The sequence below is a fragment of the Nocardioides sp. F233 genome (assembly GCF_057813895.1).
In genome coordinates this window covers 1-904,445 of sequence record NZ_JBVASH010000002.1, presented here as the reverse complement: position 1 = coordinate 904,445, position 904,445 = coordinate 1, and the positions used below count along the sequence as shown (strand labels likewise).

The following is a 904,445-nucleotide window of genomic DNA, read 5'->3' as shown; positions in this document are numbered from 1 at the left end:
CGAAGGGAACGAGCTTGGTGACCTTGCCGGGGACGATCTGACCGATCTGGTGGGTCCGCGCGAAGTGCTGCCACGGGTCCTCCTGGGTCGCCTTCAGCGACAGGGAGACACGCTCGCGGTCCATGTCGACGTCGAGGACCTCGACGGTGACCTCGTCACCCACGGTGACGACCTCGGACGGGTGGTCGATGTGCTTCCAGGACAGCTCCGAGACGTGGACGAGACCGTCGACGCCGCCGAGGTCCACGAACGCACCGAAGTTGACGATCGAGGACACGACACCCTTGCGGATCTGGCCCTTCTGGAGCTGGGTGAGGAAGCCGTGGCGAACCTCGGACTGGGTCTGCTCGAGCCAGGCACGGCGCGACAGGACCACGTTGTTGCGGTTCTTGTCGAGCTCGATGATCTTGGCCTCGAGGGTCTGACCGACGTACGGCTGCAGGTCGCGGACCCGGCGCATCTCGACGAGCGAGGCGGGGAGGAAGCCGCGGAGGCCGATGTCGATGATGAGGCCGCCCTTGACGACCTCGATGACGGTGCCCTCGACGACGCCGTCGGCCTCCTTGATCTCCTCGATCGTGCCCCAGGCGCGCTCGTACTGGGCGCGCTTCTTGGACAGGATCAGGCGACCCTCCTTGTCCTCCTTCTGGAGAACGAGAGCCTCGACCTTGTCGCCCACCTGGACGACCTCGGACGGGTCGACGTCGTGCTTGATCGACAGCTCGCGCGAGGGGATGACGCCCTCGGTCTTGTAGCCGATGTCCAGCAGGACCTCGTCACGGTCCACCTTGACGATGGTGCCGTCGACGATGTCGCCGTCGTTGAAGTACTTGATGGTCGCGTCGATGGCGGCCAGGAAGTCCGCCTCCGAGCCGATGTCGTTGACCGCGACCTGGGGCGCGTTGTCGTCGTAGCTGCTCGAGAGCGGGGTCGAGAGGGTGCTCGTCATGTAGGTGGTCAGTCCTTGAAGTGGGCAGATGTAGTCGGGATGATGCGGCTGTGGACCGCCGCCCGGGCGGGCAGGCCAGAACACAGACGTTCCAGAGTACGCGCCGCCCGAGGCGGGAGTCCAACCGGCGGCGACTATCCTCGGCAGACGTGCAGGACGTCGAGGGCGCAGAAGGCGTCGAAGCATGGCCACATCCCCCCGTGACCGCTCACCGGCGGGCCGCCGACGAGCTGGAGTCGCAGCGTGCGAACGGTGCCGACTGGGACCGGTACGCCGACGAGTACCAGGCCACCCACGGCGGGTTCCTCGGTGACATCGGCTTCGTCTGGGGCCCGGAGGGACTGACCGAGGAGGCGGCCGGGATCCTCGGCGACGTGCGCGACCGCGACGTGCTCGAGGTCGGCTCCGGCGCCGGCCAGTGCTCGCGCTGGGTACGCAGCCAGGGCGGTCGGGCAACAGGGCTCGACCTCTCCCACCGGCAGCTGCAGCACTCGCGCCGCATCGACGAGGCGAGCGGGGTCGTCGTCCCCAGCGTGCTCGGCACCGCCACCGCGCTCCCGTTCGCCGACAGCAGCTTCGACGTGGTGTTCTCGTCGTTCGGGGCGCTGCAGTTCGTGGCCGACATCGACGTCGCGGTCGCCGAGACCGCGCGGGTGCTGCGCCCGGGCGGCCGGTTCGCGTTCTCGATCACCCACCCGACGCGGTGGATGTTCCCCGACGACCCCGGCGAGGAGGGGTTGATCGCATCCCAGTCGTACTGGGACCGCACGCCCTACGTCGAGATCGACGACGAGACCGGCCTGACGTCGTACGTCGAGCACCACCGCACGCTCGGTGACTGGGTCGCACTGCTGGCAGGTGCCGGTTTCCGGCTGACCACGCTGCTCGAGCCGGAGTGGCCCGAGGGTCACGAGCGGCTCTGGGGCGGGTGGTCCGGGACCCGCGGCCGGTTCACGCCCGGGACCGCGATCTTCGGCGCCGATCTCTAGGGTTGACCCGTGGACGCTGAGGAGATCGCCAAGTCGGCCGAGCTGGAGCACCGACACTGGTGGTACGCCGCCCGTCGGGCCCTCGTGCGCCGTACCGTCCGCGAGTGGCCGGTGGGCCGAGCCATCGACGTCGGCTGCGGCATGGGTGGCAACACCGCGGTGCTGCGCGAGCTCGGCTGGCAGGCGGTCGGCGTCGAGTACACCGACACCGGCTCCGACATCGCGGCAGCGCGCGGGATCCCCGTCCTGCAGGGCGATGGCCGGCACCTGCCGGTCGCCGATGCCTCGGTCGACCTGGTGATGTCGACCGACGCGTGGGAACACATCGACGACGACGTGGCCGTGGCGCGCGAGACCGCGCGGGTGCTGCGTCCCGGCGGCCGCGTGCTGGTGGCGGTGCCGGCCGGAATGGCGCTGTGGAGCGGGCACGACGTCGCGCTCGGCCACGTGCGCCGCTACGAGAAGCAGCAGCTCGCCGACCTCGTGACCGGCGCCGGGCTCGTCATCGACAACCTGTGGTCGTGGAACGTCCTGCTCCGACCGGTCGTCCGGGCCCGCCGCCGCAACAAGCACGCCGCCGAGAGCGAGATGGAGGAGGTGCACCCGGTGCTGAACGCCGGCCTGCGCGCCGCCCTCGCCGTCGAGCGTGGGCTGCCGGTCAAGCGCCTGCCGGGCGTCAGCCTGGTCGTCCTCGCCCACAAGCCGTGAGTGCCGACGACAGCGACTGGGTCGCCGATCCGCGGATCGGCTGGCGGATCCTGCTGACCGCGAGCCTGCCGGCACAGGTGCGGACCGCCGAGCTGGCCGGGCGGCTGGACGCACTGGTCCGCGCCGAGGGCTGGACCGCGCGCCCGCCGCTCACCGCACCGACCATCGCCCACCTGTACGACGCCCTGGTCGCCCCGGCGCCCGATCCGCTCCTGGTCGGCGTCCACGGCCGCGACGTCGTGGTGTCGGCCCACCACAGCGCGCTCGACGGCCTCGGCCTGCTGACCGTCCTCGACCGGCTCGGGCTCGGTCCGGCGACGTCGTCGGCCCGTGGCGTCGGCGACCGGACGACGACCGGCAGTCTCGTCGCGACGGTGGCGCGCCGCCTCGGCGAGGTGGCCTTCCGCCCGCCCGCCCAGGTGACTCCCCCGTCCGCACCGGTACCGGGCCCCGGCGACGTGCTGGTCACGGCCGAGCTGCCGGGCACGGTGGGCGCTGCCCCGCTGGTCCACGCTGCGGCCCGGGCCGTGGTGCGTCACCAGGCCGCCCGCGGCCGGCAGGCCCGTCACGTCGCGGTCGCCGTCGGGGCGGTCCGCGACCAGTCCGCAGGAGACGAGCTCGCGGACCACAGCGTGCTGCTGCGCCTGGGCGACGTCGAGCGGCTCGACCTCGCGGGCGTCGCCACGGCGCTGCGCACCGCCCCCGTCGTCACGCCGCCGACGCCGGCCCGCGAACAGCCGTGGTCGCGTCTCGCCGGCCGGGCTGCCATGGGCGGGCTGCGCCTTCTGGCCCCTCGGCTGGGCTCGACGCTGCTGGTGTCCCACCTGGGCGAGGTGGACGCCCCCCACGTCGAGCGCCTCGTCTTCCATCCGGTCACCGCCGGCGGGACGGGCATCTCGCTCGGCGCCGTCGGGCATCGCGGCCGCACGACGTTGACCCTGCGTGCCCGCGCCGCTCAGTGGAACGACAACGGCCTCGAGCAGCTGCTCGAGGCCGTCGTCTCCCTCCTGCGAGAGGAGTCCTGAGGGGCTCAGGCGTCGACGAGTGCCTTGTGGTCGTTGCCCGCCGCCCGCTGCTGACGGGCGCCCTTGCCGAGGAACACGCCGCCGGCGGCCAGGGCCGCGCCGAGCAGCAGGAGGAGGCCCGGGAAGACCAGCTTCATGCCGCCGAGCAGCCTGGAGTTGCCCTTGGCGTCGCTGACCAGGTCGTCGACCTGGGCCTTCGTGTACTGCACGGTGCCGGTGAACGCCGGGACGCTGGTGCCGTCGTAGCGCAGCTCCTGGACGCGGTCCTCGACCCGGTTGACCGGCGACCCGGTGGTCGGCTCGACCCAGAACGTCCGGGTCATCTGGTACCACATCTCGGCGTCGACGTTGCCCGTGGCGGTCGAGCCGAAGACCGACGCGGGGACGCTGCGGGTCTCGACCTTGGTCTCGGGGATGGTCTGCACGAACTTGTAGACCTTGAGACCGTCGATCTTCTCCTCGCCCTCGAACTTCGCGTCGACGGCCTTGCCCAGCGTGCCGTCCCAGACCGGGTAGTCCTTCTTCTCCGTGGCGAACGGGAACTTGTAGATCAGCCCCTTGCGGGTGACATCGACCCGCTCCACCTTGGTGAAGTCGTCGGCGCTGGCGACCTCCTCCCACGAGCCGCACTTCGCGCAGTCGACCGCCGCACCCGTCTTGCCGTCGAACGGCGCCCGCTCACGGGTCTGCTGGAAGTTCGTGCCATCGGCCCGCTTGACGGTCGTCGAGTTCACCCAGACCACCGTGTCGCCCGACGCCTTGACGCCGCTGTCGGCGATGGTGAAGGACGTGATGTCGAGGTCAGAGGTCTCCGGCGCGAGCACCTCGGGATCGGAGTTGAAGATCTCAGCCCCCTTGGCCTCGAGCTTGGTGGTCCCCTCGTAGTCGGGGGGCACGTTCGCGAGCACGGGGTAGGCGTAGAAGCGGACCAGAGCGGCCGCCACGATCAGGAAGACACCGAGTCCGACGGACACGGCGGCGAGCTTGCTGCGCATGGGCGAGCCTCTCAGACGGCCACGCGAGCGTCGCGTGGGTGGTGACGGTCGGGCAGCGCGGCCGCGTGCCCGAGGAGCTGGGTGGTCAGGTCGCGCGCCTGCAGGCGCATCTGCGACCAGTCGAACTTGTGGGCCCAGGCCAGGCACGCCTCGGCGCGCCGGACGCGGGTCCCCGGGTCGGCGGTGTCGACCAGGGCGGCGGTCAACGCCTCGGTGATCCGGGTGACGACGGTGGCGGGATCCTCGCTGTCGGGGACCAGCCAGCCGCTCTCCCCCGGCCGGATCGAGTCGCGCAGCCCGGGAACGTCCCGGGCCACGGTGGGGACGCCGTGGGCGGCCGCGTCGATGACGGCCTGGCCCCAGCCCTCGGCGTCGGAGGCGCACACGTGCACCGCCGCCCGAGCGAGGAGGGCGTCCTTGGCGGCGGCCGGCAGGAATCCGTGGAAGCTCACCTGTCCGGTCAGACCGAGCTCGGCAGCCCGGGCGACCAGCCGGTCGCGCTCCGGTCCGCGGCCGATGACGTCGACCCGGATCGTGCGACCGGCGAGCTCGGCCCGGTCCTGCGCCCGACGCACCGCGTCGAGCACGAGGTCGACCCGCTTGTGGGTGACCAACCGGCCGAGGACGACGACCCGGTCGGGATCCTTCGCGGTGGCGTCGACCAGGTCGGCGGCCGGCAGGTCCGCGCCGTTCTCCAGGATCCGGACGTCGCCGGTCCAGCCGAGCTGCTCGCGCATCTCGGCCACGGTCGACGCGGACACCGCGGCGGTGACCTGGTGCCGGTAGACGCGGCGCATCGCGACCCGCTCCATCCAGCGGCCGAAGGCCGCCACCGGAGCCGGGAAGTGCACCGCGAACTGAGCCTGGTGCACGTGGTGGACGATCAGCAGGGCCGGCGTGCCGCGACGCAGGACCAGCGGCGAGAAGGACGGCAGACCGCAGGCCGGGTCGATCACGGCGTCGATCCGGCGCCGGTGCCGCAGCAGCCAGGTCAGCGCGAACAGGTAGAAGGTGAGCGCCCCGCCGCCCCGTCGTACGTCGATCCCGTCGCGCACCTCGCGCGGCGCCTGACCCTCGTCGCGGGCAGTCACGAAGTGCACCCGCGCGCCGGCCTCGTGCAGCGCCCGGGCGAACTGCCAGGCGTAGATCTCCGCGCCGCCGGCCAGCGAGTGGTCGAGGTCGCGCCAGTTGACGACCACGACCCGCTTGCCGGCGAGCTCTGCACCGAACCCGGTCACGCCTGGCTCCCGGCGAGCACCACCGGAACGGCCGCCACCGGCTCGGGCCGGTCGAGGGCCCGGCAGCGCCAGGCGATCCGGGCCAGCTCGGCGAAGGACGCCGCCCCGTGCCGCGACGGCACGAAGGTGGACCCGGGCACGTCGGTCCAGGTCACCGGGATCTCCCGCACCTGGGCGCCGAGTCCGCGCAGGCGCACGAGCAGCTCGACGTCGAACGAGAACCCGGCCGTCTCCAGACGGCGGGCGGCCGAACGGGCCACGCTGCCGCGGAACACCTTGAACCCGCACTGGGTGTCGGCGATCCCCGGGACCAGCCGGCGGGCCAGACGGCGGTAGGCAGCCGCGCCGAGCGAGCGGGTGCGGCAGTGCCGCGCCTCGGTCTCGCTGCCGGCGACGGCCCGCGACCCGATGACGACGTCTGCACCGAGCAGCACCTCGCGCCAGGCCGCCTCGATCGCGTCGAGGCCGGTCGCGCCGTCGGCGTCCATGAAGCACACCAGGTCGGCGTCGGTGGCGAGCAGCCCCGCGCGGACCGCGGCGCCCTTGCCGCGGCGTGCGCACCGCACCACCCGGACGGGCAGCGCCGCGGAGTCGGCTTCACGCGCGACCTCCGCGGTGCGGTCGGTGCTCGCGTTGTCGACGACGAGCACCTCGACCCGGCCGAGCACCCCGCGGTGCGCCGTCACGTGACGACGCAGCTCCCGCAAGGTGCGCGGCAGCCGACGTTCCTCGTTGTACGCCGGAATGACGATCTGCAGCATCGGACCCTCCCAAGCCGTCTGCTCAGCCGTCCCCCTCCCGAGGGACGGTACGACGAACCGCTCCCCAGCGACCGAGGTCACCGGGGGTGCGGCGAGGGCGCCCTACTTGCTGGCGTAGCTGTAGAGCTTCTCGTTGCTGACGGGCTTGTGCTCACCCTGCGCGGCGTTGACGCCGGCGACGAGGACAGCGGTCGAGGCGAGTGCCCCGACGACAGTGGCGATGATCGTGTTCATGCGACGGTCCCCTCCCAAAGACCGGCACAGAGCATCACTCCCCATGACTCTCATGATTGTGATGCCCGTTACTCCCAGACCGGAGTATCCATGCGGCACCGGCCAAAAGCAAAAGAAACGCGCAAGAGTGGCCGATCGACACCAGAACGTGATGCAAACGGTCGTGTCCGGCCGCAACGTTCGCCACCGGTCCGTCAGCGGCGAGGTCGACGAGCAGCAGCCCGCCGGCGTCGTACGCGATCCGGCCCGCGGGGATGGCCGGGTCCCCCATGCCGCGTTCGACCAGGACCCAGCGCACTCCCTCGGCGCGCAGCGCGCCGGCCGGGTCGGGATCGGCGAGGGCGCGGGCGGTCGCGACGACCCGCGGGTCCTCGGCCGGCACCACCCGGTCCGACAGCACCACCCGGTCGTCGACCAGCACCGTGCCGGGCAGCAGCCGCGGTGCCGGGTCGAGCACGGCGCGCCGGTGGTTCCACGCGTAGCCGCGGTAGGAGCCCTCCCAGGGCAGCACGACGGTCGTGTCGTCGGGCCCGACCAGGTCGGCGACCGCGCTCCACGCCTGCGGGTACGACGAGCGCGGCAGCTCGCCGAGCGCGCCCCACGCCAGGCTCGGCAGGAGCAGCAGCGGCGCGACCACGAGCAGCGCCACTGCGCTCCACAGCGCGCCCACGCCGGGCCGGATCCGGGCGCGCAGCACGGTCACCGCATGGGCGGAGCCCACGGCGAGCACGAGGCCGAGCGGCGCCAGGAAGCGGTGGGAGTCGCGCAGCAGGGCCAGCCCGGGCACGTGGGCGGCGAGGTCCTCCAGCAGGTCGCTGCCGCCCGGGAGGGCCGGCAGGAGGGCGAGCACGACCGCCGCAGCACCGAGGATCGCCCAGCGCCGCCGGTCGGGCCCGCTGCGCACCAGCCCCACGCATGCCACCACCGTCAGCAGGCAGGAGAGCAGCACCAGCGCGGCGCTGGTCCGCTCCTCGGGCACGATCGAGGTCTTCCAGATGCCGCCGAGCGACAGCACGCTGGCCGCCGTACCGGCCGCGGACTCGGCCCGGGCCGCGAAGCCCTCGAAGACGCCGTGGGTCGAGACCCGCACGGTCGTGGCAGTGAGCGCCGGCACGGCCCAGGTGAGGTTCGCCCCCACGGCCAGCAGGCCGACCCACCACCAGGCACGACGGTCCCGGCCGAGCGCGAGCACGGCGAGGACGCCGACCGCCATCACCCCGCTCGACGGGTTGCAGACGGCGGACAGCACCAGGACGATCGCGGCCGGCCCCCAGTCCCGCGGGTCGGCCCGCAGCCGGAACGCGGCGCGCGCCACCCACGGCAGCAGCAGGTAGCCCAGCAGGATCGCCCACTGGCCGATCAGCAGCCGCTCGAGGACCCACGGGTTCCAGCAGAACAGCGTGATCGCGGCCGCGCGGGCGTACCACCGCTGGTCCCCGACTAGGCGCGCGATCCCCAGTCCACCCGCGACGAAGCCGCCGACGAGCAGCAGTCGCTGGACCACGCTGCCCGGGACGACGTGAGTGGCGAGCGAGACCAGCGCGTCCATCGGGACCGCTCGGGGCAGCGATCCGTCCAGGCCGAGCCACGCGCTCTTCCAGGGCTGGTGGGGCACGAAGACCATGTCGCCGACGAGCCAGTAGCCGCCGCCGACCAGCAGCGGACCGAGCACCAGCACGGTGATCGCGAGCGTCACCGCCTGGTCGGGTCCGGCCGCGCGTCGCAGGCTCACTGCTGCTCCGGCAGGCCGGCGCCGATGTCGGTGATGCAGACGGTCGACCGGCCGTCGCCGCGGAAGGTGAGCGCGTCGACCTCCCCCGTCAGGTCCGGCAGCACGAGCCACATCTGGTTCGGCCCGCGCGTGGCGAGGAAGTCGGCGCTCCAGTCACCCGTCGTCACGGTCAGGGTGGTCTCCTCGGCCGTGAAGTAGGAGACCCGGACGAGCAGCCTCCCGTCGACCGGCACGGCGAACGCGGCCCGGCGTGACGAGCGGTCGACCTCGTAGCCGCACTCCCCGTCCGGCCCGTCCTTCGCGCGCACGACGCCCGCGAACTCGACCGGCTGCAGGCTGCCGTCGGCGGCGACCATCCGCAGCCGCGCGGACGCTTCGTCGAAGCGCAGGTGCTCGGGCAGCGGCCCGAGGATCCGGGACAGCTGGGAGTCCGCGCCCACCAGCGGCAGCACGACGTCGGCCGGTGCCAGCCGGTCGAACAGGACGACCGTGGGGTCCGCGGCGAATTGCGAGCGCAAGGTCGTCACGAACGCCTTGTCGTCGGTGTTCTGGAAGTGCGGCACGAGCAGCGCGGTGCCCGCGACCGACGCGGCGCCGTACAGCAGGACCGTGGTGGCGACGACGATGCCGCGCACCCGCGCGGACGCCGTGTCGAGAATCCCCAACCAGGGCCGGGATCCGCGCAGGCACAGGGCGACGCAGAGCACGGCGGCGTGCACCGTGTCGGACGAGTAGCGGGGATCGAGGCCGATGACCGAGCCGAAGCCGGCACGTCCCGACAGCAGCAGGGCCAGGTCGGCGGCGACGTAGCCGAGCAGGAACGCCAGGCCCCAGCGGCGGGCCGGGCCGCCCCGCAGGAGCAGCAGCACCGCACCGGCGAGCGCGAGCACGAGCGAGACCACGACCACCCAGAGGGCCGGACGCACCGCGCCGCCGTCGAGCTCTCCGGTCCACGGACCGCCCAGCAGCCCCGGAACGACGTTGCGGCCCAGGAACGACCAGCTCACCTCGAGGCGCTGCTTCCAGGTGCTCTCGCCACCCTCGACGTCGGTCAGCATGCCGTGTGCCACGAGGAAGCCGCCGAGCAGCAGCACCTGCCCGGCCCACAGCCAGCGGAAGCGCTTGAGCGCCGCCCACAGCCGCCGCCAGCCGGCCGCCTCGTCGGCCAGGGCCACCGCGACGCCGCACAGCACCGGGGGGATGAGGACGGCGCGCTCGTGCCAGAGCAGGCCGAGAGCGGTGGTGAACAGGATCGCGAGCACGGCCCACGTCGGCCGGGCGTCACCCTGCCGCCAGCGCACCAGCAACCACACGGCCAGCAGCGAACACAGGACGTGGGGCCACAGACCCATCGCCGCGCTCCACCACAGCGTCGTGGCCAGGGTGAGCGGCGCCCAGGCGAAGACCGCGAGCAGCACCACCCGGCTCCAACGCTCCCCCAGGAGCCGCGTCAGCAGCAGCCACATCACGACGGTCGCCGCCGTCTGCAGCAGCAGAACGAAGGTCGCCACGCTCGCCCAGCTGTACGGCGCCCCGTGGGCCAGCAGCCAGTACGCGAGCTGCTGCAGCGGGTTGACGTGGCCCGCGGTGTCGCGGACCAGGAACTCCGCGGTCAGGTCGGAGGACGCCGCACGTCCGGACAGGTAGAAGTCGTCCTGGTTGAACCAGGACCCGGCCAGCAGCACCGCTCGGCTGATAACCATCGACAGCAGCACGGCGATCGCCGCCGCGCCCTGCCGTCCGCGCCACGCGCTCATGGGCTCACCTGCTCCCGAGCCGGGCGCCAGGGCCGCCCCAGGACCAGGCCGGCGACCAGACCGACCGCGAGGGCGGCGGCGACGTCGGCGGCGCTGGAGACGACCCGCGAGCCGCCGAGGGCGTCGAGCAGCCCGGAGGCCGACATCAGCACCAGCACGGCGGCGGCCGAGCGCGCGGGGTGGCGTGGCAGCAGCGCACCGGCGAGCAGCCCGACGGCCGCCAACGGGCCCAGCAGGACCACGGCCGCGACGACGCAGGTCGCCCACACGACCGGTCGCGAGAAGGCGCCCTCCGCGGGCCACGGACGCTGCCGGGGTCGCGGGCGGCGTCCGACGAGGAGGAGAACCAGGCAGAGAGCGCCGGCCAGGAGCACGCCGCCACTGACCGCGAGCCCGAGCGGCAGCACGACGCCGTACGTCTGCTCGGGCGCGTAGCGCAGCCGGAGCGTCGACTGGCCCCGCCCGGCCGGGAGCAGCCAGGCCTGCTGCCACCCGTCGACGCGGATCGGCTCGAGTCGCCGGCCGTCCAGCTCGGCGACCCAGCCGGGGTTGGCGTTCTCGGGGATCCAGAGGACGGCTTCGGGTCCGCTGTCGACCCGGACGGTGCGCCGGGCGCTGTCCCAGTGCTCGACGGTGACGTCGCGCTGGCGCGCCGTCACCCGCTCCTGTCCGACCGGGACGACCGCGACGTCGGCGAGCTCGAAGTCGGTGGTGGGTGACGCATGGAGCTCCTGCTGACCGGAGGAGAGCCGGAGCCCGGGCGGGTCGCAGCTCTCCAGTTCGAGAGGCGTGCCGTTGACCAGGTCGGCCATGGTCCCGGTGACCCGCGTCCGGACCTCACGGCCACCGATCTCGATGACCGGCCCGAACCCGCACAGCGCTCCGGTGGGCGCGTCCGCAACCAGCGGGCGGGTCACGTTGACGCCCGTGAGCTCGATCTCCGGCACGACGACGTGCCCGGCACCCGGCGCCTTCTCGAAGCGCACTTGCAGGCGGTTGGTGCGCAGCGGCTCGATCTCGACGTGGTCCGCACCGCCGAGCAGGACTCGCTCCGTGCGCCGCCCAGAGGTGATCACCGCGGCCACCGGGGCGTCAGCGACGCCATCCGATCGCACCTGGATCCCCGTGACCGTGCGCGTGCGGCGCCACTGGAAGGTGAGGGTCGGGTACGGGTCGGCGTCGTCGGAGACCCACGCGGTCGTCGGCTGGCCGTCGTAGGCGAATCGGCCGGCGACCTTGAGGTCGCCGCCGTAGGAAGAGGTCACCTCGACCGGGGGGCGACGCTCGACCTGGTCGAGCAGCCGCGCGGCCTCCGACGTGTTCCGCGCCACGACGTGGCCGGTGAGCCGGAACTGCCCGGAGGCCGACAGGGCGAACGACCGGTCGATCCCCCCAGCCTCCTCCGGCTGCCGGATCCGGGTGACGTCGCAGTCCGGCACGGTCAGCGTGATGAAGCACGCGCGCCGGCCCGGGACCGTGCTGAAGGCGAGGGCGTCGTCGGGACCGGCGGTGCCGGGAACCGCGAAGGTACGGCGCGGGTGCAGCCCGTCGACCGCCACCTCGCGCAGGCCCACCCGGGCCGAGCGCGCCGCGGACGCCGCCTCGATGACGCGGACCTCGACCCGGTCGACGCTGCTGCCGTCGAGATGGACTTGCACGGGCGCACCCGTCGCACCGACCCTCGCACGGACCACCTGTGCGCCCGCCACGACCTCGATCGTGCGGATCGGGACGACCTGGGCGTCGGCGGCGACGGGAGTGACGGTCACGGTGTGGACCGCGCGGGGGGCAGCGAGGTCCAGCCGGAGCCACTGCCGCTCCGGGTCGGTCGCCGACGAACTGATCCACTGCGTGTCCAGGTCGCCGTCGACGGCTGCGTAGGGACCGGACGCGGTGATGACCGGGCCGAAGTTGTCGGCATAGGCCTGGGCGGAGGATGCCTCGAGCCCACGCAGGCCCGCGTACCGGGCGACGACGGGCGTGCTGCCCGGGTCTCCTGGGAAGTCGTGGGCCGCACGCTCGACGCGCCACGGCTCGTCGGCGGTCATCAGTGCCGACAGACCTTCGTCGTTGTTGCCGAACGCGCGCTCGCGTCGCTGGTCGGTGTCCGTGACGACCTTCGCCGAGTGGTCCCAGCCGGGCTCCCCCTCGAGGACCGTCGGCTGATCGGCCCCGATGAGGCCGGTCTCCTGGGCGAGCAGGCTGCTCTCGGCCGCCCCGCGGACCGTCACGACGTCGTCGAGGGCGGTCGCTCGGACGAGCGGCAGTCGGCGTGGGACCCGGAACACCTCCACCTCGGGCTCGTCGCCGACCGTCGCGCCGAACGCCGCGACTCGCTGCAACCCGGCCTTCGCCAGCGCGACCGCGGCCCCACCGGGGTGGGGCGAGCGGGTCAGCTGGCGCACCAGGTCGCGTCGCAGGACGACGTGCCCGATCCCGGCGCGGGCCAGCTGGTCGACGAGGGCCGGCGTCACGCGACCGGTGGCGATCGCCTGGTCCAACGCCGACAGGTAGCGGATCGACTCCCCCGGCACGAGCGGGACCTGCGTGCGACTGACCATGTCGACGCCGCCGAGGATCGCCAACGGCTCGTCGAGCGTCCATCCCCATGCCTGCTGCGCAAAGCTCGAGCCCGGTACGACGAGAGTGCGGTCGGCCTCCCGCGGCCCCAGGTCCTGCTGCTCGGCCGCGAGGTAGTCCCGCGCCTGTTGCCAAGGGGTGGCGATCCCGGTCCATCCCGGGGTCCGGGTCCCGCTGCCGAGGAACGGCTGCCCGAGCACGGCGACCAGCAGCAGCGGCACCAGGACCAGTCCGCTCCTGGCGGGATCGAGCCGCGGCCGCAGCGCGACCAGGCGGTCGACGCCGACCGCCACAGCCGCACCGAAGCCCAGCGCGAGGGGCAGCCGCACCACCGGGTCGATCTTGTGGACGTTGCGGAAGATCTGCAGGGGGCCGTCGAGCAGCTCACGGAACCCGTCCGCGAGCGGAGTTCCGGCGACGCCGCCGTGGGCGACGGTCAGGCAGCCGAGGCCGAGTAGCGCGGCGAGCAGCAGCGGGCGCCGTACCGGACTGTCCATCAGTGCGAGCCCCGCCAGGCCGAGCGCTGCGCCGACCGCCGCGGCGACGACGAGGATCGGATCGGTCGCGAGGTCGAACGCCGCCGGCCACCAGGGACGGTCGCCGGACAGCAGGTAGCCCAACCACGAGGAGTCGCCGCGCGCAGCCTCCGACCAGCCGATCAGCGAGGTCGTGTCATTGGCGCTCTCGACGTACTCGAAGAACGGGGGTGCGTACCTCGCGAGCACCGCGAGCGGCAGCGCCCACCACAGGCAGGCAGCACCGACTGCTGCCGCCCAGCCACCGGCGAAGCGCCATGACGTGAGGCGGGTGCGGGCACCCCAGAGCACCAGGATCGCGGCGAGCGGCAGACAGGCTGCCGTCTCCACCGCGTTGACTCCTCCCATGCACACCACAGCGGCGCCGCTGAGCAGCGCCGCCGATCGTCCGGAGACCCTGCCCCGCAGGTGGAGGGCGACCGGGAGGACCAGCCATGGCATCACGGCCCCGGGCAACGACTCGGCCGTCTGGACGGTCACGGTGCCGAGCAGGCGCGGGGAGAGGGCGAAGAAGACGCCGGCCAGCAGCGCCGGCAGGTCCTCGAGGCCGACTGCGCGCGCGACCCGGCGCGCGCCCTCGCACGCCAGCACGAGGATGAGCGCGGACCACAGCCGCTGGCTCACCCAGTCGGGCATTCCGAGCAGGTCGGTGAGCCAGAACCAGGTGCCCTGCGGGAACAGGTAGCCGTAGGCCTGGTTCTGGAACTCCCCGAAGTTCGACTCCGGATGCCAGAGGCTGAACGCCCCCGAGAGGAAGCTCGCGGGTCGTTCGGCGAGCTCCGCGCGGGTGTCGTACGTGGTGGCGCCGGGCTGCTGGAGCAGCATGAGAACGGTGATGACGGCGTACAGCGCCACCGCGACTCCCGTGCCCCGCACGGCCGGCTGCGACGTCTCCCTCATCCCACCTCCTCCCGCAGGCTGCCCGGCGACACTGTAGGAGACGCGGCCCCGCCGATGCCGGGTCGGCTTAGGTTCGCGCCCCTCGTCCCCCTAATCTGCTCTGGTGACGACGACCTCCCGCCCGGCGGGCTCACGCATCTCCCGGCTCCTGCACAGCAGCGCCGGCATCGCCATCGCGATGGCCGTGATGAACGTCGGCACCTACGGCTTCCAGATCGCCTCGGCCCGCCTGCTCGGTCCGGGCCAGTACGGCGCCCTGGCCGGCGTGATGGCGCTGATGCTGGTGCTCTCCGTGCTCCAGCTCGGGCTGCAGGCCACGTCTGCTCGCCGGATCGCCGCCGACCCCGAGCACGTCGCTGCCGTGGAGGCCGCGGTGCTGCGCACCGGCTGGCGCACCGCGCTGGTTCTCGGCGCCGCCACGGTGCTGGCCGCTCCGCTCGTGACCAAGCTGCTGCGTCTCGACGGCCTGCTGCCCGCCGTCCTCCTCGGGCTCGCCATCGTGCCCGCCACGGTGATGGGCGCCCAGGCAGGCGTGCTGCAGGGCGAGCGCCGCTGGTTCCCGCTGAGCCTGGTGTATCTCTCCGTCGGCGTGCCCCGCGTGCTGCTCGGCATCGCCTTCCTCCTGGTCTGGCGCTCGGAGAGCAGCGCGATGCTGGCCATTCTGGTCTCGACCTGGGTGCCGGTGCTGGTGGGCGCGTGGGCCCTCGGTCGCCACCCTCGCCGCGAGACCAGCGTGACCGAGGCGGAGATCCGCCGCGACGTGCTGCGCGAGACCCTCGGCAGCTCCGTGGCGCTGCTGGCGTTCTTCGCGATGGCGAACCTCGACATCGTGGTCGCCCGCAGCGTCCTCGACGAGCACGACGCCGGCCTCTACGCCGGCGGCCTGATCGTGACCAAGGCCGTGCTCTTCCTGCCCCAGTTCGCGGTCGTCGTGCTGTTCCCGTCGATGTCGACCGGCGGCGAGAGCCGAGCCGCCGTCGTCAAGGGCCTGGCCTTCCTCGGCACGCTCGGCGTCCTCGGCGTCGCGGCGACGTACTTCCTCTCGGACCTCGCGCTCGTCTTCGTCGGCGGCGCGAGCTATGCCGGCGTGCAGGACCGGCTCTGGCTCTTCGCGACGCTGGGCGCGCTCCTCTCGCTGCTCCAGCTCCTCGTGTACGCCGGCCTGGCGACCCGGGGCGTCTGGACGAAGTACCTCGTCGGCGTCGGGGCGCTGGCGCTCGTCGGCCTCGGCGCGACGGCTTCCAGCGTGACCGACCTCGCCGTCAAGGTCGCGTCGGTCGACCTCGCCGTCCTGCTGGTCCTCGTCGCGCTGCAGGTCGTGCGGCACCGCCGCGACGACGAGGCGGCGACCGCCCCCTAGCCGCTCAGTGCGCGGCCTCGTGCCAGGACCGGCCGGTGCCGACGGACACGTCGAGCGGGACCGTGAGGTCAGCGGCGCCGGCCATCTGCGCGCGGACCAGGGTCTCGAGCGCGTCCTGCTCACCGTCGGCGACCTCGAACACGAGCTCGTCGTGGACCTGCAGCAGCATCCGTGAGGCCAGCCCGGCGTCCTTCAGGGCCGCGTCGGTGCGCAGCATGGCGACCTTGATCAGGTCGGCGGCCGAGCCCTGGATGGGGGCGTTGAGCGCCATCCGCTCGGCGGCCTCGCGGCGCATCCGGTTGTCGCTGGTGAGGTCGGGCAGGTAGCGGCGCCGGCCCATGATGGTCTCGGTGAAGCCGGTGCGGCGGGCCTCCTCGACGACGCCGGCGAGGTAGTCGCGGATGCCACCGAAGGTCTCGAAGTAGTCGTCCATCAACGCGCTGGCCTCGCGCGGCTCGATGCCGAGCTGCTGGGACAGGCCGAAGGCGGACAGGCCGTAGGCGAGGCCGTAGTTCATCGCCTTGATCTTGGCGCGCATCTCCGGGGTGACGGCGTCGGGCGCGACGTCGAAGACCCGCGACGCGGTCTCGGCGTGGAAGTCGCGGCCGGAGCGGAAGGCCTCGATGAGCAGCTCGTCCTCCGACAGGTGGGCCATGATCCGCATCTCGATCTGGCTGTAGTCGGCGGTCATCAGCGCCGCGTAGCCGCTGCCGACGACGAAGCTCTCGCGGATCCGACGGCCCTCCTCGGTGCGTACCGGGATGTTCTGCAGGTTGGGCTCGGTGCTGGAGAGCCGGCCGGTGGCGGCGATGGTCTGGTGGAAGGTGGTGTGGATCCGGCCGTCGGGCTGGACCGTCTTGAGCAGGCCCTCGATGGTCTGCCGCAGCCGGATCACCTCGCGATGACGCAGCAGGTGCAGCAGGAACGGGTGCTCGGTCTGGGTGAACAGCCACTGCAGCGCGTCGGCGTCGGTCGTGTAGCCGGTCTTGGTGCGCTTGGTCCTGGGCATGTTGAGCTCGTCGAAGAGCACGACCTGCAGCTGCTTGGGCGACCCGAGGTTGATCTCCTGGCCGATGACGTCGTAGGCCTTCTGCGCCTCGCTGCGGACCTCCTCGCCGAAGTGCGCCTCGAGGCCCTCGAGGTGGTCGACGTCGATGGCGATGCCGGTCTGCTCCATGGCGGCGAGGACGCCGACGAGCGGCATCTCTACGTCGGTGAGCAGCCCGCGGCCGCCGGCCTTCTCGACCTCGTCGGCGAGCTCGGCGGACAGGTCCAGCGCGGCCCGGGCCTGCACCATCGCGCTGCTCGCGACACCACCCTGGTCGGCGTCGCCGTCGTCGAAGAGCAGCTCACCCTGGTCGGGGTCCTGCGTCTGACCGAGCTCGCGGTGCAGGTAGCGCAGGGTCAGGTCGCCGAGGTCGTAGGAGCGCTGGTCCGGTGCGACGAGGTACGCCGCCAGCGCGGTGTCCTCCACGACGCCGGCCAGGGTCCAGCCCTGGGCCGCGAGCGCGTGCAGCGGGCCCTTGGCGTCGTGCAGCACCTTCGGGCGCGCCGGGTCGGCCAGCCAGGCGGCGAGGGCGGTGTCGTCGGCGAGGCTGATCGACGCCACGTCGACGTACGCCGCGCGTCCATCGGCCAGGGCGAGAGCGAGGCCGTCGACCCGGCCGGTGCCGCTCCCCCAGGCGCCGCGGACCGAGAGGCCGACGGTCGCGTCGCCGATCTCCGCCAGCCACGGGCCGACCTCGTCGGTGCCGAGGGTGGTGCCGTCGAGCGCGACGCCGGTCTCGACCTGGACGTCCTCGCCGGGAGCGACGACGTCGAGGATCCGGGTGCGCAGCTCGCCGCGGAACTCCAGCTCGTCGAGCAGCTCCAGCGCCGCCGCGCGGTCCCACTCCTTGAGCGCCAGGTCGTCGACGACGACGCCCAGGTCGAGGTCGCGGACAAGCGCGTTGAGGCGACGGTTGCGGATCACGTCGCCGAGGTGCTCGCGGAACGCCTCACCCTTCTTGCCGGTGATCTTGTCGGCCTGGGCGATGACGTTGTCGAGACCGTCGTAGGTGTTGATCCACTTCGCGGCGAAGCCCGCGCCGACGCCGGGGACGCCGGGCAGGTTGTCGGACTGCTCCCCCACGATCGCGGCCAGCTCGGGATAGCGGTGTGGCGGGACGCCGTACTTGTCCTCGACGAAGGCGGGCGTCATCCGGGACAGGTCGGAGACGCCGCGCATCGGGTAGAGCACGGTGGAGCGGTCGGTGACCAGCTGGATGGAGTCGCGGTCACCGGTGAGGATCAGCACCTCGAGGCCAGCCAGATGATCGGTCTCGTCGGCGAGCGCCTGGGTGACCAGGGTGGCGATGATGTCATCGGCCTCGTAGCCGGGCGCCTTGATGAACGGGATCGAGAAGGACGTCAGCATCCGCTCGATCAGCGGCAGCTGGCTGCTGAACTCGCCGGGAGTCTTGTTGCGCTTGGCCTTGTACTCGGAGTACTCCTCCGTGCGGAAGGTCTGCCGCGAGACGTCGAAGGCGACGGCGACGTGCGTCGGCTGCTCGTCGCGCAGCACGTTGACCAGCATCGACGTGAATCCGTAGACCGCGTTGGTGTTCTGGCCCGTCGCCGTCGAGAAGTTCTCGACGGGCAGGGCGAAGAAGGCGCGGTAGGCCAACGAGTGGCCGTCCAGGAGGAGGAGTCGCGGGCGAGTCGTCTCCGTCAGGTCGTGAGGCACCCGGCGACTCTACCGATGCCCTCCGACTATCGTTTCGGCCCATGACGACCATCGACGAGATCGCCGACCACATGCGCTCCCACATGGGCGCGCTCAACGAGCGGATGGGCATCGAGCTCGTCGAGGTCACCGCGGACCGCGTCGTCGCGACCATGCCCGTCGAGGGCAACACGCAGCCCTACGGCCTGCTCCACGGCGGTGCCTCGGTCGTGCTCGCCGAGACCCTCGGCTCCGTCGCCGCGGCGATCCACGCCGGCCCCGACCGGTTCGCCGTCGGCACCGACATCAACGCCACCCACCACCGCTCGGCGACTTCGGGCGTCGTCACGGGCGTCGCGACGCCGCTGCACCGCGGACGGACCATGGCCAGCTTCGAGATCGTCGTCAGCGACGACGCCGGCCGGCGCGTGTGCACGTCGCGGATCACCTGCGCGCTGCTCGAGCGCGACCCGGGCAAGAAGTAGCCCCTCAGGCCTGCTCCGGCTCCGGCAGCACGAGCCGCTCGGTGCGCGCCCGGCGCAGCGAGCGACGGGCCGCGAGCACCCGGCTGCGGCTGCCGTCGACGCCGGTCTGCTGGCGCTGCGGCGAGACCCGGCTGCGCAGCAGCGTGGTCGGCGCGATCCGGTACATCACGACCGGTGCCAGCCCCAGGCGCGCCATGAACCGGTTGGACTCGCGCGAGGAGTGCGGTACGGCGGTGACGACGTGCAGGATGCCGTTCTCCTCGGCGAACGAGGTGGCGGCTTCCATCAGGGCATGCCCGACGCCGTGCCGGCGACAGGCGTCGAAGACCCGCGGGTGGATCGACTGCACGCAGGGCTCGAGGTTGAGCGGCGACAGCGTGGTGATCCGCAGGTAGACCGCACCGGCCACCTGGCCGTCGTACTCGACGACGACGAGGCGCTGCTCGGGCGAGGCTGCGGCGGCCTTGACGACCAGCTCGACGTCAGAGAGCTGCTCGGACGGGTCGGCCCGGCGTACGGCGTCGCTCCAGAGCTCGGCCAGCACCGGCGCGTCCTCGCGCGTGGCGATGCGCGTCGTCAGCGAGTAGCGACTCATCCCGACCCTGCCCTCCATGACCCCCCGGCCGCAGACCGCTCGGTCCCGAACGGTCAGGCGGACACACTACGCCCACCGTCCGGCGCCCCGACAGGGGTACAGCCGACCCCAGTCATCCGATGTTCTCGTATCCGAGACAGGAATGGGCATTCCCCGCAGAAGCGGGCCTCCCGGAGCCTCGCGGCGCCCGGCTACCGGGGCCTAGAGTGCCGCTCATGCAGAAGTCGCGCATCACCGCCCTCACCATCACGGCCCTCGCCACCCTCGCGCTCACCGCGTGTGGCTCCGAGGACAGCGCCAAGTCCGCCACCGGCGCCGACCTCATCAAGAAGGACACCCTCACCGTCTGCTCGGACGTGCCCTACCCGCCGTTCGAGGACTTCGACAAGTCCAGCGACACGGGCTTCAAGGGCTTCGACGTCGACATCGTCACCGAGGTCGCCAAGCGCCTCGACCTCAAGCTCACCATCAAGGACTCGTCGTTCGACGCGCTCCAGAGCGGCCAGGCACTCAACGCGAAGCAGTGCGACCTCGTCGCCTCCGCGATGACGATCACCGACGACCGCAAGAAGAACCTCGACTTCGCCGACGGCTACTACGACTCCAAGCAGTCGCTGCTCGTCGCCGCCGACAGCAAGATCGCCTCGATCAACGACCTGAAGGGCGTCAAGGTGGGCGTCCAGCGCGGCACCACCGGCAAGACGTACGCCGAGGAGAACGCCAAGGGCGCCGAGATCTCCACCTTCCCCAGCGACGCCGAGATGTACCAGGCGATCAAGGCCGGCCAGGTGGACGCGCTGCTGCAGGACCTCCCGGTCAACCTCGACCACACCACCGACGGTCAGTTCAAGGTCGTCGAGACCTATGACACCGACGAGGAGTACGGCTTCGCCATCAAGAAGGGCAACAGCCAGCTGGTCAAGGACATCGACGGTGCCCTCGAGGAGATGCACTCCGACGGCACCTACGACACGATCTACAACAAGTACTTCGAGGTGAAGTGAAGCGCACCACGCGGCGCCGGCTCACGATCTGGGGGCTCAACCTCGGCGTGCTCGTGGTCGTGGTCGCGATCGCCGCGCTCGCCGACTGGAAGCAGATCCACCACAACTTCTGGAACTCGGGCGGCGTCGACGGCTGGTCCGCCGGCAACTGGGCCGACCTGGTCACCATCGGTGCGGTCAACACGGTCAAGTACACCGCGATCGCGTTCATCGGCGGCCTTGCCCTGGCTCTCGTCCTGTCCCTGATGCGGCTCTCGCCGGTCGCGACCCTGCGCTGGCTCGCGACGGTGTACGTCGAGTTCTTCCGGGGCCTGCCCGCGCTGATCGTGATCCTGTTCATGGCGTTCGGCCTGCCGATCGCCATCGGCTGGACGCCTCCGGGTGGACCAGCCGGGGCCGGTCTGATCGCGCTGATCATGGTCGCCGGCGCCTACATGTCGGAGACCCTGCGTGCAGGCATCCAGGCCGTGCCGAAGGGCCAGACCGAGGCGGCGCGCTCGCTCGGCATGAGCGGGACGGCCACCTTGTTCAAGGTGGTGCTCCCCCAGGCCTTCCGGGTCGTCATCCCGCCGCTGACCAACGAGTTCGTGCTGCTGATCAAGGACACGGCCCTGCTCTCGGTGGCCGGCGCCACCTTCGACAGCCGCGAGCTCACGAACGTCGCCAACGACTTCACGACCTCGGGCCCGTCGACCGGTACGTCGACCAGCCTGATCCAGGCGGCGCTGCTCTACCTCGTCATCACGATCCCGATCACCCAGCTCGTGGCCTGGCAGGAGCGCCGGCAGAGGAAGGCGACCCGATGAACTCCCCCAACCTCGCCAACGGCGAGCCGACGCCGGCGATCGCGGTCCGAGGCCTGCACAAGCACTACGGCAACCACGAGGTGCTCAAGGGCATCGACTTCTTCGTCGACTCCGGCCAGGTCGTCTGCGTGATCGGCCCCTCCGGGTCGGGCAAGTCGACACTGCTGCGCTGCGTCAACCGCCTCGAGGAGCCGTCGGCCGGCGAGATCCTGATCGAGGGCGTCGACATCTGCGACCCCGAGACGGACCTCGACGAGATGCGCTCGCGGATCGGCATGGTCTTCCAGCAGTTCAACCTGTTCCCGCACCTGTCGGTCCTCAAGAACCTCACCCTGGCCCAGCGCAACGTGCGTGGCCGGGGCAAGGACGAGGCGGTCCAGATCGCCCGGCAGAACCTCGAGAAGGTCGGCCTGTCGGAGAAGGAGTCGGCGTACCCGGCCCATCTCTCCGGCGGTCAGCAGCAGCGCGTCGCGATCGCCCGCGCGCTGTCGATGGAGCCCGACATGATGCTCTTCGACGAGCCCACCAGCGCCCTCGACCCGGAGCTGGTCGGCGACGTGCTCGGAGTCATGAAGGAGCTCGCCCAGGAGGGCATGACGATGATGGTCGTCACCCACGAGATGGGGTTCGCCCGCGAGGTCGGCGACAAGCTGGTCTTCATGGACGGCGGCGTCGTCGTCGAGGAAGGCCTGCCGGCCGACGTCCTGTCGAACCCGCAGCACGAGCGGACCCAGTCGTTCCTCTCGAAGGTCCTGTGACACCACAGGACTCCCAGCAGGCACGGTAGGGCAACACGAAGGCCCGGGCGGATGATCCGCCCGGGCCTCGTCGTACGTCGTGCAGGACGCGCTACACGTCACCACCGAGGTAGGCGGCCTTGACAGCCGGGTCGACGGCGAGCTCGGCACCCTTGCCGGACCGGACGATCTCGCCGGTCTCGAGGATGTGGGCGTCGTGCGAGCGCTTGAGCGCCTGGGCGGCGTTCTGCTCCACCAGCAGGACCGTGGTGCCCTGCTCGTTGATCTCCGTGATGATCGTGAAGATCTGCTGGATCAGCTTCGGCGCCAGGCCCATCGACGGCTCGTCGAGCAGCAGCAGCTTGGGTCGCGACATCAGCGCCCGCCCGATGGCCAGCATCTGCTGCTCACCGCCGGACATGCTGCCGGCCGCCTGCTTCTCGCGCTCCTTCAACCGCGGGAACAGCGTGAACACCCGGTCCAGGTCCTCCCGGTAGGCCGCGGTCTTGCGGTCCTTGCGCAGGTAGGCACCCATGTCGAGGTTCTCGCTCACGGTCATGCCGGGGAAGCAGCCGCGCCCCTCGGGCGACTGGCTGATCCCCAGCTTCACCCGCTCGTACGGCGCGAGCTGGGTGATGTCCTGGCCCTGGAACCGGATCGCACCACCACGCACCTTGCGTAGTCCCGAGACCGTCTTCAGCGTGGTCGTCTTGCCGGCACCGTTGGCACCGACCAGCGAGGTCACCGTGCCCTCGGGCACGGAGAAGCTCACGCCCCGGATGGCCTCGATGTGGCCGTAGTTGACCTGAAGGTCCTCGACCTCAAGAAGCATCTTCATCCACTCCCAGGTAGGCGGCGATGACCGCCGGGTTGTCGCGGATCTCGGCGGGTACGCCCTCCGCGATCTTGCGGCCGAACTCGAGGACGACGATCCGGTCGGTGACGCCCATGACCAGCCGCATGTCGTGCTCGATCAGCAACACGGTGTAGCCGGCGTCGCGCACCTTGCGGATCAGCTCCATGAGCCTGACCTTCTCGGCGGGGTTGAAGCCCGCCGCCGGCTCGTCGAGGCACAGCAGCTTCGGGCCGGTGCCCATCGCCCGTGCGATCTCGAGCCGGCGCTGGTCGCCGTAGGACAGGTTGGCGGCCAGCTCGTCGTGCCGGGCCGTGATGCCGACCAGGTGGAGGAGCTCCTTGGCGCGCTCCTGCGAGGCGGCCTCGGTACGGCGGTGCCGCGGGGTGCGCAGCAGCGCGTCCCAGAAGCCGACCTTGCTGTGGGCGTCGGTGCCGACCAGGACGTTCTCGAGCACCGTCATCGACTTGAACAGCCGGATGTTCTGGAACGTCCGGGCCAGGCCGAGCTTGGTGATCTTGTGCTTCTTCATCTTCGACAGCGAGGTGCCGTCGAAGCGTGCCTCGCCCGACGTCGGCCGGTAGACACCGGTCATGACGTTGAAGCACGTCGTCTTGCCGGCGCCGTTGGGCCCGATCAGGCCGAGGATCTCGCCCTCACGGATCTCGAAGCTGACATCGTCGAGAGCGGTGAGACCACCGAACCGCAGGGTCACGTGGTCGACCTCGAGCAGCGCCTTGCGCTCCCCCGACGCCGCCATCGTCTGCTCAGTCGTCTGCTCAGGCATTGGCGTCCTCCTCCAGCTCGCCCTCTTCGAGAGCCTCGATCTCCGCCTCGGCCGCCTTTGCCCGGCGGGTGCGGCCGGGCGGCAGCAGGCCCTCCGGTCGCCACACGGCGAGGGTCGTCAGCGCGAGGCCGAACAGGAAGTAGCGGTAGTCGTTGATCTCGCGGAAGCGCTCCGGCAGGTAGACCACCAGCGCACCGCCGAGGATCGCGCCCCACCGGTTGCCGGCTCCACCGATGACCACCGCGGCGACCAGCAGCATCGAGAACAGCAGCGGGAAGCTGTCCGGGCTGATGTAGCCGGCCTGGCTGCTGGCGAGGAAGGACCCCGACAGGCCGCCGATCGCGGCGCCAAGGGCGAAGGCCATCAGCTTGAACCGGAAGGTCGGCACGCCCATCAGCTCGGCGGCGTCCTCGTCCTCGCGGGTGGCCTCCCAGGCACGTCCGACCCGGCTGTTCTTGACCAGCCGGTCGCCGAACACGACGAGGATGAGCACGATGAGCAGCAGCCAGTAGTAGGGAATGGCGTCCTGCGAGCCGAAGATCAGGAAGGACGTCGGGTGGTCGTGGTCGAGGTGGGGAACCAGTCCGTCCCACTCGAGCCGTGGGATCTGGAACAGGCCACGCTCGCTCGGGTCGACGAACGGGCCCTCGGGGTTCGGGCCGATGTTCGGCGGGTGCGGGATGTCCTTGATGCCGGACGCGGCGCCGAGCCACTCGATGTTCTTGGCCGAGATCCGGATGATCTCACCGAAGCCGAGCGTCACGATGGCGAGGTAGTCGCCACGCACCCGCAGGGTCGGCGCGCCCAGGATCACGCCCGTCACCATTGTCACGGCGATGGCCACCGGCAGGACCAGGAAGAATGGCCAGGAGCCGTGGTAGACCGTCAGCACACCGGTGGTGTAGGCGCCGGTGGCGTAGAAGCCGACGTACCCGAGGTCGAGCAGGCCGGCGTACCCGATGACGATGTTGAGGCCCACCGAGACGAGGGCGAACGTCGCGACGCTGAACATCACGCCACCGAAGTCGGAGCCGGTCGTCGTGATGATCGGCGGCCGCAGCAGCGGCAGCGCGAAGAAGAAGATGGCGATCAGGGCCAGGATGACCAGCCGGAGGGGCTTGGGCAGGGCCGCGTACCTGTCGAGCACGCCGTCCCACGCCGAGCCGACCGCCTGCAGCGACTTGCTGATTGCAGTCATCACGCACGCGCCTTTCCGAGCGCCTCGCCCAGCAGGCCGGAGGGCCTGACGAGGAGGATCAGGACGAGGAGGATGAAGGCGAAGACGTCCTTCCACTCCGAACCGAAGATCGCCGCGCCGTAGCTCTCGGCGACGCCGAGGACCAGGCCACCGAGCAGGGCGCCCCGCAGGTTGCCGATGCCACCGAGGACGGCCGCGGTGAAGGCCTTGACGCCGAGGAGGAAGCCGGCGTTCTGGCGGGTCGAGCCGACCTTGAGCATGTACAGGGTCGCGGCCGCACCGGCCATCAGACCGCCGATCAGGAAGGTGCCCTGGATGACCCGGTTCGAGTTCACGCCCATCAGCGCCGCGGCCTCGGGGTCCTGGGCCACGGCCCGGATGCCGCGACCGAAACGGGTGCGGCGCACGAAGGTGTCGAGGGCGACCATCATCAGGACGGCGGCGACGATGATGACGATGTCGATGTCGGTCACCGTGTAGTTGCCGACGTCGAAGAGATCCTTCGGGTCGATGGTGACCGGGTTCGAGTACACGTCACGGGCCTTGCCGACGTAGTTGTCGAGGTTGTCGTCGAGGTGGACCCAGCCGGCGAACTTGTCACGCAGGCCCATCGCCTCGGCGAGGGCGAAGGACGCTCCGATCGCCGAGATGAGAGCGATCAGCTTCGGGGCGCCCTTGGTGATGAGCGGCCGGTAGGCGACCCGTTCGAGCAGGAGAGCCACTCCGGCCGACATGGCCATGGCGGCGACGAGTGCCACCGCCAGGAGGGGCAACGCCTTGCCCAGGCTCCAGGTCACCGAGTCGGTGCCGTGGAAGAACACGAAGACCCAGGCGACGGCGAAGGTGCCGTACATGAAGACCTCGGAGTGGGCGAAGTTGATGAGCTGCAGGACGCCGTAGACCATGGTGTAGCCGAGGGCGATCAGCGCATAGATCGCGCCGAACACCAGGCCACCAACGGTGAACGCCGCCAAGTTGTTGATGAGAACGTCGAAGTGCAAGGGGTCCCCCTGGTCGCCGGTCTTGACTCGACTGCGGCCGGGGGGCGGTGGCCCCCCGGCCGCAGCTCAGCGGATGACGCGTCCGGTCACCCGCCGACGATCACTTGATCGCCTCCGGGTTCTCGAGGTCGAGCTTGCCGCCCTTGACGAAGTACGCGTAGATCGTCGAGGAGGTGATGTCACCCTTGTCGTCGAACCCGATCGGGCCGCTGGCGCCCTCACCGTCGTACTTGCCGATGAAGTTGTTGATCTCCTCCGACGTGGACGCGCCGTCCTTGACCGCGGCGAGGAAGATGTTCGCCGCGTCGTAGGCCTGCGTGGAGTAGAGGCCCGCGTCGGCACCGACGACGGCCTTGTACTTGTCGTTGAAGTCCGCCGGAGCCGGAGCAGCCGGGGCGGAGAGGACAGCGCCCTCGGCCGCGTCGGCGCCCGCCGCCTTCACGAAGGCCGGGTCCTCCGAGCCGTCGCCCGACATGAAGGTGCCCTTGAAGCCACCCTGGCGCAGCTGCTTGACCAGCAGGCCGCCCTCGGCGTAGTAGCCGCCGTAGAAGACGGCGTCGGCGCCCGAGGCCTTGATCTGGGTGACGACCGCGGACATGTCGGTCTGGCCGACCGTGATCTGGTCCTCGCCGACCTTGGCGCTGCCGAGGCCCTCCTTGACGTAGCCCGCCAGGCCCTTGCTGTAGTCCTGGCCGTCGTCGACGACGAACACCTTGGTGGCGCCGGCGGTCTCGGTCAGGTACTTGGCGTCCGCCTTGCCCTGCGCCTCGTCGTTGCCGATGACGCGGTGCCAGGTGATCCACTTCTGCTGGGTGATGGTCACGTTGGTGGCCGACGCCGAGATCGACGGCAGGCCGGCCTCGTAGAAGGTCTTGCCGGTCGCGAGCGACTCACCGGAGAAGCCGGGGCCGACCAGACCGAAGATCGAGTCGTCGTTGATGATCTGGGTGGCGAGGCCCGGCGCGACCTTCGGGTCACCCTGGGAGTCGAACTCCTTGACGCCGATCTTGCAGTCGGCGTTGGCCTTGTTGTACTCGTCGAGCGCGAGCTTCACGCCGCCGAGCATGTTCTGCCCGAGAGCAGCCGCGTCGCCCGTGAGGGCGCCGAGGAACGCGATGTTCTTGCCGCAGAGGTCGCCGCCACCCTTGGCGCCCTTGTCGCCGGACTTGCTGTCATCGGACCCACAGGCCGTGACGGTCAGGCTGAGGGCCAGCACCGCAGCGCCGACACCGAATACCTTGTTTCGCCTCAAGAGACTTCTCCCGCTTCCTCGTCGGCCGGGGACGGCGCGGTGCCCACCCCGGAGTTGTCCTGCCGCGGGAACCTACACCGGTGCACGGGCCGGTGGAAGCAACTCGGTGGCCCAGGTCACAAATCATGACGAATCTGTTACCTGGAGGACCCGAACGTCGGACGATTTACGGGGCGGGCGTGCCCGGCACGCCGTGGGCGACCACGCCGTCGGCCACCTCGCGCATCGACATGCGCAGGTCCATGGCCGTCTTCTGGATCCACCGGAACGCCTCGGACTCCGAGAGCGAGAGCTGCTCCTGCAGGATGCCCTTGGCCCGGTCGACCGCCTTGCGCGTCTCGAGCCGCTCGGTGAGGTCGCTGACCTCGTTCTCGAGCTGGCGGATCTCCGCGAACCGGCTCACCGCCATCTCGATCGCCGGCACCAGGTCGGACTGCGAGAACGGCTTGACGAGGTACGACATCGCCCCCGCCTCCCGCGCCCGCTCCACCAGGTCGCGCTGCGAGAAGGCCGTCAGCATGACCACCGGCGCGATCCGCTGGCCCGCGATCGCCTCGGCCGCCGCGATCCCGTCGAGCACCGGCATCTTCACGTCGAGGATGACCAGGTCGGGCCGCAGCTCCTCGGCGAGCTCGATCGCCTTCTGGCCGTCGCCGGCCTGGCCCACGACGTCGTACCCCTCCTCGACCAGCATCTCGGCGAGGTCCATCCGGATCAGGGTCTCGTCCTCGGCGATGACCACGGTGCGGGGCTGCGGCTGCTCGTTCGGCGCGGTCTCGGTCACGGGGTCAGGCTATCGGGCCGGGCGGTGCGGGGCTGGAGGAGTGTCTCGGCTACGGTTTTGCGCGGCGCCCGCCCCGGTAGTCCAACGGCAGAGACAGTGGTCTCAAACACCATCCAGTGTGGGTTCGAATCCCACCCGGGGCACCACGCGGTCGTCGTACCGGACGATCCGGTCGTGATACCGCTGGATCCACGACCAATTCGTCCGGTGCGACGGGAGACCTCAGGGCCGTCGGTACGCCGGCGCCACCTCGTTGATCGCGTCACCCATCCGGTGCACGCGCAGCGCGTTGGTGGAGCCGGGGATGCCCGGGGGGCTGCCGGCGACGATCACGACGCGGTCGCCCTCCTTGACCCGGCCGATGCGGAGCAGCTCCTCGTCGACCTGGCGGACCATCTCGTCGGTGTGCTCGACGGTGGAGGTCTGGAAGGCCTCGACACCCCAGCTGACGGCGAGCTGGGAGCGGGAGCGGGCCTCGGGGGTGAAGGCGAGGACCGGGATCGAGCTGCGCAGGCGGGCCAGGCGGCGGGCCGAGTCGCCGGACTGGGTGAAGGCGACGACGTACTTGGCGCCGACCCGCTGGGCGACCTCCTCGGCGGCCTTGGCGATCACGCCGGAGGTGGTGTGGGGGTCCCACTCGATGCGGCCGAAGCGGCTGAAGCTCTCGTCGACGAGGGCGTGGTCCTCGGTGGCGGTGATGATCCGCGCCATCGTCTCGACCGTGTGGACGGGGTGCTCCCCCACGCTGGTCTCGCCGGAGAGCATGACCGCGTCCGCACCGTCGAGCACGGCGTTCGCGACGTCGCTCGCCTCCGCGCGGGTGGGCGCGGGGTTGGTGACCATCGACTCCAGCATCTGGGTGGCGACGATGACCGGCTTCGCGTTGCGGCGGGCGGCGACGATGATCTTCTTCTGCAGGAACGGCACCTCCTCCAGCGGGCACTCCACGCCGAGGTCGCCACGGGCGACCATGAAGGCGTCGAAGGCGTCGATGACCTCGTCGAGGTTCTCGATCGCCTGCGGCTTCTCGATCTTCGCGATGACGGGGACGACGACCCCCTCCTCGCGCATGATCACGCGCACGTCCTCCGCGTCGGCCGCGTTGCGCACGAAGCTGAGCGCGATGAAGTCGACGCCGAGACGCAGCGCGAAGCGCAGGTCCTCGGTGTCCTTGTCCGACAGCGCGGGCACCGACACCGCGACGCCGGGCAGGTTGATGCCCTTGTTGTTGCTGACCTTGCCGGCGACGAGGACCTCGGTGACCACGTCGGTCCCGTCGACGACCTCGACGACGCGGAGGCGGACCTTGCCGTCGTCGATGAGCAGCGGGTCGCCGGGGGCGACGTCGCCGGGGAGCCCCTTGTACGTCGTACCGCAGATCTCGGCGTTGCCCTCGACGTCGCGCGTGGTGATGGTCCAGCGCTGCCCGCGCTGGAGCTGGACCGGGCCGTCGGCGAAGCGCTCGAGGCGGATCTTCGGGCCCTGCAGGTCGGCGAGGATGCCGACGCCGTGACCGGAGGCGTCCGACGCCTCGCGCACGAGGCGGTAGGCCTCGGCGTGCTGCTCGTGGCTGCCGTGGCTCATGTTGAGGCGGGCGACGTCCATCCCGGCGTACACGAGCTCGCGGATCCTCCGCTCCGAGCTGGTGGCCGGACCCAGGGTGCACACGATCTTGGCTCTTCGCACGCGCCCAGCCTATCGGTCAGTTGGAACGTGAAAAACGCCGACCCGGCTCATCCCGAAGGTTTCGGGATGAGCCGGGTCGTTGTACGTCAGACGACCAGCGGACGCGCGGTCGGCGGGATCGGCGCGGGCAGCTGGGTGCTGCCGGTGAGGAAGGTGTCCACACCAGCCGCGGCCGCACGGCCCTCGGCGATCGCCCACACGATGAGCGACTGGCCACGACCCGCGTCACCGGCGACGAACACGCCGTCGACGTTGGTCGCGTAGCTGTTGTCGCGCTTGATGTTGCCGCGCTCGTCGAGCTCCAGACCGAGCTGCTCGACCAGGCCACCCTGCTCCGGGCCGACGAAGCCCATCGCGAAGAGGACCAGCTCGGCCGGGATCTCCCGCTCGGTGCCCTCGTGCTCGACCAGCTTGCCGCCCTCGAAGGAGACCTCGACCAGGCGCAGCGCCCGGACGTTGCCGTCCTCGTCGCCGAGGAACTCCTGGGTGGACACGGCGTACACGCGCTCGCCACCCTCCTCGTGCGCGGAGGAGACCCGGTAGGTCATCGGGTACGTCGGCCAGGGCTGCCCGTTCGGACGGTCCTCCGTCGGCTGGGGCATGATCTCGAGCTGGGTGATCGAGGCCGCACCCTGGCGGATCGAGGTGCCGAGGCAGTCGGCGCCCGTGTCACCGCCGCCGATGATGACGACGTGCTTGCCGTCGGCACGGATCTGGCCCTCGACCGTCTCCCCCAGCGCGACCCGGTTGGCCTGCGGGAGGAACTCCATCGCCTGGTGGATGCCCTTGAGCTCACGCCCCGGGACCGGCAGGTCGCGCGGGACGGTGGAGCCGACGGCCAGGACGACGGCGTCGAAGCGGTCCTTGAGCGCGTCACCGGTGAGCTTGCCGGTGCCGACCTCGACGCCGGAGCGGAAGACCGTGCCCTCGCGGCGCATCTGGTCGAGCCGGCGCTCGAGGTGCTTCTTCTCCATCTTGAACTCGGGGATGCCGTAGCGCAGCAGGCCACCGGGCTGGTCGGCCCGCTCGTACACGGCCACGGTGTGGCCGGCCCGGGTGAGCTGCTGGGCGACGGCGAGACCCGCGGGACCGGAGCCGATGACGGCGACGGTCTTGCCGGTCAGCCACTCGGGCGGCTGCGGCCGCACGAAGCCCGACTCGTAGGCCCGGTCGATGATCGAGACCTCGATGTTCTTGATCGTGACCGCCGGCTGGTTGATGCCGAGGACGCACGCCGTCTCGCAGGGAGCCGGGCAGAGGCGACCGGTGAACTCCGGGAAGTTGTTGGTCGCGTGCAGGCGCTCGATGGCACCGTCCCAGTCGTCGCGCCAGACCAGGTCGTTCCACTCCGGGATGATGTTGCCCAGCGGGCAGCCGGAGTGGCAGAACGGGATCCCGCAGTCCATGCAGCGGCTGGCCTGGACGTTGATGATCGGCAGCAGCGCGCGACCGACCCCGCCCGGGTAGACCTCGTCCCAGTCCTGGACCCGCTCCTCGACCGGACGACGTCCGGCCACCTCGCGGGTGTTCTTCAGGAAGCCCTTCGGGTCAGCCATGGAGCACCTCCATCACTCGTGCGGCGGCAGCGTCGGCGTCGAGACCCTCGGCCTCGGCGTCGGCCTGGACCGCCAGGACCTTCGCGTAGTCGCGCGGCATGACCTCGGTGAACCGCGGCAGTGCGGCCTCCCAGTCGGCAAGCAGCGCCTCGGCGACCGCGGAACCGGTCTCCTCGAAGTGCGCGCGGACGATCTGCTCGAGCTCCGCGGCGTAGGTCTCGGAGACGGGACGCAGGTCGACGAGCTCCGGGTTGACCCGCGCCTCGGCGAGGTCGAGGACCCACGCGATGCCGCCCGACATGCCGGCCGCGAAGTTGCGGCCGGTCTTGCCGAGGACGACCACGCGGCCGCCCGTCATGTACTCGCAGCCGTGGTCGCCCACGCCCTCGGTCACGATGGTCGCGCCCGAGTTGCGCACGCAGCACCGCTCGCCCACGCCACCGCGGATGAAGATCTCACCCGAGGTCGCGCCGTAGGCGATGGTGTTGCCGGCGATGACGTGCTCCTCGGCCCGGAACGTGGCGTTCCGGTCGGGACGGATCGCGATCCGACCACCCGAGAGGCCCTTGCCGACGTAGTCGTTGGCGTCGCCCTCCAACCGCAGCGTGATGCCGCGGGGCACGAACGCACCGAACGACTGACCGGCCGAGCCGACGAACGTCAGGTCGATCGTCCCGCCGGGCAGCCCCGCGCCGCCGTACTTCTTGGTGACCTCGTGGCCGAGGATCGTGCCGACGGTACGGTTGACGTTGCGGATCGTGAGCTGCGCCCGGACCGGCTCTCCGCTCTCGATCGCCGGCGCCGCGAGGGGCAGGATCTCGGTGACGTCGAGCGACTTCTCCAGGCCGTGCTCCTGACCGCCGGTGTTGCGGAGGTCCTGGTCGGGGAAGTGCGTCTCGGCGATCTCGACCTTGTGCAGGATCGGCGCGAGGTCGAGACCCTTCGCCTTCCAGTGCCGCTCGGCGTCGACGGTGTCGAGCACCTCGACCTGGCCGATGGCCTCCTCGATCGACCGGAAGCCCAGCTCCGCGAGCAGCTCGCGGACCTCCTCGGCGATGAACTCGAAGAAGTTGACGACGTACTCGGCCTTGCCGCTGAACCGCGAGCGCAGAGCCGGGTTCTGCGTCGCCACGCCCACCGGGCAGGTGTCGAGGTGGCAGACCCGCATCAGGATGCAGCCCGAGACCACCAGCGGGGCGGTCGCGAAGCCGAACTCCTCGGCACCGAGCAGCGCGGCGATGACCACGTCACGACCGGTCTTGAGCTGGCCGTCGGTCTGCACGACGATGCGGTCGCGCAGGCCGTTGAGCAGCAGGGTCTGCTGGGTCTCGGCGAGACCGAGCTCCCAGGGACCACCGGCGTGCTTGAGCGAGGTGAGCGGGGACGCACCCGTGCCGCCGTCGTGACCGGAGATCAGTACGACGTCCGCGTGCGCCTTCGAGACACCCGCCGCGACCGTGCCGACGCCGACCTCGGAGACCAGCTTCACGTGGACGCGGGCCGACGGGTTGGCGTTCTTGAGGTCGTGGATCAGCTGAGCCAGGTCCTCGATCGAGTAGATGTCGTGGTGCGGCGGCGGGCTGATCAGGCCGACGCCCGGCGTGGAGTGCCGGGTCTTGGCCACCCACGGGTAGACCTTGTTGCCGGGCAGCTGGCCGCCCTCACCGGGCTTCGCGCCCTGCGCCATCTTGATCTGGATGTCGTCGGCGTTGGTGAGGTACTCCGAGGTGACGCCGAAGCGTCCGGAGGCGACCTGCTTGATCGAGCTGCGGCGCTCCGGGTCGTGGAGCCGCTCGGAGTCCTCGCCGCCCTCGCCGGTGTTGGACTTGGCGCCCAGCCGGTTCATGGCGATGGCCAGCGTCTCGTGCGCCTCGCGCGAGATCGAGCCGTAGGACATGGCACCGGTCGAGAACCGCTTGACGATGTCGGCCACCGGCTCGACCTCGTCGATCGAGATCGGGGTGCGGCCGAATGCGCCGGCATCCTTGAACTTGAACAGCCCGCGCAGCGTCATCAGCTTCTCGGACTGGTCGTCGACGGCCTGCGTGTACTGCTTGAAGATGTCGTAGCGACCGGTCCGCGTGGAGTGCTGCAGGCGGAACACCGTCTCCGGGTTGAAGAGGTGCGGCTCGCCCTCGCGACGCCACTGGTACTCGCCACCGATCTCGAGCTCGCGGTGCGCGGGCGCGATGCCGGCCGGCGGGTACGCCTTGGCGTGCCGGGCGGCGACCTCCTGGGCCACGACGTCGAGCTCGACGCCGCCCAGCTTGGAGGTGGTGCCGGTGAAGTACTTGTCGACGACCGCCTGGGACAGGCCGATGCACTCGAAGATCTGCGCTCCGGTGTACGACGCCACGGTGCTGACGCCGATCTTCGACATCACCTTCACGACGCCCTTGCCGAGCGCCTTGACGAGGTTCTTGACCGCCTGCTCCGGCTCGGCCTTGACGTAGTAGCGCTCGCGGGCGAGGTCCTCGACGCTCTCCATGGCGAGGTACGGGTTGACCGCCGCCGCGCCGTAGCCGACGAGGAGCGCCACGTGGTGCACCTCGCGGACGTCGCCGGCCTCGACGAGGAGACCGACCTGGGTACGGGTCTTCTCCCGGACCAGGTGGTGGTGGACCGCACCGGTGAGCAGCAGCGACGGGATCGGCGCGAGGTCGGCCGTGGCGTGCCGGTCCGAGAGCACGATGATCCGCGCGCCGGACTCGATCGCGGCCGAGACCTCCTGACAGATCTCGTCGAGCCGGGCCGCCATCGCGGCGCCGCCGCCGTTGACGTCGTACAGACCACGGGCCACGTGGGTCTGGAACCCGGGGTGGTCGCCGTCGCGGTTGATGTGGCGGATCTTGACCAGGTCGTCGTTGGAGATGACCGGGAAGGGGACCACGATCTGCCGGCAGGACGCCGGGCCGGGCTCGAGCAGGTTGGCCTCGGGACCGATGGTGCCGTTGAGCGAGGTGACGAGCTCCTCGCGGATGGCGTCCAGCGGCGGGTTGGTGACCTGCGCGAACAGCTGGCTGAAGTAGTCGAACAGCAGCCGCGGCTTGTCGCTGAGCGCCGCGATGGGCGTGTCGGTGCCCATCGAGCCGAGCGCCTCACCCCCGGTGTTGGCCATCGGCGTGAGGATGACCCGCAGCTCCTCCTCGGTGTAGCCGAAGATCTGCTGGCGACGCGTGACCGAGGCGTGGGTGTGCACGATGTGCTCACGCTCGGGGATGTCGTCGAGGTGGATGATCCCGCCGTGCAGCCACTCGCCGTACGGGCGCTCCGAGGCGAGCTGGTCCTTGACCTCCTCGTCCTCGATGATCCGGTGCTCCTCGGTGTCGACGAGGAACATCCGGCCCGGCTGGAGACGGCCCTTGCGGACCACGGTGGCCGGGTCGAGGTCGAGCACGCCGACCTCGGAGGCGAGGACGACGAGGCCGTCGTCGGTGACCCAGAAGCGGGAGGGACGCAGGCCGTTGCGGTCCAGGACCGCACCGATCTGGGCGCCGTCGGTGAACACGACGCACGCCGGGCCGTCCCACGGCTCCATGGTGGCGGAGTGGAAGCGGTAGAAGTCGCGCCGCTTCTGCTCCATCTCGGTGTGGTTCTCCCACGCCTCCGGGATCATCATCAGCACTGCGTGCGGCAGGCTGCGACCACCCATGTGCAGGAGCTCGAGGACCTCGTCGAAGGAGGCCGAGTCCGACGCACCCGGGGTGCAGATCGGGAACAGCCGGTCCAGGTCGCCGGGGATGGCGTCGGAGGCCAGCAGCGCCTCACGGGCACGCATCCAGTTGCGGTTGCCCATCACGGTGTTGATCTCGCCGTTGTGGGCGATGAACCGGAACGGGTGCGACAGCGGCCAGCTCGGGAACGTGTTGGTCGAGAACCGCGAGTGCACGACACCGATGGCCGAGGCCATCCGCTCGTCGCGCAGGTCGGGGAAGAAGTTGTCGAGCTGGTCGGTCGTCAGCATGCCCTTGTAGGCGAGCGTGCGCGACGACAGCGACGGGAAGTAGACGTCGGTCTCGTGCTCGGCCCGCTTGCGCAGGCAGAACGCGAGGCGCTCGAGGTCCATGCCGTTCAGCGCGCCGCCGGGCGCCTGGACGAACAGCTGGGTGAACGTCGGCATGACGCTGACCGCCATGGTGCCGAGGATGTCCGGGTTGACCGGGACCTCGCGCCAGCCGAGGACGACCAGGCCCTCCTCGGCGGCGATCTCCTCGATCCGGGTCCGGGTCTTGGCGACCTGGCCGTCGTCACCGGGCAGGAAAGCCGTGCCCACGGCGTACGTGCCGGCGACCGGCAGCGTGATCCCTGCGTCTGCGGCGACCGCGCGCAGGAACGCGTCGGGCACCTGCAGCAGGATTCCGGCGCCGTCGCCGGAGTTGGCCTCGGCACCCGCGGCACCGCGGTGATCGAGGTTGCGCAGGGCCGTCAGGGCCTTCGTCACGATGTCGTGACTGGCCACACCGGTCAGCGTCGCAACGAAGGCGACACCACAGGCGTCGCGCTCGTGACGCGGGTCGTAGAGACCCTCGGGCGGCGGGAACGCGTGCGAATAGGGCACCAGGGTTCTCCCGTCGACTACGTCTGCGTCCGTCCGGTCGACCCCGCGGGCCGAAGGAGGGACTAACAGAAGGTGGGGCGCAAGGGACGGCACTGGCCCACGCGGCGGAGGCTTCAGGTTAGCAGCATGTCAACGCGCTGTGTCCCACCGTTTTCATCGCCGGACATCTCGGCGGCCCGTCAGCCGAATCGGCCGTTCACGTAGTCAGCCGTGCGCGGGTCCTGCGGGTTGTCGAAGATCACATCCGTCGGCCCCTGCTCCACGATCACCCCCGGCGTGCCGTGGGCGGCCAGGAAGAACGCACAGCGGTCGGAGACGCGTGCCGCCTGCTGCATGTTGTGGGTGACGATCACGATCGTCACCTGCGAGCCGATCTCGCGGATCGTCTCCTCCACGACCCGGGTGGAGGTCGGGTCGAGGGCCGAGCAGGGCTCGTCCATGAGCAGCACCCGGGGGCGTACGGCGAGCGAGCGCGCGATGCACAGCCGCTGCTGCTGGCCGCCGGACAGGGCGGAGCCGGGCTGCTTGAGCCGGTCCCGCACCTCGGCCCACAGGCCGGCCCGGGTCAGCGACTCCTCGACGAGGTCGTCCTTGTCGCCGCGGGCCACCTTGGCGCCGGTCAGGCTGAGCCCGGCGAGCACGTTGTCCCGGATCGACATCGCCGGGAACGGGTTCGGCTTCTGGAACACCATCCCGATCGCCTTGCGGGCGTCGGTCAGCCGGCGGTACGGGTCGTAGATGTCCTCGCCGTCGAGTCGCACCTCGCCCGCGAGCGAGGCGCTGGGTACCAGCTCGTGCATCCGGTTGAGGATCCGCAGGAAGGTGGACTTGCCGCATCCTGAGGGCCCGATCAGCGCCGTGACCTGCCCGGCGGGCATGTCGATGCTGACCCGGTCGAGCACCTTGCGCTGCCCGAACCAGGCCGAGACCCGGTCGGCGTCGAGCCGGCCGGGCTGCACGGGCCGCACGGGCAGGGCGGCGTCGTCGGTGACGGCCGGGATGGTCAGGGTGGTGGTGTCGGACACGGTCCGCTCCTTCTCCGGGTGGCCGGACCCGTCGGGGACGGGTCCGGCCACCCTGCTCGGTGGTTGCTACGAGACCTTGACCTTGACCGCAGCGCTGGTGCTCGGGCTCACGGTGGCGCTGCCGCCGTACGACGCGGTGAGCTTGTGCTTGCCGGCCTTGAGCTTCGGCAGCTTCACGCTGACCGTGCCGCCCGCCCCGAGCGCGACCTGCTTGAGCACCTTGCCCTTGTCGTAGATCGTCACGGTGCCCGTGGCGGCCGGGGACACCGTCACGGTGACCTTGACCTTCTTCGACCTCTTGGCGGTCTTCGGCGCGACGAGGGTCGTCGACGAGGCCGCCGGCGGGGCGGGCGCGGCCGCGGTGACCGTGACCGAGCGGGTCGTCGAGCTCGGCTGTGCCTGGGCGGTGCCGCCGTAGGCGATGGTCAGCGTGTGCGCCCCGGGCGCCAGCTGGGTGCCGCCGATCGGCAGGGTGACCGAGCCGACGGCACTGACCGTGCCGGTCGCGAGCGGCGTCGCGCCGTCGGTCACGGAGACCGTGCCACCGCTGCCGCCCGTGCCGGTGACCGAGACGGCGACCGAGAACGGCGTGCCCTGGGCCACCGTCGCCGGGACCGTCGCGGTGGTCTGCGTCGGCTCCGGATCCGTCTCGCCGAGCACGGGCGGCGTCGTGACCGACCAGGTGCTGCCGGTCACCTTCACGAAGGTGGAGGCGTACGCGTCGCCCACCCCCTTCGCCGACGACGACGTGCGCAGCCGGATCTCGTAGACACCGGCCAGGCCGTCCGCGCTCGAGGTGTTCTCGAACGCCGCGATGTAGTCGGCCAGGCTCTGGTCTCCCGCAGCGCTGCCCTTCTGGTACGCCGTGCCCGCCAGCGGGGCGGGCGCTCCGGCGGCGGGGTAGGCGGTCGTGGCGGAGAGCTGCTGTCCCGGCCAGGCGCCCTGGTTCGTGGTCGCCTGCGGCGTGTGCACGAACAGGGTCGCGAAGCCGTCGCCCGCGCGCAGCGGTGTGGCGCTCGACGCGTAGGCGACGAACGGGTCGGCCGTGACCGAGCCGGACGTGACCGGGTCACCGGCCGCATTGCGCAGGACGAGGTCGGCGACCCGCAGCGGGTCGGCGATGGCGACGTTGTCGCCGTCGTACCACGCAGCTTCGGGTGGGTCGTCGGCCCGGGCGGCTGTGATGCCGGTCGCGGCCGAGGCCACGAGGGCCGCGCCGAGCAGGCCCACCCACGCCTTTCTGGATCGGATGTTCATGGTGTCTCCTCGAAGTTCGTCGATGACCGCGCGCGGTCAGGAAGGGGTGGGCGCCACGGCCGCGGCGGCGCCGTCGCACGACGCGTGACCGCCGTCGACGAGCACCCAGCGCGAGCCGTCGATGCGCACGTCGGCGGTGTCGTAGCTCGCGAGGTCGGTGCCGACGCCGGGGGCACCCACCAGGAGGCGGAGCTGGACGTGACCGTCCCAGCCGGCCGGGAAGGCGGCCGTGAAGGACTCGAGCGTCGTGGACTCCCCCGTCACCCGGGCCGCCGGCCGACCGGGGTCGGCCAGGGTCGCCGCTGCCGTCAACGGCGTGCCGCTGAACTCCTCGGGCAGCACGCCCTCGCGCGGCTGGTAGGCGAACAGGGTGGCGACCGCGCCGGGCGCGTCGTACCCGTCCGGGCTGGTGGTCCCGAGGGCGAAGTCGGCGATCGGCTCGTCCACCTGTCCCCCGGTGACCACGTCACCGTCGGAGTCGCACAGCGTCAGCCGCCCGTGGGCGCCCGGGTCGTCGTACGGCGCCGCGGCGGCGCGCCCCGTCCACGGCCGCCACACCAGGGCGACGACCAGGACGGCGGCGAGCGCCGTCACGACGACCGCCGCCCGGGTGGGGAGTCGGTCCAGCACCGTCGTCATGTCAGCTCACTGGGTGCCGCGGGACGGGTCGTACGCCGGCTCGACGCCGGCCGCGCGCAGCAGCGCCTTGCCGGCCTCGGTGTTGACGAACGGCTCGGGGCCGCCGGGGTTGTAGAACAGCGCCTGCACCCAGTTGAGCGTGCTGCCGGGCTGCCAGGGCTCGTCACTCTGGTAGTCGGACTCGCGGAACACCGCGTTGTAGGCGAAGTCGGTGCCGAACGGCTGCGCGAGGCTCTTCACACCGGAGCTCTCCGGGTCGAGCAGCTTGATGCCGGCAGCGGTGAGCGCGGTGCGGTCCTGCGTGGAGGAGTAGGCGTTGATGCCGCCGTTCGGCGAGTCGGCGTAGTAGCCCTTCTCGAGCAGCCGGAAGCGACCACGCGGAAACGGGACGATCGCGTTCTTGCGCTCGGCGTCGGTCAGGCCGGTGATCACGGTCGGGTCGTTCTGCTGCACCACTCGCAGGCCGGCGGCGGGCGCGAAGTTCGAGCCCTTGAGCCGGGTGAGCTCCTTGGTGAAGACGCTCAGCATGCCGGCGGTCGAGGGCAGGTAGAGCGGGATGATGTCCTCGGTCGGGGCCGATCCGGCGTAGCCGGGGATGTCGCCCCACTTCTTGTAGGTGCCCTCGTAGATCTTGAGGACGTCGTCGCCGCTCAGCGTGGCAGGCGCGTTGGTGACGGTCGCCGTCGCGATCAGGTCGCGGTCGAGGGCGACCCGGACGGTCCGCAGGCGGGTGTGGATGTTGCTCTCGGCAGCCGTCTGCTGGTCGGTGGTCGGGTTGTTGGGACTACGGGCGACGTCGATCCACCCGGGTACGTCGCGGGTCAGGTTGTTGAGTCCGCCGTTCCCTCCGCTGGGCCGGGTGACGTTGTCGGCCCCGGCACGCAGCACGATCGTCGGGTTGGCCACCGTGGACGTGCCCGACACGTAGGCGCTGCGGCCGTTCGCGTCGCCCGACGAGTCGAAGTTGACGAACCGCCACTTGTTGCCGGCGGTGTTGTAGCCCGGGAGCTCGTGGTAGCCGTCCGCGAGGAAGTTGAACGCGTTCTGCTGGATGTCGGAGCCGACCGAGACGACGTCCTTGGGCTGCGGCCCGAGGTCGGCCTCGGCAGGTGCGAGCGCGAGGACGAGGGAGCCTGCGGTCGTCAGACCGATCAGGGCCGTCGCCGCTGCATGCCGTCTGGTGAACATGGATGGCCTTTCTGTAGTAACTAACTCGAGTTACCCGAGTACGAGAAAGGTAGAGGGCAGGTTGCCCGCGTGCACCGGGGTCCCGGTATCCGGACGACAGGTTCTGCCTGTCACGGCAGTCAGATCAGCCCCGGGGTCAGCCGGGTCGCGATCGACGACACGAGCCAGAGCGCGGCGACGACGACCGGCAGCCCGGCGATCCAGGCCGCGGTCGTCGACCAGCGGCGCCAGGCCCACAGCAGGCCGGCGAGAGCGGCTGCCAGGAGCTGGAGCGAGAGCGCGAGCAGGCCGAGCGTGCCGGCATCGAGTCGCCCGCTCATCCCGGTGGTCTCCGGATCGGCGGGGCCGACCGGACCGCCGGCGACAGCCGTGCCCGTCAGCAGGGCGTCGACGTACACGGTGTCGGACGGGCGCAGTGCTCCGAGACCGGTCCTGCCACCGGCGGTGACCAGGATCAGCCGCGACCCGTCGGCGGCCGGAGGCGCGGGCACCGGGTCTCCCTTGCGGCGGATCCGCTCGACGACGTACCGGAAGCTGCCCTGCGCGGTGGTCACACCGACGACCTCGCCGGGGCGCAGCGACCCGATCTGGGCGAAGGGCGCCCCGAACGAGACCGACCGTCCGCGCAGCACGCTGACGCCGGTCTGGCCGGGAAGGACGGTTCCCTGCTGGTGGCCGGGGCCGTCCTGCAGCTGCTCGTTGCGGGTGCCCTCCACCACGACGGCCGAGCGGAGGCCGAGCACGCCGATGTCCAGGAGGGCCACCGGGGCGCCGAGGGCGACGGGGGCGCCGGTCGGCGCGGTGCCCTCGGCCAGCTCGGTGCGCAGCTCGCCGTACAGCGCACGCTGGGCGTGGGCCTGCTCGAACCCGCTGAGCAGCGTGAAGTAGACGAGGAACCAGCCCGCGAGCAGCGCGAGGAGGAACAGACCGCCAGAGCCGGCACGCCGGCGGTCCGGGCCGGCGCTCCGGGGCGGTGGCGAGGCGTCGATCGCCTCGGTGCGCAGCAGGGTCCGCTCGCTCATCACGCCCCCTTGCGGAGGACCAGGCGGCGCGCGCCGCGCGCGAGCCCGCGGATCTCGGCCGACCACCGCACCACGACCCCGGCCAGCGCGGCCAGCAGCACCAGCAGCGGCAGCGTCAGCACGCCGTAGCTGCCGAACGGTGAGTACTCGCCCGCCGTCGGCACGACGGCGGCGTCCACCACCTCGGGCGCGGCTGCGGGGGCCGCGGCGCCGGGGCCGGCTGCCGGGGCGGCCGCCGGCGGTACGACGACCGCCGGTCCCGCCGCGACGGGTGCCTTCTTGCCCCCGGGCTTCTCCTCCGGCACCTTCTTCGGAGCCGCGCACGCGGTCTTCACCGTCGGCGCGGCCGCGTCCAGGGCAGGCAGCTGGCCCGACTGCGCGGCCACGACCGCGGCGACGTTGAGCGTGCGCGCCCGCAGGGCGCCCAGACCGTGGTCTGCGCTGAGCGGGAGATAGCCGTCCGGCAGCTGGCCGTTGGCCGACCCCCGCACCTGACCGTCGGTCATGGCGTAGCACAGCAGCTTCTGCAGCCGTCGCGCCGTGGTGGTGACCAGGCCGCTCGTGGGCACGTCGGCGTACACCGGCATCGCGCCGGGGTAGGCCGCCTTGCCGGTCGTCGCGAGGTCGTCGTAGGCCAGCTCCCAGTCGGCGGCGGTCTCGTCGGGTCGCAGCAGCGCAGCCGCTGCGTCCAGGCCGGCGTCGTCGGGGGCGACGAAGGTGTCGTCCGCCGTCTCGAGGTGGGCGGCTCGCAGGCTGTAGCGGTGCACCGCCGAGAGCGGCACGATCCCGAGCACGAACCGGTGCCCGACCTGCTGGCGGCCCTGCTGCTTGAGCGCGAGCTGGCTGAGGTCGCCGGCGTCGTCGGCGTTGCAACGGGTGCGGGCCCCGGAGACGGCGTACTGCAGGTTCTGCAGGATCGTGCCGACGTTGGCGACCGGGTTGGCCACCAGTGCGAGGTACGGCGCCGGGCTGCGGTTGTAGCAGATGTTGACCGGGCTGCTGGTGATCTTGTCGAGCGCGGCCTGGTCGTCGAGCGGCCAGTTGTCGAGCAGCGGCCAGGACTCCACCGGCAGCTCGATGCCGCGGTAGGCCGGGTTGACCTTCATGCCCCACGGGTCCGCATCGCCGTCGAGCCAGGCCCGGGCGTCGGGGTCGGCGTCGAGGTAGCTGGTCAGCGCCCACGTGAGGTCGGCGTCGGTGGCCAGGCTCTGCAAGGTCGCCTCCGCCTCGACCACCGAGGAGGACGGGAGTCCCGGGTTGAGCGCGGTGAACTCCGGATCGGCCAGGAGGTTGAGTGGGTTGCCCTTCAGACCGGCGTGGTCGTCCTTGATGACCGGGAGCGCCGAGTAGGACTGCGAGAGCAGCTTGGCGATCAGCCGGGCGTTGAGCCGGAGGTCGTCGTAGGGCTGTCCGTCGGCGCCGTCGACGGCGTAGCCGATCGCCCAGCCGGTCAGGGTGAGCGGGGCGCGCGCGACCGGTCGGGTGTACCCGCCCGAGCGGGGCGCCGTACCGAGCGCGGCGTCGATGTCCCCGCTGTCGAGCAGGTTCCGGGCCGCGCCGTCGGCGGCCTGGACGTGGTTGAAGGCGAAGAGCGCCTTGTCGGTGCAGAACCTGGGCTGCCACGACGCCGTCAGCTCGTTGAGCGCGACCGAGCCGAACAGCGCCTGTGGCTCCGCGCCGCCGACGACGTTGCAGACGTCGCCGGTGGTCGCGAAGTGGAGCGGCACGGTGATCCGGTTGCGCCAGTTCGACGCGGACCACCACATCGCCCCGGCGACCGCGGGGTTGGCGGCCTCGACGCCCAGCGACTGCCCGGCGTCGTACCGGTCCGGGGCGCGGCAGGCGGCGTCGGCGCTGGCGGCCTTGGTCTCGCTCAGTCGCCGTTCGGCGGGCAGCGCGGTGCCGAAGGCGTCGCAGCTGATGCCGACGACGGGGACCGCGACGAGGGCGCAGTCGACGGCGGCCGAGCAGCCCAGCGTGGCGTTCTCGTCCTTGGTCCACACCGCGAACTGGGCGCTGCCACGCCCGTCCTTCCCGGTGATCCCGTAGACGGTGTTGGTCGGCAGGCCCCCAGCGCCGCTCTCGTCGGACTCGGGGGCCGTGCTGATGCAGCCCAGTCCCGGGCTGGGCCCGCCGTAGTAGACCGTGCCGTCGGCTGCACGCAGCGGCAGCCAGCGCTCGGCAGGAGGCAACCGGCGGGGGCACGACGCCGGGCGGTCGGCCGGGGCGCCCACGATCGCGTCGCGGTCCTCGGCCGCGGCGTACCGGTCCGAGCGCCAGGGCGGTACGCCGTCGTCGGGGAAGTAGCGCTCTGCGGCCGTCTGGGTCCAGCAGGTCTCCGGCGTGAGCCGCTCCTGGCCCGCGGCGAGGTCGCCCGCGCGGTCGACGCCACGGCACTCCAGCAGCACGAACGGGTACTCCTGCAGGCGGCCCGACGCCGAGTTGGGGTCGCTCACCACGCCACCGGTCGGCTGGGCGCCCTCCCAGCTGACCCGGATCTCCTGGCGCCCACGCAGGTTCTCGGTCTCCGAGACGTGCAGGGTGACGTCGTGGCTGGCGACCTCCTCCTCGGTCCCGGCGGCGTCGACGAAGACGCGGGCAGCCGTCACGCTCGCGCTGGTCCCGGCCGCCTCGGCGGCCGGGATCCCCATGCCTCCCGGGAGGCTGACGGGTACGCCGATCACGGTCGAGGCGGCGACGAGGGTCGCGGCGAGCGCGACCCGGACCCGCGCGCTCACCGGCGTCCCCGTCCGACCAGCGCGCCGACCGCGCCCGGGATGACGAGCACCCCGAGGAACAGTCCGATCACCAGTGCGGTCAGCACGCGCGGCGGACCGGCGTGGGCGTCGGCCGCGAGCGTCACCGGAACGACGGCGCCCGCCTCTCCCCCGCCGGTCGCACCCGCTGCGGGCAGCCCGAGGTCGCCCTGGGCGCCCTCGACAGGTGCCGGCGCGACGTCGGCCGGCGTGCCGGCGTCGGTGGGCGCCGCGGCGCCCGGCGTCGCCGTACCGCCGCTCTTGTCACCCTTCTTGCCCTTGCCTCCGGGGTTCTCGTTGAACGATCCCTCGGTGCCCGTGCACGGGTCGTTGCCGACCTTGTCGCACTCCGGCGGGTTGGGGGCGATCTGGGCGAGGTGGTTCACGGCCGGCTGGTCCTTGATGAAGGTCGGGTTGTTGCAGGTGCTCACGTCGCGCTGGGTGAGGTCGACCGCAGGGTCGGCCGCCTTGAGCTTCCCGATCTGCTCGAAGCCGGCCTGGACCAGGTTGATCGGCAGCGGGGAGTAGCCGATCGGCCCGATCTCGGACTGGCCCTGGCAGATCGAGTGGTAGAGGAAGTCGGCGATCGTCTGGCGCTTCGCGGTCGTCATCCGGCTGTCGGTCGCCGAGGTCGGGATGATCGCGTAGACGTACGAGGACAGCGGGTAGGTCCGCTTGTCCGGGTTGACGTAGACCCCGTCGAGCTTCTGGGTGAGGTAGTCGATCGACGTCTTGTCGCCGTTGATCTGGGCCTGCGTGAGGGCGACGGCGACGTTGTACTGCGTCGGCAGCGTGAAGTAGCCCGCCTTGTTGAGCATCTTGGCGACCGGGAAGTTCGCCATGAGCGGGTAGGAGTACTCCTCCATCGCGATCGCGCCGTTGGCGTTGGCCGACTTCACGTAGTTCATCACGCCGTCCGAGCCCGCCTGCGCCTTCTGCGTGCCGTGCGCCTGCCCGCAGTTGAGCGGGAAGTAGTCGGTCGGCGCGGCCTTGCCGTTGCAGGCCTGCCAGATCGAGGGGTACTCCGCCGTGAGCCAGGTCGTGAACTGGTTGGTGACACCGGCCCCGTCGGCCCGCACCACCGGGATGATCGGGATCGACGGCAGCGCCTTGCCGTTGTTGTCCTTGGTGATCGCGGCGTCGTTCCAGTTGGTGATCTGGTTGGTGAAGATCTTCGCGATCGTCTCGCCGGACAGCCGGATGTTGCGGACCATCGTGCCGCCGACCTCGACGTGGTACGGGAACGACGTGCCGCCCGACACGATCGGCAGGTAGGCGTACTCGCGCCCCAGCGAGGTGTCCGGCTGGCCGGTCGTCGGGTCCTTGCCGCGGTACGGCGAGTCGGTCACGCCGAAGTCGGTGGACTTGTTGGCGTAGTCCTTGCGCCCCTGGGCGGCGCCGTTGGCCGTGTAGACCACCTTCATGCCCTGGTTGGCGACGTCGGCCACCCACTGGTTGACGGCGTTGGCCGCCCAGGACGATCCCGAGCCCTGGATCAGGGCGTGCGGGGCGACGGCCCCGGCCGCACCCGGGCCGGCGAGGATCCCCAGCAGCAGCGCGATCGTGACGGCGAGGAGCCGGACCGCACGGGTGGGAGCGAATCGGAGGTTCATCGGTTCTTCCTTCCCCTGGCCGCCAGCCGGGCGAGCAGGAACAGCGAGAGCACGACCGCGAGCAGGACCGTCGCGGCGGCGTACGCGCGCTGCTCCATCTGCGGGTTCCCGGTGCTCACGGCCGCGTACACGAACAGCGGCAGCGAGTTCATCGGGTTGTGGGTGGGATCGGCGTTGAGGAACGTCGAGGCTCCGGAGGTGAGCAGGAGCGGCGATGTCTCACCGACGGCCCGGGCCACGCCGAGGATGAGCGCGGTCGCGAGCCCGGGGCGCGCCGTCGGGAGCACGACCTTCCACACCGTCTGCCAGCGCCCCGCACCGAGGGCGTACGACGCCTCCCGCAGGCCGTTCGGCACCACCCGGAGCACGACCTCGCTGGCGCGCGCCATGATCGGCAGGGCCATCACGGCCAGCGCGAGGGCGGCGGCCAGGCCGCTGGTGGGCATGCCGAGCTTGACGATGCACACCGTGTAGACGAACAGGCCGGCGACGATCGAGGGCAGCGCGGTCATCGCCTCGACGACGGTGCGCACCAGCACCGCGCCCCGGCCGCCGACCTCGGAGACGTACACGGCGGTGGCCAGGCCGAGCGGCATGGCGATGACCACCGCGATGGCCACCTCGATGACGGTGCCGAGGATGGCGTGGCCGATGCCACCGAGCGTGAACGGGTCGTCGGCCCGCACGCCCGACATGTCGTCGAAGAGGAAGTTGAGGTGGGTCAGCGCCGGGAGGCCCTTGAGCACCGTCGTCACCACGGTGCTCAGGACCGCCAGGCCGACCAGGGTCGGTGCCGCGATCACCACCGCGCTCACCACCCGGTCGAGCACCACCTGGCGGGGCTGGGCCAGCCCGGTCAGCGCGGCGTAGAACGCCACGAAGACGCAGAACCACATCAGCACGAAGCCGACCGCACCGGAGAACGGCAGGACCTGGGTGTACAGCAGCCAGGTGGTCGCCGTACCGCCCGCCAGCGCCCCGAGCAGCGTCCACCGGTCCTCCGGGGTACGACGCCCGGCTCGGCGCGGCTCCTCCTCGATCCCGGCGCTCACAGCTCGGTCACCCCGCCGCCACGGGAGCGGGCGACGACGACCGCGGCCAGGCTGTTGACGGCCAGCGTCATCACGAACAGCACGAAGCCGGCGGTCAGCAGTGCCGACAGCTGCGCGGGCGAGGCCTCCTTGAAGCCGGATGCGATGAGCGCGGAGATCGTCGACGTCCCGGACTCGAGGACGTACGGCTTGATCTCGTAGGCCTGCGAGATCACCAGCACCACGGAGATCGTCTCGCCGAGCGCCCGCCCGAGAGCGAGCATGGTGCCGCCGATGATGCCGCCGCGACCGAAGGGCAGCACGACGGTGCGCACCATGGCCCACCGGGTGGCGCCGAGCGCGAGCGCGGCCTCCTTCTCCCCCACCGGCGCCTCGGCGAAGACCTCGCGCATCACGGAGGTCGCCATCGGGAAGATCATCATCGTGACGGCGAGGGCGGCGATGGCCGCGGAGCCGGCGTACGACGGGTAGCCCGGGGCCTGGTTCCAGATCGGGTAGTCGACGTCGGTGCGCACGTGGAAGAGCGGGAACCACCCGAAGTGCTTGCTGATCCAGTGGTTCACCTGGGCGGCGTGCGGTTGCACGACCAGCAGCACCCACAGGCCGAACACGATGCCCGGCACCGCCGCCATCAGGTCGACCAGGCGGACCAGGAGGGGCCGCAACCACTCGGGGGCCCAGTCGGTGATGAACAACGCGGTCAGCAGCGCCAGCGGGAACGCCAGCGCGAGCGCGATCAGCGCGACCTGGAGGGTGCCGACGACGACCGCGGCGATCCCGACGACGTCCTGGCTGGGCAGCCAGCGGTACTCGGTGAAGAAGGACAGCCCGTAGTGGTCGAGCGTCGGGATCGCCTGCAGGCCGAGGAAGACGCCGATGCCCGAGGTGATGACGAGGACCACGAAGGCCAGCGCCCGGACCGACTGCAGGAACACCCGATCCTGGAACGAGTGGCGCACCGGGAGCTCCCGGGGAGCATCCTCCGGCTCGTCCGGACCGAGGTCCGGTGGGGACGCCGAGGGCGTCGGGACGGCGACGTGCGACATGAGAGGGGCACCCCTACCCGGTCATGGCCCCCGAAATGGCCGATCCAGTAACTAAACTAAGTCTAGTGGATCGACTGTATTAAGTTGTCAGGTATGGATCAAATGGTGGACGAGTCCCCGTCGGCGGGCTCGTCGGCGGGCTCCTCGGCGGGCTCGTCCGCCTCGGCGGACGGCCCCCGTCCGTCGACGTACACCTGCTCCTCGCGGCCCGGTCGGTTCCTCGTCGCCCACACGAAGTAGGCGGCGGAGAGGACGAACAGCACGATCGAGGTCCACACGTTGAAGCGCAGGCCGAGGACGTTCTCGAGCTGGACGTTGTCGACGCGGAGGTACTCGATCCAGCCGCGGCCCAGCGTGTAGGCCATGACGTAGACCGCCATCACCCGGCCGTGGCCGAGGCGGTGGTGGCGCTCGAGCCACAGGATGATCGCGAAGGCGGCGAGGTTCCACAGGCACTCGTAGAGGTACGTCGGGTGGAAGACCGTGCCGTCGGCGTACGGGCCGCCCATCGCGGTCCCGCAGCTGATCCCGCTGGTCTGCACGCCGTCGACGAGGCACTGCCAGTGCTTCTGCTGGATCTCCAGGCCCCAGGGCAGGTCGGTGGGTCGGCCGTAGAGCTCCTGGTTGAACCAGTTGCCCCAGCGGCCGATCGCCTGGGCGACCAGGACCCCGGGTGCGAGCGCGTCGAGCAGCGGCAGCACCTTGATGCCGCGACGGCGGGCTCCGATCCAGGCGCCGAGCGCCCCGAGGGCGACGCCACCCCAGATGCCGAGCCCGCCCTCCCAGACGTAGAGGGCCTTGATCGGCTCACCGCCGGAGCCGAAGTACTTCTCCCAGTCGGTCGCGACGTGGTAGAGCCGGGCGCCGACGAGACCGAACGGGACCGCCCAGATGGCGACGTCCTGGACCTCGCCGAGCGTGCCGCCGCGGGCCTGCCAGCGCTTCTCGCCGATCCAGATCGCCACGACGATGCCGAGGATGATGCACAGGGCGTAGCCACGCAGCGGGAACGGTCCGATGTGCCACACACCCTGCGACGGGCTGGGAATCGTGGCTGCGATGAGGGCGGGAAGCACGGCGACTCCTGGTCGTGTCCGGGGCGTGTGTCAGTCGTCGGTCAGCAGCGCGTGGATGTCGGAGGCGAACTCCGCGCTGGAGGTCTCCTGGTTCCACAGCGCCACGGCCTGGTGGCGCGGGTCGATGGCGAGCGTGCTGGTCGTGTGGCCGCCGAGGTCGTAGCCGCCGGTGGGCAGCTTCTTGCCGTCGCTGACGTAGACGTGCAGCGCGTCACCCGCCTCGATCACCTGATCGATGCTCCCGGTGAGGCCGATGAAGCCCTTGTCGTAGCGGTCGAGGTAGGTCCGCAGCGTCTTCGCGTCGTCAACCGTGGGGTCGGTGGTCACGAAGACCACGTCGACCTTCTTCCGGTCAGCCGCGTCGAGCCGGTTCATCGCCGCGGCCAGGTTGTTCATGACCATCGGGCAGAAGTCCGGGCACTTGGTGTAGCCGAAGAAGACCAGGGTCAGGGGCTTCCTCGTGTCGGCCCCGAGGGAGTACGGCGCCCCGCTGGTGTCGGTGAGCTCGACGTCCGCGGCCTTGAACGGGTTCGTCAGCCGGGTGCCGGTGAACGTGTCGGGGTCGCTGCTGCAGGCCGACAGCGCCAGGCCGACCAGCACGACGAGGGCGGCGAGCCTACGCACGGACGCCTCCCGCGAGCTCCTCGGTGAGCGCGGCGAGGGCAGCCAGGCCCGCCGCGCGGTCGCCGCGGTGGTCGAGCAGGGTGCGGACGAACGCGGACCCGACGATCACCCCGTCGGCGTACGACGCCAGGTCGGCCGCCTGCGCGCCGGAGCTGACCCCGACGCCGACGCCGACCGGCAGGTCGGTGGTCGCCTTGGTCCGGGCGATGAGCGGGGCGACACCCGCGGCGGTCGCCTGCTTGGTGCCGGTGACGCCCATGATGCCGGTGGCGTAGACGAACCCGCGCGAGGCCGCCGTGGTGAGCGCGATCCGCTCGTCGGTGGACGACGGGGAGACGAGGAAGACCTTGTCGAGGTCGCGCGCGTCGGCCGCGGCGATCCACTCGGGCGCGTAGTCCGGCGTGAGGTCGGGCGTGATCAGGCCCGCTCCCCCGGCGTCGGCGAGGTCCTGCGCGAACCGCTCGACGCCGTACCGCTCCACCGGGTTCCAGTAGGTCATCACGAGCGTGGGCGTGCCGGTGGCGGCGACCGCCTCGACGACCCGCAGCACGTCCGTGGTGCGGATGCCGGCGTCGAGAGCCTGCTGGGCGGCGGCCTGGATGATCGGGCCGTCCATGACCGGGTCGCTGTAGGGCAGACCGATCTCGATGACGTCGCAGCCGGCCGCGACCATGGTCGTCAGCGCGGCGATGCTGCCCTCGACGTCGGGGAAGCCGGCCGGCAGGTAGCCGACCAGTGCCGCCCGGCCCTCGGCACGCGCCTTCTCGAACGCGGTGCTGGTGGTGCTCACTTGCTCTCCCCCGCCTCGCCCAGGTGGAACCAGTCCATGGCGGTGCCCATGTCCTTGTCGCCGCGACCGGACAGGTTGACCAGGATCGTCTGGCCCGGGCGCTCCTTGGCGATCCGCAGCGCGCCGGCGACGGCGTGCGCGGACTCGATCGCCGGGATGATCCCCTCGGTGCGGGCGAGCAGGGCCATCGCATCCATCGCCTCGGTGTCCGTGACGGGCAGGTACGTCGCCCGCCCGGCCGCCGAGAGCGCGGAGTGCTGCGGCCCGACGCCCGGGTAGTCGAGGCCGGCGGAGATCGAGTGCGACTCGATGGTCTGGCCGTCCTCGTCCTGCAGGACGAAGGTGCGCGCACCGTGGAGCACGCCGATCGATCCGGCGAAGATGGTCGCGGCGTGGCGGCCGGTCTCGACGCCGTCACCACCCGCCTCGAAGCCGTAGATCGCCACCTCGGGGTCGTCGACGAAGCCGGCGAACAGGCCGATCGCGTTGGACCCGCCACCCACGCAGGCGGCGATCGCGTCGGGCAGCGCGCCGTACTGGTCGAGGCACTGCTGGCGCGCCTCGTCGCCGATCCCCCGCACGAAGCTGAGCACCAGGCTCGGGAACGGGTGCGGCCCGGCGGCGGTGCCGAACAGGTACGCCGTGTCGTCGACGCTGGCGACCCAGTCGCGCAGCGCCTCGTTGATGGCGTCCTTGAGGGTCCGCGAGCCGCTCGTGACCGGGATCACCTCGGCGCCGAGCAGCTGCATCCGGGCCACGTTGAGGGCCTGCCGCTCGGTGTCGACCTCGCCCATGTAGACCGTGCAGTCGAGGCCGAGGTACGCCGCGGCGGTGGCCGACGCGACGCCGTGCTGGCCAGCGCCGGTCTCCGCGATCACGCGGGTCTTGCCCATCCGCTTGGTGAGCAGCGCCTGGCCGAGCACGTTGCGGATCTTGTGGGCGCCGGTGTGGTTGAGGTCCTCGCGCTTGAGCAGGAACCTGGTCCCCGTGCCGGCGACCCCCGGGCTTTCTGCGAGCCGGGTGGCGTCGTACAGCATGCTCGGGACGCCGGCGTAGTCGGTGAGCAGCCGCTCGAACTCACCGGTGAACGCGGGATCGGCCATCGCGTCGCGCCAGGCCACGTCGAGCTCGTCGAGCGCTGCCATCAGCGCCTCCGGCATGAAGCGGCCGCCGAACGCGCCCGTCCCCCCGAACCAGCCGAACGCGTCGGCATCGAACTTGCTCATCCACTGATTCCTGTCATTGCTGCGACTGCCTGGCGCGGTGCGCCGTCCTTCACGAGCGCCTCGCCGACGAGCACCACGCGGGCACCCTCGCCGACGAACCGCTCGACGTCCTGCGGACCGAAGATGCCGGACTCGGCGACCTTGACCCGGTCGTCCGGGATGAGGGGCGCGAGCCTGCCGAACACGTCGAGGTCGACCTCGAGCGTCTTGAGGTTGCGGGCGTTGACGCCGATCAGCTCGGCGCCGACCTCGACCGCGCGGGCGGTCTCCTCCTCGTCGTGGACCTCCATCAGCACCGTGAGGCCGAGCTCCCGGGCGAAGTCGTGGAGCCGGCGCAGCCGCTCGCCGGGCAGCGAGACCACCATCAGCAGCGCCAGGTCGGCGCCGGCCGCGCGGGCCTCGAGCAGCTGGTACTCGGTGACGATGAAGTCCTTGCGCAGCAGCGGGGTGTCGACCGTCGCGCGCACCGCCCGCAGGTCGGCGAGGCTGCCCCCGAACCGCCGCTGCTCGGTGAGCACGCTGATCGCGCCCGCACCGCCGGCGGCGTACTCGCTCGCGAGGGCCGCCGGGTCGGGGATGTCGGCGAGCGCGCCCTTGCTCGGGCTCTTGCGCTTCACCTCGGCGATCACGCTCGAGCCGGGGGCGCGGAAGTGGGGCATCGGGTCGCGCGGCGGGTCGACGTCGGCGAGCGCGGCCCGCAGGTCCGCCTCCGAGGTGACCGCCTGACGGGCGGCGAGGTCCTCGAGCACTCCGGCGACGATCCCGTCCAGCACCGTGGGCTGGGAGGCCTGGGGGGCCGACATCTGACGCCTCCGTGACGTTTCTGTGGTGGGCTCTGGTTCACGCTCTGGTTCAAACAGCGCGGCGTGGGAACGGTCCGACGGCACCGACACACCAACGCGTGGTGTCGAGTGTGGCACGCGGCCGTTAGGGTTCCACACACTGCCCGCAACTCGGTCGGGCCGCCCGACACCTTGCACACCTGAGAAGGGACCTCATCGTGAGCTACAACGAGCCGCCGAACTACGGCACCCCGCCCCCGCCGCCCCCGGGTGGCTACGGCATGCCCGGCCAGCCCGGCTACGGCGGTCAGCCCCAGCAGACCTCCGTGCTGGCCATCGTCTCCCTCGTCACCGGCATCCTCGGCGTGCTGTGCTGCGGCTCCCTGCTCTTCAGCATCGCCGCGCTGGTCACCGGCTTCCTCGGCAAGAAGGAGATCGACGAGGGCCGCAAGACCGGCAAGGGCATGGCCCTCGCCGGCCTGATCCTCGGCGCGATCGGCGTCGTCCTCAGCGTGGTGTGGATCATCCTCGTGAGCGCCGGCAACGTGGCCTTCACCGCCTACAGCGCCCTCGGACAGACAGCCGCTGACAGACACCCGGAGGCGCCGCCCGACGTCCGACGGGCGGCGCCTCCTACGTTTTCGGGATCAGGGCGCGAGCCAGGCTCCGGCGCCGGTGTTGCGCACCACGGCGAACACCAGCATGGCCGTCAACAGAAGGCCGGTCATCGCGAGCACACGTCGTTCGGGGACGGCCCAGGCCTGCCCGGTCCAGCGACCGTGCGTCCAGCGCGCGACGGCGTAGACGATGAACGGGATGACCAGCAGGAAGAGCAGGTTGCTCGAGGCGGCGGCTCCGAGCTGGAGGTTGGTGAGGTCGTTGACGGCGCGCAGGCCGCCACAGCCCGGGCAGTAGAAGCCCGCGGCTGCGAACGGGCAACCGCCCCAGCTGCCCTGGTCGTGCGGGTCGCGCAGGTGGAGCGCGAGGCTCGCCGCGGCGAGGCCGCCGACCAGCGCGGCCGGCGGCACCATCCGGCGCCACCGCGCCGGAGCGTCGGTGTGGGCCAGCTCAGCCGCGAGCGCCATGGCAGGGGCCTGGCTCAGTGACCGGCCTCGTGGAAGCCCATCTTGGCCATCACCAGGAAGACGACGCCACCGGCGATCACGACCGCGGTACCGACCCAGAACAGGGTCCAGTTCAGCGGGTGCAGGGACATGCCGATCGCGCCCACGACGAAGCCGACGAGCGCGACGAGGACGGCGGTCCAGGCCGCGGGGGTGTTGCCGTGGTTGTCGGCCATGAGAGGGAACTCCTCGCTCGTTCGGGTGGATCGGGTGTGATTCTAGGGGGTGAGGAGGTTCAGCCGTCGGTCGGGTCGTGGCCCTCGTCGAGGGACTTCCACAGGTCGAGGTTCGACTGGTCCGCCGGGTCCTCGGCCGCGGTCGCCGCGGCAGCCGATCCGGCGCCCGTGGGGGCGTCGTACCGACTGCCCATCTCGGGCCACGACGGCACCAGGCGTACGGCGGCTCCCGCCGCGACGAGGGCGACCAGGGCACAGCCGAGGGCGATCCAGAGCCAGCCGCTGCGCTCGACGTCGACGGCCGTGAGGTTGAGCCCGAGACGGGTGGCGAGATCGGCAGTGGCGTCGTCGTCCTGCACGAAGCCCCCGACCACGACCACGACGATGATGCCGGCGGCAGCGACGAGCGCGAGCAGGGCGGCGCCGCGGCGCACGATGCCGCGGGTCACCAGCAGCACACCCCAGGCGGCCAGCGCGACCAGCGCCAGGGCGCCGGCGAGCGGGAACTCCACCGAGCGCTCCTGCACGGTCGGCGCGATGCCGCCGGCAGCGGTCAGGGTCGCCTCGGGGATCGCGAGCATGGCCTTGTGGCCGGCGACCGCTGCGAAGCCGCTGCCGGCGAGGCCGAGCAGGACGACCGGGCCGAAGGTACGGCGGGCGCCGTCGTCCTCAGCCACGGAGCAGCCCGTCGTCGAAGCAGGTGCGCGCGCCGGTGTGGCAGGCGACACCGACCTGGTCGACCTTGACCAGCAGGGTGTCGCCGTCGCAGTCGAGCCGGACCTCCTTGACCAGCTGCGGGTTGCCGGAGGTCTCGCCCTTGACCCAGTACTCGCCCCGCGAGCGGCTCCAGTAGGTCGCCCGACCGGTGGTCAGCGTGCGGTGCAGCGCCTCGTCGTCCATCCACGCGAGCATCAGCACCTCGCCGGTGTCGTGCTGCTGCACCACCGCCGGCACCAGCCCGTCGGGGGTGCGCTTGAGGCGGTCGGCGATCTCGGTGGGGAGGGAAGTCACGTGCTCCATTATCCGTGCTGGGCCACCCACGACGCGTGCAGCCTCGCGTAGGGGGTGTCCGCCTGCTGCACGAGCTCGGCGTGCGGGCCGTGCTGGACGACCCTCCCCTTGTCGACGACCACGACGACATCGGCAGCCTCGGCGGTGGAGAGCCGGTGGGCGATGGTGACCGACGTACGGCCGCTCATCAGCCGCTCGAGGGCCCGGCCGATCCGGGTCTCCAGCTCGGGGTCGACGGCGCTGGTGGCCTCGTCGAGGACGAGCAGGTCGGGGTCGGCGAGCTGGGCACGGAGCAGCGCGACGAGCTGGCGCTCCCCCGCCGAGAGCGACTCGCCGCGCTGGCCGACCCGGGTGTCGACGCCGTCGGGCAGGCCCGCCAGCCAGTCGCCGAGGCCAATGGTGTCGGCGGCGGCCCGGATCTCGTCCTCGGTGGCGCCGAGCCGGCCGTAGCGGACGTTGGCCGCGAGGGTGTCGTCGAAGAGGAAGCCCTCCTGCGGAACGAGTACGACGCTGCGCCGCAGCGCGGTCTCAGCGACCTCGCGCAGGTCGATGCCGTCGAGCAGGACCCGGCCGCGGCTGGGGTCCATCAGCCGGGTGAGCAGCTTGGCGATGGTGGACTTGCCGGAGCCGGTCTCCCCCACGACTGCGACCCGCTGGCCTGCCGGGACCTCGAGCTCGATGTCGCTGAGCACCTCGACCCCGCCGGGATAGGCGAAGGAGACACCGTCGAACCGGACGTCGATCGCGCCCTTGGGCAGGCTCTGGCCGTCGGGGCCGGGATCGACCAGGTCGGCAGGGGTGTCCAGGATGCCGATGACGCGGCGCCAGCCGGCGATGGCGTTCTGGGCGTCGGTGAGGATCTGCGTGCCCATCTGGACCGGGCCGACGAAGAGCGTCACCAGGAACGCGAAGGCGAGCACCTCGCCGGCCGTGATCCCCTCGCCCCAGGCGAAGCCCTGGCCCAGCCAGATGCCGACGATGAGCACGCCGGCGTTGGCGACGCCGGCGGAGATGCCGCCCAGGCTGAAGGAGAACGCGGTGAAGCCCTGGGCGCGGGTGCTGGCCGCCTTGTGGGCGTCGATCGCGGTGTCGATCCGCTCCTGGGTGCGCGCCTCGATCGCGTACGACTTCACGACCGCCGCCCCGACCACGGGCTCCGAGACCGCGGAGAGCAGCACGCCGACCTGGCGTCGTACGGTGCCGTAGGCGGCGGCCAGCTTGCGCTGGAAGTAGCGCAGGCTCAGGAAGAGCGGGGCGAAGCAGACCCACACGACGACGGCGAGCTGCCAGCTGTAGAAGACCATCACCACGGTCGCGATCAGCATCTGCCCGACGCTGACCACGAAGATCAGGCCGCCGAACACCAGGAACTGGCTGACCTGGTCGACGTCGCTGGTCACCCGCGAGACGAGTGCACCGCGACGCTCGGTGTTCTGCGTGAGCAGGGGCAGGTCGTGGACGTGGCGGAACGCCTTGACCCGCAGCGTTGCCAGACCACGCTCGGCCGAGGAGAACAGCCGCGCCGTCATGGCGTACGACGCCCAGCTGGTCACCACGATCGCGGCGGTCGCGGCGAGTGCGAGCCAGGTGGTGAACGTCGGGTCCGGTCCGTCGGGTCCGCGCAGGCCCTTGTCGATGGTCTGCTGGACCGCGATCGGTACGACGACCTGGCCGACCGAGGCGAGCACGGCGAGGACCAGCGTCCAGCCGATCCCCTCGACCAGCTCGGGCGAGTGCCGGACGCCGCGGCGGATGGTCTCCCAGGCGCCGATGTCCTCGCCGGTCGCCAGGCGGGTGTGCTCGGGCGCGCGCAGGACGGTGCTCATGCGGTCGCCTCCTCGTGCTCGGTCTCGTAGGCGTTCACGAGACGGGCGTAGTCGGCGTTGCGGGCGACCAGGTCGGCGTGGGGGCCGCGGTCGGCGATCCGGCCGTCGACGAGGTAGAGCACCTCGTCGGCCAGGCCGATCGTCGCCTTGCGGTAGGCGACGACGACGAGGGTGGTGTCGGTCTCGCCGAGGCCGGCGAGGATCCGGGCCTCGACCTCGGGGTCGACCGCGGACGTGGCGTCGTCGAGGACGAGCAGCCGCGGTCGTCGTACGAGAGCACGGGCGAGGGAGAGCCGCTGTCGCTGGCCGCCCGACAACGACGTGCCCCGCTCCCCCAGCCGTGTGTCGAGGCCGTCCGGCAGTGCGGCGACGAAGCCGTCGGCCTGGGCGGTGCGCAGAGCGGCCCACACCTCCTCGTCGGGCACGTCGATGCCCAGCGTGACGTTGCCACGCACCGTGTCGTCGAACAGGAATGCGCTCTGCGGTACGACGGCCAGCACGTCCGCGAGTCCGCCCCGGCGCAGCTCGCGCAGGTCGGTCCCGTCGACCCGGATCGCACCGGCGTCGACGTCGACCAGCCGCGCCAGCAGCCCGGCGAGCGTGCTCTTGCCGGAGGCAGTGGCACCGACGAGCGCGACCGTGCGGCCGGGCTCGACGTCGAAGGTGACCTCGCGCAGCAGCGGCCGGTCGGCGGTGTAGCCGAAGGCCGCGCTGTCGACCTCGAGCCGTGCGCCGCCTTGGTCGGCCGGTGCCTCCCTGTCGCCGTACTCCATGGCGCCGGTGGCGGCGATGACCGCGGCGACCCGGCGGTACCCGACGACGCTGCGCGGGAAGTCGCCCAGCAGCCAGCCGATCGACCGGATCGGGAACGCGACGACGGTGAGCAGGTAGGCGATCGTGACGACGTCGCCGGGGACCGTCGACCCGGACACGACCCGGTGCACGCCCAGGACGAGCACGACGAGGACCGCGAGGCTCGGCAGGGCGGCGAGGGTGGGGTCGAAGGCGGCGCGGATCCGGCCGACCCGGATGTTGGCCTCGCGCAGCTCCTCGGCCTTGGCCCGGAACCGCTGGGTCTCCTCGGGCTCGCGGCCGAGCGTCTTGACGACGAGCGCGCCGTCGAAGGACTCGTGGGCGATCTCGGAGAGCTCGGCGCGCAGCTCCTGCGCGCGGGTGGCCCAGCCCTGGGCGAGGCGCTGGTAGACGACGTTGACGCCGATGACCAGCGGGAAGACGAGCAGGCCGACCGCGGCCAGGGCCAGGTCGGTGAGCAGCATCTGCACGACCGCGATCACCATCATCGCGACCGTGCCGACCGCCATCGGCAGCGGCGCGATCGGCCCCCAGGCGGCCTCGACGTCGGAGTTCGCGTTGGAGAGCAGCTCGCCGGTGGGGTGCTTCTGGTGCCACTCCATCGGCAGGCGCAGGTACTGGCGGGTGACGGCGCGGCGGCTGTGGGCCTGCATCCGGTACTGCATGACGCCGGCCCCGAGCCGGCGGGCCACGATGCCGACCGCGCGCAGGATCGCGACGCCGACGAACAGGCCCAGCACCGCCCAGAGCAGGCCGCCGCCGATCTCGCCGTCCTTGAACGCGGGCAGCACGACGTGGTCGGTCGACCAGCCCAGCACCCACGCGTCCGCGACGGTCAGCGCACCGAAGAGCAGGCTCCCGACCGTCGAGACCGCGAAGATCCAGGGCTCACGCTTGATGGCCACCCAGAGCACGCCGAACCCGGCGGACGTCGTACCGCTTCCTGTGCTCACTTCTGCCCGCAACCTCGCACCGCGCGAGCCTATTCCTCGCGCAGCAGGCCCGAGACGTCGAGGTCGGGGTCGACGAACGTGCGCACCAGCCACGCGACGGGCGTCTGACGTTCCGCCTCGGCGAGAGTCCGCGGGTCCGTCGTCGCCGGGAGGCGGGCGATCTCTGCCTGCCAGGCGGCCTCGGTCGCCGGGGTGGTCGGGAGCGCCGCCAGGTCGGTGGTCCAGCTCTCCGTGTGCCGCCTGTGTGCGTCGGCGCCCGCGGGATCGGGCTCGCGCCGTCGTACGCGATGGGTGCGGACGGCGACCCCGACGGTGAGGAGCGCGGCGAGCGCGGCGAGCGGCACCGCCCGCCGGAGCTGGTCGGGCGCGAGGCCCCGCGAGTCCCCGGCGCCGATGACCAGCCGGTAGCCGACGAGGAGCACGAGCAGGCCGGCCGTGGTCACCGTCAGCACCATGGCGGCGTACGACGTGTGGCCGCGCGGCACCGGGAGCAGCAGGACCAACCCGAGCAGGACCGCGGCGACCACGCCGCTGACCATCGCCAGCGCAGTCGCGTCGTCCGCGTTGATGTAGGTGCTCTTCCTGCCCGGCGGACCGAGCATCGCGGCCGCACTGAGGGCAGCGCAGAGGCCGAGCCCGAGCAGCACCCACCAGATCGCGGTCCCTGCACGCTGTGCCGGGGCCGCTCGCGGGTGCTTGCGCGCGTGCTGGACCGCCCGCCCCCGCACCGCCGGCAGCTCGCGCACGAGCCGCTGCCACGTCGTACGGTCGCGCCGGACCAGCCGGGCAGCGACGTGCGCGAGCGCGACGACGTCCCCCGGCGGGCCCTCGAGACGGTTCACGAGCGTCAGGGTACGGACGGACTCGCGCTCTCCAGGTGCGTAGGGCCGACTCCATGTGCTCAGGCAGGCCCCGCGCAGATGAGACACCCCTCAGATCGCACGAAGCCCGGTTCCGCCTGGGGACCGGACTGACCGGCGATCACCCGTCCGACGCTGGAGAACCGGCCTGCGGCGCACCCGGGTCCCCTCGACCACCAGCGCGGAGAACGAGCGCGTCGCGCAATCCCAGATCATGAGGGCACCGTCGAAGGCGTGATCGACGAGCAACGTTCCGACCAGGTACTCCATCCACGGCTCGAGTGCGTCGATGCGCACGTAGGCGTTGTCCCAGAGGTCGAGGCAGCACCCGTCCGGACAGCACACCCACGGACTGGGCCCCTCGGGGTGCCCGGGCGCCAGCTCGTCGACGAGCGTCGACGGCTTGTCGTCGAGCGATGCACGCAGGCTCGACGAGGCAATCGCCCGCAACCTGTCCATCTCGTCCGCTCTCAGCGGCGGGTCGATGCGAAGCGAACCACTGATGACGACACCGTCGTCCGGATGAAGCGGCGGATACATGGGGCCTCCCGAGAAGAGCGGTCGTTGACGACCACCACCCTGCAGACGCCGAGGGCGGCGCGCCAGCACGATCCCTCCGCCTGTGGATATCGTCGGGACGTGGATGCCGAAGCCCTGCTCGCGCACTGCCTCGCCAAGCCCGGCGCCTGGCCCGACAACCCCTGGGACCACGAGCTCCCCGTGATCAAGGTCGGCCCCGGCGAGCGCGGCAAGATCTTCGCCTTCCTCGGCCGCGACTCCGTCGGCGTCAAGGCCGGCGCCACCCGCGAGGTCGCCGACGAGTGGCTGCACCGCCACCCCGACGACGCCTCGGTCATGGCCTACATCGGCCGCTCCGGCTGGAACAACCTGTCGCTCACCGGCGCAATCCCCGACGACGAGCTGCTCGAGGCGGTCGATGCGTCGTACCTGATGATCGTGGCCAAGCTGCCGAAGGCGCTGCGGCCAGCGGGCTGGGAGGGCTGACCACCGCCCCGGGCGGGGCCTGTGGAGAGAGCCCGACGCCGTCGCCGGATCTCGACCATGCTCGGGCGGCATGGACACTCTCGGTACCCGTCTCGGGGTCCTGTGCCTCACCGTCGTCGTCCTGCTGGGCGGCTGCGCCGACCCGAGCGTCGACGAGGCCGACCTGCGCACGCCGCCCGCACGCGACACCCCGTCCGGCCAGCTCGGCGACCTGGCCGACCGCGGCGCCGACGGCGTCGCTGGCGGTTACTGAGCGGACGCGGCCGGACCGACCGGACTGACGATCCGCACACTCATGTGGAAGGTCGACATCGCGCCCTCGAGCACGACGAGGAACCCGTCGGGACCGTCGCGGTAGACCTGGCGGCTCTGCTCGAACGCCGGGTCGGGCGGGTTGAACTCGCGGCAGGCGCTCAGGGCTGCCTCGAGCGCGACGCCGCGCTCGACGTGCTCCGTCTTGCCGACCTGCACGACCGTGGGCGGCTTGAGGTCGCCGCGGTTGGAGTACTCGACCAGGACCCGCCACGGCCCGTGGCTGCCGGTCTCGGAGTCGGCAGGGCCCGCGGCGGCGCTCGGTTCGTAGGTGTCGTACGTCATGGCCGGACCCTCCCCCGTCACCGGACCGGCACACCTGCCGCCGACAGCGAGGACTTCACGTCCGAGATCCGCAGCGTGCCGAAGTGGAAGACGGTGGCGGCGAGCACGGCGTCCGCACCGGCCTCGACGGCGGGCGGGAAGTGCTCGACGGCACCCGCGCCGCCGGAGGCGATGACGGGGACCGAGACCTCGGCGCGGACCTTGCGGATCAGCTCGAGGTCGAAGCCGTCGGTGGTGCCGTCGGCGTCCATGGCGTTGAGCAGGATCTCGCCCGCACCGAGCTCGGCAGCGCGCACGGCCCACTCGATCGCGTCGATGCCGGCGGACTGACGGCCGCCGTGGGTGGTGACCTCGAAGCCGGAGTCCGTCGAGACGCCCGAGCCGGCGACCACGCGACGCGCGTCGACCGAGAGGACCAGCACCTGGTTGCCGAAGCGGTCGGCGATCTCGGCGATCAGCTCGGGCCGGCGGATGGCGGCGGTGTTGACGGCGATCTTGTCGGCGCCGGCACGCAGCAGCCGGTCGACGTCCTCGACCGACGAGACGCCGCCGCCGACGGTGAGCGGGATGAAGACCTGCTCCGCCGTGGCGGAGACGATGTCCATCGTGGTCGCGCGGCCCTCGTGGGACGCGGAGATGTCGAGGAAGGTGAGCTCGTCGGCGCCCTCGGCGTCGTACAGCCGGGCCAGCTCGACCGGGTCACCGGCGTCGCGCAGCTCCTGGAAGTTCACGCCCTTGACCACCCGACCGGCGTCGACGTCGAGGCACGGGATGACCCGGACCGCGAGGGTCATACGAGGCCGCCCCGGGTCAGCTTGAGCGCGTCCTCGAGGGTGAATTGCCCGGTGTAGAGGGCGGTTCCGGCGATCGCGCCCTCGACGCCGACGGGCACGAGCTTCATCAGCGCGCGGATGTCGTCGAGGGTCGTGACGCCGCCGGAGGCGACGACGGGGCGCGACGTGGCGGCGCAGACGTCCTCGAGCAGCTGGAGGTTCGGGCCCTGCAGCATGCCGTCCTTGTTGACGTCGGTGACGACGTAGCGTGCGCAACCCTCGGAGTCGAGGCGGGCGAGGGTCTCGTAGAGGTCGCCGCCCTCCTTGGTCCAGCCGCGGGCGGCCAGGGTGCGGCCGCGTACGTCGAGGCCCACGGCCACGCGGTCGCCGTACGTCGCGATGGCGCGGGCGCACCACTCGGGCTGCTCGAGCGCGGCGGTGCCGATGTTGACCCGACGGCAGCCGGTGGCCATGGCGGCCTCGAGCGACTCGTCGTCGCGGATGCCGCCGCTCATCTCGACCTGGATGTCGAGGCGGCCGACGATCTCGGCCTGCAGCTCGCGGTTGTTGCCGTGGCCGAAGGCCGCGTCGAGGTCGACGAGGTGAATCCACTCAGCACCGGCCTCCTGCCAGCGCAGCGCCGCCTCGATCGGGTCGCCGAAGCGCTTCTCGGAGCCGTCCACGCCCTGCACCAGCTGGACGGCCTGGCCGCCCTTGATGTCGACAGCGGGCAGCAGCTCGAGGTAGCCGGTCATGGCCGCGATCCTAGATGAGGCGGACCCGGGTCCTGCGCCGCGTCTCGCCGACACGGGAGACAGGGACTAGAACTTGTTCTCTTTTTGTGATGGGGTGTCGAAACGGCCGCCACTCGGGAGGGGTGGCGGCCGGCACAACAACACATTTCGGGAGGGAAAACCCACATGACCTTGCGTCATCGCTTCACCCTGCGCTCCGTCTCCGCCGGAGCCGTTCTCGGCCTCGCGGCCAGCACCGCCGTCGTCCTCGGTACGGCGGGCACCGCATCCGCGGCCACGATCAACTTCGACTGCACCGTGCCCGTGCTCGGCCAGAGCGTCTTCACCGTGGACGTCACCACCGACACGCCGGCCAGCGTCGCCGCCGGCACATCGGTGACGCCGACCATCACCTCGAAGATGAGCATCCCGGAGGCCCAGGCCAAGACGATGCGGGACTTCGGCGTCACGGCCATCTCGGGAACGGTCGAGGCGACGAACCTCGTCGACGGCACTGCGGTTCCGACGACCATCACGATCCCGAGCACCAACATCGGGAGCAGCGGCCCGGCGGTCGTCACCGGCACGGGCACCCTGCCGGCGATCTCGGCCGGCGCGGCCGGGACGACGCACCAGATCGCGGCCGGCAGCCAGAACGTCAGCATGAAGCTGATCGGAATGATGGGCGACCCCACCTTCGCCATCCCCTGCACCGTCGCCTCCGGGCAGAACAACACGATCAGCACCTTCACGGCCAGCGTGGCCTCCTCGACGGCGGTCAAGGCGAAGTACGCCAAGAAGTCGCGCAAGGTCACGGCCACCGCGACGGTGAGCGCCGCCGGGGTGACGCCGACCGGCACCGTCACCTTCACCCTCAAGAAGGGCGCCAAGCAGGTCAAGACCGTCACCGCGACGGTGGCTGGCGGCACGGCGAAGGCGATCTTCAAGAAGCTCAAGAAGAAGGGCACGTACACCGTGACCGCGTCGTACAGCGGCGCGGCAGCGGCGAAGGCCTCGTCCGGCACCACCACCGTCAAGGTCCGCTGACCTGCCCGAGTAAAGCGGAGTAGCGTCGTCGGCATGTCCGCCTGGCATCTCCAGGGACGGGTGCTTCCCGACGACGCCGACCGCGATGTCTACGTGGTCGACGGACGGATCTCGTTCACGCCCGTCGCCGGCGCGACCACCCTGGGGACCGGCCTGGTGCTGGTCCCCGGGCTGGCCGACGCACACGCCCACCTCTCGCTGGCGAGTCCGGCGGGCGACGACGCGCCGGCCCGCGAGCGCGTGCGGGCCAGCGCCCGGGCCCACCTTGACGCTGGCGTGCTCGCGGTCCGCGAGCCGGGCAGCCCCGACCGGGAGTCCCGCGGCCTCGGCCCGGACGAGGGTCTCCCCCGGGTCACCACGGCCGGGCGCTTCCTCGCACCGGCCGGGCGCTACTTCCCCGGACTGGCCCGCGAGGTGAACGACGGCGAGCTGGTCGAGGCAGCTCTCGAGGAGCTCGCCTGGAGCGGCGGCTGGGTCAAGCTGATCGGCGACTCCCCCCTTCCCGGGCCCGGGATGACCCGCACCTTCAGCGAGGCCGCGGTCGTCGCGGCGACCCGCGCGGTGCACGCGGCCGGCGGTCGGGTGGCGATGCACTGCGCCCTGCCGGACGTGATCCAGACCGCCATCGAGGCCCGGATCGACACCCTCGAGCACGCCACCTTCCTGCAGCCCGACCAGGTCCCCTCGCTGGCGGCGTACGGCGGCAGCTGGGTGCCGACGCTGAGCATCAACGAGGCGATCCGCGGGATGCTCCCGTCCACCATGGGCGAACTGATCGACCGGATGCCCCTGGCCCTCGCAGCGGCAGCCGAAGCCGGCGTACCCGTCCTCGCCGGGACCGATGCGGGCATGGGCCCGCACGGCCGGGTCCGTCACGAGATCGAGCTCCTCGCCCGGTACGGGCTCACGCCGGAGCAGGCGCTCGGCGCGGGTTCGTGGCGCACCCGCGAGCTGCTCGGGCTCCCCGGCATCGCCGACGGCGCGCCGGCCGACCTCGTCGGCTACGGCAACGATCCACGCGACGACCTCGCCGTGCTCGCCGCACCCGTGGTGAGCGTGCTCGACGGCCGGGTGATCAGCCCAGCGAGGTGACCCAGTTGCGCAGCAGCTGGGCGCCCGCGTCCCCCGACTTCTCCGGGTGGAACTGGGTCGCGCACAGCGGCCCGTTCTCGACCGCGGCGACGAAGCGGTCGCCGCCGTGTTCGGCCCAGGTCACCATCGGCTGGTGGCTGGCGGGCGTGCGGTCGTTGGTGACCAGCGTCCAGTCGCGCACGCCGTAGGAGTGCACGAAGTAGAAGCGCTCGTCCTCGATGCCGGCGAACAGCCGCGTCTGCTCGGGCACGGACACGGTGTTCCAGCCCATGTGCGGGACGATCGGCGCCTGCAACCGCTCGACGACACCGGGCCACTCGCCGCAGCCCTCGGTCTCGACGCCGTGCTCGATGCCCTTCTCGAACAGGATCTGCATGCCCACGCAGATACCGAGCACCGGCCGGCCGCCGGACAGCCGGCGGGCGATGATCCGCTCGCCGCGGATCGCCCGCAGCCCGCGCATGCACGCCTCGTACGCGCCGACGCCGGGCACCAGCAGGCCGTCGGCCTCCATCGCCGTGTCCAGGTCACCGGTGAGGGTGACCGATGCACCGGCCCGCTCGACCGCGCGTACGGCGGAGCGCAGGTTGCCGGAGCCGTAGTCGAGGACGACGACGGACGGAGCGCTCACAGAGCACCCTTCGTGGACGGGATGCCGGTCTCGCGCGGGTCGATCGCGACCGCGTCACGGAAGGCGCGGGCGAACGCCTTGAACTGCGTCTCCACGATGTGGTGCGGCTCGCGGCCCGCGAGCACCCGCACGTGCAGCGCGAAGTGGCCGTGGAAGGCGATCGACTCGAAGACGTGCTGGGTCAGCGAACCGAGGTAGGAGACCCCGGAGCCGCCGAGCTGGACGTATTGCTGGCCCTCCGGCTCGCCGGTGTGGACGCAGTAGGGACGCCCGGACACGTCGACGACCGCGTGCACGAGCGCCTCGTCGAGCGGCACGGTCGCGTCGCCGAAGCGGCGGATGCCGACCTTGTCGCCCAGCGCCTGGCGCAGCGCCTGGCCGAGGGTGATCGCGGTGTCCTCGACCGTGTGGTGGGCGTCGATGTGGACGTCACCGTCGGTCTGCACGGTCAGGTCGACCAGCGCGTGGCGCGCGAACGCGGTGAGCATGTGGTCGTAGAAGCCGACGCCCGTGGAGATGTCGTGCTTGCCGGTGCCGTCGAGGTTGACCTCGACGATGACCTTCGACTCGCTGGTCTGCCGCTCGATCCGTGCGGTCCTGGCAGTCATGCGCGCTCTCCATCTACGTCGGTCAGTGCAGCCCGGAAGGCTGCCATCTCTTCGGGGGTGCCGACCGAGACCCGCAGCCACCCGTCCGGCCCGGTCTCCCGGATCAGGACTCCCCGGTCGAGGAGACCCTGCCAGACAGCATGACGGTCGGCGAATCGCCCGAACAACACGAAATTGGCGTCCGAGTCGGCGACGTCGTACGCCTCGGCGCGCAACCAGTCGACCAGGGCGTCCCGCTCGCGGCGCAGGTCGTCGACCTTGCCGAGCAGCTCTGGCGCGTGACCGAGAGCGGCCAGCGCTACCGCCTGGGTGACGGCGGAGAGGTGGTACGGCAGCCGCACCACCCGGATCGCGTCGCAGATCTCCGGCGCCGCGGCGAGGTAGCCCAGTCGCAGCCCAGCACCCGCGAACGCCTTGCTCATCGTGCGGGTCACCACGAGGTTGCGGTACGCCGGCAGCAGCTCGAGCGCGCTCGGGACACCCTCGCGACGGAACTCGCCGTACGCCTCGTCGACGACGACGATCCCGTCATCGCCCGCAGCCTCGCAGAGCACCCCGACCGCCTCGGGCGGCAGCGCCGTGCCGGTCGGGTTGTTGGGGCTCGGCAGCAGGATCACGCTCGGCTGCTCGGTCTTGACCAGGTCGCGCGCAGCGTCGAGGTCGAGCGCGAAGTCCTCGGCACGGCGGCCGGCGACCCAGCGGGTGTTGGTGTCGCGGGCGTACTCCGGGTACATCGAGTACGTCGGCGCGAAGCTCACCGCCGTGCGTCCCGGCCCGCCGAAGGCCTGCAGCAGCTGCAGCATGACCTCGTTGGACCCGTTCGCCGCCCACACCTGCTCGGGCACGATGCCGGCCGGCGTGTCCTTGGAGAGGTACGCCGCGAGGGCGGTGCGCAGGTCGGTGAACTCACGGTCGGGGTACCGGTTGAGGGTCCGGGCCGCCGCGGCAGCCGCCGCCGCGATGTCGGCGACGCACGCCTCGGACGGGCCGTAGGGGTTCTCGTTGACGTTGAGCTGGACCGGTACGTCGAGCTGCGGGGCGCCGTACGGCTCGATCCCGCGCAGCTCCTCGCGCAGCGGCGGCCAGCTGCCGCCGGTCGATGCCGTCATCGCGTCGACCGGACCGTGATGGCGGCGCCGTGGCCCGGCAGGTCCTCGGCCTCGGCGAGGGTGACGACGTGTCCGGCGACCTCGGCGAGCGCGTCGGCGGAGTAGTCGATGACGTGCACCGACTTGGTGAACGCGCGGACCGAGAGTCCCGAGGAGTGGCAGGCGCAGCCGGCTGTCGGGAGCACGTGGTTGGACCCGGCGCAGTAGTCGCCGAGGCTGACCGGGGCGTGCGGTCCGACGAAGATCGCGCCTGCGTTGCGGACCCGGGCGGCCCAGGCGGCAGCGTCCTCGGTGTGGATCTCGAGGTGCTCGGCGGCGTAGGCGTTGACGACGTCGAGGCCCTGCTCGAGGTCGCGGACCAGCACGATGCCGGACTGCTTGCCCCCGAGCGAGGTCGTGATCCGCTCACTGTGCTTGGTGGCGGCGACCTGCTGGTCGAGCTCGGCCTCGACCTCGGCGGCGAGCCGCTCGGACGTGGTGACCAGGACGGAGGCGGCCAGCGGGTCGTGCTCGGCCTGGCTGATCAGGTCGGCGGCGACGTAGGCGGCGTTGCCGGTGTCGTCGGCGAGGATCGCGATCTCGGTGGGACCGGCCTCGGAGTCGATGCCGATCTGGCCCTTGAGGATGCGCTTGGCGGTGACCACCCAGATGTTGCCCGGACCGGTCACCAGGTCGACGCGACGGCACGGGCCGACGCCGTAGGCGAACATCGCGATCGCCTGGGCACCGCCGACGGCGTACACCTCGTCGACGCTCAGCAGCGCGCACGCGGCGAGGATCGTCGGGTGCACGGACCCACCGAACTCCTTCTGCGGCGGGCTCGCGAGCGCGATCGACTCGACACCCGCGGTCTGCGCGGGGACGACGTTCATCAGCACGGACGACACCAGCGGCGCGAGGCCACCGGGCACGTAGAGGCCGACCCGGCCGACCGGCACCTTCCGGTGGGTGACCCGGGCGCCGGGGCCGAGGTCGGTGACGGCGTCCTGCTCGAGCTCGTTGGCGCAGGTCGCGCGCAGCCGGCGGATCGACTCCTCGAGGCCGGCGCGGATGTCGGGGTCGAGGTTGTCGAGCGCGGCCTGCATCGCGGCCGGCGCGACCCGGATGTCGTCGACGCGCACACCGTCGAACTTCTCCCCGAACTCCACGATCGCGTCCAGCCCGCGGGTGCGGACCTCCTCGCAGATCGCATGCACCGCCGGCACCGCCGCCTCGATGTCGAAGTCGGCACGGGGCACTGCTGCGCGGTAGTCGGTCTGGGGACCAGACTCGCGCAGGTCGATGCGACGGATCAGGGACATGGCCCCGATTCTACGGTCGTCGCGCGTGTCGCCGCCGTGGTCCCCGCTACGTTGGACACGTGACCGACCAGCTCCCGATGTTCCCGCTGAACGCGGTGCTGTACCCGGGGGTCAGCGTGCCGCTGCACGTCTTCGAGGATCGCTACCGGGCCCTGGTGCACCACCTGCTGCGCGGCGAGGACCCGTCGCAGCGGCTGTTCGGGTCGGTCGCGATCCGCGAGGGCTACGAGGTCGGCGACCACGGCACCCAGTCGTTGTACCGGATCGGGGTGCGGCTCCAGCTCACCGAGGTCGAGGCCCGCGCCGACGGCAGCTTCGACGTCGTGGCGGTCGGCCGCGACCGGATCCAGCTGGACCGTCTGCTCACCACGGGCGACTACCCGGTCGGCGAGGTCACCCTGCTGCCGGGCCGGGCGACGGAGGTGCCCGAGGAGGTCGTGGAGCAGGCCCGGGCCACCTTCACGGCGTACCGGCACGTGCTCCGCTCGATCGCCGGCGACCCGCTGCAGGGCGAGCTGCCGAAGGACCCGACGTACCTGTCCTGGACGCTCGCGGCCTGCACGCCGCTGCCGATGGGCGAGCGCCAGCAGCTGCTCGAGGCCAACGACACGGCCGAGCGCCTGGTGCTGGTGACCGACCTGCTGCGCGCCGAGCTGCGCGCCATCAACGTGATCACCTCGCTGCCGGCGACCGAGGTCGCCCGCACCCGGTGGAGCCCCAATTGACCCCCGCGATCGGTGTGCTCAAGAAGGCCGGGGTCGCGTTCACGGTCCACGAGTACGACCACGACGCCCGTGCGGACTCGTTCGGCGGCGAGGCGGCCGAGGCGATGGGCGTCGCGCCCGACCGGGTTTTCAAGACCCTGTTCGCCGACGTCGACGGCGCCCTCGTCGTGGGTGTCGTGCCGGTCTCGGGTCAGCTCGACCTCAAGGCGCTGGCCCGCGCCGTCGACGGACGCAGGGCCGTGATGGCCGACCCGAAGGCTGCCGAGCGGGCGACCGGGTACGTCGTCGGCGGGATCTCCCCGCTCGGGCAGCGCAAGGCGCACCCGACCGTGGTCGACGACTCCGCCCTGACCCACGACACGGTGTTCGTGTCCGCGGGTCGGCGCGGGATGGAGATCGAGCTCAGCCCTGCGGAGCTGGCGCGGCTGACGGCTGCTCGGGTCGCGCCGATTCGCCGGTCGTCGTCGGGTTGAGCGACAGCATCAGCACCAGGTAGGCGAGCATCGCGCCCACGGGCCAGGCGAGGTACGGCGTCCAGCTCGAGACCGCAAGATGGCCCGGCAAGATGTCGCCGACCTTGTGGCCGGACAGCAGCGTGGCCGGGTCGGCCGGGCTGAACGACTCCCCCAGCAGGGTCATCACCAGCACGCCGAGCCCGGCGCCGACCAGGACCGCGATGATCCCCGCGACCGCTTGGTTGCGGGCGAGCCAGCCGCCGACCAGGCCGAGCAGCAGGGCGAGGCCGAAGGCGATCGCGACGTAGGTCGCCGTACCGCTGAAGTCGCGGGTGATGCCGGGGTCGAACGGGTCGGGGTACCAGGCCTTGCCGGCCACGGTGTCGTAGATCTTCCCCTTCGGGGCGGGGCCCCACCACGCCCACCACAGCCAGCCACCGGCGGCACCCAGCAGGGCGCCGAGCAGCGGCGGTACGACGAGGACGCCGGTCAGGTCACGTGCCCTCATCGGTCGAGGCACCCCGGCCCGAGGAGGTGCTTGAGATCGGCGAAGAGGGAGACCGAGGGAGTCACCCGGAGATTGTCCCCCAGGCGCATGAGCTTGGTGGAGTCACGGCTCAACAACTGGAGCCGCACCTCGGTCAGCCCCGCGTGGGAGGTCAGCACCTCGCGCAGCTGGGCGACCACCGGCCCGGTGCACCGGCTCGAGGGCAGGCTGATCACGACCGGCCCGTCACTGCTCCGCTCGAGGTCGGGGACGGTGACCTCCTGGCCGCGCAGCTGGGCGGGCTCGCGGTCGGTGTCGAGCTGGCCACGGACCCGGATGATCGCGTCCTCGGTGAGGTACGGCGCGGCGAGCCGGTAGCTGCTCGGGAACAGCAGCACGTCGATCGCACCCTCGAGGTCCTCCAACGTGACGGTGGCCCACGGGTCGCCGTTCTTGGTGATCTTGCGCTGGATCGAGGTGACCAGGCCGGCGACCTCGACCGTCGAGTTGTGGGCGCGGCTCTCGTCGGTGACCAGCTGGCCGATGGTGCAGTCGGTGCCGTTGGACAGCACGTGCTCGAGGCCGTGCAGCGGGTGGTCGGAGACGTAGAGGCCGAGCATCTCCCGCTCGTGGCCGAGCAGGGTCATCTTGTCCCACTCGTCGATGTCGGGGATCGCGACGCTCACGCCGAACCCGCCGTCGCTGCCGTCGTCGTCACCGAGGCCGGCGAAGAGCGAGTCCTGGCCGATCGCCTCGTTGCGCTTGATGTCGACGTACTGGTCGACCGCGGTCTCGTGGATGGCGACCAGGGCGCGACGCAGGTGCTTCATGTCGTCGAACGCGCCGGCCTTGATCAGCGAGTCGATGACCCGCTTGTTGCAGACGGTGGCGGGCACCTTGGACAGGAAGTCGTTGAAGTCGGCGAACCGGCCCTTCTCGACCCGGGCCTCGACGACGCCGTCGACCACGTTGGAGCCGACGTTGCGGATCGCGGTGAGACCGAAGCGGATGTCGCGCCCGACGGCGGTGAAGTCGTGGGCCGACTCGTTGACGTCGGGCGGGAGCACCTGGATCTTCATCCGACGGCACTCGTTGAGGTAGATCGCCATCTTGTCCTTGTCGTCCTTGACGGACGTGAGGAGCGCGGCCATGTACTCGGTCGGGTAGTTGGCCTTGAGGTAGGCGGTCCAGTAGGTGATGACGCCGTACGCCGCGGAGTGCGACTTGTTGAACGCGTAGTCAGCGAACGGGACCAGGATCTCCCAGAGCGTCTTGACCGCGTCCTTGGGATACCCGCGCTCGAGCATGCCGGCCTCGAAGCCCTCGAACTGGGCGTCGAGCTCGGCCTTCTTCTTCTTGCCCATGACCCGGCGCATGTTGTCGGCGGCGCCCAGGGAGTAGCCGGCCAGGACCTGGGCGATCGCCATCACCTGCTCCTGGTAGACGATCAGGCCGTAGGTCTCCCCCAGCACCGGCTCGAGCGCGTCGGCGAGGGCCGGGTGGATCGGCTCGATCGGCTGGCGCCCGTTCTTGCGGTGGGCGTACTTGTTGTGGGAGTCGGCACCCATCGGGCCCGGACGGTAGAGCGCACTGACCGCGGTGATGTCGGCGAACTTGTCGGGCAGCATCGAGCGCAGCAGCGCACGCATGCCACCGCCATCGAGCTGGAACACGCCCAGGGTGTCGCCCCGGCCCATCAGCTCGTAGGTGGCCCGGTTGTCGAACGGGAGCTCCTCGAGGACGACGACCTCGTCCTTGTTGGCCTTGATGTTGGTCAGCGCGTCCTCGAGGATGCGCAGGTTGGACAGGCCCAGGAAGTCCATCTTGACCAGGCCCAGCGACTCGCACATCGGGTAGTCGAACTGGGTGATCACCGCGCCGTCCTGCGGGCGGGCCATGATCGGCACGATGTCGAGCAGCGGCTCGCTCGACATGATGACGCCGGCCGCGTGCACGCCCCAGTTGCGGATCTGGCCCTCGAGGCCGAGCGCCGTCTGGTAGATCGTGCGGACGTCGCCGTCCTGCTCGTAGAGCGCGCGGAACTCGCCGCCGTCGTTGTAGCGCTTGTGCTCGGTGTTGAAGATGTCCTTGAGCGGAACGCCCTTGCCCATGACGTCGGGCGGCATCGCCTTGGTGATCTTGTCGCCGATCGCGAACCCGTGGTCGAGCACCCGGGCGGCGTCCTTGATGGCGGCCTTGGACTTGAGCCGGCCGAAGGTCGCGATCTGGCAGACCCGGTCGGCGCCGTACTTGTCGGAGACGTACTGGATGACCTCGCCGCGGCGGGCGTCGTCGAAGTCGATGTCGAAGTCGGGCATCGAGGGACGCTCGGGGTTGAGGAAGCGCTCGAAGTAGAGGCCGTGCTCCAGCGGGCACAGGTCGGTGATCCGCAGCGCGTACGCCGCGATCGAGCCGGCACCCGAACCACGACCCGGCCCGACCCGGATGCCGTTGTCCTTGGACCAGTTGATGAAGTCGGCGACCACGAGGAAGTAGCCGCAGTAGCCCTTCTGGGCGACGACGGCGAGCTCCATCTCGACGCGGTCCTTGACCTCCTGGGTCAGGCGGTCGCCCGGGTAGCGGGACTCGATGCCGCGCCAGACCTCCTTGCGGAACCAGGACTCCTCGGTCTCCCCCGCCGGGATGTCGGCCTTGGCCATGTAGCCGCCGGTGTTCTCGTTGAACTCCACCTCGCAGCGCTCGGCGATCGCGACCGTGTTGTTGCACGCCTCGGGCATGCCGAAGCGGTCGGCCCACAGCTCGCGCATCTCGGCCGCGGACTTGATGTAGTAGCCGCCGCCGTCGAACTTGAGCCGGTTGGTGTCGGAGAGCCGCTTGCCGGACGCGACGCAGATCAGGGCGTCGTGGGCGTCGGCGTCGTCGGGGTTGTTGTAGTGGGAGTCGTTGGTGGCGATGGGCGGGATGTTCATCTCGCGGCCCAGGCGCAGCAGGTCGTCGCGGACCCGCTTCTCGATGGAGATCCCGTGGTCCATCAGCTCCAGGAACACCGACTCCTTGCCGTAGATGTCCTGCAGCTCGGCCGCCTCGCGGACCGCCTCGTCCCACTGGCCCAGCCGCAGCCGGGTCTGGATCGCGCCGCTCGGGCAGCCGGTGGAGACGATGATCCCCTTGCTGTGCTCGGCGAGGATCTCCTTGTCCATCCGGGGCTTGAAGTAGTAGCCCTCGAGGCTGGACCGGGACGAGAGCCGGAACAGGTTGTGCATGCCCTCGGTGGACTCGGCCCACATCGTCATGTGGGTGTAGGCGCCGCCACCGGCGACGTCGTCGCCGCCCTCCTCGGCGGCGTCGCCCTTGCCCCAACGGACCCGGCGCCGCTCGCCCCGCTGGGTGCCGGGGGTGATGTAGGCCTCGATGCCGATGATGGGCTGGACGCCGTACTTCTTCGCCTTGGAGTAGAAGTCGTAGGCGCCGTGCAGGTTGCCGTGATCGGTCATCGCGATCGCAGGCATGCCGAGGTCGTTGACGCGGGTGAACAACCCGTCGAGCAGCGAGGCTCCGTCGAGCATGGAGTACTCGGTGTGGACGTGCAGGTGGACGAAGTCCCCGGCGTCAGCAGCCATCGGTGGTTCGGCTCTCCTCAAAGGTCAAGGGTGGTCGCTCGGGGAAGAGGACCAGCCTACGTGACAGTCCGGAGGACTCTAGGCCGACCCTCCGACAGTTTCGGCCGGCCACTCCATCCGCAGGTCCGGGGCCCGCTCCTCGTTCTCGGAGCCGTCGGTGTGCTCCCGCTCGACCAGGCCACGGGCGGCATAGAACGCCCGGGCGGGGGTGTTCTGCTCGAAGACCCACAGGCTGAACCCGTCGCCCAGGCGCGCCTTCACCAGGTCGAGCAGGGCACCGCCGACGCCCGTGCCCTGGTGGGCCGGGTCGACGTACAGGTCGTTGAGCCAGGTCCGGGTGAACCGGGCGTAGCCGACGACCCGGCCGGCCGCCTCGGCGACCCAGTTCTCGGCCGTCCCGAAGTTCGCGGCGAGGTAGGCCCGGACCTCCTCGGGGCCGTGGATCCCGGGCGGCATCGCGGCCACGGCGCGGGCCGCGACCTGCACCGCGGCGATCTGCGGTACGTCGTCCGGCACCGCCGGGCGGAGCAGGAGGCCCGGCGCCGACGGCTCAGTGGGCGTCACGGATGACCTCGAGCGCGTGCGCGAGGTCATCGGGGTACGTCGACTCGTACTCGACGTACGCGTTCGTCTCGGGGTGCTCGAAACCGAGCTTCACGGCGTGCAGCCACTGCCGCTCGATGCCGACGCGGCGGGCCAGCACCGGGTCGGCGCCGTAGGTGATGTCGCCGACGCAGGGGTGCTTGAGCGCGCTCATGTGCACCCGGATCTGGTGGGTGCGGCCGGTCTCGAGGTGGATCTCGAGGAGGCTGGCGAAGCGGTGCGCCTCGAGCGTCTCGTAGTGGGTGACGCTGTGCCGCCCGTCCTCCATCACCGCGAACTTGTAGTCGAACTTCGGGTGCCGCCCGATCGGCGCGTCGACGGTGCCCTCGAGCGGGTCCGGGTGGCCCTGGACCAGCGCGTGGTAGGTCTTGTCGACGGTACGGCGGCGGAAGGCGTTCTTGAGCACCGAGTAGGCGTGCTCGGACTTGGCGATCACCATCACGCCCGACGTACCGACGTCGAGGCGCTGGACGATGCCCTCGCGCTCCTTCGCGCCGGAGGTGGAGATCCGGAAGCCGGCGCCGGCGAGGTGCCCGACGACGGTCGGCCCGCGCCAGCCCGGGGACGGGTGCACGGCGACACCGACCGGCTTGTCGATCACGACGATGGCGTCGTCGTCGTGGATGATCTTGATCCCCTCGACCAGCTCCGGGACGACCTCGAGCAGGTCGACCTCGGCCGGGATCGAGACGTCGAGCACGGAGCCGCCGAGGACCCGCTCGCTCTTGCCGCTGACCGGCGCGCCGTCGAGGACGACCCGGTCCTGGGCGATCAGCTCGGCCGCGCGCGTGCGCGAGACGCCGAACAGCTGCGCCATCGCGACGTCGACGCGCTCGCCGTCGAGGCTGTCGGGCACCGGCAGGCTGCGGTGGTCGACTGTCGTCACGACTCCTCCTGGGTGTCGGGCGTGGGGGCCTTCTCGGCCTTGCTGCCGTCGAGGCTCACACCCCGCAGCACCTGGAGCAGGATCAGGCCGACACCCACGTTGATGCAGATGTCGGCCACGTTGAAGACCGGCCAGTTCGGCAGCATCAGGAAGTCCACGACGTGGCCCTTGAACGGGCCGGGCTCCCGGACGAGCCGGTCGACCAGGTTGCCGTCGATGCCGGCCAGCAGCAGCCCCAGGCCGACCGCCCAGACCTTGCTGACCGCCTTGCGACTGACCCACAGCACGACCAGGGTCGCGACGCAGGCCAGGCCGGTGATGGCGACCGTGAACCGGGTGCCGAGGCTGAACGCCGCGCCGGGGTTGTAGGTCAGGTGCAGCTGCAGCAGCTCGCCGACGACCTCACGGTCCGGCTCGCCGGCCAGGTGGCGCACCGCCAGGACCTTCGCGACCTGGTCGATCGCGACCATGACGACGGCGACCGCGAGGAAGAGCAGCCAGCTGCTCGGCTGGGCGAGCAGGCGCTCGCCGGTCCGGCCGGGTCCGTCGTCGCGGTGGTCTACCGGCGTTCCTCGCGCTGCTTGCATGTCAGGCACAGTGTGGCACGCGGGAAGGCCATCAGCCGCATCTTGCCGATGGGGTTGCCGCACGACTCGCACACGCCGTACGTGCCGTCGTCGATGCGGGCCAGGGCCCTGTCGATCTGGGCCACCTTCTCCCGCTCGTGGTTGAGCACCGTGAGCTCGTGGTCGCGCTCGAAGCTGGTCGCGCCGAGGTCGGCCTGGTCCTGGCCAGCACCGTCGCCGGAGTCGCGGAGCAGGCCGCTGAGGTCGGCCTCCTGCTCCTCGAGGATCGTGGCGCTCGCCTCGCGCTGCTCGTGGAGCTCGGCCAGCACCTCGGCCAGCTCCGCGGCCGACCAGGCCTCCTCGTGGTCGAGGACGACCAGGGACGCGGGGGTGGCCTTGCGGGCCGGAGCCTTCGTGGCCGGGGTGGCCTTCGCGGCCGGGGCCGCCTTCTTGGCGGGTACTGCCTTCTTCACCGGAGCTGCCTTCTTCGCGGGGGCCGGGGCCGCCTTCTTTGCCGGGGCGGCCTTCTTCGCGGGAGTCGTCTTCTTGGCGGGGGCCGGGGCTGCCTTCGTGGCCGCAGGCGCCTTCTTCGCGGGAGCGGGGGCTGCCTTCTTGGCCGGAGCCGCGGCCTTCTTCGCCGGAGGCGCGACCTTCTTGGCCGGAGCGGCCTTCTTGGCCGGAGCTGCCTTCTTGGCCGGAGCCGCAGCCTTCGTCGCGGGCGCCGCCTTCGTCGCGGGCGCGGCCTTCTTCACGGGCGCAGCCTTCTTCACGGGCGCAGCCTTCTTCGCCGGAGCGGGCTTCTTGGCGGCAGCCGCCTTCGAGGCCGGGGCTGTCTTCTTGGCGGCGCTCTTCTTCGCCGGGACTTCGGCGGTCGCCGTCGCCTTCCGTGGACGGATGATCTTCCGGGCGGCGGAAGCGGCCTGACCGGCCAACGACTTCTTCGTGCTGCGGGCCATTGAAGGACTCCTCGAAAGGCGGCGACCCACGCGCCAGCAAGCGGTGGGCGTGCTGCGGAGGGTAGCGGGTACGGCGAAGCGGTCCAAGGAGGCGCGCAGGGAGCGAGACCGGCCCGGAACGACGAACCGGCCGGCCCGCAGTGCGGGCCGACCGGTCCGGTCGAGCTGTCAGGAAGGTCGGAGCCGGTGGCTCAGGCCTCTTCCTCGCCGAGGATGGAGCGCAGCCGCTTGGGAGCGGGGGCCTCCTCGACCGGCGCCAGGGTGTCGCCCGGCGTCTGCAGCGACTCGAGCTGCTGGGTGAAGTAGCTCTTGAGGCGCGAGCGGTACTCACGCTCGAAGGAGCGCAGCGTCTCGACCTCGGCGGAGAGCTTGTCGCGCTCCTTCTCGAGGTCGCCGAAGAGCTGGGTACGACGCTCGGCGGTCTCGGCGTCGAGCATCTCGGCGCGGGTGCGGGCGTCGGACTCGAGGCGGTCGGCCTTGACCTTGGCCTCGGACGCGAGGCGGTCGGACTTGGTCCGGGCCTCGCCGACGATCTTGTCGGCCTCGTTCTTGGCGTCCTCGACGAGCTCGTCGGCGTTGCGCGTGGCGATCTCGAGCAGGCGCGCGGCGGCGTTGGACGCCTCCGGCACGGTCTCGACCCGGATCGTCTGGACGCCACCCGGGACGGGGGCGGGCGCGGCAACGGGGGCCGCGACGACGGGCTCGACCGGAGCAGGGGCAACGACGGGAGCGGGAGCCGGGGGCTCGGGCAGGATCTCGGGCACCGGCGCCAGCTGGGTCGGAGCGTCGAAGGACGCGGACGACGACCCGGCCTGCGCGGCCGCGAGCTTCGCGCGGAGGTCGTCGTTCTCCTGGGTCAGCCGAGCGAGCTCAGCCTCGACCTCGTCCAGGAACTGGTCGACCTCGCCCATGTCGTAGCCCTCGCGCAGCCGAACCGGCGTAAAGCGCTTGTTGCTCACGTCCTCTGGCGTCAGGGGCATGGACCTCACCAATCTTTAAGAAGAATCTCGACGGTATGTCTTCACGAACCATAGCGCCTGCGCGGGCGAAGGCGGCATCCGCGGCCCGCCACTGGCGTCACAGGAGTATCAGAGCAGATGACGGAGCAGATGTCAGAGCAGCAGCGTGGAACGGTTCACCGACAGCAGCACGTAGGCCAGGATCATGACCAGGATGAAGCTGATGTCGAGCGCGAAATTACCGATCCGGATCGGCTTGATCACGCGGCGCAGTCCGTTGATCGGCGGGTCGGTCACGCTGTAGGCCAGCTCCAGGAACACCAGGACCGGACCGCGGGGCTCCCAGGCCCGGGCGAACACCTGCACCCAGTCCGTGATGAAGCGCACCCACAGGAACGCGATGAAGGCGAACAGCACGCCCTCGATGATCCAGCCGACGATCGTCACACCCTCAACCTATCGCCCGCCCACCAGCGAAGCCCCCGCGCCCGTCCCCACCGCGGCCCGCCACCACCGCCGCTCGCGCCCGTCACCACCGCCGTCGGTCGTCGCGGGAAGGCCGTCCGACTGAGCGCAGGGAGCGACGTAGGAGCGACCGGAGCGAAGGAAGTGCGGTCTTTCCGCGAGCCGACCGTCTTGCCGCCGCGCCAACGCAACCACTTGACTGACTCGACCGCGTGGCCGGCTGCGTGGCGCGAGGTACGAGCGACACGCTCGGCCCAGACAGGCTAGCTCTGGTTGAAGAAGCCGTCGGCCGCGATCGCCTGCTTGTCCTCGGCGGCGACGGTCACGTTCGGCGGCGAGAGCAGGAACACCTTGTTGGTGACCCGCTCGATGCTGCCCCGGGTCGCGAAGATCAGGCCGGCGGCGAAGTCGACGAGACGCTTGGCGTCGGCGTCGTCCATCTCGGTGAGGTTCATGATCACCGGGATGCCCTCGCGGTACTCCTCGCCGATCGAGCGCGCCTCGTTGTAGGTGGTCGGGTGCAGGGTCGTGATCCGGGAGAGCTCCGCGACGACCGGCTGCGGCGCGACCGCGACGGGGCGGCGACGCTCCTCGAGGTCGGCGACGCTGCCCGAGGTGCTGCTCGTGACGTTGGACGGTACGGCGCGGACGGGGCGCTCCTGGCGGGTCTCACGACCGCGGGCCTTGTCCGTCACCTCGTCGCCATACTCGTCATAGCCGGCCTCGTCATAGCCGGTGTCCTCCAGCAGGCCGAGGTACTCACCGATCCTGCGCATCGCACCGCTCATGACTGTTGCCTCCGTGATCCGCGTCCCCGACCGGGAACGTCTGGTGGTGTTGTGGACATTACTGGACCGCAGGCCTCGTTCCGAGGACCGCGGAGCCAATGCGAACGTGTGTCGCACCGACGGTGACCGCCGCCTCCAGGTCGCCGCTCATCCCGGCCGACAGGAGCGTCGCGTCGGGGTGGCGGGACAGGAAGTCGGCGCGGATCCCGGCCAGCCGGGCGAAGGCCAGCGCGGGGTCGTCGTCGAGCGGCGCGACGGCCATCAGGCCGCGCAGCCGTAGCTCCGGGGTACGGGCGACCTCGTCGGCGAGCGCGGCGAGGGTCGCGGGGTCCGCACCGGCGCGGTGGTCGCGACCCGGCGGGTCGAGGCTGACCTGGAGCAGCACGTCGACGACGCGGCCCGCGTCGGCAGCGCCGCGCGCCAGCCGCGGAACCAACGCGGCCCGGTCGACCGACTCGACCACGTCGGCGTACCGCGCGACCGCGGCGGCCTTGTTGGACTGCAGGCCGCCGATGAAGTGCCAGCGCAGCCCGAGGTCGGCGCACTCGGCCGCCTTGGCCTCGGCCTCCTGGTGGCGGTTCTCCCCCACGTCGGTGACACCGAGGTCGGCGAGCAGCCGGACGTCGGAGGCAGGGAAGTACTTGGTGACCACGACCAGGGCGACCTCGTCCGCCGCGCGGCCCGCGTCGGTGGCGGCCCGTGCGATCCGGTCGTGGACGGCGGCCAGGTTGGTGCGGAGCTCGTCGACGCGCGTCATGACAGCCACACCAGTCCTGCGAAGCGGCCCGCCGCGTCGCCGTCACGCCGGTAGGAGTGGAACGTCGGGTCCTCGAGGGTGCAGCCCGGAACCACCGTCGCCGGTACGCCCGCGGCGGCGAGCTGGGCGCCGACACCGGCGCCGAGATCGAGCGCGGGCGTTCCCCATCTGGTCTCGGCGTACGTCGCCGGCGCCCGGGCAGCGACCTCGTCGCGCATCGTGGCAGGAACTTCGTAGCAGCGTCCGCAGATGTGGGGGCCGATCCAGGCCCGGACGTCGCGGGCGCCGAGCGCACGCATCCGCTCGACGGTGCGGGTGACGACGTCGAGCTCGACGCCGCGCCGACCGGCGTGCGCGACGCCGATGACGCCGGTCAGCGGGTCGCCGAGGACGACCGGGACGCAGTCGGCGACGCGGACCATCAGTCCGACGCCGCGGTGCGCGGTGACCTGGGCGTCGGCGGTCGGGACCGCGTCGGACGGGCCGTCGACCGTGACGACGGCGTCGCCGTGGACCTGGTGGAGACGGAACAACGGGACTCCGGCCTCCTCCCCCAGCGCGGCGAGGGCGGCCGCGAGGCCGTCGCTGTCGCGGACGTCCAGAGAGGCGTCGGTGAACGCCACTTCGACCCGGCCCCCGTCAACGGGGGTCGGGTCGAGGTGGACGGACTCACGGAAGGCGAACACGACTCACTTGAGGAAGTCGGGGACGTCGAGGTCGTCGCCGTCGTCGAACTGCATCGGCGCGGGCGTGGTGCGGGCACCCACCGGCTGCGGCTCGGCGGGCGTCGCGGGGGCGGCGGCCTCACGGGTCTGCGCAGGCTGGGCCTGCTGGGTCTGCTGGGTCTGGGCGGGCGCGGTGCGCGCGGGGGCCGGAGTCGCCGGCGCCTGCTGTGCCGGCCGGCGTACGACGGTCTCGTCGCGACGCTTGGGCAGGCCACCGTCGAAGCCGGCGGCGATGACGGTCACGCGGACCTCGTCGCCGAGGGCGTCGTCGATGATCGTGCCGAAGATGATGTTGGCGTCCTCGTGGACGGCGTCGGCCACCATCGCCGCGGCCTCGTTGATCTCGAAGATGCCCAGGTCCGAGCCACCGGCGATCGAGAGCAGGACGCCGTGGGCGCCGTCGATCGAGGCCTCGAGCAGCGGGCTGCTGATCGCCATCTCGGCGGCGGCGAGAGCGCGGTCCTCGCCACGGGCCGAGCCGATGCCCATGAGGGCGGAGCCGGCGTTGCTCATGACCGCCTTGACGTCGGCGAAGTCGACGTTGATCAGGCCGGGGGTCGTGATCAGGTCCGTGATGCCGGAGACACCCTGCAGCAGCACCTGGTCGGCCTGCTTGAACGCGTCGAGCATCGACACGTTGCGGTCCGAGATCTGCAGCAGCCGGTCGTTCGGGATGACGATGAGGGTGTCGACCTCCTCGCGGAGACGCTCGATGCCCTCGTCGGCGGACTTCTTGCGGCGGGCGCCCTCGAAGGTGAACGGACGGGTCACCACACCGATGGTCAGCGCGCCGAGCGAGCGAGCGATCCGGGCGACGACGGGAGCGCCACCGGTGCCGGTGCCACCACCCTCGCCCGCGGTCACGAAGACCATGTCGGCGCCCTTGAGCACCTCCTCGATCTCCTCCGCGTGGTCCTCGGCGGCCTTGCCGCCCACGTCGGGGTTCGCGCCCGCACCGAGACCGCGAGTGAGCTCGCGGCCGATGTCGAGCTTCACGTCGGCGTCGCTCATCAGCAGCGCCTGCGCGTCGGTGTTGATGGCGATGAACTCGACGCCCTTGAGGCCGACCTCGATCATCCGGTTGACGGCGTTGACGCCGCCTCCGCCGATCCCGACGACCTTGATGATGGCCAGGTAGTTCTGTGCAGCTGCCACTTGCGGCTCCACCTCTCCGGTGTTGCGATGCGTGTATGTGTCCGTTCACCGACGTCGGCGGCCGGACCGCTTCCCCGTGGCCAGCCGGCGTGTTGCCACAACCCTTACCCTCAGCCTGAGGGTTATAGTTATGTCAACCTCGTCGTGGTCACGACAGTAGGGACGGCGCAGGGCCCGATGGCGCAGACACGCCGACTCCCCCTGTCGGAATCACCGCTGAAGCGGTGAACCCGTCGCTTCTTGCCCGTTGCAACGGGCAAGAAGCGAGGGAATCGCCGCTGAGGAGGCGATTCCTGCAGCCGATTCAGCTGGTGGTCGGGGCCCCGGGGACCGAGACGTCGTACACCTGCGCCTTGCGGTTGAGCAGCGAGAGCAGCACGGCGGCCTTGTCCTCGGCCTGGTCCGCGCTCCCCCACCGCACCAGCCGCCCGTCGCGCAGGTGCAGGTCGATCTCGTCGACGCTGCGGACCTCGACGTAGTCGACGAGATCGGTGATCGCGGGGTCGAGGGCGACGACGACGGCCGCCCCCTCGGCGAGGGCGTCGCCGTCGGCACCGGGGCCGACCTTGACGCGGGGCAGGCCGTCGGGCGCCTTGGCGAGGTGGCCGAAGGCGACACCGGTGGCGTCGAGGTTGGTGAGCCGGTCGCCGCGGTCCAGGACGGCGACGGGGGTGCGCTCGACGATGTCGATGCGTACGTCGTGCGGCCAGGTGCGCGAGACGTCGACCGACTTGACGGTGGCCAGGGACTTCAGGCGCACCTCGATCGCGTGCAGGTCGACCGTCGCCAGCGGCCCGCCGAGTGGGACGGCGGCAGTGGCGAGCACCTGCTTCTCGGACAACTGGGCGTTGCCGACCACCTGGACGGAGTCGGCGCGCAGCCAGGAGGAGAAGTAGATCGCATAGACGCCGAAGACGATCGCGCCGACGAGCAGCACGGCGGCCAGGACGTAGCGCCAGGTGAGCCAGCGGCGGGCGCGCTGGCGCCGGGCGAAGGCGCGGCGCATCCGGTCCTGCGGGGTCGCCCCCTTGCCCCTACCCCTCGCCATCGCCCGCCTCCTCGAGCGCGGCGACGACCAGCGGCGCGAGGGTGGTCACGTCGCCGGCGCCGAGAGTGAGGACCAGGTCGCCGGGACGGGCGAGCCCCACGAGCGTGGGTACGACGGCCGCCCGGTCGGGCACGAACCGGACCCGGTCGGCGGCGAGCGGGACCGCGCCGGCCACCAGCGCACCGGTGACGTCGGGGTCGGGGTCCTCGCGGGCGACGTACACGTCCATCACGACGACCTCGTTGGCGGCGCCGAGCTCGCGGCCCATTTCCTCGCCGAAGATCCGGGTGCGGGAGACGAGGTGCGGCTGGAAGCACACGATCAGCCGGCCGTCGCCGACCAGCGAGCGCGCGGCCTCGAGGTCGCCGCGGATCTCGCTGGGGTGGTGGGCGTAGGAGTCGTAGACCTGCACTCCCCCGGCGGTGCCGACCGCCTCCATGCGGCGCTTGGCGCCCTGGTGCTTCGCGAGCCCGCGGATCAGTGCGCCGGGCTCGAGGCCGAGCTCGAGACCGACGGCGAGGGCGAGCAGGGCGTCCTGGGCGTAATGACGGCCGGGTACGGCGAGCTCGACGGTGCCGAGGTCCGCGCCGTCGCTGGTCACCCGGAACCGGGTGCGGCCACCCTCGATGACGAGGTCATGGCCGCGCAGCCGGGCGTCATCGGAGAAGCCGACGGTGCGGGTGGCGAGGTCGGCGCGGTCGGTGAGGGTGACGGAGGCGCGGGAGGCGAACTCGGCGAAGGCGGCCTCGTAGGCCTCCTCGGTGCCCCAGTGGTCGAGGTGGTCGGCGTCGACGTTGGTGATCACGCCGATCCGCGGGGTGTAGACGAGGAAGGCACCGTCGGACTCGTCGGCCTCGACGACGGCGATCTCGCCACTCCCGAACGCCGCATTGGTGCCGAGCGCCTCGACCTCGGCGCCGATCGCGAAGGTGAGGTCGACGCCGGCTTCGCGCAGGGCCGTCACCGTCATCGCGGTGGTGGTGGTCTTGCCGTGGGTGCCGGCGATCGCGACGACGTCCTTGCCGAGCAGCACGGACTGGAGACCGGCCGAGCGCGGCCACAGCCGCAGGCCGCGCTCGAGGGCGGCGACGATCTCGGGGTTGTCCTCGCGGGCGGCCGTGGTCGCGACGACGGTGTCGACACCGTCGAGGTGGGCCGCGTCGTGGCCGACGTGGACGGTGATGCCCTCGGCGCGCAGCGCCTGGACGACGGCCGAGTCGTTGGCGTCGCTGCCGCTGACGACCACGCCGGCCTGGTGCATCAGCCGGGCGATGCCGGACAGCCCCGCACCGCCGATGCCGACGAGGTGGACGTGACCCAGCTGGTCGGACGGCAGGATCTCGTCGGGGACCGGGATCTTCACCGGGCGGCTCCGGCCACGTCGGCGATGATCCGGGCCAGCCGGTCGTCCGCGTCGCGCGGCACCAGGTCGGAGGCCGCGGCGCCCATCCGGGCCAGGCGGTCGGCGTCGGTGGCCAACGCGGGCACCGTGTCGGCGACGTAGTCGGCGGTGAACGAGGCGTCGTCCACCAGCAGCGCTCCCCCGGCGTCGACCACGGGTCGCGCGTTGAGCGCCTGCTCGCCGTTGCCGATCGGCAACGGCACGAAGATCGCGGGTACGCCGGTCGCCGCGGCCTCGACGACGCTGGAGGCGCCGGAGCGGCAGACCATGAGGTCGGCGGCGGCGAGGGCGAGGTCCATCCGCTCGACGAACGGAAGCACGACGTACGGGACGCCGGTCGGGACCGGCTCGGTCCAGCTCGGGTCGCTCGCGCCGTTGGGGCCGATCACGTGGAGCACCTGGACGCCGGCCGAGCCGAGGGCGGCCGCGGCTCCGCTGACGGCCTGGTTGAGCCGACGCGCGCCCTGCGAGCCGCCGGTGACGACGAGGGTCGGCAGGTCGGGGTCGAGCCCGAAGAAGGCACGGGCCTCCGCGCGCAGGGCCGGCCGGTCGAGGGTGGAGATCATCCGGCGGATCGGCAGGCCGACGTACTCACCGCCCTTGAGCGGGGTGTCGGGGAAGCTGACCGCGACCCGGTCGGCGATCCGGGCGCCCACCTTGTTGGCGATGCCGGGCAGCGCGTTCTGCTCGTGGACGACGAGGGGCAGCTTGCGGCGGCGCGCGGCGACGTACGCCGGCATCGACACGTAGCCGCCGTAGCCGACGATCACGTCGGGGCGTACGTCGTCGACCACCTCGAGCGCAGCCTTGACCGCACGGCGCAGGCGCGACGGCACGAGGGCCAGGTCCTTGCCGGGCTTGCGCGGCAGCGGGACGGGTGGGACCAGGCGCAGCGGGTAGCCGGCCGCGGGCACCACCTTGTTCTCGAGGCCGCGCGGGGTGCCGAGGCAGGTGATCTCGGCGTCCGGGTCGAGTCGGCGCAGGGCGTCGGCGGTGGCGAGCAACGGAGAGGTGTGCCCCGCCGTACCCCCGCCGGCCAGAAGAATCCTCACGCGGCAGAACCTATCGCGCGCCCACTCAGGCGCTCAGACCGGCCGAACGGGCCCGGCGCCGCTGGGCGAGCGCCCGGGCGGCTGCGGGCTCGCGGCGCGCGAACCCGATCACCAGGCCGAGCGCGGCCAGCGTCGGGAGCAGGCTCGAGCCGCCGTACGAGACGAGGGGAAGCGGGATGCCGATGACCGGCAGCAGCGCCAGCACCATGCCGACGTTGATGATCATCTGGCACAGCAACCAGACCACGATGCCGAAGGTGCAGTAGCGCACGAACGGCTGCTTGGTCTCGCGCGCGACCCGGACGCCGGCGTAGGCCAGCACCAGGAAGAGCCCGATGACGAGCAGGGTGCCGACCAGGCCGAGCTCCTCGCCGAGGACGGCGAAGATGAAGTCCGTGTGGGCCTCCGGCAGCTGGCCCCACTTCTGCTGGCTGGCGCCGATGCCCTCGCCGAGGACGCCGCCGCTGGCCATGGCGTACAGGCCGTGGGCCGGTTGCCACCCGGTGCCGTGGTAGTCCTTGAACGGGTCGGCGAAGTTGGCGATGCGCGCCAGCCGGGTCGGTGAGGTCGCGGCCAGGCCGAGGGCGGCGACGGTCACGCCGGCGAAGACCATCCCGAACAGGCGGCCCGGGGCGCCGACCACCCAGAGCATCGCGACGAGCAGCGCGAAGAAGACCAGCGCCGTGCCGAGGTCCTTGCCGAGGACGACGAGCCCGGTCGCCAGCACCATGCCCGGCACCACCGGCACCAGCATCTGGTGCAGGTTGCCGAGCCGGCGCTCCTTGTTGGCGTAGATGTGGCTGGCCCAGATGATCAGCGAGAACTTCGCGATCTCCGAGGGCTGGATCTGGATCGGGCCGAGCACGAGCCAGTTCGTGTTGCCGTTGACCTCGCGGCCGGCGAAGCCGGTCAGGATCAGCAGCACCAGCGAGATCGAGAACGCCGGGTAGGCCAAGCCGCGGACCCACTTCACCGACACCCGCGAGGCGATGAACGCACACGGGACACCGATGAGCACCCACATCATCTGGCGGCGCACGATCGTGTACGAGTCGCCGGTCTCGCGGTAGGCGCGCACGCTCGACGCGCTCAGCACCATGATCAGGCCGATCACGAGCAGCAGCGCGGTGGCGCCGAGGAGCAGGTAGTACGTCGTCAGCGGTCGGTCGAGCGCGTCCTTGAGGGCGCTCAGCCAGCCCGGCCGGCGGGTCCGGGCACGCAGCAGTCCGAAGCGGATGCGCTCGGGCTGGGTCATGGGAGAGTGGGCGGTGGTGATGTCGCTTCCCCCTTGATCCTGCTGTGCTGCGGTCAGCCCCTGACGTGGTCCTGTACGGCCGCGGCGAAGGCGTCGCCCCGCGCGGCGTAGTCGGTGAACTGGTCCATCGAGGCACATCCCGGCGCCAGCAGCACGGTGTCGCCCGGCTGGGCGGCCTCGGCTGCAGCGGCGACGACGCGCCTCATCAGGTCGAGCTCTCCGAGGGCTCCAGTCTCAGGGGTGTCCACCTCGATCACCGGCACATCGGGTGCGTGTCGCGAAAGCGCCTCGGCGATCACCGGGCGGTCCCGGCCGATCAGCACGGCCGCGCGCAGCCGGCCGCCGACCGAGGTCACCAGGTCGTCGAAGGTCGCGCCCTTGGCCAGCCCGCCGGCGACCCACACGACCGGCTCGAAGGCGGCCAGCGAGGAGGCCGCGGCGTGCGGGTTGGTGGCCTTGGAGTCGTCGACCCAGGTGATGTCGTCGTGCTCGGCGACGACCGCGATCCGGTGGCCGTCGGGGCGGAAGGCCCGCAACCCGTCGCGGACGGCGGACTGGCTGATGCCGTGCGCCCGCGCGAGTGCCGCGGCGGCAAGGGCGTTGGCCACGAAGTGCGGGGCCGTCGAGGCGAGGTCGTCGAGCGTGCACAGCTCGGCGGCGCTGGTGGAGCGCTCCTCGATGAAGGCCCGGTCGACGAGGATGTCCTCGACCACGCCGAGCATCCCGACGGCCGGGGTGCCGAGGGTGAAGCCGATCGCGCGGGCGCCTTCCTGCACCTCTGCGTCCCTGACCAGCTCCTCGGTCCGCAGGTCCGACGCGTTGTAGACGCAGGCCCGCTGGACGTTGGTGTAGATCCGACCCTTGTCGCGGGCGTAGTCGTCCATCCCCGACGGTCCGGGGTACCAGTCGAGGTGGTCCTCGGCGAGGTTGAGCACGGCGGCGCTCTCGGCCGACATCGAGTCGGTGTAGTGCAGCTGGAGGCTGGACAGCTCGACCGCGATGACGTCGTACGGCTCCGGGTCCATGACCGCCTCGGTCAGCGGCAGCCCGACGTTGCCGGCCGCGACGCTGCGCAGGCCCGCGGCGCGCAGGATGCTGTCGAGCATCTGCACCGTCGTCGTCTTGCCGTTGGTGCCGGTGACGCACAGCCACGGGGCGGGGTGCTCGGGGTCGCGCAGCCGCCAGGCCAGCTCGACCTCGCCCCAGACCGGGATCCCGCGCTCCCGCGCGGCCACGATGATCGGCGCGTCGGGGCGGAAGCCCGGCGACACGACCAGGACATCGGCCTCCTCGGGCAGCGTCGCGGTCGCCCCCTCGTGGACCTCGATCCGGGCGCCGAGCACCTCGAGCAGCTCGGCGCGCTCGAGGACCTTCGGGTTCACGGACTCGGCGACGGCGTGCACGGTCGCACCGAGGTGGAGCAGGTTGTCGACGGCCGCGGCGCCGCTGGTGCCGAAGCCGGCGACGACGGCGCGCACGCCCTCCCAGGAGTCGGTGCGGCCGAGGGTGGAGACGTCAGGCATCAGAGACGGGAGACCCATTCGGCGTAGAAGATGCCGAGGCCGGTGGCGACGAAGAGACCGGTGATGATCCAGAACCGGATCACCACGGTCACCTGCTCCCAGCCGAGCATCTCGAAGTGGTGGTGGATGGGCGCCATCCGGAAGATCCGGCGGCCCTTGGTGAGCTTGAAGAAGCCGACCTGCATCATCACCGAGACCGTCTCCAGGACGAACAGGCCGCCGAGGATGACGAGGAGCAGCTCGGTACGGGTCAGGATCGCGAAGCCGGCGAGTGCGCTGCCGAGCGCCAGCGAGCCGGTGTCGCCCATGAAGATCTTGGCCGGCGAGGCGTTCCACCACAGGAAGCCGAAGCAGGCCCCGGTGATCGCCGCGGCGATGATCGCCAGGTCGAGCGGGTCACGGACGTTGTAGCAGGTGGCGCTCGGCTCCTCCTGGCAGAACTGGTTGCTCTGCCAGATGTTCACCAGGGTGTAGGCCCCGAAGACCATGACCGAGGCGCCGGCCGCGAGCCCGTCGAGGCCGTCGGTGAGGTTGACCGCGTTGCTGAAGCCGGCCACGAACAGCCAGATCAGCAGGATCGCCAGGATCATCGGCAGCACGAACCAGTCCAGCTCGCGCAGGAAGGAGACCTTCTCGCTGGCCGGGGTGCGGCCGTGCGAGTCCTCGAGCATCGGTGAGAGGGCGAGCCAGCCGAAGACCAGTGCGATCACGGTCTGGCCGGCCATCTTGGCCTTGCTGCGCAGGCCGAGGCTGCGCTGCTTGTAGATCTTGATGAAGTCGTCGAGGAAGCCGACGAGGCCCATCCCGACGAACAGGAACAGCAGCAGCAGCGCCGAGGCACTCGGCACGGTGAGCGTGATCAGCTTGGCCGCGAAGTAGCCGATGACCGCGGCCAGGATGATGACCACCCCGCCCATCGTCGGAGTGCCACGCTTCGTGTGGTGGCTGGTCGGACCGTCCTCGCGGATCTCCTGGCCGTAGCCCAGCTTGGTGAACGCATTGATCGCCACCCGGGTGCCGAGCAGCGAGATCAGCAGGGCGATGCCACCACCGAGCAGGATCGCTCTCACGCCGTCGTCTCCTCGGTGCCACTCATCAGGATCGCCTCTGCCACGACTTCCAAGGCGGCGCCGCGCGACGCCTTGACGAGGACGACGTCCTCCGCCCCGGCATTCTGCCGCACCCAGGCCGTTGCTTCCTCACGGCCGGCCGTGACGATCACCTCACCTGCTCCCGCCCGGGCGCCCTCGGCGATCCCGGAGGCGGCCTCGCCGACCACCACGACCACGTCGACACCGAGCCGGGCGGCGTCGGCACCGACCGCGCGGTGGCCCGCGTCGTGCTCGTCACCGAGCTCGCGCATCTCCCCCAGCACGGCGACGGTACGACGCCCGCGCGGCGCGCCGACGGCCACCAGCGCCTCGAGCGCGGCCCGCATCGAGTCGGGGTTGGCGTTGTAGGAGTCGTTGATCACGGTCAGCCCGTCGCCCCGGTGGTGGACCTCCATCCGCCAGCGCGACGCGGAGGTCGCCGCCCCCAGCGCCTGGGCGACCTCGGCCAGGCCGAAGCCGGCGGCCATCGCCATCGCGGCTGCGGCCGAGGCGTTCGCGACCTGGTGGAGACCGGTCTGGAGCAGCTGCACGGGCGCCGACGCGCCGTCGCGCTCGAGCACGAGGCCGGGCCGGCCGAGCTCGTCGAGGTGGACCTCGCGCCAGCGCAGGTCGCCGGACTCCCCGAAGGTGACGACCCGGGCGCGGGTGCGCGGCGCCATGGCGGCGACCAGCGGGTCGTCGCCGTTGAGGATCGCGGTGCCGTCGGCGGGGAGCGCCTCGACCAGCTCGCCCTTGGCGCGCGCGATCTGGTCGCGCCCGCCGAACTCACCGACGTGGGCGGTGCCGACGTTGAGCACGGCCGCGATCGACGGCGGCGCGATGTCGCACAGGTAGGAGAGGTGGCCGACGCCGCGCGCACCCATCTCGACGACGAGGTAGCGGGTGCCGGCGTCGGCGCGCAGCACGGTGAGGGGCACGCCGAGCTCGTTGTTGTTGTTGGCGGCGGTCGCGACGACCGCGGCCTCTCCGGCGAGGGTGCGGAGCACGGCGGCGAGGTAGTCCTTGGTACCGGTCTTGCCCTGGGAGCCGGTCATCGCCAGCACGGTGACGTCGAGCCGGTCGAGGACGTGGCGGGCCAGGCGGCCCAGCGCGGCCACCGGGTCGGCGACGACCACGGTCGGCGCGGTCGTCGGGCGGCTGCCGAGCACGGCGTGGGCGCCGTCGGCGTAGTCATGGCCGTCGACCCGCTCCCCCACGACCGCGACGAACAGGCCGTCGGCGAGCGGGGTGCGGCTGTCGACGTACGCCGGGGCGGAGACGGTGACGTCGGCGCCGTGCAGGGTGCCGCCGACGACCTCGGCGATCACCGAGAGCGGGAGCGGGATCACGCGTCACCCCACGCCGGCAGCTCCGCGAGCAGCTCCCGAACCACCTCGCGGTCGTCGAACGGGTGGACCACCCCGGCGACCTCCTGGCCGGCCTCGTGGCCCTTGCCGGCGACCAGGACGACATCGCCCGGGCCGGCACCGCGCAGGGCGGTGGCGATCGCCTCACGGCGATCACCGATCTCGAGGACCTCGGCGGTGCCCGTGCGGGCGCCGGCCATCACCTCGGCCCGGATCGCGGCCGGGTCCTCGGAGCGCGGGTTGTCGTCGGTCACGACGACCAGGTCGGCCAGCTCGGCGGCGATCGCGCCCATCACGGGGCGCTTGCCCCGATCGCGGTCACCCCCAGCGCCGATCACGACGACCAGCCTGCCACGGGTCACGGGCCGCAGGGTCCGCAGCACCGCGTCGACCGCGTCGGGCTTGTGGGCGTAGTCGACCACGACGGTCAGGTCGCGGCCGGTCTCGATCCGCTCGAGGCGACCGGGTACGCCGCCCGCACGACCGATCCCGTCGGCGACCTCCTGCGGGTCGAAGCCCGCCTCGGCCGCGGCGGCGATCGCGGCCAGCGCGTTGGCGACGTTGAACTCGCCCGCCAGCGGGACCGACCCGCTCACGGTGACGTCGCCGGGACCGTGGACGGTGAACGCCGAGCCGTCGGGGCGCTGGTCGACGTCGGAGACGGTCCAGTCGGCGTCGGTGCCGACGGCGTACGTGCGGACCGGGATCGGCGCCTGTGCCGCCAGCCGGCGGCCATGCTCGTCGTCGACGCAGACCAGGCCGAACCGCGCGTGCTCGGGCGTGAAGAGCCTCGCCTTGGCGGCGAAGTAGTCCTCGACGTCGGTGTGGAAGTCGAGGTGGTCGCGCCCCAGGTTGGTGAAGACGGCGACGTCGAAGACGACACCGTCGACGCGGCCCATCACCAGGGCGTGGCTGGAGACCTCCATCGCGCAGGCTGTCACGTCGAGCTCGCCCATCCGGGCGAAGAGGCCGTGCAGGTCGGGCGCCTCCGGCGTGGTCAACGCGGTCTTGACCTCCTCGCCGGCGATCCGGGTACCGACGGTGCCGATCACGGCACTGCGTACGCCGGCCCCGAGCAACCCGCCGTCGAGCAGCCGGGTCACCGTGGTCTTGCCCTGGGTGCCGGTGACGCCGATGGTGCGCAGCGCGGCGGCCGGGTCGCCGTAGACGAGGGCGGCGACCGCGCCCAGCACGCGGCGCGGGTCGTCGACGACGAGCGCCGGGAGCCCGGTCGCGGCCGCCAGGTCGGCCCCCTCGGCGTCGGTGAGCAGCGCGACCGCGCCGGCCGCTGCGGCCTGCTCGGCGAAGGTGGCGCCATGGGCACGCGAGCCCGGCACGGCGGCGTACAGGTCACCGGGCTGGACCCGGCGTGAGTCGAGGGTCATCCCCCGCAGCTCGACGTCGGGGTGGGTCGTGGCGAGTCCCAGCGCCCGGGCGACGGCGTCGAGGGACGTCAGCGGCGGGTGGGCGGGGCGGGTGGCGGAGGCGCTCACCACTCGACCGGTGTCTGGTTGGGCTTCGCGCCGGTGGGGGCGACGCCGTAGCGGCGCAGGGCGTGGCTCATCAGCTTGGCGAACGCCGGACCGCCGACGCTGCCACCGCCGCTGCCCTCACGCGGGTTGTGCACCACGACGTAGATGGTGAACCGCGGCGCGTCGGCGGGCGCGAAGCCGGCGAAGGAGACGGTGAGGCTGCCGTCGTAGCGACCGTCGACGACGCGCTGCGCGGTGCCGGTCTTGCCGGCCACCCGGTAGCCGGGCACCTGCGCGCCCGGCGCGACACCGATCGGCGACGGCTGCACCACCCGCTCCATCATCAGCATCGTCTCGTGGGCGGCGTCGGCGCTGATCACGCGCCGGCTGGTGGCGACGTCCGTGCCGACCTCGGTGCCGGCGTCGGTACGGGCCTCGCCCTTGACCAGGCTCGGGGCCACGCGTACGCCGCCGTTGGCGATGGTGTTGACCGCGGTGATCATCTGAACGGCGTTGACCGACAGCGACTGGCCGAACGCAATGCGGTCGCCGACCTGGGAGGTCCAGGCGGCGCCCTGCGGCAGGATGCCCCGGGTCTCGCCGTTGAGGCCGATGACGGTGCGCGAGCCGAGCCCGAACTGCGTGAGGTAGCCGCGCAGCTGGCCGGGCTTGAACTGGTCGGCGGCGAGCACGGTGCCGACGTTCGACGACTTGGCCAGGATGCCGGCCAGGGTGAGCTTGATGGTGCCGTGGTCCCAGTAGTCACCGATCGGGCGGTCCTGGCGGTGCAGCTGGCCGGGCACCTTGAAGCGCTGCTCCTTGAACGCCAGCCCTGCATCGACGAGGGAGCTGATGGTCAGCACCTTCTCGACCGACCCGGGCTCGTAGACATCGGTGAGCGCGGAGGACTTGTAGAGCTCCTTGGGATAGCTGGCCGGGTCGGAGGCGTCGTACGTCGGGTAGTCGGCCAGCGCCAGCAGCTCACCGGTCTTGGTGTCCTGGATGATCGCCATCCCGGACTCCCCACCCGACTTCTGCACGGTCTGCTGCAGCACCCGCTGCGTGTAGTACTGCAGGTCGCGGTCGATGGTGAGCGTGAGGTTCCGGCCGTCGACCGCCGGGGTCACGGTGTTGTCGCCGAGCGGGATCTGGTTGCCGGCACCGACCTCGTAGCGGGCCTCGCCGTCCTTGCCGGACAGGTAGGTGTTGAAGGAGTCCTCGAGCCCGGCGAGGCCGATGATCGCGGCGTCCTTGCCCTTCTTGCCGTTCTCGCCGAGGAAGCCGACGAGGTTTGCCGCCACCGTGTGGATCGGGTACACGCGCAGCGGGTCGCGCTCGGTCATCAGACCGGCGAAGGGACGGCCCTTGTCGTCCTTGAACTTCTCCTGGACATCGGCCACCACCTTCTCGGCCTTGCTCGCCGGAACTTGGCGGGCGATGTACTGGAACCGACTGTCCTCGACCCGCAGCTTGCGCAAGGTGTCGAAGTAGTCGACGCCGAGCCGGTCGGACAGGATCGTGGCCAGCTCGGGCGCGACCTTGGCGGTGACCTGGGGGTCGGCCACGACCATCCGCCCGTCCACCGTGTCGGCCAACGGCTGGCCGTTGCGGTCGAGGATCTCGCCACGGGTCGCCGGCAGCGCCACCACCCGCTGGCCCTCGGCGGCCGCCATCTTGGCGTAGGACCGCGGGTCCACGCCCTGCAGCTGCACGAGCCGCGCGGCGAACACCGAGAGCACCATCGCGATGAGCAGGAACCCGATCTGCATCCGGCGGTTCGGAGCGCCGCGCACGACCTCTCCGGCGCGGCGCCGCAGGCGGCTGGGGGTGGGTCGGCTCACGCGTTCCAACCTAGGCCGCAAGGGTCACTGAACCGTGGCGGGCACGCCGTCAGTGGTCGGCTTCACCTTGACCTTGACCGGCGGCGGGTCGAGGTCGGCCGGGCGCTTGGGTCCCGGCGGCTGCAGCGGAAGCCGGTCCGCACCCGTCGCCGGCTGCGGGTCGCCGCTGATCTTGTCGGAGCCGAGGTGGATGACGCCGGCGCCGGTGCTGGGCATCACCATGCCGAGCTTCTCGGCCGCGGCGGCGACGTGGGCCGGGTCGTTGAGCGCCTGGATGTCCATCTCGAGCGCCTCCTGCTGCGCCCCGAGGTCGGTGGCCTGGTTGCGCAGCGCGGTCTCCCGGAAGGAGGCCTGCTGCATGGAGGTGTTGAACATCAGCAGGCCGATGACACCGCCGAGCAGGATCACGCTGACGAAGGTCACGAACGGCACCCGCGGGGCGCGGGTGCGCCGCCGCGGGACGACGGTCAGGCGGGCGCGCTCCAGGGCGGCCTGCGCGACCCGGGGCGCGACGTACGGGAGCCGGTTGCGGAGCGGAGAGGTGGAGGACATGTCTATTCGGCTCCCTTGCCAGACGACGTGCTCGGACGGGTGTTCGCGCGGATGCGCTCGATGGCGCGGAGTCGGACGGAGGCGGCGCGAGGGTTCTCCTCGACCTCCTCCGGGGTGGCCTGCTCGGCTCCCCGGGTGACCAGCCGGTACGACGGCTCGGCGCCCTCGGGCACGAACGGCAGGTCGTCGGGGACGTCGAGCCGGGTCGCGGCGGTGAAGGTCCGCTTGACCAGCCGGTCCTCGAGCGAGTGGTAGGACTCGACGACCACACGGCCGCCGACACCGATCACGTCGACCGCGGCGGGCATCGCGCGCTGCAGCACCCGCAGCTCGTCGTTGACCTCCATCCGCAGCGCCTGGAAGGTGCGCTTCGCGGGGTGGCCACCGGTGCGCCGGGCGGGAGCCGGGATGACGTCGTACAGCAGCTCGACGAGGCGGGCCGAGCTGCTGAACGGCTCCACCTGGCGCTCGCGGACGACGGCGTCGGCGATCCGGCGCGCCATCTTCTCCTCGCCGTACTCCTTGAGGACTCGGGCCAGGTCGGCTGCGCTGTAGGTGTTGAGGACGTCGGCTGCGGTGGGGCCGGTGTCCCCCATCCGCATGTCGAGCGGCGCGTCGACGGCGTACGCGAAGCCGCGCTCCGGCAGGTCGAGCTGCATCGAGGAGACGCCGAGGTCGAAGAGCACGGCGGCCACCTCGGACAGGCCCTGGTCGGCGACGACGTCGGCGATCTCGTCGTAGACCGCCTGCACGCCGGTGAACCGGTCGCCGTACGGCGCCAACCGCTCGCGGCTCATCGCGAGCGCCTGCGGGTCGCGGTCGATGCCGATCACCCGGGCCTGCGGAAGCCGCTCGAGGACGGCCTCGCTGTGGCCGCCGAGGCCGAGGGTGCAGTCGACGAGCACCGCACCGTCGTGGTCGAGCGCGGGCGCGAGGAGGGCGACGACCCGGTCCAGCAGGACGGGGACGTGGCGGGGGCTGCTCATGTCAGCGCCCTGCGAGGTGGGTCAGCACGAGCAGGAGCGTGCAGCCGACCGAGAGCGACGCGGAGAAGGCCATCAGGGCGACGACGTCGCGTGCCTGCTCGCGGACGCGGCGCTCACCGGTGACCTCCGGTGGTTGCGTGCGAACGACGCTCATGGCTTCGACCCCTCGACCCTGGGAAATGACTCTGCGAACTGGTGCTGCGGTAAATGCGGCGGATCCGCAGAGCCAGGTCCCGGCCCGCTCCCACCCCGGTGTTCGGGGTGCCGTCTGGTGCCGGGGAAGGTGCCCCAGAAGGCGGGGTTCGGCAGGTCGCCTGTGGCCGGGGAAGGTGCTACAGGTGGCTGCCTGGGAAGCGGGAACGGGCTGAGACCTCGTCCTGCGGATCCGCTGTGGTGTTGTCAGTGCTGCTGGTGGTGCTGGTGCTGCGGACGGACTAGTCGTCGTCCTCGTCGAGGTCGGCGAACTCCTCCAGTGCCTCGAGCTGGAACTCGCGCCAGGCGGCGGGGTTCCAGATCTCCAGGCGGTCCCGGACTCCGATCACGACGACGTCGCGCTCGAGTCCGGCGTACTCACGCAGGTGTGCCGGGATGCCGATCCGGCCCTGCTTGTCGGGGGTGCTCTCGTCGCCGCCGGCGAAGAGGACCCGGGCGTAGCGCCGGGCGGCGCGGTTGGTCATCGGCCGGGCGGCTTGCCGCTCGGCCTCCTCGGCGAAGACATCGGTCGGCCAGACGACGAGGCACTTGTCCTGTCCCTGTGTGACCACGAGGCCCTCCGCCAGTCGATCCCTGAACTTCGCCGGGAGGAAGAGACGGCCCTTGTCGTCGAGCTTCGGGGTGTAGGTGCCCATGAAGAGCATCGGGCCACCCCCAGCCGTCCCACCGGACTCCGCCGTTCCTCCACTTTCCCCCACAGTACTCCACTTTCCCCCACCGTCAACCACCGACGCCCCACTTCGTGCGGCGTTTCGCACCACCGCGCCCGCCAAATGCGCAGGTCAGCGCGCTGGGAGCGCAGGTGGAGCGGAGTGGAGGAGAAGTGGAGCGCCGGTGGGGAGCCGCGCCCGGTTCCGGCGCAGGTGCGCGGAGTGCTGCCGCTCTTCCCACGGCGGCCGTAGGGTTGCTCCACCGCAGCGACGTGGCTGCTGAAGAGAGGGAGAACAGCCGTGGAGTCGCCGAGCACCGATGTCGACGCCGTTGCGCGCGTGGCCGGCAGGATCCAGGCCAACGTGGAGAAGGTGATCGAGGGCAAGGGCGAGGTCGTCTCCGCCGCGATCGTCGTCCTGCTGGCCGAGGGGCACCTGCTCCTCGAGGACGTCCCCGGCGTCGGCAAGACCATGCTGAGCAAGGCCCTGGCCCGCAGCATCGACTCCACCGTGCGCCGCGTGCAGTTCACGCCCGACCTGCTGCCGTCCGACATCACGGGCGTCTCGGTCTACAACCAGTCGACGCGGGAGTTCGAGTTCCGTCCCGGCGGCGTGTTCGCCAACATCGTCATCGGCGACGAGATCAACCGCGCGTCGCCCAAGACCCAGTCCGCGCTCCTGGAGTGCATGGCCGAGCGCCAGGTGACCGTCGACAACGTCACCTACCACCTCGAGTCGCCGTTCATGGTCATCGCGACCCAGAACCCGGTCGAGATGGAGGGCACCTATCCCCTGCCCGAGGCGCAGCGCGACCGCTTCCTGGCGCGGGTCTCCATCGGGTACCCGGTGCCCGCCGCCGAGATCGCGATGCTCGCCAACCACGGCGCGGTCAGCCCGCTCGACGACCTGGAGCCGGTGACCGACAGCGCCGAGATCCGCAAGATGTGCGCGATCGTCAGCCACGTGCACGTCTCCGACACGGTGCAGCGGTACGCCGTCGCGCTGACCGCCGCCACCCGGCACAGCCCGGAGCTGGTGCTCGGTGCCTCGCCGCGAGCCACGCTCCACCTGGTGCGCGCAGCCAAGGCCCGCGCCGCCCTCCACCGCCGCGACTACGTCCTGCCCGACGACCTGCTGGCCCTGGTCCAGCCGGTGCTCGCGCACCGGCTGCTGCCCAGCGCCGAGGCGGCGATCGGCGGTCGGAACGTGGCAGCGATCCTCGAGGGCATCGCGGCGCAGGTCCCGGTGCCCGAGCCGACCTCCTGACGAGACGCACGGTCAGCCCATGCGCCGGCACCTCTCCTCCCTGACCCTCCGCGGACGCGCCTTCGTCGCGGCGGGGGCAACCGCGGTCGTGTGCGCCATCGGGTTCGGCCAGCCCGCGCTGACCCGGGTCGGCGTGCTGGTGCTGTCGCTCCCCCTGCTCGCCGCCTTCGTCGTCAGCCGGCGCAAGCACGACCCGACGGTCGCCCGTACCGTGTGGCCGCGGCTGCTCCGCGCCGGCGAGACCGCGCGGATCGACCTCACCATCGCCAGCGACCGCAAGCGCTCCGACGGTGCGCTGCTGGTCGAGGACACCCTCCCCTACGCGCTCGGCGGCCGAGCGCGGTTCGTGCTGCAGGGTCTGGGCGGAGCCTGGGAGCGCACGGTGTCGTACCCGGTGCGCTCCGACATCCGGGGTCGGTACGTCGTCGGGCCGGTCGTCGCGCGCCTGGCCGACCCCTTCGGCCTGGTCGAGCGCCGTCGGCCGATCGGCGGGACCGCCCAGCTGACGGTGACCCCTCGTGTCGTACCGCTCCCCGCGATCCCGCTGACCGGCGGCTGGCAGGGCGCCGGCGAGCACCGCCCGCAGGCCTTCGCCTCCGGGTCGGCCGAGGACGTCAGCGTGCGCGAGTACCGCCGCGGCGACGACCTGCGCCGCGTGCACTGGCGCAGCTCGGCACGCATCGGCGAGCTGATGGTGCGCCGCGAGGAGCAGCCGTGGGAGGCGCACGCCACCGTCCTGCTCGACAACCGGCGCCTCGCCCACCGCGGCCAGGGCCCCGCGTCCAGCCTCGAGGCCGCCGTGATCGCGGCCGCGTCGGTCGCCGTGCACCTCGAGCAGCACGGGTACGCCGTCCAGCTCTGCACCGCCGACGGGATCGGTGGTGGGTCCACAGGCGCTCCCACGCTCGGCGCCGAGCGGGCCCTCGAGCACCTCGCCGTCCTCGAGATGGCCCACCGCTCGACGCTCGACGTGACCTGGTCAGGCGAGCAGGCCCGCGGCGGTGTCGTGGTCGCCGTGCTCGGCGGCTTCCTCCCCGAGGACAACGCGGCCCTGCGCCGGATCCGGCACGACGCCGGTGCCGCGCTCGCGCTCGTCCTCGACGTCGACCAGTGGTCCCCGAGCCGCGCTGGGCTCGGTGCGGCTGCCGCCGCACCCGTGACCTCGCTGGCCTGGCGCGCCACCGCGCTCGGCCCGCGTGACCACCTCGACGTGGCCTGGCGCGAGCTCGGCCGGGCCCACGTACGAGGAGGTGCCCGCTCATGACCAGCGCCGGCCCGACGATCACCAACCGACGCGGCCCGTTCGGCCCGGTGCTGCTGCTCGGCGTGGTCGCCGTGCTCACGACGTGGGCCGCCCTGACCGCGTGGCGCGGCTTCGTCGAGCTGCCCGGCAGCTACCTGCGCCCGCTCGCCGTCCTCGCCGCACTGCTCGCCCTGAGTGGCGCGACGCTGCGCTGGTCCGGCGCACCCCGCTGGGTGACCGCTGCCGTCCAGGTCCTGCTGGCCACCGTCTTCGTGTCCCACCAGATCACCGGGTCGCTGATCCCGGTCGGGGGCACTGCCGCCGAGATCTGGCGGTCGCTGGAGGCGTCGGTGCGCACGTCCCGTCAGTACGCCGCACCGATCGGCGACCGCGTCGCCCCGGTGTGGCCGCTGCTCGTCGTCGCCGGGGCCGCCGTCCTCGTCCTTGTCGAGACCCTCGCCTGCACCCTGCGCCGCGTCCCCGCCGCCGGGCTCGGGCTGCTCGCCGTCTATGCCCTGCCCAGCGGCGTGCTCGACGGCGGACCGGACGCCACCAGCTTCCTCGGTGCCGCCGCCGGCTTCCTGGTCCTGCTCCACCTCGAGTCGCGTGAGCACCTGCTGCGCTGGGGCCGCACCGTCGGGCCCCAGCAGGACTCGGTGTGGCGCGGCAACCCGCTGCGCGAGGCGATGCGGGCCGGCGCCGGGCGGATCGGGGTCACCGCGACCGCGCTCGCGCTCGTCGTACCGCTGTTGCTGCCGTCGGTCGGCGTCAACGTTCTCGACCTCGGCACCGGCAAGGGCAACGGGGACATCCGGATCCGCAAGCCGATCGCCGACATGCGCCGTGACCTGGAGCGCGGCGCGGACGTGCCCCTCGTCGAGGTGCGCACCGACGACCCCTCGCCGTCGTACCTGCGGATCTCGGTGCTCAACCGCTACACCGGCGACGAGTGGAGCAGTGGCGACCGCGACGTCGCGCGCGACGACCGCGCCAACGGGGTGGTGCCCCTGCCCGCCGGTCTGTCCGACGACGTACCGCGCACCACCTACGGCTACGACGTGTCGATCACCGACGACCTCGACTCGACCTGGCTGCCGACGCAGTACCCCGTCTCCGAGGTCGACGCCCCCGGCGACTGGCGCTTCGATCCCGCGACGCTGGACTTCCTCGCCGCCGACAACGACCTCGACACCCGCGACATCAGCTACACGATGAAGGCCGTCAGCCTCGACTTCGGCACCAACCGCGCCTTCTTCCGCGACGCCCGGACCGGCGACGTGTCCGAGGAGGTCCTCCACGTCCCCAGTACGCTGCCCCCGCTGGTGCGCAACCTCGCCCGCGACGTGACCTCCGGCGCCACCACCGACTACGAGCGCGCGCTGCTGCTCCAGCGCTGGTTCCGCCAGGACGGCGGGTTCACCTACGACCTGCAGAAGGCGCCGAAGGGCACCGGCAACCAGACCCTCGAAGGCTTCCTGGCCCGCAGCGGCCGGGTGGGCTACTGCGAGCAGTTCGCCTCGGCGATGGCCGTGATGGCGCGGGTGCTCGGCATCCCCGCCCGGGTGGCGGTCGGCTTCCTCCAGCCCGACCCGGCGGGTGACGACACCTGGGTCTACAGCAGCCACGACCTGCACGCCTGGCCCGAGCTCTACTTCGCGGGCTCCGGCTGGGTGCGCTTCGAGCCGACCCCGTCCGGCCGGGTCCAGCAGGTGCCCGCCTACACCCGGGTCCCCGTCGACGGCGGCAGCAACGACCCCCGGGGCGGCCCGAGCGCTGCGACCTCCGCCCCCTCCGGCGCCACCGGCACCGCCGCACCGAGCGCCGGCCCGAACCGCCGGCCCGAGATCGACCGCGACCCCGGCGCCGCCGGAGGCGGCAACCGCCGCAGCCTGCCCCTGCCGGTGCTGATCGGCAGCGCGGTCGTGCTCGTGCTGCTGCTCGCCGGCCTCGCCGCCATCGGTGGCCCGACCACCGCCCGGACCCGTGGGCGTCGTACCCGACTGGCGGGGACGCCCGACGACGTCTGGCAGGAGGTCCGCGCCACTGCACTCGACCTCGGCCTGCCCTGGCCCGCCGGCCGCTCCCCCCGCGAGGCCGGCGCCTTCCTGCTCGACCACCTCGCCACCCCCACCGACCACCCCGCCGAACGCCCGCGCACCGGCCCCGACGCCGCCCCCGAGGCCGCCGACGCCCTGGAGCGCCTGGTCCTCGCGGTCGAGCGCGCCCGGTACGCACGCCCCGGCGCGGTCGCCACGCTCGAGCGCACGCCGGTCGCCGAGGACGGTGCGCTGGTCGTGGCTGCACTGGAGGCCGGGGTCACGCCCCAGGCCCGGCGACGCGCGCGCTGGCTGCCGTTGTCGGTCTGGCGCCGCTGACCGGCGGCTCCACGCGAGCGTCCGGCCCGGCGCCGCAGGCGCCGGACGCCCACCGCCGGGCGGCGAAGTCGGGGTGCCGTCGGCGCTGGGACGACCTTCGCCTCGCGAACAAGAGGTGCGCCGACGGCGGGGCCCTCGCTCCGAGCCGCCCGGCGGTGGGCGGGAGGCGCCGGAGGCGCCGGGACGGACCCTGGACATGAAACAGCCCCCGGGTGAGCGGGGGCTGTGGATGAGGCGCCTGGACTGAGTCGGCTCAGAAACCGCCACGGTCGCGGCGGCGACGCCAGCGGGCCTGGAGGGTCTCCATGAAGCTGGAGGAGCGGCCGTGGCTGCGACCGTGACCACGGCCGTGGTGGCCGCGGCGGCCGCCGTCGACGACGCCGAAGCCGGACGGGTGGGCCGAGATGTTCGGAGCCGCTCCGCCGCGCTGGCCACGGATCGAGCCGAGCAGGATCGTGGCCGAGGCGAGCATGATCAGGAAGCCGGCGACGCCGACGGGCCAGTAGCCGCTGACGGCCCCGCCCATCATCACGGCGATGCCGCCGGCGAAGACCACGCCGGCGAGGATGGCGCGGCGGCGGGCTGCCTGGCGGAGGGTCGTGCCCCGGAGGGTGGACGCGAACTTCGGGTCCTCCTCGCTGAGGGCGCGCTCCATCTGCTCCAGCAGTCGCAACTCCTCTTCCGAGAGTGGCACCGAATCCTCCGACACGTGTGAGGCGGTTGCCCGCCCGATGACTCTTCCTCCAAGTGTAGGCAGGCATCTCCAGCGGTGGTAGGCCGTCCCCCGAAATTGTCCGCTCGGCGTCCGGGACGGTCACGACGGACCAGCCGGCTCACAGCAGGCTCGCCCGGCGTACGGCGGCGCTGCCGAACCGGTCGACGGCCCGGTCGACGGCGCGGTCGGCGTCGGGCCAGCCGGGGTCCCGCTCGCCGAGGGCCAGCTGGCGGCTGTCGACGGGGCGCAGGCGGCGCAGGCCCTCGACCCGGACGCCGACCAGGCGGACCGCCGGCGGGCGGGGGCCGCGGGCGTCGAGGAGGCCGTCGAGGAGGGGCACCGCGACGGCGTACACCTCCTGCGTGACGTCGGTCGGCTCGCGCAGGGTGCGGGAGCGCTGGACGGTGGTGAAGTCGGCGAAGCGGACGGTGACGGTGACGGTGCGGCCGGTGCGGCCGGCGCCGCGGACCCGGGCGGCGACCCGGGCGGTCAGCCGGAGCAGCTCGCGGTGCAGCTGTGCCCGATCGCGTACGTCGACGGCCAGCGTGTGCTGCGACCCCATGCTGCCCTCGGGCTCGCCCTCCCCGAACCCGAAGACACCGGCGCCACCCGGCACCAGCTCGGTGCGGTCGCTCCCCCACACCAGGGCGTGCAGGTGGCCGCCGAGGTGGTGGCCCAGCATCCGCCGCAGCAGGTCGACCTCGATCGCGGCGACGTCGCCGACCGTGACCAGACCGAGGCGGTGGAGTCGTTGGCGGGTCGCCTCTCCGACGCCGTAGAGCACGCCCACGTCGAGGGGGTGGACCTCAGCGACGAACCGGTCGGGCGGGATCACCCGGACGCCGTCGGGCTTGGCCTGTCGGCTGGCGAGCTTGGCGACCGAGATGGAGGCGGCGATGCCGACCGAGCAGGTGATGCCGTGCTCGGCGCGGATCCGCGAGCGCAGCCGCTCGGCGATCGCCTCCGGCGGCCCGAACAGCCGGACCGCGCCGCGCACGTCGAGGAACGCCTCGTCGAGCGAGGTGACCTCGACCAGCGGGGTGACGGTGCGGAAGGTCTCCATGATCGCCTTCGAGACCGGCGTCAGCAGGCCGAAGTCGGGCGGCATGGTGACGGCGTCGGGGCACAGCCGCGCGGCCTCGGTGCCGGACATCCCGGAACGGATGCCGTAGCGGCGGGCCGGGTAGTTGGCGGACAGCACGACCCCGCGGTGCCCGCCGCCCACGACCACGGGGACGTCGTGGAGCTCGGGGCGGTCGCGGATCATCACGGACGCGTAGAACGCATCCATGTCGACGTGCAGGATCGGGCAGGTGACGCTCACGGCCCGCTCCCGGGTCGTGAGGGTCGGGCGTCAGGAGGCGGAGTGCGCCAGGACGTGGAGCTGGGTGGCCAGCGGGAGGTACTCCGGGCGCTGGGCGACGGCGCGCTCGAGGTCGACGAGGGCCGCAGCGGCACCGGGCTCCTGGTCAATGAGGGCCGCGGGGACCAGGTCCGCGAAGACCCGGACGGCGTGGACCGAGACCGCGCCGAAGCCGTGGCCGGCGAGCAGGTCGCGGACCTCGTCGACGGTGAACCGGCGGCCGGTACGGGTGTCGACGGGCTGCTGGTCGTCGAGCAGGTCGCGGGCCTGCTGGAAGTGGCCGGCCATCGCCCGGGTGATGACGGCGGCGTGGCGCTGGCCGACGACGAGGCTGAGCAGGCCGCCCGGCCGGAGCACCTCGGCGATCCGCTCCAGCGCGAGGGACGGGTCGACGACCTCGAGCACGCCGTGGCACAGCACGACGTCGGCGCTGCCGGCGCCGACGACCTCGACGAGGTCGGCGACATCGCCCTGGAGGCCGGAGACCTCGAGGTCGACCTCGCGCGCCCGGCGGGCCAGCGCCGCCAGGGCGTCGGGGCTGGGGTCGACGACGCGGACCCGGTGGCCCGACTCGGCGAGCCGGACGGCGAAGCCGCCGGTGCCGCCACCGAGGTCCACCACGTCGCGGGGTCCACCCGCGAGCGCGGACTCGAGGGCGTCCCACACGACCGCGGTGCGGACCGATCCACGCTGCTCGCGAGAGGCCATGTGCCGAACACTAATGGTCACCTCCGGGACGCTCGGACAGGCGCTCCGTCAGCCGACGGCCAGGCCGGCGAGCTGCTCGCCGAGAGGGACGTGCGGCGTGAGGCCGAGCGCCTGCTCGACGAGGGCGAGGAAGCGGTCGGCGTCGCGGACCAGGTCGTCGGCCTCGCGCTCGGTGGCAGCCCGGGTCGAGCCCGCCTCGGCCGCCGCCCGCTTGGCCGCGCCGGCCGCGAAGAAGGAGGCCCACTCGGACAGCTCGGGTGCGACCTCGGCCAGCAGCACCCAGGCGTTGCGCTGGGCGCGTCGTCGGCCCGCCTCGGGGCGGGCCCGGGCAGCCAGCAGCGCGGCGGCCGCCCGCAGCGCGGAGACGTGGGCGCAGGCGTAGCGCGTGGCCACGTCGCGCGCCGCGACCGCCTCGCTCAGCGATTCTGCCGACCGGATCAGGTAGTTGTGGGTGGTCGCCGGCAGCGTGTGCGGGCTGACCGTGAGAGGGGCGAACTGCTGGGCCACGGCGTCTTCTCCTCCGGATCTGTTCGAACAGGTGTTCGAATGATCCGAAGGTACACCGGGGGTCCGACACAGCTCAAGAGGCGCGCACGTACTCCCGGCTCTGCGGGTGCCACAGGAAGACCAGGGTCACCGCGCTGATCACGGCGGCGGCGATGGCCATGCCGTCGACCATGGTCGGCGGGTCGGTGCGCACGGTCCCGACCGCGACCACGATCACGCCGGCGACGATCGCCGCCAGGGAGTGCCGCGCCCAGTTGTAGCCGACCCGGAACAGCGCGATCAGCGTCAGCGACAGGACGGCCGTGACGCCGTACAGGACGAGGATGACGGGGACGAACTCCACCGGCCGGACCGTGCTGTCCCCGACCTGCATCGGCGACCAGACGCTGCCGAGGTCCTCGCGCTGGGTGACGACGAGCACGCACACCAGCAGGCCGGCCGCGACCAGGGACCACAGCAGCCAGCACGCGATCACGACGGCGGGCGGCCGGGGCGTGACCTCGCCCGGCTGCGCGGCCTCCTGAGCGGCCTGCTGCTCGGCGTCGGTCTCGGGCATGGTTCCTCCAGTCCGTGGTGGGGTCGTGCTCGGTAGGGTCACCCCCATGTCGGCCGAGCATCCCTCGATCACCCGGTTCCGCGACGAGCACCAGCGCCGGGGCGGAACCGGCGAGATCGTCATTCTGCCCGACTCGGTCCACACGGCCGCACTGGCCGCCGAGGCACTGGGCTGCGAGGTGGGGGCGATCGCCAACAGCCTGCTCTTCGACGTCGACGGCACGCCGGTGCTCATCCTCACCTCCGGCGCGCACCGGGTCGACACCGAGCTGGTGCAGACCACGATCGGCGGCCCGGCGCTGCGCCGCGCCAAGCCGGAGTTCGTCCGCGAGCACACCGGCCAGGTGATCGGCGGGGTCTCCCCCATCGGCCACCCGGCGCCCGTGCGCACCTACCTCGACCCGTGGCTGCAGCGCCACGAGGTGGTCTGGGCGGCGGCCGGGCACCCGGCAGCGGTCTTCTCGACGACGTACGACGAGCTGCTCGCGCTCACCAGCGCCGAGCCCCTCGACGTCGCGAAGGACTGAACGCGTGCGCATCGTCGTCGTCGGCGGCGGTCTCGGCGGCATGGCCGCAGCCGCCCGCCTGGCCAAGCTGGGCCACGAGGTCGCACTGCTGGAGGCGTCCGGCAGGCTCGGCGGGGCGCTCGCGCCGGTCGAGCAGGACGGGTACCGGTGGGACGCGGGTCCCGCGAGCACGCTGCTGCCCGCCGCCCTGCGCGACCTGTTCCGCAAGTCCGGGCGCCCGCTGGAGAAGGAGCTCGAGTCCGACCTCGAGCCGCTGCCGATCCTGCGCGAGCACCGCTTCGCCGACCGCACCTCGGTGCTACTGCCCGGCGGCTCCCGGGCCGACCAGATCGCGGCCTTCGACGCGCTCGGTCCCGGGCTCGGCGAGAAGTGGGCCACCCACGTCGACGTCTACGGACCGGTGTGGGACGTGTTGCGCCGCCATTACGTCGAGGTCCCCTGGGACCCGCGCACCAAGGGCGCGGTTCCCAAGGAGCTGGACTCGATGTTCGACATCCGCGAGACGCTCCACAAGCGGCTGCGCCACGCGTTCCGCGACGAGCGGCTGGCGTTGGTCGCAGGGCACGCCGCGGTCGCCGAGGGGCACGACCTGCGCAACGTGCCGTCCTGGGTGGGCGTCACCGCCTACCTCGAGCAGTGCTTCGGCGGCTGGCAGGTGCCCGGCGGGATGGGGCGGATCGTCGAGCTGCTGACCGCGCGCCTGGAGACCCGGGGCGTGCTGGTGCGCACCGGGCTCGAGGTCGAGGACCTGGTCCTGCGCGAGGGCCGCGTGGTCGCCGTACGCACGGCGGAGGGTGAGGCGGACGCCGATGCCGTCGTGGTCGCCATCGACCCGCGCCGGCTGCCCGTGCTGGCGCCGCACGTCGAGCGCACCATGCCCGCGATCCCGCCGGTCGTGTCGCACGTCGGGCTGGCCGGCGACGTCCCCGACCTGCCACACGAGCTGGTCATCCACGAGGAACCCCTGCTGAGCGTGCGTCCGGGCGGCATCGCGCCCGACGGCGGCACCGCGTGGACGATCCACGGCCGCGGCAAGATCGCCGAGGACCTCCTCGACGCCCTCGCCCGGCACAAGCTCGACGTCCGCGAGAACGTCGTCACCCGGGTCGACCTGTCGCCGCGGGACCAGGTCGAGCAGTGGCGCGGCTCGCCGATGGGCGTGCTGTGGCAGGGCCGCGGCACCGTCCGGCAGCGGATCGGCCCGGGCACGCCCGTCCCCGGCGTGTACGCCGCCGGCGCCCACACCGCTCCGGGTGCGGGCGTGCCGTTCGTGACCCAGTCGGCCGCGCTGGTCGCGCAGCTGATCGGACCGGCCTGACCCGAGGGGCCGGGCCGGTCCGGCCGCGTCAGACCGTGATCTGCAGCGCCTCGAAGATCTCGAGCGTCGCCTTGGACCGGTTCAGCGTGTAGAAGTGCAGGCCGGGCGCACCGCCGGCGAGCAGCTCGTCGCACAGCTCCGCGGCGATCCGGATGCCCTCGGCGCGCACGGCGGCGGGGTCGCCGTCGTACGCGCTGATCCGCTCGACGATGTCGTCCGGGACACTGGTGCCGATCAGCTCGCCCTGGCGGCGGATCGCGGCCAGGTTCAGGATCGGCATGATGCCCGGCAGGATCGGGATGTCGACGCCGCGGGCACGGACCCGCTCGACCAGGTCGAAGTAGTCGGACGCCCGGAAGAACATCTGCGTGACCGCGAACTCGGCGCCGGCCTTCGCCTTGGCGACGAGCACGTCGGCGTCGGCGTCGAGCGACTCCGCCGAGGGGTGGCCCTCGGGGAAGGCGGCGATGCCGACCCGGAAGTCGCCGCGTGAACGGGCCAGCTCGACCAGCTCGACCGCGTAGTTGAGGCCGCCCTCGGTCGGGGTCCAGTCGGCGCGCGGGCCCTCCTGCGGGTCGCCGCGCAGCGCCATGACGTGGCTCACGCCCTCGGCGACGTAGGAGTCGAGGATTCCCTCGAGCTCGGCACGGGTGTGGCCGACGCAGGTCAGGTGGGCCAGCGGGACCATCGCGGTCTCGCGGGCGATCCGCCCGGTGATCGCGACCGTCTTGTCGCGGGTGCTGCCGCCTGCGCCGTACGTCACCGACACGAAGGTCGGGCGGTAGGGCTCGAGCGCCCGGATCGCGTCCCAGAGCTGCGCCTCACCTGCCTCGTCCTTGGGAGGGAAGAACTCGAAGGAGAACGAATGGCCGCCCTCACGGATGATCTCGCCGAGGGAGCGCCCAGCACCGGTGGTCATGAGCCGCAGTGTAGGTGTCCGGAGCGGGCCGGGGTCGGGCATCTCGCCAATCACCCGAGTCACTAGGCTCACATCCGTGACCAGCCAGGTGTGGGACCCGACCCCGTTCCGGACCGAGGTCCAGGCCACCCTGGACACCTTCCTCGCCGACCAGTCGGCCCGGCTCGCACCGCTCGGTGGGGATGCCGCGCGGTTGCTGTCCGAGGCACGGGTCACCGTGTCGGGGGGCAAGCGGTTCCGGGCCGCCTTCTGCCACTGGGGCTACGCCGCGCTCGCCGGCGCGCCGACCGGCGCCGACGCCGAGGCCGTACGACGCGCCGCCGCCGCCCTCGAGCTGCTGCACGCGAGCGCACTGGTCCACGACGACCTGATGGACGCCTCCGACACCCGCCGCGGCCGCTCCGCGACCCACCGCACCTTCGAGCGCGCCCACCGGGCCGACGGCTGGCGGGGCGACCCGGAGCAGTACGGCGCCGCCGCCGCGATCCTGCTCGGTGACCTGCTGCTGTCGTGGTCCGACGAGCTGCTGCGCCGCTGCGGCCTGGGCTGGGACCGGGTCGGCCCGGCCCTCGACGTGTTCGACCTGTGCCGCTCGGAGGTGATCGCCGGACAGTTCCTGGACGTCTCCGTGCAGGCCCGCGGCCGTGCCGATGTCGCCCAGGCGATGACGGTGCTGCGCTACAAGTCGGCGAAGTACTCCATCGAGCGCCCGATCCACGTCGGCGCCGCGCTCGCCGGAGCCGACACCGCGACCCTCGACCAGCTCAGCGCCTTCGGCCTGCCGCTCGGCGAGGCGTTCCAGCTGCGCGACGACCTGCTCGGTGTCTTCGGCGACCCGGCCACCACCGGCAAGCCCGCGGGCGACGACCTCGTCGAGGGCAAGCGGACCGTGCTGGTCGCGCTGGCACTCGACCACGCCTCCCCCGCCGACGCCGAGCGCCTCGACGCAGCGCTCGGCACTGCCCTGTCCGATGCCGAGATCGCCGATCTGCGCGCGATCATCGACGGCTGCGGCGCCCGCGCCGAGGTCGAGTCGATGATCGACGACCTCGCCCGCCAGGCCGTCGACGCCCTGCACCGCGGCCAGGCCGAGGCCGGCTGGGACGCGGAGGCGTGCCGAGTGCTCGAGCAGCTGGCCGCCGCGGCGACGCGCCGCGCGCACTGACGACGCACCGCTGACAGCGGGCCGTGAACCCGATCGACCGGTTCGGACAAGAACAGGGCATGGGCAACGACACGAACGCGACCGGCGACGACTGGACCGCCGAGGTACGACGCATCAGGCCGGAGCCGCCGGACCCCACGGTCGAGGTGACCGCGGCCGCCCGCCGCGACCTGGCCGCTGCCATCGCAGCCGAGCAGACCCGCCCGGCCCGCCTGGCTCGTCCAGCCCGTCGGACGGTCCGCCTCCTCGCAGCCGCCGCAGCGGTCGCGGTCGTGGCCGGCGGCGTCACGACGGCCGGCGTGCTCGTCGGCCGGGACGACCCCGGTACGACGTCCGCCACCGCGCTGATCCCGACCTCGGGCGACGGGCCGACGGCGCTGCGCGCGGCAGCCGTCGTCAGCCTGCGCTCCGACGTGCCCGCACCCGGCGGCCGGGTCCGGCACATCAGGTTCCAGAACTTCACCGACCCGGGCGCACCCGTCTACGACCAGTACATCCAGCCGGACGGGCGCGCGGAGGTCGGTCCCGTGGACGGACCGCTGACGGCGACCGAGGGCTTCGTGCCGACGGCGCGGGTCACCGCGCTGCCGACCGATCCCACGGCGCTGCGCGACGCCCTGCTCGCCCTGGGCGAGGAGCGTGGCCTGGGCCAGCCCGGTGACAGCGCCGAACGGGTCCTGTACCGGGTCGCCACCGACCTGCTGCCCGACCCCGCGCTCTCGTCGGCGACCCGCTCGTCGCTCTACCGCGTGCTGGCGGCCACCCGGACCGCCGACGTGGCCGCGCAAGTACTGCCGACGGCACGGGTGCTGGGGCGCGACGGCGTCGCGCTGCGGTTCACCTTCGCCGAAGGCGCCGTCGACACCTGGGTGCTCGACCGGCGTACCGGCGCGCTGCTGAGCACCGAGACCGTGCTGCCGGACGGCACCCGGCTCGGCGGCCAGCGCTACCTGGTCTCCGAGCTGACCGACCCCGCGACCCCGTCCGCACCCGCGTGAGCGCCGCCGAGACCCGACCTGCCCGGGTGCCCGCCCTGGACGGGCTGCGGGGCGTGGCCGTGCTCGCGGTCGTCGGCTACCACCTGTTCCCGGCGCGCCTGCCGGGCGGCTTCCTGGGCGTTGACATGTTCTTCGTCCTGTCCGGCTTCCTCATCACCGCGCACCTCGTGCGCGAGGCGGACACGCTGGGACGCCCTCGCTTCGCGCAGTTCTGGGTACGACGGGCGCGACGGATCCTGCCCGCGCTGCTGGCAGTGCTGCTGGCGGTGACCGCGACCGCCGGGGTGCTCGGCGGCGCGCTCGAGGTGCGGCTGAGGCAGCAGGTGCTGGCCGCGCTGACGTTCAGCAGCAACTGGTACCAGGCCGGTGCGCCGGCATCGTACGAGGACCGGTTCGAGGCGCCGGTGCTGCAGCACCTGTGGTCGCTGGCCGTCGAGGAGCAGTTCTACCTGGTGTGGCCGGTGCTGCTGTGGCTCGTCCTCGCCGTCACCCGGAGCGCCGGCACGGCCTGGCGGTTCCGGGCCGTCGCGGCACTCGCCGCGCTCAGCATCGCCGCGATGGCCGCCGGACACCTCTCCGGCACGTCCCTGAACCGGCTCTACTTCGGCACCGACACCCACGGCTTCGCGCTGCTGGTCGGTTCCGCCGCCGCCCTGTGGGCGGTCGAGGTGCGGCTGCGCACGGCGCTCGCGGCGGCGGCCGGCACCCTCGTCGCGATCGCGCTGCTGCCCTGGGACGCGCCCCTCACCTACCTCGGCGGTACGGCGGCGGTCGCGACCGCCACGGCGCTGGTCGTGCTCCACCTCACCGGCGACGCCCGGCGTCCCGACTGCGGCCGGTCGCCGGTCGCGATCGCCCTGTCCGCGCCGTCGTTGCGCTGGGCGGGCGAGCGCAGCTACGGGATCTACCTGTGGCACTGGCCCGTGATCGTGGTCCTGATGCAGGTGGCACCCGGCGTGCCGCTCGCCGTGGCCGCCGTACCGATCACCCTGGCGCTCGCGGCGCTGTCGTGGCGTCATCTGGAGCAGCCGGTGCAGCGGATCGGCTACCGGGCCTCGGCGGGGCAGGTCGTGGCGCTGGGGCGGCGCACCGGACTGGTCGGCGTCGCCGTCAGCACCGTCGTCGCCGCGCTGGTCTCGGCCACCGTCACCGCCGGGATCGGCAACTCCCGCGACCACAGCGCGCTCCAGGTGAGCCTCGACACCGGCCAGGCGGCGATCGAGGCGCACCGCAAGGCCGCGCCGCCTCCGCCGCCGGTGCCGGCCCCGGGCCCGGCGCCGTCGCCGTGGACCTCGCCCGCGCCGGGGGACGGCCGCGACCTGACCGTCATCGGCGACTCGGTCACCGTGGCCGCCGCGCCGGCGCTCTACGACCTGCTCCCCCAGGCCGACCTGCGCGCCCACGTCGGAATGCAGATGTGGAGCCTCGAGAAGCGGATCCGGGGCCTGCGCAGGGCCGGCGCGCTGCGGCCGGTCGTCGTCATCGCCCTGGGCACGAACGGCGACTTCGCCCCCCACCAGCTCACCGACGCCATCGGCGCCGCCGGGCCGGGACACCGGTTCGTCCTGGTCACGGCGAGCGGGCCCCGGTCGTGGATCGCGCCGGCGAACGCCAAGCTGCGCCGCTACGCCCGCAGCCACGCGAATGCCCGGATCGCGGACTGGGAGGCGCTGCGGGCCCGGGTCCCGGACTTCGCCGGCGACCACATCCACCCCGGGCCGCGCGGCGGGGCCGTCCTCGCCCGCCTGGTGTCCCGCACCGCCGCGTCCTTCTACGGCGAGACGGCCTCGTGACCGGCTCCGACGGCGACCTGATCGCCGCCTCCTGGCAGCGGCCCGAGGCCTTCGGCACCCTCTTCGAGCGCCACTTCACGGCTGTCCACCGCTACCTCGCCCGCCGAGCCGGCACCCAGGCCGCCGACGACCTCGCGTCCGAGGTCTTCACCACCGCGTTCCGGCGACGACGGACGTTCCGCGCCGAGCACGACTCGGCGCTGCCCTGGCTCTACGGCATCGCCGCCAACGTCCTGCGCAGCCACCTCCGGTCGGCGAGCCGGCAGGCCGCGGTGCCACCCGGCCCCGAGCCCGTCGAGCCACCGTTCGTCGACGCCGTCGAGGACGCCGTCGACGCGCACCGGCGGTTCGCGGTGCTGCGCGAGCACCTCGACGCACTGAGCGAGGACGATCGCGCGACGCTGCTGCTCCACGCCTGGGAGGACCTCCCCTACGAGCAGGTCGCCCAGGCTCTCGACATCCCCGTCGGGACGGTGCGCTCGCGCCTCAACCGGGTCCGTCGCAAGCTGCGCAGCGCGTCCACGGCGCCCTGAGCACTGCGCCCGCGGGCCTCAGGCCAACAGCGGTACGGCGTCCGTGGGACCCGCACCCCGCAACAGCACCTCGACCGCCGGACCTGCCTCGCCCCGATCGCCGAGGACCTCGACGACGAGCCCGAACCACCGCGGCTCGGCGCGCGCGAACCCGGACCAGGCGTCCCAGAGCAGCACGGTCGGGCCGGGCAGGTCGCGCAGGCAGTCGTTGAGGGCGTCCAGGTTGGCGCCGTAGTGGTCGGGGAACCCGAGCGCGCTGCCGATCGCTCGGAGCACGTCGGCGCGGGCGTCGAGGGCAACGCCGTCGACGTACCCGAAGCCCCAGCCGGCGTGCTCGGCCGCGTGCTGCACCGAGGCGACGTCGAGCGCCGACTCCCACCGGTGGACCCCGGACGTGTGGCGCCCGGCCAGGACGGCTGCGAGACCGCTCATCGGCGGATCCTCTCGAACGACTCGTAGTGGTCCGCGGTCCAGTACAGCTCTCCCCCGTCGCCGGCGATGATCCGTCGCGCGCCGCGGTGATCGAGTCCGGGGGTGTCGACGGTGTACTCCGCGTAGTAGCCGCGCGGCCGGTCCGGCAGCACGCCCTCGAAGTTGCCGAAGGTGGAGCCGTCCTTGCCGGGGTACGGGAACGGCCCGCCGGCGTCGATCAACTCGACCGTCTCGGCGGCCTCGCGCGGCAGGTCGGCCAGGTCGACATACGCGATGCCGTCCTCGTCGCGCGACGCCGACCGGGTCGGTGAGAAGGAGGCACGCGGCGAGGTCGAGGCATGTGGCGTCGAGGTGGCGCTCGGCGACGACGTGACGCTCGGGCTGTCACTGGCCCGCGACGGCTCGGGATCGTCGCCGCCGCGCGACTGCAGCCACCACACCCCGACCAGCAGGACGACGGTGATGGCCGTCGAGACGACCTGGGTCGTCCGGCGGCCCGTCCTCGGCATGCGCAGCCTCAGAACGCCAGCGCCTGGGCGCGGCGCTTGACCTCGGAGCCGCGGTTCTCGTGCAGCGCGTCGATCGGGCGGCCCGGGAGGTCCGCGTCGAGGAAGATCCAGGCGATGCACTCACGGTCGTCGAAGCCGTTGTCGTGGAGCACGGTGAGCAGGCCGGGCAGGCCCTTGACCGGCTCGCCGTCGACGATGAAGAGCGCCGGGACGCCCTGCCGCCGGCCCTCGCCGGGCTTCGCGGCGGCGAGCTGGTGGTCACGGACCATCGTGCGCACGCTGGCCGGCGTCACGCCCATCAGGGCAGCGGCCTGGTCCCAGTCCAGCCACTCCTCGACGAGGGCGGCAAGGTCGTGGTCGGCCAGTCGCGGTTCGCTCATGGGGCCATCTTCCCCCACCCGGGTGCGATTGCGCCCGTCGGCGTGGCTTCGGTCAGGCGTGGCCCCTCCCCGTACGATGGTCGTTCCGGTCACCTTCCCCGGCCGGTCCAGCAGAACATGCACAGGAGGGTCGCTGTGCACGAAGACCAGCGCGCTCGCGGCGGCCCCGCCGCGCGCCCCGGCGACCCCTCGAAGCGGGTGGAGGACCACCAGTTCGGCCGGCTCCTCGACGACCGGTACCGGATCGGCATCCGGATCGCCCGCGGCGGCATGGCCAGTGTCTACGAGGCCGTCGACACCCGCCTCGACCGCACCGTGGCCGTCAAGATCATGCACCCGGGCCTCGGGGACTCGACGACCCACGACGACGACTCGTTCGCGCGCCGCTTCGTCAGCGAGGCCAGGGCCGCCGCCCGGATCTCGCACCCGCACGTGGTGGCCGTCTTCGACCAGGGGCGCGACGAGAGCGACGGGACCGTCTACCTCGTCATGGAGTACGTCCCGGGCCACACGCTGCGCGACACCGTCACGAAGGACGCCCCGATGTCGCCCGAGCGGGCGCTGGCCCTGCTCGACCCGGTGCTGTCCGCACTCGGTGCCGCCCACCGCGCGGGCCTGATCCACCGCGACGTGAAGCCCGAGAACGTCCTGATCGCCGACGACGGGCGGGTCAAGGTCGCCGACTTCGGCCTGGCCAGGGCGGTCAGCGCCGACACCCAGCACACCGCGACCAACGGCGTGCTCATCGGCACCGTGTCCTACCTCGCCCCCGAGCTGGTCGTGGAGCAGCGGGCCGACGCACGCGCCGACGTGTACGCCGCGGGCGTGATCCTGTTCGAGCTGCTCACCGGCACCAAGCCCCACACCGGCGAGACCCCGATCGCGGTCGCCTACCGCCACGTCCACGAGGACGTCCCGGCGCCGTCGAGCGTCGTCCCGGGCATCCCCGACTACGTCGACGCCCTCACCGCGCGGGCCACCACCCGCGACCCCAGCCTGCGCCCGGCCGACGCGACGGTGCTGCTGCACCACGTGCGCCGCGTCGTGCAGGCGCTCCACGACGGCGTCCGCTCCGACCCCGAGCTGGTCGCCGACCTGCTGCCCGCGACCCGCGCCGCCGCGCCGGCGGAGGCCGCGGACGTCGACGGCGACACCACGCCCGAGCCGGTCGCCTCGCTGTGGGACGGCATGCCCGACCTGGTCTCGCCGGACGTCGCGCCGGACCACGAGCGCACCTCGGTCATCGTCGAGCGCCCGCAGCCGCCCGTCCCGGTCGCTCCCCTGCCGCCCCCGCCGGCTCCCCCGAAGCAGAGCCGGCCAGCGCGCGAGCGCAGGCCGGGCCGGGCCAAGGGCATCGCGGTCGCCCTGGTCCTCGTCGTCCTCGCGGCCGCGGTCGGCACCACGGCCTGGTGGGTCGGCTGGGGCCGCTACACGACCACCCCCGGCGTGATCGGGCTGGAGCAGGCCGCCGCGTCGGCGAAGCTCGACAAGGCCGGGCTGGGCGCCGAGGTCGAGGAGGTCTACTCCGAGAGCGTCGCCAAGGGCGTCGTCATCACGACCGAACCGCGCCCCGGGGCCAAGATCCTGCCCGACGGCGAGGTCACCCTGACCGTCTCCCTCGGCAAGGAGCGGTACGACGTCCCGGACCTCGCCGGCAAGACCGTCGACGAGGCGACCGCGGCCCTGCGCGAGGTCAAGTTCGTCGCCGGCCAGCCCGCCGAGGAGTGGTCGGAGACCGTCGAGGCCGGCCGGGTGATCCGGTCCACGCCGGCCTTCGGCACCCCCGAGGCACAGGGCCTGCCGGTGGGCACCTCGGTCACGCTCGTCGTCTCCAAGGGCCGCAAGCCGCTCAAGGTCCGCAGCTTCGTCGGCAAGGACGCCGACAAGGCGAAGCAGGTGCTGGGCAAGAAGGGCCTCGCCGTCGAGGTCGTCGAGGAGAAGTACAGCGACGACGTCGCCGAGGGCGACGTGATCAGCCAGACCCCCGAGTCCGGCACGCTCTACAAGGGCGACAAGGTCGAGCTGGTCGTCTCGAAGGGCCCCGAGCTGGTCGTGGTGCCGGCGGTGCGTCTCAAGTCGACCGACGACGCGATCGCCATGCTCGAGGACCTCGGCCTCGACGTCCGGGTCGAGCACGCCGACATCTACATCAACGGATCGGTCGCCTGGAGCACCGATCCGGGCGGCGGCGACAAGGTGCGCAAGGGCAGCACGGTCATCCTCTATGTCGTCTGACCGCTCCGCGGTCGCCGGCAGCACCTCCCGTCGTACCGCCCTCCTGGCGACGCTCGCCCTGCTCGCGATGACCGCGTGCTGGGGTTCGACGTTCTTCCTCATCAAGGACCTCCTCGAACGGGTGCCCACGGTCGACTTCCTGGCCGTGCGCTTCCTGCTCGCCGGCGGCGTGATGCTGCTGATCGCGCCGCGGGCGGTGGCACGGCTCGCGCCCGACGTACGCCGCCGGGCGCTGGTGCTCGGCGCGCTCTACGGCGTCGGCCAGATCCTGCAGACCGCGGGGCTCGCGCACACCCCTGCCAGCGTCTCGGGCTTCATCACCGGCCTGTACGTCGTCGCGACGCCGTTGTTCGCCGCCGTGGTCCTGAAGACCCGGATCACCCCGGCCACCTGGGGCGCGGTCGTGCTCGCCACGACCGGGCTCGGCGTGCTCACCCTCGACGGCTTCTCGATCGGGTACGGCGAGGCGATCACCCTCGTCGCCGCACTGCTGTACGCCGCGCACATCGTCGCCCTCGGTGCCTGGTCGCGCCCCGCCGACGCCCTCGGCATGTCGATCCTGCAGATCCTGGTCATCGCTGCGATCTGCCTGGTCGCCGCGCTGGTGTCGGGCGAGCCGGGCATCGTGTTGCCCGAACGGGGCGGCGACTGGCTGAACCTGGTCTACATGGCGCTGTTCGCCGGCGCCGCGGCCCTGCTCGCGCAGACCTGGGCGCAGGCACACCTGCCCGCGACCCGCAGCGCGATCATCATGAGCATGGAGCCGGTGTTCGCGGCGTTCTTCGCGGTGCTGCTCGGCGGCGAGTCGCTGACCGGGCGGATGCTCTGCGGCGGGCTGTTCGTCCTCGCCGCCATGCTCGTCGTCGAGCTGGTCCCGCGTCGCCACGTCGAGGGCGAGGTCACCCACCTGGTGGTGTGACGGGGTGGCCAGACCCGGCCGGCAGGCGCACCATGGGGTGGGGGGACCAACCCTTGGGAGATGAACATGGCCGGTCACATCATCCACGTGCACAGCACCATCCCCGCCCCGCCCGCGAAGGTGTGGGACGTCATCACCGATGTCGCCCACGCCCCCGACGTGCTGCGCAGCGTCAGCGAGAGCGAGGTGCTGACCGAGGGCGGGTACGACGTCGGCACCACCTGGCGCGAGCGACGGACCCTGTTCGGGCACCACGGACCCGAGCAGATCCACGTCGTCGAGTCCGAGCCCGAGCGTCGCACCGTCGTCGAGGCCGAGGTCGGCAACGACATCATCCGCACCGCCTACCGCCTCACGCCGTCCGGTCCGGAGGCGACCGGGACCCGGCTGGCGATGACCACGACGGTCGAGATGAGCCACCGATCCGTTCTCTCGCGGACGATGTGGGCGATGTTCGGGGGCTTCAGCTACGACCGCACCCGCAAGGTGCTCGAGCACGACCTGGAGGACATCGAGGCGGAGGCCTGCCGGCGCGCGATGGCGGGCTGAGTCACATCCAGTGACACCTCACCGTTCTGTCGGGGTACGGTGAGCCCCGCGATGACCACCCCGACGGACTGCACCAGCTGCGGGCACGAGCTCGGGGTCGGCCGGTTCTGCACGAACTGCGGACAGCCCGTTCCCGGCCGGCACCCGGAGGCGGCGCCCGCCACGAGCGCGCCCGTCGTACCCCCGCCGACCGGCCAGCTGCCGCCCGCGGCGCGCTACCCGCTGTACGCCGACGCCCCGACCTCACCGGCCGGTCCGCCCGGCCCGCCCCCGGCGGCACCGCCGGCGGCGATGACCCAGCTGGCGCCCCCGGTGCCGGCATTCGCACCGGCGCCGTCCGCCCCCGCGTCGCGCGAGCGGTCCGGGACGCCGTGGCTGCCCTGGCTGCTCGGGATCGTGGTCCTCGCGCTGGTCGCCGGCATCGGCGCCTTCCTGCTCGTCAGCTCAGGCGGTGACGACGGCGACGCCAGCGACGACTCGGCCCAGGGGCAGCGCACCGACGACGCCGGCCCGACCACCCCGTCGAGCCCCGACGGCTCCGACGAGCCCCTGCCCGACAGCAGCGGCACCGGCGCCCCGGTCGAGCCGCCCGCCGCCGCCGACCTGCGCGACCTGACCGCGACGGCGAAGGCCGAGGTCCCCGCCACGGCGCCCGCGTCCCGCGACCGGCAGAACCACCCGGTCACCTACGTCGCCCGCAACATGCTCGACGCCAGGCCGCGCACGGCGTGGCGGATGCCCGGCGACGGCACCGGCGCGACGCTCGTGTTCGACCTCGGCCAGGCCGTCGTGCTGACCGAGGTCGGCCTGCTCAACGGCTACGCCAAGGTCGACGGCGCCGACAACTGGTACCGCGGCAACCGGCGGATCCTCGCCGTGCAGTGGGAGTTCGACGACGGCACCCGGATCACCCAGGACCTCCGCGACCGGCAGAGCGTCCAGCTCCAGCCGGTCGGCCCGGTGGCGACCCGACGGGTCATGCTGCACCTGGTCGAGGTGAGCGCGCCCGGCAAGGGCCCGAACGGCCGGGACTTCACTGCGATCAGCGACGTGCGCTTCCGCGGCGCCAGCGGGTGAGCTCGCGAACCCGCGGATGAGCGCCGCGGGTTGAGGAGCGTCGGCTCGGACCGAGCCTGCGAGGCCCGAGCGACGCGTCTCGAAACTTGGCGCGCCTGCCGCAACCTCAGGCCAGGCCGGCGAGGACCTGCACGGCCTGCTCGGCGTCGGCGCGGCTGACGTCGAGGTGCGTGACCAGCCGGATGGTGCGGGCACCGACGGCGCCCACGAGCACGCCCGCCTCGCGGGCGCGAGCCACGTAGCCCGGGGCGTCGGCGACGTCGAAGGCCACGATGTTGGTGTCGACGCCGGCGGGGTCGACACCGACGGCCTCCGCGAGCAGCCTGGCGTGAGCGTGGTCGTCGGCGAGCCGCTCGACGTGGTGGTCGAGGGCGTGCAGGCCGCCGGCCGCGAGGATGCCGACCTGGCGCATGCCGGCGCCGAGCCGCTTGCGGCGTACCCGTGCCTGCGCCATCCGCTCGACGCTGCCGAGGAGCAGCGATCCGGCCGGTGCACCGAGGCCCTTGGACAGGCACACGGCCATCACGTCCGCCACGGCGCCGTACGACGCCAGCGGGACGCCGGTCGCGACGTGGGCGTTCCAGATGCGGGCGCCGTCGAGGTGGACCGCGACGCCGCGCTCGTCGGCGAAGGCGCGCAACGCCTGCAGGTCGTCGAGCGGGAGCACCGCGCCCCCGGCGAAGTTGTGGGTGTTCTCGACCGAGAGCGCGGCGGTCTGCACGAAGTACGGCCCCAGGTCAGGCGCGAACAGCTCCTCGAGCGCGGCCAGGTCGACCTGTCCGCGCGGGTGGGACCAGGTGCGCATGGTCAGCCCGCTGACCGCGCCGTGCGCACCGAGCTCGGCCCGCGCGATGTGGGCGCGGGCCTCGCAGAGCACCTCCTGGCCGGGCGCCACGACGGCCGCGACCGCGAGCACGTTGGCCAGCGACCCGGTCGGCGTGAACAGCGCAGCCTCGTGACCGAACAGCCCCGCCACCCGCTCCTCGAGCGCGCGGACGGTCGGGTCCTCGCCGTACACGTCGTCGCCGACCTCGGCCGCTGCCATGGCGGCACGCATCGCCTCCGTCGGGCGGGTGACGGTGTCGCTGCGGAGGTCGATCACGCGCGCAGCATGCTCGCGACCTGGAAGGCCAGCTCCAGCGACTGGACGCGGTTGAGACGCGGGTCGACGACCGACTCGTAGCGGTGCGCCAGGCCCTGCTCGTCGAGCTCCTCGCCGCCGCCGACGATCTCGGTGACGTCGTCGCCGGTGTTCTCGACGAGGATGCCGGCCGGGACCGTGCCGAGCGCGCGGTGCACGTCGAAGAAGCCCTGCACCTCGTCGAGGACGTCCTCGAAGCGGCGGGTCTTGTAGCCGTTGGAGGCCTCGAACGTGTTGCCGTGCATCGCGTCGCACACCCACGCGACGTCGACGCCCTCGGCGGTGACCTTCTCGACCAGCGGCGGCAGGCCGTCGCGGATCTTGCCCGCGCCGAAGCGGGTGATGAAGGTCAGCCGGCCGGGCTCGTTGGTCGGGTTCAGCCGGGCGGCCAGCGCCAGTGCGTCGTCGGCGGTCGCGCTCGGGCCGAGCTTGCAGCCGATCGGGTTGCTGATGTGGCTGAAGTACTCGACGTGCGCGCCGTCGAGCTGGCGGGTGCGCTCACCGATCCAGACCATGTGGCCCGAGACGTTGTAGGGCTTGTCGGTGCGCGAGTCGATGCGGGTCATGGCGTGCTCGTACTCCATGATCAGCGCCTCGTGGGAGGAGTAGAAGTCGACCCGGTGGAACTCCTCCGGGTCGGCGCCGATCGCCTTCATAAAGGTGAGCGCCCGGTCGATCTCGGCCGCCATCGCCTCGTAGTGCTGGCCCACCGGGCTGTTGCGGACGAACTCGGAGTTCCAGGTGTGCACCTGGCGCAGGTCGGCGTACCCACCGGTGGTGAACGCGCGCACGAGGTTCAGCGTGGACGCCGACGCGTGGTAGACGTCCAGCAGCCGCTGCGGGTCGGGGCGGCGCGACTCGGGGGTGAACTCGACGCCGTTGACCGCGTCTCCGCGGTACGCCGGCAGGGTGACGCCGTCGCGGGTCTCGGTGTCCGAGGAGCGGGGCTTGGCGTACTGGCCCGCGAGGCGGCCGACCTTCACGACCGGGACGGACGCGGCGTAGGTCAGCACGACCGCCATCTGCAGCAGCACCCGCAGCTTGTTGCGGGTGTTGTCGGCCGTCGCGTCGACGAAGGTCTCGGCGCAGTCACCGCCCTGGAGCAGGAAGGCCTCACCGCGGCTGGCGGCCGCGATCTTCGCCTTCAGCTCGTCGCACTCGCCCGCAAAGACCAGCGGGGGCAGCGTGCGCAGACGGGCGACGGCAGCGGCCACGGCCGCTGGGTCGTCGTACGACGGCTGCTGCTTCGCTCCGATGGCGTGCAACTGCTCGAGGGACGGAAGGCTGTTCACCGCCCAATCGTACCCAGTGGTCAATCGTCGGTCGGATCGATGTCCATGTGCTCGATGTCGACGAAGTGACCGCCCTCGGGCTTGTGGACGAGCCGGGTCAGCAGCCACAGCACCATGCCGAGCCCGAGCAGGCCGGCAGCGATCTTGTACTGGATCAGGTCGGCCTCGAGCCGGGCCCACGGACCGAGCAGGTAGGCGCACAGGATCGCGCCGAGGACCGGGACCACGGTGGGTGCCCTGAAGGCGTGCGGGCGGGACGGCTCGCGGCGCAGCACCAGGCAGGCGATGTTGACGACGGTGAAGACCGCGAGGAGCAGCAGGGCCGTCGTACCGGACAGCGAGGTGACGATGGTGCTCTCCGAGCCGAGGCGCACGTAGGTGATCAGGCCGAAGGCCAGCAGGGTGGTGAAGCCGATGGCGACGTACGGCGAGCGCCGGCCCGGCAGCACCTTGCCGAGCACCGGCGGCAGCACGTGCTGCTGGGCCATGCCGTAGACGAGCCGGCTGGCCATCAGCATGTTGATCAGCGCGGTGTTGGCGACCGCGAAGACCGTCATGAACGGGAAGAAGTCGTCGATCGGCAGGTCCGGGGCACCGATCTTGACGACGTCGATGAGGATGCCGGCCTCGGCGTTGGTCGGCGTACCGATCTTGTCGGCGGGGATCACCGCGACGACGGAGACGGCGACCAGCATGTAGATGATGACCGCGATGCCGAGGCCGGTGAGCATCATCCGCGGGAAGATCCGCTCGGGGTCCTTGGTCTCCTCGACCATGTTGACCGAGTCCTCGAAGCCGACCATCGAGAAGAACGCGATCGCCGTGGCGACCGTGACCGCCATGAACAGGCCCTTGTCGTCGGGGTTCTCGAAGACGGTGATCCGGTCGAGGTTCCCGTCGCCCTTGCCGATCACGTAGCAGCCGATGCCGATCACGATCGCCAGGGCGGTCATCTCGACGAGGGTGAGCACGACGTTGAACTTCACGCTCTCCCCCACGCCGCGCAGGTTGATCAGCGCCAGCACCAGCATGAACGCGAGCGCCACGGCCAGTACCAGGCCGTTGCCCGGCGCGTCGTTGCCGAGGCCGATCAGCAGGTTGGAGGCCAGCAGTCCCGAGGAGGTCGAGGCGCTCGTGATGCCGGAGCAGACGACGGTGAAGGCGACCAGGAAGGTGATGAAGTGCAGGCCGAAGGCCTTGTGGGCGTAGAGCGCCGCACCGGCCGCCTGCGGGTACTTCGTCACCAGCTCGAGGTAGGAGAAGGCCGTGAGCGTGGCGATCGCGAACGCCACGAGGAACGGCAGCCAGGCGATGCCACCGACCTGTCCGGCGAGCCGCCCGGTGACGGCATACACGCCGGCACCGAGGATGTCGCCGACGATGAACAGGAGCAGCAGGCCGGGTCCGAGGACCCGCTTCAGCTCCGGTTGTCCCTGCTGTCCCGGCGCCGCGGCGCCGGTGGTCTGCGTCGTCATGGGGTGTCATCCCTTCCCGAGATTGGAAGTACTCCGTGCCTCACCTTCGCGCAGGGGGCGGAGAAACGGAAGCACTTGCCGGTGCCGGCGGCATGTCGCGGGGCAGCGGCTTCATCACGGGATGTAGTCGAAGCCGCGGTTCTGCAGCGGAGTTCCCCACGGGACGTGACGCGTCGCCTACATCCCGTGGTGAATCGCCGACCCGAGCAAGATCAGCCGAAGAAGACCTGCGCCTCGGCGTACTCCGCCGGACTGACCAGCTTGAGCGCACCGGTGCCCTCGACGAGCGGCACGCGGACGATGGACGTGCCGCGCAGGGCGACCATGACGCCGTACTCACCGTCGGCGACCGCGTCGATCGCCTGCAGCCCGAAGCGGGTCGCCAGCCAGCGGTCGAAGGCGGACGGCGTGCCGCCGCGCTGGATGTGGCCGAGGACGACGGCGCGCGCCTCCTTGCCGGTCCGCTGCTCGATCTCCTGGGCCAGCCGGTCCCCGATGCCGCCGAGCCGGACGTGGCCGAAGGCGTCCTTCTCACCGCTGACCAGCGTCATCCCGGTGCCGTCGGCCGGCACGGCGCCCTCGGAGACGACGATGATCGGCGCGTACTCGCTGCGGAAGCGGGTCTCGACGTGCGCGCAGACGGCCTCGATGTCGAACGGCGCCTCGGGGATCAGGACCGCGCTCGCTCCCCCGGCGATGCCGGCGTGCAGCGCGATCCAGCCGGCGTGGCGGCCCATCACCTCGACGACGAGCACCCGGTGGTGCGACTCGGCGGTGGTGTGGAGCCGGTCGATCGCCTCGGTCGCGATGTTGACCGCGGTGTCGAAGCCGAAGGTGAAGTCGGTGCCGGACAGGTCGTTGTCGATCGTCTTGGGTACGCCGACCACCGCCACCCCGAGGTCGGCCAGCCGCGTGGCGACACCCAGCGTGTCCTCGCCGCCGATCGCGACCAGCGCGTCGACCCCGGCGGCCGCGAGGTTGTCCTTGATCCGCTGCACGCCGTCGTCGATGGCGAAGGGGTTGGTCCGCGACGAGCCGAGGATGGTGCCGCCTCGCGGCAGGATCCCGCGGCACTGCTCGATCCCGAGCGGCATCGTCACGCCCTCGAGCGGGCCGCGCCAGCCGTCGCGGAAGCCGACGAACTCGAAACCGTGGCCGTTCACCCCCTTGCGCACCACGGCCCGGATCACGGCGTTCAGGCCCGGGCAGTCACCGCCACCTGTCAGCACTCCGACGCGCATGCGTCCCAACGTACGTCCGGTCTCGACGAGGTATCCAGGGAAACGCCGATCAATCCCGCCTGCTACGCGTCGGCGCCCATTGATCAGCGGTTCCCTAGGCTCTGACCATGACCTTCTCGATCGTGGCCCGGTCCGCTGACGGCGAGACCTGGGGTGTCGCCGTCGCGTCCAAGTTCCTGGCGGTCGGCTCCGCCGTGCCCGCCGCCGTCGCTGGAGTCGGCGCGCTCGCGACCCAGGCCGACGCCAACGTCGCCTACAAGGGGCTCGCCCTGTCCCACCTCGACGAGGGCGCCACCGCGCCGGTCGCGCTGCAGCGGCTGCTCGAGGAGGACGAGGGCCGGGCGCACCGCCAGGTCGGCATCGTCGACATCGACGGCAACGCCGCCTCCCACACCGGCGTCGAGTGCATCCCGTGGGCAGGTGGCCGCACGGGTGACGGGTACGCCGTCCAGGGCAACTGCCTGGCCGGCGAGGAGGTCGTCGCCGGCATGGAGGAGGCCTGGCTGGCCAGCTCCCCCGACGCACCGCTGCAGGACCGGCTGATCGCGGCACTGGCTGCGGGTGACGCCGCCGGTGGCGACCGCCGGGGCCGCCAGTCCGCCGCGATCCTCGTGGTCCGTGACGGCGCCGGGTACGGCGGCCTCGACGACGTCGCCGTCGACCTCCGGGTCGACGACCACGCCGCCCCGATCGACGAGCTGGTCCGGCTGCTCGACCTGCACGACCTCTACCTGACCGCCTCGACGGAGGACGAGAAGGTCAGCGTCGACGCCGCGCTGCGCGACGAGCTCGAGGCCTTCGCCACCGCCGCCGGGCACCGCGACTTCCACACCTGGGTCGGCACCGAGAACTACGAGATGCGGGTCGCGCCCGACCTGGCCTGGATCGACCGCCGGGTGCTGGCGATCGTGCGGGACCTCAGCGACTCCTGACCCGCTCCAGGGCCTTCTCCGCCGCGTCCCGCTCGGCCGTGGCGGTGCGCAGGTCCGCGCCGGCGCCGTCACGGACCTCCTCCGCCTCGGCCAGCTCCTCCTCGAGCGCCTCGGCCTGCTCCTCGAGGTCGGCAAGGCGGCGGCGCAGCTCGTCGGTCTCGGCCTCCAGCTGCAGCGACCGGGCGGAGAGTCGGTCGACCTCGCCGGACGCGTCGTCGTGGGTGGCCCGCGCGGCGTCGTACTCCTCCTGGGCGGCGGCGAGGCGCTCCTCGGCTGCGGCTATCGCCTTGGCCGCCTTGTCCGGATCCGGTACGACGTGCAGCTCGGGCGGGCCCGGACGGGCGGCCTCGCGCGGGGTGGCGCTGAACCCCAGGGCCTCGGGCAGCGCGACGGCGCTCGCGAGGGCGTCGGCGTCCATCGGCTCGAGGCCGGTCGTGTGCAGCGCACTGACGAGCAGGCCGCTGCGGACCGCGCGACCGCACTCGGCGTCGACCATCGCGGCGGTGAGTGTGGCCTCGACCTGCTCGGCAACGGCCTCGGTGACCCGCAGGCCCTCGTCGGCCGCGATCCGGCGGGCCTGGGTGGTGACGGCAGCGGTGACCTGGCGGCGTTGCTTCGTCAGCGCCCGCAGCTCACCGGCCGACATCGCCGCCTGCGCCTCGCGCAGCGCGGCCCCGACGCTGAGCACCTGGTCGACCTGGGCCGCCTCGCGGCGTACCAGCAGGTCGACGACCCACGCGGCGGTGCTGGGCTTGCGCAGCGCCTTGACCTGTGCGGCGAGCGGCGTGCCCTTGAGCTCCTTGGCCCGGGCGTCGCGCGCCGGCGTGAACTCCCCGAGCGGCAGGGCGTAGAGCTCGTCGGCGATCTCCAGCAGGTCAGCCACGCTGGGAGTCTTCCAGAGTCATCGCAGGCCGGCGCCGATCATCGTGACAGTCAGGTCGACCAGGTCCGCGCGCTCCACGCCGTCCGGCCGGGCGAGAGCGATCCGCAGGCAGGTCGAGACCAGCACGCCCATCAGCATGAACACGACGGCCTCGAGCTGCTCGGGGGCGAGGTCGGGGCGGTGGCGTCGCGGGAGCAGCGAGGCGAGGCGGTGGAGGTCGGCCTCGATCTCGGGGAGCACGTTGGCGTTGCTGCCGGCGGGGATCTGGTTGACCATCGCGGTGATCACGCCGCGGTGCCGCTCGAAGCCGTCGACGAGGGTGACGACGACCATCCGCAGCGCGGCGTCGAGGTCGAGCTCGAGCGCGTCGACGACGCTGACCATGAGGTCGTCGCTGATCGCGTGCACCGCCTCCTCACGCAGCACGGCGAGCAGCTCGGTGCGGTCGCTGAAGTAGCGGTAGAAGGTCCCGCTGCTCACGTGCGCGTCGCGGATCACGGCCGACGTGGTCAGCCGGTCGAGGCCGTCGCGGTCGAGGATCCGCACCGCCGTGTCGAGCAGCAGCCGACGCGTCTGGACCGCGCGATCCTGTCGGGGCCGGGCCCGCTGTCGCTCCGCCACGACGTCACGCCTCGTCGTCGGCGTCGAGTCCCTGCTCGATGACGTACCGCGTCAGCTCGACCCGGTTGTGCATCTGCAGCTTGCGCAGCGTGTTCTGCACGTGGTTCTGCACGGTGCGGTGCGAGATGACCAGCCGCTCGGCGATGTCCTTGTAGGACACGCCCTTCGCGACCATCCGCAGGATCTCGGTCTCGCGGTCGGTGAGCCGCTCGCCCGGCGGCGTGGCCGGCTCGTTCATCCGCCGGAACTCGCCGAGCACGAGTGCCGCCAGTCCGGGCGTGAAGACCGTGTCGCCCTTCGCGACCCGGCGTACGGCGGTCAGCAGCTCCTCGCGCGAGGCGGACTTGAGCAGGTAGCCGGTCGCACCGGCCTTCACGGCCGCGAGCACGTCGTCCTGCTCGCCGGACGCGGACAGGATCAGCACCCGCGACGACGGATCGGACGCCAGCACCTGTGTGGTGACCTCGACCCCGCTGGGCCCGGGGATCTGCAGGTCGAGGACGACCACGCGCGGACGGGTCGCGTGGAACCGGGCGATCGCCTCGTCCCCTGTCGCCGCCACGGCGACCACGTCGAAACCGGCCGCCTGGAGGTCGCGCTCGACGGCGTCGCGCCACATCGGGTGGTCGTCGACGACCATCACCCGGATCGGGTCCGTCATGGGCAGGACCCTAGCCCGTGCTCAAGGGACGCGGAGGAAGCGGCCGCGTCGGTGGAGCAGCGGGTCGTCCTCGTCGCCGACCACGACCCGCTCGAGCACCGCGGTGACCTCGACCGACCAGCCGACCTCGCGCTCCCCCACCAACCGGACGCCGGCCCAGGTGGTCGCGGTCGCGAGCCGCGGTCCGTGGGTCTCGGCGACGAACGACGCCTGGCGGAACGGGCCGCCGGGGGCGGGCGCCGTACCGGCGAAGGCCTCGGCGAGCTGCCGGTCGGCCCACGTCAGCAGCTGCACCACGCACCGGCCTGACGTCCGCAGCGCGTCGAGCAGGTCGGAGTCGGGGTCGAGCAGCGCCAGCACCGACGGCTCGGGGCCGAGCGCGACCATCAGCGAGGTGACGGTCAGGCCGGCCTGGTCGTGCTCATCGCCTGCGGTCCACAGCGTCACGGCGCCGCCGACCCGGCCGCGGAACCGGCGTGCCGGATCGGGATCGGCGTCGGCGAAGGGGTGCGTGCTGTGGATGGTCACGATCGCTCCTGCCGACGGGGTACGACGAAGGTCCACTCGGTCCCGTAGGAGCCCGTGTCGAGCGTGGCGGTCCCGCCGAGGTCGCGGACCCGCCCGCGGATCGACTCGGCCACCCCGAGCCGGCCCTCCTGCTCAGCAGCGTCCAGCCGCCCGTCGGCGATGCCGGGGCCCTCGTCGCGCACGCTCACCTCGACCTGGTCGCCGAGGTCCTCGACGAGCACCCAGGCGCGGGCGTCCGGGCCCACGTGGCGCTCGACGTTGTCGAGGCAGGCGCGGACGACCGCGGCGAGCTCCGTGACGGTGTGCGCGGGCAGCTCGACGACACCGGCGGGCACGCCCACCTCGGTGCCGGGCCGGGCACCGAGCGCGCCCAGCGCCCGCGCCAGGTCGGCGTGGCCGGCGAGCGCCCGGGGCGCCGCCGTGAGCGCATCCTGCGAGCGGATCAGGGTGCGCAGCGCCTGCTCCTGGGCACCGGCCGCGCGCCCCAGCTCGCCGCCCTGGCGCTGGACGAGCGCCAGCACCTGCAGCACGCCGTCGTGCACGGCCCGCGCCAGCCGGGCCCGCTCCTGCGCCGCAGCGGCCTCCCGCTGGGCCAGGTCCCGCTCGGCCGCCATCGTCTTGAGGGACTCGCAGACGAAGCCCACCATCGAGCCGCCGAGCAGGATCAGGAAGACGTTGCCCCAGTCCTTCTGGGCGACGTGCGAGCGCGTGAGCAGGTCGACCGCACCGAGCAGCACGGCCGCGAGCGTGCCGCCCCGCCAGCCGTAGCGCACCGCCCACGCCAGCAGCGCGCCGACGATCCAGTAGCCGGGGATGGTGGCCTGGAACCACGGCCCCTTGACCACCGGCGTCGCGAGGAGCAGGGCGACAGCCAGCGCGAGGTCGACCAGCAGCACCGCCGGGACACGGCGCTCGGGGGCGGCGTACACCACGATCGCGGCCGCGGTCGCGACCACCATGCCCGCGACGCAGACCCAGCCGAGGACCGGGTGGTCGAAGTTGTTGCGGTAGGCGTTGAGGACGACGGCGTACCCGAGGACGACGACGCGCAGCACCGCCAGGGCCCGGAACATCCGGTCCTCGACGGCCAGGGCCGCCCGGGTGGTCACCGCTCCCGCAGTCACGGCAGCGTCAGGACGCCAGCTTCTTGGGCTCGGACTTCGACTCGGACTTCGACTCCGACTTCGCGCGCGAGGCGTACATGTCGACGTACTCCTGCTGGGAGAGCCGCATGATCTCGTACATGATCTCGTCGGTGATCGAGCGCAGGATGAAGCGGTCGTTCTCCATGCCGGCGTAGCGGGAGAAGTCGAGCGGCTTGCCGAAGCGCACGGTCGGGCGGGTGATCCGGCCGAACTTCTTGCCCGGGGGCGCCACCACGTCGGTGCCGACGACGGCGACCGGGATGACGGGTACGCCGGTCTCCAGGGTCAGCCGGGCGATGCCGGTCTTGCCGCGGTAGAGGCGGCCGTCGTGGGAGCGGGTGCCCTCGGGGTAGATGCCGAACAGCTCGCCCTCGGCCAGCACCCGCTTCGCGGAGACGAGGGCGCCGGAAGCGGCGTCACCGCTGGTGCGGTCGATCGGGATGTTGCCGGTGCCGCTGAAGAAGTTCTTCTGCAGCCAGCCCTTGATGCCGGGCGAGGTGAAGTACTCCGCCTTCGCGACGAAGCGCACCATCCGCGGGATCACCAGCGGCATGAACAGCCAGTCGGCGTAGGAGAGGTGGTTGCTGGCGAGGATCGCCGGCCCGGTGGGGGGGACGTTCTCGACGCCCTCGGCCCGGGGGCGGAAGACGACCTTCAGCAGCGGCCCGAGGGCGACGAACTTCAGGAACCAGTAGAACAACCGATCGGACCTTTCCCCAGGAGCCTGGCGCCCGCCCGAACGGACGCCACTGCCACGAAGCCTAGCGTTGGTGCGGCACAATCCCGTCATGCCTCCGAGCACCCCGGACCGTGAGACCGACCAGACCGCTGCGCTGACCATCGCGGCCCGCCCGGAGCTGACGGGCGGACGCCGGATCGGCGTGCTGCTCAGCCACGGCTTCACGGGCTCGCCGGCGTCGATGCGACCGTGGGGCGAGCACCTCGGCGCGCTCGGGTACGGCGTCGCCGTACCCCTGCTGCCGGGGCACGCCACCACCTGGCAGGACCTCAACACCCGCCGCTGGGCGGACTGGTACGCCGAGCTGACCCGCACCTTCGACGCGCTGCGCGCCGAGCACGACGCGGTCGTGATCGGCGGACTGTCGATGGGCGGCGCGCTCGTGCTGCGGCTGGCCGCGGACCGGCCCGACAAGGTCGCCGGTGTGATGGTGGTCAACCCCGCGGTCGCGACCAAGCGGCTCGACGTGAAGCTGCTGCCGGTGCTCAAGCACCTGGTGCCGTCGTTCCCGGCGATCGCCAACGACATCAAGAAGCCCGGTGTCGACGAGAACGGCTACGACCGCACCCCGCTGAAGGCGATCCACTCGCTGATCCGGGCCTGGCCGGCGCTGCGCGCCGACCTGCCGCGGATCACCGCTCCCCTGGTCTACTTCCGCTCCGCCGACGACCACGTCGTGGACGACGCCTCGGAGCCGATCGTGCTCGGCGGCATCTCGTCGACCGACGTCACCCGGGTGGCACTGCCGGAGAGCTTCCACGTGGCCACCCTCGACAACGACGCCCCGACGATCTTCGAGGAGTCGGCGGCGTTCGTCGCGCGGGTGACTGGGGCGTAGGCCCGAGGCGTAACCTGAGGGCGTGCAACGGGACGACCCGGACTACGACGCCGCTGCCTGGCAGGCGATCGTCGACAACTACGGCGAGCGTGTCGACCTCGAGACGCCCGGCCAGGCCGAGCACGACCCCGGCCCGGCGCCCGACGTCGAGGACGACGCCGACCGCTACGACAGCCGGTACGACGACGCCTACGACGAGATCGACCTCGTCGACGACGACCGCTTCGTGCCCGACCGGCCCCCGCCGGTGCCCATGCCGCCGCCGGACCGCCTGCTCGCCTGGCTGGGCGTGTTCTGCTCGCCGACGGTGCTGCTGGTCTTCCTGGTCTTCAGCATCGGCATGCCGTCCTGGCTCGGCTGGCTGCTGGTGGCCTGGTTCGTGGGCGGCTTCTGCTACCTGGTGATCAGGACGCCCGGCTCGCCGCGGGATCCCTGGGACGACGGGGCACGCGTCTGATCGCCTTCCACGCCGCCGCCAGGGCAGAGCCGCACAGCCCGACGAGCAGCAGGTTGCGCAGGGCCAGCACGCCCGCGACGGGCGCGCTCCAGCCGGAGTGACCGTCGATGACCGCCCGGTACGCGTGCGGGTAGAGGACATGGGAGAGCACGGCGGCGGCGAGCAGCACGGCCGTCCAGCGTCCCAGGTGGCGGCGATCGGCGCCGTCCAGCAGCGCGAGCCCGGCGCACGCGGCGGGGAGCAACCAGAGGAGGTACTGCGGGCTCAGGACCTTGCCGCTCACCACGAACGCCGAGAGCCCGCCCAGCGTCAGCCACACCGCGCCCGGCATGGCCGAGCGTGGGTCCGGCAGGCGGGTCCAGGCGAGCACCCACAGGACGACCAGCGCGACCACGAGGAGGCCGGTCGCGACCGTCGAGAGGCGGAGCAGGGCGTCGGTCCAGGGGCCCTCGATCTCCCAGGCGAGGGACGGAGCGAAGAAGATCCGGTCGTCACCGGGCGCGACCGCCCACCGAAGCATCGCCGGCGTCGCCGCGACGGACTCGATCTGGAGGCCGCGGTCGCCCTGGTAGCTCAGCGGGGACACGATCCGGTCCCAACCGCCGACCGCGATGCTCACCGCGACCAGCCCGATCCCGGCCACGGCACCCGACACCACGACCCGGAGCCGGCTCGCAGCCGGGGCCGCGAGACCGGGCAGCACCAACGCCGGGCTGTACTTCACGCCGGTCGCCAGCACCGCCAGCACCGCGGCCCGGCGCGGAGCGCCGACCAGCGCGATCAGAGCCAGCGCGACGAGCACACCGGGAACCAGGTCGAACCGGGCATAGCTGATGGCCCCCAGCGCCGGGGTGGCGACCAGCCAGACGACCGCGGGAACGCCGGTTCCCCCACGGCCGACGAGAGCCGACAGGAAGCCCGCGTCGAGGAGCAGCAGGAGCGCGAGGACGAGGACCTGGTAGGCATCGGTGGCCCCCACCAGGTACAGCAGCCCGTACGGCGCCGCGAGCAGCAGGAAGGCCGGCACCGGGTACTCCGCGAGGGTGCCGCCGACGCCCTCGGCACCGAGGTCGTCGAGACTCACCTTGTAGTAGTTGAGGTCGGAGATCGACCCCGACTCCGCCGTCAGCAACAACACCACGAGGGCCAGCCGGGTGAGCCCCCACCACGCCCAGAGCCGCACGGAGGTGGCGCTCACGGGCGGGCGTCCCGCGCGAGCAGGGCCGCGCCGATCGCGCCCGCCTCGGGCCCGAGCCGTGCCGCCACGAGCGGCGGTACGGCGCGGTAGGCGGTGCCCTGCAGCGAGCCGGCCAGGGCGGTGCGGGCCGGGTCGAGCAGGAGGTCCCCGACCGCGGACACTCCGCCGCCGACGACGACCAGCTCGGGGTCGAAGGCCGAGACCAGTCCTGCGGCTCCCACGCCCAGCCAGGTGCCGACCGACGCGAACGAGCTGAGCGCGACCCGGTCGCCCGCACGGGCCAGGGCGGTGACCTCCGGGCCGTCGAGGTGCCGGCCGAGCGCCACCCGGGTCACCCGCTCGAGGGCACGGCCGCTGCAGTACTGCTCCCAGCAACCACGCAGCCCGCACTCGCAGGCCAGTCCGTCGGGCACGACCTGCATGTGGCCGAACTCCCCCGCCAGGCCGTGCGCACCGCGCACCACCCGGCCGTCGAGGATGACCGCGCCGCCGATGCCGGTGCCGATGGTGATCAGCAGCGCCGAGCGGACGTCCCGCGCGGCGCCCGCGACCAGCTCGGCATGGGCCGCGCAGTTGGCGTCGTTGTCCAGCACGACGGGCAGGCCGGTCCGGTCGGTGAGGGCCCGACGCACGGGTGCGTCGCGCCACGGCAGGTGGGCGCCGAACAGGAAGCGCTCCCCCTCTGCGTCGACCAGACCAGCGGCCGACACACCGAGCCCGGCAGGCGACCGGTCGCCGTACACGTCACGGGCGGCGAGCGCGACCGCCTCCTCGACGGCGTCGGCTCCCGCGGACCGGCCGGGCATCGGCCGGGTGGCGGTGGCCTGGACCTCGCCGGCAGCGTCGATGCGGACGGCGAGCACCTTCGTGCCGCCGACGTCGACGCCGACCCAGCCTTCGGTCATGTCAGCCGCGGGCCAGGTCGGCCGCGCCGACCACGCCGGCACGGTTGCCCATCGCGGCCAGCCGGATCTCGGCCTCGGGCCGGAAGCCCCGGCCGGTGAGCTCGCGCTCGAAGGCGGTGCGGATCGGGTCGAGCAGCAGGTCGTGCGCCTCGCTGACGCCGCCGCCGATCACGACCACCCCCGGGTCGAGCACGGCGGCGAGGGACGCGATGCCCTGGCCGAGCGCGTCGCCGAGCACCGCGAGCCGGTCGACCGCGAACGCGTCGCCGTCCTGCGCGGCGGCCGTGATCAGCGGCCCGTCGATCGCCTCCACGTTCCCGCCGGCCCGCGCGAGCAGCCCGCCCGCCGCGGCCGGGTCGGCCAGCACGGCCTCGCGGGTGTCGCGCACGAGCGCGGAGCCGCTGCCGTACTGCTCCAGGCAGCCGTGGTTGCCGCAGCCGCACAGGCGGCCGTCGGGGACCAGCCGCAGGTGGCCGATCTCGCCGGCGACGCCGTGGGCTCCGCGCAGCAGCCGGCCGTCCGCGATCACGCCGCCGCCCACGCCGGTGCCGACGGTCACCATCAGCTGGTCGTCGTGGTCGCGCCCGGCGCCGTACCGGAACTCACCCCAGGCCGCGACGTTGCCGTCGTTCTCGACGACGACCGGCAGCCCGACCAGGCGGCTGAGGTCGGCCCCGAGCGGCTCGTTGCGCCACGCGATGTTGGGCGCGAAGAGCACCGTGGACCGGTCGGAGGCGATGTAGCCGGCGGCGCCGACGCCGACGGCGGTCACCGGGTGCTCGGCGACGAGCTTCGCCACCAGGCCGGCGACGGCGGCCTCGATGGCGGCCGGGTCGGTCGCGGGCGAGACCACGCGCGCCTCCGCGAGGACGGTGCCGTCCTCGTCGACGACGGCGCCGGCGATCTTGGTGCCGCCGATGTCGATGCCGCAGGTCAGGACACCGCTCATGGCGTCGGCTCCTCGGGGTCGTCGAGGTCGATCCGCTGCACCTCGGAGGTCCGGGTGCCGCTCTCCGGCGGCGTCTCCATCAGGCTCGCCGCGGCCTGCAGCAAGGAGGAGGCAGCCACCATCAGGTGCGCCTTGACCTCGGGTGAGGTCTGCCGAACGGCGTGGACCACCCGGCACACCGGGCAGTACTTGCACTCGACCGCGTCGGTCGCGATGTGCTCGCCGACCTCGTGGGCCATCGACGCGGCCTGACCGGCGAGGTTGCCGAGCCCGCCGGCGGCATCACCCGTGTGCTGCCTGGCCAGGTCGGCGAAGGCACCGAGGAGCTTCATCGCCTCCTCGCCGACGCTGCCGATGTCGTCGGGCTTCTTGTCCTGGGGCTGGTCGTCGGTCATCGGGCCTCCACCGGCTCGGGCTCGGTGAACCGCACGCGGAGCTCGCCCTCGACCACGCTCGCGCCGGCCACCCGCAGCCGCGCCAGGCCGGGCGGCAGCGTCAGCAGGCGGCGGTAGGAGCCGACGGTCATCACGAGCTCGTCCCCGTTGCGGGCCAGGTCGACCTCCGAGCGGGTCACGAAGGGCAGGGACAGGTGGGCGACGGCTCCCCCGTCGTCGTCGCGGGAGACCCGGAACGGTCCGTCCCCCGCGGGTACGGCGAGCGGGTCGGCGCCGTCGTAAAGGTCAGCAGCGAGGGCGCTGAGTGCCGGAACCCCCACCGGTTCGGCGGCCTGGTACTCCGATGTCCACACCGGCAGCCCGCTGAACGACTGGGCGACCTCGCGCAGCACCGCGGACTGGGCGGTGACCCAGCCCGCACGCCACGGGTCGTCGTCGCCGGCCGGGAAGACGCGGTTGGCGACGACGCCGTCGACGCGGTACCCGAACAGGCACAGGCTGGTGTAGGCGCGGCGGGCCTCGGCGAGCACGACCTGCTCGGGCGTGAGGACCAGCCGCACCGTCGACCCCGGACCGGACAGCAGGTCGTGCACGTCGTCGAGCTCGCCGTGCAAGCGGGTGATCGCGTCGAAGACGGCGTCACCGGGCATCGGTACGCCGGCCGCCCGGTTGAGCACGGGGCGCAGCGCCTTGACCAGCCGGCGCTGGATCGGCAGCAGTCGCTCGAGGTACCAGCCGAGCGCCTCCGGCAGGGCCAGCAGGCGCAGCGTCTCCGCCGTCGGCGCACAGTCGACGACGATCACGTCCCAGGCACCGGACCGGGCGTGCTGGCGCAGCTCGAGCAGCGCGAGGACCTCCTCGGCACCGGGGATGACCGTCATCTCCTCGGCCGCGACCGGGTCCATGCCCACGGCGTCGAGGACGGACAGCAGGTAGCGCTGGATGTCGGCCCAGGACTGCTCGAAGCGCAGCTGGGCGTCGACCTGCTGGAGGAAGAGGTGAGGGGCGACCTCGGTGGGCTCGGCCCCTGAGTTGGTCGAGCCTGTCGAGACCGCACCGTACGCGTCGGCCAGGGAGTGCGCGGCGTCGGTCGAGATCACCAGGGTGCGCAGGCCCTGCGCAGCCGCGAGGGCCGCCGTGCCGGCGGCCACGGTGGACTTGCCGACACCGCCCTTGCCGGTGAAGAGAACGATCCGCACGCTCGAAGTCCCTCCGGCTGCCGTCAGGCGCCGGACTCGACGCGCTTCTTCAGGCCCTTGAGCGCGGTGTCGATGAGGATCTTCTCGCCCTTGCGCTTGAGCATGCCGATCAGCGGGATGGAGACGTCGAGCGCGAGCCGGTAGGTCACCTCGGTCGAGCCGCCGGCCTCGCGCAGCACGTAGGCACCCTCGAGCGCCTTGAGCATCTTGCCCTCGACGAGGGTCCAGGTGACCTGGCGGTCGCCGTCCCACACGTAGGAGAGCGTGTACTCGTCCTTGATCGGCGAGACGTCCAGCGCGAAGAAGACCTCGCGGGCCCGACCGGCCTGGGCCGGGTCGGCGGCGTCGTACGACGAGCGCACGTCGGCCACGGTGACCCCCTTGGCCCACTGCGGGTAGGCGGCGAAGTCGGCGATGACGGCCATCACATCGGCGGCGGGGGCGTCGACGACGATCGACGAGGACGTCTGTTCGGCCATGGCCGGAAGGCTACCGGACCGGGAGATCCCGCCGACGGGTGCGGTCCACGCCACGCCCAACTCGGCGGTAACCTGCACGGGTGCGCGAGTACTCGACCCCGCAGACCATCGAGATCCCGACGACGGGCAACCTCACCGACGACGTGGTCCGCAACGCGGCCGAGGCGCCGCAGGCCGTCCAGTTCAGTCGGCCCAACGCCGACGGCGGCTGGGACGACGTGTCCTGCGCCACGTTCCTGGCCGAGGTGTCCGCCGTCGCGAAGGGCCTCGTGGCCGCGGGTGTGGGGGCCGGCGACCGGGTGGCGGTGATCTCGCGCACCCGCTACGAGTGGACCCTGCTCGACTACGCGATCTGGTTCGCCGGCGCCGCGACCGTGCCGATCTACGAATCCTCCTCGGAGGACCAGATCAACTGGATCCTCTCCGACTCCGCTGCCCGCGTCGTGGTCTGCGAGGACGCCGGACACCGTGGCCGGGTCGAGGCCACCCGCCACGCGCTGCCGGCCCTCGAGCACCTGTGGACCATCGACGACGGCGCGATCGCGACCCTCACCGAGCTGGGCGCGGGCGTCAGTGACGACGACCTCGAGGCCCGCCGGCAGGCGGCCGGCCCGGCCGACCTCGCGACGCTGATCTACACCTCGGGCACCACCGGCCGCCCCAAGGGCTGCATGCTCACCCACGACAATTTCCAGACCGAGCTGGGTGTCGCGGTCGCCGAGCTGGAGCGGCTGTTCGACGCAGAGGGCGCCTCGACGCTGCTGTTCCTGCCGCTGGCGCACGTGTTCGCGCGGATCATCCAGGTGGGCTGCATCAAGTCCCGCACCCGGCTCGGCCACAGCGCCGACATCAAGAACCTGCTGCCGCAGCTGGCGACCTTCCAGCCCACCTTCATCCTCGCGGTCCCCCGCGTCTTCGAGAAGGTCTTCAACACGGCGTCGCAGAAGGCGACCGCCGACGGCAAGGGCAAGATCTTCGACCGGGCGGCGGAGGCGGCGATCGCCTGGTCCCGGGCCCTCGAGGGCGGCCGCATCCCGGTCCGGGTGCGCGCACAGCACGCCCTGTTCTCCCGGCTGGTCTACGGCAAGCTCCGCGCGGCCCTCGGCGGCAGGTGCGAGTTCGCGGTCTCCGGCGGTGCGCCGCTGGGTGACCGGCTCGGTCACTTCTACCGCGGGATCGGGGTGACCGTGCTCGAGGGCTATGGCCTCACCGAGACCACCGCCGCGCTCACGGTGAACCTGCCGGACGCCCAGAAGGTCGGCACCGTGGGGCGCCCGATCCCGGGCACCGCCGTACGGATCGCCGACGACGGCGAGCTGCTGTTCCGCGGCGGCCAGGTCTTCACCGGCTATTGGAACAACCCCGACGCCACGGCCGAGGCGATCGACAGCGACGGCTGGTTCCACACCGGCGACGTCGGTGAGGTCGACGACGAGGGATTCGTGCGGATCACTGGGCGCAAGAAGGAGATCCTGGTGACCGCGGGCGGCAAGAACGTCGCCCCCGCCGTCCTCGAGGACCGGGTCCGCGCGTCCGCGCTCGTCAGCCAGTGCCTGGTGGTCGGTGACGGCCAGCCGTTCATCGCGGCGCTCGTCACGATCGACGAGGAGGCCTTCCCCGCCTGGGCCGAGCAGCACAGCAAGACCGGCAAAGTGGCCGACCTCGTCGACGACGAGGACCTGCGCGCCGAGGTCCAGGCCGCGGTCGACGAGGCCAACAAGGCGGTGTCCAAGGCCGAATCGATCAGGAAGTTCGCGATCCTGCCGGCGGACTGGACCGAGGAGGCCGGCCAGGTGACGCCGAGCCTCAAGCTCAAGCGGAACGTCGTCATGCGCGAGTGCCGCGACGAGATCGCCGCGCTGTACTCCTGAGGGACCGTCGCCCGTACCCCACGGGACCTCGTGGGACATAGTCCCAACGGACCATCCGGCCGCCGGCGATCGGGCATCATTCGGCCCCATTTGGCCTTTTCGCTCACACCATCGCTGTCGTCTTCGCTAGCCTCGCCGTGCGCTGCAGCCGGGGAGCAGTGACCATGCACATGGGGAGCGGGAGGGCTCTGAAGTGGACCGTCGCAGGTTGTTGCTCGTCGTTGCCGCGGTGATCGCCGCGCTCGGCGTCGGGCTCGTCTTCGTCTTCGCCCGCAGCGCCGAGTCGCGCGCCGCGGAGAAGTACCAGACGACGAAGATCGTCACCGTCGCCGCAGGCAAGACCGTGCTGCCCGGCGAGAGCATCAAGTCGGCTCTCGACACCGGCAAGCTCGCCGAGACCGCCGTACCGCAGGGCCAGGTGCTCGACAACGCACTGCGCCAGAGCGACCTCGGCGACCTCGACGGCAAGGTCGCCCTGACCACGCTGTACGCCGGCGAGCAGCTGCTGTCGACCAAGTTCGGTGGCGTCGGCGACCCGGTCGACGTGGCCTCGCTGCCGCTGCCCACGGGCATGATCGCGAAGCCGGAGTCCTTCGACCTGCCGGTGGGCTCCTTCATCGAGCCCGGCTCGCAGCTCGCGGTCTTCCTGACCGTCAACCCGAGCACGCCGACCTGCCTGCTCATCGACCGCGTCACCGTGATCTCGAAGGGCGCGCAGACCGAGACGGCCACCGACACCAGCGGCGACGGCGCCGCCGAGAAGGCCCCGGCCCTGCACCTCGCCGTGACCCAGGAGCAGTTCGAGTGGCTCCAGGACGGTCGCGAGCGCGGCGAGCTCTCCGTGGCCCTGCTCAACGCAGAGAGCGAGGTCCAGCTCGACAAGACCGGACCTTGCGCCACCATCCGCGACAGCGAGTGAGGACGACATGCCGGTTCTCGTCGAACAGGATCCGTCGCTCGTCGACAGCCTGGTGCGCGCCATGCCCACCGGTTCCCACGCGGTCGCCTCGACCGAGCGGGCCCTGGCCTGGCTCGACCAGCACACGGACGAGTACGTCGTGGCCCTCGGCCCGAGCGTCGACCTCGGCGCGGCTGTCGCCACGGCCGAGGAGCTGCGCATCAAGCGCCCCACCGTCAGCGTCGTGCTGGTCCGCGACCAGTTCGACACCGAGGTACTGACCAGGGCGATGCACGCCGGCATCCGCGACGTCGTCGTCGCGGGCGGCGACGAGAAGGCGCTGACCAGTGCCGTCGAGCGCGCGCACCAGCTCTACCAGGCACTGCGCGGACCGGGCGGCGCCCGGCAGCTCGGCCGGGTCGTCACCGTCTTCTCCCCCAAGGGCGGCGTCGGCAAGACGACCTCCTCGGTCAACCTGGCCCTCGCGCTGACCGACCGCGGTGCCCGGAAGGTCTGTCTGGTCGACCTCGACCTGGCCTTCGGCGACGTCGCGATCACCATGCAGCTCTTCCCGACCCACTCGATCGAGCAGGCCGTCGGCTCGGAGGACTCGGTCGACCTCGCCATGCTCGAAGGCCTGCTGACCCGCCACCAGGACTCGCTCACCGTCCTCGCGGCCCCGGCCCACCCCGACGTGCGCGAGCGGGTCACTCCCCTGCTGATCTCGCGGATCCTGCGGGCGCTGCGCGACGGATTCGACTACATCGTCGTCGACACTTCGCCCTCCTTCGACGACGCCACCCTGACCGCGCTGGACGAGACCGACGAGTGCGTGATCGTGGCGACGCTCGACGTACCGACCCTGAAGAACGTCAAGGTCGCCCTCGAGACCATGGACATGCTGAGCATCGCCCGCGGCCACCGGCACCTGCTGCTCAACCGGGCCGACGACGAGGTCGGCATCAGCGTCGAGAAGGTCGAGAGCATCCTCAACATGCCGGTCAGCGCGCAGGTCGCGACGGCCGTCGACATCGCCGCCGCCACGAACGCCGGCACACCGATCGTCTCGCACAAGCCGGGCCACCCGGCGAGCCTCGCCTACGCGCACCTCGCGGCCTCGGTCACCGGCGAGCCGGTCGCCGCACCGTCGTCGGCCGCAGCCGAGCAGCCCGAGCCGACCCGCTCGCGCGGGCTGTTCCGCCGCGGGAGGAGCTGATCATGTCCAGCCTCTCCGAGCGCCTCGCCGCCGCGCGCCGCGAGGCCTCCGCACAGGGCCGCCACGCCGCCACCCCGAGCGCCGACGCGGAGCTCCTCGCCGAGGTCGTGAGCGTCACCGAGCAGCCCGCACCGGCGCCGGTCGCGACCCACGCCGAGGTCGACGCCCCGGCCGCACACAAGACCCCCGGTCCGCTCTCGTCGCGCGCTGCCGCCGCGGCCACCGACGGCAAGCCGGGCCGCCGCATGGCGGGCACCGAGAACGACCGCCTCGAGGACCTCAAGTCCAGCGTCCACACCGAGCTGATCAAGCAGCTCGGCCCGCACCTGTACGACGCCGAGATGGACCAGGACGAGCTCGACCAGACGGTCCGCTCGGTCCTCTCCGACGTCCTCGGCGCCCAGGACCGGCCGCTCAGCGCGGCCGACCGGGTCCGGGTGACCCAGGAGATCACCGACGACATCCTCGGCTACGGCCCGATCGACCCCTACCTGCGCGACCCCGAGGTCTCCGAGGTCATGGTCAACGGCCACGACGACGTCTGGCTCGAGCGCGACGGCCGGCTGGTCAAGGCCGAGGCGCACTTCGCCGACGAGGCCCACCTGCGCCGCACGATCGACAAGATCGTGTCGCGGATCGGCCGCCGCGTCGACGAGTCCTCCCCCATGGTCGACGCCCGCCTGCCCGACGGCAGCCGCGTCAACGCCATCGTCCCGCCGCTGGCGATCGACGGCTCCGCGCTGACCATCCGGAAGTTCTCGACCGACCCGCTGACGGTGCAGGACCTGATCAATTTCGGGTCGCTGACGCCGCAGACGGCCGACTTCCTCGACTCGTGCGTGCGCGGCCGGCTGAACGTGATCGTCTCCGGCGGTACCGGTGCCGGCAAGACCACCACCCTCAACGTCCTGTCGTCGTTCATCCCGACCGACGAGCGGATCGTGACCATCGAGGACGCCGCCGAGCTGCAGCTCAAGCAGGACCACGTGGTCCGGCTCGAGTCGCGTCCGGCCAACATCGAGGGCAAGGGCGCGGTGACCATCCGCGACCTGGTCCGCAACAGCCTGCGCATGCGGCCCGACCGCATCGTCGTCGGCGAGGTCCGCGACGCCTCCGCGCTCGACATGCTGCAGGCCATGAACACCGGTCACGACGGCTCCATCTGCACCCTGCACTCCAACGGTCCGCGCGACACGCTCGCCCGCATGGAGACGATGGTGCTGATGGCCGGCATGGACCTGCCGATCCGCGCCATCCGCGAGCAGGTGGCCTCCGCGGTCGACCTGATCGTGCACCAGACCCGGTTCAAGGACGGCTCGCGCCGGATCACCCACATCACCGAGGTCGAGCGGATGGAGGGCGACATCATCACCCTCCAGGACATCTTCGTCTTCGACAACTCGGCCGGATTCGACGAGAACGGCCGGATCCTCGGACGGCTCCGCTCGACCGGCCTGCGGCCGAAGTTCGTGGAGAAGCTGGCCTACGCCAACGTCGCCGTCGATCCCACGATCTTCCGGACGGAACGCATCTGATGCGCGGGCACCAGATCGTCCGTCGGGGAGCGGCGCTGCTGGTCGCCCTCGTCGTCGCCCTGTTCGTCGTGCTGGCCGGCACGCCGGCCTACGCCGAGGACGGCGGCATCGCGCACGTCGAGTCCACCGGCGACGGCATCCGGATCCTGGTCGACGTGCCGTCCGGCAGCCAGGTCGACCTGTCCGGGGTGACCGCGACGCTGGACGGCAAGGCGCTGGACGCGACTGCGAGCCACACGACCTCCGGGTCAGCGGTCAAGCGCACCACGGTGCTGGCGATCGACACCAGCAACTCGATGCGCAAGCAGGGCCGCTTCGAGGCGGCGCAGAAGGCCGCGTCGACCTACCTCGACACCGTGCCCGACGACGTCGAGGTCGGCATCGTCACCTTCGACAGCACCGTCGACGTCGCCCTCGAGCCGACGACCGATCGCGCCGCCGCGCGGACCGTGATCGACGGGCTCTCGCTGCAGCGCAACACGCTGCTGTACGACGGCATCATCGCCGCCAGCGACCTCGCCAGCGACACCGGGCAGCGCTCGCTGCTGCTGCTGTCCGACGGCGCCGATGCCGGCAGCACCGCGTCGATCGAGGACGCCGTGGCCACGATCAAGGACGCCGGCACCCGGGTCAGCATCGTCGGTCTGGACCTCGCCGAGGACCAGCTCATCCCGCTGCGCACGATCGCGGAGGCCGGCAGCGGCGAGGTCATCACCTCCAGCGGAACCGCCCTCGCCGCGGCCTTCGCCGAGCAGGCCGAGGCACTGGCCGACCAGGTCCTCGTCACCGCTCCCCTCCCCGACGACTTCTCCGCCAAGGTCGCCACCGTCGAGGTGAGCCTGCCGACCAGCGACGGCGAGGCCGTCGTCGCCCGCAGCCTGGCCACCATCGAGGCCGCCAGCACCCCCGGCACCGCCGCACCGCTGCCCACCATCACCGACGAGGACAGCGGCTTGACCGCCCCCAGTTGGCTGTTGTGGGTCGGCGTGGGCGTCTTCGCCGTCGGCCTGCTGTCGGTGGCCGTGCTGCTGGTCCCCGCCAAGCCCGCGCCGATGAGCATCGCGGACCGCGTGACGGCGTACAGCACCCGGGTGACGGGTGTCGAGGAGCTGGCCAGGAAGTCCGGCTCCTCGAAGCCCCAGGCCGACCCCGTCCTCGACCAGGCCAAGGCTGCAGCGGCCGAGATCCTGCAGCGCAACAGCGCCCTCAACGACCGGATGACGCGCCGGCTCGCCGCCGCGGGCAGCGAGTTCAAGCCCTCGGAGTGGCTGCTGCTGCACATCGGCGCCGTGCTCGCCGGCGGTGTCGTCGGGCTGCTGCTCGGCCAGGGCAGCATCATCCTCGGACTGCTCTTCATGCTCGTCGGCTTCGTGCTGCCGCCGTTCTACCTGCGGTTCATGGCGGGTCGTCGCAAGCGTGCGTTCGACGCCGCGCTGCCCGAGGTCCTGCAGCTGCTGTCCGGCGCGCTGAGCGCCGGCCTGTCCCTGGCCCAGGCGGTCGACACCGTCGTCCGTGAGGGACCGGAGCCGATCGCCTCGGAGTTCAAGCGGGTCCTGGTCGAGGCCCGGATCGGTGTCTCGATCGAGGACGCCTTCGAGGGTGTGGCCCAGCGCTTCGAGAGCAAGGACTTCGGCTGGGCGGTCATGGCCATCCGGATCCAGCGCCAGGTCGGCGGCAACCTCGCCGAGCTGCTCATCACGGTCGCCTCGACCATGCGCGAGCGGCAGTACCTGCGCCGCCACGTGCGCGCCCTGTCGGCCGAGGGCCGGCTGTCGGCGATCATCCTGTGCGCGCTGCCGATCCTGTTCGCGCTCTTCCTGTTCCTCACCAACCGTGAGTTCCTGCACCCGCTGGTCGCCGACATCCGAGGCTGGACCCTGTCCGTGTTCGGGGTCGGTTGGATGGTCATCGGTGCCTTCTGGATGTCCCGGATGGTCAAGGTGGAGGCCTGATGCTGCTCCTGCTCGCTCTTCTGCTCTTCGCGGCGGCCATCGCCGCGGTCGGTGCGGCCGTCGCCAAGGAGCAGCCCACGGGCCTGGCCCGGGCGCTCGAGGCGCTCGAGCGCTCCGGTCACGCCGGCCACGAGCTGGTCCAGGAAGCCGACCGGCCCTTCGCCGACCGGATCCTGGCGCCCTTCCAGGCCCGCGCCCTGTCCCTCGGGCGGCGTCTGACCGGCGCGGACAAGGCCGACCGGATCCGGCGCCGCCTCGACTTCGCCGGCAACCCGCGCGGCTGGACCATCGACCGGGTTCTCTCGATGAAGGTCATCGCCGCAGTGGCCTTCCCGGTCCTGGTCGTCGCGTACGGCGCCCTGCTGGGCGGCTCGGTCGCCATCCTGCTCGTGATCGCGCTCGCCGCCGCCGCACTCGGTTTCGTCGCCCCCGACCTCTACCTGTACAACAAGGCCGCCCACCGCGCCGACCAGATCCGCCGCACCCTCGCCGACGCCGTCGACCTGCTGACCATCAGCGTGGAGGCCGGGCTCGGCTTCGACGCGGCCCTGCAGCAGGTGGCACGCAACACCACGGGCCCCGTGGCGGAGGAGTTCTCCCGCGTCCTGCGCGAGATGCAGCTCGGCATGAGCCGCTCCGACGCGCTGAAGGCGATGGGCACCCGCAGCAACGTCGAGGACCTCAACACCTTCGTCGGCTCGATGGTGCAGGCCGACGCCTTCGGCATCCCGATCGGTCAGGTGCTGAGAGTCCAGTCGAGCGAGATCCGCGTCAAGCGCCGGCAGTACGCCGAGGAGAAGGCCCAGCAGGTGCCGGTGAAGATCATGATCCCGCTGATCCTGTTCATCCTGCCCTGCCTGTTCATCGTGGTGATGGGGCCTGCGGTCCTCAACGCGATCGACGCGTTCGGCAGCAAGTGAACAGGCGGCTCCAGCACTAGGGTGGACACCATGCCGAGCAGCCAGACGTACGCGGTGGTGGGGGCTTCCCGCCTCTTCGCGTTGCTCGCCATCGGTGGGCCCATCGTCTGGTTGCACCAGGAGCAGGGCCTGCTCGCCCTCGCCGCCGTGAGCTGTGTGTGGGTCTACCAGGCGGTGACCGCCACGCGGCGCGATCTCGAGCTCTCGCTCAGCCCGATGACCGAGGCCGCTGCGATCGGCATCATCGGCGCCCTGGCGATGGAGGACGCTCCGGTCATCCTCGCGGCCCTCGTCGTCCCCCCGCTCTACGCGACGGCCGTCGCCGGGGTCCGCACCATGTTCCGGACCGTGCTCGTCGAGCTGATCGCCGTCGTGGCGCTCGGCCTGATGTGGTGGGAGACGATCAAGACCGATCAGGCGATCGCCATCTTCACCTGGGCGATGGCCGGCCTCGGACTCAGCCTGATCGCGGCCGTCACGTTCTCGTCCGACAGGATCGCGGACCCGCTCGCGCCGTACCGCGACGCGCAGGAGCACCTCAGGCAGCTGATCGACCTTGCCGGAAGTCTCAGCTCCGGGCTCGACGTCGGGGCGCTGGGCGGTGAGCTGCTCAGCCAGGTCGGCGACGACATCCCGAACCGGGCCCTGGTTCTCTACGTGCCACGCGGTGACGCCCTGGCTCCGGTGGCGTCGACGGTCGAGCTCGGGGCTGCGGACGCGGTCGCGACCGAGACCCTTGCCGGCGACGTCCGCCTGCAGGAAGCGGACTCCGCCAGGCCGATCGAGATCGGCGAGGGGTTCGCCTTCAGGGTCAGCGACCAGGCGATCGTCGCCGGGCTCAGGCCGGTCGGCGCCGACACGTCACGGGCCCTCTCGCTGAGCGCCGTGGCACGAGACCTCTCGGACACCGCTGTCAAGCTCGACGCCGCGTTGCTCTTCGCGCAGTTCCGCGACGCCGCCACCGCCGACGAGCGCAACCGGCTGGCCCGCGAGATGCACGACGGCGTCGCGCAGGACATCGCGTCCCTCGGCTACATCATCGACGCGCTCGCTGCCCGTCCGGCCGACGAGGCGCAGGCCAAGGCCCTCGGCATGCTGCGCGACCGCGTGTCGAAGGTCGTCGCCGAGGTACGGCAGTCGGTGATGAACCTGCGCACCAGCATCGGGGAGAACGAGAGCCTCGGTGCCGCGATCAGCAATGTCGCGCGCCATCTCTCGGAGTCGTCGGGCATCCCGATCCGGGTCCGGCTCGACGAGCAGCCGACCCGGCTGCGGCCCGAGGTCGAGGCCGAGCTGTTCCGGATCGCCCAGGAGTCGATCAACAACGCGGTCAAGCACGCCCGTGCGACGTCGATCGACGTCCGGTGCCAGGTCTACGCACCGGAGGCGATCATCACCGTCACCGACGACGGCGTCGGGCTGCAGGCGGCGCGCGCGGACTCACATGGCCTGAAGATCATGCGCGAACGTGCCAGACTGATCGGCGCGGAGCTCGTGGTCCGCGACAATGCCAGCAGGGGCCTCACCGTCTCGGTGGCCCTCAAGATCCCACGGAGCGCGATCGGCAGCGACGACTCCACGATCCTCACGGAGCAGCGATGAGCGACATCACGACCGTCCTCCTGATCGACGACCACGAGCTGATCCGCGACGGCCTCGGCGCCGTCATCGACCTCGAGCCCGACCTCAGCGTCGTGGCGACCGCGGGCTCGGTGATGGAGGGCATCCAGCGCGCCCGCGAGGTGCGCCCCGACGTCGTGATCACCGACCTGCAGATGCAGGACGGCACCGGCCTCGACGTGGTCCGCACGCTGCGCAAGGAGAACGACCAGGTCGGCCTGATCGTGCTCACCATGCACTCCGGCGACGAGCAGATCTTCGCCGCGATGCAGGCCGGCGCGTCCGGCTTCGTCGGCAAGGACGCCCCCTCCACCGAGGTGATCAAGGCCGCGCGCCACGCCGCCGTCTCCCCCAAGGCCTTCGTCTGTGCCGGTCTCGTGGGCGCGATGATGCGCCGCCAGTCGGCCGAGTCGACCGCGCTGACCGAGCGCGAGCACGACGTGCTGCTGCTGCTCGCCGAGGGCCTCAACGCGGCCGCGATCGGCGCCAAGCTCTACCTCTCGGAGTCGACGACGAAGTCCCACATCGCCCGCATCTACCAGAAGCTGGGCGCCGCCAACCGCGCCCAGGCACTGGTCACGGCGATGCGGATCGGTCTGCTCTCGACGGTGCAGCCGTCGGCGCGCTGAGCCCCTCTCCTGCACGTCGGGGAGCGCTAGTCCGAAGTGACTAGCAGCGAGGAGTCGAACTCCCGATCCGCCTCTGGTGCCGGTCCGGCAGAGTTCTGTCCATCGGGGAAGCACTCCCCGGGGACACGAAGAACCAGTGCACAGGGAGACCCCATGATCCAGTACCTGCAGATCCTCATCAACGGCCGTCTCGCGCGTGCCGAGGAGCGCGGCGCGACGGCCGTCGAGTACGGCCTGCTCGTCGCGCTCATCGCCGCCGTCATCATCGGCGCGGTCGTCATCCTGGGCGGCAAGCTCAAGGGTGCCTTCGGCGGCGTCAACGACAGCCTCACCGGCGCAGGCCACTGAGCCAGTTCCGGTCCATCGACCGCGTCACCGTCATGGTGCGCGGTCGATCTGGTTTCCCGGCACTGCTGACCCGAAGGGATGTCATGACCAAGCCGAGCGTTCCCGCCGAGCGAGGCGCAACCGCCGTCGAGTACGGCCTCCTGGTCGCGCTTCTCGCTGCGGTGATCGTCTTCGCGGTGGTGCTGGTCGGCGGCGGCGTCGGCCACCTCTTCGAGAACACCAACGCCAGCTTCGACACCGCGGTCAGTCCGTAGCCCGGGCCTCGAACTGGTTGGCCAGCCCGATCCGCTGCAGCACCGTCGGGTGGGAGCCGAACCACCACTGCGACCACGCCGGAGGTGTGGGGTCGGCGTGGGACCGCAGTGCCAGACGGCGCTGGAGGTCGACGAACGCCTGGGGGGCGTTGGTCACCTCGAGCGCCGTCTGGTCTGCACGGGTCTCGATGTCCCGGCTGATGCCGTTCTGGACCGGCGCCGCCAGGAAGGTCGCGATCGCGACCAGCGCCAGCACCCGCGGTACGACGGAGACCTCGTCCGTCCCGTCGTCCGCCCGCTCCCCCGTCCGTTCGCGGCGCGGGACGGCCAGCAGGAAGCCGAGCAGCCCCGCACCGAGGGCCGCGCCCGCTGCACCGAGCAACGTCCCGGTGAGGACGTCGTCGTACTTCGCGTGGGCGAGCTCGTGCGCGACGACCGAGAGCGTCTCGTCGGTGGGCGAGCCGGACACGAGGTTGTCGTAGAGCACCACCCGGCGGCTGTTGCCGAAGCCGGACACGTAGGCGTTCAGCGTGGTCGTGCGTCGCGACGCGTCGGCGACCAGCACGTCGTCGACGTGGACGCCCTCCGCGTCGGCGAGCGCCAGCACCTGGCTGCGCAGCTGGCCGTCGGGCAGCGACTCGAAGGAGTTGAAGACCGGCTCGACGACCAGCGGGTAGGCGAACGAGCCGAGCACGACGAGGACCGCCGCCGCCAGGCCGGCCACCGCCGGCCACAGCCGCGGCAGCCGCCGGATGCAGCCGACGAGTGCGGCCACGGCGATCGACGTGCTGACGACGGTGACGAGGTAGCCCTTGACCTGGTCGACGCCCCAGTCCGCCCAGGTGCCGGCGACCAGGCCCTCGTGGAGCCCGAGCCTGCGCAGCGCGACACCGAACGGCAGGGTGACCAGCTCACCGACCAGCGTCAGGCCCGCGACCACGACGACGACGCGGACCCACCACCAGCCGCGCAGCCGGGCCGCCCAGCGCCGGCCGACCGGGCCGAAGCCCAGCCAGGCCGCAACGGCCAGCGAGACGGCCAGCCGCGACCAGCTCCAGATCCGGCCCCACAGCGCGTAGTGCTCGCCGCGGTCGATCTGCGCCCGGGTGAACACCGACGAGGCCGTCACCGGATCCGGCAGTCCGCCGGGAACGGGGTGCCACGGCACGCGGCCGACGGCGACGAGGACGAAGGCGGCCGCACCGATCAGCACGGTGCCCAGCGCGACCCTGCGCACCGCCGATCGGTCCTGCTCCACGAGGATCAGCCTGCCACGCCGGGCAACGACCGGAGCCGGTCCTGCCATGCAGCGGTGAGGTCCGGCTCGGTCCAGGCCGCGTGCTCGCGCAGCGCGGCGGCGAGGTCACCGCCGTCGCGGACCTGCTCGTAGAGCTCGACCAGCGCCCGTTCGCCGGCGTGGTCGGCGAGGGTGACGCAGACCAGCCAGGCGGCCTCGTAGACGCCACCGAGGTGGCTGGCCGTCGGATCGAACTCGCTGTCCGGCGGCAGCGTCGTCGGTACGCCGTCCTTGCGCACCTCCGCCGCGATCTGTCCGGCGGTCTTCGTGAGCGGCAGGTCGACGTCGCGCAGCGCGACGTAGTCGGCGAAGCCCTCGACCAGCCACAGCGGTGCCTGACGAGCGCCGATCGCCTCGGTGAGCGCGTGCACGGCCTCGTGGGTCATCACGACCTGCGCCGCGACGGGGTCGAGGCCGTCGTACACGCTGCGGTTGAGGAACACGTGCACCGGGCTCCCCGGGGCCTGCGAGCCGTCCACGGGAGCGGTGACGGCGGCGATCGCGGAGTACTGCCCGGGCGCGGTGTCGAGGGTGGCCCGGAGCCCCTCGGGATCGGCCGGCACCTCGACCACGAGCCCACCCCGACCGGGTACGACGGCGCGCACCTGCGTCACGGCACGTCGCGCCGCCTCCAGGTAGGCCGGAGCCCGGCTCGGGTCGCCGGCCACCGCGACGAGCACGTCACCGGAGCGCTCGACGCTCAGCGGACCGGACAGCCACAGCGGCAGCCGCGCACCGGAGCCCCCGATCGCGGAGATCGAGGCGCCGTGGCCGGCGAAGGACACCGGGAGCTCGGTGCGCGCCGAGGCCGCGTCGTGCCCCTCGATCCGCCACGTGACGGCGACCTGGCCGTCCCAGGCGTCCGCGCCGCTGGTGCGGCCGGTCTCGGTGACGTAGCGCAGGGTCACGTCGGTGAGGCCGAGGGCACCGGCGTTGGCGACGACGGCGCTCAGCAGGTCGCGGCTGCGCCCATCGGCGCCGAGGTCGGCGGCGGCCGACGCGTCACCGTCGTGGATCGCGTCCTGCAGCGCAGCCAGCGTGTCGGCAGCTGCCGCGGGATCGGCGACGTCGCTGGTCCTCACCGGCGGCGGTGCGACGTACTCGTCCTTCGAGCACGCGCCGGCGCCGAGCGCGACGACCAGCAGCGCTGCAGCGAGCGGGCGGAGCCGGGGGCTCACCCAGGCCGGACCGCTCCGGCGTAGGGCATCTCGTCGAGGTCGGAGACCTTGACGCCGGCGCCCGGGTTGGCCGCGTGCACGATCAGGCCGTTGCCGAGGTAGATCGCGACGTGGCTGATCGGGCTGTAGTAGAAGACGAGGTCACCCGGCTGCAGGTCGCTCTTGGCGACGTGCGTGCCGCTGCTGTACTGGGCGCGCGAGGAGTGCGGCAGGCTCACGTTGGCCTGGGCGTAGGCCATCATCGTCAGGCCCGAGCAGTCGAAGGCGTTGGGACCGGCGGCACCCCAGACGTAGGCGTCGCCGACCTGGGCGAGCGCGTACTTGATCGCCGCGGCAGCACGGCCCGAGGCCGGGATCGTGGTCGGGTCGATCGGACGGCCGGCGTTGCGCGAGAGGAACTCCGCGCGCTGCTCGTCCTCGAGCTTCGAGAGCAGGCCCTTGGCCTCGGCGAGCTTGGCGTCGGCGGTCTTCTTCTCCTCCGCCAGCGTCGCCTTGAGCTCCTTGATGTCGGAGCGGCGCTTCTCGGTCTGGTCCTTGCGGATGTCGTAGGCCTCGAGCTCGTCGCCGTAGTCGGCGAGGAGCGAGTCCTGGATCCCCTCCACCGTCGACATGGTGGAGAGCTCGTCGAGGAAGCCCTGGGTGTCGGAGGACAGCAGCTCGCCGGTCGCACCGAGGTTGCCGGACTGGTACTGCTGGATGAGCGAGTCGCGTACGTCGGAGCGGACGCCGGCGAGGGCGTCGCCCTGGCGGGACTGGTCGGACTCGAGGGACGACAGGTCGCTGTCGAGCTCGGTGAGCTCGAGCTCGGCGTCGTTGTAGCGCTCGGCAGCCTGCTCGGACTCGTGGAAGAGCCGGTCGACCCGGGCCTTGACGGTCTCGATGTCGGGCTCGGCCTGCGCGGGGCTGCCGCTGATCGACAGCGTGATCGCTCCGGTGACGGCAAGTGCAGCGAGCGCAGCGGTGGTACGTGTCCGGCCGTTCAGCACGAGCTGGCGGTCCCCTCTGGTGTCGTACGCCTACCGGGTGAGCTGACGGATTCGGGCACGACTCGCCCTACCCGCACTCCTCGCGCCGGCGGTGGTCCGGTCGGACCCTCGCCCTCGCGCCTCGAGCGGGATTCACCCCAGAGTGGTTGGTTCCCCGGCTCCGGAACCCCGAGTGGATCCGGACTCAGCGCGGCGTCCGCGCGGGTCGGTCGACCCACTTCCTCGGACACCTGAAGGAGCAGCCTAGTCGCGGCTCCCGGCGGCACCAAACCGGTCCGGGGCGTGTTGGGGACGATTGCACGCAACAGCTGTCACGTGGGTCACACCAGCCCCTCCGGTCACGGCGGGGCCGGTCAGGCGGACTCGACCTGCGGACCGTCGACCGGCTGGACCAGCCGCAGCGGTGGCACCAGCCCTCCGTCGGCCAGTGCCTCGAGGGCAACCATCTCGTCGTCGCCGATCACCAGCTCGGGCGGTGGCCCGAGCAGCACCGTCACCACGCAGTCGTGGCAGGCCAGGCCTCGCACCACACAGGTGTCGCAGTCGATCCTCGTCATGCCTGCGAGGCTCGCAGGGCCCCCCGACACAACCCGGCTGCCGGTCGCGAGGAACGAGCGACCGGCGTGGGCCGGGTTGGGTCGAGCAAGCGACGCGGCCGAGGAACGAGGCCGCGGCAGCGCGTCGAGACCCAGCCGTCTTCGCGACACATGTCCCTGACCTCCCGGGTTGCGTCGGAGGTGGCGCCTACCGTCGCTCCCATGACCGCAGCACCTCTCACACCCCGGTGGGATGCGCAGCGCAGCTTCGACGAGCTCGGCCGCCCCCTCCACGACGTGACCTTCTGCGTCGTCGACCTCGAGACCACCGGCGGCTCGGTCGCCGACGGCGACAGGATCACCGAGATCGGCGCGGTCAAGGTCCGCGGCGGCGAGGTGCTGGGCGAGTTCCAGACCCTGGTCAACCCGCACACGTCGATCCCCGCGTTCATCGCCGTGCTCACCGGGATCACCAACGGCATGGTCGCCGACGCCCCGCCGATCGCCGCGGCCCTGCCGGCGTTCCTCGAGTTCGCCGCCGGGTCCGTGCTGGTCGCCCACAACGCCCGCTTCGACGTGGGCTTCCTGCGCCACTTCGCGCGCGAGCAGGACATCGCCTGGCCCGACTTCGAGGTGCTCGACACCGTCAAGCTGGCCCGCCACGTCGTGACCCGCGACGAGGCCCCCAACCACAAGCTGTCCTCACTGGCCCGGGTCTTCCGCGCCGGCACCACCCCCAACCACCGCGCGCTCGCCGACGCACGGGCCACCGTCGACGTGCTGCACGGGCTGATGGAACGCCTCGGCGGGCTCGGGGTACAGACGCTCGAGGAGCTGCAGGGCTACTCCAGCAAGGTCGCGAGCGTCGCGCGCCGCAAGCGCCACCTCGCCGAGCACCTCCCCCACGCTCCCGGCGTCTACCTGTTCCGCGACGACAGCGCGCGGGTCCTCTACATCGGCACGTCCCGCGACCTGCGCCGCCGGGTCCGCAGCTACTTCACCGCCTCGGAGAAGCGCACCCGGATCGGCGAGATGGTCCAGATCGCCTCCTCGGTCAGCGGGGTCGAGTGCGCGACGCCGCTGGAGGCCTCGGTCCGCGAGCTGCGCCTGATCGCCGAGCACAAGCCGCCCTACAACCGCCGCTCCCGCCACCCCGAGAAGGTCACCTGGCTCAAGCTGACCCGGGAGCCGTGGCCGCGGCTGTCCCTGGTCAAGCGCGTCCTCGACGACGAGGCCGACTACCTCGGACCGTTCTCCTCGCGTGCGGCCGCGGAGAGCTCGCTCGCCGCGCTGCACGAGGTGTTCCCGATCCGCCAGTGCAACGACCGCTTCGGCCGGCAACCGCAGCGCAGTGCCTGCGTGCTGGCCGAGATGGAGCGCTGCCTGGCCCCCTGCGACGGCAGCGTCGACCCCCAGACCTACGCGGCCGTCGTACGCCAGCTCAGGGACACCCTGCTCACCCGGCCCGACGACGTCGTCGACCTGGTCCACGCCCGGATGTCGGACCTGGCCGAGCAGGAACGCTTCGAGGAGGCGGCCCACCACCGCGACCGGCTCGCCGACTTCGTCCGCGCCGCGGCCCGCACCCAGCGACTGACCGCGCTGACCGGCTGCCCCGAGGTGGTCGCCGCCCGCCGCGAGGACGACGGCCGCTGGGCCGTCCACGTCGTGCGCCACGGCCGGCTCGCCGCGGCCGGCGTGATCCCGGCCGGCGCCGACGCGGTCGCGTACGTCGACGGCCTGCGCGCCTCGGCCGAGACCGTGCTGCCCACGATCGGCCCGACACCCGCCGCGACCGCCGAGGAGTCCGAGCGCATCCTGCGCTGGCTGGAGTCCCCCGGCGTCCGACTGGTCGAGGTGGTCGGCGAATGGGCCTGCCCGGTGCGGGGCGCGGGTCGCCACGCGACGACATTGCTCACCACTACTGTGGCCCCATGATCACCGCCATCGTCTTCGTCCAGGCCGAGACCGCCCGGATCCCGGAGGTCGCCGAGGCGATCGCGGCGCTCGAGGGCGTCAGCGAGGTCTACTCCGTCACCGGCCAGATCGACCTGATCGCGCTGGTCCGGGTCAGCTCCCACGACGACATCGCCGCGGTGGTCGCCGACCGGCTCAACAAGGTCGAGGGCGTCGTGGACACCGAGACCCACATCGCCTACCGCGCGTACTCCCGCCACGACCTCGAGGCGGCGTTCTCGCTCGGTCTCGACTGAGGATGGCCGACCGAGCACAGGGCGAGCCCCGGTTCCCCCTGCTCGCCCGGGTCTACCCGCCACTGGCGGCGCTGCTCCTGACCGTGCTGGTGACCGCGCTCGTACGGCGTCCGCTGCGGGCGTTCGACACCTACTTCCACCTCCGCTTCGGCGAGGAGTTCCGGCGCGACTGGTCGATCGCGCACCCCGGCCAGCTCAGCTCGGCCTCCACCAACGACTGGGTCCCGACCCAGTGGCTCCCCCAGGTCCTGCTCGCCCGCCTCGACGACTCCTCCGGCGCCACGGGACTGGTGCTGGCCTTCGCGGCCGTCGTCGTCGCCTTCGTCGCCGCGACCTACCTGTTGCTGCGTCGCCACGCCGGCCCGGGGGTCGCGATCACCCTCACCGTGGTCGTCGTCCTCGGGTGCCTGCCCAGCCTGTCCCTGCGCCCGCAGCTGCTCAGCTACCTCTTCCTGGTCGCGGTGCTGGCCGCCTGGGACCGGGCGCGCACGACAGGTCGCCCTCCGTGGGTGCTCATCCCCCTCGGCTGGCTGTGGGCGACGTGCCACGGGATGTGGCTCATCGGCGTGGCGACCTGTGGGCTGCTGGCAGTCCTGGTGATCCTCGAGCGGCGGCCGCGCCGGGTCCAGGCCCTCGCCCTGCTGGCCGTTCCGGCCGGCATGCTCCTCGCCGCGCTCGCGACCCCGGTCGGTCCCCGCCTGCTGACGTCCGTCCTGCTCGTCAACTCACGCGCCGACTACTTCGCGGAGTGGGCCGCCCCGGAGCTGATCACCGTCGCCGCCGCGCCCGTGACCGTCCTCGCCGCGGCCGCCGTGCTCCTGCTCGTACGGCGCGCCGATGTCCGTCCCTACGACGTCGGCCTGCTCGCGATGGGCGGGGCGTTCGCCCTCTACTCGGGCCGCACGCTGCCCCTCGCGCTGGTGACCCTGGCCACGGTCGTCGCACCCGAGCTGACCCGCCGGAGCACCCACCGCCCGGTCGCGCGGACCGAGCTGGTGGTCGCTCTCGGCCTGGCCGTCGTAGTCCTCGTCGTGGCGCCGAACCAGGGTCTCCTCGACGACTCGGCCGACCGGGTCCGGCCGTTCACCGCACGGCTCGACGAGCTGCCTGCGGGAACGAGAGTGCTGACCGACTGGCCCGTGGGCGGTGTACTGCTGCGGCTCGAGCCAGGGCTCGACGTACCCCTGCACGGCTACGGGGACGTCTACACCGACGCAGAGCTCGAGCGGTACACCGATCTCGACCACCTCGAGCCCGGATGGGACCGGACCCTGGCCGAGCTCGCTCCCGGGGCCGCGCTGCTGCCGAACGACGCCCCCCTCGCCTACGCGCTCGAGCGCGACGGCTGGACGGTCGAGCAGCGCACGAAGCAGCTGGTGCTGCTCACTCCCCCGTCGGACTGAGCGCGGGTCAGCGACCGGCTGCCGCGACCCAGCGGTCGAGGGTCGCACGCGCGGCGCCGGAGTCGATCGCCTCGCCGGCGCGGGCGATGCCGGCGGCCAGCGCCTCGTCGTACGGCGCCCCGGGGGCGTCGTAGACGGCCAGCGCAGCCCCCGCGTTGAGCAGCACGGCGTCACGCACCGGCCCGGCCTTCCCGTCGAGCAGGTCGAGCACGACGCCTGCGTTGTGCTGGGCGTCACCACCGCGCAGGTCCTCGGTGGTCGCAGGAGCGATGCCGAAGGCGGTCGGGTCCACGATGACCTCGGTGACCTCGCCGCCGTGGACCTGCCACAGCCGCGAGGTGGTCGTCGTGGTGAGCTCGTCGAGCCCGTCGTCGCCGCGGAACACCCACGCGTCGACGCCACGGCGCGCGAACACGCCGGCCATGACCGGGGCGAGCTTCGCGTCGGCGCACCCGATCGCCTGGGCGGCGGGCCGGGTCGGGTTGGCCAGCGGGCCGAGCGCGTTGAACGCCGTACCGATGCCGAGCTCCTTGCGCGGGACCGCGGCGTGCCGCATCGCCGGGTGGAAGGCGGCGGCGAAGCAGAAGGTGATCCCGGCCTCGTCGACGACCTCGGCGACCCGGGCGACCGGCAGGTCGAGACGGACGCCCAGTGCCTCGAGGACGTCGGCCGTGCCGGCCTGCGAGGAGGCCGAGCGGTTGCCGTGCTTGACCACGCGCGCGCCGGCGCCGGCGGCGACGATCGCGGACATGGTCGAGATGTTGACGGAGAAGGAGCGGTCACCACCGGTGCCGACCACGTCGAGCAGCCGTCCGGGGACGGAGATCGGGGTCATCACGGCGTACATCGCGTCGACGAGCCCGGTGAGCTCGTCGATCGACTCCCCCTTGGCCCTCAGGGCGACCATGAAGCCGGCGATCTGCGCGGGGGTCGCCTCGCCGGCGAGGATCTGCCCCATCGCCCACGCGGACTGGGCAGGCGTCAGGTCCTCCCCGGCGACGAGGGCGCCGAGGACGTCGGGCCAGGTCGCCACGTCAGGCGGGGACGCGGACGCGGAGCAGCGAGACCACGGCCTCCGCGAGCTGGATCGGGTCGAGCGGGTGCGGTACGGCGGCGTCGGCGCGCGACCAGGTCGCCAGCCAGGCGTCCTGCGGCCGACCGGTCAGCACCACGAGCGGGGGGCAGTCGAGGATCTCGTCCTTGAGCTGCTTGGCGATGCCCATCCCCCCGGCAGGAACCGCCTCGCCGTCGAGGATCGCGATGGCCAGGCCGCCGGCGTCCATGTTCTGGATGACCACTGGCTCGGTGGCGACCTCGACGTACTCCAGCTCCGGCAGGTCCGGGTGGGGACGGCGTCCCAGCGCCAGGATGACCTGCTCACGGGTGTGCACGTCGTCGCTGTAGACGAGCACCTTCAGGGTCTTGGGGGACGTCACCCGCGCGATGCTACTCGGACGGTGCCGGGTCCGCGGGGGTGACCTCGCTCGCGGCGCGTTGCTCCTGTCGCTCGAGGCGGTCGAGCCGGCGGTCCTCCCGTTCGGCCTCCTTCATCGACGAGCGCACCCACTGCGCGAAGAGCACGATGAAGAAGACCAGACCGACGAGGTCGCCGGCGCCCCAGAGGATGCCGCCGGCGAGCTTCTGGTCGTCGTACGGGTCCGGGAGCCAGGCACCGAGCGGGCCGTCGTGCAGCGACGGGTACCAGTCGCCGCCCAGCAGCGTCTTCTGGCCCATGATCGTGACGCCGAGGAACGCGTGGAACGGCAGCGTCATCACGGTCAGCAGCACGCGGAACGGGTGCGCGACGCGGCCGGGCAGCGGGTCGACCCCGACGATCGGCCAGAAGAAGAGCGCGCCCACGACCACCAGGTGGACGTGCATCATCTCGTGGACGTACGTCGAGCGCAGCGACGCGTCGTACCAACCGGAGAAGTAGAGCGCCCACGGCGAGATGACGTAGAGGCCGAAGGTCAGCGGCGGGAAGCCCAGCACCTTGGCCAGCCGGGAGTGCAGCAGCGTGAGCAGCCAGCCGCGCGGCCGGCGCGGCAGGGTGCGCAGGGCGAGGGTCACCGGCGCGCCGAGGGCGAGCGAGAGCGGCACGACCATCGACAGCACCATGTGCTGGACCATGTGCACGCTGACCAGGACCGTGTCGTACGCCGCCAGCCCCGACGAGGTGGCGAGGTAGAACGCCAGCATGCCGATGCCCCAGCCGATCGAGCGGCCGACCGGCCAGCTGTCGCCCCGGCGGCGCAGGGTGAGCACGCCCACGGCGTACAGGCCCGTGGCCCAGACGGTGATGATCAGGGGAACCGGCGCGATCCCCCACTGGGAGAGCAGCGCACCGGCGTCGAACGGCGGGAGGTTCTCGACTCCCGCACCACCCGCGGACACCACCAGTCCCACCCGTCACCCCTCCGCAGATCGATCCCGGTTTCGGGACCCGTTCGAGCGTAGGTCGTGGGTGGTGAACGCCCAGAACGGGGGGTCGGGATGCCGATGCGATCCGATACCGCCATAATGGCGCCCGTGGCGATCTCAGCTTCGGCAACTCTCCCGGCCTCGCGCCTGCACGGCCAGCACGACCGACCCAGCATGGTCGCGGTCGGCACGATCATCTGGCTGTCCAGCGAGCTCATGTTCTTCGCGGCGCTCTTCGCGTCGTACTTCACGATCCGCTCGGTCTCGCCCGAGATGTGGTCGGAGAACACGCAGCTGCTGAACGTGCCGTTCGCGTCGATCAACACCACGATCCTCGTGCTGTCGTCGTTCACCTGCCAGCTGGGTGTGTTCGCGGCCGAGCGCGGCCAGGTCTCGCGCGCCGGCTCGCTGCTCCAGGTCGGCAAGTGGGGCCTGCGCGAGTGGTTCATCCTGACCTACGTCATGGGTGCCATCTTCGTCGGCGGCCAGGCGCTCGAGTACGCCGAGCTGATCCACGAGGGCGTCACGATCCCCCACGACGCCTACGGCACGATGTTCTACCTGACCACCGGCTTCCACGGCATCCACGTGACCGGCGGTCTCATCGCCTTCCTCTTCGTCCTCGGCCGCACGTACGTCGCCAAGCGCTTCACCCACGAGCAGGCGGTCAGCGCGATCGTCGTCTCGTACTACTGGCACTTCGTCGACGTCGTGTGGATCGGCCTGTTCGCGACGATCTACCTGATCAAGTGACACGGGGCACCCCGATGACGAAGAGCTGTTGGATCCTCCGGACTGACAAGGACTGAATGTGCGCCTTCTGAACCGTTCCGCCGGTCGACTCTCGCGGCACCGCCGCGGTCCGATCGCCGGACTCCTGGTGCTGGTCTGCGGCCTCCTGCTGACCGGCGGCCTCTACGCAGCGCTCGCGCCGGCCCAGGCCGACACCAGCCAGGACGAGGCAGCACTGGTCAAGGAGGGGCGTGAGCTCTTCCTGGTCGGCTGCGCCTTCTGCCACGGCCAGAACGGCGAGGGCGTCCTCACCCAGGGCGGCTCGCAGTACGGCCCTGCCCTGACCGACGTCGGCGCCGCTGCCGTCGACTTCCAGGTCGGCACCGGCCGCATGCCGATGGCCCAGCCCGGCGTCCAGGCGCCGCGCAAGGAGGTCGTCTACACCAAGGAGGAGACCGCTGCCCTCGCGGCGTACGTCGCCTCGCTCGGCACCGGCCCGGCCGTCCCCGACAAGGAGCTCTACTCCACCGAGGGCATGAGCCAGAAGGAGGTCGAGGCGCTCGTCAGCCGCGGCGGCCAGATCTTCCTCGCCAACTGCACGGCGTGCCACAACTTCGAGGGCTCCGGCGGCGCCATGCCGCGCGGCGGCTTCGCGCCCAAGATCCGCGGCGTCGACTCCAAGCACATCTACGAGGCGATGCTGACCGGCCCCCAGTCGATGGACACCTTCTCCGACGGCAACATCCCGCCCGAGGACAAGAAGGCCGTCATCGCCTACCTCAACGAGCTGGACAAGGCCCCGAGCTACAGCGGCTTCACGCTGGGCGGCCTCGGTCCGGTGAGTGAGGGCATCATCGCCTGGCTTGTTGGCATCGGCGCCCTGGTCGGCTTCGCCGTCTGGATCGCGGCCCACACCACCCGCTCGAGCAAGAAGAAGGACGAGGCGGCAGCGTGACCGACGCACACGACACCCACTCCGACCCGAGCGGGGGCGAGCTCGCGATTCCGATCGCGGACCCGGGCCTGCCCGAGCACCAGTGGCGGCCGACGGACGTCGACCCCGCCAAGGAGAAGCGCGCCGAGCGCCAGGTGGCCACACTGTTCGGCCTCTCCGCGCTCGCGACGGTCGGCTTCCTGGTCTCGTACTTCACCCTCGACGTGGGTGACGACTGGACCCTGATCGGCAACAAGGGCGCCTCGACGATCGCCCTCGGCGTCTTCCTGGGCCTCGCGCTGCTGTTCATCGGCGTCGGCATCATCCACTGGGCCCGCAAGCTCATGGCCGACCACGAGATGGTCGAGATGCGCCACCCGGCGAAGTCGGCCGACGAGGACCGCGAGGTCGCCGTCCAGGCGCTCAACGACGGCATCGCGGAGTCGGGCATCGGCCGCCGGCCGCTGATCCGCAACTCCCTGCTCGGTGCGGTCGGCCTGCTGGGCCTCCCGGCCGTCGTGCTGCTGCGCGACCTGGGTCCGCTGCCGGGCGACAAGCTGTACCACACGATCTGGGGCAGCGGGACCAAGGACAAGCCGATGCGCATCGTGCGCGACGGCATCTGGACCCCGATCCTGGCCTCGGACCTGGAGATCGGCGACCTGGTCAACTGCCAGCCCGACGCCCTCCACAACCCGGAGCGCTACGACATGGACCCGACCGAGGTCGAGGGCGTGAACGCCCAGGTCATCAAGTCGAAGGCGTCGCTGGTCCTGCTGCGGATGAACCCGGGCGACATCAAGCCGGGCAAGGACGCCCAGGGCAAGAGCCGGGAGAACTGGACGGTCAACGGCATCGTTGCCTACTCCAAGATCTGCACCCACGTCGGCTGCCCGATCTCGCTGAACGAGCGGACGACCCACCACCTGCTGTGCCCCTGCCACCAGTCCACCTTCGACCTCGCCGACTCCGGCAAGGTGGTGTTCGGCCCCGCCGGCCGTCCGCTGCCGCAGCTGCCGATCGCCGTCGACGACGAGGGCTACCTGGTCGCGCAGAGGGACTTCGACGAGCCCGTCGGCCCGAGCTTCTGGGAGCGTGACTACTATGACCGTTGGTGACATGAGCAAGGTCGCCACGACCAACGGCACGACGCCCGCCACCACCAAGGGTGGCAAGGCCGCCGGTGCCATCGCCAACTGGGCCGACGAGCGCCTGGGCCTCGGCGGGGCGATGAAGAAGAACCTCCGCAAGGTCTTCCCGGACCACTGGTCGTTCATGCTGGGCGAGATCGCCCTGTGGAGCTTCGTCGTCCTGCTCCTGACCGGTGTCTTCCTGACGCTGTGGTTCGACCCGAGCATGACCGAGGTCCAGTACGACGGCGCCTACGACCCGCTGCGCGGTCAGCACGTGTCGTCGGCGTTCGCCTCGACGATGCACATCTCGTTCGACGTGCGCGGCGGCGTGCTCATGCGGCAGATGCACCACTGGGCCGCCATGATCTTCATCGCCTCGATGATGATCCACATGATGCGCGTCTACTTCACGGGCGCCTTCCGCAAGCCGCGCGAGCTCAACTGGGTCATCGGCTGCCTGCTGCTGCTGCTCGGCACGATCGAGGGCTTCACCGGCTACTCGCTGCCCGACGACCTGCTCTCCGGCACCGGCGTCCGCGCCGCGGACGGCTTCATGAAGGCCTCCCCCGTGGTCGGCTCCTACATGTCGTTCTTCCTGTTCGGCGGCGAGTTCCCGGGTGACTCGATCATCCCGCGCTTCTACGCCATGCACATCCTGCTCATCCCCGGCATCCTGCTGGCCCTGGTCGCGGCGCACATGCTGCTGCTCGTCTACCACAAGCACACGCAGTGGCCTGGTCCCGGCCGGACCGAGCAGAACGTCGTCGGCTACCCGATGCTCCCGGTCTACGCGGCCAAGGCGGGCGGCTTCTTCTTCATCGTGTTCGGCGTGATCACCCTGCTGGGTGGCCTGTTCTCGCTCAACCCGGTCTGGAAGTTCGGTCCCTACGACCCGTCCAAGGTGACCGCGGGCTCGCAGCCCGACTGGTACATGGGCTGGCCCGACGGCCTGCTGCGCATCATCCCGGCCTGGGAGACGCACATCTGGGGCATCACCCTGTCCTGGAACGTGATGCTCCCGATCCTCGTGATGCCGCCGCTGATGCTGATGATCCTGATGGCGCTGCCGTTCCTGGAGGCCTGGATCACCGGCGACAAGCGGGAGCACCACCTGCTCCAGCGTCCGCGCAACGCTCCGACCCGCACCGCGATCATGGTCGCGCTGATGACCTTCTACGGCCTGTCCTGGGCCGCGGGTGGCAACGACATCATCGCGATCAAGATGCACCTGAGCATCAACGAGATCACGTACTTCATGCGGGCCGCGGTGTTCCTCGGACCGGTCATCGCCTTCATCATCACGCGCCGCTGGTGCATCTCGCTCCAGCGTCACGACGAGGGCAAGCTGCTCCACGGCTACGAGACCGGTGTCCTGGTCCGCTCCCCCGAGGGCGCGTACGCCGAGAAGCACCTCCCGCTCCCCGTGGGCAAGGCCTACACGCTCACGGCCCGCGACGACGACCCGACGCCGGAGACGGTCGAGGAGATCGACGCCTCGGGCGCCACCGGTCGCAGCGCGCGCCTGCGCAAGCTGCGGGCCAAGCTGGCCACCGTGTTCTTCGCGGACAACGTCCAGAAGCCCACGGCCGAGGAGATCCACGAGGCCCAGCACCACGCGGAGCACGAGCTCCACGAGCTCGAGTCACAGATCGCCGCCGGCCCCAACCGGCACGGTCCCGCCGACCACTGAGCACGACGCCTCGAGGGTCGTAGTCCCAACGGACTACGACCCTCGAGTCATTTTCGGCGGATCGACCGATCCTGGTGAGCCCTCTCCCCCATTAGCGTGCTGCTGACAGCGTGGGGACGAGTCATGAGGAGGCCGGGCGATGGCGTTGCTCGCGACCTCGCCGGACGTGGGCCAGGACCCTGGTACCCGCCGGGTACGCGACTCCCTCTCCCGGCTCGTCGTCGTGGTCGCGGTCCTCGACGCCATGACCATCGTCGCGGCCGCCGCCGCGGCCATCGGCATCAAGTTCGGGTACGGCACCTGGCCGCCCGCACACATCGAGTGGTTCACGGGGATCCCGCTGATCGACTTCGGGTGGGTCGTCCCCGTGTGGTGGGGCGCACTCGCCCTCAGCGACGCGTACGAGCGTCGCGAGATCGCGCGCGGCAGCGACGAGTTCAAGAGCATCCTGCGGGCCTCGTTCGCGGCGGGCGGGATCGTCGCCATGCTCGCGTACCTCGTCAACTACGACATGTCCCGCCCCTACTTCGCGCTGACCTGGACCCTGGGCATCACCGGCCTCTTCCTCGAGCGGTACGCCGTGCGCCGGGTCGTCACCCGGCTGCGGGTGCGCCAGCAGCTGCAGCACCGCGTCGTCGTGGTCGGCGATGCCGTCGCGGTCCGTGAGCTCGACGCCGCGCTGGCGCGCGAGCCGGGACTCGGCTACGCCGTCGTCGGCGCCTGCGTCGCCGGCCCGCAGGAGCCGCTCCCCGTTCCCGTCCTCGGAGCGCCCGGCCGCGCCGTGCAGGCCTGCCTCGACCATGACGCCGACACCCTGCTGATCGCCAGTGGCTCCTTTGCGTCCTCGGTCGACCTGCGCCAGATCGGCTGGGAGCTCGAGGGGCGCGACATCGACCTGATCGTCGTCCCCAACCTGATCGACGTCGCGGGACCGCGCATCCATCTGCGACCGGTGGCTGGCCTCCCCTTCGTCCACGTCGAGCCGCCCCAGGTGGCCCGCGCCATGCGCTGGGGCAAGGCGGTCGTCGACCGCTTGGGAGCCCTGCTGCTCCTGGTGGCCCTCGCCCCGGTGTTCCTCGCCACGGCACTCGCCGTCCGCGCCGACGGCGGCCCCGTGTTCTACCGGCACCGGCGGGTCGGGCTCGACGGACGCGAGCTGTGGGTGTGGAAGTTCCGCAGCATGCGCCCCGGCGCCGACCAGGTGCAGGACGCGCTCATGGACGACCTCGGCGCGGACCCCCTGCTCTTCAAGCTGCGTGACGACCCGCGGGTGACACCCGTCGGGCGCCTCCTGCGCCGCTACTCGATCGACGAGCTGCCGCAGCTCCTCAACGTCCTGGCAGGACAGATGAGCCTGGTCGGCCCGCGCCCGCAGGTGGCCGCCGAGGTCGCGCAGTACAGCCACACCATGCATCGCCGACTCCGCGTCCGGCCCGGCATCACGGGCCTCTGGCAGGTCTCCGGCCGCTCGGACCTCACGCCGGACGAGGCCGCGCGCCTCGACCTGTACTACGTCGAGAACTGGTCCATGGCCGGTGACCTGATGATCCTCGCCCGCACCGTGCGGGCCGTCCTGCGCCACGACGGGGCATACTGAGCCCTCCGATGTCCGAGCGCGACTGGACCGTCATCACGGTCACCTTCAACTCTGCGGCCCAGCTCCGACAGTGCTGGTCGTCGTGGCCGGTCGGCGTCGCACGCTGGATCGTCGTCGACAACTGCTCGTCCGACGGATCAGCGGCCGTCGCCGGTGCTCTCGGGGCCGAGGTGATCTCCCTTCCGCACAATCTCGGGTTCGGAGCGGCCAACAACCGCGCTCTGCGGCAGGTGTCGTCGAAGTGGACGCTCTTCGCCAATCCCGACGTCGTGCTCGACCCGTCCACGCTCCCCCAGCTGGCGCGCACCGCCGATGCCAACGACAGCCTCGTCGCACCCCAGCTGCTGGACCCGGATGGCACGGCTCAGCCCAATGCCCGGGGCCTGCCGCACCTCGCCGACAAGTTCTCGAACCGGCTCCTGGGCAACACAGCGAAGCGCCTCGGCTACACCAACACCGAGCTGGACCGGCCGACCTGGGCTGCCTGGGCGATGGGAGCAGCCCTCGGAGGTGCAAGCGCCGCCTGGCAGGATCTGGGCGGCTGGGACGAGCGCTACTTCATCTACTACGAGGACCACGACATCGGACTGCGGTCGTGGCTCGGCGGGCACGGCGTGGTGATCGATCCCCGGGTTCGCTGGGAGCACCAGTGGCAGCGGGCGACCACGTTGCCGCGGCTGACACCCTGGAAGCACGAGCTCCGCTCGATGCGCACGTTCTACAGCACCTACCCCGATCTGCTCACCCGGAGCAGGAGCCGACGCTCGAGCCGGTGGTCGGAGCTGCGCGAGCGTGTCTGGCAGCCCGCGAGCGTCCCTGCGGAGACATGACATGCAGATCGTCAGCCTCGCGCCGTACGTTCCCCACGAAGGCGTGGACCACGCGGGCGGTGAGTACCTGCTGCGGTATCTCGAGGTGCTCCACGACCTCGGCCACGCCGTCACGCTCGTCGTCCCGAACGATCCCGACACCGTGCGGACGATCGGTCGCCACCCCGCCTGGCTGCGGGTGCTGCTCGGACCCCCGGACCGCGCGAGCCTCGTCGTGCGCGCGTGGCGGCTCGTGCGTCACGGCACCAGCAGACTCCCGCCCCGGGCCTGGGCCGACCGGATCGGCGAACCCGTGCGCTCGGCGCTGGGAGGTGCGGACGTGATCGACCTGCAGTGGATGGGCTCGATCCAGCACGCGCCCGTCGTCCGCCGCTGGAACGCGCGCGCGGCGCTGGTGGCGACGCCACACGACGTGTACTCCGAGAGCGTCGGAGGCGCCGCGAGCGGCGCCGCCTTGGCCACCCGTGTCGTCGCGCGACTCGCCCTGCCCGCCGTTCGTCGCGCTGAGCGACGTCAGCTCTCCGCCTGCGATCGGGTCTTCGTCTTCAAGCAGGCCGACATCGAGACCTTGGCGCGGCTCGGCGTCGCCTCCGACGTCCGCACCACGCCGCCGGTGGTGACCCTGCCCGCGGACAGGGTCGAGCCGGAGGACTCCCATCTGCTCGTCTTCACCGCCGCCTTCTGGCGTGACGAGAACGACGAGGCCGCACGTTGGTTCCTCACCTCCGTGTTCCCTCGCGTCCAGCACGACCACCCCACCGTTCGCGTCCGGTTCGCCGGAGCGCGACCCTCGGCATGGCTGCGCAGTCAGGCAAGTGAGGAGGTCGAGGTGACCGGCTACCTCCCCGACCTGCTCGACGCCTACCGGGGCGCCCAGGTCGCCATCGCGCCCCTGCTGCGCGGCGCCGGCCTGAAGTTCAAGGTTGTCCAGGCGATGGCACTCGGGTTCCCGGTCGTCGCCACCCCCGTGGGTGCCGAGGGCGTGAACGACCTCGTCGGCGCCCAGGTGCTCGAGCCGGCACCGGATGCCGAGGCGTTCGCGGAGGCCATCAGCCACGTCCTGCGCGACGGCGTCCGGGGGCGGGCCGAGGCCCGCCGCTACGCCACCCTCCTGGCCGATCGGCTCGACTTCCGACGCCAGATCTCCGAGCAGGCGGCCGGCTACACCGATCTGGTCGACCTCCCGTGACCGACAGGGTCGCGTCCCCGGCGTTGACCGAGGTGGGGTGCGTCGTCGTGCATCACCGTAGCCCTGACACGCTTCGGCGTACCGTTTCCTCGCTGCTGGACACAGGCTTGGCCCCGGACCGGATCGTGGTCGTCGACAACAGCGAGGCCCGCCCCCTGGTGAGGACCGAGCTCGGCGGGGTCCGGATCATCGAGACCCCCAACGACGGCTACGGATCCGCGGTCAACACCGGCGTGGCGTGGCTGGCTCGCGAGTGCCCGGGGCTGACGGCCGTGTTGGTGTCCACGCACGAGGTCGTCGTGGCCCCCGGCACCGTCGCAGAGCTGCTTGCGGGCCTCGACCTTCCCGACACTGCTGCGGTTGGGCCGGTGCTGTGGCAGGACCGGCCCACTGGTGCCGTGGTCTGGTCGGCGGGCGGCGTCCTGACGGGTCGCGGTCTGGTCGCCCGTCATCGCCACGTGCCCCAGGACGACTCCCGCTACGCGGAGGTCGACTGGCTGGACGGCGCCCTGGTCCTCTACCGACGCGAGCTCCTCGAGTCCTACGGCTTCGACACGACCTACTTCCTGTACCTGGAGGAGGTGGACCTCCATCTCCGCCTGCGACAGGCGGGGTGGCTGATCCGGGTGGCGCACCAGGCGCACGCCGTCCAGGCGACCGCGGGGATGCCGGCGTACTGGGCCATGCGCAACCGGGTCTACTTCGGGCGCAAGTTCTCGCTCGGCACTGCTGGATGGTTCGGGACCGCGCGGGTGCTGCTGCAGATCGTCCGGCGGGCGGTGCGCACACGCGACCCTTCGGCACTGGCCGGCGCCCACCGAGGATTGCTGAGCGGCGCGCGTCTCAGGGCGCCGGATCACGGAGCATGCGCCACCCCGCCGCGAGCTGGTAGCTGAAGACGAACGCCTCGGTGGCCGCAAGCCCGGCGGCGCCGCCGACGGCACCGTGAGCACCGGCCAGGAACAGGATCAACGGCACCCCGACCACGGCGCCGAGGACCGTGCTCCGCAGGACGACATCGACCCGCTGTGAGGTGACGAGGGTGTGCCGGCCCAGCGATGAGTTGAGCGAGAGGAAGAGCACGGCGATTCCGAAACACAGAGCGACGTCCTGGGACACGCGAAGCTCAGGCCCGAACAGGGCCGAGGTCAGTGGTGCTCCCAAGAGCGCGAAGCCTCCCAGGCCGAGGAGTCCGATGGCCCCATGGACGGCGAGAGCGGTGCGGAAGCGACGTGGGCGTCGGTCCGGCGCCGTCGCCACCCAGCCCTGCAGGGCCTGGCAGGCCCCCGAGACGACCAGGATCCCCCACTGGTACAGCTTCCAGCCGGACGCATAGCCGGCGAGGGCGACGACCGAGACCTGCAGCGAGACCAGTGCCACGTTGATCGTGGAGTAGGCGCCTCCGACCACTTCCGCCACCGTCGCCGGACCGCGGGACCGCCAGGTCACGCGAACGGTCGGGTCCGGCACGGCCGACCCGCGCAGCACGACGAGGAGGGCAAGGGCCGCACCGACCTGGGCTGTCGCTGTCAGGGCCGGGTAGACCAGCGGGCTGCCCCCGGCGGCGATGGCCGCCGCTGCTACCAGGTTGGCCGCGACGAGGGGAAGAGCCTCGAAGCACAGCACGTCCTTCGCGCCTCCGACGCCGACGAGGAACCAACGAGGGCTCAGGCCGGCGAGGCCGGCCGCCGCGCACACCGCGATGCCCAGGGCGCGAGCAGCGTCGCTGAGGAGCACCGAGGTGATCGCCATTGCGAGGGGTAGGGCGAACAGTGCGGTTCCCACGCGGAGACGGACACTCGCCTCGTAGAGAGAGCGTCGTGCCGCCGCGGATCCTCCAGCGACGGCGCTCGGCCCGGTCAGGGCCCAACCACCAGCAACGACGATGCTCGCCATGGCACCGATCGACTGGCCCACCGCGAGACCCGCCCAAGCGGTGCGGTCCAGCACCTGGGCGAGGGCCAGCAGCGCGACCAGTCCCGCGGTCGCCGGAAGCAGCGACACCGTCGTGACACTCGCGACCCGGCGGGTCGGCGAGGTCACGATGACGACCCGGCCGAACCGAAGCAGGACCGCACCTCGCTGGCGAACCTGGACCGCTCCTGCGCTACGTGCGACCGGAAGTCCGCCTGCCGCAGCGCGTGACCGTCGACGTCGGCGAGGACGTCCTCCAATGCTCGCACCGCGGAGGTCACGAGATCCGGAGCAGTGTCGATCCGGTGCTCCTCGGGAACCGGGAAGTCACGCGGGTTCGCCCCGGCGCCCCGAGCGACGACCAAGGTGACGGCACCGCGAAGAGCAGCCTCCCGCGGCATGCGGTCCTTGCCCGGCAGATGTCCCAGGTCCAGGTAGACGTCGCTGCGGTTGAGGGCGTCGACGACCTCGCCCGGGGACATTCCTTCGATCGGCAGCCACCGCACCGGCGTGGTCAACCGGTCGGCGACGCGAGCGACGATCTCGCCACCCTTTGCGGGGTTGAAGGCGACGACGGCCGGGTGTCCTCGACGCGCCACCGCTGGTGGCGCCGCGGTGGGGACGTAGTCGCTGAGCATGGACACCGCCACTCCGAGCTCGCGTGCCACGACGTCGTGCGCGTACACGGACTGCGCGAGATGGGTGGCCTCGGCGAGCCGCCGACGACGAGCCGGAGCGGCGAGGAGTCGACCCGTCTTGCGCGGGACGCCGCGAAGGATCGCGACGGCCGACCGTCGGGACACCTGCTCGTGAGCGCGGCGTCGAACGTCCATGAAGATCGGCGAGTTGTCGATGCTCAGCCACCAGCAGAACCAGGTCGCCTCGCCGGTGACCGAGCGTCGCGGGACCCACACCTCCGGCGTGACGACGGCGTCGCGCGACCCAGAGGCAGACGTGCCGCGCTCGGGGGCGTCATAGTGCTGGTACTCCGGGACGCGCGGCTTGCCCTGCGTGCCGGGCATCGGGACGAGGGCCGCGTCGTGCCCGAGGGCGCGCAGCGTGTCGACCAACTGGTGGAGGGCCTCAGGGCCACCCGTCCGCACCCCTCGGGGGTAGTAGACGGACACGCGCTCGAAGCCATCCACAGTCGGAGTCTAGCCACGGCACTGGCGTCCACCGGTGTATCTTCGCCGGGTGCCCGACGCCACCACGAACCGTCGCGAGCGGTGGGCGCTGGGGCTGCTCTGGGTGCTCCTGCTGGTGCTCTACGGCGGGACCGTCTCCCACGACTGGAAGACCCCGGACGTGGCGTCGGCCGAGATCGGTGCCTGGCGGATCGCATCCACAGGGGCACCGTGGGTCGACAGGCTCCACAGCGACACCTACGTCCTGAGCACGGACGCGACCGAGGCGGACAACGACGCTCGTGCCCGTCTGGTCCTGTTCTCGACCATCAACGAGCGGAACGGCCACGTGGCCATCGGGCGCTCGCCGGGCGTGATCGCGGTGGGCGTGCCGGCGTACTGGATCCAGGAACGGATGAGTCCGTCCACGGCCGCTGAAGTCGCGCCGGAGCCCGGCGGACTGACAGGCGCGTTCCTTGCCGCGAGCGCCGTGCTCCTCGTCCTGCTCGCTGTGCGCGGCCTGGTCTCGTTCAGGCTGGTCATCGGGGCGGGTCTGGCGCTCGGCCTCGCCACGCCGTACTGGTCCGTGCTCGCCGACGCCCTCTGGACCCACGGCGTCACGACGCTCGGGATCGCGGGCCTGGCCTGGGCCGTGCGGCACGAGCGCTGGTGGCTGGCCGGGGTCTTCGGCGGCGTCGGGGTGTGGGGTCGCCTGCACGTCGCGGTGATCGTCGCCGTCGTCGGCCTCGGCCTCGCGGTCTGGCGCCGCCGCCCGGGCATCGCGATCCGGATCTCCCTGACCAGTCTGCCCTTCCTCGCCGGCACGTTCGTGTGGGGCTACTGGATGTACGGGAGGTGGAGCCTGTTCGCAGCCAGCGGCGGGTACTCCCAGGCCACCGGCCTCACCGGCGTCCCTGACGAGAGCTCCACCGGCGCCGGCGTGATCACCAACCTGTTGGGGTACCTCGTCTCACCCGACGCAGGCCTGCTCATCTGGACACCGGTGCTCCTGGCCCTGGCGCCGGCCGTCGCTCGCGCGTGGTCCACGACCCCGGACTGGAGCCGGGTCCTCGCGTGCGGTGGGATCGCCTACCTGGTCGTACAGGCCTTCCTCAACATCTTCCCGGGCGGCACCGGCTTCTGGGGCAACCGGTTGGGACTGGAGACGTTGACCTGCCTGGTGCCGGTGGTGGTGTGTTCACTGGCTCAGGTGCGGTCGGGCGAACGAGTCGTGGCCATGGTCCTGCTGTCCTACCAGGCCGGCGTGATCCTGCTCGGCGCGGTCCTCGACCTCGCCCACCGGCACGGTCTCGCCTGGCGGGAGTACGAGCCCTACCTGGCCTTCCAGGACAACGCTGCCGCGACGTCCATCATGATCGGCCTGGGCATGGCTGTCACCGTCGTCGTGTGGCGAGTGATCAGCACCGACCGGGATCAGCTGAGGGCGGATCCAGCGACGTAGTCGTTCCAGGAGATGTTCCAGTCTCCCCAGCCGTTGCCGGGCTCCATCGGGCGGTCGGTGCCGACGTACTCGACGACGTCGCCGCGACGGGTCATGGAGTAGAGCCAGGCGGCGTTGTCGGTGCTCATGCCGGTGCAGCCGTGGGAGACGTTGGCGTGGCCCTGGGAGCCGACCGACCAGGGGGCGGCGTGGATGAACTCGCCGGAGCTGGTCAGGCGCATGGCCCACTTCACGTCGTCGATGTCGTAGGCCTCGGCGGAGCCGCGGGCGATGCCGACGGTCTCGGAGTTCATCCGCTTCTGGGCGTACTTCTCCATGATCACCTTGACGCCGGAGCGGGTGGTGAAGCCGGCCTTGCCGGTCGTGATCGGCAGCGTGCGGAGCAGTTTGCCGTTCTCGAGCACCTTCATCTGGTGGGTGCGCGCGTTGACCTTGTAGACGTGGGCGGCACCGATCTCGAAGTCGACCTTGCGGTCCTCCTGGCCGTAGATGCCGTCACCGGCGCTCACGCCGTTGACACCGACGTCGACGCTGACCTTGGTGCCGGCCTGCCAGTACGACTCGGGGCGCCAGTGCGCCTCCTTGCTGCTGACCCAGTACCAGGAGCCCGGCTGCGCGGGCGTGGAGGTGACGCTCATGTGCTTCTCGAAGCTCGCCCGGTCGGTGACCGGGAGGTCGAAGGTCACGATGACGGGCATGCCGACCCCGACGGTCTCGCCCTGCAGGGGCGCGATCGAGGCGTAGGTCTGCTGGTCGAGGCTCAGCGACTGGGTGGTGAAGGTCGAGATGCTCTGCACCTCCTTGCCCTCCCCGTTGCGGGCCACGGCGCGCACGCGGTAGCGGGTGGCGGGCTCGAGGCCGCTCGAGGCCACCCAACGGGTGCCGTCTCCGCGGAGCTCGCCCTCGACCGTGCCGGCCGTCGACTTGAGGACCACCGAGGTCAGCGTGCCCTTCTCGGCCCTGACCTTGACCACCTTGTCGACGGGTACGCCGGACGCGTCGTCCTTGACGTTGGTCGTCACGATCGCCTCGGAGGCGGCCGCGGCCGTGGTCTCGTCGCTGCCCGGGCCGTCTCCCCCGGGGACGAATCCCGAGCCGTCGCAGGCGGTCGCGACGAGCGCGACGGCGGCCAGCAGGGCGGCGGCGCGCAGGGCGCGCGAACGGGAGCGTGTCAGCGGGGAAGGCACGAAAAGAGGGTACCTGCCGGGACCGACGATTCCCGGCTGGAAAGCACGTCGGCGGTGTCACACCGTGAGGTGGGACACCGCCGACGAGAGGCTGAGCGGAGGCTCAGTGGGCGTAGACGCCCCGGTAGTACTCGAAGATCCAGCCGCTCAGCGCGACCGCGCCGATGACGATGCCGATGATGAACAGCCACCAGGCCAGGACGGCGATCGCGAAGACCATCACGCCGAGGCAGGCAGCGCACCACAGCGGCCACCAGGAGTACGGCGGGAAGAAGCCCAGCTCGCCCGCGCCGTCGGCGATCTCGCCGTCCTTGAGGTCCTCCGGACGGGCGTCCATCCGGTTGGCGTGGAACCCGAGGTACAGGGTGACCATGGCGCACAGCAGCGTGGTCATGACCAGCGCGGAGGTGCCGGTCCAGTCGGCGCCGTGGTCACTGCCGTCGGTGATGAACCAGTAGGCAGGGCTGACCAGGACCAGGAAGACCGTGGTCACGCCGAAGATCCATGCTTCGACCTTCATCAGGCGTCGACCTCCTTGGCACCGGCGCCCGCGGCGACCGGCTCGTCGTACATCTCGATGGCGGCGATCTCCGGGTGGTGGAGGTCGAACGCCGGCGACTCCGAGCGGATCCGCGGGATCGAGTGGAAGTTGTGGCGCGGCGGCGGGCACGTGGTGGCCCACTCCAGCGACCGGCCCCAGCCCCACGGGTCGTCGGTGTTGACGAGCGGACCCTTGCGCGAGACGTAGACGTTGTAGAAGAACGGCAGCATCGAGGAGGCGAGGATGAAGGCGCCGATCGTCGAGACCTGGTTCAGCGTCGTGAAGCCGTCACGCGGCAGGTAGTCCGCGTAGCGCCGCGACATGCCCTCGATGCCCAGCCAGTGCTGGACGAGGAAGGTCGTGTGGAAGCCGATGAACAGCAGCCAGAAGTGGATCTTGCCGAGGCGCTCGTCGAGCATCCGACCGGTGAGCTTGGGCCACCAGAAGTAGAAGCCGGCGAACATCGCGAACACGACCGTGCCGAACACCGTGTAGTGGAAGTGCGCCACCACGAAGTAGGAGTCGGAGACGTGGAAGTCGAGCGGCGGGCTGGCCAGGATGATGCCGGTCAGGCCACCGAAGAGGAAGGTCGTGAGGAAGCCGATCGACCAGAGCATGGGGGTGTCCATGCGCACTGATCCGCCCCACATCGTGCCGATCCAGTTGAAGAACTTCACGCCCGTCGGAACGGCGATCAGGAACGTCATGCCGGAGAAGAACGGCAGGTTGACGGCTCCGGTGACGAACATGTGGTGCGCCCACACGGCCACCGAGAGGATCGCGATGCCGAGCGTCGCGCCGACCAGGCCGATGTAGCCGAAGATCGGCTTGCGGCTGAAGACCGGGAGGATCTCGGAGATGATGCCGAAGAACGGCAGGGCGATGATGTAGACCTCGGGGTGCCCGAAGAACCAGAACAGGTGCTGCCACAGGATCGCTCCACCGTGCGAGGAGTCGAACACGTGCGCCCCGAGCTGTCGGTCGGCCTCGAGGGAGAGCAGCGCACCGGCCAGGATCGGGAACGCGACCAGCACCAGGATCGCCGTGATCAGCACGGTCCAGACGAAGATCGGCATCCGGAACATGGTCATGCCCGGCGCTCGCATGCAGATGATCGTGGTGATGAAGTTGACCGCACCGAGGATGGTGCCGAGACCGGCCATCCACAGGCCCATGATCCACAGGTCGCCACCGACGCCGGGGCTGTTGACCGAGTCGGACAGCGGTGTGTAGGCAAACCAGCCGAACGAGGCAGCACCCTGCGGGGTGAGGAAGCCGGCGCCGGCGATCAGGCCACCGAACAGGTACAGCCAGTAGCTGAACATGTTGAGGCGCGGGAACGCGACGTCAGGGGCACCGATCTGCAGCGGCATGATCGCGTTGCCGAAGCCGAAGAACAGCGGCGTGGCGAACAGCAGCAGCATGATCGTGCCGTGCATCGTGAAGAGCTGGTTGTAGAGCTCCTCGTTGACGATCTGGCTGCCCGGGTAGGCCAGCTCGGACCGAATGAGGAGCGCCATGATGCCGCCGGCCATGAACCAGGCCATGGCGGTGCCGAAGTACAGGTTGCCGATCAGCTTGTGATCGGTCGTGGTCATCGCGCGGACGAGCTGCTGGCCGAGCGGCTTGCGCTGGCTGAGGTCCGCGGAACGCGCGAGAGTGGTCACTCGTGCTCTCCCTCGTCGTTGATGGGCTGCTTGGCGTACTTGCCGCCTTCGACGGGCTCGTCAGAGACGTGCTCCGGGTCCTTGGCGAGCCCGGCCAGGTAGGCCTCGTAGTCAGCTTCGGAGACGACCTTCACGTTGAAGAGCATCCGCGAGTGGTAGACGCCGCAGAGCTCGTAGCACTTGCCGTCGTAGTCACCGATCTCGGTCGGCGTCACCTGGTAGGAGTTCTTGTTGCCGGGGACGACGTCCATGCGCATCGCGAAGGCCGGGATGCCGAAGTTGTGGATCACGTCGGGGCTGCGGAGCTGGAACTCGATGGTCTTGTCGACCGGGATCACGAGGTCCGGGATGTCCTCACCGGTGCCGGAGACGAAGACGTTCTTGCCCTCGTACGGCTGGTTGAACGTCCACTGCCACTTCTGGCCGACGACCGTGACGACGACGTCCGGGTTCGGGTCGTGCTCGAGCGCGATGTTCTGCACACGCACGGTCTGCGAGAAGAACGCGATGACCATGATGACCGGGAAGATCGTGTAGAAGATCTCGATCGGCAGGTTGTAGCGCGTCTGCACCGGAACCTCGTCGTCACTACGACGACGGAACCAGATCGGGACGCCGATGATGAGCGCCCACGTGATGACACCGGTCACCAGCGCGGCGATCCATGCGCCCTGCCACAGGTGCAGGATGTGCTCACCCTGCGTGGTCGTGATCTCCGGCATGCCGAACCGTTCCCACTGGGTATCGGTCGAGCAGCCGGACAGCGCGAGCGCGAGTACGACGAATCCGGCGAGCGGGGTCGCGCGACGGAAACGTCGCTGCGCGCCACGCGTGCGCTCGGGGTGCCACCAGCCCACGAACGAGCCTTCCTCTCGAGGGTCAGAACCACAGCGAACACTAGCGGAGAGCAACCCCGACCGGGTGGCGGGGTGGGTCTTCCGGGACGTGTGAGGCGGGGCACGAGCGCGGGACGAGCGTACGGACCCCGCTCAACTAGGGTCAGAGGCGTGAGCAGCACCTCCGAGGTCTACCTCGACTCGGCCTCGTCCTCCCCGCTCCACCCGGCGGCCCGGGACACCCTGCTGGCCGCCCTCGACCGGGGGTACGGCGATCCGCGACGCCTGCACGCCGCCGGGCGCGACGCGCGGCTGCTCCTCGACAACGCCCGGGCGGTCGTGGCCGAGTGCCTCGGCGCCCGGCCGGACGAGGTGGGCTTCACGGCCTCGGGCACGGACGCCGTGCACCGGGGGCTGCTGGGCCTGGCCGCGGCGACCGGGCGCGACGGCATCGTGCACGGCGCGGTCGAGCACTCCGCCGTGCTCCACGCAGCCGCCTGGCGTCCCTCGCCCGCCCACGCCAGCATCCCGGTCGACGCGCTCGGCCACGTCGACGTGGCCGCGATGGCCGAGGCGGCACGACGTCCCGGGGTCGGAGCAGTCGCGCTGCAGGCGGCCAACCAGGAGGTGGGGACGCTGCAGCCGGTCGACGAGCTCGACCTGCCGGCCGGCGTACCCCTGCTGGTGGACGCGGCCGCCGCCGTCGGGCACGTGTCGCTCCCCCGCCGCTGGGACGCGCTGACCGCGTCGGCGCACAAGTGGGGCGGTCCGGCGGGCGTCGGCGTGCTGGTGGTGCGCCGCGGCACGCGGTGGACCACTCCCTTCCCGGGCGACGACGGCCTCGACCAGCTGGGCGGGTTCCCGGACGTTCCGGCGGCGCTGGCCGCGGCGGCCGCACTGCAGGCGGTCCTGGCCGAGCGGGAGGAGGTCACGGCGCGCCAGCACGCGCTCGTCGACCGGATCCGGACGGTCGCGGCCGCACTGCCCGACACCGAGGTCGTGGGCGACCCGGTGGCCCGGCTCCCCCACCTGGTGACCTTCTCGTGCCTCTACGTCGGCGGCGACGAGATCGTCTCGGCTCTCGCGCGCCGGGGCTTCGGCGTCGCCAGCGGCTCGGCCTGCACGGCCTCGACCCTCGAGCCGAGCCACGTGCTGGCGGCGATGGGATCTCTCACGCACGGAAACGTGCGGGTCTCCCTGGGGCGCGACACCACTGCCGAGCAGGTCGAGGCGTTCTGCGCGGCTCTCGCGGACGAGGTCGGCCGGATCCGCGCGGAGGCCGGGCTGTGACCACCGAGATCGACTGCCGCGACCTGCCCTGCCCGCGCCCGATCATCGAGCTGGCGAAGGCGCTGCCCTCGGTGGAGGTCGGCGAGCTGCTCGCCGTGGTCGCCCGCGACCCGGCGGCGCGGCACGACGTGCCGGCCTGGTGCCGGATGCGCGGGCAGGAGTACGTCGGAGAGGAGCGCGCCGCGGACGGCGCGCCCCGCTACGTCGTACGACGACTCAGCTGAGTCAGCCGGGTCAGTTGACGCCGAGGTGCTTGGCGACCTCGTCGGCCGCCTCGGCGCCGTACGAGTCACGGATCCGGCCCACGAACTGCTCGTGGGTGAACTCGTACTCCTGGGTGCCGACCGTCTCGACGACGTAGGCGGCGAGCACGCAGCCGACCTGGGCGGCCCGCTCGAGGGAGGTGCCCCACGACAGGGCGGCGAGGAAGCCGCCACGGAAGGCGTCACCGACGCCGGTCGGCTCGAGGGCCGCGACGTCCTTGGCCGCCGGGACCTCGAAGGAGGTGCCGTCGCTCGAGGTGACCCGGACGCCGTCCTTGCCGAGCGTCGTGACCTGCAGGCCGACCTTGGCGAGGACCTCAGCGGCGCTCCAGCCGGTCTTCTTCTCGATGACGTGCGACTCGTACTCGTTGGAGAACAGGATCGCCGCGCCGTCGATGAGGTCGCGGATCAGGTCGCCCTCGGCGAACGCGAGCTGCTGGGAGCAGTCGGCGATGAACGCGTAGCCGCGCTGGCGGCACTCCTCGGTGTGCCGCTTCATGGCGTCGGGGTCATCGGCGCCGATCAGGACGTACGTCGGCGCGCCGACCCGCTCGACGATCGGGAGCAGCTCGATCTGGCTGGCCTCGCTCATCGCGCCCGGGTAGAAGGACGCGAACTGGGCCATGGTGGTGTCGGTGGTGCAGACGAAGCGGGCGGTGTGCTTGCTCTCGGAGATGTGCACGGAGTCGCAGTCGACGCCGTTGCGCTCGAGCCAGGAGCGGTAGTCGGCGAAGTCCTCACCGGCCGCGCCGACCAGCACCGGGCGCAGGCCCAGCTTGGCCAGGCCGAAGCACATGTTGGGGGCCACGCCGCCGCGGCGGATCTCGAGGTCGTTGACCAGGAAGGAGACCGACAGCTTGTCGAGCTGCTCGACGACCAGCGAGTCGGCGAACTTGCCGCCGAAGGTCATCAGGTGGTCGGTGGCGATCGAGCCGGCGATCAGGAGGGAGCCTGTGGGTGCAGTCACGATACGAAAGGTTAACCGAGCCGTAGCCGTGGCGACGGCGTTCCCTCTGGGTCTACCCGAAAGTAACGCGTAGCGTCGAGGACATGCCGCCGTACGAAGAGATCGCCAGCCCCGCCGAGCTCCACGCCGACTGCCAGGCCGTCAGCCGCCGCCTCCAGGACGCCGCCGTCAAGGCCACGCGCCCCGCCCCGAGCCTCCACTTCGACGAGCTCCCCCGCGAGGTCGCCAAGCGCGACATCCAGATCTCCGAGGCCGCCCAGCGCCTCGCCAACGCGCTGCACCTGCACCTGGACTGATCGCCGTGTCCCGCGTACGCCGCGGGAACGACGAAGGCCCCAGCCGATCGGCTGGGGCCTTCGTCGTTGCTGTCGCGTCCGACTCAGTTGAACGAGTCGCCGCAGGCGCAGGAACCCGTGGCGTTCGGGTTGTCGATCGTGAAGCCCTGCTTCTCGATGGTGTCGACGAAGTCGATGACCGCGCCGTTGAGGTAGGGCACGCTCATCCGGTCGACGACGACGGCCACGCCGTCGAAGTCGGTGACGATGTCGCCGTCGAGGGTGCGCTCGTCGAAGAAGAGCTGGTAGCGCAGGCCCGAGCAGCCACCGGGCTGCACCGAGATGCGCAGGGCGAGGTCGTCACGCCCCTCCTGCTCGAGCAGGCTCTTCACCTTCGTGGCCGCCACCGGGCTCAGGTTGATCTGGTCCTCACGGCGGTCGAGGTCCACCGGGGCCGCGACGGTCGTGGTCGCGCCGGGGGCCTCGTGGCTGTGGCCGCCTCCGCAGCAGCTGTCGCTCATGCTCACTCCAGGTCTGTTAAGTCTGTCTGGCCGAAGGGTGTTCGACTAGCCCAATGGTCGCACAGCCGCGGTTATTCCCCCCAACCCCGATCAGGGCCAGACGAGCACCGGCTTGACCACCGTCCCCGCCTTGGAGTCCGCCACGGCGTCGGCGATCTTCTCGAACGGGTACGTCGTGACCAGGTGGTCCACGTCGAACTTGCCCGCCTCGCGCAGCGCGATCAGCTCGGGGATGGTGACCAGCGGGTCCGCCTCCCCCTCGATCGACGAGCGCACGATCTTGCCGCTCGAGAGCAGGTCGATCGCGTCGATCGTGTACTCCGGGGCACCGAGGCCGAGCGCGACCAGCACGCCGCGGGTGCGCAGCGAGCGCTGTGCCTGCAGCACGACAGCCGGGATGGCCGTCGTGTCGATGGCGTACGTCGCCCCGCCGCCGGTCAGCTCGCGGACCCGGTCCTCGACAGGCGCCGCGCCCTCCTCGGTCGGGTCGAGCGCGATCGCGCCGTAGCCCTGAGCCACCTCGCGGCGTGCGGCGACCGGGTCGACGGCGACGACGGTCTCCACGCCGGTGCCCCGGGCGACGGCGATCGCGGCGAGGCCGACCGCGCCGGCGCCGTACACGACGATGCTGTCGCCGGGCGCCGGGTCGAGCACGTTGAGCACCGTGCCGGCGCCGGTCTGGAAACCGCAGGCGAAGGGCGCCAGCCGGGTCAGGTCGAGGGACTTGTCGACGACGACGCAGTTGTCGGCGTACGCAAGGGCGTGGCGGGCCAGGCTGGACTGGCCGAAGAAGTTGCCGAAGACCGTCTGGTCACCCCGCTTCATGGTCGTCGAGCCGTCGGCGCGCATGCCCATGTAGTTGAGCAGCAGGGACTGCTCGCAGTAGCCCACGTCGCCGGCCCGGCACGGCCCGCACTGCCGGCAGGAGCGGAAGCTGAGCACGACGTGATCGCCGACCTCGATGCCGGTGACGTCGGCGCCGACCTTCTCGACGACGCCGGTGCCCTCGTGACCGACGACGGTCGGCAGCATCTCCTGCGGCAGCATGGTCGGGACCGTCAGGTCGGTGTGGCACAGGCCGGTCGCGACGATGCGGACCAGGACCTCGTCGGCACGGGGCTCCTCGAGCTCGACCTCGGCGGCGACGAAGTCGCCCCCGGGCTCCTCGACGAGGTAAGCAGTCGTCTTCACGCGTCACGCTCCAGCCAGAAGTAGTAGAGGTCGTCGATGCCGAACGTCCCGGCGAGCTTGCCGTTCATGATGCCCATGACGGTGTCGGCGTCGACCTTCTTGAAATGGTCGAGGACGGGCATCTTGTCGTAGACCATCGTGGCCGTGACCTCGCCGCGGAAGCCGACCGGCCACAGCGACGCCTCCCCGCCACCACCGGCAGCGAGGTTGGAGTAGAGCTCCCCGTTCTCGTCGCGACAGACCAGCGGAACCGCCTCGAGCGGGCTGTCGAACCGCTTGCCGTGCCAGCGCACCTTCTCCAGCACGGCGCTGGCGACGTGGCCGGTGGCGAAGTCCCCGCCCCGCCAGGCGCCGAGCATCTCGTCGACCTCGACGGTCGCGAGGTCGGACCAGAGGGCGTCGAGATCGGCAGGGTCCGCGTGCTCGGCGGCCCGGAGGTCGTCGAAGCGGGTTCTGATGTCCGTCACCCGAGCAATCTAGAACACGTTTCAGTTTCGCGCGAGGGTTGGGCGGAGGTTCAGCTCGACCAGGTGCGCGCCACCCGGGCGGCGAGCTCGGTCAGCGCGCCCGAGGGGTCGGCGAAGGCCCGCTCCTCCCCCACGGCGTCGACCAGCGAGTACGCCGCGTCCATGCCGAGCGCCCGCATCTCGCGGGACCCGACGAGCACCTGGCCGGCCAGCGCCACGCACGGGCGCAGCGCGTCAGCGGCTATCGCGGCCACCCCGGCCGGGACCTTGCCGGCCCGGCTGCTGAAGTCGAAGGCACCCTCACCGGTGATGACCAGGTCGGCGTCGCGGGCCTGCCGGGCCAGGCCGACCGCCTCGGCGACCAGCTCGATCCCGGAGACCCGGGTGCCGCCCAGCAGCATCAGCGCGAAGCCGATCCCGCCGGCCGCGCCGGCACCGGGCTCGAGCGCGACCCGCCGGTCGGTCGCGGCTGCGAAGCTCTCCAGGAAGCCGTCGAGCAGCACCTGGGTCTCCTCGTCCAGGCCCTTCTGGGGGCCGAAGGTCTTGCTCGCCCCGAACAGCCCGGTGAGCGGGTTGTCGACGTCGGTCGCCGCGATGATCTCGACGCCGTCGACCAGGCCGCGCGGGATGCTCAGGTCGACCCGGCTCACGCCGTCGAGGAAGATCCCGCCCACGTCCAGCGCGACGTCGGCGTCCGCGCCGAGCGCGGCGAGCAGCCCGGCTCCCCCGTCGTTGGTCCCCGAGCCGCCCAGCCCGACCACCACCCGGCGGGCGCCGGCGTTGACCGCCTCGAGGAGCAGTCGGCCGACGCCGACCGTCGTACCGAACTCGCCGAGCCTGCCGCCGGTCAGGTGGACGCCGCACACCTGGGCGCTCTCGATGTAGACGGTGTCGCCGACCTCGAGGATCGTGGCCGGGACCTCGTGGCCCTGCGGCGCCTCACCCACGACGGCCAGCAGCTCGCCGCCGAGGGTCGCGTGGAGCACGTCGACGAAGCCGGGCCCGCCGTCCGACATGGGGGCGAGCACGATCTCGTCGTCGGGCGCGTGCCGGCGCCAGCCGGTCGCGATGGCCTCGGCGGCCTCGACCGCCGTCAGGGTGCCCGCGAACTTGTCGGGGGCGACCAGGATCCGCATGGCGCCATCATGGCGGATCCCGGCCACCCGCTCCGGCTAACCGAGCTGCGGGTCGCTGGTTCCGGGTCGTCCCGACTCGACGTGCCCGGCGAGGGTGCGCACGAAGGACGTGCCGGGGATGGTGACGGTGACGTCGTACCAGCCGCCGGAAGCGCGGGTGTCGACGTCGACCTTCCCACTACGCAGCGTCAGCGGGCCGGCGTACGCGTCGGTCACCTCGACGGCGGCGTCACCGTCGACCACGACGCGCACCTTGCCCGACCCGACCCCGCGGCCCTGGCTCAGCGGCGCGAGGTCGACCAGCACCCGCTCGCCGGCCGCGCTGCCGGCGTACCGGCGGAAGAAGCCGTTGGGGCCGTGGAGGTGGACGTCGTACTCGCCCTGCGCCGGGAGCTCGACGTCGAGCCGCTTGCCGGCCTCGACCGTGTAGCTGTGCGGGTCACCGGCCGGCGCGACCAGTCGGGCCTGGACGTGGGCACCCAGCGAGCCGTCGTTGACCAGCTGCAGCCGCAGTGGTGCGGAGCCCTTCTCGACCACGCCGAGGTCGTAGCCGATCGGGCGGGCCGGGCGGATGCCCGGCTCCTGCGCGGGCATGGCGCCGGCGGCGGGCGGCTTCGGGAAGTACGTCGGGTGTCGCAGCCGGTCCGTCGGCGCCATCGCGTCGGTCGCCGGCAGCGACGGCACGGCGGACTTCGCGGCCGAGAAGTCGAACGCCGAGGTCAGGTCGCCGGCGACCGCCCGGCGCCACGGGGTGATCTGCGGCTCGCGGACACCGAAGCGGGCCTCGAGGAAGCGCAGCACCGAGGTGTGGTCGAAGGTCTCCGAGCACACGTAGCCGCCGGTCGACCACGGCGAGACGACGAACATCGGGACCCGGGGCCCCATGCCGTAGGGGCCGGGCTTCGCCCGCGGGTCGCCGCCGGCGTAGAACTCGTGCTCGGTGGTGACCGTCGACGCTCCCGGGATCAGCGGGCTGTTCGGGACGGGCGGCACCAGGTGGTCGAAGAAGCCGTCGTTCTCGTCGTACGTGATGAACAGGGCGGTCTTCGCCCAGACCTCCGGGTTGGCGGTGAGGGCGTCGAGGACCTTGGAGATGTACCAGGCGCCGAAGTCGGTCGGCCAGTTCGAGTGCTCGGAGAACGCCTCGGGTGCCGAGACCCAGGAGACCTGCGGCAGCTTGTCGGCGAGGACGTCGGCCGCGAGCAGCTCGAAGTAGTCCTGGCCGTCGCGGTTGCGGGTGCCGACGCGGGCCTTCTCGTAGAGCGGGTCACCGGGCTTCGCGTTGCGGAAGGAGTTGAAGTAGAGCAGCGAGGTGTCGCCGTAGTTGCCGATGTAGGGGTCGGAGGTCCAGCCCCACGAGCCGGCGTCGTCGAGACCCGTGCCCTCGTCCTGGTAGACCCGCCACGAGACGCCCGCCTTCTCAAGGCGCTCGGGGTAGGTCGTCCAGTCGTAGCCGACCTCGTCGTTGTAGAGGACCGGTCCACCGCCCTTGCCGTCGTTGCCCGTCCAACCGGTCCACAGGTAGTAGCGGTTCGGGTCGGTGTTGCCGATGAACGAGCAGTAGTAGGCGTCGCAGACGGTGAACGCGTCGGCGAGGGCGTAGTGGAAGAGCGCGTCCTGGCGCTGGAGGTGGGCCATGGTGGCGTTGCCCTTGGCGGGCACCCACCTGTCGTGGTGGCCCTTGTTGATCGCCAGCTGGCCGTCCGGCCACGAGTGCGCGAGTCCCTGGAGGAAGGCGCCGCCGAGGTCCTCGGCGTCCGGGTGGAACGGCAGCAGCTCGCCGCCGCCGTTCGTCGGCTGGTGCCACACCGACTTGCCGGAGGGCAGCTGCACCGGGTGCGGGTCGCCGAAGCCACGGACGCCCCGGAGCGCGCCGAGGTAGTGGTCGAACGAGCGGTTCTCCTGCATCAGGATCACGACGTGCTCGATGTCGCGGATCGTGCCGGTACGACGGGCGGGCGCGACGGCGGCGGCCCGCTCGACGCTGCCGAGGAGGCCGGTGGTGAGGCCGGCGAGCGAGGTGGCTCCGGAGATCTGGAGGAACCGGCGACGGTCGAGCTCTGCCATGGGTGAACAACCTTTCCGAGCGGTCATCTTCTGGGGGCTCCTGCTGAGCCGCTCCACGCTGGCAGCGGCCGGGGAACCCTTGAGAAGGAGGAGGCGTCCGGCGGGTGAATGCATAGGGTCCTGATGTGCTGATCCGAGCGATGACCGACGCCGACGTACCCGTGGCCGAGGGGATCAGCGCCGACGCCTTCTTCGCCGTCGACGTCGCCCACCGGCTGCCGTCGGCCCCGGATCCCGAGCGCCGGTCGCCCGCGCAGCGCGCGGCGTGGGAGGCGCGCACCCGCGGCTTCCTCGCCACCGACCCGGACGGCTCGTGGGTCGCCGAGCAGGACGGCGAGGTCGTCGGGTTCGCCACCAGCTACCGCCGCGAGCAGGTCTGGTGCCTGGCGACGTTCGCGGTGCGACCGGGCCTGCAGGGCGCCGGGATCGGCGCGCAGGTGCTCGACGCCGCGGTGGCGTACGGCGCCGACGCGCCCCGCGGGATGCTCGCCGCGTCGGTCGACCCGCGGGCGCTGCGCCGCTACCACCTGGCCGGGTTCCGGCTGCACCCCCAGCTCGCCCTGAACGGCGCCGTCGACCGCTCCGCCCTGCCGGCGGTCAGCGGGGTGCGCGACGGCGGCCCCGACGACCTGGCCTGGATGGACGACCTCGACCGGCTGCGTCGCGGCGGCCCGCACGGACCGGACCACGAGCGGCTGCTGGCCGCCGGCCGGCTGGTCGTGACGACGGACCGCTCCGGCTACGCCTACACGAACGGCCGCGTGCTGGCCCTGCTAGCCGCGCGCGACGAGGAGGCCGCGCAGACCCTGCTGTGGGAGTGCCTCGCGAGCGCCGGCGAGCGCTACGAGCTGTCCCACGTGACGTCGGCGAACTACTGGGCGGTCGAGGTCGCGCTCGCCGCCCGGATGGACCTGGTCGCCCGGGGGTACCTCGGCCTGCGCGGGATGGACCCGCCGTCGCCGTACGTGCACCACGGGGCGCTGCTGTAGCGCTCCCGAGCCAAACTAGACTGCACGCATGACCACCGTTGACCTCCCGCTGCTGCCGCTGGGCCGTGGCACGGACGCGCTCTCCGAACGCGGCGTCGACTGCCCCGGCGACCTGCCGGCGCCTTCCGACCCGGACCTGGTGGCGCGTGCCCGCGCGGCCAAGGAGAAGCTCGGCGACCGGCTGTTCGTGCTGGGGCACCACTACCAGCGCGACGAGGTCATCCAGTTCGCCGACGTCACCGGCGACTCCTTCAAGCTGGCCCGCGACGCAGCGGCGCGCCCGGACGCCGAGTTCATCGTCTTCTGCGGCGTGCACTTCATGGCCGAGTCCGCCGACATCCTGACCGGCCCGGACCAGAAGGTGATCCTCCCCGACCTCGCCGCCGGCTGCTCGATGGCCGACATGGCGCGCCACGCGCAGGTGGAGCGCGCGTGGGAGGCCCTCGCGGCCGCGGGCGTCCAGGACGTCGTCGTGCCGGTTACCTACATGAACTCCAGCGCCGACATCAAGGCGTTCTGCGGGCGCAACGGCGGCGTCGTGTGCACCTCGTCGAACGCCGAGGTCGCCCTCGACTGGGCCTTCCAGCAGAAGGGCGAGGACACCAAGGTCCTCTTCCTCCCCGACCAGCACCTCGGCCGCAACACGGCCGTGCTCCAGCTCGGCTTCTCCCTCGACGAGTGCGTCGTGTGGAACCCGCTGCTCCCCAACGGCGGGCTGACCGCCGAGGAGCTCGCCGAGGCCCGGATGATCCTGTGGAAGGGCCACTGCTCGGTCCACGGCCGGTTCTCCGCCGACGTCATCGACGAGCTGCGCGCCAAGGTCGAGGACCTCAACGTCCTGGTCCACCCCGAGTGCCAGCACGAGGTCGTGCTCAAGGCCGACCTGGTCGGGTCCACCGAGTTCATCATCAAGACCATCGAGGCGGCGCCCGCCGGCTCGAGCTGGGCGATCGGCACCGAGCTCAACCTCGTGCAGCGCCTCGCCAACGCGCACCCGGACAAGAACATCATGTTCCTGGACCGCAACGTCTGCTACTGCGCGACGATGAACCGGATCGACCTGCCCCACTTCGTGTGGGCGCTGGAGAACCTCGTCGAGGGCGTCGTCGTCAACCAGATCGAGGTCGACCCCCAGACCGAGGCCGACGCGCTGACCGCTCTCCAGCGGATGCTGGACCTGCCCGGAAAGTCCCACCGTGACTGACGTCCTCCCCCCGTGCCCGCAGTGCTCGAGCGAGTACACCTACGAGATGGGCGACCTGCTCGTCTGCCCGGAGTGCGCCCACGAGTGGTCGCCCGCCGAGGCTGCGGCGGCCGCTGACGAGGCGGCGGCCGCGGGCGTCGTACGCGATGCGAACGGGAACCCCCTCGCCGACGGCGACGACGTGATCGTGGTCAAGGACCTCCCGGTCAAGGGCGCGCCCAAGCCGATCAAGTCCGGCACCAAGGTCCGCAACATCCGCCTCGTCGACGGCGTGGGCGACCACGACATCGACTGCAAGGTCGACGGCTTCGGTCCGATGCAGCTCAAGTCCAGCCTGGTCCGGAAGGCCTGATCGTGTTCAAGCGCACCAAGTCCCCCGCCGCCCCCGACGCGGCCTCGTCTGCCGCAGCCGACGGGAAGGTCGGCGGCAAGGGCCGACCCACGCCTACCCGCAAGGAGGCCGAGGCCGCGGCCAAGGCCCGCGCCAAGGCACCCACCGACCGCCGGGACTCCTCGCGACGCCAGCGCGAGTACCGCGCCGAGGAGAGCCGCAAGATCCGCCAAGGCATGAAGAGCGGCGACGAGCGCTACTTCCTACCCCGCGACAAGGGCCGGGTGCGTCGGTTCATCCGCGACTACGTCGACCGCCGCTTCTCCATCGTCGAGATGGTCATCCCGCTGATGATCATCGGCCTGATGCTCGGCTACACCGGCAGCTCCGCGCTCGTGCAGGCCTCCAGCATGGTCCTGCTCGCCACGGTGCTGTTCGTCGTGACCGACATGCTCATCCTCCGCTTCCGGCTGCGGCGCGAGCTGAAGACCCGTTTCCCCGACGAGCCGCTCAAGGGCACGACCTACTACGCACTGACCCGGTCGATGCAGATGAAGTTCATGCGCCTGCCGAAGGCCCGGATCAAGATCGGCCAGCCGCTGCCCGAGGACTACGACAAGTAGGTTCCGTCCGGGTTCCGGCCGAACCAAGCGTGCGCTAGGTTGCCGGCGTGAAGGTGATCGCTGCGCTGCGCGGCCCCGGTCCTGCCCTGCTCGAACCCGCGTTCCGCGCGGAGGTCGCCGCGACCGGCGCCACCCGGCTGCAGGTCAACGTCGACGACGACGCGGTCGCGCCGGCGATGAGGTTCGGCCCGGGTACGCCGATCACCGCCGTGGTCACGGTGTGGACGGAGCAGGACCCGGCCGCGCTGCTGGGCGTCGTACGCCGTCTCGACCCGGACGCGGACGCCTGGTCCGTCGACGAGCGCGAGCCGCTGGTCCCGCCCGCTGTTGCCGACGGCGAGCGGGCCGATGCGCTGGCGAACCTCGCGTTCCTGCGCCGGCCGTCGGCGATGCCGCACGCGGAGTGGCTCTCCGACTGGCTGGACCGGCACACCCAGGTGGCGATCGACACCCAGGGCACCTTCGGCTACGTCCAGAACCCTGTCGTCGAGCACCTCACCGACGGCGGCCGGGACGTCACCGGCATCGTCGAGGAGCTGTTCCCGATGGCGGCGATGGCCGACCACCACGCGTTCTACGGCAGCGGCGGCGACGAGGAGGAGTTCCAGCGCCGGTTCACGACGCTGATGGACAGCTGCGCCAGGTTCGGCGCGGCCGAGGGCCTCGACCTGGTGCCGACGAGCCGCTACCTGTTCTCGCTCTGACCGCGGCTCAACCGAGGATCTCCGAGCGCCGCGGCGAGCGGGTCAGCGACGGGTCGCTGGTGACGACGCCGTCGAGCGCCCGGTCGATCGCGGCGAGCGTGTCGGCGTCCAGCGTGATGCCGGCGGCCTTGACGTTCTCGGTGACCTGCTCGGGCCGGCTGGCGCCGATGATCGCCGCCGAGACGTTGTCGTTCTGGAGCACCCAGGCGACGGCGAGCTGGGCGAGCGAGAGCCCGGCCTCGTCGGCGATCGGCTGCAGCAGCTGGACCCGCTCGAGGACGTCGTCGCGCAGCCAGCGGCTGATGTCGTTGGCGCCGCCCTTCTCGTCGGTGGCGCGGGAGCCGGCCGGCGGCGGTTGGCCGGGGCGGTACTTGCCCGTCAGCACGCCCTGGGCGATCGGCGACCACACGATCTGGCCGATGCCGAGCTCCATGCAGGTCGGCACCACCTCGGCCTCGATGACCCGCCAGAGCATGGAGTACTGCGGCTGGTTGGAGACCAGCGGCACCCGGAGCTCGCGGGCCAGCTCGGCGGCCGCCCGGATCTCCTCGGCCCGCCACTCCGAGACGCCGATGTAGAGCGCCTTGCCCGACCGGACGACGTCCGCGAACGCCACCATGGTCTCCTCGAGCGGCGTCTCGTGGTCGAAGCGGTGCGCCTGGTACAGGTCGACGTAGTCGGTGCCGAGCCGGCGCAGCGACCCGTCGATCGACTCCAGGATGTGCTTGCGGGACAGCCCGTGGTCGTTGTGCTTGCCGGGCCCGGTCGGCCAGAAGACCTTGGTGAAGATCTCGAGGCCCTCGCGCCGCTCCCCCGCCAGCGCCCGGCCGAGCACGGTCTCGGCGGCGGTGTTGGCGTAGACGTCGGCGGTGTCGAAGGTGGTGATCCCCTCGTCGAGCGCGCGGCGCACGCAGTCCAGCGCGCCGTCCTCCTCGACCTGGGAGCCGTGGGTGATCCAGTTGCCGTAGGCGATGGCCGAGATGCGGAGGCCACTCGCCCCGAGGTTGCGAATCTCCATGCCCTCGACCCTAGTGGCCGGGGCCACACCCCTGCCCTGACAGGATGACCGCATGGTCGTTGCTGACGTCTCCGTACGGGTCGCCTGGCCGGCCGACGCCACCGGGATCGCGGAGGTCCAGCTCCGCGCCTGGCAGCAGCGGTACGACGGCAGCGCGGCCGTGGATGCCCCGACCCTCGCCGAGGCCTGGCGCCAGTCCCTCTCCCGCCCGCCGGAGGCCCGGCACCGTGCCCTCGTCGCCCTCGCCGGCGACCAGGTGGTCGGCTTCGCGCTGACCGGCCCCAACGCCGATCCCGACGCCGATCCGGCCGCCGACGGCGAGATGGCCGAGTTCACCGTCAGCCCGGACGCCACCCGCGCTGGGCACGGCTCCCGCCTGCTGCAGGCCTGCGCGGACACCCTCGGCGCCGACGGCTTCGGGCGTGCCGTGTGCTGGGTCGACGCGACCGACGACGTGCTGCGGGCCTTCCTGACCAGCGCCGGCTGGGATGCGGACGGCGCGAGCCGCGAGCTCGCCGACGAGTCCGGTACGACGGTCAAGCAGGTCCGGCTGCACACTGCCCTCGCATAGCCCGTGAGCGAGCCGACCCGGCGCAGCGTGGTCCGCGACAGCCTCGGCGTCGCGATCGCGACCGGCACCTACGGCCTGAGCTTCGGCGCGGTCGGTGTCGCGTCCGGCCTGAGCCTGGCCCAGACCTGCGTGCTGTCGCTGCTGATGTTCACCGGCGCCTCGCAGTTCGCGCTGGCCGGCGTGCTCGGCTCGGGAGGGACGCCGATCGCCGGTGCGCTCACGGCGATGCTGCTCGGCACCCGCAACGCCCTGTACGGCCTGCGTCTGGCCCCGCTCCTCGACTACCGCGGCTGGCGACGCGCGGCCGCCGCGCAGGTCCTGCTCGACGAGTCGACCGCGATGGCGGTGACCCGGCCGAACCGCGAGCTGGCGCGGACCGGCTTCCTGACGACCGGGCTGACCATCTTCGTGCTGTGGAACCTCACCACGCTCGTGGGTGCCCTCGCCGGCGAGCAGCTCGGCGACCCCCGCGACCTCGGGCTGGACGCGGCCGTCGGCGCCGCCTTCCTGGCCCTGCTGTGGCCCCGGCTCGCGACGCCGAGCCTGAAGGCGACCGCCGCGCTGGCCGCTCTCGTGGCGGCCGGCGCGGTGACGGTGGCGCCGGCCGGCGTACCCGTCCTCGTGGCGGCCGGTGTCGCCGTCCTGGTCGGAGCGCTGACCCGATGATGTGGTGGGCCGTGCTCGGCGCCGGTGTCGGCTGCTACCTGCTCAAGCTGGCCGGGCTCTCCGTGCCCGCTCGGGTCCTCGGCAACCCGCTGGTCGCCCGGATCGCCGACCTGATCCCGGTCGCGCTGCTCGCGGCCCTGGTGACCGTGCAGGTGCTGGCCGCGCCCGAGGGCCGCGCGCTCGTGCTCGACGCGCGGGTGCTGGCGCTGGGCGTCGCGGTGCTGCTGCTCCTCGCCCGCGCACCGTTCCTCGTCGTCGTGTTCGGCTCGGCCGCGGCAGCCGCCCTGCTCCGGCTGCTGTAGCGCACTCCAGCGCAGCGGCCATCGGCGGGAACGACGGTCGGGGAGGCGTAGGAAGCGACGAAGGAGCGACGCGCTCGCGCCGTTCAGTCAGCCGAGGTCGAGGAAGTGCTCGAGACCCACCGTCAGGCCGGGGAAGTCCCCGATCCGGCGGACGCCGGTCAGCACGCCGGGCGTGAACGAGACCCGGTCGAGGGAGTCGTGGCGGATGGTGAGGGTCTCCCCCAGCCCACCGAGGATGACCTCCTGGTGGGCGACCAGGCCGCGCACCCGGACGCTGTGGACGCGTACGCCGTCGACGTCGGCGCCCCGGGCGCCCTCGAGGCCGGTGCTGGTCGCGTCGGGGATCGGGGCACTGCCGGCCTCGCGGCGGGCGGCGGCGATCAGCTCAGCAGTGCGACCGGCGGTGCCGCTGGGGGCGTCGGCCTTGGTCGGGTGATGCAGCTCGACGACCTCGACGGACTCGAAGAAGGGCGCGGCGATGGCGGAGAACCGCATCATCAGGATCGCGCCGATGGAGAAGTTGGGCGCGATCAGGACGCCGGCGCCGGGACTGTCGGCGAGCCAGCCGCGCAGGGTGTCGAGGCGCGCGTCGTCGAAGCCCGTCGTACCGACGACGGCGTGGATGCCGTTCTCGATGCAGAAGCGCAGGTTGTCCATCACCACGTCGGGATGGGTGAAGTCGACGACGACCTGGGTGCCGCTGTCGACGAGCGAGGCGATCGGATCGCCCTGGTCGACACCGACGGTGAAGTCCAGGTCGTCGGCGGTCTCGACGGCCTTGACGACCTCGGCACCGACCTTGCCCCGGGCCCCGAGGACGCCCACCTGGAGGCGCTCGGCAGCACCCTGATCCGCGACACGTGTGCTCACGGCACCAAGGTAGTGCGTCACCCCGGCTCGCGTTCTGGCAGGCTGACCCCCATGGTGAACAAGATCCCGGCCCGGATCCGGTGGGCGGTGGACTTCATGGACGTCCAGCCCAACGACCACGTGCTGGAGATCGGCTGTGGAAATGGTGCGGCCGCCGACCTCATCTGCCGGCGCCTCGAGGGCAAGGGCAAGATGTTCGCGATCGACCGCTCCGAGGCCGGTGTGGACCGCACCAAGGCCCGCTGCGCCGAGCACATCGCCGCCGGCAGGCTCACCGTGCGCCAGATCGACCTGGCCACGCTCCGAGTGCCGGTCAAGCGGCTCACGAAGGTCTTCGCGTTCGACGTCAACCTGTTCTGGGTGCGCGACGCGAGCGAGGAGATCGCCCTCCTCCACGAGCGGCTGATGCCCGGCGGGTCGGTGAACCTCTTCTTCGACACCTCGCGTCCCGAGCAGGTGGCCGACATCCTCGCGAAGGCGTCCGAGCAGCTGCGTGACGGCGGCTTCCGGGTCTACATCGTGGACTCGAAGATGCCGCCCGTCATCGGGATCATCGGGCGTCGCTGACCTCTCGCGGGCCCTCCGCGATTCGACGCGGCGGGGTGGGCTCTTGTTAACGTGCAGGGGCAGCATGCCCGTCTCGGGGCTGGCCTGACTTCACATCTCGGTCCTCTCTCACCGCCTCGGCGCGCGTGCTCGTCCTGACCGGCGAGACCCTGGAGAGACGTGACCCGGAGCCCCAGCACGACCCCGACCAGCATCCTGACGACACCTGCCGCGGACGTCGTACCGCACCCGGCGCTGGACCAGGCCGTCGAGGTCGACGGTCCGGTACGCCGGGGCATCGACCCCCTCGTCTTCGGCGTCGCCGCCGTCGTGAGCATCGCCTTCGTCGTGTGGGGCCTGGTGAGCACCGACTCGCTCGGCACCGCCTCGGGCAAGGCGCTGGACTGGGTGATGACCAACACCGGCTGGCTGTTCGTGCTGACCTCCAGCGGCTTCGTCGTGTTCGTCGTGTGGCTGGCGATGAGCAGGTACGGCACCATCCCGCTCGGCCGCGACGACGAGGAGCCCGAGTTCCGCACGACCTCGTGGATCGCGATGATGTTCAGCGCCGGCATGGGCATCGGCCTGATGTTCTACGGCGTCAGCGAGCCGCTCTCCCACTTCGTGGACCCGCCGCCGGGCACCGGCGGTGACCCGGACGCCGCCGCGCAGACCGCGATGGCGACCACGATGTTCCACTGGACGCTCCACCCGTGGGCGATCTACGCCGTCGTCGGCCTCGCGATCGCGTACGGCGTCTACCGCAAGGGCCGCGTGCAGCTGATCTCCGCGGCCTTCGCGCCGCTCCTCGGTGAGCGAGCCTCGGGCGGCGCCGGCAAGGTGATCGACATGTTCGCGATCTTCGCGACCCTGTTCGGCTCGGCGACCTCGCTCGGCCTGGGCGCGCTGCAGATCAGCAGCGGCCTCGAGATCGTCGGTGACATCGGCCCGCTCGGGAACGGCGTCCTCGTCGGGATCATCTCCGTGCTGACCGTCGCCTTCGTGCTGTCAGCCGTCTCCGGCGTCGCCAAGGGCATCCAGTGGCTGTCCAACATCAACATGGTGCTCGCCGTCGTGCTGGCCCTGTTCCTGTTCGTGGTCGGGCCGACGGTCTTCATCCTCAACCTGGTGCCGACCTCGCTCGGCAGCTACGTGCAGGACCTGGCGATGATGGCTGCCCGCACCGGGGCGGAGGGACCGGACACCGAGGCCTGGCTGGGCAGCTGGACGGTCTTCTACTGGGCCTGGTGGCTGTCGTGGACGCCGTTCGTGGGCATGTTCATCGCCCGCATCTCGCGCGGTCGCACGATCCGCCAGTTCGTCACCGGCGTGCTGCTGGTCCCGAGCGTGGTCAGCGTGATCTGGTTCTGCATCCTGGGCGGCACCGCCATCGACCTGCAGCGCGACGGCACCGACATCGCGCACGCCGACGGTCTCGAGGCCCAGCTGTTCGGCACCCTCGACGCGCTCCCGCTCGCCACGGTCGCCAGCATCCTGGTGATGCTGCTGGTCGCGATCTTCTTCGTGTCCGGCGCCGACGCGGCCTCGATCGTGATGGGCAGCCTCTCCGAGCGCGGTACGACGGAGCCGCGCCGCAGCGTCGTCATCTTCTGGGGCGTCGCCACGGGAGCTGTCGCGGCGGTGATGCTGCTCGCGGGCGGCGAGGACGCGCTGACCGGCCTGCAGACCATCACCATCGTCGCAGCGCTGCCGTTCGTGGTGATCATGATCGGCCTCGCAGCGGCACTGGTGCGTGAGCTGCGTACCGACCCGATGGTCGTGCGCCGCAGGTACGGCGAGGAGGCGGTCGAGCAGGCCGTCATCGCCGGCGTCACCGAGCACGGCGACGACTTCGCGCTGTCCATCGAGGCAGTCGACCCCGAGCCCGAGCTCGGGGTCTGACGCGTCAGGCCGGTCCGACCAGCGCGAGCAGCTCGGGCCGGCCGAAGACCTCGGCGGCGACCTCGCGCACCTCGTCGAGCGTGACCGCCTCAATCCGGGCGATCACCTCGTCGATGCCGAGCACCTCACCGTTGACCAGCTCGTTCTTGCCCAGTCGCATCATCCGCGAGCCGGAGTCCTCGAGGCCGAGGATCATCCCGCCGACCAGCTGACCCTTGCCGCGGACCAGCTCGTCGTCGGTGATCCCCTCGTCCGCGATCAGCCGCAGCTGCTCGCGGACCACGGCCAGCACCTCGTCGGTGCGGTCGGGCAGGCAGCCGACGGCGACCCCGACGACGCCGGAGTCGGCGTAGTGGCTGGCGAAGGAGTAGACCGAGTAAGCCAGCCCGCGGACCTCGCGGACCTCCTGGAACAGCCGGCTGGACGTGCCGCCGCCGAGAGCGGTGTTGAGCACGCCGAGCGCGTAGCGGCGGTCGTCGTCGCGGGTCAGGCCCTCGCGACCGATGACCAGGTTGACCTGCTCGAACGGCCGGTCGACCCGCCCGTCGCCCGCGACGACCTTCGGGCGGCGCCGGGCCGACGTCGTACGCGGAGCCGTGTGAGCGGCCAGCTCGTCGAGCCAGCCGTGGCGGCCGAACGCCTTCTTGACCGTGCGTACGACGGCCGCGTGGTCGAGCGCGCCCGCGACCGAGATGACGGTGTTGGCCGGCGCGTAGTGGCGGCGGTAGAAGCGCTTGATCTGTGCCGGGGTCATCGCCTCGATCGATCCGGCGGTGCCGGCGATCGGGCGCCCCAGCGCCGACTCGGCGCCCCAGGCGAGCTCGGCGAGCAGGTTCTGGACGACGTCGTCGGGGTCGTCGTCGTGCATCGCGATCTCGTCGAGGATGACGTCGCGCTCGGCGTCCACGTCGTGGGTCGCGATGAGCGAACCGGTGATCATGTCGCCGAGCACGTCGACGGCCAGCGGCAGGTCGTCGGAGAGCACCCGCGCGTGGAAGCAGGTGTACTCCTTCGCGGTGAACGCGTTGAACTCACCGCCCACCGCGTCGAGCTCGATGGAGATCTCGAGCGCGGAGCGCTCCGTGGTGCCCTTGAACAGCAGGTGCTCGAGGAAGTGCGAGGCGCCGTGGGTCTTGGTGGTCTCGTCGCGCGAGCCGACGCCGACCCAGACGCCGACGGACGCGGAGCGCGCGCCGGCCATCTGCTCGGTGACGATCCGCAGCCCGGACGGCAGCTGCGTGCGTCGTACGAGCGAGGTCACCTGACCCGAGTGGTCGCGCACGGTCTCGAGGGTCCGGGTGGACGCCCCGGCACGGGAAACGGCCGACGGCCGGCCAGCGGAGCGCTGGCCGGCCGTCGTCGAGCTGGTGGTGCTCACGCCTCGTCGGACTCCTCAGCCGCGTCGGTCGCCTCGCCGGCGGCCTCCTCGACCACCGGGATGAGGGACAGCTTGCCGCGGTCGTCGATCTCGGCGATCTCGACCTGCAGCTTCTGGCCCACCGCGACGACGTCCTCGACGTTCTCGACACGCTTGCCACCGGCGATGGCGCGCAGCTTGCTGATGTGCAGCAGGCCGTCCTTGCCGGGCATGAGCGCGATGAACGCACCGAAGTTCGTCGTCTTGACGACGGTACCGAGGTACCGCTCGCCAACCTCGGGCATGGTCGGGTTCGCGATCGCGTTGATCGCGGCCCGGGCCGCCTCGGCCGCCTCGCCGTTGGTCGCACCGATGTAGACCGTGCCGTCGTCCTCGATCGAGATCGAGGCGCCGGTGTCGTCCTGCAGCTGGTTGATGACCTTGCCCTTGGGCCCGATGACCTCGCCGATCTTGTCCACGGGCACCTTGACGGTGATGATCCGCGGAGCGTGGATCGACATCTCCTCGGGAGCGTCGATCGCCTCGCCCATGACCTCGAGGATCGTCAGGCGGGCGTCGCGGGCCTGGGTCAGCGCCGCAGCGAGGACCTCGGCCGGGATGCCGTCGAGCTTGGTGTCGAGCTGGAGCGCGGTGACGAACTCCTTGGTGCCGGCGACCTTGAAGTCCATGTCACCGAACGCATCCTCGGCACCGAGGATGTCGGTCAGCGCGACGTACTCGGTCTTGCCGTCGATCTCGCCCGAGATGAGGCCCATGGCGATACCGGCGACCGGCGCCTTCAGCGGCACACCGGCCTGCAGCAGCGACAGGGTCGAGGCGCAGACCGAGCCCATCGAGGTGGAGCCGTTGGAGCCCATGGCCTCGGAGAGCTGGCGGATGGCGTACGGGAACTCCTCGCGGCTCGGGAGCACCGGCAGCAGCGCACGACGCGCGAGCGCACCGTGGCCGACCTCGCGACGCTTGGGCGAGCCGACGCGACCGGTCTCGCCGGTGGAGAACGGCGGGAAGATGTACTTGTGCATGTAGCGCCGGTGGGACTCCGGCGACAGCGTGTCGATCTGCTGCTCCATCTTGAGCATGTCGAGGGTGGTGACGCCCAGGATCTGGGTCTCGCCACGCTCGAACAGCGCGGAGCCGTGGACGCGCGGGATCACGTCGACCTCGGCGTGCAGCGGTCGGATGTCGGCCAGGCCGCGACCGTCGATGCGGACCTTGTCGCGCAGCACGCGCTCGCGCACGACCTGCTTGTTGAGCGAGCGGAAGGCCGCGCCGAGCTCCTTCTCGCGACCCTCGAACTGGCCGGCGAGCTTCTCGAGCAGACCAGCCTTGAGCTCGTCGGTGCGCGCCTCGCGCTCCTGCTTGTCACCGATGGTCATCGCGGCGACCAGGTCGTCCTTGGCGGCGGCCTCGACAGCGGCGTACACGTCGTCCTCGTAGTCGAGGAAGATCGGGAACTCCTGGACCGGCTTGGCGGCCACGTTGGCCAGCTCGACCTGGGCCTCGACCAGCTGCTTGATGAACGGCTTGGCGGCCTCGAGACCGCCGGCCACGACCTCCTCGGTCGGCGCCTGGGCGCCGCCGCGGACCAGCTCGATGGTCTCCTCGGTGGCCTCGGCCTCGACCATCATGATCGCGACGTCACCGGTGTCGGTGACCCGGCCGGCGACGACCATGTCGAACACGGCCTTCTCCAGCTGGCTGTGGGTCGGGAACGCGACCCACTGGCCCTCGATGAGGGCGACGCGGGTGGCACCGACCGGGCCGCTGAACGGCAGGCCGGAGAGCTGGGTCGACAGCGACGCGGCGTTGATCGCGAGCACGTCGTACGGCGTGTCGGGGTTGAGCGCCATGACGGTGATGACGACCTGGACCTCGTTGCGCAGACCCTTCTTGAAGGTCGGGCGCAGCGGGCGGTCGATGAGGCGGCAGGCCAGGATCGCGTCCTCGCCCGGGCGGCCCTCGGAACGGAAGAACGAGCCGGGGATGCGGCCCGCGGCGTACATCCGCTCCTCGACGTCGATGGTCAGCGGGAAGAAGTCGAAGTGGTCCTTCGGGTGCTTGCCGGCCGTGGTGGCCGACAGCAGCATGGTGTCGCCGTCGAGGAAGGCGCTCACCGAACCGGCGGCCTGGCGGGCGAGGACGCCCGTCTCGAACTTGATGGTGCGAGTGCCGAACTTGCCGTTGTCGAGAACGGTCTCGACCTCGGAGATGACGGGTTCAGTCAATGTTTTCTCTTGTTCGTGCGGTGCGGGACGCGCTGCCCCGCGGAAATGGACTTGAATGACGCTCGCCACTTTATCGACCGGCGGGCGAAAAGCAGAACGGGCGACCCGGTTCGGGTCACCCGTTCATGGACGCATCAGAGCGTTGCGATCAGCGGCGCAGGCCGAGGCGCTCGACAATGGTGCGGTAGCGCTCGATCTCGGTCTTCTTCAGGTAGTTGAGAAGACGGCGGCGCTGGCCGACGAGCAGGAGCAGGCCACGACGACTGTGGTGGTCGTGCTTGTGCTGCTTGAGGTGCTCGGTCAGGTGGCTGATGCGGTGCGAGAGCAGCGCGATCTGCACCTCGGGCGAACCGGTGTCACCCTCGGTCGTGGCGTACTCAGCGATGATCTTCTTCTTGGTCTCAGCGTCGGTACCGACTGCCATGTGAACTCCTTGTTCGCTCGTTGCGCGGCGCCCCAGCCTGAAATCCTGGAGCTCTCTTGGTCCGCGGCCGTTCTGACGGCAACTGCACAAGGCTAACAGCGGGGATCACGCCGAGCCGAATCGCTGTGCGACGATGCCGACGTGGAGACGCGGACCGGCGTGTGCAACCTGTGCGAGGCCACCTGTGGCCTGCTGCTGACCATCGAGGACGGCGCCGTGACGGGCGTCCGCGGCAACCCCGACGACCCCCTCTCGCGCGGCCACATCTGCCCCAAGGGCGTGGCGATCGGCGACGTGCACGCCGACCCGGACCGCCTGCGCCGTCCCGTACGACGCCTCGGGCGCGGCGACGACGCGCGCTGGGAGGAGATCGGCTGGGACGAGGCCCTCGACCTGGTTGCCGACGGCCTCGCGAGGGCCGTCAACGAGCACGGCGAGGACGCGCTCGCGATCTACCTCGGCAACCCGAACGTGCACAGCCTCGGCTCGATGACCCACGGCGTCGCGCTGGCGCAGTCGTTCCGCACGCGCAACAAGTTCAGCGCGACCTCGGTCGACCAGCTCCCCCACCAGGTCATCGGCTACCTCCTCTACGGCCACCAGCTGCTGCTGCCCGTGCCCGACATCGACCGCACGTCCTACTTCCTGGTGCTCGGCGCCAACCCGATGGCCTCCAACGGCTCCCTGATGACCGTCCCGGACTTCCCCGGACGCCTGCGCGAGCTCCGCGCCCGTGGCGGGCGGATGGTCGTGCTCGACCCGCGGCGCACCGAGACCGCGAAGGTCGCCGACGAGCACCACTTCGTCCGGCCCGGCACCGACGCCTGGGTGCTGCTGGCCCTGCTGCAGGTGCTGTTCACCGAGGGCCTGACCCGACCGCCGGCGTACGTCGACGGCCTGGCCGGCGTCGTGGACCTGGTCGCCGGCTTCACCCCCGAGCTCGCCGAGCAGGCGAGCGGGGTGCCGGCCGACGAGATCCGGCGGATCGCGCGGGACTTCGCGGCCGCGGACGGCGCAGCGGCGTACGGCCGAATCGGGGTGTCGACCCAGGAGTTCGGGACGGTCTGCCAGTGGGCGGTCCAGATGATCAACCTGGTCACCGGCAACCTGGACCGCGAGGGCGGGGCGCTGTTCACCAACCCGGCGATCGATGCGGTCGGGCGCGGGCTGATCGGGCGCGGCCACCACGACCGGTACCGCTCCCGGGTGCGGCAGGCGCCCGAGTTCGGTGGCGAGCTGCCGGTCGCGGTGCTCCGCGAGGAGATCGAGACGCCCGGAGAGGGCCAGGTCCGGGCGCTGCTGACCGTCGCCGGCAACCCGGTGCTCTCGACGCCGGACGGCGTCGCGCTGGACCGGGCGATCGCGGGCCTCGACTTCTACGCCGCGGTCGACATCTACCTCAACGAGACCACCCGGCACGCCGACGTCGTCCTGCCGCCGACGACGCTCCTCGAGCGCGACCACTACGACCTGGTCTTCCACCTGCTCGCGGTGCGCAACACGGCCCGGTTCACACCGGCGGTGTTCGCGAGGGGCCGCGACCAGCGCCACGACTGGGAGATCTTCCGCGACCTCCACCTGCGGGTGACCCGGCGCCGGCGCCGGAAGCCGCCGCTCAAGCGCCGGATCGTCGCCGAGGCGCGAATGCGGATGAGCCCGACCTTCCTGATCGGGATGCTGCTGCGCTCCGGCGGGTCGCAGACGACGCTGACCGAGCTGCGCAAGCACCCCGAGGGTGTCGACCTCGGACCGCTGCGCGCCGGGCAGCTGCCCGGACGCCTGCGGACGCGGAGCGGACGGATCGAGGCGCTGCCGGCGCTGGTCGCCGCGGACGTCGCCCGGTTGCAGGAGCACGCCCTGCCCACCGACGGCGAGCTGCTCCTCATCGGCCGCCGCCACCAGCGCGACTGCAACTCGTGGATGCACAACACCGACCGGCTCACTCGCGGCAAGGCCCGCCACCAGCTGCTCATGCACCCTGCCGACCTCGCCTCGCGGGGCCTGAGCGACGGCGCTGTCGTCACCGTGCGCTCGCGGGTCGGCGAGGTGAAGGTCGAGGTGGCCGCGACCGAGGACGTGATGCCGGGCGTCGTGTCGCTCCCCCACGGCTACGGGCACGGCCGCGCCGGTGCCCGGCTGGGCGTCGCGGCCGGCGTCGCCGGGGTGTCGATCAACGACCTCACCGATCCCGAGCGGCTCGACGTGTCGGGCAACGCGGCGCTGTCCGGCGTACCGGTCACCGTCTCGTAGTGGACCTCCTGGTTCCTGCTGGCCCGGGACTCCCGGCCGGGCTGGTCGTCCCCGACACCGAGCTGGTCGAGCGGTTCTCCCGCTCCCCCGGCCCCGGCGGGCAGTCGGTCAACACCACCGACAGCCGGGTCGAGCTGCTCTGGGACCCGGCCGCCTCGACCGTGCTGTCCGACGCGCAGCGCACCCGGCTGCTCGCCCGCACCGACGGACCGATCACCGTCGTCGCCCACGAGCACCGCTCCCAGCACCGCAACCGGGTGGCCGCCCGCGAGCGCCTCGCCGCGCGGGTGCGTGAGCTGCTCGCGCCACCCCCTCCGACCCGGCGGGCCACGAAGCCGACGCGTGGCTCGAAGGAGCGCCGGCTCGACGCGAAGCGCCGCCGCGGTGAGACCAAGCAGCTGCGCGGCCGGGTCCAGGACTAGGCAACCAGCACGGGGTGCCTCACGACGGCGTCGAAGAAGTACCCGTTCGGGTTGTACGCCGCCGCGTCGGGCTGGGTGCGCCCGTGCAGGTCGGTCGCCCGGGCGAGCAGCTCATGGCGTCCCGCCTCGGGTGCGTGCCAGCGGTGCGACCACCGGGTCCAACCGTGCCCCTCGGTCCGCGGGCCGGGCGCGGGACGCAACCGGGCGGCCGCCCACGTCGTACCGCCGTCGGTGCTGACCTCGACCCGCGCGATCGGCGCGGCACCCGACCACGACCGGCCGGTGAGCACCGCCGTGCGGCCGGCCGGGATGGTCGCGTCGCGCGGGAGCTCCCAGGCCGAGCGCACCGGGTTGGCGCCGAGCGGACCGCCGACGTTGTACCAGCGGGTGTTCCACGGCGAGGTCAGCTCCGCGGTCGACACCTCGAGCTCGCCCAGCCATTTGATGCTCGCGATGCCCACCCAACCGGGGAGCACCAGTCGCAGCGGGAAGCCGTGGTCGGGCAGCAGCGGCTCGCCGTTCGCGCCCCAGGCGAGCAGCGCGTCGTCGAGCGCCTTGGCGACCGGGAACGGGCGCCGCACGTGGCCGAGGTTCTCGCCCTTGTCGACGTACTCGTCGTCGAGGCCGACACCCTGCACCGACACCGCGTCGGACCGCAGGCCGGCCCAGCGCAGCACGTCGCGCAGCCGGACGCCCTGCCAGGTCACCGTGCCGACCGCGCCGAGCGTCCACGGCGTGCCGGCGGCCTTGGTGCCCTGCTGGGTGTCGAAGAAGCTGCGACCGTTGCCGGTGCACTCGTGCACCGAGGTGACCTCGACGGTCCGGAACCGGCGCTTCAGCTCGGCGAGGCCCAGCGTCACGCCGGCGGCGTCGGCGAGACCGTTGCCGTGCACCCGCAGCCGGTACGACGCCGGGTCGACCTGCGGTGTACGCGTGTGGTTGCGCACGAACAGCCGTGACTGCGGGGTGAGGTAGCGGTGCGGGTCGACCGACTCCCAGCGCGTCTCGGCGTTGGTGCCGTAGTCGATGAACGCCTCGGCCGGCAGCGGCTTGAGGATCGCGGGAGCCCCGGCTGTCGCGCGGGACGCTAGCGGGCCGAGTTGGGTGACGGTGGCGGCGGCCAGTCCGGCGGGCAGTCCGAGCACGGCACGGCGGCGCATTCGGTTCGGGGTCATGCCCCGACGTTAACACGAGTTATTTACTTGATTTAGTTCTATTGACGGCCGAGCGTTGCAGCGAGCAGGGCGAGGTACCGCGCCCGGTCGGCGCCGACCGCCACCGACACCCGTCCGCGCTTCTCGTCGACCTCCGCGGCGAACCGGGTGGCGCCGTACGTCGTCGGGTCGGTGCACTCCACCCGCACCGCTGCCCGCAGGGTGGTGAGCAGGCCGGGGTCGAGCAGCGCCGCGACCGCGAGCGGGTCGTGCACCCGCGCTCCCCGGTCGAGTCGGGAGGCGGCGAGGTCGGCGGCAGCACGGGCGGCGGGCGTGCCGAGGCCACGCCAGTGGTCCAGGTCTGCGACGCCCGGGGCCGCCGCAGCCGTGGCGTCAGCGGTCACCAGCAGCACCTCGCGGAAGGGCGCGGCGAGCACGGTGGCGGCGGCCTGCGGGTCGGACCAGACGTTGCGGTCGGCGTACGGCGTCGCCCCGGGCTCCCGGTGCGTCCCGCCGAGCACCACCAGCCGGGCCACGGAGCCGGTGAGCGAGCGGTCGAGCGCCAGTGCCGCGGCCAGGTTGGTCAGCGGGCCGGTGGTCACGAGCGCCACCGGCGCAGATGCCTCGGCCAGCGTCGAGAGCAGCCACGCCGGGCCGGGGTGCACGTCGACGTCGACGCCGCCCTGCGCGACCATCGCCCGCACCGCTGCGGCCTCGTCGGCACTCGCGGTGGAGACACCCAGCAGCTCGATGCCCGGGTGCAGGGCAGCGAGCAGGATCGCGATGGCGTCGTCGGTCTCGGCGTCGCAGTCGACGACCACCGGGACCGGGGTCACGCCAGGTCCTCGTCGCGGTCCTCGTCGCGCAGCGAGCGGTAGGCCACCCGGGCGCTCACCGCCCGCTCGAGCTCGCGGATCACCACGGAGAAGAACTGCCGGCGGTAGAGCTCGTCGGTGACGGCGTACACCGTGAAGTAGAGGCCGCTGAACGCGGCGAGGAAGGTCGAGACCCGCAGCAGCTCGAGGCTGAGCCGCTCGCCGAACAGCTGCCCGACCGGTCCGTCCAGGGCGTGCACCGGGTGGGCGAGCCACAGCTCGAGCACCTCCGGCTCCATCGCGACCAGGCCGAAGACGATGAAGAAGGCGAACACCGCCAGCGCCAGCAGCAGCACCTGCACGGCCTGCGCGACGAGCAGGACCAGCACCAGGTTGGCCTTCTGCAGCCCGCTGACCTCGGCGTCGACGGCGCCGACCTTGTCGACCCGGGCCGCGATCCGCCGGGCGGCCGGCTCGAGCGGGGTGCCCGTGCACGCCTCGATGAGCTGGGCCGCCTCGACCTCGTCGTCGACGCTGTCGAGCTCCTCGGGCAGCCGGGTGAGCAGGAAGCCGACCGCGATGGCGGCGAACAGCAGCACGGCCACCCAGAGCACGCCGCCGTCCAGGCTCGCCGCGACCTGCCAGACCTCGGTGTTGATGAACAGGAAGGTGATGAACAACAGCAGCAGGGGCAACGCCCGCGTCACGAGCGGCAGCATCAGCCCCATCGAGCGGAAGGTACGCCGGATCGCCCAGCCCACGATCAGCCAGGCACGGAGCACCGCGACGGCGTACACCGCCAGCACGACACCGAAGGCCGTCAGCGCGGCGCCGAGCGCGGAGGCGACACCGAGCCATGCGCCCGTGACCAGCCCGGCGACCGCGGCGACCACGACCGCCACGGCCACGGCCGGGACCAGGCGCGCCCGACGCAGCCCGCGGGCCACGGCAGCGCGGTAGTCGTCGACGAAGTACGGCAACCCGTGGTCGACGAACCACCGCTCGGCAGCAGCGAGGTCGTCCCGCACCCCGGTCACGGCAGCCCCGTCCGCCCGGTCAGTCGGCGAGGATCGCTCGCGCCTGGTCGACGTCGTCGGCCATGGCGACGAGCAGCTCGTCGATCGAGTCGAAGCGGGTCATGCCGCGCAGCCGCTCGATGAAGGCGACCTCGACCTCGCGGCCGTAGAGGTCGAGGTCGGTGCGGTCGAGGACGTAGGACTCGACGCGGCGCTCGCGCTCGCCGGCGAAGGTCGGGTTGGTGCCGACGCTGATCGCGGCGGGGTACGTCGTCCCGGCGTCGGGTCCGTCGTGCACGGTCAGCCGCCCGGCGTACACACCGTCGGCCGGGGCCGCGGCTCCCGGCCGGACCGGCACGTTGGCGGTCGGGTAGCCGAGCTCCCGGCCGCGCTTGTCGCCCTCGATCACGATGCCCGTGACGGTGAAGATCCGGCCGAGAGCCTCGGCGGCGCCGGTGACGTCGCCTGCGGCGAGGCAGGTCCGGACGTAGGTGGACGACCAGACCTGGGGCCCGCCGTCGAGGCTGACCTCCTCGAGGACGAAGTCGTGCTCGAGGCCGGCGCTGCGCAGCAGGTTGCAGTCGCCGGCGGCGCGGTTGCCGAAGCGGAAGTTCGCGCCGACCACGACGGCCTTGACGTTGAGGGTGTCGACCAGGATCCGGTCGATGAACTCCCCCGGCGTCCAGCCGGCGATCTCGCGCGAGAACGGGATGACGAGGACGTCGTCGACGCCGGCCTCGCCGAGCAGCCGCAGCCGCTGGTCGATCGTGGTCAGCGTCGGCGGGGCGTGCTCGGGGCGCAGCACCGCGATCGGGTGGGGGTCGAAGGTCACCGCGACGACGCCGTCGATCGCGGCGTCGTCACCGACCTCGGCAGCCACCTCCCGCGCCCGTCGTACGACGTGCTGGTGGCCCAGGTGCATGCCGTCGAAGTTCCCGATCGTCGCGACCGTGCGACCGAGGTCGTCGGGCACGTCGGAGAAGTCACGCCACACTCGCACGGCCGCAACTCTCCCACATCCGCCGGCGGAGCCCGACGTCAGCCGACGAAGACGGCCGCCGGGCGCGCCGCGCCGCCCTCGGGACGGTAGAGCGCGAGGAACTCGCCGTCGGGCGCGAACACCCCGGTGAGCGTGTCGATGCCGAGCGGCAGCGGGCGGCCGTAGCGGACCGCCTGGGCCTGGTCGGCGTCGAGGTCGATCGCCGGGAACGTCGCCCGGGCCGCGTCGGCGAGCGGGGTGACCGTGACCTGCTCGAGGTCGGTCACCGCTCCGTCGAGGGTGAACGGTCCGACAGCGGTACGACGCAGCGCGGTCAGGTGCCCGCCCACGCCGAGGGCGGCGCCCACGTCGCGCGCGATGGCACGGATGTAGGTGCCGCTCGAGCAGCGGACCGTGATGTCGACGTCGAGGAACTCCCCCACGACCCGCTGGTCGTGGACGGTCAGCTCGTGGACGGTCACCGGACGGGCCTTGAGCTCGACCTCCTCGCCGTCGCGCACGCGCTGGTAGGCGCGCTTCCCGTCGACCTTGATCGCGCTGACGGCCGTCGGCACCTGCAGGATCTCGCCGACCTGGGTCGCGAGCTGCGCCAGCACGGCCGCCGGCTCGAGCCGGTCCGCCGGGGTCGCAGCGACGAGCTCACCCTCGGCGTCGTCCGTGGTGGTCGACATGCCGAGGCGCACCGTGGCGTCGTACGCCTTCTCGGTGAGCATCAGGTGACCGAGCAGCCGGGTGGCGCGCTCCACGCCGAGCACCAGCACCCCGGTCGCCATCGGGTCGAGGGTGCCGGCGTGGCCGACCTTGCGGGTGCCGACCGCTCGTCGTACCCGGGACACGACGGCGTGCGACGTCATGCCGGCGGGCTTGTCGACGACGACGAGGCCCGACGGCACCGCGGGCTTGGTCACTCGTCCTCGGTCTCTTCGTCGACGACCTCGCGCGGCTTCTTGTACGGGTCGGCCTCACCGGCCGGCTGCGCACCCTCGCGGGCCGCGGCGACCGCGGCATCGGCCTCGCGGGCCCGGGCCAGCACCTCGTCGAGGTGGCGGGCCGTCTCCGGCACGCCGTCGAACTCGAAGGCGAGCGACGGCACGTGCCGCATGCCGAGCTGCTTGCCGACCTCGGAGCGGAGCACACCCTTGGCCGACTCCAGCGCCGTGGCGGTCGCCTGCTGGTCGGCGTCCTCGCCGAGCACCGTGTAGTAGACGGTCGCGTTCTGCGCGTCGCCGGTGAGCCGGACCTCCGTGACGGTGACGAAGCCGAGACGCGGGTCCTTGATCCGACGCTCGAGCATCTCGGCGACGATCACCTGGATCCGGTCGGCGATCTTGCGTACCCGGGGGCTGGCCATGGTTTGTTTCCTATCACTAGAACGGCGGCGCCGCCCGCCCCTGGACCAGGGACGGGCGGCACCGCACGGTGTTGCTGGGATGCGCGTCAGACGCGCGGGATCTCCCGCATCTCGAAGGCCTCGACGATGTCGCCCTCCTTGATGTCCTGGAAGTTCTTGAGCACGAGACCGCACTCGAAGCCTTCCCGGACCTCGGCCGCGTCGTCCCGCTCCCGCTTGAGCGAGGCGAGGTCGAGGTTGTCGGCCACCACGGCGCCGTCGCGCAGGACGCGGACCTTGGCGTTGCGGCGGATGACACCACTCGTGACCATGCAACCGGCGATGTTTCCGATCTTGGACGAGCGGAAGATCGCACGGATCTCCGCCTGGCCGAGAGCGTGCTCCTCGTACTCCGGCTTGAGCATGCCCTTGAGGGCCGCCTCGATCTCCTCGATCGCCTGGTAGATGACCGAGTAGTAGCGGATCTCGACGCCTTCCTTCTCGGCCATCTGACCCGCCTTGCCCTGCGGGCGGACGTTGAAGCCGATGATGATCGCGTCGGAGGCGGCTGCGAGGTCGACGTTGGTCTCGGTGATCGCACCGACACCGCGGTCGATGACCCGCAGGCTGACCTCCTCGCCCACGTCGATCTGGGCGAGGGCGTCCTCGAGTGCCTCGACCGAACCGGACACGTCGCCCTTGAGGATGAGGTTGAGCTCCTGGCTCTCGCCCTTCTCCATGGAGGCCATGAAGTCCTCGAGGGTACGACGCACGCGGCGCTTGGCCTGCATGGCCGCCCGCTCGCGCGCCTCACGCTTCTCGGCGATCTGGCGGGCCATCCGGTCGTCCTCGACCACGATGAAGTTCTGGCCGGCGCCCGGGACGGACGAGAGGCCGAGAACCATCGCGGGCCGGGCCGGGTCGGCCTCGGTCAGCTCGTTGCCGTGCTCGTCGAGCATGGCGCGGACGCGGCCGTGGGCCGGACCGGCGACGATCGAGTCGCCGACGCGGAGGGTTCCGCGCTGGACGAGGACGGTCGCGACCGGGCCGCGGCCACGGTCGAGGTGCGCCTCGATGACCAGACCCTGAGCGTCCTGGACCGGGTTGGCCCGCAGGTCGAGCGACGCGTCGGCGGTGAGCACGATCGCCTCGAGCAGCTTGTCGAGGTTGAGCCCGGCCTTGGCCGAGACGTCGACGAACATCGCGTCGCCGCCGTACTCCTCGGGCACCAGTCCGTACTCGGAGAGCTGGCCGCGGACCTTGGTCGGGTCGGCCGACTCCTTGTCGATCTTGTTGACCGCCACCACGATCGGCACGTTGGCCGCCTTGGCGTGGTTGAGCGCCTCGACCGTCTGCGGCATGACGCCGTCGTCGGCCGCGACCACCAGGACGGCGATGTCGGTCGCCTGGGCACCACGGGCACGCATCGAGGTGAACGCCTCGTGACCCGGGGTGTCGATGAAGGTGATCCGGCGGTCGTTGCCGTCGACCTCGGTGTGGACCTGGTAGGCACCGATGTGCTGGGTGATGCCACCGGCCTCGCCGGCCACGACGTTGGCGTCGCGGAGCGCGTCGAGGAGCTTGGTCTTTCCGTGGTCGACGTGACCCATGACGGTCACGACCGGCGGGCGGACGACCAGGTCGTCCTCGCTGCCCTCGTCGGCACCGAACTCGATGTCGAACGACTCGAGCAGCTCGCGGTCCTCGTCCTCCGGGGAGACGACCTCGACGACGTAGTTGAGCTCGTCGCCGAGCAGCTCCAGCGTCTCGTCGCCCACCGACTGGGTGGCCGTGACCATCTCGCCGAGGTGGAAGAGCATCTGCACGAGCGACGCAGCGTCGACGCCGATCTTGTCGGCGAAGTCGGTCAGCGAGGAGCCCCGGGCGAGACGGACGGTCTCGCCGTTGCCCTTGCGGACCCGCATGCCGCCGATCGTCGGGGCCTCCATGGCCTCGAACTCCTGGCGACGCGCCCGCTTCGACTTGCGACCGCGGCGCGCGGGACCACCCGGGCGGCCGAAGGCACCCTGGGTCTGGCCACGCTGGCCGGGACGACCGCCGCCACCGGGACGACCACCGCCGCCGGGGCCGAAGCCACCGGGACCGCGACCGCCGGGAGCACCGGCGCCCGCACCGGCACCGGCGCCGGGACGACCCGGGGCACCGGCGCGACCGGGACCACCCGGGCCACGGCCACCGGGGCCGGGGCGACCGGGGCCACCCGGGCCACGACCGCCGGGGCCGCCCTGCCCGAAGGCACCGGCGGACTTCGGCATCATCGCCGGGTTGGGACGCGGCATGCCGGGACGACCACCGCCACCGGCACCGGCCGGCGGACGCGGGCCGGCCGGACCGGCCTCACCCTCGCGCGGCGGCGGAGCGGGACGGCGGCCCATGCCCTGGCTGGGCGCGAACGGGTTGTTGCCGGGCCGCGGGGTACCGCTGGGCTTGCCGACCGGACGCGGAGCCGGGGCCGGCGCCTTGGGCGTCGGGGGCTTCGGCGCACCGGGCTTGGCAGCCGGAGCGGCGGGAGCAGCCGGGGCCTCGGGGGCCTCGGGCGCAACCGGAGCCGCGGCAGCGGCAGGCTTCTCCTCGACCACCGGCGCCTCGGGGGCGGCCGGAGCCTTCGGGCCGGGCCGCGGGCCCGGGCGGGGACCGCCGGGCCTGGGCGCGGCGGCAGCCGGCGCCTCGGCCGCGGGGGCCTCGGCCGCAGGAGCTGGCGCCACAGCGGGAGCCGGCGCAGCAGCAGCCGGCGCCTCGGGCGCGGCAGCAGCCTTCGGGGCCGGAGCCTTGGGGGCGGGCTTGGCCTCACCGGCGGACTCGCCGGCAGGCTTCATCTTGGCGAGGAGCTCGGCTCCGTAGGTCGCCTCGAACTTCTTCACGGCGGGGAGCTCGATGCTCGAGGACGCCGTCTTGGCGAACTCGCCAATGTCACTGAGCATCTTGAGCGCATCGGCGCTCTTGATGCCGTACTGCTTCGCGAGTTCGGAAACTCGGGTCTTGGCCACGGTTCTCCTTCTGGCCCAAGACCCGGGATGGATCTCTAGACCGTTGGTGGGTGGTGCAGAACGAACTGGCTCATCGCGAGATACTCATCGAGTGCTCATGAGCTGTTGCTCCAGTCTCTGTCGGTCGGATCGGTCCGAGCTGCGGCCGCCTGGGCGACGTACTCCCTCACCGGCACGCTGGAGAGCCCACCCGCGCCCGGAGTGATCCGGAGCGCACGGGAGAAGGCCTTCCGCCGTACCGCGAGGTCGTAGCAACCGGTCGTGGGGTGCAGGTGCGCTCCACGGCCCGGCGCGGTGCCACCAGGATCCGGGACGACGGCCGGCAGGCCATCGGGTCCCGAGCCGGCAGTCACCCGCAACAACTCGCTCTTGGTGGCGCGTGCCCGGCATCCGACGCAGGTCCGGACGGGCCCCGGGATCGGGACGACGTCAGGGCGTGCAGGGGAATTCGGTCGGTGTGCCACCGAAACTCAACTCTACCGCTTGGGTGGCCGACTTCACGAACCGGGCCGCCCCCTGCGGCCGCCAGAAACGTGACGAGCGGTGCCTGGTGCGTGCGATGGCAAGGCGGAGGAGGGAGGCGACCTTCGAGCGAAGCGGGTCGTCGACCGACGACAACGCAGCCAGCGTGCGTGCCAGGTGCCGCTCGTCACGCTTCTTCGTCGGAGTGGATGTCAATGCGCCAGCCGGTCAACCGGGCGGCGAGGCGGGCGTTCTGGCCCTCCTTGCCGATCGCCAGCGACAGCTGGAAGTCAGGTACGACGACGCGCGCCGAGCGGGCCGCCGCGTCCACCACGGTGACCGACTGGACCTGGGCCGGGGACAGCGCGTTCGCCACGAGCCGGGCCGGGTCGTCGGACCAGTCGACGATGTCGATCTTCTCGCCACCGAGCTCGGACATCACGTTGCGCACGCGCTGGCCCATCGGGCCGATGCAGGCGCCCTTGGCGTTCACGCCGGAGACGGTCGACTTCACCGCGATCTTGGTGCGGTGACCGGCCTCACGGGCGATCGCCGCGATCTCGACGGTGCCGTCCGCGATCTCGGGGACCTCGAGCGCGAACAGCTTCTTGACCAGGCTCGGGTGCGAACGGGACAGGGTGACCTGCGGACCGCGCATGCCCTTGCGGACCGAGATGACCAGGCACTTGATCCGGGTGCCGTGCCGGTAGTCCTCGCCGGGGACGCGCTCGCTGGCAGGCAGGTGCGCCTCGATCCGGCCGAGGTCGACCAGGACGTCGTCGGGGTTGCGGCCCTGCTGGATGACGCCGGAGATGATGTCGCCCTCCTTGCCGGAGAACTCACCGAACCTGATCTCGTCCTCGGCGTCGCGCAGCCGCTGCAGCATGATCTGCTTCGCGGTCGTCGCGGCGATCCGGCCGAAGCCGTCGGGGGTGTCGTCGTACTCGCCGACCTTGTTGCCCTCGGCGTCGACCTCGGTGGCCAGCACCGTGACGTGCCCGGTCTTGCGGTTGAGCTCGACCCGCGCCTGGGAGACCGAGCCCTCGGTCTTGTGGTACGCCGTGAGCAGCGCCTGCTCGATCGCCTCGACGAGGACGTCGAACTTGATCTCCTTCTCGCGCTCCAGCGTCCGGAGGATGCTGAGGTCGATGTCCATCAGTCGGCGTCCTTGTCGTTCTCGTCGATCTTCATGTCTTTGCGGTTGAACTCGATCTGCACCAGTGCCTTGCGCACGTCGGCATAGGCGACCCGGCGCTCGCTGCCGTCGACCGCGAGGGCCACGCCCTCGTCGTCGGAGGCGCCGATCCGGCCGGTCACGGTCGCGTCGTCGGCGAGCGTCACCTTCGCCAGGCGGCCCTCGTTGCGGCGCCAGTGGCGCGGCAGGGTCAGCGGCCGGTCCACGCCGCGGGAGGTGACCTCCAGCGTGTAGGGCAGCTCACCGAGTGCCTTCGCCCCACCGTCGGGGCCGTCGTCCTCCAGGACCCGGTCGATCACCTTGGTCGCGGCCGCGACGTCGTCGAGCGTGAGCCCGCCGTCGGTGTCGACGGCGATCCGCAGCACGCGACGCTTCCCGGCCGGGGTGAGCTCCACGGCCTCGAGGTCGAGGCCCAGCTCGGCGAGCGGAGCGACGAGGACGTGCTCGATCCGCTCTGCTGTCGCTCCCTGAGCGGAATGAGTACCCATGGTGAGTCTCCCCGTGTCCTGTTGTGGCTGTGCGAGGCACACGATACCCGGCCGACGGCTGCCCGATAGGGTCGCCGCGTGCTTGCCCGTCCCCGTCCCGTCCCTCGACGGCTGGTCGTCGTCGGCGGGATCGGCGCAGCCGGGGCGCTGCTGACGGGCTGCGACGCGATCGACGACCTCCTCGGGGCGGGCGACGACCCGGGCGTGTCGGGCGCGGTCACGCCGACCGCTCCCCCGGCCGACGCCGACAGCAGCCTCGTCGAGAGCGTGCTGGCCTCGATCTCCACCACCGGCGCGCTGGCTGCGGCGACCGCACGTGCCCTGCCCGGCGTCGGGGTCGCGGCCCGCCTGGCCCGGGTCCACGACGCCCACGCCGCCGAGCTCGGCGGCTCCGTCACCGCCCCCGCTCCCGAGGTCGCGACCGGCCGCGCCGCCGCGCGCGCGGCTCTGGTGAGCGCCGAGGCCGCCCTGCGGGACCGGCTCGTCGACGCCGCCCGCGAGGCGCACAGCGGCGGCCTGGCGCAGGTGCTGGCTTCGATGGCCGCCGCGCTCGGCCAGGTCCTCGTCGGTCGCAGCAGCCGGCCGCCCGCCGTGCTGCCCGCTGCCTCGGGCGACACCCCTCCCGCCGTCGAGGCGCTGCAGACCACGCTCGCAGCCGAGCACGCCGCCGTCTTCGTGTACGGCGTCCTCGGCGGCCAGACCTCCGCCTCCGGCTCCCCGACGCTGTACGCCGCGCTCACCTCGGCGTACACGACGCACCGGGCACGCCGCGACGACCTGCTGGCCCGGCTCCAGGCAGACGGCGCGGAGCCGGTCGCCGCCGAGCCCGGCTACGGCCTGCCCGCCGACCTCTCCACGCCCACGGCGGTCACCGACCGTGCCCGCGCGCTCGAGGAGTCGGCAACGGCGACCTACGCCTACCTCGTCGCCAGCACCACCGGCGACGCCCGTTCCTGGGCGATCGACGCGCTCGTCGACGCCGCGGTGCGCAGCACCGCCTTCGGCGGCCGGCCGGACCGGCTGCCCGGACTCTGAGTTCGTCGAGTAGCCCGAGCCCCTGGGCGAGGGCGTATCGAGACGCCTCACCGCGGTCTCGGTACGCGCGTCGCGGCTTCGCAGGCTCAGCCGCGGCGCTACTCGACCTTCCCGGCTGATCCTTGTCCGGCCTCGTTCCTCGGCCGGACAAGGGCCGGAAAAACGTTCCTCGGCCGGACAAGGGCCGGAAAAACGCCACCGGTTCGCGACCTCCGACATCCGGGGAACTCCCGAGACGTCCCCCGAAGCCGGGGTCGCGAACCGATGGTGACCGGGGACAACGGTCATTCGGCGACCGGGAGAGGTGGGGCTCACCGTCCGCCGTGTGCACAATCATGCAACACAACGCGTCCGAGGGCCCGCGGAAGCGATCCTCATAAATGTGCACTGCACAAACCTGCAGATGAGGGAACCCTCACCTGAGCCTGATCAGCGCCAGGGCGCGAGCAGCTCCGGGATCTCGGAGAGGCGGTGGGCGACGGCGTCGGGGTCGCCCTCGGTGTGGCCGATCTGGTCGGCCGGGATGGTGCTGTGCGGGACGTGGATCGCGCGCATCCCGGCGTGCTGGGCACCCCAGACGTCGTCGAAGAGCCGGTCGCCGACGTACACGCAGGCGGCGGGGTCGGTGACGCCGACGGCGTCCATGGCGGCACGGAAGGCGTCGGGCGAGGGCTTCGTCCACGGGATGTCACTGGTGTAGACGTCGCCGTCGAGGAGGTCGAGGACACCGTCGCGCTCGAAGTACCCGCGGTGCCACGCGCGCGGCCAGATGGTGTTGGACAGCACGCCGACCTTGATCCCCTCGGCGCGCAGCCACCGCCACAGCGGGCCCACGTCGGGGTCGGTGAGGGTGTGCGGCTCCCAGAAGCCGTAGTAGGCGTCGAGCAGGTCGGGGTCGTGGTCGAGCCCGGCCGCGTCGAACAGGTCGCCGATGGTGGCGCTCTGCTGGTGGTCGCGGCTGCGTCCCCAGACCACGCTGCCCGCCTCGTGGAGGCGGGCGGCGTGGGCGTGGTGGTCGTCGGTGGTGTCCGGCGTGGTCAGCACGGCCTGCGCGAGCGCCAGCGACTCCGCGTGGAAGTCGATGTCGTGCCAGGCGGTCAGCGTGCCGCCCCAGTCGAAGATGACCGCGTCGACCGCCACCGGGATCAGCTCCGCACGATCGCGGTGAGCGCGGCGACGGTGTCGCCGAGGGCGACCTCCTGGCGCTCGCCGGTACGACGGTCCTTGATCTCGATCACCCGGTTGTCGGGATCGGCCACGCCGCGGCCCACGGTGACGATGGTCGGTACGCCGATCAGCTCGGCGTCCTTGAACTTCACCCCGGGGCTGATCTTGCCGGCGCGGTCGTCGTAGATGACGTCGAGGCCGGCCGCGGTGAGCCCGGCGACGAGCTCCTCGGCCGCGGCGAACACCGCCTCGTCCTTGCCGGCGGCGACCACGTGGACATCGGCCGGGGCGACGTGGCGGGGCCAGCACAGGCCGATCTCGTCGAGGGTGTCCTCGGCGATGGCGGCAACCGCGCGGGTGACGCCGACGCCGTAGGAGCCCATCGTGACGGTGACCAGCTTGCCGTTCTCGTCGAGCACCTTGAGCTCGAGCGCCTCGGCGTACTTGCGGCCGAGCTGGAACACGTGGCCCATCTCGATGCCGCGGGCCGACTCCAGGATCCCGTCGGCGCAGTTGGGGCAGGCGTCGCCGTCGCGGACCTCGGCGGCCTCGATGGTGCCGTCGGCAGTGAAGTCACGCCCGGCGACCAGGTCGATGACGTGCGAGCCGGGGACGTCGGCACCGGTCACCCAGCGGGTGCCCTCGGCGACGCGGGGGTCGAGCAGGTAGCGGATGCCGGACTTGTTCTCCTCCCCCAGCACGCCGGGCCCGATGTAGCCCTTGACCAGCGCGGGGTGCTTCGCGAACTCCGTCTCGTCCATGGGCTCGACCTCGATGGGCTCGAGCTGGCCCTCGAGCCGCTTCTGGTCGACCTCGCGGTCGCCGGGCAGGCCGATGGCGAGGGGCTCGCGGGTGCCGTCGGGGTGCTTGAGCACCAGGACCACGTTCTTGAGCGTGTCGCCGGCCGTCCAGGGACGGTCGTCGCGCGGGAAGGCGGCGTTGAGGTGGTCGACCAGGGTGTCGATGGTCGGGGTGTCGGGAGTCGGCTCGGCGTGGGCGGCCGGCTGGCCGTCGTACGCCACGGGCGCGGGCGGGCGGACCTGGACGGCCTCCACGTTGGCCGCGTAGTCGCAGCTGGTGCAGCGGACGTAGGTGTCCTCGCCGACCTCGGCCTTGGCGAGGAACTCCTCCGACTTCGAGCCGCCCATCGCGCCGGCGGTGGCCTTGACGATGGCGTAGTCGAAGCCGAGTCGGTCGAAGATCCGTACGTAGGCGTCGCGGTGGAGCTGGTACGACGCCTCGAGGCCCGCGTCGTCGACGTCGAAGGAGTAGGAGTCCTTCATCGTGAACTCGCGCCCGCGCAGCAGGCCCGCGCGCGGACGCGCCTCGTCGCGGTACTTGGTCTGGATCTGGTACAGGCTCAGCGGCAGGTCCTTGTAGGAGCTGTACATGTCCTTGACGAGGAGCGTGAACATCTCCTCGTGGGTGGGGCCGAGCAGGTAGTCGGCGTCCTTGCGGTCCTTGAGCCGGAAGATGCCGTCGCCGTACTCGGTCCAGCGGTTGGTCGCCTCGTAGGGCTCGCGCGGCAGCAGCGCGGGGAAGGACACCTCCTGCGCGCCGATGCCGTTCATCTCGTCGCGGATGATGCCCTCGATCTTGCGCAGCACGGCGAGGCCGAGCGGCAGCCAGGTGTAGATGCCCGGCGCGGCGCGGCGGATGTAGCCGGCTCGCAGGAGCAGCCGGTGGCTCGGGACCTCGGCGTCGGAGGGGTCCTCCCGCAGGGTCCGCACGAACAGGGTCGACATCCGCATCAGCACGGGCCGAAGCCTACGGCCGGGCCCCGCGGTGCGGCGAACCAGTAAGTGGTTCCGGGCTCAGGCCGCGCGGGCCGCCTTCAGCATCCCCCGGATCATCGGCAGCTGGAGCGGCAGCCGGGCGAGCGTGCCGGCCTTGAGCGCCGTGTTGTCGCCGCGCTGGGCGTCGAGCGCCATCTTCACGTTGCCGGGGAAGACACCGACGAGCAGTGCTGCGCTGACGTACGCCGCCGCGCGCCGCGTGCGCGGGTGCAGCATCCCGGCGGCGCAGGCCAGCTCGGCCACCCCGCTCCAGACCACGACCTGCCGGGGCGCGGGCAGCTGCTCGGGGATCATCGGCTCGAAGACCTGCGGCCGGACGAGGTGGACCAGGCCGCTGGCGACGAAGGCTCCGGTGACGGCCTTGGCCGTGAAGGGGACGGACATGGCTCCCACTGTGTCAGCCCAGGTCGAGGACGTTGCGCCGGCCGAGCCTGTAGAGCAGCTTGTCGGTCTGCTTGAGCAGCGCGAACTCCGGCGGGTCGTACAGCGTGAACGTCTTCGCCCTCGCCGCCGTCGAGCCGGTCTCGTCGAGGATCGCGTTGACGGCGTGCCGGGCGGACTCGTTGGCGCCCTCCATGGTGGCCAGGTCGATGTCGGTCTGCACGAAGTCGCCGCTCATGACCAGGTTCGGGATCCGGGTGCGCGCGGTCGGCCGGCTGGACCAGGAGTCGACCGTGTTGACCAGCAGCGGGGTCTCGTTGGTGTTGCGGCCGGCAGCGGCGTTCCACTGCACGCCCGGGTCGAGGAACCAGGAGTGGATGATCCCCTCGGGCAGCAGGTCGCCGACCGTGTGGTGGTCGCGGATCTGGGCGAGCACCTCGTCGGCGATCTCCTGGCGGGTGCACTCCTTGGCCGGCTTGCCGTGCAGGATGCCGGGCGCGTCCCAGTTGGAGATGTCGACGGAGAGGATGTCGACCACCTCGCCGTTGCCGTAGTCGCGGGTGATCACCCGGTCCGCCCAGAACTGGCCCTGGGTGAGTGCGGTGAGCGCCCAGGGTGAGTCGATGAAGGTGATGTGGCCCTTCGTCACCGCCACGGGCGCGCGCAGGAAGAACTGGATGCCCACCATCCAGTCGGTCCTCAGCGCCGAGAGCCGCTGCAGGCCGGGGTCGAGCGCGAGGACGTCAGGCGTCAGTGTCGGCACCACCCGGTCGACCGGCATCGCGCTGACGAACCAGTCGGCCTCGACGCGGCTCGTCGTACCGGATGCGTCGGCGAGGACGGCGGTGCTCACCCGGCCGCCGGCGGTCTCGTAGCGGATCAGCCCCTGACCGGCGACGAACCGGACGCCACGACCGCGCAGGTAGGTCATCCACGGATCGATCCAGGCCTCGTTGGTCGGCAGGTCGAGCACCCGGTCGAGCGCGCCGTCGTTGCCGCGGCCCATCATGTTGTAGACGAAGGCCTCGCCCATGTTGCCGATGGTGCGGGTGCTGGCGATGGTCTCCTTGGCCGCGACCAGGTTGCGGGTCAGGCCGGCGGCGAGGATCTGCTGGTACGGCTTCGAGCGGGACCCGGCGCCGACGAAGTCCCACCAGCTGACCTTCTCCCACTGCCCGAGCCGACGCTCGTCGCAGCTGGTGAGGAACACGAGCAGCCGCTCCACGAAGTAGGTGAGCTCCTGCGGAGGTACGGCGTGCCCGCCGAGCGTGTCGCGCAGGAACCGGCGCAGGCCGTCGACGGTGAGGACCTGCTGCGGGTCCGGCCCGATCCCGAACACGAAGGCGTCGGCGTGGTCGCCGGAGCGCAGGAACTTGCCGCCCGTGGCCGCGACCAGGTTGTCGCCGACGGTCCCGTTGCCGAACGGGATGCGTCGCATCGTCTCCGGGACGTGGTGGTAGAAACCGGGGAAGAAGCGGAATCCGTGCTCACCGGGGAGGTCCGACCGGCCACCTGCGCCGGTGCCGGGGACCGGGATGCTGCGGGCCTTGCCGCCCCAGGCCGAGGGCTCGAAGACGGTGACCTCGAAGCCCCGCTCGACCAGCTCGTGCGCTGCGGTCAGGCCCGCCATGCCGCCGCCGAGGACGGCGACCCGCTTGCCCGGCGTGGCCGCGAAGGCCGGCGCCAGTCCGGTGCCGGCGAGGACCGCTCCGGCGCCGACGGCGCCTGCGGACGTGAGCAAGGTACGACGGTCCAGCTGCGCCATCGGCGATCACCCCATGATCTCCAACCGACACTGGTGTCGGTTTGTCGTTGGCAGCGAGTATCGTGACCAGGGCCACATCTGGTCAAGGAGACGCCGACAACCGACACTCCTGTCGGTCGAAGCGGCGGCAGTGAGGAGGCGTCGTGAGCACCACCGAGGCGGTCCGCCGTCGACTCAGCGCGTCCGCCCGCCGCGAGCGGATCGAGACCGCGGCGGTCGACGTCTTCGCCACCCGTGGGTACGACGCCGCCTCGGTCGGCGAGATCGCCGGTGCCGCCGGCGTCACCCGGACCGTCCTCTACGACCACTTCCGCTCCAAGCGCGACCTCTACCTGCACGTCCTGGACACCCAGAATGCGGCGATGCTGGCCGAGGTCGGCGCCGGCATCACGGGCGCCGGAGCGGGGCGAGAGCGGATGCGTGCCACCGTGGCGGCGTACCTCTCCTTCGCGCGACAGCGGCCCGCCGCCCGCCGGATCCTGGTCGACCCGATCCCCACCGGCGACCCGGAGCTCGACCGGGCGCTGCGCACGTTCCGCACCGCCCGCACCCAGGCGGTCGCGACCATGCTCGGGCCGGACCTCGCCCGGTCCGGGCTCCCCCACGGCTCGACTGCGGCCGAGGTCGTCGTCGAGCTGCTCATCACGGGCGTCGACGGCGTCGCGCGGTGGTGGCAGGAGCATCCCGCGGCCACGCTCGACGAGGTCACCGACGTCGCCACGCGACTCCTGTGGAGCGGTCTGCCCCACCTCACCACGCGCTGACCACCGACCTCCTATCCTCCTTTCCGAGGAGGACGGATGAGCGTGGACGGGACGACCCCGCTGACGTGGGTCGAGCGCGCGCGGCGCGTGCACGCCGGCGAGATGGAGCTGGCGACGGCACCGGTCGCGATGCCGTACGACGCCTACCGCGACCTGTTCGACACCATCCTCAGCCAGTCCTTCGACAGCGTGGTGCTGTGTGGCCGGCTGAGCGGTGAGTACTACGCGGTGAGCGACTCCTTCTGCGAGCTGACCGGCTACGCGCCGGTCGAGCTGCTCGGTCGCACCTCGATCGAGCTCGGCATGGTCGACCCCGACGGCACCCGCCGCTACGCCGAGGCCGACACCGCCGAGCGGCGGCCGGGGATCTACGAGAACACGCTCACCCGCAAGGACGGCGAGCAGCGGGTCGTCGAGTTCTCCCACCAGTTCGTGGGCGACGAGTACACGCTCGTCATCATCCGTGACATCACCCAGCGCCGGGCCCAGGAGTTCGAGCTGCTCCGCCAGGCCACGGCCGATCCCCTCACCGGGTTGCTCAACCGGCGCGGCTTCACCAGCCAGGCCGAGCAGATGCTGCGCGACGCGACGGTGCAGGGCCGCCCGGTGCACCTCGTGATGGCCGACCTCGACGGGCTCAAGCAGGTCAACGACGAGCGGGGCCACGCCGCCGGCGACGAGGCGATCCGGCAGGCCGCCCAGGCGCTGCGCGCCCACGTGCTCGCCGGCGCGTTGGTCGGACGGCTCGGCGGCGACGAGTTCGTCTTCGTCGTCGACGGGGGCAGCCTGGCCGCCGTCGAGCAGGTGTGCGCCCGGATCGCCCGGACGGCGCCACTCACCTTCGGCATCGCCTCCACCACCGACGGGCACCAACGGCTCACCGAGCTGCTCGGCGCCGCAGACGCCGACATGTACGCCGCCAAGCGACGCCGCACCAACAGCGCCTGACCGCTCAGAACATCACGGTCGCGAAGCGCGCGGTCTCGGTGAACCCGACTCGCTCGTAGGCCTTGCGTGCCGGGTGGTTCCAGTCGTTGACGTAGAGCGACACGGTGGGTGCGATCCGGGCCCGCACGTGCCGCACGACCGCGGCCATGCCCGCCGTCGCGAGCCCTTCGCCGCGCCGGTGCGGCGGCACCCAGACCCCCTGGATCTGCGCGGCGTCGGGGGTCGCGCAGGCGACCTCGGCCTTGAAGACGAGCTCGTCGCCGTCGTACCGCACGAAGGACCAGGCCCGGCTCACCAGCTGGGCCACGCGGGCGCGGTAGAGGTCGCCTCCCCCACCGAGCTCCGGCGAGACGCCGACCTCCTCGGTGTACATCGCCACGCACGCCGGGTAGAGCGTCGGGATGTCCTCGGGGGTGCCGTGCCGGACACCGTGGTCGGGCGCGACCAGCGGGTCGGTGTCGATGACGAGGTGCCGCTGGTCCCAGCGGACGTCGCGCGGCTGTCCCCACTCAGCGCCGACCTGACCCCAGAACGCACGGACGGCGTCCTGCGGGCCCACGATCGTCGAGGCGGTCCGACGACGGGCCAGCGCGCGGCCGGCGAAGACCTCGGCGTCCTCGGGCGTGGCCTGGACCGGCACCAGGTTGGCGGCGACGTGGCACGCCGCGACCAGGTGGCCGCCGTCGAACCGGCCCCACATCTCGCCGCCGAGCCAGCGGGGCTCGAGGTTGGTGGTGTGGGCGCGGTGGATCGCGAACACGTTGACGACCGGATCGCGGCCCGCGAGGGCCACGAACGCGGAGAGGTCGGCCTGCGCGAGGACGCGCACGCCGTGCCGGGTGGTCAACACGCGACGAGCCTAGAGCCTTTCCGGAGGCCCGCGCAGGAGGGACACTGACCTGGACTCGGGCTCGACTCCTGGAGGTTCGCGATGACGATCCGCTACGTGACGGACGGCGGTCTGGAGACCGACCTCATCTTCCTGCGCGGCTTCGACCTCCCCGAGTTCGCCTCCTTCCCGCTGCTCGACAGCGACGACGGGAGGGCGGCCCTGCGCGACTACTACCGCGCGTACGTCGACATCGCCGTGCGGGCCGGGGCGCCGCTCCTGCTCGAGACGCCGACCTGGCGCGCGAATCCCGACCACGCCACGCTGCTCGGCTACGACGCCGCGGCGCTCGACCGGGTCAACCGCGAGAGCGTCGACTTCCTCGCCGCGCTCGCCGCCGAGCGTGCCGACGAGCTGACCGGCTGGGAGGTCGGCGGGATGCTCGGCCCGCGCGGCGACGGCTACGTCAGTGCGGGCGCGGTCGACCCCGACGAGGCGGCCGAGTACCACCGGCCCCAGCTGGCCTCGTTCGTGGCCGCCGGCGCCGGCCGGGCGACCGTGCTGACGCTGACCGAGGTCGGCGAGGCGATCGGTGTCAGCCGGGCAGCCGCCGACGTGGGCCTGCCGGTCGGGATCGGCTTCACCGTCGAGACCGACGGACGGCTGCCGGACGGCAGCACCCTCGCGGCGGCCGTCGAGGCGGTCGACGCGGCCGCGCCGCCGGCGTACTTCCTCATCAACTGCGCCCACCCCAGCCACGTGCTCCGGGGGCTCGCCCCCGGCGCCTGGCGCGAGCGGATCGGCGGCCTGCGGGTCAATGCGTCGACGATGAGCCACGCCGAGCTCGACGAGGCGGAGAGCCTCGACGACGGCGACCCGGTCGAGCTGGCGGCCCACCAGCGACCACTTCTCGACGCCTTCGCCGGCCTCGAGGTGCTGGGCGGATGCTGTGGCACCGACGCGCGGCACGTGGCCGCGATGTGGAACGTCAGCTGACGGAGACCGTGGCCCCGGCGCCCTCGACCGGCTCCATCGACTCGGCGATCTTCATCGCCTCCTCGATCAGGGTCTCGACGATCTCGGCCTCGGGAACGGTCTTGATGACCTCGCCCTTGACGAAGATCTGGCCCTTGCCGTTGCCGGACGCGACGCCGAGGTCGGCCTCGCGCGCCTCGCCCGGGCCGTTGACGACGCAGCCCATGACAGCCACCCGGAGCGGCACCTCGAGCCCGTCGAGACCGGCCGTGACGCGCTCGGCGAGGGTGTAGACGTCGACCTGGGCACGACCGCACGACGGGCAGGAGACGATCTCGAGCTTGCGCGGGCGCAGGTTGAGCGACTGCAGGATCTGGATGCCGACCTTGACCTCCTCGACCGGCGGCGCCGAGAGCGAGACCCGGATGGTGTCGCCGATGCCGCGGGACAGGAGCGCACCGAAGGCGGTGGCCGACTTGATGGTGCCCTGGAACGCCGGGCCGGCCTCGGTCACACCGAGGTGCAGCGGCCAGTCGCCCTGCTCGGCGAGCAGCTCGTAGGCGCGGACCATGACGACCGGGTCGTTGTGCTTGACCGAGATCTTGAAGTCGCGGAAGCCGTGCTCCTCGAACAGGCTCGCCTCCCAGACGGCGGACTCGACGAGCGCCTCCGGGGTGGCCTTGCCGTACTTCTCGAGCAGTCGCTTGTCGAGCGAGCCGGCGTTGACACCGATCCGGATCGAGGTGCCGTGGTCCTGGGCCGCCTTCGCGATCTCCTTGACCTGGTCGTCGAACTTCTTGATGTTGCCCGGGTTGACCCGGACCGCCGCGCAACCGGCCTCGATCGCCGCGAAGACGTACTTCGGCTGGAAGTGGATGTCGGCGATGACCGGGATCTGGCTGTGCTGGGCGATCTCGGGCAGCGCGTCGGCGTCGTCCTGGCTGGGGCAGGCCACCCGGACGATGTCGCAGCCCGCGGCGGTGAGCTCGGCGATCTGCTGGAGCGTAGTGTTGACGTCGGAGGTGAGCGTCGTCGTCATCGACTGCACCGAGATCGGGTGGTCGCTGCCGACCCCGACCTTGCCCACCTGGATCTGGCGGGTCTGGCGGCGGGGAGCGAGCACCGGCGGCGGTGCTTCCGGCATGCCCAGGCTGATCGACGTCATGACGTCAAGACTACTTTCCGCAGAGGGTGGATCAGGATTCGAGGTGCACCGGGACGACGATGTCGCCGACGATGAGCACGATGCCCATGACGAGGATCGCCAGGCCGACGACGTACGCGATCGGCAGCAGCTTGGCCACGTCGACGTAGCCCGGGTCGGGCCGGCGGCGCAGCCGGGCCCAGCCACGGCGCACGGCCTCCCAGAGGGCACCGGCGATGTGACCGCCGTCGAGTGGCAGCAGCGGCACGAAGTTGAACATGCCGATGAAGAAGTTGAAGCCGGCCACGAGCATCAGCAGCGACACGATCTTGGCCTTGATCGGGATCTCCGTGTGCGAGGCGGTCTCGCCGGCCAGGCGGCCACCGCCGACGATGCTGACCGGGCCCATCGGGTCGCGCTTCTCGACGCCGACGATCGCCTTGGCGACGCCCCAGACCTTGCCCGGGAGCGTGGCGAGGGACTTCACGACCTCGACGGTCATCGTCCCCATCTGGTCGACGGTGTAGACGACGCCGCCGGTCGTGGGGTGCGAGCGCGGTACGACGCCGAGGAAGCCGACCTTCTCGTCGGTCTTCTCCCCCTTCCTGTCGGGCGGCCGCACCGCGGTCTCGGTGGTGAAGGTCAGCTCCTTGCCGTCACGCTCGACGACCACGTCGGCCTCGGCGGTGCCGTTGGCCTTGACCAGGCTCTGCACCTGGCTCCAGCTCGTCACGGCGGTGCCGTTGAAGGACACGATCCGGTCGCCCGCCTTGATCCCCGCGGCGTACGCGGGCGTCGGCCGCGTGGCGACCTCCTCCGGGGTGCAGACCCGGTTCTTCTGGTAGCCCGGGATCACGCAGGCGTTGACCTCGTCGATGGTGGTCTCGATCGTCGGGTCGCCCGGGTTGCCGTAGGTCGCGAAGACGCCGGCGAAGAGGAGGAAGGCGATCACGATGTTCACCGTCGGGCCGCCGCCCATGACGATGACCTTCTTCCACCACGGGAACGTGTAGAAGAGGCGGTCGGCGTCCTCGGGGCGGATCGTCTCCCACTCCGCGGCGCGGGCGTCCGAGATCAGCTGGGTGAACATCCCGGTGTTGGACTTGCGGACCCGGACCACCTGGTTGCCGTCGGCATCGACCTCGACCTGGTCGGCCAGCGCGACCGCGTCGGGCGGCAGCATCCCGACGATCTTGACGTAGCCGCCGAGCGGGATCGCCTTGACGCCGTACTCCGTCTCGCCGACCTGCTTGCTCCACACCGTCGGCCCGAAGCCGATGAAGTACTGCGTCACCTTCCCGCCGAACTTCTTCGCCGGGATCATGTGGCCGAGCTCGTGGAGGCCGATCGACGCCAGGATCGCCGTCGCGAAGACGACGACACCGAGCAGGTAGAGCAGAGCGGTCATGGGCGGGATGCGGTCCTCGGGTCGATGAGCTGGGTGGCCGCCTCCCGCGCCCACGCGTCGGCCGCGAGGACGTCGTCGAGGGAGAGCTGCCCCTTCGAGGGTACGTCGTGGGCGGCTAGCACGCTCGCCACCGTGTCGACGATCCCGGTGAACGCCAGACGCCCGCTGCGGAAGGCCTCGACCGCGACCTCGTTGGCGGCGTTGTAGACCGCCGGGGCGGTGCTCCCCTTCTCCCCCGCTTCGCGGGCGAGCGAGACGGCCGGGAACGCGTGGTCGTCGAGGGGGAAGAACTCCCAGGTCTCGGCCGTCGTCCAGTCCACGGCGGGCGCGGCGTCCGGGACGCGGTCGGGCCAGGCCAGGCCGAGCGCGATCGGGATCAGCATGGTCGGCGGGCTCGCCTGGACCAGCGTGGAGCCGTCGACGAACTCGACCATCGAGTGCACGACGCTCGTCGGGTGCACCACGACCTCGATCCGGTCGAACGGGATGCCGAAGAGCAGGTGCGCCTCGATCACCTCGAGGCCCTTGTTGACCAGGGTCGCCGAGTTGATCGTGATCACCGGGCCCATGTCCCACGTCGGGTGGTTGCCCGCCTGCTCGGGAGTGACGTCGGCGAGCTCCGCACGGGTGCGGCCACGGAAGGGGCCACCACTCGCGGTCAGCACCAGTCGTCGTACCTCGTCGGGGGTGCCGCTGCGCAGGCACTGCGCGAGCGCGCTGTGCTCGGAGTCGACCGGAACGATCTGGCCGGGCTTCGCCTTGTCGAGGACGAGCGGACCGCCCATGACCAGCGACTCCTTGTTGGCCAGCGCCAGCGTGGTCCCGGCCTCGAGCGTCGCCAGCGTCGGGAGCAGGCCGACGGCACCGGTGATGCCGTTGAGGACGACGTCGCACTCCTGCTGCGCGGCCTCGACGCTGGCCTGCTCGCCGAGCCCGTGGAACCGGGGCGCGAACTCCGCCACCTGCTGGGCGAACAGGTCCGGGTTGCCTCCACCGGCGGTCAGCCCCACCACCCGGAACCGGCCGGGGTTGGCCCGCACCAGGTCGAGCGCCTGGGTGCCGATCGAACCGGTCGAGCCGAGGATGACGACGTCCTTCACCCGGTCATCCTCGCAGCACCGGTCGTGCCGGCCGGGCGGGGCTCGACCCGCGAGGTTCCTCACGTGTCCAGAAACGCCCGAAATGCCGGATCGGAGCGGGGTCACCCTTCATGCTGTGCCCGTGCACCGTCCCGCTCCCGCCCTCGTCCGCTCCTCCGTGGCCGTCCTGGTCACCCTGCTGAGCGTGACGATCGCGTCCCCGGCGCCGGCGATGACGGACCTCCCCACGGCCCACCGCGACGGGGGCTGCAGGGGCAAGGTGGCGCTCACCTTCGACGACGGTCCGGCCCGCGGTACGACGCACCGGCTGGTCCAGGTGCTGCGCCGCAACCAGGTGCCGGCGACCTTCTTCATGGTCGGCCAGCGCGTCGCCGCCAACCCGTCCGCGGCGCTCGAGGTCGAGCGTGCCGGGTTCCTGACGGCCAACCACAGCTGGGCCCACCGCGACATGAGCCGGCAGTCCTACCGCGACGTGCGCCGCTCGCTGCGGGCGACGCGGCGCGCGATGCAGGACGCCGGGCTGCGTCCGACCGACCTGATGCGGCCGCCGTACGGCGCCCTCGCGAAGCCCGCGCGCCGGGCGATCCGCGACTCCGGCTACGTCCCCGTGCTGTGGACCGACGACTCGCTCGACTGGAAGTGGGGCAACCCCCAGCAGATCGCGCAGCGGATCATCGCGGGACTGCGCCCGGGCCGCAACATCGTTCTCCAGCACGACGGCGTCAACCGCTCGCCGCTCTCGGTCGCCGCCGTGGAGCGGGTGATCCGGGTCGCGAAGCGCCGCGGCTACTGCTTCACCGCACTCGACGAGAAGGGCCGCCCCGGGTTCCCGACGCCCCTGGCCACCGCGGTTGCGAAGGACGTCGTCGAGGGCACCGACGCGGCCGTCACCCTCGAGCTCGCGCAGCCGGCCGGCCGCGACACCGCGGTGGTCGTCGAGGTCGCCTCCGGTACGGCGAGCGTCGGCACCGACCTGCCCGCCTTCCGCGCCCGCGTGAGGATCCCGGTCGGCAAGGTCCAGGTGACCGTTCGGATCCCGGTCTCCACCGACGCCGTCACCGAGCCGGCCGAGACCTTCTCGGTGGTGCTGCGCGACCCCGAGGGCCTGCAGGTCGGGCAGCCGACCACGGTCACCGTCATCGACACGGCGGCCGCGCCGCGCATCGACCTGCCCGGCCCGCCGTTCCTGCCGCTGGGCCCGAAGTTCAGCTGACGGTCAGCTCAGCGGCAGCCGTGTGCGGGTCGATCTCGCCCGCGACCACCGCGGCGGCCAGCTCGTCGAGCCGGTCGCCCGAGCCGACGCTCCCCCAGCGCTTGCGGAGCGCAGTGAGGGCGAGGGTCTCGATCTCGTCGCGCGCCCGGCGCACCCGGCGCCGCTGGAGCTCACCGCTCCCGGCCAGCCAGGCGGCGTGCTCGTCGATCGCGTCGACCACGTCGGTGACGCCGTCGCCGGTCGACGCGGTGGTCTTGAGCACGGGCGGGCGCCAGGCACCGTCGCGGCGCTCGGCGAGGCCCAGCATCGAGCGCAGGTCGCGGCGTACCTTGTCGGCACCGTCGCGGTCGGACTTGTTGACGACGTAGAGGTCGCCGATCTCGAGGATGCCGGCCTTCGCGGCCTGGATCCCGTCGCCCATGCCGGGCGCGAGCAGCACGATCGTGGTGTCGGCCTGGCCGGCCACCTCGACCTCGCTCTGGCCGACGCCGACGGTCTCGACGAGGACGACGTCGAAGCCGGCGCCGTCGAGCACCCGCAGCGCCTGCGGCGTGGTCCACGCCAGGCCGCCGAGGTGGCCGCGGGCGGCCATCGAGCGGATGAAGACGCCGGGGTCGAGGACGTGGTCGCCCATCCGGATCCGGTCACCCAGCAGGGCGCCACCGGAGAACGGTGACGACGGGTCCACGGCGAGGACCGCGACCCGGCGGCCCCGCCGGCGCAGCTCGCCGATCAGGGCGTTGGTGGACGTCGACTTGCCGACGCCCGGGGAGCCGGTCAGGCCGATGACGTGGGCGTGCCCGGCGTACGGCGCCAGCGCCCGCATCAGCTCCGGCAGCAACGCCGACTCGTCCTCGACGAGCGAGACCAGCCGGCCGACCGAGCGCGGGTCGCCCTCGCGGGCCTTCTCGACCAATGCAGGAACGGCCGCCGCGGTGATCCCGCGACGGCCGCCCTGGATGTTGCTCGCTTCAGGCAAAGCGGTCCGCTCAGGCAGAGGGGACCCGGATGACCAGCGCGTCGCCCTGGCCGCCACCGCCGCACAGGGCCGCGGCGCCGAGGCCGCCACCGCGGCGCTTGAGCTCGAGCGCGAGGTGCAGGGTGATCCGCGCGCCGGAGGCACCCAGCGGGTGACCGATGGCGATGGCGCCACCGTTGACGTTGACCTTGTCCTCGTCGATGCCGAGGGCACGGGCCGACTCGATGCCGACGGCGGCGAACGCCTCGTTGAACTCGACCAGGTCGAGGTCGGCGGCCGAGAGACCGGCCTTGTCGAGGGCCTTCTTGGTGGCGTTGGCCGGCTGCAGCTGCAGGGTCGAGTCGGGGCCGGCGACCTGGCCGTGGCTGACGATCTCGGCGAGGATCGGGAGACCGAGCTCCTCGGCCTTCTTCTTGCTCGTCACGACGACCGCAGCGGCACCGTCGGAGATCTGCGAGGACGAGGCAGCGGTGATCGTGCCGTCCTTGGAGAACGCCGGGCGCAGGGCCGCGAGCGACTCGACGGTGGTGTCGCCACGGACACCCTCGTCCTTGCTCACCACGACCGGGTCGCCCTTGCGCTGCGGGATGGTGACCGGGACGATCTCGTCGTCGAAGATGCCGTTCTTCTGCGCGGCGGCGGCGAGCTGGTGCGAGCGGGCCGCCACGGCGTCCTGCTCCTCACGGGTCAGCGGGGTCTCGCGGCAGGCGTTGGTCGACTCGGTCAGGTTGCCCATGCCCTGCTGGGTGGCCTGGTCGTAGAGCGCGTCGTAGGCGAGGGAGTCGACGAGCGCGGTGTCGCCGTACTTGAAGCCCTCACGGCTCTTCGGGAGCAGGTGGGGGGCCTGGGTCATCGACTCGGTGCCGCCGGCGACCACGATGTCGGCCTCGCCGGCACGGATCAGCTGGTCGGCCTGGGCGATGGCGTTGATGCCCGACAGGCACACCTTGTTGATGGTGATCGAGGGGACGCTGGCCGGGAGGCCGGCGGCGAGACCCGCGGTGCGGGCGGGGTTCTGGCCGGCACCGGCCTGGAGCACCTGGCCCACGATGAGGTAGTCGACCTGGTCGCCGGAGACACCGGCCTTCTCCAGCGCGCCCTTGATCGCGACACCGGCGAGGTCCGCGGCCGACAGGGTCTTGAGGGCGCCGAGGTGGCGACCGATCGGCGTACGGGCGCCGGCGACGATGACGCTGGGGTTGTCGGACATGTTTCCTCCGTGCAGACGTGTGGTCGGAACTCTTTCGAGCGTACTCGTGGGTAGCCGACCCGGGCGAGGGGTCCATCGTGCGGTCCGTGAGGCACTCGTCACACCCCCGAAAGGGAGGGGCGACGGCACAATGACGCGCATGAGCATCACTGAAGGCGTCCCCACCCATCTGTTCACCGCGATCGACCACGTCGGCATCGCGGTCCCCGACCTCGACGAGGCGATCGCGTTCTACCGCGACAACTTCGGCATGCACGTCGCGCACGAGGAGACCAACGAGGAGCAGGGCGTGCGCGAGGCGATGGTCGCCGTCGGGGACACGGACTCGAAGATCCAGCTGCTCGCCCCGCTCAACGCGGAGTCCACGATCGCGAAGTTCATCGACCGCAGCGGCCCGGGCCTGCAGCAGCTCGCCTACCGGGTCACCGACCTCGACCAGGTCTCCGCGATCCTGCGCGAGCGCGGCCTGCGCCTGCTCTACCCCGAGGCCCGCCGCGGTACGGCGAACAGCCGGATCAACTTCGTGCACCCCAAGGACGCCGGCGGTGTCCTCGTCGAGCTGGTCGAGCCGGCGGCCGACGCCCACTGACCCGGGCCGGAGGTCGAGGAGCTCGCGCAGCGAGCGTCACGAGACCCAGCGGAACCGGAGCTCCTCGCCCGGGCGCAGCTGGGCCAGCCGGTCGGTGTCGGCATCGACGACCACACCGACCACCGGATAGCCGCCCGTCACCGGGTGGTCCGGACCGAACACCACCGGCCCGCCGCCCGGCGGGACCTGGATGGCGCCGCGCAGCGCCCCCTCGCTCGGGAGGTCACCCCTCCCCGGTGCGGCCGTGAACGCGGCTCCCTCGAGCCGCAGGCCGACCCGGTCGCTCGCGGCGCCCACGCGCCAGACCTGCTCGACGAGCCGGTCGGCGTCGGCGACCCAGTCCGCGCGGGGGCCGGGGACGACGCGGAGAGCCGGGCGGTCGTCGTACGTCATCGGGGGGACGGCGTCGACGAGCATCTCCCCCGTCCCGTCGTGCCCGATGGTCAGGCGGTCGCCTGTGCGCACCGGCTCCGGGCCGAGCCCGGCGAGGGTGTCGCGAGCCCGGGAGCCCAGCAGGGACGGGGCGTCGAGGCCGCCGCGGACGGCCAGATAGCTGCGCAGCCCGGTGGCGGGAAGGCCCAGTCGTAGCCGCTGCCCCGGGTGCAGCGCCAGCACGGCACCGGTCGGCTCCGCGCGGCCGTCGACCGTCAGCGGGACCGGGGCGCCGGTCACGCACACCCACGCCAGGCCGGACGTCTCCACCTCGAGCCCGCCGAGCGTGACCTCGAGGACCGCAGCGCCCGGGGCGTTGCCGAGCAGCCGGTTCGCCAACGCGTACGACGACCGGTCGGCCGCCCCGCTCACCCCGACCCCGATGGCGGCGTGCCCGGGCCGGCCGGCGTCCTGCACGAGACACGGCCCGCCGACGGCGTGCACGAGCAGCCCGGTCGCCGGGGTACTCATCGGATCTCCTCGAAGACCACGGTCGCGCCGGCGGCCAGCAGCGCGGGCGGGTCGCGGTCGAGGTCCCACAGCGGCAGCTCGGTGTGCCCGATCAGCTGCCACCCGCCGGGCGAGGCGCGCGGGTAGACCCCGCTGAACTCCCCCGCCAGGCCGACCGATCCGGCCGGGACGCTGGTCCGCGGCTCGTCGCGCCGCGGGACGCGCAGGCGCGGGTCGCCGCCGACGAAGTAGGCGAAGCCCGGCGCGAAGCCGCCGAACGCCACCCGCCACGGCGTCCCGGTGTGCGCGGCCACCACCTCCCGCTCGCTCATCCCGGTCAGGGCGGCCACCTCCGCGAGGTCCACGCCGTCGTACGCGACCGGGATCGTGGTCGGGTCCTCCCGTCGCACCTGACGAATGGGCTGCGACATCGCCTCTGCGACAGCCCATTCGTCAGGTGCGACGTCCGCCAGGCGACCCACGGGCACCCCAGGACGCGCCACGACCAGCACGGTGCGAGCGCCCGGGACGACGTCGGCGACCAGTTCCGCGGTCAGTGGATGAGCGCGGACCAGCTCGGCGACAGCCACCACCTCGACGGTGTCGGCGAGCTCGACGAGCAGCCCGCGGTCGCCGTACGGCAGCAGTCTCATCGGGTCGCGAAGGCGCCGACCGGCAGCCCCGCCTCCTCCAGCGCCGCGCGCACGGCCGCCGCGAGCTGCGGCGCGCCGGGCGAGTCGCCGTGGACGCAGAGCGAGCGGACGTCGCCGGAGCGGGCCAGCTCGACGGCCTGGGCGGCGACCGCGACCGGGTCGGTGAGCACGGCGCCCGGCGCCGAGCGCGGCACCAGGCTCCCGTCGCGGCGGTAGGCCCGGTCGGCGAAGCCCTCGGGGACTGCCTCCAGCCCGGCGTCGGCCACCGCGGACAGGAAGGTCGAGCCCGCGAGGCCGAGGACCGGCAGGCCGCCGAAGGCAACGACCGCGTCGACGACCGCCTGCGCCTGCTCGGGGTGCCGCGACACCGCGTGGTAGAGCGCGCCGTGCGGCTTGACGTAGGCAACCTCGCCGCCCGCCGCGCGGGCGATCCCGTCGAGGGCGCCGAGCTGGTAGAGCACGTCGGCCACGAGCTCGTCGGTCGGCATGTCGATGTAGCGGCGCCCGAATCCGGCGAGGTCCCGATAGCCGACCTGGGCGCCGATCGCGACGCCGAGGGACACGGCGAGCGCACATGTACGACGCAACGTGAGCGGGTCCCCGGCATGGAAGCCGCAGGCCACGTTGGCGCTGGTGAGGTGGGGCACCAGCGCGTCGTCGTCGCCCAGCTGCCAGCGCCCGAAGGACTCGCCGACGTCGGCGTTGAGGTCGATCACCCCGATCGTGCGGCCCGGCGTGGACGCAGAACCCGGATGCAACGTCATGGCCCTATCGTGGCTCATCGATGCGCCGCCGAGCCCAGGACGGTGCAGCTGCCGCGGACCTCATCTCGGCCCAGGCTCGATGAGATGAGTGTCACGAACCCGTCACCGAGTGGTTACCGACGGGTATCTTCGCGGCGGCCGTATTGCCACCCAGCCCATCTGGGCCATCTGGCTCGCAACGAATCCCAGGGAGACGACGACCGTGCAGCACATCCTCGACGCCATCCAGGCGGAGGCCTCCGCGGAGGACTTCGCCAACCTCGACCTGCCCGAGTCCTACCGGGCCGTCACGGTCCACAAGGACGAGGTCGACATGTTCGAGGGCATCGCCTCTCGCGACAAGGACCCCCGCAAGTCCCTCCACGTCGACGAGGTCGCCCTCCCCGAGCTCGGCCCCGGCGAGGCCTTCGTGGCGGTCATGGCCTCCGCGATCAACTACAACACCGTGTGGACCTCGATCTTCGAGCCGGTCTCCACCTTCGGCTTCCTCGAGCGCTACGGCCGTGAGTCCGACCTCGGCAAGCGCCACGACCTGCCGTACCACATCGTCGGCTCCGACCTGTCCGGCGTCGTGCTGGCCGTCGGTCCGGGCGTGAACAAGTGGAAGCCGGGCGACCGCGTCGTCGCGCACTGCCTCTCGGTCGAGCTCGAGGCCCCCGACGGCCACAACGACACGATGATGGACCCGTCCCAGCGCATCTGGGGCTTCGAGACCAACTTCGGCGGCCTCGCCGACGTCGCGATGGTCAAGGCCAACCAGCTGATGCCGAAGCCCGAGCACCTCACCTGGGAGGAGGCCGCCTCCCCCGGCCTGGTCAACTGCACGGCGTACCGCCAGCTCGTCTCGGCCAACGGCGGCAACATGAAGCAGGGCGACAACGTCCTGATCTGGGGCGCCTCCGGCGGCCTGGGCGGCTTCGCCACCCAGTACGCCCTCAACGGCGGCGCGAACCCGATCTGCGTCGTGTCCAACGAGGAGAAGGCCCAGATCGTGCGCAACATGGGCGCCGAGATGGTCATCAACCGCTCCGAGCTCGCTCCGAAGTTCTGGAACGAGGAGGGCACCCAGCAGAACCCGAAGGAGTGGCAGCGCTTCGGCAAGGCCATCCGCGAGCTCACCGGCGGCGAGGACATCGACATCGTCTTCGAGCACCCGGGCCGCGAGACCTTCGGCGCCTCGGTCTACGTCACGCGCAAGGGCGGCACCATCACCACCTGCGCCTCGACCTCGGGCTACATGCACGAGTACGACAACCGCTACCTGTGGATGAACCTCAAGAAGATCATCTCCAGCCACTTCGCCAACTACCGCGAGTCGTGGGAGGCCAACCGCCTCATCGCGCAGGGCAAGATCCACCCCACCCTGTCGCGCGTCTACAGCCTCGACGAGGTCGGCCAGGCCGCGCTCGACGTCCACCACAACAAGCACCAGGGCAAGGTCGGCGTGCTGTGCCTCTCCCCCGAGGAGGGCCTCGGCGTCAAGAACGAGGAGCTCCGCGACAAGCACCTCGACAAGATCAACCTGTTCCGCGGCATCTGATCCAGCGGTACGACGGACGGGCCGGTGCCAGGTGGCACCGGCCCGTCCGGCACTTCCAGGGCGCGAGAGCCGACCGGTCCCGCGTGCCGGGGTGGGAATCGCTGGGGCGATCAGGGATCATGGGCGGGTTCGTGCATGCGCACATCCCCCCATGACCGCAGCGAGAGCCAGGGAGGCTCCATTCCCATGAGCGACGAGGGTCTGTCCATCTTCGACGACGAGCCCACCCCGACCGAGGAGTCCAAGACCGTGACGACCAAGGCCACCGACGACCAGGCGACCCAGGTGATCCCGGCGGCGAAGACGGCCGAGACCCCGACCGCCCGCCCGGCAACGCCCGCCCCGGCCCGGCCCGCACCGACCGCCCGGCCCGCAGCGGCGCCGGGCAGCACCGGCACGGCGGCCCGCCCGGTCGGCTTCAACGCCCCGGGTGCGACCGGCGGCCTGCCGATCGTGCGCAAGGGCGGCTACGACCGCGACGCCGTCGACGCCCAGATCCGCCAGCTCTCCAGCGAGAAGGCCACGCTCGGCGCCAGCCTGAGCGAGTCCGAGCAGCGCGTCATCGACCTCGAGCAGGAGCTCGCGAAGGCCCGCGCGGAGCTGGCCGAGACCGACAACCCGTCGTACGCCGGACTCGGTGGCCGGGCCAGCGCGATGCTGCGCCTCGCCGAGGAGGAGGCCGCGGAGATCCGCGCGACGGCCGAGGCCGACGCCGGCGAGATCCGCGACCAGGCGACCCGCGACGCCAAGGCGATCCGTGCCGAGGCCGCGCGCGAGGCCGACGACATGCGTGCCGTCCAGCTGCGCGAGCTCGAGGAGAACCGCACCCGCCTGCTCGCCGACGCCGAGCAGGAGCGGGCGCTGGCCCAGAGCGAGGCGGCCGACACCCTGGCCGCCGCCCGCCGCGAGACCGACCAGCTCCGACTCGCGACCCAGCAGGAGACCACCGAGCAGCGCGCCCAGGCGCAGCGCGAGGTCGAGCAGGCCCGGGCCGGCGTCGACCGCGAGGTCCAGGAGGCCCGGCGCGCCCTGGCCATGGAGAAGGAGCGGCTGGCCCGCGAGGCCACCGACCACCACAACACGGCCGTCGCCGAGACGCGCCGCCTGGTGCAGGAGGCCGAGGAGCGCGCCAACGCGGCCGAGGCCCGTGCGGCCGAGGCGAGCAAGCAGGCGACCGCCAACCGTGCCGCGGCGCAGACCGAGGCCGAGGGCCTGCTGACCCGTGCGCGCCGCGAGGCCGAGCAGGTCATCGCGTCGGCCCGCGCCCAGGCCGAGGCGATCACCGCCAGCGGCGACGCCGAGCTGCAGCGCGAGATCGCGGCCAAGCGCGCCGAGCTCGACCGCCTCACCAAGCGCCGCTCGTCGATCACCGCCCAGCTGTCCTCGCTCGCCGACCTCGTCGCCGGTTTCGGCGAGGACGAGAGTTGAGCAAGGCCGCCGAGCGAGCCGCGACCGACGGCGTCACGGACGGCGTCACCGAGCACGCCGGGGTCGACCCGGCGGCTCCGGTCGACGCCGAGCCGATGCCGTACGGCAAGCTCGGCAAGCCGTTCGACCGGCGTTCGCCGTTCTACTACGGCTTCATCGGCGCCCTCGGCGCGCTGACGGCCTTCTGGCTGTTCCAGGCGGTCCTCGGCATCGGCTCGGTGCTGATGCTCGTGGTGGTGTCCTTCTTCCTCGCCGCCGGCCTCAACCCGGCGGTGAGCTTCCTCGAGCGCCACGGCCTGCGGCGCTCGTGGGCGGTCACGGTCGTGATCGTCCTCGCACTCGGCACCGTCGCGCTCTTCCTCGTGGCGATCGTCCCGGTCATCACCGACCAGATCACCGCGATCACGAAGAACGCCCCGGGCTGGCTCGACGAGCTGCAGAAGAACGAGCGGATCCAGCAGCTCAACGACGAGTACGACATCATCGACAAGCTGCAGGCCAAGATCACCGACGAGAGCTTCCTGTCGGCGCTCTTCGGTGGCGCGCTCGGCTTCGGCCTCAAGCTCGTCTCGGCGCTGTTCAACCTGTTCGTGATCGTCGTGCTGACGCTCTACTTCCTGGCGTCGCTGCGCACCACCACCGGCGCGCTCTACAAGCTGGCCCCCGCCTCGCGCCGCGACCGGGTGGCCCGGCTCGGCGACAAGGTGATCGCCAACATCGGCGGGTACGTCTCGGGAGCCTTCCTGGTCGCCATGTGCGCCGGTCTGAGCTCGCTGGTGTTCCTCTCGCTCACCGACGTCCGCGAGTACGCCGTCGCGCTGGCCTTCGTCGTCGCCGTCCTCGACGTCATCCCGATGATCGGCGCCACCCTCGGTGCGGTGATCGTCTCGGCGATCGCCTTCGCGACCGACGTCAAGACCGGCATCGCCTGCGTCGTGTTCTACGTGATCTACCAGCAGTTCGAGAACTACGTCATCTACCCGCGCGTGATGAGCAAGTCCGTCGACCTGCCCGGTGCCGTCATCGTGATCGCCGCGCTCGTCGGCACCGCCCTGCTCGGCGTGGTCGGTGCCCTGCTCGCCATCCCGGTGGCTGCCGCGATCCTGCTCGTGGTGCGCGAGGTCGTCGTGAAGCAGCAGGACCTGCGCTGACGGGTCACCCCTGCGGGCCGACGAGGTAGGTCAGGGTCGCGCGCGCCATCGGGCTCGCCCACGGCTCGACCGCCTCGTCGGTCAGCAGGCACAGCGTGCCGTCGCCCGGGTCGACCGTCCCGCACCCCAGGTCCAGGACGATCGTGCGCCCCGACGCCCGAGGGATCAGCGCGCGGTGGTTGCTCCTGGCCGATGCAGGACGTCCTCGCCAACGCCAGCACCAGCGATGTCAGCCATCACCTCATGCTCTGCAGACGCGACCGGCAGCGGATCGGTTCCGACCACGACGCTGCGCTCCCCCAGCTTGACCCCGATCACGCCGGCGAGGATCAGCGCGCCGCCGAGGAACTGCACCGGAGCGGGCAGCTGGTCGAGCAGCAGCCAGGCCCACACCACCGCGGCCACGACCTCGCTGAGCGCGACGAAGGAGGCCAGGCGCGAGCCGAGGCGGCGGCTGGCCGCGATGCCGGTCGTGTAGGCGAGGGCGGCGGTCACCAGCCCGAGGGCGAGCAGCACCGTCCACGGCGCGACGTCGACGCCGGCGTAGGCGACCGTGCTCGACGAGGAGGCCATCGGCATCAGGCCGGTCAGCCCGAGAAGGCCGAGCAGCACGCCGCCGACCACCAGCCCGCCCGCGGCCAGGGTGATCGGGGGGATCCCACTGCGCTCGTCGGCGGAGATGACGAAGTACGCCGCCGCGCCGACCATCGCGGCCAGCGCCCAGGCTGTGCCGCGGACGTCGACGTCGGCGCCGGCGAACAGGTCGAGGACCAGGACCAGACCGAGGGCGGCGACCACCGCACCGGCGACGGTGAGCCGACCCGGACGCTGGCCGTGGGCCAGCCACATCCACACGACGACCGCGGCGGGGGCGGTGTACTCGATGAGCAGGGCCGGGCCGACCTCCATGGTCCGCACGGCCGAGAAGTAGCAGTACTGGGCGCCGGCGACCGCCAGGCCGCCGTACAGGACGACGGTCGGGGCCGCGCGCCGCAGCAGCCGCCAGCGCCCGCGCAGTGCGACCAGGCCGAAGGGCAGGACGACGAGGGCACCGATCGTGATCCGCAGCAGCACGATGCTGCCGGCGGTCCAGCCGCTGTCGAGCATCGGCCGCGCGAGGGCGCCGGAGAGCGCGAACGTGATCGCCGAGGTCAGCGCGAGGAGCACGCCGGTCCGGGCGGTCTCCCGGGATGCGTCACGAGTCAACGTCGTCATGACTCATGACAGTAGGGCTCGATGCGGTAACCTGTCAAAGTGGTTTTCGCCCATGACACGTCGTTGTCCCTCCAGGCCGCCGTGGCCCTCGTCAACGGCAGCCTCGAGCCGGTGACGATCAGCACGCCCGACGAGCTCGACGCGTTCTTCGCCGACTTCGCCTACACCGGGCGCCACGACGGCGACCAGGCCGAGGTGGACGCCGTGCTGGCGATCGCGCCCCGGCTGCGCGCCCTGCTGAGCGCCGACCGCGACGATGCCGCCGACATCGTCAACGCCATGCTCCGCGACGCCACCGCCCTCCCCCAGCTGCGGCGCCACGACGGCCACGACTGGCACCTCCACGCCGTCGGCAACGACGCCCCGCTCGCCGAGCGGATCGTCGTCGAGACCGCCATGGCGATGATCGACGTGATCCGCGCCGATGAGATGTCGCGGCTCTCGGTGTGCGCCGACGACACCTGCGAGGGGATCGTGCTCGACCTGTCCCGCAACCGCTCCAAGCGGTTCTGCTCGGTCACCTGCGGCAACCGCAACGCCGTGGCGGCGTACCGCGCCCGCCAGGCCAACGACGAGTGACCGCGGCGTGACGATTCCGCCGCGCCACTAGCGGCCGGGTGTCCGGGGGACGAGGATCCCGGCATGACACGCATGCTCGGGCTGCGCCGTCGCGCGCTCCACCTCGTCCTCCTGTCCCTGCTGGCCGCCACCGCTCTCCTCGTGCCACGGCCGGATCCCGCGGCCGCCGCCACGCCACTGACCGTCGCGCAGGCGGTCGCGAGCCAGAACTCCTCGATCGCCACCGTGCGCGGGTACGTCGTCGGCCAGCCGACCGCGATCTCGACCGTGGTGACCAGCGGCTTCCCCAGCGACTACGCCATCGCGCTGGCCGACGCTCCCGGCACCACCGCGACCAGCCAGATGCTCTACGTGCAGGTGCCCACGGCGTTCCGCGCGTCCTTCGGGCTCAGGTCGAACCCGTCGCTGATGGGCAAGCAGATCGACGTGACCGGCACCCTCACGGCGTACTTCTCCCACCCTGGGCTCAAGGACGGCACCGCCTTCGTCCTGACCGGCGGGTCCGGCGGAGGTGGGGACGGTGGTGGCGACCCGAGCATTCCTGCGGGCTACTACGACGCCGCGGCCGGCAAGAGCGGCGCCGCGCTCGCGACAGCGCTGCACGGCATCATCGACGGCAACCGCACGCTGACCTACACCCAGGTCTGGGACGCACTGAAGGTCACCGACGCCGACCCGGCCAACAGCAACAACGTGATCGAGTTCTACTCCGGGCGCTCGGTGCCGAGGTCCACCAACGGCGGCAACGCCGACGACTGGAACCGCGAGCACACCTGGCCACAGAGCCACGGCGGCTTCGGCACCAGCGCCGGCCCGGGCACCGACCTGCACCACCTGCGCCCCGAGGACGTCACCGTCAACTCCACCCGCGGCAACAAGGACTTCGACAACGGCGGTGCCGCCGTCGCGCAGTGCCCCGACTGCTTCTCGGACGCCGACTCCTTTGAGCCGCGCGACTCCGTCAAGGGCGACGTCGCGCGAGGGCTGATGTACATGGCGGTGCGCTACGAGGGCGGTGACGGCTTCGCCGACCTCGAGCTCAACGACAGCGTCAACGGCACGACGCCGTACCTCGGCAAGATCTCGGTGCTGCTCGCGTGGAGCGCCGCCGACCCGCCGTCGTCGGCCGAGCGGGCGCGCAACGACCGGATCTACCGCGACTACCAGGGCAACCGGAACCCGTTCGTCGACCACCCGGAGTACGCCGGGGCGATCTGGTAGTCAGTCCCCCAGGAACCGCTGGAGGATCTCGAGGAAGAGCTCCGGGCGCTCGGAGTGCAGCCAGTGCCCGGTGTCCTTCATGGTCACCTTGCGATTCCGTGGGAACCAGCGGTCCATCGCGGCGTCGTACGCCGGCTGGACGTAGCTCGACCGGCCACCGGCGAGCCACAGCACCGGTCCGTCGTACGGCGCCACGTGGGCCAGCTCCGCCTCCGGCCAGCCGCTGATCGCCCCGAGGTCGCGGCCGAGCACGGCGAGGTTGGCCTGCCAGCTCCACCCGCTCGGCGCGGCGGGGTCGCGGCGCAGGTTCTGCAGCAGGAACGAGCGCACCGTGGGGTCGGGCACCGCGGGCTCCAGCAGCCGCTCGGCGTCCTCCCGGCGGACCACCCGCGCCAGGTCCATCCCCTGCATCGCGGAGATGTAGCCGGGGAACTCCCGACCCTCCGGGTAGGTGACCGGCGAGATGTCGGCGACGCAGAGCCGCGCGACCCGCTCGGGGTGCAGCAGCGAGAGCACCATCGCGACCTTGCCCCCGAGCGAGTGGCCGACCAGCGCAACCGGCTCGTCGTCCGGGAGGACGTCCGCGACGAGCTCCGCCGTCTCGGCGAGATCGAAGCGCTCGGGCCACGCGGAGCGCCCGTGGTGGGGCAGGTCGACGAGCAGCACCCGGTGCTTCGCGGCCAGCTGCTTGGCGATGCCGGTCCAGTTCTTGCCCTGGCCGAACAGGCCGTGGAGAAAGACCACACGGCTCCCGGTGGAACCGAGAGCCGTGTGGTGAAGCGTCACGCCGCCATTGTGTCAGGCGTAGTCGTGGAAGCCCTTGCCGGTCTTGCGGCCGAGCTCGCCGGCCTCGACCTTGGCGACCAGGGTGGCGGCCGGCTCGAAGCCCGGCTCGCCGAACTCGCCGTGCAGCTCCTTCTGGATGGCCAGCGACACGTCGTTGCCGACCACGTCGAGCAGCTCGAACGGGCCCATCGGGAACGCGGCGGTCTCCTTGATCGCGGCGTCGATGGTCGCGAGCTCCTCGCCACCCTCGGCGAGCTTGATCGCGTCGTTGAGGTACGGGAAGAGCAGCAGGTTGACGATGAAGCCCGCGCGGTCGCCCGCGGAGACGCCGACCTTGGCGACGTTGGCGGTCAGCGCGCGGACCGTCTCGTCGACGTCGGCGGAGGTGGCGGAGGTCGTGATGATCTCGACCAGCTTCATGACCGGCGCCGGGTTGAAGAAGTGCATGCCGATGACGTCCTGCGGGCGACCGGTGGCCTCGCCCAGCTTGGTGATCGGCAGCGAGGAGGTGGTGGTCGCAAGGATGGCACCCGGCTTGCAGATCCGGTCCAGGTCGCGGAACAGCTCGAGCTTGAGCTCGAGGTCCTCGGCGATGGCCTCGACGACGATGTCCACGCCGCCCAGCGCCTCGCGCTCGGTCGAGCCGGTCAGCCGGCCGAGCAGCGCGTCCTTGTCGCCCTCGGTGCCCTTGCCCTTGGCGATGGCACGGTCGAGGTTCTTGGTGATGTAGCCGACGACGCCGTCGAGCTTGTCCTGGCTGCGGCCGACGTAGATGACCTCGTAGCCGGCCTGGGCGAACACCTGGACGATGCCCGACGCCATGGTGCCCGTGCCGACGACGCCGACCTTGGTGATGTCGTGCTTGAACTGCGGCGCGGCAGCCTCGCCGGCAGCGGCGGCCTCGTCGGCGAAGGTGCGGTCCTCGGCGACGAGCTTGTCGAGCAGACCGGCCGGCTCGTGCAGGTGGTCGCCGGTCTCGGCGTACCGGGCAGCGAGCAGGTCACGGACCTGGGCGGCGCCGATCTCGTCGACGACGGTCAGCGGGCCCTTCGGGTAGCCGCAGCCGAAGCGCATGGCGGCGTCGATGTCGGTCACCGAGGCATAGCCCGACTCGTAGGTGCGCACCGCGTGGTTCAGGTACGGCAGCACCAGCGTGTTGAAGATCTGCTCGCTCGAAGTCATGGCTGGCAGTGTGGCACCCGTCCGGCCCACTGACTACCCGTCGGTAACCATGTGGACAGAGACAGACGTCACACCCGGCGGGCGGACACGTCGATGCGGACCACCTTGGACCGCGAGGCCTGTCCGCGCACCAGGCTCACCGCCCCCTTCGGCACGCCGAGCTCCTTGGCCAGCCACCGCAGCAGCTCGTCGTTGGCCCGGCCGTCGACGGGCGGCGAGGCGAGCCGGATCTTGAGCTCGGCACCGTCCACCCCCGTCGCCCCGGCCGGACCGGTGCGCGAGGCGCCCGGCTGGACGCGGACGGCGAGCAGCCAGGCCGTCGCACGGCCCCGGTCGTCGACGTACTCGGGGCGCCACCACGGCTGGTCGTCGATCTCCACGCAGCAGACTGTAGATTCGTCGCCCGTGAGACTCGTCGTTGCGCGTTGCCAGGTGGACTACGCAGGCCGATTGACCGCGCACCTCCCGATGGCGACCCGGGTGCTCATGCTCAAGGCCGACGGGTCGGTGCTCGTGCACTCCGACGGCGGCTCCTACAAGCCGCTGAACTGGATGTCGCCGCCGTGCACGGTCCGCGAGGGCGAGGCCGAGGACGGCCGGGTCGAGTGGACCGTCACCGCGAGGGCGCCGAAGGGCCAGACCCCAGACACGCTGCGGATCCTCATCGACGAGATGTTCCATGACTCATCTCACAACCTCGGGATCGACCCGGGCCTGCAGAAGGACGGCGTCGAGAAGCACCTCCAGGAGCTGCTCGCCGAGCACCCCGCCACCTTGTCCGCCGGCCTGACCCTGGTCCGCCGCGAGTTCCCCACCGCCATCGGCCCGGTCGACCTGATGTGCCGCGACGGTGAGGGCCTGTCGGTCGCGGTCGAGATCAAGCGCCGCGGCGAGATCGACGGGGTCGAGCAGCTCACCCGCTACCTCGAGCTCCTCAACCGCGACCCGCTGCTGACCGGCAAGGGTGCCGTGCGCGGCATCTTCGCCGCCCAGGAGATCAAGCCCCAGGCCCGCGTGCTCGCCGAGGACCGCGGCATCGCCTGCGCCGTCGTCGACTACGACGCGCTGCGCGGCCTCGACAACGCCGAGGACCGGCTCTTCTGAGCCGCGACGCCATGACGCCGATCTTCCACCTCGCCCTGCTCCGCGACTGGGAGGAGGCGCAGCGCGCGGGCGCCTACACGGTCTCGATGCGGGGACGCAGCCTGGCCGAGGAGGGGTTCATCCACGCCAGCCGGGCCGACCAGTGGACCGGCGTACGGGGCCGGTTCTACGCCGACGTCACCGAGCCGATGGTGCTGCTGCAGATCGACCCGGCGCTGCTCGACGTACCCGTGGTCGACGAGGAGCCCTTCCCCGGCGCGACCGAGACCTTCCCGCACATCTACGGACCGCTGCCCGTGACGGCAGTCGTGAAGGCGATCCCGCTCGACACGCCGGCCGCCGTCGATGCCACCGCCGTGCCGTCAGCGGTCGCGACGGCTGCGCCGGTCCCGGCTGCGACGGCACCCGCGGAGAGCTTCACCCGGCTCTACTTCCGCGAGGTGTTCTTCAACGTCGCGGTCGCCTGCCTGGTGCTGGTTGCCGGCACGGCCGGCATCGCACTCGGCGCCACGTTCTCCGGCGACGCCGGCCCGGCGGTCGGCGGGCTGCTCGGCCTGGCGCTCGGGGCCGTCGTGGCGGTGCGTGCGTACCGGCGCCGGCACCCACGCACCGGCCGCTGACCCGCTGAGGGCCTCAGGCGCCGGCGGCCGGCGGAGCGGTCGGGTCGGCGGCGCCGGCGCCCTGCTCGCGCGCGACCCAGTCCTCGATCGCGTTGACGTCGTCCTTGCTGCGGGTGACCACGGTGAGCAGGTCGTTCATGGTCGCGACCTCCTCGACCTGCTCCTTGATGAACCACTGCATGAACTGCTCGGAGGCGAAGTCGTTCTCCTCGCGGGCGATCCGCAGTAGGCCGTTGATCTGCTCGGTGACCCGCTTCTCCTGCTCCAGGGCCAGTGCGATCGGCGCGACGACGTCCTCGAACGCCGCGACCGGCGCCTCGACGCCCGGGATCTCCACGGGGGCGTCGGTGTCAAGGAGGTACTGCACCATCATCATCGCGTGCAGGCGCTCCTCGAGCGCCTGGGCGTAGAAGAAGGCAGCCAGCTGCGGCATCGTCAGCGCGTCGTAGTGCACGGCGCACGCGAGGTACTGGTTGTGCGCGGCGAACTCGTTGCCGATCTGGACGTTGAGCTGGTCGGTGAAGCGAGGTGCGGCCATGGGCGTCAGCGTAGTGGGCACCCGGGCGAAGGCTCAGGCGGCCTTCTGCAGGCTCTTCTTGGTGACCTTCTTGCCGTCGGCGCGCACGAGCACGCGCTTCTTGACGGTGTAGCCCTCGGGAAGGGTGCCCTCCTTGAGCATGCGCAGGGGGCAGCGACCGCAGCGCGACTTCGACACGCAGCACTTGGTCTTGGGGAGCTTGCGCACCTTCCCCTTCGACTTCTTCTTGTCCTTGCCCACAGAACGAGGGTAAGCGATTGAGGGTAGGCAGACCTAACTGACGTGACGCGGCTCACACGTGGTCCGGGACACTAGGGTTCCGGTCGTGATCGAGATCTGGCTGAACCCCGCGTGCTCCAAGTGCCGCACCGCCGAGAGCGAGCTGCAGGCCGCCGGCGTCGACTACACCGTCCGCCGCTACCTCGACGAGCCGCCGACGGTCGCCGAGCTCGAGGACGTGCTGGCCCGGCTGAGGCTCGAGCCCTGGGACATCGCGCGCACGGCGGACGCGGGCAAGCTCGGCGTCACCCTGCCCGCCAAGGCTGCGGACCACCGTGCGCAGTGGCTGGACCTGATGGCCACGCACCCCAGGCTCATCCAGCGCCCGATCCTCACCGCGTCCGACGGTACGACGGTCGTCGGCCGCGACCCCGAGTCCTTGTCTCGAGTGATCGTGGCGGGCGACTTGTAACTAAGTGTTACGGCTCGGTTGTCCACCACTCTGGCCACATGAGCCCCAAATGGCGTGCGTAACACTTAGTTACAAGGGGCGGCGACTCAGCTCAAACCATTGGCTCGGCGGATCACGTTGACGATCCCGCCCATGATCTCGGTCAGTCCGAAGTCCTTCGGCGTGTAGACCGCGGCGACACCGAGCTCGATGAGCGCCTTGCCGTCGGACTCGGGGATGATCCCGCCGACGATGACAGGCACCTCGTCCATCCCGGCTGCACGGAGACCGTCGAGCACGGCCGGCACCAGCTCCATGTGGGAGCCGGAGAGGATCGACAGGCCGACGCAGTGGACGTCCTCGGCGACGGCCGCGGCGACGATCTGCTCCGGGGTGAGCCGGATGCCCTGGTAGATGACCTCGAAGCCGGCGTCGCGGGCACGTACGGCGACCTGCTCGGCGCCGTTCGAGTGGCCGTCGAGGCCCGGCTTGCCGACGAGCAGGCGCAGGCGGCCGCCGAGCTCCTCGCCCGTCGTACGAACGGCCTCGCGGACGGCGGTCAGCTCGGCACCGGCCTCGGCGACGCCGACCGCACCGGCGACGCCGGTGGGGGCGCGGAACTCGCCGAACACCTCGCGCAGCACGCCGGCCCACTCCCCCGTGGTCGCGCCCGCACGCGCGGCGGCGAGGGTGGCGGCCATCAGATTGGTGCCGGACTTGGCGTCGTCCGCCAGGCGAGTGAGGGCCGCGTCCACCTCGCCCTGGTCCCGCTGGGCCTTCCACGCCTCGACGGAGGCGAGGGCCGACTTCTCGGCCTCGGGGTCCGCGACCATGATCGCGCCGTCGAGGTCCGCGGTGAGCGGGCTCTGCTCGGTGGTGTCGAACTTGTTGACGCCGACGATGATCTCCTCGCCGGCCTCGATCCGCCCGCGGCGTGCGGCGTGGGCGGAGACCAGCTCCTGCTTCATGTAGCCGGAGTCGACGGCGGCGATCGCGCCACCCATCGCCTGGACCCGGTCGATCTCGGCCTTGGCGCCGGCGATCAGCTCCTGGACCTTGGCCTCGACGACGGGCGAGCCGTCGAAGATGTCCTCGTACTCGAGCAGGTCGGACTCGAAGGCGAGGACCTGCTGCAGGCGCAGCGACCACTGCTGGTCCCACGGACGCGGGAGGCCGAGGGCCTCGTTCCACGCGGGGAGCTGGACGGCGCGGGCGCGGGCCCTCTTGGACAGCGTCACGGCGAGCATCTCGAGGACGATGCGCTGGACGTTGTTCTCCGGCTGCGCCTCGGTGAGGCCGAGGCTGTTGACCTGGACGCCGTAGCGGAAGCGACGCATCTTCTCGTCGGTGACGCCGTAGCGCTCGCGGGTGATCTCGTCCCACAGCTCGACGAAGGCGCGCATCTTGCACATCTCCTCGACGAAGCGGACACCCGCGTTGACGAAGAAGGAGATCCGGCCGACGACCTTCTCGAAGTCGTCGTCGGAGACCTGGCCGGAGTTCTTCACCTGGTCGAGCACGGCGATCGCCGTGCACATGGCGTACGCGATCTCCTGCACGGGCGTCGCGCCGGCCTCCTGCAGGTGGTAGCTGCAGATGTTGATCGGGTTCCACTTCGGGATCTCGTGGACCGTGTAGGCGATCATGTCGCCGATCAGGCGCAGGGAGTGCTCCGGCGGGAACACGTAGGTGCCGCGCGAGAGGTACTCCTTGATGATGTCGTTCTGCGTCGTGCCCGCGAGCTGGTGGGCGACCTCGGACGGCGACAGGTCGGGGTTCTGCTCCTCCGCAGCGACCTGGTACATCGCGAGCAGCCACATGGCGGTCGCGTTGATCGTCATCGAGGTGTTCATCTCGGTGAGGGGGATCTTGTCGAAGAGCTTGCGCATCTCCCCCAGGTGCGGCACGGGTACGCCGACCTTGCCGACCTCACCGCGCGACAGTGGGCTGTCCGGGTCGTAGCCGGTCTGGGTCGGCAGGTCGAAGGCCACCGACAGGCCCGTCTGGCCCTTGGCCAGGTTGGTCCGGTACAGCGCGTTGGACGCCTCGGCGGTCGAGTGACCGGCGTAGGTCCGCATCACCCAGGGGCGGTCCTTGGCGTGCGATGCCTTCCCGGCGGTGCCGGCTGCGTCGGGCGAGGTGCTCATACGCCGAAGCGTAGGCCGATCGCTACCGCTTGGTAACCGCCGTCCGTGTGGGGTTCTCCACAACGCCGGGAGGCTCAGGCGGGGATCGGCTCCCGCTCGACCTCGATCAGCCGGATCAGGTGGGTGAGGTGCAGCATCCGCCGGACGGCGGGCTGGGCGCCACGCAGCACCACGCGGACGCCGTAGCGCTGGGCCTGTCGGCTGGCGGCGGCGATCACCTTGAGGGCGGTCGCGTCGATCGAGCCGACGGCGCTGATGTCGAGCACGACCGGGCTGATCAGGTCGGTGCCGCAGACACGGATGTGCTCGTGCACCGCCGCACGCAGCTCACCCGTGCTGCGCACGTCGAGATCGCCTGCCAGGACCAGGATGGGCTCGCCGAGAACGTGCTCGACACGGATGGCGGTGGACTGCCGTGCTCCCATGGTTCCCTCCCGAGATCGATCCGGACAGGCGCCCCACACGCCTGTTACCCACCATGACGCTCTGGCAGTCCGATCGGTTGCATGCCGGGCCGATCTTTTTCCGAGCGCGGCCGGGGCTACCCTCCGAGGCATGGTCAACCTCACCCGCATCTACACACGCACCGGTGACGCCGGCGAGACCCGCCTGGGCGACATGAGCGTGACGTCGAAGACCGATCTGCGACTCGAGGCCTACGCGACCGTCGACGAGGCCAACGCCCAGATCGCGGTGGCCGTGGCGACCGGTGGGCTGAGCGACCACGTCGTCGCCGTGCTCACCCACATCCAGAACGAGATGTTCGACGTGGGTGCCGACCTGTGCAACCCGGTCGTGCCCGACCCGGAGTACCCGCCGCTGCGGATCGAGCAGGCCTCGATCGACCGGCTCGAGAAGTGGTGCGACCACTTCAACGAGGACCTCGAGAAGCTGCGGTCCTTCATCCTCAACGGCGGCACCCCCGCGGCGGCACACCTCCACGTCGCGCGCACCGTCGTACGGCGCGCCGAGCGGGCCGCCTGGGCGGCCAACGCCGTGCACGGCGAGACGATGAACCCGCTCGCCATCACCTACCTCAACCGGCTCAGCGACCTGCTCTTCATCCTGGCCCGGCACGCGAACCGCGAGGTCGGCGACGTGCTGTGGGTGCCGGGCGGCGACCGCGGGTACGCCGCCGAGCGCGAGCAGACCGACTGACCCGGCTCCGATAACCCGTTGCGACGTCCGGGACGCCCCCGGACGATGGGGCCGGTGGACGTGACCTTCACGAAGCTCGCCGGGCGCTACGAGATCGCCGTCGACCGCACTGTCGGTGCCGCCCTCGCACCGCGCAACGGGCCGGGCCACAGCGACGCGGTGCCGCACGACGTCGCCCACCTGCTGGTCGAGGCGGAGGACGGGATCCGCGGCGGCGTCTACGGTCGGCTCGCGGCGGCCGACGGGGACGACGGGATGTTCTGGCCGGTCGATCCGGCCGCGCGTCGTACGTCGCTGAGGAAGCGGCGCACCCCGACGCCCGAGGAGTCCGCCGACATGGCGCGATCGGAGCGGCTCGCGTCGCTCACGGTCGCCCTGTGGGAGGTCGTCCGCGAACGCCGACGCCCGGACCCGGCGTGGCCCGGCTCCGTCGACGCCAGCGGCGTCGATCCGGGTCTGCTGCAGCGGCTCTTCGCGCGGTACGACGACTTCGCCGCCCGCTGGTCCGCCCTGCCCGTCGGCGGCTCGATCACGCTCCCCTGGCCGTTCCCCGAGGGCACCGGGAAGCGGCGCCGCACCGGTCGGTGACCACCCCCTCGCGGGGATCAGGGATTCGTCGGCGGGGCGTGCCACGATGAGGGAACCGTGGACGTCCTCGCCGAGCTGACCGACGACTTCCTGGCGCGCCACTTCGACGCCGGGACGCTGGAGCGCGCCCGCAGCATCGTCGCCGCCGGAGGCGTACGACGACCCGAGATCGGCATGCGCTCGGCCGCGTCGGTGACCGCGACGGCGGAGGTCCTGGGGAGCCGGGATGCGCCGTACCAGGTCCAGCTGCACGTCGAGGCGCCCAACGCGAGCTACGCGGGCTGGGTGTTCACGGTGTGCACGTGCCCGGTGCGCTCGGTGTGCAAGCACGGCGCCGCGCTGGCGCTGACCCTGCGCCAGACCTTCACCCAGCCGGCCGGTGAGGCCGCGTGGCGCCGCTCGGTGGAGCGCCTGGTGGGCGAGCTCGAGCGGCAGCAGCCGTCGGTCCGCGAGGAGGTGCGACTGGCACTCGAGGTCACCCTCGACCGCGGGCGCGGCAGCTACCGATCGGCCGGTCCGACGCTGCGCGTGCGGCCGCTGCGCCAGGGCAGGAGCAAGCCCTGGATCAAGAGCGGCGCGGAGTGGAGCGACGTCGGCGGCAGCCCGCGCGGCTTCGTGCAGCGGCAGGCCGACGCTCTCGCTGCGCTGCACACCCAGTGGGCCGGCCACCGCGGCTACTCCCCGGCCGGGGTCTCCCCCGCCCTCGACGAGTTCGGCGACCAGGTCGTCCGCGCGCTGCGCAACGCCCGCGACGCCGGGGTCGCCCTGCTCGCCGCCCGTCCCCTGGTCTCGGTCGAGGTGGCCGACGAGCCGGCCGAGGTGGTGGCCGAGCTCGGCGACGTCGACGGCGGCACGACGATGCGCGCGGTCGTCACCCTCGGCGACCGGACCTGGCGCGACGAGTCCGTCGTGCTGGTCGGCTCCCCCGCGTCGGTCGTCGGGCTGCTCGACGACAGCGGCCACCTCGTCGTCGCGGCGACCACGACCCCGGTGCCGCCCGCCCTGCGCCACCTGGTCGACGGGCCACCGATCCTGGTCCCGCCTGCCGACCTCGCCGACTTCCGCGAGACGCTGCCCGGCCTGATGCGGCTGGTGCCGGTGCGCGCGGACGCCTCGTCGGTCGAGCTGCCCGACCCGCTGGCGCCGACGCTGGTGCTGACCGTGTCGTGGCACACCTCGACCAAGGCCGGCCTGGCATGGCACTGGCAGTACGGCGACGACGCCGAGCGGAGCTGCCCGCTCACCAGCCGCGAGTCCCTCGGCGGCGTGCGCGACCGTGCGGCCGAGCAGACGCTGCTCGCGACCGTCCCGCCGGGGCTGCTGCAGGTCTCGACGGTCACCGACGGCGACGCACTGACCCTGGCCATCCACGACCTGCCCCACCTGCGCGACATCGACGGGGTCCGGGTCGTCGAGGAGGAGCGGCCCGACTTCCGCGAGGCCGACATCGCGCCCGAGATCCGGTTCGACCTGGTCGAGCCCGAGTCCGAGTCCAGCACCACCGACTGGCTCGACCTCGCCGTCACCGTCAGCGTCGACGGCGAGCAGATCCCACTGCCCGACGTGCTCGCGGCGCTGACCCTCGACCTGGAGTTCCTGGTCCTGCCGAGCGGGCTCTACGTCACCACCGACCGCCCCGAGTTCGACCGGCTGCGCGAGGTCGTCACGGCGGCCGCCGAGCTGCGCGAGCGCGAGGGCAACCGGATCGGCATCGGCCACCACGACCTCGGCCTGTGGGCCCAGCTCGCCGAGACCGGGCTGGTCGACGCCCAGGTCGCCGAGTGGGTCGAGCGCGCACAGGCCCTGCGCGACCTCACCGACATCCCGCAACCCGAGCCGCGCGGACTGGTCACCGATCTGCGCAGCTACCAGCGCGAGGGCTTCTGGTGGCTGGCGTTCCTGTGGCAGCACGGCCTCGGCGGGGTCCTCGCCGACGACATGGGTCTCGGCAAGACGCTCCAGGTGCTGGCCCTGATCACCCACGCCCGCGCCGAGCGCCCCCTCGACGCGCCCTTCCTCGTCGTCGCACCGACCAGCGTCGTCACGGCCTGGGCCACCGAGGCCGCCCGGCACGCGCCCGGGCTGCGCGTCGCGGTCGCCGCTCGTCGTACGGACGACGTGGCGGCGCTGGCCCGCGACCACGACATCGTGGTGACGACGTACACGTTGCTGCGGCTGGCCCACGAGGAGTACGCCGACCTGGCCTGGTCCGGGCTGGTGCTCGACGAGGCGCAGCAGGCCAAGAACCACCAGAGCAAGACCTACCAGGCGATCCGCACGGTCTCCGCGCCGTTCCGTCTCGCCGTCACCGGCACGCCGTTCGAGAACCGGCTGATGGAGCTGTGGTCGCTGCTGTCGATCACCGTGACCGGGCTGTACCCGTGGCCGCGCACCTTCCAGGAGAAGGTCGTCCGGCCGGTCGAGCGCGACGGCGACCAGGTGGTGCTCGACCGGTTCCGGGCGCGGATCAAGCCGTTCCTGCTGCGGCGCACGAAGGAGCTGGTCGCCGACGACCTGCCGCCCAAGCAGGAGCAGGTGCTGCAGGTCGACCTCGAGCCGGCCCACCGCAAGATCTACGACACCCACCTGGCCAAGGAACGGCAGCGGATCCTCGGGCTGGTCGAGGACTTCGACCGCAACCGGGTCGCGATCTTCAGTGCCCTGACCAAGCTGCGCCAGCTCGCCCTCGACGCCGCCCTCGTCGACGACGAGCACGAGACCGTCGGCTCCGCGAAGCTCGACGTGCTCGTCGAGCACCTCGCCGAGATCACCGCCGAGGGCCACAGGGCACTGGTGTTCAGCCAGTTCACGTCCTTCCTCACCCGGGTCCGCTCGCGCCTCGACGACGTGGGCATCGCGACGACCTACCTCGACGGCACGACCCGCGACCGCGCCGGCGTCATCGACAAGTTCCGCTCCGGCGGCTCCCCCGTCTTCCTGATCTCCCTCAAGGCAGGCGGCACGGGACTGACCCTCACCGAGGCCGACTACGTCTTCGTGCTCGACCCGTGGTGGAACCCCGCCGCCGAGGCGCAGGCCGTCGACCGCGCGCACCGGATCGGCCAGACCCGCCACGTCCACGTCTACCGGCTGGTCGCGACCGACACCATCGAGGAGAAGGTGATGGAGCTCAAGGCCCGCAAGGCCGAGCTGTTCGCACAGGTCATCGACGGAGACGGGGCGATGAGCACGTCGATCGGCGCCGACGACATCCGCGGGCTGTTCGAGGACTGACCTGGTCAATTGGGACCTGTCCGCGGGTCTCGCGCCGCGGGAGAATCCGGGCCATGAGGACCGTCGTGCGGCTCGTCGTCGCGCTCGCGCTCGCCGGCTGCGGCGTAGCAGTCGTGGCGGGACCCGCCCTCGCGGCGGCCCCCGCGCTCACCCTGCTCGTGAGCGGACCGATCGCACCCGACGCGTCGGTGCCCATGATCGGTGTGGGCTGCCCGGCGTCGTCACCGGTCTCCATCGACGTCTGGGACACCTCCAAGCCCGGCAGCCACCTCGACCTCGACGGCATCCGCACCGCATCCCCGTCGGGTTCGTTCGGCTACACCCACGACCTCGCGGGCCATTTCGACCCGGGTGCGGAGATCGGCTTCTACTTCTCGTGCACGGCCGCAGTCGACTGGACGTGGGACCTACCGAGCGCGACCGCTCGGACCAAGTATCTCCAGACGACGATCTCGGACCCGCACGTGGAGATCCTCGCGCCCGCCAGGGCACCCTTCGGCATGAGCGAAGACGTCTGGCTCCGCACCGATGCCGTGTTCGGGAACGTCTCCCTTACCGTCGACGGCACACCTCTGCCCGTCGACGCGGCGAGCCACTACGGTGCATGGCTCTTCCACCTGGCGGCCGGCCTCGCGGTCGGATCGCATGTACTGCACGCGTCCTGGACTCCCCAGGCCCCGGGCTCCCCCACCGTGACCGACGACGCGAGTGTCGAGGTCGTCCGCGTCACCCCGACCCTGACCCTCACCGCCAACCGGGCGAAGGTCCACCTCGGCCACCGGATCCGCCTCACGGTCACGCTGTCCGTCCCCGACACCGTGAGCCTGCTCGACGGCCGGAAGAGCCTGCGCCAGCTCACCGTGCCGGCGAGCGGGACGCTCCAGCTCAGGGTGCGGCTGAAGGGGATCCGCAAGCACCGCCTGCGCGTCGTGTTCGCGGGCGACGACCGGACGGCCGCGGCGACGTCCGCCGTGGTCAGGGTGCGGGTGCGGCGCTGACGTCCGGCGCCGGGTTGCGGATCAGCAGCCAGGACAGCGCTCCCCCGGCGACCAGGAGGCCGGCGCAGCAGAGCATCGCCGTGCGGTAGCCCGCGTCGAAGACCTCCGGACGCTGGTAGTCGGCACCCGCCAGCCCGACGACCAGCGGCAGCGCCGCCACCGCCAGCAACGAGCCGGCGCGGGCGACGGCGTTGTTGACGCCCGAGGCGACGCCGGCGTGCTCGTCGGGTACGGCGGCCAGCACCGCCGCGGTCAGCGGAGCCACCAGAGCGGCGAGCCCGAGCCCGAACACGGTCAGCGGCAGGGCGACCTCGGTCCAGTAGTCGAGGTCGGCGTCGATGCGGCTGAGCAGCAGCGTGCCGACAGCGCAGAGCAGCGGGCCGACGGTCATCGGCAGCCGCGGCCCGATCCGGCCGGCGAGGGCCCCGCCGCGACCGGCGAGCAGCAGCATCACGATGGTGATCGGGAGCGTGGACAGGCCCGCCTCGAGCGGGCCGAGACCGGCGACGGTCTGCAGCTGCAGGACCAGGAAGAAGAGGACGCCGCCGAGGGCGGCGTACGTCAGCAGGGTCATCGCGTTCGCAGCGCTGAACTGGCGGGAGGCGAACAGCCCCGGCGGCAGCAGGGGCGCGTGCGAGCGACGCTCGTCGAACCAGAAGGCGACCCCGGACGCCAGGCCCACCAGGAGCGCGGCCACGGCGACCGTGGGCGCGGTCGTCCACTCGATCAGCGCATAGGTGAGACCACCCAGGGCGAGTGCGCACAGCGCCGCTCCGGAGAGGTCGAAGCCCCGCACCGCCAACGGGTCACGGGTCTCGGGCACCCGACGGGCGACGACCAGTGTCAGCACGGCGACGGGCAGGTTGATCAGGAACACCCAGCGCCAGCTGGCCTGCTGGACCAGCCACCCGCCGAGAAAGGGACCGATCGCGGTCGCAACGCCGCCGAGCCCGGACCAGGTACCGATCGCGCGCGACCGGTCCGACGGCGCGAACGCACCCTGGATCATGGCGAGGCTGCCCGGCACGAGCAGCGCGGCGGCGACGCCCTGCGCGACCCGAGCGAGGATCAGGACGGCAGCCGTCGGGGCGAGGCCGCAGGCGACGGAGGTGAGGGCGAAGCCCAGCACGCCGGTCATGAAGATCCGGCGCCGTCCGAAGCGGTCACCGAGCGAGCCGCCCAGCAGGGTGAGCGACGCGAGGCTGAGCAGGTAGCCGTTGGAGACCCACTGGAGCTCGCCGAGACTGGCGTCGAGGTCCTCGCCGATCCGGCGCAGCGCGACGTTGACGACGGTGCTGTCGAGCAGCGCCAGGGAGGAGCCGAGGATCGCCGCGGCGAGGACCGTGCGTCCGGTCCGCGACCCGACGGTGACCTCGGCGCAGGTCGGATCCACAGTCGGAGACTAGCGCCGGTTCCAGTCGGTGCCGGGCGGCATCGCCTCGAGCCAGGCCTGGAAGCCGGTCAGTGACGAGACGCTCATCGCCAGCTCGACCTCGCCCTGGGGCGAGTGGCAGCGGATCACGAGGTGGTCGGGGTACAGGGAGGCCTGCTCGGTGCCGACGGGCTCACGGCGGCCGTCGTACGAGAGCTCGTCACGACGCCAGGACCGCTTCGGGCGCGGCGAGAGGGTGAAGACGCGGAACCACTCCAGCGTCTCTCCGGAGTACCGGCCGAGACCGAGCATCCAGCCTCGCGAGGCCGTGGAGGTGCGGAAGCGGTGACTGAGCTCGAAGGTGCCACCGTTCCGGGAGAGCGTACGGCGCCGGACGATGAGTCCGGCGCCGTACAGCACACACAGGAGCAGGAGGGCGCCACAGATGTCGAGCAGCCACTCCCACCATGCCATCTGCGTATCAGTGACCCTCTACGAGACCTTCTCCGCGGCGCGGATCCGCGCCTCGGCGTGACGGACACGCTGCTCCGCCTCGTTGCTCGAGTCGAGCAGCCGCTTGGCCTCCTCGAGGTCGATGCGCGCCTGGGACACCTCGATGTCCTCGGCGAGCTCGACCCGCTCGGCCAGGATCGACACGCGGTCGTTGGCCACCGAGAGGAAGCCACCGTCGACGGCGACGACCACGAGCTGGTTGGAGTTCGCGACCTGGATCTCGACCACCGAGGCAGAGAGCAGCGACAGCGTGGGCGCGTGGCCGCGCAGCACGCCGATGTCTCCCTCGAGCGTGCGCGCGATGATCATCGCCGCGTCACCGGACCACACGGTCCGGTCGGCAGCGACGAGCTCGACGTGCAGGTGCTCGACCGTGGTGTCAGCCATGATCAGAGGCTCTTCTGGATCTCGGCCCAGTTGCGCTCGACGTCGTCGAGACCACCGCACATGAAGAAGGCCTGCTCGGCGACGTGGTCGTACTCACCGTCGGCGATCTTGTTGAACGCCTCGATGGTCTCGGCCACGGGCACGGTCGAGCCCTCGATGCCGGTGAACTGCTTGGCGACGTACGTGTTCTGCGACAGGAACCGCTGGATACGACGCGCGCGGGACACGATGATCTTGTCCTCTTCGGAGAGCTCGTCGACACCGAGGATCGCGATGATGTCCTGGAGCTCCTTGTTGCGCTGCAGGATCTGCTTGATGCGGATCGCGCAGTCGTAGTGCGCCTGACCGATGTACTGCGGGTCGAGGATCCGCGAGGTCGAGGTCAGCGGGTCGACGGCCGGGTAGATACCCAGCGACGCGATCTCTCGGGAGAGCTCGGTCGTCGCGTCGAGGTGCGCGAAGGTCGCGGCCGGGGCCGGGTCGGTGTAGTCGTCCGCGGGGACGTAGATCGCCTGCATCGAGGTGATCGAGCGACCGCGCGTCGAGGTGATCCGCTCCTGCAGGGTGCCCATCTCGTCGGCCAGGTTGGGCTGGTAGCCCACGGCGGACGGCATGCGGCCGAGCAGGGTCGACACCTCGGAGCCCGCCTGGGTGAACCGGAAGATGTTGTCGATGAACAGCAGCACGTCCTGGCCCTGGACGTCGCGGAAGTACTCCGCCATCGTCAGCGCGGACAGCGCGACGCGAAGACGCGTGCCCGGCGGCTCGTCCATCTGACCGAAGACCAGGGCAACCTTGTCGAAGACGCCGGCCTCCTGCATCTCGACGATCAGGTCGTTGCCCTCACGGGTGCGCTCGCCGACACCGGCGAACACCGACACACCACCGTGGTTCTTGGCGACTCGCGCGATCATCTCCTGGATGAGCACGGTCTTGCCGACGCCGGCACCACCGAAGAGGCCGATCTTTCCACCGGTCACGTACGGCGCGAGCAGGTCGATGACCTTGATGCCGGTCTCGAACATCTGGGTCTTCGACTCAAGCTGGTCGAACGCCGGCGCCTTGCGGTGGATGCCCCACCGCTCGGTCACCTCGACGGTCTCGCCCGCCTCGAGGTTGAGGAAGTCACCGGTGGCGTTGAACACCTTGCCGAGGGTGACGTCGCCGACGGGGACGGTGATCGGGCCGCCGGTGTTGCTCACCGTCTGGCCGCGGACCAGGCCGTCGGTCGGCTTGAGGGAGATGGCGCGGACCATGCCGTCGCCGATGTGCTGGGCCACCTCGAGCGGCAGGACCGTGGTCTCGCCGTCGAGGGTGATCTCGGCCTCGAGCTTGTTGTAGATGTCGGGCATCGCGTCGGTCGGGAACTCGATGTCCACGACCGGGCCGATGACCCGAGCGATCCGACCCACCGAGGCCGCACCGCTGGCGGTGGTCTCTTCAACCGTTGCAGTCATGTCTTACTCCGTTTGGTGTTTTCTCTGGTGGGTTCAGTCGTTGGCGGCGGCCTGGGCGTCGGCGAGCGCGTTGACGCCACCGACGATCTCGCTGATCTCCTGGGTGATGCCCGCCTGGCGCGCCTGGTTGGCGATCCGGGTGAGCTTCTTGATCAGCTCCTCGGCGTTGTCCGTCGCGGCCTTCATCGCCTTCTGGCGCGCGGCGAGCTCGGAGGCGGCCGCCTGCAGCAGGCTGTAGAAGATCCGGCTCTGGACGTACTGCGGCAGCAGCCCGTCCAGCACCTGCTCGGCCGACGGCTCGAACTCGTAGAGCGGCAGCAGCTCGTCGGCCTCGGGGGCCTCCTCGCCCTCGACGACCTCGAGCGGCAGCAGCCGGATCGCGGTCGGCTCCTGGGTGAGCATCGAGCGGAACCGCGTGTAGACCACGTGGACCTCGTCCACGTCGCCGTCCTCGCCCTGCTCCTTGAGGAACGCCTCGATCAGCGCCGCGCCGATCTCGGCCGCCTTGTCGTACGTCGGCTGGTCCGAGAAGCCGGTCCAGGCCTGGACGAAGGGCCGCCCGCGGAACTTGAAGTACGCCTCGGCCTTGCGCCCGGCGAGGTAGAAGTCGAGCTCCTTGCCCTCGGACCGCAGCCGCTCGGTGAGACGCTCGGTCTCCTTGATGACGCTCGAGGAGTAGGCACCCGCCAGGCCGCGGTCGCTGGTGATGACCAGCACGGCGGCGCGCTTCGGGTTCTCCTGCTCCCGCGTCAGCGGGTGGTCGACGTTCGAGAACGTCGCCACCGCCGACACGGCTCGGGTCAGCTCCCGGGCATACGGCGCTGCCGCCTGCGCCCGCTGCTGCGCCTTGATGATCCGGGACGCAGCGATGAGCTCCATGGCACGCGTGATCTTCTTCATCGACTCGGTCGACTTGATCCGCGCGCGGTACTCACGCAGCGATACGGCCATGCGTCAGCCCCGCTTCTGCTTGACGATCTGCTCCTGCTCGAGCTCGTCGTCGGCAAGCGCCTCGGCCTCGGGCTCGTGCCCGACCTTGATGCTGCCGCCCTCGGAGGTCTCGAACTGGCCCAGGAAGGTGTCGTACGCCGCCGCGAGGCCGTCCTCGTCCTCGAACTTCTGCGTCTCGCGGATCGCGGCCAGCAGGCCGTCGTGCGAGCGGTGCAGGTAGTCGAGGAACTCACGCTCGAAGCGCAGCACGTCGCCGGTGGCGACCACGTCGAGGCGACCCGAGGTGCCGAGCCACAGCGACACGGTCATGTCGGCCAGGGGGTACGGCGAGTAGGCCGGCTGCTTGAGCAGCGCCATCAGCCGCTGGCCACGGGCCAGCTGCTGCTTCGACGCGGCGTCGAGGTCGGAGGCGAACATCGCGAAGGCCTCCATCGCGCGGTACTGCGCGAGGTCGACCTTGAGCGAACCGGTGACGGCCTTCATCGCCTTCGTCATCGCGGCACCACCCACGCGGGAGACCGAGATACCGACGTCGATGGCCGGGCGCTGGTTGGCCGCGAACAGGTCCGACTGCAGGAAGATCTGGCCGTCGGTGATCGAGATGACGTTGGTCGGGATGAACGCCGAGACGTCGTTGGCCTTGGTCTCGATGATCGGCAGACCAGTCATCGAGCCGGCGCCGAGCTCGTCGGACAGCTTCGCGCAGCGCTCCAGCAGGCGGGAGTGCAGGTAGAAGACGTCACCCGGGTACGCCTCGCGGCCCGGCGGACGACGCAGCAGCAGGGACACGGCGCGGTAGGCCTCGGCCTGCTTGGTCAGGTCGTCGAACACGATGAGGACGTGCTTGCCCTGGTACATCCAGTGCTGGCCGATGGCCGAGCCGGTGTAGGGCGCGAGGTACTTGAAGCCCGCGCTGTCGGACGCGGGAGCGGCCACGATCGTGGTGTACTCCAGCGCGCCGGCCTCCTCGAGGGCACCACGCACGGAGGCGATGGTCGAGCCCTTCTGGCCGATGGCGACGTAGATGCAGCGGACCTGCTTGGCCGGGTCGCCCGACTCCCAGTTCTGCTTCTGGTTGATGATCGTGTCGATCGCGACCGTGGTCTTGCCGGTGGCGCGGTCGCCGATGATCAGCTGGCGCTGACCGCGGCCGATCGGGGTCATCGAGTCGATGGCCTTGATGCCGGTGGCCAGCGGCTCGTGGACCGACTTGCGGGCCATCACGCCGGGGGCCTGGAGCTCGAGGGCGCGGCGACCCTCGGTGGCGATCTCGCCGAGACCGTCGATCGGCTTGCCGAGCGGGTCGACGACGCGGCCGAGGTAGCCCTCGCCGACGGGGACCGAGAGGATCTCGCCGGTACGGCGGACCGTCTGGCCCTCCTCGATCTTGTCGAAGTCACCCAGGATGACGACACCGATCTCGCGCTCCTCGAGGTTGAGCGCGAGGCCGAGCGTGCCGTCCTCGAACTCGAGGAGCTCGTTGGCCATCGCCGACGGCAGACCGCTCACGCGGGCGATGCCGTCACCGGCGGAGGCGACGGTGCCGACCTCTTCCTTGCTCGCGGCCGCGGGCTGGAAGTCAGCGACGTACTTGGCGAGGGCGTCGCGGATCTCGTCCGGACGGATGGAGAGTTCCGTCATCTCAGGTGCCTTCTCTCTTGTCTACAGCTGTGAAGTCGTGGGTGGTACGGCGATCGCGGGGTCAGCCGGCGATCTTGCGGCGAGCGTCGTCCAGGCGCGACAGGACGGTTCCGTCGATGACGTCGTCCCCGATCTCGACCTTCATGCCGCCGATCACGGCGGCGTCGACGACGATGTTGAGGTGCACCGGACGGCCGTACTGGCGCGTCAGTGCGGCTGCGAGGCGCCGCTGGTCGGCCTCGGTGATCGGACGGGCGACGTGGACGGTGGCCACGCCCTCGCCCTGCACCTGCGCGGCGGTGCGCTCGTAGTCCTCGAGCGCGGCGGCGACGGTCCGGTAGGAGCCGGCCAGCGCCTGCTTGACCAGCTGCACGGTCGTCGGGAGCACCTTGCCCGTGAGCAGCGTGTCGATGAGCGTGCCCTTGTCGGCCGTGGAGCGGACCGGGTCGGACAGCGCGTCGCGCAGGCCGTGGTCGCCGTTCACCAGCTGACGCACGGCGAACAGCTCGTCGACCAGGGTGCCGGCCTGCAGGCCGACCGACCGGACGGCGGCGATGACGCCGAGCTGCTCCAGCGCGTCGGCGAGGTCGCGGGTGCGGGTCCAGCGCCGGCCGGCCGCGTCACGCAGCACGCCCAGCGTGGCCGCGTCGACCTTGCCGTTGAAGAGGTCCCCGACCAGGCCCGAGCGGGCCTCGGCCGGGACCGACTGGTCGGTGACGACCCGGCGCAGCGCCGCCTCGTACCGCACGGTGCGGGCGGCGGAGAAGAGGTCGCCGGACACCACCGAGGCCGACGCCTCGGCCACCCCACCGACCTGGTCGGTGAGGGCGGCCATGGCGTCTGCGGAGGCGCCGCGGAAGGACACCATCAGGCGTCCTTGCCCGCGTCGGCGGCCTCGGCCGTCTCGAGCTCGGCGAGGAACCGCTCGACGACGCGAGCCTGACGCTCGTCGTCCTCCAGCGACTCACCCACGATGCGACCGGCGAGACCGGTGGCGAGGGAGCCGACCTCGGCACGGAGCGAGGTGACCGCCTGCTGGCGCTCGGCCTCGATCTGCGCCTTGCCGTGCTCGAGGATGCGGGTGGACTCGGCCTGGGCCTGCTCCCGCATCTCGGCCACGATCGCGGCACCCTGCTCGCGCGCCTCCTCGCGGATGCGCGCGGCCTCGTGACGGGCGTCGGCCAGCTGCTGCTCGAGCTCGGCCAGCTTGGCGTCCGCCTCGGCCTGCTTGGTCGCGGCCGCGGCGATGCCGCCTTCGATCGCCGCGGAACGCTCGGCGAACGTCTTCTCGAAGTTCGGGACGACGAACTTCTTGATGGCGAAGAAGAGGATCGCGAACACCACGAGGGCGAGCACGACCTCGATCCACTCGGGGACGAGCGGGTTGTGCTCTTCGCCCTCAGCTGCGGCGATCACCAAAAGTGACTTCATTGACCTGACCTAGATCTCGGGCTGACAGGAGGCGGCCGGTTCGGCTCAGGTGTTGCTGGCCTTGAGGACGAACGCGAGGGCGATGCCGATGATGGCGAGCGCCTCGGCGAGCGCGAAGCCGAGGATCGCGATCGACTGGAGGCGGCTCTGCGCCTCGGGCTGGCGGGCAACGCCGTTGATGTACGCGGCGAAGATGAGACCGATGCCGATACCCGGGCCGATGGCAGCCAGGCCGTAACCGATCATGTTGAGAGAGCCACCCATGGCTACTTTCCTTTCGGGTTGTTTTCTCTTGGTGAGAACTGTGGGTTGTGGTCGGAGCGGAGCGTCAGTGCTCGTCGGCGAGCGCGCCCTGGATGTACATGGCGTTCAGCAGCACGAAGACGTAGGCCTGCAGGAACTGCACCAGGATCTCGAGGAAGCTCACGAGGATCGCGAGCACCCACGCCAGCGGACCGGCGACGTACCCGATCCCACCGACGTGCTCGATGAGGTAGAGGCCACCGGTCGCGAAGAGTGCCAGCAGGATGTGGCCCGCGAACATGTTGCAGAACAGACGCAGGGCCAGCGTGACCGGGCGGACCAGGATGTTGGAGAAGAACTCCAGCGGGACCAGCAGCGGGTACATCGCGGGGCTGACGCCGGACGGGACGCTCTGCAGCTTGAGGTAGCCGAGGAAGCCGTGCTTGGCGATGCCGACGCCGTTGTAGACCAGCCAGGACAGGCCAGCGAGCGCGTAGGCCATGCCGGCGCGGCTGAAGGTCGGGAACTGGATGAACGGGATGCTGGCGAACAGGTTGTTGACCAGGATGAAGAAGAAGACCGTGACGAGGTAGGGCACGAACTTCTGGAAGTCGTGGCCGCCGATGATGTCGCGGGCGACGCTGTTGCGGACGAAGCCGTAGGCGCCCTCTCCGGCGAACTGCAGCTTGCCGGGGACGAGCGCGCGCTTGCGGGCCGCCAGGAAGAAGAAGCCGAACACCAGGATCGCGGCGAGGAACAGCTGGACCATCGGCTTGGTGACGTCAGACCCGGCGATGCCGGGCAGGTCGAACAGGCTGGGGCCGGGGGCGTGGAAGCCCTCCCCGCCCTCGGCGGCGATGGTGGCGCTGGCTGCGATGGTCACCAGGTCTCCTCTACGGTCACTGCTCGTCTGAACTGTCGGGCTTCGGGCTGTCGGGTGGAGCTGGTGGTTCTGGTGGCGCAAGCGGCATCGTGCGGAAGCGCCGGGCTGTCATGAAGATCCCCAGCGCAGCACCCGCGAGAATGCCCACCGCAACGAGGAACGTCGTGCCCAGCCAGCGGTCTGCCAGCCAGCCGAGGAAGCCGTAGAAAGCGACCCCGGCCACGACGTAGCCGAACGCATGCCACGGATCGCCCTGGGGCTTCTCCTCGGGCTGACTCATTGCGCCCCGGACAATAGCAGCAGCTCCGGGTCATCGCGCACCGCCCTCGACCGGGGCCGCGGGACGCGGCTCGAAGGCCGGGATCCGGGCCGTCGTGGCCAGCACGATCTGCACCGTCATCCACACGAAGGCGCCGAGGATGATGGCGATGCCGACCCACGTGCTGTCGAGCTCGTCGTCCAGCAGGCCGGACTCGTTGAGCGCGACGAAGACGAGCGCCATCGCCACCACCTGGAAGGTGTAGGTGACCATCGCGAAGAGCAGCGACGCGGTCGGCATCAGCCGCGAGACCAGCTCGACGGCGAAGGAGCCGAAGGCGAAGACGCCGACGGCGATCACTCCCCCGACGGCGGCGCCGAGCGCGGCGGACGAGCCGGCAACCAGAGCGGCGACCGCGACGAGGAGCACCGCGGCAACGGCGGCCACCAGGACTGCACGCACCACCACACGGTGGGTCCGGGTCTCGGTCGTCAGCATCGGCGGCCGTTCTGCTCGGGTACGTCCTGGGCGGTCCCGGAGACTGCTCCCCGGGAGTTCGTGAAAGTTATCACAAAGTCCCGGAGGGCTCCGAATCGGGGGTCGTTCCGGGCTCCTCGACGGGCTCCCCCGCCGGCTCCCTGGCCGCCTCCGCGGGGTCGTTGACGTGGGGCAGCGCGAAGGTCAGGGCGAGCGTGACGAGCAGGCTCACGCCCAGGGCGGCCCACACGGCCGGTCCGGTGAAGACGCTGGCCAGGACCACCCCGAACGCGATCAGGCCGGCCCACAGCCACATGATGATCACCGCTCGGCGGTGGGAGTGCCCGATCTCCAGCAGCCGGTGGTGGAGGTGCTGCTTGTCGGGGGCGAACGGCGAGCGGCCGGCCCGTGTGCGTCGTACGACGGCCAGGACGAGGTCGCCCAGCGGCACGATCAGGATCAGGATCGGCAGCGCGAACGGCAGCAGCACGGGCAGCAGGCTGGACCGGGTGCCGTCGGCGCCCTGGGCGAGGTCGCCGGGCGCGAACTGGGTGGTGATCGTGATCGCCGTGGCCGAGAGGACCAGTCCGATCAGCATCGACCCGCTGTCGCCCATGAAGAGTCGCGCCGGGTGGAAGTTGTGGACCAGGAAGCCGACGCAGGCGCCGGCCAGCGCGGCCGACAGCAGCGCCCCCGTCGTCGCCCGGCTGACGTCGTTGAGGACCGACAGCGCGTAGCAGAACAGGAAGAACGCGGACGCACTGATGCCGATGACTCCGGCGGCCAGGCCGTCGAGACCGTCGATGAAGTTGACCGCGTTGACCGTCGCGAGGACGACGAAGGCGGTCAGCAGCGCCCCCTGGCCCACGTCGAGCGAGAAGACCTCGCCGGTGGCCTGGTAGAAGTACTTGAACTGGATGCCGGCGTACACCAGCACCCCCACCGCCAGCACCTGGCCGCCGAACTTCGTGAGCGCGTCGAGGTCGAAGATGTCGTCGACCACGCCGACCGCGCAGACCAGGGTGCCGGCCACCAGCACCGACAGCGCGTCGTCCGAGAACGGGTTGCGGGTGCTCAGGAAGGGCAGCTGCTGGGCCACGAGGTACGCCGCCCACAGGCCACCGAGCATCGCCAGTCCCCCGAGGTACGGGATCGGCTCGGCGTGGACGTCACGGTCGCGCACCTTCGCGACCGCACCGGTGCGCAGCGCGATCTCCCGGGCGACGACCGTCAGCAGGTAGGTGACGATCGCGGCGACGAGGAAGACGACGAGGTACTCACGCATCGGTGGGCGCGGCCTCCTGCTCCTCGGGCTCGTCGGGCTGGTCGGGCTCCCCCGGCTGGTCGTCGTCGGGCTCGACCTGGACGGTGATGCCGAGGTCGGCGAGCGCGGCGTCGAGGTCCGCGACGGGGATCGCGCCCAGGCGCAGCAGCCGGGGCCGCTCACCGGTGGCGTCGACGATGGTGGACGGCACGCCGCCGGGCGAGGCGCCGGCGTCGACGACGATCGCGACCGACTCCCCCAGCATCCCGATCGCCGCGTCGGCGTCGAGCGCCGCCGGGCTGCCGGAGAGGTTGGCGGAGCTCACCGCGAGCGGACCGGTGCGGTCGAGCAGCTCGCGGGCCACCGCGTGGTCGGGCATCCGGATCGCGACCGTGCCGCGGGTCTCCCCCAGGTCCCACTGCAACGAGGGCTGCTGGTGGCACACGAGCGTCAGCGCACCGGGCCAGAACTCCTCGACCAGCGGGGCGACGTACGACGGCACCCGGGTCGCGAGCGCCTCGAGGGTGCCCTTCGTGCCCACCAGCACAGGCGGCGGCATCTCGCGGCCCCGGCCCTTCGCGGCCAGCAGCCGCGCGACGGCATCGGGGTCGAAGGCGTCGGCGCCGACGCCGTAGACGGTGTCGGTGGGAAGCACGACGAGGCGGCCCAGCCGGACAGCACGGCTCGCCGCGTCCAGCGCCGCCTCGCGCTCCTCGTCGGTCTCGGTCGGGAACCGCTCGGCACTCACGCGCTCCATCCTTCCACTGCGTCGTGGTCGTGGCGCGGGCGGCGTGCCGTGGTGAACCGCGGCCGGTCGGCGAGGTCGCGGTGGTCGCGGACCTCCTCCCAGCGGGCGCCGCTGCTGAACACGGCCGGCGCGGACTCGCCCTGGACGTCGGCGTGCTCCACGCCGACGACCCCTCCGGGCTTGAGCAGGACCAGGCCGCGGTCGGCGATCACCCGGATCGCGTCGAGCCCGTCGTCGCCGGAGAACAGCGCGAGGTGGGGGTCGTGGTCACGAGCCTCGACCGCCACCGACTCCCACGCCTCCAGCGGCACGTACGGCGGGTTGCTCACCAGGACGTCGACCCGGCCGGCGAGGTCGTCGAAGGCGGTGGCGAGGTCGCCGAGCCGCAGCTCGACGCCGGTGCCGGCGAGGTTGCGCTCGGCCCAGGCGTGGGCGGGCGGGTCCAGCTCGACGGCGTACACCCGCGCCTGCGGTACCTCGTCGGCGATGCTCTTCGCGATCACCCCGGAGCCGGTGCACAGGTCGACGACCACCGGTTGGCCTCCTGCTGCAGCGATGGCGGAGGCGTGCTCGATGGCCCAGCCGGCGAGCAGCTCGGTCTCCGGGCGCGGGACGAACACTCCGGGCCCGACCGCGACCTCGACGTGGCGGAACCAGGCGGCTCCCAGGAGGTGCTGGAGCGGCTCGCGGGCCGCGCGGCGGGCCAGCAGGTCGTCGTACCGCTGCCGGTGGTCGGAGGTCAGGTCAGGCGCGAGGAAGAGCTGCCCGCGGGTGGTACCGAGGACGTGGGCGAGCAGCTCGCCCGCGTCGTGCTCGGGGCTCGCGACCCCGGCCGCCCGGAGCCGGTCGGCGGCGTCGCGGAGCAGCTCCCTGGTGGCCACCCTCAGTCCTCGAGGGCGGCGAGCCGGGCGGCCATGTCGGCCTCGACGCAGGAGTCGAGGACCGGCTGGAGGTCGCCGTCGAGCACGTGGTCGAGGTTGTAGGCCTTGTAGCCGGTGCGGTGGTCGGAGATCCGGTTCTCCGGGAAGTTGTAGGTGCGGATCCGCTCGGAGCGGTCGACGGTGCGGACCTGGCTGCGGCGGGCGTCGCTGGCCTCGGCGTCGGCGGCCTCCTGCGCGGCCTGGAGCAGCCGGGCCCGCAGGATGCGCATCGCCTGCTCCTTGTTCTGCAGCTGCGACTTCTCGTTCTGGCAGCTGACCACGATGCCGGTCGGCAGGTGGGTGATCCGCACCGCGGAGTCGGTCGTGTTGACGCTCTGGCCACCGGGGCCCGAGGAGCGGAAGACGTCGATGCGCAGGTCGTTCTCGTTGATCTCGACGTCGACCTGCTCGGCCTCCGGCATCACCAGCACGCCGGCGGCGCTGGTGTGGATCCGGCCCTGCGACTCGGTGACGGGGACCCGCTGCACGCGGTGCACGCCGCCCTCGTACTTGAGCAGGGCGTACGGCGTCTGCCCCGGCTCGACGCTGCCGGAGCTCTTGACCGCCACCGTGACGGACTTGTAGCCACCGAGGTCGGACTCGGTGGCGTCGAGGACCTCCGTCTTCCAGCCGCGGCGCTCGGCGTAGCGGCTGTACATGCGGAGCAGGTCGCCGGCGAACAGCGCGCTCTCCTCGCCGCCCTCTCCCGACTTCACCTCGAGCAGGATGTCCTTGTCGTCGGCCGGGTCGCGGGGCACGAGCAGCCGGCGCAGCCGCTCGGCCGCGTCCTCGCGCTGCTCGTCGAGGGAGTCGGCCTCGGCCGCGAAGGCCGGGTCGTCGCCGGCCAGCTCCCGCGCGGCGTCCGCGTCGTCGCCGTACCGCTGCCACTCGCGCCAGGTGGCGATCACCGCGTTGAGCTCGGCGTACCGGCGGTTGAGGGTGCGCGCCAGCCGGGCGTCGGCGTGCGTCTCCGGCAACGCCAGCTTCGACTCGAGCTCGGCGTGCTCGGCGAGCATGCCCTCGACGGCTTCGAACACCTGGTCTCCTCGGTTGGCGGTGCAGGAATACCCGCTTCAGCGGGTATTCCGTCACTTCCTGACGTGTGCAACGGTCAGGAAGCGCAGGAAGTGGTCAGGAAGTGCGGACAAATGACGAACGCCGGTCCATCCCCGTAGGGACGGACCGGCGCTCGGAGACGGCTACTTCTTGCCGACGTTGGCGTAGCGGGCCTCGAACCGGGCCACGCGGCCGCCGGTGTCGAGGATCTTCTGCTTGCCGGTGTAGAACGGGTGGCACTGCGAGCACACGTCGGCGTGGATCGTGCCGGACGTCGCGGTGCTGCGGGTGGTGAACGAGGCGCCACAGGTGCAGGTCACCTGGGTCACGACGTAATCGGGGTGGATGTCCTTCTTCATGGTGTCCTCTCACGGGGGTCCGGGTCGCACCACGGGTTGTGGAGCGTGAACCGGAGCCAACAGTCGATTCTACGGGCGGCGGGCACGCCACCCAAATGCAGGGCGGTCGGGCCCGTACGACGATCAGTCGCGCTGGACGCGGAGCAGGAACTCGTAGTTGGTGCGCGATGCCTTCAGCCGCTGCAGCAGCGCGGCGTGGGCCTCGGAGCGGTCGCCCTCGGCCAGCTCACGTCGCAGCTTCCAGACGATCTCGAGCTCCTCCTTGCCGAGCAGCAGCTCCTCGCGGCGGGTGCCCGAGGCGACCACGTCGATGGCCGGGAACAGCCGCTTCTCGGCGAAGTCGCTGCGCAGGCGCAGCTCGAGGTTCTCGGTGCCACGCAGCTCCTCGAAGATCACCTCGTCCACGCGGGAGCCGGAGTCGACGACCGCCGTGGCGAGGATGGTCAGCGAACCGCCGTTCTCGATGTTGCGGGCCGCACCGAAGAACCGCTTCGGCGGGAACAGCGCCGAGGAGTCGACCCCGCCGGACAGGATCCGACCGCTGGCGGGGGCCGCGAGGTTGTACGCGCGGCCCAGGCGGGTCAGCCCGTCGAGCAGGATCACGACGTCGTGGCCCAGCTCGACCAGGCGCTTGGCCCGCTCGACGGCCAGCTCGGCGACCGTGGTGTGGTCGATCGCCGGGCGGTCGAAGGTGCTCGCGATGACCTCGCCCTTGATCGAGCGCTCGAAGTCGGTGACCTCCTCGGGACGCTCGTCGACGAGGACGACCATGAGGTGGCACTCGGGGTTGTTGGCCGTGATCGCGTTGGCGATCGACTGCAGCAGCGTCGTCTTGCCGGCACGGGCGGGAGAGACGATCAGGCCGCGCTGACCCTTGCCGACCGGCGCCGCCATGTCGATGAGCCGGCCGGTCAGGTCGTCCTGGCCAGTCTCGAGGCGCAGCCGCTCGGTCGGCGAGACCGGGGTCAGCTGCGTGTACTCGACCCGGTTCTTCGCCTGCTCCGGGTCGACCCCGTTGACCGACTCGATGCGGACCATCGGGTTGAACTTCTCGCGGCGCTCGCCGTCGCGGGGCTGGCGGACCTGGCCGGCGATCGCGTCGCCGCGGCGCAGGCCGTACTTGCGGACCATCGAGAGCGACAGGTAGACGTCGTCGGGCCCGGCCAGGTAGCCGGCCGTGCGGACGAACGCGTAGTTGTCGAGCACGTCGAGGATGCCGGCGGCCGGCACCAGTACGTCGTCCTCGCGCACCTCGGTGTCGGGCTCGCGGCCGGCGCGGGTGGTGCGGTCACGGTCGCGGCCGCGGCGGCGCCGGTTGCGGCGGCTGCCGCCCTCGCCGTCGCCGTCGTCATCGATGTCGTCGTGCTCACCAGCCGCAGCGGCGGCCGCGGCGCGGGCCTGGTCCTGCTGCTGGTTCTGCTGCTGGTTCTGCTTGTTCTGCTGGTCCTGCTTCTGCTGCTGGCCGCCCTGCTGCTTCTGCTGCTGGTTCTGGCCGCCCTGCTGGTTCTGCTGGTTCTGCTTCTGCTGGCGCTGGCCCTGCTGCTTCTGCTGCTGGGCCTTCGGCTCCTCCGCCCTGGCCTGCTCTGCCTTCGGCTGGTCGCCCTTCGGCTGGTCGCCCTTCGGCTGGTCGCCCTTCGGCTGGTCCGCCTTGGGCTGTTCGTTCTTCTCGGCCTTCGGCTGCTCGGGCTTCTCAACCCGGGGCCGCTCGACCTTCTCAGCCTTGGGCTGCTCGGCCTTCGGCTGCTCGGCCTTGACCTTGGGCTGCTCGGCGGGCGCGCTGCGCTGCGTCGCCGCGCCGGCCTGGGCGGCCTTGATCGCGTCGACGAGGGCGGCCTTCTTCATCGAGCCGGCGCCGGGGATGCCCATGCCGTTAGCCATCGCCTTGAGGTCGGCGAGGAGCATGGCGTTGAGTCCACCCGTGCGCTTCTTGGGGGCCGCGGCAGCGGCGGGCGCGGTGGAGTCGGGAGTTTCGGTCACGTGAGTCCTTCCCACGTATCTCGTGGGTTCCACGATCGAACGACGGCGGAACGCGCACTGGTCTGGTTCTGCGAAGGTCCGTCCGGCCGACAGCCAGACGATCCTGGAAGAGGGGCGGGGCCAGCCCGCCGGGGCGCCGAGAACTGCGGCGCTGCGTCAATGTACCACCACGGTGGCGGGGATCACGGGGCTCAGTGGTCGTCCGGCGCGGCGCCGGTGCCGCTGACGGCCAGCGCCTGCCCGCCCCACCCCGCGGGGCACCGGGCGAGGAGCTCCTCGGTCGCGACCGAGCCGGGACCGTCGGTGAAGGCCAGCACGGTCGGGCCGGCACCGGAGATCACGGCCGGAATGCCGTCGGCACGGAGCGCCTCGACGAGGGCGAGGCTCTCGGGCATCGCGGGCCGGCGGTACTCCTGGTGCAGCCGGTCCTCGGTCGCCCGCAGCAGCTCCTCGGGGTGCCCCGACAGGGCGGCGACGAGGAGAGCGGCGCGGCCGGCGTTGGCGGCCGCGTCCGCATGGGGTACGTCGGCCGGCAGCAACCCGCGCGCCGCCTCGGTCTCGACCGGGGTGGTCGGCACGAAGACGACCGCACCGACGCGGGGGTCGACGCTGCCGGGGACCGCCCAGAAGGAGCCGTCGGCGTCCTGGCCGGAGATCACGAAGCCACCGAGCAGGGCCGGAGCCACGTTGTCGGGGTGGCCCTCGAGCTGGGCCGCGAGATCGAGCAGCGCGGCGTCGTCGAGCAGGAGGTGCCCGCCGGCGACCAGCTCCCGGGCGAGCCACACGCCGGCGACGATCGCGGCCGACGAGGAGCCGAGCCCGCGGGCGTGCGGGATGACGTTGGTGCAGGACAGGCGCAGGCCGGTCGGCTGCTTGCCCAGGCGGTCGAAGGTCGCGCGCATCGCGCGGACCACGAGGTGCCGCTCGTCGCGCGGGACCTGGCCCTCGCCGTACCCCTGGACCTCGACGACGAGCCCGTCGGGCAGCACCTCGGCCTCGAGCCGGTCGTGCAGATCGAGGGCGAGGCCCAGGGTGTCGAACCCGGGACCGAGGTTGGCCGACGTCGCGGGCACCCGGACCCGGACCGGGCCCTCCACGAAGGTCATCGGGGTCAGAGGCCTGCGGCCGCAGCGGCGGCGTCGACGTCGGCGTCGACCACCACGTCGGGCAGCACCAGGCCGTCGAGGGCGGTGGCGATGTCCTTGAGGCCGTGGCCGGTGACGGTGATCGCGACGGTGGTGCCGGTGTAGGACTCCCCCGCCTCGAGCTCGGCGAGCAGACCGGCGATGCCGGCGGCCGACGCGGGCTCGACGAAGACGCCGTCGTTGGCCGCGAGCGCCTTCTGCGCGGCCAGGATCTGGCCGTCGGAGACGGCGGCGAACCGGCCGCCGGACTCGTCGCGGGCCGCCTCGGCGAGCTTCCAGGACGCGGGGTTGCCGATCCGGATCGCGGTGGCGCGGGTCTCGGGGTCGGGGAACGGCTCGCCGGTGACCAGCGGCGCCGCGCCCTCGGCCTGGAAGCCCCGCATCACGGGCCTCTTCGTGGCGCGGCCGAGGCCGGCGTACTGCGTGTAGCCGAGCCAGTACGCCGAGATGTTGCCCGCGTTGCCGACCGGCAGCAGGTGGTAGTCGGGGGCGTCGCCGAGGAAGTCGACGATCTCGAAGGCGGCCGTCTTCTGGCCCTCGAGGCGGGCCGGGTTGACCGAGTTGACGAGGGCGACGGGGTACTTCCACGCCATCTCGCGCGCCATCCGCAGGCAGTCGTCGAAGTTGCCCCGGACCTGGATGACCTGCGAGCCGTGGAGCACGGCCTGGGCCATCTTGCCGGCGGCGATCTTGCCCTCGGGGACGAGGACGATCGGGGTGACGCCGGCCTTGGCGGCGTACGCGGCCATCGACGCGGACGTGTTGCCGGTCGAGGCGCACACGACGGCCTTCGCGCCCTCGTGGACGGCGACCGAGAGGGCCGTGGTCATGCCGCGGTCCTTGAAGGACCCGGTCGGGTTGTTGCCCTCGACCTTGAGCCACACCTGGGCGCCGGTCAGGCCGGAGAGCCACTCGGAGTGGACCAGCGGGGTCCCGCCCTCACGCAGCGTCACCGCCGGCGTGTCCTGGGGGATGTCGAGGAGCTCGCGGTACTCCTCGATGACGCCGCGCCACTGACCGTTGGGTGTGTTGCTCATGCTCACTCTTCGGTTCCCTCGACGCGCATCACCGAGGTGACCTCGCGCACGATGTCCATGTCACGCAGGTGGTCGACGGTCGCAGCCAGCGCCGCGTCCGTGGCCTCGTGCGAGACGACGACGAGCTGGGCATCGTCGCCCCGCCCCTCCTGACGAACGGTCTGGATGGAGACGCCGTGCTCGGCGAAGGCCAGGGCCACCGCCGCGAGCACGCCCGCCTTGTCGTCCACGTCGATGGCGACGTGGTAGCGGGTGCGGGTCTCCCCCATCGGCAGCACGGCCCGGTCGGCGTACGCCGACTCGCCGACGCCGCGCGTGCCCTGGCGGTGGTTGCGCGCGACCGTGACGAGGTCGCCGAGGACGGCGCTCGCGGTCGGGGACCCACCGGCACCGGGGCCGTAGAACATCAGCTGGCCGGCGGCCTCGGACTCGACGAAGACCGCGTTGTAGGCCTCGCGGACACTCGCCAGCGGGTGTGACCTGGGGATCATCGCCGGGTGGACCCGGACGCTGACCGCCTCGTCGCCGTTGTCGTCGGTGCGCAGCTCGGCGATCGCGAGCAGCTTGACGACGCTGCCCATGTCGCGCGCCGAGCGGACGTCGCCGGCGCTGACCTCGGTGATGCCCTCGCGGTGCACGTCGTTCGCGGTCACCCGCGAGTGGAACGCCAGGCTCGCGAGGATCGCGGCCTTGGCCGCGGCGTCGAAGCCCTCGACGTCGGCGGTCGGGTCCGCCTCGGCGTACCCGAGGGCCTGGGCCTCCTCCAGCGCGTCGCCGAAGCCCGCGCCCGAGGTGTCCATCTTGTCGAGGATGAAGTTGGTGGTGCCGTTGACGATGCCGAGCACCCGGGTCACCTTGTCGCCGGCGAGCGACTCGCGCAGCGGACGCAGGATCGGGATGGCACCGGCGACGGCCGCCTCGTAGTAGAGGTCGCGGCCGGCCTTCTCGGCGGCCTCGAAGAGGGTCGCGCCGTCCTCGGCGAGCAGCGCCTTGTTGGCCGTCACGACCGACGCGCCGTGCTCGAGCGCCGACAGGATGAGCGTGCGAGCCGGCTCGATGCCGCCGATCACCTCGATCACGACGTCGACGTCGTCGCGGGCGACGAGCGCCGCGGCGTCCGTGGTGAGCAGCCCGGCAGGGACCTCGACCTCGCGGGGGCTGTCGAGACGTCGTACGGCGACGCCGACCAGCTCCACGGGGGCCCCGACCCGGGCCGCAAGGTCGTCGGCCTGCTCACCGAGCAGCCGCACCACCTGCGACCCCACGGAACCGCAACCGAGCACGGCAACCTTGAGAGGACTGTTCACCCGCTGATCGTATCGGCGGCGGTGGACCATCCCGTCAGGGACGGCAGAACGCGGACACCTTGCGGTCGCCGGACCCGGGGCGGGGGGCTGTCACGGCAGCGTGACGACGACCTTCCCCGTCACCCGTCCGGTCTCCAGCCGCTCCTGGGCGGCGACGACCTCGTCGAGCGGGAAGGCTCCGTCGACGAGGACGGTGAGCCGGTCGGCGTCGGCCAGGGCCGCGACCTCGGCGAGAGTTGCGCCGTCGGCGGTGACCATGATCCGCTCGACGCCGGTCGCGCCCGCTGCCCGCAGCGCCTCGACCGCGCCCTCCGGGAAGGCGGTGATCGTGATGACCGCGGTGCCCTCCCGGACCGCACCCAGCGGCGGGACCCCGTCGCCGACCGTGGACAGCACGACGTCGACGGGACCGATCGCCGCCAGGGCGTCCTCGTCGCGGTAGTCGACCAGCTCGTCGGCGCCGAGACCGGCCAGGACGGCGTGCTTGGCCGGGCTCGCCGTGGCGACCACGTGGGCGCCGCGGGCCTTGGCGACCTGGATCGCGAGGTGGCCGACCCCGCCGGCTCCCCCGAGCACCAGCACCCTCTTGCCGGTCGCGTCGCCGACGAGACCAGCAGCCTCGAACGCGTGCCACGCGGTGAGCACGGCCAGCGGAGCGGCGCCCTGCTGCTCGACCTTCCACGACGTGGGCGCCTTCGCGAGGTCCGCCGCCGGGACGACCACGAGCTCGGCGAGGGTGTGCGCCGCGCGCGGGAAGCGCGCCAGCCCGAACACGGCGTCGCCGACCTCCAGCGACGTCACCGCCGCACCGGTCGCGAGAACCTCGCCGGCCACGTCCCAGCCGGGCAGGGGCGAGTACTCGATCGGCCCGAAGTCGCCCCCGGCCGCGCGGATCTTGACGTCGACCGGGTTCAGCCCGACGGCCGCGACCCGGACGAGCACCTCGTCGTCCGCGGGTACCGGGTCGGCGACCTCGACCAGCTCGGTGACCTCGGCGGCGGCGCCGGCCCCGGTGTAGCGCACTGCGCGCATCACTTCTCCTTCATTCGTGTTCCTGGTGGAGCCTCCAGCCTTCCGGCTGCCGGGATCGCTCACCAGTGGCCCGATGGACGACATGTGTCATGATCTGGCCATGCGCTCGTCCTCCCCGCACCGCATCGGCGTCGTCGCCCTGCCCGGCGTCTACGCCTACGAGCTCGGCGTCGCGTCACGGTTCTTCGGCGCCGCCGAGGTCGACGGCCGGCCCGCCTACGAGGTCGTCACGTGCAGCCTGGACGGACGGCCGGTGGCGACGTCCGCGGACTTCTCGGTCGTGGTCGGCGCTGACCGCTCGGTGCTCGACGAGGTCGACACGATCGTCGTACCCCCGTGGGACACGGCCCTCGACGGCGCCGACCCGATCGGCCTCGCCGACCACGCCGCGCAGCGGGTGGTGTCGTACTGCACCGGCGCGTTCACCGTCGCCGCCTCCGGCCGGCTCGACGGCCGGGCCGCGACGACCCACTGGCGCAAGGCGGACCAGTTCCGCGTCGCGTTCCCGCAGGTGGACTTCCGGCCGGACGCGCTGTTCGTCGACGAGGGCGACGTCCTGACCGCGGCCGGCGCATCGGCCGCCATCGACCTGACGCTGCACATCATCGCCAAGGATCTCGGCGCCGCCGTCGCCGCCGACGTGTCGCGAGCCACCCTCGCCCCGCCGCACCGCGGCGGCGGGCAGTCGCAGTTCGTGGCGCGTCCCGTCGTGGCGGACGGCCCGGGGACCACCGCCGACGTCCGCGCCTGGCTCCTGGACCGACTCGACCGGCCGGTCAGCCTGGACGAGGTCGCCGCGGCATTCGGCCTGAGCGTGCGGACGTTGACGCGGAGGTTCCGGGACGAGACCGGCATCACCGTGGGGAACTGGCTGGTCCAGGCCCGCGTCGAACGGGCCAAGGAGCTGCTGGAGACGAGCGATGCCGTCGTCGACGTGGTCGCGGAGCGGGCCGGCTTCGCCACCGCCGCCGCCTTGCGCAAGCACTTCCGGGACCGGGTCGGGCTCTCCCCGCAGCAGTACCGCGCCCGCTTCTCGCTCCGGGCGTCCTAGTCGAGCCGCGTCGCCGGGACGAGTGCGAGCGCGGCCGTGACGGCTGCGGCGAGCACCAGCCCGGTGGCCGCGGCTTCCGGCGCCGTCACGGCGAATCCGGCGAACACGACGCCCCCGAGGGCGAGCCCGGCGCTGTTGGCGAGGTAGTCGTTGAGCTGCAGCGCCGACGACGTACGCCCTTCCTCTCCGTGCTGCGCGGTCGCCAGGGCGAGGACCGAGAGCGTCGAGAAGGCCATGCCGATGCCGAGGCCGGCGGCGCCCCAACCGAGCACCGGTACGACGAGCGGGACTCCCGGCACGGCGACGAGCGCGAACCCGCCGATGCCAGCAGCCAGCAGCACCGCACCGAGCCGGACGCGCGTGGGCTGATCGGCGAGCAGGCGCCACCGGGCGGCGAGCACCGCGCCGGCGGACCAGGTCACCGCTCCGGTCGTGAGCACCCAACCGGCCTGGGCCAGGGAGAGGTCGCGCTGCAAGGTGAGCAGCAGCGGGACGTAGACCTCCGGGGCGGCGAAGGCGGTGCCGATCGCGGCCCGCGAGCCGAGGACGGCCGGCAGGCCAGGACCCATCCGCCAGGTGCCGGGTGGCAGCAGGCGGCGGGCACCGGCGGCGATCGCGGCGAGGCCTGCGGCCACGAGGAGCGGCCAGGCGGGGAGGGTGCGCTGGCCGGCCAGGCTGACGAGCAGCACGCCGCCCGCGGCGAGCAGCGCGACCGGGAGCCGGCCTGGCTCGGACCGGTCGACGCCCGGGCGTGAGGGGGCGTCGGCGACGAGCAGCCAGGCCGCGACCGCGACCAGCGGGACGCCGAGGAAGACCCAGCGCCAGCCCACCGCTGCGGCGACCTGGGCCGCGAGCACCGGTCCCACGAGGGCCGGCAACACCCAGGCCGTGGTCAGTACGGCGAACACGCGCGGCCGCAGGTCCTCCGGGTAGGCCTGCGCGATCACGACGTACAGGGCGACGCCGAGCACGCCGCCGCCGTACCCGTGGACGAGGCGGCCGAGCAGGAAGACAGGCATCGACGGCGCGAGTCCGGCGATCACGACCCCGGCACAGAAGATGAGGAGTCCCCGGCGCAGCGCCGGCCCCGGTCCGCGCCGGTCGACCTCGGCACCGGCAGCCGCGAGGGCCACGACGGACGCGGCGAGCGGAGCAGCGAAGGCGACGGCGTACCAGCGCAGGCCGTCGAGGTCGTCGGCCACGTCGGGCATCACCGTGGCGACGGCGAGCGCCTCGAAGGCGAAGAGGAAGGCCAGTGCGAAGACGCCGACCGTGGTCCGGCCGTGCCGGCCCCGCCACGGCGAGGTCGCCGCGGGCTCGACGAGGGCCGTCACCGCGGAGGCCGCTCGACCAGGAGGACCACCTTGCCGGTGGTGGCGCCGGCCTCCAGCGCACGGTGGGCGCTGGAGGCGTCGGCGAGTGGGAAGGCGGAGCCGACGTACGGCACCCGCTCGCCGCCGGCCGCCGCGTCCAGGGCCAGGCGCTCGAACTCGGCCAGCCGGCTCATGATGGGCGGGCCGAGCACGTCGACGACGGGGCGCGCCGGGTCGTCGTACGCGTTCTGGGTGCCGGACGCCCAGCCGTAGCGGACCAGCCGTCCTCCTGTGGCGAGCCGGTCGTAGAGCGCCTGCCCGACGTCTCCCCCGACGCCGTCGAGGACGAGGGTGAGCGGTCCAGGGACGCCGTCGACCCAACCGGGGGCACGGCGGTCGAGGGCCGGGTCGGCGCCGTGGCTGGCGGCGACGGCGACCTTGTCGGGTCCGCCAGCGATGCCGATGGCCGTCGCACCGAGGTTGCGCACGCCCTGCAGGAGCAGGGTCCCGAGCCCGCCGGCAGCGGAGGTGACGGCGACGACGTCGTCGGCGACGAGGTTCGAGAGCTCGAGGATCGCGGCAGCGGTGCGGCCGGTGCCGATCGCGGCGACGGCGGTGGCGGCGTCGAGGTGGTCCGGCAGGGCGTGGGCCCTGGTCGCCTCGACGACCGCCTGGTCGGCGTACCCACCACCGGCGAAGCCGAGGTGCGCCACGACCCGACGCCCCAGCCAGTGCTCGTCGACGCCGTCGCCCACGCGGTCGACGAACCCCGCGACCTCGCGCCCCGGGATCACCGGCAGCTCGGGTGCCGGGCCGGCGCCGAACGACTCTCCCGCCCGGATCGAGGTGTCGAGCAGGTGGACGCCGGCGACCTCGACGGCGATCCGGAGCTGGCCGGGCGCCGGGGAGAGGTCGGGCAGCTGCTCGAGGCGGAGGAGGTCGGCGGGCCCGAAGGCGTGGTGACGGATCGCGTGCATGACGGCATTCGACAACCTGAACTAGGGTTGAGGTCAATGGACCTCAACCGCGCCCTCCGCAGCCACGACCTCACCCCCAGCGACGTCGCCCACCGCTCGGGCGTCGCCGTCTCCGCCCTGCACTACTACGAGCGCGAGGGCCTGATCACCAGCATCCGCACGGCCGGCAACCAGCGCCGCTACCACCGCGACGTGCTGCGCCGGGTCGCCTTCATCCGGGTCTCCCAGGGCGTCGGCGTCTCCCTCGCCGAGATCCGCGACGCCCTCGCCACCCTCCCCGAGGGCCGCACCCCCACCAAGGCCGACTGGGCGCGCCTGTCCCGCGCCTGGCGCAGCACGCTCGACGACCGGATCAACCGGCTCGAGAGACTGCGCGACACCCTCGACGACTGCATCGGCTGCGGCTGCCTGTCGCTGAAGTCGTGCTCGCTGGCCAATCCCGGCGACGTGCTGCAGCGGTATGGCGACGGGCCGGTGCGGCTCGTCGGGCCCTCCCGCTAGTCAGCCGAGGTCGGTCGCGAGCAGGTCGTCGACCGTCTCCCGACGTACGACGACCCGGGCCTGCCCGTCCTTGACCGCGACCACCGGCGGGCGGAGGGCGTGGTTGTAGTTGGACGCCATCGAGCGGCCGTAGGCCCCCGTCGCAGGTACGGCGACCAGGTCGCCCGGGGCGATGTCGCCGGGCAGGAACTCGTCCTTGACCACGATGTCGCCGGACTCGCAGTGCTTGCCGACGACGCGGGCCAGCACCGGCGCGGCGTCGGAGGCGCGGGAGGCGAGGGTGCAGGAGTAGTCGGCGTCGTACAGGGCGGTGCGGATGTTGTCGCTCATCCCGCCGTCGACGGAGACGTAGGTGCGGGTGGCGCCGCCGTCGAGGGCGACCTGCTTGACGGTGCCGACGGTGTAGACGGTGCACATCGCCGGGCCGACGATGGCACGGCCGGGCTCGATCGACAGGTGCGGGACGGCGATGCCGAGGGCGGCGCACTCCCCCGTGACGATCTTGGTGATCTGCTCGGCCAGCACTGCCGGGTCGGCGGGGTCGTCCTGGGTCGTGTACGCGATGCCGAAGCCGCCGCCGAGGTCGAGCTCGGGCATGACGTGAGCCAGCTCGGTGGCGATGCGGGCGTGCAGGGCGAGCACGCGACGCGCGGCCACCTCCCAGCCGGAGGTGTCGAAGATCTGCGAGCCGATGTGGCTGTGCAGGCCGCGCAACTCGAGGCTGTCGTGCGCGACGACGCGCGACGCGGCCTCGAAGGCGTCGCCCGAGGAGATCGAGAAGCCGAACTTCTGGTCCTCGTGGGCGGTCGCGATGAACTCGTGGGTGTGCGCCTCGACGCCCGCGGTCACCCGGATCATCACGCCCTGGCGTACGCCGAGCTGCCGGGCGACGTCGGCGACGCGGTCGATCTCGTGGAACGAGTCCACGATGATCCGGCCCACGCCGGCGTCGACGGCACGGCGCAGCTCCATCGCCGTCTTGTTGTTGCCGTGGTAGCCGATCCGCGCCGGGTCGGTGCCGGCGCGCAGGGCGACGGTCAGCTCGCCGTCGCTGCACACGTCGAGGCAGAGTCCCTCCTCCGCCACCCATCGGGCGACGGCCGTGCACAGGAACGCCTTGCCGGCGTAGTAGACGTCGTAGCCGGCGAAGCCGTCGCGGAACCCGCGCGCCCGCGAGCGGAAGTCGTCCTCGTCGAGGACGTACGCCGGGGTGTTGACGTCGGCGACCAGGTCCGGGACCGCCAGCCCGCCGACGTGCAGCACGCCGTCGTCCTTGCGCGCCGACGACGACCACAGCGCAGGGATGAGGGCGTTGACGTCGGACGGCTCACGCAGCCAGACGGGCGACGTACCGGCGTAGTCGCCGGGCGGGACGCGTCCCATCACATGCGCTCCGGCGCGGAGACGCCGAGCAGGTCGAGGCCGTTGGCGATCACGGTCTGCGTGGCGACGACGAGCACGAGGCGTGCCAGGTTGGCCGGGCCGACGGGCTCGTCGCCCTGCGGCAGCATCCGGCACTCCTTGGTGTCGTACCACTTGTTGAAGACCGACGCGGTGTCCTCGAGGTAGCGCGCGATCCGGTGCGGCTCGCGGAGCTCGGCGGCGCTGGCCACGACCCGCGGGTACTCGGCCAGCGCGCGCAGCAGCTCACCGTCGCGGTCGTGGGACAACAGGCTCGGGTCGAAGGCGTCGCCGGGCAGCGTCATGCCGAGGTCCGCGGCGTTGGCGAGCATCCGGCAGGTCCGCGCGTGGGCGTACTGCACGTAGTAGACCGGGTTGTCGTTGGACGCCTTGGTGATCTCGGCGACGTCGAGGGTCAGCGGCGAGTCGGCCGGGTAGCGCGCCAGCGAGTAGCGCAGCGCGTCGACGCCGATCTCCCGGGCCAGGTCGTCGAGCGTGACGATGTTGCCGGCCCGCTTGGACAGCTTGAGCTCCTGGCCGTCCTTGAGGATCTTGACCAGCTGGCCGATCAGCACGTCGAGGGTCTGGTTCGGGTCGTCGCCGACGCAGGCCGCCATCGCCCGCAACCGGCCGACGTACCCGTGGTGGTCGGCGCCGAGCAGGTAGATGCAGTGGTCGAAGCCCCGCGCCCGCTTGTTGAGGTAGTAGGCGGTGTCGGAGGCGAAGTAGGTGAGCTCGCCGTCGGACTTGATGAGGACCCGGTCCTTGTCGTCGCCGAAGTCGGTGGTGCGCATCCACAGCGCGCCGCCGTCCTCGAAGACGTGCCCGAGGTCCTTGAGCCGCTGCAGCGTCTGCGGCACCGAGCCCGAGTCGTGCAGCGAGAGCTCTGAGAACCACACGTCGAAATGCGTGTTGAACCCGTCGAGCTGCTCCTGCTGCTCGGCGAGCTGGATCTCGTAGCCCTTCGCCCGTACGGCGGAGCGCCGCTCGTCGCCCTCCAGCTGGAAGATGCCGGGGCTGGCCGCCTCGACGGCCTTGGCGAGGTCGTTGACGTAGTCGCCGGCGTACCCGTCCTCGGGCTTCGGCTCGCCCAGCGCCGCGGCGATGATCGAGTCGGCGAAGTGGTTCATCTGCACGCCGCGGTCGTTGATGTAGAACTCGCGCGTCACGTCGGCGCCCGCCGCCGCGAGCACCCGGCCGATCGCGTCGCCGAGCACCGCCCACCGAGTGTGGCCCAGGTGCAGCGGACCGGTCGGGTTGGCAGAGATGAACTCGACGTTGATCTTCTGGCCCTGCAGGAGGTCGGTGCGTCCGTACGACGTCCCGGCGGCGACGACCTCGGCCGCCACCTGTCCCTGCGCGCCGGCCTCGACCGTGATGTTGAGGAAGCCCGGCCCGGCCAGCTCGACGTCGGCGATCCCGTCGGCCTGCTTGAGCTGGGCCGCCAGCAGCTCACCGAGCGCCCGCGGGTTGGTCCCGGCCTTCTTGGCCAGCTGCAGCGCGACGTTGGTCGCGTAGTCCCCGTGCCCCTTCTGCCGCGGTCGCTCCACCGTCACCTCGCTCGGGACGCCGTCGGGCAGGGCGAGATCGCCCTGGTCGACGAGCGTCGAGAGGGCGTCGACGATCGTGGTGGAGAGCTGCGCTGGAGTCACCGGCCAAGGGTATCGAGGGGCACCGGTTTCCTTTGCACGGATATCGACCGGTAGGGTTCCTCATCGCGCCACCGACCTCATCGTCGAGGCGCATGCCTCCGTAGCTCAGGGGATAGAGCACTGGTTTCCGGTACCAGGTGTCGCAGGTTCGAATCCTGCCGGAGGCGCCCATGGATTCACACGACATCTCCTTGTCGAAGCACCTCTCCCTCGTCCTGCGGCACCGGCCGGACTCGATCGGAATCACGCTCGATGCCCACGGGTGGGTCGCACTCGATGCTCTCGTCGCGGCTCTCCACGCTGCCCGCGCCCCCGCGACCCGTGCCGACGTGCTGCGCGTCGTCGCCGGCAGCGACAAGCAGCGCTTCGAGCACGACCCCGCCACGGACCTGGTCCGCGCTCACCAGGGCCACTCCGTCCCGGTCGACCTCGACCTGACGCCCGCAGCACCGCCGGACGTCCTCTTCCACGGGACGCCCTGGCGCAACGTCGACTCGATCCTCGCCACCGGACTGGACCGCCGGCAGCGCCACCACGTCCACCTCTCCCCCGACCGCTCGACGGCCGAGCGGGTCGGCGCGCGACGGGGCGACTTCGTGGTGCTCCGGGTGGACGCGGCCGCCATGGCCGCCTCCGGGCACACGTTCTGGCGCACCGGCAACGGCGTGTGGCTCGTCGACGCCGTGCCGCCGTCGTTCCTCGGCCTGGACGAACCCGCCGGGGACTGACTCCCTCAGCCGGACGGCGTCGCCCGCCGCACCAGGCAGGCCAGCTCCCGCACCGCGAGCTGCAGCTGCGTGAGGTCACCGACGCCGGCAGCGTCGTACGGCCAGCCCTCCTCGAACGCCTCCTCGACGACGGCGTCGGCCAGCTCCTCGAGCTCCTCGAGGCGGGCCAGCCGGTCGGCGGGGACCGACACGACCCGCTCGACGCTCGGGCGGGGGCGCCACTTCACGCGGTCGACGTCGCGCAGCCGGAGCTCGACGACGCCGTCGGGGAGGCCCTGCTCGGCCATCCGGACGACCTCGACCCGCTTCGAGCCGGCGCGGACGACGTACCCGACAACGGGGGCCTTGCCCGGCCGGCGCAGGCGGATCTCGACGTGGCGCTGTCGCTCCTCCGCCCTGCGCAGTCGGGTCCGGACCTTGTCGCGCTCGGGGTGCTTGCTCGTCACCTCGCCCATGGTGCCCCGTACCCTCGCTCCGTGCCATCGACCTCGCCCGACCCGACCTCCCGCGTCACCATCCACACCGACGGCGCCTGCCTGGGCAACCCGGGCCCCGGCGGGTGGGGCGCGCTGCTGAGGTACGGCCAGCACGAGAAGGAGCTGTACGGCGGCGAGGCGGCCACGACCAACAACCGGATGGAGCTGATGGCGGCCATCCAGGCCCTCGAGTCGCTCAACCGGCGCTCGGCCGTCGACCTCTACACCGACAGCAGCTACGTCCGGAACGGGATCCTGTCGTGGGTCGCGAAGTGGAAGGCCAACGGCTGGCGCACGTCCGCCAAGGCGCCGGTCAAGAACGACGACCTGTGGCGCCGCCTCGATGCCGCCGCGGCCGCCCACGACGTCGAGTGGCACTGGGTCAAGGGGCATGCCGGCGACCCCGGCAACGAGCGCGCCGACACCCTCGCCGGACAGGGTGCGCGCGAGGCGCGCGACGGCGTCACGACCGCCTGATCACCGCAGGACGAGAACACGTTCCACAGGCGGGAAACGGCGCCTCGGTGTCTGATGCGCAACACCTCGCAGCAAAGGGTGACCACAGGGCGGTATTTGCTTCCCCGGGGGACTAGCCTTGGCGGTCGACAGCCACCCGCTATCGGCAGCGGGTGCGTCCAGCTCATCGGAAGAGGCGAAGCACGTCGTGACGCAGTCGTCAGACCAGTCCACCGGATCTCCCGTTCCTGAGGACTTCGGGGCCAACGAGTGGCTCGTGGAGGAGATGAAGGAACGGTTCGAGGCCGATCCGAGCAGCGTCGATCCCGCATGGGCGACGTTCTTCAGGAACGGCAGCAGCAACGGTACGACGACCGCCGTCGCCGCTGCGCCGACCGCTCCGGCCGCAACCGCCCCCACAGCCCCGGCCCCCACAGCCCCGGCCCCCGCCGCCACGGCAGCACCCGCCGCGCCGGCCGCCCCGGCCGCCGCGCCGACCCCGAAGGCCACCCCTGCCCCGCAGGTGAGCCCCGCCTCCTCGACGACGCCGACGCCGCCGAAGGCCGACTCCCCCGCCCCGACGCCGAAGGACGCCCCGCGCCCGGCGCCGGTCACGGCCAGCGACGAGCCGACCCTGACGGTGCTGCGCGGCATCCCGGCCGCGACCGCGAAGAACATGGACATCTCGCTGTCGGTGCCGACGGCGACCTCGGTGCGCAACATCCCGGTCAAGCTGCTCTGGGACAACCGCATCGTCATCAACAGCCACCTCAAGCGCGCCCGCGGCGGCAAGGTGTCCTTCACCCACCTCATCGGCTACGCGATCGTCAAGGCGATCAAGGCGCTGCCGGCGATGAACAACACCTTCGACGAGATCGACGGCAAGCCGACCATGGTCACGCCGGCCCACATCAACCTGGGCCTGGCGATCGACCAGCAGAAGAAGGACGGCACCCGCCAGCTGGTGGCGCCGAGCATCAAGGCGTGTGAGTCGATGGACTTCGCGCAGTTCTGGACGGCGTACGAGGACATCGTGCGCAAGGCCAAGGACAACAAGCTGACCATGGAGGACTACTCCGGTACGACGGTCAGCCTCACCAACGTCGGCGGCCTCGGCACCAACAACTCGGTGCCGCGCCTGATGCAGGGCCAGGCCGCGATCATCGGCGTCGGCTCGATGGACTACCCGCCGGAGTTCCAGGGCGCGTCCGAGGACACGATCGCGCGCAACGCGATCTCCCGGATCATGACGATGACCTCGACGTACGACCACCGCGTCATCCAGGGCGCACAGTCGGGCGAGTTCCTCGGCCAGGTGCACAAGTACCTGCTCGGCCAGGACGGCTTCTACGACGAGATCTTCCGCGCACTGCGGATCCCCTACGAGCCGATCCGCTGGAACGCCGACATCGCGACGTCCCACGACGACCAGATCGACAAGCAGGCCCGGATCCTCGAGCTGATCCACGCCTACCGCGTGCGCGGCCACCTGATGGCCGACACCGACCCGCTGGAGTACAAGCAGCGCAGCCACCCGGACCTGCGCATCGAGTCGCACGGCCTGACTCTGTGGGACCTCGAGCGCGAGTTCCCGACCGGCTCGTTCGGTGGCCGCGACCGCCGCTTCATGAAGCTGCGCGACATCCTCGGCATCCTGCGTGACTCCTACTGCCGCACCACCGGCATCGAGTACATGCACATCATGGATCCCGAGCAGCGCGCGTGGATCCAGGAGCGCGTCGAGCAGCCCCACAGCAAGCCGCCCCGCGAGGAGCAGCTGCGGATCCTGCTGAAGCTCAACCAGGCCGAGGCCTTCGAGACCTTCCTGCAGACCAAGTTCGTGGGCCAGAAGCGGTTCTCGCTCGAGGGTGGCGAGACCACGGTCCCCGTCGTCGACGAGATCGCCGAGGCGGCCGCGCAGGCCGGCCTGGTCGAGGTCGCGATCGGCATGGCCCACCGCGGCCGGCTCAACATGCTGGCCAACATCGTCGGCAAGTCCTACAACCAGATCTTCCGCGAGTTCGAGGGCAACATCGACCCGCGCACGGTCCAGGGCTCCGGCGACGTGAAGTACCACCTGGGCGCCGAGGGCACCTTCGTGGCCGGCACCGGCGAGACCATCGCCGTGTCGATCGCCGCGAACCCCTCGCACCTCGAGACGGTCGACCCGGTCCTCGAGGGCATCGCCCGCGCCAAGCAGGACGTGCTCGACCGTGGCGCCGAGTTCCCGGTGCTGCCGATGCTCATCCACGGCGACGCGGCCTTCGCTGGCCAGGGTGTCGTGGCCGAGACGCTCAACCTCTCGCAGCTGCGCGGCTACCGCACCGGCGGCACGATCCACGTGGTCATCAACAACCAGGTCGGGTTCACCACCTCCCCCGGCTCGTCGCGCTCGACGCTCTACTGCACCGACGTGGCCCGGATGGTGCAGGCGCCGATCTTCCACGTCAACGGCGACGACCCGGAGGCGTGCATCCGCGTCGCCCGGCTCGCGTTCGAGTACCGCCAGGCGTTCAACAGCGACGTCGTCATCGACCTCGTCTGCTACCGCCGCCGCGGGCACAACGAGGGCGACGACCCGTCGTACACCCAGCCGCTGATGTACGACCTCATCGAGCAGAAGCGCTCGGTCCGCAAGCTCTACACGGAGTCCCTCATCGGTCGTGGCGACATCACGATCGAGGAGGCCGAGCAGGTGCTGCGCGACTACCAGCAGCAGCTGGAGCGCGTGTTCACCGAGGTCCGCGAGGCGTCGTCGGCGCCCAAGGAGTGGACGACCGTCCCGGACTACCCGGACAAGTCGGTCGGCGAGACCCAGACCGCCGTGACGCCGGAGGTCCTCAAGCGGATCGCCGATGCCTACGTGACCCCGCCCGACGGCTTCACCGTCCACCCGAAGGTGATGCCCCAGCTCCAGCGCCGCGCCGCCGCGATCGCCGACGGCCCGATCGACTGGGGCACCGGCGAGATCCTCGCGTTCGGCTCGCTGCTGATGGACGGGCGCCCGGTGCGCCTGGCCGGCCAGGACTCGCGGCGCGGCACGTTCGTGCAGCGGTTCGCGACGATCATCGACCGGGTCAACGCCGACGAGTGGACGCCGCTGGCCAACCTCACCGAGGAGCAGGCGAAGTTCTTCGTCTACGACAGCCTGCTGTCGGAGTACGCCGCGCTCGGCTTCGAGTACGGCTACTCGGTGGCCCGCCCCGACGCGCTCGTGCTGTGGGAGGCTCAGTTCGGCGACTTCGTCAACGGCGCCCAGTCCGTCATCGACGAGTACATCTCGGCCGGCAAGACCAAGTGGGGCCAGGACTCCGGCGTCGTGCTGCTGCTGCCGCACGGCTACGAGGGCCAGGGTGCCGACCACTCGTCCGCGCGCATCGAGCGGTTCCTCGCCCTGTGCGCCGACGAGGCGATGGTCGTCGCGCAGCCGTCGACGCCCGCGTCGTACTTCCACCTGCTGCGCCGCCACTCGCTCGGCGAGGAGCACCTGCCGCTCATCGTGTTCACGCCGAAGTCGATGCTCAAGCGCAAGGAGGCGGCCTCGGTGCCGGCCGACTTCACCTCCGGCGAGTTCCGCCCGGTGATCGGCGACGCGACGGCGGACCCGGCCAAGGTGAAGACCGTGCTGCTCGTCTCGGGCCGGCTCACCTGGGACCTGATGGTCGAGCGCCAGAAGTCGGAGCGCGACGACGTGGCGATCCTACGCGTCGAGCAGCTCTACCCGTGGCCGACCGAGCAGGTGAAGGCCGAGCTCGACAAGTACCCGAACGCCACCGTGAAGTGGGTCCAGGACGAGCCCTACAACCAGGGCCCGTGGCCGTCGTTCTACCTGAACGTCGTCCCGCAGCTGGGCCGGGCCATCCAGCCCGTCACCCGCGCCGCGTCCTCCACCACGGCGGTCGGTACGGCCAAGCGCCACCAGGAGGAGGCCAAGGTCCTCATCGGCGAAGCGTTCGGCGACTGATGTACTTCACCGACCGCGGGATCGAGGAGCTCGAGCAGCGGCGGGGCGACGAGGAGGTCACCCTGGCCTGGCTCGGCGAGCGGCTGCAGGAGTTCGTCGACACGCACCCGGAGTTCGAGACGGCCGTCGAGCGGTTCGCCACCTGGCTGGCCCGGCTCGACGACCCCGAGGACTGAGCGCGAACAGAGCACGTACGACGAGGGCCCGGCGGATCTCCGCCGGGCCCTCGCCCCATCTCCGGTGACCCGTGGGAGGTCAGCCGACCGGAACCGGTTCGGGCGCCGCCTCGGGTGCGGCCTCGGAGAGGCCGACCCGGCGGTGCAGCGCCCGCAGCGGGCGCGGCGCCCACCAGGAGCGCTCCCCGAGCAGCCGGATGCTGGCCGGGAGCAGTACGCCGCGGACCAGGGTCGCGTCGATCAGGATCGCCAGCCCGGTGCCGAGCCCGAAGAACTGGATGAAGCTGACCGAGCTCACCAGGAAGGCGAAGAAGCTGATCGCGATCAGCGCCGCCGCGGTGCTGACGATCCGACCGGTGTGGGCCAGGCCGTGGACCATCGCCTCGTCGTTGGCCATCCCGCGGTCGCGCATCTCCTTGATCCGGCTCATCACGAAGACCTCGTAGTCCATCGACAGCCCGAAGGCGACGCAGAACAGCAGCACCATCATCGAGCTGTCCATCGGCTGCGGCGTGAAGCCGAGCACCCCGGACAGGTGGCCGTCCTGGAACACCCACACCATCGCGCCGAGGGTGGCGCCGAGGCCGACCGCGTTGAGCACGAGCGCCCGCAGCGGCTGGACGACGCTGCCGGTGAACAGGAACAGGATCACCATCGTGGTGAGCACCAGCCAGCCGGCGACGAGTGGCAGCCGGTCCCCGATCCCGGTCATCTGGTCGTGCAGCTCGGCGCTCGCTCCGCCCACGAGCGCCTGCGTCCCGGCAGGTGCGGGGACGTCGCGCACGTCGCCGACCAGGGCCCGCGCATCGGCGGACATCGGGTCGAGGTCGGTGACCACCGAGACCAGGTCGGCGTCACGACCCGCCTGGGTGTCGACCCGGACCACGCCGGGCAGCTCCCCCAGGGTCGCGGCGTACGACGCCAGCTCGGCCTCGGGCACCGTCGAGGTGGTGACCACCTGGATCGGGTGGGTGCCGTCACCGGCGAACGACGAGCGCAGCACGTCGCCGGCCTGCCGGCTGGACGCGCTCGTGGGCAGCACCCGGTCGTCCGGGGTGCCGAGCTCGATGCCGGCGAGCGGGATCGCCATCACCAGCAGGCCGGCGAGGACCGGCAGCGCACTGAGCAGCGGTCGCCGCGCCACGAACCGGGCCAGCCGTGCCCACACCGGCGCCTCCTCGCCCCGGATGCCGCGCATCCGCGGGACCGGCCAGGCGTCGATCCGGTCGCCGAGCAGGCTGATGCCCGCCGGGAGGACGACGACCGCGGCGAAGGCGGTGATCAGCATGACGCCGATGCCGGCGTAGGCGAAGGAGCGCAGGAAGTACATCGGGAACACGAGCAGCGCCGCCAGCGCCACCGCGACGGTGGTCGCGCTGAAGGCGATGGTCCGGCCCGCGGTCTCGACCGCCCGTCGTACGGCGTCCTGGTGGGCACGTCCCGCAGCCCGCTCCTCGCGTACCCGGGCCACCATGAGCAGTCCGTAGTCGACGGCGAGGCCGAGCCCGAGCCCCGTGGTGAGGTTGACCGAGTAGATCGAGACGTCGGTCGCCGAGCCGAGGATCGAGAGCTCGGCGAAGGTGCCGAAGATGGCGGCGACACCGACGCCGAGGGTGACCAGCGCGCCGACGACGTTGCCGAACGCCAGCACCAGCAGCACGAGGATGAGCGGGATCGCGATGCTCTCGGCGAGCCCGAGGTCCTGGCCGATCTGGGCACCGATCTCCTCGCCGACGACCTCGCCGCCGGCGACGTCGACCTTCAGCGGGCCGGCGGTGCCCTCGTACTCGTCGAGCACGGCACCCGGGTCGGCCTCCTCGCCGGGCGCGACCGACGCGGTGACCAGCGCGTACCTGCCGTCGGTCGAGCGCATCGGGCCGGCGCGGCCGTCGAAGTACGACACCACGTCGGCCAGTGCCGGGTCCGAGCGCAGCCGCTCGGTCAACGCGGCGCCCGCCTCGGTCGCGTCCGGGGCGTCGACGTCGCCGCCCGCTGCCTCGACGACGAACACGTAGTCGGCTCCCCCGGCGAACCGGTCCTCGAGGAGGGCCGCGGCGCGGCTGCTCTCGGAGTCGGGGTCGTCGAAGCCGGCCGTCTGCAGCTTGGAGAAGGCACCCACGCCGACGACCGCGGCGAGCACCACCCCGAGCAGGCCGAGCGCGAGCACCGTGCGGGCCCGCCTCGTCACCAGTCCACCGATCCAGCTGAACATCGCGCTCCTCCAATGTGTGCGCCCGTAAACTTTGTGAGTGTTAACTTGGCATGGATGTGTACGGGTGTCAACATGTTCTCCGTGACGACCTCGAAGCGGAGCTACCACCACGGCGACCTGCGCAACGCCCTCGCCCGGGCAGCGGCGGACCTCGCCGCGACCGGCGGCCCCGACGCCGTCACGATCCGCGGCGCGGCGCGCGAGGTGGGCGTCACCCCCACCGCGGCCTACCGGCACTTCGAGAACCAGGCCGAGCTGCTCGACGCCGCCCGGGCACTGGCGATGGACGGCATGGTCGCCGCGATGGCCGACTACCTCGCGCAGGTGCCGGCCGACGGTGACCCGGTCGAGCGGGCCGTCGAGCGGCTGCGCTCCACCGGACGCGGCTACGTCCGGTTCGCGATCGAGGGGCCCGGCGTCTTCCGGACCTGCTTCACCGGCGGCCTGCGCGACGAAGGCGGTGCGGACGGGATGGGCGAGCCGGCACCGTACCTGCTGCTCAGCGACATGCTCGACCAGCTGGTCGAGGTCGGCTACCTCGCCCCCGAGGACCGCCCGGACGCGGAGGCCGGTCCCTGGGCGGCGGTGCACGGCCTGGCGATGCTGCTCATCGACGGACCGATGTCGGAGCTGGGCCCGGCCGAGCAGGACGTCGCGATCGCACGCACCCTCGACATGGTCAGCCGCGGACTGGCAACCGGCCCGCGGGGTCGGCGTACCCACTAGTGTCACCCGCGTGAGCGAGGAGCTGATCGACTACGCGGCCTGGGGCGAGCACTTCTTCGCCACCGCCGTGACCGCCGAGCGGGTGCTGGCCGGCGTCAACGTGCTGGCCGGACGCCCCATCGACGTCGGCCCGCTGGGCGTCGGCCCCGGACGGATCGCCAAGGTGACCGCGCAGGGCACCATCGGTACGGCGACCGGCGAGCGTGTCGGTGCCGACCCGGTGTCCTTCCACGTCGACCTGCCGGTGACACTGAAGTTCAGCATCGACCTCGGCATGGACAAGCAGAACTTCGACGCCGAGATCACGGTGCCGCTCGTGATCACCGCACACGGGCGCGCCGACCTCGCCATCGTCCTCGACGTGACCCCGCCCGCGTCCGCACAGGTCGTCGTACGCCTCAAGGCGCAGGGCCTGCGCGCCTCACTGACCAGCAAGGCGGCCAACGTCGAGGGCGAGCTGCGCCGGTTCGTGGCGAAGTACGTCGCCAAGGAGCTCGAGAAGCCCTACGTCCGCCAGGCCACGATCATCGACGTGGGCGCCGCGGTCGAGAAGGCCGCCGCCGGGCTGGGCCCGCGCGAGGAGAGCCCGATGGCCGACGAGCTGACCGACGACCTGCCGGCCGCGATGGAGGCCGAGCTCGAGCACACCGCCCAGCTCTTCCTGGAGGACGACGAGTGAACGCCTATCCCCCGGCTCCGTGGCACATGCACGGGTCCCTGTGGCTGTCGGTGTTCCGGCTCGGCCGCGACGTCGACGCGCACCACCCTGCCGGGACGTACGGCGTCGCGCTGGTCTCCTACGAGGAGCCGAGCCCACTGACCTACCACGAGCTGCTGCTCGCCCGCACGACGAAGAACTCGGCCGGCAAGGGCGCGGTGACGATCACCGACATCTGGGTCGACTCCCCCGCCTCACAGGCCGGCGGCCGCGCGCTGTGGGCGATCCCCAAGGAGCTGTGCGACTTCGACCTCGACACCAGCTTCCGCGGTCCGGTCACCTCGACGGACTGGTCAGCGACCGTGGAGCGGCGCCCGATCGCCGAGGCCAGCTTCACCGACGTGTCCCGCGCCGCGGTCCGGTTGCCGTTCACCGGCCTGGTCGAGCAGCCCGGCATCCCCGAGCACCCGGAGACCGCCGACGTCGTGATGAAGGGCAACGCCAAGGCGCTGCCCTGCCGCGGCCGGTGGAGCTTCGCCGCCGACGGGCCGCTCGGGTTCATGCGGGACGCCCGGCAGCTGGGCTCGTTCCGGATGGCCGACTTCCGGCTCGCGTTCGACTAGGCCTCGTCGCCGGACTCCGGCAGCCCCGGCGCGTCCGAGCCGTGCTCGGCGAGCGCGCGCTGCGAGGAGTCCTTGATCTCGAAGATCTCGGTGGCGAAGCCGCCGACGGCCGCGGCCACCTCGCCCACGGCGCGGGTCACGATGCTCGCGACCTCGCCGACGGTCTGGGCCGCGGCCTCGGCACCCGCCTGGAGCGCGTCCTTGGTGATCTCGGCCTTGCTGAGGTGGTCGCGTCCGTCGCTCATGGGCGTCAGTCTCTCCCGCGGAGGCTCAGGCTGCCAACGAGTCCTCGGTCACGGCCTCGGGGCCGCGGACCGGAGCCGCCTTCGACGTACCGCCCGGGAACGAGAGGCGGACGATCTTGCGGAACACGCTGAACAGCTGCCGGTGCAGCGGGCCCTTGTTGTAGGGCAGCCCGTAGCGCTCGCAGATCGCCTCGACCTCGACAGCCATCTCGGGGTAGCGACGCGCGGGGATGTCCGGGAACAGGTGGTGCTCGATCTGGTGGGACAGGTTGCCGCTCATCACGTGCATCAACTTGCCGCCGGTGATGTTGGCCGAGCCGAGCATCTGACGCAGGTACCACTGGCCGCGGGTCTCGTTCTCGGTCTCCTCGACCGAGAAGGTCGCGACCCCGGCCGGGAAGTGGCCGCAGAAGATGATGTTGAAGGTCCAGATGTTGCGGACCAGGTTGGCGACGGCGTTGCCCGCGAGGGTGCTGAGGAAGAGCGGGCCCGTCAGCGCCGGGAAGAGCACGTAGTCCTTGAGGACCTGCTTGCCCATCTTCTTGCGGATCCGGCGCCAGATAGGGGCGTTCTCGCCGCGGAACATCCTGCGGCGACCGGCGAACACCTCCTCCGTCTCGAGGTCGTGCAGCGCCACGCCCCACTCGAAGAAGGTCATCAGCAAGAACGCCCACAGCGGGTTGCCGAGGTAGTAGGGGTTCCACTTCTGGTCCTCGTCCATGCGGAGGATGCCGTAGCCCACGTCGCGGTCCTTGCCCACGACGTTGGTGTAGGTGTGGTGCATGTAGTTGTGGCCGTACTTCCAGTTCTCCGCCGGGGCCATGGTGTCCCAGTCGAACATCCGGGAGTTGAACGTCGGGTCGCCCATCCAGTCGTACTGGCCGTGCATGACGTTGTGGCCGATCTCCATGTTGTCGAGGATCTTCGACACGCTGAGGGCGGCGACCGCGAGCGGCCAGGCCGGCGGCAGGTAGAACAGCGCCCGGCCGACGATCTCGAAGCTGCGCTGGGCCTTGACGACCTTGCGCAGGTACTCCGCGTCAGGCTCGCCGAGGTCGGCGATGACGCGCAGGCGGAGCGCGTCGAGCTCGGCTCCGAGCTGGTCGATCTCGGCGTGGGTCAGGCCGTGGTACTTCTCGTGGGTGTCGATGTCGGCGATCAGGGTGTCGGTCATCGCGATGCCTTTCACAGGTCGATGTGGCAGTCACCGGCGGCGGCGGTCACGCAGATGCGGACCTCCTCGTCCGGCAGCGCGGACTCCTCACCGGTCAGGATGTTGCGGACGGTGCCCGCGGTCTTGGTGCGCGTGCAGGAGAAGCAGATGCCCATCCGGCAACCGAACTCCGGCGTCAGACCGAGCTCCTCGGCCTGCTCGAGCAGGCTCGCGCCCGACGCGGCGACGGTCTTGCCGGCGCGGGTGAAGGAGATCTCGCCCTCGATCTCCTCGCCGGGCGCGGCCGCACGGGCGACCGCCGGCTTGAAGAACTCCATCTGCAGGCGGGTCGAGCCGTCGTACGCCTCGCGCACGAGCTCGACGAGCCCGGGCGGACCGCAGAGCCAGGTGTCGGTCTCCTTGTAATCGGGCACGAGCCGGCGCAGCTCGAACTCGCTGAAGATCTGGTCGCCGTGGCGCAGGTGCACGTCGACGCCGTTGTCGGCCTCGGCGATCGCCGCGAGCTCGTCAGCGAAGATCTGGTCCTCGGGGCTACGGGCGAAGTGCAGGAAGGTGACCTTGCGGCCGGCGTGCCCGTCGTACCCGTCGCGGAGCAGCGTGCGCAGCATCGACATCGCCGGGGTGATGCCCGAGCCGCCGGTGATGAACAGCAGCCGGCTGATCGTCGGGGTCGCCGGGCTCTCGACGAGGGTGAACTCGCCCTGCGCCTGGCTGAGGTGGAGGATCTGGCCGGGCTCGGCGTGCCGCACGAGGTACGACGACACCTGGCCCTCGTCGTGGGCGCGGATGGTGAGCGTGAACCGCTCACCGCGACCGGAGGCGGCCGAGGAGATCGAGAACGCCCGGGTGTGCCGCTTGGCCGAGCCGGGGAGCTCGACGCCGACCAGGACGTGCTGGCCGGCCCGGTGGCCGCGCCAGGTCGACGTCGGCTGCAGGGTGATCGTGGCGACCGGTGCGTCGCCGTCGGTCTCGCGGTGGATCGACACGATCCGGGCCCGGACGTCGTGCGCGGCCCACATGGGGTTGAAGCGCTCGAGATAGCTGTCGACGCCGTGCGGGGTGGTCAGCGCCGCGGCGAACCGCGAGCGCAGGAGCCGCCCGAGGGGTCCGCCGTAGGCCGGCGGGGAGATGAGCGCGGACATCGCGCCTCCTTCGTTGGCGGAAACTTGGGTGTACATCCGTACTCCGAAACTCTCGCCCGTCGGCCCAGGGGTGGTCAACGACCCGACCACGTGACAGTGCACACATGTTCACTCACGTAGGATGCGTCCATGGCCCAGACCCGTGTCGAGCAGAAGGAGCGGACCCGCCGCGCCATCCTCGACGCGGCGCTCACGCTGTCCGAGGACTCCGCCCTCGTCGCCCTGTCGCTGCGCCAGGTCGCCAAGGAGGTCGGCATCGTGCCGACCGCGTTCTACCGGCACTTCCCCTCGATCGAGCACCTCGGCCTGGCGCTGGTCGAGGAGTCGCTCGACACCCTGCGCGCGCTGCTGCGCGAGCTGCGGCACACCGCCGGCGAGGACGCCGGGACGATCATCGACGGCTCGGTCGCGGTCCTCGTCGAGCAGGTGCGCCAGGACCACGCCCACTACGGCTTCATCGCCCGGGAGCGGTTCGCCGGGCCGGCCGGGGTGCGCGACGCGATCGCGCGCGGCATCGAGCTCGCCGAGCGCGAGCTGGCCACCGACATCGCCCACCTGCCCGGCACCGACACCTGGACCGAGCGCGACCTCGAGGTGCTCTCCGAGCTGATCGTGGGCTCGATGGTCACCACCGCCGAGCGACTGCTCGGCACCGAGCCGGGCTCGCCCGCCGAGGAGCGGGTCGCCGAGGCCGCGCGCACCCAGCTGCGGATGATGCTGGTCGGGGCCCGCAACTGGCGCTCCCGCAATTCCTGATCCGCCGGTGCAACCCCGCAGGGGTCCCCACTCGTCTATCTCGTGGACCACCCATTCCCCACCAGCCAGGAGAACCTCCATGTCCGTCTCGGGCCGCCGTACCGTCCCCGCCGCCGTCGCTGCCGTCCTCGCCCTCGTCGCCGGCCTGCTCGCGACCTTCCTCGTCGCGCCCCCGTCCTCGGCCGCGACCGACCGGACCCGGGTGGTCGTGAGGGTCGCCGACTGCGAGGGCTGCCAGGTCTTCGTGCAGCAGGGCCTGCGCAACCGCTGGTGGGCGAGCAGGACGCGCACCGTGCAGGACGGCAAGGTCGTGTTCGTCGTCCCGTCGAGCCGGACCCGCGGCATGTCGATCGGCATCACCGGCACCTGGGAGGCCGCGTCGCCGCACCCGTCGGGCTTCCAGGCGATCGTGGCCCTGCGCTACAAGGGCGTCGCGGCCGGCACCACGATCGACCAGGCGAGCGCACAGACCAAGCAGCGCGGCTCGGCCTGCTTCCCCGGCACGAACGCGCACCGCGTCGTCTTCCACGTCACCGCCCGCAAGGTCACCATCGCCGGCAACGGCGGCCCCGCCGACACGACGATGGCCTGGGCCGACCCGCAGGTCCGCACGATGCGCGGCACGATGATGGAGGTCTTCGACGGCGTGGCCGGCGCGCAGGACATCGTGCCCTGCTGGTGAGACTCCTGGCGAGCGTCACGCTCGTCACGTTCGGTGGACGGCCGGTGAGCCCGGCAGGGACCATGGCGCGGTGCCGACCGCGACCGATCTCCTGAGCACCGCCGCCCGCAACGCCTGGGCGATCTCGCCCCTCGGCGACGGCGTCGAGCAGTACGACGGCCTGCCGGCCACCGTGCTCTCCGACGCCCCGCACCGGCGACTCGTGCGCTACGACCGCACCACGACGGCCCGCGCCGCCCGGCCGGTGCTGCTCGTGCCGCCGCTGGCCGTCTCGGCCCGCTGCTTCGACCTGCGCCCCGGGCAGAGCCTGGCCGGCCACCTGCTGGAGGCCGGCCGGGCGACGTACCTCGTCGACTACGGGCGGATCACCTTCGCCGACCGCGGCATGGGCTTCGAGGCCTGGATCGACGACATCCTCCCGACCGCGATCCACGCCGTGCTCGCCGACCACGCCGCCGGCGCGGACGAGGCCGACGGCGTCGACCTGGTCGGCTGGTCGCTCGGCGGCACGATGAGCCTGCTCACCGCCGCCGCCCACCCCGACCTGCCGATCGCGTCGTTGACCGCCTTCGGCACGCCGATCGACTACACGCAGATCCCGGCGGTCCAGCCGCTCGTGGTCGCCGACCGGCTGCTCGGCACCCGTGCCGTCACCGCGCCGACCGCTGCCCTCGGCGGCGTGCCCCGCCACCTGGTGCGGGCCAGCTACCGGGCGATGGCCCCCAAGCGTGAGCTCACCAAGGCCGTGCACCTGGCGAAGAACATCCTCGACACCGAGGCCCTCGCCCGCACCAGCGCCATCGACGACTTCATCGGCGAGATGCCGGGCTACCCGGGCCGCGCGTACCACCAGATCCACACCCGACTGATGGTTCGCAACGAGCTCGCGTCCGGCACCGTTCGGCTCAGCCGCAAGCGCGAGGTCCGGCTGGCCGACGTACGCACCCCCGTGCTCTTCGTCGGCAGCGAGACCGACAACATCGCCGACGGCCCGGCCGTGCGGGCCGGCGCGGACGTCGTCCCCGGTGCCCGGTACGCCGCCGCCGACGGCCTCAGCCACCTCGGCCTGGTCGCCGGCCCCAAGGCTGCCGAGGTCAGCTGGCCGCTCCTCGACGAGTTCCTGGACGCGGCTTCCTGACTTCTTCTGTCGCTTCCTGACGGTTGCAACAGCCAAGAAGCGCAGGGATACCCGCTTCAGCGGGTATCCCTGCGCCTCGGATCAGCGGTCAGTGCCCGCCGTGGGCACCGGCCGGCAGGTTCGACTTCGACGGCAGCAGCAGCGACATCGCGATCACCACGACGCCGATCACCGCACCAGCGAAGAAGGCCCACTGCAGGCCGCCCATGAAGGCGTCGGCCGGCGAGCTGCCCGACTCCGCGAGGTGCTCGGTCCGGTTCGTCATGATCACGACCAGCAGCGCGGTGCCGATCGCACCGGCGACCTGCTGGAGCGTGCCGAGCAGCGAGCTGCCGTGGGAGTACAGCTGCGGCGCCAGGTCACCCAGGCCGATCGTGAAGACCGGCGTGAAGATGGTGGCCAGGCTGGCCATCAGCGCGACGTGCAGCGCCACGAGCAGGGCGTACGGCGTGTCGACGCCGATCCGGCTCAGCGCGAACAGCAGTGCGACCATCACGACCGAGCCGGGGATGACCAGCGGCCGGGCACCGATCCGGTCGAAGGCCTTGCCGACCTGCGGGCCGAGCAGGCCCATGGTCAGGCCACCGGGCATGACCAGCAGGCCGGTCTCCAGCTCGCTGAGACCACGCAGGTTCTGCAGGTAGAGCGGCAGCAGGAGCATCGAGCCGAGGAACGCCATGAAGCCGGCCGACATCAGGATCAGCGACACCGTGAAGTTGCGGACCTTCAGGGTGCGCAGGTCCATCAGGGGGCGGTCCGAGCGCTGCAGGAACAGCTGGTAGACCGCGAACGCGGCGATCAGCACGACACCAGTGCCGATGAGCAGGGCAGGCTCGGTCCACTTGGCGTTGCCGACCTTGCTCAGGCCGTAGACGAAGGTGCTGAAGCCACCGGCGGCCAGCACCACGCTGAGCCAGCTGATCGGGCTGCGGTTGGTCTCGCCGACGTTCTCGAGCTGCTTGAAGCCGAAGAAGCCGACCAGGACGGCGATCGGGAGGACGACCGCGAAGATCAGCCGCCACGAGCCGAAGTGGAGCAGCACACCGGACACGGCCGGGCCGAGCGCCGGGGCGCAGGACATCGCGAGGGTGACCTGGCCCATCACACGGCCGCGGTCCTCGGCGGCGACGACCGTCATCAGGGTGGTCATCAGCAGCGGCATCATGACCGCCGTACCGCCGGCCTGGACGACCCGACCGACGAGCAGCACGCCGAAGGTCGGCGCGAGCGCGGCGATGAGCGTGCCGATGCTGAAGGTGATCATCGCGGTGGCGTACGCCGTGCGCGTGGTCACCCGCTGCAGGAACCAGCCCGTCACCGGGATGACCGCCGCCATGGTCAACATGAACACCGTGAGCGACCACTGGGCGGTGGTCTCGGTGATCTTGAAGTCGGTCATCAACCGCGGCACCGCGTTGACGAGGGTCGTCTCGTTGAGGATCACGACGAAGGTCGCCGCGACCAGGAGCTTGATGACGAGCGGAGTTCGCCCCGGGGTGGCCGAGGCACTCGTGAACTCCTGCTCCAACGCGGCGATGTCGCCGGTCTCAGCGGGTCCGGAGGGCGCAGTCATGACAGGTCCTATCGGTTGGTGGCAGGGTCTGGCGGTGGCCGACCCCGTGACGCCGGACGGTTCGGGCTGGCCGTCGCTTCACAAGTACGACGAACCAGCCGTCACCAGATCGACATGGCGAACCGAGGAAATTCATCGGCCGCCCCATCGGGCGCTGACAGGAGTCAATCGTCCAGCACCGACAGTCATTCCCGCCACTGGTTAAAAAGGGCTCACCAGAGCCCTGCGGACCGCGTCAGCGGGTGAAGACGACCTTCCCGAAGACGTCGCCGCTGGCCATCGCCGCGAACCCGTCGCGGGCCTCGGTCATCGGCAGCACCCGGTCGATGACGGGACGCACGCCGGTGGCGTCGAGCATCGTGACCAGGCTCGCCAGCTCGTCGCGGGTGCCCATCGTCGAGCCGATCACCGACAGCTGGAGGAAGAAGATCCGGGTCAGCTCGGCGTCGTCGAGGTTCGGGCCCGACGTCGTACCGGAGATGACGATCCTGCCGCCCGGCCGCAGCGCCCGGATGGAGTGCGACCAGGTCGCGCGGCCGACGGTCTCCATGACGGCGTCGACCTTGGCGGGCAGCCGGGCGCCGGACTCGAACACCTCGTGCGCACCGAGCTCGAGCGCCTTGGCCCGCTTGGCCTCGTCGCGGCTGGTCGCCAGCACCCGCAGGCCGCCGGCCCGCGCCAGCGCGATCAGCGCGGTCGCGACGCCACCGCCCGCGCCCTGCACCAGCACGGTGTCGCCCGCCTTGAGCCCGCCCTGCGTGAACAGCATCCGGTACGCCGTCAGCCAGGCCGTCGGCAGGCAGGCCGCCTCCTCGAAGGACAGGGACGCGGGCTTCGGCACGACGTTGCGCCGCGGCACGATCACCTTGTCCGCGAAGGTGCCCTGGTGCCGCTCCGAGAGCAGCGACCGGCGCGGGTCGAACGTCTCGTCCCCGGACCAGTCGGGGTCGGAGACGACGGCGTGCACGACGACCTCGTTGCCGTCCTCGTCGTACCCGGCCGCGTCGCAGCCCAGGATCATCGGCAGCGACTCGGCCTTCAGCCCGACACCGCGCAGCGACCAGAGGTCGTGGTGGTTGAGCGAGGCCGCCTTGACGCTCACCGTGGTCCAGCCGTCGGGCGCGACCGGGTCGGGTCGCTCCCCCACGACGAGGCCCTTCAGCGGGTCGTCGGACGAGCTGGCGAAGGAGTCGGCGTAGACGGCGAACATGAGGCCCGACCCTACCGAGCCCGGCCGCAGGCCGGGCCCCTCGTCCGAGGGTGGGTCAGATACGTGCGACGCCGTCGCGACGGGCCGCCTCGGCCACAGCGGCAGCCACGGCCGGCCCGACCCGCGGGTCGAACGGCGACGGGATGACCAGGTCCTCGGACAGGTCGTCGCCCACCAGCGCGGCGAGCGCGTCGGCGGCGGCGACCTTCATGCCCTCGGTGATCGAGCTGGCGTGGACGTCGAACGCTCCCCGGAAGATGCCCGGGAAGGCCAGCACGTTGTTGATCTGGTTGGGGAAGTCCGAGCGACCCGTGGCGACGACCCGCGCGTGGCGGTGCGCCACGTCGGGGTGCACCTCCGGGTTCGGGTTGGCCATCGCGAAGATGATCGCGTCGTCGGCCATGGTGGCCACGACCTCCTCGGGCACGGTGCCGCCGGAGACGCCGATGTAGACGTCGGCGCCGTCGAACGCGTCGGCGAGCGTGCCGCGGCGACCGCACTGGTCGGCGGTGAGCTCGGCGAGCGCCTTCTTGGCCGAGGTCAGGTCGGTGCGGTCGGAACTGACGACGCCCTTGCGGTCGGTGACCGCGATGTCCTTGATGCCGGCGGCGAGCAGGATCTTCGCGATCGCGACGCCCGCGGCACCGGCACCGGAGATGACCACGCGGGTCGCCTCCGGGGTGCGGCCGGTCAGCTTGAGCGCGTTGACCAGGGCGGCCAGGGTCACGACGGCGGTGCCGTGCTGGTCGTCGTGGAAGACGGGGATGTCGAGGGCCTCCTTGAGGCGGTCCTCGATCTCGAAGCAGCGCGGGGCCGAGATGTCCTCGAGGTTGATGCCGCCGAAGCTCGGCGCGAGCCGGACGACCGTCTCGATGATCTCCTCGACGTCGGTGGTCGCCAGGCAGATCGGGATGCCGTCGACGCCGCCGAACTGCTTGAACAGGACGGCCTTGCCCTCCATCACCGGCATCGCGGCGGCGGGGCCGATGTCGCCGAGGCCGAGCACGGCGGTGCCGTCGGTGACGATCGCGACGGTGTTGGGGACCCAGGTGTAGTACCGGGTCAGCTCCGGGTCGGCGGCGATCGCCTCGCACACCTCGGCGACGCCGGGGGTGTACGCCAGCGAGAGCTGGTCGCGGGTGCTGACATCGGCCGTGGGTACGGTCGCCATCTTCCCGCCGAGGTGCAGATCGAAGACCGGCTCACCCGCGCGCGGGTGGGAGGGAAGAACGTCATCAGCCACGATCATCCATCCTTTCACACCGTCCGGCCGCACAGCGGACGTGTCCGGATGGGACAGGTCACAGGAAGCGGGGCCACGGCCACACCCGGATCCGTACGACGCCCGCGACGTCCGCGTCCGGCACGACACCGCGGTGCCGCGAGTCCACGCCTGCCTCGGCATTGTCGCTGAGCAGCCACCACCCGCTCCCCCGGCGCTCGGCGACCCGCTTCACCGCGAGGGTCCCGTCGGCGAAGCGCGCGACGACGACGCGACCGGGGCGCACGCGTGCGCCGTACAGGACGAGGAGGCGCTCGCCGGGCCGCAACGCGGGACGCATCGAGTCACCGTGGACGACCGCGATGCCGAGCCTGCGCCGACCTCCCGTTGCCGCGCGTTCCATGACGAGTAGTGTCGCAGCCAGCAAGTACCTGCCCGCCTGAACCTCTGAGAGGACCGACATGTTCTCCCGTATCGCCCGGGCCTTCCTGGCCCCCACCGTCGACGTCTCCGCCCACTGCGACCTGCCGTGCGGTGTCTACGACCCCGCCCAGGCCCGCATCGAGGCCGAGTCCATCAAGGCCGTCATCGCCAAGGCGCTCGACAGCGACGACCCGGACTTCCGCACCCGCGCCATCCTGATCAAGGAGCAGCGCTCGGAGCTCGTCAAGCACCACCTCTGGGTGCTGTGGACCGACTACTTCAAGCCCCCGCACTTCGAGGCCTACCCGCAGCTGCACACCCTGGTCAACGAGGCCACCAAGCTGGCCGGCGCCACCGGCACCAAGGGCACCCTCGACCCGGCCAAGGCCGACGAGCTGCTCGCGAAGATCGACGAGATCGCCGAGATCTTCTGGGCGACCAAGAAGGCCTGATCCGAACGGACTAGTCCTTCCGGGCCACAGTGCCCAGGCCACACGGGCCGCACGTCCATTTCGGGCGTGCGGTCCGTGTTTTTGGTCCCGAAGACCGGCCGGGTCCCTAAGCGTGACGGCGAGTCAGGCAAGTCGTTGTCTGCACCGAAATCACCAACCGACCAGGGAGCACAGGGTCGGGGGGACCCACACCATCCGGAGGGAGAAGCCGCGATGCATCGCGCCCTTTTCAAGATGTTCATCGGCCTGGCGGTTGCGCTCGGTCTGACCTTCACCACGGCGTCCGTCGCCTCGGCCACGCCGGCCGCCGAGGCCGCACCGGCCGCGGCTGCAGCGCAGCTCGCGAGCTGTCCTGCTGAGGGCGCTGCGCTGACCAAGGCGTACAACAACTACGCCGCGGCCAACGCGTACGTCGCCGCTGCCGACGCCAAGGTCAAGAAGCTCAAGAAGAAGCTCAAGAAGGCCAAGAAGCACCACGCGCCGGCCAAGAAGATCACGAAGCTCAAGAAGAAGCTCAAGAAGGCGAAGAAGGCGAAGCGTGCCGGCATCGCCTACCGCAACCAGACCGTGACGGCCTACAACGGCGCGTACTCGGCGTACGCCACCTGCCAGGGTCGCCCGGCCGCCATCCCGCCGGCCACGCCCGAGCTGCCCATCCAGGCGCTCTGCGACGCGGTGCCGCAGCTGCAGCAGCTCTGCGACCTGTTCCCGACCGTGCTGGACCCGCTGATGAGCACCTTCAACCAGCTCTGCTCCTCGGCCCCGGCCGAGCTCAAGAGCCTGTGCGACGCCTTCAACGCCGGCCTGTCCGACCCGACTGGCCTCGTCAACATCCTCAAGGCCACGCTGACCAACCTCGGCCTCGGCACTCTGGTCGACGCCCTGGCGCCGGTCCTCGACGCGCTGGACTCGGTCCTCGACCTGCTGGCCGGCGGCCTGCCCAGCCTTCCGGGTCTGCCGGCCGGCGGCCTGCCGAGCCTGCCCGGTCTGCCGGGCCTGCCGACGGGCGGCGGCAACCCGCTGTGCTCGCTCGGCCTCCCGCTTCCGGGACTGTGCTGATCGAACCCAGCTGAACCAGCAGTGAGCAGGACCCCGGGACGGACGTCCCGGGGTCCTGTGCGTTCGGGGCTCCGGAACACCCACCAAGGGGTCACCACGATGCCTTAGGGTGACCCGCGAGCCGGGCATCCCAAGCGTCCGGCGTCCGCGACCGGTCGTCGGGGAGGGAACCTGCGGCGGCCGGCCACACCAAGGGAGAGACCGGCATGCATCGTGCCCTGTTGAAGATGATCCTCGGCGTCGCCGTCGCACTCGGCCTGACGCTGGCCGCAGCCCCGGTGGCGCCGGCCGCCACCGCCGCCCCGGCCGTCGTCGAGCGCGCGCCGAGCTGCACCGTCCAGTACGCCGCCGCCCAGGGTGCGTACAACACCTACGCCGCCGCGAACGCCAAGGCAGCCAAGCTGGCGAAGAAGGTGAAGAAGGCCAAGAAGAAGGCCGCGAAGGCGCACGGCACCACGGCCGTCCAGCTGAAGAAGAAGCTCAAGAAGCTGAAGAAGCGCAAGCGCGCGGCGCGGGCGTTCCTGGCCCAGGCCACCACCGCGGCGACCGCCACCGGCGCGGCGTACACCACCTGCCAGCGGGGCCTGGGCACCGTCATCCCGAGCCAGGTGCCGGCCGGCACCAGCCCGCTCGACTTCCTCGGCGAGATCCTCGACGCGCTCGGCGTCGGCCTGCTGGTCGACCTGCTCGGACTCGACACCGTCATCGACATGCTGGGCCTGCGCCCGCTGCTCGAGGGTCTCGGCCTGGGCGCGATCCTGGACTGACCACGTCGCGCACGGGGCCCCGGGACGCAACCGCGTCTCGGGGCCCCCTTGCATGGGGCTTCACCAAAATGCCCTAGGGTGACCGCCGAGCCGGGCATCCCATGCGCCCGGCCGACTCTCGGCCGCCGCCATGGGGGGCGTGCGGCAGCCGACTTCACCTGAGGGAGAAAACCGGCATGAATCGTGCCCTGTTCAAGCTGATCCTCGGCCTCGCCGTGGCGCTCGGTCTCACGCTGTCCGCCGCTCCGGTGGCCTCGGCTGCGCCGTCGGCCCCGGCCGAGCGCGCCGTCAGCTGCACCGTCCAGCAGACCGCCGCCAAGGGAGCCCAGGCGAACTACGCCAACGCGGACGCCAAGGTCGCCAAGCTGAAGCACAAGATCACCAAGCTCAAGAAGAAGATCAAGAAGGCCAAGCGCCACCACCAGCGCGCGAAGGTCGTGAAGCTGCAGAAGAAGCTGTCGAACAAGCGGGCCAAGATCCGCCAGGCCCGCATCTTCCGCGCCAAGGCCGCCACGGTCGCCACCGCCACGAGCGCCGCGTTCACGGCCTGCCAGCAGGGCCAGATCTCGCCGATCGTGATCCCGGACAACGCGAACCTGCTCGACCACGTCGGCGACCTGCTCGCCAACATCGGGCTCGGCGACCTGGTCCGGAAGCTGGGTCTCGACGCCGTGCTCGACCTGCTCGACCAGCTGGGCCTGCTCGACCTGCTCGGCCTCGGCGCCCTGCGCGGCTGACCGCAGCACCACCGTCCGACGGCCGCGTCCTCCGGGGCGCGGCCGTTGGCGTAGGGTCGTTCCCGACCTGGTTCCCCCACGCCTACCCGGAGGATGCGGCATGTCGGAGACGAGCAGCCCTGCTGTCGGCGGTACGACGGCCGCCGGCCGACCGGACGAGGTCGAGCTGCGCCTCCCGGCCGACGGCGCCTACGCCTCGGTCCTGCGCACGCTGACCGCCGGGCTCGCCGCGCGCCTCGACTTCACCATGGACGACATCGAGGACCTGCGCATCGCCGTCTCCGAGGCCGCCGCGATGGTGCTCGACGAGGCCGACGCAGGCGCCGTCCTCGACTGCCGATTCCAGCTCGGCGCCAGCGAGCTGGAGTTGACCATCGCCGCGGACGCCCAGTCCCCCACTGCTCCCGACTACGAGAGCTTCGGCTGGCAGGTCCTCGCGACCCTCGCCGACGAGGCTGCGATCGACGCCGTCGCCGGACGCTACTCCGTCCGCCTCCTCGTGCGGTCGTCGCTGGCGTCATGACCACCGACCTGTCTCGGGGTGGCGGCGGGCGCGGGCCGACCAACATCGAGGTGACGCGCCGGCGCAGCGCGGAGCTGTTCGTCGTACTCCGCGACGAGGACGCCTCCCGGGCCGAGCGCGACGGCGCCCGCGACTCCCTCGTCCGCCTGCACCTCCCCCTCGTCGAGCACTGCGCTCGCCGCTTCCGCAACCGGGGCGAGCCCTACGAGGACCTGGTCCAGGTCGGCACCATCGGCCTGATCAAGTCCGTCGACCGCTTCGACACCGAGCGTGGGGTCGAGTTCTCGACCTACGCGACGCCGACCATCATCGGCGAGATCAAGCGCTACTTCCGCGACAAGGGCTGGGCGATCCGGGTGCCACGACGGCTCCAGGAACTGCGCATGCAGATCAGCGCGAGCACCGCCGAGCTCACCCAGTCCCTGGGCCGCTCGCCGACGCCGCGCGAGCTCGCCGAGGCGATCGGCTGCTCCGTCGAGGAGATCGTCGAAGGTCTCGAGTCGAGCAACGCCTACTCCACGCTGTCCCTGGACGCCACCGACGACGACTCCGACGGTGGCAGCGGCCAGAGCATGCTCGACGCGATGGGCGTCGACGACGAGGCGCTCGAGCACGTCGAGATCCGCGAGTCGGTCAAGCCGCTGCTGGAGAACCTCCCGCCGCGGGAGAAGAAGATCCTGCTGCTGCGCTTCTTCAAGAACATGACCCAGTCCCAGATCGCCGAGGAGATCGGCGTCTCGCAGATGCACGTCTCCCGGCTGCTCAGCCGGACCCTGGCCCAGCTGCGCGACTCGCTCGAGTCCGAGGCCTGAGCCACCTCTGAGCAAGCCTTCGGGAAATCGACGCACGGGCGACGTTTACCTCCGGGGACCCCGGGCAGTACCCCCTGCGTCTCATACTTCTTGACCGATCCCAGAGACCTCGTCCAGGACGGGTCGGTCCCTCCCGAAGGAGCTCCTCCATGCGCAGGCTCGTCTCCGCTGGCGTCATCGCGATCACCTCGCTCGCGCTCGCCACGCCCGCTCTGACGTCCACCGCCGCGGCGACCCCCGGCACCGCCGACACCGCCGTGGTTGCGGCGAAGGTCAAGGCCGGCAAGTTCAAGATCAAGAAGTCGGCCGACGGTGTCCAGCCCGGCATCAGCAAGCTGGTGCTCACGTCCAAGGGCCTCACGGGCAAGGGCAAGGTCAAGTACACGATCACCGGCGACAACGGCGCGGTTCTCAAGGGCAAGGCCAAGGTCAAGAAGGGCAAGGCCAAGTACCTCGTCCCGGCCCTCGGCACCGGCCACTACAAGGTGAACGCCAAGTTCAACGGCCGCAAGGGCAAGACCAAGTTCGAGGTCTACGACTCGGCGCTGAGCCTCAACACCACGACCGTGACCTGTGACATCAGCACCCCGACGTCGAGCACCCCGCTGTCCGGCAGCGTTCGCTACAAGGGTGGTCCGGCCACGAGCGGCTACGTCGACTTCTACCAGAACGGCAACGTCGCCGGCGGCAACTCGTCGCCGTCCTTCCTGGGCTTCGAGTCCTTCTCCCCGGCCGGCTCGGGCCAGTTCAACGCCGGCACCGACTTCTGCCGCCAGATCACCCAGGGCCGCCTCCACGGCCTGGCCGGTGGCAACCTCGGCGCCTTCCCGGCGGGCCAGTACGTCTTCCAGGCCTACTACACCAAGGACGCCGGCTACGACGACTACATCTCGTCGAACTACATCACGGTGACCGTGGTCCCCTGATCGCCCACCACGCAACGACGGCCCGGCCCCTCGAGGGACCGGGCCGTCGGCGTTCCCGGGTCCTACTCGTCGTCGCCGGGGTGGCCCTCGAGAGCCGCGACCGTGTCGGGGTGGACGACAGCGGCGACGACGACCAGGGCGAACGCGGCCAGTCCGAGCGCGGCGAGCACGTGCTCGCGCAGGTTCCAGGCGAGACCCAGCACGATCAGCTGGGTGATCAGCACCGGGCCGCGCGCCCAGCCGTGCCGGCGCCACATCGCCAGGGCGGCACCCATCAGCACGACGCCGTACGCCGCGAAGAAGACCGCTGTCGACAGGCCGAACCCGAGCCGCTCCGAGGACACGCTGGCGAACTCCAGGATCGCCAGGACGAGCAGCACCAACGCCTGGACGGTGGCCAGCGAGGCGGCCACCGTCAGGGGCGGAGGTCGGTCGGACGGGTGGTCGAGGGGCCCTTCAGTCACCGCCGCAGCCTAGGCGGTGGGTGTCCAGCATCCGGTTGTGACCCAACGAACCACCGGAATTGCTTGATTCGTGACGCAATCCTTGGAAACCTTGCCGGAGCGATCGTGAAGCCGTTCACTTTTGCGGCATCACGTGTGCCCATTCGAGGGCACCCCCGGTAGTGAAGGAAGAGGGCTTTCCCACCCATGGATTGGCGACACCGTTCCGCATGCCTCGACGAGGATCCGGAGCTGTTCTTCCCGATCGGCAACACCGGCCCTGCGATCCTCCAGATCGAGGAGGCCAAGGCTGTGTGCCGTCGCTGCGACGTGCGCGAGCAGTGTCTCGCCTGGGCGCTCGAGGCGGGGCAGGACCACGGTGTCTGGGGAGGCCTGAGCGAGGACGAGCGCCGCGCGCTCAAGCGCCGCAACGCCCGCGCCCGGGTCCGCACCCCCGTCTGATCGACGCCCGAGCGAGGCCCCGGTCACTCGACGGGGATGCTGAAGCCCGCCCTGGTGCCGCCACCGGGCGCCTGACCGAGCGTCAGGTGCCCGCCGAGCTCCGACTCGACGAGCGTGCGCACGATCGACAGACCGAGGCTGGTCGCCGCGTCCAGGTCGAAGCCCTCCGGTAGTCCGCGGCCGTCGTCCTCGACGGCGACCTCGAGCACGGAACCGTGCCGAGCGGCGTGGATCGCGATCTGGCCGGAGCCGCCGGCGTCGTACCCGTGCTCGGCGGCGTTCTGCATCAGCTCCATGACGACCATGGCCAGCGGCGTCGCGATCTCGGAGGCGAGCACGCCGAAGCTGCCCTCGCGGCGCACGCCGACCTGGGCGGTCGTGGAGCCGACGTCGACGACGAGGCGGGCGAGGCGGTCGGCGATGTCGTCGAACTCGACGTTCTCCTCGACGGCCTGGCTCAACGTCTCGTGGACGATCGCGATCGAGCCGACCCGTCGTACGGCCTCCTCGAGCGCCGAGGCGGCCTCCGGCGACCCGATCCGGCGGGCCTGGAGACGGAGCAGCGCGGCGACGGTCTGCAGGTTGTTCTTCACCCGGTGGTGGATCTCGCGGATCGTGGCGTCCTTGGTGACCAGCTCGCGGTCGCGGCGGCGCAGGTCGGTGACGTCGCGCAGCAGGATGATCGCGCCGATGTGCTCGCCCTTGGGCCGCAGCGGGATCGAGCGCACGATCAGCGCCGCGCCGTCGCCGGGACCGCCGGAGGCGCCGAGCTCGGTGTCGCGGTGCGCGCGGCCGCCGAGGACCGCGCTCAGCGTCTCCTCGTCGGGCCGCTTCTTGGGCGGCACCAGCTCACGGGTCAGGTCGGGCAGGCGGTGGCCGGTGAGGTCGCCGGTCAGCCCGAGCTTGCGGTACGTCGACAGCGCGTTCGGACTGGCGTAGATGACCCGACCTGCCGCGTCGACGCGCAGGAAGCCGTCACCCACCCGCGGCGAGTCGGCGTGGTCGCTGCGCTGGGCGGTCGAGGGGAACAGGCCGGCGGCGATCATCTGGGACAGGTCGGTGGCGGCCTGGAGGTAGTTGATCTCCAGCAGGCTGGGGGTGCGCACGCCGAGCAGGTTGGTGTTGCGGCTGATCACTGCGATCACGTTGCCGGCGCGGCGCACCGGGATCGCCTCGACCCGCACCGGCACGTCGTCGCGCCACTCGGGGTCGCCCTCCCGGGCGATCCGGCCGAGCTCGAAGGCGGCGTCCACGAGCTGGCGGCGGCCGGTCGGCGCGAAGGTGCCGACGACGTCGTCGACGTACGCCGTCGGGCCGGTCGTCGGGCGCATCTGGTCGCCCGCCCAGAACCCCGCCCCACCGCGGTCGGGCAGCCACAGCACGAGGTCGGCGAAGGACAGGTCGGCGATCACCTGCCAGTCGGCCTGGATCAGCTGGAGCCAGGCGATGTCCGCATCGTCGAGGTCGGTGTGACGCCGGGCGATCGCGGACAGGGAGGGCACGGGAACCACTCTAGAGAGCGCCGGGGCGTCGCCACTTAGGGTCCCTTCACATTGTTTGGCAGGATAGGGCACGGGGGATGAAGGCTCGGCGGCTCCGGAGGGTGTGGGTTGATGGTGTCGGTGGACTGGGCGCGCCTCCAGCAGGCCCTCCGCGACGGTGAACGGCGACCGCCTGCCGACCACCCGATCGGCGACCTGACCGCCCAGCTGACGCAGATGCTGGGCGATCCGGACCCGCAGGTGCGCGACGGGATGGCCTACTCCTTCCTGGCGACCTGGATCGAGCACGGTGCGTACGACGACCTGCTGGCCGGACTCGGCGACGGCATGTGCGCGGGGCTCAACAACGGGATCGGCGAGCGCGACACGGACTCGGTCTTCCGGCGCAGCTTCTCGGTGCTGCTGCTGGCCGAGTGCATCCAGCGCGACACCCGGATCCGCCGGCTGCCCCCGAGCAAGGTGCTGCACTGGGGCGACCGGATCGCCGCCTGGTACGTCCGCGAGCGCGACCTGCGCGGGTTCGTGCCCGGCAAGGGCTGGGCACACGCCGCGGCCCACGGCGCCGACGCACTGGCCGCGCTGGCCGCCTCCCGACACTTCGGGATGACCGAGCTGACCGTGCTGCTCGACGTCATCGCGGACCGCGTGCTCAACCCCGACACGCCCCCGCTGGTCCACGGCGAGCCGGACCGGATCGCGCACGCCGTGATGGAGATCCTGCGTCGCGACCGGGTGCCGTTGAGCGTCCTCGAGCCGTGGGTGGTCCGCCTCGAGCAGGGTGCCCGGGCCAAGGCCCGCAGCGGCCGCGACCCCTACCGGGCGACCGGCAACGCGCAGGCGGTGCTGCGGGCCATCTACCTCCAGCTCACCATCTCGCCGCGCCACCCCGCGGTCCGTCCCGACCTGCTGCTCGCGCTGGTCGCCTCGCTGCGCCGCGTGCACCCGTACTTCCTCGACGACGTCGGCTGAGGTGGCTGACCGGGCGCCCGCCGCTGGCTAGGGTGCCCGGGTGACCTCCACTCCCCCGGACGAGACCCCGCTGACCGGCCACGCCGGCGAGATCGCCACCGCCGTCGCGCGCGCCCACGGCGTCGAGACGATGTTCACGCTCTCGGGAGCCCACGTGTTCCCGATGTACGACGGCGCGGTGAAGTCCCAGCAGGACGGCGGCACGCCGGTCCGGCTGGTCGACGTACGCCACGAGCAGACCGCGGCCTTCGCGGCCGAGGCGACCGGCAAGCTGACCCGGGTGCCGGGGCTCGCGGTGCTGACCGCCGGGCCGGGCGTCACCAACGGGGTCAGCGCGATGGCCCAGGCCCGGTTCGCCGGGTCCCCGATGGTCGTGGTCGGCGGCCGGGCGCCCAACAACCGCTGGGGAACGGGAGCGCTGCAGGAGATCGACCACCTGCCGATCGTCGCGCCGGTGACGAAGAACGCCGCCACCCTGATGACGGCGAACGACGTCGCCGCCGGGTTCGACACCGCCTTCACCGAGGCCCGGTCCTCGCACCGCGGGCCGACGTACGTCGACGTACCGATGGACGAGTTCTTCAACGTCGGCACCGGCGCTCCCCCGGTGATCGGGTCCTACCGCGGCGCGGAGCCCGACAGTGACGCCGTGGCGCGGATCGCGGGGCTGATCGCACGGGCGCAGCGGCCGGTGCTGATCCTGGGCACCGACGTGTGGGCCGACCACGCCGAGGAGGCCGCGCTGCGCCTGGTCGAGGAGATGCGACTGCCCGCGATCACCAACGGCATGGGCCGCGGCGTGGTCCCGGGCGGTCACCCGTTGCTGGTCACGAAGGCCCGCGGCGCGGCGATCAACGGCGCCGACCTCGTGGTCGTCGTGGGCACGCCGCTCGACTTCCGGCTCGGCTACGGCGTCTTCGGCGGCAAGGACGGCACCGAGTCGGCCGCCGTCGTGCACATCGCCGACTCCCCCGGCCAGGTGTCCGGCCACGCGACGCTGGCGGCGTCGGTGGGCGGCGACCTGACCACCGTCCTCGACGGCCTGCTGGAGGCGCTGGCGGGCGCGAGCCAGCCGGACCGGTCGGACTGGCTCACCCTGCTCCGGGACACGGTGGCCGCGGCGAGCGCGAAGGACGCCGAGCTGCTCGGCGCCGAGGCCGACCCGGTGCACCCCGCGCGGATCTACGGCGAGCTGGTCCCCCGGCTCGCCGACGACGCCGTGGTGATCGGCGACGGTGGCGACTTCGTCTCCTTCGCCGGCAAGTTCGTCGAGCCGAAGCGGCCCGGATGCTGGCTCGACCCCGGGCCCTACGGCTGCCTCGGCGCCGGCCTCGGCGCGGCGGTCGCCGCCCGGATCGCCCGGCCGTCCTCGCAGGTCGTGCTGCTCCTCGGTGACGGCGCTGCCGGCTTCTCCCTGATGGACGTCGACACCCTGGTGCGCCACGACCTGCCCGTCGTGATGGTGATGGGCAACAACTCCGCATGGGGCCTGGAGAAGGGCCCGATGCAGATGCTCTACGGGTACGACGTCGCGGCCGACCTGGCCCCGCGCACGGCGTACGACCAGGTGGTGTCCGCCCTCGGCGGCGCGGGCGAGACGGTCACCGACCCCCGGCAGATCGGGCCGGCGCTGGACCGGGCGTTCGCCGCGAACGTGCCCTACCTCGTCAACGTGATCACCGACGTCGACGCCGCGTACCCGCGCAGCACGTTCGGCATCTGATGCCGAACGACGACCCACCGAGGAGGCTGACGCCGTGAGGTTCACCGTGACGGAGGCCGACACCGCGCTCGCGGTCGGTTCCGGCAGCCTGCCCGTGCTGGGCACGCCGCGGCTGCTCGCGTGGTGCGAGGCGGCGACCTGCGCCGCCGTCGAGGACGAGCTCGCCGAGGGCGAGACGAGCGTCGGCACCCGGGTCGAGCTCGAGCACCTCGCCGCCACCCCCGTCGGCGGGAGCATCGAGGTCACCGCCCGGCAGGTGTACGCCGACGGCCGGCTGCGCCGCTACGCCGTGTCCGCCCGCGAGGTCGGCCCCGAGGGCCGGCCCGGCAAGCTGGTCGGGTCGGGCGAGGTCACCCGCGTCGTCGTCGACGCCGCGCGCTTCCTCGCCCGCCTGTCCTGATCGACGACCCCGGTCAGGGGGTCGGCACCACCGCGTGCACCGACACCTGGAGCAGGGCGCCGGTCCCCGAGGACGGGAGCCAGCTGGCGGACCCGGCGTACTCGGCGCGGTAGCCGAGTCGCAGTGCGGTGAGCACCGTGCTCACCAGGGTCAGGTTGCAGGTCGCCACGCCGTCGGCGTTGGTGACGGCGCTGCACACCGTCACGTTGGCCGCGCCCTTGAACACGATCGTCTGCCCCGCGAGCGGCTGCGCCGGCAGGCCACCGGTCAGGCGGGCGCGCAGCGTGCCGGTCGCGAGCAGGGCGTTCGTGGTGATGACCGGCTCGGCGACGAGCGTCGTGACACCCTTGGTGACGGTGAGCTGGAAGGTGCGCCGCGCCTTGCTGACCGGGTCGCCGCCGTCGGCGACCTGGATCTCGACCGTCGCGGTCCCGGGGGCGCCGGTCGGCGTACCGCTGATCCGGCCGTCCGTGCCGAGGCTCAGGCCGGCAGGCAGCGATCCGCCCGTCACCGTGAAGGTGTACGGCGCCGCGCCGCCCTCGGCCACCACGAACGCCTCGTAGGCGCTGCCCACCGCGGCCTGCGGGAGGGCCGTGGTCGCGATGCCGACCTTCGGGGCGACCTCGACCACGACCTCGAGGGTGGCGTCGTCGCCGATCCCGTTGGTCGCCGTGATCGTGACCGGGTAGCTGCCGACCGCGCTCTCCGGCGCGGTGCCGTGCAGGGTGGCGGTGCCGTCGCTGTCGACGTCGAAGCTGACGCCCGGGGGCAGGTCGCCGTCGATGCTCAGCGTCGGGGCCGGGTGGCCGCCACCGGTGAAGTCGAAGCTCCCGGAGGCGTCCGCCACGAACCGCACGGCGGCGGGGCCGTCGACGGAGGGGGCCTCCTGGACCACGAGGGTCAGGTGGTCGACGGCGTCGTCGCCGATGCCGTTGACCGCGGTGAGGGTGACGTCGTAGCTGCCGCCCGAGCCGGCGGCCGGCGTACCGGTGATCGCGTCGCCGTCGAGCGCGAGGCCGGCCGGGAGGCCGGTGGCCGTGACGACGGGCGCCGGGAAGCCGCCCGAGGTGACGGGCAGCTCGACCGCGCTGCCGACCCGCACGGTGGCGTCGTCGGCGGAGACCGTGGCGGCCTCCTCGACGGTCAGCGTGAACGGCCACGTGGCGTCGGGACCGGTGCCGTTGCTGCCCGTGACGGTGAGGTGGTGGACACCGCCGGTGCCGGCCGCCGGCGTGCCGGCGAGGATGCCGGTGCCTCCGGAGCCGGGCGTGAAGGTGATCCCGTCCGGCAGGTCGTCGGCGATCGCGAGGGTCGCGGCGGGGTGGCCGCCGGACTGGTGGAACTCGTCGGGGCCGTCGGCCCGGCCGACCCGGTAGGTCAGGCTGGTCGGGCCGGTGAGGACGGGCGCCTGGTGGACCTCGATGGTCACGGTCGCCTGGTCCGCGCCGGCCTCGTTGGTCGCGGTGAGCGTGACCGGGAAGGAGCCGCCGGGCCCGGTCGGAGTGCCGGTGAGGCTCGCCGTGCCGTCGTGGTGGTCGACCAGGCTCAGCCCGGCGGGCAGGGCGCCGGAGGTGATGACCGGGCGCGGGCTGCCCGCGGTCGAGGTCACCAGGACCTGGTCGACGGAGCTGCCGACGGTGAGGTCGAGGGTGGCGGGTACGTCGATCTGCGGGGCCACCTGCGCGGCCTCGACCGCGCCGATGTCGCAGCGGGCACCGGCCCGGCGCGGCTCGCCGCGCTGGTCGACGGCACCCGGGGTGCAGAGCAGGACCGGGTCGCCGGTGACGGCGTTGGTCAGGCCGGTGGTGGCCGACGGGCTGATCGTGTCGAGCAGCGCGCTGCCCGGTCCGGGGACGCGGGTGGCGGTCGGGCCGCCGTGGTCGCCGAGCGGGCCGAGGTCCGTCGTACCCGAGAGAACACCGCAGCCGGTGTCGCCGGCTCCGGCGAGGTTGTTGCCCCCCGAGGTGAGCGCGAGGTTGCAGGCCTTCGGGGTGTTGCCGGCCAGCACCGAGCCGGCGATGCCGACGTCGGTGCCCGCGAAGGTCGCGACCGCACCTGAGCCACCGGCCGCCGCGGAGTTCCCGGTCAGGGTGGAGCCGGTGACGGTCAGCTTGTGGCCGCCGTTGAGCAGCGCGCCCGAGGTCGAGGAGGAGATGTTGTCGGCGATCGTCGAGGTGTCGATCAGCGTCGTGCTCGTCGCGCCGGACGCCGGGGCGTAGGACACGACGGCCGAGCCGCCGTAGGCGTGGTTGCCGCTCAGCGTGCTGCGGCGCACCGTCAGCTCGGCGGTGACCGCGGTCGTCGTACCGCCGCCGGTGTAGATGGCGCCACCGAGGCCGGTGGTGTTGCCGGACGTCCACAGCGCCTGGTTGTCGGCGAGGGTCGAGTCGACGACGGTGGTCCGGCCGGAGCTGAAGACGGCGCCGCCGCCGAGGCTGGTCGCGACGTTGCCGGTCGCGACGACGTGGTCGAGGGTGGCCCGGGCACCGTTGGCGACCACGAGGCCTCCGCCGCCGGCAGCAGTGTTGTCGGCGAGGCGGGTGCCGGTCAGGTTCACGGTGCTGCGGGCGACGGCGACGACGCCACCACCGGCGACCGGGGCGGTGTTGCCCGAGATCACGCTGTCGGTGACGGTGGCGACCGGGGTGTCGGCCGTGCCCGTCGTACCGACGGCCAGGCCGCCGGCCTGGAAGGAGGCGTCGTTGTCGGTGATCGCGGAGTCGCGCACCGTCAGGGTGCCGGCCGACCAGATGCCGGCGCCGCTCTGGGCGGTGTTGGCCGCGACCGTGCTGCCGTTGCGGATCGTGGTCGTGGCGGCTGCGGAGTAGATGCCGCCACCGCCGGTGGGTGCCGTGTTGCCGGTCAGGTCGGTGTCGTCGACGGTGAGCGCGCCCGCAGCGTAGATGCCGCCCCCGTAGTTGACCGTTGCCGTGTTGGCGGCGACGGTGCTGCCGGTGACAGCGAGCTGGTTGCCCGCGTAGATCCCGCCGCCGACCATCGCCGTGTTGCCGCGGAGCTCGGTCCCGGTGATCGTCGCCGGGGCCGCGTTGGCGATCGCGCCGCCGAAGGTCGCGGTGTTGCCGGTGAAGGTGCTGCCGGTGATGGTGGCCGTGGCGGCGCTGTAGATCGCGCCGCCGTAGCCGGTGTTCGCGGTCGGCGCCGCGGTGAGGACGGCGTTGTTGCGGAAGGTCGCGTTGCGCACCGTCAGCGGGCCGGCGCTGGTGACGCCACCGCCGACCGTGATCGAGGAGAAGCCCGCACCGTCGGCCTTGTTGTTCTCGACCGTCACGCCGTCGAGGAGCAGCGAGCCCGGACCGGCGACGTACACCGCTCCGCCCCAGCCGGTCGCGTTGCCGGAGGTCGCGGTCGCCTTGTTCCCGGCGATCCGGCCGCCGTACATCTCGAGGGAGCCGGAGTAGACGTAGGCGCCCGCACCCGCGATGGCGGTGCTGTTGGTGATCGCGACGTCGTAGGCCTTCACGTTCGCGGTGACCACCGGCAACGCGCCGCCCGCGGCGTAGGTGCCGCCGGTCAGGGTCAGGTTGCGCAGCTCGACGTTGCCGCTGGTGTTGACGGCGAGCGCCCACGTCGCCGAACCGGTGCCACCGCCCTGGAACACGACGTTCGGTCCGGTGCCGACGACCTTGACCTGCTTGGTCACGGCCGGGCGGTCGGTGTAGGTGCCGGGCGCCACGTTGACCGTGTCACCGGCGGCGACGCCGGGCTTGGCGAGTACGCCGGTCAGCGTGGCGCAGGGCGTCGCGGCGCTCAGGCAGCTGCCACTGTTGTTGCCGCCGGGCGCGACGAACCACGGCCCGGCGGCGCGGGCGGGCGACGCGGTGAGCACGCTCGCGAGCCCGGTGCCGAGGGCGAGCGTCACCAGCAGCGACGTACGACGACGGCCCGGTCGGGCGGCACGGGGCGCACGGTGGCGCGGAGCAGGAACCGACATGGGTGAGCCTCGCGGGGTGCGGCCGAGATGGGGAGCAGTGCGGCGGAGCGTAGCACCGGGGTGACCCGCCTCACGCCGGAAGTCGAGAACCCGTTCCTGCCCACGTCCGGGGCCGATTTTCGGGACCGGCCGCCCACCTGCGACACTGGACCGATCTATCCGAGGAGGAACCATGGGCAAGACCGGCCGCAAGCGCCGCGCGCGCCGCAAGAAGGGCGCGAACCACGGCAAGCGCCCCAACAGCTGAGCGCACGCATTCGCCGAACCCCCGACCGCAAGGTACGGGGGTTCGACGCTTTTTCACCGCCCCGCGGCGGTGCGAGCTTGCGAGCACCGGCGCGGACCAGGCGGGGAGGTCGAGTAGCGCCGCGACCGAGGAACGAGGTCGCGACGCGCGTATCGACACCAGGCGAGGCGTCTCGATACGCCGCTCGCTGGCGCTCGCAGCTACTCGACGAACGCAGGGGCGAGGCGTCTCGATACGCCGCTCGCTGGCGCTCGCAGCTACTCGACGAACGCAGGGGCGAGGCGTCTCGATACGCCGCTCGCTGGCGCTCGCAGCTACTCGACGATCTCCCTATTCCGGGCGCGGGAACTGCGAGCGCATCGCGAGGTCCCAGCCGCGGTCGCCGAGCACCTTGCGGGCAGCCATCGCAGCGGGCGCCGAGACCGTCACCGTGTAGCGCGGCTTCGGCCGGTCCTTGGTGAGCGCCTTCTCGATCACCTTCGCCACCGCCTCGGGCGGGCCGCCGAAGCGGGCCATCGGGCCGGCGTACGCCTGTGAGGTGGAGGCCTGGACCTGGGCGTTGAAGGCGGCGTACGGGCCCTCGCCGGTCGGCATGCCGGCAGCGACGGCGGCCTCGAAGTTGGTGGTGATCAGGCCCGGCTCGACGAGCACGACCTTGATCCCGAAGCCGGAGACCTCGTAGCGCAGGGCGTCGGAGAGCGCCTCCACGGCGTACTTGCTGGCGTGGTAGGCGCCACCACCCGGGAAGGTGAGCTTGCCGCCCATCGAGCCGATGTTGACGATCCGGCCTGAGCGCTGGGCACGCATCGTCGGCAGGACCAGCTGGGTGAGCCGCAGGAGACCGAAGACGTTGGTCTCGAACTGGCGGCGGACGTCGTCGACGTCGAGGGACTCGAGGGCGCCGGACTGGGAGTAGCCGGCGTTGTTGACGAGGGCGTCGATCCGGCCGGTGGCCTCGGTGACGGCCACGACGGCGGCGGTCATGGAGGCCTCGTCGGTGACGTCGAGGGCAAGGGTGTGGCAGCCCGCGGCGGCGAGGTCAGCGAGCGTCTCGGGACGGCGGGCGGTGGCCCAGACGTCCCAGCCGGCGGCCGCGAGGCGGCTGGCCGTCGCGGCGCCGATCCCGGAGGAGCAGCCGGTGATGAGCACGGTCTTCATGACCGGATCATCGCAGGCTGCGGGCTCAGCCCTCGGTGATCCGGACCTGGATCTGCTGGATCTGGATCCGGACCCGCTCACGCAGCTCGGCCGGCGCGGTCTCGCCGCAGGAGCGGGCGACGACGGCCTTGACCGTGCGCTGGAGGTCGTAGCGCTCCAGACAGGGGCTGCACGAGTCGATGTGGGCCCGGACCACGGCACAGTCGCCGGCCTCGAGCTCGTTGTCGATCAGCCGCACGATGCGCTCGAGGAAGTCGGCACACTCGGCGTTGCTGGGGTCGTCCGACACGTGCACGTGCTCGTGGCCGGCACCGTGGGTGGGCTCGGACATCACTTGCCTCCCTCGAGGGGTGCGTCGCCGCCGGAGCGGACGTAGTCGGAGAGCATGTCGCGCAGCTGGCGCCGTCCGCGGTGGAGGCGGGACATCACGGTCCCGATGGGGGTGTCCATGATCTCGGCGATCTCCTTGTAGGCGAAGCCCTCGACATCGGCGAGGTAGACCGCGAGCCGGAACTCCTCGGGAAGCCGCTGCAGGGCGTCCTTCACCTGGCTGTCGGGGAGGTGCTCCAGCGCCTCCATCTCCGCCGACTTCAGCCCGCTCGACGTGTGCGACTCCGCACGCGCCAGCTGCCAGTCCTCGACGTCCCCCGTGTCGCCGGCGAGCGCCTGCTGCGGCTGGCGCTGCTTCTTGCGGTAGGAGTTGATGAAGGTGTTGGTCAGGATCCGGTACAGCCAGGCCTTCAGGTTGGTACCGGGCTTGAACTGGTGGAACGCGGAGAACGCCTTGGCGAAGGTCTCCTGGACCAGGTCCTCGGCATCGGCCGGGTTGCGGGTCATCCGCATCGCGGCACCGTAGAGCTGGTCGAGGAAGGGCAGGGCGTCACGCTCGAAGCGCGCGGCCCGCTCCTCAGGGGTCTCCGACGCGACGTCGACGATGTCCTCGGGGTGGGAGGCGTCGGCGTCCAGGGACGAAAGATCGGAAATCTCGGTCATCGCGTCCCAGACTACGGTGCTCCCGGTCCGGGAGCGCTCCAGCGTCGCGATCATGGAAGCCAGAACGCCTCAGGGACGAGCGGCATTCCCGACGACCTCGCGCACGATCCACTCCAGCGTCGACTCGACGACGATGCCCATCGCCTCGTCCTCGGTGAGCGCACCCCGCTTGGGCACGGCGAGGCCGTGGTCGGCTCCCGGCACCACGGCCAGGTCGGTGCGTCCCGGCAGCGGGTCGGGGAACTCCTCGGGGCGGCCGAACGGGTCCCGCTCCCCCTGCACGACCAGGGTCGGCACGCCGGCACCGGCGAGCTCGTCGAGGCGGGAGCGCTCCGGCTTGCCCGGCGGGTGCAGCGGGAACGACAGCGCCAGGCAGCCGGCGGCACCGAGCTCCTCGGCGGTCCGGCACGCCGAGCGCGCGCCGGCCGAGCGGCCGCCGACGACGAGCGGGGTGCGGACGCGGAGCGCCTTGACGGCCGCGCGGAGGCCGACGTCGAGGGTGGCGGGCGGGCTGGCGACCTTGCGGCCGGCCCGGCGCCAGGGCTGCTCGAAGCGGGCGACGGTGATCCCCTGTCCCGGCAGCTGGGCGGCCAGCGCCTCGAGGTCGCGGGCGTCGATGCCGCCGCCGGCGCCGTGGCTGACGAGCAGGGTGGCCAGCGGCTTGCGGGCGCGGCGCACGACGAGCCGGCCCTCGCCGTACGTCGTCTCGACGAGGCGCTCGTCGCTCACAGCAGGGTCCCCTGTGCGTCGTCGGGCTCGCCCTGCTCGTCCGCGAACGGGATCGGCTCGACGAGCTCGGGGCTGTTGTTGGCGACGTTGCCGACCGCCATCGACACGGGGTACGCCGTCAGGCCGGTCTGCTGCGCGGGCCGCAGCAGCTGCAGCAGGCCGGGCAGGTCGCCCGTCGGCGTGCGCGGGTCGAGCCACTCGTGGCGGCGCTCCGGCTCGACGAGCAGCGGCATCCGGTCGTGGATCCGGCCGAGGTCGTCGGTGGCCTCCGTGGTGAGGATCGTGCAGGTCCAGCGGAACCGGTCCTCGGCGTCCTCCGGCTTCGAGGGGTCGCGCCAGATCTCGTAGAGCCCGGCCATCGCCAGGCTCGCTCCGTCGCCGGGGGTGATGAAGAAGGGCTGCTTCTTGGGCTTCCCCTTCGCGGTCTTCTGCTGGGTCTCGTACCACTCGAAGTAGCCGTCGGCCGGCACGATGCAGCGGCGCGCGGCGAACGCCCTGCGGAAGGCGGGCTTCTCGGCCACCGTCTCCATCCGCGCGTTGATCATCCGGCTCCCGATGCTCGCGTCCTTGGCCCACGACGGAACCAGGCCCCAGCGCAGGGCACGGAGCTGGCGGGTCGGCTCGTCGGCCTGGTGACCGTCGGCGTCGCGCGAGGCCCGCTCCAGGACGACGTACACCTCGTCGGTGGGCGCGACGTTCCAGGACGGCGGGATCGCCCGTTCGAGGCGCGGGTCGAGCACCTCGAACTCCTCCGCGAGGTCCTCCGGGCTCCGGCTGGAGGCATAGCGGCCGCACATGGCCGTCAATCTATCGGTCTGGTCGGACAGCCCCGGGGTACCGAGAGGCCATGGCTCTGAGCAGACTGATCGCCCGACCGCTGCTGGCGTCGTACTTCCTCGCGAACGGCGTCCAGGACCTGCGCGAGGCGCCCGCCCTGGCCGCTCAGGCGGCGCCGGTGACCGAGGCCCTCGCACCGGCGCTGGACAACGCGACGCCCGAAAGCGTGGCGGTGCCGCGCGACCCCGTGCTGTGGGTGCGGGCCAGCGGCGCGGTGCAGGTCGTCGCCGGGCTGGCGCTCGCGACCGGCCACCTCCCGCGGCTATCCGCCGCCGTGCTCGGTGGGACCCTGGTGCCGTCGACGGCGGCGCGGTACCGGTTCTGGGAGGCCACCGACAAGGAGCAACGGCTCGAGCAGCTCACCCACTTCCTGAAGAACACCGCCCTCGCCGGCGGGCTGCTGATCGCGGCCCTCGACACGGCCGGTAGGCCGGGCGTGGCGTGGCGGGCCAGGCACGCCACGCACGACGCCCGCCGGGAGGCAGCGCTGGTGGGCGCCCGGGTGAGGGCTCGGGTTCACTAGACTTGCGCGGGAGATGACGACTCCCGCCACGTACGCCGACCCCTGGCCCGCGCCCACCACCACCGGGCGCCTCGACGCGACGGTGACGCTGCCGGGCAGCAAGTCGCTGACCAACCGGGCGCTGGTGCTCGCCGCGCTCGCGGACGGGCCGTCCGTCGTACGCCGGGCGCTGCGCTCGCGCGACACCCTGCTGATGACGCAGTCGCTGACCGCACTCGGCGCCGCGGTCGACACGTCGGGCGAGGACTGGACCGTGACGCCGCTCGACGGGTCGGTGCCCGGCGACCGGGCGGCCGTGGACTGCGGCCTGGCCGGGACCGTGATGAGGTTCGTGCCGCCGGCCGCCGGGCTGGTGCGCGGCGAGGTCGCGTTCGACGGCGACGAGCACATGCGCAAGCGGCCGGTCGGCGAGATCCTCACGGCGCTGCGGGGTCTCGGGATGGCCATCGACGACAGCGACGGCGCACTGCCGTTCACGGTGCACGGCACCGGTTCGGTGCCCGGTGGGACGGTCGTGATCGACGCGTCGGCGTCGTCGCAGTTCGTGTCGGCGCTGCTGCTCGCGGGTGCGCGGTTCGACGCCGGCGTCGACGTCCGCCACGACGGCAAGCCGATCCCCTCGCTCCCCCACATCGAGATGACCATCGCGATGCTGCGCGACCGAGGCGTCGTCGTCGACGACAGCGACGCGAACCGGTGGGCCGTGGCGCCCGGCCCGATCGCGGCGCACGACGAGGCGATCGAGCCCGACCTGTCCAACGCGGCGCCGTTCCTAGCCCTGGCAGCGGTCTCCGGTGGCTCGGTGGTCGTGCGCGACTGGCCGACGTCCACCACGCAGGCGGGCGACGCGCTGCGCGACCTGCTGGCGCGGATGGGCTGCACGGTCTCACGGGTGGCCGAGGGGCTGCAGGTCACCGGGCCGGCCGACGGCTGGCGCGGGCTGCAGGGTCTCGAGGCCGACCTGCACGACGTCGGCGAGCTCGCGCCCGCGATCGCCGCGCTCTGCGCGCTCGCCCAGACCCCGTCGCACCTCACCGGCATCGCCCACATCCGTGGCCACGAGACCGACCGGCTGGCGGCGCTGGCCCGCGAGCTGGGCGCGCTCGGCGCCGATGTCGACGAGCACCCGGACGGGCTGTCATTGCGTCCGGCGACGCTGTCGGGCGGGGTGTTCCACACCTACGCCGACCACCGGATGGCCCACGCCGGCGCCATCGTCGGCGCCGCGGTGCCCGGCGTCCTGGTCGAGAACGTCGCGACCACCAGCAAGACGTTCCCCGACTTCGCCGGCTTCTGGTCCGGGCTGTTCTGATGCCGCGGTACGACGAGCACGACGTCGAGCACTACGAGCGACCGCGTCGTCGTACCCGCCCCCGGACCAAGGAGCGCCCCGCCCACGAGGACGCCGTCGAGGGCCTCGTCGTCACCGTCGACCGCGGCCGGTTCACGCTGCTCATCGACGGCCGCACCGTGATGGCCATGAAGGCCCGCCCGCTGGGCCGCAAGGGTGTCGTCGTGGGCGACCGGGTGCGGGTGGTCGGCGACGTGTCCGGCGCCGACGGGTCGCTCGCGCGGATCGTCGAGGTGCTCGAGCGCAGCAGCACGCTGCGTCGGACGGCGGACGACGACGACCCGATCGAGCGCGTCATCGTCGCCAACGTCACCCAGCTCGTCGTCGTCACCGCCCTCGCCGACCCCGAGCCGCGGCCGCGGTGGATCGACCGCGCCCTGGTGGCGGCGTACGACGGCGGGATGGCGCCGCTGCTCTGCCTCACCAAGGCGGACCTGGAGGACCCTGAGACCCTGCTGGCGACGTACCGGTCGCTCGGGGTGCCGTGGGAGGTGACCCGCCGCGACGCCGACCGCACGATCATCGGCCTGGACGCGCTGCACGACCGGCTGCGCGGCGAGACCAGCGTGCTGATCGGGCACAGCGGCGTCGGGAAGTCGACACTCGTCAACGCGCTGGTCCCGGACGCCCGCCGCGAGACCGGGCACGTCAACGCGGTCACCGGTCAGGGTCGGCACACCTCGACGTCCGCGCTGATGCTGCCCCTCGCGGACGGCGACGGCTGGATCATCGACACCCCCGGCATCCGGTCCTTCGGGCTCGCGCACGTCCAGCCCGAGCACCTGATCGAGGCGTTCCCCGACCTCGACGAGATGACCGAGGACTGCCCACGCGGCTGCACCCACGGCGAGGACGAGCCGGAGTGCGGTCTCGACGAGGCGATCGCGGCCGGCGAGGCCGACGCGGAGCGGGTGGCGTCCTTCCGGCGGCTGCTCGCCGCACGGTCGGTCACCGACTACTGATCAACCGTTGAAGCCGCCCCAGACGGCCTTGGCGCCGGCGTCGCCGGTGAGGACGACCAGCACGAGGACCGCGACCGCCCCCACGGCCAGGGGCAGGCCGAGGAGCCAGCGCAGCGGGCCGTCCTTGGGGTGGAGCAGGCCGGAGACGAGCGCGACGGCACCGAACCCGATCGAGGTCCACAGCAGCGTGAGCGCGAGGGCGTGGTGGTGGTCGATCTTGCGGGTGATCTCCGAGGGCGGCGTCGAGAAGAACTCGTTGGCGTTGCGGAAGCTGTTGCCCGAGACGAACGCCAGCGCGACGGCACCGATCGCGACCAGGGCACCGGCCACCAGCGGCCAGCGCAGGCGGTCGCGCCAGGACGGCACGAGCGAGGCGAGGGCGAGGAGGGCGACGAGCGGCGCGAGCACCACGGCGGCGTGAACGGCGAGCGGGTGCAGCGGAAGGCCGTTGATCTCCATGGTTGAATCCTGCACGACCGCTGGTCGCCCGGAGGGCACGCCGCACGGCGCGGCGCACTAGGGTGCCCCTGTGGCTGCCCCCGACTACACCGACGACCTGCGTCTGGCGCACCTGCTCGCCGACGACGCGGACTCGCTCACCCAGGCCCGGTTCCGCGCACTCGACCTGCACGTGATGAGCAAGCCGGACCTGACGCCGGTGACCGATGCCGACCAGGCGGTCGAGGAGTCGATCCGTCGTACCCTCTCGAAGGCGCGCAGCCGCGACGCCGTCACCGGCGAGGAGCAGGGCACTTCCGGGCATTCCCAGCGGCGCTGGATCGTCGACCCGATCGACGGCACCAAGAACTACGTGCGCGGCGTGCCCGTGTGGGCCACGCTGATCTCGCTGGTCGTCGACGACGAGGTGGTCCTCGGTGTCGTGTCCGCCCCCGCCCTGCAGCGCCGCTGGTGGGCATCGGCCGGCCAGGGCGCCTGGACCGGCAAGTCGCTGATGAAGGCGACCGAGTGCCGCGTCTCCGACGTACGACGCCTCGAGGACGCCTCCTTCTCGTACTCCTCGATCAGCGGCTGGGAGGACCGCGGGCTCGGCGAGGACATGCTCGCGCTGATGCGCCGGGTCTGGCGGACCCGGGCCTACGGCGACTTCTGGTCCTACATGCTCCTCGCGGAGGGCGCCGTCGACATCGCAGCCGAGCCCGAGCTCGAGGTCTACGACATGGCCGCGCTCGACATCATCGTGCGCGAGGCCGGCGGCCGGTTCACCTCGCTGGAGGGCCGCGACGGCCCGTGGGGCGGCAACGCGCTGGCCAGCAACGGGCACCTCCACGAGGCCGCGCTGTCCTTCCTCGGCAGCGTCAGCGACCTCGAGGACGACCCCGACTGGCCACGCACCGGACCGGGCAGCGTGTCCGACCTGCGCTCCCACCGGCACCGCGTGTCGGACGAGAGCAGTGACGACGGGGATCACGCCGAGTAACCTGCGTCACATGCGCATCGCTGACGTGCTCCAGTCGAAGTCGCTTCGCGACGTGATCACCATCAGTCCCGAGGCCGGGGTCCGCGAGCTGCTCGCGCTGCTCTCGGAGCACAACATCGGTGCCGTGGTGGTGAGCACGGACGGCACCTCGCTCGACGGGATCGTGTCCGAGCGGGACGTCGTACGCCACCTGCACAGCGACGGCACGGTCATCAACAACGTGGTCTCCGCGATCATGACCACCGAGGTGAGCACCTGCTCCCCCGACGACGACCTCGACGCGGTCCTCGCGGTCATGACCGAGCGCCGGTTCCGCCACATCCCCGCCACCGACGGCGAGCGGGTGGTGGGCATCGTCAGCATCGGCGACCTGGTGAAGCACAAGATCGACCAGCTGCAGTTCGAGCGCGACCAGCTCGACAACTACGTGCACCAGTCCTGATCGCCGACCCGGCACAAACTGGCCCACAGAATCCGCCGACCCGGCACAAACTGGCTCGCAGAATCCGCTGACCCGGCACAAACTGGCTCGCAGAATCCGCTGACCCGGCAGAAAGTGGCTCGTGGACGAGCCACTTTCTGCCGGGTCAGCGCGATTCCGACGCTACTTTGCGCCGGGTCAGCGCAATTTCGGAGCTAGTTCCTGACGGGTCGCGCCTGCCGGACGACCTCGTCGACGGCGGCGAGGAACACCGGTCGCCAGCGCTGGACGTCGAAGACGACCGACGCGTGCCCGCCCGGGGTCTCGTGGACGGTCGCGCCGGGGATCGCGGCGGCCATCGCCCGCTGCCGTGAGGTCGGGATGGCGTGGTCGCGGCCGGTGACGACGACCGCGGTGGGTACGTCGATCTCCCCCAGCCAGGGCCGGGCGTCGAAGCCGCCGAGGGCGCCGAGCACCTCGGGCATCGCCCACGCGCTGGTGCTGCGGAACTCACCCCAGGCCCAGGTCGACATCTCCTCGCCGACGTGCCGGTCGTCGCCGAGGCTCGCTCGCACCTCCAGCACCCGCTCGCGGTAGTGGTCGCGGAACCGGTCGTTGGCCTTGTCGAGCGTCGGGTAGAACATCGCGTCGCCGCGGGTCTCGTTCCAGCAGGCGGCGGTCGAGGCGAGCACCAGGCCCGCGGTCCGCTCGGGGTGCCGGCGCCAGAACAGCTGGGCCAGGGCGCCTCCCATCGAGTAGCCGACGGCCACCACCGAGGCGATGCCGAGCTGGTCGAGGACGGCGGCGGCGTCGTCGACGCAGTCCTCGAGGGAGAACCGCTCGGAGACGATGCCGCGACCGTGCCAGCGCTGGTCGAGCATCACGACCCGGTGGGTCGCGGCGAGCTCGTCGAGGGTGCTGAACCAGGTGAGGTACGACGTCGTGGCCAGCCCGTGGAAGAGCAGCAGGGTGGGTGCACCGGGGTTCCCCGAAGGGGTGCCGGTGTCCACGACGAAGGCCTCGCCGCGCCCGGGCAGGTCGAGGAGGCGGCCGGCCGGGAGCTCGGGCAGCGCCGGGAACCGCTGGGTACGGCGGATGCCGGTCCTCACGCCGAGCACGGCCGCCTTGCCGCCGTAGCGCGCGGCGGTGAACGAGCCCTTCAGGGCATGGCGGGTCGCGGACTTCATCACACGGGTGGTCACGCAAGGTTCCTTCGGGGAGTCTCGGCGGGCGCGGCCGGCGGCTCGAGGTCGAGCTCGGCCAGCGCGGCGGGGAGGTACGACGCCAGCACGTGGACGTCGGGCAGCAGGTCGGGGCAGGCGAGGAGCGAGAAGTTCATCCGGTCGACGTACGACCAGACGGTGACGTTGAGGCCGATGCCGTCGACGAGCGGCCCCACGCTGAACAGGTCGGCGAGGCGGGCGCCGCCGACGGTGGCCGGCTCGCGCGGGCCGGGGACGTTGGAGACGATCGCGGAGAACGCCGCCGGGTGCCACGACGCCGCGTTCAGCCGCGAGTAGGCGCGCACGGCCGCCGCGAACGGGCGCGGCGGGGTGAACTGCGACCAGTCGGCGAGGATCGACGAACCGAGCTGGGCGTTGATCCGCTTGGCGTCGGCGGTGGTCGCGGCGATGGTCCGCAGCCGCTCGAGCGGGTCGTCGACGTCGGTGGCCAGGGTCGTGAACAGGTTGGAGACCCGGTTGCCCCCGAGCCGGGGTACGGCGTCCCGCTCGTCGGCGCTGACCGGGACACCGGCCAGCAGCGAGGACGCCGGCCGCTCGTCGTGGTCGGCCATCCAGCGGCGCAGGGCGCCGGAGGTGATGGCGAGGACGATGTCGTTGAGGGTGACGTCGAGGCCGGCGGCCTGGTGCTGGGCGCGGACCCGCTTCAGCTCGGCCAGCGGCAGGGTGACCGTGGCGAAGGAGCGCAGCGGCGTGAGGGCGCCGTTGAAGGACACCCGGGGCGCGTGCAGCACCGGCACCGGCGACTTCGCGCCGGCCCGCCGCTCGCGGACCACGCCGAGGATGCCGAGGAGGGTGCGCAGCAGCAGCGCAGGGATCGTGGTGATCTGCGCGGCCGCGTCGGCCCAGGCGTGCCGGATCAGGTTGAGCCTGCTGGGCAGCCTGTCGGTCGAGGCGTACTCCTCCTGGACCGCCTCGGGCGTGGCCGCGGAGCGCACGTCGGTGACGTTGGCGAGCAGCGCGTTGGCGGCGGCGCCGTCGGCGAGCGCGTGGTGCATCTTGCCGACGACGGCGACCCGGCCGCCCTCGAGGCCCTCGCAGTAGTGCAGCTCCCACAGCGGGCGGTCCCGGTGCAGCGGGGTGCTCGCGATCATGCCGATCAGCTGCTCCAGGTCGCGCATGCTGCCGTCGCCGCCGACCCGGTGCCGCCGGATGTGGTGCGGGACGTCGATCCGCGGCTGGGTCACCCAGACCGGGTGGTTGAGGCCGAAGGGCACCTCGACCACGCGGCGGCGCAGGGGCGGCAGCCGCTTGAGCCGGGACAGCATGCCGGCCACGAAGGCGTCGTACGTCAGCGCCTCGTCGGCCTCGAGCACGGCGATCTTGAGCGTGTGCATGTGGACCGACGGGGTCTCCATGTAGAGGAATCCCGCGTCGATACCTGTCATCCGCTCGATCGCCGGGCGGGTCATGACGCCACCCCCGGCAGGTCGCGGACCATGATCTTGCCCGACGCGTTGCGCGGCAGCGCGTCGAGGACGACGACCTCGCGCGGCACCTTGTAGCCCGCGAGCTGTGCCTTGACGTGTCCCTTGAGCTCGTCGGGCGTGGCCTCGCCCGAGAGCGCGACGTACGCCGCGAGCCGCTGGCCGAACGCCTCGTCGTCGACGCCGATCACCACGACCTCGCGCACGGCCGGGTGGGCGCCGAGGACCTTCTCGACCTCGATCGGGTACACGTTCTCGCCGCCGGACACGATCATGTCGTCGTCGCGGCCCACGACGTAGAGCCGTCCGGCGGCGTCGAGCCGGCCGACGTCGCCGCTGACCATGTAGCCGTCGACGAACTCCTTCGACGCGCCCGCGGTGTAGCCGTCGAACGGCGAGGCGCCGCGGACCAGGATCCGGCCGACCACGTCCAGGTCGACGTCGCGGCCGGCGTCGTCGACGACCCGGAGCTGGGTGCCGCGCACCGCCTTGCCCGCGGTGTCGGGGGCGTGGCGCAGGTCGGCGGGCTGGGCGACGCTGATCTGGCCGGCCTCCGTGGCGTTGTAGCTGTTGTGGACCAGGTCGCCGAAGCGGTCCATGAACGCGATCACCGACTGCGCCTTCATCCGCGAGCCGCTGGCCGACACGAAGCGCAGCGAGCGCAGCGAGTAGCGGTCCAGGGTGGCGGCCGGCAGGTCCATGATCCGTTCGAGCATGACGGGTACGACGCTGAGGCCGCTCGCCCTGTTGTCGTCGACGAGCGCGAGGGTCGCCTCGGGGTCGAACTTGCGGCGGGTGACGACCGTGCAGGTCATCGTCGCCGCGATGACCAACTGTCCGAAGCCCCACGCGTGGAACATCGGCGCCGCGACGACGACGGTCTCCTCACCGCGCCACGGGATCTTCTCCAGCATCCCGGCGAGCTCGTCCGCGCCGCCCCCAGAGCGGCGCGCACCCTTCGGGGTGCCGGTCGTGCCCGAGGTCAGCAGCACGACGCGGCCACGCTGGGCCGGCCTGGGCGGGACCTGGCCGGCGTGCGCCTCGATGAGGCCGTCGATGCTCAGGACCCCCGCGGGGACAGGGGAATCGGTCCAGCCGAGCACCTCGACCAGCCCGTCGACCCGGGCCCGGGCGTCGGCGACGACACCGGCGAACTCCTCGTCGTACAGGATGACCCGGGCGCCCTCCCGCTCCATCACGTCGGCCAGCTGCGGCCCGGAGAATCCGGTGTTGAGCAGCAGCGCGCTGGCACCCAGCCGCGAGCTGCCGATCAGGGCGTCCACGAAGCCGCGGTGGTTGCGGCACAGGATCGCGACGGTCTCGACCGGCCCGCCGGTGACGTCGAGCAGTCCGGCGGCGAGAGCAGCGGAGCGGTCCTGAAGGTCCTGCCAGGTCAGCGTGCCGCGGTCGTCGACGAGGGCCGGGCCGTGCGGGCGTCGTACGGCGGCCAGCGCGAAGCTGGTCGTGGCGTTGGTGCCCTGCTGGCGCAGGATCCGGACCAGCCGGAGGTACTTCGCCGGGCTCATCAGGACCAGCATCCGGCTGGTGACGAGCATCCTGAACGCCCACAGCTGGGTACGCAGCCCGGCGAGCACGGCGCTCATCCCAGCACCGGGAAGCGCCGCTCGCGGGCCATCTCGGCCAGCGCGTCCTCCATCCGGCCGCGGACGACCTGGTCGACCTCGACGAGGTCGGGCTCCGGCCCGAACTCCGCCTCGATGTCGATCGGGTCGAGCACCCTGGTGGTGATCTTGGTCGGCAGCGGCAGGTTGAGCGGCGCCGCCGCCAGGCCGAACGGGAAGCCGACGCCGATCGGGAACAGGTCGGTGCGCATCACCTTGCGCAGCGGCGAGCGCTTGCCGATCCACTCGCCGCGCGTGAGGAACAGCTGCGACTCCTGGCCGCCGATCGAGACGACCGGGACGATCGGGACGCCGGCGCGCAGCGCGGTGCGCAGGTAGCCGGTGCGGCCGTTGAAGTCGACGACCCTCGACTTCAGCGTCGGGCGGAAGGTGTCGTGGTCGCCACCCGGGAAGACGATCGTGACGCCGCCGTTGGTGAGGATCTCGTGGGCTGCCTCCCGGGTCGCGTTGACGAACCCGAACTTCCGCATGACCGGACCGGCGGCGCCGGTGAAGAGCATGTCGTGGGCCAGGCAGTACAGCGGCCGGTCGGCTCCGAACGCGTCGGCGAAGGCGACCGCGATGATCGGCACGTCCATCGGCGTCAGGCCGCCGGAGTGGTTGCCGACGATGAGAGCGCCACCGTCGGGAACCTTGTCCATGCCGCTCACGCTGGAGCGGAAGTAGCCCTTCATGGCCAGCTTGAGCAGCGGCAGCACCTTGGCGACGTACGCCGGGTCGCGGCCCGCGAGCGCGCTCACGACGCCGCTCCCGTGAGCCCCGCGAGCCCCGTCGCGACGCGCGACCAGGCGAACGGCTGCCAGTCGGCCGGGTCCTGACGGAGCCGGTCGACCACGACCGAGAGGACCAGCGGGTTGGCGACCATGCCGACGTGGCTGCTGACCACCTCGACGTTCTCGGCGGGCGGCCGGCCGTCGGCGCCGTCGTGCTCGTCCACGGTGCAGCCGCGCCACGGGACGATGCCGTCGGTCCTCGACCAGACCGCAGTCAGCGGCACGGGCACCGGGCGGCGGAGCTGGTCGACGATCTCGCGGGCGTTGGCGACGATGCCGTGCCTGACCTTGGACTTCTCGAACATCCCGGTGGCGCGGGTGCGCTCCCCCTCGGCCCGCCACGGCGAGCCGAGGCAGACCACCTGGCGGACCCGGTCGGGGTGCTCGTGGGCGAGCCAGCGCGCCAGCAGGCCGCCGAAGCTCCAGCCCACGACGCTGACCGGCTCGTCGTACTGGTCCGCGATCTCGGCGAAGCGCTGCGGCAGACCGGTGACGATCTTCTCGGTGAGGCCGTGGTTGCTGCCGAGGTTCCAGCCGTGGACGTCCCACCCGCGCTGGGCGAGGTGGCCGCGGAGCCGGCCGGTGAGCTTGTCGTTGGCCGAGAAGCCGGGCAGCACCAGCACCGGGCGGCCCCGGCCGAGGTCCCGCTCGCCGGGCAGCACGGGGCCGGTCGCGGTGCGGGCGAGGTCGACGAGGCGGGACGCGCCGTACTCCACCGTCCAGCGGGGCAGCTCGAGCAGCAGCAGCCCGCGGTGCGGTCCGCTGCCGCCGTCCGGCGCCGCGACGTCGTGGTCGTTGAAGTCGTACACGTTGCTCACCCCATGTAGAACACGTTCTATTTTCGAGAAGTATCCCCACAGGTGATGCCCAGAGCAAGGCTCCGCCCCCGGCCGGGACGGAGATCACAGGGCCGGTCCAGACCAGCTGGCCGGACCGCGGGCTACGGCGCGGACGCCAGCGGCGTGAGCGGGTTGCCGGACGGGATGGACGCGCAGGTGCTCGGCGCCGGGACGCCGGCGAAGCGGGCGTTGAGCCAGGCCATCGCCTCGGGCAGCCAGAACGGGACCGAGGTGAAGTGGCTGAGCGGGTACTCGCGGTGCACGACCGGGAGCCCGTCGGCGCAGTACTGCTTCGCGAGCGAGCGGACGTCGCCGGCGATCATCACGCCGTCACCGGGGCCGACGCTCCTGCTGCGCAGGGTGCCCTCGATCTCGCCGGCCGTGCCCTGGCCGATGAACATCGGGACGGTGGGCGTGGGCCGGGTGCCGAGGTTGAGCTGGTTGACCGTGTCGACGAAGACGGGGATCCGAGCGGGGTCGGCGTACTCCGGCTTGGTCATCTTCTTCCAGGTCAGGCCCGGGTAGGCGCCGAGAACCTGGGTGATGGACGCCTTCTGGAGCTTGGCGTAGACCTGCTTGCCGTAGTCGTTGAGGTACGGCGTCAGGTCGACGCCGAACGCGCGGGCGACGCCCACCACGGCCATCGGGATCACGCCGGCCCACACCATCGAGCCGTCGACGTAGCCGATGTTGGCCGAGGGACGCACCAGGACGCCGCCCTCGGCGGCACCGACCAGGCGCCGGTCGATGTCGGGGGCGTAGCTCGGCGCGAGGACCGAGGCCCAGTTGGTCGCGATCGCGCCGCCGGAGTAGCCGATCAGGCCGATCCGCGCGGTCGGTGCGATGCCGGTGCCGGGCGCCTTCAGCGCGGCCCGGAGCGAGTCGAGGGTGACCTGGCCGTACTCCGGCCCGGCGGCGAAGTCGGCGGTCGGGCCCTGGGTGTCGGCGACGACGATCGCGTAGCCCTGGAGCAGGAAGCCGGCGAACAGCGTCGTCTCGACGTGCGCAGCCATGACACCCGGGCTGAACACGCCGGAGTAGGCGCGGGACGGGCCGTCCTCGGGGTTGAGCGAGTCGTAGAACGACTGGTAGCCGATCACCTTGGCGGTGCGGCCGACGAGCGGCCGGACCACCGTCGTGACGCCGGCGACCGCCTCACCGCGCTGGTTGGTCGTGCGGAACAGGACCTGCACCAGCTGGAGCGGCAGCGGCAGCTTCGCGATCCGGTACGGCAGCGTGCGCGTCGCCAGGACCGTCCCCGGCGCAAGGTTCGCGAGCGGAGTGCTGCCGGCGTAGGTGAAGAAGGGGTCCGGTGTCGCCGCCGCCACCTGAGCCGCCGGTACGGCGACCGGTCGCGCCACCGACGAACCCGCGGGGGCGAGCGTCGCCACCGTTGCCATCACTGCCACCAGCGCAGCACCGAGGCGCACCCGCCCTCTGGAGATCCCCATGTCGGGATGGTTGTTGACAGTTCTGTCACTTGTCAATGGACCAAGTGACCGAATCGAGCTCGCCGGGGATCTCGGTCGCGCTCACGCCGCGAGCCGCGCGGTCAAGCCGACCATCGGCGTGCGCCCCTCGGGCAGACTCTGCCGAATGCGGTCGTCAGAGCTCTGCCACGTCATCGTCACATTCATCGAAGACAGGAACGGTCGGGCGCTCGTACGGCTGCCGAACGGCGCCAAGACGTCGGTGGACTACGGGGCACTGATTCCTCGAGGTGCGCGAGCGCACTTGGTTCCCGCTGAAGACGGCTCCTCGGCCCGAGTCCTTTGTATCGACGACGACTGGTCCGACGCGGCCGAGGACTACGTGGCTGCAGCGCAACTACTCCAGCGCCACGCCGAGGCGGACCACGCCTAGAGCTGCGGCCTTCCTGTCGCGCCGCGAACCGCACGGTCATGCCGATGATGCGGTCCGTACTAGGTCAGCGAGCGACAAGACGCGCGGGCGCCCGCGTTCAACAACTTGCGTTGAATTGACCGCAGGATGGCAATGCCCTCCGCGTCGGTGTACCCCCAGGTGTGGATGCTGTCGAGGCCGGAGCCGAAGACGTCACTGGCCCACACGAACTCGGTGGCGACAAGGGCACGCGTCCAGTCCATGCGCGACAGCCCCTGGCCCGTCCGCAGTGCCTCAGCAATACGCCGGGCCTGCACAGACAGGTCCGAAACGGACCCGAATCCCATGACCCTTGCGAGGTCGTCGGTTGGCGAGGCAGGACCGCCCCAATCCAGTAGGCCCCAGCGCAACATGGACCGTTCGTCGTCGCTCAGGTCCACTACCAACAGCTCGTGCACGCTCAGACCTTACGGCGGACCCGGCAGAGCGAGCGTCAGCTCGTGCCTCGATCTGTCCTTGCCGAGGGTCATGCGCTGGACGGCGCGGGTTTGGCCGCAAAGTCCTCAGACCACAGGAACTCATGAAAGGCGCCCATCGTCCGGCCCGTGAGTTTGGCCCCGTTGTCGCCGGAGACGCTGTGGCACGCTGGATGCGTGCTGGATGAAGTGATCGGCCGGCGCCTGCGGATCGTCGAGCGATTTGCTTGGCGTCCGGACGACGGCTCGCCCGTGAACCCTGACATCGGCTCGGTACATCTGTGGCTCGAGAATGGGCGAGGCGTGCACTTCGATGGGGCGAGCAATTGGACTCTCAAGTGGTCAGTTTCCGAGCCCGGTGATGACCGATGGATGGAGCAATATCGCTGCGCCTGTCACGGCCACTGGGTCATACGAGAGGCGTCTGACGAAGTGCCGTTCGTTGGGCTTGTGGGAACGCAGCTCTGTTCAGCCGCACCGGTCTTCAACGAGGCAGACGACATGGTCGGTGCAACCCTCGCATTTGAGGGCGGTCGCCTGACTCTCAGTCTTCGGGAGTGCGAAATCGACACATCGGGTCGGTGAGCGATCCGTCCGGACATGCCGCGCCGGGGTCAGCCATGCCGATGAGCAGACGCTGGTCAGGTCCACGTCTGCGGGACTACTCAGGCGCATGGTCGCTGTCACCGCCATAGAGGTCGATGGCAAGTTGGATGCCACGCGTCCCGAGCGCCGAGAGCGTCCCCGGCTCGATGGATACACCTTCGTTTCCGTACTCCATGAACCAGCCGCAGAACAGGTTGACGGTGTATTTGGCGCAGATCGCTGCCCAGACCGACTCGTCCGCTGTCAGACGGCCAAGGATCGTCGCGACCTGGGCGTCGAGGTCGGCTGGCGCGGTCTCGGGCGCTTGCAGGCTCCACAGTCCAAGGCGCGCGGTCCTCGTGACGCCGTGAGACCTGATCGTCTCGCCCTGGAACCAGCTTCGAGTCGGCTCACAGCCCAGTGAGGAGCTGATGTCGTGTGGGTTCAGCTCACCCTCACCGTCAGTGATCCGAAGGGTGGCCACCGCGCGAGAAAGCTGCACCATGCTCGGAGGGTAGCCAGCGACGGCCCACTGGTCTTCTTGTTTACCGGCCCGGCTCTGCCCCGAGCCGCACGGTCAGGCAGATGGAGGTGCGCGTAGTGCCACGACTCGAAAAGTCATCGGCTTCCGAGATGTCGCCCGACCACACGTACCACCCGCTCGTTTGACCGCTCGCAGGATGCCGGAGTCCATGAATCGGCCATTCCGCTGGCCTCGATATCGGACCGGGACGCGCCGAGGATCAGGTGCTGGGCCGTCCCTGAGTATGGCGGCGACCTGCGCGGATCTGCCGCAATCCAATCGGTCGCGGCAGCGCCCGCGCCACCACCCCCTAGAGAATGTTCGCGCTGATTGGCCACTCCGGGCATTGGCGATCGCATAGGTGAATAGGGACCCCCTGCGCGCTTGCCACGGTCTGATTACGGATGTTGACCGCAGAGAAGGTCCGCGTGCTGCTCGCGGCGCTCGGGCAGCCGGCCCCCGGCCGCGCCACCACCTCCGGACACGCCCAAGCCAGGTGGATCCCCGAGTCAGCGGCGGAAGATGCCGTTCGCTCCCCGCACGACGCGGCGACCGGCGGCGCGAACCCGGACCACCGGGCCGAGCCCGACGACCCAGCGCCCGGTACGGCGCGCCCGGCTCCCGATCCCCGAGCGGATCCGCTCGAGACCGGCCCGCCACGGCACCGAGGCCAGCGAGAACCGGGCCAGCAGCCGACGCCACCACGGCGTCGCCTTGCGGATCCGGCGAAGCGCGGTGTCGACGTCGGCCCAGTAGGCGTGTGCCTCCTCGGGGGTGGGCTCGCCGTCGCCGTACACGTGGCGGTCGGCGGTGTGGGCGAGCGTGACGACCGGCACGGCGTCGTACCGCTCCGCGACGGCGTAGGCGCTCTCGCGGCGGGTGGCGCCCGGCGTGGGCCGCACCCCGAGGTCGCGCACGCGGTCGGCGAGCTCGTGCCAGGCCCCGGTCAGGCGCAGCGTCGGGTCGTCGGCACGGCGGCGGCGACGCCGGCGCAGGAACTTGAACAGCAGCACCCCCCACAGCGGCGAGAGCAGCAGCGCGATCTTCGCGACGTCGAGGACGATGCCGAGGATGGTGCCGAGCACCGCGAGCACGTCGAGCTCCTTGCGGTGGCCGTCGCCCTGCTGGAGGTTGTCGCTGGCCTCCTTCGGCTCGCCCGGCACGCGCGGCGGCTGCAGGACCTGGGGCTGCGGGTCCTCGTTGGGGTCGTCATTGGGCTTGCGGAGCTTGTGGTCCTCCGGCGGGGTCGGGTCGAACGGCACCCAGCCGGCGCCGGCGAGCTTGACCTCGGTCCAGGCACTGATGTCCTGTCCGCGCACGTCGTCGCCGCCCGGCGGCACCTTGAACCCCAGGACCACCCGGATCGGGAGCCCCATCTGCTGACCGATGACGGCCATGGCCGCGGCGTACTGCTCGGCGTCGCCGACGGGCGTCGCGGTCTTGGTGAGCTCAGCCAGGCGACTCGCGCCGTGCCCGGCCGGTACGTCGTCGTCGATGCCGTCGGAGTAGAAGCCGTGCTCGCGGAAGGCGTCGCGCAGGAACAGGGCCAGCTCGCCGCCCGAGCCGCCACCGAACTTGTCGTCGACCTGCCAGCGCTGCACCCGGTCGCTCAGCTCCTCCGGCACGATCCTGGGCGCCGGCAGGGAGACCGACGCGTCGGCGGCGAGGACCGCGATCTCCTCGTCGACCAGCGGCGGCGGGGTCACCGCCTCGACCTCGAACGTGGTGCCGGCCTCGACGCCGCCGATCTGTGCGACGGTGCCGGTCTCGCGGTTGATGACCAGCTCGGCGGCGGCCGCGTCATCGGTGCGGCCGTCCTTGACCGGGGTCATGGACAGGGTGTCGCCGACGCTGGGCACCCACACGCCGGTGTAGCCGGTGACCGTGATGGAGCCACGGGTCGTGGCCTTGGCCTCGGCGTCGGGGTCGTTGCGCATCCGCCGGAAGGTGCCGGAGTCGTGGGCGCTGTCGGGGCCGCCGGAGACGTTCCACACGATGCCGTCGTAGGTGTCCATCACGGCCAGCCGGACGCGGGTGCCGCTGTCCAGGTCGTTGACGGAGAACAGCGAGGTCTCCGTGCGCAGCGGTTCCTTCTTGTACGCGCGGAACTTCGACAGCGGGCTCGGGTAGTCGTGGGGGTCGAACGGCGGGTCGACGTGGTCGCGGAGCACGACCCGGTTGGCATCGGGGTCGGCGAGGGCACCCAGTCCACTCGCCGCTCCCCCGGCCACACCGACGACGACGAGGGTGGCGAGCACCCGGCGACCCCACCGCGCCCGGACATGACGCATCGAGCGCCACCGCAGCCACACGAGGCCGACGACGGCACCGACCAGGCCGCGGGTCAGCGCCGCCGGCGCAGCCACGTCGCCGAACGCGGCGGACAGCACCAGGACCAGGGCCAGGACGACGCCCGCCAGGCCGGGCCACCGGGAGCGCCACAGCAGCACGCCGGCAGCGAGTCCCCCGACCAGTCCGGTGACGAGCGGGACGATGAGCACGACGCCGGTCTCGGTGAGCGGCACGGGCAGGGTCAGCGACTCACGCCACGACTGCACCAGCCCGATGACGAGGTCGTGCAGCGAGTCGGCCGTCGGCACGAATCCGTTGCTGGTGCGGTTGGGCACCGCCACCGCGGACCCGACCAGCAGGTAGGCGACGGCCGCCCCGAGCGCGGTCAGCCAGGGACCCAGCCGCCACCGGGCGCTGGCCCAGGCGATGGCGACGCCGAGGGCCAGGCCGACGACGACGGCGACCAGCCAGCGGTTGCCGGTCCAGGCCTGGCCCAGCGGCCAGGCGCACAGGACGCCGAGCCCGACGACGAGGACGGCGTCGATCACCGTCAGCCACCACGCCGGCAGCGCGCCTCGGCCGCGGCGCCGCTGCGGGACGATCATCACGGGCCCGCTCCGGCTGGCGGAACGACTGCTGCCGCGGACGGGCGGCGGAACGGGGGCGCCGGTCGGGTGGCTCATGCCGACACCCGTCGTACGGCGACGCCGAGCTCCTCGAGGCGGCCCACCGTGGCGACGCCCAGGTCACCGAGCCAGCGCACCGACGGCTCCTCACCGACCAGGCAGCGCACGGCGATCACCCGGGTGTCGACGGGGAGGTACTGCCGGGCGCGGCGCAGGTCGGTGATCGACACCCCGGACCCGATGCACAGCACCATCACGCTGGCGGCGAGCTCGTCACCGCTGAGGTGGCGGGCGACGTCGACGAGCCGGCTCGCCTGCCAGTCGTAGCTCAACCCGGAGAGGCCGTCGAGGAACCGCTGGGCGCTGGCGGCGGGCAGCGAGCCGTGGGACGAGGCGGCGCTGAGCTGCTGGCCGTCGGCGAGTGCCTGGGTGCCGAGCGAGCCGGCGACCGAGATGGCCAGCTCGAACTGGTCGTCGCTGGCGTAGTCCTCGAGCCGGGAGCTCACCATCGTCAGCAGGTGGGAGCGCCGGGTCTCCTCGAACTGGCGGACCATGAGGGTGCCGGTCTTGGCACTGGACTTCCAGTGGATGTGGCGACGGTCGTCGCCGGACACGTAGCCGCGCAGGGCGTGGAAGGACACGTCGTTGTCGGACACCTTCGGCACCGTGCGGCCCTCGAGGTCGCGGACCAGGCCGGCCGCGGAGCCGTCGACGCGCAGCGTCTTGGGGTGGACGTAGAGGGTGTCCATCTCGCTGAGGTGCCGCTCACGGCGCAGCAGCCCGAGCGGATCGGAGCGCACGGCCGTCACCGGGCCGACGTCGAGCACCGCGCGGTGCGCGGTGGGCACGGCGAACAGCTCCTCGTGCTCGGCACCGGGCGCGAGGCCCGGGAGCTCGAAGGCGGCCCGGCCGGCGCCGACGGGGAACTCCACGACCAGCGAGCGCGAACGACGTCCGCTCGGGTTGGCCACGGTGAGGTACCCGTTGGCCCGCTCCCCCACGATCACCCGGTCCCGGGCGAGGTCGAGCCGGGCCAGCAGCGGCAGCCGACCGACCACGAACGCCACGGCGAGCAGCAGCACCAGGGCCAGGAAGGCCCCGGCGACGACCAGCTCGCGCCAGTGCAGCATCGGACCGGCGACCAGCAGCGCGATCGCCAGCACGGCGACCACCCAGCCGGCGGGCGTGACCGCCTGCGTGACCGGCGCGACCACGCCACGGACCCGCTGCGTGCGCTCGGCGATGCCGTCGCGCAACCGGCCGCCCAGCGCCTGGCGGCGCCGGGACAGGTCGGTGAGCGTATGGCGGACGCCGGCCGCCCAGGAACGGGGACCGGTCATGAACGGGCGGGCTCCAGCGGGACCGACACGCGCTCGAGCACCCGGCGCACGACGTCCTCGGTCGTCGTACCGCGGAAGTCCTCCTCGGGGTCGAGGACCATCCGGTGCGCCAGGACCGGCACGGCGAGGGACTTCACGTCGTCGGGCACGACGTAGCTGCGGCCGTAGGACAGCGCCTGGGCGCGGGCGGCGCGGACCAGCGCGAGGCCGGCGCGAACACTGGTGCCGAGCACGACCTCGGAGGCCTCGCGGGTGCCCTCGGTGAGGCTCGAGACGTACTCGTAGATGGTCGACTCGACGTGGACCTGCTGGGCGAGCCGGATCAGGTGGAGCACGTTGTCGCCGCTGATGATCGGGCGGAGCACGGTGGCCGCCTTGCCCTTCGGGGCAGTGGCGAGGATCTGGACGGTGCTCGCATGGTCGGGGTAGCCGAGGGACGTCTTGATCAGGAACCGGTCGAGCTGGGCCTCGGGCAGCCGATAGGTGCCGGCCTGCTCGATCGGGTTCTGGGTGGCGATGACCATGAACGGCTGGCCGACCTGGTGGGTCACGCCGTCGACGGTGACCTGGTTCTCCTCCATCACCTCCAGCAGCGCCGACTGGGTCTTGGGCGAGGCCCGGTTGATCTCGTCGGCCAGCACCACGTTCGAGAAGATCGGCCCCTGGTGGAACTCGAACTGCTGGGAGCGCTGGTCGAAGATCGTGACCCCGGTGACGTCGCTGGGCAGCAGGTCCGGCGTGAACTGGATCCGGTGGTGGTCACCCTGGATGGTCTGGGCGATGGCTCGCGCGAGCGAGGTCTTGCCCGTGCCGGGATAGTCCTCGAGGAGCAGGTGCCCCTCGGCGAGCAGCGAGACGAACGCCAGCCGGACGACCTCGGTCTTGCCGACGATCGCCTGCTCGACGTTGGCGACGAGCTGGGCGAAGGTCTGCGAGAACCACTCGGTCTCTTCGGTGGTGAGCGACATGGTGTCCTTTCAGGCTGCTGGTGAGATGGAGGCGGCGTCCGGCGCTAGTTGCCCTTGACCGCCGAGGCGGGCACCCCGTCGACGAGGACGTCGGCCGACCCCGTCCCGCTGAAGGTGCAGTCGGCGCCGCCCACGCGATAGACGAACTTGCCGTCGTAGGCCCCGGAGCCGCTGACGCTGCCGCCCATGGCGCCGCAGGCGGCGTTGGGAACGACGCCCTTGAGGGTGACCCCGATCGGTTGGGAGACCCTCTCGAATCCGTACCCGGTCACCAGCAGGGCGAAGTTGTTGCCGTTGGTGAAGCTCGCACTGAGGCTCTTCTCCTTCGAGCGCGCCTGGAGCGGGACCTCGTTGCTGTACTGCCGGTCGCCCGTGGCCGTGGAGACCGCGCGGGCCTTGATCGTCGCCGTCGCCCCTCCCTCGGCCACGGCCACGTCGACCGGACCGTAGTAGCGCTTGAACTCGCCGCCGTCGACGCTGTACTCGAGGTACTGGATCGGCTTGCCGTTCCACGACTCGTCCTTGCCCGCCAGCTGGAACAGGGCGCTGTAGTGGGACCCTGAGGTGGCCGAGGTGAGGGTCGGGTCCAACGGCTTGCCCCAGGTCTCGACGTTGGGGATCGAGTCCACGGCGCCGTCGACCGGGTCCCCGCCGTTGTAGGTCACCGCCCACACCTTGACCGAGTGCGTGCCGTTGTTGGGGAAGGTGATGTCGACACCGCCGGAGGGTGCGGCGCTCACGGACGTCGGCGCGTTCGAGTCGGTCTGGACCATGTAGCGCTTGATCTCGAGCCCGCCGTCGTCCTGCGGCGCATCCCAGGCGAGGGTGGCGGTCCGGTCTGCCGGGGACTCGCGCGTCTGTCGCAGGTTGCGCACCGGGCTGGCCTTGGTCCACGGCCGGCCGGAGGCACTGGGGCTCGGGTCGCTCGTGCCGGCGTCGTTCACGGCGGCCACCGTGAAGGTCACGACCTTGCCCTTCTCGATGCCGTCGTTGCTGTCGAACAGCTTGGAGGTGGCCGATCCGTCGACGGAGTACGTCGACTGGCGGCACCCGTTGCAGCTGATCTCGTAGCGGGAGACCGCGTTGCCGTTGCTCTGGTTCGAGGTCCACTTGCTCCAGTCGACCTGCACCCACGGCCGCTCCGTGTAGCTGTCGGCCTGGCTGGCCTTCAGCTGCGGCGGGGAGCCCGACTTCAGCGGGACGCCGAACGGGGTCCCGGCCTTCGACGGTCCGGAGAACTGCCGGCGCGGCTCGACGTCGTTGACCGCCCGGATCTCGAAGGCGTACGGCGTCCCGTTGACCAGCCCGGGGATGACCAGCGACCGGGCGGTGCCCCCCGCCGTCCACGTGTTGGTGCTGCCCGCCTCCTTGATCTCGTAGGAGGTGATCGGCGAGCCCTCGTTGGCGGGGGGCGACCAGCGCACGGTGAGCTGGCGGTCCATCCGGCCCCCGGTCGGGCGGGGCTCGCTGACGATCGTCGGCGGGGCCATCAGCTCGGGCGCCTTGTTGGGGATGATCTCCTCCGAGGCGGGGCTCGTCTTGCTCCACCCCTCGCTGTTGCGGGCACGCACGACGAAGCTGTAGGCCTGCCCCGGAGTCAGGTTGACCAGTCGGCAGGTCGGGTCGACACAGCTCTGTCGGTAGCCCTTGCCGTCGGTGACCTCGTACTCCTCGATCGGCGCGCCGTTGGCCGCCGGCTCACGCCAGGACAGCACGGCCGAGGACGCCTCGACCGACGACGGGATCGGCCGGTCGGGTGCGTCGGGCACGGCCACCACGGTGACGGTGATCCGCGCGGTGCGGTTGCGGCTGCTGTCGCCGGACGCGTCGGCGACCGTGGCCGTGACGACCGACGTCCCGGTCTTCGTCGGGGTGAACCGGACGAACGAGCCGTCGGCCCGGAGGTCGGTCAGCGCCGGCCCGGACGCGACCCGGGCGTCACTGACCTTCAACGGCTTGTCCGGGTAGGGGTTGACGGCGGAGGCCGCGACGTCCACGCCCACCTCCTCGTCCTTCGTCGCCGTCACCGTGATCGGCGAGACGCGCAACTCCGGACGGTCGTTGCCGACGACGCGCACCGTCACGATGCCCTCGTCCTGACCGCCGTGACCGTCGTCGGCAAGGAGGTGGATCTGCGGGGGCGTCGCCGCGTCGACCTTCGCGCCGCCACCGGCCTCGACCTTCAGCAGGGTGCTGTCGGAGGCGATGCTGGCGCTGATCCCGTCGTCGACGGACGTGACCGTCCAGCTCATCTGCTTCTCGTCGCCCTCGTTGGCGTCGCGGGTCAGACCGGACAGGTCGACCTGTGCCGGATCCCCGTCGACGGCGACGTCGACCGATGCGTTGCGCATCTCCGGCGCGACGTTGCCGGACGGCACGACGTCGATCGGGATCGTGAGCAGGGCGGTGAGGGCTCCGTCCTCGGCCAGGGTGCGCCCGTCGGTGACCTTGACGGTCACCGACGCGGGGCCGATCTGATTGCGGGCCGGCACGAACCGCAGCGACGTGGGCTCGCCCTCGACCGGACCGACGACACCGTTGATCGCCGACGGCTCGGTGTCGGGGACGATCCGGGGGTGTCGGCCTGCGCGGGTGACGACGAGGTCCTCGAGGTCGAAGTCGGTCGGCGCTCCCGCCGTGGCCTTGACGGGGACCAGGTCCTTGTCCGTGGTGAGCTGGGGCGGGACGTTGTCGGTGCCGGTGACGTAGATGACGCCGTAGGTGCCGCCGGACTCGTCGTCGGCGTCGTCGAGCTGGTAGAGCACGACCTGGTCCTCGGCCGCGAGCCGCACCCGCACGCTGCTCTCGTCGCGGACCTCGCACTCGCCCTTGCTGCCGGCGTCGCAGCTGGTGACCCGTAGGTCGGCCTTGGCGCCGTCGAAGTCGACGTCGTTGTCGAGCACGGGGATCTCGACCGTCTCCCCCGGGTCGCGGCCGATGACGTCGCCCAGGTCCGCGACGTCGTCGCGCGCGATCGGCGCGTAGAACGGCGCGTCACGGCTCGCGGTCACCTTCAGCAGCGCCGAGTCCGAGGCTCCGGCGGCGTCCTCGACCGTGTAGCCGATGCTGGTGGGCACTCCGCCGTGGGTCGGCGCGTCGCCGACCTCGAGCTCGATGAAGCCGCCCTTGCGCGTGGCCTTCGCGGCCTCGCCGCTGATCAGGTCGTCGGTGATCCGCAGCGGGTCGTCGTCGGGATCGACGTCGTTGGCGAGGACGTTGTAGGAGATGGTCCGGTTGGGCTGGACCAGCACCGCGTCGTCGAGCGCGACGGGCGGCTGGTTCTCGGTCTCCTCCGGTACGACGCCGACGCGGACCTCCGCGACGCCGGTCGCGCCGTACTTGTCCTGGACGAGGAGCTGGAAGAAGTCGGTGCCCGCCTTGCCCTCGAAGGCCTCGTAGCGGATCCAGTCGACGCCGGTCTCGACGATGCGGCCCAGGGACGGGGCGGTGAGGATGCTGCGGAAGGCCACCGCGTCGCCGTCGGGGTCGGCCCCGCCGAGGTCGACCCCGATCACCTTGGGCCGCCCCGCGATGACCCGGTCCGTGATCGGCTGCGGCATCGGCGCCTGGTTGTTCTTCGGGGAGTCGGGGATCACGAAGATGTCGACGACGGCCGAGGCCTTGAGGCCGTCGGCGTCGCGCACGCCGTAGATGGCCGAGTAGGTGCCGGGCTTCTCGGGCGCCTGCATCCGCAGCACGTCGCCGGCGACCCAGATGTCGAGGTCCTGGTCGTTGCGCAGGTCCTCCTGGAACAGCCGGGGCTTGCCGCCGTCGGGATCGGAGTCGTTGCCCAGGACGGGGATCGTCGTCACCGCGCCCGCCCGGACCGTCACCTGGTCCTTGTTGGCGATCGGTCGGCGGTTCTCCTGCGTGGAGGCCCGTTGCGTGACCACCAGCTGTCCTGGCACGGTGCTGCGCCCGTCGGAGACCCAGTAGTCGACTGTTGCCTGCTGCCCGACGATGTCGCTCGACGAGCTGACCACGGCGAGGCGCTTGTCGACGACCGAGACCTTGACGCCGGGCACCGACGTGCGCCCGATCCGCTTGACGACCAGGACGTCGCCGTCGGGGTCGAGGTCGTTGAGCAGCAGGTCGACCTGGGCCGTGCCGCCGGAGGTGATGACGGCCTTGTCGCGGACGGCGATCGGCGGGCGGTTGTCCTTCGGCGGCGACTCGATGTCGAGACGGACGACGGAGGACTCGGTCGCGGAGGAGTTGTAGGCCGAGTACGACAAGTAGTAGCTGCGCGCCTTGGCGGCCCGGAACGTGAAGGTGCCGGACTCCAGGTCCTGGGAGATCTCGGTGCCCTCCTCGTTGCCGACCACCTTGACGTTCTTGAGCGTCAGGTCGGTGCCCTCGGGGTTGCGGTCGTTGGACAGCGGCTGGACCACGACGGCGGTGTCGGCGACGCCCGAGGCCAGGTCGGGCACGAGCTCGGGCGGCGCGGTGTCGCCGACGATCTCGACCGGCAGCGGCACGTGCGTCTCGCTGGCCCCGTCGTCGATGGTGACGTCGATCTCGCTGACCTTCTCGCCGGCGCCGGTGTCGGTGAAGGTGATCGTGCCGTCGGGGCGGTACTCGACCTCGCCGCCGCGTGCCTCGGCACCGGTGACGGTGAGGTCGTCGCCGTCCCTGTCGTAGTAGTCGGCCAGCAGGTAGTAGCTCGAGCTGGCGCCGCTCGCGACCCGGAGCTTGGGCTCGCGCTTGTCCATCCTCTCGGGCTTGGCGTTCTGGTCGTCCTTGCGGATGTCCAGGGTGACGGTCGCGTAGACCTCGTCGGTGCCGCGGCCGTCGGTCACGTAGTAGCGGAAGGTCGAGGTGCCCGTGGCGTCGGGAGGTACGGCGACCTGCAGCTGGGTGCCGCCGCCGACGATCTTCACCTCGAGCTCCTGACCGCCGAGGTAGGACGTCTTGGAGATGCTGATGATGTCGCCGTCGGGGTCGTGGTCGTTGAGCGCCACCACCGGCAGCACCGTGGAGCGACCGGGACGCGCGCCGAGATGGTCGTCCTGCGGGTCGGGCGGGCGGTTCTCCTGGTCGGGAACCTCGTCGCTGATCTCCTTGAGCTTCGACTTGTTCTCGTTCTGGGGGTCGACGGCCGGCCAGTTGTCGATCTTGGCCTTGCCCGGGTCCTCGACCAGCCAGGCGTCACCGGTGACGGTGTCGTTGAGGACGACCACGTCGCGGTTGACCCGGAACTGGAGGTACGCGCCGGGCTGCATCCCGGGGATCGGCGTGGCGTCGTCGCGCTCGTCGCCGTCGCAGTCGCGCAGGTAGTTGTGGGTCGACTGCGGGTCGGACCAGGCGGCGTAGACGCATCCGGTGTCGGTCATCTGCACGGGTGCAGCCGGCCGGCCGGAGACCTCGCCCCGGCTGACCTGCTTGACCGGCCCGCCGTCGCGCCCGGTGACCAGGAGACCCTCGCGCGTGGCCAGGTAGACCTCGTCGCTCTCGTCGGAGGCCTGCTGGAGCTCGACCTCCGTGGAGTCGGGGGTCTCGATGACGACCGGCTTCGTGCCGGGCCGGGAGAGCTCGTAGGAGTTGCGGTTGAACAGCACCGGCGTGTCACCGACGACGGTGAGCGCGACCTTCGTCGCGTCGTTGCCGACGCCCTTGCCGAGCTGGAACGACTCGCCCTCGACGGCGCCGCCGCTCTCGTCGAGGGTGAACGGCGTGACCTTGCCGTCGCGCCCGAGCACCCAGGCCCGACCGTCGGTGCCGACCGCCGCGGTGAGTGCGTGCTCGAGGTCGGCCGGCGTGCTCTTGGGCACGAAACCGCGGAACCGCTCGGCCGAGCGCACCCAGGCCTTGCCGCTGACCGGGTCGACGACCGCGAACGTGGCGCCGCCGTTGGCGACGATCGCGCCGGACGGCAGCGAGGTCGGGTCGAGGGCGCGCGCCCGGACGACGTCGACCGGCTTGACCGCACGCTCGGACGAGGCGTCGTCGACGTAGACGCTGGTGGCCCGCTGGAAGATGTCGAAGTCGGCGCTACCGGCGTCGACGCCGAGGTCGAGCTCCTTGATCTGGGGGTTGAGGCGCGCGACCAGGCCGAGGTGGTTGTTGGTGACCCACACTCCGCCGTCGTTGAGGTCCACCTCGGTGAACGGCTTGCCGTCGTGCTCGAAGGCGAGCACGACGAGGGTGCCCACCACCAGCGCGAGGACGGTCGCGGACGCCGTACGGCGCCACCGGCGGACCCTGGTCATCGTCGTCACCTGCCCGTCACGCACGTCTGCTCGGAGAGGGCCGACGTCCCGCCGCCCTCACGGATGACCGCCACCTCGATGCACACCGTCGCGTCGCGCTCGACGGTGAGCGTCTTGCTGGTGGCGTCGATGTAGTCCGGCGCCTTCTGCTGCACGCCGTCGCCGGACAGCACCACCTTGAAGCTGTCGCCCGGCTGGGGGGACTCCTGGGCCCAGGTGAACGTCCACCGGGCGCCCTTGCCGGACTTCGTCACGACCGGCGCGGGCGGCCGGTCGAGCAGCTCGACCGGGTTGGGCGGGTCCTCGCCGCGCAGGGTGCCGTCCTTGCCGTCGTCCTGGTCGCCGGAGCTGCCGGACAGGAGGGCGAAGCCGACCGCGCCGACGAGGGCTGCGACGACCACGCCGATCCCGATCCGGGCGGGTACGCCGAGCTGCCGCTCCTCGGAGCGCTGCGGACCCGCGCGCCGGGCCGACCGTCCGCCGGTCGTGCCGCGGCGACCGGAGTGGCTGGCGTGGTCGGACCCCGAATGCCCGGAATGCCCGGAATGCCCGGAATGCCCGGAATGGCCGGGGTTGCGGGTGTCCTCGTCGAGGCCGGGCTGCAGCGGGCCGGGGCGCTCGTGCACCGCGGCCGGGATGATCACCGACACCGGGCGGACCAGGGTTCGCGCGTCGTTGGGGTGCTCCTCGCCGAGCGCCGACGGCGAGGCGTCCATGACCTCGAGCCGGGTCGGCGACTGACGCAGCTCGATCTGCACGTCCTGGAGCTGGCGGCCCAGCACCATCGCCGAGACCGGACGGCGCTCGACCTCGACGGACATCGCCCGACGCAGCACGTCGACCAGGGACGCCGGCACGTCGGGGCGGCGCAGCGGCGTGAGCTGGCCGCGCTCGATCCGGGTCATCAACGAGGCGTTGTCGTTGGACGCGTCGCGGCGCTCGAACGGCGGGTGGCCGATGAGCAGTGAGTAGAGGGTCGCGGCCAGGGAGTAGACGTCGCTGCGGACGTCGTGGCTGTCGGCGGCCAGCGACTCGGGCGGCGACCACGGGATCGACAGGCCCTGGGCGCCGGCACCGCTCTCCCCCACGACCGAGGCGATGCCGAAGTCGGTGAGCAGCGGCACGCCGAAGGTGCTGGTGAGGATGTTGTGGGGCTTGATGTCGCGGTGCAGGATCCCCGCCCGATGGGCGGTCTCGACGGCACTGGCGATCTTCACACCGATGTCGAGGACCTCGGCGACGGCGAGCGGCTGGTTGCGGTAGCGCTGCGCGACGTGGGGCGGCGGGCAGTACTCCATGACCAGGAATGCCCGGCCGTCGGAGCTCACCCCGGCCTGGTAGATCGGCACGATCGAGGGGTGGCTGGACAGCTGGGCCATCACGTTGGCCTCGGCCCGGAACAGCTCGATCGAGCCGGCGTCGCTGCCGCTGCGCAGCACCTTGATCGCGACCTGCCGGGTCGGCAGCTCCTGCTGGTAGCGGAACACGTCGGCGAACCCACCCTCGCCGACGAGGTCGACGAAGGTGAAGCCCGGGATCTGCGGTGGCTGCTGCATCGGTGCCTCGATCAGACCTCGTCGGGCGCGGGGACGACGGTCGCGGTCAGGCCCTTGGACAGGGTCAGCACGTCACCGAGGGCGACCTCGGTCACCACCCCGCGGTCGAGCGGGACGGGCACCCGGCCCTGGCGGGCGAGCAGCGTGCCGTTGGTGGACATGTCGGTCACCGTCACCCGAGCGCCGTCGGCGGAAACCTCGAGATGGGTGCTCGACACGTAGGGGTCGTCGACGGTGACCAGCGCCGGCAGGTTCTGGCTGCCGCCGACCTGCTGGATGCGGGGGCTGCGCCCGATGAGCACCCGGCGCCGGACCGGGACCACGCGGCCGGTCGACAGCGCGAGGGCCACCGCGGGGCGCACCGCGACGGCGGGCGGGCGCATCGTGGGCGGAGGCGAGCTCGGCGGCGGCGTGCCGGGGACGCTGCCCGGCTGGGCCGCCGCTGCCCGCAGCGCCTGCAGCTGGGCCGGGGTGATCGTGCGGCCGTCGTGCTCGGGCGACGGGTCGCCCGCGGGGAGCGGCTGCCACCCGGCCGGCGGGGCTGACGGCGGGGCCAGGGGCGGGGCCAGGGGCGGGGCTGACGGCGGACCTGACGGCGGAACTGACGGCGGTGGGGTGGTCGGGGCGTCCGGACCGGCCGGCGGGGGTACGGCGGGCCGCTGGCTGCCGCGGACGACGGTGTACTCGTCCGCGGGGGCGTAGCTGGTCTCGAGCGGCGCGGGAACCCCGGGTGCCGAGGCGGGAGACGCGGGGGCCGGGGCGGGCGCGGCGGACGCCGAGACCGCCGGGTGCCAGGTCACGCCGGCGCTGCGGACCACGCCACCGGTGAGGGGCAGCGCGGGGCCGGCGGCCGGCGTACCGAGGGGTGCGATCTCGACGGCCGCACCGGGGCTCAGCGTGGCCGTCGCCTCGGTCCACATGGTCGCGTCGCGCCCGTCGACCGCGAATCCGTCGACGCGGACGACGAGGCCGCCGCGGACCAGGATCCGGGCCTCGGCCCCGTCGAGTCGCACCGCGGCGAACTCGGGCAGGGCGCTCAGGTCGCCGCGTGAGAGCACCTCGACGACCGTGGGGGCGGCGAGGTCGCGCTCGCGCAGGGCGGCCACCTCGGCGAGCCGGTCGGGCGTGCTGACGACGACGCCCTCGTCGGTGACGAGGGTGGCGAGCTCGCCCGGCAGGTAGCTGGTCATCGGCGCTCCTGCGGACCGGGGGCCGTGCGCTCGGCCGCGGGCGCGGTGGCACCGACGCCCTCGACGTCGACGACGACCACCGTGACGTTGTCGTGGCCGCCGGCCGCGACCGCGGCGTCGACGAGCGTCAGCACGGTCCGGTCGGGCGCCATGTCCTCGGACAGGATGTGCAGGATCGCGGTGTCCGACAACTCGGAGGTGAGACCGTCGGAGCACAGCAGCAGCCGGGACCCCGGCTCGGCCGGGATCAGCGCGAAGTCGGCCTCGGAGGTGGTCAACGCGCCGATCGCGCGGGTCACGACGTGCCGCTCGGGATGACCGAGGGCCTGGTCGCGGGTGAGCTGGCCCGCGTCGATCAGCTCCTGGACCACCGAGTGGTCCTTGGAGATCTGCTCGAGCACGCCGCCGGAGTACGTGTAGGCCCGGGAGTCGCCGATGTTGGCCAGCAGCCAGTAGCCGCGCCCGTCCTCGAGGACGTACGCCGCCGTGACCAGCGTGGAGCCCGGTGCGGAGCTGAACTCGGCGGCCAGCGAGGCGACCCGGGTCTGCGCGGTGGCGATCGCCGCCTCGACGTCGGCCGGCTGCACGTGGTGGAGGCTGGCGAGCGACTCGAAGGACTGGACGACCAGGCGGCTCGCGACGTCACCCCGCGCGTAGCCGCCCATGCCGTCGGCGACGAGGAAGACGGGCGGCGCGACCAGGGAGGAGTCCTCGTTGACCTGCCGGACCCGGCCCGGGTGGGTGCCGGCGGCGTGCACGAGACGCGTGGTGTGCCCCGGCGACGACCAGGACTCGGCTCCCGTCGCGTTGACCCGCACTTGTCCCACCCCCGAGACGTCCCTGCCCCCATGCCCCAGCCACCCGACGGTTGGGACGCTGGGCGCAGCCTAACCCGCTCCCCCGAGTGGTGAGGCATTGATGGATGAGGCCACCGATCCCTCATCTAGGCTGGCCGGATGAGCCAGAAGCCCGAGATCGACTTCGTCGACCCCACCCCGCCCACCGACCTCGTCATCACCGACCTCGCCGTCGGCGACGGCGACGAGGCCACCTCCGGCAGCACCGTGTCGGTCCACTACGTCGGCGTCGCGCTGTCCAGCGGCGAGGAGTTCGACGCGTCGTACAACCGCGGCACCCCGCTGCAGTTCCGCCTCGGCATCGGCCAGGTCATCCAGGGCTGGGACACCGGCGTGCAGGGCATGAAGGTCGGCGGCCGCCGCCAGCTGGTCATCCCGCCGCACCTCGGGTACGGCGACCGCGGCGCCGGCGGCGTCATCAAGCCCGGCGAGACGCTGATCTTCGTCGTCGACCTGCTGGGCGTCAGCTGACCGCTTCTGCTGGCGCGGGTTCATCACGGTATGTAGGTCAACCAGCGCTTCTAGAGCGGAGTTCCGCTACAGAAGCGATCACTCGCCTACATACCGTGATGAATCCCACCACGCTCACCAGGGCAGGTTGTCGGGGACATCCTCATCAGTGACCCGGGCAGCCTGCCCTTGCAGCTCCACGACGTCCCCGACGCGGAGCTGGCGCCCCCGGCGGGTGTCGACCTCGCCGTTGACCTTGACCAGCCCGTCGGCGATCACTGGCTTGGCCTCGGCCCCCGAGTCGACGAGGTTGGCGAGCTTGAGGAACTGGCCGAGCCGGATCGACTCGTCCCGGATGGGGACGTCGACGGGCACCGGGCCCTCGGGCTCCGACTCCTTGCGCTTGCGGCCGAACATGGCCATCAGTGAAGCACCACCGAGATCGTGTGGATCAGGACCCCCACCAGACCACCGACGATGGTGCCGTTGATCCGGATGAACTGCAGGTCGCGCCCGACGTGCAGCTCGATGCGCCGGGCCGCCTCCTTGCCGTCCCAGCGCTCGATGGTGTGGGTGATGACGGCGGTCAGCTCGGCGCCGTACCGGTCGACGGCGAAGACCGCGGCGTCGGCCGCCATCTTGTCGATCCGGTCACGCAGCGCTGCGTCGGAGCGCAGGCGGTCGGAGGCGCCGTCGACCTCGACGAGCAGCCGGCGGCGTACGGCGCCGTGGGGGTCGCCGAGGGAGGTGAGCAGCGCCTTGCGCAGGGCCTGCCACAGCGAGATCGCGCTGGCGATGACGGCCGGGTGGTCGAGGACCCGGTCCTTGAGCCGCTCGGCCCGCTCCTGGGTGGCGGGGTTGGACAGGAGGTCGTCGGCGAGCTGGCCGAGCATCGAGTCGAGCGCGCGGCGGGCCCGGTGCTCGGGCTTGTCGCGGATCTCGGCGAGCCAGCGGACCATCTCCAGGTGCAGCCGGTTGATGACGTAGGTGTTGACCGAGTCGGGCGCCCACCACGGCGCCCGCTCCCCCAGCACGTCGTGGACGGTGTCGGGGTTGGCGAGCAGCCAGCCGTGCATCTCCTCGAGCATCAGGTCGACCAGGCCGTGGTGGAGGTCGTCGCGGATCGCCTCGGCGAGCAGCCCGCCGAGCAGCGGCGCGATCGACTCCTCGCGGAACCGGGGCACCAGCGCCTCGGTCACCAGCGCCTCGATGTGGTCGTCGCGGACCTTGCCGAGCGCGAGCGCGGCGATCTCGGAGCCCTCGGTGACGACCCGCTCGGCGTTGGCGGGTACGGCGAGCCAGTCGCCCACGCGCTGCGCGATCTGCACGCCGAGGACGCGCTCACGGATGATGTCCTCCTGGAGGAAGTTCTCCCCCACGAACTGCTCGAGCCCCTTGCCGAGGTCGTCCTTGCGCTTGGGAATCAGCGCGGTGTGCGGGATCGGCAGGCCGAGCGGGTACTTGAACAGCGCCGTGACCGCGAACCAGTCGGCGATGGCGCCGACCATCGACGCCTCCGCGCCGGCGTTGACGTAGCCCCAGGCGCCGTCCTTGCGCAGGGTGGCGACGTAGACCGCGGCGGCGAGCAGGAGCAGCGACACCGCGACCGTGCGCATCTTGCGCAGCGCGCTGCGGCGCACGGCGTCGGTCGTCGGGTCGGACGGGATCAGCGGGCCGGACACGGGACCATCCTTGCCTAGACCACCGCGGGTTCGAACGAAGTGCGGCCCCGGGGCGATGCCCCGGGGCCGCTGCGACGGTGCGGAACCCCCCAGTCACCGCACCTGTCGTTTCGTCGGTATCAACGAGCGGTGAACGGAGAGGTTCCGGATTTACCCGTGATCGGTTGTCACGTCTATTGAACGGTTGTCAAAGAGCGACGGAGTCCCGTCCGCGCGGGACGGCGGCCGCCAGGAGCACGCCGACGAAGGCGGCCGCGGCACCCACCCCGAAGCAGATCGCGAAGGCCCTCTCGGTGGGCAGCGCGTAGCCGCCCAGGTCGAGGGTCGAGGCGGTCAGGATCGCCGCCATCGCGGCCGACGAGACGCTGGTGCCGATGGAGCGCACGAGCCCGTTGATGCCGACCGCGGAGCCGGCCTCGGCGAGCGGGACGGACTCGAGGATCAGGGTCGGCATGGCGGCGTAGCCGATGCCGACGCCGGCCGAGGTGATGCAGGTGGCGATCATCATCTGCCAGGCGGCGTCCATGAGGAAGAAGGCGAAGAGGTAGCCCAGGCCGAGCACGGTGCCGCCGATCATCAGCGTCGCCCGGGCGCCGATGGCCCGGATCAGGCGACCGGAGACCGGCGAGAACACCATCATCACGAGGCCGCCGGGTGCCATCCACAGGCCGGTCTCGAGCAGGCTCTGGCCGAGTCCGTAGCCGGTCGCGGCCGGCGACTGGAGCAGGCGCGGGATCACGATCGCCTGGGCCATCATGCCGAAGCCGATCGCGATGGCGGCGAGGTTGGTGAGCAGCACGGGCCGGCGGGCGGTGGTGCGCAGGTCGCACAGCGGGTCGGTGGTGCGCAGCTCGTAGCCGCCCCAGGCGAGCAGCACGAGGACGGCGGCGGCGAGCAGGCCGAGGGTGCGGCCGTCGCTCCAGCCCCACTCGTTGCCCTTCGAGACGGCGACGAGCAGCGCGACCAGGCCGACGGCCAGCCCGACCGCGCCGACCACGTCGAACCCGCCCGGCGCGGCGTCGCGCACGTGCGGCACGAGCAGCACCACGGCCAGCGCGACGACGGCAGCCAGGCCGGTGGACACCCAGAACAGGGCGTGCCAGCTGAAGTCCTGGACGATCCACGCGGACAGCGGCAGGCCGACCGCACCGCCGACGCCGAGGGTGGCGCTCATCGCGGCCATCGAGGTCGCGGTGAGCCGCGGCGGGGTGACCTCGCGCAGCAGCGCGATGCCGACCGGCACGAAGCCCATCGCGCAGCCCTGCAGCAGTCGGCCGGCGAGCATCGGCGCCAGGCTTGCGCTGAGGGCGCAGACCAGCGAGCCGACCACGAGCACCAGTGCGCTGATGACGAGCACCCGCTGCTTGCCGTAGAGGTCGGCGAGCCGTCCTGCGATCGGCATCGCGACGGCCGCGGCGACCAGGGTCGCGGTGACCACCCACGAGGCGTTGGCCTCGCTGGTGTGCAGCAGCCGGCCGAGCTCGCCCTGGATCGGGATCACCATGGTCTGGGTGAGCGAGGCGGTCAGGCCGCCGAAGCAGAGAACGGCCACGATCAGCAGGGCCGAGCGGGAGGCGCCCTCCGTCGTACCTGTGCCGGGCGCGCCGGTCACCGGCGCAGGAGAGGTCGCAGTCACGAGGGCTGAGTCAACGGCGTTGACCTGCACTGTGTCAACAGCGTTGACCGAACTCGGCCATGCCCTACGGTTGCGGTGTGACGAAGACCTCCACCGACGCGCGGCGCCCCCGTGAGCTCCGCCCCGCCGGCCTCGCCACCCGCAGCGCGATCGAGGACGCCGCCCGGAGCCTGTTCGCCGAGCGCGGCTTCGACGGTGCCTCCGTGCGCGCGATCGCCGCCGACGCCGGCGTCGACCCCGCGCTCGTGATCCGGCACTTCGGGTCCAAGGAGGCACTCTTCCTCCGCACCGTCGACACCTCGCTCGGCATCGGCACGGTCCTCGACGGGCCGTTGGAGACCGTCGGACGGCGCCTCGTCGCGTACTTCCTCGACCCGCGCCGACCGATCATCCGACAGCGGTACGTCGCCCTGGCCCAGGCCGCCCACCACGACCAGGTGCGCGAGGAGATGATCCGCCACACCGCGGAGACGTACGTCGGCCCGCTGGCCCCGCGCCTCACCGGCCCGAACCCCGAGCTCCGGGTCGCGCTCGCCGTCGCCCAGCTCGGCGGCCTGCTCAACCTGCTCTTCCTCCAGCGCGACCCGATCGTCACCGCCGCGGACCCCGAGGTGGTCATCACGACGTACGGCGACGCGATCCAGCGGCTGCTCACCCCGCCGCGCACGGACGGAGAGGACGCCTGATGCGCAACGCCCGTGCGTGGCACACGCTGACCGCGGCGGTCACCATCGCCGCGCTCGTCCTGCAGCTGGTCCTGGTGGTCCAGGGCGGCCGGGTGCTCGACGAGGTCGAGCCGCCCGGCCTGGGCCTGCGGCTGGGCCGGTTCATCGCGTACTTCACGATCCAGAGCAACCTGCTCGTCGCCGTCGCGACCACGCTGCTCGCCCGCGACCCGCTGCGCGACGGCGCGGCGTTCCGGGCGCTGCGCCTCGCCGGCACCGTCGGGATCACGGTCACCGGGCTGGTCCACTTCTTCCTGCTCCGCCCGCTGCTCGACCTGGACGGAGCGGACTGGGCCGCCGACAAGATGCTGCACATGCTGGTGCCGGTCCTGGCGGTCGTCGGCTGGTTCGCGTTCGGACCACGGCCCCGGGTCGACGGGCGCGCGGTCGCGGTCTCCTTCGCCTGGCCGATCGCCTGGCTTGCAGTGACCCTGTCCGTCGCGGGCGCGACCCGCTGGGTCCCCTACCCGTTCCTCGACTTCCGCGAGGAGGGCTGGGGCTCGGTGGTCGTCGTCTGCATCGGGATCACCGCCCTGTTCGCCGCCCTCATCGCCGGCTTCCGCTGGGCCGACCGGCGCCTGTCGGCCTCTCGACAGGCCGAGCCGGTCGCGGCACCCTGATCGCGTGACCACGCTCTACGAGCAGGCAGGCGGCTTCGACGCCCTCCTCGACCTGTGCATCCGGTGGCACGACCTGTGCCTGGCCGACCCGGTCGCGGCCCATCCCTTCGAGCACGACCTGCACCCCCGGCACGACGAGCGGCTGGCGGCGTACCTCAGCGAGGCGCTCGGCGGTCCCGCGCTGTACACCGCGGGCTACGGCGACGAGAGCTCCATGCAGCGGCTGCACGCCGGCAACGGCGAGCACGCCGAGCTGGACGAGGCGTGCCTCGAGCTGTTCGACCAGGCGCTCGCCGACGTCGGCATCGATGGGCACACCGGACGCCAGGTCTCGGCGTACTTCCGGCGGGCGACGCAGGCGATGGGCGCGTACGCCGACAGCCCGGACCAGGTGCCGAACGGGTTGCGGTTCAACCACGCCTGAGCCGGGTCAGAGGTCGACGGCCGCCAGCTTGGCCGGCGCGCGCAGCAGGTCGACCCGGGTGGCGCGGCCCTCGACGACGGTCAGGACCAGCAGCGAGGTGAGCACGCCGTCCTCGCGCAGCGCGACGGCCGGGGCGCCGTTGGCCTCGACCAGCTCGACCTCGACGTCGCCGACGTACTTGGCGACCAGCCCGACCAGGAACCGGGCCACCCGGTCGGCGCCGTGGACCGGCCGGCGGGCGGCGTTGACGACGCCGCCTCCGTCGGACGTGCACACAACATCGGGGTCGAGGACCTCGAGGAGTGCGGCGAGGTCGCCGCCGGCGGCCGCCGTGAGGAAGCGGTCGAGCACCTCCTCGTGGGCAGTGCGGTCGACCTCGAAGCGGGCGGGCTGGGCGGCGAGGTGCGTGCGGGCGCGGGAGGCGAGCTGGCGGACGGCGGCCGGGGTGCGCCCGACGACGTCGGCGACCTCCGGGAAGCCCATCCCGAACACGTCGTGCAGCGCCCAGGCGGTCCGCTCGGCGGGCGAGAGCGACTCGAGGACGACCGCGAGCGCGTAGCTCACGGTCTCGTCGAGGGTCACCCGGTCGGCGGGATCGGCCCCCACAGCGGCGACGAAGGGCTCGGGGAGCCACGGGCCGACGTACTCCTCACGGCGCACGCGCGCCGAGCGCAGCACGTCGGTGGCGGCGCGGGCGACGGTGACGGTCAGCCAGCCGGTGAGGTCGCGGACCGGCTCGCGGGCATCGGCCTCGACGAGGCGGGTCCAGCAGTCGGCGACGACGTCCTCGGCCTCCGCGCGGCTGCCGAGGATGGCGTAGGCGACGCGGACCATCCGCGGGCGGAGGGCGTCGTACTCCCCCGCCAGCGCCTGGACCCGCGCGACCGGGTCACACACGCGCGAGCCAGTCGTCGAAGGTCATGGTGCCCAGCGTGGCACCGACGCCGGGCAGCAGGCCACCGTCCTGCACCTGCCGGCCGGTGCGACCGGCCATCGGCACGGGTACGACGAGCCGCCGCGGCCCGCGCGCACGCACGACGTCGCGCACCATCCGGCCCATGTCCTCGGGGCGGGGACCGCCCAGGTCGGGCAACAGGCCGGCAGGCTCGCCGAGCGCCGCGGCGACCAGCGCGGCGGCGACCTCGCGGGCCGCGACCGGCTGGGTGCGCATCCGCAGCGCCATCGCGAACGGGCGCGGGCTGCGCTCGACCAGCTGCCCCGCGAATTCGTGGAACTGGGTCGCACGCAGCACCGACCACGGCACCGGACCGGCCGCGACCAGCTCCTCCTGGCGGCGCTTGCCGAGGTAGTAGGGCAGGTCGACGCGGTCGCAGCCGACGATGGACAGCGCCACGTGGTGGCGGACGCCGGCCGCTGCACCCGCCGCGAGCAGGTGGCCGGTGGCCGCCTCGAAGAAGGCGATCGACCGCTTCGCGCTGAGGGTGTCGACGTTGCTGGCGTCGATGACGGCGTCGACGCCGTCGAGCGCGCTCGCCAGTCCGTCACCGGTGGTGAGGTCGATCCCCCGCGAGCGGGCGATGACGACCGGCGTGGCGCCGGTGCGTCGTACCTCCTCGACCACCATCGCGCCGACCAGTCCCGTTCCGCCTGCCACGGCGATCTTCTCCATGTCAGGAGGACGAGACGGGTCGGCGGAGTGTGACATCAGTCCCCGCGGGCCTCCAGCGCGGCGGTGAGCAGCGCGACCAGCGCCTCGGTCTGCAGGTCGATGGCGCCGCCCTCGACCTCCTCGCCCGCACCGTCGAGGGCGCGGGCGGCGAGCCCGGCCTTCTTGTCGATCAGCTCGGCGATGCGGGTGTCGAGGGTCTGGGTCGCGATCACGCGCCACGCGGTGACCGGCTCGGCCTGGCCGATGCGGTGCACCCGGTCGATGGCCTGGGTCTGCTCGGCATCGGTCCAGGAGAGCTCGGCGAGCACCAGGTTGGACGCGACCTGCAGGTTGAGGCCGACACCGGCCGCGGTGAGCGAGCAGACCGCGACCTGGACGTCCGGGTCGTTGACGAAGGCGTCGATCTCCTTCTGCCGCGTGGTCGAGGACTGGTCGCCGCGCACCGAGCTGTAGCGGATCCCGCGCTCGGCGAAGGTCTTCTCCGCGGTGTCCATGACGTCGATGTGCTTGGCGAAGAACACGACCTTGCCGACGTTGCGGGCCAGCTGGGCGGTGTAGTCGGCCGCGAGCCCGGCCTTGGCCTGGCCGATCCGGCGCATCATCGTGAAGACGTTCTCGCCCGTCTTGGCCGAGTTGTCCTCGCGCTCCCAGCCGGCGACCTGGCGGACCAGGCGGTGGTCGATGCCCTCGACCTCGGCGCCGGTACGGCGGGTGGCGATCGCGGCGTCGTACCGCTCCACCATGCGGCGGGCCAGTTCCTGCTCGGCCTTGCGGATGGAGCGTCCGGCCTCGCCCTCGAGCTCGACCGGGATGTCGGCGATGCGGCGGGCCGGGATGTCGGCGGCGACGTCGATCTTGCGGCGCCGGGCGATGCCCTGCTCGATGACCGCGCGGCGGGCGGCCGGGTAGAAGCCGGGGTCGGCCGGGGTCAGCCCGGTCTCCTCCAGCGCCTCCATCAGGTGGCCCTGCGGCACGATGTTGTCGATCCAGCCGAGGAACTGCCAGATGGCCCGGAAGTCCTCGATGTCGTTGATCAGCGGCGTGCCGGTCAGCGCCATCATCAGGGGCCGGGCGATCCGGGAGCGGATCCGGGAGGCGATCTCGAGCACGTTCTGCGAGCGCTGCGAGGTCTTGTTCTTGATGTAGTGCGCCTCGTCGACGATCATCCCGCGGAACCCGTGGGTGCCGAGCCAGGCGACGTGGCGGTCGAGGATCTCGTAGTTGACCACGAACACGTCGGCGAAGCCGTCGGCGTCGTCACCGTCGCCGTGGAGCACGGTGGCGCGGCGGTTGGGGGTCCAGATCTCGACCTCGCGCGCCCAGTTGGTCTTGACGACGTTGGGGACCACGGCCAGCAGCGGGAAGGCGCCCGCGGCCTCGGCGGCGAGCAGCGCCTGGGCGGTCTTGCCGAGGCCGGGCTCGTCGGCGAGCAGGTAGGTACGGTGCCCCTCGGCGGCCGAGGCGATGAGCTGGGCCTGGTGCTCCATCAGCTCCTTCCCGACCGGCGCGTGCCGGCCGGTCAGCGCAGTGAGCTGGTCGGCGTCCGGCAGCGGCATGCACGCCGGCGCGTCGGGCGCGGCCCGCTCGAAGGAGCGGAACAGCGGCTCGAGCAGCTCCCAGCCGGCCAGCCGGCGCGGCGGGACCTTGACCCGGGCGTGCGCGAAGTCGGGCGCGAGGAAGGGGTGCGAGAGCTGGTAGGCCTGCACGGACAGCGGCGTGACCCGCTTGTCGGCGAGTGCCGCCAGCTCGGGGTCGACGACCACGGGCGCGGGCTCCGGCTCCGGCTCGTCGACGCCGGCCTTGCGCAGCAGCTCGCGGCGCATCGCCTTGGCCGACTCCGAGATCTCGGCGTTCTCGTCGAGCAGGGTGAACAGCGTGCTGTCCCGCGCCGCGGTCTGGGCCAGGATCGTCGCGATCCCGTCGAGCCGCTTGAGCTCCTCGCCCCGCCGGCTGTCGGACAGCCCGGTGTCGGTCTTGACGCGGGCCCGCTCCTCGCGCGCCAGCAGTGCCACGACCTGGAACTTCGCGCGCACCTCCGGCATCGCCGAGCGCCGCGCGACCGCAGCCTCGACCTCGCGCACCGCGCGCGCCAGCTGCGGGATGATGCCCTCTTCGTTGCGACGCGTCCGCGCCGACTGCGAGTTGCGACGCTGCTGCGTCGCTCCCCGCTGGCCTCCTCGAGCCACAGGTGTCCTTCCCAGCGGCCGCCGACACACGACGACCCAGGTTCTTCAGCAGGTTCCGCCGGCGGCTCGCGCTGCTGCGGGAGGGCGCCGATCGGGCGTACGTCACCGGGTTCCCGTCGGGAGGACGGCGTCCGGTGGTGGGGCCACAGTACCCCACCACCGTTCAACCTGTGGGCAGTGTCACCCAGGGCGAGTCACACCAGCGCCAGCGGCGTCCGCCCGGAGTACGCCGCGAGCCGGGTCAGCGCGTCGGAGTCGACGGGCGCGAGGACCTCGTCACCGAAGGCCCGGCCGCGGGCGCCGGGGACGAGCTTCTCGGCGAGGCCGGTGACGTACTCGACGAGCGCGTCACTGACCGTGATGACGGCACCGGTGGCCTGGGCGTAGTCCCAGGCGTGCAGCAGCAGCTCGACCGGGACGATGCCGGCCAGGAACGGTGCGGGCGCCTCGCCGAACGGGCTCTGCGCCGTCCCCGCGAGGCCCCGGCGGCGCCAGGCCTCGATCACGTCGGCGGCGAGGAGGGCGACGGTGTCCTCGAGGTCGACGCCGTCGCGACGGACCAGCTCAGCCTCGGCCATGGTGCCGAAGGAGACGAGCGAGTCGAGCAGGTGCTCGGTGAGCTCGTCGACCGTGAACTCGCTGCACGGCGTGGGGCGGGTGCCGTCGTCGGGCCCGACCTGGCGCAGGACGTGCTGGAGTACGGCGAGCGCGGCCTCCCCCGCGATGATCTCGTCGATCGGGTCGGGAGCGGCGGCCCAGTCGTCGGGGCCGGCGTCCCCGTCGCGCCCGGCGACGGCGAGGCGATCGAGGAAGTGGTTCCAGCCCTCGGCGTGGCTCGCCTCCTGGTCGGGGGTGAGACCCTCGTGGACGAGGGTGACGGTCGAGCCGCCGTCCGCGGGCTCGACGGTGATGGTCACCGTGCCGAGCGCGCCGTCGTCGCCGGGCATCTGGTCCCAGCCCCAGTCGAGGACGAGGCGGCGACCGGGCTCGACCTCACGGACGACACCGGCCGCGACGTTGCCCGGGGTGACGGTCCAACGCCAGTCACCGCCGGCGCGCAGGTCGAGTCGCGCGCTCACGGTCAGCCAACGGCGCAGCCGCTCCGGCCGGGTGACGAGCGCGAAGGCGTCCTCGGGCGGGACGGGCAGGGTGACGGTCTTGCGGTAGGTCATGGCTTCTCCTGGGTACGGCGGTCGGCGAGGTCGTGGGCATCGGCGACGAGCAGGTCGAGCTCGGCGGTCCAGAACCGGTCGATCTCGGCCTGCAGGCGGCGGAGGCCGTCGGGTACGACGCGGTAGATCCGCTGCCGACCGGACTTCTCCGCCTCGACCAGGCCGGCGTCGACCAGCACCAGCAGGTGCTGGCTGATCGCGGACCGGGTGACCGGGAACTGCTCGGCCAGCTCGGTGACGCCCCTCGGACCGGCCGCGAGCAGCTGGAGCAGGCGGCGCCGGGTGGGCTCCGCTGCGGCGCTGAACGGGTCGGTCACGTCAAACACGTTAGTCACGACTAATGCGTTAGTCAAGACTCACACATTGCCGGACTCACAGGGTCCTGCCAGCGCGACCGCAGCCCGGGCCCAGCCTCGCCCCGGAAGGTCGAGTCACGCCCGCACCGATGCGGGCGACCCGAGAGGAGCACCGATGAGCAAGTACCGCATGCGCGCCGCCGCCCTGCTGGCCGCCGGCGCCGTCGCCGGTGGCGCGAGCGCCACTGCCCTGGCCGCGAACGCCGACGACACGACCGGCTCGACCGACTCGTCCAGCACGCAGAGTGCCGACCCGGGCCGTCCCGGCCCCGGAGGCCCCGGCAGTCAGGACGGACACGGCCCCGGCCTCGACGCCGCCGCCCTGGCGAAGGCCCTCGGCGTCAGCGAGGACAAGCTGAAGGACGCCTTCGACGCCGTGCGCGACCAGCTGAAGCCCGACGACGCCAACAGGCCCGCCGACGGCGAGAGGCCCGCTCCTCCGACCGACGCCGAGCGGGCCGAGCGCGAGGCCGCGCTGGCGAAGGCGCTCGCCAAGGAGCTCGGGCTCGACGAGGCGAAGGTGAGCGCCGCACTCGACGACGTCCGCGCCGCACACGAGGCCGAGCGTCGCCAGGACCTGTCCGACCGGCTGGACCAGGCGGTGGGCGACGGCACGCTGACGGCCGGCGACAAGGCGTCCGTGCTCAAGGCGTACGACGCAGGGGTGCTCGGCGGACCGCGCTAGTCCCATCGCACCCGGCGGACTAGAACCTGTTCTAGAGTCGGGGGCGTGGGTACCTACGCAGTCACCGGATCCGCCTCCGGCATGGGCGCAGCCGTCGTCGACCGGCTGGTCGCCGACGGCCACACCGTCATCGGCGTCGACATCAAGGACGCCGACGTCGTCGCGGACCTCTCCGCCCCGGACGGTCGACGTACGGCGGCCGCCACCGTCCTCGAGCGAGCGGGCGGCGTCCTCGACGGCGCGGTCCTGGCCGCGGGCCTCGGCCCGGCGCCCGGCCGGGACCGCGCCCGGCTGATCGCCGAGGTCAACTACCTCGGGGTCGTCGAGCTGCTCGACGCCTGGCGCCCGGCGCTGGCCGCCACGGAGCGGGCGAAGGTGGTGGTGTTCTCCAGCAACTCCACGACGACCATGCCGATGGTGCCGCGCCGCGCGGTGCGCGCACTGCTGGAGCGCGACGTGCCGAAGGCGCTCGGCTCGCTGAGGCGGTTCGGCAAGATGGCGCCGTCCTTCGCGTACGGCGCCAGCAAGATCGCCGTCAGCCAGTGGGTGCGCCGCGAGGCGGTCACCCCCGAGTGGGCCGGTGCCGGCGTCCGACTGAACGCGATCGCGCCCGGCGCGATCCTCACGCCACTGCTCGAGCAGCAGCTCGCGACGCCCGCCGAGGCGAAGCGGATCAAGGCGTTCCCGGTGCCGATCGGCGGCTTCGGCGACCCCGGGCAGCTGGCCGCGTGGGTGGTCTTCATGCTCTCCGACGCCGCGGACTTCCTGTGCGGCAGCGTGGTCTTCGTCGACGGTGGCTCGGACGCCTGGTTCCGCGCCGGCGACTGGCCGCGCGCGGTGCCGGCAGTGCGGCTGCACGGCTACCTCCGGCGCATGAAGGAGTTCCGAGCGCTGCGCTGACCTCCCCGACCAGCTGTCGCGCTGGCTCTGCGAACGGTGCGCGGGAATCACCTCTTCAGCGGCGATTCCTGCGCTTCTTGACCGTTGCAACGGGCGGTAAGCGCAGGAATCGCCTCCTCAGCGGCGATTCCTGCACCACGGCATCAGGCCGTGACGGGGACCACGTGAAACGAGTTGCGCAACTAGTTGCATAGCGTCCCGACCTCGGGCACGCTGGGGCCATGGCCCTCGAGCACGCGATCCTCGTGTCGCTGAGCGAACGCGCCGCATCCGGCTCCGACCTGGTGCGGCGCTTCGACGCGTCCATCGGGTTCTTCTGGTCCGCGACGCACCAGCAGATCTACCGCGTGCTGGGCCGGATGGAGGGCGACGGCTGGATCTCCTCCGAGGCCGTCGCGCAGGCCGACCGGCCCACGAAGAAGGTCTACGACGTCACCGACGCCGGCCGCGCCGAGCTGGCCCGGTGGATCGGCGAGCCGACCACACCCGACGCGATGCGCAGCAGCATCAGCGTCAAGATGCGCGGGGCGTCGTACGGCGACCGCGCGGCCCTCCTCGACGACCTTCGCCGCCAGCTCGACGAGCACACCAAGCGGCACTCGCTCTACGAGTTCCTGGCCGCGCGCGACTTCCCCGACCCGAGCGCCCTCGACGACGCCGACCTCGACATCTACCTCGTGCTGCGCGGCGGCCTCCTGATGGAGGAGTTCTGGATCCGCTGGCTGACCGAGTACCTCGACGCCCACACCCGCAAGGAGTCCTGATGACCGCCTACCCCCTGCTCACGACCCCGGCCACCGTCGGCGGGCTGGAGCTCCAGTCCCGCGCGGTGATGGGCTCGATGCACACCGGCCTCGAGGACCGGCCGTGGCACATCGAGGAGCTGGCGGCGTACTTCGCCGAGCGCGCGGCCGGCGGCGTCGGCCTGATCGTCACCGGCGGCTACTCCCCCAACGTGCGCGGCTGGCTGCTGCCGTTCGGCTCGCAGATGACCACCCGCCTCAACGCGCACCGGCACCAGCGGGTGACCGAGGCGGTCCACGCCAACGGCGGCAAGATCGCGCTGCAGCTGCTGCACGCCGGCCGCTACGGTTACACGCCGTTCAGCGTCTCGGCGAGCGCGACCAAGTCGCCGATCACTCCGTTCAAGGCGTCCGCCCTGTCCGGCCGGGCGGTCGAGCGCACCATCGACGACTTCGTCGCCTCCGCGAAGCTGGCGCAGAAGGCCGGCTACGACGGCATCGAGGTGATGGGCTCCGAGGGCTACCTGATCAACCAGTTCCTCGCGTCGCGCACGAACCGTCGTACCGACAAGTGGGGCGGCTCGGCCGAGAACCGGATGCGCTTCCCCGTCGAGGTGGTGCGCCGGATCCGCCAGGAGCTGCCGGACTTCTTCGTGATGTACCGGATGTCGCTGCTCGACCTCGTCCCCGACGGCCAGACCTGGGCCGAGACCGTCGACCTGGCGCACCAGCTCGAGGAGGCCGGCGCCAGCGTCTTCAACACCGGCATCGGCTGGCACGAGGCGCGGGTCCCCACGATCGTGACCAGCGTCCCGCGCGGCGCGTGGGTCGACAGCACGCTGCGGCTCAAGGCCGAGGTCTCCATCCCGGTGTGCGCGAGCAACCGGATCAACACCCCCGACGTCGCGGAGTCCGTGCTGGAGCAGGGCGTCGACCTGGTCTCGATGGCCCGCCCGTTCCTCGCCGACGCCGACCTCGTCGCCAAGGCCCGCGACGGTCGCGCCGACGAGATCAACACCTGCATCGGCTGCAACCAGGCCTGCCTCGACCACACCTTCCAGGCCAAGCGGGCCTCCTGCCTGGTCAACCCGCGCGCCTGCCACGAGACCTCGCTGGTGCTCAGCCCGACCCGCCGCGCCAAGCGGGTCGCGGTCGTCGGCGGTGGTCCGGCCGGCCTCGCGACCGCCGTCAGTGCCGCCGAGCGCGGCCACGACGTCAGTCTCTTCGAGGCCTCCGACGAGCTGGGCGGCCAGTTCCGGCTGGCCATGCAGATCCCCGGCAAGGAGGAGTTCGCCGAGACGCTGCGCTACTTCCGCCGGCGCATGGAGGTCCTCGGCGTCAACGTGAAGCTCGGCACCCGGGCCACCCCCGACCTGCTCGCCGGGTACGACGAGGTCGTGGTCGCCACCGGCGTCGAGCCGCGCACGCCGGGCATCCCCGGCATCGACCACGCGAAGGTCGTCTCCTACCCCGACGCGATCACCGGTCGCGTTGCGATCGGCAGTCGCGTCGCGGTGATGGGCGCGGGCGGCATCGGCTTCGACGTGACCGAGCTGCTGGCGCACGCGCCCGAGACCCTCGAGGAGTGGAAGGCGCACTGGGGCGTGGCTGACCCGGCCGTCGTACGCGGTGGTGTGACCGACAAGGCGCCGCGCACCCCGGCCCGCGAGGTCTGGCTGCTGCAGCGCAAGGAGTCCGCCCAGGGCAAGGGCCTCGGCAAGACGTCCGGTTGGGTGCACCGCGCCGCGGTCAAGGACCTCGGCGTGCGCCAGCTCAGCGGCGTCAGCTACGACCGGATCGACGACGCCGGGCTGCACGTCACCGTCGACGGCACCCCGCAGGTGCTGGACGTCGACCACGTCGTCGTGTGCGCGGGTCAGGAATCCGTCCGCGGCCTGTACGACGACCTGCTCGCCTCGGCCTTCCCCGGCCGGGTCCACCTGATCGGCGGTGCGGACGTCGCCGCCGAGCTGGACGCCAAGCGTGCGATCAAGCAGGGCACCGAGCTGGCGGCAGCGCTGTGAGCGCCGGGTCCGCCTTCCGCGCGGCCGTCGAGGCCCGCGACGTCGCGGCGATGCAGGCCTGCCTGGCGCAGGACGTCGTGTTCCGCAGCCCGGTCGCCCACAAGCCCTACGCGGGCAAGGCGATCACCGGTGCGATCCTCGCCCACGTGATCGAGGTCTTCCAGGACTTCCGCTACGTGCGCGAGCTCGAGGACGCCACGGGGCACGCGCTGGTCTTCGGGGCAACGGTCGGCGGCCTCGAGCTCACCGGCTGCGACTTCCTCGTCCTCGACGACGACGGCCTGGTCACCGACTTCATGGTGATGGTGCGACCGCTGAAGGCTGCGCAGGCGCTGGCCGAGGAGATGGGTGCGCGGTTCGACCGGATCGTCGTGCTGGCGGGAGAGCTGGCGAGCACCGAGGGCTGAACCCCGCTCGCGAGACCGGTGCGTCGGGCTTCATGTTCCCTTCATGAAGCCCGACCTAGCGTCGCCGCCATGAGCATCCGATTCACCGAGGACCTCAAGCTCCGCACGCTGTCCACGCCGGCACCGGTGCACACCGTCACCGAGCTGCGCCGACGGCTGGCGCTCGACGGGGCTCACGTCGACGCCGTCGTCGAGGCCGTCCGCACCTGGCTCGCCGACAACGACGCGTCGCTGACCCTCGTGACGAGCATCTCGCGCAGTCCGTACGCCGCCGCGCTCGCGCCGGAGGGCGACGTACCCCTCGACTGACCCACGCGCACGGGTGCGGCGCCTCGCACCGTGCGTGCACCTTGCTGGCGCGCAGGTCCGCCCCGTTGTCCCCACGGCACCGTAGGGTGCCCCGCATGGGGATCGAGTTCCGCGACGTCGGCAAGACCTACCCCGACGGCACCGTCGCCGTGACGGGCTTCTCGTGCACCGTCCCCTCCCACCGCACGCTCGCCCTCGTCGGCACCTCCGGGTCCGGCAAGACCACGCTGATGCGGATGGTCAACCGGATGGTCGAGCCCACCACGGGCTCGGTCCTCATCGACGAGCGCGACGTCCACGACCTCGACAAGGTCGAGCTGCGCCGCTCGATCGGCTATGTCCCCCAGGCCGGCGGCCTGCTCCCCCACCGGCGGGTGGTCGACAACGTCGCGACCGTCCCGGTCCTCACGGGTACGCCGAAGCGCGCGGCCCGCGATGCCGCCCTCGCCCTGCTGGAGCGGGTCGGGATCGACCCCGCGCTCGGGAAGCGCTACCCCGCGCAGCTCTCCGGCGGCCAGCAGCAGCGCGTCGCGGTGGCCCGGGCGCTCGCTGCGGACCCCAACATCCTGCTGATGGACGAGCCGTTCGGCGCAGTCGACCCGATCGTGCGCCGCGGCCTGCAGGACCAGCTGCTGCAGCTGCAGGCCGAGCTCGGCAAGACCATCGTGCTGGTCACCCACGACATCGACGAGGCGTTCCGACTCGGCGACCAGGTCGTCATCCTGCGCACCGGCGGGATCGTCGCCCAGACCGGCACTCCCAAGGAGATCGTCGCCGCGCCCGCCGACGACTTCGTGCGCGACTTCATCGGCGCCGACCGCGCGGAGCGGGCGCTGCGCACCGTCGAGGTCGAGGGCCGCAACGTGGTCGTCGACGGCGATGGCCGCCCGGTGGGTGTCCTCGAATGACGTGGCTCGACGCCAACCGCGCCTACGTGCTGGACATGCTCGTCCAGCACGTCCGGCTGTCGGTGTCCGCCGTGGTGATCAGCGTGCTGCTGGCCGTGCTGCTCGGGCGCATCGCGGGACGGTGGCCGCGGGCCGGCACCGTCGTCCTCGGTGCTGCCAGCCTGCTCTACTCCGTGCCCGCGCTGCCACTGCTCATCGTGATCCCGGTGCTGCTCGGCACCCCGTTGCGCTCGGGCCTGACGCTCGTCGTGGCGCTCACTGTCTACGGCACCGCCCTGCTCGCCGGTACGGCGGCCGACGCGTTCCGCTCCGTCGACCCCCGCGTGCGGGAGGCGGCCGAGGCGATGGGCTTCTCGCGACGCGGGCTGTTCTGGAGGGTCGACCTGCCGCTCGCCGTGCCCGTGCTCCTGTCGGGGATCCGGGTGATCACCGTCAGCACGGTCAGTCTGGCGACCATCGGCGCGCTGGTCGGGATCCCGAGCCTCGGCAACCTGCTGACCGACGGCTTCCAGCGCGACATCCGCGCCGAGATCGTGACCGGCGTCCTCGCCACCATGCTGCTCGCCGTCGTCCTCGACGTGCTGCTGGTCGGCCTCGGACGCATCGCCACCCCCTGGCGGGCGGCGACCCCGACGGGGGCCGCGCCGTGAACCTCTTCGCCGACGCCCTGTCCTGGCTCACCGACGGCGCCCACTGGGGCGGTCCGAGCGGCATCGAGCACCGGATCGCGCAGCACCTGCTGGTCACCTTCGTGGCGGTCGCCGTCGCGGCCGTGCTCGCGGTCCCGCTGGGCATCCTGATCGGCCACACCGGCCGAGGCCGGTTGGTCGTGGTCGCGCTGGCCGGTGCGGTGCGCGCCGTACCGACCCTGGGCCTGCTCACCCTGCTCGGACTGGCCCTCGGCATCGGTATCCAGGCGCCCTTGATCGCCCTGGTCGCACTCGCCTTCCCGTCCCTGCTCGCCGGTGCCTACGCCGGTGTCGAGGCCGCCGACCGCGGCGCGGTCGACGCCGCGCGGGCGGTCGGGATGAGCGAGTGGCAGCTGGTCACCCGGGTCGAGATCCCGCTCGGCGCCGACGTCATCCTCGGCGGGCTCCGCGCCGCGACGCTGCAGGTCGTCGCCTCGGCGACGCTGGCGGCGTACATCTCCGACACCGGGCTCGGCCGCTACCTGTTCTCGGGCCTCAAGTCCCGCCACTACGACGAGATGCTCGCCGGCGCACTGCTCGTCGCCGCCCTGGCCCTCCTGCTCGACCTCACCATGGCTGCCCTCCAGCGGGCCAGCCGCCCCACCACCCGAAAGGTTCCCTCATGACCCGCACCCCCCGGTTCGGTCTCGCCCTGGTCGCGGCTGCCGCGCTCTCCCTCACCGCGTGCGGCAGCGACGACCCGCTCAGCGCGGGCGGCGGCGACAAGGGCGGCGACACGATCGTGATCGGCTCGCAGGACTACTACTCGAACGAGATCATCGCCGAGGCCTATGCCCAGGCGCTCGAGGCCGCCGACATCAAGGTCGAGCGCCAGTTCCGGATCGGCCAGCGCGAGGCGTACCTCCCCGAGATCGAGAGCGGCAAGATCGATCTGTTCCCGGAGTACACCGGCCCGCTGCTGCAGGTCTGGAAGCCCGACACGAAGGCCCGCCTGGCCGACGACGTGTACGCCGAGCTCGAGGACGCCGCCGACGCCAAGGGCCTGGAGGTGCTGGACCAGTCCCCCGCCACCGACCAGGACTCCTACGTCGTGACTCGCGCGTTCGCCGAGAAGTACGGCCTGACGACGATCGATGACCTCGCGAAGGTCACCGAGAAGATGACCTTCGGCGCCAACTCCGAGGCGGAGGACCGGCCCAACGGCCCGAAGGGCCTCAAGAAGGCCTACGGCGTCGACGTCTCCTTCACGCCGATCGAGGACAGCGGCGGCCCGCTCACCGTCAAGGCGCTCAAGGACGGCTCGATCCAGCTCGCGATCATCTACACCGGCGACCCGTCGATCAAGAAGAACGACCTGGTGACCCTCGAGGACACCAAGGGTCTCTTCCTCGCCTCCCACGTCGTCCCGGTCGCCAGCGACGACCTCAGCGACAAGGCCGAGGACATCGTCAACAAGGTCAGCGCCGCGATGTCGCCCGCGGACCTGGTCGACCTCGACGCCCGCAGCGTCGACGAGGAGCTGCCCGCCGCGACCATCGCCAAGGACTGGCTCACTAAGGAGGGGTTGCTCTGAGCGACCTCGCCGTCACCGGCGCGACGGGAGGGCTCGGGGGACGTGTCGCCCGGGCCCTCGCGGCGCAGGGCGTCGCCCAACGACTCCTGGTGCGCGATCCCGCCCGCGCGCCCGAGCTGCCGGGCGCGAGCGTCGTGCGCTCGACGTACGGCGACCGCGAGCTGGCCCTCGCCACGCTGGAGGGCGTCCGGACACTGCTCATGGTCTCGGCCGCCGAGTCGGCCGACCGCCTGGAGCAGCACCTCGCCTTCGTCGACGCTGCGGCGTCGGCGGGTGTGGAGCACGTCGTCTACACCTCGTTCTACGGCGCGGCACCCGACGCGACCTTCACCCTGGCCCGCGACCACTGGGCGACCGAGCAGCACCTGCGCGCCTCCGGGATGGGGTTCACCTTCCTGCGCGACAACTTCTACCTCGACTTCCTGCCCGACCTGGTCGGCGAGGACGGCGTGATCCGCGGACCGGCCGGCGACGGCCGGGTGGCGGCCGTGACCCGCGACGACGTCGCGGCCAGCGCGGTCGCGGTGCTGCTCGCGCCCGCGGACCACGCCGGCGCCACCTTCGACCTCACCGGCCCGGACGCGCCCACCTTCACCGAGGTCGCCGCGATCCTGACCGCCCGCACCGGCCGCCCGGTCCGCTACCACGACGAGACCGTGGAGGAGGCCTACGCGTCGCGACTGCGCTGGGAGGCCCCGCCGTGGCAGTACGACGCCTGGGTCTCCACCTACACCGCGATCGCCGCCGGCGAGATGGCCGGCGTCACCGACCACGTCGAGCGGCTCACCGGGCGCGCGCCGACCGGGCTGGCGGCGTACCTCGACACCACCGCGACCGACCGCCAGAATCCCTGACATGACCGCTGCTGCGCTGGTGTTCGCGGGCCTCGCCGCCCTGCTCCACGTCTACATCTGGGTGATGGAGTCGCTGACCTGGACCAGTCCCCGCACCCGCGCGACCTTCGGCACCAGCCAGGCCGAGGCGGAGGCGACGAAGGAGCTGGCCTTCAACCAGGGCTTCTACAACCTCTTCCTCGCGCTCATCACCGCCGGCGGCATCGCGGCGTTCGGCGCCGACGACGACCGGGTGGGCGAAACGCTGGTGTTCTGCGGTGCCGGCTCGATGGTCGCCGCCGGTCTGGTGCTGCTGCTGTCGTCGCCCGACAAGGCGCGGGCCGCGATCACCCAGCTCGCGTTCCCGGCCGTCGCCGTCGTGCTGCTGGCTATCGCCCTGTGACCCACGCGTGGAACAGCGGGACGCCCTCCCAGGCGCCCCCGCGGGCCACCGCGACCACCGCGTGCGGCCGGTCGAAGGTGAGTTCGACGCGACGGACCCGTCGCTCGACGTACGACGGCATGCCGGCCGCCCGCACCGAGAGCGCCGTGACCGCGGCGGCCCGGAAGCCGTCTGCGTCGTAGCTCGCCGTGGCAGCCTGCACGCACTCGAGGTCGATCCCGTCGCGCAGTGCCCCGGGCGGCAGCAGGCCGGCGACGCCACGGCCGACCTCGGCGACGCCCGGGGCGGCGGTGAGGTCGTGCCGGGCATCGGCCTTCCAGGCGGGCAGCAGGCTGCTCCACAGCTCGGCGCCGTCCTCGGGCGCCTGCCAGGCGACGAAGGACTCGAGGGCCTCGCGCACCCGCCAGGCGTGGCCGTCGGACACCGGGCCGGAGGGCCGGTCGGCGTGGGCGAGGGTGCCGCCGAGCCGGCGGGCGACGACCTCGTCGACGGCGCGCCACACGTCGGCCGCGGGGACGCCGGGCGCCGCGATCACGCTGAGCACGTCGATGTCGTCGTCGGTGGGTGGGCAGGCCACGGCCACGACGCCGGCCGCCTCGGTCGCGACGAGAGCCTGGAGCCCGTCGTCGAGCAGCAACCGGCCGTCGCGGTCGGTCTGCAGCCGCTCGCGCCAGCGCGGCTCGGTGACCAGTGCGGAGGCCAGCAGCAGCAGGGTGCGTGCGTCGACCTGGACCGGGAAGGTGCCGATCAGGCCGCGGGTGTGCTCACGGGCCCAGGCGTCGAGGGCGGCCTGACCGGGCAGCGGCTCCACCGGGACCGGCCCCGGCACAGGAGAGCGCAACGTCAGGTCGGGTCGCACCCAACCGCCCAGGGCCGCACCCACCGCAGGGTGCGGGGCGGCGAGCAGTGCGCTCACGGCCGCCGTGGCGTCCCCGACCGGCACACCCAGCGCCTCCTCGAGGGCACGCCGGTCGGCCGGTTCGGCCACCGACTGCGCAACGGCAGCGAGCAGCAGCCACAGCCCGGTGGCCGACAGGATCGGCGCCTGCGCCAGGCCGAGTCGCTCGCGCAGCCGGGCGGCGTGGTCGCGCAGCGCGGCCGCCGTACCGGCGTCGAGCACGGGGCGAGCGTCTCGATACGCCGCTCGTCGTCTCGATACACCGACGGTTCGTTCCTCACCGTCGGCACTCGACGTCCTCCGGACCTCGCGGCTACTCGACGACCTATCCACCGGACGCCCGCTTCTTGACCTCGGCCCACGGGAACCGCTGCCGCAGCGTCGCGCCGCTCGGCACCCCGTCCTGCGCCTTGGCCCAGGCGGCGTAGTCGGCGAACGAGCCGGTGCTCTCGGGCTCCGCGAGGTAGCGCGCCACGATCGCCACGACGTCGTCGTCGCTCCACCTCCGGCTGGTCGACCGGGTCTTGTTGGTCGCGACGCCGGCGTGTGCGCAGGCGCCGTTCCAGGATCCGAAACGGCGGATCAGCAACGCGGGCGAGGCGGCGACGCGCTGACGCTGCCAGCCGTCGTACGCCGCCGCGGTCAGCGGCTCGCCCAGCTCGGCGGCCGCGGCGGCGAGGTCGGCGGCGATCTGCTCGTCGGAGAACTCGGGGACCCGCATGAGGCCCACCGTAGCCACCTCGCGACGACAAGGGCATGTCTGGCGATGCCCCGCCTGCTGCGCGACGCTCGCGACGGCGCTGCATCGCCAGACATGCCCTTGTCCGTCGGGGACGAAGGCGTCGCGGATCTTCGGTCGTCGTGGCCGTGACCGTCGACACAGCCGCGAACCTACCTTCGAGGCATCCGCCACGGCGGCCCGTCCCGAAGGAGCCAGTCCGATGCCTTTCCTCACCCCTGATGCCCCGCCCGTCGACCCGGCGGAGCTGCTCGCCCGCCCCCGTCAGGAGCGGATCCGCTTCCTCGCCACCTTCTGGACCGAGTACGGCTTCGGCACCCCGAAGATGGTGCACACGATCTACATCGTGAAGCTGCTCGTCCTCCACATCGGCGGCGGCATCGCGCTCGCGACGCTCACCTCCGGCGTCGGCGGCCCGTTCGACGTCTCGCAGTGGTGGGACCAGCCGGTGATCTACCAGAAGCTGGTGCTCTGGACGCTCTTCCTCGAGCTGTTCGGCATCGGCGGCACCTGGGGGCCGCTGGCGGCGCACTTCAAGCCGATGACCGGCGGCATCGCCTACTGGGCGCGGCCGGACACCATCCGGCTCCCCCCGTGGCCGGGCAAGGTGCCCTTCACCGCCGGCGACAACCGCAGCGTGTTCGACGTCCTGCTCTACCTCGCGACCCTCGCCAGCTTCCTGGTCGCTGCGGTCGCCGGCAGCAGCACCACGATCGACGGCCTCGGCGGCACCGAGATGGTCGACCCGCGGTTCATGGCCCTCTGCGCCGCGCTGCTGGTCCTCTGCGGCCTGCGCGACAAGATCCTGTTCCTCGCCGCCCGCGGCGAGCAGTACCTGCCGATCCTGCTGATCTCGAGCCTCGCCGGCAGCGTGCTGACCTTCGTCGACTTCGTCGTCGCAGCCAAGCTCGTCATCGTCATCGTCTGGGTCGGTGCGGCGATCTCCAAGATGAACGCGCACTTCGAGAACGTCGTCCCGCCGATGGTGTCCAACGCACCCTTCGCCCCGAGGTTCGTCAAGCGCGCGCACTACCGCTCACTGCCCGACGACCTCACGCCCTCGAAACTCGCCTGGTTCATGGCCCACGTCCTCGGTACGACGGCCGAGCTGGTCGTCCCGCTGGTCCTGCTGCTCAGCACCAGCTGGACGATCACCCTGCTCGCGGTCGGCTCGATGGTGCTCTTCCACCTGTTCATCACCCAGACCTTCCCGCTCGCCGTACCGCTGGAGTGGAACATCCTGTTCGCCTACATCACGGTGTTCCTGTTCGCCGGCCACTTCGCGGGCGACGGCTACGGCGTGACCGACTTCAGCCAGGCGTGGATGCTGCCGGTGTTCGTGGCGGCTCTCGTGTTCTTCCCCGTGCTCGGCAACCTGCGCCCCGACCTGGTCTCCTTCCTGCCCTCCATGCGGCAGTACGCCGGCAACTGGGCGTCGGCCACCTGGGCGTTCGCCCCCGGCGCGGAGGCGAAGCTCAACCAGCTCAAGAAGCCGGCCAAGAACCAGATCGACCAGCTGGTCGAGGGCATGGGCTACCCGCCCGAGGTCGCCGAGATGACCATGCAGATGACGCTGAGCTGGCGCTCCATGCACAGCCAGGGCCGCGGCCTGTTCTCGGTGATGCAGCACTACCTGGGCGAGGAGTACGAGACCTACTCGCTGCGCGAGGCGGAGTTCTGCTGCAACTCGGTCATCGGCTGGAACTTCGGCGACGGCCACCTGCACGACGACCAGCTCATCGAGGCGATCCAGAAGCGGATCGGCTTCGCACCCGGCGAGTTCGTGGTGGTCTGGGTGGAGTCGCAGCCGATCCACAAGAAGACCCAGGCGTACTTCGTGATGGACGCGGCCCTCGGCATCGTCGAGCGCGGCACCTGGCTCGTCTCCGACTGCGTCAAGGAGCAGCCGTGGCTGCCCAACGGCCCGGTCCCGACCACCGTCACCTGGCGGCACCCGCAGCACCGGCCGGTCGGGGCCACCGCATGAGCCCGCTGGCAGCGATCCCGTTCGCCCGCGCGGAGCAGGACCCCACCGGGTCCTGCGTCCGCGACGGCGAGCGGGCCTTCGACAACACGAGGTTCGCGGCCGACGTACGACGGCTCGCGCAGCGGCTCGACTCCCTCGGCATCGCACCGGGCGACACGGTCGCGGTGATGCTGCCGAACTGCGCGGAGATCATCACCACGATGTTCGCCGCCTGGTACCGCGGGTCCGCGCTGACCCCGGTCAACGCGGTGCTCACCGACGACGAGGCCCGCTACCAGCTGCAGGACTCGGCGGCCGCCGTGCTGGTGGGCGACGAGCGGGCCCGTGAGCTGGCGGCATCGGTCGGGATCGCGTGGCTGGACGCGGCGTCGATCCACGCCGACAGCTCGGTCCCGGAGCCCGACGACGGCCCGGTCGCGGCCGACGACGACTTCGCGCTGATCATCTACACCAGCGGCACGACCGGCCGCCCCAAGGGCGTGCTGCTCGACCACGCCAACCTGGCCGCGATGAGCGGCTCGCTGGTCGAGCACTTCTCGCTGACCGCCGCCGACACCAGCCTGCTCGTCCTGCCGCTGTTCCACGCCAACGGGCTGATCGCCGGCACCCTCGCGCCGCTGCGTGCCGGTGGGGACGTGGTCGTCGCGCCGCGGTTCTCCCCCGACACCTTCTGGGACCTGGTCGAGACCCACCGGCCGACGTACTTCTCCGCGGTGCCGACGATCTACGCCGTCCTCGACGCCCGCACCGAGCGGGCGGTGGACACCTCGTCACTGCGGTTCCTGGTGTGCGGGGCGGCGCCGATGCCGGCCGAGCTGATCGTGCGCTTCGAGCAGCGGTTCGGCGTACCCGTGGTCGAGGGCTACGGCCTCTCCGAGAGCAGCGTCGCCTCGAACATCAACCCGCTCGACGGGCCGCGCAAGCCCGGCACGGTCGGCATCGCGCTGCCGGGCCAGGAGGTCGCGGTGGTCTCGCCGTCCGGCGAGCAGCTGCCGCCCGGCTCCCGGGGCGAGGTGGTGATCCGCGGCGCGAACGTGATGCGCGGGTACCTCGGCAGGCCCGAGGAGACCGCGAAGGTCGTCCGCGACGGCTGGCTGCACACCGGCGACGTCGGGATCATCGACGAGGACGGGTACCTGAGCATCGTCGACCGGATCAAGGACCTGATCATCCGCGGCGGCGAGAACATCTACCCCAAGGAGATCGAGGAGTGCCTCTACGCGCACCCCGCGGTGCTCGAGGCGGCCGTCGTCGGCCGGCCCGATGTGGTGCTCGGCGAGGTCCCGGTCGCGTACGTCGCCCCGCGGCCCGGTCACGTGGTGACGCCCGAGGAGCTGCGGGCCCACTGCGTGGAGCGCCTCGCGCGCTACAAGGTGCCCGAGGAGTTCGAGGTCCGCACCGAGCTGCCCAAGAACTCGGTCGGCAAGCTGGTGAAGGGACTGCTGCGTGAGCCGAGCCCGGCCTGATCCGTTCTGCGAGGATGCCGACGTGGCTGAGCGAACCGGCGCCGATCTGGTCGAGGCGGTCGCGGCTGCACTGCAGCCGCGGCTCGCGGACCTCACCGGCGCGCTGCGCGACCGGCTCGCGACCCGGATCGAGGAGCTCGACGGCGACGCCGTCATCATCGACCTGCTCTACGCGAGCATCGAGGGCAACATCGAGAACATCCTCAACGCGCTGCGCCACGGCATCGCGCTCGACAACATCGAGCCGCCGTCGGCGGCCTACGAGTACGCCCGGCGGCTCGCGCAGCGCGGCGTGCCCGTCAGCGCGCTGGTCCGCGCCTACCGGCTCGGGCAGCAGAACCTGCTGGAGCTGGTGTTCGCCGAGTGCGAGCGGATGGACGCGCCCGCGCCGGCGCGGGCGGCGGCGTACGAGAAGGTCGTCGAGGTCACCTTCGACTACATCGACTGGATCTCGCAGCGGGTGATCACCGTCTACGAGGACGAGCGCGAACGGTGGCTGGCCGAGCGCAACAGCGCCCGCTCCGGGCGGGTCGACGAGCTGGTCGCGGGCACCGTGACCGACGTCGACGCCGCCGAGAAGGTGCTCGGCTACCGACTGCGCGTCCCCCACCTCGGCGCCGTGCTGTGGGTGCACGAGACCGGCGCGCAGCAGGACCAGCTGACCCGGTTCACCCGGGCCGCCGCGACGATCGCCGAGGAGCTCGGTGCCCGCGGTACGCCGCTCCTCGTCCCGCACGACAGGGCCACCGCGTGGGCCTGGTTCGCCGTCCCCGAGGAGACCGTCCCGGATCTCGGCGCGCTCGCGTCCCGACTCGCCGCCGTGGGCGAGCCGCCGGTACCTCGCCTGGCGCTGGGCCGTCCGGCGTCGGGCGTCGACGGCTTCCGGCGTACCCACCTCGAGGCGCTGCAGGCCCAGCAGGTCGCGACCGTCGGCGACGACCCGCGCCGCTCGGTCACCTGCTTCGACGAGCCCGGGCTCAAGGTCGCCTCGCTGCTCACCCACGACCTCGACACGACCCGCGCCTGGGTGCGCGAGACGCTCGGCGACCTGGCCCGCGACGACGAGCAGCACGAGCGGCTGCGACACACGCTGCTGTTGTTCTTCCAGCACGACAGCAGCTACACCGCCACAGCCGACGCGATGCTGATGCACAAGAACTCGGTGAAGTACCGGATCGCGTCCGCCGCCAAGGCGCTCGGCCGTCCGATCGGCTCGGACCGGCAGGCGATCGAGCTCGCGCTGACCGCCTGCCACTGGCTGGGCCACGCGGTGCTGGTCGAGGCAGGCTGATCCTGTGGACCTTGTGCGCGGGGACCAACACCGGCCCCGCAAGTCCGGCCTCCCGGGACATGGGCCCCGACCCCGCGGGCGCCGTACGGTCGAACCATGACGGACACCCTCGTGATCGGCAGCGGGCCCAACGGCCTGGCCGCCGCGCTCACCCTGGCCCGCGCCGGTGCGCAGGTGACCGTCCTCGAGGCCGAGGACGAGATCGGCGGCGGCACCCGCACCACGCAACCGTTCGGCGAGGGCGTCCTCGTCGACCACTGCGCCGGCTTCCACCCGATGGCCGTGGGCTCCCCCGCGCTGGCAGGGCTCGAGCGCTACGGCCTGCAGTGGGCGTGGCCCGAGATCGACGCGGCGCACCCGCTCGACGACGCCGCGCCCGCGCTGCTGCACCGCTCGGTCGAGCAGACCGCCGCCGGGCTCGGCGCCGACGCGCGGCGCTGGAAGCTGCTGTTCGGCGGCCCGTCGCGCGCCTACGGCAAGCTGGCCGCCGACATCCTCGGCCCGGTCGTCCACCTCCCCCGCCACCCGCTGCTGCTCGGCCGGTTCGGCGCCCCGACCGTCCTCCCGGCCGCGCTGCTCGCCCGGTTCTTCCGCACCGAGCAGGCCCGCGCGCTCTTCCTCGGTACGACGGCCCACGCGATGCGCCCCCTGACCGAGGTCGTCTCCTCGGCCATCGGCACCGGCATCCTCACCGCGGGCCACCACGACGGCTGGCCGGTCGTCGTCGGCGGCACCCAGGCGCTCACCGAGGCGCTCGCGAAGGCGCTGCTCGACCACGGCGGCCGGATCGAGACCGGCGTACGGGTCACCTCGCTCGACCAGCTGCCGCCCGCGGACGCCGTCCTTCTCAACCTGTCCCCGACCGCCGTCCTCGACCTGTACGGCGACCGGCTGCCCGCCGGCACCCGCCGCTCGTACCGCCGCTACCGCTACGGACCGGCCGCCTTCAAGGTCGACTTCGCCGTCGAGCAGGGCGTCCCGTGGCGCGATGCCGACCTCGCCCGCGCCGGCACCGTCCACCTCGGCGGCGGTCCGGCCGAGATCATCGCCAACGAGAGGGCGGTCGCCTCCGGCCGGATGCCCGAGCGTCCGTTCGTCCTCCTCGGCCAGCAGTACGTCGCCGACCCGTCCCGCTCCCGCGGCGACGTGCACCCGGTCTACAGCTACGCCCACGTGCCCGCGGGCTACGACGGCGACGCCACCGAGGCGGTCACGGCCCAGATCGAGCGTTTCGCCCCCGGCTTCCGCGAGCGGATCGTGGGCGTCCACGTGACCCGGCCGGGCGACTTCACCGCCGGCAACGCCAACTACGTCGGCGGCGACATCCTGACCGGCGCGAAGTCGCCGGGTGCGCTGCTCCTCGGGCCGCGCCCCGGCCGCAACCCGTACCGGACCGGCGTCCGCGGGGTCTACCTGTGCTCGGCCGCCGCTCCTCCCGGGCCGGGCGCCCACGGGATGGCGGGCTACCGCGCCGCGCAGCTGGCGATCAAGGACCTGGGTCTGGGTCAGACGGCCTGACCCAGACCCTCCGCGCCGTACACCTCCAGCCAGGCCAGGCACGCCTCGAGCATCGCGGCGTCCTGCGTGATCCGGTGGCCGAGCAGGTCCTCGAGCCGGCCGACCCGGTAGCGGACCGTGTTGGGGTGGACGAAGAGCACCTCGGCGGCGGCGTCGACGTTCTGGCCGGCGCGCAGGTAGGCCAGGGCGGTGGCGCGCAGCGCGTCGTCGCCCCTGCTGCGGCCGAGCAGCGGGCCGGCGACCCGGCGGACCATGGCCCGGGTCAGCTCGCCGTGGCCGAGGAGGCTGACCAGCTCGACCTCGCGGTAGTCGTGGCAGGGCGCGGTGGCGCGCAGGCCGATCCGCTGGGTGGCCAGCGCCTGCAGGTGGCTGGCGCGGAAGGCGGTCGGGCCGTGGCTGGGGCGGCCGACGGCGAGGTGGAGGCCGAGCGCGGCCACGGACTCGGCGACCTCGTCGAGGTCGTACGACGGCTCGTCGGGTGTGGCCACCCACCCCCAGAGCTCACGGCTGCCGGTGAGGTGCGTGAGCGGGCGCGGGAGGCCGAGCTGCTGGCACAGCTGGACGGCGACGTCGAAGAAGGGCACGTCGACGTCGCGGTCGGGCGGCGCCGAGAGCACGAACGCGGTCTGCCACAGCATCAGCTTGTGGCCCAGGACCTGCTCGGCGGCCGTGGTCGGCTCGGCCCCGGAGACCAGCGCCTCGATCGTCTCGGCACGGCGGGCGTGGGCGCCCTCGGCGAGCAGGGCCCGCTCGCCGGTGTAGTGGTCGATCAGCTGCTCGATGGACTCGTCGATCCAGCGCTCGGCCCGGAGCCACAGGGTGATCAGGGTCTCGTCGCGCGGCAGACCGGCGGGCAGGGCGTCGGCGCGGGTGTGCTCGGTGAGGTAGCGGAAGACGCTCTTGTTGGCGACCCGGTAGACCTTGAGCAACACGTTGATGTCGAGGTGCCGGCGCGCGATCGACAGGCTCAGCGCGATCGCGGACGGCGGCAGGGCCAGCCGGAACTCGTCGGAGACGCCGACCAGGAAGTTGCGCCAGTGCGCCCGGGTCGAGGCGTGCAGGTCCTCGACCAGCGCCGGGTCACCGGCGATCTCGGGGATCGCGGCGATGATCTCGTCGTCGACGCTGCGCACGAAGTCGTCGACCTCGGCCGGCTTCAGCGCTGCCTCGGCGAACTGCGCCAACCAGGTCTCGATCGCCGCTGCGACGTCGGCCCCCATGCCGCCTCCTCGGTGCCCGGTCTTTGGTGTCAGGTACATCGGGATCCAGTAGAGGCCCGATCCAGCACCCCGCTCTTGGAGCCTGCCACAAAACAGCCGGGGACGTGTGGTGGCGGTCACAAGCGCCGTACCCGCCCGTACCGCGACGCTGGGAGCACGGGCACGACCGAGAGGAATCCGATGAGCGAGTACGACTACGTGGTGGTGGGCAGCGGGTCGGCCGGCGCCGTCCTGGCCAGCCGGCTGAGCGAGGACCCGGACGTCTCCGTCCTCGTCCTCGAGGCGGGCGGCAGGAGCCGGCCGAACATGAACGTGCAGATCCCGGCGGCCTTCGCCAAGCAGTTCCACACCGCGCTCGACTGGGACTACGAGTCCGAGCCCGAGCCGTTCCTCGGTGGCCGCCGGATCTACCAGCCGCGCGGCAAGATGCTCGGTGGCACCAGCGGCATGAACGCGATGATCTACATCCGCGGCAACCGCGCCGACTACGACGGCTGGGCCAAGGCCGGCGCCACCGGCTGGTCGTACGACGAGGTGCTCCCCCTGTTCCGCCGGATGGAGACCAACAGCCGCGGCACCAGCGAGTTCCACGGCGCCTCCGGCCCGCAGTACGTCGAGGACGCCCCCGACCCGCGCGAGGGATCGCGCAGGCTGGTCGAGGCGATGGTCGAGGTCGGCCTGGGCCGCACCGACGACTTCAACGGCGCCCGGCAGGAGGGCGCCTCGCTCTACCAGCGGTTCACGCACCGCGGCCGCCGGTGGACGACGTACGACGGCTACCTGGCGCCGCACCGCAAGCGGCCGAACCTCACCATCACCAGCGGGGCTCTCGTGCACAAGGTCGTGATCGAGGGCGGCCGGGCGACCGGCGTGCTCGTCAAGGTCGGCGGCACGCTGCAGACCATCCGGGCCCGCCGCGAGGTCGTCCTGTCCGCCGGCGCCTACAACACCCCGCAGCTGCTGATGCTCTCCGGCATCGGCCCGGCCGACCACCTCGCCGAGCACGGCATCGCGACGCTCGTCGACAACCCGCACGTCGGCGCGCACCTGATGGACCACCCGATGTACCTCGTGAACTGGGACAGCAGCCACCCCGACAACCTGGCGTTCGCGGAGAAGCCGGCCCAGCTGTTCAAGTACCTCGTCCAGCACAAGGGCATGCTCACCTCCAACATCGGTGAGGCCGGCGCCTTCTTCCACACCAGCGTGGCCGACGATGCGCCGTCGATGCAGATGATCGGCGCCCCGGTGTACTTCTGGGAGCACGGCGCGGCGGAGTACGACGGCCAGGCGATCGCGATCGGCCTGTCCATGGTCGGCGCGCGGTCCGAGGGCTCGGTGCGGCTCGCGTCGGCCGACCCGGAGCGCAAGGTGCGGATCTGCAACAACTACTTCGAGCACCCCGACGACATGACCTCGATGGTGGAGGGAATCGAGCGGGCGCGCGAGGTGATGGCGGCAAAGGCGCTCAAGGGCTTCGCCAACCACGAGATCCACCCCGGCCCGCAGTTCGGCACCACCCGCAAGGACCTCGAGGAAGCCGTACGCCAGGGCGTCGAGCACACCTACCACCCCAGCTGCACCGCCCGGATGGGCACGGACAGCGGTGCTGCCGGCGGCGTCCTCGACGCGAGCCTGCGCGTGCACGGCGTCGCCGGGCTCCGCGTCGCCGACGCGTCGGCGATGCCGAGGGTCACCCACGGCAACACCCACGCCCCCACCATGCTGATCGGCGAGAAGGCCGCCGACCTCCTGACGAGCGGAGCCTGAGACATGACGACCGAGACGATCCCCCAGCGCGCCGACCAGATCGCGGCCGCAGCCCAGGCGGGCGCGAAGGCATGGTCCGGTGTCGGCCTGCGTCAGCGCCGCGAGCTGCTCGAGCAGTTCGCCGCCCTGGTCGAGGAGCACGCGACCGAGTGGGTGCGGATCGCCGGCGAGATCAAGGGCATCGACCCCGCCTCGCCCGCGCTCGGCGAGGAGTGGATGTCCGGGCCGTGGGCCACGCTGTACTACGCCGACCACCTGGTCCAGAGCGTCGCGAAGCTCGAGCAGGGGGTCTCGCCGACCGAGGGCTTCACGATCCGTGCCGTTCCCGGCGACCGGGTCGCGGTCGACGTGCTCCCGCACTCCGTGTGGGACCGGCTGCTCCTCTCGGGCTTCTCGGCCGAGGTGTGGTGCGAGCCGGGCGTCGGCGAGGCCGAGGTACGGGCGAGCGCCGGCCTCGGGCTGCGCGAGCCGGGGGCGGTGCGCGGCAGCTGTGTCGTGCTCGGCGCCGGCAACATCTTCTCGATCGCGCCGCTCGACGCGCTCTACGTGCTGTACGCCGACAACCGCTCGGTCGCGCTCAAGCTCAACCCGGTGACCGACCGGCTGCTGCCGGTGTTCGAGGCGATCTTCGCGCCGTTCATCGAGCTCGGCGTCGTCCAGGTGTTCAGCAGCGACCTCGAGCTCGGCGCGGCGGTGATCGCCCACGACGGCATCGACGCAGTGCACATGACCGGGTCGGAGGCGACCCACGACGCGATCGTCTGGGGGCCGGGGGCCGAGGGCGCGGCCAACAGGGCGGCCGGCACGCCCCGGCTGCACAAGCCGATCACCAGCGAGCTCGGCGGCGTCTCCCCCGTCATCGTGGTACCGGGCCGGTGGTCGCGGCGCGACCTGGAGTTCCAGGCCCGCCACGTCGTGACCATGCGGCTGCACAACTCCGGCTCCAACTGCGTCGCCGGCCAGGTCGTCGTGCTCAGCAAGGACTGGGCGCAGAAGGACGCCTTCCTCGCGGCGATCCGGCGTGCGCTGGCCGAGGCACCCGCCCGCCCGGCGTGGTACCCGGGCAGCGGCGACCGGGTCGCGGCCGCACGGGGCGGCGCGACGCCGTACGAGGAGGTCGGCGGTACGCCGGAGCGCACCCTGCTCCCCGCGCTCGACGCACGCGAGGAGGAGTCGGCGTTCTCGGCCGAGTTCTTCGGCCCGGTCCTGGGCGTCACCGAGCTGTCCGGCACCGGCACCGAGTTCCTGGCCGCCGCGATCGACTTCGCCAACCAGCGGCTGCGCGGCACCCTCGGCGCCAACATCCTCGCCCACCCGCGGGACCTGAAGGCGATCGGCCGCGACCGGCTCGACCAGATGCTCGCCGGCCTGCACTACGGCACGATCGCGGTCAACTGCTGGACCGCCGTCGGGTACCTCTCGCCGTTCGCGACCTGGGGCGCCTTCCCCGGCCACACGCCCGACGACATCCAGTCCGGCCACGGCGTGGTCCACAACGGCCTGCTGCTCGCCCGGCCGGAGCGGACCGTCGTACGCGGACCGTTCCGCCCGTTCCCGCGCTCGTGGGCGACCGGCAGCGCGGCACTGACGCCGGTGCCGCCGTGGTTCGTGCACAACAGGACGGCGGCGACGACCGGCGAGCGGTTGGTGCGCTTCTCGGTCGAGCCGCGGTGGCGCAAGCTGCCTGCGGTGTTCGCCTCCGCCCTGCGCGGCTGACGCCTGAGCTCGTCGAGTAGCCCGAGCCCCTGGGCGATCTGTCGCGAGGGACGAGCGAAGATGTATCGAGACGCAGCGAGACGTCTCGATACGTCGCTCGCTGGCGCTCGCTCCTACTCGACGAGCTCGGGTTCAGGCGGCGTCTGCCAGCATGGCCGGGTGACTGGTGGTCGGGCGAGGGGGAGCATCCTGTGGTTCCGCCGGGACCTGCGGCTCGGTGACCACCCGGCCCTGCTGGCCGCGGCGGCGGACGGCCCGGTGCTGCCGCTGTTCGTGCTCGACCCCGCGCTGTGGGGGCCGTCCGGTGCGGTTCGACGCGCCTACCTGCTGCGAACGCTGCGTGCCCTCGACGCCGACCTGCGACGGTTCGGCTCGGGCCTCGTGGTCCGCACAGGCCGCCCGGAGCAGGTCGTCCCCGCGCTGGTCGCCGAGGTGGGCGCCCGGACCGTCCACGTCAGCACCGACTTCGGTCCGTACGGCGCCGCCCGCGACGCGCGGGTGGAGCAGGCCCTCGGCGAGGTCCCGTTGGTCCGCACCGGGTCGCCGTACGCCGTCGCGCCGGGGCGGGTGCTGACCGGCGACGGCGGGCCCTACAAGGTGTTCACGCCCTTCCACCGGGCCTGGGTCAGCCACGGCTGGCGGGCGCCTGCCGAGTCCGATCCCGCGTCGGTCGACTGGGTGGGCGCGCCGTCGGAGGAGCTGCCGGCGGAGCCGGACGTGTCGGGCGTCGACCTCCCGGAGCCGGGCGAGGCGGCGGCGCTGGCGCGCTGGGAGGCGTGGCGCGGGACGCCGTACGACGACGTGCGGGACCGCCCCGACCTCGACGCCACCTCGCGACTCTCCCCCGACCTGCGTTGGGGCACCATCCACCCGCGCACGGTCCTCGCCGGCCTCGATGCCCACGACCCCCACGCCGCCACCTTCCGCAAGGAGCTGGCCTGGCGCGAGTTCCACGCCCACGTGCTGCACCACTGGCCGGCGTCGGCGCGCGACTACTTCCGCCCCGAGCTGCGCGACCTGCCGTACGTCACCGGCGCCGAGCTGGAGCGCCGGCTGGACGCCTGGGCCACCGGCCGGACGGGCTACCCGATCGTCGACGCCGGGATGCGGCAGCTGCTCGCCGAGGGCTGGATGCACAACCGGGTGCGGATGATCGTGGCGTCCTTCCTCGTCAAGGACCTGCACGTCGAGTGGCAGCACGGCGCCCGGCACTTCATGCGCCACCTCGTCGACGGCGACCTCGCGAGCAACCAGCACAACTGGCAGTGGGTCGCGGGCTGCGGCACCGACGCGGCGCCGTACTTCCGGATCTTCAACCCGACGACACAGGGCAAGAAGTTCGACCCCGACGGAGCGTACGTGCGGCGCTGGCTGCCCGAGCTCACCGACCCGTCCCGGGCCGCGTATCCCGAGCCGATCGTCGACCACGCGGAGCAGCGCGCGGCGACGCTGGAGGCCTACCAGCTGCTCAGGAGGCACGGACGATGACGATGCCGTCGTTGACCGACAGCTGGATTCCCGCTCAGCCGCGGGCGATCACGCTGGTGCTGCACGGCGGCGCCGAGCACGGCACCGCCCCGCTCGACGCCCGCAGCCTGCCCTGGCGGCGCGGCCGCGCGCTCGCACGACACCTGGCCGCGGCGGTCACCGCCGACGACATCGGCGTCCTGCTGCTGCGCTACCGGGTCAAGGGCTGGAACGCCGGCCCCGGAGCGGAGCCGCCGCCCGTGGCCGACGCGCGCTGGGCGCTGGACGAGATCGCCCGTACCCACGGCCTCCCGGTCGCCGTCCTCGGCCACTCGATGGGCGCCCGCACCGGCGTGGCCGTCGCCGACCACCCGTCGGTCCGTGGCGTCGTCGCCCTCGCCCCTTGGCTGCCGCCCGACGACCCGGTCGCGCCGCTGAGCGGCAAGGTGCTGCGCGCCGCCCACGGCCGCCTCGACCGGATCACCTCACCCCGCGCCACCCGGGCCTACGTCGCCCGTGCCGCCGAGGTCGCCGACGCCGAGTACACCGACATGGGTGCGGTCGGCCACTACCTGCTGCGGCGGATGCCGTTGTGGAACGCGTACGCCGCGGTCAGCGTCCGCGAGGTGCTGGCCTGAGCGTGTTCGGTTCAACTACCGAATTTGTCGTGGCACGGCCCGATCCGCGACGAATTCGGTAGGTGAACCCGAGACCTCAGGCCAGCGCCAGGAACAGCTTCTCCATCTTCTTCGCGTCCACGCTGTCAGGGCCGCCCTCGACCAGGCACTTCTGCAGTCCGGTGGCGACCAGCGCGTAGCCGCCGCGCCCGACGGCCTTGTTGACCGCGGCGAGCTGCATCAGCGCGTCCTCGCACTCGGTGCCCTCCTCGAGCATCCGGATCACCGAGGCGAGGTGTCCGTTCGCCCGCTTGAGGCGGGTGATGATCGCCTTGATCTCCTCAGGCTCCAGCTTCATCGAGTGCTCCCGTCGGTTCCGGCCGTCGCGGTCAGGGCCTCCATCATCCCGGTCAGCCGGGCGCGGCCGTCGGCGGCCACCTCGGCGAGCTCGGGATCAGGCGCGAGCGAGGCGAGCAGGGCGGGGTCCATCACGTCGACGCGGGTGCGTCCCTCCCCTGCGTCGGCGACCACGACGTTGCACGGCATCAGCGCCGCGACGCGCGGCTCGACCTGGAGCGCACGGTGCGCGAGGTGGGGCCGGCAGGCGCCGAGGATCAGCTGTGCCGGGACGTCCACGTCGAGCTTCGCCTCCAGCGTGGCGCGGATGTCGATCTCGGTCAGGACGCCGAACCCGGCGTCGCCGAGCAATTTCCGCACCCGCGCCACCGTGTCGTCGTACGACGAATCGAGGATGGCGCTCAGCGTGAAGTCGGTCAGGTCCATGGGGTCTCCTTCGTCGATTCGTTATCCCCCCGGGGGGATCTGCTACGGTCATCATCGTATCCCCCTGGGGGGATAAACACGAAAGGAGGCGCCACCGTGGCGCAGCACACCTGGCGGCCGGGGCCGCTCGGCCGGCTCGGGGTCTGGGTGACCGAGCACCGTCGTACCGTCGGCATCGCGTGGATCGCGCTCGTGATCGGGCTCGGGGTCTTCGCACCGGCGGTCGAGAAGAACCTGTCCGGCGCGGGCTGGCAGGCCGACGGCTCGGAGTCCGTGGCCGTGCGCGACCTCGCGCAGGAGCACTTCGGCGGCAACGCCAGCCACGCCATCCAGGTCGTCGTGCACAGCACCGACGGCCCGCTGGACAAGGGCGAGGGTGCACGGGTCCTCGCCGAGGTCACGCAGGCGCTCGAGGACGAGCCGCGGATCGCGGAGGTGGTCGCCCCGATGGCCGGGGCCAGCCTCTCCCCCGACGGCCGTACGGCGGTCGTCCTGGGCGGCGCCGGTGCCGACACCAACGAGATGGTGCGGGTCGCGACCGACCTCAAGGAGGAGCTCCAGCACCTGTCGACCGACACGGTCCAGGTCAACCCGACCGGGTCGTCGCTGCTCTGGTCGGACTTCAACGAGGCCAACCTCGAGGCGATGCTGACCTCGGAGATGGTCTCCTGGCCGGTGACGCTGGCGATCCTGGTGCTGGCGTTCGGCGCCCTCGTGGCCGCCGGACTCCCGCTGCTGCTGACGCTGGCCGGACTGGTGGCCTCGGCCGGCTCACTGGTGCTGATCAACGAGCTGGTGCCGGTCTCCATCTGGGCGATGAACTTCGCGATGATGTTCGCCCTCGCGCTCGGCATCGACTACGCGCTCTTCCTCGTCGTCCGCTATCGCGCGGCGCGGATGGGCCAGCACGGCTCCGTGCAGCAGGCGATCGCCGAAACCATGGACACGGCCGGCAAGGCCGTCCTGCTCTCGGGCGCGACCGTCCTCGTCTCCCTGTCGGCGGTCCTCCTGGTGCCGTCACCGTCGTTCCGCTCGATGGCCGGCGGGATCATGATCTCGGTCGTGTTCGTGCTCGCCGCGACGCTCACCCTGCTGCCGCTCGTGCTGTTCAAGCTCGACGACCGGATCAACCGGTTCGCGCTTCCCTGGGCCAAGGTCGGCGAGCACCGCTCCCCCGTCTTCGCCCGCTGGGGCGCTCACCTGTGGCGCCGTCCCGTCGCCTGGGGCGTCGGCGCGACGGTCGTCCTGCTGGCCCTCGCCGCGCCGATCGTCGGCCTGAAGACCGGGATGCCGTCGATCAAGGTGCTGCCCGAGGACGCCAGCGCGCGCGTGGGCTACGCGCAGGTCAAGGACGCGTTCGGTCCGGGCGCGCCGGGGATGCTGCAGGTCGTCGTCGACAGCGCCGACGCCGCTACGGCGGCCGCCGTGCTCACCGACGACGCCGGCATCCAGGCCGTCCTGCCGCCGATGCCCGCCGTCGACAGCAGCGACCTCACGATGATCCAGGCGATGCCGAGCGTCGACCCGTCCGACCCGGCCCTGCCGGCGACGATCGACCGGCTCCGCGCCGACCTGCCGTCGTCCGCCCTCGTGGGCGGCGCCGCGGTCGAGAACATCGACCTGACCGACCAGCTCCAGCGCTCCACGCCGATCGTGATCGGTGTCGTGCTGCTGCTCGGCTTCCTGCTCCTGCTCGTCGCCCTGCAGGCGCCGCTGATCTCACTGCTCGGCACCCTGGCCAGCCTGCTGTCGACGGCCGCGGCGTTCGGTGTCGCGCGGCTGTTGTTCCAGGACGGCCACGGCTCGGGCCTGCTCGGCTTCGAGCACCAGGGCTTCCTCGACGCCTGGGCGCCGGTGTTCTTCTTCGCGATGATCTTCGCGATCGCCATGGACTACACGGTGTTCCTGCTGGCCTCGGCGAAGGAGCACTGGGAGAAGTCCGGCGACCCGCGCGAGGCCATGGTCGGCGCGGTCGCCCACTCCGGGCGGGTGATCTTCGCCGCCGGCGGCGTGATGGTCGCGGTGTTCTTCACCTTCGCCCTGTCCGGCCCGCTGCCGCCCAAGGAGATGGGCGTGATCCTCGGTGTCGCCGTCCTGCTCGACGCCTTCCTGGTCCGCCTGGTCCTGCTCCCCGTGCTGCTCCGGCTCTCCGGCCGCGCCGCGTGGGCCACACCGGCCTGGCTGCGCCGCATCCTGCCCACCATCACGTTCGCCCACGACTGACCCGAACCGATCGAACCGAGAGGAACCACCATGACCGACTCACTCCACGGCAAGCCCGTCCTCGACGAGCTGTCCCCGCTGCACCGCCAGCTGCGCCGCGCGATCCCCGACGTCTACCAGGGCTTCGGCGCGCTCTCCAGGGCCGCCTTCGCCGACGGCGCGCTCGAGGCACGCACCAAGGAGCTGATCGCGCTGGCGATCGGCGTGGTCGAGGGCTGCGACGGCTGCATCGCCTCCCACGCCCAGGCCGCCGCCCGTGCCGGCGCCACCAAGCAGGAGGCCGCCGAGGCCATCGGCGTCACGTTCCTGATGCACGGCGGACCGGCCACGATCCACGGCGCTCGGGCGTACGACGCGTTCTGCTCGTTCGCCGACGCGCTCGAGCCCGCCGCAGCGGAGGCCTGAGCCGTGTGCCGTCCCGTGCGCTGCAAGACCTGCGGCAGGACGACCTGGGCCGGCTGCGGCCAGCACGTCGCGTCCGTCAGGGCAGGCGTGCCCGCCGACCAGTGGTGCGGGGGCCACGAGCGTCCCGAGAAGCCGAAGCGGTGGTGGCAGTGAACGTCGACCGGCTCGTCCTCGCCCTCGCCGGCACCCTGGTGCTGGTGGGCTCGGCCCTCGCCGCCCTGGTCTCGCCGTGGTGGCTGCTGCTCACCGCGTTCGTCGGCGCCAACCTGCTCCAGTCCAGCGTCACCGGGTTCTGCCCGGCCGCGGTCGTGCTGCGCCGGCTGGGCGTGCCGACCGGCTGCGCGTTCCGTGCGCTGGGTCAGGACGGCCAGCCGGTGTAGCCCTCCGCGAGGTACGTCGACCCGGCGGTCGAGGTGACCAGCGAGGTCAGCTCGCCGACCTGGCGACGTACGTCGAAGTCGCTCGCCCCGGGCAGGCGGTGCAGCATCGTGGTCATCCAGTACGAGAAGTGCTGGGCCTTCCAGACCCGCTGCAGCGCCCGCTCGGCGTACCGGTCGAGTGCCACCTCGTCCCCACGGAGGTGGAGCTCGAGCTCCTCGGCGAGCACGCGGACGTCGGCCAGCGCCAGGTTGAGGCCCTTGGCGCCGGTCGGCGGCACGGTGTGGGCGGCGTCGCCGGCGAGGACGAGGTTGCCGTGGCGCATCGGCTCCTGCACGAAGCTGCGGAACGGCAGCACCACCTTGGAGGTGATCGGGCCCTCCTTGAGGACGTAGCCGTTGGCACCGACCCGGGCCTGCAGCTCCTCCCAGATCCGCTCGTCGGACCAGGCGGCGACGTCCTCGGCGGGGTCGCACTGGAAGTACATCCGCTGCAGCGTCTCGGTGCGCTGGCTGATCAGCGCGAAGCCGCGCTCGGAGTGGCTGTAGATCAGCTCCTCGCTGCTGGGCGGCGCCTCGCAGAGGATGCCGAACCAGGCGAAGGGGTACTCGCGGAAGAACTGCCGCCGCAGCGACTCCGGGAACTCGTGGCGGCAGATGCTGCGCGACCCGTCGGAGCCGACGAGAATCCGGGCGGCGACCTCGTGGCGTACGCCGTCCGCGTCGGTGAACCTCATCAGCGGCCGGTCCCCGGTGATCTCGGCGACCGACACCTCGCTCACGCCGAACCGGACGTCGCCACCGTCGCGTTCCCGCGCGTCGGCGAGGTCGATGAAGACGTCGGTCTGCGGGTACAGCTGGACGCTCGCCCCCACCAACGACTCGAAGTCGATCCGGTGCCCGCCCCCGCCGAAGGCGAGGTCGATGCCGGCGTGCCGGTAGCCGTCGCGCAGCACCCGCTCGGAGACGCCGGACTCCACCAGCAGCCGGACGCTGTCCTGCTCCAGGATCCCGGCCCGGTGGGTGTTCTCGATCTCCTCGCGGCTGCGGATGTCGATCGCGACGGACTCGATCCCGGCCTTCTGGAGCAGGTGGGCGAGCATCAGGCCGGCGGGGCCGGCGCCGACGATGGCGACGTCGGTGGTGGTGCGGGTGGTGGCGGTCATCGGTCCAGCTCCTCGAGGACGCCCTTCGCGACGGCGAAGGCGTGGTTGGCGGCGGGGACGCCGCAGTAGATGCCGGACTGCAGGATCACCTCGGCGATCTCGTCGTCGCTGAGGCCGTTGGTGCGGGCGGCGCGCACGTGCATCGCGAACTCCTCCCAGTGCCCGAGAGCGATCATCGCCGTCAGTACGGCGACCGAGCGGCTGCGGCGGTCGAGGCCGGGGCGGGTCCAGACACTGCCCCACGCGTAGCGGGTGATCAGCTCCTGGAAGTCCTGCGTGAACGGGGTCTTCGCCGCCTCGGCCCGGTCGACGTGTGCGTCGCCGAGCACCTCGCGCCGGACCTTCATGCCCTCGTCGAACGGATCGTTCACGGCGTCTCCTCCAGGAAGTCGGTGATCAGGGCCGCCGTGGCGGCGGGGTCCTCGACGGTGGGCTGGTGGGCGACGCCCGGGATGACGACCTCGACCTGGTCGGGCGTGACGACGACGTCGTGCTCGCCGCCGGCCACGCGCAACCGCACCGGCGCGAACGACAGGCGATCGCGGACGTCGAAGGCCGCCAGCGCCTCGCACGCCAGGGCGTAGGACTCGTCGTCGACGGACTGCAGGGCGAGCAGCAGCGCACTGCCGGTCGCAGGGTCGCGGTCGAGGAAGCCGGGCGCGAACCAGCGGGCCGCGGAGCCCTCGACCATGGCGGCGGTGCCGGCCTTGCGCACGTACGCCGCCCGCTCGTGCCAGCCCTCCGCCGTACCGATCCTCGGTGCGGCAGCCAGCGTCACGACAGCGTCGAACGGCCCGGGCTCGACGGCGATGGCGAAGCCGACGGCACCGCCGAAGGAGACACCGGCGTAGGACACGGGTCGGCCCGCGGCGATGCCGGTCGCGCGGTCGCGTACGGCGGCCGCCAGCTCCTCCACGGTGAACGCCGTCGTCGCGGGCGCACCGGCGCCGTGCCCGGGGAGGTCCCAGCCGACGACCTGCCAGGTCGCCGGGAGCAGCGCGGCACACCGGGACCAGAGGTCGGCGACACCGGTGCCGAGGGACGGCCCGACGACGAGGACGCGCTCGGCGTCCGCATCACCGGAGAGCTGTGCGAAGGTCAGGTCAGCCACGGGTCTCCTCCCAGCGGGTGATCGCGATGTCGACGAGGCGGCCGGCCTCACCAGTCCCGCCCCGAGCGTCCAGGGCGCCGGTCGCGGTGGCCGCGTCGACGCGGGCCGCCATCGCGGAGGTGTCGACCTGCAGGCCGGCGACGAGCTCGGCGGCCTGGCTCGCCGCGGTGACGGCGAGCTCCAGGAGCCGCGCCAGGACAGGCCATTCGGCGTGCCAGGCGCCGTCCGGCCGCTCGTCAACGGCGCCGGCCGCGGACAGGTGGAGCTGAGCGGCCAGGCCCGGGGCCTGCTGCGCGGCGGCGTGCACGAGGACGGACAGCACGGGGTTCTGCTTGTGCGGCATCGTGGACGAGCCGCCGCGCCCGGCGACGGCGCCCTCGCGGACCTCGGCCACCTCGGGACGCCCGAGCAGCAGGACATCGGCCGCCACGACACCGAGAGCATCGGTGGCGGTGGTGAGTGCGTCGCCGATGCTGGTGACGGCACTGCGGCGGGTGTGCCAGGGCAGGTCGGGGTCGGTGAGACCGAGCGCCTCCGCCAACACCGAGGAGGCTGCATCGGCGCCGGGGCCGGCGAGGTGGCCCAGCAGCGCGCGGGTGCCGGCCGCACCGCCGTACTGGATCGGGAAGGTCAGCCCGTCGAGCCTGCCGACCGCGTCACCGACTCCCGCCAGCCACTGTGCCGCCCGCAGGCCGAAGGTGGTCGGGACCGCCCACTGGGTGAGGGTCCTGGCGACCGCGACGTCGTCACGGTGCGTGCGGGCAAGCGTCGCGAGCGCGTCGCCCGCGGTCACCAGGTCCGCGCGCACGCGGGCCAGGGCGTCGCGGGCGAGCAGCATCAGCGCGGTGTCGACGACGTCCTGACTGGTGAGGCCGCGGTGCACGGCCGCCGACCCGTCGCCGGCGGCGGCGCGGAGCAGCTCGACCAGCGGTACGACGGGGTTGCCGGCGGCCTCCGCGGCCACCGCCAGGGCAGGGAGGTCGACGTCGAGGCCGCCCGCCGCCTCGGCGACCTTCGTTGCCTCGGCGTCGGTGGCGATCCCGGCGGCGACGAGCGCCCGGGCCCAGGCCACCTCGACGCGCAGCAGGGCCGCCAGCACTGCCGTGTCGTCGGCGATCCCGGCCGCCCGGTGCGCGCCGGGGCGCAGCAGGCTCACGAGCGGTGCCGCGGGTAGCTGAGGAAGACCGTCTCCCGGTCCCCCTGCAGGTGGATGTCGAACCGGAGGCTGCCGTCGGCCTCGCGCACGACCTGGAGCGTCTGCGCATCCACCGCGGGGAGACCGGTGAGGAAGGCGTCGGACTCCCCCGGCAGGTACGCGCGGGTGAACAGCCGGTCGAGCAGGCCGCGGGCGAAGACGACGACCGAGAAGAACGCCGCTCCGCCGTCGACGCCGGCGGGCTCGACCGTCGTGAACGCATAGCGCCCGGACGCGTCGGTGGCCGACCGGCCCCAGCCGGTGAACCGGCCGTCGCGGCGCAGCGAGCCCTCGACCTGCGGGGTCCGGCCGGCCTCGTCGGCCTGCCGGATCTCGACGAGCGCGTCGGGGACGGGGGCCCCGCTGCCGTCGTACACCGTGCCGTGGAGGCGGACCGCGCCCACCGATGCCGGCGGGACGAGCATCCCGCCGCCGCCGTACGGGAGGGCGTCGTGGAAGAACGGGCCGATGGTCTGCCCGGGCGTGGGCGCGAGGGTCTCACTCATGGTCGTCACGCTCCAGGGGCGTCGCGTGGGTGCCGGTCAGCACGATGTCCCAGCGGTAACCGGTCGCCCACTCGTGGGTGGTCAGGTCGTGGTCGTAGGTCGCGACGAGGCGGTCGCGCGCGGCCTGGTCGGTGATCGACTGGTAGATCGGGTCGAGCGCGAACAGCGGGTCGCCCGGGAAGTACATCTGGGTGATCAGCCGCTGGGTGAACTCGGTGCCGAACAGCGAGAAGTGGATGTGCGCGGGACGCCAGGCGTTGAGGTGGTTGCGCCAGGGGTACGGGCCCGGCTTGATCGTGGTGAACCGGTAGGTGCCGTCGCCGTCGGTGAGGCAACGCCCGACGCCGGTGAAGTTGGGGTCGATCGGCGCCGGGTGCTGGTCGCGCTTGTGGATGTAGCGCCCACCCGCGTTGGCCTGCCAGATCTCGACCAGCTGGTGACGCACCGGCCGGCCGTCGCCGTCGAGGACGCGGCCGGTGAGCAGCATCCGCTCACCGATCGGCTCCCCACCGTGCTGGATGGTCAGGTCTGCCTCGACCGGGTCGATGTCGGAGTGCCCGAACACCGGTGCCACCAGCTCGATCCCCTCGGGGTCGGCGTGGCGCAGGTCCTTGGTGGGGTGGCGCAGGGCGGAGCTGCGGTACGGCGGGAAGTCGATCCGCGGCTGCACGGCACCCGGCGGGGTCGCGGCGTGCGCCTCGGTGATCTCGTCGGTGATCCGCGCTTGCGAGTCCATGGCCGGCGCGGCGGCCGGCGTGGCGGTGGTCGTGGTCACGGTCACACGCTAGGCGCCCTGGGTCGTGCTGCGCGATAGGCTTCTTCCACTGAGTGAAAGGTAGTTGATGGCTGGGAACACCTCCGTCCCGGGCGCGACCGTCGTGTCGCGCAGCCTCGCGCTGCTCTTCGCCTTCGACGAGACGCACCGCCGGATGACCCTGTCCGAGCTGGCCCGCCGCGCCGACCTCCCCCTGCCCACGGCCCACCGGCTGGTCGGCGAACTGGTCGCGGGCGGCGCACTCGTGCGCCGCGCCAACGGCGAGTACGTCGTCGCGCGCCGGCTGTGGCAGGTCGGCCTGCTCGCGCCCGTCGAGACCGGGCTCCGCGAGGTCGCCCGGCCGTTCATGAACGACCTCCACGCGACCACCCGCGCCACCGTGCACCTCGCCGTGCGCGAGGGCACCGAGGTGCTCTACCTCGAGCGCCTCTCCGGCCGCGCCTCCGTGCCGGTCGTCAGCACCGTCGGCTCCCGTCTGCCCCTGCACGCGACCGGTGTCGGCAAGGTGCTCCTCGCCCACGCGCCCGAGGACGTCGTGGCCGCTGCCCTCGCCCGACTGGCCCGCGTCACGCCGTACACGATCACCCAGCCGGCCCGGATGCGCGAGCAGCTCGACCAGGTCCGCCGCGACGGCTACGCCACCACGGTGGAGGAGATGACGCTCGGCGCCTGCTCGGTCGCCGTACCCGTGCTCGCGGGCGGGCAGGTCGTCGCCGCGCTCGGCGTCGTGGTCCCGTCACTCAAGCGCGACCGGGCCCGGCTGGTCGCGGCGCTCCAGGTCGCGGCACAAGGGATCGGGCGGTCGGTCGGCTGAACCGGAGGTCGAGGAGGTTGCGCAGCAACCGTCACGAGACCACTGAAACAACCTCGCCCACCAGGTCCCGGCATCGTGCCCGGTGGTCTCGTGACGCTCGCTGCGCGAGCTCCTCGACCTCCCGAGCACACCGGTTCCCGCTCCCATCCACAGATTCAGCAATGCCGGTTGCCGACCGCGACATCACGACCGAGAGTCTCGGCATGCCTTGGACCTACATCCTCGAGTGCGCCGACGGATCGTTCTACGTCGGCAGCACCTACGACCTCGAACGCCGCGTCGCCGAGCACGATCTCGGGCTCGGTGCGGCCTACACGCGCCGGCGCGGGAGACGACCCGTCCGGCTCGCATGGGCCGGTGAGTTCACCCGGATCGAGGAGGCATTCCTGTTCGAGAAGCAGGTCCAGCGCTGGGGGCGGGCGAAGCGCATCGCGCTGATCGAAGGGCGGCTGGGCGACCTGTCCGACCTCGGCAGCCGCGGGTACGCCGGCACCGCTGTGCGCGAGCGGGCACAGGTCGAGGGGCGCGCAGGGCACTGGACCTCGGGCGCGTCGGAGGTCGAGGAGGTTGCGAGAACCCCGGAGGTCGAGGAGGTTGCGAGAACCCCGGAGGTCGAGGAGGTTGCGAGAACCCCGGAGGTCGAGGAGGTTGCGCAGCAACCGTCACGAGACCACTGAAACAACCTCGCCCACCAGGTCCCGGCATCGTCCCCGGGGCGGTCTCGTGACGCTCGCTGCGCGAGCTCCTCGACCTCCGGCGTCGCTGCGCGAGCTCCTCGACCTCCGGCGTCGCTGCGCGAGCTCCTCGACCTCCGGCGTCGCTGCGCGAGCTCCTCGACCTCCGGCGTCGCTGCGCGAGCTCCTCGACCACCGGAGGTCAGACCTTGCGGTGGATCGACTTGAACGTCAGGTACGCCGAGAGCCCCTCCACGCCGTACTCGACCCCGAGCCCGGAGTCGTGCCGGCCACCGAACGGAGCGGCGTGGTTGGAGGCGAAGAAGTTGAGGCCGACCGAGCCGGTGTCCATCCGCTCGGCGACCTCCAGCGCACGTTCCGGGGACGAGGAGAAGACCAGGCCGCCGAGGCCGAAGGACGTGTCGTTGGCCAGGGCGATCGCCTCGTCGAGGGTCTCGTAGCGCAGCACCGAGATGACGGGTCCGAAGACCTCCTCGCGGGCAACCGTCATCGACGGCGTGACGTCGGCGAGGACCGTGGGCTGCACGAAGAAGCCGGGCCCGTCGACAGCACGACCGCCGGTGGTGACCCGCGCACCCTCCGCGGCCGCACCCTCCAGGAAGCCCACCACCACGTCCCGCTGGGAGCGCGTGGCGAGCGGGCCGAAGACGGTGTCCGGCTCGAACGGGTCGCCCTGCTTGCCCGCGGCGATGGTCGCGGTGACCATCTCGACGACCTCGTCGTAGCGCGAAGCCGGGGCGAGGACGCGGGTGGCGATGTAGCAGGTCTGGCCGGTGTTCCGCATCGACGACCGCACCAGCACGGCAGCCATGGCGTCGAGGTCGGCGTCCTCCAGCACGATCGCGGACGACTTGCCGCCGAGCTCGAGCGTCACGGGCTTGAGCAGCTCGCCGCAGGCGGCGCCGATCCGACGGCCGACCGGCGTGGAGCCGGTGAAGGCGACCTTGGCGGTGTCGGGGTGGCGGACCAGCGCTTCGCCGACCGCTCCCCCGCCGGTGACCAGGTTGACCACGCCCGCCGGTACGCCGGCCGCCGCAGCAGCCTCGACGACGAACCGGATCGACAGCGGCGTCGACTCGGCCGGCTTCATCACGACGGTGCAGCCCGCGAGCAGCGCGGGCGCCAGCTTGATCACCATCAGGTTGATCGGGAAGTTCCAGGGCGCGATCAGCACGCACGGCCCGACCGGCTCCCGGCGTACGACGGTCTCCGCGCCACCCGCCGGGAAGGGCCGCACGTCCTCGGCCTCCAGCCAGGAGGCGAGGGAGGCGACGTGGCGCAGGATCCCGGCCGCGTTGGCCGCGGCGCCGGAGGTCTCGGCGATCGGCGAGCCGTTCTCGCGGGTGTTGGTCCGGGCCAGCGGCTCGGACCGCTTCTCCAGCTCGTCGGCCATCCGGAGCAGGACCTCGGCCCGCTCGCTCGGCGACAGCCGGGGCCACGGTCCCGACCGGAACGCCTTGACAGCAGCGGCCATCGCAGCCCCGACGTCCTCAGCCGAAGCGTCGGGCACCGAGCCCCACGACTCACCGGTGGCGGGATCGACCACCGGCAGCCGGCCGGAGCCGAGCGCCGGACGCCACTCCCCGTCGACGTACAGATCAGAGACGTGGGTCCACGGCAGGTCGAGCGAGGGCCGGGTCACGGGGCCACCTCACGGATGACGTCGGTCTTCAACAGCCGGTTCGAGCGGGTGAGGTCGGCGTTGGCCATCGCGATGGCGGCCTCGGTCAGCAGCTCGGGGACGATCTCGCGGGCGAGGCGGTCGCAGTACGTCGCCGGGTCCAGTCCGAACCACCCCGACGCGAGGGCGATCCCGGCATGGTCGAAGCGCCACAGCCGGTCGGCGTCGCGGACCAGCGCGTCCTCCAGCGAGTACGCCTCCTTGCGGGTGTCGTGTCCGTCGACGATCGCGCAGACCGCGGCGACGAACTCCTCGGAGTAGCCCAGCGGCGGCAGCACCTCGCGGGCGATCAGGCAGCCCTGCCGCTCGTGCTCGTAGCGGATCTCCGCCTTGCGCCAGTCGCCCGAGAAGCCCTCGGAGATGATCCGGCTCTCGTCGACGCGGCCCCAGCCGGTGTCGTGCAGCAGGATCGCGACCCGCACCAGCTCCGCGTCGGCCTCGGGGTATGCGCGGCACAGCCGCTCGGCGTACGCCAGCGAGATCGGCAGGTGGATGTCGTTGCTGCGCGTCCGGGTCTCCGGTACGACGGACCGCCACACCGGGTCGAGGTCGATCCCGGCTGCGGGCGTGAGCGCGATCGGCGAGGTGTCGACCGGGCCGGACGGCGGGACGGGGGTCGGCGGCAGTGCGTGGGTCATGACGGGTTCCTCGAGATCGACTTGAGCTGGACCGCCGGGTCGGCGGCCTCGCCGGGCGGGATCGCCGCCCCGCTGGCGATGGCGGCCTTGACGGCCATGAAGTCCAGGGGTGCGTTGACGCAGTCGGCGGCGATGATCGCCCCGCCGCGGTAGTAGAGGACGGAGTGCTTGCCCTTCGCCTCGTCCCGCCGTACGACGGTCAGGTCGTGCCCGGCGGACAGGCCGGCGATCTGCAGCTTGAGGTCGGCCTGGTTCGACCAGAACCACGGGACACCGGCGTACTCCTCGGGTCGCCCGACGATCGCGTACGCCGCCACCTTGGCCTGTTCCACCGCGTTGTTGACGCTCTCGAACCGGATCCGGTCGCCCTCGGGCGCGCCCGGCACCGGGTTCGGCAGGTTGGCGACGTCGCCGACCGCGACGGTGACGCCGTCGGAGGCGAGCGCGTGCGCGTCGACCCGGATCCCGTTGTCGCAGGCCAGGCCGATCGACTCGGCCAGCTCGGTGTTCGGGATGACGCCGACGCCGATCAGCACCAGGTCGGCGGGGATCACCCGGCCGTCGGCGAGCTCGACGCCGGCGACCCGGTCGCCGGAGCCGACGATGCGTCGTACGTCGGCGTCGAGGACCACGTCGATGCCGTGCTGCCGGTGGTGGTCGAGCAGGTACGACGACGTCTCGGCCCCGACCGCGCGGCCGACCAGGCGCGGCCCGGCCTCCAGCAGGGTCACGGTACGGCCCATCTTGTTGAGGCTGGCCGCGGCCTCGATACCGATGAAGCCGCCGCCGATGACGACGACGTCCTTGACCATCGGCACCCGGGCCTTGAGCTCGAGCGCGTCGTCGGCGTTGCGCAGGTAGAGCACGCCGGGCAGGTCGACGCCCTCCAGCAGCAGCCGGCGGGCGCGGGCGCCGACGGTGAGCGCGAGCCGGTCGAAGGAGATCTCGGCACCGGACATGGAGTGCGCGACGCCGCTGCCGTCGTCCCGCTTGTCGATCCGGATGATCCGCTCGTTGCGGACGACGCGGATCCGGTGCTCGTCCCAGTACTCCTGGGTGCGGTAGATCAGCGACTCCTTGGTGATCGCGCCCTGCAGGAACTCCTTCGAGAGCGCGGGACGCTGGTAGGGACGGTGGTTCTCGTCGCCGAGGAGGGTGATGGGCGGCTCGTACCCGAGTGCGCGCAGGGACACCGCGAGCTGCACCCCCGCCTGGGAGGAGCCGATGATGAGCAGGCCGGCCGGATCGGACATGGCTCAGACCTGCGTCTCCGGTGTGGTCACGTGCAGGTCCATGCCTTCGGTGACCTTGATCTGGCAGCACAGTCGCGAGGTGTCCTGCCTGTCGACGGCGGCACCCCACAGCATCTCGTCCTCCATCTCCTCCATGGGCGGCAGTGCAGCGAAGTCGGCCTGGTCGACGAAGACGTGGCAGGTCGCGCAGGACAGCGAGCCGCCGCACTCGGCGACGATCCCGGCGACGCCGTTGCGCACGGCGGTCTCCATCACGGAGTCGCCGACATTGGCCTCGACGGCGCGAGCCGAACCGGTGGCGTCGGTGTAGGTGATCGTGGGCATGACTGCTCCCCTTCGGAAAGGACTCAGATGAACTGGCGGCCGCCGTCGACGACGACGGTCTGGCCGGTGACGAAGCCGGCGTCGGGGCCGGCGAGGAAGAGGGCGACGCCGACGATGTCGTCGGGCTGGCTGGCGCGACGCAGGGCCCCGCGGTCGACGCCGTACGACGCCGCGTCGTCCATCAGCCCGAGGCTGGCGTCGGTGAGGGTGAAGCCCGGTGCGATCGCGTTGACGTTGATCGAGCGGCGGCCCAGCTCCTTGGCCATCACCCGGGTCAGGGCGATGACGCCGCCCTTGGAGGCGACGTAGTGGAGCCAGTTCTCCGACCCGCTGTAGACCGTGGCCGAGGACAGGTTGACCACGCGCGCGCCCTCGGGCAGGTGCGGGCTGCACGCCCGCACCATCAGCCACGGACCCTTGAGGTTGACCCCCATCACGAGGTCCCACTCGGCGGGGTCGATGTCCTCGAGCGGGGATCGGGTGACGGTGCCGTAGATCGCGGCGTTGTTGACCAGGACGTCGATCCGGCCACCGCCGAACTCCGCGACGGCAACCGCGAGAGCGGCGGTCGACTCGGCGGACGTGACGTCGACCGGGCCGTGCCAGGCCTCGGCGCCCGCGTCGACCACGAGCTTCGCGGTCTCCGCGGCGCCGGCCTCGTCGATGTCGGCGACGGCGACCCGGTAGCCGCGGGCGGCGAAGCCGAGCGCGAACGCCCGGCCCAGCCCGCCCGCCGCGCCCGTCACGAGGACGGTGCGGCCGGCACCCTCGGCGTTCGTGGAGTCGGGCACGGCGTCAGTCCAGGATCTCGACGCGACCAGTGCCGCCGTCGACCCGGATCCGCTGGCCGGTCCGGATCGTCGTCGACGCGCTGCCGGTGCCGGTGACCGCCGGCAGCCCGTACTCGCGGCACACGATCGCGGCGTGGCTCATCATGCCGCCGATGTCGGTGACGGTCGCCTTGATCTTGCCGAAGATCGGACCCCACGACGGGGCGGTGATGGTGGCGACCAGGATCTCGTCCTGCTGCACCTCGCCCAACTGGTCGGCGCTGTGGATCACCCGGGCGATGCCCTCGACCACCCCGGGAGAGGCCGCCATGCCGGTGATCACACCGTCGTCGCCGTTCTCGTCGCCGGCCAGCCACTGCTGCACCTGCTCGGTGGTGATGCCGTAGAGCATCATCGTGAACGGCTCGGTGATCTCGGCCGGCGGCGTGTTCAGCGCGGGCTGCGGCCGCTGGGTGGCGAGCGCCTCGAAGATCCTGCGGCGCCGCTCGATCTCGGCCGGCCAGTAGTGCGGACCGGTCGCCTCGGAGCCCACCGCCCAACCGGTGACCAGGTCGAAGATCGCGTCGCGGACCTCGCCGCGGTTGAGGTAGAGCATGTCGGACTCATCGGCCCAGAACCCGGCTTGGGCGAAGACCCGGCCGAGCTCGCGGACCTTGCGCCAGAAGACACCCATGGTCCAGTGCTCGATGTAGAAGTTGTGGTTCTCGACGTACGGGTACGCCGTGGCGGCGAGCCCGCGCTTGGCGTCGAAGGTCGCGAGCGCCTCGCCGTCGAGCAGGTCACGGTACTCCGCGACGATCCGGTCCTTCTCCGTGGTCAGCTCCTCGACCGGGCGCATGATGTGCTGGCCCTCGTCGAGGCGGCGGACGTAGTCCTTGATGTAGCCGAGCGGGATCTCCTGGTGCTCGAGCCAGTACTTGTCGTGGCCGTAGAAGCCGTTGCCGACGGTGAAGTTGAACCACGGGTCCTGGGCCGTCTCGTACGCCGCCAGCCAGGCCGCGCCGCCGTCGTGCTCCCCGATCCTGGCGAGCGTGCCGGCCACGTCGTCTGTGTCGGCGAAGGCTGCCTGCAGGCCGCTCGCGACCGCGAGGGTGGCCAGCTTCTTCAGCTCGTCGTCGGGCCGGAACAGCTCCATGTCGACGCCCTGGACCATCTTGGCGATCGCCTGGTCCGGGATGCCGGGGAAGGCCTCCTTGCAGAAGCCGAAGAAGTCGAGGTACGCGAGGTAGCCGAGGTTGAGGAACTCGAAGTGGTACTGCCAGTTCTGGTAGCAGAGCTGGATCAGCCGGTCGTAGTTCTCCATCAGGACCTCGGAGCCGTCCTTGGCCACACCGGCGACGATGTCGTCGAACGGCACCATGTCGGGCAGCGGCTCGAAGCGCAGCGCCTCCATCTCGTCGATGGTGCCGCGGACCTTGACCCGCCAACCGTCGAGGAGCTCGTTCCAGTTCTGGAAGTAGTGGCCGGCGCGGCGCTCGAACTCGGGCACCCGCGCGGGGATCTGGTCCTCGGGGACCGGCACCGGCGACATGTAGAGGTAGCCGAGGTGGATCTTGAACTCGATGCCGTTGGCCGGAGGGATCAGCAGGTGGCGGGTGTTGTACTGCCCGAGGCACTTGACCGCGAACTCGCCACCGATCGTCTCGAACGGCTTGAAGACCGTCGGCCAGTGCTGGCTGTCGCAGAACCAGAACTTCTCGTCCTCGGCACCGCTGAGGTTCTGGAAGACCAGGTTGTACGGGTAGAGCTTCTCCCAGCCCTCGGCGCCCTCGGGGACGGGCAGCTGTGAGGGCTTCGGGAAGGACTTCATCGCGGGGGCGGTGCCGCCCGACGTGGTGGGCTCGGTGACGGTCATCAGTTGTTCCTTGGGGTGAGAGAGCTGGTCAGTCCGGACATGAAGCCGGTCATCCCGCCCGAGGCAGGGGTGGTGCTGGTGGGGGTCGAGGCAGGCTTCGCCGCGACCGAGTGGACGGTCTCGGGGCGCGCCTGGAGCAGCAGGAGGTTCTCCCCCGCCGGCAGGTCGCTGTCGAAGGCCCACTCGATGTCCTGCGGGCATCCGTAGTGCTTCTCGGCGCGCTTCGCGAGCTGCGCGACGGCGACGAACTCGTCGTGCTCGAGGCAGAGCCGGTCGCGCCGCTCGGCCTCGACCTCGCGCTCGACGAGCCGGCCGGTGGCGGCGTCGGGCACGAGCTCGGCGTGCTTGTCGCCGCAGTGCTCCGCGACCACGCTGAGCATCACCTTGTCGAGGAGCAGGTTGTCAGGGGTGACCTGGCCGGAGACGACCATCTCTCCCACGCCGTACGACGCGTCGATGGCGATCTTGGAGCGGTCACCCGTCGTCGGGTTGAGGGTGATCGCGACGCCGGCGACCCGGGCGTTGACCATCTTCTGCACGGCCACCGCCATCGACAGGCCCTCGTCGGGGATGTCGTTCTTCAGCCGGTACAGGACGGCGCGGCTGGTGTAGATCGAGGCCCAGCAGCGGCGGATGTGGTCGCGCACGTCGTCCCAGCCGCGCAGCCACAGGTAGGTGTCCTGCTGGCCGGCGAAGCTCGCGTCGGGCAGGTCCTCGGCGGTCGCCGACGAGCGGACCGCGACCGGCACGTCCACGCCGATCCGAGCGACCAGCTCGTCGTACGCGCCGTGGGTCGCCGCCCGGACCGCGTCGGGCACGGGGCTGGCGAGGAGCAGCTCGCGGATCTGCGCGGACACCTCGTCCACCCGGACGACGTCGTCGGGGTCGAGGCCCGCGAGCTGCTCATGGATCCGCTCGGCGATCCCGGACTCGTGGACGAAGGCGTCGTACGCAGCGGTGGTGACCGCGAAGCCCGGCGGGACCGGCATCCCGGCGGCGGTCATGGTGACGAGCGAGGCGCACTTGCCGCCGAGCAGGTCGTGCTCGGCCGGCTCCCCGGCGTCGAAGAACTGGACGTAGCGCTCGCTCATCGCGAAGCCTCCCAGGTGACGGGCACGGCGACCGGCGCCCGGAACGACAGGTTGTCGCCGAAGCGGATGGCGTCGGCGTCCACGAGGCGCAGGTCCGGGGCCACCCGGGCGATCTCCTCGAGGCAGACCTTGGTCTGCAGCTTGGCCAGCATGTTGCCCAGGCAGTAGTGGATGCCGAACCCGAAGGCGAGGTGCTCGCGGGCGTTGGCGCGGGTGACGTCGAAGGCGTCGGCGTCCTCGAAGCGGGTCTCGTCGCGGTTCGCCGAGCCCATCAGCAGGAGCAGCTCGCTGCCGGCAGGGATGGCGACGCCGCCGACGGTGGTGTCCTTGAGCGCCTTGCGCCGCCAGCCGACGATCGAGGGGCTGATCCGCAGCACCTCGTCGACGGCGCCCGCGATCAGGCTCGGGTCGTCGACGACCCGCTGCCACTGGTCGGGGTGGGCCAGCAGCATCCGCACGGCGTTGGAGATCAGCGTCGTCGTGGTCTCGTGGCCGGCGAACAGCAGGCTGTAGCAGATCGAGGCGATCTCGTGGTCGGTGATCGGGTCGCCCTCGGCCTGGGCGCGGACCAGGTCGCCGACCAGCGAGTCCCGCTCCTCGGCGTGCGCCTCGGCGACCAGCCGCTGGCACTCGGTCCAGTAGTCGACGAGGTTGTGCGCGTGCGGCACCTGCTCCTCGTCGGACAGGTCGCCCCAGGTCATCGCGGCCCGCGAGTCCGACCACTTCTTGAACAGGTCGACCTGGCTGGTGTCGGCGCCGATCAGGGTGAGGATGGTGACCGTCGGGACGTCGTACGCGAGGTCGCGGACGATGTCACCGACGCGGTCGGGGTGCTCGCGCATCGCCGTCAGCAGGGCGACGACGTGGGCGCGGATCGCCGGCTCGAGGGCCTTGTAGCGCCGCGGGGTGAACGCCTTCGCGGTGACCTTGCGGATCCGGGTGTGCTCGGGGGGAACCCGCGCCGAAAGGCCGGAGTACGCCGTGAAGCCGCCCTCCTCCATGATCCGGCGGGCCTCGGGGCCGCGCTCGCGGACCGGCGCCTGGGCGTTCTCGCTGCTGAACGTCTCCCAGTCCTCGAAGACCGCCTTGACGTCCTCGTAGCGGCTCACGACCCAGTAGCCGACCCGCTCGTCGTACATCACCGGCTCCTCGGCCCGCAGCGCGGCGTACGACGGGAACGGGTCGTCCATCGCGAACGGCTGGTAGCCGTGGTGGGCCACCGGGCAACCGGTGCCGGGGTCGTGCGTGGTGGTCATCTCGCACCCTTCTGGGACTGCTGGTCCGGGCTGCCGAGTGGCGCCGGTCACTGGGTCAACCTTGGCCCCCGGGTCGGCGGCTCACAATGGCAGCCTTCCGTTGGACGGAAGTCGGTGTGGGCGCGAACACAACGACTCCCGGCCGTGGTCCGGCCGGGAGTCGTTGGCAGTGCGGATGGAGCGGTGCGGTGCTCAGGCCTCCATGGTGTCGGCGAGCGCGACGGCGTCGTCGCTGCCGAGCAGGAAGGCATAGGAGAAGCCGGCGATCAGGCCACCGCTGGCCGGCGCCAGGATGAACAGCCACAGCTGGCCGATCGCGTCACCGCCGGCGAACAGGCCGACGCCGATGGAGCGCGCCGGGTTCACCGAGGTGTTGGTGACCGGGATGCTGATCAGGTGGATGAGCGTCAGCGACAGGCCGATGGCCAGCGGCGCGAAGCCCTTGGGCGCCCGGGAGTCGGTGGCGCCGAGGATGACCCACAGGAAGATCGCGGTCAGCAGCACCTCGATCACCAGGCAGGCGACCAGGCTGTAGCCCAGGGGTGACCGGTCGTCGTACCCGTTGGAGGCGAAGCCGCTCTTGACCGCGTCGAAGCCGTCGGTGCCGCTGGCGACGACGAGGAGCACCGCGCCCGCGACGATGCCCGCCACGACCTGGGTGCCGATGTAGACCGGGGTGTCCTTCCAGGCGATGCGGCCCCCTGCCGCTGCGCCCAGCGTGACCGCGGGGTTGAAGTGGCCGCCCGAGATGTGGCCGACCGCGTAGGCCATCACCACGACGGTGAGACCGAAGGCGGCGGCGACTCCCGCGAAGCCGACCTGCTTGCCCGCGAGGACTGCCGTTCCGCAGCCGCCGAAGACGAGGACGAACGTGCCGAGGAACTCCGCGGCGACGACCTTGCGTACATCAGGTTGAGTGGACATCGTGCCTCCTGGGGAAGAGGGCTCCTCAAGAATGGAACCTGGAGGCAGTATCACGCCTGCAGGGATGTGAGCCGGGTCACCGCGCCGTACGGTCGGTCGGGGCCCAGCGAGCCGCCGAGGGCGCGATCCGGGCCGCGATCCCCCGCAGCGTCGGCAGGTGGCGGGGCATCTGGTCGGCCTGGGCCGAGTGCATGACCAGGCCGATCGACGCGGGCGCGCGGCCGTCCGGGGTGAGCACGGGGACGGCGACCGAGCAGCTCCCGACGCGGACCTCCTCGTAGGTCGTGGCGAACCCGCGCTCACGGATCGCCGCCAGCTCCTCGAGCAGGCGCTGGGGGTGGACGTGGGTGCGGGCGGTGACGGGATCGAGCCGCTCGCCGACGTACGCCTCCTGCAGCCAGCGGTCCTCGTAGGCCAGCAGCACCTTGCCGACCGCCGTCGCGTGCAGCGGGAGCCGACCGCCGACGCGGCTCGCGCGCGGGACCCGCTTGGAGCCGTAGATCCGGTCGATGTAGAGCGCCTCGTGGCCCTCGCGGATGGCGAGGTGGGCGGTCTCCTGGGTCAGCGAGAAGAGGTCTTGCAGGTAGGGGCGCGCGGCGTCGCGGAGCTGGCGGCCGGCGTGCTGGGCGACCTCCCACAGCCGCAGCCCGACCACGTACCGGCCCTCGGGGGTGCGCTCCAGCGCGCCCCACGCGACCAGCTCGGCAGCGAGCCGGTGTGCCGTCGGCAGCGGTACGTCGGCGGCGGCCGCGAGCTCGCTGAGCGACTGTGCGCTCGGGCCGTGCTCGAACGCGGCGAGCAGGGCCAGCACCTTCGAGGTGACGGTTCGTCCCCCACCGCTCTCGTCCGTCGCCACGGGCCGAGGCTACGCCAGCGCGATCCGCTGCGGAGTGGAGTCGATCGAGGCGACAGCGGCGAGTCCGAGGGCGAGGGTCCGGCCCGCGTCGGTGAGCAGGTGGTCGTGCACGCGGCTCGCGATCAGCCGGTGCGCCTCGTCGCGGGTCAGGCCGAACCAGTTCATCACCGTGTCGACGCCGTGGGGCGTGAGCCGCCAGAGCTTGTCGGCGTCCTTCATCAGCGCGTCGTCGAGGGAGATCGCCTCGCGACGGCTGTCGTGACCATCGACGATCTCGATGATCCGCTCGGTCCGCTCCGGGTCCCAGCCGACCTCGCCGAGCACCTCCCGCGCGATCCGGGCGCCCTCCTTCTCGTGCCGCAGCACCAGGTCGGGTCGTCCCCCGCCGGGCGCGATCGCCTCGAGGATCTCGGGCTCGGGCACCTGCGACCAGCCGGTGTCGTGGAGCAGGATCGCCGGCAGCACCACGTCGGGATCCGCCTCAGGGGTGAGGTCGAGAAGCGCGCGGCCCAGGCCGTAGGCGTAGATCGTGTGGCCGTCGTTGTCGCGCACCTGCAGGTACGGCACGGCGCGCTGCCAGATGACGCCGTGTGCCGCCGGCAGTGCGTAGACGCCGCGCAGCCCGTCGGCCGCCGGCAGGTGGGCGGTGACGTCGCGGCCGAGGTCGTTGCGGGTGGGCGTGAGTTGCGGCAGCACCTCCGCAGCCAACCTGCTGTCTCCGGGTGGCGGCAAGGTGTGGCTTCCGGTGGCCGGAAGCGGGCTCAGGCCGCGTCGTGCGCCTGCAGGTACGCCGTCAGCGGCCCCGGCAGCTGCGCCTGCCGGTCGCCCCAGTCGTAGACCACCGCGGTCCGCGCGACCAGGTCGTGCAGCGCGCGGTGGTCGCGCCGCAGCACGATCAGCAGCGCCCCGAGACCGAAGAGGGACGTGCTCAGCGGGAACGCGACCACCCGGACCACCGCGGCTGCGGGGCGCACGGGGCGACCGTCGCGCGAGACGACCTTGAGCCCGACGATCGCCTTGCCGACGGTGCGGCCGGCGACCGCGGTGCTGACGGCGACGTAGAGCGCCGCCCAGGCGAGCAGCACCACCGACGCGACCGCGCCAGTGCCGTCCTCGAGCGAGGCGTCGAAGATCGCGTTCAGCAGGAAGCCCGTGATGCCCACCCCGATCGAGTACGACGCCAGCACGACGCCGGTGTCGATGGCGACCGCCGCGGCGCGACTGACCGGGCCGGCGTACTGCCCGGTGACGCTCGCGCGGCTCATCGGTCCCCCACCGCGCCTCCGACCAGCAGGGACGGGCCGAGCGGCGCGGGCCCACGGCGGCGCAGGATCCGGTCGACGATGCCGGAGACCACGGTGTCGAGGCCGGCGACCTGGCTGCGCGCGACGTCGAGGGTGCGCCCGGCCAGGTTGCCCGTCGTCTCGGCCACGATGTCGGGGATCCCGGCGCGCTGCACGAGCGCCTCGACGTCCGCGCGGGCGAGCAGCCGGTCGACGTCGACCCGGTCCAGCAGCCGGTTGACGTCGACCCGCTCGAGCAGGTGGTTGACGTCGATCTGGTCGAGCACCGCGTCGATGTCGACGTGCTCGAGGATCTCCTCGACCGGCACCGCGTCGACGACCTTGCCGGTCACCGCGCCGGCGACACGGCTGAACAAGCTCTGGTCTGGCGCTGTCATGGACCGAGGATTCCATAGGCTGCGCCCATGAATCTGCTGGTTCCGACGTCGACGCTCGGGTGGATCGTGTTCGGTCTCGACATGGTGCTGCGCCTCGTCGCGCTCGGCGTCATCCCCGGCAACCGCAAGCCGTCGACCGGCATGGCCTGGCTGCTGCTCATCCTCATCGAGCCGATCATCGGGTTCTCGATCTTCCTGCTCTTCGGCCGGATCCGGCTCGGCAACCGCCGGATCACCCGCCAGCGCACGGCGATCGCGACCATCCGGGAGCGCAGCGCTCAGCTGCCGCTGTCGTTCGACGCGACCCGGCTGCCGCCCGCGATGGCCGGCGTGGCGATGCTCAACCAGAACCTCGGCGCGCTGCCGCTCACCGGCGGCAACGAGGTCGAGCTGTGGCCGGACTACCGGGGCCTGATGACCGAGATGGCCCGTGAGATCGACCGGGCGCGCAGCCACGTGCACGTGCAGTTCTACATCACCGCGTGGGACGACGTGACCGACCCGGTCTTCCAGGCGATGATCCGCGCGACCGACCGCGGCGTCGACGTACGCCTGCTCTTCGACCACATCGGCTCACGCCGGATCCCGGGCTACAAGACGATGGTCAAGCGGCTGCGCGGCACGAAGATCGCGTGGCACCCGATGCTGCCGATCAAGCCGCTGCAGGGCCGGTTCCGCCGCCCCGACCTGCGCAACCACCGCAAGATCCTCGTCGTCGACGGCAGCGTCGGCTTCACCGGATCGCTCAACCTCACCGAGCCCGGCTACAACAAGCCCGCCAATCACGAGCTCGGACGCGAGTGGGTCGAGCTGATGGTGCGGCTCGAGGGACCGGTCGTCGGCGCGCTCAACGCGGTCTTCGCCTCGGACTGGTACGTCGAGACCGGCCAGGTCGTCGACCTGGTCGCCGTCCACGGCGAGCAGGACCGCCGTCCCGAAGAGGTCTTCGACGTCCCGTGCCAGGTCGTGCCGAGCGGACCGGGCATCGTCGCGGAGAACAACCTGCGCATGTTCACGACGCTGCTGTACGCCGCCACGGAGCGGATCTCGCTGACCTCGCCGTACTTCGTGCCCGACGAGTCGCTGCTGTACGCCGTCACGACCGCCGCCGAGCGCGGCATCGACGTCGAGCTGTTCGTCAGCGAGGTCTCCGACCAGTTCCTCGTGGGGCACGCGCAGGCGTCGTACTACAAGGCGCTGCTCGAGGCGGGCGTGCGGATCTACCAGTACCCGGCGCCGTACATCCTCCACTCGAAGCACTTCACCATCGACGACCAGGTCGCCGTGGTCGGCTCGAGCAACATGGACATGCGCTCGTTCGCGCTCAACTACGAGGTGTCGCTGATGATGCCGGACCCCGCCGTGGTGGCGAAGATGCGCCGCGTCGAGGACACCTACCGCGCGCTGTCGAAGGAGCTCACGCTCGATGCGTGGGAGGAGCGCTCGCCCGGCGCGAAGTACGTCGACAACGTGGCCCGGCTGACCGCCGCCTTGCAGTAGGGGACCGTTGGTCCCGGAGTCCTGACCCGATCGGGCCACCCGCCGAACGCGACCGACCTGACCTTCCTCGGAACCGTTGCCCTTCCCCGCCCGACGGCCGATCCTCGACATGAGGGTCTCGGTCATCAATTTTGGGGAGGGACCATGAGCGCACTCGAGGCGACCTACGTCGAGCCGGACGTCCGGACCGCGGAGCCCGGTCCACGCCTGTCTCCCGAGCTCGAGGAGACCATCCTCGAGATCGCCGCGTCCGAGCGGGCCCTGGACGACCTGCTGCTGCGGGCCTCGCGGCTGCACGAGAGCCACCTGCAGCACGACCCGCGCGCCTGCCTGGTCTGTTTCTCCGAGCGCTGACGCGTCTGGCCCGGCCATCTCCGGGCACCGTCTGTCCATGTACATCGGACTCGGCATCGTCCTGCTCGTCGCCGGCCTCGTGCTGGCGCTCGACGTCATCACCGTCGACATCACGTACGTCAACGACGACGCACTCGGCACGATCCTGATCATCGCGGGTGTGCTCGCGATCGTCCTCTCCCTGGTCGTCGCGCCGCCATGGCGCCGCGACCGGACGGTCCACCACTACGACGACCGGGTCTGAGGCTCGCCGGGGCGTCGGCTCACGTCCGCCGTGCGAAACGGACGTCGCCGTTCGCCAGCCGCTCGGTGCGGTAGGCACGGTCGTGGATGCGGTGATGGTGATGACTGCACAGGCTGATGGCGTTCGCCAGGTCGGTGGGCCCGCCCGCGGACCACGGCTCGAGGTGGTGCGCCTCGGTCCACGCAGCCGGGATCGTGCATCCCTCGGCGCGGCACCGCTGGTCACGCAGCCGCAGCGCCCGGCGCTGCGCCTTAGAGAACAGCCGCATCCGTCGTCCGAGGTCCAGCACTTCGCCCTTCCCGCCCAACACCGCCGGGATGATCTGCGCCTGGCAGGCGAGTCGCCGCGCCTCCTCAGCCGAGATGACCTCCTCGCCGTCGCCCGCGATCAGCCCTGCGGCCGCGAGATCGCTGCAGAGCTGGGCGACTCCGATCGTCACGATCACGGTCGTGGCGTCGCCGCCGTGCTCCGGCAGGCTGTTCGGGTCGAGCAGCTCCAGCAGCGCCGCGAACGCGTGGGCGTAGGCGCGGTGTTGCGGCGCCCACTCGCTCGGAGCGGTGTTGTTCTCCCGCTGCCGGGGCGAGGTGAACGCCTGCAGGTAGCGCTTGAGCCGCTCCGCGACCGACGTCGGCAACACCCCCGCGATCCGGGTCCGCCCGTCCCCGAGGTCACGGAACCGCAAGGACGCCTTCTCGTACGCCCGCCGCTCCTCGTCCTCCAGCCGACGCCCCTCCTCGGCCTCGGCGACCTCGGGCGCCACGACCTCCAGGATCCGTCGCCCCAACCGCTTCAGCTCCCGCGGCGGATGCGCGGCGGCGTACCCCACCAACGTCTGCTCCGCCTCGACCGCCAACTCGGGCCCGAGGTCGGCCGGCAGCTCCTCGACCGCCTCGACGATGACCCGCGCCTGCGCCGCCGAGACCACCCCAGCCCGCATCCCCGCCGCCACCATCGGCCGCAGCTCCAATGCGTTCGCGAGGTGCAGATCCGCCCGCGAAGCGCGGGGATCGGCCTGCGTGGCCTGGGCAAGCCACGCCGCCACGTCGCGCGCTCCGTGCTCGTCCGCGACGTCGTCGGAGGCGGCGAGCACCCGTGCCTTCAGCTCCGCGAGCTGGGCCTCGGCCCGCGCGAGATCGACCAGCGCCTGCTCCTTCTCGGCAACCGACATGAACACCGGCTGGACGTCGGTGACGTCCGCCAACACCTCGCGCACGCGCGCAGCACAGGCCACCATCGGGTGGGGCGGCGCGAGGACGGCGATGGACATCGGAACTCCGGAGGGCAGGCGCGACGGATCAGGTCTCGCCCTCCAGGAGGAGCCTCTGCGGCTCAGCGGTCGTGACGCACCCGGCAGGTGCGCGCCCTGTCCTGCAACGCTGGGCCTCAGGTCCCCGGGACCACTCGGAGCATCCCGCCGTACGGCCTGCAGCCCACCTTACCTCGATTCGAACATATGTTCCAGTCAGAGTCCGATCGATCTAAGATAGGCGTCGCCCAGGTTCCCCGCGCCCAGGATCGCGCTCCACGCCCCGAGCACCATGAACGGCCCGAACGGCACAGCCGTCTTGCGACCCGCCTTCCCGCCCACCATGAGCAGCACCCCGGCCACGGCCCCGAGCACGAACCCGAGGAATGCGCCGACCAGGAAGGTTCCCCACGTCAGGTACGCCGTCATCGCGCCCACCAGCCCGGACAGCTTCACGTCCCCGAACCCCATGCCGCCGGGCGCGACGTACCAGACCACGAAGAAGAACACCCCGAGGATCGCGCCCCCCTCGGCCGCCCGCAGCAACGCGTGCCCGTCCCCACCGATCGCCAGCAGCACCGCCAGCACCGGGTACGACGGCAGCACGATCGCGTCCGGCAACCGGTGCACGTCGAGGTCGATCAACGCCAGCGCGAGCGACACGGCCGCGAACGTCAGGTACGCCGGCAGCAGCCGCAGCCCGTCGTCGTCGGTCCCGAGCCTCAGGGCCACCAGTGCGAACATCAGTCCCGTGCCCGCCTCGACCAGCGGGTACCGCGCACTGATCGGCTCCACGCAGTCGAAGCACTTCCCCCTCAGCACCAGCCACCCGAGCACGGGCACGTTGTGCCGGTTCCGGATCGCATGCCCGCACCTCGGGCACGCCGACGGCGGGCTCACCACCGACTCCCCCGCCGGCACGCGGTGCGCCACGACGTTGAGGAAGGACCCGATGGCCAGCCCGAGGAGGCCGGCGATCGCCGGGACTGCGATGGTGAGGAACTGTTGCTCGGTCAGCGCTGATGACTCCAGCTCAGGACGGTGATCTGCCTCTTCGGTGGAACGGGGACACCGGTCGGGTCCCACACCTGGACCCTAGCGGTGAGGCTGACCGGATCGGACGCGCTGCACGTCGACTTGCCGAGGCAGACGTGCACCTTCAGGTGAACGGTCGTGTTGTTGTAGCCATAGCCTGGCGAGTTGTCCGGGATCTCGAAGACGGGACCTGTGTACCGGGGATTTCCGGTGTTGACGTCGAACTCGACCCGGCGGGCGACCACACCGAACTTGGCGACCTCGGCACTGAAGTTGCTCAGCACGATGCTGAGGTCGGCCAACGGCGCGTAGGTCGTTCCCTGCAGGTACATGTTGATCTTGTTGTTGCCGGAGGGGTCCGTCGAGAGCAGCGGGCACGAGGTGCCGGTCGCGATGCACGTGCCGGACTCACCGCGCAGCACTGGGACGAAGTACTTCAGGTCCAGCGTGATCGGGCCGACGGTCGTCGTTGCGTTGTTCTGCTTCGCGTTCGCCGTGTACTCGACGGTCGCGCCGGTGTAGCCGGCCAGTCGGACCGCCTTCTGCAGGTCGGTGAGGTTCGTTCCCGTGATCGGGATGTCGGTCGTCGTGGAGCTCGTGGTGGCCGTGATCGGCGTCGCCAGGCTCCAGGCGCCGATCGTGAGCTTGGCATTGCCGGCGAAGTTCGCGCCCGTCGCCGGCTCCGTGTGCGTGACGTGCAACGTCGCCTGGGTCAGGATCGAGCCCGTAGGGACAGTCCGGCTCGGCTGGAAGCCGTCGATCTTGAGGATGCTCGACGACTGGCTGGCGGTGGTCGTCTTCCACGTGGCGCCCGGTCCGCCCGCCTTGAGGTTGGCGACGGTGGCGCCCGTGAAGGACCCCGCCGACACGACGCTGCCGCCGTTGCTGATGTCCCGCGCTGTGTCGGTCACGGCGGTCGGTGTGCTCCCGGTCTTGAGCCCGTAGAGCTCGATGGGCGGGCGGTCGCTGTGGTAGCTGGCACACAGCTCCATGTGGGCGCCGGTGCTGCCATTGCCGTTGAGGAACATCCGGCTGTTGCCGCCGAAGACGAACTGCACGCCCTGGGCGTTGATGTCGGTGATCGGGCTCTGGCAATTCCCCGGGATCAGGCCGTCGGCGTCGGTCGGCAGCGGGGACGGCGGCTTGGCGAGGACGGCTCCGGTAGTCGGGTTCGTCGGGGTGCCGCCGAGGACGTCGGTGCCGCGAGGGACTGACCAGATGTTGGTGTTGGCGGGGTAGACGCCGTCCGGGCAGACGTCGGTGCAGGTCTCGTCGTGGAAGTCGAAGTAGTAGTTGCCCGGCTTGAACCACATGACGCGGCACAGCCCCATCGCGTCGTTGAGCTCCTTGGCGCTGTCGTAGTAGCCCGGGGTGAAGGTGGCCACTCCCCCGGAGCAGCTCGTGGGAGGCGTCTGCAGCGCCGGCACGGTGGAGCCGAGCTCGTGGCCGTAGTTGGGGTCGTCGACCGGCGCCACGCCACCGCAGGTCTTGGTCGCTGTTCCCGTCACCGTGGTCGCCGAACACGACCCGGTCGCCCGGACGTCCCCTGCGTCGACGCTCACCGGTCCGATGATGTCGCCATCCGCGTAGATGCCACCATGGACCTTCAGCGCGTCGGACGCGGTCAGGTGACCGTTGGCATGGGTGCCCGCATCCCCCAACGTGACGATGGCGTACCCCGGCTTGTTGGAATCGTTGATCGGGACCGGCGACCCCTGCTGACCCGTTCCGGCCTCGCCCGTGCACTCGACGAAGGCCGAGGACGTCTTCACCGTCCCGGTCGCCGGGTAGAAGTTGTTGAGGGCGATCTTGTCCGTGAGGTCTGCTCCCAGGGTGCCCCCGAAGCAGCCCTTGCCGCCGAGAGCGTTGTCGAACCCGCTCGGGCTCGTGGTGAAGCCGTAGCCGGTGCGCAGGTCGTTGATCGCGATGTTGCCGGCGGCGTCGGCCGCGTACGACGTGCCGGCCACGTCGCGCAGAGTCACGGTCGCCCGGAGGCTGCCGTCGCCTCGGATCAGGACCGCCCCGACGACCAGGGCGATCGTGGTCGTGATGAGCAGGGCGAAGATGAGCATCGCGCCCTCGTCGTCGCGACGACGGAGCCTCCACCGGATCATGTCTGCCTCCGCTCGCCCGAGAGGGTTGCGCTGTAGGTGCTGCTGGCGTCGCGGCTGTCCTTGTCGTGGGACGTCAGCGTCATGGTGACGAGCACCGGCACGTTCGCGCCGGCGCCATTGCACTTGTCGGACCCCGAGGTGCCGTCGGCGCGGACGCACACCACCGTCGGGATGGCCGAGAGGTTCTTGGCGACCGTCACTCGCGAGTCGAGGTGCGACCCCGAGCAGCGGACCCGCACCAGGTTGTACGGCGCGCTGGCGCCCTGCCGGAGGTAGGTGACGGTGACCTTGGTCGGGGTGTCCGGCGACGCCGGGGCGTACTCCGTCCAGGCCAGCGTCACGAGGTTCGCGGCAGACGGCAGCGAGCAGCTCACCAGGCTTCCCGTGTCGGGCGACTCCACCGACTGCTGCAGCGGGAAGGAGTGACTGGGCCGGTCGTAGGTCGTCGAACGACGCCCGATGCTGGCGACGTCACGCTGCCAGTACGCGGAGGCGAACTGGACGTCGTGGGACTCGGTCAGCCGGGTCTCGACCGTGACGGTGGTCCTGAGGTAGCTGACGACGACTCCGGTCAGGGCAACCACGATGATGCCGACGATCGCCACGGTGAACACCAGCTCGATGAGGGTGAACCCGTCCTCGGCGCGATGGGCACGACGTTCCCGGATGCTCAGCTGGTGCATGGCGCCACACTCGGGTCGCAGGGCTTCCGGACCACGATGGTCAGGACCTCGTCCACCTTCCTGGACGCGTTCGCGTCAGGACTGGTGACGTGGAGCGTGACCAGCTGGACACCGGTGTCCGTCGTGCAGGCGGAGCTGGCCCCGGTGGGCCCGACGCTCCGCGGCTTGTCGTGGGACAGTCCCGACCCGGCAGGAAGGCCCGTGAGGCGGCCCTTCACCGTCGCGCTGAGGTAGGCGTCGGCCGCCGGGCAGCTGGCGTAGTGGCCCGCGGCGACCCAGTCCTGCACGGCCTCGGCCAGGCTCCGCACGTAGGCACCGTTGGTCGTCGACTTCCGCTGGATGTCGGACGCCTTGACCGTCATCGCAAGGCCCGTCATCACCGCGACGCCGGCGATTCCGAGGATGACGACCGCGACCAGGAGCTCGACCAGGGTCTCACCCCGGTCGTGCCCTCCAGGATCGGCGGAGTCGCAGAGCATCAGACATCCACCTGCTGGAAGATGCCGTACATCGCCGACACCAGAGCCACGGCCACGAAGCCGACGATGGCGCCCATCACGATGATCACGAGAGGCTCGAAGAGCGCCGTCAGCTTGTTGATCTTGTAGTCGAGCTCGTCCTCGTAGTACTCGGCGGTGACCTCGAGCTGGGTGTCCATCGACCCGGTCTCCTCCCCGACCCGGAGCATCGAGGTCGCCGTGCCCGGGAAGAGCCGCGTCCGCGCCAGCGGCGCGGCGAGGCCCTGGCCTTCCAGGAGCTGCTCGGTGACACCGTTGAGGCGCTTGATGAAGACCCGGTTCCGCAGCGAGTCGATCGCCACGGTGATCGCCTCCGGCAGGTTGACCCCGGCGGAGACCATCGACGCCATGACCCGGCAGAACCTCTCGACCAATGCGTACTGGATCGTCTCGCCGAGGACGGGCACCTTGAGCAGGAATGCGTGCCAGACGTACTTCCCTCGCTCGAACCGCTGGGAGACCACGAACAGGACGGCCCACGCGGCAATCCCAGCCACGATCGCCCACCACCAGTTGCCGAGGAAGTCCGTGGTCCACAGCAGCATGCGTGTGGGCAACGGGAGCTCGGCGTGCAGCTCGGCGAAGAACACCTTGAACTTCGGCAACACGTAGATCGCCAGGACCAGCACGGTGACGACCGACATCACCGCCACCGCCATCGGGTACATCAGGGCCGACTTGATCTTCCGCCGTGCCTCGAGGTCGCGCTCCAGGTAGATCGCCAACCGTGCCAGGACGGTGTCGAGCTCACCGGTCAGCTCGGCCGAGCGGACGATGCCGCGATAGAACTCGGGGAACACCTTCGGATAGCGCTCGAGGGTGTCGGAGAACCGCTCGCCCGTGCGCAGCCCGTCCTCGATGTCGTGCATCATCCGGCGCACCGACGAGTTCTCGCTCTCGGCTCCGATCGAGTGCACGGCGTCGAGGATTGGCAGGCCGGCGCGCAGGAACGCTGCGATCTGCCGGGAGAGGTGCATGACCTCGTCCTTCTTGATCCGCGGACCCGAGATCTCGTACTGGAGGATGCTCTTCCTCTCGGTGACCCGCAGGTCCCGCAGGTCGCGCTGGTAGAGGGCCACCTCCGCGTCGCCGCGGCTCGCTGCCTTCTCGGTGCCCTTGACCCGCTTGCCTTCCAGGTCGACTCCGGCGAATGCGTACTTCGGCATGTTCAGACCCCCGCGACGTAGATCGAGCGCATGACTTCGGCGGCCGTGGTCGTGCCGTCGGTGACCAGGCGGACCGCCTGCTCCTGGAGGGTTCGCATCCCCTGGCTCCGGGCGAGCTTGCGCATCTGGTCGTGCGGCGCCCGGTCGACGATCAGCTCGCGGACCTCGTCGGTGACGACGAGCATCTCGTAGACACCGATCCGCTCCAGGTAACCGGTGTGGGCGCAGAAGTGGCACCCGGTGCCGTGGTGCCAACCGCCGATCGGCTCCTGGCCACCGAACTGATGGACGAAGGCGAGCTCGTCGGGCGAAGGCTCGTAGGCCTCGAGGCACGACGTGCAGCTGCGGCGCACCAGGCGCTGGGCGACGACGGCGGTCACGGAGGACGCGATCAGGAAGGCCTCGATGCCCATGTCGAGCAGGCGGTACAGGGCGGAGACCGCCTCGGTCGCGTGCAGCGAGGAGAGCACGAAGTGGCCGGTGAGCGCGGACTGCACGGCGATCCTGGCGGTGTCGACGTCACGGATCTCGCCGACCAGGATGACGTCGGGATCCTGGCGCAGGATCGACTTGAGCCCGCCGGCGAAGGTGATGCCAGCCGCTTCGTTGATCTGGATCTGGTTGATCGAGTCGAAGGTGTACTCGACCGGGTCCTCGATCGTCATGAGGTTCTTGTCGAGGCTGTTCAGCTCCCCGAGCGACGCATAGAGGGTCGTAGTCTTGCCACCACCGGTCGGACCGGCGCAGATCACCATGCCGTACGGCGAGTGGATCAGCTGGGAGTAGCGCTCGGCCGTGTCGGCGGGCATGCCCAGCTGCTCGAGCTTGAAGAGTGGGCGGCTCTTGTCGAGCACCCGCATGACGACCTTCTCGCCACCGACGACGGCCGTGGTCGAGACCCGGATGTCGACCTCGCGCCCGTCGACGTCCATGGTGATCTGGCCGTCCTGGGGACGTCGTCGCTCGACGATGTTCATCCCGCCGAGGATCTTCACGCGGCTGACGATGGCCGGTCCGATCGATGCGGGCAGGTCGAGCACCTCGGTGAGCGCGCCGTCGATGCGATACCGCACGCGGACCCGGTCCCCCGTCGGCTCGACGTGGATGTCGGACGCGCGGTCGCGCAGCGCCTGGGTGATCACCGACTGGACGACCCGGACGACCGGGGCCTCCTCGTTGACGCTGACGTCGGTGAGACCCTCGGCCTCTCGGCGCAGCACGTCCCGGGCCTCGAAGGCCTGGACCTGGCCGCCGACCTCGTGGGTCGCCCGGTAGGACGTCGCGAGGCCTCGCTCGAGGTCCCGGCGGGTCGCCACGAGGGCACGGACCGGCTTGCCCAGCACGGCCGCGATCGCCTCGACGCGTTCGGGGGCCGGGTCGAGCACCGCCACGACCACACCGGTGTCGTCGAGGGTGATCGGGAGCGCGTCGAGGGTGACCGCCTGGTCCCGGGTGAGCAGCGCGAGCGCGTCCGCTGCCGGCTCCAGCGCACGGAAGTCCGCAAGGGCGACCCGGTGGTGCTCGGCCAACGTCCGGGCAAGAACGTCGTCCGTGATCATGCCGCTCGCGATGAGCTTCTGCCCCAGCGGACCGTCCTGCTCCCGGACCGCGTCGAGCTGGTACGGCCGGACGTGACCGGCGGCGACCAGGATGCTGCCGAGGCGCTCGTCGTCCTCGACCGAGCGCGGAACGGCGGCCGGCGCCTCGACCTTGCTGTGCTTGCCCTTCAGCCTCATCTGACGTGGCCCCGCCTCACTGCCCAGCGCCGACCCCCGCGGCGAACCGCGGGCGGGCGTCGATGTCCTTGGGGTAGAGGCTGCGGGCGACCGCCTCCTCCTCGCTGACGACGCCCTGCTGGATCAGCTGCGAGAGCGACTTCTCCAGCGTCACCATGCCGTCCTGGGTACCTGTCACGAGGGAGTTGCGCAGCTGGTGCGTCTTCCCCTCCTTGATCAGGTTGCGCACGGCGGGCGTCGCGACGAGGACCTCGTACGCCGCGATCATGCCGCCGCCGATCCGCGGGATGAGCCGCTGGTAGACGACGCAGGAGAGCGCGGCTGCGAGCTGGACCCGGATCTGGGATTGCTGCTCGGCGGGGAACACGTCGATCATGCGGCCCAGCGACTGGGCGGTGTCATTGGTGTGCAGGGTCGCGAAGACGAGGTGGCCGGTCTCGGCAACGGTGAGGGCGAACTGGATGGACTCGAGGTCGCGCATCTCGCCGACGAGCAGGACGTCGGGGTCCTCGCGGAGCACCGAGCGCAGTGCGTTGCGGAAGCTCTCCGTGTCGGTGCCGACCTCGCGCTGGTTGACCGCCGCCATCTTGTGGTCGTGGACGTACTCGATCGGGTCCTCGACGGTGATGATGTGGCAGCCGCGATTGGTGTTGATCAGGTCGACCAGCGACGCGAGGGTGGTCGACTTTCCGGAGCCGGTCGGTCCGGTCATCAGGATCAGGCCCTGGTGCCTCATCGACAGGTCACGGAGTACGGCGGGCAGGCCGAGCTCCGCCGGCGTCGGTACGGAACGCGGGATCATCCGCAGCGCGACGGCGGTCAGTCCTCGCTGGGTGAAGGCGTTGCCGCGGATCCGGGCATGCTCACGCCAGGAGAAGGAGAAGTCGTACTCGTGACTCGACTCCCAGACGTCGCGCTGCTCGGCGGTGAGCACCTCGGACAGGAGGGCGTCGGTGTCCTCGCGGGTGAGGGTCGTCTCGCCCGGGATGGGGGCGAGCGTCCCGTCGACGCGGATCATCGGCGGCAGGCCGACGGTGAGCATCAGGTCGGTGCCGCGGACGTTCCACAGCGCCTCGAGCATCTGGTCGACGCGGGCGCCGATGCGGTGGGGGTGGTGGAACACGGGCGTGCCTCTCGGGTCGAGCCGGTTGGAGGACGAGGAGGGCCGCCGTCGAGACGACGGCCCCCCTGGGACTTCCGTCGATCAGCAGCCGCTCGCCGACACGACGCCGGTCGTCGTGTCGACCGCGATGCCCTCGGAAGCCGGCGGCGCCTCACGCAGGTAGTTCTTGAGAACGAGGTCCGCGACGCTGTAGTAGGCGGTGTCCTGGGCGTAACCAGCCTCAGCGGCGACCTCGACAGTGTGCTTGTCGGCCTTGCAGGCCGCCGTCTTGCCTCGGTCGGTGATGCCACGAACGCCGAAGACCACGATCGCGGCCAGGACGCCCAGGATCACGATGACGATCAGGAGCTCGATGAGAGTGAAGCCGCTGTCGTTGCGGCGGGCCGCGGATACGCGGTCAGTGAGTCGGCGCATGCCAAAGCCTCCGGTAGGAGAGAGGGTTGATGAGAAAGGAGCAGCCCCCGAGCGCTGATGACTAGCAAACGCTGACCGCGACGCGTCGTCATGGCTTTTCCATTTTCTTTACCGCCGTTTGGGTACACCTCCGGAAACGCCGGAATTTCACGACGGGTCGTGCTACGTCACCGCGGTGACGTGGGCCACACTGAGCCCGTGGCTACGCCGAAGGCTCCCTCGAAGCAGTCCGTCCTCAACCTGTGGGACTTCCTCGTCAAGGGCGGAATCGCCGACCTGACCCGGACCCCGTCGGAGGTGATCGACACCGGCCGGACGCGCGAGCTGCACCGCTACGACAAGGCGAAAAGCGTGCGCAGCAAGGGGATTCCGGTCCTGCTGGTGCCGCCGCTCGGCTCGCAGGCGAAGTGCTTCGACCTACGCCAGGGGCTCTCGCTGGCCCAGGCCTTCGTCGATCGCGGGCGGCCGACGTACCTCGTCGACTACGGACCGCTCAAGGGCGAGGACCGGCTGGTCGGGATCGAGCACTTCATCAACGAGGTGCTGCCGCCGGCGATCCGCAAGGTGTCCGAGGACGCCGGCGGCAAGGACGTGCACCTCGTCGGGTGGTGCATGGGCGGCCTCCTCTCCCTCGGTACGACGGCCGTCCACCGCGACCTGCCGGTCCGCTCGGTCGCCATGGTGGCCAGCCCGTTCGACCTGTCCAAGCAACCACTGCTGCGGCCGGTCCAGGTGGCCTCGAAGGTCACCCGCGGCAAGGTGGTCGGCTCCGCGCTCAAGGTGGCGGGCTCGGTGCCGGCGCCGGTGGTGAGCATCGGGTTCAAGGCGACCGCGCTGCCGACGTACCTCAAGAAGCCCCGCACCCTCTGGAACAAGCGTGAGGACCGCGAGTTCCTCGGTCAGGTGCAGGCCGTCGACCACATCATGAACAACATGCTGGCCTACCCCGGCCGCGCGACGCTGCAGGTCTACCAGCGCCTCGCCTTGCGCAACGAGCTCGCCACCGGGCGGATCCAGGGACCGAACCACCTCATCGACCTGTCGACGGTGACGGTGCCGGTGATGAACGTGGCCGGCAAGACCGACGTCCTCGTCCCGGCGGCCGCCGCGCACCACGTCGGCGAGCTGCTCACCAGCTCCCCCGACGTCCGGCTCCCGCTCGCGCCCGGCGGCCACCTCGGCGTGCTGACCGGCACCAAGGCACCCGAGACGACGTGGGTCCACCTCCACGAGTTCCTGGAGACCCACGACCGCAAGCGGAAGTAGCGGCGTCTCGATACGCCCTCGGCTAGCGCCTCGGGCTACTCGACGACCTCGGCGGGGCGCCGCAGCGCCCGGTCCACCACGAACGGCAGGTGCCGGATCGCGACGGCCGCGAGCCGACTGTCGCGCCCCGGTACGACGAGGAACCCGCGCCGACGCCGCAGCGCACTGATCAACGTCGAAGCCACTGCCTCGGGGCTGAGGGTGGCGACGCTCTCCTCCGCGGCGAGCACCTCGGCCGGCTTGTGGCGGTTCTCCTCGTCGAAGCCGGGTGTGAGCGTGTTGGGCGGGCACAGCACCAGCACGCGCAGGCCGTAGGGGCGGACCTCGCGGCGCAGCGCCTCGGAGAACCCGATCACGCCGAACTTCGTCGCGCTGTAGACCGTGTAGCCGAAGACCCCGGCCAGGCCGGCCATCGACGACGTCGTCACGATGGTGCCGCGGCCAGCACCACGCAGGTGCGGGAGCACCGCACGGCAGACGTTGATCGTGCCGAGGAGGTTGGTCGCGACCATGCCGGTCACGTCCTCGGCGGGCAGGTCCTCGAGGTAGCCCGGCCGCGCGTACCCCGCCGTCGTCACCACCAGGTCCGGTACGCCGACCTCGGCGACCAGCGCGTCGACCACGGCGCCCGTCCCGGCGGCGTCGGTCACGTCCACCGCGCGCGCGAGCGCCCCGGATCCCAGCCGGGCCAGCGCCGCGTCGAGCTTGGCCGCCGACCGTGACAGCACGACGACCTGTCGCCCCTCGGCGACCAGCCGCTCCGCGACAGCGAGGCCGATCCCCTCCGAACCACCGAACACGAACGCGATCCCAGACATGGGGGCAAGACTGGCAGACGGCTACGGGCGTCTCGAGACGGTTGCTGCGCAACCTCCTCGACGACCGGGGTCGCTCAGTGCCCGACGTGCTCCTCGAACACGAGGACCGTCTGGGTCGCGACCACCTCGGGCAGCGACTGGATCCGCTCGAGGACCAGCTCGCGCAGGTGCTCGGCGTCGCGGGCGCGGACCAGGATCACGCAGTCGAAGTCGCCGGCCACGAGCGCGACGTGCGCGGCCTCCTCCATCGCCCAGACCTTCGACCGGAAGGTCTTCCAGGTGTTCTGCTTGATCCGGACGTGGATGTACGCCGGCAGGCCGAGCCCCAGCGCCGCGTGGTCGACGTCGATGGTGAAGCCACGGATCACGCCGGTGTCGACCAACCGCTTGACCCGCGCGTACGCACTGGCCCGGCTGATCCCCAGCCGCTCGGCGACCTCCCGGATCGAGGTCCGGGAGTCGGCACGCAGGATGTCCAGGATTCCACGGTCGACGCCATCCATGCGAGACAGATTGCCACCGATCGGCGCCCAGCGACAGCCAAACGTCCGGAGCCGCTCGCAATTATGTGGACCGCGTCACAGACTGCAGTCATGTTCGAGGAAGGCCAGTACTTCGCCCCCGTGACCGCCGACGAGGACGGATCGCTCAAGGTCCACCTCGGTGCCGACCACCCGGGGTTCGCCGACCCGGCGTACCGCGCTCGTCGCGACGCCCTCGCCACCCTTGCCAGCAACTGGCGTCCCGGCCAGCCCTGCCCGACCGCGGAGTACACCGCCGACGAGCACGAGGTGTGGCGCGTGGTCAGCGAAGCGCTGGTGACCAAGCACCGTGCGTACGGCTGCCGCGAGTTCCTCGACGGCAAGGAGTCGCTCGGCCTCCCGATCGACCGGATCCCCCAGCTCGCCGAGGTCAGCGACTGGCTCGCTCCGCTGACCGGCTTCAGCTACCGCCCCGCCGCAGGTCTGGTCCCGCTGCGCGACTTCTACGGCGCCCTGGCCGACAAGGCGTTCTGGTCCACCCAGTACGTCCGCCACCACTCCGTGCCGCTCTACACCCCCGAGCCCGACGTGCTGCACGAGGTCGTCGGCCACGGCAACACCCTCGCGAACCCCCGCTTCACCGCGCTCTACGAGCTCGCCGGCCAGGCATCGCGCCGGGTCCGCACCACCGAGGCGCTCGAGTTCGTCAGCAAGGTCTTCTGGTTCACCCTCGAGTTCGGCGTGCTGTGGGAGTCCGGCGAGCTCAAGGCGTACGGCGCCGGCATCCTCTCCTCCCCCGGCGAGATCGAGGCGTTCCGCGGCATGACCATCCGCCCGCTCGACATCGGCGCGATGGGCACCCAGCTCTACGACATCACCGACTACCAGGACGTGCTGTACGTCGCGGACTCGTTCACCCAGCTCGAGGACGTCGTCGGCGGCTTCTGGGCCGAGTGCACCGACGACTCGATCGCGGAGATCCTGGCCCGCACCCCGGCCCACGCCTAGCGTCTCGATACGTCCTCGGCTAGCGCCTCGGACTACTCGACGACCTCGAGCCCGCCCAGGCGACCAGCTCGCGCGCCGGCCCCTCGGGCGGGTGCGGCCCGCCCTTCCAGACCGCGTGCAGGCGGCGGGTGAGGTCGAGGCCGGTGACGGTGATCCGCACCAGCCGGCCGGTGGCCAGGTCGTCGCGTACGGCGTGCGCGCCGACCGCGGCGGGACCGGCTCCGGCGGCGACGGCGGCCCGCACGGCTGCGGTGCTGGAGAGCTCGAGGGCCGGGGTCGCGCCCGGCAGGTCGGCGAGAGCCCGCTCCAGGACGGTGCGGGTACCCGACCCCGCCTCCCGTACGACGAGCGGCGTGGCCGCGAGCGTCTCGGCACTGACGCGCCGGCGGGAGCGCCCGGCCCAGGGGTGGTCGGGGCCGACCACGACGAGCAGCTCGTCGGTGCCGACCAGACGCCGGCGCAGGCCACGCGGGGCCTCGGGCCCCTCGACGAACCCGAGGGCCACGTCGCCGGCCTCGACCAGCTCGGCCACGCGGGCGCTGTTGGTCGCCGTCATCCGGACCTCGGTCGGCTGCTGGCCGCGCTGCACCTGGTGGGTGCGCAGGCCGACCAGCCAGCCGGGCAGCAGGTGCTCGGCGATGGTGAGGCTGGCGGCGATGTCGAGGTGCCCGCGGCGATCGGCCCGCAGGGCGGCGATGCCGGCGTCGAGCTCCTGGGCGGCGTCGAGCACGCGGTCGGCCCACTGGACGACCAGCTCGCCGGTCGGCGTCAGCTCCGAGCCGCGCTTGCTGCGGGCGACGAGTGGCTCCCCGACCAGCGCCTCCATGGTCCGCACCCGCGAGGACGCGGCCTGCTGGCTGATGCCGAGCTCGGTCGCGGCGGCCCCCAGCGAACCGGTCCGCGCGACGACGACGAGCAGCTCCAGCGCGCGCAGGTCCGGGACGTGGGGGCCGATCACCGTCACAACGATACGTTGTGAGAACCGTCCGGCACTGCAGGAAGTACGACCCGGAACCGCGCGCCGCTCCCCCGCGAGTCCACCACCTCGACCGAACCGGCCACGGTGGCGGCGATCCGCCTGCTCAGCGGCAGCCCGAGGCCGGTGCCGCCGCGACCGGAGAACCCGGGCTCGAACACCCGGTCCCGCACCCCGGGTGCCAGCCCCGGCCCGTCGTCCTCGACCTCGATGACGACGGAGCCGCCCGCCCGTCGCACCTCGACATCGACCCTGGACACGGCGAACCGCGCGGCGTTGTCGACCACCGGGCCCAGCACCCGCACCAGCACCGCCGCCGGTACGACGACCGCTGCGCCCGGCTCGACGTCGGCGACCAGCTCCGCCGACCCGCCGACGATGCCACGCAGCTCGTCGAGCACGTCCCCGACGTACGTCGCGTCGCCGTGCGACGCGCGCTCGCGAGCCACGGCCAGCAGGGTCGTGATCGTCTCGCTCATCGAGCGGGCCAGGCCGAGCACCCGGGCCAGGTCGGCCCGTTCCTCCGGCGTCCCGCCGCCCCGCAGCTCCAGCAGCTCGACGGTCCCGATGATGCCGGTGAGCGGGGTCCGCAGCTCGTGGGCGAGCTCGGAGGTCAGTCGCTGCTCGGACTCCAGCGCCCGCGCGACCCGGTCGAGCAGCCCGTCGAGCGTCGTCGCGAGGTGCGCCAGCTCCGGGCCGTCGGGGACCTCCCCGAACCGCCGGCCGACGTCGTGGGCACTCCAGTCCGCGGCCCGGTCCGCCATCGTCGCGACCGGTCGCAGCGCCTGCGAGGTGATCCGGCTCGCGAGCAGGCCGCTGGCCAGCAGGACGACGGCACCGGCCACCACCGTCGCCAGCAGGGCGTACCGCTCCGCCCGCTCGTAGGGCTCGGTCGGCTCCGCGACCACCACGACGCCGTGCCACCCGGCGGGCGTGCGGAACGGCGTCGCCCGCAGCCGCACCCGCTCGTTCGGTGCGAGGTCCCGCACCGAGGTCACGCGCGCCAGCCGGTCGGCTCCGGCGCGCTCGGACGCGGCGAGCGTGTCGACCACGACCGACCCGGCGGCGTCGTACACCCGCACTCCCGGCTCAACGCGCCCGGACAGTGCCGCAGCAGGCGATCCGTCGGAGCGCGCGACCGCGATCACCGTGTCGGTGCGTGCCTCGAGGACGCGACCGACGTCGCGCTCGGCCGTCAGCGCGAGCACGATCTGGATCCCGCAGCCGACGGCGACCATGACGGCCAGCATCAACAGCACCGTCGAGACCACGATCCGCCTGCGCACGCGGCCAGCATGGCAGGCTGGACGGCATGGCGCGGGTGGGTGTGTGCGAGGACGACCCCGAGATCCGCCGCGTCGTGGCCGACGCGCTCCGGCTGGCGGGACACGAGCCGGTGGTCGCGCACGACGCCGGCGAGGCGATGCGGCTGCTCGGCGCCCCGGCCCAGCTGGCCGCCCTGATCCTCGACATCGGCCTGCCCGACGGCGACGGCCGCGACCTGTGTCAGGCGCTGCGGGCCGGCGGCCAGGAGGCGCCGGTGCTCTTCCTGACCGCGCTCGACGCGCTCCACGACCGGCTCGCCGGCTTCGGCGCCGGGGCGGACGACTACCTGGTCAAGCCGTTCGCGGTGAAGGAGCTGCTCGCCCGGGTGGACGTGCTGGTACGCCGCAGCGCGCCGGCCGCCGCTCCGGCGCACGAGGTCCGGCTGGACCCGACCCGGCACGCCCTGGTCGACGGGTCGGGCGAGGTCGCGCTCAGCCCGACCGAGTTCCGGATCCTGGCCACGCTGATGGCCCGCCCGGGCGAGGTCGTCCGGCGCGCCACGCTGGTCGCCGCTGCCTGGCCCGACGGCGCGATGGTCAGCGAGAACACCCTCGACTCCTACCTGCGGAGGGTCCGACGCAAGATCTCCGAGGTCGACATGGCGGCGGAGATCACCACCGCCCGCGGCGTCGGTTACCGCTTCGAGCAGTCAGGTTCCTGACAGGTTGGGTCGGCCACCCTCGGCCCATGTCCACGACAACCTCGACAACACCGTCCCGCTCCACGCGGGCCCTGCTGCTGAACAAGGTCCCGGAGGTCACCGCCTGGTTCTGGATCATCAAGATCCTGTGCACCACGGTGGGTGAGAGCTTCGCCGACTGGATCAACGTGAACCTCGGTGTCGGCCTGGTCCGCACCGCCGTCATCTTCACCGCCGTCTTCGCGGTCACCCTCGCCGTCCAGATGCGCGCGCGGCGCTACGTCCCCGCCCTGTACTGGCTGACCGTCGTGGTCGTCAGCGTGACCGGCACCCTCTACACCGACATCCTCACCGACCAGCTCGGCGTACCCCTCTGGATCAGCACCACCGTCTTCTCGGTCGCCCTCGCCGCGGTGTTCGGCATCTGGTGGGCCCGCGAGCGCACCCTGTCGATCCACAGCATCGTCAGCACGCCGCGCGAGGCCTTCTACTGGCTGGCCGTCCTGGTCACCTTCGCCCTCGGCACCGCCACCGGCGACTGGACCCTCGAGCTCACCGGCTGGGGTCCCGGCCGCTCGGTCCTGCTGCCGCTCGGCCTGATCGCCGCGGTCACCGCCCTGTGGCGCTTCGGCGCCAACCCGGTGCTGTCGTTCTGGGTCGCCTACATCCTCACCCGCCCGCTGGGCGCCAACACCGGCGACTGGCTCGCCTCGCCCAAGTCCGAGCAGGGCCTGGGGCTGGGCACCTTCGGCACCAGCGCCGTGTTCCTCGGCACCATCCTGGCCACGGTCGTGCTCCTCACGGTCACCCGCAGCGACGTCACCGAGCGCCGCACGGCCCCCGACGAGCCGTCGTACGACGCCACACCGGCCCGCGAACGCGTCGCCCTCGTCGGGTTCGGTGCCCTCGCGGCGCTCACCGTCGGGCTGCTCGCCTACACCAACAGCCAGCCGCACGTCAGCGCGCTCGACGCCGAGGAGGGCAAGGCACCGTCGTGCGCGGCCGGCTCGATCAGCGCCGGCGAGGCCCACACCCGCGCAGGTACGGCGTTCCCGGCCTCGACGACGGCCGGCTACCGCACCATCGTCGAGGACACCCGCCAGCTGGTGGCGAGCGGCGACCAGAACGGCGCGGCCAAGCGGATCACCGACCTGGAGACCGCGTGGGACAAGGACCAGTCCGACCTGCAGCCGGCCGACTGCGCGACCTGGGACGTCTTCGACCACCAGATCGACGACGTCCTCACCTCTGTCCGGGCGAGCCAGCCGAAGGCCACCGCCGAGGAGTCGGCGATCGACACGTTGCTCACGACCCTCCCGTGACCGGGGTCACGATGCTCACAAGATGACCTTGTGAGCACCCAACCACAACCTCGTTCTGTGAGCCGGCGCCGACGTCCATGATCGTCAACATGACTCTTCGTGTAGCGATCGTGGGCGGCGGCCCGGCCGGCATCTACGCCGCCGACATCCTCACCAAGTCCGAGACCGACGTCTCGGTCGACATCCTCGAGCGGCTCCCCGCGCCCTTCGGCCTGGTCCGGTACGGCGTCGCGCCGGACCACCCGCGGATCAAGGAGATCATCAAGGCGCTCCAGCGGGTGATCGCCAAGCCGGAGGTGCGCTTCCTCGGCAACGTGGAGTACGGCGTCGACGTGAAGCTCGAGGACCTGCGCGAGTTCTACGACGCGGTGGTCGTCTCGACCGGCGCGATGGCCGATCGCGACCTCGGCATCCCCGGCGAGGAGCACTCGTACGGCGCCGCCGACTTCGTGTCCTGGTACGACGCCCACCCGGACGTGCCGCAGACCTGGCCGCTCGAGGCCACCAGCGTCGCCGTCGTCGGTGTCGGCAACGTGGCCCTCGACGTGGCGCGGGTGCTGGCCAAGACCGGCGACGAGATGCTCGTGACCGACATCCCGGCCCACGTCCACGCGGGCCTGGCGGCCAAGACCATCACCGACGTGCACGTCTTCGCGCGCCGCGGCCCGGCGTACGCGAAGTTCTCGCCGCTGGAGCTGCGCGAGCTCAACCACTCGCCCAACGTCGAGGTGATCGTGCACCCCGAGGGCTTCGACGTGGACGAGCACGGCATGGCCCACATCGCCGAGCACAAGTCGCAGAAGATGGTGCTCAACACGCTCACCAGCTGGGTCGGGGCCGACCCGGTGGGCAAGCCGCACCGGATCCACCTGCACTTCGCCGAGGCGCCCACCGAGATCGTCACGGGCGCCGACGGCAAGGTCACCACGCTGCGCACCGAGCGCACCCACTCCCCTGACGCCGACGGCCGGGTCGAGGGCACCGGCGAGGTGACCGACTGGGACGTCCAGCAGGTCTACCGCGCCATCGGCTACCGCAGCAGCCCGCTGCCCGGCCTGCCCTTCGACGACCGCGCCGCGGTCATCCCGAACGACGGCGGCCGGGTCCTCGACATCGACGGCACCCCGATCCCCGGCACCTACGTCACCGGCTGGATCAAGCGCGGTCCGGTGGGCCTGATCGGCCACACCAAGTCCGACGCGGCCGAGACCGTCGGGCACCTGCTCGCCGAGACGCAGCAGACGGCCACCGCGCGTCGTACCGAGGACGTCGACGCGTACTTCGCCGAGCGCGACGTCGACGTCGTCACCCACACCTCGTGGGAGCGGCTCGACGCGCACGAGGTCGCCCTGGGCGAGGCCGAGGGCCGGGCCCGGGTGAAGGTGGCGACCCGCGAGGAGATGCTGGCCGCCGGGCGCGCCTGATCGACTGACACCCGCCGCTGGGGCGGGACACAGCGGCCACACAGGGAGGCTCCGCAGCATCGAGGGCATGACCCGTCACCCCCTCGCCCTCGGCACCGTCGCCCTGCTGCTCGTCGCCACCGGCGCTGGCAGTGCTGCCGTCGCCTCCCGCCTGCTGGAGACCGACCCCGCCCCGATGCCGAGCGCGGCGACCACCGAGGTCCCGACGACGCCGACCGTGCCCACGACGCCGTACGTCCGGCGCCAGTCGTACACCCCCGGCACCGCGGGCCAGGAGGCGGCGGACGCGACCGACGAGCAGTCGACCGGCATCGTCGAGATCTCCTCGACGCTCACCAACGGCACCAGCGCCGGCACCGGGCTGGTCCTCGACTCCGTCGGCACGGTCGTCACCAACCACCACGTCGTCGAGGGCGCGACCTCGATCGAGGTGACGGTGGTGACGACCGGGAAGGCCTACACCGCGCGGTACGTCGGCGGGAACGCCACCACCGACGTCGCCGTCCTGCAGCTGGAGGACGCGAGCGGCCTGACGCCGGTCGACCTGTCCGACACCGCGGCCGCGGTCGGCGACGAGATCACGTCCGTCGGCGACGCGGGCGGCGACGGCGGCTCGCTGACCGCGTCCCCCGGCACCGTCGCCGCGCTGCACGACGACATCACCGTCGAGAGCACCGACGGATCCGCCGGCGGCACCGCCCTCACCGACCTGATCCGGATGGACGCGTACGTCGTCCCCGGCGACTCCGGCGGCGCGGTCCTCGACTCCGGCGGCGAGGTCGTCGGCATGAACGTGGCCGCGTCGAGCGGCACCGGCAACGTCACCGGCTACGCGATCCCGATCACGACCGTGGAGCGGGTGGTCGCGCAGATCGAGGCCGGCGACACCAGCGACGGCGTCGAGCTCGGGTACGACGGCTTCCTCGGCGTCGCCCTCGACCCCTCCGCGGCCACTCCCCTGGTCGTCGAGGTCACCGGTGCGAGCGCCGCCGCGGCCGCGGGCATCGCCGTCGGGGACACGATCACCCGCGTCGACGGCACCGCCGTGAGCACGACCGACGAGCTGCGTGCCGCCATCGCCGCCCACACGGCCGGCGACTGGGTCACGGTCACCTGGACCACGGCGGCGGGGGCCACGAGGTCCGCGACGGTCGCCCTGGGCGAGGCGCCGGTCGCCTGAACCACGGGACCTCGGCCGTCAGACCAGGTCCACGTGCCACGCGTCGTACGCGTAGACCCAGTCGGCGTCGGCCGACGACTTGAGCCAGGTGTTGCCCCGCGAGCCGATCTGGATCCGGCTCGTGCGGGGCAGGCGTGCGGCCTCGTACGCCTTCAGCCCCTGGCCCACGTCGGCGCCGCCGTCGGCGATCGCCCGGGTCAGCACGACCGCGTCCTCGATGGACATCGCGGCGCCCTGGGCCATGAACGGCATCATCGGGTGGGCCGCGTCGCCGATCAGGGTGGCCCGGCCGACGGACCACTGCGGCAGCGGGTCGCGGACGTAGAGCGCCGACTTGAGCACGGAGTCGCAGGCGTCGAGCAGGGCCCGGGCCTCGGGGTGGAAGTGCTCGTACATGGCGCGCAGCTCGACGACATCACCCGGCGTCGTCCAGGACTCCTCGGTCCAGGACTCCTGCGGGGTCGTCGCGAAGATGAACGTGTCCCGCCCGCGGTTGAGCGGGAAGGTGACGATCTGCGTCTCCGGGTCCGGTCCCCACCACTTGGTGAAGGCGTCCAGGTTGGGGACGTCGAGCCGGTCCGAGGGGACGACCGCGCGGAACGCCACGACCCCCGTGAAGTCGGGGTTCTCCTTGCCGAACAACGCGGATCGGACGCTCGAGTGGATGCCGTCGGCGCCGATCACGACGTCCACCTCGGCCTCCGCCCCGCCGTCGAAGCCCAGTCGCACGGGACCGTCGGGGTCCTGCTCGAGAGTGGTCAACCGGTGGCCGAGCCGGATCACCTCGGACGGCAGCTCCTGCTCGAGGGCCGAGAGCAGGTCGGCGCGGTGGATGGTGAGCTGGGGGGCGTCGTACTTCCGCTCGGCGACCTCGCCCATCTCCAGGCGCGAGGTCTCCTCCCCTGAGTCCCAGGTCCGACTGATCCGGTACGTCGGCCGCGCGGCCGTGTCCCGGATGGCCGCGCCCACCCCGCCGCCGAGCCCGTCGAGGGCGCGGACCGCGTTGGGCGTCAGGTTGATGTCCGCGCCGACCCGGCCGAACTCGGGCGCCTGCTCGAACACGGTGACCGCGATCCCCTGCGCCCGGAGGCCGATGGCGGCGGCCAGGCCACCGATCCCGCCTCCGACGATGCCGACGTGCATGCTCATGTCCTGCTGCCTTTCAGTCAGCCCAGGCGATCGGCCCGGACGTGCCCAGATAGATGCTCTTCTGGCGCTGGTACGCGCGGATCGCGCCCAGGCCCTTCTCACGGGTGGATCCGCTGTCCTTCGTCCCGCCGAACGGGGTCGCGATCGACAGCTGCTTGTAGGTGTTGACCCAGACAGTGCCCGCGTCGATCGCCCGGGCGATGCGCCAGGCGCGAGCGAAGTCCTGGGTCCAGATGCCGCACGCCAGCCCGTACGACGTGTCGTTGGCCGCCGCGACCAGCTCCTCCTCGTCCCGCCAGCGCAGCGCGACCAGGACCGGCCCGAAGATCTCCTCGCGCACGACAGCCGCGTCGGCCGGGAGTCCGTCGATCACGGTGGGCCGCAGGTAGCTGCCGGCCGCGAGCGCAGGGTCGGACGGCCTCACCCCACCGGCCCGGAGGGTGCCGCCGGCGGCGAGGCCGTCGGCGATGAAGCGCTCGACGGAGTCGCGGTGGGAGGCCGTGATGAGCGGTCCGAGCTGGGTGCCCTCGGCCCGGGGGTGCCCGACCCGCAGCGCCTCGGCGCGCTCGGCCACCCGCGCCACCACCTCGTCGTAGACGCTGTCGTGGACGAACAGGCGCGAGCCGGCGATGCACGACTGCCCCTGCGAGCTGAAGATGCCGTAGAGGATGCCGTTGACGGCGACGTCGAGATCGGCGTCGGGCAGCACGATGGTCGGCGACTTCCCGCCGAGCTCGAGCGAGGTCGTCTTGAGCAGTCGGGCGGCGGTGGCGGCCAGCTCGCGGCCGGTGTCGGTGCCACCGGTGAAGGACAGGTGCCCGACGCCGGGGTGCTCGACGATCGCCTGGCCGACGGTCCGACCGGGCCCGGGCAGCACGCTGACCAGTCCCTCCGGGAACCCCGCCTCGAGCAGCAGCGCGCCGAGCTCGAGGGCGAGCAGCGGTGTCCACGCGGCTGGCTTGAGGACGACGGCGTTGCCCGCAGCCAGCGCGGGTGCGACCTTCTGGGCATCGGAGGCGATCGGGCTGTTCCACGGGGTGATCGCGCCGACGACACCGATCGGCTCGTGCACCGAGAAGCTCAGGTAGTCACCGCGCGAAGGCGGGATCGCGCCCTCCTGGGTCTCGAGGAGTGCCGCGACGTAGCGGAACGTCCCGGCGGCGCTGGCCACCAGGGCACGCGTCTCGGGCAGCGGCTTGCCGTTGTCGCGGCTCTGCAGCAGCGCCAGCTCCTCGCTACGGGCCTCGATCAGGTCGGCGGTCCGGGCCAGGTGGCGGGCCCGCTGGTGCGGGAGCATCGTTCGCCACGCGACGGCCGAGCCGGCTGCCTCGCCCCGGCGGACGGCGACGTCGACGTCGGCCGGCACGGCGCCGGCCAGAGAGGCGATCGTGCTGCCGTCGGCCGGATCGGTGGCCACGATCTCGGCACCGGCCCCCTCGACCCACTCTCCACCGACGAGGATCCGCCCTTCCGGGGCGAGACGGTCGCTCATGCCGGTGCTCCCGGGACGTGCACGGGCGGGGTGAAGGGACGCGGCATCGGCGGGTACGCCGCCAGGTCGACCTCGACGACGACCGGGCCACCCAGCGCGACCGCCTGCTCGAAGGTGGCCGCGACGTCACCGGGTTCGGCGATCCGCAGGTGGGCCAGCCCCATCGAACGGCACAGCCTGGCGTAGTCGGGCGTCAGCAGGTCGACGCCCGAGCGCGGGCTGCCCAGCGACTCCTGCATGTTGCGCAGCACCCCATAGCCGCCGTCGTTGAACACGACGAGCACCAGCCACGGCGCCTCCTGCGCGAGCGTGGTCAGCTCACCGAGGTGGACGGCGAGGCCGCCGTCACCGACGATGCCGACGGTCGGCTGGTCCGGGCGGGCCAGCGCGGCGCCGATGGCCATGCCGAGTCCCTGGCCGATTCCGCCGCCGCGGGGGAAGACGTTGCTGCGGGGGTCGTGAATCTCGAGCAGCCGGTTGCCCCACGAGCTGGACGCGATGGTGACGTCCCGGGCGACGACGGCGTCGCGCGGCAGCACCTTGCGCAGGGCGTCGGCGAAGGCGGCGTGCTCCCCCAGCCCGGCGCGCTGGGTCTCGCGGACCGCGGCGCGGGTCACCCGAACCCGATGCCCCCAGACCGGGCTCGGCGCGGCGTCGGCGGCCACCAGTGCATCAAGCACGGCCTCGAGGAAGGCCGTGGCGTCGGCGACGACCCCCACGGTCGCCGGGTAGACCCGGCCGATCGCGTCGGGGTCGAGGTCGACCTGGACGTGCGTCGTGGGGACGACGAGGCCGTAGTCGCCGGTCTCGTTGGACCGGAAGTGGGTGCCGATGCTGAGCAGCAGATCGGCGTCAGCGAGCAGGCTGCGGCCGGCGGGCGTGGTGGCGTAGTTGCCGACGCACAGCTCGTGGTCCTCAGACACCGCACCCCGGCCGGAATTGCTCGTGAACAGCGCGGCACCGGTCAGCTCGACGAGTCGCCGCAACACCTCCCCACAACGAGACACCCCTCCGCCCGCCCAGATCGCCGGTCGCTCGCTGGCCCGCAGCAGGCTCACCACCTCGGCCACCCGAACCGGGTCCACCGTGGCGGCCGCCGCACGGGTCGCCTCGGCCGGGAGGGGCGCCGGGACGGCGTACTGCAGGTCGATCGGCCACTCGACGCTCGCCGGGCCGCCGGGCGCGGTGAGCGCCTGCTCGACCGCCTGCTGCAGCAGGACGCCAGCCGACGCGACGTCGGGCACCGTGACGGCGTGCTTCGAGACCGCCGTCAGCATGCCGAGCTGGTCCTTGGTCTCATGGATGAAGCCGCGCCCCGAGCCGAGGTACGGCGTGTCCACCTGCCCGGTCACGTGCAGCACCGAGGTGCCGGCGCTGAGCGACTCGACGAGCGAGCCGGCCGCGTTGCCGGCGCCGGTGCCGGTGCTGGTCAGCGCACAGCCCAGTCCGCCCCGGGCCCGGGCGTAGCCGTCAGCCGCGTTGACCGCGGTCGCCTCGTGCCGGACCGGCACGAACCGGAGGTCGCGGTCCACGGCCTCCACCAGCGGGAGGTTGTGGACGCTGACGATGCCGAAGACGGTGTCGACGTCGTAGCGGCGCAGCAGGTCGACGAGCAGGTCGCCGCCGGTGCGGCCCGGTGCCGGGCTGGTCATGGGTGCTCCTCGGGAGGGGTGGAAGGGATCAGAACAGGCCGCGCGAGACGCCGCCGCAGACGTCGAGCGCCGCCCCGGTGACGTACGACGAGCGCGGGGACAGCAGGAACGCGATCGCCGACGCGACCTCCTCGGCGCGGCCGAAGCGGCCGAGTGCGATGCCCCGGTCGGCGGCGATCTCGCGCTCCCACGTGGCGTAGTCGCGGGTGTCGCCGGAGCCGTCGTAGCGGCGGCGCCACTGGCCGGTGTCGACCAGGCCCAGGCACACCGAGTTCACCCGGACGCCGCGCGCGGCGTACTCGACGGACATCGACTTGGTCAGGTTGAGCAGGCCGGCACGGGCCGCGGACGTCGTCACCAGCCGCGGCTCGGGCTGCTTGGCCAGCACCGCGTTGACGTTGACGACCGAGGCCGCCGGTGACTTCTCGAGCCAGGGCAGCGCCTCCCCGAGGACGTTGAGCACGCTGCTGAACTTGAGGTCGAGCTCGTCGAGGAAGTCGGCGACACGGACGTCGGCGAGCCCCGCCATCCGGGACTGACCGGCGTTGTTGACGACGCCGTCGATGCCGCCGAAGGTCTCGCCCGCGTCGGCGACCAGCGCCGCCACCGCGTCGGCGTCCCGCACGTCGCAGACCTGTGCCACGAGGTTCTCGGGTGACCCGAGCGACGCGACCGCCGCGTCGAGCGCGTCGGCCCGGCGCCCGCACGTGACGACGCGCGCCCCCTCGGCCAGCAGCAGCCCGACGGTGGCGAGACCCACCCCTGAGCTGCCGCCGGTGACGAGGTAGGTGCGGTCGCGCAGCTCCAGGTCCACGGGTCAGTCCCGGGTGACGCCGTGCATGGCCGACGTCTCGGGGTACGTCGGCACCTGGGGCTTCTGGGCGCCGATGATCACGCAGAACAGCGCGTCCTTGTCGCCGTTGTTCTTCAGGCTGCGCGGGACGCCGGCCGGCACGACGATCATGTCGCGGTAGCCGAGGGTGCGCGTGACGACCTGGCCGCCGCGGTGGATGCCGACCTCGACCTCTCCCTCGAGGACGAAGAAGGCCTCCTCGGCGTCGTGGTGGGTGTGCTCGGGGCCCTCCGCGCCGGGCGGCAGCAGCATGTTGGAGAACGTGAAGCCCTGCGACTTGATGGTGCGGTTGTCGTTCTCGTGGTTGCCGGTGGCACCGGAGCCGACGTAGCGGATCTGGGCGCGCTTGAACTGGTCGCCGGCCTTGGCCTGGAAGCCGAGGGTGTCCCAGTCCTCGTGGCGCGTGGCCTGGGTGAGGATGAGCGAGTCGGTGAACTCGGCGAGGTCGTCGGCGGTGTCGTACTGCAGGGTCATGGGATCTTCCTTTCGTGGAGGTCGGTCGCGGGCGCTGCCGCGGCCAGGAGGTCGGCGGCGCGGGCGAAGCCGCGCAGCCAGGCGTTGACCAGGGCAGGACGCTCCTGGTTGGCGAGGTGGCCGGCACCCGGGACGAGCACCAGCGCGGAGCCAGGGACCAGCGCCGCGATCTCGCGGGCCCGCTCCGGTCCGGTCACCCGGTCCTCGGCGCCGGCCATCACCAGCGTGGGTGCGGTGATCCGGACCAGGTCGTCGGTGAGGTCGGTCGCGGCCATCACCTCGGCCGCGCAGGCATACCCCGCCGGCCGTACGGCGGCCGCCATCGTGGCGACGACGTGGTCGACGAGCGCGGGATCGGCATCCGGCGCCAGCAACCGCGGTCCGCGCTGGCGGGCGAAGTCGCCGGCGCCGAGTCGCACCAGGTCGCCCGACCGCTCGCGCATCTGGGCCGCGCGCACCGGGTCGACGCCCGAGCCGAGGCTGGCGCCGATGACCGTGAGGCTGCGGACCAGGCCCCGGTGGGCCGCGGCGGCGCGCAGGGCGAGCACTCCTCCCCAGGAGACCCCGACCAGGTGCACCGGCTCGTCGCCGAACCGGTCCCGCGCCAGGGCGGCCACCTGGTCGACGTACCCGTCGAGGTCCAGGGCCACGTCGGGGTCGGAGGACGCGGCGTACCCGGGGGCGTCCCACGCGACCATCCGCAGCTCGTCGGCGAGCGCGGACAGCTGGGGGCCGAAGGCCAGCGACGACGACCCGATGCCGTGCAGCATCAGCGTCGGCGCGCCGGTGCCGGCCTCGCGGAACGCCAGCACCTAGACCACCCCGCTGGGTCGGCCCACCAGGGCGGCCAACGACCGGAGGACGGCGTGCGGGACGACGCCGCTGGTGCGGGGGTTCTGCGGCGAGGGCAGGTTCTCGATCTCGAACGAGTACCGACCCGCCGCGCCCTCGGCCACGACCCGGTGGCAGGTCAGCTCGGCGGCGGGGTCGGCGATCAGCCGGACGTCGACGAGGTCGAAGTCGCCGACCACCCAGCCCAGCGTGGCCGCGACGTTGAGCGAGCGCGGGAAGAGCCGGGTCGCCTCGCGGGCGTTGCCGCGGAACACCTCGACGGGCTCGGTCGCGACCCGCAGCAGGTCGGCGTCGTGGTCGTCCATCCAGGGCTGCACGAGCGAGGTGGGCAGCTTCGTGGTGGTGACCTCGACCCGGGTCAGCGGGCCTTGGGCAGCGGCGGACGAGAGGATGTCGAGCCCGCCGATGGCGCCCGCGGTGAGCAGGAAGCGGCCCGGTCCGGCGGCGCGGACCGCCGCGGCCACCTCGGGATCGGCCAGGGCGCCCACCGACGTGATCAGCAGGTCGATCCCCCGCTCGAGGATGCCCACCGCGCTCTGCGCGATGACGGCCTGGCCCGCGCACTCGACGACCACGTCGGCCTGGTCGAGCGCGGCCTCCAGCCGCAGCTGGGGAACTCCGAGATCACCCACCGGCTGCGGATCGACGACGGCGACGGGGACGACGTCCGGCACGTCACCGCGCAGCAGTGCGGCGACCACGCTGGCGCCGATCGCCCCGCCACCGATGATGACGGCACGGATCGGGGTGTCCACCGGGGCACTCATGACGCCACCACCGGATCGGCCACCGCGCCACGGTCCTCGACGCCGGCCATGTGCGTGCGCACGTCGGTCGACGGCGGGCCGGCGGTCCCCCACAGGTCGGACAGCTCCGGGACCCGGCGCCAGACCCGGCACAGCCACTGGTCCTCGACGACCTGCGCGACGTCGGAGGTGTACTCGCACACCAGGCCGGCCGGGTCGGCGAAGTAGGAGAAGGTGTTGTTGCCCGGTCCGTGGCGGCCCGGGCCCCACAGCGGTGTGATGCCGTGGTGCTTGAGTGAGCCGATGCCCCGCATGAAGTGGTCCATCGAGGCCATCTCGTAGGCGACGTGGTTGACCGAGGTCCAGGCAGCCTGGTTGAAGGCGATGCTGTGGTGATCGGTGTTGCACCGCAGGAAGGCCATCTGGTGCTCGGACCAGTCGGAGACCCGCATGCCGAGGACCTGGGTGTAGAACGCGACCGCTCGGTCGATGTCGACCGTGTTGAGCACGACGTGGGTGACCCCGATCGGGACGGGGAGGTCACGGCTGCGCGGCGCCACCGAGTGGACGTCGCAGCTGAGCTCGATCCGGCGTCCCTCCGGGTCGACCAGGACCAGGCCGTAGCCGGCAGCGGCGTCGTCGAGCGGCCCGGGCTCGCGCAGGAGCGGGACGCCCTGCGCGACGAGCCGGCGGGCCGCCGCGTCGACCTCGGCCGGCGTACGGACGGCGAAGCTGATCCGGCCGAGCGCGTTGCGCTCGGAGCGGCTGAGCTGAAGCACGTGGTGGTCAGGGCCGGAGCCGCGCAGCCAGGTGTCGTCGGTGTCCTTCTCGACGACCGAGAGGCCCCAGACCTCGGAGTAGAAGTCGCTGCAGGCGGTCACGTCCGGGACACCGAGCTGCACCGACCGCAGGGAGTGCAGTCGCACGACGGGCTGGTTCATGACTCCTCTTTTCCTTAGGACTTAATCTTTAAGTGTTTACTTACTTACTGTCAAGCATGTTGGGTGGAAGAAGTCGGCCGATCGTGGCTAGCATCCGCGTCATGGCTCCCCAGGACGCTGAGGCAATCGAGACGGCCGACGCACTGTCGGACGTCGATCGGTTCGTGCAGCAGTGGCGCGAGCAGCGCCCCGACCTCGACCCGTCCCCCATCGCCCTGTTCGGGCGCGTGCACCGCGTCTACCTGCGCTACCAGGCGGTCATCGCGAAGTCCTTCGACGACTTCGGCCTCAATCCGGCCTCCTTCGACGTGCTCGCGGCCCTGCGCCGGGCCGGCGAGCCCTACCGGATGTCCGGCACCGAGCTGGCCGCCGAGTCGCTGCTGTCCTCGGCCGGCGTCACCTTCCGGCTCGACAAGCTCGAACAGGCCGGCCTGATCACCCGGATCCGCGACACGCACGACCGCCGGGTCGTGCACTCGCAGCTCACGCCGGAGGGCCTGGCGCTCATCGACCAGGTCATCGCCATCCACCTGGCCAACGAGCACCGCCTGCTGGCCGGCGTCGGTGCTGCCGACGCCGACCAGCTGGCCGCGCTCCTGCAGCGGCTCGAGGACTCGATCCTCGCCGCGCAGGAGTAGCGGCACCGGAGTCATCGGCCGCGGTCCGCGCCGATCTGCGCGGCAACGGCCCGCAGGTGGGCGACGCTGTCGAGCACGAACCGTTCGCGCTCCTCGTCGTCGGCCGGTTCGGCGAGGGAGCTGAGCGAGCGCCGCTCGCCACGGGCAACTGCGTCCTCGTAGCCGCGGGCGAGCCGCACCAGCTCCGCGAGCTCGACCGTCGTCATGTCCGGCTGCCCGGCGTGCCACAACGGGTCGTGGATCGGGATCGGCAGCTGGAAGCGCCGTCCCATGATGCCCTCGATCGACAGCGCCTTCCGGGGCGCATCGAGCAGTGCCGTCATCAGCGCCGGCCAGTCGATGACACCCTGCCCGCAGGGCGCGAGCACCCGGCACAGCCCCTGCTCGGTGAAGAACAGGGCACCGTCACGGACATGGGTCTGCCGGGTGTACGGCGCCACGCGTCGCGCCGCCGCCACCGGGTCCTCCCCGCGGATCAGCACGTTGGCCGTGTCGAAGGTGATACCGAACGCGTCGGCGCCACCCTCCTCGACCAGCCGCACCAGCTCGAAGGTCGTGATCTCCTCGTGCGTCTCGATGTTGAGGTGCGAGCCGTGCTCCCGCAGCACCGGTGCGATCTCGGCCATCACCTTGCCGGTCGCGCGCAGCTGGTCGTTCCACGTGACATCGGTCCGGTACCGGTCGCAGGCCAGGCGGCCGGCCAGGTCGAACTTGTAGTTCGCCGTGGCCGCCCAGATCTCGTGGATCCCCGCGTCGGCGCAGGCCGCCACGATCCGCTCGATGCCTGCCAGGTAGTCCCCGTCACCGAGGGCCCGGATCTCGGGCGCCTCCGGGGCCGCGAAGGGGTTGATCTTCGCGGCCCCGACCTCGAGGTACAGGCCGAGGTCGTCGGCCTGCTCCCGCAGCGCGCGGAGCTCGCCGACATCCAACGTCGGGCTGAGCTCGAGCGCCGACCGGAAGAACACGCCTTCCAGGCCGGCCTTCGCCGCCTTCTCGAGCAACCACGCGGCATCGGTGCCCGCGGGGGCCGGGAACTTCGAGCTGTCCGTGCCGATCCGGAACCCGAGGTCACTCGTCATCGAGGACGTCCTCGCCCTCACCGGACAGGTCGACGAGCCCGCGGCGGAACACGTTGTGCGGGTCGTACTCCCGCTTCACGGCGACCAACCGGTCGTACTTGTCGCCGTAGGCGTACCGCGCCGCGCTCTCGTCACCGGCCACGCTGGTGAAGTTGATGTAGGTCCCGTTCTTGTACGGGTCCATCTCGGCGTCGAAGCCCGACACCCAGTCCATCAGCTCCGGCGCCTCGGACGGGAACTCCCACTCCGCACCGGCGCTGGCCATGAACTTCGCTGACGTACGGTCGCTGGTGGAGGTCGCCATCGGGTCGACGCGCGCCGCCTGCCCACCGCGGGGGTAGAGCTGGTAGGGGCAGGCGAAGTGCGGTGCGATCGTCGAACGAGCCTGCAGCGGCCGGCCGGGGTAGGCATCAGACCACTTGAGGACGGTGTCGATCGCCTCGTCGGGGAACTCGTTGAGCATGCTGTTCTTCCAGTACCGGCGCACGCCGTAGCGGAAGTCGTCGTCGCAAGCGCGCTGCAGCTCGACGTGGGGCACCTGGTACTCGGTCTGCCACACCGGCGAGCCGGCACCGATCATGCCGTCGGTCAGCCGGCGGCCCTCGTCGGCGTCGCCCCAGTGGATGGTCGCGACCGAGACGACCTGGCTCCCGCGGTACTTCGCGGGCACGACGGTCCAGAAGTCCGGCACCTCGACAGTGCGGGCGTAGGTGACGACGTTGTCCTCGGCGTCGTAGCTCCAGTCACGGAAGTGCTGCAGGACCCGCTTGCGGTCCTCACCCACGTAGAACGCCTGACGCACGTTGGCCTTCATGGTGAAGGGCGTGGAGCGGAACGTGAACTTCGTGGCGATGCCGTAGTTGTGGCCGGCTCCGCGCACCGCCCAGAACAGCTCGGGGTGCTCGTTCTCGTTGACGGTGAGGATCCGGCCGTCGGCGACGACGAACTCCACCTCGACCACGTGGTCGGTGGTCAGGCCGTACATCCGCGACAGGTAGCCGGTGCCGCCGCCGAGGGTCAGCCCCGCGACGCCCGTGTGCGAGACCGTGCCCGCGGGGACGACGACACCGTGCTCGGCGCACGCGCGGTCGAGGTCACCCAGCCGGCAGCCCGCACCCGCGGAGACCGTGCCGGCGGCGTGGTCGAAGGTGACCTCCTTCATCGGGCCGGTGTCGAGCAGCACGGCACCGTCGATGACGGCGGTGCCCGCCAGGTTGTGGCCGCCGCCGCGGACGGTGACCTCGTAGCCGTTCTGCAGCGACCAGGTCAGCGCGCGGGAGACGTCCTGGGCGGTGCGGCAGGACACGATCGCCGCCGGGCTGCGGTCGATGTCGGCGTTCCAGACGTGCCGCTCGAGGTCGTAGTGCCGCTCCCCGGGCAGGATCACGGGGCAGTCCACGGCGCTCTTCAGCCCGGCGATGTCCGCCCGGGTCGCGTTCGCGGTCGTGCTCATGGGATGTACTCCTTCGTCGGTTGGGTGTGGTCTCCGGCAGCGGTGACGCTGCGGAGGTGCCCGGCACTTCGGCGGAGGAATTCCTCCCGCGTGAACAGCCCGCCCGCCCGCAGCAGCGCTGCGTCGGGACGATCGAATGAGCGGACGTGGTGCTCGTAGGCACCGACGCAGTCGAGGACCGCGCCAAGCTCGAGGGGATCCAGGTCGGGGTGGGCGGCCCGCCAGCGCGGGTCGTCGTGCCAGACCTGCATCGCCGGCTGGTGGGGACCCGCCGGCTCGATGGAGAGGTGGAGGCCGGGATTCGCCCCCAGCAGCACGCCGAGGACGTCGGCCCAGTCGATGACGCCGTCGCCGCAGGGCAGCAGGTAGCGGTCGAGTGCATCCGGACCCGCGACGATCGCGACATCGCGCAGGTGGCACATCCGGGTGTACGGCGCCACGCGGCGAGCCGCCGCCTCGGCTGTCTCGCCGTGCACGTAGACGTTCGCGGTGTCGAAGGTGACTCCGAGGACGTCGGGGCCGACCGCCTCCACGAGCCGCACCACGTCGTGCGTGGTGATCTCCTCGTGGGTCTCGAGGTTGAGGTGCGATCCGCATGCCCGAAGCACCGGTGCCAGCTGGTGCAGCAAGCCCTCCGTCGCGGCCATCTGGTCGCCCCAGGGCGCGTCACGGCGGTAGCGGTCGTTCTTGTGCAGCCCCGGGAGCCCGGCCTGGAAGTTGCCGGTCGCGGTCCACAGCTCGTGGCAGCCGATCGCCGCCGCGGCCTCGATCATCCGCTCCATGCCGGCGACATAGCTGCCGTCGCCGAGCCTCCGGATCTCCGGCAGCTCCGCGGTCATGTAGGGGTTGACCTTGCCGACCCCCAGCTCGAGGTAGAGACCCAGGCTCGCCGCAGCGTCGGCGACCTCGCGCAGCAACCCACCGTCGAGCGTCGGCGAGAGCTCGTACAACGTGCGCACGAGGACACCGTCCATCCCCAGCGCTACGGAGTCGGCGAGCACCTGCGGCCACGACGCGTCGACGGTGCCCTTGAGGGAGCGGTGCGGCGAGGGGAGCTTGACGTCGGCACCGACCAGGGCGTTCACGCCGTCCTCCGCTCGGTCGCGGCGGCCGCGCGCCGCGCGCGGTCCCGGTCCGGGTCGGGGATCGGGATCGCGGCCAGCAGGCTCCTCGTGTAGTCGTGCTGCGGGCGGTCGAACACGTCGGCACATGCGCCGTTCTCGACCACCACGCCGCGCTGCATGACCATCACGTCGTGGCACAGATGACGCACCAGCGCCAGGTCGTGGGCGACGAACACCACCGCCAGGCCGAGCTGCTGCTGCATGTCGAGCAGCAGGTTGACGACCTGCGCCTGGACCGAGACGTCGAGCGCCGAGACGGGCTCGTCGCAGACGAGCACGCGTGGACCGACGGCCAGCGCGCGGGCGATCGCGATCCGCTGCCGCTGGCCGCCGGAGAAGGAGCGCGGGAATCGGTCCAGCACGGTCGCGTCGAGGCCGACCAGCTCCAGCACCTCGACGACCCGGGTCCGGCGCGCCTCACGGGACGCGGCCATCCGGTGGATGTCCAGTCCCTCCCCGACGATCGTCTCGACGGTCATCCGCGGGTTCAGGCTGGAGTAGGGGTCCTGGAAGACCATCTGGACGTCGCGCCGGAAGCGGCGCCGGGTCGCGCGGTCGGCGCGCGCCAGCGGGGTGCCGTCGAAGAGCACCTCTCCGGCATCGGCCCGTTCCAGCCCGACGACGCACCGCAGCGTGGTCGACTTGCCGCTGCCGGACTCGCCGACGATGCCGAGGATGGCACCGGGACCGACGCTGAAGCTGACGTCGTCGACGGCGCGCGTCGCGTCACGTCGCGAGCCGAACGACCGGACCAGGCCGCGGGCCTCCAGGATCGGTGTCGCGTCGGTGGCGGTGGTGGTCATCGGTTCCCCTCCCCCGCGAGTGCGAGCGGGTGGTGGCAGGCGACGTCGGCGGCGCCGAGGCGTCGTACGTCGGGACGGATCTCGGTGCAGTCGGCGTCGGCACGGGCGCAGCGCGGGTGGAAGGCGCAGCCGCCGGGCCGCGATGTCGGCTGGGCCGGGCTGCCGGCGATCGGCGCGAGGGCGCCGTCCCGGTCGACCCGGGGCACAGAGGCCAGCAGACCTGACGTGTAGGGGTGGCGGGGCGTTCGGTAGAGCTCGCGCACCGGTCCGGTCTCGACCCCGCGGCCGGCGTACATCACCGCGACCCGGTCGGCGAAGCCGGCGACCAGGCCGAGGTCGTGCGTGATCAGCACGACGCCCATGCCCAGCTCCGCGACGAGCGAGTCGATCAGCGAGAGCACCTGCTCCTGCACGCGGACGTCGAGCGCGGTCGTCGGCTCATCGGCGATGAGCAGGTCCGGGTGGGCCACGATGGCCATCGCCAGGCAGACCCGCTGCCGCATGCCGCCGGAGAACTCGTGCGGGTAGGCCCGCATCCGCCGCTCGGCGTCCGGGATGCCGAGCCGGTCGAGGGTCTCGACGGCTCGCTTGCGAGCCTCGGCCCTGCCGACCCCGTGCACGCGCAGGGACTCCATCACCTGGCTTCCGATGGTGCGCACCGGGTTGAGGGTGGTCATCGGGTCCTGCAGCATCAGGCCGATCCGACGGCCTCGATGGGCCCGCATCTCGCGGTCGCTGAGGGCGAGCAGGTCGGTGCCGTCGAGGCGCACCTGGCCGGCGACCGAGGCACGATGGTCGAGCCGGAGCAGTGCCCGCGCGGTGACCGACTTGCCCGAGCCGGACTCGCCGACGAGGGCGACCCGCTCGCCGCGGGCCACGGTCAGGTCGAACCCGGAGACGATCTCCACGGAGCCGGCCGCACTCGGGTAGCTCACCCTCAGGTCGCTCACCTCGAGGAGCGGCCGGGGTGCGAGATCCTTCCCCGGGGCTGGGACGGGTACCTCCTGGTTGAGGCTCACGATGTCGAGACCTTTCATGCCAGCCCCGCGTCGGGGTGGTTGCGGTTGCGCAGCGAGTCACCGGCGAGGGCGAAGGCGAGGGCCGTGATGGTGATGAGCAGGCCGGGGACCACGGAGATCCACCAGGCGTTGGTGAGGTAGCGCGAGCCGGTCTCGACCATCGCTCCCCACTCGGCGCTCGGCGGCTGGGCGCCGGCGCCGACGAAGGAGAGGCCGGCCATGATCAGGGTGGCGCCGCCGATCTCCAGGGTGGCCTGGACGTAGACGCCGTCGAGCGAGTTGGGCAGGACGTGGCGCAGCATCAGCCGCCAACGGCTGGCACCGAGCACCCGGGCTGCCTCGACGTACGGCGAGGTGATCACGGTGCGCATCTCGGCGCGGGCGATCCGGGCGAAGCCGGGCCACCAGGCCACGACCATCGCGATGACCGCTGAACGGAGGCTCGGGCCGAGTGCGACGGCCACGCCGAGCGCCATCACCATGACCGGCAGCGACAGCGTGATGTCGCAGAACCTCATCACGATGTCGTCGACCCAGCGGCCGCCGATCGTGGCGATCGAGGCCACCAGGATGCCGATCAGCGCTGCGCCGGCGACGGCCATCAGGGCACCGAGGATGGAAGCCCTCGCGCCGGCGAGGGCACGGCTCAGCACGTCGCGACCGAGGCCGTCGGTGCCGAGCAGGTGGTCGCCCGAGGGCGCGCGGAGGGCTTGGCCGAGGTCGACCGAGTAGGGATCGTGGGGCGTCAGCAGCGGACCCACGACCGCGAGGACGAGCAGGGCGACGACGGTGCCGTAGGCGATCCGGTCGAGCCACGGCACCCGGCGGCGGGTACGGCGTACGCGCGGCACGGCGTGGGCGGCGGCAGCGGTGGTCATGCGGAGGCCCTCCGGGTCTCGAGGAGGCGGACGCGCGGGTCCGCGGCGAGCTGGACGAGGTCGACGGCCAGGCCGACGAAGGTGACGATCACGCCGACGACGAGCACCATGCCGATCACCGCGAAGGTGTCCTTCTGGGCGACGGCCTGGGTCAGGTAGCTGCCGAAGCCGGGCCGGCTGAAGACGGTCTCGACCATGACGGCGCCGCCCATCATCCAGCCGACCTGCAGACCGACCAGGGTGCTCACGGGGGCGATGGCGTTGCGCAGGCCGTGCTGCAGCAGCACGGTGCGCTCCGGCGCGCCCTTCGCCCGCGCCGCGGTGACGTGGTCAGCCTCGAGCGCGGTGATCATCGAGCCGCGGACGACCCGGATCACGAACGACATGAACGGGATCGCCAGCACCGCGGCCGGCAGCACCAGGTGGGCCAGTGCGTCGGAGAAGGCGGTGAGGTCGCCGGCGAGCAGGCTGTCGACGGTGAGGAAGCCGGTGCGTCGCGGCACCTCGACGCCGAGGGTCGAGACACCCGAGATGGGCACCAGGCCGAGCTTCCGGCCGATCAGGGTCTGGGCGATCATGGCCAGCCAGAAGGTCGGCAGGGCGCCGCAGAAGATCGCGGCCAGCCGCACCGAGTTGTCGGTCCGTGTGCGGTGCCGGGCCGCGGCCAGCACCCCGAGCGGCACGCCGCAGGTCAGGTTGATGACCATCGCGAGGCCGACCAGCTCGACGGTGTAGGGGATCAGCTGCTGCAGGTCGCCGAGCACCGGCTGGAACGTGAAGATCGACGTCCCCAGGTCGCCGTGCAGCAGGCGGCCGAGGTAGTTGACGTACTGCTGGAGGACGGACTCGTCGAGGCCCAGCCGCTGGCGCACGACCTCCACCTGCTCAGGGGTGGCCGTGACGCCAGCGGCTGCCTGCGCTTCGTCGCCCGGGATCGCCTTGATCAGGAGGAAGACGATGGTGACGACCCCCCACAGCGTCGTGACCAGCAGCGCGAGTCGTCGCGCGAGGTATCGGGCGAGAAGCGAAGGTGCCATCAGTCGGTCAGTCCTCGATCTGGTAGGTCTGCGGCATGTAGCCGGTGTGGGCGGGGTACAGCTCGACCCCCGTGACCGTCTTCGGTACGACGACCGTGGTCACCTCGTCCGCGACCGGCATCGACGCCGAGTCGTCGACCAGCGCCTGCTCGACCTGCTTGTAGAGGTCGCACCGCGCATCGGCGTCGCCGGTGGCGTTCGCCTCGTCGAGGAGCTTGTCGACGGCCGGGTTGCCGTACTGCCCGAAGTTCGTCGAGGTCTCGCGGAACTTCGAGTGGTAGCGCGTCGTCAGCAGGCTGCCCACGTCGGGCGTCGGCGGGTTGTCCCAGATGACCGCCATGTCCGGCGTCGTCGCGACCGAGCCGAGGGACTCGATGTAGGTCGGGTAGTCGACGGTCTTGAGCTTCACCGTCACCCCGAGATCCCGCAGCGTGGACTGCAGCGCGGTGGCCGCGTCGGCCTGCTCGGCGAAGATCGACTGGTAGGCGAGGGTCAGTTCCTTGCCGCTCGACGCGAGCCCCTTGAGCAGGGTGCGCGCCTGGTCGAGGTCCTGCTCGAAGGGCGCGATCTCCGGGCGACAGTCCATCACCGCCGGCGCGACACCCGTCGCGACGGCGCCGTGGCCGCCCAGGATGGTGTCGACGTGGGCCTGGTAGTCGTAGGCCAGGCGGATGCCCTGGCGCACCGACGGGTCGTCGAACGGCGCGCGCTGGGTGTTGAAGTAGACGTAGAGGCCCTGGGCCTTCGCGAGCTCGACCGAGGTGAAGTGGTCCTGCTCGAGGACGGTGGCCAGGTCCTGCGGCTCGATGCCGTCGGCGACGTCGATGTTGCCGGCGAGCATCTCCTCGCGCTGGGTGGAGCTCTCCGGGATCAGCCGGTAGACGATCTTGTCGGGGGCGGCGGCGTTGGCGTCGCCCGTGAAGTCGGCGTACTTCTCGAAGATGATCTGACGGTTCGGCTTGAAGTCCTCGAGCGTGTAGGGGCCGCTCCCGGCCTCGTGGGAGGCGAGCCAGGACTGGCCCTGGTCGGAGCCGGCGTTCTTCTCCACGAGGGCGGAGTTGACGACGTAGACCTTCGCGAGTCCGCCCAGGAAGAGCGAGGACGGAGCGGACAGGTTGATCTTGACCTCGGTCGGGCTGACCACCTCTGCAGAGGCGTAGTCGGAGAGGAACTGGGCGACACCGACGCCGAGGCCCTTCGCCCGGTCGAAGGTGTACTTGACGTCCTCCGCCGTCACGGGCGCACCGTCGTGGAACTTCGCGCCGTCGCGCAGTGTGAAGGTCACCGACCGGGCGTCGTCGGCGACGGTCCACGCCGTGGCCAGGCGCCCCTGCAGGGTGCCGTCGGGGTCGTAGTCGACGAGCGACTCGTACATCGGCACCACCGACTGGTCGACCGTGCTGTTGTCGGCCAGCACCGGATCGATGTTGGGCACCGTGCCATCGACGCCGAAGGTGAGGGTCGTGTCGCCGGCAGCACCCGAGCCGCTGGGATCGGCAGCACAGGCGGTGGCAGTCCCCAGCGCGAGGGCCGCCAGGCCGAGGCCGACCACCCTCTTCGTCCGAAAGGTTCTCACTCCGTGCTCCTTCTGTCTGTGTCCGCCTGTGAGCCAACTCACCCGGCGTGTATACATAGAACAGCACAGACAGCCGGAGCACCACAAGCCTTTCATCTAACTTTTTAAGCCCTTAAATAATGATTCACGCCTTGGTACGGTGGTTTTGGCCTCGAGAGACCGGCAACGGGATCCCGAGGTCGCGACCGCCACCAGTTCATTTGGTATACGAGGAGTCCGAACGTGACCGAGTTCCCCACCCTGACGACCGCCGAGCGCGACCGGCGCTACGCCGGCGTCCGCGCCCTCATGGACCGGGCGGGCCTCGACGCCGTCCTGGTCTCGGGACAGGGCCGCGACCAGCTCGACCGGTACCTGACCAACGAGGGCACCCGCAGCTACTGCGTGCTCCCACGCCACGGCGACCCGGTGTCCGTCGTACCGACCGGCAACATCACCCTGGGCCGGTACGACGAGCCCGGCAGCCGCTACGAGCGCTGGGTCACCGACCAGCGACTGACCCGCCCGGGGCACCAGCTCGGCGACGTGCTCGCCGACCTCGGCCTCGCCACCTCCACCATCGGCGTCGTCGGCCTCCGCAGCCGAGCACCGGCCAGCATCGCCGGCACCATCCCCTTCGGGACCTGGCAGCGCGTCCTGGACCGCCTGCCCGAGGCCAGCTTCGTCGACGTGCACGCCGAGTTCGAGCAGCTGATGCTGGTCCACAGCGAGGCCGAGCTGACGATGATCCGGCACTCGGCGGCGATCGGCGAGGCCGCGTGCGCGGCGATGATCGAGGTCGCCGGCGCGGGAGTCAGGGAAGCCGCGATCTCGGCCGCGGGCATGCAGTCGGTGACCGCCGCCGGCGGCCTGTGGCTCAACGGACCCCAGCGCAGCGGCGCGGAGCGGCTCGGCTGGGCCGGCCCGGACTGGCCCTGGATGGGCGGTGGGTCGAGGGTCCTGGAGAAGGGCGACGTCTACGGCGCCGAGCTGTTCACGCTCTACGGAGGCTTCGAGTCGCAGCAGCAGGTCGAGATCTCCGTCGGCCAGCCGGACGACGTCCATCGCCGGCTCGAGGAGGTCGCGGTCGAGGCCTACACCCGCGGCGTCGAGTACCTTCACGTCGGCGGAACCTTCGCCGAGCTGTGCGCGATCATGGAGCAGCCGCTGCGCGAGGCAGGAGCGTGGAACATGGGACCGGTCGTGCAGACCGTCTCGCCCGTCATCTACAACGGTGCGACCCACGTGGGGATGGACCTGCAAGCCGGGCTGGCCGGCGTTCCCCTCCCCCACACGACACCGCGCGACGGCGACTTCGTGATCGAGCCAGGTGTCGCCTTCGCCTTCGAGCCGAACGCCTGCCTGGACCGGTCTCGGGTGAGCATCGGCGGCACGGTGATCGTCACCGAGCACGGCGTCGAGGAGCTCAACTCCCTCTGCCTCCGGGTGAACGTGGTCTAGGCGATGCTCGACATCCATCACCCCGAGGGGGACGACGAGCTCACCGAGGACCTCCTCGTCGACCGCATCTACGCCGACCTCGTCGAGCGGATCGTCTCCGGCTCCATCGCTCCGGGCGAACGACTGCGCGAGACCCATGTCGCCGACATGCTCGACGTCTCGCGGGTTCCCGTCCGCGAGGCGCTGCGGCGCCTCGAGTTCGACGGCCTGGTCGAGATCCGGCCACGCCGCGGCGCGACCGTGCGGCAGTTGACGATCGCGGACGTCGAGGAGCTCTTCGACGTCCGCGAGGCGCTGGAGGTGCTGGTCGCCCGGCTGGCGGCGCGACACATCAACGAGCACGGCATCGCCCTGCTCGAGGAGGCTCTCGCGCGGTCCGGGGACGCCCACCGGACGGGCGACGAACGACACGTCGCGGCCGCGACCTCCCAGTTCCACGAGGTGATGCTGGACCTGACGGGCAGCAGCCTGCTCAAGGCGCTGATGCGGGTGGTGTCGGGGCGGGTGCACTGGCTGTTCCGGCTGACCACCTTCCGCGGCGACCACGGCCACGGCGCCGAGCACGAGGCGCTGCTCGACGCGATCCGCAACGGGGACGAGGAGATCGCCGCGGCGCTCGCGTACGCCCACGTGGCCCGCGGCCGGCGCCCGACGCTGGAGGCGCTCGCCTCTATGTTGGACGGGTGAGCCGACCGACGATCCTCCGCGTGCCCCCACTCAGCCCGCAGCTCCACGACGCCGTCGGTGAGCGGTACGACGCCGTCGACCCCGCCGACCTCCCGGCTCGCGCGGGCGACGTGGTCGGGATCGTCAGCAGCAACGCCGGGCAGGTCGGCAGCGACCTGATCGCGTCGCTGCCCAACCTCGGCGTGATCGCCAACCACGGCGTCGGCTACGACAACATCGACGTACCCGCTGCCCTGGCCCACGGGATCGCGGTCAGCAACACCCCCGAGGTGCTCGACGACGCGGTCGCCGAGACGGCGGTTGCCCTGCTGCTCGCCGTACGCCGCGAGATGGTCGTCGCCGACCGTTTCGTCCGCGAGGGCCGCTGGCCGGCGGGCGCGTTCCCGCTGACCGCGCAGGTCGCCGGCAGCCGGGTCGGCATCATCGGCCTGGGCCGGATCGGGCAGGCCGTGGCCACCCGGCTGGAGGCCCTCGGCTGCACGGTCGGCTACCACAACCGCAGCCAGGTCGCCGATGTCTCCTACGCGTACGCCGCCTCCCCGGTCGAGCTGGCCGCATCCGTCGACAGCCTCGTGGTCGTCGTACCCGGCGGATCCGCGACCGACGCGCTGGTGGACCGCGAGGTGATCGACGCCCTCGGACCGGACGGGGTGCTGGTCAACGTCGCCCGCGGCTCGGTCGTCGACCAGCCCGCGCTCATCGCCGCACTCCAGGACGGCCGGCTCGGTGGCGCAGGCTTCGACGTCTACGCCGACGAGCCGAACGTCCCGGCCGAGCTGACCGCCCTCGACAACGTCGTCCTGCTCCCCCACGTCGCCTCGGGCACGCACGTCACGCGGGCCGCGATGCGGGAGCTGACGCTCGCCAACCTCGACGCCTGGCTGGCCGACGGCGCCCTGCGTACGCCGATCCCGGAGATGTCGGCTCAGTAGCTGAACGACGTCGCGCCCTCCTCGCCGATCCACTCCCACATCGGGACGGTGCCGCCGATCTCGGCACCCTTGATCAGGTTCTCCGGGTCGAGCGCCTTCGCGTTGAAGCACAGCGGGCACACGAGATAGGTGCCGCCTGCCGCGAGGAAGCGCTCCAGCAGCTCGGGGAGCGACGGGCAGCCCTCGCAGGAACGGCCGACCGCGACGCCGGGTACGGCGAGGCGCACGGCCTCCTTGGTCAGGAACATCAGCGTCGGGCGTCCGTGCTCGGCCGCGCCGAGCGCGACCAGGAACGCCACGGTGACCCGCTCGGGGTCCTCCATCCCGGTGGCCAGGCTGACCACTGCCTTGTTCGACATCGTCGTCTCCTTCGTCGGTGCGGCGGGTGTTCGCCGATGCATCCGACGCTAGGAATCCGGGGCACCAGCGGGCATCGGTGCCGACGCGCAGTCGCGGCTGCTCACCAGCAGGCGACGCGTACGCGCAGGATCAGGACCGCGGGTCGAGCCCGAGGACCCGGCAGACCGCGGCGGCGCGCGCCGTCCGCCCGGACAGGCCGAGCTTGAGGTAGACGTTCTGGAAGTGCCGCTCGACCGTGCGCACGCTCAAGGTGAGGCGCTCGGCGATGGCGGTGTTGTCGAGGCCCTCGGCGGCGAGCAGCAGGATCTCGCGCTCACGGGCCGACAGGTGGTCGACCGGTACGACGACCCGGTCGGCGGCGAGGAAGCCCGCCACCTCGGCGCGGAACACCGGCCAGGCCGGCTCGTCCGCGAGCAGCACGTGGTTGCGGGAGTCGAGCATCACCAGCCGCGCGTCGGGGATCGCGGCCGCGAGACGTGGCCCCCATCCGGGCGCGACCCGGTCGCCCTCGGCGTGCAGGACCAGCGTGGGTGCGCTGATCCCCGGCAGCAGGTCGCGTACGTCGACCGCGTGGCGGGCGATCCGGCTGCACACCGCGTTCTCGGTGTTGGTCGAGGTGCGCTGCAACTCGTCCATCCAGGCCATCTGCTGCTCGGTGGCGTCGGGGATGAAGGCGTTCGTGAACACCCGCCGGAACAGCGGGTCCGGTCGCGCCCAGCCGGCGCGGATCATCGCCCGGAAGGCCTCCTCGGCGGCCTCGTCCTCCTGCTGGATGCCGCCGCCGGCCATGCCGCCGTACAGCACCAGCCGGCTGACCTGGTCCGGGTGCGCATTCGCGTAGGCGACAGCGACCGGCGCCCCTCCCGACATCCCGAGCACGGCGAACCGGTCGAGCCCCGCGGCGGCGACCAGGGTCTCGAGGTCGGCCAGGCGGCGCTCGAGGGAGAAGTCGGAGACCTCCCACTCGGAGAGCCCGAACCCGCGCTCGTCGTACCTGATGACGGTGGCGACGTCGCCGAGGTCGTCGAGGAAGTGCCGCCACACCGGGCTCTGCCAGTCGTGCTGCAGGTGGCTGAGCCAGCACGACACGATGAGCAGCGGCGGACCCGAGCCGTGGCGCGCCCACGCGATCCGCACACCGTCGTCGGTGCGGCAGAAGCGGACCTCCTGGGTCACGGCACTCGCCACGAGCGAAGCGTACGCCCGCCGGGCTCGGGCTACCCGACGAACGCGGACCCGGAATCTTGGCCGTGCCGACAGCCCGCAGCACCGTCGCGTTCCCGATGCTGGGCAGCATGCACCAGCAGGCACCGGACCGCGCCCTCCCGTCGCTCGACGCGATGGTCGCCGACCTCGAGGCGCTGGTGACCTGCGAGTCGCCGTCGGAGGACCTGGAGGCGGTCGCGCGCAGCGCCGAGGTGGTCGCGGAGCTCGGCACCCGCCTGCTGGGCGTCGCGCCCGAGCGGATCGTGCTCGACGGCTGGACCCACCTGCGCTGGCGGTTCGGGACCGCGCGCAGGGTGCTGGTGCTCGGCCATCACGACACCGTCTGGCCTCTCGGCTCGCTCGGGACCCACCCCTTCGGCGTCGCTGACGGCGTCCTGCGCGGGCCTGGCTGCTTCGACATGAAGGCCGGCCTCGTGATGGCGCTGCACGCCCTCGCCGCGCTCGACGACCGCGACGGCGTCACCCTCCTCGTCACCGGCGACGAGGAGATCGGCTCCCCCTCCTCGCGCGCCCTGATCGAGCACGAGGCCCGTGGTTGCGCTGGTGCGCTGGTCCTGGAGGCCGCCGGCCCCGGCGGGGCGCTGAAGACCGAGCGCAAGGGTGTCTCCCGCTACGACGTCCTCGTCACCGGCCGCGCCGCCCACGCAGGCCTCGAGCCCGAGCGCGGCATCAACGCCACCATCGAGGTCGCCCACCAGGTGCACGCCGTGGCCGCGATCGCCGACCCCGAGCGGGGTACGACGGTCACGCCGACCCGCCTCGACGCCGGCACCACGATCAACACGGTGCCCGCAGCGGCCGGGTTCGGGGTCGACGTACGGGTGCGCGACGAGGTCGAGCAGGACCGGGTCCATGCCGCGATGCACGCACTGCGGCCGGTGCTCCCGGGCGCGGACGTCGAGGTCGTCGGTGGGCCGAACCGGCCACCGCTGACACCCACCGCGACCCACGCCCTCTACGCCCGCGCCGCCCGACTGGCAGCCGACCTCGGCCTGGGCAGGGTCACCTCGATCTCCGTCGGCGGCGCGTCCGACGGCAACTACACCGCAGGGGTCGGCACCCCGACCCTGGACGGCCTCGGCGCCGTGGGCGGCGGGGCGCACGCCGACGACGAGCACGTGCTGGTCGCCGAGCTCCCCGGCCGGACCGTTCTGCTGGCCGCCCTGGTCGCCGACCTGCTGAGCGGGGACGACGCGTGACCACCTCCGCCTGGACCGACGCCGACAAGGTCGCCGCGAGCGCGGGGATCACGATCCGCACCCTCGACGACATCGCCGAGCTCGAGCAGGTGCGCCGCCTCTACGAGCGGATCTGGCGCACCGGTGCCACCAACCCGCCGGTGACCGCGGACCTGCTCCGCGCGATGGCGAAGGCGGGCAGCTACGTCAGTGGTGCGTACGACGGCGACGAGCTCGTCGGCGCCTGCTTCGGCTTCTTCTCCGCCCCGGCGCGGGACGCACTGCACAGCCACATCGCCGGTGTGGCCGGGCGGATGGCCGGCCGGCACGTCGGTCTCGCCCTCAAGCTCCACCAGCGCGCGTGGACGCTCGACCAGGGGGCCGGCGCGATCACCTGGACCTACGACCCGCTGATCCGTCGCAACTCCTGGTTCAACCTCGGCAAGCTCGCAGCCGACGTCACCGAATACCTCCCCGACTTCTACGGGCCGATGGACGACGACATCAACCGCACCGACGCGACCGACCGGGTGCTGGTGCGCTGGACGCTGACCGCGCCCGACGTCGTCGCGGCCTGCGCAGGGACGCCCCGCGGTGCCGACGTCGAGCGGCTGCGCGCGGACGGTGCGGTCGTCGCCCTGGAGGCATCCGCGGCGGGCGGCCCGATCGTGCGGCCGGCGTACGGGCGCACGGTGCTGGTCGGCGTACCCGCGGACGTCGAGGGTCTGCGCGAGCAGGACCCCGCACTGGCCGGCACGTGGCGCGAGGCGCTGCGGGAGGTGCTCGGCGGGCTGCTCGCGGGTGGCGCGCTGGTCAAGGGATTCGACCGATCGGGTTGGTACGTCGTGGAGAGGCAGGAAGCGCAGTGAAGCTGACCGGTGTGGAGCTCCGGACCGTCGAGGTGCCCTTGGTGGCGCCGTTCCGGACGTCCTTCGGGACCGAGACGGTACGCCGGGCACTGCTCGTGCGTGCCGTCACCGACGACGCCGAGGGCTGGGGCGAGTGCGGCGCCGGGACCGGTCCGTTCTACTCCTCGGAGTACACCGAGGCCGCGGCGGACGTGCTGGAGCGGTTCCTGGTGCCGATGGTTGCGGGTGTCGAGGACCTCGACGGGCACCGGGTCGCGCCGGCGCTGGAGTCCGTCCGCGGGCACCGGATGGCCAAGGCGGCCCTGGAGACGGCAATCCTGGACGCCGACCTGCGGGCCCGGGGTGTCTCGTTCGCGCACGCGCTGGGCGCGGTCCGCGACACGGTGCCCTGCGGCGTCTCGGTCGGCATCACCGAGTCGATCCCCGCGCTGCTGGACGTGGTCGAGGGCTACCTCGCCGACGGGTACCTGCGGATCAAGCTCAAGATCGAGCCGGGCTGGGACGTCGAGCCGGTCCGCGCCGTGCGTGAGCGGTTCGGCGACATCCTGCTGCAGGTCGACGCCAACACGGCGTACCGCCGCAACGACGCCCGACACCTCGCCCGGCTCGACGCCTTCGACCTGCTGCTGCTCGAGCAGCCGCTGCCGGAGGACGACCTGCTCGGCCACGCCGAGCTCGCTCGCGCAGTGCGTACGCCGATCTGCCTCGACGAGTCGATCGTCTCCGCCCGCGCCGCGGCGGACGCGATCACGCTCGGTGCCTGCTCGATCGTCAACATCAAGCCCGGCCGGGTCGGTGGCTACCTGGAGGCGCGCCGGATCCACGACGTGTGCGTGGCCCATGGCGTGCCGGTCTGGTGCGGCGGCATGCTCGAGACCGGGCTGGGCCGGGCCGCCAACCTGGCGCTCGCCGCACTGCCCGGGTTCGCGCTGCCCGGCGACACCTCGGCATCCGAGCGCTACTACGCGACCGACCTCACGTCGCCCTTCGTGCTGGAGGACGGTCACCTCACGGTGCCGACCGGACCCGGCCTCGGGGTCAGTCCGCTGCCGGACGTGCTCGACGAGGTCACCGTCTCTCGTACCTGGCTGCCTGTCTGATCCCACCGGAATGTGGCACGATTTCGTCGTGTCGGACGAACGACGACCCCGCTGGCCGCGACTAGCGTCGGCTGCGTGACGACCGTGGCCGACCTCCCCCGCGCCGGACTCGCTCGCGTCGTCGAGGAGCTCGGCAGCACGCTGCTCGAGGTGGTGTGCGGCGAGGTGCAACGCCCCGAGGAGATCGGCGGCGTCGTCATCGACGACCCGCTCGACGAGCCGGAGCTGCCCGAGCACGCGCTGGTCCTCGGCGTCGGGCTGCACGAGCCGTCGGCGATCGCCGAGGCGGTCGAGCGGCTCGGCGCGCAGGGGGCGCTCGGGCTGGTCGTCCGGGCGCCCGTGGAGGTGACCGACGAGCTCGCGGCGGCCGCCCGCCGTACCGGCGTCTCGATCCTCGCCCTCGCCCGCGGCGCCGCCTGGACCCACCTGGCCGGGATGATCCGCGGCCTCACCAGCGACGGCCCGCAGCTCGACCCCGAGCCGCTCGGCCGCACCGGCGCGGGCCTGCGCCAGGTGGTCGGCTACCAGTCCGGACTCGACGACCTGTTCGCCGTCGCCAACGCCATCGCAGCGCTGGTCGATGCGCCCGTCACGATCGAGGACCGCAGCTCGCGCCTGCTCGCGTTCTCCAGCCGCCAGGAGGAGGCCGACACCTGGCGGGTGCAGACGATCCTGCGCCGGCAGGTGCCCGAGGACTACACGCGACAGCTCGAGGAGCAGGGCGTCTTCCAGGAGATCTACCGCTCCACGCGGCCGGTCTGGGTGCCGCCGCTGTCCGACGACGAGCCGTCCGGCAGCGGGCGCGCGGCGATCGCCGTACGCGCCGGCGACGAGATCCTCGGCACCATCTGGGCGGTCGTCAACGAGCCGATGGACGAGGCCCGCGGGCAGGCGCTGTACGACGCCGCGAAGCTGGTCGCGATGCACCTGGTGTGGGCGCGGGCCGATGCCGACGTCGAGCGGCGGCTGCGGGCCGACCTGCTCAGCACCGCGTTGGAGAGCGGCCCGCGCACCGCGGAGACGCTGCGCCGACTGGGGCTCAAGGACGAGCCGGCCGTGGTCCTCGCCCTGACCGTGGTCGGCGCCGGGACCGAGAGCCCGCTGCCCGCCCAGCTCGCCGTCGAGCGCAAGCGGGTCGCCGACGCGTTCGCGCTGCACCTGACCGCCGTGCACCCGCGCAGCGCCGCGGGCCTGGTCGGCGACGTCGCCTACGGCGTCCTGCCCGTCGCCCGCGGTCGCAAGGACGCCGAGGAGCGCGCGGCCGAGATCGCCGCCGACTTCCTCTCGCGCGTCGACTCCCGGTTGCGTCCGCTCGTCGGCGTCGGTCCGCTCGCGCCCGGCAGTGCGTCGCTCAAGCGCTCCCGCACGGGTGCCGACCGCGCCCTGCGGGTGCTCCGCTCACGTCCCGGCCAGCAGGTCGCCCGGCTCGACGACGTCCATCTCGAGGCGCTCCTGCTGGAGCTCGCCGACCAGGTCCCCCGCGGCGACATCCCCAGCGGCGCGGTCGCGCGGATCGTCGCCTACGACCAGGAGCACCAGAGCAGCCTGGTCGACACCCTGCGTGCCTGGCTGGACGCCTTCGGCGACGTCGCCATCGCCTCGGCCGCGATGTACGTCCACGCCAACACCTTCCGCTACCGCCTGCGTCGCGCCGCCGAGGTCGGACGGCTCGACCTCACCGACCCCAACGCCCGGCTCGCCGCGATGCTGCAGCTGCGGCTGATGGACCTCACCGCCCCGGACTGAGGCCGAGCTGCTGGACGAGGAAGCCCAGCCACTCGACGTCCTGCGCGACCGCGACCTCCGGGCTGGTGGCGGCGCCGTGGCCGGCGTCCTCGAAGACGTGCAGCAGGATCGGGGCGTCGCCCTGCTGGGCGGCCTGGAGGCGGGCGACGAACTTGCGGGCGTGCCACGGACGGCAGCGCGGGTCGGTGGCACCGGCCTGCACGTAGACGGCCGGGAAGGTGCTCGGGCGCACCAGCTCGTACGGCGAGCGGCCGATCATCCGGCGTACGTCCACCGGGTCGTCGGGATCGCCCCACGCCTTGCGGATCACGAAGTCGAGGTACGGGTCCCGCATGCCGGCGACCAGGTCGAGCAGGGGCGCGCGCGGGAGGACGGCCCGCCACAGGTCGGGCCGGGTGGTGACCGCGACGCCGCACATCAGGCCGCCGTCGGAGCCGCCGGTCAGCGCGAGCAGGTCAGGCGTCGTGCGCCCCGTGTCGACCAGGTGCTCGGCGACGGCGACCAGGTCGTCGTCGCGGACGTGCTTGGTCTCGCGGTGCGCGGCGAGGTACCAGTCCCGGCCGAGCTCACCGCCGCCGCGCAGGTAGGCCTGGACGACGGTGCCGCCGGCGGCGACGAAGGCTGCCAGGTCGGGCTGGTACGACGGCAGCGTGGGCACGTTCGCGGCACCGTACGCCGTGATCAACGTGGGCACCGGGCCGTTCCCGGCTCCCACCGACCGGATGACGTGGAAGGGCACGAGCGTGCCGTCGGCGGCGGGCGCGGCACCCTCCTCGACGACCGCGTCGAGCGTGACGACGGGCGCGAGCAGGGTCTCGACGCCGGCGACACCGGGCCGGTGGCGGTGCACGCTCCACGAGGTGGTCGGCGTGGAGAAGGCGAACAGGAAGTCGGACGTCGGCGCCCCGACGGCGAGACCGGTGAGCGCGAAGAAGGGAGCGGCGAGGGCGCCGCGGCCGGGCAGCGGCACCTCGCCCACCACGCGACCGGCGAGGTCGAGGACCCGCACCGACGCGAAGGTCCGGTCCAGCTCGCTGAGGTGGAGGTGCTCCCCCACGGGCGTGATCGAGCGCAGCACGGTCGGCCCCTCGGGGACGAGCTCCACCCAGGTGTCCGGGTCGTCGGGACGGGCCGCGTCGAGCGGGATCGCGACCAGCCGGCCGCGGGCGGCGCCGACGTCGGTGACGGCGACGTACCGGTCGCCGACGACGTGACCTGCGACGGTGCCGGTGCAGGTGGTGACGAAGGGCCGCCAGCTCGATCCCGGCGAGGCCAGGTCCCGCACGGCGACGGGGATCGGGCTCCCGACCCGGTGCGCGGCGACCAGCCAGCGCCCGTCGGGCGAGGGCTGCACGAGCGTGTACTCGCGTGATCCCTCGGGCACCGGCACCGGCTCGACGACCGTCGCGCCGGTGGCGAGCGAGTGGTGGAAGGTCGCCTGCACGAACTCCTCCGGCGTGCCGGTCAGCGCGAAGAACCAGAAGCCCGCGCTGTCGGCCGCCCACGAGACGCCTCCGGTCCATGCGCTGTGCAGCACCTGCGGAGGCGCGGGCAGCCGCACGCCGGAGGCGACGTCGACGAGCCTGATCGTGTTGTGCTCACTGCCGTCGGTGCACACGCCGATCGCGAGCACCCGGCCGTCGGGCGAGGGCGCCAGCCACGAGAGCACCGCTCCGTCGTCGAGCACGACGACCGGAACACCTGCACCGTAGGGCTCCTCGGCCACGACGACCGCAGCCGCGTCCGGCCGGAACCACCGCCCCGCCGCGTGCCGCGGCAGCACGGGTCGTGCGCCGGCGTCGTACGTCTCGACGAGGGCACGCAGCGCGGCACGGTCCTGGCCGCCCAGGATCGAGCCGGTCGCGACCTCCGCCTGCCGGCGTTGCCAGGCGTGGACCTCGTCGTCCTCGGCCTCCAGCCAGCGGTACGGGTCGGGCACGGTGACGCCGGCCTGGGTGGCGACGACGTCGACGGTCCGGGTCGGCGGGTACGGCGCAGCGAGCTCACGCTCCAGTCGCTCGAAGGCGCCGGGCACCCGGTGCACGTCGCCGAGGTCGAGCACCAGGTCGTACGCCGCGTCGTCCAGGGCGGGACCGGGAACGCCCTCCTCCAGGGCGACCGCCCAGTCGAACGGCCGCGCTGTGCGGTCGGTGATCCGGACCGCCGGGCCGGAGGTGAACGTCGTTCCGACGACGACGAGGTCGTCCCCCAGGGCGTCGGCGAGCAGGCCGCCCAGGGTCGGCACTCCGTCGTACGGCGTGCGCTGGACGTGCCCGACGTGCGCACTCACCAGCACGCGCTCCTCGCGCTCCAGTACCCAACGCACAGTCTCGGCCATGAAGGCGTCGCGGTCCTGCCCGTCGGCGAACGCGAGGACCGACGCGGCCAGCCGCTCCGCGACCGGGTCCCCGACCGCGAGCCCGCGGGCAGCCAGGGCGCGGAGGTCGGCGAGCAGCCGGTCGCGCTCGGAAGTAGACAGCCCGGCCCAGCGGATGGCCGCCTCCACCCGGCCGCCGAGGTCGCAGCGCCGCAGCAGGTCCGCATCCCCCGTACCTGCGGGGATCCGGGACAGCAGCGCCCGCACGGCCGGCCCCGGCGACGTCGACCCACCGGCCACGTCCATGCCGTGGACCCGCACGCCACCGTGCGCGCGCAGCCACGCGAGCTGCCGGTGCACGACCGCGGATTGCCCGAACCCGTAGGAGATCGTGGCCGCGGCGGACTCGACCGAGCCGGGGCCGCCGGCCACCCACGCGTCGAGCTCGAGGCCCTCCGCGAAGCCGGACTCCAGCACCAGCGCGGTGAATCCGAGCTCCTCGACGAGCATCCGCAGCGCCCGGTCGCGCAGCTCGTGCAGCTCGGTGACGTTGTGCGCAGCCTCGCCCAGGGCGACCACGCGAGCGCCGGTCGCGACCTCGCGCAGTCTCCCCAGGTTCGGCGTCGTCATCACTTCGTGAGATACCACTGCTCGGGGCTGTAGAGGAAACTCAGCAGCGCCTGGAACGACTCGGGCGGTCCGGACAGCGTGTCCTTCCAGACCACCAGCGTGTGCGGGGTCGGGAAGAAGAGCACCGGCAGGTCCTCGGAGATGGTGGTGATCTCCTTCGACAGCACCGTGGGATCCGCACCGAAGGTGGACTCGTCGATCAGCTGGTCGACGTCCTTGTCGGAGTAGCTGCCGAGGTTGAAGCTGCCCGTGGTGTTGAAGACGGTGTTGCTGCTCGGGTAGCCGGCGGCGAGGTAGAGCGGACCGTAGTCCTGCATCGCCCACTCGTTCTTCGTGGCGGGCGCGAAGCTGTTGCCGTAGTTGGAGTACATGTAGTTCAGCGACTTGGTCACGACCTTGACCTCGATGCCGAGCTTCTTGGCCTCGGAGACGAAGGCGACGTCCCGAGCCCCGACGTACGCCGGGGTGTTGGCCGAGGCCAGCGTGAAGCTGATCTTCGCGCCCTGCGGGATGTCCGCGCCGCACTGGTCGTCGGCGTTGCCGGGGTTCTCGCAGGTCGTCGTGCCGTTGGGCGCGACCTTCCAGCCGTGGTCGGTCAGCAGCTTCTGGGCCGTCTCCGGGTCGTAGGGGTACGGCGCCTTGTCGCCGAACTCCGGCGGGTACGGCGAGTCCGCGCCCGCGGTGCTGTAGTTCTCGGACGCGGCGCCGTTGTAGATGCCGCGGCTCTCGACGTACCCCTTCTGGTCGATCAGGTGCTGCAGCGCCTGGCGGACGTAGGGCTGGGCGATGATCTTGTCGAAGTCGTCGACGGTGTTCTCGAAGTTGATGGTCAGCGAGTCGAAGCGGGCCGGCGCCGGGGCGCCGTACACGTGGTAGCCGTCCTTCTTGAGGGCGTCGATCTCGGTGACGTAGCTGGAGTCGAGGGTGCCGACGGTGAGCGTGCCGGCCTTGTACTGGTTGAGCACGGCCGAGGCGGAGGTGAACGCCTTGAAGTCGACCTGGTCGAGCCGCGAGTCGCCGGGGCCGTCGTACTCCTCGTTGGGCACCAGCGAGAACGAGCCGGTCGTCGAGTCGAAGGACTTCAGCTTGTAGGGCCCGCTGACCACCTGCCACAGCGGGTTGGTGGCGAAGCCGGCCTGGTCCTCGGACTGCTTGGTCAGGTAGGTGTAGATCGCCTTGGCGTTCTTCGGGTCGGTGAAGTCGAGCCGCGGGCCGCCGGCCTCGGCGATCGCCCACTCCTGCGACGGCATGACGTAGAGCAGCGCGAGCATCGAGAGCAGGTAGGACTCGTTGTACGCCGTCTCGAGGTGGAAGGTCACCGTGTCGTCGGCCGACGCCTCCGCGGTGACGCCGTCGGGGAACTGGCCCGGCGTGTAGAAGCTCCAGTTGCCGGGGCTCTTGTCGAGCGCCGCCTTGAGCAGGTCGAGGGAGAACACCACGTCGTCGGCCGTGACCGGGCGGCCGTTGGACCACCGGTGGTCCTTGAGCTTCACCGTGACCGTCGTGCGGTCCTCGCTGACCTCCGGCATCTCGGCCAGGCTCTGCTCGGGGTTGACCACCTGGTCGCCGGTGCCGCTGGTCCGGTAGAGCCCGCGCCACATCAGTCCGCGGGCGATCACGGTGCCGTTCGCCGAGGCGGGCGGGTACGGGTAGATGTAGTTGGGGCTCAGGCCCGGCGTGAGGGCGACGGTGATCGTGCCGCCGTCCTGGGGCTTGCCGGTCTCGGCCGGGATGTCCTTGTACTTCTTCGCGACGTCCTTCGTCGATGCTCCCTCGCTGGAGCATCCCGAGACGAGGAGGGCGACCACCGCGACCAGGGCCACGCCGAGGCGGCCGGTTCGCTGTCCACGCAGGTGGGTCATGTCTTCTCCGCAGTGTGGGTGGGCTGTTGCGACGAGGTTGCACCAGCCGCGAGAGGCCCGGTTCGTCGGTGTCGACGATTCGTCGCCGATCCGTCGGTCCAGCACGACAGGGCCGCGCGGTCGGGCAGGACCGGGCTCAGTCAGCCTTGCGCCCGACGGCGTCGCGCAGCGCGTCGGCGAGCAGGTTGAGGGCGAGCACGGTGAGCACGATGAACCCGCCGACGGGATAGATCAGCCACCAGTAGTCGGCCGAGATGTAGGTGACGCCGCTGGCCAGCTGGCTGCCCCAGTCGGTCGTCGGATAGCTCAACCCGAAGCCGAGGAAGCCGAGCGCCGCGACCACGAGCACCGCGTCGGCCACCTGGAAGGTGACGTTGACGATGATGACGCCCATCGCGTTGGGGATCAGGTGCGCGAAGATGATCCGACGTCGCGAGGCGCCCATCACCCGGGCCGCGAGCACGTACTCCCGCACCCGCAGGGTCAGCACCTCTCCACGCACGAGTCGCGCCGAGATCAACCACGAGAAGGCGCCGATCACCAGCGCGAGGGTCCACGCGTTCGCGTGGAAGCGGGCGGACAGGATCAGCACGAAGAACAGGAACGGCACCGACAGGAGCACGTCGACCATCCGCATCAGGAAGCCGTCGACGACCCCGCCCGCGAGACCGGCCACGGCACCGTACACGGTGCCGAAGGTGGTGGCGAAGATCGCCGCCAGCAGGCCGATCTGCAGCGAGACCTGGCCGCCGGCCATCAGCCGGCCGAGGACGTCGAAGCCGTTCGTGTCGGTGCCGAGCGGGTGCCCGGGGCCCGGCGGCAGCGCGGCGTCGAGCAGGTTGACGTCGGTCTGGTTGGTCTTCCACACCAGCGGCCCGAGGTAGCAGAAGGCGACGATCAGCAGGAGCAGCGCCCCGCCGGCCAGGCCGAGCGGGTGGTGCCGCATCCGTCGTACGGCAGCCCGGAAGCCGGCCGGAACCTGCGCAGCCACGGGGGTCTCGTCCAGAGCGGTCATGAGGCCAGCTCGATCCTGCGGTCGGCCAGGGCCACCGCGATGTCGGCGATGAAGTTGCCCGCGACGGTCAGCACGCCGCCGATGAGGGTGTAGGCGAGGAGCACCGGGTAGTCCTCGCGCTGCAGGCTGTTGAGGAACAGCAGCCCGAGACCGGAGTAGTTGAACAGCGACTCGACGATCAGGTTGCCGGCCAGCAGCAGCGGGATCATCGTGCCGACCAGGGTGATCAACGGCAGGCACGCGTTGCGCAGCAGGTGCCGGGTGAGCACCAGCCGCTCGGGCAGGCCCTTGGCGCGCGCGACCCGGATGTAGTCCTGGCCGAGCTGGTCGAGCGCCGCCGAACGCTGGTACTGGCTGAAGATCGCGATGCTCGTGACCGCGATGGTGACGACCGGCAGTGCCATCGAGCGCGGGTCGGTGAACACCACCCACGGCGAGTGCGACGGGGAGGCCTCCGCCGGCAACAGGTCCAGCTGCTGGCTGAACACCGCGATCAGGACCAGGCCGAGCAGGAACGCAGGCGTCGCGTAGAGGACGTACGCCAGGCCGGTGGCGACCCGGTCGACGACGCTGTTGCGCCGGACCGCCTGCAGGATGCCGAGCGGGACGGCGATGAGCAGCGCCAGCACCAGCCCGGCCAGGGACAGCATCGCGCTGCGGCCGGCGTTCTGCTGGAGCAGGGTGCCGACGTCCTGGTTGAGCTTGTAGGAGCGGCCGAGGTCGCCGTGCAGCAGCTGGCCGAGGTAGCTGACGTACTGCACCAGCACCGGGCGGTCGAAGCCGTGCTCGTGGTTGAAGTCGGCGACGGCCTGCGGGCTCGCGCGCTGGCCGAGCACCACCCGGCCGGGGCTGTCGGAGACCAGGTGCAGCAGGAAGAAGACGACGGCCGAGATGCCGAGGAGGACCACGGCGGAGACGGCGAGCCGCTTGGCGACGTACCAGGCCATGTCAGGCACCTCCGGACTTGTTCTGCAGCGGGAAGTGGCAGGCCACCTGGTGGGTGGCAGTGACGTCCTCGAGGACCGGCTCCACCTCGGCGCAGACCTCGGTGGCGAGCGGGCAGCGGGTGCGGAACCGGCAGCCGCTGGGCGGGTCGAGCGGGCTGGGCAGCTCGCCCCGCACCCGCTCGGCGCGTGGTGGCTGGGCCGTCGGTGACGCCTCGGGTACGGCGGCCAGCAGGCCCGCCGTGTAGGGGTGGGCCGGTACGGCGTACACCTCCTCGGCGGTGCCGCTCTCGACGAGCTTGCCGAGGTACATCACGCCGACCCGGTCGGCGAGGTAGCGCACGACGGCGAGGTCGTGGGAGATGACGACGCTGCTCAGGCCGCGCTCGCGCTGGATCCGGCGCATCAGGTTGAGCACCTGCGAGCGGATCGAGACGTCGAGCGCACTGACCGGCTCGTCGGCGACGAGCACCGTCGGGTCGAGGGCGAGCGCCCGGGCGAGGGCGACCCGCTGGCGCTGGCCGCCGGACAGCTCGTGGGGGAACCGATCGAGCACGGTGGCGGGCAGGCCGACGTCGGCGAGCAGGTCGCGGGCGGTGGCGGTGCGCTCGGCGCGGGTGCCGATGCCCTGGATGGCGAGCGGCTCACGCAGCACGGCGCCGATCCGCATCCGCGGGTCGAGGGCGGCGCTGGAGTCCTGGAACATCATCTGCAGGCGGGCGCGGTGGCTGCCGAGCTCGCGGGGCTTCATGGTCGTGACCGAGCGGCCCTCGAAGACGACCTCGCCCGAGGTGGGCCGGTCGAGCGCGACCAGCATCCGACCGAGCGAGGACTTGCCGCAGCCCGACTCCCCCACCAGGCCGAAGGTCTCGCCGGCCGCGACCTCGAAGCTGACACCGGAGACCGCCTTCACGGTGCGCTTCGAACCGAACCAGGTGCCGTGACCCGCGGGGTACTCGCGGTGCAGGTCGACGACGCTGAGCCGCGGGCCGCTCTCGGTGTCCGCCGTCGCGCGTGCCGGCTCGGCGATGCGGACTGCGGCGTGCTGGACCGGGCCGGTGGCCGGGTTCCAGCAGGCGAAGGCGTGTGCGCCCTCGGTGGCGACGGGCGGCTGCTCGGTGCGGCACCGGTCGGTCGCGGCAGCGCAACGGGGCGCGAAGCCGCACCCGACCTGGGTCGTGGAGAGGTCCGGCGGGGCACCGCCGATGCTGTAGAGCTCCTCGCCGCGGTCGTGCGTGAGCGACGGGATCGAGGCGAGCAACGACTGCGTGTAGCGGTGCCGGGTGTGCTCGAAGAGGTCGGTGGCGGGTCCGGTCTCGGCCAGCCGGCCGGCGTACATGACACCGACGCGGTCGGCGTGCCGCGCGATCACGCCCATGTCGTGGGTGACCAGGATCATCGCCATCCCGAGCCGAGCGCGGAGGTCGTCGAGCAGGTCGAGGATCTCGGCCTGGATGGTGACGTCGAGGGCGGTGGTGGGCTCGTCGGCGATGACGACCTTCGGCTCGCAGACCAGCGCCATGGCGATCATCACGCGCTGCCGCATGCCGCCCGAGAGCTGGTGCGGGTGGTCGTCCATCCGCTCGCCGGGACGCGGGATCCCGACCAGGGCGAGCATCTCCTCGGCCCGCTGGCGGGCGGCCCGCTTCGACAGGCCCTGGTGCAGGCGTGCGGGCTCGGCGACCTGGTCGCCGATCCGCCGGGTCGGGTTGAGCGCGGTGAGGGAGTCCTGGAAGACCATGGCGATGTCGTTGCCGCGGATCCCCCGATAAGTGGGGGTGTCCAGGCCGACCAGCTCGGTGCCGCCGAAGTCGATCGAGCCCTGCGTGACGCGGCCGCCGGACGGCAGCATCCCCATGATCGCCAGGCCGGTCATCGACTTGCCGGAGCCGGTCTCGCCGACGATGCCGAGGGTCTCGCCGCGGTGCAGGTCGAGGCTGACGCCGGACACCGGGCGCACGACGCGGTCGCCGCGGCGGATCTCCACCGACAGGTCGCGGACGCTCAGCACCCGGTCGGTCGCCGGGGCGGGATCGGTGATCACTGCGGTGCTCTCTGCGGTGCGCTCTGCCACGCAACGATGGTGCGACGCGGGTCACGCCCGGTGTTGGTACGGGCCGCCCGAGCTGGGGTGGGCCGTTCGTCGGCGGGGACGAACCGGCTCATGCGGGTCGGCCCGGGCGGCCGGGGCGGCCGAGCTCGGCGGCGTACAGGCGTCGTACGTTCGCGCCCAGGACGGCGACCACGTCCGCCTCCGCCCAGCCGCGCCGCAGCAGCGCCTCGGTGACCAGCGGCAGCCCGGCCGGGCCCTCCAGCCCGGGCAGGTACGCGTCTGCCGGCACGCCCTCGACGAAGGCGACCTCGCAGCACGGCGGTGTCGTGTCGGCCAGGACCTCCTTGACGAAGTCCGGACCGAGCCCGACGTGGTCGATGCCGGCGACGGAGACGACGTGCTCGAGGTGGTCGACCAGCCGGTCGATCGAGAAGTCGGTGGCGTGGAGGTAGGGCGCGAAGAAGTTCACGCACACCACGCCACCACCCGCGGCGATCCCCCGGATCTGCGCGTCGGTCAGGTTGCGGTGGTGGTCGAACAGGGCGCGGGCCGAGGAGTGGGTGGCGATCACGGGACGGGTCGCCAGCTCGAGGACGTGCTCGACGCCGGCGCGGCCGAGGTGGCTGACGTCGAAGAGCAGGCCCCGGCGCTCCATCTCCTGCAGGGCCGCGACCCCTGCCTTCGTCAGCCGGCCGCCGGTGCCGTCCTCGCCGCTGCCGTCGGCGAGCGCGGTGCGGCCGAAGTGGGCCAGCGACGCGACCCGGACACCCAGCCGGAACAGGGTCTCCAGCAGCTCGACGTCGTCGCCGATGCCAGGAGCGCTCTCGAGGGCGAGGACGAGCGCGATCCTGCCTCTGGCCAGGGCTTCGTCGATGTCCGCGCCGTCGCGGCACAGCGCGACCTCGTCGGCGTTGCCCTCGGCGAGCCGGTGGGCGGCCTCGATCATCCGCAGGGTGCGGCGCAGCGCGCCCTCCGGCCGGTACGGGTCCTCGATGAACACCGGCAGGGTCTGCAGGTCGACGCCGCCGGCGCGCAGCTGCGGCAGCCACTGCTCGCGGAAGAACGACGCCCACCGCTCGACCGGGCGGGCGACGACCGCGCACAGCAGGTCGTTGTGGGTGTCTGCGACGACGGCCTCGTCGTGGAGCCTGCGGGGGTCGGTCATCGGGTCCTCCGGTCGGCTCGTCCGGTGTGCAGGTACGCCGCCCGCCCGGTCCCGTCGTCGCCGAGGAAGGCGACCGGCTGGTGGACACCGCCCTCGGGCTCGAGCGGCCACAGGGTGTCGCCGCGCCAGGCGACCAGCTCGGTGCGGTACGGCGGCTCGTCGATCTCGGCCAGCACGCCGAGCGGCGTGCGGTCGAGCCACAGGCGCCCCTGCCCGTCCGGGCTGATCACCGTCTGGCCGACGTCGGAGGCGTAGGTGCCGGCGTACCGGATCGGGTCGGGGGTGGTCCTGGTCGCGGGCGGTGCGGGCGGCGGCGGGAGGTCGACGCCGGCGAGCTCGCGGAGCACGTGCCCGGTCACCGCGCGGTGCAGCAGCTTGGCGGGGCCGCCGTTGGTGAGCACGGCGACAGCGAGGTCGTGCTCGGGCAGCATCCGCAGGAAGGCGGACTGGCCGATGGTGTTGCCGTCGTGGCCGACGATCGGCGTCGGGGCCAGCTGGAAGAGCTCCCACCCCAGCCCCCAGGCGTCGCCCTGGCCGAGGTCCGGCAGGCTCACCTGCGGCTCCCGCATCGCTGCCAGGGCCGGGGTCGTGAGGTGGTGGCGGGCGAAGGCGACCAGGTCGCGGGCGCGCATCGCGAGCATCGAGCCGGCCGGGGCGTTGGAGCGGGCGAGCGCCCACACGTCCGTCGGTCGGCCGTCGACGTGGCCGACCGCGGTGCGGTGCAGGACCGCCTCGTAGGGATCCGTCGCCGCGCCCGTCATGCCGAGCGGGTCGAGCAGGTGGGCGCGCAGGCAGGCGTCGTACGGCGCCCCGCGGACCACCTCCACCAGCCGGCCCAAGACGCAGAACCCGGCGTTGTTGTAGGACCACATGTCGCCGGGCGCGAACAGCTGCGGCACGTCGGCGAGCAGGTCGACGTACCTCTCGACGCAGTCGTCGCCCTTGCCGGTGTCGGTGAAGACGTCACCCTCGAAGCCGGCGGTGTGGGTGAGCAGCTGTCGGACCGTGATGACCGACGCGGCGGACTCGTCGCCGAGGCGGAGGTCGGGGAGCCACGTGCGGACGGGGCGGTCGAGGTCGACCAGGCCCTCGTCGGCGAGCTGCTGGACGAGGGTCGCGGTGAGCACCTTGGTGATCGAGCCGACCTGGAAGATCGCATCGGTCGTCGCGGTCACGCCGGTGGTGGCGCTCAGGGTGCCGGCGGCGGCCTCGACGACCTCGTCGCCGTGGGCGACCGCCACCGCGGCGGCGGGCACGCCGGTCTCCTCGAGCAGCTCCGGAAGGCGTCGCTGCAGCCAGTCGTCGATCCCGCGCATGGGCGCAGCCTAGGCGGGCCGGGCGACCAGCCCTTCGTCGATCAGGACCGGCTCACCGGACCGGTTTCGTCGCCTCCACCAACCCGATCTGGATGACGTCGATCGCCGCAGCGGCGGAGGCGAGGAGCCGCTTCGTCAGCCGGGCGTCGATCGTGCCCTCGGCGGCCGCGCGCTGCACCTCGCGGGTCATCCCACGGGTGGTGCCGACCAGCGCGGAGGCGACGGTCCAGGAGCGCAGGTCGTCGCCGAGCTCGTCGGCCAGCAGCTCGCGCAGGGCGGCGACGGCACGGTCGGCCTCGAGCCGCTCGCGGGCCTGGAGGCTCGGGCTGTCCTGCACGATCCGCGCGATCCGGGACAGGCTGGCGAGCACCGGGGACGTGGGGTCGGCGAGGACGCCGCGGGGCTGGACGACGTACTCACGGAAGGCGCTGACGACGCGCTGGCCCGCGGGACGGTCGCGGACGGCGGCGAGCAGGTGCTCGTTGAACGCGGCCATCCCGTCGTAGATCAGGTCCTCCTTGGCCGGGAAGTAGTTGAACACCGTGGCGGTGGAGACGTCGGCGGCGACGGCGATGTCGGCGACCGGCACCTGCTCGAACCCGCGCTCGGCGAACAGCTCGATCGCGGCCTCGGTGATCCGCTGTCGCGTCTCCTGCTTCTTGCGCTCGCGCAGTCCCGGCTCGGCCATGACGGCACCCTACCTTGACTTTGCTTCACTCTAAACTTAGAGTCACTATAACTTTAGATCCACCACATGAAAGGAGAGCGGTCATGAGCCAGACCGCCACCCCCGCCGCTGCCCCGGCCGCGGCACCGCTCGACCGGACGGCCCGCACCGTCATCGCCGTGGTCGTGCTCGGCATGATCACCACCGTCCTCGACGCGACCATCGTCAGCGTCGCCACCGACCGGCTCGCGGCGGAGTTCACCGTCTCCCTCACCACGATCCAGTGGGTGATGACCGGCTACCTGCTGGCCTTCACCGCGACCATCCCGCTCGCCGGGTGGGCGATGGACCGGTACGGCGCCCGCCGGGTCTGGCTGCTCGCCGTCGGCGTCTTCACCCTCGGCTCGCTGCTGTGCGGCGCCGCCTGGTCGGCACCGTCCCTCATCGGGTTCCGGGTCCTCCAGGGCGCCGGTGCCGGCCTGGTCAGCCCGGTCGGCATCGCCATGGTCGCGCGCGCGGTCGGCCCGCAGCGGATGGGCCGCGCGATGGCCGTCGTCGGCATCCCGATGATGCTGGGCCCGATCCTCGGGCCGGTCGTGGGCGGTGTCCTCATCGACAGCGTCGACTGGCGCTGGATCTTCCTGGTCAACATCCCGGTCGGCCTCGCCTGCCTGGCCTGGTCGGTCCGCGCCCTCGCGGACTCCCGCGGCGCGGGTCGCGAGCGGCTCGACGTCCTCGGCCTCGCCCTGCTCTCCCCCGGCCTGGTCGCCCTGGCGTACGGCGTCACCGCGCTCGCCAGCCCCACCGGATCGTCGGCCGAGGCAGTCGCCGGGATCGCCGGTGGCGCCGTGCTCCTGGCCGTCTTCGTCGCTCACGCCCTGCGCACCGAGCGGCCGCTGGTCGAGCTGCGCCACTTCGCCACGCGTGGCTTCGCGACCGCGACCGCCGTGCAGTTCCTCGCGGTCGGCGTCCTGACCGGCGCGGGCTTCCTGCTCCCGCTCTACCACCTCCTCGCGCGCGGCGAGACCGAGCTGCAGACCGGCCTCCTGCTGGTCCCGCAGGGCGTCGGCGCCGCGCTCGCGATGGCCCTGACCGGCCGGCTGGTCGACCGCGGCCGCGGTCGCGCCGTCGTGCTCGCCGGCGTCGGACTGCTGGCCGCCGGCTTCCTCGGCTACACCGCGGTCGGCAGTGACCCGGGTCAGGTGTACCTCGGAGTCGCGCTGTTCGCGATCGGCCTCGGCGCCGGCTGCATCTTCGCGCCGACCAGCGCGGCGGCGTACGCAGCCCTCGACCACGCCGCCATCCCCCGCGCGACCACGACGATGAGCATCGCCCAGCGCACCGGCGGCGTCGTCGCCACCGCAGTCTTCGCGACGGTCCTGCAGCACCAGCTCACCGCCGCCGCCGCCGTCCCCGCCGACGCGTTCGGCGCCGCCTTCTGGTGGCCGCTGGCCATCGCCGTCCTCGCCGTCGTCCCGGCCGCCCTGCTGCCGGCAGCGAGGCACACTGGAACCGAAGGGAGCCTGACCATGACCATCGAGCTCAACCACACGATCGTCCACGCCACCGACCGCGACGCCACCGCGGCCTTCCTCACCGACGTCCTCGGCCTCCCGGACGCCCCGGTCTACGGCCCCTTCCGGGTCGTCGAGCTGGGCAACGGCGTCAGCCTCGACGTCGTCGCCCACCCCGGCCCGGTCACCGTCCAGCACTACGCGTTCCTCGTCGGCGACGACGAGTTCGACGCGATCCACGCCCGCATCGTCGAGCGCGGCCTGACCTTCTGGGCCGACCCGTTCCACCGCCAGGAGGGCGTCATCAACCGCACCGACGACGGCCGCGGGCTCTACTGGTCCGACCCCGACGGCCACAACCTGGAGATCATCACCGTCCCCTACGGCGGCTGACCGTCCTCGCCGACCCGGCACAAAGTGGCCCGGGATCAGCGCCGACCCGGCAGAAAGTGGCCCGGGATCAGCGCCGACCCGGCAGAAAGTGGCCCGAATTTCTCGCCGACCCGGCAGAAAATGGCACCGCGAGCGGTCATCTTCTGCCGGGTCGGCGTCATTTTCGAGCCATTTTGTGCCGGGTCGGCGTGATCTAGGAGCCAGTTCGAGCCGGGTCGGCGTGATCTAGGAGCCAGTTCGAGCCGGGTCAGCCCATGTGGGGGTAGCGGTGGTCGGTCGGGGGAACCAGCGTCTCCTTGATCGAGCGGGGCGAGGTCCAGCGCAGCAGGTTGAGCGCGGAGCCGGCCTTGTCGTTGGTGCCGGAGGCGCGGCCACCGCCGAAGGGCTGCTGGCCGACGACGGCGCCGGTGGGCTTGTCGTTGACGTAGAAGTTGCCGGCAGCGAAGCGCAGGTGGTTGCTGGCCCAGTCGATCGCGCGGCGGTCGGTGGCCAGGATCGACCCCGTCAGCGCGTACGGCGCCGCGGACTCGGCCTGCTTCACGACCTCCTCGAAGGCGCCGGGCCGGCTGTCGTCGTACACGTGGACGACGAGGATCGGGCCGAAGTACTCGGTGGAGAACATCTCGTCGGCCGGGTCCTCGGCGACGACGACGGTCGGGCGGACGAAGTACCCGACGCTGTCGTCGACCGTGCCGCCCGCGACGACCTGCAGCCCGGGGGTGGCGGCCGCGCGCTCGAGGGCCGCCTTGTGCTTGGCGAAGGCGCGGGCGTCGATGACGGCGCCGGTGAAGTTCGAGAAGTCGGTCGGGTCACCGACGGGCAGCGCGTCGGTCTGGGAGGCCAGGTCGGCACCCATCCGCGCCCACAGCGAGGCGGGGACGTAGGCGCGCGAGGCGGCCGAGCACTTCTGGCCGGAGAACTCGAAGGCGCCGCGGATCAGCGCCGTGCGCAGCACGTCCGGATCGGCCGACGGGTGCGCGATGACGAAGTCCTTGCCGCCGGTCTCGCCGACCAGCCGCGGATAGGTCCGGTACGACGGCAGGTTGGCCCCCACGGTCGCCCACAGCCTCTGGAAGGTCGCGGTGGAGCCGGTGAAGTGGATGCCCGCGAGGTCCGGGTGCGCGAGAGCGACCTCGGAGACGGCCAGGCCGTCGCCGGGCAGCATGTTGATCACGCCCGGCGGCATGCCGGCCTCCTCGAGCAGCTCCATCGTCAGCGACGCGGCGAGCTGCTGGGTGGGCGACGGCTTCCAGATCACCGTGTTGCCCATCAGCGCGGGCGCCGTGGGCAGGTTGCCGGCGATGGCGGTGAAGTTGAACGGTGTGATCGCGTAGACGAAACCCTCGAGCGGGCGGTGGTCGGTGCGGTTCCAGATGCCCGGCGCATTGGCGATCGGCTGCTCGGCGAAGACCTGCCGGGCGAAGTGGACGTTGAACCGCCAGAAGTCGATCAGCTCGCACGCGGCGTCGATCTCGGCCTGGAAGGACGTCTTCGACTGGCCGAGCACGGTGGCGGCGTTGAGCTTCTGGCGCCACGGGCCGGCGAGCAGCTCGGCGGCCCGCAGGATGACGGCAGCGCGCTCGTCGAAGGGCAGCGCCTGCCAGCCGGGGGCGGCCTCGCGGGCCGCGGCGATCGCGGACTTCGCGTCGTCGGCGGTGCTGTTGCGCAGCACGCCGAGGACCTTCTGGTGCGCGTGCGGCTGTACGACGGCGATCTCCTCGCCGCCACCGACGACCTTCTCGCCGCCGATGTGCGCGTCGAGCTGGCGCGTCGTACCGCCGAGCGCGTCGAGCTGGGCCACGAGGGCGTCGCGCTCGGCGCTGCCCGGGGCGTAGGTCAGGTTGGGCTCGTTGACGGGAGCCGGCGGGGTGGTGATGGCGTCCATGTCAGGTCCTCTCTCAGGAAGCGGGGGTGGCGGAACGGCTCAGCGGTGCGCGAGGGCGCGCAGGAAGAAGGCGACGTTGGCGGGGCGCTCGGCCAGCCGGCGCATGAAGTACCCGTACCAGTCGGTCCCGAACGGGATGTAGACGCGCATCCGGTGCCCCTCGTCGACCATCCGCTGCTCGAGCTCGGGGCGCACGCCGTAGAGCATCTGCGCCTCCCAGCGGTCCGCGCCGCGACCGGCGGAAACAGCAGCGGCCACCGCGCGGTCGAGCATCGCCGGGTCGTGGGTGGCGATCATCGGGTAGCAGTCGGAGGTCATCAGCGCGTCGATCGCACGCTCGTAGGCGTGGTCGACCTCGGCCTTGCGCTGCAGCGCGACCGTCTCGGGCTCGCGGTAGGCGCCCTTCACCAGCCGGATCCGGGCGCCGGTGCCGTCGAGGTCCGCGATGTCGCCGGGGGTACGACGCAGGTTGGTCTGCAGCACGTTCCCGACGAACGGGTACGTCGCCCGCAGGGTGTTGCCGATCGCGAGCGTCGAGTCGACGGTCGTGTGGTCCTCCATGTCGAGGGTGACCGTGCAGCCCAGGGACGCGGCCGCCTCGGCGATCTCGGCCGCGTGGTCGGTGGCGATCGTCGTACCGCCGGGCAGTGCCTGGCCCATCGCGGACAGCTTGAGCGAGACGTCCGCGCCGGCGGCGCAGCCGGACTCGGCGAGCGCGGTGAGCAGGTCGCGGTAGGCGTCGCGCATGGAGCGGGCGCCGGCGAGGTCGAGGACGTCCTCGCCGAGCACGTCGATGGTGACCGAACGGCCGGCGGCGACCAGGCCGCGGGTCGCCTCGACCGCGTCGGCGGTGGTCTCGCCCGGCACGAACCGGTCCACGACCTTGCGGGTCACCGGGAACGACTCGACCGCGCGGCGGGCGCGGGCGCTGCGCGAGGCGCGGTTCAGGGTGTGGCTCAGGGCCTGGTCGAGCATGCTTCCACGCTAGGAGGGTGCCTGGTCACACGGAACGGACACCTGTCACATCTTTCGGCCGCAAACGTGTGACACTTGTCCGGTGAGCTCGCTCGACGACCTCGTGGAGGACATGGCCCGGCTGACCGACGCCCCCTGCACCCTCGAGGACCCCGACTTCCGGCTGATCGGCTTCTCCGACCAGCGCGGCGACGACGTCGTCGACTCGATCCGGCAGCGCTCGATCCTGCAGCGCCGCTCGACCGAGGACGTGCTGGTGTGGTTCCGCGGCCAGGGCATCGAGGACTCCCCCGGCCCGTTGCGTACGCCGGCCGACCCGGACCTCGGGATCGTGGCCCGGCTGTGCGTCCCGGCCCGGCACCTGGACCGGGTGCACGGGTACTTCTGGCTGATCGACCCCGACGGCCGCATCCCCGCGTCCACCTGGCCGGAGGCGACCCGGATCGCGGAGTCCGCGGCCCGGCTGCTCAACGTGGCCGAGCGCCGCCAGGCCCACCGCGACGCGCTCTTCCGCGAGCTGGTCGAGGGCGGCCGGCTCGCCGCGCGCGCGTCGGCGGTCGACCTGGCCCAGGCCGGCGGCCTGGACCTCCAGGAGCCGGTGACCTGCGTGCTGCTCGAGCGTCCCGAGCTGCTCGACCAGGTGGCCAGCCGGCCCTCGCGCTCCGGCGTGGTCTGGGTCCGGTCCAGCCCGGGCGTGGCCTGTGCCGTGGTCCGCGCGTCCCTCGTCGACGAGACGGACGGGCTCACCGACCTGCTCGCCGCCCTCGGCCTCGGCCGCCGCGTCGACAGCCTGGACCGGATCACCCGCGCCGCCACCGGCCCCACCGTCGCGGGCATCGACGCCCTTGCCGCCGCCCACCGCGGCGCCCGGGTCAGCCTCCGCGTCGCCCGCACCGCCGAGCCCGGCACCGTCGTGCGCTGGGAGTCCCTCGGCCCACTCGCCCTGCTCGGCGTCACCCGCGACGACGACCTCGAGGCCGCCGTCATCGACCCGCGGGTGCGCACCTTCCTCGCCGCCGCGGCCCCCGACGTCCTCGACACGGTGCGGGTCTGGCTCGACGAGGCCGGCAGCGCAGGACGTACGGCGACCCGGCTCGCCGTGCACCGGCAGACCGTCTACCACCGGATCGGGCAGGTCGAGCAGGCGACGGGCTACGACCTCGGCCGTGGCCCGGACCGGCTGCGGCTGCACCTCGCGCTGGAGCTGGCGCCGTACCTCACGGGCTGATCACGAAGCTCAGACCACCAGGTCGAGCCGGTGCTCGGTGCCGCCGATCGTGAAGTCGTCGCCCGCCTTCAACCCCACGATCACCGCGTGCAGCGGGGAGTCTGCGGCGATCCCCTCCAGCGTCGTGCCGTCGACCTCGAAGGCCTCGGCCGCGATCCCGACCAGGTAGTGGTCACCGCCGAACGCCACGATCGCGCCGTCCGCGACGACGTCGGTCGGCGCGAGGTCGAGGGCGTCGATCCGCACGAGCTCCTGCTGGCGCCGGGCCACGACGCCGCCGAACAGGCCGGCCAGATCGCCGCCCTCGTCGGACTGCGAGAGGTCGTCGACGTCGTGGACGTCGGCCTGGTCGAGCTCGGCGGCGCCGCGCTGGTCGGCCACGGCCTGCCGGGCGCTGGCGAGGGCGTCCTCGACGCGGCCGCGCAGTGCTTCCCTGACCCGCAGCTTGCGGGCGCCGTCCCAGCTCGTGTCGTCCATGGGTGCCGTCCTGTCGGTCGCGCGGGTGCCGGATCCATGGAAGCACGGGATCAGCGAACGATGAAGCCCTCCGCGAGTCCCGCGAACGCGTGGCACAGCGCGGGCTGCACGACCTGGGCGCCGGACTCGAGGTCGAACCAGCGGTCGACGTGCGCCCAGTGGTGCGGGTGGATCATGTAGTCGACGGTGAGCCCGTCCAGATCGGCGTACTCCTGCTCCCACACGAAGTCCCACGCCGTGCCGTCGGTGGCGTCCCAGTCGAGCGGGACCGCCCGGCTCAGGCGCCAGTTCCGGATCGACGTGATGTGCGCGGGCATGGCCAGGGTGTCGCGGGCGAACTCCGCCTCGACCTCCGGGTCGACGCCCGGCAGCAGGCGGAAGAGCGCGGTGCGCTTGACGCCGCCGGCGATGCCGGGCTCGCGGGCGCCGGCACCGATCGTGTCGAGCCCGAGTGCCGACCACGACGCGCAGCGCGCCTCGAGCGCGGGCAGCAGTACGTCGGTCCACAGCTCCGACTTGCGCGCGACCTCGGCGGTCTCCCGGTCGGGGAACACCAGGTCCCAGGTGAGGTGCCCGGCGCCGAGGTCGGCGAGGTAGTTCGGGCTCAGGATCGCGGCCTCGATACCGGGCAGCTCGACCGCCCGGGCCAGCACTGCCGCCAGTGCGCTCATCTCCGCCTCGCCGGCGCCGGAGGGCAGGTACAGCTGCGCGGTCTCGCGCCACCGGGTCGGGGTGACCGCGTCGGGCCGGGTGTCCGCGGGCGCCGGCCCGACCTGGTCCGGCGCGAGGAGGTACGTCCGGGCCCGGGACACCACGAGGGCGTCGACGTCGGCCCAGTGCTGCACGATGTCCGGGGCGTGGGTCTGCGCGCGGGCGGTCCAGAAGCCGCCCGCGTCGGGGAGGTTCCAGCGCACCCAGAGCACGACCGTCTGGTCGGCGAGGGCCAGAGGCGGGGAGACCTGCTCGTCGACGAGCGTGAGGCCGCGTGCGGCCGCGCCGGTGGCGTAGCCGTCGAGCAGCTCGCGCAGCCGCGGCAGGTCGGCGGCGAAGACCTCGAAACGGTCCTGGACGACGATCGGTGTGATCATCTCCGATGCCCCTCAGAGGTCCGCGACCTTGAGCACGATCTTGCCGCGCGTGTGGCCGGTCTGGATCGCCTCGTGGGCGACTGCTGCGTCGCGCAGGTCGAACTCACGGATCTCCGGGAGCGTGACCTCGCCGGAGACGACCAGGCCGGCGATCGTGGCGAGCGCCGGGGCGCAGTCGATGTCGGTCATCATCGAGTAGACGCGCTCGATCCCGCGCACGGCGGCGGCCGCGACGTCGGCGGGGATGTCCCCGTCGTCGACGAGGGTCGGGATGCTGACGAAGGCGCCGCCCTCGCGGACGAGGTCGAGGCCGTGGGTCAGCGAGCTCGCGCCCGCGGTGTTGACGAGCAGGTCGAGGCCGTCCGGGGCCCATTCCTTGACCGCGGCGGTGACGTCCTCGGTGACGTAGTCGATGACCCGCTCGACGCCGAGCTCGCGCAGGTAGGCGACGTTGCCGGTGCTGCAGGTCGCGGCGACCCGGGCGCCGGCAGCGCGGGCGAACTGGACCGCGAAGCTGCCGAGACCGCCGGAGCCGCCGTGCACCAGCACCCGCTGGCCGGGCCGCACGCCGCCGTTGTGCCGCAGGGCCTGCCACGCCGTCAGCGCGGCCACCGGCAAAGCCGCCGCCTCGGCGAAGCCCATCCCCTCCGGGACCAGCGCCACCCGGTCGACGTTCGCCACCGCGTACTCCGCGTAGCTGCCCTGCGCCCCCTGGCCATGGTTGGTCGGAGTGACCACGCGGTCGCCGACGGCGAACCCGGTGACGCCCTCGCCGAGCGCGTCGATGACGCCGGCCGCGTCGAAGCCCAGCACGTACGGGAAGACGTAGGGCCGGAAGGCGGCCAGCATGCCCTGCCGGTTCTTCCAGTCGGCGGGGTTCACGCCGGCGTACGCCACCCGCACCCGCACCTCTCCGGGACCCGGCTCGGGGGTCTCGATCTCGCCGTACTGCAGGACCTCGGGGCCGCCTGTCTCGTTCATGATCACTGCGAACATGGCGCCGAGCGTGGCCCCGGTCACACCGCCAGCCGACCGCTCTCCCGGTCAGTGGGACGCGCCGGGGGCCCACCAATTCGGTGGAACGCGGCGGCCGCACCGACGTACATTCGAGGTGTCGGACCTCGCGCAGAGGTCTCCTGCCCTTCATGCCTTCGTGGCCGAACGGAAATACGGACCCTGGACGATCCATCCGACAGGTGCCGTACGACCAAGCGACCAGGCCAGCGAAGGAAGGGGGTGACGGCAGCCATGACGACCGTGATGCTGCTCAACGCCTCCTACGAGCCGCTCGGCACGGTGACCTTCCAGCACGCCGTGCGGATGCTGTTCCGCGAGGTCGCCACCGTCGAGGAGGCGCACGACGACCGGATGATCGGGCCGCACCCGTGGCCGCGGGTGATCCGGCTGGTGCGCTACGTCGCCGCGAAGTGGATGTACCGGCCGGCGGCGTACTCGCGCAGCAACGTGCTCAAGCGCGACCGGTACTGCTGCGCCTACTGCGGCTCGTACGCGACGACCATCGACCACGTGCTCCCGCAGAGCCGCGGAGGCGGGTGGACCTGGCTGAACACGGTTGCTGCGTGCAGCCCGTGCAACGGTCGCAAGGCCAACCGCACCCCGGCCGAGGCCGGCATGCGGCTGCGGCTCGCCCCGTTCGTGCCGACGCGGGCGCAGCTGGCCGTCGCCTGACTGCTCTGCCCCCTAGAGTTCGGGCGTGCGCACGTCCACCAAGCTCAAGCTCGCCTATGTCGCCCTCGCGGCGGCCGACACCGCCCTGGCGGGGTCGAGCCGCCCGTGGGCGCACAAGGTCCGTCACGTCACCAAGCCGCTGCTGCTTCCGACGCTGGGCTCGGCGCTCGCGACCGATCCGCGGGCGGCGCAGTCGCCGCTGCGGACCACGACGCTGGCCGCCCAGGTCGGTGGCTGGGGCGGCGACGTGCTGCTGCTGGGCGAGGGTGAGCGGGCGTTCGCGGCCGGCGCGACGTCCTTCGGGGTCGGCCACCTCGCCTACGTCTCGGGCTTCCTGCGCCACCGCGACCGTCGTACCCCGATCACGGCGAGCCGCACCGCCCGCGTGATCGGCGGCCTGTGGGCCACCAGCGGCCCGGTCGTCGCGGCGAAGGCGGCGAGCAAGGACCGCAGGCTCGGGGCCACGCTGCTCGGCTACTCCGGCCTGCTGGCCGCGATGGCGGCCACCGCCTCCCACCTCGACCCGGCGCTGCCGCGGGACGCCCGGCTGCTCACCGCCGCCGGCGGGGCGATGTTCCTCGCCTCCGACGCGGTCCTCGGCGCCCGGACCTTCCTGCTGCCGAACGCGCCCGAGCGTCTCGAGTCGGTCGTGATGGCGACGTACACCGGCGCCCAGCTGCTGCTCGCCGAGGGAGCCGCGCGCGCCGGTCGCTGAACCGATCGCAGCCTTCGGGGGCACAGAGGGGCATGAACGCCTCCCGTCCCCTCGCCCTTCTCGCCACCGCGTCTGCCCTCTCCCTGCTGGCCGCCTCCCCCGCCCTCGCCAGCGCCAGCCGCGTCCGCGCCGAGGGCCCGCTGATCGCCTACTCGGCGGCCGTCCCGACCGGTGCGAGCGCGCGGGTGCAGGCAGTCGCCAACGCTTCCGGCAGCACCGTGATCACCCTGCAGGTGCGCGGTCTGAAGCCGAACACGGAGTACGGCGCGCACGCCCACCGGAACGCCTGCGGTGCGACCGGCGCAGCGGCCGGTCCGCACTTCCAGCACGTCGTGGACCCGGTGCAGCCCAGCATCGACCCCGCCTACGCCAACCCGCGCAACGAGATCTGGCTGGACCTCACCACCGACGCCGAGGGCAACGGCTCGGCGCAGACCCTGGTGCGCTGGCAGTTCGCGCCCGACCGCCGCGCGGGCTCGGTGATCCTCCACGAGCACGGCACCAGTGAGGATCCCGGCACCGCCGGCACGGCGGGCGCGCGGCTCGCCTGCCTGACCGTCGGTTTCTGAGTCCGACTCCCCCGATCGGCCGACAGCCCCTCGAACCTCCAGTCGAGGGGTTGTCGTGCCCTGCGGGCGGGTGCATGCTGGCGGACGGACCGGGAAATCTCTTCATGGAGGCCACCGATGTCTGTCAGACGCTTCGCCACCACGACGCTCGCCGCCGCGGTCCTCTGTTTCTCCGCGGTCGCAGGCGCGACCGCCGTCGGCTCGCCGGTCGAGGTGCCGTCCACCGGCAGCCCGGTCGGGCCCTTCTCGCAGAACAAGCAGAACGAGCCCGCCGTCGCGATCGACGCCCACCAGCCCGACGTGATGGCAGCCGGCGCCAACGACGAGATCGACATGGAGGCCTGCGCTGCGGGCGACCCGACCACCTGCCCGTTCACCAGCGGCGTCGGGGTCTCCGGCATCTACTTCTCCATGAACGGCGGCGACTCCTGGGTCCAGCCGACCTACTCCGGCCTGTCCGCGCGGTCCTGCACCGGCCCGGCGGAGTGCACGGCGACGACCGGCCCGATCGGCACGATCCCCTGGTACGCCGAGGCGGGCATCGTGTCCGACGGCGACCCGGCCGTGTCGTTCGGCCCGCGCCCGGGCGCCGACGGCCGGTTCTCGTGGGACAACGGATCGCGCCTCTACTACGCCAACCTGACCTCCCCGGTCGGGGCTGCGCCGCACAACGACGCTTTCCGGGGCTTCGAGGCGATCGCGGTGTCGTACGTCGACGACGTGCCCGCCGCGGCCGCCGGCTCGAAGGACGCGTGGAGTCACCCGGTGCTGGTCTCGCGGCAGTCGACGACGACCTTCTCCGACAAGGAGCAGGTGTGGGCCGACAACGCGGCGAGCAGCCCCCACTTCGGCTCGGTCTACGTGTGCTGGGCGTCCTTCCGCAGCAACAGCCACGGCCAGGCACTGCCGACGCCGCTGACGCTCGCCCGCTCGGGTGACGGTGGCGCGACCTGGACCACCCGGCAGGTGAGCCCGGCGACGGACAACGGCATCAGCTCGCAGCCCGACGGCTGCACCGTGCGGACCGACAGCCACGGCACCGTCTACGTCTTCGGGATCGGCAAGCGCAAGGGCCAGACCCTGCAGCTGATGTACCGCTCCACCGACGGCGGCGCCCACTTCACCGGCCCGACGCCCGTGGCCGCAGCGGTGCAGCCCGGCACCTTCGACCCGGTGCTCGGCAGGCCGAACATGGACGGCATCGCGGGTGCGCGCGTGGACCTCGCGGCCGGCCCGAGCGTCGACATCGCCAACGGGGCGCCGACCGGTGCGGACGCGACCGACCAGATCCTGATGACCTGGGCGGACGCCTCGAGCGGCGCAAACAACGAGCAGGTGCTCGCGACGACCTCGCGCGACGGTGGCGCCAGCTGGACGGCACCGGCCGTCGTACCGCTGCCCGGTGGTGACCGGCCGTTCTACACGGCGCCGGCCCTGTCCCCCGACGGGACGGACGCCTACCTGACGGTCAACGCGTTCACGACGCCGTACCGCACCGACACCACGACGCCTCGCGGCCTGCTCGGCCAGGTGCTGCACGCGGACGTCGGTCCGGCCGGCGTCCTCGGCCCGTGGACCGTGCTGGTCCGGGGCGCTGTCGGCGACCCGCGCGGCACGTCGCAGAACGGCCTGACGGCGGAGTTCCTCGGCGACTACGTCTACACCGCCGCGACCCGCGACGGAGCGGTCGGCGTCTGGAACGACGCCTCCCACGCGGCCGACTGCCCTGCCATCGACGCCTACCGGGCATCGCTCTACACCGCCACCCCGCAACCGGCACCGGACGTGCAGGGCAGCTGCCCGGCGGCGTTCGGCAACAGCGACATCCACGGCGCCACGGTCACCGATCCCACGCCCTGACCTCCCCAGGGCGCGACATGGCGCCGCGGTGTCTGGCATACCAGACACCGCGGCGCCCTCGGTGGTTCCGCCACGAGCCCCGATCGGGTGGACTGGAGGCGATGAGCACCGAGACCAGTACGACGATCACCCGCGCCGCCGACCTGCACCGGGTGCCGTGGCGCAACGGCCAGGGCATGACCACCGAGATCGCGCTCGGTGGCGCCCCCGACGACTTCACCTGGCGGGTGAGCCTGGCCGAGGTGGCCCAGAGCGGCGACTTCTCGGCGTTCCCGGGCATCGACCGGATCATCGTGCTCATCGAGGGCCCCTCGATGACCTTGCGGCTTCCGGGCCGCACTCAGGTGCTGCGCACCGACGAACCGTTCGCCTTCGACGGCGGCGTCCCGGTGCAGTGCACGGTCGAGCAGCCGACCCGCGACCTCAACGTGATGACCCGCCGGGGCGCGGCCCGGGCGACCCTGGACGTCCGGATGCTGACGGACGGCGACCCGGCGGTCGTCGTACCGGCGTCGGGGACGGTGGTCCTCGTCGTGCTGGAGGGCGAGGCCCGGCTGACCGACAGCGACACCGACCTCGCGACCGACCTCGCGACCGGCGACGTCGCGGTCACCCAGGAGCAGGTGCGGCTGGCAGGTGCGGGCCGGGTGGCCGTGGCCCGGATCGCGCCGGCACCACAGCACTGACCTCGCCGGAGAACCGGCCCAGCCGCCGCCGGTAGCGCACGATCTGCAGCAGCCCGCCGCACCACACGACGTACTGCACCCCCATGGCCCAGGCGAAGTCGGCCGGGGAGCGCTCGCCGGACGCGCCGGAGCGCAGGTCGAGCACCAGGCCGACCGCAGCCATCACCACGAAGGTGGCGATGAAACCGGCGACGTTGATCATCCCCATCGCTGTCGACAGCCGGGCGTCGGGGTTGGAGGTGCGGGCGAAGTCGAAGCCGATCATCGCCGCCGGGCCGCCGATGCCGTTGGCGACGACGAGGCAGACCAGCACGGGCAGCGGTGCGCCGCCGGGCCAGAGCAGGACGACGCTCCACACCGTCATCAGCATCAGCACGATGCCGGTGCCGAGGGTGGCACGCCCGGCCGGGAAGTTCGCGATGAACCAGCCCAGGACCGGCGCGGCACACATCGCCGAGACCACCATCACGGTCAGCAGCGAGGCGGCCGCGGCGCGGCTGGTGCCCTGGCCCTCGACGAAGAAGGGCAGTCCCCACAGCAGGCCGAGCGACGTCTGCGCGAACGGCGTGGTGAAGTGGATCCAGAAGCCGAGGCGGGTGCCGGGGTGGGCCCAGCAGGCGGCGACGTTCGCGCGCACGGTGCGCGGGGTGAGCGCCGATCCGCGCGCCGTACGACGCCCCGGCTCGTCCTGCACGAAGACGTGGATCAGTGCCGGGAGCACCAGGCCAGCCACCGCCGGGATGCCATAGGCGAGGTTCCAGCCGACGTGCGCGAGCGCCCAGGCCATCGGCAGTGCGGCGAGGATGGTGCCGAGCTGCGACGCGAGCCCGGAGAACTGCAGGACCAGCGGGACCCGCCGCGGCGCGACCCAGGTGTTGACCAGCCGTACGACGCACAGGAACGTGAAGGCGTCGCCGACTCCGACCAGGCAGCGTGCGAGCAGCGCGGCGGGATAGGTGTCCGCGCCGGCGAACAGCAGCTGCCCGGTGGCGAGCAGCAAGGTGCCGGCCAGCAGGATGCTGCGGGCGCCGAAGCGGTCGACCAGCAGACCCACCGGGATCTGCATCACCCCGTAGACCACCAGCTGCAGCACGATGAGCAGCGACAGCTGGGCCGCCGAGAGCCCGAACCGGTCGATCGCGACCAGGCCCGCCACCGCGAGCGACGAGCGGTGGAAGATCGCGACCATGAAGACCGCGACGGCCACGAGCAGGACCGGCTCCGGCCGTTCGCGCCAGCCCTTCACGCCAGCATCCGCTCGACCGCGGCGGCCGCGTCGAGCAGCTCGAGGTCGGTGCCGAGCCCGAGGAGGTGCAGCCCGACCGGGTGCCCCTCGGCGAGGCCGATCGGCAGGGTGATCGCGGGTGCGCCCGTGAGGTTCGCGGTCGACAGGTGCTGGATGCCGGCGCTCATCGCCCCCTGCTGGGCCGGCGCGGTCAGTGACGTCTCGGCCTCGACGAGCAGGGGCTGCGGGCCGGGCAGGGTCAGGCTGACGATCGCGTCGCCACCGCTCTCCGCGCGCAGCGCAGCCAGCTCCTCGCGGATCCGCCCCGCGGCCCGGCGGGCGGCCTCCACGTCGGCGCGGCCGAGCAGGCGGCCGGCCGCGATCAGGCGCCGGGTCTCCGGCAGGTAGTCGCCGCCTCGCTCGCGCAGCCGCTCCGCGTGCTGCTCGGCGCCCTCGACGAGGCTGAGCACGAGCGCCGCCGTCATCCCCATCGCGTACGACGGCCCTGGGTGCTCCACGAGCACGAGCCCCGCATCGGCGAGCTGTCCGAGCGCCCGGTCGAGCGCGGCCCGGAAGGCGGGTGTGCCGGCAGGCGTCGGCGTCGGCACGACCAGCACCGGCCGTCGCACCGGACGTGCGGGGGTCACGGGTGCGACGGAGGCTCCGGCGAGCGCCTCGAAGACGAGCCGGCAGTCGGCGACGGTGCTGCCGATCGGGCCGATGACGTCGAGGCTGGGGCTGAAGTGCAGCAGGCCCTGGGTGGCGACGGCGCCGTGGGACGGCTTGAAGCCGACGACGCCCTGGGCCGCGGACGGGTTGCGGATCGAGCCCGTGGTGTCGGTGCCGAGGGTCGCGCCGATGGTGCCGGCGGCGACCGCGACGGCGGAGCCGACACTGGAGCCGCCCGGGTGCCGGTCGGGGTGCCGGGGACCGCGGGTTCCCGGATCGCCCTGCCCGGAGGCGAGCTCGTGGGTGGTGGTCTTGCCGACGACGATCGCGCCGGCCGCCCGCAACCGCGCGACCGCGGCCGCGTCCTCGGTGTCGGGCACGCCGGACAGGGCACGGGATCCGGCGAGCATCGGCATGCCGGCGACGGGGAGCACGTCCTTGACGCCGATCGCCACCCCGTGGAGCGGGCCGAGCCGGGCGCCTGCGGCGCGCAGGGCGTCGGCGTGCCGGGCGGCTTCGATCGCGCCGTGGTGGTCGACGTACGCCCAGGCGGCGATCTCGGCCTGGGTCTCGTCGATGGCGGCGAGCACCTGGGTGACGTGCTCGACGGCTCCCGTCGTGCCCCGCCGGATCCGGCGGGCCACCTCGGCGGCGCCGGGCACGGGGAGGCCGAGGACGGTCGCGCTGCTCACGGGGTCCACTCACGCAGGGCGGCCGCACGGTCCCGGAAGCCGGCGTGCGCGAACGCGATGGCGGCCTCGTCCTGGAGCGCGAGGTCGCGTCCGACGCTCGCCTCGAGACGGGCGAACTCCGGTTCGGACAGGAACGGGGTCGGCGGGTCGTAGGTGGTGCGGCCGTCGCGGGCCACGACCTGCCCGTCGATGAGCACGGCCCGGACCGCGGTCAGGTCGCCGCGCGCCACGAGCACCAGGTCCGCGGGCCCGCCGGGGCGCAGCCGTCCGTGGGAGGGCGTCAGGCCGGGCACCAGGTCCGCCGGTGCGGAGCTGACCAGCGCGACGGCGTCGGCGAGAGGGAGCCGGCCGCTGTCGACCAGGTCACGTACGGCGTGCAGCGGGCCGTCGTGCCGGCCGCCCGGCCCGTAGTCGCTGGCGATGACGTCGACCTCGCCCGTGTCGAGCACCGCGTCCCAGTGCTCGCGGGTGGTGACCATCGCGCGCTGGTCGAGCAGGTCGAGCACGCAGGCCTCGTTGGTCCAGCCGGCCCGCCGGCCGAGGCGGACCATCGCGGCCGCCTCCGCGGGCGTGTACGACGGGTGGTTGACGTGGCACGCCACGACCCGCGCTCCGCCGAGGGGGGCCGGCGCGGCGGCGAGCCCGGTGAACAGCGACCCGGTCACGGCGGCGCTGTGCACGAAGGCCGGGAGGTCGTGCTCAGCGGCGAGTCGGATCCCCTCGCGGATGCCGGCCAGCGCGGGCGCGAGCGAGGGCAGCACGACGTCGTTCACGAGGGCGACGACGGCAGTGGGTTCGACCCGTCCGGCGAGCCCGCACTCGGCGAGCGTGGCGGCGACCCGGTCGGCAGCAGCGGCGACGTCGCCGGTCTCGACCCACTCCAGGGTCCGGCCGAGCACCGCCTCCTTGAGGACGCGCGCCTGCTCCGCCTCGACGGTGATCGCGTGCCGCGCGGCGAAGGCGGCCGGGATGTAGACGACGTCCTGTCCGCCACCGGCAAGGGTCTGACCGCCGCCGAGCTCGCCGACGGCGACGGCGCCCTGGGCGACCTGCTCGGCGACCGAGGTCGCCAGCGCGGCGCTGGTGAGCCCGGCCCCGTCGGCAGCCCGTGCGGCAGCGAGCGCGTGCGGCTCGTGCGTCGTGGCCCCTCCGACCCGGACCGGGTGTGCGGCGTCGGCCACCCGAACCTGGTCCATGGTGGTCAGACCGCAGAGGTTGAGCACCGCGGTCGTGCCCTGGAGGAGGTGGCGGTCGAGGTTCGACAACCACTGCCAGCGCGGCAGGGCCTGCCCGCCACTGGGCATCAGCGGCCCCGGGGTCACGCCGTGCACGTGCACGTTGACCAGGCCGGGCAGCGCGATCATGCCGCGGCCATCGACCACCTCGGCGGGGTCGGCACCGGCACCCAGGCCCGGGCCGATCGCCACGACGCGGCCGTCGGCCACCTCGATGTCGACGTCCTCGAAGGCCTCCCCCGGCTCGCCCGTGACGACCAGGGTGTGGGTGATGACGCGCCGCATGCCGACCTCCGACTCCGTGCTGTTTCGTTCGACGGTCTTCATCATAGCGAAACAATCTTCATTATACGATGAATCCATCCAACCTCGAGGAGCCGCCATGCAGCCGTCAGACCGCTACGACCGCCCGCGCGACCTCGCCGGCTACGGCGAGCACCCGCCCGCCGGCGCCTGGCCCGCCGGCGCCCGAGTCGCGGTGAGCCTGGTGATCAACATCGAGGACGGCGCCGAGCGGCACCGCAGCCGCGGCGACGACGTGGACGACGTCAACGCCCACTGGATCACCGACGTCCCCCACGACAGGGGCAACCCGTCGCTCGAGTCCGGCTTCGACTACGGCGCCCGGGCCGGGATCTGGCGCGTGCTGCGCATCCTCGACGCTGCCGGCGTACCCGCCACCGCCTTCGCCTGCGGCCGGGCGCTCGAGCAGCACCCCGCCCTCGGCGCGGCGCTCGCCGCGCGCGGAATCGAGGTCGTCGACCACGGCCTGTGGTGGGAGCCGCACTGCGACCTGACCCACGACGAGCTGCATGCCCGGATGGACGAGTCCGCGGCGATCCTGCACCGCACGACGGGAACCACGCCCACCTCCTGGTACTCCAAGGACGGCCACTCCCGCGCGAGCTTCGACCTCGCCGCCGAGCGGGGGTTCGGCCACGACGACAACTGCTTCTCCGACGACCTGCCGTTCCTGCCCGACGGCCCGGACGGCGCGGTGACCATCCCCTACTCCGCCGACACCAACGACTCGCTGCTGCTGACCACGATCGCGACCGCCGGGCAGTACCTCACCCAGCTCGAGAGCGCGCTGACGATGCTGGCGACCGACGACCGCCCCGGGCCGAAGGTGCTGAGCGTCGGGCTGCACCCGCGCTGGATCGGCCGGCCGTCGTACGCCGGCGCGCTGCAGCGCTTCGTCGCCCATGCCAGCAACACCCCCGGGGTCGTCTTCGCCCAGCGCAGCGAGATCGCACGCTGGTGGCGGTCAGTGGTCGCGGAGCAGTGATCCCCAGCCGGGCACGGCGACCGTGACGCCCGCCAGCCGGAGCACGTGCCACGCGACGGCCACGGCGCTGTCGACCACCGGCAGCCCGAGCCGCTCCTCGAGCTCGTCGACCAGGTAGCCCGCGCGCAGGTTGGTGCCCACGCAGAGCACCGCATCCGCGCGCGCACGAGAACCCCCGGCCAGGAGCGCTTCGACGGAATCCCGCTCCAGTGCGGCGATCTGGGCGTTGGTGAGGTCGGAGGGCAGCGTCGAGCGACCGACGACCTCGATCCCCCGCGCGCCGAGCTCACGGGCGATGCCGGAGACGATCTCGTCGGAGCCCGGGAAGACGACCGTCACCGAGCGTGCGCCGAGCGCAGCCAGGGCGGCGTACATCGCCTGGGTGGCCGTCGTCCCGGCCGATGCGCCGGTCGCTGCGGCCAGCTCGGCGGCCAGCACGGCGTCGGCGTCGACGCCGGTCCAGGAACCCGCCGTGCCGTGGAAGGCGACGACATCGGGCACGGTCTCGGCGAGCAGCGGTACGGCGTCACCCAGCACCGCACTGTCGATGCGCGCGGCCAGGGACACCGGCAGCCGGAACCGACTGGCGAAGACCTCGACCTCCGGTACGTCGTGGAGCACGGCCGCGGTGAGCGGCTCGGCGTTCGTGTTGCTGGCCGGGACCAGCAGGCCGATGCGACGTGGACCCGCGAAGGGACCGGAGGCCGAGGAGGTCAATGCGCTCTTCCTTGCGAGGGTGGGGTGGAGATGGCCAGGATCCGGGCCGGCTGGTCGGTCAGGTTCGACCACCAGTGCGGGATCACGGCGTCGAAGGTGATGGTGTCGCCCTCCGCGAGGGAGTAGCGCTGGTCGCCGACCGTGGCGACCAGGGCGCCCTCGATGACGAGGATGCACTCCTCGCCCTCGTGGGAGCTGCGGATCGAGCTGCCCTCGAGGTTCGGCGGCAGGGTCATGATGAGCACGCCGAGGCGGCGGTCGACGTCGGGGACGAGCATCTCCATGCCGATGCCCTCGCGGGGCACCTCGATCCGGCGGCGGTCCGCGCGGCGCACGACGCGGCCGGCCGGGTCACCGCCGGGCTGGGCCGAGAACAGCTCGGCCATCGGCAGGTCGAGGGCGCTGGAGAGCCGCAGCAGCGTCTCGAACGACGGGTTGCCGATCCCCCGCTCGATCTGGCTGATCAGGCCGGCACTCACGCCCGCCCGGTCGGCGAGCTCCTCCACCGTGAACCGCCCCACGCGGCTCGCCTTGATCGTGGCACCGATGTGGCTGACCCATGTCTCGCGCTGTGCGTCCATCGCCTCTTCAATACCTTCCGGCAGTCGTGCATTTATTGAAGAGGAGGAGGTTATCAACTCGACCACCCGTCGTCGGTCGTTCATGCGGCGTGGCCGATCACTCGTCGGCGATGAAGTCCCACGAGCCGACGGCATTGACGCCGGCCACCAGGTCCACCACCTCGTCGGTGTCGTTCGTGATGCCGTGGGTCGTGCCCGGCGGGATGTAGAACGCCTGGCCGGGCCGGGCCCGGATCGCCTCCGCGCCGAGGTGGATGACCGGCTGACCTGCGACGACCACGTAGAACTCCGCGACCTCGGCGTGGTGGTGGCGCACGTGGTGCTGTCCCGGGAGCATCCGGCCCCAGCTGACCGTGAACTCCCGGGCCCCGTTGACCCGGTCCGAGACGAGCTGGCAGATCAGCCCCTCGTCCCGGGTCCCCGACGGCGTCACGTGGTCGAGCTCGACGAAGCCGCGCTCGTCGATGCTCTGCACCAGCGGGTTCGCGCTCACGCGCTCGCCGCCGCGGAGGCGTCGAGGGCGCCGGAGCGCACCGCGGCCAGCCACCACTCCGCGATCTCGGCGCGGGTCGCGAACCACACGTCGTCGCGACCGGCGGCGTACTCCAGGAACGCCTGGATGCCACTGGCGACGCTGGGCCGCCCACCGATGCGCGAGTGGATGCCCAGCGACATCATCCGCGGTACGCCGTCCGCCTCCGTCGCGAGGAAGTCGAGCGTGTCGCGGCAGACCTCGAAGAGCTCGTTGCCCGTCGCCAGGCTGGCGTTGCCCCAGAACCTGCCGTCGTTGGCGTCGCCGGAGTAGGGCACCACGAGGTGCTCGCCCCGCTCGGTCGGCACGAAGTAGGGCAGGTCGTCGCCGTAGGAGTTGGAGTCGTACAGGAAGCCCTCGCCCATCAGCAGCGCCCGGGTGTTCTCGGTGATGCCGTCGCGGACGTACCAGCCCTTGGGGCGGATGCCCGCCGCCTTCTCGATCGCCGCCACGCAACGCCGGATCTCGGCCAGTTCCTCGTCCGGCTCCATGCCGACCGTGCCGGCCCAGCGGTAGCCGTGGGCGCAGATCTCGTGGCCCTCGCGCACGATCGCCGGCCCGACCTCGGGCGACTTCTCCAGCGCCATGCCGCAGGCCATGAAGGTCGCCGGCACCTCGAAGCGCCGCAGGATCGACAGGATCCGCCAGATCCCGGCCCGGCTGCCGTACTCGAAGTAGGACTCCTTCATCAGGCTGCGCTTCGTCGGGTCCGCCTGCCAGCCGCCGAAGATGTGGACGTCCTCGTCGCGGGGGTCGCCCGCCGCGATCGAGCGCTCCGCGCCCTCCTCGAAGTTCACGACCACCGAGACCGCTACCCGGGCACCGCCGGGCCACTCGATCCGCGGCGGATGCTCGCCATATCCCACCAGGTCACGCGCCACGTCCGGCTCCTTCCTTCACCGGGGCCATCAGCCCCGAGCTCTCGCCGAAGACCTTGCGGTGGGCGCCCAGCGCCACCCGCAAGCCCTGGGCCACGTCATCGATCACTGCTCCGTGCGCCGGTCCGATCAGCCGCACGTCCTTCTCGTCCAGCAACCGCTCGATCACGTCGAACGCCGCGGACACGTCCACGAACCGCGTCCAGTAGAGGGACCGCCCGGCGCCGTACGCCGCCGCGTCGACCGTCACCGCGTCGCCGAGCTCACGGGAGGTGAGCCGGCACTGGCCCTCGCGGTGGATCGGCTCGTCGTCCTCCAGGTCCTCGGGCGAGAACTCGTGGATGAACGCGAACCCGTCGGACACGAACAGCATCCGCGAGCCGGTGTCGTAGGCCCACAGCGTGTTGTGCAGGTCGCGGATGTGGGCCGCGTGCACCTCGATGCTGCGCCCGCCGATGTCGAGCACGTCGCCGGCCGCCATGGGCACCAGGCGATCGGCCAGGTGCGGCCAGTACAGGTGGTAGTCGCGGACGTCGCCGGCGATCCGCAGCCCCGGGTGGGCCGCCACGAGCGCCGGGATGTTGCCCGCGTGCGGGATCTCCGGGTGCGTCGGGAACACGTAGTCCAGCGGCCGGTCCCCCAGCACCTCGGCGACGCCGCGCAGGACCGCGGCCTCGTGGGCGGGGTCGCCGGAGTCGACCAGGAACGTGTGCGTCTCGCCGACCACGAGGTAGGTCGACACGTGGTAGTGGACGGGACCGTCGGCGGCGGTGGCCCGCAGGCACCCGCCGAGCCACCACACGCCGGGAGCGAGCTCGCGGGCGTCCTCGTGCTGCTGCAGCTCATGCGGCACGGCGACCCACCCCCTCCAGGTGTGCGGCCAGGTGTTCGGCCTGGGTGCGCACGGCGTCGCGCCCGAGCACCGGGGCGCCGTACGTCGGCCCGAGGACCTGCCAGTCCTGCTCGGCCACGACCTCGCGGACGTGCGTGGCGATCGCCACGATGTCCTCGGGGGCCACGGCATCGGCGATCCAGCCGAACTTGAGGTCGTGGAAGGCACGCAGCGTTGCGACGTCGTACGGCACCGGGGTGCCGTCGGCCGCGGTCAACAGGTGGCTGAAGCTGTCGGAGGTGAGCAGGGTGCGCGACACCGGGTCGCCCACCCACAGGACCGGGAGCAGCCGCAGGAGCGGCGAGTGGAGCCGGAGCTCGATGCCGGGCGCGACCTCCAGGTCGAGCCAGGCACCCGCGTCGACGTTGACGCGCCGGGCGGCGGCGTGCGTCACGGGGACCGTGATGCCGCCGGTGTACCAGACCTGGTCGACCGCGAACTCACTCTCGATCGCCGGCAGGTTGAGGCAGCACTCCATCTCGGTGCGGGTCAGCACCACGGACAGCCGGGTGCCGGGCTCGAGCAGGGTCCGCAGCTGGGCCCGGATCTCGTCGGCGTGCAGGCCGACGCCGGTGTCGACCAGGACGGCCGAGCCGCCGCGGCGGACCAGGTAGGCGTTGACGGGCTGCCACCCGGCGATGCCGGGCGGGCACCAGCTGACGTCGGGGCCGACGGGAGCCGGTCCGCCCAGCCGGGCGACGGCGTCGGGGCCGTCCCCCAGCAGCTGGGCAGTCGCAGGGGTGCTCATCGCGATCCCGCTCCGACCGACGCGCGGGTCCAGGCGTCGATCGCCCGGTCGACGGTGGTCACGTCGTGCCGCGAGCGCATCACGGTGAGCGCGGCCTCGTGGACCGCGACGTCGTAGGCGCCCACGGCGTCCTCGAGGAGCACGGCGTAGAAGTCGTTGTGGACCGCGTCGCGGATCGTGGCCTCGACGCATCCGCCCGTGGAGACGCCGACGAGGGCGACGGACTCGATGCCGTGGCCGCGCAGGACCAGGGCGAGGTCGGTGGACACGAAGGCGCTCTGCCGGCGCTTGGTGATGACGGTCTCGCCCTCCTCGGGCAGGCACTCGGGGGCGAAGTCACCGGCGGGGTCCCCCTTGATGCTGAGCCGGCCGAGGTCGACGGGCTTGTCGCCGCTGGCCGTGTGCAGCGCCCGCAGCCAGGCGGGCGTCGAGCTGAGACCGTCGACGTAGTTCTCGACCCGGATGTGGAACACACGGACGCCGTGCTCGCGGGCAGCCCTGATCGCGGCACCGCAGCGCTCACGCACGCGCGGCATCATCGAGAGGTCGAGGCCGGCGTCGCCGTGCGCGTGGCCGGCGGTCAGGCCACCGATCTGCATGTCGATGACGACCAGCCCGGTCGTCCGCGGGTCGAGGAGCTCGTCGAGCGTGTCACGGACCTGCTTGCCGCAGAGTTCGATCATGGGTGCTGCCTTCCAGGAGGTGAGGGGCGACGCGGACGGGAGCCCGAGCTCCCGTCCGGTCGGGGTGGTCAGCGGCCGAGGTCGTTGAAGTAGACCTGGCCGTTCGTCTGCGGCGTGCCGCCGCTGAGGCTGTTGCTGATCACGTTGACGTTGTGCAGGTCGACCAGCGCGAGGTTGGCCGCGGCGTCGTCGACGATCGCGCTCATCTCCTTCTCGATCCGCTCCCGCTCCGCCGTGTCGTCCGACGGGGTGGCAGCCAGGTCCATCCGGAGCTTGTCGTACGCCGGGTCGCCCCAGCCCGTCGCGTTGCTCGGGGCGTCGGAGGCGTAGAAGGCGTAGGTGTAGAACGCCGGGTCGGCGATCACGATCGGCTCGGCGTACAGGAGCGCCTGGTAGCGGCCCTCCTGCAGCACGGTGGTCAGGTTCGTCGCGCTGGCGATCACCTCGAGCTCGACGTCGACGCCGATCTCGGCGAGCTGCGACTTGATCAGCACCGACGACTTCTCGGCCACCGGTCCCGGACGCGAGGTGCCGTAGGACAGCTTGAGCTTGAACCCGTCGGGGAACCCGGCCTCGGCGAGCAGCGCCTTCGCGCCCTCGACGTCGTGCTGGTACGCCGGAGCGTCACCCGGGCTGAACGGGAAGGTGCCCTTCGCGGGCTCGCCGATGCCGGCATACGCACCGTCGACGAGGGCCTGCCTGTCGATCGCCATCGACAGCGCCTGGCGCACGCGCTTGTCCTTGAGCGGGCCCGACTTGGTGTTGAACATCAAGGTGTCGCGGCTGCGGCTGGCGCACTGGTTGACCCGGACGTCGGACTTGGCGAGCTGCTCGTACTGGTCGTAGTCGAAGCCGTTGGCGACCTGGGCCTCGCCCGAGCTCACCAGCTGGGCGCGGGTCGCGGTGTTGGGCACGGCGTTGATGACGAGCTTCTTCACCGAACCGCGCTCACCACCCCAGTCGGGGTCGGCGGTCAGCACCAGCGACGATCCAGGCGTGTAGCTCTCGAGCTTCCAGCCGCTGTAGTCCGCCAGGTTGTTGGACAGCCAGTTGTCGGCGATCGGGTCGTCACCGGTGACGTGCTTCTTCGCCTCGGTGCTGTCGTAGACGTCGAACAGGTTCTGCTGCAGGCCGGTGATCGAGAAGGAGTACACGTGCAGCAGGTTGAGCTCGACGGTCTTCTCGTCGACCACCGTCACCAGGTTCGCGGTGTCGAAGCCGGCCGACTTGAGCGAGCCCTCCATGATGCCGTCGCGCTTCATGCCGGTCTCGAAGCTCCACTTGACGTCCTCGCTGCTCAGCTTGTTGCCCCACTGGCTGGTGAGGTCACGCAGCTTGACGACGACCGCGGTGCCGTCGGCGTTGAGCTCCGCGGACTCGGCGAGTCGACCCTTGACGTCGTACGACGGGTCCGTGCAGGCGTCCTCCGGCGTCGCACCCAGGTCGTAGGCCATCAGCTGCGACCCCAGCCCGGTCAGGACCACGTGCGAGGCGGAACCGCCCCACTTGGACGCGGTCAGGCCATCGGGCAGGCCGTTGACCGCGATGGTCACCGTCTCCTGCTTGCTCCCGGAGGTGGTCGACTCGGGGTTGGAGCAGCCAGCCAGTACGACGGCTGCGACGACGGCGCCGGCGATGTAGGGGCGCTTCCTCATGGTGTGTCCTCTCTGTCACTGATGGGGAGCGGGGATTCGCCCTTGGCGGTCGCCGAAACGACCGCGCCCGAGCAGCGAACACCGCACCAACGGCCTTGCCGTTGGCGGATTCGTCGCCAGGCGACGAGGTGGGGTGGGAGGTGGCGAAGGAGCCTGAGGGGGACCTCAGCCCCGGTACGCGGACTGGTGTCCGGTACGGATGATGGGCAGCACGCCGGCCACGTCGTCGATCACGTTGCCGTGGGTCGGGGCGACGATCTTGGTCCCGAGGGCCTCCATGGCCTCGGAGACGCCGGCGTACAGCGTGTCCGCGTCGTCGACCCAGCGGGCCCAGTACAGGGCGCTGCCGGTGAACATCGCGGCGTTCTCGACGGTCGGGGGCGAGTCCAGCTCGGAGGTGAGCAGGCCGCACTCCCCCGGCAGGTGGTACGGGTCCTCGTCGTCGAGCTCGGGTCGGTGCATGTAGCAGAACCCGTCGGCGGTGAAGAGCACCCCGCCCTCGGTGGCGAAGGCCCACAGCGTGTTGGGCAGGTCGCGGATCATCGCCTCGACCAGGACCACGGCCTGGCCGCCGCCGAGCTCGATCCGGTCGCCGGGCTTGCCGGCCCGCAGGTTCGGCACGACCTGCGGATAGAAGAGGTGGTAGTCGCGGATGTCACCGATGGCCACGATGTCCGGGTACTTCTCGACCAGCCGCGGCAGGTTGCCGGTGTGCGGCAGCTCGGGGTGGGTCGGCATGACGTAGGTCAACGGCTTGTCGCCGAGCAGCTCGTCGAGGGTGTCCGAGATCGCCGCCCAGCTGGACGGGTTGCCCGTGTCGATGAGCACCGAGGCGTCCGGTCCCTGCACCAGGTAGGTCGAGGTGTGCCCGTGGATCACCCGGGTCGGGAGGTGGAACTCGAGGCAGGAGCTCATCCAGGTCACGCCCGGGGCGATCGGCCGCGGGAGGTCGCTGCTCATCTTCTCGAACAGCGGCTCGTCGTCGTGTGCGTGGGTCATGTCGTCGTCTCCGGGTCTGTCGTCGTCAGTCGTCGGTGGGGGCGAGCGCGGCCAGCATGAAGTCGACGTGGCGCTTGACCACGTCGCGTCCCTGGATCACGCAGCCGCGCGAGGGTGCGATGACGTCGGGCTGGAGGGTCTCGAACTTGTCGGCGATCCAGTCGCGCAGGTTGCGCGTCGAGGCGCGGGCGATCCACTCGTACTTCGCGAGCAGGTGGGCCTTCACCTGCTCGGCGGTGGTGTCGTCGCGACCGAGGTCGTCGATGACCCGGGAGTCCTCGGGCGTGGCCATCACCCCGTGGGTGAAGGTGTCGGAGGTGAAGATCGTGCCGCTCGCGCCGTCCCAGCCCCAGAAGGTCGGCAGCAGCCGCAGCAGCGGGGACTCGATCTCGAGCAGCCGGCCCGGCGAGATCTCGATCTCGGGGGTGCGCGCCATCGAGTCGCCGCCCTCGCCCTTCTGGTCGATCTGCTCGCGGCGGCTGCGCAGCGCCATCCGGTTGATGTCGTCGAAGGCATCGAACGGGTTGGTGACACCGCCGGTGTAGAGGCGGCGCAGCGGGAACGTGGTCGCGATCGACTCGAGGTTGGACACGCAGTCCATCTCGCCGCGGGTGAAGAAGATCGACAGCTCAGCGTCACCGAGCAGCTCCTTCAGTCCGTCGACGACCAGGTCCGCGTGGATCGCCAGGCCCGAGTCGACCAGGAGCCGGTGGTCACCCTCCCCCAGCAGGTAGCAGTTGGCGGGCTGGTAGCCGCGGGAGCCGGCCGGCACCCAGCTGACCAGGTCGTCCAGCGGGTAGATGCCGCCGAGGGCGACCACCGAGGGGTTGGGGATCAGCGTCTTCATGGCTTCATCATATTGAAGTGTCTTCATTTCGTCAATCCTTTTGCGAGGGCCCGAGCGCTCGGACGGCGCTTCCCGGAGACCTGGCCCCGGGTACGCGGGTCGAGCAGGGTCGTGGTCACGTCGAGCACGATGTAGCCGGCCAGGCTGGCGGTGCCCATGATCACGACGAAGCCCTGGATGACCGGGATGTCGTTGGCCAGGACGCCGTTGAGGGACCAGCCCCCCACGCCCGGCCAGGAGAAGACGCTCTCGACGATCGCGGCGCCACTGATGGCGCTGGCGAGCATGATCACGAAGTAGGTCATGATCGTGCCGCGGATGTCGGCCATGGCGTAGCGGAAGACCTGGAGCGGGCGTAGGCCGCAGGCCCGGGCGAACTCGATCTGGGGCGAGGCGAGTGCCTGGACCATGCCGGTCCGCACGATCTTCGACACGGGTGCGGCGAAGAAGACGCCGACGGTCACGATCGGCAGCAAGGAGTGCGACAGGATCGACCAGAACGTCGCCCAGTAGCGGCCGAGGACGGCGTCGAGCACGACCGACCCGGTCTGGTCCGGCGGCTGCGCGTCGACCGAGGACGTCATGCCGACGGGTGCCGGCGAGACGCCGAGCAGGCTGAAGAACAGCGCGATCAGGACGAGGGCCAGCACGAACTCGGGTACGGCGAGCAGCACCGACGAGCCGACCGTGAACGCGCGGTCGGTGGGCTTGCCGAAGCGGTACGCCGCCGTGGAGCCGAACACGATGCCCAGCACGGTGGCGAGCAGCAGGCCGGGCACCAGGTAGACGAGCGTGTTGGGCACCCGTTCCAGCAGGCTGTGCAACACCGGGCTGCCGGTGAAGAAGGACTCCCCGAAGTCGCCCTTCATCGCACCGCCGATGTAGTCGAGGTAGCGAGCGAGGAAGGGCTGGTCGAGGCCGAGCTTGGCGTTGAGCGCCGCCACGTCCTCGTCGGTGGCGTACTCCCCCAGGATCGCCTTGGCCGGGCTGCCGGGCAGCATCGAGACCAACGAGAAGCTGAGGGTGAGCAACCCCAGGAACAGGAACCAGCCGACCACGATGCGCCGGACGATGTAGCCGATCACTCCGCGCATGCCGCGGCCTCCTTGTCGTCGGTCGTCGCGCCGGCTGGCACCAGCGCCTCGAGCGCGCGCCGCGCCCGGTTCTCTCCGGGATCGACCAGCAGCCGGGCCGAGAGCAGCTCGCGGGTGTAGTCGGCCTGCGGACGCGTGAGCACGTCGCACGCCTCGCCGGTCTCGACCATCCGGCCGTGGCGCATGACGGCGACGTGGCTGCACATCGACTCGACGGTGGTGATGTCGTGGGAGATGAACAGGTAGGTCAGCCCGCGGTCGCGGCGCAGCCGGTCGAGGGTGCGCAGCACACTGGCCCGGATCGTCATGTCGAGCGACGCCGTGGGCTCGTCGAGCACGACGAACGACGGGTCGGTCACCAGCGCCCGGGCGATGCCGACGCGCTGCTGCTGGCCGCCGCTGAGGTGGGCGGGCCGCCGCTGGAGCAGGTCACCGGACAGGCCGACCTCCTCCAAGGTGGCCACGACGAGGTCGCGGCGCTCGCGCGCGGACTGCTGGGGGCGGTGCACCACCAGCGGCTCGGCGACGATGTCCTCGATCCGCATCCGCGGGTTCAGGGAGGCGAACGGCTCCTGGAAGACGATCTGCCAGTCGGCTCGGCGCCTGCGCAGCTCGCCCTTGCGCAGCCCGCGGACGTCGACGCCGTCGATGCCGACCCGGCCCTCGTCGGGCTCGATCAGTCGCAGCACGAGCCGTGCCAGGGTCGACTTGCCCGATCCGGACTCGCCGATCACACCCAGGCAGTCGCCCTTCTCGAGCGAGAAACCGACGTGGTCGACGGCGAGCAGCTCCTGCCCGTCGGGGCGGACGTACCGCTTCACCAGGTCGTGGACCTCAACGAACGCCATGGCCGACCGCCTCTCCGTTGGAGGTGCGCCCGTGCGCGGACGCGAGGAGATGTTGGGTGTAGGTGTGCTGCGGGGCGGTGAGCACCGAGGACACGTCGCCCTCCTCGACGATCCGTCCGTCCAGCATCACGATGACGCGGTCGCAGTAGTTGGCGACCACGCCGAGGTCGTGGGTGACGACGAGTGCCGAGCGCCCGGCGAGCATGGTGAGCTCGGCGAACACGTCGAGCACCTGTCGCTGGACCGTGAGGTCGAGCGCGGTGGTGGGCTCGTCGGCAATCACCAGCGACGGCTCGAGCACCATCGCCAACGCGATCACGACGCGCTGCGCCATGCCGCCGCTGAGCTCGAAGGCGTAGCCGTTGATGACCTGCTCGGGGTCGCGGATCCCGGTTGCGGCGAGCATCGCGACGCAGCGCTCGCGCTCAGCCGTGCCGAACTTGAGGCCGTGCGCCTTGAAGATCGCGGCGAACTGCTTGGACAGCCGGATGACCGGGTTGAGCGCGCTGAACGGGTTCTGCGCGACGAAGCCGATCTGCGGGCCGCGGAGCTGGCGCAGCCGGCGCGGCCCGCAGGCGAGCAGGTCCTCGCCCTCGAAGCAGGCGCTGCCGCCGGTGACCGTGCCGCCCGAGGCGAGCAGTCCCAGCACCGAGCGCACTGCCGTCGACTTGCCCGAGCCGGACTCGCCGACCAGGCCGAGGATCTCGCGCTTGCGGACGGTGAAGGAGATCTCGTGGAGGGTCTCCGACCAGCCGCTGCGGACCTCGAACCCGGTCACCAGTCCCCGGACGTCGAGGAGGACCTCGTTGCCGGACGTGGACGTGGGCGTGTTCATGCGCGGCCTCCCGCGGTCTCCATGTGCCGCTCGATCGCGTTGCCGACGGCATTGAGGCAGCCGATGAACACGACGATGGCCAGGGTCGGGAACATGGCCGCCCACCACTCGCCGCGCAGGAGCATCGCCGAGCCCTGGTCGATCATGCTGCCCCAGGTGGGACTCGGCGGGCGGACGCCGATGCCGAGGAAGTTGAGTGCCGCGATGGCGCTGATGCCGTTCGACGCCGTCAGCGTGGCCTGGACCAGCACGACGCCGTACGAGTTGCGCAGGATGTGGTTGAACGCCACCCGGGTCGGCGGGCAGCCGATCGCGACGGCCGCTTCGACGAAGCGCGCCGAGCGCAGCGTGATCGCACTGGAGCGCGTGACCCGAATGAAGCGCGGGATGCCGATGAGGGCGATCGCGACGACGATGTTGAGCGCCGAGCCGCCGAGGACCTGCACGAAGACGACGGCGATGACGATGATCGGGAGCGCCGAGACCGCGTCCACGATCCGCATGATGAACTCGCCGCTGCGGCCCTGGGTGGCCGCCAGGCCCAGCGGTACGCCGATGGTGAGCGCCAGGAGGGTCGCGGCCAGCGCCAGCGGGACGTCGCGGGCAGCCGCGTCGATCGTGCGCGAGAAGACGTCGAAGCCGGACTCGTCGGTGCCGAACCAGTGGTCCCAGCTCGGCGCGAGCCCGATCTCGCGGATGTCGGGGGCGACCGGGTCGTAGGGCAACGGCAGCAGCAGGCCGGCCAGCGGGAGACCGGTCACGACCGCGACGGCCAGGACCAGGCCGATCGATCGCGACCGCCTGCGGGACCGGCGTCCCGTTCCTGCACGGAGCCCGCCTCGTCGTACCGGCGCGGAGGCCGGGGCGACTGAAGATGTCATGGTCGAGGACCTCAAACTTCATCAGATTGAATGCGAACGTGAGCATTCTTACCCCGCCTCAGAGGGGTTCGCAAGCGTGTCAGCGGGATTTCTGTGGCCCGTCGCACATCTTCACCCACCCTTGCGCGATCTTCATGACATCAAGATAATGAAGACGTTCGCATTGTCGCCCGTACAGGAGAGAGTCCATGCCCCAGCCGTTCGCCGACCGGATCGACCAGCTCGCGATGGTGGTGCGCGACGCCCAGCTCGGGCGCCCGATGCTCGCAGCCGAGCGGCGTCTCTTCGACCGTGCGGGCGCCCGCGAGGGACTGCTCTCCCTCACCCACGCCGACACCACGGCGTTTCCACCGCCGCCGACCGCCGGCCCGCGGTACGCCGACGCGCTCGCGGCCGGCGTGACGCCCTTCGCCGACTTCCTCGGGGACACCACCGTGCGCGCCGAGCTCGCGCCCCGCGTGGCCGGCTACCTCGGCACCGAGGTCGACGCGACCACCGAGCTGGCGATCACGGCTGGCACCCAGAACGCGCTCTTCGCGATCCTCTCGGTACTCGTCGACCGCGACGACAAGGTCCTGGTCGCCGACCCCGACTACATGACCCTGGAGAAGACGCTTCGCTTCTTCGGCGCCGACGTCGTCCACCTCCCCGCCCGCCCGGTCGGCGTCGACGGCGCGCTGGAGATGAGCGTGGCCGACATCGAGGCCGGCTTCCGTGCCGGCGCGAAGCTGCTCCTCTTCTCCAACCCGTGCAACCCCACCGGCACGGCGTACGGCGCCGCCTTCCTCGCCGAGGTCGCCCGCCTCGCCGTGCAGTACGACGCCTGGGTCCTCGTCGACGAGCTCTACTCCCGGCTCGTGTACGACGACGCGTTCACCCACCTCGCGTCGTACCCGGGCATGCGGGAGCACTGCATCACCACCCTGGGCACCTCGAAGACCGAGTCGATGTCGGGCTTCCGCGTCGGCTGCGTCGTCGCCCCGGCGGAGGTGCTCGCGGTCGTGCCCGAGGTGCTCGAGGTGAGCGCGCTGCGCGCGTCGTCGTACGCCCAGCACGCGCTGCTGGACTGGCTCGGCCCCGACGACGCGTTCATCGGCGAGCGGGTCGACGTGCTGCGCGAGCTGCGCGACCTGACGGTGAAGCGCTTGCGCGAGGTGCCCGGGCTCGAGCTCGCCTCGCCGGCCGGCACGGCGTACGTCTTCCCCCGGTTGCACGGCCACGGCCTCGACGACTTCGAGGTCGCCGAGGCGCTGGTCGCCGACGCGGGCGTGCTGGTCTACCCGGGGCTGTGCTTCGGGCCGAGCGGCGAGGGCGGGTTCCGGCTGTGCTTCGCCCAGGACCCCGCGGTGCTGCCGGCGGTGCTGGACCGGGTCGTCGCCGCGCTGACCACGCTGACGACGCTCGCATGAGCGTCCTCGACCTCGGCGCCGAGCAGGTCTCGAGCACCATGGACGCCGGCCGCGCACCCGTGCTGACGATCGACGACGGGGCGAGCGTGCGCGTGGCGACCCGCAGCATCCTCACCCACGTCGACCACCGCGACCCCGACGTGTTCGCCGCGATCGCCGACCACTCCCACATGGACATCCCGGTCACCGGGCCGATCGCGGTCCGCGGCGCCCGGGTGGGCGACGTGCTGCGCGTCGACATCCACGACGTCGAGATCGCCGAGCACGGCGCGATGGTCACCCTCGCCGGCCGTGGCGGGTTCAGCGAGGCCCTCGAACCGGCGGGCCTGCTGCTCCCGATCGTCGACGACCACGTGCTCTTCGACGACGTGCGGCTGCCGGTGCGGCCGATGGTCGGCAAGATCGGCGTCGCGACGCCGGACGCCCCGCACTGCAGCACGGTCGGCCCCCACGGCGGCAACATGGACTGCACGGAGATCGGTCCCGGGACGACCCTGTACCTGCCCGTCCACGCCGACGGCGCGCTGCTCTACGTCGGCGACCTGCACGCCCGCCAGGGCGACGGCGAGGCCTGCCTGACCGGCGTCGAGGTCGAGGGTGCCGTCGTGGCGACCTGCCGGGTCGTGCGCGACTGGCCGCTCCCCCGGCCGCTGGTCGTGACCCGTGAGCACACCGTCGCGATCGGCGACGGCGACGACCTCGACGAGGCGGTCCGGGTCGCGCTCGACGACCTGCTGACGCTGGTGCGCGCCGAGCGCGGCTGGAGCCGCGAGCGCGCCGCCATGTTCCTCAGCGCAGCGGCCGACGTCGCCGTCTGCCAGGTCGTCAACGCCCGGAAGTCGGCGCGGGCCTCGCTCCCGACGGCGTTCCTGGCGATCACCCTCCCCCCGACCAGCCCCTCCCCCGAGAAGGAGTGACCATGCTCGACACCGTGGTGCGCGGCGGCCTCGTCGCGATGCAGTCCGGAGCCCGCCGGCTCGACATCGGCATCAAGGACGGCGTCATCGTCGCGTTGCGCGCGAGCGACGCCGCCGACCCGCTCGTCGCCGAGCGCGTGGTGGACGCGACCGACCGGGTCGTCGTGCCGGGCGGCGTGGACCCCCACGTCCACACCAGCTCCCCCATGCCGACCCTCGGCGAGGGGATCCGCAGCTACGGACCCGACCGCGTCAGCGTCGCCGCGGCGTTCGGCGGCACGACCACCATGCTCGACTTCGCGCACTGGCACCCCGGCGACGACCTGGCCGACTCCTTCGCCCGCAAGGACGAGGACTGGAAGGGCCGCTCGTACGTCGACTACGGCTTCCACGGCACCTTCCGCGAGCCCGAGATCCCGTTCGACGTGCTCGACCAGGTCGGCGACGCAGTGGCCGACGGCCACGCCACGTGGAAGGTCTGGATGACCAACACGACACCGGGCCGCAAGTGGCAGAAGACCGACGTCGGGCACATCTGGGGCCTGATGGAGCGCACCGCCGCCGCGAACGCGATGCTCTGCGTGCACGCCGAGGACGACGACATCGTCATGTACGCCTACAAGCGGCTCGAGCACGAGGGCCGCACCGCGCTGCGGCACATGTCCGAGGCGCACAACCAGCTCTCCGAGCTGCTGTCCTTCCAGCGGGTGATCTCGCTGGCCGGCCACGTCGGTGCCCCGATCTACATCATGCACGTGAGCGCCGGGGTCGGCGTCGAGGAGATCCGCAAGGCGCGCGGCGCCGGACAGCCGGTGTACGGCGAGTGCCTGCCGCACTACGCGTCGTACTCCGACGAGGTCTACGCCCAGCACAACGGCGCGATCTACCACACCTACCCCTCGCTCAAGGCGCCCGACGACCGGGACGCGATGTGGTCGGCGCTGGCCGACGGGACGCTGTCGACGATCGCCACCGACTCGGTCTGCGTCGACCTCGACGTGAAGACCACCGGCAAGACCATCGTCGACGCGGTCGGCGGCCACGTCGGCGTCGAGGTGCGGATGGCGGTGTCCTACACGGAGGCGGTCACCCGGCGGGGCCTGCCGCTGGAGCGCTTCGTCGACCTCACCTCGCGCAACGCCGCCAAGGTCATGGGCGCCTACCCGCAGAAGGGCGAGATCGCGATCGGCAGCGACGCCGACCTGGTCCTGCTCGACGTGTCCGCGCCGCACGTGATCACCGCGAGCGAGCTGCACGAGGCCGACTACACGCCCTGGGAGGGCTACCAGGCCTCCGCCTGGCCGGTGCTCACCATGGTCCGTGGCCGGGTCCTGGTCGCGGACGGCAGGCTCACCGACGAGCGGCCCGACGGCCGGCTGCTCAAGCGGGCGCTCGGCGCCGACGTGCTCGCCCGCCCCGCCCTGTAGTCCCGGTAGTTCCACGCCCCGAGAGGAGATCCCATGTACATCGTCGGAATCGGCGGCACGCTCAGCCCCTCGTCGTCCAGCGAGCGGGCGCTGCACAGCGCGCTCGAGGCCGCGCGCCGGCTCGGCGCCTGGACCGAGGCGTTCACGGGCGAGCGGATGCGCACCCTGCCCATGTACGACCCCGTCTCCGCCGAACGCCCGCCGACCGCCCGCGAGCTGGTCGACGCCCTGCGGATCGCGGACGGCGTGATCATCTCCAGCGCGGCCTACCACGGCAGTCCCTCGGGCCTGCTCAAGAACACCCTCGACTACGTCGAGGACCTCGCCCGCGACGACCGGGCGTACCTCAGCGACCGGCCGGTCGGGCTGATCTCGGTCGCGAGCGGCTGGCAGGGCGCGGTCCACAACCTCGCCGGGCTGCGAGCGATCACGCACTCGCTGCGGGGTTGGCCGACGCCGTACGGCTGCGTCGTGAACACAGCACCGACCGGGCTGCCCGGCGACCCGGTCGACCAGCACTCCTCCGACCTGGCGCTGGTCGCCGAGCAGGTCGTCACCGCGGTGGGCGCGGAGTGCCCGCCCGCCCGTCGACTGGTCCGGGGAGCGCACGGATGACCGCCGAGGTGATCGGCCGACGTCGGGTCCGGGCCACGCGCAGCCCGCTCCTGCTCGGGCCCGCCTTCGTCGCCGGCATCGCGTACGTCGACCCGGGCAACGTCGCCACCAACACCGCCGCAGGCAGCACCTACGGCTACCTGCTGGTGTGGGTCGTCGTGTGCGCCAACGCACTGGCGATGCTCGTGCAGTACCTCTCGGCGAAGGTCGGCATCGCCACCGGCCGCTCGCTCCCCGAGCTGTGCCGCGAGCACTACTCGCGGCGCACCTCGCTCCTGCTGTGGCTCCAGGCCGAGGCCGTCGCGCTGGCGACCGACCTGGCCGAGGTGCTCGGTGGCGCGCTGGCGCTCCACCTGCTCTTCGACGTGCCCCTGCTCGTCGGCGGCGTGATCACCGGCGTGGTGAGCATGGCCCTGCTGGTGCTGCAGAAGCCCGCGACCCAGCACCGCTACGAGCGGGTGGTGATCGGCCTGCTGGCGGTGATCGTGCTCGGCTTCCTGTGGTCGGCGGTCGCCGCGGGACCGTCGCCCTCGGCGACCGCCGGTGGTCTGGTGCCGCGCTTCGACGGCACCGAGAGCCTGCTGCTCGCGACCGGCATGCTCGGCGCGACCGTGATGCCGCACGCGATCTACCTGCACTCCGCGCTCGTGCTGCACCGCTTCGACCCCGCGTCCAAGGACGACGCCACCCGGGCCCGGCTGCTCCGCACGACGCGGGCCGACGTGCTCATCGCCATGGGCATCGCCGGAGTCGTCAACCTGTCGATGGTGCTGGTCGCCGCGGCGGCGCTGCACGGCCTCGGCGTCGAGAGCATCGAGGGCGCCTTCACCTCGATCGGGACCGAGATCGGCTCGGCGGTGGCGATCCTGTTCGCGCTGGCCCTGCTGGCGTCCGGCTTCGCGTCCTCCTCCGTCGGGACCTACGCCGGCACGGTGATCCTCGAGGGCTTCCTGCGACGCCGGATCGCGCTCCCCCTCCGCCGGCTGCTGACGCTGGCTCCGGCGGTCGCGGTGCTCGCCCTCGGCGTCGACCCGACGCGGGCTCTGGTGCTGTCGCAGGTGGTGCTGAGCTTCGGCATCCCGTTCGCACTCTTCCCGCTCGTCCGGTTCACCCGCGACCGCGCGCTGATGGGTCGCTTCGTCAACGCGCGGGTGACCACCGTCGCCGCGACCGTCACGGCCGTCGTGATCTCGCTGCTCAACGGCGTGCTGCTCTGGCTGACCTTCGCCGGCTGAGGACGGGCCCCTGCGCGGTCCAGCTGGGGATCAGCTCGGATCCGTGGCCGGCTCGAGGCGCCAGGTGTAGCTCACCACGAGACCGCCGTCCGGGCCGTCGGGCGTGACGGTACGGCTGCCGGTGAGCGGGTGCGTCGGATCGTCGGGGTCCCAGGTCTGGTACTTCGCGGTGTCGGCGGCCCTGTTGGTCATCGGATAGCTCGTCGTCCCCCACGGGCAGCTGATCGAACCGGGCGTCCGGGCCGCCGGGCCGCTCCACTGGAGGTCGTAGGTCCCCGAGAGCTCGTCGAGCGCCATGGTGACCGACAGGTCGCCGTCCGCCAGGTCGCCGGATCCCTCGATGGTGCACTCGCTGTTCTGGCCCGTGCCGGTCCAGCTCCCGGAGAGGCCGGAGGCGGCGGTGAGGTACCAGGTCCTGCCGTCCTGCTTGAAGTACTGCTCGACGTAGGCCGTCACGACCCACGAGATCTCGGTGTTGTAGTTGGTGCCGTTGGTGTAGTTGGACGTGCCCTCGATGGCCAGCTTCCAGCGCTCCGGCACGGCGGGGATCCGGCAGGAGATGTGCACCTCGGCGTCCGGTGCGCAGAAGTCCGGATCGTCGGCTGTGTTCTCCGGACCCCCCGGCGCGCCACCGTGGCAGGTGTCGGTGCCGGCACCGCCGTGGCACTCGTCGACGTCGTCGTCACCGTCGAGCCGGTCATTCCCGCCCCCACCGAAGATGCGGTCGCTGCCGGGACCGCCGTGCACCGCGACGTCGTTCCCGTTGCCGAGGAGGATCAGGTCGTTGCCCGGCCCGCCGTCCTGCCGGCCGGGAGCATCGGCACCGGTGATCTGGTCGTCACCGTCGCCTCCGATCAGGGCGACCCCGCCGGCACCGGCGGTCAGGACGTCGTCGCCCTGCTCGCCGTACAGCACCGCCTGGGGACCATCGGCCCTCAGCCGGTCCTCACCGGGGCCGCCTCGCACCCGGCTGCGGCGGCCCTTCACCGTGACCCGGTCGTTGCCCGCGCCCGCGCAGACGACGTCCGCGCCGCCGCGGCCCTCGATCCGGTCGTTGCCGTCGCGGCCGACGATGACGTCCTTGCCGCGGGTGCCGCGCAGCACGTCGTCCCCGGCGGTGCCGACGATGGTCGCGCGCAAGCCGCCGCACCGTGGCTTCGCGGCCGCGTCGGCAGATGAGATGGGTACGGCGAGTGCCGCCGCGATCGTCAGCAGGCCGGTCAGGGCGCCGACGCGCAGGCGTCGGCCGGTGGGGTGTTCCATGGGCTCCTCGGTTTCGTGGTCGGACGTCGTGCCGACGTGGGGACGCGGCAACGCCCTCGATGCTGGTGCGCCCGGCCGGAGGCCGACAGCCACAGCCGGCAGGTGTGGGGGAAGCGTGGGGGTCGGCTCCAGCGTCGTGGCCGCAGACCCGCACCGGCCATCCCGCAGCGCGGGGTACTTCACGCCCCAGAGAGCTGGGGGGCCGAGCGAATATCGGAACCCGCGTCAGGTTACTTGCCAGTAAGTAGTGACGAACCCTCACCACAACCGATAGAACACGTTCTGATTCTTGCCCATCGTGATGGAGGTCACATGTCCGAAAGCCCCCGTTCCGCGTCGTCCAGGTTCACCCGTCGCGGATTCCTGGCGACCACCGGAGCCGCCGTCGGCGCCGCGTCGATCGGCCTGCCGGCGATGACGAGTCCCGCCGCCGGAGCCGCCATCGGCGACGGCGCGCAGGTCCCGGCGCTCGTGATCGGCACCGGGTACGGCGGCGCCGTCGCCGCGCTCCGGCTCGCGCAGGCCGGCGTACCCGTCGAGATGATCGAGATGGGCATGAAGTGGGACACCCCCGGCTCGGACGGCAAGATCTTCCCCAAGGTCACCTCGCCCGACAAGCGCGCCTACTGGCTGCGCACGAAGACGAAGGCGCCGGTCAGCAACTTCTTCGGCTTCCCGATCGACTCCGACATCCCTTGCTACACGGGGGTTCTCGACGCCGAGGACTTCGCCGGCATCACGGTCTACCAGGGCCGCGGCGTGGGCGGCGGCTCGCTGGTCAACGGCGGCATGGCGGTGACGCCGAAGCAGTCGCGGTTCAGCTCGATCCTGCCGTCGGTCGACGCCGCCGAGATGTACACCACCTACTACCCGCGGGCCAACGCCGGCCTGGGCGTCGGCCAGATCGACCCGACCTGGTTCGAGACCGCGGACTGCTACCGCTATGCCCGCGTCGGCCGCTGGCACGCCCAGCGCTCCGGCTTCGCGTGGACCTTCGTGCCCGACGTCTACGACTGGAACTACATGAAGGCCGAGCAGGCCGGCACCGTCCCGCGGTCCGCGCTCGACGGCCAGGTCATGTACGGCAACGACTACGGCAAGAAGTCGCTCGTGCAGACCTACCTCGCCCAGGCCCTGGCCACCGGGCGGGTCAACGTCTCCCCGCTGCACAAGGTCACCTCGGTCGCACCGGTGTCGGGCGGGACCGGCTACACGGTGACGATCGACCAGATCAACACCAACGGCGACACCGTCGCGACCAAGACCGTCACCGCCGCGAAGGTCTTCTTCGCCGCCGGCAGCGTCGGCACCAGCAAGCTGCTGGTGAAGCTCAAGGCGACCGGCGTGCTCCCCGACCTCAACGGCGAGGTCGGCAAGGGCTGGGGCGACAACGGCAACGTCATGTGCGGCCGCGCCAACCACATGTGGGACAACACCGGCACCCTGCAGTCGACGATCCCGTGCTCGGGCATCGACAACTGGGACGCCGGCGGCGCCTTCGCGGAGGTCGCTCCCCTGCCGACCGGCATCGAGACGTACGCGTCGCTGTACCTCTCGATCACCAGGACCACGCGCCGCGCGGAGTTCAGCTGGAACGCCTCCACCGGCAAGGTCGACCTGTCCTGGCAGAAGGCCTGGAAGCAGGACTCGATCAACATGGCCAAGACGATCTTCGACAAGATCAACAGCAAGGAGGGGACGATCTACCGGACCGACCTCTTCGGCGGCTACAAGATCTGGCAGGACGGCCTGACCTACCACCCGCTGGGCGGCGCCGTGATCAACAAGGCGACCGACAACTACGGCCGCCTGCACGGGTACGACGGCCTGTACGTCATCGACGGCTCGCTGATCCCCGGCAACACCACGGTCAACCCGTTCGTCACGATCACCGCGCTGGCCGAGCGCAACATCGACAACATCCTGGCCAACGACATCTGATCGCTCCGGCACGCTGTCGGCCCCGCTGTCCCCCAGACGGCGGGGCCACAGTGCGTCAGGGGGTCCCGAGGCCGGCTTGACGAGCCCGTACGACGGCCTGCGCCCGGTCCGCGACCTGGAGCTTGGCGTAGATGGCACTGACGATGTTCCGCACGGTCTTCGGGCTGAGGAACAGCGTGCGGGCGATCTCCGCGTTGGCGAGGCCGTCGGCCAGGAGGTCGAGGATCTCCCGCTCCCGGGCGGTCAGCTCGGGGAAGGGACTCGGCTCGGCGGGAGCGTCCTTGAGGCCTTCGGTGAGGAAGCGGCGGATCCGGCCGGCGACGGCAGCGCCGTACACCGCCTCGCCGCGGGCCACGCTGGCCACGGCTGCGAGCAACTCGGTGCCGGAGGCCCCCTTGAGGACGTAGCCCCGGGCACCGGCCCGCAGGGCAGCGAACACCGAGGCGTCGTCCTCGCTCATCGTCAGCACGAGCACGCCGAGGTCGGGATCGTGGTCGACGAGGCGCCGGGTCGCGTCGATGCCCGACAGCCCGGGCATGGTCAGGTCCATCACGACGACGTCCGGGCGGGTGTCGACGACGACACGCACTGCCTCCTCGCCATCGCCGGCCTCGCCGACGACCTGGGCGCCGCCGAGGTGCTCGAGCACGGCACGCAGCCCCTCGCGCACCATCGGGTGGTCGTCGACCAGCACGACCCGAAGTCCGTTCACGCCTCCTCCTTCCAGGGCAGCTCGGCCCGCACCAGGGTGCCGGCGCCGGGGGCCGCGCCGCGCCAGAACCGGCCGCCCACCTCCGCCGCGCGCTCGCGCATGCTGGCCGAGCCGACGCCCTCGACGACCTGGTCCGGCATCCCCCGGCCATGGTCGCGCACCTGCACCCGCAGCCACGCACCGTCCACGTCGACCGCGATCGTGACCGCGTCGGCGGCTGCGTGCCGCACCGCGTTGGACAGCGCCTCCTGGGCGATCCGGTACGCCGCCACCTCGACCGCGGCCGGGAGCTCCGGAAGCGCGGTCGCCTCGACCCGGACCCGCGGCCCTGCTCCAGGGGTCAGTGCGAGGTCCTCCAGCGCGCCCACCAGGCCGAGCTCGTCGAGGGCAGCCGGACGCAGCTCGTGCACGATCCGGCGGACGTCGCCGATCAGGGTCCCGGCGAGCCCGCGAGCCCGGGCCATCGCCCGGGTGCCGACGTCCTCGCGCTCGCCGGCCAGCGCGATCGCCAGGTCCAGCTCCATGCCGACCGCCGCCAGCCCGGGACCGAGCCCGTCGTGCAGCTCGCGGCGCAGCCGGCGCCGCTCCTCCTCCCGCGCGGACACGACCAGCGCACGCGAGCGTCGTACCTCCTCGTCGAGCCGGGCGGTCGCGAGAGCCAACGCGAGCGGGCGGGCCAGCTCCGCGAGCACCGTGCGATCGGCAGCGGAGAGCTGTTCATCGGGCGAGCGTCGCGCCACGCGCAGCTCCCCCTCGGTGCGACCGGCCGCGACGAGGGGCACGGTGAGGTCGTCCGCCGGTACGTCGCCGTGGGCGGAGACGGTGCGACCGGCACCGTCGAGCACCACCGCCGCCGGCAGCCTCAGGGTGGTCGCGACGACGTGCGCGGCGCCCTTGAGCGGGGTCTCCGACGCATCCTCGAGCCGGCGGCCGAGCAACGACAGTGCCGCTCCCGGGTCACCGCGGTCCCCGAACAGCAGGTGGGCGAGGGCCCGCTGCACCTGCTCGCGCACCGGAGCGAACGCGACCGCGACCACCGCGGCCCCCAGGATCGGCACGTCGACGACCGCCACCACGGCGACGTAGACCCCGAGCAGGACGGCGGACGCCACGACGTGCACGAGGGTACGGCGGACCACGACCTCGATCTCGAACAGCCGGTACCGGAACACCGAGAACGCCACCGCCACGGGCATCGTCGTCAACGCCAGGCCGACCAGCCACAGCCCGAGGACCGACCCGGTCGGCAGTGCTGTGTCGACGACGACCGCGACGGCGATGGCGAGCCCCGCACCGAGGGGCGGGTACATCTGCCGACGCTCGGCCTCGCCGCGCTCGCCGCGCAGCCGGCTCACCAGGGCAGCGGAGCCGACGACCACCGCCGCGACCATGACCACTCCGAACGCAGGGCCCACCACGTCGTCGGTCGGGAACCGGCCGACCGGGTTGTCGACCACCACGCCCCACGCCCAGGCCTCGTCGCGAAGCATGAGGACGACCGCCAGCGCGACGCCGAGGAGGACCTCGCCGACGAGGACCGGCCGCCAGGCCGGCGAGGGCAGCCGGCCGTCGGGCAGGAGGAGCAGCACCAGAAGTGCCGGCACGAGGCCGACGACGAAGACCCAGTTGGTGATCCAGAAGGCGGCCGCCTCGAGCGGCCAGCCGCCGGCGTGCGCGGCGACGGCGTACCCACCCGCCGCGGCCTGGGCAGCCAGCCCCAGCGCGGTGATGCAGAACAGCCAGCCGATCGGCTGGCGCGGCAGCCGGGACAGCACCAGCCCTCCGACCGCAGCACAGCTCAGGCCGACCGCGACGTCGAGGCCGAGGTACCCGGGCTCGGGGGCACCGGCGGACCAGGCCAGGGCCACGCCACACACCAGCAGGACCACGACCGTTGCGGAGACGACCAGAGGCAGGGCTGAGGGGCGGGGCACCGGCCCATCCTCGCGGAGCGTGCCGGGGCCCCGGTAGGGACACGGGTCCCGACCTCGGACGTGACCGCGACGGGACCGCTGCCTCCTGCGCCGGGACCGGTCCGGGCGGTGGGGTGGCGCCATGACGACCACTCCCATCGCGGCTCCCCCTCCCACCAGCCCCGAGCGCACCCGGCGGTTGCACCGCGGGCTCGCGGCGTTCGCCGCCACCGAGGTCGTCGCGACGATCGGCCTGGTCCTGGTGGCGCGAGCCAACGGCGCCGACATCGAGCACCTGGACGACGTGCCGGCCGCCGGCCAGCTGGCGCTGTTCGGCGGGGCCTTCGTCCCCACCCTCTCGATGCTGCTGGCCTGGCTGACCAGCCGGATCGGTCCCGACTGGGGTTTCCGCCCGGTCCGACCCGGGCTGATCGCCGTCGCCTGGGTGGTGCCGGTGCTGGGCGCCGTCCTGGCCTACCTCCCGGCCTGGCTGAGCGATGTCGCCGACTTCGAGGTCACCGGCCTCGAGGACTCCTTCGGCGGCTTGCCCGCACCGCTCGCCGTCGTCGTGGCCCTGCTGCCGGGACTGGCGCCGTGGATCGCGCTCGCGCTGGGCGAGCAGCTCGGCTGGAGCTCGTGGCTGGTCGTGCGGCTGGCGGAGGTCGCCGGACGCGGCACGGTCGCGACGACGTACGGCATCGCGTGGGGGCTGGCCCACGTGCCGCTCATGGTGTTCATCCCCGGCGCCGTCCCCGACGGCATCCCGCTCGGGTACGCCGTCGCGATGTTCCTCGTCCAGACCACCGCGCTGGCCTGGCCTCTCGTGTGGCTGCGCCTGCAGAGCCGCAGCATCTGGCCGGTCCTGGTGCTGCACGCCGGGCTGAACGCGACCATCTACTTCGTCGGAGACCCGCTCACGGTCGAGGGCACGCGCACCGACTGGTACCTCGGCGAAGGCGCCCTGCTGACCGCGGCCGGCATCCTGCTCGCCGTCCTCGCCACCGCGCGGTGGTGGCGCACGGACGGCTGAGCGGCGCACGTCACAGAGGGGCCGGGACTATCCCGGCCCCCCTGCCGTGTTCCTCCGACCCGGCCACCTCCAGCCGGTCGACCCGAGGAGCACCATGTCCGAGCTCGCCGTCCCCGCCCCGTCGCGGCACCAGAACGCGCTGATGATCTGGCTGGCCGTCTTCCCGACGCTGACCGTGCTCAACCTGCTGCTCGGCGGCTGGCTCGGGCACCTGCCGGTCGTGCTGCGCACCTTCGTGCTCGCCTCGATCGCGGTGCCGATCGTGGTCTACGTCGTCGTGCCCCGGCTGCACCGGGTCCGCACTCGCGTCCTGGCGCGCCGCCTCGCGGCCTGAGCGGTCACCCGAGGACGAGGACGAGCGAGCCCAGGCCCACGAGCCCACCGAGCGCGGCCGCCACGGCGGGGAGCCGGCCGTCGAGGTCGCGGCGCAGGTCGCCGCCGGGCCTGCGACGCGGGTGGCGACGAGACACACCGGCGAGCGCAGCGACGGCGACGAGGGCACCGACGGCGATCACCAGGATCGCGGCCGCACCGTCGACCGCGAGCAGCACCCGGGCCTCGACGAGCAACACGCCGAGCAGCGACAGCACACTGCGCGACCACGCCAGCCGGGTCCGCTCGGTCTGCGTGCCCTGCTCGGCGGCGGTCACGACGTCCCCAACGTCAGCGCGACCAGCACCAGGCCGCCCGCGGCGACCAGCGTCACCAGCGCGATCCCGAGCGGCAGGCCGGGCAGCGGCCGCGCCTGACGCAGCGCACGTTCGTTGGCCATCCACCTCAGCCAGGCCAGGCCGCAGCCCGCGACACCGGCGATGATCAGGCCTGCGGCGACCCACCGGCGTGGGGTCTCGGGCAGGGCACTGGCCAGAGAGTCCAGCGCGACACCGGCCGCCATCAGGGCGAGAGCAGTGCGGATCCAGGCCAGGAAGGTCCGCTCGTTGGCGAAGGTGAACCGCGGGTCCGGCTCGGCACCGAGGTCGTAGACGCTGCGCGGACGGCGCGTGGTCACAGCTGCTCCCCCTCGGCGCCGAAGGGCGCCATCTCGAGGGCGAGGTCGATGAACGCCCGCGCCGCCGGGGACAGCGGGCCCTCGCGACGCACGATGCCGATCTCGTGGGCGACCGCGGGCGTCGTGCCGACGACCTTGGCGCCGAGCTCGGCGGCCTCCTGGGCCATGTGGCGCGGGAGGAGCGAGGCGCCGACGCCGGCCGCAACGAGCTTGGGGATGGTGGCGCGGTAGATCGTCTCGACCACGATCCTCGGCTCGGTGACGTTGGCGATCGCGAGCGAGTCGTCGAGCCGCTTGCGCGACGCGGTGCCCGGCGGGGTCGCGATGAGCGGGAGCTCGGCGAGCACGGAGAGCTCCACCGGACCGGGGCCGGGGTCGGGGCTGTCGGGCGGAAGCACCAGGAAGAACTCCTGCTCGCCGAGGGGGATCGCCTGCAGCCCGGTCGTCGCCGACGGCAGTCGCACCACCCCGATCTCGCACTGGCCGCCACCGACGATCGCCGCGGCACCGCCGGGCACGTCGCAGTCGGTGATCCGCACGTTGATGCCGGGGTAGAGCTGGCTGAAGCGACCCAGCAGCGCGGTCAGCGGATGCGCGGCCACGGTCGGCGTGGAGGCGATGTCGAGGGTGCCGTCGTACCCACCGCGGACCTTGGCCACGGCAGCGCGCGCGACCGCGTGATCACGCAGCACCTGGCGGGCCGGCGCCAGCAGCGCCTCGCCGGCTGCGGTCAGCTTGACCTTGCGGCCGAGCCGGTGGAACAAGGTGACGCCGAGGTCCTTCTCCAGCGCCGCGATCGCCTGCGACAGCGACGGCTGGGTCACGTGGACGGCCTCCGAGGCCCGCCCGAAGCCGCCCTGGTCGACGACGGCGACGAAGTACTCGAGCTGGCGACGTTCCATGACCGCCAGCGTACGCCGAGAGATAGGTGATGGCTATCAGAGGAACCGCTCGTCGGCGCAGAACGAGGCGAACGACGGGTCGAATGACCGCCTGGCGAGCGCAGCGCCCGCACAACTCATAGGAAGCGCCTATCGTTCGGGTACGAAGTTTCCATTAGACCTCCGGCCCGGACGGCAGCACGCTGGTGTGACCTCGGATACACCGACCGCCGTCCCGCCCCATCCTGGAGGACCCATGAAGACCCTGCGCACAGGGCTCGCCGCCGCCACTGCCGCCGCACTCGCCCTCGCCCTGACCGGCTGCGGAGGCGGAAGCGGAGGCGACGAGCGCACGACCGAGGACGGGCTGAAGGTCGTCACGGTGGCCTACACCCCGATCTACTCCGTCGGCGCCCTCAAGCTCGGCATGGACCAGGGCTTCTTCGAGAAGCAGGGCCTGCGCGTCGAGCTCAAGCAGGTCGCCAACCCGCCCAGCGGCATCGCCGCCGTCGCCGGTGACGAGGTCGACTTCAACTACACCCCGTCGATCCCGTTCGTGAACGCCATCGCCAACGGCATCCAGCTCGAGATCGTCGGCGCCGCCGACGGCTACGACGAGGGCACCAAGGCCGCCGTCGAGGCCGACCCGTCACTCGCGCTCCAGCACGACGACAGCGGGGTCGTGGCCGCGGCCGACTCCGGCATCACCCGGGCCCGTGACCTCGAGGGCAAGACCGTCTCGGTCCCCGCCCGCGGCGCCCAGCTCGAGGTGACGATCGCGGCAGCGGTCAAGGCCGACGGCGGCGACCCGGCGAAGATCGACTGGATCACCCTCGACTTCCCCAGCGCGGTCAGCTCGCTGAAGTCCGGTCGGGTCGATGCCGCCGGCCTCGTCGTCCCGTTCCTCTCCCAGGCCGAGGACGCCGGCGGCAAGCTCGTCCTCTCCCCCGGCCTCGCGTTCTTCGACGACGGCGCGGTCGGCATGTGGGTCACCTCGGCGTCCCTGGCGAAGCAGGACCCGGAGATCGTGAAGTCCTTCCAGGCCGCGGTCGAGCAGGCGAACGAGTACGCCGAGGCGCACATCGCCGACGCCCAGAAGGCCGCCGCCGACGTGCTGAAGACCGACGTGGCCACGGTGCAGGCGGGCTCGGAGCCGGCGTTCCCCGCGACGGTGGACCCGGCCGACGTCCAGTCGGTGATCGAGCGGATGAAGGAGCTCGGCTACCTGAAGAAGGACATCGACGCCGCGTCCCTCGTCTTCGGCAGCTGACGGAGGACGACGATGCCCACCCTCCGCCCCGGCACCGTGCGGCGCTACGCCGTCGGCGCGGCCAGCATCGCGGTGACCGCCCTGCTCTGGCAGTGGGCCGTGACCGGGCCGCTCGCCGACAAGCCGTTCGCGACGGTGCCCGAGATCCTCGGCCGGCTGCGCGACTTCGCCGGCGACCCGCTGTTCTGGTCCTCGCTCGGCGAGACCTTCCGGGTCGCGGCCATCGGCCTGGTCATCTCGGTCGTCCTCGGCGTCGCGGCGGGCATGCTGGTCGGCCAGTCCGACCTGGCCTACCGCAGCACCCGCGTCCTCGTGGAGTTCCTCAAGCCGATCCCACCGATCGTGATCCTCCCGCTGCTGGTGCTGGTGCTCGGCCCGACCGGCGACATGGGAATCTTCCTCGTCGCCTTCGGCGGGGTGTTCCCGCTGATCACCCAGACCGCGCACGGCGTCCACGACGTCGACCCGGTCGCGGCCGAGACGGCACGCTCCTTCCGGCTCACCCGCTGGCAGCGGATCCGCACCCTGGTGGCGCCGACGGCCCTGCCCTTCGTGGCCACGGGGGTCCGGATCAGCGCGAGCGCCGCACTCGTCATCGCGCTGGTCTCGGAGATCATCGGCGGCGCCCCGGGCCTCGGCAAGGACCTGGTCCTCGCCCAGACGACCGGCGACTACCCGGCCATCTACGCGCTGGTGGTGACCTTCGGCGTGCTCGGTGTCCTCGTCAACTCCGTCCTGGCCGCCGTCGAGCGGCGCGCCCTTTTCTGGCACTCCTCGGTCCGATCGGAGGTGACGGCATGACTCGCCGACTGTGGCTGGTGGCCCTCGAGCTGTGGCTGCCGATCGTCGTCCTGACCGGCTGGTGGCTCTGGTCCGCCGGCGCCGCGGAGCCGTTCTTCCCGCCGCTGCAGGAGATCCTCACCCGGTTCCGCGAGATGTGGCTCTTCGACCAATTCGTCAGCGACGTGCTGCCGAGCCTGCGCAACATGGCGGTCGGCTTCGGCATCGCCTCCGTCGTCGGCATCGCCGTCGGCATGGTGCTGGCCCGGGTCCGCCTGCTCCGCGAGGCGTTCGAGCCGCTGATGCACTTCGTCCGGGCCACCCCGGGTGTCGCCCTGGTGCCGATCTTCATCCTGCTCCTCGGCTTCGGCCCGAGCATGAAGATCTCGATCATCGCCACCGCGGCGGTCTTCCCGACGATCATCGCGACCATGGACGGCGTGCGCAGCGCCGACCCGGTGCTGCTCGACATCTCCCGCGCCTACCAGCTGAGCCGCCGGCAGCGGGTCACGAAGGTGCTGCTCCCCTCGGCCGGCCCGCAGATCTTCGCCGGCCTCCAGGTCAGCCTCCAGGTTGCGTTCGTGGTGATGATCGCCAGCGAGATGCTCGGCTCGACCGAGGGCATCGGCGCGCTCACCCTGCTGGCCCAGCAGAGCTTCGCGGTCACGGACATGTGGTCCGGCATCGTGCTGCTCGGTCTCCTGGGCTACCTCGTCAACCTTCTCTTCCTCCTCGCCCGCGGTCGTGTCCTGCACTGGTACGACGGCGCTCGAAAGGCGGCCAAAGAATGAGCACCTCCACCACTCTCCCCCGCACCCCCTCCACCTCTCCGACGACAGGAGCTCCGACGATGAGCGAACGCCAGGTCCGGCTCTCGATCGAGGGCCTGCACAAGGGGTACGGCGCCGGCGCGGCCCGCAAGGAGGTCATCTCCGACCTGACCTTCGACGTGCACGCGGGCGAGTTCGTCTGCATCGTCGGCCCCTCGGGCGCCGGCAAGACCACACTCCTCAAGTGCCTGACCGGCCTGCACCCGGCCAGCTCGGGCGCAGTCCGCCTCGACGGCAAGGTCGTCGACGGACCACCGCGCCAGATGGCGCTGGTGCTGCAGGAGTACACCCGCTCCCTGATGCCATGGCTGACGGTGGAGAAGAACGTCCGGCTCCCGCTGGCCAACCTCAAGATCGGCAAGGCCGAGCGCGAGCAGCGGATCACCGACGCCCTGCGCGAGGTGGGCCTGTCCGACGTACGCACCAGCTATCCGTGGCAGCTCTCCGGCGGCATGCAGCAGCGCGTCGCGATCGCCCGCGCCCTGGCCTACCGGCCCGAGGTGCTCGTGATGGACGAGCCCTTCGCCTCCGTGGACGCGCAGACCCGCGCCGACCTCGAGGACCTGATGCTCAAGGTGCGCGAGGACTTCGGCATCACCATCGTGCTGGTCACCCACGACATCGATGAGGCGGTCTACCTGTCCGACCGGGTCGTCGTCGTGACCAAGGGCCCGTGCACGGTGGACGAGATCATCCCGGTCGAGCTGCCGTTCCCCCGCGACCAGATCGCGACCAAGTCCGACCCGCGCTTCGTCGACCTGCGGGCGCGCGTCTTCTCTCGGATCAAGGCGTCCGCGTGAGCAAGGTCCGCGGCGTCGTCGTCCTGGTCGCCGACCAGCTCCGCGCCGACCACCTCGGCTTCGGTGGCGGCCAGGTGCCGACGCCCCACCTCGACGCCCTCGCCGCGAGCGGAACCGTCTTCGACCAGGCCTACGTCGCCAACCCGACGTGCATGCCCAACCGGGCCACGATCGCGACTGGCCGTTGGCCCTCGACGCACGGCACCCGCACGAACGGCGTCACACTGGACTGGGACGCCCAGACCTTCATGCGCTCGATGCAGCGCTCGGGCTGGAACACCGCCGCGGTCGGCAAGCTGCACTTCCAGACCATGGGCTGGCCCTACGAGGACGACCAGCTCGCCGACATGGCGCGGCATGCCCCCGAGCTGGTCGACGCGGCCCTCACCGACGCGGTCGAGCGCGGACGCCCGGCGCAGTGGGACACCTGGGAGAGCTTCGACCGGCACCGGCCCGCCCGCCTGGAGCTGCCGCCCGATTACTACGGCTTCGACACCGTCGACCTGGTGATCGGTCACGGCGACGCCCCGGGCGGCCACTACACCCACTGGGCGCGGGCCCGCGGCCTCGACCCGGACACCGTGCGGATCATGGGCGACGCGCTCGTCGGCTACCCCGGCTGGGACCAGGTGTACCAGTCCGAGGTACCGGTCGAGCTGCACCCGACGACCTACGTCACCGAGCGCGCGATCGACCGGCTCGAGCAACTCGCGGCCGGCGACGCGCCGTTCTGCCTGTTCGTCTCCTACCCCGACCCGCACCACCCGTTCGCTCCCCCGGGCGACTACTGGCACCGGGTCGACCCGAGCGCCGTCGACCTGCCGGCGACCTTCTTCGACCGGCACGACCGCTCCCCCGAGCACGTGCGACAGATCGTCGCCGAGCGCGGCCGGCCCGCCGCCGACCCGACCATGACCTGGTCGCCCACGGAGGAGCAGTACCGTCACGCCCTCGCGGCCGAGCTCGGCCTGGTCTCGTTGCTCGACGACAGCATCGGGCGGATCCTCGGCCGGCTCGACGACCTCGGCGTCGCCGACGACACCGCGGTCGTGTTCACCGCGGACCACGGCGACCTGTTCGGCGACCACGGTCTGATGCTCAAGCACTTCGTGCACTACCAGGGCGTGACCCGGGTCCCGCTCGTCGTCCGGGCGCCCGGCGGTGACGCCGGTCGTTCCTCGGCCCTGGTGAGCAGCGCCGACATCGCGCCCACCCTGCTCGACCTGGGCGGCGTGCCGTCGTACCGCGGCATCCAGGGCACCAGCCTCCGATCCCTGGTCGAGGGCCGCGCCACGGCGGTGCGACCGCGGCTGCTCGTCGAGGAGGACCAGCCGTTCGGGCTGCCCGGCCTCCCCGGCCCGGTCCACATCCGGACGCTGCTGACCGAGGACGCCCGACTCACCGTGTACGGCGGCCACGACGTGCGCGAGCTCTACGCCCTCGACGAGGACGCCGACGAGACCACCAACCTGGCCGACACCGTCGACGGCGCGGCGCTCCAGGCCCGGCTCACCGCCGACCTGGCCGCCGAGCTGATCCGGCTCAGCGACACCGGCATCCGCCCCGCCGCGTCCGCCTGACCCGCCCGAAGGAGCACCGTGCACGCCGACCTGATCCTCCACTCCGGCACCGTCGTCACCGTCGACGCTGGATTCTCCACGCACTCCGCCGTCGCGGTGCGTGGGGACCGGATCGTCGCCGTCGGCGGCGACCGCGACATCCGCGACCTCGCCGGTCCCGGGACCCGGATGGTCGACCTCGCCGGCGGCGCGGTCCTGCCGGGGCTCAACGACTCGCACCTGCACCTGCAGTGGTGGGGCCTGGCGCGCTCGCAGGTCGACCTGTCGGCGGCCGGCTCGCTCGGCGAGGCCCGGGAGCTGGTACGACGCCACGCGGCCGCGCAGCCCCAGGGAGCCTGGGTGCGGGGTCGGGGGTGGCACGAGCGCGTGCTGGCCGGGGACGACCCGCTCGGCCCGACGGCCGCCCTGTTCGACGACGTGTGCGGCGGCCGCCCGATGTTCCTCGAGCACTTCAGCGCCCACGGCGGACTGCTCAACACCGCCGGCCTCCGGCTGGCGGGGATCAACCGAACGACCGCGGCTCCTCCGGGTGGCGAGGTCGTGCGCGACCCGGCGACGGGCGAGCCCACCGGCGTGGTCAAGGAGGCCGCCCTGCAGCTGCTCGACGGGGTGCTGCCCGCGCCGACGGCGGCCGAGCGGGAGGCCGCCGTGGTCGACGCGATCGCCGAGCTCAACCGGCGCGGGATCACCAGCCTGACCGATCCGATCGTGACGCCGGAGATGCTGCGCGACTACGTGGCGCTGCGGCGCGAGGGCCGGCTCTCCGCGCGGCTGACCACGCTGCTGCACTGGACCTGGCCGTCGGTCCAGACTCCGCTCGCCGTCCTCGAGGAGGCGATGCGGTACGTCGGCTCGACCACCGGCCTCGGCGACGACCTGCTGCGCATCGGCGGGTGCAAGCTCATCGCCGACGGCGTCGCGGCCCTCGGCACCGCGTGGATGTCGGCGCCGTACCACCACGAAGGCACCTGCGGCTCGCTCGTCACCGAGGGCGCCGACGACGCCGAGCGGGTGGCTGCCCTCCATGCGCTGGTCCGGCTGCTCCACCGGCACCGGTTCCAGGTCCAGGTCCACGCCACGGGCGACCGGGCCTGCGACACCGCGGTCGAGGCCCTGGTCGCAGCCCTGACCGAGGACCCCTGGCCGGACGCCCGGCACGTCCTCATCCACGCCAACCTGCCCTCGGCCGCGACGGTCGAGGCGATGGCCCGGCACGGCATCCTCGCCAACGTCAACGCGCTGGTGAAGTGGCAGGCCGCCGCCGGTCTGGTCGGCGTGCTCAGCCAGGAGCAGTGGCACCGGATGATGCCGGCCCGATCGATGGTCGACGCCGGCGTCGTCGTCTGCGACGCGTCCGACGCCCCCATCACCGACCCCGACTGGCGCCTGGCGCTGCAGATGCTGGTCACCCGGGTGCCCCGCGGCAGCGACGGCCCGTGCGGTCCCACCGAGCGGCTGACCCGCGAGCAGGCGATCCGCGCGTGGACCGCGGCACCCGCCTGGCAGGACCACGCCGACCAGGAGAAGGGCACGGTCGAGCCGGGCAAGGTCGCCGACCTGTGCGTCCTCGCCGAGGACCTGATGAGCGTTCCGGACGAGGAGCTGCACGCTGTCACGCCGGTCATGACCGTGCTCGGCGGCCGGGTCGTGCACGAGAACTGAGGCTGCCTGCGCGGACTTCACGCGTGTAATCGGCGCAGTGGTGGGAGTCGCAGCGACGAGCCGGCCGGTGGTTGAGGTGCGAGGAGCGCCAGCGACGAGCCTCGAAACCACCGGACCCTCCTCACGAACCTGTCCGAAGGCACCGGTCGCGTAGCCGGCACAGTCTCTTGAAAGGCGCAGCGACGAGAAGGGTGCGTAGGGGCTGGGTTCCGCGGTCGGCCTGCCTCCCCGGAGGTCGAGGAGGTCGCGCAGCGACCGTCACGAGACCACCGCAACAACCTCGAAAACCCGCTAGAAACAAGGCGAAAGTCCTCCGTCAACACTGGTCGTTCGAACATGTGTGCGATAGAATCGGATCATGATCTCGGACCTCTCGGAAGCCACACCGGAGCAGCTGCTCCACGCGGCCGAGGGCGGCGTCCGCGACCGTCGTACGGCCGAGGTGCGACAGCTCGAGCTGCTGCTCGCCTGGGCCGACCTGCACTCCGGTGACCCGCAGGCCGAGCCCGACGCGGTTCCGGTGAGGTTCGGCGGTCCGAAGCTGATCAGCCTCGGCGGCGACGGCACACCCGAGGTGGTCGACCTCGCGCTGGTCGAGATTGCGATCGCCCGCCACGAGAACGTCCTGGCGACCCGTAGTGCGCTGGCGGATGCGTTCGACCTGCGCCACCGGCTCCCTGCCGTGTGGGCCGGCGTGAAGGACGGACGCTGCGAGGTCTGGGTGGTGCGGAAGGTCGCCCGGATGTCGCGCAAGCTCGACCGCCACCAGGTCCGGATCGTCGACGCCGCGGTCGCCGCCGCCCTGGACGAAGCACCCTCGCGGATCCTCACCATCGCGGAGGCCAAGGTCATCGAGGCCGACCCGGTCGCCCACGCCGAGCGGATCCAGGACAACCAGAAGGGCAAGGGTGTCTGGTACCCCCAACCCCGCCCCGGCTCGCAGGTCGACGACACCGACAACACCGCCGGTATCGGAGTCGTGTTCGCGCGGATCGACGAGGCCGACGCCGCCGAGCATGCTCGGATGGTCGAGGACCTCGCCACCGCGCTCGCCGAGCATGCCGACGTTCCCGACGGCGCAGAGCCGCTGGGCATGGACCATTGGCGCGCCGAGGCGTTCGCGATGCTCGCCGACCCTGCTGCGGTGCTCGCGTTCCTCCACGGCGTCGAGGCCGACCCCGAGTCCAGTAGCGCCCCGGCCGCATCGGCCGCCGAGATCGTCGTCCACGTCGCCCAGCAGGCCGACGGCAGCCTCGGCCCGCTGGCCCGGGTCGAAGGCCTCGGCCCCCGCCTCCTCGACCAGGTCCGCGGCTTCCTCCGCCGCCACACCAACGTCACGCTCACCCCGGTCATCGACCTCCACACCGGCCGCTCGGTCAACGGCTACGAACACCCCACCGACGTGAAACGCCGCACCGAGCTCAGGACGATCGGGGACGTGTTCCCCCACGCCACCGGCCTCTTCGCCAAGCGGGGCAGGGCACCCGACCACGACCACACCACGCCGTACGACAAGCACGGACCACCCGGCCAGACCGGCGACCACAACGACACCCCACTGGCCAGGCACCACCACCGGGCCAAGACACACGTGCCCGGATACACCGTCCTGCAACTCGGACCCGACCGCTGGGTCTGGGGCACACCCCACGGCCTCTACCGGCTCGTGACGACCACCGGCACCACCACGATCACCCGGGCCGAGTTCCACCTGCACGCACAGCAGGCGATCGTCCTCGCAGGCGACTACGCCGCCTGACCCCTCCCCCTCCTCCTTCGACGTCAGCCTCCGCAGGTGGCTCCCGCGATCGACCGTCCGAGCACGATCTCGACACCGAGGACCTTGATCCGCAGGGCCGTCTGGGTCACCGTGTTGCCCGAGCGGGTCTGCTCGTCGATGGCGACCGTCACCAGGCCGAGGTCGACCTTCACCTAGGTGCTGAGGCCGCCGGCCGGCACCACCTGACCGCGCGGTCAATCGGGTCACGGAGGATGTGACCGAGACCTCGGAGAACTTTGCCGTGGCGAGTCAGGACCCGCGGGGCAGGTCGACCCGGACGACCGTGCGTCCGTCGTTCCTCCCGGTCCCGATCCGGCCACCGTGCGCGCGGACCAGCTCCTCGGCGATGGCAAGGCCGATCCCGGCCGCGTCGTCACCGACGAGGCCCCTGCCGCCGTCGGAGACCGTCAGGGACGCACCGCCGGGACGGTCGGGATCGGCGCTGACGTCGATCCCGACGTCGCCCGCGCCGTGCTTGATCGCGTTGTCGACCAGGTTGGACACCACGCGGTCCAGACCGGCGACGTCGCCGCGGACGACCAGCCCCACCGGAGCGGTGACGACCACGGCACGCCCGCCGGCCGCGGCTCGGAACCGGTCGGCCACCCGGCCGGCGAGCGCGCCCAGGTCGACGTCCTCGACGTGGAGCCGGACCGAGCCACCGTCGCCGGCCGCGCGCTCGAGCAGGTCGTTGCTGAGGTCGGCCAGGCGACGCACCTCCGCGCGTACGGAGACCAGGGCGGCCTGCAGCTCCTCGGCGCTGCGGCCCGGCTCGAGCGCGAGCTCGATCTCGGTGAGGACCAGGGTCAGCGGCGTGCGCAGGTCGTGGCTGGCCTCGGCCACGAACCGCCGCTCCCGCTCGAGCCCGTCCTCGAGACGCACCAGCATGGCGTTGAGCGTCAGGGCGAGCCTGCGCAGCTCGTCGTCGGCCACGGGCACCGGGAGCCGCTCCCCCGCCGTGCGGGCCGAGATGGTGGCTGCCTGCCGCTGCATCCGCTCGACCGGTCGCAGGCCGAGGCCGGCCACGACGTACCCGAGCAGTGCGGCCAGCCCGAGGACCAGGGGGCTGCCGACGAGCAGCTGGGTCCGCAGCGCGGCCAACGCATCGTCGTCGTCCTGCCGCGACGCCCCGACGACGAGGTAGCCGTCGTCGACCCGCCGAACCTGCAGGTCGACGTGCTCGGCCTTGCGCCGCACCGCTCGCCGCGCGGCGGCATCGTCGTCGAGCAGGACGACCTCCCGGTCGACGTACGCCGTGCGTGCGCGGCCCAGCACCGATCCCGGTCGCGCGACCAACGGCACCGGCACCAGCCGGGACGCCGCACGCAGCCTGCCGTCGAGAGCGCTCACCTGGGCGAAGGGGTCCCCCGGGAGCGCTGTCACCGCAGCCACTCGCTGCTCCGGCGACAACGCGGCGATCCGCTCGGCCTCGAGCGCGATGGAGTCGCGCCGCCGGTCCTCGAGGGCATGACCCGTCCGGACGTCGAGGAAGACACCGAGGGCGACCACTGCGGCGGCTGTCGCGGCCGCGTAGGTCGCCGCGAGCCGCAGCCGCAGCGGCCACCGGTCAACCACCGCGATCACCGCGATCGGTGCCCAGTCGGTAGCCCGCGCCACGGACGGTCCGCAGGCTCTCGACCCCGAACGGCCGGTCGATCTTCTCGCGCAGGTAGCGCACGTAGACGTCGACGACGTTCGAGCCGATGTCGCTGGCGGATCCCCAGGCGAGGTCGAGCAGCTGTTCCCTGCTCAGGACCCGCCCGGGGCGGCGCATGAACGCCTCCAGCAGTGCGAGCTCCCGCGCCGTGAGGGCGATCTCCTGCCCGTCCCGCACCACACGGCGCGACGAGGGGTCGAGCCGCAGCGTGCCGACGACGAGCTCGGGTGGCCCGGAGGTCCGGCCGCGACGGCCGAGCGCACGCATCCGCGCGACCAGCTCCTCGAACACGAACGGCTTGCCGAGGTAGTCGTCGGCACCGCTGTCCAGGCCGGCGATCCGGTCGGCGACGACGGTGCGCGCGGTCAGCATCAGCACGGGCGTGAGCACGTGGGCCGCGCGCATCCGGCGGCAGACCTGGAAGCCGTCGAGGTCGGGGAGACCGACGTCCAGCAGGACGACGTCGTACCGGTCGGCCGCCGCCGCGGACAGCGCCTCACGTCCGGTGCCCGCGACGTCGACGACATTGCCGCGCTCGGTCAGGCCCCGGGCGACCAGGGCTGCCAGCTTCGCCTCGTCCTCGACGAGCAGGACCCGCATGACTTCATGCTAGGCACCCCGATGAGGACCCGATGAGAGCCTCATCCTCCCCTCATCCGGGCGACCTAGGTTCGTCCCATGGACACCCACCACCGAGCTGTCGGACCGCTGGCCACGCTGCTGGTGGCCGGCGTCCTCGCCGGATGCGGTACGTCGACCCCCGAGTCCCCGACGTCGCGGCAGTCCGCGCCTCCCGAGGCGATCGACGGCTTCCGGATCCCGGTCCTGCCGCCCCCGGCCTCGTTCGCCGACGCAGTCACCCACCCGTACTTCCCCCTTCCCACGGGCGCCACCTGGACCTACGAGATGACGTCCGACGAGGGCACCGAGCGCGACGTCGTCGAGGTGCTCGCCGACACCCGGACCCTCGCCGGCATCGCCGCGACGACCGTCCACGACAAGGTCTGGCTCGACGGCGTCCTCATCGAGGACACCCTCGACTGGTACGCCCAGGACCGGGCAGGCAACGTCTGGTACCTCGGCGAGGACACGACGGCGTACGAGAAGGGGAAACCCCCGGACAAGGAGGGATCGTGGCTGACCGGGGTCGACGGCGCCCGGCCCGGCATCGTGATGCCGGCAGTGCCGAAGGTCGGTGACCGCTACTACCAGGAGTACCTGGCGGGGCACGCCGAGGACCGCGGCGAGATCCTGGCCCTCGACGAGACGGCCACCGTCCCCGCCGGCTCCTTCGACCACGTCATCCGTACCAGCGACACCACGCCGCTGGAACCGGGGATCGTCGAGCACAAGCGGTACGCCGCCGGGGTCGGCGTCGTGCTCGAGGAGGCCGAGGGCACGACCGAGCAGCTGGTCTCGTTCGAGATCAGGCCCGCCAGCCCTGCTGGATCGCGCTGACCACCTTCGGCCGCAGGTCGCTGGCCGCGATGACCTCGTCGACCGAGCCGACCTCGACCGCACGGTGGATGTCGTGGACACCGTCGAACTCGGCAGCGACCTCGGCGATCTTGTCGGCCCGCAGCTGCGCCCGCAGCTCGGCGAGCTCGACGACGAGGGCGCCGCGCTCACCATCCTCGGCGTGGTCGATCCGCCCCTGCAGCTCGGCGACCTTCGGGTCGGCCGCGGCCCGCTTGGCCACCTCGGCCGCGAACACGACCGCTGCAGCCGGGGCACCGCCGAGGACCGAGGCGTAGGAGCCCTCGATCGCGAGCACGGTCATCGCCGGGTTCAACTGCTTGGAGAAGACCACGAACGCACCGCCGTGGTAGCGCGAGATCACGCAGAAGACGATCGGACCGTCGAAGTTGACGATCGCGCGGCCGATCTCGGCGCCGTACTCCAGCTGGAGGTTGCGCATCGACTCCGGGGATCCGTCGAAGCCCGACAGGTTCGCGAGCACGACGAGCGGCCGGTTGCCGGAGGCGGCGTTGATCGCGCGCGCGACCTTCTTCGACGACCGCGGGAACAGGGTGCCCGCGGTGTAGGTGTCGGGGCCGTCGGTGGGAGGGAAGCCCGCGCGCGGCACCGGCTTGGACTCGATGCCGACCAGGCTGACCGGGTAGCCGCCGATCCGGGTGTCGACGACGACCGCGGTGTCGGCGTCGGCCATGCCGGCCCAGCGCTCGAGCATCTCGTGGTCGGCGTCGGCCAGCGCCCGCATCACGGTGCGGATGTCGAAGGGCTTCTTGCGGTCCGGGTTGTGCGTCGCCGAGAAGATCTCGCCGACGGTCGCGAAGTCCGTGCCGGGGTGCGGGTACGACGTCACGTCGCGGTCGACCGGGTCGCTCGACTCGGCACGCCGCGGCCCGGTCTCGCCGGGAGCGACGTAGGTGTGCTCGTAGTGCGCCATCAGCACGCCGAACGCGCCGGCGAGGTCGGGCACCCAGTACTGCGCCTGGCCGTTGGGGCCCATCACCCGGTCGTAGCCGCCGATGCCGTGGTTGTCCTCGGCCGAGACACCGCCGGAGAAGTCGAGGGACTGCTTGCCGGTGAGCACCATCGCGCTGTCGGGGGTCATCACGAGGATGCCCTTGGTGTGCATCAGCATCGTGGCCTCGGCGTTCCAGTACGGCTGGGCGCCGACGTTGATCCCCGCGACGACGATGTTGATCTCGCCCCCGGCCTGGGTGAACTGCACGATCCGGCGCAGCGCGGCGGCCACCCAGTCCATGTTCTCGGTGCCGCTCTCCATCGAGATCCGGGCGCCGGCGGAGACCGCGAACCACTCGACCGGGACGCCGAGCTGCTCGGCGAGGTCGATGGCCGCGATGATCCGCGAGCACTCGGGCTGCGACACCGCGCCGAGCGACATCAGCGGGTCGCCGCAGAGCACGACGCGGGTGATGCCCTCGGGGTGCAGCGGCGTCGGGGTCGAGACGACGGCGACGATGATGCCGGCCGTGTTCTGGCCGGGCGCGCGGTCGACCGGCACGAGGGCACCGGACGCGTCGAGGTCGTGCTCGACCACGGTGCCGCCGCCGGCGAGCACCGGCTGCAGCTCGTAGGGGTAGACCAGGCCGCGACGGCGGGCGCGCAGCACCTTGCCGGCGTACTCGTCGAGCGGGGCCAGGGGCTCGGTCGGCGGCGCGACGATGTCGGCGACGACACCCGCGCCGGGCTTGGCGTGGAAGCGGATCGCCAGCGGGGTGGGGGCACCGCCGTCGGGGCTCGCGACGCGGCCCTCGGCGAGCACCTCCTCGATCCCGGCGCCCTCGCTGAGCGGGGTGATCTTGCCCTGCAGCGCGGTCAGCTGGTCGAGGTCGGCCTCGACGACCGGCCACACCGTCACCCACACGTGGTTGACGTCGAGCTTGGTGCCCTCGCGGCCTCGCGCCGTACGGACCCGGCGGATCGCCTCGAGGCAGTTCTCGACCGCGCGCTCCGCGTGCGGGAGCCCGATCACCCGCCCCTCGTCATCGCGTACGACGGCCAGCTGGCGCACCTGCGCGGCGGCGACCAGGCGCCGGTCGGCCGGGTTGGTGCGGGCGACGCACTCGTAGAGCAGCACGTCGTCCGGCGCGGCCAGCCGGGTCACGTCGAACTCGGAGAGGCGTCCCAGGTTGAGCCGGCGCCCGACCATCGGGTGCATGCCGCGGATCAGGGTGTCCTCGACGAGGGTGCCGTCGCCGGCATCGTCCGGGCGGAAGGTGAAGTAGTCCACCGGCTGCGGCGCGGTCGGGCAGACCGCCACCGAGACCCGGCGGGCGCGGGCGGCGAAGTCCTGACCGGCGAGCATCTTGGCGACCTCGGCCGAGGCCCGGTCCGGGTCGGCGGGGGCGTCGGGCCAGCGCAGGTAGATCTCGACGACGTCGTCGTGGTCGGCGGTGAGCGCCGAGTCGATCGCGATGCCGAGCGCGCTGGTGGGGTCGGCCAACTCGGTCACGTCGCCGATCGTCGAGACGACCCGGGTGGCGCCCTTGTCGTCGGTGGCGTACTCGGCGTGCACGACCGGGCGGCCGCCGTACTCGCCGGGAGCGGAGACGGTCAGGTCGTGCAGGTGGTACTCGAGGTAGTGGCGCCGGATCAGCACCTCCAGCAGCGGCTCACGCTCGGGCAGGCCCTCGACCATCCGGTCGCGGAGGAAGCCCACGAGCTGCTCGGGGATCGCCGTGAGGGCGGCGATCCGGGCGTCACGGTCGGGCGCAGCAGCGTCGGTGAGCGCGGCGACCTCGGCGGCCACGCCCTCGAGCACGGCCCGGCGCTCGTCGTCGACCAGCGGCTGGTCGAACCAGGCGAAGCGGACCGACCGGGCCAGGTCGCCGACGACGGCGAAGCGGAGCTGCGTGGCGCGCACCAGGCGCTCGAGCAGGGCCCGAGCCTCGGCCTGCTCCTCGGCCGGGGGCGGCGGCGGGGTGCTCAGCCAGCGCTGGAGCACGCCGACGGCGATGTCGACGTCGGAGGGATGCTGCTGGGCCAGGAAGACCCGGAAGACCGCCTGCTCGAGCTGGGGCGTGCGCTCGAGGTCGGTGATGCCGTAGTGCGCGAGGACCCGCAGCAGCTTGTCGCGGAAGTGGTCCGGGAGCGCGCCGCGGTCGGGGTCGAGGCTGCGCAGGTAGGTGTGGAAGTACTCGCGCGAGCTGTGCACCCGCAGCTCGGTGTGGCCCTCGTCGCCCGCCGGCCGGTTGCGGCTGAGCTCGGCGAAGTCGGCGAAGAGCGCGAGCAGGTCCATCTCGGCACGCAGCGCGCCGGGCTGGCGGGTGGCGAGGTGGCCGGCGAGCAGCGCACCGCGCTGGTCCGGCGCGATGTCGTAGCCCAGGAGCTGGCCGGCGAGCGCGCCGAGGCTGTCGGTGGCGACGCTGGCGCGGTGCGAGTTCGGCAGGTCGAGGTCGGCGCTGGGGGTGTCGGCGTCGGCTGCGGCCTCGTCGGCGTCAGCGGTCGGGTCCAGACGCACCAGCGGCGCGCCGGTCTCGACCTGGCCGCCGACGCGCACCAGCAGCTCCTTGATCCGCCCGGAGAAGGGCGCGGGGAGCACGGTCTCCATCTTCATCGACTCGAGCACCAGGACCGGCTGCCCGGCGGTGACCTCGTCGCCGACCGCGACCGGGGTCGCGACGACCAGGGCAGGCGCGGGCGAGCGGACCATGCCGCCCTCGTCGCGGCTGACCCGGTGCATGACGTCGTCGACCTCGACCAGGTGGACCGTCCCGTGGGTGGCGGCCACCAGCCGGTACCGGTGGCCGTCGACGGTGAGGCGGCCGTGGACGTCGTCGATGCGGTCGAGGACCGCGGTGACGGTCCGCTGCTCGCCGCCGCCGGCCACCGTGACGTCGTACTGCGCACGTCCGGTCTGCCGCACCGTGAGGGCGTACGTCGCCCCGCGCAGCTTGAGCTCGATCGTGCGGGACGGGTCGTGCTGGACCTGCGGGCGACCGCCCTGGGCGGACTGGAGGAAGCGGGCGATCTCGGCGCGCTCCTCGTCGTCGTAGGCCTCGATGGCGGCGGCCACGAGCGCGACACCGGAGTGCCGCGCCGACTGCAGGCGACCCTCGCCGCGGACCCGGTCGATCCAGCCGGTGTCGGCCCAGGTGGGCGTGCCGGTCGTGACCTCGGACTGGTCGAGGAGGTCGAGGATGAAGCTCTTGTTGGTGGCACCGCCGTCGATGACGACGGTGGTCTCCCCCATGGCGCGGCGCAGCCGGGCCAGCGCCTGCTCGCGGTCGGTGCCCCAGGCGATGACCTTGGCGATCATCGAGTCGAAGTCGGCGGGAATGACGTCACCCTCGGCGACGCCGGTGTCGACCCGGATGCCGGGGCCGGCGGGCAGCTCGAGGCGGGTGATCCGCCCGGGCGCGGGCGCGAAGTCGCGGTCCGGGTCCTCGGCGTTGAGCCGGGCCTCGACGGCGTGGCCGCGCTCAGCCGGACGCTCGCCGGCCAGCGGTACGCCGCGGGCCACCTCGATCTGGAGCGCGACCAGGTCGGTGCCGGTCACCTCCTCGGTGATCGGGTGCTCGACCTGGAGGCGGGTGTTGACCTCGAGGAACGCGAAGGACCGGGTGCCCGGGTGGTAGAGGAACTCGACGGTGCCGGCGCCGGCGTACCCGACCGCGTTGGCGAGCCGCTCCGCCGAGCCCTTGAGGTCGGCGGTCTGGGCGTCCTCGAGCAGCGGCGAGGCCGACTCCTCGATGACCTTCTGGTTGCGGCGCTGCACGGAGCAGTCGCGCACGCCGATCGCCCACGCGGTCCCCTGGCCGTCGGCGATCACCTGGACCTCGACATGGCGGGCGTCGGTGACCAGCTTCTCGAGGAACACGACGCCGCTGCCGAACGCACGCTCGGCCTCGTCGCGGGTGCGCTGGTAGGCGTCGGTGAGCTCCTCGGCCGAGGTGACCTTGCGGATGCCGCGACCGCCGCCGCCGGCGGTGGCCTTGAGCATCAGCGGGTAGCCGACCTCCTCGGCGCTGGCCAGCGCCGCCTCGAGGCTGTCGACGCCGCCACGGCTCCATGGCGCCACCGGTACGCCGACCTCCTCGGCGATCAGCTTCGAGCCGATCTTGTCGCCGAGCCGGCGCATCGCCTCGGCGCTGGGGCCGATGAAGGTGACACCCAGCCGGGCGCAGAGCTCGGCGAAGGCCGGGTCCTCGGCCACGAAGCCCCAGCCGACCCAGGCCGCGTCGGCGCCGCTCTCGGTCAGCGCCCGCTCGAGGACGGCGAGGTCCAGGTAGGGCCGGTCCGCCGCCGCGCCCAGCAGGTAGGCCTCGTCGGCCTCGCGCACGAACGCCGAGCCGGCGTCGACGTCGGTGTGCAGCGCGATCGTGCGGATCTGCTCGCTCCCGGTCGTGTGCCGGGCGTTGAGGTCCCGCACGGCGTGGATGAGACGCATGGCGGCTTCACCGCGGTTGACGATGGCGATTCGCGAGACCGTTGGCACGATCTCGACCCTTCCATCTCGCGGGGCGCGCGGGACAGCGCGGATCCCACAGGCTTGTCGCCGAATCGTTGTGGGATCCGTCCAGCCCGACGCTGGCGCGGCGACCGGGACGAGGCGCACGCTGGTTCCATGGGCTTCTACGACGACCACGTCGTGCCGCGGATCGTGAACCTCGCCTGCGGCACCAAGGACATGCGACCGCACCGTGACCGCGCCTGCGCGGGGCTGCACGGCGAGGTGGTCGAGATCGGCTTCGGGTCCGGTCTCAACGTGCCGCACTACCCGGACGCGGTCACCCGGGTCACCGCCGTCGAGCCCGCCGACCTGGGCTGGAGGCTGGCGGAGCGACGGGTCGCGGGCTCGCGGGTGCCGATCGACCGTGCGGGCCTGGACGGGCAGGCGCTGCCGTTCGCCGACGACTCCTTCGACACCGCTCTGAGCACCTGGACCATGTGCACGATCCCCGACGTCGCCCGGGCGCTGCGCGAGGTGCGCCGGGTGCTCAGGCCCGGCGGCACCCTGCACTTCGTCGAGCACGGCCTGGCGCCCGACGAGAAGGTCCAGCGCTGGCAGTACCGCCTCGACCCGATCGAGAAGCGGATCGCCGGTGGCTGCACCTTCAGCCGACCCATCGCGAGACTCGTGACCGACGCCGGGTTCACCATGACCGAGCTCGACGAGTTCTACGCCTCCGGCGGGCCGAGGTTCGTGACCGCGTTCTACCTCGGCGTCGCCGCCGCGTGACGCGCTGATCTACCCCATCGGTGTGATGACGGCGCGCGGGCGCAGGACCAGACTCGACTCGGGAGAAGGAGCCTGCCATGTCCTGGAACCTCACCGGAAGCTACGTCGAGACCTGCTCGTGCGAGCTGATGTGCCCGTGCAACCTGTCGTTCGACCACGGCGCCACCTACGACTACTGCCGGGTGACGCTGGCGTTCGACATCCGTGCAGGTGACATCGACGGCACCGACATCGCCGGGCGCCGGGTCGTGATCATCGCGGACGCCCCGAAGGTGATGACCGAGGGGAACTGGCGCCTCGGTGTGTACGTCGACGACGGCTCCGACGACGAGCAGCTCGACAAGCTCACGCAGCTGTTCGGTGGCCAGCTGGGCGGGCCGATGGCGGCCCTCGCTCCCCTGGTCGGCGAGATCATCGGCGTGGAACGCGCGAGCATCGAGGTCGGCGACGACGGCCTGCGGCACAGCGTCCGGGTCGGTGACACCATCGACTTCGAGATCGAGGACATCGTCCCGTTCGGCATCGAGACCGGCGAGCCCGTGCGGTTCAACGGCATGTTCCACCCGATCGGTCCCGACCTGACCATGGCCGAGGCGAAGCGCTCCCGGATCAACGCGTTCGGGATCTCCTACGAGGGTCGCACCGGGCTGTCGAAGTCCGAGTTCTCCTGGGCAGCCTGAGCATGACCTCCCCCGGCACTCGACCGGGTGGCGCCACACTCGCTCCGGCGTACGCCGCCGCCCGGGCCCGGCTCGGCCTGGTCGCCGCCCTCGTCGCCGTCGCCGTCGTGGGCTGGGTCTGGACCGCGCGCACGATGCGCGGCATGGACGCCGGGCCGTGGACCGAGCTCGGCAGCGTGGGCTGGTTCCTCGGCGTGTGGGTGGTGATGATGGCGGCGATGATGCTGCCCTCGGTGGCCCCCACCATCGCGCTCTACACCAAGGTCAGCCGCGCCTCCTCGCCCCTGTCACCGTGGCTGTTCGCCGGCGGCTACCTGGTCACCTGGGCCGGCGCCGGGCTCGCGGCGTACGCCGTCGGGAGCGCCGCCTCCGCCCTGCTCGGCGACCGCCTGTCCTGGGACCGGGCCGGCCACGGCCTGGCCGCCGCCACGCTGGTCGCCGCTGCGGCGTACGAGCTCACCCCGCTGAAGAACGTCTGCCTCGCCAAGTGCCGCAGCCCCCTCGGCGCCTTCCTCGGCTCCTGGCGCGGCGGCCGCGCGGGTGCGCTGCGGATGGGCATGACCAACGGCGCCTGGTGCGTCGGCTGCTGCTGGGCGCTGATGGCCGCCCTGTTCGCGCTCGGGGTGATGAGCGTGTCCTGGATGGCGCTGGTCGCCGCGATCATCGCCGCCGAGAAGACCCTCCCCTGGCGTCACCTCCCGCTCGCCACGGCGGTGCTTCTGCTGGTGCTCGGCGCCGTCGTGCTGATCGCACCCGACGCGCTGCCCGGGCTGACGGTCCCGGGTGACCTGGCTATGCCGATGGGCTGAGGCCCGCGGCGACGAGGTCGCGCAGCTCCCGGCGACTCGTGAGGGCCAGCTTGGACAGCACGTTGCGGATGTGGAACGCGACCGTGGGCTGGGAGATCCCGAGGCGTCCTGCGATCTCCCGGTTGGTGTGCCCGACCGCGGCCAGCTCGGCGATCTCGCGTTCGCGGGCACTCAGCGTCGACAGTGCCGTGGGACCGGCCGACGTCACGTCGGCGGCCGGCGCCGACTGCTGGAGGAGCAGGCGGGCGGCCTCGGCGAGTGGCGCCCTGCCCAGGTCCGAGAGGTCGGTGGCAGCGCGGCGCAGCAACCGGCGCGCTGCCGATCGACTGCCGCCTGTCTCCAGGAGGAGCCGGCCCGCGTCGTACGCCGCCTGCGCCGCGGCATGTCCGGGTGGGCCGGTCGCGGCACGTCGGTAGCCGCGCAGCGCCTGGTTGGTGAGGCCGTAGGCCTCCGCCACCCGGCCCTCCAGCCAGTCCATCGATGCGTAGACGGGGTGGAAGCCGATGCCGGCGAGCCCGCGCAGCTCAGCGAGCTCGGCATCGGCCTGCTCTGCCCGTCCCAGCGCACACAGGGCCGCCACACGGTAGGACCGGATCGACTGGCTGGCCAGCCGCAGCCCGGCCAGTCGCTCGGGTGCCAGGAGGTCCACGACCAGGGTGGGATCCCCCGCGGCGAGCGCGTGCTCGACGCGGTGCAGCAGGTCGAGCTCGGCCCCGAAGGTGTCGTAGTCGGTGACCGTCACCTCGGCCATGATGGCCAGCTCACGGCGGTAGGCGTCTTCATCGCCGCGGGCCGCGGCCAGCACCGCACGCAGCTGGTAGTAGAGCGGCCGCGCCGACACGTCGGTGTCGTCGAGGATCGTGGCCTGCGTGTCGTCGACGATCGCCTGGGCGTCGTCGACGCGACCGAGCACCCAGCGGGTGTAGGCCGCCATCACCTGACCGTGCCCGATCGACCAGCCCACGACCCCGGACGCCTGCAGCCGCAGGACCCGCGCGAAGTCGGCATCGGCCTGCTCGACCTGGCCCATCCCCACCAGGACGGACCCGCGGCAGACCAGCGCGTCCGCGAGGGCGGGAGTGTCGGCCGAGTCGGTGATCGCCCCGTCCAGGACCACGTAGTCGGCGAGGAGGCGGTCGATCTGCTCAGTCATGGCCGCGCCGATCACCGAGAGCGCCCGGGACCGAAGGGCCACCTCGCCCGCGCTGGGCAGGACGGCGAGCCGGTGGTCCCGCGGCGGCTCGTCGTCCGGTCCGATCGCGGCCGCCAGTGCGAGCGTCTGGTCGACGAGGTCCAGCAGCGGCGCCGGGTCGCCGGTGGTCAGCTGCACCATCACCGCCAGCATCGCCGTGTGCAGGGCGATCAGGACTGCGTCCGGGTGGTCCTCGGGTGTCGGCGGGTGCGCGCGAAGATCGGCCACGAATCCCTGCGCCCAGGCGACGTCCCCCGTGATCTGGCGAGTCTGCAGCAGGGCGAGGTCACGCACCGGCCCCGCAGGCATCGCCTCCAGCCGCGGGACCAGGTCGATCACCAGCGGCGACACGACCAGTCCGGCTGCCAGCAGACAGACCTCCGCGACGAGGTCGTCCGCCAGTGCCGCGTCACCGCCGGCGTCGGCGACCGCCAGTGCGGAGCGCAGGTAGGAGACGGCCTGGGTCCCCTGGTGCGCGGCGACGGCGTCCCCGACAGCGCGCCGGACCTCGGCCATGAGGGCGTCGTCCAACCCGGTCGCGGCCACCGCTGCCGCCTGCAACCGGCAGCTGAGCGCGCGGTGGGGATCGGCGACGTGGCCCGCCGCGGCCACCAGGATCTCGACCTGCCTGGCTTCCGGGAGCTGGGCCACGACGTCCGAGGCGAACAGGTCGTGGAAGGGTGCCACGACCGCGTCCTGACCGGCCTCGGACGCGACCAGGAGGCCGGCGTGCACGGCATCCCGTACGGCGTGGGCAGCGACGACGTCGGGCGGGAGCAGCGCCGCGACCACCTTCTCCAGCTCCGTGACCCGGATCGGGTCTCGCAGGGTGGCGGCCACCTCGACCGCCGCCATGGTGGCCGCAGGCTGGTCGGCGGCCAGCCCACCGAAGGGGTTCTCCGGCAGGAAGCCGAAGCTCACGTCCTCGTCCCAGTGCGACCGGCTCGTCTCGTCGGCGCCCGAGTGCGTACGACGAAGCGCGCTCGCCAGCTGGTCGACCAGGACGGGCAACCCGCCGGACAGCTCACGGAGCCGGTCGGCGAGACGCAGGGAGACCTCGATCCCGTGCACCTGCGACAGGTAGGCCCGCAGGGAGGCGCCCGCCAGCTCCGGCATGCGCAGTCGTCGTACCTCCTGCCACCCGGCCGGATCGCCACCGGTGATCCGGTCGGCGAGGTCGTCGGTGACACCGGGGTGTCCGGCCAGGACCACGACGATCCCGGCGTGCGCGAGCCGTCCGAGGACGAACCGCAGCGTCCTGGTCGACTCCTCGTCGACCCACTGCGCGTTGTCGATCACGATGACCTGGCGCCGCCGCGGACCGGCCTCCTGGCACAGCGCCGCCACCAGGGCGCGCGCGACCCGCAGCAGGGAGAGCTCCTCCCCCGGACGAGCGATGTCGCGTACGCCGACGGCGTGGCCGAGCTTGTCGGCCAGCGCGTAGGGCATCGCCTGCTCGAACGCGTCGGCGGAGACGACGTACGTGCGGGCCCTGGTCACCGCGGCGACGAGCTGGCGGAGCCAGACGCTCTTGCCCGCCCCGGACAGGCCGGTGACGGTGATCAGCACCGACTGGTGCTCGACGTCGGCCAGGGCCTGCCGTGCGCTCTCCCACGCCGCACGCGGGTGGTCGGCCGCCGCGAGCGCAGGCAGCACCCGTGGCGGCACGTCGCGGCCGGCCACGGTGAGACTGCGGCCCAGCACGGTCTGACGGGTCATGACGGTCCCCTCCAGACCCTTGCTCCCGATCCGTCCCCCGGCGTCGAACCTATCCGAAATGGACGGTTTTCTCGGCGATTCCCGCAGGTCCGTCGCGACCTGCCTAGCGTCCGACGGGACGACGTGTCTCGGAGGGACCGGGAGGGGAACGCGTCGACGTGGGAGGAAGTGCGTCCATGAGGGGGACGGGACAGAGGACCTGGCGCCAGCAGGTCGCCATCAGCGGTGTCGTGAGCCTGTTGGGCTCCGCAATGGCGGTGGCGACGCTCGCCGAGCCCGCGCAGGCGGCCAACATCCAGCAGTCGTGGACCGATGACGGGATCTACGAGTTCGTGGTGCCCAGCGGCGTGACCAGCGTGACGGCGACCGTCGTCGGCGCGGGAGGCGGCCGCGGCGGCAACGGCGACGGCGGGGCGGGCGGGCCGGGCGGTCCCGGCGCGTCGGGGACGTTCACGATCGCGGTCGCCGAGGGCGATGTCATCACCGCCGCCGTCGGGGCCGTCGGCCAGCGCGGAGGCGACTCCGACAAGGACGACTCGGGCGCCGGCGGCTGGGGAGCCAACAGCCGGGACGGGGCCCGGGGTGGCACCGGCGCGACGGTCGTCAACCAGGACGTCGCCCGTGCGGGCGGCGGTGGTGGCGGCGCTTCCACACTCTTCGTCAACGGGGCCGAGGTCGTGGTCGCGGGAGGCGGGGGTGGCGGAGGCGGCGGTGCCGCTGCCGGCCTGACAGGCCATGAGGGCGGCGGAGCCGGAGGCGTGGGGGCAGGGAACGGCCAGAGCGTGCCGTCCCCCGGTGGCGGCGGCGGCAGTGCCGGCACCAGCGGCAACGGCTGGGGCGGCGGCGGCGGGGACGCCGACTCGGGCTCCGGGTCCGGCGGCGGCGGTGGCGGCGGTGGGGGCTACCGCGGCGGCAGCGGCGGCAACGGCGGCTCCTCCGGGATCGGCGGTGGCGGCGGAGGCGGTGGCGGGAGCAGCTGGGTCGTCGGCAGCGCCTCCGTCAGCCAGGTCGGCAGCTGGATCCCGCAGGCAGGGACCGCCGACGGGACCATTCGGATCCTGGCCAAGCAGCTGTTCCCGACCGTGACGACCGTGACCGCGCCGGCGGCCGTCGTCACCGGCCAGTCCTTCAGCCTGCCGGTGAGCGTGGCGGCCACGGGCGGTGGCCAGACCCCGACCGGGAGCGTGACGGTGGACGCGATCGGCAACGGCTCCTCGACTCCCCTCGGCTCGGTCACCCTGTCCGGTGGGAGCGCCACCCTGCTGGTCCCCTCCGGACTGCCGGCCGGCAGCTACACACTCGCGGCGAGCTACGTCCCCGACGGGACCAGCGACTCCTCCCCGTCGAGCCAGCAGCCCCCACTGACCATCGCGAAGGGCAGCACCTCGGTGGGCCTCGACGTACCGGACGATCCCGCGACGGTGGGGAGCCCCGTCACCTTCACCGCCCACGTGAAGCGGGTCGCGCCGAGCGTCGGCACACCGACTGGCACGGTCACCTTCCTCGCTGACGGGACACCGCTGGGCAACCCGGTGGCGATCGATGCGACCGGGACGGCGTCGTACACGACCCACACTCTCTCCGCGCAGATGCACCAGGTCACCGCGACCTACGGCGGGGACGACCAGTTCGACACCTCGACGAGCGCGGCGAAGTCGATGGCCGTCAACCGCGGCGACGTCACCATCACCCTGTCCTCGCCGTACAACCCGGTGATCTCGGGCGAGGACGTGGTCGTCGACGCCACGGTCGCCCAGACCTCGGCCACCGCCCCCGTGCCGGCGGGCACCCTGCGGCTGTACGACGGAACGACCGCCACCCCGCTCACCGAGCCGACCGCGCTCGACCACCAGGGCACGGCACGCTTCACCGTGCCGGGGCTGAAGGTCGGCAACCACCGGCTGTTCGCGATGTACTCCGGTGACGGCAGCTCGTACGACGAGGCCTCACCCTTCCTCACCCAGCAGGTGCTCCAGCGGACCGGCACCGTCTCGGTGAAGATCTTCACCGGCTCGCTGATCGTCGTCCGGAAGAAGTCCGTGCTGATGAAGGCCCGGGTGGTGTCGGGCCAGGGCGACCTCCCGCTCCCGAGCGGCAGCGTCACCTACTACGACGGCGGGAAGGTCCTGGGCCCGCCGTCGCCGGTGTCGAGCACCCGCTGGGGTGGCACGGTCCTCAGGAACCTCCGGCCCGGCCTGCACCGCATCTCGGCCCGCTACACCCCGGACGCCGGGGCGCCCTACTCGTCGACCACGAGCAACGTCGTGACCCTGTCCGTCCGTCGTACCCCGCCCCCTGCCGTGCTCGAGACACGCGTGCGTGCCCTCGGCCAGAACCGCTACGTGGTGCGGGTCTCCGCCGAGCGGCGCGCGACGGGCGGGGCGATCGGCGGACTGATCGACGCCCGGGTCGGTGACGACGCCGTCGTCACCCGCGTGCCGGTACGCCGTGGACGGGCGCGTCTCGTCGTGACCGCGACAGCGACGGACCCAGGGTTCCTGCTGCTCACCCTTCGCGGTCGCCACGGAGGTCTGCGCGCACAGCAGGTGATCCTGCTCCGCTGACGATGACGAACGCCATGAGCCCCGCCTAGGCTGGTCGACATGGGTGGGACCTTCCCGACCGAGACGCCGCTGCTGCGCCGCATCCGCGATGCGGTGATCGGCGAGGACCAGGTCGCGCCGGGGCCCTACGGCCCGCGCCGGGTGACGTACGCCGACTACACGGCCTCCGGACGGGCGCTGGAGTTCATCGAGTCGTTCATCCACGACGAGGTGCTGCCGCGCTACGCCAACACCCACACCGAGTCCAGCGGGACCGGCCTGCAGACCACCCGGCTGCGCGAGGACGCCCGGAGCATCATCCGCGACGAGGTCGGCGGCGACGAGGAAACCGTGGTCATCTTCTGCGGCTCCGGGGCGACCGGCGCGATCAACAAGCTGATCGGCATCATCGGCCTGCGCGTTCCGTCCGAGCTCGACGACCGCTACCACCTCACCGACGCGATCCCACCCGACCAGCGGCCCGTGGTCTTCATCGGGCCGTTCGAGCACCACTCCAACGAGCTGCCGTGGCGTGAGTCCATCGCCGACGTCGTCGTGATCCCGCAGGACCTCGACGGTCACATCGACCAGGCACAGCTGGCCGAGGAGCTGCGCCGCTACGCCGACCGGCCGCTGCGGATCGGGTCGTTCTCCGCGGCCAGCAACGTCACCGGCATCCTGAGCGACACCGACGGCATCTCGGCGCTCCTGCACGAGCACGGCGCGCTGTCGTTCTGGGACTTCGCGGCCGCCGCCCCGTACACCGACATCGAGATGTACGGCGGCACTGATCCGCTGGCGTACAAGGACGCCATCTTCCTGAGCCCGCACAAGTTCATCGGCGGCCCCGGGACGCCCGGCGTTCTCGTCGTGCGACGCGAGCTGCTGCGCAACCGGGTGCCCGACGTACCCGGCGGCGGGACGGTCGCGTACGTCAATCCGACCGAGCACCGCTACGTCGACGACCCGGCCCACCGCGAGGAGGGCGGCACACCGGCGATCATCGGCTCGATCCGCGCCGGCCTGGTGTTCCAGCTCAAGCGCGCGGTCGGCATCGGCGTGATCCGGGACCACGAGGAGGCGTACGTGCGACGAGCGCTGACGGCGTGGCAGCAGGAGCCGACGATCGAGATCCTGGGCAACCTCGACGCGGAACGGTTGTCCATCATCTCGTTCGTCGTCCGCGCGCCCAGCGGCCACTACCTGCACCACAACTACGTGGTGGCGCTGCTCAACGACCTCTTCGGCATCCAGTCCCGAGGCGGCTGCTCCTGCGCCGGACCGTACGGCCACCAGCTGCTCCACATCGACATCGACCGCTCCCACGAGTACGAGCGCGCGATCGAGCAGGGCTGCGAGGGCATCAAGCCGGGCTGGGTCCGGCTCAACCTCAACTACTTCATCTCCGACGTCGTGGTCGACTACCTGGTCGAAGCCGTCCGCCTGGTCGCCCAGGACGGGTGGCGGCTGCTGCCCGACTACCGGTTCGATCCCACGACCGGGTTGTGGCGGCACCGCGACGGTCCGGTCGAGCCCCCGCTGCGCCTGCGTCAGATCAGCTACGACGCCGACGGCGTGATGCGCTACCCGCGCCACGACGACCGGGCGCCCCAGGAGGCACTGGCCGGCTACCTCCAGGAGGCCAGGGCCAGGCTCGCCGATGCCCGCGGCTGCCTCGACGCCCCCACGGGCCTCGTGACGGCCGACTTCGAGCACCTGCGGTGGTTCGAGCTCCCGGCTCGCTGCCTGACCTGAGGCCACCTCAGGCGACACGGGCGGTCCTCGACGTGCGCACCGTCGGCCCGGAGCGCGAAGGCGGACTGGCCGGTCAGCGCTTCAGCGTCTGGGACGGGAGCTCCTGGTACGCCGCGCGGTAGGCCTGGGCGAACCTCCCGAGGTGGAAGAAGCCCCACTGCGCCGCGACATCGGTGACTGAGACCGTCGCCGGGTCCGCGGCGAGGAGGTCGGCACGGGCACGGGCGATCCGCGCGCTCCGCAGCCGCTCGAGCGGAGTCATGCCGAGCTCGCGCTGGAATGCCTCCTGGAGGGTGCGGGCGGAGACGCCCGCGTGCCGCGCCAGCTCGGCCAGACGCCAGGCACGCTCGGGCTCGGCCTCGATGAGGTCGACCACCGCGCGGACTGCACGAGGGCATGAGGTCTGGGGCGGAGCCACGGGCCGGCGGTTGTTGGGCTGGGCGGAGAGCAGCCCGGCGATGAGAGTCTGCTCGAAATGGGTCGAGGCGAGGGGGGAACGGAAGAGGGCTCCGCCGGCCTCGATGTCGTCGAGGGCGAGGTGGACCAGGCGCAGCCAGGCGCGGGTGGCCGGGGTCTCCAGGTCCATCGCGGGGTTGAAGACGACGGGTGCGGGCTCATCGCCTTCAGCGCCGAGCTCCTCGACGGCGCGGCGCCTGAGGTAGACGAGCAGCTGCTCGCACCCGTCGCTCCACACCATGTCGACGGCCTCGGTCGGTGACCCGACCGACGCCCGGCTCCGGGACGAGGCCACGACCTGGTCCCCCACGCGCACTCGGGCCGTGCCCTGGAGCGGGATCTGGACGAGGAAGAAGTCGTTGAACGTGCCCGGGGTGATCCGGACCTCGTCGCCGTAGCGCAGGTAGTTGAGGCTGACGTCGGCGCCGATCGCGGCCGAGCTGTGCAGCATGTCGAGGCGGCCGTCGCGGCGGGTCAGCTCGAGCCGGTGTGCGCAGAAGCGCTCGCCGACCTCCCGGCGCGCCTGGTCGACGTCCGCCGTCTGGATCTGGCGATGCTCGGCGAGCAGTGTCCTCGTCACCACGGCTCCTGTCGTTCGTGCTGGACCCATTGGCGCACCATCGGGGATCCATGTCAATGCCCGCACGATCGTCACGGACACGCCACACGTTCCGACGAGGCGACATCCCCGATCCGTCGCGGTTCGCGGACGTCGGCCGCGCTTTCCGGATAGTGCGCGCTCTCCTGCGTGTCTACGGTCCCGGCAACGCGATGTGACCTGCATCGCACAGCTCTGAGGCGGAGGTATCCCACCATGACCGATCTGACCGGTCGCACCGCGATCGTCACCGGCGGCGCAACGCTGCTGGCCCACGGGGTCGTGAGCGCACTCGCTCGGGCCGGGGCACGAGTCGTCGTCGCCGACATCGACGAGGAGGGCGGCCGGGCCGCCGAGAAGCTGGGCGACGAGGTCGTCTTCGTGCGTACCGACGTCACCGACGACGCCTCGGTGGCCGACCTGGTTGCCGGCGCGGTCGAGCGCTTCGGCGGTCTCGACATCGTGGTGAACCTCGCGGCGACGTACCTCGACGAGGGCTTCGCGACCGCGCGCGGCGACTGGCTGAAGGCGCTCGACGTCAACGTCGTCTCGATGGTCGAGGTCGTCCGCGCGGCCCACCCGCACCTGAGGGCCAGCGAGCACGCGTCCGTCGTCAACTTCACCTCGATCTCCAGCAAGGTCGCGCAGACCGGACGCTGGGTCTACCCCGCCTCGAAGGCGGCGATCGTCTCGGTGACCCGCTCGATGGCGATGGATCTCGCCCCCGACGGCATCCGGGTGAACTCGGTCAGCCCCGGCTGGACCTGGTCGAAGATCATGGACGACCTCTCCGGCGGGAACCGCGAGAAGACCGACGCCGTGGCCGCGCCCTTCCACCTGACCGGCCGCGTCGGCGACGGCGCCGAGGTCGGCGCGGTCGTCGCCTTCCTCGTCTCCGACGCCGCCTCCGTCGTCACCGGCGCCGACTGGGCCGCCGACGGCGGCTACTCCGCCCTCGGCCCCGAGCGGGCCGTTCCCGCCATCCCGCAGCTCTCCGAGTGAGGACACCGTCATGAAGATCGCCATCGTCGGAGCCGGGTTCGCCGGCATCTCGTCCGCCAAGGTCCTCCGCCAGCTCGGTCACGACGTGACCGTCCTCGAGAAGACCCCCGACATCGGCGGCGTGTGGAGCCGCACCCGCCGCTACCCCGGCCTGAAGACCCAGAACAACAAGGGCACGTACTGCCTGTCCGACAAGAAGATGCCGCGCGACTACCCCGAGTGGCCCAGCGGGGAGCAGGTGGCGACCTACCTCTCGTCGTACGCCGACGAGTTCGGCGTGACGCCGTCCGTCCGGCTCAACACCGAGGTGGAGCACGCAGCGCCCACCCCGGGCGGCGGCTGGGACGTCACCACCGCCCACGGCACCGAGCACTACGACCACCTCGTGCTGGCGAGCGGGATCTTCTCGCGCCCGTTCGTGCCGCCGGTCGACGGCATCGAGGACTTCGAGCAGGCGGGCGGGCAGTACCTCCCGTCGAGCGAGTTCCACAGCATGGACCAGGTCCGTGGCAAGCACACGGTGGTCCTCGGGTACGGCAAGTCCGCCTGCGACATCACCGTGGAGATCGCCAAGGAGGCGGCCGCCACGTCGGTCGTCGCCCGCGAGCTGCTCTGGAAGATGCCGCGGAAGGTCAGCGGCGTCGTCAACTACAAGTACCTGATGCTCACCCGCCTCGGCGAGGGCCTGTTCCGCTACCGCTCCGTCAACGGCGCGGAGCGGCTGCTCCACGCCAGGGACTCGCTGATGGCCAACAACATGCTCGGCACGGTCGAGAGCGTGACGACCAAGCAGCTCAAGCTCGACAAGCTCGGCCTCATTCCCCAGGGCACCTTCGCCGACATCGCGAAGTCGACGGTCTCCCTTGCCACCGAAGGCTTCTTCGAGGGCGTCTCCACCGGAGCGATCCGGGTCCACCGCGACACCGTGATCACGCGGTTCCTCGAGAAGGACGGCAAGCCCCACGCCGAGCTCGCCAACGGCCAGGTGCTCCGCGCCGACGTGGTGATCGCCGCCACCGGCTGGACCCAGGACATCCCGTTCCTGCCGCGGGAGGTGCTCGACCAGCTGCTCGACGACAACGGCGACTTCCTGCTCTACCGGCAGATCCACCCGATCAACGTCCCCGACCTGAGCTTCGCGGGCTACAACTCGTCGTTCTTCTCGCCGCTGTCGGCCGAGGTGTCGGCGGTCTGGATCGGCTCCTACCTCGGCGGGCACCACGAGCTGCCCTCCCGCGAGGAGATGCTGGAGCGGACACGGGCCCGGCTCGCGTGGATGCGCGAGCGCACCGGAGGGATGCACGCACGCGGCACCAACATCATCCCGTTCTCGATGCACAACGTGGACGAGGTGCTGGCCGACGTCGGCCTCGACGTGCCGCGGCGCACCAAGGCGAAGCAGTGGCTGATGCCGGTGAAGCCCGCGGACTACCGCCGGATCACCCCGAAGCTCGCCCGCCGACTGGGTGTCGGCAAGCGATGAAGGACGTGTACGACGTCGTCGTGATCGGATCCGGGATCAACGGGCTGGTCGCTGCGGCCGAGCTCGCCGGTGCCGGCCGGACGGTGGCACTCGTCGAGGAGCGGGACCGCCTCGGCGGCTTCATCGCCTCCGACGAGCTCACCGCGCCGGGCTTCGTCCACGACACCTTCAGCTCGTGGCACCCGCTCTTCCAGGCCGGCGGCGCGTACGCCGACCTCGGAACCGACCTGCACCGGCTCGGGCTGACCTACCGCAATGCCGACGGGCCCGTCACCGCGTCGGTCTCCGAGCGCGGCACGGTGGTGGCCCACCGCGATCCCGGTCAGACAGCCACCGGCTTCGCGCACACGACCGACCGGGCGTCGTATGCCGCGATGCTGGGCGACCTGGGCCGCTGGGCCCCGCACGTGTTCGGCACGCTCGGCTCCGAGCTGCGCACCCGCGACCTGGCCCGGCTCGGGCTCGGCGCGGTGCGCGGCCTCGGCCGCGACGGGTTGACCGAGCTGGCGCGGGTCGCGACGCAGAGCGGTCGCGGCCTGACCCGGGAGCGCTTCGTCGGCACGGAGGTCGACCAGCTCTGGGCGCCGTGGCTGCTCCACGCGGGCCTCGCACCCGACCAGGCGACCGGTGGCCTGATGCTGCCGGTGATGGCCTTCACCATGCACGAGATCGGGCTGCCGGTGGTCGAGGGCGGCGCCGGCAACTTCGTCGCCGCCTTCGCCGCACTGCTCGAGGAGCGCGGCGTCGACGTGTTCCTCGGGACGGCCGCGAAGACCATCCCCGTCCGGTCCGGACGCGCAGTCGGTGTCGACACCGGCGCCGGCCACCTGCGGGCACAGGCCGTGCTCGCGTCGACCTCGACCGGCCGCCTCCACGACGGCCTCCTGCCGGCCGCAGCCGTCGGCGACCCCGGGCGACGGGCCGTCGCCCGCCACCGGCCCGGTCGGGCGGCGATGCAGGTCCATCTCGCCCTCGATGCACCGCTCCGCTGGACGGACAGCCGCCTCGACGAGGTCCCGCTGATCCACGTCAGCAACGGCTCGGACAGCACCGCGATCGCCTGCGCGCAGGCCGAGGCGGGCCTCCTGCCTGCGGAGCCGACCGTCGTGGTCGGCCAGCAGTGCGTGCTCGACCCGAGTCGTGCGCCGGACGGCCGCGCCACGCTGTGGATCCAGCTGCAGGAGCTCCCGTGGCGTCCCGTCGGCGATGCCGCGGGCCGGCTCGACACCAGCAGCGGATGGACGCCCGCCCTCGCCGACGCGTACGCCGACCGCGTGCTCGCCCGCATCGAGCAGTTCGCTCCCGGGCTGGCCGGCAGCGTGATCGGGCGTCACGTGATCGACCCGACGGACCTGGCCGCGGCCAACGCCAACGCCGTGAACGGCGACCCCTACGGGGGCGCGGCCGAGCTCGACCAGTCGCTGCTCTGGCGTCCGGGCACGGGGACGGGGCACCGGACCGGCGTACCGAACGTCTTCCACATCGGGGCGTTCACCCACCCGGGACCGGGTCTGGGCGGCGGCTCGGGCCACCTCGTCGCCCAGCAGCTGATCAGCCGGCGGCGGGCACCAGGACGAGGTCGCCGGAGCTGAGCGACCACTGCCGCGAGGCCTCGCTGACGATGTCGGCGAGGCCTCGTTCGGCGTGGTGCAGTGCGTCGAGGTCGCCGGTCTCGTCGCGGCTGACGACCCAGGGGCCGAGGGCGAGACGGTGTCCGGAGAGCACGGCCTCGGTGGCGCCGAGCAGGTGCTCGACGGCTCGCTCGCGAGCGACCTCCCGGGTGGGGCTGCCGATGACCACGGCAAGCATCTTCCTGCCCCCCGGGAGGTCGGTGCCGGCGTCGTGGACGTCCGGCCGTTCGAGCTGCGTGACCTGCACGCCGTCGTCGACGAGCACCCGGCCGGGGGCCGGGAGCGGCGCGAGGAGGGTCACGTCCTCGAGCCGGTGCTGCGGCGCCAGCCCGCACGCTGACATGGCGAGGTCCAGCACGGTCTCGCTGCGCAGTGCCTCCGACGCGTCGGCGTACGGCAGCGAGGGGTCGTCGCTCAGGTCGACGATGCCGTCGCCCTCGACGAGCCCCCAGCCCGTGCCGCCGGCGTGGCGGAAGGTCGTGATCCTCATGTCACTCCAGGGTGGTGCCGGCCTCGGCGCCCTCGAGGAAGACGTTGGGCTTGAGGAAGAAGGCGATGAGCAGGGCGCCGTTGGGCGCATGGGCGCGGTGCTGGTTGCCCTTGGGGCGCCACGAGAAGTTGCCCGGCGTGGTCTCGCCCTCCTCGTCGACGATGCTGCCCTCGAGCACGTAGGTCTGCTCGATCTCGACGTGCTCGTGCAGCGGCAGGACGGCGCCGGGCTCCCAGCGGAACAGCGCGGTCAGCAGGCCGGTCTCCGGCTCACGGAGCAACACCTTCATGTCGATGCCCGGGAAGCCGGTCGGCTTCCAGGGGAGCTCGTCGACCTGGACGTAGCGGGAGGCGAGGGGCGGAAGGGCGTTGAGCTCGTCCGCGTACGGGGTCATGGCGGGCATGGCGTTTCTCCTTCGGGTCAGTGCGCGGGGCGGACGAGTCGCTCGTCGGGGATGACGGCGACGCCGAGGATCTCGATGAGCGCCTCGGGCTGCCACAGGCCGGTGGTGCCGATGCCGGCCATGGCCGGGTAGACGGGACCGGCGAGCTCACGCCAGGCGGCGCCGATCTCGCGGCCGTGGGCCTGGTAGTCGGGGATGTCGGTGAGATAGATCGTGATCGACACGAGGTCCTCCGGCACGCCACCGGCGGCGCGCAGCGTGGTGAGCACGTTGCCGAAGGCCTGGCGGAACTGCTCGACGATGCCCCCGGGGACGATCTTCATGTCCGCGTCGAGTGCAGTCTGGCCGCCGAGGTAGAGCGTGTTGCCGCTCAGCGTGCCGTGCGAGTAGCCGCTCGGCGCCGCCAGCTCCACGGGGTTCACCGCCACGGGGGTGAGGTCCGGCGTGACGTCGTGGGTGAGGTTGGTGGTCATGCCATCCACCATAGATTGCGTATTGACATCAGCGCAACGTTCGTGCCAAAAATGACATATGCGAATGGCCACGGTCACCTTTCCCGCTGCCGACGGCACCGGCACCCGCACCTCTGCAGCCGTCGACGTCGACGGGCGCTGGCACTCCCTGCCCGCCGCCGACCTGAGCGAGCTGCTGGCGTCCGGCGTGGCGCCGGTCACCGGAGCCGAGCTCCCCGGCGCGCAGCCGGTGCTGCCGCTGCCGCACCCGGGCAAGGTGATCTGCTGCGGGCTCAACTACGGCGACCACATCGCCGAGACCGGCCGCGAGACGCCGGCGTACCCGACCCTGTTCGCGAAGTACGCCGACACGCTGCTCGCCCCGGGTGCCGACGTCGTTCTGCCCTCCCACGACGGTCTCGAGCTCGACTGGGAGGCCGAGCTCGCGGTGGTGGTGGGCGCGGAGCTGCGCCACGCCACACGCGCCGAGGCCGAGCGGGCGATCGCGGGCTACACGGTCGCCAACGACGTCTCGGTGCGCGACTGGCAACGCCGCACCCTGCAGTGGTTCCAGGGCAAGGCCTGGGACGCGACCACTCCCCTGGGCCCGGTCGTCGTCACGCCCGACGAGCTCGACCCGACCGCGGGCGTCGAGGTGATCTGCCGGGTCAACGGCGTCGAGCGGCAGCGGGGCAACACCAAGACGCTGGTCTTCGACAGCGCGGCGCTCCTGTCCTACATCTCGACGTTCACCGTGCTGCGTCCCGGCGACATCGTGCTGACCGGCACGCCCGGCGGCGTCGGCATGGGCATGGAGCCGCCCACCTACCTCCGCGACGGCGATGTCGTCGAGACCGAGGTCCCCGGCATCGGCGTGCTCTCGAACACCGTCCGCATCGCCTGATCCCCACCCCGACCGAAGGACACTCCCATGGCACCGACCAGCTCGATCCTCACCGACGCCATCACCCTCAAGGAGGCCCAGGCCGAGGTCTTCGACGTGGCGTTCACGGCGACCACCCAGCCCTGCCCGTGGCCCAAGGCGTACGGCGGCGACATGGTCGCGCAGGCCGTGGTGGCCGCGGTCCGCACGGTGCCCTCGGCCGGGCCGGACGCCAAGTCGCTCCACTCGATGCACTCCTACTTCATGCGGCCGGTCGACATCGGCGCAGAGATCCGCTACGAGGTCGAGGTGCTCCGGGACGGACGCGGCTACAGCACCCGCCAGGTGCGCGCCTTCCAGAACGGCAAGGTCGTCTACGTCTGCATGGCGAGCTTCGCCGCAGGCGAGGCGGGCGGCTCGTTCCAGGCGAGCCTGCCCGCCGGTTTCCCGGGCCCGGACGACCTGCCGACCTCGGCGGCGTACCTCGCCGACCGGGCGGGCGGCACGATGACCGGGACCTCGAAGGCCTACTGGTCGGGCGGCCGGAGCTTCGACATGCGCCACGCGCCCGGACCCGTCTACCTCACCGTCGAGGGCGAGCGCTCACCCCACCAAGCCGTCTGGGTCAAGCCGTACGACGCCCTGCGCCCGGTCGAGGGGCTCACCGACGAGCAGCGCGACCTCGCCGCGCTCGCCTACGTCTGCGACTACACGATCCTCGAGCCGGCGCTACGGGTGCTCGGCCTGGCGTGGGCCGACGAGGGACTGGTGACCGCCAGCCTGGACCACGCGATGTGGTTCCACCGACCGGTCCGGATGGACGGCTGGCTGCTCTACGTGCAGGAGGCCGTGTCCGTCGAGGCCGGCCGCGGCTCCGCGATCGGGCGCTTCTTCACGCCCGAGGGCGTGCTCGTCGCGACCGTCGTCCAGGAGGGCATGATCCGCGCCGCCGGAGCACCGTCGTGAGCGTGCTCAGCCCGTCGGGACTGCGCGACACCTTCGCACGCGACCGCTTGCCGCCTGCGGAGCTGTGGCCGACCCTGGAGTTCCCCACCCCCCTGCTGCAGTACCCCGAGCGCCTCAACGCCGCCGTCGAGATCATCGACGCCGCCGTCGCCACCCACGGGCCCGATCGGCCCGCCCTGCGCACCCCGGACGGCGAGGTCTGGACGTACGGCGAGCTGCTCGCCCGCGCCAACCAGGTCGCGCACGTCCTGGTCGACGACCTCGGCCTGGTCAGCGGGAACCGTGTGTTGCTGCGCTCCCCCAACAACCCGTGGACGGTGGCCGCCTGGCTCGGCGTGCTCAAGGCCGGTGGGATCGCGGTGACGACCATGGCCGCCCTCCGCGCGACTGACCTGGCCCCGATCGTCGAGCGGGCGCGCCCGGCCATCGCGCTGGTCGACCACCGCTTCCTCGACGAGGTCCACGAGGTACGCAGCCGCGTCGATCCCGACCTGACCGTGGTGCCCTACGGCGCAGACACGGCGGACGACCTGACACGGCGCACGCTCACGAAGCCGATCACGTTCGCGGCCGTCGACAGCGCGGCCGACGATGTCGCGCTCCTCGGGCCGACCTCGGGCACCACCGGGACCCCCAAGCTCACCGCCCACTTCCACCGCGACCTCCTCTCGATCGACAACACCTTCGGGCGCGGCACGCTGCGGCTGGAGGCGACCGACCTGGTGGCCTGCACCGCCCCGCTGGCCTTCACGTTCGGGCTGGGCATGCTCGTCGTCTTCACGCTGCGCGCGGGAGCCTGCGCGCTGCTCACCGAGAACGCGACGCCGGTCCAGCTGGCCGGCCTGATCCACGAGCACGGCGTCACGGCTCTCGCGACCGCGCCGACGGCGTACAAGCAGATCCTCAGGTCCGGCAGCATCGGGCAGCTCAAGGGCCTGCGCGTCGCCGTCACGGCCGGCGAGCACATGCCGCGAGACACCTGGGAAGCGCTCGCTCGCGAGCTCGACCTGCTGGTCATCGACGGCATCGGCGCGACCGAGATGCTGCACATCTTCCTCTCCGCGAGCGGCGCCGACATCCGGCCCGGCTCCACCGGCAAGCCGGTGCCGGGCTACCGCGCGACGATCCTGGACGCCGACGGCAACGAGGTCGGCGCCGGCGTCGAGGGCCGACTGGCCGTCATCGGCCCCGTCGGCTGCCGCTACCTCGACGACCACCGGCAGCACGCCTACGTCGTCAACGGGTGGAACGTCACCGGCGACACGTTCGTCCGCGACGAGGACGGCTACTTCTGGTACCGCTCCCGCACCGACGACATGATCGTGTCCTCCGGCTACAACATCGGCGGTCCCGAGGTGGAGGAGGCGCTCGGCACGCACCCGGACGTCGTGGAGGCCGGCGTCGTGGGCGTGCCCGACGTCGACCGCGGCGCCATCGTGTGCGCCTTCGTCGTGCTCCGCGACGGCGTGAGCGGCGACGACGCCAAGGTCGCCGAGCTCCAGCAGTACGTCAAGGACCGCCTGGCTCCCTACAAGTACCCGCGCGAGGTCCGCTTCATCGCCGCCCTGCCGCGCAACACCAATGGAAAGCTGCAGCACTTCAGGCTGCGCCAGCTCAGCGAATCGGAGACCCGAGCATGAAGATCGCGATCGTCGGTGGCGGGCCCGGTGGGCTCTACTTCGCCACCCTCATGAAGACCCTCGACCCCAGCCACGACATCACCGTCTGGGAGCGCAATGCGCCCGACGACACCTTCGGGTTCGGCGTCGTGTTCTCCGACGAGACGCTCGGCAGCATCGAGGGCGCCGACCAGGTCATCCATGACCGGATGGAGAGCCGGTTCGCGCGCTGGACCGACATCGACGTCGAGTTCAACGGCACGCCCTTCACCGTGGGTGGCCAGGGATTCGCCGCGATGTCGCGCAAGGAGCTGCTGCAGATCATGCAGGAGCGGGTCGCCGAGCTCGGCGTGACCGTCCACTACCACACCGAGGCGCCGGACCCCGACCAGCTGCGCGCGGACCACGACCTCGTGCTTGCCGCCGACGGCCTCAACTCCGCCGTCCGCACGAAGTACGCCGACGTCTTCCGCCCAAGCCTGGACCGCCGCAACAACAAGTACATCTGGTTCGGCACCGACCTCGTCTTCGAGGCCTTCCAGTTCTTCGTCAAGCAGACCGAGTTCGGCACCATGCAGATCCACGGCTACCCGTACTCCGCACAGGGCTCCACGTTCATCGTCGAGATGCACGACGACGTCTGGCGGCGCGCCGGGCTCGACCGGACCGAGCACGAGCTCTTCGGTCCCGGCGTCTCCGACGAGTACGCCGTCGAGCGGGTCGCCGAGATCTTCGCCGACGAGCTCCGGGGCCACCGGATCCTCACCAACAACTCCAAGTGGCTCAACTTCCACACGGTCCGCAACGAGCAGTGGCACCACGAGAACGTCGTGCTGCTGGGCGACGCCGCGCACACCGCGCACTTCTCGATCGGCTCCGGCACCAAGCTCGCCATGGAGGACGCGCTCGCGCTGGCCGCCTGCCTGCACGAGCACTCGGACGTCGAGACCGCGCTGGCGGCGTACCAGACCGAGCGCAAGCCGGTGGTCGAGTCGACCCAGCGTGCGGCGCAGGCATCTCTCGAGTGGTTCGAGAACATCGGCATGTACGCCGACCAGGACCCTGCGCAGTTCGTCTTCAACCTGCTCACCCGCTCGCGCCGGATCACCTTCGAGAACCTGAAGGACCGTGACGCCGTCTTCGCCGACCTGATGGAGGCGGAGTTCGCACGCAGCCAGGGTGCCGGTGAGCCGTCACCTGCCATGTTCCAACCGGTCCGCATCGGCCAGCTCGAGCTGAAGAACCGGATCATGCTCTCCCCGATGGACCAGTACTGCGCGGTGGAGGGCGTCCCGACGGACTTCCACCTCGTGCACCTCGGCAGCAAGGCACTCGGCGGCGCGGGGCTGGTGATGACCGAGATGACCTGCGTGTCCCCGGAGGCCCGGATCACGCCGGGCTGTCCGGGACTGTGGACCGACGAGCAGGCGGCGGCCTGGCGCCGGGTGACCGACTTCGTGCACGCGAACAGCACGGCGCGGATCGGCACGCAGCTCGGGCACTCGGGCCGCAAGGGCTCGACGAAGCTCATGTGGGAGGGCATGGACGAGCCGCTCGAGGACGGCAACTGGGAGGTCATCGGGCCCTCTGCACGGCCCTACGGCGCCGGCTGCCACGTCCCGCGCGAGGCGACCCGCGTCGACCTCGACCAGGTCGTCGCCGACTTCGTGTCCGCGGCCCGGCGAGCGGTTGCGGCCGGCTTCGACCTGGTCGAGGTCCACGCGGCCCACGGCTACCTGCTGTCCTCCTTCCTCTCCCCCGTCGCGAACCACCGCACCGACGAGTACGGCGGCCCGCTGGAGAACCGGCTGCGCTTCCCGGTCGAGGTCTTCACGGCCGTCCGCGACGCAGTGCCCGTCCACATCCCCGTGACCGTTCGGATCTCCGCCACCGACTGGATCCCGGACGGCAACACCGAGGACGACGCCGTCGAGATCGCCCGCGCGTTCATCGCTGCCGGCGCGGCTGCGATCGACGTCTCGTCGGGGCAGGTCGGCAAGGAGGAGCGGCCGGCGTTCGGCCGGTCCTACCAGACGCCCTTCGCCGACAAGATCCGTCACCAGGTGGCCGAGCCCGCAGGGGTCAAGGTGATCGCAGTGGGCGCCATCTCGTCGTACGACGACGTCAACTCGATCCTGCTCGCCGGTCGCGCCGACATCTGCGCGCTGGGCCGCACCCACCTCTACGACCCGAGCTGGACCCTGCACGCGGCCGCGGAGCAGGAGTACGTCGGCGCCGCCGCCGACTGGCCCGTGCAGTGGGCCGCCGGCCGCCGGCGACCGCCGACGTCGCGCACGGACAAGGTCCCGCCGCGCCTGCAGCTGCTGCGCGACGGCGAGTCCGGGGACGTGCACCTGCGCTGGAGGCCGGGCACCTCGACGGTCGCGCCCTGAGCGCCGCGAGAATGGCGGCCATGGACGAGTCCTCACGGCCCCGCGGCGTCTTCCGGACCCGCGTCGAGTGGATCGACACCGACGCGTCGGGGATCTATCACAACAGCACCGTCACCCGGTTCGTCGAAGCCGCTGAGGCCACGCTCATGCGAGAGCGTGGCCTCGGCGGGTACTTCGCCAGCGCCCCGCGGGTGCGTTACGAGGCCGACTACCTCGCTCCCCTGTACTTCGGGCAGGAGGCGACAGCGACGGTGTCCCTGGCGTCGATGGGGACCACGTCGATGACCTGGGAGTTCGAGGTCTGGGGCGAGGAGTTCGAGGGCCGGCCACGGACCCGGGCCGCCCAGGGGCGCTACGTCACCGTGCACATGGGCACCGGCCAGGTGGCCGCGACCGCCGAGGACGGCTCGCGGCACAGCCTGCCCTGGCCCCCGGACTGGGTCGCGGCGCTGACCGGAATCCCCGGCAGTTGAGGGCAGAATGCCGTCCGTGAGCAGCAAGGCGCCTCAGTCGCGCACCACCGTCGTCACCTTCCTCGGCGCGGTGGTGCGACCCCTCGGCGGGTGGATGCCGATCGCGGGCGCCGTCGACCTCCTCGCCGAGGTCGACATCGACGCGCCGGGCGTCCGAACCGCGGTGTTCCGCCTCAAGAAGAACGGCTGGCTCGACTCGGTCATCCAGCACGGCGCCCGGGGCTACTCCCTCACCAGCGAGGCCGACGCGACCCTCGCGGCCGGCGACGAGGTCATCTGGCACGCCCGCCGCCCCGCGAACCTCGCGGACGGCTGGTGCATCGTGCACTTCGGCGTGCCCGAGTCGAAGCGCGCCCAGCGCCACCAGCTGCGTGCCCACCTGGCCCACCTCGGATTCGGCAACGCCGGTACCGCGCTGTGGATCGCCCCGGCCCGGATGCGCGCGGCTGCCGAGCGCGCGGTCGCCGAGCTGGACCTGTCCGAGCACGCCGCGATCTTCGTCGGCGGCTACCACGGTCCGCAGGATCTCACTGACCTGCTCTACAGCTCGTGGGACCTCGACGCGATCGACCAGGGCTACCGTGACTTCGTCGACACCTACGCGCCGCGGGTCGACGAGCTGAGGGGGCTCAAGGGCGCGGCCGCGTTCGCGGCGTACCTCTCCCTCGTCGACACCTGGCGCAAGCTGCCCTTCCGTGATCCGGGCCTGCCTCGCGAGGTCCTCGACCCGAAGTGGTCGGCCCCCGAGGCGACCGAGCTCTTCGAACGGCTCGTCGCCGTGCTGGAGAAGCCGGCGCTCAAGCACGCGAAGGCGCACTGGCCCCAGCCCTGAACCAGGACTGGGGCCGGTGCCGACACGCGACGACTCAGAGGCTCTCGGGCCGCAGGCCCTTCTTGACCAGGCGCGGCATGACCTCCTCGGCGAAGTACTCGAGCTCGCCGACGTAGTCCACGAAGGCCATGGTGATGCCGCCGAACCCGGCCTTGGCGAAGCGCTCGATCTCGTCGGCGACGTCGTCGGGTGAGCCGATCAGCGGGCAGGTGCCGTGCCCAGCGGCGAAGCGGCTGCGGAAGTTCTCGAGCAGGTCCTTCGAGAACGACTGCGCATGCAGGCCCTGCAGCCGCATCAGGTTGTCGACGGCGTCCCAGTCGGCGTTCTCGACGGCGTAGTAGTGCAGGTACTCCTCGGCTTCCTTGCGGGTCGGTCGGCACACGACGTGGGTCGGCGTGAGGACGCCGGCCTGACGTCCGAGCGCGGTCGAGTTGGCCTGCAGCTCGGTGACGACGGCGGCGCCGTCATCGGGACCCCCGACGATCGTGAAGACGAAGTCGGCGTTCCGGGCCGCGTACGCCTTGCCCTGCGCGGACGAGCCGGCGTTGAGGATCGGGAGCCGGCCGGCGGCCGGCTTGGGCAGCGACTCGATGCCCTCGAGGTTCCAGAAGCGGCCCTTGATGTCGTACCTGCCGTCTCTGCTCCACAACGTGTTGATCACGTCGATCCACTCCTGCGCCAGCTGGTAGCGCGAGTCGTGGTCCTGCGGCAGGTCGGCACCCATCGCGACGTACTCGGGCTGGTTCCAGCCCGCGACGACGTTGACGCCGATCCGGCCTGGCGCCATCTGGTCGATGGTCGCGAGCTGCTTGGCGACCACGGCCGGGTGGTTGAAGGCGGTGTGGATCGTCGCGAAGACGTTGAGCCGCTCGGTGTGGGCGAGGATCGCGGTCGCCCACGGGATGGGCTCGAGGACACCCTCGTGGAAGTTGGTGTCGCCGCCGTACCCGATCCAGCGGGCGATGGGCAGCATGAAGTCGATGCCCGTCTGGTCGGCGAGGCGGGCCAGCCTGAGGTTGTCCTCCCAGGACGCGGACCAGCGCTCCGGGATCGTGGTGACGGCGAGGCCGCCGGAGCAGTTGGACGAGAACAGGCCGAGGCGGAAGTGGTCGTTGTCGAGGATCGGGATGCTCATGGTTTCTCCTGGGGGTGGGTGGGGCGGTCAGCGCTGGAGGGTCATGGGGACGACGTCGGCCGCGGCCGTCATCGCGACCACCTCGCCGATCAGGTAGGTGTGGTCGCCCACTGCGAGCCGGTGGGCGACCCGGCACTCCAGGCGCAGGGGGACGTCGACCGGCAGGAGCGGCATGCCGTCGAGGCCGGGAGCGCAGTCGAGGCCGGCGAACCTGTCCGACGACGAGGTGGCGAACCGGGTGATGAGGTCCATCTGGTCGGCCGCGACGACGTGGACGACGTAGCCGTCGGCCGCCAGCCACGCGTCGAGCTGGCTCGAGCGGTGGTCGATGCACCACCCGACCAGCGCCGGCTCCAGCGACGTGGCGTGGAAGCTGTTGACGGTCTTGCCCACCGGCCCGTCCGGGCCGAGCGCGGTGATCACGGCGACGCCGGTGGGCCAGCGAGCCAGCTGCCCGCGCAGCACGGAGGGCGTCACTTCGAGTGTGGTCGGTGTCACACAGGTCATGCCAGAATCGTGGTTCGGGGGCGCGGGTCGTCGCTATCCGGCTGACGACCGGTCTGTCCATTCCGCGCAGACATGTCAAACTGTTGACGTTCGTTGCAGAATTGCATCACTCGACCCTGCAGGAGGAGCCATGGCACGTGTCCCGACGCCACTCGGCTCGCACGGCGTGCTGCGCACCACCAACATCGACGACGCCCGTGCGTCCGTCGCCGCGTCGCTGGCTCCGCACGAGCTCGTCCCGCTGCGGGAGAGCGCCGGCTTCCGGGCGCTGCACAACGCAGCCGAGCTGCAGCGGCTGAGCTTCCACTACATCGACTACGGCACCGAGGTCGAGGTCACCGCCGACCGGCTCGACTTCCACCTGATCCAGATCCCGCTCAGCGGGCTGAGCCACATCACGGCCGGGGCACAGGCCCTCACCGTCAGCACCCGCCGGGCGGCGATCACCGCACCGGGCGAGCCGGTGCGGATGCGCTACTCGGCGGGCAATCCGCGGCTGATGGTGCGGATCACGCCGGACCTGCTCCGCGAGCGCCTGGACGTCGCGGCAGCCGGCGGCCTGGTCGTCCCGCAACGGTCCGGCACCACCTTCGACATCACCCGGGGTGCCGGGCGCAGCTGGCGCGGCCTGGTGGACATGGTGATGACCGACCTCGAGCGGGAGCACGGCCTCGCGACCTCGCCCTTTGCCGCCGAGGCGCTCCAGGTCGCCGTCGTCGACGGCCTCATCGTGTCCCTCGCAGCCGCTCCGGAGGAGCCCGGCGCCGAGCGCACGACACCCGACCGGGTCATCCGGCGCGCCGCCCAGCTGATCGAGGAGCACTGCGCCGAGCCGATCGGGACGCTCGACATCGCCGAGGCGGTCGGCGTCTCGATCCGCGCACTGCAGGCCGGCTTCAAGGTCCATCTCGACACCACGCCGATGGCCTACGTACGCCAGGCCCGGCTCGAGCGGGTGCGCCAGTCGCTGTCGGACGGGACCGTCCAGTCGGTCACCGAGGCCGCCACGAAGTGGGGCATCTCCCACCTCGGCCGGCTCTCCGGCGACTACCGCGCCGCGTTCGGGGAGACGCCGAGCGAGACTCTCCAGCGCAACCGCTGAGCGCGGCGAGGACGCTCCCTCCGGATGTCAGCGCTTTCCGGCTGACCCACGCGTTTTCCGGATAGATGCGCGCCCGGCCAGCGCCTAGCGTCCTGCGACAACCGCCTGTGACCACGCTCACGCCCTTCGAAAGGTTGCCGCCATGACCGCAGTTGACGCCCTTCTCTCCGGCCTCGCCTCGGGTGAGGTCGAGATCGTCGACCTCACCGCGCCGCTCTCGCCGGACACCCCGATCCTGGAGCTCCCCGCCCCCTTCGCCAACACCATCCCGCTCTCGCTCGAGGTCGTCTCGAACTTCGACGACGCCGGGCCGGCCTGGGGGTGGCACAACATCCACACCGGCGAGCACACCGGTACCCACCTCGACGCGCCGGTGCACTGGGCGACCGGCCGCCAGGGCTACTCGGTGGACACGATCCCGCCCCGCCGCCTGATCGGCCCCGCTGTGGTGCTCGACTTCACCGCCGAGGTCGCCGAGGACCCCGACTTCCTGCTCGAGCCCGAGCATCTCGAGAAGCACGTCGCCAACAACGGCCCGCTCCCCGACGGCGCCTGGCTGGTCTTCCGCACCGGCTGGAGCCGGTTCAACACCGATGCGGCCGCGTTCGCCAACGCCGACCAGGCCGGGCCGCACACGCCCGGCGTCTCCGCCGCCGGAGCCGAGTGGCTGTCACGCTCGGCGATCACCGGGTTCGCGGTCGAGACCGTCGGGATCGACGCCGGCCAGGCGGGTGGCATGGAGCCTCCGTTCCCGGTGCACCACTTCCTGCTCGGCGCCGACAAGTTCGGCCTGACCCAGCTGCAGAACCTCGACCGGCTGCCGGCGACCGGAGCCGTGATCATCGCCTCGCCGCTCCCGATCGTCGGTGGCACCGGCTCCCCGACGCGCGTCCTCGCGATCGTCCCGACCCGCTCCGCCTGACCACCACCCCACCACCCCAGGAAGGACGCCGATGGCCGAGCGCTCGTTCGCCCACGAGGTGAAGAAGCTCCGCATGGGAGAGGGCAACCGGTTCTCCGGCGAGGGCATCCTCGCCGTCACCAAAGCCCTCCTGCAGTCCGGCGTCGCGTACGTCGGCGGTTACCAGGGCGCTCCCATCTCCCACCTGATGGACGTTCTCGGTGACGCGCACGAGATCCTCGACGAGCTCGACGTCTACTTCGAGAACAGCGCCTCCGAAGCAACCGCCGCCGCGATGCTCGCGGCGTCGGTGAACTACCCGCTGCGGGGAGCGATCACGTTCAAGTCGACGGTCGGGACCAACGTCGCGTCCGACGCCCTGGCCAACCTGGCGAGCGGCGGCGTGCGAGGCGGCGCGCTGATCATCGTCGGCGAGGACTACGGCGAGGGCTCGAGCATCATGCAGGAGCGCTCGCACGCCTTCGCGATGAAGTCGCAGATGTGGCTGCTCGACCCGCGGCCGAACATCGAGGCGATCGTCAACGCTGTCGAGGCGGGCTTCGAGCTCTCGGAGGCGAGCAACACCCCGGTGATGCTGCAGCTGCGCCTGCGCTCGTGCCACCTCTACGGCAGCTTCACGGCCAAGGACAACGTGCGCCCGCCGATGACCGTCAAGGACGCGGTCGAGAACCCGTCGCGCCAGCTCGACCGCATCGTGCTGCCGCCGGCGAGCTTCTTGCACGAGAAGGAGAAGCTCGAGGACCGCTGGCCGGCCGCGGTGGACTACATCCGCAGCCGCGGTCTCAACGAGGTGCTCGGCGCCGACGCTCCGAACGGCGACATCGGCATCATCGTCCAGGGCGGCGTCTACAACACCTTGAACCGGGCCATGGAGCTGCTCGGCTGCTCGGACGCTTTCGGCAACACCCAGGTGCCGACGTACGTCATGAACGTGACCTACCCCGTCGTCGACGCCGAGATCCTCGAGTTCTGCGAGGGAAAGCGGGCCGTGCTCCTGGTCGAGGAGGGCCAGCCCGACTACATCGAGCAGAACCTCAACGCGATCCTGCGGCGCGCCGGTTCCCCGGTGGCGCTGCACGGCAAGGACCTCCTGCCGGTCGGCGGGGAATACACCGCCACTGCTGTCACCAAGGGGCTGCACGCCTTCCTGAGCCGGTACGCCCCGGGTGCTGCCGAGGGCAGCCCGACGCTGCTCCTCCCCCAGTCCGACCCGGGCAGCCCGTTCGCCCACCGCGTCGACGCATCGGTCGTCCGCACCCGCCCGCCGGGCCTGTGCACCGGGTGCCCGGAGCGGCCCATCTTCTCCGCGCTCAAGCTGGCGGAGAAGGAGACCGGCAAGAAGCATCACGTGAGCGCCGACATCGGCTGCCACCTGTTCGCGATCAACGAGCCGTTCAACCTCGGCGCGACCACGATGGGCTACGGCCTCGGGTCGGCCGGAGCAGCTGCGCTCAACTCGAAGGACGCCGACCGGCGCACCGTCGCCGTCATGGGCGACGGCGGCTTCTGGCACAACGGCCTGACCAGCGGCGTCGGCAACGCGGTGTTCAACCAGAGCGACCAGCTCCTCCTGGTGGTCGACAACGCCTACAGCGCGGCGACCGGCGGTCAGGACGTGTTGTCGTCGAAGGCGGACAACGTGCTCCGCTCGACGAAGCACCCGATCGAGAAGGCCGTGCGCGGCGTCGGCGTCACGTGGGCGCGGACGGTCAGCGACACCTACCAGATCGGCAAGCTGCGCGACCTCTTCGTCAAGGCGCTGACCACCCGGACCGCCGGTCCCAAGGTCGTCGTCGCGCAGAGCGAGTGCATGCTCAACAAGCAGCGTCGCGAGAAGCCGGTCCGCGCGAAGGCGATGAAGGAGGGCAAGCGGGTCGTCAAGGAGCGCTTCGGCGTCGACGCCGACACGTGCACGGGCGACCACGCGTGCATCCGGGTCTCCGGCTGCCCGTCCCTCAGCATCAAGGCCAACCCCGACCCGATGCGCACCGATCCCGTCGCGACGGTCCTCGACTCGTGCGTCGGCTGCGGCGTGTGTGGTGCCAACGCCCATGCCGCGTCGCTGTGCCCGTCGTTCTACCGCAGCGACCTGGTCTACAACCCCACCCGCCGCGACAAGGTGCTCGCCGCCCTGCGGAAGGGCTGGATCGGCCTCCTCTCCGGCGGCGTGGAGCGCCGGGCGGCCCGCTACGAAGTCCTCGAGGTGAACTGATGTCCAGCTGGAACGAGGGCCGCAGGCCCATCACGATCGCGATCCTGGCGATGGGCGGCGAGGGCGGTGGTGTGCTCGCCGACTGGATCGTCGACGTCGGCGAGAAGTCGGGCTACCACGCCCAGACCACCTCCGTGGCCGGTGTCGCGCAGCGCACCGGGGCGACGGTCTACTACGTCGAGATGTATCCGGGCGGGCAACCGCACGAGCACGACGTACGACGGGAGCCGGTGCTCTCACTCTTCCCCACTCCGGGCGAGGTCGACGTCGTCATCGCCTCGGAGCTCATGGAGGCGGGGCGAGCGATCCAGCGTGGCTTCAGCACCCCCGACCGGACCACGCTGATCGCGTCCACCAACCGGGTGTACTCGATGGACGAGAAGCTGGCCCTGGGCGATGGCCGGGTCGACAGCAACACCCTGCTCGAGGCGGCCCACGCCGGGGCGAGGACGTTCATCGGAGCGGACTTCATGCAGCTGGCCCTCGACGCGCACAGCGTGATCAGCGCCTCGCTGTTCGGGGCGCTCGCCGGCTCGGGCGCGCTCCCGTTCCCGCGGGAGACCTTCGAGGACGCCATCCGTGCAGCGGGCAAGGGCGTGGACGCGTCGCTGGCCGCCTTCGCGCTCGGCGTCGAGGCCGCGCAGCGCCCCGCGCCGAAGCCGGTCGCCGCCGCGCCCGCGGGCAACGGCCCGGTCCCGATCACGATCGGGAAGCGGCCCGTCGACCCGGCCGAGGAAGCGGCGGCCGCTGCCGAGCGGCGTCGTGAGGAGGTCGCCGCGACCGATCCCGCCTCGCTCGTCGGCCCCCGGCTGCAGGCCCAGGCGGCGCGCATCGCCACCGACTTCCCGGAGCCCTCACGTTCGATGCTGCTGCACGGCACCGTCCGGACCGCGGTCTTCCAGAACCCTGCCTACACGGACCGCTACCTCGACCGCGTGGCCCGGCTGGCCGCCGTGGAGTCCGGCGACACCTCCCGCCTCACGACCGAAGCAGCACGGCACGTCGCGTTGTGGATGTGCTACCAGGACACGATCCAGGTCGCCCAGCAGAAGATCCGCCGGCGCCGGATCGAAGGCGTCCGCGCCGAGGCCAAGGCGGCGCCCGGCCAGCTGATGAACGTGCGGGAGTACCTCCACCCGCAGGTCGAGGAGATCGCCGACACGCTGCCGACCCGGCTGGGCCGGTGGGTGGCGGGGTCGACGTGGTTCGCCAAGGTCGTCGGGCGGCTGACCCGCGACGGGATCGTGGTCAACACGACCGGCATCATCGGCTTCACGCTGCTGTGGGCGATGGCGATGTTCCGCCCGATCCGCCCACACTCGCTGCGCTTCGGGCGCGAGCAGGCCGCCATCGACGGCTGGCTCGAGAAGGCTCTTGCGGTCGCTCCCGTCGACTACGACCTGGCCTGTGAGATCGTCGAGTGCCAGCGCGTCCTGAAGGGGTACGGCGAGACGCACCACCACAGCGTCGAGAGCTTCACCCGCCTGATGGGGGCCGCTGACAGCCTTGTCGGCCGCGCCGACGCCGCCGGCACGCTCGCGGGGCTCCGTTCGGCGGCGCTGGCCGATGAGGAGGGCGTCGCGCTGGAGCAGGCACTCCTCGCGATCTCCATCGACACCGAGCCGGTCCCCGCCGTCTCATGACGGTGCCACCGGCCCGCCCGTCGCTGGCTGCTTCCACGTCGTCAGCCTGAGCGGGTAGGAGTTCGCTGCATTACGCCGCGCCCGTGCCCCAGGTCGTCCGCGGCAACAGACCGTGGGTCACGGAGGCACTGCACTCAGACCCGGCTTCCAGAGTTGAGTCATGGGCGCTTCGACCGAAGGGCAGAGGTATGCCATGCGGCGTCAACTGGTCACTGCGGGCCTTCCGTGCTTCCTCCTCGTCGGCCTGGCCGCGTGTAGCGGCATGCCAGGTGACAATGGGCCTGTCAGAGGGGCCGCCGACCGGCGCGCAGGTCGAGGATGCGCAGGCAGAGGGGGCGCCAGCGGCCGGGTCGATTGAGGACCGCGGCGTCCTGAGCGCTGGCAACCGCCTCGCTGGGTGCGAACGAGTCCCACGGAACGAGGGGGAGGTCACGACCCAGGTCCACGGCATCCAGCACGGCAACCACGGTGCCTGGGCCGTCTACGACGAGACCACCGGCGAGTCCGTCGGCGGCAAGGGTCTGGCCGGCGTGACAGGCCCGCTGGGCAGCTGCTCGGCGCCGAAGAGGGCTGACTGTGCGCTGATTCCCTCGTGTCAACGTTCCCGAGTGCGAGAAGGTTGCCCGGTGACAACGGAGCGACGGCAGGCCCCTGCAGCCAGCCCGACAGCCAGCCTGATCCGCGACCTGGTGCGCCGCGTCGGCCCCTTACTCCCGGCCGACGGGGGCTGGGCGACAGGCACCCTCGAAGGTGCGATGGGTGGCGCCTTCCTGCTGGGCACCGCAGGGTGGCAACTGGTGATGCTCGGCGCGATCGTCGCATCCCCCGTGCCCGCCTCCCTGTTCCTGCCGCTCGCCTCTGCACACGCCGCGGTGCTTGTCGTGACTCTCGCGGCTCACTTCCGACGGCTTCCCAAGTGGCCAGCGACAGCTGCCGTCCCCGCCCTGTTTCTGGCTGACTGGACGGCATCGGAGTCCATGGAGGATCCGCTGCTGTTCGCCGCCTGCTGGATGATCAACCTCGCAACCGCGACCGCGACCGTCGTGCTCCACGGGCGCTGCGCGCTGATGCTTCCCCTTGTCGCCGCCCTCGCCATCCCGCTGGCCATGGTTGTCCTGCGGCCGGACCTGCCGATGACGCTGCCCGTGGCCGTGCTCGGCGCCCAGCTCGCGATCCTCATCGCCACTCGGATCGGGCAGTCCTACCTGTACGACCTCGCCGCTCGCGCCGATGACGAGGCCGCGGCTGCGCAGCGGGAGGCCTCCGCCGCGGCCACCCAGGAGGCGGCCAGCCACGCGGCCGCCGAGGACGCCCGGGTCCTTCACGACACCGTCATCAACACCCTGGCCGCCCTCGCGAGCGGCGGTGCAGCCGTCAGCGACATCGACGCCGTGCGGGAGCGCTGCACCCGCGACATCACGACCGTAGCCGCACTGCGCAGCGGCGCAGCGCCAGCCACCGACAGCCGTGGGATCCGCGCAGAGTTGTACGACACGCGGGTCCAGGTGCGCCATCGTGGTCTCAGCGACAACGAGCTCTCCCTGGCAGAGGCCGCCCTCACCCCCGCCCGGCGCCGCGCACTGCGCCTGGTCGTGAGCGAACTTGTCCAGAATGCCGCGAAGCACGCCCGCGTGGACGAGGTCGAGGTGCGGGCCGAACAGCGCCAAGGTGTTCTTGTGGTGACGGTCGCCGACCAGGGTGTCGGATTCGACGGCCGGGTCGGCGCCGGTGGTTTGGCCACGTCCGTGCTCGCCCGGGCGAAGGAGGCGGGGATCGATGTCGATCTCGACACCGTTCCCGGGGCAGGGACCAGGGTGGCCCTGACGGTGCCTACGGCCGCCAACCTGCCGGGCCGCATGGAGCTGAGGGACAGGCACGGTTCCGACAGCGACATCGGGAGCGTCGTACGCGTTCTGCGCCGGCGCGCCTGCTTGGTCTACGCCTCCGGCGTCGCAGCCATCGGCTTCCTCCTGGCGATCACGAATCATCGCGGCCAGGCGACGCCGGAGTACGTGATGGCGGCGCTTGCTGCTCTCGGTGTCGCCCTGGCCTCGCGGATCACTCGCAGGCGCGACGCCTTGCCCTGGTGGGCGGTCGGGGCGCTGGTCGTGGCCGCAGCGACGGCATTCGTTGCGTCGGCTGCAGCCGTGGGCTACGGGCGTGAGGACCCGGTCCTCTGGCAAGCCGTCGGTGCCACCGGACTGCTCGTCTTGATTGCCGAGCTCGGGCCCCGACCGACCACCGTGCTGTGGGCTGCAGGCGCCTATGCCGTGGTCGTGGTCGTGGTCGCCATCGTCACTGATCGTGCCTCCGACCGCGCTGAGACGATCGTGCTGACGGCCGGTGGGGCCGGGCTCGGACTGCTGGCCGGGTGGAGCAGGTTCCAGCGTGCCGTTGGCACGATCGCGGCGCGTGCTGCGGCCGACCAGCGGTCCGCTTGGGCCAGCCGGACCCGGATCGCCGAGCGCGAGGCGGCTGAACGGTCCCGGGACCGCTGGCGCAACGCCGGACTGGACCGCGCACTGGAGCTCCTCGAGACAGCCCGCCGCACAGACGATCCCGGAGAGCCGACGCTGCGGCTCAGCTGCGCCTACGAAGAGGCGTACCTGCGCCAGCTGACCCTGCTCCACCCGGACCTGGTGCACCTCGGCGAGTGGTTTGCCAGAGCGCTCAACAACGCCCACGACGGTGGCGTGCGGCTGGTGATTCGTTCCAGCGGTTCCGACCTGCCTGCCGACGTGGCGGCCGACCTGGGCGACCTGGTACTGGCAGCAGTCGCCGGTACGCCGAGCGGCGCAGACCTCACGGTCACCCTGTTCCCCGACCTTTCGGGGGCGCGGATGACCTTGGTCGGTGCGCACCCGCACCTCCAGACCGGCCTCCGGTCTGCTACCGGGCCGCTGGGCGCCGCGGCACGGGTGCAGTCGGTCGGCAACCAGGACGTGGCCGAGGTCTTGATCGCCGTACCGGCCTGAGGCTGTCAGCGCGGAAACGCTGCCGCCGTAGCGGCATGACGTGACGCGTCGATCACCCAGAACGCAGCCGGTGCGTGGAGGGCTCGCACGCTGAAGCGCCCCAGGTGCTCCGCCGCTCCTATGCGGGTTGCGGCTCTCGGTTGAGAGCCGCTTAGCGGGTCTGCAAGTCGGACACGCTGACAGCAACCTCACCGCTAGCTGCGTGGGCCGGAAGGCCAAGCCGACCCGAGCGGCTGGCACCTGCAACACCACCACGCCACGATCCTGTCGCGGGCCACGATCAACCGGATCCTGACCCGCAACGGCACGATCGCCCCGGCCCCGTCGAAGCGTCCGAAGTCGTCCTACCTCCGCTTCGAGGCCGAGCAACCGAACGAGACCTGGCAGTCCGACTTCACCCACTACCGGCTGACACGCCGCAACGGCGTGCCCGGCAAGGACGTGGAGATCTTGACCTGGCTCGACGACCACTCCCGCTACGCCCTGCACATCAGCGCCCACGCCCGGGTCACCGCCGCGATCGTGCACACCACCTTCCTCGCAGCCGCAGGCCAGCACGGGTTTCCAGCGTCCACGTTGACCGACAACGGCATGGTCTTCACCGTCCGGTTCGCCGAAGTGGCTCCGCGCTCAGCCCGTCAAGCCGACCACCCTCGCCGAACTGCAGACCGTGCTCGATACCTTCGCTGCCGAGTACAACCAGCGCCGTCCGCACCGTTCCCTGGAGCACCGCTCGACCCCGGCCGCGGCCTATGCCGCACGCCCCAAAGCCGCCCCGGACACCAACCGCAGCAGGGACACCTACGTCCGGATGCTCGTCCACGACCTCGACATCACCATCATCGACGCCACCACCGGAGAGATCCTCCGCGACCTGGTCCTCGATCCGACCAAGGACTACCAAGGCACCGGACGACCACCCGGACCACCGCCCAGGAAAAACAACAGCGGACCTACGTTTCCGTAGGTCCGCTGTTGCTGATGTCCTGAGACATCACATTGTAGCGGGGGCAGGATTTGAACCTGCGACCTCTGGGTTATGAGCCCAGCGAGCTACCGAGCTGCTCCACCCCGCGTCGGTGAACCCAACGTTAGAGCATGCCCCCGAAGCACACCAAATCGGGGCGCCCTCGTGCTCGCAACACTGCCCTCCACCATCACGAGGACGGCGGTCCCAGGCGGGGAACGGGCGCTCGCCAGCCTCGCTGGTCGGCGATCAGCCGCCACCCGATGGTGACCAGCGCGGCCGGGGCGAGGATCACGCCATGGGCGAGGCCGAGCTCGGCGCCGGTCGCGGCGATGGCGGCGCCGGCGAGGGCGGGGATGGCGTAGAGCTCGCCGTGCCGGAAGATCACGGGGATGCGGCCGGCGAGGAGGTCGCGGATGATGCCGCCGCCGACGCCGGTGACCATGCCGAGGGCGGCGGAGGGAACAGGGCCGAGGCCGTACTCCTGGGCCTTGAGGGCGCCGGCGACGCAGAACAGGCCGAGGCCGAAGGCGTCGAAGATGTTGATCTCGCGCTCGAGCCGGCCGACGGCGGGGTGCAGCCAGAAGGTCACCAGGCCGGCGACCACAGGGATGAGCAGGTAGCGCCAGTCGGCGATCGCCGGTGGGGGCACGGCGCCGATCACGACGTCACGGATGACACCGCCGCCGAGGCCGGTGGCCATCGCCAGCACCACGACGCCGACGATGTCGAGCTGGTTGCGTACGGCGACCAGCCCACCGGAGATCGCGAAGACGAAGATCCCGACCAGGTCGAGGGTCAGCAGCATGCGGCGATGATGCCGCAGCTACTGCTTCGGGGTCTCCTCGGCGGCCTTCTTGTCCCGCTCGTCGGCGAGCTTCACGGCCTTCTCGACCGCGTCCTGGGCGATCTTGAGCTGCTTGGCCCACTTCACGGTGTTGCCCGCCTGCTGGGCCTCGGTCGCCGCCTTGAACGCCGCGTCGGCGTCCCGCAGCGCCGCCGCGATCTGCTCCTCGAGGGTGCCGGTCGGCTCGCCCGGCGTACCCGGGGTGCCCGGGTTGCCCGGCTCGGGCGTCTGCGGCGTCCCGGTCGCGGGGTCGATGCCGAACGCATCGGCGAGCGCGAGCGGCAGGGTCTCGCCGATGCCGACGTTCTCGCCGTACTTCACGATGACGTACTGCAGGATCGGGAAGCTCGAGGACCCCGTGGTCCGCACGACGTAGATCGGCTCGATGTAGATCAGGCCGCCCTCGACGGGCAGGGTCAGCAGGTTGCCGTAGCGCGGTGGCGTGTCGCGCTGCACGTTGAGCGCGGTCAGCGTCTTGATGACCTGGTCGTCCTGCTTCATCTCGTTGACGACCTGGCCGGGGCCGGGCGAGTTCTGGTCGGTCATCTCGAGCAGCCGCAGCTTGCCGAAGGAGTCCGCCTTCGTCGCGTCCGAGTTCACCTGCAGGTACGACGAGACGGTGCCCTTGCGGTACGGCACGAAGACCGAGGTCAGCGACCAGTCGTTGTCGACCGAGTCCGCGGCGCCGGTCGAGTAGAGCCGGTACGGCGGCTGGAAGACCTGGCGCGAGGCGTTCGGGTCCTCGGGGACCTGCCAGCGGTTGTTGCCCTGGTAGAAGTCGCCCGCGTCGGTCACGTGGTAGCGCGCCAGCTGGTAGCGCTGCACCTTGAACAGGTCCTCGGGGTAGCGGATGTGCTCCGTCAGCTCGTCGTCGATCGCCGACTTCGGCTTGACCACGCCGGGGAACGCCTTCATCCACGTCTTGAGGATCGGGTCGTTCTCGTCCCACTGGTAGAGCGTGACGGTGCCGTCGTACGCGTCGACCGTGGCCTTGACCGCCGAGCGCATGTAGTTGATCTCGTCGGTGGGGATCGTCTGCAGCCCGGTGTCCTGCTGCAGGGAGTCGTCGATCATCGCCGCGAACGACTCGCGCTGCGCGTTCGGGTACCGGTCGGTGGTGGTGTAGCCGTCGAGGATCCACACGATCTTGCCGTCGACGACCGCGGGGTACGGGTCGCCGTCGACGGTCAGCCAGGGCGCGACCTTCTCGACCCGCTCGGTCGGCGTGCGGTTGTAGAGCACCTTCGAGTTGCCGTTGACCCGGCCCGAGAGCAGGAAGTTCGGCTCGCCGAACTTGATGGCGTACATCAGCTGGTTGAACGTGCTCCCGATCGGGACGCCGCCCTTGCCGTCGTACGTCGTGCGCTGGACGTCCGGCGAGTTGCCGGCGTCGGCGAGACCGAGCTCGACGCTGGCGTCCTTCGAGCTGGCCTTCCCGACGATCGAGTACGACGGGCTCAGCTCGCCGTAGTAGAGGCGGGTCTCGAACTTGCTGGCATCGGTGAGGTCGGTGCGGCCGCTGGAGCCGCTGCCGATCCCCTCGGCCCACACGATGCGGCCGTTGACCTCGTCGCCGGGCGCGACCTGGTTGGCGTACGCCGCGATCAGGCCCTCCCCGTGGGTGTAGACGGTGTGCAGGTTCGACCAGTTCTGGTCGGAGGCGTCGATACCGGACTGGTCGAGCTCACGCGCGCCCAGGACGAGCGGCTCGTTCTTGCCGTTGATCTCGTAGTGGTCGACGTCGAGCACCTTCGGCACCGAGTAGTACGACCGGATCTGCTGGCGCTGCTGGAAGGTGTCGCGCACCTGCTGCGGGTCGACGACCGGGGCGGCGGTCAGCTGGCCCAGCACCTGCTGCGCCGTCGTCGTGCTGGTCTTGTCGGTGGGCGCGCCGGGGAAGGACTCGGTCGCGACGTCACTGAGCCCGTAGGCCTCGCGGGTGGCCTCGATGTTGGCCTTGATGTAGGAGTTCTCCTTGTCGGCCTCCGACGGCTTGACCTGGAAGTTCTGCACGATGGCGGGCCAGATCATGCCCAGCAGGACGGCCGAGAGGGCGAGCAGCGCGAGGCCGACCGACGGCAGCTGCCAGGTCTTGCGCCACACGTTGAGGAAGAACAGCACCGCACAGATCAGCGCGACGCCGACCAGGATGTTGCGGGCGGGCAGCATCGCGTTCTCGCCGGCGTAGTTCATGCCGGTGAAGATCCGGTGGTCGTCGGCAACCAGGTCGTAGCGGTCGAGGTAGTAGTCGACCGACTTCATCAGCACGAACGCGCCGAGCAGCACCGAGAGCTGGACCTGGGCGGCCGCGGAGAAGCGGTCGTGGGCGACCTGGAGCCGGATGCCGCCGTACAGGTAGTGCACGATCGCCGTGCCGATCAGCGACACGATGGCGACCGCCATCACGAAGTCGATGACGAAGTTCCACCAGGGCAGGTCGAAGACGTAGAAGCCGATGTCCTTCTTGAAGTACGCGTCCTTGCTCCCCCACGGCTCGGCGTTGCGCCACAGCAGGAAGGTGCGCCACTGCCCGATGGCCGACGTACCGGCGAAGATGCCGACGACCACGCCGACACCGGCGAGCAGCCAGCCGCGGATCGGCGTGACGGCGTCGCGGTAGCGGTCGACCCCGTCAGGCCCGGCCATCAGGAACAGCGGCCGGAACCGGAACGCGAGGTACATGTTGAGCGCGACGACGCCGCCCATCACCGCACCGAAGGCGAGGAACAGCCCGACCCGGGTCCACAGCAGCTTGCTGAAGACCCCACCGAAGCCGACCTCCTTGTACCAGAGCCGGTCGGTGTAGAGGCCCGCGAAGGCGCTGAGCAGGAAGAACCCGACGATGAGCACCACACCGGTGATCACCAACGCACGGGTACGACGGCCGGTCCGCTCGGGCGCGGGGCGCTCCGGCTCCTCGTCGAAGAGCTCACTCATCGGTCTCGTCCTCCGCGTCCTCGAGCAGGGTGGCGCGCAGCAGCTCCAGGAGCCCCGGCACCAGGTCGTTGCCGCCCATCAGGGCCATGTCCTCGTCCTGGCTGCGCATCCGCAGCGCGCAGTAGCTCGCACCGTGCCGGGTGACGCCGGCAACGATCCGGACCTCCTCGGCGTCGGGGTGCTCGCGGGCGAACTCCGCAGCCGCGGCCGGGTCCTCGGGGACCTGCCCGTCGACAGCCGGCGGCAGCACGAGTCGCTCGACGACGGCGGCGCAGCCCGCGACGACCGCGGGCCACTGGATGCCGGGGAGCACCTCCTCCAACTGCTGGCCGGCCGGCAGGTCCTCCTGCTCGACGGGGGTCAGCGAGCCCTGCTCGGCCGGCGCGTCCAGGCCGAGCTGGGCAGCCAGCGCGGGCTCCTGGGCCACCAGCTGCGCGGTGTCGACGAGGGCGTAGAGCCGGGCCGGCTGGTCCCAGCCCGCCTGGGCGTGGTGCCCCTCGATCTCGAGCACCGCGGCGGCCAGAGCCGGGTCGACGTCCAGGTCGTAGTCCATGGTCCTTGCTCCGTCGTCCGGTCGGTCCGTCAGCAGGTCGGCAGGGCGGCGTCGTGGTCGCCGACCCACTTGTCCAGCGCGAGGCGGGCCTCGTGCATCGTGGTCGCCTTCACCAGGCGCAGGTCGGGGTCGAGGCCCTTGACGTCGGCACAGTTGTCCTTCGGCACGAAGAACAGCTTCGCGCCGGCGGCCTGGGCTCCCGCGATCTTCTGCTCGATGCCGCCGATCGGCCCGACCGTCCCGTCGGGGGCCAGCTCGCCGGTGCCGGCGATCGTGGCGCCGCCGGTCATCGAGCCCGGGGTGAGCGTGTCGTAGATGGCCAGCGAGAACATCAGGCCCGCGCTCGGCCCGCCGACCTGCGGGTCGACGCGCAGGTTGATCGTGAACGGGAACTCGTAGCCCAGGCCGAGCGAGACGCCCACCCGCGGCTTCCCGTCGATCTCCTTGGGCTTGATCCGCACGGTTAGCTCGCGCTTGTCGCGAAGGATCCGGAACTCCACGAGCGAGCCGTCGCCGTGCTTGCGGACCGCGGAGATGATCTGGTCGGCCTTGGTGACCGGCTCGCCGTCGACCTCCTTGAACACGTCGTGCACGAGCAGCTTGTCCTTCGCCGGACCCTCCTCGTCGACCATCGCGACCTGCACGGCGGTGGGGACCTTCAGCCCGAGCTCGCTCATCGCGACGGCCTTCGCGACATCCTGCGACGTCGTCATCTGGACCGCGCCCTCGGCCTTCTCGTCGGCCTGCGACGTCTGGGGCGGGTGCACGACGTCGTACGGGAGGATCGCCTTGTCCGGGTCCAGCCAGCGCGACAGGGCCTCGCCGAGCGACAGCTTCTGGCCGTACGACGACGCCACCACCGTCGTGAAGCGCATCTGGCCCTTGTCGTAGTACGCCTCGTGCCCGTCGACCTGCACGACCTCCGCGTTGTCGGCGTCCTTGCCGAGGATGTCGTACGTCGGTCCGGGGCTGTACGACGCGTACGGCAGCGGCACCACGAGCGCGATGCCGCCCAGGATCAGCACCAACGGGGCCGCGATGCACGCGGCGATCAGGCGCTGGCTCATGGCGCCTACCTTGTCAGACGCAGCAAGTCAGGACGCGCGCCGGTCGCCCGCGGCGTCCTGCGACTCGACCGGTGTCTGGTCCGCGACCTCCACGACCGGCGTCTCCTCGGCCTCCCCGGCGACCACGGACGGCCGCGCCTGCGACGCACGCAGGGCCACACCGGTGTGCCGTTCGGGCGCCCGCTCGGGTGCGGCGTACCCGGGTCGCGAGCGCTGCTCGCGGGTCAGCGCCTCGCCGAGTCGGCGGGCCGCGGTCTCGCGGTCGACCTCACCCCGGCCCGCACGGCCCCACCACGCGACCCACGCCATCGAGGCGAGGGTGAGCACGGCGGCCGGCAGCAGCCAGAACAGGATCTCCACACCACGAGGGTAGGTCGGCCCCGGTCGCCGTCCGGTCAGGACACGCTACGGACTGCCCACCCACTCGTCCGACCCGTCGGTGAACCGCTGGTGCTTCCAGATCGGCACCTCGGCCTTGAGCGTGTCGATCAGCGCCCGGCTGGCCTCGAACGACGAGCCGCGATGCCCGGCAGTGGTGGCGACGACGACGGCGAGGTCGCCGATCTCGAGGTCGCCGACCCGGTGCACGGCCGCCACCGCGGTGACGTCGTGTGCGTCCGCGATCCGCTCGCACACCTCCTGCAGCCGCTCCAGCGCCGACGGGTGTGCCGAGTACGACAACCCGGTGACGCCCTGCCCGTGGTCGTGGTCGCGGACCCGGCCGACGAACAGCACCAGCCCGCCCGACGCGGCGTCGTCGAGGCTGTCGAGCACGTCGCTCACCTGGAGCGGCTGGTCCGAGATCGCGACGAGGCGCACGGCGGGGTGGGACATGCGCCCACTCTAGGGGTCCACTCAGGGCTGTCCCCGACACCGTCGGTTGTGGATCGGGCGTAGTTTTGCCCCATGACCGACAACCCGGGCGACGACCAGCCGAACCCGTTCAAGGGCACGCCGTTCGAGCAGATCTTCGGCGCCCTCGGTGGCGCCTTCCCCGGCGGCTTCCCCGGTGGCGCCGGCGGCGGGATGGCCTTCTTCCAGCACCTCCAGTCCCTCATGCAGCCGCACGACGGCCCGCTGAACTGGAACGCCGCCAACGACATGGCCCGCAAGGCCGTCGCCCAGGAGCCGGACCCCTCCCCCACGCAGCGCGACCAGGACCGCGTCGCCGACGCCGTCCGGCTCGCCGACCACTGGCTCGACACCGCCACCGGCTTCCCCTCCGGCGTCGGTACGACGGCCGCCTGGAGCCGTGCCGAGTGGCTGGTCGAGACCCAGCCGGTGTGGCAGGTGCTCGTCGAGCCGGTCGCGGCCCGCTCCGTGACCGGCCTGTCCAGCGGCCTGCCCGAGGAGATGAAGGCCGCCGCCGGCCCGCTGGTCGGCATCATCGGCCAGGCCGTCGGCGGGATGATGGCGATGCAGATCGGCCAGGGCCTCGGCGCACTGGCCGGCGAGGTGCTCACCGCCTCCGACATCGGCCTCCCCCTCGGCGCTCCCGGCAAGGCGGCGCTGGTGATGACCAACGTCCGCGCGTTCGCCGAGGGCCTCGACGTCACCGAGGACGACGTCGTGCTCTACCTCGCGCTGCGCGAGGCCGCCCACCAGCGGCTGTTCGCCCACGTGCCGTGGCTGCGCGAGCACCTCATCGGCGCGGTGACCGACTATGCCCGCGGCCTGGAGATCAACGCACAGCAGATCCAGGACAAGGTCCAGGAGCAGCTGCGCGGCATCGACCCCACCAACTTCGAGGCGATGCAGGGCCTGCTCGAGGGCGGCATGTTCGACCCGCCGCAGACCGAGGCGCAGACCGCCGCGCTGTCCCGGCTCGAGATCGCGCTCGCCCTGGTCGAGGGCTGGGTCGACGAGGTCGTCGGCCAGGCCACCGCCGAGCGGATGCCCGCTGCCGCCAAGCTGCGCGAGGCCGTACGCCGTCGCCGTGCCGCCGGTGGGCCGGCCGAGCAGACCTTCGCCGCGCTGGTCGGCCTCGAGCTGCGCCCGCGCCGGCTGCGCGACGCATCCACGCTGTGGGGCGGCCTGCGCACCCGCTCGGGCCAGGAGGCTCGTGACGGCGTGTGGATGCACCCCGACCTGCTGCCCACCGCCGCCGACCTCGACGACCCGCTGTCCTTCCGCGACGAGGCCACCCGGCCCGAGGCGCTCTCCGAGGACGAGTTCGATGCCGAGCTGCGCAAGCTGCTCGACGGCCCCGACTCCCCCGAGACACCCGAGGCCCCCGCCGAGTGACCCTCCACGCGGACGCCCTGGGCGTCCTGACCGGTTGGCGCGCGCCCGATGCCGTCGAGGAGGCGCTGCGCGAGCGGTACGTCGCCCACCTGGCGTCCACGCCGGACGGGATGCGGCGTGCGTCGTACCCCGACCACATCACCGCTGGCACCCTCGTCATCGACGCGACGGGCGAGCGGGTGCTCCTCAACCTGCACCGCAAGGCCGGCCGTTGGTTCCACTTCGGCGGGCACTGCGAGGACGACGACGCCACCCTCGCCGCGGTCGCGCTGCGCGAGGCGCACGAGGAGAGCGGCCTGCGCGAGCTGACCTTCCACCCGGAGCCGGTCCAGCTCGACCTCCACACCGTGCCCTTCTGCGGCGACCGTGGCGACGTCAACCACCTCGACGTCCGCTACGTCGCCGCCGCACCGGTGGACGCCACGGCCGTGGTCAGCGACGAGTCCCTCGCGGTGCGCTGGTGGCCCGTCGACGGCCTGCCCGAGCTCGAGCCGGCCATGCACGCGCTGATCGCCCGGGCCCGCGCGATCCTGGTCTAGTCGACCTCTTCGCCCGGCACGACCTGCTCCGACGGCGGCCGGTCGATCCGGGCGGCGTCGGACCAGCCGGCGAGGTAGCCCTTGGCCTTCTCGGCGGCCGGGTAGTGCGCGACCCAGGCCCAGAACTTCTCGTCGTGGTGCGGCTCGATGAGGTGCGCGAGCTCATGGACGATGACGTAGTCGATCACCCATTCCGGCATCCGCTGCAGCCGCTCGGAGAGCCGGATGGTGCGGTCCTTGGGCGTGCACGAGCCCCAGCGTGCGCGCTGGTTGCCGACCCAGCGGATCGACTCGGGCACCGCGATCCCGCCGAGGTACTCGTCGCTCAGCTCGTGGGCCCGCTCCATCAGGTCCTCGTCGTCCCAGCGGCGGGGCGTCGCCGCGCGCAGCTCCTTGCGCTGGACCCGGGCGACCATCTTCGAGACCCAGGCGCGTTCCTCGGTGACCGAGAGGTTGTCGGGCATCAGCACGACGATGGTCTCGCCCTCGCGATAGGCCGTGACCGTACGACGGCGGCGCTCCGACCGTCGTACCTCCACGCGCGGGGTGGGCATGTCTCGACCCTAGGGCCTTGCCCACTCCAGCAAGCGCTGCACGGGCCACGTGTTGACGATCCGGTCGGCGTCGATGCCGGCAGCCTCGGCACGCTCGCAACCCAGCAGCGGGTAGTCGAGCTGCCCGGGCGCGTGCGCGTCGCTGTCGATGGAGAACACGCAGCCGATGTCGCGGGCCAGCTCGAGCAGGCGGGTCGGCGGGTCGCGCCGTTCGGGTCGGGAGTTGATCTCGACCGCCACGCCCTCCTCGGCACACGCCTCGAACACCGCGCGGGCGTCGAACCGCGACTCGGGGCGGGTGCCGCGACTGCCCGTCACCAGCCGGCCGGTGCAGTGGCCGAGGACGTTGGTGAACGGGTTGCGCACCGCGGCCACCATCCGCCGGGTCAGCTGCTCAGGGTCCATCGCGAGCTTGGAGTGGACGCTGGCGACCCGGACGTCGAGCCGGGCGAGCATCTCGTCGCTCTGGTCGAGCGCGCCGTCGTCGAGGATGTCGACCTCGATCCCCTTGAGCAGCCGGAAGCCGGCGCCGGCGAGGTGCTCGTTGACCGCCTCGACGACAGCCAGCTGCCGGGTCAACCGCTCCGCCGAGAGCCCGCGGGCGACCTTGAGCCGCGGCGAGTGGTCGGTGAGCACGAGGTAGTCGTGGCCCACCTCGATCGCGGTCATCGCCATCTCCTCGATGGGCGAGCCGCCGTCGGACCAGTCCGAGTGGGAGTGCAGATCGCCGCGCAGCTGCGCCCGCAGACCGGTGCCCGCACCCTCGGCGGTCAGCGGGGCGCCGTACTGCTCCTCGACCTCGGCCAGCTTGTCCGGCAACCGGCCGGCCGCCGCCTGGGCGATCACCCGAGCGGTGCTGGCGCCGACGCCGGGCAGGTCGGTGAGCGTCCCGCCCGCCGCCCGGGCGGCGATGTCGTCGGGGTCCAGCGGCAGGATCGCGGCGGCCGCACCGCGGTAGGCCTTGACCTTGTAGCTGTCCGCGCGCCCGCGCTCGAGGAGGAACGCGATCCGGCGCAGCGCCGCCACCGGTGTGCCGTCGTACTCCTGCTCGCTCACGTGCTCATCCGTCCTCGAGAAATGTCTGTCCACAGGCCGTGGATGAGCCTGTGGGGACCATCCTTGCTGGTCATCCCGCGGTACGACGCCCGCAGGGCCGATCTTGCCAACGGTTCCTCCACAGGCAGATCACGGTTCTCCCCCGTCCATCCACGGGTGGAGCGCTCGATCCACAGGTTTCTCCACAGCTCTGTCCACAGCCTGCGCGACGCACGGATTGACCGCGCCCGCCGCGATGCCTAGGTTCGTCCCCGATGAGGCCCCTCGGGGCCGCAGCACCTCGCTCGCAAGGGGAAGGCAAGCGAGAGGCCGCGGCACCGGGGGTCTCTTCACGTCTCGGCAGGTCAGCGACCGGTGAAGACCGGCGGCCGCTTCTCCTGGGCGGCCCGGATCCCCTCCAGCAGGTCCTCGGTGGCGAGCGTGACCGGCTGGGCCAGGCCCTCCCACTCCAGTGCGGTCTCGATGCTCGCGTGCCCGTGCTGCAGCGCCCGCTTGGTGAGCCGGGTGGCGATCGGCGCCGCGCCGGCGATGTCGGCCGCCGCCTCGAGCACGCCGTCGAGGAAGTCCGCGGGCTCCCACACCCGGGAGACCAGGCCGAGCGCGAGCGCCTCGTCGGCGTCCACGAGCCTCCCGGTCAGGAAGAGGTCGCGTGCCGCGGCCGGACCGACCACGTCGGGCAGCAGATAGGTGCCCGCCATGCCCGGGTGGATCCCCAGCTTCGTGAACGGCACGCCCATCCGGGCCCCGCGGGCGGCGTACCTCAGGTCGCAGGCCAGCGCCATGCACAGCCCCGCACCGATCGCTGCGCCGTTGATCGCGGCGATGGTCGGCACCTCCAGACGGCGGATCGAGAGCCAGGCGCGGTAGAACGGCAGCATCCGTGCACGCAGGTCGTCGACGGTCGCGTCCGGTTCGGACGCCAGCCACGACAGGTTGCCGCCGGAGCAGAAGCCCCTGCCCTCGCCGGTCACCACGACCACCCGCACCGTGGGGTCGCCGGCGAGGTGGTCGACCGCCCGGACCCACGACTCGGTCATCTCGTCACTCATCGCGTTGCGCAGCTCGGGCTGGTCCAGGACCAGCAGCGCGACCCCCTCGGAGGGCCGTTCGAGGCGCAGGTGCGTCAGGGACGGCGGCGTGGGCCGGTTCACAGCGGATTCAGACATGCGGGGCACGCTACTGCGACTCCGAGGCGGCGTGCCGTAGGGTCAGAGAGGTTCGGAGTGCTGCTCCGGACCCCGGCGGGCTTCCCCCCATGTCCCCCGTCGCGACGACCGAACGAACAAAGATGAGCAAGGAGGCCGTCATGGCGGAGACCTGGAGCGGCGAGTTCTACTGCGTCAAGTGCAAGGAGAAGCGCGAGGCCGAGGGCGAGGTCAAGGTGAACGAGAAGGGCACCCGGATGGCCAAGGCCGTCTGCCCCGTCTGCGGCACGAACCTCAACCGCATCCTCGGCAAGGCCTGATCCACAGGCACCAGCCGACTTTCACGGGCGGCTCCACTGCGGTGGAGCCGCCCGTGGCGTGTTTTTCACCGACCCGCGAGTCCGCGAGGAACGAGCGGAGTCGCGAACCAGGCGGGGAGATCGAGTAGCGCCGCGACCGAGGCACGAGGTCGCGACGCGCGTATCGAGATCCCTGTGGATGATCGGAGCACTCGCGGCGCGACGCGTGCCACGCTGCCGCCATGGCGTCCCGGTCCCTCCTGCTGCGCCCCGGCACCCCGGTGCTGAGCCGCTCGCCCGGCGTGCTGCAAGTGGGTCTGACCGGTCCGTGCCTCCGGCTTCCCGACGTCCCCGCCGTCCGTGCCCTCCTCGACGAGCTCGCCGAGCCCGCCGGTCACACCCCCGCCCGCGACCTGCCGGCCGAGGCGGTCGAGGCGCTGGCCCGGCTCGTCGACGCCGGTCTCGCCGTCCCGGTCGGGTCCGAGGCGGCACCGCACCTGCTCGCCCAGGCCGGGCCGGACGCCGTACGACGCCAGGCGGCCCGCGCGGCCACCCCGATCGGCGTCGACGCCCCCGCGGGCACCCGCCCCCTCCTCGACCCGCTGCTGGCCGCCGCCGGGCTCACCGTGGCCGCCCCGGAGGACGCCACGGTCCGCCTCGTCGTCGCCGACGGTCCCGTTGCCCGCGAGCGGCTGGACCCGCTGGTGCGCGCCTCGGTCCCCCACCTGCTGGTCAGCGGCGACGCCACGGGCGTCCGGCTCGGCCCGTTCGTCTCCCCCGGCCGCACCGCCTGCCTGCGCTGCGTCGACGCCCACGAGTCGCTCCACGACCAGCGCCTGCCGCTGCTCGTCGCCCAAGCGGCGCGGCACAGCGTGCAGCGACCGCCGCCCCGCGACCCGGTCCTCGACCAGCTCGTGCTCTCCTGGGCGGTGCGCGACGTGGCCCGCTTCGTGGAGGGCGACGAGCCCAGCAGCTGGTCGGCGACGGTCGACCTCGGCCCGGGCGGCGCGCCGGTGCTCACCCGGTGGGGGCGGCACCCGTGGTGCGGCTGCGCATGGGACGGCTTCCTCGACCTGCCCTGAGCGCTACCACCAGTCGCTGTCGAGCTTGGCCTCCATCGAGCGCAGGTGGGTGCGCGAGCACTCGTCGCAGTAGCGCCGCACCCGGCCGCGCTCGACCGACGTCGCCCACGTCAGCGGTGGCTCCTCGCCCTCGACCTGGCGCCCGCAGAAGTCGCAGGTGACGCTCACGCTCACGTTCACCCGACCAGCGTAGGTCGGCGTACCGCAGAAATGCCGGAAGAGCCGGCCCGACGATCAGTCGGTCCGGCCCTTCCTTCTTCACCCGCGATCAGGTGCCCTTCGAGGAGGCCCCGAAGAATTCCGGTCTCGCTGGTCCGCGGTGCGGACTCAGAGTGCGCGAGCGAGGGCGAGACGAGCCTGCTGCGCTGCACGCTCGGCCTTGCGGCTCAAGCGGCGTGCGCGGGCCATCCTGCTGGCCGCGCGCAGCTGCTGCGCCTCTCCCAGGCGCATGGCCATGTGGGCCCGCGCCAGGTCTTCGTTCATGAACTGCGTCATCTCAAGCTCCAAGGTGTGGTGGTACGGAAAGGGATTGCGTGGGTGGGTGGACTACGCCGCGGCGTCCTTGCGCGGGCGGCCCCGGGGCCGCTTGCGCGGGATCACCACGCCGGCCAGGAACAGCTCGCCGCCCCAGACGCCCCACGGCTCACGCCGCTCCAGGGCGCCGGACAGGCACATGGTCTGGACCGGGCAGTCCAGGCACAGCGCCTTCGCGGCCTCGACGTCCGACGGGGACTCTGCGAACCACAGCTCCGCGTCGTTCAGCCGGCACGGCAGCAGCTCGTCCAGCGTCGGCTCGAGAACACTGGTCGTCATCTGCTTTTCACCTCCTCAACTTCTGACCTGATCGCGTTGTCATTTCGGGTGGGGATCCGGACTTCGCGTATCTCGGTCTGAGAAGTACGAAGGCCGCGGATCCCGGTCTGATTCGGGTTCCGCGGCCTGGAGGCTGCCGAGCTGATGTGTGTCAGATCGGTGGGCTCCAGGCGTGGACACCCGGGACGTGGGCGGCATTGCTGCCACGGTGGTCCGTGCCGGCGATGCGCTCCCGCTTGACGGCCTTGGCCGCCACGGCGAACGGCGCAAAACCAGTCGCAACCGTGGCCGGACGCGCGGCGATGCCCTGGACCTCGAGGGTCGCGAGAGCAGAGGTGGCGCAGCCGAGGGTCGCGGACAGCGTGGGCTGCCAAGCGGACGTCATCACCGGGAAGACCGGGTTCGTCATGTTCTCCATCAGGGCCACCTCCTTCGGTGCGTGCGGGCGCCAGCCTTGTCAGGGCTGTGGTGCGCAGTTTGAACGTGCCTGACGACCGTAATGGCCGGTCAGCGGGCCGCGCAAATCATTTATCGATGTTTTTTCGAGGTTTTTTCAAACCCTGCTCTGAAGGGGTGCTCAGTCCCCTTCGGCGACCAGGGCGAGCACCGCGTCGCCGTAGCGCTCGATCTTGCTCGGACCCACGCCGTTGACCTTCGCCAGCGCCGTCATCGAGTCCGGCTTGTGCTCGGCGATCAGCTCGAGGGTGGCGTCGGTGAACACGACGTACGCCGGCAGCGGCTTGCCGTCCTCGCCGGCCTCCCTCGCCGTCTCCAGGCGCCACACCTTGAGCCGCTCGAAGAGCGCCTCGTCGTAGCGCACCGGGTGGTGGGCGCAGCGTCCCCGCTTCTTCTCCGCCGCCGTGGTGAGCGGCTGGAGGCAGTCGCGGCAGCGGGCGACCTTGGTGCGCGTGCGGGACTGCTGCGGCTGCTGGCTCGCGGGCAGCATCGGCACGATGAACCGCGACGGCTGACGGCGCGGCGCCTGCCCCGGGTTGCGGGCGGCGGCCCAGGACACCATCAGCTCGCGCCGGGCGCGGGTCACGCCGACGTAGAGCAGGCGCCGCTCCTCCTCGACCGCATCGGGGCGCGCGCCGCCCTGCTCGGCGTACACGATCGGCACGGTGCCGTCCTGGACGCCGCAGCAGAACACGGCGTCCCACTCGAGGCCCTTGGCGGCGTGGAAGGTCGCCAGGGTGACGCCGTCGGCGGTCGGCGCGTGCTGCTCGGTCGCCCTGCGGTCGAGCTCCTCGACGAAGGTGGCGATCGACGCCTCGATGCCGCGCTCGGTGGCGAACTCGTCGGCCTGGTCGGCGAGCGCCTGGAAGGACTCCCAGCGGTCGCGGACCTGGCCGCGCGACGTCGGCGGCTCGGCCGTCCAGCCCATGCCTCCGAGGACGTCCTTGACCACCTCGAGCCACGGGCTGCCGTCACTCTCGCCCGACCGAGCAGCACCACGCAGCCGGGTCACCGCCTCGAGCACCTCGCGCCGGTCGAAGAACCGGGCCGCGCCGCGCACGATGTAGGGGATCCCCCGGTCGGCCAGCGCGTCCTCGAAGGTCTCGGACTGGGCGTTGATGCGGAACAGGACCGCCATCTCGCCGTACGTCGTCCCGGCGCGCTGCAGTCGCAGGATCCGGTCGGCGACGCTGCGAGCCTCGGCGACCTCGTCGGGCTCGCCCTGGAAGCGCACCGCCGACCCGGACTTCTGCTGGGAGCGCAGGTCGACGCCGGCGCTGGGCGTTCCGGCGAGCAGGGTGTTGGCCGTCTCGACCACCTGGGGCGTCGAGCGGTAGTTGCGGACCAGCTCGATCGAGGTCGTGCCCGGGTAGCGCTTCGGGAAGTCGCGCAGGTAGTCGGCGTCGGCGCCGGCGAAGCTGTAGATCGTCTGCGCCGGGTCGCCGACCACGCACAGCTCGTCCCGCCCGCCGAGCCACAGGTCGAGCAGGGCCGACTGGAGCGGCGAGACGTCCTGGAACTCGTCGACGACGAACCACTTGTACTGCCGGCGCACCTGCGCCGCGACCCGCTCGTCGGACGCCAGCACGCCTGCGGTCAGCAGCAGCACGTCCTCCATGTCCATCCGCCCCTGGTCGCGCTTGACCAGCTCGTAGGCGTCGATCACCCGGCCGATCGCCTCGGGCGTCTGGTCGGTGACCGAGCGGCCCTTGGCCGGCGCGATCCGCGGGTAGTCGTCGGCCCCGACGTTGCTCACCTTGGCCCACTCGATCTCGGAGGCGAGGTCACGCAGCAGGGCCTGCTCCGCCCGCATCCCGAGGTGGCGGCACGCAGCGGCCAGCATCGGGATCTTGGACTCGGTCAGCGTCGGCAGCTCGGTGCCGTGGACGTGGGGCCAGAAGTAGCGCAGCTGGCGCAGCGCCGCGCTGTGGAAGGTCCGCGCCTGCACGCCAGGCGCGCCCAGCTGGCGCAGCCGCTGGCGCAGCTCGCCGGCCGCACGGGTGGTGAAGGTGACCGCCAGCACCTCGCTCGGCACGTAGACACCGGCCATGACGCCGTGGGCGATCCGGTGGGTGATGGCCCGCGTCTTGCCCGTCCCGGCACCGGCCAGCACCCGCACCGGCCCCCGCAGCGTCTCGGCGACCTGCCGCTGCTCGGGGTCGAGCGCGGAGAGGAGCCGTTCGATGGACTCGGACATGGGTGCGAACGCTCCTCGGGGGCTGCGTCGGGTTGGTTCGGGTGGAGAAACCAACCTAGACGCAGCCCCCGACACGAGCTCACCGACCGGGGTCGGTGCAGGGTCAGCGGCGGACCTTCACCACGCTCGAGGTGGCCGAGCGGTCGGCGTACCCGCCCTTGTGGACGGTCACCCGGACCTGGATCCGCTTGCCGCGGTCGGCCTTGCCGAGCTTGTACGTCGCACCCGTGCGGCCCGCGACGACCTTGCCGTTGCGCAGCCAGGTGTAGGTGACCGACGCCGGCGACGGCGACCAGGTGCCCGCGCTGGCGTGCAGCTTCTTGCCCACCTTCGCCCTGCCGGAGAGGACCGGCGCCGTGCCGAGGTCGAAGGCGTGGCCGCTCGTCCCGGAGCCGCCGCCACCGCCGGGACCGCCGGCCGGCGGCGCGGAGAGCGGTGCGGGCGACCAGTCCGGCTCGGTGCCACCGGTCGCGATCTTCGCGATCGTCGTCGCAGCCGAGCACGAGGCGAGACCGCGGACCACCCACAGGTCGCCGCCCTCGCTGTAGACGGCCGAGTCGCTGTCCGGCCCGAAGGTCGCGTCCTCGGCGGCGGGCTCGCCCTGGTCGGGGGTGATGTAGCACTCCGGGTTCGCGGTCGGCTTGGCCGGCGTACCGGTCCGGGGGTCGCCCACCGCGGTCTTCATCCCGAAGCCGGCACCGCTGATGCCGAACAGCACCCGCTTGCCGTCCCGCGAGACCTCCGGCTCCACGAGCTCGACGAACTGGCCGAAGATGTCGTCGGAGAAGAACCACGCCTGGGCGTCGTGGCCGAGGTCGCCCCAGTGGACGTCGCCGTTCTTGTTGAGCGCGACCCGGTTGTCGGTGATCCAGCCGGGCTGGTAGCCGAGCATGATCCCGTACTTGTCCGGCCCCGACCACTGCGCCGCGTCGGTGTAGCTGGTCAGGGCCTCCGTCTCGAACCAGCCGCCGTTGTTGTAGCTCTCCAGGCGCAGCTGGCTGTAGGCGATCCTGGTTCCGTCGGGCGAGATCTCCGGGTCGAGGATCGGGGTGATGTGCACGGTGGCGTAGTCGGGGACGAACAGGTCCTCGGGGTTGATCCGGTTGTGGACGACGCCGTCCTGGCCCATCCGGACGATCAGGTCGCCCTTCATCACCGCGATCACGCCGGCGTCGGACATCGTCGGGTGCTCGTACGGCGACGCCTCGGTCCCGTCCACGGTCACCGCCCGCTGGCCGCTGCCGTCCGGCCGGCTCAGCCAGACGTTGAAGCCGTGGATGTAGACGATCGAGCCGTCGGCCGCGGTGGCTGCCGCCGGGGTGGCGGTCCTGGCCTCGCTCGTGGTGATGGTGGTGTCGGTCGGGGTCGCCGTGGTCGCCGCCAGCGCCGGGTCGGCGACGGTGAGCAGCGAGGCCGTCGCCAGCGCGCTCACCGAGAGCAAGGCGGCGGTACGGGTGCGGGACATCAGTCCTCCTCGAGATGGGGGTTGGTGTCGCCGACCTTCGCGGGCCCGGTGTCCCGGCGGGCAGTGGCAGGTGTCCCGGCTTGCGTCCCGACCCGGCCCGGGCTGGTCCGTGGAACAAGACCAGAGACGCCGTGGTTGAGTGGAGGCGAACCCTGACCGGAGAGAAAGCGCCCCCGATGACCTTCACGATGTACACGACCCCCTGGTGCGGCTACTGCCACCGCCTCAAGAGCCAGCTGGACCGCGAGGGGATCGCCTTCGAGATCATCGACATCGAGCAGCAGCCCGAGGCCGCCGCGATCGTCGAGTCCGCCAACAACGGCAACCAGACCGTCCCGACCCTGGTGTACGCCGACGGCACCGCGCACACCAACCCCAGCGTCGCGCAGGTCAAGGCGAAGCTCGAGGCGCTCAGCGCCTGACCGGCGCCCTGCTCACCAGCTGCCGGGGAGCGCGCCGCCGTACCAGTCCTCGACCAGCGAACGGCTGATCGAGACGCCGCTCCCGGGCAGCACCAGGGTCCCCGCCTCGGTCTGCCGCAGCATCTCGTCGCGGGTGAACCAGCGCGCGTCCTCGACGTCGGCGTCGTCGAGCCGGATCTGCTCGGACACGGCCCGGCCGTGGAACCCGAGCATCAGGCTCGACGGCAGCGGCCACGGCTGGTTGCCGAAGTAGCTCACCTCGCCGACGACCACGCCGGTCTCCTCGAGCACCTCACGGCGTACGGCGTCCTCGAGCGACTCGCCCGGCTCGCAGAAACCGGCCAGGGTCGAGAAGCGTCCCGCCGGCCAGTTGTGGTTGCGCCCCAGCAGGCAGCGCTCGTCCGGCGCGCCGGGCTCCCCGGCCGCGATCAGCATGATCACCGCCGGGTCCGAGCGCGGGAACTGCGGCTTGCCGCAGTCGGCACACACCAGCTCGTGCCCCGCTGCGCGCGCCACCAGCGTGCCGCCGCAGCGCGGGCAGTACCGGTGCGCCCAGTGCCACTCCGCCAGCCCGATCGCGTGGAACACCAGCGGAGCCTGGCGGACCCGCTCACCGTCGAGGAACGGCAGCAGCCCGCGCAGCGGCAGCCAGCGCTCCGGCTCGGCCTTCACCGCCTCGCCCGGCACGATCACCGCCCACCACGTCACGCCGTCCCGCTCCCCGAGCAGCACGCGTACGCCGTCCGGCGCGTCCGCCGTCGACATCCACTCCAGCCCCTCCGGCCCGGGCTTGACCCGGGTGCCGGCGATCACCAGCACCCGACCGGCAGGGTCGGACCAGCGCTCGTCGAGCCACGCGTCGTCCGTGCGCAGCAGGCCCAGACGGTCGTGCGGATCGGCGGCCAGGGACTCGTGCGGGAACGTCACGAAGCGAGCCTAGCCACGGCACTCCTGCTGCGGCCTCACCGGAGGAGGGCCTCCACCTCCTCCCTGCCCGGCAGCTCGTCGTGCTCCACGAGCTCGCCGGTCCGTACGTAGAAGAAGCCGGCCCGCACCTGCGCCGGGTCGATCCCCTCGAGCTCAGCCCACGCCAGCCGGTAGAGCGCGAGCTGGAGCGGATCGGCGTCCTGGCGGGCGCTGGTCTTCCAGTCGACGACGAGGTACGAACCGTCGGGTTCGACGTACACGGCGTCGATCCGCCCCCGCACGACCTGTCGCCGGCCCTCCCTCGCTCCGAGGACCAGCGCGAACGGGGCCTCGACCGCGTATGGCTCGCGGCTGCCGAACGGGCCCTCCTCGAACCGGCCGACGAGATCCTTGAGGTCTGCCTCGTCGTCGATCCCGACGTCGGCCCGCCCCGACAGCTCGTCGGGATCGAAGAGTCCCTGCTGGCCGAACCGGGCCTCCACCCACGCGTGGAACCGGGTCCCGAACCGAGCCGCGGGCGCCGGCTGCCGCGGCATCGGCCGGGCCAGGTCGCGGGCGAAGCCCTCGGGGTCGTCACGCAGCCGGCCGAGCGCGGTGGCCGACAACGAGGACGGGAGCTCGACAGTGATCCGGGACGACCGCTCGGCACGGGCCTCCACCAGCAGCCGATCGATCTCGGCGTCCCAGTCGGCCACTCGTGCCGCGTCGACGAGGTCGAGGTCGAGGTCCTCCGTCAGCGACGGGTCCGCGGCGGCGACCCGTTCCGCGGCGTCCAGGCGGCGGGCGGTCTCCGCCCCGACGCCCTCGACCGGCCAGGGGCGCGACGGGTCCACCGCGTCGAACGGGTTGCTCGCTCCCTTCTCCGGCTTGTCCCGCCACTCGACCGGCTCGCCCCACCTGTCACAGAGCTCGCGGATCGTGTTCTGGAAGGTCGACGGGCCGTAGGGGTTCTTGCGGGTCCCCCACAGGAAGGACGTCACCCACAGGTGGTGCTCGGGCCGGGTGAAGGCGACGTACCCGAGGCGGAGCTCTTCCTCCGCCTCGTGCGCGCGGGTCGCGACGCGGTAGGCGTCGAGCGCCGCCTTGTCGTGGCCGACCAGCTTCGGGAGATCAGGAGCATCGCCGCGCAGCGGCGCAGGAAGCACGCTCGGTGACGATGTCCAGAGCGACCTGCCCTGCGTGCTGGGGAAGCGTCCCTCGCCCACTCCCACACAGAAGACGGTCGCCCACTCGAGGCCCTTCGAGCGGTGCACGGTCAGCAGCTTGACCGAGTCGGCCTCGGAGGGCGTGGCGACCTCGAGGCCGTTGCCGGCCTCGTCCTCGGCCGTGAGCCACGCGATGAGTGCGGGCAGCGTGACGTCGCCGTCGACGGCCTGGAAGTCGGCCACTGCCTTCACGAACAGGTCGAGGTTCTCGCGACGGGCCGCGGCCGCTGCACTGACGGACGACGCCAGCTCGACGTCGACACCGGTCACGTCGACGATGCGACGGACCAGGTCGAGCAGCGGCTCGCCGATCGCCGCTCTCAGCTGACGCAGCTCGTCACGGACCAGGGCGAAGCGCCCTCGTGCCTCGGGCGAGTATGCGGCGTCGCCGGGGTCGGCCAGCGCGTCGTCGAGGCACGGGACCTCCGCAGGATCGATGCCGTCGGCGATGGCGACGAGCTGCTCGTGGATCGAGTCCGACTCCTGCCGGCCACCGCGACCGACGAGATCCAGCGCCCGCTGGCCGAGCAGGCGCAGGTCACGAGGACCGATCGCCCAGCGGGGGCCCGCCAGCAGGCTCAGGAGCGAGGCGTTGTCGGTGACGTCCTGGACGAGCTTGAGGGTCGCGACCACCGTCGCGATCTCCGGGAGCCGCACGAGTCCTGCGAGTCCGACGATCTCCACCGGGACGTCGGCGCCGGTGAGGGCGTCGAAGACGGCCTCACCGTGCTGGTTGTCGCGACTCAGAACTGCGATCCGTCCCCACGCAGTGCCGGCGTCGTGGGTTGCCCGCACCTCGTCCACCAGCCAGGCGAGCTCGTCCAGGTGCGTCTCGAAGACCTTGACCCGCACCGATCCCGGATCGGTCGAGCCGTGCTCGAGGGTCGCGACCTTGTCGCCGTACTTGGCCATCAGCGGCGCGGCGAGCGTGTTGGCGACATCGAGGATGCGGGTGTCGGAGCGCCGGTTGACCGTCAACGGCAGCACCGGGACGGGCCGACCGTCGGCGGAGGGGAAGACCTCGGGGAAGTTCACGATGTTGGACACCGAGGCACCGCGCCAGCCGTAGATCGCCTGGTTGGGGTCACCGACCGCCATCACAGGGTGTCCCTCGCCGAAGAGCCGGGCGAGCAGGGTCGCCTGGGCGACCGAGGTGTCCTGGTACTCGTCGAGCAGCACCACCTTGAACCGCTGCCGCTCGAGCGCCCCGACCTCGGGCTGCTCCTGCGCCAGCCGCGCAGCGAGTGCGATCTGGTCGCTGAAGTCCATCAGCCCCAGGTCGGCCTTGAGGCGTCGGTACGACGCCACCAGGCCCATCAGCTCGGCCCGCCGGTCGATCACGTCGATCGCCTTCTGCACTGCCTCCAGGTAGGTCTTGCGGCCCTTCCCGTCGCGCTCGGTGACGAGCTCGCGCTCGAAGGACGCCCGCTCGCGTGCATCGAAGCCGAGGACGTCCGAGGGCCCCACGAGGTGCTCGCTCATCGAGCCGTCGAGGGCGAGGAGGTTCTGGATCACCGTCGGTGGGTGGTCGGACAGCTTGGCGACGGCACCGTCGTGGCGGTCGACCGCACGAGCGCCGAGCTGGTAGCGGGCGGCGTCGGTGATGACGCGGGTGTCGGGCTCGTGCCCGATCCGCAAACCGTGGTCGGTGAGCAGCGCCGCGGCGTAGGCGTTGTAGGTCGCCACGGTCGGCTCGAGCACCTCGGCGTCCTCGTCCGCGGCTGCGCGGGGTCGCTGCAGGTCGAGCACTCCGGCAGCCAGCAGGGCGGCGCGCACCCGCTGGCGCAGCTCGGCCGCTGCCTTGGTCGTGAAGGTCAGACCGAGGATCTCCTCGGGTCGGACCTGGCCGGTCACCACCAGGTAGACGACCCGCGCAGCCATCAACGTGGTCTTCCCGGAGCCGGCGCCGGCGATCACCACCACGGGTGAGAGTGGCGCGGTGATGGCGTGCCACTGCTCCGCGCTGGGTGGGAAGTCCGCCTTCATCACCCGCTGGAGGTCCTCGGGGGTGCGGATCTCGACCGGTCCGGGACTGGTCATCGCTCCACCACCGATCCGGGGCTCTTCACTGGGCACAGCGGCACGAATCCGCAGTCACGGCAATGGTCCCCGGGCACAGCCGGGAACGTCTCGGTGCGCAGCAGCTGCGCGACGCCGGCGATCCGGGTGCGGAGCGCCTCGCGTTCGGGCCCGTCGGGAGCGTGGGCGTCCTGCGCCTGACGGGTGACGTCGGCGGAGCCGTCCTCGAGGCCGAGCTGGATCAGCTCGGCTCCTCCGCTGACCAAGCCGGTCAGGTCCTCGTCCGGACGGTCGAGGGCGCCGGCATCGACGGCGTACTGGTAGAGCGCGAGCTGGACGTGGTCGCGGACCGCCGGACCGGTGGGCTTGCCACGCCCCGTCTTCAGGTCGACCACGATCACTGCCCCGGTGCCGTCGATCTCCACCCGGTCGGCGTACCCGTGGATGCGGACCGGTGTCCCGTCGTCCATGGTGACCACCGTCGCGAAGCGCGCCTCGGTCGCCAGCAGACGTCGGGGGTTCTGCTCGTGCCAGACCAGGAATCGGGCCAGCGCGTTGCGGACGCGTCTGTGCTCGCGCTCCTTGGACCAGGGCGTACGGAAGTCGAGGCGGTCCCACACCCGGTCGACCTCCGCCATGAGTGCATCGAGGTCGCCCGCGATCGTGCCGTCGGCGACCCGTTCGGCGAGGGCGTGGACGAGCTGGCCGAGGTTGGCGGACTGGTGCGACCGCGCCACTCCGCCGGCCTCGTTCTCCAGGAACCACCGGGTCGGGCAGGCCGCGATCGAATCGAGGACGCTGGCGGAGATCGGAACGGGTTGGTCGGTGGCACGGATCGGCTCGACCGACCGCGATGCGGCGCGAGTGCCCCACCAGTTGGCAGGATCGGCCGAGGGAACCAGGGCCCGGCGCCCCGACGACTCGCCGGCCAACCGGGCCAGTCGGCGGGCAGCGGCGGAGCGCAGGGGCTCGGGAGCGTCGGGATCGGCGAGAGTACGGCGCAGCTCGGCCACGAGTCCCGGCAGGGACAGCGGCCGGGGAGGCCGACCGCTGACAGCGACGATGTGGTCGCGATCGGGCACCACTTCCTCGAGGAACCGGGAGGGCTGCTCGCCGTCGTCGTCGGGTGAGGCGACCGCAGTCACCACGAGGCGCTCCCGGGCGCGGGTACAGGCGACGTAGAACAGGCGCCGCTCCTCGGCCAGCAGGGCGCGCGCCGTCACCTCCGGCAGGAGGACACCGGGCCCGATCCGGTCGGCGCGCAGGAGGCTGCTCCGCAGCCTCAGGTCCGGCCAGCCACCGTCCTGGACGTGGGCGACGACGACCAGGCGCCACTCGAGTCCCTTGCTGCGGTGGGCGGTGAGCAGCCGCACGGCCGCGCCACGGGCTCCCCGGTCAGCCAGGGTGTCGGCAGGGATCTCCTGCTGGACGAGGCCGGCCAGGAAGGCCGCCGCCGCGAGGTGCTCACGTCGCTCCTCCATCCGGGCCGCGAGGTCGAAGAGAGCGCACACCGAGTCCAGGTCGCGGTGAGCACGCCGCGCCCCGCCGCCACCCGCCTCGACCCCACGACGCAGCCGCTGCGGCCAGCCGGTCCCGGTCCACAAGGTCCAGAGCAGGTCCTCGGCGCTCGCGCCCGCGGCGGCCTCGGCCCGAGCCCGTAGGAGCAGCCGGGTCAGGACGCGGGCACGTTCGGCCTCGGGGCCATCGAGCCCGTCGAGCGTCGTCGGCGTGACGACCGCGAGCCGCACCAGCTCGCGCGAGCTGCGCGGCGTCCCACCCTCCTGCTGGCAAGCGGCCTTCTCCTGGGTCCGGAGCTGACGCGCGAGCCGGCGGACGTCGCCGGCGTCGAGCCCGCCGAGCGGCCCGGTCAGCAGAGCCTCGGCTCGTCCGGCGTCGACGTAGCCGACGTCGTCGGGATCGTCGACGTCGAGGTTGACGACCGCGCGCAGGGCGTCGAGCAACGGCAGCACGGCAGGGTCCCGCGCCAGCGGGATCTCGTCGCTCGCGACCTCGACCGGGACACCGGCGGCGCCGAGTGCGCGACGAAGGGGGGCGATGCTCGCGCGCCCGGAACGGACGAGCACCGCCATCTCGTCCCAGCCGACGCCGTCCTCGAGGTGGGCGCGGCGGAGCAGATCAGCGAGCCGATCGGCCTCGGCGCGCTCGGTGTCGAAGGTGAACACCTCGACCCGGCCGTCCCCGTGCGGGCCCGGCACGCACTCGGGCGCGAGGAACGCCTCTCGCGCGGCGTCCGGGATGGTGCCCGGAAGACCGATCCGCCCGGCCACCCGCTGCGCAGCCAGCTGGATGCGCGGGCCGAACCGACGCGTCGCCTGCAGCGCGACCACATCGGCCGGGCGGCCGTCGACCTGCGGGAACGCGGTCGGGAAGTCGAGGATGCCGCGCACCTCGGCGCCGCGGAACGCGTAGATCGACTGATGCGGGTCGCCCACGACCACCAGGTCGCGGCCGTCGCCGGCGAGCGCCCGCAGCAGCGCCACCTGGCCCGGGTCGGTGTCCTGGTACTCGTCGACGAAGACGTGCCGGAACTGGTCGCGCAGCTCGGCGCGGTTGGCCTCGGCCTCGATCCGTGCGCGGCGGATCAGGTCGGCGTAGTCGGTCGCGCCCAACGAGTCGAGGGAGGTGAGGTACTGCTCGAGGAACAGCCCGGCCGCCACGAACTCGTCGATGCCCTCCTCCCGCCCGAGGCGGAGGAGGTCGTCGCTGTCGAGCCCCTTCTCGCGGGCCCGGCCGAGCACGGCGTGCACCTCGCGCGCGAACCCGCGAGTGGCCATGGCCTGCCGGAACCGATCGGGCCAGCGCACCGACTCGGGGTGGTCGGCCAGGAGCTCGCGCAGGACGACGTCCTGCTCGGGCGCGGAGAGCAGCCGCAGCGGCGCCTCGTAGAGTCCCGCCGGCGCGTAGCGGCGGACGAGGGCGTAGGCGAAGGAGTGGAACGTCGAGCTGAGCTGGGTGCCGGTCGTGCGGCCCAGGCGCGCAGTGACCCGGTCGCGGAGCTGGTCGGCTGCCTTGCGGGAGAAGGTCAGCGCGAGCACCTGGTCGGGCCGTGCTCCCCGCCGCTCGATCCGGTCGACGATCGCCTCGACGAGGGTCGTCGTCTTCCCGGTGCCGGGGCCGGCCAGGACGAGCAGCGGGCCGCCCGAGTGGTCGACGACCTGGCGCTGGTGCTCGTCGAGCTGCGGCACGGCCGCGGCCGGCGGGGCCGGGGCGAAGCGGTAGCTGGTCGGAGCCGTCGAGGAATCCACGGGCGCCACTCAACCACCCCCGCCCGACACAAACGGGCCCGGTCGGCAGGGGCTGCGCACGAGGCGACGTCAGGCGAGCTCGAAGTCCGCGAAGTCAAAGCCCGGTGAGACCAGGCAGCTGACCAGGGCGTCCTCGCCCGAGACGACGGTCCGCTGCCAGACACCGGCCGGCACCAGCCCCTGTCCGCTCCCCGGCCCGACCACCAGTGACGTCGCGGCCGCCTCGTCCGGGACGGCCCCGTCGCCACCGAGCTCCACCGTGACGGCGCCCTCGTGCGCCAGCCACACCTCGTCGGAGGAGACCCGGTGCCACGCCGACGACTCGCCCGCCGGGAGCAGGAAGTAGATGAGCGTCGCCGTCGGCCGCACGCGCCCGTCCGGCAAGGTCACGCACACCGGTGACGCCCAGGTCTGCCGGTACCACCCGCCTTCAGGGTGCGGCTGCAGGTCGAGCCGGGCGGCGAGGGCAGGACGGTCGGCCATGCGCCCATTCTGCTGGGACCGCACCACGCCCAAAAAGGATGAAGGGCCCTCGTGAGTATGAGTCACAAGGGCCCTTCGGGTGACCAGTACTGGTGACGCTCCCGGTCGACCACCCGGCTGCTGCGATCCCGCGAACCTCGTCACCCGGCTCGCGCGGCCGGCGTCCCCGTGAGGGGCCGCCTCGCTCCGACCCGAAGGTCTCGGCCTGGCCGGCTGGATCGATGCCTTCCGGCTGATCCCGCTCTCCCGGAGGAGTGCGTGGGAGAAGTTCTACGCCCGTCCATCGACGCGTTGCAAGGGGTTCCGGCCAGGTTTTTCGAGGGTTTCTCGTCATCCACCGGCACACGGCGTGTCGTCCACAGCTCGACCCATTCCTGTCCACAGGACAGCCGCCGGTTGTCCCCAACCGGTGGGCAGACCTGTGGACAAACCGGCCGACTGAGTACCGACACTCAGCCGGGACTGAGTGGCGGCCTGCTGTCGGACGAGTACGCGGGGTGGCGCAATGGAGCCATGCGCTACGCCGACCCGATGCTGTGCCCCGACTGCCGCACCGATCTTCCCGCCGGTGCACCCGTCTGCCCGACCTGCGACCTGCTGGTCCGCCACCCGCTGGCCGTCGACCTGTTCGACACCCTCCAGCGGGCCGACGGGATCCTCGCCCGGCTCCGCACCGCGAGCGACACCTTCCACGCCGTACCGAGCACACCTGCTGCACCCGCCGCACCCGTCGGTGCCGCCGCAGCGAGCGCCCTCGGCGGCCCGCTCACCCCGCCAGCAGCCCCGGCGCCGGCCAAGCGCGCTCCGGCGACCGGCCTGCCGTCGTACCCGGCTCCCCCGCTGACGCCCCACAGCCCCGCCGGCGTCTCGTTCGCCTCGGTCCCGAAGATCCTCCTCGGGCTCGGGGCGTTCTGCCTGCTCGTGGCAGCGGTGATCTTCCTGGCCGTGTCGTGGTCGACGCTCGGCGTCGGCGGGCGCACCGCCGTGCTCGCCGCGCTGACGCTCGCGGCCGGCGCGGCGGCCCTGCTGCTGCACCGGGTCGGGCTGCGGATCGCCGGGGAGTCACTCGTCGTGGTGGCGCTCGGGATGCTCGCCCTCGATGTCGTCGGAGCCGGCACCGCCGGCTGGTTCGGCGACGCCGGAGCCGCCACGATCGCCTGCGCCACGGGTGGTGCGGTCGCCCTCGCGGGCGTCGCGCTCGGCCTGGTCCGGGTCGCCGACCAGCCGCGCCTCGTCGCACCGCAGGTGATCGCCGGCATCGGCATCCTGGTCGGGTACGCCGGCGCGGTCGGCGCCACCGACCACTGGCTCGTTGCGGGCCACCTCGTCACCGCGGTGGGGATCGCCGTCGTCCTGCTGGGCCGTCGCGTCGACGCCCCGGTCCTGCTCTGGAGCACCGCCAGCGCGTCCGCCCTCGCCTGGCTGGGCACCGCCGGCGCCGGGTTCGTCGAGTCGGTCCTGACGCCGGACCTCCACCAGCTCTGGGCCGAGGGATCCGGCTGGTCGCTGCTCGTCAGCGCCGCGGTCCTGCTCGTCCCCGGCGCCGTCGCCCGGCACCGCGACCTGCTCCTCGCCGGGGCCAGCGGCTCCGCGATGCTCGTCACCGTCGTGCTCACGCTCCCGTGCGTCGACACCGACGCCCGCACGGTCGGCCTCGTCGCGCTCGGTACGACGGCCGCCTGGGTGCTCGCCCTCGGCGTCCTGCCCCGCTCGGCCCGCATCATCGCCTTCGCTCCTGCGGGAGCCGGGAGCCTGGTGCTCCTGGCGCTGGCGGCCGAGACCGCCGGCACCGCGCTGGACCGCTGGAGCCGGGTGAGCGACGTCTTCGACCGACCGTTCGACGTCCGGCTGACGTCGCCGGACGCCGCCACCGAGCCGCTGCTGCTGGTGCCCTCGCTGCTGACCGTGCTCGCCTGCATCGCGCTCGTCGACCGCGACCGCGCCCGGCGCGCGCTCCCCGTCTGGGCCCGCGTGGCCGGCCTGGTGACCGGCTTCGGTGCCGCCACCACCGTGGCGTCGTACGACGTCCCTCTCGCCGCGCCCGTCGCCGTCCTTGCCTTCACCGCGCTCGGCGCGCTCGCCCTCACCCTGCTCACGACCGGCACCGAGGCGACCGTGTGGGCGGTCGCGGGATCGGCCGTGACGGCCGGTGTCGCGCTGGGCGCGCTGCCGAGCGACGGCCTGGTCCTCACGACCGTCGCGCCCCTCGCCGCCGCCCTGGTCGTCGTCGCGGTCGCGGTTCGGCAGCAGGCCACCCGGGTCGTGGCCGGCATCGGTGCCCCGGCCGCGCTGGGCATCGCGACGGCAGCGGCCGCGATGGTGATCGCCGACGACGCCGCCTGGGTGTCGGTACCGGTCCTCCTCTCCGTCGGCGTGCTCGCCCTGGGCCTCCCCCGGCTCGAGATCGAGCTTCCGGCGATCGCCGTCGCGGCCCTCGCTCTCCCGGTGTCGCTGGTGACCGCCTCCGACGCCGGTGGCTACGCCGCGCTGTGGCTGACGGTCGCCGGCTGCCTGTTCGGCGCGACCGCGCTGCTCCACGAGTCCCGCCGCGGCTGCGCGATCGTCGGCACCGCCCTGCTCCTGCTCGCGAGCTGGGTCCGGCTGGCCGACCTCGAGGTGACGGCTCCGGAGGCGTACACGCTGCCGCTCGCCGTCGGCCTGCTCGGCCTGGGCACGTGGCGGCTGCGGCGCTCGGCCGCGGTCGGCACCCTGGAGGCGCTGCTGCCGGGCCTGCTGCTCGCAACGATCCCGTCGCTGCTGTGGGTGTTCGGCGACCCGGTGTCGCTGCGGGCCCTGGCGCTCGGCGCCGGCTGCCTCGCCCTGACCGTCGCCGGGGCCGCGATGCGCTGGAGCGCCCCGCTGGTGGTCGGCGCGAGCGTCGGTGCGGCGGTGGTGCTGCGCGAGCTCGGGCCGTACGCCGGGGAGTTCCCGAAGTGGGTCTGGATCGGCCTCGCGGGCGCGCTGCTGACCGTCGTGGGCATCACCTGGGAACGCCGCCTGCTCGACGTACGCCAGGCAGTCGGCTTCCTCGGCCGGCTCCGGTGATGGACGGGGTGACGGACGGCTCGGGGGGACCTGCTAGACAAGACGCATGGCTACCACTGCACTCGGGGGCAACCCCGTCAACACCGTCGGCGACCTGCCCACCGTCGGCACCGCCGCTCCGTCGGTCTCCCTGGTCGGCGCGGACTTCGGTTCCGTGACCCTTCCGGAGGGCCAGCGCGCGGTTCTCAACATCTTCCCGAGCATCGACACCGGCGTGTGCGCCGCGAGCGTGCGGAAGTTCAACGAGCTCGCCGCGGGCCTCGAGAACACCGCGGTCATCAACGTCTCCCAGGACCTGCCGCCGGCCCTCAACCGGTTCTGCGGCGCCGAGGGCATCGAGAACGTCCAGGTCGGCTCCGCCTTCCGCTCCTCCTTCGGTGAGGACTACGGCGTCAAGATGACCGACGGCAAGCTCGAGGGCCTGTTCGCCCGCTCGATCGTCGTGCTCGACGCCGACGGCACCGTGCTCCACTCGCAGCTCGTCCCCGAGATCGCGACCGAGCCCGACTACGACGCCGCCGTCGCGGCGCTCGCCTGATCCACCCCGACCTGGCCTAGTCCCCGGTCTCCGGGTCCCAGAAGGCCCGGCGCATGTCGAGGGCGCCGCTGCTGCTGCGCAGCGGCGTCCCCTCGGCGAGGTAGTGCTCGCGGGCCCGGTCGTCGTGGCTGGGTGGGAGCGTGCCGTCGGCACGCACGACCCGCCACCACGGCACCGGGCCGCCGTACCTCGCCATCACCGACCCCACCTGCCGGGGTCCACCTCCCGCGACGGCCGCCACGGCGCCGTACGTCGTCACCCGTCCCGGCGGGACCTGCTCGACCAGGTCGAGCACCCGCTCGACGTACCCCTCGTCCACGAGGCCGATCATGCCGTGCGGCCCGGACAGGCAGAGAGCCCCGTCCGGCCGAACGGGGCTCCCGATGCTCCCTCGGTGCAGCCCGGCTCGTGGTGCCCGGACGCCCTCCGATTGGTGCGACGCGACAGCAAGGCCGCGTGCCAGGAACAACGACGACACGGCGTCGCGGTCACGGCCACGAACGCGACGGAGCGGTTCCGGCGGCAGATCTTCGTCGCACCCCTTGCGCAACACCATGATCTTCGTGTGGGCTGGGTCGTCGCGCCAGATGATCCGCCAGGACCCGGCGCGCGTCGCACCGGGGACAAGAACGGGCCCCGCGATCCGGGAGGATCGCGGGGCCCGTTCGACTGCTCAGTAGCTGGGCTGGCTCGGGTCGATCTGGTTGACCCAGGCCACGACGCCGCCGCCCACGTGGACCGCGTCGTCGTACCCGGCACCCTTGACGATCGCCAGGCACTCGGCCGAGCGGACGCCGCTCTTGCAGTGCAGGACGACCTGCTTGCCGGAGTCGACGGGCGGGAGCTGGGACAGGGCGGTGCCGTTGAGGAAGTCGCCCTTGGGGATCAGGACCGCGCCGGGGATGTGGTTGATCTCGGCCTCGGCGGGCTCGCGCACGTCGATCAGGACGAAGTCGCGGCTGCCCTCCTCCTTCTCCTTGATCATCGAGGCGAGCTGGGTGACCGAGATGGTGGCGTCGACGGCGGCGTCGGCGGCCTCCTCGGAGATCGCACCACAGAAGGCGTCGTAGTCGATCAGGCCGGTGACGGTCGGGTTCTCACCGCACAGCGCGCAGTTGGGGTCCTTGCGGACCTTCAGCTTGCGCCACTCCAGCTCGAGTGCGTCGTAGATGACCAGCTTGCCGATGGCCGGGTCGCCGGCGCCGATCAGCAGCTTGATCGCCTCGTTGACCTGGATCGAGCCGATGCTCGCGCACAGCACGCCCAGCACGCCGCCCTCGGCGCAGGAGGGGACCATGCCCGGCGGCGGCGGCTCGGGGTAGAGGCAGCGGTAGCAGGGGGCGTCGTCGGCCATGGTGGGCGCGAAGACCGAGGCCTGGCCGTCGAAGCGGTAGATCGAGCCCCAGACGTAGGGGATCCCGAGGAAGTACGCCGCGTCGTTGACCATGTAGCGCGTGGCGAAGTTGTCGGTGCCGTCGACGATCAGGTCGTAGCCGCGGAACACGTCCATGACGTTGTCGTTGTCGAGGCGCTCCTCGTGGAGGACCACGTTGACGAGCGGGTTGATCTCGAGGATCGACTCCTTCGCGGAGAGCCCCTTCGCCTTGCCGAGGTCGGACATGCCGTGGATGACCTGGCGCTGCAGGTTGGACTCGTCGACCTCGTCGAACTCGGCGATGCCGAGCGTGCCGACGCCGGCCGCGGCCAGGTAGAGCAGCGCCGGGCTGCCGAGGCCGCCGGCGCCGATCACGAGCACCTTGGCGTTCTTGAGGCGCTTCTGACCGTCCATCGCGACGTCGGGGATGATCAGGTGACGGCTGTAGCGGCGGACCTCGTCGATGGTCAGCTCGGCGGCCGGCTCGACCAGCGCGGGAAAGCTCACGGTGTTGCTCCTCGAGTACTGCAGGTGGATGGGGGTCCAGGGCGAAACGCTGGGGCGGCCCCGGGTTGTTCCCTCGACCCTGCCATCGTCCCTGTCCGGTCCAAGGGCCGGGCGCCACGTCCCGCCATCCGGACCCGGGCTACCAGCGAGTAGTCTCGTGTCCGTGGTGACCGAGCAGTTCGACCTGGACGAGCCGCGGCCGCGCGGCGTACGACTCCCGCGGCGTGAGCGACGCGCTCAGCTGCTGTCCGCTGCCCTGGAGGTCTTCGTCGCCCAGGGCTACCACGCCGCGGCGATGGACGACATCGCCGAGCGGGCCGGCGTCTCGAAGCCGGTGCTCTACCAGCACTTCCCCGGCAAGCTCGAGCTCTACCTCGCGATCCTCGACGCCGCGTGCGACTCGATCATCGCCAACTGTCGCAAGGCACTCGACTCGACCCACGACAACAAGCAGCGGGTGGCGGCGACCATCGACGCCTTCTACGCGTACGTCGGCCACGACACCGGTGCCTTCCGGCTGGTGTTCGAGTCCGACCTCACCAACGAGCCCGCCGTCCGCGGCCACATCGACCGGGTCACCACCGAGTGCGCCGACCTGATCGCGACGGTCATCGCCGAGGACACCGCGTTGCCGCCCGCGGCCTCCCAGCTGCTCGCCGTCTCCCTCGTGGGAATGGCCCAGGTCAGCGCCCGGTTCTGGCTCACCGAGAACGAGGGTGCCATGGCCGGCCTGGGCCGCGACGAGGCGACCGCCCTCGTGGCGGGCCTCGCGTGGCGCGGCATCCGGGGCTACCCCAAGACCGACGAGAACTGACCGACCAGCCTCTGGCTAGGCTGGCGTCCCCACGAACGAGGAGTGTGACCATGACCGTCGAGGTCAAGATCGGTGTGCAGAACACCGCCCGAGAGCTGGTCATCGAGACCGACGAGTCCAACGAGGCCGTCGCGAAGCTGGTCGCGGACGCCATCGCCGCTGACGACGGCGTGATCACGCTGACCGACACCAAGGGCAAGGTCACCGTCGTCCCCGCCGCCAAGCTCGCCTACGTCGAGATCGGCCGCAGCACGGCCGGACAGGTCGGCTTCCGCAGCTGAGCTTGAGCTGGGAACTCCGCGACCCCTCCCGGGCGTTGAACAGGCACGACCCCGGGAGGTGAGCACCGTGCTCCAGTTCCGCTTCGCCGCGCGCAGCGAGACCGGTCGCGTGCGCACCAACAACGAGGACGGCGGCTTCGCCGGCCCCTACCTGCTCTGCGTGGCCGACGGCGTCGGTGGCGCCGAGGCCGGCGAGATCGCCTCGGCCACGACGTCGTACGTCGTCAGCGCGCGGGCCCTGGCCCACCCTGGGCACGAACCGGCGCGGCTGCTCGGGGCGGCGACTCGCGAGGCGCACGCCCAGCTGGCCGCCGGGATCGCCGCCGACCCGCGGCGCACGGGGATGGCGACCACGCTGACCGCAGTGCTGACCGACGGCGTCCACACCGCGCTGGCCCACGTCGGCGACTCCCGGGCGTACCTGCTGCGCCGCGGCGAGCTGAGCCAGCTCTCCCACGACCAGACCCTCGTCCAGTCGATGGTCGACGACGGTCAGCTGACGCCGGCGCAGGCCGCCGCGTCGCCGTACCGCAACGTGGTGCTGCAGGCCGTCGACGGCGAGCACGTGCCCGACCCCGACCTGCTGATGCTCGACCTGCAGCCCGGCGACCGGCTGCTGCTGTGCAGCGACGGACTCAGCGACGTCCTCTCCCCCGCGGCGATCGCGCTCGGGCTCGGTCTCGACAGCCGGTCCATGGCGGTCGACCGGCTGGTGCTCGCCGCGCTCGACGGCGGCAGCCGCGACAACGTGACGGCGATCGTCGCCGACGTGGTCGACGCGCCCCCGATCTCGGCCAACGGCCAGGTGCTGGGAGCCGCCACGGACCTCACGAACGTGGTCGATCCCGCCGCCGTACGCCCGTTGCGCTCTGCCTGAGCACGGCCGCGGGCCCTACACTGGAGGAGTGAGCGCGAAGCGGTCCTACGAGTACGCGCGCCTGTGGGTGCCGCTGTACGACACTGCCGCGCTCGCCGTCCTCCGGCCGGTCTACCTGATCGAGGCCGCCGACGGCTTCGAGGGGATCGCCGCCGAGAAGAACACCACGCTGATGGGCCTGTTCACCGAGCTCGGCCGGGCCGGCTGGCGGATCGACACCACCGCGCAGCGGGTGGACCATCCGTCACCGGAGCTCCAGCTGCTCATCGACGCCACGCTCGACGAGGCCGACCACGCGGTCGCCCCCGACCAGGTGGCGCACGCGGTCGGTTCGGGCGGCGACCCGGCGGGCGCGGTCACCGAGTTCGACGTCTACCCGATGCGGCGGCGCGTCTCCTAGGCGAACAGGTCGCCGTACTCCGCGACCCGGTCCAGCACCTGGCTCGGCGTGAACTGGTCGAGCCCCAGCGGGTCCTGCGCTCCCTCGGCGACCTCGTCCCACCCGACGGGGGTGGCGACCTGGGGACGCGGCGTGCCCCGGAGCGAGTACGGCGCGACGGTGGTCTTCGAGCCGGCGTTCTGGGACCAGTCGAGGAACACCTTCCCGCGCCGGCGGGCCTTCGTCATGGTCGCGGTGACCAGGTCGGGGCGGGCGGCCTGCAGCTCCTCGGCGATCTCCTTGGCCAGCTCGCTGGTCTCGGCCGACGGGAGCGGCTCGGCGAGTGGCGCGTACAGGTGCAGGCCCTTGCTGCCGCTGGTCACCGCGACGGCATCGAGGTCACGCTCGGCGAGCGCCTCCTGGACGAGCAGCGCGACCTGGCAGCACTCGTGCAGCCCGGCGGGCTCGCCGGGGTCGAGGTCGATGACGAGCCGGTCGGCGCCGACCGGCTCGTCGTCCGCGTCGACGGTCCACTGGTGGACGTGCAGCTCGAGGGCGGCGAGGTTGACCGCCCAGACCAGGGTCGGGAGGTCCTCGATGATCGGGAAGACGAGGGTGTCGCCGTGCCGGCTGGGGCCGCGGCTGCCGGTGGTGGGCACCTCGGCCGTGCGCACCCAGCTCGGGGTGCCGCGCGGCGCGTTCTTCTCGAAGAAGCTCAGGTCGCCCACGCCGTGCGGCCAGCGGATCCGGGTGACCGGGCGCCCGGCGAGGTGTGGCAGCAGCACCGGGGCGATCCGCACGTAGTAGTCGAGCACCTCGCCCTTGGTGGTGCCGGTGCTCGGGTAGAGCACCTTCTCCAGGTTGGTCAGCCGCAGGGTGCGGCCCTCGACGTCGACGTGGACCTCGGTCTGGGGGTGCTCGGCCTTCTTCGCCATCACAGGTCCTCGGGGCTCAGGTCGGAGCGCACGCCCTGGTACGACGGCTGCCGGAGCCGCTCGTAGCCGAGCCCGTGCGTGTCGACGTCGACGACCACGACCGGCTCCACCCAGGTGGTCCCCTCGGCGTCGACCCGCGGCACCTCGTCGGCGAACGGGCTGGAGGTGCGGGCCAGCGGGGCGAGCAGGGCGGCGAGCGCGCGGGACTGCTTCGGCCCGACGCCGCTGCCGACCCGGCCGCGGTAGGCGAGCCCGTCGGCGGTCGGCTCCCCCACCAGCAGCGCGGCCAGCCGGTCGCTCGTGCCGACCTGCGGGCGCCATCCCCCGATCACGAACGAGCCGCGGTGCCGGTGCGGGAACTTCAGCCAGTGGTGGCTGCGCTCCCCCGGGCGGTACGTCGAGTCGCGGCGCTTGCTGACGATGCCCTCCAGCCCCTGGGCGCGGGTCGCCTCGAAGAGCATCGCGCCGTCGTCGTACTCGACCGGGACCTGCCAGCCGGAGCGGCCGAGGTCGAGGTCGGCGAGCCGGCGGCGGCGCTCGTGCAGCGCCAGGCCGCACAGGTCCTCGCCGTCGAGGCGGAGCAGGTCGAAGACCATGTAGGTGGCCGTGATCCGCGCCGCCAGGCGTGCCACGGCGGCCGGGTTGCGGACGTGCATCCGCTCGGCGAGGACGCGGAAATCAGGCACGCCGCGCTCGTTGAGCGCGATGATCTCGCCGTCCACCACCAGGTCGCGTACGCCGGCCGGCGGCGTGACCAGCTCCGGCCACGCCGGGGTGATCCGGTTGCCGTTGCGGCTGGTCAGGGTGATGACCCCGCCGTCGAGGGCCGCGAGTGCGCGGACGCCGTCCCACTTGACCTCGTGGCACCACTCCTCGCCCTGCGGCACGTGGGTGCCCGCGGTGGCGAGCATCGGGCGCAGGTCGGGCACGCGCCCATCATGCCGGTACCGCGTAGGCTCGTCCCATGCGTGCGATCTGGAAGGGGGCCGTGTCCTTCGGCCTCGTCAGTGTGCCGGTCAAGCTCTACAGCGCGACCGAGAGCCACGACGTCTCGTTCCGGCAGGTCCACGCGAAGGACGGCGGCCGGATCAAGTACCAGCGGGTGTGCTCGATCGACGGCGAGGAGGTGCCGTACTCCGACATCGCGAAGGGGTACGAGACCGAGGACGGCGAGATGGTCATCCTCACCGACGACGACATGGCCAACCTGCCGATGACCTCGTCGCGGGAGATCGCAGTCGAGAAGTTCGTGCCGAGCGACCAGATCGACCCGCTGCTGTTCGAGAAGTCCTACTACCTCGAGCCGGAGGGCACGGGCGCCAAGCCGTACGCCCTGCTCCGCCAGGCGCTGCTCGACGCCGACCGGATGGCGGTCGTGACCGTCGCGCTGCGGCAGCGGGTGACCACCGCGGTGCTGCGGGTGCGCGACGACGTGATCGTGCTGCAGACCATGATGTGGCCCGACGAGATCCGCAAGCCCGACTTCACCGTCGAGAGCGGCGAGGTCAAGGACGCCGAGGTCAAGATGGCCCACATGCTCGTCGAGACCCTGTCCGGCGACTTCGATCCCGACGAGTTCGAGGACGACTACGCCGACGCCGTTCAGGCCGTGGTCAAGGCCAAGATCGAGGGCGGCGAGGTGCAGCGCACCGAGACCTCGGCCAAGACCGGTGGCGAGGTGGTCGACCTGCTCGCCGCGCTGCAGCGCTCGGTCGAGGCGGCCAAGACGTCACGCGGCGAGGCCGAGGAGAAGCCCGCGGCGAAGGCCGCAGCAAAGAAGGCTCCCGCCAAGAAGACCCCTGCCAAGAAGACCGCTGCCAAGAAGGCTCCCGCGAAGAAGACGGCCGCCAAGAAGGCGGCGAAGAAGGCGAGCTAGTCGGTCTCGGCCTCGGCCTTCTTGATCAGGTCCTTCACCGCGTCGATGGACCGGATCCGGCCGCTGGTGACGGTGCTGCCCTCGTCGGCGAACAGCGAGGTCGGGATGCCGATCAGCTCGCCGTCGTCGTTGATGGCCATGCCGCCGGAGTTGCCGGGCGCGATCCGGGCGTCGGTGTCGAGCTCGGAGCGCGGCCCCAGGTCGGGGTCGTCGAGGACGGTGGAGATGACGCCGGTGGTGACGGTGATCGACCTGCCGTCACCCGCGACGGCCGGGAAGCCCAGCACCTTGACGCTGTCACCGGCCCGCAGGTCTCCTGAGCTGCCGATCGGGACGGTCGGGAGGTCGAGCTTGCCGTCGAGCGGCTTGCCGTCGGCCTGGGCGTAGATCTGCACGACGGCGGCGTCCAGGTGGCCGTCTGCCTCGACGACCCGGGCGCGGTAGGCGGCCGGAGCGTTGGTGTCGGTCATGCCGTCGGTCAGCGAGATGAGCAGGTAGTCGGGGTTGGCGATACGCACCTCGTCGCCGTACTTCTCCGCGAGGCCGGGCGCCTCGGGCTCGGCGACGTGCGCGTTGGTGAGGATCAGGCCGTCGGAGCGGATGATCGAGCCGGAGCCGTGATACGTGCCCGTGTTCGACGGGTCGTCGAGGCTGTGGCTCTCGGCGGTGATCTTGACCGTGGCGGCCTTCGCCGCCTCCAGCACGTCGGTGCCGCCACCGCCCGGCCCGGCCGGCTCGTCGCGGCCCACCAGGAAGGCCACCCCGATGGCCCCGGCGACCAGCACCAGCGCTGCGGTGATGCTGCCGATGATGGCGAGCCGCTTGCCGAGCCGGCGCCGGGCGATCCGCCGCTCCTCCTCGGCGGCCGACAGGATCGGCACGAGGGTGAGCTCGGGGCCGGCGACCGGGTGCCCGAGGCGCAGCCCGAGCCGCTCGTCGAAGCGGGTCGTGGTGACCCGGCGCCCGTCGTGGAAGGTGCCCTCGTTGGAGAGGTTCGTGTAGGTCCAGCCGCCCGGGACGGGATCGATCCGGCCGTGCAACCGCGAGCAGGCCGGGTCGCCGATGACCACGGTGCAGTCGCTGCGCCGGCCGACGGTGATCGCCGTCGGGTGCCGGAAGCGGTGTTCGCGGCCCTCGGCCACCAGGAGCAGGTCGGGGCCGGTGCGCGGCGCGGGTCCGGCTCCGGGCGGGCCCGACGGGCGTGGCATGGCGAGGATCTGGGTGGCGTCGTTCCCGGAGATCGCCGCCGGCAGGCCGGGCGCGGCGGCCGGGCGGGCGCCGGGAGCGGGCACCGACGGCACCGGCGCACCCGCCGGCGGCGCCCAGGGGGACGGGGTGCCCATCGGCGGCGTGGCGGGGGGCGGCGTCGACGGGGGCATCGCAGGGGGTGGCGTCACGGGGAACGGCGGCCGGGTCGCCTCGTCGACGACGTACGACGGCGCAGCGGGCCCCGCCGGCTCGGCCGGCGGAGGAGCAGGCGCGACCGGGGTCGCGGCGACGACGTCGTACTCCTCGGCGGGGACGACCGCCAGGGTGGAGCCGGGGGCCGGCGGACCGCACCGGACGGTGATCCGCCGCTCGACGGGGTACTCGGTGACCCGCTCGTCGTCGACGTACGTGCCGAACTGGCTGCCGTTGTCGACGAGCACCCAGCCGTAGTCGGTCACCTGGAGCTCGGCGTGCTGGCGGGAGACCGAGCCGGCGGTGAGCACGACGTCGGCCTCGATGGCACGCCCGATCCGGTAGACCTGCTTGCCCTCGAGGCGCAGGACCCGGCCGTCGACCTCGACGACGAGTGCGGACACGACGCTCACCCCTGCCCGTCGGGCGCCGGCCGGCGTACCTGCACCGTGGCGTTGCGGATCTGGATCCGGGCCCCGGACACCAGCTCGATCGTGCGGTCCGGCTCGAGCAGGAAGTTCTGGCCGCCCGGGTAGGCGACCGGCCAGGAGAAGTCGGAGGCGTTGTGCAGGCCCCAGCGGTCGCGGGCGTCGGGGTGCTGGCGGACCTGGCCGAGCACCTGCGGGTGGTCGACGCCGGAGGTCAGGTGGTCCGAACGGATCGTGGTCTGCGGACCGACGGCGACGGTGCGGCGCCCGACGTCGAGCAGGTACGGCGGGCGGACCTGGGTGCCGTCCTGCCAGCAGGTCACACTGTCCTCGCCGGGGCTCCAGAAGTTGGTCGTGCCGCAGGTCGGGCACGCGAGCATCCCGTCGCGCAGCCGGTCGAGCGCCTTGATCCACTGGCCCTCGGTGACCCGGGCGCCGGGGTTCTCCATGCCGTCGACGAACGCCTGGACGAACAGGTCGCGCAGGAACTGCGGGTAGATGTTCCAGTACTGCTGCACGATCTGCGCCGGCCGGTTGTCGGCGTGGGTGGGGTGCATGCAGAACAGCGGCTCGGTGCCGAAGTGGGTCATCAGCCAGTGCGCGTCACGCATGCCGGCGTCCGTGCGCGCACCCTCGAGCGGGTGGCCGAGGAAGAGGGAGTAGAAGAGCAGCACGGCCAGCGAGTGCCGGTCGGTGTCGGTGTTGGGCAGGGTGCGGTACGTCGTGTCGCGGACCACCTCGGGCGCCATGAAGTACGGCGTCCCGAGCACCCGGCCGGTGCCGTTGTCGATGCCGACGTTGTCGTTGTCGCATATCAGCACGTCGCCGTTGCCGGGGTCGAAGAAGACGTTGCCGAAGGAGATGTCGCGGTAGCACAGGCCGCGTGCGTGCAGCCGCAGGAAGCTGTAGCTGAGCTGGCGGCACAGCTCGATGATCGAGGCGAAGGAGACGTCGAGCGGCTTGCCGTCCCGGTCGGCGTTGAGCAGCAGGTAGCTCAGCTCGAGGTAGCGCGGGTGCCGCAGGTGCATGACGTAGCCGAAGCTCGGCTCGGTGCCGACCCGCGCCATGCTGAGCGGCCACAGGAACCGCTGGTGCGGGGAGCCGATCTCGACGAGCTGCTGCATCTCGTCGTACTGCTGGGCGGTGGCGCTCTCGGGCTTGTACCACTTGAGCGCCAGCGGCTCGCCGGAGTCGCGGCGCACCTCGAACACGTAGCCCTGGCCGCCCTGGCCGAGCAGCGACGTCACCCGGGCGCGCCCCAACGGCCCGAGGTCGACCTCGACGCCTTCTGCCAGCACCATGGGTGTGACCGACCTCCGTTATCGCGTTCCCTGACCCGTGACAGGCTATAACCTCGACAGAACGGGGCGAGTTGAAACCCAACGCCCTGGTGGAAGGAGGCCTGCGATGAGTGACCGGCTAGGCGGCGCCCTGGCGCGCAAGCCGCTGCACTTCATCTTCGTGCTCGACGTGTCGGGCTCGATGCTGCGCGGCGGCCGCATCCAGGCGCTCAACAACGCGATCACCGAGGTCCTGCCCCACCTGAAGGACGAGGCGCGGGCCAATCCGCACGCCGAGATGCTGGTCCGGGTGCTGGCGTTCGCCAACGAGCCGCAGTGGATCATCGAGGACCCGACCCCGGTCGACCAGATCCACTGGAAGCGGCTGGAGGCGGTGCCGCGCGGGTTCACCGAGCTCGGCAGCGCGCTGCAGACCCTCGCCGGCGCGCTCGACCACCTCGACGAGTCCAACAGCGCGTTCCCGCCCGCGATCATCCTGGTCTCCGACGGCCGGCCCACCCAGAGCAGCGGCGTGACCTTCGCCGAGGGCCTGCAGGCACTGCTCAACAACCGGTGGGGGGCGACCGCCGTACGGCTGGCGCTCGGCGTGGGCCGTGACGCCGACATGCACTCCCTGCGCCGCTTCATCGGCGACGAGGACGTGCCGCTGCTGCGCGCGGACAACCCCGAGCAGCTCGTCGAGTACATCGTCTGGGCCTCGAAGGCGGCCAGCAAGGTCGCCTCGCGGCCCGTCGTCGGTCCCGGCTCCGGCGTGACCGCGGTTCCGCCCAGCCCGATCGGCGACCCGATCTGGAGCACCCTGGGATGACCGACCGGCCGGACGCCGATCCGGTGTGGACCACCCTGTCGGGTACGACGATCGGCTCGGTCCACGTCCGCGACCAGCTGCCGATCCAGGACGCGGTCCTCACCTGGAGCGACCAGACGCTGGGGCACGCGGTGATCGCCGTCGCCGACGGGCACGGGCACAAGTTCCACTTCCGCAGCGACACCGGCGCGGCGCTGGCGGTCGTCAGCGCGGTCGAGGAGCTGCGCCGGATCGTGCCCGAGCTGACCGCGGCCGACGAGACCGCCCGCGACCTGGTGTCGAAGGCCGGCGCCGCCATCGTGGACACCTGGACGGCGAAGGTCCGGCACCACCTCGAGGCGAACCCCTACTCCCCCGCCGAGGACGAGCTCGGCGCCTCCGCCGACCCGCTGCGGGCCTATGGCTCGACCATCCTGGCCACCGCGGCGGCCGGCGACGTGATGGTGTTCCTGCAGATCGGCGACGGCGACTCGGTCCTGGTGTCCAGCGACGGCACCGCGACGCGGCCGCTGCCCGAGGACCCCGACCTCGACGGCCTGCACACCAGCTCCCTGTGCCAGCCGCGCCCGCTCGACGCGCTGCGCGTCGGAGTGGTCGACACCGCGGCCGACCGGGCGGCCCTGGTGTTCCTGTGCACCGACGGCTTCGGCCGCTCCCGGGTCGACTCCCAGGGCTGGTGGCGCCAGACCGGCGAGCAGCTGTTGGAGTTCGCCCGGGCCCGGGGCCTGGGCTGGGTGCGCGAGCAGCTCCCCGAGTGGCTGGCCGAGCCCGCGCTCATCGGCGGCGACGACACCACGATGGCGTTGCTGGTCCGCAACGACGTGGCCGGGATCGACCGACCGGACCTCGCCGACACCGTCCCGGTGCCGGAGGCCGCCGACGGCTGAGCCTGCGAAGCCGTCGGCAGCGGCCGAAGGTCGAGGAGCGCCGGCGAGCTCGCGCCGCGGAGCAAGCGAGGTCGTGGCGCGTCACGAGACCAGCTGACGTGCTGCCGGAACTGTGCCATGACAGTGCCGGACGCACAGCAAGCGGTCTCGTGACGGTCGCTGCGCGACCTCCTCGACCACCGGGGACGCTGCGCGACCTCCTCGACCACCGGGGACGCTGCGCGACCTCCTCGACCACCGGGGACGCTGCGCGACCTCCTCGACCACCGGGGACGCTGCGCGACCTCCTCGACCTCCGGAACGTCAGTTGTCGGAGGGCCACCACTTCTCGAGGCCGTCGAGGTCGCCGTCGAAGTTCCGGGCGACGCCGTAGCAGTAGCAGTCGTCGGCGTTCCAGTCCCAGTAGATCGTCGCGGTGTCACCGGAGCTGTCGAGGTAGGCGTAGTAGCCGCCCTCGGTGGGACCTTCGCCGAAGCGCCAGGTGCCACCGCCGCCCTGGGTGCCTGCCTCGTCGTACTGCTTCTTGTAGTACTTGCGGTCGGCCTTCATCGCCTTGCGCGTGGAGTAGCGGCCGACGCTGACGATGATGCCGGTGTCGTCGGTCTCGCAGCTGCTCTCCTCGGTCTCCCCGGTGAAGAAGGTGCGCTCGCGGGTGCACTTGGCGACGTCCATGTTGATCTTGATGAACTCGATCAGCTTGGGGTGGGCCGGTGCGGTCGGCTCGGTGACACGGGGCGAGGTGCTGGTGAAGCTGGCGACGACCGCGTCGATGGTGGCCGTGCCCTGGCCCTCGAGGAGCGCGGACTGCTTGGCGCCCTGGCTGTCCCAGTACACGACCGCCGGGTCGGTGGTGCCGCCCCGCTCGGGGTCGTACTCGTAGAGGGCCGTCGCGCCGTTGTCGGCGCTCATCGTGCCGGCGCGGTAGTCGAAGCGGGCCGTGCGGGCAGCGGTGAACGCGTCATCGTCGTCGTACGTGACCAGGCGCAGGGTGCCGGTGCTGACCGTGCACTGCACCACCTCGCTCTCCCCGTCCCCCGGCTTGCCGGCCTTGCAGTCGGTGGCGCCGGCCGAGATCGTGCTGGCCAGCGTGCCGTAGCGCTCGTCGAGGGACGCCGGGTCGATCTTGACCGCGGGCTCCTTCGGGCCGCTGGACTCGGGCGTTCGCGGACCGGGGTCGTCACCGCCTCCCGACAGGGCGACGGCAGCGGCGACACCGCCACCGACCACGACGACACCCGCCACGGCGGCCGCGACCCAGATGCCGGCACCGCGCTTCCTCGTCGGCGGGGTCGTGAAGCCGGCGGGTGGGGCGTAGCCGCCGGGAGCCGGGGAGTACGACGCCGGCGCGGCGTACGGGTTGGGCGCGGAGGTCGGGACGGCGGTCGGGGTGACGGTGGGCTGCGGGGGTGCGGGCGGTGCCGGCGGCCAGGCGGTGGGCGGCGGTGACTGGTACGGCGGCCCGGCGGGCGCCGCGGTCGGGGGCGGCAGCTGGCCACTGGCCGGGCGGCTGGACCGGTAGCGCAGCACGACGGCGGCGGGGACCGTGCCGACGGCGTACCCGAGCACGGCTGCCGCCCAGCTCGACGCGGCCTGGTCGTCGCCGCCGCGGTCGCGGGCCAGGCGCAGCCCGGCCTCCTCGACGGCACGGGCCGGGTCGGCGCCACCCTCGATCATCTCGCCGAGCGGGTTGAGCACGCCGAAGCGCACGGCGTCGACGAGCAGGTTGATGTCACCGGTCGTCGCCTGGTCCTCGGCCAGGACGTCGTCGAGGACGCCCCGGAAGCCTGCGGCGTCGTCGAGGATCCCGCGGCCGTGCTCGGCCACCAGCTCGCGCAGGACGTCGTGGAGCTCCATCGTCAGACCGCCGACCCCAGGTCAGCGGCGAGCCCGGCGATGCGGTCGGCGACCTCCGCGGCGGTGCGTGGGCGGGCGGCGACGTCGGTGGCGAGGCAGGCCTCGACGAGCTCCCGAGCGGCCGACGGCAGGTCGGGCGACAGGCTGGGCTGGGAGGCCAGGATGGAGCGCACCAGCAGGAGCGGCTCGGTGTCGCGCAGCTCGCCGTAGACACCGGCGCCGGTGATCGCGAAGTGCAGGGTCGCGCCCAGCGACCAGATGTCGCTGGCCCGCGACGCCTGCGCGCCGAGCATGATGGCGGGGTCGGTGAACTCCAGGCCGATCTGCCCGAGCCCGGTCGTCACCATGCCCGGCGACAGCAGCTGGGACAGCCCGAGATCGGCGAGGCGGCCGCCGTCCTCGGCGAGCAGCACGTTGGCCGGCTTGATGTCGCGGTGCGCGATCCCGCGCTCGTGGAGGGCGTGCGCTGCCAGGGCGGCGTCGCGGACGGCGGCCACGCGCTGTCCGGTGCCGATCTCGACCTGAGGCCGCTCGAGGGAGCCGAGCGGCAGGAACTCCATCGCGTAGTAGAACGCGCCGCCCTGCCGGCCGGCGTCGTAGACCGCGACCAGCCGGTCGGAGTCGGCGACGCTGAAGTGCTTGAGCTCGCGGGTCGCGCGGCGGAAGGCGTCGTCGGAGGTGGGGCCGGCGATCACCTTGACCACCACCTCGCCGGCCGGGATGCCCAGCCGGGCCGGGGCCGTCGCGAGGTAGTTGGTGCCGTAGTTCGACTCGCCCAGCGGGCGCACGAACTCGTAGTCAGCGATTCCCTGCACGCGGATCCTCCAGCGCCTCGTCGTCCAGCCGGTGCATCGGCCGAGGTCCAGCATGTCACGCCGAGCCTGCGGGGAGCAGCGATTCCCCCGGCGCAGGAAGGGCAAACCGGTGTAGCGTTCCGGACGCCGTCAACGACCCCAGGAGGCACCGTTGATCGACCCCACCGCGGCATCCGTGGTCCCGACCACCGATCCCTCGACGTACCTGCCCGCCCAGCCGATCTCGGGCGACCTGAACGACCAGCTGCTGCAGACCGACTTCTGGACCGACGACATGGTCGCGGCGGCCGGGATCCCGATCGTGGACGTCCCGTTCGTCACGATCGGCGGCGGCATCGGAAGCTTCGTGACCGTCGACTACCTGCGCATCGCGGGCGTGCCGACCTCGCAGATGCGCGTGCTCAGCACGCTCGACTTCCCGTGGCAGACCTACGAGTACCTCACCCGGGTCTCGCAGGTCCCCCGACCCGAGCGGATCCGCTCCGACTCCGCGTCGCGGCCCGACAACATCTGGGGCTTCCCGTCGTACGGCTTCGCCGAGGGCGTGCGGCACTTCAACCTCAAGGTGCTCTGGCAGCTCTTCAGCGAGCCGATCTTCGAGGACTACTACACGCCCAAGGCCGGCAACGTGTTCGAGCAGCTCGAGCGCGAGGCCAAGCGGATCTCGTACGACGAGATGCTGGTCAAGGGTCTGGTCCGCATCGTCCGGCGTCGGTACGGCGGCGGGTACTTCACGATCCTGACCCCGCCCGAGGGCGCCTCGGCCACCAAGCGGGTCGCCTTCCGCTCGCAGTACGTGCACCTCGCGGTCGGCTACCCGGGCCTGAAGTTCCTGCCGGAGCTGCAGCGCTACCGCACCGAGAACAACGACTACCGGCACATCGTCAACGCCTACGAGGCCCACGAGCACGTCTACGAGCGGCTGGTGCAGACACCGTCGACGGTCCTGGTGCGCGGCGGCGGCATCGTGGCCTCGCGCATCCTGCAGCGGTTGATGGACGACCGCGAGAAGCACGGCGCCCAGACGAAGATCGTGCACCTGTTCCGCACCTACATCCACGGCACCAACGACGGCTACGGCAACGAGGAGGACCAGCGCCCCGGCGGTGGTCGGACCCGGGTCACGATGCGCCGGCGCGGCAGCGACGGGTGGGCCTACCAAGGCTTCAACTACCCGAAGTCGGTGTGGGGCGGCCAGCTCAAGGCGCAGGTGCGCAACCTCGAGGGCGAGCAGCGCGCCGAGCTCTACAAGCGGATGGGCGGCACCAACACGCCGTACCGCAAGAGCTGGCAACGACAGATGAAGCAGGGCCGCCGCGAGGGCTGGTACAGCTGCGTGGTCGGCACCGTCGACGAGATGCAGCCGAGCGGCGAGCGGATCCTCAACCAGGTCCGCACCGCGCAGGGCGTCGTACCGGTGGAGGTCGACTTCGTCATCGACTGCACCGGTCTCGAGGCGGACATCGCCGAGCACCGGCTGCTCAAGGACCTGCTCGACCACGGCGGCGCCAGCCGCAACCCGGTCGGCCGGCTCAACGTCGACCGGAACTTCGAGCTGATGGGCACCGCGTCCGGCGGCGGCGTGATGTACGCGTCCGGCGCCACCACGCTCGGCGGCTACTTCCCGGGCGTCGACACCTTCCTGGGCCTGCAGGTCGCGGCGCAGGAGATCTACGGCGACCTCAACAAGCGCGGGTTCTGCAAGCGGATCGGGCCGGTGCGATCGACCCTGCAGTGGTGGAAGTGGCTCGCCGGGAGCGCCCCGTGAGCCGGCTCGTCGCGACGACCCCAGGAGTGAGTGCCTGATGCTGCCCACCCTCAACGGCCGGCTCCAGACCCGGATCTTCATGCTCGTCGTCTTCGGCGGGCTGATCACGCTGGTGCTGACACCGATCCTGCCGGGCGACCCGGACTACCGCACGACGTACCTCATCCTCGCGGCGGTGCTCGTGCTCGGCGTGCTCTGGGAGCTCGTCTACCACGCGATCCAACAGCTGCGGTGGGAGAAGGACTGGCCCACCATGTTCGGCCTGATCACGGCGCTCAACGAGGGCGCGCTGGTCTGGCTGCTGCTCGACCTCGAGCTCGTGCCCGGCATCGACTACCCGTACGACGGGGTGCCGTTCTGGGCGTTCTTCATCGACTTCTCGGTGATCTGGCTGGTCATCTGGATCTGGACCAACGGCCCGATGCGGGTCCCGTTCATCCGGTGGCGCTTCTTCGGTGGAAGGATCATTTGACGATGACGCACACCTCGGCAGACGACTGGACCGCGGCGACGGTGGTGCCCGGTCCCGGCGGCGGCACCCTGGCCCGGTTCGGGCCGGTCGTGCTCCTCGTCGGGTCCGACGACCCGGAGGTCGTGCGGCCCTACCTCGAGCACGCGGAGATGGTGGCGGCCAACGGCGGTCAGGGCCGCCAGCTCGTCCGTGGGTTCGCGCTGATGCTGTCGACCTCGGTCGAGTCGTCCCCCGGCTTCGCCGCGATCGCCCCGCACACCACCGGTCTCGCGGTCTTCGTCGACGGCGACGTGGTCGTGAGCGTCGACGGCGAGGAGATCAGCGGCGCGCAGTCGCTGGCCTGGGTGGAGCGGCTGATCCCGTGGCCGGTCGGCTCCGTGTCGGCGTCCCTCCCGGGTGCTGCCGCACCGGCCGAGGGGTCGTCGTACCGGCTCGATGGTGGGGTCGTGCCGGCCGGGGGCTTCCTGGTGCCTGCTGTCGGCGGTACGCCGGCCGAGCCGGTCCTGCGCCCGTCGACCCAGGTCCGGGCGCCCGTCGTCGAGCCGGTCGTCGAGCCCGTCGTCGAGCCGGTCGTCGAGGCCCCGCCCGTCGTGGCGCCGGTGGCCGGCCGCCCGCTGCCGCCGACCCCGGCCGACGAGCACGTGAGCTTCCAGTCCGTGCTGATGAGCGAGGTCGACGACGACATCGACGACTTCGAGCCGCTGCCGATCGTCGAGGACGCGGCCCAGGTCCACGACGACCACGCCCACGAGCAGGTGCGCGGCGTCTACTGCAAGAACCAGCACTTCAATGACCCGCGGGTGCTGTTCTGCGGGATCTGCGGGATCAACATGGTCCAGCAGACGCCGGTGCTCGTGAACGGGCCACGCCCGCCGCTCGGCGTGATCGTGCTCGACGACGGTGCGGTGTTCCAGCTGGACACGCCGTACCTGCTGGGTCGCGACCCCGCGCCGGACGAGAGGATCGTCGCCGGCGAGTTCCGGCCGCTGCCGATCATCGACCAGTCCAACCAGGTCTCGCGGGTGCACGCCCGGCTCGAGCTGCACGGCTGGGACGTCGTGCTGGTCGACAACAACTCGACCAACGGCACCTACGTGCACCTGCCCAAGACCCCCGACTGGGTGCGGATGCCGCCCGGCAGCGAGCAGGTCCTGGTGCAGGGCACCCGGGTCCGGATCGGGCACCGCACGCTGGCGTTCAACACCCACGCGGGCAACGCCACCGGCTGAGCGTTACACCACTTTGTGAAGACAAAGTGGTGTAACGTGGAGGGATGAGCCAGCAACGCGGCGGCGTGCAGGCCGGGTTCGTGGTCGGCCGGGAGCAGCATCCCTGGGACCGCGAGCCGGACCTGCCTGCGTCGCGACGCCAGCGGCTCTCGGCCCGCGGACCGTACGAGGCGGTCGTCCCCGCCACCATCGCCGGGGTCGCCGTGCAGGTCGACGCCGCGCTCCAGGCGGAGGCCGAGGACGCCGTCCGCGAGATCACCCGCTTCGACGCCGAGGTCACCGCGCTCGCCGAGCGCCGCGCGGTCCTCGACGGCGCGGAACCGGTCGCGGAGATCGCCCCGCTGGCCTCGGTGCTGCTGCGCACCGAGTCCGCCTCGTCGTCCGAGATCGAGGGCGTCACCGCCGGTGCCCGGGCACTGGCCCTGGCCGCCATCGACGCGAAGGCCGGGCCGAACGCCCAGCTGGTCACCGCCAACGTCAGCGCCCTGCGGCGGGCCGTCGAGCTGGCCGACGCGATCGACGTCGAGGCGATCCTCGCGGCACACGAGGCGCTGCTGGGCCCGCACGCGTACGCCGCGCCCGGGCAGCTGCGCGAGCAGCAGGTGTGGATCGGCAGCAACGCGCTGAGCCCGCACACCGCGTCCTTCGTCCCGCCGCACCCCGCGCGGGTCCGCGCGGCGCTCGACGACCTCATCACCTTCGTGCACCGGGCCGACCTGCCTGTCCTGGTCCAGGTCGCGATCGCCCATGCGCAGTTCGAGACGATCCACCCGTTCAACGACGGAAACGGGCGCACGGGGCGCACCCTGGTCCATGCGATGCTGCGCCACGCCGGCGTCACCCGAACCCTGACGGTGCCGGTCTCCGCAGGACTCCTGACCGACACGTCCGCCTACTTCGAAGCGCTGACCGACTATCGCCGAGGGATCGTCGACACGATCATCCGTCAGTTCGTCGACGCCTCGTTCCGCGCCATCGGAAACGGACGCCGGCTGATCGACGACCTCGAGGAGGTCCACCAGCGCTGGAGCGACCGGCTCCCCTCGCGCCGCGGATCGGCGGCGCGGCGTCTGCTCCCCCACCTGCTGAGCCAGCCCGCCGTCAACGTCGCGTACATCGAGGGCGCCACCGGTGTCGCCCTGTCGGCCGCCCAGCGGGCGGTCGAGCAGCTGGAGGGCGCCGGCATCCTGGTCCGCGCCGGCGGCGGCCAGCGCAACCGGGTCTGGGTCGCCGCCGAGGTGATCGACGCGCTCGACGCCTTCGCCGAGCGCGTCGGGAGACGGTCCTAGACCGTCGCCTCGGCGGCAAGCGGCACGACCGCGAAGTCGACAGGGGCCGCATCGAGCTCCGCGCGCACCCGCACGGCAGCGGTGCCGGCGTCGAGTGCCCCCACGACCACGGGTACGGCGGCCAGCGGGCCCGCATCGGCAGCCGGGTCGGCGAACCGGATGCCGCGGGCCTCCAGTGCCGCCTGGGCAGCTGCCAGGCGGCGGCCGCCGTCGCCGCGGAACGCGAGCGTGGTGCCACGGGCGAGTGCGAGCCGGGCGCCGTGGACGACGGCGGCCTCGCCGTTGCTGCCGGCAGTCCAGTCGACGACCACGGGGGCGTCGGGGTCGGGGGTCGTCGTACCGCTGGCGACGACGACGACGGGCGACTCGTTGGCGGCGGCGACCGCGGCGAGCGACGGGTCGTCGGACCAGGCGACCAGGCCCTGTGGGGCCAGGGCGCCGACCAGCTCGACCAGGTCCTGCTCGACGTCGGCGCTCGGGTGGGCGATCACGCGGACGGGGACGCCGAGCTCCTCGCTGCGGTGCACGAGCGCCTGCTGGCGCTCCATGGCCGCGGCCATCTCGGCGAGCTCGAGCGACAGTCCGCTGCCGACCTCGAGCGGGCGGCCCTGCGGGGTGAGGTCGGCGAGCACGATCTCCGCGGGACGGGCACCGGCCAGGGCGACCACCGCCAGCTCGACGGGCAGCCGGTTGTCCTGGCCGTCGCGGGCCAGGACGAGGATCCGGTCCACTGCCTCCGCGCCGAGCGCGGCACGCTCGGCCTCGGCGATGTCACGGGCGACCCGGCGCTGCGGGTAGACGAAGCCCAGCAGCGGGCCGGTCATCACCGTCGTGACCAGGGCCATCACCACCATCATGGTGAACAGCTCCTGGCTGAGCAGGCCCTTCTCCAGTCCGACGTTGAGGATGATCAGCTCGGTCAGGCCACGGGTGTTCATCAGCAGGCCCAGCGCGCTGGCCTGCCAGTGCGGGACCTTCTGGAGCCGCGCACCGACGTACGCGCCGACGTACTTGCCGACGATGGCCACGGCGAGGATGCCCAGCATCGGGACGACGTGCTCGGGCCCGAGACCGCGGATGTCGACCTTGAGGCCGGAGAGCAGGAAGAAGACGGGCAGCAGCAGGAGCACGGAGATCTGCTCGAGGCGGACCAGGATCTCGTGGCGCAGGGCGGCGGCGTTCTCGTGCGGGAGGATCGCGCCGAACAGGAAGGCGCCGAAGATGTAGTGGATGCCGAGCACCTCGGTGGTGGCCGAGAAGAGCAGCATGCCGACCAGCACCACCGACAGGATGGTCGGCGTGAGCTCGCCGGCCCTCTGGTACGCCGTGGTCAGCCGGCCCAGGGCCGGGCGGACCACGAGCACGGCGGCGAGGACGAACGGGATCGCCAGGTAGATCGCCCAGTGCGGCAGGTGGCTGTGCTCCCCCTCGACACCCGCGATCGCGAGCACGACCGCCAGCAGCGTCCACGCGATGATGTCGTCGGTCGCCGCGCAGGCGAGCGCCAGGCCACCGGTCTCGGTGCGGTGCATCCGCCGGTCGGTGAGGATCCGCGCGAGGACCGGGAACGCGGTGATCGACATCGCGGCACCCATGAACAGGGCGAACGGCCAGAACTCCGCGTCGGCGGGCTTCAGCGACTCGGTGGCGCGGCTGCTGACGAACAGGTGGGCCAGCCCGATGCCGAGGGCGAAGGGCAGCGCGATCGAGGTCAGGGACACCGACACGGCGACCTTCTCGCGCCCACGGACCAGCGACAGGTCGAGCTCGAGACCGACGACGAACATGAACAGCACCAGGCCGACCCGGGCGAGCACGTCGAGGAACCCGCGCTGGTCGACCGGGAACAGGTCCTGGCTGAGCTGCATGCCGAGCAGGCTCGGCCCCAGCAGGACGCCGGCGCCGATCTCGCCGACGACCGGCGGGATGCCGATCCGGGCGACGGCGGCCCCCGCGAGGCGGGCGACGACGATGATCAGCGCCAGGAGGGCGAGGAGGACCGCGAAGTCGAGCACCATCGCAGCCTATTGCGTTTGGTGAGGCGGCGGTTGAGATGCAGGGGACTCGGCCCGCCGGCGATTGAAGTGCGGGGAGCGCCGCCGACGCGCCTCGAACCTGCTGGTCCTTGTGCTGGATGTTCGTGGGCTGCAGTCGGGGCGCCGGCACAGTTCCGAAAGGCAGCGACGAGGGGGGTCGGGAGGTGGCTGGGTTCCGCGGTCGGCCCACGGTCCCGGCCCGCGGGTGGTTGAGGTACAGGGAGCGCCGCTGAGGCGCTCGAAAACCCGCTAGAAACAAGGAGAAGGTCCCCATTCCACACTTGTGACTCGAACACCTGTTCGATAGAATCAGGTCATGATCTCGGACCTCTCGGACGCCACGCCGGAGCAGCTGCTCCACGCGGCCGAGGACCGCGTCCGACTCGCCCGCCAGGTCGAGGTCGACAAGCTCGAGCTCCTGCTCGCCTGGGCCGACCTCCACTCGGGTGACCCGCAGACCGAGCCCGACGCCGTGCCCGTTCGGTTCGGCGGTCCACGGCTGATCAGCCTCGGCGGCGACGGCACTCCGGAGGTGGTCGACCTCGCGCTGGTCGAGATCGCCATCGCCCGCCACGAGAACGTCCTGGCCACCCGCAGTGCACTGGCGGATGCGTTGGACCTGCGCCACCGGCTGCCGCAGGTCTGGGCCGGTGTGAAGGGCGGGCGCTGCGAGGTCTGGGTGGTGCGAAAGGTCGCGCGGATGTCCCGCAAGCTCGACCGCCACCAGGTCCGGATCGTCGACGCCGCGGTCGCCGCCGCACTGGACGAGGCACCCTCGCGGATCCTCACCATCGCGGAAGCCAAGGTGATCGAGGCCGACCCCGCCGCCCACCAGGAGCGGATCCAGGACAACCAGAAGGGCAAGGGTGTCTGGTACCCCCAACCCCGCCCCGGCTCGCAGGTCGACGACACCGACAACACCGCCGGCCTCGGCACGGTCTTCGCCCGCATCGACGAAGCAGACGCGCTCGCCCACGCCCGGATGGTCGACGACCTCGCCACCGCCCTCGCCGAGCACGCCGACGTTCCCGACGGCGCAGAACCGCTCGGGATGGACCACTGGCGCGCCGAGGCCTTCGCCATGCTCGCCGACCCGGCCGCGGTCCTCGCGTTCCTCCGCGGCATCGAGGCCGAATCCACCAGCGCGCCGGCTGCCGAGATCGTCGTCCACGTCGCCCAGAAGGCCGACGGCACCCTCGGCCCGCTCGCCCGCGTCGAGAACCTCGGACCCCGACTCCTCGACCAGGTCCGCGACCTCCTCCGCCGCCACGCCAACATCACCCTCACTCCGGTGATCGACCTCCACACCGGCCGCTCGGTCAACGGCTACGAACACCCCACCGACGTCAAACGCCGCACCGAGCTCAGGACGATCGGCGACGTGTTCCCCCACGCCACCCGCCTCTTCACACGAAACGGTCGAGCGCCCGACCACGACCACACCACGCCGTACGACCGGCACGGCCCACCCGGCCAGACCGGCGACCACAACGACACCCCGCTGAGCCGGCACCATCACCGCGCCAAGACCCACGTCCGCGGTTACACCGTCCTGCAGCTCGGACCCGACCGCTGGGTCTGGGGCACACCCCACGGCCTCTACCGCCTCGTCACCACCACCGGCACCACCACCATCACCCGAACCGAGTACCACCTGCACGCCGAGCAGGCCCTCGTCCTCGCAGGCGACTACGCCGCCTGAGAGCAGCCTCGCGTCAGGTGGTCTCCCAGCGGAACAGCCGCGCGGCCAGCAGGGTGACGACGACCGCGAACCCGGCGAGGATCCCCAGCGGCGCGAGCGCCGCAGCTGGCCCCTCGCCGCGGACCATGACGTCGAGCATCCCGGAGTTGAAGTGCTTGAGCGGCAGCAGGTCGGAGAGGCGTTGCAGCCAGGTCGGGGCGCCGTCCAGGGGGAAGAAGGAGCCGCTGAGGAAGGCCATCGGCAGGACCAGGAAGTTGGCGAGGTTGACCGCACCCTCCGTGGTCTTGGCGAGCGCGCCGGCGAGAAGTCCGATCGCCATGAAGCACAACGTGCCGACGGCGACCAGCGGGAGCGACATCCACCACGAGCCGGTGAGGGTGAGCCCGAAGGCCGCGGCGCCGAGGGCCAGGAAGATCGCGAGCTGGCCGAACGCGATCATCAGGGTGACCGCCACGCGTGCGGCGACGATGGTGCCGGTGCCGACCGGGGCGAGCTGGAGGCGGCGCAGCAGCTTGGACTGGCGCCAGCCCTGCAGCGTCGCGGCCGAGCCGAACGCTGCGCTCATCGCGACCGCCCAGCCGAGCAGGCCGGGCGTGACGAACTGGATGACCGACAGCGACTCGTCCTCGACGCGCTCGGCCGTGAAGGAGTACGCCGGCGGCTGGCCGGTCGCGGCGACGTTCGCGCCGTCGACGAACGCCCGCAGCGTCCCCTGGGTGACGGCGGCCTTGACCTGGTCGGTCTGCGTGTAGTGCGCGACGAGGTCGTCGCCGCGCTGCTCGATCGCGACGTCGGCGTCGCCCTTGCGGATCTGCTCCAGGGCGGCGTCGAGGTCCTTGGTGTGGTCGACCTCGAAGGTCTCCCCGAACGCCTTGGCCGCGCCGGTGGGCAGGTCGTCGACGAGCGGGACCGCGCCGACCTGGATCAGGTCGACCTTCGACTGGTTCTGGTTGCCGAGGATGCCGCCGAACAGGACGAGGAACATCAGCGGGAAGACGACGGCGAAGAAGACCGCCGCCTTGTCGCGGAGGAACCCGCGCAGGATCGCGACGGAGAGCGCCCAGAAGGGCGACCCCTGCAGGGCGCTCATGCGCGGTACTCCCGTCCGGTCAGGGAGAGGAAGACGTCCTCGAGGGTGCCTGTCTGCACGGTGACGCCGTCGAGGTGGTCGCCGGCGGCCAGGGCTCCGATCACGGACGCAGGGTCGCGGGTGACCAGGACGACGCCGTCGACGTCCTCCCGTGTCTCGGTGACGCCGGCGATGGCGCCGGCCTGCTGGGCGGTGAGCGCGCCGGGCGCGACCCGGATCCGGGCCGGGGCGTCGAGCCCGCGGACCAGCGCGGCCGGGGTGTCGAACTGGAGGATCCGGCCGTGGTCCATGACCGCGACCCGATCACAGAGCACCTCGGCCTCGTCCATGTAGTGGGTCGTGAGCACGACCGTGCGGCCGCTGTCGTTGATCGAGGACAACAGGTCCCACAGGTTGCGTCGGGCCTGTGGGTCGAGCGCCGCGGTCGGCTCGTCGAGGAAGACCAGCTCCGGGTCGTGGACCAAGGCGCAGGCGATCGACAGCCGCTGTGCCTGACCACCGGACAGGTCCTCGACCCGGCTCTCGGCCTTGTCGGTCAGCCCGACCCGCTCGAGCCACCCGTCGGCGGTGGTCCGGCCGACGCCGTACAGGCTGGCGAAGGTGCGGATCTGCTCGCGGGCCGTGAGCCGCTCGAAGAACGACGAGGCCTGGAGCTGGACGCCGATGCGGGGCTGCAGCCGCGGGTTGCGCGGCCACACCGGCTCGCCGAGCACCTCGACCCCACCGGCATCCGGCTGACGCAGGCCCTCGACCATCTCCAGGAGCGTGGTCTTGCCGGCGCCGTTGGGTCCGAGCACCCCGACGAACTCCCCCTCGGCGACGTCGAGGCTCACTGCGTCGACGGCGACCAGGTCGCCGTACCGCTTGGTCAGTCCGGTCACGTGGATGGCAGTCATCGCGACCGACCCTAGCCGTTGGTGGTGAACCCTCGTCGAAGCCGAGGGGGCGCGTTCGTCAGGACAGCAGGCCGCGCACCACCCGCAGGCCGACGGAGACCTTCGCGATGTCGGTCGGCTCGTCCGAGCAGACCGCGCCCAACGCACCGATCGCCTTGTCGACGACGCCGCCGGCCTCGGTCTCCCAGGCTGCGACCCGCCTGGTTGCGGCCTCCATCGGGTCCTCGACGGCATCGAGGTCGCCCGTGGCCTCGAGGACCTCGGCGGTGAGCTGCGCGTGGACGGAGTAGAGGTCGTCGCGCAGGGCGGCGCGGGCCATCGTCTGCCACTGGTCGGCACGCGGCAGGTCGACGATCCGGCGCTGCAGCACCGACAGGCCGAGCCGCTCCCCCAGCGTGAAGTGGACGCGGGCCACCTCGGCCGGGGTGAGGCCGTGGCTGTCGGCGATCTCGACGACGTTGAGCAGCGTGTAGGCGACGTCGAAGGACGCGACCCGGCTGGCGAGGTCCTCGGGGACGTCCTGGCCGACCAGCAGCTCCCGACGGGCCTCGTACGACGCCAGCTCGGTGCCGGTCAGCAGCTGGGGCAGCTCCAGCATCGTCGCCTGCACGGGCGCCGCGAAGAACTCGACGTTGCCCTGGCTGTCGAGCGGGGGCCGCCGGTTGGTGACCAGCCAGCGCGACGCGCGCTCGACGAGGGTGCGCATCTCGACCCGCATCCGGGTCTGCAGGGTCGCGTCGAGGACGTTGTCGTACTGCTCCAGCTCCCGGCGCAGGGCGAGCGAGCCGAAGATCTCCCGGGCCACGAAGTTGGCGCGGGTGAGCTCGGCAGGGGTCGCGCCGGTCTCGCCGGCCAGGCGGGGCCAGTAGGTCATGCCCGCGCCGTTGACCAGGTCGTTGACCACCTGGGTCACGATGATCTCGCGGCGCAGGGGGTGGGCCGCGACCTGCTCGGCGAAGCGCTCCTGGACCGGCTTCGGGAAGTAGGCCTGGATGTCGTTGTCGAGGTACGGGTCCTCGGGCAGGTCCGAAGCCAGCAGCTCCTCGGCCAGCACGATCTTCGTGTAGGCCATCAGCACCGCGAGCTCCGGCTGGGTGAGCGTGGCCCCCGCCTCGATCCGGCGGGCGACCTCCCGGCTCGAGGGCAGCGCCTCCAGCTCGCGGTCCAGCAGGCCCTGCGACTCGAGGTCGCGCATCCACTGCTCGTGGACGTGCAGCAGCGAGACCGCGTTGCGGGCCGCGTTGGCCAGCGCGATGTTCTGGTCGTAGTTGTCGCGCAGCACCAGGTCGGCGACCTCGTCGGTCATCGAGGCCAGCAGCTCGTTGCGCTGCTTGCCCGTCAGGTCGCCGTCGGCGACGATCCGGTCGAGCAGGATCTTGAGGTTCACCTCGTGGTCGGAGGTGTCCACACCGGCGGAGTTGTCGATGAAGTCCGTGTTCATCCGGCCACCCTCGAGGGCGTACTCGATCCGGCCCTGCTGGGTGAAGCCGAGGTTGCCGCCCTCACCCACGCACCGCACCCGGAGCTGACCACCGTCGACCCGGATCGCGTCGTTGGACTTGTCGCCGGCCTCGGCGTGGGTCTCGGTGGCCGCCTTGACGTAGGTGCCGATGCCGCCGTTCCAGAGCAGGTCGACGGGTGCGAGCAGGATCGCCCGCATCAGCTCGGCCGGCGTCAGGTGGGCGACGTCGTCGGCCAGCCCGAGCACCTCGCGGACCTCGGGACTGATCGGGATCGACTTGGCGCTGCGCGGGTAGATGCCGCCGCCCTGCGAGATCAGGGACCTGTCGTAGTCCTGCCAGCTCGACCGGGGCAGGTCGAAGAGCCGCTGCCGCTCGGCGTACGACGCCGCGGCGTCGGGCGAGGGGTCGAGGAAGATGTCGCGGTGGTCGAACGCGGCCACCAGCCGGATGTGCTCGGAGCACAGCATGCCGTTGCCGAACACGTCGCCGGACATGTCGCCGATGCCGACGACGGTGATGTCCTCGCGCTGGCAGTCGACGCCCATCTCGCGGAAGTGACGGCGTACGGACACCCAGGCGCCCTTGGCGGTGATGCCCATCGCCTTGTGGTCGTAGCCCACCGAACCGCCGCTGGCGAAGGCGTCGCCCAGCCAGAAGTGGTAGTCGGCCGAGACGCCGTTGGCGATGTCGGAGAAGGTCGCGGTGCCCTTGTCGGCGGCGACGACGAGGTAGGAGTCGTCGGCGTCATGGCGTACGACGTCCGGCGGCGGGACCGTCTCGCCGCCGACCAGGTTGTCGGTCACGTCGAGCAGGCCGCGGATGAACGTCGTGTAGCAGGCGACGCCCTCGGCCAGCCATGCCTCGCGGTCGCTCGGGTCGGGCAGCTGCTTGGCGTAGAACCCGCCCTTCGCGCCGACCGGCACGATCACGGTGTTCTTGACCATCTGCGCCTTGACCAGGCCGAGGATCTCCGTGCGGAAGTCGTCGCGCCGGTCCGACCAGCGCAGGCCACCACGGGCGACCGCGCCGAAGCGCAGGTGCACGCCCTCGACTCGCGGCGAGTAGACGAAGATCTCGAACCGGGGCCGGGGCTCCGGCAGGTCCGGGATCGCCGACGGCTCGAGCTTGAGCGAGAGGTACGACTTCGACGCGCCGTCGACGACCTGGAAGTAGTTGGTGCGCAGGGTCGCCCGGATGTGGGTGAGGTAGGACCGCAGGATCCGGTCGTGGTCGAGGCTGACCACGTCGTCGAGCGCGGCCCGGATCTTCTGGACCAGCGCCTCCTCGCGGACCGCCCGGTCCTGCTCGGCGGTCGGGTCGAAGCGCACCTCGAAGAGCGCCACCAGGAGTTGGGCCAGGTCGACGTTGTCGACCAGCGCCTGCTCGATGGAGTCGACGGCGAAGGGGCTGTTGCCCTGCTTCATGTACTTCGCATAGGCGCGCAGCAGCATCGCCTGGCGCCAGGTCAGCTGGGCACGCAGCACCAGCCGGTTGAAGCCGTCGACCTCGGTCTGGCCGTCCCACATCGCCCGCATCGACGCGGAGAACAGCTCGCGGGCGTGGTCGGGCAGCGCCTCGCCGTACCGCAGGCCGAAGTCGTAGATGTGGGTGACCCGCTCCAGGCCGGTCAGGCCGTAGGGACGCTCGTCGACGACCTCGACGCCCATCGACGCGAGCATCGGCAGCACCGCGCTCAGCGAGAGCGGCTCGCCGACCCGGAACATCTTGAGCCGGGCCTCGCCGTCGGCGGCGTCGACCTCGGCGTACAGCGACTGGTCGCGGCCCTCCTCGCCCCGGATCCCCTCGATCCGGCCGAGGTCGACCGCGGCCGTGCGCGGGGTGAAGTCCTCCTTGTAGGCCTCGGGGAAGGCGTCGAGGTAGCGGCGGCCGAGCAGCGCTCCGACCTCCTCGCCGTACTCCGCGATCACGGCCTGGAGGAAGTCCTCCTGCCACGAGCGGGACGCCTCGACCAGGCGCCGCTCGAGGTCGACGACGTCGATGTCGTCAGGGATCAGCTCGCCCTTGGGGAGGTGCACGACGAAGTGCACGCGTGCGGTCGTCGACTCGTTGATGCTGACGTTGAACTCGACCGAGTCGGGGCCGATCCGGCCCTTGCCGATCTGCTCGGTGAGGATCTCGACGAACTTGTGCCGGACGCCCGTGTTGTAGCGGTCGCGGGGCAGGTACACGAGCACCGAGAGGTAGCGGGCGTAGGTGTCGCGCCGGATGAACAGGCGCACGGCGCGGCGCTCGCGCGCCTGCATGGCCGCCTCGACGATCGGAGCGAGCTCGTCGACCGGCGTGTGGAACAGCTCGTCGCGCGGGTAGGTCTCGAGGGTGTCGAGCAGGGCGGCGCCGTCGTGGCTGCGGGCGTCGTACCCGCTGCGCTCGAGGACCTCGTCGACCTTCTCGCGCAGCAGCGGGATCCGCAGCAGCGACTCGGTGTAGGCCGCGCTGGACAGCAGGCCGAGGAAGCGGCGCTCCCCCACGACCTCGCCGTCGGGGCCGAAGGTCTTCACGCCGACGTAGTCGAGGTACGCCGGGCGGTGGATCGTGGAGCGCGAGTTGGCCTTGGCCAGGACGAGCAGCCGCTTCTCGCGGGCCTTGGCCTTGACCGCGTCGGGCAGCTTGCCGAACGCGATCGAGGTGTCGCCCTCGGAGGGGTGCTCGCGCAGGATGCCGAGACCGCTGCCGGGGACCGGCCGCAGCACGTCATCCTCGGGTCCGCCGTCGACGGAGACCCGGTCGAGGACGTACTCGCGGTAGCCGAGGAACGTGAAGTGCTCGTCGGCGAGCCAGCCGAGCAGCTCGGCGGCCTGGCGGACCTCCTCGGCCGGGAGCGGCGGCGGGTCGGACTGGAGGCCGGACACGACCTCGGCGACCCGCGCCTGCATGCCCGGCCAGTCCTGGACCGACGCGCGGACGTCGCCGAGCACGCGCAGGCAGTCGGCCACGACGTTCTCGGGGGTGTCCTCGTCCTCGCCGCTGAGGCGGCCGATCTCGATGTGCATCCAGGACTCGCGGATCGCGCCGTCGGCGGGCGCGGTCGAGCCGGAGGAGACCGGCTCGGCGGACAGCAGGCGGCCCGCCTCGTCGCGGCGTACGTCGAAGGTGGGGTGCACGACGGTGCGCACGTCGTGGAGGCCGCGGCTCAGCTCCATCGTCATCGAGTCGACGAGGAAGGGCGTGTCGTCGACGACGACCTCGACCACCGAGTGGCCGCCGGCCGACCAGCCGTTCTCGGCCACGGTCGGGGTGTAGACGCGGACCTTGGCCTGGCCCGGCGTGCGCTCGAGCGCGAGGTGGTGGTGGGAGGCGAAGGCACCGTAGACGTCGAGGTCGCTGCGGGCCGCGAGCTCCTCGGTGGCCACGTGCCGGTAGTAGGCCGGCAGCAGGGCTGGCAGCGCCTCACGGGGCGGCGCCCCTGATCCCTTCGCTGGTCCGGCTGCCGCTGCAGCCTGCTCGAAGATACGGTCCCGGTCAGCCCCCTGTGCCGAGGGCAGCGTCGTCGTTGACACAACTCGACCCTAGGACCTCGTGATCGCGCCTCACAACCGGCCGATGCGACATGATGTCTCGTATGCGATACAGCCGAGAGCTCGCCTACGACGCCCCGCCCGAGGAGGTGTTCGCGATGCTCGCGGACCCCGCCTTCCGGGAGAAGGTCGGCGCCGCCCAGGACGTCGTGTCCATCGACGTCGCCCTGACCCCGGCCGGTGCCGGCTTCACCCTGGTCAGCGACCAGGTGCAGAACACCGCCGGGCTGCCCGCGATCGCCAAGAAGATCGCGGGTGACACCACCCAGGCCGTGATCAAGGAGTCGTGGAACGACGCCACCTCCGGCACCATCGAGATCACCGCTCCCGGCAAGCCCACCAAGGCCACCGGCACGATCCGGCTCTCGGCTGCGGGCGGCGGCACGTCGTACGTCCAGGAGCTCGACGTGGTCGTCAAGGTGCCGCTCATCGCGGGCAAGCTGGAGAAGCTGATGGCCGACAACATCGACGCAGGCCTCACGACCGAGCATGCTGTGGGCGTGGCCTGGCTGAAGGGAGACCGCTGAGATGGCGACGAAGCTGAAGCACGAGATGACGTACGACGCCCCCGCGATCGAGGTCGCGGGGATGCTGTCCGACCCGGTGTTCCGCGAGACCGTGTGCCGCAACCAGCGCGCGACGTCCTACAGCGTCGAGATCGAGGGCAACGTCGACGCGAAGGCCGTGCGGATCGAGATGGAGCAGCCGACCGACAAGGTGCCGTCGTTCGCGAAGAAGTTCATCGGCGAGACCACCACGATCACGCAGACCGAGACCTGGGCGAGCCCGCTCCGGGCGACGGTCACGATCGGCATCCCCGGCAAGCCGGGCGAGATCAACGGCACCGCGACCCTGGTCGAGGTCGACGGCGTCACGAAGGAGACCGTCGAGCTCGAGATCAAGGTCAAGATCCCGCTCGTCGCCGGCAAGATCGAGGAGCTGCTCGCCAAGCTGCTCGGCAGTGCGCTGCGCGCCGAGGAGCGCACCGGCAAGGAGTGGCTCGCCGGCTAGTCGTTGTGCTGGGGCTCGTGCTCCTCCGCCTCGTCGAGGTCCTCGTCGGCCTCGGCGCGGCGGCGGACCGCGATCACGATCCCCAGCACCAGGAACGGCCCGAACGCGAGCACGATCGTCGCGATCTGCTCGACGGGGTGCAGGGCACCGAGATGCAGCGGGATCACAGGACCCATCGTCGCACTCAGTGCTGCTTGTCCTTCGCGGACCCCTTGCTCGTGGACTTCGTCGTACGGCGGCCGCGGGGCGCACGCTGCCGGCTCGCCGAGGACAGGTCGCTCAGCTCGTCGAGCGCCTCGCGCAGGCAGGCGCCGAGCACCTCGGCGTCGGGGATCCAGTCACGGTCGGCGGTGATGCCGTAGTAGACGCCGCCGTCGTACGACGTCACGCCGATCGCCAGCGGGTGCCCGGGCGTGAGCGGCGGGACGGGGTAGCTGGCGAGCATGCGGGCGCCGGCGGCGTACAGCGGGGCCTGCGGGCCGGGGACGTTGGTCACGGAGAGCTGGTAGCCGCGGCGCAGCTCTGCCGAGGCGACCCGCGATCCGATGGCGTGGAAGGTGGTCGGCGCGAAGCCGGCGATCCCCGCGAGACGGTTGGCGGCGACGCTGCGGCCGGTGTCCTTGTGGGCCTGGAACGAGTAGGACACCTGGTGCAGGCGGACCACCGGGCTCGTCTCGCCGATCGGCAGGTCGACGAAGTGGGCGGCGATCTGGCTGCCGAGCGAGGTCGCCTCGAGCTCCTCGTCGATGACCGAGACGGGGACGACGGCGCGCACCTGCCGCAGCCCGCCCATCGACTCGGACCGGGTCATCAGCCAGGCCCGGAGGGCACCGGTGACGGTGGCGAGGATGACGTCGTTGACCGTGCCGCCGTGCGCCTCGCGGATCCGGCGGTAGTCGGCGAGCCGGGTCTCGACGGTGACGACACGACGCTGCTGGGACAGCGGCCCGTTGATGACGCCGCGCGTCCTCGGGCGGCGACCGGTCGCCGCGGAGAGGAACGAGCGGGCGCGCTCGCTGCGCCGGTCGGCCGTGCGGGCCAGGGCACGCGAGCCGGTGCGGACCGTGTCGAGCAGCTCGCCGGGGTCAGTGAGGTTCTCGCGCACGGCCGCGGCCAGCAGGTTGGCCGGGTTGGGCGAGCGGCGCGGCTGCCAGTCGTCCGGCTCGAGCGCGCGCGCTTCAGGCTGCAGGTCGAGCAGCAGCTGACCGAGGTCGACGGTGTGGACGCCGTCGACCAGCGCCTGGTGGGTCTTGGAGAGCAGCGCGACCCGCCCGCCCTCGAGGCCCTCGACGAAGTAGATCTCCCACAGCGGGCGGCTGCGGTCGAGCGGACGGGACACGATCCGTGACACCAGCTCGAGGAGCTGGGCGGAGGTGCCGGGCCGCGGCAGCGCGGAGCGTCGTACGTGGAAACCGATGTCGAACTTCTCGTCGTCCACCCACACCGGGTTGGCGAGGTGCCCGGGCACCGCCTGCAGCCGCTGGCGGTAGCGCGGCACGAACGCGATCCGGTCGCGGATCAGCCCCACGAGACGGGCGTGGTCGAACGCGTCGGCGCCCTCACCGGGATCGAAGATCTCGATGGTCGCGTTGTGCTGCGGGGTCTCCGCCGACTCCTGCTCGAGGAACGTCAGGTCCCGTGGGCGTACCCGATCCACCACGTGGTTCCCCAACCTCTCTGGTCGGATCCCTGAAGCAGCGACGTCCGGCCCCATCCGGACGTCTTGGGATCACATGAGATTCTGGCAGACAACATCGATCATCCGTGGATTCGTCCGCGGATGTTCTGCGACAGGAGGAACCATGCAGCGGCTGCCACGGCGCGTGCTGGGTACGGCGTGCGCCGGGATCATGCTCCTCGGGACCGCCACGGCGTGCGGGTCCGACGAGAAGGCGGGCTCCACGGACAAGGTCGTCACGGTCGACATCACCGTCAAGAACGGCGAGATCACGCCGAAGGGCGACCGGGTCAAGGTGGCGGCCGGCCAGCCGATCGACCTCGTCGTGACCTCGGACACCGCCGGCTCGCTGCACATGCACTCCGACCCCGAGCAGGAGTTCCCCTACGACGTCGGGACCAAGACGTTCCCGATCACGATCGACCGCCCCGGCGTGATCGAGGTGGAGTCGCACGACCCGCCGCAGATCATCGTCCAGCTCGAAGTCCGATGACCCCCCTCTCCGGCACCGTCGAGGCCCATGGCATCGGCGGTCAGGCCGACCTGCCGATCTCCCTCGAGCTCGCCGTGTCCGGCGCGGTCGCCGCGCTCGTCGTGTCCTTCACCGTCCTCGTCGTCGCCTGGCAGCGTCCCCGGTACGACGGCGGGGCGCACCCCGGCCGTCCGGCCCCCGCCTGGCTGGACCGGGTCACCGGCTCCGCGGCCTTCCCGGTGGTGCTGCGCCTGGTGGGCATGGTCGTGGCGCTCTACACCGTGTTCACCGCGGTGCTCGGCCAGAACACCCTGACCAACCCGTTCTTCGGCATCTTCTACGTGTGGTGGTGGGTCGGCCTGGTCTTCACCTCCGCCCTGTTCGGCCCGGTGTGGCGCGCGATCAGCCCGGTCCGCACCATCAACGCTGCCATCGCGAAGCTCGCCGGCAGCGACCCCGACGAGGGGCTGGTCCGCTACCCGGAGCGGCTGGGGCTCTGGCCCGCGGCGCTCGGCCTGTTCGCGTTCGTGTGGCTGGAGCTGGCCTCCACCCACCCGACCGAGCTCGGCAACGTGCGGCTGTGGTGCGCGGTCTACGTCGGCGTGATGCTGATCGGCGGCGCGGTCTTCGGCAACCGCTTCTACGAGAACGCCGACCCGTTCGAGGTCTACTCCTCGCTGATCGCGAAGCTCTCGCCGTGGGCCAGGGTCGAGGGTCGACTGGTGCTGCGCAGCCCGCTGGCGAACCTGTCGACCATCGCGCCGACGCCCGGACTGGTCGGTGTCGTCGCCGTGCTGTTCGGCAGCACCGCCTTCGACTCCTTCGCGGAGTCGGCCTTCTGGGTCAAGACCTACCAGAACGCCTCGGTCAGCAAGTTCCTGCTCGACAACGTCGCACTGGTCGTCTTCTGCCTCACCGCGGGCCTGCTGTTCAGCATCGGCAGCGCCCTGACGCCCTCGCAGGCCGACGTACCGCGTCGCCAGCTGGCACGTCACTACGCCCACTCGATCGTGCCGATCGTGCTCGGCTACATCGTCGCGCACTACCTGACCCTGTTCATCGACGTCGGCACCCAGACGCTCGCGCGGGCCAGCGACCCGCTGGGCAAGGGGTGGGACATCCTCGGTACGGCGGCCGTCGAGCCGTCGTACTGGTTCTCCTACCGCCCGGAGGTGCTGGCGACGATCAAGGTGCTGGCCGTCGTGGTCGGGCACGTGGTCGCCGCCGTCGCCGCGCACGACCGGGCGCTGAGCCTCCTGCCCAAGCGGGACCAGGTCACCGGGCAGCTGCCGCTGCTGTTCGTGATGGTCGGGTTCACCGCGGGCGGGCTGTTCCTGCTGTTCAGCTCCTGATCCGCTCCTGGTCAGACCGGCGCCCGGCGGGTGCCGACGATCAGGTGGAACGCCGGCTCGCGGTGCCCCAGCGCGCGGTGGGCGACATCCAGGCCTGTCGCCTCGAGCGCCTCCACGACCTCGGCCACCGGCCGCACCGTGAAGCCGTGGCGGGCGACCGGCTGGCGCGCCATCCACGCCGGCTCGGCGATCCCGACCACCCCTCGTCCGCCCGACGCGAGCACCCGCGCCCCCTCCCGGAGGGCGAGGTCGAGGTCGTCGACGAAGTAGACGGTGTTGGTGGTGATCCACCCGTCCAGGGCGCCGTCCGCGAACGGCAGCGCCGCCATCGTCGCCTCGTGCAGCTCGAGCCGGCCGGCAGCCACGGCCTCGGCGTGCGCCTTGCGCGCGCGGGCCAGCATGTCGACCGACGGCTCGACACCGTGCACCCGGCCACCCCGGTCGGTCGCCGCCAGCAGCAGGTCGAGCCCGATCCCGCCGCCGAACCCGATGTCGGCCACGGTCTCGGTGCCGCTCAGCCCGAGCGCCTCGACGGCCGCACCCACCGGTGCCGCGTTGCCCTTGTTGAGCATCCGCGCGACCACGCCGCCGAGCGGGCCGGACGGGCCACCCAACTGCCGGGCCAGGACGCGGAACAGGACGTCGGGAACCGGGACGCGCGGCATCTGGCCACTATGACAGAGCGAGGACCGTCCGCAGGCCGTTGTCGACCTCGCGCATGAGGTGGTCGGGCACGAGCACCGGACGCCGCTTCGCCGGACCACTGCCGACGGGGGCACCGAAGTCGCACCAGTGACGTCGCCGCGCTTCACCACTCGTCGTCCGTCCCGGCCACCAGACGCGCTCCACCCTCCACGGCGAACCAGGTCGAGCTGTCGGCATCGACGACGTCGACATCACGTAGGCACTCATGCCATGGCATCGAGCAGCCGCGCGACGGCGCGGGTCAGCGCGGACTCACCGGACTCGACGAGCAGCCGGCCGGCTACCAGCGCCCGGTCGACGGCAGCCTGGTCGTCGGGCAGGAAGTGCACGTCGAGGTGGGGCCCGAAGCCGGCGAGCATGGTGACCACGTCGGCCTCGCGCCAGCCGAGGGTGGGCCGCATCCGGTTGACGACGACGCGCACCCGCGGGTCGGGGACGTGCTCGTGGAGGTCGGTGAGGGCACGGGCGAGCCGGGCCAGGCCGACCGGATCCGCAGAGCCGACGAGGACGACCTCGTCGGCGACCTCGACCGCCTCGCGGGTCAGGCCGTTGCGCTCGGGACGGGCGGTGACCTCGCCGAGGTCGGGCTCGAGGCTGAACCCGGTGTCGAGGACGACCTGGCCGTCCTGGCGGGCTCGCTCGACGATGGCGGTGAGGGTGCCGGGGCGCAGCTCGACCCAGCGGTCCGGGCGGGGCAACCCGGTCAGCACCCGCAGGTGGTCGGAGAGCCGGCGCTGCACGGTGACGAAGCGCTCGTCGAGGGTGCCGGCGCCGACCAGGCGCGCGGCCGAGAGGAGCCCGGAGACCTCGTCGAGGACGCCCAGCTGCTGCGCGACCGCGCCGCCGTGGGGGTCGGCGTCGACGAGCAGCGTGGTCAGCCCGCGGCGGGCGAGCTCGCCGGCCAGGCCGCTCGCGAGGGTGGTGCGGCCCGGCGCTCCCCCGGCTCCCCAGACGGCCAGCACCCGGCCCGCGGGACCGCCGACCGCGCTGCGTGCGGTGTCGGTGAGGTCGAGGGCGTCGAGGACGGGCGGCGCGTCGTACGACGGGACGGGGTGAGTGGGATCGGCCGGCAGTGCGGCGACCAGGTCGGCCAGCTCGGCAACCCGGTCGGCGGCCAGGACGGTGACCACGCCGATCCGGGCCGCCCGCGGTTGCGCGAGGTCGGGATCAGGCGCCACGCCGACCACGCGGACACCGTGCTGGAGCAGGTCGTCGACCACGCCGTGGTCGAGCCCGGGCAGGTCCGTCGCGACCACGGCCACGTCGGCCTGGCCGGTGCGGGCGGCCGCCATCAGGTCGGCGACGTCCACACACCGCTTGAGCAGCACCGTGGCCGGGTGCTCGGTGAGCGCGGTCAGCGCGCGGGACTCCCACGCGGCGCCGGAGGAGACCAGCAGGACGACGGTCACGCCGGCCATGCGGGCCTCACGACCGCTGCAGGATCCGGATCACCGGGTCCTGCAGGGTGCCGAGGAGCAGCTCGAACTCCGCCGCCCGGTCGTCGTCGACCGCGACGACCAGCTGGCGGGCACCGGTGACGGCGAAGGTGTCGTCGTACGCCGGTGCGGCGACGACCGTGACGCCGCTCAGCGCCGGTCCGTCGGCCTCGTCGCCGTCACTGCCCTTCGCGCCGGGTACGTCGGCCACCGGGCCCGAGCCGTCGGTCAGCCACACGTCGACCACGGAGCCCGCCGCGACATCGGGCGGCACCCGGTTGGGGTCGACCTCGAGCGGCACCCGCAGCACCGCCTCCTCGTCGGCCGGGCCGACGGCCGAGCGGGCCAGCAGCTCGCCCTCCCCGACGGCGCGGACCAGCACCAGGTCGTCGGGGACCGGCTCGTCGGCGGCGAAGTAGCGCTCCAGCGTCGCGTCGTCGGCGAAGCGCACCCGCTGGACGACGAGGTCGCCGGCCGCGACCGGCGTACCGGCGCCCCGCTCCCCTGTCATCGCCCACACCGTCACGGTGTCGTCGGCGGCCGCCAGGAGCCGTGCTCCGAGGACGACCGAACCGGTCACGAGCAGCACGCCGAGCCACAGCCGGGGATCACGCCAGGCCGGCCGCGCCACGCGTTGCGCGGCCGGAGGGACAGGCGTGCCCACGGAACTCCCGAGATCCCGAGTCACCGGGCCATCATGCAGGGCGAACCGCCCGGCGTCACCCGGCCGTCCACAGGTACGCCGTGGCCCGGGCTGCGGAGGTCGGGGCCGGATGCAACGATGGAGCCATGCCCGACCGTCCCGGCCAGCCCGGCAGCCCGCGGTTCCTGACGCTCGCCGACGTCGCCGAGGTGCTCAACACCTCGAGCGCGCAGGTCTACGCGCTGGTCCGCCGCGGCGAGCTGCCCGCCATCAAGATCGGCGGGCGCGGGCAGTGGCGGGTGGAGGCCAGCCGGCTCGAGGAGTACATCGCGCAGCAGTACCGCCACACCGAGCAGTACGTCGCCGAGCACCCCTTCGTGGAGTCCGAGGTCGACTGACGCCGGCTATCCCACCTCGCCGTCGAGGGTGACCTTGACCTTCTTCTCCTTCGAGCCACGGGTGATGGTGAACTCGATGGTCTGACCGGGCTGGTAGGTCCGGATGGCGACGATCAGCGCGGTGCCGTCGGCGACCCGGCTGCCGTTGACGTGGGTGATCACGTCGCCGCGGTGCAGGCCGGCCTTCTCGGCCGGGCTGTTCGCGATGATCTCGTCGAGCTCGGCGCCCTCGCCGGTCGGGGGGCCGCCGGTCTTCACCTTGGCGCCGATGACGGGGTACTGCGCCTTGCCGGTCTTGAGGATCTGGTCGGCGGTGACCCGGACCTGCTCGACGGGGATGGCGAAGCCGACGCCGATGTTGCCGGCCTCGGAGTCGACGGAGCCGCCGCCGGCGGTGGCGATGGCGGAGTTGACGCCGATCACCTCGCCCTTCTGGTTGACCAGCGGGCCGCCGGAGTTGCCGGGGTTGATCGCGGCGTCGGTCTGGATCGCGTCGATCCAGGACGAGTCCTCGGCCGTGGAGCCCGTGGTGACGGGGCGGTGGAGATAGCTGACGATGCCGGAGGTGACCGTGTCGGGCAGGTTCAGCGGGGAGCCGATCGCCACGACCGGCTCACCGACCTGCAGCTTGGCGGCGTACCCGAGCTTGGCGGGCTTGAGGTTGTCGTGCTTCTTCACGTAGAGCACGGCGAGGTCGTAGATCGGGCTGCGGCCGACCACCTCGGCGTCGTACCGGTTGTGGTCGTGGTCGACCACGACGATCGGCCCGGTGTCCTTGGCGGCCTCGGCGACGACGTGGTTGTTGGTGACGATGTGGCCGTCGCCGTCCATCACCCAGCCGGAGCCGGTCGCGCCGGCGGCCTCGCCGCCGTACTCGGCGATGATCTGGACCGTGCTCGGGAGCACCGCCTGGGCGACGTCGGCGACCGAGCCGGGCGCCGCGAGCGGCGGGTCCTTCTCGAGGTCGACGCCGGCGAGGCCGTCGCCGGAGTAGCCGGGGCCGTCCGGGGAGTCGCCGGAGATCGCGTCGTAGGCGAGCGCGCCGAGCAGGCCGCCACCGAGGCCGACGACCAGCGCGATCGCGGCCACGACCGGGATCACCCAGCCGGCGAGCTTCGCGCCGCTGCGCTGGGCGTTCGGAGCGGGCATCCGCACGGTCAGGTCGGGCGCAGCGGGGGGTACGGGGCCGGGCACCGGCGGGGGCGGCATCAGCGAGGGGGCCAGACCCGGCAGCGGGGTGGTCGGCTCCGGGGCCGCGTCCGGCAGCGGCGCGACGCCGGGCGACGGCGGCGCCCACTGGGTGTGGGTCGGCTCGGGAGCAGGCTCCGGCTCCGCGGTGGTCTCGGACGACGGCACGTCGAGCGGCGCCAGGGGCGCGAGCGGCTCGGTGGGCTCGTGGTCGGGGTCGTGCGCGTCGGTCACGGGACCATCATGTCCGATCGCACCACACCGACCCGCGGCAGGGACGCAGGCTGGCTACGGGAGCATCCGGCGCAGCGGCACGGTGACGAACGGTCCGCGCACAGGGGTCCGGGCAGTCCCCGACGTCCCGCCCGTCCCGGTCGGGCCCGAGGGCGACGGCACGGTCGTGTTGATCTGCGTGGCCGGGGGTCGACGGTCGGCGGGCGGGGTGGATCCCGGCGCGAACCCGAGCGCGAGCACGCCGAGCATGGCCGCGCCGATGGCGCTGCCGCCGATCATCACCGCGCCCGTCGTACGACGGTGCGGAGCGTGCCGCTCCGGGCCCAGCAGCGCCTCACCGGGCGGCATGCTGAGGAGGGAGCCCTTGAGGTCGGAGGACGCGCCGCGCTCGGCGCCGCACAGCCCGGCGAGCCGGGTCTTGACCCAGCCCTCGCGCTCGACGAGGTCACGGCACGCGTGGCAGGCGTAGACGTGGGCCCACGCCTCCTCGGTGTCCCGAGCCGAGAGCTGTCCGTCGAGGAGCGCGCTCACCCGGTTGCCGAGGTGGCCGATCACGTCGCGACTCCCCCGCCGACGGCGAGCGGCGCGGGCCCGGCGTACCGGGTGCGGCCGGCCGCAGGGGCACGGTGGGCGAGCGCGGAGCGCAGCAGGGCGCGACCGCGGTGGATCCGGGAGCGGACGGTGCCGAGCTTGGCACCGAGGATCTCGGCGATCTCCTCGTAGCTGAGGCCCTCGATGTCGCACAGCACGACGGCGGCGCGGAAGTCCGGGGGCAGGGAGGCCAGCGCGGCGGCGACGTCGTCGTCGAACATCTGGTCGGTGTACGCCAGGTCGGGCGCGGGCGAGGCGCTCGCGAGCCGGGCGGCGCGCTCGTCGGAGAGCGCGTCGAAGCGGATCCGCTGCTTGCGGCGGGCCTGGTCGAGGAACAGGTTCGTGGTGATCCGGTGCAGCCAGCCCTCGAACGTGCCGGGGGTGTAGGTGTGCAGCGAGCGGAAGACGCGCACGAAGACCTCCTGGGTGAGGTCCTCCGCGTCGTGGCGGTTGCCGGTCAGGCGCAGCGCCAGGCGGTAGACGCGGTCGGAGTGCTCCTCGACGATGGTTCCCCAGTCCAGGTCGGACCGCCCCTGCCCGGTGGGCTGGGGATGGGGATCGACGGGCTCCTTCATGGTGGCCTTCTTCCGCTGGATCAGTGCCAAGTGGCCTGGCTCCTCTCACCGTAGGGGTGGGAACTGAGCGTTCCCTGTGAACTCCCCCATCATTGGCCAACAACGATCGGCAACGATCGGGTGTTCCCGGCGACGGTCCACGGTCCCGGGCCTGCTCCACACTAGGGTGAGCCCGTGGCCCCGACACCGATCAACGCTGCCAGCTGGACCTTCGCCGACACCTATGTCGCGGAGGACGACGTCCTCGCCGCGGCGCGCACGCGCGCCGAGGAGGTCGGCGTGACCCCGATCGGCGCCGGCACCGGAGCCACCCTGCGCTTCCTCGCCGCGGCCCTCGAGGCGCGCGCGGTGGTCGAGATCGGCACCGGCACCGGCGTCTCCGGCGTCTGGCTGCTGCGGGGCATGCGCCCCGACGGCGTGCTGACCACGGTCGACGTGGAGGCCGAGCACCAGCGCCTGGCCAAGGAGTCGTTCAAGGACGCCGGCGTCGCGCCGCAGCGGGTCCGCACGATCGCGGGCTCCGCGCTCGACGTCCTCCCCCGGCTGACCGACGGCCACTACGACATCGTGTTCGCCGACGGCGACAAGCGGGAGTACGGCGCCTACCTGTCCGAGGCGCTGCGCCTGCTCCGCCCCGGCGGTGTGGTCGCGTTCGACAACGCCCTGTGGCACGACCGCGTCGCCGACCCGGCCCAGCGCGACGACGAGACGGCCGCGATCCGCGAGCTCGTGCAGCAGGTCGCGGCCACCGACGGCCTGGTCCCCGCACTGCTGCCCGTCGGTGACGGTCTGCTGGTCGCCAAGAAGGAGTGGGTCCCGGAAGCGGACTGACCGGCCACCGCCCTGCTCGCCCCTCGCGGGGCAGTGGGCCGAGTGGTAGGAAGGGGGTGAGCCTCGGCCCCCGAGCCGGCCAGGAGAAACGAGTGCGCCATGACCAGCACCGAGACCACCGTGCCGCGACACCTCCTCGAGGAGCTCGAGCCCGTCGTGGCGGCCAACCTCGACCGGCACCTCGCGATCGCGCAGGAGTGGCACCCGCACGACTACATCCCGTGGAGTCGTGGTCGTGACTTCGCGATGCTCGGCGGCGAGGACTACGCCCCCGAGCAGTCCGAGCTCTCGGAGGTCGCCAAGGCGGCGATGTTCACCAACCTCCTGACCGAGGACAACCTGCCGTCGTACCACCGCGAGATCGCCACCCGTTTCGGCCGGGACGGCGCCTGGGGCACCTGGGTCGGGCGGTGGACCGCGGAGGAGAACCGGCACGGCATCGCCCTGCGCGACTACCTCGTCGTGACGCGCGGCGTGGACCCGGTCGAGCTCGAGCGGGCGCGGATGGACTACATGACCACCGGCTACGACTCAGGCGACAAGACCGCGCTCGAGGCGGTCGCCTACGTCTCGTTCCAGGAGCTCGCCACCCGGGTCTCGCACCGCAACACCGGCAAGGCCACCGGCGATCCGATCGCGGACACCCTGCTCGCGCGGATCGCCAAGGACGAGAACCTGCACATGATCTTCTACCGCAACATCGTCGCGGCGGCGCTGGACATCGCGCCCGACGAGACCATGCGCGCGATCGCCGACGAGGTGATCGGCTTCGAGATGCCGGGCGCCACGATGGCCGGGTTCCGCCGCAGCTCGATGATGATCGCCAAGGCGGGCATCTACGACCTGCGCCTGCACCACGACGAGGTGATCATGCCCGTACTGCGCCACTGGGACGTCTTCGCCCGCTCCGGGCTCGGCCCCGTCGGCGAGCAGGCACGCGAGGAGCTGGGCACCTTCCTCGCGGCGCTCGACGAGCAGGCGACCGCCTTCGTCGACCGGCGCGCGGAGCAACGTGCCCGGCAGGCAGCGAGCTCCGGGGAGCCGCAGGTCATCGTGACCTGAGCGTGCGCATCAGCCTGGCTCAGGCGCCGATCCCCGCCACCGGGTCGGGCGAACCGAGCCAGGACAGCAGCAGCCGGGAGCCGAAGCCCGAGGGACCGACGGTCCACTCGTGCCACTCCTTCTCCACGTCGCCGACCGAGGCGATGTCGAGGTGCGCCCACGGCACGTCGCCGACGAACGGCTGCAGGAACAGCGCGGCCGTGATCGCACCGGGACCGCCGGGGTCGTTGGACGCGTCGGCGACCTTCGAGGCGAGCTTGTCCTCGTAGCCGCGGTAGAGCGGGAAGCGCCACAGCGGCTCCCCGGCCCGGGCGCCGGCCGCGTCGAGCGCAGCGGCGAGGGCGTCGTCGTTGGCGAACAGGCCACCGACCTGCTGGCCGAGCGCGACCTTCACCGCACCGGTCAGGGTGGCGACGTCGACGACGACGGCGGGGTCGAGCTCGGCGACGGCGTACGCCAGGGCGTCGGCGAGGACCAGGCGGCCCTCGGCGTCGGTGTTGCCGACCTCGGTGGTGCGACCGCCGAGGTGGGTGATCACGTCGCCGGGGCGCAGCGCGCTGCCGGAGATGGCGTTCTCGGCGGCGGCGACCAGACCGATCACGCGGACCGGGCAGTCGACGTCGGCGAGGGCGGCCATGGTCGCCAGGACCACGGCACCGCCGGTCATGTCGCGCTTCATCGAGCCCATCGAGGCGGCGGGCTTGATCGACAGGCCGCCGGTGTCGAAGGTGATGCCCTTGCCGACGAGGACGACGACCGGGAGCTTCTTCGCCGCACGGGCCGAGACCCCGGCCGGCGTGTAGTCGAGGCGGATCAGGCGCGGCGGCGTCGCGGAGGCGGCGCCGACGGCGAGGATGCCGCCGAAGCCGTCGCGGGCGAGGTCACCCTCGTCCCAGATGCGTACGTCGAGCCCGCTCGCCTCGGCGATCTCCTCGGCCTGCGTGGCCAGCCAGGCGGGGTTCTTCAGGTTCGACGGCACGGTCGCCAGCAGCCGGGAGCGCCAGCCGGCGCCTCCGAGGGCGACGGCACGCTCCAGGGCGGCACGGTCGGTGCCGGCGGCGGACAGCACCACCCGTCGTACGGGATGGTGCTCGGGGCCGGTCGAGCGCCAGTGGAAGACGAACGAGCCGAGCATGGTGCCGGCCACGAACGCCTCGAGCGCGATCGGGTCGTCGAGCGAGGTGTCCTCGGCGACGGCCGGGATCGAGGTGACGACGGCGGCGCGGTCGCGCGCGGCCTTGGCCATCGCGGCGCCCGCACGGCGCAGGTCGATCGGGCGCGCGGCGCCCACCCCGATCAGCAGGACCACGCGCAGGGCCGGGTTGGCCGGCGTACCTTCCGGCACGGGCACGAGCGCCACCTCACCGCTGGCACCGGTCAGGCCGTGCACCTCGGCGATGCCGACGAGGTCCAGGCCGAGCTCGTCGGCGAGCTCCGCGGCACCCGGGCCGAGCAGCAGGCCTCCGTCGTCACCCGGCAGCACCGGGAGCGCGACGACGTCAACGCCCTTGATGGCGCCGGGGAGCAGCTCGCTCGCAGCGAACTCGGGAGGTGAGACCTGACCCGGCAGGACCGGGCCTGCGTCAGCCGATGACATTCTGGAGCGCGTCACCGAGGGCGGCAGCCTCCTCAGCATTGAGCTCGACCACGAGCCGGCCACCACCTTCGAGCGGGACGCGCATCACGATGCCGCGACCCTCCTTGGTGACCTCGAGCGGACCGTCGCCGGTCCGAGGCTTCATCGCCGCCATGCGGCACCCCTCTTCCACTAACTCTGCGAGCCGCCGGAGCCCTGTGCCACCGACTGTGCGCAGGATCATTATTCCCCATGCCCCACCAGCCGCGCAGTCGAGGGATGATGCTCGTCAGGTGTCGGCTGCCAGCACCGCGTCCACGAACTCGATGACGCTGTCGTGCTCGTCGCCGTCGAAACGGGCCATGGCGCGGCCTATCGGGTCCTCGACCCGGCCGGAGGGCAGGGCCACGACCGGCACGCCGTCGGACCCGCTGCCGGTCGACCAGGCGGCACCGGGCACGGCCCGGACCAGGACCTCACCGAGGTAGGCGCCGGCCGCCCAGACGTCGGCCTGGTCGGCCGCGGCGCCGCGGCCGGGGCGACGCGACCACTGGTCGAGCGAGGACTCCACCTGGTCGACGCTCTCGGCGGAGAAGTCGAGGATGTCGGTGCCAGCGGGGTGGTCGGCCGCCCACTTCTCGGCGACCACGCGGACCAGGCCGGCGGGGGCCGGTCCACCGTCCGGCACGACGTCAGGACGGTCGCCCTCCATCTCGCGAGCCAGCCGGGAGAGGAGCAGGTCGACCTCGGACATCCGGTAGCCGCGCAGCGCGAGCGAGAAGCGCACCCGACGCAGGTCCTCGGCCCGCACGGGGCGGGCGGCGGGGACGAGGGCGTCCGGCCGGTCGTCGTACGCCGGCGCCATCGGCTCCCCGCGCCCGGAGGCGAGGAGCGCGACCCCGCCCATTGCGAGCACGATGAGGACGGCGAACACCCACATCATCGGATGGGACATCGACACCTCAGCCGTGCTTCTCGCGGGCCGCGACCATCAGCGCCACGGCCTCGTCGACGTCGTCGGTGAGGGTGAGCATGTCGAGGTCCGACTGCTTGATGCGGGCGTCCTCGAGCATCGATCCCTGCAACCAGTCGAGCAGGCCCCGCCAGTGCTCGACGCCCATGAGGACGATCGGGAACTGGGTGATCTTGAGGGTCTGCGCGAGCGTCATCGCCTCGAACAGCTCATCGAGGGTGCCGAGACCGCCGGGCAGCACGATGTAGCCCTGGCTGTACTTCACGAACATCATCTTGCGCACGAAGAAGTAGCGGAAGTTGAGCCCGAATCCGACGTAGTCGTTGAGCTTGGCCTCCCAGGGCAGCTCGATGCCGAGGCCGATGCTCTCGCCGCCGGCCTCCGTCGCGCCCTTGTTGGCGGCCTCCATCGCGCCGGGCCCGCCGCCCGTGATGACCGCGAAGCCGGCCTTCGCCAGAGCGCTGCCGACCCGCACCCCGATGTCGTACGCCGGGTGCGTGGCCGGGATCCGCGCCGAGCCGAACACGGAGATCGCCGGGCCCACCTCGGCGAGGTCGTTGAAGCCCTCGACGAACTCGGCCTGGATCTTCAGCACCCGCCAGGGGTCGGTGTGCACCCAGTCGGCGTCCCCGGTGCTGTCGAGCAGCCGCTGGTCGGTGGTGGATCCCTCGGGTCGGCCCACGCTCGGGCGAGGTCCGGGTCCGCTGCGCCTGGTCATGCCTGCTCCTCCTGGGGCTTGGTGAGCCACTGCCGCAGCTGCTGCTCGCAGCGCACGATCTGGGCAACCTCGACGTGCTCGTCCTGCTTGTGGGCCAGCATCGGGTCACCGGGGCCGTAGTTGACGGCCGGCACGCCGAGGACGGTGAACCGGGCGACGTCGGTCCAGCCGAACTTCGGGGCGACCTGTCCGCCGACCGCCTCGACGAACGCCTTCGCAGCGGGCCGCTCCAGGCCGGGCAGCGCACCGGGAGCGGTGTCGGTCAGCGTGATCTCGAAGCCGGCGAAGAAGTCCTCGACGAAGGCCAGCGCCTCGGCCTCGGAGCGGTCGGGGGCGAAGCGGAAGTTGACCGTGACCACGCACTCGTCGGGGATCACGTTGCCGGCGACGCCGCCCTTGATGCCGACGGCGTTGAGGCCCTCGTGGTACTCCAGTCCGTCGATGACCGGCGTCCGCGCCTCATACGCGTTGAGCCGGGTGAGGATCTCGGCTGCCCCGTGGATCGCGTTGACCCCGCGCCAGCTGCGCGCGGAGTGGGCCCGCTCGCCGCGGGTGCGGACCTCGACACGCAACGTGCCCTGGCAGCCCGCCTCGACGCCGGCGTTGGACGGCTCCATCAGGATCGCGAAGTCGGCCTCGAGCAGGTCGGGGTCGGACTCCCCCAGCAGCCGCAGGCCGTTGTGCAGCGACTCGATCTCCTCGGCCTCGTAGAGCACGTACGTCACGTCGTGGACCGGCTCGGCCACGGTGGCGGCGAGCCTGAGGATGACGGCGTCGCCACCCTTCATGTCGCAGGTACCGAGGCCGTGCAGGACGCCCGCTGTCTCGTCGTACCGGCTCGGGAAGTTGTCGTTGACCGGCACCGTGTCGAGGTGACCGGCGATCACGACGCGGCTGGGGCGGCCGAGGTCGGTGCGCGCCACGACGGTGTGACCGCGGCGGGTGACCGTGAGGTGCGGCAGCGCCTGCAGCGCGGCCTCGACCGCGTCGGCGATCTCCTGCTCGTCGCGGCTGACCGACTCGATGTCGACCAGCTGGCGGGTCAGGGTGACGACGTCGGTGGTCAGGTCGAGCGGGATCGTTGAGCCGGGCACGGGTGACAGTCAACCAGCGTGCCGGGCATCACGCGCCGTCCGGTGCCTCGTGCCGCGAGGCCACGATCTGAGCCGACCCGGCACAAACTGGCTCGCATCTTGTGCCGACCCGGCAGAAAGTGGCCCGAGCACGGGCCAGTTCGTGCCGGGTCGGCGTGTTTTCGCGGCCAGTTCGTGCCGGGTCGGCGTGTTTCGCGGGCCAGCTTGTGCCGGGTCAGCGTGGGGTCAGGCCAGCTCGACCGCGATCGCCGCCTTCTCCCCGTCGCCGACGACGACCTCGGTGGCGCCGGCGGGCGCCTCCTCGGTCACGGTGTACGACGTCGCGAGGGTCTCCCCCGCGATCAGCGCCTCGTGGGTGCGAGCCGCGGCGAGCACCGGCGCCGGGCCGGAGACCACGAGCTCGATCCGGTCGGTGACCTGGAAGTCGGCATCGCGACGCGCCTGCTGGACGGCGCGGACCAGGTCGCGGGCCAGGCCCTCCTCGGCGAGCTCGGGGGTGACGACCGTGTCGAGGACGACGAAGCCACCGCCCGGCAGCATGCCGGTGGCGGTGCCCTCGGCGGCGGCGCCGGCGACGGTCTCGAGCGTGTACTCGCCCTCGGCCAGGGCCAGTCCGCCCGCGACCACGGCACCGGAGGCGTCGACCGACCAGTCGCCGGACTTCGAGCCCTTGATGGCGAGCTGGACGTCCTTGCCGAGGCGGGGGCCGGCGGCACGGGCGTTGACGGAGAGCTTCTGCTCGACGCCGTAGCCGGCGGCCTCGTCGGAGTCCGCACCCACGAGCCGCACCGACTTGAGGTTCAGCTCGTCGGCGACGATCGCGGCGAACGGCTCCAGCGCGGTCGGGTCGGACACGACGACGGTCAGGCCGGACAGCGGCAGCCGGTTGCGGAGCTTGGCGGCCTTGCGCAGCGCGGACGTCGTCGAGCAGACCTCGCGCACCTCGTCCATCGCCGCGACCAGGGCGTCATCGGACGGCAGCGCCGAGACGTCGGGCCAGTCGGCGAGGTGCACCGAGCGGCCGCCGGTCAGGCCGCGCCAGATCTCCTCGGTGGTCAGCGGCAGCAGCGGCGCGATGGCGCGGCAGACCACGTCGAGGACGGTGGCGAGGGTCTCGAACGCCTCCGGCTTGCCCTCCCAGAACCGCTCACGGGAGCGGCGGACGTACCAGTTGGTCAGCACGTCGAGGAAGGACCGGGTGGTCTCGCAGGCGTCGGCGATGGCGTAGGCGTCCATCTCGCCGGTGAGCTTCTCGACGTACTGCCGGGTCTTGGCCAGCAGGTAGCGGTCGAGCGGGTCGGTCGAGTCGGTGCGACCGGTGGCGGTGTACTGCTCGGCGTTGGCGTACAGCGCGAAGAAGTACCACGTGTTCCACAGCGGGATCATCACCTGGCGCACGGCGTCGCGGATGCCCTGCTCGGTGACGACCAGGTTGCCGCCGCGCAGGATCGGCGAGGCCATCAGGAACCAGCGCATCGCGTCGGCGCCGTCGCGGTCGAAGACCTCGGAGACGTCGGGGTAGTTGCGCAGCGACTTCGACATCTTGTTGCCGTCGGAGCCGAGCACGATGCCGTGGCTGATGCACGACGAGAACGCCGGCTTGTCGAAGAGCGCCGTGGCCAGGATGTGCAGCGTGTAGAACCAGCCGCGGGTCTGGCCGATGTACTCGACGATGAAGTCGGCCGGGAAGTGGTTCTCGAACCACTCCTTGTTCTCGAACGGGTAGTGCACCTGCCCGAAGCTCATCGAGCCCGAGTCGAACCACACGTCGAGGACGTCGGCGACGCGGCGCATCGTCGACTGCCCGGTCGGGTCGTCCGGGTTGGGCCGGGTCAGGTCGTCGACCCAGGGCCGGTGCAGGTCGGGCTGGCCCTGCGCGTTGAGCGGCAGCCGCCCGAAGTCGCGCTCGATCTCCTCGAAGGAGCCGTAGACGTCGATGCGGGGGTAGGCCTCGTCGTCCGACTTCCACACCGGAACGGGCGAGCCCCAGAACCGGTTGCGGGTGATCGACCAGTCGCGGGCGTTGTCGACCCACTTGCCGAACTGGCCGTCCTTGATGTGCTCGGGGACCCAGCGGATCTCCTGGTTGAGCTCGGCCATCCGCTTCTTGAAGGCGGTGACCTCGACGAACCAGCTGCTGACGCCCTTGTAGATCAGGGGCTCGCGGCAGCGCCAGCAGTGCGGGTACGAGTGGTCGTAGGTCTCGCGGCGCAGCAGCACGGTGCCGGGCGTGACCGCACCGGTGCGGGCCTTGAGGTCCTCGATGATGTGCGGGTTGGCGTCGAAGACCAGCATCCCGGCGTACTCGGTGACGGGCGCGGTGAACCGGCCGTCCTTGCCGACCGGCATGACCGGCTCGATGCCCTCGCGGTCGGTCACCTCCTTGTCGACCTCACCGAACGCGCCGGCGCTGTGCACCAGGCCGGAACCGTCGGTCGTGGTGACCGCGTCGTCGGCGGCGACGACGCGGAAGGCGTTCTCGTGGTCCGCGAAGTAGGAGAAGGGCGGCGCGTAGACGAGCCCGAGCAGGTCGGATCCCTTGCCCCGCCAGGTGATCGTGGGCTCGTCGCCGAGCTCGCGGGCGTACGCCGCCAGCCGGGCCTCGGCCAGCACGAACCGCTCGCCGTCGTGCTCGGCGACGACGTAGTCGATGTCGGAGCCGACCATCACCGCGAGGTTGCTGGGCAGGGTCCACGGGGTCGTGGTCCAGATCAGCAGCTTGGCGCCCTGGAAGTCACCGGGCGTGGTGACCTCGAAGCCGACGGTGACCGCCGGGTCCTGCCGCATCTGGTAGACGTCGTCGTCCATCCGCAGCTCGTGGTTGGACAGCGGGGTCTCGTCGTTCCAGCAGTAGGGCAGGACGCGGAAGCCCTCGTAGACCAGGCCCTTGTCGAAGAGGCTCTTGAAGGCCCACAGCACCGACTCCATGAACTCGGGGTTCATGGTCTTGTAGTCGTTGTCGAAGTCGACCCAGCGTGCCTGGCGGGTGACGTAGTCGCGCCACTCGCCGGAGTACTTGAGCACCGACGCTCGACAGGCGTCGTTGAACTTGTCGATGCCCATCTCGACGATCTCGTCGGTGGTCTTGATGCCGTTGAGGCGCATCGCCTCGAGCTCGGCCGGCAGGCCGTGGGTGTCCCAGCCGAAGCGGCGCTCGACGCGCTTGCCGCGCAACGTCTGGTAGCGCGGCACGATGTCCTTGACGTACCCGGTCAGCAGGTGGCCGTAGTGCGGCAGGCCGTTGGCGAACGGCGGGCCGTCGTAGAAGACGAACTCGTTCTCGCCATTGGTGCCGGGGTCGCGCTGCTCGACGCTCGCGCGGAAGGTGTCGTCCTCGGCCCAGTAGGCGAGCACGCCCTCCTCGATGCGGGGGAACCGCGGCGAGCTCGGGACGGCACCCTGGCCGGCGGTCGGGTCGGTGGTGACCTTCGGATAGGTCATCGGGTTTCGGTCTCCTGCGTCGTCGTTGCTGACACGAGGACGACGTCTGCCGCGGTACCACCTCGCTTGCCGCCCGCCGACTGCTCGGAACGACCGCTCGTTCAGGGCTGTGACGGGCCTGCCCGCCGGGTTCTAGTTGCCCCCACCGGCTGGTGGTGGCTTTCTTCCCGGAGCTCGCCGCTGATGACGGCTCGAACGCTGTGCCCCAAGCGTACGGCGACCGGCCGCCGTACGGGAAACCGGATTGCGTGCGGGCCTACGGTGAGTCCATGACCGGCGAGCTGGCTAACCTGCGCGACTACCTCACCCACTACCGCGAGACCCTCGAGCGCAAGTGCGCCGGGCTGACGCCGGAGCAGCTGGCGACGCGCTCGGTGCCGCCGAGCTCGATGAGCCTGCTGGGCATGGTCCGGCACCTGGCGCGGGTCGAGCACTTCTGGTTCCAGCGGGCGCTGGTCGAGGTCGAGGGCGAGCGCCTGTACGACGACGGGGACGCCGGGTTCGCCGTCGTCGAGCCGACCGAGTCGGCCGTGACCGAGGCCTGGGCGGCCTGGCGCCAGCAGGTCACGCTGGCCGACGCGTGGCTGGACCGGCTCACCGACGAGGGCCTGGGCCAGGTGGTGACCTTCCGCCAGGGCACCGAGACCTCCAGCATCCGCGACATCCTGCTGCACATGGTCGAGGAGTACGCCCGCCACTGCGGGCACGCCGACCTGCTGCGCGAGTGCATCGACGGTGTGACGGGCGAGTGAGGTCCCGATGACCGACCGGACCGGCGAGCTGGCGAACTACCGCGACTACCTCGACCACTACCGCTCGACGCTGGAGCAGACCTGCTCCGGGCTGGACCCCGAGCAGCTGGCGACCCGATCGGTCCCGCCGAGCACGATGAGCCTGCTCGGACTGGTCCGGCACCTGGCCTTCGTCGAGCACGCCTGGTTCCAGCGGGCGCTGCAGGGCAACCTCGACGAAGCCCGCCCGTTCAAGGATCCGGCCGACCACGACCTCGACTTCAACGGTGCCCTCGGCACCCAGGAGTGCGTCGACGAGGCCTTCACCGAGTGGCGCCGCCAGGTGGCGCGCGCCGACGCGTGGCTCGACGCCCAGGACGACGCCGGCATGGCGCGGGTCGTCGTCTACAACAGCGACGGGGCGACCACACCGGTGCGCGACGTCCTCGTGCACATGGTCGAGGAGTACGCGCGGCACTGCGGGCACGCCGACCTGCTGCGCGAGTGCATCGACGGGGTCACCAGCAGCTGACCGGCGTGACCACTGCCACGTCGTCGCTGTCCCCGCGCTCCGGCACGATGGAGAGGTGAGCCACCTCCTCGACGACGCCGTCGTGTCCGAGCCCCTCGGCGACGGCGTGCACCGGGTCCAGGTCACCGCCGACTGGAACACCGCCAACCAGACCCCGAACGGCGGCTACGTGCTGGCGCTGCTGCAGCACGCCGTGCTCCAGGAGTCGGCCCACCCGGACGCGCTGAGCATCTCGATCACCTACTTCCGTCCGGCCCTCCCCGGTCCGGCCGACGTCCGGGTCCGCGAGGTCCGCAAGGGTCGCCGCGTGTCGACGTACGACGCCGTGCTGGTCCAGGGCGACAAGGAGGTCGCGCACGCCGTCGTGAGCACCCACGACTGGGACGCGACCGGGTCTGTCGAGCACACCCCGCACGCCGCGCCCGTCGTACCGCCTCCCGAGGAGTGCGCCGACGCGAGCGAGCTCATCCCGGCCGGGATGGTGCCGATCCTCGACCGCTACAGCTACCGTGCCCCGGTCGTCGCCGGCTGGCTGCGCGGCGAGCCCACCGGCGTCACCGAGTCGCTGTGCTGGATCCGCGCGGTCGACGAGCGCCCGGTCGACGCGCTGCTGGCCGGCGCGATGATCGACGCGTTCCCGCCGGTGACCGCCGAGATCGGGCACCTCGCGTCGGCCACCATCCAGCTCACCGTCCACTACCGCCGGCGCCCCGAGACGGTGTGGGCGCTGGGCCACGTCGTCACCCGCCACGTCATCGCGGGCTACCACGACGAGGACGTCGAGCTGTGGGACGAGCAGGGCCGCCTGATTGCGCAGGGGCGCCAGCTGGCGATCCTCGCCGAGGGCTGAGCCGCGCAACCGGAGTCACGCCGGGCCGCATAGAATCTCCTCACGTGACTGCCGCTTGGGGCTTCGGCCTGACGACCTACGCCGCCGACCAGACCGTTCTCGACACCTGGTTCCCCGCCCCCGCGCTGGGCGAGAAGCCCGCCGACGCGCAGGCTCCCGCCGAGCTGGTCGCGCTCGAGGGCGCCGACGAGGCGCGCGGCGTCACCCGCAAGGTCAACCTGGTCGAGATCGCCGACCTCGCGGACGCTCCCGCCGACACCGTCGACGTGTGGCTGCGCCTGCACCTGCTCTCGTCGCGGCTGGTCCAGCCGCACGGGCAGAACCTCGACGGCGTCTTCGGCCTGCTGACCAACGTGGTGTGGACCTCCGCCGGCCCGTGCGCGGTCGAGGGCTTCGAGCTCACCCGCCTGCGGCTGCAGGCTGCCGGCCAGCACGTCACCGTGTACGGCGTCGACAAGTTCCCGCGCCTGGTCGACTACGTGATCCCGACGGGTGTCCGGATCGCCGACGCCGACCGGGTCCGCCTCGGCGCGCACCTCGCCTCGGGCACGACCGTCATGCACGAGGGCTTCGTGAACTTCAACGCCGGCACGCTCGGCACCTCGATGGTCGAGGGCCGGATCTCGGCGGGTGTCGTCGTGGGTGACGGCTCCGACATCGGTGGCGGCGCCTCGATCATGGGCACCCTGTCCGGCGGCGGCAAGCAGGTCATCTCGGTCGGCCAGCGCTGCCTGCTCGGCGCCAACGCCGGCATCGGCATCTCGCTCGGCGACGACTGCGTCGTCGAGGCGGGCTGCTACGTCACCGCCGGCACCAAGGTCACCGTGCTCGAGCCCGGCAAGGACGCCCGGGTCGTGAAGGCCGCCGACCTGTCCGGCGCCAGCAACGTGCTGTTCCGCCGCAACTCCGTCTCCGGCACGATCGAGGCCGTTCCGTGGCAGGGCGAGGGCATCGCCCTGAACGCCGCGCTGCACGCCAACTGAGCGCGCTGCTCGTCGCACCTCCGCGTCACCACCGCCCACGCACACTGGTCCCGTGAAGCGCAGGGTGTGGGGCGTCGTCGTCGCCGTCACGGTCCTCGCGACCGTGGTGGCGATCGGCATCGGCGTGCTCCGGGCCACTGACGAGCTGGTCGGCGGCCCGAGCGGTGACTGCACGGTCACCGTCGCCGGCCACACCGTCGACATCAGCGGCGAGCAGGCCGAGAACGCGGCGCTGATCGCGTCGATCGCCGTACGCCGCGGGCTGCCCGCCCGGGCGACGTCGATCGCGCTCGCGACGGCCTACCAGGAGTCGAAGCTGCAGAACATCGACTACGGGGACCGCGACTCGCTCGGCCTGTTCCAGCAGCGCCCGTCGCAGGGCTGGGGCACCCGCAAGCAGATCCTGGACCCGGAGTACGCGACCAATGCGTTCTACGACGCGCTGGTGAAGGTCGACGGCTACCAGACCATGGAGATCACGGTCGCAGCCCAGAGGGTGCAGCGCTCCGCCTTCCCCGACGCGTACGCCGACCACGAGGCCGACGGGCGCGCGCTGGCCTCCGCGCTGTCCGGCCACTCCCCCGCCACGTTCAGCTGCGACCTCGCGGGGGGCGCCCCGTCGGCCGACGCCGAGCTCACCGGGACCGGGCTGACGCCGCGGGCCGACGCGGTGCGCAAGGAGCTGCTGACCCGCTTCGGGCGGCTGAGCTTCGGCGAGAACCGCACCAGTGGTCGCGGCGTGGACGTCGTCGCTGCGCAGGGCCGGGCGGGCATGGCGCGGGGCTGGGCGATCGCGCACTGGACGGTCGCGAACGCCGCGCGGCTCGAGGTCCGCACCGTGAGCTTCGACGGCATGGTGTGGACCGCCGGCCGCGAGGGGTGGCGCGCGAACGACGCGGCCGACGACCGCGGCCAGGTGCACATCGACGTCTTCAGGTGACCACCTCCCAGGTCAGCGGCACGACCGGGTCCGGCACGTAGCTGCAGCAGGCGCCGGTCCGCACGGCCCGGCTCAGGTGTCCGCCGAGCTCGGGGTGCACCTCGGCGACCCGCGCGAGCGCGTAGCGCAGCGACCGGGTCACACTGGTCCGCGCCCTCTCGGCGGTGCCGCCGGTGAGCCGTGCCCGACCGCCGAGCCCGACCGCGCCGGCGAGCTCGGCGAGCAGGTACTCCCGGTCCCGCTCGGCCAGCTGCCGCCGCGCTTCGTCGTGGTCGCGCGCGGCCTCGGCCAGGTCGTCCTCGACCTCCCCCAGCCGCCGTCGGTACGACGCCCGTGCCTCGTCGTCCAGCACGGGCAGCCCCGGCTCGACCACCCCCGCGCCGGACAGGTCGAGCGCGTGGACCTCCCGCCCCGGGCTGGCCAGCAGGACGGCGAGCAGCTGCACGCCCTTGAGGTCGGGCAGCCAGGCCTCGACGCCGTCGTACCCGAGGCGCCAGCGGTCGCCGTCGCGCGTCAGGGTCGCCGTGCGACGGGCCGTCGGCGTGATCCGATCGCGACCGCCCAGCAGGTGCGCCGCCTCCGCGACCCGGCCGACGGCGCCGAAGGAAGCGAAGGCCGCGGCCGCAGCCTCCCACTCGAGGCGAGCCAGGTCGTCGTCACCGCACGCGCGGTGGGCGTGGCCGAGGACGAGACGCGCGCACGCGGCGTCGTACGGCGCGGCCAGGTCCGCCCACGCCACGACGGCGGTGCGGGCGGGGCCGACCGCCAGCGAGGGGTCCGTGCCGACGAGGGCTGCCCGGGCGCGGGCGAGCGCGGCGTCGGCGTGCAGGGCGGCGCTCGGGTAGCGGGCGACGATCCGCTCCAGCTCGGCAGCGGCGTGCTCGGCGGCTCCGCGATCGTCGGCGGCCACGGCGATCTCGGCCTGCGCGGCCAGCAACGGCACCAGCCGCAGGTCGCCGAACGGCGGGCGCTCCTTCCACGGCACGTCCATCGGGTGGGCGATCTCGTCGCGGACCATGGCCGCCGCGTCGACGACGTCGCCGCGGACCAGCCGCAGCAGCGCCAGCCCGGGCTGCGGCGACCAGGCGTGCTCGTGGGCCTCACGGAAGGCGGCCTCGGCGCCCTCGAGATCGCCGCGACGCAGCCGGATGTTGCCGAGCTCGACGAGCGGCCAGCCGTACTCGCGACGCAGCCACGGTCGCAGCTCCGTGCACGCCGCCAGCGCCTCCTCCTCGGCGGCGTCGGCCGGACCGGAGAACCGGAGCAGCTCCGCCCGGTGCACCCGGCACCGACCGTGGGTGGCGCCGAACGCCGCGCCGTGCCGCCAGCGCTCCATCACGTCGGTCCACTCCCGGGCCCGGTCGTGGCGGCCCAGCCAGAACGCAGCGCAGATCAGCTCGCAGTAGACGTTGCCGGTGGTGAGCGGGTCGAAGGCACCCGCCGAGAGGTCGACCGCCAGCTCGTCGAGCAGGTCGATCCCCTTCTCGACGTCGCCGCGGTGGATCGCGAGCCGGGCCAGGGCGACCCGACCGAGCCCACGGGCCGGGTCGACGCCGAACTCCTCCCCCAGGGCGACCGCCTCGCGTGCCGGTCCGAGGGCGCTGTCCGGGTCGCCGGACAGGAAGCGCTCGTAGGTGCCGATGATCGCGAGCAGCGCGTGCACCGGTCCAGGAGCGGCGTCGCCGAGCAGGCGGCGTACCCGCGCGACCCAGCCCCGCACGGGCGCGAGCAGGCCGGTCTCGCAGAGCAGGTTGAGGGCGACGAGGGCACCGGCCCGGGCAGCGGGGACCGTCTCCCCGGCGGCCAGGTGGACGTCGTACAGCTGCTCCCAGGCCGCGACCGCACCCTCGAGGTCGCCCGCGGCGTACCGCTCGAGCGCCTGCCGCTCGAGCTCGTCGGGGGCCATGTCGCATTGTGACACCGGTTGTCACGCCTCAGGGGTGAACCGCTCCCCGAGGAAGGAACCGCCATGCACGTGAAGACCAGCGACCTGCCGATCAAGATGAACGCCCTCGGCGCCACCGCCCGTCACCTCGGCGACTTCGGCACCGCCCACGGCACGCTCGCCGCCGAGCACCTCCACATCGCCGCAGGGGTCGACGTCGCGCCGCTGCTCGCCGGTCTCGACGACGGCCTGTGCTTCGCCGCGCACTGGGGCTACCTGGTGCGGGGGCGCGTCGTCGTGACGTACGGCGACGGCTCGACCGAGACCTGCAGCGCCGGCGAGGTCGTGCACTGGCCGGCCGGGCACACGGTCCGGGTCGAGGAGGACGCCGAGCTGGTGATGTTCAGCCCGGCCGCCGAGCACCTCGCGGTGATGAACCACATGCTCGGGGTGCTGGCGACGATCCCCGCCTAGACCTTCCTCAGGCCGTGAGGCGCGCGGCCGCGGCGGCGATCCGCTCGTCCGTCGCGGTCAGCGCGATCCGGACGTGGTGGGAGCCGGCCGCGCCGTAGAAGGTGCCGGGCGCGACCAGGATGCCCTGGGCAGCGAGGTCGGCGACCATCTGCCAGCAGTCGGGTCCGTCGGGGCCCTTCGTGGTCCACAGGTACAGCGACGCCTCGGAGTGGTCGATCGTGTAGCCCGCCGCCTCGAGCGCCGCGCGGAGCGTCGTACGACGGGCGCGGTAGCGCTCGTGTTGCTCCTTGACGTGCGCCTCGTCGCCGAGGACGGCCGCCATGGCGTGCTGCTGGGGCGCGGGCATCATCAGGCCCATGTTCTTGCGGACCGCGAGCAGCTCGGCGATCACGTCGCGGTCACCGGCCACGAACGCGCAGCGGTAGCCGGCGAGGTTGGAGCGCTTCGACAGCGAGTGGACGACGAGGATGCCCTCGGCCGAGCCGCCGGAGATGTCGGGGTGGAGGACGGAGCGGGCCTCGCCCTCCCACACGCAGTCGAGGTAGCACTCGTCGGAGACGAGCAGCACGCCGCGCTCGCGGCACCAGTCGACGACCTTCTTGAGGTGCTCGTCCGGGAGCACCCGGCCGGACGGGTTCGAGGGCGAGTTGACCCACAGCAGCTTCGGCGTCTCAGGGCCGAAGGTGGTGAGCGCGTCGGTGGCGACGGCCTTCGCGCCGACCAGCGCGGCGCCGACCTCATAGGTCGGGTAGGCCAGCGCCGGGTAGCCGATCAGGTCGCCCGGCCCGAGGCCGAGGTACGACGGCAGCGAGGCGATGAACTCCTTGGAGCCGATCAGCGGGAGGACCTGGTCGAGGCCCAGGCCGGTGACGCCGTGGGTGCCGGCGAGCCAGTCGACGACCGACTGCCGGACCTCGGGCGTGCCGATGGTGAGCGGGTACCCCGGGGAGTCGACCGCCGCCGTCAGCGCGGCGCGAGCGACCTCGGGCGTCGGGTCGACCGGCGTACCGATCGACAGGTCGACGATCCCGTCGGCGTGCTCACGCGCCTGCGCGGCGTACTGGGGCAGCTTGTCCCAGGGGAAGTCGGGCAGCCGGCCCGAGACGGCACCCAGCGTCACCAAGGCGGTTCAGTGGTCCTGGTTCTGCGGCTCGAGCGCAGCGATGAACTCGGCGTCCTTGTCGATCTCACCCATCTTGGCGGCACCGCCGGGCGAACCGAGGTCGTCGAAGAACTTCACGTTGGCGTCGTAGTAGTCCTTCCACTCCTCCGGGACGTCGTCCTCGTAGAAGATCGCCTCGACCGGGCAGACCGGCTCGCAGGCACCACAGTCGACGCACTCGTCGGGGTGGATGTAGAGCATCCGCTTGCCCTCGTAGATGCAGTCGACGGGACACTCGTCGACGCACGCACGGTCCTTGACGTCGACGCACGGCTGCGAGATGACGTAGGTCATCGATTCCTCCTGAGACCAACGAGCGCGGATGCTCGACACGAAAGTGTTTCGTGTCGAGGCTCAGCCTAGTATCCCCGTCGTGCCGGACGCGTCAGGACCCCAGGAAAATGGACACGAACCGGGTCAGCACCTGCTCGGCCCCCACGTGGTGGGCCAGCGGGTCGTCGTACGTCGGCTGTTGCGGGGCCGGACCGGGCCGAGCGGTGGTCCGGCCTTCACCGACGTGCTCGGAACCTGCCTGTCCTGGGCCGACGGTGCGTGCGTCGTGCAGCCGGAGACGGGCGCCGCGGTGACGATCGAGATCGCCGACATCGTGTCCGGCAAGCCGGTCCCGCCGCGCCCCGCCGCACGGCTGCGGGTCGGCGTCCGCGACGCCGAGGCGCGCACGGGCGGGCTGTGGACCACCGTCGACCGCGAGCCGCTCGGCGAGTGGGAGCTGCGCTCGGACCGCGCGCCGGTCGGCCGCCTGCTCAAGCGGGCCAACTCCTGCCTGGCGCTCGGCGATCCCGGCCGCCCCTTCTCCGAGGCGCTGGCCGCCGTCGAGGCGTTCTACACCGAGCGGGGCCGCGACCCGCTCGTGCAGGTCGAGGCGGACTCGGCGGTCGAGGATGCGTTCGCGGGGGCGGGATGGCAGCGGCTGGAGTACGGCGAGTCGGACTTCCTGCTCGCGTCGGTGGCCCGGCTGCGGCGAGCCCTCCCCCGCACGACGAAGCACGAGGTCGAGCTCTCCGCCGACGGGGTGCGCGCCGTCGCGTCGGTGGACGCGGGCTGCGACCCGGTGGCGGAGGCGCAGGCCGCCGTCGACGGCGACTGGGTCGGCCTGCACGCCGTCACCGTCGACCCGGCCCACCGCCGCCGCGGCCTCGCGACCGCCGTGGTCGGCGAGCTGCTGGGGTGGGCAGCGGAGCAGGGGGCGATGACGGCGTGGCTGCACGTCGAGACCGACAACCCCGGCGGGCGGGCGTTCTGGGAGGCGCTGGGCTTCACCGCCCACCACACCTGTCGCTACTGGGCTCCCAGGTCCGCCAGCGCCTGGCCGGTCAGCCGGTAGGTCGTCCACTCCTGCATCGGGCGGGCACCCAGGGACTCGTAGAACTCGATCGACGGGGTGTTCCAGTCCAGCACCGCCCACTCGACGCGGCGGTAGCCGCGCTCGACGGCGATCCGAGCGAGCGCGGTGAGCAGCGCCTTGCCCAGGCCGCTGCCCCGCTGGTCGGGCTGGACGAAGAGGTCCTCGAGGTAGATCCCCGGGGTGCCGGTCCAGGTCGAGTAGGTGCGGAACCACAGCGCCATCCCGACGACGGTGGTCGCCGGGCTGCCGTCCTCTGCGACCAGGACGCTGGCGACCGGGTCGGGCCCGAACAGCCAGCGGTGCAGGTCCTCCTCGGTGGTCTCCACCGCGTCCGGCTCGCGCTCGTACTCGGCGAGCGCACGGATCAGCCGGAGGACGTCGGGGACGTCCTCCGGCGTCGCCGCACGGATCAGGTCGGCTGCGTCAGCCACGCGCGAGGAAGTTGAGCAGGTCATGGCGGGTGAGCACCCCGACCGGCTTGCCGTCCTCGTGGACCAGCACGGCGTCCGCGGACTCCAGCAGGGGTACGGCGGCCGTCGCGTCCTCCGTGGAGCCGATCGTCGGCAGGGCCGCCGACATGTGCTGCTCGACGGAGTCGGTCAGCTTGGCCTTGCCGGTGAACAGCGCGTCGAGCAGGGCACGCTCGGAGACCGAGCCGGCGACCTCGGCCGCCACGATCGGGGGCTCGGCCCGCACGACGGGCATCTGCGAGACGCCGTACTCCTGGAGGATCTGGACCGCCTCGGCGATGGTCTCGTTGGGGTGCGTGTGGACGAGGGCGGGCATGCCCTGGGACTTGCTGCGCAGCACCTCCCCGATCGTCTGGGCCGGGCGCGGCTGGCCGGTGCTGAAGCCGTACTGCGCCAGCCAGTCGTCGTTGAAGACCTTGCTGAGGTAGCCGCGGCCGGAGTCGGGCAGCAGCACGACGATGACGGCGTCGTTCCTGCCCTCGGCGGCGAGCTCCTGCGCGAGCTGGCGGGCGGCGTATGCGGCCATGCCGGACGAGCCGCCGACCAGCATCTGCTCCTCGCGGGCCAGGCGGCGGGTGAAGGCGAACGAGTCTGCGTCGGAGACCTCGATGATCCGGTCGGCCACGCCGCGGTCGTAGGTCTCGGGCCAGAAGTCCTCACCGACGCCCTCGACGAGGTAGGGGCGGCCGGTGCCGCCGGAGTAGACCGACCCGGCCGGGTCGGCGCCGACGACCTGGACGTCGGCGTTCTGCTCCTTGAGGAAGCGGCCGATGCCGGAGATGGTGCCGCCGGTGCCGACGCCCGCGACGAAGTGGGTGATCCGCCCCTCCGTCTGGCGCCACAGCTCGGGGCCGGTCTCCTCGTAGTGGGAGCGCGGGTTGTGCGGGTTGGAGTACTGGTCGGGCTTCCACGCCCCCGGCTGGCTGGCCAGCCGGTCGGACACGTTGTAGTAGGAGTCGGGGTGCTCGGGCGCGACGGCCGTCGGGCACACGACCACTTCGGCGCCGTACGCCTTGAGGACGTTGCGCTTGTCCTCACTGACCTTGTCGGGGCACACGAAGATGCACTTGTAGCCCTTCTGCTGGGCCACCATCGCCAGTCCGACACCGGTGTTGCCGGACGTGGGCTCGACGATCGTGCCCCCGGGCTGCAGGGCGCCGGATGCCTCGGCGGCCTCGATCATCCGGGTGGCGATCCGGTCCTTCACCGAACCGCCGGGGTTGAGGTACTCCACCTTCGCCAGCACCAACGGTCCGTCGGCGGGCAGGTCGAGGGAACGGTTGAGCCGGACCAGCGGGGTGTTGCCGATCAGCTCCAGCAGGGACTCGACGTACTCCATGCCGTCCACCGTATCGGGACATCCGTAGCATTGCCGCCGTGAGCAAGGCGTCCGCAGCCCGCAAGCTCGCCGCCGCCGCGCTGTACGGCGGGGGCGGGCTCTCTGCTCTCGGCGCCGGTCTCTACGGCGTGCTGTCCGCCGAGGCGAGGCTCGCGCGCAAGACGATCGGCCCCGCGCGCGACGAGCCGCCGCCTGACGCGACCGGTTGGTACGGCCGCGGCCGCCCCGGTCCGGCCATCCGGATCGCCGTCCTCGGCGACTCCAGCGCCGCCGGCTACGGCGTCGAGCGGGTGGAGGAAACGCCGGGCGCCCTGATCGGAAGTGCCGTCGCCGAGCACGCCGACCGGCGTGTCTACCTGCGCGAGTTCTGCGTCGTCGGCGCCAAGTCCTCCGACCTCGCCGCCCAGGTCGACCGGGCCCTGCCCATCGAGCCCGAGGTCGCGGTCATCCTGATCGGCGGCAACGACGTCACCCACACCGTGCGGCCCTCGCACTCCGTGCGCGCGCTCGCGGACGGCGTACGACGGCTGATCGCCTCCGGCGCCACCGTGGTCGTCGGCACCTGCCCCGACCTCGGCACCATCCAGCCGATCGCTCCCCCGCTGCGCCAGGTCGCGCGGGCCTGGTCGCGCCGGCTCGCCGCCGCGCAGACCATCGCGGTCGTCGAGGAGGGCGGCCGGACCGTGTCGCTCGGCGACATCCTCGGCCCCGAGTTCGCAGCCGCACCGGCGCTGCTGTTCGGGCCGGACCAGTTCCACCCGTCGGCCGAGGGCTACCGGGCCCTCGCCGGCGTGCTCGTGCCGTCGGTGCTGGCGGCCCTGGAGTCGACGAGCGAGGAGACGGGGCTCGAGGCCTTCCGTGGCGAGGGCGTCCTGCCCGTCACGCGTGCCGCGGTCCAGGCCGTCAACGAGCCCGGTACCGAGCTGGGCGGCACCGAGGTCGGCGGCCGCCGCGCCGGCATGCGCGGCCTGTGGGTCGAGCTGCGGCACCGTCGCTCGCAACGGCACGTCCCCGGCGAGGCGCCCGAGGAGCACGAGAGCGCCCCGGACCCGGCCTGACGTTCTCTGGGCTCGGCGCGTTCGGTTCAACTACCGAATTCGTCCAGTTCGAGGCGCCGCGAGGACGAATTCGGTAGTTGAACCGCAACCCCCGGACGCACCCTGTGGAGAGGCCAGGCAGCTGGCGGCCGGAATGCGGATGCTGGGCGGATGGATCTGCACATCGAGCGTCGAGGTGTCGTCGTCCCGGTACGGGTGGATCCGTCGGGGATCGAAGGGCCGACACCGGGACAGGCACGTGGGCCGCGCTGGCGACGTGCGCCGGGCTCCGGGCTGTTCGTCCCCAGCGACGTATCCGCCGACGACGAGCTCCAGCGCATCGTCGAGGCCGTGGCCGGAGCACCCGAGGGCTCGGGCGCCACCGGGTGGGCAGCCCTGTGCTGGCAACGCGCTCGATGGTTCACGGGGCGCACCGCTCAGGGCGATCCCCTGCCCGTGCCGCTGGCGATCGGCGACACCGTGCACCTTGCTCCTCGTGCAGGAGTGCAGCTCCACCGGGACTGGCTGTTCGACGGCGACATCGTCCACATCGACGGTCTGCCGGTCACGCGCGCCGAACGATCCATCTGCACGGCGGCCCTGCGCGCCGCTTCCCTCGAGGACACCGTCCGGATCATCTGCATGGCGATGGCCGACGACCTCGCCAGCCTCGATGAGATCAGCTCCTACGCAGCACGGATCAAGGGACGGCCGCACACCCGTCGTCTTGCGGAGGCAATCAACCTGTCGGACGAGAACGTCTGGTCACCCCAGGAGGTCACCCTGTTGACTCGGTGGCGAGCGCAGCTCCCCCGACGCACGCCACGCTGCAACCCACCGATCTTCGACCTGCGCGGCAACCATCTGATGACACCGGACGTCTTCGACGCCGAGGCCGGCGTGATCGGTCAGTACGACGGGCTGGTCCACGAGCGCACGCGCGTGCGACGCCGCGATCTCGAGGTCGAGGAGCTGTGTCGCGACCTCGGTCTCGAGGTGGTCACGATGCTCTCCGCGGACCTGCGCGACCTGCGCTCCTTCGACCGGAGGCTGGCGTCGGCGTACCAGCGGGCGGCTCGGCGACACGCACCCCGCACCTGGACCCTCGAGCAACCCTGGTGGTGGACCGACACCTCGACCGTCGCCCGCCGCCGCGCCCTCGACGAGGAGGCCCGGAGGATCTGGCTCCGACGGCAGGTCGCCTGACCTCGGCCGGGTTCGTTCGGTTCAACTACCGCATTTGCTGCCCAGACCCCTGCGTCACGACAAATCCGGTAGTTGAACCCCAAAACACCGAAGGCCCCGGTCCCCACCGAGGTGGAGCCGGGGCCGACGTACGACGCGGGAGCGCCGAACAGCTCAGTCCTGCTGGAGGATCGCGAGGATGCGCAGCAGGTTGGTGTAGATCCAGACCAGGCTGACGAGGAGGGCGAAGGAAGCCCGCCACGACTCGCGCTCCGGGAGGCCGTTGCGCACACCCTGCTCGACGAAGTCGAAGTCCAGGATCAGCATGAACACACCGAGCACCAGGCCGGCGATGGCGAAGACGAGGCCCAGGGCGCCGTCGTCGAACAGACCGAGGCCGTTGCCGAACAGGCCGAGGACGACCTCGAGCAGGCTGAGGGCGACCATGCCGAACATCGCGGCGACCACGAACGTGCGGAACTTCTGGCCGACCTGGATGTTGAGGACCTTGTAGGCGGCCAGGGTGCCGGCGAAGGCGGCGAAGGTGCCGATCACGGCCTGGACGATGATGCCGCCGCCGTAGACCGCGTTGAAGAGCTCGCTGATCGCGCCGAGGGCGACACCCTCGGCGACGGCGAACGCCATGACGAGCCCGGGGCTGATGATCCGCTTGAAGGAGTTGACCAGCGACAGGATGAACGCCGCGCCGCCACCGATGGTGGAGGCGGCGAGCAGGCTCGCCGGGATACCGGTCTCGGGGCTGATCGCCGGGGTCACCATCCACGTGACGGCCGCAGCGACGATCGTGATGGCGATCGTGATGCTGGTCGACTGGACGACCGAGTCGATGGTCATCCGGCCCTGGCGGGCGGGGGCCTCGGGCGCGGGGTAGCCGGGCTGGGCGTAGCCGCCACCGTACTGCTGCTGCTCACCGAAGCCCTGGTAGGCAGCGGCTCCGGAGCGGTTGAACTCCTCCGAGCGCCGGAACACCGGGTTGTTGCTCTGCATGGTCTCCTCCGCAGGCTTGCGAGTCTGCTGGGCGGCCAGGGTGGCTGCCCTCCACCTACAGTCTAGGTGTCTCGATGTCGGAGGAACGTACGACAACCGAGGAAGGTTCCCCAACCTGCCGATCAGGTACGACGACGCAGCCGCACCACCGTGTCGCGGACGAGCAGCGGTCCGTCGGGCGTGGCCTGCTCGCGCACGGGCGTGTCGGCGACCTCGACCTCCCAGGCGCCGTCCGGCTGGTCGGCGCCGAGCGTCTCGAGCACCCGGTCCGGCTCGAACATCAGGCCCGGGCCGTGGTCGTGGCGGGCGCCGGTGGTCACGTCGTCGGGGTGGTGCGCGGTGACGAGCAGTCGCCCGCCGGGGGCGACCGCGTCGGCGATGCCCCGGTAGATCGCCGGGAAGTCCGGGAGCGGGACGTGCAGGAAGCTGACGGTGACCAGGTCGAAGGTGTGCTGGCCGTTCGGGCGCGGATCGCCGAGCGCGTCGTAGAAGCCGATCCTGATCCGGTCGCCGACGCCCTCGTCCTCGGCGTGCGCGGCGACCTTGGCGAGCGCGACCTCGGACACGTCGACCGCGGTCACCTGCCAGCCCTGCTTCGCCAGCCACACGGCGTCGCCGCCCTCGCCGCAGGCCACGTCGAGCGCGGTTCCGGGCACGAGGTCGGCGACCTGCTCGACCAGCCGCTGGTTGGGCCGGCCGCTCCAGACCCGGTCGGCGCCGCCGTACCGCTCGTCCCAGAAGTCGGCGGTCAGGGCGTCGCGCAGCTCGTCGAGGCCCTGGTCGTGGTGGTGCTCGTGACGGTGCATGCATCCACTGTCCCGCTTCAGGTGGACATGAAGTCAAGCGCTGCCGTGGGCAGCGTCCTGCTGCCGTGGGCGGATCCGCCTTCTCCGCCCCGCGCCTGCCGTCGACAGTGGCGTCATGAGCGACGACAACCGACCTCGCACCTTCGACGACCGGGTACGACGCGAGCTGCTCCAGCAGCGCGTGCTGGTGCTCGACGGTCCCCTGGACGACGACAACGGCGTGCTGCTGACCACCCAGCTGGTGACCCTCGCCGCCGACGACCCCGGCGCGGACATCGCGCTGTGGATCCACTCGCCCGGCGGCTCGGTGCCGGCGATGCTCGCGATCCGCGACGTGATGCGGCTGGTGCCGTGCGATGTCGCGACGCTGGCTCTCGGCATCGCCTGCAGCGCCGGGCAGTTCCTGCTGTCCTCGGGGACCCGCGGCAAGCGCCGGGCGCTCCCCCACGCCCGGGTGCTCATGCACCAGGGCTCGGCCGGGATCGGCGGCACGGCCGTCGACATCGAGCTGCAGGCGCAGGACCTCCGTCAGACGCGCGACACGGTGCTCGCCCTGATCGCCGAGGACACCGGGCAGCCGCTGGAGCGGGTCTTCGAGGACTCGCTGCACGACCGGTGGTACTCCGCCCGGCAGGCGCTGGAGTACGGCTTCGTCGACGAGATCGTGGCGTCGTACGACGTCCTGGTGCCGCCCCGCCGCGCACCGCTCGGCCTGGGCAGCTTCGCGGGGGCGACCCGATGAGCTCCTACCTGGTCCCCAACGTGATCGCCCAGCACCCGCGCGGCGAGCGGATCATGGACGTGTACTCGCACCTGCTCACCGAGCGGGTCGTCTACCTCGGCACCGCGATCGACGCGGGCGTCGCGAACTCGCTCGTGGCGCAGCTGCTGCACCTCGAGGCCGACAACCCGGACCGCGACATCCAGCTCTACATCAACTGCGAGGGCGGCGACCCGAGCGCGATGCTGGCCGTGCACGACACCATGCAGTTCATCCGGCCGCAGGTCGCGACGACCTGCATCGGCCAGGCGATCGCGGTCGGTGCGGTGCTGCTGGCCTCAGGAGCAGCCGGCAAGCGCTCCGCGCTCCCCCACGCCCGGGTCGTCCTGCACCAGCCGGCCGCCCAGGGCCGCGGCGCGATCCCCGACCTGATCCTGCAGGCCGACGAGGTGGTGCGGGTGCGCGCCGACATCGAGGAGATCCTGTCGCGGCACACGGGCCAGGACACGGCGACGCTGCGCGCCGACACCGACCACGACCGGGTGTTCACGGCGGCGGGTGCGCGGGAGTACGGACTGATCGACCACGTGATCGAGGACCGCGGGCCCGCGGTGATCGCTGCAGCAGGTCAGGCAGCGAGCGCCAGTGCGTAGGCGCCACGGACCGCGACCGGCGCAGCGAGCGGCTGGAGGTCGCCGGCGACGGAGGTGGTGAGGTCGAGCAGCGTCGTACCGAGGGCGCCGAGGACCGCCGCGATCATCTCGCTGCTGGGCTCCTTGACGCCCCGCTCGATCTCGGAGAGGTACTGCGGCGAGATGCCGGCCCGGCCCGCGGTCTCCGTCAGCGTCTCGCCGCGCTCCCGGCGCAGGTCGCGCAGCCGTCGTCCCACCAGGTCCCGCCACAGCGGCTCCGCCGCGTTCTGATCCTCGGCCATGCCTCATCGTAGGTCGGCGGATCGGCCGGCCCGGGGCGTCCGCGGAGAGTTCTGCTCTGAGCAGAAGGAGTGCCCCCGCTGGGACTCGAACCCAGACTGAAGCGTGTTTAAGACGCCATCCTCTGCCATTGGGATACGGGGGCCGTGCCTGCAGGTGGGCCTACAGGTAGGTCTGGCGAGGATAGATCGCGTGCGCGCCGGCGACCCGGTCGAGGAACAGGAACCCGTCGGTGTGGTCGATCTCGTGCTGGAGCGCCCGCGCCTCGAACGCGTCGGTCGCGAACGACACGGTCTCGCCGCTCCCCGGAAGCTGGCCGCGGACCGTCAGTCGCGACGCCCGCTTCACGTCGCCGGTGAGGTCGGGGACGCTCATGCAGCCCTCGCGGGCCTTCTCGTTGCGGCTGGACTCGACGACCTCGGCGTTGCAGAGCACGAAGGTGCCGTGCTGCGTGCGGGTCTTGGGGTGCTCGGTGACGTCGACGCAGAACATCCGCACGCCGACACCGACCTGGTTGGCGGCGAGCCCGACGCAGCCGGGGCTGACCCGCATGGTCGCGACGAGGTCGGCCGCCAGCTGTACGACGTCCGCGGCGGTCGGGTCGACGTCGGCACCGCGGGCCGACAGCACACCCTCCGGAGCGCGTACGACGCCCAGCACCCGGCCCGCGACGCCGAGCTCGGTCTCCGACCAGTCGGCCACCCGGGCGCTGCCCTCCTCGAGCGTCACAGCTCGTCGGCCTCGGCGGGGCGCAGCGTGGCGGTCACGCCGAGCCGCTCGGCCGAGGCCCGGATGGCGCCCTCGACCGCGGTGACGTCGGCGTCGGCCGGGAGGTCGAGCTCGGCGACGAGCAGGTAGAGGTCGCCGGCGAGGCGGGTGGTGAGGTCGGTGATGTTGCCGCCTGCTGCGGCGACCTCGGCGACCACGGCCGACACGATGCCGGAGCGGTCGCCACCGTGGACGGTGAGCACCCAGGCGCTGCCTCCAGCGGCGGGGGCGGGGGCGTCGGTCACGGGGCGCACCGCGACGTCGAGGTCGCCGTCGGCAGCCAGCGGGGCGAGGGCATGCTCGATCGCAGCCGCGTCGGAGCCGCCGCGGCACAGCAGCATCATCGCGAAGTGCCCCCGCAGCAGGGTCATCGTGGAGTCCTCGATGTTGAGCCCGAGCTCCGCGAGGCCCGCCGTGGTGGCGGCGATGATGCCGGGACGGTCGTGGCCGAGAACGGTGACGGCGTACAGGTCGGTGCTCACCGCGTCATCATCCCAGCGCGGTCCGGTCGGGCGTGCGCCAGGGATCGCCTCAGGGCCGGAGGTCGAGCACGGCGCGCACCCGGATGTTCCCGGAGGTGAGCCAGAGCTCGTCGGTCTCGACCGGCAGGCTGCGTGCCTCGAACCTCCCGTCGGGAGCGGTGCGGACCGCCCGCCGCAATGTGCCGTCCGCCAGGAACGCGAGGTCCGCTCCCCACGAGTCGGTCGGCAGCAGGATCAGCCCCTCGACGTCGACCTCACCGGCGCCTGTCCTCGTGGCGTCCAGGACGAAACGACCCAGATCGCTGTCGAAGGCCTGGTGCACGCCGCGCCGGGCGCCGGAGTGCCCGCCCGCCGGCGCGTCCCCCGAGCGGGCGTCGTACAGCAGCGTTGCGTCGACCCAGTCCCGACCGGGCTGGGGACGGTGCAGGCGGTCGAAGATCCCTCGCAACCGACCGCCGAGCTCGGGCGGGGGTTGCTGCAGCGGCATCGAGGAGGCGCCGTCGACGAACTCGAGGATCCACTCGACGCTCTCCAGGGTCAGGGGGTCTCCCTCGGCGACGTACGACGCCACGGCCTCGGCCTGGTCGCTGCCCAGGCGCCCGTCGAGCCAGTCGACGAGCTCGGTGAACGAGGGCCGGACGGTCGTCACGTCTCCTCGCCCATGATCATGCGCAGCTCCTCGAGACAGCGGCCACGCAGGGGCCCGATCGCCGCGGCCGGGCGGCCGACGCGCGGCGCAACCGTCGCGTAGCTCGGCGCCTCCCCCTCGAAGTAGAGGGCGACGAGGAGCTCCCGGCTCGTGCCGCCGAGGACGGCGAGGGCGTCGTGGAGAGCGGTCGTGGCCTCCCAGTCGGCAAACGGATCGGCGGGAGGGTCGGCGACGGGCTCGCGGACGAGCGGTGCGCTCCGCCCGTGCAGGTTGCGGGTGCTCCAGATCTGCCGGCGGGCCACGGTCATCAGCCACGACGCGAGCCGCTCGTCGTCGGGCAGCTGGTCGAGCACGTCGACGAGAGCCACGAACGTCGCATGCGTGACGTCCGCCGCGTCCTCGGCGTCGAGGCCTCCGCGTCGGGCCACGGTGTAGACGAGTCGCTCGTAGCGGTTCACCACCTGGGCCCAGGCCTCGCGCTCGCCGCGACGGCAGCCACGCAGGAGATCGGAGTCCGTGACCGCATCGTCGCGACGCGGCGGGTCGGCCCGGTCGGCGACCGGCAGGGCCGCGGCGCGCGCCAGGCCCTCGCTCAATGACGTCATGCAGTCCCCCAGGACATGAGGGAACGCCCCGGGCGCGCTCCGGCAGTGAGAAACCAAGGCCGCCGTCCTGGACCGTCCCGTCCTGAAGGAGCCTTCGGTCGGGAGGTCCGGTGGTGGCCTCGGACGTGTTCGACGATAAGCGGCGGATCCCGGTGCCACAAGCGGTTCCGAACCCGTCGGACGGGCCGCCCACCTCCCCGGGAGCACGCTGCGACGGTGCCGTCCTCGCTAGCATCACGGCCCGATGCCGGCGTCCCCGCGCGACGCTCGCCGCGCCGTCACGGCACCACCCGGCGGCGGAGCCGAGAGCCTGCCGCAGCCTGCGGAGCGGTCCACCGGACGACGGCCGTCCGCGCGCCGGCGTCCTACGCAGAACTCAGCCACCAGTTGCCTCGTGGGCATTCCGAATATTGCCAAGATGTGACAACCTCGATGGCAAGTCTCGGGCCCCACACAGCACCACCGGTCGCGAATGTCGGCCGGACACCACCAGGAGATCCCGACATGAAGACTCGCAAGCTCCTCGCCGCCACCGCCGCCGCCCTCGCCGCGACCCTCGCCGCGTCCCTCGGCGCACCGTCGACGGGCCCGTCGGTCGTGCTCGCCGACCGTCCCGCCGGCTGCTGCTGACCGCCGACCGAACGCCTAGGACGAACTGCGGGTGACGCGGCCCTCGCGGGCGCGCAGGCGCAGCCCGCTGGCGGTCGCCGCCGCCTTGATGGCGGCGTGCGCCGAGCTCATCTCACCCAGGAGCTCGAAGAGGTCCGCCAGCTCGCACCACGCCTGGGCGACCCACCGGTCGGCCTCGGTACGCCGGGACAGCAGCTCGCCGGCCTCGCGGCAGGCGAGAACGGCCTCGGGCCTGCGGCCGAGCTCGGCCAGCGCCTCCGCCTGCGCCATCGCGGCCTCGGCCGCACCGAGCGCGGCCTCGTCCGGGGTGGCTGCCCGGGCTGCGTCCGCGACCTCCAGCGCCGCCTCGGGCCGACCGTCCATCACCAGGGCGCGGGCCAGGATCGTCCGGGCGTGCGCGACCTGAGCGAGCGATCCGCTGGAGGCCTGCAGCTCCTCCGCCGCCCGGGTGACGTGCTCGATCGCCGTGGCGATGTCCGGCGAGTCGGAGCCGAGGTGCAGGCGCCCGAGCTCGAGCCGCAGGTAGGCGAGGTTGCGGGCATCCTGCCCCTCCCCGAGCAGTGCGAGTGCTCGGGTCGCGAGACTCAGGGCGGACTGGGTCTCGCCGCGTTCGGAGTAGGCGATGCTCGCGTTCCAGTAGGCGGCACTCCGCGCGACGGGGGAAGCCATCTCCTCGGCGAGCTCGATCGCCTCGGTGCAGATCCGCGTGGCCCGGCTGAGGTCACCGCGCTCGATGTGGGCGAGCGCCACGGTCATCGCGAGCTGGACGGCCTCGTCGGTGCGCTCGAGACTGCCCTCGACGATGGCGGGCCGGATCCGGTCACCCACCTCGATGGCGAGGGCGAGGTCGCCCGCCTCTCGGTAGCAGCGGCTCAACGCGATGCCGCACCGGATGGCAACGACGCCGTCGACACCGGCGAGCAGCGACTCGAGCTCCCGGATCGCGTCGTCCAGCTGACCCATCGACTCCAGCGAGCGAGCCACGATGAACCGGCCGTGGGTCGTCAGGTCGGCCAGCGAGGCCCCCTCGGCGCGGGTGAGCGCGGCGCGTGCCTGGCGCTCGGCATCGAGGGCCTCGCCGTTCTCCAGGGCGAGCTCGGCATAGCTCAGCCCGAGCCGGATCTCGTCGACCTCCTCCGCGGAGGCGCCGGTCAACAGCTCCGCCACCGCCACTCCCAGCCGCTCGCCGAGCACGGTGAGAGCCGTGAGGGTCGGGCGCCGGCCCCCGGACTCGATGCGTGACACGTAGCCCACGGAGTAGGCGTCGCCGGCCAGGTCGGCCTGGTTCATGCCGAGCGCCCGCCGAGCCGCGCGCACACGGGCACCGAGAACGACCGGGTCGACCGTCCTCAGCAGCTCCTCGCACCGCGTGTCGGCTTGACTCATCACAAGGAATGCTAGGCGAATTCCGGTCATCGCCACGGACAAATCTCGGGAAGGATGACGTCGCGCGGGGGGTGCGGATCGGTAGCGCGAGTGTCGACCTCGACCGGCTCGCCGCACACCTCGCCGGGCACCGGTGCGGACCGCCCGAAGCTGCCGTTCGAGGGCCCGCCGAGGCCACCGAAATGCCCGAATCGACTCGCCGACGCCGAAAGTAAAATTTTCGCGGAACCGGTTGGTCAGGGTCGTTCCCCGAGCCTTGCGGCACGCCCGTCGGAGGACGTCGTCCGTCATCTCCTCCGTGAGCCGGCTGGTGAAGGGGTTGTGCTGGCTCGGGTTAGAGCACCCGAGGAGCACCACGTCGTGCCCGAACCGTGTCGCGGCCGGTGCGGTTGGCCCCGTGCGCTGCCGGGGCGAGCCCGACGACCAGGATCCGCGCATCGGCCGGCCCGAAGCCGGACACGGGGCGCGCCCAGTAGTCCTCGTCGGCGTACGAGGCCACTTCTCCCGGGCGATCTGCTCGCGCCACGCCACCAGGCGGGGGATCTCCGGCAGCGGACGATCCGCGCGTCGAGTCGCGCCATCGCCTCCGCCGGTGCGTCGCTCATGACACCAGCGACCAGGCGATCCCGTCGAGGATGTCGGTCTCGGCGACGACGATCTCGCCCACGGAGAGGCGGGCCAGCACGCGGGCGACGATGAGGGCGCCGGCGTCGATCACGTCCGCGCGCCCGGGGTGCATCCAGCCAAGACCGCGACGCTCGGCGACGGTCATCGCGAGCAGCCGGTCGACCTGCGCCAGCACGTCGGGCACGGCGAGCGCTCGGGCGTGGATCAGGTCGCGGTCGTAGACGGCGAGGCCGAGCGTGCCGGCGGCGATCGTGGTGTTGGTGCCCGCGACGGCGATCACGGACCGGGCGGCGGCCGGGTCGACCGGGCAGGCGTCGAGCGCGGCGTCGATGTCGGCGACGACCGCCGCGACCTCGTCGGCGGTGATCGGGTCGTGGCGCACGTGGCGCTCGTGGAGCCGGACCGAGCCGATGTCCATCGAGTGCGCTGCGCTGGGGCCGGTCGCCGGGTCGCCGAGGATCAGCTCGGTCGAGCCGCCACCGATGTCGACGACCAGTGCCGGACTGGCGACCGCGACCGAGGACGCGGCGAGCCCGCGGACCGCGCCGTCGAAGGCCAGCCGGGCCTCCTCCTCGCCCGAGAGCACCTCGGGGTCGATCCCCAGCCGGGCGTGCACGCCCGCGGTGAACTCGGCAGCGTTGGACGCGTCGCGGGTCGCGGAGGTCGCGCAGAACCGGATCCGGTCGGGGCCCACGCCGGCCTCGCGGATGATCCCGGCGAGCTCGTCGATCGCCACCCAGGCCCGCTCGAGCGCCTCGGGGGCGAGACGACCGGTGGCGTCGACGCCCTGGCCGAGCCGGATCATCCGGCTCTCGCGTCGTACGCTGTCGGGGTCGCCCAGCGGATCGCCGACGAGCAGCTTGATGGTGTTGGTACCGCAGTCGACAGCGGCGACCGGCTCACTCATCCGGGTCGTCGGCGCCGGGCGTGACGCACGGCCCCTTGGCCCACCACTCGCCGAGGATCTGCAGCACCTCGTCGCCCAGCGGGTTCACGCCCGGCCCGGCGGCCAGCGCGTGGCCGGCGAGGACGTGCAGGCACTTGACCCGGTCCGGCATGCCGCCGGCGGAGATCCCCTCGATCTCGGGGACGTCGAAGCCGCCCGCCGTACCGATGGCGGCGCGGTCGGCGAGGTAGGCCTCGTGCGCGGCGCAGTACGCCGCCGCCAGCTCGGGGTCGGTGCCGAGCCGGTCCTGCATCTCGCGCATCAGACCGGAGGCCTCGAGCGTGCCGATCCGGGAGTTCACCCGCGGACAGGTGAGGTAGTACGTCGTCGGGAACGGCGTGCCGTTGGGGAGCCGCGGCTCGGTGGCGACCACGTCGGGGTTCCCGCACGGGCAGCGGTGTCCGATCGCGTGCACGCCGCGCGGAGGCCTCCCGAGCTGGGCCGCGATGACCGCCTCGTCACTGCTGGTCATGGCGTCGCTCACTGCTCGAGGTCCTCCTTGGGAGCCTTGATCTCGTCCTTGGGGTCGCGCACCTTCGTCGGCGGGTTGCCGGCGATCTTCATGGAGTCCCACACGTCGTCGTACCAGACCCGCTTGTCGGGGTCGGCGACCTTGGTGGGATCGCCGAGCTCGGCCGAGGCGTCCAGCGGGTTGCCGTTGGCGTCGACCACGACGAACGGCGTGTCACCGGGCATCACGTACCCGAGCCGTGCCCGTGCCTGCTGGGCGACGTACGCCGGGTCCTCCCAGCGCTTCTTCTCGTCGCGCAGCTCGTCGATCTTCGCCTCGCGCTGGGAGATCTGCGCCTCGAGCGCGTTGATGTTGCCTCGCTGCTGGAGGTAGGCCCGCAGCGAGGAGGCGTAGGAGACCGCGAGGACCGCGAGGACGAGGACCAGGATCGCGGCACGGCTGGTCAGCCGGGCCTTCTGCTGGTGCTCCTTGCGGGCCCGGACCAGGGCCGCCTCGCGCTCGCGGGCGGCCTTCTTGCGCTCGGCCTTGAGCCGCTCGGCGTACCGCGGCCCGGACCGCCCCGAGACGGGGCGGCCGGGCTTGCGGGACGTACGGCGGTCGTCGGCCATCACGTGCCTCCTGGTCGGAGGGGTCAGCCCTGGTAACGCGGGAAGGCGCCGGCGCCGGCGTACCGGGCGGCGTCGCCGAGCTCGTCCTCGATGCGCAGGAGCTGGTTGTACTTCGCGACCCGCTCGGACCGCGCCGGGGCGCCGGTCTTGATCTGGCCGCAGTTGGTCGCGACCGCGAGGTCGGCGATCGTGGTGTCCTCGGTCTCGCCCGAGCGGTGGCTCATCATGTTGCGGTAGCCGCTGCGGTGGGCCAGCTCGACGGCGTCGAGGGTCTCGGTGAGCGAGCCGATCTGGTTGACCTTGACCAGCATCGCGTTGGCCTGGCCGCCGGCGATGCCGCGCTGCAGGCGCTCGACGTTGGTGACGAACAGGTCGTCGCCGACCAGCTGGGTCTTGGTGCCGAGCTCGTCGGTGATGGCCTTCCAGCCGTCCCAGTCGTCCTCGTCGAGCGGGTCCTCGATGCTGACGATCGGGTAGTTCGCGACCAGGTCGGCGTAGTAGGCGATCATCTCGGCGGCGGACTTCTTCTCGCCCTCGAAGAGGTAGCCACCGTCCTCGTGGAACTCGGAGGCCGCGACGTCGAGCGCGAGGACGACGTCCTTGCCGAGCTCGTAGCCGGCCTTGGCGATCGCCTCGGCGATCAGGTCGAGCGCGGCGCGGTTGGACTCCAGGTTGGGCGCGAAGCCACCCTCGTCGCCGACGCCGGTGGCGAGGCCCTTGTCCTTCAGCACCGACTTGAGCGCGTGGTAGACCTCCGCGCCGACGCGCAGCGCCTCGCGGAAGGTCGGGGCACCGATCGGCGCGATCATGAACTCCTGGATGTCGACGTTGGTGTCCGCGTGGGCACCGCCGTTGAGGATGTTCATCATCGGGACCGGCAGCAGGTGAGCGTTGGGGCCACCGACGTAGCGGTAGAGCGGCAGGTCGGCCGAGTCGGCCGCGGCACGTGCGACGGCGAGCGAGACCCCGAGGATCGCGTTGGCACCGACCTGGGCCTTGTTGGGGGTGCCGTCGGCCTCGAGCAGGGTCTGGTCGATCAGCCGCTGGTCGGCGGCGTCGAGTCCCTCGATGGCCGGGCCGAGCGCCTGGATCACGGCGTCGACGGCCTTCTGGACCCCCTTGCCGACGTACCGGTCGCCGCCGTCACGCAGCTCGACCGCCTCGAAGGCACCGGTGGAGGCGCCGCTGGGCACTGCTGCCCGGGCGAAGGACCCGTCGTCGAGGAGGACCTCGACCTCGACGGTGGGGTTGCCGCGGGAGTCGAGGATCTCGCGGGCTCCGACGGCTTCGATCGCTGCCACGTGTACTGCTCCTGGAGTCGGGGACGGGCTGTCGTCGCGGTCAGCCTAGACCGCCCCGGGTGCGGTTCCCGGCAGCACCCACCGGGCGTGGGACGCGGGCTGCTGTGCGCGCTGCGGCATGCTGTGACCGTGGCCGCACCCGATCACCCCGAGGCGACCCCTCGGCCCCGCCGTCGCCCACAGCGTGTGTACGGCGTCGGCCGGGACCCCGAGCCGCGCGACTCGCTCGCCAACGAGCGCACCTTCCTGGCCTGGGTACGCACCTCGCTCGCGCTCGTGGCGGGTGCCGTGGCGGTCAGCTCACCGGCCCTGGAGTTCTCGCTGGCGGCGCGCCTGGTGCTCTCGCTCGGACTGGTGCTGGTGGCCGGCGTGGCCCTCGGCGTCGGCTGGCACCGATGGACCCGCACCGAGATCGCGATGCGGACCGGCGGTACCCCGCCGGGGTTCACCGGCGGCATGGTCGTGCTCGGCGCGGTCGGGCTGCTGATGGCCGGCACGCTGGCGAGCGCGATCCTCAGGCACTGACCGGAGGCCGGATCAGGCGTTCGGCGCGAGCCCGAACACCGCACCGAACAGCCGCTCGCAGCGGGCGCTCATCTCGTCGGGCGCCATCCCCGGGTGGTCGCACCACCAGGTCACGAGGGAGCCGAAGACGTTGCCCCACACCGCCGTCATCGCGTCGAGGTCGAGCGCGTCGTCGTCGCCGGACAGCGCGAGCAGCTCGCCGACACCCTCGCGGGCCAGCTCCTCCAGGCGGCGCCGGTAGGCGCCCATCAGCTCGCCGGGAGCATCGGCGAGCGGCGCGGTCGGGTCGTTGGCGACCCGCCACACCCAGGACCGGCCGTCGAGCACGCGGAAGACGCCGTCGAGCGTCGCGACCGCCCGCGCCAGGCCGACGACGCCGAGCGCCGCGGTGCGCTCGATCTCACCGATCAGCAGGCCGGAGGCCTGCCGCAGGCAGCGCTCGAAGAGGCCCTCCTTGGAGCCGAAGTAGTTGTAGATGAGCGGCTTGGAGATGCCCGCCTCGCGCGCGACGTCGGCCACCGAGGTGGCGGCGAACCCGCGCTCGCCGAAGACCCGGCCCGCGACCTCGAGGATCTGCTGCTCGCGATCCGCGCGCGCGACGCCCTTGGTCCCGGAGCGGCGTGGCGACGTCATGCAGATCACCCTACCCAGCGAATTGACCTTGTAGTAACTTACCCAAGAGTCATATCGAAGGAGCTCCCATGCACGACCTGCTCGACCCGATGAAGAACCCGGTGACCTACGCCGTCCCGTTCTTCGCGCTCAGCGTCCTCGTCGAGCTCGCGGCGCTGAAGTGGCTCGACCACGACGACAACGTCACCGGCTACTCCCTCAAGGACGCCCGCACGTCGATCTCGATGGGGATCGGCTCGCTGTTCTTCCTGACCGTGTTCAAGGTCGGCACCTTCGTCGTCTACTCCGCGGTCTCGGCCCACCTGGCGCCGTACCACCTCCCCACCGACACCTGGTGGTACTGGGTGCTGCTGCTCGTGGTCCTCGACCTCGCCTACTACGGCAACCACCGGTTCGTGCACCGGGTCAACATCGGCTGGGCGGCGCACCAGGCGCACCACTCGAGCGAGTACATGAACTTCACGACCGCGCTGCGCCAGAAGTGGAACCCGTGGTTCGAGTTCTTCTTCTGGCTGCCGCTGCCGTTCCTCGGCTTCGCGCCGTGGACGCTCTACGTCGCGTTCTCGGTCAACCTCGTCTACCAGTTCTTCGTGCACACCGAGACCATCGACCGGCTCCCCCGCCCGGTCGAGCTGGTCTTCAACACCCCGTCGCACCACCGCGTGCACCACGGCTCCGACCCGGAGTACCTCGACAAGAACTACGCCGGCATCCTGATCGTCTGGGACCGGATGTTCGGCACCTTCCAGCCCGAGCTCCAGCGGCCGACGTACGGGCTGACCAAGCCGGTCGACACCTACCACCTGATCCGGCTCGAGTACGGCGACTACGCCGCCATCGCCCGCAAGGTGCGCGCCGCGCAGGGATGGCGCGAGCGGCTGGGCTACCTGTTCGGGCCGCCGGGGTGGGCGCCGGAGACCGCGTCGGGCCTACCCTCCCTGTCATGCGCCGACCCTCACGCGCGGCGATCGGAGCCGTCGCCGCAGCACTCCTGATCGGACTCGTGCCGCCCGCGGCTGCCGGCGACGATGGCAGCGGCGGACCGACGTTCAAGGGCTGCCCCGTGTTCGGCGCCGACAGCTGGTGGAACACCGACATCCGCGCCCTGCCCGAGCATCCCCGCAGCGCCCAGTGGCTCGCGCACATGTCGACCGGGCGCGACCTGCACCCCGACTTCGGCCCGTCGTACGGCGACGGCCCCGACTACGGCATCCCGATCACCGTGGTCCGGCACCGGCACCCGCGGGTGCGGGTGCATTTCGGGTACGCCGCGGAGAGCGACCGGGTGCGCTACCCGCTCGGCGCCGACACCCGGATCGAGGGTGGTCGCGATGCCGACGGCGACCGGCACGCGATCGTCGTCGACCGCGACCGCTGCCGGCTCTACGAGACCTGGTCCACCCGCTCGCGCAACGGCCGCTGGTCGGCCGGCTCGGGTGCCGTCTGGTCGTTGCGCTCGCACCAGCTGCGCCCCGACGGCTGGACCTCGGCCGACGCCGCTGGCCTGCCGATACTGCCGGGCCTGCTGCGTTGGTCGGAGGTGCGGGCCGGGAAGGTGCGGCACGCGATCCGGTTCACGACCGACCTCACCGCACGTGACCACGTGTGGCCGGCCCGGCACGACGCCGGCTCGGCCGTCGGCCCGGACTACCCGCCGATGGGCGCGCGGTTCCGGTTGCGCGCCGACTTCAGCACCGACGGCTACTCGCGGTACGCGCGCACCGTCCTCGAGGCGATGAAGACCTACGGCCTGGTCCTGGCCGACAACGGCTCGCCGTGGTTCTTCCAGGGCGAGCGGAACGCGCACTGGCCGAAGCGGCTGATCGCCGACCTCAAGCGGATCCCGGCCTCGGCCTTCGTCGCGGTGGACAGCTCGTCGCTGATGGTCTCACCGGACTCGGGCCAGGCCCGCCAACCCGGGTCGTAACAGGCGGTGGCCGGGTCAGGCGTCGAGCCCGAGCTCGGCCATCCGGGCCATGTGCCGCTCGGTGAGCCGGGTGAACATCCGGCCCATGGCGGCCAGGTCGAGGCCGGGCCGGTCGACGCCACCGGCGAGCAGCGCGGTGAGGGCGTCGCGGTCGGCGGCGACCCGCTGGGCCTGGGTGAGCGCCTCCCCCATCAACCGGCGGCCCCACAGGGCGAGCCGGCCGCCGAGGCGGGCGTCCTGGGCGATGGCGGTGCGGACCCGGTCGACGACGAAGGTCGCGTGGGTGCCCTCCTGCATCGAGGAGACGACGAGGTCGCGGGTCTCGGGGTCGAGGTAGGCCGCGATCTCGCGGTAGAAGTCGTTGGCGAGCCCGTCGCCGACGTACGCCTTGACCAGGCCCTCGTACCAGTCGGCCGGGGCGGTGTGCAGGTGGAAGGCGTCGAGCGGCTCGCGGAACGGGACCATCGCCTCGAACGGGTCGGCGCCGAAGGCCCGGATCCGGTCGTGGAGCGCGTGCACCTTGGTCAGCTCACCGCTCGCCATGGTCGCGAGGTCGACCTTGTCGGCCAGGCTGGGCGCCAGCTTGGCGTCCTCGGCGAGGCGCTCGAAAGCCGAGATCTCGCCGTACGCGATCGCAGCCAGCAGGTCGACCACGGCCTCGCGGTAGGCCGGGTCGGCGTCGGCGGTGGGAGCGGTCGCGTCGGCGGATTCAGCCATGGCCTGAGCGTACAAGTAGACTCAGTCACGGCGAGAGCCTGCCCGCACCCTCACAGGAGCGCGCTGGCCCGCCCGGGCACCCGCCCACGTATGTGCGCGGCTGAGTGTGAGACAGCCGCATTTGATCTGGCGCCATGCCGACCGGCTGACGACACTCATGAAAGCGAACAGAACACTGACTTCCAACGACACCACCGCTGCGTCCACCACCGAGACCGACGCGGCGGCGGCTCCCACGTTCCGCGACCTGGGCGTGATGCCGCTGATCTGCGACGCGCTCGACCGGGCCGGGATCACCCACCCGTTCGCCATCCAGGAGATGACCCTCTCCGTCGCACTGATGGGCACCGACCTGATCGGCCAGGCGCGCACCGGCACCGGCAAGACGCTCGCCTTCGGCATCCCCGTCATCCAGCGCAGCGTCGCGCCGAGCGACCCCGACTACTCCGAGCTGCCCCAGGGCAAGCCGCAGGCACTCATCGTCGCGCCGACCCGCGAGCTCGCGATCCAGGTCTCCAGCGACATCGAGATCGCCAGCCGCGACCGCGGCCTGCGCGTGCTCACCATCTACGGCGGCGTCGGCTACGAGCCGCAGATCGAGGCGCTCGAGACCGGCGTCGACATCGTCATCGGTACGCCGGGCCGGCTGATCGACCTCGCCAACCGCAAGGTCCTCGACCTCTCCCACGTGCACGCCCTGGTCCTCGACGAGGCCGACGAGATGCTCGACCTCGGCTTCCTGCCCGACGTCGAGAAGCTGCTCCGGCTCACCCCCGAGACCCGGCAGACCATGCTGTTCTCGGCGACCATGCCCAGCGCGATCGTGTCGCTGGCCCGCATGCACATGCGCCACCCGATGAACATCCGCGCCGAGTCGTCGTACGAGAACGCCACGGTGCCCGCGACGGCCCAGTTCATCTACCTGGCCCACGACCTCGACAAGCCGGAGATCCTCGGTCGACTGCTGCAGGCCGAGGACGCCGACAAGATGATCGTCTTCACCCGCACCAAGCGCCAGGCCCAGCGCGTCGCCGACGACCTGGTCGAGCGCGGCTTCAAGGCCAGCCCGCTGCACGGCGACATGGCCCAGGTGGCGCGCGAGAAGGCGCTGACCAGGTTCCGCGAGGACAAGATCAAGGTCCTCGTCGCCACCGACGTCGCCGCCCGCGGCATCGACGTCTCGGGCGTGAGCCACGTCGTCAACTACACCTGCCCCGAGGACGACAAGACCTACGTCCACCGGATCGGCCGCACCGGTCGCGCCGGCGCCTCGGGCATCGCGATCACGCTGGTCGACGCAACCGACGTGCACCGCTGGAAGATGATCAACAAGGCGCTCGACCTGCCCTTCGACGAGCCGATCGAGACCTATTCCACCTCCGAGCACCTCTACCACGACCAGGGCATCGCCCCCGGCACCAAGGGCCGGATCGCTCCCCCGGCCCCGCCGGCGCCCAAGGGCGAGCGGTCCGAGCGCTCGGGCGAGCGCTCCGAGCGTCGCTCCAGCGACCGCACGCGCACCCGGACCCGCACCCGCGGCGGCAAGCCGGTCGAGGAGGGCGCCGAGGCGTCCGCCCCGACCACCGAGGGCGGCGAGGGTACGCCGGCCGATGGCGGCGAGCGTCCGGCCAACCGCAACCGGCGGCGTCGTCGCCGCAGCAGCGGTGGCGGCAACGGCGACACCGCGACCGCCACCGTGGAGACGCCCAGCGCCTGATCGGCGTACGCAAAAGCGAAGGAGCCCGGGCAGCTGCCCGGGCTCCTTCGTTTTGGCGCTCGCTGCGCTCGCGCATGTCGCGCCGCCTGCCAACGCCGTTTCTTCCTCCCCCGCTCGCTCGTTCCTCGCTCGCTCCTCCGTCCAGAAACGGCGGGCGGCGCGACGGAATCTCCTCCGGGAGGCGTGCGGCGTGAGAAGAGCAAAGGAGCCCGGGCAGTGCCCGGGGGCTCCTTCGTTTGCTGGCGGTCAGGTCAGCCGGCGCCTCAGCTGGCGAGCGGCTCGAACCAGACGTTGCCGACGACCACGGGGTGGTCGCTGATGCCGTTGTAGACCTTGGCGTAGTCGCTGAACTTGGCGCCCGTCCAGGTCGCGAGCATCCAGTCCGGGCCGGCCTTCGGCGGCACGGGGCACGGGTTCTTCTTGGTGCCGCCGAGCGAGACGAGGTCGGTCGCCCTGGCGACGCGCTGGCAGAACTCGACGCGCTCGTTCATGTCACCCATGACCAGCACCGGCTGGCCCTTGGCGCCGAGGCGCTTGATGAGCTTGATCTCACGCACGGTCGAGACGTCGCGCTCGTGCTCGAGGCCGCCGGGGGCGTTGTGGATCGCGACGACGTACATGACCCGCTTGGTGGCGCGGTTCTTGAGCTTGACCCACGGGATCGCGCGCAGGTGACCCATCGACGGGCGGTAGATCTGGCCCTTGTCGAGCTCGTCGAACTCGTCGGTCTTCCAGGCGACCTGGATGGCGCCGCTGAAGTTGTCGAGGGTGCGGCGCGGCCAGAACTTGAAGCGCGGCAGGCGCTTGCGCAGCACCTTCAGCTGGGACTGGTGGACCTCCTGGAAGGCGACCACGTTGCGCTTGCGCTCCTGGACCTGGGTGGCCGCGGCGTTCGCGCGGCCGAGGCCGCCGGGTGCCATCGAGGCGGTGAGGATGTTGAAGGTCATCGCGCGGACCTCGAAGCCGCCGCCCTTCTGGGTCGCGGGGGCCGGTACCGGCTCCGGCGCGGCTGCGGAGGCGGTCTGTGCGTGTGCCAGCGAGACGCCGAGGGCGAGGGCCAGCAGCGCGGCGCAGATCTTGACAAGGTGCTTTCCGAACGGGGCGAGCATCCGGGCACCCTAGGCAGACGCCCCCCGGGCGGGGCAAATCGGCCCGTCCTCGTCCGTGGGGCTGCCGGTGCCTCCGGGACTGACGGGGCTGCTGGGCTGCTGGGCTCAGGCGGTGACGACGACCGTTGTGCCGACGGGCGCGAAGTCCCACAGCGCGATCGCGTTCGGGCGGTCCTGGCGGATGCAGCCGTGCGAGAGCGGCGTACCGAGCTGGGCGCGGGTCTGCACCGGCTTGCCCTCGTCGACCGGGATCGTGTGGAAGCCGATCGCCGCACCCTCGTTGCCCTGCGTGAAGCGGACGAAGTACTCCATCGTGCCGGAGTCGTCGACGCCGATGGCGTGGCGGCTGCGGGAGTAGACCGCATAGGTGCCGGGATCGAGGTTGTCCTCGACGCTGCCCGAGACGCGGTACGTCCGGGCGACGTCACCGTCGCTGTCGACCAGCCAGACCCGCTGGCGGCCCTCGCTGAACACGATCCGGTGTCCGGTCCCGGAGCGGGCGGGCAGCTCGGTGGAGTCGGAGAGCGCCGCGATCTGGGTGCTCGCGTCGGCCAGGTCTCCGTTGACGGGGGCCGCGAGCGGAGCCTCGTCGTTGCTGTCGTCCGGCTCCGTGGTCGTGGTCGCGGCGGCCGGCGTGGTCGGGTCGGCGGCGCTCGCCGGAGTGTTCGGGCTGGCGGCGGCCGGCTCCTCGGGCTCGCCCGGGAGCAGGCCGAACCCACCCGCCACCGCGACGACGGTCACGGTGAGCGCAGCGGCGACGGCGGTGATCCGGCCGTAGCGCGGTCGGGCCGGCGTGGCGCGACGTCGGCCGGCCGGCTGCCGGGCGCGGTGTCGCCCGGGGTCGCGGCGGGCGGCGTGCTTCGACACCTGGCTCAGCGTGCCGCTCGGGCGAGCAGGGAGCCCGCGACCTCGCGGTAGGCCTCGGCGCCCTTGCTGGTGCGGCTGGTCGCGAGGATCGAGCGGCCCGCAGCCGGCGCCTCGGCGAACTTGATGGTCTTGGGGATCGGCGGCTCGACGACCTCGAGCTCATAGGTCTCCGAGATGGTGTCGAGCACGGCGCGCGCGTGGTTGGTGCGGCCGTCGTACAGCGTCGGGAGCACGCCCCACACCGCGAGGTCGCGGTTGGTGAACCGGCGTACGTCGTGGACCGTGTCGAGCAGCTGCCCGACGCCGCGATGGGAGAGGGTCTCGCACTGCAGCGGGATCAGGACGCCGGTCGCGGCGGTGAGCGCGGCGACCGTGAGCACGCCGAGCGACGGCGGGCAGTCGAGCAGCACCCAGTCGTAGCTGCGTCCGCTGGCCCGGAGGTCCTCCATCACGCCGCGCAGGACGTGCTCGCGACCGGTGCGCGTCAGCAGGTCGGCCTCGGCCCGGGCGAGCTCGATGGTCGCGGGCAGCAGGTCGACGCCGTCGTCGGTCTCGAGGATCACCTCGTCGACCGCGGTGCCCTTGGTCAGCACGTGGTGCACCGACAGCTCGAGGTCCTCGGGGTCGATGCCCAGCGAGAACGTCAGGCAGGCCTGCGGGTCGAGGTCGACCAGCAGCACGCGCTGCCCGCGCTCGGCCAGGGCCGCACCGATGGACGCGACACTGGTCGTCTTCGCGACGCCGCCCTTCTGGTTGGCGACAGCGAGGATCGTGGGAGCCGCCTGCACGCTGTTCATCGGGACCATCATGCCGGATGCACCCCTAGTCTTGCGGCATGCCCACAGCTCTCGTGACCGGCGCCACGGCCGGCATCGGCCTCGAGTTCGCCCGCCAGCTCGCCGCCCGCGGCGACGACCTGGTCCTGGTGGCCCGTGACGAGGTCCGGTTGGCCTCCGTCGCCGGGGAGCTGCGGTCGTCGTACGGCGTCGGCGTGGAGGTCCTCCCCGCCGACCTGACCGCAGCCGAGGCCCTGGCCCGGGTCGAGGCGCGGCTGGCGGACCGGTCCGCCCCGGTCGACCTGCTGGTCAACAACGCGGGTTTCGGCCTCAAGGAGCGCTTCCTCGACAACCCGGTCGACGTCGAGCAGGCCCAGCAGGACGTGCTGGTGCGGGCGGTGCTGCGGCTGACCCACGCAGCGCTCGGCGGCATGGTCGAGCGCGGCCGCGGCGGCGTGATCAACGTGTCGAGCGTCGCCGCCTTCCTCCCCCGCGGCACGTACAGCGCCGCGAAGGCGTGGGTGAACTCGTTCAGCGCGTGGGCGCACCAGGAGTACGCCGGGCAGGGCGTGACCGTGATGGCGCTGTGCCCGGGCTTCGTGAAGACCGAGTTCCACGAGCGTCTCGGCATCGACCGCGACTCGTCGGCCCCGAAGCTGCTGTGGCTCGAGCCGGACCGGCTGGTCCGCGACGCCCTCGCCGACTTCGACCGTGGCCGCGCGATGTCGATCCCCTCGAAGCGCTACAAGGCGATCGTCACCGCCAGCCGCCTGGTCCCCCGCTCGGCCCTGCAGCGCCTGCAGTCGCTGGGTCGGAAGTAGGGCCCGCGGATCCGCGCGCGAGCGGTGCTCAGCGCGTGCGCTGGCAAGGCGGAGGAGGGAAGGCGGCCTTTGAGCGGAGCGGGCCGTCGACCGACGACAACGCAGCCAGCGTGCGCGCTGGGTGCCGATCGCGCGCGGATTCATCCCTCGCCGGCGATGAAGGCGCGGACGGCGTCCGCGACGAGCTGGACGGCGATGGCGGAGAGCAGCAGGCCGGCGATCCGGGTGACGAGCAGGACGCCGCCGTCGCGGATCAGGCGCAGGATCGGGAGCGAGTAGCGCATCGCGGCCCACAGCGCGACGTGCACGCCGGCCACGCCGAGGGCGACCGAGACGCCGTCGCCCCAGGTGTCGATGTCCTGGACGAAGAGCATCGTGGCCACGATCGCGCCGGGGCCGGCGAGCAACGGCGTACCGAGCGGGACGAGGGCGATGTTGGCGTCGGCGGACGCGGTCAGCTCGTCCTGCTTGCCGGTCAACAGCTCGAGGGCGACCAGCAGGAGCAGCAGGCCGCCGGCGCACTGGAGCGCGGGCAGCGAGATGTGCAGGTAGTTGAGGATCTGCTGCCCGAAGAGGGCGAACAGCGTGATCACCAGGAAGGAGACCGCGACGGCCTGCCAGGCGGCGCGGCGGGCCGTGGCCGGGCTTCGGCCGGCGGTCAGGGACAGGAAGATCGGCACGGTGCCGACCGGGTCCATGATCACGAAGAGGGTCACGAACACCTCGACGAGGAGGACGCCGTCGATCATCGGTGGCCCCCTCCCACGAGCTCGGTGGGCGAACCGAGGTCCGCGGCCCGCTCGAGGAGCCGCGTCAGCTCGCCCCTGGAGGTGGTCTCGCAGCCGAGCTCGTGGCCGGTCTTGCCGGTGCCGTGGTGGTCGCTGGATCCGGTGACGATCAGCCGGAGCCGCGAGGCGATCCCGCGCAGCTGGCCGCGTTCGGCCTTGTCGTGGTCGAGGTGGTCGACCTCGATGCCGCCGAGCCCCGCCTCGGCGAGCACGGCGAACCCGGCCTCGTCGAGCACCGACGCGGAGCCGCGGCCCCACGGGTGGGCGACCACCGACACCCCACGGGCGGCGGTGACCAGCCCGATCATCTCGACCAGGTCGGCGGCGTACCGGTCGACGTACGCCGGGCCGCCGTCGGCGAGGTAGCGCGCGAACGCCTCGTTGCGGCTCTTCACCGCGCCGAGCCGCACCAGCAGGTCGGCGACGTGGGGGCGCCCGGTCACCTGGTTGTCGGGGCTGACCTCGGCCAACGCCTCCTCGGTCGCCGGGATGCCGAGCTCCCGCAGCCGGGCGAGCATCAACGGCACCCGCGCCTCGCGCCCCTCGACGATCCGGCCGAGCTCGGCCTGGAGCGCCGCGTCGTCGGGGTCGGGGAGGTACGCCAGCAGGTGCACGCCCGAGCCGCGGAAGCGGGTGCTGACCTCGATGCCGCGGACCAGGCCGATCCCGGCATCCTCCGCCGCGGCGGCTGCCTCGTCCCAGCCGGCCGTCGTGTCGTGGTCGGTGAGTGCCACGACCTCGAGCCCGGCGGCCGCGGCCTCGCGCACCAGCTCGGCCGGCGGGGCCGTGCCGTCACTGACGCTGGAGTGGGTGTGGAGGTCGATCGTCACCGTACGACACTAGTGGTCCGGCTCCCTGCCCGTCAGGCGGCCACGCGCTCGCGCTCGGGCTGCTCGACGTGCTCGACGGCCACGGAGGCCGGCCAGGCGAGCGGCGTGCTGGCCTCGCGCGTCTTCGGCGTGACGAGGTAGGCGACCAGCACCGCGGCACCGATCCGGGGAAGCTCGGCCAGCGAGCGGTAGGTGAGGTGCAGCGCCTCGCAGCGCGGGGAGAACTTGGCCTTGAACGCGTGCAGCGAGGCGAAGCCGTAGAGCGGCTCGAGCACGCGGGCCGAGCGCTCGAGGCCACGCTGCAGCCAGCCCTCGGGCTCCCCCGTGCTCCGCGCCAGCGGCGCGGCCGACAGGGACACGACCCGCGCCCCCTCGGCTCGGAAGGCCAGGCACGACTCGGCGATGAGGAACTCGATCACCGGCCGGAAGCCGTCGTCCGGGCGGCGCATCAGGTCGAGCGTCCACCCGTCGACGCGCCCCTGCCCGCCGTGGACGGGCAGCCAGGAGAGGAACCCGTGCACCCGGTCGTCCGCGTCGAGGGCCAGCGCCACCCGCACCCGTGGGTCCATGGCGTGGTCGACGCCGCCGAGGGTGAAGCCGAGCTCAGGGGTGCGCTGGTGCCGCAGCCACGCGGCGCTGATCGCCCGCACCTGGGCGAGGATGCGCGGGTCGGCGTCAGCGAGGACGACGAGCTCGAAGCGGATCCCGTCGCGGGCCGCCCGGTTGCGGGCGGTGCGCACGTCCTGCCACCGCTTGCCGCGGAACTCGAGCCCGGGCAGGTCGAGCAGGGTGTCCTCCCCGATCTGGAGGCTGCGGCCGCCGACCGCGCGGGCCACCGGTCCACTCACCGCGAAGTGGCTGGGGACGAGGTGCTCGTCGGCGCAGAAGGCCGCGAACTCCCCCACGGCGCGGGCCCGCCAGTCCGGCGTACCGATCGGGTCGCCGAGGGCGAGTGCGACGCCGAGGTGGCGGCGGTAGGCGAGGTAGCCCTCGCCGCGCGGGTCGTACAGGTAGCGCACGCCGGGCCAGGTGGTCATCCACGAGAGGGTGCCGCCGCCCTCGCACCGCAGGTGCTCGATCGCGCGGTCGCGGTTGACGACGGGACGGCGGCGCGGTCCGACCACCGAGCCGATCAGCAGCCCGGCGGCGACGGCGACCAGGTGGACGACGTCCGCCAGGTGCCCGACCAGGACGAGGGAGAGCACGACGTAGCCGACCAGGCCGGTGCGGGTGACCCGGCGGGCCGTCGTACCGAGGAAGGCGGTGACCACCGCGCCGACCGCGAGCGCACCGCCCGACGGGCCGACGTCGCGTGCGTGCTGGAGCGAGTCCGGCCCGACGGCGAGCACGAGCAGGCAGGCCGCCACCACGCTGCCGACCTGGGTGACCAGCCAGAGCAGCGCGGTGCGCAGGGTACCGAGCCGCGGCTCGGCGTACCCGACGCAGAGCCCGAAGCTGAGCAGCACGGGCAGGTAGCACCAGGGCGCGATCGCCAGCAGCGGGCCGGTGAGCAGGGTCCACCAGTGGCCGGCCGCGAGGGCGTCGAGCCCGTAGGCGAGGGCGCGGCCCCAGCCGTGGTCGAGGACGTCGCCGGCGAGCGCGCCGGTGCCGAGGCCGACCCCGAGCAGGGTCAGCAACCCGACCGCGGTGAACGGCCGACGACGGAGGGCGGTTCGGAGGGCTGACATGCCTCCAGCCTCGCCGGGCCGGACCGCTCCGTCAGGGGCCCACCGACCCGGAACGGGGGTGGTGCCCGCACCACCCCCGAGGTCGGGACGGCCTCAGAGCTCGGCGAGCACCACGACCCGGTCGCCGGGCTCGGCGACCACCGTCTCGCCCTTGGCCAGGTTGACCGTGACGCCCACCCGCGATCCGGCCTCGGCCAGCCGGGGCGAGGAGAACCCGATCGCGGTCTCTCCCCGACGGGCGGCAGCCGCGACGACGGTCGCCCAGCTCACCTCGCGCCCGGGTACGACGTACCACTCGGCCGGGCGCAGGTAGATCTCGCTGCCCTCCTCCTCGAGCAGGTCGTGGAAGACCGGCTCGATCCGGGCGTCCTCGGACAGCTGGGCGACCATCAGGCTGACGATCTCACCGCTGACGACGACGTCGTCGATGTCGGCGACCTGGGCGAGGACCCGGTTGCGGTCGTCCATCATCTCGCTGATCACGGGCGTGCTGCTCTCGGAGCGGGCGAGGATGTCGCGCACGTGGAGCAGGGTGATCAGCGTCGTGGCGTCGGCAGCCTCGGCGTCGAGATCGTCGGAGTAGCAGAGCACGATCACCTGGTCGCAGCCCGGCGGGACGTGCTCGTCGAGGACCGCGCGTCGGGTGGTGCCGGCCTCGACGACGGTGATCGTGAGGTTCGTGGTCGTGGGTACGCCGGGCGCGCCGTGCTCGGTCACCACGGTCAGCGTCGAGCCGGGGGCGGCGTACCGGTCCAGCTCGCGCAGGATGATCGGCGCCCGCTCGTTCCAGCCCAGCACGACGGCGTGGGTGGGGCGGGACTGCTCGCCGGCGTGGTCCGCGAAGGCGTCCTCGGCGACAGCGGCACTCGCACGCGGTGCGGTGGCGAGGACCGAGTCGTCCTCGGCGATGACGACGAGCGACCGGTTCCCGACGACGGTGTCCGCGGCCGGGTTGAGCCGGACACTGCTGCCCTCGGCCACCCCGATGACGGTCAGCTGGTCGTAGTGCAGCTGCGCATCGGCGTAGGTCGCCCCCGCGAGCGGGTGCTGCTCGAGGAAGTAGATCTCGTCGCCCTCGTAGTCGAAGAGCTCGCGGTAGACAGCGGCGGCGCCGGACTGGCGGGAGGTCTGCACGACGAGCTTGGCGACCGTCTCGCGGATGTCGAGCAGCGAGATGCCGCCCGGCCGGTCGCGGCCGATCAGCCGGGCCACCTCGAGGTTGGCCGGGTCGCGCAGCTGGGCGACGACCCGCGGGCCCTCACCGACGGCGAGCAGGGAGCGCAGTGCGAGCAGCGCCTTGATCACGTCACGGTCCGGTTCGGTGCCGTCACCGGACAGCACGACGACCGAGCGGGCCGAGGTCGGGCTGACGATCGCGAGGTCGTCGATGTCCGAGGGCGCGCCGGACCGGCAGACCACGCGGGTGCCCCGCAGGTCGGGGACCTTGGCCCGGATCTCCTCCTCCATCTCGACCTTGTCGCGGTCGGCGAGCACCGCCACGACCGGACGGCGCCGGCTCTCGTTGGCGATCGTGAGCTCACTGATGACGGTGAAGATCGAGTCCGACCAGCCGAGGATGACCGAGTGGTCGTTCTCGAGGACGACGGACCGGCCGCGTCGCAGCTCGGCGATCCGGGCGTCGATGCCGGCGGCGATGACACCGATCAGGGCGCTGACGATGAACAGGCCCGCCACGGTGAGGACGAGCATCGTCAGGATGAAGCTCCAACGCGCGCCGGTGTCGCCGGCGACGGTGCCGGGGTCGAGCGCGTGCAGCAGCGCCTGGAAGGCGGCCTCCCAGAAGCCGAGCTTGTCCTGGCGCATCCCGGAGACGACGTCGATGACCGCGAAGACGACCACCAGCAGCACGGTGACGGCGAACAGCCAGGCCACCAGGGCCGGCGTACCACGGGCCATGGTGTTGTCGAACGCGTAGCGCAGCCGGGCCCGTAGCCCGGTGGGCGCGGTCCGGGTGCGGACCGTCATCTCGGATCGCTGCGCGATCGCCTCTGCCGTACGACGCCGCAGCGCCTGCGCGTTCCGCGCCATGCGGGCCTCCTCGTGGTCCGCAGGGGATGCTCTCGCATCCGGCCGCCCCGGCGAGCGGAAATCGCGAAATCCGGGACCGTCACCAGGCGGGTGCCGGTCCCCCGAACGGGAGCGCGACCAGCTGCGGGCCGGTGGCGGAGATGTCGCGGAGGATCCAGTCGTCGCGCAGCAGCAGGATCGCGGAGGCCGGGCGCAGCACCAGCCACAGCCAGCGACCGCCGGCCTCACCGGCGAGCACGGAGCGGTCCCACTCCCCCGGAGACGTGCTGACCGAGACCGGCCAGAGGCCGACGGGGTACTGGTCGACGCGGACCCGGACCGGCGGCGGGCCCTCGCCGACCTCGTGGCCGGGGTCGAGCAGCTCGGTGTCGTCGGGGGCCGAGATGCCGGCGACCCGCGCGCCGAAGCCGGTGCCGGGCTCCTCGCTGATCACCATCACGTCGACCGGCCCGTCGAGCTGGCTGGTGCCGGCGACGCAGGCCATCGTGGCGCGGGTGGTGTCGCCGTCGGAGACGACGGCCGCGAAGTCGCTCACCGACCAGCCGGGGCCGAGCGGCCAGGGCAGGAAGGTCGGGAAGGTGCCGACCCGCTGGAGGTGCGCCGCGAACTCCTCGTAGCTCGAGGTCGGCGGCCGCCAGAGCGGTACGACGACCCCGTGGTCCGGGCACGACCAGCGCCCGTCGCCCACCTCGGCCACGGGCGTCGGGCAGCGCGGGCACTCCACGCGCACGCCGTCGGGTCCGCCGCGGGGCGGACCGGGCTCATCGGTCGCCATGATCGACACCGTGCTGCGCGGCGGGCCGTTCGTCAAGCACCTTGGTCGACCTGTCCCGAGATCAGCTGTTCCAGCGCAGCAGGACCGGGGTCTCGCGCTCGTGGCCGAGCTCGGACAGCGTGGCCGTGTCGAGGCGGAACATCCGCCCGTCGGCGACGGGCAGCCCGAGCCAGCGGGCGGCCAGCGCACGCAGCACGTGCCCGTGGGCGAACACGAGGACCGGCCCGCCCGCGGCCCGGATCCGCGCGACGACGCGGTCACAGCGGGCCGCGACCGCGGACGCCGCCTCGCCGCCGGGGCTCGGGTGGGTCCAGATGGTCCAGCCCGGCACCTCCGCGCGGATCTCCGCGGTGGTGCGGCCCTCGTAGTCGCCGTACCCCCACTCGAGGAGGTCGTCGCAGACCTCGGCGTCGGGGAAGCCCGCCAGCTCCGCCGTACGCCGCGCGCGCTGCAGCGGGCTGGTCAGCACCTCCGCGAAGGTCGTGCCGGCAAGACGGTCGGCGAGCCCGCGGGCCACCTCCTCGCCCTCGGGGAGCAGCGGTAGGTCGGTGCGGGACGTGTGCCGCCCCGAGACACTCCACTCGGTCGCCCCGTGCCGGGCCAGGAACGCGGAATCGGCCATGCCGACATCCTGCCAGCGCTCGCCCAGCGTCGAGCGGTCAGGCCGCGTAGTCGCCTGCGAGGACGAGGGCCTGCTGTGCGTGCAGGTGGTACTCGGCCCGGGTGATCGTGGTGGTGCCGGTGGTGGTGACGAGCCGGTAGAGGCCGTGGGGTGTGCCCCAGATCCACGTGTCGGGGCCGAGTTGCAGGACGGTGTAGCCACGCACGTGTGTCTTGGCTCGATGATGATGCCGGGTGAGTGGGGTGTCGTTGTGGTCGCCGGTCTGGCCGGGTGGGCCGTGCCTGTCGTAGGGCGTGGTGTGGTCGTGGTCGGGCGCTCGACCGTTTCGTGTGAAGAGGCGGGTGGCGTGGGGGAAGACGTCGCCGATCGTCCTGAGTTCGGTGCGGCGTTTGACGTCGGTGGGGTGTTCGTAGCCGTTGACGGACCTGCCGGTGTGGAGGTCGATGACCGGGGTGATCGTGATGTTGGCGTGGCGGCGGAGGAGGTCGCGGACCTGGTCGAGGAGGCGGGGGCCGAGGTTCTCGACGCGGGCGAGCGGGCCGAGGGTGCCGTCGGCCTGCTGGGCGACGTGGACGACGATCTCGGCAGCCGGCGCGCTGGTGGGTTCGGCCTCGATGCCGTGGAGGAACGCGAGGACCGCGGCCGGGTCGGCGAGCATGGCGAAGGCCTCGGCGCGCCAGTGGTCCATCCCGAGCGGTTCTGCGCCGTCGGCGGGCGGTGCCGCCTGCTCGGCGAGGGCGGTGGCGAGGTCGTCGACCATTCGGGCGTGGGCGATAGCGTCGGCTTCGTCGATGCGGGCGAAGACCGTGCCGAGGCCGGCGGTGTTGTCGAGGTCGTCGACCTGCGAGCCGGGTCGGGGCTGCGGGTACCAGACACCCTTGCCCTTCTGGTTGTCGCTGATCCGCTCGGCGTGGGCGACCGGGTCGGCCTCGATCACCTTGGCCTCCGCGATGGTGAGGATCCGCGAGGGTGCCTCGTCCAGCGCGGCGGCGACCGCGGCGTCGACGATCCGGACCTGGTGTCGGTCGAGCGTGCGCGACATCCGCGCGACCTTCCGCACCACCCACACCTCGCAGCGCCCGCCCTTCACACCGGCCCACACGGCAGGGAGCCGGTGGCGCAGGTCGAACGCATCCGCCAGCGCGCTGCGGGTCGCCAGGACGTTCTCGTGGCGGGCTATCGCGATCTCGACCAGCGCGAGGTCGACCACCTCGGGTGTCCCGTCGCCGCCGAGGCTGATCAGCCGCGGACCGCCGAACCTGAGGGGCACGGCGTCGGGCTCGGCCTGCGGGTCACCTGAGTGGAGGTCGGCCCACGCGAGCAGCAGCTCGAGCTGTCGCACCTCGGCCGTACGACGGTCGCGGACGCCGCCCTCGGAAGCGTGGAGCAGCTGCTCCGGTGTGGCTTCCGAGAGGTCCGAGATCATGGTCCGATTCTATCGCACACATGTTCGAACGGCCAGTGTTGACGGAGGACTTTCGCCTTGTTTCTAGCGGGTTTTCGAGGTTGTTGCGGTGGTCTCGTGACGGTCGCTGCGCGACCTCCTCGACCTCCGGGGAGGCAGGCCGACCGCGGAACCCAGCCCCTACGCACCCTTCTCGTCGCTGCGCCTTTCAAGAGACTGTGCCGGCTACGCGACCGCAGCCCACCGACATCCAGCGGGAGGACCGCCGGGTTCGAGGCTCGTCGCCGGCGCTCCTCGCGCCTCAACCACCGGCGCTCAGCGACCGCGAAGTGGCAGGATCCCCCGCATGCCCACCACCCTCCACCGCTACCGGCTCGCGATCGCGGCCGGGTTCGCCACCCAGGGCTTCGTCTTCATCGGCCTCACCACCCGGCTGCCCGACATCAAGGACCGCTGGGACCTCTCCGAGCTCGGGATCTCCGGTGTGCTGCTGGCGATCGTGCTGCTCGCCGGCGCCGGCTCGGTGCTCGCGGAGAAGCTGTCGGTGCGGGTGGCGAGCGCCCGGGTGCTGCGGTCCGGACTGGTGCTCGTCGCCGGCGGCGCGGCGCTGATGCTCGCGGCGCCGGTGTGGCCGGCGTACCTCGTCGGGGTGGGGGTGTACGGCGTCGGGCTGGGCATGGTCGACGCGACCACCAACATGCAGGCGGTCGCCCTGGAGCGCCGCTACGGCCGCACGATCCTGCCGAGCTTCCACGGCGCCTGGACCTTCGGCGGGCTGCTCGGCGCGGCGGTCACCCTCGCGACCGCCGACGTCGACCTGCCATGGACCGCGTTGATCACCGTGTTGCCACTCGTCGTCGCGGGCGCGGGCTTCCTGCCCCGCGACACCGGCACCGAGACCGCCGTCGCCGCGAGCGACCTCGCGATCGCGTGGCGCCCGATCCTGATGGTCGGCCTCGGCATGGTCGTCTTCTACATGGTCGACACCGCAGCGCAGACCTGGGGCGCGGTCTACCTCGACGAGGTCGTCGACGCCCCGTCGCGCTGGGTCGCCCTCGCCACGCTGCCCTACCTCGTCGCCAGCCTGCTGGTCCGCCTCGCCGGCGACTCGATCGTGGAGCGGTACGGCGTCACGCCGGTCCTCCGCATCGGCGCGGTGATCGCCTGCGGCGGACTCGTCGTGGTCACCGCGGCACCGACCTGGCCGGTCGCGGTCCTCGGCTTCACGCTCACCGGCGCAGGCATCTCGGTCGTGGCGCCGCTGAGCTTCTCAGCAGCCGCCCGGATCGCCGGCGGCTCGGTCGAGCGCGTCGACGCGGTGATCGCGCGGTTCAACCAGTTCAACTACGTCGGCGGGCTGCTCGGCGCGGTGCTCACCGGCGTGGTCGGGAAGGACGAGCTGCGGTACGGTTTCGTCGTACCGATGGTGCTGGTGCTCACCCTGGTCCCCCTCGCCCGCTGGTTCGGGAACCGTGCGGGCGAGGAGAGCGAGGTCAGCGCCGGGCAGTCGGCCGGCACACCCGGCACGTAGCCAGGTGCGCGTTGTCCTCACCCACCGGGGCGAGGTCGTCGCGGTGCGCGATCAGCGCGCAGTCGCGCCGGTGCATGGTCGTGCCGCCACCGGCGACGACCGGGATGGCGCCGACGTCGAGGCCCTGGTCGTCGGTGCGGGCCGAGGTCGCGGTCACCTCCGCGAGCACGAGCAGCGTGTCGGCGAGGCGCTTCGAGGACTCCCGGCCGTCGGCCGCGATCCGCGCCAGCCAGGCCCCGAAGTAGAGGAAGCCGCCGACGAAGGTCAGGCCGAGTCCGAGCATGCCGCCGGAGACGACGTACGACATCTGGTCCCACTGGTACGGCGTGTTCGCGGCGCCGTACCAGCCCAGGATGATCACCACGATCCCGAGCGGGAGCATGATCGCGCCCGCCCAGAACAGCACGACCTGCAGCAGGGCGTAGTGGTTGTCCTTCAGCGGCGCGATCCCCGAGCGGGTCGACTCACCCGCCCGGGGGAGGCTGCCGGCACGGCTGGAGGGGGTGGCTGCAGTGGTCATGAGCTCATGCCTTTCGGAGGTCGGGAAGGCCGCTGTCGAGGCCGTGGGGGCAGGAGGCGCCGATGCCGAGGGCTGCGGCCCCGAGCCGCCGGAACCACGAGCCGGCGACCGCCGCGACGGCGAAGGCGGCGACGAGGAGCATGCCGGGGATCGAGAACAGCTCGGGCAGGCCGGCGCTGACGGGCGCCGCGTCCACCAGGTCGCCCGTCGATGCCCCGCCGGCACCGGGCACGGTGCCGACCGGGACCGGGGTGGCGGCCGACGGTACGCCGACCCCACCCGCCGCAGGAGCGGGTGCCTGGGCGGCGGCAGCCGGCGGGGCGGCATCCGCGGCAGCCGGCGGCGGCGCGGAGATGTCGATCGGCGGCACCGTGTCGACCTCGGCCCGGGCGACGCCGAGCGTGACGACGACCTTCGGCGCCAGGTTGGACAGGCCGGACACGACGCCCTTGAGCGGACCGGCCTGGGCCGGGATCAGCTCGCCGAGCACGTTGGTCGGCAGCGCCTTCAGCAGCGGCGAGAGCAGCTTGGTGTCGATCGTGATCCGCAGGCCCTGCGACATGCTGGTGCCGGCGTCGCCGTCGACGGTGCGGACCTGCTGCGGGATCTCGATGGTCACGCCGAGCGCCTTGAGCGCGTCGAGCGGCAGCTGGTTGAGGCCGGGGATCGGGGTGGTCTTGCCCATCGCGATCGCGCCGTCGGGGCCGATGCCGAACTCCTGGCCGGCGATCGCCATCTTGCCCCAGGTGGCGGTGCCGGTCGCGGTGCCGGTGGTGCCGTCCGAGGTGGCCTTCGCGACCGTCTCGACGCCGCCCAGGGTGATCAGGCCGCCGAGCAGCCGGATCTCGCCGAGCGTGGCCCGGGAGACGCCGACCACCTTGTTGTCCTTGGCCTCCATCTTCGAGGTCGACACGTAGCCGTCGACATCGATGAGAGCGGCCAGCTGGGGCGGCAGGCCGGGCGCCGAGGCCCGCGTGGTCGGCGCGCTCGCCGTGCCGGTCGGGGCCGCTCCCGGCAGACCGCCACCCAGCCCACCACCGGTGAGCATCCCGGTGAGGCCGGTCAGCAGGTCCATCAGGCCGGACTTCTGGGACGGGTCGGCGGTCGCGCCGTCGGGGCCGAGCACGGCGCCGTCCGGCGAGAAGCCGGTCTCGGCGCTCGCCGTGCCGTCACCGGAGGTGGTGGTCATGATCGCGCCGGGGATCGACTCGTCCTTCTGGGTGGGCGTGTCCCCGGGGTACTGCGAGTTGACCTGCATCGGGTAGCCGTTCTCGGTGAGCGGCGTCGACGGCAGCCCCAGCTGCTCGCCGAAGGTCTTGAGCCCCTCCCCCACCGGGTCGCCCGGCCAGAACAGGCTGGCGCGCCCCTTGGACTCGCCCGAGTCGGCCTTGACCTTGCTGTAGCCCATGTCGAGCTCGACCTGCGCCTGCCCCGCGTCGACGGGGATCGGGATGCTCGGCTCGAACATCTCGACCCGGATCGGGGCCGACCAGGCCTGGGTGGTGTACCCGCCGTACGACTTCGCACCGCCGTCCTCCGCCGCGGCCGGCGTCGCGGTGGGCCCGGCGGCCAGCAGGGCCAGCGAACCGACCATGCCTCCCGCGACGAAGGTCCGGACCGTTCCGCGTGTCGATCGTGCTGGTGACTTCATGCTGCCCCTCCCAGGATGACGTCGGCCATGGTCTCGAGGATCTCCCCGGGCTCACCGGTGGCCACGATGCGCCCGCCGCTCATCACGGCGGCGTAGTCCGCGACCCGCAGGGCGGTCCGCGCGAACTGCTCGATGCAGAGGATGGACACACCGGACTCGGCGATCCGGGCGACGGTCTCGTAGAGCTCGTCGACGATCAGCGGTGCCAGCCCCATCGACAGCTCGTCGAGCAGCAGCAGCGCCGGGTCGGAGGCCAGCGCCCGCGACATCGCCAGCATCTGCTGCTCGCCGCCGGACATGGTGCCGGCGAGCTGGTGGCGGCGCTCGTGCAGCCGCGGGAAGTACGCGTAGGCGGTGTCGAGGACGGCCGAGGCCGGCACGCCGGCGTACGACATCAGGACCAGGTTCTCCTCGACGGTCAGGTTCGGGAACACCGATCGACCCTCGGGGATCGTGCACAGCCCCACCCGGGCCAGCGCGTCGGAGGCCGAGCCCTGGACGTGGACGCCCGCCAGGTGGATGTCGCCGGACGTCGCCTCCTTCTGGCCGCTGATCACCTTCACCAGCGTCGACTTGCCGGCACCGTTGGGGCCGAGCAGCGCCATCACCGCACCGCGCGGCACGGACAGGTCGACGCCGCGCAGCACCTCGATCCGGCCGTACGCCGCGTGCAGGTCGATGACGTCGAGGATCGGGACGCTCACGAGACCACCTCCTCGATCGCGGGGATCACGCTGGTCTCGCTGTCGTCCTCGGCGTAGCCCAGGTAGGCCCGCTGCACGTTCGGGTCGGTGCGGATGTCGGCGGGTGCGCCCGAGGCGATGATCTCGCCGAAGTCGAGCACGTGGATGTCGTGGCACACGCTCATCACCAGGTCCATGTCGTGCTCGACCATGAGGATCGAGCAGCCCTCCGCCGCGAGCTCGACGAGCAGCTCGCCGAAGGCGTCGGTCTCGGTCTCGTCGAGGCCGGAGGACGGCTCGTCGAGCAGCAGCAGCTGCGGGTCGCTGGCCAGGCACCGGGCCAGCTCCAGCAGGCGCGCGGTGCCGGTCGGGATCGAGTCGGCGCGCTCGTCGGCGTACTCGGTGATGCCGACCCGGTCGAGCAGCATCTCGACGCTGACGGCGCCGCGCCTGCCGCCGAACCAGGCCAGCGGTCCCCCGTGGATCTCCTGCGCCACGCGGACGTTGTCACGCACCGAGAGCGAGCCGAACGCCTCGAGCCGCTGGAAGGTGCGACCCACGCCGTGCCGGGCCCGCCGGTGCACCGGCCAGCCGGTGACATCGCGGTCCCGGTAGCGGACCCGCCCCTTGGTGGGCTTCTGCAGGCCGGTGATCACGTTGAAGCAGGTCGTCTTTCCCGCACCGTTGGGGCCGATCAGGCCGGTGATCACGCCCCGGTCCGCGGTGAAGGTCGCCCGGTTGACGGCAGTCACGCCACCGAACCGGACCACGACGTCGTCGACCTCGAGCAGCGCCACCTCAGCCCACCTTCTCCATGTCCACCAGCGGTACGTCGACCGCCCCGTCCGAGCCTTCGGCCGCGGTCCCACCTCGGGGCAGCAGCCCCTGCAGCCGGCCCTCGAGCCCCGGCGCGACCCGCGAGCGCAGCCAGCGTCCGACCCGGAACACGTGGTTGGCGATGCCGTTGGGGTCCCGGCCCAGGAGCACCGCGCCGAAGCCGATCACGGCGAACAGCAGGCCCGCCATGCCCGGCGAGGCAGCCTGGAACTCGGGCAGCAGCATCAGCGCGGTGCCACCCAGCAGTGCACCGGTGACCGAGGTGGCACCGAAGACGACCGCCAGCAGCAGCACCAGCAGGGACTGGAAGTAGAGGAAGTCCGCCGCGCCGACGGTCCCCCGCAGGCCGGCGAAGAGGCCGCCGGCGAGGCCGGCGACACCTGCCGACAGCGCGAACAGGCCGACCCGGAACCAGCGCAGGTCCAGGCCGAGGGTGCCGCACGCCGACGGGCTGTCACGCATCGCGATGAGCAGCCGGCCGAGCGCCCCGCGCCGCAGCACGAGCAGGCCGAGCGCGAGCAGCACGAAGGCCAGCACCATGAACCACACGTAGGCCGTGTCCGAGCCGATCCGCAGGCCGAGGATCGAGAGCCGGTCGGCGGCCAGGGTGCCGTTGAACTTGAACGCGAACTCGGCGTTGAAGATGACCTTGTCCATGAGGACCGCGAAGGCCATCGTCGACAGCGCGAGGTAGAGCCCGGTGAGCCGCAGCACCGGCAGCGCGACCAGCGCCCCGACGGCAGCCGCGATGATCGCCGACAGCAGCAGCCCGAAGAGGTTGGGCTCGTCGAGCTTCGCGTAGGCGAGGGCGCCCACACCGGCGAAGGTGAACTGCGCGAGGGAGACGTGGCCGCCGTACCCGGTCAGCAGCACCAGCGACAGCATCACCATCGCGTACGTCGCCGCGACGCCGATGAGCAGCACCTGGTTGGGCGCGACGATGTTGACGAGCAGCAGCACCACGACGAGCAGCCCGGTGCCGGAGCCGATCGACAGCCGCATCGTCGGCACCGGCGCGGTGACGATGCCCTTGACCTGGCCGATGCGCAGCTGCGCCTGCGGCATCAGCACCACGATCGCGAACAGGAAGAGTGCCGGGATGACGGGTCGGAACGAGGCGAGGAAGCCGTCGGTCGGCAGGTAGCCGACCGCCCACGACTCGAGGACGCCCAGGATCATCGCGCCGGCGAAGGTCATCGGCAGGCTCTTGAGCCGCCCGAGCATCGCGGCGGCGTACGCGTTGATGACCAGCAGGGTCAGTGCGTAGTAGTCGAGCAGGACGACCGGCGTCAGCAGGATGCCGCCGAGCGCAGCCAGCGACATGCCGATCGCCCACGACAGCGCGGCGACCCGGTCGGGCTTGCCGCCGAAGAGCTTGAGCAGCTCGGGGTTGTCGACCGAAGCCCGCATCGCCGTACCGATCCGGGTCCGGCTGAGCAGGAGGTAGAGACCGGACGCGACCGCGATCGCGCAGACGAGGGTGACCAGCTGGTGCGCGGTGACGAAGGTGTCGCCGACCTTCCAGCCGGTGCCGGACCAGAACGGCAGCAGCACGCGCGGCTCCGGCGGCCAGATCTGCTGGGCCAGGCCGATCAGGCCGACAAGGAGGCCGACCGTGACGACCAGCGCCACCGACACCGGCCCTTCACCGAGGCCGCGGGTGACGAAGCGCTGGATGAACCAGCCGATCGCCGGTGCCACGACACCGACCACCAGGACCAGCGACAGCACGGTCGGCAGCCCCTGGCGCTGGGTGAAGTCCCAGAACACGAAGGCCAGGAACATGCCGAACGCACCGTGGGCGATGTTGAACACCCGGGTGGTCGTGTAGGTCAGCACCAGGCCGCTGGCCATGATCGCGTACGCCGCGCCCGTGAACAGGCCCAGCAGCGTGAAGGCGAAGAGAGAGCCCATCGGTGACTAGCCTCCGATCCCGGAGTCGACGACATTGCCGCAGAGATAGGTGCCCGAGGAGACCTGCGACCACTGGCCGCCGCTGAACTGGAGCATCTTCAGGCAGGGCGGGGTCGCCCCGGTCGAGAGGTTCATCGCCGTGTGGGCTCCGTTCCCGGTCCAGGCCGTGGTGGCGCGGACGGCGTCGACGAGGGAGGCGCGGGTCAGCTTGCCGCCGAGCGCGGTCGCCTTCTCCACGAACAGCCGGGCCGCCGACCAGGCGAAGAGGCCGTAGTAGTTGGGGATCGCACCGGGCTTCACCTGCTGCAGCCACGACAGGTACAGCTGCACCTCGGGGTTGGCCTTGTTCTCGAACAGGTCGTTGGGCGAGAACACGTAGGTGCCCTCGGCGACCGCGCCGGCCTGCTGGATGTAGCGCTTGTCGTAGATCGTCGGGTCCTGCAGGTAGAAGTCCGGCTTGAAGCCCTGCTGCTGCATGGCCTGCTGGAGCTTCACCGTGTTCTGGTACGGCCCGTAGTAGATGACGGCCCGGATGCCCTTGTCCTTCATCTGCTGGACGTACGGCGCGAAGTTGAACTCCGCGACGTCGATGCCCTGGATGTACTTGGCCGACCAGCCGGCCGCCTTCTCGTAGCCGGCTGCGAGGCTCTTGGCATTGACCGGCGCGGCACCGGCGTTGATGTAGAGGAAGGCTGCGTTCTTCACCGCGTCGGGGTACTTCGCCGCCAGCCACTTCGCGGCCGGGTCGGAGATCAGGTTGGTGCGGATCGAGTACGTGCCGACGCACGACTTGCAGGCCTGCCGCTCGGGGTTGACGATCGTCGAGCGGATGTCGGGGATGCCGCAGGAGCTGGCCGTGGCGGCGCCGCCGGAGTCGAAGGCCGACATCGAGCCGACCGCGGCGAAGGTGTCGCTGCAGGCCTTGATGTAGGCCTGCTGGTCGGCACCGGCGTCGGCGCGGCTGTCGAGGTTGACCAGCGAGAGCTTGCGCCCGCAGATCGTGTTCTGCGAGTTGAAGTACTCGACGTAGGCACGGGTCGCCTGCTGCGCCGCCTCGAAGATGCCCGGCACCGGGCCGGAGATGTCGGAGACGTTGGCGAGGGTGATGGTGCTGTCGGTGATACCGGTCTGGTTCTTGAACCCGTCGCAGGAGCCCGCCTTGGCGGTGCCGGTCGGGGCGCCCTTGCCCTTCGACTTGCCACCGCCGCTCGCGGGCCCACCCGTCGCCCCGGACGCCGGAGCGGCGGGGTCACCGGCAGTACCGGCTGCGGGTGCCTCGCCCGCAGCCGGTACGTCGCCCGCGGCCGGTGCCTCACCGGCCGGGAGTCCGGTGTCGCCGCCGGTGCTGGTGGTGTCGCCCGTCGTACCGCCCTGGCCGCCGGCCTTCGCGACGGTCGCCGGGTCGAGCTGGGAGCCGCACGCGGTCAGGGCCAGCAGCACGAGCGCGACCCCGGCGGTACGGCGGATCCGGGTCCGGCCCCCCATCAGCCGCTCACACCCGAGTTGACGACGTTGCCGCACAGCCAGGTGCCGGGCGACACCTGCTGCCAGCGGCCGCCCTTGTACTGGATGATCTTCTGGCACTGCGGGGTCTCCGCAGTGCCGACCCGCATCGGCGCGTGGGCTCCGTTGTCCGTCCAGTCGTTGACCTTGCGGACCGCCGCGACCAGGGACTCGCGGGTCAGCTTGCCGCCGAGCGCGGTCGCCTGCTCGACGAACAGGCGCATGGCCGACCAGGCGAACAGCCCGTAGAAGTTCGGCACCGCGCCCGGCTTCACCTGGTTGAGCCAGGACAGGTACAGCTGGATCTCGGGGTTGGCCTTGTTCTCGAACAGGTCGATGGTCGAGTAGACGAAGGTGCCCTCGGCGAGCGCCCCGGCCTGCTGGACGTAGCGCTGGTCGTAGATCGTCGGGTCCTGCATGAACACGTCGGGCTTGAAGCCCTGCTGCTGCATGGCCTGCTGCAGCTTGACGGTGTTCTGGTACGGCCCGAGGTAGACCACCATCTTGATGCCCTTGTCCTTCATCTGCTGGACGTAGGGCGCGAAGTTGAACTCCGCGACGTCGATGCCCTGGAGGTAGTTGACCGACCAGCCCATCTTCCCCCACGCCGCCGCCTGGCTCTTGGCGTTGCCGACCGCGGCACCGGCGTTGATGTAGAGCATGGCGACGTTCTTGACGGCGTCCGGGTACTGGGCGGCGAGCCACTTCGGGCCTGCATCAGCGACCAGGTTGGGCCGGATCGAGTACATGCCGAAGCAGGTCGAGCAGGCGGCCCGATCGGAGGTGGTCGTCGCAGCGCGGAGGTCGGGGAGGCCGCAGCCCTGGGCGGTGCTGGCGCCGCCGGAGTCGAAGGCGCCCATCGAGCCGACCGCGGCGAAGGTCGAGCTGCACGCCTTCGTGTAGGCCTGCTGGTCGGCGCCGGCATCGGCCCGGCTGTCGAGGTTGGTGATGGCGAGCTTGCGCCCGCAGATCGTGTTCTGCGAGTTGAAGTACTCCACGTACGCCCGGGCAGCCTGCTGGGAGGCCTCGAAGATGCCGGGCACCGGTCCCGAGATGTCCGCGACGTTGGCGAGGGTGATCGTGCTGTCCGTGATGCCGGTCTGGTTCTTGAACCCGTCGCACGAGCCCGCCTTCGCGGTGCCCGTCGGCGAGCCCTTGCCCTTCGACTTCCCGCCTGCGTCGCCCTTCCCGGCACTCCCGGTGCCGCCGGTGCCGGCCGCACCACCGCCGCTCGCGGCGGGCGCTCCTGCGTCAGGTGCTGCGGCACCGCCGCCGGACACGTCGCCGCCCGCCGCCGGGGCACCGCCGTCGGCGCCGGCGACCGGAGCCGCGACGCCGCTGGTCTGGTCACCGCCGCCACCGGACTGGCCGTTGACCTTCGCCACGGTCGAGGGATCCAGCTGGGAGCCACAGGCGGACAGGGCGAGGACGACGACGGAGACGCCGAGCAGTCGCCGCATGCGCGGGTGTCGAGGCATGACCGACCAACGAGGCTGTTGTGACTCAGGTCACGGGGTAAAATGAAACTTGTTTCAGTTTTGCCGGGAGCCGCCTGCGGCTCCCCGGGGGAACCGCGCGGGAGGCCCGGACGTCCGAGGCATCATGAGCACCATGCGACTGCCCACCGCCGCCGTGACCGCTGCCCTCACCCTGCCGCTCCTGCTCGCGACGTCCGCCTGCAGCCACGAGTCGGACCGGGCCGCCGACACGACCTCCGCGGCCCCGAGCAGCACCGGTACGGCGAGCGCGACGCCGTCGTACCCGACCTTCGCGGCGCAGGACTACAGCTACCACCTCGAGGTGATCTGCTTCTGCCCGCAGCTGGGCACCGTCGAGGTCGTCGTGCGCGACGGGAAGGTCACCGAGGCGACCTCGCTCGACGGACCCCAGGCCGGCATCTCGGCGCCCGACTTCGCGTGGCTGAGCATCGACGACATCCTCGCGCAGGCCCACGCCCCCGGGATCGCCAAGGCGAAGATCGACTGGCCCGAGGGCCAGGACCACCCGGGCTCGATCATGATCGACCGGATCGCGCAGGGTGTCGACGACGAGGTGACCTACACGATCGAGGACGTGCGCCTGGGGCCGGCGTCGTAGCGAGCGTCGCGAGACGTGCGTGATGGCAAGGCGGCGGAGCGACGACGTGCTTGGCCACCCATCGAGCGACGCCAACGCCGCCAGCGCGTGCGTGTCGCGGCGCGCAGCCGGCGCCGGCCCCAGGCGCACGTCCGGGGAGGTGCAGGTCACCCCGGAGGGCTGATGGTCAGCGCGGGACGAGGGCCCAGCTGTCGAGGTCGAGCAGGACGCCGGGGGCGTACTTGCCGTCCTCGCCACGCAGCGTCATCGACTCGTCACGACCCTTGGTCGCCACCAGCCGCAGCCGCAGCGCACCGACACCCGGCGCCGACGTCTCGGCCCTGTCGAGGACCTCGGACCAGGCGTAGACGGTGTCGCCGGCGAACGCCGGCGCGGTGTGCGCACCTGCGTTGATCGCCGCGATCAGCTGGGCGTTGGCGAGCCCGTTGAACGACAGCGCCCGGGCCATCGAGATGATGTGGCCGCCGTACACCAGGTTGCGGCCGTCGGGCCGCGCCTCGACGTTGAAGTGCACCTTGGCGGTGTTCTGCCACAGGCGGGTGGCCTGCTGGTGCTCGGAAGCGGTGAGCGTGACCCCGTCGACGTGGTCGATCTTCTCCCCGACGACGTAGTCCTCGAAGCGGTGCGGCTCGCCGGCCGCGCCGAAGTCGTACTCGCTGAAGTCGAGCCCGTCGGGCAGCACCAGGTCACCCGGCGCCACCACCGACGCCAGCTCGGGCACGACGGCCTCCGGTGCGGGCGCGTCGAGGTCGCGCTTGTGGACCATCACCCAGCGGGCCCATTCCAGCGCGACCTCCTCGCGCTGGTTGACGGCGGTGGAGCGGACGTAGACCACGCCGCTCTTGCCGTTGGAGTTCTGCTTGAGCCCGATCACCTCGGAGGTGGTGCTGAGCGTGTCACCGGGCAGGACCGGGCGGTGGAACCGGCACTCGGCGTACCCGAGGTTGGCGACCGCGTTGAGCGAGACGTCCGGGACGGTCTTGCCGAACGCGATGTGGAACGCGATCAGGTCCTCGACCGGGTGCGGGTCCAGGCCGACCGACGCGGCGAAGACCGCCGACGACGGGACGGCGAACCGGGTCGGGTAGATCGAGCCGTAGACGGCCCGGTCCCCCTCGGTCACCGTGCGCGGCGTCGCGTGCCGGATGACCTGCCCGACCGTGAAGTCCTCGAAGAAGTTGCCCGGGTTGGTCTTGTTGCCGCTCACTTGAGCTTGTAGTCCTTCAGGAGGGACCGGCCGATGATCATCTTCTGGATGTCCGAGGTGCCCTCGCCGATCAGCATGAACTTGACCTCGCGCATCAGACGCTCGATCTCGTACTCCTTGGAGTAGCCGTAGCCGCCGTGGATCCGGAAGGAGTCCTCGACGACCTCGTTGGCGTACTCGGAGGCGACCATCTTGGCCATGCCGGCCTCGACGTCCATCCGCTTGCCGGTGTCCTTGAGGCGCGCGGCGCGGACCATCATGTTGTGGGCGGTCTCGACCTTGGTCGCCATCTCCGCGATCCGGAACAGCACCGCCTGGTGCTCGGCGATGACCTTGCCGAAGGTCTTGCGCTGCTGGGCGTAGGCGACACCGAGCTCGAAGCCGCGCCAGGCCAGGCCGCACGCGCGGGCGGCGACGTTGACGCGGCCGACCTCGACGCCGTCCATCATCTGGAAGAAGCCCTTGCCCGGCTCGCCCCCGAGGATCTGGTCCGCGGCGATCTGGTGGCCCTCGAGGATGAGCTCGGTCGTCTCGACGCCCTTGTAGCCCATCTTGTCGATCTTGCCGGGCACGGTGACGCCCTGGGCGGTCTCCCCGAAGCCGGCCTCCTTCTCGACGAGGAAGGTGGTCATGTTCTTGTAGACGGACTCGGCGCCCTCGTCGGTCTTGACGAGCAGCGCGACCAGCGTGGAGCTGGCGCCGTTGGTCAGCCACATCTTCTGGCCGGTGATCGAGTACGAGCCGTCGGCCTGCTTGGTGGCCTTCGTGGAGACGGCCGACACGTCGGAGCCGAGGCCCGGCTCGGACATCGAGAACGCGCCGCGGACCTCGCCGGTCGCCATGCGCGGCAGGTACTTGGCCTTCTGCTCCTCGGTGCCGTGCTGCATGAGCAGGTAGGCCACGATGAAGTGGGTGTTGATGACACCCGACACGCTCATCCAGCCGCGGGCGATCTCCTCGACCACCAGGGCGTAGGTCAGCAGGGACTCGCCCAGGCCGCCGAACTCCTCGGGGATGGTCAGGCCGAAGACACCCAGCTCCTTGAGACCGTCGACGATCTCCTGCGGGTAGGTGTCGGAGTGCTCGAGCTCCTGCGCCACCGGGATGATCTGCTCATCCACGAAGACACGCACAGCCTTCAGGATCTCGGACTGGTCCTCGGTGAGGCCTTCGGTCTGGCAAAGCCGGGTCATCACGTCTCCCCTTCGAAAATGGCACTGTCAGTGGTGGTGCCGGACCGCACTGTACCCGCGAGTAGCCATGCCCGGACCCCCCGAACGGGGTGCGAGACCCCGACGTGAGACATGTCACCGCAGCGACGGAATCCCGCTCCCCACGGGGGACCTAGCCTTGTCGCCACGAGCGAGTACGACGCCCCGGCCACCTCGTCCGACGCCGACCTCACCGCCGCGCTGCGCGAGTTCAGCGCCTCCGTCGCGGCCTTCACCGCCGCCGTCGCCGACCTCGACCGGGTGGTCGAGCGGGCCGACGGCCTGCTCACCCGCGCTGACAAGCTGCTCGCGCCGCTCGCGGCGACCCAGCAGGTCGGCGACCAGCTGAAGGTCGCCGGCCAGCTCGCCTCGCAGGTGGCCTCGGCCGCGGTCAAGCGCGGCGTGGCGGCCGCGAAGACGGTGACGGGGCCGTAGGGCGGCCTCACGCCCCACGACCCCGTCGACTGGGATCCCTCCCCTGCCCTCCCGGGCTCAGATGGTGCGGCCCACTGCCGCGAAGAACCGGATGAACATCTCGTCGTAGCCGAACTGGTCCGAGCGGATCTGGGCGGCCGAGCCGGCCCGCTTCTGCTCCTTGGTCACCCAGGACCGGTTGAAGTCGATGCGCACCGCGCGGGTTCCGCCCGAGGTACTGGCGAGCACCAGCGCCTTCGGCATGCCGTACTGGCTCCAGGCGGTCTTCCGCTTGGCCCACGACTTGTGCTTCTTCTTGGTGCCGAGCAGGTTGGCGAGCTTGCGGTCCAGGTCGGTCGCCCTGCGGTTGCCGGTGATGATCTGGATCTCGACGCCGCGGGCCCGGGCGTTCACGATCGCGCGGTAGACGCTGTTGCCACTGAGCTGCTTGGTCGCGAGGTGCAGCGCGGAGCCCGGCGGGGCCTGGTTGATGGCGCTGCGGACCAGGCGCATTGTCGCCTTCGCGTCGCCCTGGTTGGACATCCAGCCGGGGGCGAAGGCACCGGCGCGCGGCCCGACGTTGCCGAGGTCGACGGTGAGCATCTTGTGGTCCGAGTAGAGCTCGCTCGTGCTCAGGTTGGTCACCGGCAGCAGCGGGTCAGCCTGGTACAGGTACGCGTGGTCGATGACCGCGCCGCTGTCGTGGGTGGGCGGCGCGACGCCGAACAGGTCGAAGGCGTTGACCAGGCCCATCGCGGCGATCTCGTTGCGCGGGTAGGCACCGCTGCGGAAGTTCACGTTCACGTCACCGGCCATCAGCACGGGACCGCTGGCCGACAGCGTCTGCGCGAGCCCCGACAGCCGCTGGTACGACGGCAGCGAGATGCCCGGCGTGTACTTGGTCACCGGCGCGAAGTGGACGGCCACCACGGAAACGGTGCGGCCCTCGGCGTTGCGCAGGGTCGCCCAGTTGGCGTAGCGCACGCCCCAGTGCACCTTCTGCTTCTTCGACTTCCCCCAGACCTCGCTGATGTTGTAGGTCCCGGCCGCGATCTTGGTCCAGCGCGTCGTGTCCCAGACGACGGCGGTCGCACCGGTGTAGGTGCCCGGCGTGCGCTGGATGGCGTAGCCCGGAGGTGCGAGCAGGGCGTCGGGGCGGCTGGACACCTCGTTGAAGGTGATGAAGTCAGGGAGCTGGGCGAAGACCTGGCCGAGGTCGGCCGCGGTGTGTTCCAGGGACATGCCGGACTTGATGTTCGCCTGCACCAGGCGCACCCCGCCCGTGGCCGGGTCCGCCTGCGCGGCCGTCCTCTCGAGGCCGCTGCGCCCGCCACCGGTGCCGGCGGCCGCGAGGACGAGAAGGGTGGCGAGGACCGCGAGCGCCGTGACCGTCGCCGGTAGGGCACGAAGCCATCGAAGCGAGCTCAGGGTGCGCATGGGACCTCCCGATTCACGGTGCCGAAATGCACCGAGCGAACAATTTCCTCAGGAATCACACCAGTAACAACTTCACCATGGCAATACAGCGTGAATAACTACAAGGATGTAATTCGATAAATCACAACCGTGTAATTCGTTCCGGAATGCACCTCTGCCCGAATACGGGAATGCGCATGATTTCCTGCGCCGTTCGGCGGGCGGGAGGCGGACCTGAGCGGTTGCGGAGGGTCAGCGACGGCGCAGGGCGCCGAGCAGGCCGCGCTTGCCGGTGGCCGGCTCGGGGTTCGCGCCGACCCGCAGCTCGCGCACGTCGCCGAGCATGGTCGCGACCAGGTCGGTGGCGGCCGCGGCCACCTCGGCGTCGGTCACCGTGTCCGGCGTACGACGCTCCGGCAGCTCGGCCGGGATCTCGAGCCGGCCCAGGTCCCCCACGACGTCCACCGGGTGCTCGCGCAGGTAGGCCAGGGCCGCGTCGTTGCGGGCGCGGCACTCCTCGATCCGGTCGGCCTGGGGCCAGAACTTCTCGCCCTTGCGCGGGACCAGCCGCTCGTCGGCGAGGAAGGTGCGGATGAACATGCCGCGATCACGGGCGGGACCGAGCGACTTGCGGGCGACGAGGTGCTCGTTGACCCGGCGCAGCACCTCGGCCTCGACCACGCCCATCGACTCGTTGGGGAACGACTGGCCCAGGTCGTAGGCGTCGGCGCGCAGGCCGAGCAGCCCGGCGAAGCGGTGCCAGATCTCGTCACGCGGGGCGCTGGTGTCGAGGGGCAGCACGTGGATCCGCTCGTGGGCGACGGCCTCCGACCAGCGCTGGAGCACCAGGTGCAGGTCGAGGGTGCGCCAGTTCCACACGTCGCGCGGGTCGTCGGACACCTCGCGCGAGTAGTCGGCCATCGACGCGGTGCCGCGGTTCTTGAGGCTCTCCTGCCAGCTGGCGGTGAACAGCCCGAGCAGGTCGCGCGCGGTGATCACCACGTGCACCTCGGCCGGGGCGAGCTGCCGGGCCATCCGCGTCGCCTGCTCGGCGCTGGCCGCCGCGAAGAACTCGTGGGTGATCAGCGCGTCGCCGTCGTGCGACGCGATCTCGGCGCGCAGCCGCTCCCAGGCGGTGCGGTGCTCCTCGGAGGCCTTCGGCAGCCGCGGGTCCTCACGCACGATCCGGCTGGTCCACAGGTGGTCGAACCGGCCCAGGCCGGGCAGCAGCACGCCGTCGGCGAGCAGCTGCTCGCGCGAGCCCCAGACAATGGTCTGGAGGTAGGTCGTGGCCGTCTTGGGCAGCCCGATGTGGACGAAGACGCGTCGTGCCATGGCTCGTCGCCCCGAGAGCTCAGAGGCTCTGGTCGAACGCCTCGATCGCCTCGGCGATCCGGGCGTCGTCGCGCTGGGCGACCGGGATCAGCAGCTCCTGGACGACGTCGACCAGCTCGGCCACGCGCACGTAGTGGCGCTGCAGCTCGGCGACCTCGGTCTCGAGCTTCTCGATCCGCAGCCGCTGGGCGCGGACGGTGGCGAACAGGTTCCAGCGATTCTGGGTCATCTTCTCTTCTTCACGCATCGACATTCTCACCACTCCGCGACCACGACGGCCCGCCCGGCCCGACCCGGAGCGCCGGGCTCGACGTCGGTGGACACGACCGAGCCTCCGAGCTGCCCGATCGAGGCGAGCACGCCGTCGAGGGACACAGGATACAAACCCTCGCCGGCCTCGCCCTCGCCCGTCGCGAACTCGGCGTGCAGCCGGCCACCGCCGCGCAGGGTCATCGCGGCGAACCGCAGCAGGCCCTCCCGGCCCCGCTCGGTGGTCGCGTCGAGCACGTGGCGCGCGAGCATCGCCCGCGGCCCGGCCTCGCGGGCCACGCGAGCGCCCTCGCCGAGGACCGAGCGCAGCTGGGTCAGGCTGATCATCCGTACGTCGAGCGACGCACCCTCGCGCCCGGCGACCCGGCCGGCCTTGCGCAGCGTCAGCGGCACGTAGTCGTAGGCCGTCGTGCGGAAGCCCGCACGGGCCAGGTGCAGCGCATCGCTCCCCCGCCCCGCGCCGACGTCGAGGACGTGGGTGCCGGGGGCGGTGTCGGCGGCGAGCCGGAGCGCGAGCTCCGACGCCGGGGCGTTGACGTCCCCCTTGCGATGGCCCTGGTTGGTCTGCCAGTCGCGGCGGTACGGCGAGAGGCCGCGGAACCAGTTGTCGAGCCGGGTCTTGACCTCGGTCGACGTCTCGAACTTGAACGCCGGGTCCGGCACCTTCCAGTGCGGCCCGTACATCGCCTCGAGCAGCCGCTCGGGCACGGCAGGCGCCGGGAACTCGTGGCCGGCGAGGGTCACCGTCGAGAGCGGGAAGATCCACTCCTCGCGGAACTCCACACCCACCTCGCCCATCAGGTAGAGCCGGCCGTCGCCGGCGAAGAAGCCGCCGAACAGGTCGAGGCCACGCACCGACCCGTCGCTCTCCTCGACGTCGATGCGGAACGCGCCGCCGCTGTAGCGGAAGGTCTCCATGCCGTGCGCGGCCAGCGCCCGCTGGAGCCGGAACGACTCGCGCACGACGTCGACGGGCGAGCTGTGCCGCGAGACGTAGCCGAGGTCGGCGTCGGAGTCGTGGCCGAGGAAGTCCTGCTCGCGCACGGCGCCCAGCAGCGTGCCGTACGCCGGGAACGCCGCGATCCCCTCCTCCTCGAGGATCGCGATGACCCGGTGCATCGCCTCGAGGAGCGGCTCGAGCTGGTCGCCGCTGCGCACCGAGAACTCGGGGTGGAACCGGCCGGACTTGTCGAGCGCGATCGGCAGGCCCGACTTGTTGACGAACGCGATCCGCTCCTCGCCGGTCCCGAAGGTCAGCTCCTCGTCGTGCACGACGGTGCCGGCCACGTGGTCGCGCACGCACAGCCGGGTGGGCCCCTCGAGGAAGCGCACCATCCGCTCGGGCCAGGCGATCCGCCGCTCCCCCGGCACTCCCGAGGGCGCATCCTCGGTGTCGCGCACGGACCAGAACGACCAGATCCGGCGCTCGTCGAAGAGCACGTCGAGGGCGCGGTCCTCCGCGACACCGGCGAGCACCAGACCCGTGGTGTCGACGGTCGTGACGGCGACGCCCGGCTCGTTGGTCATGGGGACCAGCCTGTCAGACGAGGTCGCGCAGGCGATCGGGGATCCGGACGTACGGCGGCTTCACCAGCGCGAGGTGCTGCCCCGCACCCGTCGCCCGCCACAGGTCGCCCTCGTTCTGCACGATCGTCTCGAGCTTCTTCGGGCCCGGCCGGAACTTGCCGAGCTCGTCGGCGGCCACGGCCTGCTCGACCTGGGCGGCCGCGGTGCGCAGCGCCTCGACGATCTCGTCGGTCGGCCTGCTCCAGCTCGACTTCACCGCGCGGCCCTCGACCACCGCGGCCTGGTGGCGGTGCTCGGCGAGCAGCTCCAGCTGGCCGAGGTCGGCGAACTTGAAATGGAACATGAACAGCTCGGGGTCCGGCGCGAACGGGTGTCGGATGCCGTGGGAGGCGTGCCCCCAGTCGGAGTCGACCCACTTGAGCGCCGGCTTGCACATCAGCGGCGTGAACCGGGCGAACTCGCGCTGGCGCAGCAGCGAGGGCGCGTCGAAGTCGAGCGCCGGCTCCACGCCGATCCGGTGGATCACGTTGTAGCCGAGGACGCCTGCGACGTCGGTGCCCTGCCGAGCGGCGGCGAAGTGTCGCAGCGAGGCGTGCACTGCCGGGTCGGCGACGACGAACTCGTCGGCGTCGGCGAGCAGCACGGCGTCGTAGGCGAACAGCAGGGACTTCGCCAGCCCGCTCAGGATGCCCATCCGGGACGGCTCGAAGGAGTACTTGTCGAGGTAGGGCAGCCGCAGCACCGTGCACGGCAGGTCGTCGGTCGAGCCGTCTGCGCTGTGGTCGTCGACGACGAAGACGTCGTCGGCGCCCAGCTGGCGCTGGTAGTGCTCGACCCAGCGGCGCAGCACCGGCCCGCTGTCGCGGGACATGGTGATCACCGCGACCCGCGGCAGGCCGTCACCCGAGGGCCGGTCGGTGGCCGCCGGGCCGGGGCCCGGCGCCGCACCCGTCTCGCGACGTCCGCGCCACTTCATTCCTGCTCCCCCTGTCCACGTCCGGCGGTGCTCCACTTGGTGAGGGTGACCTGGAGGGCGTCGAGCGCCGCGGCCAGCACCTCCTCGGCGGGGATGTCGGCGGGCTGCAGCCCACGGACGGCGACCGGACGGAGCTCGTCGAGGTCGCCGACGACGCGGTGCTTGCCCTTGCGGAGCCGGGCGACCTGGTCCTCGCCCTTCGCGCGAACCCACGGGTCGTCGTACCCCAGGCGCTGGCCACCGCCCTCGCGCAGCGACAGACCGCGCTTGGACAGCTGGTGCTTGACCAGCCTGTCGTAGAACGGCGGCAGGTCGCCCTTGCCGCCGGGACGGAAGCGCCGGTTGAGCTCGAGCAGCAGCAGCGCGCTCGGCAGGTCGATGCTGGGGTTGCTGCGTACGTCGAGCGCGATCCCCTGCGGGTCGGTGCCGAGGACCTCGGCGAACCGGCTCCACAGCAGGTCACCGGGCGCGCCCGCCGGGGGCACGGTCACCAGGGTCACCGCGCCCTTGTCGAGGGCCTTGGCCCAGCGCGCCGCGATCGCCGGCACGTCCTGGTGGCGCCAGAACCGCGTGGCGGAGCCGGTCAGGTCCTTGCGCGCGTCGAGGGCGGCCACGTAGTCCTGCCACCCGGTCACGCCGCCGTTCTGCACCGACTCGAGCCACATGGCGGGCACGTTGCGGGCCAGGTCACGACACGTCAGCACGGCCTCCACCCGGCTCTCGGGGAAGGCCTTGCGGATGCGCTGGATCTGCTTCTCGTCGCGCGGCGCGAGGTACTCCATCGAGACGACCGCCGTGCCGGGCCAGGCCCGGATCTCCTCGACCATCTGCTGCCACAGGCCGTCGGCCGGCATCGGCGGCTGACCGGGGCCGCCGTGCGCGATCAGCTCCTTGACGGCCCGGACCTGGCGGCGCCAGCGCCGGCCGGGGAAGAGCACTCCCCGCTCGGCCAGCTCCGCCTTGTTCTCCCCGAGCACGTTCTGCAGGAAGCTGGTTCCGGACTTCATGGTGCCGACGTGCAGCACCACCCGCTGAGCCATGTACGCCCTCTCGATGTCCTCGTGGTCTTGACGCCCGAAGCCCGGGCCACCGCCTCTCGGCAGCGACCCGGGCCCAGGATCCGCTTCGTCAGTTCAGCTCGGCCTCGAGCTCGTGGAACGGGTAGTCCTTCGGGCTGAGGTACTCGGTGCCCGGCTTGATCCGGACGACCGGGTCGGGGTCGGCGGAGTTGACGTAGTTGGCCAGCGTCCGCGGAGCCGTGTTGTAGATCATGTCGACCCAGTCGGCGTACTTGGAGGCCATCGCGGCGTCGCCCCAGAAGATGATGTCGTGCTCGTCGGAGAACCAGCCGAGCTGGGTCCAGTTCTCGCTGCTGGAGAGCACCGCGCTGCCGTTGGGGTCGCCGTCGAGGTTGCCCTGGACCGACAGGCCCTTGAGGTGGACGTAGCGGTCCTTGAACTTGTTGGCCGTCGCGCCGGTGATGTAGACCATCTGCTTCGCCGGGACGGGCGCGAGGATGCTGCGGATCTTGCCCGACATCATCATGAAGACCACGCGGACGTCGCAGCCCTGGAAGTGCAGCTCGCGGACCTTGCGCGCGATCGCCGCACCGCGCTCGTCACCCCACACGGCGTTGGCCACGCGGACCTTGGTGTGACCGTTGGCGGTGTTGGCCGCGCCGTTGCACTGGACCTTGTTGAGGACCCGCAGCGGCGGGTCGACCTGGTCGCGGTGCGGGGCGAACTGGGTGGTGATGGTGCCGCCCGGGACGGTGGTGCTGGGGACGGTGAACTGCAGGGCCGGGAACCTCTTGTCCTTCTTGGCCTGGTTCCACATCGTCATCCAGCCGTCGTAGAGCGCCTGGTTCTCGGTGACGGTGGTCCAGTCGTTGAACTGCTGGACGGCGGCGGCACCGGTGAAGTTGCCGGAGCCCTGCATCACGATCCAGTTGGTGGCACCCGACTTGCTGACCAGCATCATCTTGTTGTGCATCGCCCCGCCCTTGCCGCGGCAGGTGGCCGAGCAGGTGCGGATCCAGCTGCGCAGCTCCTTGGGCCGGTCGGCGTTGCCCTTCTTGAGCGCGCGGGTCAGCACGCCGTAGGAGCGGTGCGAGCCCTGGGAGACCGCGAGGCCACGGGCCATGATGATCTGCACCGACACGCCCCGCTTGTGGGCGGCGATCATCTTGCTGGCGAGCAGCGGCGAGTCGAAGTTCCAGGTCATGACGCGGACGGTCTGGCCGGCCTCGACGTTCTTCAGCGTCTTGATGATCTTGCGCTGGATCGCGCCGCGCTTGGCCGGCTTGAACGGGTGGTTGAACGTGATCCCGGGCGTGACGACGGCAGCCGGGTTCGGCTTCGCCTTGGCCGCGACCTTGGTCGGGGCCGTGGCCGGCGCGGCGTCCGCCCGGCTCAGGCCGGCTGGTCCGGCGACCAGGAGGCCCATCGCGAGGAAGAGCGCTGCGAGCGCCGCCACTCCCCGGTTCCGTCCTGCCGCCGACGAGGTCCCCCACACATTCGACACGTACGTGACTCCTACCGTCTCCACCCGAGAATTGACCGGGCTCCGACGCGGCTTCCCCCACAGAAGGCAGGCGAATCTCGACCCTTGACGCGGGCACTATACCCGCCTGCCGAGACTGAAACCCGCGTCCGCGCGGACAGTCAGCCGGCGGTCAGTCGACCGTGCCGGACGGATCGCCCGACGGATCGCCGGACGCCTTGCCCGACGCCTTGCCGGTGTCGCGCGGCCTGGCCTTCGCGTCGCCGCTGCACTTCTCCGTCTTGATCCCGCCGAGGGTGAAGTCGGCGCGGACCGGGAGGTGGTCGGATCCGCCGGCCGGCATCACGACCGAGCTGGTGGCGGTGAGGTCCGGGCCGCCGTACAGGAGGTAGTCGATCCGGGTGCGCGGATGACCGGCCGGGTGCGTGGCCCCGCCGCCGCTGCCCGCGACCACGAAGCTGTCGGAGAGCCGCGAGCTGAGGATCCGCTCCGGTCCCGAGTTGGGCCACGTGTTCATGTCGCCGCCGAGGATCTTCGGGCGGGGGTCGGCGGCCAGGATGCTGGAGATCCGGCTCGCCTGCGCGGTGCGGATGTTGGCGGAGGTGTTGTCGAGGTGGGTGCTGTAGATGCTGACCTCGACGCCCTCGACGTTGATCACCACGTGCAGCAGGCCGCGCGGCTGGGCGCGACCGATGTTGGGCAGCGGGGTGTTCTCGGAGGAGACGATGGGGTACTTCGAGACGACCGCGGTGCCGTAGAGGCCGTCGCCGAAGGTGACGTTGCGACCGAACGCGGAGCCCCAGCCGCCGAGGCGCTCGGCGAACCAGCCGGCCTGGTCGACGCTGCCGGTGCTGCGCCGCTTGTAGTCGACCTCCTGCAGCAGGAGCACGGTCGCCTTCGACTGCTGCATCACGCCGAGCAGCCGATCGAGGCTGCCGGCCCGGGCCGACTTGATGTTGTAGGACAGCGCGGTGAACTGGGTGGTGCCGATCTGGGCCTGGCACACGAGCTGGGCGGACTGGCGCTCGGCCTCCATCGCCAGCGGCGGCACCAGCACGCCACCGGTGTCGGTGGCGGTCGGAGCAGGCGGTACGTCGACAGCAGGGGCCGCGGACGCCGTACCCGTGCGGCGGCCCTCGTGGGCGACCGGGGTGTCGGGGGCGTCGGGCGGGAAGATCAGCGAGACGCTCAGCCCGGCGAGGACCACGACCACCGCCACGAGCGTGACGACCATGTCGACCGAGGAGACGGCAGGGCCGAGCCGCTTGCCCGCGCGGGCACCACGCTTCCCTTGCTCCTCCACGTCCGGAATCGTAAACGACGTGTCGTCGGCGCCGGGCTTCTTCGCTGCCTGAGGCACACTGGACGGCGATGTCCACCCCGTCGCCGGACCAGCGCCCCTGTTGCGTCCCCGCAGGCCCCCCGGCCGCGGTGGACCTGACGTTCGGCACCCCGGCCCGGGCCGACAGCACCGCGCGGGGCGTCGACCCCACGGAGCTGGCCACGATCCCCGCCGGTCGCGCGACGCTGGGCGACCACTTCGGCGACGGGTACGCCGGCGACGGCGAGGGCCCGGTCCACGAGGTCGAGCTGTCGGCGTACCGGATCGGCACCACCTCGGTGACCAATGCGGCGTTCGCGGCGTTCGTCGACGCGACCGGGCACCGGACGCTGGCCGAGGCCGAGGGCTACTCCGCCGTGTTCCACACCGACGTCGCGGCCACGGTCGCGGACGTGCTCGGCTACTCCCCAGCCACGCCGTGGTGGGTCGGGGTCCGCGGCGCCGACTGGCGCCACCCCGAGGGCCCGCGCTCCGACATCGACGACCGTGCCGACCACCCCGTCGTCCACGTCTCCCACGACGACGCGCTCGCCTTCGCCCGCTGGGCCGGCCGGCGGCTGCCCACCGAGGCGGAGTGGGAGTACGCCGCCCGTGGCGGGCTCGACGGGAGCCGCTACCCCTGGGGCGACGAGCTGATGGCCGGCGCCGACGGCGACGAGTGGCAGGTCAACATCTTCCAGGGCAGCTTCCCGGCCACCAACACCGCCGAGGACGGCTGGACGACGACGGCCCCGGTGACGGCGTACCGGCCCAACGGGTACGGCCTGCACCAGATGGTCGGCAACGTGTGGGAGTGGTGCACGGACTGGTTCGACCCGCGGGCGTACGACGCCCGCGAGCGACGCGATCCGCGCGGCCCCGCTGGTGGTACGGTCCGCGTGATGCGCGGGGGCTCGTTCCTGTGCCACGACTCGTACTGCAACCGGTACCGGGTCGCCGCCCGCTCAGCGGCTCCGCCGGACTCCACGGCCTCGAACCTCGGCTTCCGCTGTGCCGCGGACGCCGCGACCGACCGCCCCGTCGAGAAGGAGAACCACGCGTGACTCGCCCCGGCCGCCTCCGCCTGGCCACTGCTGCCGTCCTCAGCGCGAGCGTGCTCGCCGCCTGCTCCGGCGGAGGTGGCGGCGACGGCGGCGTCGGGCCGATCGTGAAGTACGAGCGCCCCGGCGAGCAGCCGTCGGTCGCGGCGCCGACGAAGAAGGACACCGTGCTCAGCCCCGAGGCGACGCCGGCGCCGGTGGCGTCGCCCGAGAAGCCGAACCTGCTGATGATCACGATGGACGACGCGGCGATGAAGGACATGCAGTTCATGCCGCACCTCCAGGAGGTGATCGCCGGCGAGGGCGTGACCATCGACCAGGGCCTGGCCCCGACGCCGATCTGCGTGCCCGCGCGGGCCTCGCTGCTCACCGGCCAGTACGCCCGCAACCACGGCGCGGTCACGATCAGCGGCGAGGGCGGCGGCTACAAGTCGTTCGACGACAAGGACACGATGCCGGTCAGCCTCCAGAAGGCCGGCTACGACACGATGATGGTCGGCAAGTACCTCAACGGGTACACGAAGAACGAGGTCCACCACCAGCCGCCGGGCTGGACCGTGTGGCGCCCGACGGTCGACTTCGCGACGTACAACTTCGAGCACCCGCAGCTGCTCGTCGACGGCAAGATCAAGGACTACGACACCTACTCGACGACGCTGCTCAGCGACCAGTCGAACCAGCTGATCGCCGACCACGCCGACGGTGCCGACAAGGACAAGCCCTGGTACCTGTGGGTCAACTACGTCGCCCCGCACCACGGCAGCCCCCACGAGAGCGACGACCCGGACGGCATCTCGACGACGGTCCCCGACAAGCGCGACCGCGACACGTTCAAGGACCTCGACCTCGACACCACGCCCGAGATGTTCGAGAAGGACCCGAGCGACAAGGCACTGATCCGCAACGCACGGCAGAAGTGGTCCAAGAAGCGCCGCGCCGGGCTGCGTGAGGAGCGCCAGCAGCGGGTCGAGGCCCTGCAGGCCGTCGACCGCGCCATCGCCCGCACCGTCGACACCCTGAAGAAGACCGGGCAGCTCGACAACACCTACGTCGTGGTGACCTCCGACAACGGCTTCTACGTCGGCGAGCACAACCTCAACGGCAAGCTCTGGTACTTCCGCGACGCCATCAACATCCCGATGTTCATCCGCGGCCCGGGCCTGCCCGCCGGTACGACGACCCAGACCCCGGTCACCAACGCCGACTGGGCGCCGACCTTCGCCGCCCTGGCCGGCGCCACGCTCGACCGCGACGCCGACGGCGTCGACGTGATGCCGTGGCTGGACAGCGACGCGACCCGCCGGGTCATCCCGATCTCCGGCTGGCCGGTCAAGGGCGGTCTCGACCCCTTCTACACCGGCGTGATCGTGGGTCCGTGGACCTATGTCCGCGGGCGCAAGGGCCGCGGCGAGCTGTACTACACGAAGAACGACCAGTACCAGCTCTACAACCTCTACGGGGACCCCCGCTACAAGGCGGTGCGCAAGCAGCTGCGCGACCTGTGGGAGCAGACGAGGGAATGTGCCGGGGCGACCTGCCCGCAGACGTTCATGAAGTAGCGGGTCTCACCGGTAGCGTTGCCTCTCGTGAGCACCACCCCTACCCGCGTGTTCGCGGCCAGGCTGGTCGGGCTCCCGATCTTCGACCCCCAGGGCGACCAGGTCGGGAAGGTCCGCGACCTGGTCGTGACCCTGCGCACCGAGGGGACCCAGCCGCGCGTGCTGGGGATGGTCGCCGAGGTGTTCGGCCGGCGCCGGATCTTCGTGCCGATGACCCGGGTGACCAACATCGACAGCGGCCATGTCTACACCACCGGCCTGCTCAACATGCGCCGCTTCGAGCAGCGCTCGACCGAGACCCTCGTCATCGGCCAGATGCTCGACCGGACCGTCACCATCAAGGACAGCGGCGTCACCGGCACGGTCTACGACGTCGCGATGGAGCCCGCCCGCACCCGCGACTGGGTGCTGTCGCGGGTCGCCGTGCGCGAGCCGTCCAAGGGCTTCCGCCGGCGCGGGCAGTCCCACGTCGTCGAGTGGCGCGACGTGGTCGGCCTGACCCGCACCGACGACCGGCAGGGCGCCACCCACCTGGTCGCCGCCCTCAACGAGATGCGGCCTGCCGACGCCGCGAGCATCCTGCACGACCTGCCGCCGGAGCGTCGTACGGCGGTCGCGCTCGCGCTCGACGACGAGCGGCTCGCCGACGTCCTCGAGGAGCTGCCGGAGGACGACCAGGTCGAGATCCTCAAGGGCCTCGACTCCGAGCGTGCGGCCGACGTCCTCGAGGAGATGTCGCCGGACGACGCGGCCGACCTGATCCGCGACCTGCCGCCGGAGACCGCCGAGGTCCTGCTCGAGCTGATGGAGCCCGAGGAGGCCGAGGACGTGCGACGCCTGATGTCGTACGTCGAGAACACCGCCGGCGCGATGATGACCTCCGAGCCGGTCATCCTGGGCCCGGACGCGACCATCGCCGACGCGCTCGCTCACGTCCGCAACCCCGACCTCACCCCGGCGCTGGCCGCGCTGGTCTACGTCTGCCGGCCGCCGCTGGAGACGCCGACCGGCAAGCTGCTGGGCGTCGCCCACATCCAGCGGCTGCTCCGCGAGCCGCCCTCGACCCTGGTCGCCGGCGCCCTCGACGACTCGATGGAGTGGCTGCGACCCGAGGCGACGATCGACGAGGTGGCCGCCCACCTGGCGACGTACAACCTGGTCGCGGCGCCCGTCGTCGACGAGGACCGCCGCCTGATCGGCGCGGTCACGGTCGACGACCTGCTCGACCACATGCTCCCCGCCAACTGGCGCGAGCGTGCCCGTGAGCGTGAGGCAGGGCCGCGATGAGCGACACCCGCCGCGCCGTGGAGCGGCTCGACACGCCGCGCGAGGAGCGACGCCAGCTGGTCCGGCGGCCGTCCTACAACGCCGACTCGTTCGGCGTCTTCGCCGAGCAGTTCGCCCGGTTCATGGGCACGGCGACCTTCCTGATCTACATGACGCTGTTCGTCGCGGTCTGGATCTGCTGGAACGTCCTGGCACCCACCGACCTGCGCTTCGACGGGTTCCCGTTCATCTTCCTGACCCTGATGCTGAGCCTGCAGGCGTCGTACGCCGCACCGCTGATCCTGCTCGCGCAGAACCGCCAGGAGGCGCGCGACCGGGTGATCGCCGAGCAGGACCGCCAGGCCGACGCCCGGGCGCACGCCGACATGGAGTTCCTCGCCCGCGAGGTCGCGTCGCTGCGGATGGCGGTCGGCGAGGTCGCCACCCGTGACTTCCTGCGCTCCGAGCTGCGCAACCTGCTCGCGGACATCGACGAGCGCGCCGAGGAGCGTGCGCAGTCTCACGAGGACGGCGCCGACGAAGCGTCACCTGCCAGTCCCTAGACTCAGGGGTTGTGACTACCACGCAGTCCCCGTCCGTCGAGCAGGTCATGACCGCGCTCAGCAAGGTCAACGACCCCGAGATCAAGCGACCCATCACCGAGCTGGGGATGGTCGAGGGCGTGGACATCGCGGCCGGCGACGGCGGATCGGTGGTCACCGTCAAGGCACTGCTGACCGTGGCGGGCTGCCCGCTCAAGGACACCATCACCCGTGACGTGACGGCCGCCGTGGCCGCCCTCCCCGGCGTGACCCGGGTCGACGTCCAGCTCGGTGTGATGACCGCCGAGCAGCGCTCCGGCCTGCACGAGACGCTGCGGGGCGGCCAGGCGCAGCGCGAGATCCCGTTCGCGCAGCCCGGCTCGCTGACCAAGGTCTTCGCCATCGCCTCCGGCAAGGGCGGCGTCGGCAAGTCGACGCTGACCGCCAACCTCGCGATCGCCCTGGCCCGGGCCGGGCGCAAGGTCGGCCTCGTCGACGCCGACATCTACGGCCACTCGATCCCGGCGATGCTCGGTGTCGCCGACGCCCGGCCGACCCAGGTCGACGACCTGATCATGCCGGTCCCGACCCCGTCCGGCGTGTCGGTGATCTCCATCGGCATGCTCAAGCCGCGCCGCGACCAGGTCGTCGCCTGGCGCGGACCGATGCTCGACCGCGCGCTCGTGCAGATGCTCGCCGACGTCTACTGGGGCGACCTCGACGTGCTCCTCCTCGACCTGCCCCCGGGCACCGGCGACATCGCCATCTCGCTCGGCCAGCACCTGCCCGGTGCCGAGGTGCTCGTGGTGACGACCCCGCAGGAGGCCGCGGCCGAGGTCGCCGAGCGCGCCGGCACGATGGCCTCGATGATGCACCAGCGCGTCGTGGGCGTCGTCGAGAACATGAGCTACCTGCCGTGCCCCCACTGCACCGCGGAGGGCAAGGAGCACCGGCTCGAGATCTTCGGCGCCGGCGGCGGTGAGCGGGTGGCGGCGACGCTGTCCCAGCGCTTCGGGTACGACGTACCCCTGCTCGGCGAGCTTCCCCTGGACGTCGCCCTGCGCGAAGGTGGCGACGCCGGCAAGCCGATCGTCGAGTCCGACCCCACCTCCCCCGCCGCCGTCGCGATCACCGCAGTGGCCGAGCGACTGGGCGGACGTGGCCGAGGACTGGCCGGCATGCAGCTGGGGCTCACCCCGACCAGTAAGTTCTGACCCGCACGGCTACGACGGAGAAGGGGCGGCTGGCGGGTGTTCGGGATCGGGTTCGGAGAGCTCGTCGTCATCGCGTTCCTTGCCGTGCTCGTGTTCGGCCCCGACAAGCTGCCCGACCTGGCCCGCCAGGCCGGGCGGCTGATGCGGGAGCTGCGCAAGTTCGCCACCAACGCGCGTGACGAGCTGCGCTCCGAGCTGGGCCCGGAGTACGCCGACCTCGAGCTGACCGACCTCGACCCGCGCGCGATCGTCCGCAAGCACATCGCCGACGCGATGGCCGAGCTCGACGACCTCGAGGACACGATCCGCAACGCGGGCGAGGACGACGCCCCCGCGCCGGTGCGCATGCTCGAGCCGGGCGAGCTGCCGCCGTACGACTTCGAGGCGACGTAGCGAGCACGTTCAGGCCCAGCCGCGTGACTGAGCGGCAGCCAGGGCGCTGAAGGCGACCAGGACCGTCCGTCGGTCCTCGCCGGTCGAGAGCTCGCAGAAGTCGGCGCCCACGCGACGTAGCACGCCGTCGAGCCGGCTGCCGTCGCGCAGGTGGAGCAGGCACGGCTCGGCGGCCTCGGCGATCCGGCGCAGGGCCGATGCCAGACCCAGGCGCGTGAGCGGCGACCACGCGAGCTCGGGTACCGAGCGGTCCGATGCGCCGTCGACGGTCGTGACCGCAGCGAGGACGACCACCCAGTCGTGGTCGCCGGAGGCCACCACGAGCCAACCGTCGGCGACCCGCTCGAGGATCCCGCCGACGGGTCCGACGCCGAGGACGCCCAGCGTCACCGGCTGCCCGACGCTCGCCATCAACCTGCCCGCGAGGGTGACCTGCCGGTACTCCGCACGGCTGCGGTCGGCCACCTCGAGGTCGCGCTCGGCCGCGTAGAGGGCACTGGCCTGGTCCTCGAGGTCGTCGAAGAGCGCGAACAGCTCGTCCTCCCAGCCCATGGGCCCCACCCTCGCACGTCGCCCGTCCACAGGTTCCACAACCATTGGTTGACAACGCCATTGAACGAATTCATCCTGAATCAAACGCAAGCAAACGCAAAGGTTCTCTCGGGATGGACTTCGCCGCTGCCGGCCGGGTGCGCGTCCGCGCCACCCTGCTCTGGCTCACCGTCACGGCCGCGCAGGCCGGGCTCGTCGCGCTGACGGCACCCCTGGTCCGCGGTCTGGTCACCGCGCCGGGACCGGCCTTCACCGACGCCCTGGTGCAGGCCTGCGCGGCCGCCGCCCCGGTCGCCGGGGCACTGCTCTGGCTGGCGACCACCGAGGTGGCCTGGGGCGTGCTCCGCTCGCGCGGCCTGTCCTCACGCCGGGCAGCCGGCCCCGTCCGGCTCGCCCTCCTCGCCGCCTGCGGCATCACCGTCCTCGCCACCGCACCGGCCCACGCCGGCGGCGACACCCCGGTCGGCGCCGGCGCCACGCTCAGCGCCGAGGCGCTCGCCGGCCTGCCCCTCCCCGACCGGCCGGTCGCCCCGCGGCTCGGATCGCTCACCGCTGCGGTCGTCACGGTCCGCGCCGGCGACTCCCTGTGGACCATCGCCGAGCGGCGCCTCGGCCCGGCGGCGTCGCGGCCGAGGTGGCGTCGTACTGGCTCCGGCTGCAGGCACTCAACGCCGACGCCCTCGGCTCCGAGCCCGACCTCGTCCAGCCGGGGCAGACGCTCCGGCTGCCCGCCTGACCCGCCCACCCCAGGAGGAACCATGTCCGCTGTCCAGCACGAGCTCGTCGGCCTCCGGGTGCCGGTCCCGGTCAGCCCCACGCAGGGCACGCTCGCCCTCGCCCTGCTCCCCCGCCAGTCGCCGCCCCGCTCGCCGGCACGGTCACGGCGTCGGCCGCCGGCGCGGCCGGGCGCGGTCGTCGTACCGATCGACCAGCGGCTGCGCCACGCCATCGAGGAGTGGACGCACCGCTTCGTCCAGGCCGCCGTCGAGATCGTCGGCGGCGACCGTCCGGTCTCCCAGCTGGTCCGCTGGACCACCCGTGACGTGTACGCCGACCTCCACCGCCGCGCCCTCCTCGTCGCCCGCGCCGGCGGTCACCAGCCCGGACTGGCCCGGGTGCAGCCGGTCCGGCCGCGGGTGCAGAGCGTGCACGCCTGCTTCATCACCGACGACGTCGTCGAGTGCGGCGTGCACGTGCGCCACGGCGACCGCTCGCGGGCCGTCGCGGCGCGCTTCGAGCGGGCCGATCAGCGCTGGATCTGCACCGCACTCGACTTCTCGTGAGAAATTCTCCTGAACGTGACCCTTGTTCAGGTGTGACGTGAGTCACTACGTTGCGGCCATGATCCGCACCCTCACGGCCGCCCTGGCCGTCGCCGGAGCCGCGCTCGTCGCGCCGCTCACCGCGTCCCCCGCCCACGCCGACGGTCCGGGGGTGGGCACGCCCACCGTCGTGTCGGTCGGCGACTCCTACATCTCGGGCGAGGCCGGCCGGTGGGCCGGCTCCTCCAACAGCAGCAGCTCCCGGGCCGACGCGCTCGGCTCCACGGCGTACTACGACAACGCCTCGGGCACCGGCGAGGCGATCGACCGCTGCCACCGCTCGAAGAGCGCGGAGATCCACATCGGCGGCGGCGTGAAGAGCGTCAACCTGGCCTGCTCGGGCGCCAAGGCGGCGACCGCGACCGGCGACACGTTCAAGCCGGGCCTCGACTTCTACAGCGGCAGCGAGGGCGTCGGGCAGGCGCGGGCGCTGCAGACGCTGGCGACGACGAGCAACGTGAAGATGGTCGTGGTCTCGATCGGCGGCAACGACTTCAACTTCGCCGGCATCGTCCAGCAGTGCGTCCAGGACTTCCTGCTCTCGCCGTCGTGGTGGAAGGACTACTGCAACGACGACAGCAGCGTGACCAGCAACTTCACCAGCGCCAACATCTCCGCGGTGAAGACCCGGATTGCCGGGGCCCTGACCAACGTCCGCACCGCCATGCGCAACGCCGGGTACGCCGACAGCCAGTGGACGATGCTCGTGCAGACCTACCCCTCGCCGGTCCCGGGCGGCTCCGGGTTCCGCTACAGCCAGAGCGGCTACACCCGCCAGAACACCGGCGGCTGCGGCTTCTGGAACGCCGACGCCGACTGGGCCAACAGCTCGGCACTGCCGACCATCAACAACACGGTGACCGGCGCGATCACGCAGGCCGGCATCACCAACGCCAAGACGCTCAACCTGGCCAGCACGTTCAACGGCCGCCGGCTGTGCGAGTCCGGCGTGGGTCTGTACGAGGAGGTCGGCATCGCCGGCTGGACCAGCGCCGGGGCGGTCGACCGCACGGAGTGGGTGAACCAGATCCGCACGGTCACCACGGCCGGCGACTCGCCGTACTTCATCCAGGAGTCGCTGCACCCCAACTACTGGGGCCAGCTCGCGGTGCGCTCGTGCGTGCGGCAGGCCTACAACGGCGGTACGCCGAAGGGCGGCGCCTGCGTCCGCACCAGCACCGGGCTGCTCAACGGTGAGCCGCGGATGACCCTCCAGTGAGGTCGCTGCGCGTGAGCCTGCGAACGCGCAGGCTCACGACCGAAGGTCGAGTAGCGCTCTTCGTCGGGAGCTTGCGACCGACGAAGAAGGCGCGTATCGAGACCCCTGTGAGGCGTCTCGATACGCGCCTTCGCTCGTTCCTCGCTGCGGCGCTACTCGACGAGCAACAACTCAGCCGCTGACGCGGGTGGTGTAGCCGGAGGCTCCACCGGGGGCGCCGTGGCAGCGCTTGTACTTCTTTCCGGAGCCACAGGGGCACAGCGCGTTGCGGCCGATGTCGCCGAACTCGTCGTCGTCGACGGACGCGGCGCCGCTGCCGCGGACCTCCTCGTGACCCGTCTCGTCGGGCGCGGAGTAGGTGAGGTTCTGCGGCTGCTTCGGGGCATCGAGACCCTTGGCGGTGACCTTGGGCGCGGCGGCCTTCAGGTCGGAGGAGATGGAGGCGAGGTCCATCTCGCCGCCGGCCTCGAGACCCACACCGAGCGGCGGCTCGGCGAACGCGCCCTCGTGCATAGGGCCCGCGTGGGCGGTGCCGTCGGCGTGGTAGTGGATCTCCTCGTCGTCGTCCTCGACCTGGACCTCCAGGTTGAAGAGGAAGCCGACCGTCTCCTCCTTGATGCCGTCCATCATGGCGGCGAACATGTCGAAGCCCTCGCGCTGGTACTCGACCAGCGGGTCGCGCTGCGAGTAGGCCCGCAGGTAGATGCCCTCGCGCAGGTAGTCCATCTCGTAGAGGTGCTCGCGCCACTTGCGGTCGAGCACGGAGAGCAGCACGCGGCGCTCGAGCTCGCGGGCGACCTCCTCGCCGACCTCCTCCTCGCGGCGGTCGTACGCCGTGTTGGCGTCCTCCTTGAGAGCCTCGATGAGGTGCGACTTCTCGAGCCCGGCCTGGGTGCCGGCCTCCTCGACCAGGTCCTTCCAGGAGATCGAGACCGGCCAGAACTGCTTGAGGTCGGTCCACAGCTGCTCGAGGTCCCACTGCTCGGAGAACTCGTCGAGCGAGCCGTTGACGAAGCCGGTGACGACGTCGTCGATGAAGGTGCGGACCTGCTCCTCGAGGTCGACGCCCTCGAGGACCTCGCGGCGCTCGCCGTAGATGACCTTGCGCTGGCGGTCCATCACGTCGTCGTACTTGAGGACGTTCTTGCGGGACTCGAAGTTCTGCGACTCGACCTGGCCCTGGGCGTTGGCGATCGCGTTCGTGACCCGCTTGTTCTCGATCGGGACGTCGTCCGGGATCTTGAGCAGCAGGAGCACGCGGTCGACCCAGTCGGACTTGAACAGCCGCATCAGCTCGTCCTGGAGGGACAGGTAGAAGCGGCTCTCGCCCGGGTCGCCCTGGCGGCCGGAACGACCGCGGAGCTGGTTGTCGATGCGGCGCGACTCGTGGCGCTCGGTGCCGATGACGTAGAGGCCACCGAGGTCCTTGACCTCGTCGTGCTCGGCCTCGACCTGCTTCTTCATCCGCTCGACCATCGCGGGCCAGGCGGCGTCGTAGTCGTCGGCCGTCTCACCGGTGGGCTCGAGGCCCTGCTTGCGCAGCTCGGCGTCGGCGAGGAACTCGTAGGAGCCGCCGAGCATGATGTCGGTGCCTCGACCGGCCATGTTGGTGGCGACCGTGACGGCCCCCTTGTGGCCGGCGAGGGCGACGATCTTCGCCTCCTCGGCGTGGACCTTCGCGTTGAGGACCGAGTGGGCGACACCGCGCTTGGTCAGCGCCTGGTGGAGGTACTCGGACTTCTCGACGGACACGGTGCCGACCAGCACCGGCTGGCCCTTCTCGTGGCGCTCGACGATGTCGTCGACGACGGCGTCGTACTTGGCCTCCTCGGTCCGGTAGACGAGGTCGGGCTGGTCCTTGCGCTGCATCGGCTTGTTGGTCGGGATCGAGACCACGCCGAGCTTGTAGATCTTGTCGAACTCGGAGGCCTCGGTGAGCGCCGTACCGGTCATGCCGGAGAGCTTCTCGTAGAGGCGGAAGTAGTTCTGCAGGGTGACGGTGGCGAGGGTCTGGTACTCCTCGCGGACCTTCACGCCCTCCTTGGCCTCGATGGCCTGGTGCAGGCCGTCGTTGTAGCGGCGTCCCGCCAGCATGCGGCCGGTGTGCTCGTCGACGATGAGCACCTCGCCCTCCATGACGACGTACTCCTTGTCGTTGCGGAACAGCTCCTTGGCCTTGATGGAGTTGTGCAGGAAGGAGATGAGCGGGGTGTTGGCCGACTCGTAGAGGTTCTCGATGCCGAGGTGGTCCTCGACCCGCGTGATGCCGTCCTCGAGGACGGAGATGGTGCGCTTCTTCTCGTCGACCTCGTAGTCGACGTCCTTGGTGAGCTTCTGCGCGATCTTGGCGAACTCGCCGTACCACTTCACCTCGTCCTGGGTCGGACCGCTGATGATCAGCGGGGTCCGGGCCTCGTCGATGAGGATCGAGTCGACCTCGTCGACGACGGCGAAGTTGTGGCCGCGCTGCACGCACTCCTCGAGCGAGGAGGCCATGTTGTCGCGCAGGTAGTCGAAGCCGAGCTCGTTGTTGGTGCCGTAGGTGATGTCGCACGCGTAGGCCTTGCGCCGCTCGTCGGGGCGCATGCTCGGCAGGATCACGCCGACGGTGAGGCCGAGGAAGTGGTGGACGCGGCCCATCATCTCGGACTGGAACTTGGCCAGGTAGTCGTTGACCGTGACGACGTGGACGCCCTTGCCCTCGAGGGCGTTGAGGTACGCCGGCAGCGTCGAGACCAGGGTCTTGCCCTCGCCGGTCTTCATCTCGGCGATGTTGCCGAGGTGCAGCGCCGCGCCGCCCATGACCTGGACGTCGAAGTGACGCTGGCCGAGGACGCGGCGGGCCGCCTCGCGGACCGTGGCGAACGCCTCGGGCATGATGTCGTCGAGGTCCTCGCCCTCGGAGAGGCGCTTGCGGAACTCGTCGGTCATGCCCCGCAGCTCGTCGTCGGACATCGCCTTGAAGTCGTCCTCGATGGCGTTGACCGCCTTCGCGATGCCCTCGAGCTGGCGGAGGATCTTGCCCTCTCCGATGCGGAGGAGCTTGTCGATGATCACTGGCACGCCGCCACTCTACCCAGCGGTCACCAGCACTCAGAGTTCACGGCGTCGGACGCTGCCGGTCGTACTCGGCGAAGGCGGCGGCCCGCTCGTTCTCGATCTTGCGGCCCAGGCCGTAGGCCGTGCCCCAGAGCAGGGCGAAGATGCCGCCGACGACGAACATGAGCGGGGCCAGGAAGCCGAGCGCGACCGCGCCGACCTGGAGCACGTGACCGAGGAGGTACGCCGACTCGCGGCGCAGCATCCCCGCGACCAGCACGCACAGGACCGCCAGGCCCAGGCCGAGCGGCAGCGCGACACCCGGACTGATGTCGGAGATGCCGATCATCACCGGGGTGGACAGGCCGACCGCGATCGCCTCGAGGGAGAGCACGGCGGCGCACATGGCGCGCCGGGGCGACTTCTCGCGCTCGTCGCTCACTTGCGGCCTCCCAGCAGCACCCGTGCCTCGCCGACGGTGACGACCGAGCCGGTCACCAGGACGGCGCCGGAGCTGAGCGCGTCGTTGCTGCCGGACTCGGCGAGCCCGGCGGCGGCGTCGATGGCGTCCCCGAGCAGGGGTACGACGGTCACGCGGTCCTCGCCGAACACCTCGCGGGCGATCTCGGCGAGCTGGTCGGCGGGCATCGCCCGCTCGGTGGAGTTCTGGGTGACCACGACGTGGGCGAGGTGCGGCTCGAAGGCGGCGAGCAGGCCCTCGGCGTCCTTGTCGCCCATCACCCCGATGACGCCGACGACCGGGTCGAACTGGAAGGAGTCCTCCAGCGCGGCCGCGGTGGCCTCGGCGCCGTGCGGGTTGTGGGCGGCGTCGAGCAGCACGGTGGGGCTGCGCCGGACGACCTCGAGCCGGCCGGGCGAGGTGATCTCACCGAACGCACCGCGCACGATGTCGTCGCCGAGCGGCTCGTCGCCGCCGACGAAGGCCTCGACCGCGGCGAGGGCGGTGGCGGCGTTCTGCGCCTGGTGGGCGCCGTAGAGGGAGAGGAACAGGTCGTCGTACCGGCCGCGGAGGCCCTGGAGGGTGACCACCTGGCCGCCGACGGCGGGCGTACGGGCGACGACGGCGAACTCGAGGCCCTCGCGGGCGACGGTCGCGCCGACCTCGGCCGCCCGCTCGAGGAGCACGGCGGCGACGTCGGCACTCTGCTGGGCGAGCACCGCGACGGAGCCGGGCTTGATGATGCCGGCCTTCTCACGGGCGATCTCGACGACGGTGCCGCCGAGGTAGTTGGCGTGGTCGACGGCGATCGGGGTCACGACGGCCACGTCGGCGTCGATCACGTTGGTGGCGTCCCAGGAGCCGCCCATCCCGACCTCGACGACCGCCACGTCGACGGGCGCGTCGGCGAAAGCGGCGTACGCCATGCCGACGACGGCCTCGAAGAAGCTGAGCGGGTGGGCCTCGGCGGCGTCGACCAGGGGCATGTACGGCGCCACGTCGTTGTAGGCCCGGACGAACGCCTCGTCGTCCAGCGGCTCGCCGTCGACGCTGATCCGCTCGCTCATCTTCTCGACGTGCGGGCTGGTGAACCGCCCGGTGCGCAGGTCGAGGGCGCGCAGCAGCGCGTCGATCATCCGCGACGTCGACGTCTTGCCGTTGGTGCCGGTCAGATGGATCGAGCGGTAGGCGTGCTGCGGGTCGCCCAGCAGCTCGGTGAAGGCGCGGATCCGGTCGAGCGAGGGCTCCAGCCGGGTCTCGGGCCACCGGGACAGGAGGGCGTCCTCGGCCTCGTCGAAGGTCTCGGCTGGTCGCGCTACAGGCTCGTTCATGTCGGTCGAAGTCTAGGGTGTGGCCGCGGGAGGGAGGAAAGCGTGCGAGCTCGGGGACTGGCTGCGGTGGTGGTGGCCGCGGGGATGGCGCTCTCGGCGTGCTCGGCTGCCGGCGACGACTCCCCGACGGCGACGCCGACCTCCACCGAGGCGCCGCTCATCCCCGAGGCGAGCGAGCTGCCCACCGCGCTGCCGAGCGACGTGCTGGCCGGTGAGATGCAGGACCTGGCCAAGCTGGCCGAGCGCCTGGCCCAGCAGCTCCCGGCGCAGCGGCGGCCGGAACCGGTCCGGATCGCGGGGAGCAGCACCCGGTGGCAGCCGGGGGCGGCGTACCGCGGGGTGTTCGCGGATCCCGACATCGTCCGGTACGACGGCCGCTGGTACGCCTACGCCACCAACACCTCGCACCTTCAGCTCCCGGTGCTGACCTCCCGCGACCTCTCCACCTGGACGCCGCTGGCCACCAGCGGCGGCGGCCGCGTCGACCCGATCGAGGTCGCCGGCTGGGTGCGCAGCGGCGACGGCGGTCGCGACCTGTGGGCACCGGGCGTCGGCAAGGTCGGCAACGGCTGGACGGCGGCGTACGCAGCGCCGGCGGGCACCCAGGGCGGCCAGCGGCACAACTGCATCGGGTTGACCCGCGGCCCCTCCCCCGCCGGTCCGTTCCGGCCGGTCGGCGAGCCGATCTGCTACGACGAGGCCCAGCTCGGCGTGATCGACCCCGACGTGTTCGTCGACGAGCACGGCGTCCCGTGGCTGCTGTGGAAGTTCTCCGGCGTCGTGAACCGCCGCCCGGCCGGACTCTTCATCCGCCAGCTGAACGCCGACGGCACCGGCTTCGCCGACGGCTCGCAGACCCGGGAGCTGCTCACCCTCGACCGGCCGTGGGAGGGCAACACGATCGAGAACCCGAGCATGGTCCAGTTCCGCGGCGTGACCTACCTCTTCTACTCCGGCAACTCGTGGGAGCGGGCCGACTACGCGACCGGCTACGCGATCTGCGCCGGACCGGAGGGGCCGTGCGTGCGCCAGAACCACGGCGAGCCGCTGCTCTCGACCACCTCCACCGGACGTCTGGGCCCCGGCGGCGCGTCGGCGTTCGTCGACCACACGTCGCTGCGGCTGATCTACCACGCCTGGGACCAGGTGGGCCGGACCCGGCAGCTGCACATCGCCGGCCTGTGGCAACGCGACGACGGCACGCTCGAGGTCATCGACCCCGGCTGACCCCGAGGCACACCGGTCTAGTCCAGACACACTGCATCCGTGGAGATCCAGCACGAGCTCGCCGAGCTCTCGCGCACCGCCGGCCCGCAGGTCTTCGACGAGGCGGAGCCGTTCCGCGCGGCCGTCGACGACTTCCTCTCCTCCGACAGCATCACGACGGGCGAGCTGAACCTGCTCGTCGACGCCGTCCGCCTGCGCGGCTTCGCCCGGCTGACCGAGATGCTGGACCGGGGCGCCGCCCCTGGGGCAGCCCTCGACGCGGCGGCCGAGCAGCTCGCCCGCGACCGGGGTACGACGGAGGTCGCCGGAGCGGGATGGGCACTGGCCGTGCTGGGGTTCGCCGTGGGCCGGGTGGGCGAGGACCAGGTCCGGACCCGCCGGGTCGCCATGACTGCCGGACCGGGCTCGGCCCCTGCTTCGGCCGCCATGACGCTGCCCCGACAGCCGCCTCCCCCGCCTCAACCGCAGCCGCAGCCCCGGGCGGCCGCGACCGTCCCGCCTCCGCCGCCGGCCGCGGCGCACCCCGTGGCGCCGCTCCCGGTACGGGCGCAGCCGCTCCCGGTCCTCCCGCCGCTGCCACCGCGCCGGCGCCGTACCGGCCTGGTCGTCGGTCTCGTCGCGCTCGTGGTCCTGCTGCTGGCGGGCGGCGGAGCCGGTGTCGCCGTGCTCGTCCACGCGCTCGGGAACGACGACGGGCCCACGACGGCCCGCTCCGGTCCGGGCACCTCGACGCCGACCTCGTCCTCGACCGACGCCGGCCCCGGCGGGAGCGGCGAGTCGAGCGGGCCCGGCGCCGCCGAGGACGACCCGCTCGGCATCGGCTACCCGCTGCACGACCTCGCGTGCGGGAGCGACTTCATCGTGGTCCTCACCTCGTCCGAGGGGTCCACGCCGGCCGCCACGGCCGGCGACGCCCTGGACCGCTTCCCCCGTGCGGAGGGCCGCGCCTACCTCCGGCCCGAGCAGTCCTGCTCCAACCTGAGCCACCTCACGAACAAGGTGAACCTGTCGGTCGTGCCCTACCTGGGCCCGTTCCCGGACGCGGTGAGCGCCTGCGAGGCGCGGATGACGTCGACCGACACGACGACCTACGTCATCGGCGTCGCTGAGGAGGCCACGGCGGCGACCTACTGCGCGTGCTCGTACGACGCCGCCGACCTCCCGCCACTCAACGGGGTCGACGACGCCGAACCCGTCGGCAACGACCGCTTCTGGACCCTGGAGCTGCAGTACATGCTGTGGGAGGCCGGCTACAACCCCGACAAGCTGGTGCCCGGCCGCTTCGGAGAGCAGACGGCCGCCTTCGTCCGCGCACTGCAGGCCGACAACGGCCTCACCACGACCGGCGCCCTCGACCCCGCCACCTGGAGCAGGCTGCAGGACCGGGTCTGCCCGTGAGCAGCGGGCCCGACCGGATCGACCGGCGGGGCTTCCTGGGCACCCTCGCCGTGGCGGCCGTCGTCTCCGCGTGCGGCACCGGCGCCCCCGCCGGACCGAGGCCGGGCGCGACGTCGCACCCGTCCGCCGTACCCCTGACGGTTCCGCCCTCCCCGGCCGGCAGCGCTTCCGCGCCCCGACCGCGACGCTCGCTGCTGGGCGTGCGCTTCGCCGAGGCGCACCGGTTCCACCCCGTCGAGCTGGTGGCACCCGGGTTCGTCCTCGTGGACCTCGTCGTCGGCGACGAGGTCGCGGGCGAGTCCCGGGAGGAGGTGGCGCTGCCCGCACCCTTCGTCGGGGTCGAGGTCGAGGTGGCCGACCCCGGCGACGGCGTCCTCGTCGCAGGCCTCGCGTCCGCGGACCGACGGACCGGTGTGCACCTGGCGCTCGACCCGGGTCGGGGCGAGGCCGAGCTCGTGCTGGTCGTGGACGGTCGCACGTCGTCACTGGCCCGGGAGCGAGCGCCCCTGCCGGACGGCCCGTTCACGGTCGGCTTCGTGCTGTGCGAGAACCGGGCGACCGCGTTCGTGCGATCCGGGACAGGGGCGTGGCAGGCGCTGGCGTCCGCCCGGTCGCCGATCGCCGACCGGCTCGACCTCCGCGACCCGCGGACCCTGGCCACGATGGGCGTGCACTGGGGCGCCCGCTCCGGCGCCTGCCGGGTCTCCCGGGTCCGCGCGGGCTTGTTCGGCATGACCGGCCTGCGCGATCCCCACCTCGTGCAGCACGCCGACGGCAGCCCGTACGTCGAGGACGGGCGGCACTTCATCACCTGGACCTGTGCCGGACCGGGTTTCTTCCAGCAGGCGCACTGGGGCGTCTTCGCCTTCGACCCCGCCGACCCGACGGCGATGGAGCAGGTCGCGCAGCTCTACACGCGGCGCGGCGGCCTTCTGGTGGGTGACCACGCCGGGCAGCTGGTCCGCGACGGCGACCGGTGGCTGGTCGCGAACACCTCGTGGGGTGACTTCGACGGGTCCGGGGTGCACGTCCGGGCCACGACGAGCACCGCCGACCTGCTCCGCGGTGTGCACGTCCTCGAGACGACCCCCGTGGCCCTGCCGACCGACCTCGACACGTGGGATCCCTCCCTGACCCGGATCGACGGGGCGTGGCGGTGGGCGTACGTCGAGAGCCCCTCCCAGTCGCCGTTCGACTTCCACCCGGCGCTGGCCCGCACCGGTGCAACCGACCCGTTCACCGAGCTCATCGCGGTCGGTGCGGACCGCGGCCGGCACCAGTCCGAGGGCACCGTCCTGGTCCGGGACACCGACCGCTGGCTGCTGCTGGCGAGTGACGGCGACGCCCGGGAGTACCCGGTCTACGACCTCGCACTGCGCCGGGTGGGGCGCCTGGACGCGCCGTACGGCTCCAACATCCCGCACCCCCAGGTGCTCGTCGACGACGACGGCCGCTGGCTGATGGTCACCTTCGACGGCACGAACCCGTTCGCCGCCCGGCTCGGCTACGGCGGGCACGGCGACGTCGTCGTGCTCCGCGAGCGCTGAGCCGGAGGCGAGGGGCGGCTCAGCGGGCCCGGCGCCGCAGCTGCATCCGCATCCAGCCGGCCACCTGCCACATCGTCGGCTCGGCGGCGTCGAAGACGTCGGCGTGCCGCCAGTAGCCGTGCACCTGCCCGAGGTACCGGGTGCCGACCACCTCGACGCCGGCCTCGGCGAGGCGGAGCACGAGGTGCTCGCCCTCGTCGCGCAGCGGATCGTGCTCGGCAGTGGTGACCAGCGTCGGGGGCAGGGTGCCGAGAGCGTCGGAGAGGAGTGGGGCGAGGTCGGGATGCTCGAGGTCGGCCGGGGTGGCGGCGTACTGCTGCCAGTACCAGGCCGCCTCCGCGGGCTCGAATCCGTCGGCCGCGGTCCGGTAGGAGTCGAAGGACGCCGTCGGGTCGAGGAACGGGTAGACGAGCGCGACGCCCGCGAACCGGCCGGGGTGGCGCAGGGCCGCGACCAGGGCGAGGTTGCCGCCGGCGCTGTCGCCGTGGGCGAAGGTCGGCAGGCCGGCCAGGTCGGGCTGGCCGTCGAGCCAGCGCACCGCGGAGGACAGGTCGTCGGGCGCCGCGGGGAACGGGTGCTCCGGCGGGCGGCGGTAGTCGACGCTGAGCACCGCCATCCCGCTGATGTCGGCGAAGCGCCGCGCGGCCGCGTCGTGGACCTCGATGTCGTTGAGCACGAAGCCGCCGCCGTGCGCGTGGACGACCACGGCGTCGTACCCCTCCGGGAGGTAGAGCCGGGCCGGTACGCCGCCCGCGTCGACGTCGCGCACCTCGGCGACCTCGGGCCGCGCCTGGGTGGCCGCGGCGGCCTGCGCGCGCTCGCGCTCGGCGGCGATGTCGAAGGCGGGGTCGGTGACGGCGAGCTCGCCGGCGGCGTTGGCGACCGCGGCGCGGGCCTGGGGGTGGAGGGCCATGCCCGCACCCTAGGGGGCCGTCAGACGAGGTCGATCCGCACCGTGTCGACGACCGGCTCGTAGCCGAGCACCTGGTAGAGCGCGTTCGACGTCGGGTTGGCCTGGTCGGTGAACAGGATGACCCGGTCGCCGCGCTCGCGCAGCTGCCGCGACACCGCGGCGACGGCTGCAGCGGCCCAGCCGCGGCCGCGCTCCTCCTTCGGCGTGTAGACCGGGCCGATCCGGCTGACGCCGTACGCCGGCGGGTTGGCGCCGATCAGGTGCACCACCCGGCCCTCGGCGTCCTGCCAGTACCAGAGCACCTCCTCGGCGAGCTTGCGTCGCACGTCCTCGATGCCGAACGCCGCGGCCTCGCCGTCGTGCCCGGCGAGGCGGCCGGCCTGCTCGTCCGCGTCGACGAAGAACTGCTGGACCCACGCCAGGGCCTGCTCGGCCTCGTCGGCGCGGACCGGGCGCAGCCGTCCCGGGACCGGGCGCGGCTCGACGAGGGTGCCGAGCTCGAACAGCCGGTGGTGCAGGCCGTTGACGACGGTCCGGCCGGTCCCGTCCGCGATCGCCGCGGCGAACAGGTCGGCCGCCGGCCGAAGACCGGTGGCTCCGCCGACGTCCTCCCCGCGCGCGAGCACGGCGGCGGCCAGCGCGGCCACCGCGTCGTCGGGCATCGCCAGCACGTAGACGGGGTACGGCGGGAACGGCGCCGTGCGCATCGCGATCCCCGCCAGCTCACCGTCGGGTCCGGTGACCACCGCGAACCAGCAGTGGACCAGGCCACCACGGCCGCTGTCGCGGATCCGCTGGGCGATGGTCGTCACGACCGTGCCGGTCACCGGCTCCCGGGCGAGGTGCTCGCCCGTCCGGGCGAGGAACTCCCCCGCGTCCTCGGTGAACCAGACGTCGTACCCGCTGCTCATGGGCTGATCGTCGCCGCCCGGCTTCGGCTCGGACAACCGGATTTCGTCAGCCTTGATCCGCCGGTGGGGCGCGTAGTAGCCAGCCACCGGCGGATCAGGGCTCAGCCGTCGAGCCGGGCCAGCTCCTCCTCGATCACCGTCGGGTCGAGCTTGACGAAGACCGGGGTGGGCTTGACGACCGCACGCCCGACCTCGATCGGGTGCCGGCCCCAGGACGGGAAGCCGGCGTAGTCGCCGGTGATGATCGGGTAGCTGCGCTCGGCGTCGTCGAGGTCCGTGACGTCCTCGATGACCGGCATCGGGGCGATCGCACCGGTGCCGCCGAGCGCCTTGTCGACCTCGTTGGCCGAGAACGGCAGGAACGGGCTGAGCACCAGGTTGAGGTCGGCCACGCACTGCGCCATCACGTGCAGGATCGTCGCGAGCCGCTCCGGGTCGTCCTTGATCTTCCACGGCTCGGAGTCGGAGACGTACTTGTTGACGTCGGCGACCGCACGCATCGCCTCGCCGATCGCCTGCTTCTGCCGGTGCCGACCGATCAGGTCACCGACGGTGCCGAACGCGTCCGCAACGGTCGCCAGCACGGCCTCGTCCTCGGCGGCCAGCGGGCCGGCGGCCGGGATCTCGCCGAAGTTCTTGGCGATCAGGTTCGCGGTCCGGTTGACCAGGTTGCCCCAGCCGGCGACCAGCTCGTCATTGGTACGACGCACGAACTCGGCCCAGGTGAAGTCCGAGTCCTGGCTTTCCGGGCCGGCCGCCGCGACGAAGTAGCGGAAGGCGTCGGGCTGGTAGCGGGCCAGCAGGTCGCGGACGTAGATGACGACCTTCTTCGACGAGGAGAACTTCTTGCCCTCCATCGTCAGGAACTCGCTCGAGACGACCTCGGTGGGGAGGTTGAGCTCGCCGTACTGGCGCGCCTTCCCGCCGTGCGCCCCCTTGCCGGCGTAGGCGAGCAGCTCGGCCGGCCAGATCTGGGAGTGGAAGGTGATGTTGTCCTTGCCCATGAAGTAGTAGGACAGCGCCTCCGGGTCGTTCCACCACGCGCGCCACGCGTCGGCGTCGCCGGTGCGGCGGGCCCACTCGATCGAGGCCGAGAGGTAGCCGATGACGGCGTCGAACCAGACGTAGAGCTTCTTGGTCGGGTTGTCCTGCCAGCCCTCGAGCGGGACCGCGATGCCCCAGTCGATGTCGCGCGTCATCGCCCGCGGGCGGATCTCCTTGAGGATGTTCTTGGAGAACCGGATGACGTTGGGCCGCCACAGGCCGGTCGCCTCGCGCTCGTCGAGCCAGGCCTGCAGCGCGTCGGCCAGCGCGGGCAGGTCGAGGAAGAAGTGCTGGGTCTCGATGAACTCAGGCGTCTCGCCGTTGATCTTCGAGCGCGGGTTCACCAGGTCGTGCGGGTCGAGCTGGTTGCCGCAGTTGTCGCACTGGTCGCCTCGCGCGCCGTCGTACCCGCAGATCGGGCAGGTGCCCTCGATGTAGCGGTCGGGCAGGGTGCGCCCGGTCGAGGGCGAGATGGCGCCGTACGTCGTCTGCTCGACGAAGTAGCCGTTCTCGTGGACGCCGAGGAACATCTCCTGGACCACGGCGTGGTGGTTGCGCGTGGTGGTGCGCGTGTAGAGGTCGTAGCTGATGCCCAGCCCGACCAGGTCCTCGACGATCAGCCGGTGGTTCTTGTCGGCCAGCTCCTGCGGGGTCATCCCGGCCTCGTCGGCGGCGATCAGGATCGGCGTGCCGTGCTCGTCGGAGCCCGAGACCATGAGGACGTCACTGCCCGCCATCCGCTGGTACCGGCTGAAGACGTCGGACGGTACGCCGAAGCCGGCCACGTGGCCGATGTGGCGGGGGCCGTTCGCGTAGGGCCAGGCGACAGCGGAGAGGACATGCGTCATGCCCTGAATCCTAGGGTCGCTCGGTACGGCGACCGTCAGCGGCGGGACTTCTTGATCCTCCGCGCCGTGCGCAGCCGGATGTCGGGGAGGGCGTCGTACAGCAGCTGGCCGGGGCACTCGGTGTCGTTGGTGTCGCGGTGGCCGTCGATGACGGGCAGGGTGACCCAGGTGCCCTTCGGGTAGAGGTCGCTGCCGTGGGAGAGCACCTGCGTGGTCACCAGCGGGTCGCGGTGGTACTTCTTCAGCTTCCAGGCGGCGATCTTGGCGACGCCCCCGAGCACGTTCGGCGCGGGCGCGACCTCCTGGTAATTGCCGAGCACGGCGATCCCGACCGAGGTGTGGTTGAAGCCGAGGGTGTGGGCGCCGCGGGTGTCGCGGTCGCCGTCGGCGCCGCGGCGGCCGGCCCAGACCCGGCCGAACCGGTCGACGAGGTAGTTGTAGCCGATGTCGGACCAGCCGAGCGTCTTCGTGTGGTAGCGGTAGATGGCCCGCAGGATCCTCGGGACGTCGCGCTTTCGGTAGTCGTTGCCGGTCGCCGTGTGGTGCACGTGGACCTGCTCGACGGTCCGGACCCGCTTCGGCTTGCCGGTGGCCAGGCGGGGGTTGGCATGCCAGGCCCGGCGGCTACGGATCCGCGGGCGCAGCGAGCGGTGCCGCTTGGGCCGTGCCGCGACGCCGTCGCGCGGGTGGTCGCCCGGGTCGACCAGCGTCAGCACCGGTCGCTCGACGGCACCGGTCACCTCGACCTGGACGCCGTCGCTGTCGCCCACCCACAGGGGCTCGGTGCCGGCGCGAGCACGCCGGGCCTCAGCGGTGCCGTCGTCCGGCAGGTCCCGCAGGGTCGGGACACTGCGCCACGGGCCCCACGCGCCGCCGGTACCCCGGACCCGGACGCGCACCTGCCCGGTGCCGGCCGCCCAGGTCACGCCGAGCAGCGCGAACCGGTCGGTGCGCTGCTCGGCGGTCCGCAGCACACCCCCGCGGGCGGCCACCTGCGGGTCCGCGGTGAGCGCGACGTCGAGTGCGCCGCCGAGTCCGTCCTCGTCAGGTCGCAGCCGGAGCCAGCCGCCGGCCGTCGCCGGGGCTGCCACGGCTGGGCTCGGGGCGAGCCCGACCAGGGGTAGCACCGCGACGGCGGCTCCGAGCGTGGCGAGGTCGCGGCGGCGCAGGGACGGGTCCGAGAGCTTCATGCCACCCGAGCATGCGCCATCGACGGGAGGGACGGAAGCGGCTGGCCCGCGTGTCGCCGATCGCACGCCCGGAGTCACACCCGCCCCATGGGCACCACCGGACGTCAGGAGAAGTCGAGGTCGCCCGTGCGGGTCCGCTTGAGCTCGTAGAAGTACGGGAAGGACGCGACCGCCACGCAGCCGTCCCACAGCCGCCCGGCGTCCTCGCCCCGCGGGATCTTCGAGAGCACCGGACCGAAGAAGGCGGCACCGTCGATGTGGATGGTGGGCGTGCCGACGTCGTCGCCGACCGCGTCCATGCCCTCGTGGTGCGAGGCCGCGACCTTCTCGTCGTACGACGAGTCGGTGGCCGCCCGGACCAGCTCGGGGTCGAGACCGACCTCGTCGAGCACCTCCGCGATCAGGGCGAGGCCGCCGTCGGGCTGCTCGTGGAGCCTGCGGCCCTCGAGGTGGATGCGCTGGCCGAAGGCGTCGTAGAGCGGGCGGAGCACCTTGTCGCCGTACTGCTCCTGCGCGGCGATCAGCACCCGCACCGGGCCCCAGGCCGGGGCGAGCATCTCGCGGTAGGCGTCGGGGATGTCCCGGTCCTTGTTGAGGTAGGCGAGGCTCATGACGTGCCAGCGGACCTCGATGTCACGGACCTCCTCGACCTCGATGATCCATCGCGAGGAGATCCAGGCGAAGGGGCACAGCGGGTCGAACCAGAAGTCGGCGACATGGGGGGTGGATTTCTCGGCCATGGTTCGCCAACCTACGTGGCGCCGCCGACATTCCCCGGTCAGCGCCCCGGTCAGGACACCTGGACGGTCCCGACCACCTTCGGCGCCGCCGGTACGACGGTCGAGCCCAGGTAGCGGACCCGCACCTTCTTCGTCCCGCGCGCCATCGGCACCTTGACCTTCACGACGCCGTCGCTGAGCCTCACCTCGCGCTGCCAGGAGCCGATCCGCACCAGCACCTTGCCCGTGACGGGCACCTTGCCGACGGCGTCGACGCGCACCCGGACGATCGCGTGGCCGCGGGCCGGCTTCGTCTTCAGGGTGACGACGGCCGGGCTGGTCACCTTCGTCGGCGCGGTCAGCGTCTCGACGGCCGGCGCGTACTGCGCCTTGGTGCCGCTCACCTGGACGCCGATGCTGCGCCCGACGTCCTCCGCCGCGAGCTGGTACGTCGCCGCGGTGGCGCCGGTGATCGCGACCCCGTCGCGCAGCCACTGGTACGCCGGCTGGGCGTCGGGCTGGTCGTAGGTCCCGGGCGTCGCCGTCAGCACCTGGCCGAGGGCCGGCGTACCGCTCAGCGTGGCCGGCGTGGTCGGGTGGACCATGCCCGCGAGGACCGGGCCGAGCGCGTAGAAGGGCGAGACGTACGTGGTGTAGCCGTCCGACTTCGCGACCACCCGCATGCTGAGTGTCTTGCCGACCAGGTCGGGGGTCAGCGCGAGGTCGGGCGCGGTGATGTCGCCGATCCGCACGCCGTCGGCGAACCAGCGCCACCGGTTCTCGGCCGGCGTCGGCGCCCAGCCGCCGGCGGTGGCGGTCACCGTCGTGTTCACGACGAGCGGCGCGGCGACGAGCGGCGTCGCGGTCTGGGTGAAGACGTTCTCGGTCGGCGTCGGAGTGGGCGTGGGAGTCGGAGTCGGAGTCGGAGCGGCCCGGTCGACGAAGTGGATGAAGCCGGTCGGCCATCGCCCGCTGGTCCGCGTGACCGAGCGCCAGTGGAAGGTCCCGCCCCACGCGTCCTCGGAGATGATGATCTCGTCGGCGGACACCACGCGCTCGACGTACGCGACGTGGCCGGCGGATCCGGCACCGTTCGAGTACTTGCCCCACCAGGCGATGGCGCCGACGTTGGGCGTCTGGTCGGTGATGGAGGCCATGGAGAGGCCCCAGTGACTGGCGTTGCCCTCACCGGTCCACGGTCGCGTGTTCGGCATGCCGGCCTGGACCATCCGGTAGGCGGCGTAGTTGGTGCAGTTGTGGCCGGAGTACATCCGCCAGTACATCGTGCCGTTCGCGGCGCCGTAGCCGGCGTCCGAGTAACCCGCCCGGACGCAGTCGGCGTAACCGCTGCAGAGGTACGTGGTGCCTGCCGATGGGACGAACGGCTCCCGGACCGGTCCGGACGAGGGTCCGGCGAGGACGAGGTACGACGCCAACATCGCACTGGCGGCAGTGGTGGTCCCCCAGCGCGCGGCCCGGCCTGGTGTGCGCATGCCGAACACCATCGGGCACAACAGCACCAGAACGCAACAAAAACCTCGAAAATCTCTCCAGTCACCGGCGTGTCGCGTTGACGGAAGCGAATTACACCTTTGTAGTTCGCGCCCCTTGCTGCGATTGTCCGACAACTTCGCCCGGATGCAAGGATGGCTGCCATGCCCGGCACCAACCTCACCCGCGACGAGGCGGCTACCCGCGCCGCCCTCGTCGACGTGACGTCCTACGTGATCGACCTCGACATCTCCGGCGCGACGCAGGAGGGCGTGGAGACCTTCGGGTCCACCACCACGCTGACCTTCACCTGTCGCCAGCCCGGCTCGGCCACCTTCGCCGACCTCGTCGACGCGACGATCCACGAGATCACCCTCAACGGCGCTCCGCTCGACCCCGCCACGGCATACGTCGACAGCCGGATCGCGCTGCCCGACCTGCAGGCCGAGAACGTGCTCGTCGTCAAGGCCGACTGCACCTACTCCCACACCGGCGAGGGCCTCCACCACTTCGTGGACCCGGCCGACGGCAAGGTCTACCTCTACTCGCAGTTCGAGGTCCCCGACGCCCGCCGCGTCTACACGACCTTCGAGCAGCCCGACCTCAAGGCGCCGTTCACCTTCAACGTGACCGCTCCCGCGCACTGGAAGGTCGTCTCGAACGCCGCGACGCCTGAGCCCACCCCGGTCTCCGACGGTGTCGCGATCTGGAACTTCCCCGCGACCAAGCCGATGTCGACGTACATCACCGCGATCGTCGCCGGCGACTACTACGAGGTGCAGGACGTCTACGAGGGCGCCCACGGCACCATCCCGCTCGGCCACTACTGCCGCCAGTCGCTCAAGGAGTACCTCGAGCGCGACCGCGATGAGATCGTCACCCTCACCAAGCAGGGCTTCGCGTTCTTCGAGGAGGCCTTCGGCTACCCGTACCCGTTCGGCAAGTACGACCAGCTCTACGTGCCGGAGTACAACATGGGCGCGATGGAGAACGCAGGCTGCGTGACCCTGCGCGACGAGTACCTCCCCCGCTCGCGCCAGCCGCGCTCGTTCTACGAGTTCCGTGCCTCGGTGATCCTGCACGAGATGGCCCACATGTGGTTCGGCGACCTCGTGACCATGAAGTGGTGGGACGACCTCTGGCTCAACGAGTCGTTCGCCGAGTGGGCCTGCTACCACGCGGAGGCCCTCGCGACGTCGTACGACGACGCCTGGACCGGCTTCACCAACGCCCGCAAGCAGACCGGCTACCGCGCCGACTCGCTCCCGTCGACGCACCCGATCGCGGCCGACAACGTCGACCTGCACGCCGTCGAGGTCAACTTCGACATGATCACCTACGCCAAGGGCGCGTCGGTGCTCAAGCAGCTCGTCGCCTGGGTCGGCCTCGACCCGTTCCTGGCCGGGCTCAAGCAGTACTTCCACGACCACGCGTTCGGCAACACCGAGTTCTCCGACCTGCTGACCGCGCTCGAGAAGGCGTCCGGCCGCGAGCTGACCGGCTGGGCCCAGGAGTGGCTGCAGACCGCCGGCACCAACACCCTGTCGCCCACCTTCGAGCTGGCCGCCGACGGCACCTACGCGTCCTTCGCGATCCTGCAGGGCGCGCCGGCCGACCACCCGACGCTGCGGCGCCACCGGGTCGGCATCGGCTTCTACAACACCGCCGAGGGCCGCCTGGTCCGCACCGACTACGTCGAGGTCGACGTCGACGGCGCCCGCACCGAGCTGGCCGAGCTGGTCGGCAAGGCCCAGCCCGAGCTGCTGCTGCTCAACGACCAGGACCTGGCGTTCGCCAAGATCCGCCTCGACGAGCGCTCGCAGGCCACCGCGATCGCCCGCCTGTCCGACCTCGACGACTCGCTGGCCCGGGCGCTGATCTGGAGCGCCGCCTGGGACATGACCCGCGACGCCGAGCTGTCCGCGACCGACTTCGTCGAGCTCGTCCTCGGCAACATCGGTCAGGAGACCGACGCCTGGGGCGTCAGCCGGATCCCCGTGTACGCCGCCCAGGCGGTCGCCCTCTACAGCGACCCGGCGCGTCGTACCGAGCTCGCGGCGCGCTGGGAGCAGGGCCTGCGCGGCCTGCTCGCCGCGGCCGAGCCCGGCACCGACCACCAGCTGACCTTCGCGCGCGGCTACGCGGCGGCGGCCAGCAGCGAGGGCGCGATCGCCGACGTCGAGGCGATCCTCGACGGCTCGCTCACCTTCGACGGTCTCGCCGTCGACCAGGACCTGCGCTGGGCGCTGCTCACCGCGCTGGCCCGCGTCGGCCGGGCCGACGACGCCCGCATCGACACCGAGCTGGCGCAGGACAACACGATCTCCGGCCAGGAGAAGTCCGCTGCCGCCCGCGCCGCCCAGGGCACCGCCGAGGCCAAGGAGCGGGCCTGGACCCAGGCCCTGCTCGACCCGTCGGTCCCCAACGAGACCCAGCGCAGCGTCGTGCTCGCGTTCTGGCAGGCCGGCCAGGAGGCCGTGCTGGCGCCGTACGTCGAGCGCTACCTCGCCGAGGTCGCCGGCGCCTGGGACCGGCTCGGCAGCCACAAGGCCTCGGTCGCGCTGGAGCACATCTTCCCGCGCCTGATCTCCACGCAGGCCACGCTCGACACCGTCGACGCATGGCTCGCCGCGAACGCCGACGCGGTCAACCCGGGTGCGATCCGGTACGTCCGCGAGGGCCGCGCCGACGTCGCCCGAGCGATCGCCGCCCAGGCCTGCGACGCGCGGGGCTGACGCCGCAAGCGCAACGGCCCGGCACCCTTCGGGGTGCCGGGCCGTTCTGCGTCGTGGGGCGGATCAGTCCTTGGCGAGCTCGCCGAGCAGCTCGATGCCGCGGGTCAGGCCGCGGGCCAGGTCGCCGGCCCCGAACGCGCCGGTCATCGCGGCGACCACCTGTGCCGACTCCTCGTCGGTGAACCGCTCACGGGCGTGACCACCCGTGACGACCTCGACGACGCGACGGTCCGGGTCGACCATGATCAGGATGCTGCGCGAGGGCAGCACGAGGGTGTTGTGCAGGCTGGTGGCGAAGTCACGCGGCTCGCCGCTCGCGGCGCCGACGAAGACCGAGATCTCGGCGCGGCACAGCTGCTCGGCGTTGCGGATCGTGACGTCGAGGGCGGCGCGCTGGGACGCCGTCAGTGCGGTGGTGCTCATGGCCGCGGACTACCAGCTGCCGCCGGCGCCGCCGGCCTTCGAGTCGTCGGAGTCGGGAGCGGCGAGCTCACCGGCCGCCTTGCGGGGGCCGCCGAGCCACTGGTTCTCCGGCTCGAGGGCGTCGAGGCTGAGGTCCTCGCCGCGGGCCAGGGCCGGGGCGACGAACAGCAGGGTGATCACCACGAAGACCAGCAGCGGGACGCCGCCGAGGTAGAGCCAGGCGTGGAGCACGTCGATGTCGGGCTTGGCCTGCCAGCTGGCGGCACCGTTGCCGACGCGCGGCTCCGGGGTGTCGGCCGACGCGGAGCCCGCTCCGGCGACGACGAGCAGGGCGCTCACCCCGACGAGGGAGCACACGGCGAGCAGGCGGCGTACGGCAGTGCTGGTCACGAGCCGCATGCTATCGGCTCCGGCTCCCGCGTGCCCTAGTGGTGTCCGCACCGACCGTCAGGTCGCTTTGGGACACTGGGCGGATGCCAGCCCTCCCCCTGTCCCTCGCCCTGGCCCTCGCTGCACCGACGAGCCCGTGTGCCGACGGCGAGACGGTCTGCGACCTGACCTGGGACGTGACCGGGAACCGCCGCCTGTCCGAGTGGTCCGACATCATCATCGGCAAGCCGCTCGCGATCATCGGCCTGGTCCTGTTCGGCGTGGTGGCGCGCTGGCTGCTGCACCGGGTCGTCGCCCGGATCGCCCGGCGGGCCGAGCGCGGTGTGCTGCCCGAGCGGGTCGAGAGCGCGATCACCGCCCGGCGCAAGCAGCGGGCGGCGACCATGGCCGGCGTCCTGCAGAGCATCATCACGTTCGTCGTCGTGGCGATCGTCGGCACCATGGTCCTCAGCGAGGTCGGCGTCGACATCGCGCCGATCATCGCCAGCGCCGGCATCCTCGGCATCGCACTCGGCTTCGGCGCCCAGTCGCTGGTGAAGGACTTCCTCGCCGGCATCTTCATCTTCATCGAGGACCAGTACGGCGTCGGCGACGTCGTTGACGTGGGCGACGCCAGCGGCACGGTCGAGGCGGTGACCCTGCGGATGACGCGACTGCGCGACATCGAGGGCACGGTCTGGTACGTCCCCAACGGGGAGATCCTGCGGGTCGGCAACAAGAGCCAGAACTGGTCGCGTGCCGTCGTCGACGTCCGGGTCGGGTACGACGAGGACCTCGCCCGGGTGCAGCGGATCCTGCGCGAGGTCGCTCACGACCTGTGGGAGGACGACGAGTACAGCCACGTCGTGATCGAGGAGCCCGAGGTCACCGGCGTCGAGCTGATGGAGCCCGACTCGGTCACGATCCGGGTGATGGTCAAGACCGCGCCGCTGGAGCAGTGGGGCGTGGCCCGCGCGCTGCGCCAGCGGATCAAGGCCCGCTTCGACCACGAGGGCATCGAGGTCCCCTACGCCCAGCGGGTCGTCTGGCAGCGCGAGGACCGCCGCCCGCACAAGGACGAGGCCTCGGCGCAGGGCGCCGCGGCCGACGAGGGATGATGGACGACGTGACCACGGGGAGCGACGAGACGAGCTTCTACGACGAGATCGGCGGGTTCGAGACCTTCCGCCGGATCGTCGCGACGTTCTACGAGGGCGTGGCCGCCGACGAGGTGCTGCGCCCGATGTACCCGGAGGCGGACCTCGGGCCCGCCGAGGAGCGCTTCCTGCTCTTCCTCGTCCAGTACTGGGGCGGCCCGACGACGTACTCCGAGAACCGTGGCCACCCGCGGCTGCGGATGCGGCACGCGCCGTTCGCGGTGAACGTCGAGGCGCGGGACCGCTGGCTCGGCCACTTCCGTGCCGGACTGGACAGCGTCGACCTCACGCCCGACCAGGACGCCAGGTTCTGGGAGTACGTCACGCACGCGGCCACGTTCATGGTGAACACACCCGGCTGAAATTCTTTTCGAACCCGATGTAACACCGGGCCCGGGCGGCGACATGTTCCCGGTGAGAGCAGTCTCGCCTCGACCCCCACCAGCAGAGCAGGCCATGTCCCCCGAACGCACCACCGAGCGGCTCCGCGTCGACGTACCGACGCTCGAGCCCGACCCGGCGTTCCTCGGCATGCTCGCCCACCTGAGTGCGACGTCGCAGGCAGCTCTCCCCCGATCGACTCGGTCGGCCGGATTCCGTCTGGTGCTCGCGACCGGCTCCATAGCCGTCATCGCGACCGCCACCTGGGCAGCGGGCGTTCCCACCGTCGGAGGTGTCCCACACACCCCCGCCGACAGCCCGACCCGGATCGGACCGTCCGGCACACCGAGTCCCGGAGACGTCGGAACCCCACACTCCGACGTAACCACCACGCCCGGCAGCCCCCTGTCCCCGGGGCTGCCGGGCAGCTCCACGTCCCCCTCATCCGAGCATGCCGTCGATCCCGGCAGTGCCGACGAGGGGAAGGGCCGCGGCAACCAGGGTGCTGACGGCCAGGCCAAGGGCCACGCGAAGGACAAGCACAAGGACAAGGCGTCCAAGGGCAAGGGCAAGGCCAAAGGGCACAAGAAGGACAAGGCCCAGGGAAAGGCCAAGGGCCACGACCGGGCCCCGGGGGAGGGCGCCTCGCCCCAGAGCCCACTCGACGACGTCCTCGGCACCCTCCTGGACGACCCGGCCGGCGTGACCGGCGACGGCAACCGGCAGGACCACCAGCAACGACCGACGCACTGACCGCGAGGAAATGTCCCGCTTCAGGCTCGCAGGCGGGACAATGGGACGCGCGGTCCGGGGCAAGGTCCGGACCGCGCCACAACAACAGGGGTGGGGACACGTCCGGTGCGGGCCGACGACGAGCTCGTCACTGCCGCGAAGAGCGGTGACGCCGCAGCGTGGCGCGAGCTCTATCGCGACCACGCCGGTCGGCTGTTGCTGTGGCTGGAGGCCCGCTCCTCCCCCGGCGGCGAGGCGCCCGACGACATCGCCGCCGCCACCTGGCTGGTCGCGGCCGAGAAGATCGCCGACTTCCACGGCAGCGGCTCGGACTTCGGCGGCTGGCTGTTCGGCATCGCCCGCAAGCACAAGGCCAACGCCGGACGACGTACGGCGACCCGGGCCAAGGGCTTCGACACCCTGGCCGCCGACGCCGAGCGGACCGTCGCGGGCCCCGAGACCGGCATCCTCGCGGACGACTGGGTGCGCCAGGCGCTGTCCGCCCTGCCGCCCCGCGAGCGCGACGTCATCGCTTGCACCGAGGTCCTCGACCTCGACGTGAGCGCGACCGCCGCCGCGCTCGGCATGACGGCCGTGGCCGTGCGGGTGGCCCGGCACCGCGGCCTCAAGCGGCTGCGCGCCCACCTGTCGCCGGAGTAGCCCGCCGGAGTAGAACAGGTTCTATTCTGGTCGCATGACGCTGCTCGTGGCCGACGACCGCCGGGTCCGCACCCTCACCCTCGACCGCCCCGAGGCGCTCAACGCCTTCAATGAGGAGCTGTACGACGCCACGGCCGACGCGCTCCTCGACGCGGCGCAGGATCCCACGGTCGCCGTGGTGCTGCTGACCGGGTCCGGGCGCGCGTTCAGCGCCGGCACCGACCTGCTCGAGATGCACCAGATCGCCACGAACCCCGACTTCCCCCGCGGCAAGCACGGGTTCATCGGCCTCGTCGACGCACTGGTCGAGTTCCCCAAGCCGCTCGTCGTCGCGGTCAACGGGCTGGGGCTCGGCATCGGCGCGACGATCCTCGGGTTCGCGGACCTGGGCTTCATCGCCGACGGGGCCCGGCTCAAGTGCCCCTTCACCTCGCTCGGCGTCGCGCCCGAGGCAGCGTCGTCGTACCTCTTCCCGGCGCTGGTCGGCCGCCAGAACGCCGCGTGGGCGCTGCTGTCCTCGGAGTGGATCAGCGCCGCCGACGCGCGCGAGATGGGCCTGGTCAAGGAGGTGTGCGCGCCCGAGGAGCTGCTCGCCACCGCCCGCCGGCACGCCGAGGTGCTCGCGACGAAGCCGATCTCGTCGCTGGTCGCCGTCAAGCGGACCATGACCGAGCCGCACCGCGACGCGATCCGGGCGGCCCGCGACCGCGAGAACGCCGCCTTCGCCGAGCTGATGGGCGGCCCGGCCAACCTCGAGGCCCTGGCCGCCTTCGCCGAGGGGCGCGAGCCGGACTTCACCCAGCTGCCGTGACCATCTCCCCGAGCACGCCGATCATCGCCTCGCGGAAGCCGTCGACCGGCGTGACCGAGCGCTGGGTCTCGGTGTCGAAGAAGACCAGCACGACCTTCGACCGGGCCAGCACCGCGCCCTCCCCCGAGCCACCGGTGCCGTCGGTGATCTCCGACTCGAGCACCATCGACTTGGTGCCGACGTGGGAGACGACCGACCAGCAGTCGTAGGACTGCGGCCGCAGCACGATCGGGGCGACGTACTCGACGTCGGCCTGCGCGATCACGCTGGCGATCCGCGGGAACTCCTTGAGCCCCTGCCGCAGCCGTCCGAGGGAGGCGATGCGGGACTCCTGGAAGAACTCGAAGTACTTCACGTTGTTGACGTGGCGGTAGATGTCGAGGTCGGAGAAGCGGACCTGGACCGCGTGGTGCGCGGCGCGGTCGCGGGGCACGTCGACGAGCACCGGTCGCGAGCGGACGTCGCTGAGCTCGGCGTACGGCGCCAGGGCGTTGCGCTCCTGGTCGTCGAGGCGTCGCGGCTGCCCGGTCGCGAGCACGAACGGCGCGAGCACGGTGCGGGCACGCAGGTAGACGGTGCGGCTCCCGTCGGGCTGCTCCTCGAAGATCTCGTGGTCCAGGGTGAAGCTCGCGGTGCGGATCTCGCTGACCCACGACTCGATCGAGACCGACTGGAACCGGAACCGCAGCGGTGCCCGGAAGGTGACCTCGTGTCGTCGTACGACATAGGCGTCGTTGTGGTGGTGCTCGACGCCGGCGGCGGCCCGGCAGGCGTGCAGCAGCGCGCCGCGCGCCTCCTGGAGGTAGTCGACGTACTTGACGTTGTTGACGTGGTTCAGCTGGTCGATGTCACCCCAGCGCAGGGGGCAGTCGTAGCGGTGCCGCACCCCCGTCATGCTTCCAGACCGGGCGCCCGCGTGGGGCGGGGCTCCGCATGCAGGGACGGCGTTGTGGCGTCCGCCACGACCGGAACAGGTTGCAGTTCCTGGCCACTACGCTGTGCGCGTTCTGCCTCTCACCTGCACCGAGGAGTCTCCATGCCCGAGGCCGTGATCGTTTCCGCCGCCCGTACGCCAATCGGGCGTGCCAACAAGGGCTCGCTCAAGGACTTCCGTCCCGACGACCTGACCGCGTTCATCGCGCAGGCGGCGCTCGACAAGATCCCCGCTCTCGACCCGAAGGACGTCGACGACTTCTACCTCGGCGTCGGTCTGCCCGGCGGCGAGGCCGGCAACAACATGGCCCGGATCGTCACCACCCTCATGGGCACCGAGATCCCCGGCGCCACCATCACCCGCTACTGCTCCTCGTCGGTGCAGACCTCGCGGATGGCCTTCCACGCGATCAAGGCCGGCGAGGGCGACGTGTTCATCTCCGCCGGCGTCGAGACCGTGTCGCGCTTCCAGTTCGGCACCTCCGACCACATCCCGAACACCAAGAACCCGCTCTTCGCCGACGCGCAGCAGCGCACGGAGAAGTACGCCGAGGGCGGCCAGGTGTGGCACGACCCGCGCGAGGACGGCCTGCTGCCCGACATCTACATCGCGATGGGCCAGACCGCCGAGAACGTCGCGAGCATCCGCGGCCTCAAGCGAGAGGACCTCGACCACTTCGGCGCCCGCTCGCAGAACCTCGCCGAGAAGGCCATCGCCGACGGCTTCTGGCAGCGCGAGATCACCCCGGTGACCCTCGCCGACGGCACCGTCGTCAGCACCGACGACGGCCCGCGTGCCGGCGTCACCTACGAGGCGCTCTCCGAGCTCAAGCCGGTCTTCCGCCCCGACGGCGTCGTCACGGCCGGCAACTGCTGCGCGCTCAACGACGGTGCCGCCGCGGTCGTGATCATGTCCGACACCAAGGCCGCCGAGCTGGGCCTGACCCCGCTCGCCCGGATCGTGTCGACCGGCGTCTCCGGACTCTCCCCCGAGATCATGGGCCTCGGCCCCGTCGAGGCGACCCGCACCGCCCTGCGCAACGCGAACATGACCATCGACGACATCGACCTCGCCGAGATCAACGAGGCCTTCGCCGCCCAGGTGCTGCCGTCCGCCGAGGACCTCGGCATCCCGATCGAGAAGCTCAACGTCAACGGTGGCGCCATCGCCGTCGGCCACCCCTTCGGCATGACCGGCGCCCGCCTGCAGAACACGCTGATCAACTCGCTGCAGTGGCACGACAAGTCCACCGGCCTGATCACCATGTGCGTCGGTGGCGGCCAGGGCATGGCGATGATCCTCGAGCGCCTCAGCTGATCCACCGACCCGGCAGAAACTGGCCCGGGATTCGCGCCGACCCGGCAGAAAATGACCCGGGATCGGCGCCGACCCGGCAGAAAATGACCCGTCCTGCGGTCACTTTCTGCCGGGTCGGCGTCTTTTTTGAGCCAGTTTCTGCCGGGTCGGCGGGATTCACGAGCCAGTTTCTGCCGGGTCGGCGTCGGCGGGGAGTCGTAGGGTCCGGTCGCATGAGCATCGACGTGCGGCCCGCCACCGTCTTCGAGGACGTCAGGGCGCTCGTGGGGCCGAAGCGACCCGACGCGAGCGTGTGCTGGTGCCTGAGCTACCGGATCCCGTCGACGATCAACAACGCGATGCGCGGGCAGGAGCGCGGCGAGTACGTCGCCCGGCTGCTCGAGGAGGGGCCGCTCGGCGTGCTCGCCTACGACGGCGACACCCCCGTCGGCTGGGCCGCGGTCGCGCCCCGCTCCGCCACGACCTTCGCCCGCAACCGCAAGATCCCCCACGTCGACGACCTGCCCGTGTGGTCGTTGTGGTGCATCCGGGTGCGGCCGGGGCACCGCGGCCGTGGCATCTCCCACGACCTCATCGAGGGCGCCGTCGCCTTCGCGCGGGAGCAGGGTGCACCCGCGGTCGAGGCGTACCCGCTCGACAACGGCGGTGCGAAGGTCGACCTGACGATGGCGTACGCCGGGCTGCGGGCCAACTTCGAGGCCGCCGGTTTCCACCACGCCGCCGACACCTCGTCGGTGCTCAGTGGACACCCGCGGGTACTGATGCGACGGGACCTAGACTGACGCGGTGAGCGACACGGTGACGGACGAGGACGCGACGCCAGCGCCGACCGGCCACGAGCCTCGCTGGCTCGACCAGGACCAGCAGCGGACCTGGCGCTCGTTCCTGCTCGGCACCACCCTGCTCCTCGACCGCCTCGACGAGGACCTGCGGCGTGAGCACGGGCTCTCCGCGGTCGAGTACGAGATCCTGGTCCGCCTCTCCGAGGCCGGCGGCACGCTGCGGATGGCCCAGTTGGCCGCCGCCCTCGCCCACAGCCGCAGCCGGGTGACCCACACCGTCAAGCGGATGGAGAACGCCGGCCTCGTCGTCCGCGAGGAGTCCCCCGAGGACGGCCGCGGCGTCGACTGCCGGCTCACCGACAGCGGCCTCGACATGCTGCGCACGGCCGCGCCCGACCACGTCGAGACCGTGCGCCGCTCACTGGTCGACCTGGTCGACGCCGAGGACCTCCAGGCGCTGGGCCGGGTCATGAACGCCGTCTGCGACCAACTGATCTGCGCCCACCCGGAGCGCGAGCTCCGGCACTGACCCGGGGCACCCTCACCAGGAGGCCGTCAGCGCAAAGCCGACGAAGGCCGCACCCACGCCGCCGAGAAGCGTGACGGCGAGGTTCCCGAGCGCGGCCCCGACGGCCCGGTTCTCTACCAGCCGCACCGTCTCGAAGGCGAAGGTGCTGAACGTCGTGAACGCGCCGCAGAACCCGGTGCCGAGCAGGAGCAGCAGGTCGGCGTCGGTCGCAGCGCCGTACAGACCGCCGAGCAGGAACGCCCCCGACAGGTTGATCGTCAGCGTCCCCCACGGGGTCAGCGCCGTGTGGCGCGACTGCACGAACCGGTCGAGCAGGTACCGCGCCGGTGCCCCGACCGCCGCGCCCACGCACACCAGCACCCATGCCGTCACGACCGCACCTCCTCGCCGGCCGACGAGCGCACCGCCAGCCGGGCGAGGCCCAGCCCGACGATGACCGCCACGAGGGCCGTGGCGATGCTGCCGAACAGGTAGGCCAATGCCAGCCCGGGATGCGGGTCCGCGCCGGCCAGCAGGTCCCGGACCTGCACGGCGTACGTCGAGAACGTGGTGAACCCGCCGAGGACGCCCACCCCGGCGAACGGGCGGAGCAGCGGGTGGGCCGCGCGGGTCTCCTGCACCACGACCATCAGCGCCCCCAGCAGCAGGGAGCCGACTGCGTTGGTCACGAAGGTCGCCCAGGGGAAGCCGCTCGCGGACGTCGGCCAGGCCAGCTCGAGCCCGTGCCGTGCCGCCGCCCCGAGCACGCCGCCCAGGGCGATCGCCGCGAGCGTCGCGTGATGGGCGGCCAGCTCGGCGCGCTGGTCGGCAGAGCCGAGATCGACATCGGGATCGACGGGCTCGTGGTGGTGCGTCACGGGTGACCTACCTTCGTCGGGCCCCGGGCAGGGCACGGTCGGAGAGGTAGGGACTGTCAGCAGCAGGTGCTGCGGTTGTCGGCGAGCCCCATCGCCATCGGGGTCAACCTAGCAGGGGGCGGCCGGAAGCCGCCCCCTGCTGGTCGATCAGTCGCGGGTGAGGCGGCGGTGCGTGACGCGGTGCGGGCGGGCCGCCTCGAGGCCGAGGCGCTCGATCTTGTTGTCCTCGTAGGAGGCGAAGTTGCCCTCGAACCAGAACCACTCGCCCTCGTTCTCCTCGGTGCCCTCCCAGGCGAGGATGTGGGTGGCGATCCGGTCGAGGAACCAGCGGTCGTGGGAGGTGACCACGGCACAGCCCGGGAAGTCGAGCAGCGCGTCCTCGAGCGAGGACAGGGTCTCGACGTCGAGGTCGTTGGTCGGCTCGTCGAGGAGCAGCATGTTGCCGCCCTGCTTGAGGGTGAGCGCCAGGTTGAGGCGGTTGCGCTCACCACCGGAGAGCACGCCGGCCTTCTTCTGCTGGTCCGGGCCCTTGAAGCCGAACGACGCGACGTAGGCGCGGCTGTTCATCTCGAAGTTGGCGACCTTGATGAAGTCCAGGCCGTCGGAGACGACCTCCCAGACGTTCTTGTTGGGGTCGATGCCGCCGCGGCTCTGGTCGACGTACGAGATCTTCACGGTCTGGCCGACGGTGAGCTTGCCGGAGTCGGGCTCCTCGCTGCCGGTGATCATCCGGAACAGCGTGGTCTTGCCGACGCCGTTGGGGCCGACGACGCCGACGATGCCGGCGCGCGGCAGGGTGAAGGAGATGTCGTTCCACAGGGGACGCTCGGCCTCGAAGCCCTTGGTGAGGTGCTCGGCCTCGAGGACGACGTCACCGAGCCGCGGGCCCGGCGGGATGTTGATGTCGGCGGCGTCGATCTTGCGGGCCTTGTCGGCCTCGGCGGCCAGCTCCTCGTAGCGAGCCAGGCGCGACTTGGACTTGGTCTGCCGCGCCTTGGCGTTGGAGCGGACCCACTCCAGCTCCTTCTCCAGCATCTTGGCGCGCTTGGCGTCCTTGGCGCCCTCGACCTTGAGGCGCTCCTTCTTGGTCTCGAGGTACGTCGAGTAGTTGCCCTCGTAGCCGTGGATCGAGCCGCGGTCGACCTCGGCGATCCACTGGGCGACGTTGTCGAGGAAGTAGCGGTCGTGGGTGACGGCCAGGACAGCGCCCGGGTAGCTCTTGAGGTGGCCCTCGAGCCACTGGACCGACTCGGCGTCGAGGTGGTTGGTGGGCTCGTCGAGGAGCAGCAGGTCGGGCTGCTGGAGCAGCAGCTTGCACAGCGCGACCCGACGGCGCTCACCACCGGACAGGTTGTCGACCAGTGCGTCGGACGGCGGGCAGCGCAGCGCGTCCATCGCCTGCTCGAGGCGGCTGTCGAGGTCCCAGGCGTTCATGTTGTCGAGCTCGGTCTGCAGCTCGCCGGTCTCGGCCATGAGGGCGTCCTGGTCGGCGTCGGGGTCGCCCATCTCCATGTAGGCGTCCTCGAGGCGCTTCATCTTCGCCTTGGTGTCGGCGACCGCCTCCTCGACGTTCTCGAGCACCGTCTTGCCCTCGGTCAGCGGCGGCTCCTGCTGGAGCATGCCGACCGTCGCGTCGGGGTCACGGACGATGTCGCCGTTGTTGGGCACGTCGAGCCCGGCCATCAGCTTGAGCAGCGAGGACTTGCCCATGCCGTTGGGGCCGACGACGCCGATCTTCGCGCCGTGCAGGAACGACAGCGTGACGTTGTCGAGGACCACCTTGTCGCCGTGGGCCTTGCGAACGTTGCGAAGAGAGAGGACGTAGTCAGCCACGGCCCAAATCTACGCAGCGGCGACCTCACCGTCGCGGCCGGGGTCGCTGGCCGCACCGGAGGCCGCCACCTTGACGAAGCTCGACGTGCCCCGGGTGAGGTCGTGACCGATGGTGACGGCGTCGATCTCGAGGGCGACGACCTCCAGACCGTTCTTGTTGACGTAGGTCCGGTGGTCGAGCCGACCGTGCACGACCACCGGGTCGCCCTGGCGCAGCGATGGCTCCGCGTTGCTGGCGAGACGGCGCCAGGCGCTCACGCCGTACCACTGGGTCTCGCTGTCGACCCAGCTCCCCGTGGTGCGGTTGAAGTGGCTCGGCGTGCAGCCCAGTCGGAAGCTCAGCACGGGCACGCCGGCGACCTCCTTGAGCATCGGCGTGCTGCCGATCCAGCCCTGCACGGTGACCATCGTCTGGTTCATCGGATCTCCCTTCGTCGGTGCCGGCCGCGGGAGCGACCGGTCGACGACGAGTCCACGCCATCGGTACGACGACCGGCACCGGAGCGCCGGCGTGCTGTGGACGGCGCCGGTGGAGAACCACCCCTGCGGACGACCGACGTCCCCACGAGGAGCTGCCGGGACGACCGGGACGGCTGGGGTCAGCCGCGCGCGGTCTCCACGCCCCGCCGGAAGGCGGTGTAGGACGCCAGCTCGGAGCGCAGCGGCTGCACCACGTCGCTCTCGAGCACCTGGTGCACGACGCCCCGCAGTCGCTCGTCGGCCTGGTCGGCACGCTGCCGCGCCAGCCCGCGGACCAGCGCCCGGCCGATCAGCGAGAGCAGCAGGCCGAGCACGAGACCGCCGATGCCGAGCGCTGCCGGGAGCGGGAGGCCCGCGACCTGGCTGAGATCACCGGTGCTGCCCTGGACGGCGGCGACGCCCCACCAGACGAACCCACCCACGGCGGCGAGCAGGAGCAGCCAGTGGAGCAGCCGGACCAGGGTCACCCACACAGGCAGCCGGCCACCGAGGTCGACGGCCTGCAGGCCCTTCTCGAGCCGGTCGCCGGTGGCGGCCAGCTGGGACCCGATCGCGTCGCGCAGTCGCGGCGACCAGGCCGGGCCGACGCCCTCGGAGGCCTCGTCGGCCAGGGCGCGGATCGTGGTGTCGACGGCCGCCCGGTCGAGCGGCGCGACCGCGGGCTCACCGCGCGGGATCTCGTCGTCGCCGCGGCGGAGCAGCGCGAGAGGCGGCCAGGTGGCCGCGCCCCGTGCCCGCTCCCCCACGGTGCGCTCGATGCCCTCGACGACAGCGGAGACGCCGGCCGCGTCAGCGACCCGGTCCTCGACCTCCTCGACCCGGCGGGCGGGCAGCTCGCGGACCGGCGTCGTACCGCCGGCCTGCTCGAGGCGACCTGCGGCGGCCGCGATGTCGGCCTCGACGCGCAGGGTGGTGCTGCGCTTGTCGTGGACCCGGCGCAGGATCTCGGCACGCAGCTCGGCCATGCCGATGCCCTCGCGGGCCGAGATCGGCAGCACCTGGACGTTGGGGAGGCCGTCCTCGGCGAGCAGCCGCTTGACGTCGTCGACCATCGCCTGGCGGCGCTCGACCGGCACCGTGTCGATGTGGTTGAGCGCGACGAGCATGACGTCCTGGTGCGTGCCCATCGGCTTGAAGTAGCGGTCGTGCACGGCCGCGTCGGCGTACTTCTGCGGGTCGAGGATCCAGACCATCAGGTCGGCGACGGCGATCAGCCGGTCGACCTCGAGGTGGTGGGCGACCTCGGTGGAGTCGTGGTCGGGCAGGTCGAGGAGGACCACGCCGTCGAGCTCGGACTCCGAGGGGGTGTCGAGCATCGAGTCGCGCATCGTCTGGTGGCGCGGCGGGATCCCGAGCCAGTCGAGCAGCTCGCCGGCACCCTGGCTGCCCCAGACCACGGCGGTCGCCCACGAGGTCGTCGGGCGACGGATGCCGACCGAGGACAGCTCCAGGCCGGTCAGCGCGTTGTAGGTCGACGACTTGCCCGAGCCGGTGGCACCGGCGATGGCGACGACCGTGTGGCGCGCCGAGAGGCGCAGCCGGCTGGTGGACTTGGCAACGGCGGCGGCGACGTCGTCGAGGAGGACGTCGGCCACCCGGCCGCGCGCGGCCTCGACCGCGGCGCCGAGACCGTCGACGCGTGCCGCGATCGGCGTGCCCCGGGTCGCGAGGTCGCCCGGGACCAGGTCGTCGGTGCCTTCAGTCAGCGGTGCCGTCACAGGTGTCCACCCGTCCCCTTCTTGGCCGCGGCGAACCGCAGGTCGTCCACTCGTCGCGCCGCCTGGCGGAGCTGGTCCGGCGCGTCGGGCTTGAGCTCCCACTGCGCGGCCGGCGCGAGGTAACGGGCACGCTCGGCGCCCATCAGCGTCGTGAGCCGGCGGACCAGCGTGCCGCGGGCCTGGTCGACCACGCGGGCCGCACCCGCCTCGCCGATCGTGCTCTCCAGCAGGGTCCGGCCGAGCCGGACCGACTCGGCCGCGGCACCGTGGGAGCCGGGACCGGCGAGGGCCACGACGCCGAGGGTCACCGCGAGGCCGCGGGCGCCGAGGGCGAGGAAGCGGGCGCTGTGCCGCGCGTCGCCGGCCTCGTGCTTGACCAGCTCCTGGAGCTCGTCGTGCCAGGCCCGGATCTCCTGCTCGGCCTGCGAACGCAGGCCGCGTCCGGCCCGGGCGAGGTCGTCGGTCGTCGACTTCAGCAGCGCCTCGCCGTAGGACCGCTCGCGCCACGCGGCGGCCGCGGTCGCTGCGGCCCGCTCGGCGTGATCGGCGACGAGGGCCTCGAGGCCCATCTCGATCGCGACCCCGACCCGCTCGGCCTGCTGCGGCTTGCCCTTGATCGCGTTGACCAGCCGCTCGCGCACGAAGCCGACCTTGGCCTCGAGGGTGCGGGTCAGCTCGCCGCTGCCGACGAACTCCTGCCAGCGGGCCAGCAGGTCGCCGCGCAGCAGCGTGCCGTCGCCGGCGTCGGAGAGCAGTGCGGTCTGGGTGTCGTCGTACACCTTGTCGGCGAGGGTGAGCAGCTCGCCCACCGCGTCGACCTGGAGCGCGACGGCGTCAGCGATCGGGAACGCCTTGCGGGTCACCGTGCGCACCGCGCCGGCGACCGTCTGGTTGACGACGTCACGCTTGGCGGCGGCGTCGGAGGCGAGGGCCGCGAGCCAGCCGTTGATCTCGGTGCCGTACGACGCCGGCAGCAGCCCCTCCTCGCTCACCTCGCCCTGCGGTACGGCGAACAGCGGGCTGTCCTTGAGGCCGCGTGCGGCCATCATCCGGGCGAGGTGGACCGAGACGGTCGCGACGTCGTCGGCCGGCGTACGGCTCAGGACGAGGGCGACGGCGGTGTTGCGCTCGACGGCGTTCTTGAGGTGGTCCCACGGGACCTGGTCGGAGTAGCGGGCCGCGGAGGTGACGAAGAGCCACAGGTCGGCGGCGGCGAGCAGCTGGGAGGCCAGCTCGCGGTTGCGCTCGTCGACCGAGTCGACGTCGGGGGCGTCGAGGATCGCCAGACCGCGCGGCACGGCGGTGCTGGGCACCAGCTGGATCGCGAACTGGTCGTTGGTCGGCTGGCTGACCCGGGCCAGCTCGGGCAGCAGCCGGTCGGCTCCGAACCAGCGGCCGTCCTCGGGGTGGTGGACCAGGACGGGCGAACGGGTGGTGGGCCGCAGCAGGCCGGGGATGGTGACCCGGTTGCCGACGAGGGTGTTGACGAGGGTGGACTTGCCGGCACCGGTCGAGCCGCCGACGACGACGAGCAGCGGCGCGTCGATCTCGGTGAGCCGCGGGATGATGTAGTCCTCGAGCTGCTCGATGATGTGCTCGCGGCCCACGCGCAGCGCGTCGACGCCGGGCAGGTCGAGCGGCAGCGGTGCGCTGAGGAGGGATCCGTGCAGCCGGACCACCTCGGTGAGCATCCTGCTCCCGAGGAAGGTCTCGTTGAGATCGGCGCCGAGGGTCATCGCTGGGGTACCACCTGTCCGGGAAATGCGATCCGCGGTCGGGCCGCCTGGATCCGACCGAGGAAGTCCTGTCCGCGCACCTGCCAGTCGGCCGGGGCGGTGCCGCGCAGCAGCCGGTGGTGCAGGAAGCCGAGCTCGATGGCGGCCTGCTGGTAGTCGCGCATCGCCCGCTCGGCGTCGGGTCCGCCGGCCCGGCGGGCGAAGCGGCGGGCCTCGCGGCGGGCCCGCAGGTCGACGACCCAGCCGATGTCGGTGGCCGGCAGCAGGCCGCGCTGGGCGGCGTCGCCGAGGGCGACGCGCAGCACGTGCGCCTCGGTCTCCCGGGCCCACCACGCCAGCCCGATCATGCCGATGAACGCGGGGGTCATGATGACGACGTACACGACCGCGAAGCTGCCGAAGCCGAAGACGGTCGAGCCGTTCCAGGTGGCGTGGGCGAGCACGGCGAGCAGGTAGCCGCCGATCGGGGCCAGCCAGCGCACCGCCGGGCGACGCGACGACACGGCGAGGCCGATGCCGACGCCGGTGAACGCCGTGAAGAGCGGGTGCGCGAACGGGCTGAAGATGCAGCGCACCACGAAGGTGCCGGTGACGGCCTCGATGCCGCCGGGCCCCATCCCGTCGGTGCCGTTCCAGGCCGAGGCGAGGTAGAGGATGTTCTCGGTGAAGGCGAAGCCGACACCGACCATGCCGGCGTACACGATGCCGTCGAGGATCCCGTCGACCTCCGCCCGGCGCCACCACAGCAGCAGCACGAGGAACAGGCCCTTGCTGGCCTCCTCGGTCACCGGCGCGACGATCGCGAGCGAGGAGGTGTCGGTGAAGCCGACGAACAGGCCGCCGAGGCCCTGGACGACGATCGCCGCCATGGTCGCCACGAAGGCGCCCCAGGCGAGGCCGGCGACGAGCAACGCACGCGGCTCGGGCTCGTAGCGGTCGAGCCAGAGGTATGCCGCCAGCACCGGCCCGACTGGCAGCGCGGCGAGCGCAGTGGCGAGCAACGTGATCCCCGGCGCTCCGGAGAGCGCGAGGATGAGAAGCGTGAGCAGTGCGCCGAGCGTCACCGCCACGGTCACGACGACCGTGAAGGCAAGGCTGTTGCGGCGGACTGCGGGCATGGGGGAACCCTATCCGGAGCGGTCCCTGCGCCCCCGATCGCCGGTGAGGTGAGCGAGTGTGACGTTACCCGGTGGGGCGGCGTCGTCGCGAGCGCCGCGAGACGCGTGTGATGGCAAGGCGGCGGAGCGACGACGTGCTCTGCCGCCCATCGAGCGACGGCAACGCAGCCAGCGCGCGCGTATCGCGGCGCGCAGCAGGCGCCGTCTCGCCGGGTAGCGTCTAGATTGGGACGTGTGAGTGCGGACACCCCCAACGACACCCCTCAGAACGCCCCCAAGACCGAGCAGCACGACCCGGCCGTCCCGGAGGCGTACGCCGCCTTCATGAGGACCGGCTGGGACGAGCGTGACGACGACGTCGCCCGTCACCCGGTCGCCGATCTCGCCGCCGCGCGCCGGTCGCGCCTGGCCGAGGCCTTCCCCGGCGAGCGCCTCGTGCTGCCCGGCGGCGGCTACAAGGTGCGGGCCTACGACACGGACTACCGGTTCCGCGCCGACACCGCGCACTCCTACTACTCGGGCAACCACACCTCCGACGCCGTGCTGGTCGTCGAGCCCGACGGTTCGTCGGTGCTCTACGCCCGGCCGCGCTCGGGACGCGACAGCGACGAGTTCTTCCGCGACCGACAGTACGGCGCGCTGTGGGCCGGGAAGCGCCCCTCGGCAGGCGAGCTGGAGGCCGCGCTCGGACTGACCGTGAAGCACATCGACCAGCTCGAGGCCGATCTCGCGCAGGGTGCCAAGACCCGTGTGCACCGCGGGATCTCGGCCCAGGTCGACGGCCTGGTCGCCGGCGACGAGGGCCGCGACGCCGAGCTGGCCCGGGTCGCCTCCGAGATGCGCCTGGTCAAGGACGCCTGGGAGGTCGCCGAGCTGCAGGCCGCGGTCGACGCGACCACCCTGGGATTCGAGGACTGCGTGCGCGAGTGGGACCGCGTCATCGAGCATGGCGAGCGCTGGCTCGAGGGCACCTTCTTCCGCCGCGCGCGCACGATGGGCAACGACCTCGGCTACGACTCGATCGTCGCCAACGGCTCCCACGCCACGACCCTGCACTGGATCGAGAACTCGGGCACCGTCGTACCCGGTGAGCTGATCCTGCTCGACATGGGCGTCGAGGGAGCGAACCTCTACACCGCCGACGTCACCCGCACGCTGCCAGTCAACGGCACCTTCTCCCCGCTGCAGCGCGACCTCTACTCGCTGGTGCTGCGCTCGCAGGAGGCCGCGCTCGCCGCACTGCGCCCCGGTGAGCGCTTCCTCGCCGGCCACGACGCCGCCATGGCCGTGCTCGCCCATGGACTCGACGACCTCGGCCTGCTCCCGGTCTCCGTCGACGAGGCGCTCTCCCCCGACTCGCGGGTCTACGCCCGCTGGACGCTGCACGGTGTCAGCCACATGCTCGGCATGGACGTCCACGACTGCGGCCACGCCGCGCCCGAGGCGTACCGCGAGGCGGAGCTGGTCGAGGGCATGGTGCTCACCGTCGAGCCCGGCCTCTACTTCCAGGCCGACGACCTGCTCGTCCCCGAGGAGCTGCGCGGGATCGGCATCCGGATCGAGGACGACGTCGTGGTCACCGCCGACGGCGTCGAGAACCTCTCGGCGGCCCTGCCCCGCACCCCGGACGCCATCGAGGAGTGGATGGCCACCCTGCGCGGGTGATGTGATCACGGTCACGCTACGTTTCAGTCCCCAGCAACGACAGGAGAGAGCGATGGCGGACAAGACGATCGTGACCGGGGTGGACGGCACCGAGACCGCGACGGCGGCGGCCGAGCGAGCCGCCGTGCTCGCCGGCGCGCTGGGTGCGCGGCTGCACGTGGTGTCCGCGTACGGGAAGTTCGAGCAGGAGACCGTGAAGATCGGCAGCGACACGATGTACCTCAGCTCCGAGAAGGATGCCGAGGACGTCGCCGCCAAGATCACGACGACCCTGCGCGGGGCGTACCCGGACATCGAGATCACCAGCGGCGCCGCCGAGGGCAAGCCCGGTGAGGCGCTGGTCGCGACCGCCGAGGCGCTGGGGGCGGACCTGATCGTGGTCGGCAACAAGCGGGTCCAGGGCATCGCCGGCCGGGTGCTCGGCAGCATCGCGCGCGACGTCGCGGCGCACGCCTCGTGCGACGTGTACGTCGCCCACACGCACACCAAGTAGTCCGTCTCACGCCCCCGGGGTTGTCTGCGACTTCCGAGTAACCCCGGGGCGGGACGAGACTGGGGCCGTGCCCTCCAAGACCGCCACTGCCTCGTCGTACTCCATCACGATGCGCCTGCACACCACCGTCGACCACGGTGTCGTGGGCGAGGTCGCCACTGCGATCGCCGACGCGGGCGGGATGGTGACCGCGATCGACGTCGCCGAGTCGAGCGCGCACCGGCTCACCGTCGACGTCACCTGCTCGGCCGCCGATGCCGAGCATGCCGCCGAGCTGCAGGCCGCCGTGGCCGCGGTCGAGGGCGTCGAGGTCCACAAGGTCTCCGACCGGACCTTCCTGATCCACCTCGGCGGCAAGATCGAGGTCGCCTCCAAGGTGCCGCTGCGCACCCGCGACGACATGTCACTGGCCTACACGCCCGGCGTGGGCCGGGTGTCGATGGCCATCTACGAGAACCCCGAGGACGTCCGCCGCCTCACTATCAAGGGCAACGCGGTCGCCGTCGTCACCGACGGCTCGGCCGTGCTCGGCCTCGGCAACATCGGCCCCGGGGCCGCGCTGCCGGTGATGGAGGGCAAGGCCGCGCTGTTCAAGCGGTTCGGCGAGATCGACGCCTGGCCGATCTGCCTCGACACCCAGGACACCGACGAGATCGTGCGCGCGGTCGAGCTGATCGCGCCCGGCTTCGGTGGGATCAACCTCGAGGACATCGCGGCCCCGCGCTGCTTCGAGATCGAGGCCCGGCTACGTGAGCGCCTCGACATCCCGGTCTTCCACGACGACCAGCACGGCACCGCCATCGTGGTTCTCGCCGCGCTCACCAACGCCCTGCGCGTGGTGAAGAAGGACGTCGGTACGGCGCGGGTCGTCGTCTCCGGCGGCGGCGCGGCCGGTACCGCCATCGTCAAGCTGCTGCTCGCCGCCGGCGTGAACGACGTCGTCGTCGTCGACCGCCACGGCGCGCTGGTCGCGGGCGACGCGGGCCTGTCCGAGGCGCACCAGGAGCTGGCGTCGCTGACCAACCGCGACCGTCGTACCGGTGGGCTGCAGGACGTCCTCGTCGGCGCCGACGTCTTCATCGGCGTGAGCGCCCCGGGCATCCTCAAGCCCGAGTGGATCCAGACCATGGCCGCCGACCCGGTCGTCTTCGCCCTCGCGAACCCCGACCCCGAGGTCGACCCGGCGGTCGCCGCCCGGTTCGCCGCGGTCGTGGCCTCCGGTCGCTCCGACTTCCCCAACCAGATCAACAACGTGCTCGCGTTCCCCGGCGTCTTCCGGGGCCTCCTCGACGCCCGGGCGTCGGAGGTGACCATGGAGATGATGCTGCGGGCCGCGGCGGCGATCGCGCACGTCGTACGCGACGAGGAGCTGAACGCGTCGTTCATCATGCCGTCGGTGTTCCACCCCGAGGTGCACCATGCGGTGGCCGCCGCGATCGCCGGTCATCACGACGCTCGCTGATACCCGCTCTCAGCGCACCTGTACGACGGCGGGTCGGTCCACCCCGTGGGCCGGCCCGTCGTCGTCCTTCTCCAGCTCGGCGGCGGTCGAGACGACCAGTCCGCCGAGCAGGAACCCGATCACGCCGGCGGCGAGGGTGGTGACGTTCATGCGTGGTGCTCCGATCCGTGCGCGTGGTGGTCGGCGTGGTGCTCGTGCTCGGCGTGGGCCGCGTCGTCACCGTGACCGCCGTGGGCGCCGTGGTGGAGGGCATGGCCCTTGCCCCGGTCGATGAGGTAGCGGTTGACCGGGAAGGCGGCGAGGAAGGCTGCCGAGAGGGCGATCATCATCCCGAGCCAGAACACCGGATCGACCAGGCCCGCGTCCATCGCGCCCGGGATCGCCGCCATCACCGCGTTGTCCACGATCTCCATCACGATGATCGAGATCGTGTCGGCGGCCAGCACCAGCTTGAGCGCCTTGCCCAGGCTCATGCCCGCACCAACCAGCGGCAGCGACGACAGCGCGTAGCCGAACACGAATGCCAGGCCGATCGCGAGGGCCATGGTCTGCATGTTCGACAGGCCCACCGCCGTACCGATCATCAGGCCGGCGATCTCGCCGATCGCGCAGCCGGTCAGGCAGTGCACGGTGGCGCTGGCGGCGATGGCGTTGCGGGGGTTCATGGCTGCTCCGTTCCGTGTGGCACGACGGTCGAACCATACCCCATAGGGGTATATTCCGGAATCGCGGAAGTCCGACGCGAACCAGACGCCGGCCCGCTGGTTGTTCCTGCTGGGGGCGATCCTGAGCGTCACCGACGCCACGTGCTGCTGGGGCCGGAGGTAGTAGCACTCGTCCGTGTCCGGGCAGTAGACGCAGTACATGTCGACCTCGGACTTGTCGACCGCCCTCTTGCGCACGCCATTCCGGTCGGACCAGATCGCCACCAAGGCGACCTCGACAGCACCCCTCGCGTCCGACTTCTGGTACTTGACCTGGATCCGGTGGAATCGACCGTCCCGGTACGCAACCAGGTCGAAGGGCGCGTGCTCAGTCATGGGGACGAGAACCTGATAGCCCTTGCCGACCAGATCGGCATACGCCTTGGCAACGCCGAGGTCACCCTTGTCCTTGGCGTGGTGCGCCATGCCGCCTCCCGAGCCGCGTCGTCGAACCACCGTCATACTCGCGCCTGGGTCCGACACAATGCCCAGACCAGAGGCAGGACGAGCGAATGAGCGGGCTACCCTTGGCCGAGGCCTCCGTAGCTCAACTGGATAGAGTCGTGAGCTTCTACCTCACTTGTTGCGGGTTCGAGTCCTGCCGGGGGCGCCAACAGAAAGTCACGACCGTGTCGTGGCGAGCACACCCCGTGCGTGACCAGCTCGATGCCCTGCTCGGCGGCGCCGCGGTCGGGCGCGACGGTGGTGATCATCCTGAACCGCACGGCTAGACTTCCGGCGTCACTCCTCAGACAAGTAGACAAGGCGGCACCCCATGCCCGCACAGGTACGACGCGAGCCGCTCGCCGACCAGGCGGCGGAGCTGCTCCTCGCGCGGATCCGCGCGGGCGAGTGGCAACTGGGGCAGCGCCTGCCCGGTGAGACCACGCTGGCGCCGCAGCTGGGCGTCGGGCGCTCAACCGTGCGGGAGGCGATCCGGCAGCTGGCTGGGCGGGGCCTGCTCACGACCCGGCAGGGCGCGGGGGTCTTCCTGACCGCGCTCGACGTCCGCGAGGACTGGGACCTGGTGCTGCGGCGGGCCGACATCGTCACGGTGATCGAGGCGCGCACGGCGATCGAGGCCGAGGCGGCCGCGCTGGCGGCCGAGCGGCGTACGCCGACCGAGCTGCGCGCGATCCGGAAGGCGCTGGCCGACCGGGCCGAACGTCGTACCGACATCGAGGCGCACGTCGACGCCGACATGGCCTTCCACCGGGCCGTCGTGGTGGCGGCCCACAACTCCGTCCTGGTCGAGCTGTTCGACGGCTTCGTGCCGCGCAGCCGGGCCGCGATGGTCGAGATGCTGCGGCTGCGCCCGGGCTTCGACCACGCCACCGACCACGACGCACACGACCTGCTGTGCCGGGCGATCGCGGAGCGCGACGCCCCGTCCGCGGCCCTGCTGAGCCGCACCCACCTCACCTCGCTCAAGGAGAGCCTGACATGAGCAGCACCGTCCTCGACCTCACCGACGTCGTCTTCCGCCGCGGCGGCAGCGAGATCCTGCACGGCGTCGACCTGACCGTGCGCGCGGGCGAGCACTGGGCGCTGCTGGGGCCGAACGGCGCCGGGAAGAGCACCCTGCTCGGGTTCTGCAGCGCGCAGGTGCACCCGACGTCAGGGACGGTCGACGTGCTCGGCAAGCGGCTGGGGCGCGTCGACCTGCAGGAGCTGCGCCGCGACATCGGCCACGTGAACCCACGGCACCCGCTCCAGGCCGCGCTGACCGTGCGCCAGGTCGTGCTGACCGGCATCACCGGCACCGTCGAGCTGCCGATGCGCTGGACGCCGACCGAGGAGCAGACCACGCGAGTCGACGAGCTGATCGCCGAGGTCGGACTCGAGGCGCACCGCGAGTCGCGCTGGCCGAACCTCTCCCAGGGCCAGCGCGGCCGGGCCCTGATCGCCCGCGCGCTCGCCGCACAGCCGCGGCTGCTGCTGCTCGACGAGCCGACGACCGGTCTCGACGTCGCCGCGCGCGAGCAGCTGCTGACCGTGCTCGACCGGCTCGCCCACACGGCGCCCGAGGTCGCGTCGGTGTTGGTCACCCACCACCTCGAGGAGCTGCCGACCACGACCAGCCACGCCCTGCTCCTGGCCCAGGGCAGCGTGGTCGCCGCGGGTCCGGTGCACGAAGCGCTCACCACCGCGAGCATCAGCGCCACCTTCGACCACCCGATCGAGGTCGACCACGACGGCGGCCGCTGGCGGGCCCGCGCGCTGCCGCCGGCCCGCCTGCACAGCGCCTGAGCGTCCGCGAGCAACGGCGCGCCTCCCCCGGCGCACCCGGCACCCGTCGTACAAAGGAACCAGCCCCGCGGGAGGTATGAGCCCCGTGGGGCTTGTTCGTTCCTAGCGGAAGGCCGCCTCGCCGGTGAGTGCGCGGCCGATGACGAGCTGGTGGACCTCGCTGGTGCCCTCGTAGGTCAGCACCGACTCGAGGTTGTTGGCGTGGCGCAGGATCGGGTACTCCAGCGTGATCCCGGCCGCGCCCAGGATGGTGCGGCACTCCCGTGCGATGGCGATCGCCTCGCGCACGTTGTTGAGCTTGCCCAGGGAGATCTGGTCCGCGGCGAGGCGACCGGAGTCCTTGAGCCGTCCGAGGTGCAGGGCGAGGAGCATGCCCTTGCCGAGCTCGAGCGACATGTCGGCGAGCTTGGCCTGGGTCAGCTGGTACGCCGCCAGCGGCTTGTCGAAGATCTCCCGGTCCTTCGCGTACGCGATGGCGGTGTCCAGGCAGTCGCGGGCCGCACCGAGGGCGCCGAACACGATCCCGAACCGGGCCTCGTCGAGGCACGACAGCGGGCCGCGCAGGCCACGGACCTCGGGGAACACCGCCGACCCCGGCAGCCGCACCGAGTCGAGCACGAGCTCGGAGGTGACCGAGGCGCGCAGCGACATCTTCTTCTTGATCTCCGGCGCCGAGAAGCCCTCCGTCGAGGTCGGGACGACGAACCCGCGGATCCCCTCGTCGGTCTGCGCCCACACCACCGCGACGTCGGCGACCGACCCGTTGGTGATCCACATCTTGTTGCCGGTCAGCACCCAGGAGTCGCCGTCACGCACCGCGCGGGTGCGCATGCCGGCGGGGTTGGAGCCGAAGTCGGGCTCGGTCAGGCCGAAGCAGCCGATCGCCTCGCCGGTCGCCATCCGCGGCAGCCACGCGTCCTTCTGCTCCTCGCTGCCCCACTTCCAGATCGCGAACATCGCGAGCGAGCCCTGCACGGACACCAGCGAGCGCAGCCCGGAGTCGGCGGCCTCGAGCTCCAGGCAGGCCAGGCCGTACGCCGTCGCCGAGGTCCCGGCACAGCCGTAGCCCTCGAGGTGCATGCCGAGCACGCCCAGCCCGCCGAGGTCGCGGGCCAGGTCGCGCGCCGGGATCGCGGCACTCTCGTACCAGTCCGCGACGTGCGGCTTCACCTTCGCCTCGACGAACGCCCGCACGGTGGCGCGCATCGCGATCTCCTCCTCGGAGAGGAGGGAGTCGATGTCGAACAGCTCGAACGGCGACCGGCTCATCGCCCACCCCCGGCGTACGACGCGATCTCGGCCCGGAGCCGGCTCTTCACGTGGTCGGGGGCGAAGGACGCGTCCACCCCGGCGAGCGCGAGGTCGACCACGCCGGCCTCGTCGAGACCGAGCAGGTCGGCGGCGATCTCGTACTCGCGGTTCAGGGTGGTACCGAACATCGGCGGGTCGTCGGAGTTGATCGTCACCACGACGCCGGCCTCCACGAATCGCGGCAGCGGGTGCTCCGCGAGCGAGGCGACCGCGCGGGTGGCGACGTTGGAGGACGGGCAGACCTCGAGCGGGATCCGGTGCTCGGCGAGGTACGCGAGGAGCGCCGGGTCGGCAGCAGCGGACGTGCCGTGGCCGATCCGCTCTGCACCGAGGTCACGCAGCGAGGTCCAGATCGTCTCCGGGCCGGTCGTCTCCCCCGCGTGCGGCACGGAGCGCAGACCGGCGGCCCGGGCGGCCTCGAAGTGCGGGATGAACCAGTCGCGCGGCACCCCGATCTCCGGGCCGCCGAGCCCGAACGCGACGAGGCCCTCGGGTCGGTGGTCGAGCGCGAACCCGAGCGTGGCGTCCGCCGCCGGCACCCCGGACTCCCCCGGGACGTCGTAGATCCAGCGCAGCACCAGACCGAAGTCGCGCTCGGCCGCGAGCCGCGCGTCCTCGATCGCCTCCGTGTACGCCTCGATCGGCATGCCGCGGTCGGGGTCGTCCGGCAGCACGGAGGTGTACGGCGTGCAGGTGAGCTCGGCGTACCGGACCGCCTGGCCCTCGTGGAGCTCACGCGCGACCTCGTAGGTGAGATAGCGGACGTCCTCCGGCGTACGCACCAGGTCGACGACCGCGATGTAGACCTCGATGAAGTGGGCGAAGTCGCGGAACGCGAAGAACTCGCGCAGCAGGGCCGGGTCCGAGGGGACCGTGCCCGGGTGGCGCGCGGCCAGCTCGGACACGATCCGCGGCGAGGCGGAACCGACGTGGTGGACGTGGAGCTCGGCCTTCGGCAGGCCCGCGACGAAGTTGCTCAGCACGCGCCGATCCTGCCAGCCGGACCCACCCCCGGTCACCCCGGTTCGGTCAGTCCTGCTCGGTCACTCCAGCTCGGAGACGAGGTTGGTCGCGAGCTCCTGCACGGTGCGGCCGTCCTGGAAGACCTTGCCGTCGAGCAGGATGGTCGGCGTACCGGTGACCCCGGCCTTGGCGGCCTCGGCGGTCGCCTCGTCGACCCAGCTCTTGTGGGAGAGGCTCTCGATGCCGGCCTTGACGTCGCCCTCGGTGGCGCCGGCCTCGACCGCCAGCTTGACCAGGTCGCCGTTGGTCACCGCGCCCGGGTCCTGCTCGGACGGCTGGTTCTCGTAGAGCAGGTCGTGGAACTTCTTCGCGACGTCGGGGCCCGACTTCTCCAGGACCAGTGCGAACGCGTTCGTCGCGCGGATCGGGTAGTCGCCGAGGCTGCTGAGCAGGTCGAAGGGCCGGTACTCGACGCGCACCTTGCCGTCGGCGGCGAGCCGGGCGAGGTCGTCGCGGGTGGCCTTCTCGAGCTGGCCGCAGAAGGGGCAGAGGAAGTCCTCGTAGATGACGACGTCGTGGGGCGCGTCCTTCGGGCCGATCGCGACGCCGTAGTCGCTCTCGGCGCTGACCGCCTGCTCGAGCTTCTTCTGGTCCTTGTCCTGCTGCCAGAGGCTGACGGCGATCGCCCCGCCCACGATCAGGATCATCGCCAGCGCGACCCCACCGATCGTCAGGAGCCGGCGGCGCGACTCCCTCTTCTTCTGGGCGGCCCGCATCTCGGCGGCCTTCTGCGCCCGCTCACTGGCCTTCGACGACATCAGCTCACAGCTCCTTCGGTGGCCCGCTCCTCGGGCCGGTGGACGAACAACAGGGAGTCCAGGGCCAGCCGGGTGCGGCGCAGGGACACGACGAGGAGGGACGCGGCCAGCAGCGCGGCATCGCGGGCGATCTCCCAGGGGTACGCCGACGCGGCGCCCGCCTTGGTCCCGCCGCCACCGAAGCAGCCGCAGTCGATCTCGATCCCGCGCGCCCACACCGAGGAGATGCCGACGATGAACGCCACGAACAGCAACGCGGAGATCACGGCGGCGCCCCGGGTGAACACGCCCAGCACGAGCGCTAGCCCGACGACCAGCTCGACCGCGGGCAGCGCGATCCCGACCACCTCGGCGACCGAGGACGGCAGCAGCTGGTAGGCGCGCACGGCGTTGATGCTCGCCGACGGCTCGGTGATCTTCAGCCCGCCCGCCACGATCCACACGACGCCGGTCACCAGGCGGGCCGCCAGACCCACCCAGGCGAGCGTCGATCGACCGGTGTCCCTCATGCCGCTGAGGCTAGCCGGGCCCACTGAGCGGCTCCTGAGAACACCCCGAGCCGCCGACGTACGGCGTAGTGTCCTCCCTCGTGAACGAACGACTCGTGTGGATCGACTGCGAGATGACCGGCCTCGACCTGGGGGCGGACGCCCTCATCGAGGTGGCGGCGCTGGTGACCGACTTCGACCTCAACGTCCTCGGCGACGGCGTCGACGTCATCATCAAGCCGCCCGCGGAGGCGCTCGACCAGATGATCGAGTTCGTCCGGAACATGCACGAGACCTCCGGGCTGCTCGCCGAGCTGGACCAGGGCGTGACGCTGCGCGAGGCCGAGGAGCAGGTGATGACCTACCTGCGCGAGCAGTGCGGCCCCGACAGCCGCCCGCCGCTCGCCGGCAACTCGGTGGCGACCGACCGTGGCTTCGTGGCCCGCGACATGGCCGAGCTCGACGCCTTCCTGCACTACCGGATCGTCGACGTCTCCTCGATCAAGGAGCTCTCGAAGCGCTGGTTCCCGCGCGCGTACTTCAACGCGCCGACCAAGCGCGGCAACCACCGCGCCCTGGCCGACATCCAGGAGAGCATCGAGGAGCTGCGCTACTACCGCGACACCGTCTTCGTGCCGCTGCCCGGCCCCGACTCCGACGCCGCGAAGCAGGCCGCTGCCCGTCATGGCGGCTCGATCACGGGTCTCGGCGGGTCCACCACCGATACCGATTCCTGATTCGGGACCGGTTGCCTCTACACTCTTCCTCGGCTCGCAAGGGTCGATGGTGGGTATAGCTCAGCTGGTAGAGCGCCGCCTTGTGGTGGCGGATGTCGCGGGTTCGAGTCCCGTTACTCACCCCAACGAGTCCGGCCCCGGTTCCTCAGGAACCGGGGCCGGATCGCTTTTCGCTCCCGCTACCTCCGGGCCACGGCCTTGACGACCGCGCTCCAGGAGCCCTGCCCGGCCGCGTTGACCGCCGCCACCCGGACCCAGGTCCTCTTGCCGGGCCTGCCGCGCACGACGGCACGCGGCCCGGTCACGGTCACGGTGCGCCAGGGACCACCGCGCGTGGTCCGCACCTCGATGACGTACGACGACGCGCCCGCCACCGCCGACCAGGTCGCCACGATCCTGCGGTGCGGCTTCGTGCGGAGCGTGGGCCTCGCGACCCGCCCGGGCACCTGCACGGCCGCGACCGGACCGGCCGGGGTGGTGGTCGCCACCTCGCTCCACGGGCCGCTGCCCTCGGCGTTGACCGCTCGGACCCGGAAGGCGACGGTGCTGCCGTTGGCGAGCCCGGTGGCGTCGTACGTCGTCGCGGGGACGGGCACGGTCGCCAGGGTCGTCCACGGGCGGGCCGGTGAGGTCGAGCGCTGCACCTCGTAGCCGGTCGGGTCGGGCTCGCCGATCGAGGCGGGCGCGACCCAGGTCAGACCGACCGCCCCGTCCCGCGGCGCCGCCTGCAGGCCGGTCGGGGCGCGCCACGGCGGCAGGGCGGCGAGGTCCCGGGTGACCGGTACGTCGCTCAGCGTGTCCTGCCCGGCGACCAGGCCGACGTGGGCCGGCGAGCCCGGCACCAGCGACCACGGGCCGGGGTTCGGCAGGGTCAGCTCCGAGTACTGCGCTCCCGAGGCGGCGACCCGGCTGACCTGCCAGGCGCCGGACGCGTCGGTCGTCGCGCAGTGCGGCACCTCCTGGAACCAGGTCCGCACGCACAACTCCATCCCGTCGACCGGCGGTTCGCCGGGGTCGCGAGTGCCGTCGGCATCGAGGTCGAAGTACAGCGTTCCGTGGGCGGCGCCGTTGGGGTGGGCGACGACGCCCGTCGGCACCGTGACGGTGCCGGGACCGACCGTGAACGTCGCCGTCGCCGGCGTGGTCAGGGTCCAGCCGGCGTTCGGGCCGACGGCCCGGGTGACGGTGTAGTCGCCCGCGGGCAGGCCGCCGACCGCCCACTGGCCGTCGTGCACGGGCACGGTGAGGTCGATCCCGCTGCCGGGCGAGGGGCCGACGACCCGCACCGTGCCGAGGGCCTCGTCGGGCAGCGCGGGGTCGCCGTCCGCCGTACCGTTGCCGTCGACGTCCTCGACCAGGCTGCCGTGCAGCGAGCCGGTGGCGTCGTACAGGCCGATCTTCACCGCGCCGGGACCGTCCGCGCCGACCCGCCCGTAGCGGGCGGCCTGGTTGACGGCGTACCGGTTCGCGGCGCGCGGCGGGTCGATCCGGTAGACGCCGTCGGGCAGGTTCGTGAAGGTGGTCCGGCCGTCGGCGCCGGTCGTGCCGGTGCACCCGTCGGAGACCGGGTCCGCAGTGGCCGAGCACGACAGCGCTACGCCGGGCACGGGCGCCTCCCCCGCGTCCTGCTTCCCGTTGGCGTTGGTGTCGCGGTAGACCAGTGCGGTGAGGCTGCCGCGGTGCCCGGGCGCCGCGCCAGGAGCCCCGAGGCCGTAGTCGGCGCCGGTCCAGCCCCAGGCCGTGGCGTCGATCGGCAGCTGGTACGGCGCCGCGGGGCTCACCAGCGGCCTCCGGTCGCCCGCCGCGGCCGCGTAGGGCCAGACCAGCCAGGTCCCCGCGGGGGTCGAGCTGTCGCGCCAGGTGCCGTCGGCCGCGACGTCGACCGTGTGGTCCAGCACCGCCGCGCCCTCGGCGTCGAGGGTGACCGCCTTGACCCGGATGCCGGCACCGGTGGTGCCGAGCCCGGGCTCGCCCGGGCCCTGCGCGCCGTTGCCGTTGGCGTCGGCGTACACCTTGCCGTCGATCAGGTAGCCGCTCTGGTGGGTGAGTGACGGGGTGACGACCGCGCGCGTCGGATCGCTCGCGAGGGGTGACTCGTTGCCGCCGGCGTCGATGGCGTGCAGGCGGTAGGTGTAGCCGGTGCCGGGGGTGAGGCCGGTGTCGGTGAAGGCGTGCTGGTCGAAGGCGAGGCTCGCGATCGGGGTGCCGTCGCGGTACAGCCGGTAGCCGACCGGCGCGCCGTGCCCGGTGATGCTCGGCAGCGTGAGCGCGACGGAGTCGAGACCGGGCGCCGCGTTGGCGATCGCGCCCGTCCAGGTCCACGGGCCGACCGGGGTCCCGACGCTGGGTGTGAAGGTCGTCCAGAGCGGCGCGCTGAGGTTGCCGGCTGCGTCGGTGGCCACGAGCCCGAAGGTGTACGACGTGCCGACGGCGAGCCCCTTCAGCTGGTACTGCGTCACCCCCGGCCCGACCTGGTCGATCGCGACACCGTTGTGGTCGAGCACTCGGAAGCCGGTGATGGCGATGTTGTCGCTGCGGGTCGTCGCCGACCAGTCGAGCGCGCCGCTCGACAGGTAGCCGAGGGTGCCGGTCAGCCTGGGCGGGCAGCCGTCGTACGGCGGGGTGACGGGTGGCGCGAGCAGCGTCGCGGCCCCACCGCCGTTGACCAGGTGGTGGTAGCCGTCGGCCTGCCTGAGGTAGGCGATCGTCGTGCTGCCGCTGTTGTCCGGGATGCTCTCGGTGAGGATCACCGAGCCGTCCGGCGCGTAGAGCGTGCCGATCATCTGGTGGTTGACGCCGTCGTAGCGGACGTAGGCGACCGCGGACCCGTCGGGTGCGAACGTGACCCGCGGGAAGAAGATGCCGTTGCCGGGGACCGGCCAGCCGCTGCCGGCCGGGTCGGGTCGGTCCGCGTTGAAGAACTTGGGCGCGATGTTGTTGCTGGCAGCCAGGGCGATGAAGCCGTCGTCGGGGCCGAAGGCGACCTGGTCGGCCGGCGTCGGGGTGTAGCTGGTCGGCTCGTTGACGACCGCCTCACCGGTCACCGCGTCGATCACCCGGGTCATGCCGAACGCGTTGGCGGACCCGACCCGGGTCGCCGCCGCGATGAACTCCTGGTGCGGGCTGAACCCGACCCGCATCTCGGTGACCCCGTCGCGCAGCCAGCGGTTGACCGGCGCGACCAGGGAGGTCGCGGGCGCCGCCCCGTCCATCCGATAGGCCAGCCAGGTCGCGGTGCCGGTGGCGCTGTCCTTGGCTGCCATCACGACGGTGTGCTGGTCGGAGCTGAACCCGAAGCCGACCAGGCTCCCGCTCAACGTGTCGTCGACCACCGAGGTCTGGTCCTCGTAGGTGAAGACCCGCAGCCGGGTGGTGGTCTGGGCGCCGGAGACCGTCTGGCTCACCGTCGCGTAGTAGGCCGGGAACTCGTTGTCGGACACATAGGTGCCGAGCGCACTGGAGGGCAGCGGCACGATCGAGGAGCCGGTGGCGAAGGCGCCGGTGTGCCCGACCAGCTGGCAGGTCTGGTCGTTGGGGGCGCCCCTGGTCGCCCGCGCCGGCGCCGGGACCCCCACGATCCCGGACACCAGCACAGCCGCAGCCAGCAGCACGGCCACCCTCGTCGATGCACGCATCGCCCCAGCCTGCGAGAGCGCGGACCGGTACGGCGTCAGGGAGCGACCCGCATCTTTGGACCTTGCCCCCGCCGGATTTGTCTGACTAAGGTCAGAGAATGCTCACGGACGTCCTGCGCGGCTTCAACCGCACCTACACCCAGCGGATCGGCGTGCTCGACGAGTCCTTCCTCGGCACCGGCCGCCCCCTCGCGGTGTCCCGACTGCTGTTCGAGGTCGGCCGCTCCCCCGCGGCGAGCGTGCGCGAGCTGCGCGACCGGCTCGACCTCGACTCCGGCCACCTGTCGCGGATGCTGCGCCGCCTCGAGGCCGAGGGCCTGGTCGCGACCGCGTCCGACGAGGCCGACCGGCGCCGCCGGGTCGTGCGCCTGACGCCCGCCGGCGAGGCGGCGTACGACGACCTCGAGCGCCGCTCCGAGGAGCGGGCCGCCGGCCTGGTCGCGCCGCTGACCCCGCGCCAGCAGGAGCGGCTCGCCGAGGCGCTACGGACCGCCGACCTGCTGGTCCGCGCGGCGACGGTCCGGCTCGACGAGGTGCCGACCGACCACCCGCTGGCGCGGGAGGCGACGCGGCGCTACGTCGCCGAGCTCGACGCCCGCTTCCCCGACGGCTTCGACCCGGGTGGCCCGGACGGCCCCGAGCCGGGGGCGACGTACGTCGTCGCGACGTCGGACGGCGAACCAGTGGCGTACGGCGGCATCCGCCCGGTCATCGACGACGAGACCGCTGAGATCAAGCGGATGTGGGTGCACGCCGACTGGCGCGGGGCGGGGCTGGGCGCGCGGATGCTGCGCCACCTGGAGGAGCTGGCCGCCGCGCAGGGGCACCGCCGTGTCGTGCTCGACACGAACGGCACCCTGCGCGAGGCGATCGCGATGTACGAGCGCTCCGGCTACGAGCGGGTCGCGAGGTACAACGACAACCCGTACGCCGAGGCGTTCTTCAGCAAGGCCCTGTGAGGGTCAGCCGCCGATCGGCAGCCCGAACCGGCCCTTCTGGAAGTCCTCGTAGGCGGCCATCACCTCGGCCTTGGTGTTCATCACGAACGGTCCGGCCCACGCGATCGGCTCACGGATCGGCTGGCCGCCGACGACGATGACGTCGAGCTTCGGCGAGCGGCTCTCCTGGCGGCCGTCGGCGGTGATGGTGAGGTAGTCCCCGGCCCCGAGGACGGCGGTCTGTCCGGCGCGCACCGGGCTCGGCTCGGTGGCACCGACCGTGCCGGAGCCGTTGAGGACGTAGACCAGCGCGTTGTAGTCGACCTGCCACGGCAGGTCGAGCCGGGCACCGGGCTCGATGGTGGCGTGCACCAGCGTCATCGGGCTGTACGTCGAGCCCGGGCCGGCGTGCCCGTCCACGGTGCCGGCGATCACCCGGACCAGCGATCCGGCGTCGCCGCTGGTCAGCAGCGCGACCTCGCCGGAGCGGATGTCCTGGTAGCGCGGGTCGTTCATCTTGTCGCTCCTGGGCAGGTTGACCCAGAGCTGGATGCCGTGGAACAGGCCACCCGCCTGGACCAGCCACTCGGGCGGCGTCTCGATGTGCAGCAGCCCGCTGCCGGCGGTCATCCACTGGGTGTCGCCGTTGGTGATGCTGCCGCCGCCGCCGTGGCTGTCCTGGTGGTCGAAGACGCCGTCGATGATGTAGGTGACGGTCTCGAAGCCGCGGTGCGGGTGCCACGGCGTGCCCTTCGGCTCACCGGGCGCGTACTCCACCTCGCCCATCTGGTCCATCATGATGAACGGGTCGAGGTGCTTCATGTCGATGCCGGCGAACGCGCGCCGCACCGGGAAGCCCTCCCCCTCGTAGCCCTGCGGAGCGGTGGTCACCTGCCAGACCGGGCGCGGCTGGTCGCCGAGCCCCGGCGTCTTCAGGCGCGGCAGGACAGTCAGGTCGTCGACGGTGATGGCGGGCATCGCATCCACCTCCAGGTGGCTGGTCGGATTGGTTGCCATGTCAACCATAACCCACCGCGGGGCATTCCCGCACCCCTAGGGACCTCCTGACCAATGGCGCCGTCGCGAGCGTCGCGAGGCGCGCGCGATGGCACAGGCCACTTCGTTCAGACCTAGGGCGGGAGCCATGCTGGGTGCACGTCGAGCGTCTGCAACGCGGCCAGCGTGCGTGCATCGCGGCGCGTAGCAGGCGGGATTGGCCAGGAGGTCCCTAGGGTGAGGCGCATGACCCGGGGGAAGTACGACGTCGTCGTCGTGGGGGCCGGCCACAACGGCCTGACCGCGGCGGCCTATCTCGCCCGCGCCGGACTCTCGGTCCTGGTGCTCGAGCGGCTCGACCACGTCGGCGGCGCAGCCGTCTCGGCGCAGGCGTTCCCGGGCTTCCCGACCCGGCTCTCGCGCTACTCGTACCTCGTCTCCCTGCTGCCCGACCGGGTGATCACGGACCTCGGGCTCGACCTCGACCTCGTCAGCCGCTCGACGGCGTCGTACTCCCCGACCGTGCGCGACGGCCGCGCCACCGGGCTGCTCGTCGAGCGGACCGAGGGCGAGGCCACGCGGGCGTCGTTCCGGGAGCTGACCGGCAGCGACGACGAGTACGACGCCTGGCGGGCCTTCTACGACGGCGTCGCCGTCCTGGCGCAGGCCGTTGCCCCCACGCTGACCCAGCCGCTGGCCACGGACACGGCGATCCGTGCGCAGGTCGACCCGGAGATCTGGCGCGACGTCGTCGAGCAGCCGATCGGCCTGGCGATCGGCCAACGCTTCCGCGACGACCTGGTGCGCGGCATCGTCGGCACCGACGCGCTGATCGGGACCTTCGCGTCCCTGCACGACCGTTCGCTGGTCCAGAACCGGTGCTTCCTCTACCACCTGATCGGCAACGGGACCGGCGAGTGGCGGGTGCCCGTGGGCGGGATGGGCGCGGTGACCGACGCCCTCGCGCGGGTCGCCGCCGACGCGGGCGCGGAGATCGTCACCGGCGCGGGGGTGAGCGCGATCCGCCCGGCCGGACCGGGCGAACCCGTGGAGGTGCGCTGGCACGACGGCGCCGCGGAGCACACGGCGGAGGCGTCGTACGTCCTGGCGAACGTGGCGCCGTGGGTGCTGCGGATCCTGCTCGGCGAGGAGGAGGACCCCGCCACCAAGCCGGAGGGCGCCCAGCTCAAGGTGAACGTCCTGCTCTCGCGGCTGCCCCGGCTGCGCTCGGGCATCGACCCGGAGGTCGCCTTCGCCGGCACCCTGCACCTCGCCGAGACCGCCGCCGATCTCGAGGTGGCCTGGGCCGCCGCACAGCGCGGCGAGCTGCCGGACCCGCTGCCGGGCGAGGTCTACTGCCACTCGCTGACCGACCCGTCGATCCTCGGCGACGTCCCGCCCGGCACCCACACCCTCACCTACTTCGGCCTGCACACACCCGCCCGGCTGTTCGCGACGGACCCCGAGGGCATGCGCGCGGAGGCGCTGCGGCGGGCGATCGCGTCACTGGACGCGGTGCTCGAGGACCCGATCGACTCCGTGGTGATGCGTACGCCGGACGGCGAGCCGTGCATCGAGGCCAAGATCCCGCAGGACATCGAGGCCGACCTCGCCATGCCCGGCGGGCACATCTTCCACGGCGACCTCGAGTGGCCCTGGGCCTCGGCCCGCGCGCGCCTGGAGACGCCCGGCGAGCGGTGGGGCGTGCAGACCGGGCACCCCGGCGTGCTGGTGTGCGGCTCGGGCGCCCGCCGGGGCGGCGCGGTGTCCGGCCTCGGCGGCCACAACGCAGCGCAGGCCGTGCTCGAATCGGTGGCCGCGACGCGATGAGCCATCCCGATTTCACCCGGATCGGACTACGCTGGTAATGTTCCATCTCGCGCTGAGGCGCAGGGCGCCATTAGCTCAATTGGCAGAGCAGCTGACTCTTAATCAGCGGGTTCGGGGTTCGAGTCCCTGATGGCGTACAGAACAGAAGGGGCCCGGTCACCGACCGGGCCCCTTCTGCGTTGCCGTCTCCGTCCGCTCCCGACCGACCCGAGAGAGCCGTGCGCACCACCTCCCTGCTCGTCGCCGCCCTCCTGGGCCTCGGCGTCCTCACGTCCGCCCCGAGCGCGGCCCGGGCCGACGGGACGCCCGGCACGACAGGCACGTCTCCGGCCGGTGCCCGCACCTTCGAGGTGGTGGCCCACCGAGGTGCGATCGGTCCCCACCGCACCGAGAACGGCCTGCGCGCCCTGCGCCACGCGGCCGCCCTCGGCGCGGACCGGGTGGAGCTCGACGTACGCCCGACGGCGGACGGCCGGCTGGTCGTCATGCACGACGCCCGCCTGGACCGGACGACCGACTGCACGGGCCGGGTCGGCGCCCGGAGCCTGGCCCGGATCCAGGAGTCCTGCCGGCTCCGCGACGGCAGCGAGGTCCCCTCGCTGCAGGCGTACGTCGCCGAGGCCCGCCGGCTCGAGGTCGGCCTGCTCGTCGAGCTCAAGCTGGCGCCCGGTTGGAGCCGGAAGGCCTGGCGGAACCTGCGCGAGTCCGTGGCTGCGCCCGATGCACCCGACACGCTCGCCACACCTGACCCGGACGACGTCCGGCTGCTCTCGTTCAACCCGGGCCTGCTGCACCGGGCCGCGAGGGCGCTGCCCGACGTCGCGACGGTGTGGATCGCCCACCGCTTCCGGCCGAGCGTCCGGCAGGTCAGGAGGACCGCTGACGGCGTGTCCCTCGACCCGCGTTTCGTGACGCCGCGCCTGGTCCGGCAGCTGCGGGCAGCGGGTCTCCTCGTCCTCGGGCAGGCGACCGACCGGCAGGCCGACTGGCAGCGCTACCTGCGCGCCGGCGTCGACAGCGGCAGCACCGACCGCACGGCCGGCCTGGTCCGGTGGTGGCACCGACGCCAGCCCGTGGCGCACTGAGGCCGACGTCCCTGCAGCGCCCGGCTTCACCTACGCTTCCGGGCGTGGACCCGACCCAGCGAGCCCTCCTCCTGCCCGGCGTCGAGCTGATCGAGGAGATCGGCCGCGGCGGCTTCGCCAAGGTGTGGCGGGGACGGCAGCTGGCGGTCGAGCGCGACGTCGCGGTGAAGATCGACGACCGGGTCCTCGACGACGACGCCAACCGGCGGCGGTTCGTGCGCGAGGCGACCGCGGTGAGCCGGATCAGCGGACACCCGCACGTGGTGTCGCTCATCGACGTCGGCGTGACCCGCGACAACCGGCCGTACCTGGTGATGGAGCTGTGCACCAACGGCAGCCTGTCGTCGTACCTCTCCCAGCACGGGCCGATGACGCCCGACGAGGCGATCGAGGTCGGCCTCGCTGTCACCAGTGCACTCGCCGCCGCGCACGAGGCCGGCATCCTGCACCGCGACCTCAAGCCCGGCAACATCCTCATCGACGCCTGGGGCACGCCGCGGCTGTCCGACTTCGGGCTGGCCGCGCTCCCCCAGCCCGGGCAGGACCCGTCGGTGACCCTGGAGGCGCTCACGCCGGCGTACGCGTCACCGGAGGCGTTCTCCTTCTCCTCGCCGACGCCGCAGTCCGACGTGTTCTCGATGGGCGCGACCCTGCACGCCATGATCTGCGGCGCTTCGCCGCGCCGGTCCGTCGACGGCAGTCCGGTGCCGATCGACCAGCTGCTGGCCAACCTGAGCGCCGAGCTCCCCGACCCGGGCGTCCCCGGCAGCGAGGCGCTGATGCGGGTGATCCGCACCGCGACGGCGTACGACGCCGCGCAGCGGTACCCCACCGCCCGCGAGCTGCACGAGGCGCTCCGTGCGATCCGGCCGGGTGGCTCCGCGGACAGCGGCGGGGTCGTCGTCGGTGGCCCGCAGGCCAGCTTCACCCAGCTCCGGCCGCCGCCCGCACCCCGGTCCACGCCGTCCGGTCCGGCGCGGCGCCGGTGGCCGCTCGCGCTCGCAGGCGCCGTGGCCGGCCTCGGGATCGGCGGCCTCGGCGGCTTCCTGCTCGCCCCTGACGCCGTCGAGCCGGCAGCAGCCGCGGATCACCCCGAGGCGAAGGGCGTCACCGAAGATCCCCAGGTCGACCCGCTGACCGGCGCCCCGGAGCTCGGGTCCTGCTACAGCGGCGTCCAGCAGCTCGGCCAGGCCCTGAGCGCCACGAAGGGCGCGTGCGCCGACGACAACTGGTTCACCTTCGCCGTCGGCGAGCTCGCCTCGTCGACCACCGACGTCACGACCGACGCCCTCGACGCCGACAGCACGGCCCAGGACACGTGCACCGCCGACACGCTGCGCGCGTACGACGCCGACACCGGCGGCACCCGCCCCAAGGGCAGCTACGACGTGTTCGTGCTGCCGCCGAGCAGCACGGCGCTCCTGCAGGGCCAGCGCTGGTTCGCCTGCCTGGCCCGGCTCACCTCCTGACGCGGGGTTGACCTGGCGGGGGCCGGGTACCTCCGGGCCCGATCCCCAGGAGGCACCCGTGCTCCACGACAGCACCAGCGTCGCGTCCGCACTGACCGACGCCGCCCGTTCCATCAACAGCCACCGCTCGCTCGACGACACGCTCGACGCCATCGTGCGTGCCGCCCAGCAGACGGTGCCCGGCTTCGAGCACGTCGGCATCTCGATCACCCACGGCAGCGGCCGGATCGAGACCCGAGCCGGGACCGGTCGGCTGGTGTGGGACATCGACGAGCTGCAGTACAAGCTCGGCGAGGGCCCCTGCTACGACGCGATCACCTCCGGTGGCGTCACGACGATGGACGACATCGCGACCGAGCAACGCTGGCCGCGGTACGTCGAGGAGGCGGCCCGGTTCGGACTGAGGGCGCAGATGGGGCTGCAGCTCTACAACGACGAGAGCACGCTCGGTGGCCTGAACTTCTACTCCGTGAACCCGGGCATCGACCCCGACGCGATCCAGCTCGCCGAGCTGTTCGCCGCGCACGCCTCGATCGCACTCGGCCGGGCCCGGCACGAGCACCAGCTCAACGAGTCGGTGACGACCCGCCAGTCGATCGGGACAGCGATCGGCATCATCATGGAGCGCTACCGGATCCCCGAGGACCGTGCCTTCCAGTTCCTCGTGCGCGCCAGCAGCACCGGCAACGTCAAGCTCCGCACGATCGCCCAGGGCATCGTCGACGCGGCGAACGACGAGTTCGCCGTACCTGGACCCGAGGGCGGGTGACCTCACGCCTCCCGCACCACGACCTGCTCAGCGGTGAGCCACTGGGTCAGGACGTGACCGTCGGACTCGTAGGTGACCAGCGCCTTGAGCCGCTGGCTGTCCCACTTGAGCACCAACGCGGGAACGGGTGGGCTGTCGACGCTCACCTGGACGAGGACCTGCTCGGACATGGGGGCTCCTGCTGTAGCGGGGTCCGCACGACCCCGGGCCAGCCCGCGTCCTGAGCTGCGACGCCCACGCTACCGGCACCACGGTCGGGGCCGGATGCCCCACCGCGCGACGGGTAACGCTGGCCCATGGACACCACGACTGCCACCGCCCACGTCCAGGTCTCCGCATCGCCCGCCCAGGTCTGGCTGGCGCTCACCGAGCCCGAGCAGATCCGCGCCTACCTGTTCGACGCCGAGGTCGACACCACCTGGGAGCCGGGCTCCCCGATCACCTGGCGCGGGGAGTACGACGGCCGCCCGTTCGAGGACAAGGGCGAGGTGCTCGAGGTCGAGCCCGGGCAGCGACTCGTCGTCACCCACTTCAGCCCGCTCACCGGCAAGCCGGACCGCCCCGCGAGCTACCACCACGTCACTTGGACGCTGCGGGGCGAGGGCGATCACACCGAGGTGACGGTCGAGCAGTCCCTCACCGAGGGCGAGCAGGAGGCGCCGTCACGGGAGAACTGGACGAACGTGCTGCGCCAGCTCAAGGAGCACGTCGAGCGCGGCTGAGCGTCCGCCGATGCTTGTAACTAAGTGTTACGTCGCCTGATCGGGTGCCACAGCGCCGAGGTAGTGGCAAGAACGCGGCGGTAGATGCGCCCACCCGCTCACGAAGGCTCGGTCGAGGCCGTACCGCCAACCTCCACGGTGCTGTGGTGCCTACCTCGGTGCTGTGGTCACTACCTCGGTGCTGTGGTCACTACCTCGGTGCTGTGGCCCCCATTTGCGTGCTGTAACACTTAGTTACAAGGGCGCGAGCGCTACTTCGTGTGGTGGAGCAGGAGCTCCTCCGCGAGCACCACACCGGCGGTGTCGAGGGCGGGAGGGTCGAGGACGGTGGCCGCCGGGCCGGCGGTGAGCAGCAGCCGGCCGACGCGGTCCTCCACGGGCGGGAGCAGGTCGAGGTCGACGACGACGTCACGCTCGTCGTCCTCGACGAAGGTGACCTGCTCGGCGTAGAAGTCCGCGACCCAACGCGCCTGCTGGGGCAGCAGCACCCGGACCCGGGTGGTGGCGCGCTGGCGGAGCAGGTGGTCGGCGAGGTCGTCGGGTACGACGAAGGTCCGGTCGAGCACGTCGACCGAGCGGATGTTGGAGAGCAGGTAGGTGCGGATCCGGCCCTGGTCGTCGACCGGGCCAGCGTCGACCTCCCAGCCCCGGCGGGTCTGCACCAGGCGGTACGGCTCGATCTCGCGCTCGGTGACGCCCGGCTCCCAGGCCCGGGAGTAGACGATCCGCACGGCCCGCTGCTCGTCCTGGGCGTGGCGCAGGTCCGGGAGCAGCCGGTTCCAGGCAGCGACGCGCGATGCCTCGCCGTCCTCCTCACCGGCCACCACGGCGGCAGCCTCACCGGCGCCCTCGCCGAACATGGTCTTCGCGAGCACGTCGAGGGCCTCGGCGAGGTCTGCGTTGTCGGGCTCGATGTCGAGCAGCGCCTGCGCGGCGGCGTGGACCCGGCCGAGCTCGCCGGCGTCGACGTACTCGACACCGAGGTCGATCGGGCTCTCCGAGACCAGCCGGACGACGTCGGCCGTGCCGGGGTCCTCGGTGACGCCGTCGGAGCCGAGGAACTCCAGCACCTCGGGCCGCGAGAGCCCCCACACGCCGCCCACGTCGGCGGTGTAGAAGGCCAGCAGGTCCTCGCGGAGCTCGGCCTCGGTGGTGTCGAACCCGGCCGCCAGGTCGGGCAGCGAGAGCCCGTCGGGGTGGGCGGCGAGCCGCGCGAACACCTCGGGCAGCCGGGCGATCCTGCTGACGTACTTCGGGACGTTGCTCATGCCGGGACCTCCTCGCCGCGGGCGGCCTCCAGGAAGGCGACCAGGTCCTTCCGTGCCTGGGCCGGGCCCTCGATCCGGACCCGGTCGTCGAGCTCGACCAGGCGGGCGTGCAGGGCCGCACGGTGCGTGACCCGGTAGCGCAGCAGCACGTCGTCGCCGTCGGCCTCGACCGCGACCGGCTCGCCGAGCCAGCGGCGTACGTCGGGCTCGAAGCCGGCCGCCGCCCGCAGCGTCACCTCGACGGGCGGGTCGATCTCCCACGACATCGGGTGCAGTTCGACGTGCCGCGTCGGCGGCACGGGCCGTGCGGAGCCGGGGTCCTCGACGTCGACGTCGAGCATCCGGGAGACGACGAAGGTCTTCAGCGGACCGTCGGCCAGGTCGGCGTCCTCGATCCCGCGCAGGTACCACACGCCGTTCTCGGTGCGGACCGACTCGGGGTGCACGACGCGCCCGACGCCCTTGTAGCCGAACCGGAGCAGTCGCTGGTCGCGGACCGCGTCGACCACGAGCCGCAGGGAGTCGGGGACGGGGAGCTGGATCGTGGCGCCCGTGGTCTCCCCCGCGCCGGTCGCGGCGGCCAGCCCGAGCCGCTGCACCAGGTCGCCGTCGTCGGCGAGCAGCATGGCCCGTCGCAGCGCCGCCTGCTGGCCGAGCGAGAGGCGCACCCGCAGCCGGTTGTCGACGGTCGTCATCCGGTACCAGGCCGGCTGTCCGGGCGGAGCGATGTTCTCGATCCGCCAGCCCTGGTGCTCGAGGTGCCGGATCTCCCGCTTCAGCTGGTCGTGACCGGGGGTGTCCGGGAAGCCGGCCACCGCGTTGAGCTTCTCGGCGCTCACTCCCTGCTGCGGGTTCGCCTGCAGCATCGCGGCGATCCGCACCAGTCGCTCCATCGGTCCGCGCTGGTCCCGTCCCGGGCCGTTCGCCACCGCCGTCCCCCTGTCCCCTGTCGTGCGCTGTCAGTCGTCGAACGTGCCGTGCCGGCCTGCTCCGCCGGCGAAGCGCGTCGCCCCCGCGAGGGTATCCGCGCCGAGCGACCGCAGTCCGTGTTTCCACTCCAGGGCCAGGGCGTCGTCGAGGTCCAGCCCGTGCTGCCCGTACGACGACAGCCGGTCCTCGCGCAGGCAGGTCTGCGGGAACCCGGCGAGCTGCTCGGCCAGGGCCACGGCCTCCGCCAGCACCGCGCCGGGCGCCGCGACCCGGTTGGCCAGACCCATCCGCAGCGCCTCCTCGGCCCCGACCTCGCGGCCGGTGAGGATCAGGTCGAGGGCGTGGGAGTGGCCGATCAGGCGTGGCAGGCGGATGGTGCCGCCGTCGATGAGCGGCACGCCCCAGCGGCGGCAGAAGACGCCGAACGCGGCGGCCGGGTCGGCGACCCGCAGGTCGCACCACAGCGCGAGCTCGAGGCCGCCGGCGACGGCGTACCCCTCGACGGCGGCGATCACCGGCTTCGACAACAGCATCCGGGTCGGCCCCATGCCGGCCGGGCCGGCGTCCGGTCCGTCGCCGGGCGCACCGACGTCGACGCGACCCTCGGACACGGCCTTGAGGTCGGCGCCGGCGCAGAAGACGCCTCCGGCGCCGTGCAGGACGGCGACCGAGGCACTCTCGTCGGCGTCGAAGGCCGTGAACGCCTCGGTCAGCAGCCGGGCGTGCTCGGCGTCGACCGCGTTGCGCACCTCGGGCCGGGACAGCGTGACGACGGTGACGGGACCGCGCTTCTCCACCTCGACCGACATGGCCCCGAGCCTAGGGCCCCGGCCTCACGACCCCGCGAGGTCGATCGTCCGCACCAGGTCCTGCGCGACCTGCTGCGGCGTCCACGCGAAGCGCACCCACTTCTCCTGCGAGTACAGCGCGGTCTGGTCGCTCGACCACGGCGACGCCGGGTCCTCGTCCTGGCTGTAGGTCAGGATCGTGCGGGCGTCCACACTGCCGTCGGCGAGGTAGGAGACCGCCTGGATGTGCGAGGAGCCGTAGCTGACCGCCTTGTAGGCGTCGGTGTTGCCCGCCGGGTGCCGCGAGGCCACGGCGTTGGCGTTGCCGGCGAGGTCGCCGTCGCCGCCCCCGAGGGGGTACGCCGGAGCGCCGCGGTCCCCCGCGACCTGCAGCGATCCCCAGGGCGCGTCGAACGCCACCCCGGCCGCCCGCACCGAGTCGATGGCGGCCTTCATCGCCTTGACCACCGCGGGCCCGGTGCGCAAGCCGCGGGGCGTGTTGATCGGGTCGGCGGCGTTGAACGGCACCGTCCACAGGTTGGCGCCGGTGGGGGCACGCTGGGCGAAGGCCTCGAACAGGTGGGTGCCGACCGAGTCGATGTCGGAGTGCCCGTCCCAGGCGGCGAGCACGGCACAGGCCGCGGTCTCGCCGGTCTGGGCGCAGACCTGGTCGAGCCTGCCGTCCTGGCGCATCACCTCGGCGGCACGGACCCGGTTCTCGTACTCGTGCCCACGCAGCGTCTCCGGCGTCTCCTTGCCGCCGCCCGCGAGCCGGTCGATGACGTACTGCTGCACCATCCGGGTACGCATCGTGCGCGCGCACCTCTCGCAGCCGATGATGTTGGCGTAGCCCTCGAGCCGGACCTTGTCGTTGGGCGTCCAGTAGGAGTCGTTGGCGTTCATCACCCAGTCCCGGCGTACGACGGCCGGCAGGTTGCCGGGCCCGAAGATCCCGGGGCGCTGGGCATCCGCGTCCGCGCCCCAGGCACAGGCACCGTCGGCGAAGAGGCCGTTGAGGCCGGGCAGCCCGGCGACGGTCTTGAGCAGCAGGCCGACCGGGGTCAGGCACCGGGTGACCATCGCGTTGCTGACGTTGGGCACCACGCTGTGGTCGGCGTACAGCACCTCGCCGTTGCGGTCGGCCGCGGTCGTGTTGACCCACGGCATGCCGCCACCGGCGTCCTGGCGGCGCAGCAGGTCGCTCGCACTGGTGGCCTCGCCCATGCCGAGGAAGGTGTCGATGGTGCGCAGGTGCTCGGCGTTGGCGTCGCGGATCGCCCAGAAGCTGAGCGGCGACCAGCCCATGAACTGCGAGGGGCTGTCGATGACGTAGCCCTGCGGCGTGCGCCAGAGGTCCTCGCGGACGTTCTTCACCGAGCCGTCGGGCTGCTTGACCGCCACGTCCACCCAACGCCGCTCGGCCTTGCGGAGCAGGCCGTTGGCGCTGAGGTAGACCGGACCGGGCCCGACGGTGAGGTACTCGTAGGGCGTGAAGCGGTACGCCGTGGACACCGTGTGGCTCCACGCGACGTCCTTGTTCCAGCCGATGTTGACGACCGGCGAGCCGATCAGCGAGGCACCCGCCACGTCGTACACGCCGGGGATCGTCAGCTGTTGCTGCGTGAACTTGTAGCGCCCGACCCACGGGAAGTGCGGGTTGCCGAGCAGCATCCCGCGCCCGGTCGAGCTCGCGTCGCCGCCGATCGCGGTGGCGTTGGAGCCGAACGCGCTGTCCTGGCCCAGCGAGCGCAGCAGCTCCGCGCGCTGGTCGTCGCTGAGCTGCGCGGCGTACGCCGGCACCTCCTCCTTGGTGGTCGGCAGCGGCAGCCTCAGGCCGAGGTCCGGGAGGCCCGGGTCCTGCAGGGTCGGCGGGTCGGCCTCGACGATCTCCTTGACGAAGTTGCCCGAGGAGGCGATCAGGTTGGCCATGTAGACGCCGTACCAGAGGTCGAGCTCGGTGGCGTCGGGCGCGAGCCAGGTCGCGTCGGCGCAGGCCGGGTCGGTGATCGTGTTGTCGCGCAGCCAGCGGTTGATGCCGGCGGTGTAGCCCTTGACCATCGCACGGGCCCGGGCGCTGGGGCCGGCGGGCGAGGCGAGCAGGCCCTCGACGACCTTGCGGTTGTGGAGGTCGGTGACGAAGGCGTCGACCTGCAGGTTGGACGCGTCGAGCGAGACGCCGTCGAGGTAGCGGCCGGTCGCGCCGAGGTAGCGGGAGCGCTCACCGCGGGCGGTGAGGACCGTGTCGGCGAGGTTGCAGATCGAGGAGCGCGCGGTGGCGTACCCGCTGCCGTAGCCGAGCGAGCCCCAGTCGTCGGCGGTGATGTGCGGGATGCCGTGCTCGGTGATCGCGATCGTCGCGTGGTACGTCGGGTCGGCAGCCGCGACGGTGCCCGGGGCCGGTCCGGCGTCGGCGGGGCCGGCCGCGGCGAGCGCGGGGACGACCAGGGCAGCGGCGAGCAGGCTCAGGACACGTGGGGGGCGCACGCCAGGTGCAACGCGTTCCACCCCGAGTGAGTTACGTCACAGGCGGACGGGTCACAGGTAGAGGCCGGCCGCCTCGTCGGCGAGCCGCTCGGCGGCGACCGCGTGGATGTCGCGCTCACGCATGACGACGTACACCTCGCCGGAGACCTCGACCTCGGCCTTGTCCTCGGGGTCGTAGAGGACCTTGTCGCCGGCGACGACCGTGCGGCAGTGCGGGCCGACCGCGACCACGCGCGACCAGGCCAGGCGCCGGGCGCCCATCGCAGCGGTCGCGGGGATGACGATGCCACCGGAGGACCGACGTTCGCCGGCCTCGGTGTCGGCCTCGCACAGGATGCGGTCGTGCAGCATCTTGATGGGGGTCTTGTCGGACACGGGGGTGCTCACCTGTGGGGCAGGATCAGTGCGTGATCTTGCGCAGCACGACGAACAGCGCGATCACGCCGACGACGCCACCGACCGTCTTGAGGATGTTGTCGGTGCGCGGCTCCCCTGTCGCGGTGTCGACGTAGTACGCCTTCACCTGGGCGACCTCGCGGCTCACGATGGTCTTGGGGTGCGAGCGGTACAGCAGCTGGTCGATCGTGCCCGCGAGGCGCTCACGGGCCTCCTCGATCTCGCGCTCGATGTCAGAGGGAGTCTCACTCACCCGGGCAGGCTATCAATGCTGATCGTGCGGGGATCGAATCCCCACGGGAGTTCCAGCCGGTGGGCATGCATGAGGGCCTCGTCGGTGAGCACGTCGTAGGTGCGGTCGTCGGCCACCACCCGGCCGTCGCTGAGCACCACGGAGCGGGGGCACAGCTCGAGCGCGTACGGCAGGTCGTGGGTGACCATCAGCAGGGTCACGTCGAGGCTGCGCAGGATGTCGGCGAGCTCGCGGCGCGAGGCGGGGTCGAGGTTGGAGCTGGGCTCGTCGAGCACCAGGATCTCCGGCTCCATCGCCAGCACGGTCGCGACCGCGACCCGGCGGCGCTGGCCGAAGGAGAGGTGGTGGGGCGGCCGGTCGGCGAAGTCGGCCATCCCGACCTGGTCGAGCGCGTCCATGACCCGCTGGTCGAGCGCGGCGCCCTTGAGACCGAGGTTGGCCGGGCCGAAGGCGACGTCGGCGCGCACCGAGCCCATGAACAGCTGGTCGTCGGGGTCCTGGAAGACGATGCCGACCCGACGCCGGATCTCGCGCAGGTTCTTCTTCGTGACCGGCAGGCCGCTGACCGCGACGCTGCCCTCGCCGTGGCCGGTCTCGCCGGACAGGATGCCGTTGAGGTGGAGCACGAGCGTGGTCTTGCCGGCGCCGTTGGGCCCGAGCAGCGCGACCCGCTCCCCCTGGTGGACGTGGAGGTCGACCCCGAACAGGGCCTGGTGGCCGTCGGGGTAGGCGAACGCGAGCCGCTGGACGTCGAGGACCGGCGTCACTGCACAGCCTCCGGCAGCTTTCCGTCGTACCCCCGGGACAGCATCGCGAGATGCACCCGCTCACCCCTCTCGTAGGACCTCACGAACAGCGCGCCGAGCGTACGCGCCAGCGCGGGCCAGTGCCGCGGCGAGCGCGGGTCCACGCCGCGCGAGCGCATTGCGGTGAGCATCCGCCCGAGGTCGCTGGTGACGACGTCGAGGTAGCGGATCATGAAGCCCATGATCTGCACGATCAGGTCGGGCATCCGCAGCCGCTGCAGGCCGCGCAGCACGTCCGCCGGCTCGGTCGTCGCGGCCAGGGTGAGCGAGGCCAGCACACCGAGCGTGCCCTTGGCCACCAGGCCCCAGGCCGCCAGCAGGCCCGACTCGGAGAGGGAGACCTCCCACCCCCCGAGGGGTACGGCGACGCGCGGGCCCTCCGCGACCAGCGGCATCAGCGCGGCGAAGACCAGGAACGGCACCTCGACGACCATCCGCGGCAGCAGGTAGGTCAGCGGCACCCGGGCCAGCAGCACCACGCCGAGCAGCAGGGCGAGGTACCCGCCGAAGACGGGGTACCACTCGCGCGGCGTGGCGACGACGGTCAGCACGAAGCCGAGCAGGAGCAGGATCTTGAGGTGCGCCGGGGCGCGGTGGACCACGGAGTGCCCGTGGAAGTGCAGCCGGTGGCCGTGGCCCGCGCCCATCCTTCGGTCCTGTCCTTCAGTCCTGCTGCCCGGCCGGCGTGCGCCGCCGCAGCACCCAGAAGAGTCCGCCACCGAGGAGGAGGGTGAGACCGACGCCGGCCACGCCGGCGATGCCGCCGCTCAGGCGCGGGTTGTCGACGCCCTTGGTTCCGTAGTCCGCGAACGGGCTGCCGGTGTCGACGGGCTGCTTCGCGGAGTCGATGAAGCCGGTCTGGTGGGCGACGTACTCCAGGCCGTCGGGGTGGCTGCTGGCGTAGTAGCTGCCGACGCCTGCGACGAGGAGTGCGATGAACAGGCCGATCAGGAGGAAGCGACGGTTCTTCACGCGGGTCATGCGGCGACCTCCTGGTCGAGCAGCGGACGACGGCCGGCGAGCCCACGCGCGCCGTGGACGAGGTCGGGACGGGAGGCGACGACGGCGCTGACGACCAGGCCGGTGATGACGGCCTCGCCGATGCCGATCACGGTGTGCCAGCCGACCATGGCGGCGAACACCTTGCCGGTGGCGATGTCGGCCGTGCCACCGATCGCGAACAGGAGGGAGAAGGCCGCGGCTGCGGTCGGCACGGAGACCAGGGCGCCCAGGGCCGCCGCGACCGGCACCGAGCCGAGCTTGCGGGGCAGCACGGTGAGCGCGAGCCGGAAGACGCCGTACCCGACGAAGACGCCGACCAGGCCCATCAGGGTGATGTTGGTGCCGAGCGCGGTCAGCCCGCCGTCGGCCATGAACAGGCCCTGCACGAGCAGCACCACGCTGATGCACAGCGCTCCGGTCCACGGCCCGACCAGGACCGCCGCGAGGGCACCCCCGAGGAGGTGGCCGCTGGTCCCGGCGCCGACCGGGAAGTTGATCATCTGGCCCGCGAACACGAAGGCGGCCACGAGGCCGGCCATCGGTGCGGTGCGGTCGTCGAGCTCGGCGCGCGCCTTGCGCAGCGCGATGCCGACACCGGCCGCGGCGACGACGCCGGTCGCGACCGAGGTCGGGGCGTCGAGGAAGCCGTCGGGGACGTGCATGGGTGATCCTCCACTCGGTCCGGTGTTCGGTCGCCCGACACCGGGGTAGTTAGATGGTCACGAGCACGGACCACCTTATTGCATGCTGTTTGCAACAGCATCTCGGCGTCAGGAGAACCTCATGAGCGACCAGGCCAGGCTGGCAGCGGGCGACCGCGCCCCGGACTTCTCCCTCGCCTCCGACCAGGGTGGCGAGGTCGACCTCTACGACCTCCTCGAGCAGGGCAAGAAGGTGATCGTCTACTTCTACCCGGCCGCGATGACCCCCGGTTGCACCAAGCAGGCGTGCGACTTCACCGACTCCCTCGACGCGCTCCAGGCGGCCGGTTACACGGTCGTCGGCATCTCGAAGGACACCACGACCAAGCTGGCGAAGTTCCGCGAGCGCGACGGCCTCACCATCACGCTGCTCGCCGACCCGGAGCTGGCGGTGCACCGTGTCTACGGCGCCTACGGCGAGAAGAAGCTCTACGGCAAGCTCGTCGAGGGCGTGATCCGGTCGACCTTCGTGATCGGCACGGACGGCACCGTCGAGCTCGCCCAGTACAACGTCAAGGCGACCGGGCACGTGGCCAAGCTGCGCCGTGACCTCGGGCTCGCCGTCCCGCCCGCCTGATCCACCACCTGTCTGTACCTGCCTGTACCTGAAGGACTCCCGATGAAGCTGCACCAGTCGCTCGCCGAGCTCGCCCGCGACCACGGCACCGCGCTGTTCCGCGACGCGACCGCGTTCCGCGGTTCCCTCGACGACTACCTCGACGAGGGTCAGGCGTCCAGCGGCACCATCAACCTGCTCACCGACGCGGTCCGGCTCGGCGCCCTCGACGGCCTGGTCACCATGCTCGACAGCGGCGCCCGGCCGGCCGACGCCGTCGAGTCTGCGGGCCAGCGCCTGGCTCGCGACCGCGGCAGCGCGGACGTCCGCGGCTGCCAGTGGGCGATCGCGGTCCTCGGCTACGCGCTCGGCAAGGTCCCCGAGTCGCTCGTCGCCGGGCTCGACCCCGACGCCGGTACGGCGGCCCCGCCGAGCCACGGCCCCGGCGGCACCGCGCCCAGCCAGCCGCCGGTCACCTCGCCGATCACCTCGCCGGTCCAGCAGCCCTTCGCGGCACCCGTGCCGCAGCAGCCGATCATGTCGCCGCCGCACCAGTCGGTCCAGCCGTCGTACGGCGCCCCGGCGCAGGCGTCCTGGAGCCAGCCGACGCCGCCGAAGAAGTCGGGCACCGGGTTCGTCGTCGGCGCGATCGCCGTGGCGCTGGTCGTCATCGTCGCCGGCATCATCGGCATCATCGCGGTCGCCAACAGCGGCGGCGACAAGAAGGCCGACGACCCGTCGAGCAGGACGACCGAGGCCACCACCGACGCCACGGACTCCACCGACGAGCCCACCGACAACGCCAGCGGCAGTGGCAACACGGCCACCGGCACCGGCTACGAGACCGAGCTGCCCTCCGGCTGGGTCGACGGCACGTCCGACTTCACCTCGCAGAACCCCGGCCTGAGCACCCTCGACCGCGTCTTCATCTGGGGCTCGACCTTCAACACCGCGCGCGGCAACGTGATCGTGGAGACGCAGTCGTCGTACGGCAGCACCGACCCCGCCGACCTCTCCGACGACTGGAAGACCGCACTCGTCTCCGACGACGACACCGCCACGACCACCGACATCGACGACACGACCATCGGTGGCCAGACCGCCCTCGGCGTCGACATCAGCCGCACCAACGAGAACGGCATCGACGTCGCCCAGCGGTCCTACCTCGTCATCAGCGGCGACACGGCGTACTCGATCACCGTCTCGCTCAAGGACGGCGACGACGACGTGCTGACCAAGTTCGACGACATCCTCAGCACCTGGCAGTGGACGGACTGAGGGACGGACTGAGGTGAGTCCGCGCGGTCGGCGGCTGCTCCGCTGCCTGCTGGCCGCGCCCCTCGTCGCCCTGCTGCTGGCCGCGGCACCCGCACGGGCCGACGACGATCCCGGCGTCGTCGCCGAGCAGGCCCTGGCCGAGAGGTTCGCGCCGGTCCTGATGCTGGTGCGCCAGGACCACGCCTGCGGTCCCGGCGAGCCCTACTCCCCCAGCGCCGTCGAGGTGCTCTTCGACAACCCGACGGTCGCGCTGCGCGGCCCGTGGACCCAGCGCGACCTGGTGAAGGTGGGGCCGTCCGCCGAGGACGTGTCGGCCGGGCTGCCCGGCTACGAGCTCGACCTGCCCGGCAACCCGCTCACGCCGGGCTGCGACTACGAGCGCTGGGCCGAGCGGCAGTGGCGCGGCACGAAGCCGACGATCTACGCCCACGTGGCGACCCAGAAGGGCGTCACCGACCGGTTCGCACTGCAGTACTTCTTCTTCTACGCGTTCAACGACTACAACAACAAGCACGAGACCGACTGGGAGCGGATCCAGCTCGAGTTCGCGGCGCCCGACGCCACCACCGCACTGGCCGAGGGACTCGACCCGGACCTGGTCGTCTACTCCCAGCACTACGGATCCGAGAAGGCGGGCTGGGGCGACGACAAGCTCGAGGTCGATGACGACACCCACCCGGTCGTCTACGTCTCGGCGGGCTCGCACGCCAACCAGTTCTCCGCGGGCGTCTTCATGGGCAACACCGCCAACACCGGCTTCGGGTGCGACACCACCGCCGGCGAGCACGACGCCGTGCGGGCCGGGGTGCGCTCGATCCCCTCGGACCCGGAACTGGCCCGGGCGGCGTACCCGTGGATCACCTACGAGGGCCACTACGGCGAGGTCGGGCCGAAGCGGTTCTACGCCGGACCTACCGGACCGAACCGCAAGCAGGCGTGGGCGAATCCGTTCTCGTGGTCGGCCAAGGCGCGCGACTCCTCGATCGAGGTACCCGGCGCCGGCGCCAGCAGCAGCGCGGTGGCCGAGACCTACTGCGACCTGGTCGGCAAGGGCAGCGACCTGTTCCGCGGGTACGTCGACGACCCGTGGCGCGGGCTGGTCGTGCTGGTGGGCGCCCTGCTCGCGGTCGGCTGGCTGGTGCGTCGTACGTCGTGGGCGACGACCGCGCTGCCACTGCGGATCCGCCGATCGAGCGGCCAGGTGGTCGCTGCGTCACTGCAGGTCCTGCGGGAGCGGCCGGTCCTGTTCGTGCTGGCGATGGCGCCGCCGGCCCTGCTCAACGTGCTCGCAGCCGTGCTCCAGGGCGTTGCCGTGTCGAGCCCGGTCCCGGGCTGGGTCGGCGGTGCGGCCGTGCTGCTGGGTGCGCTGTCACTGCCGGTGTCGGCAGGCGCGCTGGCCGTGGTGGTGCAGGTGCTCGACGACGACGGCGCCGAGGCGCGGGTGGACCTGCGGGCGGCGTACGGCGCCAGCCTGCGTCGCCTCGCGGCCGGCCTGCCCGCCGTGCTCGTCGCGGCCCTGCTGGTCGTCGGCTTCACGACCTCGATCGTGCTCGCGCCGCTGGCGCTCGTGGTCCTCACCGCGGGAGTGCTGCTCGTCCCGGTGGTGGTGCTCGAGCAGCGCCGCGGCTTCGCCGGGCTGCCCCGGAGCATCCGGCTGATCCGGCACTCGTTCGGCACGCTGGTGCCGGTGCTGGCGCTCGGGCTGCTGCTGCTCACGACGATCGGCGCGGTCGTCGCAGCCCTGCTGTTCGTGGTGGTGCCGGTGCCGTTCGTCGTGCTCAACACGGTGCCGTCGGTGGTGCTCGGCGCGGTCTGGCCGTTCGTCGCGCTGATGTGCGTCTACGCCTACGCGACCGCCGTGACGCGCTCCGAGGAGGCTCAGGCGAGCCAGGCGCGCGCGGCGGTCACCAGCGCGGCCACGCCGGACTCCAGCGTCGGGCCGGCGAGCGGGGCGTAGCGCGGCGAGTGGTTCGAGGGCAGGTCCGCGACGACGTTGCGGATCTCCTCGATGGTCGTGGCGCCCGCGAACAGCTCCGGGTCGGCACCACCGAGCAGCCAGTAGGCGCACGGTGCACCGGCGGCGTCGGCCAGGACCCCGACGTCCTCGCTGCCGGTGACCGGGCCGGGGTCGACGACGATCCAGCGGGCCGCAGCGGTGAAAGCCTCCCGGACCTGCTCGCAGGCCGCTGCGTCGTTGACGACCGGCGGGAAGGAGTCGCGCACCTCGATCTCGGGGTCCGTGGGCGCACCGGCGGCAAGCGCCTCGGCCCGGACCATCCGCTCGACCGCGCCCAGCACACTCGCCCTGACGCGCTCGTCGGTGGTCCGGATGCTCAGTCCGAGCACCGCGTTGTCGGGGATGACGTTCGGCGCGACGCCCGCGTGGAAGGAGCCCACGGTCACCACGACGGTGTCGGTGGCTGCGACCTCGCGGGACACCACCGTCTGCAGCCGCTGCACGAGCGACGCACCCATCACCACCGGGTCGACCGTGGCCTCGGGCCGCGAGCCGTGACCACCGGAGCCGTGCAGCGTGATCCGCAGGGAGTCGGACGCCGCGAACGCCGCACCCGAGCGGACGCCGAGCACGCCCACCGGCACGGGCGCCACGTGCTGCCCGAGCACCACGTCCGGCGTACCGAACCGCTCGAACAGACCGTCGTCGACCATGGCCTGCGCCCCGCCCCCGCCCTCCTCGTCGGGCTGGAAGACCAGCAGCAGCCGGCCCTGCCAGCCGTCGTCGTCGGCCAGCTCGGCCGCGGCCCCGAGCAGGCAGGTCGTGTGGACGTCGTGCCCGCAGGCATGCATCACGGGCACGGTCTCGCCGTCGGCGTTGGTCGCGGTCGCCGTGCTGGCGTACGGCAGGCCGGTCGCCTCGAGCACCGGCAGGGCGTCCATGTCGGCGCGCAGCAGCACCGTGCTCCCCTGGCCCCGATCGAGCACGCCGACGACACCGGTGCCGCCGACGCCGGTCGTGACGTCGTACCCGAGGGCGCGCAGCTGCTCGGCCACGATGCCGGCCGTGCGGTGCTCCTGCCGACCGAGCTCCGGGTGGCGGTGCAGGTCCTCGTAGGTCGCGATGAGGGCGTCGAGCTCGATGGGCATGTTCAGCACCCTAGACTCGTCCCGCTCACGCCGGAGTGGTGGAACTGGCAGACACGCAGGTTTTAGGTACCTGTGCCTTCGGGTGTGCGGGTTCGAGTCCCGCCTTCGGCACCGATCAGCGCAGCAGCTGCGCCACGAGCGGCGCGACCTCGCGCAGCGCCTTGCCGCGGTGCGAGATGGCGTCCTTGTCCTCGCGGGGCAGCTCGGCGGTGGTCACACCGGGGCGGTCAGCGGCGACGAACAGGACGTCGTAGCCGAAGCCGCCTGCGCCGCGGACCTCGCGGATCACGTGGCCGTCCATCCGGCCCTCGACGACCAGCTCGCGGCCGTCGGGGTGGGCGACGGCGACGGCGCACGCGAAGTGCGCCGTACGACGCTCGTCGGGTACGTCGTGCAGCTGGGCGAGGAGGAGCTCGTTGTTGCGCTCGTCGCTCTTGGGCGGGCCGGACCAGCGGGCGGACAGCACGCCCGGCATGCCGTTGAGGGCGTCGACGCAGAGGCCGGAGTCGTCGGCGAGGGTGGGCAGGCCGGTGGCGGCGACGCCGGCGCGGGCCTTGAGCAGCGCGTTGCCCTCGAAGGTCGGCTGGTCCTCGACCGGCTCGTCGAAGCAGGTGACGTCGTCGAGGCCGACGACCTCGACGGCACCCATGTGCTCGGCGAGGATGCGGCGCATCTCCTCGAGCTTCTTGGGGTTGCGGGAGGCGACGAGGACCTTCACGACCCCAGGGCCTCGTGCTGCAGCCGGGTGAGGTCGGCGCAGCCCTTCTCGGCGAGCGCGAGCAGCGCGTCCAGCTCGGCGCGGTCGAAGGCGGCGCCCTCGGCGGTGCCCTGGACCTCGACGAACTTGCCGTCGCCGGTCATCACGACGTTCATGTCGGTCTCGGCGCGCACGTCCTCGACGTACGGCAGGTCGAGGCGCGGCACACCGTCGATGATGCCGACGCTGACGGCGGCCACCGATCCGGTGAGCGCCTTGGGGACCCGCAGCTTCGCGCAGGCGTCGGCGAGGGCGACGTACGCACCGGTGATGGCGGCGGTGCGGGTGCCGCCGTCGGCCTGGAGGACGTCGCAGTCGAGCTGGATGGTGTTCTCGCCGAGCGCCTTGTAGTCGATCACGGCACGCAGCGAGCGGCCGATCAGGCGGCTGATCTCGTGGGTACGGCCACCGATCCGGCCCTTGACCGACTCACGGTCGGAGCGGGTGTTGGTGGAGGCGGGGAGCATGGCGTACTCGGCCGTGACCCAGCCGAGGCCCGAGCCCTTGCGCCAGCGCGGCACGCCCTCGGACGCGGAGGCCGCGCACAGCACGCGGGTCCTGCCGAACTCGACCAGCACCGAGCCGGCGGGGTGGTCGAGCCAGTTGCGGGTGATCTTGATCTGGCGCAGCTCGTCGTCGGCGCGGCCGTCCTCGCGGGTGCTCATGGCGTCCAACCTACCGACCTCCTAGCGGGCGACCGTGAGGGCCCGGCGGACCGCCCACGGACCGAGGTCGCGGGCCCGGCGACCGAACCACGGCGCCCCCTCGGTGAGCATCCACGCCACGTCGCGACGCCAGCTCGGCTCGCAACCGCCGCCCGGCTCCAGGCCCGGCAGCGGGAACTCGAGACCCGCGGTGTGCAGCCGCTCGGCCCAGGCCCGGGCGAGAGCACGGTGGCCGAGCTCGCTGGGGTGGAAGCGGTCGATGGACCAGCAGGTGCGGTCGAGCACCTCGGGCATCAGGGCGAGGTCGAGCCGGAGGCCGCCGTACGTCGCGTGCAGGTCGTCGTACACCTCGTTGACGAGCGTGATCCGCTCCGCCATCGGCCGCACCAGCAGGCGGGGCAGCCCGAGCAGGGCGGCGTGGTCGTGCCAGCGCACGGTCATCAGGGTCGCGCCACCGTCGACCAGCGCCCCGGCGATGTGGGTCAGGTCGGCGTGCAGCCGGTCGGGATCCCAGGTGGAGCGGAGCGTGTCGTTGACCCCGACGAGCAGCGAGGCCAGGTCGGGCCGGTGCGCGAGCGCCTGGTCGAGCTGCTGCTCCCGGACGACCGCAGCCGTCGCCCCCGAGAGAGCGACGTTGCAGAACGAGACGTCGTACGACGCCTGCAGCGACTCGACCAGCAGCCGGGCCCAGCCCCGCCAGCCGCCGCCCGGGAGCGGGTCGCCGAGGCCGACGGTGGTGCTGTCGCCGAGAGCGGCGAAGCGGAGGTATCCGTTGCCCACGAGGACAACCGTGGCGGAGCCCGCTACGCGCAGGCCCCGCCACGGTGACGTGTCCGGCAACCTTCGGTGAAGGGCCGGGGTGGTGCTACTTGAACTCGATGCGCAGCAGCCGCATGGTGCCCAGCACCAGCGGGACGACCAGCCACAGGAAGCCGGCCACCGCGAACTGCGCCCACTCCTCGCCCGAGGGCTGGTAGTCGCCGGTGAACAGCGGCGCCTGAGCGGTGTTGAACTCGATCCAGGGCGCGATCTTCTCGAAGCCGCTGCTGACCGCGCTCAGGAAGCCGGCGGCGATCGGGAGGATCAGGCTGTAGGCGAAGTAGACGACGATGCCGGCCGGGGTGTTCATCAGCAGCATCGCGATGGCGAAGCCGACGAAGATGCCGATCAGGTTGGCGAGCACGAAGCCGTTGAACAACAGGTTGCCGTCGACGGACCACTCCGGCGAACCGCCGGTCAGCGCGCCGATCGCGGTGAAGAGGACAGCCATCAGCGCTGCCAGCACCATCACGACCACGCCCAGGCCGACGCCGGCGAGGAACTTCGCCGCCACGACCCGCGAGCGCTTCGGCTCGAGGGTGAAGGTGACCAGGCCGTTGCGCTGCGACTGCTCGCTCGTGACCAGCATGATGATCAGGATCGGCAGGAAGTAGCCGAGCACGCCACCGGCGACGGGCAGCAGGTCGCCGAGGTCCTTCGAGTCGTCCCCGGCCACGAGGATGTAGATCAGCAGCACGACGGAGACCAGGCCGACGATCGAGGTCGCGAACCAGAAGCCGGCGCGGGTGTCGATCGCCTTGCGCAACTCGACGCCGACCAGGCGGCTCAGCGGGGTGCGCGGCGTACCGGAGATGTCCAGGGTGGGGACGGTGGTGGTGCTCATGCGGGGATACCTCCGGGGGTCGGGGCGCCGAAGCCGGCGACGGCCTCGCGGGCGTCGGCCGAGGTCAGCTCGAGGAACAGGTCCTCCAGGCCGGCACCGCCGGACCGGAGGTCGGTGAGGACGACGCCGGCGGACAGGGCGACGCGGCCGACCTGCTCGGGGCTCGCCTGCACCTTGAGGCCGTGCCCGGCCGGCTCGACCGCGTGACCGGCGTGGGTCAGCGCGGCACCGAGCGCGGTGTTGTCGAGCGAGGTGACCATGGTGACCGGCGTGCCGTTGGCTCCGGCCAGCAGCGTCTCCCGGTCGCCCTGGGCGACGATCTTGCCGCGGCCGATGAGGATCATCTCGTCGGCGATCTGCTCGACCTCGTGCAGCAGGTGGCTGGACAGCAGCACCGTGCCGCCACGGTCGGCGTACCCCTTGAGCAGGCCGCGCATCCAGCGGATGCCGGCCGGGTCGAGGCCGTTGGCGGGCTCGTCGAGGATCAGGACCGACGGGTCGCCGAGCAGCGCGTGGGCGATGCCGAGGCGCTGCTTCATGCCGAGCGAGTAGTTGCGCAGGCGGCGACCGGCCTCGTCGTCGTTGAGGCCGACGAGCGCGAGCATCTCGTCGACGCGGGTCTTGGGCAGGCCCATGGTCTGCGCGGCGATCGCGAGGATCTCGCGGCCGGAGCGCCCGACGTGCTGCGCCGACGCGTCGAGCAGCGTCCCGACGTGGCGTCCCGGGTTGGGGATGTCGTGGTAGCGCAGGCCGCCGATGGTGACGGTGCCGTGGGTCGGGAGGGTGAGGCCGACCATGACGCGCATGGTGGTCGTCTTGCCCGCGCCGTTCGGACCGAGGAAGCCGGTCACGCGGCCGGGCTGGCACACGAAGCTGACGTCGTCCACGGCGGTGTACGCGCCGTAGGTCTTGGTGAGTCGATCAACGGTGATCATGGCTCCAGCCTGCCCGACGCGTCCGGCCCGCACATCGAACCGGCGTCGCGAGTCGCCCCGACCAAAGTAGGTGCTGCTCCGGTCCCGGGGCGCTGCCCGTGGGGTTCCCGAGGCCCTAGCCTCGGACCGTGGACACGCCGGACGACTACCAGCCGCGCCTGCGCTGGTACAACCAGCTCTGGCGCTACATCCTGGCCCTCGCGCTCGGGCTGCTGGTCTGGGGACCGGTGATGGACGCCCAGCTCGACCGGAACCCGCTGCTGTTCTGGGCCGATCTCGTCGTCGGCCTGCTGGCCTTCGTGCTCGTCTGGTTCCGCCGGCGCTGGCCCTTCACCATCGCCGTGGTGACCATCCTGATGGCTCCGGTGAGCTCCCTGTCGGCCGGCCCGGCTGCCCTCGCGACCGTCTCGCTGGCCACCCGCCGCCGCTGGTGGCAGGTGATCACCGTCGGCGCGCTCAACGTGGTGTTCAGCCTCGTCTACTACGCCGTCCAGCCCAGTGACGTCGCCGACCCGTGGTGGGTCAACCTCGCCGTCACCGTCGCCGTCGTGCTGGCGATCACCGCCTGGGGCATGTACATCGGTTCGCGCCGCGAGCTGATCTGGACGCTGCGGCAGCGGGCCGAGACAGCCGAGGCCGAGCGCGACCTGCGCGCCACGCAGGCCCGGTCCAAGGAGCGCGCCCGGATCGCGCGCGAGATGCACGACGTGCTGGCCCACCGGATCTCGCAGATCTCCATGCACGCCGGCGCACTGACCTACCGCGAGGACCTGTCGGCCGACGAGATGCGCAGCAGCGTCGCGGTCATCCAGGCCAAGGCGCACGAGGCGCTCACCGACCTGCGGGAGGTGCTCGGGGTGCTCCGCGACGTCGACGGTACGACGGCCGCCGGCCCCCTCACCGGCCCCCAGCCGACGTACGGCGACCTCGGCGCGCTGGTCGCCGACGCCCGGGCGGCCGGCGCCGCGATCGAGTACGACGACGGCCTGGCGGACGGCGAGCCACTCCCCGATGCCGTGGGCCGCACCGTCTACCGGATCGTGCAGGAGGGCATCACCAACGCCGGCAAGCACGCGCCCGCGGCCACCCTGCGGATCAGCGTGAGCGGCTCCCCCGCCGACGGCGTCGACGTCGTGCTGCGCAACGCCCTGGGCTTCGGTCCGACCCGGACGCCGGGTGCCGGTCTCGGCCTGGTCGGGCTCACCGAGCGGGCCGAGCTGCGCGGTGGGACGCTCGAGCACCGCATCGAGCACGCGGCCGACCGGGCCGGCGCCGAGGTGTTCGTGCTGCAGGCATGGCTACCGTGGGCAGCCGAGCCCGGCCAGGGAGAGGACCCGTCGTGACCGACCAGATCCGCGTCATCGTCGTCGACGACGACCCGTTGGTGCGCTCCGCGCTGAGCCTGATGCTCGGAGGGCAGTCCGACATCGCCGTGGTCGGCGAGGCCCCCGACGGCAAGGCCGGGATCGCCCTGGCCCGCGAGCTGCGACCGGACGTCGTCCTCATGGACATCCGGATGCCCGTGCTCGACGGCCTGGCTGCCACCCGGGTGCTGCACGCCGACCCCCAGCCGCCGCGCGTGATCGTGCTGACCACCTTCGACGCCGACGACTACGTCGTGGGCGCGCTCGCGGCCGGCGCCGACGGCTTCCTCCTCAAGGACACCGCTCCCCCCGAGATCGTCGCCGCCCTGCGCAAGGTCGCCGACGGCGACCCGATGCTCTCCCCCTCGGTCACCCGGACCCTCATCAAGCGGGTCCGCACCGAGTCCGACGACAGCCGGGCCGCCGACGCCCAGCGCCGCCTGGACCGGCTCACCGAGCGCGAGCTCGAGGTCGCCGGCGCGGTCGGACGCGGGCTGTCCAACGCCGAGATCGCCCGGGAGCTGCACCTGTCGGTACCCACCGTGAAGGGCCACGTCTCGAAGCTGTTCGAGAAGCTGGGGACCACCAACCGGGTCCAGATCGCGCTGACGATCAGGGACGCCGGGCACCCGGTGGAGTGAGGCTCACTCGGTGCGCAGGTTGGCCGTCCGCAGCGCCCGGTCCAGCCACGGCCGGGTGATCCGGCCGGCAGCGGCGATGGCGAGCGTGATCAGGCCCGCGACGGCCAGCAGGACAGCGCCCGTGCAGACCAGCCACCACGACCAGTAGCCCGCCCCGTAGCCCGAGGCCACCACGCCCAGCACCAGGGAGCCGAAGAGGGTGCCGCCGAGTCCCATCGGCAGCGCGACCAGCCGCGCCTCCCAGCGCAGGGCGTCGCGGAGCAGCTCGACCGGGGTGCCGAGCACGTGGAGCGCCGCGGTGGAGCGACGTTGCGCGACCAGCGACTCGATCGAGTGGACGCCCAGCGAGCCGACCACAGCCACCATCCCGACGACCAGGCCGGCGCCGACCAGTGCCAGCGCCGCGTAGTGCTGCGAGTCGGAGATCGCCTCTACGCCCAGCAGACCGGCGAGGAAGGCGGCACAGCCACCCGCGACCATCCCGATCCCGCCGACCGCGGCGGCTGCCCTGCCGGTCGGGCGCGGCTCGGCGGCCAGCCGGCGCGCGGCCAGCAACCGCTCCGGGACAGCGGTACGGCGCCCGACCGCGATCCCGACCCGGTGGGCGACCCACGGCGGGAGCTGCACCATCCCGAGCACGAGCAGGCCCAGCGAGAGGAACGGGGCGAGCGTGTCGAGCAGCTCCGACTCGCCGTACGCGTTGACGTAGAGGCCACCGAACAGCAGCGCGCCGACGATGGGCACCAAGCCCCACGGCCGCGGCGGGGTGGCGCGGGTGCGCCGAGTCAGGCCGAACGGGGTGACCACGACGCGACGCCCGGCGAGCAGACCGACCCCGATACCGGCGAGCGTCACCAGCACCACGACGGCCAGGAACTCCCACCACGCCGGCGTCACGCTCGTCGGCACCAGGCCGGGCGGCCAGCGACCGGGCAGGGTGACGATGACGCCGGGCCCGGCGACGCCCGGGTCGATCGGGCTCCCGCCGAACAGCGCCCGCAGCGCGCCGTAGACGGCGAGCCCGCCGACGGCGCCCACGAACGCGGGGACACCGACCTCCACCGCGCCGATCAGCCGGACCTCTCCCGGTGTCGCGCCGGCCAGGCGCAGCGCGGCGAGACGGCGCTCGCGCGCCGTCGTACCGAGCCGGACCGCCTGGTGCAGCAGCAGGAGCGGAGGTACGGCGAGCAGCAGGGTGCCGAACGCATAGCCACCACGCGTGCCGGGATCGGCGACCACGTTGAACAGCGCCTCCTGCGGCGAGGACGGCAGCGAGAGCACGGCGACCGCGACCAGCAGCAGACCGGAGACGACGGCCGTGCAGGCGGCCAGCAGCGCGGGACGCCCCCACCCACCGGTGAAGGCGAGGCGCCAGGCCAGGCCGGTCATGAGGCGACGCCGTCGTGGATCCGGATCTCGCGGTCGGCGCGGGCGGCGACCCGGTTCTCGTGGGTGACCACGACCGCAGTCGCACCGGACTCACGCACCGCACCGAGCAGGGCGTCGAGGAGCTGCTCGCCGCCGACGGTGTCGAGCGCACCGGTCGGCTCGTCGGCGAACACCACCCGCGGCCCGGTCACCAGGGCCCGGGCGACGGCGACCCGCTGCGCCTCGCCGCCCGACAGCTCACCCGGCAGTGCGTCGGCGAGGGCCAGGGCGTCGAGCCGCTCGAGCCAGCCGAGCGCGGCGCGCTGCGCGGCGGCGCGGTCGTGCCGCTCGAGGAGCAGCGGGAAGGCGACGTTCTGCACCGCGCTCAGCTCGGGCACCAGCTGGCCGAACTGCAGCACCACGCCGAACTCGCGCCGGCGCAGCCGGGTGCGGGCAGCCTCGTCGAGGTCGTCGAGCCGGGCGCCGTCGTACCGGATCTCGCCGGCCTCGGGCCGCAGCACCCCGGCCAGCGAGAGCAGCAGCGTCGACTTCCCGCTGCCGGACGGGCCGGTGATCGCGACGACCTCGCCGTCACCGACCTCGAGGCCGACGCCCCGCAGCGCTTCGGTGCGGCCGTAGGACTTGCGGACGCCGCGGGCGGTGAGGAGCTCGTCAGCCATGGTTGCCTTCCTTCGTGTCGTTCGGGCCCGTGGCCTTGCGGCCGGTCACGCGCGCGGCGGCCGCCTCCAGCCAGCGCAGGTCGGCGTCCAGGTGGGACACCGTGTGGTCGACCGCGATCCGGCCGGCCACGTCCGTGGTCGCGGCCTGCACCGCGAGCAGCTCGCGCATCCGCGCGAGATGGACCGCACGCTGCCGCTCGAGGAAGCCGGCAGCGTCGGCCCCGAGGCGCAGGGCGGTGACGGTCTTGCGTACCAGGTCGTCGGCGGCGTAGGGGCCGGCGGGCTCGGTGGCGGCCAGCCAGTCCTCGAGCGCCGTCCGCCCGGCTGCGGTGAGCGCGTGGACCGTGCGCTCCGGGCCGCTCTCCTGGACCGTCTCGACCACCTCCACCAGGCCGTCACGGACCAGCCGCTGGAGGGCGGCGTACACCTGGCCGTACGGGAGCTCCTTGGCTCCCGGGAACCTCGCGTCGTGCCCGCGCTTCAGGTCGTAGCCGTGCGCGGGGCCGTCGGCGAGCACTCCGAGGAGGACGTGCGCGACACTCATGGCGGCGACTATACACACGATGTATACGCTCAGTGAATAGTTGCTTGCGACCATGCACCCAACCCGTGGTGGGCAGGTTGCTACAGCTCGTAGACGGTGCCCTGCGCGGCGAGCTCGGTCGGCCCGTCGTACGCCGCCTCGGCCTCGGCGAGCATCGTCGCGGCGTCGTGCCACGGCGGGACGTGGGTGATGACGAGCCGCTTGGCGCCGGCCTTGGCGGCGACCTCGCCGGCCTCGGTGCCGGTGAGGTGCAGGTTGGGCGGGTTGTCGTCGCAGGAGCGGAAGGACGCCTCGCACAGGAACAGGTCGGCGTCGGCGGCGACGTCCATCAGCGCCGCGGTGGGACCGGTGTCGCCGCTGTAGGCGAGCACCTTGCCGAAGGCGGAGACCCGCAGGCCGTACGCCGGCACCGGGTGGTCGACCTCGTAGGGCTCGATGAGGAAGGGGCCGATCTCGATCGGCTCGGAGTAGACGCGGAAGGAGAACTCCTCGCGCATGCCGGGCTTGCGGGGCAGGTCGTAGGCCTTGGCCAGCCGCTTGGCGGTGCCCTTCGGTCCCCACACGGGGATCTTCGGCTGGGTGCCCGTGGGGTGGTACTTGCGCAGCACGTAGTAGCTGGTCATGTCGACGCAGTGGTCGGCGTGCAGGTGGCTGATGAACACCGCGTCGACCTGCAGCGGGTCGACGTAGCGCTGCAGCGCGCCGAGCGCGCCGTTGCCCATGTCGAGCACCAGGCTCCAGGTGCGCAGCGAGTCGATGGCCTGGACGAGGTAGCAGCTCGCGGGCGAGTCGGGTCCGGGATAGGAGCCCGAGCAGCCGACGATCGTCACCTTCACCGTGTTCGGCGCCGGTGGCACCCGCAGCACCGTCGTCGCCGGCGCCACCACTGCTGCGTCCTCGGAACCGTTCTCGTCAACCATCAACGCACACCCCCTGCGAACTGACCTGCCGCGACGAGCTCCGGCCCGAGGAACCGGCGCCCGATCGTCTCGAACTCCGCCGGCGAGCCCGTCGTCGTGAAGGTGTACGACGGTTCGCCCGTCGGCCGCATGAGGCCGGAGTCGGCCAGCATCCGGTAGACGTCCTTGGCGCACTCCTCCGCGCTGCTCACCAGCGTGATGTCGTCGCCCATCACGTAGGAGATGACGCCGGTGAGCAGCGGGTAGTGCGTGCAGCCGAGGATCAGGGTGTCGATGCCGAGCTCGGTGAGCGGGTCGAGGTACTCGTGGGCGACGGCGATGAGCTCGTCGCCGCCGGTCACCCCCGCCTCCACGAAGTCGACGAAGCGCGGGCAGGCGCGCGTGGTGAGGGAGATCTGGGGGGCCGCGGCGAAGGCGTCGTCGTAGGCCATCGAGTCGGCGGTGGCGCGGGTCGAGATGACACCGATCCGGCCGTTGCGGGTCGCCGCGACCGCGCGGCGGGTGGCCGGGTAGATCACCTCGACCACGGGGACGTCGTAGCGCTCCCGGGCGTCGCGGAGCATCGCGGCCGAGGCGGAGTTGCAGGCGATGACGAGCGCCTTGACGCCCTGGTCGACGAGGTGGTCGAGGCACTCGAGTGCGTACTCGCGCACCTCGCCGATCGGCTTGGGGCCGTAGGGCTGACGAGCCGTGTCGCCGACGTACGTGACGGATTCGTGCGGCAGCTGGTCGATGACCGACCTCGCGACGGTGAGGCCACCGAAGCCCGAGTCGAAGATCCCGATCGGAGCATCGAGATCGGGGTCGACACCGAGGTCGGGATGGTTCGCCTGCCGCACCCGGTCAGACTACGGCGTCGTGGTGCCCGCAGTCGGCATTCCGGGACCGAGATCACGTCAGTCCCCGGATCACGATGCACGGCACGTAGGGTCGGGCGGGTGACCCACCTGCGCCGTCCTGCCGTCGTCCTCGCCGCCGCGCTCGCGGCCTCCTTCCTCGCCGCACCCGGCACCGCCACGGCGGACCGCGCCGACGCGGGCCGTGCGAAGGTCAACGACAAGCACGTCATCGCCATCTCCGTCGACGGCCTCAACCCGCGCGCGCTCACCAGGCTCGGCCGCACGGGTGCACCGAACCTGAACCGGCTGATCAAGGACGAGGGCGCCGGCACGGTCAACGCCCGCACCCAGCTCGAGATGACGGTCACCCTGCCCAACCACACCAGCATGGTGACCGGGCGCCGGATCAAGGCGAGCAAGGGCGGGCACGGCGTCACCTGGAACGACGACACGGTGACCACGACCGTCCAGCAGGCCGCCGGGCACGACGTCGACTCGGTGTTCACGCAGGTGCACGAGGCTGGCGGTACGACGGCGGTCTACGCGACGAAGTCGAAGTTCTGGCTGTTCGAGAACTCCTGGCCCAAGGCGGTCGACAAGAACGTCATCCAGGTCGAGAAGAACGCCGCCGTCGTCAAGGCGCTGCGCTCCGACCTCGCCAGCGACCCGGCGACCTTCTCCTTCCTCCACCTCGGCCGCCCCGACCAGATCGGTCACCGCGACGGGTGGATGACGCCGACGTACCTCAAGGCGGTCGCCCAGGTCGACAAGCTGGTCGGCACGATCATGGCCCAGGTGGAGTCGACGCCCTCACTGCGCAACAACACCGTGATCGTGCTGACCTCCGACCACGGCGGCATTCCCGGCACGAGGAACCACGGCATCAGGACCAACCGCGAGGACTACCGGGTCGCGTTCGCGTTCTGGGGCGCCGGCGTCCCCCACACCGACCTCTACGCGCTGAACCCCGACCGGGCGAAGCCCGGCCGCACCCGCCCGGGCTTCGGCGCCTCCCCGCAGCCGATCCGCAACGGCGAGGTCGCCAACGTCAGCCTCGACATCCTCGGCATCGGCCCGGTCCCGGACAGCCTCTGGGACCGCAACCAGGACCTCACCTGGAAGTGATTAGTGCCGGCGCAGCTCGGCCGGCGTCGGCCACGGGTTGAGCCGGCAGCCGCCGGTGCCCTTGGACTGCTGCATCATCACCGGCGCGAGGGCGCCGGGCCGCGGGCACGACGCGTGCCCGTAGCCGAGCCAGTGGCCGGTCTCGTGGTTGACCACCATGTGCTGGTAGTCGCGCAGCGCCAGCCCGGCCTTGTTCCACGCCGGTGATGCGCCGCGCCACCGGTCGAGGTTGATGATCACGTTGCGCCCCGCCCGGCACGACCACTGCGCGCTGCAGGTGCTCGAGAAGCTCGGCACCAGGCGGGCGCGGGAGAGCCACAGCGTGAACGCGCCGCCGTGCTCCACCTGCTTGAACCGGATGCCCTGGCCCTTGGCGGACCAGCCGCGCGGGTCGTCGTACGTCTCCTGAGCGAGGACGCGGAACTCCCGCCGGATCCTCCGGCCGATCTCGCCACGCACCCGCACCGAGTAGCGGACCACGCGCGGCCCGGCCTGCTCGACGCGCACCTGCGTGGTGCCGGCGTCGGCGTGGGCGACGGGCGCGACCAGCCAGGTGGACAGGGCGAGCAGCAGGCCCAGGAGGATCCTCACCGGGCCATCATGGACCGTCGGGAGACCCCTAGGCCCAGAGCTGGCCCTCGAGCCGGTCCTCGGCCTCGTCGACGGTGCCCTCGTAGGCGCCGGTGGAGAGGTACTTCCAGCCGCCGTCGGCCACCACGAAGGCGATGTCGGCGGACTCGCCGGCCTTGACCGCCTTGGCGGCCTGGCCGAGCGCGGCGTGCAGGATCGCGCCGGTGGAGATGCCGGCGAAGATGCCCTCGAGCTCGAGCAGCTCGCGGACACGTCGTACGGCGTCGCGCGGGCCGACCGAGAATCGGCTGTCGATCAGCTCGGCGTCGTAGAGCTCGGGCACGAAGCCCTCGTCGAGGTTGCGCAGGCCGTAGACGAGCTCGCCGTAGCGCGGCTCGGCAGCAACGATCTTCACGTCAGGCTGGGCGCGGCGGAAGAACCGGGAGACGCCCATCAGGGTGCCGGTGGTGCCGAGGCCCGCGACGAAGTGGGTGATCGAGGGCAGGTCGGCGAGCAGCTCGGGGCCGGTGCCCTCCTCGTGGGCGAGGGCGTTGGCGGCGTTGCCGTACTGGTAGAGCATCACCCAGTCGGGGTGCTCGGCCGCGATCTGCTTGGCCACACGCACGGCCTCGTTGGAGCCACCGGCCGCGGGCGAGGACACGATCTCGGCGCCCCACATCCGCAGCAACTGGCGCCGCTCCTCGGAGGTGTTCTCCGGCATCACGAAGACGCAGCGGTAGCCCTTGAGCTTGGCCGCCATCGCGATCGAGATGCCGGTGTTGCCGGAGGTCGGCTCGAGGATCGTGCAGCCGGGACGCAGGGTCCCGTCCTTCTCGGCCTCCTCGATCATCCTCAGGGCCGGGCGGTCCTTGATCGAGCCGGTGGGGTTGCGGTCCTCGAGCTTGGCCCAGATCCGCACCTCGGGCGCGCCGGGCGCGTTGAACGGCGCCGACAGTCGCGGGAGCCCCACCAGCGGCGTGTTGCCGACGGAGGTCAGCAGACTGTCGTAGCGCACCATCAGGTCGTCGGGCTCAGCGAGCGCCGCCGGCGACCGCCGGCAGGATGACGACCTGGTCGCCGTCGGAGAGCTCGGCCTCGAGGCTCCCGATGAAGCGGACGTCCTCGTCGTTGATGTAGATGTTGACGAACCGGCGCAGGTCCTCGCCCTCGATGAGGCGGTCCTTGATGCCGGGGTGGTTGGCCTCGAGGGAGTCGATCAGCGCGCTCAGCGTGGCGCCGTCGGCGTTGACCGCCTTCTCGCCACCGGTGTAGGTGCGCAGGATGGTCGGGATCCGGACCTCGATGGCCATGTCAGCTGCTCTCCTCTGCTGCTTCGGTCGTGCTGGCGATCGTGACCTCTTCCTCGGTCACGACGCCGTCGACGATTCTGTAGGACCTGAACTCCACGGGGCCGGGGTTATTCCCGTGCTCCCGCGTGCTGACCAGCACGTAGTGCGCGCCGGGCTCGCCGGCCAGGTTGATGTCGGTCACGCTCGGGTACGCCTCGGTCGCGGAGTGCGAGTGGTAGATCACCACCGGCTCCTCGTCGCGGTCGTCCATCTCGCGGTAGAGGTGGAGCAGGTCCGTCGAGTCGTACTCGTAGAAGGTCGGGCTGCCGGCCGCGTTCACCATCTCGATCAGCCGCGCCGGCCGGTCGCTCCCGATCGGGCCCGCGACCATGCCGCACGCCTCGACCGGGTGGTCCCGCTTGGCGTGCTCCACGATGGCGTCGTACGTCGCCTGGTCGATCTGCAACACGCGGTCAAGGGTATTGCTTCGCGGGTGCCCGCCCGAATCGGGCTCACGCCACGGACTTGGCCCGGATCCGCTCGGCCGTGGGCCAGCGCACGTCCCGCACCCAGCCCAGCTTCTCCAGCACCCAGATGACGCGGGCGGAGGTGTCGAGCTGGAACCTCTTCACCCCGTGCCGTGCGGACGTCGGGTCGGCGTGGTGCAGGTTGTGCCAGGACTCGCCGCCCGACGGGATGGCGAGCCACCACACGTTGCCGGAGAAGTCGCGGGAGGCGAAGGGGCGCTCGCCGAGCGTGTGACAGATGGAGTTGATCGACCAGGTGACGTGGTGGATCAGGCCGATCCGGACCACGGTGCCCCAGAAGAACGCCGTCAGCGCGCCCTGCCATGACCAGGTCAGCAGCGCGCCGAGGATCGGCGGGAGGAGGATCGAGGTGAGCACCCACAGCCAGAACAGGCGGGAGATGCGGACCAGGTCGCGGTCCTTGGCGAGGTCGGGGGCGTACTTGTCGATGGAGGTCTGCTCGGGGTCGAACAGCCAGCCGACGTGCGCCCAGACGAAGCCCTTGGTGAGGCCGCGCAGGCTGTTGCCGTAACGCCACGGCGAGTGGGGGTCGCCCTCCTTGTCGGAGTACTTGTGGTGCTTGCGGTGGTCGGCGACCCAGCGGATCACCGGGCCCTCGATCGCCATCGAGCCGAGGATCGCGAGGGTGATCTTCACGGCCCGGTTGGGCTTGAACGACTTGTGCGTGAAGAGCCGGTGGAAGCCGACGGTGATGCCGTGCAGCGTCAGGGCGTACATCGCGAAGGTGATCACGACGTCGCTCCAGCCCAGCCACCCACCCCACGCGACGGGGATCGCGGCGAGGAAGGCCACGAACGGGACGGCGATGAACAAGCCCAGCGCCAAGCGCTCCCAGAAGCCCTGGGTGTCGCCACCCATGGTGGCCCTGAGAGTGGTCGGCGGCTGCGGACGCTCGTCGATCGCGGTCACGTAGGCAAGCCTACGTCGAGACGCGGTACCTGCGTTCGGGCCGTCCAGTGCCGCCGTACCGCAGGCGTACCTCGGCCGTGCCGATGTCGACGAAGTGCTCGAGGTAGCGCCGCGCAGTGACCCGCGACAGGCCCACCGCGTCCGCGGTCTCGGACGCCGAGATCTCCCCCGCTGCCCGCGCCGCCTCGAGGACGAGGTCGGCGGTCTCGGGGCTCAGCCCCTTCGGCAGCCCCTGCGGTACGACGGCCTGGCGGCCCGCCCCGAAGGCCCGGTCGATCGTCGCCTGGTCGACCTCCTCCTCGTCCTGCTCGTCGCCGCTGCCCGGCAGCGTGGCGAGCGTGGCCGCGACCCGGCGCAGGCGGTCGGCGAGGTCGTCGTACTCGAAGGGCTTCACGAGGTACTGCATCGCGCCGCCGTGGAGGGCGGCGCGGACGGCGGCGGCGCCGCGCTCGGCGGTGACCATGACGACCGCGACGTCGCGACCCTGCTCGCGGGACTGGCCGCGCAGCCGCTCGAGCACCTCGAGGCCGGAGAGGTCGGGCAGGTGGACGTCGAGGAGGACCAGGTCGGGCTGCAGGGCGGTGGCGAGCTCGAGCGCCTCGCCGCCGGTGCGGGCGGTGCCGACGACCTCGAAGCCGTCGGTCTGCTCGACGAAGCGGCCGTGGATGCGCGCGACCATGAAGTCGTCGTCGACGACGAGGACCCGCAGCTCCCGGCTCACGGTCGCCCATCCTGACCGACGACGGGCCCGATGGGGAGCACCACGCGGAACTCGGCGCCGCTGCCGTCGGCGAGCCCGGCGTCGTCGACGACCACCTCGCCGCCGCGCTGGGCGCAGATCAGCCGGACCAGCGGCAGTCCGATCCCCCGCCCGCCGAGGACCTCCTGCTTGGTGGAGAAGCCGCGCACGAAGATCGCGTCCCGCAGCTCGTCGGGGATGCCTGGACCGTTGTCGCGGACCCGGACGTGGACGGCCCGGTCCTCCGCGTGCACCCACAGCTCGACCAGCGCGTCCTGTCGGCCGGCGCAGGCGTCGACCGCGTTGTCGACCAGGTTGCCGAGGATCGTGGTCAGGTCCGCGCTCTCGTCCGGCTCGAGCGCGGGCAGCCGGGAGCCGGGGTCCAGCTCAAGGGTCACCCCGCGCTCCTCGGCGACCGCGTGCTTGGCGACGACGAGCGCCGCGACCGCGGGGTCGGCGAGGCGCTTCGCGACGTGCTCGCCCACCTCGGCGCGGTGCCGGGTGAGCCGACCGACCAGGGTGGCCACCTCGTCGTACTCCCCGAGCTGGACCAGCCCGGAGATCGTGTGCAGCCGGTTGTCGAACTCGTGGGTCTGCGCGCGCAGGGTGTCGGTGATCGAGAGGTTCGAGCTGAGCTGGCTCTGCAGCGAGACCAGCTCGGTGCGGTCGCGCAGCGTGGTGACGGTGCCGATGCCGCGGCCACCGGACGACGCGTCGCCGCGGTTGAACACGACCACGCGGGTACCGACGAGGGCGAGCGCGTCGCGGACCTCGGCGCCCTCACCCGTCAGGAGCGCGACGACGTGCGGGTCGAGGCCGAGCTCGTCGACCCGTCTCCCGACCGGGTCGGGGCCGGCGTCGAGCCCGAGCGTGGCCCGGGCGGCGTCGTTCATCGCGGTGACCCGGCCGTCGGTCCCCACGCCGACGACGCCCTCGCGGATGGCGTGCAGCAGCGCCTCGCGGTGGTCGGCCAGGTGGGCGAGCTCGGTGGTGCCGAGGCCCCGCGTCGAGCGTCGTACGACGCGCGCGACCAGCCAGGTGCCGACCAGGCCGAGCAGCGCGCCCAGGCCCAGGAAGAGGCCCAGCTCGGGCAGGGCCTCGGCGAGCTGGTCCCCCAGCGACGGGTACGCCGCCTCGGCGACGATCGCGCCGACCGCACTGTTGTCGCCGGGCAGGTCCGCGATGACGGGCGCGTACGCCGCCACCCGGCGCTCTCCCCCGGTCTCGACGTCGACGGTGCCGCCGCGACCGGCCGCAACCTCGGCGCCGCCGAGGTCGGCCCGCTTCCCCACCCGGCTGGCGTCGGTGGCCGCGAGCACGGTGCCGTCGGGCCCGACGACGAGGACGTCGGTGGCACCCGAGAGGCGCACCCCGCGCTCGGCGTACGACGTGAGGTCGGCCGTGACCTGCCACAGCTCGGTGCCACCGCGGACGTCCTCGAGCGCGCTCCGGACGAAGTCCTGCACGGCGACGTACTCCGCCACCGAGCGCATCTGCGCGCCGCGCTCGTCGGCGAAGTCGGCGTTGGACTGCCGGATGCTCAGCACGCCGACGGCGGTGAGCAGCACGACGATCACCACGAGCTGCAGGAGCAGCACCTTCGCCGCCAGGGTCAGCTCTCCACGACGCCACCGCAACGGGTTCACCGGCGTGACCACAACGACCACAACCTCCTTTGCGTCCGCAAGCGTGACGGCCGCCACAGGCCACGGACATGCTGGCACGGATCGCCCGTGACGGCGGTCACCACCCAACCCGGAGGTACCCCATGCATCGCCCAGGGCGTGTCCTGACGGCACTCCTCGTCGCGCTGGCGCTCGCGGTCGTCGCGAGCGGCTGCGGCGTCACCCGCGGCTCGGACGACCCGAGCAACCGGCGGCTGCGGATGATGATCCCCAACAGCGTCGGCGGCGGCTACGACCTCACCGGCCGCGCCGCGGCGCGCGCCCTGGAGGACAACGACCTCACCGGCCGCTTCGAGATCACCAACGTGCAGGGCGCGAGCGGCACCGTCGCGATGCAGCGGCTGGTCAACGAGAAGGGCGCCGACGACCTCATGATGATCATGGGGCTCGGTGTGGTCGGCGCGGTCTACACCAACAAGTCCAGCGCCACCCCGCTGAAGATGACGCCGATCGCGCGCCTCGTCGAGGAGCAGGAGGGCATCCTCGTGCCCGCCGACTCGCCGTTCGAGACCGTCGACGACCTGGTCGCGGCCTGGCGCAAGGACCCGGGCGGCCTCACCGTCGGCGGCGGCTCCAGCAACGGCGGCCCCGACCACCTGTTCCCGATGCAGCTCGCCGACACGATCGGCGTCGACCCGAAGCAGGTCAACTACATCTCGTACGACGGCGGCGGCCCCCTCACGACCGCGCTCCTCGGCGCCAAGATCGACGTCGGCATGTCCGGCCTCGGCGAGTTCGAGGGCCAGATCGAGGACGGCAAGCTGCGCGTCCTCGCGGTCTCGGGCGCCGAGCGACTCGACGGGATCGACGCGCCGACCCTCACCGAGTCCGGCGTCGACCTGGTGTTCACCAATTGGCGCGGCGTCCTCGCGCCGCCCGGCATCTCCGATGCCCAGCGGGACTACCTCACCGATCTGCTGACCGAGATGCACGACACGGCCGAGTGGAAGGACGCCCTCGAGGCCAACGGCTGGACCGACAACTTCGCCACCGGCAAGGAGTTCGAGGACTTCCTCGCCGAGCAGGACGACCGCGTCGCCGACACCCTGAAGGAGCTGGGACTCGCATGAGCGCGACACCGACCACCCCGTTGATCGACAAGGCGCAGTACGGCCTGGCCGCCTTCCTCGGCCTCGCCGGGGGCTACGTCCTCCTCGACGCCGCCGGCCTCGAGGACGGCTTCGCCGACCAGCCGGTCCAGCCCTACACGCTGCCGTACGTCGTCGGCGCCGGCCTCGTGGTCCTCGGGATCCTGCTCGCCGTCGCCACGGCGCGCGGCGACCGGCCCGAGGCCGAGGAGGGCGAGGACATCGACCTCACCCAGGGCACCGACGTCCGCACGGTCGGGCTGCTCGCCCTCGTGCTGGTCGCCAACATCGCGCTGATCGACGTCCTCGGCTGGGCGATCACCGGCGCGCTGCTGTTCGCCGGCTCGGCCGTCGTCCTCGGCAGTCGCAGCTGGGTGCGCGACCTCGCCGTCGGCGTCGCCCTGTCGGTCGGCAGCTGGTACGGCTTCTACGTCGGTCTCGGGATCCCGATCCCCGCCGGCATCCTGGACGGAGTGCTCTGATGGACCTGCTGCTCGACGGCTTCCAGACCGCCCTCACTCCCCAGAACCTGCTCTTCGCCGCCCTCGGCGTGCTGCTCGGCACCGCTGTCGGCGTACTGCCCGGCATCGGGCCGGCGATGACCCTGGCCCTGCTGCTGCCGGTGACCTACAGCGTCGGCGCGGACAGCGCGATCATCATGTTCGCCGGCATCTACTACGGCGGCATGTACGGCGGCTCGACCACCTCGATCCTGCTCAACACCCCCGGCGAGTCCTCGTCGGTGATCACGGCGATCGAGGGCAACAAGATGGCCAAGGCGGGACGAGCGGCCCAGGCCCTCGCCACCGCCGCGATCGGCTCGTTCGTGGCCGGCAGCATCGCGACGGTGCTGCTGTGGATCGTCACCCCGCAGGTGGCCGACATCGTCGTCACGCTCGGCTCGCCGTCGTACTTCGCCCTGATGGTGCTGGCCCTCTTCGCCGTCACCGCGGTGCTCGGCTCCTCCAAGCTGCGCGGGTTCATCGCGCTCTTCCTCGGCCTGGCGATCGGCCTGGTCGGCACCAGCACCGGCCAGGCGCGGCTGACCTTCGGCGAGCCGCTGCTGGCCGACGGCATCGACATCGTCGTCGTCGCGGTCGCGCTGTTCGCGATCGGCGAGGCGCTGTGGGTCGCCGCCCACCTGCGCCGCAAGCCGCTGGAGATCATCCCCGTCGGCCAGCCCTGGATGAGCCGCGAGGACTGGAAGCGCTCGTGGAAGCCGTGGCTGCGCGGCACCGCGTTCGGCTTCCCGTTCGGCGCGCTGCCGGCCGGCGGCGCGGAGCTGCCGACCTTCCTGTCGTACGCGACCGAGAAGAAGCTGACCAAGCATCCCGAGGAGTTCGGCAAGGGCGCGATCGAGGGCGTCGCCGGACCGGAGGCGGCCAACAACGCCTCGGCCGCCGGCACGCTGGTCCCGCTGCTCGCCCTCGGCCTGCCGACCACGGCGACCGCCGCGATCATGCTCGTCGCCCTGCAGGGCTACGGCTTCCAGACCGGTCCGACCCTGATGGACGACCACCCCGACCTGGTCTGGGGCCTGCTCGCCAGCCTGTTCGTGGCCAACGCGCTGCTCCTCGTCCTCAACCTGCCGATGGCCCCGCTGTGGGCGCGACTGCTGCGGATCCCCCGGCCCTACCTGTACGCCGGCATCCTCTTCTTCGCCTCGCTCGGCGCCTACAGCATCAACTTCCAGGCCTTCGACCTGGCGCTGCTGCTGGCGATCGGCGTGCTCGGCTTCTTCATGCGCCGCTTCGGGGTCCCGGTGCTGCCGCTGATCATCGGCGTCATCCTCGGCCCGAAGCTCGAGGACCAGCTGACCACCGCGCTGAAGATCTCGCAGGGCGATGTGAGCACTCTGTGGAGCGAGCCGGTCGCGGTCGTCGTGTACGTCGTGATGGCGCTGCTGCTCGTCGCCATGACCGTCGTCGGCCTCCGCAGGCCCGCCGACACCACCCACCCGCAGGACGAGAAGGAGCTGGTCGAGCGATGAGCATCGTGGTCGCCTACAGCGCGGACCGGTACGGCGCGGCCGCCCTCGAGCACGCCGCCGACCTCGCACGCAAGGACCGCACCCGCCTGGTCGTCGTTAACGCGACGCTCGGCAGCAGCCTCGTCGACAGCCGCTTCGCGCACGACGCGGACATCGCCGCGCTGCACGACCGACTGCTCGCCGAGGGGCTCGACGTCGTCGTACGCCACGACGTGGTCGACGACGTCGCCGACGCCGTCATCGCCGTGGCCGACGAGGAGCGGGCCACGCTGATCGTGGTCGGCATCCGGCACCGCACGCCCGTCGGCAAGCTGCTGCTCGGCAGCGTCGCCCAGCGGATCATCCTCGAGGCGCACTGCCCGGTGCTGGCGGTCAAGCCGACCGGCTGATCAGCGCACGGCGGCGACCAGCGTCTCCTGGAGGAACCCGAGCCACTCGTAGATGTGGTGGGCCTGGGCGCGCGGGTCGTCGTCGGGCAGGCCGTACCAGTAGTCCTCGTCGCCCTCCTCGACCTCGAGGCGGGTGCCGAGGGCCAGGCGCAGGTCGGTGAAGGAACGCATCCAGACCAGGGCGGTCTCGGGCTCGAGCTCGACGTCGATGGTGATGTCCTCGTCGGTCGGCTCCGGCGGCAGGCCGGCCTCCTCGAGCACGTCGATCACGGTGCCGGCGGCACGGGCCTTGCCGTCACGCAGGGCGCCCTCGGTGTAGCGACGGAACTCGCCGGCCGCCTCCTCGTCGCCCTGGTAGGCGTTGGGGAACAGCCGGCGCAGGACCGGGTCGTCGGGCTCGGTGGTCGGGCCGGAGAAGTCGAGGAGGGCCTCGAGCGGGTCGCGCTCGGTGGCGGCGATGGCCGACTCGTTGTGCAGCAGCTCGACGAGCTGGCCGGCCAGCGAGCGCAGCAGGTCGGCCTCGAAGACCGAGAAGGTCGCGATGGCGCGCTTGCTCCGGCGGTGCCGGACGAATCCAGAAGTCACTACTCAGCCTTCGAGAGGGTCGCCCACAGGCCGTACTCGTGCATCGCCTGCACGTCGCGCTCCATCTCCTCGCGGGTGCCGCTGCTGACGACGGACCTGCCGTCCTCGTGGACCTCCATCATCAGCTTCTCGGCCTTCTTCTTGCCGTAGCCGAAGTGCTTCTGGAAGACGAAGGTGACGTACGACATCAGGTTCACGGGGTCGTTCCACACCACCGTCACCCAGGGGGTGTCGGCGAGCGTGATCGATTCCGGGGTGAGGTCCTGCTGGACTCCCGGATCGACCTTCTCCGGGCTCGCGGTCGTCACGGTCCCATGGTGTCACAGCGGTCCGGACGACTCAGGAGCACCACTTGTCGGCCAGCGTCGTGACCACGTTGAAGTTGCGGTTGGTGGCCACCACCTGCAGCGCCTTCTCGCACTTGAACGGGTCCACCCCACCGGCCTGGTAGCCGGGCCCGAGCAGCAAGTGCACCGCGCGGCGTCGGACGACGGCCGCGTTGACGTCGTCGCTGCGGGCCTCGAGCTCGGCGACACGCGCGGGGTCGGGCTCGTCCTTGAGCAGGTAGACGTAGTGCCGCTCCAGGTCCGGGCGGGACGCGGTCAGCTCGCGTGCGTCGTCGGCGATGGCGCTCAGCTCGGCAGGCGCGTAGACGATGGTCGGGACCTCGAACCCGGTCTGCGCGAGGTAGGCCTCCTCCAGCGCCGCCTCCACCTTCGCGCGCGAGCGCAGCGGCGTGCTCAGCCGGACGTTGCCGGTGTTGATGTGGGTGAGCACGTCCGTGCCGCCCGCCGCCTCGGTCGCGGTGACGATGTCGGCCTTGGCGAACTTGCGGTTCGGTCCGAGGTTGATGGCGCGCAGGAAGGCGACGTAGGTCGGCATGGCGCTCATTGTGGCGTGCCCCACCCTCACTCGACATGCATAGGTTTCCTATGTATATTCGGAAGACGTGAGCACCCCCGACGTCGACGGCCTCAGCAGCGACCTGACGGTGTACGCCGCCCGCCTGGTCCGGCTGGTCCGCCGCGAGCACGCCCCCTCGGCCGGCACCCGGGTGCTCTCGATCCTCGACGAGACCGGTCCCCTCGGGATCACCGCGCTCGCCCAGATCGACCGCTGCTCGCAGCCGACGATGACCGGCCAGGTCAACCAGCTGGTCGAGCTCGGGTGGGCGACCAAGGAGCCCAACCCGGCCGACGCGCGCAGCAGCCTGGTCCACCTCACCGGGGCCGGCCGGGCCGAGCTGGCCCGGATCCGGAAGCTCGGCGCCGCGCTCGTCTCGGAGCGCCTCGCGCGTCGTACCGATCTCTCCACCGACGACCTCGCGACCGCCGTGGCCGTGCTCCAGGCCGTCCTCGAACCCACTCCCCCGACCACTCCGGAAGGACACTCGTGACCACCGCACTCCATGCCGAGACCGACACCGGCTCCGGCTCGTTCCTGCACCAGCCGCGCGCGGTGTGGGCCGTCGCCTTCGCCTGCGTCATCGCCTTCATGGGCATCGGCCTGGTCGACCCGATCCTCAAGGAGATCGCGGCCAAGCTCGAGGCGACGCCGAGCCAGGTGTCGCTGCTGTTCACCAGCTACATGGCGGTGATGGGCGTCGCGATGCTGGTCACCGGCGTCGTCTCGACCCGGATCGGCGCCAAGAAGACGCTGCTCACCGGCCTGGTCCTGATCATCGTCTTCGCCGGCCTGGCCGGCATGTCCGGCTCGGTCGGCGCCGTGATCGGCTTCCGCGCGGGCTGGGGCCTGGGCAACGCCCTGTTCATCGCGACCGCGCTCTCGACGATCGTGAGCGCATCCAAGGGCTCGCTGGCCCAGGCGATCATCCTGTTCGAGGCGGCCCTCGGTCTCGGCATCGCCTCCGGGCCGCTCGTCGGCGGCCTGCTCGGCGAGCAGTCGTGGCGCGGCCCGTTCTTCGGCGTCTCGGTGCTGATGACGATCGCCCTCGTCGCGACCGCGGTGCTCCTGCCCGCGACCCCGCCGGCCGCCCGGCGTACGACGCTCGCGGACCCGTTCAAGGCGCTCGCCCACCCCGCGCTCGCCGTGATCGCGGCCGTGGCGGTCTGCTACAACCTGGGCTTCTTCTCGCTGCTCGCCGCCGGCCCGTTCGCGCTCCCCGAGGCCGGGATCATGCAGATCGGCTGGATCTTCTTCGGCTGGGGCGTGCTGCTCGCCGTCGCATCCGTCGCGCTCGCGCCGTGGGTGCAGCGCAAGGTCGGCACGGTGCCCGCGCTGATCGGAGCGCTCACCCTGTTCGCGCTCGACCTGCTGATGATGGCGGTCGGCGCCTCCACCTCGACCGTGGTCGTCGTCGGCATCGTCGTCGCGGGCGCCTTCCTCGGCATCATCAACACCCTGGTCACCGAGGCCGTCATGGGCGCGGCGCCCGTCGAGCGCCCGGTCGCCTCGGCGGCGTACTCCTTCGTCCGGTTCACCGGCGGCGCCGTCGGCCCGTACGTCGCCCTCAAGCTCGCCGAGCACCAGGGGTCCGCGGCGCCGTTCTGGTTCGGCGGCATCGCGGTCGCGGTCGGGGTCGTGGTCCTCGTGGCCGGCGCCCGCACCATCCACACCGCGCTGCACGGCGCCCCCGCCGCCCACTCCCCCGAGGAGGCCGAGGCCGAGGCACTGGGGGACCTCGCCTGACGCTGACCCGGCTCGAAAAGGCCTGAAAAACCCGCCGACCCGGCCCGAAGTGGCTCGCGAACAACGCCGACCCGGCAGAAAGTGGCACTCGTGACGGCCACTTTCTGCCGGGTCGGCGCGATTTCGGAGCCAGTTCGGGCCGGGTCGGCGGGATCTCAGAACCAGTTTCTGCCGGGTCAGCTGAAGATCATGCAGCTGGAGCTCGCGTAGGCGACCAGCTTGCCGCGGCCGTCGTACAGCTTCGCCTCGGCGAGGGCGGTACGGCGGCCGCGCTGCAGCACCGTGCCGACGGCGCGCAGCCGGCCGGAGTCGACGGTGACCGGCTTGAGGAACTTCACGGTCAGGTCGAGCGAGGTGTAGCCCTCGCCGACCGCCAACGTCGAGTGGACCGCGCAGCCGCAGGCCGAGTCGAGCAACGTCGCGAAGACGCCGCCGTGGACGCTGCCAATCGGGTTGTAGTGGCGCAGCTCGGGGTCGAGCTCGAAGATCGCGGTCCCTCGCTCGGGCACCTCGAAGCCCACGAACCCGAGGGTGTCCGCGATCGGCGCCGCCGGGAGCCGGCCGTCGAGGATCGCGTGCAGCTGCTCGAAGCCGTCGAGGCTCTCGAGCTGGGTCTTGGTCGCGGACTCAGTCATGGAGCCATCAGACCAACCCCCGGCTGAGTCTGTCAATGAGACTTAGATCGCCTATGCTGCTGTCATGAGCGCTCCCCCGGCACTGGCTTGGTCCGTGGAGAACTGCACGCTGGGTCGGGCGATGGAGATCCTCGGCGAGCGCTGGACCGTGGTCGTGCTGCGCGAGGTCTTCCTGGGCGTCCGCCGCTTCGACGACATCCGCCGGCACGCCGGGATCCCCCGCCAGGTGCTGACCAACCGGCTCGCGTCCCTGGTCGACGAGGGCATCCTGCGCAGGGAGCCCTACCGCGAGGACGGCGCCCGCACCCGCCACGAGTACCGGCTCACCGCCAAGGGCCTCGAGCTCCAGCCGATCCTGCTGGCCATCAGCCACTGGGGCGACCGGCACCTCGCCGATCCCGGCGGGCCGCCGACGGTGTTCGTGCACCGCGACTGCGAGGAGCCGGTGCACGTCAAGATCCGCTGCGCCGCCGGTCACGCGGTCGACGACCCGCGGCACGTGGCCACCCGCCCCGGCCCGGGCGTGCGACCGTTCGAGAGATCGGGTCAGGCGCGCGACCTGGCCAGCAGGTAGACGAAGTACGGCGCACCGATCAGCGCCACCACGAGCCCGGCCGGCACCTGGGCCGGCGCGATCACGGTCCGCCCGACGAGGTCGGCGAGCCCGAGCAGCACCGCGCCGACGAGGACCGCGACCGGGACTGAGCGGGCGTGCCGGCCGCCGACCAGCGCCCGGGCGAGGTGGGGTGCGACCAGGCCGACGAAGCCGACCACGCCCACCGCGGCCACGCTGGTCGCGGCGAGCAGGGCGGCCGTGACCAGCACGACGAGGCGGACCGTCTCCAGGCGCACGCCGACGAGGCGCGGGGTGTCCTCGTCGAGCGCGAGCAGGTCGAGCTCGCGACGCACCAGCCAGGCGAGCGGAAGCGCGAGGGCGAGCACGACGGCGACGGGCAGGACCTGCTCGAAGGTGCGGCCGTACGTCGTACCGGACATCCAGGTGTAGATCCGCGGCGTGTCCCAGGGGTTCGAGCGCACCAGCAGGAAGGTGGTGAGCGCGGCGGCGCCGTACCAGGTGCCGATGCCGATGAGCAGCAGCCGGTCGGCGTTGAGGCCGTGGCGCCAGGACAGGCCGTAGACGAGTGCGAACGAGACCAGCGCGCCGACCACCGCGCCGACGAGGATCGCAGTGTTACTCGCGGCCTGCGAGACACCCGCGCCGGTCACCACGACCACCGCGCCGACACCCGCACCGCCGGTGATGCCGAGGATGCCCGGCTCGGCGAGCGGGTTGCGGCAGGTCGCCTGGACGAGGGCGCCGGAGAGCGCGAGCGCGGCCCCGCCGAGGACGGCGGCCGCGACCCGTGGCGCCCGCTCGTCGAGCGCGAACTGGACCAGCGGCGCCGCCTCGCCGTCGAGCCACAGCGAGATGTCGCCGGCCTTGAGCCAGGTGTCACCGGCGAGCAGGCCGAGCAGGACGACGGCCGCGGCTGCCACGACCACCGCGGCGAGCACGACGACGAAGCGCAGCCGGGTTCCGACCCGGACCCGCGCTGCGGCGGGCTGCCGGGTCGGCCCCGAGTCGCGGCCGCGCCGGGCGAGCACGATCATCACGACCGCGCCGACGAGGGTGGTGGTGATCCCGGTCGGGATCGAGATCGCCTCGTCCGCACCGAGCACGGCCCGGATGAGGGCGTCGGCGAGGACGACGACCACGGCGCCCACGAGGCCGGCGGCCGGGATCAGCACGGCGTGCCGGTTGAGCGCGGGCACCGCCCGGCCGGTCAGCCGCACGGTCACGGGGGCGAACAGGCCGACGAAGCCGATCGGTCCGGCGAGGGTCACCGACGCCGCGGTCAGGAGTACCGCGAGCACGGTGCCGGCCGCGCGCGTCGACCGGACGGGTACGCCGAGCACCGCTGCACTGTCGTCGCCGAGCCCGAGCAGGTCGAGCCGGCGCGCGAGGAGCAACGCGGCGAGGGTGCACACGACCACCACCGGTGCCGCCTGCTGGAAGGCGCGCATCCCGAGCTGGCTGAGCGAGCCGCTCCCCCAGGCGAACAGGCTCGTGGTCTCCTCCTCGAACAGGATGAGCAGCGTCGAGGTGGCGGCCTGCAGGGCGAGCGCGACGGCGGAGCCGGCGAGAACGAGCCGGGTGGTCGCCGTACCGGCGCCGCCGGCCAGGCCGAGGACGAGGAAGGCCGCGAGTGAGCCACCGACGAAGGCGGTGAGGCCGGAGGCCCAGATCGGGACGGCGATCCCGAACGCCGCGACCACGGTCACCGCGAGGTAGGCGCCGCCGGTGACGGCAAGGGTGTCGGGCGAGGCGAGCGCGTTGCGGGCCAGCGACTGGAAGAGCGCGCCGGCCACACCCAGCGCGAAACCGACCGCGATGCCGGCAGCCAGTCGCGGCACCCGCGAGCCGATCAGGACGTCACCGGCGTCGGCGCCCGTGCCGGATCCGGACCGGTCGCCGAGCAGCCAGCGGACCAGGTCGCCCGCCCCGATCGCCGAGGTGCCCTGGGTGAGGTGCCAGGCGGACACCCCCAGCAGGGCGACGACGAGCAGCAGCAACGCACCGCCGGCGCTGGCGACACCGGCCCGTCCCAGGCGTGGCGTTGCCCCCGACGACCCGGTCGTCCCGGACGTCCCGGGGGGCGCGGTGGCGCGCTGCTGCTGCTCGACACTCATGGCGCTACCCGTCGACTACTTGGTCAGCAGGTCGACGTACGCGTCGACGACCTGCTCGGCCGTGCGCGGCCCACCGAAGGTCCACACGCCGGCCGGGAACGCGTGGGCGCGGCCCTCGGCGACGGCGGGGATCTTCTGCCAGACGGCGTTCTCGGCGAGCGCGGCGTTGACGTCGCCCTCGGGGTCGACGGTGCCGGTGTAGAAGAAGGTGGCGTCGCCGAGCTCGCTCATGCCCTCGATGTCGGTCTGGCCGAGGCCGTACGCCGGGTCGACCTCGCCGGTCCAGGCGTTCTCCAGGCCGAGCTGCTCGCCGAGCTCACCCATGAGAGACCCTTGGCCGAATGGGCGGATCGAGACGTTGCCGCCCTGGACCCAGCCGTCGAAGTAGACGAACTTCCCGGCGTCGGCGGCGGCGACCTTCTCCTTGGCCTCGGCCAGGTGGGCGTTGAAGTCGTCGACGACGACCTTCGCGCGCTCCTCGCGGCCGGTCGCCCGGGCGATCAGCTCGAAGGTGTCGATCATGTTCGCGACCGGGTCGGCGGCGTCGGCGCCCTTGGTGGCGAGCACCGGGACGTCGTACTTCGCCAGCTGCTTGAGGATCTCGTCGTCGGGCGTGTAGGCCTCGACGATGACCAGGTCGGGGTTGGTGCCGAACAAGGTCTCCAGGTTCGGCTCGCCGCGGGTGCCGACGTCGGTCACGCCGTCGGGCAGCTTCTCGGCGGTGTCCCAGGTGGTGTAGCCGTCGGCGTCGGCGACGGCCACCGGCGCGACGCACAGGGAGAGCACGTCCTCGACCTGCTGCCACTCGAGCACGGCGACCCGCTCGGCGGGCTTGTCGAGCGCGACCGTGCGGCCGTAGCTGTCGGTCAGCTTCACCGGGCCGGTCGAGGTCGTCGTCTCGTCGGCGGAGCACTCGGCCGAGTCGGCGGCCTTCGGGGCCGGCTTGTCGCCGGCGTCGGCCTCGGTCGTGCCGCAGGCGGCCAGGAGCAGGCCGAGCGGCAGCACCGCGACGGGAGCCAGGGCAGCGATCGGTCGGGTCTTCATCGGGTTCCTCACTGGTGGGGCTGGTAGGTGGGTCGGTGGTGGTGCCTGCCCTGGGCCTCCACCCGCACCGCGCCCGTGTCCGGGTCGACGAAGCAGCGGATGGGCAGTCCGTACACGGCGGTGAGGTGCTCAGCCGTGAGTACGTCGGCCGGTGTGCCGACCGCGCGGACCGCTCCCTGGTGCAGCAGCACGACCTGGTCGGCCACGGTGGCGGCATGGTTCAGGTCGTGCAGGACGACGCCGAGCGCCGTCCCGTGCCGGTCCGCGAGGTCGCGGACCAGGTCGAGCGTCTCGACCTGGTAGCGCAGGTCGAGGTGGTTGGTGGGCTCGTCAAGCAGCACGACGGCGGTGTCCTGGGCCAGGCAGGTGGCCAGCCAGACCCGCTGCAGCTCGCCGCCGGAGAGCTGGTCGACGGGCCGGTCGGCCATCACGTCGATGCCGGTCACGGCCATCGCGCGGTCGACGGCGGCCCGGTCGGCGTCGGTCACGCCGGCGAAGCGGCCGCGGTGCGGGTGCCGGCCGAACGCGACGACGTCGCGGACCTCCAGCCCGGACGGGTGCGGTCGCGACTGCGAGAGCAGGGTGACCCGGCGCGCGAACTCCTTCGCGCTCAGCGGCGCCGCGTCGGAGTCGTCGAGGGTGATCTGCCCCTCGGCCACCGGGTGCAGGCGCGCGAGCGAGCGCAGCACCGTCGACTTGCCGCTGCCGTTGGGGCCGATCAGCGCGGTCACCTCGCCGGGCGCGAGGCGCACGGAGACGCCGTGCACCACCGTGCTGCGTTGGTAGCCCAGGACCAGGCCGCGTCCTTCGAGAACCGTCGTCACGAGAAGGAAGCCTAACCTAAGTTAGGTGAGCCTTGCCTGTGGGGTGTCTCACGAGTGCAGGAATACCCGCTTCAGCGGGGAAACTTGCGCTTCCTGCCCGTTGCAAACGTCAGGAAGCGCAGGAATACCCGCTGAAGCGGGTATTCCTGCAGCCCGCCGTCAGGACGTCTTGCGCGCCGCCCACTCCCGGATCCGGTCGATCCGCTTCTGCAGCTGGTCGGCGTTGGCGACCGCGGCCGCGGGCCCCCCGCACTCCTTGCGCAGGGCGGCGTGGGTGATGCCGTGCGCCTGCCCGGTGCGGTGGTTCCAGGACGCGACCAGCGAGTTGAGCTCGCGACGCAGCAGACCGAGGTGCTCGTGGGTGGTGACCTCGGTGAGGGTGTCGGCGGCCCGCTCGTGCTCGGACTGCCCGGCGCCCTCCGGGCGCCGCGAGCGACGCCGATCGGCCTGCCGCTGCTGGAGCAGTGCGCTCACCTGGTCGGGCTCGAGCAGGCCGGGGATGCCGAGGAAGTCCATCTCCTCCTCGGACCCGACGTGGACCTCGCCCTCGTGGCCGAACTGCGCGCCGTCGTAGAGCGCGTGGTCGAAGCGGGCCTCGGAGCCGAGCGCCTCGAAGGGCCCGAGCTCCAGCTCTTCGGAGGCCGACTCGGAGGCGTTGGCCTGGTTCATCAGGTCTTCCTCGGCGGCGAAGATGTCGCCGTCCTCGCTGACCTTGCGCTTGAGCACGTGGTCACGCTGGGCCTCGAGCTCGGCCGCGAAGCCCAGCAGGTTGGGCACGGACGGGAGGAAGACCGAGGCGATCTCGCCGCGCTTCCGGGCCCGCACGAAGCGGCCGACGGCCTGCGCGAAGAACAGCGGGGTCGAGGTCGTGGTCGCCCACACGCCGACCGCGAGGCGCGGCACGTCGACGCCCTCGGAGACCATCCGGACCGCGACCATCCAGCGTGAGTCGCCGTCACTGAACGTCGAGATCTTCTTCGACGACGCCTTCTCGTCGGAGAGCACGACCGTCACCGACTCGCCGCTGATCTGCTTGAGCAGCTTGGCGTAGGCGCGCGCGCTGTCCTGGTCGGACGCGATGACCAGGCCGCCGGCGTCGGGGACGTGACGGCGTACCTCGGACAGGCGCTTGTCGGCAGCCTCGAGCACCGACGGCATCCAGGAGCCGGTGGGGTCGAGCGCGGTGCGCAACGCCTGGGAGGTCATGTCCTTGGTGAGCGGCTCGCCCAGCGACGCGGCGACCTCGTCGCCGGCCCGGGTGCGCCAGCTCATCTGGCCGGAGTAGGCGAGGAACAGCACGGGACGCACGACGTGGTCGGCGAGCGCCTCGGAGTAGCCGTAGGTGTAGTCGGCCACCGACGTCGGTACGCCGTCCTCGCCGGGCGCGTAGGTGACGAACGGGATCGGGTTGATGTCGGAGCGGAACGGCGTACCGGTCAGCGCCAGGCGCCGGGCGGCCGGCTCGAACGCCTCGCGCACGCCCTCGCCCCAGCTCATCGAGTCACCGGCGTGGTGGATCTCGTCGAGGATGACCAGGGTCTTGAACCGCTCGGTGCGGATCCGCATGGCGAGCGGGTTCACGCCGACACCGGCGTAGGTGACCGCGACGCCGACGTAGTCGCTCGAGATCTTGCCCGAGCCCGCGGAGTACGTCGGGTCGATCGGAATGCCGGCCCGCGCGGCGGCCTCGGCCCACTGGGACTTGAGGTGCTCGGTGGGCGCGACGATGATCAGCCGGTCGACGAGGCGCCGGCCGAGCAGCTCCGCGGCCACGGTGAGCGCGAAGGTGGTCTTGCCGGCGCCCGGGGTCGCGACGGCGAGGAAGTCACGCGGGTTGCGGGCGAGGTAGTCGGTGAGCGCAGCGGACTGCCAGGCACGCAGCGACGGCGCCGTGCCCCAGGCTGCCCGCTCCGGCCACGCCGGACCGAGCGAGGTCATGCGTCGGGACCGGACCCTTCCGGGCCCTTGTCGTCCGACAGGCCCTCCCAGATCTCCTTGCAGTCGGGGCAGACCGGGAACTTCTCCGGCGCCCGGCTGGGCACCCAGACCTTCCCGCACAGGGCCACGACGGGCGTGCCCATGACCATCGCCTCGGTCAGCTTGTCCTTCTCCACGTAGTGGGAGAAACGCTCGTGGTCGCCCTCGTCGGTCGGGACGGTACGGCGGTCCTCACGGACGTCCGTGTCTGTCGAGAATCCGATCGTGGTCACGGGTGGAGTCTAGTGCCCACCGGAGACATCGACGTCCTCCGGGAGCTCGCGCCACACCACGATCGCGACCAGCAGCGTGATCACGGCGCCGGCGAGGCCCACGATCCCGAAGGCGTCCGTGTACGACGCCAGCGCGGCCGGCTCCACAGCGGTCCCGAGCGCGCCGGTGACCGACTCCACAGCGGCGTCCGGCGCGCCGGACGGGAGCCCGTGGCGGTAGACCACGCCCGCGAGGCTGCCGAGCAGGGCGATGCCGAGCACGCCGCCGACCTCGTAGGACATCTCCTCGACCGCGGCCGCCGAGCCGGCCTGGTGGACGGGCGCGGCGCCCATGATCAGCGCGGACGCCAGGCCCAGGGCCGCCGTACCGAAGCCGACGAGGACCAGCGAGACCGCGATGCCGGCGTACGGCATCGGACGGGGCAGCAGCCACAGCACCAGCAGGCCGGCAGCGAGGACGACGAGACCGGCGACGATCACGTTGCGCGCACCGAACCGGCCGGCGACGGCGGGCGCGAGCGGCGGGCCGACCAGGCCGCCGACGGCCATCGGCAGCAGCGCGACGCCGGCCATCAGCGGACTCCAGCCCTGGACCAGCTGCAGCCACTGCGAGCCGACGAACAGCAGCGCCATCATCGCGGTGCTGCTCACCAGGGCGGTGGCCACACCCGAGCGGAAGACGGGGTTCGCGAAGAGGCGTACGGCGAGCATCGGCTCGTCCTGGCGCAGGCAGCGCCACACGAACAGCGCCAGCATCGCGACACCGGCGCCGAGCACGAGCAGCGTGGCGGCGTCGAGGTCGCCCTTGCCGAGGTGCTTGACGCCGTACACCGCAGCGACCATGCCGGCGACGGAGAGCACGGTGCCGATCGCGTCGACCCGGCCGGGCTTCTCCGAGCGGCTCTCGGGGAGCAGCAGGAGGCCCGCGACCAGCGCGACGACCATGAGCGGCACGTTGACGAGGAAGGCCGCGTGCCAGCTGAACGCGCTGAGCAGCGCGCCGCCGACGATCGGCCCGACCGCGCCACCGACGGCGGCGGTCGCGGCCCACAGCCCGAGCGCGAAGGCCCGCTCGCGGGCATCGGGGAACAGCGCCCGGATCAGCGAGAGCGTGGCCGGCATGATCATCGCGCCACCGACACCGAGCAGGGCCCGGACGGCGATCACGTCGCCAGGGCTGCGCGCGACCAGCGCGGCCAGTGAGGCGACGGCGAAGATCGTGAAGCCGGTGAGCAGCATCCGGCGCCGGCCCCAGCGGTCGGCGATCGCGGCGATCGGGACCAGCAGGCCGGCGAGGACGAGCGAGTAGACGTCGACGATCCACAGCTGGGCGAGCGCCCCGGCCTGCAGGTCCTCGGTGAGGTCGGGCAGCGCGACGTTGAGGACGGTCATGTCCATCACGACGACGAGCAGGCTGGCCGCGAGCACGGCCAGTCCGCCCCAGCGGCGGCGGTCCCGCACCTCGGCGGACTGCGTGCGGATGGTGGTGGTCATCGGGCAGCACCTCCCTCGAGGAACGTGGAACGGACCAGCGCCTGGGCGTCGTTGCGGGCGATGTCGCCAGCGACGAGGGCGTCGCGCGCAGCGACGAGCAGGCCGTAGACGCTGTGCCCCAACCAGCGGGCAGGTACGTCGGAGCGGAGCACGCCGGCCGCCTGCGCGGCGGCGTACAGCGCGACCTCGTCGGCGAACAGCGCCTGGGCGCGCTCGCGCAGACCGGGCGCGTTGCACACGGTCGGGTCGGTCAGCGCGATGCCGAGCTCGTCGGCGTCGACGACGAACTGGCCGAGCATCTCGTCGAGGCAGGCCCGGATCCGCTCGGGGTCGCCGGACGCCGCGGCGTCGGCCGCGCCGGTGTCGACCAGGGTCGCGGCCCAGCGGTCGAGGGATCGGCGGCCGATCTCGTGGAGCAGGTCCTCGCGGCTGGCGAAGTGGCGGTGGACGGTCGCGCGGCCCACACCGGCCGCGGTGGCGATCTGCGCCATCGAAGCGGTCGGATCGGTGGTGAGCAGGCGCTGGGCGGCGGCCAGCACCGTGTCCCGGGTGGTCATGGTTCCTCCTCGGTGAGACATCACCGTCTCACATGAGACAGTGATGTCTCAAGTCCTCGGAGGTGGTCAGTTCAGCTCGGGGTCCGCCGGGCGGGTGGCGTGGAACGCGAGGTCGCCGGGCTGGCGACGCAGCACCTGACGACGCAGGTCGTGGGTGTCGCCGAGGAAGACGTCGTCGACCCGGCTCGGGACGACGTACCAGCTGCCCTCGGCGATCTCGGCCTCGAGCTGCCCGGCACCCCAGCCGGCGTACCCGGCGAAGATCCGCAGCCGGTCGACGGTGCCGTTGACGAGCTCGCGCGGGGTGTCGAGGTCGAGGAGGCCGACCCGGTCCCACAGCACCCGGAAGCCGGCAGCGTGCTCGCCGCCGGGAGCGGCCAGGGCGACGGCGAGGGCGCCGTCGGTCGCGACCGGGCCGCCCTGGAAGAGAACCTCGGGCTCCTCGACGACCTCGCCCCACTCCCCCAGCACCTCGGAGACCGGCAGCGCGGTGGGGCGGTTGAGGACGACGCCGAGCGCCCCCTCGTCGTTGACGTCGAGCAGCAGCACGACGGTGTCGACGAAGTTCGGGTCGAGCAGGTCGGGCGACGCCAGCAGCAGGCGTCCGGCGCTCAGCTCGCTGGACATGACCCCATCATCCCCCTTGTCGGGATGCTGCGCGCGGCCGCGACGACGGCCGCCAGCTCGGCGTCGTCGGCGGGATCGGCCGGCAGGTCGATGATCAGCCCGTCGCACCGGCCGGCGTACCGGTCGGCCAGCACCGCCGGCAGGTCGGCGTACGTGCCGGTGGGCACCAGCTCGGCGACCAGGTCGTCGTCCAGGCAGGCGGCCAGGCCAGCCCAGTCCTTCTCCCCGGCCCGGTCGGCGAGCCGGGTGGCCACGTCGCCGTGACCGAGCAGCTCGAGCTGCCGCGCATAGGCGGGCGTGCTGTAGAGGAAGGCCAGGCCGTCCCGCGCCGCGACCACCGCCGCAGCCACCTCGCTCGCGCCCCTTCCCGTCAGCGGCTTCGCCGCGACGACGAGCGCCGGACCGCCGTCGGTGCGCCCGGCGCGCTCGATACCGCGCTCGATGGCGGGCACGACGGTCGCGTCGAGGTACGCCGGGTGCGAGGAGGTCGGGTGGCACACGAAGCCGTCGGCCACCTCGCCACCCAGCGCGCACATCCGCTCGTTGACCCCGCCGGTCCACACGGGCGGCGCCGCGTGGTCGAGCGGACCCGGGTTGAAGTACGGCTGCAGCCGGTCGAAGCGGTAGTGCGGACCCTCGTGGGCCAGCGGCACCCCCTCCTGGAAGGAGGCGAAGATCGCCCGCAGCGACGCGACGTAGTCACGCAGCTGCGCCACGGGGTCGACCCACGGCGCCGAGTAGCGGCCGACCACGTTGCCCCGGACCTGGGACGCGACGCCGAGCTGGAGACGACCGCCGGAGAAGCGCGACAGTCCCCAGGCGGCATATGCCGTGACCATCGGGCTGCGCGGGAACGCCACGACCATGCTGGTGCGCACCACCAGCCGCTGGGTGTGCTCGAGGGCCAACGTGGCCGTCACGAACGGGTCGTTGACCGTCTCCGACACGTGCAGGGTGTCGAAGCCGAGGGCCTCGACCCGACGCGCCCGGGCGCCGACGTCGGCCAACGCGGTGTCGGCCGGGAGGGACGAGATCAGCTCCATGGGCCGATCCTCCCCTCGCGCCCCGGCCCGCGGGTCGGCGGCCCGGCGTCGCACGCAAAGCGACCCCGGACCCGGCGCGACATTGGGAGGGAGTCGCGCGGGTCCGGGGCCGCACCCGGGAGGGGGTGGTGCCGGTTGGTTCGGGAGGGTCAGGCGGCGACCACGGCGCGCAGGCGCTCGAGGAGGGTGCCGCGGACCTCGGGCTCGGCGTACACCACGTCGGGCGTGACGACCGGCATGCCGCGGTGGAGCAGGCGGGCCCGCTCCTCGATCTCGGCACCGATCCGGTCGGCGGCCTCGTCGCCGATGCTGGTCCGGCCGGCCATCACGGCCAGCAGGTGGTGCTCCTTGAAGGAGGCCGCCTCCATGGCCGAGGCCATCGCGTCGTCGAGGGGGTGGGCGCGGTAGTGGTCGATGATCATCCGTACGCCGGGCAGCTCGTGGGCGGTGTTGCTCCACGCGATCTCGACGGCCTCGGCGAGGTCCATCGGCTGGCGGGCGAGCATCCGCTCGATCTGGCCGGACAGGCGGGTGTGCCACTTGAGGGTCAGGGAGGCGAGCAGGTCGAGCTCGTCGCGGAACGCGGCGGCGACACCGTCGACGTCCATGGGCAGCAGGCCGTCGCGGCGGACAGCGGAGGTCGCGATGACGGAGCGGAGGGTCTCGCCCCGGTTGTGAAAGGCCGTCCAGGTCATGGTCAGCACTCCTGTTTCGATCGGCGGTCGTCCGGAACTCGGGGTATCCGACATACCGCTGGTACGTACTACGAGTATGGAGCCGACCCCGGGTATGCCCAAGGGAGTGACACCGTGATCCCGCCCACCCGGCCACGTGACGGGTGTCACGGCGCGCCTATGCTGAGTCAGTGGTCATCTCCGGAGGTTCTTCGCGTGCCCCGCGCCCCGGGCACGCACCTGGCGGCGTTGGCGTCGCTCGTTGGACGACCCAGTACGACTTCGCTCCGCCGCCTTGCCATGCACGCACCCGGAGCACGGGCCACCCCCGAACAACCTCCGGAGACGACCACTGATGGCGAAGGCATCGGTGTCGAAACTCGTCCCCAAGGTCCCCGTTCCCGGGGTGCCCGGGGCGTCGCGGCGGGCGGCGTACTCCGCCTCCACCAAGCGGGCCCTGGTCGACGTCGCCGAGCAGCTCTTCGCCGAGAAGGGGTACGCCGCGACCTCGCTCGACGCCATCGTGTCCGGCGCGCGGGTGACCAAGGGCGCGCTCTACCACCACTTCTCCGGCAAGCAGGCGCTCTTCGAGTCCGTCTTCGAGCGGGTCGAGCAGGAGGCCGCCAAGCGGATCCAGAAGTCGCTGCGTGGCCAGAAGGACCCGTGGCGCAAGGCGACCGAGGGCCTGCGCTCCTTCCTCGACGTGGTCCAGGAGTCGCCGTACCGTCGGATCGTGATCCAGGACGGGCCGGCGGTGCTGGGCTACGAGCGCTACCGCGAGCAGGAGGAGCGCTCGACCTTCGCCAACATCGTCGAGATCGTCCGCGCCACGCTCGACGCGGGCTCGTGGGACCTCGACGAGGACATGCTGCAGACCTTCGCGCGGATCTTCTTCGGCGCGATGTCCTCGGCCGGCGAGTCCGTCGCCACGGCCGCCGACCCGGAGGCCGCGGCCCGGCGGGTCGAGGGCGCCATCGGGTTCCTGCTCGCCGGCGTGCAGAGCCTGGTCGAGCAGGGCATCGCCATGCCGAGCGCGCTCGGCGAGAACGACGAAGCCGCCGACCCGGAGTGACCGGGCCGGCGGCGTACGTCGCAGGTCAGTTGTAGGTGACCGAACCCGTCGACGCGGCACCCTTGCCGGGCACCAGCTCGAGCCAGGTCTTGCCGGCCGGGAGCTCGATCTCGTTGCCCGCGGCGTCCTTGAAGGTCAGCTCGGCACCCTCGTCGGCCTTCTCCCAGGTGACGTCGATGGCCTGGCCGCCGTGGAAGATGACCGCCTTGCCCTTGCCCTCGAAGTGCGAGACCGGGACCGGGTTGCCGGCGGGGTCCTTGTAGGGCGCCAGGCTGGTGCGCACGGTCGCCGCGATCACGGTGTCGGGCATGAAGACGTCGCCGTCGGCCATGTAGCCGTTCTGCAGGACGTACTTCGAGCCGTCGTACTTCCAGTGCGAGGTGCGCCCGGCGGACAGCTTGGCGTCGATCGTGGTCGCGGGCGCGCCGGCCGGGAGCGCGGTGTCGCCGAACGGCAGGTAGTCGTCAGGCCGCGTGGCCGTGCCGCGCGCCGAGGCGCCGATCTTCTTCAGGTCGGCCATCACGCTGTGCAGCGAGTCGTGGGTGCCGTCGTTGATGCGCACGACGTTGGGGTTGTTCATGTCGAGGAACTTGATGCCGGCCTTGCGGATGCCGTTGAGCGTCACCGGGGCCGCGCCCGAGGTGACGATCGTGGCGCCGAGCGGCTTGGCGATGCCGACGTCGGTGAGGCGCATCGACCGGACCGGGCCGGCCTTCTCGGGCAGCTTCTCGTAGAAGAACACCGCGAGCCGGGTGATCCCGCCCTCGACCAGCTCCTCGACCACCAGGTCGGCCTTGCCGATGCCGATCTGCGGGTCGCTGTCGATCGAGTTGTCGATCTTGACGATGTACGCCGGGTGCTTGCGCGCCGGGTCCGCCCCACCCTGGGTCAGCTCACCGGTCAGCGGCCAGGTGGCCGGCGGCGCCGGGGTCTCGCTGGCCGCCGTCGGGGTGTCGCCCCCGCCGCTCGACTTCTTCCCGCCGTCGTCACCACCCCCGCAGCCGGCGAGCACGAGGCTCAGCACGACGAGCGAGGCGGGCAGGGCACGGCGGATGATCGATGGACGCACGCGGCAAGTCTGACCCACGCCGGACCCACAGGGCGGAGCCGCCCCCGCGTGTCGCGGACGTCGGCCACACTGGGCGGATGCTCCGGGCTGCCGTCGTCCCCGCTGGGCCGACGAGATGCAGCAGCCCCTGACGACCGGGATGTGACGGATCCGGCCCCGGGTGCGTCGTAGCGGGTGGAGGAACCCGAACCCAGGAGGACCATGACCGTGCCGGACCCGTTCGAGGAGCTCGCCCGCGCGCAGGCGCCGCACCTGTACCGCGCGGCGTGGCTGCTCTGCGGCGAACGGACGCAGGCCGAGGACCTGGTGCAGGAGACGCTGGCGAAGGTCTACGTGCGGATGCACCGGCGGCTCGGGCCGCGCCTGGACAACCCGGCGGCGTACGCGCAGACGGTACTCACCCGCACCTTCATCAGTGGGCGCCGTCGACGCAGCAGCACCGAGACGCCGTACGCCGACCTGCCGGGGCTCGACGCCGAGGGGACCGCCGACCACGCCGAGGCCACCGACCTGCGGCTCGCCCTCACCGAGGCCCTCGCGGGGCTGGCGCCGGTGGACCGGGCGGTCGTGGTGCTGCGGCACCTGGAGGACCTGTCCGTCGAGGAGGTGGCCGGGGTGCTCGGCCTGAGCCCCGGGGCGGTCCGGAACCGGAGCATGCGCGCGCTGGCGCGGATGCGGAAGGAGGTAGTGCGATGAACGAGAACGAGCTGACCGTGGTCCTGGAGCGCGCTTCCGAGCGGCTCGACCCCGACATCACCGGCCTGGTGGCAGGTGCGGCGCTGCGGGGTCGGCAGCAGGTCCGGCGGCGCAGGGCCGCCGCACTGGCGACGGGCAGTGCGGTGGCGGCCCTCGTCGTCGGCGCGGTCGCCTGGCAGTCGTCGCTCGGCGCCACGACCGCCCACGACCGGACGGCGACCCGTCCGACGCCGCCGGCGCCGACCCCGGCCTGGGCCGGGGGGCTGACGCCGGCCGACCAGCGCTCGCTCGTGCCTGACGACGTCATCGTGGAACGCCTGCTGGACCACCTGCCCGCCGGCAGGATCAACGGGCTGCGGACCAGGCCGATCGACGACCCCGACCAGCTCAGCCAGCACGGCCTGGAGATCGACGTGCGAATCGACGGCGCCGACGTCGAGCTCCGGCTCTACGACATGAGTGTGAAGGGCAGGCGCTACTCGGCGCGGAAGACCTGCGGGACCCCGGACTGTCGCCGGCTCCCGGACGGCTCATGGCTGTGGCTGCGCTCCGGGGACGGCGGCGACGGGTCCGACCGGAGCGGCTTCACCGGTCACTGGGCCGGGGTGTTCGCACCGGACGGCTGGATGATCGACGTGTCGGCGTTCAACGGGGTCGGCTCCACGCCGGAGACGCCGGCCGTCGTGGTGAGCGACGCTCCGCCCCTCACCCCCGACCAGCTGACCGCGCTGGCGACCTCCGACCTCTGGTTCCAATGACAGTCGGGTGGGTGGGAGTGACCCAGAGGTCACTCCCACCCACCCGACTCAGTGGTCCTGCGGTGGATCAGGTGCCGAGGCTGATGCCGCCGTCGACGTAGAGCGTCTGACCCGTGATGTACGACGCCTCGTCGCTCGACAGGAAGGTCACCGCGGCGGCGATGTCCTCGGGGAAGCCGACCCGCTTGACCGGGTTGGCCTCGGCGTTGAGGCGACGGAACTCGTCGACGTCGAGCTTGAGCCGGGCCGCGGTGGCATCGGTCATCTCGGTGGCGATGAACCCGGGGGCGACGGCGTTGACGTTGATCCCGAACGGGCCGAGCTCGATGCCGAGGGTCCGGGTGAAGCCCTGGATGCCCATCTTGGCGGCCGAGTAGTTGGCCTGGCCCCGGTTGCCCAGCGCCGAGATCGAGGAGATGTTCACGACCTTGCCGTACTTCTGCTCCACGAAGTGCTTCTGCGCGGCCTTCGTCATCAAGAACGCGCCCTTGAGGTGCACACCCATGACCAGGTCCCAGTCGTCCTCGGTCATCTTGAACAGCAGGTTGTCGCGGGTGATGCCCGCGTTGTTCACCAGGACGTGGATCCCGCCGAGCTCGGCGACGACCCGCTCGATGGCGGCGTCGACCGACGCGCCGTCGGAGACGTCGGCGCCCACGCCGATGGCCTTGGCGCCCTCGACCAGGGGCAGCTTGGCAGCGGCCTCGGCGGCAGCGGCCTCGTCGAGGTCGACGATCGCGACCGATGCGCCCTCCTCGGCGTACCGGCTGGCGGTGCCGAACCCGATCCCTCGTGCGGCTCCGGTGATGACGGCGACTCGCCCGTCGAAACGACCCATGGGTGCTGACCTCTCAACTCGGTAGACGATCGGCCGCAGCCTACGACGCCAACGCGGTCCGCAGGCGGGCGGCATACTCTGCGGACTCCCCCGCGGCGTACCTGGTGCGCGGCCAGAAGAAGCCGCGCAGCCCGTCCCCCTTGGTCCGCGGTACGACGTGCAGGTGCAGGTGCGGCACCGACTGGCTGACGACGTTGTTCATCGCCACGAAGCTGCCCTGCGCGCCGAGCCCGTCGACCACCGCGCTCGCCAGGCGCTGCGCGGCACCCAGGAACCCGTCACGCTGCCCGGCCGGGAGGTCGGGCAGCGTGACGACATGGGTCCGGGGCACGAGCAGGACGTGGCCCTTGAACACCGGGCGCCGGTCGAGGAACGCCAGCAGGTCGGGCTCGTCGAGCACGACGTCCGCCTCGGTGTCGCCGGCAACGATGGAGCAGAAGACGCAGTCCGCCATGTCGCCGAATCTAGCCGGGGACGGTCAGGCCGCGCCCTCGCCCGCGAGCCAGGAGTCGCGGGTGGCGACGGCGATGTCCGGGTTGTCGGAGAACAGGGCGTCGACACCGGCGTCGAGGAAGGCGTCGATCTCGCCGGCCAGGTCGCCCTTCGCGTTCGGGTCGGTGCCGATGCGGTGGTTGGTCGGCAGGAACTGGTTCTCGACCCGCATCGTCCAGGTCACCACGCGCAGCCCGGCGCCGTGCGCGTCGGCGACCAGCGAGCTCGGCGCCCCGATCGCCCCGGACCCGTTGCGCGGGATGATCAGGCCCTTGGTCGGCGCCACCCAGTCGGCGTACGTCGCGATGTCGGCGAGGCCGGCGGGCTTGACCAGGTCGGCGTAGGTCGTGGTCGAGCCGGCCGCCCTGAGGTCGTACGGCGCACCGCTGCCGTCGACGAGCTGGGCCAGCGGGACGCGCGTCATCGTGTCGAGCTGGCGCAGGTTGCCGGTCTCGAAGGACTGGATGACGACCTTGGCGTTGGGCCGGTCCAGGCCGTTGCGGCGCAGGGTGCGCACGAGCGGCTCCTCGAGGGAGAGCCCGATCGAGTCGAAGTACGACGGGTGCTTGGTCTCGGGCGCGATGCCGATGGTGCGCCCGCTGCGGCCCGACTCGCGCTTGACCAGCTGGATGACCTCCTTGAGCGTCGGGATCTCGAGCTGGCCGTCGTAGCGGGTGTTGTCGGGGCGGACCTGCGGCAGCCGCTCCTTGGCGCGCAGCGTCTTGAGCTCGGCGAGGGTGAAGTCCTCGGTGAACCAGCCGGTGACGCTGACGCCGTCGATGGTCTTGGTGGTGCGCCGGCCGGCGAACTCCGGGTGCGTGGCGACGTCCGTCGTACCGCTGATCTCGTTCTCGTGGCGGGCGACGAGGACGCCGTCCTTGGTCGAGACGAGGTCGGGCTCGACGTAGTCGGCGCCCATCTGGATGGCGAGGCGGTACGCCGCGAGGGTGTGCTCGGGGCGGTAGCCGGAGGCACCGCGGTGGGCGATCACGATCGGCTCGGCACCGGGGTGGCGCTCGGCGTGGGCGTTGCCGTTGCCGGGTGCGGCCTGCGCGGGGGCGGCGGTAGCGCCGAGGGCGACGACGGCAGTGGTGGTGGCGGCCATGAGGGTCCTCCCGAGGAGGGTCGTCCGGGTCATGACCGCCAGCCGACCAGCCGCAGGTGGCCCGTCGGGGAGGGGAAGGTGAAGCGCGGGCAGCCGTCAGCGGGCGAGGAGGAGGATGCCGCCGACGAGGAGGGCGACCACCTTGACGACCTCGGCGCCGACGTACCAGAGATGGGCGCGGGAGCCCGGCCCCGCGACGCCCTCGGGTGCGGCGAGCACGGCGTCGGAGCGCCGGGTCAGCGCCGGCCGGACGAGCAGCAGCTGGACGAGCAGGACGGCCACGGCGACGCCCAGCGCGATCCCGGCGCCGGCACCGGGATCGCCGATGAGGAGCGAGATCACGACCAGCACCGCGAGGACCAGCTCGCACGCGTTGAGCGCCCGGAACACCAGCCGGCCGATGCCCAGCCCGACCTGCAGCGTCACGCCGGGGGCCCGGAACTTCATCGGCGCCTCGATGAACGAGATCGCGAGCACCATGCCCAGCCAGACGAACGAGGCGGCGGTGGCGGTGGCGTGCGACGCGGGCATGAGGCGATCATCCACCTTCGTTCGGGGGTACGGCGCCACCCGGCCGCGGGTGAGAATGGGCCCGTGGCGTACTGGCACCGGACCGCACCGCACACCTTCTCCCCCACCGAGCACGTCGGCGGCGCGTGGGACCGGGCGACCCAGCACATCGCCCCCGCGCTCGGCGTCCTCGCTCACGAGGTCGAGCGCGACCGCGACGCCCGGCGCACCGACGGGCTGGTCGTCAGCCGGCTGTCGTACGACATCCTCGGCACGGTGCCGATCGAGCCGATCGACGTCGCGGTGGAGGTGCTCCGCCCCGGGCGGACCATCGAGCTGGTCCAGGCCACGGCGTCGTACGCCGGCCGCGCGGTCGCCGTCCTGCGGGCCTGGCTGGTCGAGCCCTACGACACCACTCCCCTCGCCGGCACCGACCTGCCGTCCATCCCGGGCCCGGACGAGATGGAGCCGTGGGACATGGCCGGGCTGTGGGCCGGCGGGTTCATCGCGTCGATCGAGGTGCGCCGCAAGGAGCTCGGCCCCGGCCGCTCGATGGTGTGGGTCCGCACCCCGCACGCGCTGGTCGCCGACGAGCCGGTCAGCCGGCTGGCCGCGGTCGCCGGGCTGGTCGACGTGACCAACGGGATCGCCGTGCGCACCGACCCTGCCAAGGTCTCCTTCCCCAACCTCGACCTCACCGCCCACTTCCTGCACCACCCGGCCGAGGGCTGGCTGGGGCTGGACACCACGCAGTCGTACGGCGCCGGCGGGATCGGCGTCACCAGCTCGAAGATGCACGACGAGAACGGACCGCTCGGCACCATCGCGCAGACGCTCACCGTGCGCCCGTAGGCGTCGAACGCGCGGACCGGGCTGGGCTGTAACACGCCGTCCACCCGACTGCCCGGCACCTGTCAGCAGCGAACGCCCTGATTCTGCGGCGTGTCGCGCTGACAGCCGACAGGTAGTCAGGTGGACGGCGTGTTACTTCTCGGTCGAAGGGGCCGTTGCGACGGCGTCGTGTTCGGCGCCGGTCCGCTGGACTGGACGATCCAGTGGAACCTGGGTGGGCGGTGACGTCCGGGTCGCCGACGCGATCAGACGCTGCGTCCGCGTCCGTTGACGACCGAGACGCCGCCGGGACCGACGAGCAGGCCGACGACGATCAGCACGATGCCGAGCAGGACGCTGCCCTGGATCAGGGTCACGATGCCCACGATGACCAGGACGACGGCTGCGATCCACAAGAGCATGCCCATCACTGTTTCCTTTCCCTCGCCCACCGGCGGTGGGGTCCTCGGGCGGTACCCGGGCGTTCGGCCGGCACACGCCCCGCCGCACCGCGTCAGCGGACGCCGCTGACCCTGTCGAGCGAGCCCGGTTCGGGTGTCCCGGGCCGCAGGTCGGGCGCCGGGTGCCGGGTGACGGGCGGTGGGCCGTAGCGCAGGTGGCCGGCCCACGCGGGTCCGGCGACGTCCTCCTCCGGGTCCTCGGGCCAGCCGTCGGAGCGACGCAGCGACCAGGTCGTGATGGGCATCGCCAGCACCAGGGTGGCAGCGAGCTCGCGGCGGCTCGGACGACGTACCTCGCTCGTCCGGCCGGGCAGCACCCGGTCGGTCAGGAGGTCGAGGGCGGTCTCGTGCTCCGCGCCGTCGAGCACGCGGAACTCCCCGAAGAGCACCGCGCTCGTGTACAGCAGCGACGACTCGAACGCCGACCGGGCGACCACGATGCCGTCGACGACGGCCACGGACACCGCGACCGGCACCCCCGCCGCGACCCGGCGCATCCAGCGCGACCCGGTCGAGCCGTGGGCGAGCAGCAGGTCACCCCAGCGGGCGACCACGGTGGGCAGGACGGCCGGGGTGCCGTCCGCGTCCACGAACGCGACGTGGGCCAGGACGCCGCTGTCGAGGAGGGCGTCGAGGTCGGCCCGGTCGTGCGACATCAGCTCGGGCAGCCGGGTCGGCTCGGTGCGGCTCACTCCGCCTCCGACCGCGTCGTCGCCGCTCGCACCAGGCCGGCGAACAGTCCAGCGTCGGCATCGATCTCGGGGTGCCACTGGACGGCGAGCCGGAACGGGTGGTCCGGGTCCTCCATCGCCTCGAGCAGCCCGTCGGCCGCCCACGCCACGGCGGCGAAGCCAGGGTGCTCGCGCACCGACTGGTGGTGGTGGCACGCCACGGGCGGGACCCCGTCGAGGAGTGCTCCCAGCCGACTCCCGGCCGCGACCCGCACGGCCGTGCGTCCGTAGACGTCCCCGCCGGGGCTGTGCTCCTCGTGGTCGACCAGGTCGGGCACGTGCTGGTCGAGGGTGCCGCCCGCGTGGACGGCCATCACCTGCATGCCCCGGCAGATCCCGAGCACCGGCAGCGCCGGCGCCACCGACGCGGCCGCATCCAGCAGCGCGAGCTCCCACGCGTCGCGGTCGCGCCGCGGCCCGCCCGTCTCCGGGTGGGCCGCGGCGTCGTACTGCTCCGGGTCGACGTCGGCGCCGCCGCTGATGACCAGCCCGTCGAGGCGTCGTACGACGTCCCGGGCCGCCTGCGCGAAGGGCTCGGTCGGCGGCAGCAGGACGGGCACGCCACCGGCCGCCTCGACCGCACGCGCGTACGCGGCCGGCAGCAGGTCGGCGGCGGTGTCCCACACTCCCCAGCGGGCGGGCTCGCGGTAGGCCGAGAGCCCGATCAGCGGTCGCACAGCACCGGTCACAGCGGCGTGACGTACGCGCCCGAGATGCCGCCGTCGACCAGGAACGTCGAGGCCGTGATGAAGGACGACTCGTCGGAGGCCAGGAACAGGACCGCGTTCGCCATCTCCTCGGGCTCACCGAACCGGCCCATCGGCACGTGCACCAGCCGGCGCGCGGCCCGCTCCTCGTCCTTGGCGAACAGCTCCTGCAGCAGCGGGGTGTTGACCGGCCCGGGGCACAGCGCGTTGACCCGGACGCCCTCGCGGGCGAACTGCACGCCGAGCTCGCGCGACATCGACAGCACGCCGCCCTTGGACGCGGAGTACGAGATCTGCGAGGTGGCCGCGCCCATCACCGCGACGAACGAGGCGGTGTTGATGATCGAGCCCTTGCCCTGCTCGAGCATGTACGGCAGGGCCGCCTTGCAGCACAGGTAGACCGACGTCAGGTTCACCTCCTGCACCTTGCGCCAGGCGTCCAGGTCGGTGTCGAGGATCGAGTCGTCCTCCGGCGGGCTGATGCCCGCGTTGTTGAAGGCGATGTCGACCGAGCCGTAGGTGTCCTTGGCGGTCCGGAAGAGGGCGTCGACCTCCTCCTTGGACGTCACGTCGACGTGGGTGTAGGTGAGGCCGAGCTCGTCGGCGAGCCCCTTCCCGCGGGCATCGTCGACGTCACCGACGACGACCTTCGCCCCCTCCTCCAGAAATCTCTTGACGGTGGCCAGACCGATCCCCGAGCAACCCCCGGTGACGACGGCGACCTTGCCTTCCAGGCGACCAGACAACGCGTTCTTCCTTTCGATCAGGTGAGTCAGTCGTGTGCGATGAAGACGTTCTTCTCCTCGGTGAACGCGTTCGGGGCCTCGGGCCCGAGCTCGCGTCCGAGACCCGACTGCTTGAAGCCGCCGAACGGCGTCCAGTAGCGGACCGAGGAGTGGGAGTTGACGCTGAGGTTGCCGGCCTCGACCGCGCGGGCCACGCGCAGCGCGCGGCCGACGTCGCGGGTGAAGATCGACCCGGACAGGCCGTACTCGGTGTCATTGGCGAGCCGGATCGCGTCGGCCTCGTCGTCGAACGGCATCACCGCGACGAGCGGGCCGAACACCTCCTCGCGCCACACGGGCGCCCGGGTGTCCTCGGCGACCACGACGGTCGGGGGCAGCCAGAAGCCGTCGGCGAAGGACGCGTCGTCCGGCATGCTGCCAGTGATCACCGGCTCGGCGCCGTCGAGGTAGCGCGCCACGCTGGCTTTCTGCTGCGCGGAGACGAGCGGCCCCATCTCGCTGTCGGGGCTGGCCGGGTCGGCGACCCGCAGGCTCTTGACCGCCGTCTCGAGGCCGGACATGAAGTCGTCGTACGCCGAGCGCTGGACCAGGATCCGCGAGCGGGCGCAGCAGTCCTGGCCGGCGTTGTCGAAGACGGCGTACGGCGCCGCGGCGGCCGCCTTCGCCACGTCTGCGTCGGCGAACACGATGTTGGCGCTCTTGCCGCCGAGCTCGAGGGTCACCCGCTTCACCTGGTCGGCGCAGCCGGCCATGATCCGCTTGCCGACCTCGGTGGAGCCGGTGAAGCAGACCTTGCGGACCGCCGGGTGGGTCACGAACCGCTCCCCCACGATCGAGCCCTTGCCGGGGATCACGGTGAACACGCCCTCGGGGATGCCCGCCTCGAGGGCCAGCTCGCCGAGCCGGATCGCCGTGAGGGGCGTCAGCTCGGCCGGCTTGAGCACCACCGTGTTGCCGGCCGCGAGCGCGGGAGCGAAGCCCCAGCCGGCGATCGGCATCGGGAAGTTCCACGGGACGATCACGCCCACGACGCCGAGCGGCTCGCGGAACGTGACGTCGACGCCGCCGGGCACCGGGATCTGCCGGCCGAAGAGCCGCTCCGGTGCGGCGGAGTAGTAGTTGAGGACGTCGCGGACGTTGCCGGCCTCCCACCGGGCGTTGCCCAGGGTGTGGCCGGCGTTGGCGACCTCCAGCTGCGCGAGCTCCTCGAGGTGCGCGTCGACCACGGCGGCGAAGGACCGCAGCAGCCGGGCCCGCTCGCCGGGCGCGAGGTCGCGCCAGGCCGGGAACGCCGCCTGGGCGCCCGCGATCAGCGCGTCGGTCTCCTCGACCGAGGCCTGGCTGACCTCCGTGATCGGTACGGCGGTCGCCGGGTTCAGGACGGTGACGGTGGACATCTCTCCCTTTCTCGGTTCCGGTCTCACATGCGCTCGAAGCTGCGGCGCAGCTCCCAGTCGGTGACGGCGGCGTCGAAGGCGGCGAGCTCGACGTCGGCCATGTTGGTGTAGTGGTCGACGACCTCGTCGCCCAGTGCGGCGCGGGCCACGGTCGAGTCACGGAAGGCGTCGCGGGCGTCGCGCAGGGTGCCGGGCACCCGCGCCCGGTCGGAGGTGTACGCGTTGCCGACCAGCGCGGGCTCCAGGTCGAGCCCCTTCTCGATGCCGTGCAGGCCGCCGGCGAGCATCGCGGCCAGCGCGAGGTAGGGGTTCACGTCGCCGCCGGGCACCCGGTTCTCCATGCGGGCACCGGCTCCGCGGCCGACCAGCCGCACCGCGCAGGTGCGGTTGTCCTCGCCCCACGCGATGGTGGTCGGCGCGAAGGAGCCGTCGGCGAAGCGCTTGTAGGAGTTGATGTTGGGCGCGTAGAGCAGGGTCAGGTCCGGCATCGTGTCGAGGACACCCGCGACGAACGAGTCGTAGAGCGCCGATCGGGTCCCGGCCGCCTCGTCCCAGAAGACCAGCGAACCGTCCGTTCCCCGCAGGGACAGGTGGATGTGGCAGGAGTTGCCCTCGCGCTCGTCGTACTTCGCCATGAAGGTGAGCGACTTGCCGTGCGCGGAGGCGATCTCCTTGGCGGCGGTCTTGTAGACGGCGTGGTTGTCGGCGGTGACCAGGGCGTCGTCGTACAGGAACCCGATCTCGTGCTGACCGTGGTTGCACTCGCCCTTGGAGCCCTCGACGTTCATGCCGGCGCCGTACATGGCGTTGCGGATGTCGCGGATGACGGGCTCGATCCGGGTGCCGCCGAGGATCGAGTAGTCGACGTTGTACTGGTTCGACGGGGTCAGCCCGACGTAGCGGCGCTCGGACGCGGCCTCGTAGGTGTCCTCGAACAGGATGAACTCCAGCTCGGTGCCGGCCAGCGCGGTGTAGCCGAGCTCGGCGGCCCGGTCCAGCTGGGCGCGCAGGATGGCGCGCGGGGAGGCCGCCACCGGGCGGTGGTCGGGCCAGGTCAGGTCGCACTGGACCATCGCCGTCGCCGGCACGTGCGGCAGCAGCCGGAGGGTGTCGAAATCGGGCACGAACTCCATGTCGCCGTACCCGCGCTCCCACGACGTCATCGCGTAGCCGGGCACCGTGTTCATCTCGACGTCGACGCCGAGCAGGTAGTTGCAGCCCTCGGTGCCGTGCTCGAGGACGACGTCGAGGAAGTACTGCCCGTGCAGGCGCTTGCCCTGCAGCCGCCCCTGCATGTCGGTGAACGCGACGACCACGGTGTCGACCCGGCCGTCGCCGATCATCGTGCGCAGGTCCTCGAGGGTCAGGTGCCGGTCGTTGCGGGTCATGGGTCTCCCTGTGTCATCGGTTTGTCGTCGGTGCTCCCCGGCTCAGCCGAGGAGGCCACGCAGCAGCGCGGCCGTGTCGTCGCAGTGCTGCTCCATCGCGCGGCGGGCCCGGACCGGGTCACCGCCGAGGATCGCGGTGACGATCGCGCGGTGCTGCGTGCTGGAGTGCTCGATGTTGACGTCCAGGACCGGGATGGCCTGGAGCATGTCGTGCAGGCAGGCCTGCACGTCGGTGACCGCCGCGACGGTCCTGGGTGAGCCGGTGACGCCGGCGATCGCGAGGTGCAGCCGCGAGTCGGCCTGCCGGTGCTCGGCCGGGTCGGTGGCCCCGTCGACCGCGGCCAGCGCCGAGGTCAGCAGCATCCGCTCGCTCGCGCTCAGCTCCCGGCTGGCCGCCACGTGGCAGGCGCCCGGCTCGACGACCCGGCGGAACACCAGCGAGTCGAGGAGCTCCTCGCGACGCTCGGCGATCCCCCCGTCGTCCCGCGGCTCCCCGGGTGCCGACGGTCGGTACGACACCACCGTGCCGCCGCCGCGGCCCCGCGTCGTCCGGACCATCCCCGCCGCCCGCAGGCCGGCGATCGCCTCGCGCAGGGTGGCCCGGGCCACCCCCATCCGCTCGGCGAGCTCACGCTCGGGCGGCAGTGCCGCGCCGTACGCGAACACGCCGAGCCGGATGGCCGTCGCGAGCTGCTCGACGCAGCTCTCGAAGGCGTGGTGCCCCCGGACGGGTCGGAGCACGAGGTCGCCGAGAGGACGGGCCGGATCGAGGTCCGCCGGGTCCGGGGAAGGAGTCATGGTCCGAGTGTCGACCCGTGGTGGCTAGACGGCCCCGGCCGGGTCCGCCTCGTCGACGGTCCGGATCGGTCCCTTGAACCAGTTCTTGGCCGACACCTGCCACCACACGGTGATCCCGAGCAGGATGCCCAGGGTCACGATGGGCGCGTAGTTGACGAACTTCCACTCGAAGTCGTCGCTGAACGGCACCGCACCGGGGACGAACGGCATCATCAGGTAGATCGAGACGATGACGATCTCGGCGACGGCGAGCGGGTTCATCCACTTGTACTTCGCACCGTTGTTCCACGACCCGACCTCGAACTTCTCGCCGTGCCGCCAGCGCAGGAAGATCGGGATCGCGAAGGACAGGTAGAGGCCGATCACCGCGATCGAGGTGACGGCGTAGAAGGCGACCGGGATGATCAGCGGCGCCTCCGCGGTGCCGAGGTTGACCTCGATCAGGGCCGGTGCGGTCACGATCGCGCTCACCACCGCCACCAGGCCGACGGCCTTGGCCGGCACCCGACTGGCCGAGAGCTGCTGCCAGTGCTTCGAGCCGGGCACTGCACCGTCGCGGCTGAACGCGTACAGCATCCGCGACGCCGAGGTCATGCACGCCGTCGCGCAGAAGACCTGCGCGGTGGCCGAGATGAACAGGACCAGACCGGCCTTGGTGCTGCCCAGCGAGCTGACGAAGACGTAGGCGACACCGCCGGCGCCGACACCGGCGTTGTCGGGCGCCCCGTTGACGCTCGGGATCGCGAACACCACGGCCAGCAGCAGGATGTAGCCGCCGATGGCCGAGTAGGCGATGGACTTCCACAGGCCCTGGGCCGCGCCCTGCGAGGCGCCCTGGGTCTCCTCGGAGAGGTGGACCGAGGCGTCGAAGCCGGTGATCGTGTACTGGGTCAGCAGGAAGCCGAACGGGATGATCGCGAGGAAGAAGCCCAGGTTGGACGTGCTGCCGTCGCCGAAGCCCGAGTTGTTGAACCGCTCGGTGAACACGTAGCCGATGCTCTGGTGCTGGTCGGGGACCACCACCAGCAGGACGACGATCAGCGCGGCGCCGAACACGTGCCACCACACCGAGATGTTGTTCATGACGGCCATCAGGTGGCCGCTGAAGATGTTGACGACCGCCGTGAACGCGAGCACCACCAGGAAGGTGATGAACACGCGGGTCAGCGAGTAGTCGGCTGCGTAGCCCTTCGACCAGGTGCTGATCGTCAGGTCGATGAAGGTCGCGCAGCCGTAGGCGACGCCCGCCGTCACCGCGACCAGGCCGACGAGGTTGAGCCAGCCGGTGTAGAAGCCGGCCCGCGGTCCGCCCAGCTTGGAGGCCCACCAGTAGATGCCGCCCGATGTCGGGTACGACGACACCAGCTCGGACATCGTGAACCCGATGATCAGGATGAACACCGACAGGATCGGCCACGACCACGAGATCGAGATCGGTCCGCCGTTGTTGAAGCCGGCGCCGAAGTTGGTGAAGCAGCCGGCCAGGATCGAGATGATCGAGAAGGAGATCGCGAAGTTGGAGAAGCTCGACCAGCTCCGCTTGAGGTCCTGCTTGTAGCCGAGCTCGGCCAGACGCTTCGCGTCCGCGTCGAGATGCGGGTCGGCACCCGGGTCGTTCGTCACTGCCATCAGCCGTCCTCTTTCGCCATGGGGAGGGGGGAGGTGAACTGGCGGTCAGTGTGTTCCGGACCACATCAGTCTGTCAATGGTCCGACCTTGTACCTTTAGGGATCGACACCTACGGCAGGGGCTCGACGCTGCCCACCCGGAGCACGCGCACCTCGAGCTCGTCGATGACCAGCGTGCGCACCCGCCCCTCCCCCAGCACCAGCCGGCCGATCGCGACGGCTCCGACCGCCACCGCACCGAGCGCGAGGGCGCCCACAGCAGCGGCGCCGACCGCGGAGGCGCCGTACGCCGAAAGTCCGAGGGCGTTGCTGCCCTGCAGCCGGGGAGTCAGGTCGAGACGAGGTTCCATGCCGTCGATCCTGCCAGCAGCACCGGACACCGAGCGGTGAGCGATGTCCACGAAACTTCACCTTGCAGGGCGTTGACGCGCGGGCGCCCGAGGAGAAATGTCGCCAGCAGTCCCCCGCCCGGAAAGGCCAGCCTCGTGCCTCACCTCACCTCGACCAACCGGCGCCGCCTCGGCGCCGCCGGCATCGCCGGCATCGCCGGCATCGCCGTGCTCGCTCTCGGCCTCCCGCCCACCTCGGCGGACGCCACCCCGTCGGGCGGCAAGACCGCCGCCTCCCCCACCGCGGTGGGCAAGCTGCTCGCCTTCAACGACTTCCACGGCGCCATCGACCCACCTGTCGGCAGCGGCGCCACGGTGGCCGGTGTCCCGGCCGGCGGCGTGGAGTACCTCGCCCACGAGATCAAGCGGCTGCGGGCCGAGGCCCAGCAGCAGACCAAGGACGTCTACACCGTCGCCGCCGGCGACCTGGTCGGCGCGAGCCCGCTGGTCAGCGCCGCCTTCCACGACGAGCCGGCGATCGAGGAGATGAACGCCCTCGGGCTGGACATGACCAGCGTAGGCAACCACGAGTTCGACGAGGGCGTCGACGAGCTGCTGCGGTTGCAGAAGGGCGGGTGCCACCCGACCGACGGCTGCCAGGACGGTGACGGCTTCGCCGGCGCCGACTTCCCGATGCTGGCCGCGAACGTCGTCCGCAAGAGCAACGGCAAGCCGATCCTGCCGGCGTACAAGGTGCGCAAGGTCGGCGGCGTCCCCGTCGGCTTCGTCGGCATGACGCTGGAGGGCACGCCCAGCATCGTCAACCCGAACGGCATCACCACGGTGAACTTCCTCGACGAGGTCGAGACCGCCAACAAGTACGCCGCCGAGCTCCGCGCCCAGGGCGTCAACTCGATCGTCCTGCTGCTGCACGAGGGCGGCCAGCAGACCTCGACCGACGTCGACCGGTGCGACGGGTTCAGCGGAGCCGTCCAGGCCATCGTCGCTGGCCTCGACCCGGCGTACGGCATCGTGATCAGCGGTCACACCCACCGCTCCTACGTCTGCCACCTGCCCGACTCGGCGGGCGAGGACACGCTGGTGACCAGCGCGGGAACGAACGGCCAGGTCGTCACCGACGTCACCTTCACCGTCAGCCGGGCCACCGGCAAGATCGTGTCGGCGAGCGCCGACAACGACCTCGCGATCAACGGCGTGCAGAACCCGGACGGAACCTGGCAGATGCAGGCCGCCGGACTCCCGGTGCGCAACCCGGCTCTCGTCGACCCGGCAGCGAAGGTGATCGCGGACAAGTACCGCACCGCCGTCGCGCCCCTCGCGAACCGCGTCGTCGGCTCGATCACCGCCGACATCCCCCGCGACAACAACGCCGCCGGCGAGAGCGCCCTCGGTGACGTGATCGCCGACGGAATGATGGCCCGCTCCACCTCCGCCGCGCCGGACTTCGCGTTCATGAACCCCGGCGGCATCCGGGCGCCGCTGAGCTATGCGGCGAGCGCCGGCGGCGAGGCCCCCGGCCAGGTCACCTACGGCGAGGCGTTCACGGTGCAGCCGTTCAACAACCTCGTCGTGACCCGGACCTACACCGGCGCCCAGGTCAAGGACGTCCTCGAGCAGCAGTTCGCCGGGTGGGCCGGCCAGACGACGACCAAGATCCTCCAGGTCTCCGCGGGCTTCACCTACAGCTACAACACGACGCTGCCCCTCGGCAGCCGGGTCAGCGACATCCGGCTGTTCGGCGTCCCGCTCGACCCCGCCGGGACCTACCGGGTGACGATGAACGACTTCCTCGCCGCGGGCGGTGACGCGTTCACCGCACTGAAGGTCGGCACGAACCCGGTCTACCAGCCCGGCTTCGACGTCGACTCGCTCACGGCGTACCTCGCCACGGGGCCGATCGCACCCGGGCCGCAGGACCGGATCACCAAGCTGGGCTGACGGGTCCGGACACGCGAGAGCCCGCCGCGTCACGCGGCGGGCTCTCGTCAAGAGTGGAGCTGCGGGGAATCGAACCCCGGTCCTCGAGCGCCGAGCCAGGTCTTCTCCGGGTGCAGTTCGTGCTGGCGTTTTCTCGGCCCCGACGCTCGCACGAACACGTCGTCGACAGGCCCAGTCAGGTTTTAGTCCCGGTCAACCACCCTGACGGCAGTTGAACAGCAAGTCTCCTGGATGACGTCTGGGTCCGGGACGGAGACGGATGCCCGGTCAGACGCTTCGATCACCGCGTCAGGCGGCGAGAGCGAAGGAACTGCGCTTAGCGTTGGCAGTTATTGGTTTCCAGCGATCGTTTACGAGATGACGCTGGCTTCTCGACCCGCTTCCCCTGGAACAAACGTCCCAAGTCGAAACCGATCAGCCCCTTTTGAGTTGTGTCGACGTCAGTCTACCCAGGAGCAACGACACAGGCCCACCGGATAGTCCCGGCGGGCCTGTGCGGAAGCGATCCAGGCAGCCTCAGCCGAGGAATCCGGCCAGCCAGCTCGCGACTCCGGGGATGTCGACACGCTGGTAGCCGTCGATGTAGCGGCAGTTCTGGGTCAGTCCGTACGACGTGACGCCGACGACTGCGTTGCCGAGCCACAGCGAGCCGCCCGAGTCACCGAAGCAGGTGCCGCCGGTGCCGAACGGGTCGTTCTCGTTGCCGTTGGTCTGGATGATCTGCGGCGTGATCTTCTGGCCGGGCATGTCGACGTAGCGCCGGATGATCGGGTAGCTCATCGGGGTCGGCTTCTGCGAGCCCACGTCGGACTGGCGCACCTCGGTGCCGTAGCCGACCGCACGGAAGATCGCCTTGCGCGGCTGCTTGACCGCATCGACGGTGCCGACCGGAGCGAGCGGGGCCGGGGCGATGTCGGTGACCGGCTGGTCGAGGACGACCACACCGACGTCGTTCCAGTTCCGCAGGTCGGTGAAGTTGCTGTAGTTCGGGTGCGTGTACGCCGTGCCGGACAGGTAGCCCGCCCCGGTGATGTCGGCCGCGGTGTAGCCGGCGGTCACGTCGCTGGCGACGGGCAGCGGCGACGGCGGCGCCTCGGCGACCACGCTGTCGAAGGTCACCAGGGTCTTCCCGAGGGTGCCGGAGGTGCAGTGGGCAGCGGTGACGAGCACGGTCGGGCTGACCAGGGTGGCGGAGCAGCGGAACCGGCCGTCGGCGTCGTAGAACGCGATCATGGCGACATTGGGATGGGTGTCGCCGTCGACGGTCCCGCCGGTGCTGGCGGACGCCGGAGACGTCGGTACGACGAGGCCCAGGCCGACCAGGGTGGCGGCGGCGAGGGTCAGGAGACGAGTGCGCATGGTTCTCCTTCGTGCTGGATGTGGAGCGTCCAGTCCAGCACCACCGGGCGGCCGGCGGAAGAAGCTCCGGGTCAAGAATCTGCGGCCGGCGGGCCGAACAGCCGGACACCGTTGTGCCAGCACACGTCGCGCAGCCAATCGTCGCCCAGGTCGAGGCGCGCCAGCCCTTCGAGCTGGTGGTGGTAGGGGTACGGAATCGTCGGGAAGTCCGATCCGAGCAGCACCTTGGGCTGCAGGTCCCGCACCCGCGGCAGCAGCTCCGCCGGGTAGCCGCCGTCGCGGTCGAAGAAGTCCGTGAAGACCATCGTGGTGTCGAGGTGCACGTTGACGTACTGCTCGGCGAGCACCAGGAAGTCGTCGTACTCCGGAGCACCCATGTGGGCGATGACCAACCGCAGCCGCGGGAAGCGGCGCAGCAGCCGGGCCACCGAGTCCGGGCCGGTGAACTCGTTGCCGACCGGGCCCGACCCGGCGTGCACGGTCACCGGGGTGCCGGCGTCCTCGAGGATGCCCCAGACCGGGTCGAGGACCGGGTCGTCCGCGACGAACTCCCCCACCTGCAGGTGGATCTTGAAGATCCGGACGCCGTCGTCGACCAGCTCGGCGACGTACTTCTCCGCCTCGGGCTCGGGGTAGAAGGTCGCCGAGCGCAGGATCTCGGGGGCCGTCGCCGCGAAGTCGCGCGACCAGTCGTTGAGGTACGACGCCACGCCCGCCTTGTGTGCGTACGGGTGGGTCGGGAAGGCGCGCAGCCCGAAGGCGCGCAGCAGGTCGAGCCGCTCCTCGTGGGAGTCGCGGTACCGGATCGGCCACGGGCGCCCGATCTTCGGCCCCGCCTCGTCGAAGACCCGCCACACGGCGCGCTGGATGTTGGGCGGCAGGAAGTGGGTGTGCACGTCGAACAGACCAGGCAGTCCGAGCGGCTCCCAGAACGCCCGCACGCCACGGACGTCCGCGGACCGCTCGTCAGTCACTCATGCCCTTGAGCCGGCGACCGATCGCCTCCTGCTTCTCGCGGTCGGCCGTGCGCTCGGCGATGGCCTGCCGCTTGTCCCACGACTTCTTGCCCTTGGCCAGGCCGATCTCGATCTTGGCCCGGCCCTTGACGAAGTAGAGCGACAGCGGGATGACGGTATGGCCCTTCTCGCTGACCTTGCGCTCGATCTTGTCGATCTCGACCCGGTTGAGCAGCAGCTTGCGCTTGCGGCGGGCGGCGTGGTTGGTCCACGTGCCCTGGGCGTACTCCGGGATGTGCACGCCGTGCAGCCAGGCCTCGCCGCCCTCGATGTCGACGAAGCCGTCGACCAGGCTGGCGCGGCCCATCCGCAGCGACTTCACCTCGGTGCCCTGGAGCACCATGCCCGCCTCGAAGGTGTCCTCGATGTGGTAGTCGTGGCGCGCCTTCTTGTTGGACGCGACGAGCTTGCGCCCGCTCGCGTCCTCCTGCTTCGCACCCGACTTCTTGGCCATGCCCCGATTCTCTCAGTACGTCGCAACGGGGTTTGTCAGAGGTAGCCCATCGGGTCGACGGTCTCACCGTTGCGCATCACGATGAAGTGCAGGTGGCAGCCGGTCGACCAGCCCGTGGAGCCGGAGTACCCGACCACCTGACCGCGGGCGACCTTCGCGCCCTCCTTCACGGCGTACTTGCTCATGTGGTTGTAGACGAGCACGATGTCGGCGCCGTTGACCTTGCCGATCGCGAGGTAGAGGCGGTTGCCGTAGATCTCGTCGTAGTACTCGTCGATCACGGTGCCGGACTCGCCGGCCCACAGCGCGGCACCGCAGCCGGTGCCGAAGTCGGTGCCGTTGTGCAGGCCCCAGTAGCCGTAGATCGGGTGGATCCGGTAGCCGTAGGGCGAGGTGACCGGGCCCGGGCCGGGACGTGCGAGCAGGCCGGCGGTGTCGCCGTTGTAGCTGCCGCCCTGCTGCTTCGACAGCTCCATGATCTTGTGCTTGATCTTCGCCTCGCGCGTCTCGAGGCGGCGCAGCGCCTCGCGGTCGGCCGCGCGGGCGGCGACGACCTCCTTGCGCAGACCCCTGTTGTGGGCCACGAGGTCCTCGACCTCGGCCGTGGTGGCCGCGGCCTGGTTGACCAGCACCTGCACGGTCGCGACGTTGTCGTCGGCGGCCTTCTTGGCGACGGCGACCTCGTCCCGGGCCGCCCGGACCGCGGCGCGCTGCTGCTCCATCGCGTCCTCGGCGGCGACGAGGGCCACCAGCGCGTCGTGCTGGCGCCCCATCACGAGGTCGTTGGCGGTCTCCCCCATCAGCACGTCCTCGATGCTGCCCGCGTCGGCGTACGCCGCCAGCAGGGCGAGCCGGGTGTCCCCCGCGGTCGCGATCCCGATGACCGTGTCGCGGCTGGCCTCGCGCTGCGTCGCGACGTCGGCGCGAGCCTGGGCCAGCGCGGCCCGGGCCGTGGTCAGCTTGGCCTGGGCGTCGCTCAGCTGGGTGGCGAGCGTCGCGGCGGCCGCCTGGGCGTTGGCGAGGTCGGCCCGGACCGCGGCGAGCCGGGTCCGCGCGCTGCCGAGCCGGGCCTTGGCCTTCTCGAGCCGCTGGGCGATCTTCGCGACCTTCTGGCTGGCCTCGTGGATGTCGCCCTTGACGCTGGCGATCTCGCCCTTGACGTGGTTCTGCTTGTCCTTGAGGTCGTCGCGGTCGTCGGCATGGGCCAGCGGGACGGCCAGCCCGGCCACGGCGACGAGGGTGGCGACGGCGGTCACCAGCCACTGGGGGTGGGCCCACACGGGCAGCCTGTCGAGGGCACGGCGCAGCCACGGGGCGCTGGGGAAGAAGCGCACGGTAAGACCAATCAGTGTTCGGGGAAGTGAACCCCTCGACCGTAGCCGCCGACGATCAGACTTTGACGTATTTGCGGGTCAGCAGGAGTGTCGGGATCAGCGTCAGTGCCGGCCCCAGCAGCACGATGCCCGGCGGGAACAGCCCGAACAGCGCCTGGGTGTAGTCGCCCCAGTCGACCCACGGCAGGAACGAGACGTGGTCGGACAGGGCCTGGTCGACCCCCCAGTGCTGGAACGCTGCCAGTACGCCGGCCGCGAGGGCGACGCCGATGATCGCGGCCACCAGCGACTCGAGGAGGAACGGCAGCGCGATGTAGAGCGTCGAGGCACCGACCAGGCGCATGATCGCGATCTCGCGCCGCCGGGCCAGGGCCGCCAGCCGGATCGTGTTGGTGACCTGCAGCAGGGCGGCGAACAGCAGGAAGCCGGCGCCGATCCAGGAGCCGTACTTCAGCACGGTCATGATCCCGAAGATCTGGCCCAGCGCCTTGCGCTGGTCCTTGATGCCGGAGACGCCGTCGAGGCCCTCGAGCGCGCTGATGATCCCGTCGGCCCGCTCGGGTGTCTTGAGGGTCACCCAGTACGCCGCGGGCCAGCCCTCGGCCGTCACGATCGGGTCAGGGCCGGTGTACGACGACTCGGGGAGGGTCTCCTTCGCCTTCTCGAAGCCCTCCTCCTTCGACTGGTAGGCGAACGCGCGGACCTCGTCGTTGCCCTTGATCTCCTTCTCGATCCGCTGCTGCTGGTCGGCGGTGACCTCACCGCTCGCGCAGTTGGGGCTGTGGGAGGGGTCGTCGTCGGTGCACAGGTTGACGAGGATCTTCAGCTCGTCGCCCAGGCTGTCGCGGGCGACCGTGGCCTCCCGCTGGACGAGGATGCCGATGCCGGCCAGCGACAGGGACACGAAGAGCGTGAGGATCACCGCGAGGTGCATCGACAGGTTGCGACGCAGGCCGGTGCGGAGCTCGGTGAAGACGTAGCGAAGCTGCATGAGGAAGGCTCTCTGGATCGGGCTGGATCGGATCCGGGTCAGTGCTGGAAGCCGTAGCTGCCGGACGCCTCGTCGCGCACGACCTTGCCGCTGTCGAGCTCGATCACCCGCTTGGTGAACTGGTCGACGATGCCGTGGTCGTGGGTGGCCATCACGACCGTGGTGCCGGTCTCGTTGATGTCACCGAGGAGGTTCATGATGCCGACGGAGGTGGCCGGGTCGAGGTTTCCGGTCGGCTCGTCGGCGATGAGGATCATCGGCCGGTTGACGAACGCGCGGGCGATGGCGACCCGCTGCTGCTCACCACCGGACAGCTCGTCGGGCATCCGGTCGCCCTTGTCCTTGAGACCCACCAGCTCCAGCGTCTCGGGCACCACCTTGGCGATGTCGCGACGCGACTTGCCGATCACCTGCTGGGCGAAGGCGACGTTCTCGGCCACCGTCTTGTTGGGCAGCAGCCGGAAGTCCTGGAACACGGTGCCGATCTGGCGCCGCAGCCGCGGCACCTTCCAACCGGCCATCCGGTTGATCTCCTTGCCGGCGACGTGCACGCGACCGGTGGTCGGGCGCAGCTCGCGCAGCACCAGCCGCAGCGCGGTCGACTTGCCGGATCCCGACGTACCGACGAGGTAGACGAACTCGCCCTTGTCGATGTCGAGGGTGACCTGGTCCAGCGCCGGCCGACCGGGGCCCGGGTAGCGCTTGGTGACCTTCTCGAAGCGAATCACTGACCTGACGGTACGCCACGGCCGAAGCCGACCGGTGGACCCGTCACCGGTGCGTCGCCGGCACGTCAGACACGTCACGTCGCGGGTTCTGAGCACCGCGTCGGTAGGGTGACGTCCGTGCCGATGGTCCTGCGTGCGCTGCTGCTCTCAGCGCTGCTCACGCTCGTGCCCGTCGCCATCGGCGTGGCGGTCTCCGGCGACGCGACGCTGTCGCGCGAGCCGGCCGCCTACAAGGGCACCGACCTGGCCGACTTCGACACCACGAAGGCCGTGGTGCAGCGCGCGCCGTTCTGCGACCTGGTGCCCGCGGCAGCGGTGACGAAGGCGCTCGGGACCGAGGCGACGCTGGCGGCGTACGACAACGGCGAGAAGTCCGACGCCTTCCCGGGCGGCGACGTCCCCCACGAGTACGGCTGCCGCTTCTCCCCCTCCGACACCACCGTCGTCGGGGAGGCCCGGGGCTGGGTGTTCGCCCCGCCGATCACCACCGACGCGGCGCAGGCCATGGCCGAGGCGTCGGTCACCAAGGCCTGCACGGCGCTGCCCGCCGAAGCGGCGTACGGCACACCGTCGGCGGGCGTGCTCTGCCCCGGCGACGGCGTGCAGACGGTCTCCTTCCGCGGCCTGTTCGGCGACGCCTGGCTGGCCTGCAGCCTGACCCTGCCGACCGCCGTCGCCCAGGACGAGCTGGTCCAGCGCACCGGACGCTGGTGCGTGGCGGTCGCGCAGGCCGCGTCGGTGCCGCTGACCTGACCGGCCGGGGGTCGATCGGGCACAGTTGCTGGGACAACGTCCCGACCTCGTCGGCGACCCTTCAGCACGGTCCCGGGACGGACCGATCGTGTTCCCATGCAGCACGCTCTGCGCAGTGGGATTCTCGGACTCGCCGGCCTGGCACTCGCCGTCGGCACCCTCGCGTTGCCTGCCGCGGCCGCACCCGAGCCGGACGTGCCGGGCCTGACCGCCGCCGAGCAGCGACTGCTGGCCTCCGACCCGTCGCTGGACGTGGCCACGGACGGCACCCTGTTCGCGGTCGACGAGTGGACCCCGCCGCCCGCCGCGCCGACGGCGACCACCTCGGACGCACCGCCCCCCGCGGTCGCCGAGACCCTCGCCGCCGCAGCGGACGTCCCGACGTTCTCCCTGCACAGCCGTCCCGGTGCGGCCCGCAGCATCTACCTCGACTTCGACGGCGGCAGCCTGCTCGCCACCAACTCGTGGCTCCTCAACGGCCTCAACAGCCTGCTGTTCGGCGGCTGGTCGCTGGACGCGCTGGCGCTGCTCTTCTCCGACTCCGAGCAGGCCGTGATCCGCGAGGTCTGGGCCCGGGTCGCCGAGGACTTCGCGCCCTGGGACGTGGACGTCACCACCCAGGAGCCGCTGTACGGCGGCCTGTTCCGGGTCTCGAGCAACGATCCGACGTACGGCGCCCGCGTGGCGTTCACCAACGACGGTTCGGTGCAGACCCAGCTGTGCGGCGGCGGGTGCGGCGGCATCGCCTGGATCGGCACCTACAACGAGATCGCCTCCGGCGAGCAGCACAGCCCGGCCTGGGTGTTCCCGGCCTCGCTGGGCCAGAAGGCGAAGAACATGGCGGACGCGGCCGCGCACGAGGCCGGACACACGCTCGGCCTCTCGCACGACGGCACCGGCTCCAGCGGCTACTACGGCGGCACCCCGCTGTGGGGACCGATCATGGGCAGCCCCTACGGCTCGGCGATCACCCAGTGGTCGCGCGGCGACTACTCCGGGGCCAACAACCACGAGGACGACCTCGCGGTGATCGGCGCGCACGGGCTCCCGCTGCGCACCGACGAGGCCGGCAGCACGCCCGCGACGGCCGCCGACCTGACGACGCTCCCCGACGACGGCGGCGTCATCTCGACCCCGACGGACAGCGACTGGTACGCCCTGACCGACTGCCTCGGCACGCTCACCGCCACCGCATCACCGGCCGGGATCGGACCGAACCTCGACATCGCTCTCGAGCTGCGCGACGCCGCCGGCAACGTGATGGCCTCCAGCGCGCCCCAGACCGTTCGCACCTCCGGCGGCGCGATCAGCGGGATGGGCGCCTCGCTCACCGTCCCCCTCGCCGGCGGCCCCTACTACCTGGCGGTGTCGGGCGGCGGCTCGGGCCCCGGCGGCACCAGTGGCTGGTCCATCAACGGCGGTGGGTACGACGACTACGGCAGCCTCGGCCACTACCAGCTCTTCATGGCGGGCTGCGCCGGTGGCACCGGCGTACCCGTCCCCCCGGACACGGAGATCCCCTTCGACCCGTCCGGAAGCCCCGACCCCGCGCCCCCCGGGCTGCCCACCTCCCGGCCGGGTACGCCGCACGCTCCCTCCGCGAAGAAGGGCGCCCGGGGTGGCCGGATCACCATCGATGTGCAGTGGACCCCGCCGGCCAGCGGGGGCGGCACGATCACCGGCTACGTGCTGCAGGTGTTCCGGCTCGACGCGCACGGTCGCGTCCTGTCCCGCAGCAAGACCGGCGTGCTGTCCGGCCAGGCCACCGGCGCCGAGGTCCGGCTGCCCGGCAAGGGCCGCTGGGCGGTCCGACTGCGGGCCCGCAACGACCTCGGCTGGGGCCCGTTCAGCCCGCGGTCCGCGGCGGCGAACGGCCGCTGAGGGGGCTCCGCCGGCGGCGGCGAACGACGGACTGTAACACGCCGTCCACCGCACTACCCGGCGGTTGTCAGCAGAATCGGCGCATTTTCGGGCCGTTTTCTGCTGAGAAGTGGCGACCAGTCGCGTGGACAGCGTGTTACAGCGGCGGCGACGTGCGGCCCGCCAGGGCCCGGGACGATGCGTTGCGCGAAGGACTCATGGTGTTGGTTTGGCGCTCGCTGCGCTCGCGCATGTCGCGCGCGCTTTGGCGCGTCGCCTTCCTCCGCTCCGCTCGTTCCTCGCTCCGCTACGTCCAGGCAACGCGGCGCGCGCGACGAAAAGCTGAATGTCGTCACGCGCCCGAAGGGCGCCCGACATGTGCGAGCGACGCGAGCGCCAAACGACTCAGGCGTTCTCAGCGCCCCGGCGCCAGCGGATGCCGGCCTCGAGGAAGCCGTCGATCTCGCCGTCGAAGACGGGCTGCGGGTTGCCGGTCTCGTAGCCGGTGCGCAGATCCTTGACGATCTGGTACGGGTTGAGGACGTAGTTGCGCATCTGGTCGCCCCAGCTGGCGGCGACGTCGCCCTTGAGGTCCTTCTTGAGCGCGGCCTCCTCGGCCTTCTTCTTCGCGAGGAGCTTGGCCTTGAGGACGATCATCGCGGCGGCCTTGTTCTGCAGCTGCGACTTCTCGTTCTGGCAGGACACCACGATGCCGGTGGGGAGGTGCGTGAGGCGGACCGCGGAGTCGGTCGTGTTGACCGACTGGCCACCGGGACCACCGGACCGGAAGACATCCGTGCGGATCTCGTTCTCGTCGACCTCGATCTCGTCAGTCTGCTCGAGCTGCGGGACGACCTCGACCGCGGCGAAGGAGGTCTGGCGACGCCCCTGGTTGTCGAACGGGCTGATCCGGACCAGGCGGTGGGTGCCGACCTCGACGGACAGCGTGCCGTAGGCGTACGGCGCGTGGATCGCGAACTCGGCCGACTTGATGCCGGCCTCCTCGGCGTAGGAGACGTCGTAGACCTCGACGGGGTACTTGTTGCGCTCGGCCCAGCGGGTGTACATCCGCATCAGCATCTCGGCGAAGTCCGCGGCGTCGACACCACCGGCGCCGGAGCGGATCGTGACGATGGCCTCGCGCTCGTCGTACTCACCGGAGAGCAGGGTACGGACCTCGAGGCCCTCGACGGCGGCCTTGACCCGGGTGAGCTCGGCGTCGGCCTCGGCGAGGGTGTCGGCGTCGCTCTCCTCGGCAGCGAGCTCGGCGAGGACGCCGAGGTCCTCGATGCGCTGCTGCAGACCGCGGAACCGCTCGACCTGACCCTGCAGGGCGGAGAGCCGGCCGGTGACGCGAGTGGCGTTGGCCTGGTCGTCCCACAGGTCGGGGGCGGCGACCTGCTCGCCGAGCTCGGCGATCTCACGCTCCATCTTCGGCAGGTCGAGGACCTGCTCGATGGTGTGCATCGTCGCAGTCAGCTGCTTGATCTCGGCGTCGTAATCGGGGCCTGCCACAAGGAGCAAGGTTACGCACTCTGTCGGGACGACGACGAACCAGCGACCGTTCGGCGACCCCTTGACGAAAAAACGTGAACAACTTTCAGAAAATAGGTGTGCCCGCGGTCACAACCTGCTTGACTCCCGCTCACTCCCTCCGCCACACGGTCCCCGTGTCCGTACCTCTCGGGTGGCACCCCCCTCCTGACGGGACGGTGACGCATGCTCCCTGCGCCGATCGACAACACACTCCTGCCCGGGCGCCGCCGACGCGCGGCCCGCTCCTTCCGACGACGGATGGCGTGGCTCAGCGTCCTCGCGACGATCGTCGCGGGCCTGGTCACGACCACCGGCATCGCGCCCGCGAGCGCCGACCAGGCCAGCGGTGACGACGCCGTCACGTGGAACACCGGGTGGGCGTGGACCTACCAGACGTCCTTCCAGTACGTCGGCGACACGGCGAACGTCACGATCAACGAGAACGTGACCTACACGGTCGCGGGCATCGAGACGTTCCAGGGGCACAGCGCCTACAAGCTCAACATCACCGGCAACATCACCGGCGGCAGCGGCTCTGCGAGCACCCCGCAGGGCAATGCCAACCTCAGCAACTTCTCCGGGTCCGTGAGCGGCACGAAGTACGTCCGCCGCTCCGACCTGGCCCTGCTGCAGGAGAAGCAGCACCAGAACCTGGCTGCGAAGGCCTCGATCTCGATCATCTCGGTGAACATCACCGCGGCCATCGACCTCGAGATGACCCCGCGCGGCGGCTGGGAGGCCATCGACTTCCCGATCGAGGCCGGCCAGAGCTGGCAGAACGACGTCGACGTCGACTACACCGGCGGCTTCACGTACGACGCCGGCAGCCTCGGTGGCAGCGGCGGCAGCCCGTTCGACGGCACCTTCTCTCTCGACGCCCCGGCGAACGTCACCAACGCGACCGCGAGCGTCCCGGTGGGCAACATCGCGACCCGCAGGGTCCACTCGCAGAACGCGGACGCCTCGATGGTGAGCACCCACTGGTGGTCCCCGAACCACCGCAACGACGCGCAGGAGTACCTCAAGCTCCCGCTCGACGGCGCCGTGCTGACCATCGACCGCAAGCTGTCGAACGCGACCATCCCGGCCGCGGCCACCAGCCTCACCGAGACCGTCACCCCGTCCCTCGCGTGTGCCGGCGCCGACGTCACCGTCGCCGGCAAGCTGGGCACCGGCGCGGCCGGCGTCCCGGTGAGCCTCACCCTGGACAAGTCGCCCCTGAGCGCGGGCCAGGGCGTCACCGCGACCACCACGACGACCGCGGGTGGCAACTACACCGCGACCCTCACCGCCCCCGCCGAGACCGACGGCCTGCAGAAGGGCGGCGTCCGCGGCACCTGGGGCATCCTCGTCACCGCCGGTGGCGTCACCAGCGTGGCCACGCTGGTCGTCACCCCGAAGAACTGCAGCACCCTCGCGTACGGCGGCGACACCTCCGCCCCGCAGGGCAGCACCGCCACGGTCCGGGCCACCCTCACCGACCGGTCCGGCGCCAGCGCGGCCGGCCGCACCGTCACGTTCAGCCTGTCGGGCGGCGCGACGGCCAACGCCACGACGAACGCGTCCGGTGTCGCCGAGACCCAGATCTCGGTCGCGGGGCCGCCGCGCACGGCGACCCTGACGGCGTCGTACGCCGGTGACGCCGGCCACGAGCCCGCCTCGGCGCAGACCTCGTTCGCGATCGGCACGATCCCGACCACCACCTCCGTCATCGCCCAGCCGGGCGTCGTGACCATCGGCGACCCGGTCCGCTTCACCGCGACCGTCACCCCGAGCCACGGCGGCAACCCGGGCGGCACCGTCCTGTTCAACGTCGACGGGGCCGACTTCGGCTCCGCCGTACCGCTCAGCGGCGGCCAGGCGACCAGCGCCCAGCTCTCGACCCTCGGCCTCGGCTACCACACCGTGATCGCCACCTACAGCGGCACGAGCGACCACACCGGCAGCACCTCGAGCTCGGTCACCTTCCGGGTCCGCGAGCCGCTGCTGGCCACCAGCACCTCCTCGTCGGTCTCCCCCGGCTCGGCGGTCCACGGCCAGCCGGTCACCCTCTCGGCGACCGTCACGACCGGCGCCGGCACCCCCACGGGTGACGTCGTGTTCACCGTCGGCGGCACCGAGGTCGGTCGCGCCGGCGTCGACGGCAGCGGCAACGCCTCCACCGTGGTCACCGACCTCCCGGTCGGCTCCAACCAGGTCGTGGCCAGCTACACCGGCGACGACGTGTACGCCGGCAGCACGGCCACCCAGCGCACCGTGAACGTCGCCAAGGCGGCAGTCGCGGTCGCTCTGGACGGCCCGACGGGCAGCACGGTCAGCGGCCAGGCGGTGAGCTACACCGCCACCGTCACGGTCGAGGCCCCCGGCGGCGGTACGCCGGCCGGCCAGGTCCAGCTCCTCGTCGACGGCAGCAACGTCGGCAGCCCGGTCACGCTCGACAACGGTCTCGCGGTGTTCGCGCCGGTCACCTCCCTCGGTGCCGGCACCCACACCGTCGAGGCCCGCTACGCAGGCAACGCCGACTACCTCGCCGGCGCGGACCAGGCCGAGCAGGACGTCGACGCCGCCGACACCACCACCGTGGTGCAGGCGAACCCGTCGCCGTCGGTGCAGGACCAGAACGTCACCCTCACCGCATCGGTCGCCGCCGTCAGCCCCGGCGCGGGCGCGCCCACCGGCACGGTGACCTTCTACGCCGGCACCGACTCTCTCGGCGCCGTCCCGCTCGTGGCCACGGCCGCGGGCAGCGTCGCCACCCTCGACATCGACGACCTGCCGGCGGGCACGCACCAGATCACCGCTCGCTACGTCGGTGACGACGACTACAACGCCAGCGAGTCGGAGGCCGTCGCCCACACGGTGATCCCGGGTGCCTCGGTCGTGGCCACCACGACCACGCTCACGTCGAGCGCCAACCCGTCGGCGTACGGCGCCGGGGTGAGTTTCCGAGCGACCGTCACCGCCGAGGGCGACACCCCGTCCGGCACCGTGCAGTTCTCGCTCGACGGACAGGACCTCGGCGGCCCGGTGGCTCTCGAGGACGGCGTCGCGGTGAGCCCGCAGGTCGACTCCGCGGAGCCGGGTGACCACACGGTCATCGCCAGCTTCGACGCGGCTCCGGGCTTCGCCGGCAGCGGCGACATCCTCACCCAGTCGGTCGAGACCGGGACCGCGGACGTGTCCATCACCTCCTCGGCGGCCTCCTCCGGCGTCGGCGAGGGCGTCCAGTTCACCGCCGAGGTCACCTCGGAGGGTGGTATCGCACCGACCGGTGTCGTGCAGTTCTCGGTCGACGGCCACCCGGTCGGCTCCGCCGTCACCCTGGTGGACGGGGCCGCGACCAGCGCGACCCTCAGCGACCTGGCGCCGGGCACCCACACCGTCGCGGTCCTCTACTCGGGCGACCTGCGCTACGGCGCCGGAACCGCGGACCTCACCCAGGTCGTCGGCGTCATCGCGACCACCACCGGCCTGGTCCTCGACAAGGCCTTCTCGGTCTACGGCGACGCCGTCACCCTCACCGCGACCGTGACCCCGGCCGAGGGCCGCCTCGGCTCGCCGACGGGCACCGTGAAGTTCACCGAGAACGGGCAGGTCGTCGCGACGGCCACCCTCGCTCCCGGCGCGAACAACACGGCCGTGGCCACCGCGACGGTCTCGGGGCTCGGCGCGGGCAACCACGCGATCAAGGCGGAGTACGCCGGCACCAACCGGTTCGGCGCCAGCACCTCCACCGCCCGCAGCATCTCGGTGGCCAAGCAGCCGACCGCGATCCAGGCCACGCCTGCGGTCGTCTCGCTGACGCCACTGCTGCTGCCGCTCGGCCAGCTCCGGGCGACGGTCACCGCGGGCGGCAGCCCGCTGGCCGGCGTACCGCTGGAGTTCCGGGTGGGCGCGAAGCTCGTCTGCACCACCGTGACCAACGAGTCCGGGTTCGCCGTCTGCAACGCGGCCGCCCAGGTCCTGCAGCTCACCCTCCTCGGTGGCTACAACGTCACCTTCGCGGGTGACGCCAACCACCTCTCCTCCACGGCGCACGGCGCCATCCTGAAGTGAGGCGTGCTCCCATGAAAGGAACCTCTGTGCGGCGCATGATCGCGGCCTTCGCGGCCACCACTGTGGGACTCGGGATCCCCGTCGTCCTGGCCTCGTCGGCCTCGGCCGACATCACGGCCCCGGCCCAGAACGCCGTCCTCCGCGGCACCGTCACCCTCTCCGCAAGCGGCGCGACCGACAGCGGCACCGGCTGCATCAACGCCCCCTCGCCGATGACCCAGCTGCAGCTGCGGATCCCCGGCGGCGCGGAGGTTTTCAACAACGAGCAGAACGGCACCGGCGCCAAGAGCGTCCAGGTCGACACGCACAACTACCCCAACGGCGCCTACGTCGCCCGGGCCAATGAGCGGAACCGGTCGGGCTTCCTCTACTGCCCGACGTCGTGGAAGACGACCGACCGCTCGGTGACGATCGACAACATCACCGCGCTGGCCTACACCGGCGTCACCTCGGGTGCGCAGAACACCTCGGTGACGGTCTCCGCGAAGCTGACCGACCCCAACCTGGCCACGTCGGTGCTGCCGAGCCGGGTGGTCACCTTCTCCCTCTCGGGAGGTACGTCGGTCAACGGCACCACCGACGCCAACGGTGTCGCCACGGCGACCCTGCCGGTGGCCGGGCCGCCGCGGACCGCGACCGTGACAGCGTCCTTCGCGCAGACCGCCTACTACAAGGGCTCCACGGCGCAGGCTTCGTTCGACGTGCAGAAGAACGCGTCGACGACCACGGTCGTGCAGCCCACGCCGGTCGTCCACGGCCAGGCCGCCTCGTTCACCGCGCAGGTCGCGGCGAACGACGGCACCAGCACCCCGACCGGGACCATCCAGTTCACGGTCGACGGTGACGACTTCGGCGCACCCGTGCCGATCACGGGCGGCTCCGCGTCGTCGGGGTCGACCTCGTCGCTGAGCACCGGCAACCACACGATCGGGGCCCGCTACAGCGGTGACTCCAACGTGGCCGCCAGCACCGCTGTCACCAAGCAGCTGACGGTGGGCAAGGCGCCGACCAGCACGGTGCTCACCAGCACCGGGTCGCCGACGGTCAGCGGCCAGGCGGTCACCTTCACCGCCACAGTCAGCGTCGTCTCCCCCGGGGCAGGCGACCCCGCCGGCGGCGTCCAGTTCAACGTCGACGGCGACCCCTACGGCACCGCCGTCGCGCTGACCGGCGACCACGCGGAGCTCAGCATCAGCAACCTCGCGCCGGGCAACCACACCGTGCAGGCGACGTACAACGGCAACGGCGACTTCGCCACGAGCGCCTCCGCCGAGCTCACCCACGGCGTCGACCGCGCCGACACCTCGGTGAGCGTGAGCACCTCGAACGCCGACGCCGTCGCGGGCGAGCCGCTCACCTTCACCGCCGACGTCGACGTCGTCGGGCCCGGTGCGGGCGACCCGAGCGGAAACGTCCAGTTCTTCGCGGACGGCGACCCGATCGGCTCGCCGGTCCCGCTCAACGGCGGCAGCGCCGTGTCGGCGCCAGTGAGGCTGGACGCCGGCGACCACCTGATCACCGCCAACTACGAGGGCGACACCCGCTTCGCGGGCGCCACCTCGACGCTCGACCAGGAGGTCGCCGCGGCCCCCACCGCGACCGAGGTCGTGGTCTCCCCCAGCCCGTCGGTCTTCGGTCAGTCGGTGACCGTCACGGCGACGGTCACCCCGGTCGCGCCGGCCACCGGTGAGCCGGGCGGCGGGATCCAGTTCACGATCGACGGCCAGCCCGGCACGTTCGTGACGCTCGAGGACGGCGCCGCGGCGATCACCACGAGCTCGCTCGCGCGGGGCACCCACACCGTGAAGGCGACCTACTTCAGCTCCGACCCGAACTTCGTCACCAGCACCTCGCCGGTCGTGAACCACACGGTCAACAAGGCGGCGACGAAGACCACGGTCACGACCAACGCCCCGGTCGCGGTCGTCGGCCAGCCGGTGACGTTCACGGCCACGGTCGGTGCGGTCGCGCCGGGTGCCGGGTCTCCCTCGGGCACCGTCACCTTCACCGACGGCGACACCGTCCTCGGCTCGGCCCCGGTCAGCTCGGCCACCGGCGGGATCGCGTCGATCACCGTCGACTCGCTCTCCGTCGGCCAGCACGCCGTGATCGCGACGTACGACGGCGACGACAGCTTCACGGGCAGCAACGGCTCGGTCGCGCAGAAGGTCCAGCGGGCCCAGACCTCGACCGTCGTCTCGTCGACGGCGAACCCGTCGCAGCCGGGGGCCGCGGTGCACTTCACCGCGACGGTGAGCCCGGTGGCGCCCGGTGCCGGCGTCCCGGGTGGCACGGTGCAGTTCAAGGTCAACGGAGCCGCCCTCGGCGCCCCCGTGGCCCTCGTCGACGGCGCTGCGACCAGCTCCGACTTCGCCAACCTCGCACCCGGCACCTACCGGATCTCGGCGGTCTACAGCGGTGAGTCGCGGTTCGTCGCCAGCACCGGCCTGCTCGACCAGGGCAACGGCCAGACCGTCGCCAAGGCCGGCACGGCCACCGAGCTGGCCTCCGACGACGCCGAGGCCGACGCCGGCCAGACGGTGACCTTCACCGCCACGGTCCGCGCGGTCGCTCCGGCCACCGGCAAGCCGACCGGTGTGGTGCAGTTCTGGGACGGCACCACCCTGCTCGGCGCGGCCAGCCTGACGCCGGCCTCCGCGGCGAACACCAGCACCGCCACGTTCGCCACGGCCACGCTGGCTCCCGGCACCCACGAGATCCGGGCGTCGTACGGCGGCAGCGTGACCTTCGAGGGCTCCACCGAGTCGACCTCGCAGGTGGTCGGCGCCGGCGTGACCGTCGTCGGGATCGCCTCCAGCGCCAACCCGTCGTCGTACGGCGACCGGGTGACGCTGACCGCGATCGTGGCCGACAGCGCCCCCGCTCCCGGAAAGCCGACCGGCGCGGTGACCTTCCGCTCCGGCGGCAACGTCATCGGCACGGCGACCCTGGCGACCGTCGACGGCCAGCAGCAGGCGAAGCTCGACGTCGACGGCCTCGCCGCCGGCAGCTACACCCTGACGGCGACCTACTCGGGTGACGCCACCCGGGCCGGCGCCACGTCGCCGGCACTGAACCAGGTCGTGCAGCGCGCAGCCACCCACCTCGACGACCTCAAGGTGATCAACTCGCAGCTGTTCACGGTCCGCGAGGTCACGGCCACGCTGCGCGGTCCGCGCAACGAGCCGCTCGCCGGCCAGACGCTGGTGTTCTCGACCAACACCACGGTCTCGGCCGGGTACCTCGAGATCTGCCGCGCGGTCACCGACGCCAACGGGTACGCCAAGTGCCGGGTGCCGGGGGCGATCCCGGCGTACGTCAACGCCGACGGCTTCACCGTGACCTTCGCCGGCAACGCCAACTACCAGCCGGCCACCGACCACGGCGGCGGCCGCTGATCGTCAGCAGGTCCAGCAGCGAGGGGCGCGTCCACACCGGACGCGCCCCTCGTCGTTTGCTGGAGCGTCTACGCGCCCTTGATGTCGACCGAGGCCAGCATCTGCTCGATCATCTGGTCGCCGCCGGGCAGTGCAGTCGGCACCCGGAACTGCACAGTCACGTCCAGGATGCCGCCGTCCACCACGAGGCTGCCGACCACGGTCAGCGGGGTGGGAACCACCGTCCAGTCCGGGGAGTCGGTCAGCCGCATGCTCACCGCCTCCACGCTGACCACCTTCCCGGTCGCCGGCACCAACCGGAGCGCCCGAGAGATGCTCACGGCACCTAGGCGCCCTTGATGTCGGCCGAGGCCAGCATCTGCTCGATCATCTGATCACCGTCGGGAAGGCCGGCCGGCACACGGAACTCCAGCCGGAAGGCCCGGTCGCCGACCACCGCACCGACGACGTAGAGGTGGAGCTCGCCCGTGCGGCCATCGAGCACGAAGCAGTCCACCCCGTCCACAACGCGGTTCGACAACCGTTTGGGGGCCGCCGGCTCCCTGGCCAACGTCCGCTCCCAGGAAACGGCCTCGTCGTCGGTGTCGCGACCCGGCTGGTTCGGCGCGTCCTGCACACCGACGTTCAGGGTTCCGCCGGTGTCCGGGTGAAGGGATGCGAGCACGATCACCGCGGTCTTGGTCACGTTCCAGTCTGGCGAGTCGGTCAGGCGCAGGCTCACCGTCGCCACGCTGACCTCCGTGCCCGTCGCCGGTACGACCGACGGCGTGTCAGGGGCGGTCGGCGTGGCCTGCGACGTGGCCTCCGACGTGGCCTCCGTCGCTCCGGCCGTGCTCGGCGTGGGCGTGCCCTTGCCAGCACCGGGATCGTCGTTCGCGCACGCCGCGAGACCGAGGACCAACGCCGCCGCCGACACAAGCCGGAGCGCCCGAGAGATCGTCACCACTGCTCTCCTGTCACGATGAGGGCGTCCAGTCTGACACCTCCGTTTGGATGGTCCCGAGGCTGGGTAGCCGTCGTGCGTCGACCATCCTCGGGACCACGAAGGACCACGCCATGCTTCCCGATGCACCCGCAACAGCTCCGATCTTCGCGCCACTCTTCACCGTGCCCGTCCTCGCCGCCGTCGAGAACGTCGTGCTGTACGTCCTCAAGACCGAGGTCCAGGCGGTCCACAAGATCCTCGACGAGCAGATCACGGCGCTCCAGAGCCTCAACTTCACCGAGCAAGGCGCCGCACCGACCGGGGCCTACGGGCAAGGCCACGAGTCCACCGTCCTCGCCACGGAGCACAAGCGTGCCCACGGGGTCATCGTCGACTCTCTCGTCGAGATGCGCGCCGACCTCGGCGCCTTCCAGGAAGCGATCATCGCGGCACAGGCGGTCATCGGCGAGACCGACGAGCAGGCCGAGGCGGACCTCCAGAAGGCCCTTGCTCGCACGCAGGGTCTCGATCTCGGCGTGAACACCGACAACGACGACGACGGGGTGAACTTCTGATGGGCAAGCAGCATCTCGACGACCTCAAGCACCGCCGCCAGGGCATGTCCAGCGGTGCGATCAGCGACGTCCAGGACTCGTGGCAGCTCACCGCGATGTCGTTGAACGAGATCTACAAGGCGCTCGACACCGCCAGCACCGCCATGCCCACCGCCATCGGCGGCGAGAAGATCCTCGAACAGGCGAGGAACGCGTTCAAGCAGGCCGCAGAGAAGGTCGGCCAGCGGCAGGTCCAGATCTCGGGCGTCGCCGCGGCGCTCGGTGAGGCCTACCCCGCGATGGCCGCTGCGGAGAAGGCCGCCGACGGCGCCCCGACCGTCTCGCCCGTCGACCCCGGCCCGGCGCCCGGCACCGGCGCCACCACCGAGGAGCTGAACGACTGGGCGACCAGGAACGAGACCTACAAGACCGACACCAAGACGGTCGACGACGCTGACGAGGACGCCCGCAAGAAGGTCGAGACGCTCCTCAAGGAGTACGCCACCACCGTCGCCGCGCTCAAGGAGATCAAGGGCGAGCCCAAGGTCCCGGTCGGCGACGGCGGCGGCGACCCCGGTCCTGTCGGGCCGCGCTACCAGCCGCCGCCGCGCTCCACCCCGGTCGGCACCTGGATCGGCACCGGCGGACCGGACCGCCCCGACGTCCACTACCCGAACGACCCCGGCATCCCCGATGGGCCGCACGACCCCGGGTACCCGAGCGGACCGCACGACCCCGGATACCCGGGCTACCCCGGCGGACCGGACGGTCCCGGATACCCGGGCTACCCCGGTGGACCCGGCGGCGGCCCCGGTGGTCCGGGGGGTTCCGGCGGTGACCACGGCTTCGGCGTCGGACCCGCGGTCCTCGGCGGCGCGGCGGCCGGTGCCTTCGGCGCCCCCGGCCTGGTCCGTGGCATCCGCGGTCTGGTCGCCGGTCGCGGCCTGAGCGGCAGCAGCGTCGGCGCGATCGGCTCGACCTCCCGCACGGGTGGAACCGGCTCGCTGGGCCGCACCGGATCCGGTACGCCGGGCAGCCCGGTCGCGCGCGGCGGCGGACGTGGCGCAGGGGCCGGCCGCGGTGGCGCCGGTGGCCGCGGGAGCGGCGCGGCGGGCGCGGCGGGCGGCCGTGGCCGGCGTCGCGACGGCGAGAAGGACGGTCAGGACCGCGACCTGTTCGACGACGGCGAGGAGTGGATCGACGACGAGGGCGCCGCTCCCGGCGTCCTCGACTGACCAGGTCCCCCCAGCAACGCACGACGCCCCGGCCGCGCATCGCGGCCGGGGCGTCGTGCTGTTCGGACGAGTCCGGGGACGAGCCTCAGGTGCAGTTGGCCGTGTGCTTGGCCTGAGCCGCAGCGAGGTTCGCGTCGGCGGTGCCGAGGCCGGCCCGCGCTGCGGACACCGCGGCCCGTGCCTTCGCCAGCTTGACCTTGAGCTGGGCGACCTTCGCCTTCCTGCCCAGCTGCTTCGCGGCCTTCTTCTTGGCATTCAACTGGGTGACCTTGGCCTCCGCCTTGACCAGGGCGGCCGTCGCACCGGCCTGCGCGACCGTCGCCGTGGTGAGCGCGGTGCTGGCCGTGCCGCAGGCCGGGGACTGAGCCGCCGTGAGCACGGTGACGGGGGCCGAGACCGCCGAGCCGTCGAGGTAGCCCGCGCGCTTCGCGGTGACCTTGACGCTCAGCTGCTGACCGGCCGCCTGCGGCGGGACGACGAGGAACACCCCGGTCCCGATCGGCTGGGCCGATCCGGAGCGGAACCACTCGACGAGGTAGCCGGAGGAGTCAGCCGGCCACGGGTTCCAGACGCCGACGTTGGCGCCGACGAGGTCGCCCACCTTCGGCAGGCCCGACGCGGGGTTCACCAGGACCTTGGGCGGCGCGATGTTCTGCATCGTCTTCGTGCCGGCGGCCTCGATGAGGACCTTCGCGGACTCGACCGGGGCATCGGTGTAGCCGGTCTTCTTCGCGGTCACCTCGACGCTGAGCTGCTTACCGGTGGTGCCGGCCGGGACGACCAGCTCCTTGCCGGTGGCGCCGGCGACCGGCGCCCCGTCGACCAGCCAGCGGTAGCTGAAGCCGTCGGGGCCGGCGGGCCACACGCCGTCGTACGCGACGACCGTGGCGCCCGGCATCGGCGTGCCGTAGACCTTCGGCGCGACCGCTGCCTGCAGCGTGCCCTTGGCGACGACGTCGCTGGGCTCCGAGGTCGCCTGGCCGGAGGTGTGGCCGGCCTTGGTCGCGACCGCCTTGACCGTGAGCGTCTTGCCCGCGGCCGCGGACGGCACGACGACGTAGCTGCCGCTCGCGAAGGACGTGGCCTCACCGGTGACGAACCACTGCAGGGTGACGCTGTCCGGCTCGGCGCTCCACACACCCGGGTGCGCGCCGACCAGCTGGCCGACCTTCGGGTTCGGCGTGATCGCCGGGGCGACGAGGTTCTCCAGCGCCGGGCTGGCACCGGCCGCCAGGACCGGGCCCTGGGGCGACGAGACGGCGTAGCCGTCGGCGTTGCCCGCCTTGGTCGCCTTGACCGCGATGGCGAGCATCTCGCCCTCGGCGTCAGCCGGAACGACCAGGCTGGGGCCGGTGCCGATCGGGTCCGGCGAGCCGGAGCGGTACCAGGCGACGGTCTTCGTGGCGTCGCTCGGGTTCCAGGTGCCGGTGTTGGCGGTGACCGTCGCGCCGACCTTCAAGGTGCCCTCGATCGAAGGAGCCACGGTGTTCTGGACCGGGTTCGCTCCCTGAGCGGTGACCGTCACCGGGGCGGAGGTGGCGACCGCGTCGTCGTACGCCGCCTTGGTGGCGGTGACCTCGACGCTCAGCTTCTTGCCGGCCGCGGCCGCCGGGACGACGAGCGTCTTGCCGGTGCCGACCGGGGCGACCGTGCCCTCCACGAACCAGCGGTAGCTGGTGGCGTCGGGGGCCGGGAACCAGGAGCCGGGCCAGGCCTCGACGGTGTTGCCGACGACCGGCGAGCCGAAGATCGCCGGCTCCTCGACGTTCTGCAGGGTGCCGTCACCGACGGCGTCCGACGGCACGGAGGTGGCGGTGGCGTCCGCGCGGCCGGCCTTGTGGGCGGTGGCCTTCACGGTGAGCGTCTCGCCGAGCGCGGCCGCCGGGACCACGATGGTCAGGCCGGTGCCGATCGGGCTCGCGGAACCGGAGCGGAACCACTCGACGTCGACCGAGTCGGCCTGCGGGTCCCAGACGCCCGGGTGGGCCACGGCGAGCGCGCCGACGGACGGGTGCTCGCTGATCGCGGGCTTCGCGACATTCGTGACCGGTCCCGTGCCGGGCGCGTGAGCGGTGACGGGGTCGGAGGTCGCGACGCCGTCCTTCCAGTCGTCCGCCTCGAGGGTCACCTCGACGGTCAGCTTCTTGCCGTCGGCGGCCGCGGGGACGACGAGCTCCTTGCCGGTCCCGATCGGGGCCGCGGTGCCCTCCTGGAACCAGCGGTAGGTGTAGCTGTCGGCCTCGACCGACCAGGCGCCTTCCCAGACGACGACGGTGCTGCCGGTCTCGGGCGTGCCGAAGACGGCGGGCTTCACGTAGTTGGCCGGCGTGCCGGGCAGGACCGCTGCGCTCGGCTTCGAGGCCACGGTGGTCGAGGTGTAGGTGGCCTTGGCGGCGGTGGCCTTGACCGTCAGGGTCTGGCCGAGCGCCTCGAACGGTACGACGATCGCCGAGCCGGTGCCGATCGGGTCGGTCGAGCCGGAGCGGTACCACGTGAGCGTGACCGAGTCCGGGGTCGGCGACCACACGCCGGGGTGGGCGACCGCGAGCTGGCCCACGGTCGGCCCGTCGTCGGGGGCGGCCGGGTCGTCGTAGATCGACGGCGGAGCCAGGTTCCGGACCGGCCCGGGATCAGCGGCCTGGGCGGCCGGCGAAGCGGCGGCGGACAGGGCCACCAGGCCCAGCAGTGCCACCGCTGCGGCCAGCAGCATCGAGAGCAGCTGCCGGAGCACCGGCACAGCCGGACGGCTGCGCGCCGCCCCCAGGAAATGCGGACGCATCAATCGACTCCCCATAAGTCGTTACGTGCCCGAGGGCACAGGATTCGCGCAGAGTACCGACTGTCCCGGCACTCTGGTGGCGGTTCAACGAATCCGGCCCGTCCAGGTCACTCAGGACCGGCCTCGGGGTCGACCACCGCCGAACCGACCGCGCGCACCGTCGGCTGCTCGGGCGCGCCGGGGAGGTGGAGCGGCAGGTCGACCGGCGCGACCAGCTCGACGACCAGCCGGTCGCCGTCGACCCGCACCGTCGCGTGCAGCCCGGGGTGGTCGGCCGCGGCACCGCTGTCGCGCAGGTAGGAGCGGACCGCGGCCTCGGCCTCGGCGTGCGAGATCGCCAGGTCGCCGGCGGCCAGCCCGCCGCCGTACGCGTCCGCGCCCTGCGCCCCGAGGTCGGCGCCCTGCAGCGCGGCACCGTCGGCCAGCGCGTCGAGGCGCTGGCGGGCGAGGTAGGCGGCACTCGCATCGACCACGACCGCCACGAGCAGCAGCACGATCGCGGCGAAGGCGAGGACGAGCGGCGTGGAGCTGCCGCGCTGGCCCCGGCTCATTGCTCGGCGACCTCCAGGTAGCGGCCGATCGGGACCGTCTCCCGGGCATCGAGCGCGAACCTCGGGCGACCGAGGCCGAACACGTCGGGGAGCAGCGGCAGGTCGACGGCCGAGGAGACGCGCACGGTGATGACGGAGGTACCGGTGTGGCAGGCGTGGGGGTACGGCGAGCAGCTCACCGTGACGTCGAGGGGCACGTCGCGCAGCCCCTGGTCGGCGAGCGCCTGCTCCGCGACCGCGCGCGCCCGCTGCTCGCCGGCCGCGTCGTTGGGCGCCAGCGCGTACGCCCGGGCCGCCGCACGGGCGGCACCGCTGACCCCGAACGAGCCACGCTGCACCTCGAACACCGAGAGCACCACCCACAGCAGCGGCAGCAGGAGCAGCAGGCCGAGCCACACCATCTCGACCAGCCCGCTCCCCCGCTCGTCCGCTCCGCCGCCCCTCATCGGGGGTCCTCCTCGATCGCCCGGCCGGTCACGGTCATCCCGACCGCCGGCCCGCCGATCCCGAGCGCGGGCACCTCGGCGTGCACCACGATCTCGATGCCGGGGGCGCCGTCGACCAGGACCCGGTGCACCTCGACGTCCTCGGCGTACCGCCCCGCCAGGGCATCCGCGATCTGGGCCCGGGTCCGCGCCACCCCGTCCCCGGGCTCGCGGTCGGCGGTCGCCGCGAGCCGCGCACCCTCGGACGCGGCCGCCGCGAGGGTCGCGCGGACGTGCAGCACGAGCGCGACCTGGATCAGGCCGAGCACGAGCGGGACCAGGAGCAGCGAGACCAGGGTGAAGTCGACCAGCGCCGAGCCTCGCTCGGTGTGCTCCGACCGCCCGCGCCTGCTCACCGCACCGAGTTGAGCGCCGACTGCAGGATCCCGACCAGCTGGGGCTGGGCGATGCCCCACAGGGCGACGCCGATGGAGATGGTCATGATCGTGATCAGCACCCAGCCCGGCACGTCGCCTCGCTGGTCGTGATGCCTCTTCTGCACGGTGATTCCTTCCCGAGATTGCCGATTCAGTAGCTGAGGGACAGGCCGATCAGGCCGGGCCAGAACGCGAAGAGGACGGTGGTGGGAAGCACCAGGAACACAACGGGCACCATCATCGCGATCTCCTTGCGGGACGCCTGCTCGATCAGCTCGCGGCGGCCGGCCTCGCGGACGTCGGCGGCCTGCGCGTGGAGTACGTCGGCCAGCGGCGTGCCGCGCTCGATCGCGACAGCGACACCATGGGCGAAGCGCGCGACGACGGACAGGCCGGTGGTCGCAGCCAGGCGGTCGAAGGCGTCGGCGACGGGCTCGCCGGTGCGGATCCGGGCGAGCAGGTCGCCGAGCTCGCGCGACAGCTCACCGCCGCTGCGCCGGACGACCCGGTCGAGCGCACCCACGGGGCTCTCCCCGGCAGCGACGCTCAACGCCAGCAGCTCGGCGACCGTCGGGAACTCCGCGAGCATCAGCGCCTCCCGCTTGCGCACCTGGCTGCTCAGCCGGTTGTCGCGCAGCAGCACGCCGCAGGCGAACGCTCCGACGCAGGCCAGCAGCAGCGGGAGCGGGGCGCCGGGACGGGTCCAGGTGCGGAGCACCCCGTACGCCGCGGCCACCGCGAACCCGACCAGCCCCCACTGCACCTGCTGCACGCGGAACTCGTGGAGCGTGAGCGCCGAGCCGGACCGGGCCAGCCGGCGCCGGACGGAGGGGGCGCCACCGACCACGCGCTCGACGGCGTCGGCGGCGCGGCGCAGCAGCGGGCCGAGCAGCAGCGCGAGGGTTGTGGGCGCACCGGACGGGGCCGTCGTACGACGGGTGGGGGTGAGATCGCGGACGTAGGGCAGCACGCGGTCCTCGAGCCGCGGGCGGCGGATCGCGACTGCGCGGGAGACGACGAGGGCGAGGCCGAGGGCGGCGGTGAGGCCGAGCAGGGCACCGGTGACCGCGGGGCTCACCGCAGGATCCGCCGCTCGGCGGGGAGGCGGCCCAGCCGCATCATCAGCCGGTACGCGAGAACGCAGGTGGCGGCGCCGACCGCGAGGACGAGCGCGCCGGCCGCCGACTGGTACCGCTCGACCACCGTGGGCTGGGTCGACATCACCAGCAGCACGATCCACGGCGCGGCGACCGCGACCCGGGCGCCGTTGACCGCCCAGGACTGGCGGGCCTCGAGCTCGGCGCGGGTGCGCAGGTCGTCGCGCAGGTAGCCGGACAGGTTGCGCAGCAGCCGGCCGAGCTCGCCACCACCGACCTCGCGGGCGATCCGCAGACCCTCGACGACGCGGTCGCCGACCGGGTCGGCGAGCCGGTCCTTGAGCCGGTCGAGGCAGTCGCCGAACCGGCCCGAGACCTGGTAGTCGAGCGCGAACGCGTCGAACGCCGGACGCAGCGCGTCGGGCCCACGGACGGCGAGCGCGGCGACCGCGTCGGGCAACGACATCCCCGCACGTACGGCGGATGCGAGGTCGTCGACCGCCTCCGGCCAGACCTGTGCGAACTCACGCCGGCGGCGTCGTACGCGACCGGCGACGACGGCCCACGGCAGGTACGCCGCCCCCGCGCCCAGGACCACGGCGATCGGCACGGTGCGGGTGAGACCGAGGACGACGACGAAGCCGCCGACGCCCGTGCCGACGGACAGCAGGGCCAACGAGCGCGGCGCGACCTCGCGCAGCCCGGCCTCGGCCAGCAGCCGCCGCGCGCGACCGTCGGACCGGGTCGCACGCTCCGCGCGCGGCCAGCGGAACGCGGCCCACACCAGCAGGCAGCCGAGCCCGAACCCCAGCCCGACCAGCGCACCCACGACTCAGCCCGCCTCTCGGTCCGCCTCGTGGAGCAGCCCCACGACGTCGATCCCGATCCGCTCGAACTGCTCGAGCCGCGGCGGAAGGCCGATCCCGCGGCGCAGCGCCCCGTCGCGCCAGTCGAACACCGACTCGGTCTCGATCACGTCGCCCTCCATCCGGCCCGGGACGGCGACGATCTCGGTGACCCGGCGGGCGCCGTACGGGTCGAGAGCGACGTGGACGACGAGATCGACCGAGGCCGCGACGGTCGGGACCACGAAGCGAGCGGAGATGTTCTCTCCTGCCAGGAGCGGCAGGGTGCAGGCCTTGGTCAGCGCCTCACGGGCGCTGTTGGCGTGCAGCGTGCACATGCCGGGAAGGCCTGCGTTGAGCGCGAGCAGCAGGTCGAGGCACTCCTCGGACCGCACCTCCCCCACGATCAGGCGACTCGGTCGCATCCGCAGCGACTCCTTGACCAGGTCGCGCAGCCGCACCTCGCCGGTGCCCTCGAGGCCCTCCTGCCGGGTCTGCATCGCCACCCAGTCCGGGTGCGGGAACCGGATCTCGAAGACCTCCTCGGCCGAGACCACTCGCTCCCCACCGGGGATCGCGGCGGCGAGACAGTTCAACATGGTGGTCTTGCCCGCCTGGGTTCCTCCGGTGACGAGGATGTTGAGGCCGGCCCGGACCGAGGCCTCCAGGAAGCGCGCGGCCTGGGGCGTCAGGGTCCCGAGCTGGACCAGCTCGTCGAGCCGGGTCGCGCGCACGACGAACTTCCTGATGTTGACCGCCGAGAAGCCCCGCGAGATGCCCTGCAGCACGACGTGCAGCCGGTGTCCGGCCGGGAGCATCGCGTCGACGAAGGGCCGGCTGAGGTCGATCCGCCGCCCGGTCGACTTCAACATGCGCTCGACCAGCTCGGCCACCTGCGCCTCGGTCAGCACCAGGTTGGTCAGCTCGTGCCGGCCGTGACGCGCGACGAACACCCGGTCCGGACTGTTGATCCAGACCTCCTCGACCGTCGGGTCCTCGAGGAACGGCTGCAGCGGACCGAAGCCCGCCACCCGGGCCACCAGCTCGGCCACGAGCGCGGCCGGGTCGGCCACCGGCGCCACCACGCCCGTCAGGCTGCGCTCGTCGTGATCGCGCACCAGCCCGGTCGCGAGGCGGCGTACGGCGGCCACCTCGCGCTGCGGGTCGATCCCGTCACGGCGTACGGCGGCGCGCAGGTCCTCGTCGAGGCGCGCCACGACGTCGTCCGACGCCGGCGCGACCACGACGGGTGGCTGCAGCAGGGCCATGGCGACTCCCCCGAGATAGGACTGCTTCTGGCTGGCAGCACCGTAAGCCACCAGCGTCCCATCGGGAAGGGGTCACCAGCCCCGCTGTGGATATCAGCCGGTCAGCGCGCCTCGCGTCGCGCCGCCTGCCGCCGCAGCTCGGCCTTCGCAAGGGCGTTCTTGTGGACCTCGTCGGGGCCGTCGGCGAAGCGCAGGGTGCGGATGCCGGCGTACATGTTGGCCAGCGGGAAGTCCTGCGAGAGGCCGCCGGCGCCGTGGACCTGGATCGCCTTGTCGAGGATCCACTGGACCGTCTCGGGGGTCGCGATCTTGATCGCCTGGATCTCGGTGTGGGCACCCTTGTTGCCGACGGTGTCCATCAGCCACGCGGTCTTGAGGACCAGCAGCCGCAGCTGCTCGAGCTTGACCCGCGACTCCGCGATCCACCCACGGATCACGCCCTGGTCGGCGATCGGGCGACCGAACGCGACCCGCGACTCCGCACGCTCGCACATCAGCTCGATGGCACGCTCGGCGATGCCGATCGAGCGCATGCAGTGGTGGATCCGGCCCGGGCCGAGGCGGGCCTGGGCGATGCCGAAGCCGCCGCCCTCCTCGCCGATCAGGTTCGAGACGGGCACCCGGACGTCGGTGAAGCGGAGCTCGGCGTGGCCGCCGTGCTCGTGGTCGTCGTAGCCCATGACGTGCATGCCGCGGACGACCTCGAGGCCGGGGGTGTCACGCTCGACCAGGATCATCGACTGCTGGCGGTGCCGGTCGGCGGTGGGGTCGGTCTTGCCCATGACGATGAAGATCTTGCAGTTGGGGTTCATCGCGCCGGTGATCCACCACTTGCGGCCGTTCAGCACGTAGGAGTCGCCGTCGCGCACGATCGACAGCCCGATGTTGGTGGCGTCGGAGGACGCGACGTCGGGCTCGGTCATCGCGAACGCGGAGCGGATCTCGGCGTTCAGCAGCGGCTCGAGCCACCGCTTCTTCTGCTCGGGGGTGCCGAAGAGATGGAGCACCTCCATGTTGCCGGTGTCCGGCGCGGCGCAGTTCATGGCGGCCGGGGCGAGGTGGCCGCTGCGGCCGGAGATCTCGGCCAGGGCGGCGTACTGGAGGTTGGTGAGGCCGGCGCCCTCGACGCCGGCGTGCTCGCCGGGCAGGAAGAGGTTCCACAGGCCGCGCTTGCGGGCCTCGGCACGCAGCTCCTGGACGATCGGGGTGGAGTCCCAGGCCCACGGGTCGTCGAGCTCGGCGAGCTGCTCCTCGAAGACCGCCTCGGCGGGGTACACGACCTCGTCCATGAAGGCGAGCATCGTGGCCCGCAGCTCCTCGGTGCGGGCGTCGAATCCGAAGTCCATCAGTTCTCCTTCATTGCGGTGAGGCCGGCGTCGAGCAGGGGGTGGATCGCGGCGCCGATGTCGTCGAACCCCTCGCCGACGGTCTGCCCGGCGAGGAAGCGGTAGTGGATGCCTTCGAGGATGGCAGCGAGCTTGAAGGCGGCCAGGCCGAGGTACCAGCCGAAGTCGGACAGGTCGCGGTCGCTGGCGGCGGCGTACCGCGCGACGATCGCGTCCTCGGACAGGAAGCCCGGCACGGTCGAGGCGTCGGCGACCGCCTCGCCGATCGTCTCGGCGAGCCGGTGGTAGGTCAGCATCAGCGCGAGGTCGGTGAGCGGGTCACCGAGGGTCGCCATCTCCCAGTCCAGCACGGCGGTCGCCCGGTCGGTCCCGTCGGCGGTGTCGACCAGCACGTTGTCGAGCCGGTAGTCGCCGTGCACGATGCCGGTCGCGGAGTCGGCCGGCACCGACGCCGCGAGCCGGCGGTGCAGCTCGTCGGCGGCCGGCAGGTCGCGGGTGTGGGAGGCGTCGAGTTGCTTCCTCCAGCGCGCGACCTGGCGGCCGAGGAAGCCCTCGGGCCGGCCGAAGTCGCCGAGCCCGACAGCCTCCGGAGACACGGCGTGAAGGGCGGCGAGGATGTCGACGAGGTCCTCGGAGATCGCGCGGGTGCGCTCGGCTCCCAGCTCTGCGAGCGCCGATGCCCGGCGGTACGGCGTACCGGTGCACCGCTCCATCACGTAGAAGTCCGCCCCGACGACCGCGTGGTCCGAGCAGAACGCGTCGGTGCGCGGGACCGGGACAGCAGTCGACTGCAGCGCCGACATCACGCGGTACTCGCGGCCCATGTCGTGGGCGGTCGCGAGCACGTGGCCGAGCGGCGGACGCCGCACGATCCACTCCGAGGTGCCGTCGGAGACCACGAAGGTCAGGTTGGACTTGCCGCCGGCGATCAGCTCGGCGCTCAGCGACGAGCCGGCGCCGGGGACGGCGGTCGCCAGCCAGGTGCCGAGCGCGTCGAGGTCGAGGCCCGGCGGGTTCACTCGACTCCCCCGGTCAGCGTGACGCCGCCGTCGACGACCACGGTCTGGCCGGTCAGCCAGGCGGCGTCGGACGAGAGCAGGAAGGCGACGACGCTGCCGATGTCCTCGGGCTCCCCGAGCCGCTTGAGCGGGTACTGCGCGGCGACGTCGTCCTCGCGGCCCTCGTAGAGCGCGGTCGCGAACTTCGTCTTCACGACGGCGGGCGCGACGGCGTTGACGCGGATGCCGGGGCCGAGCTCGACGGCCAGCAGCTCAGTCATCGAGATGAGCATGGCCTTGCTGGCGCCGTACATCCCGATGCCGGGAGCGGGCTTCACACCGGAGACCGACGAGACGTTGACGACGGCGCCGCCGTGCTCCTTCATCCAGGCCTGGTGGACGCGCTGGGTCCAGGCGAGGGTGGCGAGGCAGTTGACCTCGACGATCTTGCGGGCGGCGTCGAGGTCGAGCTCGATCATCGGGCCGTACGCCGGGTTGATGCCGGTGTTGTTGACGAGGAGGTCGGCGCTGCCGAAGGTCTCGATCGCCTGGCGTACGACGTCCGCCTGGTGCTCCGCGTCGTCGGCCTTGCCCGCGACACCGAGCGCCTTCGACGGCCCGCCGAGCGCGACCACGGCCTCGTCCAGGGCCTCCTTGCCGCGACCGGTGATGACGACGCGCGCACCCTCGGCGACCAGCCGCTCGGCGATCGCGAGGCCGATCCCCCGGCTCGCTCCGGTGACGATCGCGGTCTTGCCCTCGAACCTGGTGCTCACGTGCCTGCCTCGTCGTGTCGATGGAGGTTACTAAGCGCTTGCTTAGCGTGTAGCCTGAGTCTGCCCGGGCCGACCGGGACCCGTCAAGACCCCCGCCAGACCCCCGGAGTGACGATGACCACCACCCCCTCCCGCGCCGAGGCCACCCGCGCCCGGCTGCTCGAGGCGGCCGTCACCGCGTTCTCCGAGAAGGGCTTCCACGGCACGACGACGCGCGACATCGCGGGTGCGGCCGGGATGAGTCCGGCCGCGGTCTACGTGCACCACAAGTCCAAGGAGGAGCTGCTCTTCCTCATCTCCTGCCAGGGCCACCAGCAGGCGCTCGACGTGGTCCGCGAGGCCCGCGCGTCCACGCCGGACCCGGTGGCCCAGGTCGAGAGAGTGGGGCGGGCCTTCGCGGCGTACCACGCCCACCACCACACGGTGGCGCGGATCCTCAACTACGAGCTCGCCGCGCTCAGCGACGAGCACCGCACCGTCGTCGACGAGCTGCGCACGAGCATCGACCGCGAGCTGCGCGACCTGGTCCGCGAGGGCGTGGCGGCCGGCGTGTTCGACACCTCCGACCCCGCCCTGGCCGCGACCGCACTGGCGTCGCTGAGCATCGACATCGCCCGCTGGTACCGCGAGGACGGCGAGTGGACGCCCGACCAGATCGGCGACTACTACTCCGACCTCGCGCTGCGCCTGGTCGGCGCGGACTCCAGGTCGAGCGGTACGACGCCCGTGGCGAAGCCCGGCGCGTCGAGCAGCCGGCCCACCAGCTTGTAGGGCCGCATCACCACGCTCCGGTCGGCCATGGCGCTCGCAGGCGCCGGCGAGCACTCGTCTCGCTCGACCAGGTCATCGCCACCCTGCGCGAGACCGGCGCCGACATGGCCACCACGTACAAGGAGACCTCGCTCGGCGGCCTCGCCGTCAACGTGATCGAGTGCCGAGGCCGCCGATGTCGGTCAACCGGCCCGCAGCCGGCGGGGGTCGGTGCCACCGGTCAGCACCGCGGTCCCTGCATCCACCAGGGCACCGGCCTCTGCGCTCCACACCGCCTCGGCGTACCGGAGAGCCGCACTGTGGCGGCGGTACTCCAGGATCGTCTCGGTCGCCGGTTCGATGCCGGCGGCGAGCTGCCGTCCCAGGTCCGCGGCCGCCCCGTTGGCCTTCTCCAGCGCACGCTGCAGTCCCAGCGTGGCACGGTCGTACGCGTCGTCCCCCCGCATGTCGCTCCCCTCGTCGATCAGGCGCACTCCCACTGGCGCCCGACCACGCTAACGACGGCCGATGCGGGGTGCCAGGCAAGTCACCGGCGGTGTTCTCCGATGCGATATCGCTCGCGAGGCGGGTGTGACGAGGGCCACGGGAAGGTCAGCGGGCGACCCGGATCATCTTCTTGTTGACGAACTCGTCGATGCCGAGGGTGCCGAGCTCGCGACCGTAGCCGGACAGCCGCACGCCGCCGAAGGGCAGCTCGACGGCCTCCAGGCCGACCCCGTTGACGAACACCATGCCGACCTCCAGCGCGCTGGCGACACGGTCGGCCTGGGCCGGGTCGGTCGTGTAGACGTACGAGCCGAGGCCGTAGGGGGTGTCGTTGGCGATGCGTACGGCGTCCGCCTCGTCGGCAGCGCGGAAGACCATCGCGACCGGACCGAAGAACTCCTGGTGGTACGCCGGGTTGTCGGGCGCGACATCGGTGAGGACGCCGACCGGGTGGAAGGCGCCGTCGCGCTCGCCCGCGGAGACCAGGGTGGCGCCGGACGAGACCGCCGCGGCGACCTGGCCGGCGAGCTCCTCGGCCGCACCGACCGAGGACAGCGGGGCGCCGCTGCCCGCGGTGGCGATCTTGTCGTTGAGCAGGCCGACGAAGGCGTCGTAGAGCTCGTCGACGACGACGAAGCGCTTGGCGCCGTTGCAGGCCTGGCCGACGTTGCCGGTCCGGGCGGAGAGGGCGTCGTCGACGGCGCCGGAGAGGTCGTCGGTGGAGAGCAGCACGAACGGGTCGGCGCCGCCGAGCTCGAGGACGCACTTCTTGAGGTGGCGCCCGGCGAGCTCGCCGATGATCGAGCCGGCACGCTCGGAGCCGGTCAGCGAGACGCCGTGGATCCGCGGGTCGGCGATGACCTCGGCGATCTGGTCGCTGGTGGCGTAGACGTTGACGTAGGCGCCCTCGGGCAGGCCGGCGTCGACGAAGATCTGCGCCTGGAGCGCGGCCGAGCGCGGGCACTGGGCGGCGTGCTTGAGGACGATGGTGTTGCCGAGCAGCAGGTTGGGCGCCGCGAACCGGGCCACCTGGTAGACCGGGTAGTTCCACGGCATGATCCCGAGCAGCGCGCCGACCGACTGGCGCCGAATGAGGGCGTGGCCGTCACCGCTGAGCAGCTCGATCGGCTGGTCGGCGAGCAGGGTCTCGGCGCGGTCGGCGTAGTACTGGTAGATGTCGGCCGAGAACAGCACCTCACCCTTGGCGGCGCCCAGCGCCTTGCCCATCTCGAGGTTGATCGCCTCGGCGAGCTCGTCGGCCCGCTCGCGGTGCAGCTCGGCGACGCGGGCGATCGCGGCGGCCCGATCGGTGACCGACGTCCCGCGGCCCCAGGTCTCGTGGGCGCCGGCGGCCGCGGCGACCGCGGCGGAGACCTCGGCGTCGGTGGCGGTCGGGAAGGTCTCGAGCACCTCGCCGGTGGCGGGGTTGCGGACGGCGTACTTGCTCATCAGGACTCCTGGGAGAGATCGACGGACACGCGGGGGTCGAGGGCGAGGGTGCCGGGGTCGACGATGCAGGAGCCGCCGTCGACGGGCAGCACGACGCCGTTGACGTACGACGCCGCGTCGGACAGCAGCCAGCCGACCGTGGCGGCGATCTCGTCGGGGTGGGCGGCGCGGCGCTGGGGCACGACGGCCGTGGCGAGCCGGTAGGCGTCGTCCCGGGAGATGCCGCGCTCCTTGCCGAGCTCGGTCATCTCCATGTCCCCCATCTCGGTGGCGGTCCAGCCGGGGCAGATCGCGTTGGCGCGCAGCCCGTCACGGCCGTGGTCGACGGCCAGGGACTGGGTGAGGAGCAGCAGGCCGGCCTTGCTGGCGGAGTACGCCGCCATCCCGTCGCTGGCCCGCAGCGCGGCGACCGAGGACACCGCGACGACCGAGCCGCGCGCGGCCAGCAGGTGCGGGAGGGCCGCCCGGACCAGGAGGAAGGGCGAGGTCAGGTTGACCCGGATGGTGTCGTCCCACTGCTCGGGGGTGACCTCGTCGACCCGGCCGACGTGGATGATCCCGTGGTTGATCACGAGCCCGTCGAGCCGGCCGAAGGTGGCGATCGTGTCGTCGACGACGCGGGCGACGCCTGCGGCCTCGCTGACGTCGGCCACGACGACGTGGGCGCCGGTCTCGTCGGCGACCGCACGCAGCGGCGCCTCGCGACGCCCGCAGATGACGACCTGGTCGCCGCCCGCGGCGAGCAGGCGGGTGACGGCGGCGCCGATGCCGGTGCCGCCGCCGGTGACGAGGACGACCTTGCCCGTCACCCTGCTGCCACCTCGTCGAGGAAGTAGTCGACCAGCGCCGCCGCCCGCGCCCGGACGTCCTCGTCGAGGGAGCCGATGTGCTCGAGCAGGAAGTCGGGATCGAGTCCACGCTCCCGGGCAAGCTCGGCGCCGCCGTCCTCGATCCAGCCGCGGACGCTCTCGGCGTCGACCTCGGGGTGGAACTGCACGGCGAGGTTGCGGCGCAGCACGAACGCCTGGGGAGCCGCGGCGTTGGCGCCGACGACGGTCGCGCCCGCCGGCGGCACGAACTTGTCGTAGTGCCACTGCGTCCAGACCCCGGCGACGGCGGGCACGCCTGACACGACGTGCGGGCCGATCTCGGGCGCCGCCGAGGCGACGACCTCGCCGCCGTGTGCCTGGGCGAGCATCTGCCCACCGAAGCAGATCCCGAAGACGGGTACGCCGGACTCGTCAGCCTGGTGCAGCAGCTCGGTCTCGGGCTTCACCCACGACGCGACCGCGTCGCTGTAGGCGCTCCAGCGTGCGCCGAGGACCAGGACGGCGTCGTACGCGCGCGGGTCGGGGAACTCGACGTCGACGCCCGGGTCGTCGAAACGCTCCGGCGGGATGACCTGGATCCGCTCGACGTCGTACCCACGCTGGACGAAGCGCTCCTCGATGCCCCCGGCCGACAGGTAGTCGTGCCCGATCAGCAGCAGCCGCTTGCCCGCGGTGACCGTGTCCGTCATCAGCCCATCGCCTCCGCCCGCTTCATGACGTCCTTGCAGAACGCCTCCATCTCCCGCTTGTCGTCGATGTACATCGACGGCTTGATGCAGATGGTCGTGAAGCCCTGCTCGAGCTGCTCGGGGATCGAGTCCATCGACTCGCCGAGGTCGGCGAGCGAGTGGTCGTCCGGGAAGGAGTAGCGCACGCCGCCGACCATCTCCAGCTCGGCCATGTCGCGACCGGCCTCGGCCATCGCGTCGCGGATGACCTGCAGGTCCTCGGCGGTCGGGCGACCGAACGGGTGGAAGCCGTGGCCGTACTTCACGATCCGCTCGACGACCGCGCCGTGCGCCTTCTGCCCGCCGAACCACATCCGCGGACCCTCGGGCCGGAACGCCTTCGGCTCGAGGTAGATGTCCTCGAAGTCGAAGTAGTGGCCGTGGTGGGTGGCCGGCGACTGCTCGAAGACCAGCTTCATCACCTCGAGCTGCTCGCTGAGGATCTTGCCGCGCTCACGGAACGGCACGCCCATCGCGGCGTACTCGTCCTTGCTCCAGCTCACATTGGGCTGGACGACGAGGCGGCCCTCCGAGATCAGGTCGAGTGTGCCGAGCTCGCGGGCGAGCAGCAGCGGGTGGCGCAGCGGCGCGAGGACGGCGGCGCCCACCAGGCGGATCCGCTCGGTGACGCTGGCGATCGCGGAGAACAGCATGAGCGAGTTCGGCCACGGCATCAGCGGGTCCTGGTTGCCGGGCGCCGCGTAGTCACGCGGGTTGCCCATCACGCCCTTGTCGCTGGCGTCGGGACCGAGGACGACGTGCTCGGAGATCATCACCGAGTCGAAGCCGGTGTCCTCGGCGATCCGGGACCAGGTGACGAGGTCGTTGAGGTTGCGACCGTCGGTCAGGGTCCAGTTCTCGCTGAGGATCATCAGCATGCGGGGTGCGGGCACGGCAGCGTCCTTCGGTGCTTCGGCTCGGGTGGATCAGTGGGTGTTGGACAGGTCGGGCTTGCGGATGCCGCGGAACTCCCAGTCGCCACCCTTGGCGGTCGAGAGGACCTCCTCGCTCTCGGTCGGCTGCGCACCGACGTCGCTGCGGATCGGGGTCGGGCCCTCGACGATGTGGTTGCGCAGCGTGCCGAGGCCCTCGACCTCGACCTCGACGACATCACCGGGGTAGACGGTGCGCGAGATGGCCGGCGTACCGGACATCAGGATGTCGCCCGGCTGCAGCGTGATCGTGCGCGCGATGTCGGCGACGAGGTAGTGCATGTCCCACTTCATCTCGTTGGTGTTGCCGTCCTGGCGCACCTCACCGTTGACGATCGTGCGGATCCGCTTGTCGTGGAAGTCCCAGCCCTCGACGATGCCCGGGCCGACCGGGCACAGCGTGTCGGCACCCTTGACGCGCAGCATCGAGCCGGAGTCGGTGTCGCGGAAGTCGTGCAGGCCGTAGTCGTTGCCGATGGAGTAGCCGCGGATGTAGTCGCCGGCCTCCTCGGGCGAGATGTTGCGCGCGGTCCTGCCGATCACGATGGCGATCTCGCCCTCGTAGTTGAGCCACTTGCAGCCCTGCGGACGGACCACCGCGGACTCGTGCGCGTTGAGCGCGGAGACCGGCTTGTGGAAGTACGTCGGGGCGGGCGGCAGCTTGGTCATCATCTCCTCGACGCGCGAGGAGTAGTTGAGGTGGACGCAGACGATCTTGCTCGGCGTCACCGGCGGCAGGTGGGTGGCGTCGGCGATGGCGACGGTGCGGCCGTCACCGGCGACGAGGGTCTCGCCCTCACGGCGTACGTCGACGGCGTTGCCGTCGAGCAGGATCCGGCGGTACTCGGTGGTCATCTCAGTGGTTCCTCTCGGTCGGCTCAGCCGGCGGCCGGTACGTCGGCACCGGAGCCGCTCATCTGGCGGACGTAGCTGGGGTCGGTCGGGGTGGTACGGGCGGCGGGGAAGCCACCCTCGGGACGGTCGAACCAGAGGTGTACCTGGCCGGTGCCGATGGAGTTCTCGTACTCGCCGTACTGGCGGCCGGGAGCGGTGCAGTCGCCCTCGCCGAGGGCGCCCATCATCATCAGGTAGTGCTGGAAGCGGGCCTCGGGCTTGAACTTGTAGAACGCGTCCATCGTGTCGAGCACGCGGGCGTGGTCGCCGTTCTTGAACCAGTCGATCCGCTCGGCGTCGGCGGCCGCGGCCTCCGGGGTGAAGATGTGCTCGACACCCGAGGCCTCGTGGTCGCGCAGCTGGCGCAGGCCCCAGAAGGTGTGCGACATGGCGCCGGACGCGATGAGCAGGACCTTGCGGTCGGACTCGGCGATCGCCGCACCGAGGGCCCGGCCCAGGCGCAGTGCGTCCTCGCCGTCGGCGGTCTGGCACACGCCGATCGAGATCCACTTCTTGTCGGGCAGGCCCTGACCGAGGTACTCCCACACGTTGGTCGTGGCGTAGAAGATCGGCAGGGAGTCGTCGTCGATGGCGGTGATCCACGTCGAGTTCTCCGGCGCCTTGCTCGCGATCAGGCGGGCGAGCTCGGGGTCGCCGGCGAAGTCGTAGGGCCGCTGGCTCATGCCGCGCGGCAGCTCCTCGGAGGTGAACAACCCGGATCGTCGGGCCTGTCCGGTGACGACCCACTCGACCGTGGTCGCCCAGTGGGAGTCGAGGAGCACGACGGTGTCGTAGTCGAGGGTGTCGAAGACCTCGCGGCGCAGCTGCTGCAGGCCGGAGACCAGCGTGGTGTCCTCGCCGTTGTTGAGCTCGCGCCGGATCGCCTCCGGCAGCACGATCGTGGGGACGTGCGCGATCAGTCCCGCGCCGACGACCTCACCCATCGGTCCCACCTCCCTCTCCGGTGCCCGCGTCCGCCCAGCCGGTCGGCGAGAAGACGCTGTTCTTGATGTCGGTGTAGAAATCGAACGACCAGATGCCGCCCTCGCGGCCGATGCCGGACTTGCCGTTGCCGCCGAAGGGAGCGTTGAGGTCGCGCACGAAGAAGCAGTTGACCCAGACCGTGCCGGCGTCGAGAGCCGCGGAGACCCGCTCCGCCCGGTCCCGGTTGCCGGTCACGATCGTGGCGGCGAGCCCGAAGGGGGTGTCGTTGGCCATCGTGACGGCCTCCTCCTCGGTCTCGAAGGTGCTGATCGTGACGACCGGCCCGAAGACCTCCTCGGTCATGATCTCGGAGTCCTTCTTGGCACCGGCGAGGATCGTCGGGCGGAAGTAGAGACCGCCCAGCTCCTCGTTGGGGCCTCCGCCGAGCAGCGGCTCGGCGCCGTCGGCGAGCGCCCGCTCGACGAAGCCGGAGATCTGCTCGAAGTGACGCCGCGAGATCAGCGCGGAGACGTCGGTGCCCTCGTCGCGGGGGTCGCCCTGGTTGAGCTTGGCGGCGCCCTCGACGACCCGGCGGGTGAACTCCTCGGCCAGCGACGAGTGCACGTACATCCGGGCCGCCTTGAGGCAGACCTGGCCGGCGTTGTCGAACTGCTCGACGGCGATCTCGACCGCGAGGTCGAGGTCGGCGTCCTCGAAGACGAGGAGCGGCGACTTGCCGCCGAGCTCGTAGGACAGCGGCACGATGTTGGTGGCCGCGGCCTTGGCGATCACGCCGGCGGTCGGGACCGAGCCGGTGAACGCGAGCCGGTTGATGCCCGGGTGCGCGGTCAGCGGAGCGCCCGCCTCGGCGCCGGTGCCCTGGACGACGTTGAACACACCGGCGGGCACGCCGGCCTCGTGCATGATGTCGGCCAGCAGGCTCGCGGTGAGCGGCGCCCACTCCGGCGGCTTCACGACGATCGTGTTGCCGGCGGCCATGGCCGGGCCGATCCGCCAGCTGGCGAGCATCAGCGGCGCGTTCCACGGCGTGATGATCGCGACGACACCGGCGGGGTCGTAGGTGACCCGCTCGCGGTGGCCGCGGCCCGGGACCTCCATGTCGGGGTGACCGAGCTGGTGCTCGGCGTAGTCCGCGAAGGCCCGGAAGTTCATCGCGACCCGCGGCATCACGCCGCGCCGGTGGCTGCGGATCAGGGAGCCGTTGTCGCGGGTCTCGACCCGGGACAGGTCCTCGACCCGCGCCTCGATCCCCTCGGCGACGCGACGCAGGATCGCGCTGCGCTCGGCGACGGACAGGGCCGCCCACGCCGGGAACGCCGCGCGTGCGGCGGCGACGGCTGCGTCGACCTCGGTCGACGTACCGGCGGCGACCTCGGCGATCGGCTGCTCGTCGATCGGCGAGATGTCGGTGAAGGTGGACGCGGAGGCGACGCGCTCGCCGCCGATCCAGTGGCGGGTGTCGACCTGGACGCCGTCGACGTCGACCAGGAACTCGGCTGCCCCGGTCATCGCGCCGACTCCCAACCGTTGTCGCCGGCCGTGGCCAGCGTCCTGCCGCCGTCCCAGACGACGCCGACCTGGCGGTAGTAGCCGCCGATGATCTCCTGCACCTCGAGGCGGTGCAGCTCCTCGGTCGGGGACTCGAACAGCTCGAGCTCGACGTCGCCGGAGTACGCCGGGCCGGCCTCGAAGGAGCTGGAGCCCGAGGCGATGAGCTCGGCGTACGCGTCCGGGCTGCCCTTGGCGATGCCCGGGTAGACGCGGTGGTGGGCCATCGGGTGGCCGTTGACGAAGCCGTTGGTGGGCGACTCGTCGGTGAGGGTCAGCACGGTCTGCGCGAGGCGTCGGTCACCCGCGGCGAGGGTGGCGCCGAAGACGCCGCCCGGGGCGACCTGCGGGGCCGCGTGGGCGAAGGGGTGCGGCCGGGTCTGCCACATCGAGCCGAGCTTCTTGGGGTAGCCCTGGTGCATGCCGCGGCCGATCGCGAAGTCCTTGTCGACCCAGATGTAGACGCAGCGGGAGTAGGTCACGCCCTCGTAGGCGCAGCGGACGACGACGAACGCCTCCTTGTACTGCGAGCGGACCGGGTCCAGCAGCTCCTCGCGGGTGCCGGAGCAGGACTGCCAGTCGGCCCAGATCAGCGCGACGGCGCCCGGGTCCTCCGGCGCGAGCTCGAGCGGGGCGGGCAGCAGCTCGGCGACGCGAGCCGGGTCCGTGCGGTACTCCACCGTCAGCAGGTCGCCGGAGTAGTACCACGGCGGCGACGGGATCAGCGATGACTGGCCGGTCGCGGTGCGGGGGAAGAAGAACCCCTTCATGTCGTTCATCGGGCCTCAGCTCCGGTCGAGGATGTGCGGGTCGTTCGGATCCGTACGATAGCCATCCCGGAGGCGAAAGACCACCCTTGCGCCAGAGATTTTCGGGGGATATTGTTCGGATCCAAACGATCTACCTGAACGGATGGAGATTCGCCGTGGACAAGCCGCCGTACGTCCCGCTGGACCAGGTCGACCTGGTCGACCTCGACCGCTTCGCCGGGCCTGAGGCCTGGGGCATGCTCGACACCCTCCGCACGGAGGCGCCGGTCTTCTGGCAGCGTGAGACCGACGGCGGCCACGGTTTCTGGGCGGTCACCAAGCACGCCGACATCTGCGAGGTCGACAAGGACCCCGAGACCTTCACCTCCACCAACTTCGTCAACCTCGAGGAGGTCGAGCCGGAGCTGCAGGAGGCCCGCCGCTCCATCCTCGAGATGGACGGCCTGCGCCACCGCGCCCTGCGCAAGCTCATCTCGCGCGAGTTCAGCCGCCCCAACCTGATGAGGAACTACGAGGAGCTGCTGCGCGACATCACGCGCACCACGGTCGACGCCGCGCTCGCCAAGGGCGAGTTCGACTTCGTCGCGGACGTCAGCGCCGACTTCCCGATCCAGGTGCTGGCCCGGCTGCTCGACGTACCCCAGGAGAAGACCGGCCAGCTCATCGACTGGGGCAACGAGATCATCGGCTTCTCGGACCCCGAGCACGCCAAGATCCTGATCTCCGACGCGGAGAGCGAGCAGTACAAGCACCTGCCGTTCCGCTCCCCCGTCTCGCAGGAGGTCTTCGACTACGGTCGCGAGCTCGCCGCCGACCGCAAGGGCGGCGAGGGCACCGACCTGGTCAGCCAGCTGGTCAACAAGATCCCCGAGGACGGCGAGGCCATGACGGCCTCCGAGTACGACTCGTACTTCCTGCTCCTCGTCGTCGCCGGCAACGAGACCACCCGCCACACGATCACCCACTCGATGCTCGCCCTCATCGAGCACCCCGAGCAGCTCGCCAAGCTCCAGGCCGACCCGTCGCTCATCCCCGACGCCGTCGAGGAGTTCCTGCGCTGGGCCTCCCCCGTCTACCACTTCCGTCGTACCGCCACCCGCGACGTCGAGATCGGCGGCCAGCCGATCAAGGAGGGCGACAAGGTCGTCATGTGGTTCGCCTCCGGCAACCGCGACGAGGACGTCTTCGAGAACCCCTACGACTTCGACGTCACCCGCAAGAACATCGACCACGTCACCTTCGGCAAGGGCAGCCCGCACCTGTGCATGGGCAACAACCTGGCCCGCATGGAGATCCGGCTGATGTTCGAGGAGCTGATCCCCCGGCTCGCCTCGATCGAGCTGAACGGCGACGTCCGCCGGGTCCGCAGCAACTTCGTCAACGGCATCAAGACGCTCCCGGTCAAGGTCACCACCAAGGACTGAGGACTTCCCCTTCGGGAGACACCACGAGGCCCCGCCACCCTGATCGGGCGGCGGGGCCTCGCTGCGTCGTACGGGACCATCGGGACCGCCCCCGGCTTGTAACTAAGTGTTACGTCACGATTTTCGGTGCAACAGCACCCGGGTAGTAGCAACAACACCCGGGCAGTAGCCAGAACGCCCGGGTAGATGCCCGCGACGGCGTCGTACCCATCGCGATCCATCTACCCGGGCGCTCTGACCACTACCTCGGTGCTGTTGCACCACAAATCGTGACGTAACACTTAGTTACAAGAGGCGCGGCGCCGACCTCAGCCCTCGTCGGCCACCAACCGCCGCAGGATCTTGCGCACCTGGAGCGCGGCCAGGTCGGCGGCGACGTTGACGTCCTCGCCGTACCCGTCGCGGTCGATGACCTGCTGCATGGTCTCGAGGATCTCGCGGACCTTGAGGTAGTACGACTCGAAGATCGGCCGCAGCATGTCGGAGGCCTCGGCCCCGGGCGCGAAGTTGCGGCTGACCCGCCACAGGTGGCGGGTGTGGCGCTCGTCGACGGGGGTGACGGCGTGGGTGAACCGGAAGGTCTGGGTGCCACCCTCCTCGACCGGCACCAGCACGTCCCAGCGGTCGGCCCACAGGCCGGGGGCGAGGAAGGCGCCCTCCTCACGCTGCGGGTACGACGCCGTGGCGGACGCGCCGGAGATCTTGGCCTGCCACTCGGGCAGGGGCGCGGCGGGCCAGTCCCGGTGGAAGTGGACCGTGGTCTCGGTGAGCTCCACCTCGAGGGCGGGGGCGACACCGGTCAGCACCGGGGGCGAGATGACCGGGTCGACGACGGCGACGTGGGTGATGTCGGCGAAGTTGTCGTGGAGCAGGCCGACGCCGGCGGCGGTCTCCCACGCGCCGCCGAAGGTGTCCCACCCGGCATCGGTCAGCCAGGGCGTGGAGACGGGAGGACGCAGCGCCGCCAGGGACGGCTCGCCGAGCCAGACCCAGACCAGGTCGCCCTCCTCCACCACCGGGTACGACGGCACCCGGGCGCCGTAGGGCACCTGGGCCTGGGAGGGCACGCGGACGCAGGCGCCGGTGCGGTCGTAGGCGAAGCCGGAGTACCCGGACACGATCGTGTCGCCGTCGACGTGGCCGAGGCTGAGCGGGTACGGGCGGTGGGCGTCGCGGTCGCCGAGGGCGACCACGGAGCCGTCGTCGGCTCGGTACAGGACGACGGGCGTACCGAGGGCGCGCGCGCCGAGCGGGGTCGAGCCGACCTCGGCGGACGCGGCGAGGGCGTACCAGGCGTTGCGCGGGTAGCCGGTGCTGCGGTCTCTCATCTCAGGCTCTCTCAGAGGTCCAGGGTCAGGGTCTCGCCGCGGCAGCGGGAGACGCAGATCATCATGAACTCGTTGGACTCCTTCTCCTCCTCGTTCAGGATGGAGTCGCGGTGCTCGACGTCGCCCTCGACCACCTCGGTCTCGCAGGTGCCGCACACGCCCTCGAGACAGGACCCGACGACGCTGACACCGGCCTCCCGACAGACCTCGAAGATCGACTTGTCCGCGGGCACCTCGAGGGTGAGGCCGGAGCGCTGGAGGACCAGCTCGAAGGCCGAGTCCTGCTCGTCGGAGGCGGGTGCCTTGGCCGAGAACCGCTCCAGGTGGAGGCTGCCGGCCGGCCAGGAGGCGGTGCACCGCTCCTCGACCGCGTCGAGCAGCCCGGTCGGGCCGCAGGTGTAGACCAGCGTGCCCTCCTGCGAGGACCCGAGCAGCGCGTCGAGGTCGGGGAAGCCGGCCTCGTCCTGGGGGAGCAGGGTCACCTTGTCGCCGTACGCCGCCAGCTCGTCGACGAACGCCATCGACGAGCGTGAGCGGCCGCCGTAGACCAGCCGCCAGTCGGCCCCCGAGGCCTCGGCCTCGGCGATCATCGGCAGCATCGGCGTGATGCCGATGCCGCCGGCGATGAACAGGTAGCGCGGCGAGGCGACCATCGGGAAGTGGTTGCGCGGGCCGCGCACCCGGACGGTGGCGCCCTCGCGCAGCTCGGCGTGCACGGCCTTCGAGCCGCCCCGGCTGTCGGGGGCACGGAGCACGCCGACTCGGTACTGACCGGTGTCGGCGGGACTGCCGCACAGCGAGTACTGGCGCACCAGGTCCTCCCCCAGCACCAGGTCGATGTGGGCGCCGGGCGTCCACGGCGGCAGTGCCGTGCCGTCCTCGGCGGCCAGCGTCAGCGTCACCACGTCGGTGGCGGCCTCGACGGCGGCGACCACCTTCAGGTCCGCCTCGAACTCCCGCACGATCGGTTGCGTCGTCACGAGCTTGTCTCCCCTCTCGCCGTCCACCTCACAGGTGGTAGGCGTACTCCCGGAACTCCCAGTCGGTCACCCAGCTGTTGAACCGCTCGAGCTCGTTGCGCTTGTAGGCCACGAACGTCTCCACGAACGTCGGGCCGAGGATGTCGGCCAGGTCCTTGTCCTCCTCGAGCGCGTCGATCGCGGTGGCGAGGCCGGACGGCAGCCGGTCGGCCTTGGTCGGGTCGTAGCCGTAGCCCTCCAGCTTGGCCGGCGGCGTCATCCCGTCGCGGATGCCGAGGTACGCCGCCGCGAGCAGGCTCGCGATGGCGAGGTACGGGTTCGCGGAGGCGTCGCCGAGGCGCAGCTCCATCCGCGAGGCGCGGCCGCGCTCGGGCGGGATCCGGACCATCGCGCTGCGGTTGTCGAGGCCCCAGTCGATCAGCCACGGTGCGAGCGTGTCGGGCCCGAACCGCTTGTAGGAGTTGACCGTCGGGTTGTGCAGGGCGGCCAGTGCCGGGGCGTGGGCGAGCACGCCGGCGATCGCCGCGCGACCGATCTCGGACAGCCCGTCCTCGCCGTTGGGGTCGTCGAAGAGCGGCTTGCCCTCGCCGTCGACCGTGCTGAAGTGGATGTGGAAGCCGGAGCCACCCTCGTCGTTGAACGGCTTGGCCATGAAGGTGGCCATCTTGCCGCGGCGGCGCGAGATCTCCTGGACGGCCGACTTGAACCGGAACGCCCGGTCGGCGGCGTCGAGCGCGTCGGAGTGCCACAGGTTGATCTCGAACTGGCCACCCGAGAACTCGTGGTTGGCGGCGACCACGTCGAGGCCGTACGCCGCGAGGTCGCGCAGCGAGGCGAGCAGGGTGTTCTCGGGGTCGCCCTTGAGGCCGGCCACGTAGACGTTGCCGGCGGCGTCGCCGTACCGGCGCCAGCCGTTGGGCTTGGTCGCGTCCTCCTCGAGGACGTAGAACTCGAGCTCGGGGCCGACCACCGGCTGCATGCCGAGCTCGGCGAACCGGTCGACGACCCGCTTGAGCACCTGGCGCGGGCTCTCCTCGGACGGCGAGCCGTCCGGGTTGTAGATGTCGCCGATGACGTGCGCGACACCCGGCTCCCACGGCACCGGGCGCGCCGTGGCGAGGTCCGGCACGACCACGATGTCGGGCAGGCCCGCCGACAGGCCGCCGGCGATGTCGATGACATCACCCATCGGCGAGGTGGCGTAGACCGAGCGGCAGAAGGCGACGCCGTCGCCCACGGTCCGGTCGAACCGGCTGGCCAGGATGTCCCGGCCACGCTCGGTGCCGATCAGGTCGCTGTAGCCGATGCGGACGACGTCGATCCCGTCCTCGGCGAACTGCTGGGCAGCCACGCGCAGGGCGTTCTCGTCGATGTGCTCCACGATCAGTCTCCGTTCGTCTTTTCTCTGTGCTCCATCATCAGCCGGCGGCCGGCTTGGTGGCGAGGTGGTCGTCGAAGCGCTCGAGGTCGCTCGACAGGGCGTCGTAGACCGACGTCCGGGCGTTGCGCAGGTAGAGGGCGTAGGCGATGCCGCCGACGAGGGCCGCGACCAGCAGCCACGGCAGCGAGTTGACCGCCTTGGAGTCGGAGCCGGCGACGATCTCGAAGTGCTTGAAGGCGAGCACGACGGCGAAGCACAGGCCGATGAAGCCGAGCGCCGGCGCGATGAGCGTGGAGCCGATCCGCGGGTCGTTCTTGCGGCGGAAGTGGACCACGATCGACAGGGCGGCGAGCGCCTGCAGCACCAGGATGGCCAAGGTGCCGAAGCCGAGCATGCTCGGGACCACGGTCAGGATCGGGTCGGCGCCGGCGATCGCGAAGATCACCGCGACGGTGACCGCGAAGGCGGCCTGGACCGTGCTGGCGATGTACGGCGCACCGCTCGGGCCGGTCTTCGAGAGCACCTGCGGCAGGATCCGGGCCCGGCCGAGGGAGAAGATGTAGCGGCTCGAGGAGTTGTGGAAGGCGAGCATCGCGGCGAACAGGCTGACCAGCAGAAGCCAGTTCATGACGTCGGTCAGGAAGCCGCCGATGTAGGTGTCGGCGAGGCTGAAGACGAGGTCACCGGTCGGCAGGTGCGCGATCGCGGTGTCCTGGGCCTGCGCGACGCCGGTGGCGCTGACGACGGCCCAGGTGGTGACGCCGAGGATGACGCCGATCAGGGTGATGGCGACGTACGTCGCCCGCGGGACCGTCTTGAGCGGGTTCTTCGCCTCCTCGCTGAACAGCGAGGTGGCCTCGAAGCCGAGGAAGCCGGTGGCGGCGAGCAGCAGGCCGATCGAGAGCGAGCCGGAGGTGATCGAGTCGCCGGAGAACGCCGAGAACGAGTAGCCGTCCTTGAACAGCACCGCGACGTCGAAGACGACCAGGATCGAGGTCTCCAGGACCAGCGAGATGCCGAGGATCTTCGAGCTGAAGTCGACGCCACGCAGCGCCATCAGGTAGCAGACCGCGATCGAGGCCAGGCCCCAGAACAACCAGGGCATGTCGAGGCCGGTCTTGTCGGCGATCACGATCTTCATGAAGAAGCCGCTGGTGCCGATCGTGCCGACGACGAAGAAGTTGTAGCCGAGCATCGCGATGAAGCCGGCGGCGAGGCCGGCCGGACGACCCAGGCCCTTGACGACGAAGGCGTAGAAGCCGCCCGCGTTGACCAGCTCGCTCGACATCTTGCCGTAGCCGATCGCGAAGAGCAGGAGGACGACGGCGACGGCGAAGAACGCGAACGGCGTTCCGCCTCCGTTGCCGAGGGCGATCGCCAGCGAGGCGACGACCACCATTCCGGTCAGCGGTGCGACCGCCGCCAGGACCAGGAACACGATCGCCCCGACGCCGAGCGCATTCTTGCGGAGAGTGGTGTTGACGGTGTCCGACATCGGGACTCCTTCGCTGTTCGCGCGGCCGGGGCCGGCGGTCACCGGCCTCTTTCGCCGGATCGTTCGGATCCGTACGATAGCCGCAATGTGACCCACGGCACCAGACCCCCGGAGGAGGTTTTCCGAAGAATGTTTGCTTCCAAACGACCTCGGTCGACCGAGGTCATGGCTACGCTGACCCGCATGCCGGACCGCCACACGCTCGAGGAGACCGAGCGCGCGATGAAGGACCACGTGGGAGCCCTCCCCCTGGACTTCGCCGCCGCGAACGCCCTGTCGAACCTGTTCCGTGCCGCCAACGCGGTGCGCAGCGAGCTGACGAACCGGGTGCTGCGCCAGCACGACATGACCTGGACCGGGTTCGTCGTGCTCTGGGTCGTGTGGATCTGGGACGGCATGGAGACCCGCCACGTCGCCGAGTCGGCCGACATCTCCAAGGCGACCCTGACCGGCGTCGTGAAGACGCTCGAGGCGCGCGGCCTGATCGCGCGCGAGGGCGACGACAACGACCGGCGCCTGGTCCGCCTGCGGCTGACCCCCGAGGGGATCAGCCTGATGGAGCAGCTCTACCCCGAGTTCAACGCGGTCGAGTCGGAGATCATCAGCCAGCTCTCCGAGCGCAAGGTCACCACCTTCACCAAGACCCTGCGCGACGTCGTCAACGCCGTCGAGGGATCTGAGTTCGTCGAGTAGGAGCGAGCGCCAGCGAGTGACGTATCGAGACGTTGCCAGGACGTCTCGATACGCCCGCTCGTTCCTCGCGGGCTACTCGACGAGCTTGGGTGGGCTACTCGACGAGCTCGAGGCGCGCCCGGTCCCGGGCGGCGTCGACCAGCGCGCGGAACAGCCCGGCCTGGGCCGGGTCGGTCGCGGCGGTGTCCTCGGGATGCCACTGCACGCCGAGGTACCAGCCCTGGGCGCCGGCGAGCTCCACGGCCTCGATGACACCGTCGGCGGACTCGGCGACGGCCCGCAGGCCCTCCCCGGGACGCCCGATGCCCTGGTGGTGGAAGCAGGAGATGCTCGGCGTCGTACCGACGATGCCGGCGAGCACCGAGTCGGCCGCCACAGCGATCTCGTGGACCACGTGGCGGTGCGTCCGCTCTCCCAGGTCCTGGATCAGGTCGCCACCCAGCGCCACGTTGACGACCTGGTTGCCGCGGCAGATGGCGAGCAGCGGGAGACCGGCGCCGAGGGCGTGACGGGCGACCGCGAGGTCGAACGCGTCCTGCTCCTCGTCGACGTCGTACTCCGTCGCGTGCGCCTCCTGGCCTGCCCACCGGGCGGCCAGGTCGCCGCCGCCGGGCAGCAGCACGCCGTCGGCGTACCAGAGCCGGGCAGCGACCTCGGCGTCGTCGACGTCGGCGCCCGGCGCGACCGGGTGCACGACGAGCGGCTCGCCGCCGGCGGCGTACACGGCCTCGGCGAGAGCTCGGGCGGTGACGTCGGCGCGGTAGCGCAGCGCCGACGCGGACTCCGAGAACCGCGCCGGGATGGCGATCAGGGGCCGGCGGCTCATGGCGCGACCAGGGAGGGCAGGTGGTCCTCGACGAAGCGCGTCTCGCGCTCCCAGGCAGCGGCGAGCTCGATGACGCCCGCGTCGTCGTGGTTGCGGCCGATGACCTGCAGGCCGACCGGGAGCCCCGAGGAGCCGAAGCCCGCCGGCATGGCCAGCGTCGGGGCGCCGAGGAGCGTGCCGATCGCGGTGACCTCCATCCAGCGGTGGTAGCTGGACATCGGGACCCCGTTGATCTCGGCAGGCCAGTGCACCTCGTTGCCGGCGCTGTCGACGTTGTCGAAGGGCATCACCTGCGCGGTGGGCAGCAGGACGAAGTCGTACTTCTCGAACAGCAGCCGGAAGGACTGGTACAGCGCGGTGCGCTTGACCGACATGTTCCACGCCTGCTGCGCCGTGATCGGGCCCGAGCCGTCGATGCCGTGGAGCATCCCCTCGACCTCGTACAGCGTCTCCGGCTTGAGGTAGGGCTTCCAGGCCGGGTTGTTGTAGACGGGGAAGTTGAGGTTGCCGCTGATCCAGTGCCGGAACACCAGCCAGGTCGGCCACAGGTCGGCGTTGGTGAACGTGCCACCGACCTGGTTGAGGTTGTCGATCTTGTCGACCGTCGCACCGAGGGCACGCATCTTGTCGATCGCGGCGCCGGTGACCTCGAGGACCTCGGGCTGGGTCGGCAGGTAGCCGCCGAGGTCGGCCAGCCACGCGATCTTCTTGCCGCGCAGCGAGGTCCGCCGGACCTTGGTGAACACCTCGGGATCCTCGTCGATCGTCAGCGGCACGCGGACGTCGTACCCGGCCATGGTGGACAGCAGGAGCGACAGGTCGAGGGCGTTGCGGGCGATCGGCCCGGTGACGCCGCCGTGCTGGACGAACTGCTCGCCGCCCAGCTCGGGGACCCGGCCGAACGAGGGCCGCAGGCCGAGCACGTTGTTCCACCCCGGCGGGTTGCGCAGCGAGCCGAAGAAGTCGCTGCCATCGGCGACGGGCAGCATCCGCAGTGCGAGCGCGACGGCGGCGCCACCGCTGCTGCCGCCGGCCGACTTCGTCGGGTCGTAGGCGTTGCCGGTGGTGCCGTAGACCTTGTTGTAGGTGTGCGAGCCCAGGCCCAGCTCGGGCAGGTTCGTCTTGCCGATGAAGATCGCGCCGGCGGCGCGGATCCGCTCGACGAGCAGGGCGTCGGAGGTGGCGGGGGCGACCGGCACGCCGGGCTGCCCGAAGAACCCGACGCTGGTCGGGATGCCCTTGACGTTCCACTGGTCCTTGACCGCCTGCGGGAAGCCGTGCATCCAGCCCTGGTAGGTGCCGGCGGCGAGCAGCTGGTCCTTCTGCGCCGCCTCGGCCAGCAGCTCGGCCCGCGGCCGCCGGGCGACGATCGCGTTGACCTGCGGGTTGAGCTCGTCGATCTGGTCGAGGTACGCCGTCATCACCTCGACACAGCTCACCTTGCGCTGCCGGATCGCGACGGCGAGCTCCGCCGCCGACCACCACACGATGCGGCGCAGGTCCGTAGGTCGCTTCACGACGGGCCAGGACACGTCCGGAGCGGCCTCGGCAGCGGAGGTGAGCGCGCCCAGCGCCACTCCTGCAACGGTGGCACCGGCAACGACGGAACGGCGGGAGATGGCGCTCACGGGCTCTTCCTTTCGACCCTTCACCAGAGATCGTTTTGATACGAACGATCTTGTTCGGGTCCGAACGTAAGATGATGGCAGTCACCTTCGCAAGCCCCTTCCCGCCCTTCGGACCACTCGTCCGGGGCCCTTGCCAGCCCTCCCCCGGATCTCTACCGTGAGGGTCCGAAGCAACCTGTCCGTCACCGTGGGGGGAGCATGGACGCACCCGCCGGGGCGAACGCCCCGCACCCCGTCTCGGACCGCCTGATCGACCTGCTCGGCGACCTGGCCGCCTTGGCCACCCCCGACGAGGCGACCACGGCCGCGCCCCACCTGCTCGAGCGGCTCGCCGACGACCTAGGCGCCGCCGCCTGCCAGCTCGACACGGCCCTCACCGACGCCGACGACCCGCAAGCGCCGTCCTTCCAGACCGTTGCGAGCGTGGGCTACTCCCCCGAGGTCTCCCAGCACCTGTGCGCCGACCTGGCGCCGTCCCCACACGGCCGGCGCGTGCTCGCCGCGACCGGCGGGCTGCGGATCGACGAGGACGACCCCTACGACTTCCGCCGCTCCGCGCACTACCTCGACGTCCTCCACCCGGCGGGGTACGACGACGGCATCTCGCTCGCGCTGCGCGACTCCAGCGCCCACCTGGTCGGGCTCTTGCACCTGTCCGCCCGCAGCACCCGCGACTTCGCCCCCGAGCTCACCGGCGCGCTGCCCCCACTCGGGCGGGCCTTCGCCCGACTGACCACCGTCGCCACCTGCTCGACGCCCGACGTCACCCTGCCGCGGGAGTACGCCGTCGTCCGGCTCGACGCCGCCGGCCGGGCCACGCCCGTCGTCGGCCGCGCCCCGCTGCACGCCGCGCTCGACGCCGACCTGCTCGGCATCATCCGCTCCATCCTCGGCACCGGGACCCGGTTCGCCACCTTCCTGCACCAGCAGGCGGGCCGGCTGATCGAGGTCCGGGTGCACTGCCCGTCCGGCCGCGCCGCGATGCGCCAGCCGTGCACGGTGGCCACCCGGCCCGCCGCCTCCACGCTCGGCCTGACCCTGCGCCAGCTCGAGGTGCTCACCGCCGTCGCCACGGGCGCCGGCAACCGCGAGATCGCCGACGAGCTGTGCCTGACCCAGCGCACCGTCGCTGCCCACGTCGAGGCGATCCTGGCGCGACTGGACAGCCCGTCCCGGGCGGGTGCGGCCGCGAAGGCGACCGCCGCCGGCGTGCTGCTGCCGTCCGCCGACCCGGCGTCGGTGCGGTCGCTGGCCCGGGTGCTGCAGCAGCCCGTCGGCTGATCCCGAGGTCGTTCGGGTCCGAAGACTGGCATTTCTGCCAATGACCCGCGTCACACCGCGGTCCCACGATTGCGGGACCGCGCCGGAACCACCGGCGCCGTACCCCCGGGAGGCGCGATGGCGACCGGCTACCTGTACCACGAGCTCTTCGGCTGGCACGACACCGGAACCAACGCCGGGCTCTTCCCCGCCGACCACCGCGCGGGCATCCAGCCGTTCCAGCACTTCGAGAACGCCGAGACCAAGCGCCGCATCCACGAGCTGGTCGTCGTGTCCGGTGCCATCGACCAGCTCACCCGCCTCGAGCCGCGCAAGGCGACCGACGAGGAGATCCTCGCGGTCCACACCGAGGAGCACCTGGCGCGGATCAAGGCCGAGAGCGAGCAGCCCAAGGGCGGCGACTCCGGCGACGGGCTGAGCCCGTTCGGGCCGGGCGGCATCGAGATCGGCCGGCTCGCGGCCGGCGGCATGATCGAGGCGACCACGGCGGTCGTCGAGGGCCGGGTCGACAACGCGTACGCGCTGGTCCGGCCGCCGGGTCACCACGCCGAGCCCGAGACCGGCCGCGGCTTCTGCATGTTCGCCAACCTCGCGATCGCGGCCCGTGCGGTGCGTCGTACCCACGGCGTCGAGCGGATCGCGGTCCTCGACTGGGACGTCCACCACGGCAACGGCACCCAGAAGGTCTTCTGGGAGGACCCGAACACGCTGACCATCTCGCTGCACCAGGACCGGGTGTTCCCGCCCGACTCCGGGTTCGTCACCGAGCGCGGGGAGGGCGCCGGCTTCGGGTACGCCGTCAACGTGCCGCTCCCGCCGGGCACGGGGGGCGGCGGCTACCTGTCCGCGATCGACCGGGTCGTGGCGCCCGCGATCGACCGGTTCCGCCCGGACCTGATCCTGGTCGCCAGCGGCTTCGACGCCAACGCCACCGACCCGCTCTCGCGCCAGGCGCTGACCAGCAGCGACTACCGGGCCATGACCGAGCGGCTGCTCGAGCTGGCCGCCACGCACTGCGACGGCCGACTCGCGATGAGCCACGAGGGTGGCTACAACCCGGTCTACGTGCCGTTCTGCGGCCTGGCCGTGATCGAGGCGCTGGCCGGCGTGACCGAGCCGCTGACCGACCCCTACGAGCCGATCTTCGGCGGGATGGCCGGCCTGGAGCTGCAGCCGCACCAGAGCGCCGTCCTCGACCAGGTCGTGCCCTTCCTCGACGACATCCACGCCGGCACCCGCGCCGGGTCGTGACCCCTCCTCCTCCCGATCGGAGCACCACCATGAACGCAGTCGTGAAGAAGTCCGTCGACCGTCGTGCCTTCCTCGCCTGGACCGGCGGCATCGGGGCCGCCGTCCTGGCCTCCGCGTGCAGCGCGCCGTCCAGCACCAAGGCCTCCGGCGACAAGGTGGCGAAGTCCAGCAAGGACGTCGACACCGTCGCCTGGGACTACCCGTTCACCTTCCTGCCCGTCTACGCCGGCGTCGCGAAGTTCGCCAAGGACCGCGCGAAGGAGAAGGGCGTCTCGCTCGAGCAGACCAACGACAACGGCAAGCCGGACGTCCAGGCGTCCAACCTGGACACGCTGATCGCCAAGAAGGTCCCCGCGATCGTGTCCTTCCCGATGGTCTTCGAGGCCCTCGAGACGCAGGCGGCCAAGGCGCTGTCGGCCGGCATCATCTGGGTGACGTACGGCGGCACGCTGAAGAACCAGAGCGCCTCGATCACCTTCAGCTTCGAGGAGGGCGGCCGCAAGCTCGGCGAGGACGCCGCGACCTGGGCCAAGGAGAACCTCGGCGGCAAGGGCAAGGTGGCCTTCCTCGTCGACGACACCATCCAGCTCGGCATCGAGCGCACCAAGGGCATGATCGACGCCTTCACGAAGGCCGCACCGGACATGGAGGTCGTCGGTCGTGAGCAGGCGATCGACCCCGACACCGCGCTGACCAAGACCAAGGCGATCCTCGCCAAGCACCCCGACGTCAACGTCATCCTCGGCATCACCGACGGCGCGGCCTTCGGCGGCTACAAGGCGCTCGTCGAGTCGGGTCGCTCGGAGACCGACGCGAAGACGTACGTCGGCGGCCAGGACGGCGACCTCGGCTCGCTCGAGCTGATCAAGAAGGGCACCTTCTACCGGGCCTCGGCGGCCCTGCAGCTGCGCGACATCGGCAACGCGGTCATCGACGTGCCGCTCGCGGTCGCCGACGGCAAGAGCGACGCCGAGGCCAGCACCGACGTACCGATCACGCTGGTCAAGCAGGGCGACGCGCTGCTCGACGAGATCATCTCGCAGTACGGCTGATCGCGATGGCACTGCGGGTCACCGGGCTCCGGAAGTCCTTCGGCGGCGTGCACGCCCTGCAGGGCGTGGACCTCACCATCGAGGCAGGTGAGGTCCACGCGCTGCTCGGCCACAACGGCGCGGGCAAGTCCACGCTGATCAAGGCGCTGGGTGGGGCATTCCACCCCGACGGCGGCACCATCGAGGTGGGCGGTCGCAGCTATGCGGGCCTCACCCCGCGGCAGTCGATCGACGCCGGTATCGCGATCATCTTCCAGCACCTCAGCCTGGTCGACTCGCTCTCGGTCGTGGACAACATCTTCCTCGGCCAGGAGCACCGTCGCCTGGGCATCGTGGACCGTCGGGCCCAGCGGGAGGCGGCGCAGCAGCTGCTCGACCGGCTCGGGGCGACGTCCTCGATCGACAGCCGGGTCGGCGACCTGCCCATGGGCCAGAAGCAGCTGGTCGAGATCGCCAAGGCGCTCTCACGCAACCCGGTCGTGCTGGTCCTCGACGAGCCGACCGCGGCCCTGTCCTCGCACGAGATCGGCGCGTTGGAGCGCACCGTGCGCTCGCTCCAGGAGCAGGGCCTGGCGATCTGCTACGTCACCCACCTGCTCGGCGAGGTCGAGCGGCTCGCCGACCGGATGACGGTGCTTCGCGACGGCCAGGTGCACGTCGCGACGTCGCTGGAGGGCAAGACCCGTCGCGACATCATCGAGGCGATCGCCGAGCCGCCGACCGACCTGCCGCCGGCCAGCCCCGTGCACGACGCCGATCCCCCGCAGCTGCTGGTCCGCGGCCTCACCGGCCCCGGCATCGGCCCGGTCGACCTCGAGGTCCGGCCCGGCGAGATCGTCGGCCTCTACGGCCTGATCGGCTCGGGCCGCACCCGCACGCTGGAGATGATCTTCGGCCGGCGGGCCCGGCAGGGCTCGATCACCGTGGGCGGCCGGGAGGTACGGCGAGCGACGCCCCGTGCTGCGCTCGCCGCCGGTCTCGCGCTCGTCCCCGGCGACCGCGGCCGCCAGGGCCTGTTCGCGTCACTGAGCGCGCTCGACAACGCGCTGCTCCCGGCGCAGGGCGTGCTGTCCCGGTTCGGGCTGCGCAGCAGGAGGGCCGAGGCCGAGGCCTTCGAGCGGCTCGCCGCCTCGCTGGCCGTGCACCCGGCGACCCCGAACGCACCGGCCCGCGCATTCTCGGGCGGCAACCAGCAGAAGCTGCTCCTCGGCCGTTGGATCAACGGCATCCTGCCGACCACCGTGCTGCTGCTCGACGAGCCGACCCAGGGCGTCGACGTACGCGCCCGCCACGAAATCTACAAGGTGGTGCGCACGATCGCCTCGGAGCGTCGTACGGCGGTCCTGTTCGCGTCCACCGACCCCGAGGAGATCGTCGCCCTCGCCGACCGCGCACTGGTCATGCACGAAGGACGGGTCATCGGCGAGCTGGCCGGCGACGCCCTCGACGAGGACGCCCTCCTGCACGCGGTCCACCAGTCCGACTCCGACCTCCAGGAGCACCTGTCATGAACTCCCTCAACCTCCGCCAGCTCGCGCGGTACCCGCTGATCCCGGTCATCGTCCTGATGGCGATCGGCTTCGAGCTGTCCACCGGCAGCTTCGTCGGCAGCCAGAACCTGCTGGGCATCGCGACCGACAGCGCCACCCTCGCGATCGTCGCGGTGCCCTCCGCACTGCTGGTGATCAGCGGCTACCTCGACCTGTCGGTCGGCTCGACGTACGCGCTCGGCGCGGTCGCCGCCGGATGGCTGGCGTCCGAGCACGCCGGCAGCCTGCTCACCTGCGTGCTGCTCTCGCTGCTCGCCGGGCTCGCGGTCGGCGCGGTCAACGGGTTCCTGTGCTGCGTGGTCGGCCTGTCGCCGTTCATCGTCACGCTCGGCACGCTGACCGCCGTCCGCGGCCTCGCCCAGCAGTTCGCGCCGCTCCCCCTGACCAGCTTCGGCGACTCCTTCGCCTGGCTCGGCGGGGCCAAGGTCGCCGGGCTGCCCTCGCCCGTCGTGATCGCGCTCATCGTCGTACTCGTCGCCGGGGCGGTCCTCGCGTTGACGCCCGTCGGGCGGCACATCTACGCGATCGGGGTCTCCCGCGAGGCGGCGTACCTCTCCGGCGTGCGGGTCCGCACCGTGCCCTTCGCCCTGTTCCTCGCCACCGGCGCCAGCGCGGCACTGGCCGGCGCGATCAAGGCGTCGGTACTCGGCGCCGTGCAGTCGGGGACGGCGGGCACCGGCTTCGAGCTCGCCGTGCTGACCGCCGTCCTGGTCGGCGGCGTCGCCCTGACCGGCGGCTCCGGGACCCTCTTCGGCGTGGTGCTCGGTGTCGCGTTCCTCGGGATCCTGCAGAACGGGCTGACCCTGGTCGGCGTGCCGACCTTCTGGCAGCAGGTCGCCCAGGGCCTCGCGCTCGTCGTCGCCGCCGGGCTGGCCTACCTCGCGCCGCGGCTCGAGGCGCTGGCCGCGGTCCGGCCCCAGGCGAGCAGGGTCAGGGCGAGCGCCGCCGAGAGCAGCCCGAAGTCGCGCAGCGCGACGTCGTCGTAGTCGCCCGTGCTGACCAGGTCGACGATGATGCCGGCCAGCCAGAGCGCGACCAGCGGGCCGCCGTACCGCGGGGCGAGGTAGCGCTCCCAGTCGGTCAGGACGTTCGCGAACTTGTCCAGGCCGAAGGCGATCGGCGCGATGGTGAACACCGTGCGCAGGAGCAGGAAGGCTCCCTCGGGGCCGACCAGGTTCGTCCGGTCGGTGGGGGTGGTGGTGCCGGTGGTCATGGTGACTCCTCGTCTCTAAAACGGAACTTCTTCCAATTTAGAACCCCGAGAACCCTCTTGTGTCAAGCGAACTCTGTTTTAGAATCTCCACGTGGACGTTGACACGCTGGGCCCCGGCGCCGCTGCCATCGGCGTGCTCGCCGACCCGACCCGGCGCGCGCTCTACGAGTACGTCGCTGCCCAGCACGATGCCGTCGGCCGCGACGCGACCGCCGCGGCACTGGGGATCGCCAAGCACACGGTGAGCTTCCACCTCGACCGGCTCGCCGAGGAGGGGCTGCTGGAGGTGGAGTTCCGCCGGCTCAGCGGTCGCAGTGGGCCCGGCGCCGGCCGGCCGAGCAAGCTGTACCGGCGCTCGGCGCGCGAGTTCGCGGTCACCCTGCCGCCCCGGCGCTACGACCTGGTCGGCGACATCCTCGCCGCTGCGGTCGGCCGTGCCGGCGCCGGCGAGGACCTCGACGACGCCCTCGTGGCCTCGGCGCACGCCGAGGGGCAGTCCGTCGGCGGCGAGGCCGCAGGGGTGGCCGCTCCTCCGGGACTGCCCGACCTGACCGACCTGGCCGCGGTGCTGGCCGGGCAGGGCTACGAGCCCGCCGTCTCCCCGGACGCGGTCTCCCTGGCGAACTGCCCGTTCGACGCCCTCGCCCAGAAGCACACCGCCCTCGTCTGCGGACTCAACCGTTCCTTCGTCCAGGGCGTGGCCGACGGCCTCGGCTGCGCCGGCGTCACCGCGCACCTCGAGCCCGACCCCGGGCACTGCTGCGTGACCGTGCGGACCGATGGACACGCGCCCGCGAGCGGAGAATGATCGCGGCGTGGCCATGTTCGAGGTGGCGGACGCCTACATCAGCTTCATGGGGAGGTTCTCCACTCCCCTCGCTCCACTGTTCGCCGACGTGGGCCTGGCCGGTGTCGGTCCGTCCGCGGCCGTCCTCGACGTCGGGTGCGGTCCGGGGATGCTGACCGCCGAGCTGGTACGCCGCCAGGGTGCGGCGCGCGTCGCCGCCGTCGACCCCGTCGCCACCTTCGTGACCGCCGCAGCTGCCGCCCACCCGGGTGCCGTCGTACGCCAGGCGTCGGCGGAGTCGCTCCCGTTCCCCGGCGAGTCCTTCGACGCGACCCTCGCCCAGCTCGTCGTGCACTTCATGACCGACCCGTCCGGCGGCGTCAGCGAGATGCGGCGCGTCACCCGACCCGGCGGCCGGGTGAGCGCGTGCGTGTGGGACCACGGCGGCGGCACCGGCCCGTTGTCGGCCTTCTGGCGCGCGGTCCTCGCCGTCGACCCGACGGTGACCGACGAGTCCTCGCTGCCCGGGTCCAACGCCGGCGACCTGGCTGCCCTGCTGCTCGCCGCCGGGCTGCACGAGGTCACCGAGGTGCCCCTGACCGTCAGCGTCGACTTCCCCACCTTCGACGACTGGTGGGAGCCCTACACCTTCGGCGTCGGCACCGCCGGCGTCGCCTTCGACGCGCTGGGCGGCCACCAGCAGGAGAGGATGGTCACGCTCCTGCGGGCCGAGCTCGGCGACGGACCGTTCACGATGTCGGCCACCGCATGGGCGGCCACCGGTGTCCGCTGACGGCCGCCTCGCGCTCGACCGCTGGATCCTGTCTGGCGGGCACTGGCAGGTGGTCGGCGAACGGGACGGGCTGGCAACGGTCGCGCTGATGACGTGTGACGGCGGGCAGGAGATGGAGCGGGTCGTCGTACCGGTGGCGGGGTTGCCGGGGCCCTGACCTCCACCCACGGTCAGAACCCGCGAGTTCGCGCCAGCCGGCGCCTGGGGAGCCTTCGATGGACGAAAAGCAGTTCAGCACCACGCTCATTGCGCTGGCCGAGTTGGTCGACGAGAGCACCGTCGAAGCCGTTCGGGAGGAACTCGACGCGGGCGAATGGACCGTCGCTGTCGAATGGCTCGCGGATGCGCTCTTCGAGAACGACGTCTCGCTGACACCCAACCAGGTCACCGCGCTGGTCGCGACGGCGCGAAGGACCGGATCCACGCGCTACGAGGTCCACGAACTCGAATCATTGGCGGGCTCGGCGTAGCGCGACTGGGCAGGGCGGCGCGCGCCGACACGTGATCAGGCGGCGCGTGGTCGTGCTGGTGCGTAGGTGATCCCTGCCTTGCGGTAGTCCTCGCGGGCGTTGCGGGATGGTGGGGTCCACACGGGTTGTCCGGTGTCGTGGTCGATGTGGACGGCCCAGGGGGTCTGGTGGATGAGGACGTGGTGGTGGCGGCAGAGCATGACGAGGTTGTCGAGGCTGGTCGCACCGCCGTCGGCCCAGTGGACGACGTGGTGGGCATCGCACGCGAGTGGCATGCGGGTGCAGCCGGGGAAGGCGCAGTGTCGGTCGCGGATGACGAGGGCGAGCCAGATCGCGGCGGTGACGAGTCGTTGGGTGCGGCCGACGTCGAGGACCTGGCCGTGGGTGCCGAGGACGGTGGGGATAATCTCGGCGTCGCACGCCATCCGTCGGACCGCCGTCGCGGAGAACCGTGCGCCGGTCGGGGTCTGGCCGTTGCGGGCGAGGCCCGCGTCGATCACCTGTTGGCGCAGGGATTCCTGGTCGATGAGCACGATCACGCGGGGCTTGGTGCCGTGGTCGCGGGGCAGCTCGTCGGTCGCGGCGAGCCGATCACACGCGTCGACGAGGGCGTCCCAGAGCCGGGCGCCGGCGTCGCGGGGGTCACGCCCGTCGTGCCCACAGCCGGGGGTGAGGCACGCAGCGGCAGTGGCGACGCCGTCCTCGTCGAACACCGCCTCACCCGGTGCACGGTTCACCCCACCGCAGGCACCGGGTTCGGTGGTGACGGGTGCGGCGAGCGGGTGGAGGGTGGCCTTGATCCTCTCCGCGTCCTCCACGCTCCCGTAGCCCTTGACCCTGACGCCGCCGTGGCCGTCCTCGGCGAAGGAGAGGTGGCGGGCGTGGTGAGCAGCCCGCTCGGCCTTCGCCTTCCCCTTCTCGGCATTGACGAGTGCGGCGTCGGGGTCGAGCTCGCGGACCACGTCGCCGAACGCGTTGTGCAGGTCGGTGGCGTCGTGGCCGTGGGTGTCGACCAGCTCGAGCATCCGTCCGGCTACGGCGGTCCGGAACTCCGCCACCCGGGGCAGCGTGTGGACCTTCGAGGCGATCGCCCGCGCCTGGGGCAGGGTGACTCGCCCGGTCTCGAGGGCGGCCTGGACCTCGGGGAGGTCACGCAGCTGCTCGACGGCACGGACCAGTCCGCCGCCGGCGCCCTTGTGACCACCGGTCAGGTGGGTCAGATAGTCCTTGACCGAGGCCCAACCCAGCTCTCGCAGCGCGTCCGTCGCTTCGAGTCGAGCAACCCCGCGCAACAGTGCCGCATCGAGGAAGGACCGGGCCGCGGCGATCGCCTCCACGCCCGCCACCATCTCGGGGCCGTCGAGCAGACCCCAGTCGGCACCGGCCAGCTCCGCGGCACGCTGCGCCACGGTGGTTGCCGTGTCGAGCGCCCCGAGAGAAGTCATGCGCTCATCCTAATTCGAACACATGTTCGAATCAAGGGGTTGTGTGAGCCACCCTCGAAAAATCCGGCGAATCTCTCGGGCGGATCTCACCGGATTCTCCGCGTCACGCGGGGCCCTGCTGCCGACGAATCTGCACCGACCCCTGAAGTCCTTCGCGCTGCACGTGCGCGCCACCGACCATCGCGCGGCTGACACCTGCGTGCGCCGGCTTCTGGACCGGCTGGGAGCCCGTGCGTTCGATACTGAGTCCGAGAGCGGCATCTTCCAGGCGTAGCCGTCTCACCGCTCATCGACATGTCGAGCGGATCGCGGCAGATCCGCGCTGCCTGCCGCAGATGACAACGGAGGCGCCGAACCCTGACTCCTTCCTATGCTGGCGAGGTGCCGAGCGATGCCGAAGGTGAGGGTTGGCGGATGGTTCGTCCTGCCCAAGGAGACCGCGAGGTGACTTCGATCGATCACCTGATCCCGGATGCGGACTGGTTCTGGGTGACGCTTCAGCGCGAGTGTGTCCCGGGCTGTTGTGGACTCGATGCCTACGACTTCTCGGACGATTCAGTGGCGTGGGCGTGCGGTTGGGGCACGAAGGACCCGGGCGGTGTCATGGGTCGCGATCGCAGCCCAGGTGATGTGCCTGCCCTCGTGGTTCACCTTCGAGAGGCCGCGCGCACCATTCGCAAGATCGATGCCGAAGCGGTTTCCGCGGACCTGTTCAACGACGTCCTGACGCCATCCGCCTACTCCAATCTGCTGGACGACCTTGCCGCGAAGGCAACTCCACCGCGCTAGACGAGGTGCGGGCACCGGCGTGATGGAGCGAATCGCGTCAGACCCATGCCGAGCCCAGCTACCAGATGGTCAGTGCGCTTCGACAGGGAGCAGGTCAATGCGTACCGCGTCGGGGCTGAGGTCGTCCTCCTCGACATCGGAGCCCACGGAGACGACAACCTCGTTCCAGCCCCGATGGGCACCAATCAACTCGTCCCCGTCCGCATCACCGACAGACAGTCGGCCGGAAGGCACATTCAGGTGACCGGCGTAGAGCACCCGACGCGCGTCCTGCGGGCCTGCCTCGGCAAGGAGTCGAACCTCCACCTCGGCTTCAGCGAAATCGATGTCGCCGTCGAACGAATCCACGTCCTGCGCGTGCCGAATCAACACGACGAGTCCACCTGGCGATGCGGATACGGATGACTCGGGGTCCACGTCGGGAACATCGCCAGTCTCGGGATCGATCACAACGACGATGCCCCAGTGGAATGGTCGGCGAATGAACACAGAGGACAGTGGCTGCACGATCGGAAAGGTAGTCACCAGCCGTGACGACCGGGTACCCCTTGTTGTCCGCACAGGAGGCGACCCCGGCGGCATGACTGGGTCTTCAGTCACGGATCGCCGCTCCAGACCCTGGGAGACAGCCGTTGCCCGCGATCCGACAAGACGACGCGTTCCACCCTGAACACGGCATGTGAGTGCCCCCGTCGCTCAGTGCAACTCCGCTTCTCCCTCGCGAAGTTCTGGCTCGCCTTCGGGCCAGCGCCCCGTTTGGTAACGGAAGAACTCGCAGGCTGCTCGTCGCTCGGCGAACTTCGCATTGGTCGGGTTGCCCGCATCGTCCAACTGCAGGTTGTTGGCGAAGATCGCGAACGCAGTTTCAACCGCACTAGCGTCGTCTCCCGAGGACAGGCGATAGTCCGCCACATCCGGATGACCTTGCGGCCTGCCACCGTCGAAGAGCGGATGGCCGATTGATCCTCGCGCGAACCATCCGGCGAACTGTCGCAGCGCGCCTGATGCGCCATGGCTGAGTGCGGTCCGGGGGTCACCATCTCTGCCTCGCGAGGACATGCGTGGATCGTGGCACAGCGAGGTCACGAGAGCGGCTGATCGGTTCTCTTGCAGGTCACCGACATTCAGCTGTTGGCGTGTCGGAGCGGATTGCGGCTTCGCTACTCGAACAAGTCGCGGGTCTCGCGTCCACTGGGGTCAGCGGTCAGGAGATCCTCGTGGAGCATCTCGACTGCACCCGAGTCAGCAAGAGCGGCCATTTCCTCCTCGCCAGTCAGCACGTAGAGCGTATGGAACACCGACTCATAGGCCGCGGCCGTCATGGCCTTCGCGAGGTCGTGTGGGCCTGCGCCAGCATCGATGGCCCGTCGGGCCGCAGGGATCTGGCTGACGTTCTCGGCGTCTATGGAGCGAATCTCTCTCCAGAGCTTGTTGAGGATGCGAGCCCTCGGGTCTTCCGCCATGTCAGCACCGTAGTCAGCAGAGCCCGCCTTGTGGCAGATCCGGAGGTCTCCCCATTGAGCTGCGCCGGACCGGTGCTTGCCAGAACGAGCGACGCCTATCCTCGGGGCATGGATCTCTCGCGTCTCAATGAGCGATGGGCCGAGTGGGCGGTCCACTCCTGGGCTGGAGGTCAACTCGTGTTGATTGCCGACAACGACCTGACCTATCACCACGAGATCGAGGTGCGCTTCGACGACGTGGAGTTCGCCGTCATCGGGGACAGCTTCAGCTGGCCAGTCTTCAGGCCAGTGCTGCTCGAGGAGGAGGCAAGCGCTCGGCCCTACCTGGGTGACCCGGAGAACGTCCGCGTGTGGGCATGGGACGCGGAGGTTGCCGGTGGTCAGAGTTCGATGCTCGTAGCCGCACGTTCCGCGACAGTGATCGAAGAGCACGTGCGTCACGACCGATAGCCCGCAAACGAACAGTCCGGACACCCAGCCATCGCATGCTCGTCAGGAAGCCCTCTCGCCGTCAGCCTCCTCCTCCACCGGGTCCGGCAGCGTCCACCGCTCCCCGCGCCGCGGGTGGATGAACCCGAAGTAGTACGCGACCCCGATCCCGACCGTGACCAGCCCGATCACCAGCTGCGAGGGCGCGTCCCGCCCGACCTCGGCACAGACGTACAGCATTCCCGCGACGAGCAGCACCGGCGGGAGCGGCCACAGCGGCATCCGGTAGCCGCGCGAACCCGCCGCGCCCGGCCGGCGCAACCGCAACGCACACGCACCGACGACGAGGTAGACCAGCGCGACTGAGGCACCGGTGGCGGTGATCAGCCAGGTCAGCGGGATGAAGGCGGCGGTCAGGGCGGAGAGGGCGCCGACGAGGAAGGTGGCGTTGACGGGCGAGCGGAAGCGCGGGTGGATGCGGCCGAGCACGTCGTCAACGGGACCGGGCCAGGAGCGGTCGCGGGCCGAGGCGTAGACGAGGCGGGCGATCTGGATGATGACGGCGATGACGGCGTTCACGATGGCGAGGGCGATGCCGACGCTGACGGCCGTGTTGACGGCGGACCCGCCGCGCTCGAGCAGGAAGTAGTTCATCGGGGCGTCGCTGCCGAGCAGGGCCTCCATGCTCGGGGCGCCGATCACGACGGCGGCGAGCGGGATGATCTCGACGAGCGCGGTCACGACGAGCGAGACCATGATGACCCGGCCGATCGTGCGGTTGGCGTCCTTGGTCTCCTCGACGTAGTAGACCGCGGCGCCGTACCCGTTGAACGCGAACAGCGCGACCGGCAGCAGCGCGATGATCGCTGCGACGCCGACGGTCTCGAGGCCGTGGTCACCGGCGGTCTGGGCGGAGAAGAAGGCGCCCGGGCCCCGCTCGGGGTTGAGGAACCCGAGCACGGTGAGCACGACCAGCGCGAGCAGCTCGGTCGCGAGGAAGACGCCGGTCACCCAGGCGTTGGTGCGGATGTCGAGCGCCGCGACGGCGGTCGTCGCCACGATCACGACGACTCCGACCCAGACCCCGTCCAACGCCGACCAGGCGGCACTGAGGTAGTCGCCGGTGCCGAGCGCGATCACGGCGATGATCAGGATCCCGTTGACCATCGTCAGCACGAAGGTGCCGAACCCGAGGGGACGACCGAGCAGGCGCGCGGCCCAGGTGTACTCCCCGCCGGTGACCGGGTACGTCGCGGACAGCTCGGCGTAGCAGACGCCGACGAGCACGGCAGCCAGCGCAGCGAGCCCCATGGTGAGCACCGAAGCGCCGCCCACGCCCAGCAGGATCGCCGGGACGATGATGAAGACGCTGGACGCCGGCGTCACCGACGACAGCGTGATGAGGATGTTCTCGCGCATCGACAGCGACCGCGCGAGCTCCTGCTCGTAGCGGCCGGTGGACGTGGCCTGGTGCAGCTCGGACATGGCACCCCTTTCTTTGACGTTGAATCAAAGAACTGTTTGGATACCTCTGTCAATAGGCAATCTGTAACCTCTGCATTCCTGACGCAGCGTCAGGAAGAGCAGCGAGGAGGCACGGGGTGGCACGGTTCAAGGACCAGGAGCAGCGGCGCGACCAGATCGTCGCCGCAGCTCTCCAGGTGCTGCGCGAGGTCGGGGCCGCCGGCCTGCGGATCCGCGACGTCGCAGCGCGGGCGGGCGTCTCGACCGGCACCGTGCACTACTACTTCGACGACGTGCAGGGCCTGCTCAACGAGGTCCACTCCCGGGCCCGCAAGCGGTTCTACGACGACCGGCTCTCGCTGGTCACGCAGTACCCCGACGCCCGCGACAAGCTGGTCGCCACGATCCGCGGCGGCCTGCCGTCCTCCCCCGACGACGACCTGGTCGGCGCGCTCTACCAGCTCGACGGCCACCTGCGGCTGCGCGAGGACAACGCCGACCTGTTCGCGGCGCTCTACGACACCCAGGTCGCCATCTACGTCGGCATCCTCGAGGTGGGCGTGGCCCAGGGCCACTTCACCCTCGCCACCGAGGCCACCGACATCGCCCAGAACCTGGTCGCGCTCGAGGACGCGTACGGCGAGCACATCGTCATCGGCATCCGCTCCCTCGACTACGAGCGCACCGTGAGCCTGATCTGCGGGTACGCCCGTCTGGCCACCGGCTGCGCCGACATCCTTCCCGAACGAGAGGTCACCCGTGTCCACTGATCAGCCCCGCGCCCGCGACCTGCTCGCCCTCTCCGGCCGGCCCGGTCCGCACAACGCGATCACCGACGTACCCGGCGTCACCGTCGGCCTCGAGACGCTCATCAGCGGGACCGCCGTCCGCACCGGCGTCACGGCGATCCTGCCGCGCGGGCGCGACGGCGTGGGCGAGCCGTGCGCCGCTGCGTCGTACTCCCTCAACGGCAACGGCGAGCTGACCGGCACCACCTGGATCGAGGAGTCCGGCGCGCTGACCATGCCGGTCCTGATCTCCAACACGCACGCGGTCGGCGCCTGCCACACCGGCACCGTCGAGTGGGTCAACGAGGTCCATCCGCAGCTGGCGGCGCAGTGGCTGCTGCCGGTGTGCGGCGAGACCTGGGACGGCTACCTCAACGACATCAACGGCGGCCACGTCCGCCCCGAGCACGCCCGCGCCGCGCTCGACGCCGCGACCGCCGGTCCGGTGCCCGAGGGCTCGGTCGGCGGCGGCACCGGGATGAACTGCTACGCCTTCAAGGGCGGCACCGGGACCTCGTCGCGCCAGGTCGAGTTCGCGGGTACGACGTACACCGTCGGCGTGCTCCTCCAGGCCAACTTCGGCGACCGCCGGGAGCTGGTCGTGGCCGGGTCGCCGATCGGTCGAGACCTCGGTGCCGACAACCCGATGGAGGACTCCGACTGGTTCGCGCGCGACCTCGGCGTGGCCGCCGGCCAGGGTCGGCTGCCCGGTGGCGCCGGCTCGGTGATCGTCGTGGTCGCCACCGACGCTCCGCTGCTCCCCCACCAGTGCAAGGCACTCGCCCGGCGGGTGCCGCTCGGTCTGGCCCGCACGGGCACCGCCGGCGGGCACTTCTCCGGCGACATCTTCCTGGCCTTCTCGACCGCGCCGGCGCCCGGGCTGCGCAGCCAGATGTACCCACCGCCGACCGAGCTGGCCCAGCAGCAGGTGCTGCCCTGGGGCGCGATCGACCCGTTCTTCACGGCGGTCGTCGAGGCGGTCGAGGAGTCGGTGCTCAACGCGCTGGTGGTCAACCAGGACATGGTCGGGCGCGACGGGCACCGCACGCCCGCACTCCCCCGCGCCGCGCTCGCCGACCTGCCGGCTGCCGTCGCTGGGTAAACCGGCGGCGCCACCACCCGGGGCCGCCTACCCTTGGCGCGTGCCAGACCGTGGGGACGTCGTACCGCTGCGCCTGCTCGGCCCCCTCGAGGTGCTCGACCAGGCGGGCGCGCGCGTCGACATCGGCTCGCCGCGGCACCGCGAGACGCTGGCCGCGCTGGCTGTCGACGCGGGCCGTGTCGTCTCGACCGACACCCTGCTCGACCGGGTCTGGGGCGAGAGCGCGCGGGGCGGCACCCTGGCCAACCTGCAGGCCGTCATCTCCCGGCTCCGCTCGCGGCTGCGCGAGGCGGGGGTGCCGGCCGAGATCGCGACTGTCCCGCCCGGCTACCGGCTCGACCTGCCGGCCGGCGCGATCGACACCGACCGGCTGGCAGCCGGCATCGACGCCGCCCGTACGGCGCTCGCGGCCGACCCGCAGACCGCGCAGGACCACCTGAGCGAGGCACTCGACTGGTGGCGCGGGGAGCCGCTGGCCGACGTACCCCAGCCGTTCGCGCGGACCGAAGCGCTGCGTCTGGAGGGCCTGCGGCTCACCGGCGAGGAGCTGGCCGCCGAGCTCGACCTCACGCTCGGGCGCGCGGGCGCAGCAGTCTCCCGGCTGACCGGGCTGGCGCGGCAGCACCCGCTGCGCGAGTCGGTGCGCGGCCAGCTGATGCGGGCGCTCTACCTCGCTGGGCGTCAGGCCGACGCGCTGGAGGAGTACGCCGACCTGCGGGCCCAGCTCGTCGAGGAGCTCGGCGTCGATCCCGGCCCCGCGGTGCAGCGGCTGCACCAGCAGATCCTCGAGCAGGACCCCGCGCTGCGGCCCGGCCCGGCCGCCCCTGCGGCACCGGCCGCCCGTCCACACCGGCCGAGCGCCGTACCGTCGACCGACCTGCTCGGACCGCTGATCGGGCGCGAGCGCGACGTCGCCCACCTGGTCGACGTGCTCCGGTCGCCGACGTCGCGGCTGGTGACCGTCACCGGCGTCGGCGGCTGCGGCAAGACCCGGCTGGCCCTGGCGGTCGCCGCGGCAGCCGAGTCCGCCTTCGCCGACGGCGTCAGCCTGGTCCCGCTCGCCCCGCTGCACGACCCGTCCGCGGTGATCCCGGCGATCGCCCGGGCCGTCGGCGTCGCCGAGGGCGGCGACCCGTTCACGGCGCTGCTCGACCTGCTCCGCGACCAGGACCGGCTGCTCCTCCTCGACAACGCCGAGCACCTCCTCGATGCCTGGCCCGAGGTCGCGACGCTCGCGGCGGCCTGCCCGGGGCTGCGGATCCTGGTCACCAGCCGGATCCCGCTGCGCGTGCGGGGCGAGGTGCTCTTCCCGCTGACGCCGCTCGACCTGCCCGCTGCCACCGAGCTGTTCGTGACTCGCGCCGCCGCGACCGGCGCCGTGGGGCTGCTGTCCGCGGACGATGCAGTGGTCGGCCAGCTGTGCCACCGGCTCGCCGGCATCCCGCTCGCGATCGAGCTCGCCGCAGCGCGGGTCCGGTTGCTGTCCCCGGCCGAGATCCTCGCGCGGCTCGACGACGTGATGGCTGCCGAGGGCGCGCGCGACCTGCCGCCCCGCCAGCGCACGATGCGCTCCGCGATCGACTGGAGCTTCGAGCTGCTCTCACCCGTGGAGCAGGCAGCGTTCCCCCGGCTCGCGGTGTTCTGCGGCGGCTTCGGGATCGACGCGGCGGACGCCGTGCTCGCCGACGTGGTGGCCCCTGGCGACGTCCTCGGCCTGCTCGAGTCGCTCGTCGACCAGTCGCTCCTGGTGGTGGGACCCGGCCCGCGGTTCCGGCTGCTGGAGCCGGTCGCGCAGTACGCCGCCACCCGGCTCCCGCCTGCTGCAGAGAAGTCGGCGCGGGACGCCCACCTGCGCTTCTTCGCGGCTCTCGCCTCCGCGCACGAGCCGTCGCTGCGGGGCGAGGGCACGGTCGAGACGCTCGCGGAGATCGAGCGCGAGCACGCCAACCTGGTCGCGGCCGTCGAGTGGTCGCTGGCCTCCGGGCAGGCGGACCTCGGCGGCTGGCTGGGTTGGCACCTGTGGCTGTTCTGGTGGATCCGCGGTGCGCTGCGCGAGGGACGGCGGCTGATGCAGGCGGTGCTCGCCCACGACGTGTCCGACCCGGTACGCGTGCGGGCCGGCTCGGTCGTCGGCGCCCTCGCGTTCGCGCAGGGCGACGACGTCGACGCGGAGGCGGTCTGGACGGCGAGCGCGGACCTCGCGCGTCGTACCGGTGACCTCGAGGGACTCCCCTACGCGTACGGCGGGATCGGGCTGGTCGCGCTCGCCCGCGACGACGCCGACCTCGCCGCCACGGTGATCGAGGAGACGATCGTCCTGTGCGACGAGGCTGGCCTGCACGGCGAGTGGCTCTGGACGCTGTCGCACGTGTGGCTCGGCACCGTCGAGCTGCTGCGCGGCAACCCGGCGGGCGCGGGCAAGCTGGTCGACGAGGCGCTCGCCGCCGCCCGACGCCGCAACGACCCGCTGGCCGTCTACATCGGGCTGTTCACCGCGATCCAGGTCTCGATGGCGCAGGGCGAGCCGGACCGGGCGCGTCACCAGATCGCCGAGGGCGTGCTGCTCAGCCGCGACACCGGCGACCACGCCAACCTGGCGTACCTGCTCGACGCGCTCGCGGTGGTGGAGTCGCTGTCCCCCGGACCTGACGCGGGTGGACTTGCCCGGGTCGGGGTGCTCCGGGGCGCCGCTGCCCAGCTGCGCGCCGGCACCGGCGGCAACGTCTACGGCTACTACCGCCCCGACGAGGCGCTGATCGAGCAGGCCGGCGAGGTCGCCCGGGCGGCCCGCGGTGCGGCGTACGACGCCGATGTCGCCGCTGGTTGGGCGCTCGACGTCGATGCGATGGTGGCGCTGGCGACGCCTAGCTCGGCCTGACCCTGCTGTAGACGTACATGTCCCGCCGCTCGATGCCGATCCGATCCCACGAGCGGAGCAGTCCCTCGCGCTCGTAGCCGCAACGTTCGGCTGCTCGCCAGGATCCCTCGTTCCACGGCTCGACGTGGAGCTGCAACCGCTCGACCTCGGACAGGCTGAACGCCCAGTCCGTGAGGGTGGCGAGCGCCGCTTCGGCATACCCCCGGCGCCGGTGTGCCCCACCGATCCAGTAGCCCGTGGTGGCGCGGCCGGCCCCGATCTCGGAGGTCCACAGCCCGATCTGCCCGACCGCCTCGTCGGTGGCGGCGTCCGCGATCGCGAACGAGTAGCCCTGCCCGGCCGGCAGCCGGTCGTGCTGGCGGTCGAGGTACGCCTGTACGTCGGCGGGAGACCCCGAGGCCGGCACCGTCGTGATGAGCGGGATCAGCGGGTCACCGGCGACCGACACGACCAGGCCGGCGTCGCGGGGCTCGAACGCGCGCAGGCGCACCGGCGGGTGCTCTATGCGCGGGAAGTGGTCGGGAAGCACGGGTCGACTGCACCACCCGCTGCGCGCCGCTGCCAACAGGTTTCTGGCGGATCACCGGCACGCCGGCGCCCCCGCGACCGACGGTTCGCGGGGTGCGGGGCGTGGTGGCTACTCGTCCGGCGGGTGGATGGGGTGGGTGCCGCGGTGGTCGACCCGGAACTGGAATCCACTCGGGCTCGTCCAGACGTAGGTCGCCGGCATCGGCATCGCGTAGTGCCAGGCCGAGTGGGTCTTGGCGCGGTGGTGCCGTCGGCAGAGCGGGACGAGGTTGCACGGGCAGGTCGGTCCACCCTCGCCGTGGGCGCGGGCGTGGTCGAGGTCGCACCGGGTGGCGGGGCGGGTGCAGTGCGGGAACCGGCAGGTGTGGTCCCGCAGTTGA

Annotated in this window: 867 protein-coding genes, 8 tRNA genes, 1 other RNA gene, 4 pseudogenes and 2 riboswitches (1 of these 882 running past the window's edge); of the genes and pseudogenes, 334 read left to right on the top strand and 546 right to left on the bottom strand. The window is 71.9% G+C overall.

Annotated elements, in window-relative coordinates; translation table 11 throughout:
• A protein-coding gene (gene rpsA, locus ACZYRU_RS10755; RefSeq protein ID WP_488957073.1) for a 30S ribosomal protein S1 crosses the window boundary here: on the bottom strand, nt 1-949 show its 5' portion. 533 nt of this gene lie to the left of the window's left edge; only the first 949 of its 1,482 coding nucleotides appear in the window; it begins with the start codon at nt 947-949; its stop codon lies beyond the left edge, outside the window.
• A gap of 200 nt (nt 950-1,149) precedes the next feature.
• Between rpsA and ACZYRU_RS10750 the strand changes: the two genes are divergently transcribed.
• Genes ACZYRU_RS10750 through ACZYRU_RS10740 form a run of 3 tightly spaced genes read left to right on the top strand, consistent with a single transcriptional unit; the run spans nt 1,150 to nt 3,671 of the window.
• Entirely contained in the window at nt 1,150-1,938 is a 789-nt protein-coding gene (locus ACZYRU_RS10750) for a class I SAM-dependent methyltransferase (RefSeq protein ID WP_488957072.1), read from the top strand.
• A 9-nt stretch (nt 1,939-1,947) separates the two neighbouring features.
• The gene (locus ACZYRU_RS10745) at nt 1,948-2,646 is read left to right on the top strand and encodes a class I SAM-dependent methyltransferase (protein WP_488957071.1); all 699 of its coding nucleotides are present in this window, start codon (nt 1,948-1,950) and stop codon (nt 2,644-2,646) included.
• The gene (locus ACZYRU_RS10740) at nt 2,643-3,671 is read left to right on the top strand and encodes a hypothetical protein (protein WP_488957070.1); all 1,029 of its coding nucleotides are present in this window, start codon (nt 2,643-2,645) and stop codon (nt 3,669-3,671) included. The genes ACZYRU_RS10745 and ACZYRU_RS10740 overlap by 4 nt, the downstream gene beginning before the upstream one ends.
• Nucleotides 3,672-3,676: 5 nt before the next feature.
• Here the strand turns inward: ACZYRU_RS10740 and pgfA are convergent, their stop codons facing one another.
• The 7 genes from pgfA to ACZYRU_RS10705 all read right to left on the bottom strand — a co-directional run bounded on the left by pgfA (nt 3,677) and on the right by ACZYRU_RS10705 (nt 14,404).
• Nucleotides 3,677-4,666 carry a cell envelope lipid trafficking protein PgfA gene (gene pgfA, locus ACZYRU_RS10735; RefSeq protein WP_488957069.1) on the bottom strand — a complete coding sequence of 330 codons (990 nt, stop codon included), beginning with the start codon at nt 4,664-4,666 and terminating at the stop codon, nt 3,677-3,679.
• An 11-nt stretch (nt 4,667-4,677) separates the two neighbouring features.
• Nucleotides 4,678-5,904: a glycosyltransferase family 4 protein gene (locus ACZYRU_RS10730; protein WP_488957068.1), complete on the bottom strand. Its 1,227-nt coding sequence runs from the start codon at nt 5,902-5,904 to the stop codon at nt 4,678-4,680.
• Nucleotides 5,901-6,665: a glycosyltransferase gene (locus tag ACZYRU_RS10725; RefSeq protein WP_488957067.1), complete on the bottom strand. Its 765-nt coding sequence runs from the start codon at nt 6,663-6,665 to the stop codon at nt 5,901-5,903. The genes ACZYRU_RS10730 and ACZYRU_RS10725 overlap by 4 nt, the downstream gene beginning before the upstream one ends.
• 102 nt (nt 6,666-6,767) lie before the next feature.
• On the bottom strand, nt 6,768-6,899 hold the full coding sequence (locus ACZYRU_RS10720) for a hypothetical protein (RefSeq protein ID WP_260805935.1): 132 nt from the start codon (nt 6,897-6,899) through the stop codon (nt 6,768-6,770).
• A 34-nt stretch (nt 6,900-6,933) separates the two neighbouring features.
• Nucleotides 6,934-8,631: an MmpA family trehalose lipid delivery protein gene (locus ACZYRU_RS10715; protein WP_488957066.1), complete on the bottom strand. Its 1,698-nt coding sequence runs from the start codon at nt 8,629-8,631 to the stop codon at nt 6,934-6,936.
• Nucleotides 8,628-10,388 carry a hypothetical protein gene (locus ACZYRU_RS10710; RefSeq protein ID WP_488957065.1) on the bottom strand — a complete coding sequence of 587 codons (1,761 nt, stop codon included), beginning with the start codon at nt 10,386-10,388 and terminating at the stop codon, nt 8,628-8,630. The genes ACZYRU_RS10715 and ACZYRU_RS10710 overlap by 4 nt, the downstream gene beginning before the upstream one ends.
• Nucleotides 10,385-14,404, bottom strand: coding sequence for an alpha-(1->3)-arabinofuranosyltransferase domain-containing protein (locus tag ACZYRU_RS10705; protein ID WP_488957064.1), 4,020 nt, complete (start codon nt 14,402-14,404; stop codon nt 10,385-10,387). Before ACZYRU_RS10705 ends, ACZYRU_RS10710 begins: the two co-directional genes overlap by 4 nt.
• 103 nt (nt 14,405-14,507) lie before the next feature.
• Here ACZYRU_RS10705 and ACZYRU_RS10700 point away from each other — a divergent pair, with 103 nt between their 5' ends.
• Complete coding sequence (locus tag ACZYRU_RS10700) at nt 14,508-15,764, top strand: oligosaccharide flippase family protein (RefSeq protein ID WP_488957063.1); 1,257 nt, start codon at nt 14,508-14,510, stop codon at nt 15,762-15,764.
• Between the two features lie 4 nt (nt 15,765-15,768).
• Here the strand turns inward: ACZYRU_RS10700 and polA are convergent, their stop codons facing one another.
• Nucleotides 15,769-18,489, bottom strand: coding sequence for a DNA polymerase I (polA, locus tag ACZYRU_RS10695; protein WP_488957062.1), 2,721 nt, complete (start codon nt 18,487-18,489; stop codon nt 15,769-15,771).
• Between the two features lie 41 nt (nt 18,490-18,530).
• Between polA and ACZYRU_RS10690 the strand changes: the two genes are divergently transcribed.
• Nucleotides 18,531-18,953, top strand: coding sequence for a hotdog fold thioesterase (locus tag ACZYRU_RS10690; RefSeq protein ID WP_488957061.1), 423 nt, complete (start codon nt 18,531-18,533; stop codon nt 18,951-18,953).
• Between the two features lie 4 nt (nt 18,954-18,957).
• Here ACZYRU_RS10690 and ACZYRU_RS10685 read toward each other — a convergent pair whose 3' ends face one another.
• On the bottom strand, nt 18,958-19,548 hold the full coding sequence (locus tag ACZYRU_RS10685; RefSeq protein WP_488957060.1) for a GNAT family N-acetyltransferase: 591 nt from the start codon (nt 19,546-19,548) through the stop codon (nt 18,958-18,960).
• A 215-nt stretch (nt 19,549-19,763) separates the two neighbouring features.
• Between ACZYRU_RS10685 and ACZYRU_RS10680 the strand changes: the two genes are divergently transcribed.
• The 3 genes from ACZYRU_RS10680 to ACZYRU_RS10670 are packed head-to-tail and all read left to right on the top strand — an operon-like array spanning nt 19,764 to nt 22,116.
• Entirely contained in the window at nt 19,764-20,552 is a 789-nt protein-coding gene (locus ACZYRU_RS10680) for an ABC transporter substrate-binding protein (RefSeq protein WP_488957059.1), read from the top strand.
• Nucleotides 20,549-21,358: an amino acid ABC transporter permease gene (locus ACZYRU_RS10675; RefSeq protein ID WP_488957058.1), complete on the top strand. Its 810-nt coding sequence runs from the start codon at nt 20,549-20,551 to the stop codon at nt 21,356-21,358. The genes ACZYRU_RS10680 and ACZYRU_RS10675 overlap by 4 nt, the downstream gene beginning before the upstream one ends.
• The gene (locus tag ACZYRU_RS10670; RefSeq protein WP_488957057.1) at nt 21,355-22,116 is read left to right on the top strand and encodes an amino acid ABC transporter ATP-binding protein; all 762 of its coding nucleotides are present in this window, start codon (nt 21,355-21,357) and stop codon (nt 22,114-22,116) included. Before ACZYRU_RS10675 ends, ACZYRU_RS10670 begins: the two co-directional genes overlap by 4 nt.
• 91 nt (nt 22,117-22,207) lie before the next feature.
• Here ACZYRU_RS10670 and ACZYRU_RS10665 read toward each other — a convergent pair whose 3' ends face one another.
• The 6 genes from ACZYRU_RS10665 to ACZYRU_RS10640 all read right to left on the bottom strand — a co-directional run bounded on the left by ACZYRU_RS10665 (nt 22,208) and on the right by ACZYRU_RS10640 (nt 27,895).
• Nucleotides 22,208-22,933 (bottom strand): ABC transporter ATP-binding protein, encoded by a 726-nt coding sequence (locus tag ACZYRU_RS10665; protein WP_488957056.1) that lies wholly within the window; start codon nt 22,931-22,933, stop codon nt 22,208-22,210.
• Nucleotides 22,917-23,735 carry an ABC transporter ATP-binding protein gene (locus ACZYRU_RS10660; protein WP_488957055.1) on the bottom strand — a complete coding sequence of 273 codons (819 nt, stop codon included), beginning with the start codon at nt 23,733-23,735 and terminating at the stop codon, nt 22,917-22,919. The genes ACZYRU_RS10665 and ACZYRU_RS10660 overlap by 17 nt, the downstream gene beginning before the upstream one ends.
• On the bottom strand, nt 23,728-24,933 hold the full coding sequence (locus tag ACZYRU_RS10655; protein WP_488957054.1) for a branched-chain amino acid ABC transporter permease: 1,206 nt from the start codon (nt 24,931-24,933) through the stop codon (nt 23,728-23,730). The genes ACZYRU_RS10660 and ACZYRU_RS10655 overlap by 8 nt, the downstream gene beginning before the upstream one ends.
• On the bottom strand, nt 24,933-25,934 hold the full coding sequence (locus tag ACZYRU_RS10650; RefSeq protein ID WP_488957053.1) for a branched-chain amino acid ABC transporter permease: 1,002 nt from the start codon (nt 25,932-25,934) through the stop codon (nt 24,933-24,935). The genes ACZYRU_RS10655 and ACZYRU_RS10650 overlap by 1 nt, the downstream gene beginning before the upstream one ends.
• 100 nt (nt 25,935-26,034) lie before the next feature.
• Complete coding sequence (locus ACZYRU_RS10645; RefSeq protein WP_488957052.1) at nt 26,035-27,150, bottom strand: branched-chain amino acid ABC transporter substrate-binding protein; 1,116 nt, start codon at nt 27,148-27,150, stop codon at nt 26,035-26,037.
• Between the two features lie 202 nt (nt 27,151-27,352).
• A complete protein-coding gene (locus ACZYRU_RS10640; RefSeq protein WP_488957199.1) occupies nt 27,353-27,895 on the bottom strand; it encodes an ANTAR domain-containing response regulator in 543 nt (180 codons plus the stop codon).
• A 145-nt stretch (nt 27,896-28,040) separates the two neighbouring features.
• Here ACZYRU_RS10640 and ACZYRU_RS10635 point away from each other — a divergent pair.
• A tRNA-Leu gene (locus ACZYRU_RS10635) sits at nt 28,041-28,116 on the top strand.
• Nucleotides 28,117-28,192: 76 nt separating this feature from the next.
• Here ACZYRU_RS10635 and pyk read toward each other — a convergent pair.
• The 17 genes from pyk to trpC form a co-directional block, all read right to left on the bottom strand.
• On the bottom strand, nt 28,193-29,656 hold the full coding sequence (gene pyk / locus ACZYRU_RS10630) for a pyruvate kinase (protein ID WP_488957051.1): 1,464 nt from the start codon (nt 29,654-29,656) through the stop codon (nt 28,193-28,195).
• Nucleotides 29,657-29,742: 86 nt separating this feature from the next.
• A complete protein-coding gene (locus ACZYRU_RS10625; RefSeq protein ID WP_488957050.1) occupies nt 29,743-31,212 on the bottom strand; it encodes a glutamate synthase subunit beta in 1,470 nt (489 codons plus the stop codon).
• Nucleotides 31,205-35,770 (bottom strand): glutamate synthase large subunit, encoded by a 4,566-nt coding sequence (gltB, locus tag ACZYRU_RS10620; RefSeq protein ID WP_488957049.1) that lies wholly within the window; start codon nt 35,768-35,770, stop codon nt 31,205-31,207. The genes ACZYRU_RS10625 and gltB overlap by 8 nt, the downstream gene beginning before the upstream one ends.
• 179 nt (nt 35,771-35,949) lie before the next feature.
• The gene (locus ACZYRU_RS10615) at nt 35,950-36,738 is read right to left on the bottom strand and encodes a phosphate ABC transporter ATP-binding protein (RefSeq protein ID WP_488957198.1); all 789 of its coding nucleotides are present in this window, start codon (nt 36,736-36,738) and stop codon (nt 35,950-35,952) included.
• 123 nt (nt 36,739-36,861) lie between these two features.
• Complete coding sequence (locus ACZYRU_RS10610; protein WP_488957048.1) at nt 36,862-38,052, bottom strand: Ig-like domain-containing protein; 1,191 nt, start codon at nt 38,050-38,052, stop codon at nt 36,862-36,864.
• A 36-nt stretch (nt 38,053-38,088) separates the two neighbouring features.
• Nucleotides 38,089-38,691 carry a hypothetical protein gene (locus tag ACZYRU_RS10605; RefSeq protein WP_488957047.1) on the bottom strand — a complete coding sequence of 201 codons (603 nt, stop codon included), beginning with the start codon at nt 38,689-38,691 and terminating at the stop codon, nt 38,089-38,091.
• 6 nt (nt 38,692-38,697) lie between these two features.
• Nucleotides 38,698-39,879 carry a substrate-binding domain-containing protein gene (locus ACZYRU_RS10600; protein ID WP_488957046.1) on the bottom strand — a complete coding sequence of 394 codons (1,182 nt, stop codon included), beginning with the start codon at nt 39,877-39,879 and terminating at the stop codon, nt 38,698-38,700.
• Between the two features lie 119 nt (nt 39,880-39,998).
• Nucleotides 39,999-40,901 carry a sortase domain-containing protein gene (locus ACZYRU_RS10595; protein WP_488957045.1) on the bottom strand — a complete coding sequence of 301 codons (903 nt, stop codon included), beginning with the start codon at nt 40,899-40,901 and terminating at the stop codon, nt 39,999-40,001.
• Nucleotides 40,901-43,639 (bottom strand): hypothetical protein, encoded by a 2,739-nt coding sequence (locus tag ACZYRU_RS10590; protein WP_488957044.1) that lies wholly within the window; start codon nt 43,637-43,639, stop codon nt 40,901-40,903. Before ACZYRU_RS10590 ends, ACZYRU_RS10595 begins: the two co-directional genes overlap by 1 nt.
• The gene (locus tag ACZYRU_RS10585) at nt 43,636-45,270 is read right to left on the bottom strand and encodes a substrate-binding domain-containing protein (protein ID WP_488957043.1); all 1,635 of its coding nucleotides are present in this window, start codon (nt 45,268-45,270) and stop codon (nt 43,636-43,638) included. The genes ACZYRU_RS10590 and ACZYRU_RS10585 overlap by 4 nt, the downstream gene beginning before the upstream one ends.
• On the bottom strand, nt 45,267-46,322 hold the full coding sequence (gene pstA, locus ACZYRU_RS10580) for a phosphate ABC transporter permease PstA (RefSeq protein WP_488957042.1): 1,056 nt from the start codon (nt 46,320-46,322) through the stop codon (nt 45,267-45,269). Before pstA ends, ACZYRU_RS10585 begins: the two co-directional genes overlap by 4 nt.
• Entirely contained in the window at nt 46,319-47,368 is a 1,050-nt protein-coding gene (pstC, locus tag ACZYRU_RS10575; protein ID WP_488957041.1) for a phosphate ABC transporter permease subunit PstC, read from the bottom strand. Before pstC ends, pstA begins: the two co-directional genes overlap by 4 nt.
• A gap of 98 nt (nt 47,369-47,466) precedes the next feature.
• A complete protein-coding gene (gene lgt, locus ACZYRU_RS10570) occupies nt 47,467-48,444 on the bottom strand; it encodes a prolipoprotein diacylglyceryl transferase (RefSeq protein WP_488957040.1) in 978 nt (325 codons plus the stop codon).
• A gap of 30 nt (nt 48,445-48,474) precedes the next feature.
• The gene (locus ACZYRU_RS10565) at nt 48,475-49,068 is read right to left on the bottom strand and encodes an SCO family protein (protein ID WP_488957039.1); all 594 of its coding nucleotides are present in this window, start codon (nt 49,066-49,068) and stop codon (nt 48,475-48,477) included.
• Complete coding sequence (gene trpA / locus ACZYRU_RS10560; protein WP_488957038.1) at nt 49,061-49,858, bottom strand: tryptophan synthase subunit alpha; 798 nt, start codon at nt 49,856-49,858, stop codon at nt 49,061-49,063. Before trpA ends, ACZYRU_RS10565 begins: the two co-directional genes overlap by 8 nt.
• The gene (trpB, locus tag ACZYRU_RS10555) at nt 49,855-51,084 is read right to left on the bottom strand and encodes a tryptophan synthase subunit beta (RefSeq protein ID WP_488957037.1); all 1,230 of its coding nucleotides are present in this window, start codon (nt 51,082-51,084) and stop codon (nt 49,855-49,857) included. Before trpB ends, trpA begins: the two co-directional genes overlap by 4 nt.
• On the bottom strand, nt 51,081-51,887 hold the full coding sequence (gene trpC / locus ACZYRU_RS10550) for an indole-3-glycerol phosphate synthase TrpC (protein WP_488957036.1): 807 nt from the start codon (nt 51,885-51,887) through the stop codon (nt 51,081-51,083). Before trpC ends, trpB begins: the two co-directional genes overlap by 4 nt.
• 260 nt (nt 51,888-52,147) lie before the next feature.
• Here trpC and ACZYRU_RS10545 point away from each other — a divergent pair.
• Nucleotides 52,148-52,372, top strand: a pseudogene (locus ACZYRU_RS10545) (DUF4190 domain-containing protein); the annotation flags it as partial.
• A 141-nt stretch (nt 52,373-52,513) separates the two neighbouring features.
• Here the strand turns inward: ACZYRU_RS10545 and ACZYRU_RS10540 are convergent.
• The 8 genes from ACZYRU_RS10540 to ACZYRU_RS10505 form a co-directional block, all read right to left on the bottom strand.
• On the bottom strand, nt 52,514-52,951 hold the full coding sequence (locus ACZYRU_RS10540; RefSeq protein ID WP_488957035.1) for a DUF2752 domain-containing protein: 438 nt from the start codon (nt 52,949-52,951) through the stop codon (nt 52,514-52,516).
• Nucleotides 52,952-52,965: 14 nt separating this feature from the next.
• Nucleotides 52,966-53,166: an HGxxPAAW family protein gene (locus tag ACZYRU_RS10535; protein ID WP_488957034.1), complete on the bottom strand. Its 201-nt coding sequence runs from the start codon at nt 53,164-53,166 to the stop codon at nt 52,966-52,968.
• A gap of 59 nt (nt 53,167-53,225) precedes the next feature.
• Nucleotides 53,226-53,843, bottom strand: coding sequence for a Trp biosynthesis-associated membrane protein (locus ACZYRU_RS10530; RefSeq protein WP_488957033.1), 618 nt, complete (start codon nt 53,841-53,843; stop codon nt 53,226-53,228).
• Complete coding sequence (gene hisI / locus ACZYRU_RS10525; RefSeq protein WP_488957032.1) at nt 53,836-54,186, bottom strand: phosphoribosyl-AMP cyclohydrolase; 351 nt, start codon at nt 54,184-54,186, stop codon at nt 53,836-53,838. Before hisI ends, ACZYRU_RS10530 begins: the two co-directional genes overlap by 8 nt.
• Complete coding sequence (locus tag ACZYRU_RS10520; protein WP_488957031.1) at nt 54,186-56,003, bottom strand: ABC transporter ATP-binding protein; 1,818 nt, start codon at nt 56,001-56,003, stop codon at nt 54,186-54,188. The genes hisI and ACZYRU_RS10520 overlap by 1 nt, the downstream gene beginning before the upstream one ends.
• A complete protein-coding gene (locus ACZYRU_RS10515) occupies nt 56,000-57,769 on the bottom strand; it encodes an ABC transporter ATP-binding protein (protein ID WP_488957030.1) in 1,770 nt (589 codons plus the stop codon). Before ACZYRU_RS10515 ends, ACZYRU_RS10520 begins: the two co-directional genes overlap by 4 nt.
• Before the next feature lie 29 nt (nt 57,770-57,798).
• Nucleotides 57,799-58,611, bottom strand: coding sequence for a hypothetical protein (locus tag ACZYRU_RS10510; protein WP_488957029.1), 813 nt, complete (start codon nt 58,609-58,611; stop codon nt 57,799-57,801).
• 90 nt (nt 58,612-58,701) lie between these two features.
• Complete coding sequence (locus ACZYRU_RS10505) at nt 58,702-59,169, bottom strand: hypothetical protein (RefSeq protein ID WP_488957028.1); 468 nt, start codon at nt 59,167-59,169, stop codon at nt 58,702-58,704.
• 99 nt (nt 59,170-59,268) lie between these two features.
• Between ACZYRU_RS10505 and ACZYRU_RS10500 the strand changes: the two genes are divergently transcribed.
• Nucleotides 59,269-59,634, top strand: coding sequence for an MmcQ/YjbR family DNA-binding protein (locus ACZYRU_RS10500; RefSeq protein ID WP_488957027.1), 366 nt, complete (start codon nt 59,269-59,271; stop codon nt 59,632-59,634).
• A gap of 70 nt (nt 59,635-59,704) precedes the next feature.
• Nucleotides 59,705-59,887, top strand: coding sequence for a hypothetical protein (locus ACZYRU_RS10495; RefSeq protein ID WP_488957026.1), 183 nt, complete (start codon nt 59,705-59,707; stop codon nt 59,885-59,887).
• On the opposite strand, the gene ACZYRU_RS10490 is transcribed toward ACZYRU_RS10495, so the two are convergent.
• From ACZYRU_RS10490 to priA, 3 genes are read right to left on the bottom strand one after another with little or no spacing between them, the layout of a single operon-like run.
• On the bottom strand, nt 59,881-60,231 hold the full coding sequence (locus ACZYRU_RS10490; protein WP_488957025.1) for a hypothetical protein: 351 nt from the start codon (nt 60,229-60,231) through the stop codon (nt 59,881-59,883). The two genes, ACZYRU_RS10495 and ACZYRU_RS10490, sit on opposite strands and share 7 nt — an antisense overlap.
• Before the next feature lie 17 nt (nt 60,232-60,248).
• Entirely contained in the window at nt 60,249-61,025 is a 777-nt protein-coding gene (gene hisF, locus ACZYRU_RS10485) for an imidazole glycerol phosphate synthase subunit HisF (RefSeq protein WP_488957024.1), read from the bottom strand.
• Nucleotides 61,022-61,759 (bottom strand): bifunctional 1-(5-phosphoribosyl)-5-((5-phosphoribosylamino)methylideneamino)imidazole-4-carboxamide isomerase/phosphoribosylanthranilate isomerase PriA, encoded by a 738-nt coding sequence (gene priA / locus ACZYRU_RS10480; protein ID WP_488957023.1) that lies wholly within the window; start codon nt 61,757-61,759, stop codon nt 61,022-61,024. Before priA ends, hisF begins: the two co-directional genes overlap by 4 nt.
• Before the next feature lie 165 nt (nt 61,760-61,924).
• Between priA and ACZYRU_RS10475 the strand changes: the two genes are divergently transcribed.
• Nucleotides 61,925-62,785: a DUF6801 domain-containing protein gene (locus tag ACZYRU_RS10475; protein WP_488957022.1), complete on the top strand. Its 861-nt coding sequence runs from the start codon at nt 61,925-61,927 to the stop codon at nt 62,783-62,785.
• Between the two features lie 33 nt (nt 62,786-62,818).
• On the top strand, nt 62,819-63,877 hold the full coding sequence (locus ACZYRU_RS10470) for an amidohydrolase family protein (RefSeq protein ID WP_488957021.1): 1,059 nt from the start codon (nt 62,819-62,821) through the stop codon (nt 63,875-63,877).
• On the opposite strand, the gene hisH is transcribed toward ACZYRU_RS10470, so the two are convergent.
• Genes hisH through hisD form a run of 4 tightly spaced genes read right to left on the bottom strand, consistent with a single transcriptional unit; the run spans nt 63,861 to nt 67,520 of the window.
• Nucleotides 63,861-64,508, bottom strand: coding sequence for an imidazole glycerol phosphate synthase subunit HisH (hisH, locus tag ACZYRU_RS10465; RefSeq protein ID WP_488957020.1), 648 nt, complete (start codon nt 64,506-64,508; stop codon nt 63,861-63,863). The two genes, ACZYRU_RS10470 and hisH, sit on opposite strands and share 17 nt — an antisense overlap.
• A complete protein-coding gene (gene hisB, locus ACZYRU_RS10460) occupies nt 64,505-65,116 on the bottom strand; it encodes an imidazoleglycerol-phosphate dehydratase HisB (protein WP_488957019.1) in 612 nt (203 codons plus the stop codon). Before hisB ends, hisH begins: the two co-directional genes overlap by 4 nt.
• Nucleotides 65,113-66,225 carry a histidinol-phosphate transaminase gene (locus tag ACZYRU_RS10455; RefSeq protein WP_488957018.1) on the bottom strand — a complete coding sequence of 371 codons (1,113 nt, stop codon included), beginning with the start codon at nt 66,223-66,225 and terminating at the stop codon, nt 65,113-65,115. Before ACZYRU_RS10455 ends, hisB begins: the two co-directional genes overlap by 4 nt.
• Nucleotides 66,222-67,520, bottom strand: a complete 1,299-nt coding sequence (hisD, locus tag ACZYRU_RS10450; protein ID WP_488957197.1) for a histidinol dehydrogenase — start codon at nt 67,518-67,520, stop codon at nt 66,222-66,224. Before hisD ends, ACZYRU_RS10455 begins: the two co-directional genes overlap by 4 nt.
• Before the next feature lie 65 nt (nt 67,521-67,585).
• Between hisD and ACZYRU_RS10445 the strand changes: the two genes are divergently transcribed.
• Nucleotides 67,586-68,251: an LON peptidase substrate-binding domain-containing protein gene (locus ACZYRU_RS10445; protein WP_488957017.1), complete on the top strand. Its 666-nt coding sequence runs from the start codon at nt 67,586-67,588 to the stop codon at nt 68,249-68,251.
• Complete coding sequence (ybaK, locus tag ACZYRU_RS10440; protein WP_488957016.1) at nt 68,248-68,724, top strand: Cys-tRNA(Pro) deacylase; 477 nt, start codon at nt 68,248-68,250, stop codon at nt 68,722-68,724. Before ACZYRU_RS10445 ends, ybaK begins: the two co-directional genes overlap by 4 nt.
• On the opposite strand, the gene ACZYRU_RS10435 is transcribed toward ybaK, so the two are convergent.
• The 25 genes from ACZYRU_RS10435 to mraZ form a co-directional block, all read right to left on the bottom strand.
• Nucleotides 68,654-69,214: a hypothetical protein gene (locus ACZYRU_RS10435; protein WP_488957015.1), complete on the bottom strand. Its 561-nt coding sequence runs from the start codon at nt 69,212-69,214 to the stop codon at nt 68,654-68,656. The genes ybaK and ACZYRU_RS10435 overlap by 71 nt on opposite strands.
• On the bottom strand, nt 69,211-72,774 hold the full coding sequence (gene dnaE, locus ACZYRU_RS10430; RefSeq protein WP_488957014.1) for a DNA polymerase III subunit alpha: 3,564 nt from the start codon (nt 72,772-72,774) through the stop codon (nt 69,211-69,213). Before dnaE ends, ACZYRU_RS10435 begins: the two co-directional genes overlap by 4 nt.
• Before the next feature lie 78 nt (nt 72,775-72,852).
• Entirely contained in the window at nt 72,853-73,338 is a 486-nt protein-coding gene (locus ACZYRU_RS10425) for a GNAT family N-acetyltransferase (RefSeq protein WP_488957013.1), read from the bottom strand.
• The gene (locus tag ACZYRU_RS10420; RefSeq protein WP_488957012.1) at nt 73,325-74,263 is read right to left on the bottom strand and encodes an RluA family pseudouridine synthase; all 939 of its coding nucleotides are present in this window, start codon (nt 74,261-74,263) and stop codon (nt 73,325-73,327) included. The genes ACZYRU_RS10425 and ACZYRU_RS10420 overlap by 14 nt, the downstream gene beginning before the upstream one ends.
• Nucleotides 74,260-74,850: a signal peptidase II gene (gene lspA / locus ACZYRU_RS10415; protein ID WP_488957011.1), complete on the bottom strand. Its 591-nt coding sequence runs from the start codon at nt 74,848-74,850 to the stop codon at nt 74,260-74,262. Before lspA ends, ACZYRU_RS10420 begins: the two co-directional genes overlap by 4 nt.
• Nucleotides 74,823-75,785, bottom strand: a complete 963-nt coding sequence (locus tag ACZYRU_RS10410) for a TraR/DksA family transcriptional regulator (protein ID WP_488957010.1) — start codon at nt 75,783-75,785, stop codon at nt 74,823-74,825. Before ACZYRU_RS10410 ends, lspA begins: the two co-directional genes overlap by 28 nt.
• A 191-nt stretch (nt 75,786-75,976) precedes the next feature.
• Nucleotides 75,977-76,765, bottom strand: a complete 789-nt coding sequence (locus ACZYRU_RS10405) for a DivIVA domain-containing protein (RefSeq protein WP_488957009.1) — start codon at nt 76,763-76,765, stop codon at nt 75,977-75,979.
• Nucleotides 76,766-76,897: 132 nt separating this feature from the next.
• A complete protein-coding gene (locus tag ACZYRU_RS10400; protein WP_488957008.1) occupies nt 76,898-77,191 on the bottom strand; it encodes a YggT family protein in 294 nt (97 codons plus the stop codon).
• 281 nt (nt 77,192-77,472) lie between these two features.
• Nucleotides 77,473-77,997 (bottom strand): cell division protein SepF, encoded by a 525-nt coding sequence (locus ACZYRU_RS10395; RefSeq protein WP_488957007.1) that lies wholly within the window; start codon nt 77,995-77,997, stop codon nt 77,473-77,475.
• 58 nt (nt 77,998-78,055) lie between these two features.
• Nucleotides 78,056-78,754: a YggS family pyridoxal phosphate-dependent enzyme gene (locus tag ACZYRU_RS10390; RefSeq protein WP_488957006.1), complete on the bottom strand. Its 699-nt coding sequence runs from the start codon at nt 78,752-78,754 to the stop codon at nt 78,056-78,058.
• Complete coding sequence (locus ACZYRU_RS10385) at nt 78,751-79,440, bottom strand: purine nucleoside phosphorylase YfiH/LACC1 family protein (RefSeq protein WP_488957005.1); 690 nt, start codon at nt 79,438-79,440, stop codon at nt 78,751-78,753. Before ACZYRU_RS10385 ends, ACZYRU_RS10390 begins: the two co-directional genes overlap by 4 nt.
• Before the next feature lie 3 nt (nt 79,441-79,443).
• Complete coding sequence (gene ftsZ, locus ACZYRU_RS10380) at nt 79,444-80,634, bottom strand: cell division protein FtsZ (RefSeq protein ID WP_488957004.1); 1,191 nt, start codon at nt 80,632-80,634, stop codon at nt 79,444-79,446.
• A 304-nt stretch (nt 80,635-80,938) separates the two neighbouring features.
• The gene (locus ACZYRU_RS10375) at nt 80,939-81,682 is read right to left on the bottom strand and encodes a cell division protein FtsQ/DivIB (RefSeq protein ID WP_488957003.1); all 744 of its coding nucleotides are present in this window, start codon (nt 81,680-81,682) and stop codon (nt 80,939-80,941) included.
• Entirely contained in the window at nt 81,669-83,045 is a 1,377-nt protein-coding gene (murC, locus tag ACZYRU_RS10370) for a UDP-N-acetylmuramate--L-alanine ligase (RefSeq protein ID WP_488957002.1), read from the bottom strand. The genes ACZYRU_RS10375 and murC overlap by 14 nt, the downstream gene beginning before the upstream one ends.
• Entirely contained in the window at nt 83,042-84,136 is a 1,095-nt protein-coding gene (gene murG / locus ACZYRU_RS10365; RefSeq protein ID WP_488957001.1) for an undecaprenyldiphospho-muramoylpentapeptide beta-N-acetylglucosaminyltransferase, read from the bottom strand. The genes murC and murG overlap by 4 nt, the downstream gene beginning before the upstream one ends.
• 25 nt (nt 84,137-84,161) lie before the next feature.
• A complete protein-coding gene (gene ftsW / locus ACZYRU_RS10360; protein WP_488957000.1) occupies nt 84,162-85,391 on the bottom strand; it encodes a putative lipid II flippase FtsW in 1,230 nt (409 codons plus the stop codon).
• A gap of 53 nt (nt 85,392-85,444) precedes the next feature.
• Nucleotides 85,445-86,914, bottom strand: a complete 1,470-nt coding sequence (gene murD, locus ACZYRU_RS10355; RefSeq protein WP_488956999.1) for a UDP-N-acetylmuramoyl-L-alanine--D-glutamate ligase — start codon at nt 86,912-86,914, stop codon at nt 85,445-85,447.
• Nucleotides 86,914-87,984, bottom strand: a complete 1,071-nt coding sequence (gene mraY, locus ACZYRU_RS10350; protein WP_488956998.1) for a phospho-N-acetylmuramoyl-pentapeptide-transferase — start codon at nt 87,982-87,984, stop codon at nt 86,914-86,916. Before mraY ends, murD begins: the two co-directional genes overlap by 1 nt.
• On the bottom strand, nt 87,981-89,354 hold the full coding sequence (locus ACZYRU_RS10345) for a UDP-N-acetylmuramoyl-tripeptide--D-alanyl-D-alanine ligase (RefSeq protein WP_488956997.1): 1,374 nt from the start codon (nt 89,352-89,354) through the stop codon (nt 87,981-87,983). Before ACZYRU_RS10345 ends, mraY begins: the two co-directional genes overlap by 4 nt.
• Entirely contained in the window at nt 89,351-90,865 is a 1,515-nt protein-coding gene (locus ACZYRU_RS10340; RefSeq protein WP_488956996.1) for a UDP-N-acetylmuramoyl-L-alanyl-D-glutamate--2,6-diaminopimelate ligase, read from the bottom strand. Before ACZYRU_RS10340 ends, ACZYRU_RS10345 begins: the two co-directional genes overlap by 4 nt.
• Entirely contained in the window at nt 90,862-92,685 is a 1,824-nt protein-coding gene (locus ACZYRU_RS10335; RefSeq protein WP_488956995.1) for a peptidoglycan D,D-transpeptidase FtsI family protein, read from the bottom strand. Before ACZYRU_RS10335 ends, ACZYRU_RS10340 begins: the two co-directional genes overlap by 4 nt.
• 24 nt (nt 92,686-92,709) lie before the next feature.
• Nucleotides 92,710-93,237: a cell division protein FtsL gene (gene ftsL / locus ACZYRU_RS10330; protein WP_488956994.1), complete on the bottom strand. Its 528-nt coding sequence runs from the start codon at nt 93,235-93,237 to the stop codon at nt 92,710-92,712.
• Nucleotides 93,238-93,239: 2 nt separating this feature from the next.
• A complete protein-coding gene (gene rsmH / locus ACZYRU_RS10325) occupies nt 93,240-94,223 on the bottom strand; it encodes a 16S rRNA (cytosine(1402)-N(4))-methyltransferase RsmH (protein ID WP_488956993.1) in 984 nt (327 codons plus the stop codon).
• 1 nt (nt 94,224) lies between these two features.
• Entirely contained in the window at nt 94,225-94,377 is a 153-nt protein-coding gene (locus ACZYRU_RS10320; protein ID WP_488956992.1) for a hypothetical protein, read from the bottom strand.
• Nucleotides 94,378-94,657: 280 nt separating this feature from the next.
• Complete coding sequence (mraZ, locus tag ACZYRU_RS10315) at nt 94,658-95,080, bottom strand: division/cell wall cluster transcriptional repressor MraZ (protein ID WP_179730068.1); 423 nt, start codon at nt 95,078-95,080, stop codon at nt 94,658-94,660.
• A 345-nt stretch (nt 95,081-95,425) separates the two neighbouring features.
• Here mraZ and ACZYRU_RS10310 point away from each other — a divergent pair, with 345 nt between their 5' ends.
• From ACZYRU_RS10310 to ACZYRU_RS10300, 3 genes are read left to right on the top strand one after another with little or no spacing between them, the layout of a single operon-like run.
• On the top strand, nt 95,426-96,352 hold the full coding sequence (locus tag ACZYRU_RS10310; RefSeq protein WP_488957196.1) for an AAA family ATPase: 927 nt from the start codon (nt 95,426-95,428) through the stop codon (nt 96,350-96,352).
• A 19-nt stretch (nt 96,353-96,371) separates the two neighbouring features.
• On the top strand, nt 96,372-97,616 hold the full coding sequence (locus tag ACZYRU_RS10305; protein ID WP_488956991.1) for a DUF58 domain-containing protein: 1,245 nt from the start codon (nt 96,372-96,374) through the stop codon (nt 97,614-97,616).
• The gene (locus ACZYRU_RS10300) at nt 97,613-99,970 is read left to right on the top strand and encodes a transglutaminase TgpA family protein (protein WP_488956990.1); all 2,358 of its coding nucleotides are present in this window, start codon (nt 97,613-97,615) and stop codon (nt 99,968-99,970) included. Before ACZYRU_RS10305 ends, ACZYRU_RS10300 begins: the two co-directional genes overlap by 4 nt.
• Nucleotides 99,971-100,223: 253 nt before the next feature.
• Here ACZYRU_RS10300 and ACZYRU_RS10295 read toward each other — a convergent pair whose 3' ends face one another.
• The 5 genes from ACZYRU_RS10295 to ACZYRU_RS10275 all read right to left on the bottom strand — a co-directional run bounded on the left by ACZYRU_RS10295 (nt 100,224) and on the right by ACZYRU_RS10275 (nt 103,819).
• Nucleotides 100,224-100,664, bottom strand: a complete 441-nt coding sequence (locus ACZYRU_RS10295; RefSeq protein ID WP_488956989.1) for a DUF3040 domain-containing protein — start codon at nt 100,662-100,664, stop codon at nt 100,224-100,226.
• Between the two features lie 139 nt (nt 100,665-100,803).
• On the bottom strand, nt 100,804-102,009 hold the full coding sequence (gene dinB / locus ACZYRU_RS10290) for a DNA polymerase IV (RefSeq protein ID WP_488956988.1): 1,206 nt from the start codon (nt 102,007-102,009) through the stop codon (nt 100,804-100,806).
• A 30-nt stretch (nt 102,010-102,039) separates the two neighbouring features.
• Nucleotides 102,040-102,756, bottom strand: coding sequence for a methyltransferase domain-containing protein (locus tag ACZYRU_RS10285; RefSeq protein WP_488956987.1), 717 nt, complete (start codon nt 102,754-102,756; stop codon nt 102,040-102,042).
• A gap of 48 nt (nt 102,757-102,804) precedes the next feature.
• A complete protein-coding gene (locus ACZYRU_RS10280; RefSeq protein WP_488956986.1) occupies nt 102,805-103,263 on the bottom strand; it encodes an SAV_6107 family HEPN domain-containing protein in 459 nt (152 codons plus the stop codon).
• 73 nt (nt 103,264-103,336) lie between these two features.
• Nucleotides 103,337-103,819 (bottom strand): hypothetical protein, encoded by a 483-nt coding sequence (locus ACZYRU_RS10275; RefSeq protein ID WP_488956985.1) that lies wholly within the window; start codon nt 103,817-103,819, stop codon nt 103,337-103,339.
• Between the two features lie 46 nt (nt 103,820-103,865).
• Here ACZYRU_RS10275 and ACZYRU_RS10270 point away from each other — a divergent pair, with 46 nt between their 5' ends.
• Together ACZYRU_RS10270 and ACZYRU_RS10265 are read left to right on the top strand one after the other, a co-directional pair.
• The gene (locus ACZYRU_RS10270) at nt 103,866-104,345 is read left to right on the top strand and encodes a YbaK/EbsC family protein (RefSeq protein WP_488956984.1); all 480 of its coding nucleotides are present in this window, start codon (nt 103,866-103,868) and stop codon (nt 104,343-104,345) included.
• A gap of 4 nt (nt 104,346-104,349) precedes the next feature.
• Nucleotides 104,350-105,663, top strand: coding sequence for a phytoene desaturase family protein (locus ACZYRU_RS10265; RefSeq protein WP_488956983.1), 1,314 nt, complete (start codon nt 104,350-104,352; stop codon nt 105,661-105,663).
• Nucleotides 105,664-105,691: 28 nt separating this feature from the next.
• Here ACZYRU_RS10265 and metF read toward each other — a convergent pair whose 3' ends face one another.
• The gene (gene metF, locus ACZYRU_RS10260; protein ID WP_488956982.1) at nt 105,692-106,582 is read right to left on the bottom strand and encodes a methylenetetrahydrofolate reductase [NAD(P)H]; all 891 of its coding nucleotides are present in this window, start codon (nt 106,580-106,582) and stop codon (nt 105,692-105,694) included.
• A 76-nt stretch (nt 106,583-106,658) separates the two neighbouring features.
• Here metF and ACZYRU_RS10255 point away from each other — a divergent pair, with 76 nt between their 5' ends.
• The 4 genes from ACZYRU_RS10255 to ACZYRU_RS10240 are packed head-to-tail and all read left to right on the top strand — an operon-like array spanning nt 106,659 to nt 111,071.
• The gene (locus ACZYRU_RS10255) at nt 106,659-107,747 is read left to right on the top strand and encodes a polyprenyl synthetase family protein (RefSeq protein WP_488956981.1); all 1,089 of its coding nucleotides are present in this window, start codon (nt 106,659-106,661) and stop codon (nt 107,745-107,747) included.
• Between the two features lie 59 nt (nt 107,748-107,806).
• The gene (locus tag ACZYRU_RS10250) at nt 107,807-108,745 is read left to right on the top strand and encodes a hypothetical protein (protein ID WP_488956980.1); all 939 of its coding nucleotides are present in this window, start codon (nt 107,807-107,809) and stop codon (nt 108,743-108,745) included.
• On the top strand, nt 108,742-110,538 hold the full coding sequence (locus tag ACZYRU_RS10245; protein WP_488956979.1) for an acyltransferase family protein: 1,797 nt from the start codon (nt 108,742-108,744) through the stop codon (nt 110,536-110,538). Before ACZYRU_RS10250 ends, ACZYRU_RS10245 begins: the two co-directional genes overlap by 4 nt.
• Nucleotides 110,535-111,071 (top strand): RNA polymerase sigma factor, encoded by a 537-nt coding sequence (locus tag ACZYRU_RS10240; RefSeq protein WP_488956978.1) that lies wholly within the window; start codon nt 110,535-110,537, stop codon nt 111,069-111,071. The genes ACZYRU_RS10245 and ACZYRU_RS10240 overlap by 4 nt, the downstream gene beginning before the upstream one ends.
• A gap of 18 nt (nt 111,072-111,089) precedes the next feature.
• Here ACZYRU_RS10240 and ACZYRU_RS10235 read toward each other — a convergent pair whose 3' ends face one another.
• From ACZYRU_RS10235 to ACZYRU_RS10225, 3 genes are read right to left on the bottom strand one after another with little or no spacing between them, the layout of a single operon-like run.
• Nucleotides 111,090-111,503, bottom strand: coding sequence for a barstar family protein (locus ACZYRU_RS10235; protein ID WP_488956977.1), 414 nt, complete (start codon nt 111,501-111,503; stop codon nt 111,090-111,092).
• Nucleotides 111,500-112,012, bottom strand: a complete 513-nt coding sequence (locus ACZYRU_RS10230) for a guanyl-specific ribonuclease (protein ID WP_488956976.1) — start codon at nt 112,010-112,012, stop codon at nt 111,500-111,502. Before ACZYRU_RS10230 ends, ACZYRU_RS10235 begins: the two co-directional genes overlap by 4 nt.
• Nucleotides 112,013-112,020: 8 nt before the next feature.
• Entirely contained in the window at nt 112,021-112,392 is a 372-nt protein-coding gene (locus ACZYRU_RS10225) for an Rv2175c family DNA-binding protein (protein ID WP_488956975.1), read from the bottom strand.
• A 135-nt stretch (nt 112,393-112,527) separates the two neighbouring features.
• On the opposite strand from ACZYRU_RS10225, the gene pknB reads away from it, so the two are divergent.
• The 4 genes from pknB to ACZYRU_RS10205 all read left to right on the top strand — a co-directional run bounded on the left by pknB (nt 112,528) and on the right by ACZYRU_RS10205 (nt 117,172).
• Nucleotides 112,528-114,627, top strand: coding sequence for a Stk1 family PASTA domain-containing Ser/Thr kinase (gene pknB / locus ACZYRU_RS10220; protein ID WP_488956974.1), 2,100 nt, complete (start codon nt 112,528-112,530; stop codon nt 114,625-114,627).
• The gene (locus ACZYRU_RS10215) at nt 114,617-115,546 is read left to right on the top strand and encodes a DMT family transporter (protein ID WP_488956973.1); all 930 of its coding nucleotides are present in this window, start codon (nt 114,617-114,619) and stop codon (nt 115,544-115,546) included. Before pknB ends, ACZYRU_RS10215 begins: the two co-directional genes overlap by 11 nt.
• 66 nt (nt 115,547-115,612) lie before the next feature.
• Nucleotides 115,613-116,095: an SRPBCC family protein gene (locus ACZYRU_RS10210; RefSeq protein ID WP_488956972.1), complete on the top strand. Its 483-nt coding sequence runs from the start codon at nt 115,613-115,615 to the stop codon at nt 116,093-116,095.
• Between the two features lie 51 nt (nt 116,096-116,146).
• Complete coding sequence (locus ACZYRU_RS10205) at nt 116,147-117,172, top strand: NADase-type glycan-binding domain-containing protein (RefSeq protein ID WP_488956971.1); 1,026 nt, start codon at nt 116,147-116,149, stop codon at nt 117,170-117,172.
• Between the two features lie 106 nt (nt 117,173-117,278).
• On the opposite strand, the gene ACZYRU_RS10200 is transcribed toward ACZYRU_RS10205, so the two are convergent.
• From ACZYRU_RS10200 to ACZYRU_RS10185, 4 genes are all read right to left on the bottom strand, one after another.
• The gene (locus ACZYRU_RS10200; RefSeq protein ID WP_488956970.1) at nt 117,279-118,274 is read right to left on the bottom strand and encodes a threonine aldolase family protein; all 996 of its coding nucleotides are present in this window, start codon (nt 118,272-118,274) and stop codon (nt 117,279-117,281) included.
• Nucleotides 118,271-119,605: a class II 3-deoxy-7-phosphoheptulonate synthase gene (locus ACZYRU_RS10195; protein ID WP_488956969.1), complete on the bottom strand. Its 1,335-nt coding sequence runs from the start codon at nt 119,603-119,605 to the stop codon at nt 118,271-118,273. Before ACZYRU_RS10195 ends, ACZYRU_RS10200 begins: the two co-directional genes overlap by 4 nt.
• A gap of 20 nt (nt 119,606-119,625) precedes the next feature.
• Complete coding sequence (locus tag ACZYRU_RS10190) at nt 119,626-121,080, bottom strand: APC family permease (protein WP_488956968.1); 1,455 nt, start codon at nt 121,078-121,080, stop codon at nt 119,626-119,628.
• Nucleotides 121,081-121,292: 212 nt separating this feature from the next.
• A complete protein-coding gene (locus tag ACZYRU_RS10185; protein ID WP_488956967.1) occupies nt 121,293-122,321 on the bottom strand; it encodes a 6-phosphofructokinase in 1,029 nt (342 codons plus the stop codon).
• A gap of 107 nt (nt 122,322-122,428) precedes the next feature.
• Here ACZYRU_RS10185 and ACZYRU_RS10180 point away from each other — a divergent pair, with 107 nt between their 5' ends.
• A complete protein-coding gene (locus tag ACZYRU_RS10180) occupies nt 122,429-123,253 on the top strand; it encodes a DUF1028 domain-containing protein (RefSeq protein WP_488956966.1) in 825 nt (274 codons plus the stop codon).
• Here ACZYRU_RS10180 and ACZYRU_RS10175 read toward each other — a convergent pair.
• Genes ACZYRU_RS10175 through ACZYRU_RS10150 form a run of 6 tightly spaced genes read right to left on the bottom strand, consistent with a single transcriptional unit; the run spans nt 123,240 to nt 127,791 of the window.
• Nucleotides 123,240-124,136 carry a hypothetical protein gene (locus ACZYRU_RS10175; RefSeq protein WP_488956965.1) on the bottom strand — a complete coding sequence of 299 codons (897 nt, stop codon included), beginning with the start codon at nt 124,134-124,136 and terminating at the stop codon, nt 123,240-123,242. The genes ACZYRU_RS10180 and ACZYRU_RS10175 overlap by 14 nt on opposite strands.
• 18 nt (nt 124,137-124,154) lie before the next feature.
• Complete coding sequence (locus tag ACZYRU_RS10170; protein ID WP_488956964.1) at nt 124,155-124,757, bottom strand: TetR/AcrR family transcriptional regulator; 603 nt, start codon at nt 124,755-124,757, stop codon at nt 124,155-124,157.
• Nucleotides 124,758-124,761: 4 nt separating this feature from the next.
• Entirely contained in the window at nt 124,762-125,418 is a 657-nt protein-coding gene (locus ACZYRU_RS10165) for a response regulator (RefSeq protein WP_488956963.1), read from the bottom strand.
• Between the two features lie 21 nt (nt 125,419-125,439).
• The gene (locus tag ACZYRU_RS10160) at nt 125,440-125,946 is read right to left on the bottom strand and encodes a flavin reductase family protein (protein WP_488956962.1); all 507 of its coding nucleotides are present in this window, start codon (nt 125,944-125,946) and stop codon (nt 125,440-125,442) included.
• Nucleotides 125,943-127,055 (bottom strand): MacS family sensor histidine kinase, encoded by a 1,113-nt coding sequence (gene macS / locus ACZYRU_RS10155; RefSeq protein ID WP_488956961.1) that lies wholly within the window; start codon nt 127,053-127,055, stop codon nt 125,943-125,945. Before macS ends, ACZYRU_RS10160 begins: the two co-directional genes overlap by 4 nt.
• A 22-nt stretch (nt 127,056-127,077) precedes the next feature.
• Nucleotides 127,078-127,791: a lysophospholipid acyltransferase family protein gene (locus ACZYRU_RS10150; protein WP_488956960.1), complete on the bottom strand. Its 714-nt coding sequence runs from the start codon at nt 127,789-127,791 to the stop codon at nt 127,078-127,080.
• Nucleotides 127,792-127,879: 88 nt separating this feature from the next.
• On the opposite strand from ACZYRU_RS10150, the gene ACZYRU_RS10145 reads away from it, so the two are divergent.
• The gene (locus tag ACZYRU_RS10145; protein ID WP_488956959.1) at nt 127,880-128,668 is read left to right on the top strand and encodes an alpha/beta hydrolase; all 789 of its coding nucleotides are present in this window, start codon (nt 127,880-127,882) and stop codon (nt 128,666-128,668) included.
• A 22-nt stretch (nt 128,669-128,690) separates the two neighbouring features.
• Complete coding sequence (locus ACZYRU_RS10140; protein WP_488956958.1) at nt 128,691-129,125, top strand: hypothetical protein; 435 nt, start codon at nt 128,691-128,693, stop codon at nt 129,123-129,125.
• On the opposite strand, the gene ACZYRU_RS10135 is transcribed toward ACZYRU_RS10140, so the two are convergent.
• The 6 genes from ACZYRU_RS10135 to ACZYRU_RS10110 are packed head-to-tail and all read right to left on the bottom strand — an operon-like array spanning nt 129,073 to nt 134,250.
• Nucleotides 129,073-130,323, bottom strand: a complete 1,251-nt coding sequence (locus ACZYRU_RS10135) for a hypothetical protein (RefSeq protein ID WP_488956957.1) — start codon at nt 130,321-130,323, stop codon at nt 129,073-129,075. The two genes, ACZYRU_RS10140 and ACZYRU_RS10135, sit on opposite strands and share 53 nt — an antisense overlap.
• Nucleotides 130,320-131,228, bottom strand: coding sequence for an ROK family protein (locus tag ACZYRU_RS10130; RefSeq protein WP_488956956.1), 909 nt, complete (start codon nt 131,226-131,228; stop codon nt 130,320-130,322). Before ACZYRU_RS10130 ends, ACZYRU_RS10135 begins: the two co-directional genes overlap by 4 nt.
• A 1-nt stretch (nt 131,229) precedes the next feature.
• Nucleotides 131,230-132,177, bottom strand: a complete 948-nt coding sequence (locus ACZYRU_RS10125; RefSeq protein WP_488956955.1) for an ROK family glucokinase — start codon at nt 132,175-132,177, stop codon at nt 131,230-131,232.
• Nucleotides 132,174-132,572, bottom strand: a complete 399-nt coding sequence (locus ACZYRU_RS10120; RefSeq protein ID WP_488956954.1) for a hypothetical protein — start codon at nt 132,570-132,572, stop codon at nt 132,174-132,176. Before ACZYRU_RS10120 ends, ACZYRU_RS10125 begins: the two co-directional genes overlap by 4 nt.
• Nucleotides 132,569-133,771: an ArsA family ATPase gene (locus ACZYRU_RS10115; protein WP_488956953.1), complete on the bottom strand. Its 1,203-nt coding sequence runs from the start codon at nt 133,769-133,771 to the stop codon at nt 132,569-132,571. The genes ACZYRU_RS10120 and ACZYRU_RS10115 overlap by 4 nt, the downstream gene beginning before the upstream one ends.
• Nucleotides 133,772-133,794: 23 nt before the next feature.
• Nucleotides 133,795-134,250: an SRPBCC family protein gene (locus ACZYRU_RS10110; RefSeq protein ID WP_488956952.1), complete on the bottom strand. Its 456-nt coding sequence runs from the start codon at nt 134,248-134,250 to the stop codon at nt 133,795-133,797.
• 80 nt (nt 134,251-134,330) lie between these two features.
• On the opposite strand from ACZYRU_RS10110, the gene ACZYRU_RS10105 reads away from it, so the two are divergent.
• From ACZYRU_RS10105 to ACZYRU_RS10060, 10 genes are all read left to right on the top strand, one after another.
• On the top strand, nt 134,331-136,121 hold the full coding sequence (locus ACZYRU_RS10105; protein ID WP_488956951.1) for an AMP-dependent synthetase/ligase: 1,791 nt from the start codon (nt 134,331-134,333) through the stop codon (nt 136,119-136,121).
• 208 nt (nt 136,122-136,329) lie between these two features.
• Nucleotides 136,330-137,040 (top strand): RcpC/CpaB family pilus assembly protein, encoded by a 711-nt coding sequence (locus ACZYRU_RS10100; protein WP_488956950.1) that lies wholly within the window; start codon nt 136,330-136,332, stop codon nt 137,038-137,040.
• A gap of 7 nt (nt 137,041-137,047) precedes the next feature.
• Nucleotides 137,048-138,235: a CpaE/TadZ family protein gene (locus ACZYRU_RS10095; RefSeq protein WP_488956949.1), complete on the top strand. Its 1,188-nt coding sequence runs from the start codon at nt 137,048-137,050 to the stop codon at nt 138,233-138,235.
• A 2-nt stretch (nt 138,236-138,237) separates the two neighbouring features.
• Complete coding sequence (locus tag ACZYRU_RS10090; RefSeq protein ID WP_488956948.1) at nt 138,238-139,770, top strand: TadA family conjugal transfer-associated ATPase; 1,533 nt, start codon at nt 138,238-138,240, stop codon at nt 139,768-139,770.
• A complete protein-coding gene (locus ACZYRU_RS10085) occupies nt 139,770-141,722 on the top strand; it encodes a type II secretion system F family protein (protein WP_488956947.1) in 1,953 nt (650 codons plus the stop codon). Before ACZYRU_RS10090 ends, ACZYRU_RS10085 begins: the two co-directional genes overlap by 1 nt.
• A complete protein-coding gene (locus ACZYRU_RS10080; RefSeq protein ID WP_488956946.1) occupies nt 141,722-142,642 on the top strand; it encodes a type II secretion system F family protein in 921 nt (306 codons plus the stop codon). Before ACZYRU_RS10085 ends, ACZYRU_RS10080 begins: the two co-directional genes overlap by 1 nt.
• Before the next feature lie 30 nt (nt 142,643-142,672).
• Nucleotides 142,673-144,244, top strand: coding sequence for a sensor histidine kinase (locus ACZYRU_RS10075; protein WP_488956945.1), 1,572 nt, complete (start codon nt 142,673-142,675; stop codon nt 144,242-144,244).
• Nucleotides 144,241-144,891: a response regulator transcription factor gene (locus ACZYRU_RS10070; protein ID WP_488956944.1), complete on the top strand. Its 651-nt coding sequence runs from the start codon at nt 144,241-144,243 to the stop codon at nt 144,889-144,891. The genes ACZYRU_RS10075 and ACZYRU_RS10070 overlap by 4 nt, the downstream gene beginning before the upstream one ends.
• A gap of 153 nt (nt 144,892-145,044) precedes the next feature.
• On the top strand, nt 145,045-145,239 hold the full coding sequence (locus tag ACZYRU_RS10065; RefSeq protein WP_488956943.1) for a Flp family type IVb pilin: 195 nt from the start codon (nt 145,045-145,047) through the stop codon (nt 145,237-145,239).
• 83 nt (nt 145,240-145,322) lie between these two features.
• A complete protein-coding gene (locus ACZYRU_RS10060; RefSeq protein WP_488956942.1) occupies nt 145,323-145,493 on the top strand; it encodes a Flp family type IVb pilin in 171 nt (56 codons plus the stop codon).
• Here the strand turns inward: ACZYRU_RS10060 and ACZYRU_RS10055 are convergent.
• The 4 genes from ACZYRU_RS10055 to ACZYRU_RS10040 form a co-directional block, all read right to left on the bottom strand.
• Entirely contained in the window at nt 145,483-146,751 is a 1,269-nt protein-coding gene (locus ACZYRU_RS10055) for a M48 family metalloprotease (protein ID WP_488956941.1), read from the bottom strand. The two genes, ACZYRU_RS10060 and ACZYRU_RS10055, sit on opposite strands and share 11 nt — an antisense overlap.
• Before the next feature lie 5 nt (nt 146,752-146,756).
• Nucleotides 146,757-147,968: a hypothetical protein gene (locus ACZYRU_RS10050; RefSeq protein ID WP_488956940.1), complete on the bottom strand. Its 1,212-nt coding sequence runs from the start codon at nt 147,966-147,968 to the stop codon at nt 146,757-146,759.
• Nucleotides 147,965-148,954, bottom strand: coding sequence for a C40 family peptidase (locus tag ACZYRU_RS10045; protein ID WP_488956939.1), 990 nt, complete (start codon nt 148,952-148,954; stop codon nt 147,965-147,967). Before ACZYRU_RS10045 ends, ACZYRU_RS10050 begins: the two co-directional genes overlap by 4 nt.
• A gap of 25 nt (nt 148,955-148,979) precedes the next feature.
• A riboswitch (cyclic di-AMP (ydaO/yuaA leader) is annotated at nt 148,980-149,144 on the bottom strand.
• A 163-nt stretch (nt 149,145-149,307) separates the two neighbouring features.
• Nucleotides 149,308-149,511, bottom strand: coding sequence for a hypothetical protein (locus tag ACZYRU_RS10040; RefSeq protein WP_488956938.1), 204 nt, complete (start codon nt 149,509-149,511; stop codon nt 149,308-149,310).
• A 201-nt stretch (nt 149,512-149,712) separates the two neighbouring features.
• Here ACZYRU_RS10040 and ACZYRU_RS10035 point away from each other — a divergent pair, with 201 nt between their 5' ends.
• The 3 genes from ACZYRU_RS10035 to ACZYRU_RS10025 are packed head-to-tail and all read left to right on the top strand — an operon-like array spanning nt 149,713 to nt 153,106.
• Nucleotides 149,713-151,428, top strand: coding sequence for a DEDD exonuclease domain-containing protein (locus tag ACZYRU_RS10035; protein WP_488956937.1), 1,716 nt, complete (start codon nt 149,713-149,715; stop codon nt 151,426-151,428).
• On the top strand, nt 151,425-151,703 hold the full coding sequence (locus tag ACZYRU_RS10030) for an Lrp/AsnC family transcriptional regulator (protein WP_139621662.1): 279 nt from the start codon (nt 151,425-151,427) through the stop codon (nt 151,701-151,703). The genes ACZYRU_RS10035 and ACZYRU_RS10030 overlap by 4 nt, the downstream gene beginning before the upstream one ends.
• 2 nt (nt 151,704-151,705) lie before the next feature.
• Entirely contained in the window at nt 151,706-153,106 is a 1,401-nt protein-coding gene (locus ACZYRU_RS10025; RefSeq protein ID WP_488956936.1) for a hypothetical protein, read from the top strand.
• A 7-nt stretch (nt 153,107-153,113) separates the two neighbouring features.
• Here the strand turns inward: ACZYRU_RS10025 and trpD are convergent, their stop codons facing one another.
• From trpD to ACZYRU_RS10010, 3 genes are read right to left on the bottom strand one after another with little or no spacing between them, the layout of a single operon-like run.
• Nucleotides 153,114-154,139, bottom strand: coding sequence for an anthranilate phosphoribosyltransferase (gene trpD, locus ACZYRU_RS10020; protein ID WP_488956935.1), 1,026 nt, complete (start codon nt 154,137-154,139; stop codon nt 153,114-153,116).
• A gap of 1 nt (nt 154,140) precedes the next feature.
• Complete coding sequence (locus ACZYRU_RS10015; protein WP_488956934.1) at nt 154,141-154,542, bottom strand: Rv3143 family two-component system response regulator; 402 nt, start codon at nt 154,540-154,542, stop codon at nt 154,141-154,143.
• Between the two features lie 10 nt (nt 154,543-154,552).
• Nucleotides 154,553-155,512, bottom strand: coding sequence for a cytochrome c oxidase assembly protein (locus ACZYRU_RS10010; protein ID WP_488956933.1), 960 nt, complete (start codon nt 155,510-155,512; stop codon nt 154,553-154,555).
• Between the two features lie 114 nt (nt 155,513-155,626).
• Between ACZYRU_RS10010 and ctaE the strand changes: the two genes are divergently transcribed.
• The 8 genes from ctaE to ACZYRU_RS09970 all read left to right on the top strand — a co-directional run bounded on the left by ctaE (nt 155,627) and on the right by ACZYRU_RS09970 (nt 164,528).
• A complete protein-coding gene (ctaE, locus tag ACZYRU_RS10005) occupies nt 155,627-156,280 on the top strand; it encodes an aa3-type cytochrome oxidase subunit III (RefSeq protein WP_488956932.1) in 654 nt (217 codons plus the stop codon).
• Between the two features lie 58 nt (nt 156,281-156,338).
• Nucleotides 156,339-157,214: a cytochrome bc1 complex diheme cytochrome c subunit gene (qcrC, locus tag ACZYRU_RS10000; RefSeq protein ID WP_488956931.1), complete on the top strand. Its 876-nt coding sequence runs from the start codon at nt 156,339-156,341 to the stop codon at nt 157,212-157,214.
• Nucleotides 157,211-158,311 carry a cytochrome bc1 complex Rieske iron-sulfur subunit gene (qcrA, locus tag ACZYRU_RS09995; RefSeq protein ID WP_488956930.1) on the top strand — a complete coding sequence of 367 codons (1,101 nt, stop codon included), beginning with the start codon at nt 157,211-157,213 and terminating at the stop codon, nt 158,309-158,311. The genes qcrC and qcrA overlap by 4 nt, the downstream gene beginning before the upstream one ends.
• 1 nt (nt 158,312) lies before the next feature.
• Nucleotides 158,313-160,016, top strand: coding sequence for a cytochrome bc1 complex cytochrome b subunit (gene qcrB, locus ACZYRU_RS09990; protein WP_488956929.1), 1,704 nt, complete (start codon nt 158,313-158,315; stop codon nt 160,014-160,016).
• A 139-nt stretch (nt 160,017-160,155) separates the two neighbouring features.
• Complete coding sequence (locus ACZYRU_RS09985) at nt 160,156-161,613, top strand: sugar transferase (RefSeq protein WP_488956928.1); 1,458 nt, start codon at nt 160,156-160,158, stop codon at nt 161,611-161,613.
• Nucleotides 161,614-161,621: 8 nt separating this feature from the next.
• A complete protein-coding gene (locus tag ACZYRU_RS09980) occupies nt 161,622-162,443 on the top strand; it encodes a glycosyltransferase (RefSeq protein WP_488956927.1) in 822 nt (273 codons plus the stop codon).
• A 1-nt stretch (nt 162,444) separates the two neighbouring features.
• Entirely contained in the window at nt 162,445-163,632 is a 1,188-nt protein-coding gene (locus ACZYRU_RS09975) for a glycosyltransferase (RefSeq protein ID WP_488956926.1), read from the top strand.
• Nucleotides 163,629-164,528 (top strand): glycosyltransferase, encoded by a 900-nt coding sequence (locus ACZYRU_RS09970; protein ID WP_488956925.1) that lies wholly within the window; start codon nt 163,629-163,631, stop codon nt 164,526-164,528. Before ACZYRU_RS09975 ends, ACZYRU_RS09970 begins: the two co-directional genes overlap by 4 nt.
• Here the strand turns inward: ACZYRU_RS09970 and ACZYRU_RS09965 are convergent.
• On the bottom strand, nt 164,476-165,675 hold the full coding sequence (locus ACZYRU_RS09965) for a hypothetical protein (protein WP_488956924.1): 1,200 nt from the start codon (nt 165,673-165,675) through the stop codon (nt 164,476-164,478). The genes ACZYRU_RS09970 and ACZYRU_RS09965 overlap by 53 nt on opposite strands.
• Nucleotides 165,672-166,691, bottom strand: a complete 1,020-nt coding sequence (locus ACZYRU_RS09960; RefSeq protein ID WP_488956923.1) for a hypothetical protein — start codon at nt 166,689-166,691, stop codon at nt 165,672-165,674. Before ACZYRU_RS09960 ends, ACZYRU_RS09965 begins: the two co-directional genes overlap by 4 nt.
• A 49-nt stretch (nt 166,692-166,740) precedes the next feature.
• Here ACZYRU_RS09960 and ACZYRU_RS09955 point away from each other — a divergent pair, with 49 nt between their 5' ends.
• Nucleotides 166,741-168,132, top strand: coding sequence for a hypothetical protein (locus ACZYRU_RS09955; protein ID WP_488956922.1), 1,392 nt, complete (start codon nt 166,741-166,743; stop codon nt 168,130-168,132).
• On the opposite strand, the gene ACZYRU_RS09950 is transcribed toward ACZYRU_RS09955, so the two are convergent.
• From ACZYRU_RS09950 to ctaC, 4 genes are all read right to left on the bottom strand, one after another.
• A complete protein-coding gene (locus ACZYRU_RS09950; protein ID WP_488956921.1) occupies nt 168,105-169,319 on the bottom strand; it encodes a L,D-transpeptidase in 1,215 nt (404 codons plus the stop codon). The two genes, ACZYRU_RS09955 and ACZYRU_RS09950, sit on opposite strands and share 28 nt — an antisense overlap.
• Nucleotides 169,320-169,422: 103 nt before the next feature.
• Nucleotides 169,423-169,839, bottom strand: a complete 417-nt coding sequence (locus tag ACZYRU_RS09945) for a cytochrome c oxidase subunit 4 (protein ID WP_488956920.1) — start codon at nt 169,837-169,839, stop codon at nt 169,423-169,425.
• Nucleotides 169,839-171,527, bottom strand: coding sequence for an aa3-type cytochrome oxidase subunit I (ctaD, locus tag ACZYRU_RS09940; RefSeq protein ID WP_488956919.1), 1,689 nt, complete (start codon nt 171,525-171,527; stop codon nt 169,839-169,841). Before ctaD ends, ACZYRU_RS09945 begins: the two co-directional genes overlap by 1 nt.
• Nucleotides 171,524-172,384, bottom strand: a complete 861-nt coding sequence (gene ctaC / locus ACZYRU_RS09935; protein ID WP_488956918.1) for an aa3-type cytochrome oxidase subunit II — start codon at nt 172,382-172,384, stop codon at nt 171,524-171,526. Before ctaC ends, ctaD begins: the two co-directional genes overlap by 4 nt.
• 150 nt (nt 172,385-172,534) lie before the next feature.
• Between ctaC and ACZYRU_RS09930 the strand changes: the two genes are divergently transcribed.
• Nucleotides 172,535-173,653 (top strand): cysteine desulfurase family protein, encoded by a 1,119-nt coding sequence (locus tag ACZYRU_RS09930; RefSeq protein WP_488956917.1) that lies wholly within the window; start codon nt 172,535-172,537, stop codon nt 173,651-173,653.
• A complete protein-coding gene (locus tag ACZYRU_RS09925) occupies nt 173,650-173,877 on the top strand; it encodes a sulfurtransferase TusA family protein (protein ID WP_488956916.1) in 228 nt (75 codons plus the stop codon). Before ACZYRU_RS09930 ends, ACZYRU_RS09925 begins: the two co-directional genes overlap by 4 nt.
• Before the next feature lie 10 nt (nt 173,878-173,887).
• Here the strand turns inward: ACZYRU_RS09925 and ACZYRU_RS09920 are convergent, their stop codons facing one another.
• Nucleotides 173,888-174,826 (bottom strand): carbohydrate kinase family protein, encoded by a 939-nt coding sequence (locus ACZYRU_RS09920; RefSeq protein WP_488957195.1) that lies wholly within the window; start codon nt 174,824-174,826, stop codon nt 173,888-173,890.
• Between the two features lie 140 nt (nt 174,827-174,966).
• Here ACZYRU_RS09920 and ACZYRU_RS09915 point away from each other — a divergent pair, with 140 nt between their 5' ends.
• Nucleotides 174,967-175,179: a hypothetical protein gene (locus ACZYRU_RS09915; protein ID WP_179726587.1), complete on the top strand. Its 213-nt coding sequence runs from the start codon at nt 174,967-174,969 to the stop codon at nt 175,177-175,179.
• Between the two features lie 83 nt (nt 175,180-175,262).
• Here ACZYRU_RS09915 and erpA read toward each other — a convergent pair whose 3' ends face one another.
• The 5 genes from erpA to ACZYRU_RS09890 all read right to left on the bottom strand — a co-directional run bounded on the left by erpA (nt 175,263) and on the right by ACZYRU_RS09890 (nt 180,540).
• On the bottom strand, nt 175,263-175,679 hold the full coding sequence (erpA, locus tag ACZYRU_RS09910) for an iron-sulfur cluster insertion protein ErpA (protein WP_488956915.1): 417 nt from the start codon (nt 175,677-175,679) through the stop codon (nt 175,263-175,265).
• A gap of 90 nt (nt 175,680-175,769) precedes the next feature.
• Nucleotides 175,770-176,870 (bottom strand): NAD(P)-dependent alcohol dehydrogenase, encoded by a 1,101-nt coding sequence (locus tag ACZYRU_RS09905; protein ID WP_488956914.1) that lies wholly within the window; start codon nt 176,868-176,870, stop codon nt 175,770-175,772.
• Complete coding sequence (locus ACZYRU_RS09900; RefSeq protein ID WP_488956913.1) at nt 176,867-177,337, bottom strand: DUF4334 domain-containing protein; 471 nt, start codon at nt 177,335-177,337, stop codon at nt 176,867-176,869. The genes ACZYRU_RS09905 and ACZYRU_RS09900 overlap by 4 nt, the downstream gene beginning before the upstream one ends.
• A gap of 50 nt (nt 177,338-177,387) precedes the next feature.
• Nucleotides 177,388-178,473, bottom strand: a complete 1,086-nt coding sequence (locus ACZYRU_RS09895; RefSeq protein ID WP_488956912.1) for a glycerate kinase family protein — start codon at nt 178,471-178,473, stop codon at nt 177,388-177,390.
• A 36-nt stretch (nt 178,474-178,509) separates the two neighbouring features.
• The gene (locus tag ACZYRU_RS09890; protein ID WP_488956911.1) at nt 178,510-180,540 is read right to left on the bottom strand and encodes a phosphocholine-specific phospholipase C; all 2,031 of its coding nucleotides are present in this window, start codon (nt 180,538-180,540) and stop codon (nt 178,510-178,512) included.
• Nucleotides 180,541-180,665: 125 nt separating this feature from the next.
• Between ACZYRU_RS09890 and ACZYRU_RS09885 the strand changes: the two genes are divergently transcribed.
• From ACZYRU_RS09885 to ACZYRU_RS09865, 5 genes are read left to right on the top strand one after another with little or no spacing between them, the layout of a single operon-like run.
• Entirely contained in the window at nt 180,666-181,529 is an 864-nt protein-coding gene (locus ACZYRU_RS09885) for a GNAT family N-acetyltransferase (protein ID WP_488956910.1), read from the top strand.
• A gap of 28 nt (nt 181,530-181,557) precedes the next feature.
• A complete protein-coding gene (gene nadA, locus ACZYRU_RS09880; protein ID WP_488956909.1) occupies nt 181,558-182,733 on the top strand; it encodes a quinolinate synthase NadA in 1,176 nt (391 codons plus the stop codon).
• Nucleotides 182,726-183,085, top strand: coding sequence for a zinc ribbon domain-containing protein YjdM (locus ACZYRU_RS09875; RefSeq protein ID WP_488956908.1), 360 nt, complete (start codon nt 182,726-182,728; stop codon nt 183,083-183,085). Before nadA ends, ACZYRU_RS09875 begins: the two co-directional genes overlap by 8 nt.
• 2 nt (nt 183,086-183,087) lie before the next feature.
• Nucleotides 183,088-183,687, top strand: a complete 600-nt coding sequence (locus tag ACZYRU_RS09870; protein ID WP_488956907.1) for a DUF3043 domain-containing protein — start codon at nt 183,088-183,090, stop codon at nt 183,685-183,687.
• Between the two features lie 47 nt (nt 183,688-183,734).
• The gene (locus ACZYRU_RS09865) at nt 183,735-184,391 is read left to right on the top strand and encodes a hypothetical protein (protein WP_488956906.1); all 657 of its coding nucleotides are present in this window, start codon (nt 183,735-183,737) and stop codon (nt 184,389-184,391) included.
• 7 nt (nt 184,392-184,398) lie between these two features.
• Here ACZYRU_RS09865 and ACZYRU_RS09860 read toward each other — a convergent pair whose 3' ends face one another.
• A complete protein-coding gene (locus tag ACZYRU_RS09860; protein WP_488956905.1) occupies nt 184,399-185,409 on the bottom strand; it encodes an aldo/keto reductase family protein in 1,011 nt (336 codons plus the stop codon).
• Nucleotides 185,410-185,461: 52 nt separating this feature from the next.
• Here ACZYRU_RS09860 and ACZYRU_RS09855 point away from each other — a divergent pair, with 52 nt between their 5' ends.
• Genes ACZYRU_RS09855 through ACZYRU_RS09845 form a run of 3 tightly spaced genes read left to right on the top strand, consistent with a single transcriptional unit; the run spans nt 185,462 to nt 186,948 of the window.
• Nucleotides 185,462-185,980 (top strand): GNAT family N-acetyltransferase, encoded by a 519-nt coding sequence (locus ACZYRU_RS09855; RefSeq protein WP_488956904.1) that lies wholly within the window; start codon nt 185,462-185,464, stop codon nt 185,978-185,980.
• A gap of 3 nt (nt 185,981-185,983) precedes the next feature.
• Nucleotides 185,984-186,646 (top strand): AzlC family ABC transporter permease, encoded by a 663-nt coding sequence (locus ACZYRU_RS09850; RefSeq protein WP_488956903.1) that lies wholly within the window; start codon nt 185,984-185,986, stop codon nt 186,644-186,646.
• A complete protein-coding gene (locus ACZYRU_RS09845; RefSeq protein WP_488956902.1) occupies nt 186,643-186,948 on the top strand; it encodes an AzlD domain-containing protein in 306 nt (101 codons plus the stop codon). The genes ACZYRU_RS09850 and ACZYRU_RS09845 overlap by 4 nt, the downstream gene beginning before the upstream one ends.
• 87 nt (nt 186,949-187,035) lie before the next feature.
• Here ACZYRU_RS09845 and dapB read toward each other — a convergent pair whose 3' ends face one another.
• Complete coding sequence (dapB, locus tag ACZYRU_RS09840) at nt 187,036-187,818, bottom strand: 4-hydroxy-tetrahydrodipicolinate reductase (RefSeq protein ID WP_488956901.1); 783 nt, start codon at nt 187,816-187,818, stop codon at nt 187,036-187,038.
• Between the two features lie 51 nt (nt 187,819-187,869).
• Between dapB and ACZYRU_RS09835 the strand changes: the two genes are divergently transcribed.
• Both ACZYRU_RS09835 and ACZYRU_RS09830 read left to right on the top strand, forming a co-directional pair.
• Complete coding sequence (locus ACZYRU_RS09835) at nt 187,870-188,385, top strand: class I SAM-dependent methyltransferase (RefSeq protein WP_488956900.1); 516 nt, start codon at nt 187,870-187,872, stop codon at nt 188,383-188,385.
• Nucleotides 188,386-188,544: 159 nt separating this feature from the next.
• Entirely contained in the window at nt 188,545-190,266 is a 1,722-nt protein-coding gene (locus ACZYRU_RS09830; RefSeq protein WP_488956899.1) for a BCCT family transporter, read from the top strand.
• A 4-nt stretch (nt 190,267-190,270) separates the two neighbouring features.
• On the opposite strand, the gene ACZYRU_RS09825 is transcribed toward ACZYRU_RS09830, so the two are convergent.
• The 3 genes from ACZYRU_RS09825 to rpsO form a co-directional block, all read right to left on the bottom strand.
• Nucleotides 190,271-191,644 (bottom strand): M16 family metallopeptidase, encoded by a 1,374-nt coding sequence (locus ACZYRU_RS09825; RefSeq protein ID WP_488956898.1) that lies wholly within the window; start codon nt 191,642-191,644, stop codon nt 190,271-190,273.
• Nucleotides 191,641-193,869: a polyribonucleotide nucleotidyltransferase gene (locus tag ACZYRU_RS09820; protein WP_488956897.1), complete on the bottom strand. Its 2,229-nt coding sequence runs from the start codon at nt 193,867-193,869 to the stop codon at nt 191,641-191,643. Before ACZYRU_RS09820 ends, ACZYRU_RS09825 begins: the two co-directional genes overlap by 4 nt.
• A 148-nt stretch (nt 193,870-194,017) precedes the next feature.
• Nucleotides 194,018-194,293: a 30S ribosomal protein S15 gene (gene rpsO / locus ACZYRU_RS09815; protein ID WP_192683081.1), complete on the bottom strand. Its 276-nt coding sequence runs from the start codon at nt 194,291-194,293 to the stop codon at nt 194,018-194,020.
• 141 nt (nt 194,294-194,434) lie between these two features.
• On the opposite strand from rpsO, the gene ACZYRU_RS09810 reads away from it, so the two are divergent.
• Both ACZYRU_RS09810 and arfB read left to right on the top strand, forming a co-directional pair.
• The gene (locus ACZYRU_RS09810; RefSeq protein ID WP_488956896.1) at nt 194,435-196,543 is read left to right on the top strand and encodes a molybdopterin-dependent oxidoreductase; all 2,109 of its coding nucleotides are present in this window, start codon (nt 194,435-194,437) and stop codon (nt 196,541-196,543) included.
• A gap of 8 nt (nt 196,544-196,551) precedes the next feature.
• The gene (gene arfB / locus ACZYRU_RS09805) at nt 196,552-196,965 is read left to right on the top strand and encodes an alternative ribosome rescue aminoacyl-tRNA hydrolase ArfB (protein ID WP_488957194.1); all 414 of its coding nucleotides are present in this window, start codon (nt 196,552-196,554) and stop codon (nt 196,963-196,965) included.
• Here the strand turns inward: arfB and ACZYRU_RS09800 are convergent.
• From ACZYRU_RS09800 to rimP, 10 genes are all read right to left on the bottom strand, one after another.
• A complete protein-coding gene (locus tag ACZYRU_RS09800; RefSeq protein WP_488956895.1) occupies nt 196,962-198,140 on the bottom strand; it encodes a molybdopterin-dependent oxidoreductase in 1,179 nt (392 codons plus the stop codon). The genes arfB and ACZYRU_RS09800 overlap by 4 nt on opposite strands.
• A 38-nt stretch (nt 198,141-198,178) precedes the next feature.
• The gene (locus ACZYRU_RS09795) at nt 198,179-198,955 is read right to left on the bottom strand and encodes a nucleoside hydrolase (protein ID WP_488956894.1); all 777 of its coding nucleotides are present in this window, start codon (nt 198,953-198,955) and stop codon (nt 198,179-198,181) included.
• Complete coding sequence (locus tag ACZYRU_RS09790) at nt 198,952-199,971, bottom strand: hypothetical protein (RefSeq protein ID WP_488956893.1); 1,020 nt, start codon at nt 199,969-199,971, stop codon at nt 198,952-198,954. Before ACZYRU_RS09790 ends, ACZYRU_RS09795 begins: the two co-directional genes overlap by 4 nt.
• Before the next feature lie 19 nt (nt 199,972-199,990).
• Nucleotides 199,991-200,950 (bottom strand): bifunctional riboflavin kinase/FAD synthetase, encoded by a 960-nt coding sequence (locus tag ACZYRU_RS09785; RefSeq protein ID WP_488956892.1) that lies wholly within the window; start codon nt 200,948-200,950, stop codon nt 199,991-199,993.
• Between the two features lie 38 nt (nt 200,951-200,988).
• Nucleotides 200,989-201,858 (bottom strand): tRNA pseudouridine(55) synthase TruB, encoded by an 870-nt coding sequence (gene truB / locus ACZYRU_RS09780; RefSeq protein ID WP_488956891.1) that lies wholly within the window; start codon nt 201,856-201,858, stop codon nt 200,989-200,991.
• Nucleotides 201,855-202,301, bottom strand: coding sequence for a 30S ribosome-binding factor RbfA (rbfA, locus tag ACZYRU_RS09775; protein ID WP_488956890.1), 447 nt, complete (start codon nt 202,299-202,301; stop codon nt 201,855-201,857). Before rbfA ends, truB begins: the two co-directional genes overlap by 4 nt.
• A gap of 86 nt (nt 202,302-202,387) precedes the next feature.
• The gene (gene infB / locus ACZYRU_RS09770; protein WP_488956889.1) at nt 202,388-205,288 is read right to left on the bottom strand and encodes a translation initiation factor IF-2; all 2,901 of its coding nucleotides are present in this window, start codon (nt 205,286-205,288) and stop codon (nt 202,388-202,390) included.
• Between the two features lie 95 nt (nt 205,289-205,383).
• Nucleotides 205,384-205,752 carry a YlxR family protein gene (locus ACZYRU_RS09765; RefSeq protein WP_488956888.1) on the bottom strand — a complete coding sequence of 123 codons (369 nt, stop codon included), beginning with the start codon at nt 205,750-205,752 and terminating at the stop codon, nt 205,384-205,386.
• A 185-nt stretch (nt 205,753-205,937) separates the two neighbouring features.
• Entirely contained in the window at nt 205,938-206,906 is a 969-nt protein-coding gene (gene nusA, locus ACZYRU_RS09760) for a transcription termination factor NusA (protein ID WP_488956887.1), read from the bottom strand.
• Nucleotides 206,906-207,433, bottom strand: a complete 528-nt coding sequence (rimP, locus tag ACZYRU_RS09755) for a ribosome maturation factor RimP (RefSeq protein ID WP_488956886.1) — start codon at nt 207,431-207,433, stop codon at nt 206,906-206,908. The genes nusA and rimP overlap by 1 nt, the downstream gene beginning before the upstream one ends.
• Before the next feature lie 78 nt (nt 207,434-207,511).
• On the opposite strand from rimP, the gene ACZYRU_RS09750 reads away from it, so the two are divergent.
• Nucleotides 207,512-208,468, top strand: a complete 957-nt coding sequence (locus ACZYRU_RS09750; RefSeq protein WP_488956885.1) for a ferritin-like domain-containing protein — start codon at nt 207,512-207,514, stop codon at nt 208,466-208,468.
• Nucleotides 208,469-208,897: 429 nt separating this feature from the next.
• Here ACZYRU_RS09750 and ACZYRU_RS09745 read toward each other — a convergent pair whose 3' ends face one another.
• Genes ACZYRU_RS09745 through ACZYRU_RS09730 form a run of 4 tightly spaced genes read right to left on the bottom strand, consistent with a single transcriptional unit; the run spans nt 208,898 to nt 213,577 of the window.
• On the bottom strand, nt 208,898-209,608 hold the full coding sequence (locus tag ACZYRU_RS09745; RefSeq protein ID WP_488956884.1) for an HAD family hydrolase: 711 nt from the start codon (nt 209,606-209,608) through the stop codon (nt 208,898-208,900).
• 5 nt (nt 209,609-209,613) lie between these two features.
• Entirely contained in the window at nt 209,614-211,392 is a 1,779-nt protein-coding gene (locus ACZYRU_RS09740; protein WP_488956883.1) for a proline--tRNA ligase, read from the bottom strand.
• Between the two features lie 57 nt (nt 211,393-211,449).
• Nucleotides 211,450-211,815 carry a DoxX family protein gene (locus tag ACZYRU_RS09735; RefSeq protein WP_488956882.1) on the bottom strand — a complete coding sequence of 122 codons (366 nt, stop codon included), beginning with the start codon at nt 211,813-211,815 and terminating at the stop codon, nt 211,450-211,452.
• A 13-nt stretch (nt 211,816-211,828) separates the two neighbouring features.
• Complete coding sequence (locus ACZYRU_RS09730) at nt 211,829-213,577, bottom strand: hydroxysqualene dehydroxylase (protein ID WP_488956881.1); 1,749 nt, start codon at nt 213,575-213,577, stop codon at nt 211,829-211,831.
• A 143-nt stretch (nt 213,578-213,720) separates the two neighbouring features.
• Here ACZYRU_RS09730 and ACZYRU_RS09725 point away from each other — a divergent pair, with 143 nt between their 5' ends.
• Nucleotides 213,721-214,341, top strand: coding sequence for a TetR/AcrR family transcriptional regulator (locus tag ACZYRU_RS09725; RefSeq protein ID WP_488956880.1), 621 nt, complete (start codon nt 213,721-213,723; stop codon nt 214,339-214,341).
• 36 nt (nt 214,342-214,377) lie between these two features.
• Nucleotides 214,378-215,289 carry a sensor domain-containing diguanylate cyclase gene (locus ACZYRU_RS09720; RefSeq protein ID WP_488956879.1) on the top strand — a complete coding sequence of 304 codons (912 nt, stop codon included), beginning with the start codon at nt 214,378-214,380 and terminating at the stop codon, nt 215,287-215,289.
• 4 nt (nt 215,290-215,293) lie between these two features.
• On the opposite strand, the gene ACZYRU_RS09715 is transcribed toward ACZYRU_RS09720, so the two are convergent.
• Nucleotides 215,294-216,139, bottom strand: coding sequence for a GNAT family N-acetyltransferase (locus tag ACZYRU_RS09715; RefSeq protein WP_488956878.1), 846 nt, complete (start codon nt 216,137-216,139; stop codon nt 215,294-215,296).
• 81 nt (nt 216,140-216,220) lie between these two features.
• Here ACZYRU_RS09715 and ACZYRU_RS09710 point away from each other — a divergent pair, with 81 nt between their 5' ends.
• The gene (locus ACZYRU_RS09710) at nt 216,221-217,114 is read left to right on the top strand and encodes a homocysteine S-methyltransferase family protein (RefSeq protein ID WP_488956877.1); all 894 of its coding nucleotides are present in this window, start codon (nt 216,221-216,223) and stop codon (nt 217,112-217,114) included.
• On the opposite strand, the gene ispG is transcribed toward ACZYRU_RS09710, so the two are convergent.
• The 3 genes from ispG to dxr are packed head-to-tail and all read right to left on the bottom strand — an operon-like array spanning nt 217,107 to nt 220,745.
• The gene (gene ispG / locus ACZYRU_RS09705) at nt 217,107-218,258 is read right to left on the bottom strand and encodes a flavodoxin-dependent (E)-4-hydroxy-3-methylbut-2-enyl-diphosphate synthase (RefSeq protein WP_488956876.1); all 1,152 of its coding nucleotides are present in this window, start codon (nt 218,256-218,258) and stop codon (nt 217,107-217,109) included. The genes ACZYRU_RS09710 and ispG overlap by 8 nt on opposite strands.
• 31 nt (nt 218,259-218,289) lie before the next feature.
• A complete protein-coding gene (locus ACZYRU_RS09700; RefSeq protein ID WP_488956875.1) occupies nt 218,290-219,645 on the bottom strand; it encodes a M50 family metallopeptidase in 1,356 nt (451 codons plus the stop codon).
• On the bottom strand, nt 219,642-220,745 hold the full coding sequence (gene dxr, locus ACZYRU_RS09695; protein WP_488956874.1) for a 1-deoxy-D-xylulose-5-phosphate reductoisomerase: 1,104 nt from the start codon (nt 220,743-220,745) through the stop codon (nt 219,642-219,644). Before dxr ends, ACZYRU_RS09700 begins: the two co-directional genes overlap by 4 nt.
• Before the next feature lie 121 nt (nt 220,746-220,866).
• Between dxr and ACZYRU_RS09690 the strand changes: the two genes are divergently transcribed.
• Nucleotides 220,867-221,958, top strand: a complete 1,092-nt coding sequence (locus ACZYRU_RS09690) for a polysaccharide deacetylase family protein (protein WP_488956873.1) — start codon at nt 220,867-220,869, stop codon at nt 221,956-221,958.
• Here the strand turns inward: ACZYRU_RS09690 and meaB are convergent.
• Nucleotides 221,951-222,937, bottom strand: a complete 987-nt coding sequence (gene meaB, locus ACZYRU_RS09685) for a methylmalonyl Co-A mutase-associated GTPase MeaB (protein ID WP_488956872.1) — start codon at nt 222,935-222,937, stop codon at nt 221,951-221,953. The two genes, ACZYRU_RS09690 and meaB, sit on opposite strands and share 8 nt — an antisense overlap.
• A 10-nt stretch (nt 222,938-222,947) precedes the next feature.
• Nucleotides 222,948-224,147 (bottom strand): acetyl-CoA C-acetyltransferase, encoded by a 1,200-nt coding sequence (locus ACZYRU_RS09680; protein ID WP_488956871.1) that lies wholly within the window; start codon nt 224,145-224,147, stop codon nt 222,948-222,950.
• Nucleotides 224,148-224,286: 139 nt separating this feature from the next.
• Here ACZYRU_RS09680 and mce point away from each other — a divergent pair, with 139 nt between their 5' ends.
• Nucleotides 224,287-224,736 (top strand): methylmalonyl-CoA epimerase, encoded by a 450-nt coding sequence (gene mce, locus ACZYRU_RS09675; RefSeq protein WP_179726626.1) that lies wholly within the window; start codon nt 224,287-224,289, stop codon nt 224,734-224,736.
• A gap of 36 nt (nt 224,737-224,772) precedes the next feature.
• Here mce and ACZYRU_RS09670 read toward each other — a convergent pair whose 3' ends face one another.
• From ACZYRU_RS09670 to ACZYRU_RS09660, 3 genes are read right to left on the bottom strand one after another with little or no spacing between them, the layout of a single operon-like run.
• Nucleotides 224,773-225,639, bottom strand: coding sequence for a 5-oxoprolinase subunit C family protein (locus ACZYRU_RS09670; RefSeq protein WP_488956870.1), 867 nt, complete (start codon nt 225,637-225,639; stop codon nt 224,773-224,775).
• On the bottom strand, nt 225,636-226,271 hold the full coding sequence (locus ACZYRU_RS09665; protein ID WP_488956869.1) for a 5-oxoprolinase subunit B family protein: 636 nt from the start codon (nt 226,269-226,271) through the stop codon (nt 225,636-225,638). The genes ACZYRU_RS09670 and ACZYRU_RS09665 overlap by 4 nt, the downstream gene beginning before the upstream one ends.
• Nucleotides 226,268-226,993, bottom strand: coding sequence for a LamB/YcsF family protein (locus ACZYRU_RS09660; protein ID WP_488957193.1), 726 nt, complete (start codon nt 226,991-226,993; stop codon nt 226,268-226,270). Before ACZYRU_RS09660 ends, ACZYRU_RS09665 begins: the two co-directional genes overlap by 4 nt.
• Before the next feature lie 244 nt (nt 226,994-227,237).
• Between ACZYRU_RS09660 and ccrA the strand changes: the two genes are divergently transcribed.
• From ccrA to ACZYRU_RS09645, 3 genes are all read left to right on the top strand, one after another.
• Nucleotides 227,238-228,575, top strand: a complete 1,338-nt coding sequence (gene ccrA / locus ACZYRU_RS09655) for a crotonyl-CoA carboxylase/reductase (protein WP_488956868.1) — start codon at nt 227,238-227,240, stop codon at nt 228,573-228,575.
• A gap of 186 nt (nt 228,576-228,761) precedes the next feature.
• Nucleotides 228,762-230,003 carry a hypothetical protein gene (locus tag ACZYRU_RS09650; RefSeq protein WP_488956867.1) on the top strand — a complete coding sequence of 414 codons (1,242 nt, stop codon included), beginning with the start codon at nt 228,762-228,764 and terminating at the stop codon, nt 230,001-230,003.
• Nucleotides 230,000-231,154, top strand: coding sequence for an AI-2E family transporter (locus ACZYRU_RS09645; RefSeq protein WP_488956866.1), 1,155 nt, complete (start codon nt 230,000-230,002; stop codon nt 231,152-231,154). The genes ACZYRU_RS09650 and ACZYRU_RS09645 overlap by 4 nt, the downstream gene beginning before the upstream one ends.
• Before the next feature lie 165 nt (nt 231,155-231,319).
• Here the strand turns inward: ACZYRU_RS09645 and ACZYRU_RS09640 are convergent, their stop codons facing one another.
• The gene (locus tag ACZYRU_RS09640) at nt 231,320-232,369 is read right to left on the bottom strand and encodes an EamA family transporter (RefSeq protein ID WP_488956865.1); all 1,050 of its coding nucleotides are present in this window, start codon (nt 232,367-232,369) and stop codon (nt 231,320-231,322) included.
• Nucleotides 232,370-232,408: 39 nt separating this feature from the next.
• Here ACZYRU_RS09640 and ACZYRU_RS09635 point away from each other — a divergent pair, with 39 nt between their 5' ends.
• Nucleotides 232,409-232,948: a CGNR zinc finger domain-containing protein gene (locus tag ACZYRU_RS09635; RefSeq protein WP_488956864.1), complete on the top strand. Its 540-nt coding sequence runs from the start codon at nt 232,409-232,411 to the stop codon at nt 232,946-232,948.
• Between the two features lie 63 nt (nt 232,949-233,011).
• Entirely contained in the window at nt 233,012-234,169 is a 1,158-nt protein-coding gene (locus ACZYRU_RS09630; RefSeq protein ID WP_488956863.1) for an endonuclease, read from the top strand.
• Here ACZYRU_RS09630 and ACZYRU_RS09625 read toward each other — a convergent pair whose 3' ends face one another.
• The 3 genes from ACZYRU_RS09625 to ACZYRU_RS09615 form a co-directional block, all read right to left on the bottom strand.
• Nucleotides 234,170-234,955, bottom strand: a complete 786-nt coding sequence (locus ACZYRU_RS09625) for an alpha/beta fold hydrolase (RefSeq protein WP_488956862.1) — start codon at nt 234,953-234,955, stop codon at nt 234,170-234,172.
• Nucleotides 234,956-234,967: 12 nt separating this feature from the next.
• A complete protein-coding gene (locus ACZYRU_RS09620; RefSeq protein WP_488956861.1) occupies nt 234,968-236,137 on the bottom strand; it encodes a 3-hydroxyacyl-CoA dehydrogenase family protein in 1,170 nt (389 codons plus the stop codon).
• A gap of 68 nt (nt 236,138-236,205) precedes the next feature.
• A complete protein-coding gene (locus tag ACZYRU_RS09615) occupies nt 236,206-236,517 on the bottom strand; it encodes a DUF167 domain-containing protein (RefSeq protein ID WP_488956860.1) in 312 nt (103 codons plus the stop codon).
• Nucleotides 236,518-236,542: 25 nt separating this feature from the next.
• Here ACZYRU_RS09615 and nucS point away from each other — a divergent pair, with 25 nt between their 5' ends.
• Both nucS and ACZYRU_RS09605 read left to right on the top strand, forming a co-directional pair.
• On the top strand, nt 236,543-237,241 hold the full coding sequence (gene nucS, locus ACZYRU_RS09610) for an endonuclease NucS (protein ID WP_488956859.1): 699 nt from the start codon (nt 236,543-236,545) through the stop codon (nt 237,239-237,241).
• An 11-nt stretch (nt 237,242-237,252) separates the two neighbouring features.
• The gene (locus tag ACZYRU_RS09605; protein WP_488956858.1) at nt 237,253-237,861 is read left to right on the top strand and encodes a DUF952 domain-containing protein; all 609 of its coding nucleotides are present in this window, start codon (nt 237,253-237,255) and stop codon (nt 237,859-237,861) included.
• A gap of 13 nt (nt 237,862-237,874) precedes the next feature.
• Here the strand turns inward: ACZYRU_RS09605 and ACZYRU_RS09600 are convergent, their stop codons facing one another.
• Together ACZYRU_RS09600 and ACZYRU_RS09595 are read right to left on the bottom strand one after the other, a co-directional pair.
• The gene (locus ACZYRU_RS09600) at nt 237,875-238,399 is read right to left on the bottom strand and encodes a ferritin (RefSeq protein ID WP_488956857.1); all 525 of its coding nucleotides are present in this window, start codon (nt 238,397-238,399) and stop codon (nt 237,875-237,877) included.
• 33 nt (nt 238,400-238,432) lie between these two features.
• Nucleotides 238,433-238,639 carry a hypothetical protein gene (locus ACZYRU_RS09595; protein ID WP_282426349.1) on the bottom strand — a complete coding sequence of 69 codons (207 nt, stop codon included), beginning with the start codon at nt 238,637-238,639 and terminating at the stop codon, nt 238,433-238,435.
• 85 nt (nt 238,640-238,724) lie between these two features.
• Between ACZYRU_RS09595 and ACZYRU_RS09590 the strand changes: the two genes are divergently transcribed.
• Nucleotides 238,725-239,090, top strand: coding sequence for an ArsC/Spx/MgsR family protein (locus ACZYRU_RS09590; protein ID WP_488956856.1), 366 nt, complete (start codon nt 238,725-238,727; stop codon nt 239,088-239,090).
• 86 nt (nt 239,091-239,176) lie between these two features.
• On the opposite strand, the gene ACZYRU_RS09585 is transcribed toward ACZYRU_RS09590, so the two are convergent.
• Both ACZYRU_RS09585 and ACZYRU_RS09580 read right to left on the bottom strand, forming a co-directional pair.
• Nucleotides 239,177-241,216, bottom strand: coding sequence for a protein meaA (locus tag ACZYRU_RS09585; protein WP_488956855.1), 2,040 nt, complete (start codon nt 241,214-241,216; stop codon nt 239,177-239,179).
• A 74-nt stretch (nt 241,217-241,290) separates the two neighbouring features.
• On the bottom strand, nt 241,291-241,641 hold the full coding sequence (locus tag ACZYRU_RS09580) for an STAS domain-containing protein (protein ID WP_488956854.1): 351 nt from the start codon (nt 241,639-241,641) through the stop codon (nt 241,291-241,293).
• A 130-nt stretch (nt 241,642-241,771) separates the two neighbouring features.
• On the opposite strand from ACZYRU_RS09580, the gene ACZYRU_RS09575 reads away from it, so the two are divergent.
• Genes ACZYRU_RS09575 through ACZYRU_RS09560 form a run of 4 tightly spaced genes read left to right on the top strand, consistent with a single transcriptional unit; the run spans nt 241,772 to nt 247,194 of the window.
• A complete protein-coding gene (locus ACZYRU_RS09575; RefSeq protein ID WP_488956853.1) occupies nt 241,772-242,374 on the top strand; it encodes a cob(I)yrinic acid a,c-diamide adenosyltransferase in 603 nt (200 codons plus the stop codon).
• A gap of 54 nt (nt 242,375-242,428) precedes the next feature.
• Entirely contained in the window at nt 242,429-242,962 is a 534-nt protein-coding gene (locus ACZYRU_RS09570; RefSeq protein ID WP_488956852.1) for a hypothetical protein, read from the top strand.
• Between the two features lie 57 nt (nt 242,963-243,019).
• Nucleotides 243,020-246,196, top strand: coding sequence for a DEAD/DEAH box helicase (locus ACZYRU_RS09565; RefSeq protein ID WP_488956851.1), 3,177 nt, complete (start codon nt 243,020-243,022; stop codon nt 246,194-246,196).
• A gap of 53 nt (nt 246,197-246,249) precedes the next feature.
• Entirely contained in the window at nt 246,250-247,194 is a 945-nt protein-coding gene (locus tag ACZYRU_RS09560; protein ID WP_488956850.1) for a hypothetical protein, read from the top strand.
• Here the strand turns inward: ACZYRU_RS09560 and ACZYRU_RS09555 are convergent.
• From ACZYRU_RS09555 to ACZYRU_RS09450, 22 genes are all read right to left on the bottom strand, one after another.
• On the bottom strand, nt 247,172-248,587 hold the full coding sequence (locus tag ACZYRU_RS09555) for an MFS transporter (RefSeq protein ID WP_488956849.1): 1,416 nt from the start codon (nt 248,585-248,587) through the stop codon (nt 247,172-247,174). The genes ACZYRU_RS09560 and ACZYRU_RS09555 overlap by 23 nt on opposite strands.
• A 9-nt stretch (nt 248,588-248,596) precedes the next feature.
• Nucleotides 248,597-249,040 carry a DUF2550 domain-containing protein gene (locus tag ACZYRU_RS09550; protein ID WP_488956848.1) on the bottom strand — a complete coding sequence of 148 codons (444 nt, stop codon included), beginning with the start codon at nt 249,038-249,040 and terminating at the stop codon, nt 248,597-248,599.
• Nucleotides 249,041-249,058: 18 nt separating this feature from the next.
• Nucleotides 249,059-249,466, bottom strand: coding sequence for a F0F1 ATP synthase subunit epsilon (locus ACZYRU_RS09545; protein WP_488956847.1), 408 nt, complete (start codon nt 249,464-249,466; stop codon nt 249,059-249,061).
• A 2-nt stretch (nt 249,467-249,468) separates the two neighbouring features.
• Complete coding sequence (gene atpD / locus ACZYRU_RS09540) at nt 249,469-250,923, bottom strand: F0F1 ATP synthase subunit beta (protein WP_488956846.1); 1,455 nt, start codon at nt 250,921-250,923, stop codon at nt 249,469-249,471.
• Between the two features lie 33 nt (nt 250,924-250,956).
• Nucleotides 250,957-251,874: a F0F1 ATP synthase subunit gamma gene (locus ACZYRU_RS09535; protein WP_488956845.1), complete on the bottom strand. Its 918-nt coding sequence runs from the start codon at nt 251,872-251,874 to the stop codon at nt 250,957-250,959.
• Nucleotides 251,875-251,877: 3 nt separating this feature from the next.
• Entirely contained in the window at nt 251,878-253,515 is a 1,638-nt protein-coding gene (gene atpA, locus ACZYRU_RS09530; RefSeq protein WP_488956844.1) for a F0F1 ATP synthase subunit alpha, read from the bottom strand.
• Nucleotides 253,516-253,576: 61 nt separating this feature from the next.
• Nucleotides 253,577-254,383 (bottom strand): F0F1 ATP synthase subunit delta, encoded by an 807-nt coding sequence (locus tag ACZYRU_RS09525; protein WP_488956843.1) that lies wholly within the window; start codon nt 254,381-254,383, stop codon nt 253,577-253,579.
• Nucleotides 254,383-254,946 carry a F0F1 ATP synthase subunit B gene (locus ACZYRU_RS09520; RefSeq protein ID WP_488956842.1) on the bottom strand — a complete coding sequence of 188 codons (564 nt, stop codon included), beginning with the start codon at nt 254,944-254,946 and terminating at the stop codon, nt 254,383-254,385. The genes ACZYRU_RS09525 and ACZYRU_RS09520 overlap by 1 nt, the downstream gene beginning before the upstream one ends.
• Before the next feature lie 45 nt (nt 254,947-254,991).
• A complete protein-coding gene (gene atpE, locus ACZYRU_RS09515) occupies nt 254,992-255,210 on the bottom strand; it encodes an ATP synthase F0 subunit C (RefSeq protein WP_036542107.1) in 219 nt (72 codons plus the stop codon).
• Nucleotides 255,211-255,274: 64 nt separating this feature from the next.
• Complete coding sequence (gene atpB, locus ACZYRU_RS09510; RefSeq protein WP_488956841.1) at nt 255,275-256,072, bottom strand: F0F1 ATP synthase subunit A; 798 nt, start codon at nt 256,070-256,072, stop codon at nt 255,275-255,277.
• A gap of 16 nt (nt 256,073-256,088) precedes the next feature.
• Nucleotides 256,089-256,352 (bottom strand): hypothetical protein, encoded by a 264-nt coding sequence (locus ACZYRU_RS09505; protein ID WP_488956840.1) that lies wholly within the window; start codon nt 256,350-256,352, stop codon nt 256,089-256,091.
• A gap of 30 nt (nt 256,353-256,382) precedes the next feature.
• Nucleotides 256,383-256,793, bottom strand: a complete 411-nt coding sequence (locus ACZYRU_RS09500; protein ID WP_488956839.1) for a hypothetical protein — start codon at nt 256,791-256,793, stop codon at nt 256,383-256,385.
• A gap of 106 nt (nt 256,794-256,899) precedes the next feature.
• On the bottom strand, nt 256,900-258,093 hold the full coding sequence (locus ACZYRU_RS09495; protein WP_488956838.1) for a glycosyltransferase family 4 protein: 1,194 nt from the start codon (nt 258,091-258,093) through the stop codon (nt 256,900-256,902).
• Nucleotides 258,086-258,820, bottom strand: coding sequence for an L-threonylcarbamoyladenylate synthase (locus ACZYRU_RS09490; RefSeq protein ID WP_488956837.1), 735 nt, complete (start codon nt 258,818-258,820; stop codon nt 258,086-258,088). The genes ACZYRU_RS09495 and ACZYRU_RS09490 overlap by 8 nt, the downstream gene beginning before the upstream one ends.
• Nucleotides 258,817-259,701 (bottom strand): peptide chain release factor N(5)-glutamine methyltransferase, encoded by an 885-nt coding sequence (gene prmC / locus ACZYRU_RS09485; protein ID WP_488956836.1) that lies wholly within the window; start codon nt 259,699-259,701, stop codon nt 258,817-258,819. Before prmC ends, ACZYRU_RS09490 begins: the two co-directional genes overlap by 4 nt.
• A gap of 2 nt (nt 259,702-259,703) precedes the next feature.
• Complete coding sequence (gene prfA, locus ACZYRU_RS09480) at nt 259,704-260,777, bottom strand: peptide chain release factor 1 (protein WP_488956835.1); 1,074 nt, start codon at nt 260,775-260,777, stop codon at nt 259,704-259,706.
• Nucleotides 260,778-260,939: 162 nt separating this feature from the next.
• Nucleotides 260,940-261,155, bottom strand: coding sequence for a 50S ribosomal protein L31 (gene rpmE, locus ACZYRU_RS09475; RefSeq protein WP_462551454.1), 216 nt, complete (start codon nt 261,153-261,155; stop codon nt 260,940-260,942).
• 123 nt (nt 261,156-261,278) lie between these two features.
• Complete coding sequence (gene rho, locus ACZYRU_RS09470; protein ID WP_488956834.1) at nt 261,279-263,132, bottom strand: transcription termination factor Rho; 1,854 nt, start codon at nt 263,130-263,132, stop codon at nt 261,279-261,281.
• A 191-nt stretch (nt 263,133-263,323) separates the two neighbouring features.
• On the bottom strand, nt 263,324-264,238 hold the full coding sequence (thrB, locus tag ACZYRU_RS09465) for a homoserine kinase (protein WP_488956833.1): 915 nt from the start codon (nt 264,236-264,238) through the stop codon (nt 263,324-263,326).
• A gap of 5 nt (nt 264,239-264,243) precedes the next feature.
• A complete protein-coding gene (thrC, locus tag ACZYRU_RS09460) occupies nt 264,244-265,314 on the bottom strand; it encodes a threonine synthase (RefSeq protein WP_488956832.1) in 1,071 nt (356 codons plus the stop codon).
• Nucleotides 265,315-265,316: 2 nt separating this feature from the next.
• Nucleotides 265,317-266,651, bottom strand: coding sequence for a homoserine dehydrogenase (locus ACZYRU_RS09455; RefSeq protein WP_488956831.1), 1,335 nt, complete (start codon nt 266,649-266,651; stop codon nt 265,317-265,319).
• 60 nt (nt 266,652-266,711) lie between these two features.
• Nucleotides 266,712-267,653, bottom strand: coding sequence for an NADP-dependent oxidoreductase (locus tag ACZYRU_RS09450; RefSeq protein WP_488956830.1), 942 nt, complete (start codon nt 267,651-267,653; stop codon nt 266,712-266,714).
• A 100-nt stretch (nt 267,654-267,753) separates the two neighbouring features.
• Here ACZYRU_RS09450 and ACZYRU_RS09445 point away from each other — a divergent pair, with 100 nt between their 5' ends.
• Complete coding sequence (locus ACZYRU_RS09445) at nt 267,754-268,704, top strand: GlxA family transcriptional regulator (RefSeq protein ID WP_488956829.1); 951 nt, start codon at nt 267,754-267,756, stop codon at nt 268,702-268,704.
• On the opposite strand, the gene ACZYRU_RS09440 is transcribed toward ACZYRU_RS09445, so the two are convergent.
• Both ACZYRU_RS09440 and ACZYRU_RS09435 read right to left on the bottom strand, forming a co-directional pair.
• Entirely contained in the window at nt 268,701-270,038 is a 1,338-nt protein-coding gene (locus ACZYRU_RS09440) for an MFS transporter (protein ID WP_488956828.1), read from the bottom strand. The two genes, ACZYRU_RS09445 and ACZYRU_RS09440, sit on opposite strands and share 4 nt — an antisense overlap.
• Nucleotides 270,035-270,994 (bottom strand): zinc-binding dehydrogenase, encoded by a 960-nt coding sequence (locus tag ACZYRU_RS09435; protein ID WP_488956827.1) that lies wholly within the window; start codon nt 270,992-270,994, stop codon nt 270,035-270,037. The genes ACZYRU_RS09440 and ACZYRU_RS09435 overlap by 4 nt, the downstream gene beginning before the upstream one ends.
• A gap of 36 nt (nt 270,995-271,030) precedes the next feature.
• Here ACZYRU_RS09435 and soxR point away from each other — a divergent pair, with 36 nt between their 5' ends.
• Entirely contained in the window at nt 271,031-271,495 is a 465-nt protein-coding gene (gene soxR / locus ACZYRU_RS09430; RefSeq protein ID WP_488956826.1) for a redox-sensitive transcriptional activator SoxR, read from the top strand.
• On the opposite strand, the gene lysA is transcribed toward soxR, so the two are convergent.
• Together lysA and argS are read right to left on the bottom strand one after the other, a co-directional pair.
• Entirely contained in the window at nt 271,496-272,878 is a 1,383-nt protein-coding gene (gene lysA, locus ACZYRU_RS09425; RefSeq protein WP_488956825.1) for a diaminopimelate decarboxylase, read from the bottom strand.
• Nucleotides 272,878-274,548 carry an arginine--tRNA ligase gene (gene argS, locus ACZYRU_RS09420; protein ID WP_488956824.1) on the bottom strand — a complete coding sequence of 557 codons (1,671 nt, stop codon included), beginning with the start codon at nt 274,546-274,548 and terminating at the stop codon, nt 272,878-272,880. Before argS ends, lysA begins: the two co-directional genes overlap by 1 nt.
• A gap of 94 nt (nt 274,549-274,642) precedes the next feature.
• On the opposite strand from argS, the gene ACZYRU_RS09415 reads away from it, so the two are divergent.
• Nucleotides 274,643-274,715, top strand: a tRNA-Arg gene (locus tag ACZYRU_RS09415).
• 3 nt (nt 274,716-274,718) lie between these two features.
• Nucleotides 274,719-275,276, top strand: a complete 558-nt coding sequence (locus ACZYRU_RS09410; protein ID WP_488956823.1) for an RNA 2'-phosphotransferase — start codon at nt 274,719-274,721, stop codon at nt 275,274-275,276.
• 5 nt (nt 275,277-275,281) lie between these two features.
• Here ACZYRU_RS09410 and ACZYRU_RS09405 read toward each other — a convergent pair whose 3' ends face one another.
• Nucleotides 275,282-275,722 carry a hypothetical protein gene (locus ACZYRU_RS09405; protein WP_488956822.1) on the bottom strand — a complete coding sequence of 147 codons (441 nt, stop codon included), beginning with the start codon at nt 275,720-275,722 and terminating at the stop codon, nt 275,282-275,284.
• Nucleotides 275,723-275,752: 30 nt separating this feature from the next.
• Between ACZYRU_RS09405 and rnhA the strand changes: the two genes are divergently transcribed.
• The 3 genes from rnhA to ACZYRU_RS09390 all read left to right on the top strand — a co-directional run bounded on the left by rnhA (nt 275,753) and on the right by ACZYRU_RS09390 (nt 280,348).
• A complete protein-coding gene (gene rnhA / locus ACZYRU_RS09400) occupies nt 275,753-276,229 on the top strand; it encodes a ribonuclease HI (RefSeq protein WP_488956821.1) in 477 nt (158 codons plus the stop codon).
• 187 nt (nt 276,230-276,416) lie between these two features.
• On the top strand, nt 276,417-280,172 hold the full coding sequence (locus ACZYRU_RS09395; RefSeq protein WP_488956820.1) for a multifunctional oxoglutarate decarboxylase/oxoglutarate dehydrogenase thiamine pyrophosphate-binding subunit/dihydrolipoyllysine-residue succinyltransferase subunit: 3,756 nt from the start codon (nt 276,417-276,419) through the stop codon (nt 280,170-280,172).
• A complete protein-coding gene (locus tag ACZYRU_RS09390) occupies nt 280,172-280,348 on the top strand; it encodes a DUF6104 family protein (protein ID WP_164483660.1) in 177 nt (58 codons plus the stop codon). Before ACZYRU_RS09395 ends, ACZYRU_RS09390 begins: the two co-directional genes overlap by 1 nt.
• Nucleotides 280,349-280,427: 79 nt before the next feature.
• Here ACZYRU_RS09390 and ACZYRU_RS09385 read toward each other — a convergent pair whose 3' ends face one another.
• Nucleotides 280,428-282,560: an MMPL family transporter gene (locus ACZYRU_RS09385; RefSeq protein ID WP_488956819.1), complete on the bottom strand. Its 2,133-nt coding sequence runs from the start codon at nt 282,558-282,560 to the stop codon at nt 280,428-280,430.
• An 81-nt stretch (nt 282,561-282,641) separates the two neighbouring features.
• Between ACZYRU_RS09385 and ACZYRU_RS09380 the strand changes: the two genes are divergently transcribed.
• From ACZYRU_RS09380 to ACZYRU_RS09370, 3 genes are read left to right on the top strand one after another with little or no spacing between them, the layout of a single operon-like run.
• Complete coding sequence (locus ACZYRU_RS09380) at nt 282,642-283,286, top strand: TetR/AcrR family transcriptional regulator (RefSeq protein ID WP_488956818.1); 645 nt, start codon at nt 282,642-282,644, stop codon at nt 283,284-283,286.
• Between the two features lie 10 nt (nt 283,287-283,296).
• Nucleotides 283,297-283,965, top strand: a complete 669-nt coding sequence (locus ACZYRU_RS09375) for a hypothetical protein (protein ID WP_488956817.1) — start codon at nt 283,297-283,299, stop codon at nt 283,963-283,965.
• Complete coding sequence (locus ACZYRU_RS09370) at nt 283,962-284,567, top strand: acetoacetate decarboxylase family protein (protein WP_488956816.1); 606 nt, start codon at nt 283,962-283,964, stop codon at nt 284,565-284,567. The genes ACZYRU_RS09375 and ACZYRU_RS09370 overlap by 4 nt, the downstream gene beginning before the upstream one ends.
• Here ACZYRU_RS09370 and ACZYRU_RS09365 read toward each other — a convergent pair.
• The 3 genes from ACZYRU_RS09365 to ACZYRU_RS09355 are packed head-to-tail and all read right to left on the bottom strand — an operon-like array spanning nt 284,564 to nt 287,128.
• On the bottom strand, nt 284,564-284,812 hold the full coding sequence (locus ACZYRU_RS09365; protein WP_488956815.1) for a hypothetical protein: 249 nt from the start codon (nt 284,810-284,812) through the stop codon (nt 284,564-284,566). The genes ACZYRU_RS09370 and ACZYRU_RS09365 overlap by 4 nt on opposite strands.
• 25 nt (nt 284,813-284,837) lie before the next feature.
• Complete coding sequence (locus tag ACZYRU_RS09360; protein WP_488956814.1) at nt 284,838-285,986, bottom strand: fatty acid desaturase family protein; 1,149 nt, start codon at nt 285,984-285,986, stop codon at nt 284,838-284,840.
• A gap of 11 nt (nt 285,987-285,997) precedes the next feature.
• Nucleotides 285,998-287,128 (bottom strand): ferredoxin reductase, encoded by a 1,131-nt coding sequence (locus ACZYRU_RS09355; protein ID WP_488956813.1) that lies wholly within the window; start codon nt 287,126-287,128, stop codon nt 285,998-286,000.
• Between the two features lie 129 nt (nt 287,129-287,257).
• On the opposite strand from ACZYRU_RS09355, the gene ACZYRU_RS09350 reads away from it, so the two are divergent.
• The 3 genes from ACZYRU_RS09350 (at nt 287,258) to ACZYRU_RS09340 (ending at nt 289,704) form a co-directional block, all read left to right on the top strand.
• Nucleotides 287,258-287,884, top strand: a complete 627-nt coding sequence (locus tag ACZYRU_RS09350) for a TetR family transcriptional regulator (protein ID WP_488956812.1) — start codon at nt 287,258-287,260, stop codon at nt 287,882-287,884.
• A 79-nt stretch (nt 287,885-287,963) separates the two neighbouring features.
• On the top strand, nt 287,964-288,566 hold the full coding sequence (locus ACZYRU_RS09345) for a hypothetical protein (RefSeq protein ID WP_488956811.1): 603 nt from the start codon (nt 287,964-287,966) through the stop codon (nt 288,564-288,566).
• A gap of 70 nt (nt 288,567-288,636) precedes the next feature.
• Nucleotides 288,637-289,704, top strand: coding sequence for a hypothetical protein (locus ACZYRU_RS09340; RefSeq protein ID WP_488956810.1), 1,068 nt, complete (start codon nt 288,637-288,639; stop codon nt 289,702-289,704).
• Nucleotides 289,705-289,792: 88 nt separating this feature from the next.
• Here the strand turns inward: ACZYRU_RS09340 and ACZYRU_RS09335 are convergent, their stop codons facing one another.
• The 4 genes from ACZYRU_RS09335 to ACZYRU_RS09320 form a co-directional block, all read right to left on the bottom strand.
• Nucleotides 289,793-291,277, bottom strand: coding sequence for a DHA2 family efflux MFS transporter permease subunit (locus tag ACZYRU_RS09335; RefSeq protein ID WP_488956809.1), 1,485 nt, complete (start codon nt 291,275-291,277; stop codon nt 289,793-289,795).
• A 235-nt stretch (nt 291,278-291,512) separates the two neighbouring features.
• A complete protein-coding gene (locus tag ACZYRU_RS09330) occupies nt 291,513-292,487 on the bottom strand; it encodes a zinc-binding dehydrogenase (RefSeq protein ID WP_488956808.1) in 975 nt (324 codons plus the stop codon).
• Between the two features lie 55 nt (nt 292,488-292,542).
• A complete protein-coding gene (locus ACZYRU_RS09325; protein WP_488956807.1) occupies nt 292,543-293,736 on the bottom strand; it encodes an NAD(P)-dependent malic enzyme in 1,194 nt (397 codons plus the stop codon).
• Between the two features lie 52 nt (nt 293,737-293,788).
• Nucleotides 293,789-294,112 (bottom strand): S24 family peptidase, encoded by a 324-nt coding sequence (locus tag ACZYRU_RS09320; RefSeq protein ID WP_488956806.1) that lies wholly within the window; start codon nt 294,110-294,112, stop codon nt 293,789-293,791.
• A gap of 58 nt (nt 294,113-294,170) precedes the next feature.
• Here ACZYRU_RS09320 and sodN point away from each other — a divergent pair, with 58 nt between their 5' ends.
• The 7 genes from sodN to ACZYRU_RS09285 all read left to right on the top strand — a co-directional run bounded on the left by sodN (nt 294,171) and on the right by ACZYRU_RS09285 (nt 299,408).
• Nucleotides 294,171-294,584 (top strand): superoxide dismutase, Ni, encoded by a 414-nt coding sequence (gene sodN, locus ACZYRU_RS09315; protein WP_488956805.1) that lies wholly within the window; start codon nt 294,171-294,173, stop codon nt 294,582-294,584.
• A 213-nt stretch (nt 294,585-294,797) separates the two neighbouring features.
• On the top strand, nt 294,798-295,643 hold the full coding sequence (locus ACZYRU_RS09310; RefSeq protein ID WP_488956804.1) for a hypothetical protein: 846 nt from the start codon (nt 294,798-294,800) through the stop codon (nt 295,641-295,643).
• A 206-nt stretch (nt 295,644-295,849) separates the two neighbouring features.
• A complete protein-coding gene (locus ACZYRU_RS09305) occupies nt 295,850-296,410 on the top strand; it encodes a hypothetical protein (RefSeq protein WP_488956803.1) in 561 nt (186 codons plus the stop codon).
• A 176-nt stretch (nt 296,411-296,586) separates the two neighbouring features.
• The gene (locus ACZYRU_RS09300; protein WP_488956802.1) at nt 296,587-297,147 is read left to right on the top strand and encodes a hypothetical protein; all 561 of its coding nucleotides are present in this window, start codon (nt 296,587-296,589) and stop codon (nt 297,145-297,147) included.
• Nucleotides 297,148-297,247: 100 nt separating this feature from the next.
• The gene (locus tag ACZYRU_RS09295) at nt 297,248-297,670 is read left to right on the top strand and encodes an ATP-binding protein (protein WP_488956801.1); all 423 of its coding nucleotides are present in this window, start codon (nt 297,248-297,250) and stop codon (nt 297,668-297,670) included.
• Nucleotides 297,667-298,482, top strand: a complete 816-nt coding sequence (locus tag ACZYRU_RS09290) for an RNA polymerase sigma factor SigF (RefSeq protein ID WP_488956800.1) — start codon at nt 297,667-297,669, stop codon at nt 298,480-298,482. Before ACZYRU_RS09295 ends, ACZYRU_RS09290 begins: the two co-directional genes overlap by 4 nt.
• 149 nt (nt 298,483-298,631) lie before the next feature.
• Nucleotides 298,632-299,408 carry a hypothetical protein gene (locus tag ACZYRU_RS09285; RefSeq protein ID WP_488956799.1) on the top strand — a complete coding sequence of 259 codons (777 nt, stop codon included), beginning with the start codon at nt 298,632-298,634 and terminating at the stop codon, nt 299,406-299,408.
• 62 nt (nt 299,409-299,470) lie between these two features.
• On the opposite strand, the gene ACZYRU_RS09280 is transcribed toward ACZYRU_RS09285, so the two are convergent.
• Nucleotides 299,471-299,872 carry a hypothetical protein gene (locus tag ACZYRU_RS09280; protein WP_488956798.1) on the bottom strand — a complete coding sequence of 134 codons (402 nt, stop codon included), beginning with the start codon at nt 299,870-299,872 and terminating at the stop codon, nt 299,471-299,473.
• 186 nt (nt 299,873-300,058) lie between these two features.
• Between ACZYRU_RS09280 and ACZYRU_RS09275 the strand changes: the two genes are divergently transcribed.
• The gene (locus tag ACZYRU_RS09275; protein WP_038678054.1) at nt 300,059-300,313 is read left to right on the top strand and encodes a WhiB family transcriptional regulator; all 255 of its coding nucleotides are present in this window, start codon (nt 300,059-300,061) and stop codon (nt 300,311-300,313) included.
• Between the two features lie 23 nt (nt 300,314-300,336).
• Here the strand turns inward: ACZYRU_RS09275 and ACZYRU_RS09270 are convergent, their stop codons facing one another.
• Nucleotides 300,337-301,815, bottom strand: a complete 1,479-nt coding sequence (locus ACZYRU_RS09270; RefSeq protein ID WP_488956797.1) for a sensor histidine kinase — start codon at nt 301,813-301,815, stop codon at nt 300,337-300,339.
• Between the two features lie 111 nt (nt 301,816-301,926).
• On the opposite strand from ACZYRU_RS09270, the gene ACZYRU_RS09265 reads away from it, so the two are divergent.
• Genes ACZYRU_RS09265 through ACZYRU_RS09255 form a run of 3 tightly spaced genes read left to right on the top strand, consistent with a single transcriptional unit; the run spans nt 301,927 to nt 304,907 of the window.
• On the top strand, nt 301,927-302,784 hold the full coding sequence (locus ACZYRU_RS09265) for a DUF2785 domain-containing protein (RefSeq protein WP_179726695.1): 858 nt from the start codon (nt 301,927-301,929) through the stop codon (nt 302,782-302,784).
• A gap of 40 nt (nt 302,785-302,824) precedes the next feature.
• Entirely contained in the window at nt 302,825-304,507 is a 1,683-nt protein-coding gene (locus ACZYRU_RS09260) for an acetolactate synthase (RefSeq protein WP_488956796.1), read from the top strand.
• Nucleotides 304,508-304,541: 34 nt separating this feature from the next.
• Nucleotides 304,542-304,907, top strand: coding sequence for a thioesterase family protein (locus ACZYRU_RS09255; RefSeq protein WP_488956795.1), 366 nt, complete (start codon nt 304,542-304,544; stop codon nt 304,905-304,907).
• A 13-nt stretch (nt 304,908-304,920) separates the two neighbouring features.
• Here the strand turns inward: ACZYRU_RS09255 and ACZYRU_RS09250 are convergent, their stop codons facing one another.
• Complete coding sequence (locus ACZYRU_RS09250) at nt 304,921-308,859, bottom strand: beta strand repeat-containing protein (protein ID WP_488956794.1); 3,939 nt, start codon at nt 308,857-308,859, stop codon at nt 304,921-304,923.
• A 172-nt stretch (nt 308,860-309,031) separates the two neighbouring features.
• Here ACZYRU_RS09250 and ACZYRU_RS09245 point away from each other — a divergent pair, with 172 nt between their 5' ends.
• Nucleotides 309,032-309,106: a 50S ribosomal protein bL37 gene (locus tag ACZYRU_RS09245; RefSeq protein WP_370249596.1), complete on the top strand. Its 75-nt coding sequence runs from the start codon at nt 309,032-309,034 to the stop codon at nt 309,104-309,106.
• A gap of 330 nt (nt 309,107-309,436) precedes the next feature.
• Here the strand turns inward: ACZYRU_RS09245 and ACZYRU_RS09240 are convergent, their stop codons facing one another.
• The 5 genes from ACZYRU_RS09240 to ACZYRU_RS09220 form a co-directional block, all read right to left on the bottom strand.
• Nucleotides 309,437-310,264 carry an oxidoreductase gene (locus ACZYRU_RS09240; protein WP_488956793.1) on the bottom strand — a complete coding sequence of 276 codons (828 nt, stop codon included), beginning with the start codon at nt 310,262-310,264 and terminating at the stop codon, nt 309,437-309,439.
• Between the two features lie 25 nt (nt 310,265-310,289).
• Entirely contained in the window at nt 310,290-310,595 is a 306-nt protein-coding gene (gene rsrA / locus ACZYRU_RS09235) for a mycothiol system anti-sigma-R factor (RefSeq protein WP_488956792.1), read from the bottom strand.
• Complete coding sequence (locus ACZYRU_RS09230) at nt 310,595-311,257, bottom strand: sigma-70 family RNA polymerase sigma factor (RefSeq protein WP_379145775.1); 663 nt, start codon at nt 311,255-311,257, stop codon at nt 310,595-310,597. The genes rsrA and ACZYRU_RS09230 overlap by 1 nt, the downstream gene beginning before the upstream one ends.
• Before the next feature lie 69 nt (nt 311,258-311,326).
• A complete protein-coding gene (locus tag ACZYRU_RS09225; RefSeq protein ID WP_488956791.1) occupies nt 311,327-311,986 on the bottom strand; it encodes an alpha/beta hydrolase family protein in 660 nt (219 codons plus the stop codon).
• Nucleotides 311,983-312,783, bottom strand: coding sequence for an SOS response-associated peptidase (locus tag ACZYRU_RS09220; RefSeq protein ID WP_488956790.1), 801 nt, complete (start codon nt 312,781-312,783; stop codon nt 311,983-311,985). The genes ACZYRU_RS09225 and ACZYRU_RS09220 overlap by 4 nt, the downstream gene beginning before the upstream one ends.
• A 50-nt stretch (nt 312,784-312,833) precedes the next feature.
• Here ACZYRU_RS09220 and ACZYRU_RS09215 point away from each other — a divergent pair, with 50 nt between their 5' ends.
• The 3 genes from ACZYRU_RS09215 to rsgA are packed head-to-tail and all read left to right on the top strand — an operon-like array spanning nt 312,834 to nt 315,659.
• Nucleotides 312,834-313,346 carry a DoxX family protein gene (locus ACZYRU_RS09215; RefSeq protein ID WP_488956789.1) on the top strand — a complete coding sequence of 171 codons (513 nt, stop codon included), beginning with the start codon at nt 312,834-312,836 and terminating at the stop codon, nt 313,344-313,346.
• A 13-nt stretch (nt 313,347-313,359) separates the two neighbouring features.
• Nucleotides 313,360-314,658, top strand: coding sequence for a 3-phosphoshikimate 1-carboxyvinyltransferase (gene aroA, locus ACZYRU_RS09210; protein ID WP_488956788.1), 1,299 nt, complete (start codon nt 313,360-313,362; stop codon nt 314,656-314,658).
• The gene (rsgA, locus tag ACZYRU_RS09205; protein WP_488956787.1) at nt 314,658-315,659 is read left to right on the top strand and encodes a ribosome small subunit-dependent GTPase A; all 1,002 of its coding nucleotides are present in this window, start codon (nt 314,658-314,660) and stop codon (nt 315,657-315,659) included. Before aroA ends, rsgA begins: the two co-directional genes overlap by 1 nt.
• On the opposite strand, the gene ACZYRU_RS09200 is transcribed toward rsgA, so the two are convergent.
• The gene (locus ACZYRU_RS09200) at nt 315,660-316,118 is read right to left on the bottom strand and encodes a DUF2231 domain-containing protein (RefSeq protein WP_488956786.1); all 459 of its coding nucleotides are present in this window, start codon (nt 316,116-316,118) and stop codon (nt 315,660-315,662) included.
• Between the two features lie 70 nt (nt 316,119-316,188).
• On the opposite strand from ACZYRU_RS09200, the gene hisN reads away from it, so the two are divergent.
• Both hisN and ACZYRU_RS09190 read left to right on the top strand, forming a co-directional pair.
• Nucleotides 316,189-317,097, top strand: a complete 909-nt coding sequence (hisN, locus tag ACZYRU_RS09195; RefSeq protein ID WP_488956785.1) for a histidinol-phosphatase — start codon at nt 316,189-316,191, stop codon at nt 317,095-317,097.
• A 10-nt stretch (nt 317,098-317,107) separates the two neighbouring features.
• On the top strand, nt 317,108-317,539 hold the full coding sequence (locus ACZYRU_RS09190) for a CBS domain-containing protein (protein WP_488956784.1): 432 nt from the start codon (nt 317,108-317,110) through the stop codon (nt 317,537-317,539).
• 194 nt (nt 317,540-317,733) lie between these two features.
• Here the strand turns inward: ACZYRU_RS09190 and ACZYRU_RS09185 are convergent, their stop codons facing one another.
• The 7 genes from ACZYRU_RS09185 to ACZYRU_RS09155 form a co-directional block, all read right to left on the bottom strand.
• The gene (locus tag ACZYRU_RS09185; RefSeq protein WP_488956783.1) at nt 317,734-318,720 is read right to left on the bottom strand and encodes an alpha/beta fold hydrolase; all 987 of its coding nucleotides are present in this window, start codon (nt 318,718-318,720) and stop codon (nt 317,734-317,736) included.
• Nucleotides 318,717-320,171: a WS/DGAT/MGAT family O-acyltransferase gene (locus ACZYRU_RS09180; RefSeq protein WP_488956782.1), complete on the bottom strand. Its 1,455-nt coding sequence runs from the start codon at nt 320,169-320,171 to the stop codon at nt 318,717-318,719. Before ACZYRU_RS09180 ends, ACZYRU_RS09185 begins: the two co-directional genes overlap by 4 nt.
• Nucleotides 320,168-321,790, bottom strand: coding sequence for an AMP-binding protein (locus tag ACZYRU_RS09175; protein WP_488956781.1), 1,623 nt, complete (start codon nt 321,788-321,790; stop codon nt 320,168-320,170). The genes ACZYRU_RS09180 and ACZYRU_RS09175 overlap by 4 nt, the downstream gene beginning before the upstream one ends.
• On the bottom strand, nt 321,787-322,569 hold the full coding sequence (locus ACZYRU_RS09170; RefSeq protein ID WP_488956780.1) for a lysophospholipid acyltransferase family protein: 783 nt from the start codon (nt 322,567-322,569) through the stop codon (nt 321,787-321,789). The genes ACZYRU_RS09175 and ACZYRU_RS09170 overlap by 4 nt, the downstream gene beginning before the upstream one ends.
• Complete coding sequence (locus ACZYRU_RS09165) at nt 322,566-323,420, bottom strand: esterase/lipase family protein (RefSeq protein ID WP_488956779.1); 855 nt, start codon at nt 323,418-323,420, stop codon at nt 322,566-322,568. Before ACZYRU_RS09165 ends, ACZYRU_RS09170 begins: the two co-directional genes overlap by 4 nt.
• A 122-nt stretch (nt 323,421-323,542) precedes the next feature.
• Complete coding sequence (locus ACZYRU_RS09160) at nt 323,543-324,892, bottom strand: lipase family protein (RefSeq protein WP_488956778.1); 1,350 nt, start codon at nt 324,890-324,892, stop codon at nt 323,543-323,545.
• 471 nt (nt 324,893-325,363) lie between these two features.
• Nucleotides 325,364-325,741 (bottom strand): hypothetical protein, encoded by a 378-nt coding sequence (locus tag ACZYRU_RS09155; RefSeq protein ID WP_488956777.1) that lies wholly within the window; start codon nt 325,739-325,741, stop codon nt 325,364-325,366.
• A 195-nt stretch (nt 325,742-325,936) separates the two neighbouring features.
• On the opposite strand from ACZYRU_RS09155, the gene ACZYRU_RS09150 reads away from it, so the two are divergent.
• On the top strand, nt 325,937-326,344 hold the full coding sequence (locus ACZYRU_RS09150) for a hypothetical protein (protein ID WP_488956776.1): 408 nt from the start codon (nt 325,937-325,939) through the stop codon (nt 326,342-326,344).
• Nucleotides 326,345-326,420: 76 nt separating this feature from the next.
• Here ACZYRU_RS09150 and ACZYRU_RS09145 read toward each other — a convergent pair whose 3' ends face one another.
• From ACZYRU_RS09145 to ACZYRU_RS09105, 9 genes are all read right to left on the bottom strand, one after another.
• Complete coding sequence (locus tag ACZYRU_RS09145) at nt 326,421-326,849, bottom strand: DUF4279 domain-containing protein (protein WP_488956775.1); 429 nt, start codon at nt 326,847-326,849, stop codon at nt 326,421-326,423.
• 40 nt (nt 326,850-326,889) lie between these two features.
• Nucleotides 326,890-327,042 carry an immunity protein Imm33 domain-containing protein gene (locus ACZYRU_RS09140; protein WP_488957192.1) on the bottom strand — a complete coding sequence of 51 codons (153 nt, stop codon included), beginning with the start codon at nt 327,040-327,042 and terminating at the stop codon, nt 326,890-326,892.
• Between the two features lie 334 nt (nt 327,043-327,376).
• A complete protein-coding gene (locus ACZYRU_RS09135) occupies nt 327,377-329,842 on the bottom strand; it encodes a DUF4129 domain-containing transglutaminase family protein (RefSeq protein ID WP_488956774.1) in 2,466 nt (821 codons plus the stop codon).
• The gene (locus tag ACZYRU_RS09130; protein ID WP_488956773.1) at nt 329,839-331,125 is read right to left on the bottom strand and encodes a DUF58 domain-containing protein; all 1,287 of its coding nucleotides are present in this window, start codon (nt 331,123-331,125) and stop codon (nt 329,839-329,841) included. Before ACZYRU_RS09130 ends, ACZYRU_RS09135 begins: the two co-directional genes overlap by 4 nt.
• A complete protein-coding gene (locus ACZYRU_RS09125) occupies nt 331,122-332,093 on the bottom strand; it encodes an AAA family ATPase (protein WP_488956772.1) in 972 nt (323 codons plus the stop codon). Before ACZYRU_RS09125 ends, ACZYRU_RS09130 begins: the two co-directional genes overlap by 4 nt.
• Before the next feature lie 44 nt (nt 332,094-332,137).
• Nucleotides 332,138-338,302 carry an Ig-like domain-containing protein gene (locus tag ACZYRU_RS09120; RefSeq protein WP_488956771.1) on the bottom strand — a complete coding sequence of 2,055 codons (6,165 nt, stop codon included), beginning with the start codon at nt 338,300-338,302 and terminating at the stop codon, nt 332,138-332,140.
• A 5-nt stretch (nt 338,303-338,307) separates the two neighbouring features.
• Nucleotides 338,308-339,858 (bottom strand): serine/threonine-protein kinase, encoded by a 1,551-nt coding sequence (locus tag ACZYRU_RS09115; protein ID WP_488956770.1) that lies wholly within the window; start codon nt 339,856-339,858, stop codon nt 338,308-338,310.
• Between the two features lie 11 nt (nt 339,859-339,869).
• Entirely contained in the window at nt 339,870-341,048 is a 1,179-nt protein-coding gene (locus ACZYRU_RS09110) for an FHA domain-containing protein (RefSeq protein WP_488956769.1), read from the bottom strand.
• The gene (locus ACZYRU_RS09105; protein WP_488956768.1) at nt 341,045-341,875 is read right to left on the bottom strand and encodes a PP2C family protein-serine/threonine phosphatase; all 831 of its coding nucleotides are present in this window, start codon (nt 341,873-341,875) and stop codon (nt 341,045-341,047) included. Before ACZYRU_RS09105 ends, ACZYRU_RS09110 begins: the two co-directional genes overlap by 4 nt.
• 129 nt (nt 341,876-342,004) lie before the next feature.
• Between ACZYRU_RS09105 and ACZYRU_RS09100 the strand changes: the two genes are divergently transcribed.
• On the top strand, nt 342,005-342,376 hold the full coding sequence (locus ACZYRU_RS09100; protein ID WP_488956767.1) for an FKBP-type peptidyl-prolyl cis-trans isomerase: 372 nt from the start codon (nt 342,005-342,007) through the stop codon (nt 342,374-342,376).
• Between the two features lie 114 nt (nt 342,377-342,490).
• Here the strand turns inward: ACZYRU_RS09100 and ACZYRU_RS09095 are convergent, their stop codons facing one another.
• From ACZYRU_RS09095 to ACZYRU_RS09085, 3 genes are all read right to left on the bottom strand, one after another.
• Nucleotides 342,491-342,772 (bottom strand): RNA-binding S4 domain-containing protein, encoded by a 282-nt coding sequence (locus tag ACZYRU_RS09095; RefSeq protein ID WP_488956766.1) that lies wholly within the window; start codon nt 342,770-342,772, stop codon nt 342,491-342,493.
• Between the two features lie 5 nt (nt 342,773-342,777).
• Nucleotides 342,778-344,037 (bottom strand): DUF445 domain-containing protein, encoded by a 1,260-nt coding sequence (locus ACZYRU_RS09090; RefSeq protein WP_488956765.1) that lies wholly within the window; start codon nt 344,035-344,037, stop codon nt 342,778-342,780.
• 187 nt (nt 344,038-344,224) lie between these two features.
• Nucleotides 344,225-345,673, bottom strand: coding sequence for an MFS transporter (locus tag ACZYRU_RS09085; protein WP_488956764.1), 1,449 nt, complete (start codon nt 345,671-345,673; stop codon nt 344,225-344,227).
• 77 nt (nt 345,674-345,750) lie between these two features.
• On the opposite strand from ACZYRU_RS09085, the gene ACZYRU_RS09080 reads away from it, so the two are divergent.
• From ACZYRU_RS09080 to ACZYRU_RS09070, 3 genes are read left to right on the top strand one after another with little or no spacing between them, the layout of a single operon-like run.
• Nucleotides 345,751-346,359, top strand: coding sequence for a TetR/AcrR family transcriptional regulator (locus ACZYRU_RS09080; protein WP_488956763.1), 609 nt, complete (start codon nt 345,751-345,753; stop codon nt 346,357-346,359).
• On the top strand, nt 346,359-347,018 hold the full coding sequence (locus tag ACZYRU_RS09075; RefSeq protein ID WP_488956762.1) for a Pr6Pr family membrane protein: 660 nt from the start codon (nt 346,359-346,361) through the stop codon (nt 347,016-347,018). The genes ACZYRU_RS09080 and ACZYRU_RS09075 overlap by 1 nt, the downstream gene beginning before the upstream one ends.
• A gap of 4 nt (nt 347,019-347,022) precedes the next feature.
• A complete protein-coding gene (locus ACZYRU_RS09070) occupies nt 347,023-347,442 on the top strand; it encodes a globin domain-containing protein (protein WP_488956761.1) in 420 nt (139 codons plus the stop codon).
• Nucleotides 347,443-347,448: 6 nt separating this feature from the next.
• On the opposite strand, the gene sigJ is transcribed toward ACZYRU_RS09070, so the two are convergent.
• From sigJ to ACZYRU_RS09045, 5 genes are all read right to left on the bottom strand, one after another.
• Nucleotides 347,449-348,339, bottom strand: coding sequence for an RNA polymerase sigma factor SigJ (sigJ, locus tag ACZYRU_RS09065; RefSeq protein WP_488956760.1), 891 nt, complete (start codon nt 348,337-348,339; stop codon nt 347,449-347,451).
• A complete protein-coding gene (locus ACZYRU_RS09060; RefSeq protein WP_488956759.1) occupies nt 348,332-349,072 on the bottom strand; it encodes an SDR family oxidoreductase in 741 nt (246 codons plus the stop codon). The genes sigJ and ACZYRU_RS09060 overlap by 8 nt, the downstream gene beginning before the upstream one ends.
• A 35-nt stretch (nt 349,073-349,107) precedes the next feature.
• Nucleotides 349,108-351,258 carry a DEAD/DEAH box helicase gene (locus ACZYRU_RS09055; RefSeq protein ID WP_488956758.1) on the bottom strand — a complete coding sequence of 717 codons (2,151 nt, stop codon included), beginning with the start codon at nt 351,256-351,258 and terminating at the stop codon, nt 349,108-349,110.
• A gap of 194 nt (nt 351,259-351,452) precedes the next feature.
• Nucleotides 351,453-352,430 carry a TIGR03086 family metal-binding protein gene (locus tag ACZYRU_RS09050; RefSeq protein WP_488956757.1) on the bottom strand — a complete coding sequence of 326 codons (978 nt, stop codon included), beginning with the start codon at nt 352,428-352,430 and terminating at the stop codon, nt 351,453-351,455.
• Nucleotides 352,427-352,747: an ArsR/SmtB family transcription factor gene (locus ACZYRU_RS09045; RefSeq protein ID WP_488956756.1), complete on the bottom strand. Its 321-nt coding sequence runs from the start codon at nt 352,745-352,747 to the stop codon at nt 352,427-352,429. Before ACZYRU_RS09045 ends, ACZYRU_RS09050 begins: the two co-directional genes overlap by 4 nt.
• Before the next feature lie 154 nt (nt 352,748-352,901).
• Between ACZYRU_RS09045 and ACZYRU_RS09040 the strand changes: the two genes are divergently transcribed.
• The 12 genes from ACZYRU_RS09040 to ACZYRU_RS08985 all read left to right on the top strand — a co-directional run bounded on the left by ACZYRU_RS09040 (nt 352,902) and on the right by ACZYRU_RS08985 (nt 362,221).
• Nucleotides 352,902-353,471 carry a hypothetical protein gene (locus tag ACZYRU_RS09040; protein WP_488956755.1) on the top strand — a complete coding sequence of 190 codons (570 nt, stop codon included), beginning with the start codon at nt 352,902-352,904 and terminating at the stop codon, nt 353,469-353,471.
• Nucleotides 353,472-353,516: 45 nt separating this feature from the next.
• Entirely contained in the window at nt 353,517-354,371 is an 855-nt protein-coding gene (locus ACZYRU_RS09035; protein ID WP_488956754.1) for an SDR family oxidoreductase, read from the top strand.
• 221 nt (nt 354,372-354,592) lie between these two features.
• A complete protein-coding gene (locus ACZYRU_RS09030) occupies nt 354,593-355,135 on the top strand; it encodes a PadR family transcriptional regulator (RefSeq protein ID WP_488956753.1) in 543 nt (180 codons plus the stop codon).
• On the top strand, nt 355,135-357,138 hold the full coding sequence (locus ACZYRU_RS09025; protein WP_488956752.1) for a 2,4-dienoyl-CoA reductase FMN-binding domain-containing protein: 2,004 nt from the start codon (nt 355,135-355,137) through the stop codon (nt 357,136-357,138). The genes ACZYRU_RS09030 and ACZYRU_RS09025 overlap by 1 nt, the downstream gene beginning before the upstream one ends.
• The gene (locus tag ACZYRU_RS09020) at nt 357,135-357,545 is read left to right on the top strand and encodes a nuclear transport factor 2 family protein (protein WP_488956751.1); all 411 of its coding nucleotides are present in this window, start codon (nt 357,135-357,137) and stop codon (nt 357,543-357,545) included. Before ACZYRU_RS09025 ends, ACZYRU_RS09020 begins: the two co-directional genes overlap by 4 nt.
• Before the next feature lie 69 nt (nt 357,546-357,614).
• A complete protein-coding gene (locus ACZYRU_RS09015) occupies nt 357,615-357,854 on the top strand; it encodes a hypothetical protein (RefSeq protein ID WP_488956750.1) in 240 nt (79 codons plus the stop codon).
• Nucleotides 357,855-357,949: 95 nt separating this feature from the next.
• Nucleotides 357,950-358,762 (top strand): ATP-binding cassette domain-containing protein, encoded by an 813-nt coding sequence (locus tag ACZYRU_RS09010; protein ID WP_488956749.1) that lies wholly within the window; start codon nt 357,950-357,952, stop codon nt 358,760-358,762.
• Nucleotides 358,759-359,412 (top strand): ABC transporter permease, encoded by a 654-nt coding sequence (locus ACZYRU_RS09005; protein ID WP_488956748.1) that lies wholly within the window; start codon nt 358,759-358,761, stop codon nt 359,410-359,412. The genes ACZYRU_RS09010 and ACZYRU_RS09005 overlap by 4 nt, the downstream gene beginning before the upstream one ends.
• Nucleotides 359,409-360,077, top strand: coding sequence for an ABC transporter permease (locus tag ACZYRU_RS09000; RefSeq protein ID WP_488956747.1), 669 nt, complete (start codon nt 359,409-359,411; stop codon nt 360,075-360,077). The genes ACZYRU_RS09005 and ACZYRU_RS09000 overlap by 4 nt, the downstream gene beginning before the upstream one ends.
• Complete coding sequence (locus ACZYRU_RS08995) at nt 360,074-360,985, top strand: ABC transporter substrate-binding protein (RefSeq protein WP_488956746.1); 912 nt, start codon at nt 360,074-360,076, stop codon at nt 360,983-360,985. The genes ACZYRU_RS09000 and ACZYRU_RS08995 overlap by 4 nt, the downstream gene beginning before the upstream one ends.
• Nucleotides 360,982-361,839 (top strand): SDR family oxidoreductase, encoded by an 858-nt coding sequence (locus tag ACZYRU_RS08990; protein ID WP_488957191.1) that lies wholly within the window; start codon nt 360,982-360,984, stop codon nt 361,837-361,839. Before ACZYRU_RS08995 ends, ACZYRU_RS08990 begins: the two co-directional genes overlap by 4 nt.
• Nucleotide 361,840: 1 nt before the next feature.
• Nucleotides 361,841-362,221 (top strand): DUF1304 domain-containing protein, encoded by a 381-nt coding sequence (locus ACZYRU_RS08985; RefSeq protein WP_488956745.1) that lies wholly within the window; start codon nt 361,841-361,843, stop codon nt 362,219-362,221.
• Here ACZYRU_RS08985 and ACZYRU_RS08980 read toward each other — a convergent pair.
• Both ACZYRU_RS08980 and ACZYRU_RS08975 read right to left on the bottom strand, forming a co-directional pair.
• Entirely contained in the window at nt 362,208-363,341 is a 1,134-nt protein-coding gene (locus ACZYRU_RS08980; RefSeq protein ID WP_488956744.1) for a hypothetical protein, read from the bottom strand. The two genes, ACZYRU_RS08985 and ACZYRU_RS08980, sit on opposite strands and share 14 nt — an antisense overlap.
• 103 nt (nt 363,342-363,444) lie before the next feature.
• Complete coding sequence (locus ACZYRU_RS08975) at nt 363,445-363,840, bottom strand: homing endonuclease associated repeat-containing protein (RefSeq protein WP_488956743.1); 396 nt, start codon at nt 363,838-363,840, stop codon at nt 363,445-363,447.
• Between the two features lie 220 nt (nt 363,841-364,060).
• On the opposite strand from ACZYRU_RS08975, the gene ACZYRU_RS08970 reads away from it, so the two are divergent.
• From ACZYRU_RS08970 to ACZYRU_RS08955, 4 genes are all read left to right on the top strand, one after another.
• Nucleotides 364,061-365,845 carry a DUF3556 domain-containing protein gene (locus ACZYRU_RS08970; RefSeq protein WP_488956742.1) on the top strand — a complete coding sequence of 595 codons (1,785 nt, stop codon included), beginning with the start codon at nt 364,061-364,063 and terminating at the stop codon, nt 365,843-365,845.
• Nucleotides 365,842-367,311 (top strand): class I adenylate-forming enzyme family protein, encoded by a 1,470-nt coding sequence (locus tag ACZYRU_RS08965; protein WP_488956741.1) that lies wholly within the window; start codon nt 365,842-365,844, stop codon nt 367,309-367,311. The genes ACZYRU_RS08970 and ACZYRU_RS08965 overlap by 4 nt, the downstream gene beginning before the upstream one ends.
• Nucleotides 367,312-367,333: 22 nt before the next feature.
• Nucleotides 367,334-368,602, top strand: coding sequence for a PucR family transcriptional regulator (locus tag ACZYRU_RS08960; RefSeq protein WP_488956740.1), 1,269 nt, complete (start codon nt 367,334-367,336; stop codon nt 368,600-368,602).
• A gap of 96 nt (nt 368,603-368,698) precedes the next feature.
• On the top strand, nt 368,699-370,120 hold the full coding sequence (locus ACZYRU_RS08955) for a phytoene desaturase family protein (protein WP_488956739.1): 1,422 nt from the start codon (nt 368,699-368,701) through the stop codon (nt 370,118-370,120).
• On the opposite strand, the gene ACZYRU_RS08950 is transcribed toward ACZYRU_RS08955, so the two are convergent.
• The gene (locus tag ACZYRU_RS08950) at nt 370,108-371,340 is read right to left on the bottom strand and encodes a PucR family transcriptional regulator (RefSeq protein ID WP_488956738.1); all 1,233 of its coding nucleotides are present in this window, start codon (nt 371,338-371,340) and stop codon (nt 370,108-370,110) included. The two genes, ACZYRU_RS08955 and ACZYRU_RS08950, sit on opposite strands and share 13 nt — an antisense overlap.
• 180 nt (nt 371,341-371,520) lie before the next feature.
• Here ACZYRU_RS08950 and ACZYRU_RS08945 point away from each other — a divergent pair, with 180 nt between their 5' ends.
• From ACZYRU_RS08945 to ACZYRU_RS08930, 4 genes are all read left to right on the top strand, one after another.
• Nucleotides 371,521-373,110, top strand: coding sequence for a GMC family oxidoreductase (locus ACZYRU_RS08945; protein ID WP_488956737.1), 1,590 nt, complete (start codon nt 371,521-371,523; stop codon nt 373,108-373,110).
• Between the two features lie 3 nt (nt 373,111-373,113).
• Entirely contained in the window at nt 373,114-374,826 is a 1,713-nt protein-coding gene (locus ACZYRU_RS08940; RefSeq protein WP_488956736.1) for an aldehyde dehydrogenase family protein, read from the top strand.
• A 159-nt stretch (nt 374,827-374,985) separates the two neighbouring features.
• Entirely contained in the window at nt 374,986-376,314 is a 1,329-nt protein-coding gene (locus ACZYRU_RS08935; protein ID WP_488956735.1) for a cryptochrome/photolyase family protein, read from the top strand.
• Complete coding sequence (locus ACZYRU_RS08930; RefSeq protein ID WP_488956734.1) at nt 376,311-376,931, top strand: alpha/beta hydrolase; 621 nt, start codon at nt 376,311-376,313, stop codon at nt 376,929-376,931. The genes ACZYRU_RS08935 and ACZYRU_RS08930 overlap by 4 nt, the downstream gene beginning before the upstream one ends.
• Before the next feature lie 76 nt (nt 376,932-377,007).
• Here the strand turns inward: ACZYRU_RS08930 and ACZYRU_RS08925 are convergent, their stop codons facing one another.
• Nucleotides 377,008-377,268, bottom strand: coding sequence for a metal-sensitive transcriptional regulator (locus ACZYRU_RS08925; protein ID WP_488956733.1), 261 nt, complete (start codon nt 377,266-377,268; stop codon nt 377,008-377,010).
• On the bottom strand, nt 377,265-377,693 hold the full coding sequence (locus ACZYRU_RS08920) for a DUF302 domain-containing protein (protein WP_488956732.1): 429 nt from the start codon (nt 377,691-377,693) through the stop codon (nt 377,265-377,267). Before ACZYRU_RS08920 ends, ACZYRU_RS08925 begins: the two co-directional genes overlap by 4 nt.
• 96 nt (nt 377,694-377,789) lie before the next feature.
• Between ACZYRU_RS08920 and ACZYRU_RS08915 the strand changes: the two genes are divergently transcribed.
• Genes ACZYRU_RS08915 through ACZYRU_RS08900 form a run of 4 tightly spaced genes read left to right on the top strand, consistent with a single transcriptional unit; the run spans nt 377,790 to nt 380,701 of the window.
• On the top strand, nt 377,790-379,916 hold the full coding sequence (locus ACZYRU_RS08915; RefSeq protein WP_488956731.1) for an MMPL family transporter: 2,127 nt from the start codon (nt 377,790-377,792) through the stop codon (nt 379,914-379,916).
• Between the two features lie 30 nt (nt 379,917-379,946).
• A complete protein-coding gene (locus tag ACZYRU_RS08910; RefSeq protein WP_488956730.1) occupies nt 379,947-380,321 on the top strand; it encodes a carboxymuconolactone decarboxylase family protein in 375 nt (124 codons plus the stop codon).
• A 3-nt stretch (nt 380,322-380,324) separates the two neighbouring features.
• Nucleotides 380,325-380,474: a hypothetical protein gene (locus ACZYRU_RS08905; protein WP_488956729.1), complete on the top strand. Its 150-nt coding sequence runs from the start codon at nt 380,325-380,327 to the stop codon at nt 380,472-380,474.
• Nucleotides 380,462-380,701, top strand: a complete 240-nt coding sequence (locus tag ACZYRU_RS08900) for a YgaP family membrane protein (RefSeq protein ID WP_488956728.1) — start codon at nt 380,462-380,464, stop codon at nt 380,699-380,701. Before ACZYRU_RS08905 ends, ACZYRU_RS08900 begins: the two co-directional genes overlap by 13 nt.
• Here the strand turns inward: ACZYRU_RS08900 and ACZYRU_RS08895 are convergent.
• Genes ACZYRU_RS08895 through pcaH form a run of 6 tightly spaced genes read right to left on the bottom strand, consistent with a single transcriptional unit; the run spans nt 380,680 to nt 385,451 of the window.
• Nucleotides 380,680-381,864: a 4-hydroxybenzoate 3-monooxygenase gene (locus tag ACZYRU_RS08895; protein WP_488956727.1), complete on the bottom strand. Its 1,185-nt coding sequence runs from the start codon at nt 381,862-381,864 to the stop codon at nt 380,680-380,682. The genes ACZYRU_RS08900 and ACZYRU_RS08895 overlap by 22 nt on opposite strands.
• Nucleotides 381,861-382,235: a 4-carboxymuconolactone decarboxylase gene (pcaC, locus tag ACZYRU_RS08890; RefSeq protein WP_488956726.1), complete on the bottom strand. Its 375-nt coding sequence runs from the start codon at nt 382,233-382,235 to the stop codon at nt 381,861-381,863. Before pcaC ends, ACZYRU_RS08895 begins: the two co-directional genes overlap by 4 nt.
• Nucleotides 382,232-382,975, bottom strand: coding sequence for an alpha/beta fold hydrolase (locus ACZYRU_RS08885; RefSeq protein ID WP_488956725.1), 744 nt, complete (start codon nt 382,973-382,975; stop codon nt 382,232-382,234). The genes pcaC and ACZYRU_RS08885 overlap by 4 nt, the downstream gene beginning before the upstream one ends.
• A complete protein-coding gene (locus ACZYRU_RS08880) occupies nt 382,968-384,131 on the bottom strand; it encodes a lyase family protein (RefSeq protein WP_488956724.1) in 1,164 nt (387 codons plus the stop codon). Before ACZYRU_RS08880 ends, ACZYRU_RS08885 begins: the two co-directional genes overlap by 8 nt.
• Entirely contained in the window at nt 384,128-384,676 is a 549-nt protein-coding gene (gene pcaG / locus ACZYRU_RS08875) for a protocatechuate 3,4-dioxygenase subunit alpha (RefSeq protein WP_488956723.1), read from the bottom strand. Before pcaG ends, ACZYRU_RS08880 begins: the two co-directional genes overlap by 4 nt.
• Nucleotides 384,669-385,451, bottom strand: a complete 783-nt coding sequence (gene pcaH / locus ACZYRU_RS08870) for a protocatechuate 3,4-dioxygenase subunit beta (RefSeq protein ID WP_488956722.1) — start codon at nt 385,449-385,451, stop codon at nt 384,669-384,671. The genes pcaG and pcaH overlap by 8 nt, the downstream gene beginning before the upstream one ends.
• A gap of 67 nt (nt 385,452-385,518) precedes the next feature.
• On the opposite strand from pcaH, the gene ACZYRU_RS08865 reads away from it, so the two are divergent.
• Both ACZYRU_RS08865 and ACZYRU_RS08860 read left to right on the top strand, forming a co-directional pair.
• On the top strand, nt 385,519-386,265 hold the full coding sequence (locus tag ACZYRU_RS08865; RefSeq protein ID WP_488956721.1) for an IclR family transcriptional regulator: 747 nt from the start codon (nt 385,519-385,521) through the stop codon (nt 386,263-386,265).
• Nucleotides 386,266-386,468: 203 nt separating this feature from the next.
• On the top strand, nt 386,469-386,942 hold the full coding sequence (locus tag ACZYRU_RS08860; RefSeq protein ID WP_488956720.1) for a GIY-YIG nuclease family protein: 474 nt from the start codon (nt 386,469-386,471) through the stop codon (nt 386,940-386,942).
• A 199-nt stretch (nt 386,943-387,141) separates the two neighbouring features.
• On the opposite strand, the gene ACZYRU_RS08855 is transcribed toward ACZYRU_RS08860, so the two are convergent.
• From ACZYRU_RS08855 to ACZYRU_RS08795, 13 genes are all read right to left on the bottom strand, one after another.
• Nucleotides 387,142-388,602, bottom strand: coding sequence for an aldehyde dehydrogenase family protein (locus ACZYRU_RS08855; protein ID WP_488956719.1), 1,461 nt, complete (start codon nt 388,600-388,602; stop codon nt 387,142-387,144).
• A complete protein-coding gene (locus ACZYRU_RS08850) occupies nt 388,599-389,279 on the bottom strand; it encodes an HD domain-containing protein (protein WP_488956718.1) in 681 nt (226 codons plus the stop codon). Before ACZYRU_RS08850 ends, ACZYRU_RS08855 begins: the two co-directional genes overlap by 4 nt.
• Entirely contained in the window at nt 389,276-390,532 is a 1,257-nt protein-coding gene (locus ACZYRU_RS08845; protein ID WP_488956717.1) for an NAD(P)/FAD-dependent oxidoreductase, read from the bottom strand. Before ACZYRU_RS08845 ends, ACZYRU_RS08850 begins: the two co-directional genes overlap by 4 nt.
• Nucleotides 390,533-390,535: 3 nt before the next feature.
• A complete protein-coding gene (locus tag ACZYRU_RS08840) occupies nt 390,536-390,856 on the bottom strand; it encodes a 2Fe-2S iron-sulfur cluster-binding protein (protein WP_488956716.1) in 321 nt (106 codons plus the stop codon).
• A gap of 23 nt (nt 390,857-390,879) precedes the next feature.
• Entirely contained in the window at nt 390,880-391,647 is a 768-nt protein-coding gene (locus ACZYRU_RS08835; protein WP_488956715.1) for an SDR family NAD(P)-dependent oxidoreductase, read from the bottom strand.
• Between the two features lie 4 nt (nt 391,648-391,651).
• A complete protein-coding gene (locus ACZYRU_RS08830) occupies nt 391,652-393,502 on the bottom strand; it encodes a PEP-utilizing enzyme (protein ID WP_488956714.1) in 1,851 nt (616 codons plus the stop codon).
• Nucleotides 393,502-394,593 (bottom strand): PEP/pyruvate-binding domain-containing protein, encoded by a 1,092-nt coding sequence (locus ACZYRU_RS08825; RefSeq protein WP_488956713.1) that lies wholly within the window; start codon nt 394,591-394,593, stop codon nt 393,502-393,504. The genes ACZYRU_RS08830 and ACZYRU_RS08825 overlap by 1 nt, the downstream gene beginning before the upstream one ends.
• Nucleotides 394,590-395,849: a cytochrome P450 gene (locus ACZYRU_RS08820; protein WP_488956712.1), complete on the bottom strand. Its 1,260-nt coding sequence runs from the start codon at nt 395,847-395,849 to the stop codon at nt 394,590-394,592. Before ACZYRU_RS08820 ends, ACZYRU_RS08825 begins: the two co-directional genes overlap by 4 nt.
• A gap of 192 nt (nt 395,850-396,041) precedes the next feature.
• Nucleotides 396,042-396,773: an aquaporin Z gene (aqpZ, locus tag ACZYRU_RS08815; RefSeq protein WP_488956711.1), complete on the bottom strand. Its 732-nt coding sequence runs from the start codon at nt 396,771-396,773 to the stop codon at nt 396,042-396,044.
• A 76-nt stretch (nt 396,774-396,849) separates the two neighbouring features.
• Nucleotides 396,850-397,629 carry an IclR family transcriptional regulator gene (locus ACZYRU_RS08810; RefSeq protein WP_488956710.1) on the bottom strand — a complete coding sequence of 260 codons (780 nt, stop codon included), beginning with the start codon at nt 397,627-397,629 and terminating at the stop codon, nt 396,850-396,852.
• A 9-nt stretch (nt 397,630-397,638) separates the two neighbouring features.
• On the bottom strand, nt 397,639-398,325 hold the full coding sequence (locus ACZYRU_RS08805; RefSeq protein WP_488956709.1) for an HD domain-containing protein: 687 nt from the start codon (nt 398,323-398,325) through the stop codon (nt 397,639-397,641).
• A gap of 65 nt (nt 398,326-398,390) precedes the next feature.
• Entirely contained in the window at nt 398,391-398,894 is a 504-nt protein-coding gene (locus tag ACZYRU_RS08800) for an RDD family protein (RefSeq protein WP_488956708.1), read from the bottom strand.
• Entirely contained in the window at nt 398,891-399,310 is a 420-nt protein-coding gene (locus ACZYRU_RS08795; protein ID WP_488956707.1) for a hypothetical protein, read from the bottom strand. Before ACZYRU_RS08795 ends, ACZYRU_RS08800 begins: the two co-directional genes overlap by 4 nt.
• A gap of 27 nt (nt 399,311-399,337) precedes the next feature.
• Between ACZYRU_RS08795 and cls the strand changes: the two genes are divergently transcribed.
• The 3 genes from cls (at nt 399,338) to ACZYRU_RS08780 (ending at nt 401,408) form a co-directional block, all read left to right on the top strand.
• On the top strand, nt 399,338-400,810 hold the full coding sequence (gene cls / locus ACZYRU_RS08790) for a cardiolipin synthase (RefSeq protein ID WP_488956706.1): 1,473 nt from the start codon (nt 399,338-399,340) through the stop codon (nt 400,808-400,810).
• Nucleotides 400,811-400,954: 144 nt separating this feature from the next.
• Nucleotides 400,955-401,164, top strand: coding sequence for a hypothetical protein (locus ACZYRU_RS08785; RefSeq protein ID WP_488956705.1), 210 nt, complete (start codon nt 400,955-400,957; stop codon nt 401,162-401,164).
• A 37-nt stretch (nt 401,165-401,201) separates the two neighbouring features.
• Entirely contained in the window at nt 401,202-401,408 is a 207-nt protein-coding gene (locus ACZYRU_RS08780; protein WP_488956704.1) for a DUF6458 family protein, read from the top strand.
• 19 nt (nt 401,409-401,427) lie between these two features.
• On the opposite strand, the gene ACZYRU_RS08775 is transcribed toward ACZYRU_RS08780, so the two are convergent.
• From ACZYRU_RS08775 to ACZYRU_RS08735, 9 genes are all read right to left on the bottom strand, one after another.
• Nucleotides 401,428-402,675: an HNH endonuclease signature motif containing protein gene (locus ACZYRU_RS08775; RefSeq protein ID WP_488956703.1), complete on the bottom strand. Its 1,248-nt coding sequence runs from the start codon at nt 402,673-402,675 to the stop codon at nt 401,428-401,430.
• 195 nt (nt 402,676-402,870) lie between these two features.
• On the bottom strand, nt 402,871-403,740 hold the full coding sequence (locus tag ACZYRU_RS08770; protein ID WP_488956702.1) for a prepilin peptidase: 870 nt from the start codon (nt 403,738-403,740) through the stop codon (nt 402,871-402,873).
• Complete coding sequence (locus ACZYRU_RS08765) at nt 403,668-405,803, bottom strand: hypothetical protein (RefSeq protein ID WP_488956701.1); 2,136 nt, start codon at nt 405,801-405,803, stop codon at nt 403,668-403,670. The genes ACZYRU_RS08770 and ACZYRU_RS08765 overlap by 73 nt, the downstream gene beginning before the upstream one ends.
• Nucleotides 405,800-406,486, bottom strand: a complete 687-nt coding sequence (locus tag ACZYRU_RS08760) for a PulJ/GspJ family protein (RefSeq protein ID WP_488956700.1) — start codon at nt 406,484-406,486, stop codon at nt 405,800-405,802. The genes ACZYRU_RS08765 and ACZYRU_RS08760 overlap by 4 nt, the downstream gene beginning before the upstream one ends.
• Nucleotides 406,474-406,965: a type IV pilus modification PilV family protein gene (locus ACZYRU_RS08755; RefSeq protein WP_488956699.1), complete on the bottom strand. Its 492-nt coding sequence runs from the start codon at nt 406,963-406,965 to the stop codon at nt 406,474-406,476. Before ACZYRU_RS08755 ends, ACZYRU_RS08760 begins: the two co-directional genes overlap by 13 nt.
• A complete protein-coding gene (locus ACZYRU_RS08750) occupies nt 406,965-408,170 on the bottom strand; it encodes a type II secretion system F family protein (protein ID WP_488956698.1) in 1,206 nt (401 codons plus the stop codon). The genes ACZYRU_RS08755 and ACZYRU_RS08750 overlap by 1 nt, the downstream gene beginning before the upstream one ends.
• Before the next feature lie 2 nt (nt 408,171-408,172).
• Complete coding sequence (locus ACZYRU_RS08745; protein ID WP_488956697.1) at nt 408,173-409,906, bottom strand: GspE/PulE family protein; 1,734 nt, start codon at nt 409,904-409,906, stop codon at nt 408,173-408,175.
• 16 nt (nt 409,907-409,922) lie between these two features.
• Nucleotides 409,923-411,029: a type IV pilus twitching motility protein PilT gene (locus ACZYRU_RS08740; protein WP_488956696.1), complete on the bottom strand. Its 1,107-nt coding sequence runs from the start codon at nt 411,027-411,029 to the stop codon at nt 409,923-409,925.
• A gap of 81 nt (nt 411,030-411,110) precedes the next feature.
• Nucleotides 411,111-411,443: a type II secretion system protein gene (locus ACZYRU_RS08735; protein ID WP_488956695.1), complete on the bottom strand. Its 333-nt coding sequence runs from the start codon at nt 411,441-411,443 to the stop codon at nt 411,111-411,113.
• A 198-nt stretch (nt 411,444-411,641) separates the two neighbouring features.
• Here ACZYRU_RS08735 and ACZYRU_RS08730 point away from each other — a divergent pair, with 198 nt between their 5' ends.
• Complete coding sequence (locus ACZYRU_RS08730; protein WP_488956694.1) at nt 411,642-412,709, top strand: alpha/beta fold hydrolase; 1,068 nt, start codon at nt 411,642-411,644, stop codon at nt 412,707-412,709.
• A gap of 35 nt (nt 412,710-412,744) precedes the next feature.
• Here the strand turns inward: ACZYRU_RS08730 and ACZYRU_RS08725 are convergent, their stop codons facing one another.
• Entirely contained in the window at nt 412,745-413,527 is a 783-nt protein-coding gene (locus tag ACZYRU_RS08725) for an SDR family oxidoreductase (RefSeq protein ID WP_488956693.1), read from the bottom strand.
• Between the two features lie 74 nt (nt 413,528-413,601).
• Nucleotides 413,602-414,030, bottom strand: coding sequence for an Lrp/AsnC family transcriptional regulator (locus tag ACZYRU_RS08720; RefSeq protein WP_488956692.1), 429 nt, complete (start codon nt 414,028-414,030; stop codon nt 413,602-413,604).
• A 90-nt stretch (nt 414,031-414,120) separates the two neighbouring features.
• Here ACZYRU_RS08720 and ACZYRU_RS08715 point away from each other — a divergent pair, with 90 nt between their 5' ends.
• Nucleotides 414,121-415,017: a phenylalanine 4-monooxygenase gene (locus tag ACZYRU_RS08715; RefSeq protein WP_488956691.1), complete on the top strand. Its 897-nt coding sequence runs from the start codon at nt 414,121-414,123 to the stop codon at nt 415,015-415,017.
• 19 nt (nt 415,018-415,036) lie between these two features.
• Here the strand turns inward: ACZYRU_RS08715 and ACZYRU_RS08710 are convergent, their stop codons facing one another.
• Together ACZYRU_RS08710 and ACZYRU_RS08705 are read right to left on the bottom strand one after the other, a co-directional pair.
• The gene (locus ACZYRU_RS08710) at nt 415,037-415,975 is read right to left on the bottom strand and encodes a LysR family transcriptional regulator (RefSeq protein ID WP_488956690.1); all 939 of its coding nucleotides are present in this window, start codon (nt 415,973-415,975) and stop codon (nt 415,037-415,039) included.
• 2 nt (nt 415,976-415,977) lie between these two features.
• Nucleotides 415,978-417,279: a sensor histidine kinase gene (locus ACZYRU_RS08705; protein ID WP_488956689.1), complete on the bottom strand. Its 1,302-nt coding sequence runs from the start codon at nt 417,277-417,279 to the stop codon at nt 415,978-415,980.
• Between the two features lie 26 nt (nt 417,280-417,305).
• On the opposite strand from ACZYRU_RS08705, the gene ACZYRU_RS08700 reads away from it, so the two are divergent.
• The 4 genes from ACZYRU_RS08700 (at nt 417,306) to ACZYRU_RS08685 (ending at nt 421,885) form a co-directional block, all read left to right on the top strand.
• Nucleotides 417,306-417,980 (top strand): response regulator transcription factor, encoded by a 675-nt coding sequence (locus ACZYRU_RS08700; protein ID WP_488956688.1) that lies wholly within the window; start codon nt 417,306-417,308, stop codon nt 417,978-417,980.
• Nucleotides 417,981-418,006: 26 nt separating this feature from the next.
• Entirely contained in the window at nt 418,007-419,281 is a 1,275-nt protein-coding gene (locus tag ACZYRU_RS08695) for a COG4705 family protein (RefSeq protein ID WP_488956687.1), read from the top strand.
• Between the two features lie 89 nt (nt 419,282-419,370).
• Nucleotides 419,371-420,705, top strand: a complete 1,335-nt coding sequence (locus ACZYRU_RS08690; protein WP_488956686.1) for an FAD-dependent oxidoreductase — start codon at nt 419,371-419,373, stop codon at nt 420,703-420,705.
• 67 nt (nt 420,706-420,772) lie between these two features.
• Nucleotides 420,773-421,885, top strand: a complete 1,113-nt coding sequence (locus tag ACZYRU_RS08685) for a S1C family serine protease (protein ID WP_488956685.1) — start codon at nt 420,773-420,775, stop codon at nt 421,883-421,885.
• Nucleotides 421,886-421,903: 18 nt separating this feature from the next.
• On the opposite strand, the gene ACZYRU_RS08680 is transcribed toward ACZYRU_RS08685, so the two are convergent.
• From ACZYRU_RS08680 to ACZYRU_RS08645, 8 genes are read right to left on the bottom strand one after another with little or no spacing between them, the layout of a single operon-like run.
• Entirely contained in the window at nt 421,904-423,034 is a 1,131-nt protein-coding gene (locus tag ACZYRU_RS08680; protein WP_488956684.1) for an FAD-dependent monooxygenase, read from the bottom strand.
• A 13-nt stretch (nt 423,035-423,047) separates the two neighbouring features.
• A complete protein-coding gene (locus ACZYRU_RS08675; protein ID WP_488956683.1) occupies nt 423,048-424,526 on the bottom strand; it encodes an aldehyde dehydrogenase in 1,479 nt (492 codons plus the stop codon).
• Nucleotides 424,523-426,178, bottom strand: coding sequence for a thiamine pyrophosphate-binding protein (locus ACZYRU_RS08670; protein WP_488956682.1), 1,656 nt, complete (start codon nt 426,176-426,178; stop codon nt 424,523-424,525). The genes ACZYRU_RS08675 and ACZYRU_RS08670 overlap by 4 nt, the downstream gene beginning before the upstream one ends.
• Before the next feature lie 28 nt (nt 426,179-426,206).
• On the bottom strand, nt 426,207-426,992 hold the full coding sequence (locus ACZYRU_RS08665) for an SDR family oxidoreductase (RefSeq protein ID WP_488956681.1): 786 nt from the start codon (nt 426,990-426,992) through the stop codon (nt 426,207-426,209).
• 3 nt (nt 426,993-426,995) lie between these two features.
• On the bottom strand, nt 426,996-427,505 hold the full coding sequence (locus ACZYRU_RS08660; protein ID WP_488956680.1) for a cupin domain-containing protein: 510 nt from the start codon (nt 427,503-427,505) through the stop codon (nt 426,996-426,998).
• Nucleotides 427,502-428,317 carry an alpha/beta fold hydrolase gene (locus ACZYRU_RS08655; RefSeq protein WP_488956679.1) on the bottom strand — a complete coding sequence of 272 codons (816 nt, stop codon included), beginning with the start codon at nt 428,315-428,317 and terminating at the stop codon, nt 427,502-427,504. Before ACZYRU_RS08655 ends, ACZYRU_RS08660 begins: the two co-directional genes overlap by 4 nt.
• Nucleotides 428,318-429,124 (bottom strand): aspartate dehydrogenase domain-containing protein, encoded by an 807-nt coding sequence (locus ACZYRU_RS08650; protein WP_488956678.1) that lies wholly within the window; start codon nt 429,122-429,124, stop codon nt 428,318-428,320.
• The gene (locus ACZYRU_RS08645) at nt 429,121-430,044 is read right to left on the bottom strand and encodes a VOC family protein (protein ID WP_488956677.1); all 924 of its coding nucleotides are present in this window, start codon (nt 430,042-430,044) and stop codon (nt 429,121-429,123) included. Before ACZYRU_RS08645 ends, ACZYRU_RS08650 begins: the two co-directional genes overlap by 4 nt.
• A 101-nt stretch (nt 430,045-430,145) precedes the next feature.
• On the opposite strand from ACZYRU_RS08645, the gene ACZYRU_RS08640 reads away from it, so the two are divergent.
• Nucleotides 430,146-430,682, top strand: coding sequence for a MarR family winged helix-turn-helix transcriptional regulator (locus tag ACZYRU_RS08640; protein WP_488956676.1), 537 nt, complete (start codon nt 430,146-430,148; stop codon nt 430,680-430,682).
• An 11-nt stretch (nt 430,683-430,693) separates the two neighbouring features.
• On the opposite strand, the gene ACZYRU_RS08635 is transcribed toward ACZYRU_RS08640, so the two are convergent.
• From ACZYRU_RS08635 to ACZYRU_RS08600, 8 genes are all read right to left on the bottom strand, one after another.
• The gene (locus tag ACZYRU_RS08635; RefSeq protein WP_488956675.1) at nt 430,694-431,761 is read right to left on the bottom strand and encodes a sugar phosphate isomerase/epimerase family protein; all 1,068 of its coding nucleotides are present in this window, start codon (nt 431,759-431,761) and stop codon (nt 430,694-430,696) included.
• Nucleotides 431,751-433,214 carry an FAD-binding oxidoreductase gene (locus ACZYRU_RS08630; protein WP_488956674.1) on the bottom strand — a complete coding sequence of 488 codons (1,464 nt, stop codon included), beginning with the start codon at nt 433,212-433,214 and terminating at the stop codon, nt 431,751-431,753. The genes ACZYRU_RS08635 and ACZYRU_RS08630 overlap by 11 nt, the downstream gene beginning before the upstream one ends.
• Complete coding sequence (locus ACZYRU_RS08625) at nt 433,211-434,299, bottom strand: sugar phosphate isomerase/epimerase family protein (protein WP_488956673.1); 1,089 nt, start codon at nt 434,297-434,299, stop codon at nt 433,211-433,213. The genes ACZYRU_RS08630 and ACZYRU_RS08625 overlap by 4 nt, the downstream gene beginning before the upstream one ends.
• Nucleotides 434,296-435,141 (bottom strand): ATP-binding cassette domain-containing protein, encoded by an 846-nt coding sequence (locus tag ACZYRU_RS08620; protein WP_488956672.1) that lies wholly within the window; start codon nt 435,139-435,141, stop codon nt 434,296-434,298. Before ACZYRU_RS08620 ends, ACZYRU_RS08625 begins: the two co-directional genes overlap by 4 nt.
• Nucleotides 435,138-436,091, bottom strand: coding sequence for an ABC transporter ATP-binding protein (locus ACZYRU_RS08615; RefSeq protein WP_488956671.1), 954 nt, complete (start codon nt 436,089-436,091; stop codon nt 435,138-435,140). Before ACZYRU_RS08615 ends, ACZYRU_RS08620 begins: the two co-directional genes overlap by 4 nt.
• An 83-nt stretch (nt 436,092-436,174) precedes the next feature.
• Entirely contained in the window at nt 436,175-437,038 is an 864-nt protein-coding gene (locus tag ACZYRU_RS08610; protein ID WP_488956670.1) for an ABC transporter permease, read from the bottom strand.
• Complete coding sequence (locus ACZYRU_RS08605; protein ID WP_488956669.1) at nt 437,035-438,075, bottom strand: ABC transporter permease; 1,041 nt, start codon at nt 438,073-438,075, stop codon at nt 437,035-437,037. The genes ACZYRU_RS08610 and ACZYRU_RS08605 overlap by 4 nt, the downstream gene beginning before the upstream one ends.
• A gap of 7 nt (nt 438,076-438,082) precedes the next feature.
• On the bottom strand, nt 438,083-439,651 hold the full coding sequence (locus ACZYRU_RS08600) for an ABC transporter substrate-binding protein (protein WP_488956668.1): 1,569 nt from the start codon (nt 439,649-439,651) through the stop codon (nt 438,083-438,085).
• A 222-nt stretch (nt 439,652-439,873) separates the two neighbouring features.
• Between ACZYRU_RS08600 and ACZYRU_RS08595 the strand changes: the two genes are divergently transcribed.
• Genes ACZYRU_RS08595 through ACZYRU_RS08585 form a run of 3 tightly spaced genes read left to right on the top strand, consistent with a single transcriptional unit; the run spans nt 439,874 to nt 442,710 of the window.
• Nucleotides 439,874-441,091, top strand: coding sequence for a M24 family metallopeptidase (locus ACZYRU_RS08595; RefSeq protein ID WP_488956667.1), 1,218 nt, complete (start codon nt 439,874-439,876; stop codon nt 441,089-441,091).
• Between the two features lie 3 nt (nt 441,092-441,094).
• On the top strand, nt 441,095-441,778 hold the full coding sequence (locus tag ACZYRU_RS08590) for a GntR family transcriptional regulator (protein ID WP_488956666.1): 684 nt from the start codon (nt 441,095-441,097) through the stop codon (nt 441,776-441,778).
• Nucleotides 441,775-442,710, top strand: a complete 936-nt coding sequence (locus ACZYRU_RS08585; RefSeq protein WP_488956665.1) for a 2-hydroxyacid dehydrogenase — start codon at nt 441,775-441,777, stop codon at nt 442,708-442,710. The genes ACZYRU_RS08590 and ACZYRU_RS08585 overlap by 4 nt, the downstream gene beginning before the upstream one ends.
• On the opposite strand, the gene ACZYRU_RS08580 is transcribed toward ACZYRU_RS08585, so the two are convergent.
• Both ACZYRU_RS08580 and ACZYRU_RS08575 read right to left on the bottom strand, forming a co-directional pair.
• Nucleotides 442,704-443,069 carry a DsrE family protein gene (locus tag ACZYRU_RS08580; protein WP_179726815.1) on the bottom strand — a complete coding sequence of 122 codons (366 nt, stop codon included), beginning with the start codon at nt 443,067-443,069 and terminating at the stop codon, nt 442,704-442,706. The two genes, ACZYRU_RS08585 and ACZYRU_RS08580, sit on opposite strands and share 7 nt — an antisense overlap.
• A 130-nt stretch (nt 443,070-443,199) precedes the next feature.
• Nucleotides 443,200-444,258: an alpha/beta fold hydrolase gene (locus tag ACZYRU_RS08575; RefSeq protein ID WP_488956664.1), complete on the bottom strand. Its 1,059-nt coding sequence runs from the start codon at nt 444,256-444,258 to the stop codon at nt 443,200-443,202.
• A 62-nt stretch (nt 444,259-444,320) separates the two neighbouring features.
• Between ACZYRU_RS08575 and ACZYRU_RS08570 the strand changes: the two genes are divergently transcribed.
• From ACZYRU_RS08570 to ACZYRU_RS08555, 4 genes are all read left to right on the top strand, one after another.
• Nucleotides 444,321-445,496 (top strand): M20 family metallopeptidase, encoded by a 1,176-nt coding sequence (locus ACZYRU_RS08570; protein WP_488956663.1) that lies wholly within the window; start codon nt 444,321-444,323, stop codon nt 445,494-445,496.
• Nucleotides 445,493-446,344 (top strand): GNAT family N-acetyltransferase, encoded by an 852-nt coding sequence (locus tag ACZYRU_RS08565; RefSeq protein WP_488956662.1) that lies wholly within the window; start codon nt 445,493-445,495, stop codon nt 446,342-446,344. The genes ACZYRU_RS08570 and ACZYRU_RS08565 overlap by 4 nt, the downstream gene beginning before the upstream one ends.
• Nucleotides 446,341-447,444, top strand: coding sequence for an o-succinylbenzoate synthase (gene menC, locus ACZYRU_RS08560; protein ID WP_488956661.1), 1,104 nt, complete (start codon nt 446,341-446,343; stop codon nt 447,442-447,444). The genes ACZYRU_RS08565 and menC overlap by 4 nt, the downstream gene beginning before the upstream one ends.
• A 75-nt stretch (nt 447,445-447,519) precedes the next feature.
• Nucleotides 447,520-449,190 (top strand): PucR family transcriptional regulator, encoded by a 1,671-nt coding sequence (locus ACZYRU_RS08555; RefSeq protein WP_488956660.1) that lies wholly within the window; start codon nt 447,520-447,522, stop codon nt 449,188-449,190.
• Here ACZYRU_RS08555 and ACZYRU_RS08550 read toward each other — a convergent pair.
• The 8 genes from ACZYRU_RS08550 to ACZYRU_RS08515 form a co-directional block, all read right to left on the bottom strand.
• A complete protein-coding gene (locus tag ACZYRU_RS08550; protein ID WP_488956659.1) occupies nt 449,174-452,137 on the bottom strand; it encodes a prolyl oligopeptidase family serine peptidase in 2,964 nt (987 codons plus the stop codon). The two genes, ACZYRU_RS08555 and ACZYRU_RS08550, sit on opposite strands and share 17 nt — an antisense overlap.
• Nucleotides 452,137-453,999 (bottom strand): ABC transporter substrate-binding protein, encoded by a 1,863-nt coding sequence (locus ACZYRU_RS08545; protein WP_488956658.1) that lies wholly within the window; start codon nt 453,997-453,999, stop codon nt 452,137-452,139. The genes ACZYRU_RS08550 and ACZYRU_RS08545 overlap by 1 nt, the downstream gene beginning before the upstream one ends.
• Before the next feature lie 136 nt (nt 454,000-454,135).
• A complete protein-coding gene (locus ACZYRU_RS08540) occupies nt 454,136-455,014 on the bottom strand; it encodes an ABC transporter permease (protein ID WP_488956657.1) in 879 nt (292 codons plus the stop codon).
• Nucleotides 455,011-455,961 (bottom strand): ABC transporter permease, encoded by a 951-nt coding sequence (locus ACZYRU_RS08535; RefSeq protein WP_488956656.1) that lies wholly within the window; start codon nt 455,959-455,961, stop codon nt 455,011-455,013. The genes ACZYRU_RS08540 and ACZYRU_RS08535 overlap by 4 nt, the downstream gene beginning before the upstream one ends.
• Nucleotide 455,962: 1 nt before the next feature.
• Nucleotides 455,963-458,032 carry an ABC transporter ATP-binding protein gene (locus tag ACZYRU_RS08530; protein ID WP_488956655.1) on the bottom strand — a complete coding sequence of 690 codons (2,070 nt, stop codon included), beginning with the start codon at nt 458,030-458,032 and terminating at the stop codon, nt 455,963-455,965.
• Nucleotides 458,033-458,120: 88 nt separating this feature from the next.
• A complete protein-coding gene (locus ACZYRU_RS08525) occupies nt 458,121-459,176 on the bottom strand; it encodes a dipeptidase (protein WP_488956654.1) in 1,056 nt (351 codons plus the stop codon).
• The gene (locus tag ACZYRU_RS08520) at nt 459,173-460,492 is read right to left on the bottom strand and encodes a serine hydrolase domain-containing protein (protein WP_488956653.1); all 1,320 of its coding nucleotides are present in this window, start codon (nt 460,490-460,492) and stop codon (nt 459,173-459,175) included. The genes ACZYRU_RS08525 and ACZYRU_RS08520 overlap by 4 nt, the downstream gene beginning before the upstream one ends.
• A 52-nt stretch (nt 460,493-460,544) precedes the next feature.
• A complete protein-coding gene (locus tag ACZYRU_RS08515; RefSeq protein WP_488956652.1) occupies nt 460,545-461,180 on the bottom strand; it encodes a TetR family transcriptional regulator in 636 nt (211 codons plus the stop codon).
• Nucleotides 461,181-461,263: 83 nt separating this feature from the next.
• Between ACZYRU_RS08515 and ACZYRU_RS08510 the strand changes: the two genes are divergently transcribed.
• Nucleotides 461,264-463,066 carry a DHA2 family efflux MFS transporter permease subunit gene (locus ACZYRU_RS08510; protein ID WP_488956651.1) on the top strand — a complete coding sequence of 601 codons (1,803 nt, stop codon included), beginning with the start codon at nt 461,264-461,266 and terminating at the stop codon, nt 463,064-463,066.
• A gap of 247 nt (nt 463,067-463,313) precedes the next feature.
• Here ACZYRU_RS08510 and pruA read toward each other — a convergent pair whose 3' ends face one another.
• Both pruA and ACZYRU_RS08500 read right to left on the bottom strand, forming a co-directional pair.
• Nucleotides 463,314-464,951, bottom strand: a complete 1,638-nt coding sequence (gene pruA, locus ACZYRU_RS08505; RefSeq protein ID WP_488956650.1) for an L-glutamate gamma-semialdehyde dehydrogenase — start codon at nt 464,949-464,951, stop codon at nt 463,314-463,316.
• Nucleotides 464,952-464,990: 39 nt separating this feature from the next.
• Entirely contained in the window at nt 464,991-465,926 is a 936-nt protein-coding gene (locus ACZYRU_RS08500) for a proline dehydrogenase family protein (RefSeq protein WP_488956649.1), read from the bottom strand.
• Between the two features lie 82 nt (nt 465,927-466,008).
• Here ACZYRU_RS08500 and ACZYRU_RS08495 point away from each other — a divergent pair, with 82 nt between their 5' ends.
• Nucleotides 466,009-467,154 (top strand): PucR family transcriptional regulator, encoded by a 1,146-nt coding sequence (locus ACZYRU_RS08495; RefSeq protein WP_488956648.1) that lies wholly within the window; start codon nt 466,009-466,011, stop codon nt 467,152-467,154.
• Nucleotides 467,155-467,163: 9 nt separating this feature from the next.
• Here the strand turns inward: ACZYRU_RS08495 and ACZYRU_RS08490 are convergent, their stop codons facing one another.
• The 3 genes from ACZYRU_RS08490 to ACZYRU_RS08480 are packed head-to-tail and all read right to left on the bottom strand — an operon-like array spanning nt 467,164 to nt 469,715.
• On the bottom strand, nt 467,164-467,631 hold the full coding sequence (locus tag ACZYRU_RS08490) for a hypothetical protein (protein ID WP_488956647.1): 468 nt from the start codon (nt 467,629-467,631) through the stop codon (nt 467,164-467,166).
• A 50-nt stretch (nt 467,632-467,681) separates the two neighbouring features.
• Nucleotides 467,682-468,719 (bottom strand): Dabb family protein, encoded by a 1,038-nt coding sequence (locus ACZYRU_RS08485; protein ID WP_488956646.1) that lies wholly within the window; start codon nt 468,717-468,719, stop codon nt 467,682-467,684.
• Between the two features lie 12 nt (nt 468,720-468,731).
• A complete protein-coding gene (locus ACZYRU_RS08480) occupies nt 468,732-469,715 on the bottom strand; it encodes an NADP-dependent oxidoreductase (protein WP_488956645.1) in 984 nt (327 codons plus the stop codon).
• Between the two features lie 252 nt (nt 469,716-469,967).
• Between ACZYRU_RS08480 and ACZYRU_RS08475 the strand changes: the two genes are divergently transcribed.
• The 5 genes from ACZYRU_RS08475 to ACZYRU_RS08455 all read left to right on the top strand — a co-directional run bounded on the left by ACZYRU_RS08475 (nt 469,968) and on the right by ACZYRU_RS08455 (nt 474,238).
• Nucleotides 469,968-470,408, top strand: coding sequence for an HNH endonuclease (locus ACZYRU_RS08475; RefSeq protein WP_488956644.1), 441 nt, complete (start codon nt 469,968-469,970; stop codon nt 470,406-470,408).
• Nucleotides 470,409-470,433: 25 nt separating this feature from the next.
• Complete coding sequence (locus ACZYRU_RS08470; protein ID WP_488956643.1) at nt 470,434-471,123, top strand: lysoplasmalogenase; 690 nt, start codon at nt 470,434-470,436, stop codon at nt 471,121-471,123.
• Nucleotides 471,124-471,155: 32 nt separating this feature from the next.
• Complete coding sequence (locus ACZYRU_RS08465; RefSeq protein ID WP_488956642.1) at nt 471,156-471,692, top strand: superoxide dismutase; 537 nt, start codon at nt 471,156-471,158, stop codon at nt 471,690-471,692.
• A 117-nt stretch (nt 471,693-471,809) separates the two neighbouring features.
• On the top strand, nt 471,810-473,552 hold the full coding sequence (locus ACZYRU_RS08460) for a sialidase family protein (RefSeq protein WP_488956641.1): 1,743 nt from the start codon (nt 471,810-471,812) through the stop codon (nt 473,550-473,552).
• 101 nt (nt 473,553-473,653) lie between these two features.
• Nucleotides 473,654-474,238 (top strand): HutD/Ves family protein, encoded by a 585-nt coding sequence (locus ACZYRU_RS08455; RefSeq protein ID WP_488956640.1) that lies wholly within the window; start codon nt 473,654-473,656, stop codon nt 474,236-474,238.
• Here the strand turns inward: ACZYRU_RS08455 and ACZYRU_RS08450 are convergent.
• From ACZYRU_RS08450 to ACZYRU_RS08440, 3 genes are read right to left on the bottom strand one after another with little or no spacing between them, the layout of a single operon-like run.
• The gene (locus ACZYRU_RS08450; protein ID WP_488956639.1) at nt 474,162-475,484 is read right to left on the bottom strand and encodes an MFS transporter; all 1,323 of its coding nucleotides are present in this window, start codon (nt 475,482-475,484) and stop codon (nt 474,162-474,164) included. The two genes, ACZYRU_RS08455 and ACZYRU_RS08450, sit on opposite strands and share 77 nt — an antisense overlap.
• Complete coding sequence (locus tag ACZYRU_RS08445) at nt 475,481-476,824, bottom strand: amidase (RefSeq protein ID WP_488956638.1); 1,344 nt, start codon at nt 476,822-476,824, stop codon at nt 475,481-475,483. Before ACZYRU_RS08445 ends, ACZYRU_RS08450 begins: the two co-directional genes overlap by 4 nt.
• Nucleotides 476,821-478,344, bottom strand: coding sequence for a hypothetical protein (locus ACZYRU_RS08440; protein ID WP_488956637.1), 1,524 nt, complete (start codon nt 478,342-478,344; stop codon nt 476,821-476,823). The genes ACZYRU_RS08445 and ACZYRU_RS08440 overlap by 4 nt, the downstream gene beginning before the upstream one ends.
• 97 nt (nt 478,345-478,441) lie before the next feature.
• Between ACZYRU_RS08440 and ACZYRU_RS08435 the strand changes: the two genes are divergently transcribed.
• Complete coding sequence (locus tag ACZYRU_RS08435; RefSeq protein ID WP_488956636.1) at nt 478,442-479,347, top strand: polysaccharide deacetylase family protein; 906 nt, start codon at nt 478,442-478,444, stop codon at nt 479,345-479,347.
• On the opposite strand, the gene ACZYRU_RS08430 is transcribed toward ACZYRU_RS08435, so the two are convergent.
• The 14 genes from ACZYRU_RS08430 to ACZYRU_RS08365 form a co-directional block, all read right to left on the bottom strand.
• Nucleotides 479,327-480,064 (bottom strand): maleate cis-trans isomerase family protein, encoded by a 738-nt coding sequence (locus ACZYRU_RS08430; RefSeq protein WP_488956635.1) that lies wholly within the window; start codon nt 480,062-480,064, stop codon nt 479,327-479,329. The two genes, ACZYRU_RS08435 and ACZYRU_RS08430, sit on opposite strands and share 21 nt — an antisense overlap.
• Nucleotides 480,061-480,645, bottom strand: a complete 585-nt coding sequence (locus tag ACZYRU_RS08425; protein WP_488956634.1) for a helix-turn-helix domain-containing protein — start codon at nt 480,643-480,645, stop codon at nt 480,061-480,063. Before ACZYRU_RS08425 ends, ACZYRU_RS08430 begins: the two co-directional genes overlap by 4 nt.
• Before the next feature lie 97 nt (nt 480,646-480,742).
• Nucleotides 480,743-481,138: a cupin domain-containing protein gene (locus ACZYRU_RS08420; RefSeq protein WP_488956633.1), complete on the bottom strand. Its 396-nt coding sequence runs from the start codon at nt 481,136-481,138 to the stop codon at nt 480,743-480,745.
• Nucleotides 481,135-482,058 (bottom strand): polysaccharide deacetylase family protein, encoded by a 924-nt coding sequence (locus tag ACZYRU_RS08415; RefSeq protein WP_488956632.1) that lies wholly within the window; start codon nt 482,056-482,058, stop codon nt 481,135-481,137. The genes ACZYRU_RS08420 and ACZYRU_RS08415 overlap by 4 nt, the downstream gene beginning before the upstream one ends.
• Complete coding sequence (locus tag ACZYRU_RS08410; protein ID WP_488956631.1) at nt 482,048-482,908, bottom strand: MBL fold metallo-hydrolase; 861 nt, start codon at nt 482,906-482,908, stop codon at nt 482,048-482,050. Before ACZYRU_RS08410 ends, ACZYRU_RS08415 begins: the two co-directional genes overlap by 11 nt.
• The gene (locus ACZYRU_RS08405) at nt 482,898-483,695 is read right to left on the bottom strand and encodes an MBL fold metallo-hydrolase (protein ID WP_488956630.1); all 798 of its coding nucleotides are present in this window, start codon (nt 483,693-483,695) and stop codon (nt 482,898-482,900) included. Before ACZYRU_RS08405 ends, ACZYRU_RS08410 begins: the two co-directional genes overlap by 11 nt.
• The gene (locus ACZYRU_RS08400) at nt 483,692-484,378 is read right to left on the bottom strand and encodes a cysteine hydrolase family protein (protein WP_488956629.1); all 687 of its coding nucleotides are present in this window, start codon (nt 484,376-484,378) and stop codon (nt 483,692-483,694) included. Before ACZYRU_RS08400 ends, ACZYRU_RS08405 begins: the two co-directional genes overlap by 4 nt.
• 68 nt (nt 484,379-484,446) lie before the next feature.
• Complete coding sequence (locus tag ACZYRU_RS08395) at nt 484,447-486,033, bottom strand: ABC transporter substrate-binding protein (protein WP_488956628.1); 1,587 nt, start codon at nt 486,031-486,033, stop codon at nt 484,447-484,449.
• A gap of 165 nt (nt 486,034-486,198) precedes the next feature.
• Nucleotides 486,199-487,032 (bottom strand): MBL fold metallo-hydrolase, encoded by an 834-nt coding sequence (locus ACZYRU_RS08390; RefSeq protein ID WP_488956627.1) that lies wholly within the window; start codon nt 487,030-487,032, stop codon nt 486,199-486,201.
• A 25-nt stretch (nt 487,033-487,057) separates the two neighbouring features.
• On the bottom strand, nt 487,058-487,879 hold the full coding sequence (locus ACZYRU_RS08385; protein ID WP_488956626.1) for an MBL fold metallo-hydrolase: 822 nt from the start codon (nt 487,877-487,879) through the stop codon (nt 487,058-487,060).
• Nucleotides 487,880-487,902: 23 nt separating this feature from the next.
• Nucleotides 487,903-488,973: an ABC transporter permease gene (locus ACZYRU_RS08380; protein ID WP_488956625.1), complete on the bottom strand. Its 1,071-nt coding sequence runs from the start codon at nt 488,971-488,973 to the stop codon at nt 487,903-487,905.
• Nucleotides 488,961-489,821, bottom strand: a complete 861-nt coding sequence (locus tag ACZYRU_RS08375; protein WP_488956624.1) for an ATP-binding cassette domain-containing protein — start codon at nt 489,819-489,821, stop codon at nt 488,961-488,963. The genes ACZYRU_RS08380 and ACZYRU_RS08375 overlap by 13 nt, the downstream gene beginning before the upstream one ends.
• On the bottom strand, nt 489,808-490,656 hold the full coding sequence (locus ACZYRU_RS08370; protein ID WP_488956623.1) for an ABC transporter ATP-binding protein: 849 nt from the start codon (nt 490,654-490,656) through the stop codon (nt 489,808-489,810). Before ACZYRU_RS08370 ends, ACZYRU_RS08375 begins: the two co-directional genes overlap by 14 nt.
• Nucleotides 490,653-491,537, bottom strand: coding sequence for an ABC transporter permease (locus ACZYRU_RS08365; protein ID WP_488956622.1), 885 nt, complete (start codon nt 491,535-491,537; stop codon nt 490,653-490,655). The genes ACZYRU_RS08370 and ACZYRU_RS08365 overlap by 4 nt, the downstream gene beginning before the upstream one ends.
• A gap of 188 nt (nt 491,538-491,725) precedes the next feature.
• On the opposite strand from ACZYRU_RS08365, the gene ACZYRU_RS08360 reads away from it, so the two are divergent.
• The 5 genes from ACZYRU_RS08360 to ACZYRU_RS08340 are packed head-to-tail and all read left to right on the top strand — an operon-like array spanning nt 491,726 to nt 497,140.
• Nucleotides 491,726-492,946, top strand: coding sequence for a pyridoxal phosphate-dependent aminotransferase (locus tag ACZYRU_RS08360; protein WP_488956621.1), 1,221 nt, complete (start codon nt 491,726-491,728; stop codon nt 492,944-492,946).
• Nucleotides 492,943-493,863, top strand: a complete 921-nt coding sequence (locus ACZYRU_RS08355) for an acetamidase/formamidase family protein (RefSeq protein WP_488956620.1) — start codon at nt 492,943-492,945, stop codon at nt 493,861-493,863. Before ACZYRU_RS08360 ends, ACZYRU_RS08355 begins: the two co-directional genes overlap by 4 nt.
• Nucleotides 493,864-493,865: 2 nt before the next feature.
• Nucleotides 493,866-495,290 carry a dihydroorotase gene (locus ACZYRU_RS08350; protein WP_488956619.1) on the top strand — a complete coding sequence of 475 codons (1,425 nt, stop codon included), beginning with the start codon at nt 493,866-493,868 and terminating at the stop codon, nt 495,288-495,290.
• Nucleotides 495,291-495,323: 33 nt separating this feature from the next.
• Entirely contained in the window at nt 495,324-495,905 is a 582-nt protein-coding gene (locus ACZYRU_RS08345; protein WP_488956618.1) for an NADPH-dependent FMN reductase, read from the top strand.
• A complete protein-coding gene (locus ACZYRU_RS08340; protein WP_488956617.1) occupies nt 495,902-497,140 on the top strand; it encodes an Nramp family divalent metal transporter in 1,239 nt (412 codons plus the stop codon). Before ACZYRU_RS08345 ends, ACZYRU_RS08340 begins: the two co-directional genes overlap by 4 nt.
• A gap of 30 nt (nt 497,141-497,170) precedes the next feature.
• Here ACZYRU_RS08340 and ACZYRU_RS08335 read toward each other — a convergent pair whose 3' ends face one another.
• A complete protein-coding gene (locus tag ACZYRU_RS08335; protein ID WP_488956616.1) occupies nt 497,171-498,403 on the bottom strand; it encodes a calcium-binding protein in 1,233 nt (410 codons plus the stop codon).
• Between the two features lie 312 nt (nt 498,404-498,715).
• Between ACZYRU_RS08335 and ACZYRU_RS08330 the strand changes: the two genes are divergently transcribed.
• Nucleotides 498,716-500,344 carry a GMC oxidoreductase gene (locus ACZYRU_RS08330; RefSeq protein ID WP_488956615.1) on the top strand — a complete coding sequence of 543 codons (1,629 nt, stop codon included), beginning with the start codon at nt 498,716-498,718 and terminating at the stop codon, nt 500,342-500,344.
• A gap of 55 nt (nt 500,345-500,399) precedes the next feature.
• On the opposite strand, the gene ACZYRU_RS08325 is transcribed toward ACZYRU_RS08330, so the two are convergent.
• Together ACZYRU_RS08325 and ACZYRU_RS08320 are read right to left on the bottom strand one after the other, a co-directional pair.
• Nucleotides 500,400-501,056 carry a response regulator transcription factor gene (locus ACZYRU_RS08325; RefSeq protein WP_488956614.1) on the bottom strand — a complete coding sequence of 219 codons (657 nt, stop codon included), beginning with the start codon at nt 501,054-501,056 and terminating at the stop codon, nt 500,400-500,402.
• Nucleotides 501,053-502,990, bottom strand: a complete 1,938-nt coding sequence (locus tag ACZYRU_RS08320) for a sensor histidine kinase (protein ID WP_488956613.1) — start codon at nt 502,988-502,990, stop codon at nt 501,053-501,055. The genes ACZYRU_RS08325 and ACZYRU_RS08320 overlap by 4 nt, the downstream gene beginning before the upstream one ends.
• 121 nt (nt 502,991-503,111) lie before the next feature.
• Between ACZYRU_RS08320 and ACZYRU_RS08315 the strand changes: the two genes are divergently transcribed.
• Nucleotides 503,112-503,999 carry a CPBP family intramembrane glutamic endopeptidase gene (locus tag ACZYRU_RS08315; RefSeq protein WP_488956612.1) on the top strand — a complete coding sequence of 296 codons (888 nt, stop codon included), beginning with the start codon at nt 503,112-503,114 and terminating at the stop codon, nt 503,997-503,999.
• Between the two features lie 94 nt (nt 504,000-504,093).
• Nucleotides 504,094-504,333, top strand: coding sequence for a hypothetical protein (locus tag ACZYRU_RS08310; RefSeq protein WP_488956611.1), 240 nt, complete (start codon nt 504,094-504,096; stop codon nt 504,331-504,333).
• A 4-nt stretch (nt 504,334-504,337) separates the two neighbouring features.
• On the opposite strand, the gene ACZYRU_RS08305 is transcribed toward ACZYRU_RS08310, so the two are convergent.
• From ACZYRU_RS08305 to ACZYRU_RS08295, 3 genes are read right to left on the bottom strand one after another with little or no spacing between them, the layout of a single operon-like run.
• The gene (locus tag ACZYRU_RS08305; protein ID WP_488956610.1) at nt 504,338-504,649 is read right to left on the bottom strand and encodes a DUF202 domain-containing protein; all 312 of its coding nucleotides are present in this window, start codon (nt 504,647-504,649) and stop codon (nt 504,338-504,340) included.
• Nucleotides 504,646-505,008, bottom strand: coding sequence for a YidH family protein (locus ACZYRU_RS08300; RefSeq protein ID WP_488956609.1), 363 nt, complete (start codon nt 505,006-505,008; stop codon nt 504,646-504,648). Before ACZYRU_RS08300 ends, ACZYRU_RS08305 begins: the two co-directional genes overlap by 4 nt.
• Nucleotides 505,005-505,910, bottom strand: a complete 906-nt coding sequence (locus ACZYRU_RS08295; RefSeq protein WP_488956608.1) for a LysR family transcriptional regulator — start codon at nt 505,908-505,910, stop codon at nt 505,005-505,007. The genes ACZYRU_RS08300 and ACZYRU_RS08295 overlap by 4 nt, the downstream gene beginning before the upstream one ends.
• A gap of 235 nt (nt 505,911-506,145) precedes the next feature.
• Between ACZYRU_RS08295 and ACZYRU_RS08290 the strand changes: the two genes are divergently transcribed.
• The 7 genes from ACZYRU_RS08290 (at nt 506,146) to ACZYRU_RS08260 (ending at nt 514,570) form a co-directional block, all read left to right on the top strand.
• Nucleotides 506,146-507,159 carry an ABC transporter substrate-binding protein gene (locus ACZYRU_RS08290; RefSeq protein WP_488956607.1) on the top strand — a complete coding sequence of 338 codons (1,014 nt, stop codon included), beginning with the start codon at nt 506,146-506,148 and terminating at the stop codon, nt 507,157-507,159.
• Between the two features lie 12 nt (nt 507,160-507,171).
• On the top strand, nt 507,172-507,960 hold the full coding sequence (locus ACZYRU_RS08285) for an ABC transporter permease (protein WP_488956606.1): 789 nt from the start codon (nt 507,172-507,174) through the stop codon (nt 507,958-507,960).
• The gene (locus ACZYRU_RS08280) at nt 507,957-508,730 is read left to right on the top strand and encodes an ABC transporter permease (protein ID WP_488956605.1); all 774 of its coding nucleotides are present in this window, start codon (nt 507,957-507,959) and stop codon (nt 508,728-508,730) included. The genes ACZYRU_RS08285 and ACZYRU_RS08280 overlap by 4 nt, the downstream gene beginning before the upstream one ends.
• A 59-nt stretch (nt 508,731-508,789) precedes the next feature.
• Nucleotides 508,790-509,569, top strand: coding sequence for an ABC transporter ATP-binding protein (locus tag ACZYRU_RS08275; protein ID WP_488956604.1), 780 nt, complete (start codon nt 508,790-508,792; stop codon nt 509,567-509,569).
• A complete protein-coding gene (locus ACZYRU_RS08270) occupies nt 509,566-511,149 on the top strand; it encodes a sulfatase family protein (protein ID WP_488956603.1) in 1,584 nt (527 codons plus the stop codon). The genes ACZYRU_RS08275 and ACZYRU_RS08270 overlap by 4 nt, the downstream gene beginning before the upstream one ends.
• A gap of 18 nt (nt 511,150-511,167) precedes the next feature.
• Entirely contained in the window at nt 511,168-512,811 is a 1,644-nt protein-coding gene (locus tag ACZYRU_RS08265; RefSeq protein WP_488956602.1) for an amidohydrolase, read from the top strand.
• Nucleotides 512,812-513,169: 358 nt separating this feature from the next.
• Nucleotides 513,170-514,570 carry a hypothetical protein gene (locus ACZYRU_RS08260; RefSeq protein WP_488956601.1) on the top strand — a complete coding sequence of 467 codons (1,401 nt, stop codon included), beginning with the start codon at nt 513,170-513,172 and terminating at the stop codon, nt 514,568-514,570.
• 23 nt (nt 514,571-514,593) lie between these two features.
• Here ACZYRU_RS08260 and ACZYRU_RS08255 read toward each other — a convergent pair whose 3' ends face one another.
• The 3 genes from ACZYRU_RS08255 to ACZYRU_RS08245 all read right to left on the bottom strand — a co-directional run bounded on the left by ACZYRU_RS08255 (nt 514,594) and on the right by ACZYRU_RS08245 (nt 516,848).
• On the bottom strand, nt 514,594-514,743 hold the full coding sequence (locus tag ACZYRU_RS08255) for a hypothetical protein (RefSeq protein WP_488956600.1): 150 nt from the start codon (nt 514,741-514,743) through the stop codon (nt 514,594-514,596).
• Between the two features lie 97 nt (nt 514,744-514,840).
• Nucleotides 514,841-516,166, bottom strand: coding sequence for an ATP-binding protein (locus tag ACZYRU_RS08250; RefSeq protein WP_488956599.1), 1,326 nt, complete (start codon nt 516,164-516,166; stop codon nt 514,841-514,843).
• Entirely contained in the window at nt 516,159-516,848 is a 690-nt protein-coding gene (locus tag ACZYRU_RS08245; RefSeq protein WP_488956598.1) for a response regulator transcription factor, read from the bottom strand. The genes ACZYRU_RS08250 and ACZYRU_RS08245 overlap by 8 nt, the downstream gene beginning before the upstream one ends.
• Nucleotides 516,849-516,926: 78 nt before the next feature.
• On the opposite strand from ACZYRU_RS08245, the gene ACZYRU_RS08240 reads away from it, so the two are divergent.
• Nucleotides 516,927-517,706, top strand: a complete 780-nt coding sequence (locus ACZYRU_RS08240) for a hypothetical protein (RefSeq protein WP_488956597.1) — start codon at nt 516,927-516,929, stop codon at nt 517,704-517,706.
• On the opposite strand, the gene ACZYRU_RS08235 is transcribed toward ACZYRU_RS08240, so the two are convergent.
• Nucleotides 517,675-523,176, bottom strand: a complete 5,502-nt coding sequence (locus ACZYRU_RS08235; RefSeq protein ID WP_488956596.1) for an ATP-binding protein — start codon at nt 523,174-523,176, stop codon at nt 517,675-517,677. The two genes, ACZYRU_RS08240 and ACZYRU_RS08235, sit on opposite strands and share 32 nt — an antisense overlap.
• 129 nt (nt 523,177-523,305) lie before the next feature.
• Here ACZYRU_RS08235 and ACZYRU_RS08230 point away from each other — a divergent pair, with 129 nt between their 5' ends.
• The 3 genes from ACZYRU_RS08230 (at nt 523,306) to ACZYRU_RS08220 (ending at nt 525,409) form a co-directional block, all read left to right on the top strand.
• Complete coding sequence (locus tag ACZYRU_RS08230) at nt 523,306-523,920, top strand: class I SAM-dependent methyltransferase (protein WP_488956595.1); 615 nt, start codon at nt 523,306-523,308, stop codon at nt 523,918-523,920.
• A 77-nt stretch (nt 523,921-523,997) separates the two neighbouring features.
• The gene (locus tag ACZYRU_RS08225) at nt 523,998-524,600 is read left to right on the top strand and encodes a DUF1326 domain-containing protein (RefSeq protein ID WP_488956594.1); all 603 of its coding nucleotides are present in this window, start codon (nt 523,998-524,000) and stop codon (nt 524,598-524,600) included.
• A gap of 2 nt (nt 524,601-524,602) precedes the next feature.
• Nucleotides 524,603-525,409, top strand: coding sequence for a DUF2182 domain-containing protein (locus ACZYRU_RS08220; protein WP_488956593.1), 807 nt, complete (start codon nt 524,603-524,605; stop codon nt 525,407-525,409).
• Here the strand turns inward: ACZYRU_RS08220 and ACZYRU_RS08215 are convergent.
• On the bottom strand, nt 525,393-528,320 hold the full coding sequence (locus ACZYRU_RS08215; protein WP_488956592.1) for a LuxR C-terminal-related transcriptional regulator: 2,928 nt from the start codon (nt 528,318-528,320) through the stop codon (nt 525,393-525,395). The two genes, ACZYRU_RS08220 and ACZYRU_RS08215, sit on opposite strands and share 17 nt — an antisense overlap.
• Nucleotides 528,321-528,496: 176 nt before the next feature.
• Between ACZYRU_RS08215 and ACZYRU_RS08210 the strand changes: the two genes are divergently transcribed.
• Nucleotides 528,497-530,884 (top strand): Ig-like domain-containing protein, encoded by a 2,388-nt coding sequence (locus ACZYRU_RS08210; protein WP_488956591.1) that lies wholly within the window; start codon nt 528,497-528,499, stop codon nt 530,882-530,884.
• 39 nt (nt 530,885-530,923) lie between these two features.
• The gene (locus ACZYRU_RS08205; RefSeq protein ID WP_488956590.1) at nt 530,924-532,618 is read left to right on the top strand and encodes an aminotransferase class V-fold PLP-dependent enzyme; all 1,695 of its coding nucleotides are present in this window, start codon (nt 530,924-530,926) and stop codon (nt 532,616-532,618) included.
• 73 nt (nt 532,619-532,691) lie between these two features.
• Here the strand turns inward: ACZYRU_RS08205 and ACZYRU_RS08200 are convergent, their stop codons facing one another.
• Nucleotides 532,692-533,654, bottom strand: coding sequence for an AraC family transcriptional regulator (locus ACZYRU_RS08200; protein ID WP_488956589.1), 963 nt, complete (start codon nt 533,652-533,654; stop codon nt 532,692-532,694).
• 234 nt (nt 533,655-533,888) lie between these two features.
• On the opposite strand from ACZYRU_RS08200, the gene ACZYRU_RS08195 reads away from it, so the two are divergent.
• The 3 genes from ACZYRU_RS08195 to ACZYRU_RS08185 are packed head-to-tail and all read left to right on the top strand — an operon-like array spanning nt 533,889 to nt 537,749.
• Nucleotides 533,889-534,674 (top strand): SDR family oxidoreductase, encoded by a 786-nt coding sequence (locus tag ACZYRU_RS08195; RefSeq protein ID WP_488956588.1) that lies wholly within the window; start codon nt 533,889-533,891, stop codon nt 534,672-534,674.
• A gap of 10 nt (nt 534,675-534,684) precedes the next feature.
• Complete coding sequence (locus tag ACZYRU_RS08190; protein ID WP_488956587.1) at nt 534,685-536,157, top strand: flavin-containing monooxygenase; 1,473 nt, start codon at nt 534,685-534,687, stop codon at nt 536,155-536,157.
• Nucleotides 536,154-537,749: a phytoene desaturase family protein gene (locus ACZYRU_RS08185; RefSeq protein ID WP_488956586.1), complete on the top strand. Its 1,596-nt coding sequence runs from the start codon at nt 536,154-536,156 to the stop codon at nt 537,747-537,749. The genes ACZYRU_RS08190 and ACZYRU_RS08185 overlap by 4 nt, the downstream gene beginning before the upstream one ends.
• On the opposite strand, the gene ACZYRU_RS08180 is transcribed toward ACZYRU_RS08185, so the two are convergent.
• The 3 genes from ACZYRU_RS08180 to ACZYRU_RS08170 are packed head-to-tail and all read right to left on the bottom strand — an operon-like array spanning nt 537,709 to nt 539,154.
• A complete protein-coding gene (locus ACZYRU_RS08180; RefSeq protein WP_488956585.1) occupies nt 537,709-538,278 on the bottom strand; it encodes a fumarylacetoacetate hydrolase family protein in 570 nt (189 codons plus the stop codon). The two genes, ACZYRU_RS08185 and ACZYRU_RS08180, sit on opposite strands and share 41 nt — an antisense overlap.
• A gap of 1 nt (nt 538,279) precedes the next feature.
• The gene (locus ACZYRU_RS08175) at nt 538,280-538,681 is read right to left on the bottom strand and encodes a cupin domain-containing protein (protein ID WP_218232781.1); all 402 of its coding nucleotides are present in this window, start codon (nt 538,679-538,681) and stop codon (nt 538,280-538,282) included.
• 17 nt (nt 538,682-538,698) lie between these two features.
• Nucleotides 538,699-539,154, bottom strand: a complete 456-nt coding sequence (locus ACZYRU_RS08170; RefSeq protein ID WP_488956584.1) for a RidA family protein — start codon at nt 539,152-539,154, stop codon at nt 538,699-538,701.
• A 64-nt stretch (nt 539,155-539,218) separates the two neighbouring features.
• Here ACZYRU_RS08170 and ACZYRU_RS08165 point away from each other — a divergent pair, with 64 nt between their 5' ends.
• Genes ACZYRU_RS08165 through ACZYRU_RS08140 form a run of 6 tightly spaced genes read left to right on the top strand, consistent with a single transcriptional unit; the run spans nt 539,219 to nt 546,299 of the window.
• A complete protein-coding gene (locus ACZYRU_RS08165; RefSeq protein WP_488956583.1) occupies nt 539,219-540,037 on the top strand; it encodes a fumarylacetoacetate hydrolase family protein in 819 nt (272 codons plus the stop codon).
• Between the two features lie 27 nt (nt 540,038-540,064).
• Nucleotides 540,065-540,982, top strand: coding sequence for an acyl-CoA thioesterase (locus ACZYRU_RS08160; RefSeq protein WP_488956582.1), 918 nt, complete (start codon nt 540,065-540,067; stop codon nt 540,980-540,982).
• The gene (locus tag ACZYRU_RS08155) at nt 540,979-542,622 is read left to right on the top strand and encodes an AMP-binding protein (RefSeq protein ID WP_488956581.1); all 1,644 of its coding nucleotides are present in this window, start codon (nt 540,979-540,981) and stop codon (nt 542,620-542,622) included. Before ACZYRU_RS08160 ends, ACZYRU_RS08155 begins: the two co-directional genes overlap by 4 nt.
• Nucleotides 542,619-544,994 (top strand): bifunctional salicylyl-CoA 5-hydroxylase/oxidoreductase, encoded by a 2,376-nt coding sequence (locus ACZYRU_RS08150; RefSeq protein WP_488956580.1) that lies wholly within the window; start codon nt 542,619-542,621, stop codon nt 544,992-544,994. The genes ACZYRU_RS08155 and ACZYRU_RS08150 overlap by 4 nt, the downstream gene beginning before the upstream one ends.
• 20 nt (nt 544,995-545,014) lie before the next feature.
• On the top strand, nt 545,015-545,467 hold the full coding sequence (locus ACZYRU_RS08145) for an acyl-CoA thioesterase (protein WP_488956579.1): 453 nt from the start codon (nt 545,015-545,017) through the stop codon (nt 545,465-545,467).
• A gap of 16 nt (nt 545,468-545,483) precedes the next feature.
• Nucleotides 545,484-546,299, top strand: coding sequence for a PaaX family transcriptional regulator (locus ACZYRU_RS08140; protein WP_488956578.1), 816 nt, complete (start codon nt 545,484-545,486; stop codon nt 546,297-546,299).
• Nucleotides 546,300-546,333: 34 nt separating this feature from the next.
• Here ACZYRU_RS08140 and ACZYRU_RS08135 read toward each other — a convergent pair whose 3' ends face one another.
• Nucleotides 546,334-547,434 carry an LLM class flavin-dependent oxidoreductase gene (locus ACZYRU_RS08135; RefSeq protein ID WP_488956577.1) on the bottom strand — a complete coding sequence of 367 codons (1,101 nt, stop codon included), beginning with the start codon at nt 547,432-547,434 and terminating at the stop codon, nt 546,334-546,336.
• Nucleotides 547,435-547,461: 27 nt separating this feature from the next.
• A complete protein-coding gene (locus tag ACZYRU_RS08130; RefSeq protein WP_488956576.1) occupies nt 547,462-547,941 on the bottom strand; it encodes a flavin reductase family protein in 480 nt (159 codons plus the stop codon).
• 130 nt (nt 547,942-548,071) lie between these two features.
• On the opposite strand from ACZYRU_RS08130, the gene ACZYRU_RS08125 reads away from it, so the two are divergent.
• From ACZYRU_RS08125 to ACZYRU_RS08095, 7 genes and pseudogenes are all read left to right on the top strand, one after another.
• Complete coding sequence (locus ACZYRU_RS08125) at nt 548,072-549,043, top strand: AraC family transcriptional regulator (protein WP_488956575.1); 972 nt, start codon at nt 548,072-548,074, stop codon at nt 549,041-549,043.
• Between the two features lie 142 nt (nt 549,044-549,185).
• Nucleotides 549,186-549,965 (top strand): cyclase family protein, encoded by a 780-nt coding sequence (locus tag ACZYRU_RS08120; protein ID WP_488956574.1) that lies wholly within the window; start codon nt 549,186-549,188, stop codon nt 549,963-549,965.
• A gap of 31 nt (nt 549,966-549,996) precedes the next feature.
• On the top strand, nt 549,997-552,177 hold the full coding sequence (locus ACZYRU_RS08115) for a thiamine pyrophosphate-dependent enzyme (protein ID WP_488956573.1): 2,181 nt from the start codon (nt 549,997-549,999) through the stop codon (nt 552,175-552,177).
• Entirely contained in the window at nt 552,177-553,820 is a 1,644-nt protein-coding gene (locus ACZYRU_RS08110; protein ID WP_488956572.1) for an indolepyruvate oxidoreductase subunit beta family protein, read from the top strand. The genes ACZYRU_RS08115 and ACZYRU_RS08110 overlap by 1 nt, the downstream gene beginning before the upstream one ends.
• A 626-nt stretch (nt 553,821-554,446) precedes the next feature.
• Nucleotides 554,447-556,795 carry an ATP-binding protein gene (locus tag ACZYRU_RS08105; RefSeq protein WP_488956571.1) on the top strand — a complete coding sequence of 783 codons (2,349 nt, stop codon included), beginning with the start codon at nt 554,447-554,449 and terminating at the stop codon, nt 556,793-556,795.
• 198 nt (nt 556,796-556,993) lie between these two features.
• Nucleotides 556,994-557,407: pseudogene (locus tag ACZYRU_RS08100) on the top strand (DDE-type integrase/transposase/recombinase); the annotation flags it as partial.
• A gap of 43 nt (nt 557,408-557,450) precedes the next feature.
• A pseudogene (locus ACZYRU_RS08095) lies at nt 557,451-557,762 on the top strand (integrase core domain-containing protein); the annotation flags it as partial.
• Nucleotides 557,763-557,797: 35 nt separating this feature from the next.
• Here ACZYRU_RS08095 and ACZYRU_RS08090 read toward each other — a convergent pair.
• The 7 genes from ACZYRU_RS08090 to ACZYRU_RS08060 all read right to left on the bottom strand — a co-directional run bounded on the left by ACZYRU_RS08090 (nt 557,798) and on the right by ACZYRU_RS08060 (nt 564,000).
• Nucleotides 557,798-557,871, bottom strand: a tRNA-Met gene (locus ACZYRU_RS08090).
• An 81-nt stretch (nt 557,872-557,952) separates the two neighbouring features.
• The gene (locus ACZYRU_RS08085) at nt 557,953-558,570 is read right to left on the bottom strand and encodes a trimeric intracellular cation channel family protein (RefSeq protein WP_488956570.1); all 618 of its coding nucleotides are present in this window, start codon (nt 558,568-558,570) and stop codon (nt 557,953-557,955) included.
• 18 nt (nt 558,571-558,588) lie between these two features.
• Complete coding sequence (locus tag ACZYRU_RS08080) at nt 558,589-561,546, bottom strand: UPF0182 family membrane protein (protein ID WP_488956569.1); 2,958 nt, start codon at nt 561,544-561,546, stop codon at nt 558,589-558,591.
• Nucleotides 561,539-562,099: a PPA1309 family protein gene (locus ACZYRU_RS08075; RefSeq protein WP_488956568.1), complete on the bottom strand. Its 561-nt coding sequence runs from the start codon at nt 562,097-562,099 to the stop codon at nt 561,539-561,541. Before ACZYRU_RS08075 ends, ACZYRU_RS08080 begins: the two co-directional genes overlap by 8 nt.
• A 29-nt stretch (nt 562,100-562,128) precedes the next feature.
• Nucleotides 562,129-563,166: a YlbL family protein gene (locus ACZYRU_RS08070; RefSeq protein ID WP_488956567.1), complete on the bottom strand. Its 1,038-nt coding sequence runs from the start codon at nt 563,164-563,166 to the stop codon at nt 562,129-562,131.
• Between the two features lie 27 nt (nt 563,167-563,193).
• Entirely contained in the window at nt 563,194-563,526 is a 333-nt protein-coding gene (locus tag ACZYRU_RS08065; protein ID WP_488956566.1) for a hypothetical protein, read from the bottom strand.
• Between the two features lie 45 nt (nt 563,527-563,571).
• Nucleotides 563,572-564,000, bottom strand: a complete 429-nt coding sequence (locus ACZYRU_RS08060) for a molybdenum cofactor biosynthesis protein MoaE (RefSeq protein WP_488956565.1) — start codon at nt 563,998-564,000, stop codon at nt 563,572-563,574.
• A 72-nt stretch (nt 564,001-564,072) separates the two neighbouring features.
• Between ACZYRU_RS08060 and ACZYRU_RS08055 the strand changes: the two genes are divergently transcribed.
• The gene (locus tag ACZYRU_RS08055) at nt 564,073-565,410 is read left to right on the top strand and encodes a zinc-dependent metalloprotease (RefSeq protein WP_488956564.1); all 1,338 of its coding nucleotides are present in this window, start codon (nt 564,073-564,075) and stop codon (nt 565,408-565,410) included.
• The gene (locus ACZYRU_RS08050; protein WP_488956563.1) at nt 565,407-565,949 is read left to right on the top strand and encodes an NUDIX hydrolase; all 543 of its coding nucleotides are present in this window, start codon (nt 565,407-565,409) and stop codon (nt 565,947-565,949) included. The genes ACZYRU_RS08055 and ACZYRU_RS08050 overlap by 4 nt, the downstream gene beginning before the upstream one ends.
• Here the strand turns inward: ACZYRU_RS08050 and ACZYRU_RS08045 are convergent.
• The 3 genes from ACZYRU_RS08045 to ACZYRU_RS08035 all read right to left on the bottom strand — a co-directional run bounded on the left by ACZYRU_RS08045 (nt 565,946) and on the right by ACZYRU_RS08035 (nt 568,725).
• Nucleotides 565,946-566,503: a M48 metallopeptidase family protein gene (locus ACZYRU_RS08045; RefSeq protein ID WP_488956562.1), complete on the bottom strand. Its 558-nt coding sequence runs from the start codon at nt 566,501-566,503 to the stop codon at nt 565,946-565,948. The two genes, ACZYRU_RS08050 and ACZYRU_RS08045, sit on opposite strands and share 4 nt — an antisense overlap.
• Before the next feature lie 9 nt (nt 566,504-566,512).
• Complete coding sequence (locus ACZYRU_RS08040; RefSeq protein WP_488956561.1) at nt 566,513-567,559, bottom strand: PHP domain-containing protein; 1,047 nt, start codon at nt 567,557-567,559, stop codon at nt 566,513-566,515.
• 344 nt (nt 567,560-567,903) lie between these two features.
• Nucleotides 567,904-568,725: an enoyl-CoA hydratase/isomerase family protein gene (locus ACZYRU_RS08035; RefSeq protein ID WP_488956560.1), complete on the bottom strand. Its 822-nt coding sequence runs from the start codon at nt 568,723-568,725 to the stop codon at nt 567,904-567,906.
• A gap of 140 nt (nt 568,726-568,865) precedes the next feature.
• On the opposite strand from ACZYRU_RS08035, the gene ACZYRU_RS08030 reads away from it, so the two are divergent.
• Together ACZYRU_RS08030 and ACZYRU_RS08025 are read left to right on the top strand one after the other, a co-directional pair.
• Nucleotides 568,866-569,024, top strand: coding sequence for a DUF5679 domain-containing protein (locus tag ACZYRU_RS08030; RefSeq protein WP_238408271.1), 159 nt, complete (start codon nt 568,866-568,868; stop codon nt 569,022-569,024).
• A 221-nt stretch (nt 569,025-569,245) separates the two neighbouring features.
• Nucleotides 569,246-570,085, top strand: a complete 840-nt coding sequence (locus tag ACZYRU_RS08025) for a hypothetical protein (protein WP_488956559.1) — start codon at nt 569,246-569,248, stop codon at nt 570,083-570,085.
• A 3-nt stretch (nt 570,086-570,088) separates the two neighbouring features.
• Here the strand turns inward: ACZYRU_RS08025 and ACZYRU_RS08020 are convergent, their stop codons facing one another.
• From ACZYRU_RS08020 to ACZYRU_RS07995, 6 genes are all read right to left on the bottom strand, one after another.
• Complete coding sequence (locus ACZYRU_RS08020) at nt 570,089-570,265, bottom strand: hypothetical protein (RefSeq protein WP_488956558.1); 177 nt, start codon at nt 570,263-570,265, stop codon at nt 570,089-570,091.
• 147 nt (nt 570,266-570,412) lie between these two features.
• A complete protein-coding gene (locus ACZYRU_RS08015) occupies nt 570,413-570,580 on the bottom strand; it encodes a hypothetical protein (RefSeq protein WP_174245198.1) in 168 nt (55 codons plus the stop codon).
• 51 nt (nt 570,581-570,631) lie between these two features.
• Nucleotides 570,632-570,898, bottom strand: coding sequence for a WhiB family transcriptional regulator (locus ACZYRU_RS08010; protein WP_488956557.1), 267 nt, complete (start codon nt 570,896-570,898; stop codon nt 570,632-570,634).
• A 151-nt stretch (nt 570,899-571,049) separates the two neighbouring features.
• Entirely contained in the window at nt 571,050-571,316 is a 267-nt protein-coding gene (locus tag ACZYRU_RS08005; protein WP_488956556.1) for a hypothetical protein, read from the bottom strand.
• Between the two features lie 159 nt (nt 571,317-571,475).
• On the bottom strand, nt 571,476-573,551 hold the full coding sequence (locus tag ACZYRU_RS08000; protein ID WP_488956555.1) for an ATP-dependent DNA helicase UvrD2: 2,076 nt from the start codon (nt 573,549-573,551) through the stop codon (nt 571,476-571,478).
• Between the two features lie 103 nt (nt 573,552-573,654).
• Nucleotides 573,655-575,016, bottom strand: coding sequence for a TolB-like translocation protein (locus ACZYRU_RS07995; protein WP_488956554.1), 1,362 nt, complete (start codon nt 575,014-575,016; stop codon nt 573,655-573,657).
• A gap of 176 nt (nt 575,017-575,192) precedes the next feature.
• On the opposite strand from ACZYRU_RS07995, the gene ACZYRU_RS07990 reads away from it, so the two are divergent.
• On the top strand, nt 575,193-575,438 hold the full coding sequence (locus tag ACZYRU_RS07990) for a mycoredoxin (RefSeq protein ID WP_488956553.1): 246 nt from the start codon (nt 575,193-575,195) through the stop codon (nt 575,436-575,438).
• Between the two features lie 12 nt (nt 575,439-575,450).
• Here the strand turns inward: ACZYRU_RS07990 and nudC are convergent, their stop codons facing one another.
• From nudC to ACZYRU_RS07970, 4 genes are all read right to left on the bottom strand, one after another.
• Entirely contained in the window at nt 575,451-576,365 is a 915-nt protein-coding gene (gene nudC, locus ACZYRU_RS07985; protein WP_488956552.1) for an NAD(+) diphosphatase, read from the bottom strand.
• Between the two features lie 35 nt (nt 576,366-576,400).
• Nucleotides 576,401-579,610 carry an ATP-dependent helicase gene (locus ACZYRU_RS07980; protein WP_488956551.1) on the bottom strand — a complete coding sequence of 1,070 codons (3,210 nt, stop codon included), beginning with the start codon at nt 579,608-579,610 and terminating at the stop codon, nt 576,401-576,403.
• Nucleotides 579,607-582,855 carry an ATP-dependent helicase gene (locus ACZYRU_RS07975; protein WP_488956550.1) on the bottom strand — a complete coding sequence of 1,083 codons (3,249 nt, stop codon included), beginning with the start codon at nt 582,853-582,855 and terminating at the stop codon, nt 579,607-579,609. The genes ACZYRU_RS07980 and ACZYRU_RS07975 overlap by 4 nt, the downstream gene beginning before the upstream one ends.
• 69 nt (nt 582,856-582,924) lie before the next feature.
• Complete coding sequence (locus ACZYRU_RS07970; protein WP_488956549.1) at nt 582,925-583,338, bottom strand: cupin domain-containing protein; 414 nt, start codon at nt 583,336-583,338, stop codon at nt 582,925-582,927.
• 513 nt (nt 583,339-583,851) lie between these two features.
• Between ACZYRU_RS07970 and ACZYRU_RS07965 the strand changes: the two genes are divergently transcribed.
• Both ACZYRU_RS07965 and tpx read left to right on the top strand, forming a co-directional pair.
• Nucleotides 583,852-586,383, top strand: coding sequence for an SCO7613 C-terminal domain-containing membrane protein (locus tag ACZYRU_RS07965; protein WP_488956548.1), 2,532 nt, complete (start codon nt 583,852-583,854; stop codon nt 586,381-586,383).
• Nucleotides 586,384-586,429: 46 nt separating this feature from the next.
• Nucleotides 586,430-586,921, top strand: coding sequence for a thiol peroxidase (tpx, locus tag ACZYRU_RS07960; protein ID WP_488956547.1), 492 nt, complete (start codon nt 586,430-586,432; stop codon nt 586,919-586,921).
• 16 nt (nt 586,922-586,937) lie between these two features.
• On the opposite strand, the gene ACZYRU_RS07955 is transcribed toward tpx, so the two are convergent.
• Both ACZYRU_RS07955 and moeZ read right to left on the bottom strand, forming a co-directional pair.
• A complete protein-coding gene (locus ACZYRU_RS07955) occupies nt 586,938-587,252 on the bottom strand; it encodes an MGMT family protein (protein WP_488956546.1) in 315 nt (104 codons plus the stop codon).
• A gap of 342 nt (nt 587,253-587,594) precedes the next feature.
• Complete coding sequence (gene moeZ / locus ACZYRU_RS07950; RefSeq protein WP_488956545.1) at nt 587,595-588,803, bottom strand: adenylyltransferase/sulfurtransferase MoeZ; 1,209 nt, start codon at nt 588,801-588,803, stop codon at nt 587,595-587,597.
• 163 nt (nt 588,804-588,966) lie between these two features.
• On the opposite strand from moeZ, the gene ACZYRU_RS07945 reads away from it, so the two are divergent.
• The 4 genes from ACZYRU_RS07945 to ACZYRU_RS07930 are packed head-to-tail and all read left to right on the top strand — an operon-like array spanning nt 588,967 to nt 591,175.
• The gene (locus tag ACZYRU_RS07945) at nt 588,967-589,617 is read left to right on the top strand and encodes a TetR/AcrR family transcriptional regulator (protein WP_488956544.1); all 651 of its coding nucleotides are present in this window, start codon (nt 588,967-588,969) and stop codon (nt 589,615-589,617) included.
• 50 nt (nt 589,618-589,667) lie between these two features.
• On the top strand, nt 589,668-589,898 hold the full coding sequence (locus tag ACZYRU_RS07940) for a DUF3107 domain-containing protein (protein WP_488956543.1): 231 nt from the start codon (nt 589,668-589,670) through the stop codon (nt 589,896-589,898).
• Nucleotides 589,899-589,956: 58 nt separating this feature from the next.
• Nucleotides 589,957-590,775 carry a PP2C family protein-serine/threonine phosphatase gene (locus ACZYRU_RS07935; RefSeq protein WP_488956542.1) on the top strand — a complete coding sequence of 273 codons (819 nt, stop codon included), beginning with the start codon at nt 589,957-589,959 and terminating at the stop codon, nt 590,773-590,775.
• A 28-nt stretch (nt 590,776-590,803) separates the two neighbouring features.
• Nucleotides 590,804-591,175, top strand: a complete 372-nt coding sequence (locus ACZYRU_RS07930) for a hypothetical protein (protein WP_488956541.1) — start codon at nt 590,804-590,806, stop codon at nt 591,173-591,175.
• Here ACZYRU_RS07930 and ligD (ACZYRU_RS07925) read toward each other — a convergent pair.
• Complete coding sequence (gene ligD / locus ACZYRU_RS07925; RefSeq protein ID WP_488956540.1) at nt 591,172-592,089, bottom strand: non-homologous end-joining DNA ligase; 918 nt, start codon at nt 592,087-592,089, stop codon at nt 591,172-591,174. The genes ACZYRU_RS07930 and ligD (ACZYRU_RS07925) overlap by 4 nt on opposite strands.
• Nucleotides 592,089-593,018 carry a non-homologous end-joining DNA ligase gene (gene ligD, locus ACZYRU_RS07920; RefSeq protein ID WP_488956539.1) on the bottom strand — a complete coding sequence of 310 codons (930 nt, stop codon included), beginning with the start codon at nt 593,016-593,018 and terminating at the stop codon, nt 592,089-592,091. Before ligD (ACZYRU_RS07920) ends, ligD (ACZYRU_RS07925) begins: the two co-directional genes overlap by 1 nt.
• Nucleotides 593,019-593,053: 35 nt before the next feature.
• Here ligD (ACZYRU_RS07920) and ku point away from each other — a divergent pair, with 35 nt between their 5' ends.
• On the top strand, nt 593,054-593,965 hold the full coding sequence (gene ku / locus ACZYRU_RS07915; RefSeq protein ID WP_488956538.1) for a non-homologous end joining protein Ku: 912 nt from the start codon (nt 593,054-593,056) through the stop codon (nt 593,963-593,965).
• On the opposite strand, the gene ACZYRU_RS07910 is transcribed toward ku, so the two are convergent.
• Both ACZYRU_RS07910 and ACZYRU_RS07905 read right to left on the bottom strand, forming a co-directional pair.
• Nucleotides 593,962-595,770: an FHA domain-containing protein gene (locus ACZYRU_RS07910; protein ID WP_488956537.1), complete on the bottom strand. Its 1,809-nt coding sequence runs from the start codon at nt 595,768-595,770 to the stop codon at nt 593,962-593,964. The genes ku and ACZYRU_RS07910 overlap by 4 nt on opposite strands.
• Nucleotides 595,771-595,775: 5 nt before the next feature.
• Nucleotides 595,776-597,095 (bottom strand): protein kinase domain-containing protein, encoded by a 1,320-nt coding sequence (locus tag ACZYRU_RS07905; protein ID WP_488956536.1) that lies wholly within the window; start codon nt 597,093-597,095, stop codon nt 595,776-595,778.
• Between the two features lie 106 nt (nt 597,096-597,201).
• Between ACZYRU_RS07905 and ACZYRU_RS07900 the strand changes: the two genes are divergently transcribed.
• Both ACZYRU_RS07900 and ACZYRU_RS07895 read left to right on the top strand, forming a co-directional pair.
• Entirely contained in the window at nt 597,202-597,903 is a 702-nt protein-coding gene (locus ACZYRU_RS07900) for a vWA domain-containing protein (RefSeq protein ID WP_488956535.1), read from the top strand.
• A complete protein-coding gene (locus ACZYRU_RS07895; RefSeq protein WP_488956534.1) occupies nt 597,900-598,790 on the top strand; it encodes a protein phosphatase 2C domain-containing protein in 891 nt (296 codons plus the stop codon). The genes ACZYRU_RS07900 and ACZYRU_RS07895 overlap by 4 nt, the downstream gene beginning before the upstream one ends.
• 303 nt (nt 598,791-599,093) lie before the next feature.
• Here ACZYRU_RS07895 and ACZYRU_RS07890 read toward each other — a convergent pair whose 3' ends face one another.
• Nucleotides 599,094-600,644 carry a hypothetical protein gene (locus ACZYRU_RS07890; protein ID WP_488956533.1) on the bottom strand — a complete coding sequence of 517 codons (1,551 nt, stop codon included), beginning with the start codon at nt 600,642-600,644 and terminating at the stop codon, nt 599,094-599,096.
• A 2-nt stretch (nt 600,645-600,646) separates the two neighbouring features.
• Nucleotides 600,647-601,459, bottom strand: a complete 813-nt coding sequence (locus ACZYRU_RS07885; RefSeq protein ID WP_488956532.1) for a protein kinase domain-containing protein — start codon at nt 601,457-601,459, stop codon at nt 600,647-600,649.
• A 151-nt stretch (nt 601,460-601,610) separates the two neighbouring features.
• Here ACZYRU_RS07885 and ACZYRU_RS07880 point away from each other — a divergent pair, with 151 nt between their 5' ends.
• The 4 genes from ACZYRU_RS07880 to ACZYRU_RS07865 are packed head-to-tail and all read left to right on the top strand — an operon-like array spanning nt 601,611 to nt 606,217.
• Nucleotides 601,611-603,227 (top strand): hypothetical protein, encoded by a 1,617-nt coding sequence (locus tag ACZYRU_RS07880; RefSeq protein WP_488956531.1) that lies wholly within the window; start codon nt 601,611-601,613, stop codon nt 603,225-603,227.
• A 37-nt stretch (nt 603,228-603,264) separates the two neighbouring features.
• On the top strand, nt 603,265-603,699 hold the full coding sequence (locus ACZYRU_RS07875) for a hypothetical protein (RefSeq protein ID WP_488956530.1): 435 nt from the start codon (nt 603,265-603,267) through the stop codon (nt 603,697-603,699).
• A 2-nt stretch (nt 603,700-603,701) separates the two neighbouring features.
• On the top strand, nt 603,702-604,928 hold the full coding sequence (locus ACZYRU_RS07870) for an FHA domain-containing protein (protein WP_488956529.1): 1,227 nt from the start codon (nt 603,702-603,704) through the stop codon (nt 604,926-604,928).
• Nucleotides 604,929-604,972: 44 nt separating this feature from the next.
• Entirely contained in the window at nt 604,973-606,217 is a 1,245-nt protein-coding gene (locus ACZYRU_RS07865) for a Fic family protein (protein WP_488956528.1), read from the top strand.
• Here the strand turns inward: ACZYRU_RS07865 and ACZYRU_RS07860 are convergent.
• Complete coding sequence (locus ACZYRU_RS07860; RefSeq protein ID WP_488956527.1) at nt 606,214-608,232, bottom strand: cation:proton antiporter; 2,019 nt, start codon at nt 608,230-608,232, stop codon at nt 606,214-606,216. The genes ACZYRU_RS07865 and ACZYRU_RS07860 overlap by 4 nt on opposite strands.
• Before the next feature lie 337 nt (nt 608,233-608,569).
• Between ACZYRU_RS07860 and ACZYRU_RS07855 the strand changes: the two genes are divergently transcribed.
• Nucleotides 608,570-609,955 (top strand): hypothetical protein, encoded by a 1,386-nt coding sequence (locus tag ACZYRU_RS07855; protein ID WP_488956526.1) that lies wholly within the window; start codon nt 608,570-608,572, stop codon nt 609,953-609,955.
• Nucleotides 609,956-609,968: 13 nt separating this feature from the next.
• Here ACZYRU_RS07855 and ACZYRU_RS07850 read toward each other — a convergent pair whose 3' ends face one another.
• From ACZYRU_RS07850 to ACZYRU_RS07840, 3 genes are read right to left on the bottom strand one after another with little or no spacing between them, the layout of a single operon-like run.
• The gene (locus ACZYRU_RS07850) at nt 609,969-611,045 is read right to left on the bottom strand and encodes an ABC transporter permease (RefSeq protein WP_488956525.1); all 1,077 of its coding nucleotides are present in this window, start codon (nt 611,043-611,045) and stop codon (nt 609,969-609,971) included.
• Nucleotides 611,042-611,941 carry an ABC transporter ATP-binding protein gene (locus tag ACZYRU_RS07845; protein ID WP_488956524.1) on the bottom strand — a complete coding sequence of 300 codons (900 nt, stop codon included), beginning with the start codon at nt 611,939-611,941 and terminating at the stop codon, nt 611,042-611,044. Before ACZYRU_RS07845 ends, ACZYRU_RS07850 begins: the two co-directional genes overlap by 4 nt.
• A 58-nt stretch (nt 611,942-611,999) precedes the next feature.
• Complete coding sequence (locus tag ACZYRU_RS07840; RefSeq protein WP_488956523.1) at nt 612,000-616,922, bottom strand: NAD-glutamate dehydrogenase; 4,923 nt, start codon at nt 616,920-616,922, stop codon at nt 612,000-612,002.
• A 62-nt stretch (nt 616,923-616,984) separates the two neighbouring features.
• On the opposite strand from ACZYRU_RS07840, the gene ACZYRU_RS07835 reads away from it, so the two are divergent.
• Both ACZYRU_RS07835 and ACZYRU_RS07830 read left to right on the top strand, forming a co-directional pair.
• A complete protein-coding gene (locus ACZYRU_RS07835; RefSeq protein ID WP_488956522.1) occupies nt 616,985-617,467 on the top strand; it encodes a DUF2505 domain-containing protein in 483 nt (160 codons plus the stop codon).
• A 1-nt stretch (nt 617,468) separates the two neighbouring features.
• The gene (locus ACZYRU_RS07830; RefSeq protein WP_488956521.1) at nt 617,469-617,951 is read left to right on the top strand and encodes a DUF2505 domain-containing protein; all 483 of its coding nucleotides are present in this window, start codon (nt 617,469-617,471) and stop codon (nt 617,949-617,951) included.
• Here the strand turns inward: ACZYRU_RS07830 and ACZYRU_RS07825 are convergent.
• A complete protein-coding gene (locus ACZYRU_RS07825) occupies nt 617,948-618,118 on the bottom strand; it encodes a hypothetical protein (RefSeq protein WP_488956520.1) in 171 nt (56 codons plus the stop codon). The two genes, ACZYRU_RS07830 and ACZYRU_RS07825, sit on opposite strands and share 4 nt — an antisense overlap.
• Before the next feature lie 17 nt (nt 618,119-618,135).
• Nucleotides 618,136-619,608 carry a WS/DGAT/MGAT family O-acyltransferase gene (locus ACZYRU_RS07820; protein ID WP_488956519.1) on the bottom strand — a complete coding sequence of 491 codons (1,473 nt, stop codon included), beginning with the start codon at nt 619,606-619,608 and terminating at the stop codon, nt 618,136-618,138.
• Nucleotides 619,609-619,753: 145 nt separating this feature from the next.
• Between ACZYRU_RS07820 and ACZYRU_RS07815 the strand changes: the two genes are divergently transcribed.
• Both ACZYRU_RS07815 and ACZYRU_RS07810 read left to right on the top strand, forming a co-directional pair.
• Nucleotides 619,754-620,122, top strand: coding sequence for a cupredoxin domain-containing protein (locus ACZYRU_RS07815; protein ID WP_488956518.1), 369 nt, complete (start codon nt 619,754-619,756; stop codon nt 620,120-620,122).
• Nucleotides 620,119-621,453 carry a hypothetical protein gene (locus ACZYRU_RS07810; RefSeq protein WP_488956517.1) on the top strand — a complete coding sequence of 445 codons (1,335 nt, stop codon included), beginning with the start codon at nt 620,119-620,121 and terminating at the stop codon, nt 621,451-621,453. Before ACZYRU_RS07815 ends, ACZYRU_RS07810 begins: the two co-directional genes overlap by 4 nt.
• Before the next feature lie 11 nt (nt 621,454-621,464).
• On the opposite strand, the gene ACZYRU_RS07805 is transcribed toward ACZYRU_RS07810, so the two are convergent.
• From ACZYRU_RS07805 to ACZYRU_RS07795, 3 genes are all read right to left on the bottom strand, one after another.
• A complete protein-coding gene (locus ACZYRU_RS07805) occupies nt 621,465-622,118 on the bottom strand; it encodes a class I SAM-dependent methyltransferase (RefSeq protein ID WP_488956516.1) in 654 nt (217 codons plus the stop codon).
• Nucleotides 622,119-622,361: 243 nt separating this feature from the next.
• On the bottom strand, nt 622,362-623,576 hold the full coding sequence (locus ACZYRU_RS07800) for a CpaE/TadZ family protein (protein WP_488956515.1): 1,215 nt from the start codon (nt 623,574-623,576) through the stop codon (nt 622,362-622,364).
• A 7-nt stretch (nt 623,577-623,583) separates the two neighbouring features.
• Nucleotides 623,584-624,258, bottom strand: coding sequence for a hypothetical protein (locus tag ACZYRU_RS07795; RefSeq protein ID WP_488956514.1), 675 nt, complete (start codon nt 624,256-624,258; stop codon nt 623,584-623,586).
• Nucleotides 624,259-624,383: 125 nt separating this feature from the next.
• Here ACZYRU_RS07795 and ACZYRU_RS07790 point away from each other — a divergent pair, with 125 nt between their 5' ends.
• Entirely contained in the window at nt 624,384-624,635 is a 252-nt protein-coding gene (locus ACZYRU_RS07790; protein WP_488956513.1) for a helix-turn-helix domain-containing protein, read from the top strand.
• Nucleotides 624,636-624,641: 6 nt separating this feature from the next.
• Here ACZYRU_RS07790 and ACZYRU_RS07785 read toward each other — a convergent pair whose 3' ends face one another.
• From ACZYRU_RS07785 to sigE, 3 genes are read right to left on the bottom strand one after another with little or no spacing between them, the layout of a single operon-like run.
• The gene (locus ACZYRU_RS07785; protein WP_488956512.1) at nt 624,642-626,057 is read right to left on the bottom strand and encodes a trypsin-like peptidase domain-containing protein; all 1,416 of its coding nucleotides are present in this window, start codon (nt 626,055-626,057) and stop codon (nt 624,642-624,644) included.
• 54 nt (nt 626,058-626,111) lie between these two features.
• A complete protein-coding gene (locus tag ACZYRU_RS07780) occupies nt 626,112-626,612 on the bottom strand; it encodes an anti-sigma factor (protein WP_488956511.1) in 501 nt (166 codons plus the stop codon).
• Nucleotides 626,609-627,223 (bottom strand): RNA polymerase sigma factor SigE, encoded by a 615-nt coding sequence (gene sigE, locus ACZYRU_RS07775; RefSeq protein ID WP_488956510.1) that lies wholly within the window; start codon nt 627,221-627,223, stop codon nt 626,609-626,611. Before sigE ends, ACZYRU_RS07780 begins: the two co-directional genes overlap by 4 nt.
• A gap of 174 nt (nt 627,224-627,397) precedes the next feature.
• Between sigE and ACZYRU_RS07770 the strand changes: the two genes are divergently transcribed.
• Both ACZYRU_RS07770 and ACZYRU_RS07765 read left to right on the top strand, forming a co-directional pair.
• Nucleotides 627,398-628,054, top strand: coding sequence for an O-methyltransferase (locus ACZYRU_RS07770; protein WP_488956509.1), 657 nt, complete (start codon nt 627,398-627,400; stop codon nt 628,052-628,054).
• A gap of 99 nt (nt 628,055-628,153) precedes the next feature.
• On the top strand, nt 628,154-629,116 hold the full coding sequence (locus tag ACZYRU_RS07765; protein WP_488956508.1) for an acyl-ACP desaturase: 963 nt from the start codon (nt 628,154-628,156) through the stop codon (nt 629,114-629,116).
• A gap of 19 nt (nt 629,117-629,135) precedes the next feature.
• On the opposite strand, the gene ACZYRU_RS07760 is transcribed toward ACZYRU_RS07765, so the two are convergent.
• The 6 genes from ACZYRU_RS07760 to ileS form a co-directional block, all read right to left on the bottom strand.
• Complete coding sequence (locus tag ACZYRU_RS07760; protein ID WP_488956507.1) at nt 629,136-630,713, bottom strand: leucyl aminopeptidase family protein; 1,578 nt, start codon at nt 630,711-630,713, stop codon at nt 629,136-629,138.
• Nucleotides 630,700-630,867 carry a DUF3117 domain-containing protein gene (locus tag ACZYRU_RS07755; RefSeq protein ID WP_141797973.1) on the bottom strand — a complete coding sequence of 56 codons (168 nt, stop codon included), beginning with the start codon at nt 630,865-630,867 and terminating at the stop codon, nt 630,700-630,702. Before ACZYRU_RS07755 ends, ACZYRU_RS07760 begins: the two co-directional genes overlap by 14 nt.
• Nucleotides 630,868-630,981: 114 nt before the next feature.
• On the bottom strand, nt 630,982-631,647 hold the full coding sequence (locus tag ACZYRU_RS07750; protein WP_488956506.1) for a DivIVA domain-containing protein: 666 nt from the start codon (nt 631,645-631,647) through the stop codon (nt 630,982-630,984).
• A gap of 7 nt (nt 631,648-631,654) precedes the next feature.
• Entirely contained in the window at nt 631,655-632,383 is a 729-nt protein-coding gene (locus ACZYRU_RS07745) for an LOG family protein (RefSeq protein ID WP_488956505.1), read from the bottom strand.
• Nucleotides 632,380-633,477 (bottom strand): succinyl-diaminopimelate desuccinylase, encoded by a 1,098-nt coding sequence (gene dapE, locus ACZYRU_RS07740; protein ID WP_488956504.1) that lies wholly within the window; start codon nt 633,475-633,477, stop codon nt 632,380-632,382. Before dapE ends, ACZYRU_RS07745 begins: the two co-directional genes overlap by 4 nt.
• Before the next feature lie 225 nt (nt 633,478-633,702).
• Nucleotides 633,703-636,918, bottom strand: coding sequence for an isoleucine--tRNA ligase (ileS, locus tag ACZYRU_RS07735; RefSeq protein ID WP_488956503.1), 3,216 nt, complete (start codon nt 636,916-636,918; stop codon nt 633,703-633,705).
• Between the two features lie 269 nt (nt 636,919-637,187).
• Here ileS and ACZYRU_RS07730 point away from each other — a divergent pair, with 269 nt between their 5' ends.
• The 5 genes from ACZYRU_RS07730 to ACZYRU_RS07710 are packed head-to-tail and all read left to right on the top strand — an operon-like array spanning nt 637,188 to nt 640,954.
• Nucleotides 637,188-637,670 carry a DinB family protein gene (locus ACZYRU_RS07730; protein ID WP_488956502.1) on the top strand — a complete coding sequence of 161 codons (483 nt, stop codon included), beginning with the start codon at nt 637,188-637,190 and terminating at the stop codon, nt 637,668-637,670.
• Nucleotides 637,671-637,677: 7 nt separating this feature from the next.
• Nucleotides 637,678-638,181: a DinB family protein gene (locus ACZYRU_RS07725; protein WP_488956501.1), complete on the top strand. Its 504-nt coding sequence runs from the start codon at nt 637,678-637,680 to the stop codon at nt 638,179-638,181.
• Between the two features lie 55 nt (nt 638,182-638,236).
• Complete coding sequence (locus ACZYRU_RS07720; protein ID WP_488956500.1) at nt 638,237-639,031, top strand: acyl-CoA thioesterase; 795 nt, start codon at nt 638,237-638,239, stop codon at nt 639,029-639,031.
• A 44-nt stretch (nt 639,032-639,075) separates the two neighbouring features.
• Nucleotides 639,076-640,014: a 2,3,4,5-tetrahydropyridine-2,6-dicarboxylate N-succinyltransferase gene (gene dapD, locus ACZYRU_RS07715; protein WP_488956499.1), complete on the top strand. Its 939-nt coding sequence runs from the start codon at nt 639,076-639,078 to the stop codon at nt 640,012-640,014.
• A gap of 52 nt (nt 640,015-640,066) precedes the next feature.
• Complete coding sequence (locus tag ACZYRU_RS07710; RefSeq protein ID WP_488956498.1) at nt 640,067-640,954, top strand: VldE C-terminal domain-containing protein; 888 nt, start codon at nt 640,067-640,069, stop codon at nt 640,952-640,954.
• On the opposite strand, the gene ACZYRU_RS07705 is transcribed toward ACZYRU_RS07710, so the two are convergent.
• Nucleotides 640,947-642,860 (bottom strand): hypothetical protein, encoded by a 1,914-nt coding sequence (locus ACZYRU_RS07705; RefSeq protein WP_488956497.1) that lies wholly within the window; start codon nt 642,858-642,860, stop codon nt 640,947-640,949. The genes ACZYRU_RS07710 and ACZYRU_RS07705 overlap by 8 nt on opposite strands.
• 63 nt (nt 642,861-642,923) lie before the next feature.
• On the opposite strand from ACZYRU_RS07705, the gene ACZYRU_RS07700 reads away from it, so the two are divergent.
• A complete protein-coding gene (locus ACZYRU_RS07700; RefSeq protein ID WP_488956496.1) occupies nt 642,924-643,313 on the top strand; it encodes a cupin domain-containing protein in 390 nt (129 codons plus the stop codon).
• Nucleotides 643,314-643,320: 7 nt separating this feature from the next.
• On the opposite strand, the gene dapC is transcribed toward ACZYRU_RS07700, so the two are convergent.
• Both dapC and fdxA read right to left on the bottom strand, forming a co-directional pair.
• Nucleotides 643,321-644,433, bottom strand: coding sequence for a succinyldiaminopimelate transaminase (dapC, locus tag ACZYRU_RS07695; RefSeq protein WP_488956495.1), 1,113 nt, complete (start codon nt 644,431-644,433; stop codon nt 643,321-643,323).
• A gap of 9 nt (nt 644,434-644,442) precedes the next feature.
• Complete coding sequence (gene fdxA / locus ACZYRU_RS07690; RefSeq protein WP_141797961.1) at nt 644,443-644,769, bottom strand: ferredoxin; 327 nt, start codon at nt 644,767-644,769, stop codon at nt 644,443-644,445.
• A 79-nt stretch (nt 644,770-644,848) separates the two neighbouring features.
• On the opposite strand from fdxA, the gene ACZYRU_RS07685 reads away from it, so the two are divergent.
• Nucleotides 644,849-645,820, top strand: coding sequence for a GNAT family N-acetyltransferase (locus ACZYRU_RS07685; protein ID WP_488956494.1), 972 nt, complete (start codon nt 644,849-644,851; stop codon nt 645,818-645,820).
• Here the strand turns inward: ACZYRU_RS07685 and ACZYRU_RS07680 are convergent.
• A complete protein-coding gene (locus tag ACZYRU_RS07680) occupies nt 645,775-646,272 on the bottom strand; it encodes a GNAT family N-acetyltransferase (RefSeq protein WP_488956493.1) in 498 nt (165 codons plus the stop codon). The genes ACZYRU_RS07685 and ACZYRU_RS07680 overlap by 46 nt on opposite strands.
• A complete protein-coding gene (locus tag ACZYRU_RS07675) occupies nt 646,265-647,650 on the bottom strand; it encodes a cystathionine beta-synthase (protein WP_488956492.1) in 1,386 nt (461 codons plus the stop codon). The genes ACZYRU_RS07680 and ACZYRU_RS07675 overlap by 8 nt, the downstream gene beginning before the upstream one ends.
• 38 nt (nt 647,651-647,688) lie before the next feature.
• Here ACZYRU_RS07675 and ACZYRU_RS07670 point away from each other — a divergent pair, with 38 nt between their 5' ends.
• Nucleotides 647,689-648,708, top strand: a complete 1,020-nt coding sequence (locus ACZYRU_RS07670) for an SGNH/GDSL hydrolase family protein (protein WP_488956491.1) — start codon at nt 647,689-647,691, stop codon at nt 648,706-648,708.
• A gap of 150 nt (nt 648,709-648,858) precedes the next feature.
• Nucleotides 648,859-649,893, top strand: coding sequence for a hypothetical protein (locus tag ACZYRU_RS07665; RefSeq protein ID WP_488956490.1), 1,035 nt, complete (start codon nt 648,859-648,861; stop codon nt 649,891-649,893).
• 153 nt (nt 649,894-650,046) lie between these two features.
• Here the strand turns inward: ACZYRU_RS07665 and ACZYRU_RS07660 are convergent, their stop codons facing one another.
• Both ACZYRU_RS07660 and ACZYRU_RS07655 read right to left on the bottom strand, forming a co-directional pair.
• On the bottom strand, nt 650,047-650,880 hold the full coding sequence (locus ACZYRU_RS07660) for a Bax inhibitor-1/YccA family protein (RefSeq protein WP_488956489.1): 834 nt from the start codon (nt 650,878-650,880) through the stop codon (nt 650,047-650,049).
• Nucleotides 650,881-651,002: 122 nt separating this feature from the next.
• A complete protein-coding gene (locus ACZYRU_RS07655) occupies nt 651,003-651,686 on the bottom strand; it encodes an SAM-dependent methyltransferase (protein ID WP_488956488.1) in 684 nt (227 codons plus the stop codon).
• 115 nt (nt 651,687-651,801) lie between these two features.
• On the opposite strand from ACZYRU_RS07655, the gene ACZYRU_RS07650 reads away from it, so the two are divergent.
• Nucleotides 651,802-652,428, top strand: coding sequence for a ClpP family protease (locus ACZYRU_RS07650; RefSeq protein WP_488956487.1), 627 nt, complete (start codon nt 651,802-651,804; stop codon nt 652,426-652,428).
• The gene (locus ACZYRU_RS07645) at nt 652,425-653,060 is read left to right on the top strand and encodes a ClpP family protease (RefSeq protein WP_488956486.1); all 636 of its coding nucleotides are present in this window, start codon (nt 652,425-652,427) and stop codon (nt 653,058-653,060) included. The genes ACZYRU_RS07650 and ACZYRU_RS07645 overlap by 4 nt, the downstream gene beginning before the upstream one ends.
• Here the strand turns inward: ACZYRU_RS07645 and ACZYRU_RS07640 are convergent.
• The 6 genes from ACZYRU_RS07640 to ACZYRU_RS07615 all read right to left on the bottom strand — a co-directional run bounded on the left by ACZYRU_RS07640 (nt 653,036) and on the right by ACZYRU_RS07615 (nt 655,843).
• Nucleotides 653,036-653,341: a helix-turn-helix domain-containing protein gene (locus ACZYRU_RS07640; RefSeq protein ID WP_488956485.1), complete on the bottom strand. Its 306-nt coding sequence runs from the start codon at nt 653,339-653,341 to the stop codon at nt 653,036-653,038. The genes ACZYRU_RS07645 and ACZYRU_RS07640 overlap by 25 nt on opposite strands.
• Nucleotides 653,342-653,411: 70 nt before the next feature.
• Nucleotides 653,412-653,484 (bottom strand) — tRNA-Leu (locus tag ACZYRU_RS07635).
• Nucleotides 653,485-653,501: 17 nt separating this feature from the next.
• Nucleotides 653,502-654,068, bottom strand: coding sequence for a peptide deformylase (locus tag ACZYRU_RS07630; RefSeq protein WP_488956484.1), 567 nt, complete (start codon nt 654,066-654,068; stop codon nt 653,502-653,504).
• Nucleotides 654,065-654,589, bottom strand: a complete 525-nt coding sequence (locus ACZYRU_RS07625) for a glycine cleavage system transcriptional repressor (protein WP_488956483.1) — start codon at nt 654,587-654,589, stop codon at nt 654,065-654,067. Before ACZYRU_RS07625 ends, ACZYRU_RS07630 begins: the two co-directional genes overlap by 4 nt.
• A gap of 49 nt (nt 654,590-654,638) precedes the next feature.
• On the bottom strand, nt 654,639-655,238 hold the full coding sequence (locus tag ACZYRU_RS07620) for a hypothetical protein (protein WP_488956482.1): 600 nt from the start codon (nt 655,236-655,238) through the stop codon (nt 654,639-654,641).
• On the bottom strand, nt 655,235-655,843 hold the full coding sequence (locus ACZYRU_RS07615; RefSeq protein ID WP_488956481.1) for an RNA polymerase sigma factor: 609 nt from the start codon (nt 655,841-655,843) through the stop codon (nt 655,235-655,237). The genes ACZYRU_RS07620 and ACZYRU_RS07615 overlap by 4 nt, the downstream gene beginning before the upstream one ends.
• Nucleotides 655,844-656,347: 504 nt before the next feature.
• Between ACZYRU_RS07615 and ACZYRU_RS07610 the strand changes: the two genes are divergently transcribed.
• A complete protein-coding gene (locus ACZYRU_RS07610; protein WP_488956480.1) occupies nt 656,348-656,473 on the top strand; it encodes a hypothetical protein in 126 nt (41 codons plus the stop codon).
• A gap of 15 nt (nt 656,474-656,488) precedes the next feature.
• On the opposite strand, the gene ACZYRU_RS07605 is transcribed toward ACZYRU_RS07610, so the two are convergent.
• The 6 genes from ACZYRU_RS07605 to eno form a co-directional block, all read right to left on the bottom strand.
• Nucleotides 656,489-657,859 carry a helix-turn-helix domain-containing protein gene (locus ACZYRU_RS07605; protein WP_488956479.1) on the bottom strand — a complete coding sequence of 457 codons (1,371 nt, stop codon included), beginning with the start codon at nt 657,857-657,859 and terminating at the stop codon, nt 656,489-656,491.
• Nucleotides 657,860-658,193: 334 nt separating this feature from the next.
• Nucleotides 658,194-658,385 carry a hypothetical protein gene (locus ACZYRU_RS07600; protein WP_488956478.1) on the bottom strand — a complete coding sequence of 64 codons (192 nt, stop codon included), beginning with the start codon at nt 658,383-658,385 and terminating at the stop codon, nt 658,194-658,196.
• 75 nt (nt 658,386-658,460) lie between these two features.
• A complete protein-coding gene (locus ACZYRU_RS07595) occupies nt 658,461-659,393 on the bottom strand; it encodes a Ppx/GppA phosphatase family protein (RefSeq protein ID WP_488956477.1) in 933 nt (310 codons plus the stop codon).
• A complete protein-coding gene (locus ACZYRU_RS07590) occupies nt 659,386-659,904 on the bottom strand; it encodes a DUF501 domain-containing protein (RefSeq protein ID WP_488957190.1) in 519 nt (172 codons plus the stop codon). The genes ACZYRU_RS07595 and ACZYRU_RS07590 overlap by 8 nt, the downstream gene beginning before the upstream one ends.
• A gap of 8 nt (nt 659,905-659,912) precedes the next feature.
• A complete protein-coding gene (locus ACZYRU_RS07585; protein ID WP_488956476.1) occupies nt 659,913-660,512 on the bottom strand; it encodes an FtsB family cell division protein in 600 nt (199 codons plus the stop codon).
• A 23-nt stretch (nt 660,513-660,535) separates the two neighbouring features.
• A complete protein-coding gene (eno, locus tag ACZYRU_RS07580) occupies nt 660,536-661,813 on the bottom strand; it encodes a phosphopyruvate hydratase (RefSeq protein ID WP_488956475.1) in 1,278 nt (425 codons plus the stop codon).
• A 129-nt stretch (nt 661,814-661,942) separates the two neighbouring features.
• Here eno and ACZYRU_RS07575 point away from each other — a divergent pair, with 129 nt between their 5' ends.
• Nucleotides 661,943-662,338 (top strand): YidH family protein, encoded by a 396-nt coding sequence (locus ACZYRU_RS07575; protein WP_488956474.1) that lies wholly within the window; start codon nt 661,943-661,945, stop codon nt 662,336-662,338.
• Between the two features lie 12 nt (nt 662,339-662,350).
• Here the strand turns inward: ACZYRU_RS07575 and ACZYRU_RS07570 are convergent, their stop codons facing one another.
• On the bottom strand, nt 662,351-662,971 hold the full coding sequence (locus ACZYRU_RS07570) for a TetR/AcrR family transcriptional regulator (protein WP_488956473.1): 621 nt from the start codon (nt 662,969-662,971) through the stop codon (nt 662,351-662,353).
• Nucleotides 662,972-663,039: 68 nt separating this feature from the next.
• Between ACZYRU_RS07570 and ACZYRU_RS07565 the strand changes: the two genes are divergently transcribed.
• Nucleotides 663,040-663,966 (top strand): sterol desaturase family protein, encoded by a 927-nt coding sequence (locus ACZYRU_RS07565; protein WP_488956472.1) that lies wholly within the window; start codon nt 663,040-663,042, stop codon nt 663,964-663,966.
• Nucleotides 663,915-664,898 (top strand): hypothetical protein, encoded by a 984-nt coding sequence (locus ACZYRU_RS07560; RefSeq protein ID WP_488956471.1) that lies wholly within the window; start codon nt 663,915-663,917, stop codon nt 664,896-664,898. The genes ACZYRU_RS07565 and ACZYRU_RS07560 overlap by 52 nt, the downstream gene beginning before the upstream one ends.
• Nucleotides 664,899-664,913: 15 nt before the next feature.
• Here the strand turns inward: ACZYRU_RS07560 and ACZYRU_RS07555 are convergent, their stop codons facing one another.
• Nucleotides 664,914-665,615 (bottom strand): ferritin-like fold-containing protein, encoded by a 702-nt coding sequence (locus ACZYRU_RS07555; RefSeq protein WP_488956470.1) that lies wholly within the window; start codon nt 665,613-665,615, stop codon nt 664,914-664,916.
• A 157-nt stretch (nt 665,616-665,772) separates the two neighbouring features.
• On the opposite strand from ACZYRU_RS07555, the gene ACZYRU_RS07550 reads away from it, so the two are divergent.
• Nucleotides 665,773-667,332, top strand: a complete 1,560-nt coding sequence (locus tag ACZYRU_RS07550) for a DEAD/DEAH box helicase (protein WP_488956469.1) — start codon at nt 665,773-665,775, stop codon at nt 667,330-667,332.
• A gap of 263 nt (nt 667,333-667,595) precedes the next feature.
• On the opposite strand, the gene ACZYRU_RS07545 is transcribed toward ACZYRU_RS07550, so the two are convergent.
• The 3 genes from ACZYRU_RS07545 to ACZYRU_RS07535 form a co-directional block, all read right to left on the bottom strand.
• Nucleotides 667,596-668,441 carry an exonuclease/endonuclease/phosphatase family protein gene (locus ACZYRU_RS07545; protein WP_488956468.1) on the bottom strand — a complete coding sequence of 282 codons (846 nt, stop codon included), beginning with the start codon at nt 668,439-668,441 and terminating at the stop codon, nt 667,596-667,598.
• Nucleotides 668,442-668,546: 105 nt separating this feature from the next.
• The gene (locus ACZYRU_RS07540) at nt 668,547-669,308 is read right to left on the bottom strand and encodes a L,D-transpeptidase (protein ID WP_488956467.1); all 762 of its coding nucleotides are present in this window, start codon (nt 669,306-669,308) and stop codon (nt 668,547-668,549) included.
• 5 nt (nt 669,309-669,313) lie between these two features.
• Nucleotides 669,314-670,105 (bottom strand): ParA family protein, encoded by a 792-nt coding sequence (locus ACZYRU_RS07535; protein WP_488956466.1) that lies wholly within the window; start codon nt 670,103-670,105, stop codon nt 669,314-669,316.
• A gap of 38 nt (nt 670,106-670,143) precedes the next feature.
• Between ACZYRU_RS07535 and ACZYRU_RS07530 the strand changes: the two genes are divergently transcribed.
• The gene (locus ACZYRU_RS07530) at nt 670,144-670,905 is read left to right on the top strand and encodes an SDR family NAD(P)-dependent oxidoreductase (RefSeq protein WP_488956465.1); all 762 of its coding nucleotides are present in this window, start codon (nt 670,144-670,146) and stop codon (nt 670,903-670,905) included.
• Between the two features lie 140 nt (nt 670,906-671,045).
• Here ACZYRU_RS07530 and ACZYRU_RS07525 read toward each other — a convergent pair whose 3' ends face one another.
• The 7 genes from ACZYRU_RS07525 to ACZYRU_RS07495 all read right to left on the bottom strand — a co-directional run bounded on the left by ACZYRU_RS07525 (nt 671,046) and on the right by ACZYRU_RS07495 (nt 679,083).
• Nucleotides 671,046-671,654 (bottom strand): MarC family protein, encoded by a 609-nt coding sequence (locus ACZYRU_RS07525; protein ID WP_141797934.1) that lies wholly within the window; start codon nt 671,652-671,654, stop codon nt 671,046-671,048.
• Nucleotides 671,651-672,523 (bottom strand): PHP domain-containing protein, encoded by an 873-nt coding sequence (locus ACZYRU_RS07520; protein WP_488956464.1) that lies wholly within the window; start codon nt 672,521-672,523, stop codon nt 671,651-671,653. The genes ACZYRU_RS07525 and ACZYRU_RS07520 overlap by 4 nt, the downstream gene beginning before the upstream one ends.
• A gap of 32 nt (nt 672,524-672,555) precedes the next feature.
• A complete protein-coding gene (locus tag ACZYRU_RS07515) occupies nt 672,556-674,211 on the bottom strand; it encodes a bifunctional lysylphosphatidylglycerol flippase/synthetase MprF (RefSeq protein WP_488956463.1) in 1,656 nt (551 codons plus the stop codon).
• A 93-nt stretch (nt 674,212-674,304) separates the two neighbouring features.
• Nucleotides 674,305-676,260 carry a CASTOR/POLLUX-related putative ion channel gene (locus ACZYRU_RS07510; protein ID WP_488956462.1) on the bottom strand — a complete coding sequence of 652 codons (1,956 nt, stop codon included), beginning with the start codon at nt 676,258-676,260 and terminating at the stop codon, nt 674,305-674,307.
• A 79-nt stretch (nt 676,261-676,339) separates the two neighbouring features.
• On the bottom strand, nt 676,340-677,035 hold the full coding sequence (locus tag ACZYRU_RS07505; protein ID WP_488956461.1) for a DUF6758 family protein: 696 nt from the start codon (nt 677,033-677,035) through the stop codon (nt 676,340-676,342).
• 61 nt (nt 677,036-677,096) lie between these two features.
• Nucleotides 677,097-677,657, bottom strand: coding sequence for a histidine phosphatase family protein (locus tag ACZYRU_RS07500; protein ID WP_488956460.1), 561 nt, complete (start codon nt 677,655-677,657; stop codon nt 677,097-677,099).
• Nucleotides 677,658-677,694: 37 nt separating this feature from the next.
• A complete protein-coding gene (locus ACZYRU_RS07495) occupies nt 677,695-679,083 on the bottom strand; it encodes a hypothetical protein (RefSeq protein WP_488956459.1) in 1,389 nt (462 codons plus the stop codon).
• A gap of 325 nt (nt 679,084-679,408) precedes the next feature.
• Between ACZYRU_RS07495 and ACZYRU_RS07490 the strand changes: the two genes are divergently transcribed.
• On the top strand, nt 679,409-680,593 hold the full coding sequence (locus ACZYRU_RS07490; protein ID WP_488956458.1) for an MFS transporter: 1,185 nt from the start codon (nt 679,409-679,411) through the stop codon (nt 680,591-680,593).
• Here ACZYRU_RS07490 and ACZYRU_RS07485 read toward each other — a convergent pair.
• The 7 genes from ACZYRU_RS07485 to ACZYRU_RS07455 are packed head-to-tail and all read right to left on the bottom strand — an operon-like array spanning nt 680,556 to nt 689,161.
• Nucleotides 680,556-681,113, bottom strand: coding sequence for a hypothetical protein (locus ACZYRU_RS07485; RefSeq protein WP_488956457.1), 558 nt, complete (start codon nt 681,111-681,113; stop codon nt 680,556-680,558). The genes ACZYRU_RS07490 and ACZYRU_RS07485 overlap by 38 nt on opposite strands.
• Nucleotides 681,114-681,117: 4 nt before the next feature.
• On the bottom strand, nt 681,118-682,707 hold the full coding sequence (locus ACZYRU_RS07480; RefSeq protein WP_488956456.1) for a choice-of-anchor P family protein: 1,590 nt from the start codon (nt 682,705-682,707) through the stop codon (nt 681,118-681,120).
• Nucleotides 682,708-682,760: 53 nt separating this feature from the next.
• Nucleotides 682,761-683,468: an ABC transporter ATP-binding protein gene (locus tag ACZYRU_RS07475; protein ID WP_488956455.1), complete on the bottom strand. Its 708-nt coding sequence runs from the start codon at nt 683,466-683,468 to the stop codon at nt 682,761-682,763.
• Nucleotides 683,465-684,244: an ABC transporter ATP-binding protein gene (locus ACZYRU_RS07470; RefSeq protein ID WP_488956454.1), complete on the bottom strand. Its 780-nt coding sequence runs from the start codon at nt 684,242-684,244 to the stop codon at nt 683,465-683,467. Before ACZYRU_RS07470 ends, ACZYRU_RS07475 begins: the two co-directional genes overlap by 4 nt.
• Before the next feature lies 1 nt (nt 684,245).
• Nucleotides 684,246-686,198 carry an ABC transporter permease gene (locus ACZYRU_RS07465; RefSeq protein WP_488956453.1) on the bottom strand — a complete coding sequence of 651 codons (1,953 nt, stop codon included), beginning with the start codon at nt 686,196-686,198 and terminating at the stop codon, nt 684,246-684,248.
• A gap of 6 nt (nt 686,199-686,204) precedes the next feature.
• Entirely contained in the window at nt 686,205-687,683 is a 1,479-nt protein-coding gene (locus tag ACZYRU_RS07460) for an ABC transporter substrate-binding protein (RefSeq protein ID WP_488956452.1), read from the bottom strand.
• A complete protein-coding gene (locus ACZYRU_RS07455) occupies nt 687,683-689,161 on the bottom strand; it encodes an ABC transporter substrate-binding protein (RefSeq protein WP_488956451.1) in 1,479 nt (492 codons plus the stop codon). The genes ACZYRU_RS07460 and ACZYRU_RS07455 overlap by 1 nt, the downstream gene beginning before the upstream one ends.
• 151 nt (nt 689,162-689,312) lie before the next feature.
• Here ACZYRU_RS07455 and ACZYRU_RS07450 point away from each other — a divergent pair, with 151 nt between their 5' ends.
• Nucleotides 689,313-689,798, top strand: coding sequence for a DUF6174 domain-containing protein (locus tag ACZYRU_RS07450; protein ID WP_488956450.1), 486 nt, complete (start codon nt 689,313-689,315; stop codon nt 689,796-689,798).
• Between the two features lie 166 nt (nt 689,799-689,964).
• Here the strand turns inward: ACZYRU_RS07450 and ACZYRU_RS07445 are convergent, their stop codons facing one another.
• Together ACZYRU_RS07445 and ACZYRU_RS07440 are read right to left on the bottom strand one after the other, a co-directional pair.
• Complete coding sequence (locus tag ACZYRU_RS07445; RefSeq protein WP_488956449.1) at nt 689,965-691,005, bottom strand: MaoC family dehydratase; 1,041 nt, start codon at nt 691,003-691,005, stop codon at nt 689,965-689,967.
• Nucleotides 691,002-692,198: an acyl-CoA dehydrogenase family protein gene (locus ACZYRU_RS07440; protein ID WP_488956448.1), complete on the bottom strand. Its 1,197-nt coding sequence runs from the start codon at nt 692,196-692,198 to the stop codon at nt 691,002-691,004. The genes ACZYRU_RS07445 and ACZYRU_RS07440 overlap by 4 nt, the downstream gene beginning before the upstream one ends.
• A gap of 111 nt (nt 692,199-692,309) precedes the next feature.
• Here ACZYRU_RS07440 and ACZYRU_RS07435 point away from each other — a divergent pair, with 111 nt between their 5' ends.
• Nucleotides 692,310-692,651 (top strand): hypothetical protein, encoded by a 342-nt coding sequence (locus ACZYRU_RS07435; protein WP_488956447.1) that lies wholly within the window; start codon nt 692,310-692,312, stop codon nt 692,649-692,651.
• Between the two features lie 57 nt (nt 692,652-692,708).
• On the opposite strand, the gene ACZYRU_RS07430 is transcribed toward ACZYRU_RS07435, so the two are convergent.
• The 8 genes from ACZYRU_RS07430 to ACZYRU_RS07395 all read right to left on the bottom strand — a co-directional run bounded on the left by ACZYRU_RS07430 (nt 692,709) and on the right by ACZYRU_RS07395 (nt 701,959).
• The gene (locus ACZYRU_RS07430) at nt 692,709-694,067 is read right to left on the bottom strand and encodes a hypothetical protein (RefSeq protein ID WP_488956446.1); all 1,359 of its coding nucleotides are present in this window, start codon (nt 694,065-694,067) and stop codon (nt 692,709-692,711) included.
• A 231-nt stretch (nt 694,068-694,298) separates the two neighbouring features.
• Nucleotides 694,299-695,381, bottom strand: a complete 1,083-nt coding sequence (locus ACZYRU_RS07425; protein WP_488956445.1) for a hypothetical protein — start codon at nt 695,379-695,381, stop codon at nt 694,299-694,301.
• A gap of 19 nt (nt 695,382-695,400) precedes the next feature.
• Complete coding sequence (locus ACZYRU_RS07420; RefSeq protein ID WP_488956444.1) at nt 695,401-695,610, bottom strand: DUF6752 domain-containing protein; 210 nt, start codon at nt 695,608-695,610, stop codon at nt 695,401-695,403.
• Between the two features lie 26 nt (nt 695,611-695,636).
• Complete coding sequence (locus tag ACZYRU_RS07415; RefSeq protein ID WP_488956443.1) at nt 695,637-697,178, bottom strand: LicD family protein; 1,542 nt, start codon at nt 697,176-697,178, stop codon at nt 695,637-695,639.
• A 13-nt stretch (nt 697,179-697,191) separates the two neighbouring features.
• Nucleotides 697,192-698,154 carry a glycosyltransferase family 2 protein gene (locus ACZYRU_RS07410; RefSeq protein ID WP_488956442.1) on the bottom strand — a complete coding sequence of 321 codons (963 nt, stop codon included), beginning with the start codon at nt 698,152-698,154 and terminating at the stop codon, nt 697,192-697,194.
• Nucleotides 698,151-699,194 (bottom strand): hypothetical protein, encoded by a 1,044-nt coding sequence (locus tag ACZYRU_RS07405; RefSeq protein ID WP_488956441.1) that lies wholly within the window; start codon nt 699,192-699,194, stop codon nt 698,151-698,153. Before ACZYRU_RS07405 ends, ACZYRU_RS07410 begins: the two co-directional genes overlap by 4 nt.
• An 88-nt stretch (nt 699,195-699,282) precedes the next feature.
• Complete coding sequence (locus ACZYRU_RS07400; protein ID WP_488956440.1) at nt 699,283-700,629, bottom strand: phospholipase D-like domain-containing protein; 1,347 nt, start codon at nt 700,627-700,629, stop codon at nt 699,283-699,285.
• 199 nt (nt 700,630-700,828) lie between these two features.
• Entirely contained in the window at nt 700,829-701,959 is a 1,131-nt protein-coding gene (locus tag ACZYRU_RS07395) for an endonuclease/exonuclease/phosphatase family protein (protein WP_488956439.1), read from the bottom strand.
• A gap of 68 nt (nt 701,960-702,027) precedes the next feature.
• On the opposite strand from ACZYRU_RS07395, the gene ACZYRU_RS07390 reads away from it, so the two are divergent.
• Genes ACZYRU_RS07390 through ACZYRU_RS07365 form a run of 6 tightly spaced genes read left to right on the top strand, consistent with a single transcriptional unit; the run spans nt 702,028 to nt 708,012 of the window.
• The gene (locus ACZYRU_RS07390; RefSeq protein WP_488956438.1) at nt 702,028-703,041 is read left to right on the top strand and encodes a formylglycine-generating enzyme family protein; all 1,014 of its coding nucleotides are present in this window, start codon (nt 702,028-702,030) and stop codon (nt 703,039-703,041) included.
• On the top strand, nt 703,038-704,597 hold the full coding sequence (locus ACZYRU_RS07385) for a sulfatase family protein (RefSeq protein ID WP_488956437.1): 1,560 nt from the start codon (nt 703,038-703,040) through the stop codon (nt 704,595-704,597). The genes ACZYRU_RS07390 and ACZYRU_RS07385 overlap by 4 nt, the downstream gene beginning before the upstream one ends.
• A 27-nt stretch (nt 704,598-704,624) precedes the next feature.
• Nucleotides 704,625-705,884, top strand: a complete 1,260-nt coding sequence (locus ACZYRU_RS07380; protein WP_488956436.1) for a magnesium transporter MgtE N-terminal domain-containing protein — start codon at nt 704,625-704,627, stop codon at nt 705,882-705,884.
• Nucleotides 705,881-706,426, top strand: coding sequence for a DUF1003 domain-containing protein (locus ACZYRU_RS07375; protein ID WP_488956435.1), 546 nt, complete (start codon nt 705,881-705,883; stop codon nt 706,424-706,426). The genes ACZYRU_RS07380 and ACZYRU_RS07375 overlap by 4 nt, the downstream gene beginning before the upstream one ends.
• 47 nt (nt 706,427-706,473) lie before the next feature.
• Nucleotides 706,474-707,619: an Mrp/NBP35 family ATP-binding protein gene (locus ACZYRU_RS07370; protein WP_488957189.1), complete on the top strand. Its 1,146-nt coding sequence runs from the start codon at nt 706,474-706,476 to the stop codon at nt 707,617-707,619.
• 36 nt (nt 707,620-707,655) lie between these two features.
• Nucleotides 707,656-708,012 (top strand): sec-independent translocase, encoded by a 357-nt coding sequence (locus ACZYRU_RS07365; protein ID WP_488956434.1) that lies wholly within the window; start codon nt 707,656-707,658, stop codon nt 708,010-708,012.
• 9 nt (nt 708,013-708,021) lie between these two features.
• On the opposite strand, the gene ACZYRU_RS07360 is transcribed toward ACZYRU_RS07365, so the two are convergent.
• The gene (locus ACZYRU_RS07360) at nt 708,022-708,564 is read right to left on the bottom strand and encodes a hypothetical protein (RefSeq protein WP_488956433.1); all 543 of its coding nucleotides are present in this window, start codon (nt 708,562-708,564) and stop codon (nt 708,022-708,024) included.
• A gap of 113 nt (nt 708,565-708,677) precedes the next feature.
• Here ACZYRU_RS07360 and ACZYRU_RS07355 point away from each other — a divergent pair, with 113 nt between their 5' ends.
• Nucleotides 708,678-709,847, top strand: coding sequence for an Rv3235 family protein (locus tag ACZYRU_RS07355; protein ID WP_488956432.1), 1,170 nt, complete (start codon nt 708,678-708,680; stop codon nt 709,845-709,847).
• 58 nt (nt 709,848-709,905) lie between these two features.
• Nucleotides 709,906-711,105 carry an SGNH/GDSL hydrolase family protein gene (locus tag ACZYRU_RS07350; protein ID WP_488956431.1) on the top strand — a complete coding sequence of 400 codons (1,200 nt, stop codon included), beginning with the start codon at nt 709,906-709,908 and terminating at the stop codon, nt 711,103-711,105.
• 171 nt (nt 711,106-711,276) lie between these two features.
• On the opposite strand, the gene secA is transcribed toward ACZYRU_RS07350, so the two are convergent.
• The 3 genes from secA to folC are packed head-to-tail and all read right to left on the bottom strand — an operon-like array spanning nt 711,277 to nt 715,935.
• Nucleotides 711,277-714,168: a preprotein translocase subunit SecA gene (secA, locus tag ACZYRU_RS07345; protein ID WP_488956430.1), complete on the bottom strand. Its 2,892-nt coding sequence runs from the start codon at nt 714,166-714,168 to the stop codon at nt 711,277-711,279.
• A gap of 37 nt (nt 714,169-714,205) precedes the next feature.
• Nucleotides 714,206-714,586 (bottom strand): DUF4233 domain-containing protein, encoded by a 381-nt coding sequence (locus ACZYRU_RS07340; RefSeq protein ID WP_488956429.1) that lies wholly within the window; start codon nt 714,584-714,586, stop codon nt 714,206-714,208.
• Entirely contained in the window at nt 714,583-715,935 is a 1,353-nt protein-coding gene (gene folC / locus ACZYRU_RS07335) for a bifunctional tetrahydrofolate synthase/dihydrofolate synthase (RefSeq protein ID WP_488956428.1), read from the bottom strand. The genes ACZYRU_RS07340 and folC overlap by 4 nt, the downstream gene beginning before the upstream one ends.
• Nucleotides 715,936-715,977: 42 nt before the next feature.
• Between folC and ACZYRU_RS07330 the strand changes: the two genes are divergently transcribed.
• The 3 genes from ACZYRU_RS07330 to ACZYRU_RS07320 are packed head-to-tail and all read left to right on the top strand — an operon-like array spanning nt 715,978 to nt 720,107.
• Nucleotides 715,978-717,162, top strand: a complete 1,185-nt coding sequence (locus ACZYRU_RS07330; protein ID WP_488956427.1) for a glycoside hydrolase family 43 protein — start codon at nt 715,978-715,980, stop codon at nt 717,160-717,162.
• Between the two features lie 39 nt (nt 717,163-717,201).
• A complete protein-coding gene (locus tag ACZYRU_RS07325) occupies nt 717,202-718,560 on the top strand; it encodes a peptidoglycan-binding domain-containing protein (protein ID WP_488956426.1) in 1,359 nt (452 codons plus the stop codon).
• Entirely contained in the window at nt 718,557-720,107 is a 1,551-nt protein-coding gene (locus ACZYRU_RS07320) for a hypothetical protein (RefSeq protein ID WP_488956425.1), read from the top strand. The genes ACZYRU_RS07325 and ACZYRU_RS07320 overlap by 4 nt, the downstream gene beginning before the upstream one ends.
• 19 nt (nt 720,108-720,126) lie before the next feature.
• Here the strand turns inward: ACZYRU_RS07320 and ACZYRU_RS07315 are convergent, their stop codons facing one another.
• From ACZYRU_RS07315 to ACZYRU_RS07290, 6 genes are all read right to left on the bottom strand, one after another.
• Nucleotides 720,127-721,020 carry an alpha/beta hydrolase gene (locus ACZYRU_RS07315; RefSeq protein WP_488956424.1) on the bottom strand — a complete coding sequence of 298 codons (894 nt, stop codon included), beginning with the start codon at nt 721,018-721,020 and terminating at the stop codon, nt 720,127-720,129.
• 20 nt (nt 721,021-721,040) lie between these two features.
• Nucleotides 721,041-721,931, bottom strand: coding sequence for a GNAT family N-acetyltransferase (locus ACZYRU_RS07310; RefSeq protein WP_488956423.1), 891 nt, complete (start codon nt 721,929-721,931; stop codon nt 721,041-721,043).
• Between the two features lie 101 nt (nt 721,932-722,032).
• Nucleotides 722,033-723,823, bottom strand: coding sequence for a methionine--tRNA ligase (gene metG / locus ACZYRU_RS07305; protein ID WP_488956422.1), 1,791 nt, complete (start codon nt 723,821-723,823; stop codon nt 722,033-722,035).
• Nucleotides 723,824-723,858: 35 nt separating this feature from the next.
• A complete protein-coding gene (locus tag ACZYRU_RS07300) occupies nt 723,859-725,013 on the bottom strand; it encodes a peptidoglycan recognition protein family protein (RefSeq protein WP_488956421.1) in 1,155 nt (384 codons plus the stop codon).
• 104 nt (nt 725,014-725,117) lie between these two features.
• Nucleotides 725,118-725,753 (bottom strand): mycothiol-dependent nitroreductase Rv2466c family protein, encoded by a 636-nt coding sequence (locus ACZYRU_RS07295; protein WP_488956420.1) that lies wholly within the window; start codon nt 725,751-725,753, stop codon nt 725,118-725,120.
• A 50-nt stretch (nt 725,754-725,803) separates the two neighbouring features.
• On the bottom strand, nt 725,804-727,225 hold the full coding sequence (locus ACZYRU_RS07290; RefSeq protein WP_488956419.1) for a CHAP domain-containing protein: 1,422 nt from the start codon (nt 727,223-727,225) through the stop codon (nt 725,804-725,806).
• A 162-nt stretch (nt 727,226-727,387) separates the two neighbouring features.
• Between ACZYRU_RS07290 and pepN the strand changes: the two genes are divergently transcribed.
• Entirely contained in the window at nt 727,388-729,958 is a 2,571-nt protein-coding gene (gene pepN, locus ACZYRU_RS07285) for an aminopeptidase N (RefSeq protein ID WP_488956418.1), read from the top strand.
• Between the two features lie 63 nt (nt 729,959-730,021).
• Here pepN and ACZYRU_RS07280 read toward each other — a convergent pair whose 3' ends face one another.
• Nucleotides 730,022-730,381 carry a DUF5130 family protein gene (locus ACZYRU_RS07280; protein WP_488956417.1) on the bottom strand — a complete coding sequence of 120 codons (360 nt, stop codon included), beginning with the start codon at nt 730,379-730,381 and terminating at the stop codon, nt 730,022-730,024.
• 9 nt (nt 730,382-730,390) lie between these two features.
• Complete coding sequence (locus ACZYRU_RS07275) at nt 730,391-730,771, bottom strand: hypothetical protein (protein ID WP_488956416.1); 381 nt, start codon at nt 730,769-730,771, stop codon at nt 730,391-730,393.
• An 83-nt stretch (nt 730,772-730,854) separates the two neighbouring features.
• Between ACZYRU_RS07275 and ACZYRU_RS07270 the strand changes: the two genes are divergently transcribed.
• From ACZYRU_RS07270 to ACZYRU_RS07250, 5 genes are all read left to right on the top strand, one after another.
• Nucleotides 730,855-731,868 (top strand): mechanosensitive ion channel family protein, encoded by a 1,014-nt coding sequence (locus ACZYRU_RS07270; protein WP_488956415.1) that lies wholly within the window; start codon nt 730,855-730,857, stop codon nt 731,866-731,868.
• Nucleotides 731,869-731,876: 8 nt separating this feature from the next.
• A complete protein-coding gene (locus tag ACZYRU_RS07265) occupies nt 731,877-732,269 on the top strand; it encodes a globin (protein ID WP_488956414.1) in 393 nt (130 codons plus the stop codon).
• Between the two features lie 94 nt (nt 732,270-732,363).
• Complete coding sequence (locus ACZYRU_RS07260) at nt 732,364-733,041, top strand: hypothetical protein (RefSeq protein WP_488956413.1); 678 nt, start codon at nt 732,364-732,366, stop codon at nt 733,039-733,041.
• A gap of 90 nt (nt 733,042-733,131) precedes the next feature.
• The gene (locus ACZYRU_RS07255; RefSeq protein WP_488956412.1) at nt 733,132-733,680 is read left to right on the top strand and encodes an RNA polymerase sigma factor; all 549 of its coding nucleotides are present in this window, start codon (nt 733,132-733,134) and stop codon (nt 733,678-733,680) included.
• 34 nt (nt 733,681-733,714) lie between these two features.
• A complete protein-coding gene (locus ACZYRU_RS07250) occupies nt 733,715-734,491 on the top strand; it encodes an enoyl-CoA hydratase/isomerase family protein (RefSeq protein WP_488956411.1) in 777 nt (258 codons plus the stop codon).
• Here ACZYRU_RS07250 and ACZYRU_RS07245 read toward each other — a convergent pair.
• Nucleotides 734,475-735,386, bottom strand: a complete 912-nt coding sequence (locus ACZYRU_RS07245; protein ID WP_488956410.1) for an acyl-CoA thioesterase — start codon at nt 735,384-735,386, stop codon at nt 734,475-734,477. The two genes, ACZYRU_RS07250 and ACZYRU_RS07245, sit on opposite strands and share 17 nt — an antisense overlap.
• Before the next feature lie 141 nt (nt 735,387-735,527).
• On the opposite strand from ACZYRU_RS07245, the gene ACZYRU_RS07240 reads away from it, so the two are divergent.
• The 3 genes from ACZYRU_RS07240 (at nt 735,528) to ACZYRU_RS07230 (ending at nt 738,053) form a co-directional block, all read left to right on the top strand.
• Nucleotides 735,528-736,742 (top strand): acetyl-CoA C-acetyltransferase, encoded by a 1,215-nt coding sequence (locus ACZYRU_RS07240; protein ID WP_488956409.1) that lies wholly within the window; start codon nt 735,528-735,530, stop codon nt 736,740-736,742.
• A gap of 212 nt (nt 736,743-736,954) precedes the next feature.
• Nucleotides 736,955-737,524, top strand: coding sequence for a GNAT family N-acetyltransferase (locus ACZYRU_RS07235; protein ID WP_488956408.1), 570 nt, complete (start codon nt 736,955-736,957; stop codon nt 737,522-737,524).
• 4 nt (nt 737,525-737,528) lie between these two features.
• A complete protein-coding gene (locus tag ACZYRU_RS07230; RefSeq protein WP_488956407.1) occupies nt 737,529-738,053 on the top strand; it encodes a MarR family winged helix-turn-helix transcriptional regulator in 525 nt (174 codons plus the stop codon).
• A 12-nt stretch (nt 738,054-738,065) separates the two neighbouring features.
• Here ACZYRU_RS07230 and crcB read toward each other — a convergent pair whose 3' ends face one another.
• The 7 genes from crcB to ACZYRU_RS07195 all read right to left on the bottom strand — a co-directional run bounded on the left by crcB (nt 738,066) and on the right by ACZYRU_RS07195 (nt 745,795).
• A complete protein-coding gene (gene crcB, locus ACZYRU_RS07225) occupies nt 738,066-738,425 on the bottom strand; it encodes a fluoride efflux transporter CrcB (RefSeq protein ID WP_488956406.1) in 360 nt (119 codons plus the stop codon).
• Nucleotides 738,422-738,910 (bottom strand): fluoride efflux transporter FluC, encoded by a 489-nt coding sequence (locus tag ACZYRU_RS07220; protein ID WP_488956405.1) that lies wholly within the window; start codon nt 738,908-738,910, stop codon nt 738,422-738,424. The genes crcB and ACZYRU_RS07220 overlap by 4 nt, the downstream gene beginning before the upstream one ends.
• Nucleotides 738,911-738,950: 40 nt before the next feature.
• A riboswitch (Fluoride riboswitch) is annotated at nt 738,951-739,015 on the bottom strand.
• 42 nt (nt 739,016-739,057) lie between these two features.
• Entirely contained in the window at nt 739,058-740,743 is a 1,686-nt protein-coding gene (ettA, locus tag ACZYRU_RS07215; RefSeq protein WP_488956404.1) for an energy-dependent translational throttle protein EttA, read from the bottom strand.
• Nucleotides 740,744-740,752: 9 nt separating this feature from the next.
• Nucleotides 740,753-741,163: a single-stranded DNA-binding protein gene (locus ACZYRU_RS07210; RefSeq protein ID WP_488956403.1), complete on the bottom strand. Its 411-nt coding sequence runs from the start codon at nt 741,161-741,163 to the stop codon at nt 740,753-740,755.
• A gap of 179 nt (nt 741,164-741,342) precedes the next feature.
• Entirely contained in the window at nt 741,343-742,941 is a 1,599-nt protein-coding gene (locus tag ACZYRU_RS07205) for a GTPase (protein WP_488956402.1), read from the bottom strand.
• The gene (locus tag ACZYRU_RS07200) at nt 742,938-744,677 is read right to left on the bottom strand and encodes a GTPase (protein WP_488956401.1); all 1,740 of its coding nucleotides are present in this window, start codon (nt 744,675-744,677) and stop codon (nt 742,938-742,940) included. The genes ACZYRU_RS07205 and ACZYRU_RS07200 overlap by 4 nt, the downstream gene beginning before the upstream one ends.
• On the bottom strand, nt 744,674-745,795 hold the full coding sequence (locus ACZYRU_RS07195; protein ID WP_488956400.1) for a PrsW family intramembrane metalloprotease: 1,122 nt from the start codon (nt 745,793-745,795) through the stop codon (nt 744,674-744,676). Before ACZYRU_RS07195 ends, ACZYRU_RS07200 begins: the two co-directional genes overlap by 4 nt.
• A gap of 234 nt (nt 745,796-746,029) precedes the next feature.
• Here ACZYRU_RS07195 and ACZYRU_RS07190 point away from each other — a divergent pair, with 234 nt between their 5' ends.
• The 3 genes from ACZYRU_RS07190 (at nt 746,030) to ACZYRU_RS07180 (ending at nt 749,415) form a co-directional block, all read left to right on the top strand.
• Nucleotides 746,030-747,460, top strand: a complete 1,431-nt coding sequence (locus ACZYRU_RS07190; RefSeq protein ID WP_488956399.1) for an aminopeptidase P family protein — start codon at nt 746,030-746,032, stop codon at nt 747,458-747,460.
• Nucleotides 747,461-747,512: 52 nt separating this feature from the next.
• A complete protein-coding gene (locus tag ACZYRU_RS07185) occupies nt 747,513-747,953 on the top strand; it encodes a universal stress protein (protein WP_488956398.1) in 441 nt (146 codons plus the stop codon).
• Nucleotides 747,954-748,062: 109 nt separating this feature from the next.
• The gene (locus ACZYRU_RS07180) at nt 748,063-749,415 is read left to right on the top strand and encodes an NAD-dependent malic enzyme (RefSeq protein ID WP_488957188.1); all 1,353 of its coding nucleotides are present in this window, start codon (nt 748,063-748,065) and stop codon (nt 749,413-749,415) included.
• A 9-nt stretch (nt 749,416-749,424) separates the two neighbouring features.
• Here ACZYRU_RS07180 and ACZYRU_RS07175 read toward each other — a convergent pair whose 3' ends face one another.
• Both ACZYRU_RS07175 and ACZYRU_RS07170 read right to left on the bottom strand, forming a co-directional pair.
• Nucleotides 749,425-749,565 carry a hypothetical protein gene (locus ACZYRU_RS07175; protein WP_488956397.1) on the bottom strand — a complete coding sequence of 47 codons (141 nt, stop codon included), beginning with the start codon at nt 749,563-749,565 and terminating at the stop codon, nt 749,425-749,427.
• The gene (locus ACZYRU_RS07170; protein WP_488956396.1) at nt 749,562-750,545 is read right to left on the bottom strand and encodes a group I intron-associated PD-(D/E)XK endonuclease; all 984 of its coding nucleotides are present in this window, start codon (nt 750,543-750,545) and stop codon (nt 749,562-749,564) included. Before ACZYRU_RS07170 ends, ACZYRU_RS07175 begins: the two co-directional genes overlap by 4 nt.
• A gap of 110 nt (nt 750,546-750,655) precedes the next feature.
• Between ACZYRU_RS07170 and ACZYRU_RS07165 the strand changes: the two genes are divergently transcribed.
• From ACZYRU_RS07165 to ACZYRU_RS07155, 3 genes are all read left to right on the top strand, one after another.
• Nucleotides 750,656-750,732, top strand: a tRNA-Arg gene (locus ACZYRU_RS07165).
• 162 nt (nt 750,733-750,894) lie between these two features.
• Complete coding sequence (locus tag ACZYRU_RS07160) at nt 750,895-751,566, top strand: FadR/GntR family transcriptional regulator (protein ID WP_488956395.1); 672 nt, start codon at nt 750,895-750,897, stop codon at nt 751,564-751,566.
• Nucleotides 751,563-752,369 (top strand): ABC transporter ATP-binding protein, encoded by an 807-nt coding sequence (locus tag ACZYRU_RS07155; protein ID WP_488956394.1) that lies wholly within the window; start codon nt 751,563-751,565, stop codon nt 752,367-752,369. Before ACZYRU_RS07160 ends, ACZYRU_RS07155 begins: the two co-directional genes overlap by 4 nt.
• Nucleotides 752,370-752,471: 102 nt before the next feature.
• Here ACZYRU_RS07155 and ACZYRU_RS07150 read toward each other — a convergent pair whose 3' ends face one another.
• The 4 genes from ACZYRU_RS07150 to ACZYRU_RS07135 are packed head-to-tail and all read right to left on the bottom strand — an operon-like array spanning nt 752,472 to nt 755,970.
• Entirely contained in the window at nt 752,472-753,638 is a 1,167-nt protein-coding gene (locus ACZYRU_RS07150; protein WP_488956393.1) for an acyl-CoA dehydrogenase family protein, read from the bottom strand.
• A complete protein-coding gene (locus ACZYRU_RS07145; RefSeq protein ID WP_488956392.1) occupies nt 753,635-754,663 on the bottom strand; it encodes an adenosine deaminase in 1,029 nt (342 codons plus the stop codon). Before ACZYRU_RS07145 ends, ACZYRU_RS07150 begins: the two co-directional genes overlap by 4 nt.
• 60 nt (nt 754,664-754,723) lie before the next feature.
• Nucleotides 754,724-755,461 (bottom strand): DsbA family protein, encoded by a 738-nt coding sequence (locus tag ACZYRU_RS07140; protein WP_488956391.1) that lies wholly within the window; start codon nt 755,459-755,461, stop codon nt 754,724-754,726.
• The gene (locus ACZYRU_RS07135; RefSeq protein ID WP_488956390.1) at nt 755,461-755,970 is read right to left on the bottom strand and encodes a MauE/DoxX family redox-associated membrane protein; all 510 of its coding nucleotides are present in this window, start codon (nt 755,968-755,970) and stop codon (nt 755,461-755,463) included. Before ACZYRU_RS07135 ends, ACZYRU_RS07140 begins: the two co-directional genes overlap by 1 nt.
• 80 nt (nt 755,971-756,050) lie before the next feature.
• Here ACZYRU_RS07135 and orn point away from each other — a divergent pair, with 80 nt between their 5' ends.
• Entirely contained in the window at nt 756,051-756,686 is a 636-nt protein-coding gene (orn, locus tag ACZYRU_RS07130; RefSeq protein WP_488956389.1) for an oligoribonuclease, read from the top strand.
• A 49-nt stretch (nt 756,687-756,735) separates the two neighbouring features.
• A tRNA-His gene (locus tag ACZYRU_RS07125) sits at nt 756,736-756,811 on the top strand.
• A gap of 54 nt (nt 756,812-756,865) precedes the next feature.
• Here ACZYRU_RS07125 and ACZYRU_RS07120 read toward each other — a convergent pair.
• Nucleotides 756,866-760,321, bottom strand: coding sequence for an SdrD B-like domain-containing protein (locus tag ACZYRU_RS07120; protein WP_488956388.1), 3,456 nt, complete (start codon nt 760,319-760,321; stop codon nt 756,866-756,868).
• A 98-nt stretch (nt 760,322-760,419) separates the two neighbouring features.
• Between ACZYRU_RS07120 and ACZYRU_RS07115 the strand changes: the two genes are divergently transcribed.
• A complete protein-coding gene (locus tag ACZYRU_RS07115) occupies nt 760,420-761,280 on the top strand; it encodes a bifunctional helix-turn-helix transcriptional regulator/GNAT family N-acetyltransferase (RefSeq protein ID WP_488956387.1) in 861 nt (286 codons plus the stop codon).
• Between the two features lie 3 nt (nt 761,281-761,283).
• Here the strand turns inward: ACZYRU_RS07115 and ACZYRU_RS07110 are convergent, their stop codons facing one another.
• Nucleotides 761,284-762,237 (bottom strand): pirin family protein, encoded by a 954-nt coding sequence (locus tag ACZYRU_RS07110; RefSeq protein WP_488956386.1) that lies wholly within the window; start codon nt 762,235-762,237, stop codon nt 761,284-761,286.
• A 264-nt stretch (nt 762,238-762,501) separates the two neighbouring features.
• On the opposite strand from ACZYRU_RS07110, the gene ACZYRU_RS07105 reads away from it, so the two are divergent.
• The 5 genes from ACZYRU_RS07105 to ACZYRU_RS07085 all read left to right on the top strand — a co-directional run bounded on the left by ACZYRU_RS07105 (nt 762,502) and on the right by ACZYRU_RS07085 (nt 767,408).
• Nucleotides 762,502-764,085: a phytoene desaturase family protein gene (locus ACZYRU_RS07105; protein ID WP_488956385.1), complete on the top strand. Its 1,584-nt coding sequence runs from the start codon at nt 762,502-762,504 to the stop codon at nt 764,083-764,085.
• Nucleotides 764,086-764,149: 64 nt separating this feature from the next.
• Nucleotides 764,150-764,222: transfer RNA gene (locus tag ACZYRU_RS07100), tRNA-Lys, on the top strand.
• A gap of 81 nt (nt 764,223-764,303) precedes the next feature.
• Complete coding sequence (locus ACZYRU_RS07095) at nt 764,304-765,170, top strand: glycerophosphodiester phosphodiesterase (RefSeq protein WP_488956384.1); 867 nt, start codon at nt 764,304-764,306, stop codon at nt 765,168-765,170.
• Between the two features lie 44 nt (nt 765,171-765,214).
• Complete coding sequence (locus ACZYRU_RS07090) at nt 765,215-766,639, top strand: serine/threonine-protein kinase (protein ID WP_488956383.1); 1,425 nt, start codon at nt 765,215-765,217, stop codon at nt 766,637-766,639.
• Nucleotides 766,640-766,697: 58 nt separating this feature from the next.
• Nucleotides 766,698-767,408: a GAF and ANTAR domain-containing protein gene (locus ACZYRU_RS07085; protein ID WP_488956382.1), complete on the top strand. Its 711-nt coding sequence runs from the start codon at nt 766,698-766,700 to the stop codon at nt 767,406-767,408.
• A gap of 2 nt (nt 767,409-767,410) precedes the next feature.
• Here ACZYRU_RS07085 and ACZYRU_RS07080 read toward each other — a convergent pair whose 3' ends face one another.
• Nucleotides 767,411-767,578 (bottom strand): hypothetical protein, encoded by a 168-nt coding sequence (locus ACZYRU_RS07080; protein ID WP_488956381.1) that lies wholly within the window; start codon nt 767,576-767,578, stop codon nt 767,411-767,413.
• A gap of 126 nt (nt 767,579-767,704) precedes the next feature.
• Between ACZYRU_RS07080 and ACZYRU_RS07075 the strand changes: the two genes are divergently transcribed.
• Nucleotides 767,705-768,130, top strand: coding sequence for an SRPBCC domain-containing protein (locus ACZYRU_RS07075; RefSeq protein ID WP_488956380.1), 426 nt, complete (start codon nt 767,705-767,707; stop codon nt 768,128-768,130).
• Between the two features lie 251 nt (nt 768,131-768,381).
• On the opposite strand, the gene ACZYRU_RS07070 is transcribed toward ACZYRU_RS07075, so the two are convergent.
• The 10 genes from ACZYRU_RS07070 to ACZYRU_RS07025 all read right to left on the bottom strand — a co-directional run bounded on the left by ACZYRU_RS07070 (nt 768,382) and on the right by ACZYRU_RS07025 (nt 776,719).
• The gene (locus tag ACZYRU_RS07070) at nt 768,382-769,398 is read right to left on the bottom strand and encodes a helix-turn-helix transcriptional regulator (protein WP_488956379.1); all 1,017 of its coding nucleotides are present in this window, start codon (nt 769,396-769,398) and stop codon (nt 768,382-768,384) included.
• On the bottom strand, nt 769,395-770,291 hold the full coding sequence (locus ACZYRU_RS07065) for a WYL domain-containing protein (protein ID WP_488956378.1): 897 nt from the start codon (nt 770,289-770,291) through the stop codon (nt 769,395-769,397). Before ACZYRU_RS07065 ends, ACZYRU_RS07070 begins: the two co-directional genes overlap by 4 nt.
• 66 nt (nt 770,292-770,357) lie before the next feature.
• Nucleotides 770,358-771,137 carry a crotonase/enoyl-CoA hydratase family protein gene (locus ACZYRU_RS07060; RefSeq protein WP_488956377.1) on the bottom strand — a complete coding sequence of 260 codons (780 nt, stop codon included), beginning with the start codon at nt 771,135-771,137 and terminating at the stop codon, nt 770,358-770,360.
• Nucleotides 771,138-771,161: 24 nt separating this feature from the next.
• The gene (locus ACZYRU_RS07055; protein WP_488956376.1) at nt 771,162-773,600 is read right to left on the bottom strand and encodes a penicillin acylase family protein; all 2,439 of its coding nucleotides are present in this window, start codon (nt 773,598-773,600) and stop codon (nt 771,162-771,164) included.
• Between the two features lie 51 nt (nt 773,601-773,651).
• Nucleotides 773,652-773,951 carry a GroES family chaperonin gene (locus ACZYRU_RS07050; protein ID WP_488957187.1) on the bottom strand — a complete coding sequence of 100 codons (300 nt, stop codon included), beginning with the start codon at nt 773,949-773,951 and terminating at the stop codon, nt 773,652-773,654.
• A 49-nt stretch (nt 773,952-774,000) separates the two neighbouring features.
• The gene (locus ACZYRU_RS07045; RefSeq protein WP_488956375.1) at nt 774,001-774,249 is read right to left on the bottom strand and encodes a DUF3618 domain-containing protein; all 249 of its coding nucleotides are present in this window, start codon (nt 774,247-774,249) and stop codon (nt 774,001-774,003) included.
• Complete coding sequence (locus ACZYRU_RS07040; RefSeq protein ID WP_488956374.1) at nt 774,246-775,016, bottom strand: energy-coupling factor ABC transporter ATP-binding protein; 771 nt, start codon at nt 775,014-775,016, stop codon at nt 774,246-774,248. The genes ACZYRU_RS07045 and ACZYRU_RS07040 overlap by 4 nt, the downstream gene beginning before the upstream one ends.
• A complete protein-coding gene (cbiQ, locus tag ACZYRU_RS07035; RefSeq protein WP_488956373.1) occupies nt 775,013-775,702 on the bottom strand; it encodes a cobalt ECF transporter T component CbiQ in 690 nt (229 codons plus the stop codon). The genes ACZYRU_RS07040 and cbiQ overlap by 4 nt, the downstream gene beginning before the upstream one ends.
• 16 nt (nt 775,703-775,718) lie before the next feature.
• Nucleotides 775,719-776,036, bottom strand: coding sequence for a PDGLE domain-containing protein (locus ACZYRU_RS07030; protein ID WP_488956372.1), 318 nt, complete (start codon nt 776,034-776,036; stop codon nt 775,719-775,721).
• Complete coding sequence (locus ACZYRU_RS07025) at nt 776,033-776,719, bottom strand: energy-coupling factor ABC transporter permease (protein ID WP_488956371.1); 687 nt, start codon at nt 776,717-776,719, stop codon at nt 776,033-776,035. Before ACZYRU_RS07025 ends, ACZYRU_RS07030 begins: the two co-directional genes overlap by 4 nt.
• A gap of 121 nt (nt 776,720-776,840) precedes the next feature.
• On the opposite strand from ACZYRU_RS07025, the gene bcp reads away from it, so the two are divergent.
• The 3 genes from bcp to ACZYRU_RS07010 are packed head-to-tail and all read left to right on the top strand — an operon-like array spanning nt 776,841 to nt 780,549.
• The gene (bcp, locus tag ACZYRU_RS07020; protein WP_488956370.1) at nt 776,841-777,335 is read left to right on the top strand and encodes a thioredoxin-dependent thiol peroxidase; all 495 of its coding nucleotides are present in this window, start codon (nt 776,841-776,843) and stop codon (nt 777,333-777,335) included.
• A 42-nt stretch (nt 777,336-777,377) separates the two neighbouring features.
• On the top strand, nt 777,378-778,592 hold the full coding sequence (locus ACZYRU_RS07015) for a hypothetical protein (RefSeq protein ID WP_488956369.1): 1,215 nt from the start codon (nt 777,378-777,380) through the stop codon (nt 778,590-778,592).
• 13 nt (nt 778,593-778,605) lie between these two features.
• Entirely contained in the window at nt 778,606-780,549 is a 1,944-nt protein-coding gene (locus ACZYRU_RS07010) for a hypothetical protein (protein WP_488956368.1), read from the top strand.
• On the opposite strand, the gene ACZYRU_RS07005 is transcribed toward ACZYRU_RS07010, so the two are convergent.
• A complete protein-coding gene (locus ACZYRU_RS07005) occupies nt 780,471-781,697 on the bottom strand; it encodes an amidohydrolase (protein WP_488956367.1) in 1,227 nt (408 codons plus the stop codon). The genes ACZYRU_RS07010 and ACZYRU_RS07005 overlap by 79 nt on opposite strands.
• Nucleotides 781,698-781,726: 29 nt before the next feature.
• Between ACZYRU_RS07005 and ACZYRU_RS07000 the strand changes: the two genes are divergently transcribed.
• Nucleotides 781,727-781,808, top strand: a tRNA-Leu gene (locus ACZYRU_RS07000).
• A 4-nt stretch (nt 781,809-781,812) separates the two neighbouring features.
• Here ACZYRU_RS07000 and rdgB read toward each other — a convergent pair.
• From rdgB to ACZYRU_RS06975, 5 genes are all read right to left on the bottom strand, one after another.
• On the bottom strand, nt 781,813-782,415 hold the full coding sequence (rdgB, locus tag ACZYRU_RS06995; RefSeq protein ID WP_488956366.1) for an RdgB/HAM1 family non-canonical purine NTP pyrophosphatase: 603 nt from the start codon (nt 782,413-782,415) through the stop codon (nt 781,813-781,815).
• Nucleotides 782,412-783,119 carry a ribonuclease PH gene (gene rph / locus ACZYRU_RS06990; protein WP_488956365.1) on the bottom strand — a complete coding sequence of 236 codons (708 nt, stop codon included), beginning with the start codon at nt 783,117-783,119 and terminating at the stop codon, nt 782,412-782,414. The genes rdgB and rph overlap by 4 nt, the downstream gene beginning before the upstream one ends.
• Nucleotides 783,120-783,140: 21 nt before the next feature.
• Nucleotides 783,141-783,899 carry an SGNH/GDSL hydrolase family protein gene (locus ACZYRU_RS06985; protein WP_488956364.1) on the bottom strand — a complete coding sequence of 253 codons (759 nt, stop codon included), beginning with the start codon at nt 783,897-783,899 and terminating at the stop codon, nt 783,141-783,143.
• An 85-nt stretch (nt 783,900-783,984) separates the two neighbouring features.
• Complete coding sequence (locus ACZYRU_RS06980; RefSeq protein ID WP_488956363.1) at nt 783,985-784,782, bottom strand: ABC transporter permease; 798 nt, start codon at nt 784,780-784,782, stop codon at nt 783,985-783,987.
• A complete protein-coding gene (locus ACZYRU_RS06975; RefSeq protein WP_488956362.1) occupies nt 784,779-785,717 on the bottom strand; it encodes an ABC transporter ATP-binding protein in 939 nt (312 codons plus the stop codon). Before ACZYRU_RS06975 ends, ACZYRU_RS06980 begins: the two co-directional genes overlap by 4 nt.
• 128 nt (nt 785,718-785,845) lie before the next feature.
• On the opposite strand from ACZYRU_RS06975, the gene ACZYRU_RS06970 reads away from it, so the two are divergent.
• Both ACZYRU_RS06970 and ACZYRU_RS06965 read left to right on the top strand, forming a co-directional pair.
• A complete protein-coding gene (locus ACZYRU_RS06970) occupies nt 785,846-787,060 on the top strand; it encodes a histidine kinase (RefSeq protein WP_488956361.1) in 1,215 nt (404 codons plus the stop codon).
• Complete coding sequence (locus ACZYRU_RS06965; protein WP_488956360.1) at nt 787,012-787,722, top strand: response regulator; 711 nt, start codon at nt 787,012-787,014, stop codon at nt 787,720-787,722. The genes ACZYRU_RS06970 and ACZYRU_RS06965 overlap by 49 nt, the downstream gene beginning before the upstream one ends.
• Before the next feature lie 3 nt (nt 787,723-787,725).
• On the opposite strand, the gene ACZYRU_RS06960 is transcribed toward ACZYRU_RS06965, so the two are convergent.
• The 5 genes from ACZYRU_RS06960 to murI form a co-directional block, all read right to left on the bottom strand.
• Nucleotides 787,726-789,111, bottom strand: a complete 1,386-nt coding sequence (locus ACZYRU_RS06960) for an FtsX-like permease family protein (RefSeq protein WP_488956359.1) — start codon at nt 789,109-789,111, stop codon at nt 787,726-787,728.
• Nucleotides 789,108-789,770 carry an ABC transporter ATP-binding protein gene (locus tag ACZYRU_RS06955; protein ID WP_488956358.1) on the bottom strand — a complete coding sequence of 221 codons (663 nt, stop codon included), beginning with the start codon at nt 789,768-789,770 and terminating at the stop codon, nt 789,108-789,110. The genes ACZYRU_RS06960 and ACZYRU_RS06955 overlap by 4 nt, the downstream gene beginning before the upstream one ends.
• Entirely contained in the window at nt 789,763-790,314 is a 552-nt protein-coding gene (locus tag ACZYRU_RS06950; protein WP_488956357.1) for a PadR family transcriptional regulator, read from the bottom strand. Before ACZYRU_RS06950 ends, ACZYRU_RS06955 begins: the two co-directional genes overlap by 8 nt.
• A gap of 80 nt (nt 790,315-790,394) precedes the next feature.
• A complete protein-coding gene (locus tag ACZYRU_RS06945; protein WP_488956356.1) occupies nt 790,395-791,234 on the bottom strand; it encodes an MBL fold metallo-hydrolase in 840 nt (279 codons plus the stop codon).
• Nucleotides 791,234-792,073: a glutamate racemase gene (murI, locus tag ACZYRU_RS06940; RefSeq protein ID WP_488956355.1), complete on the bottom strand. Its 840-nt coding sequence runs from the start codon at nt 792,071-792,073 to the stop codon at nt 791,234-791,236. Before murI ends, ACZYRU_RS06945 begins: the two co-directional genes overlap by 1 nt.
• A 99-nt stretch (nt 792,074-792,172) precedes the next feature.
• Here murI and ACZYRU_RS06935 point away from each other — a divergent pair, with 99 nt between their 5' ends.
• On the top strand, nt 792,173-793,198 hold the full coding sequence (locus ACZYRU_RS06935; RefSeq protein WP_488956354.1) for an alkaline phosphatase family protein: 1,026 nt from the start codon (nt 792,173-792,175) through the stop codon (nt 793,196-793,198).
• Here ACZYRU_RS06935 and ACZYRU_RS06930 read toward each other — a convergent pair whose 3' ends face one another.
• From ACZYRU_RS06930 to ACZYRU_RS06900, 7 genes are read right to left on the bottom strand one after another with little or no spacing between them, the layout of a single operon-like run.
• Nucleotides 793,199-793,789, bottom strand: a complete 591-nt coding sequence (locus tag ACZYRU_RS06930) for a DUF3152 domain-containing protein (protein ID WP_488956353.1) — start codon at nt 793,787-793,789, stop codon at nt 793,199-793,201.
• A 28-nt stretch (nt 793,790-793,817) separates the two neighbouring features.
• On the bottom strand, nt 793,818-794,783 hold the full coding sequence (locus ACZYRU_RS06925; RefSeq protein WP_488956352.1) for a PLP-dependent cysteine synthase family protein: 966 nt from the start codon (nt 794,781-794,783) through the stop codon (nt 793,818-793,820).
• Nucleotides 794,784-794,799: 16 nt separating this feature from the next.
• Nucleotides 794,800-795,078 (bottom strand): MoaD family protein, encoded by a 279-nt coding sequence (locus ACZYRU_RS06920; protein ID WP_436699943.1) that lies wholly within the window; start codon nt 795,076-795,078, stop codon nt 794,800-794,802.
• 1 nt (nt 795,079) lies between these two features.
• A complete protein-coding gene (locus ACZYRU_RS06915) occupies nt 795,080-795,526 on the bottom strand; it encodes a M67 family metallopeptidase (RefSeq protein WP_488956351.1) in 447 nt (148 codons plus the stop codon).
• A 43-nt stretch (nt 795,527-795,569) separates the two neighbouring features.
• Nucleotides 795,570-796,514: an acyl-CoA desaturase gene (locus tag ACZYRU_RS06910; protein WP_488956350.1), complete on the bottom strand. Its 945-nt coding sequence runs from the start codon at nt 796,512-796,514 to the stop codon at nt 795,570-795,572.
• A 10-nt stretch (nt 796,515-796,524) separates the two neighbouring features.
• A complete protein-coding gene (locus ACZYRU_RS06905; protein ID WP_488956349.1) occupies nt 796,525-797,235 on the bottom strand; it encodes a response regulator in 711 nt (236 codons plus the stop codon).
• The gene (locus ACZYRU_RS06900) at nt 797,232-798,899 is read right to left on the bottom strand and encodes a sensor histidine kinase (RefSeq protein WP_488956348.1); all 1,668 of its coding nucleotides are present in this window, start codon (nt 798,897-798,899) and stop codon (nt 797,232-797,234) included. The genes ACZYRU_RS06905 and ACZYRU_RS06900 overlap by 4 nt, the downstream gene beginning before the upstream one ends.
• A 122-nt stretch (nt 798,900-799,021) precedes the next feature.
• Between ACZYRU_RS06900 and ACZYRU_RS06895 the strand changes: the two genes are divergently transcribed.
• From ACZYRU_RS06895 to ACZYRU_RS06880, 4 genes are read left to right on the top strand one after another with little or no spacing between them, the layout of a single operon-like run.
• A complete protein-coding gene (locus tag ACZYRU_RS06895; RefSeq protein ID WP_488956347.1) occupies nt 799,022-800,008 on the top strand; it encodes a Bug family tripartite tricarboxylate transporter substrate binding protein in 987 nt (328 codons plus the stop codon).
• Complete coding sequence (locus tag ACZYRU_RS06890; protein WP_488956346.1) at nt 800,005-800,508, top strand: tripartite tricarboxylate transporter TctB family protein; 504 nt, start codon at nt 800,005-800,007, stop codon at nt 800,506-800,508. The genes ACZYRU_RS06895 and ACZYRU_RS06890 overlap by 4 nt, the downstream gene beginning before the upstream one ends.
• Complete coding sequence (locus ACZYRU_RS06885; protein ID WP_488956345.1) at nt 800,508-802,016, top strand: tripartite tricarboxylate transporter permease; 1,509 nt, start codon at nt 800,508-800,510, stop codon at nt 802,014-802,016. Before ACZYRU_RS06890 ends, ACZYRU_RS06885 begins: the two co-directional genes overlap by 1 nt.
• Nucleotides 802,013-802,405, top strand: a complete 393-nt coding sequence (locus ACZYRU_RS06880; RefSeq protein WP_488956344.1) for a universal stress protein — start codon at nt 802,013-802,015, stop codon at nt 802,403-802,405. The genes ACZYRU_RS06885 and ACZYRU_RS06880 overlap by 4 nt, the downstream gene beginning before the upstream one ends.
• Here ACZYRU_RS06880 and ACZYRU_RS06875 read toward each other — a convergent pair whose 3' ends face one another.
• From ACZYRU_RS06875 to ACZYRU_RS06865, 3 genes are read right to left on the bottom strand one after another with little or no spacing between them, the layout of a single operon-like run.
• Complete coding sequence (locus tag ACZYRU_RS06875; protein ID WP_488956343.1) at nt 802,406-802,990, bottom strand: DUF2017 domain-containing protein; 585 nt, start codon at nt 802,988-802,990, stop codon at nt 802,406-802,408. It lies immediately after the preceding gene.
• A complete protein-coding gene (gene clpS / locus ACZYRU_RS06870; protein ID WP_141797832.1) occupies nt 802,990-803,298 on the bottom strand; it encodes an ATP-dependent Clp protease adapter ClpS in 309 nt (102 codons plus the stop codon). Before clpS ends, ACZYRU_RS06875 begins: the two co-directional genes overlap by 1 nt.
• 31 nt (nt 803,299-803,329) lie before the next feature.
• Complete coding sequence (locus ACZYRU_RS06865) at nt 803,330-803,872, bottom strand: DUF1697 domain-containing protein (RefSeq protein WP_488956342.1); 543 nt, start codon at nt 803,870-803,872, stop codon at nt 803,330-803,332.
• A gap of 67 nt (nt 803,873-803,939) precedes the next feature.
• Here ACZYRU_RS06865 and ACZYRU_RS06860 point away from each other — a divergent pair, with 67 nt between their 5' ends.
• Together ACZYRU_RS06860 and ACZYRU_RS06855 are read left to right on the top strand one after the other, a co-directional pair.
• On the top strand, nt 803,940-804,386 hold the full coding sequence (locus tag ACZYRU_RS06860; protein WP_488956341.1) for a MarR family winged helix-turn-helix transcriptional regulator: 447 nt from the start codon (nt 803,940-803,942) through the stop codon (nt 804,384-804,386).
• Entirely contained in the window at nt 804,383-805,639 is a 1,257-nt protein-coding gene (locus ACZYRU_RS06855; RefSeq protein ID WP_488956340.1) for an MFS transporter, read from the top strand. The genes ACZYRU_RS06860 and ACZYRU_RS06855 overlap by 4 nt, the downstream gene beginning before the upstream one ends.
• A gap of 176 nt (nt 805,640-805,815) precedes the next feature.
• Here ACZYRU_RS06855 and ACZYRU_RS06850 read toward each other — a convergent pair whose 3' ends face one another.
• Nucleotides 805,816-806,274 (bottom strand): PaaI family thioesterase, encoded by a 459-nt coding sequence (locus ACZYRU_RS06850; RefSeq protein ID WP_488956339.1) that lies wholly within the window; start codon nt 806,272-806,274, stop codon nt 805,816-805,818.
• Between the two features lie 64 nt (nt 806,275-806,338).
• Between ACZYRU_RS06850 and ACZYRU_RS06845 the strand changes: the two genes are divergently transcribed.
• The gene (locus ACZYRU_RS06845; protein ID WP_488956338.1) at nt 806,339-806,848 is read left to right on the top strand and encodes a winged helix-turn-helix transcriptional regulator; all 510 of its coding nucleotides are present in this window, start codon (nt 806,339-806,341) and stop codon (nt 806,846-806,848) included.
• Here the strand turns inward: ACZYRU_RS06845 and ACZYRU_RS06840 are convergent.
• From ACZYRU_RS06840 to ACZYRU_RS06795, 10 genes are all read right to left on the bottom strand, one after another.
• Nucleotides 806,821-808,965 carry an iron ABC transporter permease gene (locus tag ACZYRU_RS06840; RefSeq protein WP_488956337.1) on the bottom strand — a complete coding sequence of 715 codons (2,145 nt, stop codon included), beginning with the start codon at nt 808,963-808,965 and terminating at the stop codon, nt 806,821-806,823. The two genes, ACZYRU_RS06845 and ACZYRU_RS06840, sit on opposite strands and share 28 nt — an antisense overlap.
• A 15-nt stretch (nt 808,966-808,980) precedes the next feature.
• On the bottom strand, nt 808,981-810,009 hold the full coding sequence (locus ACZYRU_RS06835) for an ABC transporter substrate-binding protein (protein ID WP_488956336.1): 1,029 nt from the start codon (nt 810,007-810,009) through the stop codon (nt 808,981-808,983).
• An 8-nt stretch (nt 810,010-810,017) separates the two neighbouring features.
• Nucleotides 810,018-810,833: an ABC transporter ATP-binding protein gene (locus tag ACZYRU_RS06830; RefSeq protein WP_488956335.1), complete on the bottom strand. Its 816-nt coding sequence runs from the start codon at nt 810,831-810,833 to the stop codon at nt 810,018-810,020.
• Between the two features lie 159 nt (nt 810,834-810,992).
• Nucleotides 810,993-812,771, bottom strand: coding sequence for a DEAD/DEAH box helicase (locus ACZYRU_RS06825; protein WP_488956334.1), 1,779 nt, complete (start codon nt 812,769-812,771; stop codon nt 810,993-810,995).
• The gene (locus tag ACZYRU_RS06820; RefSeq protein ID WP_273521060.1) at nt 812,768-813,034 is read right to left on the bottom strand and encodes a DUF3039 domain-containing protein; all 267 of its coding nucleotides are present in this window, start codon (nt 813,032-813,034) and stop codon (nt 812,768-812,770) included. The genes ACZYRU_RS06825 and ACZYRU_RS06820 overlap by 4 nt, the downstream gene beginning before the upstream one ends.
• An 18-nt stretch (nt 813,035-813,052) precedes the next feature.
• The gene (locus ACZYRU_RS06815) at nt 813,053-814,537 is read right to left on the bottom strand and encodes an MFS transporter (RefSeq protein WP_488956333.1); all 1,485 of its coding nucleotides are present in this window, start codon (nt 814,535-814,537) and stop codon (nt 813,053-813,055) included.
• Nucleotides 814,534-815,094 carry a TetR/AcrR family transcriptional regulator gene (locus tag ACZYRU_RS06810; protein ID WP_488956332.1) on the bottom strand — a complete coding sequence of 187 codons (561 nt, stop codon included), beginning with the start codon at nt 815,092-815,094 and terminating at the stop codon, nt 814,534-814,536. The genes ACZYRU_RS06815 and ACZYRU_RS06810 overlap by 4 nt, the downstream gene beginning before the upstream one ends.
• 66 nt (nt 815,095-815,160) lie before the next feature.
• The gene (locus ACZYRU_RS06805; protein ID WP_488956331.1) at nt 815,161-815,721 is read right to left on the bottom strand and encodes a YqgE/AlgH family protein; all 561 of its coding nucleotides are present in this window, start codon (nt 815,719-815,721) and stop codon (nt 815,161-815,163) included.
• Nucleotides 815,706-816,764: a TIGR03617 family F420-dependent LLM class oxidoreductase gene (locus tag ACZYRU_RS06800; protein WP_488956330.1), complete on the bottom strand. Its 1,059-nt coding sequence runs from the start codon at nt 816,762-816,764 to the stop codon at nt 815,706-815,708. Before ACZYRU_RS06800 ends, ACZYRU_RS06805 begins: the two co-directional genes overlap by 16 nt.
• A 149-nt stretch (nt 816,765-816,913) precedes the next feature.
• Nucleotides 816,914-817,459 (bottom strand): hypothetical protein, encoded by a 546-nt coding sequence (locus ACZYRU_RS06795; RefSeq protein ID WP_488956329.1) that lies wholly within the window; start codon nt 817,457-817,459, stop codon nt 816,914-816,916.
• 334 nt (nt 817,460-817,793) lie between these two features.
• Between ACZYRU_RS06795 and ACZYRU_RS06790 the strand changes: the two genes are divergently transcribed.
• On the top strand, nt 817,794-818,510 hold the full coding sequence (locus ACZYRU_RS06790; RefSeq protein ID WP_488956328.1) for a TetR/AcrR family transcriptional regulator: 717 nt from the start codon (nt 817,794-817,796) through the stop codon (nt 818,508-818,510).
• Nucleotides 818,511-818,535: 25 nt separating this feature from the next.
• Here ACZYRU_RS06790 and ACZYRU_RS06785 read toward each other — a convergent pair whose 3' ends face one another.
• Entirely contained in the window at nt 818,536-819,579 is a 1,044-nt protein-coding gene (locus ACZYRU_RS06785) for a DUF3048 domain-containing protein (RefSeq protein ID WP_488956327.1), read from the bottom strand.
• A gap of 201 nt (nt 819,580-819,780) precedes the next feature.
• Between ACZYRU_RS06785 and ACZYRU_RS06780 the strand changes: the two genes are divergently transcribed.
• Nucleotides 819,781-820,275 (top strand): SigE family RNA polymerase sigma factor, encoded by a 495-nt coding sequence (locus ACZYRU_RS06780; protein ID WP_488956326.1) that lies wholly within the window; start codon nt 819,781-819,783, stop codon nt 820,273-820,275.
• Nucleotides 820,272-821,033, top strand: a complete 762-nt coding sequence (locus ACZYRU_RS06775) for a hypothetical protein (protein WP_488956325.1) — start codon at nt 820,272-820,274, stop codon at nt 821,031-821,033. Before ACZYRU_RS06780 ends, ACZYRU_RS06775 begins: the two co-directional genes overlap by 4 nt.
• Nucleotides 821,034-821,100: 67 nt before the next feature.
• Here ACZYRU_RS06775 and ACZYRU_RS06770 read toward each other — a convergent pair whose 3' ends face one another.
• The 4 genes from ACZYRU_RS06770 to ACZYRU_RS06755 form a co-directional block, all read right to left on the bottom strand.
• Nucleotides 821,101-821,871 carry an SDR family NAD(P)-dependent oxidoreductase gene (locus tag ACZYRU_RS06770; RefSeq protein WP_488956324.1) on the bottom strand — a complete coding sequence of 257 codons (771 nt, stop codon included), beginning with the start codon at nt 821,869-821,871 and terminating at the stop codon, nt 821,101-821,103.
• A 40-nt stretch (nt 821,872-821,911) separates the two neighbouring features.
• The gene (locus ACZYRU_RS06765) at nt 821,912-822,325 is read right to left on the bottom strand and encodes an HIT family protein (protein WP_488956323.1); all 414 of its coding nucleotides are present in this window, start codon (nt 822,323-822,325) and stop codon (nt 821,912-821,914) included.
• A gap of 24 nt (nt 822,326-822,349) precedes the next feature.
• Nucleotides 822,350-823,501 carry a glycerophosphodiester phosphodiesterase gene (locus tag ACZYRU_RS06760; protein ID WP_488956322.1) on the bottom strand — a complete coding sequence of 384 codons (1,152 nt, stop codon included), beginning with the start codon at nt 823,499-823,501 and terminating at the stop codon, nt 822,350-822,352.
• Between the two features lie 63 nt (nt 823,502-823,564).
• The gene (locus ACZYRU_RS06755; RefSeq protein ID WP_488956321.1) at nt 823,565-823,999 is read right to left on the bottom strand and encodes a hypothetical protein; all 435 of its coding nucleotides are present in this window, start codon (nt 823,997-823,999) and stop codon (nt 823,565-823,567) included.
• 63 nt (nt 824,000-824,062) lie between these two features.
• On the opposite strand from ACZYRU_RS06755, the gene ACZYRU_RS06750 reads away from it, so the two are divergent.
• A complete protein-coding gene (locus tag ACZYRU_RS06750) occupies nt 824,063-824,830 on the top strand; it encodes a thioesterase family protein (protein WP_488956320.1) in 768 nt (255 codons plus the stop codon).
• A gap of 245 nt (nt 824,831-825,075) precedes the next feature.
• On the opposite strand, the gene ACZYRU_RS06745 is transcribed toward ACZYRU_RS06750, so the two are convergent.
• The 9 genes from ACZYRU_RS06745 to ACZYRU_RS06705 form a co-directional block, all read right to left on the bottom strand.
• Nucleotides 825,076-825,237: a GPGG-motif small membrane protein gene (locus ACZYRU_RS06745; protein ID WP_488956319.1), complete on the bottom strand. Its 162-nt coding sequence runs from the start codon at nt 825,235-825,237 to the stop codon at nt 825,076-825,078.
• 86 nt (nt 825,238-825,323) lie between these two features.
• Nucleotides 825,324-825,962, bottom strand: coding sequence for a pyridoxamine 5'-phosphate oxidase family protein (locus tag ACZYRU_RS06740; RefSeq protein WP_488956318.1), 639 nt, complete (start codon nt 825,960-825,962; stop codon nt 825,324-825,326).
• Nucleotides 825,959-826,690: a gamma-glutamyl-gamma-aminobutyrate hydrolase family protein gene (locus ACZYRU_RS06735; RefSeq protein ID WP_488956317.1), complete on the bottom strand. Its 732-nt coding sequence runs from the start codon at nt 826,688-826,690 to the stop codon at nt 825,959-825,961. Before ACZYRU_RS06735 ends, ACZYRU_RS06740 begins: the two co-directional genes overlap by 4 nt.
• A complete protein-coding gene (locus ACZYRU_RS06730; protein WP_488956316.1) occupies nt 826,687-827,454 on the bottom strand; it encodes a 3-oxoacyl-ACP reductase in 768 nt (255 codons plus the stop codon). The genes ACZYRU_RS06735 and ACZYRU_RS06730 overlap by 4 nt, the downstream gene beginning before the upstream one ends.
• A gap of 26 nt (nt 827,455-827,480) precedes the next feature.
• Nucleotides 827,481-828,851 carry an aldehyde dehydrogenase family protein gene (locus ACZYRU_RS06725; protein ID WP_488956315.1) on the bottom strand — a complete coding sequence of 457 codons (1,371 nt, stop codon included), beginning with the start codon at nt 828,849-828,851 and terminating at the stop codon, nt 827,481-827,483.
• 23 nt (nt 828,852-828,874) lie between these two features.
• A complete protein-coding gene (locus tag ACZYRU_RS06720) occupies nt 828,875-830,239 on the bottom strand; it encodes a glutamine synthetase family protein (RefSeq protein ID WP_488956314.1) in 1,365 nt (454 codons plus the stop codon).
• Nucleotides 830,240-830,281: 42 nt separating this feature from the next.
• On the bottom strand, nt 830,282-831,037 hold the full coding sequence (locus ACZYRU_RS06715; protein ID WP_488956313.1) for a FadR/GntR family transcriptional regulator: 756 nt from the start codon (nt 831,035-831,037) through the stop codon (nt 830,282-830,284).
• A gap of 24 nt (nt 831,038-831,061) precedes the next feature.
• Nucleotides 831,062-832,666 carry an amino acid permease gene (locus ACZYRU_RS06710; protein ID WP_488956312.1) on the bottom strand — a complete coding sequence of 535 codons (1,605 nt, stop codon included), beginning with the start codon at nt 832,664-832,666 and terminating at the stop codon, nt 831,062-831,064.
• A 109-nt stretch (nt 832,667-832,775) separates the two neighbouring features.
• A complete protein-coding gene (locus ACZYRU_RS06705) occupies nt 832,776-833,015 on the bottom strand; it encodes a hypothetical protein (RefSeq protein WP_488956311.1) in 240 nt (79 codons plus the stop codon).
• A gap of 135 nt (nt 833,016-833,150) precedes the next feature.
• On the opposite strand from ACZYRU_RS06705, the gene ACZYRU_RS06700 reads away from it, so the two are divergent.
• Nucleotides 833,151-834,953: a bifunctional metallophosphatase/5'-nucleotidase gene (locus tag ACZYRU_RS06700; RefSeq protein ID WP_488956310.1), complete on the top strand. Its 1,803-nt coding sequence runs from the start codon at nt 833,151-833,153 to the stop codon at nt 834,951-834,953.
• A gap of 51 nt (nt 834,954-835,004) precedes the next feature.
• Here ACZYRU_RS06700 and ssrA read toward each other — a convergent pair.
• From ssrA to ftsE, 7 genes are all read right to left on the bottom strand, one after another.
• Nucleotides 835,005-835,375: a transfer-messenger RNA gene (gene ssrA / locus ACZYRU_RS06695) on the bottom strand.
• Nucleotides 835,376-835,469: 94 nt separating this feature from the next.
• A complete protein-coding gene (locus ACZYRU_RS06690) occupies nt 835,470-836,312 on the bottom strand; it encodes a S1 family peptidase (protein ID WP_488956309.1) in 843 nt (280 codons plus the stop codon).
• A gap of 71 nt (nt 836,313-836,383) precedes the next feature.
• On the bottom strand, nt 836,384-837,286 hold the full coding sequence (locus ACZYRU_RS06685; protein ID WP_488956308.1) for an amidohydrolase family protein: 903 nt from the start codon (nt 837,284-837,286) through the stop codon (nt 836,384-836,386).
• The gene (smpB, locus tag ACZYRU_RS06680) at nt 837,279-837,782 is read right to left on the bottom strand and encodes an SsrA-binding protein SmpB (RefSeq protein ID WP_203044784.1); all 504 of its coding nucleotides are present in this window, start codon (nt 837,780-837,782) and stop codon (nt 837,279-837,281) included. Before smpB ends, ACZYRU_RS06685 begins: the two co-directional genes overlap by 8 nt.
• A 35-nt stretch (nt 837,783-837,817) precedes the next feature.
• The gene (locus tag ACZYRU_RS06675) at nt 837,818-839,116 is read right to left on the bottom strand and encodes a peptidoglycan DD-metalloendopeptidase family protein (protein ID WP_488956307.1); all 1,299 of its coding nucleotides are present in this window, start codon (nt 839,114-839,116) and stop codon (nt 837,818-837,820) included.
• Between the two features lie 55 nt (nt 839,117-839,171).
• The gene (gene ftsX, locus ACZYRU_RS06670) at nt 839,172-840,107 is read right to left on the bottom strand and encodes a permease-like cell division protein FtsX (protein ID WP_488956306.1); all 936 of its coding nucleotides are present in this window, start codon (nt 840,105-840,107) and stop codon (nt 839,172-839,174) included.
• Nucleotides 840,108-840,145: 38 nt separating this feature from the next.
• Complete coding sequence (ftsE, locus tag ACZYRU_RS06665; RefSeq protein ID WP_488956305.1) at nt 840,146-840,835, bottom strand: cell division ATP-binding protein FtsE; 690 nt, start codon at nt 840,833-840,835, stop codon at nt 840,146-840,148.
• A gap of 117 nt (nt 840,836-840,952) precedes the next feature.
• On the opposite strand from ftsE, the gene ACZYRU_RS06660 reads away from it, so the two are divergent.
• Entirely contained in the window at nt 840,953-841,588 is a 636-nt protein-coding gene (locus tag ACZYRU_RS06660) for a hypothetical protein (protein ID WP_488956304.1), read from the top strand.
• Between the two features lie 96 nt (nt 841,589-841,684).
• Nucleotides 841,685-843,469, top strand: coding sequence for a zinc-dependent metalloprotease family protein (locus tag ACZYRU_RS06655; protein WP_488956303.1), 1,785 nt, complete (start codon nt 841,685-841,687; stop codon nt 843,467-843,469).
• A 384-nt stretch (nt 843,470-843,853) separates the two neighbouring features.
• Here ACZYRU_RS06655 and prfB read toward each other — a convergent pair whose 3' ends face one another.
• Nucleotides 843,854-844,963: a peptide chain release factor 2 gene (gene prfB, locus ACZYRU_RS06650; RefSeq protein WP_488956302.1), complete on the bottom strand. Its 1,110-nt coding sequence runs from the start codon at nt 844,961-844,963 to the stop codon at nt 843,854-843,856.
• Between the two features lie 204 nt (nt 844,964-845,167).
• On the opposite strand from prfB, the gene ACZYRU_RS06645 reads away from it, so the two are divergent.
• Both ACZYRU_RS06645 and ACZYRU_RS06640 read left to right on the top strand, forming a co-directional pair.
• Nucleotides 845,168-849,040, top strand: a complete 3,873-nt coding sequence (locus ACZYRU_RS06645; protein ID WP_488956301.1) for a beta strand repeat-containing protein — start codon at nt 845,168-845,170, stop codon at nt 849,038-849,040.
• A 35-nt stretch (nt 849,041-849,075) separates the two neighbouring features.
• The gene (locus tag ACZYRU_RS06640) at nt 849,076-852,438 is read left to right on the top strand and encodes an Ig-like domain repeat protein (protein ID WP_488957186.1); all 3,363 of its coding nucleotides are present in this window, start codon (nt 849,076-849,078) and stop codon (nt 852,436-852,438) included.
• Nucleotides 852,439-852,506: 68 nt separating this feature from the next.
• Here the strand turns inward: ACZYRU_RS06640 and ACZYRU_RS06635 are convergent, their stop codons facing one another.
• Complete coding sequence (locus ACZYRU_RS06635; RefSeq protein WP_488956300.1) at nt 852,507-852,758, bottom strand: hypothetical protein; 252 nt, start codon at nt 852,756-852,758, stop codon at nt 852,507-852,509.
• Between the two features lie 5 nt (nt 852,759-852,763).
• Nucleotides 852,764-853,381 carry a hypothetical protein gene (locus ACZYRU_RS06630; protein WP_488956299.1) on the bottom strand — a complete coding sequence of 206 codons (618 nt, stop codon included), beginning with the start codon at nt 853,379-853,381 and terminating at the stop codon, nt 852,764-852,766.
• A gap of 113 nt (nt 853,382-853,494) precedes the next feature.
• Between ACZYRU_RS06630 and ACZYRU_RS06625 the strand changes: the two genes are divergently transcribed.
• Nucleotides 853,495-853,938, top strand: a complete 444-nt coding sequence (locus tag ACZYRU_RS06625; RefSeq protein ID WP_488956298.1) for a hypothetical protein — start codon at nt 853,495-853,497, stop codon at nt 853,936-853,938.
• Nucleotides 853,938-855,152 carry a hypothetical protein gene (locus ACZYRU_RS06620; RefSeq protein WP_488956297.1) on the top strand — a complete coding sequence of 405 codons (1,215 nt, stop codon included), beginning with the start codon at nt 853,938-853,940 and terminating at the stop codon, nt 855,150-855,152. Before ACZYRU_RS06625 ends, ACZYRU_RS06620 begins: the two co-directional genes overlap by 1 nt.
• Before the next feature lie 85 nt (nt 855,153-855,237).
• On the opposite strand, the gene ACZYRU_RS06615 is transcribed toward ACZYRU_RS06620, so the two are convergent.
• From ACZYRU_RS06615 to ACZYRU_RS06565, 11 genes are all read right to left on the bottom strand, one after another.
• Nucleotides 855,238-857,931 (bottom strand): hypothetical protein, encoded by a 2,694-nt coding sequence (locus tag ACZYRU_RS06615; RefSeq protein ID WP_488956296.1) that lies wholly within the window; start codon nt 857,929-857,931, stop codon nt 855,238-855,240.
• A gap of 107 nt (nt 857,932-858,038) precedes the next feature.
• Complete coding sequence (locus ACZYRU_RS06610) at nt 858,039-858,482, bottom strand: pilus assembly protein TadG-related protein (protein WP_488956295.1); 444 nt, start codon at nt 858,480-858,482, stop codon at nt 858,039-858,041.
• Entirely contained in the window at nt 858,479-858,928 is a 450-nt protein-coding gene (locus ACZYRU_RS06605; protein WP_488956294.1) for a hypothetical protein, read from the bottom strand. The genes ACZYRU_RS06610 and ACZYRU_RS06605 overlap by 4 nt, the downstream gene beginning before the upstream one ends.
• A complete protein-coding gene (locus tag ACZYRU_RS06600; RefSeq protein ID WP_488956293.1) occupies nt 858,925-859,323 on the bottom strand; it encodes a TadE/TadG family type IV pilus assembly protein in 399 nt (132 codons plus the stop codon). The genes ACZYRU_RS06605 and ACZYRU_RS06600 overlap by 4 nt, the downstream gene beginning before the upstream one ends.
• A complete protein-coding gene (locus ACZYRU_RS06595) occupies nt 859,320-859,469 on the bottom strand; it encodes a hypothetical protein (protein WP_203048621.1) in 150 nt (49 codons plus the stop codon). The genes ACZYRU_RS06600 and ACZYRU_RS06595 overlap by 4 nt, the downstream gene beginning before the upstream one ends.
• Before the next feature lie 26 nt (nt 859,470-859,495).
• On the bottom strand, nt 859,496-860,422 hold the full coding sequence (locus ACZYRU_RS06590) for a type II secretion system F family protein (RefSeq protein WP_488956292.1): 927 nt from the start codon (nt 860,420-860,422) through the stop codon (nt 859,496-859,498).
• Complete coding sequence (locus ACZYRU_RS06585; protein ID WP_488956291.1) at nt 860,419-861,270, bottom strand: type II secretion system F family protein; 852 nt, start codon at nt 861,268-861,270, stop codon at nt 860,419-860,421. The genes ACZYRU_RS06590 and ACZYRU_RS06585 overlap by 4 nt, the downstream gene beginning before the upstream one ends.
• A 3-nt stretch (nt 861,271-861,273) precedes the next feature.
• A complete protein-coding gene (locus ACZYRU_RS06580; protein WP_488956290.1) occupies nt 861,274-862,605 on the bottom strand; it encodes a TadA family conjugal transfer-associated ATPase in 1,332 nt (443 codons plus the stop codon).
• A 50-nt stretch (nt 862,606-862,655) separates the two neighbouring features.
• Entirely contained in the window at nt 862,656-863,900 is a 1,245-nt protein-coding gene (locus ACZYRU_RS06575) for an acyl-CoA dehydrogenase family protein (RefSeq protein WP_488956289.1), read from the bottom strand.
• Nucleotides 863,900-864,919, bottom strand: coding sequence for a phosphotransferase family protein (locus ACZYRU_RS06570; RefSeq protein ID WP_488956288.1), 1,020 nt, complete (start codon nt 864,917-864,919; stop codon nt 863,900-863,902). The genes ACZYRU_RS06575 and ACZYRU_RS06570 overlap by 1 nt, the downstream gene beginning before the upstream one ends.
• The gene (locus ACZYRU_RS06565) at nt 864,916-865,674 is read right to left on the bottom strand and encodes an SDR family oxidoreductase (RefSeq protein ID WP_488956287.1); all 759 of its coding nucleotides are present in this window, start codon (nt 865,672-865,674) and stop codon (nt 864,916-864,918) included. Before ACZYRU_RS06565 ends, ACZYRU_RS06570 begins: the two co-directional genes overlap by 4 nt.
• A gap of 114 nt (nt 865,675-865,788) precedes the next feature.
• Between ACZYRU_RS06565 and ACZYRU_RS06560 the strand changes: the two genes are divergently transcribed.
• Nucleotides 865,789-866,445: a TetR/AcrR family transcriptional regulator gene (locus ACZYRU_RS06560; RefSeq protein ID WP_488956286.1), complete on the top strand. Its 657-nt coding sequence runs from the start codon at nt 865,789-865,791 to the stop codon at nt 866,443-866,445.
• A gap of 53 nt (nt 866,446-866,498) precedes the next feature.
• Nucleotides 866,499-866,609, top strand: a pseudogene (locus ACZYRU_RS06555) (L-serine ammonia-lyase, iron-sulfur-dependent, subunit alpha); the annotation flags it as partial.
• An 18-nt stretch (nt 866,610-866,627) separates the two neighbouring features.
• Here the strand turns inward: ACZYRU_RS06555 and ACZYRU_RS06550 are convergent.
• The 9 genes from ACZYRU_RS06550 to ACZYRU_RS06510 form a co-directional block, all read right to left on the bottom strand.
• On the bottom strand, nt 866,628-866,891 hold the full coding sequence (locus tag ACZYRU_RS06550) for a hypothetical protein (protein WP_488956285.1): 264 nt from the start codon (nt 866,889-866,891) through the stop codon (nt 866,628-866,630).
• A 145-nt stretch (nt 866,892-867,036) separates the two neighbouring features.
• Entirely contained in the window at nt 867,037-868,380 is a 1,344-nt protein-coding gene (locus ACZYRU_RS06545) for an aldehyde dehydrogenase family protein (RefSeq protein ID WP_488956284.1), read from the bottom strand.
• Nucleotides 868,380-869,189 carry an SDR family NAD(P)-dependent oxidoreductase gene (locus tag ACZYRU_RS06540; RefSeq protein WP_488956283.1) on the bottom strand — a complete coding sequence of 270 codons (810 nt, stop codon included), beginning with the start codon at nt 869,187-869,189 and terminating at the stop codon, nt 868,380-868,382. Before ACZYRU_RS06540 ends, ACZYRU_RS06545 begins: the two co-directional genes overlap by 1 nt.
• Nucleotides 869,186-869,899 carry a type 1 glutamine amidotransferase gene (locus ACZYRU_RS06535; protein WP_488956282.1) on the bottom strand — a complete coding sequence of 238 codons (714 nt, stop codon included), beginning with the start codon at nt 869,897-869,899 and terminating at the stop codon, nt 869,186-869,188. Before ACZYRU_RS06535 ends, ACZYRU_RS06540 begins: the two co-directional genes overlap by 4 nt.
• On the bottom strand, nt 869,899-870,831 hold the full coding sequence (locus ACZYRU_RS06530; protein ID WP_488956281.1) for a TIGR03619 family F420-dependent LLM class oxidoreductase: 933 nt from the start codon (nt 870,829-870,831) through the stop codon (nt 869,899-869,901). Before ACZYRU_RS06530 ends, ACZYRU_RS06535 begins: the two co-directional genes overlap by 1 nt.
• 33 nt (nt 870,832-870,864) lie before the next feature.
• Nucleotides 870,865-871,725 (bottom strand): fumarylacetoacetate hydrolase family protein, encoded by an 861-nt coding sequence (locus ACZYRU_RS06525; protein ID WP_139623931.1) that lies wholly within the window; start codon nt 871,723-871,725, stop codon nt 870,865-870,867.
• A 23-nt stretch (nt 871,726-871,748) separates the two neighbouring features.
• Nucleotides 871,749-872,708, bottom strand: a complete 960-nt coding sequence (locus ACZYRU_RS06520) for a DODA-type extradiol aromatic ring-opening family dioxygenase (RefSeq protein WP_488956280.1) — start codon at nt 872,706-872,708, stop codon at nt 871,749-871,751.
• Entirely contained in the window at nt 872,701-874,218 is a 1,518-nt protein-coding gene (locus tag ACZYRU_RS06515; RefSeq protein ID WP_488956279.1) for an aldehyde dehydrogenase, read from the bottom strand. The genes ACZYRU_RS06520 and ACZYRU_RS06515 overlap by 8 nt, the downstream gene beginning before the upstream one ends.
• A complete protein-coding gene (locus ACZYRU_RS06510) occupies nt 874,215-875,036 on the bottom strand; it encodes an acetoacetate decarboxylase family protein (protein ID WP_488956278.1) in 822 nt (273 codons plus the stop codon). The genes ACZYRU_RS06515 and ACZYRU_RS06510 overlap by 4 nt, the downstream gene beginning before the upstream one ends.
• Before the next feature lie 146 nt (nt 875,037-875,182).
• Between ACZYRU_RS06510 and ACZYRU_RS06505 the strand changes: the two genes are divergently transcribed.
• Nucleotides 875,183-876,451 (top strand): cytochrome P450, encoded by a 1,269-nt coding sequence (locus tag ACZYRU_RS06505; RefSeq protein WP_488956277.1) that lies wholly within the window; start codon nt 875,183-875,185, stop codon nt 876,449-876,451.
• Between the two features lie 308 nt (nt 876,452-876,759).
• Here ACZYRU_RS06505 and ACZYRU_RS06500 read toward each other — a convergent pair whose 3' ends face one another.
• From ACZYRU_RS06500 to ACZYRU_RS06485, 4 genes are read right to left on the bottom strand one after another with little or no spacing between them, the layout of a single operon-like run.
• A complete protein-coding gene (locus tag ACZYRU_RS06500; protein ID WP_488956276.1) occupies nt 876,760-877,779 on the bottom strand; it encodes a Rieske 2Fe-2S domain-containing protein in 1,020 nt (339 codons plus the stop codon).
• Between the two features lie 11 nt (nt 877,780-877,790).
• Nucleotides 877,791-878,759, bottom strand: coding sequence for a PDR/VanB family oxidoreductase (locus ACZYRU_RS06495; RefSeq protein ID WP_488956275.1), 969 nt, complete (start codon nt 878,757-878,759; stop codon nt 877,791-877,793).
• Between the two features lie 28 nt (nt 878,760-878,787).
• Nucleotides 878,788-880,140 (bottom strand): glutamine synthetase family protein, encoded by a 1,353-nt coding sequence (locus ACZYRU_RS06490; RefSeq protein WP_488956274.1) that lies wholly within the window; start codon nt 880,138-880,140, stop codon nt 878,788-878,790.
• Between the two features lie 37 nt (nt 880,141-880,177).
• Nucleotides 880,178-881,635 carry an APC family permease gene (locus tag ACZYRU_RS06485; protein ID WP_488956273.1) on the bottom strand — a complete coding sequence of 486 codons (1,458 nt, stop codon included), beginning with the start codon at nt 881,633-881,635 and terminating at the stop codon, nt 880,178-880,180.
• Nucleotides 881,636-881,818: 183 nt separating this feature from the next.
• On the opposite strand from ACZYRU_RS06485, the gene ACZYRU_RS06480 reads away from it, so the two are divergent.
• Entirely contained in the window at nt 881,819-882,328 is a 510-nt protein-coding gene (locus tag ACZYRU_RS06480; protein WP_488956272.1) for a MarR family winged helix-turn-helix transcriptional regulator, read from the top strand.
• A 94-nt stretch (nt 882,329-882,422) separates the two neighbouring features.
• On the opposite strand, the gene ACZYRU_RS06475 is transcribed toward ACZYRU_RS06480, so the two are convergent.
• Nucleotides 882,423-883,154 carry a gamma-glutamyl-gamma-aminobutyrate hydrolase family protein gene (locus ACZYRU_RS06475; protein WP_488956271.1) on the bottom strand — a complete coding sequence of 244 codons (732 nt, stop codon included), beginning with the start codon at nt 883,152-883,154 and terminating at the stop codon, nt 882,423-882,425.
• Entirely contained in the window at nt 883,151-884,782 is a 1,632-nt protein-coding gene (locus ACZYRU_RS06470) for an amidase (RefSeq protein WP_488956270.1), read from the bottom strand. The genes ACZYRU_RS06475 and ACZYRU_RS06470 overlap by 4 nt, the downstream gene beginning before the upstream one ends.
• 198 nt (nt 884,783-884,980) lie before the next feature.
• Between ACZYRU_RS06470 and ACZYRU_RS06465 the strand changes: the two genes are divergently transcribed.
• The 5 genes from ACZYRU_RS06465 to ACZYRU_RS06445 all read left to right on the top strand — a co-directional run bounded on the left by ACZYRU_RS06465 (nt 884,981) and on the right by ACZYRU_RS06445 (nt 890,902).
• Complete coding sequence (locus ACZYRU_RS06465; protein WP_488956269.1) at nt 884,981-886,063, top strand: helix-turn-helix transcriptional regulator; 1,083 nt, start codon at nt 884,981-884,983, stop codon at nt 886,061-886,063.
• Nucleotides 886,064-886,180: 117 nt separating this feature from the next.
• The gene (locus tag ACZYRU_RS06460; RefSeq protein ID WP_488956268.1) at nt 886,181-887,314 is read left to right on the top strand and encodes a class II histone deacetylase; all 1,134 of its coding nucleotides are present in this window, start codon (nt 886,181-886,183) and stop codon (nt 887,312-887,314) included.
• 29 nt (nt 887,315-887,343) lie between these two features.
• The gene (locus ACZYRU_RS06455) at nt 887,344-888,366 is read left to right on the top strand and encodes a sugar ABC transporter substrate-binding protein (RefSeq protein ID WP_488956267.1); all 1,023 of its coding nucleotides are present in this window, start codon (nt 887,344-887,346) and stop codon (nt 888,364-888,366) included.
• Nucleotides 888,367-888,371: 5 nt separating this feature from the next.
• Nucleotides 888,372-889,877, top strand: coding sequence for a sugar ABC transporter ATP-binding protein (locus ACZYRU_RS06450; protein ID WP_488956266.1), 1,506 nt, complete (start codon nt 888,372-888,374; stop codon nt 889,875-889,877).
• Nucleotides 889,874-890,902, top strand: a complete 1,029-nt coding sequence (locus ACZYRU_RS06445) for an ABC transporter permease (protein WP_488956265.1) — start codon at nt 889,874-889,876, stop codon at nt 890,900-890,902. The genes ACZYRU_RS06450 and ACZYRU_RS06445 overlap by 4 nt, the downstream gene beginning before the upstream one ends.
• On the opposite strand, the gene ACZYRU_RS06440 is transcribed toward ACZYRU_RS06445, so the two are convergent.
• Nucleotides 890,791-891,129 carry a hypothetical protein gene (locus tag ACZYRU_RS06440; RefSeq protein WP_488956264.1) on the bottom strand — a complete coding sequence of 113 codons (339 nt, stop codon included), beginning with the start codon at nt 891,127-891,129 and terminating at the stop codon, nt 890,791-890,793. The genes ACZYRU_RS06445 and ACZYRU_RS06440 overlap by 112 nt on opposite strands.
• A 91-nt stretch (nt 891,130-891,220) precedes the next feature.
• On the opposite strand from ACZYRU_RS06440, the gene ACZYRU_RS06435 reads away from it, so the two are divergent.
• From ACZYRU_RS06435 to ACZYRU_RS06420, 4 genes are read left to right on the top strand one after another with little or no spacing between them, the layout of a single operon-like run.
• Nucleotides 891,221-891,937 carry a helix-turn-helix transcriptional regulator gene (locus tag ACZYRU_RS06435; protein ID WP_488956263.1) on the top strand — a complete coding sequence of 239 codons (717 nt, stop codon included), beginning with the start codon at nt 891,221-891,223 and terminating at the stop codon, nt 891,935-891,937.
• Between the two features lie 13 nt (nt 891,938-891,950).
• Nucleotides 891,951-892,709, top strand: coding sequence for a class I SAM-dependent methyltransferase (locus ACZYRU_RS06430; RefSeq protein WP_488957185.1), 759 nt, complete (start codon nt 891,951-891,953; stop codon nt 892,707-892,709).
• Nucleotides 892,699-892,866, top strand: coding sequence for a hypothetical protein (locus ACZYRU_RS06425; protein ID WP_488956262.1), 168 nt, complete (start codon nt 892,699-892,701; stop codon nt 892,864-892,866). The genes ACZYRU_RS06430 and ACZYRU_RS06425 overlap by 11 nt, the downstream gene beginning before the upstream one ends.
• Nucleotides 892,867-892,924: 58 nt before the next feature.
• Nucleotides 892,925-893,179, top strand: coding sequence for a hypothetical protein (locus tag ACZYRU_RS06420; protein WP_488956261.1), 255 nt, complete (start codon nt 892,925-892,927; stop codon nt 893,177-893,179).
• A gap of 35 nt (nt 893,180-893,214) precedes the next feature.
• Here the strand turns inward: ACZYRU_RS06420 and ACZYRU_RS06415 are convergent, their stop codons facing one another.
• On the bottom strand, nt 893,215-894,624 hold the full coding sequence (locus ACZYRU_RS06415; protein WP_488956260.1) for an HNH endonuclease signature motif containing protein: 1,410 nt from the start codon (nt 894,622-894,624) through the stop codon (nt 893,215-893,217).
• A 381-nt stretch (nt 894,625-895,005) separates the two neighbouring features.
• Between ACZYRU_RS06415 and ACZYRU_RS06410 the strand changes: the two genes are divergently transcribed.
• Nucleotides 895,006-895,413 (top strand): DUF6331 family protein, encoded by a 408-nt coding sequence (locus ACZYRU_RS06410; RefSeq protein WP_488956259.1) that lies wholly within the window; start codon nt 895,006-895,008, stop codon nt 895,411-895,413.
• A gap of 69 nt (nt 895,414-895,482) precedes the next feature.
• Here ACZYRU_RS06410 and ACZYRU_RS06405 read toward each other — a convergent pair whose 3' ends face one another.
• The 3 genes from ACZYRU_RS06405 to ACZYRU_RS06395 all read right to left on the bottom strand — a co-directional run bounded on the left by ACZYRU_RS06405 (nt 895,483) and on the right by ACZYRU_RS06395 (nt 896,876).
• A complete protein-coding gene (locus ACZYRU_RS06405) occupies nt 895,483-895,920 on the bottom strand; it encodes a hypothetical protein (protein WP_488956258.1) in 438 nt (145 codons plus the stop codon).
• Nucleotides 895,921-896,109: 189 nt separating this feature from the next.
• On the bottom strand, nt 896,110-896,472 hold the full coding sequence (locus tag ACZYRU_RS06400; protein WP_488956257.1) for a DUF7677 family protein: 363 nt from the start codon (nt 896,470-896,472) through the stop codon (nt 896,110-896,112).
• 101 nt (nt 896,473-896,573) lie between these two features.
• Nucleotides 896,574-896,876, bottom strand: a complete 303-nt coding sequence (locus ACZYRU_RS06395; protein ID WP_488956256.1) for a hypothetical protein — start codon at nt 896,874-896,876, stop codon at nt 896,574-896,576.
• Between the two features lie 108 nt (nt 896,877-896,984).
• Here ACZYRU_RS06395 and ACZYRU_RS06390 point away from each other — a divergent pair, with 108 nt between their 5' ends.
• Nucleotides 896,985-897,326: a hypothetical protein gene (locus ACZYRU_RS06390; protein ID WP_488956255.1), complete on the top strand. Its 342-nt coding sequence runs from the start codon at nt 896,985-896,987 to the stop codon at nt 897,324-897,326.
• A gap of 42 nt (nt 897,327-897,368) precedes the next feature.
• Here the strand turns inward: ACZYRU_RS06390 and ACZYRU_RS06385 are convergent, their stop codons facing one another.
• Nucleotides 897,369-898,790, bottom strand: a complete 1,422-nt coding sequence (locus ACZYRU_RS06385; protein ID WP_488956254.1) for an APC family permease — start codon at nt 898,788-898,790, stop codon at nt 897,369-897,371.
• A gap of 116 nt (nt 898,791-898,906) precedes the next feature.
• On the opposite strand from ACZYRU_RS06385, the gene ACZYRU_RS06380 reads away from it, so the two are divergent.
• The 3 genes from ACZYRU_RS06380 to ACZYRU_RS06370 are packed head-to-tail and all read left to right on the top strand — an operon-like array spanning nt 898,907 to nt 903,537.
• The gene (locus ACZYRU_RS06380; RefSeq protein ID WP_488956253.1) at nt 898,907-899,539 is read left to right on the top strand and encodes a TetR/AcrR family transcriptional regulator; all 633 of its coding nucleotides are present in this window, start codon (nt 898,907-898,909) and stop codon (nt 899,537-899,539) included.
• Nucleotides 899,529-900,659 carry a DmpA family aminopeptidase gene (locus tag ACZYRU_RS06375; protein ID WP_488956252.1) on the top strand — a complete coding sequence of 377 codons (1,131 nt, stop codon included), beginning with the start codon at nt 899,529-899,531 and terminating at the stop codon, nt 900,657-900,659. Before ACZYRU_RS06380 ends, ACZYRU_RS06375 begins: the two co-directional genes overlap by 11 nt.
• A 40-nt stretch (nt 900,660-900,699) precedes the next feature.
• Nucleotides 900,700-903,537, top strand: coding sequence for an AfsR/SARP family transcriptional regulator (locus tag ACZYRU_RS06370; RefSeq protein ID WP_488956251.1), 2,838 nt, complete (start codon nt 900,700-900,702; stop codon nt 903,535-903,537).
• Here ACZYRU_RS06370 and ACZYRU_RS06365 read toward each other — a convergent pair.
• The gene (locus ACZYRU_RS06365; RefSeq protein ID WP_488956250.1) at nt 903,524-904,066 is read right to left on the bottom strand and encodes a GNAT family N-acetyltransferase; all 543 of its coding nucleotides are present in this window, start codon (nt 904,064-904,066) and stop codon (nt 903,524-903,526) included. The two genes, ACZYRU_RS06370 and ACZYRU_RS06365, sit on opposite strands and share 14 nt — an antisense overlap.
• 108 nt (nt 904,067-904,174) lie before the next feature.
• The coding region (locus tag ACZYRU_RS06360) for an HNH endonuclease signature motif containing protein (protein WP_488956249.1) at nt 904,175-904,445 on the bottom strand (271 nt) is incomplete at its 5' end.

Bases quoted from the DNA above. Each gene is read 5' to 3' on its own strand.
- ACZYRU_RS08365 (WP_488956622.1), bottom strand. From the start codon at position 491,537: ATGACATCTTCAGTCGCCCCGGCCTCCGCGCCGGTACGACGAGGCGGG.
- ACZYRU_RS08350 (WP_488956619.1), top strand. From the start codon at position 493,866: ATGCTCGACACCGTGGTGCGCGGCGGCCTCGTCGCGATGCAGTCCGGA.
- ACZYRU_RS10680 (WP_488957059.1), top strand. From the start codon at position 19,764: ATGCAGAAGTCGCGCATCACCGCCCTCACCATCACGGCCCTCGCCACC.
- ACZYRU_RS08840 (WP_488956716.1), bottom strand. From the start codon at position 390,856: ATGCCCACGATCACCTACACCGACGCCACCGGTTCGGCTCGCGCCGTC.
- ACZYRU_RS08180 (WP_488956585.1), bottom strand. From the start codon at position 538,278: ATGAGGATCACGACCTTCCGCCACGCCGGCGGCACGGGCTGGGGGCTC.
- ACZYRU_RS06395 (WP_488956256.1), bottom strand. From the start codon at position 896,876: ATGGCGGAAGACCCGAGGGCTCGCATCCTCAACAAGCTCTGGAGAGAG.
- ACZYRU_RS08375 (WP_488956624.1), bottom strand. From the start codon at position 489,821: ATGGCGTTCGTTGAGGTCCACGACCTGGTGAAGCGGTACGTCCGCCCC.
- ligD (WP_488956540.1), bottom strand. From the start codon at position 592,089: ATGGCGAAGAAGGCCGAGCACCCCCAGACCGAGGTCCACGTCGACGTC.
- ACZYRU_RS10605 (WP_488957047.1), bottom strand. From the start codon at position 38,691: ATGACGACGGTGCTGGACCGACTCCCCACCCGGGCGGCGGTCGTCGTG.
- ACZYRU_RS07895 (WP_488956534.1), top strand. From the start codon at position 597,900: ATGACCGACCGGCCGGACGCCGATCCGGTGTGGACCACCCTGTCGGGT.
- ACZYRU_RS07875 (WP_488956530.1), top strand. From the start codon at position 603,265: ATGCTGCCCACCCTCAACGGCCGGCTCCAGACCCGGATCTTCATGCTC.
- ACZYRU_RS10655 (WP_488957054.1), bottom strand. From the start codon at position 24,933: ATGACTGCAATCAGCAAGTCGCTGCAGGCGGTCGGCTCGGCGTGGGAC.
- ACZYRU_RS09710 (WP_488956877.1), top strand. From the start codon at position 216,221: ATGACGATCCGCTACGTGACGGACGGCGGTCTGGAGACCGACCTCATC.
- ACZYRU_RS06560 (WP_488956286.1), top strand. From the start codon at position 865,789: ATGACCACCACCCCCTCCCGCGCCGAGGCCACCCGCGCCCGGCTGCTC.
- ACZYRU_RS07260 (WP_488956413.1), top strand. From the start codon at position 732,364: ATGTCCCCCGAACGCACCACCGAGCGGCTCCGCGTCGACGTACCGACG.
- ACZYRU_RS07700 (WP_488956496.1), top strand. From the start codon at position 642,924: ATGCACGTGAAGACCAGCGACCTGCCGATCAAGATGAACGCCCTCGGC.
- ACZYRU_RS07430 (WP_488956446.1), bottom strand. From the start codon at position 694,067: ATGCGCACCCTGAGCTCGCTTCGATGGCTTCGTGCCCTACCGGCGACG.
- ACZYRU_RS07025 (WP_488956371.1), bottom strand. From the start codon at position 776,719: ATGCACGTCCCCGACGGCTTCCTCGACGCCCCGACCTCGGTCGCGACC.
- ACZYRU_RS09110 (WP_488956769.1), bottom strand. From the start codon at position 341,048: ATGACCAGCTACCTGCCGGGCGAGCTCGCCACCCTCGTCACCGACGAG.
- ACZYRU_RS08465 (WP_488956642.1), top strand. From the start codon at position 471,156: ATGAACGCCTCCCGTCCCCTCGCCCTTCTCGCCACCGCGTCTGCCCTC.
- ACZYRU_RS08490 (WP_488956647.1), bottom strand. From the start codon at position 467,631: ATGGACGACACGAGCTGGGACGGCGCCCGCAAGCTGCGGGTCAGGGAA.
- ACZYRU_RS08985 (WP_488956745.1), top strand. From the start codon at position 361,841: ATGACCGCTGCTGCGCTGGTGTTCGCGGGCCTCGCCGCCCTGCTCCAC.
- ACZYRU_RS08925 (WP_488956733.1), bottom strand. From the start codon at position 377,268: ATGAAGCTGGAGCCTGAGGAGATCAAGGCGATCATCACCCGCCTCAAG.
- ACZYRU_RS06775 (WP_488956325.1), top strand. From the start codon at position 820,272: ATGAACGAGAACGAGCTGACCGTGGTCCTGGAGCGCGCTTCCGAGCGG.
- ACZYRU_RS07510 (WP_488956462.1), bottom strand. From the start codon at position 676,260: ATGGCGCGGAACGCGCAGGCGCTGCGGCGTCGTACGGCAGAGGCGATC.
- ACZYRU_RS06800 (WP_488956330.1), bottom strand. From the start codon at position 816,764: ATGGAGCTGATCTCGTCCCTCCCGGCCGACACCGCGTTGGCCGACGTC.
- ACZYRU_RS07990 (WP_488956553.1), top strand. From the start codon at position 575,193: ATGACCTTCACGATGTACACGACCCCCTGGTGCGGCTACTGCCACCGC.
- ftsW (WP_488957000.1), bottom strand. From the start codon at position 85,391: ATGACCCAGCCCGAGCGCATCCGCTTCGGACTGCTGCGTGCCCGGACC.
- ACZYRU_RS09385 (WP_488956819.1), bottom strand. From the start codon at position 282,560: ATGTTCAGCTGGATCGGTGGACTGGTGACGAGGCGGGCCCGCACGGTG.
- ACZYRU_RS08955 (WP_488956739.1), top strand. From the start codon at position 368,699: ATGACGGACACCCTCGTGATCGGCAGCGGGCCCAACGGCCTGGCCGCC.
- ACZYRU_RS06945 (WP_488956356.1), bottom strand. From the start codon at position 791,234: ATGGTTGACGAGAACGGTTCCGAGGACGCAGCAGTGGTGGCGCCGGCG.
- ACZYRU_RS08700 (WP_488956688.1), top strand. From the start codon at position 417,306: ATGGCGCGGGTGGGTGTGTGCGAGGACGACCCCGAGATCCGCCGCGTC.
- sodN (WP_488956805.1), top strand. From the start codon at position 294,171: ATGTTCTCCCGTATCGCCCGGGCCTTCCTGGCCCCCACCGTCGACGTC.
- ACZYRU_RS09895 (WP_488956912.1), bottom strand. From the start codon at position 178,473: ATGCGGATCCTGGTCGCCCCCGACAAGTTCGCGGGCACCCTGACGGCG.
- ACZYRU_RS08055 (WP_488956564.1), top strand. From the start codon at position 564,073: ATGACCGACAACCCGGGCGACGACCAGCCGAACCCGTTCAAGGGCACG.
- ACZYRU_RS10720 (WP_260805935.1), bottom strand. From the start codon at position 6,899: ATGAACACGATCATCGCCACTGTCGTCGGGGCACTCGCCTCGACCGCT.
- ACZYRU_RS10180 (WP_488956966.1), top strand. From the start codon at position 122,429: ATGACCTTCTCGATCGTGGCCCGGTCCGCTGACGGCGAGACCTGGGGT.
- ACZYRU_RS07070 (WP_488956379.1), bottom strand. From the start codon at position 769,398: ATGAGCAACGTCCCGAAGTACGTCAGCAGGATCGCCCGGCTGCCCGAG.
- pgfA (WP_488957069.1), bottom strand. From the start codon at position 4,666: ATGCGCAGCAAGCTCGCCGCCGTGTCCGTCGGACTCGGTGTCTTCCTG.
- ACZYRU_RS07730 (WP_488956502.1), top strand. From the start codon at position 637,188: ATGACCGGCGAGCTGGCTAACCTGCGCGACTACCTCACCCACTACCGC.
- ACZYRU_RS06950 (WP_488956357.1), bottom strand. From the start codon at position 790,314: ATGAGTGTCGCGCACGTCCTCCTCGGAGTGCTCGCCGACGGCCCCGCG.
- ACZYRU_RS09845 (WP_488956902.1), top strand. From the start codon at position 186,643: ATGATGTGGTGGGCCGTGCTCGGCGCCGGTGTCGGCTGCTACCTGCTC.
- ACZYRU_RS09120 (WP_488956771.1), bottom strand. From the start codon at position 338,302: ATGACCAGGGTCCGCCGGTGGCGCCGTACGGCGTCCGCGACCGTCCTC.
- ACZYRU_RS08970 (WP_488956742.1), top strand. From the start codon at position 364,061: ATGCCTTTCCTCACCCCTGATGCCCCGCCCGTCGACCCGGCGGAGCTG.
- ACZYRU_RS10685 (WP_488957060.1), bottom strand. From the start codon at position 19,548: ATGAGTCGCTACTCGCTGACGACGCGCATCGCCACGCGCGAGGACGCG.
- soxR (WP_488956826.1), top strand. From the start codon at position 271,031: ATGGACCTCAACCGCGCCCTCCGCAGCCACGACCTCACCCCCAGCGAC.
- ACZYRU_RS09130 (WP_488956773.1), bottom strand. From the start codon at position 331,125: ATGACCGGTCCCCGTTCCTGGGCGGCCGGCGTCCGCCATACGCTCACC.
- ACZYRU_RS07505 (WP_488956461.1), bottom strand. From the start codon at position 677,035: ATGGCGACCGATGAGCCCGGTCCGCCCCGCGGCGGACCCGACGGCGTG.
- ACZYRU_RS06765 (WP_488956323.1), bottom strand. From the start codon at position 822,325: ATGGCGGACTGCGTCTTCTGCTCCATCGTTGCCGGCGACACCGAGGCG.
- ACZYRU_RS06795 (WP_488956329.1), bottom strand. From the start codon at position 817,459: ATGACCTGGACGGCCTTTCACAACCGGGGCGAGACCCTCCGCTCCGTC.
- ACZYRU_RS09545 (WP_488956847.1), bottom strand. From the start codon at position 249,466: ATGGCTGACACCACGGTCGAGCACCTGCACGTCGAGCTCGTCGCTGCC.
- ACZYRU_RS09345 (WP_488956811.1), top strand. From the start codon at position 287,964: ATGTCCGTCTCGGGCCGCCGTACCGTCCCCGCCGCCGTCGCTGCCGTC.
- ACZYRU_RS07460 (WP_488956452.1), bottom strand. From the start codon at position 687,683: ATGGGGGGCCGGACCCGGATCCGCCGTACCGCCGGGGTCGCGCTCGTG.
- hisF (WP_488957024.1), bottom strand. From the start codon at position 61,025: ATGACCCTCGCGGTCCGGGTCATCCCGTGCCTCGACGTCGACGCCGGT.
- ACZYRU_RS07375 (WP_488956435.1), top strand. From the start codon at position 705,881: ATGAGCGACACCCGCCGCGCCGTGGAGCGGCTCGACACGCCGCGCGAG.
- ACZYRU_RS06705 (WP_488956311.1), bottom strand. From the start codon at position 833,015: ATGGAACCTCGTCTCGACCTGACTCCCCGGCTGCAGGGCAGCAACGCC.
- ACZYRU_RS07640 (WP_488956485.1), bottom strand. From the start codon at position 653,341: ATGGCCGAGGATCAGAACGCGGCGGAGCCGCTGTGGCGGGACCTGGTG.
- lspA (WP_488957011.1), bottom strand. From the start codon at position 74,850: ATGCAAGCAGCGCGAGGAACGCCGGTAGACCACCGCGACGACGGACCC.
- ACZYRU_RS07435 (WP_488956447.1), top strand. From the start codon at position 692,310: ATGTCACCGCAGCGACGGAATCCCGCTCCCCACGGGGGACCTAGCCTT.
- ACZYRU_RS09450 (WP_488956830.1), bottom strand. From the start codon at position 267,653: ATGCGCGCAGTGCGCTACACCGGGGCCGGCGCCGCCGCCGAGGTCACC.
- ACZYRU_RS06420 (WP_488956261.1), top strand. From the start codon at position 892,925: ATGGACGAAAAGCAGTTCAGCACCACGCTCATTGCGCTGGCCGAGTTG.
- ACZYRU_RS09300 (WP_488956802.1), top strand. From the start codon at position 296,587: ATGAATCGTGCCCTGTTCAAGCTGATCCTCGGCCTCGCCGTGGCGCTC.
- ACZYRU_RS07155 (WP_488956394.1), top strand. From the start codon at position 751,563: ATGAGCAGCACCGTCCTCGACCTCACCGACGTCGTCTTCCGCCGCGGC.
- ACZYRU_RS07560 (WP_488956471.1), top strand. From the start codon at position 663,915: ATGCGCCGACCCTCACGCGCGGCGATCGGAGCCGTCGCCGCAGCACTC.
- ACZYRU_RS09190 (WP_488956784.1), top strand. From the start codon at position 317,108: ATGCGCATCGCTGACGTGCTCCAGTCGAAGTCGCTTCGCGACGTGATC.
- ACZYRU_RS07610 (WP_488956480.1), top strand. From the start codon at position 656,348: ATGAAGACTCGCAAGCTCCTCGCCGCCACCGCCGCCGCCCTCGCCGCG.
- ACZYRU_RS08520 (WP_488956653.1), bottom strand. From the start codon at position 460,492: ATGCGCGGGATCGACGACTGGCTGCAGCGACGCCTTCCGGAGCTGCTC.
- ACZYRU_RS06690 (WP_488956309.1), bottom strand. From the start codon at position 836,312: ATGCGCACTCGTCTCCTGACCCTCGCCGCCGCCACCCTGGTCGGCCTG.
- ACZYRU_RS09060 (WP_488956759.1), bottom strand. From the start codon at position 349,072: ATGGAGAAGATCGCCGTGGCAGGCGGAACGGGACTGGTCGGCGCGATG.
- ctaE (WP_488956932.1), top strand. From the start codon at position 155,627: ATGGCGCCCGTGGCGATCTCAGCTTCGGCAACTCTCCCGGCCTCGCGC.
- ACZYRU_RS08910 (WP_488956730.1), top strand. From the start codon at position 379,947: ATGACCGACTCACTCCACGGCAAGCCCGTCCTCGACGAGCTGTCCCCG.
- ACZYRU_RS08895 (WP_488956727.1), bottom strand. From the start codon at position 381,864: ATGACCGCCACCACCCGCACCACCACCGACGTCGCCATCGTCGGCGCC.
- ACZYRU_RS06755 (WP_488956321.1), bottom strand. From the start codon at position 823,999: ATGCCCGCGTCGCACGCCACCGCCACCGCCGCCTCGTTCGTCTGGCTG.
- ACZYRU_RS07865 (WP_488956528.1), top strand. From the start codon at position 604,973: ATGAGCCAGCAACGCGGCGGCGTGCAGGCCGGGTTCGTGGTCGGCCGG.
- rpmE (WP_462551454.1), bottom strand. From the start codon at position 261,155: ATGAAGAAGGACATCCACCCCGATTACGTCGTGACCCAGGTGACCTGC.
- ACZYRU_RS06865 (WP_488956342.1), bottom strand. From the start codon at position 803,872: ATGCCGACCTACGTCGCCTTCCTGCGCGCCATCAACCTCGGACCGAAC.
- ACZYRU_RS08295 (WP_488956608.1), bottom strand. From the start codon at position 505,910: ATGGAACGTCGCCAGCTCGAGTACTTCGTCGCCGTCGTCGACCAGGGC.
- ACZYRU_RS09455 (WP_488956831.1), bottom strand. From the start codon at position 266,651: ATGGTCCACCGCCGCCGATACGATCAGCGGGTGAACAGTCCTCTCAAG.
- ACZYRU_RS08640 (WP_488956676.1), top strand. From the start codon at position 430,146: ATGGCTCCCCAGGACGCTGAGGCAATCGAGACGGCCGACGCACTGTCG.
- ACZYRU_RS07750 (WP_488956506.1), bottom strand. From the start codon at position 631,647: ATGTCCCATCCGATGATGTGGGTGTTCGCCGTCCTCATCGTGCTCGCA.
- ACZYRU_RS09585 (WP_488956855.1), bottom strand. From the start codon at position 241,216: ATGAGCACCTCGCCCGACGCAGCCGGCACCGCCGGGAAGGCATCGCAC.
- tpx (WP_488956547.1), top strand. From the start codon at position 586,430: ATGGCTACCACTGCACTCGGGGGCAACCCCGTCAACACCGTCGGCGAC.
- ACZYRU_RS08660 (WP_488956680.1), bottom strand. From the start codon at position 427,505: ATGACCCTGCAGTACGACACCGCCGACGACCTCGCCGAGTTCACCGAC.
- ACZYRU_RS06885 (WP_488956345.1), top strand. From the start codon at position 800,508: ATGGACCTGCTGCTCGACGGCTTCCAGACCGCCCTCACTCCCCAGAAC.
- ACZYRU_RS10090 (WP_488956948.1), top strand. From the start codon at position 138,238: ATGTCCAGCCTCTCCGAGCGCCTCGCCGCCGCGCGCCGCGAGGCCTCC.
- ACZYRU_RS06575 (WP_488956289.1), bottom strand. From the start codon at position 863,900: ATGGACTTCGGATTCGACGCCCGCACCGAGGAGCTGCGGGCCACGATG.
- ACZYRU_RS08330 (WP_488956615.1), top strand. From the start codon at position 498,716: ATGTCCGAAAGCCCCCGTTCCGCGTCGTCCAGGTTCACCCGTCGCGGA.
- ACZYRU_RS10475 (WP_488957022.1), top strand. From the start codon at position 61,925: ATGACCTTGCGTCATCGCTTCACCCTGCGCTCCGTCTCCGCCGGAGCC.
- ACZYRU_RS08120 (WP_488956574.1), top strand. From the start codon at position 549,186: ATGACCGCAGTTGACGCCCTTCTCTCCGGCCTCGCCTCGGGTGAGGTC.
- ACZYRU_RS08275 (WP_488956604.1), top strand. From the start codon at position 508,790: ATGAGCGAACGCCAGGTCCGGCTCTCGATCGAGGGCCTGCACAAGGGG.
- ACZYRU_RS08170 (WP_488956584.1), bottom strand. From the start codon at position 539,154: ATGACCACCAACCTCACCCACGACGTCACGCCGGACCTCACCCCCGTG.
- ACZYRU_RS08080 (WP_488956569.1), bottom strand. From the start codon at position 561,546: ATGAGTGAGCTCTTCGACGAGGAGCCGGAGCGCCCCGCGCCCGAGCGG.
- ACZYRU_RS06810 (WP_488956332.1), bottom strand. From the start codon at position 815,094: ATGACCACCCGGGACACGGTGCTGGCCGCCGCCCAGCGCCTGCTCACC.
- ACZYRU_RS07585 (WP_488956476.1), bottom strand. From the start codon at position 660,512: ATGGCCGACGACCGCCGTACGTCCCGCAAGCCCGGCCGCCCCGTCTCG.
- ACZYRU_RS07660 (WP_488956489.1), bottom strand. From the start codon at position 650,880: ATGCAGAGCAACAACCCGGTGTTCCGGCGCTCGGAGGAGTTCAACCGC.
- ACZYRU_RS08785 (WP_488956705.1), top strand. From the start codon at position 400,955: ATGAGCGCACTCGAGGCGACCTACGTCGAGCCGGACGTCCGGACCGCG.
- ACZYRU_RS10035 (WP_488956937.1), top strand. From the start codon at position 149,713: ATGACCGCAGCACCTCTCACACCCCGGTGGGATGCGCAGCGCAGCTTC.
- ACZYRU_RS10540 (WP_488957035.1), bottom strand. From the start codon at position 52,951: ATGGCGCTCGCGGCTGAGCTGGCCCACACCGACGCTCCGGCGCGGTGG.
- ACZYRU_RS10190 (WP_488956968.1), bottom strand. From the start codon at position 121,080: ATGACGACGCAGACCACCGGCGCCGCGGCGCCGGGACAGCAGGGACAA.
- ACZYRU_RS08160 (WP_488956582.1), top strand. From the start codon at position 540,065: ATGGCACCGACCAGCTCGATCCTCACCGACGCCATCACCCTCAAGGAG.
- nadA (WP_488956909.1), top strand. From the start codon at position 181,558: ATGACCACCGTTGACCTCCCGCTGCTGCCGCTGGGCCGTGGCACGGAC.
- ACZYRU_RS09915 (WP_179726587.1), top strand. From the start codon at position 174,967: ATGCCGCCGTACGAAGAGATCGCCAGCCCCGCCGAGCTCCACGCCGAC.
- ACZYRU_RS06450 (WP_488956266.1), top strand. From the start codon at position 888,372: ATGGCACTGCGGGTCACCGGGCTCCGGAAGTCCTTCGGCGGCGTGCAC.
- ACZYRU_RS10095 (WP_488956949.1), top strand. From the start codon at position 137,048: ATGCCGGTTCTCGTCGAACAGGATCCGTCGCTCGTCGACAGCCTGGTG.
- ACZYRU_RS08515 (WP_488956652.1), bottom strand. From the start codon at position 461,180: ATGGCCGAGCCGGGACTGCGCGAGCGCAAGAAGCAGGAGACGCGACAG.
- ACZYRU_RS08715 (WP_488956691.1), top strand. From the start codon at position 414,121: ATGTTCGAGGAAGGCCAGTACTTCGCCCCCGTGACCGCCGACGAGGAC.
- ACZYRU_RS09180 (WP_488956782.1), bottom strand. From the start codon at position 320,171: ATGACCCGCCCGGCGATCGAGCGGATGACAGGTATCGACGCGGGATTC.
- ACZYRU_RS09505 (WP_488956840.1), bottom strand. From the start codon at position 256,352: ATGAGTCAGCCCGAGGAGAAGCCCCAGGGCGATCCGTGGCATGCGTTC.
- ACZYRU_RS10215 (WP_488956973.1), top strand. From the start codon at position 114,617: ATGTCGTCTGACCGCTCCGCGGTCGCCGGCAGCACCTCCCGTCGTACC.
- ACZYRU_RS06790 (WP_488956328.1), top strand. From the start codon at position 817,794: ATGGCGAAGGCATCGGTGTCGAAACTCGTCCCCAAGGTCCCCGTTCCC.
- ACZYRU_RS08070 (WP_488956567.1), bottom strand. From the start codon at position 563,166: ATGAGCCAGCGCCTGATCGCCGCGTGCATCGCGGCCCCGTTGGTGCTG.
- ACZYRU_RS08725 (WP_488956693.1), bottom strand. From the start codon at position 413,527: ATGTCTGGGATCGCGTTCGTGTTCGGTGGTTCGGAGGGGATCGGCCTC.
- ACZYRU_RS06640 (WP_488957186.1), top strand. From the start codon at position 849,076: ATGATCGCGGCCTTCGCGGCCACCACTGTGGGACTCGGGATCCCCGTC.
- ACZYRU_RS07290 (WP_488956419.1), bottom strand. From the start codon at position 727,225: ATGCGCACACCAGGCCGGGCCGCGCGCTGGGGGACCACCACTGCCGCC.
- ACZYRU_RS08735 (WP_488956695.1), bottom strand. From the start codon at position 411,443: ATGCGCCGACTCACTGACCGCGTATCCGCGGCCCGCCGCAACGACAGC.
- ACZYRU_RS08755 (WP_488956699.1), bottom strand. From the start codon at position 406,965: ATGCTCTGCGACTCCGCCGATCCTGGAGGGCACGACCGGGGTGAGACC.
- ACZYRU_RS07650 (WP_488956487.1), top strand. From the start codon at position 651,802: ATGAGCGACGACAACCGACCTCGCACCTTCGACGACCGGGTACGACGC.
- ACZYRU_RS07005 (WP_488956367.1), bottom strand. From the start codon at position 781,697: ATGCCCATCGAGCTCGACGCCCTCATCGCGACCTACGAGGACCTGCAC.
- ACZYRU_RS08680 (WP_488956684.1), bottom strand. From the start codon at position 423,034: ATGAGCATGCACGTCGGCATCGTCGGAGGCGGGATCGGTGGCCTGGCC.
- ACZYRU_RS08245 (WP_488956598.1), bottom strand. From the start codon at position 516,848: ATGCGGGTCCTGCTCGTCGAGGACGAGGCGAAGCTGGCAGCCCTGGTC.
- ACZYRU_RS09525 (WP_488956843.1), bottom strand. From the start codon at position 254,383: ATGGTGTCCTTCCGCGGCGCCTCCGCAGACGCCATGGCCGCCCTCACC.
- ACZYRU_RS09720 (WP_488956879.1), top strand. From the start codon at position 214,378: ATGAGCGTGGACGGGACGACCCCGCTGACGTGGGTCGAGCGCGCGCGG.
- ACZYRU_RS09325 (WP_488956807.1), bottom strand. From the start codon at position 293,736: ATGATCGTGGCTGATGACGTTCTTCCCTCCCACCCGCGCGCGGGTGAG.
- ACZYRU_RS09495 (WP_488956838.1), bottom strand. From the start codon at position 258,093: ATGCGTGAGTACCTCGTCGTCTTCCTCGTCGCCGCGATCGTCACCTAC.
- ku (WP_488956538.1), top strand. From the start codon at position 593,054: ATGCGTGCGATCTGGAAGGGGGCCGTGTCCTTCGGCCTCGTCAGTGTG.
- ACZYRU_RS10390 (WP_488957006.1), bottom strand. From the start codon at position 78,754: ATGACGCGCGTCGACGAGCTCCGCACCAACCTGGCCGCCGTCCACGAC.
- ACZYRU_RS08385 (WP_488956626.1), bottom strand. From the start codon at position 487,879: ATGAAGACGCTGATCCCCAACCCCTCGGTGGTCGCCCTCGGCGGCATC.
- ACZYRU_RS09125 (WP_488956772.1), bottom strand. From the start codon at position 332,093: ATGTCGCTCACCACCGAAGAGACCGAGTGGTTCTCGCAGACCTTCGCC.
- ACZYRU_RS08675 (WP_488956683.1), bottom strand. From the start codon at position 424,526: ATGAGCGACCGTCTCGCCCCGGAAGGGCGGATCCTCGTCGGTGGAGAG.
- ACZYRU_RS10670 (WP_488957057.1), top strand. From the start codon at position 21,355: ATGAACTCCCCCAACCTCGCCAACGGCGAGCCGACGCCGGCGATCGCG.
- ACZYRU_RS07745 (WP_488956505.1), bottom strand. From the start codon at position 632,383: ATGACCAGGCGCAGCGGACCCGGACCTCGCCCGAGCGTGGGCCGACCC.
- ACZYRU_RS07800 (WP_488956515.1), bottom strand. From the start codon at position 623,576: ATGGCCGGCGTGACCGTCGTCCTGCTGGTCTCCTCCGGCGCCGCGTGG.
- ACZYRU_RS09390 (WP_164483660.1), top strand. From the start codon at position 280,172: ATGTACTTCACCGACCGCGGGATCGAGGAGCTCGAGCAGCGGCGGGGC.
- ACZYRU_RS08945 (WP_488956737.1), top strand. From the start codon at position 371,521: ATGAGCGAGTACGACTACGTGGTGGTGGGCAGCGGGTCGGCCGGCGCC.
- ACZYRU_RS06475 (WP_488956271.1), bottom strand. From the start codon at position 883,154: ATGAGCCGCCGGCCCCTGATCGCCATCCCGGCGCGGTTCTCGGAGTCC.
- ACZYRU_RS09550 (WP_488956848.1), bottom strand. From the start codon at position 249,040: ATGGCATGGTGGGAGTGGCTGCTCGACATCTGTGGCGCCCTCCTGCTC.
- ACZYRU_RS10435 (WP_488957015.1), bottom strand. From the start codon at position 69,214: ATGAGGGCACGTGACCTGACCGGCGTCCTCGTCGTACCGCCGCTGCTC.
- ACZYRU_RS06510 (WP_488956278.1), bottom strand. From the start codon at position 875,036: ATGAACGACATGAAGGGGTTCTTCTTCCCCCGCACCGCGACCGGCCAG.
- ACZYRU_RS10505 (WP_488957028.1), bottom strand. From the start codon at position 59,169: ATGTATCCGCCGCTTCATCCGGACGACGGTGTCGTCATCAGTGGTTCG.
- thrB (WP_488956833.1), bottom strand. From the start codon at position 264,238: ATGACCTTCGTGGAGGGCCCGGTCCGGGTCCGGGTGCCCGCGACGTCG.
- ACZYRU_RS06975 (WP_488956362.1), bottom strand. From the start codon at position 785,717: ATGATCACCGTTGATCGACTCACCAAGACCTACGGCGCGTACACCGCC.
- hisI (WP_488957032.1), bottom strand. From the start codon at position 54,186: ATGGAGCACGTGACTTCCCTCCCCACCGAGATCGCCGACCGCCTCAAG.
- ACZYRU_RS08185 (WP_488956586.1), top strand. From the start codon at position 536,154: ATGAAGGACGTGTACGACGTCGTCGTGATCGGATCCGGGATCAACGGG.
- rimP (WP_488956886.1), bottom strand. From the start codon at position 207,433: ATGGGTACTCATTCCGCTCAGGGAGCGACAGCAGAGCGGATCGAGCAC.
- ACZYRU_RS09975 (WP_488956926.1), top strand. From the start codon at position 162,445: ATGCAGATCGTCAGCCTCGCGCCGTACGTTCCCCACGAAGGCGTGGAC.
- ACZYRU_RS07105 (WP_488956385.1), top strand. From the start codon at position 762,502: ATGACCCGGGGGAAGTACGACGTCGTCGTCGTGGGGGCCGGCCACAAC.
- ACZYRU_RS08025 (WP_488956559.1), top strand. From the start codon at position 569,246: ATGGCGTCCCGGTCCCTCCTGCTGCGCCCCGGCACCCCGGTGCTGAGC.
- ACZYRU_RS08775 (WP_488956703.1), bottom strand. From the start codon at position 402,675: ATGTCCATCGCCGTCCTCGCGCCGCCCCACCCGATGGTGGCCTGTGCT.
- ACZYRU_RS09350 (WP_488956812.1), top strand. From the start codon at position 287,258: ATGGCCCAGACCCGTGTCGAGCAGAAGGAGCGGACCCGCCGCGCCATC.
- ACZYRU_RS06920 (WP_436699943.1), bottom strand. From the start codon at position 795,078: ATGGCCATCGAGGTCCGGATCCCGACCATCCTGCGCACCTACACCGGT.
- ACZYRU_RS09410 (WP_488956823.1), top strand. From the start codon at position 274,719: ATGGATTCACACGACATCTCCTTGTCGAAGCACCTCTCCCTCGTCCTG.
- murD (WP_488956999.1), bottom strand. From the start codon at position 86,914: ATGCCTGACGTCTCCACCCTCGGCCGCACCGACTCCTGGGAGGGCGTG.
- ACZYRU_RS10065 (WP_488956943.1), top strand. From the start codon at position 145,045: ATGATCCAGTACCTGCAGATCCTCATCAACGGCCGTCTCGCGCGTGCC.
- ACZYRU_RS08500 (WP_488956649.1), bottom strand. From the start codon at position 465,926: ATGCTCGACCAGGCCCTGAGCCACACCCTGAACCGCGCCTCGCGCAGC.
- hisB (WP_488957019.1), bottom strand. From the start codon at position 65,116: ATGACTGCCAGGACCGCACGGATCGAGCGGCAGACCAGCGAGTCGAAG.
- trpB (WP_488957037.1), bottom strand. From the start codon at position 51,084: ATGAGCAAGTTCGATGCCGACGCGTTCGGCTGGTTCGGGGGGACGGGC.
- ACZYRU_RS08115 (WP_488956573.1), top strand. From the start codon at position 549,997: ATGGCCGAGCGCTCGTTCGCCCACGAGGTGAAGAAGCTCCGCATGGGA.
- ACZYRU_RS06535 (WP_488956282.1), bottom strand. From the start codon at position 869,899: ATGACGGACACGGTCACCGCGGGCAAGCGGCTGCTGCTGATCGGGCAC.
- ACZYRU_RS07185 (WP_488956398.1), top strand. From the start codon at position 747,513: ATGGCGGACAAGACGATCGTGACCGGGGTGGACGGCACCGAGACCGCG.
- ACZYRU_RS07150 (WP_488956393.1), bottom strand. From the start codon at position 753,638: ATGAGCCGGTCGCCGTTCGAGCTGTTCGACATCGACTCCCTCCTCTCC.
- ACZYRU_RS07455 (WP_488956451.1), bottom strand. From the start codon at position 689,161: ATGCGGCGACTGCTCGGCGTCTCCGTCGTCGTCCTCGCCCTGTCCGCC.
- ACZYRU_RS09355 (WP_488956813.1), bottom strand. From the start codon at position 287,128: ATGTCCGCGCTCATCTCCCCGCCGGCCTACGGCGGACCCCTCGGGCGG.
- pepN (WP_488956418.1), top strand. From the start codon at position 727,388: ATGCCCGGCACCAACCTCACCCGCGACGAGGCGGCTACCCGCGCCGCC.
- ACZYRU_RS07905 (WP_488956536.1), bottom strand. From the start codon at position 597,095: ATGGTGCTGGCAGAAGGCGTCGAGGTCGACCTCGGGCCGTTGGGGCGC.
- ACZYRU_RS09435 (WP_488956827.1), bottom strand. From the start codon at position 270,994: ATGCACGCGATCCGTCACCACGCCTTCGGGCCCGCCGACCTCCTCCGC.
- ACZYRU_RS08830 (WP_488956714.1), bottom strand. From the start codon at position 393,502: ATGACCGTCACCGAGCCCACCACGTCGGGCGGCACCGCCCCCGCGATG.
- ACZYRU_RS10595 (WP_488957045.1), bottom strand. From the start codon at position 40,901: ATGAGCGAGCGGACCCTGCTGCGCACCGAGGCGATCGACGCCTCGCCA.
- pstC (WP_488957041.1), bottom strand. From the start codon at position 47,368: ATGTCGCACGTCGCCGTCCCGACGCCCTCGGCGTCCCCACCGGACCTC.
- ACZYRU_RS06850 (WP_488956339.1), bottom strand. From the start codon at position 806,274: ATGACTGAGTCCGCGACCAAGACCCAGCTCGAGAGCCTCGACGGCTTC.
- ACZYRU_RS06625 (WP_488956298.1), top strand. From the start codon at position 853,495: ATGCTTCCCGATGCACCCGCAACAGCTCCGATCTTCGCGCCACTCTTC.
- ACZYRU_RS10660 (WP_488957055.1), bottom strand. From the start codon at position 23,735: ATGCCTGAGCAGACGACTGAGCAGACGATGGCGGCGTCGGGGGAGCGC.
- ACZYRU_RS06500 (WP_488956276.1), bottom strand. From the start codon at position 877,779: ATGAGAGACCGCAGCACCGGCTACCCGCGCAACGCCTGGTACGCCCTC.
- ACZYRU_RS10455 (WP_488957018.1), bottom strand. From the start codon at position 66,225: ATGACGGCATCGACCGGCGGCAGCTGGCCGCCGCTGCGCGAGGAGCTG.
- rph (WP_488956365.1), bottom strand. From the start codon at position 783,119: ATGAGCACCCGCGAGGACGGCCGCGCCGACGACGAGCTGCGCCAGATC.
- ACZYRU_RS09010 (WP_488956749.1), top strand. From the start codon at position 357,950: ATGGGGATCGAGTTCCGCGACGTCGGCAAGACCTACCCCGACGGCACC.
- ACZYRU_RS10080 (WP_488956946.1), top strand. From the start codon at position 141,722: ATGCTGCTCCTGCTCGCTCTTCTGCTCTTCGCGGCGGCCATCGCCGCG.
- ACZYRU_RS10025 (WP_488956936.1), top strand. From the start codon at position 151,706: ATGGCCGACCGAGCACAGGGCGAGCCCCGGTTCCCCCTGCTCGCCCGG.
- ACZYRU_RS10535 (WP_488957034.1), bottom strand. From the start codon at position 53,166: ATGGCCGACAACCACGGCAACACCCCCGCGGCCTGGACCGCCGTCCTC.
- ACZYRU_RS09115 (WP_488956770.1), bottom strand. From the start codon at position 339,858: ATGCAGCAGCCACCGCAGATCCCGGGCTTCACCTTCGTCGACCTCGTC.
- sigE (WP_488956510.1), bottom strand. From the start codon at position 627,223: ATGAAGGAGCCCGTCGATCCCCATCCCCAGCCCACCGGGCAGGGGCGG.
- ACZYRU_RS07390 (WP_488956438.1), top strand. From the start codon at position 702,028: ATGTCCACCCCGTCGCCGGACCAGCGCCCCTGTTGCGTCCCCGCAGGC.
- ACZYRU_RS08535 (WP_488956656.1), bottom strand. From the start codon at position 455,961: ATGGCCTGGTACGTCGCCAAGCGGCTCGCCGTCTCCGCCGTGGTCCTC.
- ACZYRU_RS08145 (WP_488956579.1), top strand. From the start codon at position 545,015: ATGGACGAGTCCTCACGGCCCCGCGGCGTCTTCCGGACCCGCGTCGAG.
- ACZYRU_RS07955 (WP_488956546.1), bottom strand. From the start codon at position 587,252: ATGATCGGCCTCGTGGACGAGGGGTACGTCGAGCGGGTGCTCGACCTG.
- ACZYRU_RS07845 (WP_488956524.1), bottom strand. From the start codon at position 611,941: ATGACTGCCATCCACGTGACCGGACTGACCAAGCGGTACGGCGACCTG.
- ACZYRU_RS09360 (WP_488956814.1), bottom strand. From the start codon at position 285,986: ATGACCGACACCCTGATCGCCGACATCGACACCCACGAGAAGTACCAC.
- ACZYRU_RS07350 (WP_488956431.1), top strand. From the start codon at position 709,906: ATGATCCGCACCCTCACGGCCGCCCTGGCCGTCGCCGGAGCCGCGCTC.
- ACZYRU_RS09605 (WP_488956858.1), top strand. From the start codon at position 237,253: ATGACGCCGATCTTCCACCTCGCCCTGCTCCGCGACTGGGAGGAGGCG.
- ACZYRU_RS10210 (WP_488956972.1), top strand. From the start codon at position 115,613: ATGGCCGGTCACATCATCCACGTGCACAGCACCATCCCCGCCCCGCCC.
- ACZYRU_RS09730 (WP_488956881.1), bottom strand. From the start codon at position 213,577: ATGGCGCAGCTGGACCGTCGTACCTTGCTCACGTCCGCAGGCGCCGTC.
- ACZYRU_RS10640 (WP_488957199.1), bottom strand. From the start codon at position 27,895: ATGGACCTCGCCGAGATGCTGGTCGAGGAGGGGTACGACGTCGTGGGC.
- qcrB (WP_488956929.1), top strand. From the start codon at position 158,313: ATGAGCAAGGTCGCCACGACCAACGGCACGACGCCCGCCACCACCAAG.
- folC (WP_488956428.1), bottom strand. From the start codon at position 715,935: ATGAACGAGCCTGTAGCGCGACCAGCCGAGACCTTCGACGAGGCCGAG.
- ACZYRU_RS08360 (WP_488956621.1), top strand. From the start codon at position 491,726: ATGCCCCAGCCGTTCGCCGACCGGATCGACCAGCTCGCGATGGTGGTG.
- ACZYRU_RS07830 (WP_488956521.1), top strand. From the start codon at position 617,469: ATGGCGACGAAGCTGAAGCACGAGATGACGTACGACGCCCCCGCGATC.
- ACZYRU_RS06605 (WP_488956294.1), bottom strand. From the start codon at position 858,928: ATGAGGGGCGGCGGAGCGGACGAGCGGGGGAGCGGGCTGGTCGAGATG.
- ACZYRU_RS09005 (WP_488956748.1), top strand. From the start codon at position 358,759: ATGACGTGGCTCGACGCCAACCGCGCCTACGTGCTGGACATGCTCGTC.
- ACZYRU_RS07115 (WP_488956387.1), top strand. From the start codon at position 760,420: ATGCTCACGGACGTCCTGCGCGGCTTCAACCGCACCTACACCCAGCGG.
- ACZYRU_RS06400 (WP_488956257.1), bottom strand. From the start codon at position 896,472: ATGTCCTCGCGAGGCAGAGATGGTGACCCCCGGACCGCACTCAGCCAT.
- ACZYRU_RS08440 (WP_488956637.1), bottom strand. From the start codon at position 478,344: ATGCGGCGCGTCATCACCCACACCCTGGTCGTCACGGGCGAGCCGGGG.
- ACZYRU_RS09520 (WP_488956842.1), bottom strand. From the start codon at position 254,946: ATGAAGTCACTTTTGGTGATCGCCGCAGCTGAGGGCGAAGAGCACAAC.
- ACZYRU_RS07135 (WP_488956390.1), bottom strand. From the start codon at position 755,970: ATGAGGGACACCGGTCGATCGACGCTCGCCTGGGTGGGTCTGGCGGCC.
- ACZYRU_RS08745 (WP_488956697.1), bottom strand. From the start codon at position 409,906: ATGAGGCTGAAGGGCAAGCACAGCAAGGTCGAGGCGCCGGCCGCCGTT.
- ACZYRU_RS10085 (WP_488956947.1), top strand. From the start codon at position 139,770: ATGCGCGGGCACCAGATCGTCCGTCGGGGAGCGGCGCTGCTGGTCGCC.
- ACZYRU_RS06455 (WP_488956267.1), top strand. From the start codon at position 887,344: ATGAACGCAGTCGTGAAGAAGTCCGTCGACCGTCGTGCCTTCCTCGCC.
- ACZYRU_RS08825 (WP_488956713.1), bottom strand. From the start codon at position 394,593: ATGAGCGAGCGCTACGTCCAGTTCTTCGACGCCGGGGAGCCGGCCGAG.
- ACZYRU_RS06815 (WP_488956333.1), bottom strand. From the start codon at position 814,537: ATGACCACCACCATCCGCACGCAGTCCGCCGAGGTGCGGGACCGCCGC.
- ACZYRU_RS09230 (WP_379145775.1), bottom strand. From the start codon at position 311,257: ATGACCGAGATTTCCGATCTTTCGTCCCTGGACGCCGACGCCTCCCAC.
- ACZYRU_RS07180 (WP_488957188.1), top strand. From the start codon at position 748,063: ATGCGCCTGCACACCACCGTCGACCACGGTGTCGTGGGCGAGGTCGCC.
- ACZYRU_RS09075 (WP_488956762.1), top strand. From the start codon at position 346,359: ATGCGCAACGCCCGTGCGTGGCACACGCTGACCGCGGCGGTCACCATC.
- ftsL (WP_488956994.1), bottom strand. From the start codon at position 93,237: ATGTCCTCCACCTCTCCGCTCCGCAACCGGCTCCCGTACGTCGCGCCC.
- trpC (WP_488957036.1), bottom strand. From the start codon at position 51,887: ATGTCGGCCCCCCAGGCCTCCCAGCCCACGGTGCTGGACGGGATCGTC.
- ACZYRU_RS09310 (WP_488956804.1), top strand. From the start codon at position 294,798: ATGCATCGCGCCCTTTTCAAGATGTTCATCGGCCTGGCGGTTGCGCTC.
- pcaG (WP_488956723.1), bottom strand. From the start codon at position 384,676: ATGAGTGAGACCCTCGCGCCCACGCCCGGGCAGACCATCGGCCCGTTC.
- ACZYRU_RS10300 (WP_488956990.1), top strand. From the start codon at position 97,613: ATGACCAGCGCCGGCCCGACGATCACCAACCGACGCGGCCCGTTCGGC.
- ACZYRU_RS07855 (WP_488956526.1), top strand. From the start codon at position 608,570: ATGATCTCGGACCTCTCGGACGCCACGCCGGAGCAGCTGCTCCACGCG.
- ACZYRU_RS08750 (WP_488956698.1), bottom strand. From the start codon at position 408,170: ATGCCGAAGTACGCATTCGCCGGAGTCGACCTGGAAGGCAAGCGGGTC.
- rbfA (WP_488956890.1), bottom strand. From the start codon at position 202,301: ATGGCCAGCCCCCGGGTACGCAAGATCGCCGACCGGATCCAGGTGATC.
- ACZYRU_RS09445 (WP_488956829.1), top strand. From the start codon at position 267,754: ATGCGCTCGTCCTCCCCGCACCGCATCGGCGTCGTCGCCCTGCCCGGC.
- ACZYRU_RS07790 (WP_488956513.1), top strand. From the start codon at position 624,384: ATGCCCGACCGTCCCGGCCAGCCCGGCAGCCCGCGGTTCCTGACGCTC.
- ACZYRU_RS08545 (WP_488956658.1), bottom strand. From the start codon at position 453,999: ATGACCCACCTGCGTGGACAGCGAACCGGCCGCCTCGGCGTGGCCCTG.
- nusA (WP_488956887.1), bottom strand. From the start codon at position 206,906: ATGGACATCGACCTCAGCATCCTCCGGACGCTGGAGCGCGAGAAGGAG.
- metG (WP_488956422.1), bottom strand. From the start codon at position 723,823: ATGACGCATGTCCTCTCCGCTGTCGCCTGGCCCTACGCGAACGGCCCC.
- ACZYRU_RS07675 (WP_488956492.1), bottom strand. From the start codon at position 647,650: ATGGAGTACGTCGAGTCCCTGCTGGAGCTGATCGGCAACACCCCGCTG.
- ftsX (WP_488956306.1), bottom strand. From the start codon at position 840,107: ATGCAGCTTCGCTACGTCTTCACCGAGCTCCGCACCGGCCTGCGTCGC.
- ACZYRU_RS10205 (WP_488956971.1), top strand. From the start codon at position 116,147: ATGACCACCCCGACGGACTGCACCAGCTGCGGGCACGAGCTCGGGGTC.
- ACZYRU_RS08610 (WP_488956670.1), bottom strand. From the start codon at position 437,038: ATGACCACCGCTGCCGCCGCCCACGCCGTGCCGCGCGTACGCCGTACC.
- ACZYRU_RS08010 (WP_488956557.1), bottom strand. From the start codon at position 570,898: ATGACGACCAGTGTTCTCGAGCCGACGCTGGACGAGCTGCTGCCGTGC.
- ACZYRU_RS07440 (WP_488956448.1), bottom strand. From the start codon at position 692,198: ATGACCCGGCTTTGCCAGACCGAAGGCCTCACCGAGGACCAGTCCGAG.
- ACZYRU_RS07550 (WP_488956469.1), top strand. From the start codon at position 665,773: ATGAAAGCGAACAGAACACTGACTTCCAACGACACCACCGCTGCGTCC.
- ACZYRU_RS10060 (WP_488956942.1), top strand. From the start codon at position 145,323: ATGACCAAGCCGAGCGTTCCCGCCGAGCGAGGCGCAACCGCCGTCGAG.
- ACZYRU_RS08965 (WP_488956741.1), top strand. From the start codon at position 365,842: ATGAGCCCGCTGGCAGCGATCCCGTTCGCCCGCGCGGAGCAGGACCCC.
- ACZYRU_RS07655 (WP_488956488.1), bottom strand. From the start codon at position 651,686: ATGCACCGTCACGAGCACCACCACGACCAGGGCCTCGACGAGCTGCGC.
- ACZYRU_RS07980 (WP_488956551.1), bottom strand. From the start codon at position 579,610: ATGACCAGTCCCGGACCGGTCGAGATCCGCACCCCCGAGGACCTCCAG.
- ACZYRU_RS08130 (WP_488956576.1), bottom strand. From the start codon at position 547,941: ATGACCTGTGTGACACCGACCACACTCGAAGTGACGCCCTCCGTGCTG.
- ACZYRU_RS09175 (WP_488956781.1), bottom strand. From the start codon at position 321,790: ATGAGCGCCGTGCTCGCCGGGCTGCGTACCCAGCTGTGGGCGTTCAGG.
- ACZYRU_RS06480 (WP_488956272.1), top strand. From the start codon at position 881,819: ATGCCGGACCGCCACACGCTCGAGGAGACCGAGCGCGCGATGAAGGAC.
- ACZYRU_RS07160 (WP_488956395.1), top strand. From the start codon at position 750,895: ATGCCCGCACAGGTACGACGCGAGCCGCTCGCCGACCAGGCGGCGGAG.
- ACZYRU_RS07570 (WP_488956473.1), bottom strand. From the start codon at position 662,971: ATGACGTCGCCACGCCGCTCCGGGACCAAGGGCGTCGCGCGCGCGGAT.
- ACZYRU_RS06465 (WP_488956269.1), top strand. From the start codon at position 884,981: ATGGACGCACCCGCCGGGGCGAACGCCCCGCACCCCGTCTCGGACCGC.
- aqpZ (WP_488956711.1), bottom strand. From the start codon at position 396,773: ATGTCCACTCAACCTGATGTACGCAAGGTCGTCGCCGCGGAGTTCCTC.
- ACZYRU_RS07545 (WP_488956468.1), bottom strand. From the start codon at position 668,441: ATGCTCGCCCCGTTCGGAAAGCACCTTGTCAAGATCTGCGCCGCGCTG.
- ACZYRU_RS09330 (WP_488956808.1), bottom strand. From the start codon at position 292,487: ATGTTCGCCGTCTACGCCGACTCCTTCGCCAGCTCGTCCGACGACCCG.
- dnaE (WP_488957014.1), bottom strand. From the start codon at position 72,774: ATGGCTGCTGACGCCGGGGACTTCGTCCACCTGCACGTCCACACCGAG.
- ACZYRU_RS06780 (WP_488956326.1), top strand. From the start codon at position 819,781: ATGACCGTGCCGGACCCGTTCGAGGAGCTCGCCCGCGCGCAGGCGCCG.
- ACZYRU_RS09800 (WP_488956895.1), bottom strand. From the start codon at position 198,140: ATGACCCCGAACCGAATGCGCCGCCGTGCCGTGCTCGGACTGCCCGCC.
- ACZYRU_RS06430 (WP_488957185.1), top strand. From the start codon at position 891,951: ATGTTCGAGGTGGCGGACGCCTACATCAGCTTCATGGGGAGGTTCTCC.
- ACZYRU_RS08335 (WP_488956616.1), bottom strand. From the start codon at position 498,403: ATGGAACACCCCACCGGCCGACGCCTGCGCGTCGGCGCCCTGACCGGC.
- ACZYRU_RS08940 (WP_488956736.1), top strand. From the start codon at position 373,114: ATGACGACCGAGACGATCCCCCAGCGCGCCGACCAGATCGCGGCCGCA.
- ACZYRU_RS08075 (WP_488956568.1), bottom strand. From the start codon at position 562,099: ATGGACTACGACCTGGACGTCGACCCGGCTCTGGCCGCCGCGGTGCTC.
- ACZYRU_RS09890 (WP_488956911.1), bottom strand. From the start codon at position 180,540: ATGGCAGAGCTCGACCGTCGCCGGTTCCTCCAGATCTCCGGAGCCACC.
- ACZYRU_RS06715 (WP_488956313.1), bottom strand. From the start codon at position 831,037: ATGACTCCTTCCCCGGACCCGGCGGACCTCGATCCGGCCCGTCCTCTC.
- ACZYRU_RS08510 (WP_488956651.1), top strand. From the start codon at position 461,264: ATGAGCCAGACCGCCACCCCCGCCGCTGCCCCGGCCGCGGCACCGCTC.
- ACZYRU_RS08760 (WP_488956700.1), bottom strand. From the start codon at position 406,486: ATGCACCAGCTGAGCATCCGGGAACGTCGTGCCCATCGCGCCGAGGAC.
- ACZYRU_RS07200 (WP_488956401.1), bottom strand. From the start codon at position 744,677: ATGACCCTCGGCGCCGATCTCAACGAGACCTTCCTCGGGAGCAGGATG.
- ACZYRU_RS08580 (WP_179726815.1), bottom strand. From the start codon at position 443,069: ATGTCGAACAAGGCAGTGGTCAGCCTGGCCACCGGGATGGAGGACCCC.
- ACZYRU_RS08340 (WP_488956617.1), top strand. From the start codon at position 495,902: ATGACCGCCGAGGTGATCGGCCGACGTCGGGTCCGGGCCACGCGCAGC.
- ispG (WP_488956876.1), bottom strand. From the start codon at position 218,258: ATGACGTCGATCAGCCTGGGCATGCCGGAAGCACCGCCGCCGGTGCTC.
- ACZYRU_RS06460 (WP_488956268.1), top strand. From the start codon at position 886,181: ATGGCGACCGGCTACCTGTACCACGAGCTCTTCGGCTGGCACGACACC.
- ACZYRU_RS10250 (WP_488956980.1), top strand. From the start codon at position 107,807: ATGGGCAACGACACGAACGCGACCGGCGACGACTGGACCGCCGAGGTA.
- cls (WP_488956706.1), top strand. From the start codon at position 399,338: ATGAATCTGCTGGTTCCGACGTCGACGCTCGGGTGGATCGTGTTCGGT.
- ACZYRU_RS08405 (WP_488956630.1), bottom strand. From the start codon at position 483,695: ATGAGCACCCCTGCGACTGCCCAGCTGCTGGGGGACGGCCCCGACGCC.
- ACZYRU_RS06965 (WP_488956360.1), top strand. From the start codon at position 787,012: ATGGCTACCGTGGGCAGCCGAGCCCGGCCAGGGAGAGGACCCGTCGTG.
- ACZYRU_RS08345 (WP_488956618.1), top strand. From the start codon at position 495,324: ATGTACATCGTCGGAATCGGCGGCACGCTCAGCCCCTCGTCGTCCAGC.
- ACZYRU_RS08370 (WP_488956623.1), bottom strand. From the start codon at position 490,656: ATGAACACGCCCACGTCCACGTCCGGCAACGAGGTCCTCCTCGACGTC.
- ACZYRU_RS08670 (WP_488956682.1), bottom strand. From the start codon at position 426,178: ATGACCAGCCCGGCACCGGGCCGCACCGGCGGCGACCTGCTCGTCGAC.
- ACZYRU_RS10145 (WP_488956959.1), top strand. From the start codon at position 127,880: ATGCCTCCGAGCACCCCGGACCGTGAGACCGACCAGACCGCTGCGCTG.
- ACZYRU_RS07490 (WP_488956458.1), top strand. From the start codon at position 679,409: ATGCCCACCACCCTCCACCGCTACCGGCTCGCGATCGCGGCCGGGTTC.
- ACZYRU_RS07080 (WP_488956381.1), bottom strand. From the start codon at position 767,578: ATGTCCGAGCAGGTCCTCGTCCAGGTGAGCGTCGACAGCCCACCCGTT.
- ACZYRU_RS09305 (WP_488956803.1), top strand. From the start codon at position 295,850: ATGCATCGTGCCCTGTTGAAGATGATCCTCGGCGTCGCCGTCGCACTC.
- ACZYRU_RS08015 (WP_174245198.1), bottom strand. From the start codon at position 570,580: ATGACGCAGTTCATGAACGAAGACCTGGCGCGGGCCCACATGGCCATG.
- ACZYRU_RS08060 (WP_488956565.1), bottom strand. From the start codon at position 564,000: ATGTCCCACCCCGCCGTGCGCCTCGTCGCGATCTCGGACCAGCCGCTC.
- ACZYRU_RS08685 (WP_488956685.1), top strand. From the start codon at position 420,773: ATGACCCGTCACCCCCTCGCCCTCGGCACCGTCGCCCTGCTGCTCGTC.
- ACZYRU_RS08150 (WP_488956580.1), top strand. From the start codon at position 542,619: ATGAAGATCGCGATCGTCGGTGGCGGGCCCGGTGGGCTCTACTTCGCC.
- ACZYRU_RS06770 (WP_488956324.1), bottom strand. From the start codon at position 821,871: ATGGGTCGTTTCGACGGGCGAGTCGCCGTCATCACCGGAGCCGCACGA.
- ACZYRU_RS08620 (WP_488956672.1), bottom strand. From the start codon at position 435,141: ATGACCACCACCGCCACCGACGCGACACCGATCCTGGAGGCCCGCGGC.
- ACZYRU_RS08175 (WP_218232781.1), bottom strand. From the start codon at position 538,681: ATGCCCGCCATGACCCCGTACGCGGACGAGCTCAACGCCCTTCCGCCC.
- ACZYRU_RS09855 (WP_488956904.1), top strand. From the start codon at position 185,462: ATGGTCGTTGCTGACGTCTCCGTACGGGTCGCCTGGCCGGCCGACGCC.
- ACZYRU_RS07360 (WP_488956433.1), bottom strand. From the start codon at position 708,564: ATGGGCTGGGAGGACGAGCTGTTCGCGCTCTTCGACGACCTCGAGGAC.
- ACZYRU_RS06445 (WP_488956265.1), top strand. From the start codon at position 889,874: ATGAACTCCCTCAACCTCCGCCAGCTCGCGCGGTACCCGCTGATCCCG.
- ACZYRU_RS07235 (WP_488956408.1), top strand. From the start codon at position 736,955: ATGAGCATCGACGTGCGGCCCGCCACCGTCTTCGAGGACGTCAGGGCG.
- ACZYRU_RS09600 (WP_488956857.1), bottom strand. From the start codon at position 238,399: ATGGCCGCACCTCGCTTCACCGACCAGCTCAACGTCCAGATCGGCAAC.
- ACZYRU_RS10070 (WP_488956944.1), top strand. From the start codon at position 144,241: ATGAGCGACATCACGACCGTCCTCCTGATCGACGACCACGAGCTGATC.
- cbiQ (WP_488956373.1), bottom strand. From the start codon at position 775,702: ATGGGCGCGGGCCACGGCCACCGGCTGCACTTCCACGGGCACTCCGTG.
- ACZYRU_RS07595 (WP_488956477.1), bottom strand. From the start codon at position 659,393: ATGAGTGAGCCGGTCGCCGCTGTCGACTGCGGTACCAACACCATCAAG.
- metF (WP_488956982.1), bottom strand. From the start codon at position 106,582: ATGACCACCGGTGCTGGGCGCTCCCTCGGCGAGATCATCCGTGAGGGC.
- ACZYRU_RS09215 (WP_488956789.1), top strand. From the start codon at position 312,834: ATGGCTCTGAGCAGACTGATCGCCCGACCGCTGCTGGCGTCGTACTTC.
- ACZYRU_RS10520 (WP_488957031.1), bottom strand. From the start codon at position 56,003: ATGAGCACCGTCCTGCGCGCGCCCGAGCACACCCGCCTGGCGACCGGC.
- ACZYRU_RS08820 (WP_488956712.1), bottom strand. From the start codon at position 395,849: ATGACCACCACGCACGACCCCGGCACCGGTTGCCCGGTGGCCCACCAC.
- ACZYRU_RS07755 (WP_141797973.1), bottom strand. From the start codon at position 630,867: ATGGCGGCGATGAAGCCTCGGACCGGCGACGGTCCGCTCGAGGTCACC.
- ACZYRU_RS07645 (WP_488956486.1), top strand. From the start codon at position 652,425: ATGAGCTCCTACCTGGTCCCCAACGTGATCGCCCAGCACCCGCGCGGC.
- ACZYRU_RS08690 (WP_488956686.1), top strand. From the start codon at position 419,371: ATGACTCTTCGTGTAGCGATCGTGGGCGGCGGCCCGGCCGGCATCTAC.
- ACZYRU_RS08315 (WP_488956612.1), top strand. From the start codon at position 503,112: ATGACGACCACTCCCATCGCGGCTCCCCCTCCCACCAGCCCCGAGCGC.
- ACZYRU_RS06840 (WP_488956337.1), bottom strand. From the start codon at position 808,965: ATGAGTGTCGAGCAGCAGCAGCGCGCCACCGCGCCCCCCGGGACGTCC.
- ACZYRU_RS08215 (WP_488956592.1), bottom strand. From the start codon at position 528,320: ATGACCCGTCAGACCGTGCTGGGCCGCAGTCTCACCGTGGCCGGCCGC.
- ACZYRU_RS10235 (WP_488956977.1), bottom strand. From the start codon at position 111,503: ATGAGCGGTCTCGCAGCCGTCCTGGCCGGGCGCCACACGTCCGGGGTC.
- ACZYRU_RS07250 (WP_488956411.1), top strand. From the start codon at position 733,715: ATGACGCTGCTCGTGGCCGACGACCGCCGGGTCCGCACCCTCACCCTC.
- ACZYRU_RS08590 (WP_488956666.1), top strand. From the start codon at position 441,095: ATGCTCGACATCCATCACCCCGAGGGGGACGACGAGCTCACCGAGGAC.
- ACZYRU_RS08125 (WP_488956575.1), top strand. From the start codon at position 548,072: ATGGCACGTGTCCCGACGCCACTCGGCTCGCACGGCGTGCTGCGCACC.
- ACZYRU_RS07295 (WP_488956420.1), bottom strand. From the start codon at position 725,753: ATGGCCGAGAAATCCACCCCCCATGTCGCCGACTTCTGGTTCGACCCG.
- ACZYRU_RS09700 (WP_488956875.1), bottom strand. From the start codon at position 219,645: ATGACCGCTCTGCTCTACCTGCTCGGTGTCGTCGTCTTCGCGACGGCG.
- ACZYRU_RS08290 (WP_488956607.1), top strand. From the start codon at position 506,146: ATGAAGACCCTGCGCACAGGGCTCGCCGCCGCCACTGCCGCCGCACTC.
- ACZYRU_RS09050 (WP_488956757.1), bottom strand. From the start codon at position 352,430: ATGACCTACCGCAAGACCGTCACCCTGCCCGTCCCGCCCGAGGACGCC.
- ACZYRU_RS08380 (WP_488956625.1), bottom strand. From the start codon at position 488,973: ATGCGCGGAGTGATCGGCTACATCGTCCGGCGCATCGTGGTCGGCTGG.
- ileS (WP_488956503.1), bottom strand. From the start codon at position 636,918: ATGACCTATCCGAAGGTCACCACCGACCCGACCGCCGGCCAGGGTGCC.
- ACZYRU_RS09620 (WP_488956861.1), bottom strand. From the start codon at position 236,137: ATGACTTCGAGCGAGCAGATCTTCAACACGCTGGTGCTGCCGTACCTG.
- ACZYRU_RS08190 (WP_488956587.1), top strand. From the start codon at position 534,685: ATGAAGATCGCCATCGTCGGAGCCGGGTTCGCCGGCATCTCGTCCGCC.
- ACZYRU_RS09015 (WP_488956750.1), top strand. From the start codon at position 357,615: ATGAGCATCCGATTCACCGAGGACCTCAAGCTCCGCACGCTGTCCACG.
- ACZYRU_RS07420 (WP_488956444.1), bottom strand. From the start codon at position 695,610: ATGACCCAGAATCGCTGGAACCTGTTCGCCACCGTCCGCGCCCAGCGG.
- ACZYRU_RS09575 (WP_488956853.1), top strand. From the start codon at position 241,772: ATGGTCAACCTCACCCGCATCTACACACGCACCGGTGACGCCGGCGAG.
- ACZYRU_RS06390 (WP_488956255.1), top strand. From the start codon at position 896,985: ATGGATCTCTCGCGTCTCAATGAGCGATGGGCCGAGTGGGCGGTCCAC.
- ACZYRU_RS08800 (WP_488956708.1), bottom strand. From the start codon at position 398,894: ATGAGCCGCGCGAGCGTCACCGGGCAGTACGCCGGCCCGGTCAGTCGC.
- ACZYRU_RS07410 (WP_488956442.1), bottom strand. From the start codon at position 698,154: ATGAAGTGGCGCGGACGTCGCGAGACGGGTGCGGCGCCGGGCCCCGGC.
- ACZYRU_RS08995 (WP_488956746.1), top strand. From the start codon at position 360,074: ATGACCCGCACCCCCCGGTTCGGTCTCGCCCTGGTCGCGGCTGCCGCG.
- ACZYRU_RS08400 (WP_488956629.1), bottom strand. From the start codon at position 484,378: ATGATCGAACTCTGCGGCAAGCAGGTCCGTGACACGCTCGACGAGCTC.
- ACZYRU_RS09580 (WP_488956854.1), bottom strand. From the start codon at position 241,641: ATGGGAGCACGGCAGTCCACCGCCATCCGTGTCGAGCACGTTCTCGGC.
- ACZYRU_RS06845 (WP_488956338.1), top strand. From the start codon at position 806,339: ATGAGCGCTCCCCCGGCACTGGCTTGGTCCGTGGAGAACTGCACGCTG.
- ACZYRU_RS08000 (WP_488956555.1), bottom strand. From the start codon at position 573,551: ATGTCCGAGTCCATCGAACGGCTCCTCTCCGCGCTCGACCCCGAGCAG.
- ACZYRU_RS07060 (WP_488956377.1), bottom strand. From the start codon at position 771,137: ATGTCGGTCGAGGTGGAGAAGCGCGGTCCCGTCACCGTCGTCACGCTG.
- ACZYRU_RS06720 (WP_488956314.1), bottom strand. From the start codon at position 830,239: ATGACCCGCAACGACCGGCACCTGACCCTCGAGGACCTGCGCACGATG.
- ACZYRU_RS07480 (WP_488956456.1), bottom strand. From the start codon at position 682,707: ATGGTCGGTTCGCTGGCCCTGCTGGCCGCCGGGCCCACCGCGACGCCG.
- ACZYRU_RS09265 (WP_179726695.1), top strand. From the start codon at position 301,927: ATGGTGTCGGTGGACTGGGCGCGCCTCCAGCAGGCCCTCCGCGACGGT.
- ACZYRU_RS10490 (WP_488957025.1), bottom strand. From the start codon at position 60,231: ATGACGTACGACACCTACGAACCGAGCGCCGCCGCGGGCCCTGCCGAC.
- ACZYRU_RS08035 (WP_488956560.1), bottom strand. From the start codon at position 568,725: ATGTCTGAATCCGCTGTGAACCGGCCCACGCCGCCGTCCCTGACGCAC.
- ACZYRU_RS09145 (WP_488956775.1), bottom strand. From the start codon at position 326,849: ATGGTGCAGCTTTCTCGCGCGGTGGCCACCCTTCGGATCACTGACGGT.
- ACZYRU_RS07450 (WP_488956450.1), top strand. From the start codon at position 689,313: ATGCGACTGCCCACCGCCGCCGTGACCGCTGCCCTCACCCTGCCGCTC.
- ACZYRU_RS08195 (WP_488956588.1), top strand. From the start codon at position 533,889: ATGACCGATCTGACCGGTCGCACCGCGATCGTCACCGGCGGCGCAACG.
- ACZYRU_RS07015 (WP_488956369.1), top strand. From the start codon at position 777,378: ATGAAGCTGCACCAGTCGCTCGCCGAGCTCGCCCGCGACCACGGCACC.
- ACZYRU_RS09100 (WP_488956767.1), top strand. From the start codon at position 342,005: ATGAGCCAGAAGCCCGAGATCGACTTCGTCGACCCCACCCCGCCCACC.
- ACZYRU_RS08005 (WP_488956556.1), bottom strand. From the start codon at position 571,316: ATGGAGAACATGACGAACCCGGTCTTCCCGGTGATGACGTCCGCTTGG.
- ACZYRU_RS07565 (WP_488956472.1), top strand. From the start codon at position 663,040: ATGCACGACCTGCTCGACCCGATGAAGAACCCGGTGACCTACGCCGTC.
- ACZYRU_RS09025 (WP_488956752.1), top strand. From the start codon at position 355,135: ATGACCGCCTACCCCCTGCTCACGACCCCGGCCACCGTCGGCGGGCTG.
- ACZYRU_RS06620 (WP_488956297.1), top strand. From the start codon at position 853,938: ATGGGCAAGCAGCATCTCGACGACCTCAAGCACCGCCGCCAGGGCATG.
- ACZYRU_RS07405 (WP_488956441.1), bottom strand. From the start codon at position 699,194: ATGGCTCAGCGGGTGGTGCTGCACGTCGGCACCATGAAGTCCGGAACC.
- ACZYRU_RS09135 (WP_488956774.1), bottom strand. From the start codon at position 329,842: ATGAGCCACCCGACCGGCGCCCCCGTTCCGCCGCCCGTCCGCGGCAGC.
- ACZYRU_RS06440 (WP_488956264.1), bottom strand. From the start codon at position 891,129: ATGACCACCGGCACCACCACCCCCACCGACCGGACGAACCTGGTCGGC.
- ACZYRU_RS08310 (WP_488956611.1), top strand. From the start codon at position 504,094: ATGTCCGAGCTCGCCGTCCCCGCCCCGTCGCGGCACCAGAACGCGCTG.
- ACZYRU_RS09335 (WP_488956809.1), bottom strand. From the start codon at position 291,277: ATGACTGCGCCCTCCGGACCCGCTGAGACCGGCGACATCGCCGCGTTG.
- ACZYRU_RS08260 (WP_488956601.1), top strand. From the start codon at position 513,170: ATGATCTCGGACCTCTCGGAAGCCACACCGGAGCAGCTGCTCCACGCG.
- ACZYRU_RS08950 (WP_488956738.1), bottom strand. From the start codon at position 371,340: ATGGGGGCCGACGTCGCAGCGGCGATCGAGACCTGGTTGGCGCAGTTC.
- erpA (WP_488956915.1), bottom strand. From the start codon at position 175,679: ATGAGCGACAGCTGCTGCGGAGGCGGCCACAGCCACGAGGCCCCCGGC.
- ACZYRU_RS07140 (WP_488956391.1), bottom strand. From the start codon at position 755,461: ATGTCGTCGAAGGCCAGTGAGCGGGCGCAGAAGGCCGCCGAGATGCGG.
- ACZYRU_RS08645 (WP_488956677.1), bottom strand. From the start codon at position 430,044: ATGAACCAGCCCGTCGTGCGACTGCACTCCCTGCGGTCGGTGCAGCTC.
- ACZYRU_RS08720 (WP_488956692.1), bottom strand. From the start codon at position 414,030: ATGGATGGCGTCGACCGTGGAATCCTGGACATCCTGCGTGCCGACTCC.
- ACZYRU_RS08085 (WP_488956570.1), bottom strand. From the start codon at position 558,570: ATGCTGCTGACCCTCGACCTGGTCGGGATCTTCGTCTTCGCGATCTCC.
- ACZYRU_RS09920 (WP_488957195.1), bottom strand. From the start codon at position 174,826: ATGACCTTCGGCGGCAAGTTCGCCGACTCGCTGGTCGTCGAGCAGCTC.
- ACZYRU_RS09650 (WP_488956867.1), top strand. From the start codon at position 228,762: ATGAGCGACGAGGGTCTGTCCATCTTCGACGACGAGCCCACCCCGACC.
- ACZYRU_RS10665 (WP_488957056.1), bottom strand. From the start codon at position 22,933: ATGAAGATGCTTCTTGAGGTCGAGGACCTTCAGGTCAACTACGGCCAC.
- ACZYRU_RS10375 (WP_488957003.1), bottom strand. From the start codon at position 81,682: ATGGCGAGGGGTAGGGGCAAGGGGGCGACCCCGCAGGACCGGATGCGC.
- ACZYRU_RS08550 (WP_488956659.1), bottom strand. From the start codon at position 452,137: ATGACGACGCCGAACCTGGGGAGACTGCGCGAGGTCGCGACCGGCGCT.
- ACZYRU_RS07590 (WP_488957190.1), bottom strand. From the start codon at position 659,904: ATGACCAGCAGTGACGAGGCGGTCATCGCGGCCCAGCTCGGGAGGCCT.
- ACZYRU_RS07170 (WP_488956396.1), bottom strand. From the start codon at position 750,545: ATGGCGCACCACGCCAAGGACAAGGGTGACCTCGGCGTTGCCAAGGCG.
- rsmH (WP_488956993.1), bottom strand. From the start codon at position 94,223: ATGAGCAGCCCCCGCCACGTCCCCGTCCTGCTGGACCGGGTCGTCGCC.
- ACZYRU_RS08865 (WP_488956721.1), top strand. From the start codon at position 385,519: ATGGCTGGGAACACCTCCGTCCCGGGCGCGACCGTCGTGTCGCGCAGC.
- ACZYRU_RS06610 (WP_488956295.1), bottom strand. From the start codon at position 858,482: ATGAGCCGGGGCCAGCGCGGCAGCTCCACGCCGCTCGTCCTCGCCTTC.
- ACZYRU_RS08650 (WP_488956678.1), bottom strand. From the start codon at position 429,124: ATGAGTGCCCCGGTGGACACCCCGATCCGTGCCGTCATCATCGGTGGC.
- ACZYRU_RS08390 (WP_488956627.1), bottom strand. From the start codon at position 487,032: ATGACCCACGCACACGACGACGAGCCGCTGTTCGAGAAGATGAGCAGC.
- ACZYRU_RS10285 (WP_488956987.1), bottom strand. From the start codon at position 102,756: ATGGCCTCTCGCGAGCAGCGTGGATCGGTCCGCACCGCGGTCGTGTGG.
- mce (WP_179726626.1), top strand. From the start codon at position 224,287: ATGAGCATCACTGAAGGCGTCCCCACCCATCTGTTCACCGCGATCGAC.
- ACZYRU_RS07805 (WP_488956516.1), bottom strand. From the start codon at position 622,118: ATGCCGCGCGTCCCGGTTCCCGACGTCCTGTTCCGCGTCCTGGCCCGG.
- ACZYRU_RS07425 (WP_488956445.1), bottom strand. From the start codon at position 695,381: ATGGCACGACGCGTCTTCGTCCACATCGGGCTGCCCAAGACGGCCACG.
- ACZYRU_RS10690 (WP_488957061.1), top strand. From the start codon at position 18,531: ATGACGACCATCGACGAGATCGCCGACCACATGCGCTCCCACATGGGC.
- ACZYRU_RS08460 (WP_488956641.1), top strand. From the start codon at position 471,810: ATGTCTGTCAGACGCTTCGCCACCACGACGCTCGCCGCCGCGGTCCTC.
- ACZYRU_RS07850 (WP_488956525.1), bottom strand. From the start codon at position 611,045: ATGAGCGCCCTGCAGGGGTCGCCCTTCTGGGCGCTCTCCGTCGCGATC.
- ACZYRU_RS10075 (WP_488956945.1), top strand. From the start codon at position 142,673: ATGCCGAGCAGCCAGACGTACGCGGTGGTGGGGGCTTCCCGCCTCTTC.
- ACZYRU_RS07270 (WP_488956415.1), top strand. From the start codon at position 730,855: ATGCCAGCCCTCCCCCTGTCCCTCGCCCTGGCCCTCGCTGCACCGACG.
- ACZYRU_RS07525 (WP_141797934.1), bottom strand. From the start codon at position 671,654: ATGATCGACGGCGTCCTCCTCGTCGAGGTGTTCGTGACCCTCTTCGTG.
- ACZYRU_RS10040 (WP_488956938.1), bottom strand. From the start codon at position 149,511: ATGACGAGGATCGACTGCGACACCTGTGTGGTGCGAGGCCTGGCCTGC.
- ACZYRU_RS07615 (WP_488956481.1), bottom strand. From the start codon at position 655,843: ATGACGTCATTGAGCGAGGGCCTGGCGCGCGCCGCGGCCCTGCCGGTC.
- ACZYRU_RS08455 (WP_488956640.1), top strand. From the start codon at position 473,654: ATGAGCACCGAGACCAGTACGACGATCACCCGCGCCGCCGACCTGCAC.
- ACZYRU_RS06835 (WP_488956336.1), bottom strand. From the start codon at position 810,009: ATGAAGACCCGACCGATCGCTGCCCTGGCTCCCGTCGCGGTGCTGCCG.
- ACZYRU_RS09040 (WP_488956755.1), top strand. From the start codon at position 352,902: ATGAGCAAGTACCGCATGCGCGCCGCCGCCCTGCTGGCCGCCGGCGCC.
- ACZYRU_RS07050 (WP_488957187.1), bottom strand. From the start codon at position 773,951: ATGCTGCACGACCGCATCCTGTGCGAGGCCGACACCGAGGCCGGCGAA.
- ACZYRU_RS06515 (WP_488956279.1), bottom strand. From the start codon at position 874,218: ATGACCGGGGCAGCCGAGTTCCTGGTCGACGTCGACGGCGTCCAGGTC.
- rsgA (WP_488956787.1), top strand. From the start codon at position 314,658: ATGCCGCGGTACGACGAGCACGACGTCGAGCACTACGAGCGACCGCGT.
- ACZYRU_RS08220 (WP_488956593.1), top strand. From the start codon at position 524,603: ATGACCTCCCCCGGCACTCGACCGGGTGGCGCCACACTCGCTCCGGCG.
- ACZYRU_RS06385 (WP_488956254.1), bottom strand. From the start codon at position 898,790: ATGTCCGAGCTGCACCAGGCCACGTCCACCGGCCGCTACGAGCAGGAG.
- atpE (WP_036542107.1), bottom strand. From the start codon at position 255,210: ATGGGTGGCTCTCTCAACATGATCGGTTACGGCCTGGCTGCCATCGGC.
- ACZYRU_RS10270 (WP_488956984.1), top strand. From the start codon at position 103,866: ATGTCGGCCGAGCATCCCTCGATCACCCGGTTCCGCGACGAGCACCAG.
- ACZYRU_RS08695 (WP_488956687.1), top strand. From the start codon at position 418,007: ATGTCCACGACAACCTCGACAACACCGTCCCGCTCCACGCGGGCCCTG.
- ACZYRU_RS08225 (WP_488956594.1), top strand. From the start codon at position 523,998: ATGTCCTGGAACCTCACCGGAAGCTACGTCGAGACCTGCTCGTGCGAG.
- ACZYRU_RS07760 (WP_488956507.1), bottom strand. From the start codon at position 630,713: ATGTCATCGGCTGACGCAGGCCCGGTCCTGCCGGGTCAGGTCTCACCT.
- ACZYRU_RS09200 (WP_488956786.1), bottom strand. From the start codon at position 316,118: ATGGAGATCAACGGCCTTCCGCTGCACCCGCTCGCCGTTCACGCCGCC.
- ACZYRU_RS08480 (WP_488956645.1), bottom strand. From the start codon at position 469,715: ATGTTCGCAGTGATCATGAACGAGACAGGCGGCCCCGAGGTCCTGCAG.
- ACZYRU_RS07310 (WP_488956423.1), bottom strand. From the start codon at position 721,931: ATGAGCAGCGGGTACGACGTCTGGTTCACCGAGGACGCGGGGGAGTTC.
- ACZYRU_RS08045 (WP_488956562.1), bottom strand. From the start codon at position 566,503: ATGCCCACCCCGCGCGTGGAGGTACGACGGTCGGAGCGCCGCCGTCGT.
- ACZYRU_RS09240 (WP_488956793.1), bottom strand. From the start codon at position 310,264: ATGAAGACCGTGCTCATCACCGGCTGCTCCTCCGGGATCGGCGCCGCG.
- ACZYRU_RS08395 (WP_488956628.1), bottom strand. From the start codon at position 486,033: ATGAGGAAGCGCCCCTACATCGCCGGCGCCGTCGTCGCAGCCGTCGTA.
- ACZYRU_RS07705 (WP_488956497.1), bottom strand. From the start codon at position 642,860: ATGGCCCCCGACGAGCTCGAGCGGCAGGCGCTCGAGCGGTACGCCGCG.
- ACZYRU_RS09860 (WP_488956905.1), bottom strand. From the start codon at position 185,409: ATGGAGATTCGCAACCTCGGGGCGAGTGGCCTCCGCATCTCGGCCATC.
- ACZYRU_RS06545 (WP_488956284.1), bottom strand. From the start codon at position 868,380: ATGAGCAAGTACGCCGTCCGCAACCCCGCCACCGGCGAGGTGCTCGAG.
- ACZYRU_RS08795 (WP_488956707.1), bottom strand. From the start codon at position 399,310: ATGACAGCGCCAGACCAGAGCTTGTTCAGCCGTGTCGCCGGCGCGGTG.
- ACZYRU_RS10125 (WP_488956955.1), bottom strand. From the start codon at position 132,177: ATGAGCGGTGTCCTGACCTGCGGCATCGACATCGGCGGCACCAAGATC.
- rpsO (WP_192683081.1), bottom strand. From the start codon at position 194,293: ATGGCAGTCGGTACCGACGCTGAGACCAAGAAGAAGATCATCGCTGAG.
- ACZYRU_RS08280 (WP_488956605.1), top strand. From the start codon at position 507,957: ATGACTCGCCGACTGTGGCTGGTGGCCCTCGAGCTGTGGCTGCCGATC.
- ACZYRU_RS06550 (WP_488956285.1), bottom strand. From the start codon at position 866,891: ATGCGGGGGGACGACGCGTACGACCGTGCCACGCTGGGACTGCAGCGT.
- ACZYRU_RS10710 (WP_488957065.1), bottom strand. From the start codon at position 10,388: ATGAGCGCGTGGCGCGGACGGCAGGGCGCGGCGGCGATCGCCGTGCTG.
- pruA (WP_488956650.1), bottom strand. From the start codon at position 464,951: ATGGACGCCATCACCACCCCGCCGGCTCCCGTCAACGAGCCCAACCTG.
- ACZYRU_RS06760 (WP_488956322.1), bottom strand. From the start codon at position 823,501: ATGACCCGGACGACCCTCCTCGGGAGGACCCTCATGGCCGCCACCACC.
- lysA (WP_488956825.1), bottom strand. From the start codon at position 272,878: ATGGGACGCGTCCCGCCCGGCGACTACGCCGGTACGTCGCCCGTCTGG.
- ACZYRU_RS09295 (WP_488956801.1), top strand. From the start codon at position 297,248: ATGTCGGAGACGAGCAGCCCTGCTGTCGGCGGTACGACGGCCGCCGGC.
- ACZYRU_RS08030 (WP_238408271.1), top strand. From the start codon at position 568,866: ATGGCGGAGACCTGGAGCGGCGAGTTCTACTGCGTCAAGTGCAAGGAG.
- ACZYRU_RS07995 (WP_488956554.1), bottom strand. From the start codon at position 575,016: ATGTCCCGCACCCGTACCGCCGCCTTGCTCTCGGTGAGCGCGCTGGCG.
- ACZYRU_RS08425 (WP_488956634.1), bottom strand. From the start codon at position 480,645: ATGGACGCACAGCGCGAGACATGGGTCAGCCACATCGGTGCCACGATC.
- ACZYRU_RS09285 (WP_488956799.1), top strand. From the start codon at position 298,632: ATGCGCAGGCTCGTCTCCGCTGGCGTCATCGCGATCACCTCGCTCGCG.
- ACZYRU_RS07940 (WP_488956543.1), top strand. From the start codon at position 589,668: ATGACCGTCGAGGTCAAGATCGGTGTGCAGAACACCGCCCGAGAGCTG.
- ACZYRU_RS10405 (WP_488957009.1), bottom strand. From the start codon at position 76,765: ATGCCCCTGACGCCAGAGGACGTGAGCAACAAGCGCTTTACGCCGGTT.
- mraZ (WP_179730068.1), bottom strand. From the start codon at position 95,080: ATGCTCTTCATGGGCACCTACACCCCGAAGCTCGACGACAAGGGCCGT.
- ACZYRU_RS10625 (WP_488957050.1), bottom strand. From the start codon at position 31,212: ATGGCTGACCCGAAGGGCTTCCTGAAGAACACCCGCGAGGTGGCCGGA.
- ACZYRU_RS10230 (WP_488956976.1), bottom strand. From the start codon at position 112,012: ATGCCGAGGACGGGCCGCCGGACGACCCAGGTCGTCTCGACGGCCATC.
- ACZYRU_RS10470 (WP_488957021.1), top strand. From the start codon at position 62,819: ATGTCCGCCTGGCATCTCCAGGGACGGGTGCTTCCCGACGACGCCGAC.
- ACZYRU_RS08920 (WP_488956732.1), bottom strand. From the start codon at position 377,693: ATGGACCTGACCGACTTCACGCTGAGCGCCATCCTCGATTCGTCGTAC.
- ACZYRU_RS08860 (WP_488956720.1), top strand. From the start codon at position 386,469: ATGCCTTGGACCTACATCCTCGAGTGCGCCGACGGATCGTTCTACGTC.
- ACZYRU_RS07465 (WP_488956453.1), bottom strand. From the start codon at position 686,198: ATGGGCTCTCTCTTCGCCTTCACGCTGCTGGGCCTGTTCACGGGCGCG.
- ACZYRU_RS07065 (WP_488956378.1), bottom strand. From the start codon at position 770,291: ATGGAGCGACTGGTGCGGATCGCCGCGATGCTGCAGGCGAACCCGCAG.
- ACZYRU_RS06525 (WP_139623931.1), bottom strand. From the start codon at position 871,725: ATGACCACCGAGTACCGCCGGATCCTGCTCGACGGCAACGCCGTCGAC.
- ACZYRU_RS07245 (WP_488956410.1), bottom strand. From the start codon at position 735,386: ATGACGGGGGTGCGGCACCGCTACGACTGCCCCCTGCGCTGGGGTGAC.
- ACZYRU_RS10305 (WP_488956991.1), top strand. From the start codon at position 96,372: ATGCGCCGGCACCTCTCCTCCCTGACCCTCCGCGGACGCGCCTTCGTC.
- thrC (WP_488956832.1), bottom strand. From the start codon at position 265,314: ATGAGCAACACACCCAACGGTCAGTGGCGCGGCGTCATCGAGGAGTAC.
- ACZYRU_RS10395 (WP_488957007.1), bottom strand. From the start codon at position 77,997: ATGAGCGGTGCGATGCGCAGGATCGGTGAGTACCTCGGCCTGCTGGAG.
- ACZYRU_RS08205 (WP_488956590.1), top strand. From the start codon at position 530,924: ATGGGTGGGACCTTCCCGACCGAGACGCCGCTGCTGCGCCGCATCCGC.
- ACZYRU_RS09735 (WP_488956882.1), bottom strand. From the start codon at position 211,815: ATGTCCGTCCCCTTCACGGCCAAGGCCGTCACCGGAGCCTTCGTCGCC.
- ACZYRU_RS07835 (WP_488956522.1), top strand. From the start codon at position 616,985: ATGCGATACAGCCGAGAGCTCGCCTACGACGCCCCGCCCGAGGAGGTG.
- ACZYRU_RS09640 (WP_488956865.1), bottom strand. From the start codon at position 232,369: ATGACGACGTTGACTCGTGACGCATCCCGGGAGACCGCCCGGACCGGC.
- priA (WP_488957023.1), bottom strand. From the start codon at position 61,759: ATGACCGGCTACCTCGAGCTGCTGCCCGCTGTCGACATCAAGGGCGGC.
- ACZYRU_RS08635 (WP_488956675.1), bottom strand. From the start codon at position 431,761: ATGACGAGTGACCTCGGGTTCCGGATCGGCACGGACAGCTCGAAGTTC.
- ACZYRU_RS10130 (WP_488956956.1), bottom strand. From the start codon at position 131,228: ATGACCGAAGGCTGGGTCGGCGTCGACGTCGGCGGCACGAAGGTGCTC.
- ACZYRU_RS09985 (WP_488956928.1), top strand. From the start codon at position 160,156: ATGGCGTTGCTCGCGACCTCGCCGGACGTGGGCCAGGACCCTGGTACC.
- ACZYRU_RS09095 (WP_488956766.1), bottom strand. From the start codon at position 342,772: ATGTTCGGCCGCAAGCGCAAGGAGTCGGAGCCCGAGGGCCCGGTGCCC.
- ACZYRU_RS06615 (WP_488956296.1), bottom strand. From the start codon at position 857,931: ATGCGTCCGCATTTCCTGGGGGCGGCGCGCAGCCGTCCGGCTGTGCCG.
- ACZYRU_RS07495 (WP_488956459.1), bottom strand. From the start codon at position 679,083: ATGATCTCGGACCTCTCGGAAGCCACACCGGAGCAGCTGCTCCACGCT.
- ACZYRU_RS07280 (WP_488956417.1), bottom strand. From the start codon at position 730,381: ATGAGCACCACCGCACTGACGGCGTCCCAGCGCGCCGCCCTCGACGTC.
- ACZYRU_RS06485 (WP_488956273.1), bottom strand. From the start codon at position 881,635: ATGTCGGACACCGTCAACACCACTCTCCGCAAGAATGCGCTCGGCGTC.
- ACZYRU_RS10120 (WP_488956954.1), bottom strand. From the start codon at position 132,572: ATGACCGACGACCAGCCCCAGGACAAGAAGCCCGACGACATCGGCAGC.
- ACZYRU_RS06805 (WP_488956331.1), bottom strand. From the start codon at position 815,721: ATGTCCAGCGAGCTGAGCGCCGGACGCCTGCTGCTGGCGTCGCCCGAC.
- ACZYRU_RS08525 (WP_488956654.1), bottom strand. From the start codon at position 459,176: ATGACCGACCCCCGCAGGCTCCACGACGAGGCCGTCGTCGCAGACACC.
- aroA (WP_488956788.1), top strand. From the start codon at position 313,360: ATGACGACTCCCGCCACGTACGCCGACCCCTGGCCCGCGCCCACCACC.
- ACZYRU_RS06980 (WP_488956363.1), bottom strand. From the start codon at position 784,782: ATGAGCACCACCACCGTCCCCACCCTGGACATCTCCGGTACGCCGCGC.
- ACZYRU_RS07970 (WP_488956549.1), bottom strand. From the start codon at position 583,338: ATGGCCGACCGTCCTGCCCTCGCCGCCCGGCTCGACCTGCAGCCGCAC.
- ACZYRU_RS06520 (WP_488956280.1), bottom strand. From the start codon at position 872,708: ATGGGTGAGGTCGTCGGCGCGGGACTGATCGCGCACGTCCCCACGATC.
- rsrA (WP_488956792.1), bottom strand. From the start codon at position 310,595: ATGTCCGAGCCCACCCACGGTGCCGGCCACGAGCACGTGCACGTGTCG.
- ACZYRU_RS07870 (WP_488956529.1), top strand. From the start codon at position 603,702: ATGACGCACACCTCGGCAGACGACTGGACCGCGGCGACGGTGGTGCCC.
- ACZYRU_RS10030 (WP_139621662.1), top strand. From the start codon at position 151,425: ATGATCACCGCCATCGTCTTCGTCCAGGCCGAGACCGCCCGGATCCCG.
- ACZYRU_RS07810 (WP_488956517.1), top strand. From the start codon at position 620,119: ATGACCCCCCTCTCCGGCACCGTCGAGGCCCATGGCATCGGCGGTCAG.
- ACZYRU_RS09835 (WP_488956900.1), top strand. From the start codon at position 187,870: ATGGTGAACAAGATCCCGGCCCGGATCCGGTGGGCGGTGGACTTCATG.
- ACZYRU_RS07370 (WP_488957189.1), top strand. From the start codon at position 706,474: ATGACCGCGCTCAGCAAGGTCAACGACCCCGAGATCAAGCGACCCATC.
- ACZYRU_RS09320 (WP_488956806.1), bottom strand. From the start codon at position 294,112: ATGGAACGCGCGGCAACGGGAGGTCGGCGCAGGCTCGGCATCGCGGTC.
- ACZYRU_RS09030 (WP_488956753.1), top strand. From the start codon at position 354,593: ATGGCCCTCGAGCACGCGATCCTCGTGTCGCTGAGCGAACGCGCCGCA.
- ACZYRU_RS08850 (WP_488956718.1), bottom strand. From the start codon at position 389,279: ATGACCCACGCACTGCCGCCGACCCCCGTCCCGCCGTCCGGCCCGGTC.
- ACZYRU_RS07120 (WP_488956388.1), bottom strand. From the start codon at position 760,321: ATGCGTGCATCGACGAGGGTGGCCGTGCTGCTGGCTGCGGCTGTGCTG.
- ACZYRU_RS07195 (WP_488956400.1), bottom strand. From the start codon at position 745,795: ATGCCCGCAGTCCGCCGCAACAGCCTTGCCTTCACGGTCGTCGTGACC.
- ACZYRU_RS06725 (WP_488956315.1), bottom strand. From the start codon at position 828,851: ATGTCCACCGTCACCGTCCTGAACCCGGCGACCGCCGTACCGATCACG.
- ACZYRU_RS08605 (WP_488956669.1), bottom strand. From the start codon at position 438,075: ATGGCACCTTCGCTTCTCGCCCGATACCTCGCGCGACGACTCGCGCTG.
- ACZYRU_RS07890 (WP_488956533.1), bottom strand. From the start codon at position 600,644: ATGGAGCTCCACGACGTCCTGCGCGAGCTGGTGGCCGAGCACGGCCGC.
- ACZYRU_RS07030 (WP_488956372.1), bottom strand. From the start codon at position 776,036: ATGACCCGCGTGAAGAACCGTCGCTTCCTCCTGATCGGCCTGTTCATC.
- ACZYRU_RS06745 (WP_488956319.1), bottom strand. From the start codon at position 825,237: ATGGGCATGCTCTTGTGGATCGCAGCCGTCGTCCTGGTCATCGTGGGC.
- ACZYRU_RS06960 (WP_488956359.1), bottom strand. From the start codon at position 789,111: ATGACCGGCCTGGCCTGGCGCCTCGCCTTCACCGGTGGGTGGGGGCGT.
- ACZYRU_RS07415 (WP_488956443.1), bottom strand. From the start codon at position 697,178: ATGACCAACGAGCCGGGCGTCGCCGTCACGACCGTCGACACCACGGGT.
- ACZYRU_RS08230 (WP_488956595.1), top strand. From the start codon at position 523,306: ATGGGCTTCTACGACGACCACGTCGTGCCGCGGATCGTGAACCTCGCC.
- ACZYRU_RS07315 (WP_488956424.1), bottom strand. From the start codon at position 721,020: ATGGCCCTCCACCCCCAGGCCCGCGCCGCGGTCGCCAACGCCGCCGGC.
- ACZYRU_RS10165 (WP_488956963.1), bottom strand. From the start codon at position 125,418: ATGACGGACCCGATCCGGGTGATGGTCGTCGACGACCACCCGATGTGG.
- ACZYRU_RS10610 (WP_488957048.1), bottom strand. From the start codon at position 38,052: ATGAACATCCGATCCAGAAAGGCGTGGGTGGGCCTGCTCGGCGCGGCC.
- ACZYRU_RS08975 (WP_488956743.1), bottom strand. From the start codon at position 363,840: ATGCGGGTCCCCGAGTTCTCCGACGAGCAGATCGCCGCCGACCTCGCC.
- ACZYRU_RS10110 (WP_488956952.1), bottom strand. From the start codon at position 134,250: ATGGCCGAACAGACGTCCTCGTCGATCGTCGTCGACGCCCCCGCCGCC.
- ACZYRU_RS06955 (WP_488956358.1), bottom strand. From the start codon at position 789,770: ATGGCTGACGAGCTCCTCACCGCCCGCGGCGTCCGCAAGTCCTACGGC.
- ACZYRU_RS08930 (WP_488956734.1), top strand. From the start codon at position 376,311: ATGACGATGCCGTCGTTGACCGACAGCTGGATTCCCGCTCAGCCGCGG.
- ACZYRU_RS07725 (WP_488956501.1), top strand. From the start codon at position 637,678: ATGACCGACCGGACCGGCGAGCTGGCGAACTACCGCGACTACCTCGAC.
- ACZYRU_RS07815 (WP_488956518.1), top strand. From the start codon at position 619,754: ATGCAGCGGCTGCCACGGCGCGTGCTGGGTACGGCGTGCGCCGGGATC.
- smpB (WP_203044784.1), bottom strand. From the start codon at position 837,782: ATGGCCAAGAAGTCGGGTGCGAAGCAGGAGGACGCGAGCGGGCGCAAG.
- ACZYRU_RS09160 (WP_488956778.1), bottom strand. From the start codon at position 324,892: ATGGGGATCTCCAGAGGGCGGGTGCGCCTCGGTGCTGCGCTGGTGGCA.
- ACZYRU_RS08540 (WP_488956657.1), bottom strand. From the start codon at position 455,014: ATGACCGCTCTGGACGAGACCCCCGTGGCTGCGCAGGTTCCGGCCGGC.
- ACZYRU_RS07515 (WP_488956463.1), bottom strand. From the start codon at position 674,211: ATGTCAGCCCTCCGAACCGCCCTCCGTCGTCGGCCGTTCACCGCGGTC.
- ACZYRU_RS07555 (WP_488956470.1), bottom strand. From the start codon at position 665,615: ATGGCTGAATCCGCCGACGCGACCGCTCCCACCGCCGACGCCGACCCG.
- ACZYRU_RS06825 (WP_488956334.1), bottom strand. From the start codon at position 812,771: ATGACCTCGCTCGGTCCGGCGTGGCCGGAGCGGGCAGCCTGGGGCACG.
- ACZYRU_RS08630 (WP_488956674.1), bottom strand. From the start codon at position 433,214: ATGAGCACGACCGCGAACGCGACCCGGGCGGACATCGCCGGGCTGAAG.
- ACZYRU_RS07605 (WP_488956479.1), bottom strand. From the start codon at position 657,859: ATGAGTCAAGCCGACACGCGGTGCGAGGAGCTGCTGAGGACGGTCGAC.
- ACZYRU_RS08110 (WP_488956572.1), top strand. From the start codon at position 552,177: ATGTCCAGCTGGAACGAGGGCCGCAGGCCCATCACGATCGCGATCCTG.
- ACZYRU_RS09535 (WP_488956845.1), bottom strand. From the start codon at position 251,874: ATGGCCGTATCGCTGCGTGAGTACCGCGCGCGGATCAAGTCGACCGAG.
- ACZYRU_RS10225 (WP_488956975.1), bottom strand. From the start codon at position 112,392: ATGAGCGAACCGCGACTGGCCGACCACGACCTTGCCGCCCTCGTCGAG.
- ACZYRU_RS07175 (WP_488956397.1), bottom strand. From the start codon at position 749,565: ATGAACGTCACCACCCTCGCCGCCGGCGTGATCGGGTTCCTGCTCGGC.
- ACZYRU_RS07300 (WP_488956421.1), bottom strand. From the start codon at position 725,013: ATGAAGCTCTCGGACCCGTCCCTGCGCCGCCGCGACCTCGCCACGCTC.
- fdxA (WP_141797961.1), bottom strand. From the start codon at position 644,769: ATGACCTACGTCATCTCGCAGCCGTGCGTCGACGTCAAGGACCGTGCG.
- ACZYRU_RS07075 (WP_488956380.1), top strand. From the start codon at position 767,705: ATGGACACCACGACTGCCACCGCCCACGTCCAGGTCTCCGCATCGCCC.
- ACZYRU_RS09275 (WP_038678054.1), top strand. From the start codon at position 300,059: ATGGATTGGCGACACCGTTCCGCATGCCTCGACGAGGATCCGGAGCTG.
- ACZYRU_RS06895 (WP_488956347.1), top strand. From the start codon at position 799,022: ATGCATCGCCCAGGGCGTGTCCTGACGGCACTCCTCGTCGCGCTGGCG.
- ACZYRU_RS10585 (WP_488957043.1), bottom strand. From the start codon at position 45,270: ATGAACCTCCGATTCGCTCCCACCCGTGCGGTCCGGCTCCTCGCCGTC.
- ACZYRU_RS10320 (WP_488956992.1), bottom strand. From the start codon at position 94,377: ATGAGCGTCGTTCGCACGCAACCACCGGAGGTCACCGGTGAGCGCCGC.
- ACZYRU_RS08485 (WP_488956646.1), bottom strand. From the start codon at position 468,719: ATGATCACACCGATCGTCGTCCAGGACCGTTTCGAGGTCTTCGCCGCC.
- ACZYRU_RS09670 (WP_488956870.1), bottom strand. From the start codon at position 225,639: ATGAGTACCCCGGCGACCGGGCTGCTCGTGCACGCCGTCGGCGGGCCG.
- ACZYRU_RS06880 (WP_488956344.1), top strand. From the start codon at position 802,013: ATGAGCATCGTGGTCGCCTACAGCGCGGACCGGTACGGCGCGGCCGCC.
- ACZYRU_RS06890 (WP_488956346.1), top strand. From the start codon at position 800,005: ATGAGCGCGACACCGACCACCCCGTTGATCGACAAGGCGCAGTACGGC.
- ACZYRU_RS09665 (WP_488956869.1), bottom strand. From the start codon at position 226,271: ATGAGACTGCTGCCGTACGGCGACCGCGGGCTGCTCGTCGAGCTCGCC.
- ACZYRU_RS06645 (WP_488956301.1), top strand. From the start codon at position 845,168: ATGCTCCCTGCGCCGATCGACAACACACTCCTGCCCGGGCGCCGCCGA.
- ACZYRU_RS07665 (WP_488956490.1), top strand. From the start codon at position 648,859: ATGGATCTGCACATCGAGCGTCGAGGTGTCGTCGTCCCGGTACGGGTG.
- ACZYRU_RS10495 (WP_488957026.1), top strand. From the start codon at position 59,705: ATGGACACTCTCGGTACCCGTCTCGGGGTCCTGTGCCTCACCGTCGTC.
- ACZYRU_RS07485 (WP_488956457.1), bottom strand. From the start codon at position 681,113: ATGACCACTGCAGCCACCCCCTCCAGCCGTGCCGGCAGCCTCCCCCGG.
- ACZYRU_RS09630 (WP_488956863.1), top strand. From the start codon at position 233,012: ATGACACGCATGCTCGGGCTGCGCCGTCGCGCGCTCCACCTCGTCCTC.
- ACZYRU_RS08780 (WP_488956704.1), top strand. From the start codon at position 401,202: ATGTACATCGGACTCGGCATCGTCCTGCTCGTCGCCGGCCTCGTGCTG.
- ACZYRU_RS07110 (WP_488956386.1), bottom strand. From the start codon at position 762,237: ATGCCCGCCATCACCGTCGACGACCTGACTGTCCTGCCGCGCCTGAAG.
- ACZYRU_RS10410 (WP_488957010.1), bottom strand. From the start codon at position 75,785: ATGGCCCGCAGCACGAAGAAGTCGTTGGCCGGTCAGGCCGCTTCCGCC.
- ACZYRU_RS06415 (WP_488956260.1), bottom strand. From the start codon at position 894,624: ATGACTTCTCTCGGGGCGCTCGACACGGCAACCACCGTGGCGCAGCGT.
- ACZYRU_RS08285 (WP_488956606.1), top strand. From the start codon at position 507,172: ATGCCCACCCTCCGCCCCGGCACCGTGCGGCGCTACGCCGTCGGCGCG.
- ACZYRU_RS07355 (WP_488956432.1), top strand. From the start codon at position 708,678: ATGGACTTCGCCGCTGCCGGCCGGGTGCGCGTCCGCGCCACCCTGCTC.
- ACZYRU_RS07500 (WP_488956460.1), bottom strand. From the start codon at position 677,657: ATGGCCGATTCCGCGTTCCTGGCCCGGCACGGGGCGACCGAGTGGAGT.
- ACZYRU_RS08210 (WP_488956591.1), top strand. From the start codon at position 528,497: ATGAGGGGGACGGGACAGAGGACCTGGCGCCAGCAGGTCGCCATCAGC.
- ACZYRU_RS08765 (WP_488956701.1), bottom strand. From the start codon at position 405,803: ATGATCCGGTGGAGGCTCCGTCGTCGCGACGACGAGGGCGCGATGCTC.
- ACZYRU_RS10600 (WP_488957046.1), bottom strand. From the start codon at position 39,879: ATGTTCACCAGACGGCATGCAGCGGCGACGGCCCTGATCGGTCTGACG.
- ACZYRU_RS09365 (WP_488956815.1), bottom strand. From the start codon at position 284,812: ATGAGCGACGGACGCGACCACCTCAGCAAGGCCGAGATCACCAAGGAC.
- ACZYRU_RS09250 (WP_488956794.1), bottom strand. From the start codon at position 308,859: ATGTCGGTTCCTGCTCCGCGCCACCGTGCGCCCCGTGCCGCCCGACCG.
- ACZYRU_RS07765 (WP_488956508.1), top strand. From the start codon at position 628,154: ATGACCAGCACCGAGACCACCGTGCCGCGACACCTCCTCGAGGAGCTC.
- ACZYRU_RS08135 (WP_488956577.1), bottom strand. From the start codon at position 547,434: ATGAGCATCCCGATCCTCGACAACGACCACTTCCGCCTCGGCCTGTTC.
- ACZYRU_RS10185 (WP_488956967.1), bottom strand. From the start codon at position 122,321: ATGCGCGTCGGAGTGCTGACAGGTGGCGGTGACTGCCCGGGCCTGAAC.
- ACZYRU_RS07530 (WP_488956465.1), top strand. From the start codon at position 670,144: ATGCCCACAGCTCTCGTGACCGGCGCCACGGCCGGCATCGGCCTCGAG.
- ACZYRU_RS08845 (WP_488956717.1), bottom strand. From the start codon at position 390,532: ATGTCCGATCCGGCCGGCCTGCTCATCATCGGCTCCTCCCAGGCGGGG.
- ACZYRU_RS09945 (WP_488956920.1), bottom strand. From the start codon at position 169,839: ATGAAGGTCGAAGCATGGATCTTCGGCGTGACCACGGTCTTCCTGGTC.
- atpD (WP_488956846.1), bottom strand. From the start codon at position 250,923: ATGACTGCAACGGTTGAAGAGACCACCGCCAGCGGTGCGGCCTCGGTG.
- ACZYRU_RS10725 (WP_488957067.1), bottom strand. From the start codon at position 6,665: ATGCTGCAGATCGTCATTCCGGCGTACAACGAGGAACGTCGGCTGCCG.
- ACZYRU_RS08240 (WP_488956597.1), top strand. From the start codon at position 516,927: ATGGACACCCACCACCGAGCTGTCGGACCGCTGGCCACGCTGCTGGTG.
- ACZYRU_RS09290 (WP_488956800.1), top strand. From the start codon at position 297,667: ATGACCACCGACCTGTCTCGGGGTGGCGGCGGGCGCGGGCCGACCAAC.
- ACZYRU_RS08475 (WP_488956644.1), top strand. From the start codon at position 469,968: ATGACGACCGTGATGCTGCTCAACGCCTCCTACGAGCCGCTCGGCACG.
- ACZYRU_RS08165 (WP_488956583.1), top strand. From the start codon at position 539,219: ATGGCCACGGTCACCTTTCCCGCTGCCGACGGCACCGGCACCCGCACC.
- ACZYRU_RS07240 (WP_488956409.1), top strand. From the start codon at position 735,528: ATGCCCGAGGCCGTGATCGTTTCCGCCGCCCGTACGCCAATCGGGCGT.
- ACZYRU_RS06655 (WP_488956303.1), top strand. From the start codon at position 841,685: ATGCAGCACGCTCTGCGCAGTGGGATTCTCGGACTCGCCGGCCTGGCA.
- ACZYRU_RS09220 (WP_488956790.1), bottom strand. From the start codon at position 312,783: ATGTGCGGCCGCTATGCCTCCAGCCGGAGCCCGGAGGACCTCGCGGAG.
- ACZYRU_RS09980 (WP_488956927.1), top strand. From the start codon at position 161,622: ATGTCCGAGCGCGACTGGACCGTCATCACGGTCACCTTCAACTCTGCG.
- ACZYRU_RS09560 (WP_488956850.1), top strand. From the start codon at position 246,250: ATGAGGACCGTCGTGCGGCTCGTCGTCGCGCTCGCGCTCGCCGGCTGC.
- atpA (WP_488956844.1), bottom strand. From the start codon at position 253,515: ATGACGGAACTCTCCATCCGTCCGGACGAGATCCGCGACGCCCTCGCC.
- ACZYRU_RS07965 (WP_488956548.1), top strand. From the start codon at position 583,852: ATGCGCTACGCCGACCCGATGCTGTGCCCCGACTGCCGCACCGATCTT.
- ACZYRU_RS06710 (WP_488956312.1), bottom strand. From the start codon at position 832,666: ATGGCAGTGACGAACGACCCGGGTGCCGACCCGCATCTCGACGCGGAC.
- ACZYRU_RS08355 (WP_488956620.1), top strand. From the start codon at position 492,943: ATGAGCGTCCTCGACCTCGGCGCCGAGCAGGTCTCGAGCACCATGGAC.
- ACZYRU_RS07535 (WP_488956466.1), bottom strand. From the start codon at position 670,105: ATGAACAGCGTGCAGGCGGCTCCCACGATCCTCGCTGTCGCCAACCAG.
- ACZYRU_RS07900 (WP_488956535.1), top strand. From the start codon at position 597,202: ATGAGTGACCGGCTAGGCGGCGCCCTGGCGCGCAAGCCGCTGCACTTC.
- ACZYRU_RS08435 (WP_488956636.1), top strand. From the start codon at position 478,442: ATGCAGCCGTCAGACCGCTACGACCGCCCGCGCGACCTCGCCGGCTAC.
- ACZYRU_RS10275 (WP_488956985.1), bottom strand. From the start codon at position 103,819: ATGCCCGAGACCGACGCCGAGCAGCAGGCCGCTCAGGAGGCCGCGCAG.
- ACZYRU_RS10705 (WP_488957064.1), bottom strand. From the start codon at position 14,404: ATGAGGGAGACGTCGCAGCCGGCCGTGCGGGGCACGGGAGTCGCGGTG.
- ACZYRU_RS09680 (WP_488956871.1), bottom strand. From the start codon at position 224,147: ATGTCCGACAACCCCAGCGTCATCGTCGCCGGCGCCCGTACGCCGATC.
- ACZYRU_RS07210 (WP_488956403.1), bottom strand. From the start codon at position 741,163: ATGAACCAGACGATGGTCACCGTGCAGGGCTGGATCGGCAGCACGCCG.
- bcp (WP_488956370.1), top strand. From the start codon at position 776,841: ATGAGCGACCAGGCCAGGCTGGCAGCGGGCGACCGCGCCCCGGACTTC.